Source organism: Pseudactinotalea sp. Z1748, assembly GCF_049725185.1.
In the GTDB taxonomy this organism is placed as follows: domain Bacteria; phylum Actinomycetota; class Actinomycetes; order Actinomycetales; family Beutenbergiaceae; genus CALKWS01.
Window position 1 is genome coordinate 113626 of record NZ_JBMPQB010000001.1, and the last position, 799388, is coordinate 913013.

General features: G+C 69.5%; 728 protein-coding genes, 12 tRNA genes, 1 other RNA gene, 10 pseudogenes and 6 riboswitches (1 of these 757 running past the window's edge). Of the genes and pseudogenes, 432 read left to right on the forward strand and 319 right to left on the reverse strand.

All coding sequences use genetic code 11. From position 1 onward, the window contains the following. From ACO0LU_RS00520 to ACO0LU_RS00535, 4 genes are all read left to right on the forward strand, one after another. Positions 1–126, forward strand: partial view of a glycosyltransferase gene (locus tag ACO0LU_RS00520; protein WP_424789482.1) — the end only. The gene continues 573 nt to the left of window position 1, outside the view; the window shows 126 of its 699 coding nt (coding positions 574–699); the start codon falls outside the window, past its left edge; its stop codon occupies positions 124–126. Positions 127–521: 395 nt separating this feature from the next. Then, the gene (gene rsgA, locus ACO0LU_RS00525; RefSeq protein WP_424789483.1) at positions 522–1616 is read left to right on the forward strand and encodes a ribosome small subunit-dependent GTPase A; all 1095 of its coding nucleotides are present in this window, start codon (positions 522–524) and stop codon (positions 1614–1616) included. Positions 1617–1769: 153 nt separating this feature from the next. Further along, positions 1770–2681 (forward strand): cation diffusion facilitator family transporter, encoded by a 912-nt coding sequence (locus ACO0LU_RS00530; protein ID WP_424789484.1) that lies wholly within the window; start codon positions 1770–1772, stop codon positions 2679–2681. A 110-nt stretch (positions 2682–2791) separates the two neighbouring features. Beyond that, positions 2792–4171 carry an alpha-L-fucosidase gene (locus ACO0LU_RS00535; protein WP_424789485.1) on the forward strand — a complete coding sequence of 460 codons (1380 nt, stop codon included), beginning with the start codon at positions 2792–2794 and terminating at the stop codon, positions 4169–4171. Between the two features lie 57 nt (positions 4172–4228). On the opposite strand, the gene ACO0LU_RS00540 is transcribed toward ACO0LU_RS00535, so the two are convergent. The 4 genes from ACO0LU_RS00540 to ACO0LU_RS00555 are packed head-to-tail and all read right to left on the reverse strand — an operon-like array spanning position 4229 to position 6502. After that, the gene (locus tag ACO0LU_RS00540; protein WP_424789486.1) at positions 4229–4990 is read right to left on the reverse strand and encodes an ABC transporter permease; all 762 of its coding nucleotides are present in this window, start codon (positions 4988–4990) and stop codon (positions 4229–4231) included. Beyond that, complete coding sequence (locus ACO0LU_RS00545; RefSeq protein WP_424789487.1) at positions 4987–5787, reverse strand: ABC transporter ATP-binding protein; 801 nt, start codon at positions 5785–5787, stop codon at positions 4987–4989. Before ACO0LU_RS00545 ends, ACO0LU_RS00540 begins: the two co-directional genes overlap by 4 nt. Next, complete coding sequence (locus tag ACO0LU_RS00550) at positions 5784–6170, reverse strand: DUF1048 domain-containing protein (protein ID WP_424789488.1); 387 nt, start codon at positions 6168–6170, stop codon at positions 5784–5786. The genes ACO0LU_RS00545 and ACO0LU_RS00550 overlap by 4 nt, the downstream gene beginning before the upstream one ends. Before the next feature lie 2 nt (positions 6171–6172). Beyond that, the gene (locus ACO0LU_RS00555) at positions 6173–6502 is read right to left on the reverse strand and encodes a PadR family transcriptional regulator (protein WP_424789489.1); all 330 of its coding nucleotides are present in this window, start codon (positions 6500–6502) and stop codon (positions 6173–6175) included. A gap of 165 nt (positions 6503–6667) precedes the next feature. On the opposite strand from ACO0LU_RS00555, the gene ACO0LU_RS00560 reads away from it, so the two are divergent. From ACO0LU_RS00560 to purM, 4 genes are read left to right on the forward strand one after another with little or no spacing between them, the layout of a single operon-like run. Next, the gene (locus ACO0LU_RS00560) at positions 6668–7021 is read left to right on the forward strand and encodes a sterol carrier family protein (RefSeq protein WP_424789490.1); all 354 of its coding nucleotides are present in this window, start codon (positions 6668–6670) and stop codon (positions 7019–7021) included. 23 nt (positions 7022–7044) lie between these two features. Next, positions 7045–7386 carry a hypothetical protein gene (locus ACO0LU_RS00565; RefSeq protein WP_424789491.1) on the forward strand — a complete coding sequence of 114 codons (342 nt, stop codon included), beginning with the start codon at positions 7045–7047 and terminating at the stop codon, positions 7384–7386. Between the two features lie 42 nt (positions 7387–7428). Continuing rightward, a complete protein-coding gene (gene purF / locus ACO0LU_RS00570) occupies positions 7429–8985 on the forward strand; it encodes an amidophosphoribosyltransferase (protein WP_424789492.1) in 1557 nt (518 codons plus the stop codon). 47 nt (positions 8986–9032) lie between these two features. After that, on the forward strand, positions 9033–10151 hold the full coding sequence (gene purM, locus ACO0LU_RS00575) for a phosphoribosylformylglycinamidine cyclo-ligase (RefSeq protein WP_424790173.1): 1119 nt from the start codon (positions 9033–9035) through the stop codon (positions 10149–10151). A gap of 105 nt (positions 10152–10256) precedes the next feature. On the opposite strand, the gene ACO0LU_RS00580 is transcribed toward purM, so the two are convergent. The 7 genes from ACO0LU_RS00580 to ACO0LU_RS00610 form a co-directional block, all read right to left on the reverse strand. Continuing rightward, complete coding sequence (locus ACO0LU_RS00580) at positions 10257–10430, reverse strand: DUF3073 domain-containing protein (RefSeq protein ID WP_424789493.1); 174 nt, start codon at positions 10428–10430, stop codon at positions 10257–10259. Positions 10431–10598: 168 nt separating this feature from the next. Further along, the gene (locus ACO0LU_RS00585; RefSeq protein WP_424789494.1) at positions 10599–10874 is read right to left on the reverse strand and encodes a DUF3618 domain-containing protein; all 276 of its coding nucleotides are present in this window, start codon (positions 10872–10874) and stop codon (positions 10599–10601) included. After that, entirely contained in the window at positions 10871–11284 is a 414-nt protein-coding gene (locus tag ACO0LU_RS00590; RefSeq protein ID WP_424789495.1) for a phage holin family protein, read from the reverse strand. Before ACO0LU_RS00590 ends, ACO0LU_RS00585 begins: the two co-directional genes overlap by 4 nt. A 152-nt stretch (positions 11285–11436) precedes the next feature. Next, positions 11437–11895 carry an RpiB/LacA/LacB family sugar-phosphate isomerase gene (locus ACO0LU_RS00595; protein ID WP_424789496.1) on the reverse strand — a complete coding sequence of 153 codons (459 nt, stop codon included), beginning with the start codon at positions 11893–11895 and terminating at the stop codon, positions 11437–11439. 119 nt (positions 11896–12014) lie between these two features. Further along, positions 12015–12087: transfer RNA gene (locus ACO0LU_RS00600), tRNA-Phe, on the reverse strand. Between the two features lie 53 nt (positions 12088–12140). Further along, positions 12141–12214, reverse strand: a tRNA-Asp gene (locus ACO0LU_RS00605). A gap of 43 nt (positions 12215–12257) precedes the next feature. Next, positions 12258–12330 (reverse strand) — tRNA-Glu (locus ACO0LU_RS00610). 249 nt (positions 12331–12579) lie between these two features. On the opposite strand from ACO0LU_RS00610, the gene ACO0LU_RS00615 reads away from it, so the two are divergent. Next, on the forward strand, positions 12580–14361 hold the full coding sequence (locus ACO0LU_RS00615; RefSeq protein ID WP_424789497.1) for a MinD/ParA family ATP-binding protein: 1782 nt from the start codon (positions 12580–12582) through the stop codon (positions 14359–14361). A 76-nt stretch (positions 14362–14437) separates the two neighbouring features. Continuing rightward, entirely contained in the window at positions 14438–14797 is a 360-nt protein-coding gene (locus ACO0LU_RS00620) for a metallopeptidase family protein (protein ID WP_424789498.1), read from the forward strand. A gap of 13 nt (positions 14798–14810) precedes the next feature. On the opposite strand, the gene galE is transcribed toward ACO0LU_RS00620, so the two are convergent. The 4 genes from galE to ACO0LU_RS00640 form a co-directional block, all read right to left on the reverse strand. Beyond that, positions 14811–15773 (reverse strand): UDP-glucose 4-epimerase GalE, encoded by a 963-nt coding sequence (galE, locus tag ACO0LU_RS00625; RefSeq protein WP_424789499.1) that lies wholly within the window; start codon positions 15771–15773, stop codon positions 14811–14813. Further along, positions 15770–16612, reverse strand: coding sequence for a 5'/3'-nucleotidase SurE (gene surE / locus ACO0LU_RS00630; protein WP_424789500.1), 843 nt, complete (start codon positions 16610–16612; stop codon positions 15770–15772). The genes galE and surE overlap by 4 nt, the downstream gene beginning before the upstream one ends. 91 nt (positions 16613–16703) lie before the next feature. Further along, positions 16704–17135 carry a pyrimidine dimer DNA glycosylase/endonuclease V gene (locus ACO0LU_RS00635; protein ID WP_424789501.1) on the reverse strand — a complete coding sequence of 144 codons (432 nt, stop codon included), beginning with the start codon at positions 17133–17135 and terminating at the stop codon, positions 16704–16706. A 22-nt stretch (positions 17136–17157) separates the two neighbouring features. After that, positions 17158–17838 (reverse strand): ArsR/SmtB family transcription factor, encoded by a 681-nt coding sequence (locus ACO0LU_RS00640; RefSeq protein ID WP_424789502.1) that lies wholly within the window; start codon positions 17836–17838, stop codon positions 17158–17160. 98 nt (positions 17839–17936) lie between these two features. Here ACO0LU_RS00640 and ACO0LU_RS00645 point away from each other — a divergent pair, with 98 nt between their 5' ends. The 3 genes from ACO0LU_RS00645 (at position 17937) to ACO0LU_RS00655 (ending at position 18851) form a co-directional block, all read left to right on the forward strand. Next, positions 17937–18269, forward strand: coding sequence for an NIPSNAP family protein (locus tag ACO0LU_RS00645; protein WP_424789503.1), 333 nt, complete (start codon positions 17937–17939; stop codon positions 18267–18269). Beyond that, positions 18266–18613, forward strand: coding sequence for an antibiotic biosynthesis monooxygenase family protein (locus ACO0LU_RS00650; RefSeq protein ID WP_424789504.1), 348 nt, complete (start codon positions 18266–18268; stop codon positions 18611–18613). Before ACO0LU_RS00645 ends, ACO0LU_RS00650 begins: the two co-directional genes overlap by 4 nt. 79 nt (positions 18614–18692) lie before the next feature. Then, on the forward strand, positions 18693–18851 hold the full coding sequence (locus tag ACO0LU_RS00655) for a hypothetical protein (RefSeq protein WP_424789505.1): 159 nt from the start codon (positions 18693–18695) through the stop codon (positions 18849–18851). Between the two features lie 78 nt (positions 18852–18929). Here ACO0LU_RS00655 and ACO0LU_RS00660 read toward each other — a convergent pair whose 3' ends face one another. Genes ACO0LU_RS00660 through ACO0LU_RS00670 form a run of 3 tightly spaced genes read right to left on the reverse strand, consistent with a single transcriptional unit; the run spans position 18930 to position 21524 of the window. Further along, a complete protein-coding gene (locus tag ACO0LU_RS00660; RefSeq protein ID WP_424789506.1) occupies positions 18930–19757 on the reverse strand; it encodes an ABC transporter permease in 828 nt (275 codons plus the stop codon). After that, a complete protein-coding gene (locus tag ACO0LU_RS00665; RefSeq protein ID WP_424789507.1) occupies positions 19750–20475 on the reverse strand; it encodes an ABC transporter permease in 726 nt (241 codons plus the stop codon). The genes ACO0LU_RS00660 and ACO0LU_RS00665 overlap by 8 nt, the downstream gene beginning before the upstream one ends. 41 nt (positions 20476–20516) lie before the next feature. Continuing rightward, positions 20517–21524, reverse strand: a complete 1008-nt coding sequence (locus tag ACO0LU_RS00670) for an ABC transporter ATP-binding protein (RefSeq protein WP_424789508.1) — start codon at positions 21522–21524, stop codon at positions 20517–20519. A 52-nt stretch (positions 21525–21576) separates the two neighbouring features. On the opposite strand from ACO0LU_RS00670, the gene ACO0LU_RS00675 reads away from it, so the two are divergent. The 12 genes from ACO0LU_RS00675 to ACO0LU_RS00730 all read left to right on the forward strand — a co-directional run bounded on the left by ACO0LU_RS00675 (position 21577) and on the right by ACO0LU_RS00730 (position 32745). Then, positions 21577–23115, forward strand: a complete 1539-nt coding sequence (locus ACO0LU_RS00675) for a helix-turn-helix transcriptional regulator (protein WP_424789509.1) — start codon at positions 21577–21579, stop codon at positions 23113–23115. An 88-nt stretch (positions 23116–23203) separates the two neighbouring features. Then, positions 23204–23629: a peptide-methionine (R)-S-oxide reductase MsrB gene (gene msrB / locus ACO0LU_RS00680; protein ID WP_424789510.1), complete on the forward strand. Its 426-nt coding sequence runs from the start codon at positions 23204–23206 to the stop codon at positions 23627–23629. A 10-nt stretch (positions 23630–23639) separates the two neighbouring features. Continuing rightward, positions 23640–24404, forward strand: a complete 765-nt coding sequence (locus ACO0LU_RS00685; RefSeq protein WP_424789511.1) for an endonuclease/exonuclease/phosphatase family protein — start codon at positions 23640–23642, stop codon at positions 24402–24404. Next, the gene (locus ACO0LU_RS00690; RefSeq protein ID WP_424789512.1) at positions 24401–25378 is read left to right on the forward strand and encodes an EamA family transporter; all 978 of its coding nucleotides are present in this window, start codon (positions 24401–24403) and stop codon (positions 25376–25378) included. Before ACO0LU_RS00685 ends, ACO0LU_RS00690 begins: the two co-directional genes overlap by 4 nt. 99 nt (positions 25379–25477) lie before the next feature. Next, complete coding sequence (locus ACO0LU_RS00695; protein ID WP_424786845.1) at positions 25478–25738, forward strand: hypothetical protein; 261 nt, start codon at positions 25478–25480, stop codon at positions 25736–25738. Continuing rightward, a complete protein-coding gene (locus tag ACO0LU_RS00700; protein WP_424789513.1) occupies positions 25735–26121 on the forward strand; it encodes a monovalent cation/H(+) antiporter subunit G in 387 nt (128 codons plus the stop codon). The genes ACO0LU_RS00695 and ACO0LU_RS00700 overlap by 4 nt, the downstream gene beginning before the upstream one ends. Beyond that, the gene (locus tag ACO0LU_RS00705; RefSeq protein ID WP_424789514.1) at positions 26121–27062 is read left to right on the forward strand and encodes a hydrogenase subunit MbhD domain-containing protein; all 942 of its coding nucleotides are present in this window, start codon (positions 26121–26123) and stop codon (positions 27060–27062) included. The genes ACO0LU_RS00700 and ACO0LU_RS00705 overlap by 1 nt, the downstream gene beginning before the upstream one ends. Next, a complete protein-coding gene (locus ACO0LU_RS00710) occupies positions 27062–27439 on the forward strand; it encodes an NADH-quinone oxidoreductase subunit K (RefSeq protein ID WP_424790174.1) in 378 nt (125 codons plus the stop codon). The genes ACO0LU_RS00705 and ACO0LU_RS00710 overlap by 1 nt, the downstream gene beginning before the upstream one ends. Continuing rightward, positions 27439–28923 (forward strand): complex I subunit 5 family protein, encoded by a 1485-nt coding sequence (locus ACO0LU_RS00715; RefSeq protein WP_424789515.1) that lies wholly within the window; start codon positions 27439–27441, stop codon positions 28921–28923. Before ACO0LU_RS00710 ends, ACO0LU_RS00715 begins: the two co-directional genes overlap by 1 nt. Beyond that, positions 28920–30443: a complex I subunit 5 family protein gene (locus ACO0LU_RS00720; RefSeq protein ID WP_424789516.1), complete on the forward strand. Its 1524-nt coding sequence runs from the start codon at positions 28920–28922 to the stop codon at positions 30441–30443. The genes ACO0LU_RS00715 and ACO0LU_RS00720 overlap by 4 nt, the downstream gene beginning before the upstream one ends. Beyond that, positions 30440–32203 carry a complex I subunit 5 family protein gene (locus ACO0LU_RS00725; RefSeq protein WP_424789517.1) on the forward strand — a complete coding sequence of 588 codons (1764 nt, stop codon included), beginning with the start codon at positions 30440–30442 and terminating at the stop codon, positions 32201–32203. Before ACO0LU_RS00720 ends, ACO0LU_RS00725 begins: the two co-directional genes overlap by 4 nt. Next, positions 32200–32745, forward strand: coding sequence for a Na+/H+ antiporter subunit E (locus ACO0LU_RS00730; RefSeq protein WP_424789518.1), 546 nt, complete (start codon positions 32200–32202; stop codon positions 32743–32745). Before ACO0LU_RS00725 ends, ACO0LU_RS00730 begins: the two co-directional genes overlap by 4 nt. Before the next feature lie 91 nt (positions 32746–32836). Here ACO0LU_RS00730 and ACO0LU_RS00735 read toward each other — a convergent pair whose 3' ends face one another. The 3 genes from ACO0LU_RS00735 to ACO0LU_RS00745 are packed head-to-tail and all read right to left on the reverse strand — an operon-like array spanning position 32837 to position 35992. Beyond that, complete coding sequence (locus ACO0LU_RS00735) at positions 32837–34135, reverse strand: M20 family metallo-hydrolase (protein WP_424789519.1); 1299 nt, start codon at positions 34133–34135, stop codon at positions 32837–32839. 13 nt (positions 34136–34148) lie between these two features. Next, a complete protein-coding gene (locus ACO0LU_RS00740) occupies positions 34149–35732 on the reverse strand; it encodes a sodium:solute symporter family protein (RefSeq protein ID WP_424789520.1) in 1584 nt (527 codons plus the stop codon). Continuing rightward, positions 35729–35992, reverse strand: coding sequence for a hypothetical protein (locus ACO0LU_RS00745; protein ID WP_424789521.1), 264 nt, complete (start codon positions 35990–35992; stop codon positions 35729–35731). The genes ACO0LU_RS00740 and ACO0LU_RS00745 overlap by 4 nt, the downstream gene beginning before the upstream one ends. Positions 35993–36238: 246 nt before the next feature. Here ACO0LU_RS00745 and nagB point away from each other — a divergent pair, with 246 nt between their 5' ends. Then, a complete protein-coding gene (gene nagB / locus ACO0LU_RS00750) occupies positions 36239–37021 on the forward strand; it encodes a glucosamine-6-phosphate deaminase (protein WP_424789522.1) in 783 nt (260 codons plus the stop codon). Between the two features lie 100 nt (positions 37022–37121). Here nagB and ACO0LU_RS00755 read toward each other — a convergent pair whose 3' ends face one another. Further along, entirely contained in the window at positions 37122–38528 is a 1407-nt protein-coding gene (locus ACO0LU_RS00755) for a type II CAAX prenyl endopeptidase Rce1 family protein (protein WP_424789523.1), read from the reverse strand. Between the two features lie 269 nt (positions 38529–38797). Here ACO0LU_RS00755 and ACO0LU_RS00760 point away from each other — a divergent pair, with 269 nt between their 5' ends. The 8 genes from ACO0LU_RS00760 to ACO0LU_RS00795 all read left to right on the forward strand — a co-directional run bounded on the left by ACO0LU_RS00760 (position 38798) and on the right by ACO0LU_RS00795 (position 47053). Continuing rightward, entirely contained in the window at positions 38798–38929 is a 132-nt protein-coding gene (locus tag ACO0LU_RS00760) for a hypothetical protein (RefSeq protein ID WP_424789524.1), read from the forward strand. 88 nt (positions 38930–39017) lie between these two features. After that, complete coding sequence (locus ACO0LU_RS00765) at positions 39018–40208, forward strand: hypothetical protein (RefSeq protein ID WP_424789525.1); 1191 nt, start codon at positions 39018–39020, stop codon at positions 40206–40208. A 189-nt stretch (positions 40209–40397) separates the two neighbouring features. Next, entirely contained in the window at positions 40398–42038 is a 1641-nt protein-coding gene (locus ACO0LU_RS00770) for a TIGR04028 family ABC transporter substrate-binding protein (RefSeq protein WP_424789526.1), read from the forward strand. Next, on the forward strand, positions 42031–42990 hold the full coding sequence (locus tag ACO0LU_RS00775; RefSeq protein ID WP_424789527.1) for an ABC transporter permease: 960 nt from the start codon (positions 42031–42033) through the stop codon (positions 42988–42990). Before ACO0LU_RS00770 ends, ACO0LU_RS00775 begins: the two co-directional genes overlap by 8 nt. Further along, positions 42987–43904, forward strand: a complete 918-nt coding sequence (locus ACO0LU_RS00780) for an ABC transporter permease (RefSeq protein ID WP_424789528.1) — start codon at positions 42987–42989, stop codon at positions 43902–43904. The genes ACO0LU_RS00775 and ACO0LU_RS00780 overlap by 4 nt, the downstream gene beginning before the upstream one ends. Next, positions 43901–45538: a dipeptide ABC transporter ATP-binding protein gene (locus tag ACO0LU_RS00785; RefSeq protein ID WP_424789529.1), complete on the forward strand. Its 1638-nt coding sequence runs from the start codon at positions 43901–43903 to the stop codon at positions 45536–45538. The genes ACO0LU_RS00780 and ACO0LU_RS00785 overlap by 4 nt, the downstream gene beginning before the upstream one ends. Further along, the gene (locus ACO0LU_RS00790) at positions 45535–46911 is read left to right on the forward strand and encodes an alkylhydroperoxidase domain protein (RefSeq protein ID WP_424789530.1); all 1377 of its coding nucleotides are present in this window, start codon (positions 45535–45537) and stop codon (positions 46909–46911) included. Before ACO0LU_RS00785 ends, ACO0LU_RS00790 begins: the two co-directional genes overlap by 4 nt. A gap of 56 nt (positions 46912–46967) precedes the next feature. Beyond that, positions 46968–47053 (forward strand) — tRNA-Ser (locus ACO0LU_RS00795). A gap of 71 nt (positions 47054–47124) precedes the next feature. Here the strand turns inward: ACO0LU_RS00795 and ACO0LU_RS00800 are convergent. Genes ACO0LU_RS00800 through ACO0LU_RS00810 form a run of 3 tightly spaced genes read right to left on the reverse strand, consistent with a single transcriptional unit; the run spans position 47125 to position 48179 of the window. Next, entirely contained in the window at positions 47125–47607 is a 483-nt protein-coding gene (locus ACO0LU_RS00800) for a tyrosine-type recombinase/integrase (protein WP_424789531.1), read from the reverse strand. Continuing rightward, positions 47598–47798: a hypothetical protein gene (locus ACO0LU_RS00805; protein WP_424789532.1), complete on the reverse strand. Its 201-nt coding sequence runs from the start codon at positions 47796–47798 to the stop codon at positions 47598–47600. The genes ACO0LU_RS00800 and ACO0LU_RS00805 overlap by 10 nt, the downstream gene beginning before the upstream one ends. A 45-nt stretch (positions 47799–47843) precedes the next feature. Then, a complete protein-coding gene (locus tag ACO0LU_RS00810) occupies positions 47844–48179 on the reverse strand; it encodes a hypothetical protein (protein ID WP_424789533.1) in 336 nt (111 codons plus the stop codon). A 244-nt stretch (positions 48180–48423) separates the two neighbouring features. Between ACO0LU_RS00810 and ACO0LU_RS00815 the strand changes: the two genes are divergently transcribed. From ACO0LU_RS00815 to ACO0LU_RS00835, 5 genes are all read left to right on the forward strand, one after another. Beyond that, positions 48424–48684: a hypothetical protein gene (locus tag ACO0LU_RS00815; RefSeq protein ID WP_424789534.1), complete on the forward strand. Its 261-nt coding sequence runs from the start codon at positions 48424–48426 to the stop codon at positions 48682–48684. A 430-nt stretch (positions 48685–49114) separates the two neighbouring features. Then, complete coding sequence (locus ACO0LU_RS00820; RefSeq protein WP_424789535.1) at positions 49115–49918, forward strand: type IV toxin-antitoxin system AbiEi family antitoxin domain-containing protein; 804 nt, start codon at positions 49115–49117, stop codon at positions 49916–49918. Beyond that, positions 49915–50694 carry a nucleotidyl transferase AbiEii/AbiGii toxin family protein gene (locus ACO0LU_RS00825; RefSeq protein WP_424789536.1) on the forward strand — a complete coding sequence of 260 codons (780 nt, stop codon included), beginning with the start codon at positions 49915–49917 and terminating at the stop codon, positions 50692–50694. The genes ACO0LU_RS00820 and ACO0LU_RS00825 overlap by 4 nt, the downstream gene beginning before the upstream one ends. Positions 50695–50882: 188 nt before the next feature. Then, positions 50883–51302: a hypothetical protein gene (locus ACO0LU_RS00830; RefSeq protein WP_424789537.1), complete on the forward strand. Its 420-nt coding sequence runs from the start codon at positions 50883–50885 to the stop codon at positions 51300–51302. 1285 nt (positions 51303–52587) lie between these two features. Beyond that, on the forward strand, positions 52588–52851 hold the full coding sequence (locus tag ACO0LU_RS00835) for a hypothetical protein (protein WP_424789538.1): 264 nt from the start codon (positions 52588–52590) through the stop codon (positions 52849–52851). Between the two features lie 90 nt (positions 52852–52941). Here the strand turns inward: ACO0LU_RS00835 and ACO0LU_RS00840 are convergent, their stop codons facing one another. Continuing rightward, positions 52942–53679, reverse strand: coding sequence for a TetR/AcrR family transcriptional regulator (locus ACO0LU_RS00840; RefSeq protein WP_424789539.1), 738 nt, complete (start codon positions 53677–53679; stop codon positions 52942–52944). Positions 53680–54056: 377 nt separating this feature from the next. Here ACO0LU_RS00840 and ACO0LU_RS00845 point away from each other — a divergent pair, with 377 nt between their 5' ends. The 9 genes from ACO0LU_RS00845 (at position 54057) to ACO0LU_RS00885 (ending at position 61689) form a co-directional block, all read left to right on the forward strand. Continuing rightward, positions 54057–54278 (forward strand): Flp family type IVb pilin, encoded by a 222-nt coding sequence (locus ACO0LU_RS00845; protein ID WP_424789540.1) that lies wholly within the window; start codon positions 54057–54059, stop codon positions 54276–54278. A gap of 103 nt (positions 54279–54381) precedes the next feature. Next, positions 54382–54780 (forward strand): TadE family protein, encoded by a 399-nt coding sequence (locus ACO0LU_RS00850; RefSeq protein WP_424789541.1) that lies wholly within the window; start codon positions 54382–54384, stop codon positions 54778–54780. Next, on the forward strand, positions 54768–55739 hold the full coding sequence (locus ACO0LU_RS00855; protein WP_424789542.1) for a TadE/TadG family type IV pilus assembly protein: 972 nt from the start codon (positions 54768–54770) through the stop codon (positions 55737–55739). The genes ACO0LU_RS00850 and ACO0LU_RS00855 overlap by 13 nt, the downstream gene beginning before the upstream one ends. Before the next feature lie 9 nt (positions 55740–55748). After that, positions 55749–56453 carry a Flp pilus assembly protein CpaB gene (gene cpaB, locus ACO0LU_RS00860; protein WP_424789543.1) on the forward strand — a complete coding sequence of 235 codons (705 nt, stop codon included), beginning with the start codon at positions 55749–55751 and terminating at the stop codon, positions 56451–56453. Next, entirely contained in the window at positions 56450–57655 is a 1206-nt protein-coding gene (locus ACO0LU_RS00865) for an AAA family ATPase (RefSeq protein ID WP_424789544.1), read from the forward strand. The genes cpaB and ACO0LU_RS00865 overlap by 4 nt, the downstream gene beginning before the upstream one ends. After that, on the forward strand, positions 57652–59199 hold the full coding sequence (locus tag ACO0LU_RS00870) for an ATPase, T2SS/T4P/T4SS family (protein ID WP_424789545.1): 1548 nt from the start codon (positions 57652–57654) through the stop codon (positions 59197–59199). Before ACO0LU_RS00865 ends, ACO0LU_RS00870 begins: the two co-directional genes overlap by 4 nt. Next, positions 59196–60152, forward strand: a complete 957-nt coding sequence (locus ACO0LU_RS00875; protein ID WP_424789546.1) for a type II secretion system F family protein — start codon at positions 59196–59198, stop codon at positions 60150–60152. Before ACO0LU_RS00870 ends, ACO0LU_RS00875 begins: the two co-directional genes overlap by 4 nt. Position 60153: 1 nt before the next feature. Then, positions 60154–61053, forward strand: coding sequence for a type II secretion system F family protein (locus ACO0LU_RS00880; RefSeq protein WP_424789547.1), 900 nt, complete (start codon positions 60154–60156; stop codon positions 61051–61053). A gap of 3 nt (positions 61054–61056) precedes the next feature. Then, positions 61057–61689: a prepilin peptidase gene (locus ACO0LU_RS00885; protein WP_424789548.1), complete on the forward strand. Its 633-nt coding sequence runs from the start codon at positions 61057–61059 to the stop codon at positions 61687–61689. Positions 61690–61740: 51 nt separating this feature from the next. On the opposite strand, the gene ACO0LU_RS00890 is transcribed toward ACO0LU_RS00885, so the two are convergent. The 4 genes from ACO0LU_RS00890 to ACO0LU_RS00905 all read right to left on the reverse strand — a co-directional run bounded on the left by ACO0LU_RS00890 (position 61741) and on the right by ACO0LU_RS00905 (position 63151). After that, positions 61741–62025, reverse strand: a complete 285-nt coding sequence (locus tag ACO0LU_RS00890) for a hypothetical protein (protein ID WP_424789549.1) — start codon at positions 62023–62025, stop codon at positions 61741–61743. 229 nt (positions 62026–62254) lie between these two features. Beyond that, positions 62255–62470, reverse strand: a complete 216-nt coding sequence (locus tag ACO0LU_RS00895) for a hypothetical protein (protein ID WP_424789550.1) — start codon at positions 62468–62470, stop codon at positions 62255–62257. Between the two features lie 39 nt (positions 62471–62509). Continuing rightward, positions 62510–62866, reverse strand: coding sequence for a WhiB family transcriptional regulator (locus tag ACO0LU_RS00900; RefSeq protein ID WP_424789551.1), 357 nt, complete (start codon positions 62864–62866; stop codon positions 62510–62512). A 117-nt stretch (positions 62867–62983) separates the two neighbouring features. Continuing rightward, the gene (locus ACO0LU_RS00905) at positions 62984–63151 is read right to left on the reverse strand and encodes a hypothetical protein (RefSeq protein ID WP_424789552.1); all 168 of its coding nucleotides are present in this window, start codon (positions 63149–63151) and stop codon (positions 62984–62986) included. Positions 63152–63509: 358 nt separating this feature from the next. Here ACO0LU_RS00905 and thpD point away from each other — a divergent pair, with 358 nt between their 5' ends. Next, positions 63510–64409 (forward strand): ectoine hydroxylase, encoded by a 900-nt coding sequence (gene thpD / locus ACO0LU_RS00910; protein WP_424789553.1) that lies wholly within the window; start codon positions 63510–63512, stop codon positions 64407–64409. A 50-nt stretch (positions 64410–64459) separates the two neighbouring features. Here thpD and ACO0LU_RS00915 read toward each other — a convergent pair whose 3' ends face one another. Further along, on the reverse strand, positions 64460–64921 hold the full coding sequence (locus ACO0LU_RS00915; protein ID WP_424789554.1) for a VOC family protein: 462 nt from the start codon (positions 64919–64921) through the stop codon (positions 64460–64462). Further along, positions 64918–65496: a DUF488 family protein gene (locus tag ACO0LU_RS00920; RefSeq protein ID WP_424789555.1), complete on the reverse strand. Its 579-nt coding sequence runs from the start codon at positions 65494–65496 to the stop codon at positions 64918–64920. The genes ACO0LU_RS00915 and ACO0LU_RS00920 overlap by 4 nt, the downstream gene beginning before the upstream one ends. 107 nt (positions 65497–65603) lie before the next feature. On the opposite strand from ACO0LU_RS00920, the gene ACO0LU_RS00925 reads away from it, so the two are divergent. Continuing rightward, positions 65604–67178: an asparagine synthase-related protein gene (locus ACO0LU_RS00925; RefSeq protein WP_424789556.1), complete on the forward strand. Its 1575-nt coding sequence runs from the start codon at positions 65604–65606 to the stop codon at positions 67176–67178. 91 nt (positions 67179–67269) lie between these two features. On the opposite strand, the gene ACO0LU_RS00930 is transcribed toward ACO0LU_RS00925, so the two are convergent. The 10 genes from ACO0LU_RS00930 to ACO0LU_RS00975 form a co-directional block, all read right to left on the reverse strand. After that, complete coding sequence (locus ACO0LU_RS00930; RefSeq protein WP_424789557.1) at positions 67270–68199, reverse strand: glycine betaine ABC transporter substrate-binding protein; 930 nt, start codon at positions 68197–68199, stop codon at positions 67270–67272. A gap of 60 nt (positions 68200–68259) precedes the next feature. Beyond that, a complete protein-coding gene (locus ACO0LU_RS00935) occupies positions 68260–69039 on the reverse strand; it encodes an ABC transporter permease (RefSeq protein WP_424789558.1) in 780 nt (259 codons plus the stop codon). Next, entirely contained in the window at positions 69036–70232 is a 1197-nt protein-coding gene (locus tag ACO0LU_RS00940) for an ABC transporter ATP-binding protein (RefSeq protein ID WP_424789559.1), read from the reverse strand. Before ACO0LU_RS00940 ends, ACO0LU_RS00935 begins: the two co-directional genes overlap by 4 nt. After that, positions 70229–70873 (reverse strand): ABC transporter permease, encoded by a 645-nt coding sequence (locus tag ACO0LU_RS00945; protein WP_424789560.1) that lies wholly within the window; start codon positions 70871–70873, stop codon positions 70229–70231. The genes ACO0LU_RS00940 and ACO0LU_RS00945 overlap by 4 nt, the downstream gene beginning before the upstream one ends. A 125-nt stretch (positions 70874–70998) precedes the next feature. Next, positions 70999–72822: a glutaminase A gene (gene glsA / locus ACO0LU_RS00950; RefSeq protein WP_424789561.1), complete on the reverse strand. Its 1824-nt coding sequence runs from the start codon at positions 72820–72822 to the stop codon at positions 70999–71001. A 154-nt stretch (positions 72823–72976) separates the two neighbouring features. After that, a complete protein-coding gene (locus tag ACO0LU_RS00955) occupies positions 72977–73975 on the reverse strand; it encodes an ArsA family ATPase (protein WP_424789562.1) in 999 nt (332 codons plus the stop codon). Next, entirely contained in the window at positions 73966–74241 is a 276-nt protein-coding gene (locus tag ACO0LU_RS00960; RefSeq protein WP_424789563.1) for a cory-CC-star protein, read from the reverse strand. Before ACO0LU_RS00960 ends, ACO0LU_RS00955 begins: the two co-directional genes overlap by 10 nt. Beyond that, on the reverse strand, positions 74238–75956 hold the full coding sequence (locus ACO0LU_RS00965; RefSeq protein ID WP_424789564.1) for a carbon starvation CstA family protein: 1719 nt from the start codon (positions 75954–75956) through the stop codon (positions 74238–74240). The genes ACO0LU_RS00960 and ACO0LU_RS00965 overlap by 4 nt, the downstream gene beginning before the upstream one ends. 309 nt (positions 75957–76265) lie before the next feature. After that, a complete protein-coding gene (locus ACO0LU_RS00970) occupies positions 76266–77459 on the reverse strand; it encodes a fatty acid desaturase family protein (protein ID WP_424789565.1) in 1194 nt (397 codons plus the stop codon). A 210-nt stretch (positions 77460–77669) separates the two neighbouring features. Then, positions 77670–77825 carry a hypothetical protein gene (locus ACO0LU_RS00975; RefSeq protein ID WP_424789566.1) on the reverse strand — a complete coding sequence of 52 codons (156 nt, stop codon included), beginning with the start codon at positions 77823–77825 and terminating at the stop codon, positions 77670–77672. 248 nt (positions 77826–78073) lie between these two features. Between ACO0LU_RS00975 and ACO0LU_RS00980 the strand changes: the two genes are divergently transcribed. The 3 genes from ACO0LU_RS00980 (at position 78074) to ACO0LU_RS00990 (ending at position 81320) form a co-directional block, all read left to right on the forward strand. Further along, the gene (locus tag ACO0LU_RS00980) at positions 78074–79543 is read left to right on the forward strand and encodes a S10 family peptidase (protein ID WP_424789567.1); all 1470 of its coding nucleotides are present in this window, start codon (positions 78074–78076) and stop codon (positions 79541–79543) included. A gap of 233 nt (positions 79544–79776) precedes the next feature. After that, positions 79777–80541, forward strand: coding sequence for an ABC transporter ATP-binding protein (locus tag ACO0LU_RS00985; protein WP_424789568.1), 765 nt, complete (start codon positions 79777–79779; stop codon positions 80539–80541). Next, positions 80538–81320, forward strand: a complete 783-nt coding sequence (locus ACO0LU_RS00990; RefSeq protein ID WP_424789569.1) for an ABC transporter permease — start codon at positions 80538–80540, stop codon at positions 81318–81320. Before ACO0LU_RS00985 ends, ACO0LU_RS00990 begins: the two co-directional genes overlap by 4 nt. A gap of 1 nt (position 81321) precedes the next feature. Here ACO0LU_RS00990 and ACO0LU_RS00995 read toward each other — a convergent pair whose 3' ends face one another. The 8 genes from ACO0LU_RS00995 to ACO0LU_RS01030 all read right to left on the reverse strand — a co-directional run bounded on the left by ACO0LU_RS00995 (position 81322) and on the right by ACO0LU_RS01030 (position 86382). Further along, positions 81322–82383: a phosphotransferase enzyme family protein gene (locus tag ACO0LU_RS00995; RefSeq protein WP_424789570.1), complete on the reverse strand. Its 1062-nt coding sequence runs from the start codon at positions 82381–82383 to the stop codon at positions 81322–81324. 41 nt (positions 82384–82424) lie between these two features. Further along, positions 82425–82889: a VOC family protein gene (locus ACO0LU_RS01000; RefSeq protein WP_424789571.1), complete on the reverse strand. Its 465-nt coding sequence runs from the start codon at positions 82887–82889 to the stop codon at positions 82425–82427. Between the two features lie 10 nt (positions 82890–82899). Beyond that, a complete protein-coding gene (locus ACO0LU_RS01005) occupies positions 82900–83370 on the reverse strand; it encodes a helix-turn-helix domain-containing protein (RefSeq protein WP_424789572.1) in 471 nt (156 codons plus the stop codon). Positions 83371–83459: 89 nt separating this feature from the next. Then, positions 83460–84194 (reverse strand): glutamine amidotransferase, encoded by a 735-nt coding sequence (locus tag ACO0LU_RS01010; RefSeq protein WP_424789573.1) that lies wholly within the window; start codon positions 84192–84194, stop codon positions 83460–83462. Continuing rightward, on the reverse strand, positions 84191–84661 hold the full coding sequence (locus tag ACO0LU_RS01015; protein ID WP_424789574.1) for a DUF4190 domain-containing protein: 471 nt from the start codon (positions 84659–84661) through the stop codon (positions 84191–84193). Before ACO0LU_RS01015 ends, ACO0LU_RS01010 begins: the two co-directional genes overlap by 4 nt. Then, complete coding sequence (locus ACO0LU_RS01020; RefSeq protein ID WP_424789575.1) at positions 84654–85319, reverse strand: LytR C-terminal domain-containing protein; 666 nt, start codon at positions 85317–85319, stop codon at positions 84654–84656. Before ACO0LU_RS01020 ends, ACO0LU_RS01015 begins: the two co-directional genes overlap by 8 nt. Before the next feature lie 76 nt (positions 85320–85395). Continuing rightward, on the reverse strand, positions 85396–85689 hold the full coding sequence (locus ACO0LU_RS01025) for a type II toxin-antitoxin system VapB family antitoxin (RefSeq protein WP_424789576.1): 294 nt from the start codon (positions 85687–85689) through the stop codon (positions 85396–85398). 177 nt (positions 85690–85866) lie between these two features. Further along, the gene (locus tag ACO0LU_RS01030; protein ID WP_424789577.1) at positions 85867–86382 is read right to left on the reverse strand and encodes a DUF6328 family protein; all 516 of its coding nucleotides are present in this window, start codon (positions 86380–86382) and stop codon (positions 85867–85869) included. A 209-nt stretch (positions 86383–86591) separates the two neighbouring features. Between ACO0LU_RS01030 and ACO0LU_RS01035 the strand changes: the two genes are divergently transcribed. Beyond that, positions 86592–87896: a uracil-xanthine permease family protein gene (locus ACO0LU_RS01035; RefSeq protein WP_424789578.1), complete on the forward strand. Its 1305-nt coding sequence runs from the start codon at positions 86592–86594 to the stop codon at positions 87894–87896. A gap of 334 nt (positions 87897–88230) precedes the next feature. Here ACO0LU_RS01035 and ACO0LU_RS01040 read toward each other — a convergent pair. Continuing rightward, positions 88231–88318 (reverse strand) — tRNA-Ser (locus ACO0LU_RS01040). A gap of 159 nt (positions 88319–88477) precedes the next feature. On the opposite strand from ACO0LU_RS01040, the gene ffs reads away from it, so the two are divergent. From ffs to ACO0LU_RS01065, 5 genes are all read left to right on the forward strand, one after another. Next, positions 88478–88574: signal recognition particle sRNA small type (ffs, locus tag ACO0LU_RS01045), an RNA gene on the forward strand. 61 nt (positions 88575–88635) lie between these two features. Beyond that, complete coding sequence (locus ACO0LU_RS01050; protein WP_424789579.1) at positions 88636–91326, forward strand: DNA polymerase III subunit gamma and tau; 2691 nt, start codon at positions 88636–88638, stop codon at positions 91324–91326. Next, positions 91326–91931, forward strand: a complete 606-nt coding sequence (gene recR, locus ACO0LU_RS01055; protein WP_424786781.1) for a recombination mediator RecR — start codon at positions 91326–91328, stop codon at positions 91929–91931. Before ACO0LU_RS01050 ends, recR begins: the two co-directional genes overlap by 1 nt. Continuing rightward, a complete protein-coding gene (locus ACO0LU_RS01060) occupies positions 91928–92164 on the forward strand; it encodes a hypothetical protein (RefSeq protein ID WP_424789580.1) in 237 nt (78 codons plus the stop codon). Before recR ends, ACO0LU_RS01060 begins: the two co-directional genes overlap by 4 nt. A 196-nt stretch (positions 92165–92360) precedes the next feature. Continuing rightward, positions 92361–92987, forward strand: a complete 627-nt coding sequence (locus ACO0LU_RS01065) for a DUF5063 domain-containing protein (protein ID WP_424789581.1) — start codon at positions 92361–92363, stop codon at positions 92985–92987. A gap of 94 nt (positions 92988–93081) precedes the next feature. Here the strand turns inward: ACO0LU_RS01065 and ACO0LU_RS01070 are convergent, their stop codons facing one another. The 4 genes from ACO0LU_RS01070 to ectB form a co-directional block, all read right to left on the reverse strand. Continuing rightward, a complete protein-coding gene (locus tag ACO0LU_RS01070) occupies positions 93082–94224 on the reverse strand; it encodes an ABC transporter permease (RefSeq protein WP_424789582.1) in 1143 nt (380 codons plus the stop codon). Between the two features lie 19 nt (positions 94225–94243). Continuing rightward, positions 94244–95194: an ABC transporter ATP-binding protein gene (locus ACO0LU_RS01075; RefSeq protein ID WP_424789583.1), complete on the reverse strand. Its 951-nt coding sequence runs from the start codon at positions 95192–95194 to the stop codon at positions 94244–94246. A gap of 135 nt (positions 95195–95329) precedes the next feature. Then, on the reverse strand, positions 95330–95734 hold the full coding sequence (locus ACO0LU_RS01080) for an ectoine synthase (RefSeq protein ID WP_424789584.1): 405 nt from the start codon (positions 95732–95734) through the stop codon (positions 95330–95332). Then, complete coding sequence (gene ectB, locus ACO0LU_RS01085; protein WP_424789585.1) at positions 95731–97971, reverse strand: diaminobutyrate--2-oxoglutarate transaminase; 2241 nt, start codon at positions 97969–97971, stop codon at positions 95731–95733. Before ectB ends, ACO0LU_RS01080 begins: the two co-directional genes overlap by 4 nt. 186 nt (positions 97972–98157) lie before the next feature. On the opposite strand from ectB, the gene ACO0LU_RS01090 reads away from it, so the two are divergent. Further along, on the forward strand, positions 98158–99432 hold the full coding sequence (locus tag ACO0LU_RS01090; protein WP_424789586.1) for an aspartate kinase: 1275 nt from the start codon (positions 98158–98160) through the stop codon (positions 99430–99432). Further along, the gene (locus ACO0LU_RS01095; protein ID WP_424789587.1) at positions 99432–100466 is read left to right on the forward strand and encodes an aspartate-semialdehyde dehydrogenase; all 1035 of its coding nucleotides are present in this window, start codon (positions 99432–99434) and stop codon (positions 100464–100466) included. The genes ACO0LU_RS01090 and ACO0LU_RS01095 overlap by 1 nt, the downstream gene beginning before the upstream one ends. Positions 100467–100496: 30 nt before the next feature. On the opposite strand, the gene ACO0LU_RS01100 is transcribed toward ACO0LU_RS01095, so the two are convergent. The 4 genes from ACO0LU_RS01100 to ACO0LU_RS01115 all read right to left on the reverse strand — a co-directional run bounded on the left by ACO0LU_RS01100 (position 100497) and on the right by ACO0LU_RS01115 (position 104959). Beyond that, the gene (locus tag ACO0LU_RS01100; protein WP_424789588.1) at positions 100497–102203 is read right to left on the reverse strand and encodes an alpha/beta hydrolase family protein; all 1707 of its coding nucleotides are present in this window, start codon (positions 102201–102203) and stop codon (positions 100497–100499) included. A gap of 130 nt (positions 102204–102333) precedes the next feature. After that, positions 102334–103104: a copper resistance CopC family protein gene (locus tag ACO0LU_RS01105; RefSeq protein ID WP_424789589.1), complete on the reverse strand. Its 771-nt coding sequence runs from the start codon at positions 103102–103104 to the stop codon at positions 102334–102336. A 38-nt stretch (positions 103105–103142) separates the two neighbouring features. Then, the gene (locus ACO0LU_RS01110) at positions 103143–103937 is read right to left on the reverse strand and encodes an ABC transporter permease (protein ID WP_424789590.1); all 795 of its coding nucleotides are present in this window, start codon (positions 103935–103937) and stop codon (positions 103143–103145) included. Further along, a complete protein-coding gene (locus ACO0LU_RS01115) occupies positions 103934–104959 on the reverse strand; it encodes an ATP-binding cassette domain-containing protein (protein ID WP_424789591.1) in 1026 nt (341 codons plus the stop codon). Before ACO0LU_RS01115 ends, ACO0LU_RS01110 begins: the two co-directional genes overlap by 4 nt. A 116-nt stretch (positions 104960–105075) precedes the next feature. On the opposite strand from ACO0LU_RS01115, the gene ACO0LU_RS01120 reads away from it, so the two are divergent. Next, entirely contained in the window at positions 105076–105834 is a 759-nt protein-coding gene (locus ACO0LU_RS01120) for a TetR/AcrR family transcriptional regulator (RefSeq protein WP_424789592.1), read from the forward strand. Positions 105835–106050: 216 nt separating this feature from the next. Then, positions 106051–107151: a 3-deoxy-7-phosphoheptulonate synthase gene (locus tag ACO0LU_RS01125; protein WP_424789593.1), complete on the forward strand. Its 1101-nt coding sequence runs from the start codon at positions 106051–106053 to the stop codon at positions 107149–107151. A gap of 29 nt (positions 107152–107180) precedes the next feature. Here ACO0LU_RS01125 and ACO0LU_RS01130 read toward each other — a convergent pair whose 3' ends face one another. From ACO0LU_RS01130 to ACO0LU_RS01150, 5 genes are all read right to left on the reverse strand, one after another. Continuing rightward, positions 107181–107666: an NUDIX hydrolase gene (locus ACO0LU_RS01130; RefSeq protein ID WP_424789594.1), complete on the reverse strand. Its 486-nt coding sequence runs from the start codon at positions 107664–107666 to the stop codon at positions 107181–107183. 193 nt (positions 107667–107859) lie between these two features. Beyond that, the gene (locus ACO0LU_RS01135; protein WP_424789595.1) at positions 107860–109041 is read right to left on the reverse strand and encodes an ROK family protein; all 1182 of its coding nucleotides are present in this window, start codon (positions 109039–109041) and stop codon (positions 107860–107862) included. A 67-nt stretch (positions 109042–109108) separates the two neighbouring features. Then, positions 109109–109182 (reverse strand) — tRNA-Pro (locus ACO0LU_RS01140). A gap of 81 nt (positions 109183–109263) precedes the next feature. Beyond that, on the reverse strand, positions 109264–110202 hold the full coding sequence (locus ACO0LU_RS01145; protein WP_424789596.1) for a metallophosphoesterase: 939 nt from the start codon (positions 110200–110202) through the stop codon (positions 109264–109266). A 77-nt stretch (positions 110203–110279) separates the two neighbouring features. Further along, entirely contained in the window at positions 110280–112790 is a 2511-nt protein-coding gene (locus ACO0LU_RS01150) for a transglycosylase domain-containing protein (RefSeq protein ID WP_424789597.1), read from the reverse strand. A gap of 207 nt (positions 112791–112997) precedes the next feature. Here ACO0LU_RS01150 and ACO0LU_RS01155 point away from each other — a divergent pair, with 207 nt between their 5' ends. From ACO0LU_RS01155 to ACO0LU_RS01165, 3 genes are all read left to right on the forward strand, one after another. After that, a complete protein-coding gene (locus tag ACO0LU_RS01155) occupies positions 112998–113348 on the forward strand; it encodes a WhiB family transcriptional regulator (RefSeq protein WP_424789598.1) in 351 nt (116 codons plus the stop codon). Positions 113349–113421: 73 nt separating this feature from the next. Further along, entirely contained in the window at positions 113422–113583 is a 162-nt protein-coding gene (locus tag ACO0LU_RS01160; RefSeq protein WP_424786761.1) for a DUF4177 domain-containing protein, read from the forward strand. Further along, on the forward strand, positions 113580–114038 hold the full coding sequence (locus ACO0LU_RS01165) for a RidA family protein (protein ID WP_424789599.1): 459 nt from the start codon (positions 113580–113582) through the stop codon (positions 114036–114038). The genes ACO0LU_RS01160 and ACO0LU_RS01165 overlap by 4 nt, the downstream gene beginning before the upstream one ends. A gap of 15 nt (positions 114039–114053) precedes the next feature. Here the strand turns inward: ACO0LU_RS01165 and ACO0LU_RS01170 are convergent, their stop codons facing one another. The 4 genes from ACO0LU_RS01170 to ACO0LU_RS01185 form a co-directional block, all read right to left on the reverse strand. Then, the gene (locus tag ACO0LU_RS01170) at positions 114054–114731 is read right to left on the reverse strand and encodes a Crp/Fnr family transcriptional regulator (RefSeq protein ID WP_424786759.1); all 678 of its coding nucleotides are present in this window, start codon (positions 114729–114731) and stop codon (positions 114054–114056) included. Between the two features lie 95 nt (positions 114732–114826). Then, positions 114827–115741 (reverse strand): alpha/beta fold hydrolase, encoded by a 915-nt coding sequence (locus ACO0LU_RS01175; RefSeq protein WP_424789600.1) that lies wholly within the window; start codon positions 115739–115741, stop codon positions 114827–114829. A gap of 70 nt (positions 115742–115811) precedes the next feature. Further along, the gene (gene acs / locus ACO0LU_RS01180) at positions 115812–117809 is read right to left on the reverse strand and encodes an acetate--CoA ligase (RefSeq protein ID WP_424789601.1); all 1998 of its coding nucleotides are present in this window, start codon (positions 117807–117809) and stop codon (positions 115812–115814) included. A 111-nt stretch (positions 117810–117920) separates the two neighbouring features. After that, positions 117921–119000, reverse strand: coding sequence for a hypothetical protein (locus ACO0LU_RS01185; RefSeq protein ID WP_424789602.1), 1080 nt, complete (start codon positions 118998–119000; stop codon positions 117921–117923). A 520-nt stretch (positions 119001–119520) separates the two neighbouring features. Between ACO0LU_RS01185 and ssd the strand changes: the two genes are divergently transcribed. From ssd to ACO0LU_RS01230, 9 genes are all read left to right on the forward strand, one after another. After that, a complete protein-coding gene (gene ssd / locus ACO0LU_RS01190) occupies positions 119521–120597 on the forward strand; it encodes a septum site-determining protein Ssd (RefSeq protein ID WP_424789603.1) in 1077 nt (358 codons plus the stop codon). Then, positions 120594–121787, forward strand: a complete 1194-nt coding sequence (locus ACO0LU_RS01195) for a TadA family conjugal transfer-associated ATPase (RefSeq protein WP_424789604.1) — start codon at positions 120594–120596, stop codon at positions 121785–121787. Before ssd ends, ACO0LU_RS01195 begins: the two co-directional genes overlap by 4 nt. Then, the gene (locus ACO0LU_RS01200) at positions 121784–122647 is read left to right on the forward strand and encodes a hypothetical protein (protein WP_424789605.1); all 864 of its coding nucleotides are present in this window, start codon (positions 121784–121786) and stop codon (positions 122645–122647) included. The genes ACO0LU_RS01195 and ACO0LU_RS01200 overlap by 4 nt, the downstream gene beginning before the upstream one ends. Continuing rightward, positions 122647–123201, forward strand: coding sequence for a type II secretion system F family protein (locus tag ACO0LU_RS01205; RefSeq protein WP_424789606.1), 555 nt, complete (start codon positions 122647–122649; stop codon positions 123199–123201). The genes ACO0LU_RS01200 and ACO0LU_RS01205 overlap by 1 nt, the downstream gene beginning before the upstream one ends. Before the next feature lie 167 nt (positions 123202–123368). Further along, positions 123369–123578, forward strand: coding sequence for a DUF4244 domain-containing protein (locus ACO0LU_RS01210; RefSeq protein WP_424789607.1), 210 nt, complete (start codon positions 123369–123371; stop codon positions 123576–123578). 39 nt (positions 123579–123617) lie between these two features. Then, complete coding sequence (locus tag ACO0LU_RS01215) at positions 123618–123941, forward strand: TadE family type IV pilus minor pilin (RefSeq protein WP_424789608.1); 324 nt, start codon at positions 123618–123620, stop codon at positions 123939–123941. A 122-nt stretch (positions 123942–124063) separates the two neighbouring features. Continuing rightward, the gene (locus tag ACO0LU_RS01220) at positions 124064–124471 is read left to right on the forward strand and encodes an Rv3654c family TadE-like protein (RefSeq protein ID WP_424790175.1); all 408 of its coding nucleotides are present in this window, start codon (positions 124064–124066) and stop codon (positions 124469–124471) included. A gap of 24 nt (positions 124472–124495) precedes the next feature. Then, positions 124496–125254 (forward strand): phosphatase PAP2 family protein, encoded by a 759-nt coding sequence (locus ACO0LU_RS01225; protein ID WP_424789609.1) that lies wholly within the window; start codon positions 124496–124498, stop codon positions 125252–125254. An 85-nt stretch (positions 125255–125339) separates the two neighbouring features. Further along, a complete protein-coding gene (locus tag ACO0LU_RS01230) occupies positions 125340–127697 on the forward strand; it encodes a DEAD/DEAH box helicase (RefSeq protein ID WP_424789610.1) in 2358 nt (785 codons plus the stop codon). A 27-nt stretch (positions 127698–127724) separates the two neighbouring features. On the opposite strand, the gene ACO0LU_RS01235 is transcribed toward ACO0LU_RS01230, so the two are convergent. After that, positions 127725–128312, reverse strand: a complete 588-nt coding sequence (locus tag ACO0LU_RS01235; protein ID WP_424789611.1) for a hypothetical protein — start codon at positions 128310–128312, stop codon at positions 127725–127727. Positions 128313–128507: 195 nt separating this feature from the next. Here ACO0LU_RS01235 and ACO0LU_RS01240 point away from each other — a divergent pair, with 195 nt between their 5' ends. Beyond that, a complete protein-coding gene (locus ACO0LU_RS01240) occupies positions 128508–130814 on the forward strand; it encodes a sodium-translocating pyrophosphatase (RefSeq protein ID WP_424789612.1) in 2307 nt (768 codons plus the stop codon). A 96-nt stretch (positions 130815–130910) separates the two neighbouring features. Here the strand turns inward: ACO0LU_RS01240 and ACO0LU_RS01245 are convergent, their stop codons facing one another. Beyond that, the gene (locus ACO0LU_RS01245; protein ID WP_424789613.1) at positions 130911–132413 is read right to left on the reverse strand and encodes an MFS transporter; all 1503 of its coding nucleotides are present in this window, start codon (positions 132411–132413) and stop codon (positions 130911–130913) included. A 94-nt stretch (positions 132414–132507) separates the two neighbouring features. On the opposite strand from ACO0LU_RS01245, the gene ACO0LU_RS01250 reads away from it, so the two are divergent. Further along, the gene (locus ACO0LU_RS01250; protein WP_424789614.1) at positions 132508–134094 is read left to right on the forward strand and encodes a DUF7059 domain-containing protein; all 1587 of its coding nucleotides are present in this window, start codon (positions 132508–132510) and stop codon (positions 134092–134094) included. A gap of 64 nt (positions 134095–134158) precedes the next feature. Here ACO0LU_RS01250 and ACO0LU_RS01255 read toward each other — a convergent pair whose 3' ends face one another. Then, complete coding sequence (locus tag ACO0LU_RS01255; protein ID WP_424789615.1) at positions 134159–134941, reverse strand: TetR/AcrR family transcriptional regulator; 783 nt, start codon at positions 134939–134941, stop codon at positions 134159–134161. A gap of 113 nt (positions 134942–135054) precedes the next feature. Here ACO0LU_RS01255 and ACO0LU_RS01260 point away from each other — a divergent pair, with 113 nt between their 5' ends. The 12 genes from ACO0LU_RS01260 to ACO0LU_RS01315 all read left to right on the forward strand — a co-directional run bounded on the left by ACO0LU_RS01260 (position 135055) and on the right by ACO0LU_RS01315 (position 148763). Beyond that, positions 135055–136026 (forward strand): ATP-binding cassette domain-containing protein, encoded by a 972-nt coding sequence (locus ACO0LU_RS01260; RefSeq protein ID WP_424789616.1) that lies wholly within the window; start codon positions 135055–135057, stop codon positions 136024–136026. Continuing rightward, positions 136023–136889 (forward strand): ABC transporter permease, encoded by an 867-nt coding sequence (locus ACO0LU_RS01265; protein ID WP_424789617.1) that lies wholly within the window; start codon positions 136023–136025, stop codon positions 136887–136889. The genes ACO0LU_RS01260 and ACO0LU_RS01265 overlap by 4 nt, the downstream gene beginning before the upstream one ends. A gap of 111 nt (positions 136890–137000) precedes the next feature. Then, on the forward strand, positions 137001–137891 hold the full coding sequence (locus ACO0LU_RS01270) for a phosphatase PAP2 family protein (protein WP_424789618.1): 891 nt from the start codon (positions 137001–137003) through the stop codon (positions 137889–137891). 56 nt (positions 137892–137947) lie between these two features. Continuing rightward, on the forward strand, positions 137948–138646 hold the full coding sequence (locus tag ACO0LU_RS01275; RefSeq protein WP_424789619.1) for a glycerophosphodiester phosphodiesterase: 699 nt from the start codon (positions 137948–137950) through the stop codon (positions 138644–138646). Between the two features lie 271 nt (positions 138647–138917). After that, positions 138918–141695, forward strand: coding sequence for a type I DNA topoisomerase (topA, locus tag ACO0LU_RS01280; RefSeq protein ID WP_424789620.1), 2778 nt, complete (start codon positions 138918–138920; stop codon positions 141693–141695). Between the two features lie 15 nt (positions 141696–141710). Next, a complete protein-coding gene (locus ACO0LU_RS01285; protein ID WP_424789621.1) occupies positions 141711–142730 on the forward strand; it encodes a Gfo/Idh/MocA family protein in 1020 nt (339 codons plus the stop codon). Positions 142731–143063: 333 nt separating this feature from the next. Next, entirely contained in the window at positions 143064–143996 is a 933-nt protein-coding gene (locus ACO0LU_RS01290) for an undecaprenyl-diphosphate phosphatase (RefSeq protein ID WP_424789622.1), read from the forward strand. Positions 143997–144240: 244 nt separating this feature from the next. Further along, positions 144241–144912, forward strand: a complete 672-nt coding sequence (tmk, locus tag ACO0LU_RS01295; protein WP_424790176.1) for a dTMP kinase — start codon at positions 144241–144243, stop codon at positions 144910–144912. Next, on the forward strand, positions 144909–146060 hold the full coding sequence (locus tag ACO0LU_RS01300; RefSeq protein ID WP_424789623.1) for a DNA polymerase III subunit delta': 1152 nt from the start codon (positions 144909–144911) through the stop codon (positions 146058–146060). The genes tmk and ACO0LU_RS01300 overlap by 4 nt, the downstream gene beginning before the upstream one ends. 84 nt (positions 146061–146144) lie before the next feature. Next, positions 146145–147674, forward strand: a complete 1530-nt coding sequence (locus ACO0LU_RS01305) for an alpha/beta hydrolase (protein ID WP_424789624.1) — start codon at positions 146145–146147, stop codon at positions 147672–147674. A gap of 133 nt (positions 147675–147807) precedes the next feature. After that, a tRNA-Thr gene (locus ACO0LU_RS01310) sits at positions 147808–147880 on the forward strand. A 136-nt stretch (positions 147881–148016) separates the two neighbouring features. Further along, positions 148017–148763 carry a hypothetical protein gene (locus ACO0LU_RS01315; protein WP_424789625.1) on the forward strand — a complete coding sequence of 249 codons (747 nt, stop codon included), beginning with the start codon at positions 148017–148019 and terminating at the stop codon, positions 148761–148763. Between the two features lie 16 nt (positions 148764–148779). Here the strand turns inward: ACO0LU_RS01315 and ACO0LU_RS01320 are convergent, their stop codons facing one another. Further along, positions 148780–149772, reverse strand: a complete 993-nt coding sequence (locus ACO0LU_RS01320) for a helix-turn-helix transcriptional regulator (RefSeq protein WP_424789626.1) — start codon at positions 149770–149772, stop codon at positions 148780–148782. Positions 149773–149859: 87 nt separating this feature from the next. On the opposite strand from ACO0LU_RS01320, the gene ACO0LU_RS01325 reads away from it, so the two are divergent. Beyond that, positions 149860–150816, forward strand: a complete 957-nt coding sequence (locus ACO0LU_RS01325; RefSeq protein WP_424789627.1) for an SDR family oxidoreductase — start codon at positions 149860–149862, stop codon at positions 150814–150816. Between the two features lie 100 nt (positions 150817–150916). Beyond that, on the forward strand, positions 150917–151099 hold the full coding sequence (locus ACO0LU_RS01330; RefSeq protein WP_424789628.1) for a CsbD family protein: 183 nt from the start codon (positions 150917–150919) through the stop codon (positions 151097–151099). A 46-nt stretch (positions 151100–151145) separates the two neighbouring features. On the opposite strand, the gene ACO0LU_RS01335 is transcribed toward ACO0LU_RS01330, so the two are convergent. Further along, on the reverse strand, positions 151146–154751 hold the full coding sequence (locus ACO0LU_RS01335) for a TM0106 family RecB-like putative nuclease (protein ID WP_424789629.1): 3606 nt from the start codon (positions 154749–154751) through the stop codon (positions 151146–151148). Between the two features lie 522 nt (positions 154752–155273). Here ACO0LU_RS01335 and ACO0LU_RS01340 point away from each other — a divergent pair. The 6 genes from ACO0LU_RS01340 (at position 155274) to ACO0LU_RS01365 (ending at position 163917) form a co-directional block, all read left to right on the forward strand. Next, positions 155274–155780, forward strand: a complete 507-nt coding sequence (locus ACO0LU_RS01340) for an RNA polymerase sigma factor (protein ID WP_424789630.1) — start codon at positions 155274–155276, stop codon at positions 155778–155780. A gap of 63 nt (positions 155781–155843) precedes the next feature. After that, positions 155844–157238, forward strand: coding sequence for a hypothetical protein (locus tag ACO0LU_RS01345; protein WP_424789631.1), 1395 nt, complete (start codon positions 155844–155846; stop codon positions 157236–157238). Between the two features lie 114 nt (positions 157239–157352). After that, positions 157353–160205 carry an FAD-binding and (Fe-S)-binding domain-containing protein gene (locus ACO0LU_RS01350; protein ID WP_424790177.1) on the forward strand — a complete coding sequence of 951 codons (2853 nt, stop codon included), beginning with the start codon at positions 157353–157355 and terminating at the stop codon, positions 160203–160205. 199 nt (positions 160206–160404) lie between these two features. Beyond that, on the forward strand, positions 160405–161772 hold the full coding sequence (locus ACO0LU_RS01355; RefSeq protein WP_424789632.1) for a hypothetical protein: 1368 nt from the start codon (positions 160405–160407) through the stop codon (positions 161770–161772). A gap of 70 nt (positions 161773–161842) precedes the next feature. Then, positions 161843–162844, forward strand: coding sequence for a Gfo/Idh/MocA family protein (locus ACO0LU_RS01360; protein ID WP_424789633.1), 1002 nt, complete (start codon positions 161843–161845; stop codon positions 162842–162844). Then, positions 162841–163917: a Gfo/Idh/MocA family protein gene (locus ACO0LU_RS01365; protein WP_424789634.1), complete on the forward strand. Its 1077-nt coding sequence runs from the start codon at positions 162841–162843 to the stop codon at positions 163915–163917. The genes ACO0LU_RS01360 and ACO0LU_RS01365 overlap by 4 nt, the downstream gene beginning before the upstream one ends. Positions 163918–163986: 69 nt before the next feature. Here ACO0LU_RS01365 and ACO0LU_RS01370 read toward each other — a convergent pair whose 3' ends face one another. From ACO0LU_RS01370 to ACO0LU_RS01400, 7 genes and pseudogenes are all read right to left on the reverse strand, one after another. Next, positions 163987–164688 carry a maleylpyruvate isomerase family mycothiol-dependent enzyme gene (locus ACO0LU_RS01370; RefSeq protein ID WP_424789635.1) on the reverse strand — a complete coding sequence of 234 codons (702 nt, stop codon included), beginning with the start codon at positions 164686–164688 and terminating at the stop codon, positions 163987–163989. 89 nt (positions 164689–164777) lie between these two features. Then, entirely contained in the window at positions 164778–166007 is a 1230-nt protein-coding gene (metX, locus tag ACO0LU_RS01375; protein ID WP_424789636.1) for a homoserine O-acetyltransferase MetX, read from the reverse strand. After that, entirely contained in the window at positions 166004–167362 is a 1359-nt protein-coding gene (locus ACO0LU_RS01380) for a bifunctional o-acetylhomoserine/o-acetylserine sulfhydrylase (RefSeq protein WP_424789637.1), read from the reverse strand. Before ACO0LU_RS01380 ends, metX begins: the two co-directional genes overlap by 4 nt. Positions 167363–167621: 259 nt before the next feature. Next, complete coding sequence (locus ACO0LU_RS01385) at positions 167622–168182, reverse strand: MBL fold metallo-hydrolase (protein ID WP_424789638.1); 561 nt, start codon at positions 168180–168182, stop codon at positions 167622–167624. A gap of 112 nt (positions 168183–168294) precedes the next feature. Further along, positions 168295–168671, reverse strand: a pseudogene (locus ACO0LU_RS01390) (alcohol dehydrogenase catalytic domain-containing protein); the annotation flags it as partial. 316 nt (positions 168672–168987) lie between these two features. Then, on the reverse strand, positions 168988–169575 hold the full coding sequence (locus ACO0LU_RS01395; RefSeq protein ID WP_424789639.1) for a hypothetical protein: 588 nt from the start codon (positions 169573–169575) through the stop codon (positions 168988–168990). 119 nt (positions 169576–169694) lie between these two features. Next, positions 169695–170150 carry a hypothetical protein gene (locus ACO0LU_RS01400; RefSeq protein WP_424789640.1) on the reverse strand — a complete coding sequence of 152 codons (456 nt, stop codon included), beginning with the start codon at positions 170148–170150 and terminating at the stop codon, positions 169695–169697. 22 nt (positions 170151–170172) lie between these two features. Between ACO0LU_RS01400 and ACO0LU_RS01405 the strand changes: the two genes are divergently transcribed. Beyond that, complete coding sequence (locus tag ACO0LU_RS01405) at positions 170173–170532, forward strand: C40 family peptidase (protein ID WP_424789641.1); 360 nt, start codon at positions 170173–170175, stop codon at positions 170530–170532. Between the two features lie 156 nt (positions 170533–170688). On the opposite strand, the gene ACO0LU_RS01410 is transcribed toward ACO0LU_RS01405, so the two are convergent. After that, the gene (locus ACO0LU_RS01410; RefSeq protein ID WP_424786716.1) at positions 170689–171201 is read right to left on the reverse strand and encodes an inorganic diphosphatase; all 513 of its coding nucleotides are present in this window, start codon (positions 171199–171201) and stop codon (positions 170689–170691) included. Positions 171202–171308: 107 nt separating this feature from the next. On the opposite strand from ACO0LU_RS01410, the gene dacB reads away from it, so the two are divergent. The 5 genes from dacB (at position 171309) to ftsH (ending at position 178056) form a co-directional block, all read left to right on the forward strand. Continuing rightward, entirely contained in the window at positions 171309–172877 is a 1569-nt protein-coding gene (dacB, locus tag ACO0LU_RS01415; protein ID WP_424789642.1) for a D-alanyl-D-alanine carboxypeptidase/D-alanyl-D-alanine endopeptidase, read from the forward strand. Positions 172878–172973: 96 nt separating this feature from the next. Continuing rightward, positions 172974–174071 (forward strand): zinc-dependent metalloprotease, encoded by a 1098-nt coding sequence (locus tag ACO0LU_RS01420; protein WP_424789643.1) that lies wholly within the window; start codon positions 172974–172976, stop codon positions 174069–174071. A gap of 11 nt (positions 174072–174082) precedes the next feature. Further along, entirely contained in the window at positions 174083–175294 is a 1212-nt protein-coding gene (gene tilS, locus ACO0LU_RS01425) for a tRNA lysidine(34) synthetase TilS (protein ID WP_424789644.1), read from the forward strand. Beyond that, a complete protein-coding gene (gene hpt / locus ACO0LU_RS01430; protein WP_424790178.1) occupies positions 175287–175826 on the forward strand; it encodes a hypoxanthine phosphoribosyltransferase in 540 nt (179 codons plus the stop codon). Before tilS ends, hpt begins: the two co-directional genes overlap by 8 nt. A gap of 190 nt (positions 175827–176016) precedes the next feature. Further along, positions 176017–178056 carry an ATP-dependent zinc metalloprotease FtsH gene (gene ftsH / locus ACO0LU_RS01435; protein ID WP_424789645.1) on the forward strand — a complete coding sequence of 680 codons (2040 nt, stop codon included), beginning with the start codon at positions 176017–176019 and terminating at the stop codon, positions 178054–178056. A gap of 42 nt (positions 178057–178098) precedes the next feature. On the opposite strand, the gene ACO0LU_RS01440 is transcribed toward ftsH, so the two are convergent. Genes ACO0LU_RS01440 through ACO0LU_RS01455 form a run of 4 tightly spaced genes read right to left on the reverse strand, consistent with a single transcriptional unit; the run spans position 178099 to position 182207 of the window. Further along, positions 178099–179100, reverse strand: coding sequence for a sugar phosphate isomerase/epimerase family protein (locus ACO0LU_RS01440; protein ID WP_424789646.1), 1002 nt, complete (start codon positions 179098–179100; stop codon positions 178099–178101). Positions 179101–179143: 43 nt separating this feature from the next. Next, positions 179144–180325, reverse strand: coding sequence for a Gfo/Idh/MocA family protein (locus ACO0LU_RS01445; protein ID WP_424789647.1), 1182 nt, complete (start codon positions 180323–180325; stop codon positions 179144–179146). Continuing rightward, positions 180322–181479 (reverse strand): Gfo/Idh/MocA family protein, encoded by a 1158-nt coding sequence (locus ACO0LU_RS01450; protein ID WP_424789648.1) that lies wholly within the window; start codon positions 181477–181479, stop codon positions 180322–180324. Before ACO0LU_RS01450 ends, ACO0LU_RS01445 begins: the two co-directional genes overlap by 4 nt. Continuing rightward, the gene (locus tag ACO0LU_RS01455; protein ID WP_424789649.1) at positions 181476–182207 is read right to left on the reverse strand and encodes a sugar phosphate isomerase/epimerase family protein; all 732 of its coding nucleotides are present in this window, start codon (positions 182205–182207) and stop codon (positions 181476–181478) included. The genes ACO0LU_RS01450 and ACO0LU_RS01455 overlap by 4 nt, the downstream gene beginning before the upstream one ends. Positions 182208–182445: 238 nt before the next feature. On the opposite strand from ACO0LU_RS01455, the gene folE reads away from it, so the two are divergent. The 7 genes from folE (at position 182446) to panC (ending at position 191222) form a co-directional block, all read left to right on the forward strand. Continuing rightward, a complete protein-coding gene (folE, locus tag ACO0LU_RS01460; RefSeq protein ID WP_424789650.1) occupies positions 182446–183147 on the forward strand; it encodes a GTP cyclohydrolase I FolE in 702 nt (233 codons plus the stop codon). Positions 183148–183262: 115 nt separating this feature from the next. Beyond that, positions 183263–184129, forward strand: a complete 867-nt coding sequence (gene folP, locus ACO0LU_RS01465) for a dihydropteroate synthase (protein ID WP_424789651.1) — start codon at positions 183263–183265, stop codon at positions 184127–184129. A 29-nt stretch (positions 184130–184158) separates the two neighbouring features. Further along, positions 184159–186108 carry a 2-amino-4-hydroxy-6-hydroxymethyldihydropteridine diphosphokinase gene (gene folK, locus ACO0LU_RS01470; protein ID WP_424789652.1) on the forward strand — a complete coding sequence of 650 codons (1950 nt, stop codon included), beginning with the start codon at positions 184159–184161 and terminating at the stop codon, positions 186106–186108. Between the two features lie 8 nt (positions 186109–186116). After that, a complete protein-coding gene (locus tag ACO0LU_RS01475; protein WP_424789653.1) occupies positions 186117–186602 on the forward strand; it encodes a DUF3180 domain-containing protein in 486 nt (161 codons plus the stop codon). A 26-nt stretch (positions 186603–186628) separates the two neighbouring features. Then, positions 186629–187123: a PH domain-containing protein gene (locus tag ACO0LU_RS01480; protein ID WP_424789654.1), complete on the forward strand. Its 495-nt coding sequence runs from the start codon at positions 186629–186631 to the stop codon at positions 187121–187123. A gap of 581 nt (positions 187124–187704) precedes the next feature. After that, positions 187705–189393, forward strand: a complete 1689-nt coding sequence (locus ACO0LU_RS01485; protein WP_424789655.1) for a PH domain-containing protein — start codon at positions 187705–187707, stop codon at positions 189391–189393. After that, positions 189390–191222 carry a pantoate--beta-alanine ligase gene (gene panC, locus ACO0LU_RS01490; RefSeq protein ID WP_424789656.1) on the forward strand — a complete coding sequence of 611 codons (1833 nt, stop codon included), beginning with the start codon at positions 189390–189392 and terminating at the stop codon, positions 191220–191222. The genes ACO0LU_RS01485 and panC overlap by 4 nt, the downstream gene beginning before the upstream one ends. 64 nt (positions 191223–191286) lie before the next feature. Here the strand turns inward: panC and ACO0LU_RS01495 are convergent, their stop codons facing one another. After that, a complete protein-coding gene (locus ACO0LU_RS01495; RefSeq protein ID WP_424789657.1) occupies positions 191287–193269 on the reverse strand; it encodes a beta-galactosidase in 1983 nt (660 codons plus the stop codon). A gap of 235 nt (positions 193270–193504) precedes the next feature. Between ACO0LU_RS01495 and lysS the strand changes: the two genes are divergently transcribed. From lysS to ACO0LU_RS01520, 5 genes are all read left to right on the forward strand, one after another. Beyond that, positions 193505–194962: a lysine--tRNA ligase gene (gene lysS, locus ACO0LU_RS01500; protein ID WP_424790179.1), complete on the forward strand. Its 1458-nt coding sequence runs from the start codon at positions 193505–193507 to the stop codon at positions 194960–194962. After that, positions 194959–195150 (forward strand): hypothetical protein, encoded by a 192-nt coding sequence (locus ACO0LU_RS01505; RefSeq protein ID WP_424786700.1) that lies wholly within the window; start codon positions 194959–194961, stop codon positions 195148–195150. The genes lysS and ACO0LU_RS01505 overlap by 4 nt, the downstream gene beginning before the upstream one ends. Before the next feature lie 100 nt (positions 195151–195250). Beyond that, positions 195251–195571: a histone-like nucleoid-structuring protein Lsr2 gene (locus tag ACO0LU_RS01510; RefSeq protein ID WP_424789658.1), complete on the forward strand. Its 321-nt coding sequence runs from the start codon at positions 195251–195253 to the stop codon at positions 195569–195571. Between the two features lie 64 nt (positions 195572–195635). Then, a complete protein-coding gene (locus ACO0LU_RS01515; protein WP_424789659.1) occupies positions 195636–196697 on the forward strand; it encodes a lactonase family protein in 1062 nt (353 codons plus the stop codon). A gap of 68 nt (positions 196698–196765) precedes the next feature. Beyond that, positions 196766–197503 carry a phosphoglyceromutase gene (locus ACO0LU_RS01520; RefSeq protein WP_424789660.1) on the forward strand — a complete coding sequence of 246 codons (738 nt, stop codon included), beginning with the start codon at positions 196766–196768 and terminating at the stop codon, positions 197501–197503. A 54-nt stretch (positions 197504–197557) separates the two neighbouring features. Here the strand turns inward: ACO0LU_RS01520 and phoU are convergent, their stop codons facing one another. Beyond that, positions 197558–198220, reverse strand: a complete 663-nt coding sequence (phoU, locus tag ACO0LU_RS01525; RefSeq protein ID WP_424789661.1) for a phosphate signaling complex protein PhoU — start codon at positions 198218–198220, stop codon at positions 197558–197560. 36 nt (positions 198221–198256) lie between these two features. Between phoU and ACO0LU_RS01530 the strand changes: the two genes are divergently transcribed. Both ACO0LU_RS01530 and ACO0LU_RS01535 read left to right on the forward strand, forming a co-directional pair. Then, positions 198257–199549: a sensor histidine kinase gene (locus tag ACO0LU_RS01530; RefSeq protein WP_424789662.1), complete on the forward strand. Its 1293-nt coding sequence runs from the start codon at positions 198257–198259 to the stop codon at positions 199547–199549. Beyond that, a complete protein-coding gene (locus ACO0LU_RS01535) occupies positions 199546–200235 on the forward strand; it encodes a response regulator (RefSeq protein WP_424789663.1) in 690 nt (229 codons plus the stop codon). The genes ACO0LU_RS01530 and ACO0LU_RS01535 overlap by 4 nt, the downstream gene beginning before the upstream one ends. A 59-nt stretch (positions 200236–200294) precedes the next feature. Here ACO0LU_RS01535 and ACO0LU_RS01540 read toward each other — a convergent pair whose 3' ends face one another. Next, complete coding sequence (locus tag ACO0LU_RS01540; protein ID WP_424789664.1) at positions 200295–200774, reverse strand: hypothetical protein; 480 nt, start codon at positions 200772–200774, stop codon at positions 200295–200297. 291 nt (positions 200775–201065) lie between these two features. On the opposite strand from ACO0LU_RS01540, the gene ACO0LU_RS01545 reads away from it, so the two are divergent. The 6 genes from ACO0LU_RS01545 (at position 201066) to ACO0LU_RS01570 (ending at position 206737) form a co-directional block, all read left to right on the forward strand. After that, positions 201066–201548, forward strand: coding sequence for a CarD family transcriptional regulator (locus ACO0LU_RS01545; RefSeq protein ID WP_424786692.1), 483 nt, complete (start codon positions 201066–201068; stop codon positions 201546–201548). A 26-nt stretch (positions 201549–201574) separates the two neighbouring features. Further along, a complete protein-coding gene (locus ACO0LU_RS01550) occupies positions 201575–202330 on the forward strand; it encodes an IspD/TarI family cytidylyltransferase (protein ID WP_424789665.1) in 756 nt (251 codons plus the stop codon). Positions 202331–202334: 4 nt separating this feature from the next. Continuing rightward, entirely contained in the window at positions 202335–202835 is a 501-nt protein-coding gene (gene ispF / locus ACO0LU_RS01555; RefSeq protein ID WP_424789666.1) for a 2-C-methyl-D-erythritol 2,4-cyclodiphosphate synthase, read from the forward strand. Between the two features lie 135 nt (positions 202836–202970). After that, positions 202971–204410, forward strand: coding sequence for a cysteine--tRNA ligase (cysS, locus tag ACO0LU_RS01560; RefSeq protein ID WP_424789667.1), 1440 nt, complete (start codon positions 202971–202973; stop codon positions 204408–204410). Beyond that, the gene (gene rlmB, locus ACO0LU_RS01565; protein WP_424789668.1) at positions 204410–205357 is read left to right on the forward strand and encodes a 23S rRNA (guanosine(2251)-2'-O)-methyltransferase RlmB; all 948 of its coding nucleotides are present in this window, start codon (positions 204410–204412) and stop codon (positions 205355–205357) included. Before cysS ends, rlmB begins: the two co-directional genes overlap by 1 nt. Before the next feature lie 78 nt (positions 205358–205435). Beyond that, positions 205436–206737 (forward strand): hypothetical protein, encoded by a 1302-nt coding sequence (locus ACO0LU_RS01570; protein WP_424789669.1) that lies wholly within the window; start codon positions 205436–205438, stop codon positions 206735–206737. Between the two features lie 78 nt (positions 206738–206815). On the opposite strand, the gene cysK is transcribed toward ACO0LU_RS01570, so the two are convergent. From cysK to ACO0LU_RS01595, 5 genes are all read right to left on the reverse strand, one after another. Beyond that, the gene (gene cysK, locus ACO0LU_RS01575) at positions 206816–207757 is read right to left on the reverse strand and encodes a cysteine synthase A (protein ID WP_424789670.1); all 942 of its coding nucleotides are present in this window, start codon (positions 207755–207757) and stop codon (positions 206816–206818) included. Positions 207758–207893: 136 nt separating this feature from the next. Then, positions 207894–209144: a DUF4032 domain-containing protein gene (locus ACO0LU_RS01580; protein ID WP_424789671.1), complete on the reverse strand. Its 1251-nt coding sequence runs from the start codon at positions 209142–209144 to the stop codon at positions 207894–207896. Between the two features lie 141 nt (positions 209145–209285). Beyond that, positions 209286–210410 (reverse strand): ABC transporter ATP-binding protein, encoded by a 1125-nt coding sequence (locus ACO0LU_RS01585; RefSeq protein ID WP_424789672.1) that lies wholly within the window; start codon positions 210408–210410, stop codon positions 209286–209288. 142 nt (positions 210411–210552) lie between these two features. Further along, positions 210553–211419: a trehalose-phosphatase gene (gene otsB / locus ACO0LU_RS01590; protein ID WP_424789673.1), complete on the reverse strand. Its 867-nt coding sequence runs from the start codon at positions 211417–211419 to the stop codon at positions 210553–210555. Continuing rightward, complete coding sequence (locus tag ACO0LU_RS01595) at positions 211416–212885, reverse strand: alpha,alpha-trehalose-phosphate synthase (UDP-forming) (RefSeq protein WP_424789674.1); 1470 nt, start codon at positions 212883–212885, stop codon at positions 211416–211418. Before ACO0LU_RS01595 ends, otsB begins: the two co-directional genes overlap by 4 nt. Before the next feature lie 213 nt (positions 212886–213098). Between ACO0LU_RS01595 and ACO0LU_RS01600 the strand changes: the two genes are divergently transcribed. The 7 genes from ACO0LU_RS01600 to ACO0LU_RS01630 all read left to right on the forward strand — a co-directional run bounded on the left by ACO0LU_RS01600 (position 213099) and on the right by ACO0LU_RS01630 (position 221393). After that, positions 213099–214817 (forward strand): protein kinase domain-containing protein, encoded by a 1719-nt coding sequence (locus ACO0LU_RS01600; RefSeq protein ID WP_424789675.1) that lies wholly within the window; start codon positions 213099–213101, stop codon positions 214815–214817. A 183-nt stretch (positions 214818–215000) separates the two neighbouring features. After that, positions 215001–215768, forward strand: coding sequence for a DsbA family protein (locus ACO0LU_RS01605; RefSeq protein ID WP_424789676.1), 768 nt, complete (start codon positions 215001–215003; stop codon positions 215766–215768). A gap of 49 nt (positions 215769–215817) precedes the next feature. Further along, a tRNA-Thr gene (locus ACO0LU_RS01610) sits at positions 215818–215890 on the forward strand. Between the two features lie 551 nt (positions 215891–216441). Then, the gene (locus tag ACO0LU_RS01615) at positions 216442–216915 is read left to right on the forward strand and encodes a DUF305 domain-containing protein (protein WP_424789677.1); all 474 of its coding nucleotides are present in this window, start codon (positions 216442–216444) and stop codon (positions 216913–216915) included. Between the two features lie 76 nt (positions 216916–216991). Then, positions 216992–217249 carry an SHOCT domain-containing protein gene (locus tag ACO0LU_RS01620; protein ID WP_424789678.1) on the forward strand — a complete coding sequence of 86 codons (258 nt, stop codon included), beginning with the start codon at positions 216992–216994 and terminating at the stop codon, positions 217247–217249. A 3-nt stretch (positions 217250–217252) separates the two neighbouring features. Next, entirely contained in the window at positions 217253–218731 is a 1479-nt protein-coding gene (locus ACO0LU_RS01625) for a multicopper oxidase family protein (RefSeq protein WP_424789679.1), read from the forward strand. 340 nt (positions 218732–219071) lie between these two features. Then, a complete protein-coding gene (locus ACO0LU_RS01630; protein WP_424789680.1) occupies positions 219072–221393 on the forward strand; it encodes a heavy metal translocating P-type ATPase in 2322 nt (773 codons plus the stop codon). 252 nt (positions 221394–221645) lie between these two features. Here the strand turns inward: ACO0LU_RS01630 and ACO0LU_RS01635 are convergent, their stop codons facing one another. From ACO0LU_RS01635 to ACO0LU_RS01645, 3 genes are all read right to left on the reverse strand, one after another. Then, a complete protein-coding gene (locus tag ACO0LU_RS01635; RefSeq protein ID WP_424789681.1) occupies positions 221646–222761 on the reverse strand; it encodes a heparan-alpha-glucosaminide N-acetyltransferase domain-containing protein in 1116 nt (371 codons plus the stop codon). Between the two features lie 16 nt (positions 222762–222777). After that, on the reverse strand, positions 222778–223227 hold the full coding sequence (locus tag ACO0LU_RS01640) for a CueP family metal-binding protein (protein WP_424789682.1): 450 nt from the start codon (positions 223225–223227) through the stop codon (positions 222778–222780). A gap of 204 nt (positions 223228–223431) precedes the next feature. Then, the gene (locus ACO0LU_RS01645; protein WP_424789683.1) at positions 223432–223944 is read right to left on the reverse strand and encodes a four-helix bundle copper-binding protein; all 513 of its coding nucleotides are present in this window, start codon (positions 223942–223944) and stop codon (positions 223432–223434) included. Positions 223945–224060: 116 nt separating this feature from the next. Next, positions 224061–224209, forward strand: a riboswitch (cyclic di-AMP (ydaO/yuaA leader). On the opposite strand from ACO0LU_RS01645, the gene ACO0LU_RS01650 reads away from it, so the two are divergent. Then, the gene (locus ACO0LU_RS01650) at positions 224210–225052 is read left to right on the forward strand and encodes a C40 family peptidase (RefSeq protein ID WP_424789684.1); all 843 of its coding nucleotides are present in this window, start codon (positions 224210–224212) and stop codon (positions 225050–225052) included. 124 nt (positions 225053–225176) lie between these two features. Here ACO0LU_RS01650 and ACO0LU_RS01655 read toward each other — a convergent pair whose 3' ends face one another. The 4 genes from ACO0LU_RS01655 to ACO0LU_RS01670 all read right to left on the reverse strand — a co-directional run bounded on the left by ACO0LU_RS01655 (position 225177) and on the right by ACO0LU_RS01670 (position 229441). After that, entirely contained in the window at positions 225177–226307 is a 1131-nt protein-coding gene (locus ACO0LU_RS01655; RefSeq protein ID WP_424789685.1) for a HAMP domain-containing sensor histidine kinase, read from the reverse strand. Further along, entirely contained in the window at positions 226304–227023 is a 720-nt protein-coding gene (locus tag ACO0LU_RS01660; protein WP_424789686.1) for a response regulator, read from the reverse strand. Before ACO0LU_RS01660 ends, ACO0LU_RS01655 begins: the two co-directional genes overlap by 4 nt. Before the next feature lie 187 nt (positions 227024–227210). Next, positions 227211–227849, reverse strand: coding sequence for a response regulator (locus ACO0LU_RS01665; RefSeq protein WP_424789687.1), 639 nt, complete (start codon positions 227847–227849; stop codon positions 227211–227213). Beyond that, on the reverse strand, positions 227846–229441 hold the full coding sequence (locus ACO0LU_RS01670; RefSeq protein WP_424789688.1) for a histidine kinase: 1596 nt from the start codon (positions 229439–229441) through the stop codon (positions 227846–227848). The genes ACO0LU_RS01665 and ACO0LU_RS01670 overlap by 4 nt, the downstream gene beginning before the upstream one ends. Positions 229442–229612: 171 nt before the next feature. Here ACO0LU_RS01670 and ACO0LU_RS01675 point away from each other — a divergent pair, with 171 nt between their 5' ends. Then, entirely contained in the window at positions 229613–230263 is a 651-nt protein-coding gene (locus tag ACO0LU_RS01675; protein ID WP_424789689.1) for a hypothetical protein, read from the forward strand. 120 nt (positions 230264–230383) lie between these two features. Here ACO0LU_RS01675 and ACO0LU_RS01680 read toward each other — a convergent pair whose 3' ends face one another. Continuing rightward, positions 230384–230917 carry a DUF421 domain-containing protein gene (locus ACO0LU_RS01680; RefSeq protein ID WP_424789690.1) on the reverse strand — a complete coding sequence of 178 codons (534 nt, stop codon included), beginning with the start codon at positions 230915–230917 and terminating at the stop codon, positions 230384–230386. Between the two features lie 89 nt (positions 230918–231006). On the opposite strand from ACO0LU_RS01680, the gene ACO0LU_RS01685 reads away from it, so the two are divergent. The 4 genes from ACO0LU_RS01685 to ACO0LU_RS01700 are packed head-to-tail and all read left to right on the forward strand — an operon-like array spanning position 231007 to position 234041. Further along, positions 231007–231645 carry a TetR/AcrR family transcriptional regulator gene (locus tag ACO0LU_RS01685; RefSeq protein WP_424789691.1) on the forward strand — a complete coding sequence of 213 codons (639 nt, stop codon included), beginning with the start codon at positions 231007–231009 and terminating at the stop codon, positions 231643–231645. After that, positions 231642–232418 carry an SDR family NAD(P)-dependent oxidoreductase gene (locus ACO0LU_RS01690; protein WP_424789692.1) on the forward strand — a complete coding sequence of 259 codons (777 nt, stop codon included), beginning with the start codon at positions 231642–231644 and terminating at the stop codon, positions 232416–232418. The genes ACO0LU_RS01685 and ACO0LU_RS01690 overlap by 4 nt, the downstream gene beginning before the upstream one ends. Beyond that, positions 232415–233293 carry an ABC transporter ATP-binding protein gene (locus ACO0LU_RS01695; RefSeq protein WP_424789693.1) on the forward strand — a complete coding sequence of 293 codons (879 nt, stop codon included), beginning with the start codon at positions 232415–232417 and terminating at the stop codon, positions 233291–233293. Before ACO0LU_RS01690 ends, ACO0LU_RS01695 begins: the two co-directional genes overlap by 4 nt. 10 nt (positions 233294–233303) lie before the next feature. Further along, positions 233304–234041 (forward strand): ABC transporter permease, encoded by a 738-nt coding sequence (locus ACO0LU_RS01700; protein WP_424789694.1) that lies wholly within the window; start codon positions 233304–233306, stop codon positions 234039–234041. A gap of 106 nt (positions 234042–234147) precedes the next feature. Here the strand turns inward: ACO0LU_RS01700 and ACO0LU_RS01705 are convergent, their stop codons facing one another. Further along, positions 234148–234825 (reverse strand): methyltransferase domain-containing protein, encoded by a 678-nt coding sequence (locus ACO0LU_RS01705; RefSeq protein ID WP_424789695.1) that lies wholly within the window; start codon positions 234823–234825, stop codon positions 234148–234150. A gap of 86 nt (positions 234826–234911) precedes the next feature. On the opposite strand from ACO0LU_RS01705, the gene ACO0LU_RS01710 reads away from it, so the two are divergent. Together ACO0LU_RS01710 and ACO0LU_RS01715 are read left to right on the forward strand one after the other, a co-directional pair. Continuing rightward, positions 234912–236009: a flavin-containing monooxygenase gene (locus ACO0LU_RS01710; RefSeq protein ID WP_424789696.1), complete on the forward strand. Its 1098-nt coding sequence runs from the start codon at positions 234912–234914 to the stop codon at positions 236007–236009. A 32-nt stretch (positions 236010–236041) separates the two neighbouring features. Beyond that, positions 236042–237667, forward strand: a complete 1626-nt coding sequence (locus ACO0LU_RS01715) for a LuxR C-terminal-related transcriptional regulator (protein ID WP_424789697.1) — start codon at positions 236042–236044, stop codon at positions 237665–237667. Between the two features lie 120 nt (positions 237668–237787). Here ACO0LU_RS01715 and ACO0LU_RS01720 read toward each other — a convergent pair whose 3' ends face one another. Beyond that, positions 237788–238486, reverse strand: coding sequence for a TetR/AcrR family transcriptional regulator (locus ACO0LU_RS01720; protein ID WP_424789698.1), 699 nt, complete (start codon positions 238484–238486; stop codon positions 237788–237790). Between the two features lie 138 nt (positions 238487–238624). Between ACO0LU_RS01720 and ACO0LU_RS01725 the strand changes: the two genes are divergently transcribed. Further along, positions 238625–239368, forward strand: a complete 744-nt coding sequence (locus ACO0LU_RS01725; RefSeq protein WP_424789699.1) for a hypothetical protein — start codon at positions 238625–238627, stop codon at positions 239366–239368. A gap of 277 nt (positions 239369–239645) precedes the next feature. Further along, positions 239646–239924, forward strand: coding sequence for a helix-turn-helix domain-containing protein (locus ACO0LU_RS01730; protein WP_424789700.1), 279 nt, complete (start codon positions 239646–239648; stop codon positions 239922–239924). Positions 239925–239965: 41 nt separating this feature from the next. Here ACO0LU_RS01730 and ACO0LU_RS01735 read toward each other — a convergent pair whose 3' ends face one another. From ACO0LU_RS01735 to ACO0LU_RS01745, 3 genes are all read right to left on the reverse strand, one after another. Continuing rightward, positions 239966–240553, reverse strand: coding sequence for a ClpP family protease (locus tag ACO0LU_RS01735; protein ID WP_424789701.1), 588 nt, complete (start codon positions 240551–240553; stop codon positions 239966–239968). After that, positions 240550–241170 carry a ClpP family protease gene (locus tag ACO0LU_RS01740; RefSeq protein WP_424789702.1) on the reverse strand — a complete coding sequence of 207 codons (621 nt, stop codon included), beginning with the start codon at positions 241168–241170 and terminating at the stop codon, positions 240550–240552. Before ACO0LU_RS01740 ends, ACO0LU_RS01735 begins: the two co-directional genes overlap by 4 nt. Positions 241171–241327: 157 nt before the next feature. Further along, a complete protein-coding gene (locus ACO0LU_RS01745) occupies positions 241328–242446 on the reverse strand; it encodes a hypothetical protein (RefSeq protein ID WP_424789703.1) in 1119 nt (372 codons plus the stop codon). Between the two features lie 444 nt (positions 242447–242890). On the opposite strand from ACO0LU_RS01745, the gene ACO0LU_RS01750 reads away from it, so the two are divergent. Continuing rightward, positions 242891–243877 carry a diaminopimelate dehydrogenase gene (locus tag ACO0LU_RS01750; protein WP_424789704.1) on the forward strand — a complete coding sequence of 329 codons (987 nt, stop codon included), beginning with the start codon at positions 242891–242893 and terminating at the stop codon, positions 243875–243877. 131 nt (positions 243878–244008) lie between these two features. On the opposite strand, the gene ACO0LU_RS01755 is transcribed toward ACO0LU_RS01750, so the two are convergent. The 4 genes from ACO0LU_RS01755 to ACO0LU_RS01770 form a co-directional block, all read right to left on the reverse strand. Beyond that, positions 244009–245163 (reverse strand): ABC transporter permease, encoded by a 1155-nt coding sequence (locus ACO0LU_RS01755; RefSeq protein WP_424789705.1) that lies wholly within the window; start codon positions 245161–245163, stop codon positions 244009–244011. Beyond that, the gene (locus ACO0LU_RS01760; protein ID WP_424789706.1) at positions 245160–246068 is read right to left on the reverse strand and encodes an ABC transporter ATP-binding protein; all 909 of its coding nucleotides are present in this window, start codon (positions 246066–246068) and stop codon (positions 245160–245162) included. The genes ACO0LU_RS01755 and ACO0LU_RS01760 overlap by 4 nt, the downstream gene beginning before the upstream one ends. Before the next feature lie 138 nt (positions 246069–246206). Further along, on the reverse strand, positions 246207–247028 hold the full coding sequence (locus ACO0LU_RS01765; protein WP_424789707.1) for a response regulator: 822 nt from the start codon (positions 247026–247028) through the stop codon (positions 246207–246209). Further along, positions 247025–248446, reverse strand: a complete 1422-nt coding sequence (locus ACO0LU_RS01770) for a sensor histidine kinase (protein ID WP_424789708.1) — start codon at positions 248444–248446, stop codon at positions 247025–247027. The genes ACO0LU_RS01765 and ACO0LU_RS01770 overlap by 4 nt, the downstream gene beginning before the upstream one ends. 147 nt (positions 248447–248593) lie before the next feature. Between ACO0LU_RS01770 and ACO0LU_RS01775 the strand changes: the two genes are divergently transcribed. Further along, a complete protein-coding gene (locus ACO0LU_RS01775; protein ID WP_424789709.1) occupies positions 248594–250747 on the forward strand; it encodes a S9 family peptidase in 2154 nt (717 codons plus the stop codon). Between the two features lie 42 nt (positions 250748–250789). Here the strand turns inward: ACO0LU_RS01775 and ACO0LU_RS01780 are convergent, their stop codons facing one another. From ACO0LU_RS01780 to ACO0LU_RS01795, 4 genes are all read right to left on the reverse strand, one after another. Then, complete coding sequence (locus ACO0LU_RS01780; RefSeq protein ID WP_424789710.1) at positions 250790–251545, reverse strand: SDR family NAD(P)-dependent oxidoreductase; 756 nt, start codon at positions 251543–251545, stop codon at positions 250790–250792. A 45-nt stretch (positions 251546–251590) separates the two neighbouring features. Beyond that, a complete protein-coding gene (locus ACO0LU_RS01785) occupies positions 251591–254251 on the reverse strand; it encodes a cation-translocating P-type ATPase (protein ID WP_424789711.1) in 2661 nt (886 codons plus the stop codon). Positions 254252–254432: 181 nt separating this feature from the next. After that, positions 254433–255341 carry an SGNH/GDSL hydrolase family protein gene (locus tag ACO0LU_RS01790; RefSeq protein WP_424789712.1) on the reverse strand — a complete coding sequence of 303 codons (909 nt, stop codon included), beginning with the start codon at positions 255339–255341 and terminating at the stop codon, positions 254433–254435. A gap of 108 nt (positions 255342–255449) precedes the next feature. Then, positions 255450–256130 carry a uracil-DNA glycosylase gene (locus ACO0LU_RS01795; protein WP_424789713.1) on the reverse strand — a complete coding sequence of 227 codons (681 nt, stop codon included), beginning with the start codon at positions 256128–256130 and terminating at the stop codon, positions 255450–255452. Positions 256131–256420: 290 nt separating this feature from the next. Here ACO0LU_RS01795 and ACO0LU_RS01800 point away from each other — a divergent pair, with 290 nt between their 5' ends. Both ACO0LU_RS01800 and ACO0LU_RS01805 read left to right on the forward strand, forming a co-directional pair. Next, complete coding sequence (locus ACO0LU_RS01800; RefSeq protein WP_424789714.1) at positions 256421–256711, forward strand: DUF3263 domain-containing protein; 291 nt, start codon at positions 256421–256423, stop codon at positions 256709–256711. A 39-nt stretch (positions 256712–256750) separates the two neighbouring features. Further along, positions 256751–257434, forward strand: a complete 684-nt coding sequence (locus ACO0LU_RS01805; protein WP_424789715.1) for a LytR C-terminal domain-containing protein — start codon at positions 256751–256753, stop codon at positions 257432–257434. 127 nt (positions 257435–257561) lie between these two features. On the opposite strand, the gene ACO0LU_RS01810 is transcribed toward ACO0LU_RS01805, so the two are convergent. Next, the gene (locus ACO0LU_RS01810; RefSeq protein WP_424789716.1) at positions 257562–258926 is read right to left on the reverse strand and encodes a glycoside hydrolase family 15; all 1365 of its coding nucleotides are present in this window, start codon (positions 258924–258926) and stop codon (positions 257562–257564) included. A 201-nt stretch (positions 258927–259127) separates the two neighbouring features. On the opposite strand from ACO0LU_RS01810, the gene ACO0LU_RS01815 reads away from it, so the two are divergent. Both ACO0LU_RS01815 and ACO0LU_RS01820 read left to right on the forward strand, forming a co-directional pair. Beyond that, positions 259128–260612 (forward strand): phytoene desaturase family protein, encoded by a 1485-nt coding sequence (locus ACO0LU_RS01815; protein ID WP_424789717.1) that lies wholly within the window; start codon positions 259128–259130, stop codon positions 260610–260612. 127 nt (positions 260613–260739) lie between these two features. After that, a complete protein-coding gene (locus ACO0LU_RS01820; protein ID WP_424789718.1) occupies positions 260740–261315 on the forward strand; it encodes a dihydrofolate reductase family protein in 576 nt (191 codons plus the stop codon). Here ACO0LU_RS01820 and ACO0LU_RS01825 read toward each other — a convergent pair. Further along, a complete protein-coding gene (locus ACO0LU_RS01825) occupies positions 261297–261956 on the reverse strand; it encodes a helix-turn-helix domain-containing protein (RefSeq protein WP_424789719.1) in 660 nt (219 codons plus the stop codon). The two genes, ACO0LU_RS01820 and ACO0LU_RS01825, sit on opposite strands and share 19 nt — an antisense overlap. 340 nt (positions 261957–262296) lie before the next feature. On the opposite strand from ACO0LU_RS01825, the gene groL reads away from it, so the two are divergent. After that, complete coding sequence (gene groL / locus ACO0LU_RS01830; protein WP_424789038.1) at positions 262297–263925, forward strand: chaperonin GroEL; 1629 nt, start codon at positions 262297–262299, stop codon at positions 263923–263925. A gap of 142 nt (positions 263926–264067) precedes the next feature. On the opposite strand, the gene ACO0LU_RS01835 is transcribed toward groL, so the two are convergent. Beyond that, complete coding sequence (locus ACO0LU_RS01835) at positions 264068–264985, reverse strand: DUF4031 domain-containing protein (protein ID WP_424789720.1); 918 nt, start codon at positions 264983–264985, stop codon at positions 264068–264070. A gap of 275 nt (positions 264986–265260) precedes the next feature. Here ACO0LU_RS01835 and ACO0LU_RS01840 point away from each other — a divergent pair, with 275 nt between their 5' ends. The 3 genes from ACO0LU_RS01840 to ACO0LU_RS01850 all read left to right on the forward strand — a co-directional run bounded on the left by ACO0LU_RS01840 (position 265261) and on the right by ACO0LU_RS01850 (position 267430). Next, entirely contained in the window at positions 265261–265551 is a 291-nt protein-coding gene (locus tag ACO0LU_RS01840; protein WP_424789043.1) for a WXG100 family type VII secretion target, read from the forward strand. Between the two features lie 254 nt (positions 265552–265805). Beyond that, on the forward strand, positions 265806–266591 hold the full coding sequence (locus ACO0LU_RS01845; RefSeq protein WP_424789721.1) for an inositol monophosphatase family protein: 786 nt from the start codon (positions 265806–265808) through the stop codon (positions 266589–266591). Further along, positions 266588–267430: an MBL fold metallo-hydrolase gene (locus ACO0LU_RS01850; protein WP_424789722.1), complete on the forward strand. Its 843-nt coding sequence runs from the start codon at positions 266588–266590 to the stop codon at positions 267428–267430. Before ACO0LU_RS01845 ends, ACO0LU_RS01850 begins: the two co-directional genes overlap by 4 nt. A 43-nt stretch (positions 267431–267473) precedes the next feature. On the opposite strand, the gene ACO0LU_RS01855 is transcribed toward ACO0LU_RS01850, so the two are convergent. The 4 genes from ACO0LU_RS01855 to ACO0LU_RS01870 all read right to left on the reverse strand — a co-directional run bounded on the left by ACO0LU_RS01855 (position 267474) and on the right by ACO0LU_RS01870 (position 272215). Next, a complete protein-coding gene (locus ACO0LU_RS01855) occupies positions 267474–268253 on the reverse strand; it encodes an SDR family NAD(P)-dependent oxidoreductase (RefSeq protein ID WP_424789723.1) in 780 nt (259 codons plus the stop codon). Between the two features lie 114 nt (positions 268254–268367). Beyond that, a complete protein-coding gene (locus tag ACO0LU_RS01860) occupies positions 268368–268940 on the reverse strand; it encodes an NYN domain-containing protein (RefSeq protein ID WP_424789724.1) in 573 nt (190 codons plus the stop codon). Between the two features lie 184 nt (positions 268941–269124). Further along, positions 269125–269949, reverse strand: coding sequence for a PspA/IM30 family protein (locus tag ACO0LU_RS01865; RefSeq protein ID WP_424789725.1), 825 nt, complete (start codon positions 269947–269949; stop codon positions 269125–269127). Positions 269950–270115: 166 nt separating this feature from the next. After that, entirely contained in the window at positions 270116–272215 is a 2100-nt protein-coding gene (locus ACO0LU_RS01870; RefSeq protein WP_424789726.1) for a TPM domain-containing protein, read from the reverse strand. Positions 272216–272370: 155 nt separating this feature from the next. Between ACO0LU_RS01870 and ACO0LU_RS01875 the strand changes: the two genes are divergently transcribed. Beyond that, positions 272371–273147, forward strand: a complete 777-nt coding sequence (locus ACO0LU_RS01875) for a type 1 glutamine amidotransferase (RefSeq protein WP_424789727.1) — start codon at positions 272371–272373, stop codon at positions 273145–273147. Positions 273148–273167: 20 nt separating this feature from the next. Here the strand turns inward: ACO0LU_RS01875 and ACO0LU_RS01880 are convergent, their stop codons facing one another. Together ACO0LU_RS01880 and ACO0LU_RS01885 are read right to left on the reverse strand one after the other, a co-directional pair. Then, positions 273168–273446 carry a metal-sensitive transcriptional regulator gene (locus tag ACO0LU_RS01880; protein WP_424789728.1) on the reverse strand — a complete coding sequence of 93 codons (279 nt, stop codon included), beginning with the start codon at positions 273444–273446 and terminating at the stop codon, positions 273168–273170. A gap of 161 nt (positions 273447–273607) precedes the next feature. After that, positions 273608–273991, reverse strand: a complete 384-nt coding sequence (locus ACO0LU_RS01885) for an ArsR/SmtB family transcription factor (RefSeq protein WP_424789729.1) — start codon at positions 273989–273991, stop codon at positions 273608–273610. An 85-nt stretch (positions 273992–274076) separates the two neighbouring features. Here ACO0LU_RS01885 and arsM point away from each other — a divergent pair, with 85 nt between their 5' ends. Further along, positions 274077–274889 (forward strand): arsenite methyltransferase, encoded by an 813-nt coding sequence (gene arsM, locus ACO0LU_RS01890; protein ID WP_424789730.1) that lies wholly within the window; start codon positions 274077–274079, stop codon positions 274887–274889. Between the two features lie 94 nt (positions 274890–274983). Here the strand turns inward: arsM and ACO0LU_RS01895 are convergent, their stop codons facing one another. Further along, the gene (locus tag ACO0LU_RS01895; protein WP_424789731.1) at positions 274984–276693 is read right to left on the reverse strand and encodes a formate--tetrahydrofolate ligase; all 1710 of its coding nucleotides are present in this window, start codon (positions 276691–276693) and stop codon (positions 274984–274986) included. 218 nt (positions 276694–276911) lie between these two features. Here ACO0LU_RS01895 and trxA point away from each other — a divergent pair, with 218 nt between their 5' ends. The 3 genes from trxA to ACO0LU_RS01910 all read left to right on the forward strand — a co-directional run bounded on the left by trxA (position 276912) and on the right by ACO0LU_RS01910 (position 278457). Beyond that, a complete protein-coding gene (trxA, locus tag ACO0LU_RS01900; RefSeq protein WP_424789732.1) occupies positions 276912–277280 on the forward strand; it encodes a thioredoxin in 369 nt (122 codons plus the stop codon). Between the two features lie 46 nt (positions 277281–277326). After that, positions 277327–277719, forward strand: coding sequence for a DUF302 domain-containing protein (locus ACO0LU_RS01905; protein ID WP_424789733.1), 393 nt, complete (start codon positions 277327–277329; stop codon positions 277717–277719). 396 nt (positions 277720–278115) lie between these two features. Next, positions 278116–278457 carry an L-rhamnose mutarotase gene (locus ACO0LU_RS01910; RefSeq protein ID WP_424789734.1) on the forward strand — a complete coding sequence of 114 codons (342 nt, stop codon included), beginning with the start codon at positions 278116–278118 and terminating at the stop codon, positions 278455–278457. A 19-nt stretch (positions 278458–278476) separates the two neighbouring features. Here the strand turns inward: ACO0LU_RS01910 and ACO0LU_RS01915 are convergent, their stop codons facing one another. The 8 genes from ACO0LU_RS01915 to ACO0LU_RS01950 all read right to left on the reverse strand — a co-directional run bounded on the left by ACO0LU_RS01915 (position 278477) and on the right by ACO0LU_RS01950 (position 287725). After that, complete coding sequence (locus ACO0LU_RS01915) at positions 278477–279124, reverse strand: GntR family transcriptional regulator (RefSeq protein ID WP_424789735.1); 648 nt, start codon at positions 279122–279124, stop codon at positions 278477–278479. A 164-nt stretch (positions 279125–279288) separates the two neighbouring features. Then, positions 279289–280287, reverse strand: a complete 999-nt coding sequence (locus ACO0LU_RS01920; RefSeq protein WP_424789736.1) for an aldo/keto reductase — start codon at positions 280285–280287, stop codon at positions 279289–279291. A 26-nt stretch (positions 280288–280313) separates the two neighbouring features. After that, a complete protein-coding gene (locus ACO0LU_RS01925) occupies positions 280314–282077 on the reverse strand; it encodes an IlvD/Edd family dehydratase (RefSeq protein ID WP_424789737.1) in 1764 nt (587 codons plus the stop codon). After that, positions 282074–282883 (reverse strand): amidohydrolase family protein, encoded by an 810-nt coding sequence (locus ACO0LU_RS01930; protein ID WP_424789738.1) that lies wholly within the window; start codon positions 282881–282883, stop codon positions 282074–282076. Before ACO0LU_RS01930 ends, ACO0LU_RS01925 begins: the two co-directional genes overlap by 4 nt. Positions 282884–282929: 46 nt before the next feature. Continuing rightward, positions 282930–284480: a sugar ABC transporter ATP-binding protein gene (locus tag ACO0LU_RS01935; protein WP_424789739.1), complete on the reverse strand. Its 1551-nt coding sequence runs from the start codon at positions 284478–284480 to the stop codon at positions 282930–282932. Continuing rightward, entirely contained in the window at positions 284477–285466 is a 990-nt protein-coding gene (locus ACO0LU_RS01940) for an ABC transporter permease (RefSeq protein WP_424789740.1), read from the reverse strand. The genes ACO0LU_RS01935 and ACO0LU_RS01940 overlap by 4 nt, the downstream gene beginning before the upstream one ends. Positions 285467–285474: 8 nt before the next feature. Continuing rightward, positions 285475–286530 (reverse strand): ABC transporter permease, encoded by a 1056-nt coding sequence (locus ACO0LU_RS01945; RefSeq protein ID WP_424789741.1) that lies wholly within the window; start codon positions 286528–286530, stop codon positions 285475–285477. Positions 286531–286618: 88 nt separating this feature from the next. Continuing rightward, complete coding sequence (locus ACO0LU_RS01950; RefSeq protein WP_424789742.1) at positions 286619–287725, reverse strand: sugar ABC transporter substrate-binding protein; 1107 nt, start codon at positions 287723–287725, stop codon at positions 286619–286621. A gap of 232 nt (positions 287726–287957) precedes the next feature. Between ACO0LU_RS01950 and ACO0LU_RS01955 the strand changes: the two genes are divergently transcribed. From ACO0LU_RS01955 to ACO0LU_RS01985, 7 genes are all read left to right on the forward strand, one after another. Beyond that, a complete protein-coding gene (locus ACO0LU_RS01955) occupies positions 287958–289025 on the forward strand; it encodes an Ldh family oxidoreductase (protein WP_424789743.1) in 1068 nt (355 codons plus the stop codon). 86 nt (positions 289026–289111) lie between these two features. Further along, entirely contained in the window at positions 289112–290062 is a 951-nt protein-coding gene (locus tag ACO0LU_RS01960; RefSeq protein WP_424789744.1) for a nucleoside hydrolase, read from the forward strand. A gap of 86 nt (positions 290063–290148) precedes the next feature. Then, entirely contained in the window at positions 290149–291465 is a 1317-nt protein-coding gene (locus ACO0LU_RS01965; RefSeq protein WP_424789745.1) for an ABC transporter substrate-binding protein, read from the forward strand. A gap of 21 nt (positions 291466–291486) precedes the next feature. Beyond that, the gene (locus ACO0LU_RS01970) at positions 291487–292461 is read left to right on the forward strand and encodes a carbohydrate ABC transporter permease (protein ID WP_424789746.1); all 975 of its coding nucleotides are present in this window, start codon (positions 291487–291489) and stop codon (positions 292459–292461) included. After that, positions 292458–293315, forward strand: a complete 858-nt coding sequence (locus tag ACO0LU_RS01975; protein WP_424789747.1) for a carbohydrate ABC transporter permease — start codon at positions 292458–292460, stop codon at positions 293313–293315. Before ACO0LU_RS01970 ends, ACO0LU_RS01975 begins: the two co-directional genes overlap by 4 nt. Further along, positions 293312–294256 (forward strand): ribokinase, encoded by a 945-nt coding sequence (gene rbsK / locus ACO0LU_RS01980; RefSeq protein WP_424789748.1) that lies wholly within the window; start codon positions 293312–293314, stop codon positions 294254–294256. The genes ACO0LU_RS01975 and rbsK overlap by 4 nt, the downstream gene beginning before the upstream one ends. 47 nt (positions 294257–294303) lie before the next feature. Then, a complete protein-coding gene (locus ACO0LU_RS01985; protein WP_424789749.1) occupies positions 294304–295374 on the forward strand; it encodes a LacI family DNA-binding transcriptional regulator in 1071 nt (356 codons plus the stop codon). Between the two features lie 25 nt (positions 295375–295399). On the opposite strand, the gene ACO0LU_RS01990 is transcribed toward ACO0LU_RS01985, so the two are convergent. From ACO0LU_RS01990 to ACO0LU_RS02000, 3 genes are all read right to left on the reverse strand, one after another. Then, a complete protein-coding gene (locus tag ACO0LU_RS01990) occupies positions 295400–296809 on the reverse strand; it encodes a sugar porter family MFS transporter (protein WP_424789750.1) in 1410 nt (469 codons plus the stop codon). Positions 296810–296942: 133 nt separating this feature from the next. Beyond that, entirely contained in the window at positions 296943–298586 is a 1644-nt protein-coding gene (locus ACO0LU_RS01995) for a DNA repair helicase XPB (protein ID WP_424789751.1), read from the reverse strand. A 244-nt stretch (positions 298587–298830) separates the two neighbouring features. Beyond that, positions 298831–299571 (reverse strand): GntR family transcriptional regulator, encoded by a 741-nt coding sequence (locus ACO0LU_RS02000; protein ID WP_424789752.1) that lies wholly within the window; start codon positions 299569–299571, stop codon positions 298831–298833. Positions 299572–299761: 190 nt separating this feature from the next. On the opposite strand from ACO0LU_RS02000, the gene ACO0LU_RS02005 reads away from it, so the two are divergent. The 11 genes from ACO0LU_RS02005 (at position 299762) to ACO0LU_RS02055 (ending at position 314129) form a co-directional block, all read left to right on the forward strand. Continuing rightward, the gene (locus tag ACO0LU_RS02005; protein WP_424789753.1) at positions 299762–300784 is read left to right on the forward strand and encodes an extracellular solute-binding protein; all 1023 of its coding nucleotides are present in this window, start codon (positions 299762–299764) and stop codon (positions 300782–300784) included. Positions 300785–300869: 85 nt separating this feature from the next. After that, complete coding sequence (locus ACO0LU_RS02010; protein ID WP_424789754.1) at positions 300870–301967, forward strand: ABC transporter ATP-binding protein; 1098 nt, start codon at positions 300870–300872, stop codon at positions 301965–301967. Then, the gene (locus tag ACO0LU_RS02015) at positions 301964–303625 is read left to right on the forward strand and encodes an ABC transporter permease (RefSeq protein WP_424789755.1); all 1662 of its coding nucleotides are present in this window, start codon (positions 301964–301966) and stop codon (positions 303623–303625) included. Before ACO0LU_RS02010 ends, ACO0LU_RS02015 begins: the two co-directional genes overlap by 4 nt. Continuing rightward, complete coding sequence (locus ACO0LU_RS02020; RefSeq protein WP_424789756.1) at positions 303622–304488, forward strand: inositol monophosphatase family protein; 867 nt, start codon at positions 303622–303624, stop codon at positions 304486–304488. The genes ACO0LU_RS02015 and ACO0LU_RS02020 overlap by 4 nt, the downstream gene beginning before the upstream one ends. 176 nt (positions 304489–304664) lie before the next feature. Then, positions 304665–305924, forward strand: a complete 1260-nt coding sequence (locus tag ACO0LU_RS02025) for an amidohydrolase family protein (RefSeq protein WP_424789757.1) — start codon at positions 304665–304667, stop codon at positions 305922–305924. Then, positions 305921–306310, forward strand: a complete 390-nt coding sequence (locus ACO0LU_RS02030; RefSeq protein WP_424789758.1) for a TIGR04076 family protein — start codon at positions 305921–305923, stop codon at positions 306308–306310. Before ACO0LU_RS02025 ends, ACO0LU_RS02030 begins: the two co-directional genes overlap by 4 nt. Further along, complete coding sequence (locus ACO0LU_RS02035; protein WP_424789759.1) at positions 306307–307317, forward strand: LLM class flavin-dependent oxidoreductase; 1011 nt, start codon at positions 306307–306309, stop codon at positions 307315–307317. The genes ACO0LU_RS02030 and ACO0LU_RS02035 overlap by 4 nt, the downstream gene beginning before the upstream one ends. A gap of 76 nt (positions 307318–307393) precedes the next feature. Beyond that, a complete protein-coding gene (locus ACO0LU_RS02040) occupies positions 307394–309043 on the forward strand; it encodes a DUF885 domain-containing protein (RefSeq protein ID WP_424789760.1) in 1650 nt (549 codons plus the stop codon). Continuing rightward, positions 309036–310661, forward strand: coding sequence for a DUF885 family protein (locus tag ACO0LU_RS02045; RefSeq protein WP_424789761.1), 1626 nt, complete (start codon positions 309036–309038; stop codon positions 310659–310661). Before ACO0LU_RS02040 ends, ACO0LU_RS02045 begins: the two co-directional genes overlap by 8 nt. 86 nt (positions 310662–310747) lie before the next feature. Further along, positions 310748–312736 (forward strand): ABC transporter substrate-binding protein, encoded by a 1989-nt coding sequence (locus tag ACO0LU_RS02050; protein ID WP_424789762.1) that lies wholly within the window; start codon positions 310748–310750, stop codon positions 312734–312736. Between the two features lie 130 nt (positions 312737–312866). Next, complete coding sequence (locus ACO0LU_RS02055) at positions 312867–314129, forward strand: nucleotide sugar dehydrogenase (RefSeq protein WP_424789763.1); 1263 nt, start codon at positions 312867–312869, stop codon at positions 314127–314129. Between the two features lie 54 nt (positions 314130–314183). Here ACO0LU_RS02055 and wecB read toward each other — a convergent pair whose 3' ends face one another. Together wecB and ACO0LU_RS02065 are read right to left on the reverse strand one after the other, a co-directional pair. Further along, positions 314184–315266 (reverse strand): non-hydrolyzing UDP-N-acetylglucosamine 2-epimerase, encoded by a 1083-nt coding sequence (wecB, locus tag ACO0LU_RS02060; RefSeq protein ID WP_424789764.1) that lies wholly within the window; start codon positions 315264–315266, stop codon positions 314184–314186. A gap of 163 nt (positions 315267–315429) precedes the next feature. After that, positions 315430–316422 (reverse strand): hypothetical protein, encoded by a 993-nt coding sequence (locus tag ACO0LU_RS02065; RefSeq protein ID WP_424789765.1) that lies wholly within the window; start codon positions 316420–316422, stop codon positions 315430–315432. A 449-nt stretch (positions 316423–316871) separates the two neighbouring features. Here ACO0LU_RS02065 and ACO0LU_RS02070 point away from each other — a divergent pair, with 449 nt between their 5' ends. The 3 genes from ACO0LU_RS02070 to ACO0LU_RS02080 are packed head-to-tail and all read left to right on the forward strand — an operon-like array spanning position 316872 to position 319070. Then, on the forward strand, positions 316872–317219 hold the full coding sequence (locus ACO0LU_RS02070) for an ArsR/SmtB family transcription factor (protein WP_424789766.1): 348 nt from the start codon (positions 316872–316874) through the stop codon (positions 317217–317219). Between the two features lie 40 nt (positions 317220–317259). Beyond that, a complete protein-coding gene (locus ACO0LU_RS02075; RefSeq protein WP_424789767.1) occupies positions 317260–318240 on the forward strand; it encodes an SRPBCC family protein in 981 nt (326 codons plus the stop codon). Continuing rightward, positions 318237–319070, forward strand: a complete 834-nt coding sequence (locus tag ACO0LU_RS02080; protein WP_424789768.1) for a DNA alkylation repair protein — start codon at positions 318237–318239, stop codon at positions 319068–319070. The genes ACO0LU_RS02075 and ACO0LU_RS02080 overlap by 4 nt, the downstream gene beginning before the upstream one ends. A gap of 206 nt (positions 319071–319276) precedes the next feature. On the opposite strand, the gene ACO0LU_RS02085 is transcribed toward ACO0LU_RS02080, so the two are convergent. Continuing rightward, positions 319277–321712, reverse strand: coding sequence for a helicase-associated domain-containing protein (locus ACO0LU_RS02085; protein WP_424789769.1), 2436 nt, complete (start codon positions 321710–321712; stop codon positions 319277–319279). A gap of 251 nt (positions 321713–321963) precedes the next feature. Here ACO0LU_RS02085 and ACO0LU_RS02090 point away from each other — a divergent pair, with 251 nt between their 5' ends. Further along, positions 321964–322347, forward strand: coding sequence for a cold-shock protein (locus tag ACO0LU_RS02090; protein ID WP_424789085.1), 384 nt, complete (start codon positions 321964–321966; stop codon positions 322345–322347). After that, positions 322331–323608: a DUF3027 domain-containing protein gene (locus ACO0LU_RS02095; RefSeq protein ID WP_424789770.1), complete on the forward strand. Its 1278-nt coding sequence runs from the start codon at positions 322331–322333 to the stop codon at positions 323606–323608. Before ACO0LU_RS02090 ends, ACO0LU_RS02095 begins: the two co-directional genes overlap by 17 nt. A gap of 156 nt (positions 323609–323764) precedes the next feature. Here the strand turns inward: ACO0LU_RS02095 and ACO0LU_RS02100 are convergent, their stop codons facing one another. Both ACO0LU_RS02100 and ACO0LU_RS02105 read right to left on the reverse strand, forming a co-directional pair. Further along, positions 323765–325294, reverse strand: coding sequence for a DUF222 domain-containing protein (locus ACO0LU_RS02100; protein ID WP_424789771.1), 1530 nt, complete (start codon positions 325292–325294; stop codon positions 323765–323767). A gap of 322 nt (positions 325295–325616) precedes the next feature. Next, complete coding sequence (locus ACO0LU_RS02105; RefSeq protein WP_424789772.1) at positions 325617–327365, reverse strand: PucR family transcriptional regulator; 1749 nt, start codon at positions 327363–327365, stop codon at positions 325617–325619. Between the two features lie 80 nt (positions 327366–327445). Between ACO0LU_RS02105 and ACO0LU_RS02110 the strand changes: the two genes are divergently transcribed. From ACO0LU_RS02110 to ACO0LU_RS02140, 7 genes are all read left to right on the forward strand, one after another. After that, positions 327446–328978, forward strand: coding sequence for a CoA-acylating methylmalonate-semialdehyde dehydrogenase (locus ACO0LU_RS02110; RefSeq protein WP_424789773.1), 1533 nt, complete (start codon positions 327446–327448; stop codon positions 328976–328978). 13 nt (positions 328979–328991) lie between these two features. Further along, the gene (locus tag ACO0LU_RS02115; protein ID WP_424789774.1) at positions 328992–330374 is read left to right on the forward strand and encodes an aspartate aminotransferase family protein; all 1383 of its coding nucleotides are present in this window, start codon (positions 328992–328994) and stop codon (positions 330372–330374) included. A gap of 227 nt (positions 330375–330601) precedes the next feature. Next, complete coding sequence (locus ACO0LU_RS02120; protein ID WP_424789775.1) at positions 330602–332431, forward strand: polysaccharide biosynthesis protein; 1830 nt, start codon at positions 330602–330604, stop codon at positions 332429–332431. A gap of 144 nt (positions 332432–332575) precedes the next feature. Next, complete coding sequence (locus ACO0LU_RS02125; RefSeq protein WP_424789776.1) at positions 332576–333217, forward strand: acetyltransferase; 642 nt, start codon at positions 332576–332578, stop codon at positions 333215–333217. Positions 333218–333559: 342 nt separating this feature from the next. Further along, positions 333560–335482: a bi-domain-containing oxidoreductase gene (locus tag ACO0LU_RS02130; RefSeq protein ID WP_424789777.1), complete on the forward strand. Its 1923-nt coding sequence runs from the start codon at positions 333560–333562 to the stop codon at positions 335480–335482. 1109 nt (positions 335483–336591) lie between these two features. Then, positions 336592–337491 (forward strand): heparinase II/III domain-containing protein, encoded by a 900-nt coding sequence (locus ACO0LU_RS02135; protein ID WP_424790180.1) that lies wholly within the window; start codon positions 336592–336594, stop codon positions 337489–337491. Continuing rightward, complete coding sequence (locus tag ACO0LU_RS02140) at positions 337488–338675, forward strand: glycosyltransferase family 4 protein (RefSeq protein ID WP_424789778.1); 1188 nt, start codon at positions 337488–337490, stop codon at positions 338673–338675. The genes ACO0LU_RS02135 and ACO0LU_RS02140 overlap by 4 nt, the downstream gene beginning before the upstream one ends. Positions 338676–338708: 33 nt before the next feature. Here ACO0LU_RS02140 and ACO0LU_RS02145 read toward each other — a convergent pair whose 3' ends face one another. The 3 genes from ACO0LU_RS02145 to ACO0LU_RS02155 all read right to left on the reverse strand — a co-directional run bounded on the left by ACO0LU_RS02145 (position 338709) and on the right by ACO0LU_RS02155 (position 342080). Beyond that, positions 338709–339344 (reverse strand): sugar transferase, encoded by a 636-nt coding sequence (locus tag ACO0LU_RS02145; protein ID WP_424789779.1) that lies wholly within the window; start codon positions 339342–339344, stop codon positions 338709–338711. Between the two features lie 19 nt (positions 339345–339363). Further along, positions 339364–340515, reverse strand: a complete 1152-nt coding sequence (locus ACO0LU_RS02150; protein ID WP_424789780.1) for a DegT/DnrJ/EryC1/StrS family aminotransferase — start codon at positions 340513–340515, stop codon at positions 339364–339366. A 371-nt stretch (positions 340516–340886) separates the two neighbouring features. Further along, positions 340887–342080 carry a lipopolysaccharide biosynthesis protein gene (locus ACO0LU_RS02155; RefSeq protein WP_424789781.1) on the reverse strand — a complete coding sequence of 398 codons (1194 nt, stop codon included), beginning with the start codon at positions 342078–342080 and terminating at the stop codon, positions 340887–340889. Between the two features lie 1584 nt (positions 342081–343664). On the opposite strand from ACO0LU_RS02155, the pseudogene ACO0LU_RS02160 reads away from it, so the two are divergent. Beyond that, a pseudogene (locus ACO0LU_RS02160) lies at positions 343665–344266 on the forward strand (IS1634 family transposase); the annotation flags it as partial. A 1-nt stretch (position 344267) separates the two neighbouring features. On the opposite strand, the pseudogene ACO0LU_RS02165 reads toward ACO0LU_RS02160, so the two are convergent. Then, positions 344268–344511 (reverse strand): annotated as a pseudogene (locus ACO0LU_RS02165) (transposase); the annotation flags it as partial. Positions 344512–344525: 14 nt separating this feature from the next. On the opposite strand from ACO0LU_RS02165, the gene ACO0LU_RS02170 reads away from it, so the two are divergent. The 3 genes from ACO0LU_RS02170 (at position 344526) to ACO0LU_RS02180 (ending at position 346555) form a co-directional block, all read left to right on the forward strand. Next, complete coding sequence (locus ACO0LU_RS02170) at positions 344526–344852, forward strand: transposase (RefSeq protein WP_424790181.1); 327 nt, start codon at positions 344526–344528, stop codon at positions 344850–344852. A 43-nt stretch (positions 344853–344895) separates the two neighbouring features. After that, on the forward strand, positions 344896–345057 hold the full coding sequence (locus tag ACO0LU_RS02175) for a hypothetical protein (protein WP_424789782.1): 162 nt from the start codon (positions 344896–344898) through the stop codon (positions 345055–345057). 823 nt (positions 345058–345880) lie between these two features. Continuing rightward, the gene (locus ACO0LU_RS02180) at positions 345881–346555 is read left to right on the forward strand and encodes a glycosyltransferase family 4 protein (protein ID WP_424790182.1); all 675 of its coding nucleotides are present in this window, start codon (positions 345881–345883) and stop codon (positions 346553–346555) included. Positions 346556–346774: 219 nt separating this feature from the next. Here the strand turns inward: ACO0LU_RS02180 and ACO0LU_RS02185 are convergent, their stop codons facing one another. After that, on the reverse strand, positions 346775–348565 hold the full coding sequence (locus ACO0LU_RS02185) for an asparagine synthase-related protein (RefSeq protein ID WP_424789783.1): 1791 nt from the start codon (positions 348563–348565) through the stop codon (positions 346775–346777). A 449-nt stretch (positions 348566–349014) separates the two neighbouring features. On the opposite strand from ACO0LU_RS02185, the gene ACO0LU_RS02190 reads away from it, so the two are divergent. After that, entirely contained in the window at positions 349015–350577 is a 1563-nt protein-coding gene (locus ACO0LU_RS02190; RefSeq protein ID WP_424789784.1) for an IS1634 family transposase, read from the forward strand. A 449-nt stretch (positions 350578–351026) separates the two neighbouring features. Then, positions 351027–352357 (forward strand): annotated as a pseudogene (locus tag ACO0LU_RS02195) (IS1380 family transposase). Between the two features lie 208 nt (positions 352358–352565). Here ACO0LU_RS02195 and ACO0LU_RS02200 read toward each other — a convergent pair. Beyond that, a pseudogene (locus tag ACO0LU_RS02200) lies at positions 352566–352916 on the reverse strand (IS3 family transposase); the annotation flags it as partial. Here ACO0LU_RS02200 and ACO0LU_RS02205 point away from each other — a divergent pair. Then, positions 352903–353143 (forward strand): annotated as a pseudogene (locus ACO0LU_RS02205) (integrase core domain-containing protein); the annotation flags it as partial. The pseudogenes ACO0LU_RS02200 and ACO0LU_RS02205 overlap by 14 nt on opposite strands. 250 nt (positions 353144–353393) lie before the next feature. Here the strand turns inward: ACO0LU_RS02205 and ACO0LU_RS02210 are convergent. Beyond that, positions 353394–353513 (reverse strand): annotated as a pseudogene (locus tag ACO0LU_RS02210) (transposase); the annotation flags it as partial. 224 nt (positions 353514–353737) lie between these two features. Here ACO0LU_RS02210 and ACO0LU_RS02215 point away from each other — a divergent pair. After that, positions 353738–355198 (forward strand): polysaccharide biosynthesis tyrosine autokinase, encoded by a 1461-nt coding sequence (locus tag ACO0LU_RS02215; RefSeq protein ID WP_424789785.1) that lies wholly within the window; start codon positions 353738–353740, stop codon positions 355196–355198. A 16-nt stretch (positions 355199–355214) separates the two neighbouring features. Here ACO0LU_RS02215 and ACO0LU_RS02220 read toward each other — a convergent pair whose 3' ends face one another. After that, the gene (locus ACO0LU_RS02220) at positions 355215–356171 is read right to left on the reverse strand and encodes a hypothetical protein (RefSeq protein ID WP_424789786.1); all 957 of its coding nucleotides are present in this window, start codon (positions 356169–356171) and stop codon (positions 355215–355217) included. 103 nt (positions 356172–356274) lie between these two features. Between ACO0LU_RS02220 and ACO0LU_RS02225 the strand changes: the two genes are divergently transcribed. Beyond that, the gene (locus ACO0LU_RS02225) at positions 356275–356904 is read left to right on the forward strand and encodes a low molecular weight phosphatase family protein (RefSeq protein ID WP_424789787.1); all 630 of its coding nucleotides are present in this window, start codon (positions 356275–356277) and stop codon (positions 356902–356904) included. A 96-nt stretch (positions 356905–357000) separates the two neighbouring features. Here the strand turns inward: ACO0LU_RS02225 and ACO0LU_RS02230 are convergent, their stop codons facing one another. Continuing rightward, positions 357001–358002: an LCP family protein gene (locus ACO0LU_RS02230; RefSeq protein ID WP_424789788.1), complete on the reverse strand. Its 1002-nt coding sequence runs from the start codon at positions 358000–358002 to the stop codon at positions 357001–357003. A gap of 144 nt (positions 358003–358146) precedes the next feature. Between ACO0LU_RS02230 and ACO0LU_RS02235 the strand changes: the two genes are divergently transcribed. The 7 genes from ACO0LU_RS02235 (at position 358147) to ACO0LU_RS02265 (ending at position 365312) form a co-directional block, all read left to right on the forward strand. Continuing rightward, positions 358147–359391 carry an MFS transporter gene (locus ACO0LU_RS02235; RefSeq protein WP_424789789.1) on the forward strand — a complete coding sequence of 415 codons (1245 nt, stop codon included), beginning with the start codon at positions 358147–358149 and terminating at the stop codon, positions 359389–359391. Between the two features lie 178 nt (positions 359392–359569). Continuing rightward, positions 359570–359751: riboswitch (cyclic di-AMP (ydaO/yuaA leader) on the forward strand. 1 nt (position 359752) lies between these two features. Beyond that, positions 359753–360736 (forward strand): LysM peptidoglycan-binding domain-containing protein, encoded by a 984-nt coding sequence (locus tag ACO0LU_RS02240; RefSeq protein ID WP_424789790.1) that lies wholly within the window; start codon positions 359753–359755, stop codon positions 360734–360736. 374 nt (positions 360737–361110) lie between these two features. Continuing rightward, complete coding sequence (locus ACO0LU_RS02245; RefSeq protein WP_424789791.1) at positions 361111–362454, forward strand: enolase C-terminal domain-like protein; 1344 nt, start codon at positions 361111–361113, stop codon at positions 362452–362454. Continuing rightward, positions 362451–362774 (forward strand): L-rhamnose mutarotase, encoded by a 324-nt coding sequence (locus ACO0LU_RS02250; protein WP_424789792.1) that lies wholly within the window; start codon positions 362451–362453, stop codon positions 362772–362774. Before ACO0LU_RS02245 ends, ACO0LU_RS02250 begins: the two co-directional genes overlap by 4 nt. Further along, a complete protein-coding gene (locus tag ACO0LU_RS02255) occupies positions 362771–363703 on the forward strand; it encodes an aldo/keto reductase (RefSeq protein ID WP_424789793.1) in 933 nt (310 codons plus the stop codon). Before ACO0LU_RS02250 ends, ACO0LU_RS02255 begins: the two co-directional genes overlap by 4 nt. Continuing rightward, positions 363700–364551: an amidohydrolase family protein gene (locus tag ACO0LU_RS02260; RefSeq protein ID WP_424789794.1), complete on the forward strand. Its 852-nt coding sequence runs from the start codon at positions 363700–363702 to the stop codon at positions 364549–364551. Before ACO0LU_RS02255 ends, ACO0LU_RS02260 begins: the two co-directional genes overlap by 4 nt. A 20-nt stretch (positions 364552–364571) precedes the next feature. Beyond that, positions 364572–365312, forward strand: a complete 741-nt coding sequence (locus ACO0LU_RS02265; RefSeq protein WP_424789795.1) for a copper homeostasis protein CutC — start codon at positions 364572–364574, stop codon at positions 365310–365312. A gap of 12 nt (positions 365313–365324) precedes the next feature. Here the strand turns inward: ACO0LU_RS02265 and ACO0LU_RS02270 are convergent, their stop codons facing one another. Together ACO0LU_RS02270 and ACO0LU_RS02275 are read right to left on the reverse strand one after the other, a co-directional pair. Then, positions 365325–366812 carry a M81 family metallopeptidase gene (locus ACO0LU_RS02270; RefSeq protein WP_424789796.1) on the reverse strand — a complete coding sequence of 496 codons (1488 nt, stop codon included), beginning with the start codon at positions 366810–366812 and terminating at the stop codon, positions 365325–365327. Positions 366813–366848: 36 nt separating this feature from the next. Next, positions 366849–368027, reverse strand: coding sequence for an ROK family protein (locus ACO0LU_RS02275; protein WP_424789797.1), 1179 nt, complete (start codon positions 368025–368027; stop codon positions 366849–366851). A gap of 236 nt (positions 368028–368263) precedes the next feature. On the opposite strand from ACO0LU_RS02275, the gene ACO0LU_RS02280 reads away from it, so the two are divergent. From ACO0LU_RS02280 to ACO0LU_RS02330, 11 genes are all read left to right on the forward strand, one after another. Then, entirely contained in the window at positions 368264–369544 is a 1281-nt protein-coding gene (locus ACO0LU_RS02280) for an ABC transporter substrate-binding protein (protein WP_424789798.1), read from the forward strand. A gap of 3 nt (positions 369545–369547) precedes the next feature. Continuing rightward, on the forward strand, positions 369548–370474 hold the full coding sequence (locus ACO0LU_RS02285; RefSeq protein WP_424789799.1) for a carbohydrate ABC transporter permease: 927 nt from the start codon (positions 369548–369550) through the stop codon (positions 370472–370474). Beyond that, positions 370467–371339, forward strand: a complete 873-nt coding sequence (locus ACO0LU_RS02290; protein ID WP_424789800.1) for a carbohydrate ABC transporter permease — start codon at positions 370467–370469, stop codon at positions 371337–371339. Before ACO0LU_RS02285 ends, ACO0LU_RS02290 begins: the two co-directional genes overlap by 8 nt. Position 371340: 1 nt before the next feature. Then, on the forward strand, positions 371341–372822 hold the full coding sequence (locus tag ACO0LU_RS02295; protein WP_424789801.1) for a sulfatase family protein: 1482 nt from the start codon (positions 371341–371343) through the stop codon (positions 372820–372822). Between the two features lie 3 nt (positions 372823–372825). Beyond that, positions 372826–373758 (forward strand): ROK family protein, encoded by a 933-nt coding sequence (locus tag ACO0LU_RS02300; RefSeq protein ID WP_424789802.1) that lies wholly within the window; start codon positions 372826–372828, stop codon positions 373756–373758. Beyond that, on the forward strand, positions 373752–375125 hold the full coding sequence (locus ACO0LU_RS02305) for an alpha-L-fucosidase (RefSeq protein WP_424789803.1): 1374 nt from the start codon (positions 373752–373754) through the stop codon (positions 375123–375125). Before ACO0LU_RS02300 ends, ACO0LU_RS02305 begins: the two co-directional genes overlap by 7 nt. A 129-nt stretch (positions 375126–375254) precedes the next feature. Then, positions 375255–376304 (forward strand): LCP family protein, encoded by a 1050-nt coding sequence (locus ACO0LU_RS02310; RefSeq protein WP_424789804.1) that lies wholly within the window; start codon positions 375255–375257, stop codon positions 376302–376304. 50 nt (positions 376305–376354) lie between these two features. Then, entirely contained in the window at positions 376355–377326 is a 972-nt protein-coding gene (locus tag ACO0LU_RS02315) for an NAD-dependent epimerase/dehydratase family protein (protein WP_424789805.1), read from the forward strand. Between the two features lie 98 nt (positions 377327–377424). Further along, positions 377425–378312: an O-methyltransferase gene (locus ACO0LU_RS02320; RefSeq protein WP_424789806.1), complete on the forward strand. Its 888-nt coding sequence runs from the start codon at positions 377425–377427 to the stop codon at positions 378310–378312. Between the two features lie 140 nt (positions 378313–378452). After that, entirely contained in the window at positions 378453–379025 is a 573-nt protein-coding gene (locus tag ACO0LU_RS02325) for an RNA polymerase sigma factor (protein ID WP_424789807.1), read from the forward strand. Then, entirely contained in the window at positions 379025–379828 is an 804-nt protein-coding gene (locus ACO0LU_RS02330) for a hypothetical protein (RefSeq protein WP_424789808.1), read from the forward strand. The genes ACO0LU_RS02325 and ACO0LU_RS02330 overlap by 1 nt, the downstream gene beginning before the upstream one ends. A gap of 169 nt (positions 379829–379997) precedes the next feature. On the opposite strand, the gene ACO0LU_RS02335 is transcribed toward ACO0LU_RS02330, so the two are convergent. Genes ACO0LU_RS02335 through ACO0LU_RS02350 form a run of 4 tightly spaced genes read right to left on the reverse strand, consistent with a single transcriptional unit; the run spans position 379998 to position 382719 of the window. Further along, the gene (locus ACO0LU_RS02335) at positions 379998–380651 is read right to left on the reverse strand and encodes a DUF305 domain-containing protein (RefSeq protein ID WP_424789809.1); all 654 of its coding nucleotides are present in this window, start codon (positions 380649–380651) and stop codon (positions 379998–380000) included. A gap of 39 nt (positions 380652–380690) precedes the next feature. Next, positions 380691–381470 carry an acVLRF1 family peptidyl-tRNA hydrolase gene (locus tag ACO0LU_RS02340; RefSeq protein WP_424789810.1) on the reverse strand — a complete coding sequence of 260 codons (780 nt, stop codon included), beginning with the start codon at positions 381468–381470 and terminating at the stop codon, positions 380691–380693. A 29-nt stretch (positions 381471–381499) separates the two neighbouring features. Then, positions 381500–382441 carry an NAD(P)-dependent oxidoreductase gene (locus ACO0LU_RS02345; protein WP_424789811.1) on the reverse strand — a complete coding sequence of 314 codons (942 nt, stop codon included), beginning with the start codon at positions 382439–382441 and terminating at the stop codon, positions 381500–381502. After that, positions 382438–382719 (reverse strand): DUF2530 domain-containing protein, encoded by a 282-nt coding sequence (locus ACO0LU_RS02350; protein ID WP_424789812.1) that lies wholly within the window; start codon positions 382717–382719, stop codon positions 382438–382440. The genes ACO0LU_RS02345 and ACO0LU_RS02350 overlap by 4 nt, the downstream gene beginning before the upstream one ends. Before the next feature lie 195 nt (positions 382720–382914). On the opposite strand from ACO0LU_RS02350, the gene ACO0LU_RS02355 reads away from it, so the two are divergent. Continuing rightward, entirely contained in the window at positions 382915–384399 is a 1485-nt protein-coding gene (locus tag ACO0LU_RS02355; RefSeq protein WP_424789813.1) for an NCS2 family permease, read from the forward strand. A gap of 159 nt (positions 384400–384558) precedes the next feature. Then, positions 384559–385308, forward strand: coding sequence for a hypothetical protein (locus ACO0LU_RS02360; RefSeq protein WP_424789814.1), 750 nt, complete (start codon positions 384559–384561; stop codon positions 385306–385308). Between the two features lie 62 nt (positions 385309–385370). Here the strand turns inward: ACO0LU_RS02360 and ACO0LU_RS02365 are convergent, their stop codons facing one another. The 4 genes from ACO0LU_RS02365 to ACO0LU_RS02380 form a co-directional block, all read right to left on the reverse strand. Then, entirely contained in the window at positions 385371–386057 is a 687-nt protein-coding gene (locus tag ACO0LU_RS02365; RefSeq protein WP_424789815.1) for a YkoF family thiamine/hydroxymethylpyrimidine-binding protein, read from the reverse strand. Between the two features lie 43 nt (positions 386058–386100). Continuing rightward, positions 386101–386205, reverse strand: a riboswitch (TPP riboswitch). A 79-nt stretch (positions 386206–386284) separates the two neighbouring features. Next, positions 386285–387235, reverse strand: a complete 951-nt coding sequence (locus tag ACO0LU_RS02370) for a hypothetical protein (RefSeq protein ID WP_424789816.1) — start codon at positions 387233–387235, stop codon at positions 386285–386287. 217 nt (positions 387236–387452) lie between these two features. Further along, a complete protein-coding gene (locus ACO0LU_RS02375) occupies positions 387453–387656 on the reverse strand; it encodes a PLD nuclease N-terminal domain-containing protein (RefSeq protein ID WP_424789817.1) in 204 nt (67 codons plus the stop codon). Between the two features lie 126 nt (positions 387657–387782). Further along, complete coding sequence (locus ACO0LU_RS02380; protein WP_424789818.1) at positions 387783–389402, reverse strand: protein adenylyltransferase SelO; 1620 nt, start codon at positions 389400–389402, stop codon at positions 387783–387785. A 107-nt stretch (positions 389403–389509) separates the two neighbouring features. On the opposite strand from ACO0LU_RS02380, the gene ACO0LU_RS02385 reads away from it, so the two are divergent. Both ACO0LU_RS02385 and ACO0LU_RS02390 read left to right on the forward strand, forming a co-directional pair. Continuing rightward, complete coding sequence (locus tag ACO0LU_RS02385) at positions 389510–390268, forward strand: DUF429 domain-containing protein (RefSeq protein ID WP_424789819.1); 759 nt, start codon at positions 389510–389512, stop codon at positions 390266–390268. A 126-nt stretch (positions 390269–390394) separates the two neighbouring features. Next, positions 390395–390535, forward strand: coding sequence for a hypothetical protein (locus ACO0LU_RS02390; protein ID WP_424789820.1), 141 nt, complete (start codon positions 390395–390397; stop codon positions 390533–390535). A gap of 77 nt (positions 390536–390612) precedes the next feature. Here ACO0LU_RS02390 and ACO0LU_RS02395 read toward each other — a convergent pair whose 3' ends face one another. The 4 genes from ACO0LU_RS02395 to ACO0LU_RS02410 form a co-directional block, all read right to left on the reverse strand. Then, complete coding sequence (locus ACO0LU_RS02395) at positions 390613–391389, reverse strand: FadR/GntR family transcriptional regulator (protein ID WP_424789821.1); 777 nt, start codon at positions 391387–391389, stop codon at positions 390613–390615. A 161-nt stretch (positions 391390–391550) separates the two neighbouring features. Then, on the reverse strand, positions 391551–392693 hold the full coding sequence (locus ACO0LU_RS02400; protein ID WP_424789822.1) for an ABC transporter substrate-binding protein: 1143 nt from the start codon (positions 392691–392693) through the stop codon (positions 391551–391553). An 11-nt stretch (positions 392694–392704) separates the two neighbouring features. Then, complete coding sequence (locus ACO0LU_RS02405) at positions 392705–393640, reverse strand: ABC transporter ATP-binding protein (RefSeq protein WP_424789823.1); 936 nt, start codon at positions 393638–393640, stop codon at positions 392705–392707. Beyond that, a complete protein-coding gene (locus ACO0LU_RS02410; RefSeq protein ID WP_424789824.1) occupies positions 393637–394707 on the reverse strand; it encodes a FecCD family ABC transporter permease in 1071 nt (356 codons plus the stop codon). The genes ACO0LU_RS02405 and ACO0LU_RS02410 overlap by 4 nt, the downstream gene beginning before the upstream one ends. Before the next feature lie 141 nt (positions 394708–394848). Here ACO0LU_RS02410 and ACO0LU_RS02415 point away from each other — a divergent pair, with 141 nt between their 5' ends. The 4 genes from ACO0LU_RS02415 to ACO0LU_RS02430 all read left to right on the forward strand — a co-directional run bounded on the left by ACO0LU_RS02415 (position 394849) and on the right by ACO0LU_RS02430 (position 398705). Next, a complete protein-coding gene (locus ACO0LU_RS02415; RefSeq protein WP_424789825.1) occupies positions 394849–395949 on the forward strand; it encodes a ferrochelatase in 1101 nt (366 codons plus the stop codon). Positions 395950–395986: 37 nt separating this feature from the next. Beyond that, positions 395987–396682, forward strand: a complete 696-nt coding sequence (gene hemQ / locus ACO0LU_RS02420; RefSeq protein ID WP_424789826.1) for a hydrogen peroxide-dependent heme synthase — start codon at positions 395987–395989, stop codon at positions 396680–396682. 239 nt (positions 396683–396921) lie between these two features. Further along, complete coding sequence (locus ACO0LU_RS02425) at positions 396922–397377, forward strand: MarR family winged helix-turn-helix transcriptional regulator (RefSeq protein ID WP_424787367.1); 456 nt, start codon at positions 396922–396924, stop codon at positions 397375–397377. Next, positions 397374–398705, forward strand: a complete 1332-nt coding sequence (locus tag ACO0LU_RS02430; protein WP_424789827.1) for an MFS transporter — start codon at positions 397374–397376, stop codon at positions 398703–398705. Before ACO0LU_RS02425 ends, ACO0LU_RS02430 begins: the two co-directional genes overlap by 4 nt. A 44-nt stretch (positions 398706–398749) precedes the next feature. Here ACO0LU_RS02430 and serC read toward each other — a convergent pair whose 3' ends face one another. Further along, a complete protein-coding gene (gene serC / locus ACO0LU_RS02435) occupies positions 398750–399862 on the reverse strand; it encodes a phosphoserine transaminase (protein ID WP_424789828.1) in 1113 nt (370 codons plus the stop codon). 178 nt (positions 399863–400040) lie between these two features. Between serC and ACO0LU_RS02440 the strand changes: the two genes are divergently transcribed. The 3 genes from ACO0LU_RS02440 to ACO0LU_RS02450 all read left to right on the forward strand — a co-directional run bounded on the left by ACO0LU_RS02440 (position 400041) and on the right by ACO0LU_RS02450 (position 403291). Further along, entirely contained in the window at positions 400041–400733 is a 693-nt protein-coding gene (locus ACO0LU_RS02440; RefSeq protein WP_424789829.1) for an iron dependent repressor, metal binding and dimerization domain protein, read from the forward strand. A 370-nt stretch (positions 400734–401103) separates the two neighbouring features. Then, positions 401104–401273, forward strand: a riboswitch (cyclic di-AMP (ydaO/yuaA leader). Then, positions 401273–402115, forward strand: a complete 843-nt coding sequence (locus ACO0LU_RS02445; RefSeq protein WP_424789830.1) for a C40 family peptidase — start codon at positions 401273–401275, stop codon at positions 402113–402115. It overlaps the preceding riboswitch by 1 nt. A 228-nt stretch (positions 402116–402343) precedes the next feature. Next, complete coding sequence (locus ACO0LU_RS02450; RefSeq protein WP_424789831.1) at positions 402344–403291, forward strand: universal stress protein; 948 nt, start codon at positions 402344–402346, stop codon at positions 403289–403291. 183 nt (positions 403292–403474) lie between these two features. Here the strand turns inward: ACO0LU_RS02450 and rocD are convergent, their stop codons facing one another. Further along, positions 403475–404677, reverse strand: coding sequence for an ornithine--oxo-acid transaminase (gene rocD / locus ACO0LU_RS02455; protein WP_424789832.1), 1203 nt, complete (start codon positions 404675–404677; stop codon positions 403475–403477). Between the two features lie 32 nt (positions 404678–404709). Continuing rightward, positions 404710–405588, reverse strand: coding sequence for a dimethylargininase (gene ddaH, locus ACO0LU_RS02460; RefSeq protein ID WP_424789833.1), 879 nt, complete (start codon positions 405586–405588; stop codon positions 404710–404712). 217 nt (positions 405589–405805) lie between these two features. Here ddaH and ACO0LU_RS02465 point away from each other — a divergent pair. Together ACO0LU_RS02465 and ACO0LU_RS02470 are read left to right on the forward strand one after the other, a co-directional pair. Then, a tRNA-Arg gene (locus tag ACO0LU_RS02465) sits at positions 405806–405878 on the forward strand. Between the two features lie 187 nt (positions 405879–406065). Further along, a complete protein-coding gene (locus ACO0LU_RS02470; protein ID WP_424789834.1) occupies positions 406066–406245 on the forward strand; it encodes a hypothetical protein in 180 nt (59 codons plus the stop codon). A 63-nt stretch (positions 406246–406308) separates the two neighbouring features. On the opposite strand, the gene ACO0LU_RS02475 is transcribed toward ACO0LU_RS02470, so the two are convergent. Then, a complete protein-coding gene (locus ACO0LU_RS02475) occupies positions 406309–406971 on the reverse strand; it encodes an SRPBCC family protein (protein ID WP_424789835.1) in 663 nt (220 codons plus the stop codon). 141 nt (positions 406972–407112) lie between these two features. Between ACO0LU_RS02475 and ACO0LU_RS02480 the strand changes: the two genes are divergently transcribed. After that, complete coding sequence (locus tag ACO0LU_RS02480; RefSeq protein ID WP_424789836.1) at positions 407113–408042, forward strand: LLM class flavin-dependent oxidoreductase; 930 nt, start codon at positions 407113–407115, stop codon at positions 408040–408042. A 336-nt stretch (positions 408043–408378) separates the two neighbouring features. After that, positions 408379–409497 (forward strand): acetylxylan esterase, encoded by a 1119-nt coding sequence (locus ACO0LU_RS02485; protein ID WP_424789837.1) that lies wholly within the window; start codon positions 408379–408381, stop codon positions 409495–409497. 74 nt (positions 409498–409571) lie between these two features. Here ACO0LU_RS02485 and ACO0LU_RS02490 read toward each other — a convergent pair whose 3' ends face one another. Further along, the gene (locus ACO0LU_RS02490; RefSeq protein WP_424789838.1) at positions 409572–410498 is read right to left on the reverse strand and encodes an aldose 1-epimerase family protein; all 927 of its coding nucleotides are present in this window, start codon (positions 410496–410498) and stop codon (positions 409572–409574) included. Positions 410499–410705: 207 nt separating this feature from the next. Between ACO0LU_RS02490 and ACO0LU_RS02495 the strand changes: the two genes are divergently transcribed. The 7 genes from ACO0LU_RS02495 to ACO0LU_RS02525 all read left to right on the forward strand — a co-directional run bounded on the left by ACO0LU_RS02495 (position 410706) and on the right by ACO0LU_RS02525 (position 422869). After that, a complete protein-coding gene (locus ACO0LU_RS02495; protein WP_424789839.1) occupies positions 410706–412040 on the forward strand; it encodes a Gfo/Idh/MocA family protein in 1335 nt (444 codons plus the stop codon). A gap of 252 nt (positions 412041–412292) precedes the next feature. Further along, positions 412293–413252: a carbohydrate ABC transporter permease gene (locus ACO0LU_RS02500; RefSeq protein WP_424789840.1), complete on the forward strand. Its 960-nt coding sequence runs from the start codon at positions 412293–412295 to the stop codon at positions 413250–413252. After that, positions 413245–414180, forward strand: coding sequence for a carbohydrate ABC transporter permease (locus tag ACO0LU_RS02505; RefSeq protein WP_424789841.1), 936 nt, complete (start codon positions 413245–413247; stop codon positions 414178–414180). Before ACO0LU_RS02500 ends, ACO0LU_RS02505 begins: the two co-directional genes overlap by 8 nt. A gap of 251 nt (positions 414181–414431) precedes the next feature. Continuing rightward, entirely contained in the window at positions 414432–415811 is a 1380-nt protein-coding gene (locus ACO0LU_RS02510; RefSeq protein WP_424789842.1) for an ABC transporter substrate-binding protein, read from the forward strand. A gap of 169 nt (positions 415812–415980) precedes the next feature. Then, on the forward strand, positions 415981–416955 hold the full coding sequence (locus tag ACO0LU_RS02515) for a LacI family DNA-binding transcriptional regulator (protein ID WP_424789843.1): 975 nt from the start codon (positions 415981–415983) through the stop codon (positions 416953–416955). A 6-nt stretch (positions 416956–416961) separates the two neighbouring features. Next, positions 416962–417882: an AEC family transporter gene (locus ACO0LU_RS02520; protein WP_424789844.1), complete on the forward strand. Its 921-nt coding sequence runs from the start codon at positions 416962–416964 to the stop codon at positions 417880–417882. 112 nt (positions 417883–417994) lie between these two features. Next, on the forward strand, positions 417995–422869 hold the full coding sequence (locus tag ACO0LU_RS02525; protein WP_424789845.1) for a hypothetical protein: 4875 nt from the start codon (positions 417995–417997) through the stop codon (positions 422867–422869). Between the two features lie 14 nt (positions 422870–422883). Here the strand turns inward: ACO0LU_RS02525 and ACO0LU_RS02530 are convergent, their stop codons facing one another. Beyond that, on the reverse strand, positions 422884–423261 hold the full coding sequence (locus ACO0LU_RS02530; RefSeq protein ID WP_424789846.1) for an MscL family protein: 378 nt from the start codon (positions 423259–423261) through the stop codon (positions 422884–422886). Between the two features lie 255 nt (positions 423262–423516). Between ACO0LU_RS02530 and ACO0LU_RS02535 the strand changes: the two genes are divergently transcribed. Beyond that, a complete protein-coding gene (locus tag ACO0LU_RS02535) occupies positions 423517–424098 on the forward strand; it encodes a dihydrofolate reductase family protein (protein ID WP_424789847.1) in 582 nt (193 codons plus the stop codon). Between the two features lie 50 nt (positions 424099–424148). Here ACO0LU_RS02535 and ACO0LU_RS02540 read toward each other — a convergent pair whose 3' ends face one another. Beyond that, positions 424149–424796: an SAF domain-containing protein gene (locus ACO0LU_RS02540; RefSeq protein ID WP_424789848.1), complete on the reverse strand. Its 648-nt coding sequence runs from the start codon at positions 424794–424796 to the stop codon at positions 424149–424151. Between the two features lie 166 nt (positions 424797–424962). After that, positions 424963–425331 (reverse strand): FmdB family zinc ribbon protein, encoded by a 369-nt coding sequence (locus ACO0LU_RS02545; RefSeq protein WP_424789849.1) that lies wholly within the window; start codon positions 425329–425331, stop codon positions 424963–424965. Between the two features lie 213 nt (positions 425332–425544). Here ACO0LU_RS02545 and ACO0LU_RS02550 point away from each other — a divergent pair, with 213 nt between their 5' ends. Next, the gene (locus ACO0LU_RS02550) at positions 425545–428205 is read left to right on the forward strand and encodes a penicillin acylase family protein (RefSeq protein WP_424789850.1); all 2661 of its coding nucleotides are present in this window, start codon (positions 425545–425547) and stop codon (positions 428203–428205) included. A gap of 217 nt (positions 428206–428422) precedes the next feature. On the opposite strand, the gene ACO0LU_RS02555 is transcribed toward ACO0LU_RS02550, so the two are convergent. Next, complete coding sequence (locus ACO0LU_RS02555; RefSeq protein ID WP_424789851.1) at positions 428423–429031, reverse strand: 5-formyltetrahydrofolate cyclo-ligase; 609 nt, start codon at positions 429029–429031, stop codon at positions 428423–428425. Positions 429032–429133: 102 nt separating this feature from the next. Here ACO0LU_RS02555 and glp point away from each other — a divergent pair, with 102 nt between their 5' ends. The 9 genes and pseudogenes from glp to ACO0LU_RS02600 all read left to right on the forward strand — a co-directional run bounded on the left by glp (position 429134) and on the right by ACO0LU_RS02600 (position 434966). After that, positions 429134–430342, forward strand: a complete 1209-nt coding sequence (glp, locus tag ACO0LU_RS02560; protein WP_424789852.1) for a gephyrin-like molybdotransferase Glp — start codon at positions 429134–429136, stop codon at positions 430340–430342. A gap of 59 nt (positions 430343–430401) precedes the next feature. Continuing rightward, positions 430402–431028, forward strand: a complete 627-nt coding sequence (locus tag ACO0LU_RS02565) for a GNAT family N-acetyltransferase (RefSeq protein ID WP_424789853.1) — start codon at positions 430402–430404, stop codon at positions 431026–431028. A gap of 120 nt (positions 431029–431148) precedes the next feature. Continuing rightward, positions 431149–432432, forward strand: a complete 1284-nt coding sequence (locus ACO0LU_RS02570; RefSeq protein ID WP_424789854.1) for a hypothetical protein — start codon at positions 431149–431151, stop codon at positions 432430–432432. Between the two features lie 152 nt (positions 432433–432584). After that, positions 432585–432657 (forward strand) — tRNA-Ala (locus tag ACO0LU_RS02575). Positions 432658–432853: 196 nt separating this feature from the next. Next, entirely contained in the window at positions 432854–433099 is a 246-nt protein-coding gene (locus tag ACO0LU_RS02580; RefSeq protein ID WP_424789855.1) for an AbrB/MazE/SpoVT family DNA-binding domain-containing protein, read from the forward strand. After that, the gene (locus ACO0LU_RS02585) at positions 433096–433476 is read left to right on the forward strand and encodes a type II toxin-antitoxin system VapC family toxin (RefSeq protein ID WP_424789856.1); all 381 of its coding nucleotides are present in this window, start codon (positions 433096–433098) and stop codon (positions 433474–433476) included. The genes ACO0LU_RS02580 and ACO0LU_RS02585 overlap by 4 nt, the downstream gene beginning before the upstream one ends. A gap of 82 nt (positions 433477–433558) precedes the next feature. Further along, positions 433559–433675 (forward strand): annotated as a pseudogene (locus tag ACO0LU_RS02590) (DNA-binding response regulator); the annotation flags it as partial. Between the two features lie 129 nt (positions 433676–433804). Then, positions 433805–434641 (forward strand): sigma-70 family RNA polymerase sigma factor, encoded by an 837-nt coding sequence (locus tag ACO0LU_RS02595; protein ID WP_424789857.1) that lies wholly within the window; start codon positions 433805–433807, stop codon positions 434639–434641. Positions 434642–434729: 88 nt separating this feature from the next. Next, positions 434730–434966, forward strand: coding sequence for a hypothetical protein (locus ACO0LU_RS02600; RefSeq protein ID WP_424789858.1), 237 nt, complete (start codon positions 434730–434732; stop codon positions 434964–434966). Between the two features lie 31 nt (positions 434967–434997). Here the strand turns inward: ACO0LU_RS02600 and ACO0LU_RS02605 are convergent, their stop codons facing one another. Continuing rightward, on the reverse strand, positions 434998–435480 hold the full coding sequence (locus ACO0LU_RS02605; RefSeq protein WP_424789859.1) for a hypothetical protein: 483 nt from the start codon (positions 435478–435480) through the stop codon (positions 434998–435000). 217 nt (positions 435481–435697) lie between these two features. Here ACO0LU_RS02605 and ACO0LU_RS02610 point away from each other — a divergent pair, with 217 nt between their 5' ends. Continuing rightward, on the forward strand, positions 435698–436144 hold the full coding sequence (locus ACO0LU_RS02610; protein ID WP_424789860.1) for an Lrp/AsnC family transcriptional regulator: 447 nt from the start codon (positions 435698–435700) through the stop codon (positions 436142–436144). A 34-nt stretch (positions 436145–436178) separates the two neighbouring features. Here the strand turns inward: ACO0LU_RS02610 and ACO0LU_RS02615 are convergent. Next, positions 436179–437317: pseudogene (locus ACO0LU_RS02615) on the reverse strand (serine hydrolase domain-containing protein). Between the two features lie 93 nt (positions 437318–437410). Between ACO0LU_RS02615 and ACO0LU_RS02620 the strand changes: the two are divergent. Continuing rightward, entirely contained in the window at positions 437411–437953 is a 543-nt protein-coding gene (locus ACO0LU_RS02620) for a PadR family transcriptional regulator (protein ID WP_424789861.1), read from the forward strand. 106 nt (positions 437954–438059) lie between these two features. Here the strand turns inward: ACO0LU_RS02620 and ACO0LU_RS02625 are convergent, their stop codons facing one another. From ACO0LU_RS02625 to ACO0LU_RS02635, 3 genes are all read right to left on the reverse strand, one after another. Continuing rightward, on the reverse strand, positions 438060–438617 hold the full coding sequence (locus ACO0LU_RS02625) for a CGNR zinc finger domain-containing protein (RefSeq protein WP_424789862.1): 558 nt from the start codon (positions 438615–438617) through the stop codon (positions 438060–438062). Next, entirely contained in the window at positions 438614–439126 is a 513-nt protein-coding gene (locus ACO0LU_RS02630) for a GNAT family N-acetyltransferase (RefSeq protein WP_424789863.1), read from the reverse strand. Before ACO0LU_RS02630 ends, ACO0LU_RS02625 begins: the two co-directional genes overlap by 4 nt. 62 nt (positions 439127–439188) lie before the next feature. Then, on the reverse strand, positions 439189–439401 hold the full coding sequence (locus tag ACO0LU_RS02635; RefSeq protein WP_424789864.1) for a hypothetical protein: 213 nt from the start codon (positions 439399–439401) through the stop codon (positions 439189–439191). Positions 439402–439753: 352 nt separating this feature from the next. Here ACO0LU_RS02635 and ACO0LU_RS02640 point away from each other — a divergent pair, with 352 nt between their 5' ends. Beyond that, complete coding sequence (locus tag ACO0LU_RS02640) at positions 439754–440773, forward strand: aldo/keto reductase (protein ID WP_424789865.1); 1020 nt, start codon at positions 439754–439756, stop codon at positions 440771–440773. A gap of 149 nt (positions 440774–440922) precedes the next feature. On the opposite strand, the gene ACO0LU_RS02645 is transcribed toward ACO0LU_RS02640, so the two are convergent. Continuing rightward, positions 440923–441318, reverse strand: coding sequence for a hypothetical protein (locus tag ACO0LU_RS02645; RefSeq protein WP_424789866.1), 396 nt, complete (start codon positions 441316–441318; stop codon positions 440923–440925). 162 nt (positions 441319–441480) lie between these two features. Between ACO0LU_RS02645 and ACO0LU_RS02650 the strand changes: the two genes are divergently transcribed. From ACO0LU_RS02650 to ACO0LU_RS02660, 3 genes are read left to right on the forward strand one after another with little or no spacing between them, the layout of a single operon-like run. Further along, positions 441481–442344: a hypothetical protein gene (locus tag ACO0LU_RS02650; RefSeq protein ID WP_424789867.1), complete on the forward strand. Its 864-nt coding sequence runs from the start codon at positions 441481–441483 to the stop codon at positions 442342–442344. 44 nt (positions 442345–442388) lie between these two features. Beyond that, positions 442389–442877: a phage holin family protein gene (locus ACO0LU_RS02655; protein ID WP_424790183.1), complete on the forward strand. Its 489-nt coding sequence runs from the start codon at positions 442389–442391 to the stop codon at positions 442875–442877. After that, positions 442874–443461, forward strand: coding sequence for a DUF3618 domain-containing protein (locus ACO0LU_RS02660; protein WP_424789868.1), 588 nt, complete (start codon positions 442874–442876; stop codon positions 443459–443461). Before ACO0LU_RS02655 ends, ACO0LU_RS02660 begins: the two co-directional genes overlap by 4 nt. Before the next feature lie 117 nt (positions 443462–443578). Here the strand turns inward: ACO0LU_RS02660 and ACO0LU_RS02665 are convergent, their stop codons facing one another. Next, entirely contained in the window at positions 443579–444676 is a 1098-nt protein-coding gene (locus ACO0LU_RS02665) for a YihY/virulence factor BrkB family protein (RefSeq protein ID WP_424789869.1), read from the reverse strand. An 85-nt stretch (positions 444677–444761) separates the two neighbouring features. Between ACO0LU_RS02665 and ACO0LU_RS02670 the strand changes: the two genes are divergently transcribed. Both ACO0LU_RS02670 and ACO0LU_RS02675 read left to right on the forward strand, forming a co-directional pair. Then, positions 444762–445352 (forward strand): GNAT family N-acetyltransferase, encoded by a 591-nt coding sequence (locus ACO0LU_RS02670; RefSeq protein WP_424789870.1) that lies wholly within the window; start codon positions 444762–444764, stop codon positions 445350–445352. Positions 445353–445439: 87 nt separating this feature from the next. Next, the gene (locus tag ACO0LU_RS02675) at positions 445440–445985 is read left to right on the forward strand and encodes a DUF1992 domain-containing protein (RefSeq protein ID WP_424789871.1); all 546 of its coding nucleotides are present in this window, start codon (positions 445440–445442) and stop codon (positions 445983–445985) included. 4 nt (positions 445986–445989) lie between these two features. On the opposite strand, the gene ACO0LU_RS02680 is transcribed toward ACO0LU_RS02675, so the two are convergent. Further along, positions 445990–448101 (reverse strand): glycoside hydrolase family 13 protein, encoded by a 2112-nt coding sequence (locus ACO0LU_RS02680; RefSeq protein ID WP_424789872.1) that lies wholly within the window; start codon positions 448099–448101, stop codon positions 445990–445992. Between the two features lie 198 nt (positions 448102–448299). Between ACO0LU_RS02680 and ACO0LU_RS02685 the strand changes: the two genes are divergently transcribed. Beyond that, positions 448300–449355, forward strand: coding sequence for a hypothetical protein (locus ACO0LU_RS02685; protein WP_424789873.1), 1056 nt, complete (start codon positions 448300–448302; stop codon positions 449353–449355). Here the strand turns inward: ACO0LU_RS02685 and ACO0LU_RS02690 are convergent. Then, positions 449312–452293 (reverse strand): BTAD domain-containing putative transcriptional regulator, encoded by a 2982-nt coding sequence (locus ACO0LU_RS02690; protein ID WP_424789874.1) that lies wholly within the window; start codon positions 452291–452293, stop codon positions 449312–449314. The two genes, ACO0LU_RS02685 and ACO0LU_RS02690, sit on opposite strands and share 44 nt — an antisense overlap. Positions 452294–452444: 151 nt before the next feature. Between ACO0LU_RS02690 and ACO0LU_RS02695 the strand changes: the two genes are divergently transcribed. After that, positions 452445–454280, forward strand: a complete 1836-nt coding sequence (locus ACO0LU_RS02695; protein WP_424789875.1) for a DUF222 domain-containing protein — start codon at positions 452445–452447, stop codon at positions 454278–454280. Positions 454281–454339: 59 nt separating this feature from the next. On the opposite strand, the gene ACO0LU_RS02700 is transcribed toward ACO0LU_RS02695, so the two are convergent. Both ACO0LU_RS02700 and ACO0LU_RS02705 read right to left on the reverse strand, forming a co-directional pair. Then, positions 454340–455707: a chromate transporter gene (locus ACO0LU_RS02700; protein WP_424789876.1), complete on the reverse strand. Its 1368-nt coding sequence runs from the start codon at positions 455705–455707 to the stop codon at positions 454340–454342. Positions 455708–455712: 5 nt separating this feature from the next. Then, on the reverse strand, positions 455713–456564 hold the full coding sequence (locus ACO0LU_RS02705; RefSeq protein WP_424789877.1) for a methyltransferase domain-containing protein: 852 nt from the start codon (positions 456562–456564) through the stop codon (positions 455713–455715). A gap of 284 nt (positions 456565–456848) precedes the next feature. Here ACO0LU_RS02705 and ACO0LU_RS02710 point away from each other — a divergent pair, with 284 nt between their 5' ends. Beyond that, a complete protein-coding gene (locus tag ACO0LU_RS02710; protein ID WP_424789878.1) occupies positions 456849–459860 on the forward strand; it encodes a glycoside hydrolase family 2 TIM barrel-domain containing protein in 3012 nt (1003 codons plus the stop codon). Between the two features lie 9 nt (positions 459861–459869). Here ACO0LU_RS02710 and mgtE read toward each other — a convergent pair whose 3' ends face one another. Beyond that, the gene (gene mgtE, locus ACO0LU_RS02715; RefSeq protein ID WP_424789879.1) at positions 459870–461237 is read right to left on the reverse strand and encodes a magnesium transporter; all 1368 of its coding nucleotides are present in this window, start codon (positions 461235–461237) and stop codon (positions 459870–459872) included. Positions 461238–461453: 216 nt separating this feature from the next. Then, positions 461454–462326: an alpha/beta fold hydrolase gene (locus ACO0LU_RS02720; protein WP_424789880.1), complete on the reverse strand. Its 873-nt coding sequence runs from the start codon at positions 462324–462326 to the stop codon at positions 461454–461456. A gap of 35 nt (positions 462327–462361) precedes the next feature. Between ACO0LU_RS02720 and ACO0LU_RS02725 the strand changes: the two genes are divergently transcribed. From ACO0LU_RS02725 to ACO0LU_RS02765, 9 genes are all read left to right on the forward strand, one after another. Next, the gene (locus ACO0LU_RS02725) at positions 462362–462751 is read left to right on the forward strand and encodes a glyoxalase superfamily protein (protein WP_424789881.1); all 390 of its coding nucleotides are present in this window, start codon (positions 462362–462364) and stop codon (positions 462749–462751) included. A gap of 65 nt (positions 462752–462816) precedes the next feature. Further along, positions 462817–465294 (forward strand): DNA helicase PcrA, encoded by a 2478-nt coding sequence (gene pcrA, locus ACO0LU_RS02730; RefSeq protein WP_424789882.1) that lies wholly within the window; start codon positions 462817–462819, stop codon positions 465292–465294. A 63-nt stretch (positions 465295–465357) separates the two neighbouring features. After that, complete coding sequence (locus ACO0LU_RS02735) at positions 465358–466827, forward strand: hypothetical protein (protein WP_424789883.1); 1470 nt, start codon at positions 465358–465360, stop codon at positions 466825–466827. Positions 466828–466977: 150 nt separating this feature from the next. Continuing rightward, positions 466978–467451: a TVP38/TMEM64 family protein gene (locus ACO0LU_RS02740; protein WP_424790184.1), complete on the forward strand. Its 474-nt coding sequence runs from the start codon at positions 466978–466980 to the stop codon at positions 467449–467451. Positions 467452–467645: 194 nt separating this feature from the next. Beyond that, entirely contained in the window at positions 467646–468821 is a 1176-nt protein-coding gene (gene sucC, locus ACO0LU_RS02745; protein WP_424789884.1) for an ADP-forming succinate--CoA ligase subunit beta, read from the forward strand. Between the two features lie 37 nt (positions 468822–468858). Next, positions 468859–469758: a succinate--CoA ligase subunit alpha gene (sucD, locus tag ACO0LU_RS02750; RefSeq protein ID WP_424789885.1), complete on the forward strand. Its 900-nt coding sequence runs from the start codon at positions 468859–468861 to the stop codon at positions 469756–469758. A gap of 123 nt (positions 469759–469881) precedes the next feature. Beyond that, positions 469882–470316, forward strand: a complete 435-nt coding sequence (locus ACO0LU_RS02755) for a hypothetical protein (protein WP_424789886.1) — start codon at positions 469882–469884, stop codon at positions 470314–470316. Positions 470317–470403: 87 nt separating this feature from the next. Then, positions 470404–471681: a DUF6350 family protein gene (locus ACO0LU_RS02760; RefSeq protein ID WP_424789887.1), complete on the forward strand. Its 1278-nt coding sequence runs from the start codon at positions 470404–470406 to the stop codon at positions 471679–471681. A 116-nt stretch (positions 471682–471797) separates the two neighbouring features. Beyond that, positions 471798–472322 (forward strand): tetratricopeptide repeat protein, encoded by a 525-nt coding sequence (locus ACO0LU_RS02765; RefSeq protein ID WP_424789888.1) that lies wholly within the window; start codon positions 471798–471800, stop codon positions 472320–472322. 19 nt (positions 472323–472341) lie between these two features. Here ACO0LU_RS02765 and ACO0LU_RS02770 read toward each other — a convergent pair whose 3' ends face one another. After that, the gene (locus tag ACO0LU_RS02770) at positions 472342–473619 is read right to left on the reverse strand and encodes an MFS transporter (protein WP_424789889.1); all 1278 of its coding nucleotides are present in this window, start codon (positions 473617–473619) and stop codon (positions 472342–472344) included. A 134-nt stretch (positions 473620–473753) separates the two neighbouring features. Here ACO0LU_RS02770 and ACO0LU_RS02775 point away from each other — a divergent pair, with 134 nt between their 5' ends. From ACO0LU_RS02775 to ACO0LU_RS02785, 3 genes are all read left to right on the forward strand, one after another. Further along, a complete protein-coding gene (locus ACO0LU_RS02775; protein WP_424789890.1) occupies positions 473754–474215 on the forward strand; it encodes a hypothetical protein in 462 nt (153 codons plus the stop codon). Between the two features lie 143 nt (positions 474216–474358). Then, positions 474359–475297 (forward strand): FkbM family methyltransferase, encoded by a 939-nt coding sequence (locus ACO0LU_RS02780; protein ID WP_424789891.1) that lies wholly within the window; start codon positions 474359–474361, stop codon positions 475295–475297. Beyond that, entirely contained in the window at positions 475290–476150 is an 861-nt protein-coding gene (locus tag ACO0LU_RS02785) for an alpha/beta hydrolase (protein ID WP_424789892.1), read from the forward strand. Before ACO0LU_RS02780 ends, ACO0LU_RS02785 begins: the two co-directional genes overlap by 8 nt. A 131-nt stretch (positions 476151–476281) precedes the next feature. On the opposite strand, the gene ACO0LU_RS02790 is transcribed toward ACO0LU_RS02785, so the two are convergent. Beyond that, positions 476282–476827, reverse strand: coding sequence for a hypothetical protein (locus ACO0LU_RS02790; RefSeq protein WP_424789893.1), 546 nt, complete (start codon positions 476825–476827; stop codon positions 476282–476284). 102 nt (positions 476828–476929) lie between these two features. Here ACO0LU_RS02790 and purN point away from each other — a divergent pair, with 102 nt between their 5' ends. After that, complete coding sequence (gene purN / locus ACO0LU_RS02795; RefSeq protein ID WP_424789894.1) at positions 476930–477547, forward strand: phosphoribosylglycinamide formyltransferase; 618 nt, start codon at positions 476930–476932, stop codon at positions 477545–477547. A gap of 36 nt (positions 477548–477583) precedes the next feature. Further along, positions 477584–477675, forward strand: a riboswitch (ZMP/ZTP riboswitch). Positions 477676–477713: 38 nt separating this feature from the next. Next, on the forward strand, positions 477714–479291 hold the full coding sequence (purH, locus tag ACO0LU_RS02800) for a bifunctional phosphoribosylaminoimidazolecarboxamide formyltransferase/IMP cyclohydrolase (RefSeq protein WP_424789895.1): 1578 nt from the start codon (positions 477714–477716) through the stop codon (positions 479289–479291). Between the two features lie 16 nt (positions 479292–479307). Here purH and ACO0LU_RS02805 read toward each other — a convergent pair whose 3' ends face one another. Beyond that, positions 479308–480537 carry an NAD(P)/FAD-dependent oxidoreductase gene (locus ACO0LU_RS02805; RefSeq protein WP_424789896.1) on the reverse strand — a complete coding sequence of 410 codons (1230 nt, stop codon included), beginning with the start codon at positions 480535–480537 and terminating at the stop codon, positions 479308–479310. A gap of 27 nt (positions 480538–480564) precedes the next feature. Between ACO0LU_RS02805 and ACO0LU_RS02810 the strand changes: the two genes are divergently transcribed. Next, a complete protein-coding gene (locus tag ACO0LU_RS02810) occupies positions 480565–480858 on the forward strand; it encodes a DUF3017 domain-containing protein (protein WP_424789897.1) in 294 nt (97 codons plus the stop codon). 20 nt (positions 480859–480878) lie between these two features. Here ACO0LU_RS02810 and ACO0LU_RS02815 read toward each other — a convergent pair whose 3' ends face one another. Then, the gene (locus ACO0LU_RS02815; RefSeq protein WP_424789898.1) at positions 480879–481901 is read right to left on the reverse strand and encodes an MIP/aquaporin family protein; all 1023 of its coding nucleotides are present in this window, start codon (positions 481899–481901) and stop codon (positions 480879–480881) included. Between the two features lie 215 nt (positions 481902–482116). Here ACO0LU_RS02815 and ACO0LU_RS02820 point away from each other — a divergent pair, with 215 nt between their 5' ends. The 3 genes from ACO0LU_RS02820 (at position 482117) to ACO0LU_RS02830 (ending at position 487357) form a co-directional block, all read left to right on the forward strand. Further along, positions 482117–485158: an alpha-mannosidase gene (locus tag ACO0LU_RS02820; protein WP_424789899.1), complete on the forward strand. Its 3042-nt coding sequence runs from the start codon at positions 482117–482119 to the stop codon at positions 485156–485158. Positions 485159–485344: 186 nt separating this feature from the next. After that, the gene (locus ACO0LU_RS02825; protein WP_424789900.1) at positions 485345–486346 is read left to right on the forward strand and encodes a malate dehydrogenase; all 1002 of its coding nucleotides are present in this window, start codon (positions 485345–485347) and stop codon (positions 486344–486346) included. A gap of 135 nt (positions 486347–486481) precedes the next feature. Then, positions 486482–487357, forward strand: coding sequence for a hypothetical protein (locus tag ACO0LU_RS02830; protein ID WP_424789901.1), 876 nt, complete (start codon positions 486482–486484; stop codon positions 487355–487357). A 21-nt stretch (positions 487358–487378) separates the two neighbouring features. On the opposite strand, the gene purU is transcribed toward ACO0LU_RS02830, so the two are convergent. Beyond that, positions 487379–488248, reverse strand: coding sequence for a formyltetrahydrofolate deformylase (gene purU / locus ACO0LU_RS02835; RefSeq protein ID WP_424789902.1), 870 nt, complete (start codon positions 488246–488248; stop codon positions 487379–487381). A gap of 116 nt (positions 488249–488364) precedes the next feature. Here purU and ACO0LU_RS02840 point away from each other — a divergent pair, with 116 nt between their 5' ends. The 3 genes from ACO0LU_RS02840 to ACO0LU_RS02850 all read left to right on the forward strand — a co-directional run bounded on the left by ACO0LU_RS02840 (position 488365) and on the right by ACO0LU_RS02850 (position 491250). Further along, positions 488365–488868, forward strand: a complete 504-nt coding sequence (locus ACO0LU_RS02840) for a GNAT family N-acetyltransferase (RefSeq protein WP_424789903.1) — start codon at positions 488365–488367, stop codon at positions 488866–488868. Positions 488869–488918: 50 nt separating this feature from the next. After that, positions 488919–489005: riboswitch (ZMP/ZTP riboswitch) on the forward strand. A gap of 42 nt (positions 489006–489047) precedes the next feature. Further along, positions 489048–490349: a serine hydroxymethyltransferase gene (gene glyA / locus ACO0LU_RS02845; RefSeq protein ID WP_424789904.1), complete on the forward strand. Its 1302-nt coding sequence runs from the start codon at positions 489048–489050 to the stop codon at positions 490347–490349. Between the two features lie 7 nt (positions 490350–490356). After that, positions 490357–491250: a bifunctional 5,10-methylenetetrahydrofolate dehydrogenase/5,10-methenyltetrahydrofolate cyclohydrolase gene (locus ACO0LU_RS02850; RefSeq protein ID WP_424789905.1), complete on the forward strand. Its 894-nt coding sequence runs from the start codon at positions 490357–490359 to the stop codon at positions 491248–491250. Positions 491251–491298: 48 nt separating this feature from the next. Here the strand turns inward: ACO0LU_RS02850 and ACO0LU_RS02855 are convergent, their stop codons facing one another. The 3 genes from ACO0LU_RS02855 to ACO0LU_RS02865 are packed head-to-tail and all read right to left on the reverse strand — an operon-like array spanning position 491299 to position 492649. Further along, entirely contained in the window at positions 491299–491625 is a 327-nt protein-coding gene (locus ACO0LU_RS02855) for a hypothetical protein (RefSeq protein ID WP_424789906.1), read from the reverse strand. Further along, entirely contained in the window at positions 491622–492347 is a 726-nt protein-coding gene (locus ACO0LU_RS02860) for a WXG100 family type VII secretion target (protein ID WP_424789907.1), read from the reverse strand. Before ACO0LU_RS02860 ends, ACO0LU_RS02855 begins: the two co-directional genes overlap by 4 nt. Beyond that, a complete protein-coding gene (locus ACO0LU_RS02865) occupies positions 492344–492649 on the reverse strand; it encodes a type VII secretion target (RefSeq protein WP_424789908.1) in 306 nt (101 codons plus the stop codon). The genes ACO0LU_RS02860 and ACO0LU_RS02865 overlap by 4 nt, the downstream gene beginning before the upstream one ends. Positions 492650–492734: 85 nt before the next feature. On the opposite strand from ACO0LU_RS02865, the gene ACO0LU_RS02870 reads away from it, so the two are divergent. The 16 genes from ACO0LU_RS02870 (at position 492735) to ACO0LU_RS02945 (ending at position 507150) form a co-directional block, all read left to right on the forward strand. Then, a complete protein-coding gene (locus tag ACO0LU_RS02870; protein WP_424789909.1) occupies positions 492735–493007 on the forward strand; it encodes a hypothetical protein in 273 nt (90 codons plus the stop codon). Positions 493008–493234: 227 nt separating this feature from the next. Further along, positions 493235–494494: a substrate-binding domain-containing protein gene (locus ACO0LU_RS02875; RefSeq protein WP_424789910.1), complete on the forward strand. Its 1260-nt coding sequence runs from the start codon at positions 493235–493237 to the stop codon at positions 494492–494494. A 63-nt stretch (positions 494495–494557) separates the two neighbouring features. Next, the gene (locus ACO0LU_RS02880; RefSeq protein WP_424789911.1) at positions 494558–495319 is read left to right on the forward strand and encodes an ABC transporter ATP-binding protein; all 762 of its coding nucleotides are present in this window, start codon (positions 494558–494560) and stop codon (positions 495317–495319) included. After that, on the forward strand, positions 495316–496035 hold the full coding sequence (locus ACO0LU_RS02885; protein ID WP_424789912.1) for an ABC transporter ATP-binding protein: 720 nt from the start codon (positions 495316–495318) through the stop codon (positions 496033–496035). Before ACO0LU_RS02880 ends, ACO0LU_RS02885 begins: the two co-directional genes overlap by 4 nt. Next, positions 496032–496907 (forward strand): branched-chain amino acid ABC transporter permease, encoded by an 876-nt coding sequence (locus ACO0LU_RS02890; RefSeq protein ID WP_424789913.1) that lies wholly within the window; start codon positions 496032–496034, stop codon positions 496905–496907. Before ACO0LU_RS02885 ends, ACO0LU_RS02890 begins: the two co-directional genes overlap by 4 nt. Next, positions 496904–498073 (forward strand): branched-chain amino acid ABC transporter permease, encoded by a 1170-nt coding sequence (locus ACO0LU_RS02895; RefSeq protein ID WP_424789914.1) that lies wholly within the window; start codon positions 496904–496906, stop codon positions 498071–498073. Before ACO0LU_RS02890 ends, ACO0LU_RS02895 begins: the two co-directional genes overlap by 4 nt. Next, positions 498070–499599, forward strand: coding sequence for a class I adenylate-forming enzyme family protein (locus ACO0LU_RS02900; RefSeq protein ID WP_424789915.1), 1530 nt, complete (start codon positions 498070–498072; stop codon positions 499597–499599). The genes ACO0LU_RS02895 and ACO0LU_RS02900 overlap by 4 nt, the downstream gene beginning before the upstream one ends. Next, positions 499596–500219 carry a TetR/AcrR family transcriptional regulator gene (locus tag ACO0LU_RS02905; protein WP_424789916.1) on the forward strand — a complete coding sequence of 208 codons (624 nt, stop codon included), beginning with the start codon at positions 499596–499598 and terminating at the stop codon, positions 500217–500219. The genes ACO0LU_RS02900 and ACO0LU_RS02905 overlap by 4 nt, the downstream gene beginning before the upstream one ends. Further along, positions 500212–500958, forward strand: a complete 747-nt coding sequence (locus ACO0LU_RS02910; protein WP_424789917.1) for a 3-hydroxybutyrate dehydrogenase — start codon at positions 500212–500214, stop codon at positions 500956–500958. The genes ACO0LU_RS02905 and ACO0LU_RS02910 overlap by 8 nt, the downstream gene beginning before the upstream one ends. Further along, positions 500955–501887, forward strand: coding sequence for an alpha/beta fold hydrolase (locus tag ACO0LU_RS02915; protein ID WP_424789918.1), 933 nt, complete (start codon positions 500955–500957; stop codon positions 501885–501887). Before ACO0LU_RS02910 ends, ACO0LU_RS02915 begins: the two co-directional genes overlap by 4 nt. Continuing rightward, positions 501884–502699 carry a CoA transferase subunit A gene (locus ACO0LU_RS02920; protein WP_424789919.1) on the forward strand — a complete coding sequence of 272 codons (816 nt, stop codon included), beginning with the start codon at positions 501884–501886 and terminating at the stop codon, positions 502697–502699. The genes ACO0LU_RS02915 and ACO0LU_RS02920 overlap by 4 nt, the downstream gene beginning before the upstream one ends. Before the next feature lie 2 nt (positions 502700–502701). Further along, entirely contained in the window at positions 502702–503364 is a 663-nt protein-coding gene (locus ACO0LU_RS02925) for a CoA transferase subunit B (protein WP_424789920.1), read from the forward strand. Further along, on the forward strand, positions 503361–504539 hold the full coding sequence (locus ACO0LU_RS02930) for an acetyl-CoA C-acyltransferase (protein WP_424789921.1): 1179 nt from the start codon (positions 503361–503363) through the stop codon (positions 504537–504539). Before ACO0LU_RS02925 ends, ACO0LU_RS02930 begins: the two co-directional genes overlap by 4 nt. A gap of 40 nt (positions 504540–504579) precedes the next feature. Then, on the forward strand, positions 504580–505638 hold the full coding sequence (locus ACO0LU_RS02935; RefSeq protein WP_424789922.1) for an alpha/beta hydrolase: 1059 nt from the start codon (positions 504580–504582) through the stop codon (positions 505636–505638). 253 nt (positions 505639–505891) lie between these two features. Continuing rightward, the gene (locus tag ACO0LU_RS02940) at positions 505892–506308 is read left to right on the forward strand and encodes a DapH/DapD/GlmU-related protein (protein WP_424789923.1); all 417 of its coding nucleotides are present in this window, start codon (positions 505892–505894) and stop codon (positions 506306–506308) included. A gap of 41 nt (positions 506309–506349) precedes the next feature. Further along, a complete protein-coding gene (locus ACO0LU_RS02945) occupies positions 506350–507150 on the forward strand; it encodes an exodeoxyribonuclease III (protein WP_424789924.1) in 801 nt (266 codons plus the stop codon). A 14-nt stretch (positions 507151–507164) separates the two neighbouring features. On the opposite strand, the gene galK is transcribed toward ACO0LU_RS02945, so the two are convergent. Next, the gene (gene galK / locus ACO0LU_RS02950) at positions 507165–508379 is read right to left on the reverse strand and encodes a galactokinase (protein ID WP_424789925.1); all 1215 of its coding nucleotides are present in this window, start codon (positions 508377–508379) and stop codon (positions 507165–507167) included. 206 nt (positions 508380–508585) lie between these two features. Here galK and ACO0LU_RS02955 point away from each other — a divergent pair, with 206 nt between their 5' ends. The 12 genes from ACO0LU_RS02955 to ACO0LU_RS03010 all read left to right on the forward strand — a co-directional run bounded on the left by ACO0LU_RS02955 (position 508586) and on the right by ACO0LU_RS03010 (position 522216). Then, positions 508586–509125: a 2'-5' RNA ligase family protein gene (locus tag ACO0LU_RS02955; RefSeq protein ID WP_424789926.1), complete on the forward strand. Its 540-nt coding sequence runs from the start codon at positions 508586–508588 to the stop codon at positions 509123–509125. A 70-nt stretch (positions 509126–509195) separates the two neighbouring features. After that, positions 509196–510401 carry a YihY/virulence factor BrkB family protein gene (locus tag ACO0LU_RS02960; protein ID WP_424789927.1) on the forward strand — a complete coding sequence of 402 codons (1206 nt, stop codon included), beginning with the start codon at positions 509196–509198 and terminating at the stop codon, positions 510399–510401. Between the two features lie 15 nt (positions 510402–510416). Next, positions 510417–511517 (forward strand): mannose-1-phosphate guanylyltransferase, encoded by a 1101-nt coding sequence (locus ACO0LU_RS02965; RefSeq protein WP_424789928.1) that lies wholly within the window; start codon positions 510417–510419, stop codon positions 511515–511517. A gap of 32 nt (positions 511518–511549) precedes the next feature. After that, positions 511550–512767: an amidohydrolase gene (locus ACO0LU_RS02970; RefSeq protein ID WP_424789929.1), complete on the forward strand. Its 1218-nt coding sequence runs from the start codon at positions 511550–511552 to the stop codon at positions 512765–512767. A gap of 197 nt (positions 512768–512964) precedes the next feature. Continuing rightward, on the forward strand, positions 512965–514077 hold the full coding sequence (locus ACO0LU_RS02975) for a BMP family lipoprotein (RefSeq protein ID WP_424789930.1): 1113 nt from the start codon (positions 512965–512967) through the stop codon (positions 514075–514077). Positions 514078–514167: 90 nt separating this feature from the next. Beyond that, positions 514168–515940 carry an ABC transporter ATP-binding protein gene (locus ACO0LU_RS02980; protein ID WP_424789931.1) on the forward strand — a complete coding sequence of 591 codons (1773 nt, stop codon included), beginning with the start codon at positions 514168–514170 and terminating at the stop codon, positions 515938–515940. Beyond that, positions 515933–517165, forward strand: coding sequence for an ABC transporter permease (locus ACO0LU_RS02985; RefSeq protein ID WP_424789932.1), 1233 nt, complete (start codon positions 515933–515935; stop codon positions 517163–517165). The genes ACO0LU_RS02980 and ACO0LU_RS02985 overlap by 8 nt, the downstream gene beginning before the upstream one ends. Continuing rightward, the gene (locus ACO0LU_RS02990) at positions 517162–518454 is read left to right on the forward strand and encodes an ABC transporter permease (protein ID WP_424789933.1); all 1293 of its coding nucleotides are present in this window, start codon (positions 517162–517164) and stop codon (positions 518452–518454) included. Before ACO0LU_RS02985 ends, ACO0LU_RS02990 begins: the two co-directional genes overlap by 4 nt. Positions 518455–518500: 46 nt before the next feature. Beyond that, a complete protein-coding gene (locus ACO0LU_RS02995) occupies positions 518501–518890 on the forward strand; it encodes a cytidine deaminase (protein ID WP_424789934.1) in 390 nt (129 codons plus the stop codon). A 53-nt stretch (positions 518891–518943) separates the two neighbouring features. Continuing rightward, positions 518944–520242 carry a thymidine phosphorylase gene (locus ACO0LU_RS03000; RefSeq protein ID WP_424789935.1) on the forward strand — a complete coding sequence of 433 codons (1299 nt, stop codon included), beginning with the start codon at positions 518944–518946 and terminating at the stop codon, positions 520240–520242. Positions 520243–520255: 13 nt separating this feature from the next. After that, entirely contained in the window at positions 520256–521092 is an 837-nt protein-coding gene (locus tag ACO0LU_RS03005; protein WP_424789936.1) for a hypothetical protein, read from the forward strand. 29 nt (positions 521093–521121) lie between these two features. Continuing rightward, the gene (locus tag ACO0LU_RS03010) at positions 521122–522216 is read left to right on the forward strand and encodes a DUF4037 domain-containing protein (protein WP_424789937.1); all 1095 of its coding nucleotides are present in this window, start codon (positions 521122–521124) and stop codon (positions 522214–522216) included. Positions 522217–522258: 42 nt separating this feature from the next. On the opposite strand, the gene ACO0LU_RS03015 is transcribed toward ACO0LU_RS03010, so the two are convergent. From ACO0LU_RS03015 to ACO0LU_RS03025, 3 genes are all read right to left on the reverse strand, one after another. Next, positions 522259–523158, reverse strand: coding sequence for an SMP-30/gluconolactonase/LRE family protein (locus ACO0LU_RS03015; protein WP_424789938.1), 900 nt, complete (start codon positions 523156–523158; stop codon positions 522259–522261). Between the two features lie 66 nt (positions 523159–523224). After that, positions 523225–524736, reverse strand: a complete 1512-nt coding sequence (locus ACO0LU_RS03020) for a hypothetical protein (RefSeq protein ID WP_424789939.1) — start codon at positions 524734–524736, stop codon at positions 523225–523227. Continuing rightward, entirely contained in the window at positions 524736–525101 is a 366-nt protein-coding gene (locus ACO0LU_RS03025) for a hypothetical protein (protein ID WP_424789940.1), read from the reverse strand. Before ACO0LU_RS03025 ends, ACO0LU_RS03020 begins: the two co-directional genes overlap by 1 nt. A gap of 127 nt (positions 525102–525228) precedes the next feature. Between ACO0LU_RS03025 and ACO0LU_RS03030 the strand changes: the two genes are divergently transcribed. Beyond that, positions 525229–526317, forward strand: a complete 1089-nt coding sequence (locus tag ACO0LU_RS03030; RefSeq protein ID WP_424789941.1) for an adenosine deaminase — start codon at positions 525229–525231, stop codon at positions 526315–526317. Positions 526318–526642: 325 nt separating this feature from the next. Beyond that, complete coding sequence (locus ACO0LU_RS03035) at positions 526643–529828, forward strand: BTAD domain-containing putative transcriptional regulator (RefSeq protein ID WP_424789942.1); 3186 nt, start codon at positions 526643–526645, stop codon at positions 529826–529828. 26 nt (positions 529829–529854) lie between these two features. On the opposite strand, the gene ACO0LU_RS03040 is transcribed toward ACO0LU_RS03035, so the two are convergent. From ACO0LU_RS03040 to ACO0LU_RS03065, 6 genes are all read right to left on the reverse strand, one after another. Continuing rightward, positions 529855–530730 carry an aldehyde dehydrogenase family protein gene (locus ACO0LU_RS03040; protein ID WP_424789943.1) on the reverse strand — a complete coding sequence of 292 codons (876 nt, stop codon included), beginning with the start codon at positions 530728–530730 and terminating at the stop codon, positions 529855–529857. Beyond that, positions 530727–532175 (reverse strand): aldehyde dehydrogenase family protein, encoded by a 1449-nt coding sequence (locus tag ACO0LU_RS03045; RefSeq protein WP_424789944.1) that lies wholly within the window; start codon positions 532173–532175, stop codon positions 530727–530729. Before ACO0LU_RS03045 ends, ACO0LU_RS03040 begins: the two co-directional genes overlap by 4 nt. A gap of 8 nt (positions 532176–532183) precedes the next feature. Continuing rightward, positions 532184–533200: a deoxyribose-phosphate aldolase gene (gene deoC, locus ACO0LU_RS03050; RefSeq protein WP_424789945.1), complete on the reverse strand. Its 1017-nt coding sequence runs from the start codon at positions 533198–533200 to the stop codon at positions 532184–532186. A 9-nt stretch (positions 533201–533209) separates the two neighbouring features. Continuing rightward, a complete protein-coding gene (locus tag ACO0LU_RS03055) occupies positions 533210–533995 on the reverse strand; it encodes a class I SAM-dependent methyltransferase (RefSeq protein WP_424789946.1) in 786 nt (261 codons plus the stop codon). A 94-nt stretch (positions 533996–534089) separates the two neighbouring features. Further along, positions 534090–535934 (reverse strand): phospho-sugar mutase, encoded by a 1845-nt coding sequence (locus ACO0LU_RS03060; protein WP_424789947.1) that lies wholly within the window; start codon positions 535932–535934, stop codon positions 534090–534092. Further along, a complete protein-coding gene (locus ACO0LU_RS03065; protein WP_424789948.1) occupies positions 535931–536761 on the reverse strand; it encodes a purine-nucleoside phosphorylase in 831 nt (276 codons plus the stop codon). Before ACO0LU_RS03065 ends, ACO0LU_RS03060 begins: the two co-directional genes overlap by 4 nt. Before the next feature lie 74 nt (positions 536762–536835). Between ACO0LU_RS03065 and ACO0LU_RS03070 the strand changes: the two genes are divergently transcribed. The 5 genes from ACO0LU_RS03070 to ACO0LU_RS03090 all read left to right on the forward strand — a co-directional run bounded on the left by ACO0LU_RS03070 (position 536836) and on the right by ACO0LU_RS03090 (position 542320). Continuing rightward, complete coding sequence (locus ACO0LU_RS03070; RefSeq protein ID WP_424789949.1) at positions 536836–538296, forward strand: NAD(P)H-quinone dehydrogenase; 1461 nt, start codon at positions 536836–536838, stop codon at positions 538294–538296. A gap of 76 nt (positions 538297–538372) precedes the next feature. After that, positions 538373–539536, forward strand: a complete 1164-nt coding sequence (dapE, locus tag ACO0LU_RS03075; protein ID WP_424789950.1) for a succinyl-diaminopimelate desuccinylase — start codon at positions 538373–538375, stop codon at positions 539534–539536. Between the two features lie 16 nt (positions 539537–539552). Further along, the gene (locus ACO0LU_RS03080; RefSeq protein WP_424789951.1) at positions 539553–540362 is read left to right on the forward strand and encodes a TIGR00730 family Rossman fold protein; all 810 of its coding nucleotides are present in this window, start codon (positions 539553–539555) and stop codon (positions 540360–540362) included. A gap of 245 nt (positions 540363–540607) precedes the next feature. Then, on the forward strand, positions 540608–540775 hold the full coding sequence (locus tag ACO0LU_RS03085; RefSeq protein ID WP_424787496.1) for a DUF3117 domain-containing protein: 168 nt from the start codon (positions 540608–540610) through the stop codon (positions 540773–540775). A 3-nt stretch (positions 540776–540778) separates the two neighbouring features. Next, positions 540779–542320: a leucyl aminopeptidase family protein gene (locus ACO0LU_RS03090; protein WP_424789952.1), complete on the forward strand. Its 1542-nt coding sequence runs from the start codon at positions 540779–540781 to the stop codon at positions 542318–542320. A 4-nt stretch (positions 542321–542324) separates the two neighbouring features. Here the strand turns inward: ACO0LU_RS03090 and ACO0LU_RS03095 are convergent, their stop codons facing one another. Both ACO0LU_RS03095 and ACO0LU_RS03100 read right to left on the reverse strand, forming a co-directional pair. Beyond that, positions 542325–543074: an alpha/beta fold hydrolase gene (locus ACO0LU_RS03095; RefSeq protein WP_424789953.1), complete on the reverse strand. Its 750-nt coding sequence runs from the start codon at positions 543072–543074 to the stop codon at positions 542325–542327. A 32-nt stretch (positions 543075–543106) separates the two neighbouring features. Beyond that, positions 543107–543739: an O-methyltransferase gene (locus tag ACO0LU_RS03100; protein WP_424790185.1), complete on the reverse strand. Its 633-nt coding sequence runs from the start codon at positions 543737–543739 to the stop codon at positions 543107–543109. Between the two features lie 139 nt (positions 543740–543878). Here ACO0LU_RS03100 and ACO0LU_RS03105 point away from each other — a divergent pair, with 139 nt between their 5' ends. Together ACO0LU_RS03105 and ACO0LU_RS03110 are read left to right on the forward strand one after the other, a co-directional pair. Next, positions 543879–545366, forward strand: a complete 1488-nt coding sequence (locus tag ACO0LU_RS03105; RefSeq protein WP_424789954.1) for a trypsin-like peptidase domain-containing protein — start codon at positions 543879–543881, stop codon at positions 545364–545366. A gap of 32 nt (positions 545367–545398) precedes the next feature. Beyond that, complete coding sequence (locus ACO0LU_RS03110) at positions 545399–546022, forward strand: twin-arginine translocase TatA/TatE family subunit (RefSeq protein WP_424789955.1); 624 nt, start codon at positions 545399–545401, stop codon at positions 546020–546022. A gap of 17 nt (positions 546023–546039) precedes the next feature. On the opposite strand, the gene ACO0LU_RS03115 is transcribed toward ACO0LU_RS03110, so the two are convergent. The 6 genes from ACO0LU_RS03115 to ACO0LU_RS03140 form a co-directional block, all read right to left on the reverse strand. Then, the gene (locus ACO0LU_RS03115; protein WP_424789956.1) at positions 546040–547167 is read right to left on the reverse strand and encodes an Mrp/NBP35 family ATP-binding protein; all 1128 of its coding nucleotides are present in this window, start codon (positions 547165–547167) and stop codon (positions 546040–546042) included. 75 nt (positions 547168–547242) lie between these two features. After that, positions 547243–548031, reverse strand: a complete 789-nt coding sequence (locus ACO0LU_RS03120) for a DeoR/GlpR family DNA-binding transcription regulator (RefSeq protein WP_424789957.1) — start codon at positions 548029–548031, stop codon at positions 547243–547245. Continuing rightward, entirely contained in the window at positions 548028–548867 is an 840-nt protein-coding gene (locus ACO0LU_RS03125; protein WP_424789958.1) for a class II fructose-bisphosphate aldolase, read from the reverse strand. Before ACO0LU_RS03125 ends, ACO0LU_RS03120 begins: the two co-directional genes overlap by 4 nt. Continuing rightward, entirely contained in the window at positions 548864–549817 is a 954-nt protein-coding gene (locus ACO0LU_RS03130) for a 1-phosphofructokinase family hexose kinase (protein WP_424789959.1), read from the reverse strand. Before ACO0LU_RS03130 ends, ACO0LU_RS03125 begins: the two co-directional genes overlap by 4 nt. Next, positions 549814–550797 carry an ROK family protein gene (locus ACO0LU_RS03135; protein WP_424789960.1) on the reverse strand — a complete coding sequence of 328 codons (984 nt, stop codon included), beginning with the start codon at positions 550795–550797 and terminating at the stop codon, positions 549814–549816. The genes ACO0LU_RS03130 and ACO0LU_RS03135 overlap by 4 nt, the downstream gene beginning before the upstream one ends. Positions 550798–550808: 11 nt before the next feature. Next, a complete protein-coding gene (locus ACO0LU_RS03140) occupies positions 550809–551717 on the reverse strand; it encodes an SIS domain-containing protein (RefSeq protein ID WP_424789961.1) in 909 nt (302 codons plus the stop codon). Between the two features lie 180 nt (positions 551718–551897). Here ACO0LU_RS03140 and ACO0LU_RS03145 point away from each other — a divergent pair, with 180 nt between their 5' ends. Next, entirely contained in the window at positions 551898–552599 is a 702-nt protein-coding gene (locus ACO0LU_RS03145) for a general stress protein (protein ID WP_424789962.1), read from the forward strand. 30 nt (positions 552600–552629) lie between these two features. Here the strand turns inward: ACO0LU_RS03145 and ACO0LU_RS03150 are convergent, their stop codons facing one another. Both ACO0LU_RS03150 and ACO0LU_RS03155 read right to left on the reverse strand, forming a co-directional pair. After that, the gene (locus ACO0LU_RS03150; RefSeq protein WP_424789963.1) at positions 552630–553082 is read right to left on the reverse strand and encodes a DUF3995 domain-containing protein; all 453 of its coding nucleotides are present in this window, start codon (positions 553080–553082) and stop codon (positions 552630–552632) included. A gap of 113 nt (positions 553083–553195) precedes the next feature. Continuing rightward, a complete protein-coding gene (locus ACO0LU_RS03155; RefSeq protein WP_424789964.1) occupies positions 553196–554728 on the reverse strand; it encodes an aminopeptidase P family protein in 1533 nt (510 codons plus the stop codon). A 126-nt stretch (positions 554729–554854) separates the two neighbouring features. Between ACO0LU_RS03155 and ACO0LU_RS03160 the strand changes: the two genes are divergently transcribed. Together ACO0LU_RS03160 and ACO0LU_RS03165 are read left to right on the forward strand one after the other, a co-directional pair. Next, positions 554855–555337 (forward strand): hypothetical protein, encoded by a 483-nt coding sequence (locus ACO0LU_RS03160; protein ID WP_424789965.1) that lies wholly within the window; start codon positions 554855–554857, stop codon positions 555335–555337. An 86-nt stretch (positions 555338–555423) separates the two neighbouring features. Continuing rightward, entirely contained in the window at positions 555424–556293 is an 870-nt protein-coding gene (locus ACO0LU_RS03165) for a PHP domain-containing protein (protein ID WP_424789966.1), read from the forward strand. A 173-nt stretch (positions 556294–556466) separates the two neighbouring features. Here the strand turns inward: ACO0LU_RS03165 and ACO0LU_RS03170 are convergent, their stop codons facing one another. The 5 genes from ACO0LU_RS03170 to ACO0LU_RS03190 all read right to left on the reverse strand — a co-directional run bounded on the left by ACO0LU_RS03170 (position 556467) and on the right by ACO0LU_RS03190 (position 563422). Beyond that, a complete protein-coding gene (locus tag ACO0LU_RS03170) occupies positions 556467–558137 on the reverse strand; it encodes a DEAD/DEAH box helicase (protein WP_424789967.1) in 1671 nt (556 codons plus the stop codon). A gap of 253 nt (positions 558138–558390) precedes the next feature. Next, positions 558391–559371: an NAD-dependent epimerase/dehydratase family protein gene (locus tag ACO0LU_RS03175; protein WP_424790186.1), complete on the reverse strand. Its 981-nt coding sequence runs from the start codon at positions 559369–559371 to the stop codon at positions 558391–558393. An 8-nt stretch (positions 559372–559379) separates the two neighbouring features. Beyond that, on the reverse strand, positions 559380–562073 hold the full coding sequence (locus tag ACO0LU_RS03180) for an alpha/beta fold hydrolase (protein WP_424789968.1): 2694 nt from the start codon (positions 562071–562073) through the stop codon (positions 559380–559382). Further along, entirely contained in the window at positions 562070–563101 is a 1032-nt protein-coding gene (locus ACO0LU_RS03185) for a 3-oxoacyl-ACP synthase III (protein WP_424789969.1), read from the reverse strand. The genes ACO0LU_RS03180 and ACO0LU_RS03185 overlap by 4 nt, the downstream gene beginning before the upstream one ends. Positions 563102–563182: 81 nt before the next feature. Continuing rightward, entirely contained in the window at positions 563183–563422 is a 240-nt protein-coding gene (locus ACO0LU_RS03190; RefSeq protein WP_424787519.1) for a DUF3107 domain-containing protein, read from the reverse strand. Positions 563423–563593: 171 nt separating this feature from the next. On the opposite strand from ACO0LU_RS03190, the gene ACO0LU_RS03195 reads away from it, so the two are divergent. The 3 genes from ACO0LU_RS03195 to ACO0LU_RS03205 are packed head-to-tail and all read left to right on the forward strand — an operon-like array spanning position 563594 to position 570852. Continuing rightward, a complete protein-coding gene (locus ACO0LU_RS03195; protein WP_424789970.1) occupies positions 563594–564367 on the forward strand; it encodes a DUF3152 domain-containing protein in 774 nt (257 codons plus the stop codon). Between the two features lie 51 nt (positions 564368–564418). After that, positions 564419–567649, forward strand: a complete 3231-nt coding sequence (locus ACO0LU_RS03200; RefSeq protein WP_424789971.1) for a PD-(D/E)XK nuclease family protein — start codon at positions 564419–564421, stop codon at positions 567647–567649. Next, complete coding sequence (locus ACO0LU_RS03205; protein WP_424789972.1) at positions 567646–570852, forward strand: UvrD-helicase domain-containing protein; 3207 nt, start codon at positions 567646–567648, stop codon at positions 570850–570852. The genes ACO0LU_RS03200 and ACO0LU_RS03205 overlap by 4 nt, the downstream gene beginning before the upstream one ends. A gap of 44 nt (positions 570853–570896) precedes the next feature. Here the strand turns inward: ACO0LU_RS03205 and ACO0LU_RS03210 are convergent, their stop codons facing one another. After that, complete coding sequence (locus ACO0LU_RS03210; protein WP_424789973.1) at positions 570897–572267, reverse strand: phosphotransferase; 1371 nt, start codon at positions 572265–572267, stop codon at positions 570897–570899. Between the two features lie 100 nt (positions 572268–572367). Here ACO0LU_RS03210 and nudC point away from each other — a divergent pair, with 100 nt between their 5' ends. Then, positions 572368–573408, forward strand: a complete 1041-nt coding sequence (nudC, locus tag ACO0LU_RS03215; RefSeq protein WP_424789974.1) for an NAD(+) diphosphatase — start codon at positions 572368–572370, stop codon at positions 573406–573408. 125 nt (positions 573409–573533) lie between these two features. After that, positions 573534–574106 carry a GNAT family N-acetyltransferase gene (locus ACO0LU_RS03220; protein ID WP_424789975.1) on the forward strand — a complete coding sequence of 191 codons (573 nt, stop codon included), beginning with the start codon at positions 573534–573536 and terminating at the stop codon, positions 574104–574106. Between the two features lie 39 nt (positions 574107–574145). Here ACO0LU_RS03220 and ACO0LU_RS03225 read toward each other — a convergent pair whose 3' ends face one another. From ACO0LU_RS03225 to ACO0LU_RS03235, 3 genes are all read right to left on the reverse strand, one after another. Next, on the reverse strand, positions 574146–574367 hold the full coding sequence (locus ACO0LU_RS03225) for a mycoredoxin (RefSeq protein WP_424790187.1): 222 nt from the start codon (positions 574365–574367) through the stop codon (positions 574146–574148). 369 nt (positions 574368–574736) lie between these two features. Next, complete coding sequence (locus ACO0LU_RS03230; RefSeq protein ID WP_424789976.1) at positions 574737–575183, reverse strand: DUF6069 family protein; 447 nt, start codon at positions 575181–575183, stop codon at positions 574737–574739. Positions 575184–575349: 166 nt separating this feature from the next. Then, positions 575350–575736, reverse strand: a complete 387-nt coding sequence (locus ACO0LU_RS03235) for a DoxX family protein (protein ID WP_424789977.1) — start codon at positions 575734–575736, stop codon at positions 575350–575352. A 236-nt stretch (positions 575737–575972) separates the two neighbouring features. Between ACO0LU_RS03235 and ACO0LU_RS03240 the strand changes: the two genes are divergently transcribed. Next, positions 575973–576848, forward strand: a complete 876-nt coding sequence (locus ACO0LU_RS03240; RefSeq protein WP_424789978.1) for a sigma-70 family RNA polymerase sigma factor — start codon at positions 575973–575975, stop codon at positions 576846–576848. On the opposite strand, the gene ACO0LU_RS03245 is transcribed toward ACO0LU_RS03240, so the two are convergent. From ACO0LU_RS03245 to ACO0LU_RS03255, 3 genes are all read right to left on the reverse strand, one after another. After that, on the reverse strand, positions 576849–577871 hold the full coding sequence (locus ACO0LU_RS03245) for a hypothetical protein (protein WP_424789979.1): 1023 nt from the start codon (positions 577869–577871) through the stop codon (positions 576849–576851). It lies immediately after the preceding gene. An 87-nt stretch (positions 577872–577958) separates the two neighbouring features. Beyond that, positions 577959–578624 (reverse strand): response regulator, encoded by a 666-nt coding sequence (locus tag ACO0LU_RS03250; protein WP_424789980.1) that lies wholly within the window; start codon positions 578622–578624, stop codon positions 577959–577961. Then, positions 578621–579841 carry a sensor histidine kinase gene (locus tag ACO0LU_RS03255; RefSeq protein WP_424789981.1) on the reverse strand — a complete coding sequence of 407 codons (1221 nt, stop codon included), beginning with the start codon at positions 579839–579841 and terminating at the stop codon, positions 578621–578623. Before ACO0LU_RS03255 ends, ACO0LU_RS03250 begins: the two co-directional genes overlap by 4 nt. 144 nt (positions 579842–579985) lie before the next feature. Here ACO0LU_RS03255 and ACO0LU_RS03260 point away from each other — a divergent pair, with 144 nt between their 5' ends. The 3 genes from ACO0LU_RS03260 (at position 579986) to ACO0LU_RS03270 (ending at position 582840) form a co-directional block, all read left to right on the forward strand. Beyond that, entirely contained in the window at positions 579986–582025 is a 2040-nt protein-coding gene (locus tag ACO0LU_RS03260) for an ATP-dependent DNA helicase UvrD2 (RefSeq protein WP_424789982.1), read from the forward strand. Between the two features lie 155 nt (positions 582026–582180). Further along, on the forward strand, positions 582181–582366 hold the full coding sequence (locus tag ACO0LU_RS03265) for a hypothetical protein (protein WP_424789983.1): 186 nt from the start codon (positions 582181–582183) through the stop codon (positions 582364–582366). 117 nt (positions 582367–582483) lie between these two features. Next, positions 582484–582840, forward strand: a complete 357-nt coding sequence (locus ACO0LU_RS03270) for a WhiB family transcriptional regulator (protein ID WP_424789984.1) — start codon at positions 582484–582486, stop codon at positions 582838–582840. A gap of 14 nt (positions 582841–582854) precedes the next feature. Here ACO0LU_RS03270 and ACO0LU_RS03275 read toward each other — a convergent pair whose 3' ends face one another. Continuing rightward, positions 582855–583871 carry a hypothetical protein gene (locus ACO0LU_RS03275; protein ID WP_424789985.1) on the reverse strand — a complete coding sequence of 339 codons (1017 nt, stop codon included), beginning with the start codon at positions 583869–583871 and terminating at the stop codon, positions 582855–582857. Between the two features lie 118 nt (positions 583872–583989). Then, positions 583990–585489, reverse strand: coding sequence for a zinc-dependent metalloprotease (locus ACO0LU_RS03280; RefSeq protein WP_424789986.1), 1500 nt, complete (start codon positions 585487–585489; stop codon positions 583990–583992). A 110-nt stretch (positions 585490–585599) separates the two neighbouring features. On the opposite strand from ACO0LU_RS03280, the gene ACO0LU_RS03285 reads away from it, so the two are divergent. After that, positions 585600–586790: a YlbL family protein gene (locus ACO0LU_RS03285; RefSeq protein ID WP_424789987.1), complete on the forward strand. Its 1191-nt coding sequence runs from the start codon at positions 585600–585602 to the stop codon at positions 586788–586790. A 34-nt stretch (positions 586791–586824) separates the two neighbouring features. Here ACO0LU_RS03285 and ACO0LU_RS03290 read toward each other — a convergent pair whose 3' ends face one another. Further along, the gene (locus ACO0LU_RS03290) at positions 586825–587367 is read right to left on the reverse strand and encodes a PPA1309 family protein (protein ID WP_424789988.1); all 543 of its coding nucleotides are present in this window, start codon (positions 587365–587367) and stop codon (positions 586825–586827) included. Between the two features lie 108 nt (positions 587368–587475). On the opposite strand from ACO0LU_RS03290, the gene ACO0LU_RS03295 reads away from it, so the two are divergent. From ACO0LU_RS03295 to ACO0LU_RS03340, 10 genes are all read left to right on the forward strand, one after another. Further along, complete coding sequence (locus ACO0LU_RS03295; RefSeq protein ID WP_424789989.1) at positions 587476–590511, forward strand: UPF0182 family protein; 3036 nt, start codon at positions 587476–587478, stop codon at positions 590509–590511. A gap of 103 nt (positions 590512–590614) precedes the next feature. After that, positions 590615–590691, forward strand: a tRNA-Met gene (locus ACO0LU_RS03300). A gap of 476 nt (positions 590692–591167) precedes the next feature. Further along, the gene (locus ACO0LU_RS03305; protein WP_424789990.1) at positions 591168–591542 is read left to right on the forward strand and encodes a hypothetical protein; all 375 of its coding nucleotides are present in this window, start codon (positions 591168–591170) and stop codon (positions 591540–591542) included. After that, positions 591526–591849 carry a hypothetical protein gene (locus tag ACO0LU_RS03310; RefSeq protein ID WP_424789991.1) on the forward strand — a complete coding sequence of 108 codons (324 nt, stop codon included), beginning with the start codon at positions 591526–591528 and terminating at the stop codon, positions 591847–591849. The genes ACO0LU_RS03305 and ACO0LU_RS03310 overlap by 17 nt, the downstream gene beginning before the upstream one ends. A gap of 785 nt (positions 591850–592634) precedes the next feature. Beyond that, positions 592635–593060, forward strand: coding sequence for a hypothetical protein (locus ACO0LU_RS03315; RefSeq protein ID WP_424789992.1), 426 nt, complete (start codon positions 592635–592637; stop codon positions 593058–593060). A gap of 46 nt (positions 593061–593106) precedes the next feature. Next, positions 593107–593679, forward strand: a complete 573-nt coding sequence (locus ACO0LU_RS03320) for a rhodanese-like domain-containing protein (RefSeq protein ID WP_424789993.1) — start codon at positions 593107–593109, stop codon at positions 593677–593679. Then, positions 593676–594992: an MFS transporter gene (locus tag ACO0LU_RS03325; RefSeq protein WP_424789994.1), complete on the forward strand. Its 1317-nt coding sequence runs from the start codon at positions 593676–593678 to the stop codon at positions 594990–594992. Before ACO0LU_RS03320 ends, ACO0LU_RS03325 begins: the two co-directional genes overlap by 4 nt. After that, complete coding sequence (locus ACO0LU_RS03330) at positions 594985–595650, forward strand: ArsR/SmtB family transcription factor (protein ID WP_424789995.1); 666 nt, start codon at positions 594985–594987, stop codon at positions 595648–595650. Before ACO0LU_RS03325 ends, ACO0LU_RS03330 begins: the two co-directional genes overlap by 8 nt. A gap of 35 nt (positions 595651–595685) precedes the next feature. Then, positions 595686–596369 carry a PIG-L family deacetylase gene (locus tag ACO0LU_RS03335; RefSeq protein ID WP_424789996.1) on the forward strand — a complete coding sequence of 228 codons (684 nt, stop codon included), beginning with the start codon at positions 595686–595688 and terminating at the stop codon, positions 596367–596369. A gap of 87 nt (positions 596370–596456) precedes the next feature. Continuing rightward, entirely contained in the window at positions 596457–596621 is a 165-nt protein-coding gene (locus ACO0LU_RS03340; RefSeq protein WP_424789997.1) for a DsrE family protein, read from the forward strand. A gap of 350 nt (positions 596622–596971) precedes the next feature. Here the strand turns inward: ACO0LU_RS03340 and ACO0LU_RS03345 are convergent, their stop codons facing one another. The 17 genes from ACO0LU_RS03345 to ACO0LU_RS03425 all read right to left on the reverse strand — a co-directional run bounded on the left by ACO0LU_RS03345 (position 596972) and on the right by ACO0LU_RS03425 (position 611264). Continuing rightward, positions 596972–597478, reverse strand: coding sequence for a mycothiol transferase (locus ACO0LU_RS03345; RefSeq protein WP_424789998.1), 507 nt, complete (start codon positions 597476–597478; stop codon positions 596972–596974). 200 nt (positions 597479–597678) lie between these two features. After that, positions 597679–598578 carry an aminoglycoside phosphotransferase family protein gene (locus tag ACO0LU_RS03350; RefSeq protein WP_424789999.1) on the reverse strand — a complete coding sequence of 300 codons (900 nt, stop codon included), beginning with the start codon at positions 598576–598578 and terminating at the stop codon, positions 597679–597681. Beyond that, positions 598575–598934: an aldo/keto reductase gene (locus ACO0LU_RS03355; protein ID WP_424790000.1), complete on the reverse strand. Its 360-nt coding sequence runs from the start codon at positions 598932–598934 to the stop codon at positions 598575–598577. Before ACO0LU_RS03355 ends, ACO0LU_RS03350 begins: the two co-directional genes overlap by 4 nt. Positions 598935–598981: 47 nt before the next feature. Continuing rightward, positions 598982–600370: an MFS transporter gene (locus ACO0LU_RS03360; protein ID WP_424790001.1), complete on the reverse strand. Its 1389-nt coding sequence runs from the start codon at positions 600368–600370 to the stop codon at positions 598982–598984. A 54-nt stretch (positions 600371–600424) separates the two neighbouring features. Next, on the reverse strand, positions 600425–601717 hold the full coding sequence (locus ACO0LU_RS03365; protein WP_424790002.1) for an FAD-binding protein: 1293 nt from the start codon (positions 601715–601717) through the stop codon (positions 600425–600427). After that, on the reverse strand, positions 601714–602274 hold the full coding sequence (locus tag ACO0LU_RS03370) for a hypothetical protein (protein WP_424790003.1): 561 nt from the start codon (positions 602272–602274) through the stop codon (positions 601714–601716). Before ACO0LU_RS03370 ends, ACO0LU_RS03365 begins: the two co-directional genes overlap by 4 nt. After that, a complete protein-coding gene (locus ACO0LU_RS03375; protein ID WP_424790004.1) occupies positions 602274–603755 on the reverse strand; it encodes a DUF58 domain-containing protein in 1482 nt (493 codons plus the stop codon). Before ACO0LU_RS03375 ends, ACO0LU_RS03370 begins: the two co-directional genes overlap by 1 nt. Further along, positions 603752–604756, reverse strand: a complete 1005-nt coding sequence (locus ACO0LU_RS03380) for an AAA family ATPase (RefSeq protein WP_424790005.1) — start codon at positions 604754–604756, stop codon at positions 603752–603754. The genes ACO0LU_RS03375 and ACO0LU_RS03380 overlap by 4 nt, the downstream gene beginning before the upstream one ends. Then, complete coding sequence (locus tag ACO0LU_RS03385; RefSeq protein ID WP_424790006.1) at positions 604753–605271, reverse strand: hypothetical protein; 519 nt, start codon at positions 605269–605271, stop codon at positions 604753–604755. The genes ACO0LU_RS03380 and ACO0LU_RS03385 overlap by 4 nt, the downstream gene beginning before the upstream one ends. Continuing rightward, the gene (locus tag ACO0LU_RS03390) at positions 605268–605999 is read right to left on the reverse strand and encodes a DUF4129 domain-containing protein (RefSeq protein WP_424790007.1); all 732 of its coding nucleotides are present in this window, start codon (positions 605997–605999) and stop codon (positions 605268–605270) included. The genes ACO0LU_RS03385 and ACO0LU_RS03390 overlap by 4 nt, the downstream gene beginning before the upstream one ends. A 102-nt stretch (positions 606000–606101) precedes the next feature. Then, complete coding sequence (locus ACO0LU_RS03395) at positions 606102–606596, reverse strand: dihydrofolate reductase (protein WP_424790008.1); 495 nt, start codon at positions 606594–606596, stop codon at positions 606102–606104. 39 nt (positions 606597–606635) lie between these two features. Beyond that, the gene (locus ACO0LU_RS03400; RefSeq protein WP_424790009.1) at positions 606636–607433 is read right to left on the reverse strand and encodes a thymidylate synthase; all 798 of its coding nucleotides are present in this window, start codon (positions 607431–607433) and stop codon (positions 606636–606638) included. Positions 607434–607438: 5 nt separating this feature from the next. Beyond that, a complete protein-coding gene (locus ACO0LU_RS03405; protein WP_424790010.1) occupies positions 607439–608182 on the reverse strand; it encodes a hypothetical protein in 744 nt (247 codons plus the stop codon). Between the two features lie 5 nt (positions 608183–608187). Then, positions 608188–608610, reverse strand: coding sequence for an OsmC family protein (locus ACO0LU_RS03410; RefSeq protein ID WP_424790011.1), 423 nt, complete (start codon positions 608608–608610; stop codon positions 608188–608190). Next, positions 608607–609755, reverse strand: a complete 1149-nt coding sequence (locus ACO0LU_RS03415; protein ID WP_424790012.1) for a hypothetical protein — start codon at positions 609753–609755, stop codon at positions 608607–608609. Before ACO0LU_RS03415 ends, ACO0LU_RS03410 begins: the two co-directional genes overlap by 4 nt. A gap of 249 nt (positions 609756–610004) precedes the next feature. Beyond that, the gene (locus ACO0LU_RS03420) at positions 610005–610763 is read right to left on the reverse strand and encodes an NUDIX hydrolase (protein WP_424790013.1); all 759 of its coding nucleotides are present in this window, start codon (positions 610761–610763) and stop codon (positions 610005–610007) included. 3 nt (positions 610764–610766) lie between these two features. Next, on the reverse strand, positions 610767–611264 hold the full coding sequence (locus tag ACO0LU_RS03425) for a DUF2505 domain-containing protein (protein ID WP_424790014.1): 498 nt from the start codon (positions 611262–611264) through the stop codon (positions 610767–610769). A gap of 85 nt (positions 611265–611349) precedes the next feature. Here ACO0LU_RS03425 and ACO0LU_RS03430 point away from each other — a divergent pair, with 85 nt between their 5' ends. Beyond that, the gene (locus tag ACO0LU_RS03430; protein WP_424790015.1) at positions 611350–612807 is read left to right on the forward strand and encodes a sensor histidine kinase; all 1458 of its coding nucleotides are present in this window, start codon (positions 611350–611352) and stop codon (positions 612805–612807) included. A gap of 130 nt (positions 612808–612937) precedes the next feature. On the opposite strand, the gene ACO0LU_RS03435 is transcribed toward ACO0LU_RS03430, so the two are convergent. Continuing rightward, a complete protein-coding gene (locus ACO0LU_RS03435) occupies positions 612938–613186 on the reverse strand; it encodes a WhiB family transcriptional regulator (RefSeq protein ID WP_424787560.1) in 249 nt (82 codons plus the stop codon). Positions 613187–613453: 267 nt separating this feature from the next. Here ACO0LU_RS03435 and ACO0LU_RS03440 point away from each other — a divergent pair, with 267 nt between their 5' ends. Then, positions 613454–613867: a hypothetical protein gene (locus ACO0LU_RS03440; RefSeq protein ID WP_424790016.1), complete on the forward strand. Its 414-nt coding sequence runs from the start codon at positions 613454–613456 to the stop codon at positions 613865–613867. On the opposite strand, the gene ACO0LU_RS03445 is transcribed toward ACO0LU_RS03440, so the two are convergent. From ACO0LU_RS03445 to ACO0LU_RS03490, 10 genes are all read right to left on the reverse strand, one after another. Beyond that, a complete protein-coding gene (locus ACO0LU_RS03445; RefSeq protein ID WP_424790017.1) occupies positions 613864–617265 on the reverse strand; it encodes an FtsK/SpoIIIE domain-containing protein in 3402 nt (1133 codons plus the stop codon). The two genes, ACO0LU_RS03440 and ACO0LU_RS03445, sit on opposite strands and share 4 nt — an antisense overlap. Before the next feature lie 93 nt (positions 617266–617358). After that, positions 617359–619929 carry an FtsX-like permease family protein gene (locus ACO0LU_RS03450; protein ID WP_424790018.1) on the reverse strand — a complete coding sequence of 857 codons (2571 nt, stop codon included), beginning with the start codon at positions 619927–619929 and terminating at the stop codon, positions 617359–617361. Further along, positions 619929–620681 carry an ABC transporter ATP-binding protein gene (locus ACO0LU_RS03455; protein WP_424790019.1) on the reverse strand — a complete coding sequence of 251 codons (753 nt, stop codon included), beginning with the start codon at positions 620679–620681 and terminating at the stop codon, positions 619929–619931. Before ACO0LU_RS03455 ends, ACO0LU_RS03450 begins: the two co-directional genes overlap by 1 nt. Before the next feature lie 107 nt (positions 620682–620788). Next, on the reverse strand, positions 620789–621379 hold the full coding sequence (locus tag ACO0LU_RS03460; protein ID WP_424790020.1) for a protein-L-isoaspartate O-methyltransferase family protein: 591 nt from the start codon (positions 621377–621379) through the stop codon (positions 620789–620791). 41 nt (positions 621380–621420) lie between these two features. Next, positions 621421–622113, reverse strand: a complete 693-nt coding sequence (locus tag ACO0LU_RS03465) for a response regulator (RefSeq protein WP_424790021.1) — start codon at positions 622111–622113, stop codon at positions 621421–621423. Then, on the reverse strand, positions 622106–623419 hold the full coding sequence (locus tag ACO0LU_RS03470; RefSeq protein WP_424790022.1) for a sensor histidine kinase: 1314 nt from the start codon (positions 623417–623419) through the stop codon (positions 622106–622108). Before ACO0LU_RS03470 ends, ACO0LU_RS03465 begins: the two co-directional genes overlap by 8 nt. 77 nt (positions 623420–623496) lie before the next feature. Beyond that, positions 623497–624312 (reverse strand): SOS response-associated peptidase, encoded by an 816-nt coding sequence (locus ACO0LU_RS03475; protein ID WP_424790023.1) that lies wholly within the window; start codon positions 624310–624312, stop codon positions 623497–623499. A 24-nt stretch (positions 624313–624336) separates the two neighbouring features. Beyond that, positions 624337–625131 carry a sulfite exporter TauE/SafE family protein gene (locus ACO0LU_RS03480; protein WP_424790024.1) on the reverse strand — a complete coding sequence of 265 codons (795 nt, stop codon included), beginning with the start codon at positions 625129–625131 and terminating at the stop codon, positions 624337–624339. A 180-nt stretch (positions 625132–625311) separates the two neighbouring features. Beyond that, on the reverse strand, positions 625312–626973 hold the full coding sequence (locus ACO0LU_RS03485) for an MGH1-like glycoside hydrolase domain-containing protein (protein ID WP_424790025.1): 1662 nt from the start codon (positions 626971–626973) through the stop codon (positions 625312–625314). A gap of 144 nt (positions 626974–627117) precedes the next feature. Further along, a complete protein-coding gene (locus tag ACO0LU_RS03490) occupies positions 627118–627261 on the reverse strand; it encodes a hypothetical protein (RefSeq protein WP_424790026.1) in 144 nt (47 codons plus the stop codon). A gap of 168 nt (positions 627262–627429) precedes the next feature. Here ACO0LU_RS03490 and ACO0LU_RS03495 point away from each other — a divergent pair, with 168 nt between their 5' ends. From ACO0LU_RS03495 to ACO0LU_RS03535, 9 genes are all read left to right on the forward strand, one after another. Further along, positions 627430–629073, forward strand: coding sequence for a hypothetical protein (locus ACO0LU_RS03495; RefSeq protein WP_424790027.1), 1644 nt, complete (start codon positions 627430–627432; stop codon positions 629071–629073). Between the two features lie 247 nt (positions 629074–629320). Next, positions 629321–630556, forward strand: a complete 1236-nt coding sequence (locus tag ACO0LU_RS03500; protein WP_424790028.1) for a CpaF family protein — start codon at positions 629321–629323, stop codon at positions 630554–630556. A 138-nt stretch (positions 630557–630694) separates the two neighbouring features. After that, entirely contained in the window at positions 630695–631417 is a 723-nt protein-coding gene (locus ACO0LU_RS03505; protein ID WP_424790029.1) for a type II secretion system F family protein, read from the forward strand. 5 nt (positions 631418–631422) lie between these two features. Then, entirely contained in the window at positions 631423–632358 is a 936-nt protein-coding gene (locus ACO0LU_RS03510) for a type II secretion system F family protein (protein WP_424790030.1), read from the forward strand. A 27-nt stretch (positions 632359–632385) separates the two neighbouring features. Further along, entirely contained in the window at positions 632386–632565 is a 180-nt protein-coding gene (locus tag ACO0LU_RS03515; protein ID WP_424790031.1) for a hypothetical protein, read from the forward strand. After that, positions 632562–632936, forward strand: coding sequence for a TadE/TadG family type IV pilus assembly protein (locus ACO0LU_RS03520; RefSeq protein ID WP_424790032.1), 375 nt, complete (start codon positions 632562–632564; stop codon positions 632934–632936). The genes ACO0LU_RS03515 and ACO0LU_RS03520 overlap by 4 nt, the downstream gene beginning before the upstream one ends. After that, positions 632933–633421, forward strand: a complete 489-nt coding sequence (locus tag ACO0LU_RS03525) for a pilus assembly protein (protein WP_424790033.1) — start codon at positions 632933–632935, stop codon at positions 633419–633421. Before ACO0LU_RS03520 ends, ACO0LU_RS03525 begins: the two co-directional genes overlap by 4 nt. Beyond that, the gene (locus ACO0LU_RS03530; RefSeq protein WP_424790034.1) at positions 633421–633903 is read left to right on the forward strand and encodes a pilus assembly protein TadG-related protein; all 483 of its coding nucleotides are present in this window, start codon (positions 633421–633423) and stop codon (positions 633901–633903) included. The genes ACO0LU_RS03525 and ACO0LU_RS03530 overlap by 1 nt, the downstream gene beginning before the upstream one ends. A gap of 170 nt (positions 633904–634073) precedes the next feature. Continuing rightward, positions 634074–635096: an L-idonate 5-dehydrogenase gene (locus ACO0LU_RS03535; protein WP_424790035.1), complete on the forward strand. Its 1023-nt coding sequence runs from the start codon at positions 634074–634076 to the stop codon at positions 635094–635096. Between the two features lie 4 nt (positions 635097–635100). Here ACO0LU_RS03535 and ACO0LU_RS03540 read toward each other — a convergent pair whose 3' ends face one another. Further along, positions 635101–637521, reverse strand: coding sequence for an MMPL family transporter (locus tag ACO0LU_RS03540; protein WP_424790036.1), 2421 nt, complete (start codon positions 637519–637521; stop codon positions 635101–635103). 93 nt (positions 637522–637614) lie between these two features. Between ACO0LU_RS03540 and ACO0LU_RS03545 the strand changes: the two genes are divergently transcribed. After that, positions 637615–638172 (forward strand): TetR/AcrR family transcriptional regulator, encoded by a 558-nt coding sequence (locus ACO0LU_RS03545; RefSeq protein WP_424790037.1) that lies wholly within the window; start codon positions 637615–637617, stop codon positions 638170–638172. Here ACO0LU_RS03545 and ACO0LU_RS03550 read toward each other — a convergent pair. The 4 genes from ACO0LU_RS03550 to ACO0LU_RS03565 form a co-directional block, all read right to left on the reverse strand. Then, positions 638169–638492 (reverse strand): 4a-hydroxytetrahydrobiopterin dehydratase, encoded by a 324-nt coding sequence (locus tag ACO0LU_RS03550; protein WP_424790038.1) that lies wholly within the window; start codon positions 638490–638492, stop codon positions 638169–638171. The genes ACO0LU_RS03545 and ACO0LU_RS03550 overlap by 4 nt on opposite strands. 121 nt (positions 638493–638613) lie before the next feature. Beyond that, the gene (locus tag ACO0LU_RS03555; RefSeq protein WP_424790039.1) at positions 638614–639192 is read right to left on the reverse strand and encodes a histidine phosphatase family protein; all 579 of its coding nucleotides are present in this window, start codon (positions 639190–639192) and stop codon (positions 638614–638616) included. Beyond that, complete coding sequence (locus ACO0LU_RS03560) at positions 639189–639884, reverse strand: TIGR03089 family protein (protein ID WP_424790040.1); 696 nt, start codon at positions 639882–639884, stop codon at positions 639189–639191. The genes ACO0LU_RS03555 and ACO0LU_RS03560 overlap by 4 nt, the downstream gene beginning before the upstream one ends. A gap of 28 nt (positions 639885–639912) precedes the next feature. Continuing rightward, complete coding sequence (locus ACO0LU_RS03565) at positions 639913–641160, reverse strand: alanine racemase (protein ID WP_424790041.1); 1248 nt, start codon at positions 641158–641160, stop codon at positions 639913–639915. A 233-nt stretch (positions 641161–641393) separates the two neighbouring features. Between ACO0LU_RS03565 and ACO0LU_RS03570 the strand changes: the two genes are divergently transcribed. From ACO0LU_RS03570 to ACO0LU_RS03580, 3 genes are read left to right on the forward strand one after another with little or no spacing between them, the layout of a single operon-like run. Beyond that, positions 641394–641681 carry a WhiB family transcriptional regulator gene (locus ACO0LU_RS03570; protein WP_424788658.1) on the forward strand — a complete coding sequence of 96 codons (288 nt, stop codon included), beginning with the start codon at positions 641394–641396 and terminating at the stop codon, positions 641679–641681. Positions 641682–641708: 27 nt separating this feature from the next. Next, a complete protein-coding gene (locus ACO0LU_RS03575; protein ID WP_424790042.1) occupies positions 641709–645437 on the forward strand; it encodes a glycosyltransferase family 2 protein in 3729 nt (1242 codons plus the stop codon). Between the two features lies 1 nt (position 645438). Then, entirely contained in the window at positions 645439–647001 is a 1563-nt protein-coding gene (locus ACO0LU_RS03580) for a DUF5719 family protein (RefSeq protein ID WP_424790043.1), read from the forward strand. A gap of 6 nt (positions 647002–647007) precedes the next feature. Here ACO0LU_RS03580 and ACO0LU_RS03585 read toward each other — a convergent pair whose 3' ends face one another. Continuing rightward, entirely contained in the window at positions 647008–647478 is a 471-nt protein-coding gene (locus ACO0LU_RS03585; RefSeq protein WP_424790044.1) for a metallopeptidase family protein, read from the reverse strand. 94 nt (positions 647479–647572) lie between these two features. Between ACO0LU_RS03585 and ACO0LU_RS03590 the strand changes: the two genes are divergently transcribed. From ACO0LU_RS03590 to ACO0LU_RS03600, 3 genes are all read left to right on the forward strand, one after another. Further along, positions 647573–647974 (forward strand): DUF3499 domain-containing protein, encoded by a 402-nt coding sequence (locus ACO0LU_RS03590; RefSeq protein WP_424788654.1) that lies wholly within the window; start codon positions 647573–647575, stop codon positions 647972–647974. Between the two features lie 73 nt (positions 647975–648047). Further along, on the forward strand, positions 648048–649511 hold the full coding sequence (locus tag ACO0LU_RS03595) for a phosphomannomutase/phosphoglucomutase (RefSeq protein WP_424790045.1): 1464 nt from the start codon (positions 648048–648050) through the stop codon (positions 649509–649511). After that, positions 649508–649708 (forward strand): Trm112 family protein, encoded by a 201-nt coding sequence (locus ACO0LU_RS03600; RefSeq protein ID WP_424790046.1) that lies wholly within the window; start codon positions 649508–649510, stop codon positions 649706–649708. The genes ACO0LU_RS03595 and ACO0LU_RS03600 overlap by 4 nt, the downstream gene beginning before the upstream one ends. Positions 649709–649726: 18 nt before the next feature. Here ACO0LU_RS03600 and ACO0LU_RS03605 read toward each other — a convergent pair whose 3' ends face one another. Then, positions 649727–650890: a MalY/PatB family protein gene (locus ACO0LU_RS03605; RefSeq protein ID WP_424790047.1), complete on the reverse strand. Its 1164-nt coding sequence runs from the start codon at positions 650888–650890 to the stop codon at positions 649727–649729. 116 nt (positions 650891–651006) lie between these two features. Here ACO0LU_RS03605 and ahcY point away from each other — a divergent pair, with 116 nt between their 5' ends. After that, a complete protein-coding gene (gene ahcY, locus ACO0LU_RS03610; RefSeq protein ID WP_424790048.1) occupies positions 651007–652485 on the forward strand; it encodes an adenosylhomocysteinase in 1479 nt (492 codons plus the stop codon). Positions 652486–652512: 27 nt separating this feature from the next. On the opposite strand, the gene ACO0LU_RS03615 is transcribed toward ahcY, so the two are convergent. Beyond that, a complete protein-coding gene (locus tag ACO0LU_RS03615) occupies positions 652513–653349 on the reverse strand; it encodes an RDD family protein (RefSeq protein ID WP_424790049.1) in 837 nt (278 codons plus the stop codon). Between the two features lie 19 nt (positions 653350–653368). Here ACO0LU_RS03615 and ACO0LU_RS03620 point away from each other — a divergent pair, with 19 nt between their 5' ends. Then, positions 653369–654364 (forward strand): stage II sporulation protein M, encoded by a 996-nt coding sequence (locus tag ACO0LU_RS03620; protein ID WP_424790050.1) that lies wholly within the window; start codon positions 653369–653371, stop codon positions 654362–654364. Between the two features lie 25 nt (positions 654365–654389). On the opposite strand, the gene ACO0LU_RS03625 is transcribed toward ACO0LU_RS03620, so the two are convergent. Genes ACO0LU_RS03625 through ACO0LU_RS03645 form a run of 5 tightly spaced genes read right to left on the reverse strand, consistent with a single transcriptional unit; the run spans position 654390 to position 659794 of the window. Further along, positions 654390–655682: a DUF58 domain-containing protein gene (locus tag ACO0LU_RS03625; protein WP_424790051.1), complete on the reverse strand. Its 1293-nt coding sequence runs from the start codon at positions 655680–655682 to the stop codon at positions 654390–654392. Then, positions 655682–656827 (reverse strand): AAA family ATPase, encoded by a 1146-nt coding sequence (locus tag ACO0LU_RS03630; protein ID WP_424790052.1) that lies wholly within the window; start codon positions 656825–656827, stop codon positions 655682–655684. The genes ACO0LU_RS03625 and ACO0LU_RS03630 overlap by 1 nt, the downstream gene beginning before the upstream one ends. Continuing rightward, positions 656824–657942: a DUF4350 domain-containing protein gene (locus ACO0LU_RS03635; RefSeq protein WP_424790053.1), complete on the reverse strand. Its 1119-nt coding sequence runs from the start codon at positions 657940–657942 to the stop codon at positions 656824–656826. Before ACO0LU_RS03635 ends, ACO0LU_RS03630 begins: the two co-directional genes overlap by 4 nt. Next, complete coding sequence (locus tag ACO0LU_RS03640) at positions 657939–658616, reverse strand: DUF4129 domain-containing protein (protein ID WP_424790054.1); 678 nt, start codon at positions 658614–658616, stop codon at positions 657939–657941. Before ACO0LU_RS03640 ends, ACO0LU_RS03635 begins: the two co-directional genes overlap by 4 nt. Continuing rightward, a complete protein-coding gene (locus tag ACO0LU_RS03645; protein WP_424790055.1) occupies positions 658616–659794 on the reverse strand; it encodes a DUF7544 domain-containing protein in 1179 nt (392 codons plus the stop codon). Before ACO0LU_RS03645 ends, ACO0LU_RS03640 begins: the two co-directional genes overlap by 1 nt. Before the next feature lie 91 nt (positions 659795–659885). On the opposite strand from ACO0LU_RS03645, the gene mtrA reads away from it, so the two are divergent. From mtrA to secA, 7 genes are all read left to right on the forward strand, one after another. Beyond that, a complete protein-coding gene (gene mtrA / locus ACO0LU_RS03650) occupies positions 659886–660572 on the forward strand; it encodes an MtrAB system response regulator MtrA (RefSeq protein ID WP_424788642.1) in 687 nt (228 codons plus the stop codon). Between the two features lie 19 nt (positions 660573–660591). Then, complete coding sequence (gene mtrB, locus ACO0LU_RS03655) at positions 660592–662286, forward strand: MtrAB system histidine kinase MtrB (protein WP_424790056.1); 1695 nt, start codon at positions 660592–660594, stop codon at positions 662284–662286. Beyond that, positions 662283–663971, forward strand: a complete 1689-nt coding sequence (locus ACO0LU_RS03660) for an LpqB family beta-propeller domain-containing protein (protein ID WP_424790057.1) — start codon at positions 662283–662285, stop codon at positions 663969–663971. The genes mtrB and ACO0LU_RS03660 overlap by 4 nt, the downstream gene beginning before the upstream one ends. Positions 663972–664086: 115 nt before the next feature. Further along, the gene (locus ACO0LU_RS03665; protein ID WP_424790058.1) at positions 664087–664842 is read left to right on the forward strand and encodes a phosphoribosyltransferase family protein; all 756 of its coding nucleotides are present in this window, start codon (positions 664087–664089) and stop codon (positions 664840–664842) included. A 247-nt stretch (positions 664843–665089) separates the two neighbouring features. Continuing rightward, positions 665090–665752: a ribosome hibernation-promoting factor, HPF/YfiA family gene (hpf, locus tag ACO0LU_RS03670; protein WP_424790188.1), complete on the forward strand. Its 663-nt coding sequence runs from the start codon at positions 665090–665092 to the stop codon at positions 665750–665752. A gap of 7 nt (positions 665753–665759) precedes the next feature. Continuing rightward, positions 665760–667022 (forward strand): winged helix-turn-helix domain-containing protein, encoded by a 1263-nt coding sequence (locus ACO0LU_RS03675; protein ID WP_424790059.1) that lies wholly within the window; start codon positions 665760–665762, stop codon positions 667020–667022. 113 nt (positions 667023–667135) lie between these two features. Continuing rightward, a complete protein-coding gene (secA, locus tag ACO0LU_RS03680; protein ID WP_424790060.1) occupies positions 667136–669991 on the forward strand; it encodes a preprotein translocase subunit SecA in 2856 nt (951 codons plus the stop codon). A gap of 43 nt (positions 669992–670034) precedes the next feature. Here the strand turns inward: secA and ACO0LU_RS03685 are convergent, their stop codons facing one another. Next, positions 670035–670700: a hypothetical protein gene (locus ACO0LU_RS03685; protein ID WP_424790061.1), complete on the reverse strand. Its 666-nt coding sequence runs from the start codon at positions 670698–670700 to the stop codon at positions 670035–670037. A gap of 210 nt (positions 670701–670910) precedes the next feature. Here ACO0LU_RS03685 and ACO0LU_RS03690 point away from each other — a divergent pair, with 210 nt between their 5' ends. Both ACO0LU_RS03690 and ACO0LU_RS03695 read left to right on the forward strand, forming a co-directional pair. Further along, the gene (locus ACO0LU_RS03690; protein ID WP_424790062.1) at positions 670911–671510 is read left to right on the forward strand and encodes an RNA polymerase sigma factor; all 600 of its coding nucleotides are present in this window, start codon (positions 670911–670913) and stop codon (positions 671508–671510) included. 139 nt (positions 671511–671649) lie between these two features. Then, a complete protein-coding gene (locus tag ACO0LU_RS03695; RefSeq protein WP_424790063.1) occupies positions 671650–672492 on the forward strand; it encodes a hypothetical protein in 843 nt (280 codons plus the stop codon). A 12-nt stretch (positions 672493–672504) separates the two neighbouring features. On the opposite strand, the gene ACO0LU_RS03700 is transcribed toward ACO0LU_RS03695, so the two are convergent. Both ACO0LU_RS03700 and ACO0LU_RS03705 read right to left on the reverse strand, forming a co-directional pair. Then, on the reverse strand, positions 672505–673029 hold the full coding sequence (locus ACO0LU_RS03700) for an Rv3235 family protein (RefSeq protein WP_424790064.1): 525 nt from the start codon (positions 673027–673029) through the stop codon (positions 672505–672507). After that, complete coding sequence (locus ACO0LU_RS03705; protein ID WP_424790065.1) at positions 673026–673820, reverse strand: LysM peptidoglycan-binding domain-containing protein; 795 nt, start codon at positions 673818–673820, stop codon at positions 673026–673028. Before ACO0LU_RS03705 ends, ACO0LU_RS03700 begins: the two co-directional genes overlap by 4 nt. Positions 673821–673947: 127 nt before the next feature. Between ACO0LU_RS03705 and ACO0LU_RS03710 the strand changes: the two genes are divergently transcribed. Beyond that, entirely contained in the window at positions 673948–674457 is a 510-nt protein-coding gene (locus tag ACO0LU_RS03710; RefSeq protein WP_424790066.1) for a hypothetical protein, read from the forward strand. Positions 674458–674518: 61 nt separating this feature from the next. Here ACO0LU_RS03710 and ACO0LU_RS03715 read toward each other — a convergent pair whose 3' ends face one another. Continuing rightward, complete coding sequence (locus ACO0LU_RS03715) at positions 674519–674734, reverse strand: helix-turn-helix domain-containing protein (protein WP_424788630.1); 216 nt, start codon at positions 674732–674734, stop codon at positions 674519–674521. Between the two features lie 152 nt (positions 674735–674886). On the opposite strand from ACO0LU_RS03715, the gene ACO0LU_RS03720 reads away from it, so the two are divergent. From ACO0LU_RS03720 to ACO0LU_RS03730, 3 genes are read left to right on the forward strand one after another with little or no spacing between them, the layout of a single operon-like run. After that, entirely contained in the window at positions 674887–675525 is a 639-nt protein-coding gene (locus ACO0LU_RS03720; RefSeq protein ID WP_424790067.1) for a hypothetical protein, read from the forward strand. A gap of 3 nt (positions 675526–675528) precedes the next feature. Continuing rightward, positions 675529–676761 (forward strand): AAA family ATPase, encoded by a 1233-nt coding sequence (locus ACO0LU_RS03725; RefSeq protein ID WP_424790068.1) that lies wholly within the window; start codon positions 675529–675531, stop codon positions 676759–676761. A gap of 14 nt (positions 676762–676775) precedes the next feature. Continuing rightward, positions 676776–677240 carry a DUF6912 family protein gene (locus ACO0LU_RS03730; protein WP_424790069.1) on the forward strand — a complete coding sequence of 155 codons (465 nt, stop codon included), beginning with the start codon at positions 676776–676778 and terminating at the stop codon, positions 677238–677240. Positions 677241–677267: 27 nt separating this feature from the next. Here the strand turns inward: ACO0LU_RS03730 and hisN are convergent, their stop codons facing one another. After that, positions 677268–678083 carry a histidinol-phosphatase gene (gene hisN / locus ACO0LU_RS03735; RefSeq protein WP_424790070.1) on the reverse strand — a complete coding sequence of 272 codons (816 nt, stop codon included), beginning with the start codon at positions 678081–678083 and terminating at the stop codon, positions 677268–677270. Positions 678084–678367: 284 nt separating this feature from the next. On the opposite strand from hisN, the gene ACO0LU_RS03740 reads away from it, so the two are divergent. The 5 genes from ACO0LU_RS03740 (at position 678368) to ACO0LU_RS03760 (ending at position 683857) form a co-directional block, all read left to right on the forward strand. Beyond that, the gene (locus ACO0LU_RS03740; RefSeq protein ID WP_424790071.1) at positions 678368–679855 is read left to right on the forward strand and encodes a mannitol dehydrogenase family protein; all 1488 of its coding nucleotides are present in this window, start codon (positions 678368–678370) and stop codon (positions 679853–679855) included. A gap of 65 nt (positions 679856–679920) precedes the next feature. Continuing rightward, on the forward strand, positions 679921–680343 hold the full coding sequence (locus ACO0LU_RS03745) for a VOC family protein (RefSeq protein ID WP_424790072.1): 423 nt from the start codon (positions 679921–679923) through the stop codon (positions 680341–680343). A gap of 75 nt (positions 680344–680418) precedes the next feature. Beyond that, on the forward strand, positions 680419–681138 hold the full coding sequence (locus ACO0LU_RS03750; protein WP_424790073.1) for a succinate dehydrogenase cytochrome b subunit: 720 nt from the start codon (positions 680419–680421) through the stop codon (positions 681136–681138). Beyond that, positions 681138–683111: a fumarate reductase/succinate dehydrogenase flavoprotein subunit gene (locus ACO0LU_RS03755; protein ID WP_424790074.1), complete on the forward strand. Its 1974-nt coding sequence runs from the start codon at positions 681138–681140 to the stop codon at positions 683109–683111. Before ACO0LU_RS03750 ends, ACO0LU_RS03755 begins: the two co-directional genes overlap by 1 nt. Continuing rightward, positions 683108–683857, forward strand: coding sequence for a succinate dehydrogenase/fumarate reductase iron-sulfur subunit (locus ACO0LU_RS03760; protein ID WP_424790075.1), 750 nt, complete (start codon positions 683108–683110; stop codon positions 683855–683857). The genes ACO0LU_RS03755 and ACO0LU_RS03760 overlap by 4 nt, the downstream gene beginning before the upstream one ends. A gap of 106 nt (positions 683858–683963) precedes the next feature. Here ACO0LU_RS03760 and rsgA (ACO0LU_RS03765) read toward each other — a convergent pair whose 3' ends face one another. Genes rsgA (ACO0LU_RS03765) through ACO0LU_RS03775 form a run of 3 tightly spaced genes read right to left on the reverse strand, consistent with a single transcriptional unit; the run spans position 683964 to position 686795 of the window. Then, positions 683964–684986: a ribosome small subunit-dependent GTPase A gene (gene rsgA, locus ACO0LU_RS03765; protein WP_424790076.1), complete on the reverse strand. Its 1023-nt coding sequence runs from the start codon at positions 684984–684986 to the stop codon at positions 683964–683966. After that, the gene (aroA, locus tag ACO0LU_RS03770; RefSeq protein ID WP_424790077.1) at positions 684983–686278 is read right to left on the reverse strand and encodes a 3-phosphoshikimate 1-carboxyvinyltransferase; all 1296 of its coding nucleotides are present in this window, start codon (positions 686276–686278) and stop codon (positions 684983–684985) included. The genes rsgA (ACO0LU_RS03765) and aroA overlap by 4 nt, the downstream gene beginning before the upstream one ends. A 10-nt stretch (positions 686279–686288) precedes the next feature. Next, positions 686289–686795: a DoxX family protein gene (locus tag ACO0LU_RS03775; protein WP_424790078.1), complete on the reverse strand. Its 507-nt coding sequence runs from the start codon at positions 686793–686795 to the stop codon at positions 686289–686291. A gap of 116 nt (positions 686796–686911) precedes the next feature. Between ACO0LU_RS03775 and ACO0LU_RS03780 the strand changes: the two genes are divergently transcribed. After that, on the forward strand, positions 686912–687631 hold the full coding sequence (locus tag ACO0LU_RS03780; protein ID WP_424790079.1) for a sigma-70 family RNA polymerase sigma factor: 720 nt from the start codon (positions 686912–686914) through the stop codon (positions 687629–687631). Continuing rightward, positions 687628–687897, forward strand: coding sequence for a mycothiol system anti-sigma-R factor (gene rsrA / locus ACO0LU_RS03785; protein ID WP_424790080.1), 270 nt, complete (start codon positions 687628–687630; stop codon positions 687895–687897). Before ACO0LU_RS03780 ends, rsrA begins: the two co-directional genes overlap by 4 nt. Positions 687898–687989: 92 nt before the next feature. On the opposite strand, the gene ACO0LU_RS03790 is transcribed toward rsrA, so the two are convergent. After that, on the reverse strand, positions 687990–688064 hold the full coding sequence (locus tag ACO0LU_RS03790) for a 50S ribosomal protein bL37 (RefSeq protein WP_424788671.1): 75 nt from the start codon (positions 688062–688064) through the stop codon (positions 687990–687992). Positions 688065–688212: 148 nt separating this feature from the next. Between ACO0LU_RS03790 and ACO0LU_RS03795 the strand changes: the two genes are divergently transcribed. Next, positions 688213–689184 carry a zinc-binding dehydrogenase gene (locus ACO0LU_RS03795; RefSeq protein WP_424790081.1) on the forward strand — a complete coding sequence of 324 codons (972 nt, stop codon included), beginning with the start codon at positions 688213–688215 and terminating at the stop codon, positions 689182–689184. A 7-nt stretch (positions 689185–689191) separates the two neighbouring features. Here ACO0LU_RS03795 and ACO0LU_RS03800 read toward each other — a convergent pair whose 3' ends face one another. The 4 genes from ACO0LU_RS03800 to ACO0LU_RS03815 form a co-directional block, all read right to left on the reverse strand. Beyond that, entirely contained in the window at positions 689192–689776 is a 585-nt protein-coding gene (locus ACO0LU_RS03800; protein WP_424790082.1) for a GDSL-type esterase/lipase family protein, read from the reverse strand. Beyond that, entirely contained in the window at positions 689773–693612 is a 3840-nt protein-coding gene (locus tag ACO0LU_RS03805; RefSeq protein WP_424790189.1) for a multifunctional oxoglutarate decarboxylase/oxoglutarate dehydrogenase thiamine pyrophosphate-binding subunit/dihydrolipoyllysine-residue succinyltransferase subunit, read from the reverse strand. The genes ACO0LU_RS03800 and ACO0LU_RS03805 overlap by 4 nt, the downstream gene beginning before the upstream one ends. A gap of 232 nt (positions 693613–693844) precedes the next feature. Next, a complete protein-coding gene (locus ACO0LU_RS03810) occupies positions 693845–694987 on the reverse strand; it encodes a sensor histidine kinase (RefSeq protein ID WP_424790083.1) in 1143 nt (380 codons plus the stop codon). A 9-nt stretch (positions 694988–694996) separates the two neighbouring features. After that, on the reverse strand, positions 694997–695719 hold the full coding sequence (locus tag ACO0LU_RS03815) for a response regulator transcription factor (protein ID WP_424788596.1): 723 nt from the start codon (positions 695717–695719) through the stop codon (positions 694997–694999). A gap of 217 nt (positions 695720–695936) precedes the next feature. On the opposite strand from ACO0LU_RS03815, the gene ACO0LU_RS03820 reads away from it, so the two are divergent. Next, on the forward strand, positions 695937–696842 hold the full coding sequence (locus ACO0LU_RS03820) for a M23 family metallopeptidase (protein WP_424790084.1): 906 nt from the start codon (positions 695937–695939) through the stop codon (positions 696840–696842). Positions 696843–696912: 70 nt separating this feature from the next. On the opposite strand, the gene ACO0LU_RS03825 is transcribed toward ACO0LU_RS03820, so the two are convergent. After that, positions 696913–696988, reverse strand: a tRNA-Arg gene (locus tag ACO0LU_RS03825). Positions 696989–697157: 169 nt separating this feature from the next. Between ACO0LU_RS03825 and ACO0LU_RS03830 the strand changes: the two genes are divergently transcribed. The 9 genes from ACO0LU_RS03830 (at position 697158) to prmC (ending at position 708020) form a co-directional block, all read left to right on the forward strand. Beyond that, positions 697158–698198 carry a hypothetical protein gene (locus ACO0LU_RS03830; RefSeq protein WP_424790085.1) on the forward strand — a complete coding sequence of 347 codons (1041 nt, stop codon included), beginning with the start codon at positions 697158–697160 and terminating at the stop codon, positions 698196–698198. A gap of 4 nt (positions 698199–698202) precedes the next feature. After that, positions 698203–698988 (forward strand): hypothetical protein, encoded by a 786-nt coding sequence (locus ACO0LU_RS03835; RefSeq protein ID WP_424790086.1) that lies wholly within the window; start codon positions 698203–698205, stop codon positions 698986–698988. Next, complete coding sequence (gene lysA / locus ACO0LU_RS03840) at positions 698985–700328, forward strand: diaminopimelate decarboxylase (protein WP_424790087.1); 1344 nt, start codon at positions 698985–698987, stop codon at positions 700326–700328. The genes ACO0LU_RS03835 and lysA overlap by 4 nt, the downstream gene beginning before the upstream one ends. Positions 700329–700434: 106 nt before the next feature. Continuing rightward, positions 700435–701742, forward strand: coding sequence for a homoserine dehydrogenase (locus tag ACO0LU_RS03845; protein ID WP_424790088.1), 1308 nt, complete (start codon positions 700435–700437; stop codon positions 701740–701742). Next, positions 701742–702803, forward strand: a complete 1062-nt coding sequence (gene thrC, locus ACO0LU_RS03850) for a threonine synthase (RefSeq protein ID WP_424790089.1) — start codon at positions 701742–701744, stop codon at positions 702801–702803. Before ACO0LU_RS03845 ends, thrC begins: the two co-directional genes overlap by 1 nt. 36 nt (positions 702804–702839) lie before the next feature. Beyond that, entirely contained in the window at positions 702840–703697 is an 858-nt protein-coding gene (gene thrB / locus ACO0LU_RS03855; protein ID WP_424790090.1) for a homoserine kinase, read from the forward strand. Positions 703698–703927: 230 nt separating this feature from the next. Then, positions 703928–706012: a transcription termination factor Rho gene (rho, locus tag ACO0LU_RS03860; RefSeq protein ID WP_424790091.1), complete on the forward strand. Its 2085-nt coding sequence runs from the start codon at positions 703928–703930 to the stop codon at positions 706010–706012. A gap of 42 nt (positions 706013–706054) precedes the next feature. After that, positions 706055–707134 (forward strand): peptide chain release factor 1, encoded by a 1080-nt coding sequence (gene prfA, locus ACO0LU_RS03865; RefSeq protein ID WP_424790092.1) that lies wholly within the window; start codon positions 706055–706057, stop codon positions 707132–707134. Further along, the gene (prmC, locus tag ACO0LU_RS03870; RefSeq protein ID WP_424790093.1) at positions 707121–708020 is read left to right on the forward strand and encodes a peptide chain release factor N(5)-glutamine methyltransferase; all 900 of its coding nucleotides are present in this window, start codon (positions 707121–707123) and stop codon (positions 708018–708020) included. Before prfA ends, prmC begins: the two co-directional genes overlap by 14 nt. Here prmC and ACO0LU_RS03875 read toward each other — a convergent pair. Next, positions 707953–708378, reverse strand: a complete 426-nt coding sequence (locus tag ACO0LU_RS03875) for a VanZ family protein (RefSeq protein ID WP_424790094.1) — start codon at positions 708376–708378, stop codon at positions 707953–707955. The two genes, prmC and ACO0LU_RS03875, sit on opposite strands and share 68 nt — an antisense overlap. A gap of 77 nt (positions 708379–708455) precedes the next feature. Between ACO0LU_RS03875 and ACO0LU_RS03880 the strand changes: the two genes are divergently transcribed. The 14 genes from ACO0LU_RS03880 (at position 708456) to ACO0LU_RS03945 (ending at position 719503) form a co-directional block, all read left to right on the forward strand. Continuing rightward, a complete protein-coding gene (locus ACO0LU_RS03880) occupies positions 708456–709184 on the forward strand; it encodes an L-threonylcarbamoyladenylate synthase (protein WP_424790095.1) in 729 nt (242 codons plus the stop codon). Then, entirely contained in the window at positions 709181–710293 is a 1113-nt protein-coding gene (locus ACO0LU_RS03885) for an MraY family glycosyltransferase (protein ID WP_424788583.1), read from the forward strand. Before ACO0LU_RS03880 ends, ACO0LU_RS03885 begins: the two co-directional genes overlap by 4 nt. Before the next feature lie 44 nt (positions 710294–710337). Continuing rightward, positions 710338–710934: a hypothetical protein gene (locus tag ACO0LU_RS03890; protein ID WP_424790096.1), complete on the forward strand. Its 597-nt coding sequence runs from the start codon at positions 710338–710340 to the stop codon at positions 710932–710934. A gap of 121 nt (positions 710935–711055) precedes the next feature. After that, positions 711056–711853: a F0F1 ATP synthase subunit A gene (atpB, locus tag ACO0LU_RS03895; protein WP_424790097.1), complete on the forward strand. Its 798-nt coding sequence runs from the start codon at positions 711056–711058 to the stop codon at positions 711851–711853. A gap of 99 nt (positions 711854–711952) precedes the next feature. After that, a complete protein-coding gene (atpE, locus tag ACO0LU_RS03900; protein ID WP_424788580.1) occupies positions 711953–712168 on the forward strand; it encodes an ATP synthase F0 subunit C in 216 nt (71 codons plus the stop codon). 28 nt (positions 712169–712196) lie between these two features. Beyond that, entirely contained in the window at positions 712197–712805 is a 609-nt protein-coding gene (locus tag ACO0LU_RS03905; protein ID WP_424790098.1) for a F0F1 ATP synthase subunit B, read from the forward strand. Beyond that, positions 712805–713620, forward strand: coding sequence for a F0F1 ATP synthase subunit delta (locus tag ACO0LU_RS03910; protein WP_424790099.1), 816 nt, complete (start codon positions 712805–712807; stop codon positions 713618–713620). The genes ACO0LU_RS03905 and ACO0LU_RS03910 overlap by 1 nt, the downstream gene beginning before the upstream one ends. A 54-nt stretch (positions 713621–713674) precedes the next feature. Next, entirely contained in the window at positions 713675–715306 is a 1632-nt protein-coding gene (atpA, locus tag ACO0LU_RS03915) for a F0F1 ATP synthase subunit alpha (RefSeq protein WP_424790100.1), read from the forward strand. Positions 715307–715309: 3 nt separating this feature from the next. Beyond that, positions 715310–716203, forward strand: coding sequence for a F0F1 ATP synthase subunit gamma (locus ACO0LU_RS03920; RefSeq protein ID WP_424790101.1), 894 nt, complete (start codon positions 715310–715312; stop codon positions 716201–716203). 26 nt (positions 716204–716229) lie between these two features. Then, a complete protein-coding gene (gene atpD, locus ACO0LU_RS03925) occupies positions 716230–717699 on the forward strand; it encodes a F0F1 ATP synthase subunit beta (protein ID WP_424790102.1) in 1470 nt (489 codons plus the stop codon). A gap of 37 nt (positions 717700–717736) precedes the next feature. After that, positions 717737–718033, forward strand: coding sequence for a F0F1 ATP synthase subunit epsilon (locus ACO0LU_RS03930; protein ID WP_424790103.1), 297 nt, complete (start codon positions 717737–717739; stop codon positions 718031–718033). Between the two features lie 21 nt (positions 718034–718054). Then, positions 718055–718465, forward strand: coding sequence for a DUF2550 family protein (locus ACO0LU_RS03935; RefSeq protein ID WP_424790104.1), 411 nt, complete (start codon positions 718055–718057; stop codon positions 718463–718465). A 17-nt stretch (positions 718466–718482) separates the two neighbouring features. Continuing rightward, positions 718483–719178: an endonuclease NucS gene (gene nucS / locus ACO0LU_RS03940; RefSeq protein WP_424790105.1), complete on the forward strand. Its 696-nt coding sequence runs from the start codon at positions 718483–718485 to the stop codon at positions 719176–719178. A 28-nt stretch (positions 719179–719206) separates the two neighbouring features. Next, positions 719207–719503 carry a hypothetical protein gene (locus ACO0LU_RS03945; RefSeq protein WP_424790106.1) on the forward strand — a complete coding sequence of 99 codons (297 nt, stop codon included), beginning with the start codon at positions 719207–719209 and terminating at the stop codon, positions 719501–719503. A gap of 43 nt (positions 719504–719546) precedes the next feature. On the opposite strand, the gene ACO0LU_RS03950 is transcribed toward ACO0LU_RS03945, so the two are convergent. Continuing rightward, complete coding sequence (locus ACO0LU_RS03950; protein WP_424790107.1) at positions 719547–721022, reverse strand: glutamate-cysteine ligase family protein; 1476 nt, start codon at positions 721020–721022, stop codon at positions 719547–719549. A gap of 212 nt (positions 721023–721234) precedes the next feature. Between ACO0LU_RS03950 and ACO0LU_RS03955 the strand changes: the two genes are divergently transcribed. Then, on the forward strand, positions 721235–722020 hold the full coding sequence (locus ACO0LU_RS03955; protein ID WP_424790108.1) for an alpha/beta fold hydrolase: 786 nt from the start codon (positions 721235–721237) through the stop codon (positions 722018–722020). Between the two features lie 2 nt (positions 722021–722022). On the opposite strand, the gene ACO0LU_RS03960 is transcribed toward ACO0LU_RS03955, so the two are convergent. Continuing rightward, the gene (locus tag ACO0LU_RS03960; protein ID WP_424790109.1) at positions 722023–722448 is read right to left on the reverse strand and encodes a hypothetical protein; all 426 of its coding nucleotides are present in this window, start codon (positions 722446–722448) and stop codon (positions 722023–722025) included. Positions 722449–722468: 20 nt separating this feature from the next. On the opposite strand from ACO0LU_RS03960, the gene ACO0LU_RS03965 reads away from it, so the two are divergent. Next, positions 722469–722960: an N-acetyltransferase family protein gene (locus ACO0LU_RS03965; RefSeq protein ID WP_424790110.1), complete on the forward strand. Its 492-nt coding sequence runs from the start codon at positions 722469–722471 to the stop codon at positions 722958–722960. A 42-nt stretch (positions 722961–723002) separates the two neighbouring features. Here the strand turns inward: ACO0LU_RS03965 and ACO0LU_RS03970 are convergent, their stop codons facing one another. Further along, entirely contained in the window at positions 723003–724598 is a 1596-nt protein-coding gene (locus tag ACO0LU_RS03970; RefSeq protein WP_424790111.1) for a DivIVA domain-containing protein, read from the reverse strand. A 248-nt stretch (positions 724599–724846) separates the two neighbouring features. On the opposite strand from ACO0LU_RS03970, the gene ACO0LU_RS03975 reads away from it, so the two are divergent. From ACO0LU_RS03975 to ACO0LU_RS03985, 3 genes are read left to right on the forward strand one after another with little or no spacing between them, the layout of a single operon-like run. Beyond that, the gene (locus ACO0LU_RS03975; protein ID WP_424790112.1) at positions 724847–726391 is read left to right on the forward strand and encodes a hypothetical protein; all 1545 of its coding nucleotides are present in this window, start codon (positions 724847–724849) and stop codon (positions 726389–726391) included. Continuing rightward, positions 726388–727395, forward strand: coding sequence for a hypothetical protein (locus ACO0LU_RS03980; RefSeq protein ID WP_424790113.1), 1008 nt, complete (start codon positions 726388–726390; stop codon positions 727393–727395). The genes ACO0LU_RS03975 and ACO0LU_RS03980 overlap by 4 nt, the downstream gene beginning before the upstream one ends. Before the next feature lie 28 nt (positions 727396–727423). After that, complete coding sequence (locus ACO0LU_RS03985) at positions 727424–728353, forward strand: co-chaperone YbbN (protein ID WP_424790114.1); 930 nt, start codon at positions 727424–727426, stop codon at positions 728351–728353. A gap of 45 nt (positions 728354–728398) precedes the next feature. On the opposite strand, the gene ACO0LU_RS03990 is transcribed toward ACO0LU_RS03985, so the two are convergent. The 4 genes from ACO0LU_RS03990 to ACO0LU_RS04005 form a co-directional block, all read right to left on the reverse strand. After that, positions 728399–730393, reverse strand: a complete 1995-nt coding sequence (locus ACO0LU_RS03990; protein WP_424790115.1) for a DUF222 domain-containing protein — start codon at positions 730391–730393, stop codon at positions 728399–728401. A gap of 73 nt (positions 730394–730466) precedes the next feature. After that, entirely contained in the window at positions 730467–734723 is a 4257-nt protein-coding gene (gene glgB / locus ACO0LU_RS03995; RefSeq protein WP_424790116.1) for a 1,4-alpha-glucan branching protein GlgB, read from the reverse strand. Beyond that, positions 734720–736792, reverse strand: a complete 2073-nt coding sequence (gene treS / locus ACO0LU_RS04000) for a maltose alpha-D-glucosyltransferase (protein ID WP_424790117.1) — start codon at positions 736790–736792, stop codon at positions 734720–734722. Before treS ends, glgB begins: the two co-directional genes overlap by 4 nt. Next, positions 736789–738804, reverse strand: coding sequence for an alpha-1,4-glucan--maltose-1-phosphate maltosyltransferase (locus ACO0LU_RS04005; RefSeq protein WP_424790118.1), 2016 nt, complete (start codon positions 738802–738804; stop codon positions 736789–736791). The genes treS and ACO0LU_RS04005 overlap by 4 nt, the downstream gene beginning before the upstream one ends. 165 nt (positions 738805–738969) lie before the next feature. On the opposite strand from ACO0LU_RS04005, the gene glgP reads away from it, so the two are divergent. Next, entirely contained in the window at positions 738970–741558 is a 2589-nt protein-coding gene (gene glgP, locus ACO0LU_RS04010) for an alpha-glucan family phosphorylase (protein WP_424790119.1), read from the forward strand. Positions 741559–741692: 134 nt separating this feature from the next. Continuing rightward, complete coding sequence (locus ACO0LU_RS04015) at positions 741693–744224, forward strand: polysaccharide lyase family 8 super-sandwich domain-containing protein (protein WP_424790120.1); 2532 nt, start codon at positions 741693–741695, stop codon at positions 744222–744224. A gap of 31 nt (positions 744225–744255) precedes the next feature. Here the strand turns inward: ACO0LU_RS04015 and trpS are convergent, their stop codons facing one another. The 4 genes from trpS to ACO0LU_RS04035 form a co-directional block, all read right to left on the reverse strand. Next, positions 744256–745356, reverse strand: coding sequence for a tryptophan--tRNA ligase (gene trpS, locus ACO0LU_RS04020; protein WP_424790190.1), 1101 nt, complete (start codon positions 745354–745356; stop codon positions 744256–744258). A gap of 61 nt (positions 745357–745417) precedes the next feature. Continuing rightward, positions 745418–747604: a glycogen debranching protein GlgX gene (gene glgX / locus ACO0LU_RS04025; RefSeq protein WP_424790121.1), complete on the reverse strand. Its 2187-nt coding sequence runs from the start codon at positions 747602–747604 to the stop codon at positions 745418–745420. 8 nt (positions 747605–747612) lie between these two features. After that, positions 747613–748617 carry a DUF2804 domain-containing protein gene (locus ACO0LU_RS04030; RefSeq protein WP_424790122.1) on the reverse strand — a complete coding sequence of 335 codons (1005 nt, stop codon included), beginning with the start codon at positions 748615–748617 and terminating at the stop codon, positions 747613–747615. 90 nt (positions 748618–748707) lie between these two features. Continuing rightward, positions 748708–750519, reverse strand: a complete 1812-nt coding sequence (locus ACO0LU_RS04035; RefSeq protein WP_424790123.1) for a PQQ-binding-like beta-propeller repeat protein — start codon at positions 750517–750519, stop codon at positions 748708–748710. A 121-nt stretch (positions 750520–750640) separates the two neighbouring features. On the opposite strand from ACO0LU_RS04035, the gene ACO0LU_RS04040 reads away from it, so the two are divergent. Together ACO0LU_RS04040 and mnmA are read left to right on the forward strand one after the other, a co-directional pair. Next, positions 750641–751840, forward strand: a complete 1200-nt coding sequence (locus tag ACO0LU_RS04040; RefSeq protein WP_424790124.1) for a cysteine desulfurase family protein — start codon at positions 750641–750643, stop codon at positions 751838–751840. Next, a complete protein-coding gene (mnmA, locus tag ACO0LU_RS04045) occupies positions 751840–752970 on the forward strand; it encodes a tRNA 2-thiouridine(34) synthase MnmA (RefSeq protein WP_424790125.1) in 1131 nt (376 codons plus the stop codon). The genes ACO0LU_RS04040 and mnmA overlap by 1 nt, the downstream gene beginning before the upstream one ends. Positions 752971–752985: 15 nt before the next feature. Here mnmA and ACO0LU_RS04050 read toward each other — a convergent pair whose 3' ends face one another. Both ACO0LU_RS04050 and ACO0LU_RS04055 read right to left on the reverse strand, forming a co-directional pair. Further along, positions 752986–753588, reverse strand: coding sequence for a hypothetical protein (locus tag ACO0LU_RS04050; RefSeq protein WP_424790126.1), 603 nt, complete (start codon positions 753586–753588; stop codon positions 752986–752988). Between the two features lie 7 nt (positions 753589–753595). Continuing rightward, positions 753596–754030, reverse strand: coding sequence for a hypothetical protein (locus ACO0LU_RS04055; RefSeq protein ID WP_424790127.1), 435 nt, complete (start codon positions 754028–754030; stop codon positions 753596–753598). 55 nt (positions 754031–754085) lie between these two features. On the opposite strand from ACO0LU_RS04055, the gene ligA reads away from it, so the two are divergent. Further along, a complete protein-coding gene (ligA, locus tag ACO0LU_RS04060; RefSeq protein WP_424790128.1) occupies positions 754086–756263 on the forward strand; it encodes an NAD-dependent DNA ligase LigA in 2178 nt (725 codons plus the stop codon). A 43-nt stretch (positions 756264–756306) separates the two neighbouring features. After that, the gene (locus ACO0LU_RS04065) at positions 756307–756744 is read left to right on the forward strand and encodes a pilus assembly protein CpaE (RefSeq protein ID WP_424790129.1); all 438 of its coding nucleotides are present in this window, start codon (positions 756307–756309) and stop codon (positions 756742–756744) included. Positions 756745–756792: 48 nt separating this feature from the next. Here ACO0LU_RS04065 and ACO0LU_RS04070 read toward each other — a convergent pair whose 3' ends face one another. The 5 genes from ACO0LU_RS04070 to ACO0LU_RS04090 form a co-directional block, all read right to left on the reverse strand. After that, the gene (locus ACO0LU_RS04070) at positions 756793–760359 is read right to left on the reverse strand and encodes a hydantoinase B/oxoprolinase family protein (RefSeq protein WP_424790130.1); all 3567 of its coding nucleotides are present in this window, start codon (positions 760357–760359) and stop codon (positions 756793–756795) included. A gap of 90 nt (positions 760360–760449) precedes the next feature. After that, entirely contained in the window at positions 760450–760869 is a 420-nt protein-coding gene (locus ACO0LU_RS04075) for a VOC family protein (protein ID WP_424790131.1), read from the reverse strand. After that, on the reverse strand, positions 760866–761588 hold the full coding sequence (locus tag ACO0LU_RS04080; RefSeq protein ID WP_424790132.1) for a maleylpyruvate isomerase family mycothiol-dependent enzyme: 723 nt from the start codon (positions 761586–761588) through the stop codon (positions 760866–760868). The genes ACO0LU_RS04075 and ACO0LU_RS04080 overlap by 4 nt, the downstream gene beginning before the upstream one ends. A 125-nt stretch (positions 761589–761713) precedes the next feature. After that, complete coding sequence (locus ACO0LU_RS04085; RefSeq protein ID WP_424790133.1) at positions 761714–762715, reverse strand: RNA polymerase subunit sigma-70; 1002 nt, start codon at positions 762713–762715, stop codon at positions 761714–761716. A 5-nt stretch (positions 762716–762720) separates the two neighbouring features. After that, positions 762721–763200, reverse strand: coding sequence for a hypothetical protein (locus ACO0LU_RS04090; protein ID WP_424790134.1), 480 nt, complete (start codon positions 763198–763200; stop codon positions 762721–762723). 56 nt (positions 763201–763256) lie between these two features. On the opposite strand from ACO0LU_RS04090, the gene gatC reads away from it, so the two are divergent. From gatC to gatB, 3 genes are read left to right on the forward strand one after another with little or no spacing between them, the layout of a single operon-like run. Next, positions 763257–763556 carry an Asp-tRNA(Asn)/Glu-tRNA(Gln) amidotransferase subunit GatC gene (gene gatC, locus ACO0LU_RS04095; protein WP_424790135.1) on the forward strand — a complete coding sequence of 100 codons (300 nt, stop codon included), beginning with the start codon at positions 763257–763259 and terminating at the stop codon, positions 763554–763556. Continuing rightward, the gene (gatA, locus tag ACO0LU_RS04100; RefSeq protein ID WP_424790136.1) at positions 763553–765067 is read left to right on the forward strand and encodes an Asp-tRNA(Asn)/Glu-tRNA(Gln) amidotransferase subunit GatA; all 1515 of its coding nucleotides are present in this window, start codon (positions 763553–763555) and stop codon (positions 765065–765067) included. Before gatC ends, gatA begins: the two co-directional genes overlap by 4 nt. After that, positions 765064–766566 (forward strand): Asp-tRNA(Asn)/Glu-tRNA(Gln) amidotransferase subunit GatB, encoded by a 1503-nt coding sequence (gene gatB, locus ACO0LU_RS04105; protein WP_424790137.1) that lies wholly within the window; start codon positions 765064–765066, stop codon positions 766564–766566. Before gatA ends, gatB begins: the two co-directional genes overlap by 4 nt. Before the next feature lie 20 nt (positions 766567–766586). Here the strand turns inward: gatB and ACO0LU_RS04110 are convergent, their stop codons facing one another. Together ACO0LU_RS04110 and ACO0LU_RS04115 are read right to left on the reverse strand one after the other, a co-directional pair. Continuing rightward, on the reverse strand, positions 766587–766727 hold the full coding sequence (locus ACO0LU_RS04110) for a response regulator transcription factor (RefSeq protein ID WP_424790191.1): 141 nt from the start codon (positions 766725–766727) through the stop codon (positions 766587–766589). Positions 766728–766796: 69 nt separating this feature from the next. Then, a pseudogene (locus tag ACO0LU_RS04115) lies at positions 766797–767395 on the reverse strand (ISL3 family transposase); the annotation flags it as partial. Between the two features lie 143 nt (positions 767396–767538). On the opposite strand from ACO0LU_RS04115, the gene ACO0LU_RS04120 reads away from it, so the two are divergent. Next, complete coding sequence (locus ACO0LU_RS04120) at positions 767539–768096, forward strand: GAP family protein (RefSeq protein WP_424790192.1); 558 nt, start codon at positions 767539–767541, stop codon at positions 768094–768096. Positions 768097–768118: 22 nt separating this feature from the next. Here ACO0LU_RS04120 and ACO0LU_RS04125 read toward each other — a convergent pair whose 3' ends face one another. After that, on the reverse strand, positions 768119–769306 hold the full coding sequence (locus ACO0LU_RS04125) for a Gfo/Idh/MocA family protein (RefSeq protein WP_424790138.1): 1188 nt from the start codon (positions 769304–769306) through the stop codon (positions 768119–768121). A gap of 105 nt (positions 769307–769411) precedes the next feature. On the opposite strand from ACO0LU_RS04125, the gene ACO0LU_RS04130 reads away from it, so the two are divergent. Further along, positions 769412–770659 carry a glycerate kinase gene (locus ACO0LU_RS04130; protein WP_424790139.1) on the forward strand — a complete coding sequence of 416 codons (1248 nt, stop codon included), beginning with the start codon at positions 769412–769414 and terminating at the stop codon, positions 770657–770659. Between the two features lie 81 nt (positions 770660–770740). On the opposite strand, the gene ACO0LU_RS04135 is transcribed toward ACO0LU_RS04130, so the two are convergent. After that, complete coding sequence (locus ACO0LU_RS04135; protein WP_424790140.1) at positions 770741–771289, reverse strand: DoxX family protein; 549 nt, start codon at positions 771287–771289, stop codon at positions 770741–770743. Positions 771290–771449: 160 nt separating this feature from the next. Here ACO0LU_RS04135 and ACO0LU_RS04140 point away from each other — a divergent pair, with 160 nt between their 5' ends. Continuing rightward, on the forward strand, positions 771450–772292 hold the full coding sequence (locus tag ACO0LU_RS04140) for a MerR family transcriptional regulator (protein ID WP_424790141.1): 843 nt from the start codon (positions 771450–771452) through the stop codon (positions 772290–772292). A 292-nt stretch (positions 772293–772584) separates the two neighbouring features. Here the strand turns inward: ACO0LU_RS04140 and ACO0LU_RS04145 are convergent, their stop codons facing one another. After that, positions 772585–773118, reverse strand: a complete 534-nt coding sequence (locus tag ACO0LU_RS04145; RefSeq protein WP_424790142.1) for an aromatic ring-opening dioxygenase LigA — start codon at positions 773116–773118, stop codon at positions 772585–772587. Positions 773119–773246: 128 nt separating this feature from the next. On the opposite strand from ACO0LU_RS04145, the gene ilvD reads away from it, so the two are divergent. The 4 genes from ilvD to larB all read left to right on the forward strand — a co-directional run bounded on the left by ilvD (position 773247) and on the right by larB (position 777036). Beyond that, positions 773247–774971: a dihydroxy-acid dehydratase gene (gene ilvD / locus ACO0LU_RS04150; protein WP_424790143.1), complete on the forward strand. Its 1725-nt coding sequence runs from the start codon at positions 773247–773249 to the stop codon at positions 774969–774971. Positions 774972–774973: 2 nt separating this feature from the next. Further along, on the forward strand, positions 774974–775363 hold the full coding sequence (locus tag ACO0LU_RS04155; protein ID WP_424790144.1) for a hypothetical protein: 390 nt from the start codon (positions 774974–774976) through the stop codon (positions 775361–775363). 154 nt (positions 775364–775517) lie between these two features. Then, complete coding sequence (gene larE, locus ACO0LU_RS04160; RefSeq protein ID WP_424790145.1) at positions 775518–776366, forward strand: ATP-dependent sacrificial sulfur transferase LarE; 849 nt, start codon at positions 775518–775520, stop codon at positions 776364–776366. Next, on the forward strand, positions 776359–777036 hold the full coding sequence (gene larB / locus ACO0LU_RS04165) for a nickel pincer cofactor biosynthesis protein LarB (protein ID WP_424790146.1): 678 nt from the start codon (positions 776359–776361) through the stop codon (positions 777034–777036). Before larE ends, larB begins: the two co-directional genes overlap by 8 nt. A gap of 33 nt (positions 777037–777069) precedes the next feature. Here the strand turns inward: larB and ACO0LU_RS04170 are convergent, their stop codons facing one another. From ACO0LU_RS04170 to ACO0LU_RS04180, 3 genes are read right to left on the reverse strand one after another with little or no spacing between them, the layout of a single operon-like run. After that, positions 777070–777693, reverse strand: a complete 624-nt coding sequence (locus ACO0LU_RS04170) for a response regulator (RefSeq protein ID WP_424790147.1) — start codon at positions 777691–777693, stop codon at positions 777070–777072. Continuing rightward, entirely contained in the window at positions 777690–778916 is a 1227-nt protein-coding gene (locus tag ACO0LU_RS04175) for a sensor histidine kinase (RefSeq protein WP_424790148.1), read from the reverse strand. The genes ACO0LU_RS04170 and ACO0LU_RS04175 overlap by 4 nt, the downstream gene beginning before the upstream one ends. Then, entirely contained in the window at positions 778913–780133 is a 1221-nt protein-coding gene (locus ACO0LU_RS04180) for a DUF418 domain-containing protein (protein ID WP_424790149.1), read from the reverse strand. The genes ACO0LU_RS04175 and ACO0LU_RS04180 overlap by 4 nt, the downstream gene beginning before the upstream one ends. A gap of 312 nt (positions 780134–780445) precedes the next feature. Here ACO0LU_RS04180 and ACO0LU_RS04185 point away from each other — a divergent pair, with 312 nt between their 5' ends. From ACO0LU_RS04185 to ACO0LU_RS04200, 4 genes are all read left to right on the forward strand, one after another. Beyond that, the gene (locus tag ACO0LU_RS04185; protein ID WP_424790150.1) at positions 780446–782287 is read left to right on the forward strand and encodes an acetolactate synthase large subunit; all 1842 of its coding nucleotides are present in this window, start codon (positions 780446–780448) and stop codon (positions 782285–782287) included. Between the two features lie 8 nt (positions 782288–782295). Next, on the forward strand, positions 782296–782820 hold the full coding sequence (ilvN, locus tag ACO0LU_RS04190; RefSeq protein ID WP_424790151.1) for an acetolactate synthase small subunit: 525 nt from the start codon (positions 782296–782298) through the stop codon (positions 782818–782820). 48 nt (positions 782821–782868) lie between these two features. Beyond that, entirely contained in the window at positions 782869–783897 is a 1029-nt protein-coding gene (gene ilvC / locus ACO0LU_RS04195) for a ketol-acid reductoisomerase (protein WP_424790152.1), read from the forward strand. Between the two features lie 159 nt (positions 783898–784056). Next, positions 784057–785400: a GNAT family N-acetyltransferase gene (locus ACO0LU_RS04200; RefSeq protein WP_424790153.1), complete on the forward strand. Its 1344-nt coding sequence runs from the start codon at positions 784057–784059 to the stop codon at positions 785398–785400. A gap of 51 nt (positions 785401–785451) precedes the next feature. Here ACO0LU_RS04200 and ACO0LU_RS04205 read toward each other — a convergent pair whose 3' ends face one another. From ACO0LU_RS04205 to ACO0LU_RS04215, 3 genes are read right to left on the reverse strand one after another with little or no spacing between them, the layout of a single operon-like run. Next, positions 785452–786552 (reverse strand): YeiH family protein, encoded by a 1101-nt coding sequence (locus ACO0LU_RS04205; protein ID WP_424790154.1) that lies wholly within the window; start codon positions 786550–786552, stop codon positions 785452–785454. Beyond that, positions 786549–787589: a proline racemase family protein gene (locus ACO0LU_RS04210; protein ID WP_424790155.1), complete on the reverse strand. Its 1041-nt coding sequence runs from the start codon at positions 787587–787589 to the stop codon at positions 786549–786551. Before ACO0LU_RS04210 ends, ACO0LU_RS04205 begins: the two co-directional genes overlap by 4 nt. After that, on the reverse strand, positions 787586–788176 hold the full coding sequence (locus ACO0LU_RS04215) for a DUF4870 domain-containing protein (protein ID WP_424790156.1): 591 nt from the start codon (positions 788174–788176) through the stop codon (positions 787586–787588). The genes ACO0LU_RS04210 and ACO0LU_RS04215 overlap by 4 nt, the downstream gene beginning before the upstream one ends. Positions 788177–788319: 143 nt before the next feature. On the opposite strand from ACO0LU_RS04215, the gene ACO0LU_RS04220 reads away from it, so the two are divergent. From ACO0LU_RS04220 to ACO0LU_RS04240, 5 genes are all read left to right on the forward strand, one after another. After that, the gene (locus tag ACO0LU_RS04220; RefSeq protein ID WP_424790157.1) at positions 788320–788952 is read left to right on the forward strand and encodes a hypothetical protein; all 633 of its coding nucleotides are present in this window, start codon (positions 788320–788322) and stop codon (positions 788950–788952) included. Positions 788953–789109: 157 nt separating this feature from the next. After that, positions 789110–789544, forward strand: coding sequence for a hypothetical protein (locus ACO0LU_RS04225; RefSeq protein ID WP_424790158.1), 435 nt, complete (start codon positions 789110–789112; stop codon positions 789542–789544). A gap of 13 nt (positions 789545–789557) precedes the next feature. Then, complete coding sequence (locus ACO0LU_RS04230) at positions 789558–790721, forward strand: FAD-dependent oxidoreductase (RefSeq protein WP_424790159.1); 1164 nt, start codon at positions 789558–789560, stop codon at positions 790719–790721. 100 nt (positions 790722–790821) lie between these two features. Continuing rightward, positions 790822–791862: a 3-isopropylmalate dehydrogenase gene (locus tag ACO0LU_RS04235; protein WP_424790160.1), complete on the forward strand. Its 1041-nt coding sequence runs from the start codon at positions 790822–790824 to the stop codon at positions 791860–791862. Between the two features lie 70 nt (positions 791863–791932). Further along, complete coding sequence (locus ACO0LU_RS04240; RefSeq protein ID WP_424790161.1) at positions 791933–793033, forward strand: branched-chain amino acid aminotransferase; 1101 nt, start codon at positions 791933–791935, stop codon at positions 793031–793033. Between the two features lie 28 nt (positions 793034–793061). Here ACO0LU_RS04240 and ACO0LU_RS04245 read toward each other — a convergent pair whose 3' ends face one another. The 6 genes from ACO0LU_RS04245 to ACO0LU_RS04270 all read right to left on the reverse strand — a co-directional run bounded on the left by ACO0LU_RS04245 (position 793062) and on the right by ACO0LU_RS04270 (position 799216). Continuing rightward, entirely contained in the window at positions 793062–794804 is a 1743-nt protein-coding gene (locus tag ACO0LU_RS04245; RefSeq protein ID WP_424790162.1) for a bifunctional 3'-5' exonuclease/DNA polymerase, read from the reverse strand. A gap of 132 nt (positions 794805–794936) precedes the next feature. Further along, positions 794937–796337 (reverse strand): FtsX-like permease family protein, encoded by a 1401-nt coding sequence (locus ACO0LU_RS04250; RefSeq protein WP_424790163.1) that lies wholly within the window; start codon positions 796335–796337, stop codon positions 794937–794939. Then, a complete protein-coding gene (locus ACO0LU_RS04255; RefSeq protein ID WP_424790164.1) occupies positions 796334–797164 on the reverse strand; it encodes an ABC transporter ATP-binding protein in 831 nt (276 codons plus the stop codon). The genes ACO0LU_RS04250 and ACO0LU_RS04255 overlap by 4 nt, the downstream gene beginning before the upstream one ends. Positions 797165–797303: 139 nt before the next feature. Continuing rightward, positions 797304–797756, reverse strand: coding sequence for an SRPBCC family protein (locus tag ACO0LU_RS04260; RefSeq protein WP_424790165.1), 453 nt, complete (start codon positions 797754–797756; stop codon positions 797304–797306). Between the two features lie 197 nt (positions 797757–797953). Continuing rightward, positions 797954–799027, reverse strand: a complete 1074-nt coding sequence (locus ACO0LU_RS04265) for an IS110 family transposase (protein ID WP_424790193.1) — start codon at positions 799025–799027, stop codon at positions 797954–797956. Between the two features lie 6 nt (positions 799028–799033). Further along, complete coding sequence (locus ACO0LU_RS04270) at positions 799034–799216, reverse strand: hypothetical protein (protein WP_424790166.1); 183 nt, start codon at positions 799214–799216, stop codon at positions 799034–799036. Positions 799217–799388: the final 172 nt, after the last annotated feature.

The window sequence follows — 799388 nt, forward strand, 5'->3', positions numbered from 1 at the left end:
GTCTACTTCACCTTCGACGTGGTGCTGTTGCTGGTCAGCCCCATCCTGGTGTGGCTGCTCCTGCGCACCTGCGACGCGATGGTGAGCCATGTGGAGGCGAACTTCATCGCCCGCGGCGGCTCCTGACACTCCACTTGCACTCCGCCCCACAGCGGTCGAGAGCGAGCCCGAGCGCCGAGGACGAGTGCTAGACCGCTCGCCCTCGGCCATAACCCTCGCCTTCGGCTGTGTTCGCCTGTGTGCGGCTGTGTGCGGCTGTGTGCGCCAGGATCCTCAGAGCATCGCGAGGATCCGCTCGGCCTAGAGGCCCCGCCGTGGTGCGTTAGGAAGGACGATGTACTCCCTCCCGCGCGGCCGTCACCGCCTCGCCCACCAGCGCCCGCCCGATTTCCTGGCCCTGCGCGCCACGGCACCACCCGGCCCGGCCCCGACCCGAAGGCGCGGCCGTCATCGCGCGTGGGCGGCTGATCGCCGGACAAGGGCCGCAAATTGCGTTGCGGGCGTTCGTACTGTGAACGGTGATGAACCAGCAGCAAGCCGACTCCGGTGCTCCGGGCGCGCTGTCGCCCTCGCGATGGCGTGTGACCCGGGTGGACAAGGGCGCCATCCGCGCGATCCCCGACGACGGTACCCAGGTTGCCTTCGACGGGGTAAACGCGCACGACACGCCCGACGACGCCGCCGTGCCGCAGGCAGCCGGTCGCACCTGGCGTACCGGTCCAGAGGGCACGTTGCCGGCGGTGGTTGGTGAGCCCCTGGCGCCGGCAGTGGGGGACTGGCTGCACGTTGCCGAGGGGGCGGCCCGGATCGCACCGCGCATCAGCGAGTTGGTCCGGGACAGCGCGGATACCACCTCCCGCGAGCAGGTCATCGCCGCGAATGTGGACACCGTGCTGATCGCGGAGCCGTTGGAGCCGCTGCCTGCACTGGGGCGGATCGAACGGCTGCTCACCATCGCTCATCGCTGCGGTGCGCGGCCGGTGGTGGTGCTGACCAAGGCTGATGTGGTCGCTGACGCCGACTACTGGGTGGAGCAGGTGCGCGCGGTTGCGCCCACAGCCAGGGTGCTCGCCCTCAGTGCCACCACGGGCGCGGGCATCGACCACCTGCGAACCGTTCTGGACGACGCCTCCACGCTGGTACTGGTGGGGCCCTCGGGAGCGGGTAAGTCCACACTCGTGAACACCCTCGCAGGTACGGAGGTGATGGGTACCGGCCGGTTGCGCGGGGACCAGCGCGGAATGCACACCACCACCCATCGTGAACTCGTGCCGCTGGGGCACGGGCAGGTGCTGATCGACACCCCGGGGCTGCGCTCGATCGGGCTGGTGGCCACCGAGGACGCGGTGGCCACCACGTTCGAGGACGTGGAGTCGATCGCAGCGGGATGCCGGTTCACCGACTGCGCCCATGACCGTGAACCGGGTTGCGCGGTGCAGGCCGCGGTGGAGTCCGGGGCTTTGGCCGAACGCCGGCTGGACTCCTGGCGCTCGCTGCGCCGGGAGGCGCAGCGCCAGGCGATGCGTGCCGACGCCCGGCTGGGCGCGGAACAGAACCGGCAGTGGCGCCGGGGGAGCAAGGCGGCTCGGCAAGCACGCTCGCGTGCGCGGCGGTAGCCAGGACCGGACCTCAGGCCCGGTTATCGATTGCGATTGATAGCATCGGCCTATGGCGATGCGCGCCTGCGCTCTGGTGGGCGCCCGTGGCCGGGGCCGGGCCACCGACGACTCGCAGACCACACCGGCGCTGCTGCCGGCCGGAGCGGGGCCATGACCGAGCACTACGTGCCGGTGACCGCCGGTCAGAAGTACCGGTCCCGGATCGCGCTGGCGCTGGTGATCACCGTGACCGTGATGGTGGCCGAGGTGATCGGGGCCGTGCTCACCGGTTCCCTCGCCCTCCTCGCCGACGCAGGCCACATGCTCACCGACTCCGCCGGGCTGGCTATCGCCCTGGTCGCCACCTGGCTGGCGGCGCGCCCCGCGAGCGGACGGTGGACCTTCGGGTTCCAACGCGCTGAGGTGTTCGCCGCCCTGATCAATGGGGTGCTGCTGGCCGTGATCGCCGTGGTGGTGATCATCGAGGGGATCCGGCGGTTGCTCGAGCCTCCCGAGGTGCAGGGTCCGCTGATGCTGGTCTTCGGCGTGATCGGGTTGGCGGCCAACCTCATCGCGCTCCGCCTGCTGTCCGCCGGCAGGTCCGAGAGCCTGAACGTGCGCGGGGCCTACCTGGAGGTGCTGGGCGACCTGCTCGGTTCGGTTGCGGTGATCGCCGCGGCGGTGGTGATCGCGTTGACCGGGTGGAGCGCCGCCGACGCGGTGGCCTCGTTGGCGATCGGACTCATGATCGCCCCGCGCGCGGCGCTGCTGCTTCGTGACGTGGGCCGGGTGCTGCTGGAAGGCACCCCGGTGGATCTGGAACTGACCCGGGTGCGTGAGCACATGAGGAGCGTGGACGGAGTGCTGGACGTGCACGACCTGCACGCCTGGACCATCACCTCCGGAGTCCCGGTACTGAGCGCGCACGTGGTGGTGACCGATCAGGTGCTGGATCCGGCGCAGTTCTGCCGGGTGCTCGACGCGGTGCAGGACTGCGTGCGCGGGCATTTCGACGTGGAGCACTCCACCATCCAGATCGAACCGGCGAGCCACAGTCACACCGAAACCGGCACGCACCCGTGAGGGGCGTGGCCTCACGCGTTGTGCGCGGGGATCCTGGCGCCGGGGCCGCGTCTTATGGTGGTGATCGCGGAGAGGATGGCCAGCCGGTAGCCTCGCCGACCATGCCGCCTATGTCGAGCACGCCGAGCATGCGACCCATCCCGCCCAGCTCGGCTCAACGAGCCTGGCAAGATCTGGAACTGGGCTTTTTCTGCCACTTCGGCGTGAACACCTTTCACGGCAAGGAGTGGAGCGACGGCACTTTACCGGCAGCGAGTTTCAACCCGAGCAGCCTGGACGCGGGCCAGTGGGTGCGCACGGCGCAGGAGACCGGCGCACGCTACTTCATTCTCACCGCCAAGCACCACGACGGCTTCTGCCTGTGGCCCACGGCCACTACCGACTACTCCGTGGCGTCCGCACCGTGGCGAGATGGTCGGGGAGACGTGGTAGCCGAGGTGGCGCGGGCCTGCCGGGAGGCCGGCATGCCGTTCGGGCTGTACCTGTCGCCGTGGGACCGCAATGCCGCCTGCTATGACGACCGGCAGGCCTATGACCGCTTCTACCAGGCGCAACTATGGGAGTTGTGCACCGGATACGGCCCGCTTGTGGAACTGTGGTTCGACGGCGCCGGCAGCCAGGGAAGGACCTACGACTGGGACGGCGTGATGGCGGTTATCGACGAGCATCAGCCGCAGGCGATGGTCTTCAATATGGGCCGGCCCACGATCCGCTGGGTCGGAAACGAGGACGGCCTGGCCGCCGATCCGGTGCGCTATGTGGTCGAGAGCACCGAGGTGTCCAACTACGTCACCGACACCACCGACCTCGGCGCACCGCGCTACCTGCCCCCGGAGTGCGACGTCTCGCTGCGCCGCGGCTGGTTCTGGGCCCGCGACGACGAGCCCAAGTCCACCGAGCACCTGCTGGGCATCTACTACCGCTCCGTCGGGATGGGGACGAACCTGCTCCTCAACGTCCCGCCCGATGACCGCGGGTTGATCGGCGACGACGACGCCAACCGGTTGCGGGACTGGCGCACCGAACTCGACCGGCGCTTCGCTCGGCCGATCCGGGCACACCTGAGCGGGGCCGGCGACGTCTGGATCGCTACCTTCGAGGAGCCGGTGATGATCGACCACCTGGAACTCGCCGAGGACTATGACGACGGCCAGCGCATCGGCGCCCATCGGGTGCTGATCGATGACGACGACGCCCCGGCCCGCACGGACCCCGCCAAGGCCGAGGTGCTCGCCGCCGGGCAGAGCGTGGGTCACAAACGTCTGCACGCCGTCAGCCCGGTCACCGTCCGACGGCTGCGCATCGAACTCCGGGGCCCATCGCCGCGGCTGCGCTCGGTGCGGGCCTACCGGGCCGGGACCAGCGGCTCGGGGAGTATCGACTACCGCGCCAGCACCGACGAACCACAGGCGAACCCTGCGGTGACTGCGCGTCCGGCGTCGGAGGAACAGTTGGTGAACGGGCTTGGCGGCACGCACGGTAATCGTTGACGTGAAGTGCGCCACAACCGAAGCCGCCAGTGGCCACCGCCAACGTGAGCGAGTCGTCTATGAGATCTTGCGGCGGTAGATCCTCACCGCGATGAGGACGGCCACCAGCAATACTCCGACGCACCAGGCCAAGGCGACGCCTATCTCCTCGCCGAGCGCCTGACCAGTGAGCAGGTTGCGGAGCGCCTCCACGATCGGGGTGACCGGCTGGTTCTCAGCGAAGGCTCGCACCGCAGCGGGCATCGAGTCGGTGGGTACGAACGCCGAACTGAGGAATGGCAGGAAGATCAGCGGGTACGAGAATGCGCTGGCTCCTTCGACGCTGTTGGCGGAGAGTCCGGCGATGACGGCCAGCCAGGTCAGCGCCATGGTGAACAGGATCAGAATTCCTGCGACCGCCAGCCATTCCAGCACACCGGCACTGGAGCGAAATCCCATCAGCAGAGCCACGCCGATGACGATGGTCAGTGAGATCAGGTTGGCGACCAGCGAGGTCAGCACGTGTGCCCACAAGGTGGCGGATCGGGAGATCGGCAACGAACTGAACCGTTCGAAGATGCCTCTCTGCATGTCCAGGAACAGCCGGTACGCGGTGTAGGCGATCCCGGACGCCACGGTGATCAGGAGAATCCCGGGCAGCAGATAGTTCACATAGTCGTCGGTGCCGGCGTCGATGGCGCCGCCGAAGACGTAGACGAACAGCAGCAGGAACGCGATCGGCATGATCGCGGTGGTGATGATGGTGTCCGGGCTGCGGGCGATGTGGCGCAGGGACCGTCCGAGCAGAGTTCTGGTCTCACTGAAGGCGTGCGTACTCATGATTGGTCCTTCTCCGGGGCGCGTGCGCCCGGGTCAGTGCTGGTAATGGCCAGGAAGATGTCCTCCAGGCTGGGCCTCTTCTCCACGTACTCGACCTCGGCCGGGGGCAGCAGTTCCTTGAGTTCGGACAAAGTCCCGTTCGCGATGATGCGTCCTTCATGCAGGATCGCGATCCTGTCGGCGAGTTGCTCGGCCTCATCGAGATACTGGGTGGTGAGCAAGATCGTGGTGCCCCCGCGCGCCAGTGTCCGGATGGAGTCCCACACTTCCAGCCGGGACCTGGGGTCCAGGCCGGTGGTGGGCTCATCGAGGAAAATGACCTCCGGGTCACCGATCAGGCTCATGGCGAGGTCGAGACGCCGCCGCATGCCGCCGGAGTAGGTGGAGGCCCTCTGTGCGCCGGCATCGATGAGCGAGAACTTCTCCAGCAACTCCTCTGCGATGACGCGGGGGTTCTCGAGATGACGCAATTGCGCGACCAGCATCAGGTTCTCCCGGCCGGTGAGCATCTCGTCCACGGCGGTGAATTGTCCGGTCAGGCTGATCGACTCGCGCACCTTGCCGGGTTCGCGGGCAACGTCGATACCGTTGACCAGGGCGGACCCGGCGTCGGCTTTCAGCAGTGTGGAGAGGATACGAACGATCGTGGTCTTGCCGGCGCCGTTGGAGCCCAGCAGCGCGAAGATACTTCCCGGTGCAACCGCGAACTCCACGCCCGTGAGGACCTCGTTGTCCTTGTACCTCTTGGTCAGGCGACGGACGTCAATGGCGGGTTCGGTGAGCGTCGTCGTGGTCATGGTGTGTCCTCCGCGTCCTGCCTCCGGGTCGCGTCATCGACGGACCTCTTCAGCCGGTCCTTCTCCTTGTTGATCCACTGGCTGTCGGTGTAGTTGGCAAGGAACTCGTCGGCGAAGTCCACTGGATCCTCGCCGATGACGTCGTTGATAGCGGTGCCGTCGGCCGCGGCACGTTCCATGAGTTCGGTGAGGTCGTCGAGCATCTGCAGCAACTCCTCACCGTCGCTGATCCCACCTCGGTGCATGAGGTAGCGCTCGATGGCTTCCTGAGCCTGTTGGTAGCCGGCCGGCAGTTGCTTCACACGTGCCTGCTGCTGCTTGTACCGCTTCTTCTGCTCGAGCGAGCCGGTCAGCCACTCGAACCACTTCCTTTTCTCTGCCATCTCTATGTCCCCTCCTGACGGAGTTGTTCGACTCGCTCGGTGAGGAACGTCCAGTTCCTCCAGAATTCATCGAGGTTTTGCTGTCCCTGGGCGTTGAGTGTGTAGACCTTGCGCGGCGGCCCCTTCTCCGAGGGGACCTTCTCCACATCCACCAGTTGCCGCTTCTCGACGCGGACCAGCAGGGCGTACACGGTGCCCTCCGCGATATCGGTGAAGCCCTGATCGCGAAGCCACGCGGTGATCTCGTAGCCGTAGGCGGGCCGGGAGGCCAAGATGGCCAGCACCAGACCCTCCAGCGTGCCCTTGAGCATCTCGGTGACCTGTTTACTCATCGCACCTCACTACTCAGTGTCACTCACTACTGGTACATAGTAGCGCTAGGTAGCGGGTTTGCAAACCCCTTATCGGACCCCGCCGCGCGCGGCGTGATCCGATGGTGGGCCCGGTCATGCCTCCCTCGGGAGCGCCACCGCTGCGGCGACCGGTAGCCTCCAGGCGTGGCTCGAGCGATAGCACCCCAGGAGGGCGTCCAGGCACTGCAGGCGTGGCGCAACGGCGCGGCCGACGGCCCGCAACTGCGCACTGCGGTTCGGTTCACCCTGCAGGTACTCGCCCGGCACCACCCCGGAAACTCGGTGGAGGTGCGGGTGCCCCCGGCCGGGGTCACCCAGGCCATCGCCGGGCCCAGGCACACTCGCGGCACTCCACCGAACGTGATCGAGATGGACGCGCACACCTGGCTGGCCCTGGCCACCGGCGCGCTCGGCTGGGATGAGGCGCTGGCCAGTGGTCGCGTCCAGGCCTCCGGACTGCGCGCCGACCTCGGTGAGGTGCTGCCATTGCCGCTGTGATCGGCGGTGCTAGCGTCGGAGGCGTGAATGACGCTCAGGATGACCACGCCGATACCGGCGCCGATGCAGCCCGGGAGGCTGCGCCGTCGACCGCTGATGTGGTCAGCGGCGCCGAGGCGATGGCGATGGCGGATCCGACCACGGTGCGCAAGGTGCCTCGCTTCCGCCGGATCGGGATGCTCGGGGCGCTGGTTGGCCTGATCTTCTGCGCGGTGGGCACGGCGGTGTTCGCTCGACCCACCGAGTTCCTGTCCCTGCCCGGCGTCTTCCTGCTCATCTCGGTGTTCCTGGTCCCTGTGTTCGCCCTGGCCGCCTGCGCGGTGGCGCTGCTCATGGACGCCCGGGCCCGTCGTCGTCGATCCTGACTTCGGCGAGGCTGTCCGGGCGCCACACGCGGCCCTGGCGATATGTGGGACGATGGGGCCGTGGCGCGCGGAGATGGTCAACTCTCACATGAACTGCTCCCCGGGGAGAAGGGGCCCCAGGATGCCTGCGGGGTGTTCGGGCTCTGGGCACCGGGGGAGGAAGTGGCCAAACTCGCCTACTTCGGCCTATACGCCCTGCAGCACCGGGGCCAGGAGTCGGCCGGGATAGCAACCTCCAACGGTGAGCAGATCCTGGTGTACAAGGACATGGGCCTGGTTTCGCAGGTGTTCAACGACACCTCGCTGCGCCCGCTCACCGGGCACATCGCGCTGGGTCACGTGCGCTATGCCACCCACGGGGCTTCGGTGTGGGAGAACGCCCAGCCCACCCTCGGTCCGACGTCCTCGGGCACGATCGCGCTCGGCCACAACGGGAACCTGACGAACACCTCCGAACTCATCGCCCTGGTCGAGGAACGTTACGGCACCGCGGTGCGCCATCGACTCGACGGGTGCGCAACCGACACCACCGTGCTCACCGCGCTGCTCAGCGGCGACCCAGGCCATGACCTGGAGACCACCGCGATGGAGGTGCTGCCCCGGGTTCGCGGTGCCTTCTCACTCGCCTTCATCGACGAACACGGCCTGTACGCCGCCCGGGACCCTCAAGGCGTGCGTCCCCTGGTGCTGGGGCGCCTGGCCCGTGGCTGGGTGGTCGCCTCCGAGACCGCCGCCCTTGACATCATCGGTGCCTCCTTCGTGCGCGAGGTCGAGCCCGGCGAACTGATCGTGATCGACGACGACGGGCTGCGCTCGCGCCGCTTCGCCGCACCGGCTCCGAAGGGCTGTGTGTTCGAATACGTCTACCTGGCGCGCCCGGACACCACGATCGCCGGCAGGTCCGTGAACGCCGCCCGGGTGCAGATGGGGCGCTCGCTGGCCCGTGAGGCCCCGGCCGAGGCCGACCTGGTCATCCCGGTGCCCGAGTCCGGTACCCCGGCCGCGATCGGGTACGCCACCGAGTCCGGTATCCCGTTCGCCCAGGGGCTGACCAAGAACGCCTACGTGGGTCGTACCTTCATCGAACCCTCCGACACCATCCGGCAACTGGGAATCCGGCTGAAACTCAATCCGCTGCGGGAGGTGATCCGCGGCAAGCGCCTGGTGGTGGTGGACGATTCGATCGTGCGCGGCAACACCCAGCGCGCCCTGATCCGGATGCTGCGCGAGGCCGGAGCCGCCGAGGTGCACGTGCGCATCTCTGCCCCGCCGGTGAAGTGGCCCTGTTTCTACGGCATCGACTTCGCCACCCGCGCCGAACTGATCGCCAACGGGCTCAGCGCCGAGGAGATCGGCGCCAGCCTGGGCGCGGACTCGCTCGGATACATTTCCCTGGAGGCGATGATCGAGGCCACCGAGCAGGACGCGGCCAGGTTGTGCGCGGCCTGCTTCACCGGCGACTACCCGATCCCGGTGTCCGAATCAGCCGACCGCGCGGAGATGACCGACCAGGACGAACTTCCGCTGGGCAACCCCAGTGACGGGCTGCCGTCACTGTCCGTGGCCACCGGCGGCGAAGGAGCACTGCTGCGACCGTGAGGCCCGACGACGACCGCCAGCCGGGCACCCCGGGGGCACCGGAGGCAGTGCGCCCGGATGCACCGCTGACCTACGCCTCCGCGGGTGTCGACACCGAGGCCGGGGACAAAGCCGTGGAGTTGATGAAAGACGCGGTGCGCGCCACGCACACACCCGCCGTGATCGGTGGGGTGGGCGGGTTCGCCGGAATGGTGGACGCCTCGACCCTGAAGGACTACCGCCGTCCACTGCTGGCCACCTCCACCGATGGGGTGGGCACCAAGGTCGCCATCGCCCAGGAAATGGATGTGCACCACACGATCGGCTTCGACCTGGTGGGCATGGTGGTCGACGACATCGTCGTGGTCGGCGCCACGCCACTGTTCATGACCGACTACATCGCGACCGGCTCGGTGGTGCCCGAGCGCATCGCCGATATCGTGCGCGGGATCGCGCAGGCATGTCAGGTGGCCGGTACGGCGCTGGTGGGTGGAGAGACCGCAGAGCATCCCGGGCTGCTCGCCGCGGACGAGTACGACGTCGCCGGCGCGGCCACCGGAGTCGTGGAGGCCGACGACGTGCTGGGCCCGGACCGGGTCCGTGCCGGTGACGTGGTGGTCGCGATGGCCTCCTCCGGTCTGCACGCCAACGGGTACTCGCTGGTGCGCGCCGTGATCGCCCGATCCGGATGGGAACTGGACCGGCAGGTCCCGGAGTTCGCCCGTACCCTGGGCGCCGAACTACTGGAACCAACCCGGGTGTATGCCCTCGACGCCTTGGCCCTGGCCGCGCACGCCCCGGCACAGGTGCGCGCCTTCAGCCATATCACCGGCGGGGGGCTGGCGGCGAACCTGGCCCGGGTCCTGCCGGCCGATCTGGTGGCCACCGTGGACCGTTCGTCCTGGGACGTGCCGGCCGTGTTCGACGTGGTGCGCGGCCTGGGCGCGGTGCCGTGGGCGGATCTGGAGGCGACGTTGAACCTGGGTGTCGGGATGATCGCCATCGTGGCGGCAGACGGGGTGGATGAGACCCTTCGGCTGCTCGGCGAGCGCGACGTGCCCGCCTGGGCGCTGGGTCAGGTGCACCGGGCAGGCGACATCGATGAATGCGTGGCGCCGGTGGTGCGGGGCACCAAGGGTGTGCACGGCGGAGGTGTGCAGATGCACGGTGCGTACCGCACCGCGTGACGGCGTGGCCGTCGCCCGCTCCGGGCACCACTGAGGAACCGGGTGGTTCAGGGGTCACGGACCCCTGCGGCACACCTGGTCACGGCCTCAGTTCGGGGGCCTGTCTCAGTCGTCGTCGTCCTCGTCGGTCGCGGGCGGGATGTCGTACCGATCGGCAAGATCGGTCTGCGTCCCACCGGCGAGTTCGCGTTCGAGCGCCTCGTAGTCCGTCTCGGGGCTGTAGTACTTCAACTTCCGAGCGACTTTGGTCTGCTTTGCCTTCTGACGGCCGCGCCCCATGAGCGAGACCCCCTCCACCGGATACTGCCGGGGTCACACCGTCCGAGGACGTAGTGACCACCGGGATTTGGTCAATGTGTCGTACTACCACCGTACATGTAGGCGGTGGCGATGGGCCAACTGGTTACCTGCGGCAGGCGATCCGAGGCCCGGGGAAAAACGCGGGGATCAGCGGCTACGGCGCAGGATCGTCACGCCGATCACACCAATGACCGCAGCAGCCACGCCGCCGACGATGGAGACCGCGCGTGGCTCGCCCGACTTGACGTCGTTGACGAAACCGGAGACCTGGGTGCGCGGGTCGACGCGGTCGACCAAGGCATCCACGCTGCGGGTCAGTTCGAGCCGCTTGGCCGCCAGGTCCGCCTCGATCTCGTCGGCGGTGCGCTTACGGGTCTCCTTGGGGTCGGCTGCCCCGGGCCCCTTGCCGGTCTCGGTGCTCATGACTTGACTCCCTGCTTGACGGCTTCGACGTCCTTCTTGATGTTCTCACCGGTGTGGGGCGACGGCGCCTTGGACAGGGCGGACTTGCCGAGCAGCGCCAGGATCACGACGACCACGAGCAGCACCCCGGCCACGATGAGCGAGGCCGCCCAGTAAGGCATCACGGTGGCGAGACCGAACATCCCGGCGGTGAGCAGCCAACCGAGCATGAACAGCCCGAAAACCCCGGCACCGACGAACAGGCCGATACCCAGGCCCATCGCCTTGCCCTTCTCGGTGAGTTGGGTCTGAACGAGTTCGATCTCGTCACGCACCAGCGCGGAGATGTTCTCGGTGACCTTGGCCAGCAGTGCGCCGACCGAGGGCGTTTCGCCGGAGGGAACTCTCGTATTGTGACTGTCCTGGACCATTTTTTGTCTCCGTCCTGCGTTATCCCTCACCCTAGTCTGCTGACTCAGCCAACCGCCCCTGCGGCTTCGGGGCAACTCAGGACGCGGATTAAGCCCATAGTGGCGCCGCCCGCTCGACCGGCGCCGGCCGGTCCGGCCGCCGCGACGGCGCGTCAGCGTGTTTCGTAGTCATCGATCTCGGTGAGCCGGAGCCCGTAGTTGCTCGCCGGATCGTGACGCAGGTCCAGCCACACATCGACCAGCGCCTTCGCCGCCACCGGGGCGATCACGTTCTGACCCATGCACAGGATCTGTGCGTCGTAGTTCTCCACCGACCCGCGCACGGTGAGGAGGTTGTGCGCAGTGGCCGCCCGGGCGCCCTTGACCTTGCTCGCCGCGATCGCGGTGCCGATCCCGGTTCCGCAGACCAGGATCGCGCGCTCGGCCGTGCCGTCGAGCACGGCACGGGCCGCTTGGAAGGACACCTGCGGATAGGTGATCTCCGCCGTGGAAAGGTCGATGACTTCGCTCACGCGCGGGTCCGCCTCCAAGTGGGCCTTCAGTTCGTCCTTCAGCGCCGCCCCGTTGCCCGGTGCTCCGATCGCGACTCGCATCTTGAGGTCCCTTTCCATGGGTGTTCCTCGGCTCGATGCTGCTACGGATCGGCCGGGGAGGCTCCCACCGGCGACCCCTCCCCGGGAAGAGAAACGCCGCAGGCTTCTGACCTGCGGCGCAATCCCGTATTCGAAGGTGGCTCCGACCGGCGTCGATCCGGTGACCTTTCGATTTTCAGTCGAACGCTCTACCAACTGAGCTACAGAGCCCCGAGACGAACGCCCGGCCACCATGGTGCGGGTGGGCCGGGCTTGTTGTCTCGCGACCCCGACCGGACTTGAACCGGCGGCCTCCGCCGTGACAGGGCGGCGCTCTAACCAACTGAGCTACGGGGCCTTGCAAATACTGATGGTACTGGACATTCTCTTGTTGCGATTCGCACCCCCAACGGGATTCGAACCCGTGCTACCGCCGTGAAAGGGCGGGGTCCTAGGCCGCTAGACGATGGGGGCCCGGTCTGTTCCTACTGGACGCCCGTGACGCACTTCGGCGCCCCAAGACCTCCGAAATCATACGGTACCCAACTGCGGCAGGGCAAAACGGCCCGGTGTGGTCTTGCGCACCCTGGTGAGCGCCGGCGGAACCGGGCGGTTGCGAACCGGCACCCGGGTGGGTTGGCCGACTCGAAGCGCGTGCGGCTGCTGGTTGTCGATAGAGTGCTGGGGAATCCGCACGTGACCCGATCTACTGAGGAGTAAGCGATGGGGATCGGAGAGCACAGTGTGCTTCCCGAGGTCTTGGCGCAGGTGCGTTCCGAGCGCACCGCGGTGGTGGCGTTCAACGGCGGCACCTACGAGCTGAGCGGACGGGATCTCGCCGATACCCGGGCGGAGGCCCTGCACTACATCACCGGCTTGGCGGCACAGATCGTCGGTGGGCCGGTACAGGTCGCACTGACGGATCCGGACGGTACGGGGTGGCGGCTGGTGGTGACCCCGGATGGGGAGGTGATCGATGAGGCGCCGGCGGCAGGGGGAACGATGAACACCGTAGCCGAGGACCACAGCCCGGCCCCGACGGCAGGCTCGGCCGAGGAGGCCTCGCCGGCCACCGCCACCGCCGTCGGATCCGGCACCCTGGATCCCGAGACGGCGGACCCGGCGATTCTGGCCGCGCCCACTGCGGCCGACCCGGCTGCCCGGCCCGACCTGGGCCTCGGCGTCGAGCCGGGGCCGGAGGCGTTCGCGCCCCCAGCAGCCCCCGAACGTCGTTCCGTGCGACCCGCGTTCTCGCCCGGCTCGGTCTCGCACGCCTTCCGGGACCAGCCCGGAGCACCCGCGGCGCCGGCGGCGCCGGAACAGGTGGGCGGATTGCGCGATGTGTTGGGCAGCACCGCTCGGGCACAGGAGACCGAGGTACTGCCGGAGATCCCGGGCGCTCCCGGCCCGGCCGCTCCCGGCCCCGCCGGAGGAGCCTACGCCCCGCCGGGCCACGACGGGCACAGCCATGCCGCGTTGCCCGGAACAGTACCGCCGCCGGATCACTACGGCCCGGGTGAATCCCCCGTGCGCCACACCGGCAGCGCACAATCCGGTGACGACGCCCAGTCCTCCCCCCGGCGTCGGGAACTGCGGGAGTCGTTCCTGCGCACCGAGCAGGCCGAGGCCCCGGCGACGCAGGGGGTGCGCGGTGCCCTGACCAAGGTCGGTATCCGCACCAGTCCCAGCGCGACCGAGCGTGCCGAGCGGGCCGATGTCAACGCCGTCTCCCAGCACTGGCCCGGGGTGCGCACGATCGCGGTGGTCAACGGTAAGGGTGGGGCGAACAAGACCCCGACGACGGCGCTGCTGGCGGCGGTCTTCGCGCGCAACTCCGGTGCGGCGACCCTGGCCTGGGACAACAACGAGACGCGCGGGACGCTGGGCTGGCGCACCGAGCAGGGCAAGCACGAGGCCACCGTGCAGGAGTTGTTGCCCCGGGGGCACGCGCTGCTGGATCCGGCGGCCAAGGCCGGGGACATCTCCCACTTCGTGCATCACCAGGCCGCGGACAAGTACGACGTGCTGCGGTCCAATCCGAATGTGCTCTCCGCCGAGCAGCGCATCACCGGGGAGGACGTGGATCTGGTGCACGACGTGGCCGGGCGCTACTACCGGCTCATCTTCATCGACTCCGGCAACGATGAGTCCGCCGACCACTGGTTGCGGATGATCGACAAGGCCGACCAGTTGGTCGTGGCCACGATCGCCAAGCCCGAGCACGCCGAGGCCGGTGCGCTACTGCTGGAGGCCCTGGGCCAGCGTGATGAGCACAGCGCCCGGTTGGCCCACGGCGCCGTGGTGGTGGTCTCCCAGGCCCGGGAGAAGGACGTGAATCCCTCGGTGCAGCAGATCGCCGACGGGTTCGCCGGCTGGGTGCGCGAGGTGGTCACCATTCCCTATGACCGGGCGATGGTGGAATCGGTGCTGCGGTTCGAATCGCTGGCGGCGGAGACCCAGCGCGCCTGGCTGCGTGCCGGGGCCGCGGTGGCCGGAGGCCTGTGACCGGGGTGCCGACCGGTCCCAGCCGCCGAGTTGCCGGGACGGCGGCTGCCACCGGCGCGAGCGGGTGCACAGCGCCATGATCGAGATGTCGATGGAGCAGTTCGAGGAGGCGGTGGCCGACGGGCTGGATCTGATCCCGGACGAGTTGGCCGACCTGATGGACAACGTGGTGGTGCTGGTCGAGGACGAACCCCCGGCCGATGCCGGCGAACCCGATCTGCTCGGGCTGTACGAGGGCGTCCCGCTGACTGAGCGCGGAGAGTGGTGGGCGGCCGGTTCGCTACCGGACCGGATCACGATCTTTCGTAACCCCACGCTGCGCCTGTGCGACAACGAGGCGGAGGTGGTCGAGGAGGTTGCGATCACGGTGGTGCACGAGATCGCCCATCACTTCGGCATTGACGATGAACGCCTGCACGACCTCGGCTGGGGCTGATGGCGGGGTAGGGTCACGCCTGGTGCCGGCGGGCCCGCCAGGCGCTGGTGACCATCTGCTCCAGGCTGTGGCGCATCGTCCAGCCCAGGTCGCGGGCAGCCAGTTCACCATCGGCCACGATCCGGGCCGGGTCGCCCGGGCGGCGCTCCGCTTCGATGGGGTCGAAGTCGATCCCGGTGCCGGCGGCCATCGCGTCCATGATCTCCCGGACCGACACGCCGGTGCCGCTGCCCAGGTTGTACACCGGCTCCAGGGCGGTCCCCTGCGCCAACGCCTTTGCCGCCTCCACGTGGGCCACGGCCAGGTCCGCGACGTGGATGTAGTCCCGCACGCAGGTGCCATCCGGAGTCGGGTAGTCGGTGCCGTTGATCTGCGGGGTGCGGCCGGCGGCCAGGGCTTCCAACACCAGCGGGAACAGGTTGTGCGGGGAGGTGTCGGGAAGGTCGGGAGATCCGGAGCCCACCACATTGAAGTACCGCAGCGACGTGTGCCTCAGCCCCACGGCCCGCGCCTGATCGGCCAGTAGCCACTCGCCGATCAGTTTGGACTCCCCATAGGGCGACTCCGGCGCTGTGGGCGTGGACTCGGTGACCTGCTCGGCCTCCGGGGTCCCGTAGACCGCGGCGGAGGAGGAGAACACGATCGAGTTGACCTGAGCCTGCGCCATCGCCTCCAGCACCGAGATCGTGCCGGTCACGTTCTGGGCATAGGTGTGCAGCGGCCGTTGCACCGAGACACCGGCGTACTTGAACGCGGCCACGTGCACCACCCCGGAGATCCGGTGCTCCACCAGGGCGCTGCGGACCGCCTCGGTGTCCAGGATGGAGGCGCGGACGAACGGGACTCCCTCCGGCACGAAGTCGGCGTGCCCGCTGGAGAGGTCATCGATCACGACGGTGCCGATGCCCTGCCCGGCAAAAGCTCGCACGACGTGCGCACCGATATACCCGGCGCCCCCGGTGACCAACCACGTCATCGCGGCACCCCTGCGCGACCCCGAGCGAAGGAGAGATCGTCGAAGGCGGGCAGGGCGGCCTCGTGCACGTCGTGACGGGGCGCCCGGATCAGTGACAAGGTGGCCCAGCCCTGCATCAGTTCGTGCACGTCGGTGCCCTCGGGGAAGGTCGCGGGCGCCTCGCCGCTGTCGTCCATGTGCGCGAACAGGATCTGCCGCACCGATCGGTCCACGGTGTCCGGCAGCGTCCCGAAGGTCGCGAGTTCGGCCGGGCGCAGGCCGCGGAGCCGCTCCAGGGGAACGTCGGGAATGTTGATGTTGAGCACCCGGCCGTCCTGGGGGTGGGTCTTCAACCAGTGCAGGGCCTCGGCGATCACCGGGTAGGCGGTGTCCCAGTGCTCGGGGTCGAACGAGGCACTGGAGGCAGCCAGGGCCGGGATGCCTTGGGCTGCCGCGGACAGGGCGGCACCGACCGTGCCGGAGTGCACCACCGCGGGACCGACGTTGGGCCCCAGGTTGATCCCGGACAGCACCAGGTCCGGACGCGGCCCGAACGCGCCCATCCCGGCGGCGTAGGCGATCGCGGCCGGGCTGGCGTGCACGGCGATGGACTCGACGTCATCGGAGATTCCCGGGGGGCGCGCGGTCGAGATCCGCAAGCCGTGCTGGGGCCTGCTGGGTCCGGACGGGTAGCCGGCGGTGTTGTCGCCGTTCTCCGCGCTGAGTGCGGCGCTGTATCCGGAGTACTGGCGGTTCGGCGCGGCGATGATCACCTCGTGCCCAGCTTCATGGGCCACGTTGGCCAGGACGGTCAGTCCGGGGGAGGAGACCCCGTCGTCGTTGGTGATCAGGACGCGCATCGCACAAGTTCTCCTTCGTGGCAGGGGGCTGGCCTGCCTGGTTGGTCCGCGCACCATTGTGCCCGGTGCCCGAGCGGGGCGGCGAACGGGTTCAGCCCCGCTCCCAGGGCTCCACGGGGCCGGGGACCACCATGAACAGCGGATGCGGGTCCGGGGGGTCATCGGCGTCCAGGGCCGCTACCGTCGCCGGGCTGCGGTGCACGAGTTTGGCCCGCAGGTGGGCTCGTTCGAACTCCACCTGCCCCGAGGTGACTGCGACGGGGGCTTCCGCGGGAGGTGCGTTGTCGATGCGCGTGCGGTCGAACCGGTAGCCTCGGGCGTCGGCCTCGTCGGCGACGTGCCGCAGGTAGCACCTGATCGAGCCGGCAGGGTCCGGGGTGGTCCGGAACCGGTCCAACTGAGGATGGCTGCGGTAGCCGACGGTACGTCCGGTCAGCACGGCTTGGGCCAGGAGGGCCTCCCGCCAGCACGCCAGCAGCCCCTGCCGATCCAGGTATCGCGGGTGCAGTGACCACAGGCGCATGGCTCATGCTGGCACGCGCACGTCAGGGCCTGCCATCGAAGACGCCGGGAAAGTGGCTGGGCAGATGGCGCTGGCCGGCCCTGGTCAACCGGATCGTGCGGGGTCTGTCGCCGCGGACCATCCAGCCGTGGGCCAACAGCCACGCGAGCAGGCCGGCGCCCAGAAGTCCGCCCAGATGGGGACGCCGTTCGGTCCAGTCCAGGCACCGCCGGGCCAGCGGCCGGTCCGTACGGGCAACGGCAGCCGTTACGCCTAGCTCGTCGAAGAACGTGCGCCCGATGGTGGTGAGCCGGAGTGCCGACCCTTCTTCCTGCGTCAGGTAGCCGGCGCGGATGCAGTCCTCGTACACGGCCACGGCGACCGCTCCGGCGAGGTGGTCGTAGCAACTGCGGGCCAGGTCCAGGCCGGCGGGATGCGGTCGGGGTGGTGCCGCGGCGGGGTCGGCACCGAGCGACTCCAGCATCTCGGCGACCTCGGGCCCGGCGAGCCGGTAGTAACGGTGCCGCCCGGAGGGCTCCACGGTCACCAGTGCGGCATCGCGCAGCCTGGCCAGATGTTCACTGGCGGTAGCGGTGGCCACGCCCACGTGCCGGGCGAGTTCGGTCACCGTGTACGCGCGGCCGTCGAACAGGGCGGTGAGCAGGGCGACCCGGCTGCGGTCGGCCAGCATCGCGCCGACGAGGACCAGCCGTTCGGACGTCACTGTCCTTACGGTACCGATGCCCACTTCGGCGCAGCCCGAAACATCGCACGGTTGACTCGGCAGCGACCGAAACCCATCGAGCCACCCAGGAGGGGCACATGGCCATCACGTGCATCATTCGCTACGAGATCGATCCCTATCGGCAGGAGGACTTCGAGCACTATGCCCGGACCTGGGGGGAGGCGATCCCCCGCGCCGGCGCCGACCTGCTGGGCTATTTCGCTCCTCACGAAGGTTCGCTGACCACTGCCTACGGGATCTACACCCTCCCCGACCTGGCCTCCTATGAGGCCTACCGGCAACGACTGGCGCAGGATCCGCTGGGACGGCGCAACTACGAGTTCGCCAGGCAACGACAGTTCATCCGCTCCGAGGAGCGCCTCTTCACCCGGCCGGTCTCCGGTCCGCACGCCCCGGGAACTCCGGGATGATCGCGGTCATCTTCGAGGTGTGGCCCGAACCGGCTCAGCGGGAGCGGTACTTCGACCTGGCCGGGCAGTTGCGCGCCGAGCTGGAGGACGTGGACGGGTTCATCTCCATCGAACGATTCGAGAGCCTGACCGAGCCGGGCAAAGTGTTGTCGCTGTCGTTCTGGCGCGACGAGGACGCGGTGCGCACGTGGCGCACGAACGCCGCACATCGGGACGCGCAACGGGCCGGGATCACCGAGGTGTTCGCCCACTACCGGCTCCGCGTCGCCGGGGTCAGCCGTGACTACGGGATGTCCGACCGTGCGCAGGTGCCCACCGACAGTGCTGCGACTCTGGCCCGGTAGGGACTCTCCGGGCCCGAGTCGCGGCGGCGGGTCGGGCCACCTAGCCTGAGATGGCGCCACCCGAATGAGGAGGACTGTGATGACATCGGAGGGGACCTCCCGCCCGAAGCCAGAGGCGGACCAGGACAACGTGCCCGGCTCCCAGCATGGGGACACCCCCCAGGACGAGCAGCAACCGACCCGGAGTGGGGGCCCGGGGGCGGACCCGGAGTTGCCCGAGGAGGAACGCGAGCGCTGACCGCCAGGATCACCGGGCGCGCGTGCTGCGGTCCGGGCCACCGCACCGCGTCGTTCGCGGCTGGTGACGCCGGCCTGATCACTCCTGCAGATCGATGCTGCCGTCGCGCCGGCCGGACCCGGCGAAGGCGGTGAATGCCACGGCGGCGAGCACGAACCACACCAGGCCGGCGCCCAGTGCGGCGCCGGCGGCCACCGCGAGCGAACCGGCGTCGGCGGTGCCGGCCTGCAGATCACGGATCGCGCCCAGCCCGTGGGTGATCGGCAGACCCTGCCCGGCGGCCTGGAGCCACCCCGGCCAGATGAGCGTCGGCACGGTCACGCCGGTGATCAGCATGACCACCGTGTGGCTGACGTTGCTGGCCACGTTGCGCCACCGCGGCCCGCGCAGCACCAGCGCAGCCACGAACAGCGCCACCGCGTACATCGTGGTTGCGGTGAGCACCAGCATCGCGAAGGCTCCCAGGGCACCGGCCAGGCTCCAGCGCACCCCGAACAGTGGCCCGAGGGCGAACAGCGCAACACTGGCGGTGGCGATCCCGCTGGGCAGCCACTGCACCGAACGGCCCACGAACACCGGCCACAGCGGCCCTGGTGCGGCCACCAGTAGCCCCATGGTCCCGGTGAACCGTTCCCAGGTGGTGGAGGGCACCGACATGAACACCTCCACCACACACGCCATCACAGCCTGGCCGATGAACAGGTAGAGCACCGCCCCGGGCTCATCGAGCAGCAGCCCGATCAGGGCGAAGAAGGTCACCTGCATCAGGATCCGGCCGAGCCAGCCAACGCTCCAGGTCAGGGGCGTGTAGGTGGCGCGCATGTCGGCGAACGCGGTGCGGGTGGCGGCCCGGGCGATCGCCCACGGCCCGGGCACCCGGTGGCCGGGTAGCACGCGCTCATGCATGGGCCAGCCTCCCCGTCATCCGCACCCGACGCAGCGTCCGGTCGAGCAGCACGTGGCTGAGTACGAACCCGGCCGCTCCGAGCAGGGCCACGAGCAGCAGCCGCAGTACCGCGGCGTCGACCGGCCCGGTGGCGAGGGAATCGCGCAGCAGGTCCGCCGACCAGGACAGGAACACCGCCCGGGCCGGCCACGTCAGCCAGTCCGGGAGCAGCGCCACCGGCACGATCACCCCGCCGAGCACGAAGAACGGGTAACTCAGCGAGTTCTGGAACGTGCGCGCCGAGCGGGCCAGCACGAACACGCACGCCATCACCCCGGCCCACCCGGTCATCGCCATCAAGGTCAGCGCGACGGTGATCAGGAACAGGCCCGGATGGATGATCATCACCGGCTCCCCGGTCAATGCCCAGCCCACCAGCCAGGACTCGGCGAAGGCGACCGTGGAGATGCTCGTGACCGCGCTGATCCGCCCGAACAGCACCGCGGCGAACGGCGCCGGTGCGGCGAGCAACGCCTCCAGGGAGCCGTTCTCCCGTTCCCGGGAGATCAACTCCCCGGCGGTCTGCAGCGACATCGCCCACAACGCCATCAGCGCCGGAGCCAGCACGCCGTAACTGCTCAGGTCACCTCGCCCGGCGTGGGTGAAGATCGAGACGAACACCGCGGTCAGCAGCGGTGCGGTGAACAGCGCCAGGAACCAGTCCGGGGTGCCCCGCATCATTCGCACCTGGTGGGCGAAACCCGCCCGGGCCGGGCCGATCACACGCCCATCCCGCGGCGCTGCCCGACGGCATCGGTCCCGAGCAGGTCCAGGTAGACATCCTCCAACGACGGCGGAGCGGAGGTGATCTGGGTGTGTCCGGCGGCCAGCACGGTACGCAGGGCGGCCGAGACGGCCTCGGCGCCACCGGTGACGGTGATCTGCAGCACGCCCGAGCGCGCGTCGTGCACGGCGTGGATCCGCTCGGCCGCGTCGGGCAGGGCACCCAGTGCGCCGGTGAGCGCTTCCGCCGAAGCGGGGTCGACGTCGTCCACCGTGATCTGCTGGGAGCCGGCCACCATGGCCCGGACCTGCGCCGGTGGGCCGGTGCCCAGGATCCGGCCCTGATCGATGAAGGTGACCGAGTCGCACAGGGCCTGGGCCTCGGCCATATCGTGGGTGGTGAGCAGCACCGTGCGGCCCTCGCCCCGCAGTTCGGTAACCAACGTGCGAAAGTCGCGGGCGGAGACCGGGTCCATGCCGACGGTCGGCTCGTCCAGCAACAGCACCCTTGGTTCGGCGACCAGGCCGCGGGCCAGGTGCAGGCGCTGCTTCATGCCCCGGCTGAAGGTCTCCACCTTCTCCGTTGCCCGTTCGCCGAGGCCGAGCCGCTCCAGCAGTTCGGTCGAGCGCCGCCGCCCGGCCCGGGCACCCAGGCCGTGCATGGCACACCAGAACTGCAGGTTCTCCATCGCGCTGAGCCGTTCGTACAGACCCCGCTCACCTCCGAAGACGATCCCGATCAGGCGGCGCACGGCGGCAGCCTCGGTCACCACGTCGTGGCCGAGCACGCGGGCGCGGCCTGAGGTCGGCAGCAGCACCGTGGCGACGATCTTGCAGATCGTGGTCTTACCCGCTCCGTTGGGACCCAGCAGCCCGTGCACCAGCCCGCTCGAGGCGCGGGCGGGCAGGCGTAGGTCCACGTTGTCCAGGGCGACGCGTTCTCCCTGACCGCGGCGGCGGAAGGTGCGCCGTAGCGACTGCAGGTCCAGTGCCAACTCGTTCACGCCATCCAGGATGGTGCGACGCCGCGGGGCGAACCTAGTCAATAATGCGTAGATGACCTCGGTCGACGCCCGGTGCGGGCACCTGCTCCAGGACGCCCGGGCCAGGTGGCTCCTGGGTGATGCTGCCGGGACCTGGGCGGCGCTGGCGCAGGCCGAGGAGCTGGCCGGAGCCGACCGCCGCCTCCAGATCCTGGTGCTGGCCGAGCGGTCGGTGGCGTGCGTGCGGGCCGAACGCGCCACCGAGGCACTCGCTGCCGCATCGCAGTGCCTGGCGCTGGCGGCCGAGCCGGCCGAGGCGCCCGGCGCGGCCGGGCAGCCGCGCCCGGCGGAACGGGACCGCTGGCTCGGCGAGGCAGGACCGAGCGCGCAGGACGACGCGGTACGTGCAGCGGTGGCCGATGCGCGGGTCAGCCACGCCCTCGCTCGCGGCGGGGCGATCTCCGCCGGGCGCCGGAAGGAGGAGGCCATCGCCGAGGCCGTGGCCGACCTCGACGCCGTGGCTACCAGCGGTGATCCGGCGCTGGTGGGAGCGCGCATCCGGGCCATCACCGGAGCACTGGTGCTGCGGCTGGCCGGTATCGAGGCGGACCTGGGCAGTGGGCACGGGGAGGCGCAGGCCTGGATCTGGGTCTCCCGCGCCCGCGTGCTCAGCGAGCAGTTGCGCGACCCCGGAACGGTCGTGCGCCAGGCGGTGGATCTGGGTTTCCACACCGGGCAGTGGGCGCGCGCCTGGGACCACGCCCTCAGCGACATCGACCGGGACAAACACCGCAACGAACAGGTGGCGCTGCTGACCAAGGCAGCCCAACTGGCCTGGGAGCGTGGTTGGGAGGACCACGCCCGGCACTACGGCCAGCAGGCCCTCGCGGCCAGCGTCGGGGTGGACCTGCCATGGGTGCGTGTGTACGCCTACCTGGGTGGGGTGATCGCCGCGGCCGCGGGGGCGGGCTCAGTGGAGGCCGCACTGCGCGCCTACACCCGGTGTACTCCCCGCGCCGGGCACGCCACCCGGCCGAACCGCGCGTGGCTGGCCGCCCAGGTGGCCCTGGATGCCGGTCTTCCGGCAGCGCAGGTGCGGACGTTCCTGGACCAGACCCTGCCCGGTGGACTGGAGCATCCGGCGCTGCATGCGGCAGCCGAGGTGCAACTTCGCCACCGGGAGGGCAGGCCAGTCGATCCCGACCTGTTCAAGGCCGCGGACATCCCCCGGCAACTGGCCCCGGAACGGGCGCGGATCCTGTTGGTGCGTGCTGCCGAACGCAGCCGGACCGGGCTGCACACCGCTGCCGCACAGGATCTGGCGCGGGCCCGCACCATCGTGCGGCACTGGCCCGGTCGCGTCCTGCAGCGAGTCGAAGCAGCGGTGGAGCAGGTGACTCCCTCGGTGCCGGGCACCCCCGCCCAACGCCGGGTGCTCGGCCTGCTCGTCGAGGGCTGGAGCAACCGGGACATCGCTGAGCGCCTGGGCTGCTCCCAGCGCACGGTCGCAGTGCACGTCTCGGCGCTGCTGGCCGCCTCGGGCACCGCCTCGCGCACCGAACTCGCCGGGCAGGAGTTGCGTCGTCGTCTGCTCGGCAGCGACTACGGATAGTCGATCCCCGGCCCGGCGATGCCGAAAGTGAGGGGACGCCGTGGGAGTCCGCTGGGACACGTGCGCCGTCATGGGTGAGGATAGAGGCATGCGTGAGGTGAGGAACGACTACGAGGTGACCAAGACCGAGGAGCAGTGGCGGGCCGAACTCGACCCTGCCGAGTACCAGGTGCTCCGGCAGGCCGGTACCGAGCGACCCGGCACCGGGGAGTTGCTGTATGAGGACCGGGTGGGGATCTACTCCTGCCGGGCCTGCGGGGCCGAACTGTTCCGCTCCGAGACCAAGTTCGATGCCCACTGCGGCTGGCCCAGTTTCTACCGACCGAGCGCCGGTGATGCGGTGGAACTGCTCGAGGACCGGTCCCTGGGCATGGTCCGCACCGAGGTGCGCTGCGCCTCGTGCGGCTCCCACCTGGGGCACCTGTTCGACGACGCACCCCAGACTCCGACCGGCGATCGGTACTGCATGAACTCGGTCGCGATGAGATTCGCCCCGGAGGCCAACGATCGATGAAGGCCACCTGATGACATCTGTCCGTGTACTGACTGCCAACATCCAGTCCGGCCTATCGGCCGCAGGTGCGCCCACCACCGGCCCCGAGCTGGCTGCCGCCTTCACCGGGATCGAGACGGACGTGGTGCTGCTGCAGGAGGTGGACAGGTACCAGAACCGCAGCAACCGAATCGACCAGGTGTCGATCATCGCCGAGGCCCTCGGACTTTCGCACCACCGGTATGCAGCCGCGCTGGCCGGGAACGTGCGCGGCCTGCGCTGGACGGCCGATCCGATCGGGCAGCATCCCGGACCGGCATACGGGGTGGCGTTGGTCAGCCGGTTCCCGATCACCGCCTGGTTCGCCACGCGGCTGCCACAGGGCGTGCGGCGCCTACCCACCCTGAAGGGATTGCGGCCGGGCTGGTGGGTGCACGAACCCCGGGTGGGGCTGGCCGCTGTGCTGCAGGGCCCCGACGGCCCCTTCGCGGTGGCCTGTACCCACCTGTCCCTGTTGCCGCCGGTGGCCGGGCGGCAGTTGCAGACCCTGCTTTCCGGCGTGGACGGGCTGGGCCGGCGCGCGATCGTGGCCGGAGACTTCAACCTGCCGACCCGCACGGTGCGCAGGATCGCCCCGGACTGGCACCTGCCCGAGGCGCTGACCTTCCCCGCCGGCACCCCGGTTCGACAGATCGATCACATCCTGGTCCGGGGCGGGACCACCGTGAACACCGCATCGCGCCGGCTGGCCATCTCCGATCACCGGGTCCTGGCCACCGAGGTGCACTGGGCATGAGGAACCCCCTGGACCGGGTCCCGGCGCCGCTGCTGTTCCTGATCGCCGGTGCCTCCCAGTACCTGGGCGCGGCGATCGCCGTCGGCCTGTACCCGCTGATGCCCGCGCACACGGTGGCCTGGCTTCGTTCGGTGGTGTGCGCACTGATCCTGCTGGTGCTGGTGCAGCCCTGGCGGCGCCAGCACTGGACCCGCCGCACGTTCACCCAGAGCGCGGTCTTCGGCGTGGTGCTGATGGCGATGAACATGCTGTTCTACATCTCCATCGAGTACCTGCCGCTCGGTGCGGCGGTGGCGATCGAGTTCGCCGGGCCGGTCGCCGTGGCGGCCTGGGGCGGGCGCACGCTGCGGCAGCGGGTGGCGATCGTGCTGGCCGCGTTCGGCGTGGTAGCGATCTCGGTGCTCGGGCTGGACTGGGCCGGTGCCGAATCGGGCTGGCACCTCCTGCTCGGGATCGCCTGCGCGCTGGCGGCGGGCTCGGCGTGGGCGGTGTACATGCTGCTGGGTGGCCGGATCGTAACCGAACGGGACGGGATCTCCTCCCTGGCGGTGGGCACCGCCGTGGCCTCGGTACTGTTCGCCCCGATCGCTGCGCCGTGGGCGGGGCCGGCGCTGTCGATGGACGTGTTCGTGGTGGTGGTCGCCGTGGGGGTGCTCACCTCGGTGATCCCCTACATGCTGGACCAGGTCACCCTGAAACGGCTGCGGATGGCGACCTTCGCGCTGCTGAACGCACTGTTGCCCGCTTCGGCGACCGTGATCGCGCTGCTGGTGCTGGGTCAACGGCCCACCTCGTGGGAACTGGTCGGGCTGGCGGCGATCAGTGTGGCGTTGGCCCTGGCCGGCCGTCGCACACGATCCGGGGCCGGCCGGTTGCGTCCACGCGATTCCGGTGACCGTGACCGATCATCCGTCCAACCCGGCGTGGCTGCCGCGAAAGAGGCCGAGGGCGGACCGCCCGGTCCATCGGGCTGAGTCCCCACCGGTGGCACGCCGGGCAGTGGCGCATAGGGTGGTAGGGCTCGGCCGGATGGTCGCCTACGTCGTCTTCCACCCCCCACCATGGAGACCCCTGTGATCGATGCCGTCCTGTACGGGGCTGTCGTCTTCCTGGTGATCAACGTGCTCGTCTCACTGGTCCGGGTGGTGCGCGGACCGGCCGACCACGACCGGCTGCTGGCCCTGCTGTTGATGGGCACCACCGCCACCGCCGTGCTGGCGGTGCTGGCCCACGTGATGGTGGTGGCGGCACTGCGCGATGCTGCGCTGGCCCTGGTGGCACTGGCCGCCCTGGTGGTGTTGGCCCGGGTCCGAACCCTGCGGGCGCGCCGATGATCCTGGACGTGGTCTCGGTGGTGCTGGCTGTGGCCGGGTGCGCCTTCTTCGGGGCCGGCACGGTGGGTCTGCTGCGCTTCCCGGACCTGAACAACCGGCTGCACGCCCTGGTCAAGGCCGACAACCTGGGCCTCGGGCTGGTGCTGGCGGCCCTGGCGCTGCAGTCGAGTGTGGCGGTCGCGATGAAACTCGTGCTGATCTGGCTGCTCGCCCTCCTTGCCGCGGCCACCAGTTCCTACCTGCTCGCCGACCGGTCCCACGTCGCGGGGGTATCGGCGATGACCGAGGCATCCGAGGCCGACGACGGCGCTGCGCCGGATGATGACCGTGCCGGTCGCGATGAGGAGGCCGGCAGCAGGGACCGCGGGCCGCGGACGCGCTGATGGAAGCGGTGGGAGTCTTCGACGTCGTGCTGGCCGTGGGCGTGTTCGCGGTTGCCGGCTACGCCCTGTTCGGCCGTTCGCGGGTGCGTGCCGCGGCGATGTTCCTGGTGTTCGGGGTGCTCCTGGCGGTCTCGTGGGCCTGGCTGCACGCACCGGACGTGGCGATCGCCGAGGCGGTGCTCGGTGCCGGGGTGACGGGCGTGCTGGTCATGAACGCGGTGACCGCCACCCCCGAACCGCCGCGAACCCTGGCCGGTGCCGGCCACCACCCGGGCCCCTGGTACGGCCTGCTCAGCGGGGCACTTGCCGCGGTGCTGGCGATGGCACTGCTCGGAGCGGTGTGGCAGTGGCAGACCGTCACCGGTGCTGGCGCGGTGGCCCAGGGGGAGATGGCGGCAACCGGGGTGTCGCATCCGGTGACGGCGGTGCTGTTGAACTTCCGCAGTTACGACACCCTGTTGGAGATCGGGGTGCTGGCCGCGGCCGCGCTGGGCGCCCTGGCCCTGGCGCCGGGTGGGCGGCTGCTGCCCGAGCCCGCGCCGGACACCGGCCCGATGGGGGCGATGGTGCGGGTCGTGGTGCCGGTCCTGGTCCTGCTCCTCGGCTGGCTGCTGGTGGCCGGGTCCACCCGTCCCGGAGGAGCCTTCCAGGCCGGCGCACTGCTCACCGGCGCGGTGCTGATGATTTACCTGTCCGGCCTCGGCCCGCGCCGCTCGATGGAGCGGTGGGTGCGCCCGGTGCTCCTGGCCGGCCTGGCGGCGTTTCTGCTGCTGGCGGCCGTGACCGCGGCGCTGGGCGGTGGCTGGCTGGTGCTGGGGGAGGGCTGGGCCGGCGGGGTGATCCTTGGCCTGGAGGCGGTCTTGATGCTCAGTATCGGGGCCACCCTGGCGGTGCTGCTGGTGCTGATGGACCGGATCAACGCGGCCGGTGATCGGGTGTGATGCGCTCCGATGTGTTCGTGATCCTGGCGGTTGCCCTGGCTGTGCTGGGCATCGTGCGACTGCTCACCACCACCGACCTGGTTCGCCGGGTGATCGCCCTGAACATCGCCAGTGGTGGGGTGCTGATGGTGTTGGTGGCCCTCGCCGCACGCACCGACCCGCCCGACACGGTTCCGCACGCGCTGGTACTGACCGGCATCGTCATCACCGTCTCGGTGACCGGACTGGCGCTGGTGCTCATCCGCCGGATCGAGGCGCCGGTGGGCGCATCCGGCCAGGGGCCGGACGGCGCGGCCGAGCCGGACGGCGCGGCCGAGGCATCTCGGGACCGGCCCTCCGGGTCCGGTCCCTCCGAGGCGGGCGGGGGTGATCGCTGATGGGTGGCGTGCTGCCCGCTCTGGTGCTGGCCCCGCTCGCCGGTGCAGTGGTCCTGGCGCTGGTGCCGGCGCGGTGGCGGCCCTGGCTCACCGTGACACTCGGCCTGGGCCTCACCGCGATGGCCCTGGCGGTGGTCCTCGACGTCGCCTCCGGGTCGCAGGTGCAGTACCGGATGGCCGGGTGGCGTGCGCCGTTGGGGATCGAGTTGCGGGTGGACGCGCTCAGCGCCCTGATGCTGGCGATGACGGCCCTCGTGAGCGTGCTGGTGCTGCTGTACGCCACCGGGACATCGCGGGTGCGCGGCAGCGAGGCGTTCTGGCCCCTGGTGGCGATGCTGTGGTCCGGGCTGAATGCCGTGTACGTCACCGCGGACCTGTTCAACGCCTACGTGGCGCTGGAACTGATGGGCCTGTCCGCGGTGGCACTGGTGGTCCTCGGTGGGCGCTCGGCGTGGCGCCCCGGCCTTCGGTACCTGTTCGTGGCGGTGCTGGGGTCGCTGGCCTACCTGTTCGGTGTGGCGCTGGTCTACGCACAGACCGGCACCCTGGACATGGCCGGGGCCGGGCAGGTGTTGACCGCCGGCGCTACCGCCTCGGTGGCCCTGGTGCTGATCACCGCCGGGATGGCGCTGAAGACCGCGCTGTTCCCGGCGCACACCTGGTTACCCTCAGCCCACGCAGCAGCCCCGTCCGCGGTGAGTCCGCTGTTGTCCGCGCTGGTCATCAAGGCCTCGCTGTACCTGCTCATCCGGGTCTGGTACGTGGTGTTCGACGCCGCCGCGCCGACGTTGGCGGGCCTGCCGACGGTGCTCGGCGTGCTGGGCTGCGTCGCGGTGGTGTGGGGCAACGTGGTGGCCTTGCGACAGGACCGGCTGAAGTCGGTGGTGGCCTACTCCACCGTGGCCCAGGTCGGGTACTTCTTCCTGTTGTTCGCCTACCTCGCCCCGTCCCCGGGCGCGCCGGCGGGCAGCCCGGCGGCGCTCGCCGCTCAGGCGGCCTGGGTGGGGGTGCTGCTGATGGTGCTGTCCCACGCACTGGCCAAGGCGGCGATGTTCATGGCCGCCGGGGTGCTCGCCCTGGCCCACCGCGGGGATGACCTGGACGGTCTGGTCGGTGCGGTCAACCGGATGCCGGGCACGGTGCTGGCCTTCGCCGTCTCCGGGGTGGTCCTGGCCGGGATGCCCCCCACGCTGGGGTTCGCCGGCAAGTGGCAACTGCTGCAGGCCTCACTGCAGGGAGGGCAGTGGTGGTGGCTGGCGGCGCTGCTCGGGGGCGGGCTGCTCACCTTCGCCTACACCGCCCGGGTGGTGCGAGCCACCTTCGATGAACCCGGGGCGGCCGGCCGGCACCAGCCGGTGGCGGTGCCGGCCCGGATGCCGGCGATCGCGCTGCTCCTGGCGGTCGTGGCGGTGGGGACCGGGCTGCTGGCGGTGCCGCTGGCGGAGTTCCTCGGCCCGGCGTTGCCCATCGGGGGGGCCCCGTGAACGAGACCGTCACCCAGGCCAGTTGGATTCCGCTGGCGATCCTGCTCACCTCGCTGCTGCCGGGGTTGGTGATCTTCGGGCTGCGCGAGCACCAGGTGCGCTGGCGCACCACCCTGAACCTGACCGGTGCGATCATCAAGGTCGGGCTGGTGATCGCGCTGGTGCCCCCGGTGACCTCCGGGCTGCGCCTGGAGTACCGCCAGCAACTGCTGCCCGGGGTGGACCTGGTGCTGATCACCGATCCGCTGGCGCTGCTGTTCGTGGGCCTGTCCACGCTGCTGTGGCTGCTCACCACGATCTATGCGATCGGCTATCTGGAGACCTCGGCGAACCGGTCCCGGTTCTTCGGCTTCTTCAGTCTGTGCGTGACCGCCACGGTGGGGATCGCGCTCTCGGGGAACCTGGTCACCTTCCTGCTCTTCTTCGAGGTTCTCACCCTGGTCACCTACCCCCTGGTGGCCCATCGGGGCACCAAGGCGGCCCTGCGCGGAGCGCGCACCTACCTGGCCTACACCGTCACCGGCGGGATCGTGCTGCTGGGCGGGGTGGCCTGGCTGACGGCGGTGGCCGGGCCGGTGGAGTTCCGCTCCCGTGGTGCCGAGGAGGTCACCGAACTCGCAGCCGCCGATCCCGGCACGGCGGTGGGGATCTTCGCGGTGCTGATCGCCGGCCTGGCGGTCAAGGCGGCGCTGGTGCCGGTGCACGGCTGGCTACCGATCGCGATGGTCGCACCGGCGCCGGTCAGTGCGCTGCTGCACGCGGTGGCCGTGGTCAAGGCGGGCGTGTTCGGGATCATCCGGGTGGTCCACGACGTGTTCGGGGTGCACCTGGCCTCCGACCTGGGCGTGCTGACGCCGCTGGCGGTGCTGGCCGGGATCACCATCGTGTACGGCTCGGTGCGTGCGCTCGCCCAGGACGAGCTCAAGGCCCGGCTGGCCTATTCCACCGTCAGCCAGGTCTCCTACATCACCCTCGGCGCGACCCTGCTCGCGGTCACCGCCACCACCGGGGGCATCGCTCACCTGGTGCACCAGGGACTGATGAAGGTCAGCCTGTTCTTCTGCGCCGGCCTGTTCGCCGAGGTGCTGGGGCTGACGAGAGTGAGCCAACTGGCCGGGGTGGGCCGCCGGATGCCGGTCGCCTCGGCCTCCTTCACCGTGGCCGCGCTGGGCATGATCGGTATCCCACCGATGGCCGGGTTCGTGTCCAAGTGGTACCTCGGTGTGGGCGCCCTCGAGGCCGGGCAGCCGTGGGTACTGGGGGTGCTGGCCGCTTCCACCCTGCTCAACGCCGCCTACTTCCTGCCCATCATCTACGTCCTGTGGTTCAAGGACCCGGACGAGGGCGCTGCCTGGCAGGGCGCGCAGACCCATCAGCGCCACGGCGTGGAGGCCCCGCTGTCACTCCTGGTTCCGGCGCTGTTGACGGCCGTCTTCGCCCTTGCCGTGGGGGTGCTGGCCGGCCTCGGCTACTCGCCGCTGTCGCTGGCAGAACTCGTCGCGGTCAGGAGTTACTCATGACCGCGCTCTGGATCGGCACCGCAGCGCTGCCGCTCCTGGTGGCGTTGGGACTCGCGATGGCCGGGCTGCTCCCGGACCACCTGGCCGAGAGGTCTCGCCTGGTGCTGACCTCCCTGGCGCCGGTCACCGTGCTCCCGGCAGCGTGGCTGGGGTCGGCTGCCCCGGACGGGGTCGGGGTGGCGATGGACTGGCTCCTGCTGGGCACCACGTTCCGGATCGACGACGTGGGCCGGCCCCTACTGGTGCTGGCGGCTGTGTTGTACGGGCTGGCCCTGGTCATGGTGGCCCGTTCCGATCTGTCCAGGCCATCGGCGCTGAGTGGCTTGCTGCTGCTGTGCTTCGTGGCCAACGCCGGGGTGTTCGTCGCCGCGGACGTGGTCACCCTGTATCTGTGTTTCACCGTGATGAGCCTGGTGGGATATGGCCTGGTGATCCACGACCGCACCCCCGATGCGCGGCGCTCCGGCCGGATCTACCTGTTCCTGGCCGTGCTGGGGGAAGCGGCGGTGCTGGTGGCCGCGATGCTGGTGGTGCGCGCCGGTGGGCTGGAACTGGCGGTGACGGCCGAGCGGGTGGCCGCATCGGGGCACACCGGTCTGATCGTGGCGCTGCTCTGGGTCGGGTTCGGCATCAAGGTCGGTGTGGTGCCCCTGCACGTGTGGCTGCCGCTGGCGCACCCGGCCGCACCCACACCGGCCAGCGCGGTGCTGTCCGGGGCGATGATCACCGGCGGGCTCGCCGGCTGGTTGCGGATGCTGCCCCTGGGCGAGGCTGCGATGCCCACCTGGGGCCTGGTGTTCGTGGTGGGCGGCCTGGCCGGGGCCTACCTGGCGGTGCTGCTGGGCGTGATGCAGGCCAAGACCAAGGCGGTGCTGGCCTACTCCTCGATCAGCCAGATGGGGATGCTCTCGGCGCTGGTGGGGGTCGCACTGATCGACCCGGACGGTGCCCCGGTGCTCGTGGCCGCGGCCGTGCTCTACGCCCTGCACCACGGGATCATCAAGGCCGCCCTGTTCTTCGGGGTGGGCTTGTGGGGAGCCCACGGCGCCGGTTCGGGCCGGGTGGTGGTGATCGCCGGATTCGCGGTGGCCGGACTCTCCCTGGCCGGGTTGCCCTGGACCAGCGGCTACCTGGCCAAGTACTCGGCCAAGGAAGCGGCCGACGGCGTGCTGGTGGCCGGCCTCGACGTCGCCTCGGCACTGGTGCTGGTGGGCATGGGGTCCACGGTGCTGCTGGCCCGGGCAGTGTGGCTGCTCGGGCACAGCCGGGCCGGCTCGCGTGGGGTGGACATCATGCTGCTGGGCTGGGTGGGACTCATCGGCGCCTCGATCCCGTTGGTGCTGTGGACCGCAGCGGGCGGGGGCGAGGTGTCGGTGCCGGGATGGTGGGACCTGGGCACCTGGTGGGCCCAGGGCTGGCCGGTGCTGGCCGGTGTGGGTGCTGCGGCGCTGGCACTGCGCCTGTCCAGGACGCGGGCGCTGCCGGACTGGCTCGCCCACCCCGATGGCCGGGCGGTGCCACCGGGGGACCTGGTGGTCGCCGAGGAGTGGCTGGCGAGCATGATCGGTCAGGGTGTGCAGGCCCTCAGCCGTTCGATCGCTCGGGGCCGCGACGTCATCGCCGTGGGCACCCGGCGGGTGCCCGCACCGGCTCGCTGGTTCAACCTGGGAGAACAGCGCCTGGCCACGTGGCGGGCCTCGGGACTGACGTTCCTGGGCATGGCCGGGGTCTTCGTCATCCTGGCCTGGTGGGGGGCATGATGAGCAACCGAGTACCCCCGTTCCGCTGGTGGCATCGTGCCGCCTCACTGGTGCGCAGGATGGCGGTCTTCGCCCTGTTGTGGTGGGCCCTGACCGAAGGCGACATGACCACCTGGGCCTACGGCGGCGTCGTCGTCCCGATCGCGGTCGCGACCAGCCTGGCGCTGGCGCCCTACCGGGGTCCCCGGCCCGGCGCCGGCCGGCTGCGGCGCACCTGGGCGCTGGTGCGGCTGGCCGGGTGGTTCCTGCGACGCTCCCTGCACGGTGGGCTGGACGTGGCCCGCAGGTCGCTGACGCGGCGACCGGACCTGGACCCGGGCTATGTCCGATGCCCGATGCGACTGCCGCCGGGGGCGGGCCGCGTGGCGGTGGCGAACCTGACGAACCTGATGCCCGGGTCGTTGTCGGTGCATCTGGGCACCGAGGAGTTGGTGGTGCACGTGCTGGACGTGGACCTACCGGTGCCGGCCACGGTGGCGGACCTGGAGGAGCGGATCGCACTGGTCGCGGCGCTGCCGTTGGCGCCGCCGGGCCGCAGTTAGGGTCCGGGCGCCGGGGCGAGCGCCGGCCCCGGGCACACCAGGTCCAGCGCTGCGCCGAAGGGCGAAGGCATTGACACCGACCGGGCCAGGCTCATCGCGGGCCCGCCTCTCCCGGGGCCACCTCGGCCATCTCCCGGTTCACCAGGCGCTGCACCACCTGGGTGAGCACCCTTAACCCGACCACCAGATCCGCATCGGAGGTGAATTCCCGCTCACAGTGGGACACCCCGTCCACCGAGGGCACGAACAGCATGACCGAGGGCGTGATCGCGTTCATCGCGATCGAATCGTGTCCGGCCATGGTGGCCAGCAGCATCGACTCCACACCCTCGTCGCTCGCGGACTTGGCGCCCAGGTCCACACCTTCGGCCGGGAAGCGCTGCACCGGGCGGATGTCGAAGTCCTCGGCGCTGATCTCCACATTCCGGCGCCTGCCCAGGTCAGCCATACGCTCGAGCAACAACGCCCGGGCTCGCGCCACGTGCGCGGGGTCGTCGGCGCGGATGTCCAGCACCAGGTCCACCTGGCGGGGCACCACGATCGGGGAGTTGGGTTGCACGTCGAACTTGCCCACCGACGTCACGATGGATCCCGAGGGGAACTCACCGGTGACCTGCTCCGCCTCCAGCACCACGTGCGCGGCCGCCACCAGGGCGTCGCGCCGGTCGGACATCGCGGTGGCGCCGGTGTGGGACTGCTCGCCGAGCACCCGGACCAGGAGTTTCTGGGTGTACCAGCTCTCCTGCACCACACCGATGGGGATGCCGGACTGTTCCAGGCGCCGTCCCTGCTCGATGTGTATCTCGGCGTAGGCGCCCGCCGGGATGGTCACCGCTTCACCTCGGTAGCCGATTGCGCCGATCGCGTCGGCGACGGTGACGCCCTGGGGGTCGGTGGTGGCCAGCGCCCGATCCAGATCCAACAGACCGGCGAAGACCGAACTGCCCATGATGGAGGGTGGGAACCGGGCCCCCTCCTCGTTGAACCAGTCCACCACGGCGAGGTTCAGGCCGGGGATGATCCCGTCCCGTGTGGCTGCCCGGGCCACCGCGTGAGCGGCGTGCAACGCCGCGATCACGCCATAGGTGCCGTCGAAGCGCCCACCCAGGGGCTGGCTGTCCAGGTGGGACCCGACCAGCACGTACGGCGCACCGGGGTTCCAGGACCACAACGCGAAGACGTTGCCGATCTGGTCCACCCGGATCTCGAACCCCAGGTCCGTGGCCCGGGAGCAGAACCAGTCCCGGACCGCACCGTGCTCGGTCGTGCCCGCCTGCCGGTCGATCCCGCCGGCAACGGTCGCGCCGAAGGTGGTGGTGTGATGGAAATCGGCGAGGAAGCCGGGCACGTCGAGCTGGTGCGTGGCGTTCTGTACCTGGTCGATGGTCATCGTCCGCTACCCGCTACCCGCTCCCGGTCCGGCCGGCCGAGCCGCCGCCCGGCTCGGTGAAGGGCCACCGGCGGGAGTCATCCGGGATGGTGTCGGCGAACTCCTCCGGGTCCGGCTCGTTGAACCGCTCCCGGTCGAAGTCGTCCCTGCGCCGGCTCAGTTTGAGGAGCAGGCGCGAATCGCGGGGCTTGGTGAACAAGCTCACCCCGACGAAGACGACGATGTTCAGCAGCAGCGACAGCAGGCCGCCGCCACCCACGGAGAAGGGTCCGGGGATCGTGGCCGGGACCGCGGTGAAGACGACCAGGCTGGTCACGCCCACCAGCAGGCCCGCGGTGGCGCCGGCCACGCTCGCCCGCCGCCAGAACAACGCCCCGACGGTGGGGACCACGATCTGGGCCAGGCCGGCGAAGGCGACCAGCCCGATCGTGACCAGGAGGCCGGGGACGTACAGGGCCATGATGTAGGCCATTGCGGAGAAGCCCAGGATCGCCCAACGCCCCACCCACACGCGCTTGTGTTCGGGCAGGTTCTTCTGGAAGTACCTCTCGTGGAAGTCGATGGTGTAACTGGCACCGAGGGCATGGACCTGGGAGTTGGCAGTGGACATCGCCGCCCCTGCCCCGGCGGCGATCACCACGACGGCGAGCACCAGGGGCGCATAGTCGAGCAGCATCACCGCCAACACCTGGTCGGGTTCGTCGACGTCGGGCTGGACCACGGCCGCGGTGTTGCCGATCAGCATCGAACCGATGTAGGCGATCGCCATCAACCCCACCAGGAACGGCATCAGGTCGAACAGCCGGGAACTCCTCGTGGCATACATCCGGGTCCACATCTGCGGGCCCATCAGGGCGCCCAGTGGGGTGATGAGGAACATCGCGACCCACGTCATCCACTGTCCGTCGGCAAGGATCAGGTGCTCGGGCTGGACCTGCTGGATCTCATCGAACATGGTGCCCATTCCGCCGACCTCGCCGACCACGAAGATCCCGGCGGCGATCAGCCCCACGAAGATGGTCACCCCGTAGAAGATGTCCGTCCAGGCGATGGCCCGCACGCCCCCGGCCCACACGTAGATGATGATGACCAGGTAGAACAGCAACGCGCCGAGCCAGAAGGGCAGCGCGCCACCGGAGGCGACCTCCATCAGGTAGGCGCCCCCGGTGAGTTGGATCTGCAGGTGCGGCAGGGTGAAGATCACCAGGATCACCGCGACCAGGGTGGCCAGACGGGAGGAGCCGAACAGGTCGGCGAAGAAGTCCCGGGCGGTGACGTAGTTGCCGCGCTTGCCGTGGAACCAGACCCGCTTGCCGATCCAGTAGTACATCACCCCGAAGAAGATGTTCCAGACCAGGGCGGTCCAGTACAGCGGGCCGTCCAGATAGAAACTGGCGTTGGAACCCAGGAACGCGAATGCGCTCCACCAGGTGGCGGTGACGGTGAAGAAGACCGCGATCGACCCCATGGTCCGGCCCTGGACGAAGTAGTCACTGGCGGTGCCCGCGGACTTGGTCGCCGAGTACGCCCCGATGATCAGCGGGACCATGAGGAAGGCGGCGATCGCGCCGAGTCCGAGAATCTCTGCGTTGCTCACTGGTCCACCTCCGCGTCGAACCGCTCATCCGAGTTGTGCGGGCGGGCGCGGCCCCAGTGCACCTTGTAGGCCCAGAACAGCACCACGCAGAGGATCGCCCAGACAACCAGATTGAAGCCATAGATGAATGGCATCCCCAGGATCCGCGGCTCGGCCACGTCGTGATACAGGAGGATCCCGGGGAACTGCAGCACGGCCAGCCCGGCAATGACCAACGACCAGATAGCGATCGTGGTCGGGGAGGATCTACGTTTCGACATCGACCATCCTTTGCGTTGTCACGGAACGGATTCTGAGTGTGTCGGTGGACCTCAGGCGATACGGAGAGCGCAAGGACGTTCTGGAGCGTCTTCGATCGCGTCGGCCGAGGATAGCGGGTTACGAAGCGGAGCGCTCGCGCAGGCGCGGCCCCGCTGCGGGCCGCCGCAACAGCGATGCCGCTGTTCTCGGGGGAACCCGGGGCAGAGGAGTTGGGTGGGTCGCGCCGGACCTGCCAGACTTCCGGCATGGAAGTTGTAATCAAGCCGGCCCAGGAGACGGCCCGTCTGGCGGCCGATGCCATCGTGGCCCTCATCGACGCCAAACCCGACGCTGTGCTCGGGTTGGCCACCGGATCCTCCCCGTTGGGTGTCTACGACGAACTCGCGAAGCGACACCGCGCCGGGGAGGTCAGTTTCGCCGGGGTCAGCGCCTTCCTGCTCGATGAGTACGTGGGCCTGGCGCAGGAGCACCCGCAGCGCTACCGCAACGTGATCCTGACCGAACTGGTGGACAGGATCGATCTGGACCCGGCACGGGTCCATGGGCCGGACGGCCTGGCCCAGGACATCCCGTTGGCCTGCGCGCGCTACGAGCAGGCGATCGTCGATGCCGGCGGGGTGGACCTGCAATTGCTGGGCATCGGCACCGACGGCCACATCGGCTTCAACGAACCGGGATCCTCCCTGGCCTCGCGTACCAGGATCAAGACCCTGACCGGGCAGACCCGCGTCGACAACGCCCGGTTCTTCGACGACGACGTGGACCGGGTCCCGCACCACTGCCTCACCCAGGGCCTGGCGACCATCAGCGCAGCCCGGCACATCGTGTTGCTCGCCCAGGGTGGTGGCAAGGCCGAGGCTGTGCACCAGATGGTCGAGGGGCCGGTCAGTGCGATGTGGCCGGCCAGCATTCTGCAGCACCATCCGCACGTGAGCGTGCTCCTGGATGAGGGCGCCGCCGCCCGGCTGCAACTGGGTGACTACTACCGCCAGGCGTTCCAGGCCAAACCGGAGTGGCAGGGCCTGTAGCCGGTCCCGGTCGCGCCGGACCGGCCGGCGGGGCCATCCGGCACGTCCGAGGGGTGCGGCCGAGCGCGGGTGGGCCGGGCCGTAGCACCATCGGGCCAGGCTATGAACCCGGGCCTCTACCCTCCCAGGGATTGGGCGTGATGGGCCCGGGCAGTCGCATCGCCTCGCGTGCCTTGGGGGTGCGGGTGCGCCACCAGACCAGTGCGGTGGCCAGGACGCACATGGCCATCCCGACGAGCATGAACGGACCACCCACACCCGCCTCGCGGTCGAACATCCCGTCGAAGTCCATCCCGAGCGCGGAGTTGAGGATCATGATGAAGGTGTTGTTGGCGGCGTGCACGATGATGGCCGCCTCCAACCCCTGGGTTCGCCAGGTCATGATGGTCAGCGCCACCGCGAAGACGACGTAGTAGACGTTCAGCCACATGTCCCCGGCGCCGTGGGCGATCGCGAACAGCACCGCGGAGGTCAACGTGCCGATCACCAGCGCCACCCGCGGTGAGGCGAACCAGCCCCCGACGGCGCGTTGCACCAGGCCGCGGAAACCCACCTCCTCACCGGCGGACTGCAGCGGTGTGGTGAGGATGGCAATGACGATGAAGGCAGCGTGGGTGGCGGTGAAGACACCGGTCTCGGTGGGGAAGACCAACGGGTTCAGCGCCGTGTAGAGCAGGTAGGCCGGCAGCAGGACGGCGGCCAGCATGAGGAACAGCCGCCACCGGATCTTCCCGGCCACCGAGTGCAGGGACCCGGGGCGCACCCCGTACAGCAGGCGCTGGATCCCCAGCGACAACGGCCACAGCGCGGCCAGGGACAGGTTGGTCACGAGCATGCCCAGCGGCGTGATCCGCAGCCCTGCCATCAGGTCGTCGCCGAGCAGATTGACGTCGCTCTGGACCAGGATCACCACGGTGGCGGGGATCTGCAGCAGGACGAACCCGACGCCGAACATGACGAGCGCGAGGATGCCGCGCCAGATGTTGCCGCCCTGGTCCCGGCGCAGCGCGTGGTGGTAGGCGCGCGGTGGCTGCGGCGCCTGTTGGTAACCCGGGTAGCCGGGTGCGGGCTGGTAGCCGGGGTAGCCGGGTGCGGGCTGGTAGCCGGGGTGGCCGGGCGCGGGCTGGTGCCCCGGGTAGCCGGGTGCCTGCTGGTACCCCTGATATCCGGGTGCCTGCTGGTACCCCTGATATCCGGGCGCGGGCTGGTAGGCCGGGTGACCGGGGGCCCCTTGGTACTGGGTGGGCATCGGGGCGGGCCCCGGCGCGGCGCCGTAGGGCGCGGCGTACGGATCGGTGCCGGTCCCCTGCGAGCCGGGCGGCGTCGTCGTCGGTGGTGCATACGGGTCGGCACCGGGGGCAGGGGTGGTCCCCGCGCCCTGCGGGTCGACCTGCGCTCCCCCTGTCGGACCGGGTGGTGCCGCGGAGCGTGGGGCGCCGTCCGGGCGTGCCCACGGTTGCCCGTGGTCTGGGTTCTCCTCGGTGGGGGTGTCGCTGGCGTTGTTCATGACTCCACTTTGTCCTATCGCAGGCCCGGCGGGCCATGTGGGCTGCCATCGGCTCATGTGCGTCCGGCCCGGTCCGGTCGTGACATCCGTCAGGCTCGGTACTGTCCAGGTTTCAGGGTACGGCTCCGGCGCGAACTCGGCTCCGGCACGAGTTCGGCCTCGGCCCGCTCGCGCCGCACGGGCAGGGATAAGGTGGGGTCCAGCACCACCGGGTTTCTGGTCGCATCGGATCGAGCCGGTGTGCGGCGGCGAGTACGGAGGGTGGATTGATGGTTCAGGACGACGACGACGCCGCAGCGCGTGAAGCCGTGCGACGCCGGGTGCTGATCCGCTCGGTGATCGCGTGGTTCGTCCCGATGCTGGTGCTGGCGCTTGCGTTCTTGTTCTTCATGCTGCGTTGACGCGGGACTACCGCCGTCCTGGTGCGCCGCGATCGGCCGGCCGTGACGGATCCCGGGTGGGCGCCGGATCTTTTAGGCTGGCCCCATCATGTCTGTGCCGCCGGATCCGTTTCCATCCTCGCCCCCGCCCGACGACGGACGCGGGTACGGCATGGACCCGCACCCGGCACCGGACGAGCCACGGCGTCGACGGCCCCGGTGGGTCCCGATCGTGGCGGCGGTGGCCATCATCGCCCTGGTCCTGGGCGGGATCGCGGCGACCCTGAGTTACCTCGCCGCGGAGCGGGAGCGGCGCGACGCCGAGGAGCTGGAGCGGGAGCAGACCGAGGAGGCCGACCAGGCTGCCCGGGACTTCTTCGCTGCGGTCGAGGGACACGAGCAACACTGGAGCGCCGAGGCGGTGCAGGCCACCTACGGGGTGGAGGTGGCCGAGGTGTTCTTCAACCTCAACCTCGACGCGACCGAACTGGCCGAGCCGGCTGCGGACCTGGCCCGGGCCTGCGCCGACCAGGAGGAGGCATTCGCTGCCTTCTCCGGACTGGGCGGTTCCACCCGGCCCACGCTGGCGCAGGTGCCCGGAACGAGCCCTTCCTACCGCAGCGCAACATCGGCGGCGCGCAGTTCCGCGCGCCTGGGCGAGGCGGAGCAGGAGTACGTGACCACAGGGCGGGACCTGTCCGAACAGTTGCTCCTCTACTGCACGGCGTGGTCGGAGGCGGCTACCGCGATGGCCGCGGAGCAGTCCGATTATCACCGCCGCATGGAGGCGGTCCTGGTGCCGCAGGGACAGAACCAGCGCGAGGGCAACTGGACCGTGGAGTGCTCCGACCCGGACGGATGCCTGCCGGTGGTGCGCGCGGACCGGGAGGAGTACGCCAATGCCACGGTGGACTTCTACACCCGGATGCATCAGGTCCGCACGGTTCTGGCCACCGACCACTGCTTCGATGGCTACGAGGCGGTCTGCCAGGCCGACCGGGCCCTGACGGGTGCGCAGCTGGAGGGCGCCGAGAACGCGATGGACCTGCTGCGGGGATCCCTCGGCACCGGAGCGGAGGCGCTGCCCGGCTACAACGATGCTCTGCAGGCCTGGAACGATGAGGTGGAGGACCGGCGCGGGGAGTTGGCCCGGATCCTGAAGGACATGGACACCGACGTGTCCCCGGAGGTCGCTCAGCATTTCGCCGCCCACCAGCATGTGGTGCTGGGCGGATGGCAGCGCACCATCGCCGAGTTGGCCGAGGCCTCCCTGGACCGCGACACCATCGACCGGGCCTGAGCGCACGGGGCGCCGGGCGCCTGCGCACGCCGGTGAGCCGGCGCCGAACGCCGACCGCCTCTGGCGCCGACCGCCTCTGGCACGGCGTCCACATTCTGATACCAACCGGGGTGCTGTGGATACCCCTGCCCTCGCTGGCGCACGCTCGTCACCACGGCGGACCACCCGGTCCGCGCAGAGAGGTAGATGATGTCACTGATCCGTTCCCGCGCCGCCGGCGCAGCCCTGGTCCTCACATCCGCCCTGGTGCTGTCCGCGTGTGGCAGTTCGGCGAGTGGCGCGGGCGAGGACGGAGAACGGGGTGGCGGCACCCTGGTGTACCTGGAGCACCAACCCCATGACACCCTGTACCCGCCCTCGGCCGGCTTCTACCCCAACGGCGGCATCGTCAACAACATCACCGACCGACTGGTGTACCAGAACCCCGAGACGCTGGAGTTCGAGCCGTGGATCGCCACCGACTGGGAGATCAACGACGACGCCACCGAGTACACCTTCACCATCCGTGACGACGTCACCTTCTCCGACGGCACCCCGCTGACCGCCGAGGTGGTCGCGGCCAACTTCGACCTGTACGGCCACGGTGACCCCGAGCGGGCCCTGATCGTCTCCGAGGCGGTCAACAACTACGAGAGCAGCGAGGTGATCGACGAGACCACCGTGCGGTTCCACTTCGACGCCCCGGCACCGGGTTTCCTGCAGGCCACCTCCACGATCAACTCCGGGCTGGTCTCGGCCGAGACCCTCGAAGGGGCCTTCGAGGACTTCGCCCCGGGCAACTCCGCCGCGGTGATCGGCACCGGGCCGTTCGTGATCACCGATGAATCGCTGGGCACCTCCCTGACACTGAGCGCCCGGGAGGACTACGACTGGGCGCCACCCTCGCTACCCCATCAGGGCCCGGCACTGCTGGACGCGGTGCAGATCGAGGTCACCCCCGAGGACAGTGTGCGGGTGGGTTCGCTGTTGTCCGGGCAGGCCGATGTGGTCCGCTACGTCCAGGCCCAGGATGAGGCCCAGGTGGAGGCTGCGGGCCTGGAGATCCACGCCCCGCAGACCAACGGGGTGAACAACTCCCTCTCCATCCGTTTCACCCAGGAGACCCTGTCCGATATCCGGGTGCGCCAGGCCCTCATCGCCGGCACGAACCGGGCCGAGGTGGTCGAGACGATCTATACCGACCACTACCCCCTGGCCACCTCCACCCTCAGCGCCGGGGCCTCAGGGTACCTGGACACCTCCGAGCACCTGGCCTATGACCCCGAGCGGGCCGTCGAACTCCTCGAGGAGGCCGGCTGGAGCGAGGGGCCGGACGGCATCCGCGTCAAGGACGGCCAGCCGCTGCGTCTGGTGGTCAACGAGGCTGCGCCGCAGCCGCGCTCCTTCGAGGCGCTGACCCTGGTCAGCCAGCAGTGGCAGCGCATCGGGGTGGATCTGCAGATCCTGCGGGCCGACGCCGGCACCTACGCCGAGGCGATCCTGGACCCCGACCAGGTGCAACTGTTCCACTCCATGGTGGGCCGGGCGGACTTGGACGTGATCAAGTCCCAGTACCACAGCGAGAACCGCAACACGCTGCTGAACCGGGTCGGCGATGAGCCGGTGGCCGACGCCGAACTCGAGGACCTGCTCGAGGCGGTCGCCTCGGAGGCGGACCCGGACCAGCGCATCGCCAACACCGAGGCGGTCCAGACCTACCTGGCCGAGAACGCCTACGTGATTCCGCTGTTCGAAGAGCCCCAGGTCTACGGTGCCGGCACCCACGTGCGCGACTTCGGCTGGGAGTCGGTGGCACGGCCCAGTTGGTACCAGACCTGGCTGGATGAGTAGAGGGACAGGGGTGCCGTACTTCGCCGCCCGGATCGGCCAGGCAGCCACCGTGCTGCTGGTGGCCTTCACCGCCGCGTTCCTGCTGCTGCAGGCGATGCCGGGGGACGCGTTGATGATCCGGTTCGAGAACCCCGAACTCGGGTTGTCCCCGGCCCAGATCGCCGACCTGCGCACCGCCTACGGTGCCGACACCCCCTTGCACCTGCAGTTCTGGCACTCCCTGTCCGGGGTGTTCCGGGGGGACCTGGGCTACTCCATCGAGTCGGGCACCGCCGTCAGCGCCATCCTGGCCGACGTGGTGCCCCGAACCCTGATGCTAGCCGGGTTGGGATTCGTGGTCGCGGCGAGCCTGGCCTTCTCGATCGCCTTCGCCGCCGGCCTGAGCAGGTTCGCCTGGCTGCGTTCCCTGCTGCGGGCCGCGCCGAGTCTGTTCGTGTCGGTGCCGGTGTTCTGGCTGGGCATCCTGCTCATCCAGATCTTCTCCTTCCGGCTCGGCTGGGTGCCGATCATCAACCCGGGCCCGGTGGTGGGCCTGGTGCTGCCGGTGCTGACGCTGGCGGTACCGATCTCGGCACCGTTGGCCCAGATCCTGATCCGCTCCATGGACGCCGTCAGCCTGCAACCGTTCGTGACCGTCACCCGCGCCAAGGGCGCCACCGAGTTGTGGACCCAGTGGCACGCCGTGCTGCGCAACGCGGTGCTGCCCACGATGACCATGGCCGGGGTGCTCTTCGGTGAGCTGATCGCCGGCGCGGTGGTCACCGAGACGGTCTTCGCCCGCTCCGGGCTGGGCCGGATCACCGAACAGGCGGTGCGCAACCAGGACATCCCGGTGCTGCAGGGTGTGGTGCTGCTGGCCGCGGCGGTGTTCGTGGTGATCAACCTGGGTGTGGATCTGCTCTACCCGCGCGTCGATCCACGCCTGCGAGGAAAGGTGGCTGCGGCACGATGAGTAATCTGCAGGTCCTCGACTCACCCGCACCGGCCGACCCCCAGGGCGCGGGTGCGCAGCCCAAGACGCTCACCACCACCGGCCCGCGCGGGTCGAGACGGCTTGGCAAGGACCGACGACGACGAGGCAGCAGGCGCGCATTCATCCTGCCCGGGGCGGTGATCGTGCTGGTGGTGGCCTGGGCGGCGTTCCCCGGTCTGTTCGCCCCGGCGGACCCGATCGCGGGGAACGCGGCGGTGGCGCTGTCCCCGCCCAACGCCGAGCACCTCTTCGGCACCGACGCCACCGGACGGGACGTGTTCAGCCGCGTGGTGCACGGGGCGATCCACTCCTTGTCCGGTGCGCTGCTGGCGGTGACCGTGGGCCTGATCGTCGGGTCGACCCTGGGGATCGTGGCCGGATCGGCACCCCGGGTGGTCGACGACGTGATCATGCGGGTGGTGGATGTGCTGCTGGCGATCCCGTCCCTGCTGTTGTCCCTGAGCGTGATCATCCTGCTCGGATTCGGCACCCTGCAGGCGGCCCTGGCGGTGGGGGTGGCCTCCATCGCCGCGTTCGCCCGACTGGCCCGCTCCGAAGTGGTGCGGGTGCGCCGCAGCGACTACGTCGAGGCCGCCTTCGGCTCCGGGGCCACGTTCTTCTCGGTGCTGTGGCGGCACGTGCTCCCCAACTCCACCACTGCGGTGCTGGCCCTGGCCGCGCTGCAGTTCGGCACCGCGATCCTGGCCATCTCGACCCTGGGCTTCCTCGGCTACGGGGCCCCGCCCCCCACCCCGGAGTGGGGCCTGATGGTGGCCGAGGGCCGTGACTACCTGGCCACCGCCTGGTGGCTGACCACGCTCCCGGGTCTGGTGGTGGTCGCTGTGGTGCTCTCCGCCAACCGCATCTCCGCACTGATCGGACGGCACCAGTGAGTACCCCGCTGCTGAGTGTGCGTGACCTGTCCGTGGTCTATCACGGCAGCGCCGGGCAGGTACCGGCCGTGCGGGAGGTCTCCTTCGACGTCGCCCCGGCCGGCGCCGTGGCGCTGGTGGGCGAATCCGGCTCCGGCAAGACCACCACGATCCAGACCCTGCTGGGCCTGCTGCCCCCGGCCGGAGAACGCACCGGCGGGCAGGTGGACTTCGCCGGTGCCGACATCACCGGCTGGTCACCCAAGCAATTGCGTGCAGCGCTGGGTACCCGGATCGGGTATGTGCCCCAGGACCCGAACAACTCCCTGAACCCGGTGCGCCGGGTGGGCGACAACCTGGCCGAGGTGCTGCGCATTCACAAGTGGGGAGACCGCAAGGCGATCCGGGCCCGGGTGGCCGAACTGCTGGACCGGGTGGGCATCCCCGAACCGGAGCTGCGGGCCCGCCAGTACCCGCACGAACTCTCCGGCGGGATGAAGCAACGCGTGCTGATCGCCAGCGCGATCGCGCTGGACCCGGAACTGATCGTGGCCGACGAGGCCACCAGTGCCCTGGACGTGACGGTCCAACGGCGGGTGCTGGACCTGCTCGATGACCTGCGCGCGGAGTCCGGCACCGCGATCCTGCTGGTGACCCATGACCTGGCGGTCGCGGCGGACCGGGCCGACGACGTCGTCGTGCTCTCCGAGGGTGCGGTCCAGGAGTCCGGGCCGACCGGCTCGGTGCTGAGGCACCCCGAGCACCCCTACACCCGGCAACTGCTGCGGGACGCCCCGGCCTTCGCCGTCGAGGACGCACCCGAGCCACCCGGCGGACAGGAGGTGGTGCAGGTGCAGGACCTGGTCAAGGAGTTCACGCTCGGGCGCCGGCGCCCACCCTTCCGGGCGGTCGACCAGGTCTCCTTCACCGTGACCAAAGGCAGCACGCACGCACTGGTGGGGGAGTCCGGGTCCGGTAAGACCACCACGGCCCGGTTGCTGCTGGGCTTCGAACAACCCACATCCGGGTCCATCAGCGTGGCCGGGCAGCGGGTGGACGGGCTGCGCGGGAAGGCGTGGCGGCAGATGCGCGCCACCACCCAGATGGTGTACCAGAACCCGTTCTCCTCCCTGGACCCGCGCCAGGACATCGAGACGATCCTGACCGAGCCCCTGCGCAACTTCGGGATCGGCGATCCCCGGCAGCGCCGGGCACGGGTGCGCGAGCAACTGGACCAGGTGGCGTTGCCCGAGGCGATGCTGGCCCGCCGCCCCGGCGAGCTCTCCGGAGGGCAGCGCCAGCGGGTGGCGATCGCCCGCGCGCTGGTGCTCGAGCCCGAGGTGGTGGTGCTGGACGAGCCGGTCTCGGCGCTGGACGTGACGGTGCAGGCCCAGATCCTCAGGCTGCTGGCGGACCTGCAGCGCGACCTGGGTGTGACCTATGTGTTCATCTCACACGACCTGGCCGTGGTGCGCCGGCTGGCCCACACCGTCAGCGTGCTCCAGCACGGCAAGGTGGTGGAGTCCGGGCCGGTGCGCGAGGTGTTCACCAGTCCGCGCCAGGCCTACACCCAAGAGTTGATCGCGGCGATTCCCGGCCAGGGGCAGGTCGCGGCCGCGACGCACCATGACGAGACGGTAAGGACGGGAACATGACTCAGGCAGACGCAGAGCAGACCGAGCCCGCGGGCGCACCGGCCCGGCCCGGGGCGGACCTGGTGGATCGGGTGCTCGGGATCACCCCCGGCGATGCATTGGATCGCGTGCGGGCCGTCCGTGCGCAGGCTCGCGAACATACCCAGCGCAGTTACCAGGTGCTGTTCGATCCGACCGATGCCACCGGGATCAGTGTGCTGGAGCGGTTCGCGGTGGCGGCCTTCACGGTCACCTTGCACCTGCGGCTCGGGGCGCCCACGGCGGTGCAGGCGCTCGCGGCTCACTACACCGGCTCGTTGCAGCACCTCGATCCCGGGCTGGCCGGGGTGGTGCTCACCAGCGCGGAAGCCGCCCGCACCCGCGGGCCCTACGGCGGCTACGCCGAGCCGGGCTTGGTGCAGGAGTCGACCACGGGGCCGGTGTACCGGATCGAGACCGATGCGGCTCCGGACACCTCAGCCCGGGCCACCTCTGCCCGGGTCCGCGCGGGACTGGAGCATGCACACCTGCTCACCTTCCGCCCGCGTGAGGCCGGCCCGGAGGATCTGCAGCGGCTGCTCGATGCCGGATGGTCCACCGACGGAATCGTCACCTTGTCCCAACTGATCGCGTTCCTGGCCTACCAGGTTCGGTTGGTCCATGGCTTGTCCTACCTCGGTGGCGCCGATGCGCCCGACCGGGGTGGCGTGGCGGAGGGTGTCACACCCCCGCGGGGCGCTGCCGATGCGGCGGAGGGGGCGAAGGTGGGTTCTGCGGACCCAGCCGGGACCAGCGGCGGCGATCGTGTTCTCACCCATCCCGGCGGCACCGGACCGACCGCGTTCACCCGGGACCAACTCGGCTGGCTGCCTTGGCTGGAACCGCTGACTGCCGATGACCTCACCCAGCGGCACCACCACGGCCTGGTCGATGCCGCACGTGCCAAGTCGGAGTACTTCATGCTGCTGGCCCGCGACCCCGAGGCCCTGGGTGCACGAACCCGAACCGACAAAGACATCTTCTACAACACCGACGGCGGACTGCCCCGCGCTGAGCGGGAACTGGCCGCCACCGTGGCCTCCCGGGTGAACGGGTGCGTATTCTGCGCCTCCGTGCACGCCCGGTTCGCGGCCCACTACGGCAAGGACGCGGACGCGGTGCAGCGGTTGCTGGATGAGGGCACCGACGCGGACCTGGGACCACGCTGGAATGTGCTCACCGCGGCAGCCGCCGCCCTGACCCGAACCCCGGCCGACTTCGGCGGCGTGCACCTGGAGTCCCTGCGCGCCGCCGGCCTGGGCGATCCCGAGATCGTCGATCTGGTTGCCGCCACGGCGTTCTTCAACTGGGCGAACCGGCTGATGCTGTCGCTGGGACAGCCCACCCTGGCGTGATACCGCGCACGCGAGTTTGAGGCAGGCCCGCCGATCCGGGTAGGCTGAACCGCCGAGGTAGCGTGTCCGAGCGGCCGAAGGTGCGGCACTCGAAATGCCGTGTGGTTCATAGCCACCGTGGGTTCAAATCCCACCGCTACCGCGAACAGGTGTGGCCCAGCCCTCTGACCTGGGGAAACGCTGGTTTTGAGGGTTGGGCCCATCAGTTACCCATCAGAAACTTTGCCCCGTTTCGAGCGTCGCGCGGACGTCCGGAGCCTGGGCCATGCGGGCGATGTAATGCCGCTCGGCAGTGGCGGTGCCGGACTGCCCCAGCACCGCGGCAGCCACCGTGGAGCCATGTGCTCTTGCCACCCTAGTGGCCACCGTTTTGCGCATCGTATGCGTTCTTACCCATTCCAGGTCGGTGCCGTCGAGGAGGTGGGCGACGTCGGTGCGGACATTGCCGGGTTGGCGCAGCCCGCCACGAGTGTTGGGGAAGACCAACCCAAGGGGCCCCCGGTCGAGCCCCAACCCCATCGCAGTTCTCGCCGCGGCCACAGCATCGGAGGTCATCGGGACCGTCCGGCGGGAGGCCGACGATTTGGGTTCGACCTGCCTGATGAGCCCGGTTTCGCTGACCGGCACGACTGTCGCCCGCACGTGCATCACGGGCAGGTCGGCGTTCAGGTCCAGGTCGTCGGCGGTCAGGGCCAAGGATTCGCCCACCCGAGGGTGTGCGCCTCGGTCACCTCCGCGGTGAGCGCGGCCCCGCCGTCAGGCAGGTGGTGCCCTGAGTCGGCCAGGGCGGCCAGTACGTCGCGGGTGCCCAGGGCCAGCGCGGTGTGCAGGTCGGATTCGATGTGGGCGGCTTCGGAGTGCCGGCCGATGCGCTCCATGATGGACACGACGGCACGATCCGCGAAGCGTATCCCTTCATCACCCGGCCGGCCTCAGTCTTCGTCCTGCTCCCGTTGCAAACGGCGGGCCCGGGCCGCCCTCATGCTCGCCGAGTAGGCCTCCACTGCCTGCCGGCGCACCTGCCGATCCAGAGCCTCCTCGCGCGGGTTCTCCGGCCACGAGGTCCACTCGGCGACCAAGAGGGCATCACCCGGCGCCCGGTAGGTCCGGTACCTCCGCCCATGACGCTGCGAAATCTGCCGCACCACCGCGCGGACCGTGAGCAGATCGAGTTGGAAACGAGGCTCACCGAGGGGGACTTGCGCATGCCCGGTCTCGAGCAGTTGGCGTTCAATTTCGGCTTCCACGCGCGGCTGCAGCAGATGCACCTGGACCCATTGTGCGCTTCCTGCCCTTAGGTGCCATGCCGCACATGATGGCGCACCGCGCCCAGCGACGTCACGGCTACGCGCCCCGGGACCGAGCCGGCGTGTTGCTCGTAAGCCATTGGTCCGTCGGCTGCGACGGTCGTAGTGACTCGATCCGTCTACCGCCACCTTTGGAGTCCAAGTATGACCATCAACAACGCGTTCCTCCTGACCGTCCACCACGCTGCCCGGGAGGTGAGCCGCCATGGAGCAGGTCCCCCGCACACCGGCTGAACGACTCGCCGATACGGCATTTTCCGCGATCGGGTGGCTGGTCACAGCGGCGGTGCTGCTCGCGATCGCGTTCACCTACGTCTCGCCCGCCATCGGAGCGCTTCAGGAAACCGCCGCCGGCTGGCGACTGCCGATCATCGACGATCTGGCGGCCGTCGGTGAGGCCGTAGAGACGATCGAGCAGCGTCGCCTCGAAGTCGATCTGCTCCTTGAGGAGATTGGCGACTTCTAAAGCTGCGCATGGTGGAATGGGCGCATGGGAATCGAAAGGCTCGAGCTGACCGTCCCCGTTGGCTTCCCGCCGTCCGGCAAAGTGCAACACCCCGAATCCGGCCAGGATGCAGCCAATCACCGGCCACCCCGACCCGGACTCATCCAGCACCCACCACGTGATCGCAATGGCCATGAGCACCCAGGCCGCCACACCACCAAGACGCACTCTGGTGCGTGGGGGAGCGGGATCTACGACGGCGTCGGGGCGGATGTCCTGTGCGGTGTCCATGCCGTCCGCATGTGCGGCAGCGGTGCCAGAAAACTATGCCCGCGCCCCAGGCGGGCGGTGCGGCTATAGCCTTCAGCCCCAATAGGTTGTAACGAACTGCACCGAGCCAGGCAATATCTGCAGATTGCAAAACGTCACGGATTGTGTGACGATTGGCAATATGAAGGTAGGAACGGGTGAAGTCCGGGCGCCAGAGGCCGCCGACTGGGCCCTCGCGCGCGGACGGCCCACCTGGACCACACCAGAACTAGCCCAACTGCTCGGTGTGCCACACGACCAGGTTCGCCGGCGACTGCACGCACCCGCCGGCCGTGGAGAGTGGGTCACTCCCATCCAAGGGCTATGGATCGCCGTCCCTCCGGAGTTTCGCACCTGGGGAGCACCTCCCGGGATCGAGATCGTCGACGCGATGATGGGCCACCTGAACATCAACTACTACGTCGGCTGGCTGACCGCCGCGAGCCGCCACGGGGCAGCCCACCAAGCGCCCCAAGTATTCCAGGTAGCCGTCAACCGGCACGTGCGCAACCGAACAGTCGGACGCACCAGGTTCGACTTCGCCCAGCGCAGCGTCGACCACATACCAGTGATCGAGCAGCCAACCCGCTCTGGCACCGCCCGAATCTCAACCGTGGCCGCGACAATGCTCGACATCGCCGCCGACATGCCACGAGCCGGCGGACCAAACAACGCCGCCACCGTCATCATCGAACTTTCAGAACATGACCAATTCGACACCACCGAACTGGTTCATTTGGCAGGCCGGTTCCCTGCCGCTGCTGCACGCCGTGTCGGCTTCATCCTCGATCACTTCGCCGGGCGCGATGACCTCCACGAGTTAAGCGACTTCGCTCGCAGCGCCGCACACTCCCCATCAAGGCTCAGTGCCACCGGCGTCACGTCCGGCCCCGTTGACAGCGACTGGATGCTCTACATCAACCGCGACTTAGAACCCGACGTATGATCCCGGCCAACGCGATCACCGCTTGGGGCTTGGACCACCCCTGGACAACACCGGAACAGGTGGAGCAAGACCTGCTGCTGTCCCGCGGGATCTGCGCAATCGCCGATGACCCCTACCTGGGTTCGGAACTGGTGTTCCGCGGCGGTACCGCACTGCACAAACTCCACCTGGACCGGCCATTGCGGTACAGCGAGGACCTCGACTATGTGCGCCGATCCGCCTCCGGCATCGGACCGCTAACGCGGGCCCTGACCAGCCTTGGCAACGACCTTGGATTCGAGGTCCGCACCCGCGTTGGGCGACACCCGAAGGTCTACTGGCGCACCACCAGCGACACCGGAGTGCCGATACGGATCAAGGTCGAGGTCAACACCCATGAACGCTCCCCGGCGATGCCGCCGACCCGGGTCGAGCACAGGGTGGACTCCCTATGGTGGTCGGGGCACGCTCGCGTGCCCACGTTCCAGCCTGAAGAGTTGGTGGCCACGAAGGTCCACGCCCTGTATCAGCGCTCGAAAGGTCGCGACCTCTTCGACCTTTGGCTGGCGCTAGACCACCTAAGACTCGAACCCTCGGAGATCCTCAGCGCGTTCGAGCCCTACCGGCCCGGTGGGATGACCGCGGAACGCGCCAAAGACAACCTCAGCCGGAAGCGGGACGACCCAGCATTCCGCACCGACCTGGACCCGCTCATCAACGAATGGCGCGCCGGGTACACCATCGAATCTGCCGCGTCACTCATAGGCGAGGAACTACTGTCCCGACTTGACGGCTAATCCCAGTAGACCGCCCGCTCAGGACCCGCCGCGCGCCGTGGCACCGGATCATGCTCTCGCCCCAAAACGTGGAGCCCCCGGTCCGCACATACGAAAGGCATGACTACCGAGCCGACCCCCAACCCGCCACGCATCCACCCCCGCAGGCACCGAAGTTAGGGCGCGGCACATGGTGAGATGTGCGGACCATGAGCATCGAGAAACTCGACCTGGCCACGGCCGCCCCCGGGGTCTACCGCGTCGCCCGTGACCGATCGACAACCACCGACCTGATCCACGTGCGAGAAGGTGCCCCGGCGCGGCTCATGCGGATCCGCCGGGCAGGAGGCGGGCCCTCGATCACCCTGGGCAGCGAAGGCACGTGGTGTGACCTGATCTCGGTGACCTCGTACACCATCGTCACGGACGAGGAGACGGGGAGCATTGTGCTGGCCGACCCGGTGGACGGCACGGTCATTGCCGGCGAGCGTGCCCACCGCTACGAATGGAACCCGGGTCCAGAAAGCCCGGATTTCCATTGGACTCTGAGCGGGGTCGGCGCGGTCATCGACGGGCCCCATGAACCCGAAAACGAGGAGATATTCGAACTGCCCGGTTGGGCCGGGTGACGAGAAGGCATCACCCCAGCGGGGTCCCATGCTCTACCCCCACCGCGGGCAGGGCCGGGGTGGGGGGTAGCCCTCCTCAGACCTGTCGCCCTTGCTCAGCGCCATGCCGAAAAGTTGCCACCGTGGCCGCCCGCCCGTACGGGGATCCCCAAGGTCGCCCTTCACCGGACGGGCGCTCCCGAGAATCGCGGTGCGGCCATCGGGTAGGCCTATCTCCACCCCCGGGCGCAGGTCGCCCACCGGGTCCCCGGTAACCGGGTCAGAGAGGACCGATCCGGGCGCGCTCCTGTTTTTCCCCGCCTGCATGCATGACATAGAGATCGCCGACGTCCCACGGCGCTGGTAGCCCCACCACCACCGCCGCGCCCGTCGTCGTTTCCGGGTGCAGATAGGGCTGATAGGTCAGCGCCGACCGCGTCGGCCGTGATGCGGCCCTCCACCTCCGACCGCTCACCATCAACGTCCGCCTCAGGGGACCGGTCGTCCACGCCATCGATCGCGGGCCGCCCCGGGGTCATCCCGGCCGGGCGATCCAGCAGCCCCAGCTGCGAGGTAGCGCCCGCCGCGATCACGGAGAACGCTCGTCGAACCTTCGAAGCGAAGCCCTTGTTTGTGGCGCGGCGTGACCCGGCCCGCGCAACCGAGGCGCGACTGTAGGCCGGCACCGTCCATTTTCCCGCCGGGCTGGAGGCAATGAAGCAGCGCGGGTTGAGAGTAACCGCTCACGCCGGCTGGGCACCGTAGTTACCTGCGAGGAGTGTGGCGCGCAGTTCTGCCCGCTACAAGGGGCTCGGCGGCGGCGGTTCTGTTCCCGGTCATGCGCGTCAAGGTTCATCCGGCGGCAGCGGCGGTAACCCATCAGTTACCCATCAGAAACTGCCAATTCTCGGTGCATTCTGGTCCCAAGAAGCAATGCTCGCCGGGTGTTCATGCAGGTCAGGGCCGCTTTGCATATTCGAACGCATGTTGCCGCAACGTGGGGTTCATAGCCCACCGCTACCGCCGACGGAGCCCCGGCTCCCGGACCTGCAGAAACGCGCGTTCGGGAGCCGGGACTCGCCCGTCCTTCGACGGCCTCGAGCCCCGCCAGCCCACCACCGAGGACGACGACGGACCTCGGCTCGCTCGCCGCGGCCCCTATCGCAGGTGTTCGTCCGCCGGCCGCGATCTCCACGACGCCGACGGCCATCATCGAGATCCTCGCCGCAGCGGTGCACCGGTCGATGCGCGACGGGATGCCCGTGGCGGAGGCTGTACGTGAGGTGGCCTGGAGACCGGGCGGCAGATGGCCGACGAGGGCGCCACGGGCGGTGACGACCTCGAGCGGGCATCGCGCGTACTCGCCCGGCACGGCTACGAACCGCGCGCGTCCACGCGCAAGATCCGCCTGGCCAACTGCCCCTTCGACCGCCTCGCCACCCAGCACGCCGAACTGGTCTGCGGGATGAACCTCGACCTGATCGGCGGTGTGGTCGACGGGCTCGGTGCCCACCTCACCCCCGAACTCGCGCCCCGGCCCGGATTCTGTTGCATCAGGGTGCGCGGCTGATCTGAGCAGAACACCACCGCCGCAGGCGCCGACGTCGGAGATCCCGGCACGGGGTGACGCAGGTGCGGACGCCGGCGCTCGTGCTCGGACCTATTGCGCAGGACTGCCGACCGTGGTCGCTGTGCCGTTTTCGATCGGTGTGGAATTTTCGATACCCGTGCTGTGATCGGTCTGCCCGCCCGAGGCAGAGGTGGCGCCCGCTGCCGCTGCGCGCGGTTCGGCGATCGCGACGGCCGGGTAGCCGGAAGTCACGATCATGAACGCCTCATCGAGCAGGCGCGGGAGCTCTCCCTCGGGAAACCCCCTGCGCGACCAGATCGCCAGGGAGGCCGAGAGGGCGGCGCCGACAGCGGATGAGACCAGCCACGGATACACATCCGTGGCCGCGTCAGTTCCGGTGCGGGCCGCGATCCTTGACCGCAGCACGTCCTCCAACTCGGCCTGCTGCGCCACCCGGAAGGGCCGGAGCGAGGGGTTGTCCCGCTCGAGATCCGCCGTCTGGGCCGCCTTCTGCAGGTTCTCCGGGTGCTCTCGGGCATAAGAACTGAGGATGTCCCACAACGCCGCCAGCGGCGGGGTCTGGGAGTCCTCGCTGTCGAACTCCTCGATGAGTTCGCTCAGGCCGTGGTTGCCGGCGGCCAGCACCGCCTCCTCCTTGGCGGAGAAGTAGTTGGAGACCGTCCGGGGAGAAACGAAAGCCTCCCGGGCGATCTCGTCGAGGGTCACGTTGGCGAGACCCTTCTCCACCGTCAACTTCAGCGCGGCCGCAGCGATCGCCTCGCGCGTCATGCGCTTCTTGATCTCGCGCAGACTCAGTTCTTCTTCCATCGTGCCCCTCCCATGAACGCCCCCGGTGTGAACGTCATGGTAACGCAGACCGCCCGGCACTCAAACGCCTGCCCGGATGTATGCGCACCACGCCGTTATGCCTGGAGTGCAATCTTACCAGTTAGGCACTGGCATGCCGGGTAGGACCTAAGTCCTAGGTATTGTGCTTCGGCTCACAAGCCACTGAGAACGCGTCAAATCCCAGGGAAGCGTAGCTGTAAGAAGGATGTGCGCCATTTCACGAAAATTACTGGACACGTAGTCTTGCGTGGCCTGCAAACATCTGTGAGAGTGACTACCGGCACCCGCTTCCAGCAGGTACCGGGGGCTTGACCAAGGGCCGGATCGGCCGTAACTGCTAGAAGAGAGAAAGTTTCATGAACCAACTCGCTGCATATGTTGCAACCATCTTCACCGCCGTGGGCGACCGCTTCACCGGCCGCAAGGACCGGGGCGCCACCGCCGTCGAGTACGGCCTGCTCGTGGGTCTCATCGCCGTCGTGATCATCGCGGCGGTGCTTTTCCTCGGAGATACCCTCACGGGAATCTTCGAGAACGTGGGGGATACCCTCGACGAGAACGTCAACCCCACGGAGTGACATCAGGTGCCGCCGGTGGGATCTGCGCGTTCCACCGGCGGGCACCCGCTGCACACACCGCCGGCAAGTGCCGGCGCATACTGACGTCAGGAAGGGACTGAACGTGCGTTTCGGGGGACAGCGTGATCGCGGTGCGTCCGCGGTCGAGTTCGCGCTCGTCGTCCCCCTGCTGTTCGCCCTCGTGCTGGGGATCATGGCCTTCGGGCAGGCGTACCACGTGCAGTCGGCCCTCTCCAGCGCCGCCCGGGACGCGGTGCGCATCGTGGCGCTCGATCAGAACGACGCCGCCGCCAACGCCCGGGCCGCCGCTATCACCTCGGCGTCGCCCTCGGCCGCCCTGGACCACAGCCACATCACCATCGACCCGACCTGCGAGGGACCTGGTAGTTCGGGCCGCACCGCCACGGTGATCATTCGCTACCCGGTGGACCTTCTGCTTCTCGGCGATATCGGCGGGCCGATCACCCTCACCGGTAAGGGGACCATGCGATGCAACGGCTGAGGAACAACGACCGCGGCGCCACCGCCGTCTTCGTGGCGCTGCTGATGGTCCCGCTGCTCATCTTCGCGGCCCTTGCCATCGACGTGGCCGCCATGCACACCGACCGCCAGCAGTTGCAGACCGGCGCCGACGCCGCCGCACTCGCGATCGCCCAGGACTGTGCCGGCGGCGACTGCGAACCCGCCGATGCCACCGCCCACGACATGGCGGCAGCGAACAAGAACAATGGCGATGCCGCCGGCGACGTTCTGGAACTGGACGAGGCGGCCGGATCGGTGCTGGTGCAGACCACGACGGTGCGCGAGCACTGGTTCGCTCCCATCATCGGTATCCACGAAACCGACTTGGAGGCCCGCGCGGGGGCGCGATGGGGCTATCCCACCGGTGGCTTGACGATCCTGCCGCTGGCGATCTACGTGTGCGAGCTCGCCGCGCAGACCGGCAGCACCGAGATCTGGGAGGACGGCGAATTGATCGGGGTAGACCTGCCCGAGTCCACCGAGGAGCAGACGATCCTGTTCAGCAAGGCCTCCGACACCGACTGCACCCCGAACTCCGGGAACGTGGTCCCCGGGGGTTTCGGATGGTTGCGACCCGGGGACGGCGGCTGCGGCAGCATCACCACCGCGATCGACCAGTGGGTCAGGATCGACACGGGCACCGACGCCCCCTGTAACGAGGCGACCTTCCAACGATGGCTCGGCGAACCCGTACTGGTGCCCCTCTTCGACGACGCCAGAGACACCGGTAACAGAGCCGAGTTCCACATCATCGGCTACGCCGCCTTCACCCTCACCGGGTACCGCTTCCCGGGCATCCGTTACAACGCGCCCCACTGCGGCGGGGGCGAGAACTGTATCCGCGGTACCTTCGACCGCTTCGTCGACCTGAGCGACGATTTCGACTACAGCCCCGACGGCCCCCGGTTCGGTGTCGCCGTCGTGGCCCTGACCGAGTAAGGCAACATCATGTCCCGTCGACTCATTGCCGCCGTCGTGGCCCTCCTGCTCGCCACCGGCGCAGGCGCCGTGGTGATCAACTACGTCTCCGGCGCAGATGAACGGGCCATGGCCGGTATGTCTCCGACGTCGGTGTTCGTGGTGAGCGAGCCGGTACCGGAAGGCACCCCCTCGGAGGACCTGGCCGAGTACCTGACCGTGGCGGAACTGCCCACCACCGCCGTGGTTCCCGGCGGGGTGCAGGACCTGGAGGAGATCGCCGGGCAGGTCACCACCGCGGCGCTCCAGGCCGGTGAACAGCTCCTGGCCGCCCGGTTCGCCCCGCCGGAGGAGGAGACGGAGGCCTTCCAGATCCCCGAGGGTTTCCACCAGGTCAGCGTGCAACTACCCGCGAACCGGGTCATCGGTGGCCATTTGGCCGCCGGGGACACCGTGGGCGTCTTCGTCAGCGACGACGACGAGACCCACCTCAGGTTGCACAAGGTGCTCATCACGCGCGTGCACGGCGGTGCCACCAGTACCGAGAACGACGACGGCGAGGAGCAGACCCAGGAAGCGTCCGGTTCCCTCATGGTCACCTTCGCGGTCTCCGCGCCAGATGCCGAGATCCTGGTCAACGCCGCCGAGTTCCGGGGCCTCTGGCTCTCCCTGGAGCCCGGCGATGCGCCCGAGAACGACACCCGCGTGGTGGACCGGGAGGACCTGCTGCCATGACCTACGTCGCACTCGCAGGTGCCGGCCCCGACTTCGAGCGCACCTTCGCCGAGGCCACCGGCGGGGCGTATCTGTCCATGCCGGGACCGGTCGCCGCCGACCCCGATGTGTTGCTGGCCCACGTCAACGGCGCCGGGGACCCGGAGGTGCTCGTGCTGGACTCCCGGGCCGATGCGGACTCCGCGCTGGCGCTCGCGGACCGATTCACCGCCGAGCGTCCGGGCACGGTGGTGCTGCTGGCCAGTGACCGGTCAGATGAGGTCGGGCTGCGTGCCATGCGCGCCGGGGTCCGCGACATCATCCCCACCACCGCCGATGCCACCGAGATCCGCCAGGCACTGCAGGCCGCGGTGAGCACCGCGAACCGGCTCTCGACCAGCGTGGCCAACTCCCAGCCCGGTGAGGGCCCGGGAGGAGCCAAAGGCCGCGTCATCACCGTCATCTCACCCAAGGGGGGTGCGGGTAAGACCACCGTGGCGACCAACCTCGCGGTCGCCCTGGCCCGCACGATGCCGCACTCCACGGTGCTGGTGGACCTGGACCTGCAGTTCGGGGACGTGGCCACCGCCTTGAACCTGACCCCGGACTACACGCTGCCCGATGCCCTCCCCAGTGCTGCCAGCGCGGACACCATCGCCCTCAAGACCTACCTGAGCCTGCACCTGGAGACCGGCCTGTACGTGCTGGCGGCACCGGAGCACCCGGCCGCCGCTGACACCATCTCCAGCGCCCAGATCAGCCAGTTGCTGCAACTGCTGGCCACCGAGTTCACCTACGTGGTGGTGGACACCTCCCCGGGGCTGTCCGATCACACCCTCGCAGCGCTGGACCAGACCACCGACCCGCTGCTGCTCACGGCCCTGAGTGTGCCCGGTGCCCGCGGGATGCGAAAAGTCATCGACACCCTGTCCCAGTTGCAGATGTTCTCCGGCGGCCATCGCGTGGTGGTCAACTTCGCCGACGCCGGGCACGGCATGTCCGCCGATGACGTCGAGGCCACCCTGGGGGTGGCGGTAGGGACATCGTTGCCGACGTCCAAGGCCGCCCCCGCCTCCCTCAACCGCGGTATCCCGCTGATGCAGTCCCGCATCCGTGACCCCCTGGTCAAGGCGCTGACGCCGTTGGTGGACAGCCTGCTGCCCGATGGCATCACGCTGGAAGGGCGCGGTAAGCACCGTGGGGCACGCAGGGGTGCCCGATGAGACTGTCCGAACGCCTCCGCGCCGCCCAGGGCCACCCCGCCGCGCAGGGCAACCCCACCGCCGAGGAGCACTCCGCGGTCTCGGAGCCGACCACGACCGACCACGGCACCACAACACCGGCTGGGGAGATCGCTGCACCGGCAGCCGGGACCGCGTCATCGGAGCTACCGGCTCGCGCGGAGACCACAGGCGCCGCAGTTCCCCGGCCCGCCTCGCGCCGGGCTGCGACCACCCCACCGGCCAGCACCGTACCCGCCGACGACGCGGTGCGCCGGCTCAAGGACCGGGCGGCGGACACCTTGTTCACGCGCATCGGGGCCCGGCTGAACGATCCCTCCCTCGATGAGGCCCAGGTGCACGCCCTGGTGCGCGCCGAGCTGCACGAGGTCATCGAGGAATCCGCCATCCCGCTGTCCGGCAGCGAACGCGCCCGCCTGACCGCCGAGGTCCAGGACGACGTGCTGGGTTACGGTCCGCTGCAGGGCCTCCTCGATGATCCGGACGTGACCGAGGTGATGGTCAACGGCCCGGACATGATCTACACCGAGAAGAAGGGGCGCCTGCAGCGAGCGCACGGCCGGTTCGCCTCCGAGCAGCACCTCCGGCGTGTGATCGAACGGATCGTCTCCAGGGTGGGACGCCGGATCGACGAATCCGCCCCGATGGTGGACGCCCGTCTTCCGGATGGGTCCCGCGTCAACGCCGTCATCCCACCGCTGGCCTTCAACGGTTCGTCGCTGACGATCCGCAAGTTCAGCAAGGACCCGTTCAAGGTCCATGACCTGATCCGGTTCGGCACCCTCACCCCGGAGATGGCCGAACTGCTGCAGGCCTGTGTGCAGGCCCGGTTGAACGTGATCATCTCCGGCGGTACCGGCACCGGTAAGACCACCCTGCTGAACGTGCTGTCCTCCTTCATCCCCGACGGCGAACGCATCGTCACCATCGAGGACGCCGTCGAACTGCAACTGCAACAGGAGCACCTGGTCCGCCTGGAATCGCGCCCACCCAACATCGAGGGCAAGGGCGAGGTCACCATCCGGGACCTGGTCCGCAACTCCCTGCGAATGCGACCCGACCGCATCGTGGTCGGTGAGGTCCGCGGCGGGGAGAGCCTCGACATGCTCCAGGCGATGAACACCGGACACGATGGATCCTTGTCCACGGTGCACGCCAACTCCCCCCGCGATGCGATCTCCCGGCTCGAGACCCTGGTGCTGATGGCCGGGATGGACCTGCCGCTGCGGGCGATCCGCGAGCAGGTCTCCTCCGCGGTGGACCTGTTCGTCCAGTTGACCCGGCTGCGCGATGGCACCCGCCGGATCACGGCCGTCACCGAGGTGCACGGGATGGAAGGTCAGACCGTGACGCTGCAGGACGTATTCACCTTCGACTACTCCGCCGGTGTGGATGCCAACGGCCGCTTCCTCGGTAAGCCGGTTCCGACCGGGATCCGGCCCCGGTTCACCGACAAGTTCGCCGAACAGGGCATCACGCTGTCCCCGCGAGTGTTCGCCAAGGCCGAGGGCGGGTTCGCCCGATGATGGCGGCACTGGCCGCCGACCCGGCGCTGAGCGCCGCCGTGGTCGCCACTGTGGCCGCCGCCGGCATCGCCGGCTACCTGGCGCTGGCACCCCGGCCGGTGCGCCTCCCGGTGCAGCGGCGCCGACCCGACCGGGACCCGGCACCGAGCCCGTTACAGCGCGGTGCCGCTGCGGCCACCGCAGCGGTGGAACGGGTGATGCACCGCCGGGGCACCCCAGCGGGAGCCTCCGCACTCGAGTTGGCGGCGATCAGGATGCGCCCTCAGGACTTCTTCTTCCTCGTCCTGGTCGGATCCCTGGTGGGCACAGCGGCCGGGCTCGTGCTGGGAGCACACCCCCTCGTCGTCGTCCTCCTCGCCGGCGTGGCCCCGATCGGCGCCAAACTCGGCGTGAGCAGGCGCATCGCCAAGCGGCAGAAGATGTTCGCCGCCCAGCTCGATGACTCACTCCAACTCATGGCCTCCAACCTTCGGGCCGGGCACAGCCTGCCGCAGGCGCTGGCCTCGGTGGCGGGTGAGGCGGACAGCCCCACCTCCGAGGAGTTCGCCCGCGTGGTCAACGAGACCCGGGTGGGCCGGGACATGGGAGACGCGCTGGAACTGACCGCGGCCCGGATGGCCAGCGATGACTTCACCTGGGTCACCCAGGCCATCGCCATCAACCGGGAGGTGGGAGGGAACCTGGCCGAGGTGCTCGACGGTGTGGCCGACACCATCCGCCAGCGCAACGAGATCCGTCGTCAGGTGGCCACCCTGAGTGCCGAGGGCCGGCTGTCCGCGATGGTGCTGATGGCGCTGCCGTTCGGGGTGGGGGGTTTCCTGCTCATGACCAATCCTTCCTATCTGGCACCGTTCACCGAGAGCCTGCTCGGCTACGGGCTGCTGGTGCTCGGGGCGATCATGCTGGCCGTCGGCGGCTTGTGGCTGAAGAAGGTCGTGGAGATCGAGTTCTGATATGTCCCCGATCCTCATCGCCGCCATCCTCACCGGCCTCGCCGTGGGTATCGGAGCCTGGACCGCCTGGAGTGCGCTGGACCCCGGCCGCCGCCGGGTGCAGGCCAACCTGCACCGGCCCGGTGCCTCGCTGAGTCGGACCGAGACGGACCCCGAAGCAGACGAGCGCAGCGGCAGCGGGCTGTCGAGACTGGCGCGCCGGTTCACCCCGGGTCTGATCGCCGATGTCCTGGAGCGTCAGCACGCCCTGGGCGGACGGCCCGCGGCCTGGCCGATGGACAAACTGCTCACGATGAAGATGCTCTGGGTGCCCCTGGGCACGGTCCTCAGTGTCCTGATCCTGCTGGCTGATACCCCCCCGTTCTTCGCGCTGATGTGGGTGCTGGCCACCGTGGTGGTCTACTTCCTGCCCGAGCTGCTGCTGAACAGCCAGGGCCAGAAACGTAACGAGAAGATCCAGCTGGAACTGGCCGATACCCTCGACCAGATGACGATCGCGGTGGAGGCGGGTCTCGGGTTCGACTCGGCGATGGCCCGTGCCGCCCAGAACGGCAACGGACCACTTGCCGCCGAACTGGCCCGGACCCTGCAGGACATCCAGGTGGGCCGCTCCCGGCGGCAGGCCTTCGAGGCACTGACCACCCGCACCACCGTGGTGGACCTGCGCCGGTTCGTCCGGGCCGTGATCCAGGCCGATGCCTATGGAATCTCGATCGCCGACGTGCTGCGCACCCAAGCCGACGAGATGCGGCTCAAGCGCCGCCAGCGGGCCGAGGAGAAGGCCCAGAAACTGCCGGTGAAGGTGCTCGCGCCGCTGATGCTGTGCATCCTGCCGGTGCTGTTCATCGTGGTGATGGGCCCGGCCGCGATGAGTATGATCGCTGCCTTCAGCGGTATCTGAGGCATGACGGTACCGATGCTGGCGGGCCTGACCGCCATAGTGGCTGCAGCGGTGGCATGGCTGCTCACCAGCCAGGTCGCGGCGGTGACGCCCAGGGAGTCCGGGTGGTTGCGCTCCCGGGCGCACGTCCCGTTGGCCGCCGCCGGCGGAGCCGGCGCCGCAGCGCTCGCCGATGGGTGGGCCGAGCTGGCGGGGTTCGCAGCGGCGGCGGTGGGCTGTGCACTGCTGACCGTGATCGACCTGGCGGTACACCGGCTGCCGGACCGGGTTGTCGGGGCGACCCTGCTCGGCCTGGTCCTGCCCCTGGTCCTGGAAGCGGGGATCAGCGGTGCCTGGCCGGATCTGGGGCGAGCCGGCCTGGGTGCCCTCGCCCTGGTGGCCGGGTACTTCGTGCTGGCCTTCATCGCGCCCTCGGGGCTGGGGTTGGGGGATGTGAAGTTCGCTGCGGTGATCGGTGCCTTCCTGGGCTGGTTCGGGTGGTGGCAGGTCGGCGCGGGCACGCTGCTGGCGTTCCTCATCAACGCTCTCGTGGCGGTCGTGGTGCTGGTCAGCCGGCGGGGGTCGCGACGTTCGCAGATCCCGTTCGGGCCCGCCATGATGGCCGGGGCGGTCGCCGCGGTGCTCCTGGCCGGTTGAGACGGCCGACCGAACTGCGACTGGGGTGCGAGTTCTTCCTGGTGCGACCGATCAAGGTGCGGCCGCGGTGATGACGTATGTGATGAAGATGAGGAGCCCGGCCGACAATCCGAGGATCGCTCCGGCGATTGCTTGGATGGGATTGGTCGCCGCCTTCTTCTCCACACGCAGGTATCCCACGATCCCCAACACCAGGGACGTGAGGGCGGCCGGCGGGGCGATGAAGTCCCCCACCACGGGGATCAGGGCAGTGACGACGGCAACCACCCCCAATTGCAGGGCGATCCGGCCCACGCCATTGCGTGGCCCGGGAGTTATCGCCGAATCGTTGGGCATGATCCCAGACCTCCACCACCTTCACGCAGGGTGGCCGTCATTCGACCAACGTGCCACCGCTCCACACGAAACCTATACCGATCGGGTCAAACTGCGCGCCGTAGGTCGCGACGGGGTCCTGGATTCGTCGTCGCCGCCCCTGGAAACGACTTCGGGCCCCCGATCAGCATGATTGCTTGACCAGGGGCCCGAGGCGTTGCGCGGGGGCTGTCCCGCCCGGGGTCGTTCCTCAGAGCCGCAGCCACGCGAAGGCATTCACGTTCAGGGCCCGCTGCTGCTCCAGTTCGACGTCGCGCCGGGCGCGGTGCCGCCGGAGCGCGGTCTCCCGCGCGATGGTCCTGGCGCGGTCGGTTTCAGCGGCTGGCCCGCTCGCCCAGTGAATGAGCGAATGCCCTGCCGAGTACGCGACCCGACGGGGGATCAGGTGCAACTGGCTGATAGCCATGGGTACTCCTCATTGCTAGTTCTTGGGTCGCTCCTCACCTCACGCGGCGGAGTGAGAGCGGTGGTTGGAAGGGGCGCTCGGATCGTCCTTGCGGGGTCGGCCGCGGCCACGCTTGCGAGCCACGATGGCCCCGTCCACGAGGACCTCTCCGCCCCAGACGCCCCAGGGTTCCTGCCGTGCCAGCGCGCCTTCGAGGCACTCGGCCTTAAGGGGGCACGAGTGGCACATAGCCTTGGCTCGCTCGATCTGCTGGGTGTGTTCGGCGAACCACAGATCGCTGGTGGCCCCGTCCTGACAGGGCAGGTCTACCTGGACCCCAGCAACCAGCGTGCCCGCATCCAGCGGCCACGTGGTCGAGGACCCCGACGGTTGATCGAGAATCGATGTGTACTGCACGAGATGCTCCTGAGCGGTGGTGATGGTCTACCGAGCCCGGAGTTCCTTCTGCCATGAAGCAGGAAGGCCGCGGACCCTGAAGGGTGGCTCCGCGGCGGTGGAGTGCAGTGCTGGTGGCTAGCTGCTGGCCGCGAAGCCGATGGTGGTGACGCCGGTGCCGAATGCGCCATAGGCGGCACCCGGGGCGCGGTCGGCACGAGGACGCAGATCTGCGCCCTTACGGGCAATGCATGCGCCGGTGTCGAGACCGGTCATGATCTTCATGGTGTTCATCAGGGTGCTCACCTCCTTCGGCGTCGTGGAACCGCATCTTGCTGGCTAGGCAACGGTCCAGGGGATCAGGAACAGATCGAGACTAGGGCGCCGGCCCGAAGCGAGCCAAGTCTTTTTCGAAGTAGTTCTTCTCGTTCTTCCATGGCCCGGCTTCGCTTGCTGTGCCGCGCGGAAGCTCTTTCCTGCGCCCGGGTTGTGGCACCGCCACTACCCGGGCGGTCACGACTGTCTGCGCGCACCACCCGCCGATGTGGCGTACGGTCGAATGCGGGTCCTAGTTCCCTCAGGTATCGACCGGTTCGGTGCCACCGGACCGGACGCTTCTTGCAGGGGCAGGGCTCGATTCCTGAACCGACGAGAGGAGAGTTCCGTGACAGCCGTGGCCCAACGCGCCCACGACCTGTACCCGACCCGCTTGACCGAGGCCGGAGCGCCGGTCCAGCGGAATCACCCCACAGTCTGGGGGACGGCCGAGGGCGGCCCGTTCGATGACACTGCCCTGCAAGCCCACGAAGAGCGTGGCTTCTCGATTCTGCAGGACTTCATCACTGCCGAGGAGGTCAAGGGCTACCGCGCCGAGCTGGACCGCCTGGTGAACGATCAGTCGATCACCGGCGATGAGCGCGTGGTGACCGAGAAGGCCTCCGGTGAGGTGCGTTCGATCTTCGAGGTGACCAGCCTCAGCCCGATGATCGACGCATTGTCCCGCGACCCGCGGCTACTTGACCGCGCCCGGCAACTCCTGGGATCGGAGGTGTACCTGCACCAGACCCGGGTCAACTACATGCCCGGATTCAAGGGCGCCGGCTTCTACTGGCACTCCGACTTCGAGACGTGGCACGCCGAGGACGGGATGCCGGCTCCGCGGGCGGTGAGTTGCTCGATCGCCCTCACCCCCAACTTCCCCTACAACGGCGGGCTGATGGTCATGCCCGGCTCCCACAAGGAGTTCATCCCCAGCGTGGGGGCCACGCCGGACAACAACCACGCGTCCTCCCTGAAGGAGCAGAAGATCGGCGTGCCCAGCACCGAGGCCATCACCGATATGGCCCACCGGTACGGCATCGAGCAGTTCACCGGACCGGCCGGATCGGCCCTGTGGTTCGACTCGAACATCATGCACGGATCGGGCAACAACATCACGCCCTTCCCGCGCTCGAACATCTTCCTGGTGTTCAACAGCGTGGAGAACGCGCTGGTCGAGCCATTCGGCGCGAGCCGGCCAAGGCCCGAGCACATCGCCAGCCGGGACTTCACACCGTTGGCGTGAGCGTCCATCCCGGCCCAGCGGGACGGCCTCGTCGCGCTGGGCCGGGCCCCTCAGTCGAGGCAGAACTCGTTGCCCTCCGGGTCGGCCATCACGATGAAGCCGATACTGGTAGGTTCCTCCGGCTCGTGCCGCTCCAATCGAGTGCCGCCGAGGGCCACCAGCCGTCGGCACTCCGACTCCAGGGCCTCCATGCGCTCCTCACCCCGAAGTTCCGAGGCAGTCCGCACATCGAGGTGCACCCGGTTCTTGGCGACCTTGTCCTCGGGTACCCGCTGGAAGAAGATCCGCGGACCCGAGCCATCGGGGTCCTCCAGGGCCGAGGCACTGTTGTGCAGTTCTTCCGGCAATCCGGAATCCTGCAGGAACTGATCCCAGGCCGCCAGTGGATCGCCTCCCGGCGGCAGGTCCACCCCCGGTGGCGCGGGATGGGTGTACCCGAGGACGTCGCGCCAGAAGATCGAGAGGGCGCGTGGATCGCGTGCGTCGAAGGTGACCTGAATCGTGGCGCTCATCGGTGTGCTCCATCCTCGTCGGTGCGGCTGGGTGCGTCCACGCTACCGGCCACGTCCCACACGAGGCCATCCTCCCGCGTGCGCGCACCCTCGGAGGGCGTGTGGGCACGCACGGCGCCGTCGTGCATCAGGTGGGCGACCGGGACGTCCGTCGTCAACGCCGTCAAGTCAGCGATGATCCGGCGGTGGCAGCGCCACCACACCGACTCCGAGCACATCACCGCCACCCGCGCGGTGCGTGCCTCCTGAACGACCCGCGTCAGTGCGGCACCGAATTCCTCGCTGCGGGTGTAACCGGCATAGGCGCGGAAGGCCGCGACCTGCCACCACGTGTCGGGTGAGCGTGCTTGCGCCGCCTTGGTCAGGTGCCGGCGCCCACCGAGGTTCTCCTCCCACCGGTAGCCGATGCCGGCCGCGGGCAACCAGGACGCCAGCGCGTCCCGGCCCACATCGGGATTTCGCCGACTGCCGGGGAAGCGCCGCACGTCCACCACCGATTCCACGTCCGCGCCGATCAGCAGGGCCAGAAGTTCCGCGCGGGACAGCGCGCCGTGACCAACGGTGAGCAGGGGCATCGCACCATTGTGTGCCATTCTCGCCGTCGTGCAGCATGGACGTGGTCCACGAGGCCCTGGGGCGGACTGCCGTGCGCCGAGTTGCCCATCGCCGGCAGCGTCCGATGATGGAAGTGCTGCCGGGACAGACCATCGGCACCGCCGAGAGGAACGAGGAGCAGATGTCAGCGATCGTTGCCGCCCACGGGCCCTTCGAGGACGACCTGGGCAGGCGCATGCTGGAACGAATGGCACACCGCGGGCCCGACGGCGTGGGCTTCCGTCGGGCGGGCGAGGGCTGGGTCGGCTCGCGCTACTTGTCGATCACCGATCCCGAGACCGGTGCGCAGCCGCTGGCCGGAACCCGGCAGGCGATCTGGCTGGTGGGGGACGGGAAGATCTACAACGACCGGCGCCTCCGTGACCAGTTGGGCAGCGACCGGTTCCGCACCCAGTCCGATCTGGAGGTGGCACTGCACCTGTACGAGGACCGGGGCTGGCGCGCCTTCGAGCAGTTGTGGGGCACGTTCGCTTTGGTCATCACCGCAGCGGACGGCCGCTTCACGGTGGCTCGGGACGTGCTCGGTATTGCTCCGTTGTACTGGGCACGTCGCAGGGACACGGTGCTGTTCGCCTCCGAACTGACCGCGTTCGATCCCGACTGGCGAGCCGACGTCGAGCCCTTCCCGCCCGGGCATGTCTGGACCCCGGAGGAGGGGCTGATCGCCGGGCCGACGTTCCCCGGTGCCTCCCCGGTGCTGCTGAACAGCCGTGCCCCGCACGAGGAGCCACCGCCCTGGGTGTTCGCCGCGCTACGGGACACCATCATCCGCTCGGTGCAGCAGGGCCTGGACGCGCAAGTACCGGTGGGGGTGCTGCTGTCCGGCGGCGTGGACTCCTCCATCGTGGTGGCGGTGGCCGCCCACCTCGCCGGCCGGCAGGGACGGACCCTGCCGACGTTCGCCGTCGGGCTCGAGGGCAGTCCCGACCTGCTCGCCGCGCAACTGGTGGCACAACACTGCGGGACCGAGCACCACGAACTCACCTACACCGCGGCGGACGCCATCGAACTGGTGCCGCGGATCATCGCTGAACTGGAGTCCTTCGACCCCACCCTGGTGCACTCCGCGGTGCCCCACTTCCTGGTCAGCGGTCTGTCCGCACGGCATGTGAAGGTGGTGCTGGCCGGCGAGGGCGCCGATGAGTTGTTCGCCGGGTATGCCCACTACGGGCGGCACACCTCGGGTCCGGAGTTGCACGAAGAGTTGATCGAGACCCTCGAGGGGATGCACATCGGCGGGTTGCAGCGCGTGGACCGGATGGCCGGCGCCCACGGGATCGAGCCGAGGCTGCCCTTCCTGGACCTGGATGTGGTCGAGTTGGCTCTCGCACTGCCCCCGGAGTGGAAGCTCATCGGGCCGGACCGGCCGGCCAAGTGGATGCTGCGGCGGGCGTTCGACGGGTGGCTGCCCGATGAGGTGTTGTGGCGCCGCAAGGAGCAGTTCGGTGAGGGCACCGGGATGAACGACGTGCTGCGCGAGCACTATGAGGCCACCGTCACCGAAGAGGATCTGCACGCGAACGCCGATGTGCTCGACCCGCCGTTGCGCACCCGGGAGGAACTGGCCTACTACCGGATGTTCACCGAGGCGCTGCCCGGACTCAACGTGGGCCGCACGATCGGACGGTTCGTCGAGGCGTAGCATCGCCCGGCCGGCCACACGAGAACGGGGCGCCCGGTGCCCGGGCGCCCCGTCGTCGTCGTGCTTGGGCGGTGGCCTCAGATAGCCGGTGTCAGTCGAGGAAGCCGTTCTCTGTCAACCAGTCCTCGGCGACGTTCCGTTCGCCCTCTCCGTCGACGTCGATGCGTGCGTTGAGTTCGAGCATGGTCTCATTGGTCAGTTCGGCGCTGACCGCTTCCATCACCTCGCCGATGTGAGGGTACTCATCCAGGGTCTCCTGGCGTAGGGTCACCGCCCCGGCGTACTCGACGAAGAAGCTCTCGTCATCCTCCAGCACCATCAGATCGTTGGCGACGATGCGTCCGTCGGTGGAGAAGACCTCACCGAACTCACAACCCTCGCCCACCTGGGTGTAGATGAGGTCCAGGGCCATCTCGACCACCTCGGAGTACTCGAACCCGTAGGTCTCCTGCAGACCGGGGAGCCCGTCGTCACGGGCGATGAACTCCGCGGCCGCGCAGATCCGGCCCTGGTCGGGGTTGGCCTGGACGAACTCGGCCATGTCGGTGCTGGTGGCCAGCCCGTTCTCCGCGGCGAACTCCTCCGTGGCGGCGATCCGATAGGTGTTCTCGAACGGCGCCGCCTCCAGCCACGCGATCCCGTTCTCCGCGTCGGCCTCGGACACAGCGGTCCACAGGTCCTCGGGCACGTCGTCGGGACTGTTGCCGAGGATGTTCACCCAGCCGGTTCCGGTGTATTCCCAGTAGATGTCGATCTCACCGTTCTCCAGGGCCGAGCGGACGGTGGCGGTGCCCTCCAGGCCGGTCTGGTCGGTGACCGAGGCACCGGCGTCCTCCAGCAGCGCGGCGGTCATCTGCCCGAGCAGGCGCTGCTCGGTGAACTCCTTGGAGCCGACGATGATGGTGGCCCCCTCCAACTCGCCGTCACCGGCGCCGCCGTTGCCGTCACCGTTGCATGCGGCGAGCATGAACAGCGCGGTGGCCCCGCCCGCGATCGTTGCGGTGGTTCGCTTGCGAATCATGGTTCCGTCTCCTTGTGTAGGTGGTTCTGCCGGGCGTCACCGCCGCGGCCCGGGGCGGGCTTACAGCCCTCGTGGCCGGAGCACCTCCTCCACGACCCCGGCCAGGTAGTCGATCAACAGGGCCAGCACCGAGGTCAGGACCGCACCGACCAGTTGGATGGTGAACCGGTTCGTGGCCAGGCCCGCGGAGATGATGTCGCCGAGACCGCCGGCATTGATGTAGGTGGCCAGCGTGGCGGTGCCGACGTTGATCACCAGTGCGGTGCGGATCCCGGCCAGCATCACCGGGATGGACAGTGGGAGTTCGATCCTGCGTAGCACGGTGGCTTTGGACATCCCCATGCCACGGCCGGCTTCCAGGACGTTGTCGTCGACCTGTTCGATCCCGACCATGGTGTTCAGCAGTACCGGGACGATGGCGTACAGCACCAGCCCGATGATCGCTATCCAGAACCCCAGGATCAGGAACACCACGGCCAGCAGCACCAGGACCGCGATCGTGGGAACCGCCTGCAGCACAGTGAGTACGCCGATCACGTACGCCCTGATCCGGCGGGCGAAGGGGCGGGTGAGCATGATCCCCAGCGGGATGGCGATCAGCAACGTGATGACGGTGGAGGCCGCGGCAAGCAGGACGTGGTCGCGGGCGGCATTGAGGATTCTCGGGAAGGTCAGGGTGCGGGCCTCGATCGAGTCCAGTTCCTGGTTGGACACGTACAGGTACAGCGCCAGGAGCACCCCCGCCAGCAGCAGCGGCATGAGCAGGTAACTGCCGAGGCTGCGCCCCCCCGCCGCCGACCCGATGCTGGATCTGGCCTGTGCCGCAGGTGCAACGCTCATGGCTGCTCCTGCAGCCCGGCCCGTGATTGGTCGACCGCCGAGGCACGCATCGTGCGGATCGCCTCGTTGATCTGATCGATGTCCACCACGCCCTGGTAGGCGCCGGTGTCGTCGACGACCAGCGTGATGGCGTAGCGAGCGGTGATGAGTTCGTTGAGGGCATCGCTGAGGGTGGCGCGGGGCTCCACGACGGCCCGCGGAGCCAGTCCGACCTGGTCCAGCCGGCGCCCGTCGGCGCGACTGAGGTCCTCGGCATTGACCCAGCGCCGGGGCCGGCCGGCCCCGTCCAGCACGAGCAGCGAGGCTTCCGCTACGCCCCGCAGGGTCTGCAACGCCTCGGCCGGCGGGGTGTCGATGCTCACCGTGGGCCATGGCCGCAACTCGATGTCGGCGACCCTGGACAGATTCAGCCGCTTCAGCGAGGCGCCGCGGCCGATGAACTCCGAGACGAAGTCGTCGGCCGGGGCGGTGAGGATCTGCTCGGGGGTGTCGTACTGGGCCACGTGCGACCCCTCCCGCAGGATCGCGATCCGGTCGCCCATCTTGATCGCCTCGTCGATGTCGTGGGTGACGAAGACGATGGTCTTGCGCACCTCGGCCTGCAGGCGCAGGAACTCGTTCTGCAGCCGGTCCCGGGTGATCGGGTCGATCGCGCCGAACGGTTCATCCATGAGCAGCACCGCCGGGTCACCGCCGAGTGCGCGGGCCACCCCCACCCGCTGCTGCTGCCCGCCGGAGAGTTCCTTGGGGAACCGGTCGCGGTAGGTCTCGGCCGGCATGTTGACCAGGTTCAGCAACTCGTCCACCCGCTCGGCCGTGCGGGCGTTGTCCCAGCCCAACAGGTGCGGGACGGTGGCGATGTTCTCCCCGATGGTCATGTGCGGGAACAACCCGACCTGCTGGATCACGTAGCCGATCTTGCGCCGCAACTCATCCGGGTTGCCCTTGGTGACGTCCTCCCCGGCCATGATGATGCGCCCGTCGGTGGGCTCGATGATGCGGTTGATCATCTTCATCGTGGTGGTCTTGCCGCACCCGGACGGTCCGACCAGCACGACGATCTCACCCCGGTAGATCTCCAGGTCCAGCGCATCCACGGCGTTCTGGGACTGGCCCGGGTAGCGCTTGGTCAGCCCCTCCAGGCGGATCATCACCTCGCGGTCGGCACTGGCGGTCGGTTCGGAAGTCGTCATCGGATCCCCTTGGAGGTGGTCAGGCGGCGAGCGGAGTAGAACACCAGGTCGAACAACACGGCAAGGACCATCACGCCAACGATGCCGGCCAGTACCAGGTTCACCGCCACCGGGGTCCCGACCCTGCGCAGACCCTCGAAGATGAAATCGCCATAGCCGGGGCCGTTGACGATGGCGCCGATGGCGGCGATCCCGAGCAGCACCAGGGTGGTGACCCGGATGCCGGTGATGATGACCGGCCAGGCGAGCGGCAACTCGATCTTGAGCAACTGCTGGCGCCGGTTCATGCCCATGCCCTTGGCCGACTCGATGACGGCGGGGTCGACGCCGCGCAACCCGGTGATCGTGTTCCTCAGGATCGGCAGCAGGCCGTATCCCGTGAGCGCCACCAGCACCGGCTGCCAACCCAGCCCGAGCGGGCCGAGCAACAGCACGAACAGGGCGAAGGAGGGAATGGTCAGGATGACCCCGGCGGTGGCCAGCACCAGTTCACGGGAGCGTTCGCTCTTGTAGGTCAGGATGCCGACGCCGACGCCGATGATGGTCGCCATCACGACGGACGCGCCGACGACGGCGGCGTGCTCGAGCCCCAGTTCGATGAAGTCGCCGCTGCGGTTGGCGAGGAACTCGAAGAAGTTCACCGTTGTGCTCCTTCCCTCGCAGCGTCCCGGTGCGGGCTTTGGCTCCTCGATGGCTTCGTGTGACGGCGTCGTCGGTTCGCGTCATGGATCCCCGGTGCGGGCTCCCCAGTCTACTGAGGATCGCCTCAGTCGCGAACGAGGGCGGTGACCTCGCGCATGTACTGGTCCACCCGGGTGTAGGCCTCCCGGGTCAGGGACCGCCAGAGTTCCACCGCCAGGCGGGGGTCGCTGTGCTCGAGATCAGCGATCGCGTCGTCGGTGAGCACCATGACCTCCACGGGCCCGACGGCACGCTGGGTGGTCCGCTGGCGGTCCTGGCGTCCCAGGGAGAGTTCGCCGAAGGTCATGCCCGAACTGAGGGTGGTCAGGCGCACCTGGTTGCCCTCCGGGTCGCGTGCGGTGGTGGTGACCGTCCCGGAGACGATGAAGTACACCCCGCCGAATCGCTGGCCGATGCGACGCAGCACCGCGCCGTCGTCATAGGTTCGCGACTCCATCCGCGTCACCAGGGCCTCGGCGTCGGGCGGGCTCAACTGGGCCATCGCCGGGGAGTCGCGCACCGGTACGCGCGCGGGCACCGCGAGGTCGGGGAAGTGGCGTCGCAGCAGTTGTTCCTCGCAGTGGGCGACGGCGGTGCTGCGGGTGCTGAAGACCGGCACCTGGCTGTTGGGTAGGTGCGCAACGGGCAGTACGGAGGTGAGGTTCGCGTCGGGGTCGATCAGCACCAGCCGGCGTCCGGCCTCCTCGAAGAGGTCGATCACCTCTCCCAGCAGGTTCACGGACATGCGGCTGACCTCATCGACCCGGCGCGCATCGAGCACGACGAACTCCACCTCCCCGGGCAGGTCGGCGATCTCCCGGATCATCGACTCGGTACCGGCGAACAGGAGGTCCCCGGCCAGTTCGATGATCATCGCCCGGTCTCCCGTCTCGCGCAGACCCACCTCGGCGTCCTCGGTGCGGCGCACATCGGAGGGAACCTCGGTGATCGGGTAGGTCGCCCGGATCGCGGACCGGCCCGCGCGGGCGGAGCGCACGAAGTGCATGTCGGTGTCTTTGGACAGCCGCTGACAGGTGGCCACGCCGCGGATGCTGTTGCCGTGCTCGTCCAATGGCGGCGAGAAGACCGCGAGCCCGGCCTGGCCCGGTAGGACGGCGAGCGTGCCTCCCCCCACACCCGACTTGGCCGGCATACCGACGTTGACCACCCAGTCTCCGGCACTGTCATACATCCCGGAGGTCATCATCACCGACAGCACCCGCTCCACGGCGCCGATGTCCAGCACCTCCTCCCCGGTGCGGGGGTTCGTACCGCCGTTGGCGAGGGTGGCCGCCATCATGGCCAGGTCACGGCAGGTGATCTGGACCGCGCACTGGCGCAGATAGGTCTCCAGTGCAGCGGTCGGGGAGCCCTCGATGATGTCGACGGAACTGAGCAGGTAGGCCAGGGCGTGGTTGCGGTCGCTGTTGCGCCGCTCGGCCCCGTAGACCCGGGCGTTGCTGCGCAGTTCACGCCCGGCGAAGGCGGAGTAGTGCTCCTCGATCCGGGTGATCGCCGACTTGCCCCCGGCCCCCTTGAGCAACGAACTCACCGCGAGGGCGCCGGCGTTGATCATGGCGTTGGCCGGACGCCCGGACCCCGGGGCGAGGGAGATCTCGGTGAAGGATTCCCCGGAGGGTTCCACATCCACCTTCTCGTCCACGATCTCCGGGCCCAGGTCGCTCAGCGCCAGCCCGTAACTGAAGGGCTTGGACAGCGACTGCATCGAGAACGCCTTGGACGTCACGCCCACCTCGTAGATGTACCCGTCCACCGTTGCCAGGCAGATGCCGAAGTCGTCGGGGTTGATCGTGGTGCCCCGTGGGCCCACCGTGTAGGGCGTGCCCTCGCGCACCTCGGAGATCTCCGCGTGCACCCTGCGAAGGTAGACATCGATCGGGGACTCCATGGAAACGGAGCCTACGGCCATCACCAGCCCGCCGCCCTGGTGTCCGGCGCCGAAAGCGACGCGAATGGCCGAAGACGACGGGCAGGACCATCGACCACGGCCACAAGCGTCGTCCTCGGAGGGGTGGCACCGGAGCGTGCCCGTGGCGGCGGGCTCAGGAGGCGGTGGCGATGAGGTCGGCGAAGCGTTGCACCGCTGCCTCACCGACGATGTCACCTGCCAGCAGTGGCAGTTCGATCATCGGCACGTGCCCCAGCGCCTCGCGCACGGTGTCCAGATGGACCTCCTCCTGGGCGCGGCGGTCGGCGAGCAGGCCTCCGGCGTCGGCGGGGGAGCGCTTGTTCACCACGAGGGCGCCCACGTGCACCCCTGAGCGCAGCAGTTGTCCGTAGAGTTCGATCGTCTCCAGGACGGGAAGCCGTTCGGCGGCGAGCACAATCACGAACGCGGTGCGCTCGGCGTCGGTGATCAGGTCCCGTAACCGTTCGAACCGGGTGCGCCGGCGCAGCAGGATCCGCCTGATCTCGTGATCACGCTGGGCCCGTTGGTCCACCCGCCGCCCGGTTCCGACGATCCCGGCGGCACCCGCGTCCGGGTCGAGCCCGCGCAGTGCGGCCCCGAACTTGGCCGAGCGGTCCTGCCGGCGCAGCAGCCCCTCGGTCCAGGCGAACATCGTCTCGGGCAGGCTCATCAGTCGCGAGGTGTGCCCCGAGGGTGCGGTATCGAGGATCACTAGATCGTGCGAGGCGTCCTCCAGCACCTGCGCCACCCGCTCCAGGACGGCCGCCTCATAGGTGCCGGGGGCATCGCGGGCCAGCGCCAGGTGCTTGTCCACCTCACCGGACAGGTGCTCGGGCATCAGCCGCCGCAGCTGGTGACCCACCGCGGCCAGGTGCTCGTTGGTGGTGCGGGCCGGATCGATCTCCAGACCTTCCAGGTTCTGCACGTCCCCGGCCAGGGGCGTGACCTCATCACCCACCTCCCGGTGCCATAGGTGACCCAGGTTGTGGGCGGGGTCGGTGGAGACCACCAGCACCCGCCGTCCGGCCCTGGCCTGGTGGTATCCGACGGCGGAGGCGACCGCAGTCTTGCCCACTCCGCCCTTGCCGCCGACGAATAACACCCGACGGGACCCAGCGAGTCCTAGCAGCACGAGAAGTGATCCAGCGGCGAGTGGTCCATGCCCATCCTGCGGTGCCAGTCGTGGAAGCGGTCGTACATCACCGGCAGCAGTTCCACCGTGTAGTAACTGGCCGGGTTGGGCACGCCCAGCATCTCGGCGAGCACGATCATCATGAACAGGTCGTCCTCGTCACGCTGGGCACGGGCAAAGGTGCGCCGGTAGGGGGCGACGTAGAACTCCCGCAGTCCAGCCGCGAAGCGGCGTGCGGCCGAGAGGTTCTCGCCCCCGTTCGTCAACGCTCCCGTCCCTCGTCAGCGGTCCTGTCCTCGGCGACCACCGCGGGCTCGTCGTCGGCTTCGAGTGGTTCCTTGCGGGCCTTGAGCATCGCGTTCACCGCCTCCACGATCACCCACAGGGCGGCGACGATGATGATGACATCGAGGATGAAGAGCAACCAGTTGGCATCGGAGAAGAACTGGCCCACCTGCACCAGCGCCGCGTACAGCGACATCACGAAGACGAACACCAGCGGGATCAACGCCGGGAGGGGGTTGCGGCCCTTGCGCAGCAGCATCACCGTGATGATCGACAGGGTCAGCCCGGCCAGCAACTGGTTCGTGGTCCCGAACAGGGGCCAGATGATCATGCCCCCGGCACCCTCGGCGCTGATGGAGAACGCCAGGCCCAAGCCGAAGACCAGCACGATGACGGTCGCCAGGATCGTGCCGATCTTCTTGTTGGCGATGGTGAATGCCTCCTGGACCACGTAGCGTTGCAGACGCACACCGGTGTCCATGGTGGTGGCGGCGAACAGCACCGCCGTGGTGGCCAGGATGGTGGCGCTGAGCGAGACGGGCAGGCCCAGCCCGGAGTTGACGATGTTGGCACCGCCCTGGACGAAAGCGGGGGCCCCGCCTTCGCTGAAGGCCGAGTACACGCTCTCCCAGTCGGCCAGGGTGGCAAAGCCCGCGGTGACTGCGATGATCGACCCCAGTGCCAGCAGCCCCTCACCCACGGCTCCGAAATACCCGACGAACCGGGCGTCGGACTCCTTGTCGAGTTGTTTGGAACTGGTGCCCGAGGAGACGATTCCGTGGAAGCCCGATATCGCCCCGCAGGCGATGGTGACGAACAGCAGCGGCACCAGACTCGGAGTGCCGGCCGGAACGGCGTCGTTGAACGCCGGTGCCACCATCGTCGGCGAGGCGATCGCCACCGACACGTACAGGATGCCCAGGGCGAGGAATAGTTGCAGTCCGTTGATGTAGTCGCGTGGCTGCAGCAGCACCCACACCGGCAGCATCGAGGCCAGGCCGGCGTAGAGGAACAGCACCAGCACCCAGAACGCTTCGGCGGACAAGCCCAGGACCGTCTCGGGCAGCACGATCGGGAAGTTGTCACCCAGGATGATCAGGGAGTAAAGCGCGACCACTCCGATGATGGAGACCCAGATCAGGTTGAGATTCCACCGGTAGATCGCCTGGCCGATGAGCACCGCGACCACCAGAGCTCCCCAGGCGGGGATCACCGCGCTGGGGTTGGCGACCAGCAGCCCACCGATCACCACGGCGAAGGCGGTGTTGACCATCAGCAGCAGCAGGAAGATGACGACGAGGAACAGATTGCGTCCCCGGGGTCCGATGTACCGGCCGGACAGGGTGCCGATCGACTGACCCTTGTTGCGCACCGAGGCCCACAGTGCGCCCAGGTCGTGCATACCGGCGAAGAAGACGGTGCCCAGGGTGACCCACAGGAAGGCCGGCAGCCAGCCCCAGATGACGGCGACTGCGGGGCCGACGATCGGCGCGGCGCCGGCGACGGAGGTGAAGTGGTGGCCCCAGAGCACGTACTTGTTGGTGGGGACGTAGTCCACCCCGTCGCGGAGTTCATGGGAGGGGGTCCGGAACGAGGCACTGAGCCGGTAGATACGCCGGCCGAGGAACTTGGAGTAGAGCAGGTAACCCAGGATCATCATGCTGACGCCGATGAGGGCGAGGATGAGAGAGTTCACACCGTCTCCGATCTTCGTCGATGTCGACCGGTCTTCCCGGAGGGACCACCCGGCCCGGACTGGTTCGGTGAAGTGCGCCACACTCTAGCGCTCCCACCCAGGCCACATCCAGGTTTCGGGGCAGCGTCCACGTTCCGGGCCGGACGGGGCGGAACTCGGTGCGCGGAGATCGACCGCGCCACATCCGGGCGTTTCAGGCGCGTCCAGTGCGATACCGGGCGCCATACCCTTGGAGACACTTCGCTGTGCGGGAGGGTCGTGGCGCCGGGTGCCGCTGCGCTGCTCTGAGCCGCTGCCGGCGGCCGGCGTTCAGAAGGGGCGGTTGTTCATCACCATCGGGCACTCGAACGGGTCGGCGTGACCCAGCCCGACGCGGTTGAGGTACTCCACCACGATCCGGTAGGACTCCAGCAGACCTGTCTCGGTGTATGGGATACCCCGGGCCTCACACAGTTCGCGCACCATCGGGCGCACCTGGCGCAGGTTCACACTGGGCATCCTCGGGAACAGATGGTGCTCGATCTGTAGGTTGAGCCCACCCATCGCCCAGGTCATCGCCGCCCCGCCGCGAATGTTGCGGGAGGTCATCACCTGACGGTGCAGGAAGTTGACCGTGTCGTTCTTGCCGATCAGCGGCATGCCCTTGTGGTTGGGAGCGAAACTCGCGCCCATGTAGAAGCCGAAGACCATCAGTTCCACCACCAGGAACGCCAGGCCCAGCCACGGTCCGAGCGCGAACACGAGCAGGGCCGGGAAGCCGATCAGTCGCACGGCCACGAGCACCGACTCCAACCCGCGGTAGCGCAGGTCCTTGCTGGTGACGATCGTCTGGATCGCCCGGAAGTGCAGGTTGAACCCTTCCAGGGTGATCATCACGAAGAACAGCCATCCCTGCCGGCGGGTGACCCAGCCGAGCACGCCGCTGCGGCCGGGGGCGTCCTCGGGGTTGAAGACCAGCGCCCCGGTCTTGATGTCCCCGTCCTTGCCGATGGTGTTCGGGTCGGCGTGGTGCTTGCCGTGTTTGCGAGCCCACCAGCCATTGCTCAACCCCACCACCAGGTTGGCGACCAGGATGGAGAGCCATTCGTTGCGCTTGCCCGTGGAGAACACCTGCTGGTGTGCGGCATCGTGGCCCAGGAACGCGGCCTGGGTGAACAGCACCCCGAATAGCACGGCCACCGCCAACTGCCACGGCGTGCGGCCCAAGGTGAACAGCAGGGTGAACGCTCCGCCGAAGGCGATCAGCAACACCACTCCACGGGCGATGTACCAGCCCGGACGGCGACCCAGCAGCCCGGCGGCCTTCACCTTGCGCTTCAGTTCCAGGAAGTCGCGCTGCGCGGCCTGCACGGCACCGCCGCGCGCAGGAGTCCGGGGCGCGGCACCGGCCCGAGCAGAAGGCGTGGCACCGGCCTGCGCAGGATCGGCGGGCAAGGATGCGCCACCGATCAGTGCGTCGTCCCCGGGCCGGACGGACTGGGGTGCCCGAGCAATAGTGGTCATACCTGGAATCTAGGTTGCCGATCGGCACCGGCACATCACCCGCCAGAGCGAACCTCCACCCCCTACTGCGGTAGGGGGACCGGGCGTGTCGAGCCAATGGGCCCGAGCGATGGGGCCGGGACGCCTGTGTCGCCCGGGCCCGGACATGCGTACACCGGGCTGCCCACGTGGGGCGGCCCGGTGCACGGAGATCATGGGCAGTACGTAGGGCTACACGCGACCCCGGCCCCTCGTGACCAAGGACATGATGATCGAGGCGACCAGGATGATGATCCCGATCCAAATCAGGATCTGGGCCGCTTCGACCGCGACTCCGATCACCAGCATGATCACGCCAACGATAATAAGGATCAACCACAGGGCCATACTCTGCTCCTTCGTTCGATGCGCCTGCAGGCGCTCGGTCGCATCGAGCATGGCGGATATCGTGCGGTTCGGCATCTTGAACGGTGTGGTCGCGGCCGGAAGGGGTGATTGCAGCCGCTGCGTCGGGCCACGAGATCCGCGCCGTTCCAGGCTCTATCGCTCTCGGCGATCGCGGTCGAGGTGCAGGGAAGCGGTTGCGCCGGACTCGGATTCAGTGCGGTGCGCCGGACTCGGTAGGCTCGCCGGTGATGTCTGAGAAAACTGAAACCAGCGAACCCACTCCGGAGCCGAGTGTCGAGGACGAACTGGTCACCACCAGCCACACCTTGACCACCTCTGCCGGACCCCTGCACTACACCGCCAAGGCAGGCCGGGTGGTGCTGTATGAGGACAAAGTCGACGACGGCGTGTGGCAGGGCCGTAAGGCCCGCGCCCAGGTGGGTGTCACGGCCTACACCCTGGACGACGCCGACCCGGCCGAGCGGCCGGTTACCTTCGCTTTCAACGGTGGTCCCGGCTCGGCCAGCGTCTGGCTGCACCTGGGAGTGCTCGGTCCGCGGCGGGTGGTGATGGGTGACGTCGGCGACCTCCTCCCGCCGCCCTATGCCCTGGCCGACAACCCCGAGAGCCTGCTGACGGTCTCCGACCTGGTGTTCATCGATCCGGTCTCCACCGGGCACTCCCGGGTGGTGGAGGGGCAGAAGGCCGCCGACTTCCACGGGTTCACCGGAGACATCGAATCGGTGGGCGAGGTGATCCGGCAGTGGGTCACCGCCGAGGGACGTTGGATGTCCCCGAAACTACTGGCGGGGGAGTCCTACGGCACCACCCGTGCCGCCGCGCTGGCCCAGCACCTGCAATCCAGCGGGATGTACCTCAACGGGCTGATGCTGATCTCGGCGGTATTGAACTTCGGCACCAACCGGTTCCAGCCGGGCAACGACGACGCGTATGCGATGTTCCTGCCCTTCTATGCCGCGACCGCGCACTATCACGGCAAGCACCCGGGCCGGGAGCTGGATGAGGTGATCGCCGAGGCCGAGGCATACGCGGCGCGTGACTATCCCTACGTGCTCAGCCGGGGTAGCCGGCTCACCGCTGCGGAGCGTACTGCGGCCGTGACCAGCATCGCCCGCCTGGCCGGGGTGAGCGAGGAGTACGTGGACCGGGCGAACCTGCGCCTGGAACACCTGCGCTACTTCACCGAGTTGCGCCGCGATGAGGGCCTCACGGTGGGGAGGCTGGACTCCCGGTTCACCGGGCCGGCCGCCTCCGGTATCGCCGAGCGGATGGACGCCGACCCATCGATGGATGTGATCCTGGGTCCCTACGCCACGGCCTACCAGCACTACATGCGTGCCGAGTTGGAGGTGAAGGACCCCAGCCCCTTCCATGTGTTCGGACCGAACGTGATCGGGGAGTGGAGTTACAAGGAATTCGAGAACGCCCCGGTGTACGTGTTGGACCGGCTCTCCCGTGCGATGCGACAGAACCCGCACCTGCAGGTGCACGCGGCTTTCGGCTACTTCGACGGCGCCACCCCGTTCACCAGTGCGGAGGAGGATCTGGCCCACCTGGACATCCCGGAGTCCTTGCAGGCCAATATCGAGCGCAAGTACTACGAGGCCGGCCACATGATGTACGTGCACGAGCCGAGCCGGGTGGCCCAGTGCGCCGACCTGGCCGACTTCGTCCGGCGGGCCACCGGCCGGGGCTGATCTCCACAGTCGCGCGCCCTGGGTGATGCGGCAGGCCCATCCGACCTGTGTTAGTGACTAACATCGAGGGATGGGTCGCTGGGAACGCACACACCAGCGGCGCGTGCCCGCCCTGCCGGTGAGAGACCGATGCGGGCCGTGACCGAAGCCGTCCGGCAGGCCTGGCACCAGGTCGGCCCCGCGCGGCACACCGCGCTCGACGTCGCCCTCGACGTCCTGGGTGGAGCGTAGCCATGCTCATCCTGGAGGACGTCTGCCGCACCTATCGCAACGGGCCCGGGGTGCACCACCTCGACCTACATGTCAGAGCCGGTCAGATCGTGGCGCTCGTCGGCCTCAACGGGGCAGGCAAGACGACGTTGATGCGCCTGGCGTTGGGCATGCTCCGCCCCGATCGCGGCACCGCGCACCTCTTCGGCAGGCCGTTGCGCGAGTTGCCCGCCTCCCAACTGGCTCGCCTCGGCGCGCTGGTAGAGACGCCGTTGGCCTATCCGGAGTTGAGCGTGCTCCAGAACCTGAAGTTGGTGGCCCTGCTGCGGGGCACCGGAACCCACCGGATCGCGCAAACGCTGGAGCACTGGGAACTGACCGAGTTGGCCGTCCGCCGTTACCGCCGGTTGTCCGCGGGGAACCGACAGCGGGTGGGTCTGGCCGCGGCCCTGGGCCATGATCCGGAACTGATCGTGCTCGACGAACCCAGCGCAGCCTTGGATCCTGCGGGCGTGATCGTGCTGCGAGAGACACTGCGGCGCCGTGCTGGGGCCGGCGCGGGTGTGCTGGTCAGCAGCCACCACCTCGATGAGGTGGCCCGGATCGCCGACCGTATCGTGGTGATGAACGCCGGTCGCCTCATCACGGACCTGGATCCGGCCGCCACGGACTTGGAACGAGTCTTCTTCGAAAGCGTCCGCCGCGACGACGAACAACGCCGGAGTTCACCCGGGGCCCCCGGCAGCCATCGACCTGGTCACGGTGCTTCGGGCGAGGAGTCGCGATGACGGCGGCGATCAGGGCCGAAGCGCTCAAACTCCTCCGGTCCTCGGTGGGAGTGCTGGGCACGGTCGCGCTCGTCGGCGGTGTGCTCGTCCTGGTTGCCGGGCTCACCACTGCGGTGCGGGCCGGAAACCCTCAGGTGATCGCACAAGCCGGCCCCGGGGCACAACTGGACTGGGCGGGCATGCTGGCCATGGCGATGCAGATCACTGCGGCCGGCGCCTTCTTGGGTTGTGGAGTGGTGCTCACCTGGATGGTGGGCCGGGAGTTCAGTGACGGCACGATCAGTGCACTCTTTGCCCTCCCGGTGTCGGTGGGGCGCATCGCGCTGGGAAAGATCACCGTCTATGGCCTGTGGGTGGTGGCGGTGCACCTGGCGCTCGCCGTCGGGCTGCTAGCGCTGGGTCTGTTGCTCGGGTACGGCGTCCCGGACGCCGGAGTGTGGGCGGGCATCCTGCGGCTGTTCGTGTTGGGACTGCTCACCGGCGCGATCGCGATGCCGGTGGCGTGGGTCGCGACCCTGACGCGCTCGGTCCTGGCCGGAGTAGGGGCCACCATCGGACTTGTCGCGCTCGCTCAGGTGGGGGTCCTGGCCGGGGCCGGAGGTTGGTTCCCGCTCGCCGCGCCGGCGCTGTGGGCGATGTCCGGCTCCGGGACGCCGGCCGTGGGCATCGCCTCGGGGACGACGGTCACGGGCGTGCACGTGCTGATCGTCGTCGTGACCTCCGTGCTCTTCGCCCTGCTGCTCTGGCGGTCCTGGTCCAGGCTCCAGATGGATCACTGAGTCACAGGCCGGCGCTCAGGTGTTGAGCCGCCTGTGTCCACCCGGCCGGATTCCGTCCGTCGAGGACCTGGGCGATGGACAGCCCCAGGGCGAGCGCGCCCAGCCAGCGCTCCTCCAGATCGCTCAACGGCCGCACCGATCGGTATCCGGCCACCAGGGACTCCCGGGCCGCCGGGGGTGCCGGGTCCCAGGTGGTGTAGCGGGTGGCGAGCAGGGTGCAAGCGAGGGCCAGGTCCAGCACCGGGTGATCGAGGGCCATCTCGTCGAAATCCAGTACCGCGCTCACCTCCGGGCCGTTCATGAGCACGTTCGTGCCCCGGAAGTCGTGGTGCACCAGTTGGGTAGGGGTGCCCAGGGCGGGTAGGTCGGCTACGAGGGCATCCAGGCGGTCCGCGGCGCGTGGCACGCGGTGGCGGGCCGGGCCCGCCACGGCGCGGTGCAGACGGCGGTGCAGGTCGGGCTCGCCCACCCGGTGCCCGGCTCGGGGCAGGTGGGCGACGGCGGTGTGCAGCCGGGCCAGGAGGACACCGGCCGCGCGGACCCCGGCCAGGTCCCCGGCATCCAGCAGGGTGCCTGGTACCAGCGGCTGCACGATGACCGACAACGGTTGATCGTGCGTGCCGGACGCTGCCGTAGCCGCACCCGCCTGCGCTACCGGGCCGGCGTCGTCGTGCAGCCCATCGTGGCGTTCGCTTCCGGCTGCAGATCGTTGCAGCACCACCCGGGTGGAGCCGTCGCTCGCCGGCCTGGGAGCAGCGACCGGAAGGCCCACCTCCCCCAGTTGGGCCACGACGTCGGCGATCAGGCCTAACCGGTCGAACCTGGTGGCGTCCGCGCACGCTTTGACCACGACGATGCCCCGGTCGGTGTGCGTCCAGGCGATCGCGTTGTGGTCGCTGAGCACGATGCACTCCACCTGTCGCACCTGTAGCGACCAGTACCACCGCAGTACGTCGGTGAGCCAATGGGACATCTCGGGTAGGTCGGCGAATCCGAATCGCTCCGTGAGTGCCCGGGCGGCGTCGACGCGCTCCCACAGCATCGACAGGCCGGGGGCGAACACCCGCCCGACGCTAGCAGCCCCGCAGGCCACCCCAGCGCTGCTCAGGCCTGCGGGCCTGCCTGCCAGCGCGCCAGATCGTCGTCGGTGATCTGCGACATCTCGGTGGGCTGGGTGATGCGAACGTGGTTCCCGAACGGGTCCCGCAACGCGCAGTCGATCCCGTAGGGCTGTTGTACCGGCTCCTGGGTGAACTCCACCCCCTTGTCCCGGAGGGCGGCGTAGGTGGCGTGGCAGTCGTCGGTGTTGAACATCGCCACCGCCCCCATGGCGCCCTTGGTGACCAGGTCGCGGATCCGCGCTGCGTCGTCGTCGGACATCGCCGGTGGCCCGGGCACCTCCAGCAGGATCTGTCGGCCCGGGTCCGAGGGCAGTGCAACGGTGAGCCAGCGCATGAAGCCCATGTCCACGTCGCTGGTGACCTCCAGGCCAAGTTTGCCGACGTAGAAGTCCAGCGCCTCCTCCTGGTCGAGTACGTAGATTCCGTGTATTCCGATGGTGGTGAGCATGGTCCCCACGCTAGGAGGTGGGCAGGGTCGGGTGCTTATCCGAAACTGCTCGGTCCGCGCTGCCTGCTCGATCCGGTTGTGCTGCTTTGTCTGCGCTGCTCGGCCGGGTCCACCCCTTCACGAAGCACACAGGTGCCGTCAGCGGTGTCGCCTGTGCCCGGTAGGCGCTCGGCGAGCGCCCGATGATCGCGGTGAACGTACGGCTGAAGGTGCCCAGGCTCTCGAACCCGACCGCGAAGGAGATGTCGGTGACGTTCAGTTCGGTGTCACGCAGCAGCGCGCAGGCACGTTCGATACGGCGGCGTTGCAGGTACCGGTGCGGCGTCTCTCCGAAGGTGGCGCGGAACTGCCGGGAGAAGTGAGCCGGAGACATCACCGCCACCCGGGCCAGGCCGGGCACGTCCAACGGCTCGGCGAAGTCGCGGTCCATCGCGTCCCGGGCGCGCAGCAACCGGCGATTCTGGTCCTCGTTCGGGTGCATAGCGCTCCTGTGGCCGGGCATCCCCGGTGCCGCGGACATGTGCCCGCCGAGCACGGGCGTGGCCTCGACGACTCCGGCAGTGGGTCGTTTCAGTACTGAGCGTAGCGGGCGGTGAAGTTGCGCAGAATGGCCGGGGGGTGCTGCACGGAGGTGTGCTCCAGCGCGGCGAACAACGCGGACTGCTCCTCCGGTGGGTAGTACCCGTGCCGATCGTAGGTGGCCAGGCGCCCCAGCAACCCGGGCAGATCAAGTTCGGGGTGGAATTGCGTGGCGTAGAGGTTCTGCTTGATCCGGAACATCTGCACCGGGCAGCCAGGGGAGGAGGCGAGCAGTACCGCGCCGGGTGGTAGTTGGGAGCATGCCTCCTTGTGGCCCACGTAGGCATCGAACGTGTCGGGCAGTCCCTCCAGCAGCGGGTCGGCCCGTCCCTCGGGCGTGAGGGTGATCGGCACCGCCCCGACGGCCTCGCCGTAGGTGGTGTCCACCACCGCACCTTGGTGCACGCCCAGGGTAGCGACGCCGTAGCAGGCACCCAGGAACGGGAAGTCCCGGGTCACGACCTCATCGAGCAGCGTCGACAGGTCGGCCTCCACCCGGTGCTGCACCGCCGACTTCGCCTCCGGCGGGTCGGTGGAGTTGAACGGGCTACCGCCCACCAGTACACCGGAGTAGGCGTCCAGATCGATCGGCGGCAGCGGACCGGCCTCGACCCGCACCCGGTGCAACTCCTCCGGGCGCAACTGCCCGTAGTTCAGGAACGCTGCGTACTCACTGTCCGCGGCGTCGTCCTCGGCCCGGGTGGCGATCAGCAGGAACGGCTTCACAGGTTCGTGAGCCAGGTGGTGCCGATCAGCACGCTCCAGAACAGGGTCACGGCATAACCCAGGACCATCCCGCCAAGGGCCATTCCCCGTCCGGTGCGCTGGTAGTTCCGGGTCCGGTACACCCCCAGGTGCCCGAACACGATCGCCAGCAGCGCGGGCACGGCGATCACCACCCCGGCCAGGGCCAGCACCAGGGAGGCCGCAGCGAACCCACAGGCCGGGGTGCGGGGGGAGTAGTAGCCCGGACCGGCGAAGACGGCCGCCGGGTCCGGTAGCGGCCGGGTGAACTCGTTGACGAACGCGGACGAATCCGGCAGCAGCCGGGCGGTGCCGACCGGGCCCTGGGCGTAGGGACCCGAGGTGACCTGCACCGGCGTGGCCGCCATCGGGGCGGCGGGGGTGCGCAACGGGGCGAAGCCGGCTGGGCGTGTGGTGCCGGTGCGGGTGTCCGTGCCGGTGTCACTCATCGCCGTCGCCGTCGTCCCCCTCGTCCTGGCCGCTGTCCTCACCTTCGCCGCCCTCGTCGACATCGTCGAGCACCACGGGCTCACAGCCGGGTAGCGGGTCCAAGGGCACCTCCTCCTCCAGGGTCACCGACTCCAGCGGCAGTAACCCGTCGAATTCGCCACCGACGGTGATGGTCAAGGTGTCTTCGGTGCGCCCGTCGAGTTCGATGTGGGCCTCGGGGAAGTGGGCGGCCACGGTGTAGGCGTTCGCCACCGCGCTGGGGCCGGAGACGATCCGCACGATTCCGTCGAAGCGGACGGGGGCGTTGCCCTCATCGCCGATGACGACTCCGCGCTCGGCGAGCGACGCAGCGGTTCCGGCGGCCAGGCCGGCGCGATTGGTGCCGTTGAGTACGTCGGCGGCGATCTCATCCATCGGCACCGGCAGCGCATCGGGAGGAGGGCACGGGGCGGCGGGTGCGGCTTCCTCGGGTTCGGGGGTCTGGATCGGGATGTTCACCGGCGCCGGCAGGATGCCCACCCAGATCGCTCCGGCGGCCAGGCCGATCACCAGCAGACCCGCGATCAGCGAACCGAAGATCACGGTTTGGCGCTGCTGCAGGTGCCGGCGGCGGGACTCGCGCGCCTCGTGTGCGCGCTTGGCGTCGATCGAACTCACGGCAGAACCGTATCCGACAACGGGCTGATGACGCTGGCCTGCACGGCCCGTGGTCCGAACCGTGAACGTAAGGGCATCAGAGTTCGAGCACCCGGGCGTGCAGCACATTGCGCTGCTGCAGCGCCGCTCGCAACGCCCGGTGCAGCCCGTCCTCGAGATACAACTGTCCGCGCCAGGCCACCACATGGGCGAAGAGGTCACCGTAGAACGTGGAGTCCTCCGACAGCAGGCTGCGCAGGTCCAGGGTGGCCTTGGTGGTGATCAACTCATCGAGGCGGACTTGCCGCGGCGGGATCTCGGCCCAGTCCTTGGGGGTCTCGTGACCGTGCTCGGGGTAGGGGCGGTCCTCGCCCACGGCCTTGAAGATCACTCCTCGATGGTACCTGCGACCCGGAGGTGCCGTGACTCACGCCGACGCCGCGACGCGGGGCCGGCGTGAGTGTGTCCGGTGCTCCGGGCGCGGGTTGGGGGAGGTGCCGCGTGTTGCTCGTGCCCCGGTGGGCGCGTGCAGATCGGGGGCCGGGCGGGGATCAGGGCCACGCGGACCCTAGGAATCTCGTGGGGAGAGGGGCCGTCGACCCATGCGCCACGGCAGCGCCAGCCAGAGACCGATCAGCAGTACCGCCGCAGCGCCGGCCGCGATCCAGGTGGCGGGGGTGCCCAGCACCATCTCGAACACGAACGCGGCCGTACCGGTGACCACCAGGCCGAAGGTGACCAGGCCGATCTGGGCCAGTGTGTTCGCGGTCTCGACCAGTTGCGGTTTGCGCCGGCGCCGGAACAGCCGCCGATGCAGGCTCACCGGGGCCACCAGGAGCGCAGTGGTGGTGACAGCCAGGGCCACCAGCACCAGGTACAGCGCCCGCTGGAAGTCGTCGAGTTCGGTGAACCGCGGTTGGAAGGGCAGGGTGAGGAGGAACGCGGTGAGGATCTGGATCCCGGTCTGGGTGACGCGCAGTTCCTGCATCAGTTCATCCCAGTTGCGGTCCGAGCGCTCGGTCTCGGTCTCGGCGCGCTCGGCGCGTGGTGCCTTCCGGCCCGGTGCTTCCTGGTCAGAACTCACTTTCGCCATTGTGCCCGGTAGCGCTGGGCGCGGCAGGTCGAGCCCTGAGGGCGACGCGCCTCGGTGCCGGCCCGAAGCCGGGCGGTATCTGGTGAGAGGACCAGCTCGTGGGAACGTCCACGACGTGCGATCCGTACCGATACGATGCCGGGCGAGCCACGCCGAGGTGGACGACAGGATCAGGCCGAATAGGAACGCAGAGGTGCGCTGTGGCGATATGGACGTTGTACCGAGACGGTAAGTCAGTAGCCCCCGGCGAGGCGGTGGGCCCCAAGCAGCGCCTGACGTGGCCCCGCACCATCGGGCTGGGCAGCCAGCACGTCGTGGCCATGTTCGGCGCCACCTTCCTGGTGCCGCTGCTCACCGGATTCCCGCCGGCTACGACGCTGTTCTTCTCCGCGATCGGGACCATCCTCTTCCTGATCATCACCCGCAACAGGGTGCCCAGTTACCTCGGATCGAGTTTCGCCTTCATCGCCCCGATCGGTGCGGTCACGGCCTCCCAGGGCATGTCCACCGCAGTCGGTGGAATTCTGATCACCGGGGTCCTGCTGGCCCTGGTGGGGCTCGTGGTCCACTTCGCCGGTGCGAAGTGGATCGATATCGTCATGCCGCCGGCGGTGACCGGCACGATCGTGGCTCTGATCGGCTTCAACCTCGCCCCGGCCGCCTGGGGCAATGTGCAGGAGTCGCCGGTGACGGCGATCGTCACCCTGGCCGGGATCGTGCTGATCACGGTGTTGTTCCGGGGGATCCTCGGGCGGCTGGCGATCCTGGTGGGCGTGCTCGCCGGCTACGCGGTCGCGGTGATCCGCGGCGAGCTGGACTTCACCAGCGTCGCCGAGGCCGCCTGGGTGGGCCTGCCCCAGTTCACTGCCCCCACGTTCGACATCGCCGTCGTCGGCCTCTTCGTGCCCGTGGTGCTGGTGCTCGTGGCCGAGAACGTCGGTCACGTGAAATCGGTGGCGACGATGACCGGGGAGAACCTGGACGATGCGATGGGCCGGGCGCTCTTCGCCGACGGCGTGGCCACCACCCTGGCCGGGACCGGTGGCGGTTCGGGCACCACCACCTACGCCGAGAACATCGGCGTGATGGCAGCCACGCGGGTGTACTCCACAGCCGCCTATGCGGTGGCCGGGGTGGCGGCGTTGCTGCTGAGCCTGTCGCCGAAGGTCGGTGAACTGATCGCCACGGTGCCGGCCGGTGTGCTCGGGGGTGCCGCCACCGTGCTGTACGGGATGATCGGGGTGCTCGGGGCGCGGATCTGGGTGCAGAACAAGGTCGACTTCTCCGACCCGGTGAACCTAACCACAGCCGGCATCGCGCTGGTGATCGGCATCGCCAACTACACCTGGGTGGTGGGCGAACTGCGGTTCGAGGGCATCGCTCTGGGTACCGCTGCGGCACTGGGGGTCTACCACCTGATGCGCAGCGTCTCCCGCTGGCGTGGCACCTCGGCCGAGCCCGCCTCCCCGGCGTCGGTGCCGCACAACCCCACTCCTTCGGACTGACGTGCCCGGGGCACACCTCGCGGCTGGCCGCCCCCCGGGCGCGGAGCACCTCACGTCGCCAAAACCATCCAATTGAGCGCTCCCGGCGCCGTTCGGCGCGCCTGCGGCGCCGCAACTCTCCAATTGGATGGTTCTGGCGGTTCATTCGGCCGGGTGGGGCGCGGACCGGTCCGGGTGGGGGCGGTTTTCGGCCTGGGGGTGCCCGGAACGCAGCGGGCCCGGAAAGCAGCGGGCCCGGAACGCAGCGGGGCCGGAACAGGGGATGGGGCCCGGAACGCAGGGGGCCCGGATCCAGGTGTGGTCCGGGCCGCGGGTGATGTCCCGAGACATCGCATGGCGGAGGATGGGGGATTCGAACCCCCGAGGGCGTTAACCCAACACGCTTTCCAAGCGTGCGCACTAGGCCACTATGCGAATCCTCCTGGAACTGCCCCATGAGGATACCGGAACTGTGCGCCCGGGCCGAATCCGCGTGCTGTGAGATCGCCGACCCTCGTTGCCCGTCGCCTGCCGGGCGGTGCCCTACCCCGAGGCGCTCCGCGACCTCGTCGACCCACCGCCGACTCCCGGTTACACTGGGTGGCGACCCCTCGCGTGGCGTCATCTTGCTGAACTCCCCCAGGGCCGGAAGGCAGCAAGGGCAGGTGAGCTCTGGCGGGTGCGCGGGGGGTCCTTTGCTGCCCGGATACATCCACAGCGAGCTCGCCCGATGTCAGCCCACTCACCTAGAGTGAGGCGCGTGAGCACCGCCCTGTACCGCCGCTACCGGCCCGAGACGTTCACCGACGTGATCGGGCAGGAGCACGTCACCGAGCCGTTGATGGCCGCGCTGGCAGCGGACCGGGTCACCCACGCCTACCTTTTCTCCGGTCCGCGTGGCTGCGGGAAGACGACGTCGGCGCGGATCCTTGCACGATGCCTCAACTGTGCCCAGGGCCCCACCGCCCAGCCCTGCGGGCGGTGCGACAGCTGTGTGGAACTGGCCCGGGGCGGGTCGGGAAGCCTGGACGTGGTGGAGATCGACGCCGCAAGTCACAACGGCGTGGACGACGCGCGGGAACTGCGCGAGCGCGCCGCGTTCGCCCCCGCCCGGGACCGGTACAAGATCTTCATCCTCGATGAGGCGCACATGGTCACCACGCAGGGATTCAACGCCCTGCTCAAACTCGTCGAGGAACCCCCGCCGCACATCAAGTTCGTGTTCGCCACCACCGAACCGGACAAGGTGATCGGCACCATCCGTTCCCGCACCCACCACTACCCGTTCCGTCTGGTGGCTCCGGAGAAACTCACCGACTACCTGCAGTCCCTGGCCCAATCCGAAGGGATCAGCGTGGCCGGCGGGGTGCTCCCGCTTGTGGTGCGGGCCGGCGGTGGGTCGGTGCGCGACTCCCTGTCGGTACTGGACCAGCTCATCGCCGGGGCCAAGGATGCCGAACTCACCTATGAGCGGGCGGTGGCGCTGCTCGGGTTCACCCACGCCGCCCTCCTGGACGATGCCGTGGAGGCCTTGGCCGCGCGTGACGGGCTGAGCGTGTTCCGGGTGGTGGACCGGGTGATCGAGTCCGGGCACGCCCCTCGACGGTTCGTGGAGGACCTGCTTGAGCGGCTGCGGGACCTGATCGTGGTCCGCGCCGCCGGCGAGGAGGCGGCTTCAGTGCTGCGTAGCGTCCCTGCCGACCAACTCGAGCGCATGCGCTCCCAGGCCCAGCACATGGGTGCCGGTGCCCTGTCTCGCGCCGCGGACCTGGTCAACGATGGCCTGACCGAGATGACCGGCGCCACGTCCCCGCGCCTGCAACTGGAGTTGCTGTGCGCACGCCTGCTGCTTCCCGCTGCCGATGACGGCGTGGACGGCTTCGCCGCACGATTGGACCGGTTGGAAGCAGCGATCGCAGGTGCGCCCTCGCCGAGCACCCCGACAACTGCCCGTCCGACGACGGAGCCGGCCCCCCAGCCGCGGGCCCGGGAAGTGCCCGCGAGCGCAGGAATGACCGAGCGGCCCGCTGAGGCTCCGGCACGAGCCCAGGAGACGGCCCGGGCGGCCCAGCCCGAACCGGCCAGCCGGCCGGCCGAGCCCGCACCCGAACCGGACTCCGGACCGGCGCCGGACGTGGGACCTCACCGGCCGGGAACGAGACGGGAGGCACCGGCGGGCCCGGAGGCACCGGCACCGCCTGCAGCCGTGCAGACCCCGGCAGGCGAGCAAGCCCCGGCAGGCGAGCAGGCCGGAGGCGCGATGACGACGGATCAGGTTCGTCGTCGTTGGCCCGAGGTGCTGGACACCCTGGCCCGGCTCAAGCGGACTTCGTGGGCGCTGGTCTCCCAGGATGCCCAGGTGATGGACCTATCCCCGACCACGTTGTCGCTGGGCTTTTCCACCTCGGGCCTGGCCACCGCGTTCCGGTCCGGCCCGCACGCCGACATGGTGGCGCAGGCGCTACGGGAGACCCTGGGCGTGGAGGTCCGGATCGAGCCGGTCCTGAACGACGGTTCCGCGGGCGGTGGTGGCGCCGCTCCGCGCCGGCCGGCGCCGACGCAATCCGGTCCCGGGTCCCCGGCCGCCGATCCCACCGCGTCCGCCCCGAGTGCCCCGCACGAGCAGACCTCCCGGCCGGCACCGGGTCGTCAGTCGGAAGCCGGGCCAGCGGAGCAGACCGCGGCGCCGGGGCAGGCCCCGCCGCCGGAGCGACCCGCGCAGCCGGAACAGGCGGCGCGAGCCGAGCAGCCCGCGCCTCGCAGTCTCGATGCGGTCAGTGGCGGTGCGGTCGGTGGCGGTGCGGAGCCTGCGGGCCCGGAAGCCGGTGACGGCCACTCATCGGACCGGCCGCACGGTGCCGGCCGGACCGGACCCAGTGCCACGGGCGCGGCCCGGTCGGCGGGCACGACCTCCGCTGAGGTCAAGGGTCCGCGCGAGGCTCCGGCGGGCGATGCCACGCCGGGAATCGACGGCGATGGCTGGGCCGATGTCCCGGTACGGCGGCCACCGCAGAACTGGTCCGCAGCGGCGAGCGAGGCCACCGGCTCCGGCAGCGAATCCGGCGCTACGGGTGCGCTGGACCATGACGTGCCGCCCCGCGCGGGCGCGATCCCGGAGCAGACGGCCGGGCCGGGCGCGCCGGTCTCACCTGGTTCCGATGCCACACCCGATCACTCACACCTCTCCTTGGCCCCGGACGCACCGGACCACGGCACCTCCGGCTACCGGGCGATCGCCACCCAGGCGCAGGAAGCCGCCCTGGTAGCCGAGCCACCGCGCAACCCAGATGCGCCCGCACCCGTGCAGCGCCTCGGGGACGAAGCCGATGAGCACTCCGATGACGATCCGGCCCTGGAGACCACCGAGGTGGTGGGCGCGCCGCTGGTGGCGCGTCTGTTGGGCGGAACCGTGATCGATGAGGAGATCGACGATCCCGGGCAGGTGCGGTGATGGTGGCCTATGACGGCGCCGTCCAGGATCTGATCGATGAACTGGGCCGACTGCCCGGGGTGGGGCCCAAGAGCGCCCAGCGGATCGCCTTCTACGTCCTCGGCGCCGATCCCGAGGACGTCCAGCGCCTGGCCACCGCCCTGACCGAGGTCAAGGCGCGGGTCCGGTTCTGTGAGGTGTGCGGCAACGTGGCCGAGGAGGAGCAGTGCCGCATCTGCCGTGACCCACGTCGCGACGGCGCGCTGCTGTGTGTGGTCGAGGAGGCCAAGGACGTCGTGGCGATCGAACGGACCCGGGAGTTCCGCGGGCGCTACCACGTGCTCGGTGGGGCCATCAACCCGATCGACGGGGTGGGTCCGGACGATCTGCGCATCCGCGAACTGCTGACCCGGCTGGGCGATGATGAGATCACCGAGATCATCATCGCCACCGACCCCAACGTGGAGGGGGAGGCCACCGCGACCTACCTGGTGCGGATGCTGCGACCGATGGGCCTGACCATCTCCCGGCTCGCCTCCGGCCTGCCGGTGGGCGGGGACCTGGAGTACGCCGACGAGGTCACCCTGGGCCGGGCGTTCGAGGGCCGCCGGGCCGTCGACGCATGAGCCGCGACCCCAAGGTGGTCCTGATCACCGGGGTCCAGGCCGCCGGCAAGTCCACCCTCGCGCCGTTGCTGGCCGACCGCCTCGGCCCTCCGTCGATGGCGCTGGATGGTGATGTGTTCTACTCCGCGGTTCGAGCCGGGCACGCCCGGATGGGCCCCGACCCGGAGGCCGTGCGCCAGCTACGGCTGCGGTACGAGGCGTCGGCCCTGGATGGAGCGGATCGCCTCCGCTGAACGACACCTGGTGGTGCTGACTCCCGGCCCGGACGTTGTGCTGACGCGCGCGCGAGCGGGGGAGGTGCTCGAAGTGCTGAGCGTGCCGGCCCGCGGGAAGCCGGCCGATCGGCGTGCCGCAGCCGGGAAGATAGCCGCAACCCACGTCGATTGCCTACGGTGGGGGCACACCAACGACACCGAAGGTGGGTAACCGATGGAAGCGAGTCTCGATGCGGACCTGCGCGTGCTGGGTACGGCGACCGCAGCGGTAGCCGAGCAGTTCCTCAGCACCACCAAGGAGGTGGCCTCCGGGTCCAGCCCGGGCGTGGCGATCCCGCTGCTGCTGCTCGCGGTCTCGGATCTGGTCACCGCCGGCGCGCGGCTGGGCGCCATCACCGACGTGGTCCCGGCCCACCGGTTCGAGCCCGACGACGGCCCCGAGGTCGACAGTGAGCCGCTGCGGGTCTCCCTGGCGAACGTGCTCGAGGGGTTGGATGCCTACTCCGAGGTGATCGACCCGCTCATCAGCGCCGACACCGGTACCGCCCGGCTCAGCGACGACCTGGCCGACATCGCCACCGCGCTGTCCACCGGGCTGCAGCATCACCGCGCCGGACACCCCGACGAGGCGCTGTGGTGGTGGCAGTTCTCCTACCTCTCGGTGTGGGGTGAACGAGCCACCAGCGCCACCCGGGTCCTGATCAGCCTGATCGCGCACCTGCGCCTGGACGTTGACGACGAGGTTGCCGCTGACGCCGAGTTCCACGCCCTGCACGCCACGCCCGGCGAGGTGGCAGCGGACGGCCGGCCGGCCCGGGGCACCCCCGCATCGGGTGACTGACCCGGCGCCCGTCCACGCTGCGACCCGCGCCGGCACCGAAGCGTCGCGCGAAGCCCGCGTGCGCCGTCGTCGGCCACGCCATGGGACCGTGCGGTCAGGCGACTCGCGCTCCCCGGGGCAGGGTCCGGTAGGGCACCGCCAGCCGGCGGATGGCGAGGGTCAGGCCACCGGCCCCCAGCAGCAGGTGCAGACCCAGCCCCCAGGGCCAGTGGGGCGTCTGGGACAGCGCCGGCGGTTCGGGTGCGTCCGGACCGTAGTTGCCGCTCCAGCACTGATCCACCTGCGCGCTCGGCCCCTCGCGGGCCAGTTGCACCGCGCCCCGGATCGCTCCCAGGGGCCCCTCGGAGGAGTACCTGTCGGCGGGGTCGATCGACGGCGCAGCTGAGTCAGCGAGGATCACGAACGGGTTCACCGCCAGCAGCCACCAGGTGCGGTCGGTGTCGGAGACTGATTGCAGGTGGGTCTCCCAACGGCACCGGGCATCCTCGCCCTGGGCGAAGGGCACGGTGTACACCTGCACCTCCCGCTCCTGGGTGATCAACGGGAACGTCAGCCCGAACAGCACCAGACAAAGGATGCTCAGGGTGCCCACGGTCAGATAGGACAACACGGTGGACCCGGCCGGACGGTTCGTCACTGCGGAAAATCCCAGGCTGACCGCGCACACCACCACCAGCAGCAACGCCAGCACCACGAGGGCCAGGGCCAGGCGTCCGATACCGGTGCGGGACAGGACCCAGGACCAGATCAGGAAGGGCATCGAGACCGCCAGGAAGGACAGCGCGGCGAACCACCCGGCCAGTAACTTCCCCAGCGCCAGATCGACCGGGCTGAGTTTGGTGATCTGCATGATCGCCAACGTGCCGGCCTGACGGTCCCCGTTGATGGCGGTGGAGGACAAGGTCGGCGTGACCAGCAGCCCCAGGCCGAGCACGAACATCAGGATCAACTCGTAGACGAAACGGCTCCCGGGCGCCCCGCCCACGGTGGTCAGGGCCTGGTGCAACAGGATGGAGACCACCCCCACGAGTACGAAGAAGGCCACCAGGGCCACCTTCCACCGGGTCGAGCGCACCCGCTGGCGCAACTCCAGCACCAGGACGGTGCGGATACCCTGCCAACTCACCGCGCGCGCCCGCTGCTCGGCCGGTTCCACCGGGGCCGGGCCGAACGGGTGCTCCGGGCCGCCCGGGTCGGCGCCACCCGGGTGCCGGGAGGTGGGGGTCCCGGTGGTCATCGCCGGTCCGCGTCCAACGTCAGATAGGCCTGCTCCAGCAGCCCGCCGACCGGCGCGCCAACTCGCTGATCGGCACTCCGGCCCCCACCGCATCGGCGAGCAACCGTGCCGCGGCCCGCTCATCGGGCAGTTCCACCAGGACGGTGGCGGCCCCCGCAGGTGCGTCGGTGTCCGGGATCAGCCTGACCTGGGCACGGTCGGCCCAGACGGTGAGTGCGGTGGCATCCAGACTGTGCAGCCGCCAGCGCCGTTGGGCGCTGGTCGCGGCGAGCAACCCGGCCGAGGAGACCGTGGCACCGCGCGCCAGGAACACCGCGTCGTCGACCATCTCGTCCAGTTCGGCCAACACGTGGGAGGAAATCAGCACGGTGGTGCCCGCCTGCGCGAGGGAGCGCAGCAGCGTCCGCATGTCGATCCGTGAGCGCGGGTCCAGGCCCGAGGCCGGTTCGTCCAGCAACAGCACCTGCGGCCGGTTCACCAGCGCCCGGGCCATCCCCAGGCGCTGTTTCTGCCCCCTGGAGAGCACCTGGGCAGGCGCATCGGCGAACTCACTCAGGTGCACGGTCGCCAGCAACTCGGCGGCACGACGGCGGCTCTGGGTCGGTCCGAGCCGGTAGGCGCCACCCATCGTGGTGAGGATCTCGGTGGCGCTCAGGGATTCCCAGGTGCCGAAGGCATCGGGCATCCACCCGATCCGTGACCGGGCCTGCGCCGAGCGCGTCGGGTCCGCGCCGGCCACCAGCAATTCCCCGGTGTCCGGGGCGAGCAGCCCGGCGAGCATGAGCAACAATGTGGTCTTGCCCGACCCGTTCGGGCCGATCAGCGCGGTGACGCTGCCCCGGCGTACATCCAGGTCCACGGCGTCCACGGCTCGCACCTCACCGAAGGCCCGGGACAGACCCCGGGCCCAGATCGCCGGTGGGGTAGCCGGCGGCGTGACGGGGGGCACGGCATCGGCGGTTGTTGCCATGAGCACAATCTAGGCCCGTGCGGCCCCGCTTCCCAGTAGGCGGTGGCGCCGGATGGGTGAAGGTTTCGTGCGCAGGAACGACCGTGGCACAACCCCCGGCTCGCGGGGATCGTGCCACTGGGTGTGCTGGGGCGCTCAGGCCGGCTGCAGCGGGTCTTCCTTGATCAGCGGGTAGACGCCGTTCTCGTCGTGCACTTCCCGGCCGGTCACCGGCGGATTGAACACGCACACGGTGCGCATCTGCGTGCGTGGGCGCAGGACGTGCTTGTCGTGCTGGTCGAGCAGGTACATCGACCCGGGCCGCAGTTCATGCACCTCGCCGGTGGCGACGTCGGTGATGTCCCCCTCGCCCTCGGTGATGAAGACCGCCTCGATGTGGTTGGCGTACCAGAACTCGTTCATCGTGCCGGGCTTCAGGACGGTCTCGTGGAGAGAGAACCCGACGCGGTCCTTGGCCAGCACGATCCGGCGCGAGCGCCAGTTCTCGGTCGTGATGTCGGCGTCGGTGTCGGAGATGTCATCCAGGTGGCGGACGATCATGATGTGGCGAGCTCCTCAATCTTGTCGGCCGGGTTGGCGGCGAGGACGTCGTCGATGGACTCCTCGAGGATGGTCATGCCGCGCTCGAACTCATCCTTGGTCATGGTCAGCGGCGGCAGCAACTTCAGCACCTCACCCTCCGGGCCGGAGGTCTCGGCGAGCAGGCCACGCTCGAATGCAGTCGTAGTGACCTGGTCGGCGAGCTCACCGTTGGCGAACTGCAGTCCCCGGGCCATGCCGCGGCCCTTGGCCACCAGCTGGTGCTCCTCGTACTGGGCCACGATGCGGTTGAACCGGGACTCGACCTGCAGGCCGCGGGCGACGGTCTGCTGCTTCAACGACTCATCCCGCCAGAAGTGACGAATGGACTCGGCAGCGGTAGCGAAGGCCGGGCCGATGCCACGGAAGGTGCCGTTGTGCTCACCCGGTGACCAGATGTCCAGGTCCGGACGGATCAGGGTGACGGCCATCGGCAGGCCGTACCCGGAGAGGGACTTGGACAGTGTGACGATGTCCGGGACGATGCCGGCCTCTTCGAAACTGAAGAACGAACCGGTGCGTCCCACACCCATCTGGATGTCATCGATGATGAGCAGCACGCCGTGCTTCTTGCACAACTCGGACAAGTTGCGCAGCCACTCGGCGCGGGCCGTGTTGAGCCCACCCTCACCCTGGACGGTCTCCACGATCACCGCGGCGGGCTCGTTCAGGCCCCCGCCACCATCGCCGAGCAACTTCTCGAGGTAGATGAAGTCCGGGACGTCCCCGTTGAAGTAGTCGTCGTAGGGCATCGGGGTGGCATGTACCAGGGGCAGGCCCGCTCCGCCACGCTTCATCGCGTTTCCGGTCACCGACAGTGCCCCGAGCGTCATACCGTGGAAGGCGTTGGTGAAGTTCACCACCGACTCCCGGCCGGTGACCTTGCGCGCCAACTTCAGTGCGGCCTCGACGGCGTTGGCGCCGCCCGGTCCGGGGAACACCATCTTGTAGTCGAGATCGCGGGGCTTGAGGATCTCGTTGTGGAAGGTGGCCAGGAAGTCGTCCCGTGCCGGGGTGAACATGTCCAGGGAGTGCACCACCCGGTCGCTGGTGAAGTAGTCCAGCAGCGTTTCCTTCAGGTGCGGGTGGTTGTGGCCGTAGTTCAGGGCCCCGGCGCCGGCGAAGAAGTCAAGATAGGCCCGGCCGTCGACGTCGTGGATCGTCGCGCCGGAGGCGCGATCGAACGAGGTGGGCCAGGACCGGGAGTAACTGCGAACCTGGGATTCCAGTTCGACAGTGCTCATAGGACGGGTCTCCGTTTCATTGGCGTTCGTGCGCATCGGGCCGATGCGCACTAACCCCTCGGCCTCGTGGCCGTCGGGGAAGTCTTCGGTGGTGAACATCTCGCGGCGGTTCAGTTCGGTGCCGCGGGAGCGGGCGAAACTGGTGAACAACCGCTGTGAGGCGGTGTTGTCCGCAGTGATGGTCGCCTCGACGTAGGTGGCCTCGGTCGCCACGTCGTCAAGCAGGCGCAGACCCAGTTGGCGACCGCGGTGCTCGGCGGCAACGGCGATCTGCCATACGAACAGGGTCTCGGGCTCGGACTGACGACGGTAGCCGAGTACGAAGCCGGCAGGTTCACCGTCAACCTCGACGATGCGACAGGTCTGCGCGAAGTCCCTGGCGAACAACAGGTAGGCGTAGGAGGTGTTCAGATCGAGGGATCCGGAATCGCGCGCCAGGCGCCACATGGCGGCGCCGTCCTCAACGGTTGGGTTTCGAAAAGTAATCTGGGCAGTAGGGGGCGGGGTCGTTGTGGAAGTAGTCATACCGCCATTCACCGTAGCGAGGTTGCGGCCGGATCTAAACCGGTCCCCGGGGCTGATCCGGGCCCAGGTGGGGCGGATCGCCGGCGAGTGGATTCGGGGTAATCGTTGGTAGCGCAACCGAAGCTCGGGGTGGATCAATGGCGGGTAAATCAATTGAAATCTCGTCCGGATAGTGAGACGAATCACGTCGGCCCGAGGGAGCCCCGGTGAGATCGTTAGACACGTCACAAGGTCGCCGACCCGGGAGTTCGGTGGTCCGGCACAGGTGAACCTGCGCCGGAAGGGCTGAGAATCCGCGGCTTCGTCGCGATTGCGCCCAGATGCCGATGTGTGCGGCGGAACCGGTGAGTGAGCGGCGGGAGTATTATCAAGTGGTAGCTCCGGACTGAAAGTGTGATTGGGTATCTGGTGCGCTTGTGATGCGAGCATGGTCGGGCACGTCGGTCGAGGGCGGGTTGTCCCGGCCGCGGGTCAGGACGGGTACGTGGCGCGTGCGTCCATCCCCGCCGGCCGGTTCCGAGCAGCACACTCTCGCGATGCCCTTCAGTTGAGACGCACCCGGTACGCATCACCAGTAGCGCTGCTCACCAAACATTGATCTCCAGCGGAGTGCCTGTGACCCTCATCGTCCAGAAGTTCGGCGGATCGTCGGTGTCCGACGCCGCCAGTATCGCCCGTGTCGCCAAACGGGTCGTCGACACCAAACGTGCTGGTCACGAGGTGGTCGTCGTCGTCTCCGCGATGGGTGACACGACCGATGAACTGCTGGACCTGGCCAGGCAGATCAGTCCCAACCCCCCGGCCCGGGAGATGGACATCCTGCTGACCGCCGGGGAACGCATCTCGATGGCGCTGCTGGCGATGGCGATCTCCGAACTGGGCGTCAATGCCCAGGCCTTCACCGGACAACAGGCCGGGGTCATCACCGACACCGCGCACGGCAACGCCCGGATCGCCGAGGTCACCCCGAAACGGATCCAGGCCAGCGTCGACGGCGGCTCGGTCGCGATCGTGGCCGGGTTCCAGGGCGTCACCCAGACCACCAACGACGTCACCACGCTGGGCCGGGGCGGTTCGGACACCACCGCGGTGGCACTGGCAGCCGCGCTGCAGGCCGAGGTGTGCGAGATCTACACCGACGTCGACGGCATGTTCACTGCCGATCCCCGGATCGTGCCCACGGCCCGGCGGATCGAACGCATCTCCACCGAGGAAACACTGGAGATGGCAGCCCACGGCGCGAAGATCCTGCACCTGCGAGCCGTCGAGTACGCTCGCCGCTACGGCGTCACCCTGCACGTCCGCAGTTCGTTCTCGGAGAACTCCGGCACCCTGGTCACCGATGAAGAACCCGAAGAAGGAAGCATGGAAGACCCCCTGATCTCCGGCGTCGCACACGACAGGTCCCAGGCGAAGGTGACCGTCATCGACGTACCCGACATCCCCGGTTCGGCCGCCCGAGTGTTCGAGGCAGTCGCCGCGGCCGGCATCAACCTGGACATGATCGTGCAGAACGTCCCCACCACCAAGGGCAGCGGCGTCACCGACATCTCCTTCACCCTGACCACCGAACACGCCGAATCCGCCGCGAACGCGTTGCGCGCCTGCCGGGACGAGATCGGCTACCACGACGTGGTCTTCGACAACGGCGTGGGCAAACTCTCACTCGTCGGCGCCGGGATGCGATCCCACCCCGGGGTGGCCGCGAAGTTGTTCGGTGCCATCCGCGATGCCGGCATCAACATCGAGATGATCTCCACCTCGGAGATCCGGATCTCGGTGGTGACCCGGCGGCGGGACCTGGACAAGGCGGTCCGCGCTGTGCACGAGGCGTTCGACCTGGACGCCGATGAGGTCGAGGCCGTGGTCTACGGAGGGACGGGACGCTGATGGGTGTCGACCTGGCAATCGTGGGAGCCACCGGGCAGGTCGGTGAAGTCATGCGCACCCTGCTGGCGCAGCGCAACTTCCCGGCTGATCGGGTCCGCTTCCTGGCCTCACCGCGTTCGGCCGGCACCACCCTGCCGTGGGGCGATGAGCAGATCGTGGTGGAGGACAGCACCACAGCCGACGTCGAGGGCGTCGACATCGCGCTGTTCTCGGCCGGTTCGGGTACCTCCAGGACCCTGGCTCCCCGGTTCGCCGAGGCCGGCGCGGTCGTGGTGGACAACTCCTCGGCCTTCCGGTCCGACCCCGACGTCCCGCTGGTGGTCTCCGAGGTCAACCCCGAGGCCCTGCGCCACATCCCCAAGGGCATCGTGGCCAACCCCAACTGCACGACCATGGCCGCGATGCCGGTGCTCAAGGTGCTGCACTCCGAGGCGGGGCTGCAACGACTGATCGTCTCGACCTACCAGGCGGTCTCCGGATCCGGGCTGGCGGGCGTGGACGAACTGCAGACCCAGGCGCGGGCCGCGGTGGAGCAGGATCTGGCCGCCCTGACCCATGACGGGCACGCGTTGAACCTGCCGGAGCCGGCCACCTACACCGCGCCGATCGCGTTCAACGTGCTGCCCCTGGCCGGTTCCCTGGTCGATGACGGCTCCGGTGAGACCGACGAGGACCAGAAGCTGCGCAACGAGTCCCGCAAGATCCTGGGCCTTCCGGATCTGCTGGTGTCGGGAACCTGCGTGCGGGTGCCGGTATTCACCGGGCACTCGTTGTCCATCAACGCCGAGTTCGAGCGCCCGATCAGCCCGGAGCGGGCCCGTCAGGTGCTCTCCGGCGCCTCGGGCGTACGGCTGCAGGAGGTACCCACCCCGCTGGATGCGGCTGGGATCGATGACAGCCTCGTCGGGCGCATCCGCACCGACCCGGGCGTTCCGGACGGTCGCGGGCTCGCGCTCTTCGTGTCCGGTGACAACCTGCGCAAGGGCGCAGCCCTGAACACCATCCAGATCGCGGAGTTGCTCGCCCAGGGCTGAGCGCTGGGCCCAGCGCTCAGCCCCCGGACACTAGCGGGCCGGAGGCACGTGTTCGTGCACGAACACCAATTGAGCGCGCATCTGCGCGATCCGGTCGGTGTCCACATGGGTGCCGTGCCCCAGGTTGTCCACGCTGGTCGAGACGTGACCGCCCGCGGCGCGCAGCGCCTGGACGTATCCCTCGATCTGGCCGATCGGCCCGCGGGTGTCGTTGCGGGAGGCCCCGATCAGCACCGGCGCGCGCACCTGGTCCACGTACGTTATCGGGGAGGCCTTGCGGTAGGCCTGCGGCACTTGCTCCGGCGTCCCGCCGAACATGGACCGGTCCCACGCCTGGCGCGCCGCGGACTCGCTGCGGTAAGCCTCGACGGTGTCGGCCACCGGCGCCACGGCGATGGCGGCCGCCCATCGTTCGGGCTGGGTGCCCAGACCCAGCAGGGTCAGGTACCCGCCCCAGCCCTTGCCGGACAGCACCGACCTTCCCGGGTCCAGCACGCCGTCATCGATCAGTGTCTGGTGCACGGCAGCCACGTCGGCGAGTTCGGCGAACCCGGTGTCGGCACCCAGCCCCTCGCGCCAGGTGTTGCCGTATCCGGTGGAGCCGCGGAAGTTCACGTTGAGCACGGCCAGGCCGTGATCGACCCACGCCGCGGCCTCCGCGTCGAAGGCGTCGGTGTCGTGAGCGTGCGGGCCGCCGTGCAGGCGCACGACCACCGGGTGGGGTTCGCTGACCCCGGGCGGGCGGCGCAGCAGCGCATGCACGGCCCCGCCCGGCCCGTCCGCCCAGACGTCGGTCACCGGGACCGACGACGGCGCCCGGGTGCCCACGTGCAGAAGTTCGGCACCGGTGCTGGTCGCCGTGACCGCCGGGGGCTCGGCCGCTGAGGACCAGTGTGCCCAGGCGTCCTCGTCCGGGCGTGGCGTGGCGGCGGTGACCGTGCCCGACCTGGGCCCGACGGCGTGGGTGCGGCCGTCGGAGAGCCGGTAACGGTACAGCAGGGTGCGGGCACGGTGGTCCACACTGACCAGGAGCGAGCGGGCGTCGGGGGCCCAGGAGGCGCCCGCCACGTCGCCCGGCAGGCCCAGGTCCACCGGTCGCTGCAGCGAATTGACCACATCCCAGATGAGCAGCGCCGGGCTGCCGGTGCGCTCGTGGCGGACCAGGAGCCGGTGGTCCCCGGCGACCGGCGCGAACGATTGCGCCCACAGGCCCAGGCCCGCACCGTCGTCGAGGTCCGCCACCACGGTGCCGGTGTCCGCGCGCACCACCCTGATCGCCGGGTGCAGGGCGTCCCCCCGTTCGGAGTGGCTGATCGCCACCAGGTTCCCGTCCCGACTCAGTGCGGCCACCCGGGCGTCCTGGGCGTGGGCGTACAGCGGCACCGGCGCCGTGGCCCCGTAACCGGCTGCGCCTACCAGCACCTGGTGGACCTGGGTGCCGTAACGCGGATCGGAGCGTCCCACGATCGCGGTGCCGTCGGCGCCCAGCACGAGCCCGGCGTCGTAGGCCGGGGCAAGGTCGATGGCGCTCTCGTGGCGATGCAGGGTGGAGCCGAAGGAGTAGCGGGGCGGCGTGGAGCCGAAGGGTTGGCGCCGCCATGTGCCGAACTCGTTGCCGTCGGTGTCGTCGAACCACCAGATCCACTGCCCGGTGGGGTCGATCGTGGCGCGGGTGGTGCCGCCGGGACGGTCGGTGGCCCGGACCAGCCGCCCGGTGCCGGACTCGAAGGAGTGCACCTGCAATGCGCCCCCGGAGCTGGCGATCAGTGCCGCCCGCTCCGGCGCCAGGGAGGCCCACTCGGGCAGGAAGACGCGCCCGGCCCGGAAGCGTTGCTCCCAGCGCGGGGGCGGGTACAGGCCAGCGGGATCAGGAGTTCGGATCAGAATCCTCCGGATCGATCGCCCTGGGTCCGGCTTCCTCGCGGTCCCGGAGCTGGCGGCGCGCGCGCACCACCAGGGCCAGCACCACGCCGACACCGGCCAGGGCGAAGATCAACCCCCAGGGGAGCAGCGGCTGGGCTTCGGTCTCGGGGACCTCATCTGCGGGGGCCTGGGCGGCGGCATCCCCGCCGGCAGCCTCATCCCCGGCATCGGTGTCACGATTGCCCGCGCCCTCACCCGTGCGGGCCTCGCCGTCCTCGGTGGCATCCGGCGCTGCGTCGCCGGCATCGGGCTCGCTCCCGGCTTCGGGGCCGGTGGCCTCGGCAGCGGTGAAGGTGAACTCCCCGGAGACCGGGTGCCCATCTGCGGAGACCACTCGCCACTGCGCGGTGTACTCCCCGGCCGGACGGTCCTCGGTGAGGTCGTGGCTCAGCGTCGGGCCGCTGATCCGGGGGTCACCGTCCTGGACCTCGTTTCCGTCGGCGTCTGTGATGAGTACCTCGGCTCCGATCTGCTCGAGGTGCTCGTTGAAGGTCAACACGATCTCATCGGGTGCCTCGTTCAGTTCGGCGCCGTCGGCAGGGTCTGACTCGATCAGTTCGGCGTGGGCGTGGGCCGGGCTCGACCAGACCACGGCGACGGCCAGGACGAGGGCACCGACGACCGCGACGCCGAGGCCGCGTACCAGGCGCACCCACCCGGGTGCAGAGGCCGGGCGCGGTGGATGGGCGGACGCGAGGACGAGAGCACTACTCATGGCGCCTAGCCTAGTTCGGCCCAGGGGGGCAGGATGCCTCAGCGGGCGACTCGGCGCGGGAAGAACCACGCGGTCAGTGCGACGGCCACGGCGATGACGCCGGCGCTCCAGGCCAGGGCCACGAGCGCCTCGGACCCCACCGAGCCACCGGCGAGTGCCGTGCGGATCGTCTCGACGACCGGGGTGACCGGCTGGTGGGCGGCGAACGGTTGCATCCAGGCCGGCATCGTCTCGATCGGTGCGAAGGCGCTGGAGGCGTAGGGCAGGAACAGCAGGATGAACCCGTACCCGCTCGCCGCCTGGGGGGATTCGGCGATCAGCCCGAGCATGGCGAACAGTGCGGTGACAGCCAGGATCCAGAGCGCCACGATGGCGGTGGCGATGACCCAATCAAGGATGCCCGCGCCGGGACGGTAGCCCACCGCCACCGCGACGGCAACCACGAGCGCGGTGCTGACGAGGTTCCGTGCCAGTGAGGCCAGGGTGTGGCCAGCCAGCACGGTCGCACTGGGGATCGGCATGGTACGCAGCCGGTTCATGGTGCCGGTGGTCATGTCCATGCTCACCGAGACCCCGGTCCCGGCGGCGCCGAACCCCGCGCAGGTCAGGATGATGCCGGGCACCACGTAGGTGAGGTAGTCGGTGCGGCCTCCTGCGCCGACGTCCATCGCCCCACCGAAGACGAAGGTGAACAGCAGCAACATCATCACCGGCAGGATCACCGCCATCAGGAGGGACTCCACGTCCCGCAGGCTGTGACGCACGCTGCGCCCCACGAAGATGCTGGAGGCGCGCAGGACGCCGGAGCCGGGCGTCAGGGGAAACGTGGTCATCGCTGTGCTCCTTGAAGTCGGGTGGGGGTATCGCCCCCCGGGCGGGGGCCTGCGGGAACCGGTGCGCCCGGCGTCGGGCCGGAGGCGCCCGGGTCGGCCGGATCCGCCTGGGCACCCGGGTCCGGAGCCGGTCCGGCGCCGGTCAGGTGCAGGAACGCCTCGTCCATGGTGGGGCGGCGCAGGGACACCCGTGCCCCGGGCTGGCTCCTGGCCAGATCGGCCAGGATGTGGGTGACGTGGCCGACCGAGCCGTCAGTGGGGAACTCGCTGGTCAGGTGACCCTCGTCGTCGCGCAGTTGCAGAACGGTGCCTCCTACCCCGGATTTCAGTTCCTCCGGGGTTCCCTGGGCCACGATCGTGCCCCGGTCCAGCACCGAGATCCGCTCGGCGAGCACGTCGGCCTCCTCCAGGTACTGCGTGGTGAGGAACACGGTGGTCCCCGCCTGGGCGAGGGCGCGGATCTGATCCCACAGACCCTGCCGGCTGCGCGTATCCAGGCCGGTGGTGGGTTCGTCCAGGAACAGCAGCGCCGGGGCGCAGATCATGCTGATGGCCAGGTCGAGACGGCGCCGCATCCCTCCGGAGTAGGTGCTCACCGCCTTACTCGCTGCCTCGGTCAGATCGAACTGGTGCAACAGGTCGGCACCGCGGGTGCGCGCGTCTGCGCGGGACAGGCCCATGAGCCTGCCCATCATCACCATGTTCTCGGTACCGGAGAGGAGTTCGTCCACGGCGGCGAACTGACCGGTCAGGCTGATCATGCGCTGCACTGTGCGTCGGTCCCGGGGCAGGGCGCGGCCCAGGATGCGGACGCTGCCGGCGTCGGGTGGGACGAGGGTGGACAGGATGTTGATCAAGGTGGTCTTACCGGCACCATTGGGTCCGAGCAGGGCGTGGATGCGCTCATCGACCCTCAGGTCCAGGCCATCCAGGACGGTGTGGGTGCCGTAGGCCTTGCGCAGTCCGGTGACTTCGATGGCCGGTGCGGATGACATGGTGCGCTTCTGTTTTGCGTGTGACATATACAGAGCATGACACACGCAGTGGATGTCGTACACAGTCAATTTCCGAACCGGGCGCACTGGCACCGCCGGCACGTGCCACCATTGGGCGATCGGACCCAGCGCAGTGAGGTGGCATGAAGGACACGACCGAGCACGGCATCCCGCGAGTGGTGGCCATCGCCTGGGGGATGCTTGAGGCGCCCCAGCGCGGGCCGAGTCGCGCGCTGAGCCATGAGCGGATTGTGAGCGCGGCGATCGAGATCGCCGATACCGACGGACTGGCTGCGGTGACGATGCAGCGGGTGGCGCAGTCGCTGGGGTTCACCACGATGTCGCTGTACCGGTACGTCTCCAGCAAGGACGAACTGCTGACGCTCATGCAGGACGCCGCCGTGCAACTGCCCAAGTCCGGCACGTGGCCGCCCCCGGAGGGGTGGCAGGAGGGCCTGCGGCAGTGGGCCGCCCACCTGCGCGACATCTACCGGGCCCGGCCCTGGCTGCTGGAGATCCCGCGTAACGCCACCGCGTTGCTGATGCCCAACTCGATGGAGGTCGCCGACCGGGCGCTCGCGGTGCTGTCGACGGTTCGGATCACGATGGAGCAGAAGATCGCCGTGGTGCTGAACCTCAGCCTGATGGTGGCTGGGTTCGTCCGGCTGGAGCAGGAACTGACCTCGGCAGAAGATCTCACCCTCGATGCCGAGGGTCTGGCGCTGCTCAGCGAAGTCATCACCGATGAGCGCCTGCCCACCCTGGGCCCGATGACCCGGGCGGGGGAGTACGTCGCCAGACCCGACTCGGGGGAGTCGCAGGACGTCGACGTGGAGTACAGCATGGGCCTGGACTGGATGATCGCCGGAATCGAGCGCTTGGACGCCGCCGCCACCGAGTAGGCCCCGGCCCGCACCGCCCCATCGGTACGGGTGTAGGGTGGAGGCATGCGTTGTGCGACCCAGTATTGGTTTAGCGTGTCGGCCCCGGCCGGCGCGTTGACGAACTGACGCGCAACCGGAGCCGACACAAGGCGTGGACCCCAAGGTCCGCGCCTTTCGCCATTCATGAGGCGGTCGCTCCGGTCAGGGCGGTCCGCCCGAACCGAGAGGACCCCCATGCTCACTGCTGAACGCACCAACGACCTGCGGGTGCGCAGTATGCAGGCACTGCCCACACCGGCACAGGTGCTTACCGAGTTGCCGCTGCCCGCCGCGGGCGCGGACCTCGTCGCCCGCTCGCGCAGAGCAGCCCAGCGCATCCTGGACGGTTCCGATGACCGCTTGCTCGTCGTCGTCGGTCCCTGCTCGGTGCACGACCCCGCCGCCGCACTGGACTACGCGCGGCGGTTGGCGGTGCTGACCGAGGAGCTCGATGAGGACCTGCACGTGGTGATGCGGGTGTACTTCGAAAAGCCCCGTACCACCACGGGGTGGAAGGGCCTGATCAACGATCCCGGGATGGACGGCAGTTACGACATCCCGCGCGGATTGCGGCTGGCCCGACAGGTGCTGCTGGACGTGCTGGCCACCGGTGTGGGTGTGGCGTGTGAGTTCCTGGAGACCACCTCACCGCAGTACATCGCCGATACGGTCAGCTATGGCGCGATCGGGGCTCGAACCGTGGAGTCCCAACTACATCGCCAACTCGCCTCGGGCCTGTCGATGCCGATCGGCTTCAAGAACTCCTCCGACGGCGACGTGCAGGTGGCCATCGACGGCACTGTGGCCGCGGGTGCGGAGCAGACCTTCCTGGGCGTGGACTCCGGCGGGCGCAGCGCCGTGGTGCGCACCACCGGCAACGCCGACGCACACGTGATCCTGCGGGGTGGGCGCAGCGGCCCCAACTACGCCCCACCGGCCCTGACCGATGCCCTGGATCTGCTGGAGGTTGGTGGGCGCGGGCGGCGGCTGGTGGTGGACGCCTCGCACGGGAACTCGGGCAAGGACCACGTGCGCCAGGCCCAGGTGGCCGGGGAGATCGCCGCACAGGTGGCCACGGGCCAGGACGGCATCGCCGGGGTGATGCTGGAGAGTTTCCTGGTGGCGGGGCGCCAGCAGCCGGCGCCGGCCGGGTTGGTGTACGGGCAGTCCGTCACCGATGCGTGCATGTCCTGGGAGACCACCGAGCAGGTGCTGGAGCAGCTGGCCGCGGCCGTCCGGGCCCGCCGGGTGGGTGCGCCCGCGACGGCGCCGGGTGAGGCACTGGTCGCCGGCTGACGGCCTCGCCGGCCGGATCCGCGCGGGCCTCAGCGGGCCAGCAGCGGTCCGTCGTCGGGCTGGTCGAGGAATGCGCGGGCGTCGGTGAGTCGCTCGATGGTGGACTCGGCCAGCGGCTCGGGCAGGTCCTGCGGTCGGAACCAGCCCACGGCCTCGGACTCGTCGTCGCCCACGCGGGCGGTGCCGGAGACGTAGTCGGCCACGAAGTTCAGGTTCAGGTACTGGGCGACGTCGCCGTTGCCGTGGGTGATCACCGGGGTAGCGCGGATCGAGGCCAGGGCGCGCACCCGGGCGACCACACCGGTCTCCTCGGTGATCTCCCGTTCGAGGGCCGGCACCGGTTCCTCCCCGGGCTCGGGGATGCCGGAGATGACCGCCCACAACCCGTTGTCGGAGCGTTTGCCGAGCAGGATCGACCCGTCCTCGCGCAGGACGACCGCGCTGAGTCCGGGCAGCCACAGCAGGTCGTGACCGATCCGGGTGCGCAGGGTTCGGATGAACTCGGGGATGGGCATGCTGGTGAGCCTGCCATGGTGGCCGGCGGCCGCGGCGCAGGATCGCCGCCAATGGCCTCGATGGCGAGCCTGGCCGTCGAGGGCGAGCCTGCTGGCACTCGCCCTCGGCTGTCACGCTCGCCCTCGGCTCCCGGTGGCGGGGCCGGCGCAAAGGCATTGCAGGGTGATGAACCAGCCCACGACCGTGGGCGGCTCAGGCGATGAGGGCCTCGATCTCGGCGGGGGAGAGGACGTGGTCGATCGCCATCGCGCTGGCTCCGAGCACGCCGGCGTTCTCCCGCCCCTTGGAGAGCACGATCTGCAGGTCCTGGGTGGCCAGCGGCAGTGAGCGCCGGTAGACCACCTCGCGGATCCCGGCGACCAGTTGCTCCCCGGCCTCGGCGAGGATCCCCCCGATCACCACGATCGAGGGGTTGAGCAGGCTCACCGCGGCGGCCAGTACGGAGCCGATCTCCCGTCCCGCCTGGTGCACCGCCCGGGTGGCGGCGTGGTCGCCGGAGCGCACCAGGGCGACCACGTCGGAGCTGGTGCGGGCGGCCAGGCCCTCCCGCGCCAGTGTCTCGGCGATGGCAGCACCCCCGGCGATCGCCTCCAGGCAGCCGAGGTTCCCACACCGGCACGGCACCTGCGCACCGCTGGGCACCGCCACGTGCCCGATGTCCCCGGCCGAGCCCTGGGCCCCGCGGTGCAGCACTCCTTCGGAGATGATGCCCGCCCCGATCCCGGTGCCGAGTTTGACGAAGAGCATGTCGGCCACGCCGGGCCACCAGGTGCGGTGCTCACCCAGCGCCATGATGTTCACGTCGTTGTCCACCAGCACCGTGGTGCCCAGTCCGGCGGCCAGGATCGCCGGGACGTCGGTGTCGTCCCAGCCCGGCATGATCGGCGGGTTGATCGGGCGTCCGGTGGAGTGCTCCACCGGGCCGGGCAGCCCCACACCGACCGCCACCAGGTCGGTCAGGGTGCGACCGGCGCTGGCCACCAGGTCGCGCCCGGCCGTCACCACATGGGTCAGGACCGATTCGGGTCCGTCGGCGATCGGTTGGGTGGCGTAGGTCCGGGCGAGCACGTTGGCGGCAAGGTCGGTCAGGGCGAGGCGGGCGTGCGTGGCGCCGAGGTCCACCGCGAGTAGCACGCGGACGTCCGACTGGAAGGCGAAGGTGGTGGGCGGACGGCCGCCGGTCGAACTCGCTTCACCGGCCGGGGCGATCAGACCGGCGGCCAGCAGGGAGTCGACCCGGGCGGCGATGGTGGAGCGGGACTGCCCGGTGATGCGGACCAACTCCGCGCGGGTGCGGGCGGACCCGTTGCGGAACAACTGGAACAACTCACCCGCACCCGTGGTCCGGGTGGCCACTCGCACCGGTTGGCTCATGGTTTCAGTGAATCACGAAGCACGAGGGCCCTGACCTGCACATGGTGCAGATCAGGGCCCTCCATCGTCGGGGTGGCGGGATTTGAACCCACGACCTCCTCGTCCCGAACGAGGCGCGCTACCAAGCTGCGCCACACCCCGAGCCCGGTCAGGATAGCCGAGGTGGGCACCCGAGGTGAAATCGGCTCCGGGTGGGACTGATCACCCCGCCGGGGACGGCGATCAGGCCCGTGGGATGAGAGTCAGCAGGGTGGCCTCGGGACGGCACGCCAGCCGAACCGGGGTGAACGGGGAGGTGCCCAGACCGGCGCTGACGTGCAGCCAGACCGAACCGGCACCCTGGTCCTGCTGGTCGCCCGGCCAGGCGTGCAGACCCTTGGCCATGGCCGGCGGCAGGTCACAGTTGGTCACCAGCGCCCCGTACCCGGGCACGCACAGCTGCCCGCCGTGCGTGTGCCCGGCCAGGACCATGTCCGTCCCGTCGGCGCGCATCGCTGTGAGCACCCGGGCGTAGGGGGCGTGGGTGAGGCCCAGTCGCAGCACCGCGCGGGCGTGCTCGGGCTCGCCGGCTGCGGTCGACGGCGTGGCGTCGGCCCGGGTGGAGGTGGTCGACGGTGCGGGGTCCGGGAGCGGCAGTTCGTCGCGGTGCAGGTGTGGGTCGTCCACACCGACCAGGGCCACATCCAGGTCCCCGAGCCTGATCCGGTCGCGCCGGTTGGTCAGATCCGACCAGCCGTGCGCCCGCAGCGCGGCGCCGAGTTCCTCCCCGGGCAGGCGCGGAGCGGAGGGGGGCGTGCCCGCGCGGCGGGGCCGCAGGTACCGCAGCGGGTTCTTCGGCACCGGCGCGTAGTAGTCGTTGGAGCCCATCACGAAGGCGCCGGGGGCGCCCAGGAGGGGCCCGAGGGCCTCCAGCACCGCCGGCAGCGCGCGGGCGTGGGCCATGTTGTCCCCGGTGTTGATGACCAGGTCAGGACGCAGACCCGCGAGCGCGCGCACCCATGCGATCCGGCGCCGGTCCCCGGGCAGCAGATGCAGGTCGGAGATGTGCAACAGCCGCACCGGGTCCGAGCCGGCAGGCAGCACCGGCACCTGCACCCGGCGCAGCGCATACCAGTGCGCCTCGATCAGCGACCACGCCAGCACGCCGGAACCGGCGCTCACCAGTGCCGCGGCCGCGGTACCCAGGCGCCCGCCTGCGCGGGCAGTTCGCCCGAGCGCCGTCCCGGCCGCCGTGGTGCTCAGTCTCCGCCCCTGCCGCCACCGCGGTTGCCGCGCTCACCAGGGTCGGATTCGTCCCCGTTGTTGCCCCTGTCGGAGCCGCTGTTGCCCGGGCCGGAGGCGTCGGCATTGCCACCACCACGGGAGCCGGCTTCGTTGTCCCCGCCGCCGGAGTCCTCATCGCCGGAGTCGTCCTCGTTCGAGGCGCTCTGGCTCGGGCGCAGGGTGATCGTCGAACCGGGCTGCACCTGGGTTCCCGAGATCGGTTCGGTGGCACCGACGTCGCCGTCGTCGGCCCAACTGTTGCTCACCGGATCGCCCACGTTCACCCGGAAGCCCTCGGACTCCAGGTAACGCGTCGCGCCGTCAATACCCCAGCCGACCACGTTCGGCACCGGGACCCGGTCACCGTGGATGTAACGTTCCTCGGCCTCGGGGAAGCCTTCCACGGACATGCCGTCCACAGCCTGGGCCATGTAGCGCTGCCAGATCGGCACCGGCAGCACGCTGGAATACACCCGCGGGTAGTACTGGCCGTTGATCGTAGTGCCGATCATCGGCGTGGGCTCCTCGGAGTGACCCACCCACACCGCGGTGGCGAGCTGGGGCACGTAGCCGACGAACCAGGCGGCGGCGTTGTCGTTGGCGGTCCCGGTCTTGCCGGCGACGGACCGTCCGGGCAGCGCAGCGGCCGAGCCGGTGCCCTGGGACTCGCTGACCACCTGCTGCAGGGAGTGGTTCAAGCCGTTGACCACGTCGGCGTCCAGACGCTCCTCACACCCGGCCTCGGGGACGGTGAACTCCTCGCCGTCGGCGTCGGTGACGGAGGTGATCGCCACCGGCTGGCAGTAGGTGCCGCCGGAGGCGAAGGTCGCGAAGGAGGCCGCCATGGTCAGCGGGGCGATCTCATTCGCGCCGAGCACCATCGAGGGGGACAGCCGCAACGGCCGGCCGGAAACCGGGTCCGTGCCGGTGCCCACGTGCACACCGGTGGCCCGGGCGATCTCGTCGACGCCGCACACGTCCATCTGGTTGGCCATGTCCACGAATGCGGTGTTCACCGAGCGGGTGGTGGCCTCCTGGACACTCATCATCCCGGTACCGATGCCCTCGATGTTGCGGGGCTCGTAATCGTCCGCCACGTCCGGGGCGCAACTGAAGTTCCACGACTCGCGCGGGAACTCCTGGCCCTGGGAGCCGTCCACCCGGTCGGCCAGAGTGTTGCCCTGGCGCAGCCACTCGGCCAGCACGTACACCTTGAAGGTCGAGCCGGTCTGGAACCCGCCGCCGCCACCGAAGGCGCGGTCGACGTTGAAGTTCACCTCGGTGTTACGGGTGGCATCCTCTGCGGGCCTGCCGTAGTCGGTGTTCTGGGCCATCGCCTTGATCTCACCGGTCCCGGGTTCCACGGTGGAGATCGCGGTCGAGACCCCGGAGGGGTCATCAGCAGGGATGGCCTCCATCGCGGTCTGGTGCGCCTGCTCCTGCATGTCCAGGTCGATCGTGGTGTGGATCTCCAGGCCCCCGCGCAGGAGCAACTGGCGCCGTTCGGCCTCGGTCTCCCCGAACGCGGGGTCATTGGTGATGATGCTGGTGACGAAGTCACAGAAGTAGGCGGCATGGCCCGCGGCGCCACACCCGGTGGGGGTGGGGGTGACCTCGAGCATGTCCTCCACGTTGGTGGCGACGGCCTCGTCGTACTCCTCCTGGGTGATGAAGTCTTCGGCGAACATGCGGCTGAGCACACGGTCCCGGCGCACCTGGGCGTTCTCCGGGTGGACCTGTGGGTTCCACCGGGCAGGGGACTGGGTGACGCCGGCCAGGAGCGCGGACTCGGCAATGTTCAGGTCCGCGGCGCTCTTGTTGAAGAAGTACCGGGCAGCAACCTCCACGCCGTACTGGGATGGTCCGAACTGGGCGATATTGAGGTAGCCCTCGAGGATCTCGTCCTTGCTGCGTACCCGCTCCAGGGCGATGGCGAGTTTGGCCTCCCGCAACTTGCGCCCCAGGGTGGCCGCTCGGGCGGCTTCGACGGCCTCGGGATCATTGGCGATCTGCCCGGCCTCGATCAGCACGTTCTTGACGTACTGCTGGGTCAAGGTGGAACCGCCCTGGACGGTGTTGCTGGTCAGGTTCGTCACGGCCGCCCGCATCAGTCCCTCGGGGTCCACACCCCCGTGCTCGTAGAAGCGGTGGTCCTCGATGGCGATCACCGCGTCGGCCATGTGCGGAGAGATCTCCTCCAGCGCCACCACGATGCGGTTCTGGGCGTAGTAGGTAGTCAGTAGCGTGCCGTCCGCGGCGTACATCCGGGACTGCTCGGAGACCCGTTCGCTGCCCAGGTCCTCGGGGAGTTCGTCGAAGAGTTCGGTGGAGGCGTTGGCCGTGGCCCCGACAGCGGCGACCATCGGCATCACCAGCCCTGCGGTAAGTACGCCACCGGTTGCTGCCACCAGCACGAATGCCAGGAACAGCGACAGCAACTGAGCGGGATTCACCGCCCGCGAACTACGGGAAGGAGGCTTGGCCATCCCACTAGCCTACGATGCGTACGCGCATGTGAGCCGTCGGCGGGGCCGGATCGGCTATCGCGTGCCACACATCCGGGCAAGGTTCACACTTCCTTCACGGGGCCGAAGTTTGGCAAACCATGCCGCCGTACCTTATGTTCTCAAGAACAGGTAAAGTGCGGAGCGGTATAGGGGCCGCTTCCACCCCTCAACGTGGAGGTTCTTGCGATGAGTGTGGACATCGATCAGAGTTGGACGGCCCGTGCCGCCTGCGCCAAGGAAGCGCCGGATGACTTGTTCGTCCAAGGTGCCGCGCAGCGGTCGGCACGAGAGATCTGTTTCTCGTGCACGGTCCGCACCGAGTGTCTGGCGGATGCGCTGGACAATCGAATCCAGTTCGGGGTCTGGGGCGGAATGACCGAGCGGGAACGCCGCGCACTGCTGCGCCGCAGTCCCGAGGTGGGGTCCTGGTCGGAGTTGCTGGAGGGGCTCGATGGCAACGACCTCGACGTGCTGCTCGGGCAGCGCTGGGGTCTGGGCCGGAACCGGCGCAGCGTAGCGCGGGCCGCCGGCAGTTAGTGCCCTGACCGTTCGTCGGTGGGCGGGGCGGGTCCGCGTGAGCCCGGCGCACGCGCTGACGTAGGATCGGCCCATGGCTACTTGGGAGTACGCAACGATTCCGTTGATCATCCACAACACCAAGGCGATCCTGGACCAGTGGGGTGCGGACGGCTGGGAACTCGTACAGGTCGTGCCCGGTCCGGAAGGGACCAACAACCTGGTTGCCTACCTGAAGCGGGAGAAGAGCGAATGAGCGTGTCGGCGCGCCTGGCTGAACTGGGCATCGAACTGCCGGAGGTGGTCGCGCCGCTGGCCGCCTACACTCCGGCGATCCGCCATGGCGACCTGGTGTTCACCTCCGGGCAGCTCCCCGTGGTAGGTGGCGAGTTGCAGGCCGCCGGCAAGGTAGGGGGGGAGATCAGCCCCGAGTACGGCTATGACCTCGCCCGGCTGTGCGCCCTGAACGGGGTCGCGGCGGCCGCCCACATCGCCGGCGACGTGGATCATCTCAGTGGCGTGGTCAAGGTGGTCGGATTCGTCAACTCAGCCGCGGATTTCAGCGGCCAGCCCGGTGTCATCAACGGTGCCTCGGAGGCCTTGCAGGAGATCTTCGGTGACGCCGGCGTGCACGCTCGCTCCGCCGTCGGTGTGGCGGCGTTGCCGCTGGGAGCTCCGGTCGAGGTGGAGTTCGTCTTCTCCCTCTCCTGAGCGCCCGGGTGCTGGTCAGCGGGCGCGGCGGCGGAGCCGCTCGATGTCGATGAGGGTGACGCTGCGTCCGTGCAGTTGCAACCAGCCACGGGAGGAGAACTCCGCCAGCGCCTTGTTCACCGTCTCCCGGGTGGCGCCGACCAGTTGGGCCAGTTCCTCCTGGGTCAGGTCGTGGGTCACGCGCACCCCGTGATCGGTCTGCTGGCCGAACCGGCGGCCCAGGTCCAGCAACGCCCGGGCCACCCGGCCGGGAACGTCGGAGAAGATCAGCGAGGAGACCGTGTTGTTCGTGCGCCGCAACCGCTGGGCCAGGGAACGCAGCAGGTGCTGGGAGATCTCGGGGCGTTCATCGAGCACACGCAGCAACTCGGTGTGGCTCAACTCGGCCAGCTCGGTGGTTGCCAGCGCCGTGGCGGTCGCGGTGCGCGCGCCCGGGTCGTAGAGCGAGACCTCACCCAGGATCTCCCCGGGACCAAGGATGGCCAGCAGGTGCTCACGGCCATCCGGCGCGGTGTGCCCGAGTTTGACCTTGCCCGAGGCCACGATGAACAGCCGGTCGCCCGGGGAGCCCTCGTGGAAGATCTCCTCGCCGCGCCGGAAGGTCAGGTCGGTCATCTTGGCCCGCACCGCGGCAAAGCTTTCGTCGTTCAGCTCGGCGAAGAGCGGCGCTGCGCGCACCACGGCCTCGTTCATCGAAGAATCCCTTTCATCGTGTGCACCGTCTGTGAGGTATTCCACAGTGTGTCATGAGATGGCGCCCGCGCAGGTCAGGACGGCGCGCCGCGTCCTCAGTCGTCCCGGTGAACCCTATCCAGCCAAGCGGTGAGCGCCGCTGTGGTCTGCTCCGGTGCTTCCTCGGGCAGGAAGTGTCCGGCGTCGGCGATCACTACTCGTCGGTAACCGGAATCGGTCAGGTCCCGGTCCCGGTCCGCGGCCCCCACCGGCAGGAATCGGTCCGCTCCCCCGTGGATGGCCAGCACCGGCACCCGGACCGTGGCGGAGACCGCGCGCCGGTAGGCGCGCCCGTCGCTGCGGGGAGTGGAGCGCACCAGCCACCGCACCTGCTCCATCGCGGAATGGGCGGAGAAGGACAGCCGCATCGAGTCGGCGTAGATCTGTGCCTGCCCACAGCGCCACCCCGGAGCCGACCAGTCCTCGAGAACCCGATAGGCCATGGTCCCGTGGGTCAGGGAGCGTTCGGGGAACCACGGCGCCTGCACGCGCGCCAGCCACCGGATCGTGCGCAACGGAGCCGTCCGGGCGGTGGCCGCAGCCAGTCGCGCGGGGTGCGGCGCCGCCAGGGTCGCGACCGCGCGCACCACCCCGGGCGTCAGCGACGGCATGGCCCAGGCGACCTGCCCGCCCAGGCCATGACCGACGACGCCGGCGCGGGCCGCGCCGAGGGAGCGGATCACCGCGGCCACGTCGGCGGCCAGGACCGGCAGGTCGTACCGCCCCGGAGGCTTGTCCGAGGCGCCGTACCCGCGCAGGTCCAGGGCGGCCACCCGGTAACCCCGCTCACCCAGGGCGACGAGTTGGTGGCGCCAGGCGAACCAGTTCTGCGGAAAGCCGTGCAGCAGCACCACCAGCGGGGTGGTGCCATCATCCGGCCCGGTCAGGGCGGCGTGGATGCGGGTGCCGTTGGCCGGGATCATCCGGTGCTGCCACGGTCCTTCGCGCAGAACCAGATTGGGGTCGCTCACGCTGATCAGGCTAGTGCCGGCGGGCGGGACCGGTGGCACCGCCCGCCGGCGCGCGCAGAACGCGTCGCGGTCAACTCGAGGCTGTGGGTGCGTTCATCCCCTGGGTGATCAGGTCCATCACCGAGGAGTCAGCCAGGGTGGTGACGTCCCCGACCGGGCGCTTCTCGGCCACGTCACGCAGCAGCCGGCGCATGATCTTGCCCGATCGGGTCTTGGGCAACTCAGCCACCACCAGGATCGAACGGGGCTTGGCGATCGCACCGATCTCCCGGGCGACGTGGTTGCGCAGGACCGAGACGACATCGTCACCCTCACCCACCTCATCGGCTCGTTCGACGGCCTCACCGCGCAGGATCACGAACGCCACCACCGCTTGCCCGGTGGTGTCGTCCGAGGCCCCCACCACGGCCGCCTCGGCGACCCACTCGTGGGAGACCAGGGCGGACTCGATCTCGGTGGTGGACAGGCGGTGCCCGGATACGTTCATCACGTCGTCCACGCGTCCGAGCACCCAGATGTCACCGTCGTCGTCGTACTTGGCGCCGTCCCCGGCGAAGTAGGTGCCCTCGAAGCGGGACCAGTAGGTGTCGCGGAAGCGCTGCTCGTCACCCCAGATGCCGCGCAGCATCGCCGGCCACGGCTTGGTGATGACCAGGTAGCCGCCACCGCCGGGGCCCACGTGCGTGCCGGCGTCGTCCCAGACCTGGGCCTGCACGCCGGGGATGGCGACCTGGGCCGAGCCGGGGGTGAGGGTGGTGACACCGGGCAGTGGGGAGATCATGATCGCCCCGGTCTCGGTCTGCCACCAGGTGTCCACCACCGGGGTGCGGTCGCCACCGATCACGTGGCGGTACCACATCCACGCCTCGGGGTTGATCGGCTCACCCACGCTGCCCAGAATGCGCAGGGAGGACAGGTCGTGCTCGGCCGGGATGGACTCGCCCCACTTCATGAAGGTGCGGATCGCGGTGGGCGCGGTGTAGAGGATCGACACCTTGTACTTGGCCACGATCTCCCACCAGCGGCCTCGGTGCGGGGTGTCCGGGGTGCCTTCGTACAGCACCTGCGTGGCGCCGTTGATCAGCGGGCCGTAGGTGACGTAGGAGTGACCGGTGACCCAGCCGACGTCGGCGGTGCACCAGTACACGTCCGTCTCGGGCTTGAGGTCGAACACGTGGTGGTGGGTGAAGGCGGTCTGGGTCAGGTACCCACCGGTGGTGTGCAGGATCCCCTTGGGCTTACCGGTGGTTCCGGAGGTGTACAGGATGAACAGCGGGTGCTCGGCGTCCACCGAGACCGGTGCGTGCTCGGTGGAGGCCCGGGCGACCTGCTCGTGCCACCAGAGGTCCCGGCCGTCGGTCCAGTCCACGTCCTGCTCGGTGCGGCGCACCACCAGCACGTTGGTGACGGAGGATCCCCCGGAGACCAGCGCCTCGTCCACGGCGGGTTTGAGGGCGGAGGGCTTGCCCCGGCGGAAGCCGCCGTCGGCGGTGATGACCACCTTGGCCTCGGCGTCCTCGATCCGGGTGCGCAGGGCATCGGCGCTGAACCCCCCGAAGACCACCGAGTGGGGCGCCCCGATCCGCGCACAGGCCAGCATCGCGATGACGGCCTCGGGGATCATCGGCAGGTAGATCACCACCCGGTCCCCGGTTCCCACCCCCAGGTCTCCCAGCACGTTCGCCACGCGGGAGACCTCGTCCTTGAGCTGGGCGTAGGTCAGCGTGGTGGAGTCCCCGGGCTCACCCTCGAAGTAAATCGCCACCCGGTCACCCAGGCCGTTCTCCACGTGCCGGTCCACCGCGTTGTACGTGGCGTTCAGGCGCCCGTCGGCGAACCAGCGTGCCGTCGGTGCATCGGAGAAGTCCAGATCCTGCGTGAACGGGGTATCCCAGGTCAGCAGCGAGCGCGCCTGCTCCGCCCAGAACCCGGGCATGTCGGCGTTCGCCTGCTCGTAGAGCTCCGGTGAGGAGTTGGAACTGGCAGCCAGTGCCTCATCGGGTGGGAACGCGCGCTTCTCCTGCAGCAGGTTCTCCAGTGCGGGTGACGAGTTGTTTGAGTCGTTCATCAATCCTCCAGGCAGCCTCAATGGTGCAGATCCATCCATACCCTAAGACGATCGGAGCGCTCCGCGGTACCTGGGACGCTGGATCAGCGGCGACCGGACCGGTCCGGTGGCTCAGAGCGCCTCGACAGCTGCGCGGCGGCGTTCCTCACGCCGGCCCTGCCGGCGCGCACCGTGGGAGATCACCCCGGCGAGGATCAGCACGACTCCGTAGGCCAGGATCCGCCCGGTGTTGCCGTCGGTGAGCAGGTGGTCGTAAACGTTCTGCCCGAACTGGCCCAGCCGGGTGAAGATGTCGGAGTACTCCGCCAGGAAGTCCTCGACCATCTGGGGGATCGCCAGGAACGCACCGCCGATCAGGGTCGCGATGCTGCCCATGATGATCGGACCCACCGAGGACCACCGGGCCCCGATCAGCACGACCGCCAGCAGGAGGAGCCCACCGGCGATCTCCACCAGGGCGCCGAAGTGGATGGCATCGGGTGCCACCTCGCGTGCGTTGCTCCAGCGCTCCCCACCGTCGGCGATCAGGTACCAGGCCGGCGGTGTGAACACCAGCGTGATCAGCACGACCCACCAGTGCGCCTGGGCGCGCGAGCGCGGCGGGTCGTCCCAGTCCTGGAACGGGTCCTCCTCGTTGATCTCGGTCCGGGAGCGGCGCGCGTCGTCGGGGGCCGCGGGGGCCCGGCCGGTCTGCCCGGGCGCGGTCGCGCCCGGGGCGGGGAGGGCGGTGGTGCGTACCTCACCCTCGGCCGGTTCCTTATCGGCGTCGCGGGAGCGCCCGAAGCGACCGAACCGGCGCTCGCGCTCTTCGCGCAGGGCGGCGTCGTCGTCGTGGGTCGGGGACGCGGCCGGTACGGCCATCGTGGCCTCGTCCTCGGTTGAGCCGCCGGTGTAGTCGGCGTTCCCGCTTCCTGCCTCACCGGGCGAGCGGGCACCCGGGTCGGCGTCGGTGGCGGACCGATCGACGTCAGAACGCTCGGAGGAGGAACTCATGGCCGTTGTGGGTTCGGCGTCGCCTGGTCCCCTCCAGGAGTCCCCGGCGGTGCCGGTGCCCTCGGCAGGGGCGGGGCCGGGCAGCGGCCCGGGAGAGACTTCCTCGCCCGCCGCGGCCCCGGGTGCCTTATCGGAGGTGACGGGCTCGACGTCATCACCTTGGTCGCGTGCCTCGTCATGGCGCGGGTCAGTGCTCACAATGCCTCCAGGTTGATCCGGATGCGTTCACCGTAGCGATCCGATGCTGGCCGCGCCCCCCGGGCGCGCCGGAGGTATCCAATCCGCCCTACGCACAACGACGACGCCCGGGCGGGGCGCCGTCGTCGCCTTCATCGTGCCGGTGAGGTATCAAGCGTGCTCATCTCGTATGGGTCGCTACGGGACTTGCCCGTTCGCCCGGTCCTATGCGTGGACTGATCGCGCGTGGGTTCTCACTGCCCGATGGAGTTGTCCTTCCTTTGTACCCCGTTATCGGCCCGAGCGCGAGTGGTTCGGCGGATCGATCCGCGTCCCGGTCTCATCTTGTGGGCACTGCGCTGGACACCGCCGGCGAACTGCGCGTGCGCGAGAGCGGTGCTCCGATGCGGTGCTTGTCCACAGCGACTGTGCTTCGGGGGGCGGCGTCCACAGCGTGCCCCGGCGGCCGTGCTGCGCGAGGGCGTGATCGGCACGCTGAGAAGGCCAGCAGGGCGTTGGCCGAGCAGGGAGGCGGAGCAGGATGGATCGGGACCACGACCGGCAGGAGGGCGAGCCCGACGCGCCGCCGGTGGCGCTGCGGTCGGCTGATCCGGCGCTGATCGAACAGGTCCGGGCGATCGGGGAGTTGCTGCAGGTGGCGATCCTCATCTGCCCGCCCGGTGCGCCCGCGCCCCGTGCCCGGCTGCTGTTGGAGGACCCCACACAAGCGCTTCCGTCCCACCCGTCCTGGGGTGCCTCCGTGCTCCCGGTGATGGCCGGGGAGGGGGAGGCCCCCGATCGTGGTGGCCGGTCCGGGCGAGGGCCCGACGGCGGGAGTCGGCACGGGATCCTGCGGCTGCCCCGGCAGGGGGAGGAGCTGCTGCGGCGGATCCGTGCCGCTGCCCGGATCCGGCAGGCCGTGGTGGTGGGGGTGGTGGGTGCGCGGGGTGGTGTGGGTGCCTCCAGCCTGGCTGCGGTACTGGCTCGGGCCGCAGCCGCCGACCGGGCCCGCACCGCTCTGGTCGACCTGGATGCCGTGGGCGCCGGGGTGGACCTGCTGCTGGGGATCGAGGATGAGCCGGGCGTGCGCTGGGCGGACCTGACCGCCCCGGAGGGGGACTATGACGGCCAGCAGTTGACCGCCGCCCTGCCGATCTGGCATTCGGTCCGGGTGTTGTCGGCGGACTGGCGCGGGGGCGTGCCGACCCCCACCGGCGATGCCGTGCTGCAGGCCCTGTGGGGGGACCTGGATGTGATGGTGCTGGACATCGCCCGCCACGACGGCTGGCACCGCTGGTCCCGGATGTGCGATGCCGTGGTGCTGCTGGCCGGTTGTGACGTGATCTCGGCGGCCGGGGTGCAAAGCACCCGGAGGGCGCTCGGCGCCGCAGCGGTGCATTTGGTGGTGCGCGGTCCCTCACCGGGCGGCCTGACCGCTGCCGAGATCGCGCAAGCCTGCGATGTGCCCCTGGCGGCACAGATGCGCCCGGAACGGGCACTTGCCGCCGGTCTGGAACGAGGAGTCGCGCCGGGTGATCACGGTAACGGACCGCTGATGCGGACCGGACGGGCGCTGGCCGCCGCCCTCGACCTGGCCGGCCGGAGAAGTGCCGCATGACTGCGGGGGCCCTGCCCGAGCCGGTGCCCGTGGGGCACGCGGACGACTCGGGAGCCCAGTCCTCGCTGGCGCGAATCCGCACGCACCTGGCTGCCGCGGGAACCGGCGCACAGTCGGTGACCACGGCCGTGCGGTCGGTGCCGGGGCTGCGCTCGGACCACCAGCGCTGGCACCTGGCCAGATCGGCTCACCAGGACGTGGCCGGCGCAGGGGTATTGCAACCCCTCCTGGATGATCCGGAGGTGACCGACGTCCTGGTCAACGGTCCCGGTCAGGTCTGGCTGGACCGGGGCGCCGGACTGCAGCCGGTGGACGTGCCGGGGCTGGGACCGGTGCGCGCGCTGGCCACCCGGCTGGCGGGTGCGGCGGGGCAGCGCCTCGATGACGCCGCACCGGTGGCCGAGGGCAGGTTGCCGGACGGCACCCGGCTCCATGCGGTGCTGGCACCGCTGGCCACCGTCGATGCGGTGATCTCGCTGCGCAGCATGCGGCGCCGGGCACTGTCCCTGGCCGAACTACGCGAGCAGGGCTTCGTCGATGGCATCGGCGCGCAGATCCTGGACCAGTTGGTGCAGGTGCGGGCCAACGTCATGGTCTCCGGGGCCACCGGCGCCGGCAAGACCACCCTGCTGGCGGCGATGCTGTCCCTGGTGCCGGGCACCGAGCGGATCCTGTGCATCGAGGAGGCTGCCGAACTGATACCCGATCATCCACACGTGGTGCACCTGCAGGTGCGACGCTCGAACGTGCAGGGTGCCGGCGGGGTGGGACTGGACCAGTTGGTCCGTACCGCGATGCGGATGCGGCCGGACCGGCTGGTGCTGGGGGAGTGCCGGGGTGCGGAGGTCCGGGAGGTGCTCGGCGCGTTGAATACCGGCCACGACGGCGGCTGGGCGACCGTGCACGCCAACGCCGCCGGTGACGTGCCGGCCCGGCTGGTGGCGCTGGGTTCCCTGGCCGGTCTGGACCCCGCAGCGGTAGCGGTGCAGGCGGCCAGCGCCCTGGATGCGATCGTGCACCTGCGCCGCGACGGCGGGCGCCGATACCTCGACCAGATCGCGGTGATGACCCTGGACACAGCCGGCGCCATGACCTGTCCGGTGGCGATGTCGGCCGGCTCCGACGGGGCGTTCAGCCCAGGACCTGCCTGGCCCGCGCTCGCCGCGCGCTTGGATGCCGGACCGCGATGAGCCCGGTCTGGGCGACGCTGACCGCCGCCGCGCTACCACTGCTGCTGGTGGTAGCAGCGTCGGCCTGGACCCTGCCGGGGCGGCCGGTGGGCCGCACCGTCCGCGCCGCGGGCATGTGCGCGTGGCATGGCCGGAGCGCTCTGGAGGGCGAGGATCCGGACCGTGATCGCGATGGCGACCGCACCCGCGGTACCGGCCGAACGCGCGGGATCGGCCGATCTCACGGTGCCGGCCGAGCCCGGGGGTGGCGGCAGCGACTGGTGCACTGGCGCCGGCGGTCACCACCGGTGGATCTGGGTGCGGTGCTGACCGAGGTCGCTGCCCGCATCAGCGCCGGGGCCGCACCCGGGCGGGCCTGGCAACAGGCCCTACCGGGCCGCGTGCCGACGGGGCAAGCGGGTATGGCCGACGACGGCGTGCCGGCAGCACTGGGGGCGTTGCGGCCGGTTCCGGCGCACCCGGGCCGGCCCATCGGCTTCGGGCGGCGCCGGGCCGGCAAGGACCAGGTGGCACTGATCCATCAGATCGCCGGGGCGGAGGTGGCGTGCCGGATGGCGCACACGGTGGGGGCTCCGCTGGCCCGGGTGCTCCAGGCCAGCGCGGACGGTGTGGTCGAGGCGGGCCGTGCCCGGGCAGCACGGCGCACGGCGCTCGCGGCCCCGCGTGCTACCGCCCGGTTGCTGGGTTGGTTGCCACTGGCCGGGCTGGTGCTGGGCAGTGCGTGGGGTGCCTCTCCGGCCCAGGTTCTCTTCGACGGCGGGTGGGGCAGCGCCTGCCTGGTACTGGGAGCCTTGCTGATGGCGGCCGGTCACCTCTGGTCGGCCCGAATGGTGCGTGCTGCTGAACGGGTCGGGTCGTGATGAGCCCGTGGTGGGTTCCGGTGCTGCTGGTGCTGGCGGCAGCTCCGTGGACGCTGAGAAGGGCGAAAGCGGCGTCCTGCACCGGCAGTACGGGAGGTGCGGACAGCCGCCCGACGGCGGAGTACGCCCGGGTGGACGCCGCTGTTCTGGCGGACATCCTGGGTGCGGCGATCCAGGCCGGTGCCTCGATCCCGGCTTCCTTGGCGGCGCTGGGCCGGGCGGTGCCGGGCGAGCAGGGGCAGGAACTGCAGCAGGTGGCCGCGACCCTGCGCCTGGGTGGGGACTGGCCGACGGCGTGGGCGCGGGCGGGTCAGGACCTGCAGACATTGAACCGGGCACTGCAGCCGTCCTGGACCGACGGTGTGGCGCCCGGCGGCCTGTTGCGGCACGCCGCGGCGCAGATCCGAAGGCGCCGGGCGGAGGAGGCGCGGGAGGCCGCGGCCCGCCTGGGTGTGCGCCTGGTGCTGCCGATGGGCCTGTGCTGGCTGCCTGCGTTCGTGCTCCTGGGGTTGGCCCCGGTGCTGTTGTCCACCGGTGGTTCGCTCTGGCCCTGAGAGCCCCGTGGCTCGCCCTGCCCCTGGATGGCCGGCGGGTCCACAGAGCGCAGCCGCCGCGACCGGTGTCCACAACCACTCGGGCGGCCCCGGCACGGGGTGGGCACGGCATCCCACAGTGGGTGCACCGCACCCGCCGACCGTGTGGGTGCAGGAGGGAGAGAACCATGGCCGAAACCCACGCCGGGGCCGAGCTCCGGCGCCGGTGGTCGGCGGTGCGACGCACCACCGATGCCGGGATGGCCACCGCTGAGTACGCCATCGCCACCCTGGCGGCGGCTGCGTTCGCCGGGGTGCTGCTACTGATCCTGCGTTCCGATGAGGTGCGCGGATTCCTGATGGGCATCATCCGGCAAGCGCTCTCGGTGGCGGGCTGACCCATGGCCCACCACCGACGAGCAGTGCAGCGGGGTTCGGTGACCGCCGAACTCGCCTTGTGCCTGCCGGCAGTGCTCCTGGTGCTGTTGTTGGTGGTGACCCTGGGGGCGGCGTCCGTGGCGCAGTTGCGTTGCACGGACGCCGCTCGCGCCGGGGCCCGGGCGGCAGCCCTCGGGCACGGCCAGGCCGAGGTGCACAGGATCGTGGCAGACCGGGCAGGTGACGGCGCCGCAGTGCGGATCGATGCCGGCCCGGATTGGGTGCGGGTACAGGTCAGCCGGCCCCTGGTGAGCCAGTGGTGGGGAACCTGGCGCATCAGTGCGGAGTTCTCCGCCGTCCCCGAACCCAGCGCCGAACCGTGAGCGCCACGCAGCGCCGGCCGGGATCAGCGGCGCACCCCGAAACGAATGGGGACCGCCCGGTCCGGGCGAAACGTACTCGGGCCGGGCCAGGCCGAGCCGACCGGGGCTCGATGACCGTACTGATGCTCGGGGTGGTCTCCGTGGCCCTGGTCCTGGCCCTCGGACTCGGCGCCCTGGCCCGGTCCACCCACGCCCAGGCCCGCGCGCAGGGCGTTGCCGATCTGGCCGCGTTGGCCGCCGCGCACGAGTACGCCCGCAGTGGTGTGCCCGGGTGCCCGGTGGCTGCCCGTGTGGCGGCTTGGCACCAGGTGCAACTCACCGAGTGCCGGGCCGTGGGACCCCTCGTACAGGTGCATGTGGCGGTGTCCCTCCAGCCACTGCCGGGATGGCGTACCAGAGCTCACGCCGGGGCACGGGCGGGACCGGTCGGCATCGACCCTCTCGGCGCACGCGCTACCTCACGCCTCCCGCGCGGCTCACCCCACCTCCCGGCACCTGCGAGCCTTCTGCGACAGGTCCGCCCTTCGTGACAGGCCCCCGCCGGCTCCTGCAGAATGGATGGTTTCGACCACGTCGGGAGGTCAGCCATTGACCACGAGGGCAACAGGAAGATCCGGCATGGCGATCTGGGTGAGATCCGTCTGACCGGCGCACGCTCGCGCCTGAGCGCGGCTGCCGGGCTGACCGTGGGCGCGGTTCTGCTGGTCCTCGCGACAACATCGGTCGGGCTTGTGCTCGTTTCCGGCCAGGGCGTCGGTGTCGACCTCACCTTGCTGTCGCGGTTGTCATCGTCCGGTCCCGGCACGCTCACCGCCGTCGGCGTGCTCTCAGGCCTGGCGGACCGTTGGGTCTCGGCGGCGCTGACCGTGGTCGTGGTGGGCGTGTTGTGGTGGCGGACCCGGCGACCCGACCTGCCTGCGGTCGCGCTGCTGGCGCTCGCGGGCGGGGCGGTGCTGATGGCGGTGACCAAGCTCCTGGTCAACCGGACCCGTCCGGGGGAGGCCGCAGAGACCGCCACGTTCTCCGCTTTTCCTTCCGGTCACGCAACCCGGGCGATGGTGCTCGGGTTGCTGCTGGCCTGGTTGCTGGTGCGGTGGCGGCGTAGTTGGCGGCGGTTCCTCCTCGCCGCGGGAATCCTGGCCCTGGCGGTGGGGGTCGGACTCACTCGAGTGGTCCTGGCGATGCACTGGCCCACCGATGTGGTCGGTGGCTGGATGCTCGGGACGGTCTGGTTCGCGGTGGTGCTCCTCGTGCTCCGACCCGCCTGCCCGGGCCGACCCCAGGCCGGCCGGCACCCAGCCGCAGCCGGCTGAGGCTGCCTGCTCCGGCACTCAGGACCGGTGGGGTGCGAGGCGCTCGCCCACCCACTGCCGTGGAGTCCCTGAGACAATCACTCAGGTGACGTCCGCAGCAGTCGAGGTGGTGTTGGCCGGCCGGGCCGACCGGTTGGTCCACCTGCACCAGATCCCGGCCCGGCCGGCCCGGCACGGCACCTGGCCCACCTGGTCCGACCCCCAGATGGTCGCCGCCTATGCGGCTCATGGCGTGCACCACCCCTGGACCCACCAGGTGGAGGCGGCCCATGCCGCGTGGGAGGGCAAGCACGTGGTGCTGGCGACCACGACCGGTTCGGGCAAATCCCTGGCGGCGTGGCTCCCGGCGGTATCGGCGATCCGCGCACCAGTCAGTACCGGGCGGATCTCGCAACTGCGCCGCCGGCCCACGGCGCTGTACTTGAGCCCCACCAAGGCCCTGGCGGCCGACCAGTTGCACGCCCTGAGCGGGCTGCTCACCGACGGGGGCATCGCCGACGTCCGGGCCGTTACCTGCGACGGGGACACCCCGCTGCTGGAGCGGGACTGGGCCCGGGACTACGCCGACATCGTGCTGACCAACCCCGACTTCCTGCACTTCGCGATGCTCGGGGCGCACCGCCGCTGGGACCGGTTGTTGCGCGGCCTGCGATTCATCGTGGTGGATGAATGCCACGCCTACCGCGGAGTATTCGGAGCGCACGTCTCACTGGTGCTGCGCCGGTTGTTGCGGATCGCCTCCCGCTACGGCGCCGAGCCGCAGGTGATCATGACCTCGGCCACCACCGGAGACCCGGCGGCCACCGCGGAGCGGATGCTGGGCGTGGAGGCCGGGCGGATCCACGCGGTGGTCGACGACGGCGCGCCGAGCGGACGGCGCACGATCGCCTTGTGGCAGCCGGCCCTGGCGCAACTGCCGTGGAGCGAGGAGCAGGAGAAGGACGACGACGAAGGCCCCCGGCGCTCGGCTCTGGCCGAGGTGTCCGAACTCCTGGCCGATCTGGTCGGCGCGGGCCACCGCACCCTAGCGTTCGTGCGCTCGCGCCTGGCCACCGAGGTCGTGGCCCAGCACACCCAGGAACAACTGCACCTGGTTGGCGCCCACGTAGGGCCGGGGGCCGTGGCCGCCTACCGCGGCGGTTACCTGCCCGAGGAGCGGCGCGACCTCGAACAGCGCCTGCGCACCGGCGACTTGCTGGCCCTGGCCACCACCAACGCCCTGGAACTGGGGGTTGACATCGCTGGGCTGGACGCGGTGCTGATCGCCGGCTGGCCCGGGACGCGGGTCTCGATGTGGCAGCAGGTGGGCCGGGCCGGACGAGCCGGCGCCGAAGGGCTGGCGGTGCTGGTGGCCAGCAACAACCCGCTGGACAACTACCTGGTGCACCACCCCGAGGCGATCTTCGAGGCCGACGTGGAGGTCACCACCTTCGACCCGACCAACCCCTACGTGCTCGGCCCACACCTGTGCGCGGCCGCTGCCGAGGCCCCCCTGACCCCCGAGGACCTGCCCCGTTTCTCCCTGAACGACACGGCCGTTCTCGATGCGCTCACCGCGCGGGGCCTGCTGCGCCGCCGAGCCGGCGGGTGGTACTGGAACTACGACCGTCCCGAACGACCGGCGGACCTGACCGACCTGCGCGGCGGAGGTTCGGCCCAGGTGCAGGTGGTCGAGGCCGACACCGGCAGGGTGCTGGGGACGGTGGATGAGACCCGGGCCGATGCCAGCGTGCACACCGGGGCCATCTACATCCACCAGGGCCGCACCTTCCGGGTGGAGGCTTTCGCCGACGACGTGGCCCTGGTAGTCGAGGCGGACGTGCCCTACCGCACCCGCGCTCGCACCGACAAGGAGGTGCGGGTGGTGAGCACCCGGACCTCGCGCACCTGGGGGCCGGTCACCTGGGGCTTCGGTGACCTCGAGGTGGCCTTCCGAGTCACGGGGTATGACAGGCGGCGTCTGCCCGGTATGGAGATCGTGGGCTCCTACCCGCTGGAGATGCCCGAACGCACCCTGGCCACCACCGGATGCTGGTGGAGCGTACCCGAGGACGTGCTCACCGAGGCCGGTGTGGGCCCCGGCGAGGTCCCCGGCGCGCTGCACGCCGCCGAGCACGCCGCGATCGGCCTGCTCGGGTTGATCGCCACCTGTGACCGTTGGGACATCGGGGGGCTGTCAGCGGCCCTGCACGCCGACACATTCGCGCCCACGGTCTTCGTCTACGACGGGCTCCCTGGTGGCGCCGGGTTCGCCCAGCGCGGTTTCGAGGCCGCCCGCACCTGGATCAGCGCCACCCGTGACACGATCGCGCACTGCCCCTGCGCCACCGGGTGCCCATCGTGCGTGCAGTCGCCCAAATGCGGCAACAACAACTCCCCCCTCGACAAGGCCGGGGCGCTGCGGGTACTCGGCCTACTGTGCGAGGTCGCCCCTGCACCGTGAGCCGGCGTCAGAGCCGGGCCGGTGCGGTCAGCTGGTCCCGGCTTCCACCCAGGTACGCACGTCGGCGGCCGTGTCGGCCACTGACCGTCCGGTGGTGTCGAACCGACGGTGCCCCAGTCGCTGCAGTAGTGCGGTCGCCTCGGGGGCGACGCCGTCGTCGGCTGAGTCCAGGACGTGGCGCTCCAGATCACGCACATTCCGGTCCGACCACTCCAGGTCCCGCTTGGAGGGCTTGGCCGCCAGCCGGTCCTGCCCGTGGTTGCGGGCCAGCCGCACCGACAACGGCGCCAGCAACTCCGCCACCCGCACCGGCGCGCCCATCTCGCGGTACGGCGCGGTGATGTGTTCCACGTACCGCGTATCGACAGGATCGGCGAAGTCCCAGACCACGGTGAAGATCAGGTCCAGCCCGGCGCCGGCGGCCTCTTCGATCACCCGGCGGCGGAACTCGAGGTCCAGGGTGGTAAAGGCAGGGGTGCCGTAACCAAACACCTCCAGTAGCGGCTCGATCGTGTGGTGGTTGTGGAACAACCGGAAGTCGCTGGTGGCGGCGATCCACCGGCCGATCGTCATCTTTCCCACGGCCGGAGGCCCGGTCAGCAGCAAGAATCTCATGGTGCCATCGTGGCCACTGCCGTGGTGTATGCCAACAAGATCTGGCCCCTCGACGATGGGATGGTGAACCGGCAGGGCGCACCCCGCCGGGAGTGGCGTACACACCATCTCCGGGCAGATAGACTCTGCCGGATCGATGTCCGGTTGGACGTGCAACCGGTCACAGTTCGTTGCCGCGCTCATAGAGGAGAATGCATGCCCACGCTCGACACCACGAGCATTGTCATCGTGTCGGTGATCGTGCTGATCGCACTCGCCGCGCTGGCGATCGCTGCGGTGCTGCGCGGTCAGGTTCTGGCCGCCGCTGACGGCACCCCAGCCATGCAGTCCATCGCCCAAGCGATCCAGGAGGGTGCTCGGGCCTACCTGTATCGGCAGTTCAAGACGCTGGGCTTGTTCGCCGTGATCGTCTTCGCCCTGCTGTTCCTGTTGCCCGGGGACCTCGGGGTCAAGGTGGGACGGGCCATCGCCTTCCTGTTCGGAGCCGGTTTCTCGGCCGCGATCGGCTACCTGGGAATGTGGTTGGCCACCCGCGCCAATCTGCGTGTGGCCGCGGCTGCCACCCGGCCCGGTGGCAACGTCGAGGGCGCCCGGATCGGAATCCGCACAGGTGGCGTGGTGGGCATGAGCGTGGTCGGACTGGGCCTGCTGGGTGCTGGGGCGGTGGTGCTGATCTTCGGCTCCGACGCACCGTTGGTGCTCGAGGGCTTCGGCTTCGGCGCGGCGCTACTGGCGATGTTCATGCGCGTGGGCGGCGGGATCTTCACCAAGGCCGCCGACGTGGGAGCGGACCTGGTCGGCAAGGTGGAGCAGAACATTCCCGAGGACGACCCCCGCAATGCCGCCACCATCGCCGACAACGTCGGCGACAACGTCGGGGACTGCGCCGGGATGGCCGCGGACCTGTTCGAGTCCTATGCGGTGATGCTGGTGGCCGCCCTGATTCTGGGCCGGGCCACGATGGGTGAACAGGGCCTGATCTTCCCGCTGATCATCACCGCCATCGGCGCGCTGGTCGCCGTCATGGGTGTGTTCATCACCCGGGTGCGGGGCGCCGAATCGGCACTCGCTGCCATCAACCGTGGCTTCTACCAATCCGCGTTGGCCGGTGCGGTGCTGGGCGGGGTGGCCGCGTTCATCTACCTGCCCTCGACCTTCGCGGACCTGACCCCCGGCAGCGTGGACCTCAGCACCCACCCCGGAGACCCGCGCTTGATCGCCGCACTGGCGGTGCTGATCGGCGTAGTACTGGCCGGGGTGATCCTGTGGGTCACCGGTTACTTCACCAACACCACGTCCAAGCCCACGGTGCACGTGGCCGAGACCTCCCGCACCGGTCCGGCCACCGTGGTGCTGTCCGGTATCGGGGTCGGGTTCGAATCGGCCGTGTACACCGCCGGCATCATCGCCGCGGCACTGTGCGGGTTGTTCCTGCTCGCCGGCGGTTCGGTGTGGCTGTCGCTGTTCCTGATCGCCCTGGCCGGTTGTGGTCTGCTCACCACCGTCGGAGTGATCGTGGCGATGGATACCTTCGGGCCCGTCTCCGACAACGCCCAGGGCATTGCGGAGATGTCCGGGGACGTCGATGAAGCCGGCGCCCAGATCCTCACCGACCTGGACGCCGCGGGCAATACCACCAAGGCCATCACCAAGGGCATCGCGATCACCACTGCGGTACTGGCGGCCACCGCGCTGTTCGGGTCCTACGCCGACTCGGTCAGCGCCGCGATGCGTGATCTCGGCGTGGACGTCGGTGCGATGCACGACATCGTCGCCTCGATGATCTCCTACGACATCATCTCCCCGATCACCCTGGTCGGGGTGATCCTGGGCGCCAGCACCGTGTTCCTGTTCTCCGGACTGGCCATCGACGCCGTCACCCGCGCCGCCGGCGCGATCGTGTACGAGGTGCGCCGCCAGTTCCGCGAGATGCCCGGCATCATGACCGGCCAGACCCGGCCCGAGTACGGCAAGGTCGTGGACATCTGCACCCGCGACTCCCTCCGTGAACTCATCACCCCCGGACTGCTGGCCGCCTTCGCCCCGATCGCCGTCGGCTTCGGTCTGGGCGTGGGGCCGCTGGCCGGGTTTCTCGGAGGTGCGATCGCAGCCGGGGTGCTGATGGCGGTGTTCCTGGCCAACTCCGGTGGCGCGTGGGACAACGCCAAGAAGATCGTCGAGGACGGCGCGCACGGTGGTAAGGGGTCGCCCGCACACGAGGCGGTGGTGATCGGTGACACGGTCGGTGACCCGTTCAAGGACACCGCCGGCCCGGCGATCAACCCGCTGATCAAGGTGATGAACCTGGTGGCGCTGCTGATCGCCCCGGCCGTGGTGGCGATGAGCATGCCCGCGGATGCCAACCACACGTTGCGCATCGGCATCGCGGTAGTGGCCGCCGGGATCATCTTCACCTCGATCATCATCAACCGGTTGCGAGCTGCCAAGTCCGATAAGGACATGGCAGCCCAGTCCGGGGAGCCGGTGCACAGCCCGCGCTGAGCGGGCCGGTCACGCGCGTCGGCGGCTCGCCCGACGCGTGTGGCCTGCACGTCGACGGCGTCGAGGGGACAGCACGATCGGGTGAGCCCGGGCTACTCAGGCACGCCCGGTCGGCGGTAACTCAGTGGTCACCGGCTCCTGCGTCGTCGTCGGTTCCTGTGTCAGGGCACTGTCCGCGCGCACCCCGGTGCGCACCCGCAGCACCAGCACCAGCCCGGCCAGCAGCACGGTGGCGATACCGAGAATCCCCCAGTGCGAGGTCTCGGTGCGCGAGGCCGCCCCGGTGAACCACACCCCCAGCAGGATCGCGCTGGAGTAAGCAGTCGGGGCCAGGAAACTGACTGCACGCCCGGTGGTGGCGTACAGGCCGAAGAACTCCCCCTCCTTGCCCTTGGGGATGAGCCGGGACAGGAACGTGCGCGAGGCCGACTGCACCGGGCCCACCCAGATCGCCAGCAACAGCCCGAACACCCAGTAGATGATCTGGCCGCGGTCGTGGAAGGCGAAGATGATGATGCCGGAGGTGATCATCATGACCAGGGAGACCACGATCAACTTCTTCGGGCCGAACCGGTCATCGAGCGGACCGAAGGCGATGGTGAATACCCCGGCCACCACATTGGCCACGATCCCGAAGATGATCACATCCCCGGGCGAGAAGCCGAACACGGTCGCCGCGACCACGCCACCGAAGGTGAACACACCGGCCATCCCGTCCCGGAACACCGCCGAGGCGATGAGGAAGAACACCGTGTTGCGGTCGGTCTTCCACAGGTGGGCGATCGTGCCGAACAACCTCCGGTAGGAGTCGATGACGCCGAATCGTTCCTTCGGTGGGCGCGGCTCGCCGGCGGTGCGACGCATCACCCAGAGCACCGGGAGCATGAAGACCCCGAACCAGGCCGCGGCCAGCAGCATCGAGATGCGCACATCCATCCCGTTCTCGCTGGTCACGCCGAACAGACCCACCTCGGGGTCGATGAACCCGAAGAAGATGATCAGCAGCAACACGATGCCGCCGATGTAGCCCAGCCCCCAGCCCAGCCCGGAAACCCTGCCGATGTTCTTCGGCGTGGACAGGTCGTTGAGCATCGCGTAGTAGTTCACCGAGGCGAACTCGAAGGCCACATTGCCCGCGGCCAGCAACAACAGGCCCAACCACAGGTACTCCGGCGCCGGGGCCACGAAGAACAGCCCGGCGGAGGCGATCACCACCAACGTGGTGTTCAGCCCGAGCCAGAGCGTGCGCCGGCCGGTGCGGTCGGCGCGCTGGCCGCTGATCGGGGCGAACACCGCGATCAGCACCCCGGAGGTGGCCAGCGCGAAACCCAGGTTCGTCTCAGCGTTCTCCCCGAAGGCATCGGAGGTGATGTAGACGGTGAAGACGAACGTGGTGATCACCGCGTTGAACGCCGCCGAGCCCCAGTCCCACAGCGACCAGGCAAGCACCGGCCAGGACAGGGTACGCAGCGGCCGCCGGTCCCCGGGCGTGAACGACCGGCGCCGTGGTGCGGCGGCGATGGTGGGACCGTTGGCGTCGATGCCGGCCCGGTGGTGCGGGGGCTCGTCCTGTCCGCCCTGCCCGGAGTGGGTTGTCATATCGAGCACGGTATCGTCCGCGGCGGTCTTTGCGGTGGAAGAATAAGTTCCGACAGTGAATTAAAGGTGAACCACTGGGGAGAAGGGAGCGCTGGTGGCCGATCAGCCGCATCCACCGGCGCCCACGGCAGATCCCGTTCTCATCGCCGACCTGCGCCGTGACCTGGCCGCCACCGGCTATGAGGTGGGTCATCTCGGCGAGATCGTGGGTGAGGTGGCCATCGCCGCGCTGGACCGGGAGGAGCCACTGCCGGCCCGGGACGCCGCTGCCGCGAGCACCGAACCCGCCGCAGCGCTGATGCGCCTGTTCACGCTCGGGCAGGAACTGACCAGGAGCGAGCTCGACCGTGCCCTGCCCGCGGTGGGGGCCGACGGCGCAGCCCGCCTCGGTCTGGTCCGCGCGGCCGGGCAGGGCGCCGGCGATCCGGTGCGCGCGCAGGTCGACCTGCGCCCGGTCAGCACCGGGGCGCACTCGTGGTGGCTGGCCTCCGACCAGGGGGAGGCCGTCACCGGCGCGGTGCTGGACACCGAGCACGTGCTCGGTGTGGGTGCGGCAGGGCGGACCCTGGCCGAGATCACGGTGCCCGCTCCGGTACGCAGGGCGTTGGACCTGGGCACCGGATGCGGCATCCAGGCCCTGCATGTGGCCGGATTCTGCCCGGACGTGGTGGGAAGCGACCTGTCGGCGCGCGCGCTGGCCTACGCCTCCTTCAATGCCGGTCTCAATGGGGTGGGCCTCGACCTGCGCGCCGGGGACATGCTCGCGCCGGTGGCGGGGGAGACGTTCGACCTGATCGTGTCCAACCCGCCGTTCGTCATCACCCCCCGCACCGAAGCGCCCCCCATCACCTACCGCGACGGAGGTCGGGGCGGCGATGACCTCATCGCCCACCTGGTGCGCGCACTGCCCGAGCACCTGGGGCCCGGGGGCACCGCGCAGTTCCTGGCCAACTGGGAGATCCCGGCCGGCGGTCGGTGGAGTGAGCGCCTCGAGGCCTGGACGCGGGACCTGGACGTGGACGTCTGGGTGATCCAGCGGGAGCAGATCGATCCGGCCCGGTACGCCGAGACCTGGCTGCGCGACGGCGGTCTCAGCCCCGAACGGGACCGGGAGGGCTGGGAGCACGCATACCGGACCTACCTGCGGGACTTCGCCGCGCGTGATGTCGGCGCCATCGGGTTCGGGTACGTGCTGCTGCGCCGCCGCGAGACCGGCGGGGGCATGCGTGCCGTGGAGAGCACCGTGGATGGCGGCGGTCGCGGTGGCGAGTTCGCTCCGACGGGCGGGCCGTGGCGCCGTTTCGAGGAACTCACCACCCCGCTGCCAGCAGGTGCCGGGGTAGCCATCGGCGCCACCCTGGACGCCGTGCCCGCCCTGGCCGGGAACCTCCTGGACCGGCGCTATCTCGTGGCCTGCGATGTCACCGAGGAGCGGCACTACCGGCCCGGCCAGCCCGACCCGGAGGTGATCGTGCTGCACCAGGGCGGTGGCCTGGGACGCAGCCTGCGGGTATCGAGCCATACCGCGGCGCTGGTGGGTGCCTGCGACGGGGAACTGGCCGTCGGGCAGATCATCGGTGCCCTCGCGGTGCTTAGCGAGGAGCCGGTCGAGGCGGTACGCGCCGAGGTGGCACCGATGGTGCGCGAGTTGGTCCTGGACGGCTTCCTACGCGCGGTCTGACCCTGCGCCCGGTCCCGCCGCCTGTTCCCGCCGCGCTCTCCCACCCTCTCCGGCGCCCCCTATCTCACCTCAGACCGTCCTCAGTGGGGGTTCGGCCCGCGCGGCGCCGCTGCACTTCCAGTTCGAGGCCGTCCAGCAGGGCGTGGAGGCCCAGGGCGAAGGTCTCTTCCCAGCCGCCGTCGAAGGTGTCCTCGGCCATCCCGGCCATCGTGGGGTAGTGGCCCGACTCCACCGCCTGCACCAGCAGTGGCAGCTGCAATTCCCAGAACTCGCCATCGCTGACCCCGGACTCCTCAGCCGCCTGCTGGTAGAGGATCTCCTGCCGCGCGGTGCCGGTAACGTACCCGTCCAGCAGGGACATCACCATGACCTTCTCCTGGTCACTGAACGGCATGTCGGCCAGCCCGGACATCAACCGCTCAATGCCGGCCAGGCTGTGCGGGCCGATCGGAGTACGCGTGGAGTTGACCTGCAGCAGCCACCGGTGGTGCAGGTGCAAGGCGCGTCCCCGCCAGGCCCAGGCCTCCAGGACCTCGCGCCATCCGTCGTCGGGCGTGGTTGCGGAGTCCGCCGGGAGGACCTCGACGGCGTCGAGCATCAGGTGGAGCAGTTCCGTCTTGCCCGGAACGTAGCGGTACAGCGCCATCGGGCTCATATTCAGTTCGGCGGCGAGTTTGCGCATCGAGAGCGCATCGATCCCACCGGCGTCGGCGATGTCTATCGCTGCGGTGACGATCTGGTCCAGGGTGAGGCTGGGCCTGGGTCCTTTGCGGGTCTCGGGGAGCCCTTCCCACAGCAGCCGCTGGCTCACCGCGAGAGGATTCTGTGCCGCCTGTTCCTCGCTCATCATGCACCCCGTTCGCGCGCGTTGCCGTACGTGCGGCAATTCCATTGACTTTCTGAGGACACCGTACGCTATAGTCTCCTGCGGACACCGTACGCAGAATGTGAGGCGCCCCTATGACTCATCCCGAGACGGCGGTGCGGGCCACCGGCCTGATCAAGCGGTACAAGAACACGCTCGCCCTCGACCGGGTGGACCTGGCCGTCCCCGCCGGCACCGTGCACGGGCTGCTCGGGCCCAACGGTGCCGGGAAGACCACCGCGGTACGCATCCTCACCACCCTGACGCGGCTGGATGAGGGGCAGGCGGAGGTGGCAGGCCTGGATGTCCGCACCCAGGCCCGGCAGGTGCGCCAGCGCATCGGCCTGACCGGTCAGCAGACCGCCGTTGACGACCTGCTCACCGCCCGCCAGAACCTCACCATGTTCGGCAGGCTGTTCCGGCTGGACAGGACTGCCGCCCGGCGTCGCGCCGATGAGTTGTTGGAGATGTTCAGTCTCACCGAGGCAGCCGCCCGCGTGCCCAAAACCTTCTCCGGAGGGATGCGCCGGCGGCTGGACCTGGCGGCCAGCATGATTCTGGCGCCGCAGGTGCTGTTCCTGGACGAACCCACCACCGGGCTGGACCCGGCCGGACGCCGGGAGGTGTGGCAGGTGGTACGCGACCTGGCGGTACGGGGCACCACCGTGCTGTTGACCACCCACTACCTGGACGAGGCAGACCAACTCTGTGACCGGATCAGCGTGATCGACCATGGCCGGAACATCATCGAGGACACCCCCGCCGGGCTGAAACGCCGGATCGGAGACGAGCACCTGGAGGTCACCGTTGCCGACCCGGCCGACCTACCCGCCCTGAGCGAGGCTGTCTCCACGCTGATCGGCGCGCCACCTGCCGTGATCGAGAGCACCGGGACGGTGAGTGTGGCGGTCTCCGACGGCGTACGGACCCTGACCGCGGTTGCCGCCGAGGTCCGCGCGCGCCACATCGAGATCGCCGACATCGCCCTGCGCCGACCCACGCTGGACGAGGCGTTCCTGCACCTGATCGGCGACCGCCCCGTACCTCAGAAGGAGGCCGTTCGATGACCACTCACACGCCCGCAACCGCCCACGCGGCGGTAGCGATCGACGATTCCGCCGCCGGACGCCTGCGCTGGGCGCTCAAGGACTGCTGGACCATCGTGCTGCAGGAATTCATGCACCTGGTGCGCCAGCCCTCGACCTTCGCCTGGCAACTGGGCATGCCGGTGATGATGGTTCTGATGTTCGTGTACGTGTTCGGCTCGGCAATGGACGTCACCGGCCAGGGCGCGGGGGAGGGGTACATCGACTACGCCATGCCCGGGCTGTTCGCGATGACGATGGCGTTCGGGTTCATGAACACCGCCTTCGAGGTCACCCTGAAGAAGGAGAAGGGGTTCATGGACCGGTTCCGCTCGATGCCGATGTCCTCCTCGGCGGTGGTCACCGGGCGCGGGATCGCCGATATCATCCATGCCGCGATCGACCTGACGATCATCGCCGCGCTGGCGTTGATCATCGGGTGGCGCTCCGGGGGCAGCCTCGTCGCGACCCTCGCAGCCTTCGGGCTGCTGCTGTGGCTGCGGCTCGCCCTGATCTTCGTGGGCGTGTTCCTGGGCCTGCGGTTGAAAAACTCCGAAGCGGCCGGGAGCCTGTTCGCGGTGGCCTTCCCGATCGGGTTCATCTCCTCGGTGTTCGCCCCGCCGGAGATGATGCCCGGTTGGCTCGGAGCGATCGCGGCATGGAACCCGGTCTCCTCCACCGCCAACGCGATCCGGGAACTCTTCGCCACCCCCGGGGCGGGGCAGGGCGAGGCCCAGTACTGGATCGACGGCCACGCCCTGGCCGGAGCGGTCGGCTGGCCCGCCCTGCTGATGGTGATCTTCATCCCGTTGGCGATCCGGCAGTTCAAGAACCTGAGCAAATAGCCACCGCGCCCACCGCCCGGAGAAGGGCTGCTCCTCGGGGCGCAGCCCGCCGCGAGGTGATCGTTCCACGCTATGTCCCCATCCCCAGTCCCTGCGAGCTACCGTGGGCCCGTGTCCACCGCCACCACACCCGGGCAGGGCCGGTCCGCAGCGAGCATCGCCCGAGGCCTGTTGCCGCCGTTGCTCCTGGCCGCCGTCACGGTGGTGGGGCTGTGGGCCACCTGGCGCGTCTTCGTGCTGTGGCCCACGGGCCAACTCGTCGACGACGCCGCTTGGCAGGGCAGCCAGTACGGCCGGGACCGCCTCGATGCCCTGGTCGAACCGGTGGTCCGAGTCATCTCCGAACCGTTCCTGGTGCTGGCGGCCCTGGTGGTATTCGGGGTTGCCGCCATGCAGCGGCGCTGGTCGATCGCGATCGCTGCCACCGTGATGCTCGGCGGAGCGAACGTCACCACCCGACTGCTCAAGGAGTACCTGCTCACGCGCCCGGACTTCGGCCTCACCGAACGACCGGTGAACACTCTGCCCTCGGGGCATACCACCGCGGCAGCAACGGTAGCGGCCACGGCACTGCTGATCGCTCCGGCGCGTTGGCGTGGCCCCGTCGCACTGGCCGGTGCCGCCTACGCCGGAGCCACCGGGGTCGGCACCCTGGTGCTCGGCTGGCACCGTCCCTCGGACATCGTGGCCGCCTACGCGGTGGCCGCCGTCTGGTACTTCCTCATCGAAGCAGCCCGGGGGTTGCGGTTGCGGCCCCTGCCCCGCGGATACGGCGAAGCGCCTGCAGGCAACGCCTCGGCGTGGTTGTGGTTCATTGCCGGAGCGGGGGTACTGGTCGGGATCGCCGGCGGTATCCTGACGTTCACCCAGGTCCCCGGGGTCGACTTCTCCGCCCAGGTGCTGGCCTACCTGACTGCGGGGGCCGGCGTGATGGGCGTGGCTGCCCTCAGCATGGCGGCGATGTTGGGGATGCGCCCCTATCACCGCCTGGACAGCCCCTGAGCACCGGAGGAAGTGTTGAACCGTTGAGTCTGGCGATCGTTGGTCACCGCGGTGCCATGGCCCATGAGCCGGAGAACAGTCTCGCGTCGTTCGCGCTCGCCGAAGCGGTGGGGGCCGATGAGATCGAACTGGACGTACGGCTCAGCAGCGACAGAGAACTCGTCCTGGTCCACGATGAGACGTTGGATCGTATTGCCGCCGATGGCGCCGCGCGCGGACTCGGACCGGTGTCGGCACTGACGCTCGCCCAGTTGCAGAGCGTCACACTCGGTTCGGGGCGGGGCGTGGTCACGCTGGAAGAGATGTATGAGGCGACCCGGGTGCGCATTCAACTCGAGATCAAAGACCCCGCCGTCACGCCGCACCTGGCGCAGTATTACGCCTCGCGTCCGCAGCACGCGCGCAGAACGATCGTGGCGTCCTTCTGTGCCGATGTGACCCGCGCGGTCGCCGACCTCATCCCTGGTACTGGTAGGCAACTCATCATGGAGGCGATCGCCGGTGTCCAGCACCATGCTGGTGGTCTGTGGGGTGCGCTCGAACACGCGAGGGCCACACGTCTGGCGTGCGGGTTCGCGGGCGTGACACCGCGACTGGTCGAACAGCTCCGCGCGGCGGGCCTCGAGGTGCATCTGTGGCCGGTGCGGACCTTGGACGACATCCGCGAAGCGATCGGCGTCGGCGCGAACGGGGTGACGTCGGACGATCCCGCTCGAGCGATCGCGTGGCGCGAGCAGGTGCTCGCGGAGGGTTAGCTGGACCTCACTTTCCGTCGGTGACACGACGGCCGTGTGCGGTTGCACCGCAAGGTGTGGTTAGTATGCGCCCAGACGTGGCTGTACCCTGCGGGACTGATCTACGATGCTGTGTCGTCGTCGTCCCCGCCGGAGCCGCCACGATCACCAGCCCAGCGCACCGGCCGAACCAGCCGAACGAATAGGCCGAACGGGTCGGGCCATTGAGCCCCGTCCGTCCGACACCGCCCAGGGCGAAACGCCCGCACTCGAACCCTTCAGGAGCAACCGCGTGACAACCCCCGCACGCAAACTCGTCATCGTCGAGTCCCCCGCCAAGGCCCGCACCATCGCGGGCTACCTGGGCTCGGACTTCGAGGTGGAAGCGAGCGTGGGGCACATCCGCGACCTGCCCCAGCCCTCCGAGCTGCCTGCGGAGATGAAGAAGGGCCCGTACAAGAAGTTCGCGATCAACGTCGAGGACGGCTTCGACCCCTACTACGTGGTGGACGGTGACAAGAAGAAGAAGGTCACCGAACTCAAGAAGGCACTCAAGGCAGCCGACGAGCTCTACTTGGCCACCGATGAGGACCGGGAGGGCGAGGCGATTGCCTGGCACCTGCTGGAGGTCCTCAAGCCCAAGGTTCCGGTCAAGCGGATGGTGTTCCACGAGATCACCCGCGAGGCCATCCAGCGCGCCCTGGAGTCCACCAGGGAACTGGACACCCGCCTGGTCGACGCCCAGGAAACGCGCCGGATCCTGGACCGGCTGTACGGCTACGAGATCTCGCCGGTGCTGTGGCGCAAGGTGAGACAGGGGCTGAGCGCCGGGCGCGTGCAGTCCGTCGCCACCCGGATGGTGGTCGAACGCGAGCGGGAGCGGATGGCGTTCCGCTCGGCCAACTACTGGGACGTGGTCGGGGAGTTCTCCGCCGACCCGAGCGTGCAGGCCAAGAACGTCGACGGCGACTCCGGCGCCGTGTTCAAGGCTCGCCTGGTGGCCCTGGACGGCTCGCGCGTGGCTACCGGCAAGGACTTCGGTGACGACGGGGTTCTGCGCACCGCCTCGGCGGTGCACCTGGATGCCGAGGCCGCCCACGCCCTGGTGGAGGGCCTGGCCTCGGCGAGTTTCGCCGTCCGCCGCGTCGAGGAGAAGCCCTACAAACGCCGGCCGGCCGCGCCGTTCACCACCTCCACGCTGCAGCAGGAGGCCTCGCGCAAGTTGCGGATGAACTCCCGGGCAGCCATGCGCACCGCGCAGGCGCTGTACGAGAACGGCTACATCACCTACATGCGGACCGACTCCTCGGCGCTGTCCGGTCAGGCGATCAACGCCGCCCGGCGCCAGGCCGCCGAACTCTACGGCGCCGAGTACGTGCCGGATTCCCCACGGGTCTACGCCGGGTCCAAGGGGGCCCAGGAAGCGCACGAGGCGATCCGTCCCGCCGGGGACTCCTTCCGGACCCCCGCCCAGGTGGCCCGGGAACTCTCCGGGGAGCAGTTCCGGCTCTACGAGTTGATCTGGAAGCGCACCGTGGCCTCCCAGATGGCCGATGCCACCGGTTCCACCGCGACGATCCGGCTCGGCGCGTCGTCGTCGACCGGTCAGGACGCCGAGTTCTCCGCATCCGGCACCGTGATCACCTTCCGCGGCTTCCTGGCCGCTTACGAGGAGGGGCGCGATGCCGCGCGCTACGACGAGTCCCGGGACTCCGGCACCGATCGCCTCCCCCAGGTCGCGAGCGGGGACGGGTTGCAGGTGCACGACCTGCTCGCCGACGGGCACGACACCAGCCCGCCACCGCGGTATACCGAGGCGAGCCTGGTGAAGGCGATGGAGGAGCGCGGCATCGGCCGTCCCTCCACCTACGCCGCCACCATCTCGGTCATCACCGACCGCGGCTACGTACTGCGGCGCGGGCAGGCGCTGGTGCCCAGTTGGCTGGCGTTCTCGGTGGTGCGACTGCTGGAGACCCACTTCGGGCGCCTGATCGACTACGACTTCACCGCCGGGATGGAATCGGACCTGGACCGGATCGCCGCCGGGCAGGAGGACCGGGTGGACTGGCTCACCGGGTTCTACTTCGGCAGGGGTGACGTCGAGGGACTGCAGGCCCTGGTGGCCGACCTCGGCGACATCGACGCCCGGGAGATCAACTCCATCGACATCGGTGACGGGATCACGCTGCGGGTGGGCCGGTACGGGCCCTACCTGGAGTACAGCGGCACCGGCGCGAACGGTGCGGCCGGCGCCGGCGATACCTCGGTCGGTGCTGATGAGGCCAAGCCGACCCGGGCCAGCGTGCCCGACGACGTGGCTCCGGATGAACTGACCGTGGCCAAGGCCCGGGAACTGCTGGAAACCGCCTCCGACGGCGACCGGGAACTGGGTACCCATCCCGAGACCGGCCGGTCGATCGTGGCCAAGTCCGGGCGCTTCGGTCCCTACGTCACCGAGGTGCTGCCCGAGGAGGAAGCGGGTAAGGCCAAGGGCGGTAAGAAGGTCAAGCCCCGGACTGCCTCGTTGTTCAAGGACATGGACCTGTCCACGATCGACCTGGACACTGCGGTGCGGCTGCTGTCCCTACCGCGGCTGGTGGGCACCGACCCGGAGTCGGAGGAGGAGATCTGGGCGCAGAACGGCCGGTACGGGCCGTACCTGAAGAAGGGCACCGACTCCCGCTCCCTGGAGAACGAGTACCAACTCTTCGATCTGACGTTGGACCAGGCGCTGGAGATCTACGCCCAGCCGAAGCGGCGGGGCAGGGCCGCGGCGGCACCGCTGCGGGAACTGGGTGAGGACCCGGTCTCGGGTAAGCCGGTGGTGGTCAAGGACGGCCGGTTCGGTCCGTACGTGACCGATGGCAGCACCAATGCCACGCTGCGCAAGGACGATCAGGTGGAGTCGATCACCGCCGAGCGCGGCTATGAACTCCTCGCCGAGAAGCGGGCGAAGGGCCCGGCTCGCAAGCCGGCGGCGAAGAAGCCCGCTGCCAAGAAGCCGGCCGCGAAGAAGCCGACTGCCAAGAAGCCGGCGGCGAAGAAGTCGAGCGCCGGCACCACGAAGTAATCCCAGGAGGTCAACGTGGACCATGACGTGCCCGACCCGGCGCAGGCGCCGCCATTGGCGTGGGGGATCCTCGGCGCCGGCAATATCGCGCGGCGGTTCGCCACCGAGATCCCCGCCCACACCGCCGCAACGGTGGTGGCGGTGGGCTCGCGCAGTCAGGAGCGGGCCGATGACTTCGCTGCGACCTTCGACATCCCGGTGGCCCACGGTGATTACGAGTCGCTGGTGGCCGATGAGCGTGTGCAGTCGGTCTACATCGCTTCGCCGCACTCGGAGCACCGGGACCACGCACTGCTGGCGCTGGCGGCGGGCAAACCGGTGCTGGTGGAGAAGGCGTTCACCCGCAACGCGGCGGAGGCCCGCGAGGTGTTCGCCGCGGCGGATGCGGCCGGGTTGTTCGCGATGGAGGCGATGTGGTCCCGGTTCCTGCCGCACATGGCCGCCCTGGACCGGGTACTGCGCTCCGGTGAGATCGGGCAGGTGGTCACCCTGACCGCGCACCACGGGCAGTGGCTGGATGTGGCACCGTCGCACCGGCTGAAGAACCCCGACCTTGCCGGCGGTGCCGTGCTCGACCTTGGCGTGTACCCGATCTCCTTCGCCCATCAGGTACTCGGCAGCCCCGAGACCGTGACCGCGGTCGGTCACCTGGCCGAGACCGGGGTGGACGCCACCGAGGCCGTAGTGCTCACCTACCCCGGTGTGGTGGCGTCTCTGACTACCACGATGCTGGCCGGGACCCGCAACGACGCGGTGATCTCCGGCACCGCTGGCCGCATCGAGATCGCCCCGACGTTCTTCGGATCCAGCACGCTGACCATCCATTCCACCGACGGCGCCGTCCGCACGATCGAGCCGCCGGCGAGCGCCGGTTTCGCTTACCAGGCTGCCGAGACGGCCCGGTGCATCGAGGCCGGACTGACCCAATCCCCGGTACTGCCGTGGGAGGAGACCCTGGCGGTGATGCGCACCATGGACGAGGTTCGCCGCCAGCTCGGCGTGGTACTGCCCGGGGAGGGCGCCGCCGCTTCCTGAGCCACCGCACCAGGGGCGCCCGGTGGTCCGCCGGCCTCCGGCCCAGTGGAGTCAGCCTGCACCACCATCGTCAAGCAACGGGCGGAAGGAGCCGGCATGCACTGGACCATCACCGGCCTGGACCCCGTGCTGGCCCTACGCACCTTGATGCAATCCAACCGCGAACGCCTCCTGTGGCCCGCTGCCACCCCAACACCACAATCCTGACTCACACCCTGCGGTGGGCTTGGTCCCACACTGTCCGCGCACCGGGCGTTAGCGTAGAGCTATGGTCGAGGTGCCAGCAGGAATCTCCGGTGTGGGGCTCCCCCAACGAGTCGGGGCGGCCGCCCGGTGACGCTGCTCGAAGCGCTGCTGCTGGGCGCCATCCAGGGGCTGTTCATGTTCATCCCGGTGAGTTCCTCGTCCCATCTTGTGCTCACCCAGCATTGGCTGGTGACCACCGGCTCGTCCCTGCCGGGCCCGGAGACTGCCGAGATGATCTTCTTCAACCTCGTGGTCCATCTGGGAACCATGGTCTCCATCGTGGTGGTGATGCGCCGGCCGCTGGCTCGGCTGGTCCGCGGCACTTTCAGGGAACTGTCGCTGCTGCGCCACCGACATACCCTGCGCCACCTTATCCACCTCAAGTTGATGACCCTGGGCCTCATCACCACCGGTGTCACCGGCGTGCTCGGTCTGGGTGTGCGCGAATTCGGTACTGACGTCTTCGCCACCCCGTGGGCGGTCTCGCTGCTGCTACTTGTCACCGGCGCAATCCTGTGGTGGTCGGACTCGGTGACCACCACCTGGCGGGGAGCGGCACAAATGACCGTGACGGTCGCCGTGATCATCGGACTGGCCCAGGCGGCGGCGCTCCTTCCGGGACTGAGCCGCTCTGGCTTGACCATCGCCGCAGCACTTGCACTGGGCATGCACCGCAGGATGGCGGCCCAGTACAGTTTCTTCGTCGCCATCCCCACCATCGTGGCGGCCACCGGGGTGCAATCGCTATCCCTGCTGGACCACCAAGGAGGATTCGCCGTGGGCTGGGACGCCTACGCGCTGGCGTTCCTGGTTGCGGCCGGGGTGGGTGCCGGCGCGCTGTGGCTGGTGCTGACGCTGCTCTACCGGGGCTACTTCCGGATCTTCGCTGCCTACGTGGTCATCCTTGCGGTGGTCACATTGGTGATCCAGCCTGATTACGGTGATCCACCGGCACTCGAGGAGATCCCGGTAGAGGAGGCGCAGACGCACTGGCAGACGGCACCCATCACGGTCCGGTAGGAGCGTGATCTCACAGCTGGGTCCGGATTTCGAACTCGTGCCGGGAGAGGACCTCCCACTCCCGAGAGGAGAAGAACGCCTCGGCTGGGGCATTGTCGAAGCACGACCCGGATGCTGGCGCTGCGCACCTGATGCAATCCAACCGCGAACACCTCCTGTGGCCCGCTGCCACCCCAACACCACAATCCTGACTCACACCCAGGGCTACCGAGGCCGGGCGGGCGTGTGGGCGGGGCCGGATACCCTGAGCACTGTGAGTGGACTGTTCATCTCCTTCGAAGGCGGCGACGGTGCCGGCAAGAGCACCCAGGTTCGCCTGCTGGCGCAGTGGCTGCGCGAGGAGTTCGGGCGCGAGGTGGTGACCACCCGTGAACCGGGCGGCACCGAACTGGGCCGGACGCTGCGCAACGAACTGTTGCACGGCCAGGACATCGATGCCCGGACCGAGGCGCTGCTCTTCGCGGCCGACCGGGCCCATCACACTCTCACCCTGATCCGGCCGGCGCTGGCCCGTGGTGCGGTGGTGCTGACGGACCGGTACCTGGACTCCTCCGTCGCCTACCAGGCGGCCGGGCGCGAACTCGCCGCCGAGGACGTCGAACGACTCTCCCGGTGGGGCACCAACGGCTTGATGCCGGCCCTGACGGTGTTGCTGGACCTCCCCACCGAGCAACTGGTGCAGCGGCTGGGAGAACAGGGTGCCGACCGGATGGAACGGGCGGGGATGGAGTTCCACCGCCGCACCCGCCAGGCGTTCCTGGACCGGGCCGCAGCCGAGCCGCAGCGATGGTTGGTGCTCGATGCCGCCGGGAGCAGGGAGAAGATTGCCCAGCAGGTGCGTGCGGCCGTGGAGCCACTGCTGTCCGAGGACGCCCCAGGGGGCAGCCATCCGAGTGCGCAGGGAGGCGGACGGTGAGCGTCTGGGAGTCCCTGGTCGGCCAGGAGCAGGCCGTCCAGGTACTGCGCGAGGCCGCAGAGCGGCCGGCGGCGATGACGCATGCGTGGCTGATCACCGGACCACCGGGCTCAGGACGGTCGGTGGCCGCGCGTGCCTTCGCCGCCGCGCTGCAGGCCGGGGCCGACGCCTGCGCGCACGAGGATTCGGCGCGCACCGCTCTGGCCGGGACGCACCCGGACGTGACCGTGCTGGCCACCGAGAAGGTGGTCATCACCGTGGCCGAGGCCCGTGAACTGGTCTCACTCGCTCAGCGGGCTCCCTCCCAGGGACGCTGGCGGGTGATTATCGTCGAGGACGCCGACCGGATGGGCGAGCAGACCGGCAACGTGCTGCTCAAGGCGATCGAGGAACCGCCGCCCCGCACCGTCTGGGTGCTGTGTGCGCCGAGTCCGCAGGATGTGCTGGTGACGATCCGGTCGCGGTGCCGTCTGGTGAACCTGCGGGTACCACCGCCCCAGGCGGTGGCCGATCTGCTGGTGCGCCGGGACGGGGTGGACCCGGACCTTGCGCTGGCCTGCGCTCACGAGGCACAGAGCCACGTCGGAGTGGCGCGCCGCCTCGCCACCCACGCCCCGGCACGGGAGTTCCGACGCACCGTGTTGCAGATCGCCTCCGGGATCCGCGGGGTGGGTGACGCCGTGCTGGCCGCCGGGCGACTTGTGGACTCGGCCACCGAGCAGTCGAAGGAGGCGACCACCGAGCGAGATGAACGCGAGAAGGCCGAACTGCTACGCAGCCTAGGCGCCGAGGGCAGCGGCCCCGTGCCGCTGGCGCTCCGGCCGCAACTGCGGCAGATGGAGGAGGAGCAGAAGCGGCGCGCACGCAGAGCGTTGCTGGACGTGCTCGACCGGGCGTTGGTGGACCTGTTGTCCTTCTACCGCGATGTGCTGGTAGTGCAGGTGGGCTCCGATGTCGCCCTGGTCAATGCCTCCTCGGGTGAGGCGGTGCAGCAGGTGGCCCGGGCCAGCACCCCGGAGGTGACGCTGCGCCGGATGGATGCGATCGGACTGGCCCGCACCCGGATCAGCGCCAACGCCGCGCCGTTGCTGGCCATCGAGGCGATGGCCGTGGCGCTGCGTCCACAAGCCGAGGCGCACGCGCACTGAGCCCTGTGCGTGTCCAGGTGCGCGCCGCGCCGGAGGTGGGCGTGGTGGTGCGCCGGGACCGCAGGAGCTTTGTAGGCTCGGTTGGTGCTGTCGCCCCCTTCCCGTCGCATCGGACTGATCTCGCTGCTGGCGGGGGCGCTGCTCCTGGCCGCGTGCGCTCCGGCACCGATGCTGCAACCACCGGACGCCGCCACACCCGAGGTTCCCCCGGAGGGCGGCGCGGACGGCCTGCCGGAGTACTACGACCAGGACCTGGACTGGACCGACTGCGGGGACCGGCACCGGTGCACCCGCGTGCAGGTACCGATGGACTACGACGACCCGGACGGGGACACCATCGAGTTGGCCGTGAAGGTCGCTGAGGCGCTGGGAACCAGCGAGGGCGCACTCTTCGTCAACCCGGGCGGGCCGGGCAGTTCGGGCCTGGAGTTCATGGACAGCGTCGATGCGATGTTCTCCGGGCCCATCCTGCAGCGGTTCGACGTCGTCGGGTTCGATCCCCGGGGGGTGGGGGAGTCCGATGCGATCCGTTGCCTGGATTCCGCCGGGCTCGAGGAGTACTACGGCACATTCTTCGAGGTGACCACCAATGCCGGTTGGGAGGACTTCGTCGCCACCGAGACCGACTACGGGCAGGCGTGCCTGGAGAACACCGGGGACCTGCTCGGGTTCGTCGACACCGTCAGCGCCGCGCAGGATCTGGACGTGCTTCGCGCCGTGATGGGGGAGGACTCCATGACCTACATGGGGTATTCCTACGGCACCTTCCTGGGTGCCACCTATGCCGAGCACTTCCCCGACCGGGTGCACCGGTTGGTGCTCGACGGGGCGATGAACCCGGCGTTGGACTACGCCGAGATCGCGGGCGGGCAGGTGCTGGGATTCGATCGCGCCTACCGATCCTTCGTCGCCGACTGCCAGGCGGGCCCGGACTGCCCCTTCGAAGGCGACGTGGACGAGGCGATCGGCGAGACAGTGGATCTGCTCACCACGTTGCGTGATGATCCGATGCCCGCCACGGACCCGGACCGCCCGGTCACCGACGCCGACCTGATCAACACCATCGTGCTGGCGCTGTACAACGTGGACTCCTGGCCGGTACTCAGTGAGGCACTGGCGATGCTGATCTACCAGGACGACGCCAGCCAGATCCGGTTCATCTCCGACCTCGCACTGGAGCGGGAGGACGACGGGACCTACCCCGAGGACCAGGGGGCCTTCCGGGCGATCAACTGCCTGGACTTCCCGGTGGAACTGGACCGGGATGAGATCATCGCCGAGGCCGAGGCGTTGGAGGACATCTCCGAGGTGTTCGGCCCCTACTTCGGCTACGGCGAGGTCGGGTGTTCCACGATGCCGTTCGAGGCCACTGGCACCCGCGCTCCGCTTGCGGCAGCCGGCGCCCCGCCCATCCTAGTGATCGGCACCACCCGCGATCCGGCGACCCCGCATGAGTGGTCCGAGGCGCTCGCCGAGCAGTTGGAATCGGGGGTACTGCTGAGTTATGACGGCGATGGTCACGGCGCCTACGGCGGGCACAACTCCTGTGTGCATGAGGCCGTGGATGCCTACCTGCTCGAGGGGCAGGTGCCCGAGGACGGGACGCAGTGCTGAGTTGCCCGGCGCGTGCGCGCCGAGCAAGAATGAGAGCCGACGACGGCGGACCCGGCTGCCGTTTTGAACGGTGCCAGTCACGGCAGGTACAGTAGGCGCGCTGCCCCGGCGCCCACGTGGCCCCGGTGTGCTGGCCGCCTTAGCTCAGTCGGCAGAGCGATTCACTCGTAATGAATAGGTCGTGGGTTCGATTCCCACAGGCGGCTCCCAGGCCCTGCGCACGCGCCATCGATCGTCGCGAACCGGGCACGGTCGTGGCTTCAGACCCCTCATGTTCCCCAGCAGTACCCAGGCACCGCGGAGGGTGACCTTTCGGGGCAAGTACCGGGATATCGTGACGTCGTGGCCTCCACGAACCCTCCGCAGCAGGCGGACGACGACCCGGAGCCTCGCCGCGCCGAGAACGTTGTCGACCGCGCACCTGCGGAAGCCAGGGACATCGCTGCCGTGACTTTCGGCAACGCCAGCGAGGACGAGGTTGACCAGGTCCAAGAGAGGTGGGAGACGTGGCTGGCCTGGCCGGTGCTGATCGCCGCCGTCGCCTCGGTGCCAGCGGTCTTTCTGACACTGTTGGACGAGCCCTTCGAGATGGTCGGCCATGTCGGGCTGTGGCTGGCCACGGTGGTCCTGGTCGTCGAAACGGTCCTGTTCTTCTTCCTTTCGCCAAGGAAGATCGCCTGGGTCCGCCGGAACTGGTGGCTGATAGGCCTGACGTTTGCCGCGGTCCTGGCGGTCGTCTTCAGCATCGGCCCGATGCAGTTGTTCCGCCTGGGGCGGAGTGTGGGCGCCTTGCGCGTGATGCGAGGCAAACAGGTGGCCAAAGCCGGTGAATCCCTGGCCAAGAAGGGGCAGTCCCGGTGGCGCCAACTACTGGGCAAGGTCCTGGCCACCGTGGTCGTGGGGGCGTTCGTCGTGCTGGCCCTGGCGGTTCCAGAGTCCGAGGCCCGGAGCACACTTGAGGATTTCGTGGGTGAGGACGGTGTTCCCGTGGCCGCCGCCGCAGCGGGCGTGCTCACCATGACGGTGATGTACTTCCTGGTACGCAGCCCACGGTCGAAGGAAGAGGATGAGGGCCACGGGGCAGGGTAGGTGAGCGTCCGGTCGCTCAGTGATTGATGTCGCTGGAGTCCTGCTGGTGCCCGGGCCGCACCCGATGGCGGGCCGCAAGGTCCTGGCCGAGTCGGTGCAGCCTGCTGCGTAACTCCACCGGCTCGTGCACCTCCACTCCCGGAACTGCCAGGAGTTGCGCGGCCGCAATCTGCAGACTCTCCATCACCAGATTGACGTCGAGGCGATCCCCGGATTTGCGCGCCGACCGCAGGCTCTCCTCGGTTTCCGGCCCGGGCACGGCCGCCCGCAGACCGTCGAGGGCACTGATCGGGATCGAGAGCCGGACCGGCAGGGTGTTGAGTGAGGACTCGAAGGCAGCCCGGGCCCGGCCCCAGTACTCGGCGAGGGAGAAATCCGGCGGGCGCCACGCCACGTCGTCGAGCACGTGGGTGGAGGTGACCCGGGAGAGCCGGTAGGTCCGCACCTGCCGTCGGTGCGCGGCGATGAGGTACCAGACGTCGGTCTTGAGCACCAGCCCGAGCGGATCGAGGAGGCGCTGCACCGCGGGATGCCCCGATCGTGCGTAGTCGATCCTGATCCGCGTTCCGTTCCAGACCGCCCGGGCCACCGCCGTGAGCGCGGCAGGTCGGTCCGGTTCGGTGAACCAGCGTTCGTGATCGAGGAGGAATCGTTCCTGCGCCGGTGCGAGCACGGCGGCCTGGGCGGAGGATGAACTGAGCATCTTCAACCGCGCTGTCTCCAAATCCTCGCTCAGCCCGAGATCACGGGATCCGGCCACGCCGATGATGAGGGCTTGGAGTTCGCCGGCCGTCATCCCGGTGATCGGGGACCTCCAGCCATCGACCAACCCGACGCCTCCGCCCGGACCGGTCCGGGTCCAGATCGGTACGCCCATGCCGATCAGGGCGGCCACGTCACGCTGGATCGTCCGCTCGGACACAGCGTGACGCCTGGCCAGGTGGTGCACCGTGGTCGTGGACAGCCGGGCCAGGTCCATCATGACCGCCAGCAGCCGCGTCGTTCGCACAGGGAAACGGTACGCAATTCACGACACGAGTTGTCGGGAACCCGCGGCAGATTGGGTGCCCCCAAGAGTCCTACTGAGAGGGTCCTCGTGACTTCATCACCACCACAACACGATCTGCAGGGCAGGATCGCCCTGGTCGCCGGCGGTACCCGGGGCGCCGGCCGCGCTATCGCCGTCGAACTCGGCCGGGCCGGAGCGGTGGTCTACTGCACCGGCCGCTCCACCCCCGGCAGTGCCTCGGATTACGGGCGTCCGGAGACCATCGAGGAGACGGCCGACCTCATCAACAAGGCCGGTGGCACGGCTCACCCCGTCGTCGTCGACCATCTGGACGTCGAGGCCGTCCGCGCCTTGGTTGACCGGATCGACCGCGAACAGGGCCGCCTCGACATCCTCATCAACGACATCGGCGGCGAAGCCTACGTCGAATTCGGAACTCCCTTGTGGGAATACGACCTGGACGCCGGGAGGAAACTCTTCGACACCGGTTTCATCACCCACCTCAACACCAGCCATAGCGCTCTCGGGCTGTTGACCCGCCGGCCCGGCGGTCTCGTCATCGAGGTCACCGACGGCACGCGCACCTACAACAACTCCCACTACCGGGACACCGTGTTCCTGGACCTGACGAAGACCGCCGTGGACCGGCTGGCCTTCGCCCAGGGACACGAACTCGCCCGGCACGGTGGCGCGGCCGTGTCGGTCACACCGGGATGGCTGCGCTCGGAGATGATGCTGGACGCCTTCGGCATCACCGAGGAGAACTGGCGCCGGGCCGCCGAGGCCAATGCCGGGGCCGACGGCGCCGTCCCCCCGCAGGAGTTCGTCATCTCCGAGACCCCGGCCATGCTGGCCCGCGGCGTCACCGCCCTGGCGGCCGATCCGCAACGACAGCTGTGGAACACCAGGTCGGTGAGTTCCTTCGACCTCGCCACCCACTACGACCTGACGGATGTGGACGGGTCACGACCTGATGCGTGGTCGTTCATCACCGCGATCGAGACCACGCCGGTCACCGATCTCGACGTCGACGAGTACCGCTGACCACAGTCGACCTGCCCCCGCCGTTCGGTTTTCAACGAGCGGAGTCACAAGCATTCCCTTACCGTGAGGAACGGAGTAACCCCGCGAGAAGGGAAAACGAATGGGTATCGGAGACAAGTTCAAGAACAAGGCCCAGGAAGCCAAGGGCAAGGTGAAGGAAGGCACTGGCGACGCCACCGACAACGAGCGCCTGGAGTCCGAGGGCAAGAGGGATCAGGCCGGCGCGAACGTCAAGCAGGCCGGTGAGAACGTCAAGGACGCCACTCGGGACGTCACCGACTGACCTGGCGTGGGGCCGGCGATGAGTGCGAACTCATCGCCGGCCTTTCTCATGCGGTGACATCGACGGTGCCGAGGTGGGCGGGCCGCAGTGAGAGGTGCCACCTGGCCTCTTCCGGTGCCGGGGCCGGTCCGCACAGCCGGATGAACGCCCCCAGGTCGGCCAACTGCTCGGGCCGGTGGGGTAGCACGTCGGTCAGTTCGGGTGAGCGCACGATCACCGCCCGCCACAGCCCGCGTGAGACCGCCACGTTCACCCGGTTGCGGTTCAGGACGAACTCCATCCCGCGGGGTGCTTCCTGCACCGCCGACACCGTGGTGGACAGGATCACCACCGGGGCCTGCTGGCCCTGGAACTTGTCCACCGTGCCCACACGCACGTGCCTCAGGCTCGCGGCGTCCAAGGTGTCCCGGATCAGTTGCACCTGGGCGTTGTACGGGGCCACCACCAGGATGTCCTGCTCGCCGAGCAGGCGCCGGGCGGCATCCTGGCCGGACCGCCAGGCCAGTCCGAGGTGCGCCCGAACCTGAGCGAGAACCTCCTGGGCCTCCTCCACTGAAGAGGTGGTGTTGCCCGAGTGCGGCACGTACCGGCACTCCACGCCCGGGGCCGCCCCGTCCAGGTGACGCTGGGCGGTGACCGGTGCTGGTCGTAACTGTCCGGCGTAGGACAGGTCCGAGACCGCCCGGCACAGGTCCGGGTGCATCCGCCAGGTACGGGCCAAGAAGTAACCCAGGTGGGCGGGCAGCACCGAGGCGTGCTGGGACAGCCAGCCGAGCGCGGAGGTGTCCACCGGCTCGGGGTGACTGCCCTGGCTCACCTGGGGCAACTGCTGGGGGTCGCCCAGCAGCAACAACCGGTTGGTGGCGCGGGTCACCGCGAGCGTGTTCGCCAGCGAGAACTGCCCGGCCTCATCGATCACGATCAGATCGAGCGCCCCGGGAGGCACGGCACGGCCCGTCATCGTCCAGGCCGTCCCACCCACCAGCATCCCCCCGGCCTCGGCCAGGGCGGCGGTGACGTGCATGTTGGAGGTGCCACCGCGCCAGCGCACCGACCGCCGCGGCCCGCCGACGGGTTTGGCGACCCGCTCAGCGGGAACCCCGGCGTCGATGGCGGCGTTGAGCAGGTTCTCCACCACCGCGTGGGACTGGGCCACCACACCGACCTTCCACCCTTGGGCGATCAGGTGCGCGATCACGCGGGCGCCCACGTGGGTCTTGCCCGATCCGGGCGGCCCCTGCACCGCGAGATAGGAGTGGTCCAGGTCCACCGTTGCTCGGGTGATCGCCCCGACGTAGTCCCCCTGCGCCACCGCGGGCAACGTCCCCAGGGTGGCCAGCCGCGGCGGGCGGCGTGCCAGCAGATCCAACCCCGGGTGCGCCGGAAGGCGGGGCAGCGCGGTCGAGACCTGAGTGGCCAGGTCGGCCAGTGCCTCCTGGATGGAAGCGGTGGGGACCGGAGCCCCTGGCGTCAGGGCGACCGGCAGCGCGGTGAACTCGTTCATGCGTCTTGGTAGAGGTTCGGCGAAGGTGATCCGCGCGCTCTCGGTTCCCACGTGCACCTGCTGTACCTCGGCACCGAAGACGCCGCCGCGGCGGTTCCGCCCGTCGTCGGCCATCCCCTCGGGCAATGGCCGGTCGTACATCCGGAACATCTTGTCCCCGGGCCGCACCAGTGAGCCGTCGGCGAGAGAGCCGGTCAGTTCCACCACCCGCCGGGGCTCCTGGCGGCCCTCGGCCGCCCACGGCTGCACCACCCGCCCGGACTCTGCCACCAGCACATCCCGGGTCTGGGCCCAGTCCGCCGGTGGGGTGTTCAACCGGTCGTAGTGTGCCCACCAGTACTGCTTGTCCTCGCGGCGGTGGTACCCCACCGCGGCGGAGACCATCGCCAGGGCCTGGTGCTCCTCGCTGAGTCCGGTGCCGGTGCGCAGCGATTCGGAGATGCGGGCACGGACGAAGTCGTCGATCTCCTTCTCCTGCGGGAGCGGCTCGATCTCTCGCAGTTCCTCCGGTTCGGCCTCGGGCTGCTGCCCCACTCCTACCCCGCGTTCGTCCGCCCGGGCCAGCAACCAGTCGCGGAGTCTCCAGGTGGAGCGGCAGTCGTAGTGGTTGTAGTCCTCGATCGAGGCGAGGATCCGGGTGGCCTCATCGGATTGACCGGTGTCCCGGGCCATGCAGTAGTTGGCGTAGGCCACCACCGAGGCGCCGCCGGCGGTGATGTCCCCGGTGCGTAGGTCGTTCCCCATGTACAACGGTTCCAGTGCTTTGAGGCCGTAGGACTTCGAGGACAACTGCACGGACGTCTGCACCACGTCGTACAGGTCCACCAGCACACCGGCGCGCAGGAGTTCGTCGACTCCGTCCTCACCCAGGGCGTGCTGTAAGGACAACCGGCGCAGGGCAGCCTTCTCGTAATCGGCGTAGTGGTACACGTGCATGCCCGGGTACCGCGCTCGGCGCTCGGCGATGTACTGGAGGAAGTGAACCAGTGCCTGACCCTCCTGGGCCCGGGTGTGAGCCCAGAACGGGCGGAAGGCCGCCCGGGCGGTACCGACCGGGGCCTCCAGCACCCCGAACAGGTACTCCAGCCCCCAGACTCCCTGCTCGTCCTGCCACAACGGGTCCCCCTCGAAGTCGAAGAAGACGTCGCCCTCGCTGGGTTCGGGCAGCGTGGCGAGGGTGTGCTGGGCCAGGACCCGGTAGGCCAGGGTGCGCTCCCCGGCATCGTCGGTGACCTGCACCTGCCCGTCGGTCGGCATCAGGCCGGCTTGCATGCGGGCCTGGTCCCGCAACCGGTGGGCTGCCGTGCCCGGCTCGGCGTCGGAATGGGCCAGGTCGGTGATGGTGCGGATGCCATCCGCGCGCAACTTGCGCCGCCGGGGGAGGTTGACCCGGTGCACCCCGAGCACGTCCTCGTGCAGACGAACCTGCTCGACGCAGTAGTCGCACCGTCCGCAGATCAGGAGCGCGTCATCACCCCAGGCCACCGGGTCGGGCTGGGCCCGGTGGGCGGCGGTCACGGCCAGTACCCGGTGGCGACGTTCGGCGTAGACGGGCAGCATCTCGGCCAGGTCGAACTCCGCGTGGCTGCGGTCACCGAGCACGAGCGTGGCCATCGGTGCCACCGGCACCCCAGCAGCGATCAACTGATCGGCGTAGGCCGCTAGTTGCAGCAGCGCCTCGGTCTTGGCCCGGCGGGCGAGTTTGGAGTCCCACACCGCGTACCGACCGTCATCGGCGCGGACCAGGAAATCGGCGCGGCCGTGGAAGGAGCCGTCGAAGAAGGACGCCTGGAACACCACGTCGGCGCCGTCCGCCAGGACCTCCAGGGTTCTGGCCTGAGCGTCGGCGAGCGCCTGGGCGGTGTAGGGGCGCGTGACCTCCGGGATCTCGACGACAGTGGGATAGGTGTCTTTGAGTCCTGCCAGCACTTGGCGTTCGTGCTCCTCACCGAGCCGGGCGGCGCGGGTGAGCATCTCATCCTCGTCGAACTGGGCCTTGGGGGCCCGGCCCAACCGTTCGTCCAGGACGCGCAGCAACTGGTACTCACAGCGGGCCGCCATCACGACGTCGCTGGCGGTGATGACCAGGTGTTTGTCCTGCCGGTCGGCGTGCGGTGGCGGGGTGGCGTGCGCAGCACCCGGTGCCACGTCCTGTGTACCCGGCCCAGCCGCACCGGGCGCAGCCCGCGATGCCGAACCGTGTACGAGGCCGTGCAGCGACCGTGCATCCAGTAGGAACAAGTCCGCTCTCCCTCATCCGTGCCGCTCGAGGTCCTCTGTCTACCAGTGCCTGCCCACATCGGGTGCGGGATCCCCAATGGCGCCGGCCCGGCATGGACACGCACATCCCCGAGGGTGCGCTCGAAGTGACCGATTGGATGGTTGTGGCGGCTTGGGGCGTGTGGGGTGCGCTCGAAGTGACCGATTGGATGGTTGTGGCGGCTTGGCGGCTTGGTGGCTTGGTGGCTTGGCGGCCTGGTGGTTTGGCGGTTTGGGGCGGCGGATCGGGGGAGTTCAGGCGTGGGGGCGCGCCTGCCGGCGCCGGGAGCGGAATACTGGCGGCCACACTGTCCGACCCAAACCCACTACACCGACGCCCGCACCGACGCACCGAAGCACTCGGCGGACCACCCGCAACCCACCAGCAGATCCCCTCGACGAGAGCGCCCGATGAGCACTGAACCCAGCGATGCTGCCGACCGGCAGTGGTTCGATGAGCTCTTCGCCGCGCACGCGGGTGCGGTGCAGCGCTACTTTCTGCGCCGGGCGGCCCCCGATGAGGCCGAGGATCTGGCCGCCGACGTGCTGGCCACCGCCTGGCGCCGCCGGGACGACGTGCCCAGGGGCCATGAACTGCCGTGGCTGTACCGCACCGCCGGCTACGTGCTGGCCAACCACCGGCGCAAGCACCGCGCCGAACCGGTCGAGATAGCGGCGGACCGGATGGAGCACCCCGGTGCCGATCCGGCCCAGGAGGCCACCGACGCGGTGACGGTGCGCGAGGTGCTGGCCCAGTTGCGTCCGCGCGAGCGCGAGGTGCTGATGCTCAACGCGTGGGACGGGTTGAACGGGCAGGAACTGGCCGAGGCACTCGGGATGAGTCGGGGCGGGGCGGCCGCGGCATTGAGCCGCGCGCGCTCCCGGCTGCACCAGATCTGGCAGGAACGTCAGGCCTGATGCAACATCGGCAGTCCCGGGCACATAGAAGCCTGGTAGGGAAAAGGTGAGAGGAACAGTGCGATGAGCAGCGGCCCGGGCACACCGGAGGAGGACGACGACGCTGTCCTCGACCGCCTGCGCCGCGCCGACCCGGCGCGCTCGGTCACACCGGACCTGACCGCCCTGCGTGCCGCCGTGGACCACCGCATCGCCTCAGACGCCCCCGATCACGAGGCCGACGACGACGCCCCGCACCGTGCCACAGCCGCGTCCCGGGCAGAGGCCGACGACGACGACACAGCGGCCGTGCCGACGTGGGCCCGGCGTAGCGGGTGGGTGGTGGCCGCCTCCGTGGCCACGCTGCTCGCGGTGGGCGTGGGCGGCTACGTCATCGGTAGCCAGCGCAGCGAGACCCCGATCGTGCTGACCGAGGGCGCCGACCACGCCGAGTCCGCCGCCGAGGAGCCGTTTGCCGTCCAGCGCGATGAGGCCGCCGATGCCGAGGAGGACGCCGGCGTGATGGCCGAGGAGGACGGGCTGATGCCGGCCGACGACGTCGAGCCCGAGTCCGGAGTCGGGCCCGCCCGGGTTCCCGTGCCGCTGGACTTCATCGAGGACGGCCTGCCCACCGAGCCGGGTGAAGCAGAGGCATGGATGCTCGATGCCGCCGCTGTGCAACCCGAAGAGACTCTCGCCGACACCGCGCAAGCGCTGGCTCTGTCGGGCACGCCCGAGCAGGTCGACGGCGAGTGGCACCTGCGCGATGCCGACGTCGGCCTCGCGCTGCGCAGCGATGGTGCCGCCACCTTGCGCTACTGGAACGCCTCGGCCCGGGTGGCGTGCGCGACCACCCAGGGTGAGGGGCGCATCAGCGAGGACATCACCGCGGACCACGAGTGTCCCGGGACCGAGGCGGACCCACCGCAGGACCCCGAGGGGACCGCTGCGGAGTTCCTCGACACCATCGGCGTGGACACCGGTCGCCTGGACCTGCTGGCCGAGGACCCGCGCCTGGCCATGGTCACCGTGCAGGCCGTGCCCGCGAGCATGTCCGAGGCACCGGGCGCCGCATGGTCGGTGGTGGTCTCCCAGCACGGGGTGGTCAGTGCCCAGGGCGGCCTGGCCGAACCGGTCTCGTTGGGCACCTACACCACCATCTCGGCCGCCAACGCAGTGGAGCGACTGAGTGATCTCCGGTTCACCTCCCACCTGTGGCCTCGTTTCGACGAGCATGCGCGTGGGCATTGGGACCAGTCCGGAACGCCCGCACCGCCCCTCACGCCCGAACCGGGGCAGCCGCTGCGGTGGCCGATCAGCCAGACCCGAATCGTCGATGCCGATCAGGGGTTACGGGCCTACACCCACCCGGAGGCGGGCACGCTGATCCTGCCGACGTGGAACCTGATCGATGAGACCGGGAACATCTGGCCGGTGCCGGCGGTGCAGGAGGAATTCCTCGACATGGCCGCGCACTGAGCGGTCTTCCAGTTCCGAATCGCGCCGGCAGGTAGCCGTGATGCGGGCGTAAACGCCCGCGTTCCGGGCGCACATGCCAGACTGCCTCCTGTGGTGACACAGGTCCAGGACTTCATGGCAGAACTGCGCAACGCGCTCCGCGCGGAGGACGTGCCCCACGGCGCCGTGCCCCTCGTGGACGATTCGGCGCGAGCCCGCGCGGAGTACTCCACCGATGCCTCGAACTACCGGGTGGTGCCACAGGTGGTGGTCTTTCCCCGGGAGACCGACGAGGTGCTGGCGGCGCTGCAGGTGGCGCGCACCCACCGGGTGCCGATCACCGCGCGCGGGGGCGGCACCTCGATCGCCGGGAACTCGGTGGGTCCGGGAATGGTGATCGACTTCTCCCGGCACCTGAACAAGATCCTCGACCTGGACCCCCACGCCCGCACCGCCCGGGTGCAGCCCGGGGTGATCATGAGCTCGCTGCAGCAGGCCGGTGCCGCCCACGGTCTACGGTTCGGCCCGGACCCCTCCAGCCAGGCCCGGGCGACCTTCGGGGGGATGATCGGCAACAACGCCTGCGGCCCGCACGCACTGTCCTTCGGGCGCACCGCGGACAACACCGGCTCGCTGCTCGTGGCTGACGGCACCGGCCGGGTCTTCGAAGCCGGCGCCGGCGCGGACGCGCTGGACCAGGTGCCCGGGCTCGCAGCTCTGATGACGCAGTACATGGCGCTGATCCGTACCGAGTTCGGGCGCTTCTCCCGCCAGGTCTCGGGCTACTCCGCCGAGCACCTGCTGCCGGAGAACGGGCGGGACCTGGCCAAGTTCCTGGTCGGCTCCGAGGGCACCCTGGCCACGGTCCTGGAGGCCACCGTGGACCTGGTCGAGGTGCCCCGGGATCCGGTGCTGCTGGCTCTCGGTTATCCGGACATGCCCTCGGCGGCCGATGCCGTCCCGGCGATGCTGGCGCACAAACCGCTCGCGGTGGAGGGGCTGGACGCAGCGCTGGTGGAGGTGGTCCGCAACCATCACGGTCCGGCCGCGGTGCCCGACCTCCCTCCGGGTGGTGGCTGGCTGATGGTGCTGGTGGGCGGGGAGGACGCCGACTCCGCGATGGCCAATGCGCGGGCCGTCGCCGCCGACGCCGGCACCAAGCACACCCAGGTGGTTCCCGCCGGCGCCGAGGCCCAGGCTTTGTGGCGGATCCGGGCCGACGGGGCGGGCCTGGCCACCCGGACAGCCGTCGGCGAACCGGCCTGGCCCGGGTGGGAGGATGCCGCGGTGCCCCCCGAGCGCCTGGGCACCTACCTGCGCGAGTTCGACGCGCTGCTGAAGGACTACGGCGCCTCCGCGCTGCCGTACGGGCACTTCGGCGACGGGTGCATCCACGCCCGCATCGACCTGCCTCTGACCGATGCGCAGGGCCCGGCGATCTTCCGTTCCTTCATGCTCGACGCCGCCGCGCTGGTGGCCTCCCACGGCGGGTCCTTCTCGGGCGAGCACGGTGACGGCCGTGCCCGCGGGGAGTTGTTACCGCTGATGTACTCGGCCGAGGCGATCGGGATGTTCGCCGGGATCAAGGCGCTGTTCGATCCGGAGGAGCACCTGAACCCCGGCATCATCGTCAAGCCCGCCGCGGTGGAGGCCGATCTGCGCCGCCCGACCGCGCGTCCGCTGCCGCTGCTGCCCGGCTCCGGCTTCTCCTTCGCCCACGACGGCGGGGACTTCACCAATGCGGTGCACCGGTGCGTCGGAGTGGCCAAGTGCCGGGCGGACCTGCCCGGGTCGTTCATGTGCCCGTCCTACCTGGCTACCCGCAACGAGAAGGACTCCACCCGGGGGCGCGCCCGGGTGCTGCAGGAGCTGGCCACGGGCGAGTTGTACAGCGACTTCTCCGCACCGCAGGTCCACGAAGCCCTGGACCTGTGTCTGTCCTGCAAGGCTTGCTCACGGGACTGCCCGGTGGGTGTGGACATGGCACAGTACAAGTCGGAGGTATTGCACCGTACGTATCGGGGCAAACGGCGCCCGATCAGCCACTACGCGCTGGGTTGGCTCCCCCGATGGGCACGCATCATCACCGCCGCCCCTGCGCTGACGGTCCTGGTCAACGCCGCGCTGAAGCGACGACCGCTGGCGTGGTTGGTGCAGCGCGGCGGGGGGATGGACACGCGTCGGTCGATGCCCTCCTTCGCCACACAGCGCACTTCCCGCTGGTGGCGCCGTCGGTCCGCGGGCGCCGGTGGATCCGGGGGGTCCGGTGCCCGGCCCGCCGTGAAGGTCTGGGTCGACTCCTTCTCCGAGCACATGGACGGCGCGGGTGCCCGAGCCACCCTGACCGTGCTGGAACAGGCCGGGTACCGGGTGGAGATGGTGGGTCCGGGAGCGTGCTGCGGACTGACCTACATCTCCACCGGACAGCTCGACGCCGCACGAGCCCGGCTGCGCCGGACCATGGACGTCCTCGGCCCGATCGTGGCCTCCGGGGTACCGGTGGTGGGCGTGGAGCCCTCCTGCACCGCGGCACTGCGCTCCGATCTGCCGGATCTGTTCGCCGACGATCCGCGTGCCCACGCGATCGCCAACGGCGTGTACACGCTCTCGGAACTGCTCACCGCCGAGGCACCGCTGGGCCCGGCCGACTGGGAGCCACCGTCGTTGGCCGGCCGGGAGATCATCGCCCAGCCGCACTGCCACCAGCACGCCGTGATGGGGTACGAGGCGGACCGGGCACTGCTGACCAAGGCGGGGGCGCGCGTGCGCACCATGAACACCTGCTGCGGGCTGGCGGGCAACTTCGGGATGGAGGTGGGCCATTACGAGGTCTCGGTGAAGGTGGCCGAGCACGAGTTACTGCCCGCGCTCGGCGAAGCCGGGCCGGACGCGGTGTTCCTGGCCGATGGGTTCTCCTGCCGTACCCAGGCCCAGGACCTGGCCGGGATCGGTGGGGTGCACCTGGCGCAGTTGCTCGCGCGGCCCTGAACGCACCCGCCGTTGGCGCCAGGCGCGGTCCGGGGCGATCCGCAGGCCCCAACCACCGAATTTGTTGAGCGATCCGGACGGGCCGATGTGCACCACCACCTCGGCGCAGGCAGATCCCAAGCCGCCCGGGTGAACCCTCCACAGCCGGCCTGGAACGTGAGACGATGAGGACGTTCACGTTCCTCTCCTTGGTTGGTTCATGTCCACCTTCCTGCTCGACTCCGGTCGGTTGGCGCCCGCGACGCGTGAGGGCATCATTCCCGATGGTTTCAACGCCGGATGGTGCGATCTGGTGCGTCAGGACGTGCTCGACCTGGTCGGCCTCGATGCGTTCGCGGTGGCGTGGGACCAGGGCACACCACCGCTGCTGACGGCGATGCGCGCCACCGGAGCGGTGGTCGGGGCTGCGGTGCTGCCCCGGCTTGACCTGGTCACTTTGGCCGAACTACTCGCCCGCGCCGGCCAAGCCCACACACAACCGTGGCATGTGACCGCCGGGCGTTACGGGGCCGGGATTGCGGCGTTCCGGCGGGACTGGAATGCGTTCCGGGAGGCACGCTCGTTCCCGCCGGCCCGGTTGCCCGTCCTGGTGGTGGTGACCGGGGCGATCTCGGCCCAGGTACGCCAGGCGCTCCCGTTGCTGGAAGGGGTGCATCTGGTCCGGGCCCAGGTGCGTCATGACGATCGCGGCCGGGACCTGCTGGACCTGGAAACCGTCACCGTCACCGGTGCAGGCCGGAGCGGGTCCGGAGCCAGCGAGGCGGCCGGGGATGGCCACGTCGCCCCGAGCGTGAACAGGGCCACGGCCACCAGCAACGGGGCTGCCATAAGCCCCGCCAACGGCGCCGTGACGGCCTCCGCCAGCAGCACTGCGACGAGCCCTCCCAACGGCACCGCGGCGCACTCCGCCAACGGCACCGCGGCGCACTCCGCCAACAGCACCGCGACCGCCCACGCCGCCGGCCCCCCGACGCCGCTGGCGCTGCGGGCCGATGGCGATCGGGCGCAGGGAACGACAAGCCCCGCACCGGCGGGCAGCCGCCGGGCGCACCGGGACGAGCGAGACGTGCCCACCGCGATCACCGTCCCGACGCCCCAGGATGTCGGCGCCCGGCCCGGCGCCGTCATCGCTGAGGATGTGCCTACCACCACCGATATGCCATCCAGGCACGCTGCGCCACTCAGGCCGGATGCGCCGTCCGGACCCGATTCACGCGCGCCCGTCGATACGACTCGGCAGCAGGTGTGCCCGGACCTGCACCGGGTGGCAGTCCTGGTCCGGGCTCCGGTGCAGATCGAACTGGAGTGCGGCAAGACCCGTCGCCAGGCCACGCTGCGCCGCGACGGGCGGGTGGCCCTGGCCGACGGCACTGTGCACACCGACCTGGCGCACGCCAGTATGCACCTGGCCGGCGCCGAGCCTGCCGATCCCTGGCAGGCCTGGCGGTTCAGCGACGCCAACCTCCCGCTCGCCGACGCCCGGGCCGAAGCGCAGCGACACCTCACCACGCGCGCCGGCGCAGGGTCCCCGGATACGCCCGTACCGGGCCGCCGGGCCCGTCTCTGAGCCAGATCCACACCGGCTGGGGGCGGGAACGCTCAGCCGGGTACATCAAACGATCGAACGAAGGAGCCATGTGAACGCACCAGTTACGCACCCGCCCAGAGTGGGACTGATCGGGGCCGGAGCGATCGCCGGCGTACACATGCAGGGATGGCTGGCACTGGGTGCCGATGTCCTCGTGTTCTCCAACTCCGGTGCCGAGGAGCTGACGGCGCGGTACGGCGGCCGGGTCGCGGCCGACCTCGAGGACCTGTGGCCCCAGGTGGACCTGGTCGACGTCGTCACCCCCACCTACACCCATGCCGAGATCGCCCTGGCCGCGATCGCCGCCGGTAAGCACGTGGTGTGTGAGAAGCCGCTCGCCCTGGACTCCCGCACCGCCGCGGAGATCGTGCGCGCCGCCGACGACGCCGGGGTGCACCTGTTCCCGGCACATGTGGTGCGCTACTTCCCGCAGTACGCCACCGCGTATGCGGCGGTGTCCGCCGGTGCGGTCGGTGAGGTGGCGGTGAGCCGGTTCCGCCGGATGAGCGCCGCTCCGCTCGCCCCGTGGTTCTTCGACGAGGCGGCCTCGGGCGGGCTCGTGCTGGACCAGATGATCCATGACCTGGACCAGGCCAGGCTGATCGGCGGCCCGGTAGCCTCGGTGTTCGCCCGGTCCGCCAGTCGCGCCGGCGAGCAGGGCACCACCGCCAGCGCGACCGTGACCCTGACCCACACCAGCGGGGCGATCAGTTACTGCTTCGGCGTCTGGGGACATCCCGGCCTACCGTTCACCTACTCCTTCGACATCGCCGGCGACGCGGGCAACCTCAGTTACGACTACGCCCGTGACGACACCACCCGGGTCAGCATCTCCGGTCCCGCCGGACCCGGCGGGTACGTCCCGGCGGCCGACCCGGCCGAGAGCCCCTACACCACCCAGCTGGCCGACTTCCTCGCCGCGATCCGGGGCGATGGCACCCCCACGGTGACCGGCGCCGACGGAGTGGAGGCAGTCGCGCTGGCCGAAGCGGCGATCGCCTCCATCGCCAGTGGACAACCCGAACCGATCGCCGAACGGAGCCATTCATGAGCGCCGCCCCGAACGACGCCTCCGCGAACCCTGCGCCGACCGCTACGACGCCGGCCCCGGCCCCGCTGCGGATCGGGCTGCTGTCCTTCGCCCATACTCATGCACTGGCCTATGTCCGGGCGTTGCGCGATGACACCAGTGTGGACCTGGTGACCACCGACACCGGTACCTACGATGAGGGCACGCGCCGCGGCGCGGACTTCGCCCGCGATCAGGGCGTGCGGTACCTGGACAGCGTCGCCGAGGTGCTGGACTGGGGCCCCGACGCTGTGGTGATCGCTTCGGAGAATGCCGAGCACCACGAACTCACCCTGGCCGCGATCCAGGCCGGGGCGCACGTGCTCTGCGAGAAGCCGCTGGCCCTCAACGACGCGCAAGCCCGTGAGATGGTGCAGGCCGCCCGGGATGCCGGCGTGTGGCTGATGACGGCCTACCCGGTGCGCTTCCACAGCGCCTTCGCCGCCCTGTTGGCCCGGGTCCGCGCCGGTGAACTCGGGCAGATCATCTCCATCCACGGCACCAACAACGGCAAGATGCCACTGGCCCAGCGCTCCTGGTTCACCGATCCGGAACGCTCCGGTGGTGGCGCGCTGATGGACCACGTGGTGCACGTGTCGGACCTGATCGACGAACTGCTCGGGGAAGCCGCCGAGGAGGTCTACGCGGTCACCAACCGGATACTGCGCAGTGAGGCCGGCCGCGATGTGGAGACCGGGGGAGTGGTCTCGGTGCGATACCCCTCCGGGGCGATCGCCACCATCGACTGCTCCTGGTCGGTGCCCGACCACGCTCCCAACTGGGGCGGGCTGACCCTGGAGGTACACGGCACCGCCGGGTCGATGCGGATCGACCCCTTCGCCGGCCACCTCACTGGCTACACCGAGCACGGTCCGGCGCACGTCGCCTTCGGTGCGGACCTGGACGCCCGGATGATCGCCGAGTTCCTCGACGCGGTGCGCTCGAGCAGGCGGCCCCGCCCCGACGGTGACGTGGGTCTGCGCACCCTAGCGGTGGTCACCGCCGCACAGCGTTCGGCCGCATCCGGCCTGCCGCAGCCGGTACACACCGGGTAGGCCCCGCCGCCGTCGGTGCTCGTGCGGCACGTCCCTCGGCCCCCTGCCGCAGCACGACGGCCGCCTCCCTCAGAACAGCGGCAGCGCCTGCGTCAGGTCCGGGGTGCCATCGGCCAAGTACTCCGGGCGCAGCGCGCCGGCGTCGATCGCCTGCGCCCAGGTGATCCGGCCCGCAGCGGCGCGGATCCAGGCGGCCTCATCGGCCACGGCCAGGTCGTACCCGGTGCGGTGCTCCAGGATCTCCAGCAGCGCCTGCGCCACGATCCTCCGGGCAGCCCCGGTCACCGGCACCGGTGGCCCCAGGAACCGCGCCAGGTCATAGCCGTGCACCACCAGTTCCACCAGCCGGGTCAGCACCAGGTCACGCAGCCGCAGTGGCCCGCGCCGGCCCTGCACCACGGCGGCACCACCGCCGGCGCTAAGCCGCTCCAGGCCGGTGAAGGCCTCCTGCGCCGCCCGGTCCAGGCCACCCAAGGGGTCCTCGGCGTTCCGCTCGGCCAGTTCGATCGACCGGTCCCGGATGGTCGGGGCCGCGGGCGCGTAGCCCTGCACGTACTCACTCAACGACAACGGCTCGGCTTCGGGAACCGTCTCGGCTCCGGCCAGGGCGCCCATCGCCAGCCCCAGGTGGGCGATCAGGTCGGCGACGCTCCAGCCGGGTAGCCCGGAGGGATCGGCATAACGGTCCGGGGGTAACTCCTCCAGCCGGGTCCGCAACAGGTCCCACTGGTCGCGCAGTTCGGTGCTCAGGCGCTGCAGGGTCAGATCCATCGTGCTCCTCCGGCCGTGGTCCGCGGTGGTGGTAGTCAACCACGCACCCTCGCTGCGCACAGGCGCCGGACCGGGCGGGGACGTTCGGCTCAGTGCGCCAGGAACTCACCCACGACCGCGGCGAGCTGGTCGGTCTCCACCAGGAAACCGTCGTGGCCGTAGTCCGAGCGCAGCAATCGGAAGGTGCCATCGCGCACCCCGTCGGCGATCCGGAGCCCTTGCTCGGGCAGGAACAACCGGTCGGAGTCCACCGAGACCGACAGCGTCGGGGCGGTGATCTCCGCCAGCGCCGAGTCGACTCCGCCCCGGTCCCGACCCAGATCATGGGTGAGCATCGCGTCGGTCAGTACCACGTAGGAGTTGGCGTCGAAGCGTCGCGCAAGTTTGCCGGCGTGGTGGTCCAGGTAGGACTGCACGGCGAACCGTCCGCCCCCGCCCAGGGGCTCCTCGGCGCCCTGGGGGATCCGACCGAACCGCTGGTCCAGTTCCTTGGCGCTGCGATAGGTGGTGTGCGCGATCTGGCGGGCCACGCCCAGGCCATGGTGCGGCCCGTCGTCGTCGGCTGCCTGGTAGTAGTCCCCGCCGCGGTAGCGCGGGTCGGAGCGGATCGCACCCAACTGGGCGTGTGCCCAGGCGATCTGGTCCCCGGATGTCTGGGCGCAGGTGGCGATCGCCACCACCTTGCCGACCCGGCCCGGCGTGCTCACCGCCCACTCCAGGACGCGGTGACCGCCCATCGACCCGCCCACTACCGCGGCCCAGGTGCCGATCCCGAGCCGGTCGGCCAACTCGATCTCCGCCGCTACTTGGTCCCGGGCGGTCAGGTAGGGGAACCGGCTACCCCACGGGGTGCCATCCGGGGCGCTGCTGGAAGGTCCGGTGCTGCCCTGACACCCACCGAGCACGTTCGGGGCCACCACGAAGTAGCGAGTGGTGTCGATCGCCTTGCCCGGACCCACCAGCCCCGACCACCAGCCGGCTGTGGGGTGGCCGGGTTCGGCATCGCCGGTCACGTGGGAGTCCCCGGTCAGGGCGTGCAGGATCAGGATCGCGTTGTCCCCGCGCGCATTCAGCGTGCCCCAGGTCTGGTAGGCCAACGTCACCTGGGGTAGCCGGCCACCGGCCTCCAGGTGCAACGGCCCCAGGTCGGCGAAGTGCCGCCGGCCGACCGGGTCACCCTGGCGCCAGGCCGCCGACGCCGGCACCGGCCCGGTCAACGGCCGACGGCGGGGGCGGGCCACCGTGGGGGGCTCACCGCCGGCCGGGGCCGGCCGCCGGTAGGACCCGGGTGTGGTCTCATCCGGTGGTGTCGGCCTCATGTTGTCTCGGGGGTAGTGGACCGGGTCCCGGCGGTGCCGCTCACGGCCGCGGCGGCCGCGAACCCCTTGTCCAGGTCGGCCAGGATGTCATCGATGTGCTCCAGGCCCACCGCCAGACGCACCAGGCCCGGGCTGACCGCACTGGCGGCCTGCTCCTGCGGGGTGAGCTGGGAGTGGGTGGTGGAGGCCGGGTGAATCACCAGCGAGCGCACGTCGCCGATGTTGGCGACCAGGGAGTGCAACTCCAGCGCGTCCACGAACGCCTTGCCTGCCTCGAGCCCGCCGGCGATGTCGAAGGAGATCACCGCACCGGCACCCTGGGGGGTGTACTTGGTGGCGAGCTCGTAATAGGGGCTGTCCGGCAGCGAGGCCCAGTAGATCTTCTCGACCTGGTCCTGGCCCTGCAGGTACTTCGCGACCTTGTGCGTGTTGGCCACGTGCCGCTCCATCCGCAGCGACAGCGTCTCCACGCCCTGGGAGATCAGGAAGGCGTTGAACGGGGAGGCCGCCGGTCCCAGGTCGCGCAGCAACTGCACCCGGGCCTTGAGGATGAAGGACAGGTTCGCCCCGAACGGGGAGTCCACGCCGAGGTCACGGGCGTAGACCAGGCCGTGGTAACTGGGGTCGGGAGTGTTGAAGTTGGGGTACTTCTCCGGGTACTTGGCGTAGTCGAAGGTGCCGCCGTCCACGATCGCCCCGGCGATGGTGGTGCCGTGCCCGCCCAGATACTTGGTGGCCGAGTGCACCACCACGTCCGCACCCCACTCCAGCGGGCGCAGCAGGTACGGGGTCGCCACGGTGTTGTCCACTACCAGCGGCACGCCGAGGTCATGGGCGACGCCGGCGACCGCCTCGACATCCAGCACGTCGCCCTTGGGGTTGGGGATGGACTCGCCGAAGAACAGTTTGGTGTTCTCCTGTGCGGCCTCGCGCCAGGCCTGCGGGTCAGCCGGGTCCGCCACGAAGGTAACGGTGATGCCGAACTTGGGCAGGGTGTGGTGCAGCAGATTGTAGGTGCCCCCGTACAGGCTGGAACTGGCTACGAGGTGATCACCGGCCTCGGCGATGTTGAGGATCGCCAGCGTCTCGGCCGCCTGGCCGGATGCGACCAGCAACCCGCCCACGCCGCCTTCGAGGGAGGCGATCCGGTCTTCGACTGCGGCCTGGGTCGGGTTGGTGATCCGGGTGTAGATCGGGCCCAGATCGGACAGGGCGAACCGGTTGGCGGCCTCATCGGTGTCTTTGAAGACGAAAGACGTGGTCTGGTAGATCGGCAGTGCGCGGGCGCCCGTGGCGGAGTCCGCCGTCTGGCCGGCGTGAATCTGACGGGTCTCGAAGTTCCAGTTGTGGCTCATCGGGCTCTCTCTCGCTGAAGGTGGAGGGATGAGCGGCCCGGCGGCGGCGCTACCGAACCATTCATCCCTGGATCGGGGGCGCATCGGGCAGGCAGCGGGCGCGCAGGTCTGCGCGACTCCGCATCAGCCGATTTTCGGGCAGGCCGGATGCGCGAGTGGGCTGCACATTCGACCGAACATGATCCTCACCCTAAGCGTCACCTTCGCCCGCGGACACCCTGTCTCATATGACGGACAGTGGCGTCACGCCGGACCGGGCTCAGTGGCCGCGGTCGATCCACTCCTGGCGGTGGGGGGCCTCGGGCGCGATGGTGGTGGACGGCCCGTGCCCGGTGTGTACCGTCGTCTGCCAGGGCAGCGTGAGCAGTTTCTCGGTGACCGAGTCGATGATGGTATCGAAACTGCTGAAGGAGTGTCCGGTGGCGCCCGGCCCTCCGGCGAACATGGTGTCCCCGGTGAACACCACGTCCAACTCGTGCACAAGGAAGCAGCACGCGCCGGGGGAGTGGCCCGGGGTATGCAGTACGTGGATGTCGACCCCGGCCACCGTGATCAGCTGGCCATCGGCCAGTTCGAGGTCCGGGCCCACCTCGTACACGCGGTCCCACAGCATCCGGTCCCGGGGGTGCAGGTAGGTCGGCGCGCCGGTGGCGTCGTGGAGTGCCCCGACGGCGGTGATGTGGTCATCGTGAGCATGGGTGCACCGCACCGCCACCAGGCGGCGGGAGCCGATCAACTCCAGGATCGGTCCGGCCTCGTGCGGGGCGTCGATCACCACGCACTCGGCGTCGTCGCCGAGCACCCAGACGTTGTTGTCCACCTCCCAGGTGCCCCGTCCAGGGAGAAGGTGCCGGATGTGGTGGTGTGGGAGATCCGTGCACCACCACCAGCACGACGGTGCCGGCCAGGTCGCGGGCGTAGAAGGCCTGCTCGGCACCGAATCCGGCCATCACTCCGCAGCCGAGCAGCCCGGCCGCGGCGGCGGGGGCCCGGCGGTCCACCTTGGTGCACTGGCCGGCGGCGACCAGTGTCCTGGTGGCGAATGCGCCGATGCCGAGGGCCGGGCTCAGCGGCGTGCCATCGGTCAGGGTCATCGGCCGGCTGGCGTTGTGGGTGTCGAAGCAGTACCAGGCCGGCCCCGGGCACAGGCACGGCATTGCCCGCAGACCGCACGCCAGTTCAGGATCACGAAGTCGCCCGGCACCACGTCGGTGACGCCTTCGCCGACCGCTTCAACCGTTCCGGCGGCTTCGTGGCCGAGCAGGAAGGGGAAGTCGTCGTTGATGCCGCCCTCGCGGTAATGCAGGTCGCGCAATCACCTCCGGCGTCATGATCTTCATCACACCACCGGAGTAGGGGGCCGATCCCGCCCATGCGAACTGTGTTGATCGCGTTCAATGGGAACAGTGTGACAGTTGTGAATATCGATACTGGTGTTCACAAGTGGGCTCTTGTGCACTACGGTGTTGGAGGCGGCTGGTCAACGCGACACGCCGGTACAGCGAGCGAGTAAGCCGTCGGGGATGGAGTAGGTCATGGGTTCTGCACGACAATCACGTCGTGGTGTCGCTTTCCTCTCCGCTTTTCTCTTGGCCGGTTCGGCCGGGATCGCGGTGGCCTCAGCCTCACCGCAGATCCCCAGTCAGGACGACATCGAGGAGTCCTGGGCCCAGGTTGACGACACCGCCGGACAGGTCGCCCGGCTCGAGGTGCAACTGGTCACGAACGCGGCCAGCCTCGAGGTCGCCGAGCAGGAAGCCGCGATCGCCACCGACCTGTACAACCAGGCCGCGATCGATCTCGAGACGGCCGAGGCCGAGGAACGCTCGGCCGCCGATGACGCCGCCCGAGCCGACGCCGAACTGCTCGAGGCCAGCGAGGACGTCGCACGCCTGGCCACCGCCGCCTACCGCAACAACGGCGGGCTGGGGCACCTTGAGGTTTTCCTCAGCGCCAGCGGGGTCCAGGACGCGATGCACCGGGCCACCACGTTCGACCGGCTCGGGGGCGGTGCCGACGAGGCATTCCAGCGCCTGGATGCCGCCGAGATCGTGGCCGCCCTCATGCACGACCGCGCCGAGCGGGCGGTGGCGGAGAAGGCTGACGCCGCCGCTGAGTTGGAACTGCGCCATCAGGAGGCCGAGGCCGCCTACCAGGAGGCCTTGCAGATCCAGCAGAGCACCGCGGCCCAGCGCACCGACCTGATCGGCCAACTGGCCACGCTGCGTCAGACCAGTTACGAACTTGAGGAGCAGCGCCAGAACGGCCTGGAGGAGCAGCGCCGCGAGCGCGAGAACCGTGCAGCGGCGGCGGCGCTGAACGTGGAGCCGGCTCAGCCGGAGTCCAACACCGGCTCCGCGTCCCAGTCCGAGCCTGGCTCCGGCTCGGGATCCTCGGGGAACTCCTCGCCGGACCCGTCGAACCCGGCTCCCTCGCCGTCGCCGTCGAACCCGGCCCCGGCCCCGTCGCCGTCGAACCCGGCCCCGGCCCCGTCGCCGTCGAACCCGGCCCCGGCCCCGTCGCCGTCGAACCCGGCCCCGGCCCCGTCGCCGTCGAACCCGGCCCCCTCGCCGTCGCCGTCGAACCCGGCCCCCTCGCCGACGCCGTCGAACCCGACGCCGACGCCGACGCCGACGCCGACGCCGACGCCGACGCCGACGCCGACACCCACGCCGACGCCGACACCAACCCCGACGCCGACACCAACCCCGACGCCGACACCAACCCCGACGCCGACACCAACGCCGACCCCAACTCCCACCCCGACGCCGACGCCACCGCCCAGCAACGGTGGCGGCTCCTCAGCGTCGGTGGGCCAGGCCGCCCTGAACTGGGCGTCGACCCAGATCGGTAAGCCCTACGTCTTCGGCGCGGCCGGACCGAACTCCTATGACTGCTCCGGTCTGACGCAGCGGGCCTACCAGAACGCCGGCAGGTCCCTGCCCCGCACCACCAGGGACCAGTACGCCGCGGTGGCGAAGGTCTCGGTCAACAACATGCGCCCGGGCGACCTGATCTTCTACTCCAGCAATGGTCAGGCCTCCGGCATCTACCACGTGGCCATCTACGCCGGGAACGGCATGCGGGTACACGCCCCCGCGCCCGGCAAGACCGTGGAGCGAGTTCCGGTCTGGTGGACCAACGTGCTGCCGATGGCCGGGCGTCCCTGACCCTGCGCCAGCCCCGCACTGCTGGGGGAGGGTTCGGTGCCCTCACTGCACCGAACTCCTGGCGTGCCAACGCGTGGGCTCAGCCGCGGATGCACCAAACCCCGCGCGCCATCCCGGGCGCCCCGTCCACGATCAGTGCGCCGAGGTAGCGCCTGCTCAGGTCTGCCAGGGCGTGGGGTGGGTGTAGCCCTCGTCCTTGGCGCGCTGGAAGGAGCGGGTGATCTCGGCCTCGGCCTCCTCGCGGCCCACCCAGTGCGCGCCCTCGACCGACTTGCCCGGCTCGAGGTCCTTGTACACCTCGAAGAAGTGCTGGATCTCCAGGCGGTGGAACTCCGAGACGTCGTCGATGTCGCTGCGCCAACTGGCCCGTTGGTCCGCCTTGGGCACGCACAGCACCTTGTCGTCCCCACCGGCCTCATCGCGCATCCGGAACATCCCCAGCGCCCGGCAGCGGATCAGGCAGCCCGGGAACGTCGGCTCCTCCAGCAGCACCAGGGCGTCCAGCGGGTCGCCGTCCTCCCCGAGCGTGCCGTCGATGTAGCCGTAGTCGTCGGGGTACCGGGTGGAGGTGAACAGCATCCGGTCCAAGCGGATGCGGCCGGTCTCGTGGTCCACCTCGTACTTGTTGCGGTGCCCCTTGGGGATCTCAATCGTGACGTCGAATTCCACTGCCGGCTCTCCTGAATCGTTGACGTGATCTGAGCCTAGTGTGGCCTAGCCTTCTGGTGGGTGCCTAACGCCGGCACCGCCGAGCACGGTCAGGAGCGGAGAAGCGGGTGGCAGATCGCCAGTCTGGGGCCAACCGGTCCGCGCGCACCCGCCGTAGTGGCGAACCGGCCCGCAAACGCCCCGGCACAGCCACGGGCCGGTCGACGGCGCAGCCCGGGCGCCGTAGCCCGGCTGCTGCAGGCGCGCGGGGACGCAAGCCCTCCCCGGCCGCACGTGCCCGCGCGCGCCAACGCCGCCGCCGTCGGCTCTTCCCGCTGCTGCTGGTGCTGGTGCTGGTGGGCGGCTACACCTACCTGGACATCCGCGACATCGTCCCTGGACTGCTCACCACCGAGCAACCCTGGCCGGATGCCGAACCCTTCCCGACCGCCCAGGTGCCGGCCGCGGCGGACCTGGGCGCGGTGGCTCCCGGCCCGGACGATGCCGCTCCTGTTCCGAGCACGGAGTCGTTGGCGTCGCTGACTGCGGCCCTGCTCGATGACGAGCGCGCCGGCCCCGATCCCTCGGTGATGGTGACCGACCTTCTCACCGGGGAGGTGCTGCTCGATGAGAACGCCGGGCAACTGCGCGCGCCGGCCTCGGCGCTGAAGTTGCTCGCCGCCGTGGCGGCCCTGGAGACCATGGGCCCCGAGCACACCTTCCCCACCCGGGTGGTCGATGGCGGAGTGGGCCAGATCGTGCTGGTGGGCGGTGGGGACATCACGTTGGCCGCCGATGAGGGTGCGGCGAGCGGGCCGCTGCGCCGCGGCGGGCTGGGTGACCTGGCCGAACAGGTGGCCGAGAGCTTGCTGGCCGACGGCACCACGCAGGTGACCCTGAGCCTGGACGACACCCTGTTCACCGGACCGCTGATGGGGCCGAACTGGACCGACGGGGACCGCACCGGCGGCTGGGCGATGCCGATCCAACCGCTCGCGGTGGACCTGGGCCGACAGCAGGGCACCAACGCCCGCCAGCAGGACCCGGCGATGGCCGCTGCGGAGATGTTCGCCGAGCGGCTGGACGAGCGCGGGGTGGAGGTCACCGAGATCGAACGCGGCGCCTCCCTGGGTGAGACGGTGCTGGGGGAGGTCACCTCGGCGCCCCTGGCGGATCTGGTGGCCTACACCCTGCAGTTCTCGGACAACCCGCTCGCCGAGGTGCTCGGGCGGATGACGGCGCACGCGATCGAGGGTGAGACCAGTTTCAGCGGCTCCGGGGTGGCGGTGCTGGAGGTCCTGGACGGGCTGGGTGTGGACGTCGAGGGCGTCAGCCTGGCGGACACCTCGGGCCTGAGTTCCCACAGCCGGGTGAACGCCCGGGTCCTCACCGAGGCGGTGCAACTGGCCGCGTCCCCGGAACACCCGCACCTGGCGGACGCGATCCGCGGGATGCCGGTGGGGGCGCTGGAGGGCACGCTACGGGACCGCCTGGGTGGAACGGCTGCGGCCGGGGCGCTCGCGGCCAAGACCGGCACGCTGCCGCAGGTGGTGTCCCTGACCGGGATGGTGCACACCGCCGACGGGCGGGTGCTCGCCTTCACCGTGCTGACCGGTGACTTCGAACGCGGCGCGGCCTACCTGGCGCGCCTGACCGTGGATGACTGGGCCTCCCGCATCGCCGACTGCGGGTGTTGAGTGCGCGTTCGTCCCGTCGCCCACCGGGCGGGGCATAGTTCTCGTTGCCGGTGCTGCCGGGCGTACCGGGGCATCCGGCGAGCGTAGGCTGGGGTTATGACCGCGCCTGCATCGACCGCCCAGCCCGAGACTGTCTCGTCCGTGGACTGGTCGGCCGCCACCCGCCGGGCCCGGGCCCTGGTGCGCCCCGGCCCCCGCATCGAGCGCGGCGAGGCCTCACTGCTGGTGGAGTCGCTCCGCTCGGCCGGCGCGCGCGCACCCGAACTCGTCGGTGAGGTCACCGGCCTGACCGAGCCGGCGTCCCGGATCGCCGCGGAACCGGTGTATGTGGTGGACCGGGGGCGTTGGATCGGGGCGAATATCGCCACGTTCGCCCACCTCACCGACGGGCTGTTGCCTGAGGCGCCCAACCGTGCCTCGGCGCGCCTGGCCGGAGAGGAACTGGGTGTGGTGCTCCCGCTGCTGGCGAGCCGGGTGCTGGGCCAGTACGACCCGTTCGCCGGCGCCGCCGGTGGCGCTCATGGCGGACGCGGATCGGGGTCCGGCGGGCGGCTGATGCTGGTGGCTCCGAACGTGCTGCACGTGCAGCGGGAACTGCGCCTGGATCCGGGCGACTTCCACCTGTGGGTGGCCCTGCACGAGCAGACCCACGCCCTGCAGTTCGCCGCCGCCCCCTGGCTGCCCGAGCACCTGACCGGCCTGATGCGTGAGTTGATGGGCTCGATGCTGGCTCAGGAGAGTGCCGCCGATCGGCTGCGCGACTTCATCTCGGCATTGCCGCGGGCGATCGGTTCCGACAGTACCGAACCGGCCGGGGCGCTGCTCGGTTCGGTGATGACCGAGTCCGAGCACGAGATGATGGGCCGCACGGTGGCGGTGATGTCGCTGCTGGAGGGCCATGCCGACGTGGTGATGGACGCCGTGGGCCCCCAGGTGGTGCCCACGGTCAGCCGGATCCGGGCCGCCTTCGACAAGCGCCGCAACTCCCCGCGGTGGGCCGAGGCGATCCTGCGCCGGTTGATGGGAATGGACGCCAAACTCGCCCAGTACCGCAACGGGGCCGCGTTCGTGCGGGCCGTGGTGGACAAGGTGGGCCACGAGGGGTTGAACGCGGTGTGGACCGACGCGGCGAACCTGCCGGCCTCCGATGAGATCTCCGACCCGGACGCCTGGCTGGCCCGGGTGCACGGCTGAGACCATCGGCGATGCCCACCATGCCGCCGGGCACCGCCGCAGTCCGCGGTGCGGTGCGCACCTTGCTGCGCCGGCGGCTGGAGGAATCGGCGCTGGTGCCCGGGGACCTGGTGCTGGTGGCCTGCTCCGGCGGCGCGGACTCCCTTGCGCTGGCCGCAGCGACCGCCTTCGTGGCCCCGCGTCTTGATCTGCGCGCAGGGGCGGTGAGCGTGGACCACGGCATGCAGCCCGGTTCGGCACAGGTCAGTGCCACCGCGATCGAGGCGTGTGCCGGCCTGGGCCTGGAACCGGCGCTGGTCTACCGCGCCCGGCCCGAGGTGCCGGGCGGGCTGGGTCCGGAGGCCACCGCCCGCGCGCTGCGGTATGAGGCACTGGAACGCGCCGCCCGGGACACCGGCGCCGCGGCGATCTTGCTGGGCCACACCCTGGATGACCAGGCCGAGACCGTGCTGCTGGCCCTGGCCCGCGGCTCGGGCACCCGCTCCCTGGCCGGGATGGACCCGGTGCGCGGGCCGTACCTGCGAGCCCTGCTCGGGGTGCGCCGGGCCCAGACCGAGGCCGCCTGCGCCGAGGCCGGCCTGACGCCGTGGCACGATCCGGCCAACATCGCCGAGGGGCCCTGGCGCACCGCCGATGACGCGCCGCTGCCACGCGCGGCGCTACGGGAGCAGGTGCTGCCGGCCCTGAGCCGGGTGCTCGGGCCGGAGGTGATCGGCGCCCTGGGCCGCACCGCCGACCTGGCCCGGGCCGATGCCGACCTGCTCGATGAACTCGCGCGCAAACTCTATGCCCGGGCCGAGCAGGCACCGGGCGGGGCGAGCACGACGTCCGCGCCGCGCCCTGCGGCCCGGTCGGGCGGGGTGAGTCCCTCCCAGGCCGGTGCCTGCGCGGACCGGGCGGGCGCCGTCGTCGTCCTCGCCGTCGCCGTGCTGGCGCAGGGCCCGACGGCGTTGCGCACCCGGGTGCTGCGCGCGGCCGCGGTGCGAGCCGGCAGCCCTGCCGGATCGCTGAACGCCGCGCACGTGCAGACCGTGGATGCGTTGCTGACGCACTGGCGCGGCCAGGGCCCGATCCACCTGCCCGGTGGCGTCCGTGCGGTGCGCCGGTGTGGGAACCTAGAGTTGGGCCCAGCAGGACCGCTGCGGGCCGATGGGCACCAGCGCGCCCGGCCGGACCGAGCCGACGAATCAGGAGGACCGCGTGGACGCCAGCACGATGGGTGAGGATCTGCAGAAGATCCTGCTCACCGAGGAGCAGTTGCACACCCGTCTGGATGAGATGGCGGCCGAGATCGATCGCGACTACGCCGGCCGCGAGGTGTTGCTGGTCGGGGTGCTCAAGGGCGCCGTGATGGTGATGGCTGACCTGTCCCGGCGCCTGAACGCCGACGCCCGGATGGACTGGATGGCCATCTCCTCCTACGGCTCGGGCACCAAGTCCTCCGGGGTGGTGCGGATCCTGAAGGACCTGGACACCGATCTGCACGGAAAGCACGTGCTGGTGGTCGAGGACATCGTCGACTCCGGGCTCACGCTGTCCTGGATGCTGGCGAACCTGCGCTCGCGCGGGCCGGCCTCGGTGGAGGTGGCGGCGATGCTGCGCAAGCCGGCCGCGTCCAAGGTCGATGTGGACGTGCGGTACGTCGGCTTCGACGTGCCCGATGAGTTCGTGGTCGGGTACGGACTGGATTACGCCGAGAGGTACCGCCACCTGCCCTTCGTGGGAACCCTGGCCCCGCACGTCTACGACACGTGAGCCGCGCCACCGGTCGCTTCCGTCCGGACCACCGAGCGGAGCACCCGGTTCCGGCCGTGGTGTGGTCTCGGACACAATCGGGGCCCCCGTGCGACGCCATGGGCGAACACGCGCCGCTTCGCCCCGGTGCGTCGGATAGCGTCATGCTGCGAACACTGCGAGCAGGAGGGACGGGGCGCACCCCCCGGAGATGAACGTCAAGAAACTCTTCCGAGGTCCATTCATCTGGATCCTCATCGCCCTGTCCATGCTCTGGCTCAGTATCCGCATCTTCTCCGCTCCGGGCGTGGAGGAGATCGACACCTCCACCGGCCTGGACCTGCTCGCCGGCGACACCGTGGAACAGGTGCAGATCACCGACGGGCAACAGCGGGTGAACCTGATCCTGTCCGAGGACTACGAGGTGGACGGGGAGAGCAAGGGCACCGACCTGGAGTTCTACTACACCGAGCCCCAGGGCGAGGCCGTGATCGAGGCGATCGTGGCCGCCGAGCCCGAGGGCGGGTACAACTCGGTGGTGCCGCAGACCCCGTGGTGGACCACGTTCCTCATGACGTTCCTGACCATCGCGCTGCTGATCGGGGTGTTCTGGTTCATCCTCTCCCGCATGCAGGGCGGCGGGTCGCGGATGATGAACTTCGGCAAGTCCAAGGCCAAGCAGGTTACCAAGGAGACCCCGAAGGTGCGGTTCTCCGACGTGGCCGGAGCCGATGAGGCCGTGGAGGAGATGGAGGAGATCAAGGACTTCCTCGCCGACCCGGCCAAGTTCCAGGCGGTGGGCGCCAAGATCCCCAAGGGCGTGCTGCTGTACGGGCCGCCCGGAACCGGTAAGACACTGCTGGCCCGGGCGGTGGCCGGTGAGGCCGAAGTGCCCTTCTACACCATCTCCGGCTCGGACTTCGTGGAGATGTTCGTGGGCGTGGGAGCCTCGCGGGTGCGGGACCTGTTCGAGCAGGCCAAGGCGAACGCGCCGGCGATCATCTTCGTGGACGAGATCGACGCCGTGGGTCGCCAGCGCGGCGCCGGCCTTGGCGGCGGCCACGACGAGCGCGAGCAGACCCTGAACCAGATGCTGGTGGAGATGGACGGCTTCGACGCCAACGCCAACGTCATCATGATCGCCGCGACCAACCGGCCCGACATCCTGGACCCGGCCCTACTGCGCCCGGGCCGGTTCGACCGGCAGATCACCGTGGAAGCACCGGACCTCAAGGGTCGCGAGGCGATCCTGGCGGTGCATTCCCAGGGCAAGCCGATGGCACCGGATGTGGACCTGCACATGGTGGCCAAGCGCACCCCCGGATTCACCGGCGCCGACCTGGCGAACGTGTTGAACGAGGCCGCGTTGCTGACCGCCCGCACCCACGGCACCACGATCACCAACAAGGCCCTGGACGAGGCCATCGACCGGGTGATCGCCGGCCCGCAGAAGCACAGCAGGGTGATGAACGAGCAGGAGCGCAAACTCACCGCCTACCACGAGGGCGGCCACGCGCTGGTGGCCGCGGCCCTGCGTTACACCGACCCGGTCACCAAGGTCACCATCCTGCCGCGCGGGCGCGCGCTGGGGTACACGATGGTGATGCCCGCCGAGGACAAGTACTCCACCACCCGCAACGAACTGCTCGACCAACTCGCCTACGCCATGGGTGGGAGAGTGGCCGAGGAGATCGTCTTCCACGACCCCACCACCGGCGCATCCAACGACATCGAGAAGGCCACCGCCATCGCACGCCGAATGGTCAAGGAGTTCGGGATGAGCGAACGGGTCGGGGCGATCAAACTGGGCTCGGCCTCCGGCGAGGTGTTCCTCGGCCGGGACATGGGACACGAGCGGGAGTACTCCGAGGACGTGGCCGGCCGGGTCGACGCCGAGGTGCGCCGGCTGATCGAGTCCGCCCATGACGAGGCCTGGGAGATCCTGACCGCGTACCGCCACGTGCTCGACGAACTGGCGCTGGAACTGCTGGAGCGGGAGACCCTGAACCAGCAGGAACTTGCGGAGATCTTCGCCGCCGTGACCAAGCGCGACCCGCGCCCGGTGTGGCTGTCCAGTCAGCAGCGCACCATCAGCGACAAACCGCCGGTGCGCTCCTCCCGGGAGATCGCCGGAGGCGAGGGCCAGGAACTGCCCCAGGACCAGGCCGCCGCCGCCGGGGGCGAGGGTGCGAGCCCGCCCACCGGCACCGCGCCCGCACCGGACCCGGAGCCACCGACCCCCGGGCAGTAGCCCCACTGTCGGGGTGGCGCGTGGCGGGGTGGCGCGGCCCGGTCAGTCCTGGCTGAATGCGGCGTCGAAGGACTGGGTGGACGGCTCGAAGTCGAACTTCTTCAGCGCCGCCAGTGACTCCGGGGCACCCACCAGCCGGTCCATACCCGCGTCCTCCCACTCCATCGAGATCGGCCCCTCGTAACCGATCGCGGTCAGCGCCCGGAACGCCTGCTCCCACGGCACATCTCCCCGCCCGGCGGAGACGAAGTCCCAGCCGCGCCGCCCATCGCCCCAGGGCAGGTGCGAGGACAGGATCCCGGCCCGCCCGTTGCCCATCCGCATCTTGGTGTCCTTGCAGTCCACGTGATAGATGCGATCGGCGAAGTCGTAGATGAAGTCGACGACGTCGATGCCCTGCCACATCATGTGCGAGGGGTCCCAGTTCAGGCCGAACGCCTCCCGGTGCCCGATCGCCTCCAGGGTCTTCACCGTGGAGTAGTAGTCATAGGCGATCTCGCTGGGGTGCACCTCGTGAGCGAACCGCACGCCCTCGGAGTCGAAGACGTCCAGGATCGGGTTCCATCGCTCGGCGAAGTCGGCGTAGCCCGCCTCGATCTTCTCGGCCGGTACCGGGGGGAACATCGCCACGTACTGCCAGATCGAGGATCCGGTGAAGCCCACCACGGTGTCCACTCCCAGCCGTCGAGCCAGGCGGGCGGTGTGCTTCATCTCCTCGGCTGCGCGCCGGCGCACACCCTCGGGTTCGCCATCGCCCCACACCCTGGCACCCACGATGGCCTGGTGCCGGAAGTCGATCGGGTCATCGCACACTGCCTGACCCTTGAGGTGGTTCGAGATCGCCCACAGTTTCAGCCCGTGCCGCTCCAGGATGCCCAACCGATCGGCGATGTAGTCCTCGTCGTCCCAGCGCCAGGCATCCAGGTGTTCCCCGGACACCGCGATCTCCAGGCCGTCATAGCCCCACCCGGCGGCGAGTTCGGCCACCTCCTCCAGGGTCAGGTCGGCCCACTGGCCGGTGAACAGGGTGAACGGGCGTGCCATGGTGACTCCTTCGTGGGTGGTGGGACAGGTCAGGATCGACGGGTCAGGTCGGCCCCAGTGTGATGGCGGCCGAGGCGTTGCGGGCGGACTCCTGGGCGGCGGCCAGCACCCGTTGGGTGGCCAGGCCATCGGCGAACGACGGCGTGGGCGGGGTCCCCGAGTCCAGTGCGGTGAGGAAGTCGCGCACCTGGTGCACGAAGGTGTGCTGCCAACCGATCACGTGCCCCGGTGGCCACCACGCGGACAGGTAGGGGTGGTCCTCCTCGGTGATCAGGACGCGGGCGAACCCGTGCGAGGAGGCGTCGGTGCCGCGCAGCACCTGCAACTCGTTCAACCGCTCCAGGTCGAAACAGATCGCACCCTCGGTGCCGTAAATCTCCAGGGTGAGGCCGTTCTTGCGGCCCAGCGCCACCCGCGAGACCTCCACGCTGGCTACCGCCCGCTCGGCCACGGCCCCACCGGACAGGCCCAGGGTCAGCCAGGCGCCGTCGTCGACCGTCACGTCCTCGGGCCCGCCGGGCCCCGGGCGCTGCGGTACGAAGGTTTGCAGCCGGGCCGATACGTCGGTGGCGGTGGAACCGGTCAGGAAGCCGACCAGGTCCACGGTGTGGCTGGCAATGTCACCGAGGGCACCCGACCCGGCGGACTCGGCCCGCAGCCGCCAGGTCATCGGTGCCTGAGCGTCGACCAGCCAGTCCTGCAGGTAGGCCCCGCGGATCTGGCGGACCTGGCCGATGATGCCTTGCGCGATCAGGTTCCGCGCATGCGCCAGCGCCGGCACCCGGCGGTAGTTGAACCCGACCATGGAGAACACCCCGCGCCCGGTGGCCTCGGTTGCGGCCGCGGCCATCTCCACGGCCTCGGTGAGGGTGTTGGCCAGGGGCTTTTCCACCATGACGTGTTTGCCCGCGGCCAGGGCGGCCAGGGCGATCTCGGCGTGCGTTTGCCCGGGTGTGCAGATGTCGACGATGTCGATGTCATCCCGGGCGATCACGTCGCGCCAGTCGGTGGCGGACTCGGCCCACCCGTAGGTGGCGGCGGCCTCGGCCACCTGGCCGGCATCGCGTCCCACCAGCACCTGGCGCGAGGTCGCCGGGACGTCGAAGTGGGCGCTCACCTCTCGCCAGGCGGCCGAGTGGGCCTTGCCCATGAACGCGTAGCCGATGCAGGCCACGCCCAGGGGCCCGGTGCCTGGGCTGCCGGTGCCCGAGGCTGCGTCGCTCATGCTGCCCCCAAGGTAGGTCGGGCCGGATCGAAGCCGTCGTCCAGGACCGGCACCTCCGGTGCCCGGGAGCCTATCGAGACGAACGAGGTCGTGCGGGCCGAGGAGGTGATCGAAGCCATCACCTCCAGCACGTGCAGGGCCAGATCGCCGCTGGCCCGATGGCCGGTGCCGCTGCGGATCGCCCGGGCCATCTCCAACACACCCAGGCCCCTTCCGTACGCGGGGCCGGTGGAGTCGATGGCCTCCCACTCATCGGAGCCGGTGCGCCACAGCCGGATCTGCCCGTCGAACTGGTTCGGGTCCGGCAGCGCGATGGTGGCCTCGCTGCCGGCGATCTCGACGAACCCGGTGCGCGGGGCGGGGGAGTCGAAACTGAACACCGCCTGGGCGCTGGCGCCGGAGGCGAATCCGATGAGCGCGCCGGTATGGGTGTCGGCGGTGACCTCGAAGGTCTGCCCGGCATTGGGGCCGGACCCGATGACGCGCTCGGTGCGCGCGGTGGAGGCCAGTGCCGCCACGGTGGCCACCGAGCCGAAGATCTGGATCAGGGTGGTCAGGTAGTAGGGCCCGATGTCGAACAAGGGGCCGGCGCCCTCCCCGAACAGGAACGCCGGGTTGGGGTGCCACAGGTCCGGGCCGGGGTTCTGCATCAACGCCAGCGCCGTGAGCGGGGTGCCGATGTCGCCACGCTCGATGATCCGCCGCGCGGTCTGCAGACCGGTGCCCAGGACGGTGTCGGGTGCGCAGCCCACCCGGAGTCCGGCCGCGGCGGCCTGGTCCAGCAGTGACTTCCCGGCGTTCACGTCCAGGGCGAGCGGCTTCTCGTTCCACACGTGCTTGCCGGCGGCGATTGCGGCCTGGCCCACCGCCACGTGCGCAGCCGGGGTGGTCAGGTTCACCACGATCTCCACCTCGGGGTGGTTCAGGACCGCCTCGACGTCGCCGTGGGTGGGGATCGCGTACTCCTCGGCCCGCTCCGCAGCGGCTCGGGCGTTCTGGTCGGCGATCGCGTGCACCTGCAGGTCGGAGAAGGAGGTCATGGTCTGCAGGTAGGCGCCGGAGATCACCCCGGCCCCGATCACCCCGACCCCCACCGGTCCCGAACCCTGCGCGGGCAGTGCCGCCCCGGCTGCTCCGGCTGTCGCAGCGCTCACTTGGCGATCCCTTCCAGGTAGCGCAGGGACTGCTCCACGGCGGTGAGCATGTCGCCGCGGTGGTCATCGAGTTCCACCACGCCCAGTTTCAGGTGCTCGGCCGCCGCCAGGATGTCCGGTACCGGCATCGAGCCCTGGCCCAGCGCCACCTGGTCGGCGGCGTCACTGGTGATCGGGCCGTCCTTCAGGTGCAGGTACTGCACCCGCGGTCCCAGGGCGCCGATGAGGGCTACCGGGTCCACCCCGGCAACTGCGGCCCAGTAGGTGTCGATCTCCAGGACCACCTCCGGGTCGAGCCGGTCGGCGAAGTACTCGATCGCGGCGCGGCCATCGATCTGCGCGAACTCCCACCAGTGGTTGTGGTAGCCGACCTTCAGACCGTGCTCGGCAGCAGCACTCGCGGCCTGGTTCAGGGCGGCGGCGATCGCCTCCACACCTGCGGCGCTGGTCCACTCCGACTCCGGAGTGGCCGGCAGAATCACGGTGCCGATGCCCAGTTGTGTGGCAGCGGCGAAGATCCCGGCCTGGTTCTCCCCGAGCAGCGGCGCGTGCGTGGTGGGGGCGCTGAGCCCGTGCGCACGCAGCGCTGCTCCCAGGGCCTCGGTCTCGGGCACGATCCGGTACGGCTCCACCTGGGTGTACCCGAACTCGGCCACCCGCTTCAGGGTGCCGTCCAGGTCTTCGTCGGGGTGGTTGCGCAGGGTGTAGAGCTGGAGGGAGTGGGACACGAGGAGTGCTCCTAGGTCGATGCGGAGGGTCGGAACCACCCTATGGGCACTTATGCCTACCAACAAGCAAAAGTAGGCACGTGATGGTGCATCCGGCCGGTTCGGATCGCGCACTGCGCGGGGTGGCGGCAAGCGCGCCGTAAGGTGGCGGCCGGCGCGCACTAAGGTGGCGGTGCCGCCGCAATAGGCTGGCGCGAGGACTCCCTCACCGCCGGTTCCCGCACAGGAGGTGCCTGCCATGGCAGACGACGATGCCGCGCCCGCGCAGGACCCTGCGCCCGGGCGGAGCCCCCACCGGGGCAGGGCCGACGGCGACGGCGACAGCCCGCGGGGCGCGGAAGTCGGGCCGGCGGTCGGGGACCGCCGGAGAGCGCGGCCCTACGACGCCGCCGGGGTGGCGCGGGCCGTGCGGGACCTGCTCACCGCCGTCGGGGAGGACCCCGACCGCGAGGGCCTGCGGGAGACGCCCGAGCGGGTGGCCCGTTCCCTGGCCGAGTCCTTCTCCGGTCTGCACCAGGACCCTGCCGAGGTGGTGCAGACCTTCTTCGACATTGAGCACCAGGAGATGGTGCTGGTGCGCGACATCGAGGTGTACTCCATGTGCGAGCACCACCTGCTGCCCTTCCACGGGGTGGCGCACGTGGGCTACATCCCGGACGCCCACGGCCGGGTCACGGGGTTGAGCAAACTGGCCCGTCTGGTCGATGTCTATGCCAAACGCCCCCAGGTGCAGGAGCGACTGACCACCGAGGTCGCCGACGCGTTGGTGCACCTGCTGGGTGCCCGCGGGGTGATCGTGGTGGTCGAGGCCGAACACCTGTGCATGTCGATGCGTGGAGTGCGCAAGCCCGGTTCGCGGACCGTCACCTCCGCGGTACGAGGCATGATGCGCCAGGGCCCCACCCGGGTCGAGGCGATGAGCCTGATCAACCGGCACTGAGCCTGACCAACCGGGACCGAGTCCGATCCACAGTCCGAGCCGGCGACGGTTCCCGTCGACGATCCCGCCGCCCCGTCCTGCGCCGACAGTGCTCCCGGCGTCATACCCTGGAGTCGTGAGCACACGCACGCAGGTGATGGGCATCGTCAACGTCACCCCTGACTCCTTCAGTGACGGAGGCCAGTGGTTCGAACGTGACGTGGCGATCGCCCATGGGCGCCACCTGCTGGCCCAGGGCGCCGACATCCTGGACATTGGTGGGGAGTCCACCCGTCCGGGAGCCTCCCGGGTGGGTGTGCAGGAGGAGATGGACCGGGTGCTCCCCGTGATCGAGGGACTGCTCGGGCACGCCCCGGTGCTCAGTGTGGACACGATGCGCGCACAGGTTGCCAGCGCCGCCGTGCAGGCGGGGGCCGGCATCATCAATGACGTCTCCGGGGGCCGCGCCGATCCGGACATGGCCGCGGTTGCCGCTGAGAGCGACGCCCGGTTCATCCTGTCCCATTGGCGTGGACACTCCGACGTGATGGCCTCATTGACGAAGTACGACGACGTGGTCGAGGACGTGCGGGCGGAACTGTCCGCCCAGGTCCAGGCGGTGGTCGATGCCGGGGTGTCCGAGGAGCGGATCATCATCGACCCCGGCTTGGGTTTCGCCAAGGACGCCGAGGCGAACTGGATCCTGCTGGCGAACCTGCATCGCTTGCAGGACCTCGGATTCCCGGTGCTGGTGGGGGCTTCGCGCAAACGCTTCATCGGGGAGTTGCTGGCCAGGCACGGCGCCGAGTCCCTGCCGACCTTCCGGGACCGTGCCAGCGCGGCGATATCTGCCCTGGTGGCCCGGTCCGGCGCCTGGGCGGTCCGGGTGCACGACGTGCCGATCTCGGTCGATGCGGTCCGCGTGGCACAGGAGTTCCGGGCCGCGACCCAGGGTCCGGACCAGCAGGCCCTGGCGCTGACACCGGATGTCGCGCAGGGATAATAGGAACAGGACGGGCCACAATGGCGGCTATGACAGCGAACGCGCACCGACCCGAGGCGGATGTGATCCGGCTGGTCGGACTAGGTGGAGTGGGCCGGCACGGGGTGCTGCCGGAGGAACGCCGGGACGGCCAGACCTTCCTGGTGGACCTGGACATCCACCTTGATACCTCCGCCGCTGCGGCCGGTGACGATCTCGGTGCGACTGTGGACTACGCCGCGGTGGCAACCGAGGTGATCGCTCTCATCGAGGGTGAGCCGGTGAACCTGCTCGAGACCCTGGCCGCCCGGATCGCCGATGCGGTGCTGGCGCACGAGCGGGTGCTGGCGGTGGACGTCACCGTGCACAAGCCCGAAGCGCCCCTGGGTCTGTTGTTCTCCGATGTGCAGGTGCGGATCAGCCGCGCGGCGGTGCGAGCCGGCGGTTCGGCACCGATCCCTGCCGAATCCGCGGCGGCGAGCGGGGCCGCGGCGGTGCCGGGTCCGGTGCTCGAGGCGTCTCCGTTCACGCCCAACGAGGGAGTGCCGGCTCCCTCCCCGGCCGAGGCGGAGGAGGACGGCAGCGACGCACTGGACCGCGAGCCCGACGATGAGGTCGCGGTGGTCCTGGGCCTGGGCGGCAACGTCGGCGATGTACGGTCGACGCTGCGGGCGGTGGTCGACGATCTGCGCGGCGCCCCCGGCCTGACCGTGCAGGTGGTCTCTCCACTGGCGCGCACTGCCGCGGTGACCGCCGCCGATGCGGTCGCCCAGCCGGACTACCTCAACGCCGTCGTGCTGGCCACGACCACCCTGTCACCGAACCGGCTGCTGGAGTTGGCTCAGTCGCTGGAGGACAGTTACGGGCGCGTGCGCACCCACCGCTGGGGTCAGCGCACCGTGGATATCGACATCATCGACTATCGGGGTGTCTCCTCCACCGCCGAGCACCTGCAGTTGCCGCACCCGCGTGCGAACGAGCGGGCTTTCGTGCTGGTGCCCTGGGCGCAGGCCGACGCCGATGCGTTCCTGCCCGGGCTCGGTGGCGGACCGGTGGCGATGCTGGCCGAAACCGCTCCGGACCGCGGTGGGGTGCGATGGCTCGCGCTGGACTGGCTCGAACGCACCGGGAGCGGCACCGATTCGGCCAGTTTCGTGATCTCGGAGAGTGCCGCCCCCGCACCGGTAGGCCGCGAGCTGGTTGGCTCGGAGCAGGGTGGCTCCGCGCAGGGCGGCCCCGCGCAGGGTGAGGAGGCACCGCCGAGTGTGCCTCCACAACAGGACGACGACGCGCCGGCGCCGCAGGAGTCCGAACCCGGGCAGCAGGCCGAGCAGGCAGCGCCCTCGGTGGTGCCCCCGGAGGCGCCCGGGGTGTGGCAGGCTCCCGCTGCCGCCGAGTCCGGTGCGATGCCAGTGGCTCCCGATGGCTCCGAGGTCTCCGTGGCCGGGCAAGCCGGCGTAGAGGCGCCCGACGATGCCCACGCCGGCGACCCGGTGCCGACGGCTGATCCGGCCTCGGCTGATCCCGCGCACCAGACCGATGCCGGCCAGCCAGTTGGTGCCGCGCTGGTCGCTGAGTCCGGCGGCGACCGGCCCGGGGGTGAAGCTCCGGCGGCACGTGAGTCCGGTACCGAGGGGGAGCCCGCAGGAGTTCCGGACCCCGAGCCCCAGGTGGGGGCACCGGCTCTGGGCGAGCAGTCGTCGTCGCCCAATGTCGGCCAGGAGGAGGTCGAGGCGGCTGGACCCGAGCCGGAGCCCGAGGCGGCTGGACCCGAGCCGGAGCCCGAGCCGGCTGAGCCCGAGCCCGAGCCGGCTGAGCCCGAGCCCGCGGAGGCCGAGACGCAGCCTGCTGAGCCAGATCCCGCCGAGCCCGCACCGGCGGCTTCGGACACACCTGCACCGTGGCCCCCGCGCGGCACCGAGACGCCCTCCCCCGAGCAGACCCCCAAGCCGTTCGCGCCGCGCTGGCAGCCCGTCCAGCGCCGTGACGAGGAGTCCTGACCACGTCGATGCAGCGCCTTCGATGGCAGACCCTGGTCACCGTCTTCGTGGTGGCGGCGGCCCTGAGCATGATGGTTCTGCGGTGGTGGACCTCGCGCGGGAACAATCCCGTCCCGGTCGTGCTGCTGCAGGTGCTCCTGGTGCTGGTGCTGGCGGCCGTGGTGCTCCTGCTCGGCCTGCGGATCCGCCGGCACGTCCGTGCGGGCGAGCCGCTGGACCCGACCGACGCGGTCCGTACATTGGTGCTGGGCCAGGCCGCGGCGATCACCGGAGCCGCCCACCTGGGCTACTTCACCGCCCAACTGGTTCTGGCGCTACCGCGGCTGCAGGCCCCGGAGCCGCGCGCGCAGGCCTTGCTGGCGGGAAGTGCGATGATTGCCTCGGGGGTCATGATCGCAGCCGGGCTGATCGCCGAGTGGTGTTGCCGAGTCCCGCCCGACGATGACCCCGACGAGCCGGAACCACCGGGACCGGTGGAGCCACATTTGTCCTGAGGCGATGATCCGACACAATGGCCACCATGAGCATTGAGTCGACCCCGGCGTTCGACGTCGCCGGCGTGGAGTGGCACCGAGTCTCACCCCGCCTGATCCCGGTGCGCATGATCAGCGCCGCGGTGTTCCTGGGCCTGCCGAGCGTGGGTTCGGTCTGGCCCGCCTGGTACGTCGGCGGCTGGATGTGGCTGGTCCCGGCGCTCCTGGCTCTACTCACCGTGTGGGTGCTCTGGCTCATTCCCCGCCAGGTCAAGGCGATCGGGTACGCCGAGCAGGAGGAGGACCTGCTGATCCGCAAGGGCGTGATGTTCAAGACCCTGACGATGGTGCCCTACGGCCGGATGCAGTACGTGGACGTGAGCGCCGGCCCGATCGCACGGCGGATGAAGATCGCCCAGGTCCAGTTGCACACCGCGTCCGCGGGCACCGACGCCTCGATCCCCGGGCTGCCGCAGGATGAGGCCGGTCGATTGCGTGACCAGCTCAGCGCTCGCGGTGAGGCGAGGTTGGCCGGCCTGTGAGCACCTCGCCTCCCCCTCCGGGCGGGCACAACCCGTTCGCGCCGCCGCCGCGCCGGCGACGCAGGTCCGAGGACGATCAGCCTGCCGGCCCGGTGGCGGACAGACCGTCCGGGTCCCGGGTGCCGCAGGCTCAGCCGCCGCAGGGTCCCTCTGACGCTGCGCCGCAGGTGCCTCCTGGTGCGCCGCCGCAGGGACCGTACGGTGCGCCGCCCCACGGCCCCCAGGGTGCACCCCCGCAGGCAGCGCCCTATGGTCCACCTCCGCAGGCGCCCCCGGGTGCGCCCCCCTGGCAGTCCGGTCCGCAGTCACCGCCCCCCGCTCCACCGGCAGTACCGCCGGCGCCTGGCCGGTACGGCCCTCCACCGGGCCTGGCCGGACCGCAGGCTTCCTTCCCCGGCGAACCCGCTCAGCCCGGGCCTGCCGATCCGGGACCGGCGGCAACGCAACAGCGTGCCGGGCAGAGACCCGCTACCGGATCGCGCCTACCCGGGCAGCCCGTCGCCCCGCCCCCCGACGCCGGCCGGGCCCAGGCCGACGGCACCGATGCCGAATGGCGCCGGTTGCACCGCATCACCCCACTGTTGAACGCGTGGAAGGTCGGTGTGGTGATCTTCGCGATCGCCGTGTACAACTCCCAGGAGTTCATGGCCGACCTTCGTGAACGCTTCGCGGCGGCGGCGATCCTCGGCGCCCTGGTGGCGCTGCTGGTAGTCGGTTTCGTGCTTGGCTTGGGTCTCGGATACCTGGCCTGGCGCCGCACCCAGTACGGGGTGAGTAGGGAGAGTCTCTTCCTGCACAAGGGCGTACTCTTCCGTCAGCAGCGGCACGTGCGCCTGGACCGGGTCCAGGCCGTGGAGGTCACCCAGCCGCTGCTGGCCCGCCTCTTCGGGTTCGCCTCGGTCAAGGTCGAATCAGCCGGTGGTGCCGGATCCAACCTGATGATCGCGTTCCTGAGCGAACCCGATGCGCAGAATCTGCGCAACGAACTCCTGGCCCGCTCCGCCGGCGTGAAACTGGGCAACTCCGGCAGTGCCGTTGCCACCGGTTCCGCGGGCGCGCATGGATCACCGGTCGCTCCTGCGGCGCCGGAGCGGGAGATCGCCGAGATCACCCCGGGGCGCCTGATCGGCTCGTTGGCGCTGAGTTTCTCGATCGCGCTGATCGTGCTCGCGATCCTGGGCTTGGTGGTCGCCGCCATCGCCGTGGGCAACGCCAGCATCGTGTTCGGTGCACTGGCCCCGATGCTGGGTGCGGCGACCTACTTCTGGGGCCGCTTCGCCGGGGAGTTCAACTTCCGGGCAGCGGTGTCACCGGACGGGATCCGGCTGCGGCACGGGCTGCTGGAGACCAAGTCCCGCACGGTGCCACCGGGCCGGGTGCAGGCGGTGCGGATCTCCCAGCCCCCGCTGTGGCGGATCAAGGACTGGTGGCGGATGCAGGTCAACATCGCCGGCTACGGCGCCGAGGAAGTGACCGGCACCGTGCTGTACCCGGCGGCCACCCGTGCCGAGGTTGCCTACATGCTCTCGCTGGTGCTGCCCGACCTGGGCGATGAGCGTCCCCTGCCCGTTCTGCACGCCGGGATGGACGGGATCGGTGATGTCGAGGGGTTTACCACCAGTCCGCGGCGTGCCCGGTGGGTGGATCCGCTGACCTGGCGCCGGACCGGCTTCCGCGTCACCGGGACCGCGATCCTGATGCGGACCGGCCGTTGGTGGCGCAACCTCAGCGTGGTGCCGCATGAGCGCACGCAGTCCATGGGCCTGACCCAGGGGCCGATCGAGCGGAAGATGGGCCTGGCCACCTTCGTGGTGCACTCCACCCCGGGGCCGGTCACCCCCCAGGTCCACCATCTGGACCTGCAGGTAGCCCGGGAACTTCTGGTCAACCAGGCCGAGCGGACCCGCCGCGCGCGCCGCGAGGCCGGCCCCGAGCGGTGGATGAGTACGCCGGGAACTGCACAGGCACAGGCACAGGCTCCGGCGGAGGTGAACCGGGGGGCGTACGCCGGCGTGCTGCCCAGCAGGCCCCGCCCACCCTCGCTGCCGCACGATGAGCCGGCCGGAGGGCCGCCCCCGCCCTCGCCCCCGCCGCCGGCGCCGGCCCAGCCGTGGACGGCAGCCCAGCCGTGGGCGGCAGCCCCGCCACCCTCGGCACCGCCGGGGCCACCGGGGCCGATCCCCCCGGCAATGGGACACCCACCCTCGCAGCAGACTCCACCGGGGCTGGCTCCCACCCGACCCGACGCACGTGGGGACCACCCGGCGTGAACGAGCGGCCGGGCCGGCTCGGCGTCGGAGTCGTCGGTGCCGGCCGAGTGGGGGCGGTCCTGGGTAGCGCGCTCCGGGCGGCCGGGCACGCCGTGGTGGGGCTGAGTGCCTCCTCCACCGCCAGCCGCGACCGGGCCGAGGCGATGCTGCCGGGCGTGCCCGTGCTGGGCGTGGAGGAGGTGGTCGAGCGCAGCGAACTGGTGCTGTTGACGGTGCCCGATGACGTGCTCGCCGACCTGGTCTCCGGCCTGGCCACCCTGGAGCGGTTCGTGCCCGGTCAGTTGGTCGTGCACACCGCCGGGCGCTACGGCACAGACGTGCTGGCCCCGGCGATGCAGCGCGGCGCGATCCCGCTGGCAATCCACCCGGCGATGACCTTCACCGGCACCTCCATGGATCTGAGCCGCCTGGTGGGCGCCCCGTTCGCGGTGACCGCCCCCGGGCCGGTACTGCCGATCGCGCAGGCTCTGGTGGTGGAGATGGGCGGCGAGCCGGTGGCGCTGCCCGAGACCTCCCGTGCCCTGTACCACGCGGCGCTGGCGCACGGCGCGAACCATCTGGTCACCCTGACCGCGCAAGCCATCCGGGTGCTCGGAGCCGCCGGGATCGAGGACGGCGGAGCGATGCTGCGTCCCCTGCTCTCCGCGGCCCTGGATGGCGCGTTGCGGGCCGGGGATGGCGCCCTGACCGGGCCGGTGGCGCGTGGTGATGGCGGCACCGTCGCTGAGCACCTGGAGACCCTGGCCCGCCTGGATGCCGAGGGCACCTCGGCCGACGTGCTGCCCACCTACCGCACCCTGGCCCGCGCGACCACCCAACGCGCTCTAGCGACCGGCCGGATCCGCACCGACCAGGCCCAGGCCCTCATGGACGTCCTGGCCGGCGCCGGCCCGAATGCGGCAGGCCCGGGTGAGCCCGCTCCGGGGCCGACGACGACGGCCCGGGCGGGTGCGTCGTCGTCCGGTCCGCTGCTGGTGCACTCGGTGACGGACCTGCGCACGCACCTGGACGCCCTGGGACCGGACGTGCGCCGGGCGGCGGTGTTCACCATGGGTGCCCTGCACGCCGGACACCTGTCCCTGATCCGCACCGCACGTGATCTGGCCGATCACGTCACCGTCACCATCTTCATCAACCCGCTGCAGTTCGACCGTGCCGAGGATCTGGCGACGTACCCGAGCACCCTGGATGCGGACCTGGAGCGACTGCGCGAGCTGGGCGGGGTGGACCTGGTGTTCGCTCCGGCCGTGGAGGAGATGTATCCCGGCGGCGTGCCGCAGGTGCGGGTGCAGGCCGGAGAGATGGGCGAGCGGCTCGAAGGCGCCTCCCGACCCGGGCACTTCGACGGCATGCTCACCGTGGTGCACAAACTGATGTCGCTGACCCGCGCCGACGTCACGGTGTTCGGGCGCAAGGACGCCCAGCAACTGGCCCTGGTGCGCCAGATGGTCCGTGACCTTGACCTGGATGTGCAGGTGGTGGCCGGCGACACCGTGCGCGAGAACGACGGGCTGGCGTTGTCCAGCCGCAACGTCAACCTCAGCCCGGCCGAGCGGGCCGAGGCGCTCCGCCTGTCCGGCGCCCTGCGGGCCGCGCAGCGTGCCGCCGAGCAGGGCGCTCCGGCCGGCGAGGTTCTCGGCGCCGCTGAGCAGGTGCTGGCGGAGGCGGCCCCGGACGTGGTCGACCTGGACTACCTGGAACTGGTGGACCCGGTCACGATGCGACCGCACCGGACGGGAACCGGGGCCGCACTGCTGGTGGTCGCGGCCAGGGTGGGCCGTACCCGGTTGATCGACAACACCGAGATCGCCCTGCGGCCGCGGTCCTGAACCGCACGGCTCGGGCCGGACCGCCCACGGGCCCATCCGAGGCTGATCGGACCGGGGCGCCAGGTCAGTTCGCCGTCTCGAGGATCGCGCCCAGGATCATCGAGTCGGCGAAGGGCAGATGAGTCCCGGCCCTGGTGAACTCCAGGACCACCACCTCATTGGTGCCTTCGCGCCACAACGGTGCCGGGGCGTACAGGGACTGCTGCGGCCCGGCCGCGCTCCAGTACCGACCCAGGTTGAACCCGTTGAGGAACACGTAGCCATGGCCCCAGCCGGACATGTCCAGATGGGCGTCGCAGCCCGGGGTGTCCACCTCGACCGGCACGCGGTGGAACGCCGGCTGCGCTTCTGTCGCGGGGGTTGAGGCGGTGGCGGATGAACCGACGGCGGACGCATGGGTCCAGTCCAGGTCGGGCAGTTCGGTCAGGTCCAGGGCACTGTGGTCCCAGCCGAACAAGTGCTGGAAGTCCACCAGGACCGGGCCCAGTCCCTTGGCGTCGGGTAGGAAGCGCCCGAAGTTCACCCGGCCCAGGGAGTGCACGAGCACCTCCAGGCTCCGTTGCCGGGGCGCGGTGTAGGCGGCCGGCTCGGATTCCACCTCGGACCCGGTACCGCTCTGGGAACCGGCTCCGGCCACAGCTCCGGTTCCGGTCGCAGAGCCGGCCCCGCACTCGATCCCGGGCGAGTCGCCCGCCGCCGGGGCGGCAGCCAGGGCGAAGGGTGCCCTCTGGTAGGCCGGGTCGGGGGCGGCCAGGCCCGCCCGGCGCAGCCGGGCCACGTGCTCGCCGTCGATCGACACCGCGGCCAGGTCCGCGAGTTCGGGCACGTGCAGGTACTCGGCCGAGTTCGGCCATGCCACGGTGGTGCGGTACCGGACCACCCCGTGGTGCAGTCCCAACTCCTCCATCGATGCCGCCTTGGCGCGGTGCGTCAGGGGTTGGGCATCCAATACCCGCTCCAGCGGAAGACGCTGGGAGACGGCCGCCGGTGGGGGCACCATGACCGGAATCGTCGGTGGCGCCGGTGGCGGTGCGATACCGGTGTGCGCGGTGATGACGTCCCGGAAGGCGGCGAACTTCTCGGTGAGGGAGCCGTCCTCAGCGATCGGGGCGTCGTAGTCGTAGCTGGTGATCGTGGGGGAGTAGTCCGGCCCGCTCTCATCGGGGTAGGAGTTCGCTCCGGCCCACACCCCGAAGGAGGTGCCGCCGTGGGCCATGTAGAAGTTCACCGAGGCCCCGGCGGTGAGCATCGCGCGCAACTCGGCCGCAGCGTGAGCGGCGTCGCGCACGTGGTGGGGCGCGCCCCAATGGTCGAACCAGCCGTTCCAGAACTCCATGCACATGTTCGCGCTACCGGGCCGGAACTGCTGTAGGGCGGCGAAGGCCTGTGCCTGCCGCGACCCGAAGTTGACCGTCGGCCAACAGTCCGCCAGCGTGCCGCCGGCCAGGTGCAGGGCGCTGGGGCCATCGGAGGTGAACAGCAGCACGTCGATGCCGCGACGGGCGAGACCGTCGCGTAGGTGCTGCAGGTAGGTCCCATCGTTGCCGTAACTGCCGTACTCGTTCTCCACCTGCACCCCGGCCACCCGGCCGCCACGGGAGACCTGCCGGGTGGCCACCACCGGGATCAGCGCGTCGAACCAGGCATCCACCGCGGCCAGGAACCCCGGGTGCGCAGTGCGCAGATTGGCCCGGGTGGCCGCGTCGGTGAGCAACCAGGACGGCAGCCCGCCCATGTCCCACTCGGCGCAGATGTAGGGCCCGGGGCGTACCAGGATGTCGAGATCGGCGTCCGCGGCGAGATCCAGGAAGCGGCCCAGGTCCCGGTTGCCGGAGAAGTCCGCCTCAGCACCGGCACGGGGCTGGTGGAAGTTCCACGGCACGTAGGTCTCCACCGTGTTGCAGCCCATCGCCGCGATCCGGGCCAATCGATCCGCCCACAGGGCAGCCGGCACTCGTGCGTAGTGCAGGGCGCCGGAGATGATCTGGTGCGGTGCGCCGTCCCGGGTCAGATGACCTCCGCCGTCGGCACGGATCTCGCTGAGCATGGTCCTCCCTGGACGCGACTGAGACGATGTCCGGCGAGCCTACCGGCCGGTGCCCGGCGTCCTTCCCGCCACGGCGGCCCTGCCTCTGCCGCCCGGCGGCCGGGGGTGGTCCGGCCCCGCAGCGACTAGGATCGACGGTGTGAATGAGAGCGTCAGTCCTGTCCGGGCCCGCGATTCGGCCACCCCTGAGCAGACCACCGGTGCGCCTACCGGCGAGGCCGACCTGCCCGAACAGATGCAGGTACGCCGGGCCAAGCGGGAGCAACTGCTGGCCGACGGCGTCGAGCCCTACCCGGTGACCTTGCCGGTCACCACCACCATCGCCCGGATCCGCGCCGCCTACGAGCACCTGGAGGCCGGGGAGGAGACCGACGACGAGGTGGGCGTTGCCGGTCGCGTGATGTACCTGCGCAACACCGGCCGGCTGTGCTTTGCCCAACTGCAGGACGGGCAGGGCCGGCGACTGCAGGTGATGCTCTCCGAGGGAGCGGTCGGTAAGGCGGCTCTGGAGGAGTTCAAGGCCCGGGTGGATCTGGGGGACCACCTGTTCGCCAGCGGCCGGGTGATCGCCTCCCGGCGGGGCGAACTCTCCGTTTTCGCCGACTCCTACCAGATCGCCAGCAAGGCGTTGCGCCCGCTGCCCACTCTGCACAAGGACTCCTCCGAGGAAGCCCGGGTACGCCGGCGGTACGTGGACCTGATCACCCGTCCGGCAGCCCGGGACATGGTCAGACACCGCGCCCGGGTGGTGCGCTCGCTGCGCGATGAGTTCCACCAGCGTGGCTACCTGGAGATCGAGACCCCGATGCTGCAGACCCAGCACGGTGGAGCAACCGCACGACCCTTCATGACGCATATGAATGCGTTCGATATCGATCTCTACCTGCGAATCGCCCCGGAACTGTTCCTCAAGCGTGCCGTGGTGGGTGGAATCGAAAAAGTCTTCGAGATCAATCGCAACTTCCGCAATGAGGGGGCTGATTCTTCCCACTCCCCGGAATTCTCGATGCTGGAGGCCTATGAGTCCTACGGCGACTACAACACGATGGCGGACCTTGCCCGAAGGCTGGTGCAACGGGCCGCGAGCGAAACCTTCGATAGCACGCTGGTCACCCTCGCCGACGGTACCGAGTACGAACTCGGTGGGGAATGGGACAGCATTGAGTTGTATCCATCTCTCGCTGCCGCAGCCGGAGTAGAAATCACCCCGCAAACACCGTTGGCGGAGTTATTGAGGATCGCCGGCGCTGCCGGGTTGGAACTGGACGAGGGCCACATCACTCCCGGTAAGGCTGCAGAGGAACTCTGGGAGTATTTCGTGGGCAATGACCTTTACGCACCCACGTTCGTACGGGATTTCCCAGTGGACACCTCGCCGCTGACCCGTGCGCACCGCGAGATCCCAGGTGTGGTGGAGAAGTGGGACCTGTACGTGCGCGGGGTGGAACTGGCCACCGCCTACTCGGAACTGGTCGATCCGGTGATCCAGCGGGAGCGGCTGGAAGCGCAGGCAGAACTGGCAGCGCGCGGCGATGCCGAGGCGATGCCCCTGGATGAGGACTTCCTGGAGGCGATGGAACACGGAATGCCCCCCGCAGGTGGAATGGGCATGGGAATCGACCGTCTCCTGATGGCCCTGACCGGCCGTGGTATGCGCGAAACTATTACATTTCCGTTGGTGAAGCCGCGATGACCGACTGGTGGCTCGTCTCGGCGGCGATCGTCCCCTCGATCGTATTGGCGGTGTTGTTCATCGTTGTGTTGCGTGCCATCGTCAGCAGCGACCGAAGAGAGCGCGAAGCAATCGAGCGGGGCGATGAGGCGGGTCATGACCATGTGAGTCGAATCCCCATCGATATCGAGCGTGAGGACAAGTCCTAGAAAACTGGTATCTTGTGACATCAGCACCACAGGAGTGTCACGCTTGAGCCCGGCACATTCAATTCGTATCGGTGCAGTACCAGAATAGATTGGAAAGCCCATGGCCCAGAAGGTCAAAGTCCTCCTGATCGACGATATCGATGGCACCGACGCAGCAGAAACTATCAGTTTCGGACTGGACGGCGTTCAGTACGAGATCGACCTCAATGAAACCAACGCCGCCAGGTTGCGGGATGATCTGGCCACCTGGGTCGGTCACGCCCGTCGATCGGGTGGGCGCCGCAAGACCGGTCGTTCCGGGACGTCCCGCAGCAGCGATGCCTCCAAGATCCGTGACTGGGCCCGGGAGAACGGATTCGAGGTCTCCGATCGTGGCCGCGTTCCGGCCGAGGTGAAGGAAGCGTACGAGCGGGCCCACTGAACCCCGCACCGACACCGGGCGGGTAGCACCCACCAGCCATGGCATTCACGTTAACGTGGGTGCCATGACTGTTTACCGGCAAATCTGGGTAGGCACGGACGCCAACGAGGGTCCCGACCCTGAGGGCATCTGGCGGATCCAGCGACCCGGCCCGGCAGGGGATTGGGATGGCGTCGATGTGGTGCGCACGATCGCTGCGTCCCGCGCCACCTACCTCACCCTGCACCCGTCCGCGGACCGCCTCTACGCAGTCTCGGAGCAGGACGGCGGCCGGGTCATCTCCTACGCCTTCGGGGCGGACTGCACATTGGGCCAGGTCCGGTCGGTGGCCACCGGCGGGTCGGGCCCGTGCCACGTGCGCGTCCATCCACAGGGACGCTGGTTGTACGTGGCCAACTACGGCGACGGGGTGCTCTCCGCGGTGGAGTTGACCGAGGCAGGGGACGTCTCCGATCACGTGCTCACCTTCGACCACGCCGGGACCGGGCCGAACCCGGACCGTCAGGAGGGCCCGCATGCGCACTCGACCCGGATCTCCCCGGGCGGGGGCTACCTCCTGGTAGCGGACCTGGGTACCGATGAGATCCGCGCCTACCCCCTTGAGAGCGGTCGGCCCGATCCCGATCCGGTGATCACCTCGCTCCCGGCGGGCAGCGGACCGCGACACGTCGCCGGATCGGGGAGATACCTCTACATCAGCGGCGAACTGTCCGGTGAGGTCCTGGTCCTGGACTGGGACGAGAACACCGGTCGGGGTGAGGTTGTCCAACAAGTCCGGGCCGCGACGCTACCGGGTCGCTCCGAGGACGCCTACTATCTCTCCCACATCCTGTTCTCCAGCGGCGTGGTGCTGGTGGCTTCGCGTGGTTCGGACTCGGTCTCCACCTTCACCGTGCATGAGGACGGGGCCCGGCTGGAACTCGTGGGTGAAGTGCACACCGGGGCGTGGCCCCGGCACATGGCGCTGAGCGGGCCGAACCTGCTGGTGGCCGGCGAACGCGAGGATCGGGTGCTGATCCACCCGTTCACCCCTCGGGGCGACCCCGAGGGCCGGTACCAGGGTGCGGTCGGGCCGGTGCAGCACGAGATCGAGATCCCGCGCCCGATGTTCATCCTGCCCATGTGAGGCCGGTCGGCCGCTGGCACCAGGCCGCCGATGTGACCGGTCCGGGTTGGATGCGGCAGACTGGTGCCATGACCTACACCCTGGTGCTGCTCCGTCACGGCGAGAGCGAGTGGAACGCGAAGAACCTGTTCACCGGCTGGGTGGACGTGCCGCTGTCGGAGCGGGGCGAGGCCGAAGCCGTCCGGGGTGGGGAACTGCTCGTCGAGGCCGGTGTGCTGCCCGAGGTGCTGCACACCTCGCTGCTGCGCCGGGCCATCACCACCGCGAACCTGACCCTGGACGCTGCGGACCGGCACTGGATCCCGGTGCACCGCCACTGGCGCCTGAACGAGCGCCACTACGGCGCGCTGCAGGGTAAGGACAAGAAGCAGATCCGCGAGGAGTTCGGCGAGGACCAGTTCATGACCTGGCGCCGTTCCTACGACGTGCCGCCGCCGGAGATCGAACTCGGCTCGACCTACTCCCAGGACGCAGACCCGCGCTACGCCGGCGAGCCGATCCCGACCACGGAATGCCTCAAGGACGTCCTCGAGCGCGCCCTGCCGTACTGGAACGACGCCGTGGTGCCGGACCTGAGGGCCGGCAAGGTGGTCCTGGTGGCCGCGCACGGCAACTCCCTGCGGGCGATCATCAAGCACCTGGACGGGGTGGACGACCAGACCATCGCAGGCCTGAACGTGCCCACAGGAATCCCGCTGGTCTACGAACTGGACGAGTCCCTCACGCCGGTCAAGGCCGGCGGCACCTACCTGGACCCGGATGCGGCGAAGGAAGCCATCGCGGCGGTCGCTGCCCAGGGGCGCTGAGCCACTCCGCCCTGCCCGGCGGGGTGAGGATCTGCGGCCTCATGGCCGGGCGTCTCAGAGGTTGTTCGGCTCGCCGTCGCCCAGGTCCCCGGTCACCAGGTAGGTGATCCGGTTCGCCACCGAGACCGCGTGGTCACCGAAACGCTCGTAGAAGCGGCCCAGCAGCGTCACGTCCACGGTCTGGCTGACGTTGCCGTCCCAGTCCGGCCCCAACGTGGACGTGAACGACTGCCGGTGGAGCTCATCGAGGATGTCGTCGTCCTTCTCCACCTGGGCGGCCTTGTTCAGATCGTGGCTCTGCAGGAGTTCGACCAGGTCCACCGCCACCTTCTCCGCGGCCACGGCGAACTCGTCGAACAACGGTCGGATCGACTCCGGTAGCACCTTCTCGGGGTAACGCAGCCGGGCCACCTGGGCCACGTGCCTGGCCAGGTCACCCATGCGCTCGATCGAGGCACTGATCCGGAGACCGGAAACCACCACGCGCAGGTCGGTGGCCACCGGTTGCTGGCGAGCCAGCAGGATGACGCAGCGTTCGTCCAGTGCGCGCTCCAGTTCATCCAGCGCGAGGTCGGCCTCGATGACCTGCTCGGCGAGTTGAAGATCTGCGGTGGCCAGCGCCTGGCTCGCATCCCGGATCGCCGTGGCCACGAGGGTGGCCATGTGGAGCAGGTCCTCGCCGATCTGGCTCAGTTCCTGATCGAAGATCGCACGCACGGGGACAACTCCTCGGTTCACGGGTGAACACCGCTCGTGTCCACTGCACCTGCCTACCTTCTCACGCCGGAGGTGAACGCGACGTGTGCGGGTGATGAACTCCTGACCGTGCGGGCCATCCGGATGCGCCCGGAGCTCCCCACAGGTCATAAGGTGGCCGATGTGGACGGTGTCTGGCTCCTTCTGGCCGCCCTGGTGGGTGTGGCCCTCGGCGTTGGCGCCTTCGGACTGTGGAACTCTCGTAGTAGCTCCGGCGAGGAGCAGGGCGCCGGTGGCGCCCTGCGGAAGGTCGACGACGATGTCGCCAGCGTCCTGTCGGTGCTGCGGTCGGTCTCGGTGGTGCTCGGGCCCGACGACGAGGTCTTGCGCGCCACCCCGCCGGCCTACTCCCTGGGCCTGGTGCGCGGTGGCTCGCTGACCCAGGCCTCCCTCGACGATCTGGTGGCCCGGGCACGCCGGGACGGGCACGTCCACGACGCCCAGTTGACGCTGCCCCGATCGAAGGTGCCCGGCTCGGACACCCTGGCCGTGGACGTGCGGGTGGCCCCGTTGCCCGGGGACCGGATCCTCGTGCTCGCCGACGATCGCACCGCCGAGCGGCGGGTGGAGGAGGTCCGCCGCGACTTCGTGGCGAACGTCTCCCATGAACTCAAGACCCCGGTCGGGGCGATCGCGCTGCTGGCAGAGACCGCAGCCGACGCCGCCGACGATCCCGAGGCGGTGCGGCACTTCGCGTCCCGGATGCAGCGCGAAGCGGTGCGGCTGTCGGCGCTCGTGCAGGAGATCATCGAACTCTCCCGGCTGCAGGCCCCGGAGGAGGTGGTCGACTTCCTCCCGGTATCGATCGACGACGTGATCGAGGAGGCCATCGACCGGGCCCGGATGGAAGCCGACGCCCGGGAGATGAGCCTGACCGTGGGCGGTGAGTCCGGGCTCCAGGTTCTTGGCGACCACGGGCTGCTGGTGACCGCGGTGCGCAATCTGCTGGACAACGCGGTGCGGTACTCCCCGTACGGCTCCCCGGTGCGCGTGGGGGTGCGCACGGTGGACGGGGTGGTGGAGATCGCGGTGGTGGACCAGGGCGCGGGTATCAAGTCCGAGGACGCCCAGCGGGTCTTCGAGCGGTTCTACCGGATCGACCCGGGCCGCTCCCGCGAGACCGGCGGCACCGGTCTGGGACTGAGTATCGTGAAGCATGTCGCGGCCAATCACGGCGGCGAGGTCACCGTGTGGTCCACCAAGGGTCGCGGGTCGACCTTCACGCTTCGCATTCCGGAGGTGGACCCGGCGGTCGCCGGATCCGGCGATGAAGGAGGAGAGGAATCGTGACGCGCATCCTGGTTGTGGAGGACGAGCAGTCCTACCGTGACTCCCTGGTCTACCAACTCACCCGGGAAGGGTTCGCAGTGGAGGCGGTCGCCTCCGGCGATGAGGGGCTGAGCGCCTTCGACCGGCAGGCAGCCGACCTGGTGCTGCTGGACCTGATGCTGCCGGGCCTGTCCGGCACCGAGGTGTGCCGGGAACTTCGCACCCGCAGCACCGTGCCGGTGATCATGCTCACCGCCAAGGACTCCGAGATCGACAAGGTCGTGGGCCTGGAACTGGGGGCGGACGACTACGTCACCAAGCCCTACTCCTTCCGGGAGTTGCTGGCCCGCATCCGCGCTGTCCTGCGCCGGGGCGGGGAGGCCCAGGATGCCGAGGACCCCGGCGTCCTGAGCGTGGGCCGGGTGGTGATGGACACCGACCGGCACGTGGTCACCGTGGACGGCGCTGAGATCTCGATGCCGCTGCGGGAGTTCGAGTTACTGGAGTTGTTCCTGCGCAACCCCGACCGGGTGCTGACCCGCGGTCAACTGATCGACCGGGTCTGGGGCGCGGACTACGTCGGCGACACCAAGACCCTGGATGTGCACGTGAAGCGGATCCGGGCCAAGATCGAGCCCGATCCGGTCCGCCCCACCGTGCTGCTGACCGTGCGTGGCCTGGGGTACAAACTCGTCGACGAGACCTGAGGCCCCCGACGAGACCAGGGGCCCGGTCGACGAGGCCAGGAACTCAGGGCCCGCCCTCGTTACCCCTCGGGCAGATAGTCCTGGTAGGGATCGAGCGTCCCGTCCAGCACCGGCACCGGGACGGTGATCGAGCCTGAATTATCCGTGGAGATCTGTACCTCCAGCGTCGCCCCCGGCGCGACCGGGACCGAGGGCAGCACCACGGACTCGTGCTCGGGGTGCAGCAGCAGTGTGGCCGCCGGGTCCACCGTGACCGTGATCGCTTCGCCCATGTCCTGCACGGACAGGCTCACCTCAGCCTCCTGCTCCCACAGGTTGACCACTCCGCCCACCAGGGTGCCGGCCGAGCCCTCCGCTTCAGTGATCACCAGCAGGTTCTCCACCTTGACCTGGCTGCCCAGGTTGGCCCGGGCACCATCGCCGGCGGCGTACTGGTTCATGGTCATCGGTGGCGTGCACGCACCGAGGACGAGCGTGACCGCAAGGGCCACGGCGATGAGAGGGCGGCGGAGGCGGGCGTGGTGCTCGCTGCGGGCCACGGGCTCACTCCTTCTGGCTCGGACGGCGTGGTGGGATCGAACGTGTGCAACGGATCGGTCGCGGCCCTGTCGTGCCGCGGGTACCAGCCTACTGTGTGCGACCCAGCGGCAGTCACCGGACCCTCCGAGCGGGACACCGGTGCTCAGGCGGAGGTGCGGGCGGGTCCAGCGGGTGGGGACGGACCGGTGTGTGTGCAGTGTCCGCGGCCCGGTTCGGGGAGCCGAACCAGGGGCCAATGCCCAGGTCACGGCGTGGTAAACTTGACTTCCGCGAAAGGGGAGTGCCTGCACATGTCCTTCACAGTCGGCGAAACCGTCGTCTACCCGCACCACGGTGCGGCTCTGATCGAAGAAATCTCCAAACGAATCATCCGCGGTGAGGAGAAGCTCTATCTCCGGCTCAAGGTCGCTCAGGGTGATTTGACGATCGAGGTCCCGGCGGACAACGTCGATCTGGTCGGCGTCCGCGACGTGGTGGACGCCGAAGGCCTGGAGGAGGTGTTCGACGTCCTGCGCGCCCCGTACACCGAGGAGCCGACCAACTGGTCGCGGCGGTACAAGGCGAACGTGGAGAAGATCGCCTCCGGAGACGTGATCAAGGTGGCCGAGGTGGTCCGGGACCTGTCCCGGCGGGACGCGGACCGCGGCCTGTCGGCCGGGGAGAAGCGGATGCTCGCCCGGGCCCGTCAGATCCTGGTCTCCGAACTCGCGCTTGCCGAGAAGACCGAGGAAGAGCAGGCCGAGGCCCGCCTCGACGAGGTCCTGGCCTCCTGAACCGGCGGCCGACGCCGGAGTTGCCGTTGGCACCGAACGCCGGGGTGGTACTGGTCGCGGCCGGTGCCGGAACCCGGCTCGGCGGTCAGGAACCCAAGGCCCTGGCGATGCTGGGCGGCCGGTCCCTGGTCACCCACGCGGTCAGCCGGCTGCGGGCGACCGGCCTGGTGCGCACCATCGTGGTGACCGCGCCCCGCGGCCACGGGGAGCAGGTCCGCCGGGCCGCGTTGGCGGCCTTTGCCGATCACGAGGCGTCGCCGGAGGGGCAAGCGGGCGCCGACCGGGTCGAGGTTGACGTGGTGGAGGGCACCTACCCCTCTCGGCAGGCCTCGGTCGCCGCGGGACTGGAGCGCCTCGATGCCGGACACGAGGTGATCCTGGTGCACGACGCCGCCCGCCCGCTCGCGCCGCCGTCGATGATCACCCGGGTGGTCCGGGCCGTCCAGGGCGGCCATGACGCGGTGGTGCCCGGACTGGCGGTGACCGACACGATCAGGATGGTCGATGAGCAGGACACCGCCCGCGCCCGCGGTGTGGTGGAGCGGGGCCGGCTCCGGGCCATGCAGACCCCGCAGGGCTTCCGAGCCGAGGTGCTGCGGCGGGCGCACGCCTCCGGGGCCGCACGCGGGCGTCACGAGTACAGCGCAGCCACCGATGACGCCGCCCTGGTCGAGGCGCTCGCGCTCGAGGTGCACCTGGTGGCCGGGGAGCGTGCCGCGATGAAGATCACCGACCCGCACGATCTAGCCGTGGCCCAGATGTACCTGAGCGAGGGCTGGTGAGCCGGTGAGCAGCCCGCGAGTGCCCGTGCCGCGCACTGGTATCGGTGTGGACGTGCACGCCTTCGCCACCGATGGCACGTCCGGGCTGTACCTGGCCGGCATCTACTTCCCGGATGAGATCGCCCTGACTGGGCACTCCGACGGCGATGTGGCCGCCCACGCCGCCGCCGACGCCTTGCTGGTGGCCGCCGGGGTGGGGGACCTGGGTTCGGTGTTCGGCACCAGCGACCCACGCTGGTCCGGGGCCGCCGGCACCGTGATCCTGGGCGAGGCGGCGCGCCGGGTCCGCGCCGCGGGCTTCGTGGTCGGGAACGTGGCGGTGCAGGTGATCGGGAACCGGCCCAGGCTCGCCCCGCACCGCGGCCGTGCCCAGGAGTTGCTGTCCGCGGCCACCGGTGCACCCGTGACCCTGAGCGCCACCACCACCGACGGGCTGGGCCTGACCGGCCGCGGCGAAGGGCTGGCCGCGATCGCCACCGCGCTGGTGGTGGCCGGCCCAGGTTGAGGGTGCCCGGGAGCGTCTCTGGTTACTCGGCGAGCGGCCGCTGGCAGGTCGGTCAGGGTGCGCCGTCGGCGGTCCTCCGCCGCCCCTGGCAGGGTGCGGCGCCCGGGAGCGGCCGGCACCGATAAACTCGACTGAATGTCGCTGCATCTGTATGACTCCGCCACCCGCGAGGTGCGCCGCTTCGAGCCCGCGGTCCCGGGCAAGGTGGGCATCTACCTGTGCGGTGCCACCGTGCAGGGCTCCCCGCACATCGGGCACATGCGCTCCGCCGTCGCCTTCGACATCCTCACCCGCTGGTTGCGCCGCAGCGGCTACCAGGTGACGCTGGTGCGCAACGTCACCGACATCGACGACAAGATCCTGTCCAAGTCCGCCGGGGCCGGTGCGCCCTGGTGGGCCTGGGCCTACCGGTACGAGCGCGAGTTCGCCCGCGCCTACGACGCGCTCGGGGTTGCTCCGCCCACCTATGAACCCCGGGCCACCGGTCACATCACCGAGATGGTCGAACTCATCGAGTTGCTCATCGAACGTGGCCATGCCTACACCGGGGATCCCGGGAACGTGTACTTCGACGTGCACAGCTTCGGCAGGTACGGGGCGTTGACCCGCCAGCTGGTGGAGAACATGACCAGCGTGGAGGAGGCCGCCTCGGACAAGCGAAACCCGCACGACTTCGCGCTGTGGAAGGCGCACAAGGAGGGTGAGCCCGCTACCGCGGCCTGGCCCACGCCCTACGGCCGCGGGCGGCCCGGGTGGCACCTGGAGTGCTCGGCGATGGCGCGCAAGTACCTGGGCACCACCTTCGACATCCACGGCGGCGGGATCGACCTGCGTTTTCCGCACCACGAGAACGAGCAGGCCCAGTCCTGGGCCGCCGGCTGGGGCTTCGCCAGGCTGTGGATGCACAACGCCTGGGTCACCACCGGCGGGGAGAAGATGAGCAAGTCGCTGGGCAACTCCCTACTGACCGAGGTCGTGCTCCAGCGCACCTCCCCGATGGTGCTGCGCTACGCCCTCGGAGCGGTGCACTACCGGTCCGCACTGGAATTCTCCGACTCCACCCTCTCCGATGCCGCCGCCGCCTGGCAGCGCATCACCGGACTGCTGGACCGGGCCGGCGCCGCTGGCACCGACCCGGCCGGGCGGATCGCCACCGCCACCGCGCGGGAACCGGACCAGGTGGAGTTGCCCGAGGCCTTCAGCGCCGCGATGGACGAGGATCTGAACGTCTCGGCGGCCCTGGCCGCGGTGCACGAGCACGTGCGCCGCGGCAACAGCGCCCTGGCCGCGGGTCAGGAGGCCGGCGAGATCGCCTTGCAGGTGCGCGCCATGCTCGCCGTGCTCGGTCTGGACCCGTATGCCGAGCCCTGGCGCGGGGCGGCCGAAACCGGTGACGACGGGACTTCCGCGGTGCTCGACGCGCTCATCTCCCAGGTGCTCACCGCTCGCGCGCAGGCCCGCGCGGACAAGGACTGGGCGCGAGCCGACGAACTGCGCGACCAACTCCACGCCGCCGGTGTGGTGGTGGAGGACTCCTCCGGCGGTGCCCGCTGGAGCCTGCGAGGGGATCACTGATGGCCGGTAACTCCAAGCGCCGCGGCGCCGTCCGCAAGGCCGGGACCAAGAAGGGCGCCCAGGTCGGCTCCGGCGGGCAGGGTCGCAAGTCGCTGCGCGGTAAGGGCCCCACCCCCAAGGCCGAGGACCGCCCCTACCACCCGGCAGCCAAGCGCAAGGCCAGTGCCGAACGCTCCGCGCCACGCAGGTCCCGACCCGCGGGAGACCGGCCCTATGAGGTGATCGGGGGGCGCAACTCGGTGCTGGAAGCCCTGCGGGCGGACGTCCCGGCCTCCACCGTGTACGTGGCCACCGGCGTCGGTGGGGATGAGCGCACCGCCGAGATCCGCCGGATCATCGCCGATCGGGGCATCCCGCTGCTGGAGGTGACCCGGACCGAACTCGACCGTCTCACCGATGGCGGGGTGCACCAGGGGGTCGGGCTGCAGGTGCCCACCTACACCTATGCCGAGCCGGCGGACCTGCTCAGCACCGACGCGCCGGGCGCCCCGTTGATCGTGGCGCTGGACTCGGTCACCGACCCGCGCAACCTCGGAGCCGCGCTGCGCAGCGCCGGCGCCTTCGGCGCGCACGGGGTGCTCATCCCGCAACGGCGCTCGGCCGGACTGACCGCCTCGGCGTGGAAGGTTTCCGCCGGGGCCGCAGCCCGGGTTCCGGTGGCCCGGGCGACCAACCTGGTCCGGGCCCTGGGTGAGTACAAGAAGGCCGGCTGCTTCGTGGTGGGACTGGATGGTGAGGCGCAGACGCCGGTGGCCGAGTTGCCGCTGGTGCACGAGCCGTTGGTGTTGGTGCTCGGCTCGGAGGGCAAGGGCCTGGGCCGGTTGGTCCGGGAGACCTGCGACGCCCTGGTCTCCATCCCGATCTCGGCCTCGATGGAATCCCTCAACGCCGGCACCGCGATCGGTATCGCGCTGTACGAGGTGGCCCGCCAGCGGTCCGAGGGCTGACCCCACGCGGTGCCCCGGATCGACGGCGCACCCGCCTGTGCGCAGGACCGGTACAGGTCGGGTAGGTAGGCTCGTGCCATGAGCAGTTCAACAGGGTGGCGGCGGTGCGCCGGGCTGGTCAGCACCGCGACGCCGCACGCCGCACGTGCCGAGGGATTCCTGGACGGTGCCCAGGTGATCGGGCTGATCGAGTCCGACCCGGACGCCCCGTTCTCGGTCGCCGTGGCGGTGGCCGTGGATGAGGAGCGCCGGGTGGCGGTGCTCTCGGCCGGCCGTACTGAGATCGTGCCCGGACCGCACCTGTCCGATCTGGCCGAGGCCCTGGCCACCGAGTGCCAGGCACTGGTGGTCTTCGAGGAGATCGTGGTCGAGGGCGTCGGCGCCAAGACAGAGGACGATGAGGACTTCGACCCGTTCGGGTCCGAGATCGACCTGGCCTCCACCCGGCTGCCCGAACGTGCGGTGGTGCTCACCCGAGCCTCCACGCGAGACCTGCACGATCTGGCCACCAAGGCCAACACGGTGCTGTGGGTGCTGGAGTCGGGCGAGTACCAGGTGGTCCTCGTTCCGGACGGCCCGGCGCTGACCTCCCTACAGTGGCGCGATGAGCACCTGCCGGTGGTGGTGCTGGAGAAGGGGTCCTCCTTCCCCTCGATCAGCGTGCTGTCCGAACCCGGCGAAGCGCACCTGCACTCCTGGGACGCCACCGTCACGGTGGTGCCCACCGAGGCCGCCGAGGTGGTGCAGCCGTTCGTGCGCGACAAACTCGGCCCCGATGCGCTGGTGCGGAGCCTGCGCGCTGCCGTGCCGGAGGCCGATACCGACGCGCTCACCGAGGCGCTCGTGGCCGACGGTGCGCAGGGCCTGATCGGCATCGTCCCCAGCCTCGGGCTGCCGGAGGTGGTGACGCGGTTCCTGCACGACCAGATCCCGGCGGCCGAGGTGCCCGGCGCGGTCGAACTGGATCCGATGACGGTGGCGGACGCGGTGCGCCGCGCCATGGACGAGGCAGCGGACGAGGCCAGGGCGCACGTGGAGCAGATGCGCGAAGTGGCCGACGACGCCCGCGAGCAGGCCCGGGAACAGGCCCGGGCGAACGTGGAGCAGATGCGTCGCCACGCCGCCGAGGCCTCCGAGGCCGCCTACCGGATCGCCGACCCCGACGAGCACCCCACCCTGGCCTGGACCACCCCGGTGGCCGGGTTGGTGCAACTGGCCGGTGCGCTGTTCGCGTTGCGCAAGGCCCTGAGCCGCAACGCCTCCGGCGCCCCTGGGGGTAAGTGGTGGGGTCTGTTGGCCGGTGTGCTGGGCACCGCCGCTGCGGCGAACCTGGGCTTGGCTGCGCTGCCGTGGCTGAGGCGGTGGCGCACCCGAGCCTGAGGCGCACCCGCCCGTCCTGGAGGCGCACCTGCGGGTGCCCAGCGGCAGCCGCAGAAGCCCACGGCCACCGGCCCGGCGCTACTCGCGCACGTGGTCGAACAGTTCCGAGGAGATGTAGCGCTCGCCGGTGTCGGGCAGGATCGCCACGATCGTGCGCCCGGCGTACTCCTCGCGCCGGGCCAGTTGCATCGCGGCGTGCAGGGCGGCGCCGGAGGAGACGCCCACGATCAGGCCCTCGGTGCGAAACGCGGTGCGGGCCACCTCGATCGCCTCATCCTGGGGGACCCGCAGCACGCCGTCGAGCAGGTCCAGGTCGGTGACGGGCGGGACGCCGTTGCCGCCGGTGATGCCCTGGATCTTGTGCGGATGCCACTCCTGGCCGTTCAACACCGCCGCCTCGGCCGGTTCCACCCCGAACAACTGCACCTTGGGGTTCTTCGTGCGCAGGTACCGCCCGGCTCCGCTGATCGTCCCACCGGTCCCGGTGGTGGCCACCAGCACGTCCACCTGCCCGTCGGTGTCGGCCCAGATCTCCGGCCCGGTGCTGGTCTCATGCACGTGCGGGTTCGCCGGGTTCCCGCCCTGCCCGGACAGGAACAGGTCCGGATCGGCCTGCACCATGGCGTTCGCGTGCTGGTTGGCCCCGGCCATCCCCTCGGTGCCGGGGGTGAAGATCACCTCAGCACCCAGCGCCCGCAGCAGCGCCGCACGTTCACCGGACACGTCGTCGGGCATCACGATGACCACCCGGTAGCCGAGCACGGCGCCGATCCAGGCGAAGGCGATCCCGGTGTTGCCGCTGGTGGCCTCCAGGATGGTGCCGCCCGGGCGGAGGCGCCCATCGGCCTCCGCGGCGCGCACGATCGCCAGCGCGGTGCGGTCCTTGATGCTGAAACCGGGGTTCTGCGACTCCAGCTTGACCAGGACCCGGGCGTGCAGGGGCTGGGCGCTCAGGGCGCCCACCCGCACCAGCGGGGTGTGTCCGACCAGTTCGGTCAGGTCGCGGTAGATGCGTGCCATCGATGCTCCAAGAAGAGGTGTCAGGGTGCCTGCGGAGCGTACGGTACCGGCGGACCCGGAAGGGCCGACGACGGCGCTGCGTCCGGATCCTGGGCGGCGCCGGTGTGCCGTGTCAGTCCGCGGCCGGTCTGCGGTGTCACTCGTCGCTGACCCGGGCGATGGTGTCGGTGGGCGGTCCGCCGAGCACCGCGTCCTCATCGGGACGGTGGCGCAGCACGCTCTCGATGTAGGAGGTGACCACCTCCGGTAGCGGCACGTCCTGGCCGCGCGCCTGGGCCATGAACCAGCGGTGCTCGAGCATCTCGTGGAAGATCTCGGCCGGCTCGAGCTTCCGGCTGAGATCCCGGGGCACCGCCCGCACGGTCGGCTCGAATACCTCGGTGAGCCAGTCGTGGGCCACGTACTCCTCGTCGTCGCCGAGCCGGTCGGTGGCCGCCCGGTAGGTGTCCATGTCGTTGAGCAGCCGGCGGGCCTGGTTCTCCTGCACGTCCAGACCGGTCAGGCGCATCAGGCGCCGGTGGTGGTGGCCGGCGTCGACCACCTTGGGCTGGATCTGTACCGAGGTGCCGTCGATGTCGGTGGTGATCTGCAACTCGCCCACGTCGTATCCCAGGGCGTTCAGCCGCCGGATCCGGTCCGCGACCCGCCAGCGATCGGCGGTGCCGAACTCCTCCAGGTCGGTCAGCGTCGACCACAGGTCCTGGTAGCGCTCCACGAGCATCGCACCGATGGCGACGGTGTCCACCTCCTCCATCAGCAGGTCCCCGGCGTCCAGGTCCATCAGTTCCCCGATGATGTTCACCCGGGCGATCTCCAGGTCGTACTCTCGCTGGCCGCGGGTGAGTTCGCCGTGCAGTTCCCCCGTCTCGGCGTCGACGAGGTAGGCGGCGAACTCTCCGGCGTCGCGCCGGAACAGGGTGTTGGACAGGGACACATCACCCCAGTAGAAGCCGGTCAGGTGCAGCCGCACCAGCAGCACGGCCAGGGCGTCGATGAGCCGGGTGGCGGTCTCGGGGGCCAGGTGCCGGCTGAACAGAGCGCGGTAGGGCAGGGAAAACCGCAGGTGCTCGGTGACCAGGGCGGAGTTCAGCGCCTCCCCATCGGGACTGTGCCGACCGGTGATCACCCCGACCGGGCGTACCGAGGGCACGTCGAGGCGGTTCAGGTCCCGCAGCAACTGGTACTCGCGGTAGGCGACCGACTCCCCGATCTCCTTGATCGCGATGACGCGGCCGGACATTCTCACGAACCGCACGATGTGCCGGGAGATGCCGCGGGGCAGCGCCGCGATCGTCTCGGCCGGCCAGTCCTCCAGCGGCACGTGCCAGGGCAGGTCCAGCAGGGCGGGGTCCGGTGCGGCCGCGGTGATCTGCAACGAGGTCGACATGAGGACGATTCTGGCAGCCCCGCGCGGTGGCCGGGAACCCGGGGGCGCAGCCGGCGCTGCCGGCACATGCGAAACGGGGCGGGATCCCGGTAGGATCCCGCCCCGTTCCTGCGCCTGTTCAGTGCGCGTTCATCGGTGTGCTCAGACCGGCAGACGCTCACCGCTGGCGGAGGAGAACATGTGCGACTCACCCTCGCGGATCCGGACGTAGATCCGGTCGCCCTTCATCGGGACCCTGCGGGGGTCGGTGCGCACGATGAGTTGGGCCTCACCGGCACCGGAGGTGACGTGCTCGGCTACCTCCTTGTCGCCCAGTTGGCCGTAGACGAAGGCGTCGGAGCCGAGCTCCTCCACCACGTTCACGTCGACCGGGAAGGCGCCCTCGTCAGCCTCGGTGCTCAGGTCCAGCGACTCGGGACGGAATCCGAGGGTGATCTCACCCTTGTCGTCCTCGGTGAGCGCGTCCATCGTGGAGCGGGTCAGCGGGATGTGGGTGTTGCCCAGGTGGGCCTTGCCGTCGGCGACGTCGAAGGTGCCCAGGTTCATCGCCGGGGAACCGATGAAGCCGGCCACGAACACGTTCGCCGGGACGTCGTACATCTCCCGTGGGGTCCCGACCTGCTGGAGCACACCGTGGTCGAGCACCGCGATGCGGTCACCCATGGTCAGCGCCTCGGTCTGGTCGTGGGTCACGTACACGGTGGTGACCCCCAGACGGCGCTGCAGCGAGGCGATCTGGGTGCGGGTGGACACGCGCAGTTTGGCGTCCAGGTTGGACAGCGGCTCGTCCATGAGGAACACCTGCGGGTTGCGCACGATCGCGCGGCCCATCGCCACACGCTGACGCTGACCACCGGAGAGGGCCTTCGGTTTACGGTCCAGGTACTCGCTCAGGTCCAGGATCTTGGCGGCGTTCTCCACCCGCTCACGGATCTCGGACTTGGGGTTGCCGGCGATCTTCAGGGCGAAGCCCATGTTGTCGGCCACCGACATGTGCGGGTACAGCGCGTAGTTCTGGAACACCATCGCGATGTCCCGGTCCTTGGGCTGAACGTCGGTGACGTCGCGGTCACCGATCAGGATGCGGCCGGAGTTGACGTCCTCCAGGCCTGCGAGCATCCGCAGCGAGGTGGACTTACCGCAACCGGAGGGGCCTACGAGGACGAGGAACTCGCCGTCGGCGATCTCCAGGTTGAGTGCGTCCACCGCGGGACGCTCGGTGCCCGGGTAGGTCCGGCTCGCGTGGTCGAAAGTGACCGTTGCCATGATGTCTTTCCCTTCACCGGCAGGTACGTGCCGGACGATCCGTTGTGAAGAGTGTCAGAGTGTCTCCGCTGACACAGCCGGTGAGGAACACCGGCCGAGAGCCATTGTGCCACACGTCACGTTCTTTGTTGCGTGAGGCATCTCACTGCTCGCGCAGGTCCACCAGTGCGTGCAGGAGCGCGGCCATGGCTTCCTCATCGGCCACCCGCACGGTGGCCACGGACTCGGCAGTGCCCACCTTCACGCCCAGGTCGCCCTCGCCCAGGATGGCCAGGGCCGTCTCATCGGTGACGTCGTCGCCGGCGAACAGGACGGCGACATCCTCGCCGTCGCGTTCGACGCGCAGCCGGTGGCGCAGGGTGGCCACCGCCTCTCCCTTGGTGGCGTGCACCACCGGGATCTCCACCACCTGATTACCCGGCTGGGCGTACGTGCCCGGCCAGCTGCCCGGCCCGGCCAGGGCGAACGCCAGGGCCCGCCGGGCCGCCTCGGCATCGGCCACGGGGCGCGTGTGCAGCGCGGCGGAGGCGGGCTTGCGCTCCACCCAGGCGCCGTCGAACTCGGGTTCGGCGGCGATGCGCTCCAGGGCGTCGGTGACCCTGGTCAGCAATTCGCGCGCGCTGGGCTCCAGTTCGAACGGCAGCATCTGCACGGTGCCGTCCGGTTCCACCTGCCCGGTCTGGGCGCCGTGGCTACCGACCAGCCAGGTGCCCGCCGGTGGCGTGGCCAGCCCTGCCAGGTCGGCCGCCGGCCGGCCGGAGACCAGGGCGAGCTGGACGCCGTCGGCCTCGGACAGGCGTACCAGCGCCTCCGCGGCGCGCGGGATCGGCCGGGACCGGCTGGGATCGGGGACCAGCGGTGCCAGCACGCCGTCGAAGTCCAGGGCCACCAGGATGTGCTCGGCCCGGGCGAAGGTGGCCAGGTGCTCGTCCAACTCGGAGGAGGGGGTGGGGGCCGCCGCTGACGTGGCGGAATCGTTGCCCGCGTCCGGGGGGTGTGGGGCGGTCATCGGCGATCGTAGGTGAGGGCCTGGAGCGTGGACAGGAACGACTGCGCCCAGAGGCGCACGTCGTTGTCCATCACCCTCTTGCGCAGGGTGCGCATCCGTCGCCGTCGGTCCCGCTCGGGCATGTCGATGGCGCGCATGATCGTGGCCTTGGTGCCCTCGATGTCATGCGGGTTGATCAGCAGCGCCTGGGGCAGGTCGCCGGCCGCACCGGCGAACTCGCTGAGCACCAGCACTCCGCCGAGGTCGTGGCGGGCGGCGACGTACTCCTTGGCCACCAGGTTCATCCCGTCGCGCAGGGACGTCACCAGCATCACGTCGGCCGCCAGGTACAGCGCGGCCATCTCCTCCATCGGGTAGGAATGGTGCATGTAGTAGATCGCCGCCCCCGCCAGGGAGCCGTGCTGGCCGTTGATGTGCCCCACGGACTCCTCGATCTGGTGGCGCAGCGCCTGGTACTGCTCCACCCGCTCCCGGCTGGGGCTGGCCACCTGCACCAGCGCCGTTCCGGGGACGGTGATCTTGCCCTCGTCCAACAGCTCCCCGAAGGCCTTGAACCGGTGCCGGATCCCCTTGGTGTAGTCCAGGCGGTCCACGCCGAGCAGCACCGTGCGCGGATCGCCCAATTCCCTGCGGATCTGGGCGGCTCGCTCCAGCACCGCCTCACTGCGAGCCACCTCGTCGAAGTGAGCGGCATCGATGGAGATCGGGAACGTGGCGGCGCGGACCTGTCGGCGCTCGGTGTCCTCGGCGTCGTCGGCCTGGGTGCCCGGGTCGAGGGCGATCTCGTTGCCCCGGGTGCTGTGGGTAGTGAAGCGGCGCACCGCGCGCAGGAAGTTCGCGGCATCCCCACCGCGCTGGAAGCCCACCAGGTCCGCTCCGAGCAAGCCCTCGATCACTGCCGACCGCCACGGCATCTGGCCGAACAGTTCCACCGGTGGGAAGGGGATGTGGTTGAAGAAGCCGATGCGCAGGTCCGGTCGCAGCCTGCGCAGCATCGCCGGGACCAGCTGAAGTTGGTAGTCCTGCACCCACACCTCGGCACCGTCGTCGGCGGCATCGGCAGCCTCGGTGGCGAAGCGTTCGTTGACTTTGCGATAGGCGTTCCACCAGTGCCGGTGGTACTCCGGGGGCACGATCACGTCGTGGTACAGCGGCCACAGGGTGGCGTTGGAGAAGCCTTCGTAGTAGTCGGCGACCTCCTGCTGCGTCAGGGGCACCGGCCGCAGGTGGATGCCGTCGGCCTGGAACGGGTCCAGGTCACCCTCAGTGCTGCCCGGCCAGCCCACCCAGGCGCCGTCACCGGAGCGCATCAGTGGCGCCAAAGCGGTCACCAGCCCGCCGGGGGAGCGGGTCCACTGCAACGTCCCGTGCTCATCCACGGCGGCATCGACCGGGAGCCGGTTGGCGACCACCACGAAGTCATGGCGCCGCCCGGCCGAACCTGATGCTGACCTGTTCTTCGCCATGCCACTCCATCGAGTTTCACTTGTTCGGGATGCCCAGTACCGGCCCCGCTCAGCCTATCCAGGTGCCGATCGGGGTGCACGCGGCCCTCAGCCCCGGTTGCCGGTCATCGCGAACACGGCGTGCCGGGCCGGCCGCCCGACGGCGGCTGTACTCGGCGCGGGACGGGGCGCCGGACACCGTCCGATCGGGTTGCTGCGGGTACCTTGAGGCGTATGTCGTCGAGCCCCGATACCACGCAGCCGGTGCCCAGGGAGGTGGGCGGTTACCGGCTGCGCAGCGTGCTCGGCTCGGGCGGGATGGGCACCGTGTATGAGGCGCTGGACGGGGACAACCGGGTGGTGGCGCTGAAACTGCTGCATCCGGGCATCAGCGCGGACCCGGCCGCCAGGGCGCGGCTGCGCCGTGAGATCGCCACCCTGCACCGGGTCCGCGGCCCGCACGTGGCGCGGGTGCTGGACGCCGAGTCCGACTCCGCCGAGGCCTTCATCGTCACCGAGTTGGTCGAGGGGCAGTCCCTGGACGACTCGGTGCGTGAGCACGGTCCGCTCGATGAGGTCGAGGTGGCCGATCTGGCTGACGGATTGGCCGATGCACTGGCCGCCATCCATGGTGCCGGGGTGGTGCACCGGGACCTCAAACCCGGCAACGTGATGCTCACCGACGCCGGACCGGTGGTGATCGACTTCGGCATCTCCCAGTTGGCCGATGATTCGCGCCTGACCCAGACCGGGCTGGTCACCGGTACCCCGGGGTATGTGGACCCCGCCGTGATGCGCGGATCCGCCCCGGGCATCACCGGGGACTGGTGGGGCTGGGCCGCGATTCTGCTGTTCGCCCTCACCGGCCGTGCCCCGTTCGGCAAGGGGCCGCTGGCCGCGGTGCTGGGCAGAGTGGAGACCGGGCGCCCGGACCTGGACGGTGTACCCGAGCCGCTGGCGCCGGTGCTACGGGCGGCGCTGCACCCCGATCCGCAGCACCGCCTCGACCCTCGGGAGGTCCGCAAGGCGCTGGGAGAGTTCGCGCTCGGCCACACTCCCACCGTGGTGATCGCCGAGCACCCCACGGTGGCCGCGCCGCAACGCCCCCCGGCGCCGCCGGCCTTCCCCCCGCATCGCCGGAGTGCCTGGCCGGCCGGCGCCGCGGGTGCGGGCACCGCTGGGGTGCAGGGCCCAGGCCCGGCCGCGGGGTATCCCCCCCAGAGCCAGGCACAGCCACCGGCACAGCACGCGCCCGGGGAGCAGCAATGGCAGCAGGCACCGGTCACACCGGCACCCACCCGCCGGCCGGTGCAACCGGTGCACCCCGCCCCTGCCGGGCCGGAGGGCTGGCAGCACCCGCAGGAGCAGGCCCCGGCGCCGATGCCGGCCTGGGCGCGACGCCCGCGGACCCGCCCGGCGGTGCTGGGGGCCTGGTTCCTGGCGGTTGTGGGTCTGGGCGCGCTCCGGCCCGCCTGGACCCTGATCGGCCTGGCAGTGGTGATGGCCCTGACCGGGGCGATCGGGGTCGGCGCCGAAGCGCTGCGGGAACGGCGGATGCACTACGGGCGGCGTCGCTCCGATTCCGCCCGGGTGATCGCCGGTAGTCCCTGGTATCTGCTCTCCGGGACTCTGCTGACGGTCCCGGGCCTGATGGTCGGTGCCCTGGCGGCGGTGGTGATCTGGGGATTGGGCGCCTCCCGGCTCCCGCACACCGGTGTGGTGGCCCTGGCGATGGCTGCGCTGACCCTGCTGCTGTGGTGGATCCCCTCGAGCACCAGTGCCCGCACCGGTGCCCGGCACGTGCTGGCGGTGCTGGCTCCCTCGGCCCGCGTGGCCCGGATCTGGGCCGGGGCCGGCGTCCTGGTGGGATTGGTGATGCTGCTGGCGGTGGCGGGCTTCGGGGCCGAGGTCGTCTGGGACCCGGCACCGGCGCCCGCGGTGCCCACCTTCTGAGTATCCACGTTCGGAGTGCCCGCACGCTGACCTGCCCGCTATCACGTGCACGGTGAGCGCCGCGGCCGGTGCCGAGTGGCCAGTGCCACAGCACCGGTGCCTGTAGCGACGTCGGGCCAGCACGTATCCTGAGCGCGAAGGGCTACCCGTTGTAGTGCCTGCTGTCGGAAAGGAACTCCCGCGTTGGCTTCGAAGAGCATGGACAAGACCGCACGCCGCGAGGCGGCGCGCGCCCAGGCGGAGATACTGCGGAACCAGGCCCAGGCGCAGGAGCGCAAGCAACGCATCATCATCGGTGTGATCGCCGCGGTGATCGTCGTGCTGATTGCGGTGGCCGGGCTGATCATCTGGCAGTCCTCCCAGCGCACCCTGTTCAGCGACTTCGAGGGCGAGGTCCCCGCCGGTGCGAACGACCGCGGTGGCTTCGTGGTCGGTGCCGAGGGAGTTGGCAGTCCGAACGAGGACGCCGTCGAGGTGCAGATCTACCTGGATTACTCCTGCGTGTGGTGCGAGCGGTTCGAGGAGGTCAACGGCGCCGACATCGCCGAGATGACCGACGCGGGTGAAGTGACCGCGATCTACCACCCGGTGGCCTATCTGAATGAGTACTCCGTGCGGGCCGGTGCGGCGATGGCCGCGGTGGCCGATCGGTCACCGGAGCACCTGGTCGACTTCAACGAGCAGATGTTCGCAACCCTGGAGCCGGGTGCCTCCGACGAGCAGATCATCGAGGTCGCCCTCAGCGTGGGTGTGCCCGAGGACGTGGCCAACACGATCACCGACGGCACCTTCACCGAGTGGGTGCAGGTGGCCAGCGACCAGGGCCGACGGGACGGTGCGATGGGCACACCCACGATCTTCGTCGACGGCACCGAGATCGACGCCGAGCAGGAGGGCCAGAACTGGCTGAACCCCGGGGAACTCCCGGAGTTCATCCGCTCCCAGGCGTAGCACCTGGCAGACTCACTGGTGCGCCTGCGGTCCGGAGCCGCAGGAACCCGCCACCTTAGCTCAGTTGGTAGAGCACCCGCCTTGTAAGCGGACGGTCGTCGGTTCGAGTCCGACAGGTGGCTCTCTTAACCCTCTGACCTGCATGGACGCACTCGCCCTGTATGCGAGTGGGCGGAAACTGGGCGTCTACCTACTTCATCAACGCCGAGTTCTTCAGCCGCATCTGGGAGGTCACGTCCCTCCACGGCGAGCGGCTCGCAACCGGGGGACCCCTGGGCCCTTCTGGTTCGCAACTGACCCTGCTCTGGGCTTGCAGGCCCGCTGTCCCACGAGCCCCCGCCCCCGCCTCCCCGCACCGGGCGATGAAGAGTCGATGAAGAATCCCGCGTGGCCGCTGCTGGGCTTGCTGTCGCCGGGACGGGCGTGATTATCCTTCCTTAGCCCCACGCGATGAGTTGACCAGAGCCGCCTGGGACCTTCTTGCCCGCTAGCCAACTCCAGCAGAGGGAGACCGTTCGTGATACCCAGGACGCGACTCGTCGCCGGCGCGGTTGCCATGGCCCTCGCCCTTGCCGCGTGCGGTGACGGAGAACGGACCACACCCGATGAGCCGGCCCCGGGTTCCGCTGCGGAGGAGACGACTGACAGCCCATCGCCGACTGAGGTTGAGGGCGTGCATAACGACGCGGACACGATGTTCGCGCAGATGATGATCGTGCACCACGAGGGCGCCATCGAGATGGCTGACCTGGCCCTGGAGAAGGCTGACAGCGAGGAGGTGCGCTCCCTGGCGGAGCGGATCTCCTCCGCGCAGGGCCCGGAGATCGACGAGATGACGTCCTGGTTGGAGGCATGGGGGGAGGAGACCTCCCCGACGGGCGGCATGGAGGGCATGGACCACGGCGGCATGGAGATGGAGGGCATGAGCCAGGAGGAGGCCATGGCCGAGTTGGAATCGCTGTCCGGCGCCGAGTTCGACCGGCGGTTCCTGGAACTGATGATCGCTCACCACCGCGGCGCGGTGGACATGGCACAGGAGGAACTCCAGGGCGGGGAGAACCCGCAGGCACTGGACCTGGGCCAGAAGATCGTCGATGACCAGGAGCGTGAGATCGCGGAGATGGAGCAGTTGTTGGAGACGCTTTGAGGGGTGCGCAGGAGGGCCGGGAGTTGAGCCCGGCAACGTAGGCCTCCGGTGGCAGAACCGGCTACAAGGAGATGGTATGGGTTGGCATGACATGGGTTCGTGGGGCATGGGCTGGGGCTGGCTGTTCCTCGTCCTGCTTGTGCTCGGTGTCGCGGTGCTGGCGGTGGTGCTGGTCCGGCTCCTCTCCGGGGGTGAGCGCGGTGAGCAGCGCAACCCGCCGCCGATGCGGGGTGGCCGCGCGCTGGAGGTCCTCGATGAGCGGTACGCCAGGGGAGAGATCGACTCCACGGAGTACGACGAGCGGCGCCGGCGCCTCGAGGGCTCCGAGGACTGAGCGGTGGAACCGATCACCCGCCGGGTGGCGCTCCGGCTGGGGGCGCTAGGGGCCCTGGGGGTGGTCGTAGGCGGGGTGGGGCTGTCCCGCACCGGCCTCCCCTGGGCCGCCCAGCCGGCCCCGTTGCGCACAGCGGCGCGCGGATCCGAGACGTTGACCGAGCCCGAGGTGGTGCGCAGCCGGGACGGGCTCCTGCGCGTGGAACTTGTCGCGACCCCACGGGAGACAACCATTGCCGGCAGGCCTGCCCGGGTGCTGACCTACAACGGCACTGTTCCGGGGCAGACCTGGCGGGTGCGTCCCGGGGACCGCATCGAGGTGCTCCTGCGCAACGAACTCGAGACGCCGACCAACCTGCACACCCACGGCCTCGTGGTGTCCCCGCGGGACAACGGGGACAACCCCTTCGTCAGTGTCGATCCGGGGCAGAGTTTCGAGTACCGTTTCGACCTGCCCGAGGACCACCCGACCGGGGTGTTCTGGTACCACCCTCACCGCCACGGCACGGTGGCCGACCAGGTCTTCGGCGGTCTGTACGGTGCCCTGCTCGTCGAGGGCGATGAGGTGCCGGTCAGCCGGGAGCGAGTCCTCGTCGTCTCGGACATCGCGATGGATGGCGACGGCGAACTCGCGTCGGCGTCGGCAGCGCAGGTGATGATGGGCCGAGAGGGGGACCTTGTTCTGATCAACGGTCAGGTCCGGCCAGAACTCACCGCCCGTCCGGGAGAACGGGAACGCTGGCGAGTGGTCAACGCGTGCACATCCCGCTACCTGCACCTGGCCCTGCCCGGGCAGGATCTTGCGTTGCTGGGCATCGACAGCGGCCACGAGCCCGCCGCCCGGGAGGTCGAGCAGGTGCTGCTTGCTCCGGGCAACCGCGCGGATCTGCTGGTGACCACCCGCGGGGGTACCAGCGAGTTGCGCTCGCTCGGATACGACCGCGGCGCGATGGGCATGATGATGGGCGGTAGGGACCTGTCAGGCCCCGCCGCCCTGGCCACCCTGGCGGTCTCCGGGGACGAGGCCGCCGCGGTGGGGCGGGTGCCCGAACGACCTGCGGACCCCGACCTGCGCAACCGCCCGCTCGATGAGCGACGGGAGATCGCCTTCACCATGAACATGAGCGGGGGGATGATGGGTCCCGGCCGCAGGGGGATGATGGACCTGGGCTTCGACGGACGCCCCTTCGACGCCGACCGGGTCGACCAGCAGGTCGCCGCCGGGTCGGTGGAGGAGTGGACCATCACCAATCCCACGCCGATGGATCATCCCTTCCATCTGCATGTGTGGCCCATGCAACTCATCGAGACCAACGGCGAACCGGTGTCAGAACCGACCTGGCGGGATGTCGTCAACGTCCCCGCCAACGGCCGGGTCCGGACGCTGGTGGACTTCACCCACCACCCGGGTCGCAGCGTGTACCACTGCCACATCCTCGACCACGAGGATGCCGGGATGATGGCAGTGGTCGACACCCGCTGAGCCCGACGGCCACACAAGCGCATGGCCCATTCCGTCGAGCCGACGAACATCACCCAGAATTCGTGACCGCCCACATCCGCAGGACGGCGAAGGTGAACGCCAGGAGCGCCCGCGGCGGACCCGGAGAGCACCGGCAGCCAGCGGCGCCATGGGCGGCCGGTGCCGCAGAATCAGCCCGCGTCCCTCGGCCGAGTAGCGCTCGAGGGTCCACGCCACCATGAAGAACTAATGAAGATCCCTGTCCGTTGCGGTCAGATCGGGAATGGAAAACTTCTCGCCTGCCTTACTGCTGATGAGATACCCTCCAGGGGTATATGGAGCGATCGAATGAGGGGTTGTCATGGGTACGCCACCGAGTCACGACCACGCAGGGCCCCGGCCACGCGAGGGCCAGGAGCACACCGCGCACGCCGACCACGACTCGGCCTACGGTGCCGCGGCCGGGCATGAGGCCACGCACGGGCAGGCGTTGCCCACTGAGGGCGGGGGTGTCACCGACCCGCTGACCGCTGCGGGGCACGACTCGGCCGCGGACCACGGGCACGCTGCTCACGCCGGCCACGACAGCGGGCACGACACGCACGCCGGTCACGGGGGGCACGGCGGTCATGGCGACCACGTGGCCATGTTCCGTCGCCTGTTCTGGATCATGCTGGCCCTGGCGGTGCCCACGGTGCTGCTCAACGGGATGTTCGCCGACCTGCTTGGCTACGCGCTGCCCGACCTGCCGGGTGTGGAGGCGGTCTCCCCGGTGCTGGGTACGGTGATCTACCTGTGGGGTGGGCGCCCCTTCCTCACTGGCGCGATCGGTGAGCTGCGCACCCGCAGACCGGGGATGATGCTGCTCATCGGGATGGCGATCACCGTCGCCTTCGTCGCGTCCCTGGGGGCCAGCCTGGGGTTGTTCACCCACGAATTGGACTTCTGGTGGGAGTTGGCGCTGCTCGTCGTCATCATGCTGCTCGGACACTGGCTGGAGATGCGCTCCCTGGCGCAGACGTCCTCCGCGCTTGACTCCCTGGCCGCGCTGCTGCCCGACGAGGCCGAACGGGTGGAAGGGGACCAGGTCATCACGGTCTCCCCCGCCGAGTTGCGACTCGGTGACGTGGTAGTCGTCCGCCCGGGCGGGCGAGTGCCGGCCGATGGTGAGGTCGTGGACGGCGGTGCGGACGTCGATGAGTCGATGATCACCGGTGAGTCGCGGCCGGTGCTGCGCACCGTGGGAGACCACGTCGTGGCTGGCACCGTCGCGACCGACAACGCCTTACGGGTTCGAGTGTCGGCCGTGGGGGAGGACACCGCCCTTGCCGGCATCCAGCGGCTCGTGGCCGAGGCGCAAGCCTCCACCAGCCGCGCCCAGCTCCTCGCGGACAAGGCCGCCGGGTGGCTGTTCTGGTACGCGCTCATCGCCGCCGCAATCACCGCCGTTGTGTGGGTGTCCTTCGGGGTTCCGGACAGCGCACTGGTCCGGGCGATCACCGTCCTGGTCATCGCCTGCCCCCACGCTCTGGGCCTGGCGATCCCACTCGTCGTGTCCATCTCCACCGAACGCGCTGCCCGCGGCGGCGTCCTGGTCAAGGACCGCGGCGCCCTGGAGCGGATGCGCGTGGTCGACACCGTGCTCTTCGACAAGACCGGCACCCTGACCAAGGGCGAGCCGGCCCTCACCGACGTCACGAGCACCGGAGCGTATGAGGTGGAGGAACTGCTGCGCCTGGCGGCGGCTGCCGAGGCCGAGAGTGAGCACCCGCTTGCCCGCGCAGTTCTCGCCGCGGTCCGAGACCGCGGGCTGCAGGTTCCCTCGGCCGCCAACTTTCGGGCTGCGACGGCCGTGGGGGTACGCGCCACCGTCGAGGGCCGCGAGGTCCAGGTCGGCGGGCCTGCGCTGCTCTCCCAGTACGGCGCCGAGCCGCTGGCCGCGACAGCGTCGTGGGCACGGTCCGGTGCCACCGTCCTGCACGTTCTCGTCGACGGCCAGGTGGCCGGTGCGCTCGCCCTGGCCGATGAGGTCCGCGAGGAGTCACGGCACGCGATCGATGCCCTGCACCAGTTGGGCATCCGGGTCGTCATGATCACCGGTGACGCCGAGCCGGTGGCCCGGGCTGTGGGCGCCGAACTGGGCATCGACCAGGTCTTCGCCCAGGTGCGCCCGGAGGACAAGAGTGAGAAGGTCGCCCAACTGCAGCAGGAGGGCCGTATCGTCGCCATGGTCGGGGACGGCGTCAACGACGCCCCGGCGCTGGCTCAGGCAGACGTCGGGATCGCGATCGGTGCGGGCACCGACGTGGCGATCGCCTCCGCCGGCGTCATCCTGGCGTCTGACGACCCCCGGTCGGTGCTGTCGGTCATCCAGCTCTCCCGTGCCGGGTACCGGAAGATGAAGCAGAACCTGTGGTGGGCTGCCGGCTACAACATCGCGGCCGTGCCCCTGGCCGCAGGTGTGCTGGCCCCGGTCGGGTTCGTCCTACCCATGTCGGTCGGCGCGATCCTCATGTCCCTGTCGACCATTGTCGTTGCGCTCAACGCCCAACTGTTGCGCCGCCTGGACCTCAGCCCCGAGACCAGCACCGCCGCGGCGCACGGCGCACCTCGGGTCCCTTCCGCCGACGGCTCACGGGCTACTGGGGATCGCGAGGACGTGGTTGGGGCGCACCGTCACTGACGCGGCCAGGGTGTGCCATGCACCGGGCGATCCTGCTGCCCTACGGCCCGCCAACGAGGGTGCAACCCGCGCTGTAGTCCGCCTGGCTGAAAATCCACGTATCCGCGTCGGCGCCGGCCACTGGGCGCCGGAGCGCCGCAGGCGCTGACGGCCCGGCCCACCTGCTGGTCCGTGCTGCTGGACGACTTCCCCGCCGAGGCGACCCTGGAGCGGTTGTCCTATCGGCTCAACGTCGTCGGCCGGGTGGCGAGTTCATCGCCGTCGGCGCAGCCGCACCCGCAACAATGCTTCCAGCGGGCCGCGGGAGAAGAAGTGCCGCCAGCCCACCGCTGCGCCTATCAGCACCAGTGCCATCACCGCCGTGGTGACCAGGCCCGCCGGTGCGGTCCCCGGGCCGGGACGCACTACCTCCGCGATGCCGAACAGGTGCACCACATACACGGTCAGCGCCAACTGACCCGTGGCCACCAGCGGCCAACCGAAGCGGCCCAGGTAGGGCAACACCAGTAGTGTCAGGCCCAGCACCGCCACGGCCGAGGCACTGCCCCGGATCAGCCACAACGGCATCTGCGAGTGTGCGGCCGCCGAAAGGAACCAGTCCACACCGGGCTCCCCATCCGGCCGCCCCAGGAACGCCTCCACCGCCCGGGAGCCGAGTTCCGCAAGCAGGGTCAGCACCACTCCGGCCACAGTCAACCGTATCTGGACGCACCGGTCTTGCAGGCGCAACCTGCCCAGCCACATCCCGAACAGGAACGGCCCGAGCCAGGTGATCACCGGGTACGGCCCGGTCAGGAATGTCGAGGCCACGATCTGCCCGGGCGCATCCAGTAGCGTGGCAGGCTCCCGGTCGAAGACCTCACCGGTTCTGAGTTGGGCACCCAGCCACACCAGTGGTCCAGCGGCAGTTGCCGCGATCGAGGCGGTCAGCAGCAGCCATGAGGGGGCCCGCACCACCACCAGTCCCACGAGAAACAGCACCGCATAGGTGGTCAGGATTACCTTGGAGCCATGACCCGCCAACTGAGTGCTCAGCCCAATCAGGCTCAGCAGAACCGTCCGCCACAACACCTGCCCCCAGGGTAGCGCGGCACCGTCGCGGGCCCGGCGGGTCAGGAACGAGTACCCGATCCCGGCCAGCAGCACGAACAACAATGAAGCCCGCCCGTGCGGCAGCCGCATGACAAGCCCGGCGATGCCATCGTCATAGAGCGGACCGACGTTGACCGCGAGCATGCCCAGGATGGCCAGCGCCCGCGCCGCGTCCAGTCCGATGACCCGGCTATGGGGTGCGGCGGCATGCCCGGGGTCGCTAGCCGCGTGCGCCGCGCGCACCGGTGCGCCGTCCTGCTGCTCCGAGATTGGCACAGGTTGTAACCGCGACCTATATCAGTTGGAGAGTGGTGAGGCAGGTGGCGACCTCGTCAGTGGTGGAGAACGCGGCTGTACCCGTGCGTACCTGGAGGTCCTGGTCGATGAGTTCACCCTGGCAGGTGGTCAGGCTGTGGTAGAAGCACTCGTGAGTCCGGCTCACGTAGGGGGCCACGGATAGGTAGAAGAGGTCCTCGGGCATCTGTGCGGCTAGTTCCTGCTGCCCGTCGGAGAGCACCAGTTCATCGGGCCGGATGGAGGCAATGTCATCGGTGGGGCGTTCCTTTCCACCGAGCCGGTCCAGGTGGTCGATCATCTCTGCGACCTCCATGCCGGCCAGGTCATGGGTGGCGAGGAACGCGGCTTCATCACCTCCGGCGGTGGGCTCGGAGGCCGGATCCGACGAGGAGCAGCCGGCGAGGATCAGCACCAGCGCCCCAAGGATCGCCGCCATTCTCTTCATGTTCTTCCACCGTCCTATTGGGCCCCGCCGCCATTTTTTTGCTGGTACGACAGGTCATCGTCGCCCGAATGTGTTCAAGGATTCGACCAAACGGGTCATCCAGGCAACCATTGCGCCCGAGATTCTGGGCTTTCGTCTCGAATCAAGGTGCCTTCTGCAGCGCAGGCGGCAAGGTCTGGGTCGGCGCGAGCGTGGGTAGACCTGTCAACTGATGGCGGCGAGGAGTTCGTTGCCAGCCTCATCGCAGGCCCGGCACGCCTCTGCGCCGATGCGGCAGTGGTCGTGGGCCTCTGCGTGACGCCTGCATTCATCGCCGCAGGATCTGCAAACTTGAGAACAGGCCTGCAACTGGGCACGGGTGCGGTCGGCATGAGACCCGGTGTGTCGGGACAGCATGCGGGCCGTGGCGCCGCAGATGTCGGCGCAGTCAAGGTTGAGACGTATGCAGGTGCGCAACTCGGAGACCATCTCCTCGCTCAGGCACGCGTCTGCGCAGGCGGTGCACGCCTGAGAACAGGCCACTAGGGCATCTACCGTGCGGGCCAGAAGATCCCGGTCGAGACTGACCTGGGCGGGGTGGGTATCCATCATCTCTCTGGTTCTCATTGTCGCCTCTATCTCGATAGCCATCACAGCCTTGTCTCCCGACGCTACGACAGGAGCGGCGGGCATGCAGTCGCCGCGGCGGGGGATGACGATGAAGGTTTGATGAAGCATTCGGTAATGCCGTGATCTAACCGTGATCCGAGGGTTTGCGGTATGTACTGTCACTCTTGCCCCCGCCGTGCGGGAAGCCCACAAGCGGACGCCGAACCCTGCCACCGCACCGTGGTCACCGATCAACGCCGTGGCAGGGGCGGGGGACCCAGCCGTCGGTGCGCGAGCACCTAGGGGTGAAGTCCCGCCTGGGGAGCCAGGCAGACCGGGTAAGTCTCCAATCCGAACCCGACAACTGACCTCGTAGGCGAACTGGAGAACCGAATTGACTGAACCAACAACCGGCGCCCGACACCGCGCGGCGTGCCGCCCCTCCACCCCACTGACCGTTTTCGCTGACTCAGTCACTGGGACCACCGGCAGACGGACGCTGGCCGTCTTCGCCTCCTCCGGATTGGTGCTCACGATGGGCGCCTCCAGCGCTGCGGCCGTCCCCCAGGTGTCGAGTTCGAGTTTCGGGGCCGGCGCCCTGGCCAACGTGGTGCTCGACGCCGACGTCGACATCGATAAGGTGGTCACCTCACCAACCGTCACTGTCGATGAGGACATCGACTGGCACGTCGCCATCGCTGAGGTCTCCTCCGAAGCTCCACCCCCACCCCCACCCCCACCCCCACCGCCAGCCATTACTGCGCCGGAGCGCCCCACCCAGCGTGCCGCTCCGGCCTCCCGCACCGGTCAGCGCACCGAGCAGCCGGCTCAACAGCAGGAGCAGCAGACCGAGGATTCCTCCTCCGGCGAATCCAGCGAGCAGACCGCGAGCACTGCCTCTGCCTCCGGTTCTGCGGTCGTGGACGTCGCCCGCCGCTACGTGGGCACCCCGTATGTGTGGGGTGGCTCTACCCCGGCGGGCTTTGATTGCTCGGGCTTCACCGCCTACGTCTTCGCCCAATTCGGGGTAAGCCTGCCTCGGACGTCCGGTGCCCAGGCGGGCGCCGGACGCATAGTCTCGGCAGCCGAAGCCCAGCCCGGCGATCTGGTGGCGTGGCCCGGCCATGTGGGTATCTACACCGGCAACGGCGACAACATCGCCGCCCGAAACCCCGGCACCGCCCTGTACGAGGGCCCGATCTTCCATAACAACCCCACGTTCATCCGCGTGCTCTGACCGCATATCTCAGTTGCTGCATCGGCCCGTCCGGCCCAGGGCGGGCCGATGCTCGTGCGGTGGCTGGATGAGAGCACACCCTTTCCAACGCGGCCACTGCCGAAGACCGCCGGTGGAGGCGGTCTCAGGCCTGCGAATGCTGCCGCCCCAAGGGCAGTTCGATGGTGAAGACGGCGCCGTGGCCAAGCCCGGCGCTGGCCGCTTTCATGCTGCCACCGTGGGCCTGGACGATGGAGCGGCTGATGGCAAGCCCGATCCCTGACCCTCCGTGCGCGCGGTCACGAGCCGCATCAGCACGGTAGAAGCGCTCGAACAGGTGGGGCAGGTGCTCGGCGGCTATCCCACCGCCGTTGTCCTGGACCCACAACCGCAGTCGCGATCCACTCCGCTTGGCACCCAATTGGACTTGACCTCCCTTTGGGGTGTGCCGCACGGCGTTGTCCAGCAGGTTGGTCAGGACCTGCCCGAGCCGGTCAGGGTCCGCGGTGATGACCGTCTGGCGTTCCGACTCCGTGGCCTCGATCGTCAGATCAATGCCCTTGTCCGCGGACTTGACGCTTGCCTGTGTTGCGGCGTCCTGAAGTAGGTCACCGACCCGCAGCGGCTGCCACCGCATTTCCAAGCGGCCCTCGCTGGCGGTTGTCACGAGCGTTATGTCCTGGGCCAGCCGGGCAAGGCGTGCGACCGGCTCACGCAGCATGCCCATCGTCGGTTCATCGGCAGGTACGACACCGTCGACGATCCCTTCGAGGTAGCCATCCAGGGTCGCCACCGGGGTGCGCAGTTCATGGGCCAGGTCGCCCAGCATGCGGGTGCGGGTCTTTTCAATATGTCCTAGGTCAGTGGCCATGGTGTTGAACGCGGCGGCGAGGTCATCGAACTGCGCGCCCATGTGGACCGCTGGCACATGGACGTTGTAGTCACCGCTTGCGACCTGCACTGCTGCTTGTCGGACCCTTTCCAACGCCCTGGTGATGCGTCGAGTGACGACAATGCTCACGAGCACTGACGACAGGAGAGCGACGAGTAGCGCCACGGAGAGGGACAGGGTCCATGCCGCGGTGAAGGCTTGCCTTGCGTGAGCCACGACCTCGGAGTCAACGGGCTCGGCCATGAGCATGTGATCGTGGAAGATCATCGGCCCGATCACCGAAGCGACAGCCCACGCTGTCCCGGCGGCCACCAAGAGGACCGCGACGATCGCTGCCAGGAGCCGAGCGCCCAGTCCCCACCGCTTTGGCTGCCGCTTGTTCATGACCCGGTCCCCATTCGGTAGCCAACTCCACGTACGGTCCGGATGAACCTCGGCGCAGATGCCTTGTCGCCGAGTTTGCGTCGCAGATGCCCGATATGGACATCGACGAGGTTGTCATCACCCACCCAATTGGGTCCCCACACCGTCTCGATGAGTTGGCGCCGGGTGAAGACCATGTGCGGGCGCGCCGCCAGCGCTGCGAGTACGTCGAACTCGGTGCGCGTCAGTTGGACAGTTTCGCCGTCGAGGGACACTTCCCGGCCCAGAGCGTCAACGGACAATGGCCCGAACGACGCCTCTGCGCCATGGTGGCCAGGTGGGTTCTGCCGCGGACGACGCAGCATTGCCCGCACGCGTGCAACGAGCTCACGTGGGCTGAACGGCTTGGTCACATAGTCATCGGCGCCCACCGAGAGGCCGTTGAGTTTGTCGACCTCCTCCACGCGGGCGGTGAGCATGATGATGTAGCAGTCAGAGAAGGTGCGCACGCTCCGGCAGACCTCGATCCCATCGAGACCAGGCAGGCCAAGGTCCAGCACCACCACCCCAGGTCGCCACTGTCGCGCACGCTGCACGGCGTCGTCTCCGTCAGCGCAGGTTTGGACCTCGAAGCCTTCGCGCTCAAGATAGTTCGCGACCAATCGCGCCAAGGGGGCTTCGTCATCGACGACCAGAACGCGGGGCAGGTTCACGTCCGAATGAGCAAGGGAGGTCATGGCTCCATAGTGAACCAAGATGACCGTTACGTGCGCTGCCGCGGAACGTGTGCGACCCCAGGACTGTTCGGCGCCCTGACGTGCGAAGCCGACCAATGGCGCCGACGACGAGGGTGATCGCGGGCATTCCGATACTCACGCTGGTTCCCCCGGACCGCTCGCGCAGGAGAACCGTAGGCCGATCCCCTCAGGCGATCCCGGCGCGGTGGGCGAGGATCACCGCCTGGACCCTGTCCCGCACCCCCAGTTTGCCGAGAATGTGGGCGACGTGGGTGCGCACGGTGTTCTCCGTGAGGTGCAGTTCGGCGCCGATCTCGGCGTTGCTCAGCCCGCGCGCCATGACTCCGAGCACCTCGCGTTCGCGTTCGGTGAGCAACTCCAGCCCGGGAACCGGCTCGCGCGCTGCACCTACATAGGACGCAACGAGGCGCCGCACCACGGTGGGTCCGAGCGCCGATCCCCCTGCGGCGCAGTCCTTGACCCCCTGGATGAGATCCCGAGGCGGTGTGGTCTTCAGGAGGAAGCCGGCGGCTCCCGCCCGCAGCGCACCGAGCACGTACTCATCGACGTCAAACGTGGTCAGCACGAGGCAGCGGGCTGCGGGAGCCGCCGTGGCCAGGCGCCCGATGGCGGTCACCCCGTCGATCCCCGGCATCTCGATGTCCATGAGCACCACGTCCGGATGTAACCGCCGGGCCTGGGAGACGGCCGCGGCGCCGTCCTGCGCCTCCCCGACGATCTCGATCCCGGGATCGGAGCCGAGCACGCCAGCCAAACCTGCACGCATCATGGCGTGGTCGTCGGCGAGCAGGACACGGATCGTCACGGCCGGGCCCTGCCGCGCAGTTGTGTCGGCTCATGGGGCAGAACGGCCCGCAACGCGAAACCGCCTCCATCCCCCGGTCCGACGAGCAGCCGACCTCCGACGGCGGTGACGCGGTCCTCGAGCCCGGCCAGCCCGAACCCTGCTTGTGCAACCGTCCGGCCCGGCCCGTCGTCGGTCACCTCCAGATGCGTGCACTGCTCGTCGCTGCCGATGGTGACGTATGCGATGGCCCCGTCCGCGTGCTTGAGCACGTTGGTCAGGGCTTCCTGGACGAGGCGGTGCACAACCGGCAGCAGTACGTCTGGTGGGCGTCCGGAGGCAGTGAGCCGGATGTCGAGGCCGGCACCCTGGAGGCGGGCCACGATACGCTCGATGTCATCCCATGCGGGTGCCGAACCCGTCCCCCATGACTGGACGTCGAGTTCGCCGAGGGCGGTCGAGACGGTCTCGCCCACTGCCTGCACCCCCGCACGTGTCGCGGCTGGGTCCTGCGGCCAGGCGAGTTCGGCCGCGCCGGCTTGGACCGCGACGAGGCTGACGGCATGCGAAGCGACGTCATGGAGTTCACGAGCCATGGCCTGGCGCGTCCTCTCGGTGGCGCGCTCACGGGCTGAGGTGAGTTCGGCCTCGTGCGCCCCGGCGCCCTCGTCGGCATGTTCCCGGACGCGGCGGCTGTGTCCGACGATGAGGGCACTGACGGCGACGATGCCGAGCACGAGGACGTTGATGGGTCCGTTCTCGGGTTCGTGGGCGAAACGGCTGCCGATCGCAGCGGTGTAGAGGCCCGCAGCCGATGCTATGGAGACCATGCCGGGTCGGACCTCAAGAACGCTCCAGAGCAGCAGTCCGACGATGATCGGGAAGGAGAAGCCGTCTGTGACCGCCGCGTCCAGCATGGCCCCGAGGAGAAGCACTGCCGCCCCCGCCAGCACGGTGGCGACCGGCATGAGCCGGCGAGGCAGCACGGTGAGCGCCATGATGCCGGTGGTCCACCACGCACTGCCGGGCTCTGCGTAGGTGAGCGCCTCGGTGACGCTCAGCACGAGAACGGTGAGGGTGAGGATGACGTCGCTGCGGTTGATGGTCCTCAACCGGTCGCTTTTGCCCTGGACCGCCTCGGCGACCGGGGGAGTGGGCAGAACGTCCACCGCGCGGCTCCCGGAGCCGATGAGTCCGAGTTGTCGGCGCAGTTCCGCCATGGCGGCACGGGACTCGGCCTGGATCGCTACGAGTTCCGGACGGGGATCGGCACCCGTGGCGAGAGCGGCCTCCGCGCGGGGGACGAGTCGGCCGACGGCGAGTAGCGAGCGGCGCACCGAGCGGTCGATCTCGGCGGAGAGCCTGCCACGTTCCTGTTCGACCGCGTCCCGCACCGCTTCGTCCCTGTCGATCGCGGCGACGTCTTGCTCGTGACGCCGGGCCTGCCGCGAACGCAGTACGCCCGACCCGACATGGCGGGCAAGGAGCAGCAGTGACGACAGGAGTACGCCCGCGAAGAACAGGTCGATCCACGGATCGCCCCAGGTGAGGACCACCGACGCGGTGAACCCAGCGGTCACAAGACCGACCTCGGCCAGCCGCGGCGGACGCATACATCACAGTGTGCCACCGGCGCAACCGAATACGCCTCGTCCGGATGGACGAGAACAGATCGTCCTAGCGGGCGGCAACCTCATCGCCTCGGGTGAGGCTTCCTCGGGGACCGGTCGGAAGAGTGGAGCCAACGGGCTCCACAGCAGCCCGTAGATCAAGGAGAAACTCCCATGAACACATCCGCCACCGCGAGGACGGCCACCGTCCTAGCCCTGCTCGGCGCTGCCGGAATCTCAGCCATCGCGCTGAACGATGCGGCCACCTTCGCGCTCACCGGACAGTACAGCGCCGCCAGTGACGAGTTCGGCCTCAATCCGCTCTTTGTGCTGTCCGGCATCGTGCACGGCCTCGCCTATCTCGCATTCACCGCTGTTCTCCACCTGCACCGTCACCGGGTCGACGCAGGGAGCAGGTTCCGCCGAGTGGCGCGGGTCGTGCTCAGCCTCGCGCTGGTCGCGCTCGCCGCGGGCATGCTGGGCAGCACCGCCGTGGCGATGGTCCAGGGCGAGATTGTGGACTCCGGTGCACTCGGGGCGCTAGCCGGTATCAACTTCCTGCTCATGTTCGTCGGTGGGGTGATGCTCGGATTCGCTCTGCTTCGGCGCCGGGAACTGCGGCCGGCAGCGATGACCCTGGTCGCCATCGTGCCCGCGATCCTGTTGGTGATCCTCCTCGCTGCTGTCGGGAGCCCCTGGGCGCACCCGGCGTATGCGGAGGTCATGGTCGGTTTCGGCCTCGCCTTCATCGGGCTCACGCCGCGTCCCCGGCCGGCCTTGGCTGATGGTGAGGTTGTCGCGGGAACTGTGCGCGCTCCCGCGTAGGGCCGCTGTGACGGTTCGAGCCACGTCGCGAGCACAACCACGGACGGGATCGGCGGGCACCGTGTTCGCCGACTCCGGCTATGGCAGTGGTATCGCGCCGAGTCAGTGCTTGCCCGGTTCTCAGTGCCTGTCCGGTTCGCCGGTGAAGGGCAGCACGCTGGACGCATCACCCAACTGGTCGGCGGCGATCACTCCCAGATCGCCGTCCTGCTGGAGGATCACTGCGCCGACACTCTCGAGGGACCCGAAGCCGGACTTGCGCGCTGCGATGTGCACGTCGTCGTCCACCAGTTGGTGCTTGCGCATGGCCGTGCGCTGGAACTGGCCGTGATAGAAGAGGAGCGCGGGAGGAGGGTCGATCACCCGGCGCGCGTTGGATGAGCGGCCGCGGATCCAGGCCAACAGCCACTGCAGGAAGATCAACAGCGCCAGGGCCACCACGATCTGTGCCAGCGGAACGTCGGGGGCGGTGACTGCGCGCCCGAACGTCGAACCGAGGGTGACCGCCACGATGAAGTCCAAGGGCGTCATCGAGGACATGGTGCGTGGCCCCGAGATCCGGAGCATGAGCAGCAGAGCCAGGTAGCCGGCGCCGACGGTGATCAGGGTGTGCAGGATCGGGTCCCACCCGTCCCAGAACTGTGTGATGTCCATTGCCGAAGCGTGTCATGCAGTGGGCAAGGCGGCCTCCCGAGCATGACCGGCACCTCAGGGGCTCTGGCTGCTTGTGCTAATCTTTGGTCATGCAGCCAGATAACGAGCACGACGGCCAGTCTGCACGATCGTTCATCGAGCAAGCGCGACGCGCCCAGATCGTGGCCAGCGCGGTCGAGGTGATCGCCGACGTCGGGTACCGGAAGGCGTCGATGGCTCGCATCGCGGCCCACGCCGGGATCAGTCGCGGCCTGATCTCTTACCACTTCGCGAACAAGGCCGAATTGATCACCGAGGTCGTCACCCGGGTCTACGTCGACGGCGCGGAGTTCATGGGTCCGCGGATCGGTACCGAGGCCACCGCCCCGGGCCAGCTGCGGGCCTACATCTCCTCGAACCTGGAGTACATGCGAGCCCATCCGGAGCGGATGCGCGCCCTGTTGGAGATCTTCACCCAGGCGGACCGTGACGAACTGCCGGCCGCCGACGACTCCGACACCGTCGACCAGATGCTCGGCCCGTTGGAGGAACTCTTCCGCAACGGGCAGGCGACAGGAGATTTCCGTGACTTCGACCCCCGCACCATGGCCGTGGCGGTGCGCAACGTGATCGATGGCGTGCCGCCGCGACTCTCCGAACCCGACCTGGACCTGGATGCGGTCATCAACGATCTCACCGCACTCTTCGAACGAGCCACCCGCCACCCCGACGCACCGGAGTCCTCATGACGCCGGTCGAACACCCCGTGGCACTGATCACCGGTGGCGCCGGTGGAATCGGAGCCGCGATCGCGCGCCGGCTTGCCCGGCGAGGATGGCGAATCGTGATCGCCGACGTCGACGACGCGGCAGGGATCGCCCTCGCCAACGAGATCGATGCCCGGTTCCTGCACACCGACGTGGGCTCACTGTCCGACAATACTGCTGCGGTCGCCGCGGCCCTGAGCCACTACGGTCGGCTGGACCTCGCGATGCTCAATGCGGGACTTGGCGAACCCGAGGGATCGCTGCTGGACTTCGACCCGGACGCCTACCGCACACTCGTCGCCGTCAACCAGGACGGCGTCGTCTACGGAGTTCACGCCGCCCTCGGGCAGATGAGTAAGCAGGGCTCCGGCACGATCATCGCCACCTCGAGCATGGCCGGTGTGGACGCGAGTCCGATCAACCCGCTGTATGCCGGCACCAAGCACGCGGTCATCGGACTGGTCCGCTCGCTCGGGCCGGTTCTGGAGCAGTCCGGCGTGCGGATCAACGCGCTTTGCCCCACGTTCGTCGACACCCCGATACTCCGAGACGCTGCCCCCTACATCCGAGGGCTCGGCATCGCGGTGCTGGACCCCGAGCGAGCCGCGGACGCGGTCGAGGCCATCCTCGCCGACGAACGCACCGGACAGGCCTGGCTGCTCGTGCCCAATTCCGACGCCCGGCCGATGGACTTTCCAGATACGCCCAGCATCATGGCCGACCCCACAGCGACCCTCCCGGAGATCTCCACATGACCGCCCTCGTGCGCACCACCGACCTGAGCCGCCGCTACGGCGATGTCCTCGCCCTGGACGATGTCGCCCTGGAGATCCCGAGCGGGCAGATCGTAGGCATGCTCGGCCCGAACGGAGCGGGCAAGACCACGCTGATCAATCTGCTGGTCGGGCTGCGCCGGCCCTCCTCCGGCACGGTCGAACTCCGTGGTGGTGACCCCCGTGACGAGGCCACGCGCCGGGTCATCGGAGTGACACCGCAGGAGACGGCCCTGCCCGAGGCCTGGCGGGTCGGCGAACTCGTCGACTTCATTCGCGCCCACTTCCCCGATCCGCTGACACGGTCCGAAGCCCTCGCCCGGTTCGACCTCACCGAGTTCACCGACCGCCAGGTCGGCGGGCTGTCCGGTGGCCAGCAACGGCGTCTCGCCGTCGCGCTTGCCTTTGTGGGCAGGCCAGAGATCGTGTTCCTGGATGAACCGACCACGGGTCTGGACGTCGAGGCCCGCCGCGCGCTGTGGGAGGGCATTCGCAACTACCACACCGACGGCGGCACCGTGCTACTGACCAGTCACTACCTGGAGGAAGTCGAGGCACTCGCCGAGAGGGTGGTGGTCATTGACCACGGTCGCGTACTGACCGACGGCTCGCTGTCCGAGGTCCGCGGCCTGGTCCGCCTCAAACGGGTCACCCTCACGGGTGCCCGGCTGCCCGAGCTGCCGACGGCGCACAGCATCGAGCAGGAGGGCGAACGCATCCACGTGCTCACCGACGACGCCGCCACCTTCGTGCGCCAGCTGGCCGCCAGCGGTGCCCCCTTCACCGAGATCGAGATCCGCTCCGCGTCGCTGGAGGACGCCTTCCTGGCGCTGACCTCCACCGAGCGGGCCGCCTGAGGGAGTTTCCATGTCACTGACCATGACCTACACCCGGCGCTATCTCGTCGAGATGATCCGCACCCCCGTGATGTTCCTGTCGATCACCATGACTCCGGTCGCTGTGATGCTGTTCTTCTTCATCCCCTTCGTCGGCTCGGATGCCACAATGATGACCGCGACAGTCGGCACAATGATGGTGTTCGCGGTGCTCCTGGGCTGCGTCGGACACTTCGCCACAACCGTCTCGGCCACTCGCGAGTCAACCTGGGGTACCTACCTACGAACCCTGCCCGGAGGGTTGGCACCGGAGATCACGGCGAACCTCCTGACCGGCCTGGCGATGGTCGCAGCGGCGATCGTGCCTGTCGTGGCGGTGGCCGCGATCTTCACCGCGGCGACGGCGAGCATCGGCCAGGTCCTGCTGGCTGCCGTGGCCTTGCTGGCCACGGTGGTCACCTTCACCCTGATGGGCCTGGCCCTCGGGTACCTCCTCACTTTCCGGGCCGCACTGATCGTGGCAACGGTCGGCGCGTTGCCTCTTGCGGTGGCCGGTGGGATGTTCTTCGATCCGGCGGAAGTGCCGGCCCTGATTGCGACCATCGCACCGTTCGTCCCCACCCGCGGCGCGACCGATCTGGTGCTGTTCGCACTGATGGGCCAGCCCCCAGACGCCCTCGCCCTGGTGCTCCTGGTGGTGTGGACGGTCGTATTCGCGGCGCTCCTGGTGTGGGGCCACCGCCGGGACGAAGGCCGCAGGTTCCGCTGATCCGCGGCTTCTCCAGCGAGTTCCCTCACCCGGGCTGTTCACCGTGGTGCCGGTCTTGCTTGAGGAGGGGCGGTCGGCCTCCCACGTAGCGGGCGGGCGGCTGCCCTCAGCGCGCCAGTCCCGCGATCTGCCACACCAGGCCTGAGCCGGCCGTCACCGGCCGGAGGCCACGGGCCGCCGCCGCTGCGACCATCGCGGCGGGCGGGTGCGCGAACGCGCGGTACTCGCGTCCCAGCAGCCGGAACACGGCGCCTTGCGCGGCGACGAACCCGCGGCTGATGAGGGTGCGTGGCGGGTGGCTGAAGACCAGCCGGCCCCGGCAGTGTTCCGCCGCCGCGCCCAGCAGCCGGTCGTAGTCCGGGTAGCAGCACACCACACGGTGGAGCACGACGAGGTCGGCCGGCTCCACCTCGTCCGGCGCGGCCGCGATGTCGGTGACCTGCCGGTGCGCCCGGTCGGCGACGCCCGCCTCCCGCGCAAGCCGCCGCGCCTCGTCGTCGTACGCCGGCGAGAGTTCGAGGGTGGTCGCCGTTGCGGCCCCGCGTCTCAGCAGTTCGATGCCGATCTCCCCCACGCCGCCGCCGATGTCGAGCACGGTGGCGCCCCCGACGCCGTCGGCCGCGAGAAAGTCGACCATCCGGCGCGCGGTCGGGTCCAGGCCGCGCCGGCGGAACCGCCTCGCCACGTGCTGGGCGAAGGCAGACCCGAACATGTGGTCGCAGCCCCGCGGGTCACAGCATCCGGCCATGGGCCCAGTCTCCACCCGCGACCGCGCCCGCACCATGGGTATTTCCACCCACTCGCACTGCGGAGCACGATGCGCAGGACGCCCGACGCGGTGCGCCCCGGCCCACTCCTAGCGTCGGTGCCATGGACACCAACGAGATCGAGACCGTCATCATCGGCGCCGGCCAGGCGGGCCTGGCAGCCGGTTACCACCTCCAGCGCCGGGGCCGCCCGTTCGTCATCCTCGACGCCAACTCCCGGACCGGCGACAACTGGCGCCGGCAGTGGGACACGCTCCAGCTCTACTCCCCGGCGCAGTACGACAACCTGCCCGGACTGCCCTTCCCCGCCCCGAAGTGGACCTTCCCGACCAAGGACGAGGTCGGTGACTACCTGGAGGCCTACGCCCACCACTTCGACCTTCCCATCGTCCTCGGGACCCGGGTCCGGTCACTCGAGCGGCACGGCGACCAGTGCGTCATCACCACCGACGGTGACATCTACCGCTGCGACAACGTCGTGGTCGCCACCGGTACCTTCGGCCGCACCCCCTACGTCCCGGCCATCGCGGACCGGCTCGACCCCACCATCCTGCAACTGCACTCCAGCGAGTACCGCCGGCCCGGGCAGCTGCGCGAGGGCCCGGTGCTGGTCGTGGGCGCGAGCCACTCCGGCACCGACGTTGCCCACGAGGTCGGCCAGACCCACCCGACGATCCTCGCCGGCCGTGACTGCGGGCAGATCCCGCCGCGCTTGGACTCCCGAGCAATGCACCTGCTCTTCCCGGTGGTGCACTTCGCATGGCAGCACATCCTCACCCGCCGCACTCCGATCGGCCGCAAGCAGCTGCCGCACATCCGCTTCCACGGCGGCCCGATGCTCCGAGTGAAGCGGGCAGACCTGGCGGTCCGCGGCGTCGAGCGGGTCACCTCGCGGGTCGAGGAGGTGCGCGATGGACGCCCCGTCGTCGACGGCACGCCGCGCGACGTCGCGAACGTCGTGTGGGCCACCGGCTTCCGGCAGGTCTACGACTGGATCGATATCCCGGTCTTCGGCGAGGACGGCTACCCACGCGAGTTGCGCGGCGTCGTCGACGAGGCGCCCGGGCTGTACTTCGCCGGGCTGAGTTTCCAGTACGCGTTCAGTTCGATGCTCATCGCGGGGGCGGGGCGCGATGCCGAGTACGTCGTCGACCATCTCGTGGCCCGCCGGGCCTCGGAGAAGATTGCGGCGGCGGACTGAGGCGCCGTAAAATCGGGTCGGAGGTTCCCGTCATGGGCGACGTCGAGTTCGAGCAGGCACGAGACGCCTTCGCCCGGGGCGACTGGGACGTCGCGTTCGAGGGCTGGTCCGCTGCGGATACCGCGGCCCTCACGCCCGCCGACCTCGAGGACTTCGCCACCACCGCGGAGTTGATGGGCCGCCACACCGAGACGGTGCGCGCGTTGCAGCATGCCTTCCTGCGCCGGCAGCAGGAACAGGACCCGGCAGGCGCGGTGACATGTGCCTTCCGGCTCGCGATGAGTTCGGCCACCCACGGCGAGCCGGCCATGTTCGCCGGTTGGACGTCCCGCGCGGAGGCACTGCTCGCCGAACTCGGCGGCGACGGCCCCGAGCGTGGCTGGGTGGAGTTCCTGCGGATGTTCCGCGCCCTCGGCACGGGCGAGTACGCCGAGGCTGCAGCGGCCGCCGACGAGGCGTCCGAGATCGGGCACCGCCACCACGACCCGGACCTCATCGCCATGAGCGTCTGCGCTCGCGGCCGGATGGCGATCTACGCCGGCCGGGTCACAGAGGGCCTGGCGCTGCTCGACGAGGCCATGGTGCGCGTCATCGCCGGTGAGGCGTCACCGATCATCGCCGGCCACGTGTATTGCACGGCCATCGAGGGCTGCCAGGAGATCAGCGACTTCGCACGGGTGGCGGAGTGGACGGCTGCCCTCGAGCGCTGGTGCGCAGCGCAGCCCGGTCTGCTCGCCTTCACCGGCCAGTGCGCCGTGCACCGGGGCCAACTCATGCGGATCCGCGGCGAGTGGTCTGCTGCCCTGGAGGAGTACGAACTCGCCACGGCGCGCTACCGGCAGGTGGGGGCGCCCGACGCGGTCGGCCTGGCCGCCGCCGAGGCAGGCGACGTGCACCGCCTGCGTGGCGAGTGGGAGCAGGCCGACGCCTTCTACCAGATCGCCGCGGACCACGGTCACGACCCGCAGCCCGGCTTGGCACTGCTGTGGTCGGCGCGCGGCGGGCTGGACGCGGCCCGCGGCGTGATCGACCGGCTGCTGGCCGAGGGCGGGGGCCCTGTCCAGCGCTGCCGGCTGCTGCCCGCAGCAGTCGACATCCTGATTGCCTCCGGGGAGGTCGAGCGGGCCCGCGAGGGGGCCGGGGAACTCGACGCGCTGGCCGTGACCGCCGGCTGCCTGTCCTTGGAGGCAGCGGCAGCCCAGGCCTGCGGCGCCGTCGAGTTGGCCGCCGGCGATCCGCTGGGCGCCCTCCCCTACCTGCGCAAGGCCCACCAACTGTGGACGCGGGCCGAGTCGCCCTACGATGGCGCCCGTACCCAGGTCCTCACCGGGCGCGCGCTGGCCGCCGTCGGGGACGGGCAGTCCGCAAGGCGGGAGTTCGAGGCGGCCCGCGCGACCTTCCGCCGGCTCGGGGCCCGTCCCGCTGCCGACGACGTCACTGACCTGCTGGCACCGCCGAGCCTGCCCGCCGGCCTCACCGCCCGTGAGGTCGAGGTACTCCGGCTCGTCGCCGCCGGACGCGGCAACGCCCAGATCGCCACCGACCTCGTGCTCAGCGAGAAGACCGTCGCCCGGCACTTATCCAACATCTTCACCAAACTCGACGTCGGCTCCCGCACCGCCGCTACGGCGTTCGCCTTCACCCACGGCCTGGTCTGAGCCGTCACCGGTGGAGCAGATAGTGCGCACCGGCGTCCTCGGGCGAGGAAGTTCATCGCGTGACCGCCAGCACCGTCGTTGAGGTGTTCGAGTGGGTGTCCGCTGCCGCCACCGCCGTGGTCACAAGCCGATCCGCTGCGCGCCTGTGGTCACGCTGTGCGCGTACAGCTCCTCAGCTGGTTCGAACGTACCCACCAGATGCCCACCCAGTTCCAGCGTCAACAGGCCGAACAACTGCCCGATCACGCCGACCGCGGCAAGGGCACGCTGCGGTGAGATGTTGCTCTGCAATGCCTCGGTGAGCCGGTGGAGTTGCTCGGTCAGGGCAGCCGACGGCGGCTCATCGTCGGGCACCGGGCCGGTGGCGGTGGCGGCCACCTGCAGGAACTGAGCCATGACCTGTGTCGCCGGCTCGATGGTCTCGGCCGGTGCGGCGTAGCCCGGCACCGGGGTGCCGTAGATCAGCGCGAACCGGTGGGGCTCCTCGTGCGCCCACCGACGTAGCGCCATGCAGATCTGCATCCAGCGTTGGGCCGGCCGGTGGTCCCTGGCGGCATGGTCAAGGGTGGTGGCCAGATCCTGGTAGGCGTCCACGATCAGCGCGGTCAGGAGAGCGTCGCGGCTGGGGAAGTACCGGTACAGCGCTGAGGAGACGATGCCCAGTTCACGCGCGATCGCGCGCAGCGAGAGTGAGGCCGGACCGGAATCGGCCAGTTGTGCCAACGCCAGTTCCTTGATCCGCGAGATCGCGTCCGCTCGCGCACGCGCCCGTGGTGTCAGAGGGCGCGTCGTCGAAGCCTCGGTGCCGGGTGTGGTCATGGTCTGATTCTCACAAAGGTGTGATCGGTTGTCACGAATGTGATCAATGCTCTTCCAGATTTGCGCCGGAGCCTTTACGCTGACGACAGTCAGAGAGCACTGCTCACAGTTTGTGGAAGTTTTATGGAAGGACGACCGATGATCAGTAGCCGATGGGGAGTCGCAGCGCTCGGCGCCGCCGGCGCCCTCTTCGCGATGTACCCGATCCTGCGGCCATACGCTGAGGACGAGATCACCATGGCCGGGGCGGCGGCCTGGGCCTCGCCGGCGTGGCTGATTTCCCACATGTTCGGCATCGTCGCCTTCATCCTGCTCGCGCCGGCGTTCCTGGTGTGGGAGCGCCAGGCCGTTCCGGGGTTGTCCGACGGTGCTGTGCGATCCGATGCGGGGCAAGCCGGTCGGGCCGGTGGTGCGGCCCGGGCGACGGTGGCGCTCGCCTGGCTCGGGTCGGTGCTGGTGCTGCCCTACTACGGCGCGGAGACCTTCGCCCTGGGCGCCGCCGGTGAGCACGCCCTGACTGTCGGTGATGTGGAGGTGCTTGCCGCGGTCGAGTCCTTCCGGCTGGCGCCGGTGCCGATGACGATGTTCGGGGTGGGCCTGCTCGCACTCGCCGGGGCAGGGATTGCGCTGATCGTCTCCACCCGGCCTGGTGCTGGACTGGCGCGATGGGGTGGCCTGCTGGCCGGACTCGGCCTGGCAACCTACCTCCCGCAGTTCTTCGTCCCCGCGGCGGGGCGGATTGGCCACGGATTGGTGCTTGGCATCGGATTGGTCCTGCTCGGGATGTCCCTGTTCGGTCGGACAGCCAACTCCGGGCGCATTCGGCGGTTCGCGTTCGGCGTTGGACAGACCCGACGACCTGCGTCCACCGGTCCCAGGTAGCCGACGTGGAGGGACGTCGAACTGGCAGTGGACTCAGCCCGTGATCCGGGCGCGAAGCCTCGCCACCCCCCGGGCCGAGCACGTCATCCAAGGCATGCCGGCGTCTTCTGCTCTGGGCAGAAGAGCCGCCACGCCGGGTGCGGGCGTTCTACGTTGGACCATGGCCGAGATCACGAACCCGCTTCGCCCGCACCGCCAGGGCCCCTCGTCCCGCGGACCATCACCATGGCCCGAGTCCCGCAGACCACTACGACGCCCCGAGCCGTTGTGGCGGCACATGGCAGGCGAGCAGTTGCGCCGCGCCCGTCACGCCCACGGCCAGACGCTGGGTGAGACGGCAGAACGAGCGGGGGTCTCACCGCAGTACCTGTCGGAGATGGAGCGCGGCATCAAAGAGCCCTCCAGTGAGATGCTCGCTGCCGTTGCCGCGGCGCTGGGGATGACGTTACTGGACCTGACCCTGGGTGTGGCGGAGGGGCTGGGCGCCGCCCGCGCCGCCCGGTCGGACGCCTCGGGGACTTCGCCGGCACAGGTGCGGCTGATGCTGGCCGCTTGAGGACCCCTGGCCACGCGCCGTCGGTGCAAGCACGCCGGGGCCTATCGCCCCTCGACGACCTCATCGACCAGTCCGTAGTCGCGTGCACCGGTGGCGTCGAACACGCGGTGATGGGCGGTGTCGGCCCGCAGGGTGTCGACATCCCGACCGCTGTGACGGGACAGGATCGACTCCATCTGGGTACGGATGCGCACCACCTCATCAGCCTGCAGGATCAGGTCCGGAATCGAACCTTTCCCCTGAGCGGCCGGTTGATGGAGGATGACGCGGGTGTGCGGCAGAGCGATCCTCTTCCCGGCCGCACCGGCCGCGAGTAGCACCGCGCCGGCACCCACCGCCTGCCCCACGCAACTGGTGGCGACGTCGGGGCGGATGAAGCGGATGGTGTCGTAGATGCCCAGCATCGCGCTGGGGTCACCGCCATCACAGTTGATGTACATCTGGATGTCTGCCTCCGGGTTATCCGCCTCCAGGTGCAGCAACTGGGCGATCATGACGTTGGCCACGCCGGCATCGAGGGCAGTGCCCAGGTAGATGATCCGTTCGGTGAGCAGGTGGGAGTAGACGTCCATGACCCGCTCCCCACGCGGGTGGCGGACGATGATGTTCGGGATGGTGTAACTACTCATCGGGACCGCCCCCCAACGAACCCGGCGCGCGCACGCCCGGGTGGGGCGACGTGGTCGAAGGCCTGGACCACCTCGTCGATGAAGCCGTACTCCAGTGCCTCCGCCGCAGTGAACCAGCGGTCGTGCAGGGAATCGGCGAACACCTCCTCCAGCGGACGGCCGGTGTCCTGGGCGATAAGGCTGAGCACGGTGTCCCGGGTGTGGCGCAGGTCGCCGGCCTGCAGTTCGATATCCATCGCCGAACCCCCGATGCCGGCCGAGCCCTGGTGCATCAGGATCCGGGCGTGCGGCAGTGCCCGTCGCTTGCCCGGAGTGCCCGCCGAGAGTAGGAACTGCCCGGCGCTGTAGGCGACGCCGAGGGCCAGGGTGGACACGTCGCACGGGGTCAGTCGGATGATGTCGCGGATCGCGAGCATCGCGGGCACCGATCCGCCGGGGGAGTGGATCCAGAGGGCGATGTCGGTGGAGGCGTCCTCGGCGGCCAGTGCGATGAGTTGGGTGGTCAGGACGGTGCCGTTGTCATCGTCCAGCGGGCCGTCCAGGACCAGGACCCGCTGCTCGTACAGACGGCGCCTGGCGCGGTGGTCGAATAACGGGGGTGGGTGATGTTCGCTCATGCCAGCACTGTGCCTGCCGGCGCTCACCCGTCGCTGCCGATGCTGCCCAGAGCGGATCCGCTCAGAGCAGTCAGCCGCCGGCAGCGTGTCTTGGCCCGGTCGTCGGAAACCCCAAGGTGCAGCGCGGGGATAGGCCTGAAGCGGGCCAGCCGGGATCTCAGATGAGTTCCATCACTGGACCCTTGTGCACGGCGCGGTAGATCGTGTTCCGAAGAGCGTTGGCGTCCTGTGAGGTCAGGGTCCGGTCGATCGGTCGGAGGATGATCCGCACGAGCATGTTGCTCTGGCCGGGCCGGATCGCCAAACGCTCCCGAGCAGCACTGGGGAGGCTGTCGTGGGCGGTGCGATCCAGTATCTCGACGGATTCGAGGACCTCGACATCATCGGCTATCGCGGCGCGGATACGGTCACCGAGGGTTTCCTCGTCCTCGTCGTCGTCGACAACGATGGAGATGTCCCGGCGGGCCGGTGGTAGCGGTGAGACATGCTTCCACCGATCAAGGGTGAGCATCTGGGCGGCGATACGCGGATCGCGTGCGCGCAGGTACCGAATGTCGGGGATGGACTTGCGCAGCATCAGCGCGCGTTCCAACCCCATGCCGAGCGCTAGGCCGGACCATCGTCGCGGGTCCAGGCCCGAGCCGCGCAACACCTCGGGGTGGATGCGGCCACACTCGGCCAGTTCCAGCCACTCACCGTTCAGCCGGACGTCGACCTGTCTGCCGCCCACGGTATAGGGGTGGATCGCGTCTGTGACCCTGGATTCTGCGCCGGGCAGGACCGCCGTGACGAGGTGGTCGATCATGGCGAGCATGTCCTCGTCGCTGGTGTCAGGGGCGTCGCGGAGGCGCCACAGGTCGACCTGGTGGGGTTCGCCCACGTGGCTGCGATCGACTACATCGCGACGGTAGACCAGTCCCGGCACGACGATGAGTTCATCGATTGCCGAACGCCCTGCATAGTCTTCCAGTGCGGTGGGAATGTCCGCGCTCGTGTGGCTGCGCAGCATCGCAGTGCGGCTGACGTAGCGGGTGTACCGGCGGTCGCGAGTGACGTCCTCGGGGTTGTAACCCAGGCGGTCGTAATTCTCGTTCACAGCGACGACGGGCGGGGTGCGCACGTAGCGGGTCGTATTACCCCACGCGGACTGCAACGCGCTCACCACCGCGCCGAGCAGAACCTGGATGGCGTGCTCGCCCTGAGCGGGATCGGTGAGGTCGCGCATGTTGAGAGCGCGATAGAGCTGGTCAGGAGTCAGGTAGGTCTCATGCACCATGAGGGGGTCTCCGAAACGGTTGCAGGCTGGAGGAGGAAGGGAACTTCCCCGGCCGTACGTGCGGAGACCTAGTGCACTACGAGCGCACCATGGACTACCCCGCCGTCATATCCCGGCCGGGGGTCCCGAAATCGCTGCCAACTCAGCACGGCACGAGCGTACCTGCGACACCCGCACGACGCCCGAAATTATCGACGTCCTGAACAGCATCGCCCAGGCGTAGTCGCGCGCGGAACGTGTCGGGCGTCTACCGCCGGAGGTGTTCGCCGGTTACGGTGGCGGCGATCGCGGTGGCGGCGGCGAGGGCGAGGTCCACGCCGGTGTACCACTGGTCCCGGCGGCGGTGACCGTGAGAGAAGCCAACCCGAGCAGTAGCTCCGAGAGCCTGGTAGTAGCCGACGCGGCGGTAACCTGGCCGTCGGATCAACTGGGGAAGGATGGCCGATGAGGCAACCACTGCGGATCGGAATCGCTGGTTACGGCAACCTCGGCAAGGGGGTGGCTGCCGCCGTCGGGCAGAACCCGGACATGAAGCTGCACGGCATCTTCACCCGCCGGGACCCGGCCTCACTGCAGGTTGCCCAGGACGTCGCCCCGGTCTTCACCTGGTCGGAGTTGCTGGAGCACAAGGACGACATCGACGTGCTGATCCTGTGCGGTGGGTCCAAGGAGGACCTTCCCAAGCAGGGTCCCGAACTCGCTGCACACTTCAGCACGGTCGACTCCTTCGACACCCACGCGCGCATCCCCGACTACTTCGCCGCCGTCGACCAGCCCGCACGCGCGGCCGGGACCACGTCGATCATCGCGGTGGGCTGGGACCCGGGAATGTTCTCACTGAACCGCCTGCTCGGGGAGGCGCTGCTACCGCAGGGCCAGACTTACTCCTTCTGGGGCAAGGGCCTGAGCCAGGGACACTCCGACGCCGTCCGCCGGGTGCCCGGGGTGGCGGCCGGTGTGCAGTACACGATCCCGGCCACCGACGCGATCGAGGCGGTCCGCTCCGGTGCCCGGCCCGAACTGAGTACTCGGGACAAGCATCGCCGGGAGTGCTACGTGGTGCTGGCTGAGGGCGCCGACGAGACCGAGGTGGAGCAGGCGATCGTGACGATGCCGCACTACTTCGCCGAGTACGACACCACCGTGCACTTCGTCAGTGCGGAGACGTTGCGCCGGGAGCACGGCGCAATGCCGCACGGAGGCTTCGTGATCCGCAGCGGCACCACCGGTGGCGGCTACGACCAGGTGATCGAGTACCGGCTGGAACTAGGCAGCAACCCCGAGTTCACCGCCAGCGTGCTGGTGGCTTACGCCCGCGCTGCGGCCCGGCTGAACACTCAGGGCGTGATCGGGGCGCAGACCGTGTTGGAGGTGCCGCCGGCGCTGCTCTCGCCAACCCCGGTGGAGCAGTTGCGCGCCGAACTGCTCTGAGTCCGCCCGTCTGAGTCCACCACGTTGTCGCCGGGCCGCGGTGCGGCATGCGCAGAGCCGGTGGTGGCGGAAGCCCCGCACCACCGGCTCCACACGGTCTGTACCCCGGACCGTCTTCACAATCTATGCGATCAGTCGCCTTTCAGGGCCGATCGCAGCGATACCCGCGCCCCGGTGCGCAGCAACGAACCGGAGTAGATCCGGGCCGCCAGGGCGATCACGATCCCGGCGGCCAGGGCCAGCACGCCCAGAGAGAGCAGCGGCTCCCACCACAGGGCATCGCCCATGAACAACCGCACCGGCATCGCCACCGGTGCGCTGAACGGGATGTAGGAGGCGATCGCCATCGCCAGGTTGTTCTGCCCGAGGATGATCACCACGAAGTACGGGGCCATGACCAGCATCATCGTGGGCATCATCACCGCGCCGGTGTCCTCCTGGCGGGAGACCAGGGAGGCCCCGGCGGCGAACATCGCCGCCACGAGCACGAATCCGAACAGGAAGAAGATGACGAACCATGCGATCGGCCCGGTGAGCAGGTCCAGCAGGTCGCTCTGACCGGTGAGCAACAGCCCGAGCACCGCCACCGCACCGATCGCCGCGGTCTGTCCCACCGCGAGCACGCTGTTGCCGATCACCTTCCCGGCCAGCAGGGCCCGCGCGGGAACGGCCGAGAGCAGGATCTCCACGATCCTGGACTGCTTCTCCTGCACGGTGTTCTGCACGATCATGGCGCCCGAGCCCATCGCGAACAGCATGAACAGGAACCCGAAGATCCCCGCCACCAGCATCTGCAAACCGCGGGAGGTGGTGGTGTCGAGCAGTTCCACCTCCGGTTGCACCGACAGCGCCCCCAGCACCTCGGTGGGCGGGTCGGTCAGGGCGATCACGCGCACACCCACCGGGGAGGTCTCATCGGGCACGATGGCGGCGTCCACCTCCTCGGCGCGGACGAGGTCCTGCGCCTGGGACACGTCCGCCGCGGCGGTCACCTCGAAGCCGTCCACGTTGTCCAACTCCGCGCCGGCCCCGTCGACCACGGCTACCGGGGTGTCCGAGCCGATGCGGTCACCGAAGAAGCCCGATGCCACAATCCCGGCCAGCACCAGCCCAAGGGTGACGATCAGGGAGACGATGAACGACTTGGTGCGGACCTGGGTGGTGATCTCCCGCTCGGCCACCAGCAGCGAGGCCGCCGGGGCGGACAGTCGCTCGGGACCCTCGGCCCCGGTGGTCTGGAACCTGGTGGGCCGGTCGGACCGGGTGGGGGTGGTCAGCGTGCTCATGCTGCCTGCTCCTTGCTTTCCTCGTCGGTGACGACGTCCTTGAAGATCTCGCTCAGCGAGGGGTGCACCGGCCCGAAGCTGAGCACGGTGTCGGTCGCGATCGCCCGGGTGAGCACCTGCTGGGCAACCTGGTCCCCGCCCTCGAACAAGGCCGTGGCACCGTCCAGCTCCAGCACCCGGGCGCCCGGGACCTCCCGGACCCAGCCGGCGTCGCGGACGGTGACGATCCGGTGACGGCGCACCCCGAAGGCCTCCCGCAGGTGCTCGGCGGTGCCGTCGGCGCGGATCTTGCCGCCGGCGATGATCACCAGCCTGTCGCTGAGGCGTTCCACCACGTCCAACTGGTGGGAGGAGAACAGCACCGGCACCCCGCGTTCGGCGTACTCGGTCAGCACGCCCAGCACCACCTCCACGGCCATCGGGTCCAGTCCGGAGAACGGCTCATCGAGGATGAGTACGTCCGGGTTGTGCACCAGGGCGGCGGCGATCTGCACCCGCTGCTGGTTACCCAGTGACAGTGCCTCCAGCGGGTCATCGGCCCGCTCACCCAGCCCCAGCCGCTCCAGGAGATCCCGGGCCCGGGTGTTGGCGCCGTCCCGGTCGTAGCCGTGCAGCCGCGCCAGGTAGCCGATCTGCTCGGCGATCTTCATCTTCGGGTACAGGCCGCGCTCCTCGGGCATGTACCCGAAAGACCGCCGTCCACCGCCGTCGAGGGGTTGACCGTCCATCGTCACCGTTCCGGCGTGGGCGCTGAGCACCCCCAGGATGATGCGCATCGTGGTGGTCTTACCGGCGCCGTTCCCCCCGACGAATCCGGTCAGTTTGCCGCGTTCGACGCCGAAGGACACGTTGTCCAGCACCTTGTGGTCGCCGAAGAAGCGGTCGATGCCCTCTACCTGAAGCATGCCTCACCCCGTCACTGCTGATGCGGGCACCGTGTGCGCCCGTCGATGACACCGAGGCTATGAGGCCACCGGCCGGTGCCGCTTCGGCCGTCAGGTGGATCTTTCGGGTCTCCACCCCGCGGGGGAGGGAGGGCGTCGTCAGTCCTGCCCGGCCAGGCCGTGGCGGTAGGCGAAGGCCACGGCCTGGACCCGGTCGCGCAGGTGCAGTTTCATCAGCAGGTTGGAGACGTGGGTCTTGACCGTGGCGCGCCCGATCACCAGGTGGGCGGCGATCTCGTCGTTGGACATGCCGCGGGCCACCAGCGCCAGCACCTCCCGTTCGCGTTCGGTCAGGTCACCCGCGGCCGCGGGTAGGGCCGCGCTGCCACCGGCGCCGCGGGCCGGTGCCAGCGGATCGGCGCCGGCATCGCCCCGGCCGGTGGCGGGATGGCCGACGGCGGAACCCGCCTGGGCAGCCGGGCCGGCCCGGCCAGGACTCACCCCGTCCAGGGCCCCGCCGGAGACCGCCCGCTCAATGATCGCCCGGGTGACCTCGGGGGAGAGCAGGGCGTCGCCGTCGGCCACCGAGCGGATCGCATCGGCGAGTTGTTCGGGCCGGGCGGTCTTGAGTAGGAACGCGCTGGCGCCGGCGCGCAGCGCCTCGAGCAGGTAGTCCTCCCGGCTGAACGTGGTCAGCACCAGCACCTTGGGCCCGCCGGGGTCTGCGGCGATGATCGCCCGGGTGGCCTCCAGGCCGTTCATCCCGGGCATCTCCACGTCCATGCACACCACGTCCGGGCCGGTGCCGGCCACCACCTCCAGTGCCTCGGCCCCGGTGGAGGCCTGCCCCACCACGGTGATGCCGGGTTGGGCGTCCAGGATGGTAGCGATGCCCTCGCGCAGCAGCGGCTGGTCATCCACGAGCACCACCCGCACCCCCGCGTCGCCTGCCGGTGCCTCGTGCTCGGCCGGACTGCTCATGCGGATGGTTCCTGTTCGTCGTCGGGGGATCTGTGTTCGTCGGCGGTCAGCGCGGTGGGGGTCAGCGGCACCTGGGCACGCACCAGGAACCCGCCCTCACGGCGCGGGCCCACGTGCAGGGTGCCGCCGTCGGTGCCGACCCGTTCGCGCATCCCGACCAGGCCCAGACCGCCGCTTCCGGGCCGGACCGGGCGTCGCCGCCGGCCCGCGCCGTCATCGGCCACCTCCAGTTCCACCGCCTCGGGCAGGTAGCGCAGCCGCACGTCGACGCCGGCGTCGTTGCCGGCGTGTTTGCGGGCGTTGGTCAGGGCCTCCTGGGCGATCCGGTACAGGTTTAGGGAGGCCAGTGGGCGCATCGGCACCGGCTCACCGATCACCTGGTACTGCACCTGCAGGCCGCCGTGCCGGGCGTCCTCGATCAGGTCGGGAATGCGCTCCACGCCCAGGGAGCCCACGGGATCTGCGCTGCCCGGACCGACGCCGTCGTCGGGTTCGGCCCGCAGGGTGCCGAGCAGGGTTTGGAGTTCGCTGATCGCGTTTCGAGCCGACTGCTCCACGTTTTCCAGAGCGCCGACGGCCCGGGCGGTGTCCCGGTCCAGCAGTGTGCGCGCGGCCGCGGCCTGCACCCCGATGAGAGAGATGTGGTGCGCCACTGCGTCGTGTAGTTCACGGGCAAGCCGCATCCGTTCGATGGTGACGGCCTGGGCCTCCACCAGCGCGCGCTCGGCCTGCAACTCATGGGCTCGTTGGAGCAGCAGATCCCGGTCCCAGGCAGCCTTCCAGGCGTGGTTGCCGAACCAGATCGCCCCGGCGAAGTACAGCACGTTGATGAACAACTGGATGAGCATGAACGCAGCGAGCGGCGAGAGTGAACCCGCCCCGAAGTCCACCGTCTCCCCATCCGGCGGGTCGGTGGCCACCCGGAAGAAGGACACCAGCAGCCAGCTGAACATCACGGCCACCACGATCAGCCGCACGATCAGCGCTCGGCGCCGGTCCGAAACCCAGGCCCCGACGGTGTACAACGCCAGGAACAGCGCGATATTGGTCACCAGCGTCTCGGGCACCATCGCCTCCCCGAGCACCACGAACGCCGCGGAGAGGACGATCAGCACGGTGGTCGGGTACCGCCGGCGCCAGGCCAGCGGGAGGGTGACCGCAGCCAGCGTGAGCACCGAGATCACGGGTGCGGCGGGTTCGGGGAGCATCTGCGCGGCTCGGTGCATAGCCATCGACAGCAGGGCGACGGCGAACAGAGCCAGAGACGCGAAGGCGTCGTTGTGCCACTGCGTCCGGGTGATCGGCGGGCGTTGCCATGGGCGAGGGGTGCTGGGCGCGCCGAGTTCACCCCGGGGGCGCTCGGGCGTCACATCGGAGGCCTTAGCGGGGGAGGTGCCCGACGTGGCCGGTGCGCTCATGAGCCCAACGGTAGCGGCGGGTACGCGGGGATTCCTCCGCCTCGGGGCGGAGGCCGGTAGGTGGAGGCCGCCGGGGGTGGTCCACGCCCGTGCCCGTGGAGCGCCTGGTGCGCACGCTGTGGCGATGCCTGGGTAGGCTCGGCGACCATGCGTCCCGAACACCTCACCCTGCTGCACAGCACCGCCCGCCCGGCCGTGCACCCCGACGGCACCTGGGCGGTGATCGCGGTCTCCCGCCCGGACCTGGAGGAGGACACCTACTCCTCCCGGCTCTGGCGCCTGGACCTGGGCGACGGAGCACTGCGCCCGCTGACGCACGGTTTCCGCGATGCCGAACCGGTCATCTCACCCGATGGGCAGTACCTTGCCTTCCTGCGCGCCGCCAAGGGGGACAAGCCCCAACTCGCCCTGATGCGCGTCGACGGCGGGGAGCCGCAATTGCTCACTGACCACCCGCTGGGGGTATCGGGCCGGCCGGAGTTCTCCCCGGACTCCACCCGCATCGCCTATACCGCCCGGGTGCCCGAGGACGGGCGTTACGGCACCACCGAGGGCGTGGGGCCCGACGCCGAGCCCCCGCGGCACATCACCCGGTTCACCTACCGTCTCGACGGTGCCGGCTTCCACGCCGATCGGCCCCAGCATGTCTACGTCATCGCTGTGCTCGAGGAGAACGACCCGATGGCGGCGGGCCCGGATTCGTCGAGCACGGTTGCATCGAGCGCGGTTGCATCGAATGAGGACGAGTCGAACAAGGGCGAGGGCGGCACCACCCAGGACGAGGCCGGCACGCTCGGCGCCCGTAAGGGCGTGCAGGTGCGCCCGGTGGCGGTCACAGCCGGCGACCGGGACCACCGCGAACCGGTGTGGACCCACGACGGCGCGCACCTGCTTATCACCCGCGGTGTGGTCGATGAACTGCGGAGCGAGTTGATCCGCGTCCCAGTACCCAGGTCCGGCGGCGGCGCCGGTGGGGGTGCTGCGTCCGGAGCGGACGGCGGTGACAGTTGCTCGACGGACCAGCGCGACGTAGCAGTACCGGAACCGGAGGTCCTGCAGGGCCTCGAGCACGGTGCGGTCGGGGTGCGCACCGGCCCGGGTGAGACCCTCTGGCTGCTGATCTCCGACCTGGGCCCGGACGCGCTGGACTTCATCGGCAAGACCCCGGCGCTGCACCGCGCCCGGCTCACCCAGGACGGGCTCGCCGACCTGGAACAGTTGACCGACCCGCGCACCGGGTCGTTGACCAACGACGTGTTCCTGGCCGACGGCGCCGGCGTGCTGCTCACTCGCCTGAACCGGGGCAGCACCGAACTGGTGCGCTACACCGATGGCGAACTGCGGCCGGCCTTCAGCGGTCAGGTGAGCGTGGCCGGGGCTGACCTGCTGCCCGGTGGCGGGGTGCTGGTGAGTGCCTCGACACCGGACAGTGCCGGCGACCTCTTCGTGATCGAGCAGTCCGGCGGCGACGACGCCGTCGACGTGCGCCGCCTGACTGACCTGTCCGCGCGGCTGCGTGAGCAGGCCGGGGTGTTCGTCCCACAGGAACTGCAGGTCGACGGCGAGGACGGCTACCCGGTGCACGGCTGGGTCACGGTGCCCGCGGGGGAGGGCCCGCACCCGGTGCTGCTGCTCATCCACGGGGGCCCGCACGCACAGTACGAGTCGGTGCTCTTCGACGAGGTGCAGGTCTACACCAGGGCGGGTTACGCCGTCGTCTTCTGCAACCCCCGGGGCTCGGCCGGCTACGGGCAGGACCACGGCCGGGCCATCATCCAGGGGTTCGGGGACCGGGACGCCGCCGACGTGCTGGCCTTCCTCGACGGTGCCCTGGCCGCCCACCCCGGCCTCGATGCCCAGCGCGTGGGCGTGCTCGGTGGCTCCTACGGCGGGTACATGACGGCGTGGCTCACCACCCGCACCGACCGGTTCGCGGCCGCGATCGTGGAGCGCGGCTTCCTGGACCCGGTGAGTTTCGAGGGCTCCAGCGACATCGGCTGGTTCTTCGGGATCAAGTACCTGGGTGAGGATCCGGAGCGGGTGGCCGCACAGAGCCCGATGGCCCACCTCGACAAGGTTGCCACGCCCACCATGGTGATCCACTCCGAGCAGGACTGGCGCTGCCCGGTGGAGCAGGGCCAACGCTGGTTCGTGGGGCTCAAGCGCCGCGGTGTGGAGACCGAGTTCCTGCTCTTCCCCGGTGAGGGGCATGAGTTGAGCAGGTCCGGACGCCCGAAGCACCGCTTGGCGCGGTTCGAGCACATCCTGACCTGGTGGGACAAGCACCTGCCGGTGCGTTGAGCACGGGGCGGCACGCGTAGCACCGGGCGGGCACGGGTTACCTCAGGAGAAGTGGACCCCGCCGTTGATGTCCACCACGGTGCCGGTGACGAAGGCGCTCTCGTCCGAGCACAACCACAGCACCGGCCCGGAGACGTCGTCGGGGTAGCCGGCCCGGCCCAGCGGGATGGAGTCGATGGTGGCCTGCTGCCGCTGAGGGGTGCTGAACGTCTCGTGGAAGGGGGTGTCCAGGATGAGCCCGGGGGCCAGGGCGTTGACCGTGATCTGCTTCGGTGCCAGCTCCTTGGCCAGGGAGCGGGTGTAGCCGAAGATCCCGGCCTTGGCGGCGGCGTAGGCCCCCGAGCCGTCCGAGCCGCCGTTCTGCCCGGCCACCGAGGAGACGTTGACGATCCGTCCGCCGGGGTGCATGAACTTGATCGCCTCCCGGGTCACCATGAAGGTGGAGTCCAGGTTGACGGCCATCACCGTGCGCCAGTGCTTGGTGCTCATCTCCGCTAGCGGCACCCGCCCGATCAGCCCGCCCGCGTTGTTGACCAGGATGTCCAACCCGCCGAGTTTGCCGGCGGCGTCGGCGACGCCGTCGATCACGGCGGCCTCATCGGTGACATCCAACTGCATCGACAGCGCCGGTGGGGCGTTCGTGGCAGCAAGTGCGTCCAGGAACTCCGGTTCGGGGGCGTGGGTGAGGTAGCTGAACGCGACCTGGGCGCCCTCCCGGGCCAGGTCGGCCACGATGCGGCGGCCGATCCCGATACCACCACCGGTGACCAGCGCCCTCTTACCGGCCAAACGAGACATCTGTGCTCCTTCGCTGATCGTGCTGGTTGATGGTCTGATCCGCGCTCAACCGTAACCGTGCTGCCGGGCGGCGAGGCGACGGCGCACCCACTTCTCCGCCTCCACGATCAACAGGGTCGAGACGCCCAGCACCGCGCACATCGCCCATTCCGCACCGGAGAGTGTGACGAAGCCCATCAGGTTCGAAAGTACCGGCCAGGTGGCCGCCACCCAGAACAGCGCGAGTGCGGCGAAGGAGGACACCAGCAGCAGGCGGTTGCTGAAGGGGTCCGAGAGCACCGACTTGTGTTCGAACCGGGATGTCTGCACGAAGAAGAAGTTCATCATGACGAACAGGGTCATCGTCAGGGTGCGGGCGTGCTCCTCGGTCAGGCCCTCGTTCAGACCCCACAGGAACATCGACACCGCGGCCAGGCCCATCCAGACCCCGGTGATCGCGGTGCGCCACCACAGCACCCGGCTGAGCACCCCCTCCCTGGCCGAGCGCGGCGGTCGGTTGAGTTCATCGCCCTCGGCCCCTTCGAACCCCAGCGCGATGTCCTGCACCCCGTTGGTGACCACGTTCATGAACAGCATCTGGATCGGCAGGAAGATCAGGGGCATGCCGGTGTAGACGCTGATGGAGACCGCCAGCAGCGAGGCCGCCCCGTTGGCGAGCAGGAAGTGGGTGGCCTTGCGGATCGCATTGAACGTGACCCGGCCCTGCTCCACGGCATCGACCACGGTGACGAAGTTGTCGTCGGTGAGCACCATGTCCGCCGACTCCCGGGCCACGTCCGTTCCCGAGGCCCCCATCGCCACCCCGAGCGCGGCGGCTTTCAGCGCGGGTGCGTCGTTGACCCCGTCGCCGGTGACGGCGACGACCTCACCACGGTCCTGCAACACCTGCACGATGCGCATCTTGTCCTGCGGGGACACCCGGGCGGCCACCCCGACCTCGCGCAGGCGCGCGTGCAGGGGATCGTCATCGAGGGTGAGAATCTCGGCGCCGGTGAGCGGTTCGGCCTCGGTGGGCAGACCCAGTTGAGCCGCGATCGCCAACGCCGTGGCCGGCTGGTCACCGGTAATCATCAGCACCCAGATCCCAGCCCGGTGGCAGGCTGCGATCGCCTCGGCCACCCCGGGGCGGGGCGGGTCGGCCATCCCCTGCAGACCGGCGAAGGTCAGGCCGGCGGGCGGTGGGAACTCCTCGGAAATCTGCTCCCCTGGCCCGAGCACCCGGAAGGCGGTGCCCAGCACCCGTAGTCCGCGGCTGGCGAGGTGATGATTCGCGGACTGGACGACGTCGAACTCGAGGGGGACCACGCCGTCGTCGGTCTGGATGTTCACCGAGGCTGCGAGCAGCACATCCGGGGAGCCCTTGACGAACAACACCCGCTCATCGCCGACCCGGTGGATGCTCTGGGACATCCGCGCCTCCGACTCATACGGGGCATGCGCCAGTGGCGCGGTCGCGAGCCCGGCCATGGTCACCGCGCCGGTGCGCAACGCCGCCTTGGCCATCGCGACGTCGACGGCGTCCCCGATGAAGGTACTCGGGTCATCACGGTCGGGCCGGGCCTCGTTCGTCAGCGCCCCGATAAGGAGCATCTGGCGCACGGCCGGGCTCAGCGTGAGCCCGGGATCGGTCAGATCGACCTCACCGGCGGCGGTCCAGCCGGCTTGGGAGGTCATCTCGTTCATGGTCAGGGTGCCGGTCTTGTCCGATCCGATCACCGTGGTGGAGCCCAATGTCTCCACCGCCGGCAGCGACCGCACCAGGGCGTGGCGTTTGGCCATCCGGGACACACCCACGCTCATCGCCACGGTCAGCACGATGGGCAACGACTCCGGTACGGAGGCCACCGCGAGGGCCACGATGGTCATGAACATCTCGCCCGGGGCGTTGCCCAGGGCTACCCCGGAGAAGAACAACACCGCCGAGACCGCGGTGATGATCAGCCCGATCTTTCGCTCCAGGCCGTTGGTCAGTTCCTGCAACGGGGTCTTGCCCGGCGGGCCCTTGATCAACTCACTGATCACGCCCAGTTCGGTGCCGGTGCCGGTGGCCACCACCAGCGCTCGGGCCCGGCCCGAGCGCACCAGGGTGCCGGAGAAGGCCATGTTGATCCGGTCCCCGACGGGGGCCTCCTCGGTGACCACCCCGGTCTGCTTGGTGACCGCCTCGGACTCCCCGGTCAGCATCGACTCATCGACCTGCAGGGCATTGGCCTGCAGCAGCCGTACGTCGGCCGGGACGCGGTCTCCGCTCTCCAACTGCACCACGTCACCGGGCACCAGGTCCGCCGCCGGTCTGGTGGCGGCGGACCCGTCGCGCACGACCGTGCAGTTGGGCGCGGACAGGTTGGCCAGCGCCCGTACATCGCGCGCGGACCTGCGCTCCTGCCAGAAGCCCAGACCTGCGTTCAGCGCCAGGATCAGCGCGATCGCGCCGGCGTCGATGAACTCCCCGAGCAGCATCGTGATCACGAAGGCCACCAGCAGGATCCCGATCATCGGGCTGACGAACTGGCGTAGCAGTGTGACGATCCATGGTGTGGCCGAACTCGCTTCGATCGTATTCGGGCCGTGGACGGCGAGGCGCTGCTCGGCCTCAGCGGAGGTCAGACCCTGGTCGTCGGCCTGCAGTGCCGCCGTGACATCCTCGATGCCCAACGCGTGCCAGGTCCGCTCGGAGGCGGATTCGACGGTGGGTTGCGTGGACATGGTGGGGGCGGAACCGGTGGCTTTCGGGTGGGGGGCGGTCAGGGCCGTGACCGTTGTGGCAGGCAGGACCGTTGCCTCCCAGTCTGATGCCAGAACGGCGTGGTGCCGTGGGACCAAGGACCCGCCCGGATGGCCCTGCGGTATCGGGGTCCGATCACATCACGACGGCTCGGTCTTGGCCTCAGGTGCGCTCGCGGCCGTCGGGCCTGGCGTCCTGGTTGTTCGTCACGGCGCCGAGCCCGGGTGCAGCGTGTTCAAGGTCGCCGGGTGTGTCCAGGACGATCGGGTCGGGTCTCTTGGCGGCGCGGGTATCGCCGGAGGAGGCGCGGCGGAGCCGCCGGGTGGCCCAAGGGTAGACGTCGCGGCGTATCCAGGTGGCGTCCTCGCGCAGTCGTGCGGGCAGGGCGCGGCGGGCCTGGGCGTCCAGCGGCTTCGACCAGTCGGCGTCGTCGGGCTCCAGCCCCAGCGCGTCCAGTGCCGCCTGAGCGGCGCGCCAGTGGCCCAGCGTGCTCAGATGCACCCGGTCCGGGGCCCACATGCGCCGGTCCTGCAGCGCTCGCAGGCCCCAGATATCCATGACGTGGGCGCCGTGGTTGCGCGCGATGGACCAGATGTGAGCGTTGAAGATCCCGACCTTGGGGCGCATCACGGTCAGCAGCGGCCCGGCCCGGCGGGTGTCCATCCCGGTGGCCAGCAGCACGTCGATGCCCTGCTCGCGTGCCGAGCGCACCGCGCGGTCCAGGCGCGCGCCCAGGACGTCGGGGTCACCCCCGGGGCGAAGCAGGTCGTTGCCGCCACCGATGATGGAGATCAGGTCCGGCTTGGCGGCCAGTGCCTGTGGGAACTGCTCGGTTAGGATCGGGCCCAGCATTTTGCCCCGGATCGCGAGGTTGGCGTACTCCAGCGGCGCCCGCCCGGCCCGGGTGCGCCGCTCGGTCAGGGACTGGGCAAGCAGGTCCGCCCAGCCGCGGTAGTCACCGGGTTCCCCTGGCTCATCGCACAGGCCCTCGGTCATGGAGTCACCGATCGCCACGAAGCGGCGCCAGCGTGGTGCGGACGGGGTGAAGAACACATCAGTCACAGGTGCCATTGTGCCGTGCCCGGTGGTGCGGTGCTGCGGTGCCTGCGTGGTGCGGTGGTGCGGTGCCTGCGTGGTGGGGTGGTGGTGCTGCCATGTCCGGCCGGTGGCGTGCCCGTGTCAGGGCAGCGCCCACTCCACCGGCTCGGCGCCCATCCGCACCAGCAACTCGTTGGCCCGGGAGAACGGCTTGGAACCGAAGAATCCGCGCGAGGCCGACAGCGGGCTGGGGTGCGGCGACATGATGCACGGCGTGGCGCCCAGAGCCGGCTTGAGGGACTGGGCGTCCCGGCCCCACAGGATCGCCACCATCGGTTGGTCGCGAGCCACCAGCGCCCTGATCGCCTGGTCGGTGACCTGCTCCCAGCCCTTGCCGCGGTGGGAGGCGGGTTTGCCCGGCGTCACGGTCAGGCACCGGTTCAGCAGCAGCACGCCGTGGTCGGCCCAGGCGGACAGGTCGCCGGAGGTGGGCTGGGGCGCCCCGACGTCGCTGACCAGTTCGGTGAAGATGTTCACCAGGGAGCGCGGCAGCGGTCGAACATGGGATTGGACGGAGAAGGACAGGCCCATCGGATGGCCCGGGGTGGGGTAGGGGTCCTGGCCCACGATCAGCACCCGCACGTCCGCCAGGGGCCGGGTGAAGGCGCGAAGCACGTCCTCGCCCGCCGGCAGGTAGCCGCGGCCGGCGGCGACCTCGGCGCGCAGGAAGTCTCCCATCGCGTGGATCTGCTGCTCCACCGGCGCCAGGGCCTGGGCCCAGCCCGGGTCGATGATGTGTTCCAGTGGGGTGCGCGTGCTCACCGCACCAGGGTGGCAGAAGTATCGGGCCCTGCCCGAGCGTTCGGGACGCTTGGCTCCGCGCCCGGCTGCTGGCGCCGTTGAACTGGCACGGGGAACTGGCGCGGGTGCGTTCAGTTAGCACAGACGCGGCCGAAGCGAGTGAATGACACGCGTGTGATTTGCCCCTAGTATTGCCCCGAGCGGCCCCACGTGCACAGGCACCCGAGGTGGGGGTCACGCCGCGCTCCAGCAGCGGCGGGAGTCCACCACACCGGAACCGCAACTAAGAACTTCAGGTACCAGGAGGATCGATGTCAGCAGCGCAGCAGATCAACGCTCACACCACCGAGCAGGGACTGAGCGAACGCGACGCCGCAATCCTGGCCTTCGAGAACCAGTGGTGGAAGTACGCCGGGGCCAAGGAGACCGCCATCCGGGAACACTTCGACATGAGCGCCACCCGCTACTACCAGGTGCTCAACGCCCTCATCGACACCCCGGCCGCCCTGGCCGCTGAGCCGATGCTGGTCAAGCGGTTGCGCCGGATGCGCAGTTCCCGCCAGCGGGAGCGTTCGGCCCGTCGGCTGGGCGACCGCGCGTGATCGCGCACGATCGCCGCCCGAGGAGATAACCTTTCGGGTGTGAGCCGCCAGGACTATCCCTACGACGAGGACGAATTCGACGTCCTCGGTGCCGACCGCACGCCTCAGGGCGTGCACCGGGCACCCGTTCCGCGCTGGCGGCAGTTGCTGCCCTTCGCGATCGTGATCGTGGTCGCCCCGCTGCTGGCCTGGGCCGGCGTGAGCATCCTGTCCGGGAACTTCGGTAGCGAGCCCGACCCCACTCCGGCCGTGACCGCCACCGAGGACCAGACCGAGGAGGAGACCGAGGGCGAGAACGGCGACGGCGAGAACGGGACCGACCCGGAGAGCACCGAGGAGGACGAGCCGGAGAACGGCGACGGCGAGAACGGGACCGATGAGGACAACGGCGAAGCCGGGGACGAGGCCACCGAGGAGGACCCGACCGACGATCCGGTCGACCTGGACCGGGACGTGCGGATCCTGATCCTCAACGGAGCCGGTGTCGCCGGAATCGCCGGCAGCACCGCCGAGACCCTCAACAACGAGGGCTGGACCAACACCTCCACCGCCGACTACGGCCAGGCCCTGCCCACCGACACCACCCTGTACTACCACGACGCGCAGGTGGCCGAGGAAGCCGAAGCGGTCGCCGCCGACCTTGGCATCGAAGCCACGGTGGAGAGCGCCAGCGCAGCCTCCTCCGGCATCGTGATCGTGCTCCGCCCGGATTTCGTCGGCTGAGCAGCCAGTTGCCTGCCCGCCCGGACTTCGTCGGCTGAGCAGCCAGTTGCCTGCCCGCCCGGACCTGTGCGGCTCCGGCCCGGGCAGTGGCGACCCCTGCGCCCCTGAGGTCTGAGCCCGGAGCATCTCAGCCGGCCCGCACCTGCTCCGCGGGGGTCAGCACGCCGTCGTCCTCCAGTTGTGCCACGGTGAGCACCACCACCGCCGCACTCCACGCCAGCGGCGCCACCGCTGCCGGGGTGCCGTCGGGAGAGACCTTCTCCGGAATCGCCCCCAGCGGCGTGCGGTGGTCATCGACCCAGGCCAACCAGTCCAGGGCCATTTGCGGCTCGCCGTTATGCGCCGCGGCCAACGCATAAAGCGTGGTCTGCGGGGTCCAGGACAACGACTGCTCCCGCCAGCCGGCGCCCGGTGCCAGCCCGCCGGCGGGCCTGCGCATCGGCGCGATCGAGTCGTGCCACGCCCCGAGGGCCTCGCTCAGGGGCTCCGGTTGGAAGGGCGGTAGCGCGAAGGCGGTGGCAGCGTCGCGCTCGGTACCACCGGGATAGCGGGGATAGGCGGGCCCGAAGGTGGTCTCGACAGCCGTGCGCAACCGGTCGGCGGCGGTGCCGGTGCGCAGCGCCAGGTCCATGTCGCCGGCGCCGGACCAGATCCGGGTAGCCGCGTGCAGGCCGGCCAGGACCGGGGCGGCTGTGCCCAGCGTCAGGTCCTGCTCCGGGTGCTCCCAGTAGTCCGCGCTCGGCGGCGGCAGCGAGTCCGGAGTCTCGACCTGGTGCAGTAACTGAGCGGTGGAGCGAGCCAGTAGTGGCGTGAGGTCGTGGTGGATCCGCTCACGGAGCGGGTCGTCCGGGGCCAGCGTGGCCAGGACGTGGTCGGTGGCCCACAGTACCCAACCGGTTCCGTCGGTCTGGATGCCCCGGCTATCCGGCGGTCCGGAGGCATCGGGGAGATAGCGGGCCTCGAAGGTGCCGTCGGGGTGTTGCACGCGTTGCAGGAAGGCCAGCACCTCCAGTGCGTCCCGGGGGTGCCCGGCGCTGGCCAGCGCGGCGGCGATGAAGGAGGCATCCCGCGGCCAGACGTACCGCCAGTTCGGGTTGTACCCGGCCAGGGCGGCGCCGTCGTCGAGGGTCAGGGCGCGGATGTCCAGCAGTGCGCCGGTGACCATCTCCTCGTAGGCGCTTCCGGTGCCGGGAACCGATCCGGCGGCGAGCCAGTCGCGGTCCGCCTGGGCTCGTTCGTGTGCGTCCCGGTGCTGTCCCGCGAAGGTATTCGGAGCGGGGGCAAGGACCCGGCTGCCGGGCAGGTAGGTGACGTCGGCGCCGGGCAGGATCACGGCACGTTCGCCGCCGGGGCGCACGTCCACGCCCCAGGCGTAGGGATCCACCTCATCGATGCGTCGTGGGTCCCACACGCCGGTCCGCGCGAGCGCCATGCCGGTCAGCAGAGCGGCCAGGACCAGTGCGGTGAGGACGATGAGTGAGCGACGGTGCATGGTCGCCCGATCCTACGAGAAGCGCTCGGGCGGGCGGGCTGGGGAGGGGGTGCGGCCCGGATCGCCGGCTGGCCACAGGGCGCAGGTGCGGCGGGTGGGGGCGAGGTGGGATGCTGCGATGGTCGGAGAGTCGGTCGGGGCGGTGGTCCGGACGGCTGTCCAAGAAGTGGCACCCGCGAAGGCCGAACCGGTAGGAGGGCGATGGGCGAGCGAGCGGTAACCGACGTCGTCGTGGTCGGTTCCGGGCCGAACGGGCTGGCCGCCGCGGTCACGATGGCCCGCGCCGGGCTGAACGTGCACCTGTACGAAGCCGAGCCCACCCTGGGCGGGGGCGCGCGCACCGAGAACCTCGGCCTGGCCGGCAACCTGGAGCACGACATCTGCTCCGCGGTGCACCCCCTGGCCCTGGCCAGCCCCTTCTTCGCCGAGTTCGACCTGCCGGCCCGCGGGGTGCGGTTCACCGTCCCCGAGATTGCCTACGCCCAGCCCCTTGACGACCAACCCGCCGCCCTCGCCTACACCGATCTGGAGCGCACCGCAGCAGCCCTGGGGGCCGACGGCGACGCCTGGCGGTCGCTGTTCGGCCCCTTGGTGCAGCACGAGCCCGCAGTCCTCGGGCTCGGACTGGCCGACATGCGCGCCGTTCCCGCCGCGCTGCGCAACCCCGGCGGACTCCTCGGCGCGCTGCGCTACGGCCTGCGCGTGCTGGAACAGGGCAGCCCGCTATGGAACACCCGGTTCCGGGGAGACGCCGCCCCGGCCCTGTTCACCGGGGTGGCCGCCCACGGCATCGCCCGGATGCCCGGGCTTGCGCCCGCCGGCCTCGGAGTGCTGCTCGGCCTGCTGGCACACACCTCCGGGTGGGCACTCCCGGTGGGCGGGTCCCAAGCGATCGCCGACGCGATGGTGTCGGACCTACGCGCCCACGGGGCCACCATCCACACCGGCACGCCCATTCATGACTATCAGCAACTGCCCCGGGCCCGGACCTACCTCTTCGATACCGCGCCCGGCGCGATCGCGCGGATCTGGGGGGACCGGCTCCCGCCCCGCACCGCCACCCGGTTGCGCCGGTACCGGCACGGCAACGCCGCCGCCAAGGTCGACTTCGTGCTCTCCGAACCGGTGCCCTGGCGCGACGCCCCGGTGGGGCAGGCCGGGACCGTGCACGTGGGCGGTTCCCGGGCGGACATGGTGCGCGCTGAGGCTCAGGTGGCCGCCGGCGCACACGCTGAGCAGCCGATGGTGCTGCTCAGCGACCCCGCCGTCGCCGACCCCGCGCGCAGCCGGGACGGACTGCGGCCGCTGTGGACCTATGCGCACGTGCCCGCCGGGTCGACGGCGGATGTCACCGAAGCGGTCACGGCGCAGATCGAACGGTTCGCTCCGGGCTTCCGGGATGTGGTCGTCGATGCCCGGTGCACCCCGGCGGCGCAGATGAGCCGGACGAACGCCAACTACGTCGGCGGGGACATCAGCAACGGTGCCCTGGATCTGCGCCGCATCCTCGGCGGCCCTCTGACCAGCCTCAACCCCTACGGTGCGGGCATCCCCGGGGTGTGCCTGTGCTCAGCCGCCACCCCACCGGCCCCCGGCGTTCACGGGATGTGCGGCCACCATGCGGCCAGGTGGGCGCTGCGAGAGCGCTTCGGGATCCTGCAGATGCCCGGTCTGGGACCGCGGTGAGCCCGCACTGCAACCAGTGCGTGCCCTTCGCCCTGTCGGTTTCATCCAAGACGATGGGAACCGCAGTTCCTAGGCTGAGCCGGGCGCGGCGATCTCGCCGTTGTCTCCCCTGATGGAAAGGATTCCGATGGCGCGCGAACTGGTGTACACCGGCTTCATGTCCCTCGACGGGGTGCTGGACTCACCGGGCGACGAGGCGGAGGGCCACCGAAGTGGCGGATGGGTCATGCAGACCGAGTTCGATCCGGAAGCGTTCGCACTCAAGGGTGAGGAACTCCAGGACACGACGGCGCTCATGTTCGGGCGGCGTAGTTACGAGGCGTTCGCTCCGTTCTGGCGCGACTCCGAGGATCACGCCGCGTACCAGGACCTGCCGAAGTACGTCGTGTCGACCACCCTCGCCGATGACGACCTGGTCGATGGCTGGGGCCCCACCAGCATCCTGCGATCCAGCGAGGACGTCGCCCGGCTGAAGCAGGGCGACGGCGGCGGCATCTTCATTCACGGCAGCGCCGAACTTGCCCGCAGGCTCTCGGACGCCGATCTCATCGACCGGTACAACCTGCTCGTGTTCCCGGTGCTGCTGGGCGCGGGCAAGAGTTTGTTCACCAGGGCAGACCGGGATAAGCGACAACTCCGCCTGCGCGAGTCCGCGAGTTACTCCAACGGCGTGACGAAGCTCATCTACGAGGTGCTGTACTGAGCCGGATCGAGCGCGATCGCACCGCCGGTGCCCGAGCGCAGTTCCTGGGCTGTCCGGCCGATGAGTCGGCGCAGCGCGCGCGCAAGGTGCGGTTCGTCGTAGTACGCCAACCTCGCCACGACGTCGGCCACGCACGCACCGCCGGTCAGCATCCCGGCGGCGGTGCGCACCCGGCCGATCTGCCTGACCGCACCGCGGGTCATGCCCGTCGCGGCGCGGAACCGGCGCTCCACCGTGCGCGGGCTCAGCGGGGGTCGATCCCCGCTGAGCACTTCGGTCACCACCGGGTCCTGCACTAGCGCACCGTGCCGGACCAGACGGTCCACGAAGAGTTCGACGTCGTCGGCCCCGGGTATCTGCCAGCCTCGCCCGTCCAGCCAGAAGGTCTTCGTGCTCACCTCGGGCAACGGGATGCTGCCGTCGACGAGGGTGGTCATGTCCGCCATCCGGAGCGAGGCACCCAACGCGAACTGCACACCGACGAAACTGGTGTCCGGAGGTACCGGTGCGGTGGCGGTACGACTCTCGGGCCCGACGACGGCCGCGCGCGGGGTCCCGTCCTCGTCCCAGAAAACCAGGCCCCACGTCTCACTGGCCACCGCCGTCATCGACGTGACCTGCTCGCTTCGACATGTCCACACCGTGGAGATCCACGGCGAGTCCGACGTCCGCGTTTCGAAGGACAGACCCATGTTTCCAGCGTACCGGCGGCGCGATCCGCGCAGAGCGAGCCCGGCCGCAGCCGTGATGAGCGTGTGACCAAAGGTGAGATACCGCACCGAAGGCCTGCGTCGTCGTCGATCCTGCTTGCACTCTCACCCCGAGAGTGCCAATAATGGCGTTAGCACTCTCGACCTGAGAGTGACAACTGTGGCCGGTAAGACGAGGTGCCGCGGGATGCGTGACGTGAACGCATGCCGGGCATCGTCCGTCGCGGGCGTCGAGCCGGCTTTCGTCCGCCAGCAGGAGGATTAAACCCGAATGGCAAAGATGATTGCTTTCGACGAGGAGGCTCGTCGCGGTATGGAGCGTGGACTGAACGTCCTCGCCGATACCGTGAAGGTCACCCTCGGCCCCAGGGGCCGCAACGTCGTTCTGGAGAAGAAGTGGGGCGCCCCCACGATCACCAACGACGGCGTGTCCATCGCCAAGGAGATCGAGCTCGACGAGCCGTACGAGAAGATCGGCGCCGAACTCGTCAAGGAGGTCGCCAAGAAGACCGATGACGTGGCCGGCGACGGCACCACCACCGCCACCGTGCTGGCCCAGGCGCTCGTGCGCGAGGGCCTGCGCAACGTGGCCGCCGGTGCCAACCCGATCGCGCTGAAGCGCGGCATCGAGAAGGCCGTGGAGGCCGTGACCGAGTCGCTGCTCAGCAACGCCACCGAGATCGAGACCAAGGAGCAGATCGCCGCCACTGCGGGGATCTCCGCCGGTGACCCGGCCATCGGTGAACTGATCGCCGAGGCCATGGACAAGGTCGGCAACGAGGGTGTCATCACCGTCGAGGAGTCCCAGGCCCTGGGCCTGGAGCTCGAGCTGACCGAAGGTATGCGCTTCGACAAGGGGTTCCTGTCCGCGTACTTCGTGACCGACCAGGAGCGCCAGGAGGCCGTCCTCGAGGACGCCTACGTGCTGCTGGTGGAGTCCAAGATCACCAACGTCAAGGACCTGCTGCCGCTGCTGGAGAAGGTCATCCAGTCCGGCAAGCCGCTGATCATCATCTCCGAGGACGTCGAGGGCGAAGCCCTGGCGACCCTGGTGGTGAACAAGATCCGTGGCACCTTCAAGTCCGTGGCCGTCAAGGCCCCCGGCTTCGGTGACCGCCGTAAGGCGATGCTGAACGACATGGCCATCCTCACCGGTGGTCAGGTCATCTCCGAGACCGTGGGTCTGTCCCTGGAGAACGCCACCCTGGACATGCTGGGCCAGGCCCGCAAGGTGGTAGTCACCAAGGACGAGACCACCATCGTCGAGGGTGCCGGCGAGGCCGACGCGATCGAGGGCCGGGTCAACCAGATCCGCGCCGAGATCGAGAACTCCGACTCCGACTACGACCGCGAGAAGCTCCAGGAGCGCCTGGCCAAGCTCGCCGGTGGTGTGGCCGTCATCCGTGCGGGTGCCGCCACGGAGGTGGAGCTCAAGGAGCGCAAGCACCGCATCGAGGACGCCGTGCGTAACGCCAAGGCTGCTGTGGAAGAGGGCATCGTCGCCGGTGGTGGCGTGGCCCTGATCCAGGCCGCCGCCCGGGCGTTCGAGGGCCTGACCCTCGAAGCGGACGAGGCGACCGGGGCGAACATCGTCAAGGTGGCCGTCGACGCGCCGCTGAAGCAGATCGCCGTGAACGCCGGCCTCGAGGGCGGCGTTGTGGTGGAGCGGGTGCGTGGGTTGGAGAACAACCACGGCCTGAACGCCGCCACCGGTGAGTACGAGGACCTGCTCGCTGCAGGCATCGCCGACCCGGTCAAGGTGACCCGCTCTGCACTGCAGAACGCCTCCTCGATCGCCGGTCTGTTCCTCACCACCGAGGCCATCGTGGCCGACAAGCCGGAGCCGCCCTCGGCCCCGGCCGGCGGTGGCGAGCCGGACATGGGCGGCATGGGCTTCTGATCGAGGAGATCAGATGCTCGGCTGACCAGCCGAAACACACACGGCCCCCGATCCCTCGCGGATCGGGGGCCGTTGTGGTCTCTGGGTGGTCGCCGGCCAGGATCGGGGCGGGAGTGGACCTGCGGACAGGGGTGCGGTGCTCTCAGGGCGTGGCTGTCAGGGTGGCCAGTTCGGCCCGCAGGTTCGCCCGGGCTGCCTCCTGCCACAACTCCCGGCCTCGCTCGGTGCGGTAGAGAGGGTCCAGTTCCAGCAGCTGGCGGACGACGGCGGTGCGCCCCTTGATGAAGTCGGCGTGCGGTACGTGGGCGTACTCCGCGCGCACGTCGAGGGTGTAGCGGCGGTAACCGGCTGCCTCGCGGGCGAGCATGGCCAGGTCGGCATCGCAGAGCAGGGCGCCGTGGTGGTCGCCCGGTAAGGGGGAGTGGGTGCGGGTGAGGAGCACCAGCCGGGCGACCTCCTCGATGCGTTCGCTCGGAAGGGCCTCGGGACCCAGCCGGTCGGGACCGAGTTCGGCGCGGGCCAGGTCGGCGCTGGCCTGCTCGTCCTCACCGGGGAGACCGTCGTAGACCGCGTCGTGGAACCAGGCGGCCAGCGCCACCGGCAGCGGGACCGGACCCGGGTCGCACAGCAGGTTCAGGGCCGCGAGCACATCACGTAGATGGCGCAGGTCGTGATAGCGCCGGTGCGGTTGCGCCCAGCGTTCGATCAGGTCCGCGCCCAGAACGTAGTCGGGCCTGTCCTGCCAGCGTCCCACCGTGCGACGCCAGGATGCGCCGAGCACGCGACGCAGCGTCTCGGGGCGGTCGCGCGCCGGGACACGCAGGCCGGAGGTTCGTAGCCGGCGGATCAATTCACGTCCGCTGACGGCGATCGCGCCCCGGGCCACCAGGTCGTCATAACGGTGGGCGGGCACGTCGTAGTGGTCCATGTCGAAGGCCTGCTCGGGAAGGCCGGCCCGGCCGGCGAAATCGTGCAGTTCCGCCAGCGACCGATCGGAGACCAGGTGAGCGAACACCGTGCCATGGGCCGGCCAGGTGGGCGGATCGATGAGGATGGCCACCCCTGCAGCCTAAGTCCGTGACGCAGGAGGAGGGAGTGCGTGGCAGAGGAGAAGTGACGATGGATGGTTTCTGGGGAGAGCACCTGCCGGGTCATGGTGATACCGGCGCGGCGGTCGCACCTCGGTCTGGCGGTCGCATCCGGGGCTGGCGTCCACACCCGGATCCGTCATCCACAGCCGCCGCACATGGGTCAGCGACGACGGACGGCGCAGGCATAGCGTGCCGGACATCACCGGGCGGTCATCCCGGACCCAAGAAGCAGGAGGCGCAGTCCATGTCCCGATTCGAAGTCGATACCGAGGAGGTCGCCCGTGCGGCCTCGGCCGCCGGTCGCTCGGCCACCGCGATCAACACCGAGGTCGCGAACATGTTCCGGATCCTCACCGCGCTGCAATCGGCCTGGCGGGGTAGTGCCTCCGCGGCGTTCGCGTCCCTCGCCCAGGAGTGGCGTGGCACCCAGCAACAGGTGGAAGCCAACCTCCAGCGGATCAGTGAGGCGCTGGCCTCGAGCGCTCAGCACTACAGCGATGTGGAGAGTTCCACGACTCACCTGTTTCGCAGGTGAGGGCGGGCAGTCGCGGAGTCGTGGTGCCGCCTCGGTCGTCCACCTTCGAGCCCGCCGCCCTGCTCGTCAGCGCACGGCCCCCGTCCGTCAGCGACTGCCGTCCCATCCGTCGCATCCGCCGCCGCCTCTGCGCGCCGGCCGGCTCGTCGTCCGCCCGTCCTCGCGTCCACCGCCGCACCTTTCGCCACACCAGCAGCCCCGTCTTTCCCACCCGCCGGTTTGGTCCCTCCGCCCGAACCTGGCAGGTTTGAGGCATGGAGACCGAGGAGATCCTTGACCTGCTGCGCCAAGCCGCGGATGAGGTGATCATCCCCCGCTTTCGTGCGCTCAGCGACGAGCAGGTGCAGGAGAAAAGCCCCGGCGACCTGGTGACCGTGGCCGACCGCGAGGCCGAGATCTTCCTCACCAAGAAACTGCAGGACGCTTACCCCGACGCCGCGGTGCTGGGGGAGGAAGCAACGTCGATCGACCCCCGGGTGTTGGAGCGCGCCAGCCAGGCGCCGCACGTCTTCACGATCGACCCGGTCGACGGCACCCGCAACTTCGTGGAGGGCTCACCCGATTACGCCGTCATGGTTGGCGAGGTGCGGAACGGGCAGACGGTGCGCTCCTGGATCTACCAGCCCCAGCACCAGCGTGCCTACGTCGCCGAGGCCGGCGCCGGCGCCTGGTGCAACGGGGCGCGGCTCAAGCCGCTGGACCCGCCAGCAGATCCAGGGAAACTGGTTGGGGCCACCTCCAACCGCGAGCTTCTGAAGCAGCCACCGCAGGACCTCGCGCCGTTGGAGGAGGCGTGGTGGTCGTGCGGGATCGACTATCCGCGCCTGGCCAGCGGCGAGGTGGACTACCTGGTGTACAAGAACGACTGGCCCTGGGATCACGTGCCCGGAGCGTTGTTGGTGGCGGAGGTCGGAGGCACCACTGCCCGGCTGGATGGCAGCGCCTACGACCTGGTCACGAGGAGGCCGTGGGTGTTGACCACCGCGAGTCGGCAGGTGATGGGACCGGTCGGAGCGGCGCTGGCTGCCGTAGTGGGATGAACGACGACGGCGCCCGGCCGGGCAGCGAGGACGCGCCGTCGCGGACACCGAACACCCAGGGCACCCGGCGCACCCGGCGCGCCTGGGTCCACCCAGCCCCTGGCCTCGCCGTGACCCACAGCCGCCTGGACCACACCGCCAGCGTGATCCTGACCCGCGAAGAGTCATCCGGTGCCGTCTCCGCCCTGGTGGTCGACCCGTGCTGGGCGCCGGAGGAGTTGGACGCACTCGCCGCGGACGTGCGCGCCTGGGGACTGGATGTGGTCGCCGGGTTCTCCACCCACGCCCACTACGACCATGTGCTGTGGCACCCGGAACTGGGCGATGTGCCGCGCTGGGCCTCGCCCGGGGCAGCCCGGCTGGCGCGCACCCACGCCGAGGACAACCGCGCCGGGCTGCGCGCAGCCGTGGCTGGTTGGACCACCGAGTTGCTCGACTTGGCCGGGGCGGTGCGTGCGTTCCCGACTGTGGATCACCTGCGGGACTGGGCCGAGGTCATCGTGCACGATGCGCACAGCACCGGCCACGCCGCGCTCTGGCTCTCCAAACCTCAGGTACTGATCGCTGGCGACATGCTCAGTGACATCGAGATCCCGATGTTCGCGGAGACCGGTGCCCAGGCCTATCTCGACGGTCTGCAGACGCTGCGCCCCTACGCCGATGCCGCGCAGGTGCTGATCCCCGGCCACGGCGCGATCACCGATCAGGGTGCACGCCGGTGGGCCGCCGATCAGCGTTACGTCGAGGACCTGCTCGCCGGCCGCGAGAGCGCCGACCCTCGCCTCGACACCGAGTCCAACCGCGGCCACCACGCCCACAATCTCGCTGCACTGGGCTGACCGTTGGCTCGCTGCGCCGGTCATGGGCGGGGGGACGGCGGTATCACCGGGGCGGCATCCGCAGTGCGCCGTCGAGCCGGATCACCTCACCGTTGAGCATCGGGTTGGCCACGATGTGCGCGACCAGGTCGGCGTACTCGTGCGGGTGCCCCAGCCGCGAGGGGTGCGGCACCAGTGCCTCGAGGCTCTCACGCACCTCATCGGCCATTCCGGCCATCATCGCGGTGTTGAACACCCCGGGCGCGATCGTCATGACGCGCACGCCGTGGCTGGCCAGGTCCCGCGCGGCCGGCAGCGTCATCCCGGCGACTCCGGCCTTGGAGGCGGCGTAGGCGAGTTGGCCGATCTGGCCGTCCTGCGCCGCGACCGAGGCGGTCATGACGATCACGCCGCGCTCGCCGTCGTTGCCGACCGGATCCAGTTCGGACATCACCGGCGCCGCAGCTGCGATCGCGTTCATCGTGCCGAGCAGATTGATCTGCACCACCCGGTGGGCGGTCTCCAGGTCCAGCGGCCCGCGCTTGCCGAGGATCCGCCCGGGCGTGGCCACCCCGGCGCAGCAGACCAGCACGCGCAACTCGCCCAGGTCCCCGGCCGCCTGTACGGCAGCGTGGACCTGCTCCGCGTCCCGCACATCGGTGGTCTGGGCCCGTGCCCGCCCGCCGGCGGCGGTCAGCTCCTCGGCCAGGTCGGCGGCCGGGGAGTCGGGCAGGTCGGCCAGCAGGACCGCGACGCCCCGCTCAACCAGCCGGCGTGCGGTCGCCGCCCCCAAGCCCGAGCCGCCCCCGGTGATCAGTGCGCTGGTGCCTTCTGCGAGATCCATGGGGCCAGGTTATCGGTGCGCCACGGCCGCACCCATGCGGATGAGCCGGCCTCTCAGCGGCCATTGCGCGGCGCGGAGTGCACGCGCGCGGAAAGGCGGCGGAGCGTAGGTGGCTCAGAGGTAGCGCGTGGGGTCGAAGGACTCCAACGGGATCACCCGCACCCGCGGCAGCGGCTCGGTGAAGGCCTTGATGTGGTCCTCCAGGTCGTACACCGTCACCCCGGGGATCTCGGCGAGCCGGGCGCTGATGAACTCCCGGAACCCCAGCACCGCCAGGCGCCGCCCGTCAGTAGCGAGCCGCTGCACCTGAGGTACGAAGTCGCCGTCGTGGCTGGCCAGCATCACATCGCCGATGCGCGGGCCCAGGGCCTCCAGGGTGCGCTGGATGCCGATGTCCACCACCGACTCGTCCGGGCTGCCGGACAGCGGGATCGGCTGGTAACCCATGGCCAGCAACGCCTGGATGAACGACATCGGCAACTGTCCCGACGTCGCGTTGAGGAAGAACAGCGCCGTCACCGGCTGGCTCCAGGTGCGCTGGGCGAATTCCGTGATCCGGTCCCACCTGGGCCGCTGATCGGGGTTGGGGCGGTGGCCCAGCACGCTCATCCCGAGCGTGGCGTCGATATTCTCCCCGTCCACCAGCAGGTAGGTGCGGCGGGTGTTGTCGGATTCACTCTGGACCATGGCTGAACCCTACTCGGGGCCGACGACGACGGGGGTCGCCGGGCGATCCGTCGCGCCCGGGCAGCGAAGGAGCCGCCCTGGATTAAGTCCAGAGCGGCTCCTGGCAGCCCGGCTACGGTGCGGTTCCCCGCTGCGTCACCGGCGCTCGCCGTCGTCCCGGCAGCCGCCGCGACTGGCCGGGCCCTCAGTGCTGTTGACCGGGGGCCTGACTCCCGTTCTGCTGGGTGGCGTTCGGGTCGGCAGCGTGCTTGCCGGAGTCGATCCGGCCCGAATCCGCGCCGGCACCGGCGTTCAGGGAACCGGAGCGCAGTGCCTCGAACCGGGCCTCGACCTCCAGTGCCTCGGTGGAGGTCTCCAACTCTGCGAACTGGGCATCCAGGCTGGAGGACTGCAGCTCCTGCTGGCCCATCACCTCTGCCTCCTGGCGGCGGACCTGCTCCTCGAACCTGCCCAGTTCGCTGGACGGGTCCATCACGTTCAACGACTGCACCGCGCTATGCACCTGCTGCTGAGCATCCGCCGACTTCTGCCGCGCCACCAGGTTGTCCCGGCGGGTGCGCAGGTCGACCAGTTTCTCCTTCATGATCGCCAGGCCACTCTTGAGCCGCTCGACCACGTCGTTCTGCGAGGCCAGCAACGGCTCGGCGGACTTGACCTCGTTCTCGAAGCCGATCTGCTTCTGCAGGGCCAGCCGGGCCAGGTTGTCGAACCGCTCGGCGGCGGCCTCGTCACCGTTGTTGCGGGCCTGGTTCGCCCGGTTCGCCGCGGCCTGGGCCTTGTCTCCCCACTCGCGCACCGCGGCGACGTCGGAGTTGTAGTCCTGTTCGGCGAAGCGCAGGTTGCCGATGGTCTGGGCGATGGCCTGCTCGGCCTCGGCGATGTTGTTGGTGTAGTCGCGGATCAACTGATCCAGCATCTTTTCCGGGTCCTCGGCGCGGTCCAGGAGGGAGTTGATGTTGGCTCGGGTCAGTTGGGCGATCCGTCCCAGAATGCTCTGCTTCTCGGCCACGGGTGGTCCTTTCCTTGCGGGTCTGAACTGCGGGTCTGAACTGCGGGTCTGAACTCTCGGTGTGCGGTCTTGGTCTGCGCTGCCGGTCTGGCTGTCAGTCCGGTCCGGGCTGAACTGTCAGTGTGCTCTGGTCGGGCTCGATCTGCGCGGGATTCCAGGGCGGACTCTAGAACCGGCCACCACCTCCCATGCGTCCGCCGCCGAAGCCGCCACCGCCCATGGAGCGGCCCCCGAAGCCTCCTCCGAACGTACTGCGGCCGCCGCCCCCGCGCGAGGAGCCACCGAATCCGCCGCCCGATCCCCAGCCGCCGCGGGAGCGCCCGCGCCCGCCGGTGAGTACCTGCCCCAGGATCCCGCCCAGGATCAGCGATCCGGCATCGATCCCACCGGAGCGCCCGTGCTGGCCCCAGGGGTTGTGGTCGCTGCTGGAGTAGTCGCGGCGCCACGTGGTCACCGCGGCCAGCGCCTGCTCATTGGCACGGTCGGCCAGCTCCAGCGCCCGCGTGGCCAGGCTCAGCGCCTGCTTGGGCTCACTGTCGGCCAGGGCGCGGGCCTCGTCGAGCAGCCGTTCGGCCTCGGCGGCGAGGGCGCGGGGCTGCGCGCCGATCGCCCCTCGGTTGGACTCGATGTAGATATCCGCCGAACGCAGCTTCTCCGAAGCCGCAGCGATCTGGCGCCGCAACGAGGTCTGCACCCGCTGGATCACCTCGGCGCTGTTGCGGTGCCCCTCCAGCGCGGCGTCCAGGGCTGCCTCCGCACTGGCGATCTGACGCAGCGCGGCGATCGGGTCCCCGCCGGAGCGCGCCGCCTCGGCCACCCGGATCGCCTCGGTGGCCCGGTCGCGCAGGGGCGCCACCGCGGAGTCGTTCGGAGCCAGGCGATCGGCGTCGGCCACGTCGGCGCTGATCGAGGCGATCGCCTCGGCCAGGTCTTCGTTCGCCGACTCCAGGTCCGCTCCGGCGTTACCCACCGAGTTCAATAGGTCGGCGGCCTGCCCCAGCGCGCCCTCAGCGGTGCGGGCGAAGGCCACGGCGTTCCCGCGGTCGTCGGCCTCGACGCGGGCTCGGCCCTCGGCCACCGAGGTTCGCGCCGCCTCGATCAGTTGCTCGGCCTGGTCCGGGGCCCGGGCGATGGTTGCCAGCGTGGCCGGCGGATACGTCACCTCCAGGGTGGTCAGCGCGGCCCGGGCCGCGGGGATGCGTGCCTCGATCTCCCCGGCCCGCTGGTGCAGTTCGGAGAGCACCTCGGGCACGTTCTGCTCCAGCCGGCGTAACTGCGCAAACGCCTCCGCCTGCTCCTCCAGCAGGTCCTCACCGCGCTCGCACAGGCCCAGGACGCGGATCAGCAAGGCGCGCTGCTCGGGGGCGGAGACGCCGTCGTCCTCTGCCTGCCGTTGCAGGGTGAAGGCTTCCTGCAGGGCGCTGCGGGCCTGCTCCAGCACCTCCCGGAAGCGCCCGGTCGATTCCAGCCCGAACTGGGCCTGGGCGAACCGCAACTCCTGCTCGGAGGTGCGCACGTCGTCGTCCAGGGCCACCAGGGCCGAGCCCACCCGGGTGCGCAGCTCCTCGGTGCTGACACCCTCGTAAGGGTCCGGCGGGGATGCCGGTCGGCCGGCACCCACGTGTCGGCTGCCGGCGGGGCCGGCGGAGCGGGCGGCGTTGCCGGTGGAGCGCCGGTACACCACGATCAGGGCGAGCGCCACGATCACGGCCAGACCCACCAGGAAGATCGTCAGGCCCCCGCCTCCGCCTCCGCCAGCATCGGCGCCACCACCCCCGGCGCCGCCGTCGGCGTAGGCCTGCGCCCCGGCCACCACCGCGCCGGACCAGTTGCCGGTGCCCAGTTCCGAGCGGATGCGCGTCTCGGCCCGGTCCATCGTGGCCGCGGACAGGCCCGAGGCGTCGGAGATGGAAACCCCGTAGGCCTCCTCCTGCACCGCCACCGCGAGCAGGAGGTCCCGGTCACCCAGGTTGGACAGGTTCGCGGTCTCATCCACCCAGTCGTCGTAATTGGTCCCGCCGAAGGTGTCCACGAACACCACGAACAGCAGGTACCCGGTCTCCTCGCGCAACTCGTCGACGGCGTCCTGGGCCTCGGCTCGCCCCGAGTCCAGCACCTGGTCGCTGGTCAGGTCGGTGAGTTGCTCATCCAGGGAGAGCGGGTCCTGCGCGTGTGCCGGCGCCAGGGTCGGTCCGGCCACGCTGAACCAGGCAGCCAGCAGCACACCGGCGAAGAGGGCGCGTGCGATACGCGAGAGGCGGGCCACAGTTCCCGATCCTTCCTGGTGGCGCGCGGGGATGCAATGTGGTTGTCCCGCATCTGCCGCCCAACCGCCTCGAAACCGGGCCCATCGGCCATCCACGGCAGGTCCCTCCTACCATCGATTGCCCGCTCCGGCATCCGCTGGGGTAAGTTGCGCTCGTGACTGAGACGACTCAACCCCGCATCCACGTGATCCAGAACGCCGACGACGTCGGCCTGGACCTGCTGGCGCCCGGCCTGGAAGCCGCGCAGTTGGAGGTGGTGCACCCCTATCGCGGTGACCCGCTGCCCGCAGTGGAGGACGTGCACGCACTGATCGTGCTGGGCGGGGCGGCCAACGCCTACGACGACGAGGCCAAGCCCTACCTGCCGCACCTTCGCGACCTGCTGTCCGCCGCCGTCGACCGGGACGTGCCCACGCTCGCGGTCTGCCTGGGCGCCCAGCTCCTCGCCGTGGCCCGTGGCGGTCAGGTGCACGTCACGGCACCGGCAGGCGCGGAGATCGGAGTGATCGAGGTGCGTCTGCGTCCCGACGCCGAGCGCGATGTGGTGCTCGGCCCGCTGGTGGCAGCCAAGGGCACCACCGTGCAGGTGCCGTCGCTGCACATGGACGCGATCACCGAGTTGCCCGAGGGTGCCTGCTGGCTGGCTGCTTCTCGGCAGTACCCCTTCCAGGCGTTCCGGATCGGTTCGGCCCTGGGCGCGCAGTTCCACCCGGAGGTGTCCGGGACCATGCTCGCCTCCTGGATCCGCCGGCACGGCCTGGAGGACGCCGAGCGCATCGCCGATGAGGTCCAGGCGCAATGGGATGCCTCGGCCCAGGAGATCACCGAGGTCGCCGACCTGCTCTCGCGCGCCTTTGCCGCGCAGGTCCGCGAGCAGGTGGGCGCGCAGGTGCGCAAGCAGGTCGGCGCGCTCGAGCCGCTCGGGACCTAAGACCTCCGGCACGAAGGAACTCAACTGAGGGTGAGGAAGAGTTTCTCCAGTTCCTCGATCGTCAGTCCGTCCTCCACCTCGGCGGCCTCACCGGGTTCGGTGAGGCAGAACTGCATCGCGCTGGAGACGATGGCGAATCCGGCCCGGTCCAGTGCGGTGGAGACCGCGGACAGTTGGGTCACGACATTCCGGCAGGACCCGCCGTCCTCGACGGCGTTGATCACCGCGTCGAGCTGTCCGCGGGCGCGCTTGAGGCGGTTGAGGATCCGGCGTTGGGTTTCTGGGTCTGCATTTCTCATCGGGGTTCCGCTCTCTATTCGACGGTACGGTACCGGTGTGTGCGGGTGGGGAGTGCACACGCTGCGGACAGCATACCGCGATACCCCATAGGGTATACAGCGAAGTGGAGTGCACAGCTCAGGGCTGAGGCCCAGAGCGGTGGGGCGCGTGTGGCTGGCGATCAGCAACCCGCCGGCGTCGCCGACGGTTCCGCGGGTCCGGGCTCGAGCGCCCGGCTCAGCACCGCGAGCGTGTCGGGTTCGACGGCGTAGAAAGCCCACCGGCCGCGCTGGGTGCGACTCACCAGGCCGGCTTCGACCAGTTGCCGCATGTGGTGCGAGACCGTCGGCTGGGACAGCCCGACCGGCTCGGTGAGGTCGCACACGCACGCCTCCCTGCCCGGCTGGGCGGCGATCATGGAGAGCAGGCGAACCCGGGTCGGGTCGCTCAAGGCCTTGAACATCCGTGCCAGTCGGTGGGCGGACTCCTCCGCCAGGACGCCGCCGGTGACGGGCGGGCAGCAGGCGGCCAGGTCCTCGGAGGTCGTGGGCGCAGAGGTCGTCATGGAGCAATTCTCCCAGACGCATTGACAGTTGTCGATCAATCGATAAGTATCGATGCGTCAGGTACCTGCGACCCGGGACGGGACCATGAGTGAGAACACCGAACTGCGTGAGCAGGTCCGGCGCCGCTACGCACGCGCCGCCGGCCAGGTCGGCGCCGGCATACCGAACAGCGACCTGCTCGACGACGGCCGGCCGGACTCCGGGTCGTGTTGCGGCGAACCGAAGCAACGACCGATCTTCGGTGCCGCCCTCTATGACCCCGTCGCATCGGCGGACCTGCCCGTGCAGGCGCTCGAGGCGAGCCTGGGTTGCGGCAACCCCACCGCGGTCGCGGATCTGCGCGAGGGGGAACGAGTGCTGGATCTGGGCTCGGGGGGTGGCATCGACGTGCTGCTCTCGGCCCGCCGTGTCGGTCCCAGCGGGTTCGCTTACGGGGTGGACATGACCGAGGAGATGCTCGACCTGGCGCGGGCGAACGCCGCCGAGGCCGGAGCCGCGAACGTGGAGTTCCTGCACGGCACCATCGAGGAGGTGCCGTTGCCGGCCGGCGCAGTCGATGTGGTGATCTCCAACTGCGTCGTCAACCTCTCCACCGACAAGCAGGCCGTGATTGCCGAGATGTTCCGTGTGCTCGCCGCCGGAGGGCGGATCGGGATCTCCGACGTCGTTGCCGAGGATCACCTCTCGCCGCAGCAGCGGGCGGAGCGCGGCTCCCACACCGGCTGCATCGCCGGGGCGCTGTCCAGGGCCGAGTACCTCGATGGCCTGCAGCAAGCGGGCTTCGTCGACGCCCAGGTGGAGTTCACCCACGAGGTAGCCCCCGGCATGCACGCCGCGATCATCAGGGCGAGCAAACCGACCCGGGGCCGGGTGCGCCCGGAGCAAGTGCGGGCCTGACCGAGCCCGGCCCGGGTGGCACCCGCCCGGAGCAAGTGCGCGTCTGACCCAGCCCAGCCCGACGACACCGACCCGAGCCGCCTGAGGCTCGCGCTCAGAACAGCCCGACGGTGTTCCCGTCCTCGTCGATGTCGATGTGCGCCGCCGCCGGGTCCGAACCAAGGCCCGGCATGGTGCGCATCTGCCCGGCGATGGCGTAGATGAACCCCGCACCCACCGAGGCGCGCACCTCCCGTACCGGCAGCGTCCACCCGGTCGGTGCCCCGCGCAGCGTGGGGTCGGAGGACAGCGACAGGTGGGTCTTGGCGATGCAGATCGGCAGGTTGGACCACCCGTACCCCTGGTAGGCCTCCAGGGCGCGTGCCGCGGCCGGGGCATACTCGACGCCGTCGGCGCCGTAGACCTTGGTGGCGATCGCGGCGATCTTGTCCCGAAGCCGCATCTCCTCCGGGTACAGGAAGGAGAAGTCGCTGGGCTCCTGCGCCGCCTCGGCCACTGCCTCGGCGAGTTCGGCCGCGCCGGCGCCGCCGTGGGTGAAGTGCTCCGAGACGGCGCACCGCACGCCCAGTTCGGCCGCGATCTGCCCGATCGCCTCGTGCTCGGAGGGGTAGTCGGAGCCGAAGGCGTTGATCGCCACCACCGGGGTGGTCCCATGCAGGCGGATGTTCTCGACCTGGCGGCGCAGGTTGTCCGCACCGGCGTAGACGTCGTCGGGATTCTCCGCGAGCATCTGCTCCGGCAGTGCCCGCCCGGCCACCACCTTGTGCCGCCCGGAGTGCAGTTTCATCGCCCGCACCGTCGTGACCACCACACCCACGTCGGGTACCAGCCCGGAGACGCGGCTCTTGATGTTGAAGAACCGTTCGGCGCCCATATCCGCACCGAACCCCGCCTCGGTGATGAGGAAGTCCCCGGTGCGGATGCCGATCAGGTCCGCCACCACCGAGGAGTTGCCGGTGGCGATGTTGCCGAACGGGCCGGTGTGCACCAGCGCGGGGGTGCCTTCCAGGGTCTGCAACAGATTCGGTTTCAGCGCCTCCCGGAGCAGCACGGTCATCGCGCCGGCGCCGCGGAGCTGCTCAGCGGTGACCGGTTCCTTCGTCTGGCGGGTGTAGCCGATCACGATGCGGCCCAGCCGCTCGCGCAGGTCGCGCAGTGACGTGGCCATCGCCAGGGTGGCCATCACCTCCGAGGCAGCGGTGATGTCGAACCCGCTCTGGCGCAGCACGCCGTCGAGTCGCGGGCCCAGGCCGATCACGATGGTGCGGAGCGACCTGTCGTTGATGTCCATCACCCGTGGCCAGGTGATGGCATCGGGGTCGATGTCCAGTTCGTTGCCGTGGAACAGGTGGTTGTCCACCATCGCGGCGAGCTGGTTGTGCGCCGCGGTGACGGCGTGCATGTCCCCGGTCAGGTGCAGGTTCAACCGCTCCATCGGCACCACCTGGCTGTACCCGCCGCCGGCACCGCCGCCCTTGATGCCCAGGGTCGGGCCCATCGAGGGCTGGCGCACCGCGATCGTGGCCCGCCGCCCGGTCAGGTTCAGCCCCTGCCCCAGGCCCACTGCCGTCGTCGTCTTGCCCTCACCCAGGGGAGTGGGCGTGATGGCGCTGACCACGACGTACTTGGCCTTGGGCCGGTCGGCCAGCGCGGTGATCGCATCCAGGTCGACCTTGGCCACGTCACGGCCGTAGAGCTCGAGCAGGTCGGGATCGAGGCCCATCCGCTCGGCGATCTCGGGGATGGGCCGTAGGGACGCGCCCTGGGCGATCTGCAGGCTGCTGGGCGGGGTGGTCAGGGTCATCCGTTCTCCTTCGAATCGATCGCGCCGGTACGCGTGAGTCCCGGGCCGGAGCCGATCGGTCCGGTGGCCTGCGCCCAGGGGTGGCGGGCCCGGCACCCCAATCCTCGCCCGCATCGAGGCCGATTGCGGCGGATTCCGACAGGGGATTGCGCATTCCGATACCCTAGGGGGTATACTCGACGCAGGCATCAACCACCCAACCCCCTGAGGAGAGCCCAATGGCCACCATCGACCTGACCGCGTCCACCTTCGGATCCACCATTGCCGACAACGACATCGTGCTCGTGGACTTCTGGGCCGCCTGGTGCGGTCCGTGCCGCAGTTTCGCTCCGATCTACGACAAGGCCGCGACCCAGCACCCCGACGTGGTCTTCGGAAAGGTCGACACCGAGGCCGAGCAGGCGCTGGCCGCCGCGGCCAACATCACCTCGATCCCCACACTGATGGCCTTCCGCGACGGGATCGGTGTGTTCTCCCAGCCCGGGGCGCTGCCCGCCAAGGCGCTGGAGCAGGTCATCAAGGCCGTCAAGGACCTGGACATGGACGAGGTCCGCGCCCAGATGGCCGACCAGCAGGCGAGCGCCTGAACACCCACGCAACCACATCGCGCTACCCGACCAGAGAGGTCCTACCATGAACTACGGAATCAGCATCACCCTCCCCGACGACTTCGACGCCGCGATGCCCAAGGTGATCGAGGCGCTGGCCGAGCAGGGCTTCGGCGTTCTCACCGAGATCGATATGGCCACCACCCTGAAGAAGAAGCTCGACGTGCAGATCGCCCCGCACGTGATCCTGGGCGCCTGCAACCCGCCGCTGGCCTACCGTGCGGTGCAGGCCGAGGAGTCCATCGGGCTGTTGCTGCCCTGCAACGTGGTGGTGCGCTCCGGCGATGGCGGCACCGTCGTGGAAGCCCTCGATCCCCAGGTGATGGTCGGCGTGACCGGCAACGAGGAACTCACGGGCGTCGCCGATGAGGCCTCCACCCGCCTGCGCGCGGCGCTGCAGTCCCTGCAGGCGCAGTAGGAGATGGGCCGACGACGACGATCCCCCCGTCGTCGTCGTCGGCCCTTCCCCCGTGCTTGTGCGGGCGCGGCCGGACCAACCCGATGCCTGGCCAGGCGATGTTGGTGAAGTGAAGCGGGCAAGCCTCAGGTCGGGGCTGCGGCGCGGGAGTGTGGCCAACCGGAGCGCGGGAACGGCGCGTCAACCAGGACCTGGCGATGCCTTCGATCCCGAGCGCACCGGAGGGGACGAGGCCGTCCAAGGGCTCGGCCTGATCCCGGCGGAACCGCCCCCGTGAGACGGTTCCGGCCGGGTTGGGAGGCTCGCCTTCATGGGTCTGCCGCCGCGCGTTTGGGCGGAGAGCGGTAGGCTCACGCCGGACGCAATCTAGCGTCCCACGGCCAACAGGAGGCAGCGATGAAGGTGGCCCTGCACTCGGAACTCGCGGTCGACAGCATCGAGGACTACCGCGAGGACCACGAGCGCATTCCCGAGGAATTGCGCGCGGTGTTCGACGTAGCGGGAATCGCGGAGTGGACGATCTGGCGTTCAGGGAACCGCTTGTTCCACCTGATCGAATGTGATGACTTCGATGAGGCCATGCGCGTGGTGAACGCGGCCCCGGCCAACGCCCGCTGGCAGCGGCATATCGGCCGGTTCGTCACCGGGTTTCTCGATGCAGATGGTCGCGATGGCCTCGCACCGTTGGAGGAGATCTGGGACCTTCAACACCAGCGGAACGAGGAGCGCTCCCGTTGACGAGGTCGTGGCTATTGGATCAGGCGAGGTAACCGCGTAGCCGCGTATAGGCGTTCTCGATGTGGCGGCGCATCGTCTCTTCAGCCGCGTCGGGATCAGCGGAGTTCAGTGCCTCGACGACCTCAGCATGTTCCTGCACCGCACGGTAACCATCGAGCGCGGCGAAGTGCACGCGTAGCATCCGGTTGTGCGCGTGGGTCTGCGCTATCGCTTTGCGGGCATGTTTGTTGCCGGCGAGTTCCATGACGAGGTCGTGCAGGCGCTGATCGTGTTCACGAACCGCACGTTTGGACGGGTAGTCGTCGGCCAGGCGCACGCTTCGGATCGAATCGAGTTCCTCACGCAGTCGGACCCTTCCGGTGCCCCCGAGACGCAGCGCGGCATGGCGGGCGGCATAGGGTTCGACGAGCAGGCGGAACTCCCACAGGTCATCGAACTCGGCCGAACTGATCATCTCCGATGCGAAGTACCCGCGCAGGCGCTCCTTGTAGACCAGTCCCTGGGTCTCCAGGCGCGCGAGGGCCTCGCGCACCGGTGTGGAGGACACACCGAGATCAAGCGCGATCTTATCGATGACCATGCGGGAGCCGGGGTCGACGTCGTTCTGCATCACCATGCGCAACAGGTTCTGGTACACCTGCTCGGTGACACCCACGGATGAGGCCATGGGACCCTCGGGCACGGCTGGCGACGATGTTCCGCTCACTACCCTGCCTTCCTGGTCGCAACCCGTCCTTTAGTGTCTGTCCGGCTGTCTCGGGGCGGAGCGCCGCCTGGAGCCTAAGCGTGACCCGGCCTCATCCCGCATGGGGAGGGACCGTCTGACGATACTCAGGACAAAGCCTCGCGTGCTACCAGCCCCTCGGACGCCAGTTCCTCCCAGAGGTCCGCCGGGACTTGGGTCTGATAACGCTGGAGGGCTTGCTCGAACTGCTCCACCTTCGAGGTCCCCACGACCACGGACGCCACCTGGGGCTTCAGCAGCACGAAGGCCACGGCAACCTCAGGAAGGGTGAGCCCGTGCCTTTCGCAGACATCGGCGATCCGGTTGGCCCGCGCGACCAGTTCAGCAGGTGCCGGCTCGTAGTTGTAATGCGTATCCGCCTTCGGACGGGGCCGGGCGAGCAGTCCGGAATTGTAGACGCCGGCGATCACCACGCTTGCCCCGGTTTCCTCTGCGGCTGGGAAGACGTCGGCCAAGGCGCCCTGCTCAAGCAAGGTGTAGCGACCCGCCAGCATCACCAGGTCGGCGTCGCCTTCGCGGATGAACCGGGCGACCATCGCCGACTGGTTCATCCCTGCCCCGAAACTGCTGATCACCCCCTGGGCGCGCAACTCCTGCAGGGCGGGGCCGGCGCCGTTGATGGCCTCTTCCCAGTGGTCGTCGGGGTCGTGGATGTAGGCGATGTCGATGCGGTCCAAGCCGAGCCGCTCCAGGCTCTCCTCGATCGATCGCCGCACCCCGGACCCGGAGAAGTCCCAGACGCGTTTGGTGCTCTTAGGCACCGCGTAGAACTGTTCGTCCATCCCGGTACCGCCGGGGTTCGGTCGGATGAGCCGCCCAACCTTCGTCGACAGCACGTACTCATCGCGCGGGTACTGCGCCAGCGCTCTGCCGAGCCGGCGCTCGGACAGGCCCATGCCGTAATGGGGAGCCGTGTCGAAGAGCCGGACGCCGGCCTCCCACGCGGCGTCGACGATCCGCTCTACCTCGCCCTCGGGCATCTCGCGATAGAGGTTGCCGAACTGTGCCCCGCCCACCCCTAGTTCGGTCAGGGACAGACCGCTCCGGGTGGTGCGGCGGCCGATCTGAAGGTTGTCCGTTCGCATGGCTGCCTTCCTTGCTGGTGAATGGGTTAGTGAGAGTGTCTGGGCGGTTGTGCGCCGCTGCGTCCGATGAGGAAGTCGAGATCGGCGCCTTCGTGGGCCTGGCCCACGTGCTGTCGATACAGCCGGACCCAGCCCCGAGGTTCCAGGGGCTGGACCTGGGGCAGGGTGCGGGCCCGCTCGGCGAGCTCGTCCGGATCGACGAGGAGGTCCAACCGGCGTCGCCGCACGCTCAGAGCGATGCGATCGCCGGTGCGTACGAGTGCCAGCGGCCCGCCGACGGCTGATTCGGGGGACACGTGCAGGATGCAGGTGCCGTAGCCGGTGCCACTCATCCGGGCATCGGAGATCCGGACTATGTCGGTGACGCCGGCCTTGAGGAGGGCGGCGGGTAGCGGGACGTTGCCGATCTCTGGAAAGCCGGGATAGCCCACCGGTCCACCGCCGCGGACCACGATCACGTCAGTGGGGTCTAGGGCGAAGTCGGGGTCATTAACCACGCGGGTGTAGTCCTCGGCGGTGTCGAACACGTGCGCGATGCCCTCATGCTCCAGCAGTTCCGGGCTCGCCGCCGACACCTTCAGGACCGCACCCTCAGGCGCGAGCGTGCCGCGCACTACCACCGTGCCGCTACCGGCCGGCTGTACAGGGTCGGTAAGGTCGGCGATGACCCGTTGGCCATTGGGTGTCAGGTGGGTTTCGGCGCCGGCGACAGCAGTCTCGAGACTCACCCCGTCTACGGTGAGCGCCTCCGGACTGAGCAGCGGCAACAGTTCACGCAGGAGCGCGGGCAGGCCTCCGGCGTAGGCGAACTCCTCCATCAGGAAGCGGCCTGAGGGCATCAGGTCCACCAACAGGGGGACCTGTGCCCCGAGACGATCGAAGTCCTCGAGGCTGAGCGGGACTTCGGCCCGCCCAGCCAGCGCCAACAGGTGCACGATCGCGTTCGTCGAACCGCCCAAGGCGGCATTGACGCGGATCGCATTCTCGAACGCCGCGCGCGTCAGGATCCGGGAGGGCCGCAGATCCTCCGCCACGACCTCCACGATGCGCCGCCCGGCGGCTTGGGACAGGGCGTACCGGCGGCTGTCCGGAGCGGGCAGCGCGGCCGAGCCCGAGAGTTGCATACCCAGCGCCTCCACCAAGCAGGCCATCGTGGATGCGGTGCCCATGGTGTTGCAGTGGCCCCGGCTACGAGACATGCAGGCTTCGGCGACGGTGAGGTCCTCGTCTGTGAGTTGACCCGCACGGTGCCGTTCGGTCAACTGCCAGACCGCCGTCCCGGAACCGATGCGTTCACCCCGATAGATCCCGTTGAGCATCGGACCGCCGGTGAGCATTATCGTCGGTAGGTCCACCGAGATGGCGCCCATGAGCATGCCGGGCGTGGTCTTGTCACACCCGGAGAGCAGCACCACCCCGTCCAATGGGTTGGCGCGGATGAGTTCCTCCAACTCCATCGCCAGCAGGTTGCGGTAGAGCATCGTCGTGGGGCGCATCAATGGCTCGCCCAGGCTCATCGCGGGAAAGATCAGGGGGAGGGCACCCTGCTCCCACACACCTCGCGCCACCGACTCGGCGACCTCGTTGAGGTGGGCATTGCACGGAGTTAGTTGGGACCACGTGGTGGCGATGCCGATCACCGGGCGCCCGTCCATCACGTCATCGGGGAACCCCTGATTGCGCATCCAGGAGCGGTGGATGAATCCGTTGCGTCCGGATCCGGCGAACCAGTCCGCGCTGCGCATCGTCCGGGCACCGCCGGGGTTAGGTGCGGGTGCAGAAGAGGTCATCGGGAGCGATCTACTACAGTGCCAATCGATGGATACCAGCGCCGGGCGGTACCCGACCAGACCTGTTCGCGCTCGTCCTCACTCAGTGGCGCGAGCAGGTTTTCGGCGAGTTCGACCGCGCGGCGATATCCGCCACCGAGGATGCACACGGGCCAGTCGCTTCCGAACATCACCCTGTCGGGTCCGAAGGACTCCAGGACGGTTTCGGCGTAGGGACGCAGCCGCTGCGCCGTCATCGGCTCATCGTCGAAGGCGAGATAGCCGGACAGTTTGCACGCGACGTTGGGATGACGAGCAAGGTCGCGGATGGCGGCTGCCCAGAAGTCGAAGTCCGCACGGGCCATCGTGGGTTTGGACAGGTGATCCAACACGATCCGGGCCTCCGGGCTCGCTGCGGCCAGGCGGGTCGCCGCAGGCAGAATCCGGACATCGGTAAGCAGGTCCAGGCTCAGGTCGCGTTCGGCCAGGGCGCTCGCGGTCGCACGCACCGGATCGCCGGCGATCCAGTCCGGATCGGCCACGTACTCGCCCGCCACGCGGATCCCGATCAGGTGATCACCGCCGGGCCCCTGTCTCAAGTCATCGAGAAGATCACCGGGCGGCCGTGATCCGTCGACGTCGATCCACCCGACTACGCCGGCCAGCCTGTCCTGGCTCGGTGCCAGGGCAAGGATCTCCGGCGTCTCCTCGGGCTGGGCCACAGTCTGTACGAAGATCCCGAAGTCGATCGCGCTCTCGCGAGCTGCCTCGTTCCAGTCATCGAAATCATAGGGCCCACCGATGACTTCTCTGGTCGCGTCATTCATCCACTCCTGGGGGCGAACGGTCTCATCCCAGACGTGGTGATGGGTATCAATCCGCAACATGCTCGACCTCCGCCGGTGTCGTCTCCCGTTCATGTTCGGTGTCGTGGATGACACCGAGGATCTTCTTGCTCATGCTCTGGTAATCCTTCGTATTCACAATGGTGTCCAGAAGTCTGAAGTCGTCCATGACACCGATCCTGTCGGCCAATGCGACCATTTCGGGCAGATCGCTGGAAATCAGGATGACGGCGGTGCCCTCCTCGGCAAGGTCGAGGACCAGGTGGTGCAGTTCGTCCTTGGTGCGTACGTCCACGCCGACGGTCGGCTCGTCGATGAACAGCACCGTGGACTCGGACGCGAGCCACTTGGCTACCGAGACCTTCTGCTGGTTCCCACCGGACAGTTCATCGACCATCTGGTCGGCGCCACGAGTCCTGATGCCGAGCGATTCGATGAACCGCTGCGCGATCGAGGTCTCGGCACCCGACCGAACCCCGAACCAGTTGCTGATCTGGCGCCACCGGGTGACGGCGACGTTCCGCCGGATCGGCAGACGGAGGAACACGCCGTCACCTTTGCGGTCCTCGGACAGGTACCCGATGCCGTACCGGTGCACCGCCTCCTTGACCGAACGGATGGTGATGGGTTCTCCGTTCAGCAGCAGACGTCCACCCGTCACCTGGTGCAGGCCGATTGTGGAGCGGGCGAGTTCGGTGCGCCCCGCACCGACCAGGCCGTACAGGCCGAACACCTCCCCCGGGTGCACGTCGAAGGTGATGTTCTTGTGGCCGAACACGGTGCGTACGTCCTCGAAGGTGAGGGCGGATGTGCCCGACCGGTCCACCTTTCGCAGTCGCGGCTCACGCTGAGCCAGGGCCCGGCCCACCATCACGTCGACGATCTCGCGCTGCCGGTAGTTCGCCAATGGTTCGCTTTCCACGACGCTCCGTCCGTCGCGCAGCACGGTGACGGTGTCGCACAACTCGAAGACCTCCTCGAGTTTGTGGCTGACCAGCACGATGGAGGCGCCGGCGTCGCGCAGTGACCGCAGCACTGTGAAGAGCAGACCGGTCTCGCTCTCGGTCAGCGAGGAGGTCGGCTCGTCCAGGATCAGCACGTCGCTGCGGAAAGCGAGGGCTTTGGCGATCTCGATGAGTTGCACCTGCGCCACCGAACAGTCCGAGACCAACGCGGTGGGCTCGATCGCCACGCCGAGCCGATCGAGAGCCTCCTGGGCGACTTCTCGTTGCCGCTTGCGGTCCACCAGTCCGAACCGGGAGGGCGGTTCCTGCAGGCAGATGTTCTCGGCGACGGTGAACCCGGGGACGACGTTGCGCTCCTGGTGTACCACCCCAATGCCGGCGTGGGAGGCCTCGATCGGACGAGCGAAGGACACTTCCTCCCCGCGTACCAGGATGTGGCCGGAGTCGGCCCGGTGCACGCCGGTCAGCGCCTTGACTAGGGTGGACTTGCCGGCGCCGTTCTCTCCCAGGAGGGCGTGGATGCTGCCCGCCTGCAACGTCATGTTGGCCTCGTCCAGGGCGCGGGCGGTGCCGTAGGACTTGGTGAGTCGACGTACTTCGACGACCACACTCATGCCATCACCTCCGGTTCCAGCCGTACCAGGAGCCGGTTAGCGTGGCGTCGTTTCCGCCACTCACCGAGGGCGACGGTGGCCAGGACCACGGCTCCGATGATGAAGTTGGTCCAACTCGGGTCGAGCGCGAACTGGGCGCGAGCGAAGTCCACAAGCCGCAGGAGCATCGCGGCCACGATCGTGCCGTAGACGACGGCGGTACCGCCGGTCAGGAGCGCCCCACCGATGATCGGGGCTGCGAAACTCGCCAGTAGCCAGTCCCCGCCGATCGATCGGTTGATGCCCGGCAGCGTGGTCATCGTGATCACCGCTGCCACCCCGATCAGCAGACCGGAGATCGCGAAGGCCCACACGGTCGAGGCCGCGTTCGAGATGCCCGAGAGCATGGCTGCCTTGTCGCTTCCGCCGGTGGCCAGGATTCGCCGTCCGAGGACGGTGCGGCTGAAGAAGATCGACAGCAGCGCGGCCACTGCGATCGTGACCATGAAGATGAGCGGAACGCTCAGAATGTTCAGCCGCCCGAACCCCTTGAGTGCGGGGGAGTAGGCATCGATGGTGAAGGACCGGACCAGAGCGTATTGCACTCCGATGAGGATGGTCATCGTGCCGAGGGTGACGATGAAGCCGTTGAGACCCGTCAGCACCACGAGCAACCCGTTGATCGCACCGAAGGTGCCCGCTGCCAGCAGACCGACCAGGAGTGCCAGCGGCACCGGCATACCGTGGTTGGCCAGGAGGACCGCCATGATCGCGGTGGTGGCTCCGCCCATCGCGCCGATGGCCAGGTTCAGTTGGCCCACGGCCAGGACTACCATCTGGGACAGTCCGATTAGGACCGGCACGCACAGGTAGGTGAAGAAGCTCAGCAGGCTCTGGTGGGAGAGCATGTTGCCGTTCGTCGCAATCGTCAGCGCAGCGAATCCGACGATCACGAGGAGCGTGAGGGTCGCGTCCGAGACGGAGAAGTAGTTCCGGAATTTCGTCACGATGCTCCTCAGTGCCTTCCGCGGAACCGCTGGAGTGCCAGCGCGCCCAGGAGGACAGCTCCCAGGGCCATGTTCAGAGTTTCCACGCCCAGTCCTTGCACGCTCAGGCCCATCCGGATCACTCCGGTGAACAACGTGCCCAACGCGGTACCGAGCACCGACACCACCCCACCGGCCAGAAGTGTGCCACCGAGGATCGGAGCGAGGAAGGAGGGAAGCATGAACTCGCTGCCGACGGCGGCGGAGAACGATCCGCTCGCGAACGCGAGCATGATGCCGGCCAGCCCGGCCAGCGCCCCGGACATGATGTGCGCCAGGATCACCCGCTTGCCGGTGTCGATACCGGATAGTTCACCGGCTTTGATACTGGCGCCGGTGGCGATCAGTTCACGGCCGGCGCGGCTGTTTTCGTAGACCCAGTGGATCAGGACGCCGACCAGGATCGCGGGGATGACCATGAAGGGGATGGCCGGGCTTCCGCACACGCCCGCGACGCAGATGTCGCCCAATGAGCCGTTGCGCCAGAAGTCCATACCCTCGGGCTTGATGGTGAACGCGGCAGCATCGGTGAAGGAGCGGTAGATCAGGGTCACCAGTCCCAGCAGCGCGAAATCCATCGACAGGGTGACCACGAACGCGTTCACCCCCGACTTGATAATGATGTACCCGGTCAGCGCCCCGATGAGCGCCCCCGCGAGAACCCCCGCCGTCATCCCGACCAGCAGGGGCGCATCCAGGTACTGGTAGGTCGCGCCCGCAACCAATGCGCCCATCGCGGCCATCCGTCCGACCGCCAGGTTCATGTGCCCGATGGAAAGGGCGCACATCTGGGCCAGGCCGACGATCAGGAGGATCGAGGCGTCGCGTAGCAGCGGGAAGGTGACGAACGTGGCGTTCAGGAAGTTCGGGTTGATCAGTGCGAACGTGATGAACAGAGCAACGAGTAGGACAGCGAGCACGGTGCGCTGGCTGCGCACGCGCACTCCGACGGCGGAGGCGAACCTACTACGCGGTCGGGTGGGTGGTGCGATGGACGCTGGGTCCTTGGTCGCGGTGTCGGACATCGGGTTCCTCGACATCGGGTTCCTCTTCGGGGCGCAAGGGGCAGGAGGGAGGGGGCCGGCAGCGTAGGCCGCCGGCCCCCGTGCGATGTCACTCGCAGTTGAGGTACTCCGTCTGGAACGCGGTGAGCAGTTCCTCCGTGCGCGTCATCCGCTCGTCGTCGTAGGTGTCGAGGTTTTCCTGGGTGACCAGGAACGACCCCGAGTCGACGACGAAGCCCGGGTCGTTCACCGTGCACACGCCCGCCTGCAGGCTCGCCAGCGCCCAGGTGGAGATGTAGGCCTGTCCCCACGGGTTCTGCACGACTGTGCCGGTGATCGAACCATTCTGGATCGCCGTCAGGATTGTCTCGTCGTCGTCGATCCCGACCACGGTGATGTCCAGGTCGGAGGACCCCACACCCTGGGTGGCGGCCACCGCCGGGTTGTAGGCGGTGGTCACGATCCCGGTGATCTCCGCGCCGCGGGAGGCCAGGAGGTCATCGACGGCGCGCTGCGCGGTCTGTAGATCCTCATCGACGTCGGTCACCGTCTGGATGAGGGTGACCGCTCCGTCGGTCTCTTCCACCGCCCGCTCCACGCCTTCGATCCGGCGCTGGGTGTTGGAGTCCACGGCGTTGCCGGTGAGGTGGACGAGGTTACCTTCCCCGCCCATGGCGTCGATTGTGGCCACTGCCGCCAGGTAGGCCGCTTCACCGGTGTCGGTAGAGAGGCAGTAGTCGGCTTCGTTCTCGTCCCCGGCTGGGCAGGAGGCCACCGCAGCGACCGAGAAGCCCTGGCCCTTGAGGCTGGAGAACGTGGAGTTGATGTCGGTGGGGGAGACGCCGAAGATCGCAAAGGCTTCGTAACCCTGCGCAGCGAGGGAGTCGATGGCCGCGTTCTGCTTGGTCTGGTCCCACTCGCCCGTCTCGTTGAAGGTGTAACCGCCGACGCCGAATTCCGCCACGGCTGCCTCGGCGCCGTCCTGCCAGGGCTGGAAGTAGGGGTGGGCTCCACCGGGGATGAGTGCGACCTCGATCTCGGTGAGGTCACCGTCGGAGGTCTCGACCGTTTCCTCGCCCTCGGTAGTGGTTCCGCTACCTCCATCGCTACCGCCGTCGTCGGCGTTCTCGGCTGTGCACCCGGCCAGTGCCAGCCCGAGTGCGGCGACGGCGGAGATGACGGTCCACCCCGTTCGCCTGCGTGTGCGAGTTTTCATTCGGAACTCCCTTGTCCGGTCTATAGCCGCTAGTTGCGTGCAGGATGGGACCATATCGTGCATGATCTAAGGAGGCAAGGGTTTGGTCGCAGGTTTGTTGGACTGCCGCACCTCACTGGTAACGGTTAAATAACGGGCAACGAAAGGGTCGGAAGCGCAGTTGGCCCGGATGAGCTCTCAATAGATCGTGTACGATCAAGCCTTCTGATGCATGATGTGCGAGGAGGCCCTGATGCCCCAGACCCAATCGACCGCGCGGACGTACAAGCCCGAGGATCTGCGCGTGGCCGTGCGCAGCGTGCTCGAGGTGGTGAGGGTGCCGCGCTATGATGCGGCCCTTGTTGCCCGGGCGCTCGTGGCAGCCGACCAACGCGGCATCTTCTCCCACGGGTTGATCCGGTTGCCGTTGTACGTGACGGCCCTGGAGTCAGGGGGCATGAACCCGACGCCGAATTTGCGCTGGCGACGCACGGAAGGGGCTACGGCGGTTCTGGACGCCGATCACGCGATCGGTCATGTCGGCATGCAGGCCGCGATCGACCGCGCGATCCATCTGGCGCGACGCTACGGTACGGCGACGGTGGCTGTGGAGCGCTCGACCCATTACGGCGCCGGCAACTACTGGAGCGATCAGCTCACCGACGTCGGCCTGATCGGCATCCTCACCTCCAGCACCGGGCCGGTTGTCGCACCCCACGGCGGTCGCGAGACGATTCTCGGCACGAACCCGCTGACGATCTCGGTGCCGAGTTCCGGTTCGCACTCCCTCACCGCCGACATGGCGACCAGCGCCGGGGCCTACGGCAAGGTCCTCGCGGCCCGCGAAGCCGGCCAGACCATCCCCGAGGGGTGGGCGGTGGGTCCGGACGGTACCCCTACCACGGACCCCGCGACCGCGATCGAGGGCGCGCTGATCCCCTTCGGTGGGCCGAAGGGTTCTGGCCTATCGGTCCTGCTGGAGGCGCTCGCCTCGAGCCTGTCCGGGGCGAACTTCGCCTTCGAGACGGTCGACATTTGGGTGAATCCGGCGCATCGGATGAATACCGGACACCTGGTGATCGCGATCGATCCGGCGTTCTTCGACGGACTCGCCCACACCCGCGATCGGGTGGCCACGTTGCAGGAGCGAGTCCGCACCGCCGGGCCGTCGGGCGACGTCCAGGCGCCCGGTGATCCCGAGATCGCGCGCTCGAATTGCAGTGCGGGGCGAATCGAACTCGCCGAGGCCGCGTGCTTGGCCTTCGAGCAGGTGCTCGACCGCCTGAACGTCCCCAGGCCGGCCGCGCTACCGCTGTCCTAGTGCGTAAAGAACGTTTCCCAATTGTGGTTGAGATCACCATTCAACACGTGTAGAGTCCACGCAACACGAGTTGAATGGGGTCTTTAATGCGGATCATTCTTGATACCGATATGGCGATGGGCGCCCCGGGATCAGAGATCGACGACGGTTTCGCGCTGGCGCTGCTGATGGCCGATGAGGTGTTCGAGGTCGAGCTGGTGACCAGCGTCAACGGGAACATCGACGTCGAATCCGGCACGCTGCTGAGCGTCGAACTTCTGCGGCGGTTGAAGCGCCCGGACATTCCGGTGGTGCGCGGTGCCGCTGCGCCGATGATGGAGCCGGAGAAAGCTCGAGGTGCGCCGGAGAGCGTGAAGGAAAACTTCGGCCACCACCAGGCCGCGCCCGGATTCGCCGCGGCCGAGATCGCGCGCCGGGTCCTGGAGTCGCCAGGCGAGATCACCCTGGTGGCCATCGGACCGCTGACCAATATTGCCCTGGCGATCGCGATGGAACCGGAGGTTGCCACCGCGGCCAAGGAGATCGTGGTGATGGGCGGGGTGTTCCGCGGTCACACCCAGGCGGCGCGGATGCCGGGGGAGTTCAACTGGTGGGTCGATCCGCATGCGGCCCGAGCGGTGATGCACAGCGGCGCGGCCATCCGCCTGATCGGGCTGGATGTGACGACCCAGGTGCGTCTCACCCGGGACGACGCAGCGACCATGGCCGAAAGTGGACGGGAGTTCGGCGCGTTCGCCGGAGAGTGCACGGTCGCCTGGCTCGACCGGTTGGCGAAGGCCAACCCTGGTGAGGAAGGCGCGGGCCAGTCCTGCGCGATGCACGATCCGCTCGCCGTCGCGGCCCTGTCCCGGCCCGAACTGATGGACTGGCAGCCGGCCCACGTGAACGTCCTGACCGCAGAAGAAGCCGGGCGCGGCGTGGCCATCGCTGACTTCCAGGAGCGCGCCGATGCCCCGGCGCCCAACGCCCAGGTGGCCGTAGGGGTGCGGGTCGAGGAGTTCATGACCTACTTCCTGGACCGCATCGCCACCTACTGACCGACCCGGCCGCACCCGACCAGGTCCACCGCGCCACGCGCACCCTTGATTCGCCTCGACACCGTTGTCACGAAAGGACACACGAAATGCGACGCATCCACACGGCTGCCGCCGTCGCGGGGGCTGCGGCCCTGATTCTTACCGCAGCATGTTCCGACTCCTCCACCGCTGCCGGCGACGGTGACGGTGACGGCTGGTCGATCCCGGAGGAGGATCCGACTGCCACGATTCAGGTCCTGGGCCACCAGGACGCCGAGCTCATGGAGCCGGTCATCGAAGTCTTCCACGAGGACCACCCGGACATCACCGTGCAGTACGAGGCGGTGCCGTTCGATCAGTTGAACTCGGTGCTGGATGCGCGGATCGCGAACCAGGACGGTAATCCGGATGTGTACTGGGCGGACCAGCCGCGGGTGGCGGCGCTGGCCTCCCGGGGTTATCTGGAAGACCTGACCGAGCAGTTCGCGGACGTGACCGGAGCATTCGACAGCGCGCCGGTGGAGTCCAGTTCCTTCGACGGCAGTCTGTGGTCGTTGCCGATCGCGAACTCCACGCAGTTGCTGTACTACAACGCCGACCTGCTGGACGAGGCCGGTGTCGAAGCGCCCTCGGCGGACATCTCCGAGCGGATCACGTGGGAAGAGATCCGCGATCGAGCCCAGCAGGCCGTCGACGGCGGGGCCGAGCACGGCTTCCTCTTCGGCCAGGTGCACCGGTACTACCAGATCCAGCCGTTGCCGCAGTCCAAGGGCGGCTCCGCCGGCGCCTCGGACGACCTCGGACTCGAGCCGGACATCACTTCCGATCCGTGGGTGGAGTCGATGGAGTTCTACCAGTCGTTGTTCACCGAGGACCTGTCCCCACTGGGCGTGACCCCGGAGCAGTCCAGCGCCGAGTTCATCACCGGGAACACCGCCTTCTTCGTGCAGGGCCCGTGGCTCCTTCCGCAGCTCGACGATGCCGAATTCACCTGGGGCGTGGCCCCGCACCCCTACTTCGAGGGCGGGGAGCCGGTCACTCCCACCGGCTCGTGGTCCTTGGGGATGAGCCCGTTCAGCGATGACAAGGAAGCCGCCGCCGTCTTCATGCGGTGGATGTCGGCCGACAACGGTGGTGGGTACGCCGTGAACTTCGGGGCACCGGAACTTCCCTCGACACCGGAAGGCAAGGAGGACTACTTCCAGCGCGATGTGTTCGACTCCGACGCCGGTCAGGACGCCGTGACGATCATCGACCACGAGACGGCCGAGACCGCGGTGCCGCGTCTGCAGACCGTGGGCTTCGTGGAGTTCGAGGAGATCCTCGGCCGGGCCTTCTCCGACATCGCCTCCGGTACGGACCCGGAGACTGCGCTGCAATCGGCTCAGGATGAGCTGACCAACGCGTGGTCACAGTACGAGTAGGGCGCGATCAGACCAAAGCTCATGACTGCCCTTACTCGGTCCACCACCGGCCCCACCCGCACCCCGGCACAGCGCCGGGGTGCGGGCGGGGCCGGTCAGCACAAGCGTTCACGCCGCCGGGCGAAGGAACTGGCCTGGGTCGTGGTCTTCCTGGCCCCGGCCCTCGTCACGATCATCACCCTGAGGATTGCGCCCACCGTCAGCGCAGCGATGGACAGCCTCTACCGGGGCTTCCCCGGCGGCGTGCAGCCGGCGGACTTCAGCGGCCTGACCAACTACGCCACGCTCTTCTCCAATGACATGTTCCGCGACACCGTGGTTCGCACGCTGGTGTTCAACGTCATCATCAACCCGCTGCAGGTGGCCTTGGCACTGGCCGTCGCGGTGCTGGTGACCCGGCGGATCGCGGCGCCGGCGCTATGGCGCACCCTCATCTTCATCCCCGCGACGGTCCCGGTCGTGGGGTCCTCGATCGTGTGGGGCATCGGGCTGCGACCGAACGGACCGATCAACGCGATCATCGAGGCGCTCGGTGGGAACCGCCAGCCGTTCCTCACCTCACCCGCCCAGGCGATGGCCTCGATCATGGTGGTGATCTCCTGGATCGGGATCGGCTATTGGATGCTGTTCCTCATCTCCGGTCTGCAAGCGATCCCCGAGGAGTACATGGAGGCGGCGAAATTGGACCGTGCCGGTCCGATCCGCACCTTCTTCTCCATCACGCTGCCGCTGCTGAAGCGTCCGCTGCTGTTCGTCTTGGTGGCGTGCACGGTGGCCAATTTCGTCCTGTTCGTGCCGATCCAGATGCTCACCAACGGTGGTCCGGAGAACAGCACCACGATGCTGATGTTCAACGCGTACCGGACCACGTTCACCTACTCGAGCAAGAACCTCGGCGCCGCCGAGGTGATGATCCTGACCGTGTTGATGCTGGTCTTCGTCGCGCTGCAGTTCCAGCTGTTGCGTGAGGACCGGCCCGCGAGGAGCACACGATGAGCGCAGTAGCCGGTCGCCGTCGCGGCCGCCTGGAGCGCAAGTCCGCGATCCTGACCCTGGCGGCCATGGCAGCGGCGGCCATCTTCATCCTGCCCGGTCTGTGGCTGGTGGTCGGGTCGGTCCGGCCCGGCTCGGAGATCTTCAGTTCCGTCTCACCGCTGAGTTGGCGCATCCTGGTGCCCAGTTCGGTGAGCCTGGACAACTACGTGAACCTGCTCAGCGGGCCGTTCGGCCGGGCCCTACTCGTCTCCCTGGTGGTGTGCCTGCTCACCGTGGGCATCGGCCTGGTGCTCAGCGCCACCGCCGCCTACGCCCTGGCGGTGCTGAACTTCCCCGGGCGGGGCGCGGCGTTCGCGTTCGTCGTCGTCAGTTTCATGGTGCCGTTCGAGGCGATCGCCATCCCGCTGTCGCAGTTGTTCACCGGCTGGGGGTTGACCAACACCATCATGGGACTGGTGCTGCCGGGCATCGGCAACGGACTGGCCATCTTCAACCTGCGGCAGTACTTCCTGGGCATCCCGAACTCCTACCGTGAGGCCGCCACCCTGGATGGTGCCTCGGAGGCCCGGATCCTGACCCATGTGTACGTCCCGATCGGTGGCGTGGCCCTGGCGAACTCGGCTCTGCTGATCTTCCTCGGGCAGTGGACCGCCTACCTGTGGCCCTTGCTGGTGGTCTCCGAGGCGCGGCTGCAGGTGGCACCGGTCGCCCTCGCACGAACCTTCGGAGAGCATTCATTCGACTACGGGCAGAACTTCGCAGGAGCGGTGGTGCTGTCCCTGATCCCGGCGGTGATGATGTTCATGTTGCAGCGCTTCTTCGGCGGCCTCTCGCTCACCACAGGTGAGAAGTGACTCAATCGACGCACTCCCGGCAGGTGGTCGTCGTCGGTTCGGCGAACGTGGATTACCTCATGCGGGTGAACCGTTCGCCGGTGCCGGGGCAGACCGTCCTCGCCGAGGAGTTCCGCAAGTCCCCCGGCGGGAAGGGGGCTAACCAAGCAGTGGCCGCGGCCCGCCTGGGCGGCCAGGTCTCGTTCATCGGATGCGTCGGCGACGATGACGACGGCGCGATGCTGCTGCGCGTGCTGCGAAGCGAAGGCATCGACACCTCCGATGTGGAAACTGTCGGGGACCAGGCCACCGGGCTCGCGGTCGTCGCGGTCGACCGGTTCGGGGAGAACTCGATCCTCGTGGTGCCCGGAGCGAACTTCGCGCTCAGGGCGGATCGGGTGCGGCGGGCGATTCGAGCATCGGCCCCCGGAGCCGTGCTGACCCTCCAGGCGGAGATCGATCCGGAGGTGATCGCCGCCGCGGTCGAGGCCGCTGTCGAACAGGGCCTCAGGGCGGTGCTGAACCTGGCCCCGTTCATCCACCTGCCGGCGCAGGTGCTGGCGATGTGCGATCCGCTGGTCATCAACGAGTCCGAAGCCAGTGAACTCCTCGGCGAGGCGGTGCGGTCGGTACCGGTGGCGTTGCGGGCGGCCCAGGAACTACGCCACCGGAGCCGGTCGGTGGTCATCACCCTGGGGGAGCAGGGCGCGGTCTGGGCCGATGCGCACGACGCGGGCGCGATCGAAGCCGAACGGGTTCAGCAGGTCGTCGACACCACCGGCGCGGGCGACGCGTTCGTCGGTGCCCTCGCCGTGCACCTCGCCGGGGGCGCCGACCTGGCGGACGCGGTCCGGGTGGGCGTGGCGGCCGGAACCTTCTCGGTGACCCGCCCGGGCGCCCAGTCCTCCCACCCGACGGCGGCCGATCTGGCCCCGATCCTGAGCCCGCTGCGAGTCCGTTGAGGGACCGGTGTTGGTAGCGTCGGGCACGACCGGAAGGGGAGGTGCAGGTGGCGGTAACGCGCGCCCAGGTGGCCGCTCACGCTGGGGTGTCCCCGGCCGTGGTTTCCTACGTGGTGAACGGAGGGCCCCGACCGGTGTCGGCCAGGACCAGGTTGCGGGTGGAGGCTGCCATCGCCGAACTCGACTACCGGCCGAACCGGATCGCGGCGGCACTGCGCGCGGCGACGACCCACTCCATCGGGCTGCTCACGCCCAGCCCCACCAACCCGTTCTTCGCGGAGTTGTCCGCCACGCTCATGCGGGAGTTCTCCGCTCGCGGAAAGTCCCTATCCGTCGCCGTCACCGATGAGGATTCCGACCTCGAGTTGCTCCATCTGAGGTCCTTCCTCGACCGGCAGGTCGACGGCGTCATCCTGACCTCCGCAGGGTCGGTCGCCGCGATGGAGGAACTGGGACCGCACTCGGTTCCGGTGCTGGTGGTCGATCGGGTCGGGACCATGGAGGTCCCGGCCTTTTCCCGGTTGCATGTGGAGAACACCCATGGTGCCCGGCTCGCGACCGAACACCTCCAGCAGCACGGTCACGAGATCATCGGATGCATTGCGGGCCCGCCGACGGAGACGTTGGTGGCCGAACGGATCCAGGGCTGGCGGCAACAGCAGGACGGCCGGGACGACGACTTCGACTCCCTGGTGGAGCACGGGGACTTCTCCGCTGCCGGTGGTCACGCCGCCGCGCACGCCCTGCTCGGCCCGGGGTCCCGTCGTCGTGCTTCCGGTGGGCCCGCCCCCACGGCACTGTTCGTGACCTCGGACGTCCAGGCCTTCGGTGTGCTGCTGGCGTGTCAGGAACTTGACCTGCGGGTGCCGCAGGACGTCGCGATCGTCAGTTTCGACGGCACCGAACTGGCGCGATTCGCCAATCCACCACTGACCAGCGTGCGCCAGCCGATCGAGGAGATCGCGCGCGTAGCCACCGAAGTGCTGCTCGCCCGGATCGCTGACCCGGCGCTGGAGCCGGCACACCAGACGTTCAAGGGCACCCTGGTGATCGGACGCAGTTGCGGCTGTGACGACCGGGGCGAGGCTCCGGCCGATGGATCCGCCGGCAGAGCATAGGCAGGCGGCTCGGCAGCTGGCCGGTCTACATCTCCTCCAGTTCCTTGCCCTTGGTCTCCGGGACGAACTTCCACACGAACAGCAGCGACAGCACTGCACAGGTGGTGTAGAAGCCGTAGGCGAACCCGAGGCCCAGGTCGGCCATCGCAGGGAATGAGGTGGAGATCGCGAAGTTCGCCAGCCACTGTGCTGCGGCAGCCAGACCGAGCGCGGTCCCGCGGATCACATTGTTGAACATCTCGCCCAGCAGCACCCACACCGCAGGGCCCCAGGTGGCCCCGAAGAACACCACGAACAGGTTCGCCGCGATGAGGGCCGCCACGCCGGCCCCACCGTCCAGCACCGGCTCGAGTTCGCCGTCGGCGCCTTCCACCACCCGCGCGGTCGCGAACAGGAACGCCAGCGCGCCCAGGGACACCGACATCCCGAAGGATCCGATGAGCAGCAACCGGCGCCGGCCGATCTTGTCGATCAGCGCGATCGCCACGATCGTCACGGCGATGTTGGTGACCGAGGTGATGACGGTCTGGGTGAGGGCGTCGGCTTCGGTGAAGCCGACCGACTGCCACAGCGCCGAGGAGTAATAGAAGATCACGTTGATGCCGACGAACTGCTGAAACACCGACAGGCCGATCCCGATCCACACGATCGGCAGCAGGTTCCTCCCGCCGGGGTTGAGCAGGTCACGCCACGTGGCTCGCTCCTCGCGCACCACGGTGCGGGTGATCTCCTTGATCCGTTCATCGACACCGACCCGCATCACCTGGCGCAGCACACCGCGGGCGTCCTTCTCATCCCCGCTCGCCACCAGGAACCGCGGCGACTCCGGAATCGTCAGGGCGAGGACGCCGTAGGCGAACGCGGGCACCACCTCCACGATGAACATCCACCGCCAGGCCTCCAGCCCGAACCACAGTTCCTCGGCGGCGCCGCCGGCGGTCGCGGCCAGCCAGGCGTCGGACAGCAGCGCCACGAAGATGCCGGTGACGATGGCTAGTTGCTGCAGCGAGCCGAGGCGGCCGCGGATCGGGGCGGGGGCGATCTCGGCGATGTAGGCCGGGGCGATCACCGACGCCGCGCCGATCCCCATACCGCCCAGCAACCGCCAGCCGATCAGGTCCGCGGGACCAAACGCCAGGCCCGAGCCCAGCGCGGACAGGAAGAACAGGCACGCAGCGATCACCATCACCCGCACCCGCCCGATCCGGTCCGCCAACCGGCCGGCCAGGTAGGCGCCCACCATGCACCCGAGCAACGCCGAGGACACGGTGAAGCCGAGCAGCCCCGGGCTCATCTCGAACTGGGCTTCGATGGCGCTGACCGCGCCGTTGATCACGGCGGTGTCGAACCCGAACAAGAAGCCGCCCAGCGCCGCCACGGTGGCGAGTTGGACCGCCTTGCCGGTGTGGTAATCGGTCGTTTCCGGAGTCGTCATGCGCCCTCCCCCGTCCGGTTCGTCCGGTCACAGTAGCCAACTCCCCACCGGGGCGCGCGTCGAGGATGCCCGCCGTTAGCGCCGGCGGTCGGGACGCCCCCTTGGGGCACCGGATGCGAGAGGACCGTGCGCCCTACGCCGCGGTGAGGTCCTGCGCGTCGATGATCCGGTAGGCATAGCCTTGTTCGGCCAGGAACCGCTGGCGGTGCGCGGCGAACTCCTGGTCCACGGTGTCGCGGGTGATCACGGCGTAGAAGTGGGCGGTCTTGCCGTCGGCCTTGGGGCGCATCACCCGGCCCAGCCGCTGGGCCTCCTCCTGCCGGGACCCGAAGGACCCGGAGATCTGGATCGCCACCGACGCCTCGGGTAGGTCGATGGAGAAGTTGGCCACCTTGCTCACCACCAGGGTGGGTACCTCGCCGGAGCGGAAGGCCTCGAACAACATCTGGCGTTGCGGCACCGTGGTGGCCCCGGTGATCAGGGGGGCATCCAGCGTCCCGGCCAACTCCTCCAACTGGTCCAGGTACTGCCCGATGATCAAGGTTTGCTCGCCGTCGTGCTTCTTCAGCAACTCCCGCACCACCGCGGTCTTGGCGGGCGCGGAGGCGGCCAGCCGGTAGCGGTCCTCCGGCTCGGCGGTGGCGTAGGCCATCCGGTCGCGCTGGGACAGGTCCAGCCGGATCTCGGTGCACTCGGCCGGGGCGATATAGCCCTGGGCCTCGATGTCCTTCCACGGCGCGTCGTAACGCTTGGGCCCGATCAGGGAGAACACCTCGTCCTCCCGGCCGTCCTCGCGCACCAGGGTGGCGGTCAGCCCGAGCCGGCGCCGGGCCTGCAGGTCCGCCGTCATCCGGAAGATCGGGGCGGGCAGCAGGTGCACCTCGTCATAGACGATCAGGCCCCAGTCGCGCGCGTCCAGCAACTCCAGGTGCGGGTAGGCACCCTTCCGTTTGGTGGTCAGCACCTGGTAGGTGGCGATGGTGACCGGACGGATCTCCTTGCGCGCCCCGGAGTACTCCCCGATCTCTTCGGCGGTCAGGGAGGTGCACGCCACCAGTTCGTCGCGCCACTGCCGCGCCGCCACGGTGTTGGTCACCAGGATCAGCGTGGTGGTGCCCGAGCGGGCCATCGAGGCCGCCCCAACGATCGTCTTGCCCGCTCCGCACGGGAGCACGACGACGCCGCTGCCGCCGTGCCAGAAGGTATCCACCGCCTCGGCCTGGTAGGGGCGCAGTTGCCAGTCGCCGGTGCCCAGTTCGATGGCGTGCTTCTCCCCGTCCACGTACCCGGCCAGGTCCTCCGCCGGCCAGCCCAGTTTCACCAGCACCTGCTTCAGGTGCCCGCGTTCGGAGGGGTGGACCACCACGGTCTCGTCATCGATGCGGGTGCCGAGCAGACCCTGGGTCCGCTTGGCCCGCATCACCTCCTCCAGCACCGGGGTGTCCAGGGCGTGCAGCACCAGACCGTGTTCTGGGTGCTGCATCAGTTGTAGCCGCCCGTAGCGCGACATCGTCTCGGCCACGTCCACCAGCAGGTGATGCGGCACCGGGTAGCGGGAGAAGCGCAGCAGCGTGTCCACCACCTGCTCGGCGTCGTGCCCGGCGGCGCGGGCGTTCCACAGGCCCAGCGGGGTGAGCCGGTAGGTGTGGATGTGCTCGGGTGCGCGCTCCAGTTCGGCGAACGGGGCGATCTCCCGCCGGCATTCGGCGGAGAGTTCGTGGTCGACCTCGAGCAGGAGAGACTTGTCCGATTGCACGATGAGGGGTCCGCCGGTCATCGGACCATTGTCACCCATCGATGGGTGCAGTTCGCAATCATGGGTCGACGACGGCGGGGGACGTGTGCGCGATCTCTCAGCGGGGGATGGGGTTCTCGGGGCGCCGCCGGCGTGATCGCGGTACCTCGTGTTCGGCTCCGCCCAACTCCTGGAACCCGTCGAGGAGCCCAACCTCCTTCGGTGCACTCATGACGTTGCGCAGGCCTCGAGCGAGCAGGAGCCACGGTGGAACCGGACGCGCCGGTTACGACACCCGGAGCACCGAGAAGTGGAAGGCCCCCTCCACGAAGTAGTTGCGCGAGTAGATCACCGGAGCGCCCTCGCGGTCGAAGTGTGCCTGCCGCAATAGCAGATACAGGGGTTGTGCAGGAGGGTCCTCACCCCACGCGATGCCCTCGTCGTGGACGGCATGGATGGCCGTGGAGGCATAGGCCGGCGTGTTGATGCCACGAGAACGCAACAACTCGAACAGAGACCCGTCGAACTGGGTCGGCTGGTAGGGGCCGGGGAAGATCCCGTCAATGATCTCCTCGTAGCAATAGGCGACAGTGCGGTGATCGGCCTGGAATGAGCGCTCCAGGTACAAAACCTCGCCGCCTGGTTCGATCCCGAGGCTGTCGGCCGCCTCGGCGGTGACGACCCGCTTCTCCGCCGTGCGGCACGTGGCTCCTGACTCGAACCCTTGCTGGCGGATCGTCTCCGTGGTCGAACGCAGTTCCTGCAAGCCGGCACTGACGCGGGAGCCCAGCGCCGTTACGAAGGTGCCCGAGCCGCGTCGGGTGTGGACCAAGCCCTGGGACTCCAGAAGTTTCAGCGCCATTCGGACGGTGGATCGGGATACGCCGTAGGTGGCACCCAGGTCCCCCTCGGTGGGTAGCTGGTCCGCCGTGGCCCACTCCCCGCTCTCCAGCCGCTCCTTCAGACTGCGCATCATGCGCACGTGCAGCGGCTCGTCATTGGTGAGTGATCGCGATGTATCTGCCATGGCTCCATCCTGACGGTGTCGTGCGCTGAGCACAGTATCTAGCGCCTCGCGGGTGCGGGCCGCGAGTCCGATGCATCTTTACCCGGGGCCCTGACGTCGCGTTGACATCGCCGCGACCGCCATCGTACTGTGCAGTCATCAGTTGACTGACAACTGCTAACTTATCCTTCGACGCGGAAGAGTTTGAGACATGAAGAGGATCACCCTGGTGCCGGTTCTGGCGGCCGTAGCGCTCGTCCTGGCTGCTTGCAATGGAGGCTCCGACGGCAGCAGTGGTGCCGATGAGCAGGATGGTGCCGGCGGCACGGACCAACTGGTCATCTACGCTTCCCATCCCACCGAGATGGTCGACCACTTCGTGGCCGCGTTCCAAGATGAGAACCCCGGAATCGAGATCGACCTGATCACCGGCGGTACCGGCGATCTGCTCGGGCGGATCCAGGCGGAGGCCGAGCGGCCCCAGGGCGACATCATGTGGGGCGGCAGTTCTACGACCGGGGGATCCTCACCCGAGTTGTTCACGCCGTACGACTCGGAGGTCCTCGACGCCATCGACGAGGCCTACATCGATCCGGCCGGTTTCAACGCTCCCTCGGATGCGTTTGCGATGGTGATCGTCTATAACACCGACCTGGTGGATCCTGCTGATGCTCCGACAAGTTGGGCAGACCTGACCGACCCCCAATGGCAGGGGAAGGTGCGGTTCGCGAACCCGGCCTCGTCCAGCTCCTCCTACGCGGCCCTGGTCAACTGGTTGATCGCCTATGACTGGGACTTCGTCGAGGACCTCGCAGGAAACTTCGTCATCGATGACAGTTCCAGTGCCCCGTTCACGGCCGTGGGGCAGGGCGAGTCGGAGATCGCTGTCGCCTACGAAGAGGGCGCGTACCGATGGTTGGAGAGCGGGAACGTCGAGATCGTCTACCCGGAGGACGGTGTGGTGCTCCTGCCCGGCGGCCTGTTCCAGATCGCTGACGGACCGAACCCGGACAACGCGAGAGCATTTGCCGACTTCGTCCTCTCGGCCGAGCAGCAGCAGGCCCTGGTGGACGATTTCCCGGGGCGTCGGCCCACCCACACCGAGGTAGACCTGCCCGAGGAGATGCCGGCTGCCGATGAACTCAATGTTCTCGACTACGCCAGTGCCAATGCCGAGGAGAACCAGGACGACAACCTCGAGCAATGGCGTCGCATCATGATCGAGGCCGGCTGACCTTCCCACGACCCACCTTGTGGGATCGGCCCTGCGCGTGCTTGTGGCAGCGCGCAGGGCCGCCCCCGTCCATCAGGAGCCCACCGTGTCCGCACGCACCACCGACGCCGCTGGCGTCGAACTTAGTGATGTCACCATCAAATTCGGCGACGTGGTCGCCGTGTCCCAGGTCGATCTGAGGATCCGTAGCGGAGAGTTCTTCACGCTGCTGGGCCCATCAGGTTGCGGGAAGACAACCCTGCTACGCGCCATTGCAGGCTTCAACCGTCAAACCCAGGGAAGCATCGAACTGGCCGGAAAGATCGTCGACGCCATTCCGGCGCATCGACGCGACACCGGGATGGTCTTCCAGAACTACGCCGTGTTCCCACACCTGAATGTCTGGGACAACGTGGCCTACGGCCTCAAGCCCCGCAAGATCGTGGGGTCGGAGGCCGATGAGCGGGTTCGCGAGGCGTTGTCGATGGTCGACCTCACCGGTTACGAGAAGCGCCAACCCAAGCAACTCTCCGGCGGTCAACAGCAGCGGGTGGTCATTGCCCGCGCGATTGCCATCCGCCCGAGTGTCTTGCTCATGGACGAGCCGCTGGCGAACCTGGACGCCAAGTTGCGGGTGCGACTACGCAATGATCTGCGGCGCCTGCAGGAAGACCTGGGCATCACCACGATCTACGTCACTCACGACCAGGAGGAAGCGCTCACCCTGTCCGACCGGATCGCGGTGATGAGTGCCGGCAAGGTGATGCAGGTTGGCACGCCCGATGAAATCTACGACGCCCCTGCCTCGCGCGGGGTCGCCGAGTTCATCGGGGAGGGCACGTTCCTCCGGGGAATCGCCGAACAGGTGGATCGTCAGACCGTGGTGCAACTAGCGAACGGGTCGTCGCTCACTGTCGCCAACGAGGCGTTGACGGGCCCGGTCTGGGTCGGTATGCGCCCGCATGACATGCAGATCGTCGAGGCACGGCACGGAGCCAACGGCTTGCGCGGCACGATCGTTTCCCGCTCCTACCTTGGTGCCTCGGTGCAGTTCATGGTTGATTGCGGCCTCGAACGACCTGTCATGATTCAGCGCTACGCCCACGGACTCGGCAAGGTCAGCGTCGGCGACGAAATCATGTTTCACATCGACCCCAGCCGTGTGCTGACCTTTCCCGGGAGCGACGAGAAGGCCGAACTATGAGCGCAGTGGCGTCCCCGCTTCGCGGGCGGCTGACCTTCTGGTCAAGCGTCACCATCGGTGGCTTGATCCTGTTCATTGGCCTGCTGATCATCCCTCTGGGTCGGATGATCCTGTCCTCGATGACCGACGTTCCTGGTGACACGGTCCTGCAGACCTATCTGGACTTCTTCCGGTACGGCTACTACTACCAGACGCTGATCAACAGTCTCGTCGTCAGTACTGTTGCGACGGTGCTGGCCACCGTTGTCGGGACACCGCTGGCCTATCTGGTCACCCGTTTCAATATTCCAGGCAAACTCCTCGTGCGCGCCGCGATCGTGCTCACCTTCGTCTCTCCGCCCTTCATCGGCGCGTATGCCTGGATCCTGCTCTTGGGCCGCAACGGCGTGATCACCGGAGGGCTGGCATCCCTCGGGATCAACATGCCAACCATCTACGGGATGCGCGGCATCATCCTGGTTTTCACCCTGCAAGCGATGCCGTTCATCTTCCTCATGGTCAGCGCGGGCTTGAAGACCGTCGATCAGAGTATTGAAGATGCGGCCACAAACCTCGGCTACCGGCCATTGCGCGTGGTGTTCAGCGCAGTATTGCCGCTCATCGTCCCGGCGATCTCCACGGGTGCTCTCCTGGTCTTCGTGACCTCCTTCTCTGACTTCGGCACACCGATGATCGTCGGAGAGAATTATCGGGTCCTGGCCTCCCTCATCTACACCGAGTTCATCAACGAGCACGGCGGGAATCCCGCCGTGGCCAGCGCTCTGTCGCTGATCATGCTGGTGGTGACGATCGGGGCTCTGGTGCTGCAGCGCTGGTACGCCCGTCGACGCTCCTTTGGCCAGGAGACCGTTCGCCCTCTGCAGCCGCGCCGGCTCACCGGATGGCGTCGCGCACTGGCCACGGCCTACGTGTACACCGTGGTGCTCGCCGCGTGCTTGCCCCTGCTGACGATCGTTGTTTCCTCGTTCCTCCAAACCAGGGGCCCCTTGCTCACGGCGTCCCTCACCTTCGAGAACTACGCCAGTGCCGTTCGGCTGCCACGATCACTGGTCAACACCCTGGTCTTCTCCAGCATCGCCACGGTGCTCTGCGTGGTCGCCGGAGGCCTGATCGCTTACGTCGTGGCCAGGCGCCGGAACAAGTTGGTCGGCGCCTTGGACTTCTTCTCCATGGTTCCCTACGCCGTCGCCGGGGTGGTGCTGGGTATCGCGCTGAGCGTGACCTTTGGGGGTTCCCCCTTCTTCCTGGCCGGCACCGCGACGATCTTGATCCTGGCCTACTTCATTCGGCGGTTGCCCTATTCGATCAGATCGATCTCGGGCATGCTGAGCCAGATCGGCACGCAGACCGAGGAGGCCTCGGTCAACCTGGGCGTGGCTCCGGCGAAGACGTTCTGGAAGGTCACCGTACCGATGGTCGCGCCGGCGGTGATGTCCGGAGCCCTGCTCACCTTCGCCACGGTGGTGCGGGAATTCAACTCAACGGTGATCCTGTACTCCGGGGCCACCCGCACGATGCCGGTGGAGGTATTCGCGCAGGTCCTGCAGGGCAACTTCGCCAGCGCCTCCGTGGTAGGCACGGTGCTTATCGTGGTCAGTTTGGTACCGATCGTGTTGCTCTTCAAATTCATGGGCAAGGACGAGGAGTTCCTGGTGTGAGCGACTCGGCACGGGACCTGACAGATCCATCCGAACCTCGCAATACTTCGGACCCGTCCCTCCTCGTTGAGGTTCTCACCGAGATCGCAAGGGAGGCCGGTGACTATCTGCGAAGCGTGTTCGGGACTCCCGTGGATGTAGAGGTCAAGAGCGGCCGTAGCGACCTGGTCACGATGCACGATCGGATCGTGGAGAAGAAGATCCGGCGGCGCATCGAAGCGGCCCTGCCCGGAGTGCGAATAGTTGGGGAGGAGGAAGGGGTCAGCGGTGGAGTCGGCGAGGTTGTGTGCTATATCGACCCGATCGATGGCACCAGCAACTTCGCTTCCGGAGTCCCGTTCTATTGCGTGAGCCTGGCCCTCACCATCTCTGACCGGGTCGTGGCCGGGGTGGTGCATGACCCAGAACGGGAAGAGACCTTCTCCGCGACCGGCGCCTCCAGCCTGTTGAACGGGAACCCGGTGCGAGCCACCTCGACTGCTCGGGATCGTGATGCCCTGCTGATCAGTTCCTGGCCGTATGAAGGCGGTGTTGTCGATAGAAGTGAATTGGCTGACTATGAGTTGGCGCTCGCTTCCTTTCGCACCGTGCGCCGGCTCGGCTCGGCAGCACTGGGTCTGGCCTACGTCGCCGCGGGTCGCGCTGACGTCACCAGCGAGCTCATCGCGAAGCCATGGGACGTGGCGGCAGGCTTCCTCCTGGTGACCTCGGCGCAGGGGCGGATCACTCGCTCCCCGGCGTCCGCGGGAGATCCATCGTGGTACGCCCCGCGTTACATCGCCCACGGGCCCGACTTCGATGTGAGCCGCTCGTCGATCCGACACAGTCTCGTGGATCCGGTGCGCAGTTACTCGTCCTCGTGACCCCGCGCCGGCCGGGGCGCTTGGAAGGGACCGGCCGGGAAATGTACACCCGGGTGAGGTTGTGGTCGAATGTCGGCCAGGCCCTGCCCGCCGCTGTCCAGCGCAACCCCGGGGCCGGGAAGAGGAGACGACGTGCCGAGCGAATGCCCCGAGGGTGTGGGAGGCGGGTGCACGCGATGAGCACTCCTGCGGTCCTGACCAACGTAACGCTCTGGGACGGCGTGGACGCGACCAGTCGCACGGGCCAGGAGATCCATCTCGGAGCCCACGGGCGCATCGATGCCGTGGGACCGGCCGGCAGTATCGACCGTCCCGACGGCGCGGCCGTGGTGGACGCCGACGGTGCGGTGGCGCTGCCCGGGCTGATCAACATGCATGTGCACCTCGGCCTGGCGCTGCCGGGCCCGATGCAGGAACTGGCGAAGTCCTCCGACGACGCCGCCCGCGCACTGCTGATGGCCGGCAACGCCGCGGCCACCTTGCAGGCAGGTGTCACCACGGTGCGCCTGGTCGGTGAGAAGGACTACCTCGACTTCTCCCTGCGCCAGGCCATCGCCACCGGCACCGTGCCGGGCCCGCGCATCTACACCGCCGGGCACGCGCTGTGCTGCACCGGCGGGCACGGCCACGACGCCGACGGGCTGGAGGCCGACGGCGCCGACGGGTTCCGCCGCACCACCCGCGAGCAACTGCGGGCCGGTGCGGACCTGATCAAGGTCTGCCTCACCGGCGGGATCGCCGGCGAGCACGAAGCGATCGACACCCCGCAACTGACCGAAGAGGAGATGACCGCCGTCATCAGCACCGCCCACGACTGGGGCCGCAAGGTGACCGCCCACGCCGGCACCGCCGCGGTGATCACCCGCGCGGTCGAACTCGGCCTGGACTGCGTGGAGCACGGGTACGAGCTCACGCCCGAGGTGTGCGACCTGATGGCCCGGAACGGCTGCTGGTACGTGCCCACCATCACCGTGAGCCGCTGCGAGCAGTTCTTCATCGACAACGGCGTGCCGGAGTGGATGCGCGCACGCGCCCTGGCCGCCGGCCCGCGGCACTGGGAGAGTCTGCAGCACGCCCTGACCGCCGGCGTCCGCATCGCGATGGGCACCGACATGCCACCCCAGGCCGACTACGACGGCACCACCGCCACCGTGCGGGAGATGGAGTTCATGGCCGAGGCCGGTATGGCGGACGTGGACGTGCTGCGCTCGGCGACCTCCTGGGCCGCACAGTGGCTCGACGCCGAAGGAGCCATCGGACAGATCGCCCCCGGCGCCGCGGCCGACCTGATCCTCCTGGATGAGGACCCCACCCGGGGCGTCTCGGCGCTGCGCGGCATGCACGCCGTCGTCCAGGCCGGCCGGCCCGTCCGTGATGACCGCGGCCTCCTGCGCCCCCTCACCAGGACCGCGGCACCCACCAGGACTGCGCCATGACTGATCAGAACGCACCTGGCCAGAACGCTGCGGACCAGGACCCGTCCGACCAACCCGCACCCGGCCCGGACACCCCCCGAACCGAAACCGCCGACCTGCGCGTGATCGTGGACCGCATCGAGGGGCGCTCGGTGTGCGGGCTCACCCCCGGTGACTACGTGGAGATCACCCGCTCCTCCCAGTTGCGCATCCCCGAGGGCCAGCACTTCTGCATGTACGCCCTGGCCTCCGTGCTGCCCCTGCTGCCGGCCAAGCAGCGGGCCCTGCAGGACGGCGACTGGCTCGCCTCGGACTCCCTGGTCGCCTGCCCCGACCCCGACGAACGCCTGATCATGCGCATCGAGCGCATCGGCCACTCCAGCATCCCCACGGAGGAACTGACGTGACCGCCCTGACCGTGGCCCTGCAGACGGACAAGACCATCGCCGACTACCGGGCCCTGGCCACCCAGGTGCGCGACCTCGGCTTCGATGGCTTATCCGTCTATGCCGACCTGGGGTTCCAGCCACCGCTGCCCGCGCTGCTCACCGCGGCGGCCCACGCCCCCGGGCTGCGGCTGGGCGCAGCCTGCATGAACCCCTACCTGACCCACCCCCTGGAGATCGCCGGGCAGAGCGCCACGCTGCTCGATGCCGCCGCCGGCAACGCCTACCTGGGCCTGGTCCGGGGCGCCTGGCTGCGCGAGGCCGGCGTGCCCACGCCGCGCCCGCTGGCGGCGCTGCGGGACACCATCACCATCGTGCGCCGGCTGCTCTGCGGTGATGACAGCGGCTACAGCGGCGCCGTGTACTCCCTGCCGGCCGGCCAGCGACTGCACTACGAACCGGTCGCCGCCGACGTGGACGTCCTGCTGGGAGTCTGGGGCCCGCGCGGCGCCGCCCTCGCCGGTGAGATGGCCCAGGAGGTCAAGATCGGCGGCTCGGTCAACCCGGCCATGGTCGCCCTGATGCGCACCTGGCTCGATGAGGCCTCCACCGCCGCCGGTCGCGGCCCCGGTGCGGTGGGCATCGTCGCCGGCGCCGTCACGGTGGTCGACGACGACGGCGAGGCCGCCCGGGCCCTGGCCCGTCGCGAGGTGGCCATGTACGTGGACGTGGTGGCCGGCCTGGACCGGACGGTGCAGGTTGACCCAGTGTTGCTGCAGCGACTGCACGACCTGCTGCAGGCGGGCAAGCACGACGAGGCCGGCGCCCTGCTGCCGGATGACCTGCTGGAGAAGTTCGCCCTGTGCGGCACCCCGCAGCAGGTGGCGGCCCGCACCGTGGAGTTGCTTGACGCCGGGGCCTCCCGGGTGGAGTTCGGCACCCCGCACGGTCTCACCGGCCCGGGCGGAATCGACCTGCTCGGTCGCGAGGTGGTGCCGATGGTCCGCCGCGAACTGGCCCGCGGGTGAACTACCTGGGCTTCATGGTGATCGACAATTTCACGGTGATCGACAACGAGAGTGGTGAGCAGTGCATCAGGATGCGGTGACGGCGGATCTGGGCCACCCCGGCCAGGTCGCGGACTCCTACGTGGACGGTCTGACCGCGCTCAACCCGCGGGCCGCGCAGGCCATGGGTCAGCAGACCGATGAGCTCTGGGCGGCGCCCGGCCCGGAGGAGGTCGAGCAACGGGCAGCCCTGGCCCGCGATGGCCTGCGCCAGTTGGACCAGCGCCCGGCAGGGGAGTCAGAGGAGTCCGCGCCGGCCCGGGTGCTGCGGCGCGCGCTGGGTGAACGGCTGCACAGTGAGATGGCCTTGCATGACAGTGGCTTCATCCCGGGCCTGGTCGCCCCGCTCGCCTCACCCGCGCACGAGGTGGTGATGGGCCTGGAGTCGGCTGCGGGCGACGCCGACCTGCTCATCGGTGGCCTCGCCCGGGTACCGGACGCACTGCGGGCCTACGCCGCGCGGTTGGACCACGCCGCGGCCGGTGGTTACGTCGTCGCGGCCCGGCAGTCCCGTACCCTGGCCGACCAGCTCCACCGGTGGGCCGACCCGGCCCGGGATGACCGGTTGGGCCAGTTGCTCACCCCCGAGACAGCGCCGCGCGCCGAGACCGAACTGGCCGCCGCGCGAGCGGCGTGCGTGGAACTGGCCACCTGGCTGGAGGACGTCCACGCAGCCCGGGGCAGCGAGGTCGACGCCGCCGGCCCCCACCTGTACCGCGCCACCTCGACGGCGTTCCTCGGCAAGGAGATCGATCTGGAGGAGGCGTACGCCTTCGGGTGGGACCGGCTGGCCGAACTCACCCGCCAGGGCGAGCAACTGGCCGCCCGGCTCGGTTGTTCCAGCATGGACGAGGCGGCCGCGATGCTGGACGCCGACGCCTCCGGGCGCGTGCAGGTGGGTCCGCCGCTGGTGCAGTGGGTCGAGGACCGCATCGCCCGCGCCCACGACACCCTCGATGGCACCATCTTCGACATCCCCGCCGACTCCCGCTGCGGTGCGGTGCTGGCCGCGCCCGGATCGGGTTCGATCTACTACTCCCCTCCGGACCCGGCCGGCACCCGGCCCGGGCGGGTGGTCTGGTCCACCCCCACCGGTGCCACCGAACTGCCGGTGTGGCGAGAGGTCAGCACCGTGCACCACGAGGGCGTCCCGGGGCACCACCTGCAGTACGTGATGACCATGTCCACCCAGGCCCTGCACCCCTGGCAGCGCTACCTGTGCCACATCCACGGCTACGCCGAGGGGTGGGCGCACTACACCGAGGGGCGCGCCGGCGACTGGGGCCTGATCGCCGATCCCGGCCAGCAACTGGGCGTGGTGCTGGCCCAGCGGTGGCGGGCGGCCCGGATCGTGATCGACATGGGCCTGCACCTGGGCTATGAGATCCCCGCCGGGAACGGCTTCACCGAGGCCAGCACCTGGACCACCGACGTGGGCGTGCAGGTCCTGACCCAGGCCGCCGGCTGTGACACCGAGACCGCCCGGTTCGAGGTGGTCCGCTACCTCGGCTGGCCCGGCCAGGCGCTCGCGTTCTCGATGGGCGCGAGGTTGTGGGAGGACGCGCGCAGTATCGCGATGGCCACCGGCCGTTTCGACGAACGCAGCTTCCACCAGCAGGCCCTGTCCCTGGGACCGATGGGGTTGGGACCGCTGCAGCAGACCTTGGAGGAGCTTGCCCGTGCATGAGTTCGCCACCGTCCTGGTCCGGGCCGATCCGGCCACCGCACGCCAGGTGGGCGTGCTCGACCCGCGGACGGGCAGGTCCACGCTGGCGCTGCCCGCCACCGACCCCGCCTTCTACACACGGCTGGAGCAGACCATCGCCGCGTGGGCGAAACCGGTGCTCAGCCCCGAAGGGTCCCGGGAGTGGCTCGAGGAGCGGTGCCTGCAGGCCGAGGTCGCCTACCGGCTGCACGAGTTGCGGGTGGCCCGCCCGTGGCAGCGCGCGCCCTACTGGTACGCCGAGGTCCTCGGTGACGCGCTGACGGCCCTGGATCCGGATCACCTGGGCGATCACGCCTACGCCACCGCCTACCTCGACCTGCTCGAGGAGGCCGCGGCCTTCCTGGACGCCGGACGCGAGTCGTTGACGCCCGAACTGGTCCCGTCCCGCTGGGCCACCATGGCGATCCCCGCCGTCGCCGGCCTGCGCACCCTGATCGCGGACGAACTCGCGCACCTGGCCGCGGCGCTGCCGACCGACCTGGCCGGGGAGGCGGATCGACGGCGCACGGCCCTCTTGCGCGCCATGGACGCCTTCGCTGAACACTGCCACGCGCTGAGCACCGCCGGCGCCGGTACCTGGGCGGTGGGGGAGGAGTCCTTCACCGGGCTGCTGCGCGATTACCACCTGCTGGACCTGAGCCCGGATGAGATCTGGGAGCGCGGGTGGGCCAAGGTCACCCAGGCCGAGCAGGGCCTGACCGAACTCGCCACCGTGCTGGACCCGGGCCGAACCTGGCAAGAGCAGATCGAGGAACTCAAGGCCGAACGCACCCCCGGCCCCGAGTTCGTCAACGCCTACCGCGCCGAGGTGCGGACCAGTATCCAGCAGACCCTCGAGCACGACCTGCTCAGCGTGCCGGCGGACCAGGAGTGCGTGGTTGCCCCGCTCCCACAGTTCCGCCGGGCGGGCCTGCCCCTGGGGGAGATGCGCACCGTTCCTCCCTACGCCTCGTCGATGGTGAGCCAGTTCCTCATCACCCCGGCCGATCCGGATGCCAACCCGGAACGGCAGGCCGGGCACGAGCGGGACAACTGCCCCACCTTCATCCGCTCCATCGTGGGCCATGAGACCTACCCGGGCCACCACCTGCAGTCGGTGCACCACGTGCTCGGCACGCCCGAGGACTCCTTCCTGCGGTTCTTCCGCACGCCCCTGTTCGTGGAGGGCTGGGGGCTGTATGTGGAGGACATCCTGCAGGAGCGGGTGTTCGGGCAGAGCACCCAGGCCCTGTTCGCCCGCCGGAACACGTTGTGGCGCTCCCTGCGCCTGGTGATCGACACCGGCCTGCACACCGGCCGCCTCACCCACGAGGACGCCGTGCAGCTACTCGTCGAGCGCACCGGGATGGACCACCACATGGCCGCCGGGGAAGTGGACCGCTACACCCGCCACGACAACCCCACCTACCCCTCCACGTACGTGCTGGGCCGGGACATGTTCCACGAACTCCGGGCCACCTTCGCCGCCGGAGTACCCGGGGGAGAGGGCCGGTTGCACGACGCGTTGCTGCGGCACGGCTCCCCACCGGTGGCGCTGCTGAGACCGGTGCTGCGCCGCGAGTTCGCCCCGGCGCCGTAGCCGTCTTACCTGGTAGGACGGACGACGGCGAGGCTCACCAAGGTGTGTACGATCCCGGTGTCCATGGTGGACACCGAGGAGGAATCGTGAAGACCAGGCGCCTGATGACCGGAGTTGCCGCAACCGCTGCGACCGCCCTTGTGCTGGCCGCGTGCAACGGCGCAACCGCGGACGACCCCGATGCAGACCCGGTGGACACCGACGACGCCGACTCCACCGGCGAGGCCCAGGACAGTTCGGTGACCATCGGCTGGAACCAGTCCTTCTATGAGTACAACAACGACTCCCGCACCGGGAACGCCACCGCCAACGCCAACATCCTGTACCTGATGAACGAGTCGTTCCGGTACTTCGACCAGGACCTGGAACTGCAGCGCAACGAGGGCTTCGGCACCTTCGACATGGTCAGCGAGACCGAGGAGGGGATGACGATGGAGTTCATCCTCTCCGATGAGGCGTACTGGTACGGCGGTCCCGAGCCGGTGGAGGTCGACGCGGCCGACCTGATGCTCTACTGGGCGGCGCACTCCGGCCACCGCAACACCCTGGCGGACGACGACGAGGTGATCGCCCAGGTTGAGGCCGAACTGTTCGATGAGTACGCGCAGGAGGGCGACGACGGCGAACCGGAGATCCCCGAGGAGATCCAGGACGACTACGACCAGGCCGTCCAGGACGAGGCCGCCCAACGCCTCGACGCCGAGAACGAGGTGTTCTTCAACGGCACCCGCGCCAGCACCATCGGCCTGATCCAGGATGTGCCCGAGATCATCGCCGACGGCAAGGGCGTCACATTCGACTACTCGGTGCCGTACGTGGACTGGGAGTACGACTTCGACGTCGGCGTGCCGGCGCACGTGGTCGGCATGCGCGCCCTGGACATCGAGGACCCCCAGGAAGCCAAGGACGCGGTGATCGCCGCCATCCAGGACAACGACGTGGAGGCGCTGTCCTCCATCGCCGCGTTCTGGAACACCGGCTTCCAGTTCGGTGACACCCTGCCCGATGACGAACTGGTGTACCTGTCCTCCGGGGCGTACCTGATGACCGAGTTCCAGCGGGACCAGTACCTGACGCTGACCGCGAACCAGGACTACACCGGTGATCGGCCGGCTGCGATCCAGGAGATCACCGTCACCATCTCCGGTGACCCGATGAGCCACATCCAGGCCCTGCAGAACCAGGAGGTGCACCTGGTCCAGCCGCAGGCCACCCCGGACACGCTGGCCGCTCTGGAGAACCTGGGGGACCTGGTCGGGGTCTACACCGGTGATGGACCCACGTATGAGCACGTCACCCTGGCCGTGGACAACGGTGGCCCGTTCGACCCGGAGACCTACGGGGGCGACGCCGACACCGCCCGGGATGTGCGCAACGCATTCCTGAACCTGATCCCCCGCCAGGAGATCGTGGAGACCCAGGTGCAGCCGCTGTACCCCGAGGCCGAGGTGCGCCACTCCTACACCCAGGTGCCGGGCTCACCGGACTACGACCAGATGGTCGAGACCAACCAGATGCCGCAGACCTGGCCGGTGGAGACCGACCTGGACGCGGCGACCGAGTTGCTGGAGAACGCCGGGGTGCAGACCCCGGTGCCGGTCCGGGTGATGTACGACCCGAACAACGCCCGCCGCTCCAACATCTACGAACTGATGCGCGAATCGGTGGAGCGCGAGGGCCTGTTCGAACTGGTCGACGTCGGCGACGTCAACTGGGGTTCCCTGCTCACCGACAGCAGCCTGTTCGACGCCTCCCTGTTCGGCTGGCAGTCCACCTCCACCGCCGTGGGGGCCTCCTCGGCGAACTACATCACCGGTGGGTTCAACAACATCGGCGAGTTCTCCAGCGAGCGCGTCGACGAACTCTTCGACGAGCTCAGTTCGGAGACCGACGCGGCCGAGCAGGCCAACATCCTCGCCGAGGTTGAGCAGATCCTGGTCGAGGAGGCCTTCGGCACGGTGCTCTTCCAGCACGAGTTGATCGCCGGGTATGACTCCCGCCTGCAGAACATCGACCCGATCCCGCTGGCGCCGACCATCTTCTGGAACTACTGGGAGTGGGAGTTCCAGGACTGATCCCCGGGCCCGCCGGCGTCGGGTCCGCCACACTCTGCCGCGGAGCGTGCCAATAGCAGCATTGGCGCGTTACCGTGGGGCGGAATCGAGGTGGGGCACCCGCCTGGGACAGAGCGGATGAGGAGGCGCGGTGAGCGCAGACGCAGTGGTGTTGGGCCTGGGTTATGTGGGTTTGCCGTTGGCGCAGGAGGCGGTGCGTTCGGGGTTGAGCGTGCTGGGTTTTGATGTCAGCGCGGAGGTGGTCCAGGGTCTGAACGCGGGGCGTTCGCATGTGGATGATCTCTCCGATGCCGATGTGGCGCAGATGGTGGAGGCGGGTTTTCGGGCCGATACCGATGAGTCGGTGATCGGGCGGGCTCAGACCGCGGTGATTTGTGTGCCGACGCCGTTGTCGGTTGATGGTGGCCCGGATCTGGGGCCGGTGGTTGCGGCGGGTGCGGCGGTGGGGCGCCAGCTCCGGGCGGGGATGACGGTGATTTTGCAGTCCACCACTTACCCGGGCACCACCGATGAGGTGTTGGTGCCGTTGTTGGAGGAGGGTTCGGGTTTGAGGGCCGGGGTGGATTTCCATGTGGCGTTCTCCCCCGAGCGCATCGACCCGGGCAACGCGCGCTTCGGGATGCGGAACACTCCCAAGGTGGTGGGGGGCCTGACCCCGGAGAGTACGGCGGCGGCGGTGGGGTTCTATGAGCGGTTCGTGGACACCGTGGTGCCGGCCAAGGGCCCGCGGGAGGCGGAGATGGCCAAGTTGTTGGAGAACACCTACCGCCACATCAATATCGCGTTGGTCAATGAGATGGCCCGGTTCGCCCACGAACTCGATATCGATCTGTGGAATGTGATCGATATGGCCAAGACCAAGCCGTTCGGGTTCCAGGCCTTCTATCCCGGCACCGGGGTGGGTGGGCATTGCATCCCGATCGATCCGAACTATCTGTCCTATAACGTGCGGACCCGGCTGGGGTATCCGTTCCGGTTCGTGGAGTTGGCCCAGGAGATCAATGCCACGATGCCGGGGTACGTGGCCCGGCGGGCCCAGGACATCTTGAACGAGGACGCCCTGGCCATGCGCGGGGCCAGCGTGCTGCTGCTCGGGGTGACCTACAAACCCAACATCGCCGACCAACGCGAATCCCCGGCCGTACCGCTGGCGAAGGCGCTGCAGGCCCAGGGTGCGGTGGTGTCCTTCCACGACCCGAACGTGGTCACCTGGAACGCCAACAGTCAGGCCTTGCAGCGGGTGGGGGACCTGGACGTCGCGGTGGCGCAGGCGGATCTGGTGATTCTGGTGCAGGACCACGCCGAGTATGACGTCGAGGCCCTCGCCAAGGCCTCCAAACGGTTCTTCGACACCAAGGGAAAAGTCACCGCTCCCGGCGCATACCGGCTCTGAGCCGACGACGGCGTAGCCCGGTCCGGTCGGTGACCACGCCCGGCCGCGCGGTGCTCAGCCGGGCAGCACCCCGGCGATGACGTCGGCGATGCGCTGACCGGCCTTGCCGTCCCACAGCGGCGGGGTAGGCCATTCGGTCAGCGGTCCGGTGGCCAGGATCTGCTCCACCTTCCCCGCGAGGGTGTCGGTGGTGACCAGTTCGTTGGTGCCATGGGTGATGGTGACCGGGCGTTCGGTGTTCGGGCGCAGCGTCAGGCACGGCACGCCCAGGATGGTGGTCTCCTCCTGCACGCCCCCGGAGTCGGTGACCACCGCGGCGGCGCCGCGCACCAGGCCCATGAACTCCAGGTACCCCAGCGGCTCCTCCAGTCGGATCCCCGGGTGGTCCAGGATGCCGGCCGCCTCCAGTCGCGGACGCCCGCGCGGGTGCAACGGCACCACGATCGGGGCGAGCCCGGCTGCCTGGTGCAGCGCCGTGACCAACCGGCGTACGTCGTCGTCGTTGTCCACGTTCCCCGGCCGGTGCAGCGTGCCCACCAGGTAGGGCCCCTCCAACCCGAAGGAGGCCCGGGCGGCGTCGGCGTCGAAGCGGTCCAGGTTGGCCAGCAACGTGTCGATCATCGGGTTGCCCACCAGGTGGATCTTGTCCGGGTGTACCCCTTCGTTGCCCAGGTGGGCGATCGCGTCGGGGCTGGTGGCCAGCAGCAGGTCCGCCAACCGGTCGGTCACGATCCGGTTGATCTCCTCGGGCATGGTCAGGTCGAAACTGCGCAGCCCGGCCTCCACGTGCGCGATCGGGATGCCGAGTTTGGCCGCGACCAGCGCCGCCCCCACGGTGGAGTTCACGTCCCCGTAGACCACCACCATCGCGGGCTGGCGCTCGGTGAGCAGGTCCTCCATCGCCACCATGATCGCCGCGGTCTGCTTGGCGTGCGTGCCCGACCCAACGCCCAGGTTCACGTCCGGGGTGGGGATGCCCAACTGCCGGAAGAACACCTCCGACATCCGCTCGTCGTAGTGCTGGCCGGTGTGCACCAGGAGTTGCTCCACGCCCCGGGCTTCAAGGGCTGCCAGCACAGGTGCGGCTTTGGGGAAGTTCGGGCGGGCACCGGTCACATGGATGACCAACGGATTCATCAGGGCCTCAGCAATCACCGGAGTCAGGTCCCGGCCAGCCTAATGGCGCGGATACGACGCCGAAGCCGCGGCCCGTCCGAGTCCGCGCCCGTCCGAGTCCGCGCCCCCCGCGCCCGGGACCCGTCCGCGCCTGACGTGCCCGTCAGGCAGCCGGTCGTCCGCGTCAGAACCCGGCCGGTCCGATGCGCTCGCCCTCGCTGACGGCCGCCTCGCGCCTGTCCGAGCGCTCGGTCAGGATCTCCTCACCGGTTCGGTAGCCCTCCACCTCGGCGCGGGCGTCCTCCTGGGCGGAGATGCTCGGTCCGGCGGCGCGCAGATCGGTGAACTGGCCACCCAGTTCTCCGCGCACCCGGTTGTCGGATCCCACCGGGGCCGGGGTGTTGTCCGCACCCGTCAGGTCCCCGCGGATGATGTTGTCCGCCACGGCCACCCCTCCGGTGTTGCCCGAGACGGTCAGGTCCGCGCCGAAGTAGTTCACCTCGTCGCACTCGGCCAGCGCGTCCCCGGCCCCCACCTGCACGGCGGTGTTGCCGAGATAGCTCGCGTTGCCATCCACCTCGCTGGCGCAGATCAGTGCCCCCGCCGCGTTGTCGGCCACGGTCAGTTCCCGGGCGATCGTGGAGTCGATGATGTCGGTCGAGACGGTGCCCTCGGTGCTGACGAATCGGCCCACCCTGGTGGAGTCGAGGTAGACGGCTCCGTCGACGGCGTCGATCCGGCCTTCCACGTCGGTGTTCATCGAGTACAGGAAGCCCGGATCGCCGTCGCCGGCGCGGCCCACCACATGCCCGCCCACCTGGGCGCCCTCCAGGAACACTCCGTAGGCACCGTTGCTGGTCAGATTCGCCCCGATGGCGGTGTCCGTGGCGTCGAAGTAGGCGTCGGAGGCCACCACCACCCGGTCGGGGAGGGTGCCGTCGGTGACCACCAGGTTCGCGCCGGACTGCACCCGCACCTGCCCGGTCACGGTGGTGCCCTCCAGGATGCAGGTGCGCCCCGAGGGGACTACCAGGTCGCCTGGCACGGTGACCTCGCCGGCGGTGCCCACGCAACGGGTAACCAGATCGGCCGATGCGGTAGCGGCGGTCGTCACGGCACCGGTAGCCGCCAGCGCCAGAGCGGCGAGCACGGCGGCGGGGCGAGATGACTTACGCACGGTGTCTCCTTGGCAGGCTCACCGACGCGTGGGAGAGCCCAACGATGTCAGGGACTCTCCACTGTACGTCTCCAACCTGCCGTGAAGCAATGCCCTGACGTGCACAAACGCATTTCCACGGGCGCAGCGGCCGGCTTGTGCTCATCGCCCGGCCAGGTCCGTTCGGTACCCACGGGCCATACTGAGGGCGTCATTTGCCGCATCCCCGACGCCAGCACCGGGCCGCTCTGGAAGCCGCTCGTTCCCGGTATCCGAAGCCAGCACCGGGCCGCTCTCTGGAAGCCGCTCGTTCCCGGTATCCGAAGCCAGCACCGGGCCGCTCTCTGGAAGCCGCTCGTTCCGGTATCCGAAGCCAGCACCGGCCCGTTCTGACAGTCGCCGATTCCCGGCACCCTCGTTCCGAAATTAGGCCTTGACGAGACCGTTCCGCGGGTCTAACGTACAACCAAATGGTTGCACATCACCAGCAGCGACTGGAACTCAGCGACGACGAGGTGGACCGGATCTTCCAGGCCCTCGCCGACACCACCCGGCGTGACATCGTCCGGCGCACCTTGGTCGAGGAGTTCTCCATCTCCCGTCTGGCCGCTGAGTACGAGATGTCCTTCGCAGCGGTACAGAAACACGTCACCGTCCTGCAACGGGCAGGACTGGTCACCAAACACTCCAGGGGCCGCGAGCGACTTGTCCGCGGCAATCCCGCCACGATCCGCCGGGCCCAGGCCCTCCTGGACCACTACGAGCAGATCTGGCGCAGCCGCATCGATCGCCTCGACGCGCTGTTGGAGCAGAACTGAGGAACACCTATCGAGGACAGACCGAGGAAGGTCACCAACGATGCCTATCACCACCGTCCACAAGGACATCGAAGCCCTGCAGATGACGATCGTCGCCGACTTCACGGTGCCGGTGCAGCGGCTCTGGGACGCTTACGCCGATGCCCGTCAGATCGAGAAGTTCTGGGGACCGGTCACCTGGCCGGCCACCTTCACCCGCCACGACATGGCCCCGGGTGGGTTCTCCCGCTACTACATGACCGGACCGGACGGCGAACAGTCCGGCGGCTACTGGGAGTTCCTTGCCGTCGATCCAGGACGCTCCTTCGAGGTGCTGGACGGCTTCACCGGCTCGGATGGCAACCCCGATCGGGATATGCCCGCCGTGCGCATGGTGTACGAGTTCACCGAGACCGACACCGGGTCCCGGTGCACCACCACCACCTACTTCAACTCCGCCGACGACCTTGAGCGGATGCTCACCATGGGCATGGAGGAGGGTATGCGTTCGGCGATGAGCCAGATCGACGATGTGGTGGCTGATCTGGCCTCCTTCGCCGCGGACCTACCGGTCCAGGCCCAGATCCTCTCCGACACCCAGGTGCGCTTCTCCCGGATCATCCGCGGAACACCCCAGCAGGTCTGGGACGCCCATCAGGACCCGGAGTTGCTCAAGCGCTGGATGCTCGGACCGGACGGATGGTCGATGACCTCGTGTGAGGTCGCTACCGAGGTCGGGCAGACCTACCGGTACGCCTGGGCCCCCGATGATGGCAGCAGTCCTGGCTTCGCCCTCACCGGTGAACTCCTGGAGGCCGAGGAACCGCACCGCGCGGTGCAGACCGAGGCGATGGAGGGCATGGAGGGCCCGCCCACGTTGAACGAGCAGACCCTCATCCCCGTCACCGGTGGGACCCTGATCACCTTGCTCATCACCTACGACAATGCCGAACTGCGCGACACCATCCTGGCCACCGGCATGACCGACGGCATGGAGATGAGTTACGCCCGGCTGGAGCGCGCGGTGCTGGCCGCGGCATGAGCGCCACTGGGAGCACCGGCACAGGCAGGGCTCGCGCCGAGCCGATCAGCTCCGAGCCGATGCGCACCGGCACGGCCCGCTCCGGGTCGATCCGCTCCGCCGCCACGGCCCGCTCCGAGCCGATGCGCACCGCCGCCACGGTTGAGCAGATCTTCACCGCCCTGCGTGAGGCGAGTTCACCGGCCGAGCGGGACAAGGTCGCCCGGCGCCTGCCGCCCGATAGCGGGCTGGCAGCCGTCGGGGTGCGGATGCGGGACGTGTTCGACCTGGCCAAGTCCGCCACCGACCTCCCGGTGTTCGCCGTGCCGGATCTACTGGCGTCCCGGTGGTACGAGGTGCGGATGGTGGGCGTGTCCATCCTGGATTTCAAGGCTCGACGGCGGGGCCTGAGCGAGCAGGACCGGCGCGCCCTGTACGAGGTGTACCTGGACAATCACCATCTGCTCACCGCCTGGGACTTCATCGACCGGGCCGCACCGCGGGTGGTCGGGGCCTACGTGTCGGACAAGTCCAGGCAGCCACTGTTCGACCTGGCCCGCTCGGAGGTGGCGCTGGAACGCCGCACCGCGATCACCGCGGCGTTCTGGCTGATCGGCTCCGGTGACCTGGAGGACCCGCTGGCCCTGGCCCGGATGCTGGTCGCCGACCTCTCGCCATGGGTGACCAAGCCGGTCGGCACCGCGCTGCGCCAGGTGGGCACGGTCGATGAGCAGGCTCTGGTGGACTTCCTGAACGACCACCATCAGGAGATGACCCGCCCGAGCCTGCGGCTGGCCACCAGCAACCTCGACGAGGCCACCCGCTCCCATTTCATCCGCCCCCGCCACTGACCCACGCCGCCTGCTGATCGCTACCCCGAGGTCGCGGCACCTGGCCCGCCGCTGCTGAGGTCGCGGCACCTGGACCGAGTGCACCGAACAGGTGGTGCGATCTCGAGGCAGAAGCCGCGATCTCAGGGAGATGGAGAGGTGGCGCAGGCAGATGGAGGGCGGCGCAAAGGGGGAGGGGTAGCGGCGGCAGGTGGTGGGCGACGGCGTCAGCCGGGCTGGGTAGCGACGCTGACGATGCGGTGGGCCGCCACGGTCAGCTCGGCCTGTTTCACCATATCGAGCACCCGCACCCGCCCGCCGGCCACGCTCAAGGGGCGCACCCGGCGGTGCTCGGGCGCTCCGGCCGATCCGGCGATTACCAGTTCCACCTGCGTGCCCCCGGCGGCGGCCTGGCGCAGGAGTTCCAAGGCGTAGACGGGGTCCTGGCTGTGACCGTTGCCGGCACTGCGGTGCGCCTGCTCTTCCCCGGTGCGCATTTGACCGATCAGTTCAGCCAGTGCATCGGGATCATCGGCAGCGCTGTGCGTCACCGTGCCCGCGGGAACTCCGGCGTGCATCCCGCCACCGGCTGAGCCGTCCGCGGTAACCCCGCTGCCGGCGCGCGCTCCGCTGCCGGCACGCAACCCACTGCCGCCCCGCGCACGGCTGCCGGCACGCAACCCACTGCCGCCCCGCGCTCCGCTGCCCGCAGCAGACCCGGTGCCGCCCCGCAGCCCCCGGCTGGCCCGCACCTGACGGCTGCCCAGGGCCACCACCTGCCCGTCGGGGCCCTCGGCCAGCGCCGAGTGCCCGGCCGCGCGCAGCGCCTCGATCAAATCCTGCGGCCCCACCTCGGCCACCGCCACCGTGGGCGCCAGCAGCCGCAACCCCAGGTCAGCCAGGCCCTTCTCGCCCACCAGCGCAGTGAGCACGCCGTCCTGCCCGGCGCGCAGGAACGAGGCGGCCCGGCCCACCCGCAATTGCCCGTGGGTGCGGGCGGTGTCATGCACCAGGTACTCCAACGGCTGGGGCACTCCGGTGCGGGAGAACCGACCCAACTCGGTCAGGATCTGCTCGGGCAGCCACCCACCATCCAGGGCCGCGCGCACCGAGCCCGGGGTGAACCGCACCGTCATCGCCGAGCCGCGCGATTCGACCTGCGCGGTGGCCTCCAGCAGCCGCGCCAGCGCCGGGTCCGGCCGGCCGGGCACGATCCCGGTGAGGTCGCCCTGGATGAACATCTCCTCCACCAGCGGGGGCAGGCCGGCGGCGAAGGCCTCGGCCACCGTGGCGGGCGTTGCCTCCGCCGCCAGTAACACCCGACCGGGTTCGCTCAATGCCCCGGCGCCGGTCAGTCCCAGGGCCGCCGCCTCGGCAAGCACCGCGGCCACCGTGGTTTCCGGCGGAGCCGTACGCGGGGTGTGCCAGGCCAGGTGCTCCTGCACGGCCGCGGCGTCCGGGGCGGACCCGGCCGGCCACCGGTCCAACGCCTCGAGCACCCGGCGACGTAACTGCGGCGCCCAGGAGCGCTGCAGGTCAGGGGCCAGTGCCGCACGCAGCACGCCCTTGTCGGTCCGGGTGCCCACCAGCCACGGGGTGCGCGCCGACTCCAGCCACGTCCACACCATCTGTGCCCACCGGTCCTGCACCGGGTCGGGCTCGGGATCCAGTCCCGCCGCCGTCGGTGCCCAGGACGAGCCGTCCCCACCATGGTGGTGACCCACCAGGCCGAGCATCCCGGCCAGTTCGGCGATCAGCGCCGCGTGTTCCACCTCCGCGCCGAGCACCCCGGCCAGGGCCCGCACGTCCCGCACTCCCACGCCACCGGTGCGCAAGACCGGCGGCGGGTCCTGCGCCCAAGCCCGGGTCAACCGGTCCAGGTGCTGCAGCACCGAGTCCCCGGCCCGGGCCGCCTCGGCCGCCACCGTCGATGCGTCCCGCACCGGGGCCTCCGCGAGCGGGGCGGCCGTGGCCACCTCGCGCACCAACCGGCCCCCGCGCAGTGCCAGGGCCACCTCCCGGGGCAGCACCACCTGGGTGTCGGAGAGCCGGTGCAGGAGTTTGGCGCCGAGCAACCAGTGCACCGGCTGCGGCACCTGCTCGAAGGATCCCACCGCCGGCCCCCACATCAGTGCCGTCAGGATCCGCTTCGCCGGCTCCGGCGCCCCGGTGAGGGCCGCCGTCACGGCGGGCTTCGTCGTCGGCCATCCATCGGCGGCCCGCAGCCCGAGCGCGCGCAGCGGCGGGCCCAGACCCAGCGGAGCCGACGCCAGCACCTCCCGGGCCCCCTCCACCAGCCAGATCGCCTCCGGGGACCCCAGCGCCAGGGCGCGGTCGAGCAGGTGCGCGACGCCGTCGTCGGCCTCGAACCCCAGCGCCCCGGTGAGTGCGCGCACCGAGGTGGGGGAGGAGGGCGTGCTCATCACGGCCAGCGCCTCGGCCACGGTCAGGGTGGGGCGGTCCAGTTGCCCCAGCGCGTGGGTGACGGAGGCGCGCGAGCCGGCGCGGGTGGCCATCGCGGTGATCGACGACGGCGGTGGGGTGGCCAGATCCGGGCGGGTGCGCAGCAGGTGCGCCAGGGCGGCGTCGTCCCAGCCTCGCAGGGTGCCGGCAAGGTCGGCACCGGAAGGCACCGTCTCGGGCGTGGCAGGGCGGGAGGTCATCCGCACCATCTTAGTAAGTGTGCGGCTCCGGTTCGTGGGGGCAGTGTCAGGGCCGCACCGGCCGCCCCGCGCCGCGCTGACGCCACCGACCGCGCCGCCTCGGCCGGCCCGCGCCGCCTCGACCGCCCCGCACCGCCCTCGCGCCCCATTGAGTTCGTCAACCGCCTACGCGCGGCGTTACCCTGGGACCATTGAATACCGGCGGGTTCGATCCTGCCCAGTTACCACAGCACAGAAAGTCAGGGATCCAGGTGCCCACCGGCAAGGTCAAGTTTTTCGATGCTGATCGCGGGTTCGGCTTCATCGCCTCCGACGACGGCCAAGAGGTCTTCCTGCACGCCTCGGCCCTACCGGCCGACGCCGAGACGCCACGCCCGGGCACCCGGGTGGAGTTCGGGGTGGCTGACGGGCGGCGCGGCCTGCAGGCCCTGTCGGTGCAGGTGCTGGACTCCGGGCCCTCGGTGGTGCGCGCCAAGCGCCGCCCCGCGGAGGACATGGCCGTGATCGTGGAGGACCTGATCCGGTCCCTGGACCGGGCCGGCGGGCGCCTGCGCGGTGGGCGCTACCCGGAGAAGGCCGAAGCGGCGAACCTGGCCAGACTCTTGAGGGTGGTGGCCGATGAGTTCGACGCGTGAGACCTTCGCCGCCCCGGCCCGCACCGGTTCGGTGCGCAAGCCGAACAAGGACGCCGTGCTGGCCGGCGCCGTGGACCTGGCGCGGATGGCCGTGGCCAGCGAAGCCGGGACCGACCTGGGCGAGTACCTCGGGTTCGAACTCGAGGGCGAGCGGCTGGGCACCCATTACTTCACCACCACCGCCCCCGGGTATGTGGGCTGGCGCTGGTTCGTCACCCTGACCCGCGCCCCGCGTTCGCGTACGCCCGCGGTGGCCGAGGTGGGGTTGCTGCCAGGGGAGGGGTCCCTGGTGGCCCCGGAGTGGGTGCCGTGGGCCGACCGGCTGGCGCCGGGGGACCTGAGCGCGACCGACCGATTGCCCTACGACCCCGACGATGAGCGTCTGGAGCGGGGGTATGTGGCCACCGGGGATCCCGAGGCCGACCGGGTCGCGATCCGCGAGTTGGGTCTGGGCCGGGACCGGGTGATGAACCGCAAGGCCCTGGATGCCGCCGCCACCCGCTGGTACAACGGCCCCGCCGGCCCGGACACCAGCGGGTCCCGGAAAGCCGGGGCGGACTGCGCCTCCTGCGGGTTCCTGGTTCCGCTGGCCGGGTCGCTGGGCACCCTGTTCGGGGTGTGCGCGAATGAGTGGTCCCCCGATGACGGCAAGGTGGTCTCCCTGGACCACGGTTGCGGAGCGCACTCGGAGACCGACGTGCGCCGCCAGGGTGGGGAGTGGACCCAGTCCGATCCGCACCTGAACGACCTGGAACTGGAAGTGGTCGTATCCCTCGAGCGCGAGGCCGATGAGCCGGAGGGGTCTGATGGCCAGGCCGATAGTCCCGCTGACTCCGCGGAGAGCGCTGACAGCGCGCCGGACGCAGCGCAGAAGCCGGCCGACGACGGCGCTGCCGGTGCTGAGCCCGTCGAGCCGGCCGAGCCGGTCGAGGCCAAGACCGGCGACGACGGCTCTGCCGGTGCTGAGCCCGTCGAGCCGGCCGAGCCGGTCGAGGCCAAGACCGGCGACGAAGGTGCCGGGAGTGCCGGGAGTGCCGGGCCGGCCGAGGCCAAGACCGACGACGAAGGTGCCGGGAGTGCCGGGAGTGCCGGGCCGGCCGAGGCCAAGACCGACGACGACGGCGCTGCTGGTGCTGAGCCCGTCGAGCCGGCCGAGCCGGTCGAGGCGGTCGAGGTCAAGGCCGACGACGAAGGTGTTGCTGCGGACAGCAGTGGCGACACCGATGCAGATGGCGCGCAGAGCCGCGAGGACGAAGCCTGACGTCGACCGGCTTGCGGGAACGCTCCCGTAGGCCGGACGCCGCTGGCTCTAAGCAGGCATGACGCGGCAACCGGTAGTGCGTGCGTGCGCGTACGTGCCCGTGCGTGGGTGTAGGCGCGTGGGCGCGACCCACTGCCGCTACTGCCCCCGCTGCCGCTATTGGCGCATGGTGAAACTGTATGCCCCGGTGGATGTTCGGCGCTGATGGTACTGATGGTCGTGCGCCATTCGGTGGTGGCGGTGGCATAGGGGTACCGCGTTGTCGAGGTCGGTGGGTCCGCCGTCTTCCCAGGGAGTCCCGTGGTGCAACTCGCACCAGGAGTAGGGCCGGGCGCATCCATCGGCCGCGCAGGTGGTGTGTCGAACCGTCAGGGCGGCGCGTTGGGCTTCGGTGAAGAGTCGTTTGCTGCGCCCCAGGTCGAGTGGGATCGACTTTCCGTTCAGGACTGTTGGGATGAGGCCGGAGTTGCAGGCGAGCTGGCGGGCCTGGGCGGCGGAGATCTTTTCTCCGGTGTCCAACCCGGCTGCTGCGAGTCGTCCGCGGAGTACGTCCTCATCGAGGGTGACCACGATCGTGGCTGCGGTTTTGGGGCTGAGGTGGTCGGTGGGTAGGTGTTCGATGAGTTCGGCCAGGGCCAGGCCGTGCGTGTTGGCCCAGTCGGTGCGCCGCCCTTGGGCTACTCGGGCGGGGTTGGGCAGCCCGGACAGGTCCTCTATCGAACTGTCGGTCGCACCCGTGCCGCGGCGTGCCTCTGCACCCAGTCCTGTGCCCGGTCCGGGGACCGGCTGCGAGGCCGGACCCGCGCGGGTGCCTGCTGCGGTGGGACCGGGGCCTTTGCTGGTGGCGTCATCGGCACCAAAGAGCGCGTCCTCATCCGCACCGGTGTTGTCGAAGGCCTGACGGCCCGCGCCGGCGTTACCGAAGGCCCCGCCACCTCTGCCTGCGTTGCCGGTGCTGTCGTCGCTGCTGTTGCCTGCGGGACCGTTGGTGCGGCGGGGTGCGGTCATGGTGTGGATGATTTTGCGCAGCAGGTGGCCGTGGAAGACCGGGAGGGTGAAGTGTCCGGTGACGGTGCCGTCGTGGTTGTCCCGCAGGGTCAGGCGCGTCTGTGCCCGGGCGCGGGCTTCTTCATCGGCGATTTGGCCCTCTTCGTGAGCGTCGACGGTTTCGCGGTCCCTCTTCAGCGCCTCCAGTTGCCGCCGGGCGCGTTGGCGCAGCGCTGAGGGGGGTATCTGCTTGGCCTTGTCGACCAGGTCCGCTTCGACCCGGTTCCGCTCCGCGGCGGTGAGGCCTTCGGGGAGTTTCTCTTCGGCGCCCACGATGATCTCGGCATGCTCGGCAGAGATATCGCCTCCATCCAGGGCCCGCTGGGTGGGGAGACGATCGGTGAGCCGGGTGGCGAGTTTGGTCTCTCGGCTGGTCTCGCGTCCGTCGTCGTTGGTGTGCTTGGCCGCCCACGAGGCGGTATCGGCATGACCGGATCTCTGGGCGGTCCTGGCCTGATCGGCGGCGGCGAGGACTTTGAGCTTGTAGGCCCGCACCCGCGACTCGATCCGCTTCAGATCCACCAGCAACTGTCCTTGCCCTGCAGCGTTCAACCCACGTGGGTCCAACCCCACCAACCCATCCAGCGCGGCATAGACCTCCTGGGTGGGGGAGATGTGCGGTAGCGGGTGGACTGCCATAAACCCACACTACCTAGAACAGACGTTCGAGTCAATGGTTCGAACCAAACTCTTTCACATTGCACACGTTCGATCCGATGCATGGTCAGATTCGATGAAGCCATGCTCGTTCGTTGTGTTCCGGACCGGTCGAAGCCAGGCCCGACGACGACGGCGGTGCTGCGCGCAGCAATGGTTGCGCCGACGCGGTCGTGCGAAGGACAGCGGTTCGCCCGCCCGATCGGTCGCGTGATCGAGGGCCTTCGCATCAGCCGGTCCGGGGTCAGCGGGCCGGCTAGGGACGCCCCGAAGAGTTGTGGACATGCAGTGGGCGCTCGGCCGTTCAGGTCGCCGACCGCACCTCCTTGGCCAGCAGCGCCACATGCAGGGCGGTGCGGGTCTCGGCATCGGCCAGGTCCACCCCGAGGATGCGCTCGATCCTGCGCAGCCGGGCGTACAGGGCCTGACGGCTCAGGTGCAGGACGCGGGCCAGGGGAGCGATGGCCCCGCCGGCTTCCAGGTAGCGGTGCAGCACGGTGACCAGGCCGGTGCCGTGCTGGTCGTCGTGGATGAGCAGTGGGGCGAGTTGGCGCTCGGCGAAGGCGGTGAGGCGTTCGTCGCCACCGAGGGACATCAGCAGCCCGCGGATTCCGATATCGGTGATGCGGTGATAGGTCTTGCGGTGCTCGGCCGGGATCAGCGCGGCGGCGCGGGCGATGTAGCCGGCTTCGGTCAGGTCCGCCCCGGCCTGGGAGATGCTGTGCCGCTCCGGCGTGACGCCTATCACCGCGCCCTGCCGGACGCCGCCCGGGCTGGCCGCGGTACGCCCCAGCGCTGCCGCGAACGTCTCCAGCGCCGCCTCCGGGGTCGCCCTTCCCGGTAGCGCTACCAACACCCCGACGAGGTCTTCGTCCAGGGGGCTGACCAAGGCGGATAACTGCGCCTGGGCGGTAGCGCGCGAGACCGCCTCGGCCAGGGCCTGCTCCGACCGCGGGCCGGCGAGCGGGTCGGTGCGGTGGTCGCTCAGTGGGACGCCGCCGTGATCGCTGAGCGCGTCCGCACCCGGTGAGTCCGCGCCGGCGCGACTGCCTGAGGCCGCTCCTGCCCCGGCCGCCCCCGCCCCGGCACCAGCACCGCCGTCGTCGTCCCGTCCCCGCGCCACGCACAGCGCCAGGTAACGCTGCGCCCGCACCAGGCCGAACGCCTCGGCGGCCGCACGCACGTCCTCATCGGGCGCGCGGGCACCGGTGTCGGCGAACCCGGCCAGGAAGCGCGCCAACGCCCGGGAGCGCAGCGAGGCCGCATCGCGTTCCATCAACCGCGCCACCGCCAACGCCTGCGCGGCCCGCTCCACCAGCATCCGCGCCGCCGACGGGGGCACCACCGGCGTGCCCACCAGCACCAGCCGCCCCCAGTCGCCCTGGGTGCCACCCACCCCGGTCATCAACCAGCCGTGCTCGGGCACCTCGTGGGTGCCCGGCACCTGGTCCACCAGCCGGGAGCGGGCCGACCAGTCGGTCAGCACCTGCGCGTCGGCCCGGGTGTAGGCGATCACCTCATGGGCCAGGTTCTCCAGCACCACCGCAGTGCCGGCCATCTGCGCGGTGCGCTCGATGATCTCCTGGGCATCGGCACCGGCGACGGCCACCTGGGTGAAGACCTCGTGCACCTGCCGGGTGAAGGTGAGCAGTTCGTGCTGATCGTCCACGATCCGGGCATGCACCGCCTCGGTGATGGTGACGAACTTGACCGTGCGGTGCAGCGCCACCACCGGCAGCGCCGCCGCACCGGCCTCATCGACCATCACCTGAGGTACCGAGGCGAAGCGCCGTCCCAGTTCCACCACCAGCGCGGCCGCCCCGGCCGTGACCAGCCCGCGGATGTACTCGCGCTGGCGCGCCGGGTCATCGGGCAGGGCCACCAGGGTGGTGAGCAGCAACTCCCCGCCGGTGAGCAACGCCGCCGGGTCATCGCCTTCGAACACGTGCACCCACCGCACCGGCCGGTCCAACTGGTCCGCACCGGTGAGCAGCCGGGGGATCCCGGTCTGCACGGCGGGGGAGTCCAGCACCTGACGCACCGTGATCGACATTGACACAGTGTATGAAACTCGCCTACTGAACGAACAGTGTGTACCTACCGCCGGCGTGGGTTCTGGCGGAGACTGGCACCATGACCACCACTGACACCGCCACTGCCGCCTCCAGGACCGCCAACACACCCGTCTCCCACTGGGTGAACGGTCGGCCCTACGCCGGCAACACCGAGCGCAGCGCCGAGGTGTTCAACCCCGCCACCGGTCAGGTCTCCTCCCGCGTGTCCCTGGCCGCCGCAGAGGACGTCGACCAGGCCGTTGCCGCCGCCAGGGCCGCCTTCCCTGCCTGGCGCCACACCTCCCTGGCCAAGCGCACCGCCATCCTGTTTACCTTCCGGGAACTGTTGAACGCCCGCAAGCACGAACTGGCCGAGATCGTCACCGCCGAGCACGGCAAGGTGCTCTCCGATGCGTTGGGGGAGATCACCCGTGGCCAGGAGGTGGTGGAGTTCGCTTGCGGCATCGCCGATCTGGTCAAGGGCCAGATGACCGAGAACGCCTCCACCAACGTGGACGTGTACTCGGTCAACCAGCCCCTGGGCCCGGTGGCGATCATCTCCCCGTTCAACTTCCCCGCCATGGTGCCGATGTGGTTCTTCCCCCTCGCCCTGGCCACCGGCAACACCGTGGTGCTCAAGCCCAGCGAGAAGGACCCCAGCGCCTCGTTGTGGCTGGCCGAGCTGCTCGCCGAAGCGGGCCTGCCCGAGGGGGTCTTCAACGTGGTCCAGGGCGACAAGGTCGCCGTGGACTCCCTGCTCACCCACACCGACATCAAGGCCGTCTCCTTCGTCGGCTCCACCCCGATCGCCCGGCACGTCTACGAAACCGCCACCGCGGCAGGCAAGCGCGTGCAGGCCCTGGGCGGGGCGAAGAACCACATGCTGGTGCTGCCCGACGCCGACCTGGACCTGGCCGCGGACGCCGCGGTCAACGCCGGCTTCGGTTCCGCCGGGGAGCGCTGCATGGCCATCTCCGCCCTGGTCGCCGTCGGCCCGGTAGCCGATGAACTGGTCGCCAAGATCACCGAACGGATGAACAACCTCACCGTGGGCGATGGGCGGCGCAACTGCGACATGGGCCCCCTGGTCACCAAGGACCACCGCGACAAGGTCGCTTCCTACATCGACGCCGGCGAGCGTGACGGGGCGGTGGTGGTGGCCGATGGGCGCACCGTGAACCCCGACGGCGATGAGGCCGGCTTCTGGCTCGGCCCCACCTTGCTGGACCAGGTCACCCCGGGCATGAGCGTGTACACCGATGAGATCTTCGGCCCGGTGCTCTCGGTGCTGCGTGCCGACACCTACGAGGAGGGCCTGGAGTTGATCAACTCCAACCCCTACGGCAACGGCACCGCCATCTTCACCAACGACGGCGGCGCGGCGCGGCGGTTCCGCAACGAGGTGCAGGTCGGCATGGTCGGGGTGAACGTGCCGATCCCGGTGCCGGTGGCTTACTACTCCTTCGGCGGCTGGAAGGCCTCCCTCTTCGGTGACGCCCACGCCTACGGGCATCATGGGGTCAGTTTCTACACCCGCACCAAGGTGGTCACCGAACGCTGGCTGGACCCCAGCCACGGCGGGATCAACCTGGGCTTCCCCCAGAACGACTGAGACGAGGGCACCCATGACCACCACTGAGACCGCAACCAGCGCAGACACCAACGCTGAGGCCCAGCGCACCTATGACCTGGACCGGGCGCACGTGTTCCACTCCTGGTCCGCACAGGGCGCCCTGGACCCGATGGTGATCACCCGGGCGCAGGGCTCCTACGTGTGGGATGAGGCGGGGAAGAAGTACCTGGACTTCTCCTCCCAACTGGTCAACACCAACATCGGCCACCAGCACCCGGCCGTGGTGCAGGCGATCAAGGACCAGGCGGACAAGATCTGCACCATCTCCCCCGCCCACGCCAACGACGCCCGCTCCGAGGCCGCCCGCCTCATCGCCGAGCGCGCCCCGGAGGGGCTGGAGAAGGTGTTCTTCACCTCCGGCGGGGCCGAGGCGGTGGAGAACGCGGTGCGGATGGCCCGCCTGCACACCGGGCGGAACAAGGTGTTGTCCACCTACCGCAGCTACCACGGCGCCACGACGGCGGCGATCAACCTCACCGGTGACCCACGCCGCTGGGCGAACGAGTTCGGCAACGCCGGGTACGTGCACTTCTTCGGCCCGTTCCTGTACCGCTCCCCGTTCCACTCCGAAACGCAAGAGCAGGAGACCGAGCGAGCCCTGGCGCACCTGGAGCAGACCATCGCGTTCGAGGGCCCGGGCACCATCGCCGCGATCATCCTGGAGACCGTGCCCGGCACCGCCGGCATCATGCCCCCACCCCCGGGCTACCTGGCCGGGGTGCGCGAGTTGTGCGACCGGCACGGCATCGTCTACATCGCCGATGAGGTGATGAGCGGGTTCGGCCGCACGGGTGCGTGGTTCGCCTTCGAGCACTACGACGTGGTGCCGGATCTGATCACCTTCGCCAAGGGCGTCAACTCCGGTTACGTGCCCCTGGGCGGTGTGGTGATCAACAACGAGATCGCCGCCACCTTCGATGAGCGTGCCTACCCCGGCGGGCTGACCTACTCCGGCCACCCGCTCGCCTGCGCCGCGGCAGTCGGGGCGATCACCGCCATGACCGACGAGGGCGTGATCGACAACGCCGCCACCCTGGGTGAGCAGGTGATCGGGCCGCGCCTGGCGAAGATGGCCGAGAACCACCCGGTGATCGGTGAGGTGCGCGGCCTGGGGATGTTCTGGGCCCTGGACCTGGTGGTCGACCGCGACACCCGCGAGCCGCTGGCCCCCTACGGCGGCACCAGCGAGGCGATGGGTGAACTCATCGGCGCGGTGAAGAAGGCCGGCCTGCTGGTGTTCAGCAACTACCACCGCATCCACGTGGTGCCCCCGTGCACCGTGACCGAGGCGGAGTTGACGCAGGGCCTGGACATCCTCGATGAGGTGCTGCATGTCGCCGATGCGCACACCACCGCGGGTTCCAACAAGCGGTAAAGCGAACGACGACGACGCCCGGCGGTGGGTGCAGAACTCACCGCCGGGCGCCGTGCATCCTGGCGAGGTGCTCACCACCGGTGGTTCAGACACCCCAACCCGGGAGGAGATTAACCGCATCAGCGCTTCCTGCCGTATGTCAGGGCAACAAGGTAACCTCATGGGTGGACTTGTCAGGACCCCGAGCGCATGACTGGGGGCGGTCACGTGGGAGGCACTCGGAAGTGATGGGCGACAACGGAAGTGTCGCCGTCAAGCGAAGCCTGTTGGTGCTTTGGGACGGCTTGGCGTGGGTCTTTGCCATCGCCTTCGTGGTCCTGACCCGGTATGAGTTCTACCTTAACGAAGCACAGTGGACCTCGATCTTCATCTACACGGTGCTGGCCTGCGTGCTGCAGACCATCGTGGGTGCCCTACTGAAGTTGTACCGGGGTAAGTACCGGGTGGGCACCGTCGAAGAGAGTTTCGGCTTGGTGCTGTCCATTGCGTTCGTCGCCCTGCTGTTGGCGGTGGCGTTCCTGGGGATCCCGCAATTGGACCCGTTCCCGCGAGGGGTGGCCTTCCTCGCGCCACCGTTAGCACTGCTCGTTGCCGCCGCCGGGCGGCTGGTGTACCGCACGTGGTCCACTTCCAGGCGTACTCGTGCCAACGACGCCGAGAAGGTGCTGATCTATGGCGCCGGAGACGCTGGATATCAGTTGCTGCGGCTAATCCAGGGCGACACCAATTCACCGTACCGCGTGGTTGGTTTCATTGACGATGACCGTAGCAAGCGAAATCTCAGCCTCCTGGGCGTTCCAGTCGTTGGCGGGTGGGAGAGCATCTCGCAGCAAGGCCAGAAGCTTGATGCCTCGGCGGTCATCCTGGCAATTTCGGCTGCTGACCGGGAGATGATCCGCAAGACCGCCGACGCCGTTGAGGCTGCCGGAATGAACTTTCTCCTGCTGCCCCCGGTTGGTCAAATGCTTGGTGGGCACGTACGCCTCAGCGACGTCAAAGAAGTGGATATCGCTGACATCCTTGGCAGACGCCAGATCGAGACCAGCATCGAATCGATCGCTGGGTATCTCACCGGCAAGCGCGTGCTCGTGACCGGTGCCGGCGGTTCGATCGGTTCCGAGCTGGCCGAGCAGGTGCACAAGTTCGGCCCGGAGGAACTGATCCTGCTCGATCGCGATGAGTCTGCGCTCCACGGTGTGCAGTTGGCGATCTACGGCCGGGCCCTGCTCGACTCCCCGGACCTTGTGCTGGCCAGTATTCGCGATCAGGACGCGCTGCGGCGAGCCTTCGAGGAGCACCACCCCCAGGTGGTGTTCCACGCCGCGGCGCTGAAGCACTTACCTATGCTCGAGCAGTATCCAGATGAGGCGTGGAAAACCAACGTTCTCGGAACGAAGAACCTGCTCGAACTGTCCGCGGAGTTCGGTGTGGAAAGATTCGTCAATATCTCCACGGACAAGGCAGCGAACCCCACCAGCGTTCTGGGTAAGACCAAACTGCAGGCGGAGCAACTCACCGCCTGGTATGGCGAACGCAGCATCGGAACCTACCTATCAGTCCGGTTCGGGAATGTGCTTGGTTCCCGTGGCTCGATGCTCCTCACCTTCCAAGAGCAGATCGTGCAAGGTGGTCCGGTAACGGTCACCCACCCTGAGGTGACCCGGTACTTCATGACGATCCCTGAAGCGAGCGAACTAGTAATCCAAGCAGCCGCGATCGGCGAAAGCGGAGAGGTGCTCGTCCTCGATATGGGAGAGCCAGTGCGAATCCTCGACATTGCACGGCGCCTCATCACGCACTCGGGTCAGGACATCGAGATCGTGTTTACGGGCCTTCGCCCGAACGAGAAACTAAACGAAGATCTCTTCAGTAACAGCGAGCAAGGCGTCCATCGCCATCACCCACTCATCTCTCATGTTGAGGCGGAGCCTCTCGATCCGGATGCGCTCGAATCCCGTGCCCCTGAGGCGACTATCGGACCATCCAAGTCGAGCATCAGCACCTCAGTTGAGAGCCATTGCATCAGTTCTTCGACGAAAAAACTAATCCGTGACTGAGCCGTTCACCTCCCTGAGGTCGAGATACCTAGCCACCGACTTGTCCTCGCTCTACACCGCCGTTAAGACCGCGACCGGCCTAGGGTGCGCAAGACTTGGGCTCCTGCGGGAAGCGTCGAGTTCGGTCAGATTTTGGAGCCAGTAATGCGAAACCTAGTTATTGTCGGCTGCGGTGGCTTCGGCCGCGAAGTCGTAAATATCGTCGATGCGATTAATAGGTCGGCAGGTCAGCCTGTATGGAACATCATGGGCTTTCTTGACGACGAACCTTCTCAATCCAACCAGGCTGCGATCGAACGACTTGGCTTGCCCCATCTCGGTCGCATTGAAGATTCACGGCCAAAGTTTAGTCCCCATGATTATTTTATAATCGCAATGGGCGACCCCTCCGTCCGACGCTTGGTCGAGCAGCGGTTGATGACGGATGATCGAGCCGCAACTCTTATTGATCCACGAGCGTCGCTCGGTCGGGACGTGAGGATATCTGCCGGCACGGTCGTGGGCGCAGGTGCGCACCTCACTACGAATATCTCAGTGGGGAGGCATGTCCATATCGACCGTGGTGTACAAGTCGGTCACGACTGCGTGATCGAGGACTTCGTCACGATCCATCCTGCCGCCACGATCTCCGGCGGGTGCCGACTCGAGCAAGGCGCGAGGATAGGAACGACATCTACTGTTCTCCCCCAACTAAGAGTTGGAGGCCATGCATTTATTGGTGCTGCCTCGTGCGTAACGCGCGATGTACCTTCCAACGGATTGGTGAAGGGTGTCCCTGCACGATGATCCATTGAGGCGAGGGACGGGTCTTGGTGAGTGCCAGTGAGTTATCGACAGCATCTACACCCCTTGCGGCTCAATTCACTACGTAGCCAAGAAATGAGCCGGTACAGCGTTCGGCGACGGTAAGAAGACTTCGGAGGTTCTAGAATGAAGCAAGTAGTTCAATCCATCGGTGACGGTAGTCTTCGGGTACTTGACCTTCCGGCACCGACGATCGGGCCGACGGAGGTTCTAGTAGCGACCACGCGGTCCCTGCTGTCAACGGGTACCGAGAACGCTGTGCGTGAACTCGCGAGTTCGAGTTTGATGGATAAGGCACGTGCACGGCCCGACTTAGTTCGGCAGGTGATCAAGAAGGCCCGTTCCGAGGGGCTCCGGCAGACAGCGCAGGCCGTCCGGACAAGACTTGACGAAGACATGCCCCTCGGATACAGCGCGGTAGGGACTGTCCGGGAAGTTGGTGAGGCAGTTCCCGGGTTACGCCCCGGCATCCGTGTCGCGACGGCATCAGCTGGACATGCCGAGATGCAGGCAGTGCCGGGCCTGCTGGCTATCCCCGTGCCGGACGGTGTATCGGATGAGAGCGCCGCTTTCGGGGCTGTGGCAGCGATTGCCTTACAAGGGTTAAGACAATCTGATGTTGACGCAGGTGGCACTGTCGCCGTTGTCGGCCTTGGTCTGGTGGGCCAATTGACGGCTAGGCTCGCGCTCGCCTCGGGCTTGGAAGTAATCGGTATAGATCTTCGAGACTGGACGGCAGAGATGGTTGCCACCGCCGGAGGTATCGGGCTCTTGGAACGTGGGACTGAGACGACCGAAGCCGTCGTTGCTAGGACGCGAGGCCGAGGAGTGGACGCAGTTGTGATTACTGCCTCTACGAAGTCGTCGGACCCTGTGATGCTTGCGTGCGAGCGGGTACGCGATCGCGGGACCGTCGTAGTCGTCGGGGATGTTGGTCTCGAACTCGCCCGCACCCCGTTCTACATGAAGGAGATCAACCTGCGGTTCGCCCGATCCTATGGTCCTGGCCGTTATGAGCGCACCTATGAGGAGTACGCTGTTGACTACCCGATCGGTCACGTGCGGTGGACTGAGGCGCGCAATATCGAAGCATATTTGGACCTCGTTGCTCGCGGCAAAATGAGGGTCGACGACCTCGTCACGCACACCTTCGGCATTGATGAGGCGGAGAAAGCGTACCGAACCATAGATGTTGATATGCGGGCACTGGCGGTCCAATTCACTTACGAAACCGGTGCCTTGTCAACTTCCACGATCGAGTTGCGTACTCCAGCACGCGGGAGCCGCGCCGCAGGTGTCATTGGTGCCGGAAACTACGCCAAAATGACGTTCCTTCCCGCGATGAAGGAAGCCGGCTTCAGCGACCTCACTGCCGTCACCTCGAGTCATGGACTGACGGCTAGGCACCTGGCAGAGCGCCATGAGATTGACATAGTGACTGCCAATGCCGATTCTCTCATTCAATTGGATGCAGTTGATACAGTCTTTGTGCTCAGCCGGCATGATTCTCATGCTGAACTCGCGGTCAAATCCCTAGAGGCAGGTAAGCATGTCTTCGTTGAGAAGCCGCTTGCACTCAGTGCAGTCGAACTTGAGACGGTCATTGGAGCGCTCGATCGATCAGATCGCCACCTTTGGACGGGCTTCAACCGTCGACATAGTGAGTGCGTAGTCAAGACGAAGGCACTCGTCGGAGTCGAGGGAGGACCGTTGGTCGCGACCTATCGAGTAAGCGCCGGCCGATTAACTGAGAATCACTGGTACAAGGATCGCCGACAGGGCGGGCGCCTCTTGGGTGAAGTTTGCCATTTTATTGACCTCGCTAATTGGATAATTGATGCCCGCCCAGTTCGGGTATTTGCTGCGGGGTCGGGAACGGGGGAGACGACCCTGCAGGAGGACCTCTCGGTCACAGTTCAGTATGCGGATGGGTCGATTTCGACGGTGACCTACGCGGAGAATGGTCATGATTCGGCCTCCAAGGAGAGACTCGAAATTCTCGGACGTGGACACTCCGTTATGATTGATGATTTCCAGCGGCTCAATCTTGATGGGAAGAACATTAAACTGTCTGCGCCGGGCAAGGGGCACGTTCAGAACTTGCAGGCGTTCCGGAGGGCCATCACGAGCGGCCACCGTGGCCGGGACCTTGAAGCGTCGATCCTCTCCACACGTTGCGCGCTTGCAGCGGTCCAATCCCTACGGACAGGCAGGGCTATTGAGGTCCAGGTTCAGGAGTTCGCGTGACCGGTCCTTGGGGGCTGCGGTTGAATAAGGTACGCCGGGATCTCGTTGCGCTTGGGCCGATGGCTCCGGTGCGGGCGACGTACGAGGTCGTCAAGCGCACCGGTGTTCACGGCGCGGTGCTACGAAGATTTGTGGCTCGCGCGCGCCCGCGGCCATTGACGGTGGTCCCAGCCTTCGCTGCGCCAGTTGAGTTGCCGCGAGAAGCCATCGCTCGTTGCCTGGAAGATGCTGAACTAATCCTTGAGCGGGGGCACAGAGCATTCGGCGAGCGGCTCCCGGTCACAGGACCAGACGATTGGAATCAACTTCCCGACGGGAGCCGCTGGCCACCCGGTGATTTCTGGTGGAAGATCGATATCCGCACTGACGAACGCCTCGGCGACGTTAAGTGGACCTGGGAACTTGGTCGCCACCGGGACCTTGTTATTCTAGCTCGGGCGGGGCACCTCGACCCAACTGGCCCGTGGCTTAACGCGCTGGAATTGCGGCTCCAATGGTGGTTCCGAGCCTCACCATCTGAAGTAGGAATCCATTGGTATTCGAATCTTGAGATCGCGCTACGCGTAATCGCATGGATTCAGATATATGCGCTTATCCACCCGCACTTGACGCGCGCGCTAAAAACCATGATGACTAACCAAGTCGCCCAAGCGCAACGCCACCTACTCTTTGACTTCCCGTACACGGCCAGCAGTATGCGGAATAACCATCTACTTGGAGATGCTCTTGGGATCATCGCTATCGATCGCTTCACTGGTGGCGATGGCACTAACCGCGCAGTCAGGCTCGCTGAATCGTTTTTCGCCAATCAGTTGCGTCGGCACATGCACTCCGACGGATCTATGATCGAGGACTCGCTTTCCTACCACCGATTTGTCATGGAAATGCTTGCGGTCAAAGTACTGCTCGGGGACAGCACTTCGCAGTCAGTGACTGCCTTGGGTACTTCAGCGCAGCACCTTGTGCGGCTTGGTGCGTTTGATGGCGAACTACCTCAATGGGGTGACTGGGATGAGGGTCGGGTCCTCGCATCTTCTGGCAACGCCCTTGATATATGCGGCAGTGTTGCACTTGCGCTCGCACTTACCGAAGCCGGAACGACGCCTGGTATGAGGGAGAACTATGACGAGGTCGCATGGTATGCGCGAGGCAATAATCTATCCGATAACGAACCAGGTCACCTTACGGGCTGGACTCGCCCGAGCGGCGGGATTGCCACGGTAGCGAAAGGTTCATGGCGTCTCTGGTTCAAGTCGCGGTTGAGCGAATCTCATCAGCATGCTGACCTGACACACGTTTCCATCCGATACCGGGACGACTGGCTGGCTGTCGATCCCGGAACCGGTACATACAATGGTCCTCTGGAAATCCGCAACAGTTTCCGGACGTCAGGAGCCCACAACGGCCTCCGCGTGGGGGATGCTCATATCCTCACACCTCACAGAGCATTCCGTTGGCTCGGTCAACCCAGATCCGCCGATACTGCGACCTTTACCGCTGAAGGTTTGACAGTATTGTTCGCGGCACACGATGCGTTCGTAACTGAGCACGACACCCGCGTAGCACGGGCAGTTGTGGTTTCCCGCTCCGGAATTGTCTGTATCGACTGGCTGGAACGCTCAGCAGATTCCACACTCACGGTTGCCTTGGCTCCTCAGATAACGCTCGAAGGGACGACAGTTCGGCTGTCGGATGCCACCGAGATAGTGGCATTTGGTCTGAGCGCTGCCGAGGTAAATGCTGGTTCTACATGCCCATTCAGAGGATGGTATAGCCCTACATATGGCAGGTGGGAGCCCGCACAGTGGCTCACAGTCCGTAACACCGCGAAGCAGACGACAGCTTGGGGATTCTATGAGCATGGCTCAGCGCTACCAGTCTGTGAGAGAGGTGCATGGACTGTAGGCTCAGTAAGGTTCTCGGTAGATTTTCGTAGCAAGGGGGTCGAATTGTCTATCCTCGTGGGCGGAGTAGAGCACCTGATGAATGCGAGGATGTACTCATCGTGACAAAGTCCGTCTTAGTAGTGAACCACTTTGCTGTCCCGCGAGGGAGGCCCGGCGGTACTCGCCACGTTGAGTTGTTCGAGCGACTCGGGGGCTGGCGATACATGATTATTGCGAGTGAACTCAACCACCTCACTGGTGAGCGACAAGAGGCGAAACCAGGGTTTCGACCGGTCAAGGTCGCCGCGTACAGCTCGAACGGCTGGCGCCGCGTCTTAAACTGGATCAGTTACGCTTGGTCGGCGTTCTGGGTGGGAGTGCGGCAACGGCGCATCGATGTCGTCTACGCATCGTCCCCCCACCTCTTTGCTGCCTTTGCGGGGTGGGCTATCGCCTTTGTCAGACGGAAACCGTTAGTGCTGGAGGTACGGGACCTCTGGCCGAAAGTGCTCGCCGACATGCAACAACTCTCGGTGGGTTCCCCTCTCTATATAGCACTCACGGCTCTGGAAGAGTTCCTCTACCGGCGGGCGAAAGCGATCGTGGTGATGGCGGATGGTTCCCGCACCGAGCTGCTCGCGAGAGGCGTACCTTGGTCCAAAATATCGTATATTCCGAACGGTGCTGACCCTGCTGACTTCGTACCGTCGGATACACGTGAGAACCTGCGTGCGAGATACAACTTCGATCGGTTCACGGCCGTGTACGCAGGAGCTCACGGGCCCGCAAACGGGTTAGACCTTCTGCTAAGGGCCGCGGCAAAGGTTCAAGACCTCCCGTTAGAAATTGTTCTGATTGGCGGGGGCGTCGCAAAGAGCGCCCTGCAGGTCCAGGCTGCTGAACTTGCGTTAACCAATGTGACGTTCAGAAACCCGGTTCCTAAGGAAGAGGTTCCCGACCTCCTTGCCGCTGCTGATCTCGGGCTCCACGTGTTGGCCGACGTGGAACTGTTTCGGACCTCAGTCAGCCCTAACAAACTATTCGACTATATGGCGGCAGGTCTACCTGTCCTGACAAATTGCCCCGGTTTAGTGTCAGAACTCGTGATGGAGAGCGGTGGAGGTTTGACGACATCTCCCCAAAATATTGCCAACGGCATACGGCAGGCGATCGCTTCTAATGAATTAGAAGAGTACGGCAGCAATGGTCGTGAGTGGATTTTGAGGAACCAATCGCGGCGGGCTATGTCGCGAAGGCTCGCAGATTTGCTGCGACGGGTTAGTGAGGGTATCAGCGCCGGCGATTAGTGTGTGCCGGCATCGCTGGATACCGTAAAGTTCTCAGGCTTCGTTCGACTGCTCCCCGAACGGAGCCATTGTCGCATGACCCTGATGGGTAATGCCGTCGCGACCGATTACCGCACGCACAGTTGACAATAGGATGCGCGCATCTAGTCGAAGGTTCCGATGGTCAATGTACTGCAAGTCGTAGCCGAACTTTTCCTCCCAGGTGAGGGCATTCCGCCCGCTCACCTGGGCGAGTCCCGTGATACCTGGGCGAACTTCATGACGCCTGGCTTGTTGGGGGGTGTAGCGGTCAAGATACTCCATCAACAGCGGTCGGGGACCTACAAGACTCATGTGACCACAAAGAACGTTCCATAGCGTGGGAAGTTCATCCAGGCTCAGGGTACGCAGTCGACGGCCGAGCGGCGTGAGCCGCTCTGCGTCGGTCAGCCACCCCCTCGCCTCGTCAACAGGTCGCATCGATCGAAACTTTAGCATCACGAAGGGAACGCCGTGCCGGCCTGGACGTTTCTGGCGGAATAACACAGGTCGGCCAAGATGCCGCGCAACTAGTATTGCGATGACGAGTTGAATCGGTGCGGTCATGATGAGCAAGAGAGCCGCACCAACAACGTCGGCTGCCCGCTTGACCGGGTCATAGTGGCATCGCTGGCCGCGAGATTGCTCCATTCGCTCAAATACCCCCAACTCATCTGTAAGTATGCAGATGATCGTGTAAGACGTTGAGAATGCGATCAAACTGCTGTTCGGAGAGGGCAGACCCGCTGGGCAAGGATACTCCGGTCTCAAAAAACTGCTCACTGGTGCCATCTGTGTAATGCTTAGCGCCAGAAAACACCGGTTGAAGGTGCATTGGCTTCCACAGTGGTCGCGCTTCTATCCTGCTTGCGGCCAGGTGGTCCATGAGACTCCGCGATGACCAGCCTGCGACTTGATCCTGCACGAGAATCGACGTGAGCCAGTAGTTGTCGCGGGTGCTGTCCGTTCCTTCGGCTCCGTCTGGCGCACCAAACACCGTCACTCCCGGAATTGCGTCGAAGACCTCACGGTACGCTAGGCGATGCTGGCGGCGACGCTCGATCATCCCATCAAGTCGCACTAGTTGTGCCCGGCCGATCGCGGCCAGGACATTGGATAGTCGGTAGTTGTACCCGACGTCTGTGTGTTCGTAATGCCGAACCGGCTGTCGGGCCTGTGTGGCCAGATAGCGCGTGCGTTCCGCGATACTGGCGTCGTCGGTGACCAGCATGCCGCCACCAGATGTCGTCATTACCTTGTTGCCATTGAATGACAGGATCGCTGCATTACCGAAACCCCCGGCCGGCGTACCGTTCCGTCGCGCACCCAGGGACTCTGCGACATCGGAAATGACTGGCACACCGGCCTCCGCGGCGATCGGCTCGATGTTCTCGTAGTCAGCAACTTTACCGAGTAGGTCCACGGGCAATATCGCACCGATGGTCGCACCACGCCGACGCAGGTCCTCCATCGCTTGCTGAAGCAACTCTACGTTGATGTTCCCGTCTGCGCCGCTGTCGACGAACACGGGCTCCGCCCCAGTGTACGTGATCGCGTTAGCGGTTGCCGCGAAGGTCATTGTGGATGTGAGCACAACCTGCCCTGCCTTCACGCCGTGATTGAGCAGCGCCATGTGCAGTGCGGCTGTACCGGACGACAACGCCACGGCGTTGTCGCGACCGGTGTATTCGGCGATCTCCCGTTCGAAGGCATCGACCTCTGGACCGAGTGGTGCCACCCAGCCGCTTCGAAGTGCGCGAAGGGCCGCATCTTCCTCCGCTCTACCTACGTCCGGAGGGGAAAGGAATATGGGGGTGCTCATCACTTGAAACTACCGGGGTAGGGGCATCTTGCTGGCCGACCGAGAGCAGTTCGTCCGCTTAGGTGGTCATAGGCCATGACACATCTTGCTTTGCGTTGTTCATTCGAAACCATGGTTGTAGAGCGAAAGAGAGACAAGTCGCCTGTCCGCGACCACAGCGCGGAATGCGCATTGTCATGAAGCGTCGGTTGCACCCTATGACCCGCCAACTCAACTAGCAACTCCAGTCGTGCAGACCGCGTGATCGTGTTGGGCATGGTGTGCGTCCTCCAGTGAGCGCGCGGAATCGTTCTAGATCGCTAGCGCACCTCCCAGCGCCCAGTTGCGGCGAACTTTAATGACCATTTCTTGCAAAACTCTATGACTTGATACTACCAGCCGATTTGACGGCGGTGCGCCAGAAGGAGCACGACAAGCTCAATAACTTTCCCCGCAATTATTCCGAAGCTGAGGAGCCAGATCTCCTGGGTGAGTGCGCAGACTGCGACCAAGGCTAGGCGCATGGGCGCAGTCCCTAATCTTATTATCGACAGGTCTCGAGCCTTGTCGTTTGCATAGTATGAGGCGGCATATAGTTGGGAGGCTGCGTCGAAACCAACGGCCACAATGAGACCGACGAAAAGAGGCCCGGATCTAGCATACTCCGGTCCGAGTAAGAACGGGCCGATTAAGCCAGAAAGGGGCGATAGAAATAGGAAAGTTAAAACCAACCAAAAAACAATCCGCCGCCCCTGCAAGAATACCAAGCGCTGATGCTGCGAGTCCTTTGCGGCGGATAGTTCGGGTGTAATTATTGCTAGAATCGAAGCGGCAGCAATATTCAGCGGGTTGCTTAACCGGCTGGCGCCAGCGAACAGGCCCGACATGGTTGCGCTCGAAACGAGGCCTACTATCGGTATATCCAGTTGCTGCAAAGATATGAGGCTAGTCGACGCCCAGTAACCATAAGAGGATCGCATCGTTGCTAGAATTGGCCAGAAGCCCCGTAATGATCCGCGTACTGAAATATACGACAGGAGTGCAATCCCAACTAGACCGACAGCGTAGCCGCCTGCCGGGTTGATATCCAGCCATATTGCCAGTCCTAGTCCCGAACCGGAAAGCACGGGGCGTAGAATCTCGAGTTGATTTGCTCGACGTCGCTGCTGAATGCCAAGGAGAATATTCTGGATAAATGATCTAATTCCTTCTGCCGCGACGTAAGCAGCTCCTGCTAATGCCATTGATTGAGTGATGCCTACCACCGTAGTACTTATGATCGCTAATAGGGTGGCTATAACAATCGCGGTGAGGGATCGAATAACCAGTAACGTGTTTGCGATCCCGGGTGTCGAATCTGAGGCTAGTAGCCTTAGCGCACGAGCGCGTGTGCCGAAGCCGAGCAGAGTGATAAGCACACCGCCTATGGCGGTCATGACTGCGAATGTACCGAAAGCGCTCGGTCCTAGAGCGCGTGCAAGTACTATTAGCACTATCGCTTGCAACCCTGCAGCCACTACGCGAGCGGAGAAGTATGCGGTTATGCGCCTATACAACGAGTCTCCTCGGTCTATGTAGTGGGCCAATGCTGAGGACGGGAACTCTTCGCCTTGCTTGCCGTATGGTGGTGTGCGTCTAAGACGTATTGCAATACGATTAATAGAGGAACTGTGCGACCAAGGCCAACGAAGAATCCGGTCGGTTCAAGGAAAACAGTCACGGTCATCACCATGCATGTGAGAGCAGCGTGCTGGGCATGAGGGTGCCATTGGATGATGCCTATAATCGCTGCCACTATTAGCGTGAACGAGGCAACCAACGCTCCAATAACGCCAACGATACCGGCGTTTACTGCGAACGTTAAAAGCGGTGTGTGTGCATTAGCACCAGCCCGCGCAATGGCTGTGTTGGGATCCGGGCCGAAAAGGGGTGCTGTTAGGAAAGCCTCTAAGGCGGCCATATTGCGTTCCGAGCGTCCTGAAGACCCTGAACCCATAGCCATGATTCGTGTGGTGAGGTAACTTTCACGCTGCGTATATAGAACTGTTCCCGCTAATGTAAGAATCGCCCCGACCAGAGTCGGTTTCCTGTGGAAGGTACGAACTGTCCAGACAAGGAAAACTAAGACGATCGCAAGGAACCCCCCGCGACCGGCGCTTAGAATTAGGCCGGTCAAGCACACGACTGTCCCGATCGCTCGTAGGACAAGGCTAGTGGCTCCAGAGTTTCGTATCCATAATTGCGGCAATATGTATAAGAGCGTACCGATCGCTAGCAAGGGTGAGGCCAACGTGCGTCGAATATTGAAGCCGGAGAAGTCGTTCCCCCAGGTGCTTGGGACTCCTAGATATGGTAATCCGGCCCACTGGAGAATGATGTCTAGCCCACTCCAGGTAATGCCGAGGGTAATCCCAATCAGCAGGGGCGTGTGTAGGTGGCGCCGCTTGGCTACAAGTAGCGCTATGAGCACGGAGGCGAAGCCTACCGCTCCTGTCGTGAAGAGTTCGTTGTGTCCACTAGTTGCGCCAGACACCATGGTGACGACGCCGACCGCCATGAGCAAGGCGGTGACAGTGGTTACTAGCCAATGTGGTCGCTGACTCTTGAGTGTCCGTAGCACCAGAACGGTAGTGAGGCTGTACGTGACGAAGTCCAGGCTAAGTGTCGAGGCGAGGGCGATGTAGTCGATTGGCAGGAGGATACCGACAAGCAGGGCGAGCTGGTGTGTTCGCAGCGAGAAGCCGATCGCTAAGGCTACTGGCAGAATCCAGAGGTCCACGCTCAACGGAGAAGCCTAACGGTTACTGATTCGCGCGTTTCGAAGCGACAGTCGGAAGCCGTTGATCCGAGGAAGGAGACCCATGAGTCGGTCGTCGTCTTGTCGGGAGTCGGTTTGGGGTACCGGGAGACTCGCTTCGGGATCACTGTTCGCTCCATTCTTCATGCTCAAGGTATCAGCGAATGCCACACCGAATTCGCACCCGGTGGCGAATCGTAGACGATGTGAAATCGCGCCGTAGTGGTTCGTAAGACCTTGCGGTGTTAGTCATTCTCTTCCCTCCTGAGTTTGGTCACCGCATCGCGTTCCGGGGAGTGGCGGCTCGCTGACCTGGACTGATAGGTGCTCGGGTGGCGCTCTGAGGCACAATTGGCGCTCTACGGTGGGGTGCGTGGCGTGGATTTGGCGGGTTCGGACGGCCTCGGGGCGACGGCGGTGCAGATTGCAGAGTCCGTCAAGGACCGTCGGCGGATCATCGCCCACCTCGGGTCGGCGCATATCGAGGCTGAGCTTGGGCTGCTCTTCGAGCGGGCGCGGGAGTTGCTGGAGGACCCGGGGCAGGGCGGGTTCGACCTCGGTGTGGAGCCCGCGGCCCACAGGACGACGTTGATCGGCCAGCTGGGGGTGCCGATGCTCTTCGACGAGCCGGGCTCCCAGGTAGGTGAGCGGGGGCTGGTCGCACCGCCCCGGGTGGTGGGGACTTCCTCGTGGATGCTCTACGACGCGCTGACCGCGGTGTTCACCGATCTGGGGTTCGACGCCCTGGGTGACGCGGTGTTCCGGGATCTGGTGATCGCCCGGATCGTGGAGCCGACCTCGATCCTGGACACCGCCCGGGTGTTGAGCGACCTCGGCGCCAGGCCGGCGAGTTGGAAGACGATGCGCCGCACCCTGACCCGGGCCGCGGTCGGCGAGGGGCCCGGCGCGTACCGAGACAAGGTTGCCGCGTTGTGCTTCGACCACGCGGTGACCAGTGGTGATGTCTCGCTCTGCGGTAGGAGTCAGCGACCACGGTGATCAGCGCGGATTCGGCACGGCCACTCGGGAAAGTAGGTGTCCGATCTGAACTTGGGGATGGCCATGTCGATGGTCCCCACCCGGGTATCGAGGGGCCGATGCCGGTAGCCGTTGCGCTGGGCCGTGCGCTCGGGGCTCGGCCGGCGCTACTCGGCACCGACCACCGCATCGGCGTCGGCCGACAGCAAAGCGTTGATCACTGTCTGCAGCAGTGATCGCATTTACCAACAATCTGATGACCCTGGCCAGCAACTCCGACCGCTTCCTCCGCGCCGCGGTGAAGACCTCACTACGCGACCTCGCGCGACGCTGGAAAGCGCTCGATGAAGAGATCAAGGGCCTAAACCAGCAGCTCGAAACTGTCGTCAGCACTACCGCACAAGACCTCGTCGTACTTCACGGCGTCGGTGTCGAGATCGCCGGCCAATTCCTCGGCACCGCAGGCGACAAGGCCGAACGCATCCGCAACGAGTCCGCCTTCGTCAAACTCTGCGGCGTTGCACCGCAACCAGCCAGCAGCGGTCGCACCACAGGCCGCCACCGAACTCAGCCGCGGCGGTGACCGAGCCGCCAACAGCGCGCTCTACATCGTCACCATCGTGCGGATGAGGCACCACCAACCAACCCGCGACTACGTCGAGCGTCGCACCGCCGAAGGACTGAGCAAACGCGAAATCATCCGCTGCCTCAAACGCTACATCGCCCGCGAGATCTACAAGAACCTGCCTAGACAGACATCCCCCACCCCCACCGTGGCCGCCGAATAACTCTACGTCAGGGCGCGCTCCAAAAACAAGCCCCGCCGGCAGGCGCTACACCGCTGGCTGGAGCACTAGAAGTATTATCGACCGCACAGCTCACTCGGAGGCCGACCACCCATCAGCCGCTGCCCCGTCCCCGATGTCACCAACCCCCCGGCGTAGAACAACTGGAGCTATGAATATGGCGAAAATTCATGGGCCCAGTTGGCACAGAACTGCGCTGAAAGCTCTTTGTGCGTAAGTTGATAGAATAGGCGCAGATACCAGAGATCGCATGCAGACATTCAAGTCATAACGAAACCTGAAACCCGTATCGGTGTAGCAATACGCCGGCCCATCAATGGAGCCTCTAATGCACCATAGTATCAAAGCTTTGTTCGTAGTCCAACCGGCTCTCACTCACTACAGAGAGCCCCTGCTCCGCACCCTGCTCGAGTCGAAAGACGTCGAGTATGTGCCCTTAGCAATATTGCCCGATACCGGCGAGGGCGACGACAGTATCCACCCTGCGAGTCCAGCACTTCAAGAGAGGACCGTAATACTGAGGCAGCGCCGTTTGGGTAGACTTACATGGGAGGCAGGACTGCTTTCCCAGATAAACCGCTCGGAAGCAGACGTATTCATTCTCGAAGGCCGTGTTTACTCAGTTAGCACTTGGATCGCCAGCCTTCTTATCCGAATGCGAAGCCGCAAACTAATCTTGTGGAGCCACGGATGGCGAGTCCCAGAATATGGCCTAAAACGCACCATCAGGCGGACCTTCTTCAAACTAGCCGACGCGTTAGCACTTTACAGCGATCGTGGAAGACATGTCGCTGTGGCACATGGAATGCCTTTAGCGCGTCTACACGCCGTATACAATAGTCTCTACGAGAAGTCGTGGTTGACTACCCTTAACCCGGCCCTTACAACACCTGTCGCTTTCTGTGATAGGCCGGTCTCGCTAATCGCTTCATGCCGGCTTACCGAACGACATAATGTTGCCGCTCTGATCGACGCCCTGATGACCCTTGCTGGGCGCGGCCTAAAGTTGCATACTACTATTGTAGGTGATGGTTCTGAGCGAAAGGATCTTATCCAAACTGTTCGAAACCACGATCTTCCAGTCGAGTTCGTAGGCCAAGAATATGATCGGAACGTCCTACGTGCCCTGTATGCCCAGGCAGATATAGCGGTATCTCCTGGCGCACACGGATTAAATGTTGTTCAGGGACTTTCATTCGGGCTTCCAGTTATCGGTCCACACAATGACCGTAACTCTGGCCCAGAGTCCGAAGCGCTTGTTCATGGACATACTGGCCTCACTTATGATATCTCTAGCACCAATGGCCTCGCCGACTCAATTGAAGTACTCGCACATGATAGCAATCTTCGGGCTAAACTAGGCCAACAAGGTTATGAACTGGCGCTGGAACGGTACACAGCGGAGTCCCACGCATCTAAGTTTGACACGATAGTTCACAAGGTTTACTGCGGACATGATGAATGCGTCGCTGAATCATGAAACGGCTAGCGTCGTCAGTGCTGACTAGGAGGCGCGCGGTCTGGTGATACGAATCCCTGACGCCCCTACCTTGAACCGAAAGTAGTTTCAGCGTTAGGTATTAACAATCTACCGACAGTGCTGAACGCTCCGCTGCACAGCACCGCTCCGCTCATCCATTTGCGCCCACCATCCCTTCGCTCGGATCCAGATCGACAGTTCAAGCAGACGTCCGCAGCCTCACCCCTCCGCAAAGAAGGTAGCGACCTGTAACGCGTTCAACTTCTGGTGCACTGAAAGCGATCGATCATTCAGAAGGTCACCCCCTTCGTCTTCAGAACTCACAATTGGTAGGAACTTGTATCCTTTAGACGCCTGCAGTACAGCCGCTTTCCATCTCTCGCTACGCATTACACCATGCCAGTTCGACCAGGATGCGACGGCCGAATTTCGCAGCCCATATCGCAATGCCGCCCGCATTGCTCCATCGCACATCCATCTTGGTAGCGATACGATGGCGTTGAATGGAGACAAGCGGTAGGGATAGTAGCCCGAAGCGTGAGGAATCCACTTACTAGGCTCCAAAAACTCACGGAATGCTTCGTGAAATAGCCGTCTACCCATCTTCCAGCTCGTAGGCACGCTCGCGCTTAGACGCAGTACCTCATGGGATATGAAGGGTTCAATGGATCTAAATAGGCGTCGGTTACTGTGGAACTGTCCGCTCGTAGCCCGCATCGAAGCTGGCCAAAGCATAAACCATTCGTGGCAGGAATCGGTTCGAAATTCGAGTACACGGTTCATGTGATCCACTCGACGTTGGCGTACCTCCGCGAGGCGTTCCTGGCTGAAAAGTTCGTGGATGATCGGGCTAGTCCGCGTTTCGCCCGCCAGCAAACGGTGAGGATAGACGGGGAATCCGTATGGGCCCGTCGTCTGTCTAGCGTACATCGCCTTCAGGAACGCATCGGCCGACCAACCACCGAATATCGCCCCATACGACTCCAATTTCGGGTCTGTTTGTATTCCATACGAATGCGCCTGTATAAACTGCGAAACGCTTCCTACGTTCGCAGTGGCACCACTTAAGTGCTGTATGTAATGCTGGGGATGTCGTTTGATCACCTGGTGCTCTAAGCCGTAAGCTTGAGCCACTTTAGTTGCGATTTGGCTCTCGCGGTTCGGCGTGTCGACGTAGGTCAATGCAACCGGGTTCTTATCTCCGAATGATGTCAGCAACCCGGCAAGCACCCTTGAATCTTCCCCACCGCTTAGGAACTGTGCTGTATTTGTTTCTGTTTGCACCGCTGCCCGAAGAAAACGGAGAGTCCCTTCCCGCAGAGATTGCGCCGCCTCAGCAACGTCTGAGTATGGATTGCGAGCCATAGGAAGCCAATAGTGTTTACTCGATATGCGCCGTACATTATTCAAATCGATAGTGGTAATGCTCCCGGGCGGCACTTGCTGTATGTCCTCATAGAGGGTGTATGGATAGGTTACTATTCCATGCAATATAAAGTCTGCAATAGAAGTGCGATCGCGGGATACAGAAGATTTAGCATTCGCGGCCGCATCGACATGTGTTGAGACTACGAGTTGGTCCGAGTAGTTCGATACGTAGACAGGTATAAACGCTAATGGGTCTGTAGCGATGGTCAAGGTCATCTTCCTCGGATCAATAATCAGGATCGCGAAAGGACCGCTTAAGGTACTCATCCATCGGCTTGCGCCACTCAGGACTCCCTGTGCTATCGCCGCTATATCTGTTTTGGTTACTAACCCCTCAGTCCCATTCGTTCGATAGCTGACTGGCGTCCCAATCAATATGACCAGATGGTTGCGCGTACTTAGCGTATTGCATTTTGTCGCCTCAACCGAGATCGCTAGGCTGCCCCAATCTCCTGCGAGTTCATGAAACACTGAAGGTCTCTGGCGAAGCGCGCTTGCTAAGGAGTCGGTCATGCTGCGTGATTCACTGTTGGAATTGGTGTATAGAAAGTCCATATGATTTTTCTTGTTGGAGTCCAACACTCGGTCGCACCTGACGGCTTATGTCCTGCTTACACACGATGATGTCAGTCCAGCATTAAACTGCAACTACCTGTGTACCCCTAACTATTCGTTGGCGCAAATCTCTTTGGGTTAGTAAATTGCTTGGGCGCTTTAGGGCTGCTGGCGATGCGCCCTAAGTGGTACGACGTGGCGTTAGGATGCGCTTGAACATGAATGGGTAAGCACCACACCCTTCCTAAGCGTATTGGATTGTATGAGCGTGTCTTCAGTGTACCCTACGGGTTTTAGGTCGGTATCCTAAGTATCCTCGGTATGCAACATGTGCCTATAGGTGCACCCAAAGACCAAATCTAGGCCTGACTCGTGCCACTTTCGGCTGATTCGACTGTCTGGCTGGTGTTGGTGCTGGTCAGGGGGGCGTGCTCGGGGTGGTCGACACACTAATTAGGGTCGATAGGGTCTGTTTCGTGGTGTTCGTGCGCAAGGTCCGGACGAAGTCCGGGGCGACGGCGGTACAGATTGCCGAGCGTGAGGGTGGCCGTGACAAGGTTCTGGAGCACCTCGGCTCCGCCCGCACCGACGCCGAGCTTACCGCCCTGCTTGAGGTGGCCCGCGCCAAGATCTACCCCGGCCAGGGCGAGTTGGACCTGAGCGCGGGTTCGGTGCCCGCCGGGCATGCGGTGATCACGGGCAAGTCCAGCATGCTGCTGTGGCACGTGCTGTCCAGCGCCTACACACGGCTGGGATTCGACGTGCTCGGCGACAAGACCTTCAAGGACCTGGTCCTGGCCCGGCTCGTTGAGCCCACCAGCAAGGCCGACTCGATCCGCGTCCTGGACGAACTCGGCGTGCAGCACGCCTCGTTGCGCACGATCTTTCGCTCCCTGGCCCGCTGCCAGGAACGGGACTACCGCGCCCAACTCTCCGCCGCCTGCTTCGCACACGTCGAGCGGCACGGGGACCTGACGTTGTGCCTATACGACGTGACCACTTTGTACTTCGAAGCCGAGAACGAGGATGACCTGCGCAAGATCGGGTATTCCAAGGAACGGCGGGTCGATCCTCAGATTGTCGTCGGGCTGCTGGTGGACCGCGCAGGCTTCCCGCTGGAGGTTGGTTGCTTCGAGGGGAATCAGGCAGAGACGTCCACGCTCCTGCCAATCGTGAACGCGTTCACCGAGCGTCACAGCCTGGCCGACATCGTCATCGTCGCCGACGCGGGGATGTTGTCCGCAGGCAACCTCAAGGAGTTGGACGCGGCGAACCTGCGGTTCATCGTCGGGTCCCGATCGGCCAAGGCACCCGGTGACCTGGCCTCCCACTTCCGCTGGCACGGGGATGCGTTCACCGACGGTCAGCTCATCGACACCATCACCCCGCGGGTCTGCACCCCCGCCGCGAAGGCCGCCAACGATGTGAAGAAGCGAACTGAGCCGGTGTGGGACCCCAAGGAGCACGAGCTGTCGTGGCGGGCGGTGTGGGCCTACTCGGCCAAGCGCGCCGCCCGAGACACCAAGACCCTGACCCTGCAGGAGAACCGGGCCAAGGCCGTCATCGCCGGTGAGAAGGCCACCCGCACGCCCCGGTTCGTGAAGACGAAGAACGGTGCGACCAGCCTGGACGAGGCCGCGCTGGCCCGCGCCAAGCGCCTCATCGGGCTGAAGGGGTACGTCACCAACCTGCCCGCCAGCGTGATGCCAGCAGCCGAGGTCATCGCCTCCTACCACTCGCTGTGGCAGGTCGAAGCCTCGTTCCGGATGACCAAGAGCGACCTGGCCGCCCGCCCCGTCTTTCATCACCAACGCGAGGCGATCGAGGCCCACCTCACCGTCGTCATGGCTGCCCTCGCGGTCGCCCGGCACCTGCAGGACAGCACCGGGCTGAGCCTGAAGAAGATCGTTCGCACGCTACGCCCACTGCAGCAGATCACCGTCAATATCGCCGGCCACGAGCACACCGCCGCCGACCCGCTCACCGACACCGCCAGCCAGATCCTCACCGCCACCGACACCGAATGGCCGACACACTAAACCGGCACGAGTCGGGTGTACCCTACGGGTTTTAGGTCGGTATCCTAAGTATCCTCGGTATGCAACATGTGCCTATAGGTGCACCCAAAGACCAAATCTAGGCGTCAAGGTAATCGTCCGGTGGTGCGCCTGTGGTCGGATCCCGCACGTGAGCGCGGCACAACGCTTCTAGTCCAGTATGTGGTGGACTGGGCCGATAGTTTTGTGCGGCGCAGGCGGCGAGTTCGAGGATGAACGTGTTGCCCATCGCCTCTATATTACGACGTCTGGCTGCGGATGCAGCGGTTGTGGCCTTGCTACCGCTCACGGGAGGACTAACTCCTAGATCCGCCTTTCACCTCCTAGGGGCGACTGGGCTTCTAACTGAGCCTCGATCTGCGGGGCGGCCAAGCGACCGGATGGGTCGTCAGAGCCGAATGCTCCCGTGATCAGCGAAAATGAGACTTGATATGGGTTCCAAGAAGCTGAGAACAGGAGCACTCGTAGTGCAAGTTTCGAATACCTTTTCGGCGCAGTTCGATGATGACAATCTGATCGGCACCGCTGGGTTGATGCCAGTGATGACATTGGCCGAATCATCGGGGTTGGCGGGCCTGGCCATCAGCGACATGGACCTGCTGCGTCATGGCGGGATGAGGAGGGCTTTCACCGAAGGTCGGGCCCCGACCACGTTGGGCACGCATCTGCGGGCCTATACCCATGGCCACACCCGGCAGGTGGATGCGGTGGGCTCCCGGATGCTGACCGGGCTGGCCTCCCGGGTCCCTGGGCTGATGGCTGGGGCTGAGCAGATGGCGTATGTGGATATCGATGACACCATCCGCCAAACCCATGGGTATGCCAAGCAGGGCACCGGGTATGGCTACTGCGGGGTGAAGGGCCTGAACGCTCTGGTGGCCACGGTTTCGACCCCGGTGGCCGCGCCGGTGATCGGCGGCATCCGACTACGCAGAGGCTCAGCCCCCTCTGCCCAGGGGGCCCCGAAGATGATCGCCGAGACGCTGGGTACTGCCCGCCGGGCAGGGGGCGAGCGGGGCGATCACGGTGCGGGCTGATAGTGCCTTCTACCAGTACCCGGTGGTGGCCGCCGCCCGCCGGGGCGGGGCGCACTTCTCCATCACCGCCCGCCATGATGCCGGCGTTGTTGCCGCGATCAGCCGCATCCCCGAACACGCTTGGGTCGGTATCAAGTACCCGAAAGCGATATGGGACGAAGACGAGGGCCGGTGGGTCTTGCGATGCCGAAGTCGCCGAGATCGAATACACCGCCTTCACTTCCCGCAAGAAGGCCGAGCATCTCACCGCCCGGTTGATCGTGCACCGAGTCAAACGCCTGAACCCTTCCCACGGCGACGGCAAGGACGCCCCGGTGGAGGTATTCAGCGCCTACCGCCACCACGCGGTCTTCACCGACTCACCGTTGTCGATGCTGCAGGCTGAGGCGGCTCACCGTGACCACGCAATCATCGAGCAGATCATCGCCGATCTGAAGGCAGGTCCGCTGGCCCACTGCCCCTCAGGGTCATTCTCAGCCAACAGTGCCTCGACCATCCTGGCTGCGATCGCCTTCAACCTCACCCGCGCCGCCGGAGTGCTCGCCTCGGCGTTCCACGCCCGCGCCCGCACCGCCACGATCCGATCTCAGTTGATCGCCGTCCCTGCCCGCATCGCCAACCGGGCCCGCACCTGGATGCTGCATCTGCCACGCATCTGGCCCTGGCAGCAGGCCTGGCAGGCGCGCTTCGACACCGCCGGTGGACCATCTCCAGCACCAGCCTGAACCCCCCACCCGTCCCACCGACCCAGGGACCTGAAAGTGGAAAAGCCGGGCAGACCGGCAGACCACTGCTGCCCTTACGCGCCGGTGACTTCGAAAACCCTCACGAACTGACTCTCATCGACTCCCAGAAACTGGTTCGGCGTATCCAGGCTGAGTTCACCCGCCGGTGTGGTGGTTGACGGGGGGTATCGCAGTAGTTCCACCCCAATCAGGCTCTTCGACTTTGAGCGCGGTGTGCCGCTGAGGTGAGGGCTCGTGGCCCTGTACCAGCATGGGTGTTGTCAAGACATCCCTGTTGGTGAAAGTGAACCGCCCCGGCATGTCCGGAGACTTGTCGGTGTGAGAGCTCAGCGGTGGGCTGGGCTCGGTGGTGAGCGTAGTAGAGGGCTTCGCGCTCGGCTGGCGGGATGTCTCCGCAGTACTCGTACAGCCGTCGGTGGTTGAACCAGTCGACGTACTCTGCGGTGGCGTATTCGACCGCGTCGACGGTGCGCCAGGGGCCCTGGGGCTTGATCAGTTCGGTCTTGTACAGGCCGTTGATCGTCAACGCCCTAGCCGAGACGACCAACGGCTACTACAAGGCCGAACTCATCCGCGGTCCGATCCGTGCCGAGCGCGGCCCTTGGAAGGCCGTCGAGGACGTCGAACTGGCCACCCTGGGCTGGGTGCACTGGCACAACAACGACCGGTTGCACGGCTACCTCGGCGACCTACCGCCAGCCGAGCACGAGCAGGCCTATTATGCTGCTCAACGGACCGACCAAACCCCTGGTCGGAATCCAATAATCCGAGTCTCCATCGAACCCAGTGCGGTTCATTCCTCCACGACTACAATCATCATCGAGCCCACACCGCTATCGGAGGCCTCACCCCAGCAGACCGCGTTCACAACCTAACGGGGAAGTACACCTAGCCCGCTGCCGACTCACCGCCATCGAGAACACCCGAAACGAGGTGACCACCGACCTCGACCCCAGACTCGAACTCAGCGCCTGAAAACCCGACCGAAGGAATCAGTCGCTACACCACTCCCGGGGACTTGACCGAGCATCTCGTTAGCCAGGCGGATCACGTGCCAGTGATCGGCACTGATCTTGACCTTCGGCAGCACACTTGTGATGGCCGATTTGAACTCTGCGGACATGTCGATGGCCAGTTGACCTGCTGCACGGGCCGGGAGTGCACCCGCGAGGACATCGGCCACGAGCTCTCACCTCAGCGGCACACCACGCTCAAAGTCGAAGAGCCACCAAAGCCTCACGGGCAAGATGTCCTCTACCGTGCAGCAGTCGCCCTGCGCTCCGCGACCAAAGAAGGAAAACCTGTGTCTCTGAGGTATGACAGGATGCTCCTGACTGAGCCGAGTAGCGAAGGGTAGCTATGGAAATCGGAGATCTGCTTAGGATCTCACAGCAGCGGTGGATTTCGATCGTGGTGACCGGGCTTGCGGTCCTGTTAGTCATCGCGGCAACGACGTTATTGATGACGCCTCAGTACACATCGCAAACGCGGATCTTTATCGCCGTCGATGCGGGTGAGTCGGTATCGGACCTCGCTCAAGGGTCCAACTTTGCCGAGCGCCAGATGAGTTCGTATAGAGAGGTCGTCGTCTCTCCCCTCGTACTTGAGTCAGTTATAGAAGCGTTAGATTTGGATAAGACTCCAGAGCAACTAGCCGAGTCATTGACGGTGACCGTGCCTGCAGACACCGTGGTCTTGGAGATCGCAGCAACGGACGCGGATCCTGCACTAGCACGTGATGTCGCGAATGCGGTAGGGGCCAGTGTCAGCGATGTTATCGGCGGGCTGTCTCCGGATCGTCCCGACGGAACTGAGTCCGTCCGGGCAACAGTGCTTAGCGAGGGGACGTTGCCCAGTTCGCCTTCATCACCCAACGTGATGCGAAACCTCGCGCTCGGTGTCGTTCTAGGAGCCCTCCTCGGTGGCGGCTTGGCCATCCTGCGGGAGGTGTTGGACACGAAAGTCCGCAACGAGCGCGACGTCGCGGGAGTCTCTAGTACTGGAATTTTGGCGAAGGTTCCGCAAGACGAAGCGGCATCAAGTCATCGGGTTTTTGTCCATCAGGAAGCGCGCGGTCCCCGGGCTGAGGCGATTCGGCGGCTGCGGACGAACTTGCAGTTCGTGGACTTCTCCGAACGTTCGCGTTCCTTAGTTGTGACATCGTCGATCAAGAACGAGGGGAAGAGCACAACAGCGATTAACCTAGCGGTAGCAATGGCTGACGCCGGGTCGCGGGTGGTCTTGATCGACGCAGACCTGCGGCGCCCCTCGGTGGCGAGGTACCTCGGGCTGGAGGGAAAGGTGGGGCTGACCACGGTTCTCAGCGGCCAGGCGAACGTCGAGGATGTACAGCAGCCTTGGCGCAACAGCGGGCTGCACGTGCTCGCATCCGGGCAGATCCCGCCCAACCCGAGTGAACTGCTCGGGTCGTCTAACATGGCTAGGCTGTTGAAGATCCTTGAAGCGCGCTACGACATGATCGTGATCGACAGCCCGCCGCTGCTTCCGGTTACTGACGCTGCAGTACTTAGCCGTGTGGTTGGTGGTGTGGTTGTGGTGGCTGGCGCGGACACGCTCCATAAGGGTCAGTTGCAGCAATCGCTGGAAAGTCTTGAGGCCGTCGATGCGCACCTCTTCGGGATCGTGCTCAACAAGATTGAGCGCACTGCACGCGCCAGTTATTACGAGGACTACTATGGCGAAGACAGTGGCTCGAAGCCCGGGGGTCGAAGTGGTAAGCGACCGAGCCACAACCCGCAGCGGGCACGCAACCGTCGTCGAGCCAGGCCACAGCGGGCCAAGGCTGGTTCAGTTCGCTGATAAAGGCAAGCCAGGGTCAACTGAGGCCAACCTCAGGGGTGAAGACCGCCTCCTCGCCGTCCCAGATCCACACACCACTTCCCGCCGCGCTGATCGCGAGATCATCCGGGTCGGGGATGTTCACGCAGGTTTCGGCATCGGTAGCACCCATACGGTCGAGCGACGCCACGGCGAAGCCCTCGTCACAGGCGTCCGCTTGGTTGATGGTGACATAACCCTCATCAGCAGGGCCCATCGCGAGCACCGCTGCGTCGGGGGACGCAACATCCCAGGTGATTGCGGCGTCGTCGGTGATCATGAGGGTGCCATCAGCGCACAACACGCCACCTCCGACCGTGTCGAGGCCGACCAACCGTGCGATCTCGCAGGGAGCCTCAACGAGGCCCGACGGGGAGCCGACGTAATCGGGGTCCGCCGGATGCAGGTACCAGGAACCATCGAGCAGATCGTTGTTCTGCACCCACGAGATTCCGCCGTCGGTGGTGTTGATGTACGTCGGCTCACAGTTGTCGCCGCCGATCGCGAAGGCGCCCTCTGGGCCAAGCGGGCGCAGGCGTGACAGCGGGGCAAGGTCGATTTCGACGGGCTCCCAGGATTCACCGCCATCGACGGTGCGTTCCAATTCACCTGGGGCGTCGCAGGAGCCGACAGTTCCGCGCCAGGCAATGCTGTCGTCGAAGTTCGCGAGGAAGCGCTCGGCGGGGGGCAGGGATGTCGGTCCTGGTGTCGCCAGCGGGTCCTCGGAGTCAGCGTCGTCGTCGCTGTGCGGTTCGTCGGGTTCGTCCTCGGTGGGTGTCGAGATCTCGGTGGGCTCTGTGCCCGTGGGGCTGGGCGCGAGAGTCACTGGTGGGGGCGATTCAGAGGGGTCGGGCGTCGTCGGGCGCAGCACCAGGGCCAGGATGAGGACCAGGTTGAGCACGACCAGGACTGCGATGGCGATGAAGGCCAACGTCCGACGTTTGGAGGAATCCACAGGCACGATCCTACGGGCGGGTCTGGGGTCGCATGCGGGAGCCTGCCTGTGTAGCGCTTAAGGTGGAGGCTTGTGTCGCTGAACTGATGGGAGCAGCAACCTCGTGAAGTACCGATCGGGTGAGAACTTCACCGTGCTTGCCGTGTGTACCGGGAATATCTGTCGTTCCCCGGCGCTGGAGCGGCTGCTTCGAGCGGAGTTCGCCGATAGTGACCGCATCTCGGTGGTGAGTGGCGGCTTGGGCGCGCTGGTGGGGGAGCCGGTGCATCCGCCGATGGCGGACTTGCTTCGGCGCCGAGGCGTAGACGCCGATGGTTTCGCAGCGCAACAGGTGACCCAGGAGATGGTGAACTCAGCGGACCTGGTGCTCACCGCCAGCCGGCGGCAACGCTCTGCAGTGGTAGAGATCTCACCCGCAGCGGTGCGGCGCACGTTCACCGTTCGGGAACTCGCGCGGATCGCAGCGAATCTGGAGCCGCGGGACCTGGACGAAGCCGCCGGTGGCTCCCCTGACCCCGTGCAGCGGTTCGCGGCCCTCGTACCCCTGGCGGCCACACACCGGTTCGAGGTTGACCGCAACCTCGACGACGTGAGCGACCCCTACCGACGAAGCCCAGAGGCTTACGCCGTAGCGTTCACGCTCATCGACGAGGCGGTGGAGACCATCACACGCGTGGTGCGCGGTGAAGGGGCGCGAATGGCACCCGAAGTCGTGGAGGCGACGGGGCGCTGACGGTGCTGCGGGTGTGCTCTTCTGCGCCGGTAGCAGGACGACTTCCGTAATCAGGGTGCGTGTCGCCGTCGGCCATCACGTATCAGCGGACACCGGCTACCAGGGTGCGTATTGCGCGCCGTAGGTGTCGACGTACTCATCCATCGAGTCGGTGCGCAAAGCCTCGCCGAGCGCTGCGGTTTGCTCCTGATCCACCACGTTGACCGACTGGCCCTGCTCAGTGCCGAAACCGGTGACCGGGGCCATCAGGGAGACCACCGAGTCGGCGTCGAAGTCCTGCAACGCCGTGCCGAGCGCGATGGCGTCCGTCAAATCGACGTCGCCGGTGATGTCGACGTGCTGGGAGAGCATGTCGATCAGTTCCGGGAACGCCTCGGGCTCCTCGGTGAGTCGTTCCTGAATCTGCTCCAGCATGCCGACCAGGGCGGCCCGGCCGCGTTCGGTGCGATCCAGGTCGCCCAGGGGCATGCCTTGGCGCTGGCGCACGTAGTCCAGCGCGGTGGTCTCATCGAGGGTGATGCGGCCCTCGGGGAAATCGGTGTCACCCACGGAACTGGCGTACTGGTTGTCCACCTCGAAGGGGCCCACCCACCGGACGAGGTCGGTGAAGCCGTGCATGTTCGTCTGGATAGTGGCGTCGAGGTCCAGTCCACCGAGCAGTTCGTCAAGGGTGGCGTGCATGGTGTCCAGGCCGCCTCGGGGGAGAGCGGAGTTCAGTTTGCCGTGCCCGTAGCCGGGGATGTGGACCCAGGAGTCACGGGTGAAGGAGATCAGGTAGGCGTTCTGCCGGTCCTGGGGCAGGTGGGCGAGGATGATCGTGTCCGGTCGCCCGGCCAGGGCGTCGGGGTCGCGGTCGTCGAGGCCGAGGAGGAGGACGTTGAGGGGGCGGTGGGGGAAGGGGTCCTCGGGTTCGGGGTCTGGGGCTGGGTCCGGTGATGGCGTGGGCCGGGGCTCCTCCGGGGGCTCCGGGGAGGCGCTGAGCGGCACTGTGGCCGGTGGATTGGCACGCGGGGATGCATCGCCACTGCAGCCGGCGAGGGCCAGCGTGGAGGCCAATATCAGGAGCACGGCACGGACGACGGTGCGAGGGGTTGCCATGCGTTTCCTCTTCTTCGTGGCCCGGGCGTTCTCGGTCGTTAGCGTACTTGGAGGCCGGGCGATGAGGTGGGCTTTGAACTGGCGCTGGGCTGCGTGCCTGCGGCTGACGTGGGTCCCTCGCCGTATGCGCGACAATGCCCAGAGATGAGCGCACACGAACCTGCCCCGAGCCCCTCGATCTCCCTGCGTGCCCTGCTTCCCGGTGTCTACCTGCCCACGCTGCTGTTCGAGATCGGCGTGGGCGCGATGATGCCCATGATCGCGGTCTCCACCACCAGCCTGGGCGGGAGCCTGTCCACCGCGGCGCTGATGGTCTCGCTGCTGGCGGTGGGAAAAATCCTGGCCGACGTGCCCGCCGGGGCGCTGGCGGCGAAGGTGGGTGACCGGCCGGCGATGGTGGCGGCCTCGGGGCTGGCGGTGCTCGCGCTGGCCGGGCTGGCGCTGGCGCCGAACCTGGCCACCCTGGCGGTCGGCGTACTGCTCGTAGGCGCGTGCGAAGCGGTGTACGGGCTTGCCCGCCAGTCCTACCTGACCGCCGTCATCCACCCGCTGCGCCGGGCCCGGGCACTGTCCACCCTGGGCGGGGTTGCCCGGATCGGGCTGTTCCTGGGCCCGTTCGTCGGTGCCCTGGTGATGGCCGGGTCCGAGGAGCCCTCCCGATCCTACTGGGTAGGCGTGGTCACCTCCCTGGCCGCGGCCGCCGTCGTCGTCGGGGTTCGCGACCCGGCCAAGAACCTGGCGCATGCCGGTCCATCCGCCGGTGCCCGCCCGGCCGTGCTGGCCGTGCTGCGCGAGCACCGCCGGGTGTTCCTCACCTTGGGGGTCGCGGTGCTGGGCGTCAGCGCGGTGCGCGGGGCCCGCAACACGGTGCTGCCGGTGTGGACCGAGTCCCTCGGCTTCGACCCCTCCACCACGTCGCTGGTGTTCGGGTTGTCCGGGGCGATCGACATGTTGTTGTTCTACCCGGCGGGCAAGGTGATGGACCGGTTCGGGCGGTTGTGGGTGGCGATCCCCTCGATGGCGGTGATGGGGGTGGCGATGCTGGTGCTACCGCTGACGTCCACCCTGGTGGGGGTCTCGGTGGTGGCGATGGTGCTGGGGCTCGGCAACGGCATCGGGTCGGGCATCCTGATGACGCTGGGCGCCGATACCGCTCCACCGGGGCAGCGGGCCCAGTTCCTGGGGATCTGGCGGCTATTCGCCGACACCGGGGGAGCGGCCGGGCCGCTGGTGGTCTCGGCCGGGGCGGCGCTGGGCTCCCTGGCTGCGGGGATCGTCGCGATGGGAGTGCTCTCGGCGGGTGTGATCGGGGCGCTGGGGCGTTGGGTGCCGCGATGGTCGGTGCACGCCAATGCGCGGACCCGGCGGGAGGCGGGGGTGGAGCGGTGAATCGGTGCGTCACCGCCACTAACGCCGTGGAGTCGCCGGCCCCAGTTGCCGGCAGCGAACGTGGTCGCGGTCCCGAGCCGCGACGCGGTCGCCGTGACCAAATTGTGATCTATGTTACCGAATCGTGACATCCGGCCATGGGCGGGTTACGGTCGCCGCACTTCCGACCCTGGAAGTCCGTAGGCGGACGCCGAACTCTGCCACCGCCTGCGGCCCATAGTTCGCCCTGGCAGGGGCGGGGGACCCACGAAAAACGGGACCGGCGTGCCGGTCTCTGGGGTGAAGTCTGGCGACGGCCAGGCCGGGTGTTTATCCGACCCGAACCCGACAGCTAACCCCGTAGGCAACCGGAGAAAACACCATGACACTACACAGCACCGCACGCGCGCGGCACCGAGCCGACGTGCGTCCCACCACCTTCCTCTCCGACCTGCCGGTGGGAAAGGTGGCCCGTCGCGGCACGGCCGGTGTGGCCACCGCGGGCCTGGCCTTCGGCCTCGCGATGCCCGCAGCCAGCGCCGACCCGGACGAGACCTACACCGTGAACGCCGGTGACACCGTGGGCAATATCGCCGCCCAATACGGCGCGAACATCCAGGAGATCATCTCGGCCAACGGCCTTCGCTCCGATGCGCTGATCTTCCCCGGTGACGAACTCACCATCCCCACCAGCTCGGTCACCTCAAGTGCTGGTGGAGCCACCCACACCGTGAGCGCCGGTGACACCGTCGCCGCGATCGCGGCGCGGTATGGCGCCGGCGTCCAGGCGATCATCGACGCCAACGGCCTGGGCGCAGACGCGCTCATCTTCCCCGGTGACGAGCTCACCATCCCCGGTGGGTCCGGATCCTCGTCGGGGTCGGCCTCGTCGTCGGGGTCGGGGTCGGCTTCAGTCTCCGGGTCGGGCTCGGCGTCAACGTCGGGCTCCGGATCGGCTTCCGTGCAGCGGGGGACCGACACGGCCTCCCGTGATGGCCAGCGTTCCGCTGCGCCCTCCCCGCAGGCCAGCGCCTCTGGCAGTGCGATCGTCAACATCGCCCGCCAGTTCGTGGGCACCCCGTACGTGTGGGGTGGATCCACCCCGGCTGGGTTCGACTGCTCCGGGTTCACCTCCTACGTGTACGCCCAGGCCGGCATCGACTTGCCGCGTAACTCCGGGGCTCAGCGCAGTGCCGGTCACGTGGTCTCCGCCAGCCAGGCCCAGCCCGGGGACTTGGTGTGGTGGCCGGGGCACATCGGTATCTACACCGGCAACGGCAACCACATTGCCGCCCGCAACCCCGGCACCGCGCTGCACGAGAGCAAGATTTGGCGGGCCAACCCCACCTTCATCCGGGTGGCCTGACCGGCTCACGGACTCACCTGCCGCGTGCGACACGTCGGCCCGCCCCGAACTTCGGGGCGGGCCGACGTGCGTGGCGGCCCCGGGCTGCTCGCCCATGATCAGCCGGCCGCAGCGACGAAGTCAGCATTAGTCGGCTGAAGAGGAGGCTTCAGCCGACTAATGCTGACCTCGGGGGTGGGCTGGCACAGGGCCTGGACATCACCTACTGAGGGCGAATCTGGGCTCGGAAGCGGGCTAGACGTCCGATCATTTAGGGAGGCATCAGCGAAGACTGCCTAAGATTGCCACCGTCGGCCCTGCCGGATCTGTGCTATACCTCCTACGTCTACTCTCTCTGCACGCGTGCCACCCATCTCCGAAAGGACATCGCTGCCATGGGCACCATCACCGCCCTTGAGTCGCGGGACGTTCGATTCCCCACTTCCCGTCAACTGCATGGCTCCGATGCGATGAACCCGGATCCGGACTACTCCGCCGCCTACCTGATTCTGCGCACCGATGAGACCCTGCCCGGTGGTGAACCACTGGCCGGCCACGGTTTCGTCTTCACCATCGGCCGCGGCAACGATGTCCAGGCCGCGGCGCTCGCAGCCCTGGCCGATCACGTCCAGGGCCTGGATATCGACGCGGTGTGCGAGGACCTCAGCCTGGTGCCCCGCCTGCTCACCGAAGACTCCCAACTGCGGTGGCTGGGCCCGGAGAAGGGTGTCATCCACATGGCAGTCGGCGCCGTGGTGAATGCCGTGTGGGACCTGGCCGCCCGCCGCGCCGGGAAGCCGCTCTGGCGCTTCATCGCCGAACTGTCCCCCCAGCAACTGGTGGCGTGCATCGATTGGCGCTACCTGGAGGATGCACTTACCCCCGGTGAGGCCCTGGAGATGCTGCAGAAGAAGATGGGCGGACGCGCTGCCCGCACCGCTGAACTGCTCACCGAGGGCTACCCCGCCTACACCACCACACCCGGGTGGCTCGGCTACTCCGATGAGAAGTTGACGCGATTGTGCCGCGAAGCGGTTTCCGACGGCTACCGGACGGTGAAACTCAAGGTCGGCCAATCCCTCGATGAGGACATCCGCCGGCTGTCCCTGGCCCGGGAGGCGCTCGGCCCGGACGTGCACCTGGCCGTGGACGCCAACCAACGGTGGGGCGTGGACGAAGCGGTGCGGTGGATGAGCGCGCTGGCGCCCTATGACCTCGCCTGGATCGAGGAGCCAACCAGCCCCGACGACGTGCTCGCCCACGCCGCGATCCGCCGGCAGATCCCGGTCCCGGTCTCCACCGGAGAGCACGCCCAGAACGGGATCATCTTCAAGCAACTGATGCAGGCAGAAGCGGTGGATCTGATCCAGATCGACGCCGCCCGGGTGGGCGGGGTGAACGAGAACCTGGCGATCCTGCTGCTCGCGCAGAAGTTCGGCGTGCGGGTCTTCCCCCATGCCGGCGGTGTGGGCCTGTGCGAACTCGTCCAGCACCTGGCGATGGCCGATTACGTGGCGATCTCCGGGGCTAAGGAGGACCGTGCGATCGAGTACGTCGATCACCTGCATGAGCACTTCGAGGATCCGGTCATCATCCGCGACGGCCGGTACCGGGCGCCCAGCGCCCCGGGCATGAGCGCCCGGATGAAAGACTCCTCGGTGCAGGCCCACCTGTACCCCGGCGGTGCGGTGTGGGAGGACGAGCACAGCAACGCCGATCGGAAGGCAGCACAGGCATGAGAGTCGCCGTTCACACGAAACTCACAGCAGGCGCCGAGCAGGCCTATGACGAGGCGCACCGGGAGGTGCCGGCCGAGTTGGTCGCAGCGATGCGGGCCAACGGGGTGCACGACTGGCGCATCTGGCGCAGCGGACTCGACGTGTTCCAAGTGATCGAGTGCGAGGACTACGCTGCACTGTTGGCGGCGCTGCGGGACCTGCCGGTCAACGTTGCCTGGCAGGAGCGCATGGGGCAGATGCAGGAGGTCACCCACGACTACTCCGCTGCCGGCGTCGATGACGGCCTGCCGATGGTGTGGAACATCAAGGACGTCCCGTGAGCGTGGTGTTCGGTGCCGCGTCCATCGCCGGGTTGTACCGCCCCGTCAGCCGCGACGACGCGCTGGCAACCCTCGAGGAGGCGTGGAACCAGGGCATCCGGGCCTTCGATACCGCCCCGCACTACGGGGTGGGCCTATCGGAGACGTTGCTCGGTGAGTTCCTGCAGGACAAACCACGGGAGTCCTACACCTTGTCCACGAAGGTAGGACGGCTGCTGTACGACGACCCCGGCGCCCAGGACGGCACCGACGGGTTCTTCGGGGCGCCCAAGCGTTCCCGCATCCGGGACTACTCCCGCGATGGCGTGCTCCGGTCCCTGGAGGACTCCCTTCAGCGACTGGGCCTGGATCGGGTGGACACCCTCTTCGTGCACGACCCCGAAGACCACATGGACGCTGCGCTGGACCAGGCGGTGCCGGCGCTGGCGCAGTTGCGCGACCACGGGGTGATCAGCAGTTACGGCGTGGGCACCAACTACGCGCAGATCGCGTCCCGGTTCGTCGCCGAGACCAGCGCCGACCGGATCATGGTGGCCGGGCGCTACTCCCTGCTCGACCGGCGCGCTGATGCCACGTTGCTGGCGTTGTGCGCCCAGCGGCAGGTGCGCGTGCAGGTGGCTGGGGTGCTCAACTCCGGGCTGCTGGCCGAACCCGGCCCGGGTGCCCCGTTCAACTACGAGCCCGCACCGCAGTGGCTCATCGAGGTAGCCCAGCAGATGGGCCAGGCTTGTGCCCGTTATGACATCGCGTTGCCCGCGGCAGCGCTCCAGTTCCCCACCCGCCACCCGGCGGTGGAGGCGATCGTCATCGGTCCGGGCCGCGTGGCCACCGTGCGGGACACCTTCGCCCAGCTGGCCGTCTCCATCCCCGACGGGTTGTGGGACGAACTGGAGGCCCTGCTGCCCGATCAGGACCGGTTGCCCTCATGACGCAGAATTCGCAGATCCTGGATGCGCACCTGCACGTGTGGGACCTTCAGGCCAATACCTATCCCTGGCTCACACCCGAACTGGGCCCGCTGTATGCGAACTACTCGATCGAGCAGGCGCGCACCGAGGCCCGGGCCGCCGGAATCACCGAAGCCATCCTGGTGCAGGCCGAGGACTCGGTGGCCGAGACCGACTATCTGCTCGGCGTGGCCGAAGAGCACTCGTGGATCCGGGGGGTGGTGGGCTGGCTGCCGCTGGATGACCCGGCGGCCGCTGGGGCGCTGCTGGAGCGCTACGACCGCAACCCGCTGCTCGTGGGGCTGCGGCACCTGATCCACGAGGACCCCAGGCCAGACCTTCTCGACTCTCCTGAGGCCCGCCGCACCCTGGCCGCGGTAGCCGAGCACTGCTACCCGATCGACATCCCCGATGCGTGGCCGCGTCACCTGCAGCAGGTGGAGCGCCTGGCCGCCGCCGTGCCCGACCTGAGGATCGTCGTCGACCATCTGGCCAAGCCACCGCGCGCCCAAGCCGATTTCCCCGACTGGGCCCGCACCCTACGACAGGTGGCGGCGCACGAGAACACCGTGGCCAAACTCTCCGGGCTGCACATGCCCGGGCAGCCCTACACCGCCGCTGCGCTGCGCCCGGCCTGGGAGGTGGCGCTGGAGGCGTTCGGTCCGGACCGGTTGCTGTACGGCAGCGACTGGCCGATGAGCGTGCCGCACGGCGGTTACGGGCCCACCCACGAGGTGCTCATGGAACTTGTGTCCGAACTCTCGGCACCGGAACGCACGCGCATCCTGCGCGAGACCGCGCGCCGGGTGTACCGGTTGGCCGATTCCTGAACAACCCGGAGGAAGACCTGATGCCCACGCCGACCCCGCCGGCCCGCCTGGAGATCGCGATCCAGGACATCGAGGGTGCCCACGTGGCCGCCGCCCACGGCGCGGACCGGGTGGAGTTGTGCCAGGCCCTGGCAGTGGGGGGCCTCACACCCAGCCTGGGCCTGATGGCGTCGGTCGCAGCCACCGGGGTGCCGTTCCGCCCGCTGATTCGCCCCCGTGCCGGAGGCTATCGCTACACACCGGCGGAGGTCGCCGTTATGGTCGCCGACGTGCGCACCGCGCTGGAGTGCGGGGCCGAGGGTGTGGTGATCGGTGCGCTCACCGATAACGGACTGGACCACGCCACCTTGCGCGCGCTCGCCGATGCCGCGCACGGCCGGCCGGTGATCATCCACCGGTGCATCGACGTCCTCCTGGCCGATGGGCAGCACGACCCCGCGGCGCTGGTCGAGCAGATCCTGGCCACCGGGGCCACCGGGGTCCTCACCTCCGGCGGGGCGCCCCGCGCCGGGCAAGGGCGGGCCGTGATCGGTGCCCTGGCTGCGGCCGGTGGCGGTGACCTGGAGATCGTTGCCGGCGGGGGAGTGCGCCCCGAGGACGTGTCCGCGCTGGTGGCTGCGGGAGCCGACGCGGTGCACCTGAGCGCGAGCCGTGAGGTGGCCGCCGGCCCCTCCGGACCCGGGGGAGGCCAGGACACCTTCTCCACCACTGACGCCGGCGGTGTGGTCGCCGTGCGGGCGGCGGTCGACGCGCTCGCCTGAGTTCTTCGGGACTTAATGGCGCGGCGACAGCACCGTGGCACTCAGGGACGGTTCAGCCATGCCCGGGTCGAAGGGGTACATCGGCCGCTCGATCCGTTCATGACCCAGCCGCAACAGGTCCTGGTCCACCCCTCCTGGGGTGAGCGCCATCCGCCAGTCCGCAGCCAACCCGTACAGGTACGGCTCGAGGTAGCCCACCTTGGAGATCACGATGTCGAACTCGGCCGGATCCACTCCGGCGTGGCCGAAGTCCTCGGCCAGGTGGTAGGGCTTGCGCCGCTCGGTCACCACCACGTGCAGACCGCCCACCCGGATGACGGCGACGACCCCGGCCACCGGATCGGTGTCGCTGACGTGCTCGACCACGCCGTCCAAGGTCACCTGGGGCTCATGGATGGCGTCGATGCGGGCACCGGCCTGCAGCCGAACCGGCGCACCCACGCCCGCCTCCGCCGCCTCGCGGGCAGCCGGGGCATCAGGGAGCGCGGTGTAGAGCACCTTGACCCCGCCACCGGTGACCCGGGAGTCCTCCAGGAGCCGGGCCACAGCCCAGGTCATATCGCCCGAGCCCCCGGCGGTGGGATTGTCACCGGAGTCGGAGATCATGAACGGCCGGGCCGGGCTCGCGATCGCCTCCTCGAGGCACTCGGCGAACGTACCGGTCGGGGCGACGAACTCGAAGTCCGCCCGTGCCTGCCAGTACAACTGCGCGAGCCGTTCGGCCTCGCGCGTCACCACGCCGGTGTCATACCCGGTGACGACCACCGTGGCGTTGCACCGGGGCTCATCAGCCCAGGCATACCCCACCCAGATCGCGGCATCGAGCACGTCGTCCAGGGCCTCAACCACCGGAACCTCGGCGTAGATCCGCTTCGCCGGGTCGATCCGGGTGGAGGTCTTCTCCCCGGGCAGCAGCACCGGAACGCGCACCCACGCCTTGTGGGGCCGCTTGCCACTGGCGAGTACCTCGAGCAGATTGGCCACCGTGCGTTCCCGGGATTCCATGGCGTCCTCGTGCGGGGCCATCCGGTAGCAGGTGATCAGGTCCACGGCCTCCAACAACGGCTGGGTGACGTTGCCGTGCAGATCCATCGAAGTGGAGATGACGGTGCCCGGCCGCACGGCCTCGCGCACCCGCTGCGCGAAGTGGCCCTCGGCGTCGGCCATCCCCTCCACCGACATTGCCCCATGGATGTCCAAGAAGACGCCGTCGAACGGGCCGTGCTCGGTAAGCAGATCGAGAATCTCGCGCTCCATCTGCTGGTAGGCCCCGGCCAGGACCGCGCCGCCGGGGATCGCCCGCGCCTGCATCAGGGGCACCCACTCGGCGGCGGCGCGGAGGGGTTGCTCGCTCTGCAGGAACGGGTAGTACTCCAGGAGGTCATCGCCGCGGCGTTGGACGAAGTCCTCCAGGCCGGCGCGGTGGGGCGAGAACGTGGAGGACTCGATCGCGATCCCGACGATGGCGATCCGGGGGCGGGTGGTGGGCGAGGAGGTCATGCCATCCCTTCGTACGTAGGCAGCTGTGAGCGGTGATCAAACGGTTTCGCCGAGTGGCACGAGATCTTCTGTCGATCGGAAAGCGTCATCAGGGGTGCTGATCTTCTGTTCGAGGATCGATCGAGCGCCTCCGAGGATCACGGCGTTTTCCCCTGTCGCCAGCGAGGAGATGGTCAAGGATCTCGTGGCGAGAGGGTGGCAACTTTCGTACAACTGGCTGCGCACTGAAGCGATGAACGGTTCACACGTCGAGAGCGCTCCGCCGAGAAGCACCGCACTTGGATTGAAGAAGTTCACGACGACAGCCAGGACGCTGCCTAGGTGATGTCCCGCAGTCCTGACGAGGGGCGTAGCCCGTGGATCCCCCTCGTGGACGAGGTCAATGACGCCGGCTACGTCGATGATGTCGACACCTTGGGAACGAAGTTCGCTGACGATCGCGGCACCGGAGGCAACTGTTTCCAGGCAGCCGCGGTTGCCGCATGCGCATGGTCTATCGCCGGCCGCTTGGACACGGGCATGGGAGATGTCTCCAGCCATCGCAGTCGTTCCCCGGTACAGTCGACCCCCAGCAATGACGCCTGCGCCGATCCCCGTCCCGACCTTGACGCAGACCAGGTTGGCACCGAGGTCAGGGGAACTCGAGTATTCCCCGAACGCCATGAGATTGGCGTCGTTCTCGACGACAACAGGTGATTGGTTTCGGTGCTCAAGCCATTCTCTTACCGCGTAGCCGTGCCAACCAGGCATCCGTGAGGGCGAAATCGTGGCCCCGGCCGCTTCGTCGACGGGACCTGGAAGACCGAGGCTCACCCCCTGCAACACGGAGCCTCGCGGGGCCTTCGTCGAGAGTTCTGCGAACATCTGCTGGACCGCATGGAGCGAGGGTTCCGGCCCCTCTGCGATCGACAGCGGTTGCTCCTGGTATGTGACCAGCGAGCCGGCCAGGTCCACAAGTCCGACGCGGGCATGGGTGCTTCCGAGTTCACCTGCGAGGACATGGCCCGCCGAGCCACGAACGGTCAGGATGCGTGGCTTGCGACCACCTGTGGACCGCTGGCTTCCGCCCTCCTCAAGGAGGCCTAACCGAATCAGTTTCGCGACCAACTGAGAGACGGTCGAGGGTGCGAGGTTGAGGTGGTCCGCCAGCGCAGTGCGGCTGAGCGCCTGCCCGGAGCGCACCAACTCCAGTACACGCGGCACGCTAGTCGACATTGCTTCTCCCAGTGTAGGTATTCGTGCTTGAGGGTGCGGGCCCAGTCGCAACGCTGCCTGGTCGCTCTACCTCGCCGGATCCCAAGTGGCCCGGCCGTCAATCTACGGCGTCACGCAGGGTCTGTATGCGCCTTTCGTTGCGAACGTCAATCTTGGTTCATACAGTGATGAAAGATACGCTACCATCGAACAAAGATCGTCGACTGGTATCCCCAGTGACCAACAAAGGAGTTCACATGCGCAGGAAGTACGCAATGACAGTCGCGACCGTGTCGCTAGTAGCGCTTGGTTTGGCTGCCTGCTCCCCAGGGAGCCAGGAATCTGGCACCTCGACAGGCAATGGGGACGAGGACGTCACATTGGGCTGGAACTTCTGGGTTCAGGGTGAGGCGGCAGACGCCGCGTGGGAAGCGCTGGCGGATGAGGTGACCGAGCACTACCCGAACATCTCGGTCGAGTTGAACCAGGTGCCGTTCGGCGACTACTTCACCAGGTACCAATCGCAACTCGCGGCCGGCGAGGCGGCGTGCATCGTGGGGATGCAGTCCCTGCGCCTGCCGGCGTTCGCAGAGACGATGGAGCCGCTCGATGAGTACTTGGAGCAAGAAGGCTTCGATGAGTCCGAGTGGAACGAAGGCGCTCTGACCGCTCTACAACGCGAGGGAAGCCAGTACGCGATCCCGATTGGTTTTTCCACCATGCAGATGTTCTACAACAAGGATCTCTTCGCAGAAGCGGGTGTGGACGAACCCACAGACGGTTGGACGATCGAGGACTTCGAGAGCGCGGCTGTTCAGATCACTGAGGAGACCGGTGTACCCGCCTTCGGTCAGTCCTTCTCCGACATGCACATGTTCTCCATGCTCTACGCCTACAACGGTGCCACTCCAGTGACCTCGGAGGGCGAACTTGACCTCACCAGCGACGAGATGCATGAAGCATTTGCTTGGTACGCCTCCCTTTCCACTGAACTCGGAGTCGCAAGCACCCCCGCCAGTTCCGCTGAAGTGCCGTGGGGCGAGCAGCAGTGGCTGGCCGGCAACGTTGCCATGGCGGTTGACGGAACCTGGAACACCGCTTCCAACGCGACCGATACGGACTTCGAGGTCGGCGTCGTCACGCTTCCCGCAGGCGAGCAGGGTGTGAACACCTTCTCGGCGAACTCCGGCTTCGGTGTCACGACAACCTGTGAACATCCTCAAGAAGCCGTTCAGGCGATCACGGTGCTTACCAACGAGGAGAGCGCGGTGGCCTCGGCTGAAGCCGGAAACGAAACCGCGCGTCTTTCCGGTCAGGAGACCTACTACGAAGGGCTCGGCGAATCCGTCAGCGAGGAATACAAGGAGCAGGCACAAGAAACGGCCGAAGCCTCCAGTGCCGTCGCACAACCTTTTGTCAGCACGGACAACTGGGAAGCTGTCGTCAGCGAGATCAGCCGTCAGTTCATCCTTGCCTACACCGGTGATCAGCCTGCAGCGGACGCCCTGGAGGCCACACAACAAGCAGCCGGCAATTGATAAATGACGCAACTCGCACACCCGGAAGCCGCGGTCACGCCCAAGGAGGAACGACGGCGAAAGCCGCTGCGCAATGAAGGTCGAGCCGCCTTTGGGTTCCTGACTCCCAGCGTTGCTGGACTCACACTCTTCCTTCTGTTCCCGTCAGTGCTGGCGGTAGTGACCAGTTTCTTTCACTGGCCCACGTTCGGAAATATCGAATTCGCCGGGCTGGACAACTACCGCCAGCTGACGGGAGAGGGGGCGACGTTCCCCGCCGCGCTGCGGAACACGGTTCTGTTCACCGCCCTCGTGGTACCGGTGAACTTGGTGGTGACACTCTCGCTGGCGTTCTGGATCGCTGGCAGTAGGTTCAGTCGGATCTACCGGGTGCTGTTGTTCCTTCCCGTTGTCACGCCGACAGTCGCGACAGCCGTGATCTGGATGATGCTCTACCAGCCCAACGGCATCGTGGATTACTTGGCCGGGGCGGTAGGACTGAACATCCCGAACATCCTGGCGAGCCAATCAACTGCTCTGGTCGCGGTCGCCTTCGTGGTGCTGTGGCAGGGACTGGGATACAACGTGTTGATCTTCTCAGCCGCGATCGACCAACTCCCGGAGGACGTGATCAACGCAGCAAAGATTGACGGTGCAGGAGTGTTGAGAACGCTCTTCCAGATCAAAATCCCCCTGGTCACACCAGCGGTGTTCTTCGCGACCACCATCACGATGATCCAGTCCTTCCAGATTTTCACCGAGCCCTTCATGATGACGGCTGGTGGACCGGGAGATGCGACGGTGACCGTGGTCATGGACATCTACCAAACGGCCTTCAGAGGTGGTCAACTCGGCTTAGCGGCTGCGCCGGCAATGGTCCTCTTCGCCCTGATTATTATCTTCACGTTGGCCCAGTGGGCCGGACAGCGAAAGTGGGTCCACTATGGCTGAGCAGACCAATGTGACAGAGCGCCAGAAACCCACGTTCCGGTGGCGTTCGATCGGGAAATTCGGTAGCGAAGCCGCGCTCATGGCGTTCGTTGTGGTGTTCCTCTTCCCGATCGTCTTCACGATCACCTCGTCCACGAAAACGCGAGCGGAGATTTTCGCTATGCCGCCGTCGTTGTTCGGCGAGTCGATCACGTTGGACAACTACGTCGCGGTGCTGCGCGATGCGCCGTTCATGCGGTACATCCTCAACGGCATGATTGTGGCTTTCCTTGGCACACTGATCGTGCTCGTGGTCTCCGCGCTGGCCGCGTATGCCTTCGGCATTTTGCGTTGGCGTGGTCGCGATCACGGGATGCTGGTTTACCTGGCGACCATCATGATCCCGCAAGAGGTGCTCGTTATCCCGATGTTTCTGCTTATGCAGAGACTCGGCTGGATCAATACCTGGCAGGCACTCATCCTGCCCTTCGCCTTCGGGGCCTTCGGGACCTTCCTGCTCAGACAGTTCTTCATGAATCTGCCCTATGAGTTGGTCGAGGCGTCCCGGGTTGACGGGTGTAGTCAGTTCCGCACGTTCCTGCAGATTGTGCTGCCGTTGGCGAAGCCGGCACTGGGTGTCCTTGCTGTCTGGACGTTCATCACGTTCTGGAACAGTTTCCTATGGCCCCTCATTGTCGTGAACGACATCGAGCGCATCGGAACCGTCCCGCTCGGGTTGCAGACCTTCGTGGGCGAGCACGGCGCCTCATGGAACCTGATCCTCGCGGCCTCGGTCGTGTCGATCGCACCAACGCTCCTGCTGGTGATCCTGCTCCAGCGCCACCTCGTCAAGGGTATCGCTATGGCGGGCCTGGGAGGGCGTTGAGGTGGTTTCGACGAATCAGCCGAACATCATCGTCTTCGTGGCCGACGATCTGGGGTGGGGTGACCTGGGCTCCTACGGTGCAAGAAAAATTCCCACGCCGAACATTGATGCGTTAGCGGCAGAAGGGAAGATCTTCACCGACGCGCACGCCTCCTCAGCGGTATGCACACCCAGCCGGTACAGCCTCATGACCGGGGAGTACCCCTGGCGGAGCCCGCTGGAGCGAGGCGTGCTGGGAGGAACTGATCCATCGATCATCCGGAACAGGCAACTCACCCTTGCCCGTGCCTTGAAGGAAGCCGGCTATCGGACCGGAGCTTTCGGTAAATGGCACCTCGGAATGGACTGGACTGATAAGGATGGGCGGCGAAGATCCGCCTTTGCCTCCGACACCTTCACGCCACAGATGCAAGCCGACGGGCGTGACATCGACTACTCGCTCCCGGCGCGCAATGGTCCGATCGACCACGGTTTCGACACCTTCTTCGGCATCGCCGGCTCGCTCGATATGCCGCCGTACTGCTTCATCGAGCAAGACCGCACTCTCGGCGTGCCGTCGGTGGAGAAGGAACCGTTGATCACGTCTCAGCGCCCCGGGCTACAAGTCCCGGGGTGGCAAGACGATCAGGTCGATATTGAAGTCTGCCGGCGCACGGTCGACTGGGTGAAGCAGGTGGACGACCGCCCGCTCTTTGCGTATGTCGCCTCAGCGGCACCACACCGTCCCTGTGTTCCTCCGGAGTTTCTGCGCGGTAAGTCAGACGCTGGGCCCCGAGGCGACAGCGTCATGCTCGTGGACTGGATGATGGGACAGATCATCTCGGCGCTGCAAGAGGTCGGACAGTGGGAGAATACCTATGTCTTCTTCACCAGTGACAATGGTGCACCGCTGATCTTCCCCGAGGATGGTGACGTGGTGGAGCACGCGCCGAACGGTCCGTGGCGCGGTCAGAAGGGCGACGCCTGGGAAGGTGGACATCGGGTTCCCCTCGTTGTGAAGGGGCCCTCGGTGCCGCAGTCCACCCACTCGGACACCCTGGTCTCGCTTGTCGATATTCTGCCGACCCTCGCCAATCTCATCGGGTTCGTTGACCTAGGGCCGCTCGATGGCACGAGCATTCCTTTCGATGAACTGCCACGTGCCGAGAGTGAGTGGGTCGAGCAGAATGAACGTGCAGATCTCGCGGAGCGAGTCATCGGCCAACAGGCGTTCAACGGCATGCTCAGTTTACGTCGGGGCCTTGAGAAAGCGATCTTCGGTGCAGGTTCCGGAGGCTTCAGTGACCCCGTGGGGGCACCCAATGCGACCGACGGGCAGTATTTCAACCTGGAAAGCGACCCAGCCGAGTCGGCGAATCGCTGGGAGGAGCGGTTCGACGTTGCGCAATCGCTGCTCCGCGACTTCACCAGCGCCACGGGGTTGTCCCTCGACAGTTCCGGATACGTCCACAGCCCGGCGATCGATCCGGGCGAGGGAAATTAGTCGATGGGAATCGTAGGTGGTCTTGATATCGGAGGCACGACGACCAATGCGGTGCTGATCCAGCAGGACGGCAAGCAACTCGCTACCGGGACCGCACCGACGCCGGCGCGGGAAGGCGGGGAGGCGATGTTGCGTACGGCGACTTCGCTGCTGTCCGGCCTTCTCGCCGATGTGCCGCGGTCGCGGTTGGTCGCCGTCGGGGCGGGAGCCGCCGGCGTCGTGGACATCGAGTCCGGAACCATTCTGGCAAGTTCGGACTCCTTCCGGGATTGGACCGCATTCCCCCTTGGTCCCCGCCTGTCCGAAAGCCTGCTCGTACCTGCGCTAGTGGTCAATGACGTTGACGCGTTCTGTCTGGGCCAATTGACCGTGGTTCGATCGAAGGGGATGGATACCTTCATGGGCCTGACGATCGGAACCGGGATCGGTGGGGCACTGGTCCTCGACGGCAGCATCTATCGGGGGGCGAATGGCGCGGCCGGCGAGATCGGACACACCTCGGGCTACGGCTCCGAAGCGTGCACGTGTGGCGGTTTCGGTCACCTCGAGTCCAAAGCCTCCGGTCGGAGCATCGCCACGCGTTACGCCAGAAAGATCGGCGAGCCGTCGGATCTTTCGGCGTCCGAGGTGGCGACGTATGCCCGCCGCGGGGACAGCAGAGCCCGGGAGGTCTTCCGCGACGCCGGTCAAGCCCTCGGTCAGGCGATGGTCACCGTGGCGACGCTGCTCGACAATGTGAACTTCATCTTGGGCGGCGGTGTTCTGCACGCGTGGGATCTGATCGAACCGGGTGTACACACCGAGATATCGGAAAATCCACCAGTATCCAAGCAGGACTTATGCATCACGCTATCAAGCATGGGTCCGTGGGCCGCGGCTGTGGGTGCAGCGGCCGCCGCTAATGAAGAATTTGAAAAAGGAGTTGTGCGATGTTGAATTTCGAAAAGCGCCAGGGTCCGGTTTTCGCTGCGGATGAGGCCCCGGAATATCCGCGCGCCGAGGTGCCGACGTGGTATCGCGATGCAAAACTGGGAATATTCATCCACTGGGGGCTCTACTCGGTTCCAGCCTGGGCCACGGTCGGCGATGGTACGCAAGTGCCGGTCGAAGATGCGTATGCGCACCACAAGTACGCGGAATGGTACGGAAACACCGTGCGCATCGCCGGCAGCCCCACGCATACCCGCCACGAGCAAAAGTACGGGGTCGGCCACAGTTACGAAGACTTCGCCGATGTGTGGAACCTGGGTGACTTCGATACTGCCGAGTTCGTGCGCAGCCTCGGGGACACCGGGGCGAAATACGTCGTGCTGACCACCAAGCATCATGACGGCTTCTGCCTCTGGGACACTCCAACGACCCGTTTCAACTCTGCGGCCCGGGGTCCCCGACGCGACGTCGTGCGAGAAGTGCACGACGCCACTCGCGCACTCGGACTGAAGTTCGGCACGTACTTCTCCGGCGCACTGGATTGGCACGCGAGCAACTTTCCCGCCATCGAGTCGGATGTGGATCTGTTCCGGTTCCGGCGGAACGATCCCGGATTTGCGCAATTCTCCGCCGCGCAACTGGACGAACTGGTCGAGCGGTTCGAGCCCGACATCCTGTGGAACGACATCGAATGGCCGGACGCCGGTAAGGGGCGTGACTCCTACGGGTTGGCGGCACTCCTGAGGCGATATTTCGACAGGGTTCCCGAGGGAGTCATCAATGACCGATGGGGGATTCCGTATCACGGTTTCCTCACCCGGGAATACACGAATGTTGACGACGTCCTGGAAACCCCCTGGGAGTCGACAAGGGGTTTGGGGCTCTCATTCGGTTATAACTCTGCGGAGTCTGCCGACCTCACGCTCACCGGGGTCGAACTGATTCATCAACTCATCGACGTCGTCAGCAAGAACGGCAATCTGCTGATCAACGTGGGCCCTCGGGCCGATGGCACGATCCCCGAACTCCAGCGCCGAACACTTGCCGAGTTGGGCGACTGGATGGGCGTCAACGCACGCGCGATTCACCGAACGCGGCCGTGGCTCCGTGCGGGCGATGCCGGCGAAGGTGGGACGAGTCCGGTGGCGTACACACAAGGCGAAGGCACCCTTTACCTGCACGCACTGCAGCCGCAGCAAGCGGCCGTTCGTCTACCGGAGGAGATCCGTCCCGGAAGCCGGGCAGCATGGCTCACCACGGACGGGGATGAATCCGCGCTCGTGGCGGTGAGCGAGGGCGGGCTGGTCGAGATCCCCCACTCGCTGCGGTCGAGGCCGGCGGCGGTCCTGGAAGTCGTGCGCGAGAGCCGCTGAGGTCACTCTCGTCCGCCTCCACTCGTTTCGCCGAGCCGGCCCTGGCGCAACGAGCGGTTCCGGATAACTCCACCACACCTGCACACGATTTCGGCTGTGGGCTGGGCGCGCCCCCATATCCTGAGCAGCATGGCCAACGAACCCCCCCGCTCGCGCACCAAACTGGCGCTCATCATCGCCCTGTCGCTGGTGGCGCTGCTGATCGCGGTGCCGGTCGTGGCGTTCCTCGTGATGCAGAACCGCATCGATGACCGCATCGAACGCTTCGAGGACCCCTTCGCCGGGCGCGAGGACCGCGACTCCGGCGAGGACAACGACGATGACGCCGAGGAGGAGTCCGACGGCGATGACCCGGTGAACATCCTGGTGCTCGGATCGGACTCGCGGATCTCCGCCGGGGACCCCAGCCAGTGGGAGGCCGGCGGGCAGCGCACCGATGCGATCATGATCGCCCAGGTCTCCGGGGACCGGGAGTCGATGACGTTCATGTCCATCCCGCGCGACTCCTGGGTGCCGATCCCGGGCCACCCCGACGCCAAGATCAACGCCGCGTTCTCCTGGGGCGGGCCCTCCCTGATGATCGAGACGGTGGAAGATCTCACCGGCATCACCCTGGACCACATCATGGTCACCGACTTCGAGTCCTTCCAGGCCATCACCGACGAACTCGGCGGGGTGGAGATCACCCTGACCGAACCCCTGCGCACCGGCGGCACCGACCTGCCCGCAGGCACCCACCGGCTGAACGGGTCCCAGGCCCTGGACTACACCCGCCAGCGGCACGGCCTCTCCGGCGGGGACCTCTCCCGGATGCAACGTCAGCAGAACTGGATGCGCGCGATGATGGTCTCGGCGTTCAACCGGGACGTGCTCACCAACCCCGGGCGCCTGAACGACCTGCTCATCGTGGTCGCCGAGAACGTGGCGGTGGATGAGTACTTCCAGATCTCCCACATGCGCAACCTGGCCCTGTCGATGCGCAACATCCGTCCCGGTGACGTGAACTTCATCTCCGCCCCGGTCACCGGGCTGGGCCGTTCCCCGGACGGGGCCCAGTCCATCGTGCACCTGGACTTCGAGGCCCTGGAGCAGGTGTCCCAGGCCTTCATCGAGGACCGCGCCGCGGAGTTCGTCGCCGAGAACGAGGACCTGGTCCAACTCGGCGACCTCGTGGAGTAGCCGCAACCGCTGCCGAGCCACCCGGCCCGGCACACCCGAAGGGAGCCGAGGTGCGCATCGCTGTGCTGGGTGCCTCCGGCTTCGTCGGCTCGGCAGTGTGCGCCGCCGCCCGCCACGCCGGCCACCACGTCCTCGAGGTCCCGGCCCCCCGGCTCACCACCGCCGCCCGCGGCACCGATGCGGTACTCGCCCAGGCGGTGAGGGCCGACGACGACGCAACCACCCTGGCCGCCGACCTCACCGAGGCGGAGGTGGTGATCAACGCCGCCGGCCTGGCCACGCCCGGTGCCGGGATGACCGATGACTTGGTGGGCGCCAACGCCTTGCTGCCCGGCGTCGTCAAACGCGCCGCTGCGCGGGCCGGGGTGGAGCGGGTGGTGCACGTCTCCTCGGCCGCGGTGCACGGCGAGGCCAAGGTGCTGGACCCCGGCGCCGATCCCCGACCGACGTCACCGTACGGGTGGTCCAAACTGTGGGGCGAGCAGGTGGCGTCTGCTGCGGGCCTTCACCAGCCACCCACGCCCGGCGCGGGACACTCCGATCCGGGCGTGGCGCAGCCCGATCACGGCGCGAAACAGTCCGATCGCGGCGCGCGGCGGGCTGACCACGGTGCGCCCGGCCCCACCGTGGTGACCTACCGCCCCACCTCCGTGCACGGCCCCGGCCGCGGCGTGACCGACCAGGTCCGCCGGCTCGCCCGCTCCCCGCTGTCCTGCGTGGCGGCACCGGGGGATCATCCCACCCCACAGGTCATGGTCGAGCAGGTCGCGTCGCACGCGCTGCACCTGGCCTCGGCGACCGAGGTTCCCACCGGCCCGGTGATCCATCCCTGGGAAGGGTGGACCACGTCGTCGTTCCTGCAGCACCTCGGCGACGGCAAACGCCCGCGGCGCATCCCTCGCCCCCTGGCCCGTGCGGTGCTCGCGGTAGCCAAGACCGCCGGCCGACTGCACCCACGACTGGGCGCCAACGCCCGCCGCCTGCAGATGCTCTGGTTCGGCCAGCGCCAGCTCCCGGCGTGACCCGCTGACCGCGCTCGCGCACCCTCGCGGCCCCGCATGCGTTGGTTCGCAGCGTCAGTAGACTGCTCGGGCAGAGCCAGCGCGGGAGGAGATGGCGGGTGCGAGCACGTTCGACGCGGAGCCGGCTGGCGTCCTCACGGCTGGTCCGCCGGTTACGTACCTCTGCCGGCGCGCGAATCCCGGACATCGCGGGCTTGGGCTCGGGTGGCGCCCCGCGCGAATTGGACCCGCTCATCGAGGCGGTCCTGGTTGCCGTCACCCGCCGCGAACTCAGCCCGGCCGAACAGAAGGTCGCCGAGCGCATCGAGGTCCGCCGGGAGGAACTCAGGGCCTCGGACCGGATGGTGCAGTACCGCGACTACGGCGCCGGCGCACCCACCACGGCAAGGCCGACCGACGACGAGGCCGCGGCCGGACGCCTGGGCAGCCAGTCGTTGGGGCGACTGACCACGGTGGCCAGCAAGGACCGGATGTGGGCGGCGCTGCTGATGCGGCTGGTGCGGCAGGCCCGCCCGCGCTCGTGCGTGGAGATGGGGGCAGCGGTGGGCATCTCCGCCGCCTACCAGGCCGGCGCCCTGCGGTTGAACGGGCAGGGCCACCTGGTCACCCTCGAGGGCGGGCAGGCTCTGGCCGAGGTCGCCGAGGCGACGCTGGCGTCCCTGCACCTGGGCGGTATCGCCCGGGTGGTCCCGGGCCGGTTCGCCGACACACTGCCCGCGGTCCTGGCCGAGGCGGCACCGGACTACGTGTTCATCGACGGCCACCACGACGGGCAGGCCACCACCGATTACTTCGCCCAGGTGGAAGCGGTGATGCCTCGCGGGGTGGTGGTCCTCGACGACATCGACTGGTCCGAGGGGATGCGGGCCGCGTGGCAGGCGATCAGCACCGCTCCCTCGGTGGCAGCGTCGGTGCATCTGGGCCAGTTGGGTGTGTGCGTGCTGGGTGAGTCGCGCGCCCCGCTGCACTGCCGCCTGGAGTACTGATCGGTCGCCACTCCTGATCGGGCGCAGTTCCTGATCGGGCGCAGTTCCTGATCGGGCGCAGCTCCTGATCGGCGCCGTCGACGCCCCCGGCATCCCGCGCCGTGCGACACACTGGAGCAGGTGTCGGACAGGTACCGGGTATGAGCGAGACTTCGGATGATCGCGACCGCGAGGACGCGTTCCGGTCGTTGTTTGAGCGTGTGTACCCGGATCTGGTCCGCTTCGTGCAGCGCCGGGCTGATCCCGACCGCGCCGAGGACCTGGCCGCGGAGGTCTTCCTGGTGGTGTGGCGCCGCTTCGATGACGTACCAGCGGCAGGAGACGCGCGCCCCTGGATCTTCGGGATCGCCCGCAACCTCCTGCTCAACGAGCGTCGCGGCGACCAACGCCGCCATGCGCTCGGGGTGCGGTTGGCCGATGCGTTGGCGACATCCTCGGTACTGGAGCCCGCGGAGCAGGTGACCCGCCGGGTGGACGTCGCCCGGGCGTGGCAGCGCCTCTCGGAGACCCATCAGGAAGCCCTCGCGCTCGCGGTCTTCGATGACTTGAACGCGCCCGAGGCCGCAGCCGTGCTCGGGATCTCGCCGGTGGCGTTCCGGCTGCGGGTCAGCCGGGCCCGCCGGGCGCTGCGCCTGCACCTCGGCGATCCACCCCGACACCCTCGGAACACATCCGCCACCCAGGCCCGCGCCATTGCTGAAAGGACCCCCTGATGGATCGAACCGACACTCTGACCAGGACGCTCCGGTCCTTGGACGCCGCGGACGCGCGCGTGGACGCCACTGGCCCACGTGCGCTCGCGGACCTGCGGGCGATCGTGGCCAGCGACCCCACGGTGGCGGGGCGGCCTGAACCTGCCCGATGGTCACGCTCCACCCGCCGGGTCCTGCTGGCTGGTGGCGCCGCCGCGGCCCTCGCCACCGCCCTGGTGACCATGCCCCCGATGACCGGAGGCGATGAGGCCTTCGCCACCTGGACCCCGGTCCCGGCCGAGGTGGCGGCTGAACAGCGCCCGGCGGCGGCCCAGGAGTGCCGCAGGAACCTGGCCGACGGGGCGGGCGACGACTACGCCGACCCACTGGCGGACGCGCACGTCGCGATCGCCGAGAGTCGCGGGGTGTGGACCACCGTGATGCTGGCCGGCCCGGACGGGTTCTCCGCATTGTGCATCACCGACGACTCCGCCGGGATCTTCCGCGACGGGATGATCGGCTCGATCGGCTTCCCCACCGGCTATACCGACGTGGGGGAGCGTGAACTGTTCGCCACGGACCTGGGCGTGGGTCACATGAGCGGTCAACGCCTGTCCATGGCTGCCGGTCACGCGGGTGTGGAGGTGACGGGCGTGGCGTACCGGAGCAATGACCACGGGGAGGTCGCCGCCACCGTCTCGCGCGGGCGCTTCGCGCTGTGGCTGCCGGGCGAGGAGTTCACCGGCGCCGCCCGCGACGGCCTCGAGGTCGAGGTCACCTACCGCGACGGCACCACCGCCACCACCGTGCTCACCCTGGATTGAGCCGGCCGGTGCCCGTGCGCCGAGGGCGAGCCCCGCCGACCGACCCCAACCGTGCGCCGAGGGCGAGCCTCGCCGCCGAGATCGAGCCCGGCAGGTATCGCCCTGGACGGTAACTATCGCCCTCGGCGGGCGGGGAGCGTGGGTCGGGCCTGCGAACGGCGGCGGGGCCTCAGTCGTCGTCGGGCGCGTCGCCGTCGTCGTCGCCTTCGTCGTCCTCCACGTCCAGGCCGGCGAGGATCTCCCGCATGTGCGTGACCTCGTGCTGCTGGCTGTTCAGCATCGACTGGGCCAGGTCCACCAACTCCGGGTTCTCCCCGTCCAGGATCACGTCCTCGCAGATGTTCGAGCGGGCCTGGTGCAGCGCGATCATCTGCTCCAGATACAGCGCGTTGGCCGCATCGCCCGACGCCGGACCGAGTTCACGGATCTCGGCATCGGTGACCACCTCGGTGTCCGGCCCCTCCGGAACCTCCTCACCCCAGTCGGTGAGCATGCCCTCCAGGGCCTCCACCTCGTCGTAGTGGGAGGTGAACAGGCTCAGCGAGAGCGTGTCCACCTCCTCCACCACATCGGCCTTGGACCGGATCACCTGGTGCAACTCCAGGCTGGTGAGGTGCAGCGCGATGAGTTCCTGGGCGTGGGTGACGTCGTCGTCGCTGAACTGCGGATCGGCCTCCTCCTCGTCCTCCGGCGCCTCCTCTTCGGCGGCGGTGGTCTCCTCGGTCTCGGTGGGCTCGGGACGCTCCGGGGAGGGGTCGGTGCAGGAACTGAGTGCCAGTGCGGCTACCAGGGCCACCGCGGCGCTGACCAGGCGGCGGCGCATCATGCCGGGCTGGGGGTAGGAACGATCACGCGCTCCACCCTACTGGGCCGGGGTGAGCCGGACGGGGACGCTGCGCCCGCGTCGCAGGGCCCGTTCCAGTACGACGAAGCGGGGCTCGGGCAGATCGGCGAACGTACGCCGGGGCAGCGCGGCCACCTGCGCCAGCACTGGATCGGCCAGCACCTGCTCACCCAGCGCCCGGTCCCCGCCGACCACCAACCCCAGCGGCAAGCCCGGCGCAGACCCCACCGGTGCGGGCAGCAGGTGCGACGCGGCCAGTTCCACCACCGCACCCACCAGCGCATCGGCCTGGTTGCCGCGCCGGCGGGCGAACCGCTGCTGGGACCACCCGCCCGCCGCGGTGCGTGACTGCACGTACTTGGTGCCGCTCTTGTGGGAGCGCAGGTGGGGACCTTCGGCCCGGCCGACGGCGTAACCTCCGCGGCGGATCAGCACCAGTCCCAGGTGGGCCGGCGGGGCGCACCAGGCGCTGATCGCGGCCAGCGCCGCCGCGCTGGTCGCGTCGTTGGCGTCGGGGTCGGTGGCCTCCGGGTTGGTGGCGCCCGTCGTGCCGCGGTCCTCCCCGGTCCGCAGGTCGAGGCCGGTGCCATGGCCCGCGCCGCCGGAAGCACCGGAGCCGAGGGGCCACCGGGAGAACTCGGCGAGTTCCCCGTCACCGCCGCGGATCCGCACGACCCCGGGGTCGCCGTCGTCGGCCGTGTCTTCGGGCAGCACCACGGCCCCGTCGTGACGGTCGGCGAAGCCGGTGATCCACGTGCCGATCCGCTCGATCGGCACGTGCACCGTACGGGCGGTCACGACGTCCTCGAGGGGCCGATGCGCACCGGTCAGCGGGTGACGAGCCCGGCCAGTTCCTCCCCGGCCAGGTAGGCGCGGACATTCTGCTCGATCAGTGGCTCGGAGTTGCGCGGACGCCCACCGGCCGAATGCGGGGTGATGATCACGTTCGGGGCGCTCCAGTACGGGTCGTCGGAGGGCAGCGGTTCGGTACGGAACACATCGAGTGCGGCCCCGCCGATGCTGCCCTGCTGCAACGCCTCCAGCAGCGCCGCATCATCCACGGTGGCCCCGCGGCCCACGTTCACGAACCAGGCGTGGCGCGGCAGCGCCTCGAACACCGCGCCGTCCACGATCGCCTCGGTGTGGGGGTTGGCGGGCAGGATGTTGATCAGCACATCGGTGCGGGGGAGTTCGTCCGGCAGGTCCGCCGCGGTGATCACCGGGAACCCGGCGCGCTCCCCGGCGGAGGAGGCAACCCCGGTCACGGTGGCGCCCATCGCGGCCATCCAGGGGGCCAGTTCCTGCCCGATGGAGCCGAAGCCCCAGATCAGCACCCGAGCCCCGGACAGGGTGGAGAAGTTGCCGGTGCGCAGGGCCTGGTTGCCGCCCAGGCGGGTCTCATCCCATTCGTTGTTGGCCTGATAGAGCACGCACAGGTCCAGTCGGCGGGCCGCGGCCAGCACCATCGCGAGGGTGTGCTCGGCCACCGGACCGGCGTGCAGACCCAACCCGGAGGTCATCGTGATGTCCTCGCTGAACCCGGCGTTCACCGCGGCGTCCATGCCGGCCATCAGGCCCTGCACCCACTTCAGGTTCGGCAGTTCCGCCGGGAGTTCGACCATGCGGTGCCCGGGAATGGCCCACAGCACGATCGCTTCGGCGTCGCGGTGCTCCTGCGGGATCGGCTCGGTCACCGCGTAGGTGACGGGCTGCACCTGGTCGGGCAGGTTCAGGTCAAGGTTGATGGAGTCGGGCAGGAGCAGTTTCACGAAGGGTCCTGGGGGTTGGGGGCGGGTTCGGTGGTGGGTGCGGCGAATTTGGGCCGTGGGCGTAGCCAGGCCCAGATCAGGCCGGCCGCGCCCAGCACGACGCCGGCCACGGCGATCGAGGCGAGTCGGCCGTCGGCGCCGTAGCCGAGCAGGTGGCGGGCGCCGAGCACCAGCAGGACCGCCAACCAGATCAGGATGCCCACGCTGAACACCAGCACGGAGGGCACCCTGGCCGGCTGCAATTCCTGTGGTGTTCGTTCGGGGTCGAGGCTGCGCACGTCTTGATGGTAGAGCCTCGCGCGACGGCGACGCGGACAACGACGGCGGCGGCGACGGCGACGGCGTGAGCCCGTGTGACGGCGGTGCTGCGGTGGTGAGTCGCTGCGGCCGGGCGAGGCGCCGTCGTCGGGCACTTCCCCACCTGATGGTCGGGATTGGACGGAACCGAGTTCGGCTGGCCAAGATAGTGCCCCATGGGACAATCCACGCGCGAGGATGAGCGCACCTCCGGATTCGCCGGCTTCCTGGACCGTTACTTCGAGATCTCTGCGCGTGGCTCCACCATCGGGCGTGAGATCCGCGGTGGCCTGGTCACGTTCTTCGCGATGAGTTACATCATCGTCATCAACCCGTTGATCCTGGGCACCGTGCCCGACGGCACGGGCAACTTCATCGGCGGGATCGAGGAGTTGGCCGTCCCCCGGGTGGCGGCGACCACCGCCCTGGTCGCTGGGGTGCTGTGCATCGCGATGGGTCTGGTGGCGCGCTTCCCACTGGCCATCGCCGCCGGCATGGGCCTGAACGCCGTGGTGGCCTACTCGATCGCCGCGCTGCCCGACGCCGGGCTGACCTGGGCCGATGCGATGGGCATCGTGGTGCTGGAGGGCATCATCATGCTCGTCCTGGTCCTCACCGGGTTCCGGCAGGCGGTGTTCCGCGCGGTTCCGTTCGAGTTGAAGATGGCCATCAGTGTGGGCATCGGGCTGTTCATCGCCTTCGTCGGCCTCGTCAACGCCGGCATCATCCGGATCCCGGCCTCGATGGCCACGCCGGTGGAACTGGGGCTGAATGGGTCGCTGGGTGGGTGGCCCTCGCTGATCTTCGTGATCGGGCTGTTCACCGCCGGCATCCTGTGGGTGCGCAAGGTTCGCGGGGCACTGCTGATCGCGATCGTGGTCGGCACCGGGCTGGCGATGCTTGCCGAGGCGTTCCTGAACGTGGGGCGGGCCTCGGAGGACAACCCCTGGGGTTGGCAGCTCAACCCGCCCGAGATCAGCGGGGAGATCATCTCGCTGCCCGACTTCGCCCTGCTGGGCCACTTCTCCCTGCTCGGTTCGATCGAGAAGGTCGGCATCGTCGTCGTCCTGCTGCTGGTGTTCACCCTGATGCTGGCCGACTTCTTCGACACCATGGGCACGATGGTGGCCGTGGGTGCCGAGGCCAAGTTGCTGGATGAGCAGGGCAACCCGCCGCGGACCCGAGAGATCCTGGTGGTGGACTCCTTCGGGGCCATCGCCGGCGGGGCGGGATCGGCATCGACGGCGACCGCGTACATCGAATCCGCAGCCGGCGTCGGTGAGGGGGCCCGGACCGGGCTGAGCAGCGTGGTGGTCGGCATCGCGTTCCTGCTGGCCACGCTGTTCTCCCCGATCGTGGCGCTGGTGCCCTTCGAAGCGGCTACGCCGGTGTTGGTGCTGGTGGGCTTCCTGATGATGGCCCAGGTGACCGGGATCGACTGGAAGCGCACCGAGGTGGCGATCCCGGCGTTCCTGACCATCCTGATGATGCCGCTGACCTTCTCCATCGCCGCGGGGATGGGCGCCGGGTTCATCGCCTACGTGATCATCCAGGTAGGTGCCGGACGGATCCGCAAGGTGCACCCGCTGATGTGGGTGACCTCGCTGATGTTCGTCTTCTACTTCGTGCGCGGTCCGATCGGAACGCTGCTCGGGGGTTAGCGGGGCCGGCAGTCGGGGTGCGGGGCGGCGCGGGTACTGTGTCCGCCGGTGGTCTTGGGTCGGGGAGCGGGCCGGGTGGGCAGTTGCTCCGGGTGGCCCGGTGCTCCGAGTGATTGCGCCGCGGTTGGTGCGCCGGCGCCTGCCGATGGACCATGGGGGATGACCCGCTCCACTCCGCCCCGCACCTGGAGGTTCTCCGGTCGGATCGCCGGTTGGGGGACCGCCGGTGGGACCCGGTTCGTCGTGGGTAACTGGCACACCACTCCGCTGGGGCCATTCGCGGGGGTGATGGTGCAGCATCCGCACGGGCATCGAGTGCTACTGGCGCCATCGACGGAGGTCGCCGAGTTCGTCTCGGCCACCTACCAGTTCGATGCCGTCGAGCCCGCGAACGTGACCGTGCACCGGTATGCGCCCAGATCCCCGGCAGGGGCTCGTGCGCGTGACGCCGTTGTGCGGGGAATGGCAGATCCCGGCTCCTCCCAGCCGCCCGTACCGGCTGAGGCGCTGCCGCGGACTGCGCCCACCACGGCGGGGGAGCGGTGGCAGATCGAAGCCGGCCCACTGTCCGCAACCGTGCAGATCGGCAAGCGGGCAGCGGTGGGTTGGCTGTTGCGCGCGCTGCCCGCTGCGGTGACCGGTGCGCCCTGGTTCACCCTCCTGACCGATCCGGTCGCGCGGGTGGCCCTGCCAGGGGTGCGCACCCGCGGTTCGGCCGGGGGTGGGCGCAGGGAGTACTACGGTGCGAGCGACCTTCATCGCCTCGCCGGTGCTCGTACCTCGTGGGATGGAACGGACTTGGGCGCGATGGTTCCGATCGACCCGCCGGTGCGGTTCGGGTTCGCCTCCACCCCGGCGAAGCCCAGCCTCACCGACTTGGTCACCACGGTGCGCGACGGGGCTCCCTGAGCGCGTACCCCACACCGCCAGTGCGCGAGGCGGACGGGCGCTCGTGAACTGGGCTGGCGCGGTTACGTCCCGCGGGCCGGCGTGGGTGAGCCCACCGAGATGGTCAGGTGGGTCGCCACGTGCGGGACGGTGGTGCCCACCCGCGCCCACGCGTCGACGGCGGTGGCCACCACCTCCGCGAGGTCGCCGGTGAATTTGGTGGCGTAGTGGGCCGCAGGGGCGGCAACCCCGCGCGCCTGTGCGCGGGTGATAGCCGCCTCGATGATGGACATGTGTTCGCCGGCATCATCCCCACCATCGAGTAGCGGGTACAGCGACCACTGCGCCACCGCCTCGATGCCGGTGGGTTCCAGGCGCACCGGGGCCACCTCGGGCAGGATCGTGGAGGTCAGGTCGCAGGTACGTTCGCCCGGGCAACCGCGGGAGAACAGCACGTGGGCGGCGACGTGCCCGCCACCGGAGTGCCGGGAGGCAGCGGCGATGGCAGCCACCAGGTAGCCGGCCAGGTCCTGTTCGGCCGGCACCGCCCGAGCACCGACGTATGTGCTGACCTCGTCGGTCTCGATCACCAGCCCCTCGCCCGCGCCGCTCGCCTCCACCTCGGCGAGGGAGTCCAGGATCACGCGCACGAAGTCGTCGGTGTGCGGGTGGAGGCTGAATCGCATCCCGACGCCCAACTCGCGTGGCGTGGCCTCGCTGGTGCCGGTCGTGGTGATTGCCTCCGTGCTGCCGTGGCCGGTGGTGATCATCGGTGCCTCCGGTCCCGGGGTACCTCACGAGCCGCCGACGCTCATCGGCGGGTGCCCAACTCCCTACGCCGGTACGAACCGGATCAGGTGGACGGGTCTGCGGACTCTCCGCACTCTCAGCGCTCCGCGCGCTCCCCGGGGGGTAGGTTCGACGCTAACCGTGGCGGACCGGCGCTGTCCACCCGCCGAAGCCAGCATTAATCGACTTTGCCCGCAGATTCAGCCGATCAATGCTGACTTCGGCGGGTGGTGGTGAGGACCTGGCGGACGTGGTGGGCGATGGTGCCGGGTGGGCGCAGGTCGCGGCTGGTGAATCGCAGGACGGTGGCATCCGCCTCGGCCAGCAACCGGTTCTGGCGCTGCCGGTCCCGGAAGAGCGCCTCGGGTTCGCTGTGGACCTGGCGTCCGTCCATCTCGACGATGACCCAACCGCCGTCGCGGCGCCGCCATCCCATGTCACCGCGCCCGATGAGCGTACCGGTGGCGTCGCGCAACACCACCTGGAGTTGGTCCGGTGGCAGATCGTGGTCATGACAGTCGAGCCGGGCCCACGTCTCCAATGGTGATTCGGCGCGACCATCCACGAGCGGCCACCACCTGCTGGTTCGCGCGGCACCGCGTCGCCCCTGCAGCCACCGGCGGACGTCGGTGAGGTCGCTGGTGTTGATGAGGCCTTGGTTGAGGGCCGAATCGAGCACGGCGACCCCGTGATCGCGTCGCAGGAGTGGCAGAGCGTGGACGAGTGCGGTGGGGACGTCGCTCACCTGCCAGCCGGCGTACCGCACCCGCACCGGCACGTCACGATACCGGCGCACAACGACGCCGACCGGTCCCCGCAGCCAGCGCCCACCTGTGAGCGCTACTTCCGGCGTCAACTGCTGGGGCAGCCCTGCGACGCCATGGAGGGCCAGGGCGCAGCACCCCACGGCAATGGCGTCCTTGCCGATCGCCAGCAGGCCGGTCCAGGCGGCCTTGCGCCGGGACGCGTCGAAGTCCGTCGGACGGTCCGGCTCGGTGTCGTAGACGCCGCGCACGACCCGCTTCCACATGCCGCGAGCGACCAGGGTGGCGCACCGGTCGCCACTGATGCCCAGAGCCCGGCATTGCGCGGTGGAAATGAGGCCGCACTGCCAGTGGGTGTACCGCAGCAGGCCCTCCGGGATCGGTACCGTGCGCATGACGCCAGTAAGCACCAATCCACCGCGCCCATAGCGGCTGCCCACCAGCACCTGTGGACACAGTTTCCCAGTGTGCATACCCGCCCATCCCCCGCCGAAGCCAGCATTGGTCGACTTTGCGGCGCGTTCAGCCGACTAATGCTGACTTCGGCGGGGGCTGGGGCCGGGGCCGGGCTGGGGCCGGGCTGGGGGCCGGGTGGGGGTGGCTGGTGAGTTGTCAGCTGTGGGAGTGGCGGCCGATGAGGAACCAGGCCAGAGTGCCCAGGAACGGCAGGGCGAACACGGCCAGCATCCACAGCGCCTTGAGTCCGGAGGTATAGTTCCGCGACTGCGCGATAGACATGAGTGCGGCGACGATGAGCGCCAGCCACGCCAGCCCGAAGACGACGACCACGAGGCCCCCTGCGACCGCATCAAACATGTTCCGACCATAGCAACGGGACCGGGTGGGCACTGGCCCTGGGAGGTCAGGTTCCGCGGAAACGGGGCGGCCTCGGAAGTTGTCAGGTTCCGCAGTACGTCACGAACGGGGCGGCCTCGGAAGTTGTCAGGTTCCGCAGTACGTCACGAACGGGGCGGCCTCGGCCGGGGCCGGCTCGGTGAAGCGCTCCAGTCCCGGGCGCTCGGTGAACGGCTGGGTGATCACGTCCAGCAATTCATCGAAGGGGCCCAGGTCTGCGGTGCCGGCAGCGGCGAGAGCTTCCTCGACCAGGTGGTTGCGTGGGATGTAGATGGGGTTCACCTGGGCCATCACGCTCGCATCCGGGCGATAGGAGAGCCAGCGTTGCAGCCACGGCTCGAAGGCCGGCCGCTCGGTCGATGACGCAGCCTCGCCTCCGGCCCCGTCGAGCGATGCCGGGGCCGGAACCTCATCACCACGGGCGCCGTCGAGCGACGCCGGGCCCGGAACCTCATCGCCACCGGCGCCGCCGGACAGTGCCGGCAGCGGAGCCTCATCGCCACCGGCGCCGTCGAACAGCGCCCGCACCGGGCGCGCATCCCCGCCGGCGGCCGTGGTCAGGTGGCGGAAGAAGGAGGTGTAGTCCACACCCCGAGCACCCAGGAGTGTGGTGAGGTCGCGGATCAGGGCGGTTGCGTCGTCGTCGGGCGTGAAGGACTCCAGTCCGAGTTTGGCGCGCATGCCGCGCGTCCAGGCGGCGGAGTAGACCTCCGGGAAGGTGTTCAGCGCCGCGGTGGCCGACTCGACGGCCTGCTCCTGGTCCGCACTGACCAGCGGCAGCAGCGTTTCGGCGAACCGGGCCAGGTTCCACTGCGCGATCTGCGGTTGGCGGCCGTAGGCGTAGCGGCCCAGGGCGTCGATGGAGCTGAACACGGTGCCCGGGTCGAAGGCCTCCATGAACGCGCACGGTCCGTAGTCGATGCTCTGCCCGGAGATGGTGGTGTTGTCGGTGTTCATCACCCCGTGCACGAACCCGATCAGCATCCACTTCGCGACCAACTCGGCCTGCGCGGCCAACACCGCCTCGAACAGCGCCAAGTAGGGGTTCTCAGCATCGCGCGCCTGCGGGTGGTGCCGGGTGATGGCGTGATCGGCCAGGCGGCGCAGCAGATCCTCATCACCGGTGGAGCGGGCGTAGGCGAACGTGCCCACCCGCAGATGACTGTCCGCCACCCGGGCCAGGACCGCACCGGGCAGGGGGCGCTCACGCATCACCGCCTTGCCGGTGGCCACCACGGACAGCGACCGGGTGGTCGGCACTCCCAGGGCGTGCAGCGCCTCGCTGATGAGGAACTCCCGCAGCATCGGGCCGATCCCGGCCAGCCCGTCCCCGCCGCGGGCGAACGGGGTGGGCCCCGAGCCCTTCAGGTGCAGGTCACGCAGGTTGCCGTGGCTGTCGGTGAGCTCGCCCAGGAGCAGGGCCCGGCCATCCCCCAGCCGCGGCACGTAACTGCCGAACTGGTGGCCGGCGTAGGCCTGGGCTACCGGGGTGGCGCCCTCGGGTACCTCGTTGCCGAGCAGGAACCGTAGGCCGGCAGGGCTGCGCAAGTACTCCGGGTCCAGGCCCAGTTCACCGGCGAGGGTGTCGTTCAACGCGACCAGCCGGGGCTCGGGGGCCTTCTCGGCCTGCCACGGCACGGCCAATTCCGGCAACTCACGGGCGAAGGTGCCGTGCAGCAGGTTGCTCGGTGGGGCGGTGGTGGTCATGTTTCGACGATACGCCGCCCTCGGCGCCGATGCTCGGGCATGCCATCGAGGCCCCGGTGCGGGACAAGCCCCGGTCCGTGCCAACCGGGTGGATAGTGTGGCCGGGCATGAGCATGCACATCGGGATCGACCTGGCCTGGTCCACCCGCGCCCGCACCGGGCTTGCCGCGGTGGACGGGGGCGGAGCACTAGTGGCCTCGACCAGCGTGGTCACCGACGGCCAGATCGACGACTGGCTGCCCGGGCTCGGGGCCGGTGTGGTGAGCGTGGCGATCGACGCGCCGCTGATCGTCACCAACCCCACCGGGATGCGCCAGTGCGAACGCCTCATCGGACGGTCCTACGGGGCGTATGAGGCCAGTTGCCACACCAGCAACCTCGGCAATCCGCACTTCAACCCGCCACGGGCCGCGGTGCTGGCGGGCCGCCACGGCTGGCACACCGATCCCGCGCACCGGGGCGACGTTGCGGCGCCGGTGGCGATCGAGGTCTACCCGCACGCGGCGATGGTGGGGCTATTCGAGCTGGGGCGCACGCTGAAGTACAAGAAGGGCCCGGTGTCATCACGGCGCACCGGCATGCTGGCGGTGCTGGAGAGGATGGAGACCCTGGCCGAGTTGGCCCTGCTCGGCAACCAGCGGTGGCAGCAGATCCGCCTCGCAGCCGACCGGGCGAAGCGCCAGGTCGACCTGAATCGCATCGAGGACGAGGTCGATGCGATCCTGTGCGCCCACCTGGCCTGGCTGTGGCACCACCGCCCCGGCACCCTGCAGGTCTACGGCGACGCCGCGGCCGGCTACATCATCGCACCGCCACCGCCTCCCCATCCGCAAACCCCGCGAAAGCCACGGTCGGGGCGGGGGTAGTCATCCCGGATGCGCGATGGCATGCTCGAGGTGTACGTCGCAGCCAGCGTGAACGCGTCACTCCGGGTTCACCCGACCGATGCGGAGTTCTGAACTATCGAGTCCGGTTTTGCCACCTATGACTTGGTGACCACGGTGATCGTGATCCTTCTGATCACCGCCACCATTGCCGCCGTCGCATTGATCGCGCGCAAGGTCTTGCGGCAACGGCACCGCGAGGACAGCGACCCGCAGTCCACCCAGGGGCCACGGGATAGCCAGACCTGAAGCCGCTCAGACCCCGCAGCGCGTGATCTAACCGGCGCAGTGCCGGCGAGGTCGCGGACGGGCCCGGGGCGAACCTCTCAGCCTGCGCTGCGCCCGGCCGACTCGGCGCGGGCGGCCTCCACCCGCACCTGATCATCGGGTGAGCGGCGCAGCGGCGGGATGATCTCATCGTCGGGGGTGAGGATCACCAGGTCGTTGTCCATGTGATCGGCCATCGCGTGCACGGCGTCGATGAAGTCGCCGCGGCGCACGGCATCCACGATGCGTTCGTGCTCGGTGTGCATGGACAGCACGTCGCTGGCGTGGGTGAGCCGCTCGGCGTTGGCCGGTTCGGCGAGCTTCTCGGTGATCCCGGCATACAGGGAGGCAAGCAGCCGGTTCTTGGCGGCGTCGAACAGCAGGTAATGGAACCGGGCGGCCAGATCCGCGTCGGGCTGCGGGGTCATCACCGGGCACTGCCCCGGCCGCAGGGTGGCGGCTGCCGCGGCTTCCAGGGCCTCCACATCCTCGTCACTGCGATGCAACGCTGCCTGCTGGGCGGCCTCGACCTCCAGCGCGCGGCGGTAGGAGAGCAACTCCTCCAACGTGTAGGCGGTGAGGAACTCCGAGAGCACGCTGGAGGTGGGGGTGGCCGAGCGCACGAACGTGCCACGCCCGGGCAGGGTCTCCAGCATCCCGATGCTGGCCAGGGATCGCACCGCCTCACGCACGGTGGAGCGCCCCACGCCCAGGATCTCGGTGAGTTCGGGTTCGATCGGGATGCGCTCGCCCACCGCCCAGGCACCGGTGGTGATCTGACGGCGCAGATAGGCGAGCGTGGTGCGGGCCCGCTCGGTGCCGCTTGTGGTGGCCATCACACGAGTATAGGAAGCCTGCCGGTGCAGGCGTGGCCCGCTCCGCCGAGCACCAGTGGCGTCCTTCGCCGTATTCCGGCTGTTTGCAAGGCGGTGGTCTGGTGCGGTCACGGCCGAGGCCAGTTCCGCTGACTCATGACGTCTCAGCGCCAACCGGGCGGCTACTGCTCCAGCCAGGTCGCGATCTGATCGCGGCCTTCCACCGTGCTGGTGAAGCCGAGGGCTTGGACGTACTTGCCCTCCACGAGGAAGGGCTCATGCTCGGCCACTGCCGGCAGCGCGGCCACCGCCGGGTTGTTCAGCAAGTCGGCGAAGATCGTCTCACCGGAGCCGTTCATGTCCACCAGCAGGATCCGGTCCGGATCGGCCGCCAGCACCTGTTCGGCCGAGATCGGCCCGCTGCGCACCATGCCCAGGTCGGCGCTGGCGTCCCGGCCCCCGGCCAGGCGCACCACCTCCAACGGGAAGGCACCCCCGGCGGTCACGAACGGGCGACCGGCCTGGTTGCTCAGCACCAGCACACTCGGTCCGTCCTCGTCGGAGGCATCCACCAGCCCGTCCGACAGGGTGGTCGCCAGGTCCGCCGCCTCCTGCTCCATCCCCAGCGCGGTGCCCACCAGGTCGATGTTGGTGAGCATCTCGCTCACCGAGGAGAAGGTGTTCGGCAGCACCAGCACCGGGATACCGGCCTCGGTGAGTACCCGGCCCACTCCTTCTTCCATGCCGTGCCGGTCGTTGAAGACCACCAGATCCGGGTCCGAGGCGATCACGGCCTCGGCGTCCACGGCGGACTCGGAGGCGATGTGGTGCTCCACGTCCGCCATCACATCCGGTTGGTTGGACAGCACCGGGTTGGCCGCTTCGGCCGGTGCCATCACCAACTTCTCACTCGCACCGAGTTCGGCCACCAGGGCGGCGCTCTCATAGGTCAGCGCGGTCACCCGTTGCGGTTCGGCGGGGATCCTCACCTCGGTGGCGGGCCGGTCGTCGCCGGCCGGCACGTCCAGGGTGCGGGGGAAGCCCTGCTCCTGGGTGCCCTCGTCCTGAGCGGAGGCTGCGTCGTCGTCGTCGGCGGTTCCGGTCTCCCCGGACTGTTCGACGCCGGACTGCTCATTGGCGTCCTCGGCTGCCCCGTCGGGCTCGTCCGCGGGCACTCCCGAGGAGCACGCGCCCAATATCAGCAGCAGCGCCGCCAGTGGGAGGAACAGCACGCGCAGGAGCCCTCGACCGGATCGGGTGGGCCGAAGGGCGGCACCAGCAGATCGGGTGGGCGGCGGGGCGGCACCAGGAAACGTCGGACGCATCGGCACCTCTTTCAGGGTCGGGCCACCTCGGGGTGGCGGCGGGTCAAGGTACTGGCAGAGGGAAAGGTAGGGCGCACCAGGCTGAGCGTCGGGGCGCCGCTGGGGGAGTCGAACACCTCCGCGGTCACCCCGTACACGTCCCGGATCAGCCCGGGGGTGATGACCTCACCGGGGGCGCCGAAGGTGGCGCGGCCATCGGCGATGACCGCCACCCGGTCCGCCCAGCGCAGCGCCTGGGTGAGGTCGTGCATCGTGACGATCACGATGTGCCCGGCGCCGGCGCGCTCACCCAGGGCATGCATCACGGTGAGCTGGTGGCCCAGGTCCAGGGCCGCCGTCGGCTCATCGAGCAGCATCACCGGCGCGTCCTGGGCCAGGATCCGAGCCACCTGCACCAGTTGGCGCTCCCCGCCGGACAGGCGGGCGTAGCGGCGCGGGGCCAGCTCGGCCACGCCCACACGGTCCAGCGCGGCCATGATGCGCTGCTCGGTGCCGCCAGACCGCTGGGTGGCCCGGGCTCCGACGCCGACCACATCGCGCACCCGCAGTTCGTTCGGGGCGTAGGAGTCCTGCGTCATGTAACTGAGCACCTCGGCCAGGCGCCGCGGGCGCAGTGAGTGCAGGTCCGCCTCGCCGTAGCGCACCCCTCCGGAGGTGGTCACCCCGTGCCCGACGACGGCGGAGAGCAGGCTGGACTTGCCCGCCCCGTTGGGCCCGACGAGCCCGAGCAGGGTGCCCGGGGTCACCGTGGCATCGACGGGATCGAACAGGGGTCGGTCGCGGTGGGCGACCAGGCCGGTCAGGACCAGATCGTGGGCGGCGGCCGGATCATGCGAGACGGCCGGGGCGTGCGTGGCGCCGGCCTCGGTCGCGCCGGTGTGCGTGCCGCGGGCCTCGGAGGCGCTCGCGTGGGTGGTGCGCCCGCTCGCGGAGTGCCCGGCGCTCATGTGTGCCGCCTGGACAGCAACAGCGCCAGGAACACCGGCGCGCCGATGAGGGCGGCCACCGCTCCGGTCTGGATCACCATGGTCACCGAGGCGGCCCGGGCGGCGGTGTCGGCCAGCACCAGGAACAGCGCCCCACCCACGATCGAGATCGGCAGCAACTGGGCATGCTTGGCCCCGATCACCAGCCGTACCGCATGCGGGACCACGAGCCCGACGAAACTGATCACCCCGGAGACCGCCACCGCCGCGCCGGTCACCAGGGAGGCGATCAGCAGCAGCGCCAGGCGGGTGCGGTGCACGTTGTACCCGGAGGTGGAGGTGACGTCGTCACCGAGCAGCAACGCGTCCAGGGCCCGGGTGCGGGTGAGCAGCAGGCCGAGGCCGAGCGCGATCGGGATCACCGCGATCGCGGCGTGGTTCCAGGTGCGTAGTTCCAGATCGCCGGCCAGCCAGAACACGGCGCCGCGGGCCAGGGCGTCGTCGTGGGCGTTGGCCACCAGGATCGAGATCAGCGCCCCGGCGAAGGCGTTGATGGAGACCCCCACCAGGATCAGGGTGTAGGTGGAGGCGCCGCGATTGGTGTGCAGCACCGCCTGCAGCAGCAGGGCCACCACCAGGGCCCCGGTGAACGCCGCGATCGGTACACCCCATTGCAGCGACCCGGCCAGCCCGGCTGTGATCCCGGCCACGGCACCCACGGCGGCGCCGGCCGAGACGCCGGTGACGCCCGGGTCGGCCAACGGGTTCCGGAACACCGCCTGCATCACCACGCCCACCCCGGCCAGGGCCGCGCCCACCAGCATCGCCACCACGATCCGGGGCAGCCGGATCGCCCACACCACGGTGGCCACCTGGGAGTCATCGGGGCTGACCACCGCACGAACGGCGGCCACCGGGTCCAGGCGCAGGGTGCCCAGGCTCACGCTGATCCCCGCGGCAAGGACCAGGGCGAGGGTGGCGCCCACGGCCAACCACAACGCCCGGCGGGTGACCCTGGGCGCAGGTGCGGCGACGTGTGCGGGGGGCTGCGTCGTCGTCGGCCGTGGCGGGCTGGCGAGATCGGTCATCGAGGGTCCAACCTGACACATCCACTTCATCAGATCAACTAGTTCATCTGATGTTACGGTGGGCCTCGCCACACCGGCTTCGGAGTCGATCACCGGCTCCCGCCCCGCCACCGACGAACCTCGACAAGGACCGCGACACCCATGACCCACGCCGCCGTTCCCTATGACGCCCTGCTGCTGTGCTCCTTCGGGGGACCCAACGCCGAGGAGGATGTGCTGCCGTTCCTGCGCAACGTGGTGCGTGGCAAGGGGGTGCCGGAGGCGCGGTTGGCCGAGGTGGGGGAGCACTACTTCGCCTTCGGGGGCAAGAGCCCGATCAACGAGCAGAACCTTGCCCTGCGGGCGGCGCTGGCGGCCGAGTTGCGGGCCCGCGGCGTGGAGCTGCCGGTGCTGTGGGGCAACCGGAACTGGCACCCCTACACCACCGACACCCTGCGCGATGCGGTGGCCTTCGGTGCGAGGCGGATCCTGGTGCTGGTGACCAGCGCGTACGCCTCCTACTCCGGGTCGCGCCAGTACCGCGAGCACCTGGCCGCGGCGGTGGCGGACCTTGGCGCCGAGGGGGAAGGGTTGGTCATCGACGTGCTGCGGCCCTTCTTCAACGATCCCGGCTTCATCGCCGCCAACGTCCACACGATCACCGACGCCGTGGGCCAAGTGCCCGAGGCCGATGCCGGCGTGCACATCGCCTACGTCACCCACTCGATCCCCACCACCATGCAGCAGGCCTCGGAGGTCACCGGCCCGGGTTACCGCCAGCAGCATGAGGACGTGCGAGCGGTGATCGATGCGGACCTGCGCGCAGCGGGGGTGGAGGTGTCGTCGTCGCTGTCGTACTGCTCGCGGTCTGGCAGCCCGCACACGCCGTGGCTGGAACCGGACATCAACGACCACCTGGCCGAGTTGGCCGGCGCGGGCACGCAGCGGGTGGTGATCGCCCCGATCGGGTTCATCTCCGACCACATGGAGGTGGCCTGGGACCTGCAGACCGAGGCGCTGGAGACCGCTGCGGAACTGGGCCTGCAGGCTGCCTGCGCCACCACCGCGGGCACCCACCCGGCGTTCGTGTCCGGGCTGGTGGACCTGGTCCTGGAGCGCGCCGGACGCGAGCGCGGGGAGGACCCCGATGTGGTGGTGCGCGGCGAGCTGGCCGCCTTCCCCGACGAGGCACCACCCGGCAGTTGCCGGATGCGCCACGGCGAGGTCACCGGTATCCCGGTAGTGGCGGGCACCGCCGACTGAGTGGTCCTGTATCCCGATCTCGTACTGAAGGAGCATCATGAGCACCAACCCAGAGGCGATCAACGCCGCCACCTCCTACGCGATGTACTCGGTCTTCCGCGTCACCGAAGCCGTCCCGGCCGACGACGAGGCGCGCGCCCTGGTGGTGCGCAACGCCCTGGCCGCGCTGGACCTCATCGATGGCCTGCAGGTGCGGGGCTGGTACGACGTGGCCGGGTACCGGGCCGACGCCGACCTGATGGTGTGGTGGTGGGCCGAGGACGTCGAGATCGTCCAGGAGGCCTACCAACGGCTCCGTGCAAGCGCGCTCGGAGCCATGCTGGAGCCGGTGTGGTCCCAGATCGGCACGCACCGGCCGGCGGAGTTCAACCGCGCCCACGTGCCGGCGTTCCTCTCCGGGGAGGCGCCGCGCGGGTACCTGTGCGTGTACCCGTTCGTGCGCAGTTACGACTGGTACCTGCTGCCCGAGGACGAGCGCAGCACCATGCTGCGTGACCACGGCATAGCCGCCCGCGATTACGGCGACGTGCGGGCCAACACCATCTCCGCCTTCGCCCTGGGGGACTATGAGTGGTTGCTCGGGTTCGAGGCCGACGACCTGGGCCGGATCGTGGACCTGATGCGTGAGTTGCGGGCCACCGAGGCCCGCCGGCACGTGCGCGAGGAAGTGCCCTTCTTCACCGGCCCGCGCCGGGAGTTGGCCGAGATCGTCGACCGGCTGCCGCGCGCCTGACCGGTCGGAGCCGCGGCGCGCTCACCGGGTACCGTGCCCGGCGCCTGTCGCCCATGACGGGCTGCGTCGTCGTGCCTGCTCTCCGGCTGCCGACCGGATGAGGCCCGCAGGCGTCCGGCACCACCGCAAACCCAGGCGCCTTTCATGGTTTCCGTACTGGCACCTAAAGGGCGTGTTTACTTCGCAAAACTAAGGTCAAGACCTTTACTTAGCAAAACTAACGATGTAGTATCCCTGCAGTGAGCATTTCTCCTGCCCCCAAGCACCCCGGCCCGAGGGTCGCCGACGTCGGGTTCCCGACGCGGCTGCGCATGACGCTGCTGAAACTCACCCGCAGTCTGCGGGCCCAGCGGTCCATGTCGATCCCCGAGGGTCAGCACGCCGTGCTGGCCACGGTGGTGGCGCTGGGGGCGATGACCCCGGGAGAGCTCGCTGAACGTGAGCACGTGCGACCACCCTCGATGACGCGCACCGTGCAGTGTCTGGTCGATGCCGGCCTGGTGGAGCGCACCACGCACCCCGAGGACCGCCGCCAAGTGCTCATCACGCCCACCGACGCCGGTACCGAATTGGTCAAAGAGACCAGGCGCCGCCGCGATCAGTGGCTGTCCAAACGACTCGCAACCCTGACCCCCGCCGAGCGCGCAACGCTCACCGAGGCAGAGAAGATCCTCAGGAGGCTCTACAACCAGTGAGCTCGATATTCGCCTCACTCCGTCTGTACAACTACCGAATCTGGTTCATCGGCGCCCTGGTCGCCAACGTGGGCACCTGGATGCAGCGGGTGGCCCAGGACTGGCTGGTCCTTGCCGTGCTGCCCGAAGGCTCGGCGATCCACGTAGGAATCGTCACCGGCCTGCAGTTCCTCCCGATTGTTTTCATCAGCCCCTTCGCCGGGCTGATCGCCGACCGGGTGGACCGGCGCAGGATGCTGATGATGACCCAGGCCGCGATGGGCGTGCTCGCCCTGGCCCTGGGCGCCCTGGTGCTGCTGGGTACCGCCCAGGTGTGGCACGTGTACTTCTTCGCCCTGGCCCTGGGTGTGCTCAGCGCCTTCGACGCCCCGGCCCGGCAGGTGTTCGTCTCCGACATCGTGCCCACGTCCTCCCTGGCGAACGCGGTGGCGCTGAACTCCGCCTCCTTCAACGCCGCCCGCCTGGTGGGCCCGGGCGTCGCCGGCCTGCTGATCGCGGTGGTGGGCACCGGCTGGGTGTTCATGCTCAACGCGCTCACCTTCGCCGCCACCATCGGGGCGATGCTGGCGATGAAGTCCGAGTTGCTGCAGCGCCGCGACCGCCCCGTACGAGCCAAGGGGCAACTGCGCGAGGGCCTTCGGTACGTGCGCGGGCGCAGCGACATCATCACGATCATGATCGTGGTGTTCGTGATCGGCGGTCTGGGCCTGAAGTTCCAGATGACCTCGGCGGTGATGGCCCACGACGAGTTCGGCATGGGCGCCGGGGAGTACGGGGTGCTCGGGTCGATCCTGGCGATCGGATCCCTGGCCGGCGCCCTGATGGCCGCCCGGCGGCAACGACCCCGGCTGCGCCTGGTGCTCGGCGCGGCCTTCGGGTTCGGGATCAGTTCCGGCGCGATGGCCATGATGCCCACCTACGAACTCTTCGCCCTCAGCGCGATCCCGGTGGGCTACTTCTCCCTGACCATGCTCACCTCGGCCAACGCTGCCATCCAGATCACCACCGACCCCAACGTACGCGGCCGGGTGATGAGCCTGTACCTGGTGGTCTTCTTCGCCGGGAACCCGATCGGCGGGCCGGTGGTGGGTTGGATCGCGGAGAACTGGGGCGCGCGGTGGGCCATCGGCATCGGCGCGATCGCCGCCATCGCAGTGGCGGGGATCGCCGCTCTGTGGACCGTCAAGCGGGAGGACGTGCGGGTGCGTTACCGCCTCCGCCAGCGTCCGCACCTGCTGGTGCAGAACCGCCACGAGCAACTCGACGCTGCGCGTGCCCGCGAGGAACTCAGGACCCAGGAGGGCGTGAACGCCGGCAGCGCCGCCTGACCAGTTCCGCCTGCCCGGCCAAGGGGCGCACCGGAGCGGAGCACCTAAAGACGCTCGACGACGTGATCCAGGCAGGCAGTCAGCGCTGCGGCATCGGCGGGGGTCACCGAGGGGTAGGTGCCGATCCGCAGCTGGTTGCGCCCGAGTTTGCGGTAGGGCTCGGTGTCGACGATTCCGTTGTTGCGGAGCACCCTCGCCAGCACCGCGGCATCGATGCTTTCGTCGAAGTCGATCGTGACCACCACCGGCGAGCGGTGTGCCGGGTCGGCCACGAAGGGGGTGGCGAACTCACGCTCGGTGGCCCACTGGTACAGCAACTGCGAGGACTGCGCGGTGCGCGCCGCAGCGAAGTCCAGGCCGCCCTGGTCGTTCAACCAGTCGACCTGCTCGGCCAACAGCACAAGGGTGGCGATCGCCGGGGTATTCACGGTCTGGTCCTGCCGGGAGTTGGCCAGCGCCGCGGGAAGGGACAACGACGCCGGCGCCCACCGCTGACCCAGTTCCTCGATCCGCTCGATCGCAGCGGGGGAGAACAGGGCCAGCCACAACCCGCCGTCGGAACCCAGGGCCTTCTGCGGGGCGAAGTAGTAGGCGTCGGTCTGGCGCACGTCCACGCCCACCCCACCCGCGGCCGAGGTGCCGTCGACGAGCATCAGGGCACCGTCGTCGTCGACCCTTCTGACCGGGGTGAGTGTGCCGGTGGAGGTCTCGTTGTGGACCCAGCAGTAGGCATCGATCCCCGCGGCGACCTCGGGTGAGCGGGTGCTGCCGGGTTCGGCGGTGAGGATCTGCGGGTCGGCCAGGAACGGAGCGCCGCTCGCGGCGGCGGCGAACTTGGCGCCGAACTCCCCGGCGCGGACGTGCTGGGAGCGGGTGCGGATCAGTCCGAAGGTGGCCGCGTCCCAGAACATCGAGGCGCCCCCGTTGCCCAGGGCCACCTCGTATCCCTCGGGGAGGCTGAACAGGTCAGCGAGACCTTCCCGGACGCGGCCGACCAGGGAGCGCACCGGGGGCTGGCGGTGGGAGGTACCCAGCAGGGTGGTGCCCAGGGCGGCCAGCGCCTGGCTCTGCTCCGGCCTGATGCGCGCGGGACCGGAGCCGAACCGGCCGTCCGCGGGACGGATGGAGGCCGGGATGGCGATCGCGGGATCGTTCATGGGCACGATCATCGCAGGTCCGCCGGCCCCGCCAGGAGCGCTGCGCCGCGCGGCCGGCCGGCCCGGGGCCGGGAGAGTCGTGGCAGGGCGCGCAGGACGTGCAGCGCACCCGGCCCGGAGCCGGACGCCGGGCACTAGGCTGACAGGAGGAATGCGGCGACCACCAAGGGGCAGGCACGTGAGCGACCTGATCGACACCACGGAGATGTATCTCAAGACCGTGTTCGAACTGATCGAGGACGGCGTGGTGCCCCTGCGCGCCCGGATCGCGGAGCGCCTGGGTCACTCCGGGCCCACAGTGTCCCAGACGGTGGCGCGCATGGAACGGGACGGCCTGATGGTGGTCTCCGGTGACCGGCACCTGGAACTGACCGATGAGGGCCTGCGGCGGGCCACCCAGGTGATGCGCAAGCACCGCCTGGCCGAACGGCTGCTGACCGACGTGATCAAACTCGACTGGCCCTACGTGCACGAAGAGGCCTGCCGGTGGGAGCACGTGATGAGCGAGCGGGTGGAGCAGCAGTTGCTCGAACTGCTCGAGCGCCCGCGGGAGGATCCTTACGGCAACGCCATCCCCGGCCCCGCCGGGATCGGGCAACCCGTCGCCGGTGTCGCCGAACTGCCCGGTACGTCCCTGGGCGCCGCGATCACCGCCGATCCGGCCTACTACACCCTGGTGCGGATCGGGGAGCCGCTGCAGGTGGATGTGGAACTGCTGACCGAGTTCGAGCGCGTCGGGATGGTGCCCGGGGTGGCTTTCCGCGCCCGGACCGACGGCGCGGCGGTAGACCTGACCGTGAACGGGCAGAGCCTGGAACTCACCGAGGACACCGTGGGGCACCTGTTCGTCAGCGCCGCCGAGCCGGGGTGATCCGGTGCCCGCAGCGGGTGTCCGGGTGCCGCCCGCGTGCGTTCGGGACGGGGTGCAGGAGGGCCTGCCGGCAGGTGCTCGGTGCCGTGGATCTAGCACAGCCGCAGCCCGCGCGCTCGCTGGGCGGGTCAGGAGAGCGGCGTCCAGCATGTGGCGCAGTCCACATTGTGGCGATGACACAGCGTCTCGTCGATCGCGCCGTTGCCGCGGAATTCCGCTATTTTCTGAGGACCTAGGCGCCTGGGGCGGATCCTGTGAACCATTTCACAGAACCAATTGTGACCGGAATGTGACTTTTGCCGGGGTCGTCGGGTAACGTCAGCCGTGCTCGTCGTCCCCTCCATCGATGAGTACCCGCAGGCGGCGCCGAACCCTGTCACCGCCAGCAGGTCCCGACAGACGCAATTGACAGGGACGGGGGACCCAACCTTTGGTGCGCGAGCACCTAGGGGTGAAGTCCCACCTGGTTCGCCAGGTAAGACCGGGTGAATCTCCAACCCGAACCCGACAGCTCACCCCGTAGGCGCGTGGAGAAGATTTTGACTCAACGCACAACCGGAGCCCGCCACCGTGCAGCGTGCCGGCCCTCCACCCCCCTGACCGCCTTTGGCGCCACAGTGGCCGGCACCACCGGTCGTCGTGCACTGGCCGTGGTTGCTTCCTCCGGACTGGCGCTGACCATGGGCGCCTCCACCGCGGCCGCTGCCCCCCAGGTGTCCAACTCCGCTTCCGGCCTCGGTTCGCTGGCCAACGTGGTGCTCGATGGTGACCGCGACTCGGTCAGCACCTCGCCGACCATCTCGGTCGACGCCGACGCCGACTGGTCCTTCACCGCGGCCGTGGTGAGTTCCGAGGCCCCGCCACCACCTCCGCCCCCACCGCCACCGCCGGCGGCGACCACGCAGCGGCCCACCGCGGCCACCGCCCCGGCGGCCCGCACCGGTAACCGCACCGCCGCTCCGGCTCAGGAGGAGACGCAGGCGGAGGAGCAGCCGGCCGAGGAGGCGGCGAGCGAGTCCACTCAGAGCGCCGCTCCCGCGTCCGGTTCCGGCTCCGCCGTGGTGAACCTGGCCCGCCGGTACACGGGCACCCCGTACGTGTACGGCGGTAGCACTCCGGCCGGGTTCGACTGCTCGGGCTTCACCGCCTACGTGTACGCCCAGTTCGGCGTCTCCCTGCCACGGTCGTCCTCGGCCCAGCGCAACGCCGGACGTATCGTCTCGGCTTCTGAGGCGCAGCCCGGTGACCTGGTCTGGTGGCCCGGGCACGTGGGCATCTACACCGGCAACGGCCAGCACATCGCGGCCCGCAACCCCAGTTCACCGCTGCACGAGGGCCCGATCTGGAACTCGAGCCCCACGTTCATCCGTGTGATGGGCTGACCGGCACACGCACCACGCACAACGGCTCGTCCCGCATCGGGGCGGGCCGTTGTGCTGTGCGCACCGGTGCGCCGTATACCGGCGTGTCCGTGCGGAGCGGTGCTGGCACAGGCACGATGAACAGCTCCGATGAGCACCCATATGAGATTTTCCGGCGACATGCCCCGCAACCGTCAGGTTTGTAGCACAATGGTCAAGATCAGCCCAAAAAAAGGGGGGTAGACCGGTATGGAACGCGAACCCACGATCCTCGTCGGAGTCGACGGATCGGCCGCCAGCCTGAACGCACTGGACTGGGCGTTGGCCCACGCAGGAAAGTCGGGTTGGAACCTGCACCTGGTGTGTGCCTACGCGCTGCCCACCTTCGCCGCCGGCACCATCGACGGCGGGTATGCCACGCTGGACGACACCGCCATCCGTGACGGGGCCCAAGCGGTCCTGGACGAGGCCCTCACCCGCTGTGAGGGCGTGGGTGTGCAGGTGACCAGCGCCCTGGAGACCGGTGACGCGGCCGGAGTGTTGGTGGACCTGTCCGCCCAGGTGCGCCTCGCCGTCGTCGGTACCCGGGGCCGGTCCGGATTCGCCGAACGGATCCTGGGCACCGTCTCTTCGGCGCTACCGGCCCACTCCCACTGCCCCACCGTGGTGGTGCCGCACCGGGAGGGCGAGGACGACGACGACACCGGTCTGCCGTTGCCGGTGCGCCGGATCGTGGTGGGCGTGGACGGCTCGGACTCGGCCAAACTCGCCCTGAACGTGGCCATCGACGAGGCCGAACGGTGGGAGGCGGAACTGACCGCCGTGGTCGGTGTGCCGATGGGCGCCGGCGCCGGTCTGCTGGGCTGGCTTCCCTCCGGGGTGGACCGGGAGACCCTGCTGGCCGACGTCAAGACCGGCCTGGACGTCACGGTGGACCGGGCCAGTCAGGGTCGTGCGGTGCAGGTACGCCGGCACGCCCTGGATGGCACCGGGGCGGCGCTGCTGTCGGAGTTCTCCACCGCGGTGGACCTGGTGGTGGTCGGCTCGCGCGGACGCGGCGGCTTCACCGGGATGCTGCTGGGCTCCACGTCCCAGACGGTGCTGCATCACTCCCGTTGCCCGGTCATGGTGGTGCCCACCAGCAGCACCGACGATCCCGAGGACCACGCCTTCAACTGGAAGCGGCGCCGGCACTAAGCCACCAACCCGCCACCCCCGGCGCCTACCCGGCCCCCGGCCGTACCCGCCGGCGTCGAGGGCGAGCGTGAGCCTCGAGGGCGAGCCTCGGGACGCTCGCCCTCGGCTGGGACGCTCGCCCTCGGCGGCGGGCGACGGCGGTGGCGGGGCGGCGACGGCGGTGGCGGCGGGTGGCGGCGGCGGCTACCGGGCGCTGCGCAGCACCCGGCCCAGGGTGTCCATGAGGCGGTCCAGGTCCGACTCGGTCAACGTCAGCGGCGGGGCGAAGCGGATGGTGTTCTCGTGGGTCTCCTTGGCCAGGATGCCCTCGGCGGCCAGCCGCTCACTGACCTGACGCCCGGACAGAGACACCACGTCCAGGCCCATCCACAAGCCGATCACCCGGGCGTCGGTAGCCAGCCCCTCGGCGACCAGATCCTTGGCCGGGCCCTCCAGCACGGGGGAGAGGTCGCGCGCCCGGGCCTGGAACCCACCCGTGGCCAGCAGTTCCGTCACCGCGATCCCCACCGCACATGCCAACGGGTTGCCGCCGAAGGTGGACCCGTGCGTACCGGCGGTCATCACACCGAGCACATCGGCCCGGCCCACCACCGCAGAGACCGGCACGATTCCACCACCGAGCGCCTTGCCCAGCGTGGTCAGGTCCGCGCGCACGCCGAACAACTCCTGGGTGAGGGTGGCCCCGGTGCGGCCGAGGCCGGACTGGATCTCATCGAGCACCAGCAGCGTGTTCGTCTCATCGCACGCCGCACGGACCTGCTCCAGGTAGCCCTCCGGCGGGATGATCACCCCGTTCTCGCCCTGGACCGGCTCCAGCAGCACGGCCACGGTGTCCGGCGTGATCGCCGCCCGCACCGAGGCGGCGTCACCGTAGGGCACGACGACGAAGCCCGGGGTGTAGGGGCCGAATCCTTCCCGGGCAGCCGGGTCGGTGGAGGCGGAGATGATCGTGGTGGTGCGGCCGTGGAAGGCGCCATCGGCCACGATGATCTCGGCCCGGTCGGCCGGCACGCCCTTGACCTCATACCCCCACTTGCGGGCCGTCTTGATCGCGGTCTCCACCGCCTCGGCGCCGGTGTTCATCGGGAGCAGCATCTCGGTGCCGGTCAACTCCGTGACCGCGCCGGCGAACCGCTCCAGGTGCTCATGGCCCACCGCCCTGGAGGTCAGGGTGAGACGGTCCAACTGGTCCTTGGCGGCCCGGACCAGGTACGGGTGGCGATGACCGAAGTTCAGCGCCGAATACCCGGCCAGGCAGTCCAGGTACTCCCGTCCGCTGGTGTCGGTGACCATAGCGCCCTCGGCGGTGGCCAGCTCCACCTCCAACGGGTGATAGTTCGGCGCCAGCGGTCCGGGTGCGTTCGTGGTGCGGGGGTTGTTCGTCATCGTGCGACCTCCTCGTCGGTGACTCGCGGGAATCAGTGGGTTGCGCCGTCGTCGGCCTCACCCGGGCGCGGTGCGCCCAGGGCAGGTAGTGCGCTCGCGGCTGCGTCGTCGGCCTTGGTGGGACTACGCAGGATCAGGGTGCAGCACTTGGCGCCGCCGCCGCCCTTGAGCAGTTCGGAGGTGTCCACCGCGATCGGTTCCAATCCGCGCTCGCGGGCCTGCGCGGCCAGGCCGGTCGCTCCCGGTGCGTGCACCACGTGGGTACCGTCGCTGACGGCGTTCAGGCCCAGGGCCTCGGCGTCGGCGTGCCCGGCCACGATCGCCTCGGGGAACATGCGCTGCAGCACCCGCTGGGAGCCGGGGGAGAACGCGGGCGGGTAGTACGCGATCAGGTCATCGCGCAGGATGGTCAGTGCGGTGTCGAGGTGGTAGAAGCGCGGGTCCACCAGTTGCAGGGAGATCACCGGGCGGCCGAAGACCTCCTGGGCCTCGGAGTGCGCGGCGGCGGAGGTGCGAAAACCGGTCCCGGCCAGGATGTACCCGTTGGTGCACAGCAGGTCCCCCTCGCCCTCGTTGGTCTCGGCGGCCTCCACCGGGGTGAAACCGGCACGGGCCAACCAGTCCAGGTACGCCGGGGCCTCGCCGGCGCGCTCGTTGTGCCGGAACCTGGAGGAGTAGGCGATGCCGCCGATCACGGTGGCGCCGTTGGCGGCGTAGACCATGTCCGGGTACTGCGGCAGCGGGTCGATCACGTCGACGGTGTGCCCCAGGTCCGCGTAGGTGCGACGCAGCGTGTCCCACTGGCTCATCGCGCGGTCGACGTCGGTGGAGACCTTGGCGTTCATCCAGGGGTTGATCTCGTAGGAGACCGTGAAGTGCGTGGGTGGGCACATCAGGTAGTGGGCGGGCATCGATGCTCCTTCGGTTCGTGGTCCAAGCACTGGCCTGGTGGGCCGGTGCCGGATCGCGGGTGCGGCCAATGGGTGGTGGGCCACACATGTGATTGTCACAGAATCCCGCGCGCGTTGGGTGGGGTGTCTGGATTACCGGCGGGGCTGGTGTGTGCCCTACGATCGGTGCGCGAGAAGCGTGGGCCGGGTTCGCTCCGGCCCGGTGCTGCTCGCCCCCGCCCCCGTAGCTCAGGGGATAGAGCAACCGCCTCCTAAGCGGTAGGTCGCGCGTTCGAATCGCGCCGGGGGCGCCGGTTGCGGGAGGACCCGGTAGCCACACCTTGAGCCAAGGCCGCACGAACGAAGTAGCCCCCATCTAGCCGCCAATTTGACAGTCTTGGCTGCCGAGGTCTCCGGGGCCGACGTGGAGGTCGACGTCCACGTCGGCGGGTGCAGGGCAGCCTAGCGGGCGCAGAGCAGACACCCTAGGGTGGAGAGATGAAGGTTCTCGTTGTGGTCCTGCTCGTCCTATGGGTGCTGGTCTCGATCGTGGGGTTCGCGCTGGAGGGCTTGATCTGGCTTGGCCTGATCGGGATCGTGCTGTTCCTCGGAACGGTGATCATCGCCGCACTGCGCCGCAGCGCCGGTCGCAAGAGTGGTGGCCGCCCGGCACGCTGACCGCTGGTGCCCCTGACCGCCGGGGCGTCCGAACCGGCGTCGAACGGGTTGGGCCGGGCCGGTTCAGCGGCCGGCGCTCCCTTCCACCAGGCCGGCGATCCGGGTCAGCATCCGCCAGGTCATCAAGGCGGAGATCAGGCTGGTCGCCTCCACCGGTGCCCGTTGGAGCCGGGTGCGGGGGGCGTAGCGTTCCCGCACATGCAGGCGGGTGAGCGGGCGGTCCGAATCCGGATCGTTCAGCGGCACCAGGTGGAACGTCCAGGTGTAGCCCATGCCGGTGTCCGCGAGCATCGGGGTGCCGGCGTTGGTGGCAGCCAGCAGCACTCCGGGATCGACCGCTGCGATACGCAACTGGATCCGAGGGTGCAGCGCCAGGGTGTCGCCGGCCCGAACGTCCTGCCATTCACGGTGGATCCGGGTGGCGCCGGCAATCTGGCAACCCGCCAGGTTCTCCAGCGTCTCGAAGGAATAGAACCCTGCCTTGTCCTGCCCGATCTGGGCGAGCCAGGGCCAGATGCGTTCTGAGGTGGCGTTGATCAGGATGGCCCGGTCGTTCTGCACGGTGGCCTCCGGCAGCAGGTCATCCCCCGGCAGTGGCGCTGCCGCCTCCTGCGGTGTCAGGCCGAGGCGGCGGTGCGCGCCGGCGATCATCACGACGGCGGCCGTCACTGCGACCGAGACGAACGGGGCGGCCGCCAACCCCAGGATGGCGCGTCGGGTGGACATGAACATCACCTCACCCACCATCGTGGCACCGTGACCGCCGCCCGGACAGGTGCGAAGGTCCTGGTCGGTGTCAACAGCAGCCTCGATCAGATCGGTGCGAACGCCCCTGCGGGCTCGCGGTCGGGCTGTAGCGTTTCGGGTATGGCTGAGCAGGACGTGGAATTCTCCGTCCAGGCCGAACCGCGCGACGCCGCCGGTTGGGCCGAGTTGGCCCGGCGCAGTGAGGACGCGGGTATGCGGGCGCTTTTGGTCGCCGACCATCCCGGCGCTGGTGCCTCGCCGTTCGTGGCGCTGGCCGCTGCCGCCGCGGTGACCAGCACGTTGCGGTTGGGCAGTTACGTCGTCAACGCCGGGATACGCGAGCCCGTCCACATAGCGGCCGACGTGGCCACCCTGGACGTGGTCTCGGGCGGACGCGCCGAGGTGGGACTCGGTGCCGGGCACACACCGGCGGAGTGGGAAATGATCGGGCGCTCGCGGCCCACCGCCCCCGGACGGGTGCGCCACCTGCTCACAGCAGCCTCGGCGGTACGGCGGTTGTTGGACGGGCAGCCGGTACCGGCAACGGAGGTCGGCGCGCTCAGTGATCTGCGCCTGGACGAGCCCCGGCCGGTGCAGCACCATGTGCCGCTACTGCTCGGCGGGACCAGCGCCACGATGCTGCGCTGGGCCGGTGGGAACGCCGACGCGGTCGGGCTTACCGGGCTCGGAGCCACCCGTGCCGACGGACACCGGCACGAGGTGGTCTGGTCACCGGAGCAGGTGGACCGGCACGTGGCGTGGGTGCGCGAGGGTGCCGAACAGGCCGGGCGCCCGGTGCCGACCCTGGAGGCGCTGGTGCAGGTGCTGGCGATCACCGAGGAACGCCAGGACGTCATCGCCGGTATCGCAGCCGACCTGGAGACCCCGGTTGGTCGGTTCGAGGACGTGCCCTACGTCCTGGTGGGCACCCAGGATCAGATCCTCGAACAACTCGAGACCACCCGGAAGCGTTGGGGGATCAACCGGTTCGTGGTGCGCGCCTGCGCGTTCGATACGGCCACCGATCTCCTGGCCGCGCTCGGGCGCTGAGAGCGCCCGCCGACCGGCACGCAGCACCCCGGCGCCCAGCAGGATCAGCACCCGCCGCCTCTTCCGCCACCGCCGCCACCGGCGCCGAACCCGCTCGTCGACGTCCCACTCATACGTCTCGGTGACGTGGACCAGCCCCGGCGTCGATCCTGATCTCCACAGCACAGTCATCCGTGTCGCCGTATTGGCCGGCGCCCGCCGGACCACCGTCCCGGGTGAGCGGGAGCGCCCATGGCGACCTTCGTCGTCGTCGGTTGTTGCCTGCCCACTCCGTAGGATCGTGGCGTCCGTAGCAATCCTCGGTGGAGCGGGGTCGACGTCGAAGTGGAGCAAGGGATGAGCCGGCAACGCCCGAACGCGATCGCGGGGTATGAGGACTGGGCGGACTATGTGCTCGCCGGCGGCGCCGCGGGAGGCGAGGCACCCACCGGCGGGCTCGCCGAGGTGCTCGCGCCACCGGCGCCACCCACGCAGGTCCAGGTCACCCACGGCGCGGCGACCAGCGCCGACGGGGTACGTACCCAGCGCCTGTCCTGGCAACTGGGGTACGGGCCGGCCACCGCGGCCTACCTGTGCACACCCGAGGGTGCCGGCGGCCCGCTACCGGCGATCCTGCTGATGCACTGCCACTCGGGCAACAAGTGGGTTGGCGCCGAACGGCTGGTGGACCTGGGGGAGCAGGACACCCCGGAGTCCCTGGCGCTGCGGGCACAGATGTACGGCGGGCAGGCGGTGGCGAACCACCTGGCCGGGCAGGGCTTCGCCGTGCTGGCCCACGACGCGTTCGTGTGGGGCAGCCGCGCCTTCCCCCTCGACCCGCGCCCGGCCCGGGCCGACTTCCACCTGCAGGGACAGATGGCGCTGTGGCGCGAGCGGGGCGAGGGGGCCACCGGGGAGCGGATCTACAACACCCTCGCGGCCGACCACGAGCACACCGTGGCCAAAGTCGCGCTGATGCTGGGCACCACCTTCGCCGGGATGGTGGCCCACGACGACCTGGCCGCCCTGACCGTGCTGGCCTCCCTGCCGATGGTCGACGCCGATCGGATCGGCACCATGGGGCTGTCCGGCGGCGGGGGCCGGGCGATGCTGCTCGCCTCGCTCAGCCCACGGATCCGGGCGCACCTGGTGGCCGGGATGATGTTCACGTTCGACTCGCTGCTGCCCGCGCACATCGACGCGCACTCCTGGTTGATGTACTCCCCGGGCATCCTGCGTTACTCGGAGTGGCCGCTGATCCCCACGCACGCCCCCACCCGGCAGTCGATGCACGTGCAGTTCGCCTCCCAGGACGCGTTGTTCTCCCTGGCGGGCATGCGCGCAGCCGATGCGATGCTGCGGGCCGCCGACCCAGCCGCCGTCGAGTACTCCAGCGCCTGGTTCGACGAGCCGCACCGGATGACCCCGCAGATGCAGGACGACGCCGCGGCGTTCTTCACCCGGGCGCTGGGGTAGCAGCCGCCGGGTAGCGGCCGGCGGCGCGGGACGGTGCCATGCGCGAGCGGACGGGGCGCCCCCGCCCGGTCCGGTTACTGCAGCGTCAGGCCCCAGCGCACGTAGTGGTCGTCGCCGGGCGCCAGGCGCACCAGGTCATCCCCGGTTCGGAAGGCGTCGGCGACACAGCTCATCGGCTCGGCCGCCAGCCCGGTGCGGCGCGCGGCGCCGGGCAGTTCATCCCCGGTGCACATCTGCCAGCAACCCATGGTCCGGTCCATCCACACCGCCGCGGTGTGCCCGTCGGCCCCGCGAAGCCGCAACCAGGACAGGTCCCGGGCGTCGTAGGTGGCGCCGACGAAGGCATCATCGAGCACGGTGCCGCCCAGTTTCCGGGGATCGCGGAAGTCGAACTCCTCCGGCAGGTCCTGGGTGCCGGTGGGCAGCAACCGGTCGTCGGTGGCGACCCACCTGGTGGCGTCCAACTGCAAGGTGGCCTCATCCAGCCCGCCCTCGCCAGGGGAGAGCCACGGGTGGAACCCGATCCCGTAGGGCGCGGCCGCGGTGCCGATGTTGCGGGTGCGCACCTCGATCTCCAACCCGCCCGGCCCCAGGGCGTAGCGGATGGTCGTGGCCAGCTGGAAGGGGTAGCCGGGCGTGGCCGGGGGTTCGATCATCAGGGTGACCGAGGCCGCGCTGTGGTCGATGGTGCGCCAGCGTTTCCAGTTCACCAGGCCGTGCAGGGCGGTGTTGCGGCCGGGTTCGCTGATGTCGAGCTGGTAGTCCACCCCGTCCCAGGTGTAGGCGCCGTCGCGGATGCGGTTGGGCCATGGCACCAGCACCGCGCCGTGGTAGGCCGGTGGCAACTCGTCCTCGGCGAAGGGGACGACGACGTCGCGTCCGCCGGTCCGGAAGGCGCGCAGGTGCGCGCCCACCTCGGTGATCACGGCGTACTGGTCGCCGCGCTGCAGTTCGAAGGCGGCGCCGGTGGGCAGGGGGGCTTCGTTGGTAGTGATGGTCACGGCCACACGATACTCACCGCGCGCACACGGGGCCCGTGGGCCCACGATGCCGTCGCACGCAGTGCCGTCGGGCCGCGGTGCCGGTAGGCGTATCGACACGATCCGGGCAGGGCGTTGCCAGCGCCACGATCGACCTGGCATGATGTGCGGAAGCGTTTACGCAGACACCAATGCCGGTGCTCACTGCCGGCCTCCAGGAGGAACTCGATGGCCGACCAGCCCACTACCCGCCGTTACGCCGTCGTCGGCACCGGACACCGATCACAGATGTACATCAACGCGATCCTCGGCGAGCACGCGCCGGTCTCGGAGTTGGTGGCCTGGTGCGACGTGAACCCCGGCCGGATCGACTACTACGACGAGGTGGTCCAGGCCGCCGGTGGCCAGGCGCTGCCGCGTTACGCACCGGCCCAGTTGGAGCAGATGATCACCGAGCAAGCGGTGGACGTGGCGATCGTGACCTCCCCGGATCACACCCATGCCGACCTGGTCTCCCGCTCGCTGCGCGCGGGCGCCGACGTCGTGGTGGAGAAGCCCCTGACCATCGACGCCGAAGGCTGCCGCAGCATCACCACCGCCGTGGCCGACAGCGGTAAGTCGGTGGTGATGACGTTCAACTATCGCTACTCCCCGCGCAACTCCAGCCTGAAGGAGGTCATCGCCTCCGGCCGCATCGGCCAGGTCACCTCGGTGCACTTCGAGTGGGCCCTGGACACGATGCACGGCGCGGACTATTTCCGCCGCTGGCACCGGTATAAGGACTCCTCCGGTGGCCTGCTGGTGCACAAGTCCTCCCACCACTTCGATCTGGTCAACTGGTGGCTGGCCGACGTACCGGTGCGTGTGTACGCGCGCGGTGGCCTGAAGTTCTACGGCGACCAGGGCGCCGGCATCGCTCAGGCACCGAGCCCGCGGCCCGAGCGCGGCACCCCGGCGCCGGGCAATGACCCGTGGACGCTGGATCTGCGCGATGACGAACGGCTGCGCCGGCTCTACCTGGACGCCGAGCACCACGACGGGTACCTGCGCGACCGGGACGTGTTCGACGCCGGGATCACCATCGAGGACAACGTGGCGGTGCTGGTGGATTATGCCGGCGGCGCGGTGATGACCTACTCCCTGAACGCCCACGCGCCCTGGGAGGGCTACCGCGTCACCGTCAACGGCACCAGGGGCCGGGCAGAACTGGAGGTGGTCGAGCGCGGTTCGGTGGCGATGACCGCCGAGGGAGTGCTGGACCCCAGTGCACGCGAGGCACAGGACAGCGACGCGCTGCGACCCAAGGGAGAGCGCCTGGTGGTGCAGGAGCACTGGCAGCGTGCCACCGAGCACCCGATCCCGATGGGGCAGGGCTCCCACGGTGGCGGGGACGCGATCCTGCTCTCCGACGTCTTCCGCGGCCCGGGGGACGATCCGCTCGGCCGCCCGGCGGGCTACACCGACGGCATCCACGCGGTTTCGGTGGGCATCGCCGGTAACGAGTCCCTACGTACCGGCGCCCCGGTGCAGATCGCCGACCTGCGGTTGCACGACGCGACCTGACCACCCGGTCCCGCGCGGGTTAATGTCTCGGTTCTGCATCAATCGCCATGGCAGCCACGTGGGGCTGTTGCGTTGGGAAGCCTCGTGCTACTCTCTGCGAAAGCGTTTACGCACAGAGTCAACGAAGAGTTAGATCATCGGAGTGGATGGCCGCGTGAGCGGGCTCCACCACCCAGAGCGACAAGGAAGCCGCATGATGGTAATGGTCCCGGTCGGCGCCCGTTGGTGCCGGAGTGTTTCGGGGGGTGGGTAATGGCTGCTTTAGGTGAGTTGTCGAAATTGCGGTCGAAGGCGGGGCGGCCTACGCGCTCTCCGTCGGAACGTAATGACGGTAAGGCGGCGGTGTTCTTCCTGGGCCCGTGGTTCGTGGGCCTGGCGTTGATTGTTGCGGGGCCGTTGGTGGCGTCGTTGTATTTGTCGTTCACCGATTACGACTTGTTGTCCGATCCGAATGTGATCGGGCTGGACAACTACGTGCGGATGTTCAACGATCCGCGGCTGATTCAGGCGTTGTTCGTGACGTTCTCGTATGTGTTCATCTCGGTGCCGTTGCAGTTGGGTGCGGCGCTGGGGTTGGCGTTGATCCTGGACAAGGGGTTGCGCGGGCTGTCGTTGTACCGGTCGGTGTACTACCTGCCTTCGTTGCTGGGTTCCTCGGTGGCGATCGCGATCTTGTGGCGTCAGATCTTCGGCACCAACGGGTTGGTGAACCAGGTGCTGGAGTGGTTCAACGGTGTGCAGCCGTTGATCCAGATCGGCACCCAGGGTTGGGTGTCCCATCCCGATTACGCGTTGGGGACGTTGATGATCTTGAACGTGTGGACGTTCGGGTCCCCGATGATCATCTTCCTGGCCGGGCTGCGTCAGATTCCGGAGATGTATTACGAGGCGGCCAGCATCGACGGGGCGAGCAAGATCCGCCAGTTCGCCTCGATCACGATCCCGATGCTGACCCCGATCATCTTCTTCAACCTGGTGTTGCAGGTGATCAACGCCTTCCAGACCTTCACCCAGGCCTACATCGTCTCCAACGGCACCGGCGGCCCGGTGGACTCCACGTTGTTCTACACCCTGTACCTGTACCAGCAGGGCTTTGCGAACTTGAACATGGGTTATGCCAGCGCGATGGCGTGGTTGCTGTTGATCATCGTCGCGGCGATGACGGCGATCAACTTCTTCGCCTCGAAGTATTGGGTTTTCTACAATGACTGACTCCACCACCCGCCAACCCGGCGCCGGGGCCGCTCAGGCCGTGATCGGCCCCGCCGAGCCCACCGAGCGGCCGAGGCCGAACGTGCGCAGCATTCCCCCGGTGGTGCGGATCCGCAAGGTCGGCAAGCACCTGCTGCTGATCGCCTTCGGGGCGTTGATGATCTACCCGCTGTTGTGGATGATCTCCTCCTCCTTCAAGCCTGATGCGTTGATCTTCCGCGAGCCGGGCCTGATCCCGGGGGAGTTCACCACCGACAACTACGTCCACGGGTGGAACGCGCTGTTGCACCCCTTCTCCCACTATCTGCTCAACTCCACCATCGTGGTGGCCGGGGCGGTGCTGGGGAACCTGGCCTCCTGCGCGCTGGCCGCCTACGCCTTCGCCCGGTTGAACTTCAAGTTCCGCGGCCTGTGGTTCGCGATCATGCTGATGTCGATCATGCTGCCGATCCACGTCATCATCGTGCCCCAGTACGTGTTGTTCTCCGAGTTGGGCTGGATCAACACCTTCCTGCCCCTGATCGTGCCCAAACTCCTGGCCACCGACGCCTTCTTCGTCTTCCTCATGGTCCAGTTCTTCCGCGGCATCCCCAAGGAACTCGACGAAGCCGCCCGCATCGACGGCGCCGGGCACCCCCGCATCTTCTTCCAGATCATGCTGCCGCTGTCCACCCCGGCGCTGGCCACCACCGCGATCTTCACCTTCATCTGGACCTGGAACGACTTCTTCTCCCAGTTGATCTTCCTGACCAGCCCGGACCGCTACACGGTGCCCATCGCCCTGCGGACCTTCCTGGACTCGACCGGACAATCCTCATGGGGTGCAATGTTCGCCATGTCCATCGTCTCCCTCATCCCCCTCTTCATCGTCTTCCTCCTGGGCCAGCGATATCTCGTCCGAGGCATCGCCACCACCGGAATCAAATAGGAAGCACGTTGAATGAGTCACGACGAACCGGATAAATGAAAGTGAACTCGATGCAGAGAGAACATTCGCGCTGACTGGAAGAAAGCCAGAAATAACGCACCGCACACACCGAGACAGGATATTTCACGAATACCCCGAATGCACAGTCATGCCCTGACGGGTAACCGTGCACCAACCGAGACCGGCGGAACGGCGTCACCGCTTCATGACCATGACGCACAACGAAGTGAAAAGTCCCAGGAGGAAGAACAATGAAGAGGACACGAACAGCGCAACCGCGCCTTCTCAAGGTCGCCGCACTCGCAGCCGCCGGGGCATTGGTGCTCAGCGCCTGCGGACAGGCCGATAACCTGGACGACGAGCCGGCTGCCGATGATGATTCGGCCATCGATGCCGAGCCGGCCGACGACGCCGACGAGGTCGGTGACGAGGGCGACGCCGAGGAGGTCACCATCAGGTTCTCCTGGTGGGGCTCGGACATCCGGCACCAGATGAACCAGGATCTCATCGACGCCTTCCAGGAGGAGTACCCCCACATCCAGGTCCAGCCGGACTACACAGACTGGGGTGGGTACTGGGACAAACTCGCCACCCAGACCGCCGGCGGCGACGCTCCCGACGTGCTCATGCAGGAAGAGCGTTACCTGCGCGAGTATGCCTCCCGTGGGGTGTTGGCCAACCTGCACGATTACGACATCGACCTCTCCCAGATCGACGACTCGCTCGTGGAGAGCGGCGAGTTCGACGGTTCGTTGTGGGGCATCGCGACCGGAGTCAACGTCCGGGTGATGATCGCTGACGAGCAGGTCTTCGCCGACGCAGGAGTGGACTTCCCCGACGACACCACGTGGACGTGGGACGCCTACGCCGAAGCGGTCGAGGCCGTCTCGGCGAACAGCGAGGCGGGGGTGTACGGGACCCAGGAGTTCGGGTTCATCGAATCCGACCTGCAGATCTGGCTGCGCCAGCACGGGCAGGAACTCTGGGACGAGAACGGAGACATCGGCTTCGATGCGGAGTTGATGGCCGAGCGCTGGCAGATGTCACTCGACCTGATCGAGTCCGGGGCGGCTCCGCCGGCCACCGAGTCGGTCGAACGCTCGGCGGCAGGTGTCGAGGGGACGTTCATCGCCAACCACGAGGCGGGCGTCAGCACGTACTGGACCAACAACCTCGAGACGCTCTCGAGTGCATCCGGCCGGCCCCTGACCCTTATGCGCTACCCGGGTGAGACAGAGTTCGAGCGCACGGGCGTGTTCCTGAAGCCGGCGATGGCGCTATCCATGGCGGCCGACACCGACCACCCGGAAGAGGCTGCGCTCTTCATCGACTACATGCTCAACAGCGAGACCGCTGGTGACATCCTGCTGAGCGACCGCGGCCTGCCTGCCAACAATGAGGTACGGGCGCAGATCATGGATCAGTTGAGCGACTCGGAGCAGCAGGCGGCCGAGTTCATCGAAGAAGTGACACCCGAGATCGTCGACGCCTACCCCTCGCCGCCCCGCGGCGCCGGTGAGGTGGCGGCGGTGATGGCACGGCTGAACGAGGAGGTGCTCTTCGGACAGAAGGATCCGATGGACGCCGCTGAGGAGTTCATCGCCGAAGCCAGCGAGATCACCGGCGACTGATCCGCCCGGCCCACCGCCGCAGGCACAGTACTCGCCTGCGGCGGTGGGGTTCCGTGCCGCCACCGCAACAAGCGGGAGGCGACCTACGACCACGCGCTGCCGCAGCCGGTCCATCCGGCCGCGGCAGCGCGACCACAGGTGCCCTGGCGCACCCGAGCAGAGAGGCGCGATGGCCACCATCCACGACGTCGCGAAGCGCGCTGGTGTCTCCATCGCGACCGTCTCCCGGTCCCTGAACGGGCACGGCCGGGTTTCCAGCCAGACCCGGGAGCGCGTCCTGGCAATCGCCGAGTCCCTGGACTTCCGGCCCAACCGCACCGCCCGTGGACTGGTGACAGGACGATTGGGCAACATCGGGGTGCTGCTGCCCGATGTGGCCAACCCCTTCTACGGCCCCATCCTGGTCGCGATCGCCGACATCGCCCAGGACCGGGACCTGGGAGTCTTCCTCGCCGACTCCCGCGAGGACCCGCGAGCCGAGGAACGCCTGTGCCGGCGGCTGGTGGAGCAGGTCGACGGGCTGGTGCTGGTCTCCACGCGGATGCCCTCGGCTAAGATCTCGGCGGTGGCGGCGCAGCGCGACACCGTGCTGGTGAACCGCCTGGTGGATGGGGTCGACGCCGTCGTCGTCGATGCCGCCGAGGGGATGCGCGCGGCGGTTGAGCACCTGGCCGGGCTGGGCCACCGCAGGGTGTTGTACCTGGACGGCCCGGCCGCGTCCTGGTCCGGTGCGGCCAAACTCGCCGGTGTTCGTGAGGGCGCACGGGCCAGCGGTGTGGAACTGATCCTCGACGGGCCGCACCCACCCAGTTACCTGGGCGGGCGGGAAGCAGCCGACGTGGTCCGCGATGCCGGTGTCAGCGCGGTGCTGGCCTATGACGACCTGATCGCCTGGGGCGTGATCACGCGGCTGCACCAACTCGGCGTGGACGTGCCCGGGGACGTCTCCGTGGTGGGTTTCGACGACGCGATCGCCGAGGGGATGCTCAATCCGGAACTGACCACGGTGCGCTCCGGCGGGGCCTCGATGGGCGCCACCGCCACCGAGATGCTGCTACGACGCATGGCGGATTCGGACTACCCTGTGGAACATCAACGACTCTCATGCGAACTGGTGGTGCGTCACTCCACGGCACCGCGGTGAGGTGCCATGACCGCCGTCCTGCAGGGCTTCGCCGTCCTGGGCGCCATCATCGCCCTGGGTGCACTGCTTGCCCACGTACGGCTGCTGGGCGAGGAGAGCCAGCAGATGCTGGCCAAACTCGCGTTCTTCGTGGCCAGCCCGGCGCTGATGATCACGGTCATGGCCGACGCCGACGTCGCCACCCTGTTCTCCCTGAACCTCGCCGTCACGTCCGCGGCAGTGGTGGTCTCCGGTAGCGCCTTCCTGCTCATCTCCCGGTTGTGGTTCAAACGAGCCGTGCCCGAGACCGTGATCGGGACGCTGAGTTCGATGTACGTCAACGCCGGGAACCTGGGCCTGCCGATTGCGGCCTACGTGCTGGGCGATGCCTCTCTGGTGGCCCCGGTCCTGCTGCTGCAACTGATCGTGCTGCAACCGCTGGCCCTGGCGGTGCTGGACCGCTCCACCGCAGCCGCCGGCACCTCCCGCCGGGCGCTGACCGTGCGCACCGTGACCAATCCGTTGCTATTGGGCGCCCTGGTGGGGCTGGCCCTGGCCCTGACCGGCTGGGAGATGCCGATGGTGGTGGCCGAGCCGGTGAACCTGATCGCCGGGATGGCGGTGCCCTCGATGCTGCTGGCCTACGGGGTCTCCCTGCGGGTGGGCCCGCGGGCCGGGCGCGGGGTGGGGATGATCGAAGTGGGCACCACGGTGATCCTCAAACTGATCGTGCAGCCGGTCAGTGCCTTCCTGATCGGGTGGGCAGTGGGCCTGGACGAGGCCTCCTTGTTCGCGGTGGTGGTGCTGGCCGCGCTACCGGCGGCTCAGAACGTGTTCGTGCACGCCGTGCGCTACAACCGCGGGGTGGTGCTGGCCCGGGACTCGATCTTCCTGTCCACGGTGCTGTGCCCGGTAGCCCTGCTGGTGATCGCGGGCCTGCTCACATGATCACCCCCGAAGATGCCCCTTGGCGTCCCATCGGCAGTGATCTTCGGCGCGAATACCCGACATCCGGCGGGTTAACCCCGACTTACCGCTCACAGCGTCTAGCGTGGAAAACGTGATCCCCGTACGTCGTTCCCGAATCGCCGGTGGGCGCTCGCGCTCGCGCAGCGAGCCGGAGGCGCCGCCGCGCGCCGAGCCGATCACCCCGCGGGAGCGGATCGTGGCTGAGGCGGTGGAGCGCTGGCACACCGGCCTGTCCGAACTCAGTGGTGGCAGCGGGCTGTGGGATGTGCGCTCCCTGGGTGATGCGCTGGTGGACCTGAGTTCGGCTCACCCCTCCGGGATCGCCCAGCTCTTCGCCGGGCGCCCCACCCGGTTGAGCAACTTGATCCGGGAGGGCTCGGCGTTGGCGCAGGCCCGCCGCCGGATCCGGGTGGTCTCGGCGCGTACCGACGAACTGGCGCAGCGCTACGGCGTAGCCCCCACCTACGTGGCGGTGGGCGTGGCCACCTGGCGCACCAGGATGGGCACCGCGGCCGACACCGCCGTGGCGCCGTCGGCGCCCTCCCCGGCCTCGGGGAGTGCTCCGGCAGGTACTGCCGCCGCTACGGCGGGTGCGTCGTCGTCCGCGCCGGCCCAGGAGGCGGACCCGAACGCGCCGATGCAGCGCTCCGGCCCCCACGACGTGACCCGTGCCTTCCCCACCGAGAAGGTCGCGACCCGGGTGGTGCGCGCCCCGGTGCTGCTGCGCCCGGTGCGCCTGGGTGTGCACGGCAGCGAGTCCGAGATCGACCTGGAACTCGACCCGGCCGTGGAACTGAACCCGGTGCTCGTGCGGGACCTGCAGGAGCACGGGGTGGCGCTGGATCCGGGCGCGATCGCCGCCGCCACCATGACCCCGCACGGGTTCAGCCCGCAGACTGCATTGGATGAGGTAGCGGCGCTGGGCGGGGCGCTGGAGGAGTTCCAGTTGGAGCGACGGATCGTGCTGGGTGCGTTCGTGCACCCCGGCCAGTCGCTCGCGGAGGACCTCGAGGCCCTGCAGGATCGGGTGCCCCGGCACGACCTGATCGCGGCCCTGGCTGGTGAGCCGGGGGCTCGGGAGAAACTTGCCTCACAGTCGCTGCCCGAGCCGGTGGGTCCGGACCGCCCACCCGCGCAGGAACCGGGCGTGGGGGATCTGGACCGCAGCCAGCACCACGTGCTCGACGCAGTCGCCACCGGTGCGCACCTGCTGATCGATGCCCCGCCGGGAGTGGACGTGCCCGGCACGGTGGCCGCGATGCTCGCCCAGGCGGTGACCGCCGGGCAGAAGGTCGCCTACGTGCCCGGGTCCCGCCGCGCCGCGCACGGGCTGATGGACCGGCTGCGCAGCCTCGGACTGGCGGACCTGGCCCTGGACCTGTGCGGGGACCCCACCTGGCGGCGCAGTTCGGTGCTGCGGGTGGTTGACGGGCTCAACCCGGCCGAACCCGAGGTCGATGCGGAGCGACTCGCCACAGACCGTGCCGAACTGGTGCGGGTACGCCGCACGCTCGACCGGTTCGTCGAGGCCCTGCACCAGCGTCGGGAGCCGTGGAAGGCTTCGGTGCACGAGGCGTTGCAGTCCCTGGCGGCGCTGACCTCCCAACGCCCGGGTCCGCGTACCCAGGTGCGCCTGGACGGACCGGTGGTGACCCTCGATGAGGACGGGCGGGTACGGGCCCGCGAGGCGCTGGCCCGCGCCGCGGCCCTGGGTGCCTTCCGGCTCCGGGCCGCCGACACTCCCTGGTTCGGTGCCGAACTCACCAGCGCCGAACACGCCCTGTCCACGCTGGAGCAGGTGCGCTCGCTCTCGGAACTGATGCCCACCCTGCTGGAGCAGGTCGAGGCCACCTCGGCACAGACCGGCCTGGACCAGGCCACCACATTCACCCAGTGGGGTGACCAGTTGCGCCTCCTGGAGGGCATCCGGGCCTCCCTGGACATCTTCAACTCCCACGTGTTCGAACGCTCCGCCAAGGACATGGCCGCCGCCACCGCCACCCGGGCATGGCGCGCCGAGCGGGACGTGGACCTGGGCTGGGCGGAGCGGCGCCGGCTGCGTCGCCAGGCCAAGGACCTGGTTCGACCCGGGGTGTCCGTGCCGAACCTGCACGAGGAACTGGTGCAGGTGGAGCGCCGTCGGGATCAGTGGCGCAAGCACTGTTCCGGGGGTGCCTGGCCGCACCTGCCCCAGGGGCTGCGGGAGATCACCGAGACCCACCGCCGGGTCCAGGGCCTGCTGGAGGACCTCGGCGGCGTACTCGCCCCCACCGTGGGTGGGCAGGACCTGTCCGAGATCCCGCTGGCCGACCTTGCCACGCGGATGGAGCGCCTGGGCGCCGACGATGACTCGGTGCGCCAGATGCCCGAGCGGGCCGCGGCGCTGTCGGTGCTGAACGCGATGGGCTTGGCCCCGCTGGTGCAGGATCTGACGACCCGACGCATCCCGACCGCGATGGTGGGCGCCGAGTTCGAACTGGCCTGGTGGTCCAGCGTGCTGGAGGAAATGCTGGCCGCTGACCCGGCGTTGTCAGACATGGATGCCGACACCCTCGCGCAGATGACCGAGGAGCTGCGCCGGCTGGATTCGGCGCACATCGACTCCCTGACCGCCCCGGTGCTGTCCGCACTGCGCCGGCGGGTGCGGGCCGCGATCGAGGCCGACCGGCCCCGGGCCCAGGAGTTCTACCGGGCCGCGCACAGCGGTCTGGCCGACCTGAAGGAGATGCTCGCCCGGTTCGGGGATGTGGCCTGGGAGCCGCGCCCGGTATGGCTGGTCCCGCCGATGGTGGTACCCACGGTGCTGGGCCCGGCCGACCAGGTGGACCTGCTGGTGCTCGACGCCGTGCAGCACCTGCCCGCCGAGCACGCCATCCCCGCGATCGCCCGGGCCAAACAGGTGGTGGTGGTCGGGGATACCAGGCGCGCCGGCACCGGGCTGGTGCAGCAGGTTTCCTGGCTGCCCAGGCTCACCCTGTCCGGTGACCTGGTGGACCAGGAGCCGGAGATCGCCGCGTTCCTGGCCGGGCACGGTTACGAGGGGCTGGTGCGCCCGATCCCGGCTCCGCCGCGGCAGGCCCCGATCCGTCTGGAGGTGGTGGACGGCTCCGGGATGCCGACCCCGGACTCCCAAGTGGTCGAGAGCGTGCAGGCCGAGGTTGACCGGGCTGTGGACCAGGTGATCGACCATGCGCTGACGCGTCCGGAGGAATCCCTCGCGGTGATCGCCATGAACACCCGGCACGCCGACCGGGTGCGCGAGGCGGTACTGAACGCCGCGCAGGGCTCCCGCACGCTGGAACGCTTCTTCGACGCCGCCGCCGCCGAGGCGTTCACCGTGGTGGAGATCGAGGCCGCTGCCGGACTGCGTCGGGACGCGGTCATCCTGAGCCTCGGTTTCGGCAAGACCCCGCACGGGCGGGTGCTGCACCGGTTCGGCGCCGTCTCCGGCTCGGACGGAGCCGCCTACCTGATCGACGCCCTGGACGCGGCCCGGCACCGGCTCAGCGTGATCAGTTGCTTCCGGGCCGGCGAGCTGGACCCCGAACGGCTGCGCAACCCCGGCAGTCAGATGCTACGGGAGGTCCTGCAGTTCGCCGAGGACGGTGCGGCACCTGCCGGGGAGGAGGACGGCGAGCACGTGGCCGATCCACTGCTCAGTGACCTGACCGACCGGTTGCGCCGCCGGGGGCTGCGAGTGGTGCCCCGGTACGGCCGGGCCGGTGGGGTGCGGATCCCGCTGGCCGTGGGACACCCGGCGTTGCCGGGTGAACTGGTGCTGGCGGTGCTGACCGACGACGACGCCTACGTGGCCGAACCGAGCCTGCGGTTGCGGGAACGGCACTGGGTGCAACGGCTGCAGAACCGCGGCTGGCACGTGCGGATGGTCTACTCACCGGCAGTGTTCATGGATCCGCAGACGGTCGCCGACCAGATCGCCGCACAGGTCAGCGACATCGTCACCGAGCGTCGCGGCGGAAGAGCGCCCACCACCCCGGCGGTGCCGCCCCGCACGGTGGTGGATGACGACGACCCGCTGGTGACCACCAACGCCACCCTCTCGGCGCTGCGCGGTGAGCAGATCGCCGGCGCCCGTGAAGCGCCGCTGATGGACGCGGTGGCCCCGATCGCCGGTGAGCGCAGCGCCCGCCCCGACATCGAGCCCGGCCGCCCCCTGGGCGATTACGGTGACAATGAACTCGACGCACTGCTGGCCTGGATCGGCTCGGACAACCGCCCCCGCACTGCGGCGCAGTTGCGCACCGAACTGGCGCAGGCGCTGGGGCTGCGCCGCCGCGGCAAGCACGCGACCGCGGTGCTGGGTCACGTGGTGGCACGCTCCGGGCTGGCGCTGGCCGAGGGGGAGTTCGAGCCGGAGTCGGCGGCGGGGACCGACGCTGGGACCGCCGCAGGAACCGAGGCCGACGCAGGGACCGCTGCCGACACCGAGGCTGAGTCCGCGAGCGACGCCGGGACCGAGCCCGATGCTGCGCACCAGCAGGCGCAGCCGACCCAGGAGCAGGACGCGGCTCCGGAAACAGCGGCGGCGGCTGCCGGTCCCGTCGATGCCGGCGCACCCGTGCCTACCGACCAGATGCCGCTCAGTGGCAGTGACTCCGCCACTGCGGCCGGCACCAACTCCGGTACTGGAGCCGGCGAGGACTCCGCGCAGGGAACCCTCGACCTGGGCCCGCAACCCACCCGCCGGGCCGACCTGCGGCACGCTCCGGGTCGGCGTAGGCGCTCAACGCGGCGCAACGGTTCCAGTGAGCCGCAGGCCGGGTCCAGCGCAGGCGCTGAGGTGACCGGGAACACTCGCTCCGAGCAGGGCAAGCGTCCCGACCGACCCGTGTGGTCACCGGTGATGCCGGACCGGGCCCGCGAGGACGATCCACGGGCGTGGGGCGAGCGCGGCGAGGACGACGACGAGCGCATCCTGACAGAACGCCCACCGCACTGGCAGTGAGACCTGGGCCGACTTCAGACGGTCGGACCGGCGAGGTTGGCCGGTCCGGGTGCGCCGGTGCCCGGGGTGCCGGGCGCGTTCTGGGCGGCGAGGGAGTCGCGGATCTCACGCAGCAGCAGAATTTGCTCCTCGACCTCTTCCTCCGCGCCCGCCTGGCGACGCTCGTTGAACTTGTTCATCGGTGTCACCACGACGAAGTACAGCGCCAGTGCCACCAGTAGGAAGTTGATCAGCGCGGTGATCACGGTGCCGGGCATCACCAGCGCGTCACCGATCTGGAAGGACAGGACGGTGTCGAAATTCGGCTCCCCGACCAGCCCGGCGATCAGGGGGTTGAGCACGTTGTCCACGACGTTGGTCACCACGAGGGTGAATGCGGCGCCGATGACCACGCCGACGGCAAGATCGATGGCGTTACCGCGGGCGACGAAGTCTTTGAATCCCTGGAAAATCTCTGGTCCTCTCCCGAACCTCCCCGGGCCCGACTACTCGAGGAGAGGGTGCAGAACGCGTCGAAGCCGCTCGCACCTGCCAGCACAATAGCGCGCCGGCCGATCCGGGTAGGCCGCAATGATCTTGTGGGGCGCCACCAGAATGAATACTCTCCAATCACAACCAGTTGTCGTATGCAATCAGAGGGAGGTGCGATGGGCGCTCTCATCGCCTGGAACGTGGTGTCCGCGGATGGATTCTTCGAAGGGGTCGAGCCGTGGGACCTGAGTCACCACGAGTACATCTGGGGTGAGGACCTGCGCCGGCTCAGCCTGGACATCGGGCGGGAGGCCGGCCTTCTGGTGTTCGGCCGGAACACCTACGAGGGCATGGCCGCACATTGGCCCACCGACACCGCTGAGCCCGAGATCGCCGATTACATGAACGGCATCGCCAAACTCGTGGCTAGCCGCACGCTCACCGAGGCGTCCTGGCAGAACACCGAGGTGACCGCGAACATCATCGATGAACTGCGGCGCCGCAAGCGCGCCGACGACCGGCCGAGCTATGTGTTCGGCAGCGCCACGCTCACCCATTCCCTCCTCGAAGCCGGCCTGGTGGACGAGCTCCTGCTCGGCATCGCTCCGGTGCTCCTGGGCGCCGGGACCCCACTGTTCAAGGGGGCGTCCGGCCCGCGTGGGCTGACGCTCATCGAGTCGCGCGCCGTCGACACCGGTGGCGTGCTCATTCGCTACGGCGTGCCGCGTGGTCCTGAGGAAGACGACCAGGCCGGGTAGCACGACGGTCCCGGTACCGCTGGGGCTGGGTGCGCCCTGGCGAGGCGGTGTTACTCGGGCGTCCCGTCCCGGAGCACAGCCCGGAACGGGGCGAACCCGCTGGCGCCGGTCAACGCAATCGCGTCACCGGCCCGGACCGCGAGGATCACCACGTCACCACTGCTCGGCGGGGCAAGCGTCCCGAACGGCCCCGCATCGTCCACAGCCGCCTCGGGCAGACTCAGGATCACCGCGCCCTGGGTGATCAGATCGGCTTCCTCGCGTTGCCCACCGGTATCCGCCGGGGCGAGGTAGAGGTCCACCAGATCCCCGGGCCGGGCCAGGCTCAGCACCGCGGGGTCGGCCAATCGCACCGGAGCCACCACGGTTCCCGGGGGAGCCCCGTCCGCCAGCCCCGGGCCCACCAGCATCGTGGTGGCCAGCGGCATCCCGGCCGGCAATCCCACCGACATCCGCAGGCCGATCAGATCCTCGGCAGCAGGCTGGTGGGACGGCGGGTCGGGGTCGTGGCGCACGTGCAGGTCGTCGGCGCCGAGCACGACGCCGGCGCTGAGATCATGAGCGGCCACCACCACCGGTGTGGTGGCCGGGCCGGGCGGGCGCACCTGGAGCAGCACCACCGCGATCGCCGTGCCCACGCACGCTGCCGCGATCAGCCAGCGCATCCGCCACAAGGTGGCCCTGGTCCGTACCCTCATCGTCCTCCACCCCGTTCGAACGTGCCGGTGATGGCGCCACGGTAGGCACGGCACGGGCAGCCGGTTCGGGTTCAGCCCCGCAGATGTGGATGGCCGGTCCCGGGTGCTGCGACTGTGGAGGGGCGAGGACGGGATAGGCCGGCGCGCCGGCCCGGCTCGGGTTCGCTCAGGTCGAGGCGCCGGCCTTGGCGGGGGTCTTCTTCGCCGTCGTCGACGTACTCGAGTCGCCGCCCGAACTCGAGGAGGAACCGCCGTCGGCCGCCTTGCCGTTGCTCGTGGACTCCTTGGCCGCAGCAGGCTTGCTGTCGCCGTCCTTGCCGGTGCCCTTGGCCGCACCGGACTCGGTGGTGGAACTGGAGCCGCGAGCGTCGTTTCGGTAGAACCCCGAACCCTTGAACACCACGCCGACCGCGGAGAACTTCTTGCGCAGCACCCCCTGGCACTGCGGGCACTCGGTCAGGGCGTCATCGCTGAAAGCCTGGTAGATGTCGAAGGCGTGCCCGCACTCGGTGCAGGCATAGGAATAGTTCGGCACGTGCCCTCCGCTGGGATAAGCGCGGCCCGGGTACAGCAGCCGCCAGAGGGATTGTAAACGTTTCGGAGCGAAGTTGCCGTGACGTGGCCCACCCCGACGTGCAGCAGTGGTGTGACCGGCCTCGCGCGGCACCGCCCGCGGGCAGTGTCAGGCACCGCCCGCAGGGGAGTGTCAGTGCGCGCCGGGCCATCGCGCCGCGTTACCCTGCCCAGTGTGAGTCCTCTCTCGGTCATGCGTCGCGTCTCCCTGGGGCTGGCTGCGGCCCTGGTGGTGGTGCTGGTTGCCGGGTTGATCACCACCGTGGCGCTGGTGCGCCGCCCGCTGCCCTCCCTCAATGGGGAGTTCCGTGTTGACGGGCTGGCCGAGCAGGTGGACGTAATCCGCGATGAGAACGGCATCCCGCGCATCTACGCCCACAACACCGACGACCTGTTCCTCGCCCAGGGCTACGTGCACGCCCAGGATCGCTTCTTCGAGATGGACTACCGCCGGCACCTGACTGCCGGGCGGCTGTCGGAACTGGTCGGTGAGGCCGCGGTGGCGCCGGACACGGTGATCCGCACCATGGGCTGGCGTGCGGTGGCCGAGGAGGAGTGGGAGATGCTCGATCCCACCGTCAAGGAGTACCTGGAGTCCTACACCGAGGGCGTCAACGCCTACCTGCAGGGTCGCCAACCCAGCCAACTCGCGGTGGAGTACACCGTGCTGGGCTTCAGCGTCGAGGTCGAGGACATCGAACCGTGGCACCCGGTGGACTCCCTGGCCTGGTTGAAGGCGATGGCGTGGGACCTGTTGGGCAACTACTCCGACGAACTCCAGCGCGCCGCGGTCTTCGGCCAGACCGATGATCTGGAGATGGTCGAGGCGCTGTTCCCGCCCCACCCGACCGACCGGAACCTGCCGATCCTGCCCACCGACGCCGAGTACGAGGCCCATGCCGCGGCACGAGAGACCAACCCGGACCAAGCGGCCGACGACGGCGAGGACGCCGAGGTCGAGGACGCTGATGCGGGTGCGGACGGCGGCGCCGGTGCGTTGGCCCAACTCGATGCCCAGGAGGCGGTCGAGTTCGCCCTATCGGCGCTGACAGCGGTGCCGCACGCGCTGGGGGAGGGCGATGGCGTGGGCTCGAACTCCTGGGTGATCGGTGGAGAGCACACCGCTTCGGGGATGCCCCTGCTGGCCAACGACCCGCACCTGGGAGTATCTGCGCCGGGCATCTGGTACCAGGTGGGTCTGCACTGCGTGGAGGTGAGCGAGGCGTGCCCGTTCTCGGTCTCGGGATTCTCCTTCGCCGGTCTACCCGGTGTGGTGATCGGACACAACGACCAACTGGCCTGGGGGCTCACGAACCTGGGCGCCGACGTCTCGGACTTCTTCCTCGAGCGCCTCTACCCCGACGGCACCTACCTGCACGACGACGAGCGGCTCCCCCTCGTGGAGCGGCGTGAGGTGATCGCGGTCAACGGTGGCGAGGACGTGGCGATCAACGTGCGCAGCACCCCGCACGGTCCGATCATCTCCGACGCGATCCATCAGACCCGGGAAGCCGCCGATACCCCCCTGCCGGAGGACGCTCCGCCGATGGGCCTGGCCGGGTTCGGGGTGGCGCTGTCCTGGACGGCGCTGGAACCCGGCCGCACCGCCGAGGCGATCTTCGCGATCAATACCGCCACCGATGCCGACGACATCGCCGCCGCGGCCGCGCTGTTCGAGGTGCCCAGCCAGAACATCGTGTTCGCCACCACCGACGGCGACATCGGCTACCAGGCGCCCGGGCGTATCCCGATCCGCGCCGATGTGGCCGACTCGCCGGTGCCCTCCGACGGCACCTGGCCGCGCCCGGGCTGGGATTCCCGCTTCGACTGGCAAGGATTCGTCGAACCGGAGGACATGCCCGCCCGGACCAACCCCGACGAAGGGTTCATCGTGGCCGCCAACCAGCCGGTGACCGGCCCGGGTACCGATCCCTTCCTGGGCATGGACTTCGACTACGGCTACCGCTCGCAACGAATCCGGGATCTGATCACCGCCCAGATCGAGGCCGGTGCACCGTTCACGGCGACGGATATGAACGCGATCCACCTGGACGATCACAACCCCTACGCCGAAGTGCTGGTGCCGGTGCTGCTGGAGGTGCAGGTGGAAGACGCCTTCGTGGCCGAGGCGGTGGAACTGTTCGAGGAGTGGGACTACCGCAACGCCCCGGATTCGGCGGCAGCGGCCTACTTCGCCTCGGTATGGGTGAACATGTTGAACCAGACCTTCTGGGACCAGATGCCGGTGACGGACCGGCCCACCGGGGGAAGCCGCTGGCTGGAGGTGGTGACTCACCTGCTGGAGGACGAGGACAACGAGTGGTGGGACAACCGGGCCACCCTGACGGTGGTGGAACAGCGCGATGAGATCCTGTCCCAGGCCCTGCGAGACGCGCGCGAACAGTTGACGGTGAGCCTGGGCAAGGACCCGCAGTCCTGGCAGTGGGGCCGGCTGCACCAGGCCGCGCCGCAGCACCCCGTCCTCGGTGAACAGGCGCCGGGCCCGATCCGCTCCTTCGTCAACCCCGACCCGCAAGAGGTGGGCGGCGGGTCGTCGATCGTCAACGCCACCGGGTGGGACGCCTCGGCATGGGAGGGCGGCCACCCCGACTTCTCCGTCACCACCGTCCCCTCGATGCGCGCGGTGGTAGACCTGGCCGACTTCGACGCCTCCACCTGGGTGTCCTTCACCGGCAACTCCGGGCACCCAGCAGCCGATGCCTATGACGACCAGTTCGGCGCCTGGGCTGCGGGGGAGACCTTCACCTGGCACTACTCCCGTGCCGCGGTGGACGAGCACGAGGCCGACACCCTCACGCTGATCCCGGCCCACTGACCCCGCCGGCCCCGTCCGGCCCCCCCCCGGATCCAGGAGCCACTCGCCGCCCACCGCCGTAACCGTCCAATTGTGCGCGTGTGGCGGGGCTGGGGGTGGCGGGGTCGCTGTAACCGTCCAATTGGGCGGTTCGGGCGGGTGCGCGGGCGGGCGGGCGCGCGGGCGCGCGAGCGGGTGCGCGAGGGGGTGCGCGTGCTGGGGGGCGGGAGCGGGCGGCTCAGGCCAGGGTGCGCACGCCGTTCGGGGTGATGACGCCGTGCACGACATGGTCGTGCTCGGCCCGGGGCAGGGGTTCGTCACTGATCTCATCGTCATACGTCAGGGCGTAGATCGGCGCGCCCGGGGTGGCGTGGCGCAGCACGCGGTCATACCAGCCACCGCCCTGCCCGATCCGGAAACCACTGGTGTCCACGCTGAGTGCGGGCACGATGATCAGGTCCGCCTCGCGGATCGCATCCTCGCCCAGGCCCGGTCCGGCCGGCTCCGGAGGACGCCCGGGCGCACGAACCTCCAGCGGCTCCCCGGGCCGGTACTGCGCCCAATCACGGCTCAGCCCGGCCCCCAGCATCGGCATCAGGATCCGGATATCGCGCTCGTGCATGCGTGCGATGAGCGCCTCGGTCCCCGGCTCGAACCGGCGCGAGGCGTAGATCGCCGAACACCCGACCCCCTCCAGGAGGGCTTCGGCGTGTTCGGCGATCTGCTGGGCGGCCTTCGCACACTCGCGCGCGGACCGTTCCCTGCGGTGTGCCCGGATGGCTTCACGGAGCAGGATCTTGGCGTCCTCGACCTCCAGGTCTGTCCCGGGAGGGAGGGTGCTCGACACTGACCACATACGCTAACTCTCTCATTAGTCCGATGACGTTGTGCACCGATAACCTGCACCCATGTCATGTGCTTGGATGCGGACCGAAGAGAAGCAGCGCCGATGAAATCGGTCTCCGCCCATCTGCGGGCCATCCTCGATCTGCTGCAACCGCTGCCCGCGCTGGCCGTGGTGCTGCACGACGCCGTGGGTTGCGTGCTCGCCGAGGACGTCCTCGCCCCTGCGGACCTACCCACCCGCGACGTGGCCACCCAGGATGGTTACGCCGTGCGCTCGGTGGACGTGGCCGGAGCCAACCCCGACCGCACGGTGAGCCTGCGGGTGCTCGATGAAGTGCGCGCCGGCGCCCGGGACACCGAGCGCCTGGTCGCGCTCTCCTCGGTGCGGATCGCCTCCGGTGCGCCTATTCCGGTCGGGGCGGACGCCGTCGTCCCCTTGGAACGGACCGACCGGGGCAGGGCCACCGTCCAGGTCCGCACTGAAGTAGGCCCCGGGACGAACGTGCGCACCCAGGGGGCGGATCTACGGGCCGATCAGGTCGCGCTGGCTGCCGGGGAACGCGTGGGGGCGCGGCAGATCGCGCTGCTGGCTGCGCTGGGCCGTTCGCGGGTGAGCGTGCATCCGCGACCGCGGGTGGTGCTGGTGTCGGTGGGCGATGAACTGGTGGAACCGGGCCGGCGGATCAGCGCCGGTGAGGTCTATGACGCCAATGGTCATGCCCTGGCCACGGCCGTGCAGGACGCCGGTGGGTCCACCTTCCGGGTGGCGGCGGTGCCCGATGAGCGCTCCAGCCTGCGCGAGGTGCTCGAGGACCAGTTGGTGCGGGCGGATCTGATCATCACCACTGGCGGCCTCTCGGCCGGGGCCAACGACACGGTCAAGGAGGTGCTGTCCCCGCTGGGCACGGTCCGGTTCGACAACGTCGCGATCGCGCCGGGCCGTCAGTTCGGAGTGGGCGAGGTGGGCGAGGGCACCCCGATCGTGTGCCTGCCGGGCAACCCGGTGGCCGCGCAGATCGGGTACGAGGTGTTCGTGCGCCCGGCGTTGCTGTCCATGGCCGGGCACGCCGATCTGTACCGGCCGACCGTGACTGCCGCGGTCACCCAGGGGTGGTCCTCCCCGCTGGAACGGCGTGAGTTCGTCCCGGTGCACCTGACCGGAACCCCCGATGAGGGTTACCGCGCCGCTCCGACCGGGGACCCGCTGCTCCTGACGTCGATGTCCAGGGCCAACGCGCTGGTGGTGGTACCCCAGGACGTGGGCCACGTGGCCACCGGCGACCGACTCGCCGCGATGGTGCTGGAGAGCTGACCATGCCTCCGGGTCGGGCGGGGCACGGCGCACCGCGCCAGGGGCCGGGTGGGGCAGCGATGCCCCGACCACCCCGGGTGGGTCGCGGCTCCCTGCGGGACGCGGACCTGCGCCACGGCCTGCGCCACGGCGACCTGGTGCTGCGCCGGATGAACCGCAGTGACCGGGCGGCCTGGCAGCGCCTGCGAGAGTCCAACATCGACTGGCTCACCCCGTGGGAGGCCACCAATCCGGGCCCGCCCGCGCCCTCGATGACGTTCGCGGAGTACGTGCGCCAGCAGCGCGCCCAGGCCCGCCAGGACATCGGCTACGCCTACGTGCTGGAATGGCGCGGGCAGGTGGTGGGCCAGCTGACGATCGCCGGGGTGGCCCGCGGTTCCCTGCACTCGGCGCACATCGGCTACTGGATCTCCGAGCACGTGGCCGGCCGGGGGCTGATGACCAGGGCGGTCGCGTTGGCGATCGACCACTCCTTCGGCGCCCTCGGGCTGCACCGGGTGGAGATCAACGTGCGCCCGGAGAACGCCGCCAGCCTTCGGGTGCCGCAGAAACTGGGCCTGCGCGAGGAGGGGCTGCGCCGGCGCTACCTGCACATCCAGGGGCAATGGCGCGATCACCGCAGTTTCGCCATCACCGCCGAGGAAGCCCCTGGCTCCTTGCTGGATCGGCTCCCGGCCCCGGAGTGACGGCGCGAGCCGGTCGAACCCGGCCCTGCTGGCAATGCCACACCGGTCTTGGCCATGTCGGCACCGACACGCCGCACCGGCTGATCGATTCACCCGCCCGGCGGTTCTACCGTCAGGAGAGTGAGCACGGGACAGGTCGAGAGCGTGGCAGGGTTCGTCCTGTTGGCCATCGTGCTGATGTCTCTGGGCTACCTACTTCCCGCGCTGATCCGCTCCCGGCAAGTAGTCAGCGATGCGCGGGTCGATGACCGTTTCTCCACCAACCTGCGGGTGCTGGCCCGCGCCGGTGGAACCCCACCCCAATACTCCAGCACCGCTCGGGTGTACCTGCACACGCCCAGCGCCCGTGAACCGGAGGCCCCGATGGACCGCCAGCCCGCCCCACCCGCCTCGCGTAGCGCCGCCGAAGCCCGCCGGGTCGCGGCGATGCGCGCCGCCCGCGCTGCAGCGGCGAGCCGACGTGCCGCGGCCGCACGCCGTCGTCGGGTCTTGCTGCTCGGCCTGGTGTTCCTCACCGCCGCGTTGTGGACCCTGTTCGCCACCATCACGCTGCCTATCGCCGCCCCGATCGCGGCCTCAGTGCTGTTGGTGGCCGCCGGGGTGGCCGGGCGTCGCGCCGCGGTCCGGGCCGCGATCGCCGAGACCCGCGAGGCCGAACGCACCGACCGCACCACCCATACCGACCGCACGGCCCGCACCGGCCGCAACCCGAGTCGGCGCAGCGGAGCCGCGTCCCCCGCCGCCAGTGCCGAGCGTGCCGAGCAGGAGAGCCCGACGACGGCGACCGGTCCGGTCGCGGTGCGGCACGCCCGCCGTAGTTCCCAGGGCGAGGCCGCACCCGTTCCCGCCGAGACGCAGGAGCGCGGCGAGGCCACGAAGGCCGGGGCGGCCGACGGCGGAACCGGCGAGGGCGCACCGGTCGCCCCGCCCAAGCGCACCCCGGTCAGTGAACGCACCGGAAGCCTGCGGATCTCGGTGGATCCGGCCACGATCGATAATCCGGTTGCTCTTGACACAGCCGATGGTTGGACGCCGGTCCCGGTGCCACGGCCCACCTACACCCTCAAGGCGCCCGCGCCGCGCCGGGAGGTGGCCGCCTATGAGTCCCCGCAGTGGGAGCCCGCGCCGACGCCGGCCGATGCCGAGGTGGAGCGGGAGCTGACGCTGGCCGAGGTGGAGCAGACGGTGCGCGCGCGCACCGACGCCCAGGCGCCCCCGGCCACACCCGAGCAGGTTCTCGCCGAGCAGGAGTCCGCCCGCCTCGACACCCAGGGCGAGGCTGTCTCCGCGGCCGGGGCTACATCGTCGTCGGCTCCGGTGGCGGCCACCGGCACCGATGAGGCCAAGCGGCCCACGATGGATCTGCAGTCGGTGCTGGAGCGGCGCCGCGCCGTCGGGCAGTAGTCCGCGTTGAATGGTCCGCGTCCGGCAGTGGACCCCGACGCCGCCGGTTGCCGCCGCTGAGTGTCTGACGGCGGGTGCGCCCGGAGTGATGTGGTCCGTGCCACCAGGGGTGGGAATCACGGGGCACCGGGTGATAATCTTGAACCTGCCCTGGGGCTATGGCGCAGTTGGTAGCGCGTCTCGTTCGCAATGAGAAGGTCGGGGGTTCGAATCCCCCTAGCTCCACGTCCGGAAGGCCGCTGGTCCTGCATTAGTGCAGGTCAGCGGCCTTCGGTGTTCCGGGCGGGGACAAGATCGGCAAGGCTGCTCGGCGGTGGATCGACGAACTGCGAGCGCAGTCGCGCTGGCCGAACCACTTGGTGTGGACGACGGAGCAGGTCAGATTCTGGCACGAGGATGTGTCCAGTGGCACAATAGACACATGGATGCCACGCTCGTTCTCGGTCAGCAGGGTCGAATCGTCATTCCGGCTGAGATCCGCTCAACACTCGGACTTGCACCTGGCGATCAGTTGCACCTGCGCGTCGAAGGGCGACGAGTCGTACTCGAACTGCAGGAGGACGCTGTGGCCGAACTTCGAGGGCTGGCGTCTGAGGTTCCGAAGCAACGCTCGCTGGTCGATGAACTGCTGGCCGAGCGTCGCCTGGCGGCATCGAGGTCCGAGTGACGGTTCTCGACGCTTCTGCCGTCCTCGCCCTCTTGCACGATGAGCCAGGTGCTGAGCTGGTTGCCGCTGAGCTTGGTTCCGCATCCCTGGGCGCGGCCAACCTCGCTGAGGTGATCGGGAAACTGGTCGACGTTGGAGTCGAGTCAAGCCGAGTTCGTGGACTGCTAACCGCAGCCGGCGTCGTCATCGAGCCGGTACTGGAGGAGGACGCTGAGCTGGCAGGAGTCATGCGGTCACTGGAGGGAGGCAAGAGCGTCTCGCTTGGGGATCGGTGTTGTCTCGCGTTGACGGTCCGCAGTACCCCGGCTGAAGTCTTGACCGCCGATCGGGCGTGGGCCGACCTCGACCTCCCCGTGCGCGTACGGCTCATCCGATAGCGGATCCGCTACCGAGCAGCCCCGTCGTGGTCGTTAGCCCCCTGCTGTCGGCAACTGGCTGACCGGATGCCACTCGGTCCGGGCCACCATCAAGACCCACATCGGTCATCTCCTCACCAAACTCGACCTCCGCGACCGAGCGCAAGCCATCGTCCCCGCCTACGAGACCGGACTTATCCAGCCAGGAGACGCCACCTGACGATCTAACGTGTGGCTGGTCCGGCCGGATCCGACGCGCCCGCGCTCCTGGTGATTTGTGGCGGAGCGGTCACACTTGTGACGGCTCCTGCGTCACTCCGATAAAGGTATGGAAGGAAGGGCGATCGGTGTGAATCAGACGGAGGTCTTCGAGCGGGAGCGGCCTCGCTTAGCGCGCCTGGCAACTGGTGTGCTGCATGATCACGCTGAGGCCGAGGATGTGGTGCAGCAGGCGTGGCTGCGGTTGGAACGTTCCGACACACACATCGACTGCCTTCCGGCGTGGCTGACGACGGTGACCACACGCCTGTGCCTGGACCGGCTTCGGTCCCGAACGCCGGTGCCGGTGGAGGAGATAGAACCAAGCAGCCTCGCGCCCGATGTCGCGGAGGACGTCGCTCTGGCTGATACGGTCGGCGTCGCCCTGCAGGTAGTGCTGGATCGGCTCTCGCCGCCGGAGCGCGTGGCGTTCGTGCTGCATGACAGTTTCGGTTTCGAGTTCTCCACTGTTGCCGCCATGCTCGAGACCACACCGGTGGCGGCCCGCAAACTGGCCTCGCGGGCCCGCGCGAAGGTGCGCCAGCCCACATCCGAGGCCCAGGTGTCCAACTGGGAGGTCGTGGACGCGTTCATGGCTGCAGCGCGTAATGGCGAGTTCGACCGGCTGCTACGGCTCCTTGCCCCAGAGGCTGTGGTGAGCGCCGATGCCGCCGCGGTCCTCATTGGCACGCCGGAGCGGATCGAGGGGCGTCACGAGGTGGCGACGTTCTTCAACGGCAGCGCGCACGCTGCGCTGCCGGTCTACATCGATGACCGGCCTGCTGCGGCCTGGTTCCACCGAGGAGAGGCGAAGGTCGTCTTCGATTTCACCCTGCGCAACGGGGTGGTCAGCAGTATCACCTTCCGCGCAGAGCCCGAGGTGCTGGCCCGGGTGTCGCGCCGCGAGGGCCCAGAACGACGCTCCTGATCTCTGCGGTCACACCCGCTGCTTCCTGCTCGTCATCCAGATGTAGGACCCATGAAAACGATCACCACTACCACCTAAGGAAACGATCATGAAGACTATGACCTGCCGTCAGCTGGGAGGACCCTGCGACCTTGAACACACTGGAGAAACTGCCGACCTCGTGATCAAAGCGCAGGACCGCCACCTCAGGGAAGCGGCGAAGGCCGGCGATGCATCCCACCAGCCAGCCCGTGACGCCATGAAAGGTCGCTGGCGCCATCCGAGGAAGTCACTCGATTGGTATCGCGATGTGCAGAACACCTTCGCCGACCTTCCCAAGAACTGAGAACCCCAGCACGACGTGCGTCTCGGCCAGCTCAGAAGATCACGCCCGTGACCATGAGTATGCCGAGTATGCCCACGATGCCGTTTCCGATCAGCGTTGTCAGGTGTCGAAACCGTGCACCGGTCTTCCAGCGTAGAATGGCTCCAGCGAGCACCAACAGGAGTTGCCAACTCAGCGATGCCAGAGCGACTCCCGCGACGAACAATACGGCAGTGACAGTGGAGTTCGAGGTTGTCGAGAAGCCGGTCACGATCGCCGCGAAGTAGACCAAGGTCGCAGGGTTGATCGCCGTCAGGCCGAAGAACAGCACGTAGCGGTGGCTGGACCGCGTGTGGCTGGCGTCATCGCTAGGTTTGGACTCGACGATCGAGCGTCTCGTCCGGAGCAGATTCCAGGTGGCGAGCGTGACCAGGGCCGTGCCACCGGTGACGCTCGGCCACGGAGCCCAGGCCGCGATCACCGGCGCGAATGCGGCACCAGCCACCACAGCAGTAATGCAGTACAGCAGGTCCACGGTTGCGACGGCGAGAGCCGCGGGTGCACCGCTGGGCCACCCCCGGAGAGTTCCCTCGTGGATCAGTAGCACTCCGATGGCTCCGAGAGGGACCGCCAGAGCCAGCCCCACGACCAGGCCGGCCCCGAACGCGGCGACGAACTCCATGCCGACGAGTGTCACGGCACAAGGAGAGGTGGCTGCATGAAGATGCCCTAACCGTGAGACAATTCACCATGTGGACCGCATTAACGAGCAGATCATCAGCATTCTTCGCGCGAATGGCCGCGCTTCATTCAGCGCGATCGGGCGACAGGTCGGGTTGAGTACCAATGCTGTTGCGGTCAGGGTCCGACGGTTAGAGCACAGCGGTGTCATCGTGGGGTATCAAGCGGTGCTGGGCTCTGACGTCCCCGAGAGCGCAACTGGGCTGGAGGCGTTCATCGATGTGCGCCTGCATCCGGAGCGCGGTTCCGAAGAGTTTCTCGCATGGGCGATCGGAGTCCGCCAGATCATCGACGCGGTGCACGTCACCGGCCCCTACGATTACCTGCTACGCGTGCGTGCCAGAGACACCGCCGCGCTCGACCGTCTGCTCAGACTGCTGAAGAAGGACGGCGGAGCTGCCCAGACACAGACCCGGCTCGCCCTCCGGGAGACAGTTGGACCACCCCCGTCGCCGTAGCGCCGCGTGGATCGAGGCCGCCCGCTGCCACCACTCAGGCGCGCGCCCAGATCCGTAGGCACCGGGCCATGATGCGGAACGGGAGCGCATGCGCCTGCGTCTGGTCCACCGTGCCGGCCAGGTGCACCCCGAGTTCGGGGCAGGTGAACAGCCAGGTGCCGGTCGAGCCGGAGTGTCCCACGAGGGTGACCGGCGCGCGCGAGGGCGACACGAGCCGGTTCACCGTGAAAATCATCGTGCCCACCCCGTAGCGAAGCCCTGGTGCGTTGCGCAGCCGGTTCGCGCGCTCGGTGAGCAGGTGCCGGCTGCCGGGATCCCGGAACGGATGGCCGGCCACCAGCGCCCGTTCGAAGACGAGCAGGTCACCGGTGGTGCTGATCAGGTCGTTGCTGGAGGCCAGGACGCCGTCGACGGCCACCCGGCGGCGCCGGGCATGCAGCGGCAACTGCGCCGGCAGGTCCACTGCCGCGGGCCGACCGGCGGGATGCCAGGTCCGGTCCAGGCCGAGCGGGACGGTGATGCGCTCGGTGAGAAGCTCTGGAAGGAGCGGGCGGTCACCGACTCCAGGATGCGGATCAGGAACTGGAATCCGGTGTCGGAGTACCGGGCCCGTTGTCGGGGCGCACTCAGATCCTGCGGATCGAAGTGCGGGCGTTGCTGGTCGCGGGTGATGTCGAGGACGTCGTCGAAATCCCAGGAGGTGTCCTGGCCTGCCCGCAGTTGCTTGAACAGGCTTGGTGCGCCGCGCCGGCGTTCGAAGAAGTCCGGCAGGCCGGAGGTGTGGCTGGCGAGGTGGCGCACGGTGATCTCGCCCGAGCGGTCCACTCCGCCGCGCACGTGCAGCCCGGTGGTGACCGAATCGGGCAGGTAGGCGGTGATGGGGGCGTCCAGGTCAACCTCATCGCGTTCGTAGGCCTGCAACAGCAGCGTGATGATGAACCGCTTGGTGATCGAGGCGATGAAGAACGGCGTGGAGGGGCGAACCTGAGGTTCGTCGTCGGCCGGTCCGGCAGCGCCGGACCAGGAGCGCCCATCGTCATCGGTGATGGCCAGGTTGACATGGTGTAGCCCGGACCTGGCACTGAGGGTGCGCACCAGGGCTCTCAATCCGGCATCGACGTCAGCGCTGACGTGATTGTCGGGTGCGAGGAAGGTGCGCCGTGATGCTCTCATCGATGTCCTTTCATCGTGACCTGTCTACTAGACATGTCTACTAGACATGTCTACTAGACATGTCTATGAGGGTCAACGGAATAGACTCCTCTGATGGCACACGTGATCCTTGGCCTCCTGCTCCTGCGCCCGCAGAGCCTGTACGAGTTGATCAAGAACGTCGAGGTGGGCGTCTCCCTCGTCTATAGCGCGAGTTCGGGCAGCATCAAACGGGCGCTGGACAGCCTCCTGAGCAAGGGCTTGATCGAGATCGTCAGAGTGGATCCGGGCGGTCGGGGCAAGAAGACTTACCGCACAACCAAGGCGGGCCGCCAGGAGTTCCACGAATGGATGACGGGGGAGATCACCGGGCCTCAGTTGGAACTGGCGGCGCTGCCCCGGCTGTTCTTCCTGGGTCTGTTGGAACCGGAGGACCGCGTGCCCGTGTTGCGCAGAATGCAGGAGCGAGCCACCGCAGACCTCGCCGAGTTCACCGCATTGCAGGAGCGCCTGGAGACCATGCAGGTGCCTGCGGAGTTCAGCGATGTGTTCGCCTACCAGCGCGCCACGCTGGACTACGGGATCACCATGGGTCGCCATGCGGTGGCGTGGTTCGACGCGTTGGCGCAGGGAGCGGGCGCCGCATCCGACAGGTGAGGCCGATGGGGCGGATGACGGCGTGATGTGAGGCCGCGCCGCTCTGCCGCGTCGTCCCGCACCAGGGCGTCGCCCGGCGCAGCGTATTCGTCGTGACCAGGCCGAACTAAGCCCGAGTGGCGGATCGGTAGCGGGCAACCTTGGCCTGGTTGCCGCATGTCTTCATGCTGCACCAACGGCGTCGGCGGCCGCGGGAGGAGTCGATGAAGAACCAGCCGCACCGGTCGCAGGCGCGCACGCCCTGCGGTGGTGGATCGAGCGCGAGCGTGATGGCGTTCAGGGCCACCGCCGCCAACCCACCGTAGGCATTGCGCGACGCGAGGGACCCATCGGAACCGATGGCCAGGTCGGCGGTGGAGCAGCGGGCGGTGTCCAGCAGACCTGCGAAGGCTGTTGCGGGTATGGTCTGCCCGTCCCTGTGAGCATCGAAGACGGTCCATATCAACGCTCGTAGTGCGCGAGCATGTTCAAGAGCCGACTCGGTCACGGCGGGCTCGCCGCCCGGAAGCAGGCGGGTGCGGGTGAGCCAGGTGGCGAATGCGTCGGTGCCGGTGAACAGGTCCAGGCCTGGTTCGGGCCGGCGGCGGTAGACGGTGTTGGCGAAGTCGAGTGCGAGATTCCCGGCTATGAAGTGCTCATCGAGCCAGGCGGTGGGGGCGCTCACGGCAGTCGATACCTCATGACGGGTCGATCGTGCTTGGGCCGGGCGACCTCGGTGAACCCGGTGGCGCGGAACGCGCTGGCGAGGCCGGTCATCGCAGTGTCGGGTCCGGCTCTGCGACCCTGGGAAGGATCGACGGGGTAGGCCTCGACGGTCCGGGTCATCGAAGTCCTGGCGAGGTGGTCACACACGGCGGTGATCCACGCAGACAACAGCCCTTCGCCGCGGTGGCTCTTCCTCAGCAGCAGGCAGGTCAACGCGATGACCGGTTGGTCATCGACCGGTTTGAGTAGCGCCGAGCGTTGCATGCGGGGAAAGTCGGTGCGGTCGCCGAAGCCGCACCATGCAACCGGGTCCTCGTCGAGATAGCCCACCACTCCCGGCGGCCGCTCGCTCTCTGCCAATGCACGCATGGCCGTCCTGTTGCCCTCGCCCTTGTTCTCCATCCATTCGTCGATGCTCAGCCGCCAATGCATGCACCAGCAGCCCCGGGCGCCGCCGCGGCTGCCCATCACCGTCTCGAAGTCGCCCCAGGTGGCCGGTCCGAGAGGCTTGACCGTTAGGGGTGATGCCGTCATGCGACCACCCGTGCTCGGTCGAAGACGTCGCGGGTGAATCTGACGAGCAGATCGGCGACCTCGGCGGCATGAGACCCCAACAGGGACGAACTGGGTGCCCCGTGCAGCAGCACGACGGCCGTTGACGACGGAAGACCGGCCTCGCGGTAGTGCACCAGCATGCCGCCGACCACCCGGCTCCGATACCTCGTCTTGGCTGTGGTCCTCATCGCGGACTCCTCTCACATTTGCGTGTACGACCACGAATGTAACCTTACTGAGAGTATTCAACGGTTACAACTAGTCGAAGTCCGTTGCTGTGCGGGCGTGGGTCAGGTCGGGGACACCCACGTCAGGTCGCACATCACCGCGAAGTGGTCGGACGGGAAGAACCCCTCCACGGGTTTCCCCGAGGGCGGTGACGGCCTCGACGGTGATCTGCGCACCGGTCGCAACCCGGGGCTGCCGGCTGTGGCATCGCGGGCTCGATGGGCGCGTCCAGACGCAACCAGTTCTGGCTCTTGACCTGGAGTGCACTCCAGGGAGCACAGTGATGACACGAAGCCCGGAAGGAGTCATCGCATGACCACGAACATCACCCGCACGCCCCCACGCAGACTCGGCCGTGACGGTCCCGAGGTCTCCGCGCTCGGCGCCGGGACCTGGGCCATGGGTGGCCCCTTCACCGTCGACGGTCGTGACGCGGGATGGGGACCGGCCGATGACGAGGTGAGCCTGCGCGCCCTACGCACCGCCTTCGACCGCGGCGTCACCCTGATCGACACCGCGGCGATCTACGGGACCGGGCACAGCGAACGCGTCCTGGGCCGTGCCCTGGCGGAACTGGACCCCGGCGGCCGGGATCGCGTCGTCGTCGCGACCAAGTTCGGCCACCTCTTCGAGGAGTCCACCCGCACCGACCGCGGACACGACGTGTCCGCGGCCAGCATCCGCACCCAGTGCGAGGCGAGCCTGCGACGGCTGGGCATCGAGGCCATCGGCCTCTATCAACTTCATGGCGGCGCCCGGAGCGTCGCCGAGGCTGAAGAGGTCGTCGCCACCTGCGAGGAGCTCGTCGATGCCGGGAAGATCCGGTGGTTCGGCACCAGCCAGGACGCGCCGGAGATCGTCGAGGCCTTCGCGTCGTCGCGGCATTGCGTAGCCGTGCAGACGCAGGTCAACGTGTTCGGGTGGTCCTGCGCTGTCTTCGACGTCGCCCGCGTCCACGGGCTCGCCATCCTTGCCCGATCACCGCTCGCGATGGGTCTGCTCAGTGGCCGCTACGCGCCCGACCGCCGTCCCGGCCCGGGCGACGTCCGGCTCGATACCCCCTGGTGGACGTACTTCGATGAGGATGAGATGCAGGCCTGGCTGGAACGCCTGGACCGCGTCCGCGAACTCCTCACCGCCGAGGGGCGCAGCCTGGTCCAGGGCGCGCTCGGCTACCTGTGGGCCCTGGACGAGGCGATCATCCCGCTGCCCGGCATCCGCACTCCCGAGCAGGCCCAGGAGAACGCGGCCACTCTCGGGCTGGGGCCGCTACCGGCGCCCGTCGCCGAGCGGATCACCGCGTTGCTTGCCGACTCCCCGGAGCGCCGCTGAAGCCCGCCGCTGCGCCACCTCCTACCGGGCAGGCCACCGTCCCGGAGCGATACCCTGCCCGAACGAAGGGAGTACCCCGACGTGCTTCGGCCTCCGGCCTCCTACGACGCGCCGGCCTGCACCCAGGCAGCCGGACCGACCGTGTTCGCTCAGGGACTGGTCACGGCGTTCAGGTTGTGCTGGAAGCGCAGGCGCTCGCTGCTGCTGGGCCAGTGCTCGGCCAGGAGTTGGCGGTAGATCATCGCGGCATCCCCCTGACGCCCGTTCTCGTTCAGCCAGGAGGCCTTGTGCTCACGGACGAAACTGCGATAGACCCGCTGCTCCAACGCGATGCCTTGGTCATAGGCCGCTTCGACCTGCCGGGCATCGGCGCCCGATTTCTGCAGCACGGTGGCCAGGTTGACCGCCATCACCGACCGATCGACCTGCGGCAGGGTGGCGCTGTTGATCAGACGATGGAATATCTGGACCGCCTCCTGCGCCCGGCCCCCCTCGAAGGCCGCGTTGGCTTGCTGCGTGAGATCCGAGTACTCCTGATGGTCCATGGCCAGCAAGGTAGCGGATGAGGGTGGTCAACACCCCGCATCCCGCGTCGAGGAGCCTTTCTCGAGGTTGAGCGCGCGCAATCGCCCAGGTCCGCGCACACTGATCTCCTCCCTCGACCCATCCGGGCGTCGAGACGGATCAGAACCGGAAGGACCGAATCGATGACTGAGGACATCAACCGCCCTCCCCAGGGCCCCACAGTCTCAGGCGGGGGCGTCACCGACCCAGTCGGTGACCCCATGCCCCAGACGTCCGAGCCGATTGCGGCGACCGGGCCCCACGACTCTGGCGGCCCACCCTCTGACAGCAGGGCTGATACAGCCAAGCAAGAGGCGTCCAAGACCGCACAGAACGCTCAAGCACAGGCCGCGCACGTCGCCGAGACCGCCGCGGACGAGGCCAAACAAACCGTTGGGGAGGCCAAGCGCCAGGCGATGGATCTGCTGCGGCAGACGTCGACCGAACTGAACGAACAGGCCGGGACCCAGTTGGAGCGGTTCACGAACGGGCTTCGAGGGTTCTCCTCCCAAGCACGCCAGATGGCCGATGGAGCCGAGCAGGACGGTAGCGCCGCGACCCTCGTGCGGTGGGCCTCGGAGACCGCCGGCGACGCCGGGCGCTGGTTGGAGGGCCGCGACCCTTCGGCCGTACTGGAGGAGGTCAAGCGTTACGCCCGTCGTCGTCCGGGCATGTTCGTGCTCGTCGCCGCCGGGTTGGGCCTGGCGGCCGGAAGGATCGCGCGCAGTCTCAAGGATGCCGGGCAGGACGACGGCGGTGCTCACGCGGCGGGCAGTGGCGCTTCACCGGCGTCCGCACCGGCCGCGGTGACGGGAGGGAGCACGTCCGGCGCGGCAGTGCCGGTGCCGGCAGCGGCTCCGCCTCCAGTACCGGCAGCGACCCCACCCCCGGTGCCGCCCCGACCGCGTACTGCAGACAGGGTCCCGCCCCCCACCATTCCGCCGGCGGCACCGGGTCCTTCCGGTGGCCGGCCCAGCGGGCGGCATGACGAAGGAAGGGCCACCTGATGACCACCACGCCAGAGCACAGACCCGAGCCCGCGGTCGGGCCCATGTCGCAGGCAGGGCCAGCGGGGGACGCCGGCACGCCCCACGGCGTCGCAGCCGGGCAGCCCGAGGCCTCCTCGACGTCCCGCCCCGAGGACGCCACGGTCGGAGAGTTGCTCGGCAACCTCACCGCTGACTTCTCCACCCTGGTGCGCCAGGAGGTGGAGTTGGCCAAGGCCGAGATCACCGAGAGCGTCAGCAAGGCCGGTAAAGGAGCCGGACTGTTCGGCGGCGCGGGCGTGGCCGGGCACTTCGTGCTGCTGTTCGCTTCGCTCGCCCTGTGGTGGGCCCTGGGCGTGCTGCTCAGCGCGGAAGGAGCGGACTGGCCCGCACTGGGCTGGTCCGGCCTGATCGTCGCCGTCCTCTGGGCGATCGTCGCCGCCATCTTGGCCGTCACCGGCCGCAAGGAGATCAAGGAGATCGAGGGCATTCCCCAGACCACCCGGACCGTCAAGAAGATCCCGGACGCTGTGAAAGGACAGGAACACCGATGAGTACCAGAGACCCAGATGAGATCCGTCGAGACGTCGAACGCACCCGGGCTGACCTCAGCCGGGATGTCGACGCGCTCACCGACAAGACCAGCCCCCGGAACATCGCCCACCGTCAGGGGGAGAAGGTCCGTGACGCGGTCGCCGGGGCCAAGGACAAGGTCTTCGGGGCTGCCGAGGACGCCTCGACCTCGATCGGCGCCCAGACCTCCCGAGCCGGCGACATGGCACGCGAAGCCCCGCATCGGGTGAAGGAGAGGGCTGAGGGCAACCCCTTGGCTGCCGGCCTGGTCGCCTTCGGCGCCGGATTGTTGGTCGCCGGGCTGATCCCCTCCTCCCGCAAGGAGCGTGAACTCGTAGATCAGGCCAAGTCCAGTGACGCGGTCAGCCACGCGACTGAGGAGGTCAAGTCGATGGCAAGCGAGAGTGCCGAGCACCTCCGCGAGCCCGCCGAGCAGGCGGTGCAGGAGGTCAGGGACACTGCCACCGAAGGCGCGCAGCATGTGCGCGAGGAAGGCACGGACGCCGCTCAGGACGTTCGTTCACAGGCCGAGGACTCGGCCCAGAACGTGCGCGAGAGCAACTGAACCCAGGCCGCCTCTCCCACAGACGAGGGTCCCCGGCACGTACGCCGGGGACCTTCGTCGGTCTGTTGGGGTGGCAACGGTGACCATCTCCTGACGTGAACCCGTGGGGCCGGGCAGTCAGCGGCTGCTGCCACCCCGGCGGCTGCTGCCACCCCGGCGGCTGGTGCGACCCTCACCACGGCCCTCGCCCTTTCTGCCCGCGCTACGGCGGATCGTGCTCGCCTCCTCGACCAGGTCCGCACGCTTGCCCCTCTTCTTCACGATCTGGGTGTCGTCGCGGGGCGGCAGTTGGATGTGCTCCTCGGCCGGCATGTCGCTCTGCAGCTCGCGGCCGCGTTCGAGTTCGGCGTCGAACTCCGCGCCGAAGAGGATGGCCAGATTCATGATCCACAGCCACAGCAGGAAGATGATCACTCCGGCCAGCGCGCCGTAGGTGGCGTTGTAGGAGCCGAAGTTGGCCACGTAGAACCCCAGGCCCGCGGTAGCCACGGCGGCCGCCACGATCGCCAGGAGCGCCCCGGGGCTGACCCAGCGCAGTCTCTTCATCTTCACGTTCGGGGTCATGTAGTACAGCAGCGCGAGCACGAGCATCACGATCAGGACCAGCACCGGCCATTTCGCGATGTCCCACACCAGCACCGCCGTCTCTCCCAGGCCCACCAGATTCCCGACCCAGCGGGCAACCGGGCCGCTGACCACCAGGATCAGCGCCGCGATCGCGACCAGGATGATCAGCACCGCGGTCAGCAGGTACATCAGCGGGCGCAACTTCCAGATCGGACGACCTTCGGCGACCTCATAGACCGCATTCATCGCCCGGCTGAAGGCGTTGACGTAGTTCGACGCGGTCCAGAGCGCGGTGAGGATACCGAACACCAGGCCCAGCCCGGCGCCCTGGCTCTCCGTGATCGAACTGATCGGGCCGCGCAGTTGCGCGGCGGTGTCCTCGGGCAGGTACTCGGTCAGCATGTTCAAGATCGCATTCGTGGTGGCCTCCCCCTGGCCGAGCACGCCGAGCAGGGAGACCAGCACCACCAGCGCCGGGAACATCGACAGCACCGCGAAGTAGGTCAGGGCGGCGGCACGGTCGACGAGCTGATCGCGGGTGAATTCCGCTGCGGCCCGCTTCAGGGTGTACTTCCAGGTAGGCGCCTCCAGATCCGTGGGACCTTTGGGGTTGCGGTCCCCGGCGCGCGCTGACTTTTTCGTGCTCATGGCAGAAGCGTCATGCACTTTGGCCGAGTCGGCCACCTGAACGCGGCCCCCGGGCACGCTGGCCTATGCCGGTAACCTCCGGACGGTGAGCACCAACTCCCCGCCACTGCCCCCGTGGCCGGACACCCCGCCCAGGCACGGGCGAGTGCTGCTACGCGCAGTGACCGAGCAGGACGTGCCGATGGCCCGGGACCTCTCGACCGATCCCTATGTTCCCGCCACCGGCTCCCTGCCCGCCCGCGCCACCCCGTCCCAGGCACGTGCCTGGGTACGTCGCCAGCAACGCCGCCACGCGGAGGGGAGCGGCTTCTCCTTCACGATCGCCGTCGCCGCAACTGGTCGCGCAGTCGGTCACTGCGGCCTGTGGCTGAGGGAGTTCGGAGCAGGGCGCGCCAGTGCCGGGTACGCCCTCGCCCCCTCCGCCCGCGGCAAGGGCCTGGCTGTGGACGCGCTCACCGCGCTGACGCACTTCGCCTGGACCGTGCCGGGGCTGTTCCGGATCGCGTTGTATATCGAACCCGCCAATCACGCCTCGATCCGCACCGCGGAGGCCGCCGGCTACCTGCGCGAGGGTCTGCTCCGCAGCCATCAGGAGATCGCGGGCCGGCGCCGGGACATGGTGCTCTACGCCGCCGTCAGGCCCAGCGGTACGTCGGCGGGTGCACCGGTGGCCTAGGACCGGGAAGTACCACCGCGCTGGCAGACGGACCAGCAGCCAAACTTGCTGGACCGACGCGCCCGCCGGCAGGCACACTGGCAGGCGATGACCCAGCGCATTCCAGGCGGCGTGCCGATCCACACGTGGGTGGACCGGCTCATCCACGAGGCCCAGGAGCGGGGCGAGTTCGACAACCTGCCCGGTGCCGGCAAGCCCCTACCCGGCCTGGACAAACCGGTGCATGAGGACTGGTGGGTGCACCAGAAGGTGCGCGAGGAAGAGGTCCCGGCCCACGTCCTCCTGCCCCCGGCGCTGCAGTTGCGCAAGGAGATCGCGGAGTTGCCCGAGGTGGTGGCGGACCTCCCGGACGAGGAGTCGGTCCGCGCGGCGGTTCACGAACTCAATCGGCGGGTAGCGGAATGGATCCGCGCCCCCAGCGGACCGGTGCTGCCGGTCGGACGCGCCGACGTCGAGGAGGTCGTGACCGGGTGGCGCACCGTCCGTAGCCGGCCGGCCCCGGCAACGCCCGACGACGACGCAGCCTCGGGTGGGCAGGGCGCGGCGCCCGGCGGGGACGAACCTGCCGAGGTGCCACAGCCGCGCCGTACCTCCTGGTGGCGCCGGATACTGCGAGGCGAGCGCCGGACCTGAGCGCTCAGTGGGGCACGCCGGGGGTGGCGCCCACCCCGGCGACGACCACCTGGTAGGGGGCCATCACCTTCCCCCGGGTGCCGGTGGTGCCGAGCACCACCGCCAACTCATCCGCGCCGCCCGCGCCCGCCCGGCGCAGCATGGCATCGAGCCGGTTTCCGAGCACCTGGCGGGGGCGCCGGATGGGCCGCCCGGTCAGGTTCACCTCCACCAACCACACCTCACCGTCGGGGCCGGTGCGCAACCAGCCGAAGTAGTGGCGGGACCGGGGGGCGCAGAAGTGCACGTCGCCCTCGGTCAGGGCCGGATGAGCCCGGCGCAACCGGATCAGGTTCCGGTAGAAGTTCAGCACCGAGGCGGGTTCACCGTCCTGCTCCAGCACGGTGAACCCGCGGGAGTCCTCCATCCCGGGTTGCCACGGATCGCCGGTGCTGAACCCGGTGGTCTCTCCCGGTTGCCAGCGCATCGGCACCCGGGAGTGGTCCCGCGCCCCGGGCAGTACCTCGGCCAGGGCCTGGGCCTCGGTGCGCCCGTCCTGGCGCAACTGCGCGAACCGGTCGCGTGATTCCACGTCCCGCAGGTCGATCACGGAGGTGAAGTCCTGGTTGATCGCGCCGATCTCCTGGCCCTGGAAGATGAACGGGGTGCCGGGCAGCGTCAACTGGATCGTGGCCAGCACCTTGGCCACCGCGGTGCGCTGATGGGGGATGTGGTCCTGGTCTCCGAGTACTTTGGAGACCATCCGCGGGTTGTCGTGGTTCTCGATGAACAGGGCCAGGTGGTCATCGGGACCGAGCCGGGCCAGGTAGTCCTGGTAGTAGGCCTTCAGGTATCGCAGGTCGTAGCGGTAGTCGTCCCAGCGGATGCGGCCGGGGTTCTCCAGCACGTCGAAGTTGAACACCAGGTCCAGTTCACCGCGTCCGGCAGCACTGAGCAGCCTTCCCATCTCCACCCCCACTCCCGGGGTCTCCCCAACCATCACTCCCACCGGATCAGGGGGCAGCCGGTCGCCGATCAGGCCGTCGCGGTCGCGGGCCCGGGCGGTCGAGACCGGTTCGGGTTCGTCGGGGGCGCGGGTGAAACCCTGGGCGCGCAGTTCACGCAGGTAGGTGTGCAGGTTGGGCCCGTAGAAGTAGTTCTCGATCCCGGGGAACCCGATCAGGTCCCCGATTCCGTCGTCGCCGTCGGGCAGGCCGGGCCGTTTGGAGATCAAGTTGATGACGTCGAGGCGGAAGCCGTCGATACCCCGTTCGCGCCACCAGCGCACGATCTCGGCGACTTCGCGACGCACCGCTGGGTTGTCCCAGTTCAGGTCCATCTGCCCGGGCGCGAACAGGTGCAACGCCCAGCGCTCGGCCTCGGGGATCCACCGCCAGGCCTGGCCCCCGAAGAACGCCTTCCAGTTGTTCGGCGGCGGCCCGGACCCGTCCTCACCCGCGACCCCAGGACGCAGATGGTAGTACTCGCCGTAGGGTCCATCCGGGTCCCGTACCGCGGCGTGGAACCATTCGTGCTGATCGGAGGTGTGGTTGACCACCAGGTCCAGGATGATCCGCATCCCCCGTTGGTGACAGCCGGCGATCAACGCATCCAGGTCCTCCAGCGTCCCCATCTCCTCCATCACCGCGCGGTAGTCACGCACGTCGTAACCCATGTCCATGTTGGGGGAGTCGAAGATCGGGGACAGCCACACGCAGTCCACCCCCAGGTCCGCCAGGTAGTCCAAGTGGGAGATCACCCCGCGCAGGTCCCCGATGCCGTCACCGTCGGAGTCGGCGAAGGACCGGGGATACACCTGATAGAAGACGGCGGAGCGCCACCAGGGGGAAGACGGCTGCGCCGCGCCCGGGGGTTCTGCGGCGTCGTGCGGCCCGTCCGGGACGGCGGATCGTTCGGGATGGTCGGCGAGCACCGCGAGGAAGGCGTCGGCGAAGCCCGGTCCGACGCTGCGGCGGGCCAGGCGCGCCACGGCGGCCAGGGGCAGGTTCGCCACCACCGGGTTGGTCACCCACCGCCGGGAGCGTCCGAGTTGGAGCAGGACTTTGTCGATGGCATCCCGGCCCACCGGGTGGGCGTAGACATCGCTGATCCTGGTCTGCCCATTGTGTCGGGCCATCGCTACCTCCACGTGGTTCGGTTCGCGCTGATGTTCTCGCACTTCGACCCACGGCGCCCGAGGAAGGGCACTGCTAGTCGGCGAGGCCCTTAACAGGTTCTTAACAGCGGTCTCCTAGCGTCGCCGCTGACGCCGGTCAGGAAGTCTCTGCCGAGGAGGCACCGGGGGATGAGGGAAGGATCAACGATGAGACCGAACATGAGAGTCACGCTGCTGGCGGCGGCCGTCGGTGTGATGCTGATGCTGTCCGGGTGCGGCATGTTGCCCGACGGCCTCGGAGGAACCGGTCAGGAGGAGGAGAGCGACGACGCCGTCGCCGCCGCCGAACCGGCCCAGCCGGCTGCGGAGGAGGCCGAGGAGACCGAGGAGGCCGGCGGGGACCTGGAACCCTTGCCGGTGCAGCCCCAGCAGGTCGGTGCCACCGTGCACATCGGGGGTATGGAGTACACCATCGAGTGCCTGGACGTCATCGATGTGGACGCCGAGCACAACCAGAGCAACCGCACCCAGGGGGCACGCGTGATCCTGACGGGGAGCGTGACCAACCCTGGGGGCAGCAGCGCGCCGGCCAATGCCGGGTTCGTCCTGGAGTGGGAGGACGCCGAGACGGGGCACTCCTTCGAGTCATCGGGACGGAACATGGGCGATACGGTGCCGAGCGGGGGCACCGGGCCGCTCGAAGTGGAGATCCCGCTCGCCCCCGACCAGTTGGAGACCTTCGATCAGGACCGGGCCATCGTGCTGGTGGGGTCCCCCGAGCGAAGCCGGGCTCAGGCTCCGCTGGGCAGCCAGGGTGAGTTGATCACCCGCATCCCGGTGCAACAGCCCGGCCTGGTCGGGGAGGCCTTCGACGTGGGCGGCCAGTTGACGGTGACCGTTCAGGAGGCCGACCTGCGCTGGGACATCGATCAAGGTACCGAGGACGGCACCGCCGTGCTGGAACTGATGGTGGAGGTGCGCAACGACACCGACCGCCAGCAGTGCTGGAGCCGGGGCGCGGGGAACAACTTCGCGTTGCTGACCTCCGATGGCACCGACACCGTCGACCTGGGCATGAGTGACCGCGGCTGCGTCCCCGGGGGCGGAACCACAGTCTCGCTCACCGGGCTACCCGTCCATGAGGACTACGCCGGTGAGTACACCCTGGTGCTCGACTACGAGCCCATCACATCGGATAACCAGTTCGCCGAGAACCAGGTGCCGATGGAGTTCACGATGGTCGAGGAGCCGGCCGTGCTGCTGTCCGAGCGCTGATCGGCAGGTCCGGTTGCCGGCTGAGGCCGGCGATCTCGGCCACCACCACCGCTACCGATCGCACGCCACGCACTGCCATCTCCTCGGTGAGGTGCTCGGGCCCGAGCACCTCACCGAGGCGGGTGAGCACAGCCGGCAGATCGGGCACCGTGGTGGGGTCGGCTCCATGTCCGCTGCGCTCGCGGTGCCGGCGGGCCACCCCAAGCAGCCCGGCGGCGTGCGCGGGTCGTTCGGGCGCCTCGAGCGCTGCGCTGATCTCGATCAGGCCGGAGACCCACCAGGCGTCGAGTAGTTCATCGGCGACCACGGCCTGGGCGACCGTCCGCACCAGTTCCCTCGCCTCGGTCTCCTCACCCAGGGCGCGGTGCCGCAGCGCGCGCTGCCAGCCCAACCGCGCCTGCTGCTCCGGTGAACCGACGTCGGCGTAGATCGCCTGCGCGGAGCGGGTCAGGATCATGGCCGCCCGATGCTGCCCACGTTCAGCCTCGATCCCGGCGAGACGTTCCAGCGCCATCGCCTCCATGTGGGTGCTGCCCAGGTCGTAGTAAGCGGTCCGGGCGCTCTCCAGATGCGCTGAGGCCTCGTCGAGCCGAGCCAGTTTGTGCGCGGCGATGCCGCGATTGAGTTCGGTGGCGGCTGTGCCGAGGGCGTGGGCGCTTTCCACGAACAGGCCGTGGGCACGGCTCCACATCTCATACGCGCCCGCGTGGTCGCCCCGGTCCGAGGCCACCCCGGCCATGTTGTTCAGGGTCAGGGCCTGCCCGGCCTTGTCCCCCAGACTCTTGCGGACCTGCCACGCCTGGTGCAGCAGTTTCTCTGCAGCGGACCGGTCGCCGTCGTCCCAGGCCAGGCCACCGGCGGCGTGCAGGGCGGCCCCTCGCACGGCCGGGTCGGCGTCGTCGCCCGCCTCGAGGAGCTGGCGCAACCACCGGCGCCCCTCGGTATGCATGCGTCGCCGCATCCAGAAGGGCGACAGCCCCGCCGCCATCGACAGGCCCCGCTGTGGATCGGTCTGCACCGCGTGGGCCAACCCTGCACGAAGGTCCGCATCCAGTTCACTCAGGCCGGCCAGTGCCGACGCCTCGCCGGGGCCGCCCACGTGCGTCACGGCTTCCCGGACCTGATGGTCCAGGTACTCCAGATGGCGGGTCTGCAGTTCCGGTGGGGCATGACCCATGCGAGAGAGCACCTGTGGCGCCGAACGGCGTACCGGGGGCAGTAACGAGTACCGGCCGCGTTCACCGCTGAGGTCGGCGACCACCACGGCCGCGTGCGCGAGTTCGGCGAGGAGCCTGGGAACGTCCCCGGCCGGCACCGCCGTGCCGGAGCAGACCGCCTCGATCGCCTCGACGCCTACCGGACTGCGGAAGATGCGCATGCGACTCAGCAACTCCCGGGCCGCGGGCCGCAGGTGCTCCAGCGTCCCGGTCAGTGCCACCTCCATGGACTGGTGCCGGCTGGGCCGGTCCCGCTCCGAGGCGGCCGAACCCAGATTCCGCTGCAACTGACCGATCACGTCCGAGACGGTGAGCACGCCGCACTGGGCGGCGGCCAGTTCGATCGCCAGCGGGAGGCCGCCGAGCAGGGCAGCCACCTCCTGCAGGCGCGGGTCGTCGGGGTCCGGCAACACGGTGCTGGGGCCTGCCTGGCGTGCTCGCTCCAGGAACAGCCGCACCGCCTCCGATGCGCCCGGCCCGTCCCCGGAGACCTCCAGCATGGGCGTGACCCACACCGATTCACCGATGACGTTCAACGGGACCCTGCTGGTGGCGAGGACCCGTACCCGGGGGCAGGCGGCGAGCAGCCGCGACACCATGTCCGCCACCGCCTCGGCCACGTCCTCGCAGTTGTCGAGCACGAGCAGTTGTTCCCTGGTGTCGAGCGCATCCGCAACCTCCTCGACGGTGGCAGCGGTAGTGCCCAGAGCGGCAGCGACGGCGGAGGGAACCAGTGCGGGATCCTCCAGGGCTTCGAACGAGGCGAAGACGACGCCGTGGCTGAAGCGAGCCGCGGCCGCCTGCGCCGTGGCCACGCTCAGCCGCGTCTTGCCCACCCCGCCCAAGCCGGTGAGGGTGACGATGCGGTGCCGGCCGACCAGGGCAGTGAGTGCCTCGATCTCGGCGGATCGACCGACGAAGGAGGTCGCGAACACGGGCAGGTCCACGTTCGCAGCGGCCGGTGGATCCAACGCCAGATCGTGCCGCAGGATCTGCTCCTGGAGCCGGCGCAGCGCGGCGGTGGGTTGCACGCCCAGCTCCTCATCCAGCGCCGCCACGGCGCGGTGGTACGTCTGCAGGGCATCACCCTGCCGCCCGTTCCAGTACTGGGCAGTGATCAGCAGACTCCAGACGCGTTCGTCGAACGGGCGCTCCACGGTGAGTGCGGACAGATCGCCGGTGTCGGCATTCGCGCCCTGGGTGCGCATCTGCAGTTCGGCCAGGTCCACGTTGAGTTCGCTGCGCTGGGTCAGTATCCGCTCGATCTCGGCGGTGGCGCCGGAGCGGACATCGGCCAGCGGCAGGCCCCGCCAGAGGCCCTTCGCCGCCCCTAGTTCGTGTCCGGCCCGTTGCAGGTCGCCGGAGTGGAGGGCCTCCCGGCCGGATCTGGTGTGTTGGTCGAATCCGGCGATATCGACCTGATCCCGGGTGATCGCGAGCCGGTACCCGGTGCCGATCCGCTCGAGCAGATCGGGTCGGCCGAGCATCTTGCGCAGATGGGACACGTGCACCCGCAACGCGCTTTCCGCTGTCGCCGGCGGGGCACCGTCCCAGACGAGTTCGCACAGCAGGTCCACGCTCAGCACCTCGCCCGGATGCTGGGCGAGCACCGCCAGCAGCGCCCGCCGGATCGGCCCGGTGATCGGCCGTTGTTCGCCGTCGATCCAGACCTGGAGCGGCCCGAGCAGCGCGATGTGCACGTCACCGCCGCTCTTGCTCATCACTCGATTCAAGCATGTCGGACTGCTCCGGGGGCAGGGAACGGGCGCTGATCGCGAGGTGGTGTCGTGCCGAGATCCGACGGAGGGCAGACCAATCCATGGTCATACGCACGTTCGAGGAATGTCGGTGGTCGGGTCTAGCGTGGTCTTCATGTCCACCACATCGGCGTCGAGTCCGGGGTACTCCGTCCCTGGGCGGGGTCCGGCGGCACGAGAGGCGGCCGCCCGGTACCTGGGTGCGCCGCTGACCGGGTGGGAGCGGTTCAAGCGACTGAAGACCTACCTCGATGCGGCCCCGGATGAGCCGGGCGTGCTGATCGAGATGGCCGCCGCGTGCGCACAGTTGCGGTCCAACATCGACGGGATCGAGTCCGAGATCCTGCAGGCCCTGTTACAGGTCCCTTCGCGGTCGGGCTGGGGTGAGGAGATCGCGGCACGGATGGCGCTGTCGACCCGGGCGGCCGAGGGACGGTTGGATCGTGCCGCGGCGTTGGATCAGTACTCAGAGGTGCACTTCGCCTTACTCGGTGGCGAGATCGACCTCCCCAAAGCCCGGGTGTTCCTCGATGCGGTCAAGACGTTGCCGCCGGGGCAGGGGCGGGCGATCCACCGAACGATCCTGCCGGATGCGCCGGGGTTGACCGTGGGCCAACTGCGGCACCGGTTGCAGGCGGCGGCATTGGCGGTGGATGCCGATAATGCCCAGGCGCGCCACGAAGAAGCGGTCAAGGACCGGTATGTGCGCGCCGAGCCGGCCGAGGATGGGATGGCGTACCTGACGTTCTACCTACCGGCCGTGGACGCGGCTGCGGCGATGAGTGTGCTCGACGCGCTGGCGGTGAAGGACGGTCCGGAGGATGAGCGTCCGATCGCCGCCCGGCGGGTGGACGCGTTCATGGCGATCATCCGACAGATTCTCAGTAGCGGGACCACCCCCGACGGGCAGGAGGTTCCCACGCAGCACCGTAAGCGCCCGCAGATGGTCTTCACCGTGGCCCAATCCACCCTGGACGGCCACGACGATGCTCCGGGATACCTGGCCGGGCACGGGCCGTTGTCCGCCGACATCATCCGTCATCTCGTCGGCACCGTCGAGGTCACCAGCCAGGTTCTGCCCACCGACCCGGTCGATGGCACCGCACAACCGCCGCCGGCGGCAGCACAGCACACCACAGGGGAGCGGGCTGCCCAGCGGCGAGCCGCGCCGGAGCGCGTCCCATCGCGGCCGGGCGTCCATGACGATCCGGCGGCAGCGTTAGCCGCGATGGGGGTTCTCGCGTGCGACTCCTACCAGCCCGGCGCGACGCTACGGGAGTTCATCCTCGCCCGTGATGTCACCTGCAGGTTCCCGACCTGTCGCCAGCCAGGACGCCGCTGCCAGATCGACCACATCGTTCCTTTCACCTTCGACCGGCCGGCGTGGGCACAGACGCATCAGGGCAACCTGCACCTGTTGTGCGCACGCCACCACGGGCTGAAGACCGCCGGAGCCTGGCGCATCACTCGTGAGCCGGCCACCGGCGACACCCGCTGGACCTCCCCGCTCGGCTACACCTACACCCGCGCCGCGCAGGTCGTCGACCCCGCCCACGAGTTACCGGTCCTGCATCGGCAACTCCAGACGATGCGTGTCGAGCACGCCGACCAACCCGAACTGTTCACCGGGTCCGCCCCGCTATCACCCGGGGTAGTCAGCGAAGTCGAATGGGCACGAGCGAAGTGCCGGACCCCCGCCCATGCCCGGCCCGGCGCCTGTGATTGCGCCGAACGCGCCGAGGACATCACCACCATCCTCGCCGGGCTGCAACCGCCAGACCCGCCGGATCGGCCTGACCCAACCGGCTCGGCCGGCTCGGCGAACCATCACGATGTGCCCGGCTCGCCCGACTTACCCGGTCCGCCCGCCTCACTCGACCTGCCCGCGGAGCCTCCCGCCACCAGCGACCCAGGCGAGTTCCCGACCAGCACCGACCCGCCGCCATTCTGAGCCCGGGCCGTGAGGGGAAACAACCATCCGCCCCTGAGCCCGAGCGGGATGTCCGCGACTCACAGAAGCGCGAACCCCGCCAGTGCTGCCAGTAGCACCACCGCCCAGGAGGGGGCCTTCCACCATGCCAATGCGGCGAACGCGGCCAGCGCGATCACCAGCCCCCACAGGGTCGTGATGCCCTGGGTGATCACCGGGTTCACCAAGGCCGCCGCGAGCAGCCCGACCACGCCGGCGTTCACCCCGGCCAGCGCCCGGCGCACCCGGATCCGACGGCGCAACCGGTCCCAATACGGCAGCAGCGCCAGCACCAGTAGCGCCGAGGGCAGGAAAATCGACACCAGCGCGACCGCCGCACCGAGGATGCCCGACGGTGGCACCGAACTCGCTGCGCCCAGGTAGGCCGCGAAGGTGAACAGGGGGCCGGGCACCGCCTGCGCGGCGCCGTAACCGGCCAGGAACGCCTCAGTATCCACCATTCCGGTGGTCACCACCTGGGTCTGCAACAGCGGGAGCACCACGTGCCCGCCACCGAAGACCAAGGCGCCGGTGCGGTAATACACATCGGCCATCTCCACCACACCGTGGCCGCTCCACCGGGCCAACAGGGGCAGGGCAGCCAGTAACAGCGCGAACAGGCCCAGGCTCACCGCCGGCAGCATGCGGCGCCCCCCGACGCTGCGGTGCCCGTTGGTCGCCCCGCGCCGACCGCCACTGGCGCTGCTGTGCCCGTCGGTCGCACGTGCCCGGCCGGATCCGGCGGTGTCCCGACCCGCCCCTGCGTTGTCGCCACCGGGACCGGCGTCGTCCCGGCCGGACTCGATGGCATCCTCGACAACCTCGGAGGCATCCTCGTCGGCCTCCGCCCCGAAATCGCGGGGAAGTACGATCAGCCCCAGCAGCCCGGCCACCACGATGACGCCGACCTGCACCAGCGGGTGCGGCACAGCCAGGACGGCGACGAGGGCCGTCGCCGCGATGAGGGCGCGGCGAAGGTCGGGAGTCAGAGTGCGCGCCATGCCCAGGACGGCGTGGGCCACCACGGCTGCGGCGGCGGCCTTCAGCCCGGCCAGCCACCCCTGCCCGAAGGCATCGAGGGCCTGCACACCGAAGGCGAAGGCCACCAACACAACCGCCGAGGGAAGCGTGAACCCCAGCCACGCTGCCACTAGCCCGGCCGCACCGGCCCGCTGCAGCCCTATCGCCATGCCCACCTGGCTGGAGGCCGGTCCGGGTAGAAACTGGCACAGCGCCACCAGGTCGGCGTAAGCGGTGTCGGTGAACCACCGGCGGCGCTGGACGAACTCGGTGCGGAAGAAGCCCAGGTGCGCCACCGGCCCGCCGAAACTGGTCAGACCCAGGCGCAAGAAGATCCAGAACACCTCCGGCACTGAACCGCCCGAACGCGCCGAGGCAGGGTTAGCCACGGGTGTCAATGGTCCTCGACCGGCTCGGGAGCAGGCGCAGGCTTGCGTGCGAGCAGCCAGAACCGGCGCCGCTCCGCGAGCAGCGGTTCACCCCGGGCCGGGCCGCGCTGGTGCAGGGAGTACAAGGCCTGCGCATAGCGGTCCACGGTGAAGTCGGCCGGGGCCTGCCAGGGGATCAACTGCAGGTAGGCCACCAGGGCGGCGATGTCGGCGAACGCGTAGTGGCCCACCGACTCGGAACCGTCGACGATCTCCAGATCAGCCCGGAGCAGGCACTCCCGCAGCACCCCGTAGGTCACGCCCGGAGCGTGCGGTCCCACGCCCAAGGCCTCACGGACCTCACCGAACTCGCGGACGTCCACCTGCTGGGTGAGGAAGTACCCCCCGGGGCGCAGGACCCGGGCCACCTCCAGCGGGTGGTAGGACTCGTGCCGGTTCAGCACCAGGTCGAAACGAGCGTCGGGAAAGGGCATCGGAACCGGGTCGGGCGCATCGTTGGGCTGGGCGAAGACCACCAGTTCCATCCCGTGGCGGGCCAGTGACGCCCGGGCGATCGGCACGTTCGGCTCCCAGCCCTCGGTGGCGATGGTGTCGGTGGGCAGGTGGTCGACGAACCGCAACAGGTGCTCGCCCCCACCGGTGCCCATGTCCAGGACCGACCGGGCGCCGGCGAGGCGCTCGCGGTAGAGAACATCGAGGTCCCATGGAACCCCGGACTCCTCCACCCGGCCGACCAGCGCGGAGAAGTCCCACCCCTGGGCCGGGCCGGTCTCCTCGGCCCGCCAGGTGGTGAGCAGGGCCTCGGGCACGGCCGTGGTCGGCCGGCCCGGAGCAGAGCGGGATCGGGGCGGTGGCATCGCCGCCCAGGTTAGCGCGCCCGGAAGGAGCAGCATCGGCCTCTCGCGCGGGGGGCTGACGCGTGGGCCGCGCGAGGGAGGGCAGCACAAGCCTTGCGGCGGATAGAGCAGTACGGACATTAAGCAGTACGGATATGTCCGCTCCGGCCCACCCGCCGCGCCCGCCTGCGGACCACCCCATAGGCTGTTGCACCAGCGGCGTGAACCGGCCCCGACGGCCGCGCGGGTGAACAACCCGGCCCGCCGCCGAGCCCCGAGCGACGACTTTGCAAGGAGTTGGCACCGTGTCCGCCCCGAATACCCCCTCCACCGCCGCGGCCGCGACGGAGCTGGCCGAACGCCTCACCACCGTCGTCCCGGGCGCCGGGCGCCTCCCGCCCCGGGCCACCGCCCGGACCAGCGCCCAGGTAATCGACCTGGACGGCATCTGGAAGTTCCATTACGCACCCAGGGCGGAGGCCGCCATCGCCGGCTTTGCCGAGGAGGCCTTCGATGACGCCGGCTGGGACGACATCACCGTGCCCAGCGCCTGGCAGATCGAAGGGCTGCGCGACGCCGCCGGCACCCTGCTTCCGCGCGGCCAGGCCCGCTACTCCACGCCCGCCTACACCAACGTCATCTACCCCTTCCCGCTGGACGTCCCGCACGTGCCGCATGACAACCCCACCGGGCAGTACCGCACCACCTTCACCGTCGAGGACCCGGGCCGGGACCGGTGGGTGCTGCGGTTCGAGGGCGTCGACTCCATCTTCACCGCCTGGGTCAACGGGGTGGAGCTGGGCTGGTCCACCGGCTCGCGCCTGGCCGCCGAGTTCGACGCCACCGAGCACCTGCGCGCCGGGGCGAACACCCTGGCTGTGCAGGTGCACCAGTGGTCGCCCGCCAGCTACCTGGAGGACCAGGACATGTGGTGGGTCTCGGGCATCTTCCGCTCGGTCTCACTGCGCCAACGCCCGGTGGGCGGCATCGAGGACGTCCGGGTGCGTGCGGGGTATGACCACGCCACCGGCACCGGAACGCTGCGGATCGACGCCGACCTGGCCGAAGGGGCGACGTCGGCGCGGGTGGCCATCCCAGAACTGGGTATCGAGGGCGATGCCGGTACTGACATCGAAGCGGGGCCGGTGCAGTCGTGGAGCGCCGAGTCGCCGCAACTGTACACCGCGACCGTAGCCACCGACGCCGAGACCCTCACGCTGCGCATCGGGTTCCGCTGCGTCGAGGTCAAGGATGCCCAGGTTCTCGTCAACGGACGCCCGATCCGGTTCAAGGGCGTGAACCGGCACGAGTGGCACCCCGACACCGGGCGCACCCAGACCGAGGAGATGATGCGCACCGACATCGAGTTGATGAAGCGCCACCACATCAACGCCGTGCGCACGGCCCACTACCCGCCCGACCCGCGCTTCCTGGATCTGTGCGATGAGTACGGGCTCTGGGTGATCGATGAGTGCGACCTGGAGACGCACGGGTTCGAGCAGGTGGGCTGGGTGGGCAATCCCAGCGACGACCCGTGCTGGACCGAGGCCTACCTGGACCGGATCCAGCGAACCGTGGAACGGGACAAGAACCACCCCAGCATCATCATGTGGTCCCTCGGGAACGAATCGGGGACCGGCGCGAACCTGGCGGCCATGGCTCAGTGGATCCGCTCCCGCGACGATGATCGGCTGGTGCACTACGAGGGCGACCGGGAGAGCACCTACGTGGACGTGTACTCCCACATGTACACCCATCCCGATGAGGTGGCCCGGATCGGTGTGCACGCCGAGGACGCCACCCGCGAGGGCGCAGCGGACGCCCGCCGCCGCCAACTGCCCTATCTGTTGTGCGAGTACGGGCATGCGATGGGCAACGGCCCGGGTGGGCTGGCGGACTACGAGCAGTTGTTCGATGCCCACCCACGCCTGATCGGGGGTTTCATCTGGGAGTGGATCGACCAGTGCATCCGGCAGGTGGACGAACAGGGCCGGGAGTTCTTCGCCTACGGCGGGGACTTCGACGAGCCGGTCCACGACGGCACCTTCATCGCTGACGGCCTGATATTTCCCGACCGCACCCCCTCCCCGGGGCTGGTGGAGTACGCCGCGGTGATCGCCCCGATCCGGATCACCATCGACGAGGGCACCGCGTTGATCGAGAACCGCCGCGACATCATCGACACCTCCGACGCCAGGTTCACCTGGACCCTGCACCGGGACGGGCACGTCGTCACTGAGGGGGAGTTGGACGTCCCGGTGATTCCGGCGCGCTCGAAGGTGGAGGTGGACCTGCCTCTGGAGGCGCTGAAGGCCGGGGGCGCGGGAGAGTGGTGGCTCAATGTGCAGGCAACTTCTGCCGCTGAGGCCCCCGGGGTGCCGGCCGGACTCCAACTCGGCCTGGGCCAGCGGCGCCTGACCGAGCCGGCTGTGGTCGATCTGGTCAGCGGGGCTGCCCCCGAGGCCGACGACGACGGGTGGCGCCTGGGGCCGGCCCGGTTCAGCGCCGATGGGCTGCTGCAGGCGCTCGGGCAGGTGCGTCTGGACGGTCCCCGTGCCGACCTGTGGCGCGCCCCCACCGACAACGACCTGAGCAAGCGCGGGCAGGCCCAGGACTGGCGCCAGTTGGGCCTGGACCGGCTGCTGCACCGCACCGAGTCGGTGGCCGCCGAGGGCGATGAGCTCGTGGTCGTGACCATGTCGATGGCCGCCGGACGGGATGCCGGGGTGCGCACCACCTACCGTTGGAGCAGTGACGGCACCGCGCTGGGGCTGCGGGTGCGGATCGATCCGGTGGGGCAGTTCCGTACCAACCCCCACGACCGGGGGCGCATCCCCGGCCCGGTGATCACCTGGCCCAAGGTGGGCCTGCGTCTCGCGGTGGCCGGTCCGGTGGAGCAGGTGTCCTGGTTCGGCCGCGGTCCCGGCGAGGCTTACCCCGACACCTCCGCCGCCGCCCGGGTGGGCCGGTTCGGTTCGGACCTGGCCGGGCTGCAGACCCCGTACGTGCACCCGCAGGAGAACGGCAACCTGACCGACGTGCGGGAGTTGGCGCTCGGGACCGTGGGTGGGGTGGTTCTGCGCATCCGCGCCGCCGGTGGTTCCCCGGGGTTCAACGCCACGGTGCGTCCGTGGACCGCGGAGGCCCTGACCGCCGCTGCCCACACGCAGGAACTGGTGCCCGATGAGGTGTCCTGGCTGACTCTGGACGCTGCGGTGAACGGCATCGGTACCGCCGCCTGCGGTCCCGACGTGTTCGTGGCCGATCGGTTGGTCCCGCAGCGGGTCGAATACGCCGTCACCATCGAAGCGGTCTGAGCCCGGACCTCAGATTCCGAGCACCAGCCTGGCGGTGACGAAGTAGATCACCAGCCCGGTGGCATCGACCAGGGTGGTCACCATCGGGGCGGACACCACGGCGGGATCGATCCCCACCTTGCGGGCCAGCAGCGGCATGGTGCCCCCGATCGTGGCGGCCCAGGCGCAGATCAGGATCAGCGAGATGCCCACCACCACCGCGATCGGGATGTCCACGAACACCGCCCCGATGCCCAGACCCAGCACCGCGAGCATGGTGCCCAGCAGGAAGCCAACCCGGGCCTCGCGCCAGATCACCCGGCCCAGGTCCGACATCCGAATCTCACCCACCGCTATGGCGCGCACACACGCGGTGGCGGCCTGGGCGCCGGCGTTGCCCCCCGCACCGATCAGCATCGGGATGAACAGGGCCAGGGCGGCCACCTGGGCCAGGGTCTCCTCGAACGCCTGGGTGACACCGACCGTGAGCGTGGCCGCGAGCAGCAGCAGGCTCAGCCATACCGCACGGGTGCGGGCCAGACGCAGCACGCCCACCGCCATGTAGTGCCCCTCCCACGGGGCCGACCCGGCCTGGCGGGCCACGTCCTCGGACTCGGCCTCCTCGAGCACCTCGATCGCGTCATCGAAGGTGAGCATCCCCACCAAGCGCTTCTCGGAGTCCACGATCGGCAGGTTCAGCAGATTCGCCTCGCTCATCAACCGGGCGGCGTCCTCGGCCGGGTCGGTGGCAAACATGTAGGTCGGGGCCGTCGAGACCAGGTCGGAGACCATCGCCGTCGGGTCGGACAAGACCAGTTCGCGCAGCTCGGCCACCCCGCGGAGCCGGCGGGAGGAGTTCACCACCGGGAGGGTGTAGACCGTCTCGGCCTCACCGCCCTTGGCGCGCACCACCTCCAGCGCCGCGGCCACCGACAGGTCCTCGGCCAGGGCGACCACCTCCGGCGTCATGTAGTGTCCCACGGAGCCGTCCGGGTAGCCCAGCAGAGCCGCGGTCATCTGGCGCTCGCTCGTGCTCAGGCCGGCGAGGACGCGCTTGGCCACCTTGGCCGGGACCTCCCGGAGCATCCGGGCGCGGTCGTCCGGGTCCATCCCCTCCACCAGTTCGGAGAACCGGGGTCCGCGCACTCCTTCCAGCAGGGCTTGCTGGTCGCCGGGTTCGAGTTCCTCGAACACCTCCAGGGCGTCGTCCTTGGCGAGCATCCGGAACGCGACCGCTGCGGTGTCCGGGGGAATCCGGGCCAGTTCGTCGGCGATCACGTGTGCGGCGTGTTCGTTCAGCCAGGCGGCCGCCGCGGTGTACTGGTGCTCGGTGAGCAGGTCCTCAAGCGAACCGGTCGGTTCGGTGCGGCGCTCGCCGGGAAGGGTGTGCTGTGGCATGGCGGATCCTCGGGGTCAGCGGGACGAGACGCGGGGCGCCGCGGGCACCGGTGCGTCAGCGGGTGACGACGATGCCGCGCGGCCGGCAACTAGGAGGGTCGGTGCGCATCGCGCTCACCTCCTGTGCTCGGGACTGCCGGGATCTGCCTATCAGTGTGCCCTTGTCGCGGGACGACGGCAATCGTGAGCGGCACACCAGGACGCATCGCCTGGTGCTCAGCCGCGGTGGTCTCCGGTTCGGAAGTGCTCGGCGGAGCTGTCGATCCAGGTCGTCATCGCCCCGAGGAGGAGGTCCGGGCGCCGGGCCCACCGCAGGTGCCCCGGCGGCTCCTGCTCCCTCGCACCCAGGTGCAACCGGGTGATCCGGGCGCGGTGGAACTTGGCCAGCAGGCCCTCGAGGGCCTTCGGTGGGGCGAAGGAGTCCCCCTCGAAGGAGACGGCCAGGACCGGCAGGTCCAGTGCCGCCAGCATCACGTCGTGGTTGGTGCGGGGAGCGCCGAATTCCAACCGCCCGGTCCGGTTGAACCGGATCCAGTCGCGCATCTGGCCGCGGGCCTCCCGACCGGCGAAGCCCAGCCGGTGGCCGGGGAAGTATCCCAGCAGCGCCGTCAGCAGGCTCATCAGCACCCCGATGGCGTACATCCGCCAGTCCCACAGCCGCCACCACACCGACCCCGTGGCCACCAGCATCAACCCGGCCAGGGCGCCCGGGTGCTGGGCGGCGTAGACCGACCCGACGTGCCCGCCCAGGCTGTGCCCGAGCAGCAGGATCTGCGCCTCGGGGGCGCGCACGCGCAGTTCGTCCACCGCCCGGCCCACGTCCTGCACCAGATCGGCGTACCCGAAGTCGTACCGGCGCGAAGGTCTGCGCCCCCCGGAGGCCTCGTGTCCGCGGAGTTCGGTCACCGCCACCGACAGCCCCGCTTCGCGCTGGGCCTGCGCGAGTTTGCCGTAGTAGCCGGCCTGCACCCCCATCGCCGGCACCACCAGCACCACCGGTGCGCCGGCCGGCCCCGGGTACCACCGCAGGGTGAAACAGGTGTTCTCCGTCCGGCGGATCAGGATGTTCTCCGGGCTCGGGGCGCTCACTCCGCCTACGCTAACCCCTACGAGGAAGGTGGGACATGAACACCACGACCGACGCCGGTGCCGGCCTGGGCCACCCGGTCCCGGTGCTGCGCATGTTCGATGAGGGCGCGGCCGCGCGCTTCTATCAGGACTTCCTCGGGTTCACCGTGCTGTGGGACCACCGCTTCGAACCCGGCCTGCCGCTGTACCGGCGGCTGCGTCGGGACCAGATGGTTCTGGACTTGTCCGAGCACCACGGTGACGGCACCCCGGGCACGGTGGTGTGGGTGCCCGTGGCAGGCGTGGCCACCCTGCACGCCGAACTGTCCGCCACCACCTACTCCGCCCAGTTGCCCGCTGTGGAACCCGACACCCCCGGCGGACCGACGCTGAGCGTGACCGACCCGTTCGGGAATGTGCTGCGGTTCTGCCAGACCCAGCCCTGACCCACGAGCAGGTGGGGTCCATGGTTCGGACTGTGTGGGTGGGACGACGTAGGCTCGGCGGTGCTATGACCTCACTGTTCGACAACCTGCACCTGGCCTCCGGCGAACCGAGTGCGGCCGCCCACCTGCCCACCACCATGCCCCCGCGCAACGGCCATGACGGTGAGGAGATCCCGGTCGGGCCCGAACCGGTGCGACCGGAGCAGGCCCAGGAGGCTGCCGCACGGGCCGCCCGGGAGCGCGCCGAGGAACTGCTCGATGGCCTCAACCCCGCCCAACGGGCCGCCGTGGTGCACGAGGGCGGGCAACTGCTCATCATCGCCGGCGCCGGCTCGGGCAAGACCAGGGTGCTGACGCACCGGATCGCCTACCTGCTGGCCACCGGACGGGCCCGGCCGGGTCAGATCCTGGCGATCACCTTCACCAACAAGGCTGCCGCGGAGATGCGCGAGCGGGTCGCGGACCTGATCGGGCCCAGGGCGCGGTCGATGTGGGTGTCCACGTTCCACTCCGCGTGCGTGCGGATCCTGCGCTCGGAGGCCAAGACGCTGGGTCTGCGTTCCTCCTTCTCCATCTACGACGCCGCGGACGCCCAACGGTTGATGACCCTGGTCTGCCGGGAACTGGACCTGGATCCCAAGCGGTTCCCGCCCAAGGCCTTCAGCAACCGGGTCTCGGACCTGAAGAACGAGTTGATCGACCCCGACGACTACGCCGCCACGGTCAACGACTCCAACCCCTATGAGCAGAACCTCGCCGCCGCCTACCGGGCGTATCAGGAGCGTCTGCGCCAAGCCCACGCCCTGGACTTCGACGACCTGATCATGACCACGGTGAACCTGCTGCAGGCCTTCCCCGCCGTGGCCGAGCACTACCGGCGCCGGTTCCGCCACGTCCTGGTCGATGAGTACCAGGACACCAACCACGCCCAGTACGTCCTGGTGCGCGAACTCGTCGGGGTCTCCCAGCACGGCGACGACGCAACCGGCGGCGGCGGGGTGCCTCCCGCAGAACTCACCGTGGTCGGTGATGCCGACCAGTCGATCTACGCCTTCCGCGGCGCCACCATCCGCAACATCACCGAGTTCGAGGCCGACTACCCCCGGGCCACCACCATCCTGCTGGAGCAGAACTACCGCTCCACCCAGACCATCCTGTCCGCCGCGAACGCCGTGATCTCCCGGAACACGGGCCGCCGCGCGAAGAACCTGTGGACCGACTCCGGCGCCGGACCGCAGGTGGTGGGCTACGTCGCGGACAACGAGCACGAGGAGGCCCGCTTCATCGCCTCCGAGATCGATCGGCTCGCTGACTCCGAGGGCATCACCCCGGCGGATGTGGCCATCTTCTACCGGACCAACGCCCAGTCCCGGGCGCTGGAGGAGGTCCTGATCCGGGTGGGCCTGCCCTACCGGGTGGTCGGGGGCACCAGGTTCTACGAGCGCCGCGAGATCAAGGACGCCGTGGCCTACCTGCGCGCGATCGCCAACCCCGACGACGCGGTGAACACGCGCCGCATCCTGAACGTGCCCAAACGCGGCCTCGGGGACCGTACCGAGGCGATGCTGGCCGCCCACGCCGAGCGGGAGCGGGTCAGTTTCGGCGCCGCCGTCGACGACGCCGAGAACGCGATCGGACTGGGCACCCGGGCGCTGTCCGGGGTGCAGGCGTTCGCGGAGATGATGGCCGGCCTGCGCGCCCTTGCCGAGGGTGGGGCCGGGCCGGCCGAGGTGCTCGATGCCGCCTTGGAACGGTCCGGCTACCTGGCCGAACTGCGCGCCAGCGAGGACCCCCAGGACGCCTCCCGGGTGGAGAACCTGGCCGAGTTGCACGCGGTGGCGATGGAGTTCACCGAGGCGGAGCCGGAAGGCGACCTCGGTGATTTCCTCGAGCGGGTGGCCCTGGTGGCCGATGCCGATCAGATCCCCGACGCCGACGACTCCGGCGTGATCACCCTGATGACCGTGCACACCGCCAAGGGTCTGGAGTTCCCGGTGGTCTTCGTCACCGGGCTGGAGGACGGCACCTTCCCGCACCAGCGGTCCCTGGCCGATGAGGACGAACTCGCCGAGGAGCGGCGCCTGGCCTATGTGGCCCTGACCCGGGCCAGGCAGCGGTTGTACCTGTCCCGGGCGGCGGTGCGCACCTCCTGGGGGATGCCGAACGAGTTCCCGCCCAGCCGCTTCCTGGATGATGTGCCCGCGGAACTGCTGGACTGGAAGCGCGCGGAGTCCTCGCTCAGCCTGCTGCGCGGCGGCCCCTACGGCGGACGAGGCGGCAGCGGAGCACGTCGCGGTGGTTCCCGCGGCCCCTCCGCACCGCCGAACGCGGGGGAGGGCACGCCGTCGTTCGGTTCGGCCACTCCCCGCGCCGACATCCCTTCCCTGGCGGTGGGGGACCGGGTCACCCACGACTCCTACGGCATGGGCCGGGTGGTCGGGCTGGAGGGTGCCGGGCACAACGCGGTCGCGAAGGTGGACTTCGGCGGTGAGACCGGCACCAGACGGCTGCTGCTGCGTTTCTCGCCGGTGGCAAAGCTCTGACCGGGCCGGCGGTCGCAGCCATATTTTCGTGACGCCGGCAGGCGTACGTGGCAAGGTGCCGGTGTGAGTCGTGTCAGCGCAGGGGAGGGGTTCATGGGCGTCAGGACGAAGTCGGGGCTGGTGGTGATCTCGGCGGCAGCGCTGCTGCTGGCCGGGTGCACCGGAGCCGAGGGGGACGAAACACCGCCCGGGCCCACCGAGGACGGGACCACGGAGGAGACCACGGCGCCACCGGATCCCGAGGAAAACCGGGACGAGCAGGAGCCGGCCGGTGCCGCCACCCTCGGTGAGTGGGTGGAGTTGCCCGCGCGAACCTACTTCGTCACCGCCACGGCGGACCTGGCACTCCTGGCCACCGGCGACCAGTCGTTCGGGCAGGTGATCACCCGGGACGTGACCGTCGTCGACGCCGAGGGGCAGGAGGTCTGGACCCACCCCGACGTACGGGAGATGCACAACCTCCCCGAAGCCGCCTCGGCCGGGCAACACGTGGTTCTCATCGACGCAGACCGGGAGAGCGCCACGGTGCGGGGCCTGACCTGGGCCGAGGGGAACCAGGTGTGGGAGCAGCCGGTGGCGGAGCTGTTCCCCTGCACCGAGCAGGTGTCGGTGAGGTCGGCCACGGCCGACTCGGTGCTGCTGGACTCGCTCGGTGAACCGTGCGCCGGGACCGAGTCCCGCGCGGTGGCCGCCAGTATCGACGCCGCCACCGGTGAGGTGCGCGGCCGGGTGGAGGCCACCGGGAACGTCACCGGGGTGTCCTCAGCAGATGGGGCGCAGGCCTGGTTCTGGCAGATGGATGGGGACCAGGTGCAGGTGCACCACCTCGAACCGGACACCGGGCAGGTGGTCACCGACGTGATCGAGTTCGACGCCGAGACCCGCGCCGCGCTGACCGACGGGGACATCGAGATGATCTCCATGTGGCCGGTCTCCGACCACCAGGTGGCCCTGCAGTCCTGGCGCAGCGTCGCCAGCAGCGTGCTGGCGCTGGCGGACTTCGAGACCGGACAAGCCCGGCTGTACCCCGAGGGCGAGCCCTGCGGGCACTTCACCGCAAGCCGGGACGTGGCCAGCCGCACCTGCGTGATCCAGGACCCGGACACCGAGTTCGGCATCGCCTACGACTTCGACGGCAATGAGTTGTGGACCACCGAGGGCTCGATCGGTCTGACGCTCGACGGTGGCGTGCCGGTCGAAGCGGTCCAGGTGGGCGGGGAACGTGCCTGGCTGGTGAGCGTGGGCGAGGACCTGATCCAGGCCCGGGCAGTAGCGACCGGATCCCAGTTGTGGGCGGCCGGGGTCGGGGAGGGATCCGGGGCACCCAGTTCGCGCCAGATTCCGGGTACCGACGTGGTCGTGCTCGGCATCCAACACGATCCACCGGCTACCGGACTTCTGCGGTTGGACGCCACGACCGGTGCGGAACTGGAACGCCTCGACCTCACTGACGCCTGGGTGCACGGTGACGGCCACGCCATCGCGGTCCACGCCGACGAGGTCACCCTCCTGGCGTTCCCCACCTCGGGCTGAGCAGCGCCCTCCCGCGAAACCGACGCGGACTTAGGGTGAGGTGGTGAGTATGGAGGAGCCGGACGTCCGGCAGCGGGCGGCCGGTCCGCAGTGGGGAGCCTTCCTGCGCAGCGCCGCGCTCGTTCCACCACCCCGATCCCGGTGTCGATCATGGCGGTCAGCGCCGGAGTGCTGTTCGGCGTTCTGGAGGGCTCCATCCTGTCGGTGACCGGCGTCCTGATCGGGTGCTGGGGGGCCTACTGGCTCGCCCGCGGCCTCGGGATGTCCACCGTCGAGCGGATGCTGGGCCGGCACGGACCCACCGTGAAGGACCGGCTCAGCAGCAAGGGCTTCCACGCCGTCTACACCCTGCGCCTGATGCCGGGGGTGCCGTACTGGCCGGTGAACTACGGCAGCGGCGCCTTCGGTGTGAGCCAGCGCGACTTCGTCGTGGCCAGCGCACTGTCCGCGATCCCCGGGCAGGTCTCGCTGGTGGCTGTCGGGGCGTTCGTGGCCGATCCCACCCCGGGCAGTGGCGCGGTGGTTGCCATCGCCTGGATCCTGGTGCTATCGATGACCATCTGGGCATGGCGCAGTTGGAAAGGCACCTCACGCCGCCCGCTGCCGGGCGCGGGTTTCCGGTAGGAAGGCGCAGGCACCGCCGACCAGCGCGGGGGGCCGGGCCAGCCACGGTCCGGTGCAGTCCGGCCGCGCAGGGCCGGTGTGATCCGAGCCTCACCCCGGTCCCGGGCCCCTGATGGTCGCGGTAGGCTTCGACACGGTGGCCGGCCCCACCGGCGAAGCAGTGGGCGAGACCCACAAGGCAACGGAAGGCGCAGATGGACCTCTTCGAGTACCAGGCACGTGACCTTTTCGACAAGCACGGCGTGCCCGTGCTCGGCGGCCTCGTCGCCACCACCCCCGAAGAGGCCAGAGCAGCAGCCGAAGAACTTCTCCCGGCCGACGGCGGCGTCGTGGTCGTCAAGGCGCAGGTCAAGGTCGGCGGCCGAGGTAAGGCCGGCGGGGTCAAGATCGCCCGCTCCGCCGATGAGGCCCAGGAGCACGCCGAGGCGATCCTGGGCATGGATATCAAGGGGCACACCGTGCAGCGGGTGATGATCGCCGAGGGCGCCGACATCGCCGAGGAGTACTACTTCTCGGTGCTGCTGGACCGCGCCGAGCGTCGCTACCTGGCCATGGCCAGCGTCGAGGGCGGCGTGGAGATCGAAGTACTCGCCGAGGAGCGCCCGGAAGCGCTGGCGCGCATCGCGGTGGACCCCGGCGAGGGCATCGACGAGGCCAAGGCCGCCGAGATCGTCTCCGCCGCCGGGTTCGCCGCCGACGTGGCCGCCGGCGTGACCGAGGCGATCAAGAAACTGTGGACGGTCTACGCCGAGTCCGACGCCACCCTGGTGGAGGTCAACCCGCTGGTGCGCACCGCATCCGGTGACATCGTGGCCCTGGACGGCAAGGTCACCCTGGACGACAACGCCGAATTCCGTCACCCCGAGTGGGCCGAACTGGCCGAGGCCACCGAGACCGACCCGCTGGAGGCCAAGGCCGCCGAGTCCGGCCTGAACTACGTCAAACTCGATGGTGAGGTCGGCATCATCGGAAACGGTGCGGGCCTGGTGATGTCCACCCTGGACGTGGTGGCCTACTCCGGGGAGGGGCACAAGGGTGTCAAGCCCGCCAACTTCCTCGATATCGGAGGTGGCGCCTCCGCCGCGGTGATGGCCGCGGGCCTGGACGTGATCCTGGGCGATGAGCAGGTCAAGAGCGTGTTCGTGAACGTCTTCGGTGGCATCACCGCGTGCGACGAGGTCGCCAACGGCATCGTGCACGCTCTGGAGATTCTGGGCGACGCGGCCACCAAGCCGCTCGTGGTGCGCCTGGATGGCAACGCCGTGGAGGAGGGCCGCCGCATTCTCGAAGAAGCCGGCCATCCGCTGGTGACCGTCATGGACACCATGGACGGCGCCGCCGACAAGGCCGCCGAGCTGGCCGCTTCCTGACCGAACCCGCACACGACAGAACGCAGAGACACACACAATGGCGATCTTCCTCAACTCCGCTTCCAAGGTCATCGTGCAGGGCATGACCGGTGCCGAGGGTCAGAAACACACCCGGCGCATGCTGGCCTCGGGCACCACCATCGTCGGCGGGGTGAACCCGCGTAAGGCGGGAACCTCGGTCGACTTCGAGGTCGACGGCGAGACGACCCCGGTGCCGGTGTACGGCACCGTGGCCGACGCCGTGGAGCAGACCGGTGCCGACGTCTCGGTACTGTTCGTGCCGCCGCCGTTCACCAAGGCCGCGGTCGTGGAGGCCGTGGACGCCGGGGTGCCGCTGGTGGTCATCATCACCGAGGGTGTGCCGGTGGCGGACACCGCGGAGTTCTACAACTACGCCGCAGCCAAGGGCGTGCGCCTGATCGGCCCGAACTGCCCCGGCCTGATCAGCCCCGGCAAGTCCAACGTCGGCATCATCCCGGCCAACATCGCCGGCGCCGGTCCGATCGGGCTGGTGTCCAAGTCCGGGACGCTGACCTACCAGATGATGTACGAACTCCGGGACTTCGGTTTCTCCTCCGCGATCGGGATCGGCGGTGACCCGGTGATCGGGACCACCCACATCGACGCCCTGGCCGCGTTCGAGGAGGACCCGGAGACCTCTGTCATGGTGATGATCGGTGAGATCGGTGGGGACGCCGAGGAGCGGGCAGCCGAGTTCATCAAGGCCAACGTGACCAAGCCCGTGGTGGGCTATGTGGCCGGGTTCACCGCCCCGGAGGGCAAGACGATGGGACACGCCGGCGCCATCGTGTCCGGCTCCTCCGGCACCGCCGAGGCCAAGAAGGATGCCTTGGAGGCCGCCGGGGTCAAGGTCGGCAAGACCCCCTCGGAGACCGCCGCGCTGGTACGCGAACTGCTGGAGTCCCGCGCCTCCTGAGGCACCACCGGCCGAACCGGGGGCGGCCCTGCTGCGCCCTGGCGGCGTCGTGTGGCGCCGCCCCGGCGGTGAGCCTAATCTGATCGTGTCGGTATGTTCGGTGACCCGTGAGGGGGCGTTGTGGTGTCAGGCACTTCGGCACGGCTGATCGCAGCCGCCTTCGTCGGGACCGGCCTGCTCGCCGGGTGTGCGAGTGCGGGGGCGGACGTGGAGACCGCCGCCTGCGCTGCGCCCGTGCTCAGTGTCAGCCCAGCCAGCGCCACCGCCGGCGAGGACGTCCTGGTGATGGGGGAGAACTTCTTGGACGGATGTCCCGGGGCCTCGGCCTCGGACCGGGAGATACTCAGTCTCGCCGAACCGGCCGTGCCCTACCTCGACGTCGCCATCCAGATGGTCGACTCCGCCGGGTCCGTAACCCTGACGACGGTGGACGCCGGCACCGACGGCACTTTCGAGGTCACCGTGCCGGTTCCACAGGGCCAGCAGCCCGGCGTGGTGGAACTGATCACCGACGTGCCGGGCACCAGACCGGCCGAACTGGTGATCGGCCTCTCCTGAGGCCCGCGCCCGCCGGCGGAGCGGTGCAGACACGCCGTTGCCCCCTTGGCCCGTGAGCGGCCCGGGCAGGCGACGATGGGTCCTGTCATGACCACCACCGCCAGACCACCGTCCTATCAGCCGCGGTTGATCGAGCACGTCGGGGACCACGGCCAATCCGGCCGCGCCATCCGACTGCCCGCCCAGTGGCTGCGCGGGCTGCTCGCCGGCGCCGAAGCACTGATGCTGGGCTGGTTGGTGCTGGTGGTGCCGGCGATCGCGACCTACATCGCCACCGCGGCCTCCCCGGCGCTGGGATCGGCGGGCTGGGTCGAGGCCGCCCAGGTGGGCACCGCCGGCTGGTTCCTGGCGCACGGGGCCTCTCTGCACGGCGCGGATGCGGTGATCTCGGTGACGCCGCTGGGACTGACGGTGTTGTACACCTTCCTGGTCTCGGCCGCTGTCCGCCGGGCCCGGCTGGCCAACTGGGCGCCGGTGCTGGTGGCGATCTGTACCTACGTCGCGCTGGGGGCCCTGCTGCTCGCGCTAGCCAGCCCGCCGGGGGCGCCGTTCGGGCTGATCGGGGCGGGTGTGGTCGCCGTCGTCGGTGCGGTGTGGGGGATGCGGGGGCGCTACCCACGCCCGCCCGGAGCGCTGGCACGGTGGCGACTCCCGCAGTGGCTGCGGCTGGCAGGCCGGGCGACCTGGCGGGCCACGGCGGCGCTGCTGGCCGTGGCCACCGCGCTGCTGATCGTGGCGGTGGCGCTCGGGTTCGACCAGATCGTCCAGATCCAGCGCAGCCTGCAGGCGGACCCGGTCAGTACGGTGGTGATCGTGCTCGCCCAGGCGCTGCTGCTCCCGGTGCTGATCGTGTGGGCGCTGGCGTTCCTGCTCGGGCCCGGCTTCGCCGTCGGCGCCGGCACGCTGTTCTCCACCTCGGGGATCGAATCGGGCCCACTGCCGTTGATCCCGGTGCTGGGGGCGCTACCGGAACCGGACAGCCTGGCCGGGAGTCTGCCGCTGACGGCGGGGGCCGGGGTGGTGGTCGGTCTGCTCATCGGCTGGTGGCTGCTGCGTGGGCAACGCCAGGCGCCGCTGTGGCAGCCGTTGGCCGGTGCGGTGCTCGCCGTGGTCGCAACGGCGGCGCTGGTGGGTGTGCTGGGCTGGTCGGCCTCCGGTGGGGTGGGCCCGGGCGCGATGGCCGTCATCGGTCCGGAGCCGTTCCGGGTGGCATCGGCCGTGGCGTGGCAGGTGGGTTCCGGGGCTACCGTGGCCGTGATCAGCCTGCATCCCAGCACGCATCGCGCACTGGTGCGCCTGGTGCAGTGGGTCCGCGCGCAGGTCGGCGCACAAGCGAGCGCGGAGGCAGGCTCGGCGAAGGACTGAGGCAGTGCCCAGGTTCACCTCCCCGCTGCCACGACCGGCAGGAAATGCTCATCCATTACGCTTCCTTTACGTGTGCTGGTGTCATAGGGTCCTGAACATCGACACGGGAGGGCTTCATGGTCAACGTTTCATCGACGGTGGGTGTGGCAGATCTTGACCTGGGTGGCGGTTACCGCATCCGCGGTAGCGACCTGCGCGGGGAGGTGACCGACGTGGAAGCCTTCCGCGCCGCTGCCGGGGACGATCCGGCTGCGGAGGTCGTCATCGCTCTGAGTGAGGAGCGCTTCGACGACGCCCTCCAGGAACTGGACGAACTGCACACCAAGGACCCGGACTCGGTCCGGTACCAGGCGCTGCGGGCCGACGTCCTGCGTGATCTGGGTCAGCTCGACGCTGCCGAGGCGATCTACACCGACCTTCTTGCCCGCGCCGGTGACGATCCCGTGCGCACCGCCGTCATCCGTCAGCACCGGGCCAAGGTGTGGTTCCACCAGGGCAGGCTGCGCGATGCCGAGGCCGAGTTCGCCGCAGTGCTGGCCCTGCGTGAGGCCGCCGGCGTCGACGAGGGCCAGTTGGCCTCCACCCGGCAGAGCCTGCAGCGGTTGGGGATCGCCGTCGCGTTGCAGGACGCGGCCGAGTAGGAGTGACCGGCCCGGCGACTCACGGCGGTGGGGCTACCGCCGGGGCGGCTTCGTCGTCGTCGGGCATCCGGGCGGTGCGGAAGGGCGAGAAGGTGACCACGCACGCCGCCACCACCAGCCCGCCGATGGCCAGGGCGATGGTGGTGCGATTGCCCCACCACACGGCCAGGAACCCGGCCAGCGGGGCCGAGAACGCCAGCATGCCCCAGTTGAAGGTGCGGATGGTGGCGTTCATCCGGCCTCGCAGCCGGGCGGCGGTGACGGTGTTGCGGTAGCTGCCCTCCAACGGCCCCTTCAGGCCCATTCCCACCCCGTGCAGGGCGAATGCCGCGCTGAGCACCACCACCGCCATCGGGCCGGCTGGGGCCAGCAGCACCACCAGGTAGGCCAGCGGGCTGAGCCAGTCGCTGAACACGCACACCCGCCCGATGCCGAAGCGCATCCCGGCCCACGGTGCCAGGCCGGCGCCGACCACGCCCGTGACGCCGGCAAAGCCCAGGGTGAGGCCGACGGCGAAGGAGTCCAGGCCCAGGTCCTGGTTGGCGTAGAAGACGTACAGCGTCATGACCAGGGAGTTGAAGAAGAACCACAGGTGCAGCCCGATCGCGTACGGCGCCAGCGTGCGATGTCGGTAGACCCAGGAGGCCCCTTCGCGCAGGTCGGTGATCAGGTGCCGGCGGCCGGCCGCCTCCGGTGCCGTCTCCGGGCGGCGGATGCCGGCCAGCAGCAGCGCCGAGGCGGCGTGCGTGGCCGCGGCCACCACGATCGCCACCGGCGCGGAGGTAACGCGGATGAGTGCACCGGCCAGGATCGGACCCACCGACTCAGCCGCCGTCATGGTCTGCTCGATGCGGGCCCATGCGCGCGGCAGGACCCGGGTGGGCACCAGGGCCGGCAGGTAACTCTGCTGGGCGGCGCGGAAGAACATCGTGGTGAAACCGAGCACGAACACCAGGGCGGCCAGCACGGGTACGGTCAGCAGATCGGTGAAAGCCAGGCCGGCGATCGTGCCGAGCACCACCGCGGCCAGGGTGTCGGCGGCCACCAGCACCGGCCGGCGCCGCATCCGGTCCAGCCACACCCCGGCGAGCAGCCCGAAGATCAGGGTGGGCAGCCACTGGGCCGACCGTACGATCCCGATGTCGGCCTGGTCGGCACCCAGGTGGTGGATCATCAGGAACTGCATGCCCAGGTTCACCACGAACAGGCCCAGGCTGGATACGGCGTCGGCGATCCACAGCCGCACGAAGGCGGGGTAGGCCAGGACCGGGAACCGGCGACGCGGTTCTGCTGGCACGCCGCAGCCCCCTTCCGGCGCGTCGATGGGACGGCATCGACGGGATGGATCGGTGACGAGGAATCGCTACCGCCCGGCCACCCTATCGGCCGGCGATTGGCGCCTGGCAAACCGCGCTGGCACACTACTGCGCGATGCGTGCCGCGAACCAACCCGAGGTGCCGTGGTGGGCCCGCACCCCGGAACTGATTGCCGGGGTCGGCGTGGTGGCCCTGATCATCAGTGCACTCGTGCCCTGGTTCACCGGGCCCTACGACCACACCCGCCCAGGGCCCTGGGTGTCGATCTGGCTGGTCGCGGCGAGCGCGGTCGTGGCCCTGGTGCTGATGTATCGCCGCTCGCGTTGGTCCTGGGCGCCGGGTGTGTTCGTGCTGGCCGCGACGTTGATGATCCTGATCGGACTGCATGCCCAGGTGGTCTGCCCCACCGACGTGGAGATCGAGGGCAACATCGCCCAGGCGTGCTTCACCGAGGAGTGGACCGCCGGTTCGACGTTCTTCGCCGCTGGTGGCTTCGCCTCCGCCCTGGCGAGTTTCATCGCACCGTGGCTGATGGGCTACGCCGAGGACCGCTCCTGGGATCGTCGCCGCCCCTGACCGCCCGGACCTCACGCCGGCGCACCGACTTGGTCGGGCGCCCCTGTGCGCCGACGCTGCCGGCTCGACTCGTGGCACGGCCGTGAGCCGTCTACGCTGGCGGGCAGGTCGACGTCGCCGACCCGCCCGACCTGGAGGTGCCCGTGCCCGACTTCCGGAGCAGCGCCCGAGCCCGACGGCAGAGTTGGTTCGGGCTGAAACGCCACATCAAACGTGCGCTCAGCCTCCCCGGTCTGCACCTGATCATGCGCACGGTGGCCCCGCGGCTGCCGGGGGTGCGGGTGGGCCGGTTGCCGGCGCCGTCGCGGGTGCGGGAGGTGCACGGACAGGTCGACGGCGGGGAATACGTCCTCGTAGGCCCGGACCGTTGTGAGATCGCCAAGGAGATGTACTGGGGGCAGGGACGCCGTCCCGAACCGGCCGATGCCTTCGCGCTCGATGTGATGGTGGCCCTGGGCAAGCACACCCGGACGTTCTTCGACATCGGCGCCTACACCGGGGTGTTCACCATGGCGCTCACCGCGGCCAACCCGGCGTTGCGCGCGCACGCCTTCGAGATCGTGCCCGCGGTGGCCCGGGCCCTGGCCCGCAACGTCGCGCGCAACGATGTGGCCGAACGCACCCAGGTGCACACCGAGGGGGTGGGCGATCCACGGATGGGCATGCTGGTACCGGCCGGTGACCACGGGTCGGCGCTGCCCTCCTTCTACTCCTCCGACATGGCCTTCGACGACGGGGTACAGGTGGATTTCGTGGCGCTGGACGATTTCACCGACCAGGTGGCCGGCCCGGTGCTGCTCAAGATCGACGTGGAGGGCGGGGAGGAGACGCTGTTGCGGCACGGGCAGCGGTTCCTCGCCGCACACGCTCCCGACATCCTCTGCGAGGTGCTCACCGATGCCGACGGCCGGGAACTGGAGGCGCTGCTCACCCCGCACGGGCTGGGCTGCTACGCCGTCGGCGCCGAGGCACTGCACCCCCGGGAGCACCTGCGCCCCAGTGCCGAGCACCGGGACTGGCTGTTCAGTGCGCGCAGCCCCGCCGAACTGCGCGCCCTGGGAGTCCCCGTGGCCGATGCCTGAACCGCAACCCGACCCACCGCGGCGCACCGGCGCGCGGACCTTGGTGCGCGCCGTGCTGGGGTCGGGGGTGGTGGCCCTGGGGTTACTCAGCCTGATCTGGTCCTGGCAGCGCTCACTGATCTACTTCCCCGACGAAGGGGCGGTGCCGGCGGCACACCAGGTGCTGCCGGCAGGTCAGGATGTGCGGCACCGCACCGCCGACGGCCTGGACCTGGGCGCCTGGTTCGTGCCCGCACAGCCCGAGGTAGACCGGCAGATGGCGGTGCTGTACCTGCCCGGCAACGGCGGCAACCGCGCCGGGCGCACCCAGATCGGTGAGGAACTGGCCCAGCGTGGCTTCGCGGTGCTGCTGGTGGACTACCGCGGCTTCGGCGCCAACCCGGGCAGGCCCAGTGAGGAAGGACTGGCCGCCGACGCCCGCTCGGCCCAGCAGGCCCTGGCGGAGTTGGGGTACGGCCCGGATCGCACCATCTACGTGGGGGAGTCGCTGGGGACCGGGGTGGCCGCCCGGTTGGCCGCGGAGGTGCCACCGGCCGGGTTGGTGCTGCGCTCACCGATGACGCACCTGGCCGACGTGGCCCGGGCGCACTATCCGTTCCTGCCGGTGGGAGTGCTGTTGCGGGAGGACTATGACGTCGTGGGTCACCTGGGGCGCGTTCGGGCCCCGGTGGCGGTGATGTACAGCCAGGTCGACGAGGTGGTCCCGGCCGAGTACAGCGCCCGGGTAGCCGGTGCCGAGCAGGTGGTGGACACCCTGGTCCTGACCGATGCCGGGCACAATGACCCGGTCATGTTCGGCGCGCCGTTGGCCGATCTGGTCGCGGACCTTGCCGACCGCACCGGCGGTTCGTAGCCTGGACCGGATGTGGCTGGAGCACACCACCTTCCTGCCCGGCACCGACGTGCCGGCCCCCGACCGGATCCGGCGGTGCTGGGTGCCTTCGACGCCCTGACGGTGAACGCCCAGGAGTGACCGCAGCGCGGTCAGCCACCGGGGATGGTGCCGAACCGCTCCTCGATCGCCTCCTGGTAGATCCGCTCACAGCGGTCCTGGGCCGAGACGGTAATCGCCGAGCGCAGGCATTCCTGACGCTCCATCTGCTCGTTCCACACGGCCAGGCTGCTCAGGGTGGTGACCACCAGCATGCCGCTGAGCATCAGGCCGAACACGAGCAGGACCACGATCCCGCCGCGGATCTGCTCCTTGAACACCCGAACCAGGGCCCTGACCCCGACCACCACGGCGCCGATCGCGAACGCCAACGACATCAGGTGCCAGGGCAGATCCACCTGCATGGTCAGCACCGCCGCCAGCATGAACAACCCGAAATGCAGCACCGAGCGGGAGACCGAGGCCAACTGCTCCGGGGTGGGCTTGGGGCGCTCGGGCCGCCCGGCACGACCCTGCCGGCCGGGCGCCTTCCCGGGGCCCGGTCCGCCGTCGGCCGGGCTGGGCTCATCAGGGCCGGTGTGTTCGCCCTGCTTCGGTGGCCGGGATGCCGGATCCGGTGGCGCATACGGGTTCGACACCCATGACCCCTTCCCAGTTCTGTGGATGCGATGGTCTCGACGGCTGCGTGTATGGCGCCGCCATTGTCCCAGATCGCGGCCCTGCCACTAAAGTCGGCTCTCGTGACCACCCCAGCGCGCCTCGTCGTCCTGATCTCCGGTGGGGGATCGAATCTGGCCGCCCTCCTGCGAGCGTGCGAGGATCCCGGCTACGGGGCCGAGGTGGTGGCGGTGGGAGCGGACCGGCCCAGCGCCGCTGGCCTGGCACTGGCCGAAGCCGCCGGCGTGCCCACCTTCGTGGAGCGCGTGGGGGTCTATCCCGAGCGTACTGACTGGGATGCGGCCCTGACCGATCAGGTCGCCGCGCACGAACCGGACCTGGTGATCGCGGCCGGCTTCCTCAAACTGGTGGGCCCGAGGTTCCTGGCCGAATTCTCCGGTCGGTACCTGAACACCCACAACTCCCTGCTGCCGGCGTTCCCGGGCATCCACGGGCCCAAGGAGGCGCTGGAGTACGGGGTGAAACTCGCCGGTGCCACACTCTTCGTGGTCGACGACGGCATGGACACCGGCGCGATCATCGCCCAGGTGGCCGTGCCGGTGCTCGACGACGACGACCTGGAGGCACTCACCGAACGGATCAAGGTGGCCGAGCGGGAGCAGTTGGTGCACACCCTGGGCCGGATGGTCCGGGAAGGGTGGCAGGTGCAGGGGCGCCGCGTGCGCCTCGGCCCGGCCTGAGGTGCCACCGGGCGGGCGGTCCCGCACGCTAGGCTGGGCGGTGGCCGTGACTGGCGCCTGAGGTGGAGCACCACCGGGGAGCGGCCGCCCGGAGAATTCCTCGTGCACCGCTCGCCTGGGTGCCCGGGGCGATGAGACACCACCTGACCCTGGAGCCCGCCGAACCATGACCGACCAGATCCGCCTGCGCCGCGCCCTCATCTCCGTCTACGACAAGACCGGGCTGGCCGACCTCGCCCGCGCGCTGCATCATGCCGGCGTGGAACTGGTTTCCACCGGCTCCACCGCCGGGGTGATCGCCGAGGCCGGAGTTCCGGTGACCCCGGTGGAGGAGGTCACCGGGTTCCCGGAGTGCCTGGAGGGCCGGGTCAAGACCCTGCACCCGAGGGTGCACGCCGGCATCCTGGCCGACCGGCGCAAGCCCGACCACGTGGACCAGCTCGAGGAACTGGGCGTTGCCCCGTTCGAGCTGGTGGTGGTCAACCTCTACCCGTTCACCCAGACGGTGGCCTCCGGCGCCGGCCCCGACGAGGCCGTGGAGCAGATCGACATCGGCGGCCCGGCGATGGTTCGCGCGGCCGCGAAGAACCACCCGAGCGTGGCGGTGGTGGTGGACCCCTCCGGATATGCGGACGTGGTCGCCGCCGCGCAAGGGCAGGGCTTCACCCTCGCGCAACGACAGCACCTGGCCGCCCAGGCGTTCCGGCATACCGCCACCTACGACGTGCACGTGGCCTCCTGGATCGGCAACGTGCTCGCACCCGACGACGACGGATCGGGCTTTCCGGGATGGGTCGGGGCCACCTGGGAGCGTGCCTCGGTGCTGCGCTACGGGGAGAACCCGCACCAGCGAGCCGCGCTGTACACCGACGGGTTCGGACCGAGCGGGCTTGCCGGCGCAAAGCAGTTGCACGGCAAGGAGATGAGCTACAACAACTACGTCGACGCCGATGCCGCCTGGCGCGCCGCGCACGACCACGGTGACGTGGCCACCGTGGCGATCATCAAGCACGCCAACCCGTGCGGGATCGCGGTGGCCGAGGGCATTGCCGCCGCCCACGCCAAGGCCCACGCCACCGACCCGGTCTCGGCCTTCGGGGGAGTCATCGCCGCGAACCGCGAGGTGGACGCCGCGATGGCAGCCCAGGTCGCTGAGGTGTTCACCGAGGTGATCCTCGCACCGTCCTTCAGCGCCGAGGCGCGGGAGATCCTGACCCGGAAGAAGAACGTACGCCTGCTCACCGTCCCGGGCACCGGGAGCAACGGCGGCACCGAGTTGCGCAAGATCTATGGTGGCATGCTGATGCAGAGCACCGATGCGATCGACGCCGACGGCGACTCCGCCGCGAACTGGACCCTCGCCGCCGGGGAGCCCGCGGATGAGGACACGCTGGTGGACCTGGAGTTCGCCTGGCGGGCGGTGCGGGCGGTGAAGTCCAACGCCATCCTGCTCGCTGATGCAGGCGCAGCGGTCGGGATCGGCATGGGCCAGGTGAACCGGGTGGACTCCTGCCGGTTGGCGGTGGAACGGGCCAACACCGGTGAGCACGAGCGGGCCCGTGGGGCGGTGGCTGCCTCCGATGCGTTCTTCCCGTTCGCCGACGGCCTGCAGGTGCTGTTGGACGCGGGCGTGCGCGCCGTTGTCCAGCCCGGCGGGTCGATGCGCGATGACGAGGTCATCGCCGCCGCCCGGGAGGCCGGTGTCACCCTGTACCTGACCGGCACCCGCCACTTCGCGCACTGATTCGGGTGCCGGTGGATCACCCCAGCACAGCGGCGCGCAGGCGCACCGCGGGGTCCTCGGCGGCAGCCAGGTCCAGGTCGGGAAGGGTGCCGGTGCCGAGGAGTCTGCGCGCGGCGGACACATCCCGGGGCATGTCGGCGATCACCGCCCCGACCAGCTTGGGGCCCTCGGTGACCAACGCCGTCCAGGGTCCGGTCTGCGCCATCGGGCGCTCGCCGTACTCGCGGATGATCAGGTCGCCGTGGACCCGCCCGAACACGCTCAGGTGGTGGCCCAACTGGGTGGAGTAGATGAACGGGGCCGGGCGTTGCTCGGGTACGTCGAGCCCGAGCATCGCCGCACCGAGCCGGTCCGGGTCGTGCAGCGCGGCGGACCAGTGCCCACCGGGGACCTGCCCGAACAACGGGTCCTCCCGCCAGGCACAGTCACCCACCGCCCACACCCCGGGCACCTTGGTGCGGCCGTTCGCGTCGGTCAGCACGTGCCCCCTGGCGCCCAGCGGCACCGCGCCGGCCAGCCACCCGGTGGCCGGCACCACCCCCACGGCTGCCAGCACCACATCGGCACCGATGCGCTCCCCGTCCCCCAGTTCCACGCCGTCGGACCGGACGGTCGCCACCGATGTCCCGGTGCGCAACTCCACCCCGGCCTCGGCGTACCAGGGGCGGGTGCGTTCGCCGAGTTCGGCGGGCAACTGTCGCGACAGTGGCTGGGCCGCGGCCTCCACCACCGTGACCCGGCCGCCGGCAGCGGCGGCCACACCGGCCACCTCGGCCCCGATCCAGCCGGCGCCGATGATGAGCAGGTGCTGCCCGGTCGCGGCCAGTCTGGCCCGGAGACCGACCGCGTCGGCGGCGGTGTGCAGCGCTGAGGCCCCCGGCCAGGGGTTCAGCGGCAACGAGCCGCACGCCAGCACCACCGCATCGGCGTTCAACTCGGCGCCACTGGCCAGGCTGAGCCGGTGGCGGCGCCCGCCGGGGCGCAGCTCCACGGCGTGCTCGCCCAGATACACCTCCTGGGCCAGGTCGTGCAGGTCCTGGCCCAGTTCCTCGTGCAGCCATGCCGGCTCGGGCCGGCTGAACAGTTCCTTGGACAGCGGTGGCCGGTCGTAGGGGCCCACGTCCTCGGCCCCGACCACGCTGATCCGGCCCTGGTAGCCACGTTCTCGAAGCGCCGCGCAGGTGCGCAGGCCGGCGAGGCCGGCGCCGACGACCACGACATGCGCTGGTGGCGTGCTGGTGTTCACGCACACAACGGTAGTCTCGGTGCCGCCATGAGCCGCAATCCCGCGCCGGAGATCCACCGGCCCCCGCCGCCCCGGACGTGGGCGTTGTGGTGGGCCCTCGGCGGGGTAGTGGTGGCGGTGCTGCTGGCCCTGATGACCGGGGCGCGGGTGGCAGGGGTGGCGTTCGCCGTGCACCTGGGGGTGCTCGGTGCGATCCGTCTGGCGCTCCCGGCGCCGGGCCCGCTCGGGATCAGCGCGCGCTCACGGCTCTTCGATGTGGCCTTCCTGTGGCTTGGCGCCGTCGGTATCGCGCTGATGGCGCTGACAGCGGACAACCTCTAGCCGGGTGCACCCGAGCCGGCTCAGCCCCGCCGGCCCGGATCGGCGCCGGCGTCGCCGAACTCGTCCTCGTCGACTTCCACCTGCGCGACCGGCTCGGCGTCATCGGGGTCGAACTCCATGGTGGTGCGCTCCTCGGCGTCCAAGTCCGGCAGCGCCGCGGCCCCGGAGACCTCCTCAGAAGTCCAGTCGTCCGCTTCGGCCCCGGAGATCTCCTCGGCGTCGGGAACCTCCTCGTCCCCGGCCCAGTCGTCCTCTTCCACCAGTGCCATCTGCGGGGTCGGTGCGAACAGCAGGTAGGCCAGTCCGGCCACCCCGCCGCCGATCATCGGAGCGAGCCAGAACAGCCATAACTGCCCCAGTACGGCCGGCTCGGCGAATACCGCCGCAGCGGTGGAGCGGGCCGGGTTCAGACCGCCCCCGGTCACCGGGTCCAGGGCCAGGATCAGCCCGGTCAGGGTCAGTCCGGCGGCCACCGGGGCCACGTGCGTGCGGCCGCGGTGGGAGGTCGCCAGCACCACCGCGGTCAGTACCGCAGCACCCACCGCCTCCAATAGCAGCACCTGGACCAGGCCGAAGCTCATCTGCCCGCCGGAGATCTGGGCGAGGTAGGACTGGTCGCCGAAGGTGTTCGCGGCCTGGCTGAACAAGGCCTGGTCACTGGCGCCCACCTGGGTCGCCAAACCGGCCGGCAGCGTGGCGAACAGCACCGCCGCGGCGGTGATCGCACCGACGAGCTGGCCCAGCCAGTACGCCGGCAGATCACCCCAGCCCAACTGCCCCTTGACCGCCGCGCCCAGGGAGATCGCCGGGTTGATGTGGCCACCGGAGACCCTGGCGAACAGCGCGATGGCGGCCGCGAACGCGACCCCGAAGGCCAGTGCGTTGATCAGCGGGTCCACTTCCCGCAGGGTGCCGCTGTACAGCAGCGCCCCCAGTCCGATGAACACCAGGATGAAGGTCCCGGCGGCTTCCCCGGCCACCCGCGTCAGCAGCGGGTACGCCACCGGGGCGGCGGCCGGGTCAGTGGTGGGCTGTTCGCTCATGGTTTCCTCTCGAGCGGAATTGACGTCGCAGTTGATCCTCTCACCCCGACCTCGGTGGCCACGCCACCGGGGTCGGCCATCAGGTGGAAAGGTGGTTGTGAGCGCCCGCGGCGGCTGCCAGGGTTGTCGGGTCACCTGTCAGCCCGGTCTGCGCCGGCCACGCAGCAGACGAACCATCCGACGACGGCGAGGCACCCCTCGCGAGGAGTGAAGGCATGCACGACACCACCGACCGCACCCTGGGGCGCCTGCGGCGATTCGTGGACGAGTGGCTGTTGGCGGCGCAGTACCGCCACCGCGCCGCGCTGGAGGTCACCTCCTGGGAGGTGCCGGACGAACCGGTGCCGTTCAGCCAGGCCATCCAGGGCCGGTACCGGCCGCACCCGACCGGCACCCCGTGGGGCAAGCCGTGGGGCACGGTGTGGTTCCACGTCACCGGCACGGTCCCGCCGGAGTGGTCCGGCGAGATCGGTGCTGGGCAGGTGCGCCCGGAACTGGTGGTGGACCTGGGCTTCTCCGGGGCCAACCCGGGGTTCCAGGCCGAGGCGATCGTCTACTCCGCCGAGGGGGAGATCCTCAAGGCCCTGGAACCGCGCAACCAGTACGTGGTACTGCCGGCGGCCGCGGGGGACCGGATCGAGGTCTACATCGAGGCCGCCGCGAACCCCGACGTCCCCCAGGGCTCCTTCACCAAGCCCACCACGATGGGTGAGAAGTCCACCGCCGACCCCAGCGAGCTCTACACGCTGCGCACCGTGGACGTCGCGCTGCTCGATGTGCCGGTGTGGGAACTGGTCCAGGACGTGACCGCACTGGGCGGGCTGGTCGAGGAACTCAGTGCCCAGGACCCCCGCCGCGGCCAGATCGTGGCCGCGCTGGAGGACATGCTCGACGCGATCGACCCGGCCGACCTGCCCGGCACCGCACAGGCGGGCCGGGCGGCCCTGGCCACGGTGCGCTCCGCCCCGGCCCACGCCTCCGCCCACTGCATCCACGCCGTCGGGCATGCCCACATCGACTCGGCCTGGTTGTGGCCGGTGCGCGAGACGGTGCGCAAGTGCGCGCGCACGTTCGCCAACGTGCTGGCGCTGATGGAGACCGACCCCGACTTCACGTTCGCCTGCTCCTCGGCCCAGCAGTACGCCTGGATCGAGCAGTACTACCCCGAACTGTTCGTCCGGATCGCCGAGAAGGTGCGCGAGGGCCGGTTCATCCCGGCCGGCGGGATGTGGGTGGAGTCCGACACCAACATGCCCGGCGGGGAGGCGATGGCCCGCCAGTTCCTCGAGGGCAGCGGCTATTTCCTGGACACCTTCGGGGTGGAGACGACCGATGTGTGGCTACCGGACTCCTTCGGCTACACCGGTGCCCTGCCGCAGATCGCAGCCGCCGCGGGCAAGGACGCCTTCTTCACCCAGAAGATGTCCTGGAACGACACCAACGCGATGCCGCACCACACCTTCGACTGGGAGGGTATCGATGGCAGCCGCATCTTCACCCACCTCACTCCGGTGGATACCTACAACTCCGACCTGTCCGCCCGGGAACTGGCCCGCGCCCAGCGTCAGTACACCGAGAAGGGCCGGGCGAACACCTCGCTGGTGCCCTTCGGCCATGGCGACGGCGGGGGCGGACCTACCCGGGAGATGATCGCCGCCGCCCGGCGCACCGCGGACCTGGAGGGTTCACCCAAGGTGGTGCTGTCCTCACCGGCGAGGTTCTTCGCTGCCGCCCGGGCCGAGTACACCCGCCCGCCGGTGTGGTCCGGGGAACTCTACCTGGAGTACCACCGCGGCACCTACACCTCCCAGCACCGCACCAAGGCGGGCAACCGGCGCACCGAGCACCTGCTGCGCGAGGCCGAGTTGTGGGCCGCCACCGCCACCGTGCGCACCGGAGCGGCCTACCCCGCCCAGGATCTTCAGCGGCTGTGGCGCACGGTGCTGCTGCACCAGTTCCACGACATTCTGCCCGGCACCTCCATCGCCTGGGTGCACCGCGAGGCCGAGCAGCGCTACACCGAGACGATCGCCGAACTGGAACAGATCATCGCCACCGCGCTGGCGGCGCTGGCCGGTGAGGGCACCGAGGAGGTGACGTTCAACGCCGGTCCGTTCCCACGTGGGGCAGTGCCCGCCCTCGGCGCGGGCGCGGCTGCCGGAACAGCCGACGACGGCGTGACCGACCTGGTCCGGGACGATACCGGCGTGGTGCTGGACAACGGACGGCTGCGGGTCGGTATCGACGGGCGCGGGCTGATCACGTCCGTCCTGGACCTGCGCACCGGTCGCCAGGCACTGCCGCCGGGGCAGGTAGCCGGCCTGCTGCAGGTTCATCGGGACATCCCGAACCAGTGGGACGCGTGGGATATCGATGAGCACTACCGGCGTAACGTCCGCGACCTGACCGAGGCGATCTCGATCCAGGAGATCACCGATACGTCCGGCGGCGCGGGGGTGCAGGTGCAGCGGCGGTACGGCGACTCCCGCATCGTGCAGCGCTACCTGCTGCCCGACGGCGCCCGCCGGGTGGAACTGACCACCGAGGTGGACTGGCATGAACGGCACACCCTGCTGAAACTGGCCTTCCCCCTGGATGTGCGCGCCGAACAGGCGGCCAGTGAGATCCAGTTCGGTCACATCAACCGCCCCACCGCGGCGAACACCTCCTGGGACCATGCCCGGTTCGAGACGGTGGCGCACCGCTGGGTGCACGTGGGTGAGCCGGGGTACGGCTTTGCTGTGGCCAACGACTCCACCTACGGCCATGACATCACCCGGACCACCCGCGCCGACGGCGGCACCACCACCACGGTGCGCCAGAGCCTGCTGCGCGCCCCGATGTTCCCCGACCCCGACGCCGACCAGGGCAGGCACACGCTGCGTTCGTCCCTGGTGGTGGGCGCGGAGATCGCCGACGCGGTCACCGAGGGGTACCGGATCAACCTGCCCGAGCGCACGGTGAGCGGTTCCGGGGCGGTGGACCCGCTGGTGCAGGTGAGCGATCCGGCGGTGGTGGTCGAGGCGGTCAAGTTGGCCCGCGATGGCAGCGGGGACGTGATCGTGCGGCTGTACGAGTCCCGGGGCGGGCGGGCCAGGGCCACGGTGACGCCCGGGTTCCAGGCCACCGGCGCGCTCGCCACCGACGTGTTGGAGCGGCCCGGCACCGACCGCGGGGTCGAGGTAGACCCGGACGGACGGGTCGAGTTGGACCTGCGCCCGTTCCAGATCGTCACGCTCAGGTTCGGCCGGCCCTGAACGCCTCGCCGGTACCCGGTGCCACGACCGGTCGATTCTGCCCTCAGGGGTCGTGCACTATATAACTAGGGAGCACCGCACCACATCCCCGGAGCGCACCCGGGCCGACGGCACCGACCCGGGGCCCATGCAGCGCCCGGCTGCGAGCAGGCAGTCCCGGGGCAACCCGACCTCGAAGGAGCACCGATGTCTGAAGCACCCACCACCGCGCCGGTCAATGTCACCGTCACCGGAGCAGCCGGTCAGATCGGGTACGCCCTGCTGTTCCGGATCGCCTCCGGTCAGCTGCTCGGACCCGACGTGCCGGTCCGGCTGCGGTTGCTGGAGATTCCGCAAGCGGTCAAGGCCGCCGAGGGCACCGCGATGGAACTGGAGGACTGCGCCTTCCGGTTGCTGCACGGGGTCGACATCTTCGACGAGGCCACTGCGGCGTTCGACGGTGTGAACGTGGCACTGCTGGTCGGCGCCCGGCCCCGCGGTGCGGGCATGGAGCGCGGCGACCTGCTGGAGGCCAACGGAGGCATCTTCAAGCCCCAGGGTGAGGCCATCAATGCCGGCGCCGCGGACGACGTGCGCGTGCTGGTGGTCGGCAACCCCGCCAACACCAACGCCCTGATCGCCCAGGCGCACGCCCCGGACGTGCCCGCGGAACGCTTCACCGCGATGACCCGCCTGGACCACAACCGGGCGGTCTCCCAGATCGCCACCCGCACCGGGGCTGCGGTAGCCCAGATCAAGGACCTGACCATCTGGGGCAACCACTCCGCCACCCAGTACCCCGACATCTTCCACGCGCGCATCGGGGGGCGCCCCGCCCCCGAGGTGATCGACGACGAGGACTGGCTCGCACACACCTTCATCCCCACTGTGGCCAAGCGCGGAGCGGCCATCATCGACGCCCGCGGGGCCTCCAGCGCCGCTTCGGCCGCCAACGCCGCGATCGACCACGTGCATGACTGGGTGAACGGCACCGGAACGCACTCCTGGACCTCGGCGGCGATCCCCTCCGACGGTTCCTACGGGGTACCGGAGGGGCTGATCTCCTCCTTCCCGGTGCGCAGCACCGGTGGCCGGTGGGAGATCGTGCAGGGCCTGGAGATCAACGAGTTCTCCCGTGCCCGGATCGATGCCTCGGTGGCGGAACTGATCGAGGAGCGCGACGCGGTGGCCGGCCTCGGGCTGATCTGAGTTGTGGCCGGCCCCGCCGCTCGTGCCCACCCGGACCAGATCACTGCCCTGACCGGGCAGCGCCGACGCACCTGTGGCAGTTCTGCCGGCCTCCTCGCCTTTCGGGCCGGGCCCGGGTGAACTATCGTCGGGTTCATGGCGCGCGTCTTCAACCCCCCACCCGGCTGGCCCAAGCCCGAAGAGGGCTGGACGCCGCCGCCGGGATGGAAACCCGACCCGAGTTGGCCCGAGCCGCCGCAGGGTTGGGACTTCTGGCTGGAGAAGGCAGACGACGTCGGCTCGAGCCTGTTCGGCAGTTCGGCCCTGTCGTCCGGATCCTCCCTGTTCGAGACCAGCGACACCGTTGCCTCCTACGGCAGCGTGTCCCCTTCCGGTGAGGCACACATTCCCGGGGCACCCAGGGGTCCGGACTTCCACGTCTCCAACCGCGAGCCGCGGTCGGCCTCCGACGGCGTGAGCCAGTCCTCCGCCGGGGCGCCGGCCTCACCCTCGAGTGCCTCGCCGGGTCCGGGCGGATCCGCGGGCGGGTCGCCGTACACCGCCGGTGCCTCCACGCCGAGCGGGGTGCGCGCCGGGGCCACCTACGGTCAGAGCGGCCCGACGGTGTCCACCCATTCCGGTTCGTCCACCCCGGGCGGCAACCCCAACGCGGCGCCTCCGGTGGGCCCGCAGGGTGGTGGCAAGACGGTACTGCTGGGTCTGGTGCTGGTGCTCGTCGGCATCGGGGTGACCGGTTACAGCTACTTCAGTGCCATGCCTGGTGAGGAGTTCCGCCTGCTGTGGGTCCCGGTCGTGTTCGGTCTGATCCTGATGATCCAGGGCGCGGTGCGGATGGCGCGTGCACGTGCGAAGCGACAGCAGCTGGGCACCGTGTCCACCGGGTACAACCCCGGCGGGCACCTCACCCAACCCGGCGGTGGCGGCGATGCCTCCGGCGGTCTGCAGACCGGTCACTCCTCCACAGTGCCGATGCAGAACCCGACCGACCCCAAGGGTTACAAGAACCGCTGAGCCCAACCCCGCGCGCAGGGGTCAGCGGAACACCACGGTGCGGTGACCGTCCAGCAGCACCCGGTGTTCGGCGTGCCAGCGCACCGCCCTGGCCAGCACGCGCCGCTCCACGTCCTGGCCCATCGAGACCAGGTCGGCGACCGTGTCGGCGTGGGTGACGCGCTCGACGTCCTGTTCGATGATCGGACCCTCGTCGAGTGACTCGGTGGCGTAGTGGGCGGTGGCGCCGATGAGTTTGACGCCCCGGTCATGGGCCTGGGCGTAGGGGCGGGCGCCCTTGAAACTGGGCAGGAACGAGTGGTGGATGTTGATGACCCGCCCGGCCAGTTCCGCGCATAGCCAGGGCGAGAGGATCTGCATGTACCGGGCCAGCACCACCAGTTCCACGTCCAGGTCACCCACCAGGCGCAGCAGCCGGTGCTCGGCGGCGTCCTTGGTCCCCTTGGTGACCGGGATGTGGTGGAAGGGCACCTGGTAGAAGTGTGCGAGCGGCGCCAGGGTGGTGTGGTTGGAGACCACCCCGAGGATGTCCACCGGCAGGCGCTGGGAGCGCTGCCGGAACAGCAGGTCGCCCACACAGTGCTCGGTGGTCGAGCCCAGCACCAGGGTACGCAGCGCACGTCCGGCCACATCCAGTTGCCACGTCATCGAGAACCGCTCGGCTATCTCGCCGATCGCCCGGTGCAACTCTCCCCGGGGTGTGCTCGCCTCCACCTGCACGCGCATGAAGAACAGTCCGGAGTCGGGATCGCCGAACTGCTGGGACTCGGTGATGTTGCCGCCGTGCGCGGCCAGCGCCCCGGCCACCGCGTGCACGATTCCGGAGCGGTCAGGGCAGGACAGCGTCAGCACCCAGTGCACCGGGGAGGAAGTCTCGATCGTCACGCCCACGAGGGTACCGGCAGGGATCAGCGGCCGGCGCCCGTCGTCATCGGTCCCGGCACCCGGATGCGCCCCATCGGCGCCGTTGGCGCAACGGGCGCGCCCGCGGATGCCAAGATGGGGGTATGGATGACCAGTTGCGGATCGACGTCGTCGACGATGCCCACGCCGGGGAGTTGCTCACGGTGCGCCGGGCCGCGTTCGTGACCGAGGCCCAACTCTACGGCGACGCGCACATTCCTGCGCTGACCCAGACCCTGGAGGAGTTGCGCGCCGACCTGCAACGCCCGGACGTGGTAACCCTGGCCGGTTGGTCGGGCACGCGCATGGTCGGTTCGATCCGGGTGGGCCTGGAGGAGGACCGTGCCCTGCTGGGACGCCTGGCGGTGGTGCCGGACCTGCAGGGCCGGGGCATCGGCACCCGGTTGCTGATGGCGGTGCTGGCCTACCTGCCCGAGGGCACCAATGAGGTGTGGGTGTTCACCGGCCAGGACTCCAAGCAGAACCTGTCCCTGTACGCCAAGGCCGGCTATGAGCACCAGTACGACCAGAACGCCGGCGACCTCACCTATGCCTACCTGCGCAAGATCCTCGGTGACGTGGAGGTGGCCGAGGACTCCGGCGGCTGACCCAGCCGGGGATCACCGGTGGCGGCCGGGCCGCTCTGCGGTTGCTAGGGTAGTGCCGTCGCGACTGGCGCCGAGGTGGAGTCACCACCGGGGAGCGACGGCAACAGGACTGCAGGTCGCCCGCCTGGGCCGAGGTCCACCACCTACCCTTGTGATGCGTTGCCGAACCGGAGGAACCGATGAGCCAGTCCCCACATTCCGAGGTCCCGATCAACGAGCAGTCGCTGGCGGACCTCGATCCGCAGATCGCCGCCGTTCTGGAGGGAGAACTGACCCGCCAGCGGGACACCCTCGAGATGATCGCCAGCGAGAACTTCGTCCCGCGTGCGGTGCTGCAGGCCCAGGGCAGCGTGCTGACGAACAAGTACGCCGAGGGCTACCCGGGCCGGCGCTACTACGGCGGCTGTGAGCAGGTGGACATCGCCGAGTCGTTGGCCATCGAACGTGCGCTGAGCGTCTTCGGAGGCACCTACGCCAACGTTCAACCACACTCCGGGGCCAGCGCCAATGCGGCCGTCCTGCACGCCCTGATCCGCCCCGGGGACACCATCCTCGGCATGGAACTGGCCCACGGCGGGCACCTGACCCACGGCATGAAACTCAACTTCTCCGGCCGGTTGTACAACGTGGCCGCCTACGGTGTGGATGAAACGACCCACCAGGTCGACTACGACGCGTTGCGCGCCAAGGCCATCGAGGCCCAGCCCAAGGTGATCATCGCCGGATGGTCCGCCTACCCCCGCCACCTGGACTTCGCGGCCTTCCGCGAGATCGCCGATGAGGTCGGTGCCTACCTGTGGACCGACATGGCCCACTTCGCCGGCCTGGTCGCGGCGGGGCTGCACCCCAACCCGGTGCCGCACTCCGACGTGGTCTCCACCACGGTGCACAAGACGCTGGGCGGGCCGCGCTCGGGGATGATCCTGGCCAACGACGCCGAGCGGTTCGGCAAGAAACTCAACTCCGCCGTCTTCCCCGGCCAGCAGGGCGGGCCCCTGATGCACGTGGTGGCTGCCAAGGCGGTGGCGATGAAGGTGGCCGGCACCGCCGAGTTCGCCGAGCGCCAGCAGCGCACCATAGCCGGTGCGCAGGCCCTGGCCGAGCGGCTGGGCGCCAAGGACGTCACCGGCGCCGGGGTCTCGGTGCTCACCGGGGGCACCGATGTGCACCTGGTCCTGGCGGATCTGCGCAACTCCGAACTGGACGGACAGCAGGCCGAGGACCTGCTGCACGCGGCCGGCATCACCGTCAACCGGAATGCGGTGCCGTTCGACCCACGGCCCCCGATGGTCACCTCCGGGCTGCGCATCGGCACCCCGGCACTGGCTGCGCGCGGGTTCGGCGAGGCCGAGTTCGCCGAGGTCGCCGACATCATCGCCGGGGTGCTGGCCGCCGGCAAGGGTGCCGACATCGACGCCGCCAAGGCCCGCGTGCAGGCGCTGACCGCGGCCTTCCCGCTCTACCCCGGCCTGGAGCAGTGAGCAGCCGATGACTGAGGCAGTACCTGTAGGTGAAACGTCGCCCGCCCGCATGCTCCCGGGCCGCCCGGTGGCCGATGCGGTGATAGCCGAACTGGCCCCACGAATCGCCGCCCTCACCGGGGCCGGCCGACGCCCCGGGCTGGCCACCATCCTGGTGGGAGGTGACCCGGCCTCGGCCGGGTACATCCGGATGAAGCAGGGCAAGGCAGCCGAACTCGGCATGACGTCCCCGCACACCCATCTGCCCGCGGACGCTACCCAGGCCGACCTGGAGTCCGCGATCGCCGAGTTCAACGCCGCCGAGGAGGTGCACGGCATCCTGGTCCAGCACCCCACCCCGCCGCAGATCGACTTCGACGCGGCGATGCTCACCATGGATCCGGACAAGGATGTGGACGGGTTGCACCCGGTGAACATGGGTCGCCTGGCCCTGGGCATGCCCGGTCCGGTCCCGTGCACCCCGGCGGGCATCGAGACGCTGCTGGCACACTATGAGATTCCCGTTGCCGGTCGTGAGGTGTGCATCCTGGGCCGGGGTACCACGCTGGGGCGGCCGCTCGCGCTGGTGCTGTCGCAGAAGCGGCCCACCGCCAACGCGGCCGTCACCGTGGTGCACACCGGGGTGGGCGACTGGCACCGCTATACCCGGCGGGCTGAGGTGGTCATCGCCGCGGCCGGGGTGCCGGGGATCCTGCAACCGGAGCACATCAGCCCCGGCGCCACCGTGATCGGCGGGGGGGTGCGCTACTCGGGACGCAAACTCCTACCGGACGTGGACGAACGGTGTGAGCAGGTGGCCGGAGCGATCACCCCGCGGGTCGGGGGAGTGGGCCCCACGACGATCGCGATGCTGCTGCGCAACACCGTCGAGGCCGCGGAACGGGGACTCCCCTCACGCTGAGCCGGCGTGGGCCGGGGCGGCTACGCCCACTGCGATGCCCGGTGTTGCTCAGGTACCCGGCCGGCGGTCCAGTCGCTCGGCCTCGGCCTGCGCCTGCTCCTGGCGTCGGGCCCGCTCGGTCTCGTCCAGGCTGTCCAGTTCTTCCTGGTGTCGGGCCAGGCCCTGCTGCGCGACCCGGGCGAAATCCTCGGACTCGGCCAGGTCCCGGGCCGAACGTCGTCCGGCGAGGATGTCGTCGTAGAACGTGGCGGACTGAGCATCGGGCGCCTGGTCGCGCAGGATCCGCATCGCCTCGGCGAGTTTCTTGTGCGCCGGGCTGCCGACCGGGATCGAGGACAGCATCGGCTGATCGGGTTCGGGCGTCTGATTGCTCATGAGGTCACCAATGCGTGGTTGTAGCCGGCGGGGAGCTCGGTGTCCCTGAATCCGTGGATGGCGCCCAAGTACCCGGGGACCACACCCGCGAAGACGTTGATCACGGCCTGCCCGGCGGAGAGCGCGTCAGCCGCGGTGCTCACGGTTTGGATCGTCTTGGCCACGGCGGCCGCGGTGGCCCCGCCGCCGATGACCGCGCCCACTCCCGTCCAGGAGGACGCGGCCGCGGCGGCGGCGACCGCGGCGGTGTAGATGATCCAGTCGGTCACGGCGGTGAACGCCGAGATCGCCGCTTCGGAGGTGCGGTGCATCCCCACGGCGACGGCGCGGAAGTCCCCGGCGGAATTGTTCAGGGACGCAGCGAGCTCGGTCAGCGCCGGGATCAAGGTGTCGTTCATGTAGCCGGCGGCGGCATCGGCGGCCTGACCTTCCCAATCGGCTTGGACCTTGCGGGTGTCGGCACCAATATGGGCGCCGGCCTCGGTGGAGAAACTCGCCAGGTTCTCGTACGCGCGGGCGGCCTGGGCCACGGAGTTCCAGTCGCCACTGAAGGTCTTGGACACCTCCGCCAGCGGGTCCCAGTCGAAGACCCAGTTCACCACGGTGCGGATCCAGCCGCTGGGACTGAGGATCGTGCCCATCGAACTGATCACCAGTTCGGCCAGATCCGGGATGATCGGCTCGTCACTCGGCGTGACGAGCGCGTCGGCCGGGCCGCTCATCTGGGGTACTTCCCGTCCATCTCGGCGGCGACGTCGTCGTCGGTCTCGGCGTAGTAGTCGGCCGAGGACTCCAACTCCGCCCCCGAGGACCGCAGGACCTCCTGCATGTGGTCCAGGGCGTCATCGACGGCGATCCGCACCTCCGCGGCGAGGGAGGTGAAGTTCTGGAAGATCCCGTGGCCGCCGGTCAGGGTGCACCAGGTTCCGTGGTAGGTCTTGGCGGTTCCGGCGTCATCGGCATAGCCATCGATCGACCTACCGAACTTCCGGAGCGCCTCCGGGTCGACGTACAACTCAGTCACGCGCGTCTCCTCCTTGTTGGGCTCGGTCCGAGTGGACCATGCTAGGAGGGTGAGACACCAGGGGAGAACTACCCACCGCAGCGCCGTGATCCACCTCCTGGCCGCCGGGGTGATCGGGCTGGTGGTGATCGGCATCCAGTTGGCCACCGCCGGCGTGACGCCGTGGTTGATGCCGACGGTGGCGCTGGTGGGCTTCGGGGCCTACGCACGCTACCGCGCGGCGGTGTCCCAGGCCCGGGTGGTCGAGACCCTGGGCGCCGGCACCCGGGCGCCCTCCGGCGCTGCCCTCGGCTGGGTGCTCGGCGCAGCAGGATCGGTGATCGCGGCGCTCGCGATCACGTTCTGGTTGATGTCCTAGTCCCCGCGCCAGGCCATCGCACCGCCGGACCCGAGGTCCGCGGTCGCACTCGTATGCCGCCCTGCCGGCCCTTCATCCGCGCCCTGGAGTACCGCCTCCGGCGCGGGTCGACGGCGTGCGCGGCTTGACAGGGATGGCGGACGCAGTTCATGATTCATGAAACCTGAATCACCTGTCATGTCCGGGCCAGGCGCCCGGCGTGGCACTCAACGAAGAGGCGGTCCCCCGTGCGTGTACAAACCAAGACCCTCGTGGCCACGATGGGCCTGGCGGCCCTCCTGGCCGTCGGTGCCTGCGCCCCCAGTGCCGACGGTGGTGGCGGCGGAAGTGATGCCGGCGACGACGGCGACCAGGGCGAAGCCGATCCCGCCTCGGCGGAGGACGCAGCGTCCGGGGGCGATCCGGTCGAGGTCGCCCTGATCACCTCCACCACCGGCCCCCTGGCCGCCTACGGTGACACCTTCATCGAGGGCTTCCACGCCGGCTTGGACTACGCCACCGACGGCACCGGGCAGATCGACGGCATGGAGGTCGTCGTGGAGATCCTCGACGACGGCGGCGACACCGACCGTGCCATCACCGCCGCTCGCGACGTCATCGGCCAGGGCTACACGATCATGACCGGCACCGCCGTTTCCGGTGTGGCGCTGGCGCTCGCCGAGCAGGCCGAGCAGAACGAAGTGCTCTACATCTCCGGTCCGGCCGCCGCGGACGCGGTCACCGGGATCAACGACTACACCTTCCGCTCCGGGCGCCAGTCCCTGCAGGACGTGGCCACCGCGGGCTCCTTCATCGACGTCGAGGGCTCGAAGATCCTCGTCTTCGGCCAGGACAACGCCTTCGGTCAGGGCAACTTCGCCGCCGTCGACGGCATCCTGGGCGCCCAGGGCGCCGAGGTGTCCTCGGTGATGATCCCCGAGGACGTCACCGAGTTCACCCCGTTCGCCGCGCAGGTTCTCGATGCCGACCCGGACATGGTCTTCGTGGCCTGGGCCGGGGCCACCTCCGGTGCGATGTGGCAGTCCCTGAGCCAGCAGGGCGTGCTGGACGACATCACCGTGGTCACCGGACTGGGCGATGCCTCCACGTTCAACGCCTACGGCGAGGCCTCGGACCAGATCGACTTCCTGAACCACTACTTCCCAGGCGCCCCGGACAACGCGATCAACGACTTCCTGGTCGCCCACGTCGAGGAGGCCGGTGGCACCCCGGACCTGTTCACCCCGGACGGGTTCACCGCCGCCCAGATGATCGTGCACGCGATCAGCACCGCCGGCGGCGGCGATGACGTCGACGCGATGATCGCGGCGCTGGAGGGGTGGAACTTCGAAGGGCCCAAGGGTGACTACACCATCCGGGCCTCCGACCACGCCCTGATCCAGCCGATGTACCAGGCCCGGCTGGCCCAGGACGACGAGGGCAACTGGGTTCCGGAGCTGGTCTCCACCGTCGACGGCGCGGACGTCGAGCCGCCCGAGACGAACTGACCCTGCGCTGACCCGGGCCGGTCCGCGCCAGCCGCGGACCGGCCCTTCCCAGGAAGGCCCCCCATGTCTCCCACACCAGTTGCGTTGAGCGTGCAGAACCTGAGTTTCGCCGTCGGTGGCATCAGGATCCTCACCGACGTGAACCTCACTGTCCCCGCCGGGGAGATGCTCGGCGTGATCGGCCCCAACGGGGCAGGCAAGACCACGCTGTTCAACATGATCTCGGGCATCTACCGGCCCACCGCCGGCAGGATCGAACTCGCCGGCCGGGACATCACCACCGCAGCGATCCACCACCGGGCCCGGGCCGGGCTGGGCCGCACCTTCCAGACCTCCAACCTGTTCCCGGGACTGAGCGTGCTGGAGAACGTGCGGCTGGCGGCCCAGCGGGAACTCGGTGGCAACCTGTCGGTGCTGCGCTTCCCGCGCTGGCGCGACGAGGCCACCATGATCGCCCGTGACCACCTGGCCGAGGTCGGCCTGAGTGATCTGGTGGACGTGCAGGCCGGAGGTCTCAGCCACGGGGACAAGCGCAAGCTCGAGATCGCGGTGCTGCTGGCGATGAATCCCCGCGTGATCCTGCTCGACGAGCCGATGGCCGGGGTCTCCCGCGCCGACGTGCCCGGACTGTCCGAGGTGATCCGTGGCATGCACCGTGACCACAACTGCACCGTACTGATGGTCGAGCACCACATCGACGTCGTGATGGACCTGGTCCAGCGCGTGGCCGTGCTGCACCAGGGCGCCATCCTGGCACTGGACTCCCCGGAGGCGATCATGGACGACGCGGCCGTGCAGAGTGCCTACCTGGGGACGGCGGCATGAGCGCGCTGCTGCAGGTCGAGCACCTGTCCGCCGCCGTCGGTGGCCAGCAGGTGGTCGAGGATGTGTCGTTGAGCGTGCCGGAGGCCGGGGTGACCGCGGTGCTCGGCCGCAACGGCGTGGGCAAGACCTCCACGCTGAAGGCGATCATGGGCTTGATCACCCGGTCCGGCCGGGTCACGTTCGCTGGTGAGCGCATCGACTCCGAGCACACCCACAGGATCGTCCGCCGCGGCATCGGGTACGTGCCCGAGGACCGGGAGGTGTTCGCCGGGTTGACCGTCGCGGAGAACCTGCGCCTGGCGGTGCGCGATTCCGACCCCCGCCACGATCTGGTCGAGGCCCTCTTCCCCGACCTGGTCCCGCGGGCCGACCAGCGCGCCGGGACGCTGTCCGGCGGGCAGCAGCAGATGCTGTCCCTGTCCCGGGCCCTGATCAACCGCAACCGGCTGCTACTGGTGGATGAGCCCACCAAGGGTCTGGCGCCACGGATCGTGGACCAGGTGGCGCAGGCGCTGGAGGAAGCCGCCCGCACCGCCCCGATCCTGCTGGTGGAACAGAACCTGCCGGTGATCGAACGCCTCGCCGACGCGGTCGTGGTCATCGACGCAGGCGTGGTGGTGCACACCGGCAAGGCGGCCGAACTACTGGCCGATGAGGACGCCGTCCAGCGCTTCCTCGGCGTAGCCACCCACCCGACCACGGAGGTGCAGACATGAACACCGTGGTGCTGCTGCTCGTGACCGGCCTGGGACTGGGCGCGCTGTATTTCCTGATCGCCTCCGGGCTGTCGCTGATCTACGGCCTGATGCACGTGCTGAACTTTGCCCACGGGGTGTTCCTGTCGCTGGGTGCGTTCGTCGGCTGGGAGGTCGCCAAACGATTGGATCCCAGCACCTGGGGTGGCTTCGGCCTGGCCCTGCTGGCCGGGGCGGTCGCCGGCGCCGTGATCGCCGCGCTCACCGAGTTGTTCCTGATCCGCCCGCTGTACAACCGGCACATCGAGCAGGTCCTCATCACCGTGGGCCTGGGCCTGGTGGGGGTGGCCTTGTTCGAGGGTGTCTGGGGCACCGACCCGGTGTTCATCTCCGGGCCCAGCTGGTTCGGCCAGACCACCCCGATCATGGGGGCCAGGGTCCCCAACACCGTGTTCATCACGATCGCCGTCGCCGCGGCGCTGCTGCTGGGCCTGGTGCTGTTCCTGCGACACACCCGGTACGGCCTGATCATCCGCGCGGGCGTGGAGAACAGGTCCATGGTGACCGCGCTGGGGATCGACGTACGCCGCTCCTTCACGCTCGTCTTCGCCATCGGCGGCGCCGCCGCCGGCCTCGGCGGGGTGCTGGCCTCGCAGTACTTCGGGTACGTCTCGGCACACATGGGCCAGACGCTGCTGATCTTCGCCTTCATCGTCACCGTCATCGGTGGGCTCGGCTCACTCGGCGGTGCCGCGATCGCCGCGATCCTGGTGGCGGTGCCACAGCAGTTCGCCAACTACTACTGGGGCGTCGGTGACCTGATCGCGGTGCTGGCCCTCGCCGTCGTCCTGTTGCTGCGCCCCTCCGGCCTGCTGGGAGTGAAACGAGCATGAGTACCGACACCCGGAACCACACCGAGGCCACCGCCGCCGCCCAGCCGGCCGAACCCGGAGCCGACCAGGTACGCCGACCCAGCCGCCGGGTCCCAGTGCTCGTGGGCCTGGCGATGGTGGTGGCCGTGGCCTGCCTGCCGCTGCTTGATATCTCCGTCCCCGGGGTGCTGCCCGGCGCCACCTACACCCCCGGCACCATGCACCTGCTCGCCCTGTGCATGATCTACGGCGCCCTGGCGCTGACCTACCACCTGGTCTACGGGGTCGCCGGGATGCTCAGTTTCGGGCACGCGCTGTACTTCGCCGCCGGCGCCTATGGTCTGGCGATCGTGCTGCAGCGCACCGACATGCCACTGCTGATCGCCGCGGTGCTGGTCCTGGTGGCCGCCATCGCGCTGGCCACCCTGGTGGGGGCGGTGTCGTTGCGTGTTTCCGGGGTCTCCTTCGCGATGGTGACCCTGGCTTTCGCGCAGGCCGGCAACGTGATCGCCCGGCGGAACCCGGGCGGCTACAGCGGCGGGGAGGAAGGCATCGGCCTGGCCACCGCGAACGTGCCGGACGCGCTGGTGGGGGTGGTGAACACCCGCAACATGTACTGGTTGGCGCTGATCCTGCTGGTGGTGGTCTACGTGGTGGTCACCTGGGTGCAGCGCTCCCGCGCCGGGCACGTGGTGGAAGCCACCCGGGAGAACGAGATGCGGGTGCGGGTGCTGGGCCAGGCGCCCAACCTGATCCGGCTGCTGACCTTCGCCATCGCGGGCACCCTGGCCGCCGCGATCGGGATGACCTACCTGCTGTTGCAGTCCCAGGCGGTCCCGACGATCTCCTCGGCCGAGTTCACCATCCAGGCGCTGATCATGGTGGTGCTGGGCGGCGTGGGATCCCGCTGGGGCGCGATCGTGGGGGCCCTCACCTTCACCATGCTCAACCAGCGGCTGTCGGTGCTGGCCTCCTCCGAGGCCGTCGAGGGTCTGCCCACGGTGCTGCGGATCCCGATGAGCGAACCGGCCTTCATCCTCGGTACGCTGTTCATCTTGGTGGTGCTCTTCCTGCCGGGTGGCATCGCCGGCGGACTGCGGCGGGTGGCCACCCGGGTGGTCGGTGGCAAGGGTGCCGCGCAACGGCGCAAGGCACGCGAACGACGCCGGCTGGAGGAGATCGCGTGAACACACTCGAGCCCGGCGGTCATACCCTGGGTCGTTGGACCGCCGATCACGCCCGGTTGACCCCGGGGAAGGTGGCCATCGACGAGTGCGGAGTGCGCACCACGTACGCCGAACTCGACGCCCGCGCAACTGCGCTGGCCGACCGGCTGCTGCGGGCCGGTTACCGCAGTGGTGACCGGGTGGCCACGCTGACCCGCAACAGCACCGCACACGTGGTGCTGTTCTTCGCCTGCGCCAAGGCGGGACTGGTGCTGGTGCCGTTGTCGTGGCGGCTCGGCACCGGTGAACTGACCTATCTGCTCGGGCACGCACGCCCGGCGCTGATCGCTGTGCAACGAGCCTTCGCCGACGATCTCGACGCGACCGGGGCCCTCGGTAGCGCACCGGTGGTGTTCCTGGAGGACCTCGACGAGGGGGAGGTGCCGGCGCCGGCACGCACCCGAGCCGGACCGGGCCGTGCACCCCGGGACGACGACCCGCTCCTGATCGTGTATACCTCCGGCAGCACCTCCAGCCCCCGCGGGGTGGTGCTCACCCACGCCAACTGCTTCTGGACCAATCTGTCCCTGTCCGGTGTGGCCGGGATGACCACCGAGGACGTGGTCCTGGCCGTGCTGCCGCAGTACCACGTGGGCGGGTGGAACGTGCAACCGTTGCTGGCCTGGTGGCGGGGGGCCACCGTGGTGCTGGAACCGGACTTCGACCCGGAGCAGGTGCTCGGCGTGCTCACCCAGCACCGGGTGAGCACCATGATGGGAGTCCCCTCCCACTACCGCATGATTGCCGAGGTGCCCGGATTCGCCGGGGCGGACCTGTCCGGCCTGACGCACATGGTGGTGGGCGGTGCCCCCATGCCTGCCGAGCTGCTGCACACCTGGCACGACCGAGGGGTGCGGGTGATCCAGGGCTACGGCCTCAGCGAAGCCGCCCCGAACGTGCTGCTGGTCCCGCCCGAGGATGCCTTCACCCGCGTCGGCTCGGTCGGCAAGCCCTACCCGCACGTCGAGGTGGCGCTGGCCGAGGTCGGTACCGGGGACCTGATCACCGGCGCCGGCAGCGGGGAACTGCTGGTCCGCGGCCCGGCCGTGTTCGCCGGCTACCACGACGACCCGGAGGCCACCGCCGCCGCGTTCACCGGCGACTGGTTACGCACCGGCGACCTGGCCACCAGGGACGAGGCCGGCTACTACCGGGTGGTGGACCGGTTGTCCAACATGTACATCACCGGCGGGGAGAACGTGGCACCGGCCCAGGTCGAGGGCGTCCTGCGGCGCCATCCGCAGGTGGCCGACGCCGCCGTGATCGGGGTGCCCGACGAGCGCTGGGGTGAAGTGGGCCAGGCCGTGGTCGTGCCCATCGACCCGGACCGGCCACCGGCACCGGAGGAACTGCTCGCTCATTGCCGCGCCGAACTGGCGACGTTCAAGGTTCCCCGCTCGGTGCGGTTCGTCACCGAGTTCCCGCGTACCGCGCTGCACAAGATCCGCCGCGGCGCCCTGATGCCTGAGCCGAAGGAGAGCCGATGAGTGCCCCACCGCGTACCGAACGAGGATCGCGCACCCGCACGCGGATCCTGGCCGTGGCCGCCGAGGTGTTCGCCGAGTACGGGTACCACGAGGCCTCGATCGTGAAGATCACCACAGCGGCGGACGTCGGGCAGGGCACCTTCTACCTGTACTTCTCCTCCAAGCAGCAGGTGTTCGAGGAAGTGGTGCGGGACCTGAACTCCCGGGTGCGCGGGGCGATGCACGAAGCCTCCAGCGCCGAGACCGGCCGCATTGCCGCCGAGCGTGCGGGTTTTCGCGCGTTCTTCCGCTTCACCGCCCAGAACCCCGCGTTGTACCGGATCATGCGCCAGGCCGAGTTCGTCGCCCCGGACGTGCTGCACGTGCACTACGAGACCATCGCCCGCGGCTACGTCGCCGGCCTCACGGCCGCCCAGGAACGTGGCGAGGTGGCCGCCGATCTGGACCCGGAAGTCACCGCATGGGCCTTGATGGGCATCGGCGAACTGGTCGGAATGCGGTGGGTGACCTGGACCGAGGGCCAGGCTCCGGAGGAGCTTCCCGAGGCTGTTCTCGACGGCATCATGACGCTGATCGAGCGGGCGCTGGCGCCCGGAGGGGCAGGGCAGGGCGATGACTGACCTGACCGGGAAGCACGCGGTGGTGACCGGGGGTGCCGCCGGGATCGGCGCGGCCTGTGCCCGCGCGCTCGCGCGGGCCGGTGCCCAGGTGCTGGTGGCCGACCGTGACGAGTGTGCCGCCGAGGCGCTGGCCGCCGAGATCGGGGGCCGGGTCTGGGCCGTGGACCTGGACCAGACCACCGTCCTGGCCGAGGCCACCGTGCAGGCCGACATCCTGGTCAACAACGCCGGGATCCAGGTGGTGGCCCCGATCCAGGAGTTCGACCCGGCCGACTTCCGCCGGATCCAGCGGATCATGGTCGAAGCCCCGTTCCTGCTCATCCGGGCCGTCCTCCCGCACATGTACGCGCGGGGTTGGGGTCGTATCATCAACATCTCCTCGGTACACGGGCTGGTGGCCTCGCCGTACAAGAGCGCCTACGTCACCGCCAAGCACGCCCTGGAAGGGTTGAGCAAGGTGACCGCCCTGGAGGGTGCCGCCCACGGTGTGAACAGCGTGTGCGTCAACCCCGGGTACGTGCGCACCGCCCTGGTGGAGCAGCAGATCGCCGACCAGGCCCGGGTGCACGGCATCGGTGCGGAGGAGGTGCTGGAGAAGGTGCTGCTCACCCAGCAGGCGGTCAAGCAACTGGCCGAGCCCGACGACGTCGCCGACCTGGTGCTCTGGCTCACCGGCCCGCACTCGACCATGGCCACCGGTTCCTCCTTCGGCCTGGACGGGGGGTGGCAAGCCCGATGAGGACGCACACCTACCGCACCGTGGACGTGCCCGTGGACGGGGGGTACCTGCGCGCGGGGATCTGGGAGCCCGAAGCGCCCGCACCCCTCACGCAGGAGCCACCGGTGCTGGCCATCCACGGCATCACCGCCACCCACCAGGGCTGGTTACGGCTGCCCGCGCTGCTGCCCGGCAGGCGCATCATCGCCCCGGACCTACGCGGCCGGGGCCGCTCGAACACCCTGCCCGGCCCGTATGGGATGGCCCGGCACGCGGCGGACCTGACATCCCTGGTGCGGCACCTGGGCGTGGCCGAGGTGACCGCGCTGGGTCATTCGATGGGCGCCTTCGTGGCCGTGGTGCTGCAGGACCGCCAGCCGGATCTGGTGCGGGACATGGTGCTGGTCGATGGCGGTCTCCCGCTGGAGATCCCGGCCGACGCCGACCCGGACCTGCTCATGCAGGCAGTTCTGGGCCCGGCGCTGCAGCGGCTGCGGATGACGTTTCCCGGTCAGGAGGCCTACCGCGACTTCTGGAGCGGTCACCCGGCCTTCGGTCCCGAACTGGTGGCGGAACTGGCGCCCTACTTCGACTACGACCTGGAGCCGGACGGCGACGGCTGGCGGCCGACCTCGGCCGTCGAGGCGGTCGCGGCCGACCAGCGCGAACTGGTCACCGGGGACCTGGTACACCGGGCCCTGGTGAATCTCGCGACCCCCACCACATTCGTGCACGCCCCCCGCGGCCTGCTCGATGACGCCCCGTTGTACCGTCCCGAGCACGTTCGGGCCTGGGCCGAACGTCTGCCCTGCCTTACTATGGAATGGGCCGACGACGTCAACCACTACACCGTCGTGATGTCCGCCGCGGGAGCGCGGTTGGTGGCCGCGCACCTGGCCGGGCGCCCCGCGGCGGATCCGACGATGACGACGGAAGGAGTACGACGATGACGACGACCACAGCTGGGCCGCCGGCGCAGAGTGCCGGCTTGGACAAGGTGGTGGACTCCCCGGCGATCGCGGTGGCTGATATTGGTGATGGTGCTTCGTTGGCGGTGGGTGGGTTCGGGTTGAGCGGTAACCCGGTGGCACTGATCGAGGCGTTGCTGGCCCAGGGGGCGAGTGAGTTGTCGGTGGTGTCGAACAACTGCGGGGTGGAGGACTTTGGGCTCGGGCTGCTGCTCGGGGCCGGACGGCTGGCGAAGATGACCGCCTCCTACGTGGGGGAGAACAAGGACTTCGAGCGCCAGTACCTCTCCGGTGAACTGGAGGTGGAGTTGACCCCGCAGGGCACGTTGGCGGAGAAACTGCGAGCGGGAGGATCGGGGATCGCGGCGTTCTACACCAGGGCCGGGGTGGGCACCCAGGTCGCCGAAGGCGGGTTGCCGATGCGGTACGCCCCCGATGGGTCGGTGGCCAAGGCCTCCCCGGCCAAGGAGGTGCGCACCTTCGGTGCCGGCGGCACGGAAGCCGAGTACGTCCTGGAGGAGGCGATCAGTTGCGACTTCGCCCTGGTGCACGCGATGAAGGGGGACCGCTACGGCAACCTGGTGTTCAACAAGGCCTCGCGCAACTTCTCTCCCTTGGCGGCGATGGCGGGGCGGGTGTGTGTCGCCCAGGTGGAGGAGCTGGTGGAGCCGGGGCAGATCGATCCGGACGAGGTCCATCTTCCCGGGATTTATGTGCACCGGCTGGTGTATGTGGGCCGCGACTTCGAGAAGCGGATCGAACGGCGCACGGTGCGCCAGGAAGCGGGGCGGTGATCATGGCTCTGACTCGTGAGCAGATGGCGGCCCGGGCGGCCCTGGAGTTGCCTGATGGGGCGTATGTGAACCTGGGCATCGGGATGCCGACGCTGGTGCCGAACTATGTGCCGGCGGACAAGGCGTTGGTGCTGCAGTCCGAGAACGGGATCCTGGGAGTGGGCCCCTACCCGGTGGAGGAGGAACTGGATCCGGATCTGATCAATGCCGGCAAGGAGACGGTGACGGTACTGCCCGGGGCGGCGTTCTTCGATTCGGCGATGAGTTTCGGGATGATCCGCGGTGGCAAGATCGATGCGGCGATCCTGGGAGCGATGCAGGTCAGCGCCGCTGGGGACCTGGCGAACTGGATGATCCCGGGCAAGATGGTCAAGGGCCCCGGCGGGGGGATGGACCTGGTGTACGGGGCGCGCAAGGTGATCATCCTGATGACCCACACCGCCAAGGACGGTAGCGCCAAGATCGTCGATGAGTGCTCGTTGCCGCTGACGGGTAAGGGTGTGGTGGACCGGATCATCACCGATCTGGCCGTCATCGACGTCACTGCCGAGGGGTTGGTGCTGGTCGAGACCGCACCAGGAGTGAGTGTGGAGGAGGTCAAGGCAGCCACCGAACCCAAACTGACGGTGGCCAGTGACCTGACCAAGGTGGAGGTAGGGGCATGAGTGACATCGTGATTGTGGCTGCGGCGCGCACCCCGCAGGGGCGGATGAACGGTGCGCTCTCGACGCTGCCGGCCACCGAACTGGGTGGCCATGCGATCAGAGCGGCCCTGGAACGCGGCCGGGTGCCGGCCGAGGTGGTGGACGCGGTCTTCATGGGCCAGGTGCTGCAGGCCGGCGCCGGGCAGGCACCGGCCCGGCAGGCCGCGATCGCCGCCGGTGTGGGGTGGCGAGCCCATGCCACCACGGTGAACAAGGTTTGCCTGTCCGGGTTGAGCGCCATCATCGACGCCACCCGGCTGGTGCGTTCCGGTGAGGCCCAGGTGGTGGTGGCCGGCGGGATGGAGTCGATGAGTCTGGCCCCGCACCTGCTCACCGGATCACGCAAGGGCTGGGCCTTCGGTCCCACCACCGCGATCGACCACATGGCTTATGACGGGCTGACCGATCCCTGGAGCGGTGAGGCGATGGGGCTGGGCACCGACCGCCGTCGGGACGTCTTTCCCACGACCCGCGGCGAGCAGGACTCGGTAGCCGCCGCCTCCCACCAGCGCGCCCAGGCTGCGTGGCAGGGCGGACGGTTCGACGCCGAGGTAGCCCCGGTCACGATCCGCACCCGCCGGGGGGAAACGGTTGTGGAGCGCGATGAGGGCATCCGTCCCGACACCACCACCGAATCGCTGGCGAAGCTGGCGCCGGCGTTCACCCCCGAGGGCCACATCACCGCCGGGAACGCCTCCCAGATCAGCGACGGGGCCGCGGCCGTGGTGGTCACCACGGCGCAGCGGGCCGCTGAGCAGGGCTGGGATGTGCTCGCCGCTTTGGGGGCCTGCGGGCAGGTCGCCGGCCCGGATGCGTCATTGCAGGAACAGCCCGCCGCGGCGCTCGAGGTGGCCCTGGACCGGCAGGGTTGGGCTGTCGGTGAGGTGGACCTGCTGGAGATCAACGAGGCCTTCGCCGCCGTGGTGATCGGCTCGGCCGCCCGCCTGGGCGTGGACGTGTCCGTGATCAACCCCGACGGCGGCGGGATCGCCCTGGGCCACCCCATCGGCGCCTCGGGCACCCGCCTGGCCGTCCACGCCGCCCACCGCATCGCCGCCGGGGAGGCCACCCGCGCCGCCGTCGCCCTGTGCGGCGGCGGCGGGCAGGGCGAGGCACTGCTGCTGCATACCCCCTAGGCGTGCACGCGCCCCGCACGGCCAGACCCGAGGAGAGACCATGACCACCCCGACCAGCACGGCCGTCACCGAGACCGACGTGGACACCGGCCGGCTGCGCACCCACGTCCGGATGGCCGGGGAGGCATCCGCTGAAGGCGGCACGGTGATCCTGGTGCACGGCAACTGTTCCTCCTCGGCGTTCTTCCACCGGTTGCTCACCACCCTGCCCGAGGGCTGGCGTGGCATCGCCCCTGACCTGCGCGGCTACGGCGACACCGAGGTGGCACCACTGGACGCGACCCGCGGCATGGGCGAGCTCTCCGATGACGTGATCGCCCTGATGGACGCACTCGGGGTGGAGCGGGCCGCGTTCGTCGGCCACTCCGCCGGGGCGGGTGTGATCATGCAACTGGCGATCGACCATCCCGGCCGGGTGGCCCGGATGCTCCTGGAGGCGCCCGCCTCGCCCTATGGGTTCGGCGGCACCGCCGGCACCGACGGCACACCGGTGTGGCCCGACTTCGCCGGCTCCGGGGGAGGCACCGCCAACCCGGATTTCGCCGCGGCCATCGCGGCCGGGGACCGCAGCACCGACCACCCGCACTCACCGCTGTCGGTGTTCCGGGCGCTGTATGTGGCACCGGGCACCGAACTGGCCGATGAGGACCTGCTGCTGGACTCGGTGCTGTCCACCACGATCGGTGCCGGAAACTATCCGGGCGATTCGGTACCCAGCCAGAACTGGCCGGGTGTGGCGCCCGGCACCACGGGGATCAACAACGCCCTGTCACCGAAGTACTACGACGTCTCCGCATTCGCGAACGTGCCGCAGGTGGGTCCGGTGCTGTGGGTGCACGGGGACGCGGACGCGATCGTGTCCGACACCTCCTCGCTGGACTTCGGCCAACTCGGCGCCCTGGGCGTGGTGCCCGGCTGGCCTGGCGCCGACACCTACCCGCCGCAGCCGATGGTCAGTCAGATGCGCGCGGTTCTGGAGGACTACGCCGCGAACGGCGGTACCTACCGCGAGGTGGATCTGCCCGGCATCGGCCACAGCCCCCACATCGAGGCCCCTGAGGTGTTCGGGCACCTGCTCGAAGAGTTGCTGACCGGCTGAGGGCGGCCCGGGCTGCGGGCTCGGAGGCCGCCCGCTGAGCGAGTCTGCGGTCGTTGTTGCTGCTGCTGCCGGCGCCGGTGCTGGACACCGGTCGTGCGACCGGTCACCGGTACCGCGCGTCCGCGGACCGGCACGACAGGGACGGCACGGTGGGCATTGATGCACTCGGAGCAAGCCCGCCCGGCGTGTGTGGCACATCCGGAATCTTCGCAGCGGGGCCGACGTTGGAACAGATGACGAGGTGTAACCCGATTTGAAGGAGGACATATTGGCCCGCAGGCGGCGCAAGTACGAGGAATTCGAGGACGACGACGGCACCCTGCTCCGGTATGCCTACCACCCCAACGGAGGTGGCCTGGTCTCGTCCAAGGCGACGGTGCACCCGACCGCATCGGTGGCTCCGGCAGCCTACGTCGACCCCGGCGCACGTGTGGGTGAACGCGCCCGGTTGGACCAGCGTGCCTGGGTGGACCGCGAGGCGGTCGTGGCGGCCGAAGCCGTCATCGGTGCGAACACCCACATCGGGGCCCGCGCGGTGATCGGTCGGGGAGCGCGTGTGCGCGATGGCGCGGTGGTCGCCGCCGGGACGAAGGTGCCCGACCACGGGGTGGTCGAGCCGGACACGGTCTTCACGGTCGAGGAGGCCAGCGGCTACGGCACCGCCGCCTGAAGCCGGCCGGGGCACCCGTGCCGGTGGGCGAGGATGGGGGGATGCTGAAAGTCTCCACCGTGAACGTCAACGGCATCCGAGCCGCCTATCGCCGCGGGATGGCCGACTGGCTGGTCGCCGCCGATCCGCAGATTTTGCTGCTCCAGGAGGTGCGGGCCAGCGATGAGATCATCACCGAGCACCTCGGGCCGGACTGGCACCTGATCCACCGGGCCGGTGCCGCCAAGGGTCGCAACGGTGTGGCCGTGGCCTCCCGGCACCCGATCACCGCCGTGCGCTCGGGGCTGGGGCCACCCGAGACCGAGACCGAGGACCAGGTGGGCCGCTGGGTCGAAGCCGACCTGGACGTGCCGGGACCGGGCAGGATCACGGTGGCCTCGGCCTATGTGCACTCCGGCACCGCCGGCACTGCCTCCATGGATGACAAGTACGCGTTCCTGGACAAGGTGACCGCTCGCCTGGGTGAGTTGATCACCGGCGGCCGCGACGTCGTCGTCGGCGGGGACGTCAACATCGCCCACCGCGAGGTGGACATCAAGAACTGGAGGGGCAACCTGAAGTCGGCCGGCTTCCTGCCCGCCGAACGGGCCTACCTCGACGCCTGGTTGCAGCAGGGGTGGGTGGATCTGGGCCGGCGGCACGGTGGAGACGGGCCCGGCCCCTTCACCTGGTGGTCATGGCGCGGCCAGGCCTACAACAACGACGCCGGCTGGCGCATCGACTACCAGTACGCCACGCCGGATCTGGCCGAGAGCGTCACGTCGGTCCGGGTGGACCGAGCCCCGTCCTACGCCGAACGCTTCTCCGACCACGCGCCGCTGACGGTGACTTATGGCCGCTGAGCCATGCCCGGGCGTCAGTGCGCCGGCGCGGCGGCCTCGGCTCTCAGGAACGCCGGATCGCGGTGCCCGGCGGCGCTGAACGCCTCGGCGACGTGTGCGGCGATCCGTTCGGCGCCGCCGCGGGGAATCAGCGCGATCGCCGAGCCACCGAACCCGCCGCCGGTCATCCGCGCACCCAGCGCACCGGCCTCGCGGGCCGCCTGCACCGCGGTGTCCAGTTCGGCTGCGGAGACCTCGTAGTCGGTGGCCAGGGAGGCGTGCGAGGCATTCATCACCGCGCCAGCCCGTGCCCAGGAGCCAGCCCCCAGCAACCCCACGAACTCCTTCACCCGGGCGATCTCGGTGACCACGTGGCGCACCCGGGCCCGGGTGGTCTCATCCGGCAGCGCCGCGAGGGCTCCGGGGAGCCCTGCCACGCTGATCTCCCGCAGCGTCTGCACTCCCAGCGTCGCCGCAGCCGACTCACAGGAGGCCCGGCGCTGCGCGTACTGACCATCGACCAGGGCGTGCTCGGCGCGGGTGTCGATGACCAGCAGTTCCAGGTCCGCGGCAGCCAGGTCGAAGGGCACCTGCTCCACCTGGCCGGACCGGGTGTCCAACAGCAGCGCGTGCCCGGCCCTCGCCCGCAGCGACGCCGCCTGGTCCAGCCCACCGGTGGGGGCGCCGGCGATCTCGTTCTCGGCACGCACGCACACCTGCGCGGCCCATGCCCTACCCGCATCGGTCCGTAGGTCCGGTCCGGTCCACTCGCTCCCGACCAGGCGCGCCAGGGCCATCGCGGTGGCGCAACCCAGCGCCGCGGAGGAACTCAGCCCGGCGCCGTAGGGGACGCAGGAGGCCACCGCCAGGTCGAACCCGGGTACCGGGACCCCCTCCTGGGCCAGCGCCCACGCCACCCCGGCCACGTAGGTGCCCCACCCCGAGACCGAACCGGGGCTCACCTGGGACAGGGGGGCCTCCCACACCCGGTCCTCCTTCTCCGAGACCAGGCGGACCCGGTCATCAGCCCGGGCCCGGGCCGTCACGAAGGTGCGGTGCGGCAGCGCGATCGGCAGGCACAGGCCGCCGTTGTAGTCGGTGTGCTCCCCGATCAGGTTCACCCGGCCCGGTGCCGAGGCGACCACCCCCGGGCCCCCGGCTGTGCCGCCGAAGGCGGCCGCGAAGACCTCCTCGGCCCTGCTGCGCCCGTGAGCTTCGGTCCACGCCTGGATGAGTGCTGAACTGTTCATGATCTCATCCTCTCAGCTCGAACACGGCGCCGGCAGCCCCGCAGCGGCACAACGCGGCAGGATCGGCGTACTCGCGCACCGGCGCCGCAGAGTAGCGTGGGAGCAGAACGCGGGCAGGTCAGAGGCGGGCGGGGCCCGGGACCGGAGGAGAGGGAGCAGGTGCCGATGTCGATGGGCCGACCCGAGCATCCGGGGGGGTGCCCGCGGTGACATTGCCCGAACGGGTGGGGGACCAGTTGCGGATCGGGGTGTCGATCCCGATCCCGGAGCCCTACAACTCCCGGCTGACGCGAGCCCGCGTCGAGGCCGGTGACCCGCACGCCTACTCGGTCCCGCCCCACGTCACGCTGCTGCCGCCGGTGGTGGTCGAGCCCGACCAGATGGGCGTCGTGGTGGACCACCTGAGCAACGTGGCCGACCGGTCCCGGCCGTTCGTGATGGAACTGAGCGGCACCGAGTCCTTCCGCCCGCTGAGCCAAGTGGTGTTCGTGAGCCTGCGCGCCGGCGCCCAGGAGTGCACGGCGCTGCACGAGGCCGTCAATGCCGGCCCGTTGCGCCAGGACCTGCAGTTCCCCTACCACCCGCACGTGACCATCGCCCACGACGTGCCCACGAATGACCTGGACCGTGCCGAGGCGGACATGGCCGGATTCGACGCGCTGTTCGCGGTGGCACACTTCTCCCTGTACGAGTTCGGGGACGACGGCGTCTGGCGGGATGTGAGTACGTTCGTGCTGTCCTCCTGACCGGTCGGCAGCGGGCGGGCCGTCCACCGACCGGAGTGCCCCGGCAGTCCGGACCAGGCATGCTGGAGGTATGGCGAAGTTCAAGGAATTCCTCGATTGGGCCGTGCGCACCCGGGCGGTGCGAGCACTGGGCCGGTACGGCAGCGCGAACGGGGCGCTGCTGTCCGGTGGGATCGCCTTCTCGGCCCTGTTCTCGATCTTCGCCGCCCTGGTGATCGGGTTCACCGTGTTCATGGCGGTGCTGGGGGGCAACGAGCCCCTGCGGGACTCGGTGCTGGACCAACTCGACCAGGTACTGCCCGGGATCGTGGACACCGGCGACGGCGGAATGGTCACGCCCGATCAACTGCAACTCACCACCGCCGGCGGGATCGCCGGGGCGATCGCGGTGGTGGTGCTGCTGAACACGGCGATCGGGGTGATCACGGCGCTGCGCAGCGGTGTACGGGCGATGTTCGGGATGGTGCGGCCCAAGGAGAACCCGGGGCTGGCGATGCTGCGTGATCTGGGCGGGTTCACCGTCCTGGCCCTGAGCGTGCTGGTCACGGCCGTTCTGGGCGTGGCAGCCGGGACGATGGCCACCTGGTTGCTGGACCTGATCGGCCTGGGTGATGCTCCCGGCGTCGGATTCCTGTTGCGCGCACTGGGTCTGCTGGTGGCCCTGGCGGTCGACACCTGCATCTTCATCTTCATCTACCGCGGACTGGCCGGGGCGCGCCCGGGCCGCCGGGACCTGATCATCGGAGCCATCATCGGCGGAATCGGAGCCGGCCTGCTGCGGTATCTGGGCACCTCGGCGGTAGGGGCCGTGGACAACCCGCTGCTGGCCGGATTCGCCGCCATCATCACGTTGCTGCTGTGGGTCAACCTGCAGGTGCGGATCGTGCTGATGGTCGCGGCCTGGACCGCCAACCCGCCGAAGAAGTTCAAGGTCACCCCGGACATGATCACCCACTACGACGAGGTTCCCAACTTCGTCACGGTCTCGGCCCCGCACACGTTCACCTGGGCCCACGACCCGGTCACCGGCCGGGTCCTGCCCATCGTCGAGGATCCGGTCCCGGAACCGGAGGAACCGTATTGGGGCGGCCTGATCGGCTGGGTGCGGGATTCGACCCGTCGCACGAAGGGCTCGGAGCCCGACTCGGCGGGGCCCGACCCGCAGGAGCGGGCCGCCGAGCACTCCGCGCCCTTCGACCTCACCGACCCGGGTGGGTCGAAACGGGACGACCGGGACGCCAAGCACGGGAACGGGCCCGGAACCGGCGGCGCGTGAACTAGCCTGCGCTGCATGCACGCGATCATTCCCGCCGGTGGGGCCGGCACCCGGCTGTGGCCGCTGTCGCGCCGGGACCACCCGAAGTTCCTGCACGACCTCACCGGCACCGGACGCAGCCTGCTGCAGGCCACCATCGACCGGATGACGCCGCTGGCCCGCTCGGTCACGGTGGTCACCGGCGCCCGGCACGCCCAGGTGGTACGGGACCAACTCCCACAGTTACCCGCCGAAGCGGTGCTGGCCGAACCCGCCCCCCGTGACTCCATGGCCGCGATCGGCCTGGCCGCAGCGGTGCTCGCGCGCCGGCACGGCGGCGAGGACGTGATCGTGGGATCCTTCGCGGCCGATCACGTCATCACCGACGAGGACGCCTTCGCCGAGGCGGTCGGCGCCGCCGAGGCCGCCGCCGCTGCGGGGTACGTGGCCACCATCGGGGTCGAGGCCTCCAGCCCCTCGACCGCCTTCGGTTACATCGAAGCCGGTGCGGAACTGACGCAGGTGCGGGCGGGGTTGCCCGTGCACCGGGTGCAGGCGTTCACCGAGAAGCCCGACGGCGACACCGCGGCCGCGTACCTGGCCACCGGCCGGTACCGGTGGAACGCCGGGATGTTCGTGGTGGCGGCGCGGGTACTGCTTGATCACCTGGCGCGGCACCATCCGGACCTGGCTGCCGGCCTGGACGCGATCGCGGCCGCCTGGGACGGCCCGGAGCGTGAGCAGGTGCTGGCGAGGCACTGGGCCGGGCTCCGCGCGATCAGCATCGACCACGCGATCGCCGAGCCGGTGGCCGCCCGTGGCGGGGTAGCAGTGGTTCCGGCGAGTTTCGGCTGGGACGACGTGGGGGACTGGGCGTCTATCCGGGCGGTTCTGGGCCCGGCCGGTGACGACGCCGCGGTGCGGGTGCTCGGTGACGCCGACCGGGTGCTCGCCCTGGATGCCCCCGGTGGCATGGTGGTGCCCGGCAGCGGACGTACGGTGGTGCTGGTCGGGGTGCCCGATGCGGTGGTGGTCGACACCCCGGATGCGATTCTGGTCACCACGGCCGCGCACGCGCAGCGGGTCAAGGACGCGGTCGCGGCACTGGCGCGGCCCGGCGCGGACCACCTGCTCTGAACGCGCCGGCCCGGGCAGGTACCCTCGACGTCGTGGTTTCCCCTTCCCCGGCGGCTGCGGCCCTGGCCGAACGCGTGCGCGCGCGGGCGGCCGACCTCAACGACGAACTGGTGGCGTTCCGCCGCGATCTGCACGCCCACCCCGAACTCTCCCGCGCCGAGCACCGCACCACCGACCGGGTGGCCACCCGGCTGGAGGCTGCCGGGCTGACGGTCCGCCGGTTGGAGGGGACCGGGCTGATCTGTGACATCAGGGCCCGGGCCGAGGGTCCCTCCCGGGGCATGGTGGCCCTGCGCGCCGACCTGGACGCGCTGCCGCTGACGGAGGTCTCCGGACTCGGGTTCGCCTCCACCGTGCGCGGTGTGGCCCACGCCTGCGGCCACGACATGCACACCGCCGTGGTGCTCGGCGCCGGGCTGGTGCTGGCCGAACTGGCTGCCGAGGGTGAACTGCACAGCGATGTCCGCCTGATCTTCCAGCCCGCCGAGGAGGTTCAACCCGGGGGCGCCCTGGATGTGATGCGGGCCGGGGGGCTCGAGGGGGTCGAGGCGATCTTCGCCCTGCACTGCGACCCCAAGTTCGACGTCGGCCAGGTGGGGACCCGGATCGGACCGATCACCTCCGCCTCCGACACCGTCACGGTGACCCTGTCCTCCACGGGTGGGCACACCTCCCGCCCGCACCTGGCCGGCGACCTGGTGGCCGCCCTCGGCCACGTGATCACCGCCGTCCCGGCGATGCTCACCCGCCGGATCGACCCGCGCTCGGGGGTCAACCTGACCTGGGGTGCGGTGCGGGCCGGCAACGCCCCCAACGCGATCCCCTCGGTGGGCAGCGTCACCGGGACGCTGCGCTGCCTGGACGCCCGGGCGTGGGCGTACGCCCAGGAGATCCTGGTCGATGTGGCCAAGCAGGTGGTGGCACCGACCGGGGTGGAGGTGGACGTCCAGATCGTGCGCGGGGTGCCGCCGGTGGACAACGACGAGAAGTCGGTCCGGTTCCTCGACGACAGCGCCCGGACCGCGCTGGGCCCGGACTCGCTGCAACTGACCGAGCAGTCCCTGGGCGGGGAGGACTTCGCCTGGTACCTGACCGAGATCAAGGGTGCGATGGCCCGCCTCGGCACCCGGACCCCGGGCGGACGCACCTACGATCTGCACCGTCCCGATGTGATCTTCGACGAGGACGCGATCGGGGTGGGGGTGCGGTTGTTGACCCAGGCCGCTGCCCGGGCCGGCCGGGAACGCTGAGAACCGCGGCCCGGGCCCCATAGCGGTGCCAGTGCCTGCCGGTGGAGGTACCAGTTGGATAACAACCGCACCCGGTATGACCCGAACCCGCCTGCGCCACCCCGTTTCGGGTCTACCATCGGGCCGGTCGCCGCATCCCTGGCGACGGCACCGACGCCACATGCCCCCCGGCCTGTCCACCCCCACAGGAGTCCATCGTGAAGAAGCCCATCTACGCCACGGCCGGCCTGGCTGCTGCCGCGCTCGTCCTCGCCGCCTGCGGCGCCGCCCCGGAGGATGAGGACCCCGCCGGTGACACCGGTGCCGAGGGTATCGACCAGGATTTCATGGCCTGCATGATCTCCGACGAGGGCGGTTGGCACGACGCCTCGTTCAACGAGTCCGGGTACGAGGGCCTGACCCGGGCCGCCGCGGAACTGGGTGTGTCGATCCAGGACGCCGAGTCCACCGACCCGGCCCAGTACGCGGGCAACGTTGACGCGATGGTCCAGGAGGGCTGCGACCTGACCTTCGGTGTCGGGTTCGCCCTCGAGGACGACATCCAGGCCGGCGCCGAGACCAACGAGGACCTCAACTTCGCCCTGATCGACTCCGCGTTCAGCGACGACGAGGGCAACCCGGTGGACCTGCCCAACGCCAAGCCGGTGCTGTTCAACACCCACGAGGCCGCCTACCTGGCCGGCTACCTGGCCGCCGGGATGACCGAGACCGGCACCGTGGGCACCTACGGCGGGCGCCCGTTCCCGTCGGTGACGATCTTCATGGACGGCTTCGTCGACGGCGTCGCCGGCTACAACGACACCCACGGCACCGACGTGGAGGTGCTGGGCTGGGACAAGGAGTCTCAGAACGGCTCCATGACCGGTGACTTCGAGAACCCGGAGAACGGCTACAACACCACCCAGCAGTTCATCTCCGACGGCGCCGACGTGATTCTGCCGGTGGCCGGGCCGGTGGGCTCGGGCTCGCTGCGCGCCGCGGACGAGCACGAGGGCATCATGGTGATCTGGGTGGACGCCGACGGATACGAACAGCCCGACAACGAGGCCTACGGCCAGTACATCCTGACCTCGGTGCTGAAGATGATCGGCAACTCCGTCTTCGACACCATCGAGGCCGCTGCGGCCGGCGAGTTCGACCCGACCCCCTACGTGGGCACCTTGGAGAACGGTGGGGTGGATATCGCCCCCTACCACGAGTTCGAGGACCAGGTCCCCGACGAGCTCAAGTCCGAGATCGATGAGTTGCGCGAGCAGATCATCAGCGGTGAACTGCAGGTGGACTCCCCCAGCGCGGTCGAGATCGGCTGACGTCGACGACCACGGCGACCCGGGCTGCGAAGGGCCCGGGTCGCCGTCGTCCACCCCGCTACAGTGCGGGCAGGACCGAAGGGAGCACGGGTGCGGCTCGAACTGCGCGGGATCACCAAACGCTTCGGCTCGCTGCTGGCCAATGACGCCATCGATCTGACCTTCGAAGCCGGGCAGATCCACGCCCTGCTGGGTGAGAACGGTGCCGGCAAGTCCACGTTGATGAACGTGCTGTACGGCCTGTACACCCCCGATGCCGGGCAGATCGTGGTCGACGGCGAACCGGTTTCCTTCGCGGGCCCCGGCGGGGCGATGGCCGCGGGCATCGGCATGGTGCACCAGCACTTCATGCTGGTGCCGGTCTTCACGGTGGCCGAGAATGTGGTGCTGGGCCACGAACCCACCGGGCCGCTGGGCGTGATCGACCTGGACCAGGCCCGCCGCATCGTGCAGGAGATCTCCGAACGCTTCGGGTTCGAGGTCGACCCCGACGCGCGCGTGGAGGACCTGAGCGTCGGTGCGCAGCAGCGGGTAGAGATCATCAAGGCGCTGTCCCGCGACGCCCGGGTGCTCATCCTCGATGAACCCACGGCGGTGCTGACCCCGCAGGAGACCGATGAGCTGATCGAGATCATGCAGCAGCTCAGTGACACCGGTACCACGATCGTGTTCATCACCCACAAGTTGCGGGAGGTCCGGGCGATCGCGGACCAGATCAGCGTGATCCGGCGCGGAAAGGTGGTCGGGGACGCATCGCCGGCGGACTCCGAGGCAACCCTGGCCGCCCTGATGGTGGGACGGGAGGTGAACCTGCGGGTCGATCGCGAACCCGCCCGCCGCACCGAGCACACCTTGACCATCAAGGATCTGACCGTGCGCGACGCGGACGGGAGCCAGGTGGTGGACGCGGTGAACCTGCAGGCCCACGGCGGAGAGGTGCTGGCGATCGCCGGGGTGCAGGGCAACGGCCAGTCCGAGTTGGTCGAGGCGATCCTGGGGCTGCGCGAGGCGACCGGCGGTTCGGTCGACCTGGACGGGCAGGAACTGCTGGGACGTAGCGTGCAGGAGGTGCTCCGCGCCGGCGTGGGGTACGTCCCCGAGGACCGCTCCACCGATGGCCTGGTCGGACCCTTCACGATCGCGGAGAACCTGATCCTGGACCTGCACGACCAGGCCCCGTTCGCGCGCGGGTGGAGCATGGACCAGGGCGCGATTACCGACAACGCCCGGCGCCAGGTCGAGGCGTTCGACGTGCGCACCTCCAGCATCCACGCCCCGGTCGCGACCCTGTCCGGTGGCAACCAGCAGAAAGTGGTGCTGGCCCGGGAGATGTCGCGCCCCTTGCGGGTGCTGGTCGCCTCCCAGCCCACCCGCGGCCTGGACGTGGGCTCGATCGAGTTCGTGCACGGGCGCATCATCGCCGAACGCGACGCGGGCACCCCGGTGCTCATCGTGTCCACCGAACTGGATGAGGTGATGGCGGTGGCGGACCGGATCGCGGTGATGTACCGCGGCCGTGTGGTCGGGGTGGTCGACGGCGACACCGACCGGGACGTACTCGGGCTGATGATGGCCGGGGTGGCACCACAGGAGGCCGAGGAGCGGGCCGCCGCTGAGCACACCCGGATGCACGTCGCCGACACCGCCGGCCAGGCCGAGGAGATCACCGGGGATCCCGTGGCAGTGGCGCACGTGCCCGTCGGTTCCCGACCCGGTGAGCCCGGCCAGGGCCCGCCCGGTGATGATCCGCGCGACCGGGATCCCGGAGAGGCCGTCATGCATGAGGGCGGCAGTGCTGATCCGACCAGGGGCGACCGCGGCAACGGGGACGGCACCCAGCAGGGGCAGGTGCGCGATGTCTGAGCGACGCACCGAATCCGCAGGGGCCGGCCCGGACCGGGGTGAGCAGGGCAGCGATATGCGCGGGGTGCTGCGGGAGATCCTCTCCGCCAGCTGGGTCACCGTGCTGCTGGCCATCGTGGCCGCGCTGGTGGTCTCCGCGGTCCTGGTGATGTACGCCGATCCGGACGTTCGTAGTTCCGCGGTGTACTTCTTCGACCGGCCCGGCGACACCTTCTCCGCGGCCTGGGGTGCGATCGTGGATACCTACACGGCACTGTTCCGTGGCGCCGTCTTCGACTACCGGGCCGGTTCGGTCAGCAGGGCGCTGCGGCCGGTCACCGAGACGTTCGTGGCCGCAACGCCGCTCATCTTCGCCGGCCTCGGGCTGGGCATCGCCTTCCGCGCCGGGATGTTCAATATCGGCGCCCAGGGGCAGGTGCTCGCCGGCGCCGCTGCGGCCGCCTACGTCGGCTTCGCCCTGCCGATGCCACCCGTGGTGCACCTGGTGGCCGCGGTGCTGGCCGCCGCTGTGATCGGCGGGCTGTGGGCCGGGATCGCCGGGTTCCTCAAGGCCCGCACCGGCGCGAACGAAGTGATCACCACGATCATGCTGAACTGGATCAGCCTGTGGCTGGTGCGGTACCTACTCGATCAGGAGTACTTCGCCCCGGGCCCGAACCCGATCGCACCGCCGGTGTCGTCGAACTCGGCATTTCCGCTGTTGCTCGGCTCCGGGTTCAACCTGCACCTGGGGTTCCTGCTTGCCCTGGCCGCGGTGGCGGCGGTGTGGTGGCTGATGGAGCGTTCCACGATCGGCTTCAAGTTCCGGGCGGTGGGAGCGAACATGGACGCCGCCCGCACTGCGGGGATCAACGTCAACCTCACGTTCGTGATGGTCATGGTCAGCGCCGGCCTGCTCGCCGGGCTGGCCGGTGCCAGTCAGATCCTCGGCCCCACCCGGACCCTGCGGGAGACCACCGCAGGAAACATCGGCTTCGATGCGATCACGGTGGCGCTGCTCGGACGATCCCGGCCGGTGGGGGTGCTGCTGGCCTCGCTGCTCTTCGGGGCGATGCGCGCAGGTCTGCCCCTGATGCAGGTCAACTCGCACACGCCGGTGGACCTGATCCTGATCCTGCAGGCCACCATCGTGCTGATGATCGCCGCGCCGCCGCTGGTGCGTTCGATGTTCCGGTTGCCGCAGCCGCACGGTGAGAACCGGCGCCGCGAGGGAGCCCTGGTATGAGCGCCGCGACACACTTCCACGACCCGGCAGTGGCCGCGGCGGACCCCGCGGTCGGGAAGATCTCCTGGCGCACCCCGGTGCTGATGGCTGCCGTGGCGATCGTAGGCCTGCTCGCCTTCGGACTGTTCACCTCGGCCGGGCGTGAGTCACGTTTCAACCTCGGCGGCGGCGGGATCCCGTTCGACCCGCCACCCCTGGTGCTGCCCTCCCGGCTGACGGTCCTGGTGCTGGTGGCCATCGCGCTGATCCTGACCGCGCTGGCCTACTGGTACACCTCGACGCGGCGCACGGTTCCGCTGGCGATCCCGATCTCCTTCGGTGTGGTGATGCTGGCGGCCTTCCTGACCTGGGCGGTGGCCGGCAACGCCCGTGGCCTCACGCTGTCCTTCCTGCTCGCCACCACGATCACGGCCACGCTCCCGTTCGCGTTCGGCGCGATGGCGGGTGTGCTGTGCGAACGCTCCGGCATCATCAACATCGCCATCGAGGGCCAACTGCTGATGGGGGCCTTCATGGCCGCGATCGTGGCGAGCATGGCGGGCAACTTCTACTACGCCCTGATCGCCGCACCGATCGGCGGGGCGCTGGTGGGTTTGCTGCTGGCGGTGTTCTCCATCCGGTACCGGGTGGACCAGATCATCGTCGGTGTGGTGCTGAACGTGCTGGTGCTGGGGGTGACCACGTACCTGCTGCACTCGGTGGTGCGGGACAACTCCAACACCATGAACGACCCGCCCCGGTTGACCCCGATCCGGATCCCGCTGCTGGCCGACATCCCGGTGGTGGGCCCGGCACTGTTCAACCACAACGTGATCGTCTACGCCATGTTCGCCACCGTGATCGGGTTGCAGTTCATGATCTTCCGCAGCCGTTGGGGCCTGCGGATGCGCTCGGTGGGCGAGCACCCGAGAGCGGCCGATACCATGGGCATCAACGTGAACCGGACCCGGTACCGCAATGTGGTGTTCGGCTCCGCGGTGGCCGGCTTCGGTGGTGCCGCGCTGGTCTCAGCGGGCCTGGCGTTCCTGGAGAACATTACCGCCGGTCGCGGTTACATCGCCCTGGCCGCGATGATCCTGGGCCGGTGGAAGCCCGCCGGTGCCCTGGCCGCAGCGTTGCTGTTCGGCTTCGCCGACTCCCTGAACCGGATGTTGGTGAACATCTCCTCCCCGGTGCCGACCGAACTGCTGGCGATGCTGCCCTACCTGGCCACCATCTTCGCCGTGGCCGGACTGGTGGGCCGGGTGCGCCCGCCCGCGGCGGAGGGCAAGCCGTACCCGCCCTCATGAGAGGCCCGGGGAAGCAGGACCGAGCGCGATGTAGGAGGCTGGGCCGATGAGCACGATCGATTGGCACGGACTGCGGGCGGCGGCCCGGGAGGTGGCGCAGCGCGCCTACGCCCCCTACTCGGGCCTGCGCGTCGGCGCCGCCGCGCGGACGAGTGACGGCCGGGTGCTGGTGGGGTGCAACGTGGAGAACGCCGCCTACGGGGTGACCCTGTGCGCGGAGTGCTCGCTGGTCTCCGCGCTGGTCACCGGCGGCGGGGGGCGCCTGGTGGCCTTCACCTGCGCCGGTGGCGAGGGGCAATTGCTGATGCCCTGCGGGCGCTGCCGGCAACTCCTCTGGGAACACGGCGGAGCCGGGTTGCTGGTGGACACCCCCTCCGGCATCCGCCCGATGAGCCAGGTGCTGCCCGACGCCTTCGGTCCGGACCACCTGCCCTGAGCACCCCGATCCGCCGTCCGGGCCGGCGCGCGGGGGAGCATTACCATCGGGTCATGAGCAGCGAAGCCTTCGACGCCGTCGACATCATCCGCACCAAGCGCGACGGCGAGGCCCTCAGCGAGGAGCAGATCCGCTGGGTGATCGAGGCCTACACCCGTGGGGCGGTGGCCGAGGAACAGATGGCCGCGCTGAACATGGCGATCCTGCTGAACGGGATGGGCCGGGCCGAGATCGCCACCTGGACCCGGGCGATGATCGACTCCGGAGAGCGGATGGACTTCTCCGTCCTGCCGGTGCCCACCACGGACAAGCACTCCACCGGCGGGGTCGGGGACAAGATCACCCTGCCGCTGGCCCCCCTGGTCGCCTCCTTCGGGGTGGCGGTCCCGCAGCTGTCCGGCCGCGGCCTGGGGCACACCGGTGGCACCCTGGACAAACTCGAGTCGATCCCCGGTTGGCGGGCGGACCTGAGCAACGAGGAGATGCTGGCCCAACTGCGCCACGTGGGCGCGGTGATCTGCCAGGCCGGCTCCGGCCTGGCCCCGGCCGACCGCAAGCTCTACGCGCTGCGCGACGTGACCGGCACCGTGGAGTCGATCCCGCTGATCGCCTCCTCGATCATGAGCAAGAAGATCGCCGAGGGAACCGGCGCCCTGGTGCTGGACGTCAAGGTGGGGTCCGGGGCGTTCATGAAGGACGCCGGCGCCGCCCGGGAACTGGCCCGCACCATGGTGGATCTGGGCACCGATGCGGGCGTGACCACCCGGGCCCTGCTCACCGACATGTCGACACCGCTGGGCCTGACCGCCGGCAACGCCCTGGAGGTCCGCGAGGCGGTGGAGGTCCTCGACGGCGGTGGGCCCCCCGACGTGGTCGAACTCACCGTCGCGCTGGCCCGGGAGATGCTCTCCGCGGCGGGCCGGGAGGACGTCGACGTCGCCGCGGCCCTGACGGACGGGCGGGCGATGGACACCTGGCGGGCGATGATCACCGCCCAGGGTGGCGATCCCGACGCCCCGCTGCCCACCGCCACCGACACCGACGTGGTCCTCGCCCCCGCCGACGGGGTGCTGGTGGAACTCGACGCGCTGGCCGTGGGTGTGGCCGCCTGGCGCCTGGGTGCCGGCCGGGCCCGTCGGGAGGATGCGGTCCAGGCCGGCGCCGGGGTGCAGATGCACGCCAAACCAGGCGGGGCCGTTCGTGCCGGCGAGCCACTGATGACTCTGCACAGCGACACCCCCGAACGTTTCGACCGCGCCAGGCAAGCCCTTGCGGATGCTGCCGTCATCGCCCCGGAGGGCTCCCGTCCACCCGGGCGGCCCCTGATCCTGGACCGGCTCGTCGCCGGGTGAGGAGAGGCTCACGATGCCTGCGCACCGGCGGGACTCCGGGCGCCCGGGGTTGTCCCTGAGTACGGTGCTGAGCCCGGTGTTTACCGGCCGGTACCTCGACCTCGCCCAGCGACTGCTCACTGCCCGCGCCGCGTCGCTGGCGCTGCCGCACTGGAACCTCTTCCCGCACGATGAGGGGAACCGCTCCGGGCCCGAGTTGGTGCGCATCGGCGGGCACGTGGCCCGTCAGCACGACGGCGTCACCTGCGGTGCGGCGGCCATCATGCTGCTGAACGCCGCGATCGACCCGCACCTGGCCGCCTGGCTCGAGCACGGCCGCATGCCCGCCGCAACTACGCCGGAGATCGCCACACTCGATGCCGCGGGCCTGGCCGCGCCCACGGTGGCGGCCCGGATGGCCCTGGCCCAGGACGCCACCCACCGCATCCTCACCCGCGCCGGGCCGGGCCGGCTCCCGTGGCCCCGGGCGCTGGGTACCCCGCCCTGGGGCGCGGCCCGCGGCGCCCGGGTACCCGGGGTGCGCTACACCCACCGGGCCGTGGACGATCACAACCCGGCCGTGCTGCGCGCCACCACCGACATGCTCGTGGCCGCCACCTCCGCAGGTGTCCCCGTCCCGCTCTACGCCGGCGGCAACACGGCTCGTGGGTGGCGCACCGCGGTGCCGCGGCACGTGCTGCTGGCACTTCCCGCAGCCGGGGACCGGCTGCGCATCTTCGACCCGGGGACCGGGTACATCCACCGGGTGCGGCCGGAGGAGCTGGCGGCGCGGCGCACCCCGCACCCGGCGCTGGGGAACTGGACCCACCTGGCCTGGACGCTGATCCCGCTCGTGGATTCCCACCGGTAGAGCCTGCACCGCACTGCCACAATGCCGCCATGACCTTCGTGCCCGGACACCGGTTGAGCGCACACCTGCTGGACGTCATCGTGCCGGACCTGACGCAGGAGTTTCCGCACCTGCGGTACGCCGCCGCCCTGATCGGGCGCGGCTCGGACGTGCTCGGCTACGACACCGCTCGTTCCACCGATCACGACTGGGGCCCACGCCTGGTGCTGGTGCTGTCCGAGCAGGACCACCGAACCCGCGCCGAGCAGGTCCTGGACGCGGTCGAGGCGGTGCTGCCGGAGGTGATCGCCGGGGTCGCGGTGGACCACCTGCCGGGCCAGCAGATTCCCGGTGGCCCGGCCACCCACCACACCACCGCGGGGCGCCGGCGCCCGCACGGGGTGAGCGTGCGCACGCTGCAGGGCCTGCTCTCGGACCTGCTCGGCATCGACTCACTGGCCGAACTGGACCCCGCGACCTGGATGAGCATCCCCTCCCAGAGCCTGCTGGAGTTCACCGCCGGGCCGGTGCTGCGCGACGACGTGGGCCAGTTGAGCCGCGCCCGTGCGGAACTGTCGTTCTACCCCGACCAGATCTGGCTGGCCGTCATGGCCGGGTGGTGGCAGCGCATCGCCCAACTGGAGGCCCTCACCGGTCGGGCCCGCGAGGCCGACGACGACGTGGGTGCCGGGGTCATCGCCGCCGGCATCGTGCGCTGCGGTATGCACCTGGCGTTGTTGCAACAGCGCACCTACCCGCCCTATGCCAAGTGGTTGGGTACAGCCCTTGCCCGCACCGCCGGCGGAGCGGACCTGCTCACCCTGATGCGCGCCGCGCTGGACGCCCGCGGAACCGACCAGGACCGGGCCGTGGTGGACGTGCTGCTCGCGCTCGCCGCGGCCCATGACCGGCTCGGCGTGACCGACCAGGTACGGGCCACGCCGTCGTCCTTCTTCGACCGGCCCTACCCGGTGATCTGGGCCGACCGGTTCACGCAGGCACTGCGAGGTGCCATCACCGATCCGGCCGTGCGCGCACTCCCGCGCGACATCGGGAGCATCGATACCATCACCGACTCCACCCCGGCCGCGGCCGATCACGGGTTCCGGCGCCATCTGCGCACCTGGTGGCGTGAGGCCGAATGAGCACGGTGCCGGACGGGTCGGCCCGGCCGGCACCGGCAGGGCTCAGCGCTGCAGTTCCAGCCCGCGGGTGCGGGTGGAGATGCGCCACAGGCTCGAGGTCGCGGTGATGTACAACAGGGTGCCGAAGGGGCCCCCGAAGCACAGGTTCGCGGTGGTCTCCGGAGTGGGGATACGGCCCAGTTCGGTGTCCCCGTCGGGGGTGAGGACGTGCACCCCGTCGGCGGCGGAGGACCAGATCCGTCCCTCGATGTCCAGACGCAGCCCGTCGGTCTTACCCGGGTCCACCCGGAACCACTCGCGTTCGTAGGTGGCATTGCCGTCGGGGTCGATGCGATAACCGAACGTGGCGGCATCGGAACCGGTGTCGGCCAGCAACAGCAGGTCCGCGGAGGCGAAGGCCAGGCCGTTCGGCTTGTCCCGGTCCCGGATCGGGGCGGTCAGGGTGCCGTCACGGTCGAGCCGGAACACCCAGCGTCCGGGCAGTTCCTGCTCCCCGCCGTAGCCCTCCTCGGGCTTGTCGATGCCATAGGTGGGATCGGTGAACCACAATGAGCCGTCCAAGGGGTGCAGGGCTACGTCGTTGGGGCTGTTCAGGCGCTTGCCATCGAACGTGTCGGCCAGGGTGGTCCAGGATCCGTCGTGCTCGTGCCGCACCAGAGCCCGCTCCCCGTGGGAGCAGGCGATCAGCAACCCGTCGATATCGGTGCAATGCCCGTTCTGGTGGTGGCTCGGCTCTGCCTCAGCCTCCAGTACCCCGTAGTCGGTCCATGCCCAGGTGCGGTTCTGTCGGACGTCGGAGAAGACCACCCGTTCCCGGTTGGCCACATAGGTGGGGCCCTCGGCCCAGGTGAAATCCCCGGCGAGGTGCTCCAACGCCGCATCCGGGGGGAACAGCTCACTGAAGGACGGGTCGGTAGGTACAGGACCTGATGGCGTAGTCATGCCTGCCACGGTACCGAGCCCAGCGGCCAGCGGCACCCCGCTCCGGGCGCCGAACCTGCGGTGGGCTCAGTGGCCGTCCAGGTTCCACTCCTCGGTATCGACCTGCGGTACGGCTCCGCGGGTTCCGGCTCCGGCGCCGCCACCGGGACCCGGTGCGATCTCGTCGGGCTCGAGATCATCGGCCACCAGTTCCAGGCCGTGGTTACGCCGTGTGCGCTTGCTGCCCTGGCCGTTTCCGGCGAACGCACCTCCGACACCGCCCCGGCCGGCGCCGCCGGCACCCGCGCCACCGCCGGCGCGGGAACTGCCAGGGGCGACCGCGGCACCGCCTCGGCCGGGACCACCTGCAGCACCGCGGCCGGCTGCGCCCGGACCACCCCGGGCGGTCGAACCGGGCACCATGCCGCCGACGCCTCCGCGCGCTCCGGGGCCTCCTGCGCCGCGCGCACCAGGTCCACCGACGCCTCCGCGTGCACCGACACCACGCGTGCCGGGTCCCCCGCGGCCGGTCTGACCGGGGACCACGCCGCCGACGCCTCCGCGCGCTCCGGTGCCCACACCGCCCCGTGCTCCGGCACCGATCACCGCGCCGCCCACCGCTGCCCCGGGACCACCCACACCGGGGCCGCCCACACCGGGACCGCCCACCGCGGGCGCACCCGCACCGGAACCGATCCCGGCGCCGGCGCCGCCGACGAGTGTGCCTCCGCCGGGACCATCCACGGAGGTGTCGATCATCGGGCCGGTGCCGGCCTCGGGGTTCCAGTGCTCACGACCGGTGCCGGCGCCGGCACCGCCGGGCCCGGCCGGTAGGTCCTGGACCGGTCCGCCGCCGCCGATCCCGGAGCCGGTGCCCACGGATGAACCGCCGCTGATCCCGGGGCCGGTGCCCACGGATGAACCGCCGCCGATTCCGGGGCCGGTGCCCACCGGAGCGCCGCCGCCGGAACCACCGGGTCCGGTACCGCCCCCGCCACCGGACATCGAGAATCCGGGGGTGGCAGCGCCTCCGGTGCCGCCAGCACCGCTGGTCCCGCTCGGGCCGGGCGCCGTCGGGCCGTCGGTGTTGCCGCTCATCCGCGCAGTGGCGTCGCGCAGCATGGCGTCCAGCCGGTTCATCTCCCGGCTGGCCTCGGCCTCGCGCTCCCTGGCGTTCTGCTCCCGGAAGTGCGCGCGCATGTCGGCGGCGTCCTCGAACTCCACGTTGCCGCGGGCAGGGTGGCCGACCAGGGACGCCTGCTCCTCCTGGAACGCATCCAGGTCCTCGCTGGGCAGCATCGTGTAGGACACCGAGCCCTCCCGGACCGCCTCCCGGGCGTCGGAGAGGATCGTGACGACCTCATCGAGTTCACCGGCGAGTTCGGCTGCGCCGGAGGCGATCTCCGAAGCCAGCTCCCGGGCCGCCTGACCGGCCGCCCCTTCCATGCCGGGATCACCGGCGGCGTTGCGCAGGGCCTCGGCCAGTGCGCTCAGGCTCCCGGCCCCGCCGTACAGGTTCGACCGGTCGGTCGAGGTGCCGTCCCGGTTGGTGTCATTGACGTCCAGGTAGCGCTTCAGTGCGTCGGCGTTGGCGCCCATCAGGCCTCCCCGGTCGGTGTGCCGGCCTCGGGGACGTGGATCTGCTCGGTATCACGCCCGGCGTGAGCCATCACGGTCTCGACGTCGTCGTCCACACCCAGCAGGGCCTTCTCGCTCTCGGTCAGACCGGAGGTGAATTGATCGACCTTCGCCGCCAGCGTGTCCATCTTCTCCTGGATCGCCAGCAACCGGTCGCGGTAACTGGCCGCGAAATTCATCGCCTCGGTGTTGATGGTCCAGCGCGAAGCGTTCTGGGTGTTGGCCAGTTCACTCGCGGTCTTGATCTCGTCCTGAAGATCGTCGTTGGCCTGTTGAGCCAGCCCCGCGACGTGATACACGGTGTGCGAATCGATCAATAGTGCCACGGCGCTTCTATCCCTTCGGTTACTCCGAATCCAGGCTAACGGAGGATCGCGCAGGCGCCCATGGAGAGAACTCCCCATCGTCCACGCCCCGATGGCCCGGTCACGTTGGCCATTACGCTGCTGTGTCATGACGCTACGCCCGGAACAGATAGCCGCCCTGCCCAAGGTCGTCCTGCACGACCACCTCGATGGCGGGCTGCGCCCGCAGACGCTGCTGGACCTGGCCGCAGCCATCGGTCACGATCTGCCCGCCCGGAACGCTCAGGACCTGGCACAGTGGTTCGTCGCCTCGGCCAACTCAGGGTCCCTGGAGCGCTACCTGGAGACTTTTGCCCACACCACCGCGGTGATGCAGACCCCCGAAGGGCTGCACCGGGTGGCCAAGGAGGCGGTGCTGGACCTGGCGGCCGACGGTGTGGTCTACGCCGAACAGCGGTACGCACCCGAGCAGCACCAGCATCAGGGCCTGAGCCTGCAGGAGGTGGTCGATGCGGTCCAGTCCGGATTGGACTACGGCGTGGAACAGGCCGTGCGCGCGGGTCACCGGATCCACGTGGGAACCCTGATCACCGCGATGCGCCAGGAGGACCGGGCCGATGAGATCGCCGAACTCGCCCTGGCCAACCGTGACCGGGGCGCGTTCGGGTTCGACATCGCCGGACCCGAACTGGGCTTCCCCCCGACCCGCCAGGCCCGGGCCTTCCAGACGTTGCGGGAGGCCAACTTCCCCTTCACCATCCACGCCGGAGAGGCCGACGGGGTGCAGAGCATCTGGCAGGCACTCCAGCAGTGCCACACCCTGAGGTTGGGACACGGGGTGCGCATCATCGAGGACATCGCCGACGCCGACGACCCCGAGCGTGCCCGCCTCGGCCGGGTGGCCCACTGGGTGCGGGACCGTCAGATCCCGCTGGAGGCCTGCCCGGTATCGAACCTGCATACCGGGATCGCCCCGACGGTGGCCGCCCACCCCATCACCGCGCTTCGCGACCTGGGCTTCGCGGTGACCATCAACACCGACAACCGGCTGGTCTCGGGCACCTCGATGAGCCAGGAGATGACCCTGCTGGTGACCGAGGCCGGCTGGGACCTGGCCGACCTGGAGGCGGCAACGCTGACGGCGGCGTGGAACGGGTTCGCCCACCACGACGTGATGCAGCAGATCGTCGCCGAACAGATCCTGCCCGGATTCGCGGCGGCCCGGGACGCCGTGTGACCGACGGCGCAGTCCGGTGCCGGGCCCGACCGCAAGCCCGAGCCGGCCCCGGGCATCCGCTCGGGAAGCGCACTGTCCCGACTCTGACTCTGGCGACGGGGCTGACACGTATCGGTCCCACGTCTGGACCTGAGGCAGCGACCCTACCCGGATCGGTCGCCCCGCCACCTGCGAAGCCGGTGGAGATCGTGCCCGAAAACCCCTGATCCGGCAGCCGGATCCGATAGGCTCACCCACACATGTGCTGAACCAACCGTCGGGGGTTGAGGTGGCACCCACCCGGGGCGCTCATCGTCCGCCCGCGCTTCAGGGTCTCGTTGCCCGGGTGCCGGCGGAGCAGTTGCTGCGCCTGCGCGGCCCCAGCCGGCCCCTGATCACGGTGACCGCGGCGCCCGGATGGGGCAAGACCACCGTCGTGGGGCGGTGGGCCAGCGCGCCGGGGACCCGCTGGCTGACCCTTGGGGCACAGCACGGCGACGCAACCCGCCTGGCACGCGAACTGGCCCGGCTCGCCCACCGAGATGAGGACGGCGAGTCATCCGGCGCCGAGGGCGGGCACCCCCCGGACACCACCGACGTCGGCGTCCTGGCGCACTGGGTGGCCCGGTCCTGGGCACCGGAGGTCTCCGGACCGATCGTGCTCGACCACGCCCACGTACTGATCGGCACCCCCGGACACGACCTGCTGCACCGTCTGGTACGTTCCGGGCCCGCCCGTCCCCAGATTTGCGTGCTGTCCCGGTGCGACCTGGACCTGGTCGATGACCGCGACCGTGGCGCCGGGACCGTGCTGGAACTGAGCGCGGCCCACCTGGCCCTGGACGCCGACGCGGTGGCGTACCTGCTGGATGCCGATCCGGAGCCGGACCGCGCCCTGGCCGCCCGGATCGCCGAGGGGACCGGGGGCTGGCCGGCGATGGTCCGGATCGTGCTGGACGGCCTCGAGTCGGTGCCACCCCTGGAGCGCTCGGCCCGGTTGTCCGACCTTCTCGACGCCGGAGGTACGGCGGGCAACTATGTGGTCAACGTGGTGCTCCCGGCCTATCCCGAACCGACCCTGTCCACCCTCTCCGTTCTTGCCCTGACCGGCCCGATCGACGCGGCCGGGTACGGCCGTGCCGTCGGTCTGAGTGCGGGAAAGGCCTCCACGGAGGCGCTGACGCCCCTGGTGCGTCGTGGCCTGGCCCGGCTGCGGTACAGCGAACCGGCTCCGGAGGTGACCCTGTCCCCGCTGATGGCACGCAGCGTCACGGCCTACCGGTTGATGGCCGACTCCGAACACCACTTGGTCGAGCGGGTGGCGACCGGTCTGGTCGGGGCCGGCGACGTGATCCGTGGGCTGGGTGTCCTGGTCACCGCCCGGCGCGGCGGGGCCATCGCCGAACTCCTTCGCGAGCACGGCCAGGAGTTGTGCTACGCCGGTCATCTGGACCTGCTGTGTGCCGCGGTGGACCTGGTGCCGCCGGCCCTGCGCACCGCCGACATCCTGCTGGTCGGGGCGCGCGCGCTGGCCTACCGGGGGGACTGGCCGGCCGCGATGAATCTGCATGAGGAGGCCGGCGACGCAGGCCCGGGTGACCCCGCCGTGTTCGGCCTGGTCGGGGGACTGATCCAACACCAGCGCGGCCAGTCGGCCGATGCCCTGGAATGGTACGACCGGTACATCGAGAAGGCTATCGACCCCCGCGTCGAAGCCGAGATTGCCGGGTGGTCCGCCACCTGCCGCTGGGGCAGGGGGGAGTTGGACCGGGCCCGCGAACTCGCCGCCCGCTCCGCCGCCGCGGCACGCGCCACCGGTGATGACCGGTCGTTGGCGTTGGCCCACACGGCCCGCGCCCTGATCGCGGCCAGCGACGGCGACAGCGCGGGGAACCGGGCGCACTACGACCTGGGGCTGGCTGCCGCCCGAAGAGCCGGGGACGCGTTACAGGAGGCCCGCATCCTGACCAACCGCGGCTCGCTGCACATGGAACGAGGCGTGTACCCGGCGGCACTGGTCGATACCGAGGCGGCGATCGACCTGGCCGAGGGGCAGTCCTCGGTGTACGTCGCCGGAATCGCCCGGTGCAACCGCGCCGAGATCCAGTTGCATGTGGGAACGTTGGACGAGGCGATCGTCGATGCCGAGATCGCCCGGGACCGGTTCGCTGCGGCCGGCTCCCCGTACGAGTCCTACGCCCTGCAACTGCTCGCCCAGATCCGCGCCGAGCAGGGCGAGTTGACCCTGGCGCGCGGCTCCTACGAGCGCGCAGTACGCCTGGCGCAGGCCTCCAACGATCAGCAGGGCCAAGTGGCGATCCTGGTGGGGCTCGCCAAGTGCATCGCCGGAAGTGACCCGGAGGCGGCCGCGGCGGCGGCCCGCCGGGCCGCGAACCTCGATGACGGGATGTACCTGGGGCCGGTCCTGCTGGCTCGCGGCTGGGTCGCCCTGGCTGCCGGTGATCTGGAGGGGGCACGTGAGTGCGCCACCGAGGCCGAGGCGACCGCCACCGCTCGCGATGAGCGCTCGGTCCTGGCTGAGGCGGCCACCATGGCCGCCCTGCTCGACCCGGACCCCGCCGAGGGCCTGCAGGGCGCGTTGGCGCTGTGGAACGAACTGAATGCGCGCACCTGGGCGGCCCGCATCGAACTGGGCATTGCCCGCCGGCGAGCCGTGCCCGGCTGGCGTGCGCGCGCCGCGGAACTGGAACGCCAACTCGCCGCCTGGGGGTGTGCCGTGCGGCACGGGCCGTTCCCGGCGATGGCCGTCCAGGGAGCCTCCGAGGCCGATGGTTGCGTGATCAGGTTGCTCGGGCAGTTCACCATCGAGGTCGCCGGGCAGCCGGTGCCGATGTCCGCATGGGGTTCACGCAAGGCCCGGGACCTGCTGAAACTGTTGGCGCTGCGCGCCAACCGGGGCGCCACCCGGGAGGAGCTGGCCGATGCGCTCTGGCCCGACCAGGCCTATGAGACGGTCGCGAACCGGCTCTCGGTGGCGTTGAGCGTGGTGCGCACGGTGCTGGCCTCGGGAGAGCAGCGACGCGACGAGGCGCCGGTGCTGATCGCCAATGCGGGTACGGTGCGGATCGATCCCGAGCAGGTCGACATCGACGTGGCCCAGTTCGAGCTCCTGGCCACGCACGGCCTGGCGGCGGCCCGGCGCGGGGACCGGACGCGGGCGGTGGAACTGCTCACCGCCGCCGAGGCGCATTATGGCGGGGACCTGCTCGAGCACGACCAGGACAGCCCGTGGCTGATCGATCGCCGCGAGGAGGTGCGCGCGGTCTACCTCTCCGTGGCGCGGACCCTGGCGGATCTGTGCAGGCGTTCCGACCCGGACCAGGCGCTGCGGCTGCTGTTGCGAGTACTGGACCGGGACCCCTACGACGAAACCGCACACCTGGCGGTGTGCACGGTCCTGATGGACAGCGGTCAGCACGGGGAGGCCCGGCGCAGGCACCGCCTGTACGCCCGGCGGATGGGCGAACTCGATCTGCCCGCAGTGCCCTTCAGCGACGTCGTCGGCCACTGAGGGCCGGACGCCGACGCCGGCGTCGCTCAGGCGCCCTTGGGGTGCCAGACGGTCTTGATCTCGGTGAAGACCATGATCTGGGACAGGGACTGCTCGACGGCGAAGTCCGGCTCCTCGTCGGTGATCGGGCGCCGCACTCGCTTGAGGGTCTCGGCGGCGTCGGCCTCCAGCTCGCCCCAGGTGATGCCCTCGGCACCCAACGCCCCGGCCACGTCGATGGCGTTGACGTCGGCGTGCGTGGCCAGATGCGGAGCCACCTCGGCGGTGTGGCCGGTGAGGATGTTGACCACCCCGCCGGGGACGTCGGAGGTGGCCAGCACCTCCGCCAGGGTCACCGCGGGCAGCGGCCGCTCGGCGGAGGAGAGCACGACGGCGGTGTTACCGGTGACGATCACCGGCGCCAGCACCGAGACCAGCCCGAGCAACGAGGAGCGCTGCGGGGCGATCACGGCCACCACCCCGGTGGGTTCCGGCGTGGAGATGTTGAAGAACGGGCCGGCCACCGGGTTGGTGTTGCCACCCACCTGGGCGACCTTGTCCGACCACCCGGCGTACCAGACCCACCGGTCGATCGCCGCGGAGACCAGGTCCTCGGCCCGTTTGGTCGCCACGCCCTCACCGGAGCGCACCTGGGCGACGAACTGATCACGGCGCTCCTCCAGCAGTTCGGCCACCCGGTAGAGCACCTGCCCGCGATTGTACGCGCTCCCCGCGGCCCAACCGGGTTGCGCCGCCCGAGCGGCCCGGACGGCATCGCGGGCATCCTTGCGGGAGGCCTGTGCCACGTTCGCCTGGAACTTCCCGCGGCGGCTGCTGGCCGAGTAGGTGCGCCCGGACTCCGATCGCGGGAACTTCCCGCCGATGAACAGTTTGTAGGTCTTGCGCACATCCACCCGGCTCACTGGGTGCCTCCCTCGATCAGGTAGGGGAGCAGACCGTGACGCCCGCCCTCACGGCCGTACCCGGACTCCTTGTACCCACCGAAGGGACTGGCCGGGTCGAACTTGTTGAACGTGTTGGCCCAGACCACCCCGGAGCGGATCGCGTCGGCCATCGCCAGGATCCGCGACCCCTTCTCCGTCCACACCCCGGCGGACAGGCCATAGGGGGTGTTATTTGCCTTGGCGATCGCCTCGTCCGGGGTGCGGAAGGTCAGCACCGATAGCACCGGCCCGAAGATCTCCTCGCGAGCGATCCGGTGGGCGGTGGACACCTCGGTGAACACCGTCGGCGGGAACCAGTACCCCTTCTCGGGCAGGTCGCCCGGCGCGCTCCAGCGCACGGCCCCCTCGGCGTCACCGGCGTTGGCCAGTTCGGTGATCCGGCTCAGTTGGGCGGCGGAATTGACCGCGCCGACGTCGGTGTTCTTGTCCATCGGGTCGCCCACCCGCAATGTGCCCAGACGCGCCTTGAGCCGGTCGATCACCTCATCGGCCACCGACTCGGCGACCAGCAGCCGCGATCCGGCGCAGCACACCTGCCCGGCGTTGAAGTAGATGCCGTTGACGATTCCCTCCACCGCCTGGTCCACCGGGGCGTCGTCGAAGATGATGTTCGCGGCCTTGCCGCCCAGTTCCAGGGTGGCTTGCTTATGGGTGCCGGCCACCTGCCGGGCGATCTGCTTGCCCACCTTGGTCGACCCGGTGAAGGCGACCTTGTCCACGTCCGGGTGGGCGATCAGGTCGGCCCCGGTGCGACCGGCGCCGGTGATGATGTTCACGACGCCGGGGGGCAGGTCGGCCTGTTGCAGCAGATCGGCGAACAGCAGCGCCGTCAACGGGGTGGTCTCGGCCGGTTTGAGCACCACCGTGTTGCCTGCGGCCAGGGCCGGAGCGATCTTCCAGGCCAGCATCAGCAGCGGGAAGTTCCAGGGGATCACCTGCCCGGCTACCCCGTGCGGGCGGGGGTTCGCCCCGCGCCCGGCGTAATCGAGCTTGTCCGCCCAGCCGGCGTAGTAGAAGAAGTACGCCGAGGCCATCGGGATGTCCATGTCCCGGGCTTCCCGGATCGGCTTGCCGTTGTCCAGGACCTCCAGCACCGCGAACTCGCGGGACCGCTCGGCCAGCAGCCGGGCGATCCGGAACAGGTACTTGGATCGTTCCGGCCCCGGCATCGGGCCCCAGGTGCGCTCGTAGGCGGTTCGGGCGGCCCGCACGGCGCGTTCGACGTCCTCGGTACCCGCCACGGCAACCTCGGCCAGGTTCTCCTCGGTGGCGGGGTTGATGGTCTTCAGGGACTCCCCTGAGGTGGCGTCGGTGAACTCGCCGTTGATGAACAACCCGTAGGAGGAGGCGATATCCACCACCGAGGCTGACTCGGGGGCGGGGGCGTAGTCGAAGGCAGTCATGGGGTCCTTCAGTCGATCGTCACGTAGTCGGGGCCGGAGTAGGCGCCGGTGGCGAGTTTCTTGCGCTGCAACAACATGTCGTTGAGGAGGCTGGAGGCGCCGAAGCGGAACAGGTCGGGGGTGAGCCAGTCGTTCCCGGCCACCTCGTTCACGGCCACCAAGTACTTGATCGCATCCTTGGAGGTACGGATCCCGCCGGCGGGTTTGACGCCGACGCGGGTGCCGGTGGCGGCGTGGAAGTCCCGGACCGCCTCCAGCATCACCACGGTGACCGGCAGCGTGGCGGCCGGGGCCACCTTCCCGGTGGAGGTCTTGATGAAGTCGGCGCCGGCGAGCATGGCCAGCCAGGAGGCACGCCGGACGTTGTCGTAGGTCGCCAGTTCCCCGGTCTCCAGGATGACCTTCAGGTGCGCCGGGACCTCGGTGTTCTGACATTCCTGGCGCACCGCGACGATGTCCTGGTACACCTTCAGGTAGTCCCCGGACAGGAAGGCGCCACGGTCGATCACCATGTCCACCTCCTGCGCACCCGCGCCGACCGCCTCGCGGGTGTCGGCCAGGCGGATCGCCCGACTGGCCCGACCGGCGGGGAACGCGGTGGCCACCGAGGCCACGTTGATCTCGGCGTCCCCGATCGCCTCCAACGCCAGTGGCACCAGGTCGGAGTAGACGCACACCGCGGCCGGGCGGGGGCAGGTGGGATCGTCGGGGTCGGGCAGTTTGGCCTTGGCGACCAGAGAGCGGATCTTGCCGGGGGTGTCGGCGCCTTCCAGGGTGGTCAGGTCGATCATCGAGATGACCGTGTCGATCGCCCAGGCCTTCGCTGTGGTCTTGATCGAGCGGGTACCCAGCATCGCCGCCCGGGTATCGGCCCCCACCTGGTCCACTCCCGGCAGGCCGTGCAGGTAGCGACGCAACGCCGTGTTGGTCACCGACTCCGCTCCGGTGATCACGCGCGCCTGGGTGGCCACCTCCCCGGCGCTGCGGGCCGAGGAGGAGGTCGCCGTCGTCGCCGTTGAAGTCATGCGCCCATCCTAGGTCCCCGCCGGCGCTGCTGCGGGTGGGCGTTGGGCCAGCAGGCTGTAGGAGTTCGGTAGCCGGCCGTCCCACGCCGCGGCCTCGGTCCCCTCCGGCTGCCAGAACGGTTCGGGGTGCTCGGCCAGGTGGGAGAGGGTGAAACCGGCGCCCAACACCGCCATCACCACCTCCGAGAGCCGGTGTTGGTGCTCTACGGCACCCCGTGCGGGGAAGGTGTCGTTGACGTGACTGCCGGCGAAATAGGACCGGTCCGGCCGGGCCCTGGCCTCGTCGCGGTCCCAGGCCCACAACGGCACCAACGGGTGGGCCTCGAAGACGAAGAGGTGCCCACCGGTGCGCAGCAGCCGGGCCATCTCCCGGGCCCAGCCATGGATGTCGGCCAACCAGATCAGTGCGCCCTTGCCGGTGTAGACCAGGTCCGCGCACCCGCTCAGCAGTGGTACATCCGGGACGCTGCCGGTGACGTAGTGGCACGGCAGGCCCAGGTCGGCGGCGCGCCGCTGTGCCGAGACCGCCACCTGGTGGGTGTAGTCCACCCCGATCACCCTGCTCGCGCCCAGGCGCACCAGGGCGGCGTCGTCCACCCCGTGCCCGCTCTGAGGGTGCACCACCAGCTGGTCGGGTCCGCCCAGGATCGGCGCCAGGATCTCGACCTCGGCCGCGGCCAACTCGGTGGTCCGTGCCAGTTCGAGGAACTCGGTGTAGGCGCGGGTGTACTTGCGCGAGGCCAGGTCCCAGGCCCGCCGCGTCTCGTGCCCGCCCGCGTCAGTGTGATCGGTCATCACCGGAACGCTAGCGGGACCGGTACACGTCCGGCGACGGTGTGCGCCAGTTCTGAACTGCGCCGGTGCCGCGCCGCTGCCGTCACCGGTCCGTTCAGGCGCGGAGCCGGGAACCGATCTCCGCGGACAGTGCCGTGAGCCGATCGGCGGCCCGGTGTCGCACCCGGTTGACGTCCTGGTCGTCCACCGGCAGGACGACCTCCAGGTAGCACTTGAGCTTCGGCTCGGTTCCGCTGGGACGCACGATCACGCGATCGCCGGCCTCAGTGAGGTACATCAGCGCGTCGGTGGGCGGTAGGTCCCCGCCGGCGTTCAGGTCACGGACCTGCACCACCGCGGAACCGCCCAGCTGGGTCGGGGGGTCGGCGCGCAGGCTCGCCATCATCGCGGCGATCAGGGCCAGGTCCGCCACCCGCACCGACAGCGGCGCGGTGGCGTGCAGACCGTGGCGCCGGGCCAACTCATCGAGTGAGTCCATGAGCGTGGCACCGGCGTCCTTGGCGCGTGCGGCCAGGGCCGCCAGGTGCAGCGCCGCGGTGATGCCGTCCTTGTCCCGCACCCCCTGGGGGTCCACGCAGTACCCGATCGCCTCCTCGTACCCGAACACCAGGCCGGGCACCCGGGAGATCCACTTGAACCCGGTCAGGGTGGCCCGGTACGGCAGGCCGTGGGAGTGGGCGATCGCGGCCAGCAACCGGGAGGAGACCACCGAGGAGGCCAGCACCGCGGTGCCCGTACCCGGCCCGGCTGCGGCGGTGGCGGCGGCCTGCTCCCCGAGCAGGGCGCCGGCCTCATCGCCGCTCAACTGGCGCCAGCCGCCCTCCGCGCCGACACCCGGCACCGCGACGGAGCAGCGGTCGGCGTCGGGGTCGTTGGCGATGATCAGGTCGGCGTCCACGTCCTCGGCGGTCTCGATCGCCAGGTCCAGTGCGCCGGGCTCCTCCGGGTTGGGGAAGTTCACCGTGGGGAAGTCCGGGTCCGGCTGGCCCTGCCGGGCGACGACCGTGACGTCGGTGAAACCGGCCCGCTCGAGCACCTCCAGTGCCAGGGACGCCCCGACGCCGTGCAGGGGAGTGAGCACGATCCTGAGGTTCCGCGGGCCCGCCGGCACGGTGGTCAGCGCCCGTTCGACGTAGGCCCGGCCCACCTCGGGGCCCAGGTGTTCGATCGACCCCCGGGCGGACGCGGCCGGGTCGCGGTGCCGCGGCACCTGCGCCACCGACTCCACGGCAGCGATGTGGGCTGCGATCTGGGCGTCGGCGGGGGGAACGATCTGTACCCCGGTGCCGGAATCATCGGTGAGCCGTCCGCCCAGGTAGACCTTGTACCCGTTGTCCCGGGGCGGGTTGTGCGAGGCGGTCACCATCACGCCGGCGTCGGCACCCAGGTGGCGTACCGCGAAGGCAAGCAACGGGGTGGGCACCGGTCCGGGGAGAACCAGGGCGTGCCCGCCCGCACCGGCGACGACGGCGGCGGTCTCGGAAGCGAAGATCTCGGAACGGTGCCTGGCGTCGTAGCCGATCACCACCCTGGGCAGGTGGGGCACGCGTTCGTTCAGATACGTCATCAGCCCGGCCGCGGCTCGGATCACCACCGCCCGGTTCATCCGGTTCGGGCCCGCACCCAGTTCCCCCCGCAACCCGGCCGTGCCGAACTGCAGCGAGCCCGCGAAGGCTTCGCGCAACCTCTGCAGCGCCCGCAGCGAACCGGACCGGTCGGCGCCGGTCACCTGGGCCAGCAGTTCGCGCAGTTCCCTGGCGTCGCCCGGGTCGGGATCATCGGCGATCCATTCCCGGACACGCGCGAGCAGTTCCTCGCCGGCCTGCTCGGACCCGCTGTCTGCGCCGACGTGCTCCTGCTCGCCGGCGCTCGCCGCAGCGGGCACCCGGGTGGGGGGCGCGCCCGCAGGCCTGGGGTGGGCGTCGTCGTCGGCGGTCACGACAGGATGGTACGCACGATCGCACTGAGCAGTGCGCTGATCCGGGGGCCGGCCTCCCGGCCGGCCTCGATCACCTCGGCGTGGGAGAGCGGCTCGGGGGAGATCCCGGCGGCCAGGTTCGTCACCAGGGACAGGCCGAGCACGTCCATACCGGCCTCCCGGGCCGCGATCGCCTCCAAGGCGGTGGACATGCCCACCAGATCCGCGCCCATCCGTTTGGCCATCTGCACCTCGGCGGGCGTCTCGTAGTGCGGGCCGCGGAACTGGGCGTAGACCCCCTCGGGCAGCTCCGGGTCCACCGAATGGGCGATCGCGCGCAACCGCGGTGAGTACAGATCGGTCAGATCCACGAACGTGGCGCCCTCCAGGGGAGAGGCAGCGGTCAGGTTCACGTGGTCGCTGATCAGCACCGCTGTGCCGGGAGCCCACTCCCGGTGCAGCCCGCCGCACCCATTGGTCAGCACCACGGTGGACGCCCCGGCCGCGGCGGCGGTGCGCACCGGGTGGGCCACTGCCCGCACCCCCCTGCTCTCGTAGAAGTGCGTGCGGGCCCCCAGCACCAGTGCGTGCCTGGTGCCGGTCCCGGTATCCACGGCCACCGCTTGCAGCGTCCCGCGGTGCCCGGGCACTCCGGAGGGAGCGAATCCGGGCACGTCGGCTGCCGGGACGGTGGCGACGGTGCGTCCGATCAAGTCGGCTGCCTCGCCCCAACCCGAACCGAGCACCAGGGCGATGTCGAAGGAGTCCACCCCCGCCGCCTCGGTGAGCACCCGGGCGGCCGCGGCAGCGGTCCGGGCAGGGTCGGCGTCGTCGTCATGTGTGTGCACAGCACGAACCTACTGGATCGGTGCCGGCCGTACGGGGCCCGGCGCCACTTGCCCGGACCCGGTGACAAGGCACAATGGCAGGCGTGACCTCCGAGATCCCGCCACCGGCCGAACCCCCCAGCGGCGTCCGACGTTCCACCACCCGGGAGGGGAGCCGGGTGGTGATCATCGGGGGCGGGCCCGGTGGCTACGAGGCAGCGCTGGTGGCCGCCCAGCTCGGGGCGGGTGTGACCCTCATCGAGCGCCAGGGCCTGGGTGGCTCGGCCGTGCTCACCGACGTGGTGCCGTCGAAGACGCTGATCGCCACCGCCGAGTGGATGACGCTGACCGAGAGCTCCCGGGAACTGGGTATCAAACCCACCGGGGGCCACGACGGCTCCCTGGAGGTGGACCTGAACCGGGTGAACCAGCGGGTGCTGCGGCTGGCCGGCGCCCAGAGCCGTGATATCCGGGCCCGTCTGCAACGGGAGGGGATCACCCTGGTCGACGGCACCGGGCGGCTGGACGGGCCCGGGGCCGTGATCGCCGAGACCGACCAGGGGCAACGCCGGTTCGCGGCCGATGTGATCCTGCTGGCCACCGGAGCCCGCCCGCGGGTGCTTCCCACCGCGGAGCCGGACGGGGAGCGCATCCTGACCTGGACCCAGATGTACGAGGCCGCCGACGACCTGGAGAAACTCATCGTGGTGGGCTCGGGGGTCACCGGGGCGGAGTTCGCCGGTGCCTACAACGCGCTCGGGGTGCCGGTGGTGCTGGTCTCCAGCCGCGACCGGGTGCTGCCGGGGGAGGACGCCGATGCCGCCGAACTGATCGAGACGGTGTTCCGGCGCCGCGGTATGGACGTGATGTCCCGCTCCCGTGCCGCCGCGGTGCACCGGACCGGCGACGGGGTGGAAGTAGAACTGACCGACGGCCAGGTGGTCACCGGATCGCACTGCCTCCTCGCGGTGGGCGGGGTGCCCAACAGCGAGGACCTGGGGCTGGCGCAGGCCGGGGTAGCCACCACCGAGTCCGGGCACATCGAGGTGGACCGGGTCTCCCGCACCACGGTGCGCGGGGTCTACGCCGCCGGTGACGTGACCGGGGTGCTGCCGCTGGCCTCGGTGGCGGCGATGCAGGGCCGGATCGCGATGTGGCACTCCCTGGGCGATGCGGTGTCGCCGCTGGATCTGCAGATGGTCTCGGCGAACATCTTCACCGCCCCGGAGATCGCTACGGTCGGGATCCCCGAGCGCGCGATCACCGAGCGGGAGGTCAACGGCAAGATCACCATGCTGCCCCTGGGCGGGAACCCGCGCGCGAAGATGCTGGGCATCACCGAGGGCTTCATCAAGGTGTTCTCCCACCGTTCCTCCGGCCTGGTGCTCGGCGGGGTGGTGGTGGCTCCGCGGGCCAGTGAACTGATCTTCCCGCTCACGCTGGCGATCAGTAACCGTCTCACCGTGGATGAGGTGTCGGCGGCGTTCACCGTCTATCCCTCGCTGTCCGGGTCGATCGCCGAGGCCGCGCGGTTGCTGCACGCCACCGAGACCTGATCCCTCCCGACACCGGGTGGGCCGACTCCCGAAGACGGGCGGCCGCCTTCCGGGCGCGGCGATTATGCTCGGCGGAATGACTCCATCGCCCACCCCGCCCATCGACCCGGCAGCACCGGCGGGGCAGGCCCAGCCCCAGGACCTCCCGGACCTGGTGACCACCGATGTCGTGGATCTGACCCAGTTGCTCTGTGACATCCCCTCGGTCTCCGGTACCGAGGCGCCGCTGGCCGACGCCGTCGAGGCGGCCCTGGGCCGGTACGCGCACCTGCACGTACTGCGCTCGGGGAACACCGTGTTGGCGCGCACCGAGCTGGGCCGGGCCGAACGTGTGGTGGTCGCCGGACATTTGGACACCGTGCCGATCGCTGGCAACCTGCCCACCCGGCGCGAGCGGGGGTCCGGCGGCACGGAGGTGCTGCGGGGCCGGGGCACGGTGGATATGAAGGGCGGCGTCGCGGTGGCGCTGCACCTGGCCGCCGCGTTGACCGAGCCGGTGCGCGATGTGACGTGGGTCTTCTACGACAACGAGGAGGTGGCCGCGGACCTCAACGGGTTGAACAGGGTGGTGGCCGAGCACCCGGACTGGTTGGCCGCCGACTTCGCCGTGCTGGGCGAACCCACGGCCGCCGGAATCGAGGCCGGCTGCAACGGTTCGCTGCACGTGCAGGTGCGGACCAGGGGGCGTGCGGCCCACTCCGCCCGGGCGTGGATGGGGCACAACGCGATCCACGAGGCCGCGCAGGTGCTGACCCGCCTGGCCTCCTATGAACCCGAGCACGTCGAGGTCGATGGGCTCACCTACATCGAGGGCCTGAACGCGGTGGCCATCACCGGGGGGATAGCCGGGAACGTGATCCCCGATGAGTGCACCGTCGCGGTGAACTACAGGTTCGCCCCCGCCCGCACCCAGGCGGAGGCGCTGGCCCACGTCCGGGAGGTCTTCGACGGGCTGGAGGTGGACCCCACCGACTCCTCCCCGGGGGCCCGGCCCGGGCTGTCCCAGCCGGTAGCCGCGGAGTTCGTGGCGGCGGTGACCGCCCAAACCGGGGGGAGCGTGCGGGCCAAACAAGGCTGGACCGATGTGGCGCGGTTCACCGCGCTGGGCGTCCCGGCGGTGAATTTCGGGCCCGGCGATCCGCTGTTGGCCCATGCCGATGACGAGGCGGTGCCCACCGAGCAGATCCGAGTGTGCACGCGAGCCCTCCGGTCGTGGTTGAGTTACACCCGAACGAGATGAGAGGAGGGCCGGAACAATGACTGCGGAACCGAAGAAGCGGCGGAATTACCTGAAGGGCCCGATCCGGCTGCGGGGTCGCCACATTCCGGAGAAGACCACCGATGAGCGCCTCCTGGAGTGGAGCGGCCGGGACGCCGAGTGGGTGCACACCGACCCCTGGCGGGTGATGCGGATCCAGGCCGAGTTCGTCGAGGGGTTCGGAGCACTGGCCAGCCTCGGCCCGGCGATCAGCGTGTTCGGGTCCGCCCGTTTCGACGCCGACCACCCGTACTACGAGCTCGGGGTGCAGGTCGCCGAGGAACTGGTCAAGGCCGGGTTCGGGGTGATCACCGGCGGCGGACCGGGGGTGATGGAGGCGGCGAACATGGGCGCCCAGAACGCCGAGGGCACCTCGGTCGGGCTGGGCATCGAACTGCCCTTCGAACAGGGCATGAACGAGTACGTGGACCTGGGCGTGAACTTCCGCTACTTCTTCGCCCGCAAGACCATGTTCGTCAAGTACGCCCAGGGCTTCATCGTGCTGCCCGGCGGGTACGGCACCCTGGATGAACTGTTCGAGGCACTCACCCTGGTCCAGACCGGCAAGGTCAAGCGGTTCCCGTTGGTGCTGATCGGCACGGAGTTCTGGTCCGGGCTGCTGGACTGGTTGCGGGAGGTACTGGTGAAGGAGGGCACGATCGCCGCTGCGGACGTGGATCTGGTCCAGGTCACCGACGACCCGGCCGAGGCGGTGCAGATGGTGATCGAGGCCAACCATCACCGCCGCCGGGCCGAGGCCAAGGCCCAGCGGGAGGCCGGCTCCGAAGCCGCGGGCCAGCCGGAGTAGCAGAGCACGCGATGGGCTGGGTCACCGGCATCACGGGACTGTTCGTGCTGGTCATCGCGGTAGTCGTGGTGATGGCCTGGGCAGTTTCGAGCGGGCGGGTGTCGGTGTCCTGGCAGGAGCCGTATCCGCACCGGGCACCCCGCGAGAGCCTCCGGTGGCATAGAATGGAGGTCACACGACTCCGGACCGGACCGGTGCAGACCGCTTCGGTTCGACTCCATTCAACCCACATAGGGAGCACGCCCATGGCCGCCATGAAGCCCAGGACCGGTGACGGACCACTCGAGGTCACCAAGGAGGGTCGCGGGATCATCATGCGGGTACCGCTCGAAGGAGGCGGCCGGTTGGTCGTGGAACTCAAGCCGGACGAGGCTTCGGACTTGTCGAACGCACTGAGCGCGGTCACGAACTGACCGGTGCGTAGGACGTCTGCCCCGCACATCGCGCTGCAGGCCGGGCCGCTGGATGCTGCCCGGCTGCGCGAATTCGGACCCGAGGCGCTGCTGGCGGTGCTGATCCGCGCCGACGGTGACGCGGTTGCCCCCGTGGGCTCCCCCGGGGACCACGGCATCGACCTGGGCGCCCTCGCGGTGCGCGCCGGCGCCAGCGCGAGCGCCGGATCGGCCACCACCGTGACCCTGCCCGCCCTGGCCTCGGGTTCGGCGCCCTGGGAGGCAATGCCGGACCGGTTGGTCCTGGCCGGTATCGGTGATGAGGGCACGACGGCGATGCGCCGGGCAGGTGCGGCCCTGGCCCGGGCAGCGGTGAAGGCCGAGCACCTGTTGGTGGACCTGAGCGGATTGGTCGAGCCCACCCCGCCGGCGCTGCGCGCTCTCATCGAGGGGCTCCTGCTGGGCTCCTACCGGGCCCCGTTCACCGGTGCCGGGCCGGGCCCGGACGCGCCGTGCCCGCTGATCACCCTGGCCGGCCCGGTCAGCGCCGATGATCTGGACCGCGCCCGTACCAGCGCGGAGGCCACCGTGCTGGCGCGCACCCTGGCGGCCACGCCGTCGAACATCAAGACACCCGCCTGGGTTGCCGAGCAGGCACGGGAGGCAGCCGAGGGGGTGGCCGGGGTCAAGGTGACCGAACACGACGAGAAGTGGCTTGCCGCCGAGGGGTTGGAGGGAATCCTCGCGGTCGGTGCGGCTGCGGCGGGCCCCCCGCGCCTGGTGACGGTGACGTACACCCCGCCCCGGCGAGCCCGGGCCAAGGGCCGCGCCCAGGACCCGATCGTGCTGGTCGGCAAGGGCATCACCTACGACACCGGTGGGCTCTCGATCAAGCCGCGCGAGGCGATGGTGCCGATGAAGACGGACATGTCCGGCGCCGCGGTGGTCCTGGCCGTCGTGCTCGGCGCAGCACGCGCGCAGGTCCCGGTGCCGGTGGTGGCGGTGCTACCACTTGCGGAGAACGCCGTCGGCGCGCGGTCCTACCGGCCCGGTGACGTGCTCACCATGGTCGATGGCACCACGGTGGAGATCGCCAACACCGACGCCGAGGGCCGGCTGGTCCTGGCCGATGCGATGGCGTGGGCACGGTCGCAGTACCGCCCGCGGGCGCTGGTCGACGTGGCCACCCTGACCGGGGCGGCCACCCTGGGCCTGGGTAAGAAGCACGCGGCGCTGTTCAGCACCGATGCGGACCTGACCAGTGCCCTGACCGCCGCCGGGGAGGTGACCGGGGAGGCGCTCTGGGCGATGCCGCTGGTAGCCGAGTACCGCTCCGCGCTGGACTCGCCGGTGGCGGACCTGTGCCACGTCAACACCGATCCGCACATCTCGGCAGGGGCGATCACGGCGGCGCTGTTCCTGCAGCACTTCGCAGGTGACACCCCGTGGGCGCACCTGGACATCGCCGGCCCGGGCCGGTCACCGAAGAACGAGCACGAGATCGCCGAAGGGCCCACCGGCTACAGCGCCCGGGCACTGCTGCACTGGCTGATCGAACGCGACTGAGTCGCTACCGCGCTGATGCGCTGCGCCACAACGCCAGCAGCGCATCGTTGATCGGTGCCCCGGTGAACTGGACCTCGTGGCCGGCTCCCTCGATGACCGAACGCGAGGCACCGATCTTCTCGGCGAGGTCGTCGCAGATCTCTTCGAAACCTGGGTGGTGACCGCCCGAGACCACCAGGCTGGGGTACGGGGCGGAGGCCAACTCCGCGATCGGCAATTCGGCATCGGTCGGTCGCCTGGCGTGGCGCAGCAGTGGCACCAGGGGTAGTGCGGCCTCGAGGAGCCCGGGCGGCAACTCCTCCGGCCGGCTCCCCACGGACTCCAGGAACCGCACCACCCAGGCACGGTCCGGGAGGTCCAGGTCGAGGATCTCCACACTCCTCACCACCAGGTCCCGAGCCGCCGGCCGGTCCTGGCCCAGGGTGAACGCCGGAGGTTCCAGCAGCGCCAGGGAGCGGGTCTCACCGGGCCGCAGCGCGGCCGCGAACATCGCTCCGAGACCTCCGTAGGAGTGGCCCACCAGGTGGGCACCGGTGTCCATCAACGCGGCGATATCCTGCGCGTCGCGCAGGAAATCCTCCCCTTCGGCGCCGGGACTGCGCCCGTATCCGCGCCGGTCCACCACGAGGAGCCGGAAGCCCTCCTCGGCGAGGGGCTGCTGGGCTTCCCACTCCTCGCGACCGGTGGTCAGGGATCCGTGCACGAAGATGACGCGTTCCCAGCTGCCCGCAGCGTCAACGAACAAATCGCTCATGCCGATCCCTCCACTGGGTGCCCGCGCTGACTTCAGCGCTTGACGGCGGCCAGGAGGCCCTCCCCGCTGGGCAACAGTGCGGGGAGCAACCGATCGTCGTCGCGGACGGACTTGCCCAACTCCCGCATCGCCACGGTGGCCTCGTCCCGGCGTGCCGGGTCGGCGACCCGGTCGTACCAGAGCGCCCCGGTGATGGCCAGCACCCCACCGGAGCGCAGCATCCGGATGGCCTGCTCGGCGTAATCGGACGCCTCGGAGGGTTCGCCGTCGATGAAGACCAGGTCGTAGGCGCCATCGGCCAACCGGGGCAGCACGTCCAGGCCCCGCCCGGAGATCGCCCGGGTGCGGGTGGCGCCGATCCCGGCCGCGGCGAAGGCCTCCTTCGCAGCGCGCTGATGCTCCATCTCCACGTCGATCGTGGTGAGCACGCCACCGGGCCGCATCCCCTCCAACAGCCACAGGCCGGAAACACCTGTCCCGGTGCCCACCTCGGCCACGGCGTGGGCGTCGGCGGCCGCAGCCAGCAGACGCAGCGCCGCACCCACACCGGGCGGGACGGGCTGGATACCGAACTCCTCCGCGCGGTCCCGGGCCTGGCGCACCGGCTCGGATTCAGTGATGAACTCCTCGGTGTAGGCCCAACTCTGGGCCTTGTCGGCAGCGATGATGAGCCTCCCGGATCGGTGTAGCGGTGCTCGTGATGGTATCGCTGCACCGCCCGGGAGGTCGCGGCGCCCCGGCCCGATCTGATGGGAATCTCACCTGAAGGGGTGCTTAGTAGCCAAGATCGTAGAGAATGGGCCCATGACCCCACAGGACCGCGAGCCGTACCCCGGGTCGGAACCGGGCCGGCGAACCTCCGACGCTGTGCCCGGCGCAGCCGACCCGGGATCGGATGCCACAAGCGCTGAGGACACCGCTGCCGCACCCGGCCACGGGTGGGCCACGCCGTCCGGGCAGCCCGACAGCGGCGCCGCTCGGCCCGATGCCGACGCACCGGAAGCCGGCTCCCAGCAGTGGCCATCGGACCCCCGCAGCCCGGCACCTGAAGCCACGCGGCCGGGACCCAACCCGGAGCAGCCGGTGGGTGTGCCACCGCAGCCAGGAGGAGACCCGGCCGAGCAGAGCGCCCCCCTGGCGTCCTACCCGGGGCCCCGGGCCACCCACGCCGCCCATCCTGGCCGCAGACGGCGCGGCGTCGCCGGTGGGATCGTCGCCGTCCTGATGATCATGGCCCTGCTGGTGGGCCTGCTACTGGGCCTGCTGGGAGCGCAGTACCTACCGGGGGTACCCACCGGCTCATCCGCGCCGGGTTCCACACCCTCCGACCCCGCAACCGGGCAGGGTACCTCGGCTCCGGCGCTAACCGACGCCTCCGTGGCAGACATCGCCGACGCGGTGCTACCGAGCACGGTGTTCATCCAGGTTCGCGCCAATGGTGAGGGCTTCACCGGCAGCGGCTTCGTCTTCAACGATCAGGGGCATATCGTCACGAACGAACACGTCATCGCCGCGGCCCAGGAGGATCCCGAGGCACAGGTTGCGGTGATCTTCTCCGACGGCGCCGAGGAAGCGGCGGAGATCGTCGGGGCCACCTCCGACTACGACCTGGCGGTCCTGTCCGTCGAGCGCACCGACCTGCCCCCGGTCCCGCTCGGGGACTCCGACGCGCTGCGAGTGGGTGATCCGGTGGTGGCCATCGGCGCACCGCTGGGCCTGGAGGGCACCGTGACCACCGGGATCGTCAGCGCTCAGAACCGCCCGGTGCGGGTGGGTGCCGGTGGCGGTACCTTCATCAATGCCATCCAGACCGACGCGGCGATCAACCCGGGGAACTCCGGTGGGCCGCTGGTGGACGCCAGCGGGGCGGTGATCGGGGTGAACACCGCCATCGCCGCCCAGCCCGGCCAGGGTGGCAGTATCGGGCTGGGCTTCGCGATCCCGAGCTCGCAGGTGGCGCGCACCGCGCAGCAGATCATCGAGACCGGGGAGGCCAGTTACCCGGTGATCGGAGCCACGCTGGATCCCACCTATGCCGGTGAGGGGGTGCGGGTGCACACCGAGACCACCGAGGGACAGGAACCGATCAGCCCCGGCGGCCCGGCCGAAGCGGCCGGGTTGGCGCCGGGTGATGTGATCGTGGCCCTGAACGGGAACCCGGTCACCAGCGCGGAGGAGTTGATCGTGCGCATTCGCGCCCACGCCCCCGGCGAGGTGATCACGTTGACCATCCGCGAGGACGGCGCCGAACGCGAACTCGACGTCACCCTCGGCGAGCAGCCGAGCGGCTGACGCCTGCTTCCCGCCGGGATAGGATTGGGTGCATGAACATCAATGGTGAGGAACTGCTCCTCCTCATCATCATCGCCGTCATCGTGATCGGCCCGGAACGGCTGCCCACGTACGCCGAGCAACTCGGCCAGTTGGCACGGAACCTGAAGAAGATGGCCACCGGCGCCACCGAACGGGTCAAGGAGGAGCTCGGCGAGGAGGCCGCGGACCTGGACCTGTCCCAGTTGGATCCGCGCAAGTACGATCCCCGCCGAATCGTGCGGGAGGCGTTGTCCGATGACATCCTGCCGACCACCCGCCCGGCCCGCGCCGCCAGGTCCACGACCCGGTCTGCCTCCACTGTGCGCAAGCCGAGTGAGAGCAGCCGGATCGCACGGGAGAACGCAGCCCGCCGCCGCGCCGAGGTACAGGCGAGGAAGGAAGCCGCCGCTGCCGAGGCGGCTGACGCCGACTCGGCCACCGCCGATGACGCCGTCGGTCCGGACCAGAGCGCTGGTGACGACGCGCGGGCAGCGGTGACGACGGCGTCAACGACCGCCGTCGAGACCGGCGCTACTGCCGAGTCGGAAGCAGCAGGCGCGCGGACTGACGCGAACGAAGCCGGCGCCCAGGAATTGGTCGCCGTCGGTGCCCCGTTCGACGACGAGGCCACCTAGGCACGAGCGAACGCCGCTCAGCCCACCGGCGAGATCGCCAACTTGCGGCCGGCCAGGCCACGGGAGCGTTGGCCCAGTGTAGAGGCGACGTCTCGCAGTACCTGCGCGGCCGGGGACTGGCTCCCGGTGCCCACCAGCGGCGCACCGTTGTCGCTGCCCTCGCGCAGGGCAACCTCGATCGGCACCTGCCCGAGCAGCGGCACATCGGTGCCCAGCACCTCGGTCAGCCGCTGCGCGACCTTGGCCCCACCGCCGGAGCCGAACAGGTCCAGCCGGGTACCGTCGGGCTGATCCAGCCAGGACATGTTCTCGATCACGCCGGCGATGCGCTGGTTGGTGGCCTGGGCCATCGACCCGGCGCGCTCGGCCACCTCGGCCGCAGCCAACTGCGGGGTGGTGACCACGAGCAGTTCGGCACCGGGAAGCAACTGGGCCACGGAGATCGCGATGTCACCGGTGCCCGGCGGCAGGTCCAGCAGCAAGACGTCCAGGTCTCCCCAGAACACGTCCGCGAGGAACTGCTGCAGCGCCCGGTGCAGCATCGGCCCACGCCAGACCACGGCCTTGCCCGGCTGGGTGAACATGCCGATCGAGATCACCTTGATCTCCCCGGACAAGGGAGGCAGGATCATGTCGTCGACCTTGGTGGGCCCGGTCTCCACCCCGAGCATGCGGGGGATGGAGAAGCCGTACACGTCCGCGTCGATCACGCCGACCTTCAGGCCCTGGGCGGACATCGCCGCGGCGAGATTGGCCGTCACCGAGGACTTGCCCACCCCACCCTTGCCGGAGGCCACTGCGTAGACCCGGGTCAGGGAGTCCGGTTGGGAGAACGGGATCACCGGTTCGGCCTTGCCGCCGCGCAACTTGGTTCGCAGGTCGGTGCGCTCCTCGTCGGTCATCACCGTCATCTCCACGGTGCAACTGGGCACCCCGTCCAGTTTCTCCACCGCCGCGCGCACGTCCTTGGTGATCGTTTCGCGCATCGGGCAGCCCGCGATGGTCAGGGCCACCAGCACCGTGACCACACCGGTCCCGGCGTCCACCTCGATCGAGCGGACCATGTCCAACTCGGTGATCGGACGGCGGATCTCGGGGTCCAGCACGGACCCCAGTGCGGTGCGGACTTCCTGCTCAGTGGCCATACCCCGAGTGTACGTTCGGAGTCGGTGCGAATCACATCCCGTGAGCGAGGCCACCTCGGCACCCGGGCCGAGTCCTCAACCGGCCACGATCACCTTCAAACCGGCGTCCAGCAGTGCCCGCCGGTCCTCCTCTGCGATGGTGTGGTCGGTGACCAGCCCGGTGAAATCGGACAGGGCGCCGACGGTGGCGAATGCCCGCACCCCCACCTTGGAGGAGTCGGCCACCAACCAGGCCTGGTCGGCCCTACGGGCCATCAGGCCGTTCACCTGGGCCTCGGTGTCGTCGTGAACCATCGCGCCCAGGCGGGACTGCAGGCCGTTGATTCCCACGAATGCCAGGTCCAGGTTCACCTGGTTGAGCATCAGGTCGGTGTAGGGGCCGATGAGTTCGTAGGAACGCGGCTGCACCACCCCGCCGGTGATGACCACCCGCAGGTGCGGGCGGATCAACAGTTGAGCAGCGATGTTCACCGCATTGGTGACCACCGTCAACGCCGGGGCGGTCTCGGTCGCGCTCAGATCGGCGCGTTGACCCAACTCCGAGGCGATCGCGGTGCAGGTGGAACCACCGGTCAGGCCCACCCGCGCGCCGACCGGTATCAGGTCCATCACTGCCGCGGCGATCTGCTCCTTCGCTCCGGCGTGCTGTTGGCGCTTGTACCGCAGCGGCAGGTCATAGGCCACGGTGTGCGCCGTGGCTCCGCCTCGGGTGCGGTTGACCAATTGGCGCTCGGCCAGGGCATCCAGGTCCCGGCGTGCGGTGGCGGGGGAGACCCCGAAGGCCTCCACGATCTCCTCCACCTGCACCCGCTCGGCCTGGCCGAGCAGGTCCAGGATCGCCCCGAGGCGTTCGTCGCGGTTCATGTCCGGACGGCGATGAGTTCGATGACGGCGGCGGCCTCGGTGGTCATCGCCGTCCGGCCGGCGCCGACGTAGGCACGGGAGTCGACCAGTGCCGGATCGGCATCCAGGCGCTCGCGGACGGCACCGGTGAAGGCCCGCACCAATTGGGTGGAGACGTTGATCTTGCGCATTCCTGCTCCGATCGCGGCGGTGATGTCCGCGTCGGGTACTCCGGAGGATCCGTGCAGCACCAGGGGCACCGGTACCGCCTCGGCCAGCGCGGCCACCAGGCCGGTATCGATACTGGCGGTCTTGGTGGTCATCGCGTGCGAACTTCCTACTGCCACCGCCAGCGCGTCCACGCCGGTCTCGGCCACGAACCGGCCCGCTTCGTCCGGGTCGGTGCGCACTCCGGGAGCGTGGGCGCCGTCCTTACCTCCCACCTCACCGAGCTCGGCCTCCACGAGCACCCCCACGGCTGCGGCGGCCCGGACCACTTCTGCGGTCGTGGCCACGTTCCGGGCGTAGGGCAGCGCCGCGCCGTCGTACATCACGGAGGAGAAGCCCAGGTCCAGCGCCTGGTGGACCAGTTCCAGGTCCTCGGCGTGGTCCAGGTGCAGCGACAGCGGCGCACTGCTGGTCTGGGCCACCGCTCGGGCGGCGGCGGCGATGGGAGCCAAGGCTCCGTGGTACTTCACGCAGTTCTGGGAGATTTGCAGCACCGCACCGTGACCGGCCTGTTCGGCGGCGGCGGCGATCGCCTCGGCCGATTCCAGGTGGATCACGTTCAGCGCGGGCACTGCGGTGCCCTGCGCGACGGCATGATCGAGTAGTTCTCTGGTCGAGACCAGGCTCATCTGCTCTCCTCGGGGTTCGCGGGCTCACCGACCCGGTCGATGATGATCTGCTCTGCCAGGGGCGCCGGGTCGGCGATACTGCCCGCGGTAGGGGTCAGCACGGCGGCCGCGGACCAGGCGGTCGCGGTGCACAGCGTCTGTGGAAGGGTGGCCCCCTCCAGCGCCGACCCGTGCTGGGCCAGCCCGACGGCTATGGCGGCGACCGCGGCGTCCCCGGCCCCGGTGGGGTTGCCCGACAGCGGATGTGGCAACCGGGCATGCCAGATCGGGCCCGTTGCGGTGGCCGCGAGCATCCCGCCGGCGCCCAGGGAGGCGAACACAGCTGCACCGCTGCGCTCGGCCAGCGACCGGGCTGCGACCGGTGGCTCTGCCGGGCCGACGATCTCGTTCAGTTCGTCCTGGTTCGGTTTGAGCACGTCGGCGCCGGCCTCGACGGCGGCCAGCAACGCCGGGCCGGAGGTGTCCACGATCACCGGTACCGCGGCAGCCCGGGCCAGGGCGATCACGCGCGGGATGAGGTCGGCCGGGGCGCCGGCGGGGACCGAGCCGGAGCACACCAGCACCCGCGCCCCCGCCAGGGCTGTGGCGGTGGCCTGCAGGAGTTGATCGAGTTCGGCAGCCGTGGGGCTCTGCCCGGCCTCGTTCAGGGGGGTGGTGTGGTCGGGAGTGACCAGGGTGATGGTGCGCCGGGTTGGTTCCTGCACCGGGAGAAGTTGGTGGTCGATTCCCGCTCGGTCCAGGTCGGCGCGGAACTGTGCGCCGGTGGTCCCGCCGACCGGGGCCATGGCCCGGGTGCGGTAGCCCTGCTCGGTCAGTACCCGGGCCACGTTCACCCCTTTACCGCCGGCCCGTTGCTGGGCTCGGGGCACCCGGTGGCTGGTTCCCGGGGTCAGCGCCGGCAGGGTGTAGGTCAGGTCGATCGCCGGGTTCAGCGTCAGGGTGAGGATCATCGGTGCACCTCGCTCGTGCCCGCGGGCGCCGAGGGAGCGACGGCCTGCGGCCGGGGTACGGCCCCGGCGGCGCGGCGGGCCAGGACACCGGCGCCGACCAGGCCGGCGCTGGTGCCCAGGGTGCTCAGGCGCAGGTCGGGGCGGCGTTGCACGGTCAGGATCGCCTCCAGGCGCCGGCGGACCGGGCTCAGCAGTGCGTCACCGGCGCGGGAGAGTCCTCCGCCGATCACCACCACCTGCGGTGCCAGCACGGCCGCTACCTGGGCGACCGCCAGGGCCAGGGCGTCGGTGGCCTCGGACCAGACCGCCCGAGCGGTGGCATCGCCACCGCGGGCCGCGGCAAGGACCTCCCGGGCGCCGGGCACCGCGGTGCCAGAGCGAGCGGTGTAGCGGCGGGCGATCGCTCCGGCGGAGGCGATCGCCTCAAGGCAGCCCCGTCCGCCGCACACACACGGCTCGCCGTCGGGCACGAGGGGGGAGTGACCGATCTCGCCGGCGAACCCGCCACCACGGATGGCGTGCCCCCCGGAGAACAGCGCTGCGGCGATCCCGGTGCCCACCACGATCACGGCGGCGTCGCGCGCCCCGGTCGCGGCTCCGTAGGTGACCTCGGCAAGACCCGCGGTGGCAACGTCGTGGCCCAGGGCGGCGGGCATCCCGGTGCGCTCGGCCAACATCGCCGCGAACGGCACCCGGTCCCAGCCCATGTTCGAAGCGAGCACCGCCACCTGGGCCTCGTCGTCGACGATTCCGGGCACCACCAGGGCGGACCCGACCAGATCCCGATGGCGGGTGTACATCCGTTGGACATGCCGGGCGCCCAGATCCAGCACGCCCGCGACGATGTCCGGACGATGCGGGGTGGGGACGGTCTCGGTGTCGGTGAGGGACCCGTCCGGACGCACCAGGCCGGTCTTGGTGTCGGTCCCACCCACATCGATCACGGCAACCGGGCCGATGGGAGCCTTCGCTGTGGTCATGGGGTGCTCGGTCAGTCGTCGAGAATGACCGAACGGGTCAGGCCCCGGGGCTGGTCGGCGTCCAGGTTCAACAGGCGGGCCCGCTCCAGGGCCACCCGTTGCGCCAACACCAGGTCGGCGAGGGGGTCGAGCGACTCATCGGCCAGGAACGTGGCCCCGGTCCCCTCAACCTGCTCGCGCAGACCCTGCGGTGCTGCGCCGAAGATCCAGGTCAGACGGTTCGGACCGGCGATCGCCACCGGGCCGTGCCGGTAGTCCATCGCCGGGTAGGACTCGGTCCAGGCTTGGGAGGCCTCGCGGTTCTTCAGCGCAGCCTCGTGGGCCAGTCCGATCGTCCAGCCCGATCCCAGGAAGGTGATCTGCTCAGCGCTGAGGCCGGCCTCCGGCAGCGGTGCGTCCAGGGCCTTTCTGCAGTCAGTGATCGAGGACGACAGGTCCACGCCCAGACTCGCCCGCAGCAGGCTCAGCGCGGTGGTGGCGAAGCGGGTCTGCACCACGGATTGCTCGTCGGCGAAGCCCAGGTCGATGACGTCATCGGTCCTCGAGGGCAGCGGGGTGGACGGGTCGGCCACGATGCTCAGCGTGCGGGCGCGCCCGCGCACCGGCTCCAGCGCCTCGATCACCTCGGTGGTGGTGCCGGACCGGGACAGCCCGATCACCACGTCGTAGTCACGATGCAACGGTGCCTCGGTGGCCTGCCAGGCATCGGTCAGCCCGGCGCCGGAGGCTTCCCGGAGCGCGGCGTAGGACTGGGCCATGAACCAGGAGGTACCGCACCCGATGATGGCGACCTTCTCGCCGTGCTCCGGCAGCGGGGCGGCTGCGGCGAGCTCGCCGGCCCGACGCCACATCTGCGGCTGGCTGCGCAATTCGGTTTCCATCTGCGCGCCGAGTGCCCCCGGGCGGTCGTGACTGGTCATCGGTGCTCCTCCTGAGTGGTCGACGGCACCAGTGTGACACAAGATGCAGGTTAGGCGCCTGATGCAATCATTATGAGTCACTTCCAGGGGCTTGCCTGTGACCGCACGCATCGCAACCGGGCGCGGCTCACGCCGCGAGAGTAGTTGGTCACGGTGGCGAGGCTGGGGAACAATGGGGGGATGGCCGCCTTCTCGAACGCCCGCACCGCTCACAACGCGCAGCCACGCGGTGAGCAGATCGCCAGTTATGCCACCTACGCCGAGGCACAGCGGGCGGTGGACTTCCTGTCCGACAAGGAGTTCGCGGTCAAGTCCGTGACCATCGTGGGTACCGACCTGAAGATGGTCGAGCGCATCACCGGTCGGTTGAACTACCCCCGCGCGGCCCTGTCCGGGGCGGCCTCGGGTGCCTGGTTCGGGTTGTTCGTCGGGTTGGTGCTGGCGCTGATCGGCGGTGGGAACCTGCTGAACACGCTGTTGTTCGCGCTGCTCATCGGTGCCGGGTTCGGGATGATGTTCGGCGTGATCGCCTACGCCCTGACCGGCGGTAAGCGTGATTTCACCTCCTCCTCCCAGGTTGTGGCCTCCTCGTTCGCGTTGCTGTGCCTGCCCGAGAGTGCCGGCCAGGCACGTCGGCTGCTGCGCGAGCTCAACGGCGGCAACGTGACCCCGGGGCTCACCCCGCATGACACCCCGACGGCCCCCGAGGCGGACCGCACCGCCGCGTTCCGCCGGCCCAGTGCACCTGCCGAGCAGCCCCCCGCCACTCAGCAGCCCCCCGCCACTCAGCAGCCCCGTCCCACCGAGCAGCCCACCGCTCCGGAGCAGCCGACGCAGCCCACGGGGGAGGGCCAGGCGGAGGAATCCCCGGGCCAGCGCTGAGGATGAGCAGCGCCGGAACCCGGGCGGGACTCAGGTGCGCGCACGCCGGCTGCGCCACAGCCCGATGAGCAACGCGAGCCCCCAGAGCGCGAACAGCGGACCCCACAGGTAGGCGTGGCCCTGCTGGGCCTCGATATTCACCGCACCCTGCGGGATGACCCACCCGGCCAGGACCGCGCCGGAGACGACGGCGTTCAGCAGGCCGTAGACCATCAGGGCGGCACCGCCGGCCCAGGTCAGGAACCGCCGCGGACCAAGCCCGGGCAGCACGCCGCGCTGGGCCAGCAGCGGTACCCAGGCCGCGATCAGTTTGATCGCCGCCACTGCCCACAGTCCCAGCGTGACCTGCGCGGACGGCTCCGCTGCGGCGTCCACGGCCCACTGGCCCACGCTGGCCAGCATCCACGTACCGCCGAGCGCCCAGTACACACTCCATCCGCCGTGCACGGTGCCCAGCACCGCCGCCACCCAGAACCAGCCCATGGGAGGCCACTATGGCGCCTGTGGCCGGGCGGGCGCCAGCAGATTCTCCCGGCCGTGCCGAGCACGCAGGCCCCGCGGACTTTGCCCGCGCGCCGCACTCAGCCGGACCGCACTCAGCCGAGCAGTGCGGCCATCCAGGCCTCGACGTCGTCGGGCTCGCGGGGTAGCGCCGCGGAGAGGTTCTCCACGCCGTCGGCGGTGACCAGGATGTCATCCTCGATCCGCACCCCGATCCCGCGGTACTCCTCCGGGACCGTGAGGTCGTCGGTCTTGAAGTACAGGCCAGGTTCGATGGTGAAGATCATCCCGGGCCGCAGTTCGGCGTCCAGGTACATCTCCCGGCGGGCCTGGGCGCAGTCGTGCACATCCAGGCCCAGGTGGTGGGAGGTGCCGTGCGGCATCCACCGGCGGTGCTGCTGGCCCTCGGGGCTCAGGCTGGTAGCGGCGTCCACCGGCAGCAGGCCCCACTCGGCCAGGCGCGCGGCGAGGACCTCCATGGCGGCGGCGTGCACATCGCGGAACTTCAGCCCCGGGCGAGCGCTGGCGAAGGCGTGGTCGGCGGCATCCAGCACCGCGGTGTACACCTTGCGCTGGATGTCGGTGAAGGTCCCGTCTACCGGCAGGGTGCGGGTGATGTCGGCGGTGTACAGGGAGTCGACCTCGACCCCGGCGTCCACCAGCACCAGCTCCCCGGCGCGCACCTGTCCGTCGTTGCGGATCCAATGCAGGGTGGTGGCATGGTTGCCGGCGGCGGAGATGGTGTCATAGCCGATCCCGTTGCCGTGCTCCCGGGCGCGGGCGAAGAAGGCGCCCTCGATGACCCGCTCACCGCGGGGATGCCCGACGGCGCGGGGCAGGGATCGTGCGACCTCGCCGAAGGCGTCGATCGAGGCGTCCACGGCCTGGCGCATCTGCTCGATCTCCCAGTCGTCCTTGGCCAGGCGCAACTCGCTGAGCACCTCGGCCAGGGCCTCATCGGCCTGCTGGGCCTCCTCGGTGCTCATCTGGGTGCGCAGTTCCCGCACCCGCGCTTGCACCGCGGCGTCCGCACCGGGCACCACCCGGATGGTGATCTGGCCGGCGTCCTTACCGATCGCATCGTCCAGGGAGTCCACGTGCGCACACGCCAGACCGGTGCGGGCCTCGATGTCGGCCAGACCGGGGCGGCGCCCGATCCAGAACTCCCCGTAGCGGGCGTCGGCGTAGAACTCCTCCGAGTCCCGCCCGCCCTGGGGGCGGAAGTACAGCGTGGCCTCGTGGGCGCCCTCGTCCTGCGGTTCCAGCACCAGGACCGCCCCCGGTTCCTCGTCGGTACCCAGGCCGGTCAGGTGCGCGAAGGCGCTGTGCGGGCGGAACCGGTAGTCGGTGTCATTGGAGCGCACCTTGAGGTCCCCGGCCGGGATGACCAGCCGTTCGCCGGGGAAGGCCGCGCTCAGGGCGGCCCGACGGGCCGGGGTGTAGTCGGCCACCTGCTCGCGGGCCGGGGGCTGTTCCTCGCGCGGGGCCCAGCCGGAGGCGATGAAGTCCCGGAAGGCGGCGGAGGTGGGCCGCTGCGAACGGTTCGAGCCGCGGCTGGACAGGTCCTGTTTGCCGGCCTGCTCGGTTTCCGGGGCGTTCTGATCGGTGGTGGAAGAGGTGCTCGTCATGCCTGCCATCGTCTCACGCACGGTGCGGGGGAGGGCGGCAGCATCGGCACCTTCGGTAACCTTTCCCCTTCCCTGGTGGTGCAACCGGGGCGCGAACCGGATGAGCCAGGTGAGGCGGTGGTGCCGATGGGCACCGTGACACCCGATGGCCGGTCCGGTGCGGTCCCACACTCATCCGTTCGCATCGCGGCAGCCTCGCAACGCAGTCTCGCTGCTGCCGGGGTTCGCACCGTCGTCGGGGGTTCGGCCCTGCTGGCCTCCCTCGGGTTGACCGATCGGGTGCGTGACTGGGATCTGCTCACCGATACCACGCCGGAGTTGGCGCAACGGGCGCTGGCGGAGGTAGGTCACCGGTATCGCAGGCTGCGCCCGAGCGATGTCTTCAGCAGCGCGGCTGCCTACTGCTTCGAGGTCAACGGTGTGAGCATCGACTTGATCGTGCAGTTCGCGATCAACACCTCCACCGGCCCGGTCCCGATCCCGGCCACGCCCGGGGCCACCTGGCGGGGCCTGACGATGGCCCGCCCGCACGACTGGGCCCTGGCCTATGCGCTGATGGGCAGACCGGAGCAGGCGGGAGCGCTCACCCGCCTCATCGAGAACAGGTGATCGGTCAGGGCTCGCTCGGCCCCCACCGGGCCGGGTGCCCTCGCCATGGGCTGAGCTCAGGGTGCCTGCGCGACTAGCCTGGCCGGGTGCGCATCGACCTTCATACCCACAGCCATCACTCCGATGGCACCGATTCCCCGGCCGTGCTCATGGTCAGGGCCGCAGCCGCCGGACTGGACGTGGTCGCTCTGACCGATCACGACACCACTGCCGGATGGGATGAAGCGGCCGACCAGGTCGCTCGAACCGGCGTGGCGCTGGTACCGGGGGCGGAACTGTCGTGCATGGTCGCCGGCGTCAGCGTGCACCTGCTCAGCCTGTTGCACGCCGATGACGACGCCGCTCTCCTCGGTGAGATGGAGCATGCCCGCAGCTCCCGGAACACCCGGGCCCGGGAGATGGTGCGGCGCATCGCCGAGGACCTTCCGCTCACCTGGGCGGATGTGCAGGACCAAGCCGGTCCGGACGCCACCATCGGTCGACCGCACATCGCTGATGCCCTGGTTGCCCGCGGCCACGTGCCGGACCGGTCGGCCGCGTTCGAGAACATCGTGGCCACCGGCGGGCCCTACTACGTGGGCCATTACGCCCAAGAGGCACATGCCGCCATCGGCCGGGTCCGCGCCGCCGGCGGGGTGCCGATCCTGGCCCACCCGCGCGCCGGCGCCCGGGGCCGCACGATCGGCGATGCCGTGATCGCCGACCTTGCCGGTGCCGGACTCGCCGGCCTGGAGGTGGACCACCGCGATCACACCGAGGCCGACCGGGCCCACCTGCGCGGCCTGGCCCGGGAGCTGGATCTGCTGGTCACCGGCGCCAGCGACTACCACGGCACCGGAAAGCACAACCGGCTCGGGGAGCACACCACGAGCCCGGAGGTCCTGGAGGCGATCGAGGCCAAGGCTCGCGGCCGCATCATCCGGCCCGATGACACCCACCTCACCCGGTACAGCTAGCCTCGCTTACCGGTCTGTCCAGGAGCCCGCCTCATCGGGACGGGACGGACGGGATGAGGCGCGCCGGACCACGTCCGGGCATGTCAGTCCCGGGGCCACCCCCGATGACCCTCGGTGCACGCTCTCGTTCCCGTGATCGAGGGGGCCTGACGCGGTCGTCGCACCCTGCCGTGTCAGGACTGTGCCGACCCCGAACCGGCGGAGCCGGAGGAGTTGTTCCGACGACGACGGCGCCGCCGGCGACGCTGTCCCTCACCGGAGCCGGGCTGCTCCGAGCGCGTCCCCGCGCCGTTACTCCGCCCACCGGACCCTTGGCCGGAGGAGGGGCCGCGGCCACCGCCGTCACGCCGTCGTCCGCCCTGACGGGAGCCATCCCCGCGGCCGCCCTGACGGTCGCGGCCACCGCCCTCACGCCGTCGTCCGCCACCACCGGAGGTGGTCCGGGTGCCGGTCTCGCCGATGTCCTCGAGCTGCTCGGCGTCCAGTCCGGCGCGGGTCCGCTCACCTCGAGGGAGTCGGCCCCGGGTGCCTTCGGGGATGTCCAGGTCGGAGTACAGGTGCGGGGAGGAGGAGTAGGTCTCGATGGGCTCGCCGCGGTTCAGCTCCAGTCCCTTGTCGATCAGGGACCAGCGCGGCAAGTCGTCCCAGTCGACGAAGGTCACCGCGATGCCGGTGTTGCCGGCCCGCCCGGTGCGGCCGATGCGGTGCAGGTAGATCCGTTCGTCCTCGGGGCACTGGTAGTTGACCACGTGCGTGATGTCATCCACGTCGATGCCGCGGGCGGCCACGTCGGTGGCGACCAGCACGTCGATCTTGCCGTTCCGGAAGGCCCGGAGCGCCTGCTCCCGGGCTCCCTGGCCCAGGTCGCCGTGGATCGCACCGGAGGCGAACCCGCGCTCGGCCAGGTCGTCGGCCACTCGGGCGGCGGTGCGTTTGGTGCGGGCGAAGACCAGTGTCAGCCCACGGCCCTTGGCCTGCAGGATCCGGGCCAGGACCTCCACTTTGTCCATCGCGTGGGCGCGGTAGATGAACTGGCTGATCGCCTTCAGGGTGACGCCGTCGTCGTCGGGGTCCTGGGCGCGGATGTGGGTGGGCCGGTTCATGTACCGGCGGGCCATGGTGACCACGGGCCCAGGCATGGTGGCCGAGAACAGCATCGTGTGGCGGCTGGCCGCCGTGCGCGACAACAGCGTCTCCACATCGGGCAGGAAGCCCAGGTCGAGCATCTCGTCGGCCTCGTCCAGCACCAGCGTGCGCACCCGGGACAGGTCCAGGTGACCCTGCTTGAGCAGGTCGATCATCCGGCCCGGGGTGCCCACGATCACCTCGGTACCCTTGGTCAGGGCCTCGATCTGGGGCTCATACGCCCGGCCGCCGTAGACCTGGGTGATGCGCACGGTGCGGCGCCGGGAGGCGGTCACCAGGTCGCCGGCGACCTGCACGGCCAACTCACGGGTCGGGGCGATCACCACGGCCTGGGGCTTGCCCGGGTCCACCACCGCGTCCCAACCTTCCTCGTCGGGGCCCACCACGGCCTCCAGCAGCGGGATACCGAAACCGAGGGTCTTGCCGGTACCGGTCTTGGCCTGGCCGATGATGTCGTGCCCGGCCAGGGCCACCGGCAGGGTGAGGGACTGGATCGGGAAGGGATGGGTAATGCCCACGTCGGCCAGGGCGCCCACGATCGGTTCGGAGACGCCGAAGTCGGCGAAGGTCTTGGCCGCCTCGGCGGGGGTTTCGGCCGCCGCGGGGGCCTCGATGGTCTCATCGACCACCTCTGCCAGGGCGGCGTCATCCACGGCGGGGCTCTGAGTGCCCGCCTCGGTGAGGGTTTCGTTCTGCATCAGGGTTCACCTGTTCGCGTCATGGCAACGTCATGAGCCGTTCACGCGCGCGGCGGTCGTCACCGGTAGGGGCAGCCGATCGCGAAATGAACGTGCCGGCAACGGGGCCGGCGTGCAGGTGCGTGTACCGAACTGTCGTTACGACCGGGCAACCTGGTACATCCACACTGTATCGCGAAGGTGCGTACACCGTCTGCAACGTGACCAATCCCACCGCCGGCAGGCCGGTGGTATCGCGGGAGTTCATCCCCGTTCAGCCCGGGAGTTCGTGCGCGGCCAGCCGGTCCAGACCCTCATCGATGCTGACCCCTGGCCGCCAGTCGAGTACCTGCTGGGTGTGGCGTTGGTCGAACCAGTGCGCAGTGGAGAGCTGTTCGGCCAGGAAACGGGTCATCGGGGGCTCATCGGGTCCGGGACGCACCGCCCAGAGTGCCTCGACCACACCCCCGGCCATCCGGGCCAGGCCAGCGGGTACCCGCCATGTCGGCACCGGGGCCCCGGCAGCACGGCAGATACCGGCGAGCAGGTCACCCACCGGTCGTGGTTCGGCGTTGGTCACCACCAACGCCTGCCCGTGGGCGTGCTCGGCGCGCTCCATCGCCGCCACCAGTGCGTCTGCGGCGTTGTCGACGTAGAGGGAGTCGATCAGCGCTGCACCATGGTTCAGCAGCGGGAGCCGCCCGGCCCGGGCCCGCGCCACGATCCGGGCGACCAGTTGGGTGTCACCGGGACCCCACACCAGATGCGGCCGCAGGGCCACCACGGCGAAGCCCGGCCGGTCCGCCGCGAGCGCCAGTTGTTCGGCGGCCGCCTTCGTGCGCGCGTAGTGACCCCGGGCGCGCTCCGGCTCGGCGGCTCCGGCTCCCACCCCGATGAGCGGATCCCCGGTGTGTGCCACGGACGGCGTGGACACCTGCACGAAGCGGTGCACGCCGGCCCGTCCGGCGGCATGCAGGAGTGCGCGAGTGCCCTCGATGTTCACCTGTTCGTACTCGGCGCGTGGTCCGCTGACCGAGACTTTCGCCGCGAGGTGTACCACGGCGTCGCATTCCTGGACGGCACGGGTGAGCGCGGCATCAGCGCCGGTGCCGGTGATCGAACCACGCATGTCCGTGGCACCGGCGACCCCGGCCGGTCGCCGCTGGAAGGTGCGCACCTGGTGACCGGCCGCCACCAGGTGCTCGGCTGTGCGACGACCGAGCATGCCGCTGGCACCGGTGACCAGCACCCGCATACGGGCGGTCACGGCGCCTGCATCCTTGCGCCGGCCAGCGCGCGCTCGGCCCACTGAGCGAGCCGGGCGCGGTCGACCTTGGTGTTGTGCCGCACGTCGGTGGGCAGCTCCGGCACCCGCAGCACAGCGGCCACGGTCAGGCCGCATCGGGCGCGCACCGCCTGGCGCACAATCCGTGTCAGGCCCGGGGTGGCCAGGGCGGGGGAGGCGCCGGCGTGCCGATCGATCTGCGGATCGGTCTCCAGGACGACGACGACGTGCTGGGTGCCCGCGGGACCGACACCGACGGCGGCCGCCCGTTGCACCCCCCGGATCTGCTGCGCGGCGTGCTCGATGGCCACCGGGGTCACCACGCCCCCGGCAGTACGAATGATGTGGGCCAGGCGGCCCTCGATCCATAGCCGGCCGCGTGCGTCCAGGTGCCCGACATCCCCGGTGCGGTGCCAGCCGGCATGGTCGGCGCTGGCGGCCTGGGTGGCCCACAACTGGTCGTAGGTGCGCTTCAGGTGGGCTGCGGTGACCAGCACCTCACCGGTGATGCCCGGTGCGGTGGTGGCATCGCCGGTGGCGGCGCCGGCGTCGTCCAAGGGGATGATCCGGGCCTGCGCCCCCGGCACGGGGTGGCCCACACAACTGCCGCCACCAGCACCGGCGACGCCGGCGGCCTCGTCCCCGGCAGCGGCTTGTAGACCGGTCAGGTCGATGTCGGTGAGGGGGAGCACCTCCGTCATGCCGTAGGGGGTGCGGGCCGAGGCATTGGGCATGATGCGACCGACCTGCGCGAGCAACTCGGGGGCGATCGGTGCACCGGCGGACAGGAACAGTTCCACCCCGGCCAGGGCACTGCGGTGCGCTTCGGTGAGGTCGGCAGCGGTGCGCAGCACGTTCGTCAAGGCGGCCGGGGAGGTGAAGACCGCGGTCGCGTCGCTGGCGGCGACGGCGTCGGCCAGCGCGGCGGCGGTGAGCGTGGCCGGGGCGACCACGTCCATGTCCGGAGTGATCGCCGCGGAACCGAGCGCGGTACCGATCAGGGCGAACGGGGCGAATCCGACCACGAACGCCGAGCCCGGCCCCAGGTCATAGGTGGTGGCGAGCGCATCGCGCATGGCCGCCAGCCGGCGGTGGGTGTAGGTCACGCCCTTGGCCGGTCCGGTGGATCCGGAGGTGAACAGGATCGCCGCATCATCCTCCGGGTCCGGCTCAGCGGGCAGCGTGCCTCCGTGCTGCTCGATGCCCGCCCCGCGGGCGATCAGGTCGGCCAGGCCGGTGCGGGCACCGAGGGCTCGGTGCAGTGGTGTGGTGTGCCCGGTGCCAACCCGCCGGCCGGGCCACCCCAGCAGCCGTGCGCCGGTCAGGGCGCGGTCGACTCCGATGAGCCACTGCGGGCCGGCGCCGCGCAGGGCCCGGCTCATACCGCGCAGGCCCAGGCCCTGGTCGGCAAGTACGGCGACGGCTCCCAGACGCAGGCACGCGAACAGTGCGGCGGTCAGGTCCACACCCGGAGTGATGAGCAGGCTCACCCGCTGACCGGGGCGCACCCCGAGGTCGGCCAGTCCCAGGGCCAGGTGGCGTACCCTGGTCGCCAACTCCTGCCAGGTCACCGTCTCGGTACCGGCTCGGGACAGGGCCAGGACCGCGGGCTCGGCGTCCCGGCCCCGTTCGTCCAGGACCGCGGTGAGGCGGCGGAACCGGGGCCGGGCGGCGTCAGCGCTGCCGTCCGCGGCGGCGCTGCCCGCGGCCGCCATATGGCGCGCGGGGGCGCCGGCGCCGGTCTCGGTGGCGCCGGTGCTGGTGGCGGGTAGGCGTTCGGCGAGCCAGCGAACCACGGTGCCGGCCACATCGGCCTCCTCGGGCAGCAGATGCCCGGCCCCTTCGAACCGGTGCACGTCGGCCTGGGGCAGCCGGGCGCGCAGGTCGCGTAGGTACCGCTCGGCGAAGACCGGATCTCGCGGACCCCACAGCAACAGCGCCGGGACGGTGAGCGCGGCGGTTCCGGCGGCGATCGTGGTCAACGCCTCGTGGGAGGGATGGTGGGGGTCGGCCGGAATGTCTGCGACGAAGTCGGCGATCGCGTGCCGGTCCCGGGCCTTGGCGTAGGGCGCGAGGTAGGCACGGGTGACCTCCTCGGGGAGCGGGCGCTGGGCCAGGGCAAGGGTGGCGCGCAGGAAGGTGCGGGTGCTGCGGGTGGCCCAACGATGAATGGCCGGGTGGCCCGCCAGGCGCAGCAGGGCGGGGATCGTGCTCGCTTGGTGGTCGTGATGGATGGCGGTGTTCGTCAGAATGACCCCGGCCAGCAGATCGGGATGCCGGGTCGCCCAGCCGAGGGAGACCACCCCGCCCCAGTCGTGACCGACCGTCACCACCGGCCCGCCCAATCCCATGCGGTCGGTGAGGGCACCGAGCTCACTCACCCGGTCGGCCAGTCGGCGCACTCGCCCATCGCGCTGGGACCAACCCATCCCTACCTGGTCCACCGCCACCACCCGCCACCCGGAGCGGGCTCCCACGGTGAGCAGTTCGCGCCACAGGTAGGACCACGTCGGGTTCCCGTGCACGGCCAGCAGCGTGCCGCGCGCGGGTTCGTTCAGGTCGGCGATGTTGTCCAGCACGTGCCAGGTCACCGGCGGGGTCGCTGCGGTGCCGGGCACGGTGATGTGCCTGCTCCACCCCGGGGCGATACCGCGCAGGTCCGAGATGCTCACCACTGCAACTCGAGCATGGCTGTGTTCAGACCTGATCCCACACCCATGCACAGCACCCGGTCACCGGGGACGAGGTCGGCGGCCTGCGCGGCCAGGGTCATCGGTAGCGATGCCGGTCCGACGTTCCCCCAGTGGTTGAACGTGATCGGCACCCGGTCGGCCGGCAGCTCGATGGCTTCGATGATCGCCTGCGTGTACGGGGTGGAGATCTGGTGGGTGATGTACCGGTCCATCCCGTCCCACTGGAAACCGGCGCCGTTGTTGGCCTCATCCCAGGCGGCCACCACCAGCGGCAGTCCACCCTCGAGCAGGCCCTTGGTGTCGGTGAACATCCCCTCCAGGTTGCCCACGCACAGGCCGTGATGCTCGGTGGCGGCGCGGCTGACTCCACCGACGATGCGATGGCCGTTGGGATGCAGATCGGTCCGGCCAAGGACCGCCGCCGCCGCTCCGGAGCCCAGAGTGAGGGAGGCGAACTCCCGTCGGTAGTCCTCCCGGGTGGCCTCCGGCCGCCCGAGCCGGGCCAGGGTCCGCTCCTGGGTGGCGCGGGTGTCCTCGCTGTTGACGATGAGGGCGTAGTCGATCTGACCGGCATCGATCATCGTCGCAGCGAGCATCATGCCGTTGACGAAACCGAGGCAGGCGTTGGCGATGTCGAAGTTCATCGCCGAGGACGGCAACGACAACTCGTGGTGCACCCGTACCGCGACCGAGGGCTCCAACTGCGTGCGGGTCACCGAGGTGTTCACGAGCAATCCCACCCCGGCCGGGTCGACACCGGCTTCAGCGATCGCTTTGGCGCCCGCTTCGATCGCCGGGTCGTCGAATCTGGTTCCCTCCTCCCACCAGCGCCGCTCGGTCACGCCGGAGATCCGCTCCAGCATGTTGTCCGGAAGTCGCAACCGCTTACGGGTGGTCGCCAGGTGTTGCTCGAAGCGGGCGGAGGGTATCCGCACCGGTGCTTCGATATGGGTCACCGACAACACGGAGGTGTTGCGGTATCGGAAGTTCGCGTTCTTGCCTGTCACGACTTGAACCTAACTGCTCAAGCACCGGCGCGCTCGCAGGGACCGGTCAGCGGCACCGTGCGGTCACTGTCGTCGACCGGCTCAGAGGGTGCCGAAGCCCACCTTGCGCTGCTCGTCGCCGCCGAACTCCACGAAACCGAGCGCGGCCACCGGCACGATCACCCGGCGGCCCTTGCTGGTGGTCAGGTCCAGGGCCGCGCCCGGATCGCTCTCGGCCTTTGTGAGGGCCTTGTGCACGGATTCGGCCACTTCCTCGGCATCCTCCGACACGTCCAGGGTCAACTCTCGTGCCACATTCCTGACTCCGATCGTGATCTCCACGTGTCCTCCTTCTGTGCGGGTCGGCCTGAACTTCCCCCATCGTAGGCGCCACCGGGCCCCGCGGTGACCGCAGCACGGGTGAGGGTGGCGACCACGGGAGGAGGTGCACCGAAGGTGTCCGAGCACACCCCGGGGTCGAGACTTCGACGAAGGTTTGCCAGTATGGAGGTCATGCGTCGAGCGATCATCGCCCTCTGCGCCCTGCTGGGCGCAGTGCTGCTCGGTGCCCAATCGCAGTCGATCGGGGCCGCACTGGTCGACGAACCGGACCCCTGGCCGACCCCGAGCGGCGATCCGGGGGGACCCGATGGGGTGTACGGGCCCAGGTTGCCCGCCCTCGAGGATCGGTTGCGTCCCGGCGACGCCTCGGCCGGGCTGCTCAGCCGGGTGGTACCCCAGTCCGGATCCGGCGAATTCGATGCCGCCCGGATCGCCGGGGAGGGTCCGGTGGACGCCGTCGAGGAGTCCGTCGATGTCCTGACGGTCGACATCGAGGTGGAGCGTGACCTGGCCATCGACCTCGAGCGGTTCGCCGACTTCGTGGTGACCACCCTGAACGACGAGCGCGGCTGGTCGGCGCAGATGGACGTCGCCTTCGGCCACGCCGGCGCCGGGACCGAGGCGGACCTCCTTGTGCGGCTCGCCACCCCGAACACGGTCGATGACCTGTGCGACCCGTTGCCCACCGGCGGCGAGTACTCCTGCGCAACTCCGGACGGGGCGGTGCTGAACGCGTTGCGCTGGGCCGAGGGCGCCGAGCCTTTCATCGGAGCCGGGGGAAACCGGACCGAGTACCGGCACTACCTGGTCAACCACGAGGTGGGGCACCTGCTCGGTCACGGTCACGCGCAGTGCCCCGCGCCGGGCGAGCCGGCGCCGGTGATGGTGCAGCAGTCGATCACCCTGGACGGCTGTGAACCCAACGGGTGGATCGTCCCGGACTGACCTGCCCGCGGCGGGTCCGGCGATGTCGGATCGAGATGATGGGATGGGGCCATGTCCTCCCCGGTGTTCACTCGTGCCGCCGTCGGCTCCGGCGTGCCGAGCCTGGACGTCTCCCAGCGCCGTGTCGCCCGGGCGGTGGCCGACGGCGGGCGGCACGTCGTGCACGGTGCGCCGGGTTCGGGCAAGACGCACCTGGCGGTGGCTCTGACGGTCACCGCGGCGTTGGCAGGGGAGCGACCCATCCTGCTGGTGCCCACCCGTACCGGCGCCGCGGACCTTCGCACCGAGGTCACCCGCCGGATCGGCCGCACGCTCGATCAGGCGGTGGTGCGCACCCCGGCGGCCCTGGCGTTCGCGATCCTGCGGCTGCGCGCCAGCCACCTGGGCGAGCCGGCGCCCACGCTGATCTCCGGACCGGAACAGGACCAGGTGCTCGCTGAACTGCTCGCCGGGCACGCCCAGGGGGAGGGCCGCCCGGCGACCTGGCCCGAGGGCGTGGGCCCGCAGACCTGGGGGCTGCAGGCCTTTCGTAACGAACTGCGCGACGTGCTGATGCGCGCCGCCGAGGCGGGCCTCAGTGGCGCCGAACTGAGTGAGCTGGGCCGCTCCCGCGACCGGCCGGAATGGGTGGGAGCCGGGCAGGTCCTCACCGAGTACACCCAGGTGATGGCCTTGGGTCAGATCACCCCGGACCGTGGCGCGCGGTATGACGCGGCCGGGATCGTCGACGAAGCCGTCAGCGCCCTGCTCACCTGGGATCGGGACCTGCCCGGGGTGGACCGGCCCAGGTGGTCCCTGGTGGTCCACGACGACTACCAGGACGCGACCCTGGCCACGGCCCGACTTCTGGGGGCACTGGGTGACGACGGCGCCGGCCTGGTCGTCCTCGGTGACGCCGATGCCGCGGTGCAGTCCTTCCGCGGCGGCGTGCCGGCGCTACTGTCCACCGCGGCCGCACCGCCGCCCCGACACGGCGGTGCGGACTCGGCCGCATTCGCCGCGGACGCGGCCTGGGGTGCGACCGAGCATGTGCTCGACCAGGTGTGGCGCCACGGTCGGTCGGTGCGGGACCCCGTGCGGCGACTCACCCGCGCGCTACCGGTACTAGCGGCCGGCGCCCGCCGGGAGGCTCCGGGGCAGGACGCTCGCGCAGACCACCAACCGCGCGGGTTGCGCACAGCCGTGTTGGGCAGTGCGGCGCAGGAGGTCGCGTTCGTGGCCCGCCAGTTGCGGATCGCGCGGCTGCATCACCGGGTGCCGTGGTCACAGATGGCGGTGGTGGCACGCTCCAGTGCCCAATTGGGGTCGATCCGGCGGGGTTTGCGTGCCGCAGGAGTGCCGCTGACGGTAGCTCCGGCGGACCTGCCGCTGCGTGAGGAACCCGCGGTCCGCCCGCTGTTGGCGGTACTCCGCACCGCACTGGCCGGGGAACTGGACCTGCCTACCGCCATCGACTTGCTGAGCAGCCCGATCGGGGGCCTGGACTCGGTGGCGCTGCGCGGGTTGCGGCGGTACCTGCGCGCCCGGGAACGCCAGGAGGGCGGAATCCGGAGTTCGGCCGAGGCGCTTCTGGATGTGCTGTCCGATCCCGACTCCGCGGGCGAACTGCCCGTCCGGTATCGTCGCGGTCCCGCCGGGGTGGCCCGGGTGCTGAGCGCTGCCCGGGATGCCGTGACCGATCCCGAGGCAACCGCGGAGACGGTGCTCTGGGCGGCATGGGAGGCCACCGGGCTGGCGGGCATCTGGCAGCAGCAGGCGCTGTCCGGCGGCGTCGGCGCGGACCGGGCCGACGCGGACCTGGACGCGGTGCTGGCACTGTTCCGAGCGGCTGAGCAGTTCATGGACCGCACCGCCTACTCCTCCCCGGGCGCGTTCGTGGAGCATCTGATGGCCCAGGACTTCCCTGCGGACACCCTCGCGGCCCGCGGCCACCAGGCCGAGGCGGTGGCTGTGCACACCGCCGCCGGGGCCGCCGGCGGGCAGTGGGAGGTGGTGGCGGTGGTCGGTGTGCAGGAGGACGTCTGGCCGGATCTGCGGATCCGCGACACCCTGCTCGGCTCGGCGGACTTGGCCGACCTGGCCGCCGCACGTGACGTGCGCGGGGAGGATGAGGCCACCCGGATGCGCCGGGCCCGCCGCGATGTCGCCGATGGCGAGTTGCGGGCGTTCATATCGGCCTGTTCGCGCGCCCGGCGGCTGTTGTACGTCACGGCGATTCTGGACGAGGACGAGCGGCCCTCGATGTTCCTGGACCTGCTCACACCGGGCACCGATCACGAGACGACGGCGGTGCCGCCCCCGCTGGACCTGCGCGGGTTGGTGGGGCAATTGCGGGCCGCGCTGCGCCCGGTGCTCGCCGGCACCTCAGGGGTCGGCTCCGAGAAGCCGGCCCCGACACCCGCCGAAGTCGCACAGGCCTCCGAGGCCGCGGCCGTACTGTCCTATCTGGCCGAGCGCGGTGTCGCCGAAGCCGACCCGAGCCGGTGGGGAGCCCTGTTCGCCCCCACCACCGAAGCCCCCCTGCTGGCGCAGGACCAGGTGCCCACCATCGGACCTTCGGCAGTGGAGCAGATCACCACCTGCCCGCTGCGGTGGGTACTGACCCGTAACGGCGGTGAACCTGGAGTCTCCGACGCTCAGCAACTCGGCAACCTCATCCACGAGATCGCGGCCGCCCACCCCGACGGCGATGAGGCGGGCATGCGGCAGATGCTGGAGCGTCGCTGGCCCGACCTCGGTCTGGCGGAGGGTTGGATGGCCACGGCGCAGCGTGCCCGTGCGGAGTCGATGATCACCCGGCTGTCCGAGTACATGGCCACCCGGCCCGGCCCGGTGGACGTCGAAGTGGCCTTCACCGCAGAACTCGATCAGGTACGGCTCCGCGGCCGGGTGGACCGGGTGGAGCATGTAGGCCAGGGCCAGGTCAGAATCGTGGACCTGAAGACCGGCACCACCGCGGAGTCGGTGGCGAAGGCCCGCACGAACCCCCAACTGGGCGCCTACCAGGTCGCCACCGAGGCGGGCGCGTTCGGCGATGTGGGCAGCGCGGGTGCAGCGCTGGTCTATCCCGGGACCAAGGCCAAGGCCGCCACCATCCGCTACCAGCCCCCACTGGCCGAGGCCGAGGACCCCCGGTGGGCGCATCACCTGCTGGCCGATGCGGGCAGGATCTTACGTTCGGGCACGTTCGAGGCCCGGCCGAACGAACACTGCCCGCGCTGCCCGGTGCGCTCCTCCTGCCCCGCCTTCCCCTCCGGCGCCCGGGTGGAGCCGGTCCGATGACGACGGTGCAGGTCGCCTCGGCCGGTGCGGTGGCGGTGACGCACAGTGCTGCCCGGATCGCCCAACTGCTCGGCCACCATCCGCCCACCGCCGAGCAGGCCCGCATCATCGAGGCACCCCTGAAACCCCTGCTGGTAGTCGCCGGAGCTGGCTCCGGCAAGACCGAGACCATGGCCGCCCGGGTGGTCTACCTGGTCGCCAACCGGCTGGTGCCACCGGGCTCGGTGCTCGGGCTGACGTTCACCCGCAAGGCCGCCGCGGAACTATCGCAGCGGATCCGCACCCGGCTGCACGAACTATCAGAAGCCGGTGTGGGCCCGGGCGTGAGCCTGGAGGATCAGCCACGGATTGCCACGTACAACTCCTACGCGGCCAGCCTGCTCACCGACCACGCCCTGCGCATGGGACTGGACCCCGACGCCCGGCTGATCAGCGACGCGGGGCGGTTCCAACTGGCCGAACAGATCGTGCGTACCTGGCCGCAGGACCTGGAGACCGGCTACGCGGGCAGCACGGTGGTGGACGCCGTCACCTCCCTGGCTGCCGAGCTGGCCGAGCATGGGTTGGAGCCGGGGGAGACGGCGAAGGAACTGCGGGCCCAGGCCCAGGACCTGCTCGCGGTCTCGGGCAAGATGGTGAGGGAGGTCAGCGACATCGCCGCATCGCTGGACCTGCGCGCCCGACTGATGGAACTCGTGGCCGAGTTCGGCGCACGCAAGGAGCGCGAGGGCGTCGTGGACTTCGGCGACCAGGTGCGGATGGCGGCGCGGATCGCACGGGCGGTCCCCAAGGTCGGGGCCCTGGAGCGCACCCGGTACCCCGTGGTGCTCCTGGATGAGTACCAGGACACCTCGGTGGCACAGGTGCAGTTGCTCACCGCCCTGTTCGGCGGCGGCCACCCGGTCACCGCGGTGGGGGATCCGAACCAGGCGATCTACGGGTGGCGCGGGGCAGCGGCCGGAACCCTGCTGTCCTTTCCCGAGCACTTCCGGGCCACCGACGGGCAACCGGCCTCGGTCACCCCGTTAAGTACCGCATGGCGCAACGACACCGCGATCCTGTCGGTGGCCAACCGTATCGCCGAACCACTGCGCAGCGGTGCCGCGGCCACCATGGTGCCGCCGTTGCGCCCCTCCCCGGCAGCAGGTCGCGGCACCGTGCTGGCCCACTGCGCCGAGACGGTGGAGGAGGAGGCCGCCCAGATCGCGCGGGTACTCACCCGGCACTGGTCCGATGACCCCGAGGCCCCGGCGACGGCGGCCGTGCTGTGCCGGAAGCGCTCCCAGTTCCCCCTGATCGAGGAGGCGCTGCTGGCCGCCGGGCTGCCCTGCCAGGTGGTGGGCCTGGGAGGGCTGCTGGCCACTGCGGAGGTAGCCGACATCCGTGCGGCCCTCACTGTGGCGCACGACCCGTCCCGCGGCGATGCGATGATGCGCCTGCTCACCGGCCCCAGTGTGCAGCTGGGTGCGGCGGACCTGGCCGTGCTGTGGGAGTGGGCCGCCGCCCAGACCCGGGGCCGGCCCGAGGAGTCCGGGCAGGCGGCGCAGCCGCAGGCCGATCAGGTTCTGGAAGCCGACGAGCGCTCGAGTCTGGTCGAGGCGGTCGACCGGTTGCCCCGGGGCACCTGGACCGATCGCCACGGCCGTACCCTCAGCGGGAAGGCTTCCGAGCGGCTGCGCCGGTTGTCCGGGCAGATCCGGCGGATCCGGGCGCTCGCGCACCTGGACATGGCCGAACTGGTCACCACCACCGAGCAGATCCTGGGCCTGGACATCGAGGTGATCGCGCACTTACCCGGTTCCGTCGCACACGCCCGGCGCAACCTCGATGCCTTCACCACGGCGGCGGCCTCCTTCACCGGGGGCACGGAGGAACCTGGCCTCGGCGCCTTCCTGTCCTACCTGGATGCGGTGGAGGAGGAGGAACGGGGATTGGACCTCATGGTCGCCGAACCCGATCCCACGGCCATCCAGATCATGACCGTGCACGCCTCCAAGGGCTTGGAGTGGGACACCGTGGTGGTGGCGGGCCTGAACACCGGTGACTTCCCCACGCTGGCCCCGAACAAGGACGGTCATTACCTGAACCCCGGGTGGCTGACCAACGTGCGCGCCCTGCCCTACGGCTTGCGCGGGGACCACGACTGGTTGCCGGACCTACCGATCCAGGGCGCCGGCACCATCGACGAGGTACGGCAGGCGCGCGCGCAGTTCTGCCACGAGGAGGGCGAGCGGCTGCTCGACGAGGAAAGGCGGCTGGCCTACGTCGCGATGACCCGGGCCAGACACGTGCTGATCCTGACCTCCTGCTTCTGGGGCACCCGCAAGAGGGTCTCGGTCCCCTCGCCGTTCCTGAAGCCATTGGTCCAGGACGGTCTTGCCGATCCCGGCCCGGACTGGCCCACGGCAAGCGCGCACCCAGAGAACCCGCGCACCGACGCCGACCAGGTCGCGACCTGGCCCCGACCCGCCCGCGCGGTGGCCACCGCGTGGGAACAGATCTGGGACGGCGCCGATCAGCGGGAGCAGTCCGTGCCCACCACCTCCCAGGCCGGCCGATGGTGGGCCGATGCCGAACTGCTGATCGCCGAGCGGGACGCCGTCGACCCGGCCCAGGTCACGATGCCCGAGCACCTGTCGGCCTCGGCGATGGTGGAACTGGCCCGGGACGCGCCGCAGTTCTGGCGCCACCGCCGCCGCCCGGTGCCGCGCCGCCCCAGCGGGTCCGCCCGGCGCGGCACCCAGTTCCACGCCTGGGTGGAGCAGTACTTCGGGGCCCGCACACTGCTGGACTGGGAGTTGCTGCCAGGGGCGGAGGAGGAAGGGCCCGATCAGGAACTGGCAGCCCTGCGGCAGGCGTTCCTGGACTCCGACTGGTCCACCCGGACACCGGTGGCGGTAGAGGTCGACATCGAGATCTTGATCCGGAACGTGGCGGTGCGCTGCCGCATCGACGCCGTCTTCCCCACCACCGATGGGGTGCACGTGGTGGACTGGAAGACGGGCGCCCCACCGCACGATGACGCCGCGCGCCACGCCACCCAGGTGCAGTTGGGCCTGTACCGCCTCGCGTGGGCGCGTCTGCACCAGGTTCCGATCGAGACCGTGCAGGCATCGCTGCACTACGTCGCCCAGAACCGTACCGTCGACGCCGCCGAACTCACCGAGGCCGAACTGGAGGATCTGCTCCAGCCCCCCACCTGATGGGCGCGGCAGGGTAGTGCTCAGCCCGAGGCAGCACAGGGTCCTCAGCGCGAGGGGAACCGGCCCGTGGGGGCATCGTCCCCCCCGCGGTCGGGATCGGTGCGGTCGTAGTCCGGCTCGATCGGGTCCGGCGCGGTGACGTCGGCGGTCTCCGGCGCTTCTGCGAGGACCCCGGTGCCGTAACCGCGACTGCTGCGGTGGTGACCGCCGTCGTCGTTCCTGACCGGGATGCCACCCTCGATCGTCGGCTCGTCGATCCCGGCAGTCCCGTAGTCCATGTCCTCCGCGTGCGCATGGGCGGCGAACCGCGGATCGTCGGCACCGGCTTCTGCACCGGCACCCGCGCTCTCCGCGGCGTCGGGGGTGTCATCGAGTTCGCCGCCCGTACTGTCCGTGCCGCCCTCGAGGTCATCCCCGGCACCGGCGCCGTCGGTGCGCAGCGGCACCGGTCCGGTCACCCAGTCGGTGCTGGCCACCGGCACCTGACCGATCGGGTCGGCGTGGGCGACCGCACGGTCCAGATCGGTGAGCATGTCGATGGCGTCGTCGATGACGGAGTTGTCGCGGGTGCGCACCCCGTGCATCAGCCAACGGGGCAACGCCAGTTCGCTGGCCAGCAGCGTGCGCGCCGCCAGGAACTCATCGGTCCGGTCCCCGCGTGCCTGGGTGTAGGCGGCCAGGATCGCATCGCCGGTCTCCGGCGCCGCAGCCGCGATCAACCAGGCCAGGTCGTCGGCCGGATCGGCGACCCGGGCGTCGGCCCAGTCCAGGATCACCGTCACCTCGTCATCGTCTACCAGGATGTGCTCTCCGGCGAGGTCCCCGTGCACCGGGGTGGCGATGAACTTCCACAACCGGACATCCTCCAGCGCCCGCTCCCACCGGCGCAGCAGATCGGTCGGGACGTGCCCGGTGCGCGCGGCCTCATCGAGTTCGGCCAGCCTGCGCCTGCGGTAGGACTCGGCGTCATAGACCGGCAGACCGGCGTCGGCCACCACAACTGTGTCCAGGTCGTGGATCCGGGCCAGGGTCTGCCCCAGCCGCCGCGCCAGGGCCGCCGAGACCGCCTGCACCTGCAACGGGCGACCGCGCAGTTCCCGGTAGACCATCGCACGGCCCCCCTCGGGCAGGGCCGCGAACCCTGCGGGGCGGGGCACCTCGAAGGGCAGCAACTCGTTGTCCACTGCCTCGGCCAGCACGGCCAGGAGGTCGACCTCGCCCTCCAGCGCGGCACCGGCGACCGTGCTCCGGGGCGCGCGCACCGTCCAGCGCCGGCCCTGGGCGTCCATCAGGGAGGCGACGTCGAAGCCGGCCCCGGTGTGGTGCGGGGGCCGGGCGGCCACCACGTCCAGGCCGGGGATGGCTACGGTGGCCAGGGCCGCCAACGCGAGCGGCGAACGGGGACTGGTCGACACCCTCCCCACGGTATGCCCACCGGCGGGCGCCGGCCCTGTGAGGCGCCCGGTGTGTCCCGCTATGGCGGCGCGAGCCGGCGGGGCCGTCTACCGTGGAGGGGTGCGCTCAGACGACTTGCCCCTGTCTCGCTCCGGAGTGGACCGCGACGGCCTCGGCCGCGTTCGGGAGGGGTTGATCGCCCGCCTGTTGGACCTGCCCTCCACCCGGGTCCTGCACCTCATCGGTGGCGATGTGCTCACCGGATCCGATGACGCGCTGATGTTGACCGCCCCGCTCGGCACCGGTGGCGCTGACGCACCTGATGCACCTGATTGTGCTGGCGGCCCGGACGGTGCCGGGGGTCCCGCCACCCCGGAAGGTGCGACCCCGGTACCCACCGCCGGGGTCGGCACCGAGGATGTGCTCCTCTACCTGGGGCGCGATACCGAGCACGCCTACCTGGCCCAGGTCCACCCCGAAGCCACCGGCGTGAGCGACTGGGCTGAGGAGATCTCCCGCCGCACCGATGATCCGCAGGGCGCACCGGGCGCCCGCCGCTCGCACCTGCGGGAGGTGGGTTGGCAACTTCCCGCTCGCGAAGCCGGACTCGCCACCGAGGCGGTGGCGCTGGCGAACTGGCACAGCACCCACCGGTACTGCCCTCGTTGTGGCGGGCCCACCGAGGTGGGCGAGGCCGGGTGGGTTCGCCGGTGCAGCGTGGACGGATCCCAGCACTTCCCCCGCACCGACCCGGCGGTGATCATGGCGATCACCGATGACGAGGACCGGTTACTCCTGGCCCACGGTGCCGCGTGGCCGCCCACACGGTTTTCAGTACCGGCCGGGTTCGTCGAGCCGGGGGAGTCCCTGGAAGCCGCCGTGCGCCGTGAGGTCGGTGAGGAGACCGGTGTGCTGGTCGGGGAGGTGACCTATCAGGCTTCGCAACCGTGGCCCTTCCCGGCGTCCCTGATGGTGGGCATGAGCGGGCGGGCGCGGACCACCGAGGTCACGCCCGACGGCGTGGAGGTCACCGAGGCCATGTTCCTCACCCGAGCCGAACTCGCCCGGGCGGTGACCGATGGCGACGTGGTGCTGCCGCGGGCCACCTCCATCGCCCACCACCTCATCGCCCAGTGGTACGGCGGGCCGCTGCCGACGTAGGCGGCTCTGGGCCTCCCTGCGGATCCGGGGCCGCATACACGCATCGCTCGGAGCTCGGTGCGAGAGGGTTCGCGTGCTCGGGTTCGGCCTGGCTGTCGGTGGGCCCTGGGCGATAGAATCCGGCAATGGCGATCGAGGTGCGAGCCGCCACCCGTTTCGAGGACGTGGCCACCATGGTGGGCCCCAAACGTCCCGACGCCGAGGTGTGCTGGTGCCTGAGTCATCGCAGACTCACCACCGAAGAGCGGGCGCTACGGGGCCAGGACCGCGTCGACCTGGTCCGAGACCTCCTCACCCAGGATCCGCCGCCCGGGGTTCTCGCCTACGACGGCGCGGAGGTTGTGGGCTGGGCCGCAGTGGCTCCGCGCCGGAAGACCAGTTTCGCCCGCAGCCGCAAGATCCCGCACCTCGATGCGGTGGATGTGTGGTCCCTGTGGTGCCTGCGGGTGCGTCCCGGTCACCGTAAGCAGGGGATCGTCCACCACCTGATCGCCGGCGCGGTGGACTTCGCCCGCGCGAACGACGCCCCGGTGATCGAGGCCTATCCGCTGGACAACAAGGGCGCCAAGGTCGACCAGACCATGGCCTACGCGGGCACCCGGGCTGCGTTCGAGGCCGCCGGGTTCACCAAAGCCGCTGGCACCGATTCGGTGCTGAGTGGCTTCCCGCGCGTGCTGATGCGATTGGACCTACGGTGACAACGCCCGGCGCCGGCGCCGGCGCCGGTTGTGCCGGGCTCAGGCGATCCGTTCCTTGACCTCGGCCAGGGAGGGGTTGGTGGCCGTGGATCCGTCCGGGAACAGCAACGTGGGTACGGTCTGGTTGCCCTCGTTGGCCTTCATCACGAACGCGGCCGCGTCCTCGTCGTTCTCGATGTTGACCTCGGTGTAGGGGATCCCCTCGGAGTCCATCTGCGACTTCAGTCGCCTGCAGTAGCCGCACCAGGTGGTGCTGAACATGGTGGTGCTGCCTGCTTGGGGTGGGGTGGTGCTGCTCACGAAGTACTCCCGTCGACAAACCGGTGACTGAACTGGATTTGATGCTACCCCGCACCCACTCGGTGCCCCGGTGGGGTAGCACACACCGTGAACTGGGCGTCCCGCATGCCTCAGATGTAGCCGACGTAGGCCCGGTGGTCGCCAACCTGTAGCCACTCCGGCACGTCATGGACGCTGAATTGCTGGATCGTGCGTGCCTCGAAACTCATCTGCGGGTCTCCAGCGACTCCAGTGCGGGCGCGAAGGGAGTCGGCGGGTTCCGCCACAACTCAGCGTTCTCGCTCGCGGGCCCCGCGCCGCCTGGACCAAGTCCGTCCGGCCCCGTGCCGCTCACGTCTTCGCATTCGGTCGGACCGTTGTTCCGATCAGCACGTACGCGAGTCCACCGATCGTGTGCATGCCCGCGAGTAGCAGACCGGTGGTGAGGTCGTGAGCGCCGGTGAGGACGAACGGGATGGTGATGATCACGACGACGGCACCGGCGATGATCGCGATGGTTGTCCAGCGACGGGAGCGCCGTGCGAGCAGGACCAGCACGAGCGCCCCGAGCGCGAGCGGTATGGCTGTCTTCCACGCCACGTCGCCGGGGATGATCAGGTGGTTGGCCTCACCAGCACCGGGATCGATTCGTAGCGCCGCGTCGGTGGCCCGTCCGATGGCATACAGGCCCAGGTTCACCGCGGTGGCAACGAGGATGCAGGCGATGGTCACGAGTGCGGGTCGCCTGGAGCCGCGGTGGGGCTCGGTGGACGTGGACGTGGGAATGGCACTGGACATTGGTCTTCTTTCGAGTTCGTATGGACGGCGGCACGTCTGCGACAAGACGCAGGGGTTTGGATGTGATGTCAATCCTGCGGCGACCCTTGAGCGTGCGGCATCGCAGGACCCGGGGCACGTTCCGGTCGGGTGGTGGCGTGGGATCGGAGCAAACGCCTCGCACGGTTCACGAGCCGAAGGGCACGAGGCTGAAGCGCCCCCACGCCACGAAGGCGAAGAGGGCCATGAACACGAGGTCGACGATCAGGAACTTCCATTCGTTACGGCGGAACCGGGTCGTGGCTGCGCCGGCCATCACCAGCATCAGTCCGCACGCGGCCACCGGGACCAGCACCGGCGCCACGTTCACCGCGGCCGGAAGGACGAGGCCCACAGCGCCCACGATCTTGATAGTGCCGATGGCCTTGATGTGTCCGGAGGTGAAGTCGTCGACCCAGTGCTGGCTCTCCCCGTAGGAGCGGTACCTCTCCTTCGACATCAGCACTTGGCTGGCGCCTCCGGTCAGGTAGGCGGCCGCCAGGAGCCCGCCCACGATCCACAGAGCAATGTGCATATCTCCTCCTCGGTGTTACCTGCCCGCCTCGCGGGCTCGACCTACCCATGACGGATTGCGGCCGCGGAAGGTAACTGGCACGACTCCAGACGCCGGCTCGAGTAGTCCGAGGTCGCGGCCGCGGCTTGCGGCACGTACCGGGATGGAGCGGTGTCCATATATCCTCCGTCGTGTTACCTCAGCCCCTGCGGGCTCGTCATACCCATGACGGATCTCGACCACGGAAGGTAACTCCGATGAGCCCAGACGCTGCCTGGACCGAGGCGTTCGAGCGCGAACGCGAGCGCCTCATCGCGATGGCTCACCGGATGCTCGGCTCCCGGGCAGACGCCGAAGACGCCGTGCAGGAGGCCTGGCTGCGCCTGGCGCGCCAGGAGGCCGGGGCCATCGAGAACCTCGCCGGGTGGTTGACCACGGTTGTGAGCCGGGTCTGTCTGGACGTGTTGCGCTCGCGCCAGGCCAGGCCGGAGACGTCCTACGACGCCCGACTCCCGGACTTCGTCGTCACCGACGATGACGACGAGGCCCCCGAGGACAGCGCTGTGCTGGCGGATTCGGTCGGCTTGGCGTTGCTCGTGGTCCTCGAGACTCTGCGGCCCGACGAACGACTGGCCTTCGTGCTGCACGACGTCTTCGACGTACCGTTCGCCGAGATCGGCGAGATCCTCGGCAAGTCCACCGACGCGGCCAAGATGCTCGCCAGCCGTGCGCGCCGGAAGGTCCGGGGCGCACCTCGGACCACGACGAAGCGTCAGGAGCAGCGGGAGGTGGTCGACGCCTTCGTCGCCGCAGCACGAGAGGGGGACTTCGAGGGGCTTCTGAAGGTCCTCGACCCCGACGTGACCTGGCGCTCGTACACGCCGCGCGGCACGATCGTGCACCTCGGCGTCACCGAGGTCATGGCTGCGGCCGGGCGTGGCCGGCGCGCAGCGGTCGTTCCGCGTCGAGTCCTGGTCAACGGGGAGCCGGGCGTCCTCTTCTGGGGTCGCGGTGGCAAGCCGCTCAGCGTGATGTCCTGCACCGTGGCCGACGGGCGGATCGTGGACGTCGTGGCGCTGGTCGATCCGGTCCGCCTGGCAGCGATGGACCTGCCGGCACCGCCGCAGGCGTAGTCAGACACCGCCCCTGGTGGGCACCTCAGCGGCATCCTTACCGCGGCGGCGCAGGGCATAGCCGAGGGTGGCTACCCCGAGCGCCACACTCCACAGCGGCCACAGGAACATGGGGCCGAAGGCCGCCCAGCCGTCGATGAAGTCGATCGCGGCCCCGCCGCCGAACTGGCGGATCATCGAGATGCCGGCCGGCAGGATGATCAGCGCGACGAGGCTCGCGGGCACGACGGCCAGGGCCACCGGGACCGGCCGCCCGGCCAGACCCGGCACCCAACGGGGGACGACCTCACCCCAGCGTTGTACCAGGCCCAGCGTGAGCACCGCACCGAGCGCGGCGAACACGCCGAGCCAGACACCGGACCACAGGTGGCCGGTGGCCCGCGCCGCCTCCCATTGCGCACGGTCGAAGCCGAGCGGGTAGACGATCCAGGCGAAGCGGGTGGCCGCGTAGACGAGCGGCGGGATGACCGCGACGACGGTAGCTGCCCGCCCCCACCTCGACGCGGCCTCGGGACGCGTCCAGCCCGGGAGGGCACGGGGCCGGCTGTGCAGGTACTGCCTCGCGGCAGCGCCCCACAGGAACACCCCGACCAGGATCATCAACTGGAGTAACAGGCTGTGGTTGAGCACGTTCAGCAGGTCCGCCCGCCAGCCCTCGTCGAACACGGCCATGACCAGGGCGAACGGGAGGTAGCCGGCCAGGGCGAGGAGGTCGGCGCTCATCGTGAGTACGACCAGCACCGCCGTCGAGACGGCTCCTACCATCAGCACGGCCGGCACGGCGGCGGCCCGTGGCGCGGCGGACCGCGCAGCGGCTGCCGCCGTCGCGGTGGTCCCGGCGAGCACCAGGGCCACGGCGGCGACGACGACGAGCAGCACCGACCGGGGCAGCAGCCCGGCGAGGGCGTACTCGGGGACGGGGTGGTGGTCTCCGATGGCGAGTTCGGCGCCGGTGACGACGGCGACCATGGCGCCGAGGGCGAGCAGAAGCCAGTACAGGGCGGTGGCAGTGATGGTGCGCATGCGCCAACGATCGCTCCGATGACTGCTCGTCCGGATCCCCCGTCGGAGTGGACGTGGCCGGACCGCTTCCCTCGCAGGAGGGATCGTTCAGCCGCCCGGCCGGACGAAACCGGACTCGTAGGCGAGGACCACGGCCTGGGTGCGGTCGCGAACCCGGAGCTTGGCGAGCAGGTTGCCGACGTGCGTCTTGACCGTCTCCACCCCGAGGAACAGTTCGGCGCCGATCTCGGCGTTGGACCGGCCCGCCGCCATCAGCCGGAGCACGTCGGACTCCCGTGCGGTGAGCCCGGCCCGCGCCAACCGGTCGCCACCCGAGGCCGGGGACGTGGTGGCGACGAGGCGGCGCAAGGCGTCGGGGAACAGCAGTGCGTCGCCCCGGGCGACGACCCGGATCGCCTCCAGGACCTGGTCGGGGTGCGCCCGTTTGAGGATGAAGCCCGCGGCGCCGGCGCGCAGGGCCTCAAGCACGTAGTCGTCGTTCTCGAAGGTGGTGACCACCAGGACACGAGGCTGGCGGGCGCCCGTCCGGTGGCCGTGCGCCCGCAGCGCACGTGTGGCCGAGATCCCGTCGAGCCCGGGCATCCGCACGTCCATGAGGACGACATCGGGGCCCGACCCGGCGACGGCGGCAGGCACGTCGGCACCGTCGGCGACCTCGCCGACGACCTCGAGGTCCGGTTCGCCGTCGATGATCACCCGCAGTCCGCTGCGGACGAGTGCCTCGTCGTCGACGAGCAGCACTCGCACGGTCATGGCACCTCCCGGGGGAGCGCGGCGTCGACGTGCCACTCGCGGTCCCGGCGGCCCGAACTCAGCACGCCACCCAGGGCTTCGGCGCGCTCCTGCATGCCCATCAGGCCCCGGCCCGATCCCCGGGTGAGGTCGCGCAGCCCGTTGCGGATGGTGAGGATGAGGTGGCGCTCGGCGAGTTTGACGTGCACCTCAATGGTTCCGTCCCCGTGTCGCAGCGCGTTGGTGAGCGCCTCGCGCACAATCGCGTAGGCCTCGCGCGAGACAGTGCGAGAGACCGCACCGTCGGCCTCCGGCGGAAGGACGAGCGCGACGCGCGCCCCGGTCGCGCGTGCCTCCTCGGCCAGGGCGGGGACCTGGGAAAGCCCGCGGTCGTGAGCGGCGGCCCCGTCGGCCGACGGCGGTGCACCCGTTCTCAACACACCGAGGACCCGGTCGAGCTCGGCAACGGCCTCGCGGCCCGTCGCACCGATGGCCCCGAGCGCCGAGCGGACGAACTCCGGGTCGCGGCCGAGGGCACGCTCGGCCGCGGCCGCCTGCAACGTCGTCACGGTCAACGCGTGGCCGACGCTGTCGTGCAGGTCGCGGGCCAGAGCGTTGCGGGCGGCGAGCTCGCGCTTGTCGGCCTCGAGGCGGGCGATCCGGTCCTGGGGCGATGGACCGAGCAGCACCGGCGCGGACGTGCGCAGCAGCGCCCGCAGGGTCCAGATGAGGTAGGGCGGCACGAGGATGAACACGACCGCCAGGATGACGGCGAGTAACGCGGGGAGGTCGGCGAGCGGCCCGAGCGCACCCTGCAGTGTGCTCGAGCCGAGGTGCCAGGCGATCAGACTCACGGCGAACGGGATCGCGGTGAGCAGCGACAGTGCTGCGAGGGTTCCGGTGGCGAGGTGCAGCAGGAACCACACGAACCCGCGCGCCACCGCGCCTCGCCCCCGGCCGGGGGCGACGGCGAGGTCGACGTCGAGTAGCGTGCGCGCGGCGTTCACCTGGAGCACGCGTACGGGATGGAGGAACGGGGGGACCAGCACGATCACCGCCGTGACCGTGGCGAGTGTGACGATGACCGCACGACCCAGCGTTGGGTCGCGGAACATCTGCACGAACCCGGCCGCCAGGAGACCGTACGCGGCCGCGACCAGGCCCCCGATGACGAGGTAGACCCCGCAGCGCAGCGTCGCGCCACTGGTCAGCGGGGTCAGAGCCCGGGGCACGGCCATGGGAGGCAGTCTGCCGCACGTGGTCGGCGCGGCGCGAGGGTCGAAGTCGCCGTCCCACGCGGGTGTGGCAAGAGGCCGCCGCCGGAGACCCGCGTCGGCGGATACGGGTCCCCGTGTCGGTTGCGCCTGGGACAATCGAAGACGATGAGCACCCGTACCGACGTCGAGGCCTTGCTCGACGCCCTCGACCCCGATCAGCGCGCCGTTGCCGAGCAACTGACCGGCCCGGTGTGCGTGCTTGCCGGCGCCGGCACCGGCAAGACCCGCGCGGTGACCTACCGGATCGCACACGGCGTGCTCACCAGCACCTACAACCCGACCGCGGTACTGGCGGTGACCTTCACCGCCCGGGCGGCGGGTGAGATGCGCTCGCGGTTGCGTGACCTGGGCGTGGGCGGCGTGCAGGCCCGCACCTTCCACGCCGCGGCGCTGCGGCAACTGTCCTACTTCTGGCCCCGGGTGATCGGTGGGTCGGTGCCCAGGATCGCCGAGCACAAGGCCTCCATGATCGGGGAGGCAGCCGGCCGGCTCGGCCTGGAGGTGGACCGGCTCATGATCCGGGACCTGGCCGGGGAGGTGGAGTGGGCCAAGGTCACCATGATCACGGCGGAGAACTACGCCCGTGTCGCCGCCGCCCAGGGTCGCCAGGACATCGCCGGTCAGGAACCCACCACGATCGCCCGGCTGCTCAGCGTGTACGAGCAGGTCAAGACCGAACGCGGGGTGATCGACTTCGAGGACGTGCTGCTGCTGACCGTGGGCATCCTGGCCGAGCAGCCCGAGATCGCCGCCACCGTGCGCCGGCAGTACCGGCACTTCGTGGTCGATGAGTACCAGGACGTCTCCCCGCTGCAGCAGCGGCTGCTGGAACTGTGGCTCGGTGATCGCGCCGAACTGTGCGTGGTGGGTGATGTCTCCCAGACCATCTACTCCTTCACGGGCGCGACCCCCGCCTACCTGACCGACTTCTCCCGGCGTTACCCCAAGGCCAGGGTGATCACCCTGGCCCGCGACTACAGGTCCACCCCGCAGGTGGTGTCCCTGGCCAACAACGTGCTGGCCCGGGCCGGAAAGGCTCGTTCCAGCGCGGCGGTGGAGCTCATCGCCCAACGGCCCAGCGGGCCGGCCGTGCGGTTCGAGACCTACCCCGACGACGACGCCGAGGCCGCTGGGGTGGCAGCCCGGATCGCCGAACTCATCCGCACCGGCGTCAAGGCGAGTCAGATCGCGGTGCTGTACCGCACGAACGCCCAGGCACCGGCCTACGAGCAGGCGCTGAGCCAGGCCGGGATCGGGTATCTGGTCCAGGGCGGGGAACGGTTCTTCTCCCGCACCGAGGTCCGCGAGGCGATCGTGCTGCTGCGCGGGGCGGCCCGGGCACCCGGGGAAGCCACGATGCCCGAGACGGTGCGTGATGTGCTGGCCAGCGCCGGCTGGACCCCGGAGCCGCCGGCCGCCCGGGGCGCGGTGCGGGAGAAATGGGAGTCGCTCAACTCCCTGGTCGCACTCGCCGACGAACTGGCTCGCACCCGGCAGGCGGACATGGTCGAGTATGTGGCCGAACTGGCCGAGCGTGCCAGCGCGCAACACGCCCCCACCGTGGAGGGGGTCACCCTGGCCTCCCTGCATGCCGCGAAGGGCCTGGAGTGGGACGCGGTGTTCCTAGTCGGTATGTGCGAGGGCCTGATGCCGATCTCACTGGCCGCGGGCATCGACGCGATCAATGAGGAACGCCGTCTGCTCTACGTGGGCATCACCCGTGCCCGGGAGCACCTGCAGTTGTCCTATGCCCTGGCGCGCAACGCCGGGGGCCGGTCGAGCCGCAAGGCCTCCCGGTTCCTGGACGGCATCTGGCCGGCGGCTGAACCGGCGCAGCGCGCCCGCGGCAAGCACACCCTATCCAGGGCGGGACGACGGCGTCAGGTCGCCGAGCAGGTTTCGGCCGCCGAGGCGGATCCGGAGGTCTTCGAACGCCTGCGCACGTGGCGGGCCGAGGTCGCCACCGAGACCGACAAACCCGCCTTCACCATCCTGCACGACGCGGCCCTGCTGGCGATCGCCGCCGCATGCCCCAAGGATCTGCGGCAACTGGCCATTCTGCGCGGGATCGGCCCCACCAAGATCGAGGCCTACGGGGCCACCATCCTGGCCCTGGTCCGTGGTGATCGACCTGCCCGGTCCTGACAGCCGGCAGCAGGCGGAGATGACAACTGTCAGGAAGTTCGGAAAAAGACTGGGCAAGCATCCCGGCCACCTCTACTCTGTAACACGTTCCTGATTCGCCGAACCGCGCCTAGCCAGCACACCCGGTTCCTGAGCACCGAGGAGGTGAGCACCCAATGAAGACCATGACCACGGCGACCGGCATCTGCCAGACCGTGCACGTTGCACCGGTAAGCGCATTCGTGCGCCTCCGTGCCGACCTTGCCCCGGGTGCCACGTCCGGCTACGCCGGCTCCGGCTTTGCCACTCCCGGCACCACGGATACCGCCCCCAACTTCACCGGCCTCGCGGCCATCGGGTAACTCTCCGAGCAGAGCGCTCTCTCGCCGCGAAGCCTCGATGGGTTCGCGGCCCGTTGTCAGTCGTGACAAGTGCGGTTGCCGACCCGGCTGACCATCACCATCGCTCAGGAGCATCTCGTGCAGTACACATCGATTCTCGACCACCCGTCGGGATCGTCCACCAACTGGCCTCTCGACAGCCTGCCGTTGCCCACCGAGGCTGACCTGACCCTGCCCTGCCAGGACCTGGACACCGCGGACCTGTGGTTCGCCGAGGGCACGGCGCAGGTCGAGAAGGCCAAGGCCATGTGCCAGACCTGCCCGATCAAGGCCGAGTGCCTGGCGGGGGCGGTGTCCCGCCGGGAGCCGTGGGGCGTCTGGGGCGGAGAGGTCTTCGTCGACGGCGTCATCGTGGCCCGCAAGCGCGGCCGCGGCCGTCCTCGCAAGGCCGACCGGACCGCTCCCGCCCGACACCGGTCCACGCCCGCGGCGTGAGGTAGCCGGGACCCTCAGCCGGCAACGGCTGGGAGCAGCGCGCCTGCCGTACACCCGCACTGCGGGTGTACTCGCCACCGGCGCTGCACCGGTACCGGGTCCCAGGCCGACACCTCCAGGGAGGTGTCGGCCAGGGTGTCACGGCCGTCCACCAGCGCCAGCAGTTGATGGGCGGCCAGTGCGGCACCCAGCCAGGCCAACGACGTCTCCGCGGCCGGTGCGGCACGGGTGGTGGCTTGGGTGGCCACCGCCGGCCAGCGCGGATCCCGATCGCAACGGTGCAGATCCAGGCACCGTAGGCAGACGCCCTCGCCGGGGCGCACCAGCGGGCCGATCACCACATCCAGTTCCCGCGCCAGGACCGGCAGGTGGCAGACATCCTGACGCATCAGGTCGCGATAGTCGACCGGATCGGCCACCCCGGCGCGGACCAGCACCACCACATCGGCGTCGGTGCCCGGCCCGCGGCGGGTCCGGACCTTCGGGTCGATGCCGCGCAGCACGGCGGTGGCGCTGTCCTGGCGCATCCGGCCGACGTCGCCGGCCCGGTAGAGCCCGCCGCCGACGTCGCTGTGACGCACCCGTCGTTCGTCATGCAGGAGGACCGCGCCCACGCCGGCGTGCGTGAGCGCGCAGGCCAGCCGCAGCCCGAGCGGGTCCAGCCCGTGCACGGCCACCACCGCATCGGAGCGGTCGGACGGCCGGGTGTGACCAGCCATCGCCGCTCGGTGCCAGTAGCCCTGGTCCGGATCGGTGACCAGGCTCGGGTGGAGACCCGGGGCCGGGCCCTCGAGCACGTACCCGGCCGTCCGCAACCGATCGAGCAGGGCCTTCACCTGCCTTGCGGGCACGCCCAGGTCCCGAGCATGAGCCCGCAGTTCCTCGGGGCCGGCACACCCGGGGAGGCGCTCCAGGAGGCGCTGCTCACCGCCGGACAGCCCCTCCAGCAAGAGCGCGCAGCGCGGATCCAACCCGATCTGGCTGGAGCCGGGAGCGCGCCAATACACCTCGAAACCCGGTCTGATCCACATCCTGGCCACCTCTCGAACGACTCGTTCGCCGAGGTTCGCACACCCACCCATCCAGTGCCGGGCCACCGGTCGATCTGTGGATGAACCCTGTGGATGAAACCCTCAGGGTCGAGGCTGCTCAGCCGCGCTCGGGGTCTTCATCGTCCTCCGGTCCGGCCTGCTCCGGGCTCCCGGCGCTCTCGGCAGCGGCGGAGTCGGCAGCGCGGGCGGCATCGTGCTCACGCGCACCCTCGGAGTAGCCCAGGTTGCCTTCCAGCATCATGGTCAGGGCCTCATCGACGTCGGCTCCCTCAGCCCGGGAACTCTCGCGCCGGCTCAGATAGGTACCCGGATCGTCCAGGTCCTCGGCAGTGGGGAACACGTCGGGATGGGACCACAACTCATCGCGCTCGGCGGCCCCCAGTTCCCGTGTCACCGCCGCCCACAGCAGCGCCGCGTCCCGAGCACGGCGCGGCCGCAACTCCAAACCCACCAGGGTGCGGAAGGTGTCCTCGGCCGGTCCGCCGGCCGCCCGGCGACGGCGCAGCATCTCCCGCAGCGGGACCGCGTGCGGCAGGTGCGGGGCCACCGCGGCGGCCGTCACCTCCTCCACCCAGCCCTCGATCAGGGCCAGGATGGTTTCCAGCCGGCTCAGCGCACGCTCCTGACTTTCGGTGCGCTCGGGGGAGAAGATCCCGCCGGCCAGGGCCGAGCGTAACTGTTCCATGTCGGTGGGGTCGATGTCGCGCACGGCGTCCTCGAGTTGGCGCAGGTCGATCTCGATCCCGCGCGCGTACTGCTCCACCGCGCTGAGCAGTTGCGAGCGCAACCACGGCACGTGGGTGAACAGACGGGCATGTGCGGCCTCACGCACAGCCAGGAAGTGCCACACCTCATCGGTGGGCACGTCCAGGTCCTCGGCGAAGGCGTCCAGGTTCGCCGGCACCAGCAGCACCGCCGGGTCGGTCAACAGCGGCAACCCGGTGTCCGTGGCACCGAAGACCTCGCGCGCCAGGGTGCCCGCCCCCTGGCCCACCTGCATCGCGAAGGAGAGCCGGCCGAGTTTGCGGACCATCGCGCCCATGTCCACCCCACCGAGCAGTCCGGCGGCGGCCGGATCCAGACCCTCGGGCAGGCCGGGGCCATCGGTGCCCATGGTGGTGGCCAGCGCCTGAGCCACCGAGACACCCACGGGGTCTGCCACCTGGCGCCACACCGGCAGGGTGCGCTCGACCCACTCGGCCCTGGAGACCGCCTGTTGCGGCCCACCGGAGGGCGGTAGGTCGGTGGCCACGTCCAGCCACAGGTCCGCCGCCTGCAGCGCCCGGCGGGCACTTTCGGCCTGCGCCGCCGAGACCGCCGGATCCCCGCCCAGGTGGGCGACCTGGCGGGCCACGTCGTGGGCGACCTTCCAGTCCGAACTACCGCCGTCGTCGTCGGCGGACAGGACCTGGCGCATCTGCGCCATGGCGGCGGCGAACTGGCTCGGGTCCGAGGGCATGCCCGGCATCGACTCCAACCGGGACAGGTCCATCCCGCTGGACTCCAGGGCGCGCATCGCCTCCGCGGCGGCGTCCGGCCCGAGCATGGACTCCAGCATGCGTCGCCACTGCTCTGCGCCTGAAGGCTGTTCGCTCATGGTCAACGGTAATCACAGGTATGCCCGATCACCGAATCACCGGGCCACCCTTTCGCTCTGGGCGCAGTCGGTGGCGCGGTGCGATCCAGACTCGAGGGAAGATAGTGGGCATGACGGACCTGAATCTCCGCGCCGAGCACGAGCCCCGCCGGCGCCGCCGACGCCTGAGATGGGTCAGTTTCACCCCGCGGTTCGTCACCATGCTGATCTCCGGCGTGGCCACCTTCGGGCTGCTCGGGACGATGCTGGTGCTGCCGCTGCCCTACGCGGTGCAGGGGGCAGGTCCCACGTTCAACACCCTGGCCGGGCATCAGCCGGCGGACCAGGGTGACTCCAATGAGGTGGGCGACGGCGAGCCGACCCTGATCAGTATCGAGGGCGGCCGGGCGCATCCGGCCGCGGGGGAGTTGCGCCTCACCACGGTGGTCACCTCCGGGGGGCCGGGCTACCCGGTGCGGGCAGCGAACGTGATCGTGGGGTTCTGGAGTTCGAACCAGATGGTGCAGCCGTTGGAGGCTGCGATCGATCCCGACCTGACGCAGGAGCAACGCGACCAACTGGCGGCCCAGCAGATGATCACCTCCCAGGAGCATGCCACCGTAGCGGCACTGACGGATGTGGGCTTCGAGGTGCCCGCGGTCCTGGAGGTCGTTGATGCTGCCCCGGGGACCGGCGCCGAGGGTGTGGTGGCCGAGGGCGACCTGATCCTGGGCATCCAGGCCCCCGGGGAGCAGGTGGCGCACGTGGAGACCTACGCCGATCTGTCCGTGCCGTTGCTGGCCACCCCGCCGGGGGAGGAGATGCGGCTCCTGGTGGAACGGGATGGGCAGGAGGTCACGCTGCCGATCATCACCACCGACGACGGTCGAGGTCGCAGCCAGCTGGGCATCTTCCTGAACGCCGATTTCGACATGCCAGTCGAGGTGAGCATCGCGATCGACAACGTCGGCGGACCCAGCGCCGGCCTGATGTTCGCCCTGGGCATCATCGACGTGCTCACCCCCGAGGACCTGACCGGCGGGCACTCCATCGCCGGCACCGGCACCATCAGCCTGGACGGGCGGGTCGGCCCGATCGGCGGCGTGGGGCTGAAGATGATCGGGGCCGTGGACGACGGCGCCGACTACTTCCTGACCCCCGTGCTCAACTGCTCCGAGGTGGTGGGTCACATCCCGACCGGCCTGCAGGTGATCGCGGTGGACACGCTGGAGCAGGCTCGCAGCGCCGTGGAGTCGATCGCCGCGGGCGACACCGACGAGTTGCCCGGCTGCGCCGACTGGGAGCACCTCGAGCCGGCCTGAGCCGCCGCCAGAGCAGGGCCCCGCCCGGGGCGCCTCAACTGAACGTGGCGGCGAGGGCGTGCACCAACCCCGGCACCGCGTCGGGGGCACCCGCGACGGCGTCGTCGGAGTCGTTGGCGCGTGAGCGCAGGACGCACCAGGACTCACCCGAGCGCAGCACCCCGGCCGCCACCCGCACGTCCTGACGGTCCGGGTGGTCCATCAGGTAGGCGACCGCTTCCTCGGGGTCGCTGGGCATGCCCTGCTCCGCCTCGGGCGGTACCACGATCCGCTCCACCACGATCGCGGCCCCATGCACCGTCTCCGGCCACGCCAACTGGGCCAGCAACTCCTCCAGATTGGCAGACTCCGGGAGCCCGTCCTGCTCGATCGAGGTCAGGTGCTCGGGGTCCGCTTCGGCGGCTGCGACCACCTCGGCGCCGAGTTGGGTGGCGACGGCGGGATTCTCCGCGAGAGCATCCGCGGTGCGGACCAGGGCGTAGATGCCCACCGGTGCGTCCCAGCCGCCGGCAGCGGCATGGCGTTCCAGTTCGATGACGGCGGCGGCCAGTGCGTGGGAGCGGGATTCGTCGTTCACATAGACATCGTTCCAGCACACCGAATGTATGGGAAACTGGGAGGGCCCAGGGGTGCCGTGCCTCTGGTTCCACCTGCCCGCTCTGAACGTTCTCGAGGTTGAGCTCTAGTGTCCTTCGCTTCCTCCCGTCCCGCTGCCTCCTCACCGCGACCGTCGCGCGGGCGCCGCGGTCCGCTGCTACCCACGATCGGTGTGCTGGCCGGTGTGGTCATCGCTTTCCTGGTGATGTCCCGGTTCTGGACCGAGTGGCTCTGGTTCGACCAGTTGGGCTACTCCAACGTGTTGCTCACTCAGTGGTCCACCCGGGGCGGGCTGTTCGTCGTCGGTCTGCTGTTGATGGGCGGCGTCGTCTGGTTCAACCTGCGCCTGGCGTACAAGAACCGGCCCATGTATGTCCCGACCACTCCCCAGCAGCGCGACCTGGACCGGTACCGGGAGGCGTTCGAGCCGCTGCGCAGACTGGCCTTCATCGCGGCCCCGATCGTGGTGGGCTTCTTCGCAGGTTCGGCAGCGGCCACCCAGTGGCAACCCATGCTGGAAGCGTTCAACGGACAGCCGTTCGGCCAGGTGGACCCGCAGTTCGGGCTGGACGTCGGCTTCTACGTCTTCACCTTGCCGTTCCTGCGGTTCGTGATCTCCTTCCTGCTGTGGACCACGATCTTCGGACTGGCCGCAGCCGCCTTCGTGCATTACCTCTACGGCGGCATCCAGGTGACCGGGCAGCGGCGGGCGGAGAAGCCCGCACGGATCCAGTTGAGCATCCTGGGTGGTCTGGTGGTGCTGCTCGTCGGCGTGAACTACTGGCTGGACCGGTACACGCTGCTGAACTCGCCCGGGGAACGGTTCGACGGCGCCACCTACACCGAGGTCAACGCTGTGCTTCCGGCCCGGTGGATCCTGGCCTTCGCCTGCGTCTTCGTGGCGGTGCTCATCTTCGCCTTCGGTGCCCGGGGCCGGTGGCGGCTGCCGGTGGTCGGGCTCGGCCTGGCCGTGGTGACCGGACTGGTGGCCGGGATAGCGATCCCGGCGATCACCCAGGCCGTGGTGGTGAGCCCGAACGAGCAGGACAACGAGGCCGAGTTCATCCAGCGCAATATCGACGCCACCCTGGCCGCGTACGGTCTGGAGGACGTTGAGACCGAGGTGTACGAGGCCGAACTGGAGGGGGTGGCCGGTGCTCTGGCCGACGATGAGGAGTCGACCGCCCAGATCCGGTTGCTGGACCCCAATATCGTCTCGCCCACATTCCGGCAGGACCAGCAGAACCGGCACTACTACACCTTCCCGGAGACCCTGAATGTGGACCGGTACCAAATCGACGGTGAACTCAACGACACCGTGATCGCCGTCCGCGACATCAACCTGGATGCGGTGGCGCAGCGGAACTGGACCAACGACCACACCGTCTTCACCCACGGGTTCGGGGTGGTGGCCGCCTACGGCAACACCACCACCAACGACGGGCGGCCGCAGTTCTTCGAGGGCGGTATCCCCAGCATTGGTGCGTTGGGCGACTACGAACCGCGGATCTACTTCTCGGAGAACTCCCCGGACTACTCCATCGTCGGCGCGCCCGAGGGCGCGGACCCGTGGGAGCTGGACTACCCCGACGACGACGCCGAGGGCGGTCAGGTCAACAACACCTACGAAGGTGACGGCGGCCCGGGTATCGGGAACCTGTGGCGCCAGTTGCTCTACGCCGCCCGGTTCGGCAGCGAACAGATCATCTTCTCCGACCGGGTGAACTCCGAGTCCCAGATCCTCTACCACCGCGACCCCCGCGAACGGGTGGCCCGGGTGGCACCGTTCCTCACGCTGGACGGCCGGACCTACCCGGCTGTCGCCGACACCGACGGGGACGGCATGAAGGAGGTGGTCTGGGTCGTCGACGCCTACACCACCTCGGACGACTACCCCTACTCCGAACGGCAGCAACTCGAGGATGCCACCATCGACGCGTTGACCGGTCCGGACGGCCAAGCGATCCAGGCCCAGCTGCCCGAACTGGTCAATTACATCCGGAACTCGGTCAAAGCGGTGGTCAGCGCCTACGACGGGTCGGTCACGTTGTACGCATGGGACATGGAGGACCCCATCCTGCAGACCTGGATGGAGATCTTCCCGGACATGATCCAACCCATGTCGGACATCAGCGGGGACCTGATGAGTCACCTGCGCTACCCCGAGGACTTGTTCAAGGTGCAGCGTGAACTGCTGAACCGGTATCACGTGACCGATGCCCGGAACTTCTTCTCCGGTGGTGACTTCTGGCGCACCCCACCGGACCCGGCTGAGCCGCAGTTCAACCAGCCACCGTTCTACCTGAGCCTGAGGATGCCCGAGCAGGAGGAGGCGACCTTCTCCCTGACCACCTCGTTCATCCTGAACGATGATCAGCGCAACGTGCTGACCGGTTTCATGGCGGTGAACTCCGAGACGGGGGACCAGGACGGTGAAGTCCATGAGGACTACGGCACGATCCGTCTGCTGGAGTTGCCTCGTGACCTGACCGTCCCCGGACCCGGGCAGGTGCAGAATGACTTCAACACCGACACCACCGCGGCCACGGAACTGAACATCCTCAGTTCCGGTGGCTCCCAGGTGCTGTCCGGCAACCTGCTCACGCTGCCGGTCGGTGGCGGGCTGCTGTATGTGCAGCCGGTCTACGTGCAGTCCGAGAGCGGCACCCAGTTCCCGCTGCTGCGGCGGGTGCTGGTGGCCTTCGGCGATTCGGTCGGGTTCGCGCACACTCTCGATGAGGCGCTGGACCAGGTCTTCGAGGGCGACGCCGGTGCGGCAGCCGGTGACGCCGACGTGGTGCCGGTGCCCGATGACGAGGTCGACCTGGACGCCGAGGACATCGACACCGACGGTGAGCCGGTCGACCCGGACGCAACGGACCCGGACGATGAACCCACCGACACCGACACCGACACCGAGACCGCCGACCCGCCGGCGACCGACCCCGGTGACGGCGATGCCCAGACGCGCCTGAACCGGGCCCTGGCTGACGCCCGGGAGGCGATGGAAGACTCCAACGAGGCACTCGTGGACAGCGACTGGGCAGCCTACGGCGAGGCCCAGGAGCGGTTGGCCGACGCGCTGGAGCGGGCCCTGGAGGCGGACGAGGAACTCAACGGCTGACCCCTGGCCCGGGAGGGAATCGCCGACGTGGCTGACGTCACGGTGACAGTCACGGCTGCGATTTGCTTCCCGGGCAGGTGGCGCCGTACTCTTGGGTTACCGACGCGGGGTGGAGCAGTTCGGTAGCTCGCCGGGCTCATAACCCGGAGGTCGCAGGTTCAAATCCTGCCCCCGCCACCAGATTCAGGCTCGGTTCCCTCTGGGGAACCGAGCCTGAAAGTTTTCTCACTTGACTCGGTCATCACAAAGTCATCATCTACCTGTTCAGCAGGTGCGGTCCGCGGCCCGCTTACCCAGTTGGCTTGGAGTGTCACGGGCCGCCATGGAGCGGCTCGGAGCGTCCGGCCCACCGACAGGTCAGGAAGACCCAAACGCATCCACTCAGTGGGCTCGACCCGCTGCTCAGCATCGAGGACCTCGCGGAGTACCTCGGGGTGCCGGCAAGCCGACGTACCGACAGGCTCACCCGAAGACGCAGAAATCGACACGTGTGGTGTCGGTTCCGAGCTTCGCAGCTGACGTGATCCGGCAGAGACACGTCGTCGTCGGTCCCGAGGCGCCGGATCACCTGCTGTTCTTCACCCGCAACGGCAGGCCGCTGACGACCAACAACATCCGTCGGCGCCTGCGGGCGGTGCTGTCGGAGGCCGGGAGCCATGAACGACGACATCGTGGAACCGATATCTCTTCCGCATCGTAATGCAATGCATTACGCTGGACGAGTGTTCGAGCGCGTCGACTGGTCACAGCGCGGCGCCTACATGAAACGTAAGCACGGCGTCACGCCAGCGATTGCGGACGAAGCGCTCGAGGACCCCAACCGGGTCGTCATTGACCCTGACTTCAACAGCGAGAGCGGCAATAGCGTCAGGATCGTCGGCTTCTCGGTGACCGCAGATGATGTGATCACCGTGATCGTGCTGGAGAACGACGGGACCAAGTACGGCGTAAACGGATGGGCAGCGATCCAGAGAGACCGGCGGTACTACGCCGACCAGAGCGAGGGAGAAGCCGATGAGCACCAAGATTGAGGACTTGCTCGCAGCCGAGGCCGAAGCCGCTGAGGCGGCCGAGGCGACGAGCGACCCCAACGCGCCGCTTCCCGCGCACGTGAAGGTCACCCGCGGGACGGCGCGGTCCAAGAATCTCCAGGTTCGCTTCCGCGACGGGGAGTTCGACGAGTTGGCCGCATACGCGGACCAGCGCGGGCTGCCGGTGTCCACGGTGGTTCGGATGCTCGTTCTCCAGGCGATCGCACCTGCCGACGACCTCAAGGCCGCACTCGACCGGCTCGAAAGCGATGTTGCCGCCGTACGGCGCAAGGCGCTCAGCGCCTGATCACACCGACAGGCCCGGCTGTGCTCTGCGCGGCTCAGGACGGTGCACGAGGGCTGATGCGAGCTCTTCCCGACTCGCAGCAGCCCTCCTCGGCGCCCGGGTCGCTTCGGCCGCGGGGCGCAGATTCTCGCGCACCAGATCAAGTAGCTCTTGGCACACGTCTGCGGTCATGGGCCGCTGCTCGCTGTCAGTGTCGAGCCAGCCGAATGTCGAAACCACTGTCCGATCATGCCGGGAAGCACCGACAGATGATGAGGTTCACCGGAACCTGCCACCACAGCGCGACATCTCGCGCGTTCGTTCGCCTCGTTCTTCACCGACGGCCAGACCGCCGCAGCTAGGCCCGCGTTGCTGCGACGACGAGGGCAACGGGCGGTAGCCATTGCCAAGGTCACAGCGCTGCCGGCCAGCGCTTGGCTACTTTCACCAGTGCATGTGGGCGCTGGTCGAACTCGGCCGTCGTGGGTCGGCAGACCCTGCTGTGGAGCTGCGCCTGGCGGGCCATGTCCCCGCTCGAATGCTCAGCGCCCGCGCCATCGCGGCCGGGCTCGACGGCACCCGGACCACCGCGCACTCGAGGCGCTCGCCACCACCTCGAGCAAGGACCTCGGGCTGTGAGCGGGCCCAGCAAGGGAAAGTGCCGTTGCCGCGGGTATCGGGCGCCCTCTCGGCATCGGGACTGCTGAACGCCCGGCCGGAGCCTTTCCCGGACGGCACGGCCTGCCCGCGAGAGATGGATGCGGGTGCGGAACCGAAGTTATTACATACTTCCATGGAATGAGGTATTGTCGGCTCGACTGGTCTTCTGCTTCTGGAAGTGGCTCATGGGTGACGTCAAGGTGATTCCCCTGGTGGACGAGGGATTGGGCAACTCGTCGTATCTGCTGGATCTGGATGACGGGCGGGCGCTGGCGGTCGATGTCAGCCGGGACCTGCGCCAGGTCCGTGGGCTTGCGGAACGGCGTGGGCTGGGGATCGCGTATGCGGCCGACACCCATCTGCATGCCGACTTCCTGACCGGTGCGGTGCAACTGGCTGCCTCGGACGGGGCGCAGGTGTTGGCCTCGGCCGACGGGCCGGGAGTACCGGCACACGGCGCTGGCCGACGGCGACGAGGTGGATTTGGGGGTCTGCGGCTGCGGGCTTTGGCGACGCCCGGCCACACCCATGAGCACATCGCTTTCGAGCTGCTCGCCCGCCCTCGTTGCTGAGCGCGCCGCTCTCCCCGGGCTCACCGCAACCGAGGTCGCGCGGCTGATGGCGTCGGGCGCGGCGGTGGTCGATGTCTGGCCGGTGAGCGACTTCGGAGTCGGTCATGTGCCGGGGTCGGTGTCGATTCCGTTGCGTCCGGTGTTCGCCACGTGGCTGGGCTGGCTCGTTGATGCGGACACCCCGATTGTCGTTGTCCGCAACGCCGACCAGGACCCGGCCGAGATCCTGTGGCAGGCGCGCAAGGTCGGCTACGACCAGATCGCCGGGGAGCTCCACGGCGGCGTCGACTCCTGGCGTGCGGCCGGTGAACCGGCGACGTCGATCCCGGTGATCTCTCCATGTGATGTGGGCAGCACCGCGGTGCTCGACATTCGGCAGGACAACGAGTTCGACGCCGCACATGTCCCCGGGGTGCGGCACATCGAGTTGGGTGCGTTGTCGGCGAAGGCGTCTGAGCTCCCTGCGGGACCGACGGTGGTCATGTGCGGCCACTCCGAGCGCGCCATGGGGGCGGCGAGCCTGCTCGCGCGGGCGGGACGCCGCGACATCTCGGTTCTGGACGGCGGGCCGCAGGACTGGGCTGACGCCACCGGCGAATCCCTGGAGGTGGAAGTATGAGCCGGACCGGTGCCGCCGGGGAGACCGGCCAGCGTCCGATCAGCCTGGGGTTGCGTGCCAACGCGGCACAGTTCACGATCCTGGTGGCGATCAATGCCCTGGTCGGCGGCATGGTCGGCCAGCAGCAGACCGTGCTGCCGCTACTCGCCGAGGACGAGTTCGGGCTCACCGGCTACACCTTCATGTTCACCTACGTGGTGGCCTTCGGCATCACCAAGGCGACCGCGAACTACTTCGCCGGAACCTGGTCGGACCGGTACGGCCGGAAACCGGTGCTGATCGCTGGGTGGCTGTTCGCGATCCCGGTGCCGCTGATGCTGATCTGGGCACCGAGCTGGGGCTGGGTGGTGGCGGCCAACGTGCTGCTGGGGATCAACCAGGGGCTGACCTGGTCGACGACGGTGATCATGAAGATCGACCTGGTCGGGCCGAAGCAGCGCGGCCTGGCCATGGGCCTGAACGAGGCAGCCGGCTACGGTGCGGTCGCGGTCACGTCGATGGCGGCGGGCTACCTCGCTGCCGAGTACGGCCTCCGGCCGGCACCGTTCCTGCTCGGGCTGTCCTACACCGCCCTCGCACTCGGGCTGTCCACCCTGGCGGTGAAGGAGACACGGGGGCACGCCAAGGTCGAGGCCGCCGGTCACGTAGCGCGTGCCGACGGCAGGCACGACCACCTGCACGGCGAGCTCAGCAACCGGAACGTGTTCACCCAGACCAGTTTCCGCGAGCCGGCGCTGTCCTCGGCCAGCCAGGCCGGCCTGGTCAACAACCTCAACTTCGGCCTGTCGTGGGGGCTCTTCCCGCTCCTCTTCGCGAACTCGGGGCTCGCGGTGGGCCGGATCGGTCTGCTGTTCGCGCTGTACCCGGCGGTCTGGGGCATCGGCCAGTTGTTCACCGGTGCGCTGTCCGACCGGTGGGGCCGCAAGCCCCTGATCACGACCGGAATGTTCACCCAGGCTGCCGCGCTCGCGGTCATCGCGTCGGTGGACACGTTCGCGTGGTGGGCGGTCGGCACCATGCTGCTCGGCGCCGGCACCGCGATGGTCTACCCCACCCTGCTCGCCACGGTCGGCGACGTGGCCCATCCGGCCTGGCGCGGGCGGGCCGTCGGCATCTACCGGGTCTGGCGCGACCTCGGCTACGCGGTGGGCGCTCTCATGGGTGGCGTCGTCGCCGACCTGTGGAGCCTGCGCACCGCAGTATGGGTGGCAGCAGCGGTCAGCGTCGCCTCGGCTCTCGTCGTCGCCTTCCGGATGTACGAGACGCACCACCGTCTCGCCGACTCGCCCCCCGAAGGAGCGGGCCATGGGTGACCGGTCCCGCAAGGGGGCGCTGTTCGCCGAGTTCGCCGCGGTCGGCAAGGTGCTCGGCAACCCGAAACGGCTCGAGATCCTCGACCTGCTGGCGCAGGGGCCGCGCAGCGTGGAAGACCTCGCCGCAGCCGCTGCTCTGGGCATGAGTACCTGCTCGGCGCACCTGCAGACGCTCCGGGAAGCGGGCCTGGTCGGTTCCCGTCGTGAGGGCAAGCGGATCTTCTACTCCCTGGCCGGTGACGACGTCGCCGGCCTGTGGGAATATCTGCGCCGGGTTGCCCAGGCCCACCGCCCGCACACCGAGGTCGCGCGGCGTGCCTACCTCGGCCCCGAGGACTCCGACGCTGTGGACACCGACGAGCTGCTGCGGCGTATTCGCAGCGGTGACGCGGTCATCCTCGACGTCCGCCCCGAGGTCGAGTACGCCGGCGGCCACCTCCCCGGCGCCATTCACATCCCATTGGAGGAGTTGACCGACCGGCTGGCCGAGCTCCCCACGGACCGTGAGATCGTCGCCTACTGTCGCGGTCAGTACTGCGTCCTGGCCTACGAGGCCGTCCGACAGCTCAACGCTCGGGGCCTCGACGCGCGGCGGGCCACCGACGGTCTCCTGGAGTGGCGCCTGGCCGGACTTCCCGTCGAGACCGGCGCCGTCTGACCCTCTGCCTGCCGACTCTGGAGAGGACGAACCCGATGCCACAGACACAGCTCCCGCCGTGGCGCTCCGTGCTGGCAGTCGTCGCCCACCCCGACGATGAGTCGTTCGCGCTCGGCGCCCTCCTCGCCGCTTTCGCCGAAGCGGGCGCCAACGTCTCGGTCCTGTGCCTCACCCGCGGCGAGGCCTCCACCCTGCACGGCGTCGTCGGGGACCTCACTGAGCTGCGCACCGACGAGCTCGCCGCCGCTGCGGCAGTTCTCGGCCTGCACAACGTCGTACTCATGAGCTACCCCGACGGGCGGCTCCCCGAAGAAGATCTGGACAAGCTCGCCGCGGACGTGGTCACGACCGCCCAAGAAGTCGACGCGGACGGCCTGCTCGGCTTCGACCTCACCGGGGTCACCGGCCATCCCGACCACGCGCACGCGACTGCCGCCGCCCTTCGAGCGGCGCAGACCCTCGACCTGCCAGTGCTCGGCTGGACCGTCCCAGACGCCGTCGCCGCGAGGCTGCGCGAAGACCATGGCGCGCCCTTCGACGGCCACGCCGCATCCGACATCGACCTGGTCGTGCCCGTCGGCCGCGCCATGCAGTTTGAGGCCGTCGGATGCCATCCCAGCCAGGCCGTGCCCGGCAGCGTCATGTGGCGCCGCATCGAGCTCCTCGGCGACCACGAGCATCTGCTATGGCTGCGCAGGAAGCACGCCGAGGAACGATGAGCTTCCGAGACTGCACAACTCTGACAACGACAACTCGACAAGGAGTCGAACCTTGAAGAAGATCCTGTTGATCATCAACGGCCCCGGATGCTGAAGGGTTTCGTCCGCCACGGCGGGCAGATCGCCTGCTGCGGCACCTGCCTCGACGCTCGCGGCCTGACCGAGGACAACCTCATCGACAAGGCGCCCCGCTCCAGCATGGAAGAACTCGCCTCCTGGACCGTGGATGCCGATGAGGTCCTGACGTTCTGACGTCGCCGAACGCGGCCATCGCCCGAACTCCCCAGCCACCCATGCGCCACTATCCAGAGAGCCCATGACGACCTCAACGTCCGCCACCACGGCCCCCTCAACGGCGAGGTCCGGGACCGTCTCTACAGGCGATGCCTGAGAGTCGTCCTCATCTCCTAAGTGTTCGGTGGGCGGGCTTGGCGGCCGGCGTCACCGTCGGCGCCCTCCTCGCCCAAGACATGCTGGGTAGCGGGGGCGTGGCCGGGCTCCCGGCTGCACAATATCTCGACCACCTTCGGCGCGCGGGCCGGCGCAACGCCTTCCGAGACCGACGTAGGCCTTCGCCCTAGCCCGCAGGTGGAGACACGGCGTCATCCCGCGGGGGCGATCCCGCGGATATAGGCCGCTTGGCCGAGGTGCTGCAGGCAGTCCCCGATCACACTGACCAGGCGGATCGCGACGGTCACCGGTGGGTCCCAGTCGGAGTTGACCACGCGCCCGAGTTCGTCGCCGTCCAGCCTCCCGACGTACTCCAACGTACGGGCGTGCACCTGGGCGTGGTAGTCACGCAGATCCGTAGCGGAGATGCGGACGGCTGCCACGTCGTCCGGGGAGTGGCCGAAGCCGGTGTCGTTGACGTCCAAGGGCAGGTCCAGGCGCTCATGCCACTGCGGCCACACCTGCTCGGCGCCGGCGAGGTCGCTGACGTGATCGTCCTGGACCCGGCTCTGGTGCCAGAGCAGCCAGGCGATCGTGTTGGCGTCCGCGGCAGGACGCCATAGGGATGTCTCCGGGCTCAGCCCATCGGTGAGGTCCTCGACCAGCTCGTCTATCCTGCCGAAGTGGTCGGTCAGCATAGCTCTCGCGTGCTCAGTCATTGATCTAGCATCCCCGCCGGCCGTGACGAGCGCCAGCCCGCACGAGCAGGTGATGCGGTCGGTTGTCCACGACGTCGCGAGCGGGACGTGGATCCTGGGACCGCTGGTACACCCGAGACCCGCTCGCCGACGCCCTGCTGGCGCGGGATCGTTGGCCCGGGTGCCCTCCTGCCCCGGAGGGCACCCGCGCGGGCGCGGGATCAGCGCATTGGAAACAGTGCCAGCGCCTCCTCGATCATCCGGTGCCCTTGCGCCTCGAACGCCTCGTCGCCCACCGAATAGGCCCACGCGGCCGTAGCGATCGCCTCGGTGAGCAGGATGAAGCGCCAGTCCGGACCACGTGGGTCCGACCCGTACCCCTCGATGAAAGCGCGCTCCAGGTCCCCACGGGTGCGGAACTGCTGCGCAGCGAGCCGGGCCAGGTCGGTCTGCGCCGGCCGCCATCCGGCGCGTCCGAAGTCGATGACCGCGAGATGCCCGGCGTGCACCAACCAATTGCGGGGATGGTAGTCACCGTGGGTGGGTACGAGCCGCACCGCTTCGGTGGGGTGGTCGGCGAGCAGGGCACGCAATCGTCTCACCGTGGCCGACGGGATGCGGGTCTCCCCGGCCAGCCACCGCAGCGCCCGCTGCTTGCGGGCAGTGTTGAACTGGATCCCCAGTTCGGAGTCCATGCGCCGATCCTGACCATGGAACGCCGCCAGGAGTGCGCCGGCCTGCCGGTAGGTTTGCGGTTGCTGCTCGGAGTCGTGGCCTTGCACGAGTTCCCCGGGCAGGAACTCGGCCACGAGGACGCGTGCGGCGGCGTCCACGTGATGCAGCACCGGCGCCGCTCCCAGGTGGCGCAGTGGCCCCACCCAGTGCCGGTAGGCATCCAACTCCCGGGAGAAATGGTGGTTGCCCGGACCGCAAGCCTTGACGATGACGTCCTCGGCGATGCCCGGGGTGCGGACCCGCAGCACCGTGGAATCGATCAGCCCCCAACTCAGGTCCGCCACGACATGCGCGCCGGGCAGCCACTGTTGCACCAGGAGCCGCTGGTCCGGGCTCAACCCAGGCAAGGTTGTGGCCTGGTCCGGGCGGCCGTCGACGCCGGTCATGCCTTCGCGGCTGCGGTGATGGTCTCGAGCCGGCGCAGGTCGGTGGCGGAGAGCCGGAGGTCGGCTGCGGCGACGTTCGCGTGCAGGTGGCGCACGCTCGCGGTCCCGGGCAAGGGAACGACTCGGACACCGTGTTCCTGCTGTCGGTGGTGCACCCAGGCCAGCGCGACCTGGCCGATTGTGGCGTCGTGGCCGGTGGCGGTGTCGATTATCGTGATACCGAGGTCGAGCGCGGCGTTGAGAACAGCCACCGGATCCCGGTCAGCCGTGCCCGCGTCGTCCTCGCTCAACCTCATCGAGCCGAAACCCTGACGGCCGTAGGTGTCGCCTTCCGATCCCGTCTGCGCTTGTGCCATGAGGAAAGCCTATGACCCTCGCCGCAGGTCCGGGACGGTCCGGCGCCTCAGCGCTCCTGCAGCTCCTTGCCCGTCCACTCCGGCAGGAACAGTGCCGCTACCCCGGCCAGCACGAAGAAGAAGGCGAACACCCCGAACGCCAGCGGGGCACCACCGATCGAGATGAACACCGGGGTGGACAGCGGTGCAAGGATCGCTGCGACCCGCCCGAACGCCGCGGCGCTCCCGGACCCGGTGCCCCGCATCCGGGTCGGGTAGATCTCCGGCGTCACCGCATACAGCGCACCCCAGGCACCCAGGTTGAACGCCGACATCGCCATCCCGGCGGCGATGATTGTCGCCACCGTATCCGCTTGGCCGAAGAGCAGCGCGGCGACCGCCGACAGACCTAGGAACGAGGCCAGCGTGGCTCGCCGTCCCCACTTCTCGATCAGGATCGCCGCCACCGCGTACCCGGGCAGCTGGGCCAGGGTGATGATCAGGGTGTACTCGAAGGACTGGACCAGGTCATACCCCTGCTGTACCAGCAGCGTGGGCAGCCAGATGAACGCTCCGTAGTAGGAGAAGTTCACCCCGAACCAGGCCAACCAGATCGCGATGGTACGCCGGCGCAGGCGCGGTGACCACAACTCCCGCCAGTTCGGCGGCGGCGCGGGATCTCCCACCGGTGGGGAGGGGGCCGCCGGGGTAGCAGTGGAGGCCTCGAAGTAGCGCACCGACCTCTCCGCCTCCTCCTCCCGGCCGCGTTGTTCCAGGAAACGCACCGACTCCGGCAGCGCGTAGCGCACCACGAGGGCGTAGGCCGCCGGGGCCATCCCGATCACGAAGGCCCAACGCCACCCGGTGCCGGGGTTGACCACGAAGTACCCGATCACCGCGGCGGCCAGCCACCCCACCGCCCAGAACGCCTCCAGGATCACGATCATCCGGCCCCGGATCCGCTTCGGTGCGTACTCACTCACCAAGGTGGAGGCCACCGGCAGTTCGGCGCCCAGACCCAGACCGATGATGAAGCGCAGCACGATGAGCATCACCAGGCCGGTGGACAGCGCCGCCGCCCCGGTGGCCAGCCCGTAGATCAACAGCGTCAGCGCGAACACCTGCCGGCGCCCGATCCGGTCCGCGAGCAACCCGCCCAGGCTGGCGCCCACCGCCATCCCGACGAACCCGATCGAGGCCACCACCGAGAGTTCGGTGCTGGTCAGGTTCCAGGCGATGCCCAGGGCGGCCATGATGAACGAGATCAGCGCCACGTCCATCGCATCCAGCGCCCAGCCGATCCCCGAACCGACCAGCAGGCGCCCGTGGGCCCGGCCGAACGGGAGACGGTCCAAGCGCTGGGCGCGGGTCATCGTCCCCGCGGAGCCGGCGTCGGCGGGCGCACCAGGACCGTCACCATGGACGGCTGGGTTGGGACTGGTGTTCTGATCGTTCATCCGAACTCTCCTGCGGACACGTGCGGGCGGCCCCGGTACGGGACCCCGTCGAGACTAGCGCCCGGCGCCGGTGCCCCCGAGGACCCAGGTGTCCAGGAACGCATTGCGGAAGCACCCGTCCGGATCGTACCGGGCCGCGAGGTCGCGAAAACGCCCCAGCATCGGGTAGCGGCGGGCCAGTCGCAGCGGATCGGTGCGGAACCACTTGGCCCAGTGCGGACGGGCATCGAAGGGGGCCAGCACCTCATCGATCACCGGCAGTACCGCCGCCACCGCCACCGGATCCATGTCCATCGTGAAGTGCACGCTGATGCTCGGGCGCCGGTAGGCGGGGGAGAGCCACAAGTCATCGGCGGCGATCGTGCGCACCTCACCGATGTGCAGCAGCGGCCCGACCCGCTCGCGCAGAGTGCTCGACCCACGTAAGGCATCCAGCGCCGGGATCGCCAGGTAGCGCGGGAGCACGTACTCGACCTGGATCTCCGCGCCGGAGGAGGGGGTGAACCCCATTCGGAAGTGCGGCAGCCGCTCGTGCCACGGCCCGGCCACCCCCTGCTGCGGGGTGCACACGCGCGCGTCGGCCGAGCGCACCGGGTGCTGGTCGGCCGACGCCGCATAGGCGCCCAGCACGCCGGGGGAGGCGCCGCCGTCGGGCCCATCGGCACGGCGCTTCACCCAGACCGAATCGACCGAGTCGGCCAGCCAGGAGGGGAACAGGCTGACCGAGGTCCCCAGCGCGGTGAGGGCGTCGAAGTCCTCCAGCACCAACTCCCAGGGCACGTCGTTGAAGACCCACTGGCGCACCCGGTACGCCGGCTCGATCCGCATCGTGACGCGCGTGGTCACCCCCAACGCGCCCAGGCTCACCACCGCGCCGTCGAAGTCCGGCTCGCCCCGGGCGATCCGGTGCACCTGCCCCTGGGCGTCGATGAATTCCAGCCCGACGACGGCGGCAGCCAGGCTCCCAACCCCGTCGCCGGAGCCATGAGTCCCGGTGGCGATCGCCCCGGCTACCGAGATGTGTGGCAGTGAGGCCATCGCGTGCAGCGCGAAACCGGCCCGGTCCAGCGCCTCGGCGAGATCGCCGTAGGTGACCGCTGCGCTCACCGTGACAGTCCCTGCTCGCTCGTCGATCTCGAACTGCGGCTCCAGCCCGGCCAGGCTGATCAGGTCACCGGGGGAGTCGGGCAGGGCGTTGAAGGAGTGCCGCGTGCCCAGGGCGCGGATCCTCGGCGCTGCGGCGATGATCCGCCGGGCCTGGTCGAGGCTGGTCGGGCGGTGCAGGACGCGGGCGCCGAACACGTGGCTACCCGCCCAGTTGATCCCCGGGCTGGTGTGCGCGCTCATGTCAGGCTGCGCAGTGCGCGCACCATGACCGCGGTGAGACCCACCAGCACCGCCACGACCACGACGGCGATCCAGACCACCGAGTCCCCGCCCCGCGGCAGCGCCAGGGCCAGGTGCATGAACGTCTGCGCGATGACCTGTAGCACCAGGAACGGCCATCCCACCCGCGCCAACACCCGCAGTTCCACCACCGCGTCCCAACTCACCCCGCCGACCACACGCGAGAGCACCAGGAACCCGTGCACGCAGAACACCACGACGGTCGAGTCGAGCGCCGTGGGCTCCCCGACCATCAACCCCCAGCCGAGGAACGCGGCCACCCCTACCGGCAACCCGTAGCCCGGCCAGAACGCCACGGTCAGCGAGACCAGGATCATCAGCACCATCGTGACGACCGAGCTCGCGACCAGCACGCTCGCGCTCACCGCCAGCAGCAGTGCCCCGAGGCGCAGCGCCCAGGCCGCCACAGCCGGCCCCAGATGCAGCCGCATCGCCGGCGGTCGCTGCTCGGGCAGGCTCGCCTCGGCCCGGCGCGCCCAGTTCGATACCCGCCCCATCAGCGACCACCCCGCTGCACCGTCGAGGCGACCATGAGGGCCTCCTCGGGGTTCATGGCGGTGCCGTGCCCGTCCGGGTCGCCCACCCAGTGGACCACGTCGATGCCCTGCCGGCGCAGGTCGGCCAGCCGCAACCCGCGCTCCAGCCGGATCAGTTGGAAAGAGGTGGCAGCGTAGGGATCCAACCGTGCGGTGTTGAGCGCGGGGAGCACGTCCACGGCGATCACCCGGTGCCCCTGGGAGCGCCACAGGGTGGCCACGGCACTGGCCTCGTCGTCCAGGAAGGTGGAGAAGATCACCGCCAGCGCGCCGGAGGGCAGTCTCGGGGAACGCTGGCGTGGCTGCGGGCTGCCCTCAGGGGCGATCCGGGCCAGGCGCTGGGTGATCCGTTCGAGGTGCGCCCCGCCCGCGGCAGGGGCCACCGGGCGTCGTCGCCTACCCAGGTCGTCCAGCCCCACCCGGTCCCCGCCCTTCAGGTAGAACTGGGCCACCGACGTCGCGGCCTCCCGCGCCAGGTCCACCGAGGTCGCGTGCGTCATCCTGGCCGGGGTGCCGCCGGACCACGTGTCCACGTCCGGGCCGACGTCGTCGCGGGAGTCCACCACCAGCATCACCGTGGCATCGGCGCTGGCCAGCGTGCGCCGCACGTACAGCGCGCCCAGCTTCTGGGTGCGCGGGTCCAACGAGCGACGCACGGTGGTGCGCCAGTCGATCCGGCGCAGCCGGTCCCCGGGGGTGAACTCGTGGATGTCGTGCAGTTCCATGCCCTCGCCCACGCGGCGTGAGGTGTGCGGTCCCACCAGCCCTTGAAGGCGGAACGGCAGCGGCATGCGCCGCAGCGGACGGGCCGGCGGGCGCACCATCATCGGCACCGGGCCGGCCGGGGGGCAGTGCGAGGCGAGCAGTTCATCGTGGCTGGTGGCGATGTAGTCCACCCGGAAGCACTCCAGGACCCCGGTGCGGGCGGTTTCCAGGGACATGCCGATGGAGCGGTCCGGCTCCGCCGCGACCACCGCCTCGGTGGTGCGATAGCCATTGGTGGCCACCCGCATCCGGACCACCGAGGTGCCCGGCGGGGAGCGCAGGGTCAGGGTGGCACCGACCGTGCCCGGTTCGGCGGTGCCGGGCGCGGCCCCGGGAGCCGTGCCGGCGCCCGGGGACAGGCCCGGCCGCAACTGTGCCTGCACGTCCTGGCGGGGTTGGGAGAACCACGCCCACGCCGTCCCGAGCACCATCGGCAGGGCGAGCGCGGCAAGGTCCGGCCGGGACGTCGCGACGCCCAGCACCAGCAGCACCATCCCCAGACCCCCGGTCAGCACCGCCGAGGTGCCCGGCACCCAGACGGTCGCCGCATCGCCCGGCCCGGCTGAGCCGGCCGCCCCGCTCGAGCCGCCCGGCCCATCAGAGCGGGCCCGGGCCGGCTCGGCAGAGGTCGGTTGCGCCGTCGTCGGCCCCGCACCCGGTGAGTGCGCGGAATTCACGACGAAGCGCCGACCGGGGCCGCGGCGCGCGCTGTGGCCGGGGTGGGGACCTCCTCGAGCAGACGCACCACGATCTGGTCGGCCGAGGCCCCCGCAGCCCACGCCGCGGGGGTGAGCACCAACCGGTGCGCCAGCGCCGGCACGGCCACGTCCTTGACGTCCTCCGGGGTGACGAACTCGCGTCCGTCCAGGACCGCCCGGGCCCGGGCCAGCAGCACCAGCGCCTGGGAGCCGCGCGGGGAGGCCCCGACCTCCACAGTGCTCAGTTCCCGGGTCGCCCCGGCCAGCCGCACGCAGTAGTCCAGGATGTCGGCGTCCACATCCACCGCCTCCACCCCGGCCTGCATGGCCAGCAGCGTCGTGTCGTCGACGACCTGGTCCACCTCGGCCCACTCGGTGCGCCGGACGATCCGGCGGGCCAGCACATCGGCCTCCTGGGTCGCATCGGGGTAGCCGACGGACAGTCGGACCATGAACCGGTCCAACTGGGCCTCGGGCAGGGGATAGGTCCCCTCGTACTCCACCGGGTTGGCCGTGGCCAGCACGTGGAAGGGCGCGGGGAGCTTGTGCGAGGTGCCCTCCACACTGACCTGGCGCTCGGCCATCGCCTCCAGCAGTGCCGACTGGGTCTTGGGCGCGGTGCGGTTGATCTCATCGGCCAGGAACAGCCCGGTGAACACCGGCCCGGGGCGGAAGGTGAACTCGGTGGCCGCCGGATCGAACACGTAGGAGCCGGTGATATCGGCCGGGAGTAGGTCCGGGGTGCACTGCAACCGCCGAAAGTCCAGACCGAGCGCGCCGGCCAGGGCACGGGCCGCGAGCGTCTTGCCCAGCCCGGGTACGTCCTCGAACAACACGTGCCCACCGGCCAGGATCGCCGCCAACGCGGTGCGCAGCGGCTGGGTCATACCGACGACGACGTCGGCCACCTGATCCAGGACGTCATTGCCCAGCCGGGATACCTCCGGCACAGGGAGCGGGGTGGGAACGGGTGTGGTCATGCCAGGCCCTTTCTGAGGTCGAGTCGTTCGAAAGCGGTCAGGTAGTGGCGCATCCGGCCGGCGTCCACGGGGGTGGCGCGCGGGTCGTCGAGGAATGCCACGACCTCCTCACCCAGCACCTGGCGGGCCCGCTCGCGCCCCGGTCCGGACTCGAGATCCACACCGGCGTGGCGGCAGGCGCGCACTCCCGCTGAGTGCAGGCGACGCACGGCGGGTTCGCGCAGCGTGGTGCGGTTGCCGTAGATCGCCCAACTCAGGGTGGAGACCTCCCGCCGGGCGCCGTCGCGGCTCTGGTAGGGCAACCGACGGAAGCGCACGACGGCGGGGACCCCGCTGATCGGGATGGCGGCGGAGATCAGGAGCAGGCTCACGCCGAGCAGGACGGAGTGCCGCCCGCTGAGGCCGATCCAGTACAGCAGGACGGATAGTGCCACCGCGATCGATGCGGTGATGATCATCCACCGCCGGGACTGCTGGGTCGGGGTCCGGACCGGTTCGGACGTCGCGACGCTCATAGCCGCACCCGGTCCCAACTGCGGGCCAGCGCCTCGAGGTGGGTGACTGCCTCGTTCTGCTCGGCCGGACTCATCGGCTCGGTGCCGAACCGGGCGCGGTGGTACAGGCTGAGCAGGCCGGTGGTGGCCTCCGGGTCGGCCTCCGTGCGGGTCAGGACCGCCACGGTCAGGTCGGTCGGGGTGTCCGCGGGGCGGCGGCTCATCCCGGACTGGGCCGCGGCGTCCTCCAGGGCCAACCAGGCCCGGATGATCGCATCGGTGGGGTCGGCTGCCCGGCGCACCTCCTCCCGCGCACTGGTGGCCGCCGCGGTCAGGATGGGGATCTGGTCCTCGGGCGCGACCTCGGCGTCCACCTGCAGGTCGCTGCGCCCCACGTCGGGCGTGAGCGACCTGCGATAACGCACGAACAACCAAATGGCGATCGCGGCCGCGGCCACGGCCACGAGGATCACCAGTCCCAGGAGCAACTGCCCCCAGATCGGGCTGATCTCGATGGGCTCGGCGTCGGTGGGGGGCTCGAACGTCTCGTCCTCGGACTCTTCATAGGACTGCTCCTGGGGTGGGGGGCCTTCCTGGTCCGGCTCCGGTGCGGAGACCTCGAACTCGCGCGCATCCATCTCCCAGGTTCCGATGGAAGGGGCGGTCAGGATCGCCAGACCCAGGAGCAGGGCCACCAGGGCAGTGGGCGCCAGCGGCGGTACACGGTGTTGCCGTTCGCGCTCGTTCACCATTGATTTCCTCCCCGGAGCACTCTAACCGTTCGCCGGGGCCACCTCACCCTTCCAGGATCTCGAGCGGCACGGCTCGGCCGCGCCCCGGTGCGCCCCGCCCTACGCCCCGGGCGCAGCCCGCTCGAATCGCAGAATCCGGAACCGAGGGCCGGACTCACTTGCTCGCCACGGCCCGGTCTCGACCACCTGCCAGGGCGGAGTGATCGGCGGGGCGAAGACGTCGCCGTCGACCTCCAGGTCGATCTCGGTGACGACCAGCACATCAGCCAGGTCCATCCCCTGGGCGTAGACCTGGCCGCCCCCACAGATCCACGCCTCGCTCTCGCGCACCAGCGCCGCTGCCGTGGGAAGGTCCCGGACCACCTCGGCGCCGGGTGCGTCGTAGTCCTCCTGGCGGGTCAACACGATATTGCGCCGGCCCGGCAGCGGCCGGAACCGCAGGGGGAGCGATTCCCACTGCCGCCGACCCATGATCACCGGGTGTCCGTGCGTGGTTGCCTTGAAGTGCGCCATATCCTCCGGCAGGTGCCACGGCAGATCGTTGGCGCGCCCGATCACCCGGTCATGGGCCTGCGCCCAGATCATTCCCAGCATGTCAACGTCCCTCCCAGAGCATCGTCCCGGCGGGACGACTCAGACCGCGATCGGCGCCTTGATGCCGGGGTGGTGCTGGTACCCGGTCACCTCGACGTCCTCGAAGCGGTAGGAGAAGAGGTCGTCGGCCTTGCGCAGCTCCAACTGCGGGAACTCGAACGGCTCGCGCGTCAACTGTTCGCGCACCTGCTCGGTGTGGTTGGCATAGATGTGGCAGTCGCCGCCGGTCCAGATGAACTCGCCCAGTTCCAGACCCACCTGTTGGGCCACCATCTGGGTGAGCAGGGCGTAGGAGGCGATGTTGAACGGCACGCCCAGGAACAGGTCGGCGCTGCGCTGGTACAACTGGCACGACAACTTCCCGTCGGCCACGTAGAACTGGAAGAACGCGTGGCACGGCGCCAGCGCCATGGCATCCAGGTCGGCCACGTTCCAGGCCGAGACGATGATCCGGCGCGAGTCCGGGTCGGAGCGGAGTTGTTCCAGAACACCGGTGATCTGATCGATATGACCGCCGTCGGGCGTGGGCCACGAACGCCACTGGACGCCGTAGACGGGGCCGAGCTCGCCGTCGTCGTCGGCCCACTCGTCCCAGATCCGCACCCCGTTCCGGCGCAGGTAGGCGATGTTGGAGTCCCCCCGCAGGAACCACAGCAACTCGTGCACGATCGATTTCAGGTGCACTCGCTTGGTGGTGATCAGCGGGAAGGCCTGCGCGAGGTCGTAGCGCAACTGGTGCCCGAACCGGGACAACGTCCCGGTGCCGGTGCGGTCGGACTTGACCGTACCGGCTCGCAACACCAGATCCAGCAGGTCCTCGTACTGTCTGTCCGCCATGGGACTCATCGTAGGCCGGGCTCGTCCGCTCCCGGCCCAGGCGCCCTGGCGGTGCCGAGCGCGCGCGGCGCTGGTTGGGTGATCAGTTTGGGGGTAGCGCCGATCTCGCGGGTGAACTCCATGGGTGGCGGTCCGAACGCTGAGTCGATGCCACGGATCATCGACTTGCCCATCACCCGCCCGCCGGTGTACCCCACCACCGCGCCGACACCGAAGGGCAGCAACCGGCCGAGCATGATCGAACCGGCCTTGGCCGTGCTGGTGGCGATCACCCGTTTGCGGAGCGTGCGGTTCACGGCCTTGACGGTGCCCAGCGGAACCCGCGTCATCAGTGCCCTGCCCCAGGTCACACTGGTGACTCCGATCTGCTCCTGGAGCAGTTCCGGACCCTTCGGGCCGAGCAGGGCGGTCAGCAGCACGGCTTTGCGGCGCGGGACGTCCTCGACGTCGATCCCGTGCACATCCGCCACCCCCAGCGCGAGCACGCCCGAGGCGCCCAGGAACGCCGCCACCTGCCCGGAGGTGATCAACAGGGCCGCACCGGTACCTAGCGCGGGCACCGCAGCCACCGCACCGACCGCGCCGCCGGACCCGCCGACCGCCAGCAGGTATCGCCTGTGCAGGAGGGCCAGGATCTGCTCCGGAGACGCCTGGGGGTTCTTCATGCGGATGTCATCGACGTAGGAGTGCACCCGCGCCGAGGGGATCGTGACCGCGGTGTTGAGGAGATCATCCAGCCGGCTCGGCATCGATCTCACCCCTCGGAGGTGACCCGGAGCGTCTGGGACATCCCCTTGTCCAGGGTGCGCCCCACCGTGCAGCCGCGGTCGACGGCCTTGTGCACCAGGTCGATCAATGTGGCGCGCTCGTCCTCATCCAGGGCCTCCATGTTCACCACGATCTCCACATCACCGCGGCTGTACCGGTTCTGGCCCGCCACGGCCGTGGTCTGCACGCCGACGTAGGCGTCGAAATCGTCACCGAGGGCGCGGGCCAGGGCCCGGTCGGCGCTCATCAGGTTGCACGCGGCCAACCCCATCGCGAACAGGTCCGAGGGGGTGAAGGTGCCGTCGGCTCCCCGCGGACCGATCTTCACCTCGGCTCCGGTGGAACTGCGCCCGGTGTAGGTGTTGGTGCCGGTGCGCTCGGCCCATAGCGCGCTCTGCGAAGTGTTCATGTGCCGATGGTGACACGATCCGTGGGACTTGGCCCACCTGGAACCGGCTCGCCCAACTCGGCCAGGATCTGCAGGTATCGCACCCGGTGGGTGTTCACATCCGTCATCTTGGTGGCGATGTCGGAGATGAAGTCCTCCCGGTAGATCGAATCGGTCAGTACCGAGACCGCGTAGTACAGTCCGGTGAACATCGCCATCGCCACCGAGACCCGCAGGTGCGTCTGGGTGATCACGAGCCGCTCGTCGCCGAAGACGATCTGGTACTGCCAGCCGCCGTCCTCGATCCGCCACAACTCCTGCAGCGTCGGGGTGACGGTCAGCACACCGAGGGCGAAGAAGAACAGCCCGACGCCCAGGCTGATCACCACCACCTGGAGCAACTGGTTCGAGGCGACCATCACCGCCACGTTCACCAACTGGGCCCGGGACAGTCTGGGCAACCGATCGGCCTGCGGGGTGTTCCGCTTCGCCAGGCGCAGGATCTGTGCGGTCTCGGCGCGCAGCCGGATCCGAAGGATGAGCAGGATCAGCACGGCGAAGAAGACCACGAGCGCCACATCCGAGGCCCCGGGGCTGTGGTGGAAGAGCTGCCAGACCTCCGAGGAGTAGAACAGGGCCATCGAGAAGATCAGCAGCAACGGCAGGAAGCGCACCAGGCGTAGCAGCGAGGCTCCGAGTTCGGTGCCCACCCGGCTGGCGCCCCACCACAGGGTTGCGGCCAGCCCGTACCGCACCACCAGTCTGATCAGGCCGAGCAGGAGCAGATTGGACCCGGCGATCATCAATCCCGCTCGCCATTGCCCACCGGAGAGGAACACCAGCAGCGCCGGAGCCAGCACGAAGAACGCCAATTCGGCCTTACCCACGCTCTGCGGCAGCGTCGACCAGGGGCGCCCCCGGGCCACGTTCAGCCCGGCATAGCCCAGGAAGAGGCCGAGCAGCACCAGCAGGATCGCGGTGGTGTTGAGCCACCAGGGCCAATCGAGCCGTGCTGCGACCGACATCTCGAACAGCAGCACCGCGACCAGCACCGGGGCGGAGCGGCCGAACACGTCACGGCGAGCCGAGTGATCGTGCACCAGCAACGGCAGCCCGTAACGACGGAACGTGCGCTCACACGCGGCACGCTCCTGCTTCAGCGTCATGGCGGCAAGCGTACTCACCGTGCCGTTGCGCCAGACTGGGGTGGTGACGATCCCGTCGCCACGGCGCCGACCCATCGTCGCTCTGTGCTCCTCGACGTGCTGTCCCGGGCCGGGCTGGCCGTGCCCCGCACGAGCCTGGAGCCTGGAGGGCTGGGAGGCCAAGATGTGCCCGGCTCTGAGGCCGGGAGGGCCCGGTCGCCGGGGCCGCCGGTTCGCGTCCCGGGCGCCGGCCCTGCCCGTCCCCGATGTTCAAGCCTGTTCCCGAGCGCCGGAGAGGTCGTCACTGCCGTCCCGTGGGATCGACTCGGCGCCGCGCCCACGCGCCTCCGCTACCGGCATCAGGTACCGGTTGCCCGGATCCCACGGCCGGGTCCAGCCCAACTGGGTGAAGAGGTGGTCGAGCAGATTCCCGGTGAACCCCCACACCCATCCCACCGGGAGCCGGAACCCCACCGAGGTGAACCTGGTCAACCCGGCTACCTGGACCGAACGGCGCCGCTGCGGGTCCAGCAGACCGGCTACCGGGACGCGCAGCGCATGCAGGACCTCACCGGGTTGGGCCCGCTCGAACCCGGAGGCCTCGGTCCAGGCCAGCACCGGATGCACCACGAACGAACTGACCGGTACCAGCGCCGGCGGCAATTCACCGATCACCTCTGCCCGGTCCGGATGCAGGCCGATCTCCTCGTGGGTCTCCCGCAGGGCGGCGGTGACGACATCCTCCCCGGGCTCGATCCGCCCACCCGGCAGGGAGATCTGCCCGGGGTGGTCCCGCAGTGCGGTGGAGCGCTGGACCAGGAACAGATCGGCCGCGGGAGCCGACACCTCAGCCCCCGGTACCTCCTCGGACTCCTGCGCCGGTGCCAGCAGTACCAGCACCGCGGCCCGTCGGAACCCGCGGGCACTCTCGGGATCGAACCGGTGCGGGCCCGGCCAGGGCGGAAACCGGCGTGCCAGGTTCTGGCGGTGCAGGTGCGCCAGACCGTCCCGTGCCGGATGTGGGCTCACAGGTCACGACCTGCCAAGGCGCTCCAGTCCCACCGCGTACTCGGCCTCCAGCACGCGCTGTACGGCCTGCACCACCGCCTTCTCCACCGCCGGACCCACCAGGGGGATCGGTGCGCTGACCTCGCCCTCGTACCGGACCCGGGTCGTCTCGGCGTCCCCGGACAGCCTCGTGCGGGCCGTGCACCGCGCCGGTGCACCGGTGATGTCTATGCTCACGGTGGCGGTGCGCCCGGCCTCGGCATCTGCCGGGCCCCAGGCCTGCACCATCTTCAGTTCGATCGTTGAGCCGACCAGTGAGCGCATGGAGTGGGGGATGGTGTCGGTGGGCATCCGGCGCGTAGCCGAGACGATGAAGGCGCCGTCCTCACTGTGGGCCACCTCGTGCCGCGCGGACACCGCACCGGAGGCGCGGGCGCTGTCACGCAGGTAGTCCTCGTCACCGAGCATCCGGGCCACACGGGCCGGATCGGCGGGGTAGTCGTGCGTGACCTCGAAGCGCATGGGACCACGATACCCGCGGCCCGTCCGGTCACCAGGTGTGCACGGTCGGTGCCGATGCTGGAAGTAGGGTGGTCCGGTGTCCACGATGAGTGCATTGATCGCCCGCATGAGCGACCTCGGAGCGCAGGACGTCGAGTGGCTGCACCTGTTGGTCGCCGACTGGCAGGTGATCTCCGATCTGGGTTTCGCCGATCTGGTGCTCTGGCTTCCCACCAAGGACGACGACGTGGTCGCGATCGCCCACGCCCGCCCGTCCACCGGGGCTACGGTCCATCACGACGACGTGGTGGGCCAGTCGGCCCCGCCCGGCCTGCGCACCATGCTCCTGGCCGCCGCGCAGTCCAAGACGCAGTCCCGGTTGCGCGAAGCGCGCTGGGAGGGTTCGTTCGCGATCCGGGAGGAGGCGATCCCGGTGGTGCGCGGTGGGCGCACTCTGGCCGTCGTCGCCCGGCAGACCTACCTGGGTGGCAACCGCACCCCGTCGCGGCTGGAGTTGAACTACGTCGAGTCCGCCGATGAGTTGTGCGCCATGATCGCCCGTGGCGAGTTCCCGCTCGCCCACGCCGCTACCGGTCCGCGCCGGGGCGCTCCACGGGTGGGTGATGGCCTGGTCCGCCTGAACGCCGAGGGCGAGACGCTGTACGCGAGCCCGAACGCGGTCAGCGCGCTGCACCGGCTCGGCGTGACCGATGAGATCGTGGGCGTGTCGATGGCGGAGGTCATCACCCCGCTGATCGAGGAGTCCTCCCCGGTGGATGAGTCGCTGCCGCTGGTGGTGATGGGCCGGGCCGCCTGGCGCACCGAGGTCGAGGCGCGCGGGGTATCGCTGTCCCTTCGCGCGTTGCCGATCACCGAACACGGGGAACGGACCGGGGCGGTCCTGCTGATCCGGGACGTCTCGGAATTGCGGCGCCAGGAACGCGAACTGCTGACCAAGGACGCCACCATCCGCGAGATTCACCACCGGGTGAAGAACAATCTCCAAACAGTGGCGGCTCTGCTGCGACTCCAGGCACGCCGCACCGGTTCGAGCGAGGCACGCACCGCGCTGGAGGAGGCCATGCGCCGCGTCGCGACGATCGCGACGGTGCATGAGGCGCTGTCGCAGACCATCGATGAGGCGGTCGACTTCGACGCGGTGTTCGGACGCACGTTGCGGATGGCCGCCGATGTGGCCTCCGGTGAGGCCCGGGTGGTCACCGAACGCACCGGGGAGTTCGGCCGGGTGCCGGCCACCGACGCCAGCGCGCTGGCGGTGGTGCTGACCGAACTGGTCACCAACGCCGTCGAGCACGGACTGGCGGGCCAGAACGGGACGGTTCGGATCGACGCCAGGCGTGAGGGCAACCAGTTGCGGGTGCGGGTCAGCGACGACGGCGTGGGCATGGACGCCGAGCAGGCAGCCGACGGGCTGGGAACGCAGATCGTGCGGACGTTGGTGGCCACCGAGCTCGACGGCTCGATCGAGTGGGAACCTCTCGATGGCGGGGGCACCTCGGTGACGTTGAGGGCCACGTTGGCCGACGTCCGCGATGCCGGCTGATCGAGAAGCCCCCGTTCCGGCGAAGAAAAACAACCATGGTTGGAAAAGCCGGTTGGCAGAGACGTAAGAAAAAGCCGGCCGGATCCCTGTCGAGATCCGGCCGGCTCGTCCTGTCAGGTGTGGAGTCGGCTCAACCCGCGCGCCGTGCACGAGCGGTGCGACGCTTCAGCGCCCGGCGCTCGTCCTCGGACATCCCGCCCCAGACTCCAGCGTCCTGGCCGGATTCCATCGCCCACTTCAAGCAGGTGTCGATAACGTCGCAGCGCCGGCAGACGCCCTTGGCCTCCTCGATCTGAACGAGAGCGGGCCCGGTGTTCCCGATCGGGAAGAAGAGTTCGGGGTCCTCGTTCAGACAGGCAGCCTGATTACGCCAATCCATCTGTGGTGCACTCCTTGGTAGGCATGACGATCAACGCGGTGACAGCCTGAGGCTGTGCTCGACGACCGCTGAGCGGGTGTGCGGGAAGCGTTGATCGGCTCGGTAAAAAGTCCTTCTTTAGGTTCACACGACACGTGATGTTTCACAAGGGGTAGCCCGTAGCTTTCCACCGCACCGTCATGAGACATCCCTCACATTCCACGGAATGAGAAGACGCCGAATCCGGGCGCAGGCCCGGCCAGGGTAGGCCCGCATTAGGGTGGGGCCATGCCCGAGAAGTCACCGTCTACGCGTCCGGTTCTGCTGACGGTGGCCTTGGTTCTGGTCGGGCTGCAGGTGCTCGGCCTGATCGTGCTGGCGGTCGGCGGCCTGGGCGGTGTGCTCGGTGCCGCCAGCCTTGAGCAGGTCACGATCGTCACACTCGCGGTGGTGTTGTTGGGGCTGGCCCTGCTGGTCGGAGCCGCCGGTTGGGGGTTGTGGCAGGGCAAGCGGTGGGGCCGCGGGCCCGTGATCACCTGGCAGTTGCTGCTGCTGGCGGTGGGCGTCAGTGGTCTGGGGGGCCAGCAGTGGTGGGCCACCGTGATACCGATCGTGATGTCGCTGGTGATCATTGCCGGGGTGCTGGTGCCATCCTCCCGCGCGGCGACCGATCGCGGGGGCCGCCCCGATGCGGTGCTCTAACCCGCCTCGAACCCCTCGGGGTGGGCCACCTGCACCGGAACCACCCGTGGACCATCCACCAGCACGCCGCGCCCCGGCACCGGGTCGGGGTCCAGCCGGCTCCGGATGTCCACGCCGGTCAGATGTGTGCTGACCGGTCCGAGCGCCACCACGACGTCGGCTTCACGCAGGCGGGCCGCCAGGTCGTGGTAGGTGCTCAGTAGCCGGTCCGGGTGGGCTGCTCCGATGACGACGCGGGTCCGGTCGGCCAGGTGCGTGAGGGTCTGGGCGACCTGGGCGGGCGTGAGCCGGTCGACGTCGTCGATCAGCAGCACGTCGGTGCGCTGAGTTACCTGCGCGCCGATCGTGGACAGCGTGGTGCTGCGGCCGCTACCGGGCATACCGGCGATCAACCAGGTGGCCCCGGGCGGCAGGTCGGCACCCACCCAAGCGGCTTCGTCACCGCCGATCCCCAGCCAGAGCCGCTCAGGCTGGGCCGGGGTGGCAGGACGATCGGTCAGCGCCACCTCATCCGGCAGCGGGCGCAGGCGCAGGACCGGCACGACCGGTGAAGGCCACGCCCCGGCGCCGGCATCCTCCGGGAGCGCCACCTGGCACACCACCGCGGTGCGGGGGGTCAGGAGTACCCCACGCCCCGGTGGCCAGCCGCTGCCGGTGAGATCCTTGGGCACCCCGGCCAGCGCGGCGTCGGCCGGATCGCGGGGAGCCAGCACCAGGTGCTGGTCCACCTGGGCGGCCCAGCGGTGCGCCGGTGCCGGGGCGGTGAGCACCGTCGACAGACCCCTGCGGCGCGCCCGGCGCAGTAGCGTGGCGATCAGGTCGGTGCCCGCACCGGCACCGGCGACCGCATCGAGCGCGCCGGCCCAGGCGTCGACGTCGTCGATCACCAGCATCTCGGCGCCGCGGCGGCCGGCCAGCAGGTTCAGCAGCCGCCCGGCCCGGCGCACATCGACACCGGCGCACCATGTTCCGGCCGCTGGCGCGGTATCGGGGAGGAGGGGGTCCTCGGCGAGCACATGAACGGGCACGCCCCGGCGCAGCGCGAGGCCGGCCAGCGTCGCCGCGGCGGTGGACCGGCCCGAACCGGGTGGTCCGCTGATCACGATGCTGGCAGGCAGGTCCAGTGTGCCCACGCCCAGACGCTGCTCCACGGGCAGATCGGTGCGCAGCCAGCCCTGCGCCGGGTCCGCCGGCAACTCGGTGACCGTGAGGGACTCCGGCAATGGCGGTGCCCAGGGTGGTGGGAGATCCGCTCGCCACGGCTCGGTCCTGATCAGGTCCTCGGCAGCGGACCGGATGGCCTCCACCAGACTCCGCACCGCAGCGGTATCCCCACCCCAGGCGGACTGGAAGGTGGTGGTGGTCTCGGTGCGCAGGATCGCTCGTCCCGGTACCGCCGGCAGCCGGGCCGCGGCCGTCATGCCGATGGTGTCGGTGGAGTCGGCCTCCTCCAGGACACGCAGGCACAGCCGGGCGGTCAGGTTCGCGCGCATGTCGGGGCTGATCGCTCCGGCAGGGCGCTGGGTGGCCAGGACCAGATGGATCCCCAGGGACCGCCCCTGAGCAGCCAGACGGACCAGGTCGTCCAGATGCTCGGGATGATCATCGGACATCGCGCGGAACTCATCGACGATCACCATCAGCCGTGGCAGCCGCCCGCCGCCGCCCCCGCCGTCGGGACGGCCGCGCTGGTACTCGGCCAGGTTCGTCGCGCCCGCCCGGGCCAGGATCTGTTCGCGCCGGAGCAGTTCGGCGCGCAGACTGGCCAGCGCCCGCGAGGTGGCCGGCCCGTCCAGGTCGGTGAGGACCCCCAGCACCTGTGGCAACGGGGTGATCGGGGCGAACGTGGCGCCGCCCTTGTAGTCCACCAGCAGGAACGACAGGTCTCCTGGTGGGTACCGCGCTGCCAGCGCCAGCACCCAGGAGAGCAGCAGTTCGGACTTGCCCGACCCGGTGGTGCCGGCCACCACCGCATGCGGACCCTCGCGGACCAGGTCGAGGGGCACCGGGCCGTTGCCGTCGTGACCGATGACGGCGGCCAGACCGGTGTCGGCGCTGCGCCACCGCTGCCCGATGTCGGTGGCGGTATGCGGGCCGATCAGTCCGGCCAGCGGTGCCACCCGGGGAATGGCCGCCACCGGGGGTGCGCCGGCGGCCAGCACCGAGCACACGGCAGCCGCCCACCGGGAGGAGACCCGGCGGTCGTGACCGGGCCGCACCTGGATGATCCGGGCGCACCACGGCGGCACCTGCCCCAGGTGCCGGGCCAGCACCAGGTGCGCCGCCGCGGCGTCGGCTCCGCCTGCGGCGTCCTCGGCCTCCAGCACCCGGAGCACGCGGGCAGGATCATCACCGCTGTCCGGTAGCGCCGTGGCCCAGGCCCACCCAGCGGGCACCTCGGTCCGCCAGCGGCCGGGCGGGGACCGCACCACGAGTTGGCAAAGCAGGTAGCGGGCCAGGGAGTCGCACTCCGCTCGGCCGCCCACCAGGGCCACGCCGGCGCCATCGGCCGGGACCGGCAGGCAACCAGCCCGGCGGGTTCCTGACCGGCCCCCGTGGGCGGGCACCGCCGGCAGACTCGCGTCCGCGGTGCCGAGGTCCCATCCCGCCTCCTCGGCCGGGCCCTGGGCCGGGGTGGGGACGAGGCTCCCGCGCTGGGCGGCCACGATGAGCGCGGCCGGGTCATCAGTGCGTGAACCCCCGGTCAACTCGTCCGGGCCGGTTGAGCCCTGCGGGCCGGCCGGGCCGGAACGAGGGGGTGGACCCGGGTCCTGCTGGTGCCGGTGCCGCCGCCGGTTCAGGCCCGGCCAGGCAAGGGCGAGCCCCATCGGGATCAGCATCAACGGCAGCAGCCGCCAGAGGCCGGCACCGCCGGCCAACAGCACGGGCACCATCCCGACGCTCATCAGCAGGGGCAGCACCATTCCCGGCGTAGCCGGCTCCACGGAGCCGGCCGGTGCGCGGCCGGGTTCGGCAGCGCGCAACGAGGGGTGCGGACGGATCTGCAGGGTGCTGGCGCCCACGTGCAGCAGGTCCCCGGCCCGCACCCGGCGCCAGCGGCCGGTGACGCGCCGGCTGCGCCGCCGCCATCGCAAGCCCGTGCCGGCACCGCCCGGGGCCGACTGTGCCCGCCGGCGCCCTCGGGCCGGGCGCCACCGTGAGCCGTTGGCGCTGTCCAGGTCCCGGACCTGGATCCGTCCGCTGCGGTGCCGCACGTGCAGGTGATTGCGGGACAGGTGCGCATCACCCAGTCGCAGCCCCGCATCCGCACCGCGGCCCACGGTGACTCCCCGACTGTCCAGGCCGGCGACCCAGCCGGCATCGGGACCGGCGATCACGGCGACGTGCACGTGGGTGCGCATCGCCCCGCGGACCCGGGTTGCGTCGTCCTCGGCCATGCCCCTCAGCCTGCGCGGGTGCCCCGGCCGGTGCACGGGGCCGGCCGGGGCGTTGTGGACACCGGGATCGGTGATCCACAACCCCGTCCGAGGCTAGGGACCGGCCAGCGCCACCACGGGGGCGTCGCGCACCGCTGACCGGGCCGGCAGCACCGAGGCCGCCAGGCCAGCGACCAACGCACCGGCCAGGACCAGGGCCAGGTCGCGCCAGGGCACCATCAGCGTGACGTCGCCGAGTCCGGCGAGCATCACCGTGGAGCCGGCCCAGCCGTACGCCACACCGGCGACGATTCCGATCACGGCGCCGGCGAAGGAGATCAGTACCGCCTCGGCAGCGAGCATCCCGCGCAGCCGGCCCCGGGACAGTCCCAGGGCCCGCAGCGTGGCCGACTCCCGCCGTCGTTCCAGCACGGACAACGACAGTGTGTTGGCCACCCCGACCAGGGCGATCACCACCGACACCCCGAGCAGGGCGACGACGATGGTCAGCAACGTGCTGATCACCTCTTGGTACCCGGCTCGCTCCACGCCGCTGCCGCCCAGCCACGCGGTGGGGTCGCCGGGCGAGGCGGCCTGCAGATCCGTCAGGGCCGCCTGCACCTCGCGGACCACATCCAATTCATCGGCCCCGTCGGCAAAGCGGGCCCAGGCGGTGGTGATCTGTGCCGACTCGTCGAGTTCGGCCAGGACCTCGGGTGGGACCAGGGCGGTGCCCGGGATACCGGACAGGTGAACACGCAAGGAGACCTCGGTGCCGTCCTGGGCGGTGAGGGTGACCTCGTCCCCGTCCTCCAGTCCGTACCAGTCGTGGTAACTGCGCGGCAGCACGATGGTCCGTTCGGGGATGCCCCCGGCGAGGTCGGCATCGCGCACCACCTGCTCGAGGCTGCCCTCGGCCACAGCGCCGACGAACTCGGTGGTGTCGGTGCCGGTACGCGCCGAGCGGAGTTCGACCACGGCCTGTTCGAGCAGGACTGTCTCGGAGATGCCGGGATGATCGGCGAGGACCTGCACCTGCCCGCGAGAAGGTTCCGCGCCGTTGTGACCAACCGACATGGTCAGGTCGACGCCGAAGCGCTCGTCCAGGTTCCGCGACAGGGACTCCTGTGCGGTCAGCGCGCCGGTGGACATCATGGCCACCAGGGCCACCCCGATCATCAGGGCCGATGCGGTGGCGCCGGTGCGCCGCGGGTTGCGCACCGCGTTGGCGGTAGCGATCCGCGCCGGCACGGATCGGCCGAGGAGGCGGCCGCCCAGACGGATGAGAGCGGGCACGATGAACATCGCTCCGGTCAGTAACCCCAGCAGCGACAACAGCCCACCGAGCACGCCGATCCCCAGGGCCAGGAACACCGCGTCGGAACCCTCACCGGCGCCGGCCGACAGGACCACGGCACCGGCGAGCAGCGCCGCACCGGTCACCAGGGAACCGATCGCCGGAGCGATGCGTGCTCGTCCGGCGCGGCGCTCGGGCTTTCCCTCCACCGGCTGCAGGGCCGCCAGTGGTGCCACCCGGGTGGCCAGCCGGGCCGGGATCGCGCAGGCTCCCACGGTGACGATCAGGCCGGTGAGCAAGGTGGCCGCCACGATGCCCGGGCTCAGGTGCACCGTGGTGTCCAGGGGCACCTCGTCGTTCGCCCCCGCGAGCAGGTTCAGCCCGCCGGCGACCACCGCCACGGCCAACCCCAGTCCCACCGCGGCGGCGAGCAGGCCCAGGGCCGCGGCCTCGAGGAGCACGGAGCGACGGATCTGCGCCCTGGAGGCGCCGACACACCGCAGCAGGGCCAGGGTGCGGGTGCGCTGGGCGATCAGCACGGTGAAGGTGTTGGCGATCACCAGCGCCGCCACGGCCAGAGCCACCGCGGCGAATGCGAGGCCCAGGGCGGTCAGCATGCCATCCCCGGTGAACTCCGCGGCCATGTCCTCGGCACGCTCGGTGACGGTCTGCACCGTGAGGCCCGGGAGGCTTTCCTCGAGACCGGTGCGCACCTGGGCCAGGTCGGCGTCGCCTGACATCAGCACGACCGCCTCGGTGAAGTGCAGCCGGTCCGCTGCGCCACCCGTGCGGTCCCACGCCTCGAATGTGGCCGCATCGGTCAGGACCTGCTGGGCCATCGCGAAGAAGGACGACGGTGCCTCGAGCAGTCCCACAACCTGCACCGTGCGTTCGTGTTCGGTGGGCTCCGCGCCGTCGTCGAGGTCTGCCGGATCCTCCCAGGTCAGGGTGATCTCATCGCCGATCCCGGCACCCAGCCGTTGGGCGAGGTCGGCCACCACGGCCACCTGGCCCTCGACCTCGGGGAGCGCACCATCGGTCAGGGTGGGCACCGACAGCCGGGCATCGGAGGGGACCGGACCCATCATCGCCCACTCGCTACGGTCACCGGCGTGCAGGTCGATGAAGGCTCGGGAGACCGGGTTCGCCGCGGCGACACCGTCGACCTGACCCAACTCGTGCACCTGGTCCAGGCTCATCCCGTTCGAGCCGATCACCAGGTCCGCCTCGGCGTAGCCGGCTGCCATGGTGTTGTGCGTGGTGGCCTCGACCGTGGCCCCGGCCAGCAGGGTGGTCGCCACGAATGCCGAGCCGAGCACGATCGCCAGCGCGGCTGCGCCCAGCCGCCCGGCGGAGGATCGCATCTGGTGCAGCGCGACGCGCCACATCAGCGGGCCGCCACGGTGGGACGCAGCGATTCCAGCCCGGCGATCACCGAATCCGCGGTGGGGTCGGTGATGGAGCCCGCGATACGCCCATCGGCCAGCAGCACCACCTCGTCGGCGTAGGCGGCGGCGGTGGGGTCGTGGGTGACCATCACCACCGTCTGGTTGAGTTCGCGCACACTGCGGCGCAGGAACGCCAGCACCTCGGTGCCGGAGCGGGAGTCCAGGTTGCCGGTGGGTTCGTCGGCGAAGATCACCTCGGGCCGGGTGGACAGTGCCCGGGCGATCGCGACCCGTTGCTGCTGTCCGCCGGAGAGTTCGTGGGGCTTGTGATGGAGCCGCTCGTCCAGGCCGAAGGATGCGGTCAGCAGGTCCAGCCAGTCCGGGTCCACCGTGCGCCCGGCGAGTTGACTCGGCAGGGCGATGTTCTGTGCCGCGGTGAACATCGGAAGCAGGTTGAAGCTCTGGAAGACGAACCCGATCCGGTCCCTGCGTACCTTGGTCAGTGCGGCATCGGACAGGGCCGTCAGGTCGGTGTCGCCGAGGAAGGCCTGACCGGAGGTGGCCGAGTCCAACCCGGCCAGCAGGTGCATCAAGGTGGACTTACCGGATCCGGAGGGGCCCATGATGGCGGAGAATCTACCGGCGGCGAAGGAGATGTTCACGGCGTCCAGGGCGCGCACGGACACCTCCCCGCGACCATAGATCTTGGTCAGGTCGGCCGCGCGTACCGCGGCGGTCTCATCGGTTCTCATGTTGGAGACGTTAGATTTGCGCCGCCTCGGTCACATCGGGCCGTGGTCGGGTTCGTCTGTCATCCCCTGGGAGGACGCCGGGGCGGGTCACCGACCCACGGGGGAGGTCAGCGCAGCCTGACGAAGGCCCACTGCCCGGGCAGATACTCGGTGTGGACCTCCTGACCGGCCCGGGTGACCACAGCCATCCGGCCGGCCGCGGGAATGACCATGCGACCGCCGTCGTCGAGTTGGTGTACCAGTTCACTCGGGATCCGGCCGCCGTCGGCGGAGACCAGGATCCGGTCCCAGGTCCGTCCGGGCGTGCCCAGCACGTCGGGTGTGGCCAGGTCGATGCGCACCCAGGCAAGGTCGTACCTACTCAGTGCCGTGCGGGCGAAATCGACCAGGAAATCGGTGAGGTCCAGGCCGAGGACCTCACCCTCGGGTCCGGTCAACTGCCCCAGCAGGGCGCTGGTCCAGCCCGACCCGGAGCCGATGTCCAGCACCCGGTGACCGGGGCGGACGTCCAGGGCCTGCAGCATCCGTCGTACGGTGCTGGGTTGGGAATTGGTGGAACCGTCGGCCAGCGGCAGCGGGTGGTCCTGGTGGGCCTGATCGCGCAGTGCCTCCGGCAGGAAGTCGGCGCGCTCGATCGTCCTCATCGCGGCCACCACCGGGTCGGTGGGGCGGTGCGGGCGCTCGCTGAAGGTGGCCATGCTGCGACCGTACTGCGCGAGGTGGCCGTGCGCTTGGCGGCTCAACTGCCGGCGTGGACCAACCCGGTCTCGTAGGCGATCACCACGGCTTGGACCCGGTCGCGCGCGCCGAGTTTGGCCAGCACCCGGCCCACGTGGGTCTTCACGGTCGCCTCGGCGACATAGAGCCGGGCGGCGATCTCGGTGTTGGTGTGACCGCGTGCGATCAGTTCCAGCACCTCCCGCTCCCGGCTGGTCAGCACCTCGAGCACCTGCGCCGGCGCCCGCTCCTGCGCCGGGGCCATGGTGGCCAACTGCCCGAGTAGCCGGCGGGTGGCCGAGGGAGCGATCACCGCGTCACCGGAGTGCACCGTGCGGACGGCCGCGAGCATCTGCTCCGGCGGGGTGTCCTTGAGCAGGAACCCACTGGCACCGGCCTTGATCGCTCGCAGCACGTACTCATCGAGATCGAAGGTGGTCAGGATGATCACCTTGGGACCGCCGTCGTCGCCGGCGGTCCCACCGCCGGTGAGTTCGGCGGTAGCGGCGATGCCGTCCATCGCTGGCATCCGGACGTCCATCATCACCACATCCACGGGGTGGGAGCCCAACAGTCTTAGGGCCTGCGCGCCGTCGCCGGCCTCGACCGACACCTCCATGTCCGGCTGGGAGTTGATCACCATCGCCAGACCCGCGCGGACCAGATGCTGATCGTCGACCAGCCCGACCCGGATGGTCTGCGCGCTCTCACTCATCTGCGCTCCTGTTCAGTCTGTGCTGCGGGTCCTGCCCCGGTGGTTGCCCGGAGGCGGTTGCCGGGGGTACCGGGAGGCGGGCATGCACCTGCCAGCCGCCGGTGGGTCCGGGCCCGGCTGTGAGGTCGCCACCTGCCATCGTGGCACGCTCACGCATCCCGGACAGGCCGTGGCCCCCGCCGGGCGGGGCCGCAGCGCCGTAGCCGTCGTCGATGACCCACACCTCCAGATGGGTGGGGTGCCAGCCCAGGTGCACCCGGACCTGGGCGCCGGGCCCGGCGTGCTTGAGCACGTTGGTCAGGGACTCCTGCACGATCCGGTACACGCTCAGCCCGGTGCTGGCCGGAACGGGGCGCGGTGTGCCGGAACGTTCCAATGACACCTGTAAGCCGGCCTGGCGCACCGGGGTGAGCAGTGTGTCCAGGTCATCGGTGCCCGGCTGGGGCACGAACTCGGGTCCGGCACCGCCCTCGCGCAGGACGCCCAGGATGCGGCGCAGGTCGGCCAGCGCGGTGCGGCCGGATTCGGCGATGGTGCTCAGGGCGGCCCCGGCGGCCCTGGGGTCGCCGGCTGCGGCGTACCGGCCGCCGTCCGCCTGGGAGATCACCACGGACAAGGAGTGGGCGACCACGTCGTGCATCTCCCGGGCGATCCGGGCCCGCTCTGCCGCGGTGGCGATCTGGGCCTGCTGGTCGCGTTCGATCTCCAGCCGCAGGGCACGTTCGGCGAAGGACTCCAGCTGTTGCACCCGGGCTTTGCGCACCAGGGCCAGGGCCCAGACGGCCAGCACGAGTGCGGCGGGCAGCGCGAAGGATACGCCGCCGGTCAGGACGCTCTCCGTGTCCAGGTCGGCCAGGCTCAGCGATCCGTAGAAGGTCATGCTCGCCACTGCCAGCAGCAGGCAGCCCAGCAGCGCGCCGCCGAGCCCGGCCAGGCGCGCCCACCGCGGCCCGTAGACGGTGACGGAGTACAGCGCGGCGAAGATGAGCACATCGGCCGGGAGCAGCGGGGTCCCGGTGGCGAAGTGCAGCAGCGCGCCGCTGTAAACCACGATGGCCGATATTGCCGGGTGGGAGCGGCGCCAGGCCAGCGCGCCCGGCATCGCCACCGAGGCGAGGACCGCCCCGAGCCCCGCTGCGACGGTGGTGGGGCCCACGCCCCCGGCTAGACCGTACGTCAGCGGGCCGAGCAGAAGGAACGCGCCGATAGCCAGGATGACGTCGCTCGACCGCGGCCTGGTGGGGCGGATCAACGCCGCGGCGCCGGGGTGCGGCAGACCCTGGCGCTGGTGGTCCGCATGCGTCATGGCGCCACGATAGGCCCGACCACCCCGGAGCAGCGTCCACCCGCGGGCGGATCCGGGGTCATCACGTGGGTGCAGGCTCAGACCGGTTCGATCAGGTGGGCGCCCTGGCTGCGCACCGAACCCACGGCGCGGTCCACCTCGTGCCAGGTCAGCGGCGGGCAGGGGCGGGAGAGGATGTCCAGGGCCGTCTCGGTGCCGGCGTCCCGGTCGATCCAGGCACCGACCAGATCGTGGTCCAGCACGGCCGGTTCCCGGTCGTGGATGTGCTCCAGGCCGCCCCGGGCTGCCTGGGTGATGATCGTGGTGGACAGTACCCACCGGTCGGGGTCGTCGGGGGCCTTGGCCGGGTCCGGCCACCAGGAGTACAGCCCGGCGAACGCGATCGGGGCTCCGTCGGTGGGATGGATGTAGTACGGGGTCTTGACCGGCTTCTTCCCACCGGCCGGATCCGGGGCGGTGTGCCACTCGTAGTACCCGTCGGCCACCACCAGGCAGCGGCGCTGGGCCAGGGACTTGGAGAAGGCCGGCTTCTCGGCGACCGACTCACTGCGGGCGTTGATCATCCGTGCGCCCATGGTGGGGTCCTTGGCCCAGTGCGGGATCAGGCCCCAACGGGCCACGTGCATCGCCCGGGTCGCCGGCTCGGTACCGTTCCGGGTGGCTGGCTCGGCACCGTCCCGGCTGGATGATTCGGCGCCGTCCCGGGCGGATGATGCGGCGCCCCGGGAGGAGGACTCGCCGCCGTCGCGGCGCTCCAGCACCACCCGCACCGGATCGGTGGGGGCGATGTTGTACCCGGCGGCCACCCGGGCCGCGGCGTCGCTGATCTGCTCCACGTCGAAGGTGTCGGCGAGGTCCTGGGCGCTCCGGAAGGAGGCGTAGCGTCCGCACATGCTCCTACTGTGCCACTGCCGGCCTCAGATCAGCCCGCGCGCCAGCAGCACCACTCCGGCGAGCAGGGAGGCACCCAGGGTCAGGGTCTCGAACCGGTGCTGGGGCAGGCGGCGCAGGAACGTGCGGCCCATCCACGTGCCCGCCAGCACTGCCGGCGCCAGGGCGAGGGTGAGCCACAACGTGGTGGTGGTCATCAGCCCGAGTCCGATCGAGAACGGCACCTTGGCCACGTTCACGATCAGGAAGTACCAGGCCATGGTGCCCACGAAGCGCATCTTGTCCGCCCGGACCGCCAGCAGGTACAGCGCCATCACCGGGCCGGCGGCGTTGGCCACCATCGTGGTGAAGCCGGCCGCGAACCCGGTACCGAGGGTCGCCCCCAGGTTCGGGGTGGAGCCCAGGGTCGGGGCGGCCTCCGAATACGGTGCCTGCGCCGGGACATGAGCCTGCCGTCTGCGCATCACGATCTGGATCGCCAGCGCGACCAGGATGCACGCGGCGATCAGCAGCGTCATGGTGCGGTCGTCGATGAAGGCCATGATCAGCGCGCCGGCCCCGATGCCGGGCAGGACTGCCGGCAGCAACCGCCGCAGCATCGCCCAGTCCGCACTGCGCCGGTACAGGGCCACGGCCACCAGGTCCCCGATGATCAGCACCAGCAACACCGCCGCGGTGGACTCCCGGGCCGGGATGAACAGCGCGAACCCGGCCACCGCCAGCGCCCCCAGACCACCGATGGAGGTCTTGGCGATCCCGACCGCCAGTGCCGCGACGCCGAGCACGATCCAGCCGAGCACACTGAACTCCAGGCCGGTCATCGCGCTCCTCCGATCCATGCTCCGCACGCCGTACTACCGGACACCGAGCCTGCCGCATCGGGGCACGAAGGACCGAATCGGTCTCACCCTCCGGCCGGGCGGGCACGTTCAGCACGGTGCCGAGGGCGTAGTCGGGTGGTCGATCCCCCTGCCCCTGGATGCCGCCGGCACTCAGGCCGATCAGGCCCCCTCACCCGAGCGTGGCGCCACGAAACCGGGACCGGACCCGACGGTGACCTCGCCGCCGTCCAGTTCGGCACGCTGGTTCGCGGCCAGGGTCAGTTCCCACCGCTGGTCCTCGTGGGTCAGCACCCCGGTCACCGGGCGCGGGGACAGGCCGACGACGGCGAGGGGCACCCCGCGGAGGTCGGTCTCCACCCGCCATCCCCTCGGGAAGGACAGGTGCGGTCTGCCCGCGCGGAAGGATCTCGAGGCGGCGTCGTCGCTGCCCAACTCGTAGTGGACGCCGGCGACGGTGCGCGCGTATGCGGTGGCCCTGGCGGCGCTGCCACCACCGAGGCGGGTGGGGGCCATCGAGGTGAACCAGATCCGGCCGGTCGGGGTGGGCAGGATCCCGAAGTTGCGCTCCACGGCATCCAGAAGCCACAGCAGCGCGGGGGAGTAGGAACTGGTGTAGCCGGCCTCCCCGCTCCAGGGGTCGAGGCACTGGGGGAACCGGTCAGCGCGCAGGAGTGCGGCGAGCACAGGCCGGGTGGCCAGGGCCAGTTCGGCGACATGGCCGTGGTGGTCGAAGGCGTGCGGGGCGCGAATCTGGGTGAGGAAGTTCACCGGCCCGGCCCAGGAGTTGCGGGTGTGGTCGCCGTTGAATCGGGGGTCGTCCATGGCCACTGAGGTGAACCCGTAATGGGACAGGAACGCGGTGGTGTTCATCAGGTATCGGCGCAGTGCGGCGGTGAAGAAGTCGCCGTCGCCGATCTCGCAGGCGAGCACCCGCATCAGCACGTCCGACTTCACCCGGACCAGTGCCCCGGTGGCGTCCCGGTCGAAGAAGGTGCCCTCGGTGGCGTCGAAGCAGTGCTCGAACAGTGCCGCCGCCGAGGCTTGCGCGGCGCGGTGCCACGGGGCGTCCTCGGCGCCGAGTTCGGTGGCGATGCGGCCCAGGTAGGTGCGTTGGCACGCCACGTTCGCGGTCAGGTCCGGGGCCAGGTACGGGATGGTGGCCGATTCGGGGTCATATCGGCTCGCCTCGCCCTCGTGGCAGTGCTCGGGGGTGAACCAGTGGCGGGGGGACAGGTCGTGCCCGGTGTCGTAGGTGCAGAAGGCCTCCACCGCACCGCTGCCACGGGTGTCGCGGTGCCGGGCGAGCCAGGCGTCGTTGCGGGACATTGCCGCGTACATCGTGTCCAGCCAGCCCCGGGCAGCGGACGACTCCGCGCCGTGGTGCAGGCGGTAGTGGCCCCACACGGACCGGGCGAGCGGGGTGACGATCTGGATCTGGCGGTATGCCGGCCCCTCGGGGCTGACCTTGTAGGGCAGCAGGCCGTCGTCTCGTTGATGGCGGGCGAACAGGGTGAAGGTGTCCTCGGCGACGCCGGGGGCGAACCGGGACAGGACCTCGGCGCTGATGGTGCCGGTGGACTCCAGCCAGCACCCGTCGTACGTGCCCCCTTCATGCAGCACCGCCGGACCGCCGGCCAGGGGGCGCACGCACTGGTTGAGTTCCGCCAGCGCCTGCAACCAGCGGTCCTGGACCGGCCCGCCCACGGCGGCGAAGTTGACGCCGGCGGCCGCGATCTGCTCGGCCAGGGGGCACTGGAGGCCGGCACGCTGGGCGGCGGGGTCGGCGGCGCGGAGCCGCATGAGCGCCTGCTCTATCGTCACGAGGGGAGTTCTTCCGGTCGGTGATGGTGCCCGGCGCGCGCCGTGCGGTGCAGCGACTGGGGCGCGCGCCGGGCCGGGATCAACCTAGTTGGTCCGCATGTACTCGATCCAGTACTCCACCACGGCGAGGATCTCGGGGTTGCACTACAGGCCGCGGTCATCCCGGATGATCACGACCGCATCGGGATCATTCAGCAGCAAGTCCAGCAACATCGCGGTGGCCTCGGGGTGGTCGGTGTGGGCGTTGGACCAGAATGCCCCCGCCGTTGCCGTCGCCGTTGTCGGCACCGCAGGCGCTCAGAACCAGGGCATGCGCCCAGGACCATCCGTCGCTCGGTCCAGGTAGAGGGTGGCGTCATTTCTGGTTGATTCGGGTTGTCTGCGGCGGGCTGCCGGCGCCGGCCTCGGCTAGGATCATGGGGCTGTTGGAGGCCCAGAGGATCAGGCGGAGGATGGATGAGCACTACCGGCTCGGCGGCCGATGGGGGCCCCGTGGGCTCGACGTCATCCGATCCGGCGCCGGCGCCCCGGGCCCCCGTCGCCGAGATGGTGCTGCGCTGGCGCACCCGCGTCTTCGCCGCGTTGGCCCTAGCCGGACTGATTGCCCTGATGGTGGGCTGGTCCGCCGGCCGGGACAGTTGGTACCTAGCCGGAATCCTGCTGACCGCGCTCGGTGTGGCCGGTGTGGCGTGGGTGTTGCTGTGGCGCAGGCCCGCGCTGATGGCCTCCGCCGTGGCGGCGGTGGCGTTGCTGGTGCTGGGGCTCGGTCTCGGCGGGCCGTGGCGGGACGTGGCTGGGGCTTACGGACATAGCGGGGCACTGCTGCATGAGGTCACCTGGGGCGAACCTGCCGATGTGGACCGGCGGTTGCTGCTGCACCGCGACGACCACCTCATGATCGTCGATCCCGACGGCGAAATGCGCCCCTGGTGGGACGGCAGCGTGACCGAGCACACCCGTACCGTGGCGACGCCGGGCGGGGGAGTGCTGCTGCACCACGCCCCGGGCCAGCGGGCCACCGTGCGGACCTTGGATCGAACCGGTGCCGAGGTCGCCCGGTGGCACTATGACCTGCCCGAGGAGCGCAGTGGCACCTGGTGGGACGGCGGAGTGGTGGCCACCGCCCCCGGCATCGTGGTGACCCAGTGGTGCCAGGACCCCGAGGACTGCACCTGGACCGGCCACGACGCCGAGACCGGCGAGGAGGAATGGAGCGTGTCCGCGGAACCGGTGCCGAATGTGGGCTTGGCGTACCTGGGTATGAGCGCGGCCGGTGGCATCACCGGCGTGCACCGGTACTGGGTGGCCACAACGAACGACGACGACGCCACCCAACTGCGGGATCCGGCGACCGGATCCGTAGCGCACACCCTGGCGGCCGACCGGCCCGTTGCCGTGGCCGGCGCCGCCGCGGCGGTGGCCACCATCGAGGAGGAGTGCAGCATCGAGGTACTGCGCACCGACGCCCCGGGCGAGGATGAGGAGGACGCCGAGGAACTCATCGCCCCGGTGGAGTGCGACGTCGCGCGGGCGCTGGAGGACTTTCCCACCCAGAACTCCTTCCTCGACGGTGACCTGCTCTGGCTGCCCGGGGCGGGGCGCTCGCACGTGATCGGCCTGGAAGGAGCGCAGGTGCACTCCTTCGATCACCGGGTCCACACCGGGCGCAGCGACGGCACCTGGACCGCCGGGGCGCGGGTGCTCACTGTGGTGGAGGGTGACCGCGTGCGGGCCCTGCACCCGCTGACCGGAAACTCGCTGTGGCGGGCGACACTGGAAGCCGGCGCCGACGCCATGGGCGAGACCGACGACGAGGTGGACCTGGGTCGTCCGGTGGTGATCGCCGCCGACGGGGTGGTGACCGTGCAGGTCCCGGTGCCGGGATGGCTGCTGGAGGACTCGCTCACGGAGAAGGCCGAGCCCTCGATGGTCCTGCACGCTTTCGACGCCGCTACCGGGGAGCCGCTGACCGAACCGGTACGGCACCGGCAGGACCCGGCTGGGGTGGAGATTCACGACGGACACGTGTTGGTCAACGTCACCGGAGAGGACGGCACGAACACCTACCTGTTCCGGGCGGGGAGTTCCGACGACGCCTGAATTGGTGGCGCGAGGTTGTGGCTTATCCACAGGCATTGTGCACACTGGGAAGTTGTCCACAGGCAACTTCCTGGCGCGGGAATGGGGCCGACCCACGGCCAGGTGCGTGATGGGCGTGTCGATCCTGGTGGTTCGGGCGGATGACCGGCCTCGGGGAGTTATCCCCAATTGCTCGCGAATCGTGGGCATGCGCACGCCCGCTGGGCTAGGTTGTCCGCACGGTCACTGCGGAATGAGGTGGGCGAGCATGACCGACGGCGTGGGGCTGGTTGAGGATGAGGTGCGTGAACTCATCCGTCGTCGCGGCCTGGATCCGGTCCGAGATGCCGGGGGAGTGCATGCCCTGATCGCCGAGGTGGTCGCCGACTACGACGACCGGGCGCTGGTCGGCTTGGTCCCCAGTCTGAGCGATCCGACGCACACGGCCAAGCTCGTCCACGACGCGGTGGTGGGCCTGGGGCCGCTGCAAAGGTACCTGGACGATCCGGAGATCGAGGAGATCTGGATCAACGAGCCGGGCAAGGTGTTCATCGCCCGTAGTGGGCGACCCGAACTCACCACCACGATCCTGGAGGCTGACCAGGTCCAGGACCTGGTGGAGCGGATGCTGCGCAGTTCTGGGCGGCGCCTCGACCTCTCGACCCCGTTCGTCGACGCGGCCCTGCCCACCGGGGAGCGTGTGCACGCCGTGATCCCCGACGTCACCCGCAAGCACTGGGCGGTCAACATCCGCAAGTACATCGCCCGTGCCCGGCGGCTCTCGGACCTGGTAGCGATGGGTTCGTTGCCCGCTGGGGCTGCGGCGTTCCTCGATGCTGCCGTGGCCAGCGGTCTCAACGTGGTGGTCTCAGGCGCAACCCAAGCGGGCAAGACGACGATGGTCAACGCGTTGGCCGGCTCGATTCCCGCGCACGAGCACATCATCACCTGCGAGGAGGTCTTCGAGTTGCAACTGGCCGCCCGGGACGTGGTGGCGATGCAGTGCCGCCAACCGAATCTGGAGGGTACCGGGGAGATCCGGCTACGCCGCCTGGTCAAGGAGGCCCTCCGGATGCGCCCGGACCGCCTGATTATCGGGGAGGTTCGCGAGGCCGAGGCGCTGGACATGCTGATCGCACTCAACGCAGGCAACCCGGGCATGTGTACGGTGCACGCCAACTCCGCCCGGGAGGCGGTGATGAAATTGTGTACCCTGCCGCTGCTGGCCGGGGAGAACGTCTCGGCGAACTTCGTGATCCCCACCGTGGCCTCTGCCGTGGACCTCGTGGTGCACCTGAGCCTGGACCGGCTCGGGCGCCGGCGGACCGAGGAGATCGTGGCGTTGACCGGCCGCGTGGAGAGGGAGGTCATCGAGACCGCCGAGATCTTCACCCGCGGGCCCAACGGCCTGATCCGGGCCTCGGGGTACCCGCCGCATGAGGAACGCTTCGCGCGCGCCGGCTTCGACCTGCGTGCACTGCTCGCCGCACCGGTGCATGGGTGATCGATGGGGACACTGGCCGGGCTGCTCCTGGGAGCGGGACTACTGTGCATCTGGTGGTCCTGCTGGCCCAGGATGCCACGCAGGCCCGCCGCCAGGGCGCGGACGGCCAGAACCCAGGATCGGCTTATCCAGGCAGGGATGGCCGGGGTGCGGCCGTGGGCGTTCCGGACCACATCGGTGGGAGCCGGGGCCGGGGTGGGTCTGATGGTGGGCGCACTGAGCGCCTCGCCCACCATCGGGGCGGCATTCGGGACGATCGCCGGCTTGGTGCCGAGCGCCTACGTGCGCTCCCGAGCCCGGAAGCGCCGCGCCGAACTGCGTGAGTTGTGGCCGGAAGTCATCGACGACCTCATCTCGGGAGTCCGGGCCGGACTCTCCCTACCCGAGTCGTTGACCGCTCTCGCTGAGCGCGGACCCGAGCCGATGCGACCGGCGTTCGGCGTGTTCGCGGAGGACTACCGTGCCACCGGCCGGTTCACCGAGGCTCTGGACCACCTCAAGGCCCGGCTGGCCGACCCGGTCGCGGACCGCTTGATCGAGGCGCTGCGCCTGACGCGCCAAGTCGGCGGCACCGACCTAGTCCGTCTGCTGCGCACTCTCTCCCAGTTCCTGCGCCAGGACTTGCGCACCCGGGGTGAACTCGAAGCGCGCCAGTCCTGGACGGTCAACGGTGCGCGTCTCGCCGCGGCCGCGCCGTGGGTGGTGCTGGCGATGCTGAGCAGCCGGCCTGAAACGGCAGCCGCCTTCAACACCGTGCTCGGTGCGGTGGTGCTGCTGGTCGGAGCCGGCGCTTCGACGGGCGCCTACCTCGTCATGGTGCGCATCGCCCGCCTTCCGGAGGAAGTGCGGGTGTTGCGATGACAGCCATGAGCCAACCGGGCCTGGTGGGCGGTGCCCTGGGCCTGCTCGCGGGCCTGGGTATGTGCTTGGTGCTGTGGCGGTTAGCGGCCAGACGGGTGCGGTTGGTGGACCGGGTGGCTCCGTATCTGCGGGAGCGGCCCATCACCTCCCGGCTACTCGCCCAGGACACCACACTGACGCCGTTCCCCACGCTGGAGCGGATGCTGCGACCGTTAGTAGCCGACGCCGCGGGCCTGTTCGAACGAATCGGCTCCACCGCTGCGGGTACCCGTCGCCGCCTCGCGCGGGCCGGTTCGCGACTCAGCGTGGAGCAGTTCCAGATCGAACAACTGATCTGGGCCACGTTGGGATTGGTCGGGGGACTGCTGCTGGCGCTGCTGTTGGCGGCCACCCGCGGCAGTTCCATCCTGGTCCTGGCCATGCTCGTGCTGCTCTCGACCATCGGAGCCGCGCTAGCGCGGGATCAGTGGCTGAGCCGCCAGATCAAGCGTCGCGAGGAGACGATGATCGCCGAGTTCCCCACGGTGGCCGAGTTGCTGGCGCTCGCGGTCGGCGCGGGCGAGACGCCACTGGCGGCACTGGACCGGGTGGCCTCCACCATGCACGGAGAACTGGCCGCTGAGATCCGGACCACCCTGGGTGACATCCGCTCTGGAGTCCCCTTGACCCAAGCCCTGGAGCGGATGGCCGGACGTACCGAACTATCCAGCATCGCCCGTTTCACCGAAGGCGTCGCGGTGGCCATCGAGCGCGGCACTCCGCTCGCGGAGGTGTTGCGGGCCCAAGCCGAGGACGCCCGCGAGGTAGGCCACCGGGCATTGATGGAGGCCGGTGGGCGCAAAGAGGTCTACATGATGATCCCGGTGGTGTTTCTGATGCTTCCGGTGACGGTGCTGTTCGCGATCTTCCCGGGGCTCTCCGTGCTTCGGGTCGGACTCTGAGAGGTCAACGAGGAAGGGAGTGTGACGATGACGTCATGGCGAAGGTGGTGGCGCAGCCGCCAGGATGACCCCGAGCGGGGCGATGTGCCCGGGTGGGTGCTCATCACGTTGATGACCGCCGGCTTGGTGGTACTGATCTGGGCGCTGGCCGGGGAACTGCTCACCCAGGTCTTCGAAACGGCGATCGAGCGCATCCTGGGGGCGTGAGCACCGAAGGTGAGCGGGGCTCGGCCGTGGTGGACTTCCTCCTGGTGTCCCTGTTGGTCACGGTGCTCACGCTCGGACTGATGCAACTGGCGCTGACCCTGCACGTGCGCAACATCCTCATCGACTCGGCAGCCGAAGGGGCCCGCTATGCAGCCCTGGATGGTCATGAGTTGCATCACGGGGTGGCTCGTACCCGGGCACTGATCACCGCGGCATTACCGAACGCCTACGCCGATCAGGTACACGCAGGGATGATCACCCACGAGGGCGTGAGCCTGGTCCAGGTGCAGGTACACGGACCGGTGCCGGTGCTGGGCCTGCTCGGCCCGGGCGGAGTGATCACCGTGAGCGGGCGGGCGGTCGCGGAGTGACTTGCGAGCGGTGGGACCTGCGCCGTGCGTGGGCGGGGGTGTGCTCCCGGTTGGGGGAGAGGGAGCGCGGCAGTGCCGTGGTGGAGTTCCTCGGGGTGTCGTTGCTGATGCTGGTGCCGGTCGTGTACCTGATCCTGACCCTGGCGCAGATCCAGGCGAGCGGCTTCGCCGCCGAGGGAGCGGCCCGCGAGGCCGGTCGGGTGCTGGCAGGTGCCGAGACGTTCGAGCAGGGTTTGGCCGCTGCGCACCTGGCGGTGGAACTGTCCTTCGCCGACCAGGGGATCAGCGTCGACGGCGCCCAGGCGCTTCGGATCAGGTGCCAGGACGAGCCGTGCCTGACGCCGGGGTCCTACCTCTACATCTCGGTGCGCACCGACGTGGACCTACCCGGCCTGCCGCCGATCTTCTCCGGCACGCTACCGAGCGTGACGCAGGTCCAGGCGGATGCGATGACGACGATCCCACGGTATCGCGAGGTGGGCTGATGCGGGCGGAGCCGCAACCGCGCCGGGTGCGCATCCGTGCCGGCGACGAGGACGGGCAGATCATGCTGCTGTCCATCGTCTACGGGCTGGTCACTCTGGCCCTGGTCCTGGTGGTCGCATCCGTCTCTCATCTGCACATCGAGCGCAAGCGTCTGTGGAACCTGGCCGACTCCCTGGCGGCCGGTGCTGCCGATGCGACTGACGTGGGGCGGTGGTACGACACCGGTGGAACGGATGGTCTGGTGCTGACCGACGCCAGCGTGAGCGAGGCGGTCGGTGATCAATTGGCGGCGACACCCGAAGTGGTCGCCGATTCCTTCATCGACTTCAGGGTGGTCTCGGTGAGCGCTGTGGACGATCAGACCGTGGAGGTCATCCTGTCCGCCCGGGCTCGCCCGCCGCTGGTGCCATGGGTCCTGGTGCCGTGGCAGGACGGCTTCACCGTGGAGGTGACCTCCCGTGCCCACGCCACCGAGCCATAACCGGGGCCGGCGGTGTACGACAGGTGAGGTGACGGTGGGGCGGCAAAGAAGGAGCCCCTCGCCACGTCAATGGTGCTGGAGACCGTCATCTCCGTCGTCGGACTCGGATTCGTGATGCTGCTCAGGCTGGTGGTCTAGTGGTGCCTATGAGCGCGTATAAGGGAGGCGACATGAAAGCAGTAGTGATCCACGGCGCCGGTGACCTGCGGGTGCAGGAACGTGAGGTTCCCACCACTGGCCCCGGACAGGTGTTGGTGGCGATGGAGTTCGGGGGCATCTGCGGCTCGGACCTGGCCTACTACGCCCACGGCACCTCCGGCACCGCCATCCTGCGCACGCCGATGATCCTGGGCCACGAGGTGGCCGGACGGATCGCGCAGGTCGGGGCCGGCGTGAGCGCCCTGACGGAGGGCACAGCGGTGACGATACACCCGGCTCGGTATGGTCCCGGGCCACTGGCGCCGCACCTGGCGGAGCGGACCAACCTGCACCACGATGTGCGCTACCTGGGATCGGCAGCGCCCACCCCGCACCAGGACGGAGCCTTCGCCCAGTACGTGCTGGCCGAAGCCGACCAGATCCGGGTGCTGCCCCCGGGGATGAGCACCCGGCACGGCGCGGTGGCCGAACCCTTCGGCGTGGCCCTGCACGCGGTGCACCGCGCGGGCTCGGTGGAGGGACTGGATGTGCTGGTCAACGGGGTCGGACCGATCGGGGCGCTGTGCGTGGCGGCAGCCAGGGCACGGGGTGCGGCCAGCGTCACCGCGGCGGACATCGCACCGGCCGCGTTGCAGATCGCGGCTGAGTTGGGAGCCGATCACACCGTCAACGTCGCCGCGGGGGAGGGGTTGCCCGCCGATGTGCCGGTGGTCATCGAGGCCAGTGGCGCCGCGGCCACCCTCGGCCCGGTATTGGCTGCGGTGGCCCGCGGCGGTGTGGTGGTGCAAGTGGGGAACCTGCCGCTGACCGACCGCCCGGCGGTGCTGGGTAACCTGGTTACCCGGGAGGTGGAGTGGCGCGGTTCCTACCGATTCGTCGATGAGATCACCGACGCCGTGGCACTGCTGGATGGCCAGGTGGACGTCGAACCGCTCCTGACCCACACCTTCAGCCTCGATGAGGCCCGGCTCGCGTTCGATACCGCCGCCGACCCCGGCAGTGGCGCAGGAAAGGTGCTGCTCGACCTGCGTTGAACCCTCAGGCGTCGGCGAGTTCGCGCTCCCGGGTGCGGGTGCGTTGCAGCGCGGCGCCCTCGACATCCATGTTCGGGGTGATCCGGTCCAGCCAGGCCGGCATCCACCACGCGGTCCGGCCGAGCAGGTGCATGGCCGCGGGGATGATCAGCATTCGCACCACGAACGCGTCGAACAGCACTCCCACGGCCAGGGCGAAGCCCATCGGGCGCACCATGGTGATCTGGGAGAAGGCGAACCCGCCGAACACCGCGACCATGATCAACGCAGCGACGCTGACCACCACCCGGCCGTTGTGGAACCCTGCGGTCACCGCCCGGCGGGCAGGGGTGCCGTGGGCGTAGGCCTCCCGCATCCCGGAGACCATGAACAACTGGTAGTCCATCGCCAGCCCGAACAGCACGCCGGTGAGGAGCAACGGCAGGAAGTTCAGCAGCGGCCCAGGGGTGTGCACGCCGAAGGCTTCCCCGAACCAACCCCACTGGAAGACCGCGGTGGTGGCCCCGAGGGCGGCGAACAGCGACAGCCCCAGGCCCAGCGCGGTCAGCACCGGTACCAGGATGGAACGGAACACCCCGATCAGGATCACCACCGACAGGCCGAAGACCACCAGGACGTACACCGGCAGGGCGTCGGCAAGCTGGTCGGAGATGTCGATGTTGCCCGAGGCCAGCCCCGCCACCGCCAACTCGGTGCCGTCGAACAACGGCGAGGCCGCGCGCAGATCATGCACCAGTGCCTCGGTGGACTCACTGGAGGGGCCCTCGATCGGGATCACTTGGAAGGCCATGAAGTCGCGGCCGGCGGAGGTGCCCACCGGCGCCACCGCCGCTACGTCGGCGCGCCCGGCCAGCACCGTGGCCAGATCGAGTTGGACCTGCAGTTCCTCGTCCTCGGCTACCGGCTCCGGCAGATCGGCAGTGACCACCAGCGGCCCGTTCTGTCCTTCGCCGAAGGCCTGGGCGGTGATCGTGAAGGCTTGGTACTGGGTGTTGTCCTGCGGTTCGGAGGAGCCATCGGGCAGTCCCAGACGCATCGAGGTGGCCGGGATCGCGAGCACCGCCAGCGCGCCGACGCCGATGAGCACCGTGGCCACGGCACGCAGGGTGCCCATCGGCTCGTTGCTGCGCGGGGGGACCGCACGATTGGCAGCCCGTTCGCGTGCCGTGCGGGACAACACACCGGACCCGATCAGACCCAGCACGGCCGGGGTGAAGGTGATGGCCACCGGCACGGCGACGACGATGCAGATCGCAGCGACCACGCCCATCACGGCGAGGAACTCGATCCCGGTGATCGCCAGCGCCAGCAGCGCGATCATCGTGGTCAGGCCGGCGAATACCACCGCGGTGCCCGCCGTGCCGTTGGCCAATCCGATCGACTCGCGCACGTCCATCCCCTCGCGCACCTGCCGGCGGTGGCGGTAGATGATGAACAGGGAGTAGTCGATGCCCACGGCCAGGCCCAGCATCAGCCCGAGCACCGGGGTGACGGTGGTCATCTCCACCGTGCCGGAGAAGGCCATCGACCCGCCCACCCCCACGCCCACGCCGACCAGGGAGGCCAGCACCGGCAGCATCGCCGGGCGCAGCGCGCGGAACACCAGGATCAGGACCAGTGCGGCGCCGATCACCCCGATGATCTCCCCGGCCCCGATCAGGCCGTCGATCGAAGCGGCGATCTCGGCGCCGTACTCCACCTGGACACCCGGCAGGTCAGCGGCGTCCAGGACGTCCATGACCTCCTGCTTGACCTCTTCGGGCACGGAGAAGACGTCGTCTTCGAACAGCACCGTGGCCAGCGCCACGGACTCGTCTTCGGAGACGGTCCGGATGTCCTCGGCCAGGGCCGCCAGGTCTGCGGCCAGATCGAGTTGCTCCGACTGTTCCTCCAGGGTGACCAGCTGGGCGGAGACCTCGTCCAGCTCTGCCTCCATGGCGGCGATCTCCTGCTCCGGTGCACCCAGGGCCCGGGCCTGTTCCAGACCCGCCGTGAGCCCTTCCTGCGCCTCGAGCAACTGCGGCCGGTTCTCCTCGATCTCGGCCAGGCCCTCGGCGAGTTCGGCATCCTGCGCGGCCCGCTCCTGCTGTGCTTCGAAGGGGTCGATGACCTCGGGGATCTGCTCGACCTGCTCCACCTGGTCCAAGGCGGAACTGATGTGCTCGCGCTGGTCGCCGGTGAACTCCGCGGCGCCGGTGGTGTGGAAGACCACGGTGCCGCCGGTGGCACTGGAGCCCAGTTGGTCCTCCAGGTGCTCGTTCACCCGTTCGGTCTCGGTCCCGGGGATGGAGAACTGCGCTGCCAGGGTGCCACCGAACATCAGGAAGCCGCCGACGGCGAGCGCGAGCAGCAGCGCCCAGGCTGTGATCACACGGCCGGCGCGGCCTGCGGACCAAAGTCCGACCCGATAGAGCAACGTGGCCACGGCGATCCTTCCGATAGGGGCAGGGCCGCCCCATTGCACCACACCCGTCGCATAACCAACAAGTGTTGTTTATCGCGTCGGTGAGGTGGCACAATGAGCGCCATGGACCCCCGCATCGCCCGCACTCGTAGGTCGCTGCGCCAAGCCCTGCTCGGGTTGGCCCGTGGACGCGACTTCGAGGAGATCTCGGTGGCCGACATCGCCGAGAGCGCGGGCATCAACCGCAGTACGTTCTACCAGCACTACGCGGACAAGAGCGAGTTGCTGGTGGACGTGCTCGATGCCATCACCTCCGACCTGCTCACCCAGGTCAGCGCCGACCTCGAGCCCGAGGAGGCCTACCAGGTGCTGGTGCGCTACATGGAGCACGTGCGCGACAACATCGCCCTGTACCGGCAGATCTTCTCCGAGGCCGTGGCCGCCGGGGTGCCGATCCGCATCCGCGAGCGCCTGGAGGGCTTGCTGCTCACACGTGCAGCCGGGTCAGAACTCGGTGGCCTGCCGCTGCCGATCGCCGCCGCCTCGATCACCGGATCGGCCGTCGCGATCATCGCCACCTGGGTGCGCTCCAGCGAGCCGGGCAGCGCCGAGCAGGTCGCCGGATGGATCTGGCAGATGGTGGATCTGCATGGGGCGATCCCGCGGGACTAGTCGCTGCCCACGTCCCGGGGTGCCGCCACGATGCCCTCGCGCTCGGCCAGGTCGCTGATCTGGCGGGCCATCAGCACGTCGCGTTCGGTCAGTCCACCCACGTCGTGGCTGGTCAGGGCCACATCCAGGTGCGGGTAGCGCAGGTCCAGGTCGGGATGATGGTCAGCGGCCTCGGCCGCATGGCCGATCAGGTTCAACAACCGCAGCCCGGTCGCGAAGTCCCCGGTGCGCCATCGGGTGCGCAGCATCTGGTCCTCGATGACCCAGTCCACCAGGCCCTTGGCCTGTACGTCGGCTTCGGACAACTTCTCCGTTGACATCTGGCCTCCTCACAACTCCGGTGCGTTCAACCTACCCCGGTGTGTTGGGCCGGGCACGGCGGCTCCGGCCCCGCTACCGGGCCGCGCGCCCACCCGCTACCGAGCCGCCCGCGCACACCCGCTAACGGCCGCGCGCCCACCCGCCCCAGGGCGAGACCACCACGAAGGCCCCGCCCGGGCCGGCGGCCAGTTCGCAGTGGTCCGGCATGCTCAGGCGCGCCCACGTGTCGGCGTCCGGGGGTGCGCCTGCCAGCGCGGCCACCAGGAGCGTGAAAGCGGTGCCGTGGCCCACCAGCACGCATGCGCGGTGGGTGCTCGACTCCAGCGCGGCCAGGGCGCCGTCGACGATCCGCATCGTCGCCTCAACCCGCGGTTCCCAGGCGCCACCGGCCGGTGCCTGCCCGGTGGTGAGGTAGTCCCGGGTGGCGGCGCGGAACTCCGCGGCAGGCAGCAGCGCGCCGTCCCGGGCCACCTCGGCCAGCGCGGGCAGCACCTGCACCGGCTCCACGGTGAGCAGCGCGGCACTCTGACGGGCCTTGGGCTCGGGCGAGGTGAACCAACTGGCCGCGGTGGGCAGCACCCCGGCGCCCAGCAGCGGCCCGACGTCGGCGCCGGCTGCCAGTTCCCACTGCCGGGGTGGTACGGCGTCGACGATCCGTGGCCGGGCGTGGCGGACCAGGTGCAACCGGTCGGTGATCATCGCCCCTGGTCCTGCGGGCTCTGGTCCCGCGTACCCCGTTCGTGCGCCGGCTCGGCGCCCTCGACGCGCGCCAGGTGAGCGGCGTCGGCATCCGCATCGGCCACCAGCACCACCGAGGCACCACCGAGCAGCATCGCCAGCACCCGGGCCACCATCCGATCCGCGGCCAGGTCCGCCACCGGTACCAGCACCCGCTCGGGACCGGACCAGGCCGGCCCGGCCAGCGCGCTGAGGTCTGCGGCATCGGTGGGCATCAACAATTGATCCGGGTAGGTCATCAGATCCGCTGCGCCGTCGATCGCCCCGGCCGGCAGGTCGGCGTCGAAGGCCATCGCCAGCGCCGGCAGTGCCACCGCGATCAGCAAAGGGCCGCTCGGGGCGTCCTGGGGCCGGTCGGTGACGATCAGGTCGTCGTCCGGCCGGCCCGGGCGCAGGTGCGCCTGCGCCCCGGTCAACCAGGTGCCGAGTGACCACACCAGTGCCCGCCAGTGCACCGGAAGGTCGATGGCCACCACCGTGGAGGGCTCGGCATCGGCCTCCTCGGTGACCAAGTTCGCCACCTTGATCACCCAGTTGGCCAGCACCCGTCCGGACAACTCCACCCGTTCGGCACCGGGGCCGTACCAGGTCAGCCGCGGGTGGGCACCCTCCGGGCCCTGCCAGGAGGCGATCAGATCGGACACGTCGGCCATGCTGCCCACCCTACGCGCGCCGCAACGCTCAGAACTCGGTGTGGACCAGGCCGACCACGCGGTGCTCGCGCAGCAGGGGCAGCGTGGGCCATTTATCGAAACTGGTGCATGGGTGGGAGATGCCGAACTCGATCACCTCACCCACCTGCACCGCGTCGTCGGTATGCAGGAACAGGTGCTGGTCGTTCAACCGGGTGGTGGTTCCGGACAGGTCCCGGGCGCTGCCCGCGCCGGTGGAGCTGCCGGTGGCGGCGTGCACCCGCAGCGGGATCGGCAGGTCGGCGTCGAACGGGGCGTCGCGCCGCCCCGCGCCGCACAGCACCAGTCCCGGTTCGGGCACCGAGAGCACCTGCGCCCACAGTCGCAGCGCCGGCCGCAACCGAGCCGGTTCGCGCATCCGCGACCACGGGTCGGAGCGGGCGTAGATGCCGTGGTCGTGGCTGAGGTAGGCCCCCGAGCGCACCACCACCCGGTGCCGCTCGGTCACGTCGGCATGGGCGAGCACCGACTCCACCACGTCCAGGTAGCTGCTGCCACCCACGCTGAGCACCGGCACCTCGATCGGGACTTCCTCGGCCACGGCGTCGGCGGCCTGCAGCAGCGCGGCACAGAAGTCGCCCACCGCCGCCAGGTCGCCGGGATCGGTGCCCTTGGCCACACTGCCCTCGTAGCCGCTCACCCCGACCACGCGCAGCCCGGCCGCCTCGGCCGCCCGGGCCAGCGCGGTGACCTCGGCGAGGGTGCGCGCCCCGGTGCGACCACCGGGATGGCCGAACTCGATCAGCACCCCGACCCGCTCGCGTACCCGCGGGGCGGCCAGGTGCGCCGCGAGCAGGTCCACGCCGGCGTGGCTGTCGGCATAGAGCCACACCTGCAGGTCCTCATCGCCCTCGGCGCCGATCGCCTGCTCGGCCAGCCAGGCCAGTTCACGGGCATCGGTGAGTTGGTTGGCGAGCAGGATGTGCTCGGTTCCCCAGGCACGGACCTTGCGCAACTGGTCGGCGGTGGCCACGGTGGCGCCCCAGGCCCCGGCCTCGTGCTGACGTTCCCACAGTCCGGCGGACATGTGCGTCTTCACGTGCGGGGCCAGGTCGAAGCCGTGGCGGGCGCAGAAATCGGCCATCGTGGTCACGTTGTGGGTCAGCGCCGACTCATCCAGCGTCATCACCGGCCAGGAGAACGGGCCGGTGAACAGGTCCGGGCGCTCGGTGGCCACGGTGGTCTCGAACCGGGCCGGGGTGGTGCCGGCGGGCACATGCAGACCTTTGATTCCCATCGACTCACGGTATCGTGCACCGTTGGCGGGCCGGCATCGAGGATGCGCCGATCCGGGTGCGGACCGCGGCATATCAGCAGGTGCCGACCCTCGCAATATCACGCCCGGGCTTGACTCCAGCGGATAACACGCGTGTAATTTACCCAAGACGGCGGCAGTGTCGCCTCACCGCATCTGAGATTGGGGAAAGCATCGTGTGGAATATCTTGGGAGAGGGGCCGCTGACGGACGGGATGTCCGCGGCGGGTCCAGCGCCCCGCCCCGATGCCCCCTTGCTCCTGGACTCCTTCGACGACGACGGAGCGCTCGGCTGGCAGGAGCGGGCGCTGTGCGCCCAGACCGACCCGGAGGCCTTCTTCCCCGAGAAGGGCGGATCCACCCGGGAAGCCAAGCGCGTGTGTGTCTCCTGCGAGGTGCGCGCGGAGTGCCTGGAGTACGCGCTGGCCAATGACGAGCGGTTCGGCATCTGGGGTGGCCTGTCCGAACGCGAGCGCCGAAAGCTCAAGCGTCGCGCGATCTGACCATGCTGCCTCACCCCCACGTGCCGAATGGTCGCTGACGCCCCCGACGCCTGCGCCGTCGTCGTCGGCACCACTGATTCCCCCTACCTGCCGCACACGCTGAGGGCCTTGGCGGCCCAGACGCACCCGCCCGAGCGGGTGCTGTGGGCGGTGCTGGACGACGACGAGGCCGCCCCGGACCTCCCACCTGCCGACGCCGAGGAGGTACTGGCCGAGGCCGGTTTCGGCCCGGACCGGCCCGCGCAGGTCGCCCCCGAGGGCGTACACATCGTGCGCGCACCGGCCGGCGCCGGATTCGGCGAGGCGGTCAACGCGGCGCTGGCGGAACTGAGCGGCGGCGACCACGAGGGTGATGCCCCGGCGTGGCTGTGGCTGCTGCACGACGACAGCGCCCCCGACCCGGCCGCCCTGGATCACCTGCTCGCCGCGGTGGACGCCGCCAGTTCGGTGGGCGTGGCCGGGGTGAAGCAGGTGGACTGGGACGAACCGGACCGGTTGGTCTCGGTCGGAGTGGGCCTGACAGTGGACGGACAGCGCTACACCGGCATCGAGGACGGGGAGATCGACCAGGGCCAGCACGACGGGCGCGAGGACGTCTACTCCGTGGGCACCGCCGGAATGCTGATCCGTACCCGCACCTGGCGCCGGCTCGGCGGCCCTGACCCGGCGCTGGGGGTCTTCGGCGATGGGGCCGACCTGAGCCGGCGGACCCGCCTGGCCGGCCAGCGGGTGGTGGTGGTGCCCGCCGCCCGGGTCCGGCACGCCCGCGCCGGGTGGCACGGCCTGCGCACCACCTCCGGGGCCCGCACCCGGCAGCCCCATGCGCCTGACCCGCGGCGCTCCTTCCGGGCCCGGCGCACCGCGCAACTGCACTCCTGGCTGGTACGCGCCCCGCTGCTCACCCTGCCCCTGGTAGCGCTTGCGGCACTGGTGCTGGCTCCGCTGCGGGCACTGTGGCGGGTGGCCTCCAACGAACTGGCCCTGGCCGCCGAGGAGTTGCGGGCCGCGGCGGTGGCGCTGGTACGACCGGTCGCGGTGATGCGGGCCCGGCGCAGGTCCGCCCGCACCCGCGAGGTCTCCACGCGCCGGCTGGCCCCGCTGCAGGCCACCTGGGGGCAGCTCTGGCAGGCGCGGCGCAACCGGCGCCTGCAGGCCGCCGCGGAACAGCGGGCGGCCCGGGCACCCAGCGAACTGGAGATGACCGAACGCGCCGCAGTGGCCCGGCGCCGCCGGCTCACCTTCGGTGCGCTCGCATTGGTCACCACCGCGGTGGCGCTGGTGACCCTGGCCCCGGTGGTGGTGGCCGGGCCGCTGATCGGCGGCGCGCTGTTGCCGGTGGACGTCGGTTTCGTCGACCTGTGGCGTGCCGCGCTCGGCGCGTGGCTGACCACCGGTGATGGCTACGCGGGCCCACCGGATACGTTCCTGGCGGTGCTGGGTGTGCTCTCCGCCCTGACCGGGGGATGGGCCGGCACTTCACCGGGGATGAGCGTTGCCCTGGTGCTGCTGCTGGCGATGCCGCTGGCGGCGACCTTCGCCTGGTTCGCCGCCGGTGCGGCAAGCCGCTCGGTGCTGGTGCGGGTCTGGGCGGCCGGGGTCTGGGCCTTCGGTCCGCCGCTGCTGCTGGGCCTGGGACAAGGCCGCCTGGGCGCGGTCCTGGCGCACCTGATGCTGCCCCTGATGGCCCTGGGCATCGCCCGTGCCCTCGGGGTGGACCGGCGCGATGTGGTGATCTCGGGCATGGTCGGTGCCCAACGGGTCTCCCGGCGCCGTTCGGTGACCGCCCAACGCTCGGCCCGGGAGGCCAAACGGGCGCGGCTGGCCGCACTGGCCGCCGTCGGGCGGTCCGAGCAGGACGACACCTTCGCCGACCTGGAACCGATCCGCTCCAACACCGCTGAGCAGGTCGAACCGACAGAGCGGGCCGGGCCGGCCGAGCGGGTCGGGCCGGTCGAGTCGGCAGCGCCGGCCGAGGGTGCCGGGCCGGAAGCCGGTACCGACCCTGGTGAGACCGGCGACGCCGAGCCGCAGGGCGCCCCGCCGGCTGCCGACGGGGAGAGCCGGGTGGAGCGGGCCACGGTGGTCTCCCGGACCTCCCGGGCACCCTCGATGGCCGCCGCGGCGGCAGCCGGGCTGGCCTTCGCCGTCGCCGTCGCTGGTGCCCCGGTGCTGCTACCGGCTGGACTGACGGCCTTGATCGTGCTCGCGCTGGTGCTGGGCCGGCGCCGACATCTGGCGGCCGGGCGGGCCCGGTTGATCGTCGTCGCACTGCCTGCGGTCGTGGTGCTCGGACCGGTCTGGACCTACGCGATCCGAACCTGGGCCGACGGCGGCTGGCGCGTGCTGCTCGCCGACCCCGGGGCACCGCTGGCCGCCGACCCCGGGCCCGCGTGGCTGACCCTGCTGGGCTGGCCGGCCCTGCCCCACGTGGGCGGTGACCTCGGGACGGTCCTGGGCTCCCAGGTGCTGCCGCTGGTGGCGACCGGTGCGCTGCTCGTGGCAGCACTACTGGCGCTGCTGCGGGGCGGGCAGTCCGGCCGGGCGGTGCGGATCGGCTGGCTGATCAGCGCGATCGGGCTGGCCACCGCGCTGGCCTCCAGCCGCACCGTGGTGGCGCTGGGTCGCTCGCACGAGCCCGGTGCCGGCCCCGACGAACTCGTCACCGGCTGGGCCGGTCCGGGGACCTCGCTGGTCTTGCTCGGGCTCCTGCTCGCTACCGGTGTGGCCCTGGACGGGTTGCAGGGTGCCCTGGCCGGCCGAACTTTCGGCTGGCGCCAGATCAGCGCCGCCGTGGTGACCGTGCTGCTGGTCGCCGGCCTGGTGGTCTCGGCCGCCTCCTGGACCACCACCGTGGTGGCCGAACGTGGGCAGCAGAGCCCCGAGGCCGGCCAAACCGAGCAGACGCGGGCGGTGTACCTCACCGGGCGTGGCCCGGATCCGGTGCCGGCGCTCGGCCGCACCCTCCAGGCTCCCGAACAGGGCGCGCGGGTGCTGGCTCTGACCGCCACACCCGAAGGCATCGACGCCCAGTTGTGGCGCGGCAACGGCCCCCAACTCACCGAGACCGCCACCGTGCTCGCCCTGGGTCGGGCTCTGGCCCGGACCGACGGCGGCGAAGGGGACGGGGAACCGGACCAGGCTGATGCTCACCTGTTGTCGCTGGTGGCGGACCTGGCCACCGGGTCGGTGGGAGCTGCCGGTGAGCGGTTGGCGCAGCACGCCGTGGCCGTGGTGATCGTGCCCACCGCCGGATCGGTCGCCACCGGGGTGCCCGACGCGGACGAATCGGCCCGGGCCCGGCTGATCGCGCGCCTGGACGCGGTGCTGGGCCTGGAACGGGTCACCGAGAACCCGGCCGGAGTCATCTGGCGGGTCAGTGCCGGGCCGGGCAGCACCGATACCGCGATCGCCCGCGGACAGGTACGTGACGAGGAGGGCGCCCTGGTCACCAACCTCGACTTCGCCCACGACAGCGGTTCCGCGCGACTGAGCCCGGAGGGCACCGGGCGCACCGTGGTGCTGGCCGAACGTTCCTCGCCGGCGTGGCGTGCCGAGATCGACGGCCGCCCGCTGCGCGCAGTGGCGGACTCCTCCTGGCGCCAGGCCTTCCTGATTCCCGACGACGCCGCCGGGGAACTGACCGTGACCTACCGCCCGAGCCTGCACACCCCATGGCACGTCGTGACCGGAGTGGTGCTGGGATTGACCGTGCTGCTGGCTCTGCCCACCCGACGTCGACGCCCGGAGGAGATCTGAGATGGCCGCCGAGGTTCCCCGGCCCCGGATCAGTCCCGGGCTGCGCCGCACCCTTCGTGGCCTGGTCTCGGCGCTGACCGCGATCGCGGTGGTGCTGATCACCGGCGCGGTCCTGGCCTCAGGGCTGCTCAACCCCGCACCAGCGCCCCAGGCGGTGCCGGCTCGGCAGGTGGACATCGGTGCTGGCCCGCTGACGCTGGTCTGCCCGGACGCCCCCCTGTCCAGCACCGGTGAGGCCGGCGCCGACATCGACTACGACGCCGAGTTCAGCACCGACACCGATCAGAGCCGGACCAGGGCCGAGTCGGTGGTGACCCAGCCGGACGGGGCCGCCGCCGGCACCGCCACGCTCACCGAACTCGGTGAGGCCAGCCAGGACCTCAGCGCCGGCACCGACGGTCTCGTCGGCACCCTGGATCAGATCACCGACGCCGCGGTGCTACGGGCCGAGCCCGCGGAGGAACGGACGCCACTGGGTGCGGCAACCGCGGTGGTCCGGGCCGTCTCCGGTGACCTGCGCGGCCTCAGCGCGGCGGCCTGCCTTCCCCCTTCCTCCACCCAGTGGCTGGTTGGTGGGATGACGAAACTGGGGTCCTCGGCACGGCTGCTGCTGACCAACGCAGGGCAGACCCCGGTGACGGCCAACGTGGAGGTCTGGGGCGAACTCGGGCCTCTGGAGTCCGGTGCCCAGATCCTGGTACCGCCGGATGAGTCGCGTTCGCTGCTGCTGGAGACGCTGTCCCTGGAGGAACGCCTGGCGGTACGGGTCACCGCCGACGGCGGGCAGATCGCGGCCGCGATCCAGGACAGCGCCCTGTCCGGGGTGGTCCCGGCCGGCACCGACATGGTCACCACGACCGCGGACCCGGCCACCCGGATCAACATCGGGCCGGTGCACGTCGGCGAGACCGAGGTGGCCGATCACCCCCCGGTGCTCCGCCTGGTGAATCCCTCCCGGACCCAGGCCAGCGTCTCGGTGGACCTGTTCACCGAGTCCGGTCCGATCGTGCTGCCCGGCGCCCAGGATCAAGTCCTGGAACCGGGCACGGTCACCGATGTCTCCCTCGCCGGAATCGACCCGGGCGCACTGTCGGTGCAGGTGATCTCCGAAGTCCCGGTGACCGGGTCGGTGCTGCGCACCGTGGTGGGCCAGGCCGGGGAACTGGACCCGGACGAGCCGGTCCGGGATCGCGCCTGGATCGCCGCACAGCCGGCCCCGGAGCGCGGGGTCCTGGCGGTGCCGGGAGAACCGGCCGATACGGTCGCGGTGGTGCTGGCCAACCCGCTGCCGCAGACCCAGCAGGTGCGCCTGACCCCGATCACCCGCGACGGCACGCGCGGGGAGGTGACCGCCGTGGAGGTCGAGGCGGGTTCAGCGACGGTGGTCGATCCCGACCAGGTGGCCCTGGATGAGGTGATCGCCCTGGAGATCAGCGGGGAGTCCGTGCTGGCCACTGCGATGGTGCGGGCCGAAGCCCCGGACGGGCCGATGCTGTCCATGCTCAACCTCACCCCCGACGCCGCCGCCGAGCAGCAGGTGCAGGTCCGCTTGGGAGCCTCCTGAGCGTCGCTAAAGTCCCGGATCGATCTGGTCGGGGTCCAGCCCCCTGAGGTGTGCCACCTGTTCGACCAGCACGTGCCGCAGTAGGTCCGGGACCTCGGCCCAGCCGCGGCACCGGCTCTCGATGGGGCGCCGGTACACCACCACGCGGTCGGTCAGCCCGGCGGCGGCATCGGCGGGGAAGCACCGTCCCAGCGACACCGCGCCGGCCTCCCACGGTGCCGGCGCCGAGGGTGGGACGTCCTCGACGGCGAACTCCACCCCGTGCAGGACATCGCCCAGGTGGTGCTCCAAGTGAGCCACCGCGCGCAGCAAGAGTGCGTCGAAACGCTGTGCGCCCGTGCGCGCGCCCGGGACCGTGGGCGGCAGCAGCGGGCCGCGCAGACCCCGGCCGCGCCGGTCCCGGCGCCGACCGGTGCGCCGGGACGGCAGCACCGTGGTGCTCAGGTCCCGGCCGGCCGGCTGCGGGGTTGTGCTCATGCCCACAGGGTGCCAGAGCCCGAGCACCCCGGCCCAGCCTCCACGCGGCGTGGGATGCCACTGCCGCGGCCGACGGAGGGTACCGTTGTCTCCTGTGAGAGCGACCCGTCAGTGCACCCGGTCCACCTGCACCTCCCCGGCGGTGGCCACGCTGACCTATGTCTACGCTGACTCCACCGCCGTGCTGGGGCCGCTGGCCACGCACGCCGAACCGCACTGCTACGACCTGTGCCTGACCCACGCCGAGCGGCTCACCGTTCCGCAGGGCTGGGACGTGGTCCAACTCGCCACGGAGTTCGAGCCGGCCCCACCCAGCGACGACGATCTGCTCGCCCTGGCCAACGCCGTCCGGGAGGCCTCGCGCGCTCCCGCGCCCAGCAGCCTGCCGGCCGCGCGCACCGCCGGCGTACCGGCACCGGTCACCCAGCCCCGTCCCGAGCCCACGTCCGGGCGGCGCGGTCACCTGCGGGTGATCCGCGGGGACCAGCAGGACTGATCGGCCGCAACCGTGACGGGAGTCCCCCGGGCACACCGATGGCCGCGAGCCCGTGCCAGGTAGGCTGACCCGGGTGAAGGATCTGAGCGCCATCGTCAAGGCCAACGACATCCGAGGGTTGGTTCCGGACCAGTTCGGTCCCGACGTCGCCCGCGCCCTGGGTGCGGCCGTGGCGGACCTGCTTACCCGGTCCGGAGCCGCTCACACCGTGGTGGCGGTGGGACAGGACATGCGCGAGACCTCCCCGCAACTTGCCGGGGCCTTCGCCGACGGCGTCACCTGGCGGGGGCTGGACGTGATCCATCTCGGACTGTGCTCGACCGACATGCTCTACTACGTCTCCGGTTCCGAGGGCATCGCCGGGGCGATGTTCACCGCAAGTCACAACCCGGCCCACTACAACGGCATCAAACTGTGCCTGCCCGGAGCGCGGCCGCTGGGCGTCGACACCGGCCTGGCCGACGTGCAACATGCCGCCGAGGCCTACCTGGACCAGGGCATCCCGGCTGCGCCCGAACGTGGCAGCGTCGCTCAGCGCGACGCCCTCGCCGACTACGCCGCCTACCTGCGCTCGCTGGTGGACCTGAGCCGGATCCGGCCCCTGAAGGTGGTGGTCGACGCCGGCAACGGTATGGCGGGCCTGACGGCCGCGGCGGTGCTGGGCACCGAGGCCGGTCTGGCCGACCTCGGACTGGACCTGGTGGTGATGTTCGCCGAACTCGACGGCAGTTTCCCCAACCACGAGCCCAACCCACTGGTGCCGGCGAACCTGGTGGACCTGCAGGCCGCGGTGATAGCCGAGCAGGCCGACATCGGCCTGGCTTTCGACGGCGACGCCGACCGATGCTTCGTGATCGACGAGCGCGGCGGGGCGGTGAGCCCCTCGGCGATCACCACCATGGTGGCGTTGCAGGAGGTGGCCAAGGACAAGGCCGACGGTGGCCACGGCACCATCATCCACAACCTCATCACCTCGCGGGCGGTGCCGGAGTACGTCGCGGCCGCTGGCGGCCGGGCGGTGCGCACCCGGGTGGGCCACGCGTTCATCAAGGAGCAGATGGCCGCCCAGAACGCCGTCTTCGGTGGCGAACACAGCGCTCACTACTACTTCCGGGACTTCTTCTACGCCGACACCGGGATGCTCGCGGCACTGCACGTGCTCGGGGTCGTGGGCAGCCCTGAGCAGTCGATGACGCTGTCCGAACTGGCTGAGGTGCACACCCCCTATGTGGCCTCGGGGGAACTGAACTCCCGGGTCGAGGATGTGACCACGGCCCTGGAGACGGTTCGCGCCCTGTTCGCTGAGGACATCGCCGCCGGCATCGTGCATACCGATGACCTGGACGGCCTGTTGGTCAGCCACTGGCACCAGAGCCCGCGTTGGTGGTTCAACCTCCGGCCCTCCAACACCGAGGCGCTGCTGCGCCTGAACGTGGAGGCCGAGGACGACGACATCATGATCAAGATTCGCGACGGTGTGCTCGGGGCCCTGGGTGCTCGGTTGCCCACCGACGTGGATGAGGAAGGACCGCGATGAGCCGATCCGAAGAGCCCTCTGTCGATCAGGGATTGCTGGAGGTGCTGCGCTGCCCGGTTACCGGGGCGCGCCTCGACCTGCGCCAGGTGGACGGCGAGACCGTCCTGGTCAGCACCGACGAGGCGAACCCGCTGATCTACCCGGTCCGCGACGGTGTGCCCGTGCTGCTGGCCGAGGAGGGCCGGCCCGCGCGCTGAGCCGGCCCTGCCTCGGGCTCACCCACCGTGCTCGGCGACCGCGTTCCCGAGGCGGGTGATGCCCTCGGTGAGCAGCGGCCGTGGGGTGGCGAAGTTGTAGCGGATGAAGCCCGCGCCGACCTCTCCGCAGTGGGCGCCGTCGGTGACCACCACCCCGGCGTGGCGCCGGAAGAACGCCCCGGCCCGCTCGGGGGTCCCGGTCTCCCGCACGTCGATCCAGCCCAGGTATGTCCCCTCCGGCGGGGTGTACCGGGCCCCCGGCAGATGTTCGGCGAGGAGGTCGCCCAACAGGTGGCGGCTGCCGTCCAGATAGGCCAGCACCTGCTCCAACCAGGGCACGCCGCGGGAGTAGGCGGCGGTGGCGGCGACGATGCCCAGGTTGGCCGCCCCGGTGCCCACCACCTCCCCGACCCGGCTCCACACGTCCCGGTCGGCATCGTTGCTCAGCACGATCTGAGCCGCCTTGAGGCCGGGCAGGTTCCACGCCTTGGAGGTGGAGGTGGCGGTGATCGTGTGCGCCGCGGTCTGCTCCGACAGGGTGGCGTAGGGAATGTGCCGGTGCGGGGCGTACACCATCGGGGCATGGATCTCATCGGAGAACACCCGCCCGCCGTGACGCTGCACCACCTCGGCCACCCCGAGCATCTCCGATTCGGTCAGCACCCGCCCGATCGGGTTGTGCGGGTTGCACAGCACCAGTAGGTGCCCGCCGGCCGCGAATGCGGCGTCCAGGGCGTCCAGGTCGTAGGTGTACCGCTCGCCGTCGCGGCCCATCGGCACCTGGATAATCGGGCGCTCGTACACCTGCGGGATGGTCAGGAACGGCATGTACGCCGGGGTGGGCACGATGATGGGGGAGTCGGGGCGGGACAGGTAGCGGATCGCCGCGCCGAGGCCGGTGAGCACGTCCGGGATAGGGTGCACGTCCGCGGGGTCGACCTGCCATCCGTAGCGGTCGGCGGCGAAGTCGGCGTAGGCGCCGGCCATCGCCTGCAGCGGTGCCGGGAAGTGGTAGCCGAAGGCCCCCACATCCACCGCTTCGTGCAGGGCCGCGGTGATCGGTTCGGCGATGCCGAAGTCCATCTCGGCGATGAACGCCCCGATCGTGTCGGGGAACCGGGACCACTTGGCCCCGCCGACGTGGCGCAGGTGCTCGGCGGTGATCGAGTCGAAATCAATCATGGCGGCAACGCTACTGGGCCGGGCCGCGCACCGGTGCCACCGTGGACCGGCGGCCCGCGGGTCGAGACGGTGCTGAACGAGCGCGCATCGCCTGCCTCCGGTTAGGCTCCAGGGCTATGAGCTTCGATACCAAACCCGGTGCGTACAAGGTCCGCGATCTCAGCCTGGCCACCTCAGGCCGGCACCAGATCCGCCTGGCCGAGCACGAGATGCCCGGCCTGATGGCCCTGCGGGAGGAGTTCGGTCATACCCAACCGCTCGCGGGGCAGCGCATCACCGGCTCACTGCACATGACCGTGCAGACGGCGGTGCTGATCGAGACCCTGACCGCGTTGGGCGCGCAGGTGCGCTGGGCCTCCTGCAACATCTTCTCCACCCAGGACGAGGCGGCAGCCGCCGTCGTCGTCGGACCGCACGGGACCGCCGAGGACCCCCAGGGCGTGCCGGTACTCGCCTGGAAGGGGGAGACCCTGGCTGAGTACTGGGAGGCTCTCGATGAGACCTTCAGGTGGCCCGGGCATGGGGGTCCGACGCTGATCCTGGACGACGGCGGGGATGCCACCGTGATGCTGCACGAGGGGGTCAAGGCCGAGCGTGCCGGAGCCGTGCCGGCCGACCCCCTGCCCGGCGAGGCCGGCTACTCGGCGGAGAAGTTGGCGTTCCTGGCCCAGTTGCGCACCAGCCTGGCCGCCGACACCACCCGGTGGACCAGGGCGGCCGAGCAGATCCTCGGCGTCAGCGAGGAGACCACCACCGGCGTCAACCGGTTGTACCAGTTGCACGCCGCCGGGGAACTGGCGTTCCCGGCGATCAACGTCAACGACGCCGTCACCAAGTCCAAGTTCGACAACCGCTACGGCATCCGGCACTCCCTGCCCGATGGACTGAACCGGGCCACCGATATCCTCATCGGCGGCAAGGTGGCGGTGGTGTGCGGCTACGGGGACGTGGGCAAGGGGGCGGCGGACGCGTTGCGCGGACAGGGTGCCCGGGTGCTCATCACCGAGATCGACCCGATCTGCGCGATGCAGGCGGCCATGGACGGCTACCAGGTGGTGCGCCTGGAGGACGTGCTCGGACAGGCGGACTTCTTCATCACCGCGACCGGGAACTTCAACGTCATCACCGCCGAGCACCTGAGCGCGATGAAGGACAAGGCGGTGGTGGGCAACGTCGGCCACTTCGACAACGAGATCGACGTGGCCGGCCTCGCCGAACTCCCCGGGGTGGAGTGTGTGCAGATCAAGCCGCAGGTGCATGAGTGGGTCTTCACCGACGATCCGGAGAACCCCCGCAAGTCGGTGATCGTGCTCTCCGAGGGCCGGTTGCTGAACCTGGGCAACGCCACCGGGCACCCCTCGTTCGTGATGAGCGCCTCCTTCACCAACCAGGTGATGGCCCAGATGGACCTGGCCGATCCGGCCAGCGAGTACGAGGTGGGTGTGCACGTCCTGCCCAAGGCGCTGGACGAGAAGGTGGCCCGGCTGCACCTGGAAGCGCTCGGCGCGGAGTTGAGTGAGCTGACCAAGGAACAGGCCGAGTACATCGACGTGGACGTGGCCGGGCCGTACAAGCCCGAGCACTACCGGTATTGACCACGGTCCCGGGCCTGCGACAGCGGGTCAGTCGGCGTCGGGGATGCCGTAGGGCAGCACTCGGGCGCGCCGGGCCTCCTCCTGTTCGCGCTGGGCCACGGCCAGCCCGGCCAGGTACTCGGTGTCGCGGCGAGCCACCAGGACCGCGGCGACGAACCGCTCGGGGTCGGTGCCCCACGGTGGCGGCGGCGCCACGTACGGTTCCAGCGCCGCGGCGAATGCGCGGCCGACGTCGGCGCGCACGTTCGGGTGCAACTCGCCGGTCCGGGACAGGTAGATCCGGGCGTACAGGGCCAGGGAATCGGGTAGCCGGCGGATGTCGGCGATCTCGGCCCAGGACCGCAGTTCCGGGGGCATCAGTAAGGGGGCGGTGGCCACCTCGGTGTCGCGTACGCGCAGTGAGTAGGTCCCCGCCACCATGTCGCCCAGACGTTTGGAGCGTGGGTGCACCATCGAACTGATCAGCGCGACCGAGCCCAGCGAGAGCCAGATCTCACCGATCCCGGTCAGGGAACGGATGAACGCGTGCCGGAACCGCACCGGGCCGCCGTCGTCGCGCACGATCCGCAGGCCCACCGCCAACCGTCCGGCGGACAGGCCCCGGGTGAACGTCTCGGTCAGGCACGGCAGCAGCACCATCATCAGGGCGATAGCCACGATCGTGAGAGTACTCATCTGGGCGGGGTTGGCGCTGAACCGGCCGGCCAGCATCAACACCCCGATGCCGATGCTGAGGTAGACGATCGCATCGATCACCCCGGACATGAGCCGGCTCAGCGCCGAGGCCGGCGCCAGGTCCAGGGGGACCGCCTCGCCGGTGATGACGCGATTGAGGCTCTCGGTGGGGGAAGCGGCCGTGGTCATGTGTGGCAGGGTAACGGGTGTGGATGTGGACGCCTTCGTCGCCCTGAACGCACCTCGCTGGGCGCGGCTGCGGGCACTACTGCGCCGGCGCAGGCTCACCGGTGCCGAGGTCGATGAGTTGGTCACCCACTACCAGACCACCGCGACGCATCTGTCCCAACTTCGCTCCAGCGCCCCGGACCCGGCGCTGATCTCCCGGCTGTCCACCCTGCTGGCGCGGGCTCGCGGGGTGATCGGTGGGTCCCACGAGTTGTCGCCGGCCGATGTGGTGCGGTTCGTGGCGATCTCCCTGCCCGCCGCGTTCTACCGGGTGCGGTGGTGGACGGTGGCGGCCGGGGCGGTGTTCATCGCCCTGGGGCTCGTCCAGGCCTGGTGGCTGCTCACGGTGCCGGAGGCGATGGCGCAGGTCGGGACCCCGAGCATGCGGCGTACATACGCCGAGGAGGCGTTCGCCGCCTACTACTCCAACTACCCGGCCCCGGACTTCGCCGCCCAGGTGTGGACCAACAACGCCTGGATCAGTGCCCAGGCGATCGGGTTGGGTGTCACCGGGGTATTCCCGGCCTATGTGCTGGTGGTCAATGCGCTGAACGTGGGTGTGGCCGGAGCGATCATGGCCGAGCACGACGGTCTCGGGGAGTTCTTCGGGCTGATCCTGCCGCACGGCCTGATGGAACTGACCGCGGTGTTCGTCGCCGTGGGAACCGGGCTGAAATTGTTCTGGAGCTGGGTCGCCCCGGGCCAGCGAACCCGCGGGCGCGCACTGGTCGAGGAGGGCCGGGCGCTGATCACGGTGGTGATCGGCCTGGTCGTGGTGATGGGCGCCAGCGGCGTCGTGGAGGGGTTCGTGACGCCTTCGGGCCTGCCCGGTGGAGTCAAGATCGCCATCGGTGCGGTGGTGCTGGCCGCCTACTGGGCCTATACCGTCGCCCTGGGCCGGCGTGCGGTGGCCGATGGGGAGACCGGGGACATGCGCGCCGAACTCGTCGAGGACACCGTCGCCACCGTGGGGTGAGGCAGCGGCCGACGGCACCGGACGCTCACAACTTCCCGGCTGCCTTCAGCGCCAGGTAGGTGTCGGCCAGGGCCGGCGGGAGGTCCTCCGGGGCGCGACGCACCACCTGGGCACCGGTGCGCTGGAGACGCTGGGCGAGGGCGCCGCGTTCCAGTTCGGCTCGCTCGGCCGCGGCCGCATCGAAGAGTTCGGCCGTGCTTTCCCGGCTCCGGCGCATCCGCTGGGCCACCGGGTCCTCGGCTGAGGCCAGCACCACCTGGTGGTCGCGCGCCACCGCCGCCACCACCGAGACCAGCCCGGACTCGATCGCGCCCGGCTCCAGCCCGGTCAGGATCACCACCAGGGCCCGCTGGCTGAGGCGGTCCCGGATCTCCTGGGCCACCACCGCCCAGTCCGGTTCCACCAGTTCGGGGGTGAGCGTGGCCAGGCCCTGCGCCAGAGCGGACATCAGCGCCGGGCCCTCGACACCGCGCACCCTGGTGTGCACCGTCCGGTCCATCGCGACCAGGTCCACCCGGTCCCCGACCTTGGCGGCCAGGGCCGCCAGCAGCAGCGTCGCCTCGATACCGGCCTCCAGGCGGGGCGCCTCGCCCAGACGGGCAGCGGACAGACGGGAGGTATCCAGCACGATCAGGACCCTCCGGTCCCGTTCCGGCCGCCAGGTGCGCACCACCACCTCGGCCCGGCGGGCGCTGGCGCGCCAGTCGATGGCACGCACGTCGTCGCCGATCACGTACTCCCGCAAGGAGTCGAACTCGGTGCCCTGCCCGCGGACGTTCACCGCGGCGCGCCCGTCCATCTCGCGCAGCCGGGCCAGGCGGGAGGGGAGGTGGCGGCGCGCGGAGAACTCCGGCAGTACCCGCAACAACCCGGGTACGTCGGTACTGCGCTGACGGGCCGCCAGCCCGAACGGACCGTAGGAGCGCACGGTCACCGCGGCGGCGCTCATATCGCCGCGTCGCCATGGGCGCAGCGGGGTGCGGATGCGCCGCACCTGGTCGGCGCCGAGGGTGAGGCGGTGCCGGTTGGTGCCGGTGCCGGCGCTGGGCTGCCAGGCGTCGCGCACCAGGGCGCGCAGGGTGCGGGCGGAGGTGTTGTGCAGGCGCAACTGGCTGGCTGTCTCCTCGGTGTGACGCACCGTGGGGATCGGCGCCCGTGCGATCCGGACCTCGCGCACCGGTGCGGCCAGTGCCAGATCGGAGCCGACCAGGGCGGCCGCCAGCACCAGCCAGGTGGCCACGGTGAGCCAGTTCGGCAGCAGCAGCACCGGGATCAGGCCCAGAGCCAGCAGGCCCACCGCCCGGCCGGTGAGCACCATCAGCGCGGGACCGGGACCGAAGCCAGGATCCCGTCCAACACCGACTCGGCGCTGATTCCCTCCAGTTCGGACTCAGCACGCAGTTGCACCCGGTGCCGCAGCGTGGCGTGTGCCAGTGCCTTGACGTCATCGGGGGTGACGTAGTCGCGCCCGGACAGCCACGCCCAGGCCCGGGAGGTGGCCAGCAGGGCGGTCGCCCCCCGCGGGGACACCCCGAGCGACAGGGACGGTGAAGTGCGGGTGGCCCGGCACAGGTCCACGATGTAGCCGAGCACCTCCGGGCCGACCTGCACCGCGCGGGTCTGTTCCCGCGCCTTCGCCAGGGACTCGCCATCGGCCACCGCCCGCACACCCGCGGCGGCCAGGTCGCGGGGATCGAAGTCGTTAGCGTGCCGGTACAGCACCTCCACCTCCTCAGCCCGCTCGGGCAACGGCAGCAGCAGTTTCAGCAGGAACCGGTCCAGTTGCGCCTCCGGCAGCGGATAGGTGCCCTCGTACTCCACCGGGTTCTGGGTGGCGATCACCATGAAGGGTTCGGGCAGAACCCGCGCTTGCCCGTCCACCGTTACCTGGCGCTCCTCCATCGCTTCCAGTAGCGCGGCCTGGGTCTTGGGCGGCGTACGGTTGATCTCATCGGCGAGGAGCAGATTGGTGAAGACCGGTCCGGCGCGGAAGGAGAACTCCGCCGTGCGAGCGTCGTAGACCAGCGACCCGGTGATGTCACCCGGCATCAGGTCCGGGGTGAACTGCACGCGCTTCATCTCCAGGTCCAGGCTTGCCCCCAGGGTGCGCACCAGCAGGGTCTTGGCCACCCCCGGCACGCCTTCGAGCAGGACGTGCCCGCGGCACAGCAGCCCGATCACCAACCCGGTGACGGTCGCGTCCTGGCCGACCACGGCCTTGCCGACCTCGCTGCGCAGGGACGCCAGTGCCGTCCGGGCCGCAGAGTCCTGCCCGGACTGCCCGGACTGCCCGGCCTGGCCGACCGGTGCGGATGGCCCGGCCGGTGCCGGCTGCTCGGGAGGAGGGGGTGGCCCGGTCGGCCCTCGCCCGGCTGGTGCGGGCGGGACGGATGCCTGGCCGGCCGGGGGAGGTGGACCCGCGGGTTGGTGCCCGCCCGGGAGGTAGGGATCCGGGTTGGTCATCGTCGATGAACCTCGCTCTCCATGGTGTCCAGTGCCTCGGCCAGTGCGGCCAGGGACGCTTCGTCGTGCGGTGGTGGTCCGTAGAGCACCGAGTCGATCTGGTCGGGGGTGCGTCCGGTGGCCCGCGAGATTGTCCGGACCACGTCATCACGCTGAGCCCACCTGGCCAGCCCGAGCGTCCCGGAGACCCGGGCCACGGTACCGGCCCGAAGTGCGGTTCCGGCGTGGGCATGGGTCTTGTTGCGCCGGTACAGGCGGCCACGGCCCCGGGTGGTCTCGGCGGCCCGGACCGCCACCGGCAACGGTTCGCTGACCACCGGACCCAGCCGGCGCCCGCGCCAGAGGATCAGCGCCAGCGCCAACACCGCGTACATCGCCAGCATCGGTGGGCGCAGCAGCGGCAACGTGGTGGCCGCAGCCAGGCCCTCCTCACCGAAGTCGTCGCCCGGGGACGGCACGTACCAGGTCAGGTGCGAGTAGTGGCCCAGGGAGCGCAGCACCAATGCGGCGTTGCCGTGCTCGGCCAAGGCGTCGTTGCGCAGGATCTCCGGGGTGCTGAGCACCCGCCAGGTTGCTCCGTCCTGGGCCCAGGCGGCGTACCTGCCGGTCTCGGGAGTATCCCCGAAGCACAACTCCACGCCGTCGCCACCGGTGACCTGCGGGCCACCGGCCCCGATGCGATCTGCGGCCCGGGCGTGCTCGTCCCGGCACTGCGCCTCATGCACGTCCCGGGTGCCACCGGCGTGGTGGCTGACCCGCTCGGTAAGCCGGTCGATCTGCGGACCGGTGCCGGCCAGCACCACGTCCCCGGGGGCCCGGGCCAGTGCCTCCTGCTGCTCGGGACGCAGCCGGTGGGCGTTCACGATCAGCAGGGTGCCGTCCTCGCGGGCATCGGCCAACGCCGCCGACGTGGTGCGCACGTACCGGACGTGCACCCCCTGGTCGCCGAGGATCCGGGCAGCGGCCCGCGCCCCATCGGCATTCGGGTTGTTCGGGGCGTAGGCCACCGAGGAGGACGCTGAGGGGCTGATCCAGGCCAGTGCGGCAATCAGGGTGATGGCACCGGCAATGCCCAGACCCCAGGTCAGGCCGGTGCGGGTCCGGCTCGTTCTCACCGGACCACCGACCAGCCCCGGTCTGGACCGGCGCCGGCGGACCGCTCCGGGCGGGTGCGGGCGATCCGCTCGTCCAGGTCCCGCAGCCAGTCCTCCTGCTCCGAGCCCGGCACGGCCGAGCCGTAGCGGACAGCGTCGAAGAGCTCTCCGGCGGCACGCAACGCTCCGGCCTGGTCGCCGAAGGCGGCGCCGGCCTGCTCGGCGGCCTCGTGCGCGGTGCGCCCCAGCCGGTCGGTCAGGATGTCCCGCTCGTCCAACCCGCGCACCACGGCGCGGAAGCGTTCCAGTACTGCCAGCGCGTAGTCACCCCGCTCCGATGCCGCGGCCGCAGCCGTCCGGAGCGCATCGGCGCTGCGTTCGTCGTCGTCGAGCACCTGGGTGCTGGGGCCGGTGACGCGGCGCAGTTGACGCCGTCGGACGGGCCCGCCGAGCACCATCGCGACCGCCACCACCGCAGCCACCAGCACCAGCACCAGGACCGGCATCAGCACCGCGCCGGCCCCGCCCAGGTTCAGCAGGGCCTCCCAGCGGTGCGCGAGCCACTCCAGGATCCGGTCGAGCACGCCCGGTCCCTGGTCGTACACGGACTTGGTCAACTCCTCCTCGGCCCAGCGCCGGGCCTCCTGCTCGGAGGGGTCAAGAGGTGGCCCCATCGGCCGGAGGGCAGGGCGCATCAAGACTCCTGAGCCGCCCGCGCCAGTTCCACATCCAGCCCTTCGGTGCGGATCCGCATGTCGATGTACAGCAGCGCCACCACGGCCGCCAGCACCGGTGTGGTCAGCCAGTTCGCCACCACGCCGCCCAGGATGCTCAGGCCGAACGCGACCGGGCCGCCTTCGAAGATGTTGCCGACCTGGTCGAACGGCCAGGACACGGCGAACCCCAGGATCGCCGCCAGGATGGTGGTGAGCAGGTAGATGCCCAGCACCCGCCAGAATGCGCGCTTGGCCAACTCGAATCCGCGGCGCAGGGCGGTGCCGATGCCGGCTCGTTCAAGGATCAGGGCCGGGGTGGCCAGCACGGTGAAGGTCAGGACCGTGGCGGTCCCGCCCAGCATGATCGCCAGCATCGCCAACACCCCGAGCAGGATGACACCCGCGGACCCGCTGGGCAGGCTGAGGGCGAAGACGACCGCTCCCAGCACTATCACGCCGGCCACGAGCAGCCCCACGACCACCGAGAGCGCCAGCAGTCGCAGGATCTGGGGACGCACCGCCGCCCAGACCTGAGCCAGAGAGGTCCGGCGCCCGATCACCGATTGGCTCACCGCGTGGATGAGCAGCCCGGTCAGGATCGTGGTGCCCAGGAACGCCAGCAGTGCCGAGACCCCGCTGTTCAGGAGTATCGACGTGCCGGACTGGGCGAAGGAGTCGAGGAACGCTTCCGGGTCGGTGGCGGGGTCGATCTGACCGACCAGCCGGTTCATCTCCTCGTAGGAGGCGTAGGTGGTCACGCCCTGGAGGATGCCGAGGGCGAGCACCACGATCGCCGACAGGCCCAGCATCACCGGCAGGTTGGCCCGGATGGCTCGGAAGGCGCCGTCGTAGATCTCCCCCAGGCTCAGGGCCCGTAGCGGAATGATCCCGGGCTGGGCGACCGGGCCGGGGGGCAGTTGGGACCACTGGTCGCCGTGACCGTACTGGCCGTAACCGCTGCCGGGTTCGGGGTGGTAGCCGCCGGGGGGTTGCTGGCCGTACCCGCCGCCGGGTTGCTGGCCGTACCCGCCGCCGGGTTGCTGGCCGTACCCGGGCTGGGGTGAACCATAACCACTCCCGGGTTGCTGGTCGGGGGTTTGCGCGCCCCCGGTCCCGGCTCCCCACGGGTCGGGTGTGTGCTCACCGCGGTCACTCATGAGTGCGGATCTCTCCCTCGGATGACAATGAGGACATCTTTGCATGGACAACCAACAGCCGGATTCGGCCCCGGGGTGGGACACTAGGCCGATGGAAGCACGCGTTCTGGTAGTAGATGACGACGCCGCGCTCGCGGAGATGATCAGCATCGTGCTGCACTCCGAGGGATTCACCACCGAGACCTGCGGCGACGGCGCCGCCGCCCTCGAGGCCTTCCGCACCACCCAGCCCGATCTGGTGCTGCTGGACCTGATGTTGCCGGGCGTGGACGGGATCGAGATCTGCCGCCGGATCCGCGAGGAGTCCGGGGTGCCGGTCGTGATGCTCACCGCTAAGAGCGACACCGCTGACGTGGTGCAGGGCCTGGAGGCCGGCGCGGACGACTACATCTCCAAACCCTTCAAGCCCAAGGAGTTGGTGGCCCGGGTGCGCGCCCGGCTGCGCCGCCAGGACTCCGAGGGTTCGGAGCAACTGCCCATCGGGGACCTGGTCATCGATGTGTCCGGGCATCGGGTGCTGCGCGGCACCGAGGTGATCAACCTGACCCCGCTGGAGTTCGACCTGCTGGTGGCGTTGGCCCGCAAGCCGTGGCAGGTCTTCTCCCGCGAGGTGCTGTTGGAGCAGGTCTGGGGTTACCGGCACCAGGCCGACACCCGGCTGGTGAACGTCCACGTGCAGCGTCTGCGGGCGAAGGTGGAGAACGACCCCGAACGGCCCGAGGTGGTCGTGACCGTACGCGGCGTCGGGTACCGGGCGGGAGCGCCGTCGTCCTCCTGACGGTGAGGTGAGTACGCACATGGCAGAACCCACGTCCGGCTGGGAGCGAGTCCGAAACAGCCGGGTCCTCGGTCCGGCCCGGGCGCTGATCCGGGTGTGGCGCAGTTCGCTGTGGGTACGCGTGATGACCACCACCGTGGTAGTGGGGCTGGTGGCCGTGGGAGCGCTGGGCGCGTTGTTGTCCGGCCAGGTCCGCGACGGGCTGTTCGAGGAACGGCGCGACCAGATCCTGGCCGATGCGGCCGCCCGTACCGAGGCCGCCCAGGAGCGGTTCGACTCCCAGATCGCCTCCAACGAACAAGACGTGCAGGATGTGGCGCTCGACGTCGTCCGGTCACTTCAGGAGGGTTCGGTCGGCAATGCCGGGGTGCTCCTGATGCGCGGCCCGGAGGCGGAGGGTCCCACCGATCTGCTGCTTCCCGTGACGGACGGGGCCCTGGCAGAGCTGATCGAGCCCGAACTGCGCGAGGCGGTACGGGCCGAGTCCTTCCAACAGTGGCAGTCCGTCTCCCTGCCCGCGGCCGTGGAAGCCGGGCCCACCCCTGGTATCGCGGTGGGCTCCACGGTGACGCTTCCCATCGTGGGGGAGCACGAGATCTACTTCATCTACTCCCTGGCCACGGAGGCCCAGACCCTGGAGGTGCTCCAGCAGGTGCTGGTGGTGGGAGCGGTGAGCCTGATCCTGCTGCTGGTCGCGATGGCCTGGTACCTGGCCCGCCAGGTACTGGACCCGGTGCGGGTTGCCGCGCGAACCGCCAGCCGGCTCGCGGATGGGCGCCTCGACGAACGCATGCCGGTGCGGGGTGGTGACGAGCTGGGTGTGCTGGGCAGCGCCTTCAACGACATGGCCCAGAGCCTGCAGGACCAGATCGAGCGGTTGGCCGAGTTGTCCCGGATGCAGCAGCGGTTCGTCTCCGACGTCTCCCACGAGTTGCGCACCCCGCTGACCACGATCCGGATGGCCGCCGAGGTACTGCACTCCGAGCGTGACTCCTTCGATCCCGTGCAGGCCAGGTCCGCGGAGCTGCTGGCCACCCAGGTGGACCGGTTCGAGTCGCTCCTGGCCGACCTGCTGGAGATCTCCCGGTTCGACGCGGGCTCGGCGGTGCTGGACGTGGAGGAGATCGACGTTTACCGGGTGGTCGAACGGGTGGTCGAGGAGACCGCCCCATTGGCCGACGGGCATGGATCGGAACTGAAACTCAGCGCACCGGAGGGCGACTGCACCGCCGATATCGACCCACGGCGGGTGGAGCGGATCCTGCGCAACCTGCTGGTTAACGCGATCGAGCACGGGGAGGGTGGTCCCATCGAGGTACAGGTCGGGGCGAACGAGGCCGCCGTTTCGGTGACGGTGCGCGATCACGGCATCGGGATGACCGCGCCGGAGGCGAAGCGGTTGTTCGACAGGTTCTGGCGTGCCGACCCGGCCCGCACCCGCACCTTGGGCGGCACCGGCCTCGGTCTGGCGATCTCGCAGGAGGACGCCCGGTTGCACGGAGGCACCCTGGAGGCCTGGGGAATTCCCGGTGATGGTGCCAACTTCCGGCTCACCGTGCCGCGCCGGGCCGGTTTGACCGTGACCGAACACCCCCTCGCGCTCGTGCCCGAGCGCCCGGAGGTGCCGGTCAGCCCGCGGCACGAGCCCGAGGACCCGGCCGGCCCCGCGACCGTGCCGCGCCTGGCCGACCACGATCTGGAGATGGGCCGATGAGGGGCCGGTGGGTGCTGGCGGTCCTGACCGCCGCCGCGCTGCTGACCGGCTGTGTCTCCTTCCCCGAGTCCGGTCCGGTGACCCGCGGGATCGAGGGAGCGCCGGAGCCCGAGGCGATCTCCCTGGTGGCCGAGGAGCCTCAGCCCGGGGACTCCCCGGAACAGATCGTTCGAGGGTTCCTCGCCGGGGCCGCGGCCGGGACCACCGACGACTTCACCGTTGCTCGGCAGTACCTGACCGAACCGACCGCCGAGGTGTGGAGTCCGAGCGCCCAGGTGACCGTCTACTCCGGGGCGAACCCGTTCGAGGTGACCGAGACCGGCGAGGGCCAGGTGGAGGTCACGGTGACGGTGTCCGGGACGGTCGATGGTACCGGGGTCTACACGCCGGCACCGGTGGAGACCAGCGCGACCCTGGAGTTCGAACTCCGCCAGGACGAGCGGCAGCAGTGGCGGATCGACGAACTCAGCGACGGCGTGCTGCTCTCGGAGGTGATCTTCGGGTCCCAGTACCGTCAGATTCCGTTGTACTTCCTCACGCCCGATGCGACCATGCTGGTGCCCGACACCCGCTGGTATCCCCAGCGCAACGCCCCCACCGCCGCCATGCGTGGATTGCTGGCCGGGCCGGTGGAGTGGTTGGACGGCGCCGTGTTCAGCGCCATCCCCGCCGAGACCGCGCTGTCCTTCGCCGCGGTGACCGTCTCCGCCGGCACCGCTCAGGTGGACCTGACCCCCGAGGCCTTCGCCGCCGACGCCACCGCCCGGCAGTTGATCCGCCGCCAGGTGGAGCAGACGTTGCTCGGCCTGCCCCAGGTGCAACGCGTGGAGATCACCGTGGACGGCGTGGCGTGGGACTCCCCGGTCGATGGACTGGACGTCACGCACGACCCAGCGGTGGGCCGCTCCCCGGTGGTGCTGGACGTGGAGCAGGAGGTACTGGGCTCCTTCAACGAGATGGCCACCGAGCCGATCACCCCGCTCCCCGATGTGTTGCCGGTGGCGGAGTTGCAGCCGCAGGCTCTGGCGATCGGCTACGACGGTGAGCCACCGGTGATGCTCGCCGGGACCGACCACCTGGTCACGGTGCCCACCGAAGCGGCACCCGAGCCGGTGGTGCTCGCCCAGTTCCCCGACCTGGTGGCGCCCAGTTACGACCGGCACGGGTGGGTCTGGACCGGCCCGGCGGCCAACACCGGTGAACTCCTGGTGGTACGTGCCACCGAGGAGGTCCGGCCGGTCAGCGCCGAACTGCTCGCCGACGCCGAACTGCTCCACGCCCGGGTCAGCCGGGACGGCACGCGCCTGGCGGTGATCGTACGCATCGACGGAGTCGTCTCGGTGGAGGTGCACGCGGTGATCCGGGATGAGGCGGGCGTGCCGCTGCGGCTGAGCCAGGGCGTGCAGGTGGTACGCCAACTGCGCGAGGCCAGCACCCTGGTGTGGGTGGATGAACAGCACTTGGCGGTGCTGGGAGTCTCCGGAACCACCAACTCGGTCCACCTGACTCCGATCGGTGGCTTGACCCAGCAGTTGCCCACGGTCCCCGAGGTGGTCGACATCGCCTCGGCGCGCGGTGCGCGGGAGATGTATGCCAGTACCGAGGAGGGTGACCTGTACGCCCGCAGTGGCCTGGGCTGGCGCAAGGTCGGGGAGGGTATCGCGCTACCGACCTTCCCCGGCTGAGCATCTGCGCCACGGTCGAGTCCTCCGATGCACAGGCAGGCGCCCGCTGCGGCGCCGTCCCCAGCCATCACAGCGACGCTGGTGACCTACCCGACTCCCGGGCACCCTGACCCCGATGAGGGTACTCAGCGCCCTGGTGGCGACCTGCCGTGACGTCGGATCGGACCTGACGTCCCTGCTGCTGCCGCTCGGCTGTGCCGGTTGTGGCACCTGGGACGTAGTGGTCTGCCGGCGGTGCCGCGGGCTGTGGCAGCAGCGACCGCGCCGGTGTGAGTCCGAGACCGTCTACCTGGCCGCGCAGGACCACCCGGCACGCCCGGGTCTACCGGTGTGGGCGCTGGCGCCCTACCGCGGCGGTCCGCGCCGGATGGTGCTGAGTTGGAAGGGGCGCTCCCGCACCGATCTGCGCCCGTTCTTCGCCGCCGTGGGGTACGGACTCGGCGTGGCAGTGGGTGGGGAACTGACGCGCCTGCTCACCGGACCGGCCCCACCGGTGCTGGTGCTGCCCGCACCGTCGGGGTGGCGGCGCCGGCTTCGCCGTCAACTCGTCGTCGCCGATCTCGCCCGAGCCGTCGGCGCGGGGCTGGGGAGTACGGGTCACCGCGTGGACGTCCAGGATGTGCTGCGCACCCCCGATGCCTCACTGCACCGTCTCGGCGCCTCGGCGCGCCGGACCTCCCGGCGGGTCCGGTTGGCGCGCCGGACCGATCCGCGGTCATTGCGGACGGCGGTGGTGCTGGTGGACGACGTGGTCACCACCGGGGCCACACTGGCCGCCTGCCGCACGCTGCTGCGTGAGCACGGGGCCAACGTGGCAGGTGCGGTGGTGCTGGCGGCCACACCGGGCCCGGGTAGCGCTACCTGGCAGTGACCCCTAGGACCTATGGCCGGGGCCCGGCTCGGCGGGTCCGAATAGGCTGGAGGCGCAGACGATGCCCGTTCAGTTGGGCAAACCGGGACGGGCGCAGTAGCGTCGGATCATGGAACTGAATCGAGAATCCGGACGGGGGTGATCGACTCCGCACGAGCCATTGGGCCGCACGGGCCGCAGTGGCGCAACACCCCGCTCAGGACCGGTGAACACCGCTCCCGAACTCTTCTTGACACCGGAGGTCGTCATGGAAATCGTCGTCGTCTCTCGCCACACCGAGGTGCAGGAGCGCTTCCGCAGGCACGCGGAGGAGAAGTTGGCCAAGGTCAGCCAACTCTCGCCCTACGCCCAGCGCGTCGATGTGGAGGTCACCCACGAGCGCAACCCGCGTCAGGCGGACAAGGCAGAGCGGGTGGAGTTGACGGTGAGGGCCAAGGGCCCTGTGGTGCGGGCCGAGGCCAGCGCACAGGACCGGCACGCGGCCCTGGACCTGGCGGCGGGAAAGTTGATGGAGCGACTGCGGCGCGCCCGGGACCGGCGCAAGAACCACAAGGGCCGTCCCGCCGCGCCCCCGTGGCAGGACGTGGTCGCCCCCGATCTGGTCACCGACGTGGTGGAGGAACCCGCGCCCGAGTCCAACGGTCCGACCGCACCCACCGAGCCCGGCGTCGCGGTGGAGGATCAACTCGGGGACTCCCCGGTGATCATCCGACAGAAGATGCATGCGAGTGAGCCGATGACGGTGGACCAGGCCCTGGCCGAGATGGAACTCGTGGGCCACCCGTTCTACCTGTTCATCGATTCCGAGACGGACCAGCCCTGCGTGGTCTACCACCGCCACGGGTGGACCTACGGCGTGATCCGGTTGAACTACTCCGCCCGGCCGCTGGAGAGTGTAGCCACCCGATGAGGTGGCGATGAGCCGATCCGCACTGCCCTCGCGCCGGCTCACGCTGGCGCAGGCCCGCCGGATCGCCCTCACCGCACAGGGTCTGGCCGGCGCCCCGGCGCAGGCCAGACCCGCCGGGGCGGTGACGATGCGCCACCTGCAGTCGATGATCAACCGGGTGGGGTTGCTGCAGATCGACTCGGTGAATGTCCTGGCTCGCGCGCATCTGCTGCCGGTGCTGGCCCGGCTGGGTCCCTACGATCCGGCATTGCTGGACCGTGCCACCACGGGGAGTGCTTCTCGTCCCCGGCGGCTGGTGGAGTGTTTCGCGCACGAGGCGGCGCTGGTGCCGCCCTCGACCTACCAGTTGCTGCGCTGGCGGATGACGGGACCGCGCGCGAGCGCCCGGCTGGCGTCCCTGCGGCTGGAGCACCCCGGGGTGTTCGAGCAGATCGTGGGGCTGATCACCGAGCACGGCCCGGCTACCGCCGCCCGGATCCACGCCGAACTGGGACACGAGCGCGGACCGAAGGAGCACTGGGGGTGGAACTGGACGGTGGCCAAGCAGGTGCTCGAGGCCGCCTTCGCCGCCGGGCTGCTGGCCTGCGCCCACCGCAACCGACAGTTCGAACGTGTCTACGACCTGCCAGAGCGGGTGCTACCTGCGCACCTGCGGCCCGAGGACGCGCCGGACCGGGCCGAGGCGATGATCGAGTTGGTCACCATCGCCGCCCGTGCCCATGGGATCGGCTCGCCACGGTGCCTGGCCGACTACTTCCGGATGCCGGTTGCGCAGACCAGAGCGGCGATCGAGCACCTGCTTGCCGCCGGGACGCTCGAGCGCGTGCAGGTGCACGGATGGGACGCCCCGCTCTACCGCTACGCGCAGGCTCCGGTGCCCCGGTCGGTCCATGGGCGGGCGCTGCTGGCTCCGTTCGACCCGCTGGTGTTCGAGCGGCGCCGGCTGCGGGCACTGTTCGGCATGCACTACCGGATCGGGATCTACACCCCCGCCCATCAGCGCACCCACGGCTATTACGCGCTGCCCTTCCTGTGGGGTGAGGATCTGGTGGCGCGCGTGGACCTGAAGGCCGACCGGGTTGCCGGCGCGCTGGTGGTGAACCACGCCTTCGCCGAGGACGACGCCGCGACACCGGGTGCTCGCGCCGCGATCGCGGCACCGCTGGCTGCGGAACTGGGCCAGGTGGCCACCTGGTTGGGCCTGGGCACGATCACCGTGGCCCAGGGTGCCGGTGGGGACCTCACCAGCGCACTGACCGAGCAGTTGTAGGGCCGACGTCGGCAGGACCGCTGGATCGTTGGGTTCGGTCCGGGAGCCAACTCGCATACCATGGACAGCGCCGGGAACCACCGGCTGCTCCGCCACACACTCTGGAGACCTGCGTGCCTTCGATCCTCGACAAGATCCTGCGGATGGGCGAGGGGAAGATCCTCAAGACTCTGCGTGCCCTGGCCGACCAGGTCAACGCGCTGGAGGAGTCGGTCAGCGACCTCACCGACGCCGAACTGCGCGAAGAGACCGACCGGTTCACCGAGCAGGTCGCCGGCGGGGAGAGTCTGGACGCACTGCTGCCCGAGGCCTTCGCCGTCGTCCGCGAGGCCGCGGTACGAACCCTGGGTCAGCGCGCCTACGACGTGCAGATCATGGGTGGCGCGGCGCTGCACCTGGGCAACATCGCCGAGATGAAGACCGGTGAGGGCAAGACGCTGGTGGCCACCTTCCCGGCCTACCTGAACGCCCTGTCCGGCAAGGGCGTGCACGTGGTCACCGTGAACGACTACCTGGCCCGCTACCAGGGTGAGTTGATGGGGCGGGTGTACCGCTTCCTGGGCATGGAGACCGGGTTGATCGTGGCCGGGCAGAAGCCGGACGAGCGCCGGCAGATGTACGCCGCGGACATCACCTACGGCACGAACAACGAACTGGGCTTCGACTACCTGCGCGACAACATGGCCTGGTCGAAGGATGAACTCGTCCAGCGCGGCCACAACATGGCCATCGTGGACGAGGTGGACTCGATCCTCATCGACGAGGCGCGCACTCCGCTGATCATCTCCGGCCCGGCTGCCGGGGAGGCGAACAAGTGGTATTCCGAGTTCGCCCGGCTGGTGCGCCGGATGGAGCGGGACGGTGACTATGAGGTCGATGAGAAGAAGAAGAACGTCGGGGTGCTGGAGTCCGGGATCTCCAAGGTCGAGGACTACCTGGGCATCGAGAACCTGTACGAGTCCCTGAACACCCCGCTGATCGGCTTCCTGAACAACGCGATCAAGGCCAAGGAACTGTTCACCCGGGATAAGGACTACGTGGTCCTCAACGGTGAGGTGCTGATCGTGGACCAGCACACCGGCCGGATCCTGGCCGGGCGCCGCTACAACGAGGGCATGCACCAGGCGATCGAGGCCAAGGAGGACGTGGCGATCAAGGCCGAGAACCAGACCTTGGCCACGATCACGCTGCAGAACTACTTCCGTCTCTACGACAAACTCTCCGGAATGACCGGTACCGCGATGACCGAGGCCGCGGAGTTCCAGAACACCTACAACGTCGGAGTGGTGGAGATCCCCCCGAACCGGCCACTGGCCCGGATCGACCAGTCCGACCTGGTGTACAAGAACGAGGACGCCAAGTTCAACGCCGTCGTCGAGGACATCGTGGAGCGGCACGCCAAGGGGCAGCCCGTCCTGGTGGGGACCACCAGCGTGGAGAAGTCCGAACTGCTGTCGAAGATGCTGAAGAAGCGTCGGGTGCCCCATGAGGTGCTCAACGCCAAGCAGCACGCCCGTGAGGGGGCGATCGTGGCGATGGCCGGGCGCAAGGGCGCGGTCACGGTGGCCACCAACATGGCCGGTCGTGGTACCGACATCATGCTCGGTGGTAACGCCGAGCACATCGCGATCTCGGAGATGACCAAGCGTGGCCTGGACCCCACCGAGAACCCCGAGGAGTACGAGCAGGCCTGGCCGGGCGTGCTGGAACAGGCCCAGGAGTCGGTGGCGGCGGAGCACGATGAGGTCGCCGAACTCGGCGGCCTGTACGTGATCGGCACCGAACGGCACGAGGCGCGCCGGATCGACAACCAGTTGCGCGGGCGTTCCGGACGTCAGGGCGACAACGGCGAGTCCCGGTTCTACCTGTCCATGGGCGATGACCTGATGCGACTGTTCAACGCGGGGTTGGCCGAGCGGTTCATGAACGCCTCCTCCTACCCCGACGACATGCCGTTGGAGTCGAAGATGGTTACCCGCGGCATCGCCAGCGCCCAGGGGCAGGTGGAGAGCCGCAACTTCGAGATCCGCAAGAACGTCCTGAAGTATGACGACGTGCTGAACCGGCAGCGCACGGTGGTCTACGAGGAACGTCGTCGGGTGCTGGAGGGGGAGGACCTGGCCGACCAGGTGCAGACCTTCATCACTGACGTCATCACCGGCATCGTCACCGCGGCCACGGCCTCGGGCGTTCCGGAGGAGTGGGACACCGACCAGCTCTGGACGGACCTGAAGACGGTCTACCCGGTCTCGATCACGGTGGAGGACCTGGAGGAGGAAGCCGGCAATCGTGCCAGGCTGACCACCGACCAGCTCATCACAGAACTGGTCTCGGACGCCAAGGTCGCCTACGCCCAGCGCGAGGAGGAACTGGGTGAGCAGGTGATGCGCGACGTCGAGCGCTCCGTGGTGCTATCGGTGCTGGACCGCAAGTGGCGCGAGCACCTGTACGAGATGGACTACCTCAAGGAGGGCATCGGGCTTCGCGCGATGGCCCAGCGCGACCCGTTGATCGAGTACCAGCGCGAGGGCTTCGACTTGTTCGCCGCGATGAATGAGGCGATCAAGGAGGAAGCGGTCGGCTATCTCTTCCACGTCGAGGTCAAGGCACCCGAGGAGCAGCAGGTCGACGGCGTGAGCATTGTGGCGCAGGAGGGTGAGGCCGACGGCGCCATCGCGCCGGCCGGTGTGGAGCCGCGAAAGGATCAGTCGAAGTCGGGCAAGCGGGCCGGCGCGTCCCAGCGGGACGACCAGCGGCGGCGGGACGGTGAGCGTGCGGACCCGCTCGGTCTGGGCGTGCCGCAGCGCCCGACCGGGTTGCGTTACAGCGCGCCGAGCGCGGACGGCGACGGCGCCACCACCGTGACCACCGCTGGTGGCCAGCGAGGCAACCAGCAGGCCGCCCCGGCTTCCGGTGGCAACCGGGAGCAGCGCCGACGGGCGGCCAAGGCCGCCCGCAAGCGTCGCTGAACTCGGTACCGGCTGAGTCACCGAGCCGGCCCGAGTCGCCGCGTCAGAACCTCGCGCAGGTGCCACCCCAGTTGGAGTGGCCGACGACGTTCTGGCGCCAGATGTGGGCGGAGTAGGCACCATTCTGGGTCTGCGCCTTGGAGATGGACCGGGTCTGTCCGCTGCTCCAGGTGGTCTGGGCGCCGGTGTGCCAGGTGGTGCCGGTGGGGCAGTGGCTCGCGTTGGTGGGGATCCGGTAGATGCGCAGGAATCCGGTTGTCGCGGCCGAACCCCGGTTCTGCCAGGAGGCCGTGATCCAACTGCCCGATGAACTCAGGCAGATCGTGCCGGGCCCGCGGGTGCCGTAGTTGCACCGCGTTCCGCGCGGCACCGACGCGGTGCGCGCCTGCGTGGAGGTCATGGCCTTCATCTCCGCGGTGGGCTCCTCGCACTCCTCCACGCGGTCCACCCGGACGGTGGACAGCCCCGCGGGTGCGCCCATGGCAGCGTTGTAGCCGGGGTCCACCTCGGTGGTGAACTCGATCTCGAGCAAGGTGCAGCCGCGCGCTGTGGAGTCCGCGGCCCAGTCGTACCGGCGGGCCCGGTCCAGATCGTGCTCGGCCCAGGCCTGCCACTGCGCGACCGACGCATGGGTGGCCGGGGTCTGGTCGTCGTCCTGGCCGGGGCCGGCATCCTGGGTGGCGCCGGCAGCGCCGCCCAGGGCAGCCATTCCGGTCCATGCCAGGGCGAGTGCGGCCAGAGTGCAGGTTGATCGAAGCAAGGGTCGACGTGCCGACATAAGTCCTCCAGTGGCGTCCCGGCCACCCCCGTGGAGGCCGGCTCCCCAGGAGGATACGCACGGGATGCAGCAACTGCACCAGTGTCGGATGTAACAACTGCACCGGTGCCGGCAATAGACAGGGTATGGAGGAGGTACTCGTTGCGCGACGCCGACGCCGACGCCGACGCCGACCGGCAACGGCTCACCGCCCTGTGGGTGGAGCATGCCGATGCTGTGCGCCGGTTCGCCCGGCGACGAGTCGAGGTGACCGAGGTCGAGGACGTAGTCGCCGAGACGTTCGCCGTCACCTGGCGCCGGATCGATCAGGTCCCGGCCACCGCGCTGCCATGGATCTACGCGGTGGCACGCAATGTGATCGGGACCAGGCTGCGCAGCGAGGGTCGCAAGGAGGCCTTGCTGGCGAAAGTAGCCGCCGAGCCGGCGGGGCAGATGGCCTCGGCGGAGGTGGAGGCGGTGGAACGGCTGCATCTTGCTCAGGCGTGGTCGCAGTTGACCGAAGCCGAGCGCGAGGTGATCGCACTGGTTGCCTGGGAAGGGTTGTCCAGTACCGAGGCGGCCACGGTGATGCAGTGCCTGCCCTCGACGTTCGCGGTCCGTCTACTGCGGGCCCGGCGCAGGCTGGCGCACCTGCTCGACCGTGGTACCGGAGAGGGGGCGGGGTCGCACGCGGGTTCGCTGGGTGAGGACCAGCCTGCCGCGCGCTCGGTCAAGGCAAGGGGAGAGGGGGACTCGCGATGAGCAACGCGATGGAGGGGAGGGTGCACCCGGGGTTGATTGGGACGGGGCCCGGGTGCACCAACCGGGGGCAGGGGGACGGCGTGAGGTGCGGTGGTCGCGCCCGGTACGGGGGCGACCACCGCACCGGGGGTGATCGGTGATGCCTCGCACCGGCCCGCACGGGGTGCTTGCGCGGTTGGGCGCGCTGGATCCGGCCCGGGATCTCCCGGACCAGGGCGCCACGGCGCAGGATGAGGCGCTGCACCACATCCTGAACTCCCCGCGGCGGCCGCAGGCCGGGGACTTCGTGCCAGAGCGCCGGACCGGACCGATGGTGGCAGCCAGCGTGCTGGTGGTACTGGCGCTGGCCGTGGGAGCGTTGGTGTGGACCGTCTCCACCCCGCCGGTCTATGCCACCTGGAGCGCCCAGCCCGAGCCCGTCTCGGCCGGCGATGCCCGGGTGGCCCGGGAACAGTGTCCGATGGTCGCTCACGAGATCGTGGGGGATCCGGACGATCCGGAGGTTCGGCAGGTGGGTCTGGAACCGGTGCTGATCGATGTTCGCGGGGAGTACACCTACGTGATCAGCGCTGATGAGCAGGGTCGGTTCGCCGAGTGCTTCGTGACCCAGGGCGAGCAGAGCAGTGCGGTGTCCAGCGACGCCGGGTTCTCCGCCGACGCCTGGGACTCGGTGACGATCGCACCGGCCCAGGGGGTACGGGTGCTGCACGCCGGCACCGCCACGTGGAGCCGGGAGGGCGAGGAGCTCCCGGGAGTGCTCACCTCGGTGTTCGGGCGAAGCGCGCACGACGTGGAGGAGGTGATCCTGGTGACCGAATCGGGCGACCGGGTGCACGCGTCCGTGCAGGACGGGTGGTGGGCGGCCTGGGCGCCGGGGGATGAGTCCATCGTCGCTGAGGTGACCGTGGTGACCACCGATGGTAGGACCCACCAGCAGGAGTTGTTGGAGGGCGACTCCGCACCGGTGGAGGAGCCGCGCTGAGCATCGGCCTACTCAGCCGATGCTCAGCGCGGTGGCACACCAGCGTCCCCGCAGCACTTCCAGGCGCAGCGCCACCGCACGCATGCGGTCCCCGTCATGCAGCACGACCGAGAACTCCCAGGTCGTGGCGCTGACGGCGCAGCCGTGCACGCGCCGCGGGCGCACCTGGGCGGGCCGGTCCGGACGACCGGCTACCTGCACTCCGAGCAGGGCCCGCCGGTTCAGGGCAGCCCAGAGGTCGGCGTCCATCCAGCGGATGAGTTGCGCCGGCGGGCGCTGTCCCTGCAGGACCTCCACCGTGGCACGCGCCAGGGTGGCCGCCCAACTCGCGGGGTCCGGTAGGTCGGTGTGCCCGGACCCGGCATCCGAGCCGGCCGGGGCGTCCCCGGCGGACTCCCGCTGCGGGCCGGTGAAGCGGACCCGGTCCCACTGTGCCCGGACCGGATCGGGGCGAACTCGGAGTTCCCGGGCTCGCCGGGGCGGTAGGGCTGTGACCGGTTCGGGGTTGCGGGACCGCCGGGTGCCGACCGCGGTCATGACGCCCGCCCCTCGGGGTGGGTGAGCTCCTGGCCCGGATGGATCAGATCCGGGTCGTCACCGATGACGTCGAGGTTCGTGCGGTACCACCGTGGCCACCATTCGGCGATCTCGGCCGGATCGGCCTGCTCGCCGAGCGAGTGCGCGGCCACTGACCACAGGGTGTCCCCGGGCTGGACGAGGTAGACCGGGCCGGGCGGGTCCTCGACTCCGGATGCGACGTCCTGCTCGGTGCGGTCGTCCTGCTCTGGTGGCTCCTGCTGGTCCGGCTCTGCCCCGCCGTGCGTGCCGTACGGATCGTCCGGCGTGGAGGACTCGTCGTCGTCCTCGCCCTCGACCGGGCCGGCGTCCTGGGTCGGTGTCCAGGTCAGGTGGACCGGGGTCGAGGCGACATCGTCTCCCTCGACCGCGTGGGCCGGGCCCAGGAGAGAACCGGCAACCAGGACGGCCCCGGCACCACCGCCCAGCAGCCGGCGCACCGCCGGGGCGCCGGCCCGGCGCACCAGCCGTTCCCCGCCGGACCAGACCAAGCCGGTTAGCCGCATGGCCAGGCACAGTGCGGTGATCGTGCCGCTGAGTACGTACCAGGCCAGCAGCACCAGGCCCAGGCCCACGAGTACCGCGGCGGTGGCCGCGTCGATTCCTCGGCCGGTTCCCTGTCCGAGTTCCCGGAGCAGGTCCAGCAGATGGGCGGTGCCGAGCCAGAGCGCCCCGGAGCCGGTGGCAGCCAGGACGCTCGCCCCCAGCAACCGGCGCCCGGTGTGCGACACCGTTGTCGTCCACTTCGTCATTGCATTCCCCTATATGTTTCTTTTCGTATCAGTTCGTGTTGATGAGTAATAGTATGTGTACACGGACCGGGCGTGATTGTCCAGAGGTCGACCGGTGCAGGGCCGGACGGATCGCTACGGTGAACAGATGCGCTGGGATGACCTGTTCGCTGACCTGCAGGCGCAGTTCGAAGCGGCTGCGGACGAGCATGTGCCCATGCAGGTTGCCGAACTCGCCGAGGCAGAGATCGCGACCACGATGCTCCCGGACCGGTGGCGGGCCCGGCGCGGGGAACAGTTGCAGGTGCGGCTACGGGACGGTTCGGACCGCGACGGGCTCGTGAGCGACGCGGCTCAGGACTGGCTCGTTCTTGCCAGAGAGGCTCGCCGCAGCCTCATCCCGCGCTCGGCGGTGGTACTGGCCAGGCCACTGGGACCCAGCGCACCCGAACCCACCCGGGTGGAGCGCGGGCTGGGGCTCGGTCACGTCCTGCGTGCGCTCGCGCAGGAGCACCTGCCCGTGGTGGTGCACACCATCGCCGGCACCTACCGCGGCCGGTTGGCGCGCGTGGGCGGCGACCATTGCGACCTGGTCGATGCGCGCGGCGTGGTCACGATCGCCTGGTCCGGACTGGTCAGCGTGGAGTCCGGCACCTGAGTGGCCTCGGCCACCCATGGCCGGTGGCGACTCTGACGCTTGGATTCTCGACCGCCCGGAGTCAGTCCACCCGGCCTTCCTCGCGAAGCCGCTCCTGGGTCCGGGCGTACATGCGGTCGATGTAGTCCTGCAACTGTGCGTCCTCGATCCGCCAGGTGCCCTTGCCGCCGATCTGGATCCCCTTGAGTTCCCCGCTGCGTACCAGCGCCCGCACCTGTGACATCGAGATCGAAAGGATCTCGGCCACGTCGGCAAGGGACAGGAATCGCTGCTGCATGAGCCCATTCTGGCATCCCGGTGGGACAAATCGCCCGGCATGAACAAAGCCCCTGTGCATAAGTCCTACACGAGGCGAGTGTTCTTGGCACCATAGGACGGGCGTAAGGGCACTGATCCACGCAGGGCTGGAACGCGCAGGGGAGGGCGACGGTGGACGAGACACCAGGGGGACTGCGGATGCGCCGGCCGAGTTGGCGCGATCCGCGGCTGGGCATCGGAGTGCTACTGGTTGCGGCCTCGGTCGCACTGGGCTCCTGGGTGGTCACGCAGGCCGGGGCGACCGTGCCCGCCTACACCGCCAGGGAGGTCCTGGTACCTGGTGAACCCATCGGCGTGGATGATCTGGAGGTGGTCCAGGTCCAGATGTCCGGGCTGATGCAGACCTACCTGACCCCCGAGGAAGACGTGCCGGCCGACGCGGTGGTGCTGCGCACCGTCGGTGCTGGGGAACTGGTGCCGGCGGCGGCGATCGGCAGTGCCGTCCAGTTGGACCTACGACCGGTGACCATCCCCACCGACGCCTCGGCGGCGACGTCGTTGGCACGCGGCAGCCGTGTGGACGTGTGGGTGGCCCGGCCGGACCCACAAGGGAGCATCGGTGCAGTGCTCGCCCCGGTTCAGCTTCTGCCGGACGTTCAGGTCGCTGAGGTGTTCGAGGACACCGCCTTGTTCGCCGGCGCAAGCCAGGTGCACGTCCAGGTCCTGATCGCGGAGGCCGACCTGGCCGCCGTGCTCGAGGCGCTGTCCTCCGGCGCCGAGGTGATCCTGGTGCCGGGTCCGGGTGCGTAGCCGATGAGCCTGGGTGTGCTGGTGGCACTGCCGGGCGGCGTCGAGGAACGCCTGGTCCGGGACGTCGCCGCGGCCTCGGACATGACGGTGACCCGGCGCTGCGCCGATGTCGCCGAACTGCTCGCCGCCGCCATCGCCGGTGTCGGCGTGGTGGCGGTCACCGACGCAGAGTCCGGCATCGACCGGATGGCGATCGACCGGCTCGCCGCTGCCGGGGTTCCCACCGTGGTGGTGGCCGGCCCGACCGAGCACGCTCGGGTGCGCCAGATAGGCGCCGTGCCCGCTGATCCCGATGCGGACCTGGTCTCCGCGATCCGTGACGTGGCTGGGCGCGCAGTGGTGCCCGTATCGGCCCCGGTCGAGCCGCCGGTGCCCGATCCGGTGCAGACGAAGGATACGGGCCGGCTCGGCACCGTGGTCACCGTTTGCGGTCCATCGGGATCCCCGGGCCGGTCCACGATCGCGGTGAACGTGGCCCACGAGATCAGCGGGACCGGGCAGGGCGTGCTGTGCATCGACGCCGACATCTGGGGCTCCGCGCTGGCCCAGATGCTCGGCGTGCTCAGCGAATCGGCCGGGCTCGCCGCTGCGGTCAGGGCGGCTGACCAGGGCACCCTGGACGCCGCTGCGTTGGCCCGCATCGCCTGCCAGGTTGACGGCGGGCTGTCTCTGCTCACCGGGCTGCCCCGGGCGTCCCGTTGGCGTGAGATCGGCGCGGCGAGCCTGCGCAGCGTCGTCCAGGTTGCGCGCACGGTTTACTCATGGGTGATCATCGACGGCCCGGTAAGGGTGCCCGATGACGACGGCGACTACGAGCCGATGCTCACCGCCGGCCGCAACGCTGTGGCCGCCGCGGTCTTGGATGAGGCCGATGAGGTGCTCGTGGTCGGCGCGGCCGAACCCATCGGGATCGAGCGGCTGGTGCATACCGTGCTGGACCTGGAGGAACTGCCGCGCCGCACCGTGGTGGTCAACCGGGTGCGCGCAGGTGCCGCCGGCCCGCGTCCGCAGGACTCGGTGCGCGAGGCGCTGGCCCGCTTCGCCGGGATCAGCGACCCGGTGCTGATCCCCGACGACCGGAACGCGGCCGATCGGGCCCTGTTGACCGCCTCGACCTGGGCGGAGGTCGCGCCGAAGTCCTCGGCCCGTCTCGCGGCTCGGGCCCTGGCACACCGGATCAGCGGCACCGCCCCGGTCCGGGCCGGGTTGCGCGGACGGCTGCGCCGGCCCGGATAGGACACACTGTGACCATGCGCGTCTATCTCCCAGCCACTCTGGCCGACCTGGCCGGCACCGAGGGCCTGCCCCCGCGCCGCGGCCATGCCCTCACCCCTGCCCTCGCCGCGGCGCTCGGCACCGCAGCCGGCGACAGCGACGATGCCGAGGCAGGGGAGTTCCAGGCCCTGGTGGCGGCCGCAGCCGACAGCCTGGCCATGCTGCGGGACCGCGGTCATGAGCCGCCGGTGCGGGTGGTCGTCGCGGCCGATATCGACGATGTCGAGGTCCCGCAGGGTGATCCGGCGCCCTCGGCGGTGTTCGCCCCGGCCCTACCTTGGCGCGCCGTGGTCTCCTTCCACGTCGATGACCGAACAGACCTCGCCGGCGCCGACCAGTTGCGTGCGGCCATAGCCGGGCAGGCGGGAGCCGAGGACGCCGTCGCCGAACTGGACCTGCTCTGGTACGACGTGAGCGAGCGCGCCGATCTGCTGACCTGACGATCCGTGTCGTGACGCCCAGGTGACCTACTGTGCGGGCCGGGCCAGGTAGCCCATCACCGCGTCGTGCAGGTGGGTGTTCGTGGCCAGCGCGTTCCCACCGAAGGGACCGTCCGCCCCGGCCAGCGAAGTGAACCGGCCGCCCGCCTCGGTCACGATCGGCACCAGAGCCGCCATGTCATGCAGCGCCAACTCGGGTTCGCACGCGATGTCGACCGCGCCCTCGGCGACCATCATGTAGGACCAGAAGTCTCCGTAGGCGCGGGTGCGCCACAGCGCCTCGGTCAGGTCCAAGAACGCATCGAGCAGCCCGATCTCGTCCCATCCGTCCAGACTGGAGTAGGACAGGGAGGCATCGGCCAGATCGCGGACCCCGGAGACCTCCAAGCGGCTGGCCGCCGAGAGGGCGCGGCCCGTCCAGGCACCGGACCCGAGCGCGGCCCACCATCGACGTTGCAGTGCCGGCGCCGAGACCAGCCCGAGCACCGGTTCGCCGTCGTCGACCAGTGCGATCAGGGTGGCCCAGACCGGCACGCCCCGGATGAAGTTCTTGGTTCCGTCGATCGGGTCGATCACCCACTGACGCGAACCGTGCCCGGTGGCGCCGAACTCCTCGCCCAGGACCGCGTCTCGGGGCCGGGTGCGGCTGAGCTGGCCGCGCACGATCTCCTCGGCACTGCGGTCGGCATCGGTGACCGGTGTGGTGTCCGGTTTGGTCTCCACGTGCAGGTCGAGGGCCTTGAACCGGGCCATCGTCTGGGCGTCGACCTGGTCAGCGATCACGTGCGCCAGCCGCAGGTCGTCGTCGTAGCGGGGGCGTTGCGGGGCGGTATCGGTGCTCACCCGGTCACGGTAGCGCCCGGCGGGTCCCGGGAGTCCCAGGTGGCGGGGCGGGGCGCCGCAAACACCGGAGCGATGTGCGCAACGGCATGGGTACTCGATTACCAACGCACGAGTACTAGCGTCGGGCGGCTGACCGGCAGTCCCGGCGCCGAAGGCTGCCTCGCACCTGCGACGCGAAGCCGTGCCCTGCGGGCACCGGCACAGGCACCAGCAGGTACCGGTGTCACTTGGTTTCCGATGCGCGCCGGGCGTACCGTAACCTGGCCAAGGAGAAGGAGACGGCAGTGGTTGTGCTGAACAGCGACACCCTGGAGGCCATTGCCGCGAGGGTGCCGGCTCCGGCCTACGACCGCTCGCAGATGCGCGTGGGGATCGTGCACTTCGGGGTCGGCGGGTTCCACCGGGCCCACCAGGCGATGTACCTGGATCGACTCATGCAGGACGGCGCGGCCCGGGACTGGGCCATCTGCGGCGTGGGGCTGCTACCGGGGGACCGGCACATGGCCGACGTGCTCCAGGCGCAGGACGGGCTCTACACGCTGGTGACCAAGCCCCCGGACGGGACACTGGAACCCAGAGTCATCGGCTCGATCGCGCGGTACCTGTACGGACCGGCGGATCCTGCGGCGGTGCTGGACCAGATGGCTGATCCCGCGGTTCGGATAGTCTCGCTGACCGTCACCGAGGGCGGGTACCACGTCAACCCGGTGACCGGCGAACTCGATCCCGCCGCCCCCGAACTGCAGCACGATCTGGCCCACCCCGAGGTGCCGTCGTCGATGTTCGGCTACGTGCTGGCGGCGTTGCGGCGGCGCCGAGCCGCGGGAGTACCACCGTTCACGGTGGTCTCCTGCGACAACATCCAGGGCAACGGGGACGTGGCCCGAGCGATGCTGGTGGCGTTCGCCGGCCTGCAGGATCCGGATCTGGGCGGCTGGATCGACGCCGAGGTCTCCTTCCCCAACTCCATGGTGGACCGGATCACCCCCGCCACCGCCGCTGCCGACCGCACCATGGTGGCGACCCGGTTCGGCATCATCGACGAGTGGCCGGTAGTCGCCGAACCGTTCGTCCAGTGGGTCCTGGAGGACAACTTCCCGACCGGCCGTCCGCCGTTCCAGGACGCCGGCGTGCAGATGGTGGATGACGTGGTGCCTTACGAGATGATGAAGTTGCGCCTGCTCAACGCCAGCCATCAGGCCCTGTGCTACCTGGGCTACCTCGCCGGGTACCGGTACGCCCATGAGGTCGCCGCGGACCCGTTGTTCCGGTCCTTCCTGCTTCGGTACATGCGTGCGGAAGCTGCCCCGACCCTGCCCCCCGTACCCGGTGTCGATCTGCGCGACTATCAGCACCAACTCATCGGACGGTTCGCCAACGCCCATGTGCGCGACACCCTGGCGCGGCTCTGCGCGGAGAGTTCGGACCGGATTCCGGCGTGGTTGGTGCCGGTGGTCGTGAAGAACCTGCAGACCGGCAGATCCGTGGCATGCTCGGCCCTCGTCGTCGCGGCGTGGGCGCGGTACGCCGAAGGCACCGACGAGCAGGGCCGGCCGATCGAGGTTGTGGATCAGCGCCGGGACCGGGTGATGGCGGCAGCGGGCCGGCAGCGGCAGGATGAGCTTGCGTTCCTGCGCGATCGGACGCTGTTCGGTGACCTCGTCGACGAGGCCCGGTTCGTCACGGCATACCGGTCCGCGCTGGCCACCTTGCACCGGGACGGAGCGCGAGCGGCACTCGAATCGCTCATGGCCGAAGGCCGGATCCACTGAACGGAGTGAACCCATCCCGCTGAAATGTCCAAGCCCGGGACCAGCATGGGCGGCACACTGGAGGCATGCCCATCACACTCACGCCCAAACTCGTCGTCCACGAGGCCGATAGCGCGATCGATTATTACTCCCGGGCCCTCGGGGCCACGGTGCGGCAGCGGTACACGATGGGGAACTCCGTGGTGTTCGCCGAACTGGCGGTGTTCGGCCTCGCCCTTCTTCTCAAGGATGCCGACGAGCACGACCCCAGCCCGCAGACGTTGGGCCGGCCGGGCGTGCTGCTCGATGTGACCACCGACGATCCGGACGGTCTGGCCGAGCAGATGGTGGCGGCCGGCGGCCAGGTGGTCTTCCCGGTGGCCGACCAGCCCTACGGGGCGCGCGGCGGACGGGTGCGCGACCCCTTCGGTCACGAATGGTTGCTGCAGACACCGATGACCTGGAGCCCCGAGCAGATCCAGGCCGCACTGGAGGATCCCGAGGGCTGAACCACCCGGCGACACGACCCGCTGCCGGTGAAGGAAGTGTGAGGGGACGGTCGCCAAAGAGAGTACGGTGAAGGGGTGGCAACCCCAACATTGAACACCAGGCCACCGATCCCGACGTGGCGCTCGAGCATCGTGCTCAAATCTGTCATGGCCGTCAGCGGGCTGATCCTGGTCGGATTCCTGATCGCTCATGCCTACGGCAACTTCAAGGTCTTCTCCGGGCAGGAGGCCTTCGATGCCTACTCGGCCTACCTGCGTGAGATCGGCCAGCCCCTACTGCCCTACAGCGGCGCGCTGTGGATACTGCGGATCGTGCTGCTGGCCGCTATCGGAGCGCATATCTACGCAGCGGTGACGCTCTGGCGGCGCAACCGCGGCGCGACCGCCGGCAAGGGTGCCGCCCGGTACGTGAGCAGCAACGCCCGGCGCGGCCACCAGCGGTCCTACGCCTCGTTCACGATGCGGTGGGGAGGGGTGGTCATCGGGTTGTTCGTGATCTACCACATCCTGCACCTGACCACGAACCACATCGCCCCCGGTGGTGCTTCCGGAAGCCCGTACGAGCGAACGGTGAACGGGTTCGAGATCTGGTGGGTGGTGGCCACCTACACGATCGCCCTGATCGCCCTGGGCTTCCACCTGCGCCACGGGCTGTGGGCGGCCTTCGCCAGCATCGGCTGGAACCGATCGCCGCGGGTGCGTGCGAACCTGAACTTCGCCGCCACGGTGGTCGCGGTCGCGATGATCCTCGCCTTCCTCATTCCCCCCTTCGCCGTCCTGTTCGGAGTCGTGTAGTGAGTATCACCCAGCCCGTCGACACTGAGTTCTACATCTCGGGCGCCCCGATCGCTGATGACAAGGCTCCGGCTGGGCCGATCAACGAGCGGTGGGACACCCGCCGGTTCGAGGCGAAACTGGTCAACCCCGCCAACCGCCGCAAACTCTCGGTGATCATGGTGGGCACCGGACTGGCCGGCGCCGCAGCAGCGGCCACCCTCGGTGAGGCCGGTTACCACGTCCAGGCGTTCTGCTACCAGGACAGCCCCCGCCGGGCCCACTCCATCGCCGCCCAGGGCGGGATCAATGCGGCCAAGAACTACCGCAACGACGGGGACTCCATCGAGCGGTTGTTCTTCGACACCGTCAAGGGCGGGGACTACCGCGCCCGGGAGTCCAACGTCTACCGGCTGTCCCAGGTCAGCGTGGAGATCATCGACCAGTGCGTGGCCCAGGGCGTTCCGTTCGCCCGGGAGTACGGCGGGTTGCTGGACAACCGCTCCTTCGGCGGGGTGCAGGTCTCGCGCACCTTCTACGCCCGCGGCCAGACCGGCCAGCAGTTGCTGCTGGGGGCCTACCAGGCCATGGAACGCCAGATCGGGGCCGGGACGGTGGAGATGTTCTCCCGCCACGAGATGCTCGATGTGATCGTGATCGACGGCCACGCCCGGGGCATCGTGGCCCGGGACCTGGTCACCGGCGAGATCCAGACCCATATGGCCGACGCGGTGGTGCTGGCCAGCGGTGGGTACGGCAACGTGTTCTTCCTGTCCACCAACGCGATGGGCTCCAACGTCACCGCCACCTGGAAGGCGCACCGCAAGGGCGCCTTCTTCGGCAACCCCTGCTACACCCAGATCCACCCCACCTGCATCCCGGTGTCCGGGGCGAACCAGTCCAAACTCACCTTGATGAGCGAGTCGCTGCGCAACGACGGGCGCATCTGGGTTCCGAAGAAGCCAGGTGACGAACGCGCCCCGCAGGATATCCCCGAGGACGAGCGCGACTACTACCTGGAGCGTCGCTACCCGGCCTTCGGCAACCTGGTGCCTCGCGACGTGGCTTCCCGGGCCGCCAAGAACGTGTGCGATGAGGGCCGCGGGGTGGGCCACAAGGTCGACGGCGTAGCGCGCGGGGTCTACCTGGACTTCGCCGATGCGATCGCCCGATTGGGCCGCAAGGCGGTGGAGGGCAAGTACGGCAACTTGTTCGACATGTACGAGCAGATCACCGGGGAGAACCCGTACGAGATGCCGATGCGGATCTATCCCGCGGTGCACTACACCATGGGCGGGTTATGGGTGGATTACGACCTGCAGTCCACCATCCCGGGGCTGTTCGTGACCGGGGAGGCCAACTTCTCCGACCACGGCGCCAACCGGCTCGGTGCCAGCGCGCTGATGCAGGGGTTGGGGGATGGCTACTTCGTGCTGCCACCCACGCTGGCGCATTACCTCGCGGACAACCCGCTGCCGCCGGTGGATGAGAACCACCCCGAGGCACAGGCCACCAAGGCGGCCGTGACCGACCGGATCGAGAAACTCCTGAGCATCAACGGTGAACGCACGGTGGATTCCTTCCACCGCGAACTCGGCGACATCATGTGGGAGTACTGCGGTATGGAGCGCAGTGCGGAGGGCCTGACGAAGGCGATCGGCCTGATCCGCTCGCTGCGCGAGGAGTTCTGGCGCAACGTCAGGGTGCCCGGTTCCGCGGCGGAGTTCAACCAGTCCCTGGAGCGGGCCGGCCGGGTGGCCGACTTCCTGGAACTCGGCGAACTCATGTGCATCGACGCCCTGCACCGGGAGGAGTCCTGCGGTGGGCACTTCCGCGCCGAACACCAGACCGAGGACGGCGAGGCGCTGCGCGACGACGAGAACTTCGCCTACGTGGCAGCCTGGGAGTACACCGGAGAGGACGCCAAACCCGTCCTGCACAAGGAAGACCTGGAGTACGAGTACGTCGAGATGAAGCAGCGGAGCTACAAGTGAACATCACTCTGCGCGTATGGCGGCAGCGCACCGCCACCGACAACGGCCGGATGGTCACCTACCAGGTGGAGGGCATCTCCCCGGACATGTCCTTCCTGGAGATGCTCGACATGCTCAACGAGCGTCTCACCATGGCCGGCGACGACCCGATCGCGTTCGACGACGACTGCCGCGAGGGAATCTGCGGTGCGTGCGGACTGGTCATCAACGGCCTGGCGCACGGGCCCAAACGACTCGTCACCACCTGCCAGTTGCACATGCGCAGTTTCAACGACGGCGACGTCATCGACGTCGAGCCCTTCCGGGCCGAGCCGTTCACCGTCGTCCGCGACCTCGTGGTGGACCGCTCCGCCTTCGACCGCATCATCCAGGCCGGCGGCTACATCTCGGTGAACACCGGCTCGGCCCCGGACGCCCACGCGACGCCGGTGCCCCGGGACGACGCCCAGGACGCCTTCGACGCCGCCGCCTGCATCGGTTGCGGAGCCTGTGTGGCTGCCTGCCCGAACGGATCGGCCTCGCTGTTCCTGGGCGCGAAGATCGATCACCTGGGCAAACTCCCCCAGGGCCAGCCCGAACGGCACGCCCGGGCGCTGGCGATGACCGCCCGGCACGACCACGAGGGTTTCGGCGGGTGCACCCAGATCGGGGAGTGCGAAGCGGTGTGCCCCAAGGGGATCCCGCTTTCGGTGATCTCCCAGACGAACGCCGACGTGCTCGGTGCGCTCTCCCACGGGGGCCGGTAGCCCCGAGCACCGTGGCGGAGATGGCCGAAGGCGCCTCCTGTCTGCAGATGCGGCGCCGGGTGCTGGCCTTCGCGAAGGCGTTCGGAGGCGTCCGCACCCGGCAGCCTCAATCGGAGGAAGTGCGGCTGGCCAGCAGCCTGCGGAACGAGGCCAGCCTGGCCTCTCCGACCGCTCCGGCCCTCCCCGAGTCCACCCAGTCATCCAGTGCGCAGTCCGGGGCGTCCGCGGTGTGGGTGCACCCCCGCGGGCAGTCCTGGGCGACGGCACCCAGGTCCTCGAAGGCGTGCACCAGGCTGTCGGGGTCCACGTGCGCCAGACCGAAGGAGCGCACACCCGGGGTGTCGATGATCCAGCCCCCCTGCGGGAGCGGCAGGGCCACCGCCGAGGTGGAGGTGTGCCGCCCGCGGCCGGTGGTCACGTTGACCTTGCCCACCGCCCGGTCCGCCTGCGGGACCAGGGCGTTGACCAGCGTGGACTTGCCCACCCCGGAATGACCGACCATCACCGACATCCGACCGGTCACGGCCGCGCGAAGTTCCGCCAAGCCGGTGATGTCCGACGGCGTGGCCGCCCCGGGTGCGGCGGTCACCACCGCGGAGACGCCCAGGGAGGTATAGGCGGACAGGAACTCCTCGGGGTCGGCCAGGTCCGCCTTGGTCAGGCACAGTAAGGCATCCATGCCGGCGTCGAAGGCCGCGACCAGGCAGCGGTCCACCATGCGTGGGCGTGGTTCGGGCTCGGCCAGGGCGGTGACGATGACCAGTTGATCGGCATTGGCCACGAGCACCCGCTCGGCGCCCTCGACGTCCTCGGCGGAGCGGCGCAGCGCGGTGCGTCGTTCGTGCACGCGCACCACCCGCGCCAGGGTGTCGGAGGCGCCGGAGGTGTCCCCGACCACATCCACCCGGTCCCCGACCACGACGGCGGCCCGGCCCAGTTCCCGGGCCATCATCGCCACCACTGCCACGCCGTCGTCGGTGAGTAGCCGCGCCCGGCCACGGTCCAGTCCGATCACCAGCGCCGGGATCGCGTCGGCGTGGTCCGGCCGCCTCTTGCTGCGCGGCCGGCTGCCACGGGAGTTCGGGCGGATCCGCACGTCCGCCTCGGAGTACTCGCGCGGTGACCTCATGCCCCGGTGAGCATCGAGTGCCACATGGTGGCGAAGCCGGGCACGGTCTTGGCGGTCGTGGCTATATCCACCACACCCACCCCGTCCACCGCCAGGCCGATGATGGCGGCGAACATCGCCATCCGGTGGTCGTGGTAGGTCCGCAGCACCGCGGGGCGCAGGTCGCCGCCGTCGATGATCACGCCGTCCTCGGTCTCCTCGGCCCGACCCCCGAGCCGGGTGATCTCGGTGACCAGCGCAGCCAACCGGTCGGTTTCGTGCCCGCGCAGGTGGGCGATGCCGCGCAACCTCGAACGACCAGGTGCCAGGGCGGCCAGTGCGGCCAGGGCCGGGGTGAGTTCCCCGGCCTGGCTCAGGTCCAAGTCCACCGGTGCCAGGGTGCCGCCGCCGCGGGCGGTGAGCACGCCGTCGTCGTCGAGGTCCACCTGGCCGCCGAAGGCGGTCAGGAACTCTGGCAGCAGAGCTCCCGGCTGGGTGGTGCGGGCAGGCCAGTGCGGGATCCGCACCTGCCCACCGGCCACCAGCGCGGCGGCCAGGAACGGTGCGGCGTTGGAGAGGTCCGGCTCGACGGCGACGTGCCCACCGGCGATCGGGCCCGGTTCGACCCGCCACTGACCCGCAGTGGTGTCATCCACCACGACCCCCCGTTCCCGCAGCGTGGCCACCGTCATGTCGATGTGCGGCTGGCTGGGCAGCACCGATCCGACGTGGCGCAGGGTGAGCCCGGAGGTGAACCGTGGGGCCGCCAGGAGCAGGGCGGAGACGAACTGGGAGGAGGCGGCGGCATCGATCTGCACCTGTCCACCCGCCACCGCACCGGCACCGTGCACGGTCACCGGCAGGAACTGCGGCGGGTCCTGCTCGCCGCCGAGAGCCACGCCCAGGTCCGCCAGGGCGGTCAGCACCGGGCCCATCGGCCGCGACCGGGCCGCGGCGTCACCGTCCAGATGCACCGCACCGGTGGCCAGCGCCGCGATCGGGGGGATGAACCGCATCACTGTCCCGGCCAGTCCGCAGTCGATCCGGGCCCCGCCCTGCAATTGACCAGGAGTGATGGAGATCGAGGTGGGGTCCTGCTCGTCGATGGTGATCGTGGTGCCCAGCGACCGCAGCGCCCCGATCATCAGGTCCGCGTCCCGGGAGCGCAGCGCACCGGTGATGGTGGTCGGCTCCTGAGCCAGGGCGGCCAGGGGCAGGTAACGGTTGGTCAGCGACTTCGATCCGGGGATCACGACGGTGGCGTCGAGGCCCAGGGTGGCAAGCGGAGCCGCCCACACCTGATCGGTGGTCATCGAGAGGGCCTCATGCGGCCTTGGCTGCCTTCACCCGGCTGCGCATGTCCGACTTCACCTCGGCGAGTTCGGCGCGGTGCTCCTTGGCGTTGCGCCGTTTCCAACTCAGCGACGGCTCACCCTCCCGGTCGGAGGCGGCGATGATCAACCCGCCGAGCAGGCCCAGATTGCGTAGCAGCGTGCTGCGCGCGGCGCGGCGCTCCTCGGGTGTGCCGGTCGTGGGCCGGTTCAGCACGGTGAGCGGGACTGCGACCAGAGCGAGGATCCCGGCGGCCAGGCGGGGCGCTTTGCCGGTGGCCAGCAGCACCCCGGCACCCACCGATATGGCACCGCTGATCTTGGCCAGCGTCACCGTGTCCTCGGGCAATCCCGAGACCTTCTCGGAGGCGGCTTTGAGCGGCTTGGCGACCGGCTCGAGCTTCTCGGCGTGCCGTTCCGGATTCCGCATCGCGTCCCACCCGTCCACGATGAACACGGAGGCGAGCAAGGGGCGGGCCAGTCTGCGCAGCGAAGTCATAGGTCCATTGCTACCGCAGAATGGGCTCGAGCGCGAGCTTTTCGGTGAGATGGCCGTATCGGCGAGGGTTGGGAATAGCCGGGCGGGTGGAGACGGTTGTCCATGATGTGCAGGTGATGACGAGGGACCGTGAGCAGGCTGTGCCCGCCGGGCTGCGCGGGGGCTGGGGAGGGCTAGGCTTGCAGGTGATGAATGATCACGGTGAACCCTCCGGTACCGGCGCCGCTCAGGACGAGCGGTCGCCCCGGCGTGCGCCCGAGGAGGAGACCGTCGCAGAGCGTGACCGCCGCTTCCAGGACGAAGCACTGCCCTACCTGGACCAACTCTACGGCGCCGCGCTGCGGATGACCCGCAAGCCCGAGGATGCCGAGGACCTGGTCCAGGAGGCCTTCTCCAAGGCCTATGCGGCCTTCGGGCAGTACCGCCCGGGCACCAACCTGAAGGCGTGGCTGTACCGGATCCTGACCAACTCCTACATCAATTCGTATCGCAAGAAGCAGCGTGAGCCGCAGCAGTCCGATGCCGAGGAGGTCGAGGACTGGCAGATCCATCGCGCGGCCTCGCACACCTCCACCGGGTTGCGCTCGGCCGAGGCCGAGGCGATCGACGCCCTGGGTGACGACGTGGTGAAGGAGGCGTTGACTGCGCTCCCTGAGGATCGCCGCCTGGCGGTGTACCTGGCCGACGTGGAGGGGTTCGCCTACAAGGAGATCGCCGAGATCATGGACACCCCGATCGGTACGGTGATGTCGCGCTTGCATCGAGGCCGCGCGCAGTTGCGCACCCTACTGGCCGACCATGCCCGGTCCCTGGGGATCAAGGTGGAGAAGGTATGAACTCAGAGATCCGCCGCGCAGCCCAGTTGTGCAACTGCGCCGAGGCGTTGGAGCATCTGTCCGAGTACCTGGACTCGGAGATGGACGAGCGCGAACTGGAACGCCTGCGCACCCATATCGAGGACTGCGCCCAGTGCCTGGAGGCCCTCGCATCCGAACAGTCCCTGCGGGTGGTGCTGCGTCGCTCCTGCGCTGAGGTGGCGCCGCCCTCGCTGCGGTTGCGGGTGCTCTCCCAGATCACGGTGCAGCGCAATAGCTCACGCTGAGTGCGGACACGAAGCCGGGAGACGCAACAGCGCCGAGGGGATCGAAGGATCCGCACTCGGCGCTGATCTGACTGGTTGCGTGTTGCGCTGGCTCAGCTGTTGGGACGCTTGCCGCTGTTGGCAGCGTTCTTGCGGCGGGCCTTGCGCTTACGTCCGCGCTTGCTCATCGGGCGCACCTTCCGGTTCGTCGGTCACGTAGGGGTCGGAGACCACCGCCCATCATCCCACACGGGGCCCGTCGGGTGACAATCACGGGGTAGGCCGCCACTTCCGCGAACCCGGGCGATGGGTCCGGGCCACCACTAGGCTGTGCCGATGCGATGTGTCTACGTCCGGAGCCAGGATCCCGACCGCCCGCTGACCGGATTGGGCATCGGCCCGCTGGATCTTCATCCGCCCGAGGCCGACTGGGTGCCGGTGCAGGTCCGTGCGGCCTCGCTGAACCACCATGACCTGTGGAGTCTTCGCGGTGTGGGTCTGAGCGCCGACCGGCTTCCCATGGTGCTGGGCACCGACGCGGCCGGATTCGACCCCGACGGGCGGCGGGTGCTGGTGCACGCGGTGCTGACCAGCCCGGGCTGGGTGGGGGAGGAGACCCTGGACCCGCGACGCAGCCTGCTCTCCGAGCGCTACCCGGGCACGCTGGCCGAGCGGGTCTGGGTTCCCGCACGGAACGTGGTCGCCATCGCCGACGAGATGTCCTTCCCCGATGCGGCCTGCTTGCCCACCGCCTATCTGACCGCCTACCGCCTCCTGGTCGATGCCGCTGGCGTACGGCCCGGGCAGCGGGTGCTGATCCAGGGGGCCGGCGGCGGGGTGGCGACCGCCGCGACGGTGCTCGCCCGGGCCATGGGCGCGCACGTCGTGGTCACCTCCCGCTCCGAGGAGCGTCGGGAGGCAGCCCTGGCGATCGGTGCGCACCAGGCGGTAGCGGCCGGGGAGCGGATCGAACCGGTGGATGCGGTGATCGAGACCGTCGGGGAGGCCACCTGGTCCCACTCGCTCCGTGCGCTGCGTCCCGGTGGTGTAGTCGCCGTCGCCGGAGCCACGTCCGGGGCGATGCCGCCGGCGGACCTCAACCGCGTGTTCTTCCGTAGCCTGCGAGTGGTCGGCTCCACCATGGGCACCCTGGAGCAACTGCACGGCCTCCTCGCGATGCTGCAGGCGACCGGGGTGCGCCCGGTGGTGGATTCGGTGCACGGGTTCGAGGAGGAGGGAATCCGCGCGGCGTTCGCGCGCCTGGACTCCGGTGCGGCGTTCGGCAAGGTCGTGCTCAGCCGCGACTGAGTGGCCCTCAGTTCTCCTCGGGCAGGCCCAGCCAGGAGTGCCAGCCGTTGTGCAACACCAGCCAGGCCAGCAGCCCGTAGCCGGCCTGGCCGGGGTGCACGCCGTCCCCGGCGGCGACGTCTGCCTGCCACTGCTCGTGGGCACGCAGCGGCGCGAACGTTTCCACGTAGGGCACCCGCCGCCGCCCACAGACGTCGGCGTAGGCTTCGGACAACCCGGCAAGCCCGGTCTCGGACGCTCCCGGACGCGGGGGAGGCCCGACGACGAAGGTCGGGATGGCGCGGGAGGCCGCGTCGTCGAGGACGTTGGCCAGGTTCAGCCGGCTCCGGGCCAGGGAGATCCCGTGCTCCAGGTCAGCGCACCCCGGCGCCACCACCAGGTGGCCGGGCTCCTTGCCGAACCGGCGGTTGCACTCGCTCTCCCACCGACCGGCCAGGGCCGTGCTGGTCTCCCCGGGTACGGCCAGGGTGAAGAACGCCGGTGGCTCCTCGGCGCGGGTGCGGGCGGCCACCCGGCCGACCCACCCCATGCCGCGGGCATCGCCGACTCCGGCGACCAACTCGTCCCCGACGATGCAGATCCGTGTGCTCACCGGGTGAAGGCTTCGTCCAGCAGTGTCTCCTGCTCGCGCGCATGCACCTTGCCCGAGCCGGTGGACGGTGCCGCCGACTCCGGCCTGGTGACGCCCCGGATACCCCGCTGCGCCACTGCGGGCACCGCCTCGGGAAGGTTCACGTACAGGTAGTTCCACGCGCCCTGGTTGCGCGGCTCGTCCTGCACCCAGAGCAGTTCGGCGTCGCCGTAGCGGTCGAGTTCGGCAGCGATCTCCTCGGCCGGCAGCGGGTAGAGCTCCTCCACCCGTACCAGCGCGGTGCGGTCGTCGTTCTCCTTGATCCGGCGCGCGAGCAGGTCGTAGTAGATACGTCCGCTGCACAGCATCACCCGGTCCACCTTGGCGGCGTCGATGTGCTCATCGCCGATCACCGGGCGGAAGGTGCCGGTGGTGAAGTCCTCCACCTGGGACGTCGCCGCCCGCAGCCGCAGCAACTGCTTGGGGGTGAACACCACCAGGGGCAGACGCGGGCGCTGGTAGGCCTGGCGCCGTAGCAGATGGAAGTGGTTGGCCGGGGTGGAGGGCTGGGCAACGATCATGTTGTCCTCGGCGCCGAGTTGCAGGAAGCGCTCGATCCGAGCCGAGGAATGGTCCGGCCCCTGGCCCTCGTACCCGTGCGGCAGGAGCAGCACCACCGAGGAATTCTGGCCCCACTTCTGCTCCGCGGAGGAGATGAACTCGTCGATGACGATCTGGGCACCGTTGACGAAGTCACCGAACTGGGCCTCCCACAGCACCAGGGCATCGGGCCGCTCCACCGAGTAGCCGTACTCGAAGGCCAGTGCCGCGTACTCACTCAGCAGGGAGTCGTGCACCCAGAACTTGGCCTGGTCGGCGGCCAGATACATCAGCGGGGTCCACTCCGCACCGGTGTGGTAGTCGTGCAGGACCGCGTGCCGCTGCACGAACGTGCCGCGGCGGGAGTCCTGACCGGCCAGGCGAACCGGGGTGCCCTCCAGGAGCAGCGACCCGAAGGCCATCAACTCCCCGAAGGCCCAGTCCACGTTGCCCTCGGTGGCCATCTTGGCCCGCCGCTGCAACAGCTTGTCCAGTTTCGGGTGCACCGTGAAGCCCTCCGGCGGGCGCGTGTGCGCTTCACCGACGCGGGCCAGCAGGTTGGCCGGCACGGCGGTCTGCCAGCCGACCATCACCCCGGCGTCCTCCTGCTGGGACTCCGGACGCTCCAGGCCGGCCACCGTTGTCGGGTCATCGGAGTTCTCGGCGTTGCGCGACTCGGTGAAGACCCGCTCCAACTCCTTGCGGTAGTCGGCGAGGAACTCCTCGGCCTCCTCCTCGGTGAGGTCACCGCGTCCCACCAGCGCCTCGGTGAACAGGGTGCGCACCGAGCGCTTGTCCTCGATCAGGGAGTACATCACCGGCTGGGTCATCGAGGGGTCATCACCCTCGTTGTGCCCGCGGCGGCGGTAGGACACCATGTCGATGATGACGTCGCGGTTGAACTCCTGGCGGTAGTCGAAGGCCAGCGCCGCGACGTGCGCCACCGCCTCCGGGTCATCACCGTTGACGTGGAAGATCGGCACCTGCAGACCCTTGGCCACGTCGGTGGCGTAGAGCGTGGACCGGGTGGAGGAGGCGCCGGCGGTGAAGCCGACCTGGTTGTTGATCAGGATGTGCACGGTGCCGCCGGTGCGGTAGCCGCGCAACTGGGCGAGCTGGAGGGTCTCGGTCACCACGCCCTGGCCGGAGAACGCGGCGTCACCGTGGATCAGGACCGGTAGCACCGAGAAGCCCGAGCCGCCCATGTCGATCCGGTCCTGCTTGGCCCGCACCACACCTTCCAGGACTCCGTTGACCGCCTCCAGGTGGGAGGGATTGGCAGCTAGGTAGACCTTGGTGGTCTCCCCGTCCACGGCGGTGTAGGTGCCCTCGGTGCCCAGGTGGTACTTGACGTCACCGCTGCCCTGCACGGTGCGCGGGTCCTGGTTGCCCTCGAACTCGGCGAAGATCTGCCGGTAGGACTTGCCCGCGATGTTGGCCAGCACGTTCATCCGGCCTCGGTGCGGCATCCCGATGGCCACCTCGTCCAGGCCCTCCTGGGCGGCGCGCTGCAGGATCCGGTCCAACATCGGGATCAGGGACTCGCCACCTTCGAGGCTGAAGCGCTTCTGACCCACGTACTTGGTCTGCAGGAACGTCTCGAACGCCTCGGCGGCGTTGAGGGTGCGCAGGATCTGGCGCTGCTCGGCTCCGACCGGCTTGGTCCAGCCCGACTCCAGGCGGCGCTGCAACCAGCGGCGCTGGGCGCCATCGTGCAGGTGCATGTACTCCACGCCGATGGTGCGGCAGTAGGAGTTGCGCAGCAGTCCGAGGATGTCGCGCAGCGGCATCCGGGCCTTGTCACCGAAGCCGCCGGTGGGGAAGGTCCGGTCCAGGTCCCACAGGGTCAGGTTGTGGTTCTGCACGTCCAGGTCGGGGTGCTTGCGCTGGCGGTAGGCCAGCGGGTCGGTGTCGGCGATCAGGTGGCCGCGGGACCGGAAGGCGTGGATCAACTCGGCGATCCGGGCCGGCTTGGTGAGTTCGTCGTCCTCGGTACCGGCGATGTCGGTGGTCCAGCGGACCGGCTCGTAGGGGACGCGCAACGACGCGAAGACGCGGTCGTAGAAGCCGTCCTCACCGAGCAGCTTGGAGTGAACGATCCGCAGGAAGTCACCGGACTGGGCGCCCTGGATGATCCTGTGGTCGTACGTGGAGGTCAGGGTCATCGTCTTGGAGATGCCCATCCGGGCCAGGGTCTCGGACGAGGCGCCCTGGAACTCGGCCGGATAGTTCATGGCGCCCACGCCGATGATGGTGCCCTGGCCCTGCATCAGCCGCGGTACCGAGTGCTCGGTGCCGATGGTTCCGGGGTTGGTCAGGGTGATGGTGGTGCCGGTGAAGTCCTCCACCGTCAGTTTCCCGTCGCGGGCCTTGCGAACCAGTTGTTCGTAGGCGAGCCAGAACTCGGCGAAGTTCATCTGCTCCGCGCCCTTGATCGAGGGCACCAGGAGTTGGCGGGTGCCGTCCGGGCGGGGCAGGTCGATCGCCAGGCCGAAGTTGACGTTGGCCGGGTTGACGATCCCGGGCTTGCCGTCCACCTCGCGGTAGCCGGCGTTCATCTCGGGCATGTCCGCCAGTGCCTCGACGATCGCGAACCCGATCAGGTGGGTGAAGGAGACCTTCCCGCCCCGGCCGCGCTGCAGATGGTTGTTCAGCACGATCCGGTTGTCGACCATCAACTTCGCCGGGATGGAGCGCACGCTCGTGGCGGTGGGGACGGTCAGCGAGGACTCCATGTTGGTGACCACGCGGGCCGCGGCCCCACGCAGCCGGGAGGCCTCGTCATCGCCGCCCGTGCTCCGCGGACCACCGGCGGTGGGTGCCGAGGTGTAGGTGGCAGTGGCGGCCACGGCGGTCACCTCGGGAGCGGCCGGGGGCAGGTCGGCGGGGACCTGGGTGCCCGAGGCGTCGGTCTTCTCGGCCTGCACCGAGTCGGCCGAGTGTGCCTCGGCGTCCACCGGTGCGGGGTCCGGTGCGGGCTCGGCGACGGCCCGGGCGGCCCTGGCCTGCCGGGCGGGTTCGTCGCGACCGGACGCGGCCCTGCCGGTCTCGTCGGTGCCGGACTCGGACCGTTCGGCGTCGTCCGCGCCGTCGGCTGCGGGCGCGCCGTCGGTGCCGTTGTCCGCGCTCGCGTCCTCATCACGGTAGGACGCGAAGAACTTCCGCCAAGCGGGATCGACGAGGGAGGCGTCCTTCTTGTACTTGGCGAACTGCTCTTCGATGAGCCATTCGTTTCCGCCGAAGGATTCCGCGCTCAGCGCGGGGTTTGCTGGGGCCTGCTCGGACACGCGGGGATCGCCCTCTTCCACAACGATGAGTGTGTTGATGAACACCCCCAAGCCTAAGCGACGAGGTCCCGGGGAACGTCGTCAAAGTGCCGTGGAGCACACGGAAATCTCGGGATCGAGCCGATGTCGACCCGGCTGTTCAAGAGCCGGTCAACATCGAGTCAGCGATCACGCTCGATGGGGTCGACGGCTGGTGTGGAAATCACCTCGGCCCGGGCCAGGTGCTGCGGGCCGAGGAAGGTCCCGTGGTGGGCAGCCGAACCCGGACCGTGGTGCCCAGCGGCGGGGTGGAGTCGGCGATGGCGATGGTGCCGCCGTGCAGGTCGACAGCCCAGCGGGCGATGGCAAGGCCCAGACCGGTGCCGCCGGTGGACTCACCGACACGCTGGTCGGGGGCGTTGCCGCGTTCGAATCGTTCGAAGACCTTGACCCGGTCCGCCTTCGGAATACCCTCGCCCTCGTCGGTCACATCGATCACCACCTCGTCGCCGGCGCTGCCGTACCGCGCCAGCAGTTGGATCCGGCCACCGTCGGGGGAGTGCCGGGAGGCGTTGGCGACCAGGTTGGACAGGACCTGCCGCAGGCGTTCCACGTCGGCGCGCAAGCGCAGGTCCTCCGGGGTGGTGCGCACCTGCCAGGTCAGTTCACGGGTGTGCTGCGCGGCGGCGTGACGGGCCTGGTCCGCCACCTCCTGGAGCAGGTCTTGCACGGTCACATCGGTCAGATCCAGGTTCACGGCGCCTGCTTCCAGGCGGGACAGGTCCAGCAGATAGGTGACTAGCCTGGACAGCCGTTCCAACTGGGTCAGCGTGGCCTCCAGCGCCGGACCGTCGGCCGGCACCACCCCGTCGGCCATGTTCTCCAGTTGCGCGCGCAGGGCGGCGACGGGGGTGCGCAACTCGTGCGAGACGTTGGCCACCATCTCCCGTCGCTGGCTGTCCAGGGTGTGCAGTTCGGTGGCCATCGAGTTGAAGGCGGCGGCGAGTTCGCCGACCTCGTCCTGGCTGTCGGTGTGCACCCGGGTGCTGTATTCCCCACGTGCCATCGCCCGGGCAGCGGCAGTCATCTCGCGCAGCGGCCGGGTCATCCCTCGCGCCAGGATCTGGGTGATGAGCAAGGAGGAGACCAGGGCCACCGGGAAGGTGCGCAGCACCCCGAAATCGAACCGGATACCCACCCAGGTCACCAGCGTGAACATCACCACCGTGGCAGCGATGATCACGATCAGTTTCATCTTGATCGAGCGCATCGGGTCCAGCGGACGCAACTCGGCCAGCGCGGTGGTGAACCGTCGCCACCAGGTCACCTCGGTGGAACGCGCGTGCCGCAGGCTCGAGGTGTTCACGGTGGCGCCTCAACCACCGGTGGGCTCGAAGGAGTAGCCGACGCCGTGCACGGTGCGGATCAGGTCCGCACCCAACTTCCGCCGCAGCGCTTTGACGTGAGAGTCCACGGTCCTCGTGCCCGAGGCGTCGGCCCAGTCCCACACCTCGGCGAGCAGGCGCTCGCGGGACAGGACGGTGCCCGGTTGGGTGGCCAGGCAGACCAACAGGTCGAACTCGGTGGGGGTCAGATGCGCCGGCTCCCCGCCCCGCTGCACCCGGCGCGAGGCGCGGTCGATCCGCACGTCGCCGAGTTGGATCGGAGGTTCGGCGGAACTGTTCACCGCCGCGTTGCGGGCCCGCTGCACCCGGCGCAGCAGCACCTTGAGCCGGGCGAGCAACTCACGCATCGAGAATGGTTTGGTCATATAGTCATCGGCGCCCACTCCCAGACCGATGATCATGTCGGTCTCATCGTCGCGGGCGGTGAGCATCAGGATCGGGGCGCCCGGTGCCGACTCACCGTGGTGGTCGGACTGGATCCGGCGGCACACCTCCAGGCCGTCGATGCCGGGCAGCATCACATCCAGCACGATGATGTCCGGGCGCACCTCGCGGGCGCGCTCGACCCCGGCGTGGCCGTCGTGGGCCACGTGCACCTGCCACCCTTCGGCTTCCAGCCGGTGGGCGATCTGGGCGGCAATCTCCGTCTCGTCCTCGATGATCAGGGCCACGGTCGCTGTCGTGCCAGGCATGGCCAAACTCTGTCACACATCCCCGCGCGAGGGGGTGAACCGTGCGCCCGGGCAGGGGTGATGCGGGTTGTGAAGGAATTGTCCACAGGTGTGGCGACTTCCACAGCGGAAGCCGGCAACGTTGCCCCGGCACCGTGTCCGTACCGTTATAGTGGCTCGCGGTGCGTTTGCGCACCGCCCGATGTTCCTGTATCCCCGCCGTGCCGCCGGAGACTGTGTGACTGCCAAGCGTGTGTCGAACGAGACCGCGCTGACCCGACGCCAGTTGCGCGAGCAGGCCCGGGTCGAGGCCGCCCGGAGGAACCGGCCGCACCGCCCTGCAGGGCGGTGGATGGGTCGATTGGCCGTGCTCACCGCGCTGGGCTTGGCTACCTGGGTGGTCCCGGCCACGGGCGTGGTGCTGCCTCAGGTCGAGGTCGAGGAGGATCGGCCGGCGATGCTGGCCGACGCCAGTGCGCTGGACACCCTGGTCAGCGATGTGCCCTCGGAGTCCGGCGCGCACGCGACGACGGCGCTGCTCGCCGACCCGGAGGCCTCCAGCCGGGCGCTGGTGGCCGCCAGTCGCAACCTGGCCGAGCGCGGTGCCCCCGGTTGCGGGGTGTCGGCGGTGGAGGCGAACGGAACCCTGGCCGCGGAGTCCTCCTCCAGCGAGGTGGACCTGGTGCGACCGCTGTCCGATGGCAGTTACCGGCTCACCTCCCACTACGGCTACCGGATCCACCCCATCTTCGGGCGCTACTCCGAACACACCGGGCTGGACTTCGCCGCACCGGTGGGGACCCCGATCCATGCCATTGCCGACGGCGTGGTGACCCATGCCGGTGCGGGCCGGGACGGGCGCAGCGGAATGTTGGTGATCATCGAGCACGAGATCAACGGTGCTCCGGTGTGGAGTTGGTACGTGCACATGTACCCCAACGGCGTCTACGTCAACGTGGGCCAGCAGGTGGCTGCGGGCGAGGTGATCGGTGCGGTGGGCTCTTATGGCAACTCCACCGGGCCGCACCTGCACCTGGAGATCCACGTGGATCAGAATCTGACCACGGTGGACCCGAACGTCTGGTTGAACCAGCAGGGCGCGCTGCCGCTGAACTCCGAGACGATGGCCTGCGCCCAGGACTGAGTGGTCCCGAAAGCCCGAACGGCCCGGCAATGCGACTGAGCGACGACTGGGTGGCCCTGACACCAAGTGCTGGTGCCCCCGACAGGATTCGAACCTGTGGCCTTCTGCTCCGGAGGCAGACGCTCTATCCACTGAGCTACGGGGGCGTGGTCGCCGAGACGAGAGGCTATCAGCACTGACGGGGTGAGACCGAACCGCAGGGCAAGGTGCGTCCGGGGTCACACCTGAGGCCGCCCCGCAGCGGGCTGCCCTTACGATGAGAACCGTGCTGTATTGACGAGAACCACCGTTTGATCGCACCGAGGAGTTGCCGCGATGACCCAACCGCCCGAGCAGGGACCCGGTAGCGGACCGGAGGGTTCTGATCACCCCACCCAGTCCTTCGGTCATCCCGCAGCTGACCAGCCCACGCGCTCCTTCCCGTCGTCGGGTGAGGCTCAGCCGGGTGACGGCCAGCAGCCCGGCTACGGCCAGCAGCCCGGCTATGCGCAGCAGCCTGCCCACAGCCAGCAGCCCGGCTATCAGCCCGGCTACGGCCAGCAGCCCGGCTATGCGCAGCAGCCCGGCTACGGCCAGCAGCCCGGCTATGCGCAGCAGGCCGGCTACGGCGGAGCGTCCGGCCCGCAGCAACGCCGTCGGTCGCCCGCACTGATCGTGGTCGGGGTGATCGTGGCCGTACTGGTGCTCGCTGGCCTGGTCTTCGCCGCTGTGAGCCTCGCCGGCGGCGATGACGAGGACCCGGCCGTAGGCTCCGGGACCGAGGAGACCACGCAGGCTCCCGAGGCGGGGGACCAGCCTGAACCGGCCGACACCGATACGGGTGAGGGCGCCGACGAAGGTAGCGCCGACGAGGGGGACGCCGGCGAGGAGGGCGCGGCCGAGGACGACGCCCGTGACGAACCCGAGACCGAGCCCACCGGTGGGGAGTTGTACGACCACCTGAACCAGCACGCCACCGTGGTGGACGCAGAGAACTCCCAGTGGACCATCGACGAGGCCGGCTGGTCCGACCACGAACTCGGCGGGGCCAGCCCGGCCGAGGCCTACACCGCCGACTTCACCTCAGATGCCGACGAGTCGCTGACCATGTGGGCCGCGCTGTTCGATGACCTCGACGAGGCGGTCACCACCGCCGAGGGGCTGGTGGACGAACGCGGCCCCGCCGATGAGACCGGCGAGGTCTGGCGCATCGAGGATGACTCCGAGGTTGAGGACGACCTCGCGTACGGCGTCTTCCACATGTGGCAGGACGGATCCGAGATCGAGGTGATCTGGTGGGACGACACCGGCGTGGTGCGGCACCTGAACGGACCGGCCGAATCCACCTGGGACTTCTACCTGTGGGTCTCGATCTGACGTTGTGTGGCAGGAGGACCTGACCGCCCAGGTGGCCGCGGCGCTCGATCGTGACGATCTGGTGCTGGTGCGCGCACCTGCCGATCGGGGCGACTGGGCGACCCTGGTGCTACCGCCGCGACCAGTGGGGTCGGTGCTGGACCTGCCGGTCGTGCAGTGGGCGACCTGGGAGGATGGCCGGCTCTTCCTCACCCTGACCACCACCGCTCGCGGTCAGGTCGTGGCCGACGTCCTCACCGGACGGACACCGCCACCGCCGGCCCCGCCGCCGGCCGACTCCGAGCGGGCCAGGCGCTCGGCGGCACTGGCTCGCGCCGGTGGCGGAGTCGAACTCATGCCCGGCCGGCTCTACCCGGTACGTCGTGCCCATGCCCGCACCGCGATGCTGCTGCGCCAGGGCGTCGACCACGGGGTGCTGCCTGCGCCCGAGGACCCGGCCGGCAACGTACCGCCCGGGGTGCTGGCAGGGATCTGGCGGGACCTGGCGCACACCCGCACCGAGGACGCCCGCACCCGCGCGCTGCTGCTGGCCCTGGCGGCCGCCCACCTGGCCCGCCATCGCGCCCGCCTTCAGAACCGTGGCGCCCCGGTGGTGTCCAACCTCCGGCAGATCACGGACGCGTTCACCGACTGGTTCGCCCACTCCCGGGCCACACCCCGTGGCTCGATCACCCCTGATGCCCCCATCATGGATACCTACCGACTCAACCTCGCCCTGGCCTGTGCCACCGGTCTGGTGCTACGCACCGGCCTGCGGGAACTGGGCCTGACCGCACCGGAGAACCTGTGAGCACACCACCTGACGCCCACCTGTGGCCGTCCCGCACCACCGTGACCGAGGGGGCGTGGTCCGTGGACGGGGTTGCGCTAGTTGACATCGCCCAGGAGTTCGGCACACCCTCATACGTGCTGGACGTCGCCACGCTGCGGGAGCGGGCCCGGCGCTACCGCGACGCCCTCACCGGCGCCTTCGCCCCGCAGGGCATCGAGGTGGACGTCTACTACGCCTCCAAGGCCTTCAGTTCCACCGCGGTGCTGCGCTGGGTGCACGAGGAAGGATTGGCGGTGGACGTGGCGAGCCTGGGGGAACTGTCCACCGCGCTGAAGGCGCAGGTGCCGCCCACCCGGCTCGGTCTGCACGGGAACAACAAGTCCGACGACGAACTTGACCTGGCGGTGCGCTCCGGTGTGGGACGTATCGTCGTGGACTCACTGGAGGAGATCGAGCGCGTCGCACAGGTAGCCGCCGCGCACGGAGTGCGCCAGGGCGTCCTGGTGCGGGTGACCACCGGAGTGCACGCCGGCGGGCACGACTTCATCGCGACCGCGCACGAGGACCAGAAGTTCGGGCTGTCGCTGGCCACCGGTGCGGCCCGCCGGGCGCTGGAGACCATCGCCGTCAACACCTCGTTGCGCCTGCTCGGCCTGCACTCCCACATCGGCTCCCAGATCCTGGACAGCGCTGGATTCGCCGCTGCCGCCCAGGCACTGCTGGGCCTACGCGCCGACTTCGCCGCCGACCACGAATACGTGATGCCCGAGGTGGATCTTGGTGGTGGCTTCGGAGTGGCTTACACGCCCGGGGACCAGGAACTGGACATCACCGCCGCCGCCGGTGAACTCGCCGAGGTGGTGCGCTCCCAGAGTTCCCGGGACGGCCTGCCCGCCCCGGCGATCTCCTTCGAGCCCGGGCGGGCGATCATCGCCCCGGCGATGCTGACTCTGTACCGGGTCGGCACGTGCAAACCGGTGCGCACCGAGGAAGGCACCACCAGGCTCTATGTCTCGGTCGACGGGGGGATGAGCGATAACCTGCGCCCGGCCCTGTACGGGGCCGATTACCACGCACAGGTGGTCAGCCGGGACATCCCCGGCGAGACCGTGGTGGCCCGTGTGGTGGGTATGCATTGCGAGAGCGGGGACATCGTGGTGCGTGAGGTGAGGCTGCCGGCCGGGATCAGCCGCGGGGACCTGCTCGCGGTTCCGGTCACCGGAGCCTACGGACGCTCAATGGCCTCCAACTACAACCTGGTGCCCCGACCCGGTGTGGTCGCGGTGCAGGACGGGACGGCGCGCGAGATCGTGCGCCGCGAGAGCGTGGCCGACCTGCTCGCACTCGACGTGGGCTGAGCCGGCACCAGCCTCTCCTCCCCGTCCACCCGTCCACGCATCGGTCAGCACCACGGGCCTGCCACGGCGCCCCTTAGGGTGAGTCCGTCACCGCCGAGAGGAGATCATGGACACCATCGCGTCAGAACCAGTCCTGCGGGTCGCCGTGCTGGGCTGCGGAACGGTCGGCACCGAGGTGGTCCGGGGACTGCGCACGCAGGCCGAGGAACTGGCTGCCCGCAGCGGGACCCGCATGGAGATCAGTGCGATCATCGTGCGTGACACCACCCTCGCGCGAGACCCGGTGGTGCCGACGGAGTTGCTGGGCACCGATGCCCGGGCAGCGGTCGAGTCGGCCGACCTCGTGGTGGAGTTGATGGGCGGTATCGAACCGGCGCGCAGCCTCATCGTGGCCGCGCTGCGCCGCGGTGCCGGCGTGGTCACGGCGAACAAGGCGCTGCTGGCCACCCACGGCCCGGAGTTGTTCGAGGCCGCCGATGCCGCCGAGGCGGACCTGTTCTTCGAGGCTGCGGTGGCCGGTGCGGTGCCGGTGGTGCGCGGGGTGCGCGAGTCCCTGGCTGGAGACTCCATCAGCCGCATCGTGGGCATCGTCAACGGAACGACGAACTACATCCTGGACCAGATGAGCACCGCGGGCGTCGACTTCGACGAGGCCCTTGCCCAGGCCAAAGCCCTGGGCTACGCCGAGGCTGACCCCACCGCCGACGTCGACGGGCTGGACGCCGCGGCCAAGGCGGCGATCCTGGCCTCCCTGGCCTTCCACTCCCGTATCCACCTCGATGACGTGGCGGTCTCCGGGATCCGCGACATCACGCCCTCGGACATCGCGGCGGCCAAGCACTCCGGCCACGTGCTCAAACTGCTGGCGATCGCCGAACAGCGTCAGGACGAGACCGCCCGCGGCGTCGCGGTGCGGGTCCACCCTGCGCTCATCCCGCTGGACCACCCCCTCGCCAATGTGCGGGAGGCCTACAACGCCGTGCTGGTGCAGGCCGAAGGTGCGGGCACGCTGATGTTCTACGGCGCCGGTGCCGGTGGAGCGCCGACAGCCTCGGCGGTGCTGGGTGACCTGGTCGCTGCGGCACGCCACCGCTCCACCGGAGGGCGTGCACCGGCGGAGTCCGACTACGCTGCGCTGCGCTCCCTGCCGGCCGAGTACGTGCAGACGCGTTACCAGGTGCGCCTGGAGGTGCGCGACCGGCCCGGCGTGCTGGCCACGCTGGCTACCACCGTGTCGGAGCAGCACGTCTCGGTGGAGACCGTGCGGCAGACGGCCACCGAGGAGGGCCAGGCGACGCTGGTGCTGATCACCCATCTGGCCGATGAGCGGGCCCTGCAGGCGATGATCGAGGCAGTCGATAGGCTCGAGGACGTGCTGAGGATCTCCTCGGTGCTACGCGTGGAGGGACACTGATGGCCAAGCCGTGGCGGGGCGTGATCGCCGAGTACGCCGAGCGACTGCCGATCGATGACGTGGATCCGGTCATCACCTTGGGTGAAGGTGGTACCCCGCTGGTCCCGGCCCCGAGCCTCTCGGCCGCGACCGGCGCCCAGGTTCACATCAAGGTCGAGGGCGCCAACCCCACCGGGTCGTTCAAGGACCGCGGGATGACGATGGCGATGAGCAAAGTAGCCAGCGCCGGCACCGAGGTGGTGGTCTGCGCCTCCACCGGGAACACCTCGGCCTCCGCCGCGGCCTACGCCGCCCGGGCCGGGCTGCGCTGCGCGGTGATCCTGCCCGCCGGAAAGATCGCGGCGGGCAAACTCGCCCAGGCGATCGTGCACGGTGCCGAACTGGTGGCCGTGGACGGCAACTTCGACGACTGCCTGCGGATCGTGCGGCACCTGTCCCAGGCCTACCCGGTGGCCCTGGTGAACTCGGTGAACCCGTACCGGTTGCACGGGCAGAAGACGGCTGCCTTCGAGGTGGTCGACGTCCTGGGGGACGCCCCGCACATCCACGTGCTCCCGGTGGGCAACGCCGGGAACATCAGCGCCTACTGGATGGGGTACCGGGAGTACCTCAGCGATGACCTGGCCACCCGCACCCCACAGATGTGGGGCGTCCAGGCCGAGGGCGCGGCTCCGCTGGTCAAGGGGGAGGTGGTGGAGCACCCGGAGACCGTGGCCACCGCGATCCGGATCGGCAACCCCGCCTCCTGGGAACTGGCGGTGGCGGCGCGGGACGATTCCGGCGGGCGCATCGACGCCGTCAGTGACGCCCAGATCCTGGCTGCCCAGGAACTCCTGGCCCGCGAGGTGGGCATCTTCGTCGAACCGGCCTCCGCGGCGAGCGTGGCCGGTCTGCTCTCCCGCGCCGAGGCGGGCGCGGTGCCCGAAGGCGCCCAGGTGGTGTGCACCGTGACCGGGAACGGCCTGAAGGACATCGCCACCGCGTTGGGGCAGCGCCAGATCGACCCGCCCGTGATCTCCACCGACCCGGCAGCTGCGGCCCGCGCACTCGGATTGGACTGAGCGGTGCGGCTGGTCGGTGATCAGGTCACCGTGACGGTGTCCGCCACGTGCGCGAACCTGGGTCCGGGTTTCGACTCGTTCGGACTGGCCGTGGCCATCCATGACGTGGTGCAGGTCCGCGCCACCACCGGCGCCACCCACGTGCACGTCAGCGGCGCCGGGGCGGGAGAGGTGCCCGACGGCGAGGAGCACCTGGTGGTCCGCGCGATGCGGGTGGCCCTGGACCAGGTGGGCGCCCCGCAGGCGGGGCTGGAACTGCGATGCGCCAATGCGATCCCGCACGGGCGCGGACTGGGGTCCTCCGCCGCAGCGGTGGTCGCCGGGTTGCTGGCGGTGCGGGAACTGATCTCCGAGCCCGAGGCCCTGGACGACGGGCTCATCCTGCAGTTGGCCACCGAACTCGAAGGCCACCCCGACAACGCCGCCCCGGCCCTGCACGGGGGCGCCACCATCGCCTGGACGGACCAGGGACAGGCCCGCGCGGCACAGGTGCCGGTGCACGACCTGGAGGTCACGATGCTGATCCCGCAGCGCCGGCTGTCCACCTCCCGGGCTCGTACCGCGCTTCCACGAACCATCGCCCACGCCGACGCCGCCGCCAACTCCGCCCGCGCCGGGCTGCTCACGCTCGCACTGGGCAGCCGCCCGGATCTGTTGTTCGCAGCCACCCAGGACTGGCTGCACCAGCGTTACCGGGCCGACGTGATGCCGGAGAGCCTGGAGTTGCTGGACCGGTTGCGCCGGGCGGGCCTGCCTGCGGTGATCTCCGGAGCCGGACCCACCTTGCTGCTGTTCGGGACCCTGCCGGCAGAGCAACTGGCCACCATCCCGGCCGGCTGGCGAGTGCGCCACCCCGACGTCGACCGGCACGGACCCCGGGTCACCGCGCCCTGAGGGGCCCGGCGTTGATTCCTGGGGAGAATGCGGTGCTAGGCTTGCATCGCACCCCGGGCGGGCGTGGACACGCCGCCGTTGACCAGGGTGTACCCCCAAAGTTTTCAGGCGCTGTGGCGCGGGCCGGTGCTTTCCGACCGTGCGGCGCACCGACGCCGGTGATCGCACCGGCAGACTCTCGTGCCTGGGCCCGGTGACCGGGCTCTGGTCTCATCGAGGGAAGGAACCTCGTGACCGATACCACCAACGCCCCCGGCGGCGACCTCAGTACGCTCAAGGTTGCCCAGTTGCAGCAGATCGCGGTCGAACTCGGCATCAAAGGTGCCCGGCGGATGCGCAAGAGCGATCTGATCGACGCCCTCCGCTCCGGTCAGGGCGGCCCGTCGGGTGACTCGGGTCAGGGCGGCCCGGCACAGCCCGAGCGCCCGGCCGCCACACCCAGGCAGGGCACACTCGACGATGACGGCGGTGCGGCCACCGCGAGCGGAGATGGCGCCCCGGGCGGGACGGATCCGCGCCAGGATGCACCGGAGGACGGCCCGCAGCAGCGCAGCCGTGCTCCTCAGGGTCCCTCCGGCGGTGCCGGTGACTCCGACCGGAACGGGAAGAAGGATCGGCAGGGCAGGCAGAGCCAGCAGGACCAGCCCGGTCGGCAAGACCGGCAGGATCAGCAGGGCAAGCAAGCCCAGCAGGGCAAGCAAGCCCAGCAGGGCCCGTCCGGTAAGCGGGGCCAGCAGGATCAGCAGGGCAAGTCGGATCAACAGGGCAAGCAAGCCCCGCAGGACCAGCAGGGCAAGCAAGCCCAGCAGGACCAGCAGGGCAAGCAAGCCCCGCAGAACCAGCAGGGCAAGCAAGCCCAGCAGGACCAACAGCGCGGCCAGGGTGAGAAGTCCGGGCAGGGCGACCGTCGTCGTCCCAGCGTCGATGACATCCAACTGCCCGAGCCGCGCGGCCTGGACTCCGAGGGCGACCAGCGCCGTCGTGCCACCCGCGGCCAGGGAAGTCCGGGGCCCTCCGATGGCGACTTCCGCCCCGATGACTCCGACCGCGGTAACCGGCGGCGCCGGGGGCGCGAGCGGAGCCGGGACCGCAAGCGTCGCGGTGGGCGCTCCGAGGAGGCGAACTACGACGACGTCGAGATCTCACCTGATGATGTGCTGATCCCGATCGCGGGGATCCTGGACATCCTGGACAACTACGCATTCGTGCGGACCTCCGGGTACTTCCCCGGCTCGAACGACGTCTACGTCTCGCTGAACCAGGTGAAGAAGCACGGGTTGCGCCGAGGTGATGCGATCGTTGGTGCGGTCCGGCAGCCCCGGGAGGGCGAACAGGCGAACCAGCGGCAGAAGTTCAACGCCCTGGTGCGACTGGACACCGTGAACGGGGCTCCGGCCACCGAGGCGCTGGACCGTCCCGAGTTCGATTCGCTGACGCCCTTGTACCCCAGCGAACGCCTGCGACTGGAGACCACGGCCGCGAACCTGACCACCCGGGTCGTCGATCTGGCCGCACCCCTTGGCAAGGGCCAGCGGGGGTTGATCGTGGCGCCGCCCAAGGCCGGCAAGACGGTCCTGCTGCAGCAGATCGCCAATGCGATCTCGGACAACAATCCCGAGGCTCACCTGATGGTGGTGCTGGTGGATGAGCGCCCCGAAGAGGTCACCGACATGCAGCGCGCGGTCAAGGGTGAGGTCATCTCCTCCACCTTCGACCGACCCGCCTCGGATCACACCGTGGTGGCCGAACTGGCGATCGAGCGGGCCAAGCGGCTGGTCGAACTCGGCCAGGATGTGGTGGTGCTGCTGGACTCCCTGACCCGGTTGGCGCGCGCCTACAACCTGGCCCTGCCCGCCTCCGGCCGGGTGCTCTCCGGCGGCATGGATGCTGCGGCGCTGTACCCACCGAAGCGGTTCTTCGGTGCCGCGCGCAACATCGAGCACGGGGGATCCCTGACCATCCTGGCCTCGGCTGCGGTGGAGACCGGTTCGACCATGGACGAGGTGATCCTCGAGGAGTTCGAGGGCACCGCGAACTCCGAGGTGCGGCTCAGTCGCGAACTCGCGGACAAGCGGATCTTCCCGTCGGTGGACGTCAACGCCTCCAGCACCCGCCGGGAGGAGTTGCTGATCGGGGAGGGCCAGTTGCAGATCGCGTGGAAACTGCGCCGCAGCCTGGCCGGGAAGAGTCCCCAGGAAGTGATCGAGGCGTTGTTGACCCGGATGCGTGGTTCGGCCACCAACGCCGAGTTCCTGGCCACCGTGAACAAGACCACCACCTCCACCGGCAGGGCCGCGAGCAAGGCTGCCAACTGAGCATCCGGTGTGCCGGTGGGCACCGTCTGAGAGGCTGTCGTGATGAGTGAGTTCGACGGCGTCGAGGCGCTCTTGTCCGAGTACACCCGGATCGAGGAGGATCTGGCCGACCCGGACGTGCACGCCGACACTGCCCGGGCCCGCTCGCTGGGGCGGCGTTACGCCGAACTCGGCCGGATCGTGGCGGCCTACCGGGAGTGGACCCGCGCCCGGGGCGACGCCGAGGCCGCGCGCGAACTCGGCCGGGACGACCCAGGGTTCGCTGCCGAGGTGGAGCCGATGGAACGGGCCGAGGCGGCCGCAGCCGACCGGTTGCGCCAGTTGCTCATCCCGCGCGACCCCGACGACGGGCGTGACGTGATCCTGCAGGTCAAGGCCGGCGCCGGGGGAGAGGAGTCGGCGTTGTTCGCTGCCGACCTGCTACGGATGTACCTACGCTTCGCCGAGCGGCAGGGATGGTCGACCCAGGTGCTGGACACCACCGCCTCGGACCTGGGCGGGATCAAGGACGTCTCGGTGGCGATCAAGTCCCGGTCCGCCGATCCCGGCGACGGGGTGTGGGCCCATCTGAAGTTCGAGGGTGGGGTGCACCGGGTGCAACGCGTGCCGGTGACCGAGTCGGCCGGGCGGATCCATACCTCGGCCGCCGGCGTCGTGGTGTTGCCAGAAGTGGAGGATCCCGGTGAGGTGGAGATCGCCGCCAACGACCTGCGGATCGACGTCTACCGCTCCTCCGGGCCCGGTGGGCAGAGCGTGAACACCACCGACTCGGCGGTCCGGATCACCCATGAGCCCACCGGGATCGTGGTCTCGATGCAGAACGAGAAGTCGCAGTTGCAGAACCGCGAGGCCGCTATGCGGGTGCTGCGCGCCCGGTTGCTGGCCGCACAGGCCGAGGCCGCTGCTGCTGAGGCCGCTCAGGCCCGCCGGTCCCAGGTGCGCACCGTGGACCGCAGCGAGCGGATCCGCACGTACAACTTCCCCGAGAACCGGGTGGCCGACCACCGCACCGGGTACAAGGCCTACAACCTGGACCAGGTACTCGACGGCGACCTCGGCACGTTGATCGGCTCGGCGATCGAGATGGAAGAAGCGGAGCGGATCGCCGGTGCCACCCAGTGAGGACCGATCGGCCACACCTGAGCAATCGGTTCTGCGCCACCTGATCAGGGCCGCGACCGCCATCCTGACCGAGGCACAGGTGCCCAGCGCCGAGTCCGACGCGATCAGCCTGGCCGAGCACGTGCTCGGCATCGACCGCCTTGTCCTGGTGATGCCTCCGCCGCTCCCGGAGGAGTTCACCGCTGATTACGCGGCCGTGGTGGAGCGGCGGCGGCGCCGGGAACCACTGCAGCACATCACCGGCCGTGCGCACTTCCGGCACCTGGCCCTACAGGTACGCCCGGGGGTGTTCATCCCGCGCCCGGAGACCGAGGTCGTCGCCGAACACGCGGTATCCGCCGCGCACGCTGTGCGCCGGGCCGGCCGTGATCCGCTCGTGGTGGACCTGTGCTGTGGTGCCGGGCCGATCGCCGTCTCGGTGGCAAGCGAGGTCCCCGGCTCGTCGGTGCTGGCGGTGGACGCCGAGGGCGCCGCGGTGGACCTGACCCTGGCCAACGCCGCCGCCGCGCGCGTGCGCATTCGGGCGATGGTCGCCGATGTGCGTCAGGAGGACCTCCTGGCCGACCACGAGGGGCAGGTGGACGTGCTCGTGGCCAACCCGCCCTATATCCCTCCCGATGCGGTACCGCAGCAGCGCGAGGTTCGCGAGCACGATCCGGACCTGGCCCTGTACGGGGGCGGCCCGGACGGGCTCGATATCCCCCGCGCCGTCATCCGCGCCGCGGCCCGGCTGCTGCGGCCCTCAGGCGTATTCATCATGGAGCACGCCGAGGTGCAGGCCGGCGCGGTACGTGAGGTGGTCAGCGACACCGGAGGCTTCACCGAGGTGTCGACGGCGGAGGACCTGAGCGGGCGGGCGCGGATGGTGCTGGCCCGGCGCCGCTGAGTCGGTGACGCGTGATCACACCGGCCAGGTACCAACCCAGGGCCACCCCGCCGAGGTTGGCCAGCACGTCCAGCCAGTCGCCACCGCGTCCGGGCAGGGCCAGGTGCTGGATGAGCTCGCTGGCGAAGGCGTGCGCGATCAGTGCCGGAGCCAACCAGGCCAGGGACAGTCCCAGCAATCGCCCGGTGAGGATCACGCCGGCGAAGATGAGCATGTGTGCGACCTTGTCCGCACCGGGCACCTCCACCTCGGCGACCGCGGGCACCCTGGGCAGGTAGAGCACCAGCAGGTGCACCCCCACGCTGACGGCGAAGGCGATGCGCAGCAGGACCGCATGGGCCCGGGAGGCAGAACTCACCAGCACACCATGGCACGAGACACCATGGCACGAGCCGGAGCCACGACGGCAGCGCCGGTCATGGGAGACTTTGTGCCGTGACTGAGCACAACCTGCGCGATTGCACCGAGCCGGCCACCTGGTGGCCGCATGTGGACGAAGCCGTGCGCACCCTGTCCCGGGGGGCGCTCGCGGTCATTCCCACCGACACCGTCTATGGGATCGCCGCCGACGCCTTCACTCCGGACGCGGTGGATGCACTGCTGGCGGCCAAGGGCCGCGGACGGCAGATGCCCCCACCGGTGCTGATCGGTGATGTGCGCACGCTGGACGGCCTGGCCATCGAGGTGCCCCAGGTGGTGCGTGACCTGGTGGAGCGCTTCTGGCCGGGCGCGCTGACCGTGATCCTGCCCGCCCAGCCCTCGTTGATGTGGGACCTGGGCGAGACCGAGGGCACAGTGGCGCTGCGGATGCCGGACGAGGAGTTCACCCTCGCTCTGTTGCGCAAGACCGGGCCGCTGGCGGTCTCCAGCGCGAACCGTACCGGGCAGCCAGCGGCGCTGAGTGCGGCCGAGGCGGCCGAGCAACTGGGCAGTGCGGTGAGCCTGTACCTGGACGGCGGACCGGCGACGGGGCAGCAGCCCTCGACGATCGTCGACGCCACCGGGGAGCGGCTGCGGATCGTTCGTCAGGGAGCGATCAGTGCCGAGGAACTAGCGCAGGTGGCGCCGGAACTGGCGCCGGAACCGGCAGGGGAGTCGGACCGGTCCGGGGATCCGGAGCCGGCACCAATCTCCGATACGGCCCGGGAGCCTGACAACCAGTGAGGATCTACCTGCTCCTGATGGCGGTGGCCGCTGCCGTGAGTTTCCTGGCCACCCCGCTGGCATGGCAGGTGGCGCATCGGCTCAAGGCGGTCACCCCGGTGCGGGATCGGGACGTGCACACCGCACCCACACCTCGACTGGGTGGGGTGGCGATCTTCCTGGGGCTGGCCACTGCGATGGTGGTGGCCGCCCAGGTGGAGTTCCTCGAGCGCGTCTTCGCCGACAATCTGCCCTGGGCGATCCTGATGTGCGCGGGTCTGATCTGCCTGCTCGGGGTTGCCGATGACATCTTCGACCTGGACTGGCTGACCAAACTGGTCGGGCAGGTCCTCATCGCCGGACTGCTCGCCTGGCAGGGTGTGCAGTTGATCACCTTCCCGGTGTTCGGACTGACCATCGGCTCCTCCCGGCTGTCTCTGGTGGCCACCGTCATCGCGGTCGTCTTCGCGGTGAACGCGGTGAACTGGGTCGACGGCTTGGACGGCCTTGCCGCCGGCGTGATCGCGATCGGTGGTGCGGCCTTCTTCGTCTACACCTACCTGCTCACCCAGATCACCAGCCCCACCGACTACTCCAACCTGGCCACTGTGGTGATCGCCTGCCTGGTGGGGGCCTGTGTGGGGTTCCTCCCGCACAACTTCTTCCCCGCGCGCATCTTCATGGGTGATTCCGGAGCGATGATGCTGGGCCTGGTGATCTCGGCCGCAGCGATCGTGGTGACCGGTGACATCAACCCGGGCCTGATCGCCACCCGCCAGGCTTTCCCGGCGTTCGTCCCGATCCTGCTGCCGTTGGCGGTGCTGATGCTCCCGCTGCTCGATGTGATCATCACGGTGCTGCGCCGCCTCGCCGCCGGCAAGTCCCCGTTCCACGCCGACCGTAAACACCTGCACCACCGCCTGCTCGACCACGGCCACTCCCACCGTCGTACCGTGGTGATCCTGTACGTCTGGACCGCCGTCTTCGCCGCGTCGGCGGCCGCCACAGCGATCTTCCCGGTCGGGTGGGTGATACTGGGAACGGTGGTCGCCGTCGTCCTGGCCGTGTTCATCTCCGTGGTGCACCTGCCGGTACGCACCCCGCAGGGCTGGCACAGGATGCGCCGCTGACCACACCGCACCGCCCCTCCCCGAACGGTCAAGGACCTCACCCCGTGAACGAACCCGTCTTTCTCAACGACGCCGTGGTGCGCACCAGCGCCATGCTCGACATGATCCGTACCGTGCTGCGCCGGATGCTGCTGGCCACGGTGATCGGCGCGGTCCTGGGAAGCGGGATCGGGTACCTGATCGCCCAGATGCCGGGTGTATGGGCGGCACTGGTAGCCGCCGGGATCGGCCTGTTCTTCACCGGAACCACCGTGCTGCTGATCTACCTGGTGGTCGGGCGCGGTCCCGAACTGCTCCAACTGGTGCTGCTGGGCGGGTGGATCATCAAGATGGCGGTGGTCCTGGTGTTGCTGCTGTGGTTGCGGAACCTGGATTTCTACCACCGGGAGACCTTCGTCGGGGTGCTGATCCTGCTCGCCCTGACCCTGGTCGCGGTGGAGTTGGTCACAGTCATCCGGACCCCGCTGCCCGCCGTCGACCTGTCCCAGCGCGCACCGCTACGGCCCGGATTCCCCGTCGACGCCGACCAGGAAGCGACGGTGACGTCCGCGGCATCGCCCGACGATGCACCCGGCCCGGACGCCACCGCGGGGAAGGACCCCGGCGGTGAACACGGCAGGGATCAGGATCAGGTAGGCTGATCGCCGTATTCCCACCCCCGCGCCTGTCGCCCTGCCCCTGACCTGCCTCTGAGCGAGGTCACGGGCCGGAGGTTCCCAGGCCACGCATCTGAGGGAGAGAGTCCTGTCCGCCGCTGCCCCCATGCCCCTCGTCGCGGCCGCTGACGACCCCGCCGAGTTCCACGCCCCCGGGATGGAGGAATTCTTCCCGGAGATGATCTTCGGACAGCCGGACGGCTGGTTCGCCTTCGACCGGCTGATGCTGGTCCGCCTCGTCGTGGTCGCTGTCCTGCTGCTGCTGCTGTGGCTGGCGGTTCGCCGGGTGACGCTGGTGCCCGGCCGCGGTCAGGCGGTCGTGGAACTGCTGGTGGACTTCGTCCGTCTCCAGATCGTGGAGCAGATCATGGGCAAGGAGCGCGCCAAGCCCTTCCTGCCGATGCTCACGGTCATCTTCGTGACGATCCTGGCGATGAACCTGGCCAGCGTGATCCCGTTCCTGAACATCGGTGGCACCTCGCGGGTCGGCCTACCGCTGGTGATGGCGGTGTGGGTGCTGCTGACCTACCTGGCCGCAGGTGTGCGGGCCCAGGGGCTGGGCAAGTACCTCAGGGGCCAACTGTTCCCCCCGGGCATCCCGTGGCCGATGTACTTCATCATCACCCCGATCGAGATCCTGCAGGTGTTCATCCTGCGGCCGGCCACGCTCACCCTCCGTCTCACCGTGGCCATGGTCGCCGGGCACCTGATGCTGGTGCTGGCATTCGCCGCGACCCACTTCCTGCTCCTGGAGGCCAGCGCGGGGATGACCGTGTTCGCCCCGGTGACACTGTTCGGTGGCCTGTTCATCACGGTCCTGGAAGTGTTCATCTCGGTCCTTCAGGCCTTCATCTTCACCATCTTGTCCGCGGTCTACCTCAACTTCGCGTTGGAAGACCACTGACGGGCCGGGCCGGGAACGCCCGGCCCCATGTTCGTCTCACCGAACTACCCTGAACTACACCACCGACGCCCAGCCCGGGCGCCATAGGAAGGAAACACAGTGGATAGCAACGTCACCGGCAACATCGCCACCATCGGTTACGGTCTTGCGACCCTCGGACCCGGTGTGGGTCTGGGCATCATGATCGGCCAGACCCAGGCGGCCACCGCGCGTCAGCCTGAGGTGTCCGGCCAACTCTTCCGGAACATGATCATCGGTGCCGGTCTGATCGAGGTGCTCGGCCTGCTGGGTCTGGTCGCGGGCATCATCCTCTGATACCAGCACAACGCTGAAAGAGGTGCCCATGCAGTACATCCAGTCACCCGCTGTGATCCAGGCGGACGAGTACGAGCCGAACCTGTTCGTGCCCCCGGGCTACGACATTCTCTGGTCGCTCGTCGTCCTGGTGATCATCGGCTTCTTCTTCTACAAGTTCCTGCTGCCGCGGATCAACGCGGTCCTGGACGAGCGCGCCGCCAAGATCGAGGGCGGGCTGGCGCTGGCCGAGCAGGCTCAGGAGGATGCCGCGGCGGCCAGGAGCGAACGGCAGGAGGAATTGGCCCGGGCTCGTCGCGAAGCGGCGGAGATCCGGGAGGACGCCAACGCCCAGGCCGCCCAGATCGTGGCCGAGGCGCGCGAGCAGGCCAAGGCCGAGGCGACCCGTCTGGTCGAGACCGCGAACCGGCAGATCGAGGCCGAGCGCCGCACCGCGGTGGTGTCACTGCGCTCCGAGATCGGGGGGCTTGCCACCGAGCTCTCCTCCCGGATCATCGGGGAGGCACTGGCCGACGATGCCCGCCAGTCGCGGGTGATCGATCGTTTCCTGGATGAGTTGGAGGCCGGCACCGGCGAGCAGGAACTCGCCGACGCCGGTGTCTCGGCTGACACCGGCCCGGCTGACCAGGAGAAGTGATGCGGGCAAGTAGTCAGGCCTCCCTGGAGGCGGCCGAGCAGCGGTGGGAGCCCGTGCTGGCCGGTGCCGGAGAGAACGCGCTGGAGCTGGGCACCGAGCTGTTCGCCGTCGTGGACGTGCTGGACGGCTCGGCGGCACTGCGCCGCGCCCTGACCGACCCGGGCCGGGACGGAGCGGACAAGGCCCAGGTGGTGGCCGACCTGCTCGGAAACAAGGTCTCCGAGGCCGTGGTGGACCTGGTCTCGGGGATGGCCCGCAGTCGCTGGTCGTCCGAGGGCGACATCGCCGACGCGTTGTCCCAACTCGCGATCGACTCGATGCTGGCCAGCGCCTCCGCCGCCGACTCCCTGGAGCAGGTCGAGGACGAGGTGTTCCGGGTGGGACGCCTGCTCGCCGCCAACCGCGAACTGCGGCTGGCGCTAGCGGACTCTGCGATTCCGGTGAGCCGGCGGCAGGAGTTGCTGCGCACCGTGTTCGCCGACAAGGTCAGCCCCGCCACGGCCACCTTGCTGGACCGCTCGCTGGGCAGCCTCCGGCATGCCTCGCTGGCGGCGGCACTGACCGAGATCAGCGAACTGGCGGCGCACCGCCGTCGTCGGCTGGTGGCCGTGGTGACGGCCGCAACCCCGCTGACCACCGCCCAACGGGACCGGCTCGGAGAAATCCTTGCCCACTCCTACGGGCGCCAGGTCCAGGTGAACGTGGCTGTGGACCCCACGGTGCTGGGCGGGGTGAGGATCCAGATCGGTGACGACGTGCTGGACGGCACCATACTGACCCGTTTGGACGACGCCCGCCGGCGCCTCGCCGGCTGAACGAGACGAAACGATCGCCCACCCGTGGCGGTCAGGAGAAAAGGACGAGAAACGATGGCTGAGTTGACGATCAAGCCCGAGGAGATCCGCTCGGCGCTGGATTCCTTCGTGCAATCCTACGAGCCGGCAACCAGCGTGGCCGAGGAAGTCGGCACCGTGATCCTGGCCGGGGACGGAATCGCCCAGGTCGAGGGTCTGCCCGGCGCGATGGCCAACGAACTGCTGCGCTTCGAGGACGGCAGCCTGGGCCTGGCGCTGAACCTGGACGTGCGCCACATCGGTGTGGTGGTCCTGGGTGAGTTCGCCGGGATCGAGGAGGGCCAGCAGGTGCGCCGCACCGGGGAGGTGCTGAGCGTTCCGGTGGGCGATGGCTACCTCGGCCGCGTGGTGGACCCACTGGGCCAACCGCTGGACGGCCTCGGCGAGGTCGAGACCGATGGCCGGCGCGAACTTGAACTGCAGGCGCCCGGGGTGATGATGCGTAAGAGCGTGCACGAGCCGCTGCAGACCGGGATGAAGGCCATCGACTCGATGATTCCGATCGGCCGTGGCCAGCGGCAGTTGATCATCGGTGACCGGCAGACCGGGAAGACCGCGATCGCCCTGGACACGATCATCAACCAGAAGGCCAACTGGGACTCCGGTGACCCGACCAAGCAGGTCCGCTGCATCTACGTGGCAGTGGGTCAGAAGGGTTCCACGATCGCCTCGGTGCGCGGTGCCCTGGAGGATGCCGGCGCGCTGGAGTACACCACGATCGTTGCCGCCCCGGCCTCGGACCCGGCTGGGTTCAAGTACATCGCTCCCTACACCGGCTCGGCGATCGGCCAGCACTGGATGTACGGCGGCAAGCACGTGCTGATCATCTTCGATGACCTGTCCAAGCAGGCCGAGGCATACCGCGCGGTCTCGCTGCTGTTGCGCCGTCCCCCCGGCCGTGAGGCATACCCCGGTGACGTGTTCTACCTGCACTCCCGGCTACTGGAACGGTGCGCCAAGCTCTCCGATGAACTCGGTGGGGGTTCGATGACCGGGCTGCCGATCATCGAGACCAAGGCCAACGACGTCTCGGCCTACATCCCGACCAACGTCATCTCGATCACCGACGGGCAGATCTTCCTGCAGTCGGACCTGTTCAACGCCAACCAGCGCCCGGCGGTGGATGTGGGGATCTCGGTCTCCCGAGTCGGTGGTGATGCCCAGGTGAAGGCGATGAAGGCGGTCTCCGGAACGCTGAAGCTGGACCTGGCCCAGTACCGTTCGCTGGAGGCCTTCGCGATGTTCGCCTCCGACCTGGACCCCGCCTCGCGCCAGCAGCTCACGCGGGGCGCCCGGCTGATGGAACTGCTGAAGCAGCCTCAGTACACCCCCTACCCGGTGGCCGAGCAGGTCGTGTCGATCTGGGCCGGCACCAAGGGGTACCTGGACCAGGTCGAACTCGATGACGTGGTCCGGTTCGAGCGGGAGATGCTCGACCACGTCGGGCGTACCACCGACGTGCTCGATGAGATCGAGAAGACCGGCAAACTCGAGGACTCCACGATCGAGGCGATGACCAAGGCCGTGGAGGACTATCGCGACACCTTCCTGGGCACGAATGGCAAGCCCCCGGTTGGGCACGAGGTGGAGGACGATCCCGAGGTCGACATCGACCAGGAGCAGATCGTCGGGCAGAAGCGGGGCTGACCAATGGCAGTGTCCCAACGGGTATACAAGCAGCGCATCCGCTCCACCCAGACTCTGAAGAAGATGTTCCGGGCGATGGAGTTGATCGCGGCCTCACGGATCGGTAAGGCCCGTGACCGTGCCCTGCAGACCGTGCCCTACACGCGCGCCATCACCCGTGCGGTCTCGGCGGTGGCCACCCACACCGACATCGCCCACCCGCTCACCTCCGAGCGTGAGGACACCAGCCGGGTCGCGATGCTGGTCATCACCTCCGACCGGGGGATGGCCGGCGCGTACTCGGCGATGGTGCTGCGCGAGGCCGAACGGCTGCGCGAGCATCTGCAGGACGAGGGCAAGGAGATCGACCTGTACGTGCTCGGCCGGCGCGGGGTGAGTTTCTACACCTTCCGTCAGCGCACCATCGTGAAGTCCTGGACGGGTGATTCCGATTCGCCCAGCCTGGACCGCGCAAACGAGGTGGCCGACACCCTGCTGCAGGCATTCCTGACCGACCCTGAGCATGGCGGCGTTGGCGAGTTGCACGTGGTGTACACCCGGTTCCGCACCATGGTCTCCCAGGATCCCCAGGTGATCCGGATGCTGCCGCTGGAGGTGGTGGAGGGGGTGGCCGAGCCCGGCACCGATGCCCTACCGCTGTACGACTTCGAACCCGACGCCGATGAGGTGCTGGACGCCCTGCTGCCCCGGTACATCCGGATCCGGATCTTCTCATCGATGATGCAGGCCAGTGCCTCCGAACTGGCAGCGCGCCAGCGGGCCATGCACACGGCCACCGAGAACGCCGAAGACCTCATTCGTAACTACACGCGGTTGGCCAACCAGGCCCGGCAGGCGGAGATCACCCAGGAGATCAGCGAGATCGTCTCGGGTGCAGACTCCATGGCCGCGAGTTAAGCCCACCACAGGAGAAGGACGCCACTATGACTGCCACCGAGACCGCTGGCCCGGACACCACCGAGCGTGAGCCGGGCGTGGGCCGGGTTGCTCGGGTGATCGGCCCCGTCGTCGACATCGAGTTTCCCCCGGACGCCCTGCCGGAGATGTACAACGCACTGAAGACCACCATCACGATGGGTGCCGACGACGCCGGCACCGAGATGACCTTGGAGGTCGCCCAGCACCTGGGGGACAACCTGGTCCGGGCGATCGCACTCAAGCCCACCGACGGCCTGGTCCGCGGTGCGCAGGTGCGCGACACCGGTGAGTCGATCACCGTGCCGGTTGGTGATGTCACCAAGGGCAAAGTGTTCAACGTGATCGGTGAGCCGCTCAACCTCGAAGAGGGCGAGACCCTGGATGTCACCGAGCGCTGGTCGATCCACCGCCAGCCACCGGCCTTCGACCAGCTCGAGTCCAAGACCCAGATGTTCGAGACCGGCATCAAGGTGATCGACCTGCTCACCCCGTACGTGCTGGGCGGCAAGATCGGCCTGTTCGGGGGCGCCGGTGTCGGCAAGACCGTGCTGATCCAGGAGATGATCCAGCGGGTGGCCCAGGACCACGGTGGTGTGTCGGTATTCGCCGGCGTTGGTGAGCGCACCCGTGAGGGCAACGACCTGATCGTGGAGATGGAGGAGGCCGGCGTCTTCGATAAGACCGCGCTGGTCTTCGGCCAGATGGATGAACCGCCGGGCACCCGGCTGCGGGTGGCGCTCTCGGCGCTGACCATGGCGGAGTACTTCCGGGACGTGCAGAAGCAGGACGTGCTGCTGTTCATCGACAACATCTTCCGCTTCACCCAGGCCGGCCAGGAGGTCTCCACGTTGCTGGGCCGGATGCCCTCGGCGGTGGGCTACCAGCCGAACCTGGCCGACGAGATGGGCCAGCTGCAGGAGCGGATCACCTCCACCCGGGGGCACTCGATCACCTCGCTGCAGGCGATCTACGTGCCCGCCGACGACTACACCGACCCGGCGCCGGCCACGACGTTCGCCCACCTGGACGCCACCACCGAACTCTCCCGTGACATCGCCTCGCGTGGGCTCTACCCCGCGGTGGACCCCTTGGCCTCGACCAGCCGGATCATGGACCCGCGCTACCTGGGCGAGGACCACTACCGCGTGGCCACCCGGGTGAAGGCGATCCTGCAGAAGAACAAGGAACTGCAGGACATCATCGCCATCCTGGGTATCGATGAGTTGTCCGAGGAGGACAAGATCACGGTGAACCGGGCCCGGCGGATCGAGCAGTTCCTGTCCCAGAACACCTACATGGCCGAGAAGTTCACCGGTGTGGTCGGCTCGACTGTGCCGCTGAGCGAGACGATCGAGGCGTTCGGCAAGATCGCCGACGGTGAGTACGACCACGTCGCCGAGCAGGCCTTCTACAACATTGGTGGCCTGGAGGACCTGGAACGCAACTGGGACCGGATCCAGTCCGAACTGCGCTGACTGAGCCAGAGCGAGTGACGAGAAGAAGGAGGGCGACGTGCCACTGACTGTGGAAGTGGTCTCCGCCGAGCGCCTCTTGTGGGAGGGCCAGGCGAGGTCGGTCTCTGTCCCGGCTTCGGATGGCGATCTCGGTATCCTGACCGGGCACCAGCCGGTGCTGGCGGTGCTGCGCACCGGGAAGATCCGGATCGATGCCATCGAGGACCAGGACATGGAGATGCAGGTCGACGGTGGATTCCTCTCCGTGGACCAGGATCAGGTCACCGTGGTCATCGATCCGAGCACCGCGAGTATCGACGGGGCGCCCCAGGCCCAGACACCTGGGCAGGACTGACGTGCACGGACCGGGGAGGCGATGGCCACCGCACTGATCTGGATCGGCGGGCTCCTGGCGGCCAGTCTGCTCCTCGCCGGGTTGTTGCTGTGGCGCCTGCACGCACTGGGGCGCCGGGTCGGATCCTTCGAGTGCGCGGTCCGGGAGGGTGAGCACTGGCACGCCGGGATCGCCACCTACACCCGCTCCGGTCTGGACTGGCACCGGGTGGTCTCCCTGTCGTTGCGCCCGAGCCGCCGCTGGCAGCGGGAGAAGCTGGTGTTGCTGGCCCGCCGGAATCGGCAGGTCGATGGCAGGGCCAGCCGGGTGGTGGAGATGCACTGCCGGCACGAGAACAGCGAGTTCTACCTGGCCGCGCAGAGCAGCGCCCTGGACGGTCTGGTGTCCTGGCTCGAGGCCGCCCCACCCAGGTCGACGAACGAGACCATCTGAGGAGTTGAGGCAGGACCGTGCGGATCGTCGTCGCCGAGTGCGCCGTGGACTATTCCGGCCGGCTCAGTGCGCACCTACCGCTGGCGCCCCGGTTGCTGATGGTCAAGGCCGACGGGTCGGTGCTGGTGCACTCCGACGGCGGTTCCTACAAGCCACTGAACTGGATGAGCCCGCCGTGCACGCTCACCACCGCGCCGGCCGAGGGCGCCGAAGCCGAAGCCGGCGCCAGCCAGGTGTGGACCGTGCAGGCCACCAAGAGCGATGACCAATTGCGGATCGTGCTGCATCGGATCATCTCCGACACCTCGGTGGAACTGGGTGTCGACCCGGGGCTGATCAAGGACGGCGTTGAAGCACATCTGCAGGCTCTGCTGGCCGAGCAGATCGACCTGCTCGGCCCCGGGCACGCCCTGGTTCGCCGTGAGTACCCCACCGCGATCGGACCGGTGGACATCCTGGCGCGGGACAACGCGGGCACGGCGGTGGCGGTGGAGATCAAGCGGCGTGGCGACATCGACGGCGTGGAGCAACTGACCCGCTACCTGGATCTGCTCAACCGGGACCCGCTGCTGGCCCCGGTGCAGGGAGTGTTCGCCGCCCAGGAGATCAAGCCGCAGGCCCGGGTGCTGGCCACCGACCGCGGAATCCGGTGCATGGTGCTGGACTACGACGCCATGCGCGGGGCCGATGACCCCAGTTCACGACTGTTCTGAGGAGTTGCACGTGGGCCACAATGGGTGGATGGCCCGCCGATCCCGTCGCCGTCCCTACCGCGATCCGCACCGGGAACTGGACCCGGACATGGTGCTGCGTGGGATGACGCGCACGGAGACCGGTCCGGACGGGCTGCGCTGGCGGGTGCGGACCCTGGCAGGGGGGCAGAAGGACTACATCTGCCCGGGTTGCAAGCACACCATTCCGGCAGGAATCGAACATGTGGTCGCCTGGACCGAGGAGCACTTGTTCGGGGCTGAGGCAGGACTGGCCGAACGGCGGCACTGGCACAGCGGTTGCTGGCGGGCGCGGCGGTTCGGGTAGCGGCGGGCAGGTCGGTTCGAGAGTCCCGGTCAAGGAAGCCAGGTCACGGTAGGTCCCAGGTGTGCACCGGCGCATTGCTGTGCATGCCCTCGGTGTAGAGACCGAGCATCCGTACCAGGGCCTCATCGCGGTCCATCCCCGAAGACTCCAGTCGGCGGACGGCTTCGGCCTGCCACCAGGCCCCGTTGCGGCGCAGTTTGCAGCGCTCCTCCACGATGCCCAGGTACCGGTCCACCACCCGCGCCGAGACCCGCCGTCGGGTCAGCCCCTCGGCAGCCAATGGCAGGAGGTGGCGCAACATCAGTTCGTCCCACGGCACCTCGCCGAAGCCGGGCCAATAGAACCTGGCGTCCACGCCGGTCCGGGCGCCCTCAGCGAAGTTCGAACGGGCCGCCTCGAAGGACATCTTGGTCCAGGCCGGCCGGTCGTCAACGGCCAGCATCTCCACCGCGCCGTAGTAGAACGCGGCATTGGCCAGCACGTCCACCACCGTCGGCCCGGCCGGCAGGACACGGTTCTCCACCCGCAGGTGCGGGCGCCCCTCGACCACGTCATAGATCGGACGGTTCCAGCGGTACACGGTGCCGTTGTGCAGGCGCAGTTCCTGCAACTTCGGCGCCCGGCCCGCGGCGAGTTCCGCCTCGGGGTCCTCCTCGGTGGTCTCGGGCAGCAGGGCGGGGTAGTAACGCACGTTCTCCTCGAACAGGTCGAAGATCGAGGTGATCCAGCGGTCCCCGAAGTAGACCACCGGGCGGACCCCCTGGTTGCGCAACTCGGGCGAGCGGGTGTCGGTGGCCTGGAGGAACAGTTCGGTGCGGGTCTCGGCCCACAGGTGCTTGCCGAACAGGAACGGCGAGTTGGCGCCCAGGGCGAGTTGCGGCCCGGCCAGGAGTTGGGCGGCGTTCCAGGTGGGCGCGAAAGCGTCGGGAGTGACCTGCAGGTGCAACTGCACCGAGGTGCAGGCCGACTCCGGGGCGATCGTCGGGGTGAGCATGCGCAGGTGCTCGACCCCGCTGATGTCGAGTTCGATGTCCTCGCGCCGGGAGGAGAAGATCGCCTCCTCCAGGGCCCGGTACCGCTCGTTCGCACTCATCCAGTTGCCGGTCAGGTCCTCGGTGCGCAGGGTGGGCAGCACCCCGATCATCACGATCGAGGCGTCGTGCTTGGCGGCTTTGGCCTCGGCCTCGTTCATGGAGGTGCGCAACTGCTCCTCCAAGTCGATCACGGCGTCACCGGGTAGAGGTTGGGGCGGCACGTTCAACTCGATGTTGTAGCGCGCGAGTTCGGTCTGGAAGGCTGGGTCGGCAATCGACTGGAGCACCTCGGCGTTGGCCATCGCCGGCCGCAGGGAGGAATCCACGAGGTTCAGTTCGATCTCCAGTCCGGTCAGCCGGACTTCGGTGTGGAAGGCGTCCTCCGCCAGCATCCGGGCGAAGACGTCCAGGCAGCGTCGAACCTTCTCCCGATAGCGCAGGCGCTGCTCGCGGCTGAAGGTAGAAGTGGAGATGTCATCACCCATCGTGGATTACCCCTCCGGTGCTGGCCTGGCCTCGCGATGAGTCACAGCAAACCAGGCTCCGGCGGCCCTGTCACCCGGGCGCAGCCCGCGGCGGAACAGGACCGGCGCCGGCAGCGGCAGGGGCACGGTTGGGCAGATGCCGCCGTGATGGGCAATGCTCTAGTCTGGACGGTGAGTGCGCAGTGGAGTCAGTGTCAGTCGAAGGGGACACCATGGTCGCCGTCGTCCATCATCACGGTCCGTCGACCGGTGCCGGCGGCCTACCACTGGTGCTGCTGCACGGATTCCCGTTGGACTCCCAGATGTGGGCCGAGGTGATCGCCGAACTCCCGCAGATCCCGGTCCTGGCGGTGGACCTGCCCGGGTTCGGTGCGGCGCGGGAGGCGGCCGAGCCCGACGGCGCGACGTTGGAGTCCTTTGCCGATGCCGTCGTCGGGTCGCTGCGGGATGCCGGGGTGACCCGGGCCGTGGTGGCGGGTCTGTCGATGGGTGGATACGTCCTGATGGCGTTGGCCCAGCGGCACGCCGACCTGCTCGCCGGAGTGGGGCTGCTGGACACCAAGGCCGGGGAGGACACCGTGGAGGCACGCACCGGACGACTGTCCGTGGCGAACCGTGCCCTCGGCCCGGACGGGGCGCAGGCGGTCGCGGGGATGATCGAGGGCCTGCTCGGGCCGACCTCGCGCGCAAAGAGGTCTGATGTGGTGGAGCAGGTCCGGCACTGGCTTGCCCAAGCGCCCCCGGAGGGAATCGCGGGCGCGCAGCGGGCGATGGCCACGCGCCCGGACCGGCTCGCGGTGTTGCAGACCCTCCAGGTCCCCGCCCTGGTGCTGTACGGCTCCGAGGACGCCCTGGCAGGCGCGGAGGCGCATGAGGCGATGGCGCAAGCCCTGGGAACCGAACCGGTGGTGGTCGAGGGGGCCGGGCACCTGAGCGCGGTGGAGGAGCCGGCGGCCGTGGCCGAAGCGCTCGCCCAGTTGTACCAACGCAGCATTTGAGGTCAGTCCTGTGTGCGCCAGCCCGGCAGCAGCCGCTCCAGGGCCTCGGTCAGGTCGAGGGACTCACCGTCCTTACCGCCGGCGCCGAGCACCAACGGTGGCCGGGCCGGCTCAGGTCGCACCCCACGGAGTCGGTCCAGCAGGCTCAACGGCGCGGTCAGGACGTAGAAGTCCGCCTCGGTACTCACCCCCGCACTGGCGTCGCTTCGCAGGTACCAGCCGGTCAGCGGGGTCCGTGCCGACGACGAGCCGCCGTACCCACGCACGCGCAAGGGCTGCGGCGCGAGGTCGGCACGGGTGGCCGCGGAGACGAACTCCCGTAGCAGCGCCTCAGCACGTTCGTGCTCGGCGTCCTTGCGCGCCTGAAGGCGTTCGGCATGGATGCGGGCGGATTCGGTGCGTCGAGTGGCCCAGTCGGAGTCGTGCACATGGCGTAGTCTGCCTCATCGTGAGACAGGGTAGACAGCGCGCGGCTATCCGATCGGCAGGACCGGGGGACGCCGAGATCCTGGCGCAGGTGCACATCAGAACGTGGCAGCAGGCGTTCGCGGACCTGCTTGCGGCCGAGGTGGTGCAGGCCCACGCCGCCAACGCGGCCGAGCAGTGGGCCCGCAGACTGGCCGACCCGGGCCACGCGGCCTACTGGGTAGCCGAGCGGGCCGGGCAGGTGGTGGGCTTCTCCTGGGCCGAGGCCGCCGGCCCGGGCCAGGTGCGGCCGCTGGAACTCATCGGTCTGTACGTCCTGGAGGAGCACTACGGCACCGGCGTGGCCGACGACCTGCTCGTCTGCGCAGTGGGTGAGGCGCCGTGCTTCCTCTGGGTGGCTCGTGACAATGCCCGGGCCCGGTCGTTCTACGCCCGCCACGACTTCGTCACCGACGGGCAGGTCCGGCGGGCGCAGGAGTTCGGCGGTCTCCCCCTGGTGCGGATGGTGCGCTGAGGCGGCCTACGGGAGTATCGGAGGCCTCAGGCGGCTCGGTGCTCAGCGCTGCGGCTCGTCGTCCTCGGCTACGCCGATGGGTTCGATGACCACGGTCTCATCCTCGGCCTCAACCTGCTCCTCGGCCACTTCCTGCTCGTCCGCGACGGCATCGGCCATCGCCTCGGCCTGAGCCTCGGGGCCGGCTGGATCATCCACGGGGCCCGGTTCGGCACCCACGGCGGCCATCACCTCGGTGGGCTGGGCATCATCGGTCACGGGTTCGGCATCGGCGTCGGCCTCGGCGTCCCCGCCCGTACTCGTGGCTGTTCCCACGTCCCCGTCCGCACCCACATCCGGATCGGAACCGGTCTCGGCACTGGAGCCCGAGATCTGCTCCGGCGCCGAGCCCTGGTCGGCCAGTTCCGCCGCCTGGTTGAGTTGTCCCGACCCCAACAGCCCCCGCAACTCATCGAGGTAGCCGGTGATGGTCCGACGCTGATCCTCGAGCTCATCGAGGTGGCGCTGGGCGCTGCGGCGCTCGCGGTCGGTCTCGGCGCGAGTGTCGGTACGCAGCCGGTCGGCGTTCTCGCGCGCCTCGGTGGTGATCCGGTCGGCACTGGCCTGGGCATCGGCGATGATCTGAGCGGACTGCTCCTCGGCCGATGCGCGGACGTTCTCGGCCTGCTCCAGTGCCTCGGCGACCCGGGCCTCGGCATCCGCGGCGTGCCTCTGCGCCTGGGCGATCATGTTCTCGGTCTCGGCCCGGGCCTGCTCATGGTTCGCGGCGTCTGCCTCCTCGGCGGCCTGGCGACGGGCGGCGATCTCCAGGGCCGCCTCCTCCTGCAACTCCGCGACGGACCGGCGGGTTGCCTCGGCCTCGGCGTTGGCGGCACGCAGGATCTCGCTGGCCTCGGTCTGGGCGGTGGCGCGGACGGCATCGGCCTCCCGGATCGCATCCTCGCGCAGTGCCTCGGCCTCGGCACGAGCCTGGGCGCGCAACTCCTCGGCCTCGGCCTCACTGGCAGCCTTGAGTTCGCGGGCGGCGCGCTCACTGTTCACCCGCACCTGGGTGGTCTCGTTCTCCGTGGTGGCGCGCAGCGTGCCCAGTTCACGGTCCAGGCTGGCCCGCTTCTCGCTCAGTTCGGCGTTGGTCTCACTGGTGATCCGGGCCGCCTCGCGCTCGGCGGAGGAGACCAGTTCCTCGGCGCGGCTCTGGGCGGAAGTGATGGTGCCCTCGGCCTGGGCCTGGGCGGACTGCCGCTCGGTGGCCGCATCCCGGCGGGCGCTGGCGAGTAGTTCGGCAGCCTCGCTCTCTGCCTGTTCGGTCAGGTGCTCGGCGTTGGCGTGCGCGCGGGCCACGATGTCCTTGGCTTGGGCGTCCGATTGGGTGAGCAGGTCCGCAGACTGCTCCTCGGCGGAGCGGAACAACTGCTCGACCCGGGAGCCCAGGCCGGAGTAGGAGGGCTTCTCGGCCTCACGCAACTGCGCCTGCGCCTCGGAGAGTTCGCCGGAGATCTGCATGTTCGCCGTGTCCAGCGCCTCCACCTGTTCGCGCACATCGTCCAACTGGCGTTGCAGCGACTGGATGTGGTGATCGACCTGGGCGCGGTCGTATCCACGCATGACGACAGGGAAGTTCGAACCGGCCTCGGCCACGTGGCCTCCTTCGCTAGGGATGAGCAAACCACAGCGTAGTCCGTCTGGATCGGGGCGCCCAAGGGGAGCCGGCGGAACCGAGCACGTGGAGCACCGGGCCCCCGGAGCGGTGTGCAGGCCGTGTGTGCGTGAAGTGTCGGGTTGTGTTGCGGGGCACAGGATGGTGCTAGATCACGGTTTGGTCACGTATTGTTGACTGGCGCCGGAGTCGGTCCGGCGTCGCGCGCAACCTGGAGGACTCCTCGCTCGTGCTTCGACGCATCATCGCGATCGCGATCATCGTGATCGGAATCGCCGCCCTGGTCGGGGCGGTGGGTTCGGCGACCTTCTGGCGTCCTGACGACCGCGTCACCGCAACCATGCCGGCGGCCCCGCAGGAGCCGGTGGTCGTGACCGCTCCGGGCGTGCTGGACATGGTGGACGACACCGTCGAGGTGCGGGTGGTCGGGGCCACGGACGCCACCCCGGTGGTGCTGGCGATGGGCCGCGAGTCGGACGTGCACGCCTGGATCGACGGGGCGCCCTATGTGGAGATCACCGGCCTGACCACGTGGGAGCAACTGGCGGTCCGCGAGGTGGAGGCGGTCGAGCCCGAACCCGACGAGGAGGAGGCCACCGAGGACGAGGAGGCCACCGAGGAGGAGGCCACCGAGGACGAGGAGGCCACCGAGGACGAGGAGGCCGCCGAGGAACCGATCCTGCCGGACCCGGCCGGCTCGGACCTGTGGATCGAAGAGGTCACCGGTACCGGCGAGTTGACGTATGAGTGGACCGTGGTGCCCGGGCGCTGGGTGCTGCTCGCCGCCACCGACGGAACCGAACCCGCTCCGCAGGTGGAACTGACGTGGGACCGCGAGGTGGAGACTCCGCTGCTGGTTCCGGGCCTGATCGTCGGCGGCGTGCTGGTGCTGGCCGGGTTGATCGCCCTGATCCTGTTCCTGCTGATGGATCGGGAGACCGCACGAGCCCGCCGGGCCCGCGCCGAGAGCGAGGTGATTGACGCCCAGGTCCCGGCGCGCCGCGAGGGTCGCCACCGTGAGCCGACCACCGATGACGAACTCAGTTACGCCGAACGGCTTGGCTGGCCCAGCGCCGGGGCGGGTGCTGCGGAGCGGGATGACGCCGAGGAACCGCCGACCGATACCGGCGAGCTGCCCACCAGCGTGCTCGGCGCCGACGGAGAGCCCCTGACCCGGCGGGAACTGCGCGAGCGTGAGCGTGCCCGGCAGGAGGCCGAGCGTGCCAGCGCGAAGCGCGCGTGGTGGAGGTTCGGGTCCGGTCCGGCGAAGCAGAAGGCCGACGGCGAGGGTGCTGCCGGCGCGGACGGGGCCGACCGCCTGGATGGCCGGCCCGAAGCCGACGCCGACGCGGGCGCCGAGCACTCCGCCACGGAACTGTCGGATTGGGTCAGCAGCGGCCGAAGTGGCACGCAGGCGGACCCGATTCGCACCTACCCGGCCGCCGCACCCGGCGCCACACCCGCCGGAACTGAATCTGCCCCCGGGAGTGGCCTGTCCCCGAGCGCGGCCACACCGGAGCAGGCCGAGTACGAGGCCGCAGCGGGCGAGCCCGAAGCCGGGGACGAGCCTGGAACCAGGGTGGAGTCCGACGAGGAACGGCCTCCGGTGCGGTGGCAGAAGTTGTGGGGCCGGAAGGAGCACCACGCCCGCGAGCCCGAGACGCCCGAGGAACTGCCTGAAGGCGAACCGGAGCCGTTGGACACCGAGGACCCGCATAGTTCGGGGGCGCGGTGGCGAAAGACCTGGGGTATCCAGCAGGAGGACAACCGATGATCCGTCGGAACCGTGTGGCGGCACTTGTCGGTGCGGCACTGGCGATACTGCTGGTCGCCTGCACACCGGAGATTCCCGAGGTGTCGCCCGACCCCGAGGAGACCGAGGCCCAGCCGGTACTGGATGTGCCGCGGTTGGAGCGCGTGCTGGCCGATATCGAGGAGCACATCAACGCCGCCGATGAAGATTCCGACGGCGAGATCCTCGCTGAGCGGATGGAGGATCCGGCGCTGGCGGTGCGCACAGCCGAGTACCGGTTGCGCAGCGCCACCGCCGATAGCGATGACGAGACCGGCCTGCAGCCGTTGACCACGTCCAGCGCGGTCTCGATCGTGGCGGCCACCGAGGAGTGGCCCAGAGCAGTCTTCGTGATCACCGAGATCCCTGATGAGGCCAACAGCCCACTGCTGATCGGTCTGCGCCAGGAGACTCCGCAGGAGCCGTACCGGATGTTCTCGTGGGTGCGACTGCTGCCCGGCGTGACGACCCCGCAGACCGACGTGGCCGAGGTCGGGAGTACCCCCGTTGATCCAGCAGATGAGAGTTTCCTGACCAGCCCCCAACAAGCGCTGGAGAACTACGCCGACGTGCTCACCGAGGGTGAGGACAGTGAGTTCGCCGATGACTTCGCCGAGGAGCCCTTCCGCGAACTCGTCGAGCAGGAGGCGCAGACCCTGTCGGAGAACGTGGACGCGGCCGGTGAGTTCGCGCATGCTACTGCGGTGCGTGAGGACGACACGGTCGCGATGCTGACCGCCGACGGCGGGGTGGTGGTGATCGGGGCGATGCGCACCCGGCACACCTTCACCAAGACCGAGGACGACGGCGAGGTCGAGGTAGGCGGACAGTTGGCGGCGCTGTCGGAGAACGACGGCGAAGTGAACGAAAGCCTGCGCGGGACCTATCATGTGATGGTGGCGCTGTACGTGCCGACGGAGCAGGAGGACGCCCAGATCACCGTGCTCGGTGTGGAGCGTGTCCTCGCGGATGTCTCCGAGGAGTGAGATTCGTGAACCAGCGAGGAAGAGTGCGATGAGTCAACCGTCCATCAACCTGCGCGGCGCCGTGGACCTCTCGAGCCTGTCCGCACCCCCGTCGCCGCCCGGCGGCGAGGCGCCGTCCTCGGGCGGCGGTGCGGTGGTCGACGTGACGCTGCAGTCCTTCCAGGAGGTCGTGCAGCGTTCGGTCGAGGTGCCGGTGATCATCGACCTGCGCTCGCCCCGCTCGCCCGCCTCGGGAGAGTTGAGCGCGACCTTGCAGACCCTGGCCGGTGAGTACGGCGGACGGTTCCTGCTGGCCCGTGCGGACGTGGACGCCTATCCACAGATCGCCCAGGCCTTCCAGGTGCAGGGCGCCCCGGCGGTCTGCGCGGTGATCAAGGGCCAGCCCTTGCCGCTGTTCCAGGGACCGCAGCCCCTCGAGCAGATCCGCGCGGTGATCGATGAGGTGCTCCGGGTCGCGGCCGAGAACGGGGTGACCGGCAAGGTCGAGGGCGTCGAGGAACCGGCTGAGGATGAGGACGGTGAGGAGGCCGCCGAGGAGCCGTTGCCGCCGCACATCCAGGCCGCCTACGACGCGATTGAGAATGACGACCTGGACGCCGCTGCCGAGGCGTTCGAGCAAGGGTTGAGGGAGAACCCGGCCGATGCCGAGGCGAAGGCCGGTCTGGCCCAGGTGGACCTGGGCCGGCGGCTCTCCGGTCTGGATATCCAGAGCGTGCTCACTACGGTGGCCCAGGCCGCCTCGGACGACGTCGAGGCTCACCTTGCCGCCGCCGACGTCGAGGCAGCCAGTGGACAGATCGAGCAGGCCTTCTCCCGTCTGATCTCGCTGGTGCGGGTGACGGCCGGCGACGATCGGGAGCGCGCACGCAAGCGACTTCTCGAACTCTTCCTCATCGTGCCCGAGGGCTCGCCGGAACTGCTCAAGGCCCGGCGCGAACTGGCTGTCGCGCTGTACTGAGCGGGACGGCGTCACCTACACCACACCCACCCGCGCTCTAGCCCGTTAGAACGGCGGAGGTCCGGTCGTGCTCGGGAAATCCTGGACACCATGGCGGTCCAATGGCGGGGGATCGCGACCGGTGAGTTCGTCGAGTTCGGCGTCGCTGACGATTCCGGGATTGACCGGCGCGGCCCGGTTGAGCCATCCGGGATCCTCGGCGTGCTCGGCCCGGATGGTTATCAGCGCGCGGACCAGTCTGTCGGTGTGATGAGCAGGATCGACGACCTCGGCAGGCTTGGTGTGGTGGTAACCCAGTGGTGAGGTCCAGTGCGTGTCTCCGGTGTGGTGATCACGGCGAACCGACCAGACTCCGGCGGTCTTGAGCTGATGGTGCCGGGCGCACAGCAGGTGCAGATTGCCCAGGTGCGTCTGGGTCCAAGCCGGCCGGGTGGGGTCGAAAGCGACGATGTGGTCCAACTGGCAGCGCCGGGCCGGCTGGCGACAGGTGGGGAACCGGCAGGTCGCGTCCCGGGTGAGGATGTACTCCCGCAGGGCCGCTCCCGGTTGATAAGTGTCACTGGCCAGGATCCCCAGCGCCGCCAGGACGACGACGGCGCCGGCCCTGCCGCGCCCCATGTCTTTCGGGCCTGCCTGCATCGCCGGCGTCTCTGATCCGGTTCGTAGACGGTCTTGGAGTCGTTCGCAGGTCGAGGCGATCGGTGTGTGATCGAGCAAGCATCCCTGCGGAGTCGGGCTCACGAGGGCGACCGGTGCCACGTTCGGCGGGAGCAGCGTACCGGTGAGGGCGTCAGTGCGGATCATCCGGGTCATGACGCGTCCCGCCCGGGCGGTTGTGATGTCGGTTCCCTGGGCCCGGGGGCCCGCGGCGTGGATTTCCTCGGCTTGGGCGGCGGTGACGGCGGGTTCCGCGACCGGTCTCGATTCCTTGCCCTGGGCTGCTTCCTCGCCCCTTTCCGCAACCTCGGTCTGGGCCGCGGTGGCACCGGTTCTCTCGGCTCGGCTCCCGGCGGTTGCGACGTCCGCGTGCGCCGCGTAGGAGCCCACGGCTTTCGAATGCGCCGTGTTGGTGCCCGCGACCGCCTGGGAGGGCATCCTCTCCGCGGCCAGGTGCCGAACAACCTCAGCCGAGAGAGGGCCGTAGCCGGCGAGGTAACCCGGTGAGTCGTCGTCGCCGTCGAGAGTGGACTGGGCGATGGTGAGGACCAGGTGCGGGCGCTTGCGGTGCTGGGTCGGCACCGGCCGACCCTCCGGGGTCCGACCGCTGGTCATGGTCTGGTTGATCAAATCGGTGAAGGCGTCCACGCGGCGCGCCCCGACCGGACGCTCGTCGTCCGGATGGGCCTTGACCGCGAGGCAGTCCAACGTCGTCATGGCCGCGACGGCTTCGGTTGCCGGCAGGTAAAAGGTCAGATACGCCATGCCGTCGTCGGCCGGGGTGACGCTGATATGGCGCTGCGCGGCGGCTTCTTCATGCCGCTCCTGCGCAAGGTCGGCATCCACCGCGAGGACGGCCGCGCGCAGACGGTGGCGCAACTGCCCGGAGGTCAGGTCCGGAGCCTCCGGCAACAGGGTTCGGTGGATCGCGCGCGCCTGGGCATCGGGCAACGTCCTGGTGGCGTCGATGAACACCTCGGCCTTCGGTAGGTCGATCTCTCCGCCGAGGAGGGCGAAGTGCACTTCCGGATAGTCATCCAGGGCTGCTGCCCGGTTCAGCATCCGGTCGGCTGCGGCGGTGGTGATCCGCAGCCGGGCGGCGAGTTCCTCGGCTGTCCCGGTGCCGGGATGGGCGTCCTGGAGACGCTGCAGGATCTCCGCCTCGATGCCATCCAGGTTCGAGCGCAGTCGACGGCAGCACGCCACCATCTCGGTCAGCACGCCGGCATCGGTGGTCCCACCGCTCAGGTACGACTTCAGGCGCTTGAAGATCCGCCGGTGCGGATGCGTTCCCGTCAGCGCCCGGGCTGCCCTTCTCCGCTCGCTCCAAGGGTCATCGCCCGGAGTGCGTACCCCCGGGTCCTGAGCAGCGGTGCTGGACATGGAACCACGGTATCGCCGACCACTGACATTCTCCGCACGCGCGTTCGAGGAATAGAGCGGTGATCTGCCTGGGTCAGTCCCTCGCGGGCGCCAGGAACACCGCCCCCAGCGGAGGTACCCGCAGGGCGACCGAGTACCGCTGACCTCGCCAGGGCACCTCCTCGGCCCGCACCTGCCCGAGGTTGCCCACGCCGGACCCGCCGTACTCGGTGGCGTCGGAGTTGAAGATCTCGTCCCAGGCCCCGCCGTGCGGCAGGCCCACTCGGTAGTTCTCATGCGGGGTGCCCGCGAAGTTCACCATGACCGCGACCACGTCGGAGTCGATGCCCGCCATGTCGGAGTCGGCCCTCGCCCTGTCCGGGGCGTTGCCGGCCCCGTCGGAATCGTTCCCTGCTCCATCGGGGTCGGTCCCCGCCCGGTCAGAGGTGTTCCCCGCTCCACCGGAGGCGTCCCCCACTCGGCCGGGCTCTGCCGCGCTGCTCTTGCGCAGATACGCCAGCACGTTGTGGTCGCCGTCGTTGGCCTCCAGCCACTCGAAGCCGACGTGGCTGAAGTCCTCGGCCCACAACGCGCGATGCTCGCGGTAGACCTCGTTCAGTCGCTTCACCGCCAAGCGCACCCCGGAGTGCTCCGGCGAGTCGCCCTGGGCCCAGTCCAGCGACGCCGACTCCGACCACTCGGCCTCCTGGGCGAACTCCGAGCCCATGAACAGCAACTTCTTGCCCGGGTGCGACCACTGGTAGGCCAGCAACGCCCGCACCCCGGCCAGTTGCTGCCATCGGTCACCGGGCATCTTGCGCAGCAGCGACCCCTTCCCATGCACCACCTCGTCATGACTGAGCGGCAGCACGAACTGCTCCGAGAAGGCGTAGACGAGGGAGAACGTCAACTCCCCGTGGTGGTAGCGCCGGTTGACGGGCTCCTCGGCCAGATAGCGCAGCGTGTCGTTCATCCAGCCCATGTTCCATTTCAGCCCGAATCCGAGCCCGCCCGCCTCGGTGGGGGAGGTCACCCCGGGCCAGGCGGTGGACTCCTCGGCGATCATCATGATCCCCGGGCAGGTGCGGTACGCCGTCGCGTTGGCCTCCTGCAGGAACTGGATCGCCTCCAGGTTCTCCCGTCCGCCGCGCACGTTCGGGCGCCACTGGCCCGGTTTGCGCGAGTAGTCCAGGTACAGCATCGAGGCGACCGCGTCCACCCGCAGCCCGTCGATGTGGAACTCACGTAGCCAGTACAGGACGTTGGCGACGAGGAAGTTGCGGACCTCGTTGCGCCCGAAGTTGAACACGTAGGTGCCCCAGTCCATCTGCTCCCCGCGCATCGGGTCGGGGTCCTCGTACAACGCCGTGCCGTCGAAGCGGGCCAGGGCGAAGTCATCCTTGGGGAAGTGCGCCGGGACCCAGTCCACGATCACCCCGATGCCGGCCCGGTGCAGCGCATCGACCAGGTAGCGGAACTCATCCGGGCTGCCGAACCGGGAGGATGGGGCGTAGTAGGAGGTGACCTGATAGCCCCACGATCCCCCGAAGGGATGTTCGGCCACCGGCATGAACTCCACGTGCGTGAAGCCCATCCAGGCGACGTACTCCACCAGTTCCTCGGCCAGTTCCCGGTAGCCCAGTCCGGGCCGCCAGGAACCCAGGTGCACCTCGTAGGCGCTGAACGGACCGGTGTGGGGGTCCTGATGCGCGCGTTCGGACATCCAGTCCCCGTCGCCCCAGACATAGTGGGAATCGGTCACCACCGACCCGGTGGCCGGGGGGTGCTCGGTGGCCCGGGCCATCGGGTCGGCCTTGGCCTTCCAGGTGCCGTCGGACCCGCGGATCTCGAACTTGTAGGTGTTGTTGACCCCGACGCCGGGAATGAACAACTCCCAGACCCCGGTGCCGCCCAGGACGCGCATCGCGTGGGCGGTCCCGTCCCAGTTGTTGAAGTCGCCCACCACGCGCACGGTCTGTGCGTTCGGCGCCCAGACCGCGAACGAGGTTCCACGGACCGTCCCGAGCTCGGAGGGGAAGGTGCGCACGTGTGCACCGAGCACCTGCCAGAGCCGCTCGTGGCGTCCCTCACCGATGAGGTGCAGGTCCACCTCCCCGAGGGTGGGCCAGAACCGGTAGGGATCATCGACGACGGAGGGCCTCCCGTCGTAGGTGACCTCCACCCGGTAGTCGGGAACGTGGGCACCGGGCATGGTGGCCACCCAGATGCCGTCCTGTTCGTGGCTGGCCTCGAGGTACTGGGTGTCGGTGACGATCCGGACCTGCTCGGCGAACCGGCGCAGGGTGCGGAAGGTGACCACCTCATCGGTGACGTGGGCGCCGAGCACGTCGTGGGGGGAGTGGTGCTCACCACGGGCGACGGCGCCCAGGGTGGCGGCGTCCACGCGGACCGGCTCAGGTTCTGTGGGTGGGGACGAGGCGGGCGGGGTGTGCGGATCCGGGGTTGTCACGGTGTGCTCCTCGAAGAGAGACCGGATGGCGGACACGGGGATGTGCACCCAGTCGGGACGGTTGCGGGCTTCGTAGGTGGCCTCGTAGCAGGCCTTGTCGATCTCGAGCAGACGCAGCAGCGCGGGATGGTTCATCGCTTCGGCGCCGGCGGCGCGGGCATAGCCGTCCAGGAATGCCGCCCGGGTACCGCGCGCCCAGTCCGACCGGAGGGTCGACGGCGATGGGATGCCCGACGGCGCGAGTCCGGCCGGCGGCGGGGCCTCGCCGGGCGGCGGGGCGCCAGCGGCTACCGAGCCGGCGGCGTAGTCGAACGAGCGGAGCATCCCGGCTACGTCACGCAGTGCGAAGGACGGAGCGGTGCGTTCGGCGATCGGGCGCAGCGGTTCGCCCTCGAAGTCCAGCACCACCCAGCCACGGTCGGGAGTGTGCAGCAACTGGCCCAGGTGGTAGTCGCCGTGCACGCGCTGCACCGGTGGCCAGCCGGGTTCGGCGAGGGCGTCGGCGATCATCTGCTCGAGCGCGCCGGCGTACCCGGCGATGTCGGGGACTTCGGCCGCGGCGGTGGCGAAGCGGGAGCGCACGTCGACGACCAGATGGGCCCGGGCTTGTTCGGCCTGTTCGACCTGATCAGCAAGTTCGATCCGGTCAGCATGCGCCCCATCGCCGTCCCGGGCGTATTCCGCCGTCCCAGCGGACCCGAACACCGAGCGCAACTGCTGGTGCAGGTGGGCGGTTACCTCGCCCAGTGCGAAGGCCTCGGCGGTGAAGTCACTAGTGCTAGTAGTGCCGGTGCCAGTGCCAGTGCCAGTGCCAGTGCCAGTGCCAGTGCCAGTGCCAGTGCCAGTGCTAGTAGTGCCGGTGCCGGTGCTAGTAGTGCCGCTGCCGGTACCGTCCGTCGCCACGGCGGAGCGAGTGGATCCAGAGCCGCCGGTGGAGCCGTTCGGCCCTTCCGAGCCGGTCGATCCGGTGGAAGGGCGCTCTCCGGCGGCGGACTCTAGCGCCAGCGTCCAGCCATCGCTCCCGCCGGGAAGGAATTCACTTGCGAAGGCCAGGTGTCCACCGGATTCCGGGAGCCAGGACGCCCAGAGCGCCCCGACCGGGGCCGGGACGAGCCTGCTGCCACCGGCCGCCAGCGCCGACTGCACCTGCACCTCGGGGTTGGCGCCGGGCCGCAGCACGCGGAACACCTTAATGATCACCTGCTCGGGGTGCTCGGGGTGCTCGGGGTCAGCGTGCTCGGCAACGCCGGCTGCGTGCACCCGGGCGCGCCCCCGATCCTCGGCAGAGTGGGCCCGATCGCTGCCCCGACCGGCCCCGTCCTCGGCGTTCACCACGATCGAGGTATTGGACTGCTCCCCGCGCAGCACGCGACAGGAGCGCACCGTGACGCGTCCGGCACCGGGCGCCGGCTCGGACCGCACCGGAGGCGGATCGGAGCGCTGGGCGTCCGGCGGTGCCGGCTCGGCGCGGATCTGCAGATCCGGTAACGCGCCGGCACCGGTGAGGGAGTCGAGCAACACCTGCACGTACACCGGGTCATAACAGGCGTCGTAGATCCAGCGCTTCCCCAGTTCGGAGTGCTCGACGGTGGCCACCAGCGCCCGCCGACCGGCCACCCGCTCCGGCAGTGGTTCCCCGCGGTAGGTGAGCGGCACGTGGTACAGCACCGGTTCGTCCCCGGCGGAGTCCAGGATCAAATGGGTGTCGATCCCCACCTCACCCTCGGGGTCCTGCCACCGCAGTCCGCCCACGCGGGAGAGCACCGGGGTGCGTCCCTTGCCGGCGTACCAGCGCTGGCGCATCAACCACTCGGGCAGGAAGTCCCCGAAGGCCGGGCTCAGGGCGGGAGGTGCCTTCGGTGGGTCCTGGTCGGTGCTCACGGGCGCTCCCGAACCTGCAGCCAGAAGAAGTCCCGGCTACCCAACGTGAATGTGGCCCGGCCGTCGGGGCCCGACGGCGTGGGGGTGATGGGGGTATGAGTCACCGGGGGTGCCGGCTGAGTATCCCCGTCGTGCCGGGCATAGTCCGGGGTGTGGTGCCGCACGCCGGTGTCGTCGGCGCGCGCCGCTGCATCGGCAGCCGCACCTGCCACGCCCTCGCCACGCACGCCTTCACCATGCACGTCCTCGCCGCCCACGCCCGTGGCGCCCTGGCTGCGCGCGTCCGCAGCGGCGCGTTCGCTGCTCGGGGCGCCGTCGCCGTCGTCCGCACTGCCGGGGCCCACTGCTGGTCCGCCCACGGCAGCCCCGCCCACCGCGGCCTCGTCGCGGTCGGCGGTCTCGCCGTCGTCGGCGGATCGGCTCGGCGAACCGGCCACGGCCACCGGCGGGAACGCGGTCCCGCCGAAGACATCCTGCAGGCCCGCCCCACCCAGACCGGGCAGTTCCACCGTGGCCGAGCGCGGTGTGTTGGCCAGGTTCATCACGCACAGGACGGTCTCGTTGTCATTGCGCCGCAGGAACGCCAGCACTGCGTCGTTGTCGCAGGTGAGCGGGATGTAGTCCCCGTTGCCGAACACCGGGTGGGCCCGGCGCACCTGCAGGATGCCTCGCACCCAGTGCAACAGCGAGGTCGGGATCGCCAGTTGCGCTTCCACGTTCGCCGAGGAGAAGTGGTTGGTCAGCGACTGCACCGTGGGCAGGTAGAGCTTACCCGGGTCGGCGGTGGAGAATCCGGCGTTGCGGTCCGGGTTCCACTGCATCGGGGTGCGCACCGAGTCCCGGTCCGGCAACCAGATGTTGTCGCCCATCCCGATCTCATCGCCGTAGTACAGGCACGGCGAGCCGGGCAGGGACAACAGCAGTGCGTGGGCAAGTTCGATCTCGGCGCGGGAGTTCTCCAGCAACGGCGCCAGCCGGCGGCGGATCCCCACGTTCGCGCGCATCCGCGGGTCCTCGGCGTACCAGCCGTACATCGCCGCACGTTCCTCGGTGGAGACCATCTCCAGGGTCAACTCGTCGTGGTTGCGCAGGAACGTGCCCCACTGGGCCCCGGCGGGGATGTCCGGGGTATCGGCCAGGATCTCCGCGATCGCTCCGGCGCTCTGCTCCCGCAGCGCGTAGTAGATCCGGGGCATCACCGGGAAGTGGAAGCACATGTGGCACTCCGGCCGCTCCGGGGTGCCGAAGTAGGCCACCACGTCCCGGGGCCACTGGTTCGCCTCGGCCAGCATCAACCGGCCGGGGAACTCCGCATCGACCATCGCCCGGACGTCGGCCAGGAACTCATGGGTGGCGGGCAGGTTCTCGCTGTTGGTGCCCTCCTCCTCGAACAGGTAGGGCACCGCGTCCAGACGGAACCCGTCCACGCCCTTGCGCAACCAGAACCGGACCACGTCCATCATGGCGTCGCGAACCCGCGGATTCTCGAAGTTCAGGTCCGGCTGGTGGGAGAAGAACCGGTGCCAGAAGTACTGTCGGCGCACCGGATCGAAGGTCCAGTTCGAGGTCTCGGTATCCACGAAGATGATCCGTGCATCGGAGTACTCGGTGTCATCGTCGCGCCAGACGTAGAAGTCCCCGTAGGGCCCGTCGGGGTTGGATCGGGAGGATTGGAACCACGGGTGGGCGTCGGAGGTGTGGTTCATCACCAGGTCGATGATCACCCGGATGCCACGGGAGTGGGCGGCCTGCATCAGTTCTGTGAAGTCATCGATGGTGCCGTACTCGGAGGCCACCGCGGTGTAGTCGGCCACATCGTAACCCCCGTCGCGCAGCGGCGAGGGGTAGAACGGGGGCAGCCACAGGCAGTCGATGCCCAGCCAGGCCAGGTAGTCCAGGTTGTCGATCAATCCGCGCAAGTCACCGGCCCCGGACCCGTCGGAGTCGGAGAAGGCGCGCAGCAGCACCTCGTAGAACACCGCGGTGGTGTACCAGTGCGGGTCCTCGCTCAGGCCCGACCCCCCGGGGTCCGGTCCGGGCAGGGCGAAGGTGCGGGCCGGGCGCTTCATCCGGTCTGCACCTCCAGGACGTGGGCGCACCGTCCGAACGGGTCCAGGTGCACCCACGGGCGCGCGTTCCACGGGTAACTCTCGCCGGTGAGTTCGTCGTGGGCGGTGAAGGTGGCATCGGCGGCCAGGCCCAGGGCCTGCATGTCCAGGTCCAGGTGGGCGCTGCGGGATGTGTAGGGGTCGGTGTTGACCACCACGATCACCACGTCCTCGCGCCCGTCCGGGGCGTGTTCGGCGCGCAGGCGTTTGGAGAAGCAGAACGTGGCGCCGTCGGTGGTGGGGTGCACGGTCAGGTTGCGTAGTTGTTGCAACGCCGGATGACGACGACGGATCTGGTTCAGCCGGGTGATCAGGTCGGTGATGCCGTACTCGGTCCGCGCGGCCTCCCAGTCCCTGGGTTTGAACTCGTACTTCTCGTTGTCGATCTGCTCCTGGGCGCCGGGACGGGCGATGTGCTCCACCAGTTCGTAGCCGGAGTAGACGCCCCAGGTGGGCGAGCCGGTGGCGGCCAGCACCGCCCGGATCGCGAACGCCGCCTGCCCGCCCTGCTGCATGTAGGGGGTGAGGATGTCATGGGTGGTGGGCCAGAAACTGGGCCGCATCAGGTGCGCGGACTCGTGCGCCATCTCGGTGAAGTACTCGGCGAGTTCTGCCTTGGAGTGGCGCCAGGTGAAGTAGGTGTAGGACTGGTGGAACCCCACCATGCCCAGGGCGTGCATCATCGCCGGCTTGGTGAACGCCTCGGAGAGGAAGATGACCTCGGGGTGGTCCGCGCGGACGTCGGCGAGGATCTCCTCCCAGAACCGGACCGGTTTGGTGTGCGGGTTGTCCACCCGGAACGCCGTGACACCGTGATCGATCCATGTCTGCAGCACGCCCCGTACCGCGGCGTAGATCCCGGGGTAGTCGTTGTCGAAGTTCAGCGGGTAGATGTCCTGGTACTTCTTCGGCGGGTTCTCCGCATAGGCGATCGAGCCGTCGGCGCGGGTGGTGAACCACTCGGGATGCTCGGTGACCCAGGGATGGTCCGGGGAGGCCTGCAGAGCGACATCCAGGGCGACCTCCATGCCCAGATCCCGGGCGCGGGCGACGAAGGCGTCGAAGTCATCGAAATCACCCAGGTCGGGGTGGATCGCGTCATGGCCGCCGTCGGGCGACCCGATCGCGTACGGCGAGCCGGGGTCCTCGGGCCGGGCGTTCAGGGTGTTGTTGCGACCCTTGCGATTCGTGGTCCCGATCGGGTGGATCGGGGTCAGGTAGACCACGTCGAAACCCATCTGCGCGATCGCCGGCAGCCGTTCCGCCGCGGTGCGCAGGGTGCCCGTGATCCAGTGCCCGGTGTCGGGGTCGAGGCGGGCACCCTCGGAGCGCGGGAAGAACTCGTACCAGGCTCCGGCCAGCGCCAGCGGCCGGTCCACCGCCAGGGTGTAGGTGGCCGACGGCGACACATAGTCCCGTAGCGGGGCGGCGCTGAGCAGGTCCACCACTTCGGGCGCGGTGCCCGCGGCCAGGCGCACGGAGGCGGGACGGGAGGTGTCGCGCAGCGCGGTGACGGCATCGACGAGCAGGTGTCGGTGGGGCTCGGTCCTTCGGACCTCGGCCAGTGCGCGCTCCAGGACGCGGGCACCCTCCTCGAGCATCAGTTCGGTGTCGACCCCGGCGTGCACCTTGATCGTGGCGTCGTGGTGCCAGGTGCCGTAGGGGTCGGACCAGCCTTCCACCCGGAAGGTCCAGATGCCGGTGCTGGTGGGCACCACGGTGGCTTCGAACAGGTCGTTGCCGGGAGAGACGTCGACCATCGGGGTGCGGGTGTGCTCGGTGCCATCGGGCGCGATCAGCACCGCGGTGGCCGCGACCGCGTCATGACCCTCCCGGAACACGGTGGCCCGGATCGGCACCGCTTCGCCCACGACCGCCTTCGTGGGCCAGCGTCCGCCCTGGGCGCTGGGGGTCACGTCGAGGACGGGGATCCGCCCGATGGGGCTCTGGGGCACTGGTTGCGGGTACGTCACAGTCCGAACCTACCCAGAAGGGCCCGGGTGCGGCAGGTCGAGGGGACGGATCGGCACCGATCGGCATCCGCCGATCCGTGGTAGGTGCGGACTCGGGTGTTGGTTCGGGCAGCCCACAGCGCCGGTATTCGTGCGGCGTGCTGGTCGTGACTTATGCTCGCGAGCGTGAGAGCCATTCGCCGATTCACCGTCCGCAACGTGTTGCCCGAGCCGATTGCGGGTCTGGACGACCTGGCCCGCAACCTGCGCTGGTCCTGGCATGAGCCGACCCGCGCGCTGTTCGAGAGCATCGACCCGCAGCGGTGGCGGGAGGTCCGGGGCGAACCGGTGCGTCTGCTCGCGGGTACCCCTACCGAACGCCTGGCCGACCTCGCCACCGATGAGGCCTTCGTGGCCCGCGTCCGGAAGCAGGTCCAGGAACTGCACGAGTACCTAGACCAGCCTCGCTGGTACCAGAGCGAGGCTGCGCGCCGAGCGGAGGCCGGTGAGGACGCGCTGCCCGCGGCGGTGGCCTACTTCTCCGCCGAGTTCGGCATCGCCGCAGCCCTGCCGCAGTACTCCGGTGGCCTGGGGATTCTCGCAGGTGACCACCTCAAGAGTGCCTCCGACCTGGGTGCGCCGATCATCGGCGTCGGGCTGCTGTACGATTCCGGCTACTTTCGCCAGTCCCTGACTCGAGACGGTTGGCAGCACGAGACCTACCCGCTGCTGGATCCGGACAACCTGCCGCTGACGCTGCTGCGCGAGGGTGACGGCGCCCCGGTGCGCATCAGCCTGCCGCTGCCGGGTGGGCGCACCCTGCACGCACAGGTGTGGCGGGCGGACGTGGGCCGCGTGCCGTTGCTGCTGCTGGATTCCCAGGTTCCCGATAACGACGAGTATGCCCGCGGCGTCACCGACCGGCTCTACGGCGGCACCAGCGAGCACCGGCTCCAGCAGGAGTTGCTGCTGGGCATGGGCGGGGTGAAGGCGGTGCGCGCCTTCACCAGGCTCTCCGGCGCCCCGACTCCGGAGGTGTACCACTGCAACGAGGGGCACGCCGGGTTCCTGGGCGTGGAGCGCGTGCGGGAACTCGTGGCCAGTGAGAACCTGCCCTGGGACGCGGCGGTGGAGGCGGTGCGGGCCGGCACCCTGTTCACCACGCACACCCCGGTCCCGGCCGGGATCGACCGGTTCGGCGCCGACCTGATCGCCACCTACTTCGGTGGCGGCAACGCCATCGAGGGTATCGACGTCGAGGATGTGCTGGCCCTGGGGCGGGAGGACTACCACGAGGGTGACCCGACCGTGTTCAACATGGCGGTGATGGGCCTGCGGATGGCGAAGTACGCCAACGGCGTGGCCCGGCTGCACGGCAGCGTCTCGCGGGGGATGTTCTCCGCATTGTGGCCGGGTTTCGCCCGCCACGAGGTGCCGATCACCTCGGTGACCAACGGGGTGCACGGCCCCACCTGGACCGACCCGCTGTTCGCTGCGGCGCAGGCGGAGTACTTCACACCCGAGCAGATCGCCGACGGCTCAGGTTGGTTGAGCGAGCAGATGGACAACGCGACCCTGTGGCAACTGCGCCGCCGGCTGCGCGAACGCCTGGTCGTCGATGCGCGCCAACGGGTGCACGCATCGTGGCGGGCGCGGGGGGCCTCGCCGGCCGAGTTGGGGTGGGTCGAGGGCGTGCTGGACCCGGACGTGCTGACCATCGGGTTCGCGCGGCGGGTCCCCACGTATAAGCGGCTGACGCTGATGTTGCGCGACACCGACCGGCTCAGGGCGCTGCTGACCGACCCCGAACGCCCCGTGCAGATCGTGGTGGCCGGAAAGTCCCACCCGGCCGATGAGCAGGGCGTCAGCCTGATCCAGCGTCTGGTGCAGTTCGCTGACGGCGCCGAGGTTCGCCACCGGATCGTGTTCTTGCCCAACTACGACATCGAGATGGCCCAGACCCTCTACCCGGGCACCGACGTGTGGCTGAACAACCCGCTGCGCCCGCTGGAGGCGTGTGGGACCTCAGGGATGAAGGCGGCCCTGAACGGGTCCTTGAACCTGTCCATCCTGGACGGGTGGTGGGACGAGATGTACGACGGGCGCAATGGCTGGGCGATCCCGACCGCGGACGGCGTCGAGGACCCCGACCGGCGCGATGATCTCGAGGCCGCGGCGTTGTACGACCTGCTGGAGAACACTGTGGTGCCCCGGTTCTACGACCGGACCGACGGCGTGCCCGAGCGGTGGCTGGAGATGGTCCGCCACACCCTGGCCACGCTGGGCCCGAAGGTGCAGGCCACCCGGATGCTACGCGAGTACGTGACCGACCTGTACACCCCCACCGCGGTGGCGGCCCGGGCGATGGATGGTCCGGGGCACTCCGGCGCGGTCGCCTTCGCGCAGTGGAAGCAGCGGCTGCGCGCGGCCTGGGACGGCGTCCGGGTGGATCATGTGGAATCCGAGGGGGCGGGGGAGTCCGCCCAGGTGGGCCAGCGGATCACCGCGAACGCGTTCGTCTCGCTCGGCGAACTGGACCCGGCGGATGTGCGCGTGCAGGTGGTGCACGGCAGCGTCTCCGACAACGACGAACTCGTGGACTTCTCGACGGCGGATCTGCACCACGCGGAGGCATACGAGCAGGGCCGGCACCGGTTCTCCCGCACCTTCACCATGGATCAGTCCGGATCGTTCGGCTACACCGTGCGGATCGTGCCCTCGCACGATCTACTGGCCGGGGATACCGAACTGGGACTGGTGGCCGCGGCGACGTAGGGCGGGTGCGATCCGGGTGACCGGTCCGGAAGCGGGATTACCCTGGGTTCGGTGAAGCGGTAAGGCATTGCCATTTGCCGTGCCTTCTGGTTGGGTGGCGGGTGCGTTCGAGGACGAACACGAAAGGCTCACCCATGGTGCATATGTCCCGCCGTCACCTGCTCGCCCTGGCTCCAGCGGGCCTGGCCGTCGCTGCCCTGAGACCCCGGCTGCAGGCCCGGGCCGACGCGGTGACCGATCACGAGCGAATCCTGGCCAACACCGTGGCGATGGTCGCCGGCACCGCTGAGGTGAACGCCCACCCGGCGGCCGCCGGGTCGTTGCAGCGCATCCACGACACCGCCCGGACCCGGCTGAGCCAACTTGACGCGGCCGGGCCGGATGAGGTCTTCGCCGGGGTGCCGCTCGGTGAGAACGAGGCCAACCTGTCCACCACGTTGCAGCGGTTGTACCAGATCGCCCTGGCTACCTGTACACCCGGTGTGGAATCGGATCTGGTCGGGGACATCGAGGTACGTCAGCGCGTGCTCACCGAAGTGCACCGAGTGCACACCGACTTCCTCGCCGACACCGGTTCCGGATACTACGGCAACTGGTACGCCTGGGAGATCGGGATCCCCACGCACCTGACCCGCACGCTGGTGCTGCTGGCCGAGGAGGCCGATCCGGAGCGGGTGGACGACTACGTCGCGGTCATGGATGACTACCTGCGCAACGGCTCCGACGGCGATGTGGATCTGGACTCACGCTTCCATACCGGTGCCAACCTGGCCGACATCACCACCAACCGGATCCTGCAGGGCGCGCTCACCGGCGACTCCGGGCGGATCTCCAAGGCCATCTCCGACCAGGCCACCGCCTATGCCACCATCGACCCCTACGACCTGCGGCACGGGGTCACCGACGGCTACTACGCCGACGGCTCCTTCATCCAGCACCACACGGTGGCCTACACCGGCTCCTACGGCCGCATCCTGCTGACCCGGGTGATGCAGACCATCAAGATCTTGGACGGGGCCGATGCCGGCTCGGATTCCACAGACTTGGCCGATGTGGTCTTCGACTGGGTCGCCGACGGGTTCGCCCCGCTGATCTTCGAGGGCTGGATGATGGAGGCCGTGAAGGGCCGGGCTGTGTCGCGGACGAACTCCGGCTATGCCGATGTGGGATCGGTGGCCGAGGCGGTGGTGGATCTGATCGACCGCACCTCACCCGAGCGCGCAGAACGGCTGGCCGGTTATGTCAAGCACCTGGCCACCGCGGCGGCCAATCCGCCGGACGCCACCTCGTGGGTCTCCCCGGTCTCGGTGGTCCGCCACGCGCAGATCATGGCCGATGACGACGTCCGGGCGGCCGATCTGAACCCGGAAGCCTCGAGCGTGGCCTACAACGCGATGGAACGGATGGTCCACCGCCGGCCGGGGTTCGCGTTCACGGTCTCGCGCAGTTCGGAGCGGATCAGCAAGTACGAGTACATGAACGGGGAGAACCTGATGCCCTGGTTCTCCGGTGACGGTGCCTTCCACCTGTACCTTTCCGGGCAGGACCAGGAGGAGGCCTACGGCGCCCGGTTCCTGGCCACCGTCTCTGCCTACCGGTTGCCCGGCGTCAGCGCACCCGATGAGGAGCGCGCCACCATCCCGGAGCTGTACGGACAGTTCTGGTACGAGAACCCCTCCCACCCGCTGGAGTTCACCTCCTCCTCGGAGTCCCAGAACACCTACGTCTACTTCCCGGTGGGCACTACCGACCACTCCGGGGGCGTCACCCTGGACGGGTTCGGAAGTGCCGCCCTCGTGTTGTCCGACGACGTGGCCTACCGCGACAAGCAGGCCGGGCTGCTGCCGGAGGACTTCGTCGCCTACGCGGGGGTGCGCGGGGTGAAGTCCTGGTTCGGATTCGACGACGCCGTGGTGGTGCTGGCGGCCGGGATCACCGATCCCGTCGAGCGCGGGCCGGTGACGACCACGCTGGATGCCCGGGTGGCCGGCCCCCAGGACCAGGTCGAGATCACCGGCGCGGATCCTGGCGGCAGTCCGTGGACGGGGCAGGACCGTGCCGATCTGGCCTGGTTGCGGTGGGCGAACCAGAGCACGGGGGTCGCAGTGGCCTATGCGCTCCTGGACGGCGACCCGGTGGAGGTCCGCAACGAGCAGGTGGAGCAGAGCCTGCGCTCGGTGCGTGCCGGCAACCCCGACACCGTGGTGAGCCGGCAGGTCTTCACCGTCTCGGTCAGCCATGGGCGTCCGCAGTTGGCCTATGTCATCGTTCCCGGTGGGGACGCAGCGGTGGCGGATGCCTACCGCGATGGGGGCGTGCACGTGATGGCCAATGACGAGCGCGTCCAGACCGTGCGCCACCCGGCCTCGGGCATCACCGCGATGAACAGTTTCTCCGCCGGCACCCACAGGGCCCGGATGCTCAGCGTGGAGGGGCCGGCATGCGTGCTGATGCGCGAGCGGGGGGGTGAGGTCGACATTGCCGTCTCCGATCCGACGATGGGCCGGTCGCAGATCCCGTTGACGTTGCGCGGTGGGCGGGCTCCCGAGGTGATCGAGGCCGATGAGGGCGTGCACGTCGAACCCGCCCCAGGCGGAACCCGGATCACCGCGCGAACCGATCAGGCGTTCGGGGCCACGTTCACCGTGCGGCTGAAGGTGCGCTGACCGCTGCCGGCGGTGCAGCAACCGCGCCCGGTTAGTAGACCATCTCCATCGCCTCGCGCACCTCGGAGAGGGTGGCATCGGCGATCCCGTTGGCCTTGGCATTGCCCTCGCGCAGCACGCTCAGCAGGTACCCGGGATCGGCGGCCAGTTCGGCGCGACGGGTACGCACCGGCGCCAGGCGCTCGTTGACCGCCTCGGTGACCAGCGCCTTGAGCGCACCACCCCCGCCGTCGCCGATCTGGGTGGCCAGGTCGCGGGGATCCGCCCCGGAGCACAGCGCAGCCATGGACAGCAGATTCGCCACCGCCGGGCGGTCCTGCGGGTCATAGGTGATGTTCCGGTCGGAGTCGGTGACGGCGCGCTTGAGTGCCCGGGCCGTCTCGTCCTCGGTCATCGCCAGGTCGATCGTGTTGTGCTTGGACTTGGACATCTTGTGCACCCCGTCGGTGCCCAGCAGGTTGACCACCGGGGAGAGCAGCGCCTCCGGGGCGCCGAAGATCTGCTGGCCGCCGCCGTAGCGCTCGTTGAACCGGCGGGCGATCACCCGGGACATCTCCAGGTGCGGCAACTGGTCCTTGCCCACCGGCACCAGGTTGGCCTTGCAGAACAGGATGTCGGCGGCCTGGTGCACCGGGTAGGTGAGCAGCAGGCCGCTCATCGGGCGCCCTCCGGAGGCCTCGAATTCCGCCTTCACGGTGGGGTTGCGGCGCAGTTCGGCGTCGGTGACCAGGGACAGGAACGGCAGCATCAACTGGTTCAGGGCCGGTACCGCCGAGTGGGCGAATATCGTGGACTTGGCCGGGTCGATGCCCACGGCCAGGTAGTCGGCGAGCAGTTCCAGCACCACATCGGCCAGCCGGCCGGTCTCGTCCCGGTCGGTGATGACCTGGTAGTCGGCCACCAGCACCATCGTCTCCAAGCCGAGATCCTGCAGGCGTACGCGGTTGACCAGGGTGCCCAGGTAGTGTCCCAGGTGTAGCCGCCCGGTGGGCCGGTCCCCGGTCAGCATGCGGAAGTTGCTCGGGTCGGTGGCCAGTTGCTGCTCGATCTGGTCGCTGCGGGCCTGCGCGGCGCTCAGCGACCGGTCCAGCGCCTCGGCGCTGTCCAGGTGGGGGCCATCGGTACCGTCGATCTTGGTGTCAGAACTCACGGCGTCCAGCCTACTCGCCGGGCGGGCACCGATCGGCGGCCACTCAGGGCAGCGGCCCGCTCAGGTAGATCTGCATGCTCAGCGGTACGATCCGTACCGCCGAGCCCGGGGGTAGCACCGGTCCGGCCGGGCCGGGCCGCTCCCACGCCGAATCCCAGACCAGGCTGACGTCGTGCGGGCCGGCCAGCGGGACCTCGGCCTGCGCCAGGGTGCCGTTGAAGAGCACCAGTGCCTGGGCAGCACCCGGTTCGGGCGGATGCCGCAGCATCTGCAGGATGCGCTGGTCGGCGTCGTGCCAGACGTCCAGTTCCATCGCCGAGCCGTTGCCATCGAACCAGGCCACCAGTGCGCTCCAGTCGTAGGCACCGGAGGTGAAGGTCATGTACCGGTCGGTGCGCAGGGCCCGGTGCTCGCGGCGCAGGGCGAGCAGGTGCGCGGTGGTGGCCAACAGATCCTGCTGCCAGGGCTCGGTGTTCCAGTCCACCCACACCGAGGCGTCGTCGCGGGCGTAGGCGTTGTTGTTGCCGTTCTGGGTACGGCCGATCTCATCACCCGCGGTGAGCATCGGGGTGCCCGCGGAGACCAACAGCGTGCCCAGCAGCGCCCGGATCGACCGACGCCGGGCGGTCTGGATCTCCGCATCCTCGGTGGGTCCCTCCGCACCGTGGTTGTAGGAGTGGTTGTGGTCGGAGCCGTCCCGGTTGTCCTCCCCGTTGCGCCAGTTGTGCTTGACGTCGTAGGAGGTCAGGTCCGCCAGGGTGAAACCGTCGTGGGCGGTCACGTAGTTCACCGACGACGTCGGCCCGCGTCCGCCCGGGATGCCGGTATGGGCGAACAGGTCGGCCGACCCGGCCAGCCGGGTGGCCAGGTCACGCAGGTCCTGCCCCTTCCCGCCCGAGCGTATGGAGGCGACATCGGAGAGCCAGAAGGATCGGGTCACATCGCGGAACCGGTCGTTCCACTCCGCCATCGGGGCCGCGAACTGACCGGTGCGCCACCCGTGCGGCCCCACGTCCCACGGCTCGGCGATCTGCTTCACCCCGGCCAGCACCGGATCGATCGCCATCGCCACCAGCAGCGGGTGCCGGGGGTCGAACTCGGTGCCGTTGCGACCCAGTGTGACCGCCAGGTCCAGCCGGAACCCGTCCACGCCGATCCGCTCGACCCAGTACCGCATCGAGTCGATCGCCATGGCCACCGCGTGCTGGGAGCGGAAGTCCACCGAGTTCCCCGTTCCGGTGACGTCCAGGTACCGGCCGTGGGTGCTGGTGGTGTGCAGATAGTATCCGGCGTTGTCCAGCCCCCGCCAGGACAGCATCGGCCCGTCCACGCCACCTTCGGCGGTGTGGTTGTACACCACGTCCAGGAGCACCTCCAGTCCCGCCTCATGCAGGGACTCGACCATCGCGCGGACCTCTTGGATCACCGCCGCAGGGCCGGCGGCGCGGGCTGCGGCGGTGGCGTAGGAGGGCTCGGGGGCGAAGAACGCCAAGGTGTTGTAGCCCCAGTAGTTCACCGCGCCGCGGCGTCTCAGGGCCGGTTCGGTGGCCTTGGCGAAGATGGGCAGCAACTCCACCGCGGTGATGCCCAGTCCCCGCAGGTGGGCGATGGTGGCCGGATGCGCCAGCCCGGCGTACGTGCCCCGAAGTTCCTCCGGCACCCCGTGCAGTTGCATCGTCAAGCCCTTGACGTGAGCCTCGTAGATGACCGTCTCGGACCACCACAGGCGGGGCCGGTGCTCCACGACCTCGGGTTCTGCGACCACGACCCCGTGCGGTACGTAGGGAGCCGAGTCGCGCCCGTCGGGCTCGTCGGACACCGGCTCCAGATGCTCATCGACTACGCCGCCGTAGATCTGCGGAACCAGGTCCACCTCGCCGGTGACCGCACGGGCATAGGGATCCAGCAGCAATTTGCTCGGGTTGTGCCGGTACCCGTGGGCGAGATCCCAGGGCCCGTGTACCCGCAGTCCGTACCGTTGCCCGGCGACCACCCCGGGCACGTGCCCGGACCAGCGCCCGTGGGTACCCGGGACCAGCCAGTAGCGGCGCTCCCGCAGGCTCCCGGCAGCAACGTCGAGCAGGCACACCTGAACCTGCGTGGCGTGCGGGGCGTGCACCACCACGTCCAGCCCGCCCGGGACCAGGTGGGCGCCCAGGCGTTCGCGCCGGGCGGCCAGGGAGGTCACGGTGCCGGCGTCGACCACCTCCGTGCTCCGGGCTTCGGTCATGCGCGCGCTCACCACCGCTGAGCCACGTACTCGGCCCAGCCGGTCAGGCCGTCCACGCTCACCCGGGCTCCGGTGGACTCGCTCATCCAGCCGGTGTAGTGGCCGAAGCACTGATGACCTTCGGTGGCGACCACGCCCAGGCAGGTGCGCGAACTCTTGTGGTAGAAGGGCGTGAACGTCAGGTCGGCACGCTCACCCTGCATCCGCCACGGCGCCAGCCAGTTGCCCGGGTGGTAGGTCCAGGTGAGTTCCTCGCTGATCTTGTGCACGACGCCCTCGACTACCAGCGCGTTCTCGGTCGAACCGGTGCCCTCGGTCCACTTGGCCCCGATCTGCACCCCGATCCGTCTGCCGTCGACGATGCCGGAGGCCGCGCCCCAGTTCCACCGCACCCGGTAGGGCCATCGGCCCCGGCCGTGGTCGAGCACCGCCCAGGAGGAGCCCTCCGGTACCTCCCGGCGCACGCCGTCGACCCATAGCCGCCCGGCGGCGGGACGGGCCACGTCCTTGACGGTGTACTGGAACAACCGGTCGCTCCAGGGCACCACGACGCCCATCGCCTCATGGCCGGGCGGCCGGGAGGCGAGCACATCGAAGCGCACCCGGGAGGTGATCGCCCGCAGCCGGGTGCCACCCTCGACCTCATCGATCGCGATGGCCAGGTCTGCGGCATGGGCGCGCGCCGGGCCCTGGCCAAGCGTGCCCGGCAGCGTCGTGTTCACCGCGAACGGAGCCATCGCGTTGGCCCCGATCACTTCGCCGGTTGCGCGGTCGAACAGCCACACCTCGTGGACGCCGGCGTAGGAGATGTCGGAGATGGTCAGCGCCAGGATGTGCGTGGGTGTGGTGACGTTCCAGTACTCCCAGCGCTTGTTCCGGGCCCGGGCGTAGCGGCCACGCCCGATTCCGGAGGTGTCGTGCAGGGGCTTACGGGTCCAACCGACGGCTTCGGAGTTCAACCGGCCATCGGGGCGGCACAACGCGACGCGTTCGGTGATCTCGCGCTCGATCATGGATGTCTCCTCACAGCGCGCACCGACTCACCGACGTGATGCCGAGCCGGGGCGAGGTGTGCAGGCGGGCGGGCATGGTCCGATCGTAGGTCAGGGGATCTCCAGCAGGGCCACAGAGCTGCTGTTGGTGGCGATGAGCGCGTCGCCTGCCAGGTGCAGGTTGCCGCGGCCGTAGCGCGTCCACAACTGCTCCCCGGTGGTCAGGTCCAGGCCCATCGCGCTGAAGGCGTTGACGATGGCCACCTCATCGGTCACCAGCACCGTGGTGATCGAGTTCATGCCGCGGATCTCCTCGCTCCAGCGGACCTGGGAACCGTCGGGGGCCAGGCTGAGCAACTCGTGGTCACTCATCAGGAAGGGGTCGGTCTGTGTGCCGGTGGCGATCGAACCACGCTCCACCCGGCGCACCGACGCCCCCACGTAGCCGCTGTCCCAGTCGGTGTGGTGCAGCGACTCACCGGTGATGTTGATCAGCACGTGTTCGCCCCGGTACGCCGGTAGGGCCAGGTCGACCCGCGCCGAGGACCAACGCTCGGTACCGTCGAGGTGGTACATCACCATGTGCCGGTAGGAGTCGCACCCCAGGGCGTCCTCGGTGAGGAGGATCGGATAGCAGTGCCGGGGCGTGACATCTCCGGTGCCGGTGTCGACGAATAATGCTGTGGTTGAGGCGGACAGTGTCGCGTGCTCGCCCTCGTCCTGCCACTGCCGGGTGCTCATGACGGTGTGACCGACGTCATCGACCTCGCGCTCGTAGAACATCGATTCCGCGTCGTCGATGTCGAGCAGGTCGACCGCCCAGGCCTCGGTGCCGTCGGTCACGTCGAGCAGGGTGAGGCGGTCGTAGGTCCGGGCGCCCGACTCAGCCAGCACCAGCAGGCCGGCATCGGTCAGGTGCACCCCCCACGCCCCGGTGAGCGGTGCCTGCCAGGAGGTCAGCTCGTCGCCGCTGGCGGCGTCGAGCACGTGCCCGGTCCAGGCCGAACCGCCGGGGGCCTCCTGGGACAGGCACACCACCGTGCCGTCCGGGCCGGTGCGCGCGCTGCAGTGGGACCGGTCGAGGTCCTGGCGCCACCGCACCGACCCGTCCCGGGGATCCAGGCCCAGCAACGCCCGGGCGGTGTCCTGTTCGACCATCACGACCCACGTGTCCTCGGTGGTGACGATCTCGGTGCCGGCCGAGGTATACCGGTCGGGCGAGTCCACGGGCACCAGCGAGCTGTAGCCGCCGTCCGGGTCCAACTCGGGCACCTCCCTCTCCCAGATCACCTCGAAGTCCTCCGCGACCCGCTCGGACAGGTCAGCGCCCCCGGGAGCAGCGAGGAGCAGCCCGGCCACCACAGGGATCACCACGCACGCGGCGACCAGAACCAGGACCGGGCGGATCCACTGGCGACTCGGTAACGCTCCAGATCGCCCCGTCCGGCGGGACCGGGACGCAGACGGTGTGGCTGCGGACCGGGCGACGCCACCTCGGTTGCCGCCGCGGCCGGAGGGGATGGAGGTGGATGCGGCGGGCGTGGTGGAGGCCGGGGCGGCCGCGTCACCGGCCCGTGCCGAGGTGCCGTACCGGGTGTGCCGGGCGGTGGGCCAGCCGGCCTCGGTCCGGCGTTGCTCCCGCGCCAGCCGTCCGGCCAGGGCCGGGTCGAGCCGGGCGGGTTGGTTCACCCACCCCGGGACCTGGTGGCGCGCGCTCTTCCTGCGCTGGGCGCGCCTGATCCGGCGGCGGGAGCCACGGCCGGTGCCGGCCGTGCTGGTGCTGCCCGCGGTGGACTCCGGTGGCAACGCGCTGCGGTAGGGGTTGGCGGGGCCGGTGGGTCCGGCGTCGTCCTGACCGTAGTAGTCGGCCAGGTACTGCTTGCGCGCGCGTTTGGCCGCGCGCCGGTCCGACCAACGCCCCACGTTCCGCCCTTCCCACACCCTGCCCCGCACAGACTAACCGCTCTTCCCGCGTGCGGCTCCTGGGTGTGCTGGATCACCGCCCCTGGGCAACTGGGCGGCCGGCTTCGTACACTCGAACGTTGTGACGACCTATCTGGACCACGCGGCCACCACCCCGGTGCGCCCGGAGGTGGCGCAGACCTACACCGAGGCCTGTGCCGTGGTCGGCAACCCCTCTTCCCTGCATGCCGATGGGCGGCGCGCCCGGCGGATGCTGGAGGAGGCCCGCGAGCAGGTGGCCGCACTCCTGGGAGCCCACCCCACGGAGGTGATCTTCACCTCCGGGGGCACCGAGGCCGACAACCTGGCCGTGACGGGCACCTGGCTCGGGATCAGTGCCGCCCAACCGCAGCGCCGGGAGGTGGTGACCTCCGCCGTCGAGCATCACGCGGTGCTGGAGACCGCCCAGGCGCTCGCCGACACCCACGGTGCGCCGCTGCACCTGGTGCCGGTGGACGAGCAGGGGCGCGTGCGCATCGAGGAACTGGCCGACCTGTTGGCCGGCCACGGTGAGCAGGTGGCGCTGGTTTCGCTGATGTGGGCGAACAACGAGACCGGCACGATCCAGCCGGTCCGCGAGGTCGCGGGCCTGGCGCGCGAACACGGGATCCTGGTGCACTCCGACGCGGTGCAGGCGGTGGGCCGGGTACCCGTGGACTTCGCAGTTACGGACCTGGACATGCTGAGCCTGTCCGGACACAAGCTCGGGGCCCCGGTCGGCACCGGGGCGCTGCTCGCGCGCCGCGAGGTGCCGTTGACGTCGGTCTTGCACGGTGGCGGACAGGAACGTTCGGTCCGCTCGGGCACGGTGCCGGTGGCCGGGGCGGTGGCCCTGGCCCGCGCGATGGAGATGGCCGAGCAGGAGCGCGAGATCGAGCATGCCCGGCTCTCGGCGCTGGCGACCGCGTTGATCGGCGGGGTCCGTGACACCGTGCCGGGCGCAGTGCTGCGGGGGCCGGGGCCCGGCCCGGACCGGCTCGCCTCCCACGTGCTGCTGACGATCGAGGGCACCGATGCCGAGGCGGTCCTGTTCGGTCTGGACATGGCGGGGATCTCCGCCGCATCCGGGGCGGCGTGCGTGGCCGGGGTGAACCAGCCCTCGCACGTACTGGAGGCGATGGGCCTGGACGAGGCAGGCGCCCGTTCCGGACTTCGGCTGACCCTGGGCCACACCAGTACCCCGGCAGACATCCAGGCAGTGCTGGAGGCGTTGCCCGAGGTGGTCCGGCGGGCCCGGGCCGCCTACAGCCCCAGACGCGGTGACCCGATGGAGGTGGCCTGATGAGAGTTCTGGCAGCACTGTCCGGCGGGGTGGACTCGGCGGTCGCGGCCGCCCGCGCGGTCGATGCCGGCCACGAGGTGGTCGGGGTGCACATGGCACTGTCGCGCTCGCGGGCCCAGCATCGCACCGGATCGCGTGGGTGTTGTTCGATCGAGGACGCCTCCGATGCGCGCCGGGCCGCCGACGTGCTCGGCATCCCGTACTACGTGTGGGACCTGTCGGAGGAGTTCGAGGACACCGTGGTGGCCGACTTCCTGTCCGAGTACGAGGCGGGGCGCACCCCGAACCCGTGCGTGCGCTGCAACGAGCACATCAAGTTCGCCGCCCTGGCCGACCGCGGGATGGCGCTGGGGTTCGACGCCGTCGCCACCGGGCACTACGCCCGGATCGTGACGGGCACCAGCGGTGAGCTGGAGTTGCATCGGGCGGCGGACGAGGCCAAGGACCAGTCCTACGTGCTGGCCGTGATGGGTCCGGAGCGGTTGGCCCGTTCGCTGTTCCCGCTGGGGGATGTGGCCTCCAAGGACGACGTGCGAGCGGAGGCGCAGCGCCGTGGTCTGGGCGTGTCGGCAAAGCCGGACTCCTACGACATCTGTTTCGTGGCCGACGGCGACACCAAGGGTTTCCTGCGCGATCGCCTGGGCTCGCGGCCCGGTGAGGTGGTCGACGCCGACGGCCGGGTGGTCGGAGAGCACGACGGCGCCTATGCCTACACCGTCGGCCAACGCCGTGGGCTGGGACTGGACCGCCCGGCGCCCGACGGCAAGCCCCGGTACGTGCTGGAGGTGGACCCGGCGGCGAACAAGGTCGTCGTGGGCGCCAGTGAATTGCTCAGCGTGCACCACATCGCCGCCGGTGAGGTGGTCTGGTTCGCCGGTGAGTCGCCGGTGGCCGAGGCGTTCGAGGCGCAGGTGCAGTTGCGTGCGCACGGCCAACTGGTCGACGCGTCCGTGGTGCGGACCGAGGACGATGTGCACGTGACCTTGGTCGAACCGATGCGCGGGATCGCCCCGGGCCAGTCGTTGGTGGTCTACGACGGAACCCGGGTGCTGGGCCAGGCGACCATCAGCGCCGCGGGCCGGACCGCACGCGAGCAGCTCTCCGAGCAGGCGCCGGTGGCGGCCCCCTGAACCCGCCCGGACCTGTCAGAAGGGGAACGGCACGCCGAGGTTCTGACGCAGCCAGGCGATCAGGAGCGTCATCGCGCCCGCGGCCAGTGTCACCAGCACCACCCCGGCGGTGTTCCGGGTCCGTTTGATCCGGCCGCCACCGATCATGCTCACCACCAGCGCCGCCATCCCGGTGATGGCGGTGGTCAGCAGTCCGTTCCCGGTGGCCTCGGTGCCCGGGCATTCGATGGTGGACAGGCCGTCGGCGCACAACTCCTGGTTCAGCCAGATCAGCAGCATCAGGATCACGGTGAGGGGAATGATGCTCAGGGAGACGAAGGAGCCGAGAGCGGTCAGCGCGGGAGAGCGGTGCGGCGGGCGACCGTCAGCGGGGTAGGGCTCGTTGGTCGCTCGCGGTGAGTCCGGTTCGGCCTGGCGGCTCCGGTCCAGGATCTGCCCGCCCACGTGCGAGGCGTAGGGGTCGGACGTGGGCTCGGTGGTTGCGGGACTGACCTGAGTGATGACGTGGGTCGCAGGTGTGTGCCCGGCAGCCCGGTCCCGGGTCGAACGGCCGCGTCGCCCGGTGTCCACGGTGGTCGGGACTCGGTTCGGGTCGCTGTAGGGGTCATAGATCGTCATGGCGGCCTCAGCCCATCGCCCGGATCAGGGTTCCGGCCAGGATGACCATGGCGAGCAGGCTCAGCACCAGGCCATCCCCGGCACGGTGGGCATTGGCCACCCGGGCGCCGCGGAACAGGCTGAACGCCGCGAGCACCGCCGCCAGCGGCCACAACATGTGTCGCCACACCGGCGCGCTGGTCACGCAGGACAGGTCGCCGCCGGCATCGTCACACGCCGCGACCGCGTCCGAGGCACGCGCCACCAACTCCGGGGTGAAACGCCATACCGACCAGATGATGCCGGCGAGCAGAGCGAACTGGACCAGGCCGGCAAGGATCCCGAGGCCGCCGTGGCGGCGAGACGGCGGCCCGGCCACAGCCGGCGCCGTCGGCCCGGCGGGCGCGGGGCCGGGCATGGTCTGCGGCTGCATCTCGGGCGCGCGGCGTGCGGGGTACGTCACGGACCTATCCCACCACATGGGCCGATGTGGGCGACTGGGTACAGAATGGTGGTTGATGAACGCCGAGCAGACACTCCCCGACGATCTGTCCTCGGGCGACCCCGGTGCCCGGGCACGGTGGACCGAACTCGCCGAACAGATCCGCGACGCCCAGTTCGCCTACTACGTGCGCGACGCCCCGGTCATGTCCGATGCTCGCTTCGATGAATTGGTGCGGGACCTCCAGGAACTGGAGGCGGCTCACCCGGAGTTGCGCAACCCGGACTCACCCACGCAACAGGTCGGCGGGACCTTCTCCACCGAGTTCACCGCGGTGGACCATCTCGAGCAGATGATGTCGCTGGACAACGCCTTCACCGACGACGAACTCCAGGCGTGGTGGGAGCGGGTGCTGCGCGAACTGGAGACCGATGCCGTCCCGCTGCTGGGGGAACTCAAGATCGACGGCCTGGCCGTCTCGGTGGTCTACGAAGGGGGGCGGCTGGTGCGAGCGGTCACCCGCGGCGATGGACGCACCGGTGAGGATGTCACCCTGAACGTGCGCACCATCGAGGGTCTGCCGCACGTGCTCACCGCCACGAAGGAGCGCCCGGTGCCCGACCTGATCGAGGTCCGGGGCGAGGTGTTCCTGCCCCAGGAGAGGTTCGCCGAACTCAACGCCGCTCAGGTCGAGGCCGGCAAGGCCCCGTTCGCCAACCCACGCAACGCCGCAGCCGGGTCATTGCGGCAGAAGGACCCGAGGGTCACCGCATCCCGGCCGCTGGGCCTGTACGCCCACGGGATCGGTGCGCTGACCTGGGGCGGGCAGCGCCCGGCTGACCTGACGCGACAGTCCCAGGTCTACGACCTGCTGCGCTCCTGGGGGGTGCCCACCTCCGAGCGCAACCAGGTCGCACCGGACCTGGCTGAACTGCGCGACATGATCGCCTACTACGGCCAGCACCGCGATGAGGTCGCGCACGAGATCGACGGCGTGGTGATCAAGGTGGACCTGATCGACGCCCAGCGCCGGCTCGGGTCCACCTCCCGGGCGCCACGGTGGGCGATCGCCTACAAATACCCACCGGAGGAGGTCAACACCACACTGCTCGACATCCGGGTGAACGTGGGTCGCACCGGCCGGGTCACACCCTACGGTGTGATGGAACCGGTCCTGGTGGCCGGTTCCACGGTGGAGATGGCCACCCTGCACAATGCCAGTGAGGTGCGCCGCAAGGGCGTGCTGATCGGCGACACCGTGGTGCTGCGCAAGGCCGGTGACGTGATTCCGGAGATCCTCGGACCGGTGGTCGCGCTGCGCGACGGCACCGAGCGTGAGTTCGTGATGCCCTCCCACTGTCCGGCGTGCGGCACCGAACTGGCACCGGCCAAGGAAGGCGACGTGGACATTCGGTGCCCGAACGCGCGCACCTGCCCGGCGCAGTTGCGCGAGCGCCTGTTCGCCCTCGCCGGACGGGGCGCCTTCGACATCGAAGCGCTGGGCTGGGAAGGGGCCGGTGCGCTGCTGAACTCGCAGGTGCTCACCGATGAGGGTGACCTGTTCGACCTGACCGCGGACAGACTACGCACGGTGCCGCTGTACACCCGCGCGGCGAAGAAAACCGACCCCACCGATGACGTGCACGATGGTCGGGTGTTGTCGGCCTCGGGGGAGAAACTCCTGGCCAACCTGCAGCAGGCCAAGACGGCACCGCTGTGGCGGGTGCTGGTGGCGCTGTCGATCCGGCACGTGGGCCCCACGGCGGCCCGGGCGCTGGCGGCCCACTTCGGCTCCCTGGACGCGATCCGGGCCGCAGCCGTGGAGGCACTGGCTGCGGTGGAGGGAGTGGGCCCGACCATCGCCGAGGCACTGGTGGAGTGGTTCAGCCACGACTGGCATGTGGCGATCGTGGACCGGTGGTCCGCTGCCGGGGTGGTGATGGCCGATGAGCGCGACGAGTCGGTCAAACGCACCCTCGAGGGCCTCACGGTGGTGGTGACCGGGTCGATGGAGCACTTCACCCGGGACGGGGCCAAGGAGGCGATCCTGACCCGGGGCGGCCGGGCAGCGGGGTCGGTGTCGAAGAAGACCGACTTCGTCGTCGTCGGTCCCGGTGCCGGGTCCAAGGAAGCCAAGGCCCGCGAACTGGACCGGCCCATCCTGGACGAGGCGGGATTCGAGGCGTTGCTGGCCGGCGGGCCGGAAGCGGTCGCCGACCTCATCGAACCGGGCCCCGAGGGTGAGACGCGGTGACGGGGCGGTAGCGCATCGCGCCGGAGTGGGGTAGGGAGGAGATATGTCTCGTTCCCAGCAGGAACTGATCAGCGACTCCCTGGCGCAACAACTGCAGGATGCCGGGCTGGTCTGGCACCCCGAGGCCGGCGACCACTTCCGGATCCGCGCCCAGGCTCTGACCGAGGACGTGTTCATCCTCTCGCACATGGTGATCGAGGCCCGCGAGTTCGACACCGGCACCGTGCTTCGGTTCAACGGCACCACGGAATGGGCTTTGGACAGCGTGGCCAAGGAGGATGCGCTGTGGTTGCCCCGAGAGGACCAGCTGCGCGACCGGCTCGGTGGGGCCTTCGTGCGACTGGAGCGCGTGGGCGACGACTACGAATTGACCACCCGCTCCCATGACGGCGCCCAGTCCACCTACACCGGCCGCACGCCCGCCGAGGCCTACGGGCAGGGGCTGCTGGACCTGGTGCGCCACGCCGTCGAACCGGCCTGACCCGGCCCGTTCATCCCTGGTCGGCCCGTCCATCTCCGGGCGGCCCGGTCATTCCCGGGCGGGCGAGCCATAGCCACCGCCGCCGGGTGTTTCGATGACGAAGGTATCCCCGGCGGCAGCGTCCACCGAATCACACCCGGCCATCTCGGTGGTGGACCCGTCGGGATGCTCCACCCAGTGCCGGCCCAGGGCCCCGGGCTGCCCGCCGGCCATCCCGTACGGGGGGATCCGCCGGTGGCCGCTGAGCACCGTGACGGTGACATCCTGGGTGAACTGCAGCCGCCGTCGACCGCCGTTGCCGCCACGGAACCGGCCGTGCCCGCCGCTTCCGCGCCGGATCTGGTAGGCATCGACGCGCACCGGCAGCCGCCATTCCAAGACCTCGGGGTCGGTGAGCCAGGAGTTGGTCATATGGGTCTGCACCACGTCGGTGCCGTCGAAACCGTCTCCGGCGCCGGAGCCGGAGGACAACGTCTCGTAGTACTGGTGCTCGTCGTTGCCGAAGGTCACGTTGTTCATCGTTCCCGCACCCTCGGCCTGAACCCCCAGTGCGGCGTACAGCGCGCCGGTGATGGCCTGGGAGGTCTCCACGTTCCCCGCCACCACCGCCGCCGGGTAGGTGGGGGCGAGCATGGACCCTTCGGGGATAATGATCCTCAACGGTTCCAGGCAGCCGTCGTTCAGCGGTATCTCATCGTCGACCAGGGTGCGGAACACGTACAGCACTGCTGCCTTGGCCACCGCCGAGGGGGCGTTGAAGTTGGACTCCAGCTGCTCGCTGGTTCCGGTGAAGTCGATGGTGGCGGTGCGGTGCGCAGGATCGGGAGTGATGCGCACGTCGATGTTGGCGCCGCTGTCCATCTCGTAGGAGTAACTGCCCGCGTCCAGGGCGTCGATCACCCGGCGCACCGCTTCGGCGGCGTTGTCACGGACGTGGCCCATGTAGGCCTGCACCACCTCCGGGCCGAACGTGCCGACCATGGCTCGTAGTTCGGCCACACCGCGTTCGTTGGCCGCGATCTGCGCACGCAGATCAGCCAGGTTCGCCCGGGGGTTGCGGCTGGGGTGGGAGCCGGAGGTGAGCAGGTCGATGGTCTCGGCCTCCCGCATCCGGCCGTCGGAGACCAGCAGCCAGTTGTCGATCACCACCCCCTCCTCGTCGAGATGGCGGCTGAATGCCGGCATCGAACCGGGCGTGATCCCGCCGATCTCGGCGTGGTGGCCCCGGGAGGCGACGAAGAACTGCAGGTCCTGGCCGATGAACACCGGGGTCACCACGGTCACATCGGGCAGGTGGGTGCCCCCGTTGTACGGGTCGTTCAGCGCGAACACCTGCCCGGGACCGATGGTGCCGGCATTGCGGCGCATCACCATCCGGATGCTCTCGCCCATCGAACCCAGATGCACCGGGATGTGCGGGGCGTTGGCGATCAGGTTCCCCTGCGCATCGAAGATCGCACAGGAGAAGTCCAGCCGTTCCTTGATGTTCACCGACTGGGCGGTGCCGCGCAGGCGCACTCCCATCTGCTCGGCGATCGACATGAACAGGTTGTTGAAGATCTCCAGGCGCACCGGGTCGCGTTCGGTGCTCACGCGGACCTCATCGGCGTCGCGTTCGGCGCGCAGCAGCAGGTTCCCCGAGGAGGTGCGCCGCGCCGACCAACCGGCCTCGACCACGGTGGTGGAGGTGTCCTCGGCGATGATGGCCGGGCCGTTGACCACCTGGCCGGTCGGGACGTTCGCGCGCTCGTACAGCGGCACCTGCTGCCAGGCGTCGCTGATGAACATGGGCACCTGGGCGCGCGCCTCGACCGGCGCACCGGTAGCGGCGCTGTCGCCGTTCGCGGGATCGTCGACCTGCTCATCCTCGGTGAGTTCGATGCCGGAGGAGACCACGGCCTCCACCGAGACGGCCTCGACCATCACCTCCTTGTCCGACATCAGGAACGAGAAGCGCCTGGCGTAGGCGGCTTCGAAGTCAGCGAGCATCTGGTCGGCCTGCCCCAGCGGCACCTGCAGTGAGGTGTCGGTACCGGCGTAGCGCAGGTGGGCGCGGGCGTGCACCTCGTCGGCCTCGGCACCCAGTTCCGCGGCGGCCTCCGTGGCCAACTCGCCCGCGACCTGTTCCAGGTGCTCGAACTTCTCGGCGGCCAGGGGCGCTTCGATGCTGCGCTCGCGCATCGCCGTCAGGTCGGCCAGGCCCATCCCGTAGGCGGACAGCACCCCGGCCAGGGGATGGATGAGCACGCGGGTGATCCCGAGTTCATCAGCCACCGCGCAGGCATGCTGGCCACCGGCGCCACCGAACGTGGTCAGGGTGTAGTCGGACGTGTCGTAGCCGCGCTGGATGGAGATCTTCTTGATGGCGTTGGCCATGTTCGCCACTGCGATCTGGCGAAAACCTGCCGCGACCTGCTCGGGGGAGCGCCCGTCGTCGATCCGGGCGGCCATCTCGGCGAACGTGGTGGCCACGATCTCGGTGTCCAGCGGCTGGGTCCCGTCCCCGAACACGCGGGGGAAGAACTCGGCGTGGATGCGCCCGAGCATCACGTTCGCATCGGTCAGGGTCAGCGGGCCCCCGGCCCGGTAGCTCGCCGGCCCCGGCCGGGCGCCGGCCGAGTCCGGTCCCACCCGGTAGCGGGAGCCGTCGAAGTGCAGGATCGATCCACCGCCGGCCGCCACGGTGTGGATGGACATCATCGGTGCGCGCATCCGCACCCCGGCCACCTGGGTCTCGAACTGGCGCTCGTACTGGCCGGCGAAGTGCGACACGTCCGTGGAGGTGCCACCCATGTCGAAGCCGATCACCTTGTCGAACCCCGCGGCCTGGGAGGTGCGGGCCATCCCCACGATCCCGCCGGCCGGCCCGGACAGGATCGCGTCCTTGCCGCGGAACGCCTCCGCGGGGGCCAGGCCGCCACTGGACTGCATGAACGACAACTCGGTGCCGGGCAACTGGTCCTGCACCCCGGCGATGTACCGGTCGATCAAGGGGGACAAGTAGGCGTCCACCACGCATGTGTCGGCCCGGGAGATGAGTTTCATCAGCGGGCTGACCTCCGCCGAGGTGGAGATCTGGGTGAAGCCCACCTCGCGGGCGATCTGTGCGGCCTGCTGCTCGTGGACGGGCTCTCGGTAGGCGTGCAGGAATGCGATCGCCACCGCCCGGTAACCCTCAGCGCGCGCGGCTGCGAGCTCGTGTCGCAGCGCGTCGGCCCGGAGCGGCCGCAGCACCTGGCCGTCGGCGCCCAGGCGTTCGTCGGCCTCGATCGTGTGGGTGTGCAGGAGCTCGGGCAGCACGATCTGCCGGTCGAAGATGCGGGGCCGGTCCTGGTAGCCGATGCGCAACGCGTCGGCGAACCCGGCGGTAATCACCAGCACGGTGGGCTCGCCGCTGCGTTCCAGCAACGCGTTGGTGGCAATGGTGGTGCCCATCTTGACCGCATCGATCCGTTCGCCGGTGGGCAACAGGCGGCCGATCGCCTCCACGGCGGCGTCGTCGTAGCGTTCGGGGTCCTCCGAGAGGAGTTTGTGGGTGTGCAACTCGCCCTGGCCGTCGCGGGCCACCACATCGGTGAATGTCCCACCGCGGTCGATCCAGAACTGCCAGCCCATCGCGCCTCCCGGTGGTATGAGGTTCCCGGTTCACCGTAGCGCGGGTGGGGCGGTGCGGCGCCCGGGGTGTCGGCGATGAGAGGCGACGCACTACCCTTCCGGGTCGCTGAGGATCTGCCAGGCGTGGCCGTCGGGGTCGGTGGCCACACCGGTGAAACCCCACGCCTGCTGGGCCGGCTCTGCCAGCACGTCCCCGCCGGCGATGCGCATCGCGTCGATGACCTCGATGACGTCCCGGCGCCCGGGCATGGTCAGGCCGAGCAGGCACTCACTCACCCCTGCGGAGGCGATGTCACGGCCGGGGACCACCCACCCGAAGCCGCCGGTGGGGATGAACATCAGCCTCGTGCGCTCATCCAGGGAGTACTGCAGCGGTTCGGGGACACCGTCCTGGTCCGGTTCTCCCAGTGGCTGCCAGCCGAAAGCCCGGGCGTAGAACGTCATGGTGGTCGGCCGATCGGCGATGGGCAGGGCGATGAGGACGGCCGACGGCGCAGATGTGGTGGTCATGAGGGCTCCTGAAGGTCGGTGGTTCCGTGGGGTTGAGCTGGACGGGAGGGGTCGCGACGGCGCTCGTCGCGGTGACCCGGTTGGTCAGGTCGGTGCGCGCCGGCCTGACCGTCCTGGTCGGCATCGCAGGGACCCGGGGCCGGAAGCGGAAGCCGGCCGGTTGCTATCAGCAGGATCTCCTTGGCCGGCAGATAGGTGGGGATGCCCTCGCCGATGCTGGCCCCGGCGTCGCTGGCGATGAGTTGCCGGCCGGCCAGGTCCACGCCGAAGTAGCCCAGGGGCTGGGAACCGGTCTGGCGCAGCACCAGCGCGATCCGCTCCGGCGGGCAGGAGGGCAGCCGGAGCGGTTCGGTGATGTCCAGGCCGTGGATCACGTCATGGCTCAGGGCGCCGAGTTGACCGCCGCCCGGTGGTCGCCAGGGATGGTGGGTGTTGGCACGCAGACTCTCCAGCAGTTCGGCGTCCGTGAGCCGGGCGGCATCGGCCCGTGCGGCCCGGTCGGCGTAGCGGTTGAAGTTGAACCGCGATCGGGCCAGGCCGAGAAGAAACGTGGCGGTGCCGATCCGGTAGGGCATCGTGATGTGCGCCACCACCTCCCGGATCCGCCAGCCCGCGCACAGGGACGGCGCGGCCCACTGGTCCTCAGACAGCGAGGACAGGACGCCTGCGAGACGCCCCCGCTCGGCGTGGGTGTGAGCGGTCAGGTCCTCGGCGGTCATGGTTGGTCTCCTCGGCTAGGTCGGGTGCGTACGGTCACTGCTTGTACGAACCAGAGCCGGCGAACTCATCGCACCCGGCCCCATCACCTCCCATGTCGTGGCCACCCTGCCGCGGCAGGGTGGGCTCACGGTTCACTCGGGGGCCACCACCCCGCCGCGGACGGCTCGAGGACGTGCGGCAGGCCGAACTCGGCGAACCGCCCCTCGGTGCCCAGGAAGGTCACCATCTCGATGACCTGCCCACCGGTGCTCTCCAGCAGCACCAGCGCGAACGGCCGCAGCACCCCGGTCTCATCGGGCCGGTACTGGCCGACGCCGATCGAGCCGTTGATCGCGATCGGCAGCATCCGGTCCCGAGCGCAGGCGTCACTGGTGCAGATCATGTGGGCGATCTGCGCTCCGCCCGCCACCTGCCAGGCCAACGGGGGCATGGTCTGGACGGCGTCGGCGTGCAGCACCTGGATCATCGACTCGACGTCGTGGCCCTCGAAGGCGGCGATGAAGGCCTGCACCAGTTGCTGCTGCGCCGGATCGGTAGGGTCGGTGATCTCGGCGGGCTGCGGCGCAGCGGCGGCGAGGCCGGCCCGGGCCCGCTGCAGGGCACTGTTCGCGGCAGCGGTCGTGACCTGCAGGATCACCGCGGTCTCCGCGGCCGAGAAGCCCAGGACGTCGCGAAGCACCAAGACGGCACGTTGGCGGGGCGTCAGGTGTTGCAGCGCAGCGATATACGCCAGCCGGACCGTCTCGCGCCGCTCGACCACCTGGCCCGGGTCGGTCGTCTCGACGACCCGGGCATCGGGCATCGGCTCGACGAACCGTTCCGCGGGCAACGGGGCGTCGAAGGCGGCCGCACCGGCCGATCCCGGGCTCAGGTCCACCGGCAGGGCGCGGCGTGCAGCGGCCCGGAGCATGTCCAGGCAGATGTTGGTGGCGATCCGGTGTACCCAGGTGGTCAGCCGGGCCCGGCGCGGATCGAACGTCTCCAGCCGGGTGCTGGCGCGGATGATCGTCTCCTGGACCGCGTCGTCGGTGTCCGCGGCCGCACCGAGCAGGCGGTAGCAGTAGCCGGTGAGCGGTGCCCGGAGGGCTTCCACGTCGGCCACCGTGACTGTGTCGACCTTCGCCATCGTGCTCAGAGCGCCCGGACGATCAGGTAGACCAAGTAGGCCCCCAGGACCACGAACCCCATCCGGTTCACGACCTCGCGACGTACCCGCATGGTCCAGGCGGCGGCCACACCTGCCAGCAGCACCCAGATCGCCGGGGTCCCCCAGCGAAGGGCGGTGCCCAGCGCACCCGGGCGTTCAGCACCGGCCGGCCCGGCCACGGCGAAGAACGCTGCGACGGCCAGGCACAGCAGGACCGCCACCGCGCCCACCGGCACCCGGTGGCGCTCGGTGAAGGTGGCCGGCGCCTTGGCGGGCTCCGAATCGGGGCCAGCGATTTGCGGCGTGGGACCGGTGCCCTCGGCGCCGCCGGCGGCCCCACCGGACGCGGCGGCCCCACCGGGCTCGGCGGGCTTGCCACCGGGCTCGGCGGGCTTGCCACCGGGCTCGGCAGGATCGGGAGAGACGTGCGACGCACCGTCGTCGGGGGTGCTGGGGTGACTCATCACCACAAGGGTAGCCGCGGGCGGGGGCACCCCCGATGCTCGGTAGACTCGCGCCCATGTCCACCCTCAATAGCGCCGAGGTGGCGCGTCTTGCCGCGCTCGCCCGGATCGACCTGACCGACGCCGAAACCGAGCGCCTGACCGGTGAGCTCGACGTGATCGTGGAGGCGGTGGCCAAGGTGTCATCGGTGGCCGGGGACGACGTGCCCGCCACCAGCCATCCCATCCCGTTGACGAACGTCTATCGGGAGGATCGGATCACCCAAACCCTGGACACCGACCAGGTGCTCTCCCAGGCCCCGGCGCACCAGGATGGGATGTTCGCCGTTCCGCAGATCCTCGGTGAGGGAGCATGAGCGGAATGATCGGGCTCACCGCCGCCGAACTGGCCGGCCACCTGCATGCACGCGAGGTCACCAGTGTGGAGGTCACCCAGGCCCACCTGGACCGGATCGCGGCGGTGGAGGAGCAGGTCCATGCATTCCTGAACGTCAACACCGATCAGGCGCTGGCCGTGGCTGCCGAGGTGGACTCCCGCCGTGCTCAGGGGGAGGACCTTCCCGACCTGGCCGGGGTGCCCGTGGCGGTCAAGGACATCGTGGTCACCAAGGACCAGGTGACCACCGCCGGATCCCGGATGCTCCAAGGGTGGGTTCCGCCCTACGACGCCACCCTGGTCCGGCAACTACGCGCGGCAGGGATGCCGATCCTGGGAAAGACCAACATGGACGAGTTCGCGATGGGCTCCTCCACCGAGCACTCGGCGTTCGGGCCGACTCGCAACCCCTGGGACACCTCCCGGATCCCGGGCGGATCCGGAGGCGGCTCTGCAGCCGCGGTTGCGGCCTTCGAGGCCCCGCTGGCGGTGGGCACCGACACCGGCGGTTCGATCCGGCAACCTGCCGCGGTGACCGGCACCGTGGGGGTCAAGCCGACCTACGGCTCGGTGTCGCGCTATGGCTTGGTGGCACTGGCCTCCAGCCTGGATCAGGCGGGACCGTGTTCGCGCACGGTGCTCGATGCGGCGCTGTTGCACGATGTGATCGGCGGGCATGACCCGCTGGACGCGACCTCGCTGCCCGGGGTGCAGCCCTGTTACGCCGACGCGGCCCGGGAGGGAGCGCAGGCGGACCTGACCGGCCTGCGGGTGGGGGTGGTACGCGAACTCGGTGGCGAGGGGTACCACGCCGGGGTCAGAGACCGCTTCACCGAGTCCCTGGACCTGCTGGTCGGTGCCGGGGCGGACGTCGTGGAGGTCGCCTGCCCCAGTTTCGAGGCCGCTCTGGCTGCCTACTACCTGATCCTGCCCTCAGAGGCATCCTCCAACCTGGCCAAGTTCGACGGCATGCGCTACGGCCTGCGCGTGGAGCCCACCGATGGCCCGGTCACGGCCGAACGGGTGATGGCCGCTACCCGCGGCGCGGGGTTCGGCGCCGAGGCCAAGCGCCGGATCATCCTGGGCACCTACGCGCTATCGGCCGGGTACTACGACGCCTACTACGGCAGTGCCCAGAAGGTGCGGACCCTCATCCAGCGCGACTTCGCCGCCGCGTTCGATCAGGTGGACGTGCTGGTCTCCCCGACCGCGCCCACCACCGCGTTCGCGTTGGGGGAGAAGGTGGATGACCCGATGGCCATGTACCTCAACGACGTGGCCACCATCCCGGCGAACCTGGCCGGTATTCCGGCGCTGTCGCTGCCCTCGGGTCTGGCCGAGAATGATCTGCCGGCCGGTTTCCAGATCCTGGCTCCGGCGAAGGCCGATGCCAGCCTGTACCGCGTCGGCGCTGCCCTGGAAGCGCGTCAACTGGCCGCCTGGGGCGGCCCGTTGATCAACCGAATCCGCCCGCTGGAGACCGCGACATGAGCACCGAGGACCTGCTGGACTACGACGAGGCGCTCGCCCGGTTCGACCCGGTGCTGGGCATCGAGGTACACGTCGAACTGGGCACCGCCTCCAAGATGTTCGACGGCGCGCCGGCCCACTTCGGTGCGGAGCCGAACACCGCGATCACGCCGGTGTCCCTGGGCCTGCCCGGAGCGCTGCCGGCGTTGAACCGCACTGCCGTTGAGTATGCGATCAAGATCGGACTGGCCCTGAACTGCCGGATCGCCGAGGTCTGTCGCTTCGCTCGGAAGAACTACTTCTACCCCGACGTGCCGAAGAACTTCCAGACCTCCCAGTACGACGAGCCGATCGCCTTCGACGGGTACCTGGACGTGGAACTGGGCGACGGCACCGTGGTGCGGGTGGAGATCGAACGGGCGCACATGGAGGAGGACGCCGGGAAGAACACCCATGTGGGCGGAGCGGCCGGGCGGATCCATGGCGCAACCCACTCGCTGGTGGACTACAACCGGGCCGGCATCCCGTTGGTGGAGATCGTCACCCGGCCCATCACCGGCGTCGGTGACCGCGCACCCGAGGTGGCCAGTGCCTACGTGCGCCAGCTGCGGGACATCTTCGTGGCGCTGGGCGTCTCGCAGGCACGGATGGAGCGCGGCAACGTACGGGCGGACGTGAACGTGTCCCTGCGCGCCGCCGCCGATGCGCCGCTGGGCACCCGCACCGAAACCAAGAACGTCAACTCCTTCCGTTCCATCGAGCGGGCGGTTCGCTATGAGATCTCCCGCCAGGGTGCAGTGTTGTCCGGCGGTGGCAGCGTGGTCCAGGAGACCCGACACTTCCACGAGGACACCGCAGTCACCTCCTCCGGGCGGGTTAAGTCCGATGCGGACGACTATCGCTACTTCCCCGAACCCGACCTCGTGCCGGTGGCTCCCTCGCGAGAGTGGATCGACGAGATCGCTGCGAGCCTGCCGGAGATGCCGGCGGTGCGTCGGCGCCGGTTGCGGGGCGAATGGGGGTTCGCCGAGGAGGAGATGCGCGACGCCATCAACGCAGGCGCGGTGGACCTGATCGAGGAGACCGTGTCCGCCGGTGCAGCCCCGGCCGCGGCGCGGAAGTGGTGGATGGGCGAGTTGGCGCGCAAGGCCAAGAACGACGGCGTGGAACTAGCGGACCTGGACGTCACCAGTGCGCAGATCGCCCAACTGCAAAGGTTGATCGACGCCGGACGGATCAACGACAAACTCGCCCGTCAGGTGCTGGAGGGAGTCCTGGCCGGGGAGGGGGACCCGGAGCAGGTGCTGACCGACCGCGGTCTGGAGGTGGTCTCCGACGACGGCCCGCTACTGGAGATCATCGACGCCACCCTGGCCGATCAGCCCGACATCGCCGCGAAGATCCGGTCGGGCAACATGGGCCCGATCGGTGCAGTGATCGGTGCGGTGATGAAGGCCACCCGTGGGCAGGCCGACGCCGGTCGGGTGCGCGAACTGGTGATGGAGCGCGTGCAGGCCTGAGGGGCCCCGCACACCCACGCCTACATCAGTCCGGCCCCCCGGGCCAGGATCGCCGCCTGGGTCCGGGAGGCGCAGCCCAGTTTGGACAGCACCCGGGACACGTGGGTCTTGGTGGTCGCCGTGGAGATCGTCAGGGCCGCGCAGATGTCGGCGTTCGACATCCCTCGCCCCAAGCGCGTCAGCACGTGCCGCTCCCGCTCGGTCAGTTCGGCCAGCCAGGCAGGCTCGGGCAGCCTGGCTGGGCCGGTGCCGTCGCGGATTCCGGTCAGGTCGATGATCACGGTGACGTACTTGTCCCCGCCCCGGGTATGACGCCACACGTGCTCATCTACGCCGATCGCGGTAACGCCGTCGAAGCGATGCTCGTCGTCGATCAGGATCCGCTTGCCCTCGGCCAGAACGGCGTTGTTGGCGGTGTCCCACGCGACCCCGAGTCCTTCGGCGACGCGGGCCACGGTCAAGTGCTGGACCACGATCCCTTCCAGTGCCCACCGCAGCCCGCGGCGCGAGAGCTTCGCTCGTGGTTCGGCTGCCTTGCTGGTGTCTTGCCGCCGCACGTGGCCACAGCCGATGCACCGGTACCGGCGGACCCTCACGATCAGGGTGGTCGGACGCCAGCCCAGCGGCTCGTGCGCGAGCCGACGAACGACCGTGTCGCGTGGTGCGCCCTCGCAGCCACACACCGACGGCACCACTGGTCCGCGTCGGTGACCCGACAAGCCAGTACCGCACGATCAGGGTCGAGCCGCTGCCCGACGACTTCGAGACCGAGCTCGTCAAGACGAGCGAACGTGGTCAGGTCAGGGCAAGCGAAGGTAGCGTCAGGCACGTCGGGGTCTTCCGGATGGGCAGTGTGAGAATTTCCATCCTTGGGAGACCTCGACGTCTATCCAGTCATCGACGCGCCGACAAGACGACCCGCCGGTCCTACACCCTCATCTGGGAAGAGCCGGTTTCTACTTCCTGCTCGGCATCGGGCGGAGCGCAGGGTTGGCCTCCCTGCTGGAGATGGGGAACGGGTGGGCCGAGCACCCCCTCGTGGTGCGGGGGCAGTTCGCGATCGGGGCGGCATTGCTGGTCGGGAGTTTCTTCATCGGTGGGAAGAAGGATCCGGATGCGCCTCGCCGGGGTCGGCTGATGCGCTGGCGGGAGCGGGCGATGGGGGAGGACGGCGGGTCCGGTGCGCTGGTGGCATTGGCCCTGGGTGCGGCGGCCCTGGAGGCCGCCACGATGCTGCCCTACCTGGGCGCGATCGGGTTGTTGTCCGCCTCCGACCTTGCTCCTGCCGCTACGGTGGCGGCCCTTGCGGTCTACTGCCTGGTGATGATCACACCGGCGCTGGTGCTCCTCGGTGCCCGCGTGGTGCTGCGCCACCGGATCGAGGGTAGTGTGCAGCGCTTCGCAGGCTGGATGGAACGCAGCGCCGGTGAGGCCACGGGCTGGATCGTGGGGATCGTGGGGTTCCTGCTCGCCCGCGATGCCGTGACCCGGATGCCGGGGATTCTTGACTTCCTGGACAATCTCGGCTGAGTCCGCGGGCCGGCCGGCACGCTCAGGCCGGGGCGTCACCCAGGTCCAGTACCGGAACCCGTACGCCACCGCCCAGAGCGGACTCCCACGCAGCGATCCCGGGCAGGGTGAACCGGGCGGCGGTCCAGGCGTTCACCGGCGGGTGGGTACCGGAGCGCACGGCCTTGACGAAGTCGTCGGCCAGGAAGTGGTGGGAGCCCTCGTGCCCGTTCGGGGCGCCCTCGAACGCCTTGGGCAGCCGGCTGCGGTCCTGTACCGGTGCGGTACCGGAGGAGAAGGAGTGGCGCAGTGCCTCATCGATACCCTCCAATTCGCCCTCGGGGACCTGACCCTGGTGGGTGCGGAACAGCGGCGAGATGTCCTCGATCGTGCTCCGGTCCGACAATGAGGCGCCGGTGGAGGTCTGCTCCATCACCGCGTCGGTGCCGTAGAACCGGAACCGGGACTCGTGCACGTGCGCGGGATGACCCACCCGGCGGAACTCGTTGGTGCGCATCACCCCGCCGTCGGCCAACTCGAAGTGTGCGCTCATGTTGGAGAAGTCGTTGTCGAACATCGACACCGACTTGTCGAACACCCCGTCGTCACGGTCGTCGACCACGCCGATGCAACTGACCGAGGTGGCATAGGTGGGCAGCGCGCCCAGCACACCACCGACGGCGTGAGTCGGGTAGAGCATGGGGGGGAAGGAGGCGGTGCGCTTCCAGTTCTCACCGCCGCTGAACTGGTAGGCGGCGTAGAAGCCGTTGTCCATGTCGTGCACGTAGTCGCCCTCGGAGTAGAAGACGCGCCCCATCTCACCGGCGCCGATCTTCTCCCGGGCCCACCACACGGCGGGGTTGTAGTAACTGGTCTCACCCATCATGTAGATGCGGTTGCCGCCGGCGACCTCGGCGACGATCGCCTCGATCTCGGAGGACTCGATGGCCATCGGCACCGAGGAGTACACGTGCTTGCCGGCCTGCAGGGCGGCCAGGGCCATCTGCCCGTGCGTCCACCGCTGGGTGAAGATCGCCACCGCATCCACATCGGAGGCCAGGACCTCGTCGAAGTCGGCGAAGGTACCGGCCAGGTCGTACTTGCTCAGGTACTCGGCGGCGCGCTCGGCCACCACGTCGGTGACATACACCTCGCTCACCTCGGGATGGAGGTGCCACAGGGTGGCGAAACTCCCGGCGAACTGTCCCGCACCTACGATCGCAATCTTCACTGCTACGTCCCTCTCGGTCGATTCTGTCCGGTCGATCACCGCCGACTGGCTGTCGCCACCGCCGATGCACTGGTCCCAGCGGGTCCCACAGGACAGGATAGGCGGATGACTCACGTCGACCTCACCACGGCGTCCTCGCCCCGGCCGGGCAGTACGGCGACTCCGGACGGTCCGGACCGGGACGCGGGGGTGATCGAACTTCCGATCGGACCCGACCACCCGGCCGGGCCCCTGGTCGTGGTGGCCCCGGACACCTTCAAGGGGTCGCTGAACGCCAAGTACGTAGCCCAGCACATCGCGCTCGGGTTGCACCGCGCCCTGGAGGACGTGGAGGTGCAGATGGTGCCGATGGCCGACGGTGGGGAAGGCACGCTGAGTGCCGTGCTGGTAGCCAATCTGCAACCTGTTCGCGTGCGGGTGAGCGGACCGTTCGGCGAACCGGTCGAGGCGATGTACGCCACCGACGGGCGCCGGGCGGTGATCGAACTCGCCCAGGCCGCTGGGCTGCACCTGAGCCCGGCCGATGCCGACGCCGCCCAGCAGGGCAGCACCATCGGGGTGGGGGAACTGATCGCCCATGCCCTGGACTCCGGGGTGCAGGAACTGGTGCTGGCGGTGGGCGGCTCGGCCACCACCGATGGCGGCGCCGGGATGCTGCAGGCCCTGGGCGCCCGGTTGCACGGGCTCACCGGGCCCGGCGGTGCGGCGCTGCGGGATCTGCGGCGGGTGGACCTGAGCGGGTTGCACCCGCGCCTTGCCGAGGTCGGGATCACCCTGGCCGCCGACGTCGACAACCCGTTGCTGGGACCCAGTGGTGCGGCTGCGGTCTACGCCCCGCAGAAGGGCGCCGGCCCGGACCAGGTGGCGGCGCTGCAGGCGGGTCTGACCCGCTGGGTGCGGGCGCTGGAAGAGGCCGGTGTGGACGCCTGGGCAACGGCGCAGGCAGCCGGGGCGGGCGCGGCGGGGGGCACCGGCTTCGCCGCACTGGTGCTGGGGGCGCGGCGCCGTCCCGGGGTGGAGGTGGTACTGGAACTGGTGGAGTTCGAGCGCAAGGTGCGTGGGGCCGACCTGGTCATCACCGGGGAGGGCAAGTTGGACAGCCAGTCGCTGGCCGGCAAGGCCCCCGTGGGTGTGGCTGCAGCCGCCACCGATGCGGCGGTGGTCAGCGTGGCCATCGCCGGGGTGAACCAGCTGACCGAGGAGGAGGTCGAACAGGCCGGGTTCAGCGGGGTCTACGCACTCAGTGACCTCGAGCCGGACCTGGCGCGCTGCAAGGCCCGGGCCGGTGAACTGCTGGAGCGGGTCGCCGCCCGGATCGCGGCTCGCCACCTGTGGACCGACCTGGATCAGTGAACCCCGACCACCGGCACCGGGTTGGGCAGACAGACGAACCGGCCCGCACCAGATGCTGGTGCGGGCCGGCCGTGACCGGGGTCAGCGGAGCCAGGAGTTCTTTTGCACGAACCCCTTGTTGGCCCACCACTTGCCCAGGCCCCAGGTGTCCCCGGACAGGGTGAGGGCTGCGATGATCAGCAGCAACGCCTCGTGCCAGTGGGAAGTCAGGATCGGGTTGGTCGCCGCCCCGGCAACGGGGAAGGTGGCCAGCCACATGAACACCATCAGAGCCGTTCCGGTGACGGCGGCGATGCGCAGTCCGGCGCCGGCGATCATCGCCACGCCGATGCCCAGCAGACCGAGCATGAACAGCGCGTCACCGAAGGGGTTCTGGAAGATGGAGAAGAATCCGCCGGTGAAGTTCTCGATTCCGCCGATGAATCCCTGTGCCGGTGTGCCGCCATTGATCCAGGCGCGTTCGGCCGGGGTGGCATAACTCAACCCGAAGAGTTTGTCGAGGAAGGCCCACAGGAATGTGAAGCCAATGACGATGCGGCTGACGGCAAGCACCTTGCGCAGGCCGGGCCGGGTCACGATGTCCTCTTGGGTGGTGAGGTGGACGTTCGGTACCTTTTCGGTGGTAGTCATGGGACTTTCCTTTGGTTGGGAGCTCCGTGTGGTGGACCTCGCTGATAACGAGTATTCCGAATAGGCAGCGGGATCTCGCGGGCCGAAAGTCCCGGATTTCTCGATGCATCTCACGGGACTTGCACCTGACACTGTGTGAGGGTTCAGAGTGGGAGTTGCCATGAACATTTCGGACTTCGCCAGGGCCGGCCGGATATCGGTTCGGATGCTGCGCCACTACGACCACATCGGGCTGCTCACCCCTGCCCACGTCGACGCCCGCACCGGACACCGGACCTACGAGGTCGAGCAACTACCGCGGCTGCACCGGCTGCTCGCCCTGAAGACGTTGGGGTTCTCCCTGGCCCAGGTGGGGGAGATGTTGGATGCTGGCGTGGACCTGCAGCGCTTGCGGACCATGTTGGCTGCGCGTCGCGACGAACTGAATCGGCAGGTCCGCGCCGACCGGCACCGGTTGGCGCGGGTGGAGGCGAGGCTGACCCTGCTCCAGGAGGAACCACCGATGAACACCACGATCACCGTCACGAGGGCGGCCGCCATGCGCCTGGCCGCCGTGACCGATGAGCACCCCGGTCCCGATCGCCGCTCGGCCGGGGCGTTCATCGAGCCGCTGTTCACCCGCGCTTCGGACCTCGCCGACGAGGCAGGGATCGACCGGATCAAGCCGGTGGGGTACTACCCGCACCGGGCCGGCGGGGTGCACCTGGCAACGGGATTCGAGATCGGACCGGACCAGGCGGCGGCCGGGACGGCCGTCCTGGCCGGACTGGGGGTCGTCGAGGTGCCGCCGGCCACGGTGGCCACCCTGCTGCACGTGGGGGAGATGTCCGAGATCGCCGCGACGTATGCCGACCTGGGCCGGTGGGCCGGCGAACGGGATGTGCTGGGCCCGTGCACCTGGCGTGAGGTGTACTTGGAGGCGGACGGCACCGACCAGTCCGACTGGGTGGTGCAGGTGCAACTGGAACTTGCCCAGGAAGTCGTAGCGCCCGGGGCCGGGTGATCCGCGGCCCGACGCCTTCCCGGTGCCCAGCATCCTCAGCAGCGCGGCAGCGGCGACCGGGACCAGGCCCATCCGCACGCCCGGCAACGGTAGACCACCAGGGCCCTCTCCTACGAGGCAGGTTCGGTCTCGCCCCGGCAGTCGCGTACCTGACCGAGCCACGCCGGTGCGTGCGCCCGGATGCAGCCGGGCGGGCAAGGGCGCCGACGAACGCCCTGGGTGCACGCGGCACCCAGGGCGTTGTGAGCAGCGAGCCCCGGCCCGGCTGACGTCGTCGGCCCCGGCTTGGGCGCTACTTGGAGAGTTCGGTCTCGCGCTCCTTGGCGGCCGGTGCGGCCCGGGTGGGTTCGTTCGCAACCAGGGCGAAGCCGATCCGGCGCATGCCCCAGGCCACCACAATGAACACCACGCCCAGGCCGATCACCAGCGCGGAGACCCCGTAGGCCAGCACCGAGGTGAACAGCGAGGCGCGCAGGAACGAGGCGTTCATGACCGAGTCACGCTGGGCCTGCAGTTCCTCGTGCTCGGCCGTGCCCGGCTCGACGTCGCGCATGGCGCTGCCCAGTTCGGCGTAGGTGCGACCCTCGGTGCCGGCCAGTGCGTGCTCGTTGATCACATCCGCCTGGGCGTAGGCGGTCAGCGGGCCGCGCACCTCCTCACCGGCGAACCAGCGTGCGTCCCCGGGGATGGTGATGTTCTCATCGTTCAACTGCGAACTGACCATTCCCCATGTGGTCGCCCCGGCGGCGATGAAGGCGATGCCGAAGGCCAGCAGGATGACTCCCAGGACCTTGGTGGCTTTGAATGAACGAACGACTGCGGACATGGTGACCTTCTCTTCTTCTGTCGTGGTGGTGTGATGACGTCGGTTCGATCCTGGCCCATCGGCGAGAAGGAAATCTGGGCCGGAAGTCCCGACACAGCTATGAGCCAGAGCACATTAGACTGGCCGGCATGACTGCCCCCACCAGCGATAACGCCAGCGCCCGAACTCCCGATCTCAAGCCCCGGAGCCGTGCCGTGACCGATGGCCTGGAGGCCACCGGAGCGCGCGGGATGCTGCGGGCGGTGGGGCTGGGGGATGACGACTTCGCCAAGCCCCAGATCGGCATCGCTTCCTCCTGGAACGAGATCACCCCGTGCAACCTGTCCCTTGACCGCCTGGCCCAGGGGGCCAAGGCCGGTGTGCACGCCGGTGGTGGGTATCCGCTGGAGTTCGGGACGATCTCGGTCTCCGACGGGATCTCGATGGGCCACGAGGGGATGCACTTCTCCCTGGTTTCCCGGGACGTGATCGCGGACTCGGTGGAGACGGTGATGCAGGCGGAGCGCCTCGACGGCTCGGTGCTGCTGGCCGGGTGCGACAAGTCGCTGCCGGGGATGCTGATGGCCGCGGCCCGGCTGGACCTGGCTGCGGTGTTCCTCTACGCCGGCTCGATCATGCCCGGCTGGGTGAAACTCTCCGACGGCACCGAGAAGGACGTCACCATCATCGATGCCTTCGAGGCCGTGGGCGCCTGTTCGCGGGGCCTGATGAGCGAGGAGGATGTGGGCCGCATCGAGCGGGCCATCTGCCCCGGCGAAGGAGCCTGCGGTGGGATGTACACGGCCAACACGATGGCCTCGGTGGCCGAGGCGATCGGGATGTCGCTGCCCGGCAGCGCCGCCCCGCCCTCGGCGGACCGGCGCCGGGACAGTTTCGCGCTGAAGTCCGGGGAGGCCGTGGTGGAGATGTTGCGCCAGGGGATCACCGCCCGGCAGATCATGACCAAGGAGGCCTTCGAGAACGCGATCGCGGTGGTGATGGCCTTCGGCGGGTCCACCAACGCGGTGCTGCACCTGCTCGCGATCGCCCACGAGGCGGAGGTGGAGTTGACCCTGGAGGACTTCTCCCGCGTCGCTGACCGGGTGCCCCACCTGGGGGATCTCAAGCCGTTCGGCCGGTACGTGATGACCGATGTGGACCGGATCGGTGGGGTCCCGGTAGTGATGAAGGCGCTCCTGGACGCGGGCCTGCTGCACGGGGACTGCCTCACCGTGACCGGGCGCACCGTGGCCGAGAACCTCGCCGACGTGGCCCCTCCGGACCCGGACGGGAAGATCCTGCGTGCCATCGGCGAGCCGATCCACCCCACCGGCGGGATCACCATCCTGCACGGTTCCCTGGCGCCGGAGGGCGCGGTGGTCAAGTCCGCCGGGTTCGACTCCGACGTGTTCGAGGGCACCGCGCGGGTCTTCGACCGTGAGCGCGGGGCGATGGACGCCCTGGAGGACGGCACGATCACCGCAGGTGACGTCGTCGTCATCCGGTACGAGGGCCCCAAGGGCGGACCGGGGATGCGCGAGATGCTCGCCATCACCGGGATGATCAAGGGCGCCGGCCTGGGCAAGGACGTGCTGTTGCTGACCGATGGGCGCTTCTCCGGTGGCACCACCGGGTTGTGCGTGGGTCACGTGGCCCCCGAAGCGGTGGACGGTGGACCGATCGCCTTCGTCCGCGACGGTGACCGGATCCGCCTGGACGTGGCGAACAAGACGATGGACCTGCTGGTCGACGACGAGGAACTCCAGCGTCGCCGGGAGGGCTGGGAGCCGCTGCCCCCGACCTACACCCGCGGGGTGCTGGCCAAGTACGCCAAATTGGTCAAGTCCGCCTCGGTGGGGGCGGTGCTCGGCTGACGATGACGTTCGAGCCCGGCGGCGACGCCCGCATCCCGAACCAGATCGGTCCCTCCGGCCGGAAACGCGGCGGGCGTCCGGAGCCGGGCTCGCCGCAGGCCTTCACCACGGCCATCGTTCAGGTCGGTGTGGTCAATGCCGTCCTGCTCACGGCCGCGATCGTGGCGGTCTACGCGCTGGAAGTCGTCGATCCGCAGACCGGGGTCTGGTTGGTGCTCGGCGCGGCGCTGGTGGGCGGTGTGCTGATGGTGCTGGTCCTGGTGGGACATCGGCGCCGGCGCGCCCAGTACGCCCGGAACCCGCAGGGGAGGAGGGCGGCGGGTTGTGCTGCGGCCGACCGCCACGGTTCCCCGGGTGGGGGAGAACGCCGGGCTCCTGGGGCATGGGACTGATGGTGCCGACAGCCACCGCGGCGATCTGATCATCGCCGCACGCCCGCGCCCGGGTCCGGTTGACGGCCGAGCGGCGGGCACGCGCCGCACGATGCATCACCGGCGGCCCGGTAGCATTCGGACCGGGCTAAGCACAGCGAGGAGCAAGCAGGCCATGACGACGATCCCCGGATTGGACCCGCCGGCCGAGCAGGCCGTGGCCAGCGTCGCGGAACAACTCAGCGGTCAGGTGCCGCTCGGGGTCGCCTACTCCGGTGGGGTGGACTCGGCCACGTTGCTCGCCCTGGCGGTGCGCGAACTCGGCACCGAGAACGTGGTGGCGATCCTGGGCATCTCACCGAGCCTGGCCACCGACGAGCGCGCCGCGGCCCATGCCACGGCTTCGGCGATCGGGGCTCGGGTGGTGGAGGTCGAAACCCACGAGGCAGACTCGGCGCAGTACCGGGCCAACGGGCCGGACCGGTGCTTCCACTGCAAGGACGAGCTGTTCACCCGCATCTCCGCCGAGCTCGTCAGTGAACTCGGCCTGACCGCCGTCGCCTACGGCGAGAACGCCGATGACGCCAAGCGGCCGGACCGTCCCGGCGCCCAGGCTGCCACCAACCACCGGGTGCTCCGACCACTGGCACAGGCGCAGATGACCAAGGCGATGGTGCGCCAGGTCGCCCGTGCCCTGGCCCTGCCGGTGGCGGACAAGCCGGCCGCACCGTGCCTGGCCTCGCGCATCCCGCACTACGAGGAGGTCACACCGGAGAAACTGCGCCAGGTGGATCAGGCCGAGGCGGCCCTGCGCCGCCTCGGCTTCACCGACTGCCGCGTGCGCCACCACGGTGACGTCGCCCGGATCGAGCTAGTCCCGCAGGAGATGCTCACCGCCGTGCAACAGCGCGAGGAGGTCGACCGGGTGGTCCGGGACGCCGGCTTCCGGTTCGCGGCGATGGACCTGCGTGGCATCCAATCGGGTGCCTTCACCCTGCCGCTGGTTTCCGTCACCCATGCGTGAGGACTGGCGACCCGGCCCCGAAATCGACCGGATCGCCCGCCTCGATCACGACCGTGCGGCCCGGCGTGGCTACCCCGAGGCGGTGCTGTGTGAGCCCAAGAGCATCGAGCAACTCACCCGCATCGCCGCCGAGGTCGGTGCCGCGGGCACGCCCACACTGTTCACCCGCGCCTCGGCCGGGCAGGCGGACGCCGTCCTGGCGGTGCTGCCCGATGCCTATCACGACCCCGGCGCCCGGCTGCTCGCCTGGCCCGCGCAGCCGCCCGAAGCGGACGGCGGGCTCGTCGTCGTCCTGGCCGCCGGGACCTCCGACCTCCCAGTGGCACGTGAGGCCGAGTTGACCGCCCGCTACCTGGGCCGGCCCACCGAACTGGTGGTCGATGTGGGGGTGGCGGGTCTGCACCGGGTGCTGGGACATCTGGACCTGCTGCGCGGTGCGCGGGCCGTTGTCGTGGCAGCCGGTATGGACGGGGCTCTGCCGAGCGTGGTGGCGGGGTTGGTGAGCGCCCCGGTGGTGGCGGTGCCCACGTCCGTGGGCTACGGCGCGGCCTTCGCCGGACTTGCGCCACTGCTGTCGATGCTCAACGCCTGCGCCCCGGGTGTCGCGGTGGTCAACATCGACAATGGCTACGGCGGTGGGCACTTGGCCGCCCAGATCGCCGCTTCCTGACCGGCACCCCTCCGGGCTGGCGACCCGGCCGGGTCAGAGCAGTCCCCTCTGGTAGGCGATCGCCACCGCGGCGGCCCGGTCGCTGGCACCGAGTTTGGTGTAGATGTGCTGCAGGTGTGTCTTCACGGTCGACTCCCCGAGGAACAACGCGGCCGCGATCTGATGGTTCGTGCGGCCGGCCGCCACCAGTTGGAGCACCTCGCGCTCGCGGGCGCTCAGCGGACTCGGAGCCGGCTCCGGGGTGGCGGCCCGGCGCGCGTGCACCGACGGGGACAGGACCGGGCGCCCACCGGCGGTGGAGCGGACCGCCTCGTACAGTCGCGCCCGCTCGGTGTCCTTGAGCAGGTAGCTGCGCGCCCCGGCGGACAGCGCGGCGTCGATGTCGGGCCGTGCGTCGTAGGTGGTCAGGACCATCACCGCGATCGTGGGATGGGCGTGGCTGATCGTGCTGATCAGCTCGAGCCCGTCGATGCCGGGCATCCGCAGATCGGTGATCACCACGTCCACGGTGAGCCGGCCCAGCACCGCCAACGCCTCGGCGGCGGTGCCGGCCTCGGCGACGACAGCGAAATCCGGCTGCGTCTGCAACTGCCCCCGCAGGCCGTCCCGCACCACCGGGTGGTCATCGACGAGGAGCAGCCGGATCGGCTCGGTCATGCCACCACCGTCCTGCCTGGCAGCGGGACGGTGGCGGTCACGGTGGTGCCGGCGTCCGGGTCCGTGCGCACCTGGACCGCACCGCCTACTCCCTGCGCGCGCTCGGTCATGATCTGCAAGCCGTGCCCCCTCGGGTTGGGGTCGCCGAAGCCGGCGCCATCATCGGCGATGTCCAGCGCGATGGAGTCCCCGAAGTAGGACAGCGTCAGGTGAACCTGACCGGCGCCGGCGTGCCGGCGGATGTTCGTCAACGCTTCCCGGGATATCCGCACCAGGGCGTCCTCGACGTCCTGGGGGATGTCCACGACCGTGCCGGTGACGTGCACCCGGGCGGTGAGGCCATGGGCCTGCTCGAATGCCTTGGTGAGTTCGGTCAGGGCGAGGTGCAGGTGCTGGTGTTGGAGCGCCGTCGGCCGCAGGGCCTGAATCGAGAGCCTTGCCTCACGCAGGTTCTCCCGGGCCAGGTCGGTGCTGAGACGTACCCGGCCGCGGATGGGGTCCTCGGGCGCGAGTTCGGCGTCCAGCGCCTCGAGCTGGCTGACGATCCCGGACAGCGCCGCAGCGAGAGTGTCGTGGATCTCGGCCGCGAGCCGGGTGCGTTCGGCAAGGACACCGGATTCGCGGGCCTCGGTCACCAGCCGGTCCTGCAGTGCGACGTTCTCGGCCGATGCCCGTTCCAGGTCCTCGTGGGCCCGGGCGAGTTCGGTCAGAGCGGCCGTGCGTGCGGCCGTCTCGGCCTCCGATTTCCGGATGCTCCACCCGATGACCCCGGCCAGCGCCAGGCCGCCCAGGTTGACCGCCAGGTTCGGCTCCTGCCAGCCCAGGGCGCCGGCGAGTGCCACTGGCACCGACGCCGCCAGGATTAGGCCCACGTAGGCCCAGACGCCGGGAAGTGCGACGAAGGCGATCGCGTAGCAGACCAGGTACATCGGGAGATAGCTCGGTGAAATTTCCAGCAGCAGTGCGCACAGCGCGACCAGGCCGACGAAGTACATCGCCATCGGCACCAGGGCCCGCGCCAGCCAGTGCCGGTGTCCGATGGCCCAGAAGGTGTGCCAGGCGACCAGTGCCAGGCTGATGACGATGGTGCGTGGGACCTGCGCCGCGCCGACCTCGCCGGTGAAGCCGGCATAGGCGGAGGTGAGTAGGAGCATGGCATACGGCAGCAGCAGCCAGATCCAGTCGCTCCGGTCGCCGTGTGGCGCAGCACCCTGCGGCGTCATTCCCTGATCGTTGCACGTGCCGGCGCGCGGGGGCCGCCGATGATCCCGGCAAGGATGGCCTCGGCCGGGCCGGTCCGCTCGCCCCAGGCTGCGGCGGCCAGCACGGTCAACGCCCAGGTCGCCAGTGCGAGTGCGGCTGCTGCCGCGGGACCGAGCCAGCCACCCCACCCCAGTGCGGCAGCCGGGAGCAGCGCGGCGAAGACCACGGACTGGGCGAGGTAGCAGGACAGCGACGTGCGCCCCGTTGCCTGCAGTGCCCGCACGCTCCAGTGCCGGTCCCGGCCGGACGCCGTCAGCGAGGCGCCGAGCAGGGCGATCAGTGCGGCGTAGCCGAGCCCGCAGGCCACCCCGGTGACCACGTGCAACCAGGAGACCGCGATCGTCAGGGGCAGGGCCGGGGTCCAGATCCCGGCGCCGAGAAGGGCCGGACCCAGCCCGCCGGCGATGCCGGCGGTGATCCCGATCGCAGCCGTTCGGCGCAGCAGCACCCGGTGGCGCTGCGGGTGCTCCAGGATGCGGTGCCGCCCGGCCCAGGCGCCCACCAGCATCGCGCTGAGGACGGCGAGCAAGCCGAATGGGCCCATCAGCCATTCGAGCAGCCGCAGCCCGGCGGCTTGGAGCGGGTCGGAGACGGTGTAGGACCAGAAGTAGGAACGCTCGGCTCTCGGGGTCGGGTCGGCGAAGATCACCCCCTGGACCGCTCCGGCCACGGCGAGCCAGACGGACGCCACCGCGAGCAGCGCTCGGTCACCGAGCCGCAGCGCTCTGACCAGAACCACCCCGAGCAGCCCGTACCACCCCAGGATGTCGCCGGAGAACGCGAGTACGGCATGCAGCCCGCCGAAGAGAATCAGGCCCACCGAGCGCCGGCGCAGGGTTCGCCGGATCTGGCCCTCGTCGATACCCCGTTCCTGCCGGCGCCGGATCATCTGCACGATCCCGTAGCCGAACAAGGCCGCGAACAGCGGATAGGCGCGAGCATCCACCGCGACGCCCAGGAACGCGCTGACGGCCTGGTCCACGACGTTCCCGGTCAGGGTGTGCTGGCGCAGCCCGTAGGGCCGGCCGTGCAGGTAGATCATCACGTTCGCGACGGCGATCAGCGCCAGCATCAGGCCGCGGGCCAGGTCCGGGGTGAGGAAGCGTTCGGTGGCCGGTGGGGTGGGGCACGCCGCCGTGGCGTTCGGTCGTGCGGGGGTCGAGGCGCTGAGGTCCATACCTCGACGCTACGCAGCAACACGGTCGGCCGATATCCTCCGATCGGGGGATAGGGCCCAGTCCCGGCGATGAGCGGCGGCCCACCGAGTGTCCACAGGCTGACCACGTGGCCCACTATGTGAGACGGCTTGTCAGCGGTGGTGATTGCGGGGTTAGGATCGCCACCATGGTGAACGGGATCGTCCGAGTAGTCCTTATCCCCCGCGCGTGCGCGGGGGACTGAACACTCGTCCCCTCACCACGCGCCCCTCGATCGCCGCTTCGGCCGAGGGGTTTTTGTTTGTCTGATGTGATCTAGACCAGGAGGAGCGATGGCCAAGGTTCCGCACCCGGCACCGCCTCGCACGCACCCGCCCAAGCCGGCGCTGAGCACCACGAACGACGTCGTAGCCAGCCCGGCCGAGCCGATGACGGGCGCCCAGGCCGTCGTGCGTTCGCTGGAGGAGACCGGGACCGACGTCATCTTCGGCATTCCGGGCGGGGCGATCCTGCCGGTCTACGACCCGCTGTTCGACTCGCGCCGTCTGCGCCACATCCTGGTGCGTCACGAGCAGGGCGCGGGCCACGCAGCCACCGGATACGCGGCCGCCTCGGGCCGGGTCGGGGTCTGCATGGCCACCTCCGGCCCCGGCGCCACCAACCTGGTCACCCCCCTGGCCGATGCGCACATGGACTCGGTGCCGATGGTGGCGATCACCGGTCAGGTGGCGGCCCCGATGATCGGGACCGACGCCTTCCAGGAGGCCGACATCGTGGGCATCACGATGCCGATCACCAAGCACTCCTTCCTGGTCACCGACGCCGATGAGATCCCGGCTCGGATCGCCGAGGCCTTCCACCTGGCCCAGACCGGGCGGCCCGGCCCGGTGCTGGTGGACATCGCCAAGTCCGCGATGCAGGACCAGACGAACTTCGTCTGGCCCCCGGCCGAACTCGACGTGCCCGGGTACCGCCCGATCACCAAGCCGCACGGCAAGCAGATCCGTGAGGCGGCCCGGCTGCTGGCCACCTCGCGCAAGCCGGTGCTGTACGTGGGTGGGGGAGCGATCCGATCCAACTCCGCCGCCGAACTGCTGGAGTTGACCAACGCCTCCGGCGCCCCCGTGGTCACCACCCTGATGGCCCGCGGAGCGCTGCCCGATGCGCACCCGCAGAACCTGGGCATGCCCGGCATGCACGGCACCGTGGCGGCGGTGGCCGCACTGCAGAAGGCTGACCTGGTGGTGGCGCTGGGCGCCCGGTTCGACGACCGGGTCACCGGCAGACTGGACTCCTTCGCCCCCGGGGCCACCGTCGTGCACGCCGACATCGACCCGGCGGAGATCTCCAAGAACCGGCTCGCCGACGTGCCGATCGTCGGTGACCTCAAGGAGGTCCTGCGCGAGTTGACCGTGGCCGTGGACGCCGAGCACGTCCAGCACGGCAAACCGGACCTGGAGGGCTGGTGGCGCACGCTGGACCAGTTGCGCGAGACCTACCCCCTGGGCTGGACGCCCACCGAGGACGGCCTGCTGGCTCCCCAGCATGTGATCTCCCGGCTCGGGGAGATCTCGGGCCCCGAGGCGATCTACACCGCCGGGGTGGGGCAGCACCAGATGTGGGCCGCCCAGTTCATCCGGTACCAGAATCCGCGTACCTGGTTGAACTCCGGCGGACTGGGCACGATGGGTTATGCGGTACCGGCGGCGATGGGCGCCAAGGTCGCCTATCCCGATTCCCTGGTCTGGGCGATCGACGGTGACGGGTGCTTCCAGATGACCAACCAGGAACTGGCCACCTGCGCCATCGAAGGCATCCCGATCAAGGTCGCGGTGATCAACAACTCCTCGCTGGGCATGGTGCGGCAGTGGCAGACGCTGTTCTACGACCAGCGGTATTCCCACACCGACCTGAACACCGGTTTCGAGACCCGACGGATCCCGGACTTCGTCAAACTCGCCGAGGCCTACGGTTGCGTGGGGCTGCGATGTGAGAACGCCAAGGACGTCGACGCCACGATCAACAGGGCCAACGAGATCGACGACCAGCCCGTGGTGGTGGACTTCACCGTCAGCGCCGATGCGATGGTGTGGCCGATGGTGGCTGCCGGGGTCTCCAACGACGACATCCAGTACGCCCGCGGCATCAGCCCGGACTTCGAACGCGACGAGTGAGGAACGACATGTCCCGACACACACTCTCGGTGCTGGTGGAGAACAAGCCCGGCGTCCTGACCCGCGTCTCGGCCCTGTTCGCCCGCCGGGCCTTCAATATCCACTCCCTGGCCGTGGGCCCGACCGAGCACGCCGAGATCTCCCGGATCACCGTGGTGGTGGATGTGGAGTCCAACGCCCTGGAGCAGGTCACCAAGCAACTGAACAAACTGGTGAACGTGATCAAGATCGTCGAGCTGGCCCCGGAGTCCTCGGTGCAGCGCGAACTGCTCCTGGTCAAGGTGCGCGCCGACGACCACTCCCGCACCGCCGTGCTGCAGGTCGTGGAACTCTTCCGCGCCCATGTGGTGGATGTCTCCACGGAGGCCGTCACGATCGAGGCCACCGGCGGGGAGGGCAAGATCAAGGCCCTCCTGACCGCGCTGGGCCCCTACGGGATCCGTGAGATCGTGCAATCCGGTTCGGTGGCCGTGGCGCGCGGTTCGCGCTCCATGACCGACCGGGCCCTGGAGCGGATCTCCCGCACCGCCTGAACCGACCAACCCACTCAACCCACATCCCAACACTGAAGGAGTGCCACTGTGGCTGAACTTTTCTACGACGACGACGCCGATCTGTCCCTGATCGCAGCGAAGAAGGTCGCCGTCATCGGGTACGGCAGCCAGGGACACGCGCACGCGCTGAACCTGCGTGACTCCGGTGTGGACGTGCGCGTCGGACTGCGGGAGGGCTCGGCCTCGGCGACCAAGGCGAGCGAGGAGGGCCTGAAGGTGCTGGACGTGGCGGCGGCGACCGCCGAGGCCGACGTCGTCGTCATCCTCACCCCGGACCAGGTCCAGGCCGGCGTCTACGCCGCCGAGATCGCCCCGAACCTGCGCGATGGAGCGGCCCTGGTGTTCGGGCACGGCTTCAACATCCGGTACGGGTTCATCGAGCCCGCCGAGAACATCGACGTCTTCATGGTCGCCCCCAAGGGCCCCGGCCACCTGGTGCGCCGGGAGTACGTCGACGGGCGCGGGGTTCCGGTGCTCGTCGCGGTGGAGCAGGACCCCTCCGGCAACGCCTGGCAGCTGGCGCTGTCCTACGCCAAGGCGGTCGGCGGATTGCGCGCGGCGGGGATCAGGACCACCTTCACCGAGGAGACCGAGACCGACCTGTTCGGTGAGCAGGCGGTGCTGTGCGGCGGCACCTCCCAGTTGGTCCAGTACGGGTTCGAGGTGCTCACCGAGGCCGGCTACCAGCCCGAGGTCGCCTACTTCGAGGTTCTGCACGAACTGAAACTGATCGTCGACCTGATGTACGAGGGCGGGATCGCCAAGCAGCGCTGGTCCATCTCCGACACCGCCGAGTACGGCGACTACGTCTCCGGGCCACGGGTCATCTCCCCGCAGGTGAAGGAGAACATGAAGGCGGTGCTGGAGGACGTGAAGAACGGGTCCTTCGCCCAGCGCTTCATGGATGACCAGAAGGCCGGTGGCACCGAGTTCGCCGAGTTGCGGGCCAAGGGTGAGCAGCACCCGATCGAGGGCACCGGTCGGGAACTGCGCAAGCTCTTCGCCTGGGTCAAGCCCAGCGACGCCGACTACACCGAGGGCAGCGCCGCACGCTGACGCACGTTGCCCGCGAGGGCGCCCTGCGATAGCGCCGTCGAACGCGGCCTCAGCCGGACCGAGACCAGGGCCGACTGCGGCCGCGTTCGTCATTTCTGCGACCCCGGGTCGCCGAAATACGCTCGCCCGGGACTGCCGCGGTGACTACGGTCAGGAGCGATGACAGTAAGGATCCGTGCCTACCGCGATGACGACGAGGCCTCCTGGCTGCGCTGCCGGGCCCTGAGTTTCCTCGGCTCGGCCTACTTCGATGACGTCAAGGCGCAGCGGACCACCTTCGAGAACGAGTCGATCCAACTTGTCGCCACCGGGCCCCGGCCTGCGCACGTGCGTACCCCGGGCGACGATCAGGTGGTGGGCGTCCTCGACCTGGAACTGTGGGACGACGAGGGTGTGGCCACCGCCACCATCGACACCCTCGGCGTGCATCCGGACCATCAGCGCCACGGCATCGCCGATGCCCTCCTGAGCGAGGCCCTGGCCCGGCTGGAGGCAGCCGGAACCACCGTGCTGGATGCCTGGACCCGGGAGGATGGGGCCGCGAACGCCTGGTACGTGCGCCACGGATTCCGGGTGGACCAGGAGTATCTGCATGTGCACGCCGGTGCGGAGGAGACGCATGACTTCACCTCCCCCGCGGCCCTGAGCCGCCCGGTCAAGGCGTTCTGCCACGCCCGGCTCGCCGATGAGCAGGCAATACGCGCCCGGTACGCGCGGGTGCACCGCTGCCGCCGGTACACGCGCCCGGTGCGTATCCTCACCTGGACCCAGGACCCCGCGCTGGTCGCGACATATGACGCCGAGTGCGCCGGACGCCGGGACCACGACTTCTATCTCACCCTGGCCCGGCGGTTGCCGGCCGAACGCGTCACCGACCTCGGCTGTGGCACCGGCGTGCTCGCCGTCGATCTGGCTGCCGCCGGGCACCAGGTCACCGGCGTGGACCCGGCCGGGACAATCCTGGAGATTGCCCGCACCAGGCCCGGGGGTGAGCAGGTGCGGTGGATCCACGGCACGTCCGTCGACCTGCCCGACGACGATGCCGACCTGGTGGTGATGGAGGGCCACGTCGCGCAGTACTTCCTCGGCGAGACCGAGTGGGCCCAGGTGCTCCACGATATCCATCGCACCCTGCGCCCCGGCGGTCACGTCGCTTTCGAGTCCCGCAACCCTGCTGCCCGCTGCTGGGAGACGTGGACCAGGAAGAACACCGAGGACACCTATCCCCACCCCGATGGCGGTCAGTTCCGTTCCTGGAGCCACTCGATCGCCGTGGCCGAGTCCGCCGGCTACGGGGCCGTCGAGACCCACGAGGGCCATACCGTGCTGCCCGACGGCAGGCACCTGGTCAACCAGGAAACCCTCCGGTTCCGTACCCTGGCCGGCCTCACCGACGCCCTGACCACCGCGGGCTTCACCGTCACCGCCACCTGGGGCGACTTCTCCGGTGCCGATCTGAGAGAGCACAGCCCGGAGTTCATCCTGCTCGCCCGCCGCGACTGAGACACCGGTATGGGCTCAGGGAGCATGCGGGGGCTTCGCCGGACGGGCCGGTCAGGTGAGGGTGCCGGTAGCGGCCTGGGCGCCCAGGGCCGCGCCGGTGACACCCAGCCACAACCCGACCCCGAGCACCATCGGACGCGCCCCGGTCCGTCGCAGGCCCGCGATGTCGACGCCGGCCCCGACCGCGCTGAGCGCCACGGTGATGAGGAGAGTGGTCGCGGTCGTGATCGGATCGTGCAGGACCCCGGGCACCAACCCCAGGCTGTTCGCCACGACCAGCAGCACGAACCCGGTCAGGAACCACGGCACCAGGCGCCACACCGGGGGCCGGCCGGCATGAGTAACTGCGCCGCCCTCCGGGGCCGGCCCGCTCCCGCTCCGGCCGTTGTCCACCCGAGCCCACCGCGCCACCAACACCGACAGGCCCAGCACGATCGGGATGATCGCCAGCGTCCGGGTCAGCTTCACCACCACCGCGGTATCGGTGGCCTCGGGGCCGAAGGCGCTCGCAGCCGCCAGCACCGAGGAGGTGTCATTGACGGCGGCGCCCACGAAGATCCCGAACGCCTCCGGGCCCAACCCGGCCAGTTGACCCAGCACCGGGAAGACCAGCACGGCGGCGATGTTGCAGGCGAAGACCGTCGAGAGCGCATAAGCGACCTTATCCGCCGCCGGGCGTAGTACCGGAGTCACCGCTGCAATGGCCGAGGCCCCGCAGATCGCCGTGCCTACCCCGAGCAGGGTGCGCAGATCACGGTCCACACCGAGGGCCCGCCCGAGCAGCCATGCCCCGACCAGGGCCGCGGCGATCACCGCCACCAGCACCGGCAGCGCCGCGACGCCGGAGTCGGCCACCTGCGCCCAGGACAACTGTGCCCCGAGCATTACCACCGCCACCTGCAGCACCTTGGATCCGGCCCACCGCAACCCCGGGGCCAACCGGTCGCTGCGCGCGGCGCCGTCGGGGCCGGTGCGACGCCACCGGAGCAGGGCCACCACCAGCCCGAGCAGCACCCCCAGCACGGGTGCACCGATCAGCGGGAGCAGCGGAGCGGCCGCCGTGGCCACAGCGGCGAGTACGACGGCGAGGCCCAGGCCGGGCAGCATGGCGCGCCACCGGCCGCGCTCACCGAGGCGGGATGCGGCTGTCAACGCAGCACGAACCCGGGAACGAGGGGGTCGAGCGGATCGACCGTGAACGTACTGTCGCCGGTCCGGTAGGCCATCCCGGTCACCTCCGGCAGCACGGCCGGGTATCCGGCCACCTCGAGCCGGTCCACGATCCGGGCGGTGAAGCGGGAGTCGACGATGGAGGAGTGCACCAGCATCTCACCGGCACCGAGCTCACCGGCAGCGGCCAGGGTGGCCAGGCGCGCGGCGGTGCCCGATCCGCACGGGGAGCGGTCCAGCTCCCCGTCGGCGAAGATCGTGGCGTTGCGCTGGCGGATCTCGCCCGGCTCGGTGGCGGGCAACCGCTGGAACAGGATCGTCCCGTAGATCCCGCTGAGCCGGGGGTCCACGGGGTGGCGGGCCACCTCGGTCTCGTTCAGGGCCCACTTGATCTGCCGGCCGAGGGCGATCAGTTCCCCGGTGTGCTCCGGGTCGATCGAGAGGCCGACGGCGGAGACGTCCAGTTGGGCGTAGATGGCACCGCCGTAGGAGACGTCGACGAGGAACTCACCGGCGCTGGTTCGCACCGGCACCGAGGTGGCCAGGACGTAGCTGGGCACGCTGAGGAAGTCCACCCCGATGATCTGACCCTGCTCGGTGTGCACCCGCGCGGTGACCCGCCCGGAAGGTACGTCGATGACCACGTCGGTGGTGCCGGTTTCCGGGGCGCTGACCCGGCCGGTCCGCACCGCCCACACACCGAGGGCGATCGTGCCGTGCCCACACGCGGTGGAGAAGCCGTCCTTGTGCCAGAACAACACCCCGAGGTGCGCGCCGTCGTCATCGGGTGGGGTGATGAACCCGCCGTACATGTCGGCGTGCCCGCGTGGTTCGTGGCAGAGGATCCGGCGCACCCGGTCGGCCGGTCCGTCCGACATCGCGTGCAGGCGTCGTTCGGCGACGGTGCCTCCGGGCAGGGGGACACCGGGATCGGTGACGATCCGGAACGGTTCCCCGCCGGTGTGGTAGTCCTCGGTGCGGTAGGTCTCCATCAGGGCCTCTCGTGAGCACTGCGTCACGTCAGGATCGGCACCTGGAATGGGTAGGTGTAGATCTCCCGGCGGTTGGCCCGTACCGCGCCGAGGATGGAGAAGACCACCTGCGCACCCACGGCCACCAACCAGATCACGATGCCCAGCGGGATCAGCACGATGGTGAAGAAGCAGATCCACCCGACGATGATCGCGACCCACACGGTGATGTGGAAGTTGAACGCCGTAGCCGAGGCGTTGCGGACCAGCGGGCCGCGGTCGCGGAAGAACATCCAGATCAGCAGCGGGCCCAGCACCGACAGGAACCCGGCGCTGACCACGAAGGCGATGATGGGTGACAGGTGCGCCACGATCGCCAATGTGCGCTCATCGGCGCCGGCGCCCGGGTCGCTCGGCCGGCCGTCGTGCTGGTGGCCGCCGTGGTACCCACCGCCCTGGCCGCCGGCGCCCTGGTACCCGCCGACCGGTGGGCTCCCGCCCTGGCCGGCAGCGCCCTGGTGCCCACTGACCGGTGGAACGCCGGGGGGCGGGTTCTGCGGGTACTGGCCGCCCGGGTTCTGGGCGCCGGGGGAGTGCTCACCCGGCCCCGGCGCATTCGGGTAGTCCTGGGACATGGGCCCTCCAACCGTTATGCCCCGCATCCCGGGGCGCATGTGTGCGCTCAGCCTGACCGATCCTCGGTGGTGCTGTCGAGCCGCTCGCACGGCCGATGCGATTCGTGCCATGGAACTCGGGCCGAGGCCCATAGGATTCGGCCATGCCCGACTCCGACCGTGCCGAGCAGCCCCCGGGCTCGGCTGGCGCTTCGCGGTCCCAGCCTAGCGAACGAGAGGCGCGAACGGCCGCCACCCACGCCGCACGGGCGCTGGCGCTGGCGGTCCGGGTGCTGCGCTGGCCCTCACTGCTGCTGGCGCTGATCCCGGTGGTGCCGCTGGCCGGGCTGGTCTGGGTGTTGGCCGGGTTGCGCCGCCCGGTGGGTCTGATCGTGGTAGGTGTGCTGATCGCGATCGGGCTGGCGATCGAGGTGGCCTTCGTGCTGCGCCGACGGGCCTATCTGCGTGCGGCGGCACAGCCGGAGCAACTCGCCGATGAGTTCCGGGCGCTGCTGCGCCCCGGTCTGCTCAGCAAGGACCTGCTGGAGAAGGTCCGCGACATCGCCGCACGCGGGGGTCTGTTGCTGCTGCGCCGGTTGCGGAGCCTGTGGGTCCTGGTGCGCCTGCCCGACCAGGTGATCGGCATTCTGGATGACTACCCCAGGGCCAAGTTGTTCATCCCGCCGACCCTGGGCACCAGCGGGCTTCGGGTGCTTGCGCAGGCGTACCTGAGCGCGCTGTCCTGGTTGGCGCTGATCCTGGTGCTCGCTCTGCGTGCTGCGGGCTACCTCACCTGAGTGCGGCGGTTCCCGGCCTGATCAGGAGTTGACGCCGCTACCCGGCATGAGTCGAGCCGCAGATGCGGCCGGCATGAGAACACCCGCCGGTACAGCGGTCATGGGCGACCTACAGGTCCGGCCCACACTGCGTCCGCGCCTGCGGCATGATGGACCGATGACGTCTGAGGCCGCGGTGGAGCGTTTCTGGATACAGGCACGCATCGAGGGAAACCTGAACCGGCTCGAGGTCGTGATCGGGCAGAACGTGCAGAACACGGTCCCGCCCCCCGTCTGGTCCACCTCCCCGGACCCGGCCACCGCCACCGCCGAGGTCGAGGAACTCCTCAGCACCGGCACCATGACCCAGGCGGTGCCGGTGGCGGACCTGACCAGTGCCGGGCAGCCGCCCGCGCAGGTGGGTGACCTGGGCATCGTGCTCGACGGCGAGGGAGAGCCCCGGGCGCTGGTGCGCACCGTGACCGTGGATGTGGCCGAGGCCCATCCGGACGTGCCCGATGCCGCCGGCACCGTCCAGGTGGAGCACCTGGAGGTGCTCTACCCACGGCGCCGCAAGCGGCACGCACGCGAGAAGGTCGGGGCGGACCGGTGAGCCGGGCGCGCAGATGAGACCGGCCGGTGGCGCCCTCGACCACGACGTGGTGGTGATCGGTGCCGGACTGGCCGGTGCGGCTACCGCGTGGCAGGCCGCCGGCCGCGGCCTGAACGTGCTGGTGCTGGAACAGTTCGGCCCCGAGCATGCTCGAGGCTCCTCCCACGGCAGCGCCCGGATCGTGCGGCGCGCCTATGCCGATGCCCTTTACACACAGTTGACCGGGCGTGCCTTCGAGTTGTGGCGCGAGGCCGAGCTCGCTGCTGGGGCAACCCTGCTGAACCACCTCGGCGCCCTGGACTTCGGTCCGGACAGGCGGGTGGACCAGATCGTGGCGAACCTCTCCGGCGCCGGCGTGGCACACGAGGTGCTCAGCCCGACCGAGGCGATGCACCGCTGGCCGGGCATGGTCTTCGACACCCCGGTGGTGCATCACTCCGAGGCGGGCACCGTGGACGCCGAGACAGCGGTCACCACCTTCCTGGACCTCGCCCGGGGACATGGCGCCCAGGTGCGGTTCGACCAGCCCGTGACCGGTGTCAGCGTGGCGAGCAACCACGCCAGCGCCACCGTGCGCCTGGGCGAGCAGGAGATCCGAACCCGGGCCGTGGTCATCACAGCGGGGGCGTGGCTGCCGGACCTGACCAGGGGCATGGTGCTGGATCCGGTTCTCCCGGAGTTGGCGATCACCCAGGAGCAGACGTTCCACTTCCCGCGCACCGATCCCTCCCAGGACCCGTGGCCCAGCACCATCCACGCCGCCGAGGGGTTCGAGATCTACCACCTCTCCGGCGGCCGCGACGGCGGCTCCGGCCTGGACCGCAAGGTCGCCGAGCACCATCACGGCCGGCCCACCAGTGCCACCGGTCGCGACGGACTCATCGATCCGGCCGGAACGGAACGGGTACTGGCCTACGTACGCCGATGGCTGCCCGGCCTGCATCCCGAGCCGGCCAACGCCACCACCTGCCTGTACACCACCACGCCGACGCAGAACTTCCTGGTCGACCGGATCGGACCGGTGGTGCTGTGCTCGGCCTGTTCGGGACACGGCGCCAAGTTCGCCCCGCTCATCGGGGAGTGGACGACGGCGCTGCTCACCGGGACCGGTCGGGTCCCCGAACGCTTCGCCCTGGCCGCCCACGGCCCGGGAGCGAGACGGAGCTGGTCGCTCTGAGGCGCGCCCGCTCGCCCGCCGGACATCGGTGACCCAGCCAGGCGCTCAACTAGCGAGACGTTCCGTCCGAACCGTGGGACCGGTGCGCTACGGTGGGGCCATGTCGCGCACTATCAAACTCGCTGTCATCGCCGGGGACGGAATCGGCCGGGACGTCACCGGCGAAGCCCGCAAGGTTCTGGACGCCGTTCTGGCCGGCAGCGGCGTCACGGTGCAGGCAACCGAACTCGATCTGGGCGCGGGGCGCTGGCACGCCACCGGAGAGACGCTCACCGAGGCGGACCTGGAGACGATCAAGGCCCATGACGCCATCCTCCTCGGTGCCGTCGGTGACCCCTCGGTGCCCAGCGGTGTGCTGGAGCGGGGACTGTTGCTGCGGCTTCGGTTCGAGTTGGACCACTACGTGAACCTGCGCCCGGCCAAGATCTTCCCGGGCATCCCCTCGCCCCTGGCCGATCCGGGCCAGGTGGACTTCGTCGTCGTCCGGGAAGGAACCGAAGGTCCCTACGTCGGCAACGGCGGGTCGGTGCGCACCGGCACACCCCAGGAGATCGCCACCGAGGTCAGCGTGAACACCGCGTTCGGGGTGGAACGGGTGGTCCGGGACGCCTTCGCCCGCGCTCAGGCCCGGCCCCGCAAGAAGCTGACCCTGGTGCACAAGCACAACGTGCTCGTGCACGCCGGGCACCTGTGGCGGCGCACCGTGGACGCCGTCGGGGCCGCCTACCCCGAGGTGGCCGTGGACTACCTGCACGTGGACGCCGCGACCATCTTCATGGCCACCGACCCGGCCCGGTTCGACGTCATCGTCACCGACAACCTGTTCGGGGACATCATCACGGATCTGGCTGCGGCGATCGCCGGCGGGATCGGACTGGCTGCCTCGGGCAACATCAACCCCACCGGTGCACACCCCTCGATGTTCGAGCCGGTGCACGGCTCGGCCCCCGACATCGCCGGGCAGGAGAAGGCCGACCCCACCGCGGCGGTGCTGTCGGTGGCGCTGATGCTGGCACACCTGGGCCTGGACGATCAGGCCGAGCGGATCGAGCAGGCAGTCGCCGCCGACATCGCCGAACGCAGCGGCGCCCGCTCGACCTCCGAGATCGGGGACGCCCTGGCGCAGCGCGTCCGTGCCTGAGCCGTCGGCTGCTACCACCGCCCAGCCATGGGGGGTAGCGTGATCCCATCACGACCGGCGAAGGGGCACGATGAGTACCGAAACCACTGCGGCGACCTTCGAGGTGCGCCCCACCTCACACCCGCGCACGCAGACCGAGCGCGAGCAGGCCCTTGCCGACCTGAGTTTTGGCAAGGTGTTCACCGACCACATGGCCCGAGCGGTGTGGACGAAGGATGAGGGCTGGCACGACCACCGGGTGGAGGCCTACGGCCCGCTGAGCCTGGACCCGGCCACCGCCGTGCTGCACTACGCCCAGGAGATCTTCGAAGGGCTCAAGGCCTACCGGCACGCCGACGGCTCGGTGTGGACGTTCCGGCCCCACGCCAACGCCGCGCGCTTCGCCGCCAGCGCCCGGCGGCTGGCCCTGCCGGAACTGCGCGAGGCCGACTTCATCGGCTCGATCGAGGCGTTGGTGCGCACCGACACCGAGTGGGTGCCGGACTCCCCGGGCTCCTCGCTGTACCTGCGCCCGTTCATGTTCGCCTCCGAGTCGTTCCTGGGCGTGCGCCCGGCGCACCGCGTGGACTACCTCGTGATCGCCTCCCCGTCCGGGCCCTACTTCACCTCCGGTTTCAGCCCGGTCTCGATCTGGGTCACCACCGACTTCCATCGCTCCGGACCCGGGGGCACCGGCGCCGCGAAGTGCGGCGGCAACTACGCCGCCAGCCTGCTGCCCCAGCAGCAGGCCACGGACAACGGCTGCTCTCAGGTGTGCTTCCTGGACGCGGCCACCGGCACGTTGCTGGAGGAGTTGGGCGGGATGAACGTGTTCTTCGTCGACGCGGACGGCGCCGTGCACACCCCCGAACTCACCGAGACCATCCTGGCCGGTGTCACCCGCTCCTCGGTACTGCGGATCATGGCCGACGACGGCCGCACCGTGTACGAGCGCCGGTTGCCGTTCGCCGAGATCGCCGAGCAGATCCGCAGCGGGCACATTGTGGAGGCCTTCGCCTGCGGGACCGCGGCGGTGGTCACCCCGATCGGCCAGTTCAAGGGCACCGGACTGGACCTGACGGTGGGCGATGGCGGGCCCGGTGCGGTCACCACCGGCCTGCACGCCAAACTCACCGACGTGCAGTACGGGCGTGCCGAGGACACCTACGGTTGGATGCACCGGCTGGCCTGAGCGCAACCGGCTGTCCTATGCCACCTCGTCAGGCCGCCTGGTCGTAGTCGGTGACCACGGACACGCTCAGCGGGAAGTCCACCGCGGTCTGCCCGAACATCAGCGTGCCGGCCGCCGTGGCTGCTGCCCGGACAGCCTCGGCGGCGGCCTCAGCCTGAGCCTGCGGTGCGTGCACGATCACCTCATCGTGCAAGAAGAAGACCAGGTGGGCACCGCCGCCGGCAATGACACGGTCGCCACCGGCGTGGCCGTCGAGTTCTGACAGCCGACGACGGATCTCGCCGAGCCAGCACAGCGCCCACTCCGCGGCGGTGCCCTGCACCACGAAGTTGCGGGTGAAGCGGCCCCACTCCCGGGTGCGGCTGCGGGCGCGGCGTTGTGCCTCGGCATCGGCGTCGGGCTGGTTGGACTGCCGCTGCTGCTCCACCCACGCCGGGCCCGGGTCGGGACTGGTCCGTCCCAACCAGGTGTGCACCACGCCCCCGGCCTCCCCGGTACGTGCGGCGGTCTCGACCACGTCGATCGCCTGGGGGTAGGCCCGGCGCAACCGGGGCATCAGGGCGCCGGAGTCCCCGGTGGTGCCGCCGTAGAGGGCACCGAGCATCCCCACCTTGGCCGCATCGCGGGTTGGCACGACCCCGGAATCGACCAAGCCCTGGTAGAGATCGCCTCCGCGACCGGCGCGGGCCAGGGCCTGGTCCCCGGCCATTGCGGCCAGCACCCGGGGTTCGATCTGGGCGGCGTCGGCCACCACCAGGCGCCACCCGGCATCGGCTCGCAGGGCGCCGCGGACCTGCTTGGGTAATTGCAGTGCGCCCCCGCCGCTGGCGGCCCATCGGCCGGTCACCACCCCACCGGGGACGTACTCGGGCCGGAACCGCCCCTGGCGCCCAGCCGGGCCGTGTGGGTGGGGTGGGTGCACCCAGGCATCGAGCCACGCCCAGCCGTTGGCACTGAGCAGCCGGGCAAGCTTCTTGTACTCCAGCAGCGGTGCGATCACCGGATGGTCGATCCTGGCGAGTTCCCCCTTGCGGGTGGTGCGCACGTCCAGGCCCTGGACGCGCAAGGCTCGCAGCACATCGGCGGGCGAGTCCGGGTTCAGTGCCGGGGTGTCCAGGTGGGTGCGGATCCGTACGGTCAGTTCCTCCAACTTCGCCGGGCGCAGTCCCGGTCCCGGGCGGGGGCCGAGTGCGGCGGCGAGCAGTTCCTCGTGCACGGACCGGTCCCACGGCACCCCGTCGGCCTGCATCTCGGTCGCGACCAGGGCACCGACCGATTCAGCCGCCATCAGCAGCCGCAGTTTGCCCGGGGCCGGGTGAGCGCGGATGGCCTGGTCTTGCCGCGTGCGTTCAGCGTGCACCTGCGCCAGGGAGAACTCGTCGGCGCCGGTGGCGCCGACGTGATCATCGAAGAGCCTCTCACCCTGGTCGGTGACCGAGGCCACGGGGACTTCCACCGGTGTGCCCCAGGGGGAGTCGGGCCACTGTCGACCCGCTGGGGTGCGGCGCAGTATCGCGTGGCACAACCGCAGGTCCAGGCAGCGCCGCACCCGCACACCGGCGGGGAGCAGGACGGCGGCGGCCGCACGGGTGTCGGCCCAGATCCACCGGGGCGGGGTATGGGTGTGTTCGGACTCCAGCGCGGCCACCCGCGCCGGCAGTTCGGCGAGGGCCAGTCGTTCCGGTTCGGCCCTGCCGTGGCCGGAATCGCTGCGGTGCTGCACCGACTGCACCATCGCCGTCGGCCCTTGCACCGCAACCGCGATCTCCACCCGGCCTACTGTATCGAGGCGCCGAGCAAGCCGCGGGGATGTACCGCTACCTCCCGGGCGAGGCCGACGTGATCGGGATGCACCACATGGGTAGTGGCGTTGCGCCGGGCCGAGGCCCCCTGAGGCCGGAGTTCAGGCCAGCACGGTGCGCACCACCCGGGCGCCGACCAGGTTGCCCGCCAGCACCAGGAGGCAGACGGCCACCACACTGAGCAGGAACTGGATCAGCAGGGGCACCGAACTGAGCAGGCCGAACCCCAGGGCCGGCAGCATGAACACCAGTGCTGCCGCGGTGGCGATCAGCACGGCCGCCAGCAGCGGGATGGCCGTCTGGCGGAGCCGGGCCGCATGCATCACCGTCAGATCGGTGCCGGCCAGGTGCAGCGCACGGTACTGGGTGCGTTGGTCGATGATCCCTCCGGCCTGCATCACCCCGGTGGACACCGCCGCGAGCAGACCGGCGATCGTCAGGGTGAGCAGACCGCCGGTGGACAGGTCCGCCACGATCGGGTCATCGGAGCCGACGGAGTCGAACATCGCGGCCGCTGCGGTCAGCCCGGCGATGAAGGTGCACAGTGCCACCCCGCCGACACTGCGCCAGGCACCCTTGGGGTCATCGATGATCCGGCGGGCGGCGATCAATGTACCCACCGACCGGGCCCGGCGGGCACTGAGACGACCGACCAGGCTCATCACCCACGGTCCGAGCAGGTTGAGCAGGGCGAACCCACCGGCCAGGACCGCCACGAGCACCACGATCCCGGCCAACCCGTAGTGCACCAGAACGGCGAAGCAGGCGGCGAACAGCACCAGCGGCACCACGCGGGACCAGTGCAGCGGATTCGGTGTGTGCCGTGCGGCCACACCCAGCGGGGTGATCGCGACCTTCCTCAGGCTCGCACCGGCCGAGAGCATGGACACCAGCGCTACACCGGTGATGGTCAGCGCGAACACCCACCACTCCGGGACCAGTTCGGCGTAGGTGAAGGGTCGGTTCTGGAAGGTCACCGGCAGGACCAGGGGGATCAGTGCGAACACCCCGGCTGTTCCGATGAATGCTCCGGCCAAAGCCTGCACGGTGGCATCCAGGACGGTCATGACCGAGACCTGGGATGTGGTCGCACCGGCCAGGCGCAGGGCCGCGAGGCGTTCGTCGCGGCGGGCCATGGAGAGCCGGGCCGCGGCCCCGCCGAGGGTGATCAGCGGGACCAGCAGCAGTACCGAGGCGGTCCCGGCCAGGACCACGTAGAAGCCCTCATCGGAGTAGGGACCGCCGGCCTCGGCTCGCTGTTGGAACGCGCCGAAGCCACCCAGCACCAGGAGCAGCACGGCGGTGGTCACCGCGAAGGCCACCACCGCGAGCACCCCGGTGAGACGCTGTGGATCCGATCGGCCGGCGTCGCGGACGCGCAGCAGGCGCCACAGCCGTAGGGCCGAGCGCAACGAGCCGGCGGACGCGGCGGGCTCCGGCCCAGCGGACATGGCGATGCCCTGCGATTTCATGGTGACGGCCTGGTTGCCCGGCGCGGTCACGAGCGCACCCCTGGACCGTCCCACGGGCCGCTCGCAGCGGGATGGTGCTGGGACGTGCCCGCCTGCGCCGCCGGCGGCCAGGGTGGCGTGGCGGTGGCACCGGGTGGCGCGCCGGGCGGGGGATGACCAGGCTGCGGCTCGCCCGGCCCGGGCACGATCGACCCATCGCGCATGTGCACGGTGCGTGAGCACCACGCGGCCACCCCCGTGTCGTGCGTGACCACCACCAGCGCCGAGCCGGTCTCCCGGGTGGCGTGGGTCAGCACCGACAACACCTCATGCCCGGTCTCCTGGTCCAGGGCCCCGGTGGGTTCATCGGCGAAGATGACACCCGGGGCGGCGATGAGCGCACGAGCGATCGCCACCCGCTGGGCCTGACCGCCGGAGAGTTCCCCGGGCCTGCGGTGTTCCATCCCGGCCAGGCCGAGATACGCCAGCCACTGCCGGGCGCGCCCGACCGAGGCAGCCCGGGGGTGCCCGGCCAGTAACAGCGGCAGTGCGACGTTCTCCTCCGCGGGCAACTCCGGCAGCAGTTGCCCGGACTGGAACACGAACCCGAAGTCACGTCGACGCAGCACGGTGCGCTCGGCGTCGGACATCGCGCCCAGGTCCGTCCCTGCCCACTGCACCTGGCCGGCCGAGGCCACCAGCACGCCGGCCAGGCAGTGCAACAGGGTGGTCTTGCCGGATCCGGAGGGTCCCATGATCGCCACCGACTCCCCGGGAGCGATGTTCAGGTCCACCCCGCGCAGGGCGGTGGTGGTGTGCGGCGCAGTGCCGTAGGTCTTGGTCACGGCATGGGCGCTGAGGGTGCGTGCGGAGGTCATGGTGCCAGCGTGCCCGCGGACGGGGCGGCGACACATCAGCCGGCAGACCCCTCATCCTGGAGTGACGTCAGCCGGGCGGTGCAGGGGAAGGTCATACCGTGGTCTGACCCGAGAGAGCAGTCGTGGCGATGGTGCCGGCTCAGCGTCGGTGATGGGCGGCGAGCAGGGCGTCGATCGCGCGGCCGTACAACCACCGGGTGCTCGCATCGGAGATCCAGGAGCCCGGTGGTGGCAGGGGTACACGAAGCCGAAGGTGCTGTAGCCAGGTGATCGTGGTGCCGGTGGCGGTGGGGCGCACCTGCACCACCGAGTAGCCGGAGAGGATGCGACCCACCTTGCGCACGTGGAACTCGCCGCCGCGGCCGGCCCTCGGAGGCTCCCAGTGGGTGATCCGCATCGGGTCCTCCAGCAGGAACGGCCCCAGGCGGGTGCGCGCGATGAAACGCCAACCCGCACGGGGGGAGTTCGGCGAACCCGGCTCGCACAACACATAGGTGAAGGGCATGACGGCGCCGTGGCCCGCGAAGTCGGTCAGCGCGGCCCATGCCTCCTCGGGCGTGAGCCGGGTGTGCCGATCGATCGTGACGGACATGGTGCCAGTCCACCACGGCCGGCCGGTCGGGGCATCTGTGGGCGCGAGGTGGTCCTGGACGTCCTGGAAGCGCGTGAAGCGGACCAGGATGGCACTCACCGGCGCCGGTGAGTAGCCGCCGGTCCGTGGGCAGCCGGCCGCGCCGGGAAGGGTGGCTGGGCACGCCCTCCGGGCCGCGATGATGCTCCTATGGGCTGTCAAGCGGCGAGGAGCCATTCGCGGTAGCGGTTGGCGAGGTCGTCGTCGCGGCGTTTGCCGCGTTCGATGGTGGAGATGTGAGCGGGCCAGACGTTGAAGTGGTCCGCGATGGTCTGCAGGGTCATTCCCTTGGCGTGGCGCAGCGGGCGTAGGTCATCGACCTGCGGCACGGGTTGGGGGTGGACGATGTGGTGGTAGACCTCGCGGGCGACGGCGCGCTTGAGGTAGCGCATTACCTCCTTGTCGCTCTTTCCCTGAGCGGTGCGTTTGGCGATGTAGGACCGGGTGCGGGGGTCGCACGTCATGCGGACCAGGATGATCTGGTGCAGGGCGGCGTTGGCCTGGCGGTCACCGCCGGGGTTGAGGCGGTAGCGGGTGGTCTTACCCGAGGACGCAGGAATCGGGGCGGCGCCGCACAGGGCGGCGAAGGAGGCCTCGCTGGTGAGTCGGTCGGGGTTGTCGCCGGCGGCGATGAGCAGCGGGGCGGCGGTCACCGGCCCGATGCCGTGGGCGGCGCGCAGAGCGGGGGCAACGCGGGTGACCAGGGTGTCGAGGTCGGTCTCCAGTTCGGTGATCTCGGTGGTCAGGGCGCGGTGGCGGCGGGCGAGGTGGCGCATTGCCGTCAGGGTTGCCGGTTGGATGCCCTCGGTGGCCGGCCCGGGGCGCACGGCGGCGAGCTGGGCGTGTAGGTCGGCGTCGTTCAGGCCCCGGAAGCGAGCACGTAGGGCCTCGGGGGCGGTGACGAGCAGGCTCTTGATCTGCACGGCCGCCGCGGTGCGGGCCTTGAGGGCCGAGCGGCGCGCGATGGTCAGCACGCGGATGGCCTCGGCATCGCCATCGGCGTTCTTCGGGGTGGGCAGGTCATGCCCGGCGAGCACCGTGTGGGCGGCGGCGTAGGCGTCGATCGGGTCGCTCTTGCCACGCAGACGACGGACCTGACGGGTCGGGCGGATCGCCTCCACCACGACTACTCCGCCCTGGCGCAGGAACCGGGCCAGTTCGGCGCCGTAGGAGTTGGTCCCTTCCACCCCGATGGTGGTGATGCGGCCCAGGCTGGTGATGAAGGAGAGCAGGTCGCGCTACCCCTGGCTCGTGGTCGGGAACTGTGCATCGCCCAGTCGTGCACCGGTCGTGGCGATCACCGCCACGTGATGGGTCTCGGCGTGGGTGTCCACGCCGGCGATGACATCGATCAGTTCACTGGTCATGATGGTGGTGCCTTCCTCTAGCGGGACAGGCACACCGGCCAGGTGGGCAGACAAGACGTTGATGGGACTTTTGGTCGAGCTCCTATTAGGTCATGTCCACCTGGCCGGCATGCGCTTTACATGCCCCGGCGCAGGCCGACGGATCATGTCAAGGACCACCCCAGAGGGGGCGTCAGTCAGTGCCTGGGTCAGACCTCGCCGAAGCCCTTCCATCATCAACGTCAGT

Coding starts and splice junctions, on each gene's coding strand:
- cysS (WP_424789667.1), top strand. CDS start 202,971: ATGTCGCTGCATCTGTATGACTCCGCCACCCGCGAGGTGCGCCGCTTC.
- ACO0LU_RS00715 (WP_424789515.1), top strand. CDS start 27,439: ATGGGTGGCGTGCTGCCCGCTCTGGTGCTGGCCCCGCTCGCCGGTGCA.
- ACO0LU_RS00870 (WP_424789545.1), top strand. CDS start 57,652: ATGAGACTGTCCGAACGCCTCCGCGCCGCCCAGGGCCACCCCGCCGCG.
- ACO0LU_RS03070 (WP_424789949.1), top strand. CDS start 536,836: ATGGCAGGCGTGACCTCCGAGATCCCGCCACCGGCCGAACCCCCCAGC.
- ACO0LU_RS01960 (WP_424789744.1), top strand. CDS start 289,112: ATGCGGATCATTCTTGATACCGATATGGCGATGGGCGCCCCGGGATCA.
- ddaH (WP_424789833.1), bottom strand. CDS start 405,588: ATGCCCGCCCACTACCTGATGTGCCCACCCACGCACTTCACGGTCTCC.
- ACO0LU_RS03235 (WP_424789977.1), bottom strand. CDS start 575,736: ATGCACATTGCTCTGTGGATCGTGGGCGGGCTCCTGGCGGCCGCCTAC.
- ACO0LU_RS02725 (WP_424789881.1), top strand. CDS start 462,362: ATGAACACCACGACCGACGCCGGTGCCGGCCTGGGCCACCCGGTCCCG.
- ACO0LU_RS00865 (WP_424789544.1), top strand. CDS start 56,450: ATGACCTACGTCGCACTCGCAGGTGCCGGCCCCGACTTCGAGCGCACC.
- ACO0LU_RS00835 (WP_424789538.1), top strand. CDS start 52,588: ATGGCCGACGAGGGCGCCACGGGCGGTGACGACCTCGAGCGGGCATCG.
- ACO0LU_RS04030 (WP_424790122.1), bottom strand. CDS start 748,617: ATGATCGAGCGCGAGATCACCGAACGCGTCGCGTTGTGCCGCCCCGAT.
- ACO0LU_RS00550 (WP_424789488.1), bottom strand. CDS start 6,170: ATGGCAGAGAAAAGGAAGTGGTTCGAGTGGCTGACCGGCTCGCTCGAG.
- ACO0LU_RS03645 (WP_424790055.1), bottom strand. CDS start 659,794: ATGAGTGACCGCGGTGAGCACACACCCGACCCGTGGGGAGCCGGGACC.
- ACO0LU_RS01420 (WP_424789643.1), top strand. CDS start 172,974: ATGACCGCGCCTGCATCGACCGCCCAGCCCGAGACTGTCTCGTCCGTG.
- ACO0LU_RS01380 (WP_424789637.1), bottom strand. CDS start 167,362: ATGAGCCACAACTGGAACTTCGAGACCCGTCAGATTCACGCCGGCCAG.
- ACO0LU_RS00675 (WP_424789509.1), top strand. CDS start 21,577: ATGACCTCGGTCGACGCCCGGTGCGGGCACCTGCTCCAGGACGCCCGG.
- ACO0LU_RS01990 (WP_424789750.1), bottom strand. CDS start 296,809: ATGACGACTCCGGAAACGACCGATTACCACACCGGCAAGGCGGTCCAA.
- rsgA (WP_424789483.1), top strand. CDS start 522: ATGAACCAGCAGCAAGCCGACTCCGGTGCTCCGGGCGCGCTGTCGCCC.
- ACO0LU_RS01920 (WP_424789736.1), bottom strand. CDS start 280,287: ATGCGAACGGACAACCTTCAGATCGGCCGCCGCACCACCCGGAGCGGT.
- groL (WP_424789038.1), top strand. CDS start 262,297: ATGGCAAAGATGATTGCTTTCGACGAGGAGGCTCGTCGCGGTATGGAG.
- ACO0LU_RS04130 (WP_424790139.1), top strand. CDS start 769,412: ATGACTCACGTCGACCTCACCACGGCGTCCTCGCCCCGGCCGGGCAGT.
- ACO0LU_RS00845 (WP_424789540.1), top strand. CDS start 54,057: ATGAACCAACTCGCTGCATATGTTGCAACCATCTTCACCGCCGTGGGC.
- ACO0LU_RS02305 (WP_424789803.1), top strand. CDS start 373,752: ATGTTGAATTTCGAAAAGCGCCAGGGTCCGGTTTTCGCTGCGGATGAG.
- pcrA (WP_424789882.1), top strand. CDS start 462,817: ATGACCTCACTGTTCGACAACCTGCACCTGGCCTCCGGCGAACCGAGT.
- ACO0LU_RS00545 (WP_424789487.1), bottom strand. CDS start 5,787: ATGACCACGACGACGCTCACCGAACCCGCCATTGACGTCCGTCGCCTG.
- ACO0LU_RS01815 (WP_424789717.1), top strand. CDS start 259,128: ATGGGCGAGCGAGCGGTAACCGACGTCGTCGTGGTCGGTTCCGGGCCG.
- ACO0LU_RS01065 (WP_424789581.1), top strand. CDS start 92,361: ATGGAAGCGAGTCTCGATGCGGACCTGCGCGTGCTGGGTACGGCGACC.
- ACO0LU_RS01885 (WP_424789729.1), bottom strand. CDS start 273,991: ATGACGACCTCTGCGCCCACGACCTCCGAGGACCTGGCCGCCTGCTGC.
- gatA (WP_424790136.1), top strand. CDS start 763,553: ATGAGCGGAATGATCGGGCTCACCGCCGCCGAACTGGCCGGCCACCTG.
- ACO0LU_RS01770 (WP_424789708.1), bottom strand. CDS start 248,446: ATGAGCGCACCGGCCACGTCGGGCACCTCCCCCGCTAAGGCCTCCGAT.
- ACO0LU_RS03830 (WP_424790085.1), top strand. CDS start 697,158: ATGACCCAACCGCCCGAGCAGGGACCCGGTAGCGGACCGGAGGGTTCT.
- ACO0LU_RS01015 (WP_424789574.1), bottom strand. CDS start 84,661: ATGAGTGACACCGGCACGGACACCCGCACCGGCACCACACGCCCAGCC.
- ACO0LU_RS01670 (WP_424789688.1), bottom strand. CDS start 229,441: ATGCGTCCGCCGCGGCTGGCCGAGGTCGGTCTTGTGACCGCTGGGTTC.
- ACO0LU_RS01585 (WP_424789672.1), bottom strand. CDS start 210,410: ATGGCAACGGTCACTTTCGACCACGCGAGCCGGACCTACCCGGGCACC.
- ACO0LU_RS03225 (WP_424790187.1), bottom strand. CDS start 574,367: ATGTTCAGCACCACCTGGTGCGGCTACTGCAGGCGACTGAAGTCGCAG.
- ACO0LU_RS00975 (WP_424789566.1), bottom strand. CDS start 77,825: ATGGCCCTGTGGTTGATCCTTATTATCGTTGGCGTGATCATGCTGGTG.
- ACO0LU_RS03565 (WP_424790041.1), bottom strand. CDS start 641,160: ATGGGAATCAAAGGTCTGCATGTGCCCGCCGGCACCACCCCGGCCCGG.
- ACO0LU_RS01205 (WP_424789606.1), top strand. CDS start 122,647: ATGAGCCCGTGGTGGGTTCCGGTGCTGCTGGTGCTGGCGGCAGCTCCG.
- ACO0LU_RS02395 (WP_424789821.1), bottom strand. CDS start 391,389: ATGGCCACCACAAGCGGCACCGAGCGGGCCCGCACCACGCTCGCCTAT.
- ACO0LU_RS01160 (WP_424786761.1), top strand. CDS start 113,422: ATGGCTACTTGGGAGTACGCAACGATTCCGTTGATCATCCACAACACC.
- ACO0LU_RS02095 (WP_424789770.1), top strand. CDS start 322,331: ATGAGTTCGACGCGTGAGACCTTCGCCGCCCCGGCCCGCACCGGTTCG.
- ACO0LU_RS00580 (WP_424789493.1), bottom strand. CDS start 10,430: ATGGGGCGCGGCCGTCAGAAGGCAAAGCAGACCAAAGTCGCTCGGAAG.
- ACO0LU_RS03710 (WP_424790066.1), top strand. CDS start 673,948: ATGCGCTGGGATGACCTGTTCGCTGACCTGCAGGCGCAGTTCGAAGCG.
- ACO0LU_RS03195 (WP_424789970.1), top strand. CDS start 563,594: ATGCGTCGAGCGATCATCGCCCTCTGCGCCCTGCTGGGCGCAGTGCTG.
- ACO0LU_RS01115 (WP_424789591.1), bottom strand. CDS start 104,959: ATGTCACACGCAAAACAGAAGCGCACCATGTCATCCGCACCGGCCATC.
- ACO0LU_RS01975 (WP_424789747.1), top strand. CDS start 292,458: ATGAGCGCAGTAGCCGGTCGCCGTCGCGGCCGCCTGGAGCGCAAGTCC.
- ACO0LU_RS01760 (WP_424789706.1), bottom strand. CDS start 246,068: ATGCTTCAGGTAGAGGGCATCGACCGCTTCTTCGGCGACCACAAGGTG.
- ACO0LU_RS03005 (WP_424789936.1), top strand. CDS start 520,256: ATGCCTGCGCACCGGCGGGACTCCGGGCGCCCGGGGTTGTCCCTGAGT.
- ACO0LU_RS01950 (WP_424789742.1), bottom strand. CDS start 287,725: ATGAAAACTCGCACACGCAGGCGAACGGGGTGGACCGTCATCTCCGCC.
- ACO0LU_RS02990 (WP_424789933.1), top strand. CDS start 517,162: ATGAGCGCCGCGACACACTTCCACGACCCGGCAGTGGCCGCGGCGGAC.
- serC (WP_424789828.1), bottom strand. CDS start 399,862: ATGAACGATCCCGCGATCGCCATCCCGGCCTCCATCCGTCCCGCGGAC.
- ACO0LU_RS00830 (WP_424789537.1), top strand. CDS start 50,883: ATGAGCATCGAGAAACTCGACCTGGCCACGGCCGCCCCCGGGGTCTAC.
- ACO0LU_RS04170 (WP_424790147.1), bottom strand. CDS start 777,693: ATGACCGAGCCGATCCGGCTGCTCCTCGTCGATGACCACCCGGTGGTG.
- ACO0LU_RS01210 (WP_424789607.1), top strand. CDS start 123,369: ATGGCCGAAACCCACGCCGGGGCCGAGCTCCGGCGCCGGTGGTCGGCG.
- ACO0LU_RS02650 (WP_424789867.1), top strand. CDS start 441,481: ATGACTGAGGACATCAACCGCCCTCCCCAGGGCCCCACAGTCTCAGGC.
- ACO0LU_RS02230 (WP_424789788.1), bottom strand. CDS start 358,002: ATGGCAACCCCTCGCACCGTCGTCCGTGCCGTGCTCCTGATATTGGCC.
- ACO0LU_RS02760 (WP_424789887.1), top strand. CDS start 470,404: ATGACCACCACCGCCAGACCACCGTCCTATCAGCCGCGGTTGATCGAG.
- ACO0LU_RS01195 (WP_424789604.1), top strand. CDS start 120,594: ATGACTGCGGGGGCCCTGCCCGAGCCGGTGCCCGTGGGGCACGCGGAC.
- ACO0LU_RS04145 (WP_424790142.1), bottom strand. CDS start 773,118: ATGTCCGCAGTCGTTCGTTCATTCAAAGCCACCAAGGTCCTGGGAGTC.
- ACO0LU_RS03660 (WP_424790057.1), top strand. CDS start 662,283: ATGAGGGGCCGGTGGGTGCTGGCGGTCCTGACCGCCGCCGCGCTGCTG.
- ACO0LU_RS01725 (WP_424789699.1), top strand. CDS start 238,625: ATGATCAGTAGCCGATGGGGAGTCGCAGCGCTCGGCGCCGCCGGCGCC.
- ACO0LU_RS03395 (WP_424790008.1), bottom strand. CDS start 606,596: ATGCTGGGAATGATCTGGGCGCAGGCCCATGACCGGGTGATCGGGCGC.
- ACO0LU_RS02935 (WP_424789922.1), top strand. CDS start 504,580: ATGACCACCCCGACCAGCACGGCCGTCACCGAGACCGACGTGGACACC.
- ACO0LU_RS03585 (WP_424790044.1), bottom strand. CDS start 647,478: ATGAGCACAACCCCGCAGCCGGCCGGCCGGGACCTGAGCACCACGGTG.
- ilvD (WP_424790143.1), top strand. CDS start 773,247: ATGACTGCCCCCACCAGCGATAACGCCAGCGCCCGAACTCCCGATCTC.
- ACO0LU_RS02235 (WP_424789789.1), top strand. CDS start 358,147: ATGAGCGCACACGAACCTGCCCCGAGCCCCTCGATCTCCCTGCGTGCC.
- ACO0LU_RS03105 (WP_424789954.1), top strand. CDS start 543,879: ATGACCCCACAGGACCGCGAGCCGTACCCCGGGTCGGAACCGGGCCGG.
- purH (WP_424789895.1), top strand. CDS start 477,714: ATGACCGACCAGATCCGCCTGCGCCGCGCCCTCATCTCCGTCTACGAC.
- ACO0LU_RS01200 (WP_424789605.1), top strand. CDS start 121,784: ATGAGCCCGGTCTGGGCGACGCTGACCGCCGCCGCGCTACCACTGCTG.
- ACO0LU_RS03410 (WP_424790011.1), bottom strand. CDS start 608,610: ATGAACACTTCGCAGAGCGCGCTATGGGCCGAGCGCACCGGCACCAAC.
- ACO0LU_RS02150 (WP_424789780.1), bottom strand. CDS start 340,515: ATGAGCACCCCCATATTCCTTTCCCCTCCGGACGTAGGTAGAGCGGAG.
- ACO0LU_RS04140 (WP_424790141.1), top strand. CDS start 771,450: ATGAACATTTCGGACTTCGCCAGGGCCGGCCGGATATCGGTTCGGATG.
- metX (WP_424789636.1), bottom strand. CDS start 166,007: ATGAGGCCGACACCACCGGATGAGACCACACCCGGGTCCTACCGGCGG.
- ACO0LU_RS03815 (WP_424788596.1), bottom strand. CDS start 695,719: ATGCCTGGCACGACAGCGACCGTGGCCCTGATCATCGAGGACGAGACG.
- ACO0LU_RS03685 (WP_424790061.1), bottom strand. CDS start 670,700: ATGGCTGCCCTGGGCGGCGCTGCCGGCGCCACCCAGGATGCCGGCCCC.
- ACO0LU_RS03240 (WP_424789978.1), top strand. CDS start 575,973: ATGAGCCCAGACGCTGCCTGGACCGAGGCGTTCGAGCGCGAACGCGAG.
- ACO0LU_RS02815 (WP_424789898.1), bottom strand. CDS start 481,901: ATGAGCGAACAGCCCACCACTGACCCGGCCGCCGCCCCGGTGGCGTAC.
- ACO0LU_RS01370 (WP_424789635.1), bottom strand. CDS start 164,688: ATGGATCTGACCCTGCAGCGCCTGAGCACCGAACTGCGCGACCAGTGG.
- ACO0LU_RS00985 (WP_424789568.1), top strand. CDS start 79,777: ATGCTCATCCTGGAGGACGTCTGCCGCACCTATCGCAACGGGCCCGGG.
- ACO0LU_RS02375 (WP_424789817.1), bottom strand. CDS start 387,656: ATGTTTGATGCGGTCGCAGGGGGCCTCGTGGTCGTCGTCTTCGGGCTG.
- ACO0LU_RS03605 (WP_424790047.1), bottom strand. CDS start 650,890: ATGATTGATTTCGACTCGATCACCGCCGAGCACCTGCGCCACGTCGGC.
- ACO0LU_RS00735 (WP_424789519.1), bottom strand. CDS start 34,135: ATGACCATCGACCAGGTACAGAACGCCACGCACCAGCTCGACGTGCCC.
- ACO0LU_RS00655 (WP_424789505.1), top strand. CDS start 18,693: ATGACATCGGAGGGGACCTCCCGCCCGAAGCCAGAGGCGGACCAGGAC.
- ACO0LU_RS03905 (WP_424790098.1), top strand. CDS start 712,197: ATGCAGTACATCCAGTCACCCGCTGTGATCCAGGCGGACGAGTACGAG.
- ACO0LU_RS01715 (WP_424789697.1), top strand. CDS start 236,042: ATGGGCGACGTCGAGTTCGAGCAGGCACGAGACGCCTTCGCCCGGGGC.
- dapE (WP_424789950.1), top strand. CDS start 538,373: ATGACTCCATCGCCCACCCCGCCCATCGACCCGGCAGCACCGGCGGGG.
- ACO0LU_RS00990 (WP_424789569.1), top strand. CDS start 80,538: ATGACGGCGGCGATCAGGGCCGAAGCGCTCAAACTCCTCCGGTCCTCG.
- ACO0LU_RS04135 (WP_424790140.1), bottom strand. CDS start 771,289: ATGACTACCACCGAAAAGGTACCGAACGTCCACCTCACCACCCAAGAG.
- rlmB (WP_424789668.1), top strand. CDS start 204,410: ATGGCCGGTAACTCCAAGCGCCGCGGCGCCGTCCGCAAGGCCGGGACC.
- ACO0LU_RS04225 (WP_424790158.1), top strand. CDS start 789,110: ATGACGTCTGAGGCCGCGGTGGAGCGTTTCTGGATACAGGCACGCATC.
- ACO0LU_RS02330 (WP_424789808.1), top strand. CDS start 379,025: ATGGATCGAACCGACACTCTGACCAGGACGCTCCGGTCCTTGGACGCC.
- ACO0LU_RS01505 (WP_424786700.1), top strand. CDS start 194,959: ATGACCGACTGGTGGCTCGTCTCGGCGGCGATCGTCCCCTCGATCGTA.
- ACO0LU_RS04200 (WP_424790153.1), top strand. CDS start 784,057: ATGACAGTAAGGATCCGTGCCTACCGCGATGACGACGAGGCCTCCTGG.
- ACO0LU_RS02885 (WP_424789912.1), top strand. CDS start 495,316: ATGAGCGCGCTGCTGCAGGTCGAGCACCTGTCCGCCGCCGTCGGTGGC.
- glyA (WP_424789904.1), top strand. CDS start 489,048: ATGAGCCAGTCCCCACATTCCGAGGTCCCGATCAACGAGCAGTCGCTG.
- ACO0LU_RS01930 (WP_424789738.1), bottom strand. CDS start 282,883: ATGAATGACGCGACCAGAGAAGTCATCGGTGGGCCCTATGATTTCGAT.
- ACO0LU_RS04015 (WP_424790120.1), top strand. CDS start 741,693: ATGGTGCATATGTCCCGCCGTCACCTGCTCGCCCTGGCTCCAGCGGGC.
- ACO0LU_RS04180 (WP_424790149.1), bottom strand. CDS start 780,133: ATGGACCTCAGCGCCTCGACCCCCGCACGACCGAACGCCACGGCGGCG.
- ACO0LU_RS01790 (WP_424789712.1), bottom strand. CDS start 255,341: ATGGCACCTGTGACTGATGTGTTCTTCACCCCGTCCGCACCACGCTGG.
- ACO0LU_RS02070 (WP_424789766.1), top strand. CDS start 316,872: ATGGTTGCACATCACCAGCAGCGACTGGAACTCAGCGACGACGAGGTG.
- ACO0LU_RS03335 (WP_424789996.1), top strand. CDS start 595,686: ATGCCACAGACACAGCTCCCGCCGTGGCGCTCCGTGCTGGCAGTCGTC.
- purF (WP_424789492.1), top strand. CDS start 7,429: ATGTGGGACGATGGGGCCGTGGCGCGCGGAGATGGTCAACTCTCACAT.
- ACO0LU_RS01765 (WP_424789707.1), bottom strand. CDS start 247,028: ATGAGCAGTCCGGCCGAGCACGAGGCACCGGCAGGCGACGCGGGGGTG.
- ACO0LU_RS01170 (WP_424786759.1), bottom strand. CDS start 114,731: ATGAACGAGGCCGTGGTGCGCGCAGCGCCGCTCTTCGCCGAGCTGAAC.
- ACO0LU_RS03320 (WP_424789993.1), top strand. CDS start 593,107: ATGGCGTCGGGCGCGGCGGTGGTCGATGTCTGGCCGGTGAGCGACTTC.
- ACO0LU_RS02025 (WP_424789757.1), top strand. CDS start 304,665: ATGAGCACTCCTGCGGTCCTGACCAACGTAACGCTCTGGGACGGCGTG.
- ACO0LU_RS04260 (WP_424790165.1), bottom strand. CDS start 797,756: ATGTCCGTCACGATCGATCGGCACACCCGGCTCACGCCCGAGGAGGCA.
- ACO0LU_RS02880 (WP_424789911.1), top strand. CDS start 494,558: ATGTCTCCCACACCAGTTGCGTTGAGCGTGCAGAACCTGAGTTTCGCC.
- ACO0LU_RS02890 (WP_424789913.1), top strand. CDS start 496,032: ATGAACACCGTGGTGCTGCTGCTCGTGACCGGCCTGGGACTGGGCGCG.
- ACO0LU_RS01620 (WP_424789678.1), top strand. CDS start 216,992: ATGGGTTGGCATGACATGGGTTCGTGGGGCATGGGCTGGGGCTGGCTG.
- ACO0LU_RS00710 (WP_424790174.1), top strand. CDS start 27,062: ATGCGCTCCGATGTGTTCGTGATCCTGGCGGTTGCCCTGGCTGTGCTG.
- ACO0LU_RS01680 (WP_424789690.1), bottom strand. CDS start 230,917: ATGGACATCACACAGTTCTGGGACGGGTGGGACCCGATCCTGCACACC.
- ACO0LU_RS03205 (WP_424789972.1), top strand. CDS start 567,646: ATGACGACGGTGCAGGTCGCCTCGGCCGGTGCGGTGGCGGTGACGCAC.
- ACO0LU_RS03085 (WP_424787496.1), top strand. CDS start 540,608: ATGGCCGCCATGAAGCCCAGGACCGGTGACGGACCACTCGAGGTCACC.
- ACO0LU_RS02630 (WP_424789863.1), bottom strand. CDS start 439,126: ATGGGCAGCCGCGGCGGCGCCCGGGGCTGCTGGTGCATGCATTGGCGG.
- ACO0LU_RS03010 (WP_424789937.1), top strand. CDS start 521,122: ATGACCTTCGTGCCCGGACACCGGTTGAGCGCACACCTGCTGGACGTC.
- ACO0LU_RS03285 (WP_424789987.1), top strand. CDS start 585,600: ATGACGGACCTGAATCTCCGCGCCGAGCACGAGCCCCGCCGGCGCCGC.
- ACO0LU_RS03265 (WP_424789983.1), top strand. CDS start 582,181: ATGAAGACCATGACCACGGCGACCGGCATCTGCCAGACCGTGCACGTT.
- ACO0LU_RS04235 (WP_424790160.1), top strand. CDS start 790,822: ATGTCGCGCACTATCAAACTCGCTGTCATCGCCGGGGACGGAATCGGC.
- ACO0LU_RS02335 (WP_424789809.1), bottom strand. CDS start 380,651: ATGCGCCGCCGCCTGGTCAGCGCCGCGGTGGCCCTGGTAGCCGCACTG.
- ACO0LU_RS01495 (WP_424789657.1), bottom strand. CDS start 193,269: ATGCTCAGCGAGATCCGTGCCGACGGCGGAGGTCATCTGACCCGGGAC.
- ACO0LU_RS03535 (WP_424790035.1), top strand. CDS start 634,074: ATGAAAGCAGTAGTGATCCACGGCGCCGGTGACCTGCGGGTGCAGGAA.
- ACO0LU_RS03775 (WP_424790078.1), bottom strand. CDS start 686,795: ATGACTTCGCTGCGCAGACTGGCCCGCCCCTTGCTCGCCTCCGTGTTC.
- ACO0LU_RS03220 (WP_424789975.1), top strand. CDS start 573,534: ATGGCGATCGAGGTGCGAGCCGCCACCCGTTTCGAGGACGTGGCCACC.
- ACO0LU_RS02830 (WP_424789901.1), top strand. CDS start 486,482: ATGGCGCGCGTCTTCAACCCCCCACCCGGCTGGCCCAAGCCCGAAGAG.
- ACO0LU_RS02965 (WP_424789928.1), top strand. CDS start 510,417: ATGCACGCGATCATTCCCGCCGGTGGGGCCGGCACCCGGCTGTGGCCG.
- ACO0LU_RS03545 (WP_424790037.1), top strand. CDS start 637,615: ATGAGCGCCATGGACCCCCGCATCGCCCGCACTCGTAGGTCGCTGCGC.
- ACO0LU_RS01275 (WP_424789619.1), top strand. CDS start 137,948: ATGGCCCATGAGCCGGAGAACAGTCTCGCGTCGTTCGCGCTCGCCGAA.
- ACO0LU_RS03095 (WP_424789953.1), bottom strand. CDS start 543,074: ATGAGCGATTTGTTCGTTGACGCTGCGGGCAGCTGGGAACGCGTCATC.
- ACO0LU_RS02635 (WP_424789864.1), bottom strand. CDS start 439,401: ATGAGGACCACAGCCAAGACGAGGTATCGGAGCCGGGTGGTCGGCGGC.
- ACO0LU_RS01245 (WP_424789613.1), bottom strand. CDS start 132,413: ATGACAACCCACTCCGGGCAGGGCGGACAGGACGAGCCCCCGCACCAC.
- ACO0LU_RS03910 (WP_424790099.1), top strand. CDS start 712,805: ATGCGGGCAAGTAGTCAGGCCTCCCTGGAGGCGGCCGAGCAGCGGTGG.
- ACO0LU_RS01965 (WP_424789745.1), top strand. CDS start 290,149: ATGCGACGCATCCACACGGCTGCCGCCGTCGCGGGGGCTGCGGCCCTG.
- ACO0LU_RS01710 (WP_424789696.1), top strand. CDS start 234,912: ATGGACACCAACGAGATCGAGACCGTCATCATCGGCGCCGGCCAGGCG.
- ACO0LU_RS01165 (WP_424789599.1), top strand. CDS start 113,580: ATGAGCGTGTCGGCGCGCCTGGCTGAACTGGGCATCGAACTGCCGGAG.
- ACO0LU_RS00885 (WP_424789548.1), top strand. CDS start 61,057: ATGACGGTACCGATGCTGGCGGGCCTGACCGCCATAGTGGCTGCAGCG.
- ACO0LU_RS01925 (WP_424789737.1), bottom strand. CDS start 282,077: ATGACCTCTTCTGCACCCGCACCTAACCCCGGCGGTGCCCGGACGATG.
- glgX (WP_424790121.1), bottom strand. CDS start 747,604: ATGACCGAAGCCCGGAGCACGGAGGTGGTCGACGCCGGCACCGTGACC.
- ACO0LU_RS03175 (WP_424790186.1), bottom strand. CDS start 559,371: ATGCGGGTGCTGGTCACCGGTGCCAGCGGCATGCTCGGTCGTCGCACA.
- ACO0LU_RS03245 (WP_424789979.1), bottom strand. CDS start 577,871: ATGCGCACCATCACTGCCACCGCCCTGTACTGGCTTCTGCTCGCCCTC.
- ACO0LU_RS01775 (WP_424789709.1), top strand. CDS start 248,594: ATGCGTCCCGAACACCTCACCCTGCTGCACAGCACCGCCCGCCCGGCC.
- ACO0LU_RS03130 (WP_424789959.1), bottom strand. CDS start 549,817: ATGATCCTCACCCTGACGCTGAACCCGGCGATCGACCTGACCTACACC.
- ACO0LU_RS02105 (WP_424789772.1), bottom strand. CDS start 327,365: ATGTCGATCACGGTGCGTCAGGTGCTGGACTCCCCCGCCGTGCAGACC.
- ACO0LU_RS02175 (WP_424789782.1), top strand. CDS start 344,896: ATGAGGCACCACCAACCAACCCGCGACTACGTCGAGCGTCGCACCGCC.
- ACO0LU_RS01630 (WP_424789680.1), top strand. CDS start 219,072: ATGGGTACGCCACCGAGTCACGACCACGCAGGGCCCCGGCCACGCGAG.
- ACO0LU_RS03500 (WP_424790028.1), top strand. CDS start 629,321: ATGACCGACGGCGTGGGGCTGGTTGAGGATGAGGTGCGTGAACTCATC.
- ACO0LU_RS03430 (WP_424790015.1), top strand. CDS start 611,350: ATGAGTGCATTGATCGCCCGCATGAGCGACCTCGGAGCGCAGGACGTC.
- ACO0LU_RS02085 (WP_424789769.1), bottom strand. CDS start 321,712: ATGACCTCCCGCCCTGCCACGCCCGAGACGGTGCCTTCCGGTGCCGAC.
- ACO0LU_RS03380 (WP_424790005.1), bottom strand. CDS start 604,756: ATGACCACACCCGTTCCCACCCCGCTCCCTGTGCCGGAGGTATCCCGG.
- hpt (WP_424790178.1), top strand. CDS start 175,287: ATGGGTGAGGATCTGCAGAAGATCCTGCTCACCGAGGAGCAGTTGCAC.
- ilvN (WP_424790151.1), top strand. CDS start 782,296: ATGTCCCGACACACACTCTCGGTGCTGGTGGAGAACAAGCCCGGCGTC.
- ACO0LU_RS01895 (WP_424789731.1), bottom strand. CDS start 276,693: ATGACCCTGACCACCCCGCCCAGCAGCCTGCAGATCGCCCAGGGCGCG.
- ACO0LU_RS04155 (WP_424790144.1), top strand. CDS start 774,974: ATGACGTTCGAGCCCGGCGGCGACGCCCGCATCCCGAACCAGATCGGT.
- ACO0LU_RS01700 (WP_424789694.1), top strand. CDS start 233,304: ATGTCACTGACCATGACCTACACCCGGCGCTATCTCGTCGAGATGATC.
- ACO0LU_RS03440 (WP_424790016.1), top strand. CDS start 613,454: ATGCCCGAGAAGTCACCGTCTACGCGTCCGGTTCTGCTGACGGTGGCC.
- ACO0LU_RS00875 (WP_424789546.1), top strand. CDS start 59,196: ATGATGGCGGCACTGGCCGCCGACCCGGCGCTGAGCGCCGCCGTGGTC.
- gatC (WP_424790135.1), top strand. CDS start 763,257: ATGTCCACCCTCAATAGCGCCGAGGTGGCGCGTCTTGCCGCGCTCGCC.
- ACO0LU_RS02365 (WP_424789815.1), bottom strand. CDS start 386,057: ATGATCACCACCGGCCACGGCAGCACGGAGGCAATCACCACGACCGGC.
- ACO0LU_RS03570 (WP_424788658.1), top strand. CDS start 641,394: ATGTCCGCGGCGGGTCCAGCGCCCCGCCCCGATGCCCCCTTGCTCCTG.
- ACO0LU_RS03920 (WP_424790101.1), top strand. CDS start 715,310: ATGGCAGTGTCCCAACGGGTATACAAGCAGCGCATCCGCTCCACCCAG.
- ACO0LU_RS01355 (WP_424789632.1), top strand. CDS start 160,405: ATGTCCACCTTCCTGCTCGACTCCGGTCGGTTGGCGCCCGCGACGCGT.
- ACO0LU_RS02765 (WP_424789888.1), top strand. CDS start 471,798: ATGGTCAACGTTTCATCGACGGTGGGTGTGGCAGATCTTGACCTGGGT.
- ACO0LU_RS01520 (WP_424789660.1), top strand. CDS start 196,766: ATGACCTACACCCTGGTGCTGCTCCGTCACGGCGAGAGCGAGTGGAAC.
- ACO0LU_RS00620 (WP_424789498.1), top strand. CDS start 14,438: ATGATCGAGATGTCGATGGAGCAGTTCGAGGAGGCGGTGGCCGACGGG.
- ACO0LU_RS01735 (WP_424789701.1), bottom strand. CDS start 240,553: ATGAGTAGTTACACCATCCCGAACATCATCGTCCGCCACCCGCGTGGG.
- ACO0LU_RS03675 (WP_424790059.1), top strand. CDS start 665,760: ATGAGCCGATCCGCACTGCCCTCGCGCCGGCTCACGCTGGCGCAGGCC.
- ACO0LU_RS00585 (WP_424789494.1), bottom strand. CDS start 10,874: ATGAGCACCGAGACCGGCAAGGGGCCCGGGGCAGCCGACCCCAAGGAG.
- ACO0LU_RS02310 (WP_424789804.1), top strand. CDS start 375,255: ATGGCCAACGAACCCCCCCGCTCGCGCACCAAACTGGCGCTCATCATC.
- ACO0LU_RS01910 (WP_424789734.1), top strand. CDS start 278,116: ATGAAGGTGGCCCTGCACTCGGAACTCGCGGTCGACAGCATCGAGGAC.
- ACO0LU_RS00880 (WP_424789547.1), top strand. CDS start 60,154: ATGTCCCCGATCCTCATCGCCGCCATCCTCACCGGCCTCGCCGTGGGT.
- ACO0LU_RS01255 (WP_424789615.1), bottom strand. CDS start 134,941: ATGAGCGAGGAACAGGCGGCACAGAATCCTCTCGCGGTGAGCCAGCGG.
- folK (WP_424789652.1), top strand. CDS start 184,159: ATGACAGCGAACGCGCACCGACCCGAGGCGGATGTGATCCGGCTGGTC.
- ACO0LU_RS03145 (WP_424789962.1), top strand. CDS start 551,898: ATGGCCGCCTTCTCGAACGCCCGCACCGCTCACAACGCGCAGCCACGC.
- ACO0LU_RS01135 (WP_424789595.1), bottom strand. CDS start 109,041: ATGAGCCAACCGGTGCGAGTGGCCACCCGGACCACGGGTGCGGGTGAG.
- atpD (WP_424790102.1), top strand. CDS start 716,230: ATGACTGCCACCGAGACCGCTGGCCCGGACACCACCGAGCGTGAGCCG.
- ACO0LU_RS00590 (WP_424789495.1), bottom strand. CDS start 11,284: ATGGTCCAGGACAGTCACAATACGAGAGTTCCCTCCGGCGAAACGCCC.
- ACO0LU_RS01905 (WP_424789733.1), top strand. CDS start 277,327: ATGAACTACGGAATCAGCATCACCCTCCCCGACGACTTCGACGCCGCG.
- ACO0LU_RS01510 (WP_424789658.1), top strand. CDS start 195,251: ATGGCCCAGAAGGTCAAAGTCCTCCTGATCGACGATATCGATGGCACC.
- ACO0LU_RS03845 (WP_424790088.1), top strand. CDS start 700,435: ATGGACACCATCGCGTCAGAACCAGTCCTGCGGGTCGCCGTGCTGGGC.
- ACO0LU_RS03465 (WP_424790021.1), bottom strand. CDS start 622,113: ATGAGTGAGAGCGCGCAGACCATCCGGGTCGGGCTGGTCGACGATCAG.
- ACO0LU_RS01580 (WP_424789671.1), bottom strand. CDS start 209,144: ATGTCGACCTCGTTGCAGATCACCGCGGCCGCACCGGACCCCGCCCTG.
- ACO0LU_RS03630 (WP_424790052.1), bottom strand. CDS start 656,827: ATGACCAACCCGGATCCCTACCTCCCGGGCGGGCACCAACCCGCGGGT.
- ACO0LU_RS00780 (WP_424789528.1), top strand. CDS start 42,987: ATGAGTAATCTGCAGGTCCTCGACTCACCCGCACCGGCCGACCCCCAG.
- ACO0LU_RS02170 (WP_424790181.1), top strand. CDS start 344,526: ATGACCCTGGCCAGCAACTCCGACCGCTTCCTCCGCGCCGCGGTGAAG.
- ACO0LU_RS01240 (WP_424789612.1), top strand. CDS start 128,508: ATGCCCACGCTCGACACCACGAGCATTGTCATCGTGTCGGTGATCGTG.
- ACO0LU_RS02005 (WP_424789753.1), top strand. CDS start 299,762: ATGAAGAGGATCACCCTGGTGCCGGTTCTGGCGGCCGTAGCGCTCGTC.
- ACO0LU_RS02685 (WP_424789873.1), top strand. CDS start 448,300: ATGAGAGTCACGCTGCTGGCGGCGGCCGTCGGTGTGATGCTGATGCTG.
- ACO0LU_RS02410 (WP_424789824.1), bottom strand. CDS start 394,707: ATGACCGATCTCGCCAGCCCGCCACGGCCGACGACGACGCAGCCCCCC.
- ACO0LU_RS02995 (WP_424789934.1), top strand. CDS start 518,501: ATGAGCACGATCGATTGGCACGGACTGCGGGCGGCGGCCCGGGAGGTG.
- sucC (WP_424789884.1), top strand. CDS start 467,646: ATGGACCTCTTCGAGTACCAGGCACGTGACCTTTTCGACAAGCACGGC.
- ACO0LU_RS02655 (WP_424790183.1), top strand. CDS start 442,389: ATGTCGCAGGCAGGGCCAGCGGGGGACGCCGGCACGCCCCACGGCGTC.
- ACO0LU_RS01340 (WP_424789630.1), top strand. CDS start 155,274: ATGAGCACTGAACCCAGCGATGCTGCCGACCGGCAGTGGTTCGATGAG.
- ACO0LU_RS03280 (WP_424789986.1), bottom strand. CDS start 585,489: ATGAGCGAACAGCCTTCAGGCGCAGAGCAGTGGCGACGCATGCTGGAG.
- ACO0LU_RS01260 (WP_424789616.1), top strand. CDS start 135,055: ATGACTCATCCCGAGACGGCGGTGCGGGCCACCGGCCTGATCAAGCGG.
- ACO0LU_RS00760 (WP_424789524.1), top strand. CDS start 38,798: ATGGTTCAGGACGACGACGACGCCGCAGCGCGTGAAGCCGTGCGACGC.
- ACO0LU_RS01955 (WP_424789743.1), top strand. CDS start 287,958: ATGCCCCAGACCCAATCGACCGCGCGGACGTACAAGCCCGAGGATCTG.
- ACO0LU_RS03330 (WP_424789995.1), top strand. CDS start 594,985: ATGGGTGACCGGTCCCGCAAGGGGGCGCTGTTCGCCGAGTTCGCCGCG.
- ACO0LU_RS02500 (WP_424789840.1), top strand. CDS start 412,293: ATGGCTGCTTTAGGTGAGTTGTCGAAATTGCGGTCGAAGGCGGGGCGG.
- ACO0LU_RS01740 (WP_424789702.1), bottom strand. CDS start 241,170: ATGAGCGAACATCACCCACCCCCGTTATTCGACCACCGCGCCAGGCGC.
- ACO0LU_RS03450 (WP_424790018.1), bottom strand. CDS start 619,929: ATGTGGCGCGTCGCGCTGCACCAGATGCGATCCTCCGCCGGGCGGCTG.
- ACO0LU_RS03435 (WP_424787560.1), bottom strand. CDS start 613,186: ATGGATTGGCGTAATCAGGCTGCCTGTCTGAACGAGGACCCCGAACTC.
- wecB (WP_424789764.1), bottom strand. CDS start 315,266: ATGAATCCGTTGGTCATCCATGTGACCGGTGCCCGCCCGAACTTCCCC.
- ACO0LU_RS03415 (WP_424790012.1), bottom strand. CDS start 609,755: ATGACGCTGAAGCAGGAGCGTGCCGCGTGTGAGCGCACGTTCCGTCGT.
- ACO0LU_RS03955 (WP_424790108.1), top strand. CDS start 721,235: ATGGTCGCCGTCGTCCATCATCACGGTCCGTCGACCGGTGCCGGCGGC.
- ACO0LU_RS00930 (WP_424789557.1), bottom strand. CDS start 68,199: ATGATTCGCAAGCGAACCACCGCAACGATCGCGGGCGGGGCCACCGCG.
- ACO0LU_RS00815 (WP_424789534.1), top strand. CDS start 48,424: ATGGAGCAGGTCCCCCGCACACCGGCTGAACGACTCGCCGATACGGCA.
- ACO0LU_RS02640 (WP_424789865.1), top strand. CDS start 439,754: ATGACCACGAACATCACCCGCACGCCCCCACGCAGACTCGGCCGTGAC.
- ACO0LU_RS02680 (WP_424789872.1), bottom strand. CDS start 448,101: ATGGCCCGACACAATGGGCAGACCAGGATCAGCGATGTCTACGCCCAC.
- ACO0LU_RS03695 (WP_424790063.1), top strand. CDS start 671,650: ATGCCTCGCACCGGCCCGCACGGGGTGCTTGCGCGGTTGGGCGCGCTG.
- ACO0LU_RS00595 (WP_424789496.1), bottom strand. CDS start 11,895: ATGGAAAGGGACCTCAAGATGCGAGTCGCGATCGGAGCACCGGGCAAC.
- ACO0LU_RS01720 (WP_424789698.1), bottom strand. CDS start 238,486: ATGACCACACCCGGCACCGAGGCTTCGACGACGCGCCCTCTGACACCA.
- ACO0LU_RS03045 (WP_424789944.1), bottom strand. CDS start 532,175: ATGACTGCCTTCGACTACGCCCCCGCCCCCGAGTCAGCCTCGGTGGTG.
- ACO0LU_RS02100 (WP_424789771.1), bottom strand. CDS start 325,294: ATGGCAGTCCACCCGCTACCGCACATCTCCCCCACCCAGGAGGTCTAT.
- ACO0LU_RS03365 (WP_424790002.1), bottom strand. CDS start 601,717: ATGAGCGCGCACACCAGCCCGGGGATCAACTGGGCGGGTAGCCACGTG.
- ACO0LU_RS03640 (WP_424790054.1), bottom strand. CDS start 658,616: ATGCGCCCTGCCCTCCGGCCGATGGGGCCACCTCTTGACCCCTCCGAG.
- ACO0LU_RS02110 (WP_424789773.1), top strand. CDS start 327,446: ATGACCACCACTGACACCGCCACTGCCGCCTCCAGGACCGCCAACACA.
- ACO0LU_RS02660 (WP_424789868.1), top strand. CDS start 442,874: ATGAGTACCAGAGACCCAGATGAGATCCGTCGAGACGTCGAACGCACC.
- ACO0LU_RS02240 (WP_424789790.1), top strand. CDS start 359,753: ATGACACTACACAGCACCGCACGCGCGCGGCACCGAGCCGACGTGCGT.
- ACO0LU_RS00730 (WP_424789518.1), top strand. CDS start 32,200: ATGATGAGCAACCGAGTACCCCCGTTCCGCTGGTGGCATCGTGCCGCC.
- ACO0LU_RS02030 (WP_424789758.1), top strand. CDS start 305,921: ATGACTGATCAGAACGCACCTGGCCAGAACGCTGCGGACCAGGACCCG.
- ACO0LU_RS00765 (WP_424789525.1), top strand. CDS start 39,018: ATGTCTGTGCCGCCGGATCCGTTTCCATCCTCGCCCCCGCCCGACGAC.
- ACO0LU_RS01000 (WP_424789571.1), bottom strand. CDS start 82,889: ATGCTCACCACCATCGGAATACACGGAATCTACGTACTCGACCAGGAG.
- ACO0LU_RS04185 (WP_424790150.1), top strand. CDS start 780,446: ATGGCCAAGGTTCCGCACCCGGCACCGCCTCGCACGCACCCGCCCAAG.
- ACO0LU_RS00920 (WP_424789555.1), bottom strand. CDS start 65,496: ATGCCCCTGCTCACCGTTGGTCACGGCGCGCTGTCCCGCGCGGAACTT.
- ACO0LU_RS01005 (WP_424789572.1), bottom strand. CDS start 83,370: ATGCACCCGAACGAGGACCAGAATCGCCGGTTGCTGCGCGCCCGGGAC.
- ACO0LU_RS02690 (WP_424789874.1), bottom strand. CDS start 452,293: ATGAGCAAGAGCGGCGGTGACGTGCACATCGCGCTGCTCGGGCCGCTC.
- ACO0LU_RS01265 (WP_424789617.1), top strand. CDS start 136,023: ATGACCACTCACACGCCCGCAACCGCCCACGCGGCGGTAGCGATCGAC.
- ACO0LU_RS02510 (WP_424789842.1), top strand. CDS start 414,432: ATGAAGAGGACACGAACAGCGCAACCGCGCCTTCTCAAGGTCGCCGCA.
- ACO0LU_RS02540 (WP_424789848.1), bottom strand. CDS start 424,796: ATGAGGGTACGGACCAGGGCCACCTTGTGGCGGATGCGCTGGCTGATC.
- ACO0LU_RS01820 (WP_424789718.1), top strand. CDS start 260,740: ATGGCGCGCGAACTGGTGTACACCGGCTTCATGTCCCTCGACGGGGTG.
- ACO0LU_RS03230 (WP_424789976.1), bottom strand. CDS start 575,183: ATGTCCAGTGCCATTCCCACGTCCACGTCCACCGAGCCCCACCGCGGC.
- ACO0LU_RS01780 (WP_424789710.1), bottom strand. CDS start 251,545: ATGTCTCGTTTGGCCGGTAAGAGGGCGCTGGTCACCGGTGGTGGTATC.
- ACO0LU_RS03560 (WP_424790040.1), bottom strand. CDS start 639,884: ATGGCCGACGTGTCCGATCTGATCGCCTCCTGGCAGGGCCCGGAGGGT.
- ACO0LU_RS00915 (WP_424789554.1), bottom strand. CDS start 64,921: ATGAGCGCCACGATTCAGGTCACCTTCGACGCACGCGATCCACGCGCC.
- ACO0LU_RS01445 (WP_424789647.1), bottom strand. CDS start 180,325: ATGAGCGACGCAGCCTCGGGCACCGGCAGCCCAGGCACCGGGCCCCTG.
- ACO0LU_RS03425 (WP_424790014.1), bottom strand. CDS start 611,264: ATGCGCTTCGAGGTCACGCACGACTACCCCGCCGATCCGGCCCGTGTG.
- ACO0LU_RS02470 (WP_424789834.1), top strand. CDS start 406,066: ATGAAGGTTCTCGTTGTGGTCCTGCTCGTCCTATGGGTGCTGGTCTCG.
- ACO0LU_RS00755 (WP_424789523.1), bottom strand. CDS start 38,528: ATGAACAACGCCAGCGACACCCCCACCGAGGAGAACCCAGACCACGGG.
- ACO0LU_RS00635 (WP_424789501.1), bottom strand. CDS start 17,135: ATGCGCCTGTGGTCACTGCACCCGCGATACCTGGATCGGCAGGGGCTG.
- ACO0LU_RS03625 (WP_424790051.1), bottom strand. CDS start 655,682: ATGGTGCTCACCGGCCGGGCGGTGGGCCTGCTGGCTCTGGGCCTGATC.
- ACO0LU_RS03020 (WP_424789939.1), bottom strand. CDS start 524,736: ATGGGCGCCAACGCCGACGCACTGAAGCGCTACCTGGACGTCAATGAC.
- ACO0LU_RS00690 (WP_424789512.1), top strand. CDS start 24,401: ATGAGGAACCCCCTGGACCGGGTCCCGGCGCCGCTGCTGTTCCTGATC.
- ACO0LU_RS02850 (WP_424789905.1), top strand. CDS start 490,357: ATGACTGAGGCAGTACCTGTAGGTGAAACGTCGCCCGCCCGCATGCTC.
- ACO0LU_RS01945 (WP_424789741.1), bottom strand. CDS start 286,530: ATGTCCGACACCGCGACCAAGGACCCAGCGTCCATCGCACCACCCACC.
- ACO0LU_RS03080 (WP_424789951.1), top strand. CDS start 539,553: ATGACTGCGGAACCGAAGAAGCGGCGGAATTACCTGAAGGGCCCGATC.
- ACO0LU_RS01645 (WP_424789683.1), bottom strand. CDS start 223,944: ATGCTTCATCAAACCTTCATCGTCATCCCCCGCCGCGGCGACTGCATG.
- ACO0LU_RS01060 (WP_424789580.1), top strand. CDS start 91,928: ATGAGCCGCGACCCCAAGGTGGTCCTGATCACCGGGGTCCAGGCCGCC.
- ACO0LU_RS01685 (WP_424789691.1), top strand. CDS start 231,007: ATGCAGCCAGATAACGAGCACGACGGCCAGTCTGCACGATCGTTCATC.
- treS (WP_424790117.1), bottom strand. CDS start 736,792: ATGAAGCGCCCGGCCCGCACCTTCGCCCTGCCCGGACCGGACCCCGGG.
- ACO0LU_RS00530 (WP_424789484.1), top strand. CDS start 1,770: ATGACCGAGCACTACGTGCCGGTGACCGCCGGTCAGAAGTACCGGTCC.
- ACO0LU_RS02905 (WP_424789916.1), top strand. CDS start 499,596: ATGAGTGCCCCACCGCGTACCGAACGAGGATCGCGCACCCGCACGCGG.
- ACO0LU_RS03665 (WP_424790058.1), top strand. CDS start 664,087: ATGAGGGTACTCAGCGCCCTGGTGGCGACCTGCCGTGACGTCGGATCG.
- recR (WP_424786781.1), top strand. CDS start 91,326: ATGGTGGCCTATGACGGCGCCGTCCAGGATCTGATCGATGAACTGGGC.
- mgtE (WP_424789879.1), bottom strand. CDS start 461,237: ATGCCACAGCACACCCTTCCCGGCGAGCGCCGCACCGAACCGACCGGT.
- ACO0LU_RS00555 (WP_424789489.1), bottom strand. CDS start 6,502: ATGAGTAAACAGGTCACCGAGATGCTCAAGGGCACGCTGGAGGGTCTG.
- ACO0LU_RS03550 (WP_424790038.1), bottom strand. CDS start 638,492: ATGTCAACGGAGAAGTTGTCCGAAGCCGACGTACAGGCCAAGGGCCTG.
- ACO0LU_RS03480 (WP_424790024.1), bottom strand. CDS start 625,131: ATGACCGGCCTGGAGTTCAGTGTGCTCGGCTGGATCGTGCTCGGCGTC.
- ACO0LU_RS00940 (WP_424789559.1), bottom strand. CDS start 70,232: ATGACGACTTCCGAACCGACCGCCAGTGCCGACCGCGAGGTGATGATC.
- ACO0LU_RS03530 (WP_424790034.1), top strand. CDS start 633,421: ATGCGGGCGGAGCCGCAACCGCGCCGGGTGCGCATCCGTGCCGGCGAC.
- ACO0LU_RS01970 (WP_424789746.1), top strand. CDS start 291,487: ATGACTGCCCTTACTCGGTCCACCACCGGCCCCACCCGCACCCCGGCA.
- ACO0LU_RS03030 (WP_424789941.1), top strand. CDS start 525,229: ATGACGCTACGCCCGGAACAGATAGCCGCCCTGCCCAAGGTCGTCCTG.
- ACO0LU_RS03140 (WP_424789961.1), bottom strand. CDS start 551,717: ATGACCAGTCACGACCGCCCGGGGGCACTCGGCGCGCAGATGGAAACC.
- ACO0LU_RS00855 (WP_424789542.1), top strand. CDS start 54,768: ATGCAACGGCTGAGGAACAACGACCGCGGCGCCACCGCCGTCTTCGTG.
- ACO0LU_RS01785 (WP_424789711.1), bottom strand. CDS start 254,251: ATGTCCACGCAACCCACCGTCGAATCCGCCTCCGAGCGGACCTGGCAC.
- galK (WP_424789925.1), bottom strand. CDS start 508,379: ATGAACAGTTCAGCACTCATCCAGGCGTGGACCGAAGCTCACGGGCGC.
- ACO0LU_RS04080 (WP_424790132.1), bottom strand. CDS start 761,588: ATGACCGCCGAGGACCTGACCGCTCACACCCACGCCGAGCGGGGGCGT.
- ACO0LU_RS01915 (WP_424789735.1), bottom strand. CDS start 279,124: ATGGCCTCATCCGTGGGTGTCACCGAGCAGGTGTACCAGAACCTGTTG.
- ACO0LU_RS02535 (WP_424789847.1), top strand. CDS start 423,517: ATGGGCGCTCTCATCGCCTGGAACGTGGTGTCCGCGGATGGATTCTTC.
- ACO0LU_RS03580 (WP_424790043.1), top strand. CDS start 645,439: ATGGCCGCCGAGGTTCCCCGGCCCCGGATCAGTCCCGGGCTGCGCCGC.
- ACO0LU_RS01655 (WP_424789685.1), bottom strand. CDS start 226,307: ATGAACAAGCGGCAGCCAAAGCGGTGGGGACTGGGCGCTCGGCTCCTG.
- ACO0LU_RS02355 (WP_424789813.1), top strand. CDS start 382,915: ATGGGACAATCCACGCGCGAGGATGAGCGCACCTCCGGATTCGCCGGC.
- ACO0LU_RS03700 (WP_424790064.1), bottom strand. CDS start 673,029: ATGACCGCGGTCGGCACCCGGCGGTCCCGCAACCCCGAACCGGTCACA.
- ACO0LU_RS04215 (WP_424790156.1), bottom strand. CDS start 788,176: ATGTCCCAGGACTACCCGAATGCGCCGGGGCCGGGTGAGCACTCCCCC.
- ACO0LU_RS02250 (WP_424789792.1), top strand. CDS start 362,451: ATGAGAGTCGCCGTTCACACGAAACTCACAGCAGGCGCCGAGCAGGCC.
- ACO0LU_RS03255 (WP_424789981.1), bottom strand. CDS start 579,841: ATGGCCGTGCCCCGGGCTCTGACCCCGCTGACCAGTGGCGCGACGCTG.
- ACO0LU_RS00725 (WP_424789517.1), top strand. CDS start 30,440: ATGACCGCGCTCTGGATCGGCACCGCAGCGCTGCCGCTCCTGGTGGCG.
- ACO0LU_RS02825 (WP_424789900.1), top strand. CDS start 485,345: ATGTCTGAAGCACCCACCACCGCGCCGGTCAATGTCACCGTCACCGGA.
- ACO0LU_RS04230 (WP_424790159.1), top strand. CDS start 789,558: ATGAGACCGGCCGGTGGCGCCCTCGACCACGACGTGGTGGTGATCGGT.
- ACO0LU_RS02290 (WP_424789800.1), top strand. CDS start 370,467: ATGGCTGAGCAGACCAATGTGACAGAGCGCCAGAAACCCACGTTCCGG.
- ACO0LU_RS02785 (WP_424789892.1), top strand. CDS start 475,290: ATGCCTGAACCGCAACCCGACCCACCGCGGCGCACCGGCGCGCGGACC.
- ACO0LU_RS01545 (WP_424786692.1), top strand. CDS start 201,066: ATGTCCTTCACAGTCGGCGAAACCGTCGTCTACCCGCACCACGGTGCG.
- ACO0LU_RS01935 (WP_424789739.1), bottom strand. CDS start 284,480: ATGAGTGTGGTCGTCGAAGTACGTCGACTCACCAAGTCCTACGGCACC.
- ACO0LU_RS02565 (WP_424789853.1), top strand. CDS start 430,402: ATGCCCCGACCACCCCGGGTGGGTCGCGGCTCCCTGCGGGACGCGGAC.
- mtrA (WP_424788642.1), top strand. CDS start 659,886: ATGGAAGCACGCGTTCTGGTAGTAGATGACGACGCCGCGCTCGCGGAG.
- ACO0LU_RS02325 (WP_424789807.1), top strand. CDS start 378,453: ATGAGCGAGACTTCGGATGATCGCGACCGCGAGGACGCGTTCCGGTCG.
- ACO0LU_RS02265 (WP_424789795.1), top strand. CDS start 364,572: ATGCCCACGCCGACCCCGCCGGCCCGCCTGGAGATCGCGATCCAGGAC.
- gatB (WP_424790137.1), top strand. CDS start 765,064: ATGAGCACCGAGGACCTGCTGGACTACGACGAGGCGCTCGCCCGGTTC.
- ACO0LU_RS03935 (WP_424790104.1), top strand. CDS start 718,055: ATGGCCACCGCACTGATCTGGATCGGCGGGCTCCTGGCGGCCAGTCTG.
- ACO0LU_RS01840 (WP_424789043.1), top strand. CDS start 265,261: ATGTCCCGATTCGAAGTCGATACCGAGGAGGTCGCCCGTGCGGCCTCG.
- ACO0LU_RS03705 (WP_424790065.1), bottom strand. CDS start 673,820: ATGACGAAGTGGACGACAACGGTGTCGCACACCGGGCGCCGGTTGCTG.
- ACO0LU_RS01810 (WP_424789716.1), bottom strand. CDS start 258,926: ATGCACCGTCGCTCACTCATCGTCCTCACCGCACTGGTCCTGGCCGCT.
- ACO0LU_RS02895 (WP_424789914.1), top strand. CDS start 496,904: ATGAGTACCGACACCCGGAACCACACCGAGGCCACCGCCGCCGCCCAG.
- ACO0LU_RS00745 (WP_424789521.1), bottom strand. CDS start 35,992: ATGTCGAAACGTAGATCCTCCCCGACCACGATCGCTATCTGGTCGTTG.
- ACO0LU_RS02360 (WP_424789814.1), top strand. CDS start 384,559: ATGACCCGCTCCACTCCGCCCCGCACCTGGAGGTTCTCCGGTCGGATC.
- ACO0LU_RS00840 (WP_424789539.1), bottom strand. CDS start 53,679: ATGGAAGAAGAACTGAGTCTGCGCGAGATCAAGAAGCGCATGACGCGC.
- ACO0LU_RS01755 (WP_424789705.1), bottom strand. CDS start 245,163: ATGAGCACGCTGACCACCCCCACCCGGTCCGACCGGCCCACCAGGTTC.
- ACO0LU_RS03115 (WP_424789956.1), bottom strand. CDS start 547,167: ATGGCCACTGAGCAGGAAGTCCGCACCGCACTGGGGTCCGTGCTGGAC.
- ACO0LU_RS04090 (WP_424790134.1), bottom strand. CDS start 763,200: ATGAGTCACCCCAGCACCCCCGACGACGGTGCGTCGCACGTCTCTCCC.
- ACO0LU_RS02415 (WP_424789825.1), top strand. CDS start 394,849: ATGACCCACGCCGCCGTTCCCTATGACGCCCTGCTGCTGTGCTCCTTC.
- ACO0LU_RS03155 (WP_424789964.1), bottom strand. CDS start 554,728: ATGACGAGCACCTCTTCCACCACCGATCAGAACGCCCCGGAAACCGAG.
- ACO0LU_RS01110 (WP_424789590.1), bottom strand. CDS start 103,937: ATGACCACGTTTCCCCTGACGCCCGGCTCCGGCGTCCTGCGCGCCTCC.
- ACO0LU_RS03120 (WP_424789957.1), bottom strand. CDS start 548,031: ATGAACCGCGACGAACGCCTCGGGGCGATCCTGGACCTGCTCGGCCAG.
- ACO0LU_RS01365 (WP_424789634.1), top strand. CDS start 162,841: ATGAGCGCCGCCCCGAACGACGCCTCCGCGAACCCTGCGCCGACCGCT.
- ACO0LU_RS01220 (WP_424790175.1), top strand. CDS start 124,064: ATGCTCGGGGTGGTCTCCGTGGCCCTGGTCCTGGCCCTCGGACTCGGC.
- larB (WP_424790146.1), top strand. CDS start 776,359: ATGCGTGAGGACTGGCGACCCGGCCCCGAAATCGACCGGATCGCCCGC.
- ACO0LU_RS00925 (WP_424789556.1), top strand. CDS start 65,604: ATGGAAGTGCTGCCGGGACAGACCATCGGCACCGCCGAGAGGAACGAG.
- ACO0LU_RS02285 (WP_424789799.1), top strand. CDS start 369,548: ATGACGCAACTCGCACACCCGGAAGCCGCGGTCACGCCCAAGGAGGAA.
- ACO0LU_RS02450 (WP_424789831.1), top strand. CDS start 402,344: ATGGAACGCGAACCCACGATCCTCGTCGGAGTCGACGGATCGGCCGCC.
- arsM (WP_424789730.1), top strand. CDS start 274,077: ATGAGTGAGAACACCGAACTGCGTGAGCAGGTCCGGCGCCGCTACGCA.
- ssd (WP_424789603.1), top strand. CDS start 119,521: ATGGATCGGGACCACGACCGGCAGGAGGGCGAGCCCGACGCGCCGCCG.
- ACO0LU_RS02215 (WP_424789785.1), top strand. CDS start 353,738: ATGGAAATCGGAGATCTGCTTAGGATCTCACAGCAGCGGTGGATTTCG.
- ectB (WP_424789585.1), bottom strand. CDS start 97,971: ATGCTCGCATCACAAGCGCACCAGATACCCAATCACACTTTCAGTCCG.
- ACO0LU_RS03355 (WP_424790000.1), bottom strand. CDS start 598,934: ATGGCACAAGCGCAGACGGGATCGGAAGGCGACACCTACGGCCGTCAG.
- ACO0LU_RS02300 (WP_424789802.1), top strand. CDS start 372,826: ATGGGAATCGTAGGTGGTCTTGATATCGGAGGCACGACGACCAATGCG.
- rsrA (WP_424790080.1), top strand. CDS start 687,628: ATGAACTCAGAGATCCGCCGCGCAGCCCAGTTGTGCAACTGCGCCGAG.
- galE (WP_424789499.1), bottom strand. CDS start 15,773: ATGACGTGGTTGGTCACCGGGGGCGCCGGGTATATCGGTGCGCACGTC.
- ACO0LU_RS03400 (WP_424790009.1), bottom strand. CDS start 607,433: ATGGCGGACAGACAGTACGAGGACCTGCTGGATCTGGTGTTGCGAGCC.
- ACO0LU_RS01675 (WP_424789689.1), top strand. CDS start 229,613: ATGAACACATCCGCCACCGCGAGGACGGCCACCGTCCTAGCCCTGCTC.
- ACO0LU_RS02380 (WP_424789818.1), bottom strand. CDS start 389,402: ATGACCACCACCGCCCCACCGAGCAACCTGCTGCACGGCACCTTCGCC.
- ACO0LU_RS02915 (WP_424789918.1), top strand. CDS start 500,955: ATGAGGACGCACACCTACCGCACCGTGGACGTGCCCGTGGACGGGGGG.
- ACO0LU_RS03445 (WP_424790017.1), bottom strand. CDS start 617,265: ATGGCCGAGGACGACGCAACCCGGGTCCGCGGGGCGATGCGCACCCAC.
- ACO0LU_RS02505 (WP_424789841.1), top strand. CDS start 413,245: ATGACTGACTCCACCACCCGCCAACCCGGCGCCGGGGCCGCTCAGGCC.
- ACO0LU_RS00535 (WP_424789485.1), top strand. CDS start 2,792: ATGTCGAGCACGCCGAGCATGCGACCCATCCCGCCCAGCTCGGCTCAA.
- ACO0LU_RS03000 (WP_424789935.1), top strand. CDS start 518,944: ATGAGCAGCGAAGCCTTCGACGCCGTCGACATCATCCGCACCAAGCGC.
- ACO0LU_RS03110 (WP_424789955.1), top strand. CDS start 545,399: ATGAACATCAATGGTGAGGAACTGCTCCTCCTCATCATCATCGCCGTC.
- ACO0LU_RS02705 (WP_424789877.1), bottom strand. CDS start 456,564: ATGCCACCGCCCCGATCCCGCTCTGCTCCGGGCCGGCCGACCACGGCC.
- ACO0LU_RS02910 (WP_424789917.1), top strand. CDS start 500,212: ATGACTGACCTGACCGGGAAGCACGCGGTGGTGACCGGGGGTGCCGCC.
- ACO0LU_RS00820 (WP_424789535.1), top strand. CDS start 49,115: ATGAAGGTAGGAACGGGTGAAGTCCGGGCGCCAGAGGCCGCCGACTGG.
- nagB (WP_424789522.1), top strand. CDS start 36,239: ATGGAAGTTGTAATCAAGCCGGCCCAGGAGACGGCCCGTCTGGCGGCC.
- atpA (WP_424790100.1), top strand. CDS start 713,675: ATGGCTGAGTTGACGATCAAGCCCGAGGAGATCCGCTCGGCGCTGGAT.
- hpf (WP_424790188.1), top strand. CDS start 665,090: ATGGAAATCGTCGTCGTCTCTCGCCACACCGAGGTGCAGGAGCGCTTC.
- ACO0LU_RS03275 (WP_424789985.1), bottom strand. CDS start 583,871: ATGTGGATCAGACCGGGTTTCGAGGTGTATTGGCGCGCTCCCGGCTCC.
- ACO0LU_RS03385 (WP_424790006.1), bottom strand. CDS start 605,271: ATGAGCGTCGCGACGTCCGAACCGGTCCGGACCCCGACCCAGCAGTCC.
- ACO0LU_RS03405 (WP_424790010.1), bottom strand. CDS start 608,182: ATGCCGAGCCGGCTGGATGATCTCCTCAACACCGCGGTCACGATCCCC.
- ACO0LU_RS02840 (WP_424789903.1), top strand. CDS start 488,365: ATGGATGACCAGTTGCGGATCGACGTCGTCGACGATGCCCACGCCGGG.
- ACO0LU_RS03125 (WP_424789958.1), bottom strand. CDS start 548,867: ATGAGCCTGGTCTCGACCAGAGAACTACTCGATCATGCCGTCGCGCAG.
- ACO0LU_RS01070 (WP_424789582.1), bottom strand. CDS start 94,224: ATGACCACCGGGACCCCCACCTCCCGGCACCCGGGTGGCGCCGACCCG.
- ACO0LU_RS00650 (WP_424789504.1), top strand. CDS start 18,266: ATGATCGCGGTCATCTTCGAGGTGTGGCCCGAACCGGCTCAGCGGGAG.
- ACO0LU_RS03055 (WP_424789946.1), bottom strand. CDS start 533,995: ATGACCGATCACACTGACGCGGGCGGGCACGAGACGCGGCGGGCCTGG.
- ACO0LU_RS01235 (WP_424789611.1), bottom strand. CDS start 128,312: ATGAGATTCTTGCTGCTGACCGGGCCTCCGGCCGTGGGAAAGATGACG.
- ACO0LU_RS00665 (WP_424789507.1), bottom strand. CDS start 20,475: ATGCGGGGCACCCCGGACTGGTTCCTGGCGCTGTTCACCGCACCGCTG.
- ACO0LU_RS04075 (WP_424790131.1), bottom strand. CDS start 760,869: ATGACCACCACATCTGCGCCGTCGGCCGTCCTCATCGCCCTGCCCATC.
- ACO0LU_RS03795 (WP_424790081.1), top strand. CDS start 688,213: ATGCGATGTGTCTACGTCCGGAGCCAGGATCCCGACCGCCCGCTGACC.
- ACO0LU_RS00770 (WP_424789526.1), top strand. CDS start 40,398: ATGTCACTGATCCGTTCCCGCGCCGCCGGCGCAGCCCTGGTCCTCACA.
- ACO0LU_RS02810 (WP_424789897.1), top strand. CDS start 480,565: ATGAGCCGCAATCCCGCGCCGGAGATCCACCGGCCCCCGCCGCCCCGG.
- surE (WP_424789500.1), bottom strand. CDS start 16,612: ATGCGCGTCCTGATCACCAACGACGACGGGGTCTCCTCCCCCGGACTG.
- lysS (WP_424790179.1), top strand. CDS start 193,505: ATGCAGGTACGCCGGGCCAAGCGGGAGCAACTGCTGGCCGACGGCGTC.
- ACO0LU_RS02740 (WP_424790184.1), top strand. CDS start 466,978: ATGGCGGTCAGCGCCGGAGTGCTGTTCGGCGTTCTGGAGGGCTCCATC.
- ACO0LU_RS03250 (WP_424789980.1), bottom strand. CDS start 578,624: ATGACCGTGCGAGTGCTGCTCGTCGACGACGAGGCACTCGTCCGCAGC.
- ACO0LU_RS02270 (WP_424789796.1), bottom strand. CDS start 366,812: ATGACCTCCTCGCCCACCACCCGCCCCCGGATCGCCATCGTCGGGATC.
- ACO0LU_RS00970 (WP_424789565.1), bottom strand. CDS start 77,459: ATGACCACTATTGCTCGGGCACCCCAGTCCGTCCGGCCCGGGGACGAC.
- mtrB (WP_424790056.1), top strand. CDS start 660,592: ATGGCAGAACCCACGTCCGGCTGGGAGCGAGTCCGAAACAGCCGGGTC.
- ACO0LU_RS01155 (WP_424789598.1), top strand. CDS start 112,998: ATGAGTGTGGACATCGATCAGAGTTGGACGGCCCGTGCCGCCTGCGCC.
- sucD (WP_424789885.1), top strand. CDS start 468,859: ATGGCGATCTTCCTCAACTCCGCTTCCAAGGTCATCGTGCAGGGCATG.
- ACO0LU_RS00775 (WP_424789527.1), top strand. CDS start 42,031: ATGAGTAGAGGGACAGGGGTGCCGTACTTCGCCGCCCGGATCGGCCAG.
- ACO0LU_RS04065 (WP_424790129.1), top strand. CDS start 756,307: ATGTCTCGTTCCCAGCAGGAACTGATCAGCGACTCCCTGGCGCAACAA.
- ACO0LU_RS03200 (WP_424789971.1), top strand. CDS start 564,419: ATGTCCTCCCCGGTGTTCACTCGTGCCGCCGTCGGCTCCGGCGTGCCG.
- ACO0LU_RS01995 (WP_424789751.1), bottom strand. CDS start 298,586: ATGACCGGCGGACCCCTCATCGTGCAATCGGACAAGTCTCTCCTGCTC.
- ACO0LU_RS02145 (WP_424789779.1), bottom strand. CDS start 339,344: ATGGAGCAATCTCGCGGCCAGCGATGCCACTATGACCCGGTCAAGCGG.
- ACO0LU_RS04175 (WP_424790148.1), bottom strand. CDS start 778,916: ATGACGCCGCAGGGTGCTGCGCCACACGGCGACCGGAGCGACTGGATC.
- ACO0LU_RS02485 (WP_424789837.1), top strand. CDS start 408,379: ATGAGCCGGCAACGCCCGAACGCGATCGCGGGGTATGAGGACTGGGCG.
- ACO0LU_RS01860 (WP_424789724.1), bottom strand. CDS start 268,940: ATGGTCCAGAGTGAATCCGACAACACCCGCCGCACCTACCTGCTGGTG.
- ACO0LU_RS02400 (WP_424789822.1), bottom strand. CDS start 392,693: ATGCGTCCGACGTTTCCTGGTGCCGCCCCGCCGCCCACCCGATCTGCT.
- ACO0LU_RS00540 (WP_424789486.1), bottom strand. CDS start 4,990: ATGAGTACGCACGCCTTCAGTGAGACCAGAACTCTGCTCGGACGGTCC.
- ACO0LU_RS03160 (WP_424789965.1), top strand. CDS start 554,855: ATGGGCACCGTGACACCCGATGGCCGGTCCGGTGCGGTCCCACACTCA.
- cysK (WP_424789670.1), bottom strand. CDS start 207,757: ATGGCACGCATCTACCGCGACCTGACCGAACTGGTCGGACACACCCCG.
- ACO0LU_RS02695 (WP_424789875.1), top strand. CDS start 452,445: ATGTCCACCACATCGGCGTCGAGTCCGGGGTACTCCGTCCCTGGGCGG.
- ACO0LU_RS01515 (WP_424789659.1), top strand. CDS start 195,636: ATGACTGTTTACCGGCAAATCTGGGTAGGCACGGACGCCAACGAGGGT.
- ACO0LU_RS02620 (WP_424789861.1), top strand. CDS start 437,411: ATGGCACACGTGATCCTTGGCCTCCTGCTCCTGCGCCCGCAGAGCCTG.
- ACO0LU_RS00980 (WP_424789567.1), top strand. CDS start 78,074: ATGTCTGAGAAAACTGAAACCAGCGAACCCACTCCGGAGCCGAGTGTC.
- ACO0LU_RS01105 (WP_424789589.1), bottom strand. CDS start 103,104: ATGAGTAGTGCTCTCGTCCTCGCGTCCGCCCATCCACCGCGCCCGGCC.
- ACO0LU_RS02925 (WP_424789920.1), top strand. CDS start 502,702: ATGGCTCTGACTCGTGAGCAGATGGCGGCCCGGGCGGCCCTGGAGTTG.
- otsB (WP_424789673.1), bottom strand. CDS start 211,419: ATGACCGCCCCACACCCCCCGGACGCGGGCAACGATTCCGCCACGTCA.
- ACO0LU_RS02930 (WP_424789921.1), top strand. CDS start 503,361: ATGAGTGACATCGTGATTGTGGCTGCGGCGCGCACCCCGCAGGGGCGG.
- ACO0LU_RS00645 (WP_424789503.1), top strand. CDS start 17,937: ATGGCCATCACGTGCATCATTCGCTACGAGATCGATCCCTATCGGCAG.
- deoC (WP_424789945.1), bottom strand. CDS start 533,200: ATGACTTCAACGGCGACGACGGCGACCTCCTCCTCGGCCCGCAGCGCC.
- ACO0LU_RS02370 (WP_424789816.1), bottom strand. CDS start 387,235: ATGCGCACGGTACCGATCCCGGAGGGCCTGCTGCGGTACACCCACTGG.
- ACO0LU_RS00895 (WP_424789550.1), bottom strand. CDS start 62,470: ATGGCTATCAGCCAGTTGCACCTGATCCCCCGTCGGGTCGCGTACTCG.
- ACO0LU_RS01695 (WP_424789693.1), top strand. CDS start 232,415: ATGACCGCCCTCGTGCGCACCACCGACCTGAGCCGCCGCTACGGCGAT.
- ACO0LU_RS02180 (WP_424790182.1), top strand. CDS start 345,881: ATGCCTTTAGCGCGTCTACACGCCGTATACAATAGTCTCTACGAGAAG.
- ACO0LU_RS01125 (WP_424789593.1), top strand. CDS start 106,051: ATGCTCACTGCTGAACGCACCAACGACCTGCGGGTGCGCAGTATGCAG.
- ACO0LU_RS03135 (WP_424789960.1), bottom strand. CDS start 550,797: ATGACCACAGCGAAGGCTCCCATCGGCCCGGTTGCCGTGATCGATGTG.
- ACO0LU_RS04050 (WP_424790126.1), bottom strand. CDS start 753,588: ATGACGATCTATGACCCCTACAGCGACCCGAACCGAGTCCCGACCACC.
- acs (WP_424789601.1), bottom strand. CDS start 117,809: ATGAACGACTCAAACAACTCGTCACCCGCACTGGAGAACCTGCTGCAG.
- ACO0LU_RS02280 (WP_424789798.1), top strand. CDS start 368,264: ATGCGCAGGAAGTACGCAATGACAGTCGCGACCGTGTCGCTAGTAGCG.
- ACO0LU_RS01690 (WP_424789692.1), top strand. CDS start 231,642: ATGACGCCGGTCGAACACCCCGTGGCACTGATCACCGGTGGCGCCGGT.
- ACO0LU_RS03980 (WP_424790113.1), top strand. CDS start 726,388: ATGATCCGTCGGAACCGTGTGGCGGCACTTGTCGGTGCGGCACTGGCG.
- ACO0LU_RS03455 (WP_424790019.1), bottom strand. CDS start 620,681: ATGAGAACCGATGAGACCGCCGCGGTACGCGCGGCCGACCTGACCAAG.
- ACO0LU_RS02520 (WP_424789844.1), top strand. CDS start 416,962: ATGACCGCCGTCCTGCAGGGCTTCGCCGTCCTGGGCGCCATCATCGCC.
- ACO0LU_RS01080 (WP_424789584.1), bottom strand. CDS start 95,734: ATGATCGTCCGCCACCTGGATGACATCTCCGACACCGACGCCGACATC.
- ACO0LU_RS03510 (WP_424790030.1), top strand. CDS start 631,423: ATGAGCCAACCGGGCCTGGTGGGCGGTGCCCTGGGCCTGCTCGCGGGC.
- ACO0LU_RS03505 (WP_424790029.1), top strand. CDS start 630,695: ATGGCCGGGGTGCGGCCGTGGGCGTTCCGGACCACATCGGTGGGAGCC.
- ACO0LU_RS03780 (WP_424790079.1), top strand. CDS start 686,912: ATGACGAGGGACCGTGAGCAGGCTGTGCCCGCCGGGCTGCGCGGGGGC.
- ACO0LU_RS03170 (WP_424789967.1), bottom strand. CDS start 558,137: ATGCAGAACGAAACCCTCACCGAGGCGGGCACTCAGAGCCCCGCCGTG.
- ACO0LU_RS00890 (WP_424789549.1), bottom strand. CDS start 62,025: ATGCCCAACGATTCGGCGATAACTCCCGGGCCACGCAATGGCGTGGGC.
- ACO0LU_RS03370 (WP_424790003.1), bottom strand. CDS start 602,274: ATGGGGCGGGTATCGAACTGGGCGCGCCGGGCCGAGGCGAGCCTGCCC.
- ACO0LU_RS02115 (WP_424789774.1), top strand. CDS start 328,992: ATGACCACCACTGAGACCGCAACCAGCGCAGACACCAACGCTGAGGCC.
- ACO0LU_RS02860 (WP_424789907.1), bottom strand. CDS start 492,347: ATGAGCGGCCCGGCCGACGCGCTCGTCACGCCGAGTGACGAGCCGATC.
- ACO0LU_RS00790 (WP_424789530.1), top strand. CDS start 45,535: ATGACTCAGGCAGACGCAGAGCAGACCGAGCCCGCGGGCGCACCGGCC.
- ACO0LU_RS02820 (WP_424789899.1), top strand. CDS start 482,117: ATGCACGACACCACCGACCGCACCCTGGGGCGCCTGCGGCGATTCGTG.
- ACO0LU_RS01660 (WP_424789686.1), bottom strand. CDS start 227,023: ATGACCTCCCTTGCTCATTCGGACGTGAACCTGCCCCGCGTTCTGGTC.
- ACO0LU_RS01570 (WP_424789669.1), top strand. CDS start 205,436: ATGAGCAGTTCAACAGGGTGGCGGCGGTGCGCCGGGCTGGTCAGCACC.
- ACO0LU_RS03515 (WP_424790031.1), top strand. CDS start 632,386: ATGACGTCATGGCGAAGGTGGTGGCGCAGCCGCCAGGATGACCCCGAG.
- ACO0LU_RS02985 (WP_424789932.1), top strand. CDS start 515,933: ATGTCTGAGCGACGCACCGAATCCGCAGGGGCCGGCCCGGACCGGGGT.
- ACO0LU_RS02665 (WP_424789869.1), bottom strand. CDS start 444,676: ATGAGCACGAAAAAGTCAGCGCGCGCCGGGGACCGCAACCCCAAAGGT.
- ACO0LU_RS03460 (WP_424790020.1), bottom strand. CDS start 621,379: ATGGCCACCTTCAGCGAGCGCCCGCACCGCCCCACCGACCCGGTGGTG.
- ACO0LU_RS01750 (WP_424789704.1), top strand. CDS start 242,891: ATGAGGCAACCACTGCGGATCGGAATCGCTGGTTACGGCAACCTCGGC.
- ACO0LU_RS02125 (WP_424789776.1), top strand. CDS start 332,576: ATGCGAAACCTAGTTATTGTCGGCTGCGGTGGCTTCGGCCGCGAAGTC.
- ACO0LU_RS02600 (WP_424789858.1), top strand. CDS start 434,730: ATGAAGACTATGACCTGCCGTCAGCTGGGAGGACCCTGCGACCTTGAA.
- ACO0LU_RS03350 (WP_424789999.1), bottom strand. CDS start 598,578: ATGACCGGCGTCGACGGCCGCCCGGACCAGGCCACAACCTTGCCTGGG.
- ACO0LU_RS04255 (WP_424790164.1), bottom strand. CDS start 797,164: ATGACCTCCGCACGCACCCTCAGCGCCCATGCCGTGACCAAGACCTAC.
- ACO0LU_RS00615 (WP_424789497.1), top strand. CDS start 12,580: ATGGGGATCGGAGAGCACAGTGTGCTTCCCGAGGTCTTGGCGCAGGTG.
- ACO0LU_RS01855 (WP_424789723.1), bottom strand. CDS start 268,253: ATGGATCTCGCAGAAGGCACCAGCGCACTGATCACCGGGGGCGGCTCG.
- cpaB (WP_424789543.1), top strand. CDS start 55,749: ATGTCCCGTCGACTCATTGCCGCCGTCGTGGCCCTCCTGCTCGCCACC.
- ACO0LU_RS02960 (WP_424789927.1), top strand. CDS start 509,196: ATGGCGAAGTTCAAGGAATTCCTCGATTGGGCCGTGCGCACCCGGGCG.
- tilS (WP_424789644.1), top strand. CDS start 174,083: ATGCCCACCATGCCGCCGGGCACCGCCGCAGTCCGCGGTGCGGTGCGC.
- ACO0LU_RS01130 (WP_424789594.1), bottom strand. CDS start 107,666: ATGCCCATCCCCGAGTTCATCCGAACCCTGCGCACCCGGATCGGTCAC.
- ACO0LU_RS02675 (WP_424789871.1), top strand. CDS start 445,440: ATGACCCAGCGCATTCCAGGCGGCGTGCCGATCCACACGTGGGTGGAC.
- mnmA (WP_424790125.1), top strand. CDS start 751,840: ATGAGAGTTCTGGCAGCACTGTCCGGCGGGGTGGACTCGGCGGTCGCG.
- ACO0LU_RS03600 (WP_424790046.1), top strand. CDS start 649,508: ATGAGCCGATCCGAAGAGCCCTCTGTCGATCAGGGATTGCTGGAGGTG.
- folE (WP_424789650.1), top strand. CDS start 182,446: ATGGCAGACGACGATGCCGCGCCCGCGCAGGACCCTGCGCCCGGGCGG.
- ACO0LU_RS01150 (WP_424789597.1), bottom strand. CDS start 112,790: ATGGCCAAGCCTCCTTCCCGTAGTTCGCGGGCGGTGAATCCCGCTCAG.
- ACO0LU_RS03950 (WP_424790107.1), bottom strand. CDS start 721,022: ATGGGTGATGACATCTCCACTTCTACCTTCAGCCGCGAGCAGCGCCTG.
- ACO0LU_RS02080 (WP_424789768.1), top strand. CDS start 318,237: ATGAGCGCCACTGGGAGCACCGGCACAGGCAGGGCTCGCGCCGAGCCG.
- ACO0LU_RS01225 (WP_424789609.1), top strand. CDS start 124,496: ATGGATGGTTTCGACCACGTCGGGAGGTCAGCCATTGACCACGAGGGC.
- ACO0LU_RS01120 (WP_424789592.1), top strand. CDS start 105,076: ATGAAGGACACGACCGAGCACGGCATCCCGCGAGTGGTGGCCATCGCC.
- ACO0LU_RS00825 (WP_424789536.1), top strand. CDS start 49,915: ATGATCCCGGCCAACGCGATCACCGCTTGGGGCTTGGACCACCCCTGG.
- ACO0LU_RS04240 (WP_424790161.1), top strand. CDS start 791,933: ATGAGTACCGAAACCACTGCGGCGACCTTCGAGGTGCGCCCCACCTCA.
- ACO0LU_RS01330 (WP_424789628.1), top strand. CDS start 150,917: ATGGGTATCGGAGACAAGTTCAAGAACAAGGCCCAGGAAGCCAAGGGC.
- ACO0LU_RS01095 (WP_424789587.1), top strand. CDS start 99,432: ATGGGTGTCGACCTGGCAATCGTGGGAGCCACCGGGCAGGTCGGTGAA.
- ACO0LU_RS01440 (WP_424789646.1), bottom strand. CDS start 179,100: ATGGCACGCCCGTTCACCCTGTTCACCGGCCAGTGGGCCGACCTGACC.
- ACO0LU_RS02135 (WP_424790180.1), top strand. CDS start 336,592: ATGAGGGAGAACTATGACGAGGTCGCATGGTATGCGCGAGGCAATAAT.
- ACO0LU_RS02580 (WP_424789855.1), top strand. CDS start 432,854: ATGGATGCCACGCTCGTTCTCGGTCAGCAGGGTCGAATCGTCATTCCG.
- ACO0LU_RS02245 (WP_424789791.1), top strand. CDS start 361,111: ATGGGCACCATCACCGCCCTTGAGTCGCGGGACGTTCGATTCCCCACT.
- ACO0LU_RS00660 (WP_424789506.1), bottom strand. CDS start 19,757: ATGCATGAGCGCGTGCTACCCGGCCACCGGGTGCCCGGGCCGTGGGCG.
- ACO0LU_RS03715 (WP_424788630.1), bottom strand. CDS start 674,734: ATGCAGCAGCGATTCCTGTCCCTTGCCGACGTGGCCGAGATCCTTTCG.
- prfA (WP_424790092.1), top strand. CDS start 706,055: ATGAGTGAGTTCGACGGCGTCGAGGCGCTCTTGTCCGAGTACACCCGG.
- ACO0LU_RS03015 (WP_424789938.1), bottom strand. CDS start 523,158: ATGACTACGCCATCAGGTCCTGTACCTACCGACCCGTCCTTCAGTGAG.
- ACO0LU_RS03470 (WP_424790022.1), bottom strand. CDS start 623,419: ATGACGCATGCGGACCACCAGCGCCAGGGTCTGCCGCACCCCGGCGCC.
- ACO0LU_RS01075 (WP_424789583.1), bottom strand. CDS start 95,194: ATGGCAACAACCGCCGATGCCGTGCCCCCCGTCACGCCGCCGGCTACC.
- ACO0LU_RS02475 (WP_424789835.1), bottom strand. CDS start 406,971: ATGTCCACCCGACGCGCCATCCTGGGGTTGGCGGCCGCCCCGTTCGTC.
- ahcY (WP_424790048.1), top strand. CDS start 651,007: ATGAGCTTCGATACCAAACCCGGTGCGTACAAGGTCCGCGATCTCAGC.
- ACO0LU_RS01800 (WP_424789714.1), top strand. CDS start 256,421: ATGTCAGCAGCGCAGCAGATCAACGCTCACACCACCGAGCAGGGACTG.
- ACO0LU_RS00705 (WP_424789514.1), top strand. CDS start 26,121: ATGGAAGCGGTGGGAGTCTTCGACGTCGTGCTGGCCGTGGGCGTGTTC.
- ACO0LU_RS02385 (WP_424789819.1), top strand. CDS start 389,510: ATGAGCATGCACATCGGGATCGACCTGGCCTGGTCCACCCGCGCCCGC.
- ACO0LU_RS03340 (WP_424789997.1), top strand. CDS start 596,457: ATGCTGAAGGGTTTCGTCCGCCACGGCGGGCAGATCGCCTGCTGCGGC.
- ACO0LU_RS04085 (WP_424790133.1), bottom strand. CDS start 762,715: ATGGCGAAGGTCGACACAGTCACGGTGGCCGACGTGGAAGCCCTCCGG.
- msrB (WP_424789510.1), top strand. CDS start 23,204: ATGCGTGAGGTGAGGAACGACTACGAGGTGACCAAGACCGAGGAGCAG.
- trxA (WP_424789732.1), top strand. CDS start 276,912: ATGGCCACCATCGACCTGACCGCGTCCACCTTCGGATCCACCATTGCC.
- ACO0LU_RS02015 (WP_424789755.1), top strand. CDS start 301,964: ATGAGCGCAGTGGCGTCCCCGCTTCGCGGGCGGCTGACCTTCTGGTCA.
- atpB (WP_424790097.1), top strand. CDS start 711,056: ATGCCCCTCGTCGCGGCCGCTGACGACCCCGCCGAGTTCCACGCCCCC.
- thrC (WP_424790089.1), top strand. CDS start 701,742: ATGGCCAAGCCGTGGCGGGGCGTGATCGCCGAGTACGCCGAGCGACTG.
- ACO0LU_RS03575 (WP_424790042.1), top strand. CDS start 641,709: ATGGTCGCTGACGCCCCCGACGCCTGCGCCGTCGTCGTCGGCACCACT.
- ACO0LU_RS04220 (WP_424790157.1), top strand. CDS start 788,320: ATGCCCGACTCCGACCGTGCCGAGCAGCCCCCGGGCTCGGCTGGCGCT.
- ACO0LU_RS01640 (WP_424789682.1), bottom strand. CDS start 223,227: ATGAAGAGAATGGCGGCGATCCTTGGGGCGCTGGTGCTGATCCTCGCC.
- ftsH (WP_424789645.1), top strand. CDS start 176,017: ATGAACGTCAAGAAACTCTTCCGAGGTCCATTCATCTGGATCCTCATC.
- glsA (WP_424789561.1), bottom strand. CDS start 72,822: ATGGAGTCCCCGATCGATGTCTACCTTCGCAGGGTGCACGCGGAGATC.
- ACO0LU_RS03475 (WP_424790023.1), bottom strand. CDS start 624,312: ATGTGCGGACGCTACGCCTCCTTCCGGAGCGCCCAGGACCTCGCCGAC.
- ACO0LU_RS00935 (WP_424789558.1), bottom strand. CDS start 69,039: ATGAGCGTTGCACCTGCGGCACAGGCCAGATCCAGCATCGGGTCGGCG.
- ACO0LU_RS01480 (WP_424789654.1), top strand. CDS start 186,629: ATGAGCATTGAGTCGACCCCGGCGTTCGACGTCGCCGGCGTGGAGTGG.
- ACO0LU_RS04070 (WP_424790130.1), bottom strand. CDS start 760,359: ATGGGCTGGCAGTTCTGGATCGACCGCGGTGGGACATTCACCGATGTG.
- ACO0LU_RS03305 (WP_424789990.1), top strand. CDS start 591,168: ATGAACGACGACATCGTGGAACCGATATCTCTTCCGCATCGTAATGCA.
- ACO0LU_RS02855 (WP_424789906.1), bottom strand. CDS start 491,625: ATGAGCAATCAGACGCCCGAACCCGATCAGCCGATGCTGTCCTCGATC.
- ACO0LU_RS02075 (WP_424789767.1), top strand. CDS start 317,260: ATGCCTATCACCACCGTCCACAAGGACATCGAAGCCCTGCAGATGACG.
- ACO0LU_RS02480 (WP_424789836.1), top strand. CDS start 407,113: ATGGCTGAGCAGGACGTGGAATTCTCCGTCCAGGCCGAACCGCGCGAC.
- ACO0LU_RS02515 (WP_424789843.1), top strand. CDS start 415,981: ATGGCCACCATCCACGACGTCGCGAAGCGCGCTGGTGTCTCCATCGCG.
- ACO0LU_RS03985 (WP_424790114.1), top strand. CDS start 727,424: ATGAGTCAACCGTCCATCAACCTGCGCGGCGCCGTGGACCTCTCGAGC.
- rocD (WP_424789832.1), bottom strand. CDS start 404,677: ATGACGAACAACCCCCGCACCACGAACGCACCCGGACCGCTGGCGCCG.
- ACO0LU_RS03495 (WP_424790027.1), top strand. CDS start 627,430: ATGAGCACTACCGGCTCGGCGGCCGATGGGGGCCCCGTGGGCTCGACG.
- ACO0LU_RS01880 (WP_424789728.1), bottom strand. CDS start 273,446: ATGAGAAATGCAGACCCAGAAACCCAACGCCGGATCCTCAACCGCCTC.
- ACO0LU_RS02645 (WP_424789866.1), bottom strand. CDS start 441,318: ATGGACCATCAGGAGTACTCGGATCTCACGCAGCAAGCCAACGCGGCC.
- ACO0LU_RS03990 (WP_424790115.1), bottom strand. CDS start 730,393: ATGTCCAGCACCGCTGCTCAGGACCCGGGGGTACGCACTCCGGGCGAT.
- ACO0LU_RS02000 (WP_424789752.1), bottom strand. CDS start 299,571: ATGGCAGATACATCGCGATCACTCACCAATGACGAGCCGCTGCACGTG.
- ACO0LU_RS00700 (WP_424789513.1), top strand. CDS start 25,735: ATGATCCTGGACGTGGTCTCGGTGGTGCTGGCTGTGGCCGGGTGCGCC.
- ACO0LU_RS01705 (WP_424789695.1), bottom strand. CDS start 234,825: ATGGTGCGGGCGCGGTCGCGGGTGGAGACTGGGCCCATGGCCGGATGC.
- ACO0LU_RS01850 (WP_424789722.1), top strand. CDS start 266,588: ATGAACGACGACGGCGCCCGGCCGGGCAGCGAGGACGCGCCGTCGCGG.
- ACO0LU_RS01730 (WP_424789700.1), top strand. CDS start 239,646: ATGGCAGGCGAGCAGTTGCGCCGCGCCCGTCACGCCCACGGCCAGACG.
- ACO0LU_RS03360 (WP_424790001.1), bottom strand. CDS start 600,370: ATGAACGATCAGAACACCAGTCCCAACCCAGCCGTCCATGGTGACGGT.
- ACO0LU_RS00685 (WP_424789511.1), top strand. CDS start 23,640: ATGACATCTGTCCGTGTACTGACTGCCAACATCCAGTCCGGCCTATCG.
- ACO0LU_RS03310 (WP_424789991.1), top strand. CDS start 591,526: ATGAGCACCAAGATTGAGGACTTGCTCGCAGCCGAGGCCGAAGCCGCT.
- ligA (WP_424790128.1), top strand. CDS start 754,086: ATGAACGCCGAGCAGACACTCCCCGACGATCTGTCCTCGGGCGACCCC.
- ACO0LU_RS02920 (WP_424789919.1), top strand. CDS start 501,884: ATGACGACGACCACAGCTGGGCCGCCGGCGCAGAGTGCCGGCTTGGAC.
- ACO0LU_RS02495 (WP_424789839.1), top strand. CDS start 410,706: ATGGCCGACCAGCCCACTACCCGCCGTTACGCCGTCGTCGGCACCGGA.
- ACO0LU_RS03345 (WP_424789998.1), bottom strand. CDS start 597,478: ATGACTGAGCACGCGAGAGCTATGCTGACCGACCACTTCGGCAGGATA.
- ACO0LU_RS03325 (WP_424789994.1), top strand. CDS start 593,676: ATGAGCCGGACCGGTGCCGCCGGGGAGACCGGCCAGCGTCCGATCAGC.
- ACO0LU_RS02260 (WP_424789794.1), top strand. CDS start 363,700: ATGACGCAGAATTCGCAGATCCTGGATGCGCACCTGCACGTGTGGGAC.
- ACO0LU_RS02945 (WP_424789924.1), top strand. CDS start 506,350: ATGCTGAAAGTCTCCACCGTGAACGTCAACGGCATCCGAGCCGCCTAT.
- ACO0LU_RS02275 (WP_424789797.1), bottom strand. CDS start 368,027: ATGTCGACTAGCGTGCCGCGTGTACTGGAGTTGGTGCGCTCCGGGCAG.
- ACO0LU_RS03730 (WP_424790069.1), top strand. CDS start 676,776: ATGCGCGTCTATCTCCCAGCCACTCTGGCCGACCTGGCCGGCACCGAG.
- ACO0LU_RS03725 (WP_424790068.1), top strand. CDS start 675,529: ATGAGCCTGGGTGTGCTGGTGGCACTGCCGGGCGGCGTCGAGGAACGC.
- ACO0LU_RS01845 (WP_424789721.1), top strand. CDS start 265,806: ATGGAGACCGAGGAGATCCTTGACCTGCTGCGCCAAGCCGCGGATGAG.
- rsgA (WP_424790076.1), bottom strand. CDS start 684,986: ATGAGGTCACCGCGCGAGTACTCCGAGGCGGACGTGCGGATCCGCCCG.
- ACO0LU_RS01345 (WP_424789631.1), top strand. CDS start 155,844: ATGAGCAGCGGCCCGGGCACACCGGAGGAGGACGACGACGCTGTCCTC.
- ACO0LU_RS01600 (WP_424789675.1), top strand. CDS start 213,099: ATGTCGTCGAGCCCCGATACCACGCAGCCGGTGCCCAGGGAGGTGGGC.
- glp (WP_424789852.1), top strand. CDS start 429,134: ATGAAATCGGTCTCCGCCCATCTGCGGGCCATCCTCGATCTGCTGCAA.
- ACO0LU_RS02120 (WP_424789775.1), top strand. CDS start 330,602: ATGGGCGACAACGGAAGTGTCGCCGTCAAGCGAAGCCTGTTGGTGCTT.
- ACO0LU_RS03745 (WP_424790072.1), top strand. CDS start 679,921: ATGCCCATCACACTCACGCCCAAACTCGTCGTCCACGAGGCCGATAGC.
- hemQ (WP_424789826.1), top strand. CDS start 395,987: ATGAGCACCAACCCAGAGGCGATCAACGCCGCCACCTCCTACGCGATG.
- ACO0LU_RS03260 (WP_424789982.1), top strand. CDS start 579,986: ATGAGCACCCGTACCGACGTCGAGGCCTTGCTCGACGCCCTCGACCCC.
- ACO0LU_RS03615 (WP_424790049.1), bottom strand. CDS start 653,349: ATGACCACGGCCGCTTCCCCCACCGAGAGCCTCAATCGCGTCATCACC.
- larE (WP_424790145.1), top strand. CDS start 775,518: ATGACGACGATCCCCGGATTGGACCCGCCGGCCGAGCAGGCCGTGGCC.
- ACO0LU_RS03150 (WP_424789963.1), bottom strand. CDS start 553,082: ATGGGCTGGTTCTGGGTGGCGGCGGTGCTGGGCACCGTGCACGGCGGA.
- ACO0LU_RS03945 (WP_424790106.1), top strand. CDS start 719,207: ATGGCCCGCCGATCCCGTCGCCGTCCCTACCGCGATCCGCACCGGGAA.
- ACO0LU_RS01595 (WP_424789674.1), bottom strand. CDS start 212,885: ATGGCGAAGAACAGGTCAGCATCAGGTTCGGCCGGGCGGCGCCATGAC.
- ACO0LU_RS02775 (WP_424789890.1), top strand. CDS start 473,754: ATGCGTGCCGCGAACCAACCCGAGGTGCCGTGGTGGGCCCGCACCCCG.
- ACO0LU_RS01350 (WP_424790177.1), top strand. CDS start 157,353: ATGGCAGAACTGCGCAACGCGCTCCGCGCGGAGGACGTGCCCCACGGC.
- ACO0LU_RS03555 (WP_424790039.1), bottom strand. CDS start 639,192: ATGATCACCGACCGGTTGCACCTGGTCCGCCACGCCCGGCCACGGATC.
- ACO0LU_RS01745 (WP_424789703.1), bottom strand. CDS start 242,446: ATGGTGCATGAGACCTACCTGACTCCTGACCAGCTCTATCGCGCTCTC.
- ACO0LU_RS01475 (WP_424789653.1), top strand. CDS start 186,117: ATGCAGCGCCTTCGATGGCAGACCCTGGTCACCGTCTTCGTGGTGGCG.
- aroA (WP_424790077.1), bottom strand. CDS start 686,278: ATGACCACCGATCAGGTGTGGGCGGCTCCGCTTGCCACCCTGGGCCTC.
- ACO0LU_RS02405 (WP_424789823.1), bottom strand. CDS start 393,640: ATGAGCGCCGGGCACTCCGCGAGCGGGCGCACCACCCACGCGAGCGCC.
- ACO0LU_RS04110 (WP_424790191.1), bottom strand. CDS start 766,727: ATGTCGAACGCCGACATCTGCGCGGCCCTGACGATCTCCACGGCGACC.